Source organism: Streptococcus sp. Marseille-Q3604 (assembly GCF_916619785.1).
Classification (GTDB): Bacteria; Bacillota; Bacilli; order Lactobacillales; family Streptococcaceae; genus Streptococcus.
In genome coordinates this window covers 115,344-1,023,784 of record NZ_CAKAKM010000001.1, presented here as the reverse complement: position 1 = coordinate 1,023,784, position 908,441 = coordinate 115,344, and the positions used below count along the sequence as shown (strand labels likewise).

The window sequence follows — 908,441 nt, the reverse complement described above, 5'->3', positions numbered from 1 at the left end:
ATATAAAAGGACAGATATCTGATACAAAAAAAGTGTTAAAGAACATCAACACTTTATTTGAAGCTGCTATAAACTTAGAAGAAGTATTTGATATTGAAAATGAGGAATTAATAGAATATTTGAAAGATAAGATTATTAAGTTATCGGGGTTAAACTCAGGGACAATGAATAATCTAAATGGAAATATCAACTATAAAGGTCAAGATGGAGCTAGAGCGAAGTTAGATGAATTCATAAATAATCTCTACAAATCAATTAAAAAATCTGTAGAAAAAATGAATGAAGAAATGATAAAAGAAAAAAAAGCGTTATCTATTGAATTAGATTCTTATGATGAATCTAATTATAATGAAAGCATCAAAAAGAGACTTGAGAGATTGAATAAAATATTGTCTCATGAGGGAGTAGTTGGTTCTGAATATACTAGTGAGAAACTTGAGAACTTTAATAAAGTTATTTCAGAGAGAATGGAGAAAGATATTCCACCCGGTTATAAAGATAAGAATAAAACTAATAACGGAAACGGGTTGCGTACTTTTGGGAAATTATCTTTTCAAAAATCTTATGGAGATGCTATTTTATGGTTGGACTTAATAGAATATATCAAAAATAGTGAATATGAGAACGTTGTTATCGTTTCCGATGATACAAAAACAGACTGGAGTGAGAAAAAGGGGGAGAGTGAGTTAAAGAAAGAATTGAAGATTGAATTTCTACAGACAACTGGAAAAAAAATAATTAGAAAACAGAGTTTAGAATTTATACAGGAAATATTAGAACTTTCTGAAGATGAAACAAAGGGTATTAGAGATGAAATTAATGAATTTGTGACGATAAACAGTGAAATAGAATTTCAGAATACTATAATTGTTAGAGCTAAGAAGAAAGGATTTAATGAAGTCTTTTTAGGAGAGGACAAATGGTACTCAGTCTATATTAAAGATGAGCGTATTCCATTTCTAAAATATATTGCAGTTTATCAGACTACCCCAATTTCTAAAATCACCCATTATGCAGAGATTGATAAAATTGTAGAGTCTCCAGAAAATCCTTCTAAGAAAATGATTCTTTTTAAAGGAAAAGCTATTAAGTTAACTAGACCGATACCTTTAGGTTTTGATTGGAATGCGATGCAGTCAAATCGCTATACTTACTTTGAGTATCTGTTTAATTCTTATGATATTGATCATTTATTGGCTAAAGATTTCAATTATTATCAGAAATGTTTGGATGATTCAGTTGATGAAGAAAACCTAGATAGCGACGATAATAATAAAGAAAATGATGAATAATTATCATCGTAAAATGATTTGTTAACTTTAAAAGTTTATGCAACATAAAGAAAAAACACAACTCAGGAGAGCTGTGTTTTTTCGTAAGAAGATACTGTGTTATTGCCTATTTTTTGTCTTATTGAAGTAAATTTTAGTGTTTATTAATACCTTTTTTGAAAGTTAAATCCCTTAAAATCAGTATTTATGATGATAACAAGCCTAAAAAAATCATGAAACAAATCTTGCATGTTCATCATAATATTTTCTAGATTCCTTTCATACCAAGGGTTTAGCCCCTGTTTCTTAAATTTTACTGCCCACTTCTGCCCAGAAATGAGTAATATAAAAATCTTAACTATTATACCATGTTTAGCTTGATTAACAAAGTGAGGAGAAGTATTGGAGGAATTTGTTAAGACTTGATTTTTTCTTGTTCATAAAAAATGTTAAATCAGTTACAAAGCCACTAATCCTTAAATTATGAGACTTGTTAAAAATAGTGTACAATGGTTTATTGTTAATCCGGTCAAAAATTCGATTGGAGATAGAAAAAGAAAGAGAAGAAAAGAATGCGAAAAAGAAATATTTTGGGGCTCTTTGTAGGACTAATTATAGGGCTGTATACAGTCTTAGGAATGAGCCTATTTATCTTTATTAATTTAAAATTTAACTCTGTTTATTATGCTCAGCATATCCCTCATAAGGAGGGGACAGAGCCGGACGTCATTATGTTGATGGAGAATATGGGTTGGGCCTATACACCGGAAATAGAAGGTATTAGCTATGATGAGGACGGGACGTATGCTATAACTAGAGAAAAAGGAACTAAAACGTCTGTATTAGATCTTACAGGTGATACTCTATTTTTTCATTCCGAATCAAATGATAGGTATCTTCTTAATCGTAATTTTTCTGTCCAACATGCTTTTGACAAACGTTATCACAATATTAAATATAATCAACGAAAAGTCCTAAAAGAAATTAGAGAGACCGTTCAACCTGTGATTGATGCTCAACCAAAACCATTAATCAATCTTCAGTGGTTGTTTAATTTAATTTATCAAAGTAGGTTTAATTAGAGAATAAGATAGCATAGAAGCATTTTGTAAGATTGATTATGCTTGTGAGCATATATAGTTACGCTAGTTAAAAGTATAAAAGAAAACGCTTTGCAGTTTGCAAAGTGTTTTTTACGGTTAGAGGATAGGTGCTAGTTCTTCCGAAATAAAAAAGTAGTAGAATTGAAAATTCTAAGGATGTGGGACTAGGATGTTTTACTTAAATCTCACTTTTGATAGTCAGTCCCTATTAATCTGGAGAAATTTTCATTTGAAGAAGATGAGTGAAAAATGTTTGTATATAGTATAATGATTTTAGAAGAGTTAGAGTTATGGAATTGGGGACCTTGAAAAATAAATTAATGCAGAGGGAGGCAACAGTGACATGAAGTCGAAAAGATATACAATTATTGGAATAGTTGCCATTGTGAGTTTAATTTTCTTTGTAGTAGTGACTTTTTGTGGAAAAGGGCATCAGTGGAGTAATAATGTCGTACAAGGATTTAAAACGCTTGGTCTTAAAGGTAATGTAAAAGTAATTGGGACATATAAAGAAATTGAAGCATTTCACGGTACTGTTGTTGAAGTGAATTATACTGAGAGATTTTCTGATGGATATTTTTTAGATGAGAATCTGAGAGCAGATATACGAGAATATAATGGGGAGCATATTTCAGATTTTTATCCTCCGTTATCTACAAAGATCGAAGCATTGCTCAATGACAAAGAAAAAGACTTGTTTGATACTGTTAAATTCAACGAGTTTAGTTTCTTGTTAGATGTTTATAAAATGAGACCAGGTTTTCAACGAGAAGAAGATGAAATCAAAAAAGATGTTGCCAATAAAATTAATAAACTATTTGACAGACAAGTGACGTTTGATTATAGTTATAAATTTGAGCCAGTATCTAGAGAAAAAATCTACGCTACTATTCTTTCACAGGCAGTCAGGAATCGTGATAATGGAGACTTTGAAGCGGCTGGCTTTTATAATATTAGACCTAAAAATTTAATGAAGAGTAAAGCAGTGAGTCTTCATTTGGATTGTATTTTTGCTTCTCTTGATCCTAACGCTAGCAAGTCATTTTCGAGAGAGCATATTGATTATTTTAAAACAAAACTCTTATCTTTGCCCAAAGGCTCATTTTCTGATGGAATATATGAAATACGTGGTAATTATTATAGTGAAGAAGGGGAAAGTAATCATGTAACTTGTATATTTGTTGTTGAAGGTGGAGTAGGTCACTTTGAAGAAGATAAAATTAATTAAAAACAAGAAATACTCCTGAATAAAATTAGGTAAATTTACGTTCGGGATGTTCTTTGAGAAATGTACGCATCTCTCTTAAATGTTTCATAAACAGATCCTCTAACCAATAAAGAACCGAGATTTATTTGGTATGAAAAAATATCTATACTAGTATTGTCACTTAAAAGATATTTACTATCGTGACAGTAATCAAGGGGTTAATATAATAAATAAAACAATAGAGATGGGGGATTGACTTTGATAAAAAAACTACTAAGGATATCCTTAATATCTGTATTACTAATACTTTTGTTAATATCTATATTTAAATCAATCGATAACAGGAATAAGACTTATGATAGTGAATTCATAACTTCATTGGCAAAAGGATTGGATGAACGTTGGAAAGTTACTGACCTAAAGAATTATGATGAAAGAGAAGTTGAAGACTATAAATCTTATATAGATTATGAACTAATTGAAATTGAACAGTATAAAAATAGGAAATTTAAAAATCCTAAGTTAAAGAGATTAGCTAACACATATATTAACGTCCAAAAGAATGAAAGAAAATCTATAGAAAATCAAAATTTTGTGGATAGTACTTTTGTAAGTGAATGGAATCAATACCAAAATAAACGTTTTGAATTGCTTCTAGATATTAACTCAATAGTCGGAATTCCTGTTCAAGATAAAAATAGCCTAGATAGTATATTGAAATCTGGTAAAGCTGTGAAAGAATTTAATAGAGTTTACGGAATATTAGTAGATACTTTTGCTAAAAAAAACTTTGTAGCTGAAATGGTTTCAGGTGTATCGGAAAAAGAGAAGCGCTACATAGGGAATTTTGAAAATACTACAGGTCATGAAATCACGTACATAGATGTTGCAATTAATTTTTATGATGAAAATGATAAAGTTTATTCTGGTTTTCGCTTTAACACAAGATATGGATGGGAAAATGGAACTAAAGAAAGCTTTGAATTCTCGATTCCAGATTCAGATACGAGGTTCAAATTTTTAAGGTTAAGTTGGGTGAAAAAAGTTTTAGCTTTGAGTAGATTTTCTATTTTATGGAAGGGTAGACAATATTGTTTCAACTAAGTTCTAAAAATAGAAAGTTATGCAAAAAGAGGTATAAAAATACCTCTTTTTGTTCACTCTTCAATTATGCTGTCACTGTCCATTTACTGTCCTATATAGTGTAAAATATATAGAAGTTGTTAAGTTTACTAGTAGTTAAATCCCTTAAAATCAGTATTTATGATGATAACAAGCCTAAAAAATTCTTGGAACAAGTTTTGCATGTGGACAATTGTCCACTTTTTTTATAAAACGAACTCAACCAAAAAGGTTTAGTTATCTGTAAGTCATATTTAAAGGAGGTATTGATCTTTGGATAAGTTATATGCATGAATAAGTAAGTCTACAAAACATATGTTATACCAGTATATGAAGAACAATGATATTTCGTTACTAAACTATAATTTCAATTACTTTTTTCAACATTGTATTCAGAAAAACCAAATCCAAGTGATAAGCCACCACTTTTCTAATCATAAGATAGAAGGTTTGACAGTAGTTGATAAGTTAGGAACCAGTTTCTCTTATGAGATAGATAATCCAAAAGTAAAGCAGAATTTTACACTTTGTCACGAATTGGGTCACTTTATACTTAAACATGATGGAAATTATTTTGCAGAATCAATTGATAATAAAGAGAACTTGTTAGAGCGAGAGGCGAATATCTTTTCTGCTGTGGTCTTGATACCAGATATTGTCCTTTTATCAAAAATCTACTATAATCGTGATACTTTTCATCAAGTGCAAAATATTGCTTTTGTGGATATGAGATCTTTCTATGCTAGTGTTGAGTGTGTGGAACGTGGATTGTATCTTTTAAGGACCTCGCTTTGTGTGATGAGTAGAGCAGATAATTCAAACGGACTTATCTTAGCTTCCTCTCCAATGTTCAAGAAAGTCTTTTGAGCACCACAAGAGGCGAAGTCACAAACTCCGCCTCCTTCTACATATTTTTTGTTGTAATAGCATATTTTATTTGAAATATCAAGACTTATGCTTGATAAAGCTAGAAAACTTACCCTTTTCCAGCAAGAATATCTGATACTTTATACAATCCTGGGGAATATGTCCGACCAAATAGTTTTTTCGTCAAGGCATTAAACGTATAATGGTCATCTAAAATCAAGACTTCGTCATACGTTTTTAAGAGTGCAATAAAGTCATCGTCTGTTAAATTGGAATCATCTCTAGTATCGATATTTTTATTGCTGAGGTAATAACTTGTTGCGCTGTCGCTGTATGATGCCATTAAATCTAAAAATTTTTGGTCAACCGACACAAAATTTTCTCTGGCATCAACATTGACATCCCACAGATAATAACGACTAGCATATTGGGCAAAATAATTATCTACATTCTCCTTATCTGCTGTTACAACCAAAATTCTATCCGTTGACGAATTACTCTGACTTCCAGTAAACTGACGAATTTCTTTTGCGACCTCGTTTGTTTCCTGATTGTTATTGTAAACAATGCTATTATTTTCTGACAAGAACATTCCAATGGCATAAACTGTCAAAACAAGGCTCGCGTATTGGTACAAGCGTTTATTAAATAAGCTCTTGTAAGACCTAGCATTACGTTTACTAATGATTTTTTCATACAGACCCTTGTCCATTACCCATGCTAAAGCCATGGTCAAACAACCAAAAGCAAAGATAACGATGCTCGAAGCATAGCGCTCAAATCCTGCTAATTCTAACGCTTCATCAGTCGGCATTGCTGTCAGATACATGAGTAAAATGCCAATATAGTAAGTCACAATCGAAATATCAACAAATCCCCAAGTCAACAAGACAAATTTCTTATATTTCAAACGAATGCCAATCACAATAAAGGCAATCATCATAATCAGATTGATTATCAAAATTCCATTGCTTGCCAAACTGTCAAACGTAAACACCGATTTGACAAAAAGAGTGATAATTTTTTGTGGGACGCCTGACAGATTTCCAGTCAATACCTGACCAAGTTCTGACATGGACACCGCATGCTTGGCACTTGAGGCATTTGGGAAATTATCCGTCACATGCTTTTGCCAAATAACAAAAGGAAGACAGCTGACTAGCAAGGTCATTATGAGCAGCACTAGTGCTTTTAAACGTGCTCTTTTACGAACAAGTAAACGCACAATACAAACCACATAAACTACTAAAACGAGAGCGACAAAGAAAAGTCCATCTACTTTGACGATACTTAATAATCCAAGAATTACCGCCGTATTTAGCGACAAAAACCAGAAACGATTACGATAGACAAAACAACCTGCTATGGCTGCCAAGGCCAAGGCCGGAAGCAGAAAATCAACCAGCAAATTATTTAATCGAATAGCAACGTTGAACGTATTAAAAACAGCAAACGAAGCAAAAATCATGCTAACCATTAAGACACGTCGATCATCACGAAGTGCCGCAAACATGGCATAAAGACTGGAAGCAATCAAGAAGAATTGCCCGACCAACATACTACCTTCTGAAAAGCCTACGATGGTCGTGAAAAAATAAATGAAAAGTGAACTTCCAACAGGATAGGTATAATAACTAATAATCGTATCCTGTTGTGTTGGCAAAGCATTATTGATATGGAAAAATTTTACAATCGTTGCCCAATGCGTAAAATTATCATAATGTAAAAGCGGTGAATGCCAGAGCGTTATTCCAAACAAAAGCAAATAAGCCATCATTCCAAGCGAAATATAATCAAGTCTCCTAAAGCGATATTTCTTTTTCCATACCGCCCAAAGATAGTAAAGACTCAAAAGACAGCCCAAAACAGAAATGGCATACACGGTCTGCAACATAAAGCCTAACAAACTACCAAGGTACAATACCAATGTAATGACTGAAAATGTAAACACCCATGTCAGACGGCGATTCATCTTCACAGTATTACGGAAAAAGGCATTGTACCCCATGGTAATCACAAAGAACAACAGTAATCTAGCAATACTAATCATACTCTCCCTCTCCATTCATTTGCTAAGGCTTTAAAAGCAGGTAAGCTATCCAAATCCGCTAAATTGGTAACTCGATAAAGCGACTCGTCTCTATCAGTATCATAGGACACAAAAGTCAACTGAATTGGCAAATCTTTGTAGGTAAATGCGACATTCGGTTCTTTTTTAGGATTTGTCAATTTTCCAGAAAATGTCATGTAATAATAATCTGTCTTTCTAAGCTGGCATTTTTTTCCAGCAACCTGAACCTCTTCATTGACACGAACTTTCGGAAAAGCTACTTGGTCATAGGCTGAAACAGGACGTTCATTATTTTGGAAACGTTGACTAAAGTTCTCAAATAAATCATCCCATGTTGTCATCCAAGGGTCTTTTTTCTTCGGAAGATTGTGATTAATGCGGTCATAAATGTACTGATAAAATTCGCGCTTATCAGCTTCAGGAACTTCTGAAAATTGAACGCCGTAGCGCCAACCATTATCAATCGCAAAAACACGAACAACATGACCTTTTACCCTCGCATGGTAATCACGTGATTGCAAATTAAGCGTCAGTTCTTTTTCTTTCGGCAAATACAATGGTAAATCCGTATAGAATGAAATCCCCGTTTCTGAAATATCATAGACTCTCACTTGGTAAGAATCATCATCAACCTCAATAACCATAGCTTCATCAACAGTAAAACGCTCACTTGAGCGATAAATCGGACGACCAAGCGCACAGAAAATCGCAAAGGTCAAATTGATGATATGATAAATCAACCAAAAACTGATAATACTTCCATAAAAAAGCTCTGAACCAAATTTTCCATAGTTAAAAGTCACCAAACCATAAACGGCTAATCCCCATAAAACAAGATAAGGAAGCGCATAAAGGTACAACGTCCACGACGTATAATTTCCCTTACGTGTCACCTTAAATTTTTTATTGCTAATGCCAAAGGACTCCAACATCATGGGAATAAACAAATACGGAGCAAAAATCGTTTCCACAATTTCTCCCCAAACCTGTGTTTGGTATTGTTTTGAGACTTCTCGCATTGACAAGCGTGTCAAGGCGAAACTTGGCAACCAGAATAGGAACAGTAGCCAGATATTTGACACCACCACACGCACATGGAAAACCGTATATAAAATCGGTGCCAAGATATACAATAACCGTCTAAAGAAAGACCACCAATAAAGATAGCCATTAATATAAACAATTCTTTGCCCCATTGTCAATTTGGGATTAAAGAAGATATTCATATTGTAGCTACTGCGAATAACGCCACGTCCCCAGCGCACGCGCTGTTTGATGACACTCTTCAAATCTGTCGGCGTTAACCCGCTAGCCATTGGACTTTTCGTCGAATAATTTACATAACCAGCCGCATTTATCCGAACACCTAGCTCGAAATCCTCCGTAATGGTATCTGTCGGAAAACCACCAACATCTTCAATCGCCTTGCGGAAAATAAGCGTATTAGACCCCGTATAAAGCGCTGCACCGTGCGAATTATTGAAAACATTAATTTCTTTGGAAAAGAAATCTTGTTCGTTTGGTAAGGTTGATTCTGAAAATAAGTTAAATTGGAAAATATCAGCATTGTAAAAACTTTGTGGCGTTTGAATCAAACCAATTTTTGACTTATCATAATCGTCACCATTTTCATAAGCCTCAACTTGTTCAACAAAATAAGGCACAGTTTCCAACAGGAATTCACGATAAGGAATCATATCCGCATCAAATGTCGCCACCAAAGGTGATGACGTCTGACGTAAAGCATTATTGTAGTTTCCTGATTTGGCATCTTTATTATCCGCCAAACCAAAATAACCAACACCAAGCTCATCAGCCAATTTGGCAACTTCTAGACGATTGGTATCATCACAGACGTAGATATGCACCTTAGACTTATCAGGATATTCCATAAAAGTGCAGGCATTAATCGTCTTATAAAGCAACTCTGGATCCTCATTATGCGTTGCAATCAAAACATCCACATCTGGGTAACGCTCCTTAGCAATCTCAGGCTTTTCAAGCTTAAAGTCCTTTTGCTTATTCCAAATGAGAATGTAGCCTGTAATGGCTGAAACTACCTCACTTCCCCACAATAAAATCCCAAAGATCAGCGCAAACCATGAATCATGCCACGGAATAGTCGCCACCAAACGCCAAGTTAAATAAAAGGCAGTCGTTACAAATGCAACGAAATAGAGTATCCTCTTACTAGTCTTCATTCTCACCTCCACTAAAAATCAAATGTTTTTGCACAAAATAACTGACAATGAAAAGTGTACCGTCAACTAAAATCTTCACCAATGAAATTGGCAGCGTCGTCAAGGCATTTCCTAGAACTGTTACCAATAAACTTGACAAAACAATCTGTACTACCACCAAAGTGAAGTATTTTATCGCACTATTTGATTGACCTCGTTTAAAGACCACCTTACGATTCAAGGTGAAATTAACAACAGATGATATCACACGCGCTAAAATCGAAGCTAACGTCACCGCACTAAAACTCAATCCATTAAACAAAGAAATTAAAATCGTAAAAGCAACAATATCAACCAAGAAGGAAAACAATGATGAAAAAATGTACTTGAAGAAAACCTTGTAAATTCTAATCGAGTCACGAATCACATCAAAATGCGACGACTGATTTTCATCCAAATAAATCGTTGCAATGCCAACTTCACAAATCAGAATATTGTCCTCTTTTGCCTCAAGTAACATATTCATCTCAAACTCATACCGTTCACCCTCCACGGTTAAGAGTTTTGGCAACCATGACATAGGAATCACACGAAGTCCCGTTTGCGTATCAGAAACGTTCACACCTGTCATAGCCCCCAAGACGTCTCTTGTCAATAAATTTCCAAATTTACTACGTAAAGGAACAGATTTTTCAAATGTTCTAACACCCAGCACCAAACTATCAGGATGTTGCAAAAATTCAGCCAAACATTTCATCATGTCTTCGTAGGTGTGTTGACCATCAGAATCAATCGTCACAATTCCTTTGGCATTAGGAAAATTGTCCAAAGTATATGAAATAGCCGTTTTTAAAGCACGACCTTTTCCTTTATTATCAGCATGTCTTTGCAAATGACAAGCATAGTTACTCTGCGCTATTGCAAATAACGGTGCAAAATCAGCTCCACTACCGTCATCGACTAGAATAATGTCAAACATTTGATTTTCCTTATCCCGAATATTTTTCAAAAGTTCCAACAAACGGTCATCAGGTTCATAGGCAGGAATGACAATAACAACATCTTGAAACATCATCGACGTTCTCCTTTTTGACTTTTATTTTCGTACATTTTCTTATCAGCTATTGCAAATAACGGTGCAAAATCAGCTCCACTACCGTCATCGACTAGAATAATATCAAACATCTGATTTTCCTTATCCCGAATATTTTTCAAAAGTTCCAACAAACGGTCATAAGGTTCATAGGCAGGAATGACAATATCAACATCTTGAAACATCATCGACGTTCTCCTTTCTGACTTTTATTTTCGTACATTTTCTTATCAGCTATTGCAAAAAAATCAACGAAGTTTTTATGTGATTGATAAGAGTCCGTATAAGCACCTAAAGATGCTGTAATCCCCATATCTTTGAGAGTCATTTCTGCTTGAACAAGTTTTATTAAAAATTCAGCTTGATTTTCAGAAACTCCAGGGAGTAAAACCGCAAATTCATCTCCACCTAACCTTGCTATTACAGCACTTTCAGGCATTATCTTCGTTAAAATATCACCAAATTCAATTAGAATCTTATCTCCCGTAGCATGTCCAAAGGTATCATTTGCTTCCTTGAATTTATTCAAATCAGATATAATAACCGTAATTTGTTCTTCTTTACGTGTCAGACATTCCTCAAAAGCAAGCTCAATATATCGTCGATTATGAACCCGTGTTAAAACATCTTCGTATGCCATCCTCTGTATTTCAAGTTCATGAAATTTCTGCTCTGTAACATCAAGAACAAAACAAGAAACACCAATCACTTTTTGGCGATTGTTATAAATGGGAGAATACATATTTTGCCAGTAAAGCGTTTTGTCGCCTGTCTTAATAGTATCCATAAATATAAATGTTTCACCCTTTTTCGCACGATCAACATTTGCTTTTAAACGCGCAGCATCTTCACTATTAAGATAATTCATTGGAAAGTCACCAATTTTGGGAGTGAAATAAAAGATTTCTTCCATGAGCCGAATATCATTCTTATTAACCGCAATAAAACGATAATCTAAGTCTACAGCATAGACGTTAATAAGTTTCGAACTCTGTAAGATAAAGTGGGATAGCATATGCTGTCTTCGATTAAGGTAAGATGCTAGGGTCCAAAGAACTAGTATTCCTATAAAGATTGCTAAAACGATGGGATTATCATGGTCAATCAAAACATCATCATACACTAAGCGCATTAATAACATTAACGCAGCAAAAATACTTAAGTACATTAACAATCTTTGATGCTTGATTAAAAAATCACTTACTTTTCCTAATACCATTACAGCCTCACCATTCTAAGTAGTTTTAATACCTTCAGCATCCAAACTGTCTGTAACAAAACGTCCTGTAAAACCACCGATGAAGCCCGTAGCAGTATTGTCAATTCCTAAACGTTGTAGAATACGGCTGACATTAATACCCTTACCGCCAGCGAATTTATCATCACTCTCTATACGGTTAACTTCACCAATCTCTACCTTGTCGATACGAACAATGAAGTCGATTGATGGGTTTAGCGTCACAGTATAAATCATACTTCAATAACCCTCGTTTTCTCTTTTAATTCTTTCAGGAGTTCTTCTTCCGAAGTATTTGTGATTATGGTTACTTTCTCAACCTCGGCTACCTTAGCATAGGTAACCTGACCAAGTTTAGAGGCATCAGCTAGAACATAGGCTTTTTGCGCATTAGCTATCACTGCTCGTTTAATGACCGCCTCTTCCATATCTGGCGTTGTGAAATAATTGGCATCAACTCCATTAGCACCAATGAAAAGGAAAATGAGTTATCCTTTCTCCAAAAGCATTAAAGGGAATGCCCTCGCTATTGGTCTTGTTTTGCAAATGATGTAAAGTAGATAAAGAAAAAGGTCTCAATAAAAAGACTATCATTACGTATAAAATTCAAGAAGTAAGACAAGAAAACTAAGTCATATCATCCAAGGATATCAATTGTTTTGAGATTTTCTAGTCTTCTCCCCCGAATTTAAAAATACACTATTTAATAAATAAAAAAACTGCAGGAGAAAAAACGCTTTGCTAATAAAAGTGTTTTTGAATCCAGCAGTATTGCTAATTTACATATATTTCATAAAAACTTCTCCCCATTTTAAAGAGCGTCCCCTTTACTTACGCTCTATCCCCATCTTACAAATCAAAATATCGGTATGATAACCCTATCCCAATACCATATCATATAGTACCAAGCACCAACACGTAATCGTATAAAACTCTCCCCGAAAGAGTTGAAAGATTACAATCAAGTTGGCTTCAAGTTACTACTACCAATATTCCCTATTCATATAGACGCCATAATTATAACATGTTATTTTTATTTTTCAACCTTTTTCAATTTTTTATTATTTTAATGTATGTGACAACCATTATAATGAAGTCGTTTGAATTAAACACTCCTACTTAACAAATACTAATCAAATGATATTTATCTATATTTTAATAAATAATAGTTAAACACCCTTTGGCTTTTAAATGGATTTGCATAAAAAAATCAGAATTCCTATTAAAATTCTGATTCAGAATGAAGACAAACATCGTTTTTGATGCTTGTCTTTTTTTATATTCACACTTAATTCTCTCATAATCCAATAATATTGAGGTATTTGGATAAAATAACAGGTCTTTCCTACCATCATTTTTACCAATTTTTTGATATTTAGACATGCCAAAGTAAGCCCAACCTTATCTTCCATTTTGGACTTTCCTTTTTCTCTGGTATAACGCAAGTTATGATATTCTTTAGCTGTTCCGAATAAACGTTCTATCGTTTCTTTCCGATGTTGGTACCGTTCCTTCATCCCACTTTGATGACGGATATCTTCACAGATGTCTAAGGCATCTTTCCAAATATGACGCACAACAACTTTTTGGTGCTGGCGACTTTCAGTACAAATCGCTAACTAGGAGTACCTCATCAAATACCTTTTCTTTTATTATACTTCTTCGAAGCAAGACAAAGTCCCCAGAAGTATAACTTCTGAGGACTTTGTCTTCAATCTGAAAGAGGTATTTTTATACCTCTTTTTGTTCACTCTTCAATTATGCTGTCACTGTCCATTTACTGTCCTATAAAGTGTAAAATATATAGAAGTTGTTAAGTTTACTAGTAGTTAAATCCTTTAAAATCAGTATTTATGATGATAACAAGCCTAAAAAATTCTTGGAACAAGTTTTGCATGTTCATCATAATAGTTTCTAGATTCCTTTCATATCAAGGGCTTAGCCCTTGTTTCTTACTTTTTGATGCCTTAATTAGCCTTATAGAATAGGCAGTCAAAACCTCAACTATTATACTATGTTTAGCTTGATTGACAAAGTGGGGAGAAGTATTGGAGGAATTTGTTAAGACTTGATTTTTTCTTATTCATAAAAAATGTTAGAGCAATCACAAAGTAACTAATCCTTAAATTGTAAGACTTGTTAAAAATAGTGTACAATGGTTTATTGTTAATCTGGTCAAAAATTCGATTGGAGATAGAAAAAGAAAGAGAAGATGACAATGCGAAAAAGCAATATTTTAGGGATTTTTGTAGGACTATTTATAGGGCTGGTTACAGTCTTAGGAATGAGCCTATTTACTTTTTTTAATTTAAAATACCACTCTGTTTATTATGCTCAGCACATCCCTCATAAGGAGGGGACAGAGCCGGATATCGTTATGCTAATGGAGAATAATGGCTGGATTTATACACCGGAAATAGATGGTATTAGCTATGATGAGGACGGGTCGTACGCTATAACTAGAGAAAAAGGAACAGAATCGTCTGTATTAGATCTTTCAGGTGATACTCTATTCTTTTTCTCGGACTCAGGTGAAAGTTATATTTTTAATCGTAATTTTTCTATCCAAGATGCTTTTGACAAACGTTATCACAAGATAAAATATAATCAACGAAAAGTCCTAAAAGAAATTAGAGAGACCGTTCAACCTGTGATTGATGCTCAACCAAAACCATTAATCAACCTTCAATGGTTGTTTAATTTAATTTATCAAAGTAGGTTTAATTAGAGAATATAATTCTGCAGAATATTTTTGTTGGTTTTATTGGCCTGGATGACATAGTGGAAAAAGCGTGAGGGTTAATAGGTTTATTTCCTTGGTATTCATGACGGCTAACCTTTGAAAACACCTCATTTTTATGCTACTATGAAAGTTATGAAAAAACAGTTACAAGGCTTGACGCAGGTGGAGGTCAAGCGGCGGATAGATGCCGGTAAAACAAATCATTTTAAAGCAAAAACTGGCTCCAGCAATTGGGAGATTTTTAGGCGTAATGTCTTCAACTCCTTTAATGTGCTCAATTTTGCAATCTTTATGGCCTTGATTGCTGTTCAGGCTTGGTCTAATCTTTTTTTCTTCGGAATCATTGTGCTTAATGCCTTTACGGGGATGATGACGGAGTTGCGTGCCCGTCGCATGATTGATAAGCTCAATCTCATGAATAAGGATCAGATTCGTGTGGTGCGTGATGGACAGCTTGTTTCTATTGATCCTAAGGACATTGTCTTGGATGATGTCATGCTCTTGTCTGCGGGTGAACAGGTTCCTAGTGATGCCGTGGTTGTTGATGGGATAGCCGAGCTTAACGAGGCCATGCTGACTGGTGAGAGTGATCACATTCTAAAGAAAGATGGGAAGGAGTTGCTCTCTGGTTCTTATCTTGTGAGTGGTCAGGTCTATGCTAAGGTCATTAACGTAGCCGAGGACAATTACGCCAACAAGCTCATGCTAGAGGCTAAGACTCATAAGCCAATCGTGTCCCGTATTCTTTATAATATGGACAAGATTGCTAAGTTTACGGGAAAGATTGTCATACCGTTTGGGCTTGCGCTCTTTTTTGAGGCTTACTTGATTAAACAGCTCTCCCTTCAAGAGTCGGTAGTTACCAGTTCGACAGCCCTTCTGGGAATGTTGCCTAAGGGAATTGCCCTTTTGACTATTACATCTCTTTTGACGGCTGTCATTAAACTTGGGATGAAACATATCCTGGTGCAGGAGATGTACTCTGTTGAAACCTTGGCCCGTGTAGACGTACTTTGTTTAGATAAGACAGGGACGATTACACAAGGAAAGATGACAGTTAAAGGTCTGGAACTACTGTCAGAGCGTTTTACGAAAGAGGAGTTGGAGCGTTTGCTTGCGGCTTATATGCAACATAGCAAGGATAAAAATGCAACAGCTCAGGCTATTCGAAATGCTTATGAGGGTCTGGAACATCATTATCAGGTAGGTGACGTTATTCCATTTTCAAGCGATCGTAAATGGGGTGCTGTGAGCGTTAATGAACTTGGAACTCTCTTTTTGGGAGCACCTGAGATGCTTCTTAAGGAAAATCCCAAAGCAGTCGATCAGGCTCAGGCACGAGGGTCTCGTGTTTTGATTTTGGCTTGGAGTCAGTCAGGTGTTGATACAGAGACCATGATTTTGCCGAATGACGTCGAGGCCTTGACCTTACTTGAAATTGCCGATCCTATTCGTGAGGATGCTGCAGAAACTCTGGAATACCTGCGTTCAGAAGATGTGACGCTTAAGATTATTTCTGGTGACAATCCAGTGACGGTTTCTCATATTGCTCATCAAGCTGGTTTTGCCGACTATCAAAGCTATATTGACTGTTCTAAGGTCAGCGATGAGGAGTTGGAGGCTTTGGCTGAGGATACTGCGATTTTTGGTCGTGTATCTCCGCACCAGAAAAAGTTATTAATCCAAACCCTTAATGCCAATGGGCATACGACAGCTATGACTGGTGATGGTGTCAATGATATCTTGGCACTGCGTGAAGCGGATTGTTCGATTGTTATGGCAGAGGGAGATCCTGCAACACGTCAGATTGCCAACTTGGTGCTTATGGATTCTGAGTTTAAGGACATTCCTGAAATTCTATTTGAGGGACGCCGTGTGGTTAATAATATTGCCCACATTGCACCGATTTTCCTCATTAAAACTGTTTATTCCTTCCTTTTGGGGCTTATCTGTATTGCCAGTATTGTTTTTGGTAAGGCAGAGTACCTCTTGGTCTTCCCTTTTATTCAAGTTCAGATGACTTTGGCAGGTCAATTTATTGAAGGTTTTCCACCATTTATTCTAACCTTCGAACGTAATATTCGTCCTGTTGAGAAACATTTCCTCAGACGTTCGCTCCAGTTGTCTATTCCTAATGCCTTGATGCTGGTTATCAGTGTTCTTATTTTCCATCTGTCTCAGGTCTATCTTGGCATGAGCAATACGGACATGCTGACGCTGTCTTACTATATGATGGGATCAACGGGTGTCCTTGCCGTTATTCGTGCTTGTATTCCGTTGAATAAGGGGCGCGTGGCCTTGATTATCTACTCAGTCTTTGGCTTCTTGATTAGCTCTTACTATCTTCGAGATGTGATTGAGATTTCGACACTTAATAGCTATACCTTGCCAATCTATCTGGTCGCAATGGCTATCTGTACACCACTTTTCTTCTGGATTAGCTATAAACAAGGTGCTTTCCAAAAAGCATAAAGCAAAACTCGAGCTTGGTAACAGGCTTGAGTTTTTTGATAGCTGAACAGTAGGAAAAGCCTTGATGTGTATGAGGTGTGGTACAATAGAAGCATGAAAATAGTAGGTCACTTGACGCCAAAAGTCATTAAAACTTTTGATTTGGACTACAAGCCTGGTGAAGAAATCACGCTGTCTGCACAACGTAAGAAGCATATGGAAAAACATCGCCAGGAATTCAGTGATTTTGATGCTACCTATGAACGGATTCCAGAGATTATTGCTCATCCGGACTATATCGGTCGCCATCCTAATGGTCAGTCCTTGGAGTACATCAAACGTATTGATGGTAATGTTTTGGTAGCGGTCAGATTATGTGATAAACTTAATGTCCGTACCATGTTTGTGATTAAAGATTCTAAGCTGAAAAACTATCTAAATGCTGGTAGAGCTAAGAAAATGTGATATAATATAGTTAAGAAGTAACAACGAGGGCGGAAGAGGCAGCCGCCGCACCTTCGGGTCTGAAAGAGATGCAGGACTGTCACCCTGCCGTTGTTTATCAAACCAAGAAGTCCCTTTGGGGGCTTTTTTGTATAGTAAAGATATTAATTCTTACAAAAATACCAAAAGTGTATTGATAAAAACAAAAAAACTGTATATAATAGCCTTAAAAGTAAGCGTTTACTTAATGTAACAGTTGACTTCTGAAGGTTTAGAAATGTTATGCATAGTTTATGTCATTTTATTTCCTTCATCGCAATTACTTTAAGGAGAATACTTATGAGAAAAAATATGAAATCGTTAATGGTTTTGGCTCTTGCTGTGACTTCTTTTGGGACTTTGTCTGGAGTTGCTGCAGCTACGCAGTATCCAGGTGGTGGTGTTTGGACTTACGGGGCTTCTAACGGTGGTGCTTTTTCGAATTACTATCATGGTTCGAAATATCATAGTTCAACTGTAGTTAGTCGTTGGACCTCTAAATCTAGTAAGGCCTATGCTTATGCCGGTCAGACTTCGTATGCTTTTATTAAAACGTCTTTTGGCGAGCAGGCTGCCTTTTACTATAACTATAATTAATTAAGTAACGGTGACTAGGTTGAATGTAATATGTCAACCTAGTTTTTGTTTCCTTGTAATGGTTCCATTTTCGACCGTAAACTTTATTTCAATACAAAGATATATAATTGTTCCGTTTAGGAGGTTTGTATGAAACGTGTTTTTATATTCATCTCGACTATCCTGTTTTCTTGCTACTTAGTCACAATGATTGTTCAACAAAATCAGCAAATATCTTTTTCGAGTTATAATGCTGTAGATGTGACTGGTCAGGCTTTGACTGATCATAAGGTATCTAATCGTAAGGAAGTAACAGATGCTTTAACTAATTTAGCTAATGAGCATAATAGCTTAATTGCTAGACGGATTGTTCAACCAAATGAAAAGGGTGAAATAGATTTTCGTTATCAGTTTTACGGACACGTTTCTCCACCTTCTAATTTAAAAAGGGCTTCTCAGGAGAGTGCTGAAGGCAGTGATATAGTTAGTAACTATCTAATTGTCTCAGGTGATTTAAAGGGAGCAGAACTTATCTCGACATTCAGTCAGCTTGGCTATAATGCGGTTGATTTTTCTTCTTATTCAATATTGTCTTTGCTTTTAACAATATTATTGAATGAGGTTTCACTTATTAGTTTCGCATTATTTCTGTTGACCTTTGCTTCACTAGTATTGATTTACCGAATAAAGGATTTAAGGGATGCTGGAATCAATCTTGTTTCAGGGCAAAGCATGATGAAAGTAATGTTATCATCATTTATCGTTGATGCTAGGCAGTTATTGATTGCATATTGTTTATCTATTCTTATTGGGGGAGTAGGTTTGTGGCATTTTCGGATTTTGCAATCTTTGCCTATATTACTTTATTTTACAGGAGTAACTTTATATTTTTTTGCGCTATGTTTTATTTCTCTTGGGTTAAGTTTAATATATCTACTAGGGTTAAAAGCAACTTCTTTAGTTGAAGTTATGAGAGGGCGCCTCCCCTTAAGAAGACTTCTAGGAGTGATGTTCTTTGGACAATTCGTTGCAATTGTAGTTGTTGGTATTACTGTAGGTACGTTGTTGAATAGTTATCAAGATTTTGTGCAATTAAATAGTGCTAAAGAAGAGTGGTCTATAAATAGAAATTACTACCAGCTATCTTATAGTTATAGCTCTGCCTTTACACAAGGTAAGGAAGAAGAAAAACAGAATAAGTCTTGGTATGACTTCGCAAATCGTACTCTAAAGGATGATAAAGGGCTATTTGTAAAAACAAATTTACGTCAGTTCTTAGTATCAAATATAGCTAATGGGGTTAAAATAACAGACTATGTGCCTAATGGGAATACCATTTATGTTTCACCTAATTACTTGGAAAAGCAAAATGTTGGTGTCTCCGATGAATTTTTAGCACAAATGAAAAAACTTAAGCGTGGCGAATTTGGATTAATAATTCCAGAGAAGTTGAAGAGTAGTAGGAAAGAGTTAGAGAGTATATATTCAGAATATATGTCAGGTTTCTCAAGTCGTAGTCTAAATCCTCATAGTCATCACTTATTTAAGGTATCGGTCTCTACCGAATTCGTAAAAGATAAGAAAAAGCGTTTTTTGTACAATACAGATAGTGACATACCTATGCAATTCCTTAATGATCCTATTATTGTTGTGACTACTCCTGAAGCAATGGGAGATACACCAAGTAGTCAGTTATTTTGGGGAACAGAAGTAGGTTCAGGACTACACATGACGGGCTATAAGGATAGCATTGATTTACTTAAACAAGGTGGTGTTTATCAGTGGGTTTCTTATTTGACTAATAATCGTAATAGCTACTATAAGATTCTTTCAGAGAGTCGTAGTCGCCTTGCTTTTCTATTAATTGGTGTTTTATTAGGTTTATTGACCTCTATACTTTTATTTGACAGTATGAACCTTCTTTACTTTGAGCAATTTAGAAAAGAAATCTTTATCAAGCGATTATCTGGTATGAGGTTTGAAGAAGTGCATTTTAACTATCTTTTTTCACAAATCTGTGTTTTAGGTGTTGCACTTGTGTTTTTGATTTTCTTGACTCATCATTTGATTATGAGTTTACTTATAGTTTCCTTGTTTATTATCAACATGTTTACCATTTTATACAAACAGACGCTTACTGAGAGTAGAACTTCAGCCAGTGTTTTGAAAGGAAAGTAATATGATTGCAATTAAGAAACTAAGCAAATATTTTGGTAAGCGAGTTATTTTTGATGATTTAAATTTATCTTTTGATAAAGGAAAGATATATGCGCTTATCGGAGAAAGTGGCTCTGGGAAAACGACTCTTTTAAATATTCTGGCAAAACTAGAGACTTATGATAGTGGTTCTGTCACTTATGATGATACAGACTTGAAAGAGATTAAATCTCAAGTCTATTATCGTGATTATTTGGGTTATTTGTTTCAAAACTTTGGGCTTATTGAAAATGATAGTATAAGTTACAACCTGGATTTGGGGTTGGTAGGAAAGAAACTCAGAAAGAATGATATTCAAGAATGCAAAGAAAAAGTGATGAAAGATGTTCATCTGGAACATTTAAATCTTAATCAAAAAATTTACGAACTATCTGGCGGAGAAGCACAGCGTGTTGCTCTGGCTAAACTTTTTTTGAAAAATCCTCCTATCATACTAGCTGATGAGCCAACAGCTTCTTTAGATCCTGATAATGCTCAAGAAATTATGGACTTAATTCGATCACTAAAAAATCCAAATCGTATCATTATTATTGCTACCCATAATCCAAGTATTTGGGAACAAGCAGATCAAGTAATTCGATTAAATAAGATTCGATATAATAACTCTAACGACGATATTAGTTAGTTTTAATATCACTTTTGTTCGAGAACCTAGTTTAAGAGGTATTTTGACTTATTCTCATAAGATATCTGGAGGAAATGCAAATACCATATAATGTAAGAAATAAGGTCAGTTAGGTCGTTGAAATTGTCAAAATTAACAGAAAATTCTTGACATCTTTTTAAAAAGGAGTACAATAGTTAGTAAATCAGAAAGTAACTGGTCTTAGATTTTCAGGGAGCCTGCGGTGATTGTGAGTAGGTAATCGAGATGAGCGAACATTGGGCTGATTGGATGATAATGAGAAGGTAACACATATTCTTCTCGGTTGGCACCCCTTACCGTGCAACTCCTTGTTAGAGGAGATAGAGATGATGGTCGTTTTTTTGGAGACCATTAACTGAGGTGGTACCGTGTTAAACTAGATTTAATGCCCTCACAGAGTTTTTCTCTGTGAGGTTTTTTGTTTACTTTTATCTTTAAAGGTCTATTTACCTTAAAGAAGTATTATTTCATTATTCAATGAAAGGTTGGGTATTATGGATGCATTAAACGATATTCGAAGTGATATTGATAATATTGATAGTCAGTTAATTCGACTCCTGGCCCAACGTCAAATACTTGTGGAAAAGGCAGGGCGGCTGAAGCCAAAAGGAGATAATTCCGCAGTCCGGGCGAATGATCGTGTTGCTCAAGTCATAGCTAACCGTCGCAAGGAGGCACTAGAGCTTGGCTTATCGCCAGATGTGGCTGAATGTGTTTGGCGAAGCATGATTAAAGCCTTTATTGCTTTGGAAGAGAAAGTGAATAAAGAACAATAATGGTGCCAATACATCCTATAAAGGAGCCTTGCATCAGTCTTATTACTCTCGATAAACCAGTTTGAAAGGAAATACTATGAGAAAAATTTTACCAGCCGATACCTTAACACCAATCTTGGCTTATATGCGTGTTCAGGGGGAACACAAGGTTATCCTTGAATCTATTCCTCGTGAGAAGGAAAATGCACGTTTTTCTATTGTTGCCTATAATCCGGTCTTTGAAGTAACCTTCAAGGATGGTGTTCTTTATGAAAATGGTAAGGCGATTGATCAGGATCCTTTCGAATACTTGGACCAAGTAACAGTCAAGGGCATAAAGTCTGACCTACCTTTCGCAGGTGGTGCTATCGGGTTTGCAGGTTATGACATGATTGGTCTCTATGAAAATATCGGTGAGATTCCTGAAGATACGATTGGAACACCTGATATGCATTTCTTCATCTACGAGTCTTATTTGATTTTTGACCACAAGAAGGAAAAGGTTTATGTGGTTGAGGATAATATCTACTCAGGTCGTGATAACGATGCGGTGCGTCAAGCTTTGGGGAAGGTGGTAACTAGCCTACAGACTCAGGCGCCAAATGAGTTTACACCTCAGGCCTTGCAAGCCTTGCAATTTTCAAATCATATCGAAAAAGAGGTCTTCATGGACATGGTGGCTAAGGCTAAGAAACTCATTCGTGAGGGAGATATGTTCCAATGTGTGCTTAGTCAACGCTTTTCAGCGGACTTTGAGGGAGATCCTTTGGATTACTACCGTAACTTGCGCGTGACCAACCCATCAAACTACCTTTATTTCTATGATTTTGGAGATTATCAGGTGATTGGTGCCAGCCCAGAGAGCTTGGTTTCAGTGAAAAATGGAGAGGTGGTCACCAATCCGATTGCTGGGACTCGTCCTCGTGGTGCCAATGAGGCTGAAGATGCTGCCTTGGCAGATGAACTCTCACATGACATCAAAGAAACTGCGGAACACCGTATGTTGGTTGACTTGGGACGTAATGATATTGGTAAGATTGCCAAAAATGGTACGGTCAAGGTGACCAAGTATATGGAGGTTGAGTATTTCCGCTATGTGATGCACCTTACCAGTGTGGTTAAAGGGCAACTCTTGCCTGAATTGACAGCACTAGATGCTCTAAAATCAACCCTACCAGCTGGAACCGTGTCAGGAGCGCCTAAGATTCGTGCTATGCGTCGTATCTATGAGCTTGAACAGGAAAAACGTGGTATTTATGCGGGAGCTATTGGTTATCTGTCTGCGACAGGAGATATGGACTTTGCCATTGCTATCCGTACTATGATTCTCAAAAATCAAAAAGCCTATGTTCAGGCAGGTGCAGGTGTTGTCTATGACAGTGTTCCTGAAAATGAATTTTACGAAACGATTAACAAGGCGAAAGCTATGACAAGAATAGGAGATGCCCAATGATTTTATTAGTTGATAACTATGATTCTTTTACCTATAATTTGGCACAATACCTAGGGACATTTACAGAGGTAAAGGTCTTGCGTAACGATGATGAGACTCTCTATGAAGAGGCAGAAAAAGCTGACGGGCTAGTCTTTTCACCGGGTCCAGGTTGGCCAGCTGATGCGGGTAAAATGGAAGCCTTGATTAAGGATTTCGCTGGTAAAAAACCGATGATGGGAATTTGCTTGGGGCACCAGGCTATTGCGGAAACTTTTGGTGGTAAACTTGGCTTGGCTAAGAATGTCATGCATGGCAAACAAAGCAATATTACTTTTGAAACGCCATCGCCAATTTTCAAGGATATTGACAATGATGTCCCAATCATGCGTTACCATTCCATCGTTGTTGACCAAATGCCAGAGGGCTTTGATGTGACAGCTATCACAACTGATGATCAAGAAATCATGGCCATTCAACATAAGGAGCTACCAATTTATGGTTTGCAATATCACCCAGAAAGCATCGGAAGTCCAGATGGGCTCAAGATGGTTGAAAATTTCGTGAAAATTATTGCAGACTAGTTAGACAGTCTTTTGGCTAAATTGGTCTACGCTCAAAACATCTCCTCGTGCATCAGAAAACTTTGAACCGTTTTTAAAAGGAAAACAGATATGAAAGAAATATTCCTACAAATCTCAAACCGACAAGACTTGTCTCAAGACCAAGTCCAAGCAGTCTTTGACCGCATTCTCAAAAATGAAGTCTCAGAAAGCCAAATCGCTGCCTTCCTTATGGGGCTAAAAACTAAGGGAGAAACAGCAGATGAAATCACAGGTATCGTGCGTGCCCTCAAATCACATGCGACGGTCTTGCCTGAGACCTTCACAGATGCTATGTGTAACTGTGGAACTGGTGGGGACCAGTCTTATAGCTTTAACATTTCAACAACGGTTTGCTTTGTCTTAGCAGCAGGTGGTATTCGTATGGCCAAGGCTGGTAACCGTTCGATTTCCTCTAAATCTGGTTCGGCAGATGTCCTTGAAGCCCTTGGAATCAACGTTTCGGCGTCACCAGAAACCCTATCTAAAGCACTTGATGAGGTTGGTTTGGCCTTTATCTTTGCCCAAACCATGCACCCAGCCATGCGTTTTATCGGTCCAGCTCGCCAAGCTCTTGGGATTCCAACGATTATGAACTTGGTCGGACCACTGGCTAATCCGCTTGACCTTGAGACACAACTTATGGGCCTCTACCGTGTGGAATTGCAAGAGATTGTTGCTAATGCTATCCAACAGTTGGGACGTAAACGTGCGGTTATTATCACAGGTCCTGACAATATGGACGAAGCTGCTCTCTATGGCACTAACACCTACACCCTTTTGGAAGATGGTCACATCAGCCAACACACTTTCACTTATGAAGATTTGGGTATGGAAAAGGTTGAGTTGTCTGATATCACAGGTGGTGATGCTAAGGAAAATGCAGAGATTCTCCTTAGTGTCTTGAAAAATGAAGCCAGTCCTTATCTTGAAACAACAGTGCTTAATGCAGGTCTTGGCTTCTTTGCCAATGGTAAGGTTGAGACCATTAAAGAAGGCGTTGAGCTTGCTCGCCAATTGATTGCGGACGGATCAGCCCTAGAGAAACTTCACCAACTCCAAGAGGTACAAGTATGAGTAAAGCCTTTCTCCCAACAATCTTAGAACAAAAAGAAAAAGAAGTGGCCCAGTTGGTCATGGAAGACTTGCAACCCTTGCGCCAGACCTATCGTCTTTATGAGTTTCTCAAGTCAAATCAAAACAAGCTGCAAATTATTTCTGAAGTGAAAAAAGCTAGTCCAAGTATGGGTGATATTAACCTGGATGTGGATATTGTGGCTCAGGCCAAGACCTATGAGGAAAATGGGGCAGCCATGATTTCTGTTTTGACGGACGAGGTTTTCTTCAAGGGTGATATTTCCTATTTGAAAGAAATTTCGTCAGAGGTGGCTATTCCAACCTTGGCTAAGGACTTCATTATTGATGAGAAACAGATTGTGCGTAGCCGTAATGCGGGAGCGACAGTCATTCTCTTGATTGTAGCGGCCTTGCCAGAAGCTCGTCTCAAGGAGCTCTATGATTTTGCGACTAGCCTTGGCTTGGAAGTCTTGGTTGAAACGCATAATCTGCCAGAATTGGAAGTGGCTCATCGTATTGGTGCTGAGATTATCGGTGTTAACAACCGTAATTTGGTGACTTTTGAGACAGATATCAATACCAGTCTTGAGTTATCAACGCATTTCAAGGACAAGCCTGTTTATATTTCTGAGTCAGCTATTTTCACAGGTCAGGATGCTGCCCTTGTTGCCCCATATTTTAATGGGATTCTGGTAGGAACTGCCCTTATGACGGCTGACAATGTGGCTGAAAAGGTCAAGGAGTTGCAAATTGACAAAGGTTAAAATTTGTGGACTGTCGACACCAGAAGCGGTGGCAACTGCAGTTGAAGCAGGTGCTGACTACATTGGTTTTGTGTTTGCCAAGAGTAAGCGTCAAGTGAGTCTTGAACAAGCTCACGAGCTAGCTAAAGGAGTGACAGGGCAGACAAAAATCGTCGGTGTCTTTGTTTCACCAAGTCTTGAAGAACTGGAAGAAGCGATTAGTCAGGTTCCCTTAGATATCGTTCAGATTCATGGAACTTTTGATGAAGCTCTGATTCCAAAGATATCAGTACCAGTTATTAGAGCTATTCAGATTTCGGATAGTGAGTCTCAAGTCAAGAGCCAGGCGGATTATCTTCTTTTTGATGCTCCTATTGCTGGTAGTGGTCAGACCTTTGACTGGCAACTCTTGGCGGACAAACAGATTGAACAGGACTATTTCATCGCTGGTGGCTTGACTGTGGACAATGTGGCAGAGGCCAAGGAAACCTTCCATCCCTATGCCTTGGATGTGTCCTCAGGTGTCGAGACAGATGGTCACAAAGATTTAGATAAGATTAAAGCATTTATAGAAAGAGTGAAAGCATGACATATCAACAACCTGATGCAAAAGGATTTTATGGAAAATTCGGTGGTCAGTTCGTTCCTGAAACGCTGATGACAGCCGTTATTGAATTGGACAAGGCTTATCGTGAAGCCAAGGAAGATCCAAGTTTCCAAGCGGAATTGGATGATCTCCTCAAAAACTATGTGGGCCGTGAGACGCCTCTTTACCACGCCAAACGTTTGACTGATCATATTGGTGGAGCGCAAATTTATCTTAAACGTGAGGACCTTAACCACACAGGTGCCCACAAGATTAACAATGCCCTTGGTCAAGTTTTGCTTGCCAAACGTATGGGCAAGAAGAAAATCATCGCCGAAACTGGTGCAGGTCAACACGGTGTTGCAACAGCGACAGCCGCAGCCCTTTTCGACATGGACTGTACAATCTATATGGGTGAGGAAGATGTTAAACGTCAGGCGCTTAACGTTTTCCGTATGGAGTTGCTTGGTGCCAAGGTATTTAGTGTTACAGATGGTTCGCGCGTGCTTAAGGATGCTGTAAATGCTGCCCTTCGTGCTTGGGTTGCAGGTATCGAGGATACTCACTACATCATGGGATCTGCCCTTGGTCCTGCACCATTCCCAGAAATTGTTCGTGACTTCCAATCTGTCATTGGTCGTGAAGCCAAACGTCAATACGCAGAGATTTCTGGCGGTAAATTGCCTGATGCAGTAATGGCTTGTATCGGTGGTGGTTCAAATGCTATCGGTATGTTCTACCCATTTGTTAATGATAAATCGGTAGCCATGTATGGTGCTGAGGCTTCTGGTTTGGGTCTTGATACTGAAAAACATGCCGCAACCTTTGCCAAAGGTCGTCCAGGTATTCTTCATGGAGCGCTTATGGATGTCCTCCAAGATGCTCATGGTCAAATCATGGAAGCCTTCTCTATCTCAGCTGGTCTGGACTACCCAGGGGTTGGTCCTGAGCACTGTTATTTCAACGAAATCGGCCGTGCGACTTACGATTCTATCACAGATGAAGAAGCGCTAGAAGGTTTCAAACTTCTGTCACGTTTGGAAGGAATTATCCCAGCTCTTGAGTCTAGCCATGCCATTGCCCTTGCGCAAAAAGTGGCAGCTAAGATGTCGCCAGACCAAAGTCTCATCGTCTGCCTCTCAGGTCGTGGGGACAAGGACGTTATGCAGGTAAAAGAACGTTTCGAAGCTGAAGCAGAAGGGAAATAAACCATGACAAAAACACTAACAAAACACCTACAAGCTATCAAAGACAGTAAACACGGCATTTTCGTGCCTTATATCATGGCGGGTGACCACGCTAAAGGCCTAGACGGACTCTTTGAGACCATCGCTCTCTTGGAAAATAGTGGTGTCTCAGCTATTGAGGTGGGTATTCCATGGTCAGACCCAGTGGCTGATGGTCCCGTTATTGAACTAGCAGGACAACGTAGTTTGGCTAAAGATGTGACTTTGACAGCTATTATCAAGAAGCTTCAAGAACAAAAAACACAGGTGCCTTTGGTTATCATGACCTACATCAACCCAGTTTATCAATATGGTATTGAAGCCTTTGTTAAGGACCTGGCAGATACATCTGTCAAGGGGCTCATTATTCCTGATTTGCCAGATGAACACGCTGACTTTATCACCCCTTATTTGAAAGACAGTGATATTGCTCTCGTGCCTTTGGTGAGCTTGACTACAGGTATTGACCGTCAGAAACAGTTGATTGATGGTGCAGAAGGCTTTATCTACGCCGTTGCCATCAATGGTGTTACAGGTAAGACTGGTAATTACCGTGATGACCTTGACAAACACTTGGCTAACTTGACTGCCCATGCAGACATTCCAGTCCTCACAGGTTTTGGTGTGTCAACTGAAGACGATATCAAACGCTTTAACGCTGTATCAGACGGTGTTATCGTAGGATCAAAAATCGTCCGTGACCTCCACGACGGTAAGGAAAAAGAAGTCGCTGAATTTGTTACATTCGGTTCACATTTTGAAAAATAGAAGATGCTACTCTCCAGAAATGGGGAGTATTTTTTATCAAAATCATTCTTTGGGACATTTGATTTTCTTAGTTATCAAGTTTATAATATGGGTGGATTGTAGCGAATTAAATTTATCTCTTGTTTTTATTTTCATCCCACTTATAGAAAGGAGGTAGACAAATGAAAGTATCATTGAGGGTAATACTAGGGGTCTGTTTCTTAATAGGAGCATTACTATTTTTCTATCGTGGAGAGAATCACTATGCACTGATTTTCCTTCTGGTTGGTGCCTTGTATCTTTATAAGGGCTTAAGCTGAGGGTTAAATCTCGTATCGAATGAATAAGCCTGTTTAGTGACATCTATGTCACTATTTTTTTCTTTTCGGAAAATATAGAATGATTTTATAACTAAAAAGAAAGGAAGAGAAGGCATCACAGAACATGATTAATCATATTTTTTCATTCTTTCTATCACACAAGAAAGCTCTAGCAATACTCTTTATGATTATTTGTTTGGCTTTTATTTACCCTGGCATGTTTAAATTTTTGTATGTTGAAGGCAGGGATTTTGGACGTAGCCTCGTCAACTCAATCTTATCTTAGTGAAGTTTAGCGCCTCTTAGGAGGTGTTTGTTTTTAAAAAATAAATCTACAAATGTAGACAAAAAACTCTTGACAGACTTTCGCGATAGTGTTAAAATAAATCTACAAACGTAAACGAATAACAACATTCAGAAAGGAGCTATCATGCTGACAATTTCATCTGCGGAATGGGAAGTCATGCGAGTGCTCTGGGCCAAGGGGCAGGCGACTTCTTCAGAGATTATAGCGATTCTATCTAAGAAGCTAGACTGGTCGGCTTCGACAGTAAAGACCTTGATTGGACGTTTGGCGGACAAGGGTTATCTAACCAGTCAGCGTCAAGGACGAGGGTTTATCTATCAAGCTAGCTTGGGGGAAGATGAGGCGAATTTTCAGGCTTTAGAAGCTGTTTTTGACAAGATTTGTTTGACCAAACATAGCGATTTGTTGGGGCAACTCATGGAAAAGACGCCGATGACCCAAGCCGATGTGGATAAGTTACAGGCCTTGCTTTCAGCAAAAGAACCTGTGGATCAGGTGGTTTGTGACTGTGTGCCTGGCCAATGTGCTTGTGGGCATCATATGGAGGTGATATAGGAAATGGCAAAAGAAACCTTTGTGGTTAATGGGATGACCTGTGCATCCTGTGTAGCCAACGTAGAAAATGCTGTTAATAAGTTGGATGGTGTGGACAAGGCTGTGGTTAATCTGACCACGGAAAAAATGTCTGTGGATTATGCTGGGGATAAAGTTAGTCCAGAAGCTATTGAAAAGGCCGTGGCTGATGCCGGTTATGAAGCCGAAGTCTACAATCCAGATACAGCTAAAAGTCAGGAAGAACGTGAAGAAGACAAGATTCACAAGGTGCGTGAGCGCCTCATTTGGTCATCGGTCTTCACCATTCCTCTCTTTTATCTAGCTATGGGGCCAATGGTCGGTCTACCTGTGCCAAACTTCTTGTCTCCTCACCATGCAGCCTTGACTTATGCCTTGGTGCTGCTAGTCTTGACAGTTCCAGTCATGTGGTTGGGCCGTTCCTTCTATAGTAATGGTTTTCGTACTTTGGCCAAGGGTCATCCTAACATGGATGCCTTGGTAGCCTTAGCAACATCGGCAGCTTTTCTTTATAGTCTCTATGGTACTTACCATATTTCATTGGGGCATGCCCATCACGCCCACCAACTTTATTTTGAGTCAGTGGCTGTTATCTTGACCTTGATTACTCTAGGTAAGTACTTTGAAACCCTGTCTAAAGGTCGGACTTCAGAAGCTATCAAGAAACTCATGCACTTGTCAGCCAAGGAAGCAACTGTCCTTCGTGATGGTAAGGAAGTCAAGCTTCCTGTGGATAAGGTTGTTCTTGGTGATCATATTGTGGTCAAACCTGGGGAAAAGATAGCCGTGGATGGTCAGGTGATTTCTGGTAGCTCTGCGATTGATGAGAGCATGCTAACAGGTGAGTCCCTTCCTATTGAAAAAACTGCGGGTAAGCCAGTTTTTGCAGGTTCTATTAATGGTCAAGGTAGCTTGATTTATGAGGCTGAAAAGATTGGTAAGGACACCTTGCTTTCCCAAATCATCAAATTGGTTGAGGATGCCCAACAAACCAAGGCACCTATTGCTAAAATTGCCGATCAGGTATCAGCGGTCTTTGTTCCTGTTGTCATGGCTATCGCACTTGTTTCAGGTCTCTTTTGGTACTTTGTCATGGGACAAACCTTTACCTTCGCTATGACAGTAGCAGTTAGTGTCTTGGTTATTGCTTGTCCATGTGCTTTGGGTCTTGCGACACCGACAGCCATCATGGTTGGTACAGGCCTTGGTGCCGAACACGGTATTCTCTATAAGCGTGGGGATGTGCTTGAACTAGCTCACAAGGCTGATGTCCTCGTTTTTGACAAGACAGGAACTATTACTCAGGGTAAACCTCAGTTGGTTTCTAGCTATACTTATGGTAATAGCGGAGCAGCCTTGCAACTTTTGGCATCCTTGGAAGCCAAGTCTGAACATCCATTGGGTCAAGCCATTCTTGTGGCAGCAGAAAATGCTAACTTGGACTTGTTAGAGATGGACAATTTCTCAAGTTTGACTGGACGAGGACTTACTGCCAGCTATGCAGACAAGACTTATTTAGCTGGAAATCAAACCCTTATGACAGGGGAAAAAGTCGACTTGACTTCAGCACAAGTTGATTTCCAACACTTGACGGCTGATGGTCAAACCCCTATTTTCCTAGCTGAAGATGGTAAGTTAATCGGACTCTTTGGTGTAGCCGATCAGGTTAAAGAAGACAGTGCAGATATGGTGGCAGCTCTTCATCAAATGGGCAAGGAAGTCATCATGTTGACTGGGGATAATGACCAAACAGCTCAAGCTATCGCTCAAAAGGTTGGCATCAAACGTGTTATTAGTCAAGTGCTTCCGCAAGAGAAATCTAGGGTGATTAGCGACCTTCAGGCAGAAGGAAAATCAGTCATCATGGTTGGTGATGGTATCAATGATGCCCCAGCCCTTGCGACTGCCGATATCGGTATTGCCATGGGATCAGGGACAGATATTGCTATGGAAAGTGCCGATATGGTCCTTATGAAACCTAACCTCATGGATGTCGTTAAGGCTCTGAAAATTAGTCAGGCGACTATCACAACGATTAAAGAGAACCTCTTTTGGGCCTTTATCTACAATATCTTGTCTATCCCAGTAGCTATGGGTGTCCTCCACCTCTTTGGAGGTCCCCTTCTTGACCCAATGATAGCAGGACTTGCCATGAGCTTTAGCTCTGTTTCGGTCGTCCTTAATGCTCTGCGCCTCAAACGTCGCAAAGTCTAAGTGTCGATTGCTAATGTCCTCCATCACTTAAGGTGTGTATCAAAAAACAATTAAAGAAAAGGAAGAAAGAAAAATGACAAAAACATATAACATCACAGGAATGAAATGCCAAGGCTGTGTCAACACCGTTACTGAAAAACTCTCTGCTGTCAAAGGCGTAGACAAGGTTCAAGTTGACCTTGAAAACAAACAAGTCACTATCGAAGGGAAACCATGGAAGTGGTCACTCAAACGTGCCCTCAAAGGTACTAAGTTTGAGCTTGGTGACGAAATTTAAGACAGGAATGAAACAGCTATTAGGCTGTTTTTTTTGCCTATAATCTTTTTGAAAATCCCTTCCTTTTGTGATATGATTAAGGTAATTATGTTCTCAAAACTGAGACTAGAAAATCAAGAAAAGAAAACGGTATACCTATGTCTAAACAAACCCTTATCCTTCTCTACGGTGGACGTTCAGCAGAACGTGAAGTGTCTGTGCTCTCAGCTGAGAGTGTTATGCGTGCGGTGGATTACAGCGCATTTGAGGTTAAAACCTACTTTATCACTCAGTCTGGTGATTTTATCAAAACACAAGAATTTACAGAAAAACCAGGTGATGACGAGAAGCTCATGACTAATGACACAATTGTGGCTAGTCAGGCTATCAAACCAAGCGATATTTATGAGGAAGGCGCTGTGGTATTCCCTGTGCTCCATGGACCTATGGGTGAGGATGGATCTATCCAAGGTTTCCTCGAAACCCTCAAGTTGCCATACGTGGGTACTAATGTCTTGTCATCAAGTGTGGCTATGGACAAGATTATGACCAAGCATATTCTTGAAGTTGCAGGTGTCCCTCAGGTTGCCTACACAGTCTACATCGAGGGTGAAGATTTGGAAGCAGCAGTAGCAGAGACGCTTGAAAAATTGACCTTCCCAGTTTTCGTAAAACCTGCTAACATGGGGTCATCTGTTGGGATTTCGAAAGCTGAAAACGAAGCAGAGCTTCGTGCAGCGATTGATCTGGCTCTCAAATATGATAGCCGTATCTTGATTGAGCAAGGTGTGGTTGCCCGAGAAATCGAGGTTGGTATCCTTGGAAATACAACTGTCAAAACGACAGATCCAGGTGAAGTGGTCAAAGACGTGGCTTTCTATGATTACCAAGCTAAATACATTGACAATAAGATTACCATGGACATCCCAGCTCACGTGCCTGCAGAAGTTATGACGCAAATGCGTGCCTATGCGGCCAAGGCCTTCCGTGCTCTTGGTGGTTGTGGTCTTGCCCGCTGTGATTTCTTCCTGACAGAGGATGGAGCCATCTACCTTAACGAGCTCAACACCATGCCAGGTTTCACTCAATGGTCAATGTACCCACTACTTTGGGAAAATATGGGACTTTCTTACTCAGACCTTATCAAGGAATTGGTAGCCTTGGGACAAGAAATGTTTGAAAAACGTGAAAGTCATTTGATTTAAGCACTATGATTTAGATGACAGACATCTTAGTCTTGGAGAAATCTCTGAGACTGAGGTGTTTTTTTCTTTACAGAAATCTAGATTTTATTTATATCTTTTCTTTATCACGCTGATAAAAAATACATATTATCCAAATAATCTAACAGGTGGTAGAATAAATCTAACGTTTCAAATGAAATAGAGCAATTCATTCGTGTTTTGTGAAGCTGTGCTTTTCAAATGCGAGAGAAGGGTCAAAGGGCTAGAAGTAGATGGCAGTGAATGCTCACGGAATTTTACACGCCTTTTGTATCTTGTAGAATTGAACACAGGCTAAATTCCTAGAGTAAAAGACAAACTTCCTAGTGTGCTAGCACACGACGTCAGTTTCCTATTTGCCTTACGGAATTTTACACGCCCTTTGTATCTTAAATGAGGAGGTAAGTTTTGGACTGGTCCATTGTTCAACAGTATTTGCCCTTTTATCAGAAGGCATTCTTTTTAACCTTACATATTGCCGTTCTGGGGATTCTTGGTTCCTTCCTTTTGGGCTTGGTGGTGAGTGTTATTCGTCATTATCGAGTGCCGGTTTTGAGTCAGCTTTCGACGGCTTATATTGAGCTATCTCGTAATACGCCGCTCTTGATTCAGCTCTTCTTTCTCTACTTTGGCTTGCCTCGTATAGGTTTGGTTCTATCCTCAGAGGCTTGTGCTGTGGTAGGTTTGATTTTCTTGGGTGGTTCCTATATGGCGGAGTCCTTCCGAAGTGGTCTAGAGGCTGTTAGTCAGACCCAACATGAAGTGGGCTTGTCTATTGGTTTGACGCCGTTCCAAGTCTTTCGCTATGTGGTTCTTCCTCAGGCAGTAGCTGTGGCGTTGCCGTCATTTAGTGCTAACGTTATTTTCCTTATCAAGGAAACGTCAGTATTCTCAGCGGTAGCCTTGGCGGATTTGATGTATGTGGCTAAGGATTTGATTGGTCTTTACTACGAAACCGATGTGGCTCTAGGCATGTTGGTGGTGGCTTATCTCTTGATGTTGCTGCCGATTTCTCTAGTCTTTAGTTGGATTGAAAGGAGGTTACGCTATGCAGGATTCGGGCTTTCAGGTTCTTCTTCAGGGGAATAATTTCCTACGTATCTTACAAGGTTTAGGCGTAACTATTGGAATTTCCATCGTTTCGGTGCTTCTGTCCCTTTTACTAGGAACCCTTTTTGGAATTGTCATGACTTCGAAATCTAAGATTGTACGTTTTTTGTCACGTATTTATCTGGAATTTATTCGTATCATGCCCCAGTTAGTCTTGCTCTTCATTGTTTATTTTGGTTTGGCCAGAAATTTTAACATCAATATCTCAGGCGAGTTATCGGCTATTATCGTCTTTACCCTTTGGGGAACTGCTGAGATGGGTGATTTGGTGCGTGGGTCAATCACGTCGCTACCTAGACACCAGTTTGAGAGCGGAAGGGCCCTTGGTCTAACCAATGGCCAACTCTATACCTATGTGATTATTCCGCAAGTCTTGCGTCGCTTGTTGCCTCAGGCTATTAACCTGGTGACACGTATGATTAAAACTACGTCCTTGGTGGTTTTGATTGGCGTAGTTGAGGTGACCAAGGTTGGTCAGCAGATTATCGACAGTAACCGCCTGACTATTCCAACAGCTTCTTTCTGGATTTATGGCACGATTTTGATTCTTTATTTTGCCATTTGTTACCCAGTATCTAAGCTGTCTACTTATCTTGAAAATCGTTGGAGGAATTAAGATGACAGAAAGCATTTTACAAATCAAGGATTTGAAAAAGTCCTTTGGGGACAATCAGATTCTCAAAGGCATCTCCTTGGATGTTAAACAAGGTGAAGTTCTTGTTATCCTGGGTTCCTCAGGTTGTGGGAAATCGACCTTGCTACGTTGTATCAATGGCTTGGAGACTATTCAAGGAGGGGATATTCTCCTGGATGGCAAGTCTATCACTGGAAGTAAGAAGGATTTCCACTTGATTCGTCAGAAAATCGGCATGGTCTTTCAAAGTTATGACCTCTTCCCGCATTTGGACATCCTGCAAAATCTGATTTTGGGGCCGGTCAAAGCTCAAGGGCGTAACAAGGAAGAGGTTATTGCGGAGGCTGAGAAACTTTTGGACCGTGTGGGACTTTTGGACAAGAAGCATAGCTTTGCGCGACAACTGTCAGGTGGTCAAAAGCAACGTGTAGCCATTGTCCGTTCACTGCTCATGCATCCTGAAGTTATTCTCTTCGACGAAGTGACGGCGTCGCTTGACCCTGAGATGGTTCGTGAGGTCCTGGAACTAATCAATGACCTCGCTCAAGAAGGGCGTACCATGTTGATTGTAACCCATGAGCTTCAGTTTGCGCGTGCCATCGCTGACCGTATTATCTTTATGGATAAGGGTGTCATCGCTGAGGAAGGGACTGCTGAAGAATTCTTCAATCATCCAAAGACCCAGCGAGCTCAAGAGTTCCTCAATGTCTTTGACTTCAGCCAGTTTGGTGCCTATTTGTAACCCATTGTTTTTAGTAAAAATTATAATATTTTAGGAGATATTTATGAAATTAACAAAGAAAATTTTTGCCCTTTTAGCCCTCGTCTTTGCCTTGGTGGCAGTGACTGCTTGCTCAAGTAACAGTAGCTCTGGTAAATCAACAGCCAAAGCACGTACTATTGAAGAAATTAAGAAGAGTGGTGAACTCCGTATCGCCGTTTTTGCGGACAAGAAACCTTTCGGTTATGTAGATAACAAGGGTGCTTACCAAGGTTACGATATTGAACTTGGTAACCGTTTGGCTAAAGACTTGGGTGTAAAACCTAAATACGTCTCAGTAGATGCGGCCAACCGTGCCGAATTCTTGATTTCGAACAAGGTAGATATTACGCTTGCCAACTTCACAGTAACTGATGAACGTAAGAAACAAGTGGACTTCGCTCTTCCTTATATGAAAGTCTCAATCGGTGTGGTGTCACCTAAAGACAAGGTCATTAAGGACGTTAAAGAGCTTGAAGGTAAGACTTTGATTGTTACTAAGGGGACAACTGCTGAAACTTACTTTGAAAAGAACTACCCAAATATCAAATTGCAAAAATATGACCAATATAGCGATGCTTACCAAGCCCTCCTTGATGGTCGTGGCGATGCCTTCTCAACAGATAATACAGAAGTTCTTGCTTGGGCTCTAGAAAATAAAGGTTACGAAGTTGGAATCACATCGCTTGGTAACCCAGATACTATTGCCCCAGCCGTTCAAAAAGGTAACAAAGAGCTCCTTGACTTTATCAATAAAGACATTAAGAAACTTGGCGAAGAGAATTTCTTCCACAAAGATTATGAAAAAACACTTCACCCAACTTACGGTGATGCAGCTAAAGCTGATGACCTCGTGGTTGAAGGTGGCGAAGTGAAATAAGACTAATTCCTCTCTAAGGGGAATTAGTCTTGCTTAACAAGAATAAAACAACCACTCCGTGGCTATCTAGTCTAGCTAGAAGCAGGAGTGTTTTTTTTGTTTTAGGGTGATTTTTTTCTCACCTTTTTGCTTTTTATGTTTCTCCACCCAATGACAATAGTTGACAAGAAAGCGGCTCCCACCATTCCCCAAAAAAGAAAAGAGTCAAAATAATCAAAAAAAGTTTTGCGTTCACCATAGACCGAGGTAGAGCCATCTTTCCAAGTAATGGTTTTGTCCCTATCATCAATCCTTTTGTAGGACTCATCATTATAAGTCAAATAATGATCCTTCCGTACATACATATTCAAATAGTTATAGCCGTTCTTTGTGGGAAGGTCTGAGACCAGACTTTCCTTGGCGTAAACTTCAATGTAGATGGTTCCATCTTTAAGACCTTTAATTTTCTGAGTTCGAGCATTTTTGATAAGGAGTTTTCCATCTTGTACAATCTCCCAATCGTACTTACGACTTCTTCCTCCTTCGTTATAGGAAATAGCAAGCTTGTGGTTTTCAGACTGCCATAGCCCGTAGATACTATTTTCACTGATACCATCATAAAAGAATCTAATATAGATGTTGACTATAGGTACCATGATTAGAAAACAAATACTCAAAATCTTGACTAAACGGTCTTTGAATTTACCCCAACGTGCTCGCCATCCAGTTTTATACTTTTGTGTTCTTCGATATTCATTTTGTGAATGGTCACTTATATTAATTTTCTGCCGGTCAGCGTATTTTCTCTTTAGTAGATGCCTCATTTAGCCTATTTTTCCTTTTTAGATTTCTTTTTATTCTCCAATCGACAAAAATGGCATACAAAATCATAGAACCAATAAATCCAAATATGATATAAGGTTCCAGACGATCAAACAAGGTTATTCGTTGACCATAAAGGGATTTTGAACCATCTTTCCAGGTAATGCTCTTGTCTTCATCATCAATCCGTTTGTAGGATTCGCCATCATAGGTCAGGTAATTGTCTTTACGGACATACATATTTAAATAGTTGTAGCCGTTCTTTGTGGGAAGGTCTGAAAACAGACTTTCCTTGGCATAAACTTCAATGTAGAGGGTCCCATCCTCTAAGCGTTTAATATCATCAATGCGTGCATCTTTAATGAGGACATGTCCATCTTGAACAATATCCCAATCACGCTTACTTCCCTTTGAACCATCTTCATATGATATGGCAAGCTGATGATTTTCAGATTGCCACAGACCGTAGATACCATCTTTAGAAACCCCATCGTCAAAGAAAATCATATAGACGATGAAAATCGGTATCATGAGTAGGAAACATATCCCAACAATGTTGGCTAAACGGTCTTTGAATTTACCCCAACGTGCTCGCCATCCCGTTTTGCGTTTTTGTTCTTTTCGATATGCTTTTTGTGAATGATACTTTCGATTGAGTTTCTTTCGGTCAGCGTATTTTCTTTTTGTTTGGTGTTTCATTGAGTTTTTCTCTCCTCTTTTGCCGAGCCTCTATAATGATAAGAACTGAGCAAATCCCCATAAGTATCAAATAGAGGGCTTCAAAAACCTCATCTATCGTGGTTTTCCGTTCACCATAAGGGCTGGTGGACCCATCTTTCCAAGTGATGGACTTGTTTCCAGAATTGATACGCTTGTAGGACTCACCATCATAGGTAAGATAATTGTTTTTGCGAAGATAGAAATCCATATAGCTGAAGCCGTCCTTGGTGGGTAGGTCTGTCAGGTAGCCTTCCACAGTGTAGAGCTCCATGTGAAGAGTTCCGTCATTAAGCCGTTTGACCGGGCGAGTTCTAGCAGCATGGATAATATACTTCCCATCCTGTATGACTTGCCAGTCGATATTTCCTCGTTTCCGAATATGCTTATAGGAAATCGCTAACTTATGATGATCAGACTGCCAGAGACCATATATGTTATCTTCATTGACTGTATAATGATCATAATAATAAAAGCCACCATACAGCAGTGCCAGTAGCACTAAAATAATCAATTCAGCTGTTGGTTCTAGTAGGATGATCTTTCTCCAATTAAAGCGCCACCCTTTAAGTTCTTCGATACTTTGGCAGTCGCCATTTATATTTTCCTCTTCTTTAGAGAGGTTGATTAATTTTTTCTTTGCCATGCCTAATCCTTTCATCAACCATTGTAACAAATTCATCTCCCAAGCAAAAGCTGGCCTGATTTGTGATATAATTGGGAGTGATTGTAGGCAAGAAAATCTTATTTCTTGCCAGACTTGTAAAAATATAACAGAGGATTTTAAGATGAAACTGACACTACATGAAATTGCCAAGGTTGTTGGCGCTAAAAATGATGTCACAGCCTATGAAGATGTTACCATTAACCAGATTGAGTTTGATAGCCGTAAGATTACAGAGGGTGACCTCTTTTTACCACTAAAAGGTGCGCGTGATGGGCACGATTTTATCCAAACAGCCTTTGACAATGGTGCTCTAGCGACATTCACAGAAAAAGAATTACCGGCCGATCAAGCCCACATCCTAGTTGATGACGCTCTTGAAGCCTTCCAAAAACTAGCTGCCTACTATCTTGAAAAGACTGAGGTTGATGTTATTGCTGTGACTGGTTCTAATGGTAAGACAACAACCAAGGACATGATTCATGATATCTTGGCAACAACCTATCGTACTTACAAAACTCAAGGAAATTACAACAACGAGATTGGTCTTCCTTATACAGCCCTCCACATGCCTGATGATACTGAGAAAATCGTCCTTGAGATGGGACAAGACCACATGGGAGACATTCACCTCTTGTCAACCCTAGCTAAGCCAAAAACAGCCGTTGTTACCTTAATCGGAGAGGCTCATTTGGAATTCTTCGGTAGCCGTGACAAGATTGCCCAAGGTAAAATGCAAATGCAAGACGGTATGCCTGATGGTAGCCTCTTGCTTGTACCAAGTGATCCAATCGTTGATCCTTTCTTGCCAAGCAATCTTGAGGTGGTACGCTTTGGAGATGGTGCAGAGCTTACAGTCTCTGACTTGACAGAATTCAAGGACCATCTCACCTTTTCAACAAACTTCCTAGGCGGACAAGTTACCTTGCCAGTCACTGGAAAATACAATGCCACAAATGCCATGGTTGCTGCCTATGTGGCTAAACACTTGGGTGTCACTGAGGAAAATATCCTCTCAGCTCTTGCTAACTTGCAGCTTACAAAAAACCGTACCGAATGGAAAAAAGCAGCCAACGGTGCTGATATTCTTTCAGACGTTTACAATGCCAATCCAACAGCCATGAAGCTCATTTTGGAGACCTTCTCAGCTATTCCTAAGAATGAAGGAGGCAAGAAAATCGCTGTCCTAGCTGATATGAAAGAACTCGGTGAACAGTCTGTGCAACTTCACACACAGATGATTCTAAGCCTGACACCAGATGCTATTGATACGGTAATTTTCTATGGTGAAGACATTGCAGAATTGTCACAACTTGCTAGTCAAATGTTCCCACTTGGTCATGTCTATTATTTCAAGAAAACAGCTGACGAAGACCAATTTGACGCTATGGTTAAGCAAATCAAAGAAAGCCTAGGCGAGCACGATCAAATCTTGCTTAAGGGCTCTAACTCTATGAACCTAGCCAAGGTCGTGGAAGAACTCCAAGCTAAGAATTAAGTTCTCTAACCTGCTCTCCAAGCAGGTTTTTGCTTTATCCTGAAATTTGATATAATAGCAGGAATAGTAATTTCAGCAGGAGAAGAGAATGAAGGATTTTTTGACAACCACCCAAACTCATCCACCCCAGATACCTTTGCCCTATTATTTGCTTATGCTTTTGGTGATGGTAGTCTTGAGTTACTTGAGTTGGCGTTGGTATAAGAATAATATATGGCGTTGGACCTTTCTTACCATCCAAGCCATTCAACTCTTTGCCCTCTATACCTGGTACCTCTGGCAGGGCTTTCCTCTTTATATTAGTCTCCCCCTTTACCATTGCCGCATGGCCATGTTTGCTGTTCTCCTCTTGAAAAATAGTAGGATAAAGAGCTATTTTGCTATTATGGGAGTTGTCGGGACCTACTGTGCATTGATTTATCCAGTATTTGATCCCTATGAGTTTCCTCATATCACAGGCTTTTCTTTCCTAATTGGCCACTATGCCCTACTGGTCAATAGCCTGAATGTCATTTTTAATAGTTATAAAACTCATCCGATCAGTAAGCGGCTGATTGTCGTGGCTACCTTATTACTGAATCTAGCTTTGGTAATAGTTAATCAGACTATCGGTGGAAACTATGGCATGCTTAAACACACGCCATTTATTATGGGAACTCCCTTATTTGTCAAATATCTTGCCGTTTCAGGAGCTCTGATTATTCTCATGATAATCATGAAAAAAGGTCTGGAGCATTTTGAAGACAAATATTAAATAAATGAAGAAACACGCTATCAGAAAGTTGATAGCGTGTTTTTTCATTTTATTTGTTTTATTCTAACACAAAACGCTTTCAGAATTGCTTTCACACTGTAATTTGGATATAATAAAAGAGCTGTGCCTGCGAGAATTATCGCAAGCCTCGACAACAAATGTAGCTTTCAAAAGACAGAAATTTTCTGAAAGAAGTGCTACAACGATCTTGCTTTTCGTTCTGGTAAAAAACCTATTGCTATTAGTAGCTCTGGGACATGGAGTTTCTGAGATTTACAAAGAAGCTGCTGACATCCATACCACTAAGGAAAAGTAACAAAAAGATTATTTTCAAAGAAGAAAGAAAACTATGAGTATCCAAGACGAAATCAAAAAACGCCGTACTTTTGCCATCATCTCTCACCCCGATGCTGGTAAAACAACAATCACTGAACAATTGCTTTACTTTGGGGGTGAAATCCGTGAAGCTGGTACTGTAAAAGGTAAGAAAACTGGAAACTTTGCTAAATCAGACTGGATGGATATTGAGAAACAACGTGGTATCTCAGTAACCTCATCTGTGATGCAGTTTGACTATGCCGGCAAACGTGTCAATATCCTAGATACCCCAGGGCACGAGGACTTCTCAGAAGATACCTACCGTACCCTTATGGCGGTTGACGCTGCCGTCATGGTCGTTGACTCAGCCAAAGGTATTGAGGCCCAAACCAAAAAACTTTTCGAAGTTGTCAAACACCGTGGGATTCCTGTCTTCACCTTCATGAATAAATTGGACCGTGATGGACGTGAGCCACTTGACCTCTTGGAAGAGTTGGAAGAAGTGCTTGGTATTGCTAGCTACCCAATGAACTGGCCTATCGGTATGGGTAAAGCCTTCGAAGGACTTTATGACCTCTATAATGAACGCTTGGAGCTCTATAAAGGTGACGAGCGCTTTGCCAAGATTGAAGATGGTGATACTCTTTTTGCCAACAACCCATTCTATGAGCAAGCTAAAGAAGATATTGAACTCTTGACAGAAGCGGGTAATGAATTCTCTGAGGAAGCGATTTTAGCTGGTGAATTGACGCCGGTCTTCTTCGGTTCTGCCCTTACAAACTTTGGGGTTCAAACCTTCCTCGATACCTTCCTCAAATTTGCGCCAGAACCACATGGCCACAAGACAGTTGATGGCGATGAGATTGATCCTCTTAACAAGGATTTCTCTGGTTTTGTTTTCAAAATCCAAGCCAACATGGACCCACGTCACCGTGACCGTATTGCCTTTGTTCGTATCGTGTCTGGTGAATTCGAGCGTGGTATGAGTGTTAACCTAACCCGTACTGGTAAAGGAGCTAAGCTCTCTAACGTCACTCAGTTTATGGCTGAGTCTCGTGAAAATGTCGAAAATGCCGTGGCTGGAGATATTATCGGGGTTTACGATACAGGAACTTATCAGGTTGGTGATACCCTTACTGTAGGTAAAAACAAATTTGAATTTGAGCCACTACCAACCTTTACGCCAGAGTTGTTCATGAAAGTTTCTGCTAAAAACGTCATGAAACAGAAGTCCTTCCACAAAGGAATTGAACAATTGGTGCAAGAAGGAGCCATCCAGCTCTACACCAACTACCAAACAGGTGAATACATGCTTGGTGCCGTTGGTCAACTTCAGTTTGAAGTTTTCAAACACCGTATGGAAAATGAATACAATGCCGAAGTTGTTATGACACCAATGGGTAAAAAGACTGTGCGTTGGATCCAACCTGAGGACCTTGATGAACGCATGTCATCAAGCCGAAATATCTTGGCTAAAGACCGCTTTGACCAACCAGTCTTCCTCTTTGAAAATGACTTTGCCCTTCGTTGGTTTGCGGATAAATATCCAGATGTGACATTGGAAGAGAAGATGTAATGTACTAAGATTGCTTGGCTATTTCATAGCCTAAGCAATCTACGCCATGTCCTTTAGGACCGTGGCTAAGTCCCTTACTAACTCGAAAACGGAAAAATATCGTTTCCGTTTTCTCATGTCGTAATACTATACTATGTATAGTTTATGTAAATCGTTCATCTTTTGCCGCTAGCCACTATCTTGTGGCTAGCTAGCCGTCTCACTAACTACGTCAGACGAATAATATCGATTCGTCTGACTTCGTGTCGTAACATCTTAGTACTGATACTTACGCTAGGTCCTATTAGAGCGTGGCTAAGTCCTTTACTAACTCGAAAACGGAAAAGTATCGTTTCCGTTTTCTCATGTCATAATATCTTATATAAACAAGAAAAACCATAGGACTGCCACTTAAGACTGTCCTATGGTTTCTTTTATTATGTGACTTTAAGTCCGTTTCGCTCCGAAGGTGCGAAACAAATAAACCACCCGCTATGCGGGTGCGCATCGAAGGTTATACCGTCATAACAAAAACACTCCAAACGAGTTACAATATAGGTGTTCAAGCCAATTGTAAAACGAAAGGAGTTAAGACTATGGCGCAAAAAGCTCACAGTTTATCACATACAAAATGGATGTGTAAGTACCACATTGTATTTACACCTAAGTATAGACGAAAAATAATCTATAATCAATATAGGAGTAGTCTTGGAGAGATTTTTCATAGACTATGCCAATATAAAGGCGTTGAAATAATAGAAGGCCACTTAATGCCAGATCATGTTCACATGCTAGTAAGTATACCACCACGAATGAGTGTAGCTAGTTTTATGGGATATTTAAAAGGTAAAAGTGCCTTAATGATGTTTGATAAACACGCCAATTTAAAATATAAATTTGGGAACAGACATTTTTGGGCAGAAGGATATTATGTAAGTACGGTAGGACTTAATGAAGCCACAATTAAGAAATATATCCAGGAACAAGAGAAGCATGATATCGCTTTGGACAAATTAAGCGTTAAAGAATATGAAAATCCCTTTAGGGATAACGGTAAGTAATGCGAATGCCTCTTTGAGAGGCTTGTGACGAGTCAAAAGCAATAAGGCTTGAACAAAGTGAAAGCCAGCGTCTTTAGGCGCTGGCTGGTAGTATGGGCTTATAGCCCTTGATCAAACCACCCGTTAGACGGGTGGTTATGATTTTTCCGTATTGAGTAATCTGCCTAGGAATCGTTGCAGGGCGAAGAAAACAATGAGGCTGGCCAATGTTTCTCCTAGGAAAGATGAGCTATTGACAATGAGTGAATAGAGATAAGGGCTTTGTCCCTTAGGGGCATAACTTCCCCAAAAGATGACACCGGCTATAAAGTGAATGAGGTAACGAGCAAAGCTACCAAGCAGAATCCCCCAAGTGATAAGCATCAGAGACTTGACTTTATTGTCTTGTTTAATGGCTTTATCAAGGGCTGGTTTGACCACACCACTGATACCAATCAGACTAAAGGCGACAAAGTATTCCAGAAAACCTTGTGTCAAGGTCAGCCAACCACCGGCGGCTTGCCCTGTAACAACTTGAAGTAGCCCCCAGATAAGACCGCCCATAGCACCAGCTTTTAAGCCCCAGCGAAAACTGAGGAGAAAGATGGGCACCATCTTAAAGGAAAGGGAAATCCAAGGACCTATGGACATGGGTTGAGTAACCAAGTCGAGAATGTAAGCAATGGTTGCAAAAAGGGCAACCTCAATCATTGGTCGAATACTTGTTTTCGACATAAAAAACCTCCTATACCAATCGTCTTGATTGGCTATTTTTGCCACATCAAAACGTTGTCATAGAAGTTCTTCTATTTCAATCTATTTTGAGACACATCCCTACGCAGGTTCTAACCTGATCAGGTGGTAAGAGTTTAGGCAAGTCTTGAAAAAAATTCAAGCTAGCCATTCTCAGCAATTGCTCCTCTTGTGACTCCTTAATTGTACTACCAGAAACCCATTTCTGCAAGTGTCTGAAATCCTAAAATTGTGGTATAGTTAAAGCAAGGATTATCTTTACAATAAAAAAGGAGAAATAACTATGGGACTTTTTTCAGGACTGCTTGGCAATGCATCTAAAAAAGATAATGATAAGGTTGAGCGTCAATTGGAGGGTATCTTAATTCCAGGTGAACAAGTGGAGTTAGCCTATGTCCTTGTTCGTGACCTGATTGTCTTTACAGAGAAACGCTTGATTTTAGTCGATAAACAAGGTGTTACAGGGAAGAAGACTTCTTACAAGTCTATCCCTTATCACTCAATCTCTCGTTTCACTGTAGAGAGCTCGGGCCACTTTGACCTAGATGCTGAACTTAAGATTTGGATTTCATCAGCACTTGAGCCTGCAGAGGTCCTTCAATTTAAGAGTGATAATAATGTCTTTGAAATCCAACAAGCTTTGGCAGCAGCAGTGCTAGAGTAATGAGGAAGAAAAATGTTTATTGAAAAAGAACTGGGTTATAAGCGTCACTGGATTAATATTGACTCAGATATTATTTCTGAGCAATCCTACCTTTATACCAAGTATGATATTGACCAAGAAACCATAGAGTATGCCTTGGATAAAAATGAACGAGCCCACATGGATTACAACCGTGAGACTGGCACAATCACCTTTATCTATAATGTTCTGGCGCTTGAAAAGGACAAGGAACACTATGAAACCATTCCTCTGACCTTTATTGTACAAGATACGCGTTTGGTGACCATTAGTAACGAGGATAATGCTTATGTAATCAGCAAAATGGAAGACTATGTGGATAACCATGAGGATTTATCCATTTATAAATTGCTCTTTGCAGGACTTGAGATGATTTCAAATGCCTACTATCCCGTCATTGAACGTTTGGATCAGCAAAAGGATGAGGTTAGTCGACGCCTAAGACAGACAACGACAAGTAAGAATCTTTACGACCTTTCAGATTTGGAAACAGGCATGGTCTATTTGGTGGCTGCAGCCACACAAAACCGTCTTCTATTGGAACACATCAAGGGGCACGCCATTTATCGTCGTCTCAATGAGGTCGAAAAAGAACAGTTTGATGATGCCATGATTGAAGCTAGACAGTTAGTAGCCATGACGGACCTCATTTCTAAGGTCTTACAGCAATTATCAGGTTCTTATAACAATATCCTAAACAACAACCTGAACAACAACTTGAGCAATCTGACCATTATTGAGGTACTCTTGGGAGTGCTTGCCGTTATTACCGGTTTCTTTGGGATGAATGTTCCTCTACCGTTTATGACTGTCAGTCTAGCCTGGATTTTCATCATTATCGGTAGTGCGATTCTTTGTTTGGTCTTGGCCCGCTACTTGCGTTGGTTGGTCCATAAATAATAATTAGTGGCTGAAACCGTCTTCTCAAATTGGAGGCGGTTTTAAAACGTTATTCACTGTCTTTTTATTCTTAAATATGATAGACTAGATGAGTTGTTAAAATAAACGACTATTAAATACAGGTAGTTAACATACTACACAACCAAGTCTCATAAGGTGGCTTCGCACCGCCTTCAAATAGAAAGAAGAATACTTTGAAATTTACAGATTTAAACCTATCAGAAGACATCCAATCAGCTGTTGTAGCTGCCGGTTTTGAAAAGCCATCACCTATCCAAGAGTTGACGATTCCACTGGCTCTTGAAGGTAAGGATGTTATCGGTCAGGCCCAAACTGGTACTGGTAAAACAGCTGCCTTTGGTTTGCCGACCCTAGATAAAATTCGTACAGAAGAAAATACAATCCAAGCCCTTGTGATTGCCCCAACACGTGAGTTGGCAGTGCAATCTCAAGAAGAGCTTTTCCGTTTTGGCCGTGATAAGGGCGTTAAGGTTCGCTCAGTCTACGGTGGCTCTAGTATTGAGAAACAAATTAAGGCCCTCCGTTCAGGTGCCCACATTGTTGTAGGGACACCAGGTCGTCTCCTTGACCTTATCAAACGTAAAGCTCTGAAACTCAATAATATCGAGACTTTAATTTTGGATGAAGCTGATGAAATGCTTAACATGGGCTTCCTTGAAGATATTGAAGCTATCATTAGCCGAGTACCAGAAGAACGTCAAACCCTTCTTTTCTCAGCAACTATGCCTGATGCTATCAAACGTATTGGCGTTCAGTTCATGAAAGATCCTGAGCATGTGAAAATCAAGGCTAAAGAATTGACCAATGTTAACGTTGACCAATACTTTATCCGAGTGAAGGAACAAGAGAAGTTCGATACCATGACTCGTCTTATGGATGTTGACCAACCTGAATTGTCAATCGTCTTTGGACGTACCAAACGTCGTGTGGACGAGTTGACACGTGGTTTGAAACTTCGTGGTTTCCGTGCAGAAGGTATCCACGGTGACCTTGACCAAAACAAACGTCTTCGTGTTATCCGTGACTTCAAGAACGACCAAATCGATATTTTAGTTGCGACAGACGTTGCGGCGCGTGGTCTTGACATTTCCGGTGTTACTCATGTCTACAACTATGATATTCCACAAGATCCAGAAAGCTACGTTCACCGTATTGGACGTACAGGACGTGCAGGCCAATCAGGTCAATCGATTACTTTCGTTGCTCCAAACGAAATGGGTTACTTGGGAATCATCGAAAACTTGACTAAGAAACGCATGAAAGGTCTTAAGCCACCAACAGCTCAAGAAGCTTTCCAGGCTAAGAAGAAAGTTGCCCTTAAGAAAATCGAACGTGACTTTGCGGATGAAGCTATCCGTTCTAACTTTGACAAGTTCAAGGGCGATGCGGTTAAATTGGCTCAAGAATTCACACCTGAAGAATTGGCGCTTTACATCTTGAGCTTGACCGTTCAAGATCCAGAGACAATGCCAGAAGTGGAAATTGCGCGTGAAAAACCATTGCCATTCAAACCATCAGGTGGTGGCTTTGGTGGTAAAGGCGGTAAAGGTGGCCGTGGCAACCGCGGTCGCGATAACAACCGTCGTGGTGGATACCGTGGTGACCGTAACCGCGATGACCGAGACGGCGGCGGACGTCGTGACTTCAAACGCAAGTCTAAGAAGAATAGCCGTGACTTCGAAAACCATGGCAACAAACGCCCACACCGTACCTCAAGCGAAAAGAAAAACGGCTTTGTTATCCGTAACAAGGGTGATAAATAAACAATGAAAATGCTCTATGAAAATAGAGTGTTTTTTGTTATACTTGCATGTAATGAAATTCTGAGAGAATATTCATTTTAAATTAGGAAAAATTATAAATATGAGGTATAGGATGTATTTTCGGATGATTGAAAAATTTTTTAGGTGGATTAGGTATCCACAATATATAATGTTTTTACTTGAGGGATGTTTCTTACTTTTATCTTTTTCTATAGATAATAATTTATTTTATACTAAAGTTAGTACACTTAGATACTTTTTTCTTACATTTTTTATTAGCGCATTTAAATTATCTCAACTAGCATTATTTATTACAATCTTTGGTTTTAGAATTGGTGTGGATTATGGCGGGTTAAAACATCAATTTAATTCAGATAAATTAGTAAATATAGCTAACAAAGTATTAATCATCACTCTTTTGATAACATATTTCGAAGTGCTTGCTTTCATATTAGAGAATATGATTAACAATAAGAGCCTAACATTGAATTATTCAATATTAGGAAATATTTTTGATAAGAGTCAATTTCTCTCAATGTTGCCTATGATTTTCATATTCTTCTTTGCTTTGGAGATGCCTTTATTTATGTTTAAAGTCTCACCATTTGTATTATATACTTTTATAGCTCTTCCATTGTTATTATTATCCTCAATAGGAGTTCAGAAGGGAATTATCACATGGGCATTTCTTGCCTTTCTACTTATTACTATTGGTATCAATTTTTATGATAAGGTTTTAGTGAATTATAAGGGAATTGAAATTGACGATTATAGAATTTTAGAAAAAAAGATTAAATATTTATTTACTGTTGCATGCATCTATTTTGGCCTTTTATCATCTGAATTGATAATAGGATTTAAATGTTATAATTTATTCGTTAGAAGTACTCCTATCCCTGAAATAGTAAATATTCTGATGAATGGTTCAATCAAAATAATAATTCTCTTATATTTATACGCTATTATTATAGAATACGAAGATAAGATTTATTATTGGATAATAGCTAGGATTTATTCTCGAGAATTAAAACCAATTTATGGTAATTATAAAAGAGTTGTTAGAGAGAGAAAAGGATTCAAAATTCTGAGTGGAGATTATTTCTTAGTCGAAGAGCGAGAGACATCTCTAATGACTGTGATATTGGATGATAATGTTAAGGAAGAAGTAGAATTAGATAATGTTCTAAAGCATTCATTTGATGTAATACAAATTGAAAATGACTATTATGTTACAAAAGAGAATAAACTATTAGAAGAAATTTCAACTTTGTCGTTAAGTGGAGGTTATCAGAAATTAGGAAGACCCTTTAGGAGTGTATTTCCATTATTGGTAGTTTTAGGATTATTGTTCAGTGTATCACTTTATTTTGAGAAATATCATTCTAGTATTGATGGATATTATGTTAGAGTGATAATCAGAAAGAATTTGAGTTACAAATATAGTATTAACGAGAACGAAAAAATAAAAGTAGAGGATGATTCCTTTTATTATCGAGGTGAAGTTAAAAATATTAATAGGGAAACACTTGCAATTAATAGAGGTAAATATTTTGGAAAATATTATCGTGGAATTTTGGAAATAGATAATTTTGAAAAATTAAGTAAAGATGACGAAAACTACTCCCAATATTATGTTAGGAGAGGTTCATCTATTTATAATGCAATTAAAGATAATAGTAAACATGCAAAAAATATAAATTAATAAAACACACGGTTATTTTTCCGTGTGTTCTTTGATATAGGCTAGTTTTTTCTCTCGGCTTTTTTTCTTAAAGAGTGCTTCTGCGCTCATGGCTTCAGGCTTGCTAGCGAAGGCTTCTGAGTAGAGGAGTTTAACTGGTAGGCGAGCTCTGGTATACTTAGCACCCCTGCCTGAGTTATGGGTTTTGAGGCGGCGTTCGACGTCTGTGGTGTAGCCTGTATAGAGGGTGCCATCAGCACACTCAACCACATACATGTAGGCCTTGCTATCCTTTTCTGTCATCGTTTAGGACTCACCTTTAGCCTTTTTTCCAAAGTAAATCTCAAAGATTTCGTCGGTATAGTCACCATTTTCCTTGTGCACAAAGAGAGGTGGAAGGATTTTCAAGCCATCTGTCGAGCCGTCTTTAATGGCTTCAATTAGGAGCATGTTAGCCTCACGTCCCATCTTAGGGTAGATAAACTGGATGCGTTTAGGTGCTAGATTGTACTGGCGCATGGTGTCAATGATATCCAAAAAGCGGTCAGGGCGATGTACCATAGCAATGCGTCCATTAGATTTGAGGGCATGACGAGCGACTTGGAAAATTTCTTCTAAATTGGTCGTAATTTCGTGGCGTGCCAAGAGGTAGTGCTCTGACAGATTTTTCTTAGACGTTTCTGTCGCCTTAAAGTAGGGAGGGTTACAGAGGATAAGGTCCACCTGAGATCGTGGGGCATGGTCAAGCAAATTTTTTAGGTCGTCATTGACAACAGTCACTTGATTCTCTAGTTGATTAAGAGTTACGGAACGCTTGGCCATATCAGCCAGGCGTTCTTGCAACTCAACCAAGGTAATCGGTGCCTCAGTGCGTGTGCTGGCAAAGAGGCCAACGGCACCATTTCCCGAACAGAGGTCGACAATTAATCCCTTCTTTGGAATTTTTGGAAACCGAGAGAGGAGGACGCTATCAATAGAGTAGCTGAAGACCTCCTTATTTTGAATGATTTTCACATCTGTGGAGAAGAGCTGGTCAATGCGTTCTCCGTCTTTTAAAATTGGATTTGTCATAGTTTTTATTGTAACAAAAAACAGCTCCCAAAGGAACTGTTGCGAGTGATTACTCTAGGACACCGAAGGTATATCCTTGATTTTTGAAATATTCGATAATTTGTGGAAGGGTCTGAACAGTCAGCTCCTTACCAGCAGTGTCGTGCATAAGCACAACCTTAACATGACTCTCAGGGAAATATTTTTGTGAACCGTCCAAGTAGGCCATCATGGTTTCAGATGTCGTTGGGCGAACAGAGGCGGGTTCTGCATCACCACAAAGCATGTTCCAGTCAATCCACTCGATACCTTCCTTGGCGAGGGCTTGGTCAGTACTTTCTAGACCTTGCCATGACATATGACCACCAGGATAACGGAAAATTCTTGTCTTGAAGTCCTTACCTAAGATAGCTTGGAAATTAGCCATGGTTTGGTTAACCTCAGAAACAATCTGACTTTGATTAGGAACACGTCCTGGATAAAGGAGATTAAAGTTGTGGCTGAGGCTATGGTTGGCAATAGCATGTCCTTCTGTAATTTGTCGTTTGAGGATGTCCGCATTTTCTTGTGTAATGGTGTAACCAATGTGGAAGAATGTGGCGTGAACACCGTATTCTTTCAAAATACTCATGACTTGTGGGGTCAGTGTTGGATCAATCCCATCGTCAAACGTTAAAAAGACGACCTTGTCGTCGATATCCTGAGACTTGCCTCGAATAGTGTTATTCACAGCAGTAACATCGTAAGCATAGTCAGAAGCTGCAATGCTGTGGTTACTACCTTTCTTGAGTTGTGTTTCATCATCTTCTTTAGCTTTTTCTGAAGATGAGCTTGTGCTATTAGCGACTTGTTCAGTCTTTTCAGCCTTGGCTACTTGTTCAGATTTCGTGTTATGGCGTTGGAATAGGACAAAGCCTAGGATAGCCAGAACAGCCAAGTTTGCAATAATGAGGCAAAGATTAAGTGCCTTTCGATTTTTCCCTATAATCTCAATACTTTTTTTCATAGTTACATTATAGCTCAAACTATTAGAAAGTGCCACACCATTTTCAATAGTTTACAAAGAAATTCGATGAAAAAAGCGCTCCTTTTTTTGGTATAATAGTAAAAAACTTGTAGAAAAAGAGGTGAAAACGTGTTTTACGCTTATTTACGTGGGCTTGTTGTCTTCCTTCTATGGATTATCAATGGGAATGCCCATTACCACAATCGCGATAAATTATTGAACAAGGACGAAAACTATATCTTGGTTGCTCCGCACCGAACTTGGTGGGACCCTGTTTATATGGCTTTTTCAGCTCGTCCTAAGCAGTTTATTTTCATGGCTAAGAAAGAACTCTTCAAGAGTCGTATCTTTGGTTGGTGGATCCGTATGTGCGGAGCCTTCCCAATTGACCGTGAAAATCCTGGTCAAGAAGCTATCAAGTACCCTGTTAACATGCTTAAGAAGAGTAAGCGTAGTTTGATTATGTTCCCAAGTGGTAGCCGCCATTCATCTGATGTTAAGGGTGGGGTTGCAGTTATCGCTAAGATGGCTAAGGTTAAGATTATGCCGGTTGTCTATCAAGGACCTCGTGAACTCAAGGGGCTCTTGACAGGTGAACGTGTGGATATGAACTATGGTAATCCCATTGATATTTCAGATTTGAAGCGTTTGAATGACGAAAATATCCAAGAGGTTGCTCGTCGTATCCAATCTGAATTTGATCGCCTTGATGAGGAAGCTTTGAGCTATCAAACAGGCAAGAAACCCAATCCTTTGACTTATATTTACCGAGTACCTCTCGGTATTGTGGCTATCATTGCGGTACTTTTGACCATGGTTTTCTCATATGTAGCTAGCTTTGTTTGGAATCCTGAAAAACATCGTGCCAAAGAAACTCAGAAATAAGCTAAAAACTCTATCAGACATAGATCTGATGGAGTTTTTTACTTTTTGATATTTTTTAAAATTTTTTACGAATAAGAAAGAAAATATATCAATTAAGGAGAATAGCGTGAAGGAAAAGATTCTAGCCTATGTCAAAGATAATCGTCTGTTTGTGAGTGTCATCGCTGTACTGATGGTGATTTTTTGCTTCTTTCTATGGATGACTTGTGGTGCCGGAAACAGCATGGAGGCGGAGACGTCTTATACAGATGTGACAACATTGTCAACCTCCTCATCCAAAGAAGGGTCAAAATCACTTACTGAAGTGTCTTCTCAGTCAAAGACGGAAGAAAGTGAAAAGGATAAGTCAAAAGTAACAGTAGATGTTAAAGGAGCCGTAGTCAAGCCAGGGGTTTATACGCTAAAAGCGGGCACTAGAGTGACTGACGCCATCAAAGCCGCTGGGGGAATGACCGAGGATGCGGATGCTAAGAGTGTTAATTTAGCCGCAAGCTTGTCAGACGAAGAGGTTATCTATGTGGCAACTAAGGATGAAAACCTTTCTGTCCTTGGTCAATCAGGAACTAGTCAGGATTCTGACAAAGGAGGGCAAACTAATGCTAAGGATGGGAAAATTAACTTAAATACAGCGACTGCAGAGGAATTGCAAACCATTTCTGGAATTGGAGCTAAGCGAGCAGAGGATATTATCGCCTATCGCGAAAGTCATGGTGGCTTTCAGTCCGTAGATGACCTGAAAAATGTTTCAGGAATTGGTGATAAAACATTAGATAAAATCAGAGAGTCCCTCTATGTGGCTTAAAAAAGCGCCAATCAATCTTTTTTCCTTGTCTCTTTTAATAGCTGCCCTTTATTTTACGATTTTTGTCACTAATGTTTACGCTATTGGTGCTTTTGTCTTTCTTATGATCTGTTTTTTGAAGCATCATTGGAAGAATAAGGCAGCCCTAAAGTTGGTGGGACTTGTAGGTAGTTTCTTTTTGGTCTACTTTTTATTCTTGCATCATAGAGCTAGCATACAAGATAAACAAGCCCCTGTTGAAATCAATCAGGTGACTCTGGTTGCTGATACGCTATCGGTTAATGGTGAGCAATTATCAGCTATCGGTAAGGCAAAGGGACAAACCTATCAGGTCTTTTACCGACTCAAATCTGAGAAGGAGCAGCATTTTTTTAAGACTACTAGTCAAACGCTAGTATTAAAAGGGGAAATAAACTTATCTCAAGCAACTGCTCAGCGTAATTTTCAAGGGTTTAATTATCAGTCTTATCTAGCCAGTCAAGGTATTTATCGAATCGCTCAGATTGAGCGCTTGGACCAAGTAGTACCTCAAAAATCTCTATCTCCCCTAGCTTTTTTCCATCAAATGAGGAGGAGGGCTTTGGTTCATATCCAGACGCACTTTCCTAGTCCTATGAGACACTATATGACAGGCCTGCTCTTTGGGTATTTGGATAAGGAGTTCGATGAGCAGAGCCAGCTTTACACAAGTTTAGGTATTATTCATCTATTCGCACTTTCGGGGATGCAAGTGGGCTTTTTTCTGGGATGGTTTCGCTACGGTCTCCTACGCTTAGGTCTTCCTAAAGATTATCTATTTATCGTCTTGCTGCCTTTTTCCTTATGTTATGGCTTAATGACAGGATGGACAGCTTCAGTCCTACGTTCCTTGGTTCAAAGTTTGCTGGCTGAGTTTGGTATTAAAAAACTGGACAATATGGGAATAACCTTGCTTCTATTGTTTCTCTTGTTACCTCATTTTCTCTTAACAGTGGGAGGTGTATTAAGTTGTTCCTATGCCTTCTTGTTGTGTTTGTTTGATTTTGAGGACTTGTCATCTTTAAAGAAATCAATCTATACGAGCTTGGTATTGAGTCTTGGGATTTTACCCTTTTTAACCTACTATTATGGGACTTTTCAACCAGTTAGTTTGATTCTGACTGCAATCTTTTCAATTGTATTTGATAGCTTTCTCTTGCCTGTATTGACAGTATTCTTTGCCCTCTCAGGACTGGTAATCTTTTCTCAAATCAACCCACTTTTTGAATGGATGGAGTCCTTTTTGACTTGGATACAATCCTGGATAGGTCAACCTTTGATTTTAGGGAAACCTAGTTTGTTTCAGTTTGGCTTGATGATAGCTGTATTGATTTTGCTCTTTGATTTTTGGAAAAAGCCTCAGTTTAGGATTTGCCTTTTGATGATTTTTGGGCTTTTGATGGTCTGGGTCAAACATCCTTTAACCAATGAGGTGACTGTGGTTGACGTTGGTCAGGGAGATAGTATTTTTCTGAGGAGTATGAAAGGCGATACCATCCTAATTGATGTGGGTGGCAAGGTGACGTTTGGAACTAAGGAAAAATGGCAAGAGTCTAGCCAGACGAGCAATGCGGAGAAAACCTTGATTCCCTATCTACAGGCTAGAGGAGTGTCTCAAATTGATTATCTGGTCCTGACGCATACGGACACAGACCATATTGGTGATTTGGAAGAAGTGGCCAAGTGTTTTAAGATTAAGGAAATCTGTGTCAGTCAGGGGGCTTTGACTAAGTCTAGCTTTGTTAAAAGACTTCGGACTATAAAATGCCCAGTTCACACTCTAAAGGCTGGCGACAAATTACCTATGATGGGAAGTAATCTACAGGTTCTTTATCCCAATAAAATTGGTGATGGTGGTAACAATGATTCGATAGTTCTTTACGGAAAGCTATTAGGAAGCAGTTTTCTGTTTACCGGTGATTTGGAAAAAGAAGGAGAGGAGGAACTGATGGCTAGCTATCCAACTTTAAGGGCAAGCGTCCTCAAAGCTGGACACCACGGTTCAAAAGGTTCTTCGTCTGAAGCTTTTTTGGACCAGCTGCACCCCTCCCTTGCACTTGTTTCAGCTGGTGAGAACAATCGTTATAAACATCCAAATGATGAAACAATAGAACGTTTTAAGCAACGCCACATTAAAATTTTACGAACAGATAAAGACGGAGCCATCCGTTTTAAGGGCTGGTTTAAATGGTCAAGTGAAACTGTCCGATAATTGTTAGAGTTCTTAATTTGTCATGCACCTCAATCTATGGTAGAATGTAAAAGCTAATATTCCAGTATAAGAAAGATTGAACAGTATGCGTAAAATTATCATCAATGGTGGTAAGAAACTTCAGGGAGAAGTTACAGTATCAGGTGCTAAAAATTCAGTTGTTGCATTGATTCCAGCCATCATTTTATCTGATGGAGTGGTTACCCTTGACGGGGTACCAGCAATCAGCGACGTCGATAACCTAATTGAAATTATAGAAGTAATGGGTGGTTCTGTTAAGCGTGATGGCGAAACACTCGAAATTGATCCACGAGGCGTTAAGGATATGCCAATGCCATTTGGTAAGATTAACAGTCTTCGTGCTTCTTACTATTTCTACGGTAGCTTGCTTGGACGTTACGGTCAAGCAACAGTAGGTTTGCCTGGTGGCTGTGATTTGGGACCACGTCCTATTGACCTTCACCTTAAGGCTTTTGAAGCGATGGGTGCTAGCATTTCCTATGAAGACGAATCTATGCGTATTGCGACTGATGCTGGTCAACGCATTAAGGGTGCTCATATCTACATGGATACGGTCAGTGTTGGAGCGACGATTAATACCATGTTGGCAGCGGCTAAGGCTGACGGTCGTACGGTCATTGAAAATGCAGCGCGTGAACCTGAGATTATTGATGTGGCAACACTTTTGAATAATATGGGTGCGCGAGTACGTGGTGCTGGTACAGAAGTGATCACGATTGACGGTGTAGAAAGCTTACATGGCACTCGTCACCAGGTTATTCCAGACCGTATTGAAGCGGGTTCCTATATTGCTATGGCCGCGGCTATCGGTAAGGGAATTAAGGTTAAAAATGTTCTTTATGAACACCTTGAAAGTTTTATTGCTAAACTTGAAGCAATGGGTGTTCGTATGACAGTTGAAGAAGATGCCATCTTTGTTGAAGAGCAAGGTGATTTAAAACCTATTGACATTAAGACATCGCCTTATCCAGGTTTTGCGACGGATTTACAACAACCGATGACACCATTGTTGTTGAAAGCAAGTGGTCGAGGAAAAATTATTGATACGATTTATGAGAAGCGTGTGAACCACGTTCCTGAATTGGCTCGTATGGGTGCTGATATTCAGGTACTCGGTGGACAAATTGTTTACAATGGTCCAACGCAACTCTCAGGTGCGCCAGTAAAAGCCAGTGATTTGCGTGCAGGTGCTGCGCTTGTTACGGCAGGTCTTATGGCAGAAGGTCAAACTGAAATTACCAATATTGAGTTTATTCTTCGTGGGTATTCAAATATCATTGAGAAACTTTCTGACCTTGGTGCAGATATTCGTTTGATTGAAGATTAAGTCTAAGGTTCAACCCCTAGTGGTTGAGCCTTTTTCCATTTCTAAAACTGTGTTATAATACTATCATGGATATTTGGACTAGTCTGGGTGCTTTTGCCTTCTTTGAGTCGGAGCGCCTTTCTTTTAGACCACTCATCTTTTTGGATCGTTTTGATTTACACGAAATTGTATCAAATCCTAAGAATCTACAATTTTTCTTTCCTGCCACTCAAACACAGCATGAAACGGATTGCCTTTTGGTTCATTACTTCATGAAGGAGCCTCTAGGTGTATGGGCTATTGTAGATAAAGAGTTAGAAAAGATGATTGGCGTCGTTCGTTTTGAAAAGATAGATGTCCAGAAACGGACTGCAGAGCTTGGCTATTTTTTGAATGCCTCATACTGGGGTAGAGGCTTAATGACAGAGGCAGTTACTTGTCTGTCAAATTTGGCTTTGACAGCTATGGGAATGGATCGTATTATTCTTATTGCCCACTTGGAAAATAAGGCATCGACTCGTGTAGCAGAGAAGTCTGGCTTTAAACTTGTGTCCCATTTTAAGGGAGCAGACCGATACACCCGTACCATGCGTGATTATCTCCGCTTTGAGAAGGAGGAGAACTGTGAGTAAACATCAAGAAATTCTAGATTATCTAGAGGCCTTACCTATCGGTAAGCGTGTTAGTGTGCGTAGTATTTCGAATCACTTACAGGTTTCTGATGGAACTGCCTATCGAGCAATCAAAGAAGCTGAAAATCGAGGGTTGGTTGAGACACGTCCTCGGAGTGGGACAGTTCGAATTGAAAAGAAAGTCCAGGTTCGCCTTGATAAGCTGACCTTTGCGGAGATTGCGGAGATTACAGAGTCTGAGGTTATCTCTGGTCACGAAGGTCTGGAACGTGTCTTCAGTAAGTTCTATATCGGAGCCATGACTATTGAGAATATCACCCGTTATCTAACCAAAGGAGATCTTCTTATTGTTGGGGACCGTGAGGATATTCAATTGCTTGCCCTAGAACACAATAATGCTATTCTAGTGACGGGTGGCTTTCGGGTTTCCGATAGGGTTAAAGAGCTTTCACGTTTGAAGCAATTTCCAGTCATGGTAACAACTTACGATACTTTTACCGTGGCAACCATGATTAACCAGGCACTTTCGAATGTCCGTATCAAAACAGACATCAAGACTGTAGCCCAAGTCTATACCAGACGAGAAAACTACAACTACATGACTCCAGAAATGACAGTCAGGGATTTTCAGAATTTGGTGAAACGGACGAACTTGGTGCGTTTTCCTATTCTGTCTGAGTCTGAAAAAGTGATTGGGATTGTGACCATGCGAGATGTGTCTAATCAGCAACCGACGACCATGCTCAAGGCAATAATGACCAAGCCGACGGTGACACGACTTGAGACTAGTCTGGCAACTGTGGCCCAAAAGATGATTTTTGAGGACTTTGATATCATTCCTGTTGTGGATGAAGAAAAACACTATCTAGGTGTTATCACCCGTCGTCAGGTTTTGGAAGAACTTCAGGACAATAATCGTGGCAACTTGCACACCTTTAGCGATCAAATGATAGCTAACCTAAACCAGGACAAGCATGCTTTCAGCTTTGAGGTCGAGCCCACTATGATTGACAATTCTGGAAACCTCACTCAAGGTGTTCTTGCAGAGATGGTTAAAGAGGTTGTCTATCGTATCATGGAAAAGCAGGAACAAAATGGTCTTGTGATTGAAGAAATGATGTTTTACTTTCTTCAGGCAGCTCAGATCGATGACAAGGTGACGATTACACCAAGTATTATTGCTGAAACCAGACGTAGAGCCCATCTGGACCTTATGGTTACTCACGGAAATCATACCGTCTGCAAATCAGTCGTTGTGGTTAAGAAAACTTAGTAACAAAAATAAAAGATATAAAGAAAACGGAGAAAACAATGATTACTTTAAAATCAGCACGTGAAATTGAAGCAATGGATAGGGCAGGGGATTTTCTTGCTAGCATTCACATTGGTCTACGTGACCTCTTGAAACCAGGAGTAGACATGTGGGAAGTGGAAGAGTATGTGCGTCGTCGTTGTAAAGAAGAGAATGTTCTTCCCCTTCAGATTGGGGTTGAGGGAAGCATTATGGATTACCCTTATGCGACATGCTGTGGCCTTAATGACGAAGTGGCACATGCCTTTCCACGTCACTATATTTTGAAAGATGGTGACCTCTTGAAGGTTGATATGGTCTTGTCAGAACCTATCGATAAGTCGGTCCTTGATGTGTCAAAATTGGATTTTGACAATGTTGCTCAGGTTAAAAAATACACGGAATCATATTCTGGCGGTTTGGCTGACTCATGTTGGGCTTATGCGATTGGAACGCCATCTGACGAAGTTAAAAAACTTATGGAAGTAACACGTGAGGCTATGTACCTTGGCATTGAACAAGCGGTAGTCGGTAACCGTATCGGTGATATCGGTGCAGCTATCCAAGAATACGCTGAAAGTCGTGGTTACGGTGTTGTTCGTGATTTGGTTGGACACGGAGTTGGGCCAACAATGCACGAAGAACCAATGGTGCCAAACTATGGGGTGGCTGGACGAGGTCTCCGTCTCAAAGAAGGAATGGTTTTGACTATCGAGCCAATGATTAACACTGGTACATGGGAAATCGATACTGACCTTGAAACGGGTTGGGCTCACAAAACTCTTGACGGTGGACTTTCTTGTCAATATGAGCACCAATTTGTTATTACTAAGGATGGTCCAGTAATTTTGACTTCTCAAGGCGAAGAAAGAACTTACTAATATGAAACGACAAGGCTTAATGGCCCGTCTATTGGATAAACTCCAATGGCGCCCTTTGCAGGTTTATCTTATGCATTATCGTAGTGCAGAGATAGATATTTCAACTATCGCAGTGGCTTACTACCTCATTTTGACGGTTTTTCCGCTTATTGTCATTGCGGCAAATGTCTTTCCCTATCTGAATATTGATACGACTGATCTCTTGAAGTTTATGAATGAGCACCTTCCTAAGCAGTTTTATGCACCTGCAGCCAACGTTGTTCAGGATATCTTCTCGACACCTTCTGGACAGTTGTTGGGAGTTGCCTCTTTGACGGGATTCTGGACAATGATTAAGTCCTTGTCTTCGCTTCAAAAGGCGATTAACAAGGTATATGGTGCTTCAGAACACCGTGATGTCTTTATTAGTCACATTGTTGGTGGTTTCATGAGTCTGGTCATCTTGTTCCTGCTCACCTTTGCACTAATGTTGTCTACGATTATTCAGTCGGTCCTTAGAGTTATTACACAGACCTATCCTATTGGTTCCAAGATGACTCAGCTTATTTTAAATAGTATCCAGCCTCTGAGTATTGCAGTTGTCTTTCTGGGAATGATGGTGCTTTATTTTGTGCTTCCGAATGTGAAGATTCGAAAAATCCGCTTTGTTATGCCAGGGACTATCTTTACGACTTTGGTGATTGGCTATTTAAGCAACTTGTTTGGAACTTATGTGATTCGTACCTTGAGTCGATTAGTTGATATCAAGTTATTTGGATCCATTATGATTTTCGTCTTCATGCTTTGGTTCATCTTCTTGGCCAGGATTTTGATTTTGGGGGCCGTCTTTAATGCGACCTACCAAGAGCTTAGACAAGGTGAACTGAAAAGTAGAAGAGGAGATGTGATTACTATTATTCAGAGCTTTTCTGGAGATGGTAGTGACAGCAAAAAACACAAAAAAGATGAGGATGATTCCTAGATGATAAAGAGAGCTTGGTGAGATCCAGGCTCTTTTGACGGGAATATTATCCTTTGTAGATAATAAAAAGATAATGATTATGGAGGAAAAATGAAAAAACAAACTGTTCGTGATTTAACACATATTGCTATTGTGGCAGCTCTTTATGTAGTCTTGACTGTTGTGCCACCTTTTAACTTAATTTCGTATGGTCCCTACCAGTTCCGAATTGCAGAAATGTTCAATCTGTTAGGATTTTATAATCGCAAGTATATCATTGCCGTGACTTTGGGCTGTGTGATTGCTAATTTCTTTAGCTTTAACATGATTGATGTGGTTGTCGGAAGTCTCTCGACACTGGTCTTTGTCGGTTCAGGTGTTTATTTCTTCGACCGATTTAAGAACCAAGATATTTTAGGTGGACTTTTTGACAAGGCTCATGTTTACTTTGCCTTTTACTTCTCATTCTTCATGGTGACAATTGCGGCTGAGTTGACCTTGGTTACTCAGGCACCATTTTGGGCAACTTGGTTCACTGTTGCTATGGGAGAATTGGCTTCTCTCTTAGTTGGTGCAATTCTTATTAAGAAATTGGCCAAAGTTATTGATTTTGTTTCCTAAATTAACGTCTGTAAAGGCGTTTTTTTCTGCTTTTATGTTAAAATGTTCCTATGGAAAAACGAATGAAAGAGCTGGTTGTTAAACTTAACCAGTATGCAAAAGAGTATTATACGGAAGATAATCCATCAGTGTCAGATGCCGAGTATGATAAGCTTTATCGTGAGCTTGTAGCTTTGGAGGCTGAACATCCAGAACTTGTCCAAGCAGATAGTCCAACACATCGTGTGGGAGGGCTGGTACTTGATGGTTTTGAAAAATATCAACATGAGTATCCGCTTTATAGTTTGCAGGATGCTTTTTCACGAGAAGAGCTAGATGCCTTTGATAAGAGGGTTAAGGACGAATTTCCTAATGCTGATTATATGGCTGAACTCAAAATCGATGGGCTTTCTATCTCGTTGACCTATGTGGATGGTATTCTTCAGGTAGGTGCGACACGTGGTGATGGTTCTGTAGGTGAGAATATCACTGAAAATGTCAAGCGGATCTCAGATATTCCTCTGAAGTTGGACCAACCTCTTAATATTACGGTGCGTGGGGAGTGTTACCTGCCACGGGCTGAGTTTGAACGCATCAACATCCAACGCCAGGAAAATGGTGAGGCCGAATTTGCCAATCCACGTAATGCTGCAGCAGGAACTCTTCGTCAATTAGATACCAAAGTGGTTGCAGAGCGTCGTTTGGCGACTTTCCTTTATCAGGAAGCTAGTCCAACGGAGCGTCTAACACAAAATGATGTCTTAAATGAAGTGGCAGAACTCGGTTTCTCTGTTAATCCACGACGCATTGTCACATCATCGATGGCTGAGATTTGGGACTTTATTCAAGCTGTTGGAGAAGATCGTGATCACTTGGCCTATGACATTGATGGTGTTGTCATCAAAGTCAATAGTTTGGCTATGCAAGAAGAACTCGGTTTTACAGTTAAGGCGCCACGTTGGGCCATTGCTTATAAATTCCCGGCTGAGGAAAAGGAAGCAGAGCTTCTCTCAGTTGACTGGCAGGTAGGTCGTACGGGTGTAGTAACGCCGACTGCTAATTTGACTCCAGTGCAATTAGCGGGGACAACGGTTAGTCGAGCCACCCTTCATAATGTAGATTACATTGCCGAAAAAGACATTCGTATCGGTGATACCGTAATTGTCTACAAAGCTGGTGATATTATCCCTGCTGTACTTCGTGTAGTAGAGAGTAAGCGTACGACACAGGAGCCGATGGAAGTACCGACTCAATGTCCATCTTGTGGCAGTGGTCTTTTACATTTTGAAGATGAAGTTGCCCTACGTTGTATCAATCCTTCTTGCCCTGCTCAGATCAAGGAAGGCCTGATTCATTTTGCCTCTCGAGATGCCATGAACATCGCAGGTATGGGACCTTCAGTGGTTGAAAAGCTCTTTAAAGCTGAATTGGTTAAAGATGTGGCTGATATCTATGGCTTGAACAGTCAGGATTTCCTTCAATTGGAAGGTTTCAAGGAAAAGTCGGCTGAAAAACTTTACGCAGCCATTCAAGCATCAAAAGAAAATTCTGCAGAGAAATTGCTCTATGGCTTGGGTATTCGTCATGTTGGCGCCAAAGTTAGTAAGCAGTTGCTAGAAGCTTTTGGCAGTATACAAGAGTTAGCCAGTGCAGATGTCGAGGCTATTGCTACTGTAGATGGTTTAGGAGAGGTTATTGCCAAGTCCATCCAGCGCTATTTTGCTAAGGAGGAGGCCCAAGTTCTTATGAAAGAACTGGAATCCTATGGCGTTAATTTGTCCTATCTTGGACAAAAGGTGGCAGATGATGCTATCTTATCTGGTAAGACAGTTGTTTTGACAGGAAAATTGGAGCACCTTAAACGTAGTGAAGCAAAGGCAAAACTAGAAGCTCTGGGTGCTAAGGTGACAGGTTCTGTCTCTAAGAAAACAGATTTAGTAGTTGCTGGTAGTGATGCCGGAAGTAAGTTGGAAAAAGCACAAAGCCTAGGAATTGAAGTAAAAGATGAGGCTTGGTTGCTGGATTTATAGGAGTTCAATATGAAACAAAAACGTGCCCGCTTAATTTATAATCCAACATCTGGACAAGAAATTATGAAAAAAAATGTTGCCGAGGTCTTGGATATTCTGGAAGGTGCTGGCTTTGAAGCGTCAGCCTTTCAAACAACACCAGATGAGAACTCAGCAAAAAATGAGGCCACTCGTGCGGCCAAAGCAGGCTTTGACTTAGTTATTGCTGCTGGTGGCGATGGTACAATCAATGAGGTTGTTTCTGGGGTTGCCCCGCTTAAAAAACGCCCACAAATGGCGGTTATTCCAACGGGAACGACAAATGACTTTGCACGCGCCTTGAAGATTCCAAGAGGAAATCCTGTTGAAGCAGCCAAGGTTATCGCTAAAAATCAGACCCTTCAGATGGATATTGGCCGTGCCTATGATGACAAATACTTCATCAATATTGCGGCTGCTGGTTCCTTTACGGAACTAACCTATAGTGTACCTAGTCGCTTAAAGACAGTACTTGGTTATTTGGCCTACCTTGTTAAGGGGGCAGAGTTGCTACCACAAGTTAAGAAGGTTCCTGTTCGTATTACGCATGATGAGGGTGTCTTTGAAGGTGGTCTTTCCATGATTTTCGTTGCCTTGACCAATTCAGTTGGTGGCTTTGAAACGATTGCCCCAGATGCTAAACTGGATGATGGTAAATTTACTCTAATCATGGTTAAGACAGCTAACCTCTTTGAATTGGTTGACCTCATTCGTCAAATTCTCCAAGGTGGTAAACACATCTATGACAAGAGAATTTCCTATATCAAAACGAGCTCGCTGTATATTGAGCCTCTAAGTGATGATCGTATGATGATTAACCTTGATGGCGAATACGGTGGTGATGCACCAATTCATCTCCAAAATCTGAAGAATCATATTGAATTTTATGCAAATATTGATGAGATTTCTGATGATGCCATCACTCTTCCAGATACAGACGAATTAGCTCTTGAAGCCATTGCACAAAAATTCAGTACAGAAGCTGAAAAGATTGAGAATGACTAATGTTAAACCTTTAAGCAACCTAAGATAGGTTGCTTTTTTAGTATATTTGTAGAAAATGACGCTTTCATTTGTTACAATAGAAAAAACTGGGAAATTGTTATATAGAATATTTAGAGGAGTAGAGGTTTAATAAAGAGAGTAAACATTATTTAAGTGATGATCATCTAAAGAATGGTGATCAGGCTTTTGAGTCGGCTTTTAGTAATAAAGGGCCAGAGTTTGAATCTGCTTTTCAGGAGGAAAAAGCTGAGAAGCGGCATTTCTTTTTGACTCTTGTTCTACCACTGATACTCTTAAGTGTGAGCTGGGAATCGGTCTTCTTATCTTGGAAGTATAAGCCGATAATTGTGTATCTGGCTGTAATTGTGGCATGTTTTGTCCTTGCTATCATTCTCTTTAGAATGGGACAGAAGCTAGGTAGATTTCTCTTCACCGCAATCGTGGTTGGCTTGATTGGACTATCCTTCTTTGCCACTTTAGGTGGTTCTGTCTATCGAGAAGCTAAGAAGAAATATAGGATAATTCAGCAGGTGTCTCAGTCAGATCTTGATGAGGATAAACCTTATAGCGATGATCCCAAAGACTACGCAGATGAGTCTGCGATTTATAACTGGACGGAAGAAGATTTTGAAAATCTGAAACCCAAGGCTGATACCTTACGTTCGATTATTAAAAGTCATGGTAAGGGCAATTATGTCGAGATGGAGTCTAGTGGTCTCAAGGTGAGATATGACCGTGGAGATGGCAATGAGTATAGTGATCTCTCTTTTGTGAATGACGAAAAGGGACGCTTTGTCTATGATGGTGGAATAGCGACTTTATCCCCTTGATGGCGTCACTGAGGTTGATAATTATAGCAGTAATTGGACGGAAGAGCAGATAAATAGCTTACGTACTAAAGACCAAGACTATCTAGGTCCAGTAACATCCTTGTCTGAGGTAGTGAGGGAACATTCTCAGGCAAAAAGGGCCTGGAGAAGTATCAATGTCCATTCATCAGGAATCATACATAAGTCAGTTGATCTTGATTACACTGATCAGTATAGTCTTATTGAGAAAGCACAATTGTTAAGACTATCTTTTGAGTATAACGAAAAGAAAAAGGACTATTATTTGAGCTATAATTCTGTGGCTCGTCGCTACTAGGGATGACTATCTATGATAATGAATAACTAAACAGCAATTTTTTAGTAATAAGAGGTTTGATTATAAAGGGGGATTTTATAATGACAGCATCAAAAACCAAACGTCTCTTGTATTTTATGTCCGAATTGGAAAAGGGAAATGACATTTCAAAAACGGACTACCTAGCTCGCTTTGGCATAAGTGAGCGTACACTTAAAGAGGACGTGAGTGAACTCAAGGAAAATTTGACTGAGTTACGTCCAAATATGAAGGTTAAGTATTCCAGAAAATACGGTTCCTATCATGCCCAGTATGAACAGGGCTATGGTAACCTTAAATACAATCAGGCAGTTATCCTATCTAAGATTCTTTTAGAGAGTCGTGCCCTTCGAAAGGATGAAGTAGCAGAAATTATCAACATCTTTGTTGAGAGGGCTGTAGACGACAAGGAGCGCAGACGTATCAAGCGATTGACTGAGCTAGAACTAGATAGTTATCAAGAACTTAAGATTTATCAGGATCAAGATAAGTCACTCTTACCAGCTATTTCAGCCATTTTCGATGCCATTGTGGACCAACGTCCTTTGTCTTTTAGTTACCGTAAGCCAGGAGAAAAAGTGGAGGAATATAAGGTTTTTCCAATTTCAGTCATTTTTGATAACCATTATTTCTACTGTATTTCTTACAAACTGGATGATAACTTTACTTGTGATTATCAGTTCTCTGAAATCCGTTATTTCCGTGTTGATCGTTTCCAAACCATTCACAAATCTGAAAATGATTTGGCTTTCACGTTAAGTCCAGAACAAGAAGCCCGTCTTATTACAGATGAGCAAGTGCGCTACCAAGCTTTCTCAATGCTTTCTGGGAACGAGTGGGCTCGAATTATCTTTGAGTATAAAGGACTTTACCGTGATGTCTTGGAATCCGATATCCCAAAACTAAAATTGCTAGAGGAAAGCACTAGTGATGGTGTTGATCAGGTCCGTTATGAGATTGAAACCTTTAGTTTATTAGGCTTTCAAAAGTATATTCAACGCTTTGATGGAGATTTTGTTTTCCTTAAGATTGAAGCAATGGATAATTAATAAAAAAGGCATTCGATTATCCGAATGTCTTTTCAAATCTGACAAAAATAGTATAATTGTGTTAAAATAGGAATACGGAAGCGTTATCATTTTCATAAGGAGGGAAAATATGAAAGAAAAGAAAAAAGAAATGCAAAAACAAGTCTTAACTCTTCTAGGAATCTTGATTTTTGCCTTTGTCAATGTGTTTATCTTTGATAATAAGATGGGCGCTGGTTTTTCTGCCTTCTCAACTATCACCCTGATGAGTATTGGACTCTTGTCTAAGCGCACCAGTCTGCGAGTTTTGGCCATTATTTCCTATCTCATCAATGTGGTAGCAGCCGTTTTTGGCTTCAACTACGTTGGTTTTCTAACAGCAGTTCAGGCCATTGAACTTATCTTCGTTATCTGGTATCTTTACCCACGTGACACGTTTTTGAGACGAGATACAACTGATAAATACACTTACCGCTATCGTTGGATTCATTTGCTCTTGACGATTTTAATCTCAATTGGAGGTTATATCGTTTTTACAGTTGTTTCTAGTATTTGGAATGGTTCCTTCCTAGAATACGGTGGGAACACAGCTCTCATCTTTGCCATGCAATATTTACTCTTTTTGAGTATTACCAAGTCAAGGGAAGATGAACCGACCAAGGTTGCCCATTTGTTCCAAAAGGAACGCCGTACTAAGGAAATGAAAGCAGCAATAGAGGCTGAACGCCAAGCCAAAGAAAGAGCACTTGCACAAGCTTTCGAGGTACCTTTAAAGGCACCTAGTCAAACGGCTGCAAAATTTGGTAACAACATGATCAAATTTGCATCTGTCTGGCTATTGGTAATGGACATGTCCATCTTGGCTTACTTCTTCCGTCCAAATGATGTTGGTTTCGGGTTTGGCGCCTTCTTTGTACTCTTGACTATTGTCTTGTCCTTGATTTTCAAATCTGAGGAAGACAAGGAGGACGTTTTCTCTATCATCTATCATAAGGTTCGTCCTATCCAACCTATTTTCTTCATTTTACTTTTGATTGCCCATGCGCATAAGTTTAGCTATGGTGCTGCTTACGCTCTATTGTTCTCAGCTGCCTATTTCTTCTGGGCTATCAATAAGATTAATATGAAGACTCTCTTGACCTTTACAGTCATCATTTATTTCTTCCCAGTCTTTGGTTACCTTTCTAACCCTTACCGTCTAGGTGCTGAAAACCTTAAGATGGTAGGTGAACTGGTGACAGATCGTGATAAGTCTAATACCTTCTATCTTGGTCATTATTGGTCACTTTTAGGCTTGCAAAGCGATGGTGAGTATGAAGGAATCCCTGCTTCTTGGCAGGCTGCTAAGTTCGCTGATATTCAGACATTCTCTGATGACAGTGATATCACTTCAGGTGTCTTCCAAGTGAATAGTCACAATGACTATGATTATGATTTGCATTTAACAAATAACAAGGGCACCATTGCAGTCACAACTGGTTCTGGAAAAGATAAGAAAGAATACCAGTTCACTGACTTTGCCAGAACCTATTATCGATATGAAAAATTGAAAAAATCGGATAACCAAAAGCGTTATAAAGATTTTTACAAGGTAGGTACTGTTTCGACTGAGTTGGGAACTTATAATCTTTATCTCGAAATGAATCAAGATTGGGTTGATGAGTATCAGAAAGATCCTACTAATGTTGACTACCGTTTGCTTATCTCTGGTGATAAACTGACACCAAGAGAAGCTTACAAGAAAGCATATCATTACTAAAAAAATATCTCTGCACATTGCAGAGATATTTTTGTTTTTGTTAGTCTTTATATCCACGTTTAGCTAGCTCTCGTACCAGGACTGCTCCCAAAATCGCAGGCACTAATTGTCCTAGGAGGAGATTAATAACGAGAGCAAAATAAGGAAGTTTGAGTAAGGCGCTAAGCCAGATTGGAACCACTAAGGCAGGAATGAGTAGGATTGGAAGAATGATAAACCAGCTAGATAACTTAGCTTTACGGATGAGGTAGATGCTACCAGTTGTTAAAAAGCTAGCACAGAAACCACCAACCACGTCAATCAATCCCAATCCGCCAAAAGAGTTACCAATAGCATTGGCTATGCTGATAGGGAATACCAAAAATGGAAAGATATAAGTTAATCCATATAAAGCAGTGGCCAGACGCATCTGAACCGCACCAAAGGAAACGGCTTGTGAAGCAAAGAGAATAGCGATATAAAGGGCCATCATTATAGCTGACAGAACGAGCTTTTGAGTGGTGTTAAGTTTTGTTTTCATATTTCTCCTTAATTATTGGGCATAGTAAAAGAGTAGCAGGTCTACTCTTTTTGTGATTTATGTCTAGAGATACTTTATAAATCAATCTCTAAGACAATAGGTGTGTGGTCTTGGCGATCCCCAGAGTCAATCATGTCTGACTTTGTGACCTTACCGGCAATACGATTTGAAGTCAACCAGTAGTCGATTCTCCAGCCTGTATTGTTGATTTTAGATGTTTTGCTACGTTGAGCCCACCAAGTGTAGGCTCCTGTAACGTCGCCATTGAGGTGACGGTAGGTATCTGTGAATCCTTTGGCAAGGAGGTTAGTGAAGCCAGCACGTTCTTCATCTGTAAAACCAGGTGAACGACGATTACTTGAAGGGTTAGCCAAGTCGATTTCCTTGTGGGCAACATTATAGTCACCAGTCGCAAGAACGGGTTTCTGAGCGTCCAATTCAGCTAGGTAATCCGCATATTTTTCATCCCATATTTGACGTTCAAGCAGACGTTTGAGGCCATCACCAGCATTTGGGGTGTAGACCTGTGTCACAAAGAAATTGTCAAATTCGAGAGTTATGATACGCCCTTCACAGTCCATGGTTGAAGGTGCTCCGATTTCAGGATAGGTAATGACTGGATTCAGTTCTTTTTTATACAAGAACATGGTTCCAGCATAACCTTTACGGGCAGGTTCAACAGATGAACGCCAAGTATTGTCATAGTCAGGGAAATAGTCTTCCAAGATTTGCAGATGTTTTTTAGTCGGACCTTTGGCAGACAGTTTTGTTTCTTGAATAGCAATGATATCTGCATTTTCGGCGACTAAAGTGTCGATAACAGCACGTGATAATTGAGCGCGTGCAGAATCACTAGTAAGAGCGGCGTTTAGGGAATCAATATTCCAAGAAATTAATTTCATGTGTACAGTTTCCTTTTTTGAATCTTTCCTTTCTATTGTAGCAGAAAATAAGGTGTCAGGCGAGTTATGGGCTTGATAAGGGAAGCTAGGAGGAGTATACTTATCTTAGATTGAGAGGTACATATTAATGAAAAAGCAATCGTACATTTATTACTTGTTTTGGGGTCTCTTGTTGATACAAGTCTTTCTTACAATCATGATTTGGTGGTCACAGGGGCTAGTGCTTCCTCTTGTTATTTTTCCGGGGATGAGTGTCTTCTTTTTATTTTACTTTAGGTCTCTCTTAGGCTACAACCTTAAGCAATCTCCCTCAGAACCCTTATTTGTCCTCCGTAGGTGTGGCCTTGGAACTAGTTTAAATCCCAAAAATCCCCTAGGCTATAAGATTAGTCTCCTAGTGGTCATGGGTGCTTTAGTTCTCCTTTTCTGCCTAACCCTATTAGTCTTTCTTGGAAAATAGAGTCTTAGGTTTTTTTATTTGTAATTATCACTAACTAGTTATAGTGTATTTTCATAACAAATAAAAGAATTACTGGAGGAAAGATTTATGTCGATTGAACTTGGCATTTCAACTTTTGGAGAAACAACCCTCCTAGAATCGACTGGAAAATCTATCTCTCATGACCAACGTATTCGAGAGCTCGTTGAAGAAATTGAATTGGCGGATCAAGTTGGACTAGATATTTATGCGATTGGAGAGCATCACCGTGAAGATTTTGCAGTGTCGGCACCGGAAATTGTTCTTGCAGCAGGTGCTGTGAATACCAAGAAGATTCGTTTATCTAGTGCAGTAACCATTTTGTCATCTATTGACCCGGTTCGCGTCTATCAGCAGTATGCAACCATTGATGCTCTGTCAAGTGGTCGTGCAGAAATCATGGCGGGTAGAGGCTCCTTTGTTGAGAGTTTCCCACTTTTTGGCTATGATCTTTCAGACTATGATGAACTTTTCAATGAAAAACTAGACATGCTTCTGGAAGTGAAAAAGCAAACGAGTTTAACTTGGCAAGGTAAGCATACTCAATCTGTTGACAATCGCCCTGTGTATCCGCGAGCAGTCCAAGATGATTTTCCGGTATGGGTAGCGACAGGTGGTCACATTGAGTCGACCATTCAAATTGCAGAAAAAGGACTGCCAATTGCCTATGCTACAATTGGAGGAAATCCAAAGGCCTTTGCAAAATTAGTTGAGGTTTATAAGGAAATCGGTGCTCGAAATGGTTATTCGGATGAACAACTTAAGGTGGCTGCTCATTCTTGGGGGTGGATTGAAGAAAATAATTTCCAAGCGATAGAGAATTATTTTTATCCAACAAAACAAACAGTGGATAACATTGCTAAGGATCGCCCACACTGGTCTGAAATGACTAAAGAGCAGTACTATGCTAGTGTTGGACCAAACGGAGCCATGTTCGTTGGGGACCCTGCTCACGTTGCTCAAAAAATCATTCGTATTATTGAGGATTTACAGCTAAATCGCTTCATGCTTCATCTCCCAATTGGTTCTATGCCACATGAAGACGTTCTAAAGGCTATTAAACTTTATGGTGAAGAAGTGGCGCCGATTGTTCGTCGTTATTTTGAAAATAAAGGATAATAGGTTGAAGGTAAACCTCAAGTTCTCTCTACTATTGTCATCATCACTGTTCTATGATAGGATGGAAGATAATTGATAAAGAGAAGAGGAAAATTATGCGAAAGCTGTCAGAAGCAGAATGGATAAGTCGTTTTGAGCAAGTTCAAGGGCGGAAGCCGAAACCAGATGAACTACAATTAGCTTATCAGTCTGGCCTTATTGGAATCTCGAAAAATTATAATTATATCTATATTCTTCTGGGGGCTCTAGTTGCGATCGTCGTTGGTATTGGCTTGACTCTAGTCTCTAGTTCAATGAAGAACGTCAAACAGACTAGGTCGTCTGCCACAGTGGCTAGCTCGATATTCTCATCGACAGATAAGGCTAGTGCCAAGCCAAGTACGTCATCGACCGAAAATACGAAGACAAGTGAATCTAGCAGTGCAAGTATTGATACACCTGATGCTAACCATGCTAAGGAAGCCTATACTGAAAATCCACGTTGGACCAATGACAAAGCTAGTCGACTTGCTAGTTTGATGGTTTCTTGGGGCAATCAGATGAATCAGCCAGGATACAAAGAAATTACCAATGAAGCCTCTTCCTTGCCTATCCGTTGGATGTCGGACCATAACCAGACTGTGGATGCTACTTATGCTGCAAATGGTAATAGCAATTCGGAGTATACCATTGTTTCGGTATACGAGAGATGGGAAAATGTATCTGTTCACCGTTATTTCTTTACGATTAAAAAAGATGGGACTCCCTTTGTGCTTTATTCACCAACTACCAATGGAGGTGTCTATTATGTCAAAGAAACAGAAAATGCAGACCTTAAATCAGGGTATGCAGATATTGTAAACAATTAAAAACTAGGATTCCAGTTGGAATCCTAGTTTTTAATTTGAAGATAAGTCAAGCTGTGCTCAACTCTTTTACAGCCATTCGCTCTTATTTAACCTTCTTAGCTAACATGGTTGCAAATTGAAGGGCGATGGGATTGCCATATTCATCCAAACGGTGAAGGTGACCAAGATTTTCGTTATACTTGACTAATTCCCAGTCACTATAGTAGTTTTTCAACTCACCTTCTTCAAAAGTAAATGAGAAAGGCATGGTACAAGGGTGCTCCTCAGTGTCCATGGCACAAACAATTAGGTTGTAACCACCGACAACAGTACGCTCTTGCATATTCTTGATAATAGACGGAATTTGATCGGGATCAAGGAACATAAAGACGACTGTTGAGAGGATGAAATCAAAGGTCTCAGACTCAGGAAGAGCAGCAGCATTGATATCGTAGTAGCCAGCTCTAACATTGTAATTTTCCTCATCTGCAATCATTTGGATGCGTTGTGTAGCTTCGTTATTAACATCAACGGCTGTAACATCATGCCCAAGAGATGCCAAATAAAGAGCGTTACGACCGTGACCACAGCCTAGGTCAAGGGTGCGACCAGGTTTGATATGGCCAGATTGGACTGCTTCAAGAACCTCAGAGTGGGCTTTAGTATCATACTTTTTAGCCATGTAGTCCTCAGGTTTACAGTAAAAAGAAAGATAGCATTCCAAATCATCTGATGCAGCAGCGATGCGATGCCAAGCTTGTGGTTCAACAAAAGGAATCTCTGTCTCGGGGGTAAAGAGGTGCTCTGCAGTAACCTCCCCCTCTTCATCTAATTCGTAGAAGTGAAGAGATCCTGATAGAATGGTCAATTTAGCCCAAGTTCCCACCTTAGTATTGTGTTTTTGCGTTACCATTTCTGGCAGTGTTGTAGCTGTCCAGTTTGGTAAACGTTTGTAGCAAAGAAGTTGCTGATCTATAGTCATTTTATGAGTTCCTTTCAAACGGTATGACTCTATTATAGCAAAAGTATGGAAAAAGAAAAAAGGCCTAGCCGGGTGAGCTAGACGATTTTCTTGTGAGAGATCTGATAATCTAGGAATGGGGAAAAGTGTTTGGGGAAGATAGGTATAAATGTTAAGAAGGGTTCCTAGACTATTTAGAAAACGTTTATGAGAACAATAAGTTTTAAATAATAGAATACTTATCTATAACTCATTAGGTCTCTCTTTACATTATCTATTGTACCAAAAAAATTCAGAGAAAACTTACATATTTTTTAAATTTGTAAGAAAAAATCATGAACAGTCATTTTCTGGTCCTGAATGGTAATTTTGTGAAAATTTTTCTGAGTGTTTACAAATCTACTGGGATAATATCGATGACTATGTCCTTTAACTACACTAAAAAACGCCTAGCTGCTGTTGCTAGACGTTCTTTATTAGGAGAGATCTGGAAATCTAGGAATGGGGGAAAAGTGTTTGGGGAAGATAGGTATAAATGTTAAGAAGGGTTCCTAGACTATTTTTATTCTGCTTATGAGAATAATGAGCAAAAACTAACAAAGTTGAGTTTTCTAACTCATCCGGTCTCTCTTTACATTTTCTATTTTACCAAAAAAAATGAAGAAAACTTTACATAATTCTAAAATATGTAAGAAAAAATCGTGAACAGTCATTTTCTGGTCTTGAATGGTCATCTCACTTGTATAAAAAAAGCAGGACCTGATAGGTCTGCTTATATTTGTAGTGATGGTGTAAGAACTTAAATCTTGCTATAGAGTTTCTTAACATTGTTAATATCAACAGGTTGGATACTTGTCTTACCACCTTTAGGTTCCATTACAGAGGCAACGGCACTGTTGTGTTCAAGTCCAATTGAGTGTCCTAATTCGTGTTGCGCAGTGTTAAGGAGTTTCCCACCGTTCTTTTGGTAATAATTGTTTTGAACATGGAAGGTGTTCAAGTAAACAGTAGCATTACTATATTGCTTAGTTGGGAGGTAGTAAGTAGAGTAGGTAACTCCAAGAGGAGCTGCCACATTACCTTCATAACGTTCATCAGCAATGATGTTGGCTTTTTGTTTATCGTTAGTGAGCAAGAAATTAAAGGCACCAGTGTTATTCCAAGAAGTGATAGCCTGTTTGTAGGCATTCACGATTTCAGGATTTTTAGCATTGATGAAAACTGTCGCTTCCTTGCTTGACCAGTGAGGAGTATCGTAATTCTCTTTTACGAGTTCGTTATTCTTTTGCCATACTTGAGCAATTCGGTCCACTGGTTTAGCAGGTTGGATAGGAGTGGCTTTAGGAGCTGTCGGTTTAGTGACAGTCGTTGTTGGCTTCTTAGGTTGTGTCGTTGTAGAAGTCGCTGGTTTGTTTACAACAGTCGTTGGTTTCTTAGGTTGAGTTGTAGATGTTGTAGGTTTGTTAGCAACTGTGGCTGGTTTTTTAGGTTGACTAACAGCAGGAGTTGATTGTTTAGATTTTGGTGTAGCTGTTGTCGTTGGTTTTGTAGAAGGTGTTAATGGTTTTGGAATATAAGTAGATAGAATCTTATGAACATTACCATTATTAATTTCTGTTGAAACCCATGTGGCACCATCTTTTGACCAGGTTTGTGCTTGAGCGACAGTTTCGGTCTTTGGTTCAGACTGGTTTTCTACAGCCTTATGATTGCTATCTGTATTTGTCGGAATTCTAGTCTCATAGGTTTTGATTCCAGTCTGGCTGTCGACAGTACTGCTAGCTGTTTGACTATTTTGTTTCAATTCCTCAAAAGTTGGAGTGTTTGTGGGAGTTTGTTCATAGTCATTTTCATGTGTATGAAAATCATCCACAGAGGTATGTGATATAGTAGTCACAGTAGTAGGTGTTTCAGTAGAAACACCTGTTTGAGCGATGGTATTTGTAGTTGTACCTGTTTCAAGTTCGGAAAATGTTTGAGCCTGGTTAGGATCTGAAACATAGGTTTGATCCGCAGAGGCATACTGAGGACTTCCTACAAGAAAAGCACTAATTATACCGACAGTTGCAAGGGTCAACAAGGTCTTTGTCTTAGTCCCTTGCGTTTTAAAAGAATGTAACATAACTTTCTCCTTTTTAATTTAAAACAAAAACAGCTCTCATGATAACACCTAAAAATGAATATAAAGTGACAATGGGATAACAATTGTTTTATAAATGAAATTAGGTGAGATAAAAAGACTTTATGCTGTGAAAAAAGGAATATTATCCGATTAATTATGATAAAATATTAGATAGGTATATTAAAGTATATTAGAAAGAAAGAGGGAAATAAGATGCTTTCTATTATCGTCCTTGAAGATGATGCCTTGCAGCGTCATCGTGTTGGTCGTTTATTGGACGAAGCAGTTGAGGAGTCGAAGGCCGTTGTTGATGGGATTACTTTTTATGAACAGGGTCAGGAATTGTTAGATGCTGATAGAGGTTCGGGTAAATCCATGGTTTATCTTTTGGATATTGACCTTAAAAATCAAACTAAGCAGGGACTAGATATTGGGCTTGAAATCCGTAAGGAAGACTTGAAAGCACAAATTGCTTTTGTTACAGCTTACTCGGAGTTTATGCCCTTGACCTTCCGTTATAAGATTCAAGCTCTAGACTTTGTCGATAAATCCATGGAAGATGTGGATCTTAAGAGAGCTTTAGTAGAACTTTTAGATTTTGCTTATTCACAGGTTGAGCAAGAAACCAAGGCACAGAGTCTAACTGTTAAAACGGATAAAAATGATGTTAATATTCCTTATGATGACATTTTATACATTGAGACAGCCCCTGTGCCACATAAGTTAATCGCTCATACCAAGTCAAACCTAGTGGAATTCTATGGGAAAATTGCAGAAGTAGCAAAATTGGATGATATTTTCTTCCAAACACACCGCTCTTTTGTTGTCAATGTGAATAATGTGACAAGTGTGGATCGTACAGCTAATATGGTTTTCTTTGAGGAAAACGAGTCATGCCTCCTATCGCGGACACGTAAAAAGGAACTTTTGGAACGTTTGAAAAATCGTTAGGTCTTAGATTCCCCCTTCTTCTCTAATCATTATTGAAAGTTTTCTGAAATTCGAGATAATGATTTAATTTTATCTCATCTATTATCAGGAATTGTGATAGAATAGTGTTATGGCTTTTTGCTGTATATTTAGAGATGACTAGAAGGAGGTGGCTAACCATTAAATGATGCTCAATTTGCAAATTGCATTAGAATATCTTTTGCATTTCATTGTCATACAGTGGATCTACGAAAAGACCAGCTTGGTCAAGGTACCACGTATGATCCTTCCTATTGCGTTCCTGGTTGAATGTATAGGGGGAATACTGGGGATGTCATATAATGTCGGTTTGTCCTTTATGACACCCTTCTATCTTCTTTTCTATGCTTATTTCTACGGCAAGGAAAGAACCACTAATATGTTGGCATTTTATGCCTTCTATCCTCTTGTTCTTTATCTTTTGATTTTTAATGGTTATGCCTACTTTTTGATGCCGGGATTTGGTATCACATCGGATTTCCTTAACAAAAGCTATCTTTATTTCATTTTCTTTGATCTTTTAATTATTCCAACATTTGTCGCTCTTTCCAAACTCCTTAATATTGATTTTAAATACTTGAGGGTCTTGGAGCGAGATCGCAAATTTGGTCGGATTATGTTTTTCACTAACTTTGTTTTGATTGCTTATGTGATTATGAACTATTCCGTAGTTGTGGCTTCGCGTTTCTTTAATTTGTATTATGCTGGCCATATTATAACCTTGATTGGCTATATAGCGATTCTTTATGCTGTTTACAGTGTCAATAGATACGCAGATGAGTACTTTGAAAATGAGCGAAGAAAAGAAAATCGTCGTCACTTGGATGACCTAGAGAAGTATTCTGAACAAGTCGAAAGTCTTTACGAAACGTTACGCAGTTTCCGTCACGACTATACTAATGTTATGATTTCGCTTAATGAAGCCATTCAGATGAAAGACATCGACCAAATCAAGATGATTTATGATAGTGTCTTGAAAGATTCGGCATCAGATTTGAAGCAGCAAAAGTTTGATTTGGCAAAATTAACTCGTGTGACCAACATGCCGCTTAAGAGTCTGTTATCATCTAAAGTAGCCGAAGCTTTTGATAAAGGTATTCAATGTCATGTTGAGGTTGAAGAGGGCGTCTTCTTCACAGATATGCGTCCACTCGACTTGATTACAATCATATCTATTCTGTGTGATAATGCTATAGAAGCTACTGTATTAGCAGATGAACCAAAATTATCTATCGCTATCTTTAAGATGGAAAATCAATCTGTTATTGTTGTTGAGAATTCAACTAAGGAAGCTTCTATTGATGTGGCTCCTTTGAAACAAAGAGGATTTTCAACAAAAGGAACAGGTCGAGGATTGGGCTTGGCAAATATCGAAGAGATTCTCTTTAGATATGATAATGTCACGCTTGAAACGGAATCAGCACAACACCGTTTTGTCCAATTATTGTCTATTACACCAAAAGATGATTAATGGGGGATTAATAAGAATTTTTAGAATTCTTGTTAATCCCTATTTTTATGTTAAAAAGTATGGTAAAATAGGGAAGTTAATCATGTGTTTTTTAATTCAGGGGGATTTATTATGTTGAAAGACGAATGGTTAGAGTACTTTGAGGCTGTGAATGGCCGAAAACCAAGACCAATCGACTTTAAAGAAGCCTTGGAACGAGGAGAGTTTGTTCTCTCTGAAGGTGCAGAGGCTCACCAAGTAGCTGATCAAGGAGAATCATCAGCTGACCAACAGTTTGAAGAAGGAACCGCAACTGCCAGAGCACTAGCCCAGTCTCAGAAAGAGCGTGACAACGCGCAAGAGGCTATGGCAAATGCGGCCCAAGAAAAGAGGAAGGCCCTATCTCAAGAGACTGTTGGTCAAGTAAGAACCATTCAGTCGGGCCGTCAGGCTGAGGATATTCAAAAGGAAGAGGAACAACGCAAACGCGTCGCAGAGGCTAAGGAGCGCTTGGCAAGTTATGCGCCAACCCGTCCAGATGGAAATCATTCTGTTAATACCTCGAGTGAGCCTAATCAATCTATTCCAGTTTTCAGTAACCAAGCACAGCATCTTGGATTGTCTGAGGATTTTACAAAACTTGATCATAAGGAAGAAAAAGCAGCTAAGAAGCTTGCTCGTCAAGCTGCTCGTGATAAGAAAAAGGCTGAAAAATTAGCTGCTAAAGCTAAATCTAAGGAAGAACAGACAGTTGCCAAACTAGAAAAGAGATTGGAAAGTCAGGTTCGTCTTCTAGAAACGATTCAAAACGCTAATCAAAAATCGCAAAAGGCCAAAAATTGGGGTAAAGGAGCCTTGATTTCTAGTCTTGTTGCTGTTGTTTTGATGTTGCTTGTCGGTGGTGTATACGGTTTTTGGCGTAATGCTTCGGGGAATATTGAGGGAACTTGGGAATTAAAATCGTCTAAGGTCTTGGACGAAAATTCTGGTAAGTTAACCAATGCTCTGAAAGAACATGAAGACAAAGATGAAATTTACGTCTCTTTCCTTAAAGTTGATCATTCTAATAATTTACAAACGCATTCTTACTTCTATAAAGAAGGTGAGGAGGATCAGCCTACTTTTACAGCTTCAGATTATTTGAAGGAATATCAAGTTGTTGATCAGTGGAATAAATCTATTACCTATACTAAAGAAGTTTCAGAATTTAAGCGTGAGTTGACTAAAGTTGTCTCGCAACTTTATCCAAATGCAGATAAGAATCTAGTAGATTACTATATTTCGGATAATGTAGATAACTACCGACTCTACCGTAAAGGGAAACGCACCAAGTCTTATACTGTTAATAAAGATACCTTGGTTGTTTCTACCTACAACGAGGATGGCAAGTTGACCAGTCGTGATACTTATGAGAAAGTATCAAAAGCAGCGGCTAAGGGTTTAGAAGCTGAATATGCTGAAGCAAAGGTAGCTTATGAAAAAAATCATAAGACTACAACTAAGGAATAGTTGAAAAGGAAGTTAGAGTTTGACTCTAACTTTTTTTGTAGAAATTTTAAGTCTGTCAAGTTTTTTTCTTGACACATAAAAATGATATGGTATACTAGTTAAGGTCGAGGGGCGATAAGTGCCCCCACCATAATAAAAAACTAAAGAAAAGAGATATTAAAAATGGCAGTAAAAATCCGTTTGACTCGTATGGGTTCTAAGAAAAAACCTTTCTACCGTATTAACGTTGCAGATTCACGTGCTCCACGTGATGGACGTTTCATCGAAACAGTTGGTACTTACAACCCACTCGTTGAAGAAAACCAAGTAACACTTAAAGAAGAACGTGTTCTTGAGTGGTTGTCTAAAGGTGCACAACCTTCAGATACAGTTCGTAACATCCTTTCAAAAGAAGGCGTTATGAAGAAATTCCACGAATCAAAATTCTCAAAATAATTTTTTAGCCTATGGATACCATTGAAAATCTTATTATCGCTATCGTTAAACCTTTAATTGCTTCACCAGATCAGTTGACCATCAAAATTATTGACGGTCCTGAGTTTTTGGAGTACCATCTTGATCTTGCCCCAGCCGATATTGGGCGTGTTATCGGGAAAAAAGGACGTACTATTACGGCGATAAGAGCGATTGTCTATTCGGTACCTACTCAAGGTAAAAAAGTTCGTCTTGTTATTGACGAAAAAGAGAAAGCTTAAGAGGTGACCCTAGGGTTGCCTTTTTTGCATATTTTGGTTATAGACTAGAAGTCTTTGGTATAATAAGAATGTCAACTCATTAAGCTCAAGGAAAAACTAGGAATCTAGTTTAAAGGTCAGTTTAATGACTAAGTTGAAGCATTAGCCAAAAAAGGAGTAATTATGACTTATCAGGAAGCATTGGATTGGATTCATGGACAATTAAAATTTGGCATCAAGCCTGGCTTGGAGCGTATGGCTTGGATGCTTAAAGAATTGGGAAATCCACAAGATAATCTCAAGGCTGTGCATATCGTGGGAACAAACGGCAAAGGGTCTACAGTCAATGCCCTACAAACAATTTTTACCCAGGCAGGCTATGAAGTTGGAACCTTTACCTCGCCCTATATTATTGACTTCAAGGAACGAATCTCTCTTAATGGTCAGATGATTTCAGAAGAGGACTTACTTGACTTGGTTAGTCGTGTGAAGCCTGTGGTTGAACGTCTACCAAAAGAGACAGAGCATGAAAATGCGACAGAGTTTGAAATTATCACAGTTCTGATGTTCCTCTATTTTGGTCAGGTCCATCCTGTTGATATCGCATTCATTGAAGCTGGAATGGGCGGCCTTCATGATTCGACTAATCTATTTAAGCCTTTGGCAGTTCTTTGCCCTTCGATTGGTTTGGACCATCAGGCTATTTTGGGAAATACCCATGCTGAAATTGCAGCAGAAAAAGTTGGTGTTTTGAAGAATGGGGCTCCTTTTATTTATGCGACTGACCGTACTGATGTTAGAGATGTTTTCGAGAAAAAGGCGCGTGAAGAAGGGGCCAAGACCTATGAATTGGGGAGAGATTTCACAGCTGAAGGGTCTAGTCATTCCTTTGATTTTACCTATGGGGAGCAAAGGTTAGATGATATAGCCTTGGCCATGGCTGGTCAACATCAAGTAGCAAATGCTAGTTTAGCTATTATGGCTTCTTTATTGCTTCAAAAAGATTATCCTAAAGTAACGCCTGAACTCATAAAGGATGCCCTGGTTCATGCCAATTGGCGAGGTCGAACAGAATTTTTAAGACCTAATCTCATGATTGATGGTGCTCATAATAATGAGAGTGTTAAAGTTTTGATTGACTTGTTGCAATCAGAATATGCAGATAAGGAGATTGAACTTCTCTTTGCAGCGATTGATACCAAGCCTATTGATGGCATGCTTGCCCAACTAAAATCGGTTGGTGACTTGACTGTAACGAGTTTTGACTATCCAAACAGTGTTAAATTAGATCAATACCCAGTAGCTTATAAGCAGGTACCAGACTTCAAAACATGGATTAAAGAACATGTGACGACTGACCATAAGAAGCTTTATGTGATTACGGGATCTCTATACTTCATTTCTCAGGTCAGAAAATGGGTTTTAGAGCAGGCAAGTGATGGTTAAGACTTGAAAGATGACATTTAGGGGCGTATAATAGCCCTCGTATGTTTTAAAAGTAAGGAGATCACAATGTTTCAACGTCTGAAAAACATTTTAATCGGTGAACCTTTAACTCATGATGATAGTGGTGATGGACACCTATTGTCCAAGATTCAGGCCTTGGCCATGTTGTCGAGTGATGCACTTTCATCTATCGCCTATGGTCCAGAGCAGGTCGTCTTGGTTCTGACAGCTGTATCTAGTGCGGCTATTTGGTGGTCAATCCCTATTGGGCTTTTGGTTCTCGTCCTTTTGGCCAGTCTTACCATTTCTTATAGACAGGTTATCAAAGCCTATCCTCAAGGTGGTGGCGCCTATATGGTAACGACGGAAAATCTGTCTCCTAAGTTTGGCTTGATAGCTGGGGGTAGTCTTTTGGTCGATTACATGTTGACGGTTGCTGTTTCAGTGGCCTCAGGTGCAGATGCCATTACTTCAGCCCTTCCTTTCCTGCATCCTTTCAATCTTGAAATATCAATGATTTTGGTGCTTGTTTTGATGGTTATGAACCTTAGGGGAATGCGTGAATCGGCAAAATCTTTGATGATACCAGTTTATCTCTTCATTGTTTCGACGCTCTTCTTGTTGGGATTTGGTTTCTTTCAAATTTTAACGGGTCATATGCCATACGCAGCCACAGCACATTTAGGACAACCAATTACAGGTGTGTCATTGATTCTTATTTTAAGGGCCTTTACTTCAGGTTCTGCCTCATTGACAGGGGTAGAAGCTATCTCTAACGCGGTGCCTTTCTTTAAGAAACCTAAGGCCAAAAATGCAGCTTCAACCCTCTTTATTATGTCTAGCATTTTGGGGGCTATGTTTGCGGGAATTACTTTCCTCAACTGGTGGACAGGTATTACACCTCATGCAGGAGTAACGATCTTGTCACAAATGGCTAGGGAAATCCTTGGTCAGTCATGGATTGGTAGTATTCTATTTTACGTTTTCCAATTCTCTACTGCCATGATTCTTGCAGTAGCAGCTAACACCGGTTTTTCAGCCTTTCCGATGTTGTCCTTTAATATGGCGAAAAATAAATACATGCCTCATATGTACCTTGAAAAAGGTGCACGTATGGGCTATTCAAATGGTATCTTGACGCTTGCTATCGGTGCCATCACCCTTTTGTTTATTTTCCGAGGAAATACGGAACGGTTGATTCCGCTTTACACCATCGGTGTATTTATTCCATTTGCTCTTTCTCAAACGGGGATGGTTGTCCATTGGATTCGTGAATATGGTAAGGGATTCTGGAAACACTCTTTAGCAAATATCTTAGGTGCCCTCATTTGTTATGCTATCGTTCTCATTCTCTTCCTTTTCCGTTTAGGAGATATCTGGCCATTCTTCCCGATTATTGCAATCTTGATGTGGATGTTCCTTAAGATTAAAAAACACTATAATGGTGTTGCTCAACAGTTGCGTATTGATGGAGCGGTAGAAGAACACCATTATCAAGGAAATATTGTTCTTATCCTCGTTGGGAATGTTACCAAGGCTAATATCGGAGCTATTTCCTATGCACGTTCTATTGGTGACAAGGTTATCGCCATGCATGTATCTACTAAGGATACTGAGAACAAGGACAAGGAAACTGAACAAGAGTTTAAAAAATATTTCCCTGAAATTGAGATGGTTCATATCCAATCACCGTACAGCTCAATCACTCAGTCGACCATTCAGTATGTGGACGAGGTCGCCACTCAAGCTGAGAAGGATAATGCGACTTTGACAGTCATGATTCCTCAGTTTGTGCCTAAAAAATCATGGCAAACCATGCTTCACAACCAAATGAGTTTACGATTGAAATATTATCTCAAATGGCGTGAGAATATTGTGGTTTCATCTTATTCTTACCACTTGAAAGACTAAAAAATATAAGCGAAGATAACCTCTATATGAAAGGTGGTCTTCGCTTTTTTTGAGATTTAGGTAGCTAGGAAATCTTATTTTTTGCAAGAAAAATCCAGCAAAATAAGGTATAATAGATAGTATTATAACGTTGCAGGAGGAAATTATGGCAAATCAAGAAAAAGTAGAACAAGCAGTCTATCAACTATTGGAAGCTCTCGGTGAAAATCCTGAGCGTGAGGGACTTTTGGACACACCAAAACGTGTGGCTAAGATGTATGCTGAAATGTTTTCAGGTCTAAATGAAGATCCTAAGGATCAATTTACAGCTGTCTTTTCAGAAGTCCATGACGAAGTTGTCCTTGTCAAGGATATTCCTTTTTACTCTATGTGTGAGCACCATTTGGTTCCATTTTATGGTAAGGCCCATGTGGCTTATTTGCCAAGTGGAGACAAGGTGACAGGACTTTCCAAATTAGCGCGTGCGGTTGAAGTAGCTGCTCGTCGTCCACAGTTGCAAGAACGTCTTACAGATCAAGTTGCTACAGCACTTGAAGAAGCTCTGAATCCTCGAGGAGTTTTTGTCATGGTTGAAGCAGAGCACATGTGCATGACCATGCGAGGCATTAAGAAACCAGGAAGTAAGACAATCACAACTGTCGCTAAGGGCCTTTATAAAGAAGACCGTGAAGAACGCAAGGAAATTCTTTCATTGATGCGTGATTTTTAGGAGTTAAGATGTTTATTGGCAAACATGAGATTGCAGGTAAGGCCTGTATTATGGGAATCTTGAATGTCACCCCTGATTCTTTCTCAGATGGTGGCGATTTTGACACTGTAGAGGATGCGTTGGCTCAGGTTGAGCGTATGATTGCCCAGGGAGCTGCCATTATCGATGTAGGTGGCGAATCTACAGGACCAGGAGCAGAATTTGTGACCGAGGAAGAAGAGATTGCTCGTATCGTGCCAGTTATTCAGGCTATCAAGGCAAAATATGATGTGCTCATCAGTATTGATACCTATAAGACAGCTACTGCCAGAGCTGCTCTTGAAGCAGGGGCAGATATTCTAAATGACGTCTGGGCTGGACTCTATGATGGTCAGATGCTAGCTTTAGCAGCTGAAAAGAATGTGCCGATTATTCTCATGCATAATCAAAAAGAAGAAGTATACAATGATGTCACAGAAGATGTCTGTACATTCCTCAGTCAACGAGCCCAGGCCGCCTTGGAAGCAGGTGTGGCCAAGGACAATATCTGGATTGATCCAGGCTTTGGCTTTGCGAAAAATGTCCAACACAATATTGACTTGCTAAAAGGCTTGGACAAGGTCGTTGCCTTGGGCTATCCTGTTCTTTTTGGGATTTCTCGTAAGCGTGTTGTGAACTACCTACTAGGTGGAAATACCCAAGCTAAGGACCGCGATCAGGGAACGGCTGCTCTATCTGGCTATGCTGTTAGCAAGGGCTGTCAGATTGTTCGTGTGCATAATGTTGATGCCAATCGTGATATCGTTAAGACTATTTCAGGAATTTTATGATACTAAAAAAAGCTCAGTACAAATTGAGCTTTTTTTCTTAGTCTTGAATTGTCCAAACGCTGACAGATTTTTCAGAAACCGGGAAGTCTCCCCATCCGTCTTCGTCAATGGTTACAGTATCAGAGCAGTTTCCAAGAATGTCATAGAAGGTTTGGCCGGCCCAATCACTACCAATTTCCATAGACTTGCTGTTAGCAGCATCATTAGAGATTGTTACAGCTAATGGAGCGCCATCTTCGTTGCCAGAGCGTGTCCATCCAATACAGTTTGGATCATCAAAGTAGTCTGTTTGCTCTCCGTAAGCTAGGTCTTTACGAGCGTAGAGCAAGGTATCTAGAATCTCTTGGAAATTTTCTTGGGCAAATTCACCTTCAATGCCATAGTAGTCACCATAAAATAGGCAAGGAAGACCGTCTTCACGGAGAAGAATGAGAGCATAAGCAGCTGGTTTAAACCATTCTTCAACAGTAGATTCTAGAGCTTGTCCGCGTTGAGTGTCGTGGTTGTCTACGAAGGTCACGGCATGTTCAGGATGATTTTTGACCAAGGAATGATCGAAAATTGTCGTCAAATCATAATCGGCACCATCTAAGCTAGCCTTGTGTAGATTGTTGTGAAGGGGGACATCAACGAGGTCAAAACGTTTTTCAATCTTTTCAAGATAGGTATTGTTATCCTCTTCGTTACCATTCCAAAATTCACCAAAGACATAGAAATCCTGCCCTTGTTTTTCTTTGACATCACGGATAAAGTTACGCATGAAGAATGAATCGATGTGCTTGATTGCATCCATGCGGAATCCTTGAACACCTGTTGTTTCAACGAACCAATCTGCCCATTCGTAAATATTTTCGATAACCTCAGGGTGTTTATAGTCTAGGTTTGCATACATAAGGTAGTCAAAGTTACCATTTTCGTTGTCAACCAAGTCGTTGTCTGCCCAACCTTTGTTGTCACCTTGGATAAGATAGATGCCACTTTTATTACGTTTGGCATCGAAGTCAGTTCCGTTAAAGTGGTACCAGTGCCATTCAAAATCGTTGTAGGCTTTATTGCGTCCGTCAAAGGTGAAGTGTGTCCAGCCTTCGATTTCAAATGGTTCGCTGATTTCTTGGGTACGGTCCTCTGGGTCAACTTCGACCACTTCGAAGGTCTCGAGTTTATCGGCTGCTGCCTTGTGGTTAAGCACAACGTCGGCCATAGGTACAATACCAACTTCTTTGAGTTGGTTGATAGCATTGAGGTACTCTTCTTTGAGGCCGTATTTAGTGCGGACTGTTCCTTTTTGGTCGAATTCTCCAAGGTCAAAGAGATCATAGACTCCGTAACCAACATCATCTTTGTTGGTGGCCTTAAAAGCAGGTGGCATCCAAACGTGGCTGATTCCTAGGTCTGCTAAATGTTGGGCATCTTCAGACAAATTGTTCCAGTGTTGACCGTCACTTGGAAGATACCATTCAAAGTACTGCATTGCGGTTTGGTTTGTCATAGTTTTTTCCTTATTAGTTGAGATAGTCTTGCTTGTAATCAGGAGTCTTTTTAACTCCTGTGCCTATATTTTACCAAATCAGAAGAATTATGCAACCGATTGCATACGCGTAAACACAATAACTTCAGATCTGTCTAAAATATCATACTAATTAGAGACCAACTTTTCAACTGTTTTGTGCTAGAATAAAGAGGAGTATAGTCGTCTTAAGGAGAAACTATGGATAAAATTATTTTAAATGGTTGCCGTTTTTATGGTTATCACGGGGCTTTTGCTGAGGAGCAGACCCTAGGGCAAATTTTTGTGGTTGATTTGGAATTGACTGTTGATCTAACTAAGGCTTCACAGAGTGACAATCTAGATGATACGGTTCACTATGGTTTGGTTTTCGAAGCCGTGCAAAAACAAGTGGAAGATAAAAAGTACATTTTGATTGAGCGTTTGGCGGGTGCGATTTGTGAGGATCTATTTGCCCAATTTACGCCAATTCAATCTATTAAAGTTCGAATTACCAAGGAAAATCCACCAATTAATGGGCATTATAAGAGTGTTGGTATTGAATTGGAGCGTAGCCGATGACAAGAGTTTATTTGAGTTTGGGATCTAATATGGGTGATCGTCAGGACTATCTCCAAAAAGCTGTGGAGGCCTTGAATGACTTACCTGAGACAGAGGTTAAAGCAGTATCTTCCTATTATGAAACGGCTGCTTGGGGACTGACAAATCAGGCTGATTTTTTGAACCTTGCCTTGGCCTTAGAGACTCAGTTGCCAGCTGAAACCTTACTAAGGTCATGTCAGCAAATTGAAAAAGACCTTGATCGCGTTCGTCATGAGCATTGGGGGCCTCGGACAGTAGATATTGATATTCTTCTATATGGGCAGGAAATCTGGGAGACTGAGCACCTTAAAGTGCCCCATCCTTATATGAGTCAGAGAGCTTTTGTTTTGGTTCCCTTGATAGAAATAGCAGATGATTTGGTTGACCCTAAAACTGGCCAAGCCTACAAAAAATATTTGAGTCAATTAAACACTAGTGATGTCCGTAAATTGGAAGTTATGGACTAGCTTTGCGTGAAATTCCTTGTCGTCAAGATGGGGATTTTTTGCTATAATTAATCTTGGCTTTTTGCTGTATTTTTCTTTTTATTTTTAGGAAAAATACTAACTCATTTTTAGGTAGTGATAGTAATATGGGGAAGTCTATCACGATACCTACAAAGAAATAAATGTATAGAAAAAGTATGGAAAATAACATGTTAGATGAACTTAAAGAAGATTTAGTGGGGATTGATATTCGTTTCGACGAACCCTTAAAACGTTATACATATACCAAGGTTGGTGGTCCAGCAGATTATTTGGCCTTTCCACGTAACCGCTATGAACTCTCTCGTATTGTCAAATTTGCTAATAAGCATGACATTCCTTGGATGGTGCTCGGTAATGCCAGTAATTTGATTGTCCGTGACGGTGGTATCAGAGGTTTTGTGATTATGTTTGACAGACTTAATGGTATTGCAGTTAATGGTTATCAAATTGAAGCTGAAGCGGGAGCTAATTTGATTGCGACAACTAAGGTGGCTCGATTCCAAAGTTTGACTGGTTTTGAATTTGCAGCGGGGATTCCAGGTAGTGTTGGTGGTGCCGTCTTTATGAATGCGGGTGCCTATGGTGGTGAGATTGCCCATATCTTGGTTTCTGCTCAGGTTCTTACAAGAGACGGAGATATTCGTACGATTGATGCAAGAGATATGCGTTTTGGTTATCGTCGTTCGGTGCTCCAAGAAACAGGTGAAGTGGTTATTTCAGCTAAATTTAACCTCAAACCAGGAGACTACGAGCAAATCAAGAATGAGATGAATCGTCTTAATCATTTGCGAGAGCTTAAACAACCTCTTGAATACCCTTCGTGTGGTTCGGTCTTTAAACGCCCACCAGGTCACTTTGCAGGTCAGCTGATTATGGAAGCCAACCTCAAGGGACATCGTATCGGGGGTGTTGAGGTGTCAACTAAGCACGCTGGTTTCATGGTTAATGTCGATCAAGGAACAGCAAAAGACTATGAAGACCTTATTTCAGATGTTATCGTTAAGGTTAAGGAAAATTCAGGTGTTACACTAGAGCCTGAAGTACGTATCATTGGCGACGAATTAAACTAATAAAACCCTATCCCTATATTTGCTATCCATGGAGGATTTATGACAATTGACTAAACCGATTATTGCCTTTCGAAATGTCTCAAAAGTGTTTGAAGACAGTGGCACACAAGTTTTAAAAGACATCAACTTTGAACTAGAAGAAGGTAAGTTCTATACCCTTCTTGGGGCTTCTGGTTCTGGTAAATCAACAATTTTGAACATCATTGCAGGTCTCTTAGATGCGACCAGTGGTGACGTCCTTTTGGATGGAAAGCGTATCAATGATATTCCTATCAATAAAAGGGATGTCCACACCGTTTTCCAATCTTATGCCCTCTTTCCACATATGAATGTCTTTGACAATGTGGCTTTTGCCCTTAAATTGAAAAAGGTGCCTAAAAAGGAAATCGAAGAGCGTGTAGAAGAAGCCTTAAAGATGGTTCAACTCAATGGTTATCAAAAACGCTCAATTCAAAAATTATCAGGTGGTCAACGTCAACGTGTGGCCATTGCCCGAGCAATTATTAACCAGCCACGTGTTGTCCTTTTGGATGAACCCTTGTCAGCACTGGATTTGAAACTACGTACTGAAATGCAATACGAGTTGCGCGAATTGCAGCAACGTCTAGGGATTACTTTTGTCTTTGTTACCCACGACCAAGAAGAAGCCTTGGCCATGTCGGATTGGATTTTTGTTATGAACGATGGTGAAATTGTTCAATCAGGAACTCCGGTTGATATCTATGACGAACCTATCAATCACTTCGTTGCAACCTTTATTGGAGAATCTAACATCCTACCAGGTGTTATGATTGAGGACTATTTGGTTGAGTTCAATGGGAAACGTTTTGAATCTGTCGATGGAGGAATGCGTCCTAACGAACCTGTCGAAGTGGTTATTCGTCCTGAAGATTTGCAGATTACACTTCCTGAGGAAGGCAAATTGCAAGTCCGCGTGGAAACTCAGCTCTTCCGTGGGGTCCACTATGAAATCATTGCCTATGACAATCTTGGTAATGAATGGATGATTCACTCAACCCGTAAGGCGATTGAGGGTGAGATTATCGGTCTTGATTTTACGCCTGAGGATATTCATATCATGCGTCTTAATGAGACAGAAGAAGAGTTCGATGCACGTATTGAAGAATATGTGGAAGTGGAAGAACATGAAGATGGCTTGATTAATGCCATTGAGGAGGAGCGCTATGAAGAAAACAGCTAGCCTCTTCTCGGTACCTTACCTCCTTTGGCTCCTACTCTTCGTGGTTGCTCCAGTGCTCATGCTACTCTATCAGTCTTTCTTTGATATCAGTGGCAACTTTACTTTGGATAATTATGGCACCTTCTTTTCCAGTTGGACTTACTTAAGGATGAGTTTTAACTCGGTTCTTTATGCAGCCATCATTACTCTGGTAACTCTTCTCATTTCTTATCCGACGGCATATCTCTTAACCAGACTGAAGCATAAGCAACTTTGGTTGATGTTGGTCATTTTGCCCACTTGGGTCAATCTCCTTCTGAAAGCCTATGCTTTTATGGGGATTTTTGGCCAACAAGGTGGTATCAATGCCTTTCTTGGTTTCTTTGGAATTGCACCCATGCAAATTCTCTTTACGGATTTCTCCTTCATTTTCGTGGCTAGCTACATTGAAATTCCCTTTATGATTCTACCGATTTTCAATGCACTGGATGATTTGGATGAAAATATTGTGAATGCGAGTAAAGATTTGGGAGCCAATGATTGGCAGACCTTTACCAAGGTTATTTTTCCCTTATCGCTTAATGGGGTACGCTCTGGTGTCCAGTCGGTCTTCATTCCTAGTCTCAGCCTCTTTATGCTGACACGCTTGATTGGTGGTAACCGAGTTATCACCCTAGGGACAGCTATCGAACAGCACTTCCTCACGACACAAAACTGGGGAATGGGGGCAACCATTGGTGTTGTTCTTATTGTTGCTATGATTGCGACAATGTGGTTAACAAAGGAGAGACGTCAATGAAAAAATTTGCAAATCTCTATTTAGCTCTTGTCTTTGTTATCCTTTACCTGCCAATCTTTTATTTAATTGCCTATTCTTTCAATAGTGGTGGCGATATGAATAGTTTCACAGGTTTTACTCTGGATAACTACCAAAGCATGTTTTCAGATAGCCGTCTTATGTTAATTCTGGCTCAAACCTTCTTTTTAGCTTTCCTTAGTGCTCTTCTGGCAACGATTATTGGTACCTTTGGGTCTATCTTTATCTATGAGAGTAAACAGAAGCAACAGACTGGGATTTTATCCCTAAATAACGTACTCATGGTTGCACCGGACGTTATGATTGGTGCAAGTTTCTTGATTCTCTTCACCTTGATTGGTTTCCAATTAGGCTTTGTATCTGTCTTATTGAGTCACATTGCTTTTTCAATCCCAATTGTGGTTCTCATGGTGTTGCCACGTCTCAAGGAAATGAATCGAGATATGGTGAATGCCGCTTATGACCTAGGTGCAACTCAATGGCAGATGTTACGTGAGGTTATGTTGCCATACTTGACACCTGGTATTATTGCTGGTTATTTCATGGCCTTTACCTATTCATTGGATGACTTTGCCGTAACCTTCTTTGTAACGGGGAATGGTTTTTCAACACTTGCTGTGGAAATTTACTCACGTGCACGTAAGGGGATTTCTCTGGAAATCAATGCCTTGTCAACTGTTGTTTTCCTATTCTCTATTCTTTTAGTTATAGGTTATTATGCGATTACCAAGGAGAAGGAGGAGCAGGATGCGTAGACTCTATCAATTTCTGGCAGGTATCTTAGCCATTATCTTCTTCCTTTTGGGCATCTCTGCCTACATGCAGAGTCGTACAGGAAATGTGTCGGACAAATTAGTTATCTATAACTGGGGTGATTATATTGACCCAGACCTCTTGACCAAGTTTACAAAAGAAACGGGTATCAAGGTCCAGTACGAAACCTTTGATTCCAATGAAGCCATGTATACCAAGATTAAGCAGGGCGGAACAACCTACGATATCGCTGTGCCGTCAGACTATACTATTGATAAAATGGTTAAGGAAGACCTTTTGGTGAAGTTGGATAAATCTAAAATCAAAGGTTTTGACCAGATTGGCTCAAGCTTTAAAGGACTTAGTTTTGACCCTCACAATGACTATTCCATCCCTTATTTCTGGGGAACTGTCGGCATTGTTTATAATACAAAATTGGTGAAAAAAGCACCACAGCACTGGGATGATCTTTGGTCACCAGATTACAAAAATCAGATTATGCTTGTGGATGGCGCGCGTGAAGTCCTTGGTTTCTCACTCAATAGCCTGGGATATAGCTTGAATACGAAGAACATGACTGAATTACGTTTGGCTGAAACTAAACTTAATAGTCTAACACCAAATATCAAGGCTATTGTTGGTGACGAGATGAAGGGCTACATGGTTCAAGGTGATGCGGCCATTGGAGTAACCTTCTCAGGGGAAGCTAGTGAGATGCTTGATAAAAATGAGGACCTACGTTATGTTGTCCCATCTGAAGGCTCAAATCTTTGGTTTGATAATCTGGTGATTCCTAAGACTGTAAAGCATGAAAAAGAGGCTTACGCCTTTATCAACTTCATGCTTAAACCAGAAAATGCAGCCCAAAATGCTGAATATATCGGTTACGCCACACCTAACCAAGCAGCTAAAGCCTTGCTTCCAAAGAGTATCACTGATGATAAAGCCTTTTATCCCTCAGAATCAACCATTAAAAACCTTGAAGTCTATAACAACTTAGGTCAAAAATGGCTCGGAATCTATAACGATATTTACCTTCAAGTTAAGATGTATCGTAAATAAGTCTTTTGAGATTTGAGTTTTAGATGCCATCTAGAATAATTCTTCAAACGATTTTATTTTCGAAAATACTAAGAGGCTGAAACGCAATCGTTTCAGCCTTTTTCTTATATCGAAAAGTCTCTCCTGTTGCGTACAACTCTCTCTCGATTAACAGGAGTTTCCAAGTTTTCAGGAGTGCTGACATATAAGCGATAAAGAAAGTATCTCTTTTACACTATTTCGAACGAGCTATGCTATTTTTCTTGAAAAATTGTATCACTGTGCTATAATAAAGCAAAGAAATTTTTAATGTTTATTTTGGAGGACTTAACATGCAAGCAGCACTTCTCTTTTTACTGTTTTCCTTCCTGATTATTTTGGGAATTCTCATCAGTATGCTTTACGTTGTACGTCAACAGTCAGTGGCTATCGTTGAACGTTTTGGGCGTTATCAAAAAATTGCAACGAGTGGGATTCATATGCGTTTACCATTTGGTATCGATAAAATTGCCGCTCGTATTCAACTACGTTTGCTTCAAAGTGAGATTGTGGTTGAGACTAAGACAAAGGACAATGTCTTTGTCATGATGAATGTGGCTACTCAATATCGTGTTAATGAGCAAAATGTTACAGATGCTTACTATAAACTCATGCGTCCAGAAGCTCAAATTAAATCATACATTGAGGATGCTCTCCGTTCATCAGTTCCTAAATTGACGCTTGATGAACTCTTTGAGAAGAAAGATGAAATTGCCCTTGAGGTTCAACACCAAGTGGCTGAAGAAATGACAACTTATGGGTATATCATTGTTAAGACCTTGATTACCAAAGTTGAACCAGATGCTGAAGTTAAACAGTCTATGAACGAAATCAATGCTGCTCAACGTAAGCGTGTCGCAGCTCAAGAATTGGCAGAAGCTGATAAAATCAAGATTGTCACAGCAGCCGAAGCCGAAGCTGAAAAAGATCGTCTTCACGGGGTTGGTATTGCCCAACAACGTAAGGCAATCGTTGATGGATTGGCTGAATCTATCGCAGAACTTAAAGAGGCCAATGTGGGTATGTCTGAAGAGCAGATTATGTCTATTCTCTTGACTAACCAATATCTAGATACCCTTAATACTTTTGCGGCTAAAGGCAATCAAACCTTATTCCTACCAAATAATCCAAACGGTGTGGATGATATTCGTACCCAAATCTTGTCAGCCTTAAAGACAGATAATAAAAATTAAGCACAAAAAGAAGCCAGATCTATACGATCTGACTTTTTTTGTTTTATTTTTCTAGGAATTGCGTCAAACGAATAACTTCAATCTTATAGCCATCTGGATCAGTGATAAAGTAGTACATTTTTGGTTTACCAGGAAGACCTGAGAGGTCTGTGACAGTATAGCCAGCTTCTTTGTGAGCTTGGTGTGTAGCTTCTAGGTCATCAACACCAACGGCGATATGACCATATCCATCCCCAAGATCATAAGCTTCATGGTCGTAGTTGTAGGTTAATTCCAACTCGTAATCAGGATCATCTTCGAGTTGCAAGTAGACAAGGGTGAACTTATATTCTGGAAAATCATTGCGACGAGCTTCCTTGAAACCAAGAGCTTCTTTATAAAATTTAAGTGAGGCTTCTAGGTCCTTGACACGGACACAAGTGTGTAGAAATTTAGTCATGTGAGATACTCCTTTTATCTAATTCTGTAAGTTTATGATAGCATTTTGGAACCGTTTTTTCTAGTTTTTGTTCTTTTGTGTTATAATGACGAAAAACAATCTGTGGAGGATGCTTATGACGATTTTAGCGATTGATTTTGGGGGAACACTGGTGAAGTCCGCACTTGTTTCGGAGGATTTTGCCATTGAAAAGAGTCTGCCGACGCAGTCATCTCCACAAACCTTGGAACAAGCTATTGACGTGATTGATCAGATAGTTACTTCAGTTGAAGTAGACCTATCAGGTATAGCGATTAGTGTTCCAGGGACGGTTGATACTGAGGAAGGTGTCATTTATCATGGTGGCTTATTGAGGTTCTTTCACGGCTTTCGTATTAAAGAGGTCCTCGAAGCCAAGTACCATCTGCCTGTAATGGCCCTTAATGATGGTAAAGCAGCAGCCTTGGCAGAGCTAGCTACAGGTCATTTACAAGGAGTGACCAATGGTGCAGCCCTTGTTTTGGGTTCAGGTCTAGGTGGTGGATTTATTATTAATGGTAAACTTTTTCAAGGAAGCCACTTTCAAGCGGGGGAGTTAACCTTTCTTTTACCAGTTCAAATGGAAAAAGTTGATCCTTCATTGATGCGAGGCATGACTTTGTCGGCTGTCGGTTTAATCACCAAGGTAAATGAAGTGCTAGGTAACTCTTAAAGGATGGTTTAGCGGCGTTTAAGGCCATAAATGCAGGAGATGAGACAGTCTATCCGCTTTTTGAAAGCTATTGCCGTAATCTAGCCATTACCATTTTGAATCTTCAAACCATCTTTGATATGGAAACCTTTGTTATTGGAGGTGGCATTTCAGCCCAGCCAATTCTTATCGAGGAGGTCAACCGCCAGTTTGATAAGGTTCACCATGAGATTGACTTTATCGGTAAAATTATTAAACGTCCCGAGATTGTTGCTTGTCATCATCATAATGGAGCTAATCTAATTGGTGCAGCCTATTTTCTTAAGGAGAAATAAACGGATACTAAAATCAATTACTGATAAAAATATACATAAAATACCTAACTTTTTTGAGGCGAGCGGTTAATCCCGTTCGTTTTTTACTGATAACACTTTACAATATTCAGAAAATTCGCTATAATAGGACCATTAAAATTTTGGAGGTGTCTTTATGACAATTTATAATTTCTCAGCAGGACCTGCTACATTACCAAAACCAGTGCTTGAAAAAGCCCAAGCTGAATTGCTTAACTATCAAGATTCCGGTATGTCCGTGCTAGAAATGTCCCACCGTTCTCCAGAATTTGACAAAATCGTTAAAGATGCGGAAGCGACACTTCGTGAGCTTATGGCCATTCCAGATAACTATAAGGTTATTTTCTTGCAAGGTGGCGCTTCAACACAATTTACAATGGTCCCACTTAACCTCGCTCAAGGTAAGAAAGCTTACTACCTTGTAGGTGGTTCATGGGGTAAAAAAGCTTATACAGAAGCTGTTAAACTTTCAAAAACCATTCCTTTTGAACCAATCCTTTTGGCTTCTTCAGAAGAAACTGTTTACGATCATATCCCAAGTTTTGACCCAGCAACAATTGATCCAGAAGCTGCTTATGTTCACTTGACAACGAACAATACCATTGAAGGAACATCTATCTACGATTTGCCTGATACTAATGGTGTGCCAATTGTAGCTGATATGTCTTCAAATATTTTGGCTGCTCGTTACAATGTTGAGGACTTTGCCCTTATCTATGCTGGTGCTCAGAAAAATATTGGACCTGCTGGTGTTACAGTGGTTATCGTTCGTGAAGACTTCCTTAACGACCAACCACAATTGTCTGCCATGTTGGATTACCGTATTCAAGCTGAAGCAGGATCACTTTACAATACACCACCATGTTTCAACATCTATATTTCAAAACTCGTCTTTGACTGGGTTAAAAATGAAATCGGTGGCGTGGACAAGATGGCTGAAATTCAACGTGAGAAATCAGGTCTTCTTTACGACTACATTGAGTCATCTGATTTCTACACAAATCCTGTCAAAGATGCCAAGGATCGTTCTGTCTGCAACATCCCATTTGTAACACCAAGTAAAGAGTTGGATGCTAAGTTTGTAGCAGAAGCAGATGCTCTTGGTTTCAAGAATATCAAAGGACACCGTTCAGTAGGTGGTATGCGTGCTAGTGTTTATAACGCTTTCCCACGTCAGGGTGTACTTGACTTGATTGACTTTATGAAGAGATTTGAAGCCGAAAATAAATAATTAGGTAAAGAGATGGAAATTAGACAAGCCTTCCCAAATGAAATTGGGGCTATCATGACTGTGATTGAGAGTGCTAGAACTGCTTTAGCAGAAGCGGGGAGTACCCAATGGCAAGGAGCTGATGGTTACCCTACTGAAGAAACTATCTTTGACGATGTCCTTAATGGGCAGGCCTATGTAGGAATTGTTGATGGTCAAATCGTTTCTTATGCTGCGGTGATTGTTGATGGAGACCCTGCTTACGACAAAATCTATGATGGGGACTGGAAACACCACAATAAACGCTACATTACCTTTCATAGAATCGCCGTTTTAAGTGAATTTACGGGTCAGGGCATTGCTCAAACCTTCATTCAAGGTCTTATTGAGGGAACTGATGCTCATGATTTCCGTTGCGATACGCATGAAAAGAATACTGTCATGCAACATATTTTGGAGAAGCTTGGCTATGTCTATTGTGGCAAGGTTCCTATTGATGGTGAACGTCTTGCTTATCAGAAAATCAAAACTAAGCGGGAGAAAGCCTTTTATCAAGAACTTGATGAAGCAGCTCACCACGGGATACATTGATTTAAGAGGAATAAAATTATGGTATTTAGTGTAAAAACGTATAACAATATTAACCAGATTGGTTTGAAGGAACTTGGAAATCATTTCCAAATTGATGGAGATTTAGCGGAAAATCCGGATGCCTATATCATTCGTAGTCAAAATCTCCATAATACTGTCTTCCCTGACAACTTGAAAGCTATTGCGCGTGCTGGTGCAGGTACTAACAATATCCCAGTTGACGAAGCAACTGAAAAAGGGATTGTTGTCTTCAATACTCCAGGTGCCAATGCTAACGCTGTTAAAGAAGCTGTTTTGGCCTCTATCTTACTCTCAGCACGTGACTATATTGCGGCCAATGCTTGGGTTAACACACTTAGTGGTGATGATGTTCCTAAACAAATTGAAGCAGGTAAGAAACAGTTTGCAGGTAGCGAGATTGCTGGTAAGACATTGGGTGTTATCGGGCTCGGTGCTATTGGTGCACGTATTGCCAATGATGCTTACCGTTTGGGAATGAAGGTCTATGGTTACGACCCATATGTTTCTATTGAAGCTGCTTGGAATATCTCTCACCATGTAAAACGTGTTTCTGATCTTAAAGAGATTTTTGAAAACTGTGACTATATCACTGTTCACGTTCCATTGACACCAGATACAAAAGGTACTTTCAATGCGGATGCCTTTAACCTCATGCAAAAAGGGACAACTATCATTAACTTTGCCCGTGCAGAGTTGGTAGATAACGATGCCCTCTTTGATGCTTTGGAAACAGGTGTGGTTAAACGCTATATCACCGACTTTGGTACAGAAGACCTCCTTAACAAACCTAAGGTGACTGTCTTCCCACACGTTGGTGGATCAACAGGTGAAGCAGAACTTAACTGTGCGATTATGGCTGGTCAAACCATTCGTCGTTTCATGGAAACAGGTGAAATTGTTAACTCTGTTAACTTCCCACGTGTGCAACAGGCCTTGAGTGCCCCATACCGTATCACCTTGATTAATAAAAACGTGCCTAATATTGTGGCTCGTATCTCTACTGCGGTTTCTGATTTTAATATCAATATCGATAATATCATCAACCGTTCTAAGGGCGACTATGCCTATACACTTCTTGATCTTGATGAAACAGACAAGTCTAAGATTGATGAATTGGTTGCTAAGTTTGAAGCTAGTGACAATATCGTTCGTGTGCGTTTGATTAAAGGTAAATAATAAGAGTTAATTGACAGGAACAAGAGATTCCTGTCTTTTTTGTTATAATAAAGACATGCTTTATCGTCAGTATTATTTATCCCCTATTGGACGCTTGTGCTTGGTGGCGAGTGACCAAGCGCTTTATGGTGTTTGGTTGGAGGGGCAAAAACATTTTCAAGCAGGAATTAAGGAACAGGAGCTAGTAGACACCTCAAATCCTATCTTGGAAATGACCAAGAATTGGCTAGAGGCTTATTTTAAAGGTGATCATCCAAGTTCATATAACCTCCCTCTAGCTGATAGAGGGACAGCCTTTCAGCTAAAGGTTTGGTCAGCTTTACGGGACATTCCTGTGGGGCAGAGCATAACTTATAGTCAGATTGGTAAAGTGATTTCATGTCAATCAGCTCAGGCTGTAGGAACTGCTGTTGGTAAGAATCCCTGGTTGATTATCGTCCCTTGTCATCGGGTTCTTCCTAGTAGTGGTCATATAGGAAAATATGCTGCAGGAGAAGAAGCCAAGCGTTTCTTACTTCATTTAGAAGGCATTAGGTTTGACAATCCTTAGACAGATGTCTTATGCTAGAAAAAAGGAGAAAAACATGTACACTTTTTATGAATATCCCAAATGTAGCACTTGTCGTAAGGCAAAGGCAGAACTCAATCAATTAGGTTTAGATGTTGAATCTATTAATATTAAGGAAAATCCACCTTCGGCTCAATTTTTAAAAGAGCTTTTGGCAGGGTCAGATTTAGAACTTAAGAAATTTTTTAATACGAGTGGTCAATCCTACCGCTCTCTAGGTCTAAAGGATAAGTTGCCAACCCTATCTCTTGATGAAGCTGTTGAACTCTTGGCTTCAGATGGTATGTTGATTAAACGTCCTATCTTGATTAAAGATGGTAAGGTTTTACAGGTTGGTTACCGTACCCCTTACCAAGACTTAAATTTATAAAAAATAAGCAAAAAATCTTGCCACAGTAAATAAAAGTATGGTAAGATTAAAACAGTTGCCGCTATAGTTAAATGGTATAATAGAGCAATGGTAATGCTCCGTTCCGAGTTCAATTCTCGGTGGTGGCATCTGTGATAAAGTCCAGCCTTAGGGTTGGATTTTTTTATGTTCAAAGAGGCTGATTTATACCTCTCAATTTTTCAAAAGAATTTACTGAAAACTCTTGAAATTCAAAAAAAAAGGAGTAGACTAATAGGTGATTAAACCTAGGAGGCAAGTCGTGAAATACTACGTTCAATTCATGTTGATTTGTTTGTTTGCCGTTATTGGTGAAGCTATTTCAACATTCTTCAAATTACCTATTCCTGGAAGCATTATTGGCTTATTCTTGCTTCTGATTGCTCTTCAGCTTAAGTGGATTCGTCTACGTCATATACATGCTGTGGCAGAATTTTTAATTGCCAATATGACTATTCTATTTTTGCCAGCAGGTGTCGGTATTATGGAACGTTGGAATGCTATTTCAGCGAATATTGTCCCTATTATTTTGATTATTATGGGAGCTTTGGTTCTTAATATTGTAGTGATTGCAGTAGTCGTCGGTTTCATCAAAAAACATTTTGAAGGTGATTACGAGGAGGTTAAACGTGGCTAATTTTTTTAACACACCCTTGTTTGGGCTAACACTTTCTGTACTAGCTTACACAATAGGGCTATTGATTTATCGCCGTTTTCCTAATCCTTTGACGACGCCTCTTCTTGTATCGACTGCCCTGATTATCGTCATTTTGCACTATACAGGAATTTCCTACAAGGATTACTATGTCGGTGGCTCTTATCTTAACAGTTTGATTATTCCTTCAACAGTCGCGCTAGCAGTTCCTTTTTATAAAAATCTACACCTCATGCGCCATCACTATAAGAGTATTCTAATTGGATCAACGGTTGCTTGTGTTCTAAATACGACATACACGGCCTTGATTGCTAAGCTTTTTGGAATGGATTATTTTTTGGCTATTTCGCTCTTTCCTAAGTCTGTAACGACTGCCATGGCTGTGGGAATTTCGGAAAAAATGCAGGGGATTACGACGGTAACCTTGGTTGTAGTTGTTATTACGGGTATCTTAACCTCTGTCTTAGGTCCTGTCTTTCTAAAAATGATTGGGATTAAAGACCCAGTCGCTATCGGACTTTCACTAGGAGGAACCGGACACGCTGTAGGTACAGGAACTGCCTTCAGATATGGTCAGGTTGCCGGTGCCATGGGTGGTCTCTCAATTGCTGTGACAGGGATTCTATATGTCTTTATTAGTCCTATTGTGGCGAGTTTGATTCTGAAATAAAAAATTAAGGTTTGGATAGGTTTTCCAAGCCTTTTTAGCTGTGAAAAGCAAGCAAAATCTGACCTTTTATGTTATAATTAAGGTTATGAATTATGGAGATTATATCTGGGATTTGGGTGGTACCTTGTTGGATAATTACCAGGTATCAACCCAAGCCTTTCTAGCAACTTTAGAACAATTTGAGCGTACAGCAGAACCTCAAGCAGTCTATGATGCCCTTAAGGTATCAACGAGCACTGCCATTGCTATGTTTGCGCCTGATATAGCTGATTTTCGAACCCTATATAAGCAGGAGGAAGCCAAGCATTTACAGGAACCTGTTCTTTTTGAAGGTGCTAGGGCTGTCCTAGCTAAGATTGTGACCGAAGGTGGGCGTAATTTTTTGGTTAGCCACCGTAATCACTTGGTGCTAGACATCCTTGATAAAGCAGAAATTGCCTCTTATTTTACAGAGGTTGTAACTTCTGAAAATGGTTTTGCTAGAAAGCCGAGTCCAGATAGTTTCCTTTATTTAATTAAAAAATACGATATTAAACACGGCTTGGTCATTGGTGACCGCCAGATAGATATAGAGGCAGGAAAAGTAGCGGGTCTGGATACCTTGCTTGTTGACGGCCATAAATCATTATTGGAGATTGTGACATAAATGACTGATGAATTAAAAAATCTTGAAGAAAAAGCGCAAGAATATGATGCCAGCCAGATTCAAGTCCTAGAGGGACTTGAAGCGGTACGTATGCGCCCAGGTATGTATATTGGCTCAACCTCAAAAGAGGGGTTGCATCATTTGGTATGGGAGATTGTCGATAACTCAATCGATGAGGCCTTGGCTGGTTTCGCCACTCATATTCAAGTCTTTATCGAGCCGGACAATTCTATTACGGTTGTCGATGATGGTCGTGGTATTCCAGTCGATATCCAAGAAAAAACTGGCCGTCCTGCGGTAGAAACTGTCTTTACAGTACTTCACGCTGGTGGTAAATTCGGCGGAGGCGGTTATAAGGTCTCTGGTGGTTTGCATGGGGTTGGTTCTTCGGTCGTTAATGCCCTCTCAACACAACTTGATGTTAAGGTTTATAAAAATGGCCATATCCACTTCCAAGAGTATAAACGTGGGGTAGTGGTAGCAGATTTGGCAGTAATTGGTGAAACAGAGAAACATGGTACGACTGTTCACTTTACGCCAGACCCAGAGATTTTCCAAGAGACAACCGAGTTTGATTTTGGAAAATTGGCTAAACGTATCCAAGAATTAGCCTTTTTGAACAAGGGGCTCCGTATCTCTATCACAGATAAGCGTGAAGGTCTCAAACAAGAGAAACATTATCACTACGAAGGTGGTATCACATCCTATGTGAAATACATCAATGAAAACAAGGATGTTATCTTTGATGAACCTATCTACACTGATGGTGAGATGGATGGTATTTCGGTTGAAGTTGCTATGCAATACACGACTGGCTATCATGAAACGGTAATGAGTTTTGCCAACAACATTCACACCCATGAGGGTGGTACTCACGAACAAGGTTTCCGAACAGCCTTAACGCGTGTCATTAATGACTATGCACGTCAGAATAAGATTCTCAAAGAAAAAGATGATAATTTGACAGGGGATGATGTTCGTGAAGGTTTGACTGCTATCATCTCTGTTAAACATCCAAACCCACAGTTTGAAGGTCAAACCAAGACCAAGCTTGGAAACTCTGAAGTGGTTAAGATTACCAATCGTCTTTTCAGTGAAGCTTTGAGTCGCTTCCTCTTGGAAAATCCTGCTATCGCTAAGAAGATTGTTGAAAAAGGGATTTTGGCTTCTAAGGCCCGTATCGCCGCTAAGCGTGCCCGTGAGGTGACACGTAAGAAGTCAGGTCTTGAAATTTCTAACCTTCCAGGGAAGTTGGCAGACTGTTCATCGAATAATGCTGAAATGAATGAACTTTTCATTGTCGAAGGGGACTCAGCCGGTGGATCTGCTAAATCAGGTCGTAATCGTGAATTCCAAGCTATTCTGCCAATTCGAGGTAAGATTTTGAACGTTGAAAAGGCTAGCATGGATAAGATTCTAGCCAATGAAGAAATTCGTTCTCTCTTCACAGCTATGGGAACAGGTTTTGGAGCTGAATTTGATGTCAGCAAGGCTCGTTACCACAAGTTGGTAATCATGACCGATGCCGATGTCGATGGGGCCCACATCCGTACTTTGCTTCTGACTTTGATTTACCGCTTTATGCGTCCAGTCTTGGAAGCAGGCTATGTCTACATTGCTCAACCACCAATTTATGGGGTTAAGGTTGGTTCTGAGATTAAAGAATACATCCAACCTGGTGCCGATCAAGAAGACAAATTGCGTGCTGCTTTTGAAAAGTATAGTGTGGGACGTTCAAAACCTACAGTACAACGTTATAAAGGTTTGGGTGAAATGGATGACCACCAACTTTGGGAAACTACCATGGACCCTGAAAATCGTTTGATGGCACGTGTTTCTGTGGATGATGCTGCAGAGGCCGATAAGATTTTCGATATGCTGATGGGAGACAAGGTTGAACCTCGCCGCGAATTTATCGAAGAAAATGCCGTTTACAGTACTCTAGATATCTAATATTCTTTTAGAAAAGGGTGCAATGCTAGGATAACTATGATATAATCGTAATGTTATTCTACATTTATGAACATAATAGACGATTAAGGAGAAACTATGTCTAGCGGAATTGTTTTACTGATTGTAGTGGTAGTTATGCTCGTAATTATCGCTTACTTAGTCGGTATTCTTATTAGAAAACGAAATGATTCGCGGATTGCACAGCTTGAAGAACGCAAGCAAAAATTGTTTGACTTGCCAATTAACGAAGAAATTGAAGAAGTTAAAAAGCTTCACTTGATTGGACAAAGTCAAACAACATTCCGTGAATGGCATCAGAAATGGATTGATATCTCGACAAATTCATTCGCAGATATTGAAAATCATATTTTCGAAGCTGAAAATATGAACGATACCTTCCATTTCTTCAAGGCTAGTGGTGAAATCAATAACATTGAGAGTCAGTTAGATCTTGTGGAAGAAGACATCAAGTCTATCCGCGAAGCGCTCTCAACCTTGAAAGAACAAGAAGAAAAGAACAGTGCTCGCGTTAAGCATGCATTAGACTTGTACGAAGAGTTGCAAAACTCAATCGAGGAAAACTCTGATAATTTCGGTTCTACCATGACCGAAATCAATAAGCAGCTTAAAAACATTGAAGCTGAGTTTGCAGAATTCGTGACTCTTAACTCATCAGGTGACCCTGTTGAAGCATCTACTATCTTGGATCGTGCAGAAGAGCACACTATTGCATTGGGTCAAATTTCAGAGAAAATTCCTGCTATTGTAGCTAAGTTGGAAGATGATTTCCCAGATCAGTTGGATGATTTGGAATCTGGCTATCGCAAGTTGATTGAGCAAAATTATCACTTCCCTGAGAAAAATATCGAACGTCGCTTCCAAGAAATTCGTGAAGCTATCCGTTCAAACTCAAGTGAGTTGGTTTCTCTTGATTTAGACCGTGCGGAAGAAGAAAACGCTGAGATTCAAGAAAAAATTGACAACTTGTATAGCATTTTTGAACGTGAAATTGCCTCATATAAGGTTGTTATGCGTCAAAAGAAAATATTGCCAGGTTATCTCAAGCATGCTAAAGAAAACAACAAGAAACTTCAAGAAGAGCTTGAGCGTCTCATGTTGACTTACATCTTCGATGAAACTTATGCGGCAGATGTTCGTAGCTTTGCATCTGATATCTCAGGTGTGGAGACGGCTGTTCTTCCAACCCTTGAAAATTTTGAAACTCAGGTAAAACCATTCTCAGAACTTGAGAAAATCTTTGAAAAGAGTCTTAATACCTTGTCAGCTGTTGAAAACGGTCAGGTTGAGGTCTTTGAAAATCTTCAGGCTATTGAGAAAAACGAAGCTAAAGCACGTGAAGAGCTTGATGTTTATGTTAATAAATTGCATGTTATCAAGCGTTACATGGAAAAACGTAACCTGCCAGGTATTCCTCAATCCTTCTTGAGTGTATTCTTCTCAACTAGTGCTCAAATTGAGGCCCTTATGGACGAACTCAGCCGTGGCCGTATTAATATTGATGCGGTAATGCGTTTGACAGAAACATCTAAAAACGCCATTGATCATTTGGAAGAGACTGCTTACTTGGTTGTTCAAAATGCAACCTTGACTGAGCAACTCTTGCAATACTCGAACCGATACCGTTCGTTCGAACCTGCTGTTCAAAGTAGCTTTGAGCATGCACTTAAATTGTTTGAGGTTGATCATGATTATGATGCATCTTTGGAAGAAATTTCTTATGCCTTGGAAACAGTTGAACCAGGTGTGACAGATCGTTTTGTATCATCTTACGAGAAGACACGCGAACAGATTCGTATGTAAGAGAAAGATTCTGGACTACGGTCCAGAATTTTTTGTAAGGTCCGTTTTTCATTTCATATTTGAATTAAATCTAGTGAAGGCTTATATAGACATCGAAGAATCGAGGTAATTATGTCAGAAGTTAAAGGTTTATTAGTTATGGACGTAGATTCTACGCTAGTCCAAGAAGAAGTTATTGATTTATTGGGAGAAGAAGCAGGCGTTGGTCAAAAGGTTGCTGAAATCACAGAGCGTGCCATGCGTGGAGAATTGGATTTTAGACAGGCCTTGAATGAGCGTGTGGCGACCCTCAAGGGATTACCAGAGAGTATATTTGACAAGGTCTACGCCCGTATTCATTTCAACAAGGGAGCCAAGGAACTTGTAGATGAACTCCACACCCGTGGCTTTAAGGTAGGCTTGGTTTCTGGAGGTTTCCATGAGACTGTGGATAGACTAGCAGTTGAAGCAGGAATCGATTATGTTAAGGCTAATCACCTAGAGGTGGTTGACGGTGTCTTAACTGGTAAGGTCTATGGTGACATTGTCACCAAAGATGTCAAGGTAGCCAAACTCAAAGATTGGGCAGCAGAAAATGATCTCGAACTCTCGCAAACCATTGCTATGGGTGACGGTGCTAATGATTTGCCTATGATTAAGACAGCTGGCATCGGCATCGCCTTTTGTGCTAAACCAATTGTCCGTGAACAAGCGCCTTACCAAATCACAGAACCAGATTTGTATAAGGTGATTGAGATTTTGGATGAGGTTAAGAAATAGAACAGATAAAAAGAGTCCTTTGGATAATTCCAAGGGACTTTTTGGGTTTCAAAAAAGCACCGAATCGGTGCCACTTTCTCAAGTTGAATACGGACTAAGCCTTATTTTAACTTTGCTGTATTGTTTCGAATGGTTTCAATACCTTTATTATAACGATTTTTGGTTGACTTCTCTTCAAACGCATCTTATCATAGAGGAGTATAGTATTGAAATGGGGGAAGAGACATGTTATACGAATATCCAGCGATTTTTCACACGATTGAGGAAGGTTATCAAATTAGTTTTCCTGATTTTGGTCGTAGCATTAGGGCAGATTCTTTACCTCTTGCCATGACAAAAGCGTCTGTGTTCTTATCACATATTATTAAGGGGTATGGAGATAAGGCTTTACCTGAGCCGACTGCGGTAAGTAGCATTCCTAATGAGGAAGAACTCGTCGTGTTAATCCAAACAGAGCTTGATTAAGACTAAAAACTCTCGGAAGATTAATTCCCGAGAGTTTTAGGTTTTATTGGCCACATAGACGCCCAAGACGACTAAAATTCCTGCGAAAATTTGTAAATACGAGAAGGGTTCTCCTAAGACGACGACAGCCGCTAGAATTGAGATAATTGTTGAAATCCCAATAAAGGATGCTGTTCTGTTAACCCCGATATTTGCGATGGCAAAATTTGATAGAAGATAGCCCAGAACACTGCATCCCAAGCCTTGATAAAGGATGGTGATAGTGAATTTTGGATTGATTACAGGGAGTAGCAAGAGCTCTTTCAAATCGCCTGCTAAAAAGCCTTGGCTGAGTGCAAAGAGTCCGAATGTCAGGCAACCACTGGCAAGCATAAAATAAGTAATCTCAAGGCTACTGAATTGACTAGCCCTTTCAACATCAACGCAATACAGGGCGTAGGAGACAACTGCTAGACCTAGAATCAAGTAGCCCACCAGGGAGAAGTCGGTAGAACCGCCAGCAGCAAAGACAGCCATGATGATACCGACGAGGGTGGTGATGACACCGACCACCTGCCAACGGCTGGGCCATTCTTTTAAAATAAGGCTAGACATGATAAGGGCAACGACTGGGATGCAGGCGAGAAAGGCTCCACTTTCAGAAGCCGTCGTCATACGAATGCCAATCGTTTCACAGATAAAATAGATAATCGGATTGAGGATGGCAATACGTGTCAGAGGTTTAAGATTTCTACCGTTAATTGTTATCCGACGTCGACTGATGAGAAAATAGAGGTTAATAAAAAGGAAGGCTGTGACAAAACGCCAAGAGATTAAAGCCAGGTCACTGACCTGTGCTGTAATAGATTTGGTAAAGATAAAACTGAGCCCAAAGAGAATCTCACAAGTCGCTGCAGCCAAACATCCCAAGATGATTTTATTTTTCATTGTCTCACCTCCTGAATTTGGATTTCCACGCCTATTATAACACTTTCAGGAAGCGTTTACATCAATCTAAATCTAAAAAAATAGACTAGCAGAATAGCTAGCCTTTTTTATCTTATTTAGTTACCAATTGAGACAGTTCCGTCTGATCCGACTTTGACGTTTGTACCGTCTTGGCTATTAACATCGACTGAACCATCTTGACCAACTGTTGCGCTGTTACCTTCGCTATCGTTAGCTTCTACAGTGTTATTGCCGTTTGTTTTTGCTGAGTTAGCGTTTCCGTCGCTGACTTCAGATGATCCATCTTTGTTGACTTTTACTGAAGCACTTGAATCAGTTGAAGAAGATTCTTTGGTCACCTTGCTTGATGATGGTGCTGAAGATGATGAGTCAGTTTTGTCTTTAGAGTTGCCACATGCTGCTAAGGTCAACAAGGCAAGAACTGAGACAGAGGCTAAAGTTAATTTAGAAAATGTTTTCATAATAGTCTCCCTTTTTTCTTAGTAAATTCATTTTAAATGAAAAAACAAAATTTTAAAAGCGCCTTCAGTCGTTTTTACTCAACTGTAACCCCTTGGTAATATCAGTGTTGTACAAGACTAATCTATTGGAAAATAAGAGCTGATAACCCTTACGCTTTCTGTTTTTTGATAGATATTTCAAATCGTTCAGCTCGGTCCTTAGCACTCTCTTTGTTATAATAATAAAAAATAGATTGAGGTGACATGATGTATCAAACAACAATTAAAGGTGACAAACGATTCCATTCACTTTCAGAGGGGTATGGAGCACCTGTGGAACTTTTTGGCTATACGGAAGATGGGGAAACACCTATGAGCCTGGTGAATATTGCTTTGGCTTCTTGTGTGACCATGTGTCTACAGAGTTATTTTGCCAAGTATCAGGGAATTGAGGAGCTTGCTATTCAGGTTGATTCCAACTATGAAGAAGGGCATTTCACACTTGCGATTCATTTACCTAAGGATCTGATTTTGGAAAATGAACAAGAACTCTTGGCTTTTGTGGATAATTATTGTCGAGTGAAGAAGCTTTTTCGTGAAGATATTAAGGTTGATATTAGCTTAGCTAAATAAGCTTGTTATCCTTTATGAACTTCGTGTTATACTAGTAGATAAAGACGTGTCATTTCACTAGGTGTGGAATGAGCAACGATAGGAGGGCTTGCTATGGAAGACAAACTACATGAGATCCGTGTATTTGAGAATTTTCAAGAAGAACTATTTGAAACGGGACATATTATCGTGACAACTAAGGTAGTCGAGAAGTCCCTGAATTATTTTGGTAATGCTCATGGGGGATATCTGTTTACGCTTTGTGACCAGGTCGCAGGGCTCGTGGCCATTTCATCAGGTGACTATGCGGTGACGCTTCAGTCTAATATCAATTATCTCAAGGCAGGGCATTTGTCTGACCAACTCAAGATTGAAGGATTGTGTGTGCATAATGGTAAGACGACTAAGGTGGTGGAAGTTGTCATTACTAATCAGGAAGAGAAAATTCTTACAAGGGCTACATTTACTATGTATGTGACGGGCTCGGTCGAGGAATAGAAAAGGAGCGTTTATGTCAGATTTTCAAACCATGGATGACTTTGCGGTCTTTGTTAATGACTACCTGACACCAGACCAATTGAACGTTCAAGCATATTCCTATGCGTCTGACCAGCAGGAGCTCTCTCTTCTGGTGACCATTGACGATTATGAGATGATGTGTCGTTGGCATGCTGTCTGGACTTTTTCAGGTTTACATCAGGCCTTCTTTCAGTCTGTAATGGACACTGACAACACTTTTTCAATTGATAGTGATAGCTTGGCTATGAGGGCTCGTTTAAGGGATCAAGAGCTCTTGTTTAAGGCAAAGGGGCTTGAGATGGTGGTTGTCGATTTGCCTGAAACTCTTTTTCGTTTAGCTGATGTGTCTTTTAACGAAGGAGGCAAGCACTTTACCTACCTTTGTGAAGATCAAAGTGTTGCAGCAGAAGATTGGGTCTTGGTTCCTATAGGCTCTGGTAATGCCGAAAAAGAAGCATTTGTAGAAAAGATTTCCTATGTCCTAGCGAACGAGGTTCCAGTTGAGCTGACAAAACTGAAAAAGGTGATTCAAAAGTTGGATTTAGTAACCGTTCGTTATGATGTTAGGGTTGTTCGGAAGGGATTTTTGAGTTTTTCAGGGATGGCTTTTGAAGGCGAGGAATTAGGTAAGCCAACAGACTTCCTTTGGGTACCTTTTTTAGCAGAACAAGATGATTTGGCTGTTCCTACCTATGGCATTCGGATCAATGATGGCAGTCGTAAGACTTATGTAACAGCCTTGGCTGGTGAGGATGATAGTATGGAAATGATTGCTCTAGCACCAGCTACTTATGCGGTATTTAAACTTAGAGGGCCTGCAACGGCAGCTGTTTGGGAGAGTTTTCACTATGCTAAGAACCATTTTGAAATGATTGACCAGCCCACTGTAGAGGTTTATCTCCCAGGAAATCGTCAGGCTGAAGATTATGAAATGGAAGTTTGGATTCCAATAAAGGAGGAAGTTTAGATGCGTCTGGATAAGTTTTTGGTAGACTGTGGTGTCGGGAGTCGTAGTCAGGTCAAGATCTTTCTAAAAAAGAAGCAAGTGACTGTAAATGGTCAAGTGGAGACGTCACCTAAGGCTAAGATTGATGAGAAGCAAGATCAGATTGCTTTTCAAGGTCAAGCATTAATACATGAGACCTTTGTTTACTATCTTTTAAATAAGCCTCAGGGTGTCATTTCAGCAACAGAGGATGCCCGTCACAAGACAGTGCTCGATTTACTCGATGACACAGCAAGACATAAGCAAGTTTTTCCAGTTGGTCGCTTGGATATTGACACTCATGGTCTTCTTCTATTAACCAATAATGGCGACTTAGCTCACGCCATGCTATCTCCAAAGAAACATGTGGACAAGATTTATCAAACCAAGGTGAATGGTATCATGGATCAGGAGGATATTCTAGCTTTTGAAAAAGGGATTGAACTCAAAGACCACACTTGCCAACCAGCTAAACTAGAGATTGTATCCGTAGATAGGGATGCTGGGACTAGCTTGGTTCAGATTACCATTGCTGAGGGGAAATTCCATCAGGTTAAGCGTATGGTAGCTGCTTGTGGTAAGGAAGTGATAGAGTTACAACGTATGAGTATGGGGCCTTTAAGTCTGCCAGATGATTTAGAACTTGGTGCTTGGCGACGTTTAACCGAGGAGGAGTTGGAAGCTTTAGCTGTTTTTGGAATTCCTTTGGCTTAAGCTAGTTAAGAGTTGCGAAATGGGCAGATTTTTGTTACTATTATTGTGAAATAATAGAAGAAAAAACGAGGTAAATTCAAGTGGCATTTGGAGATAACGGACCACGTAAGAAATCATTTTTTGAACGTCTAACAGTATTGGTCGTTTTGATTATGCTATTAGTAACAGTTGGGGCATTGATTTTCCAAGCAGTCGCAGCTGTTCTTTAAGACGCTATCAAGCGTTTTTTTGTGTCTGTCGGAAATTCTTTTATATGAGAATGTCTTGATATAGGACACACGAGTCAGAAAGAGAGATATAGAGATGAGTATGTTTTTAGATACAGCCAAGATTAGTGTCAAAGCTGGTCGTGGTGGTGACGGGATGGTCGCTTTCCGTCGTGAGAAATATGTACCCAATGGCGGTCCTTGGGGTGGTGACGGTGGTAAGGGTGGCTCGGTCATTTTCAAGGTTGACGAAGGCTTGCGTACCCTTATGGATTTCCGTTATAACCGTAAATTCAAGGCTAAGAATGGCGAAAAAGGGATGACCAAGGGAATGCACGGTCGAGGTGCTGAAGACCTCATCGTTAGCATCCCGCCAGGTACGACAGTTCGTGATGCTGAGACCGGCAAAGTTATTACTGATTTAGTTGAAGATGGTCAAGAGTTTGTCATTGCTCACGGTGGACGTGGTGGTCGAGGAAATATCCGTTTTGCAACACCTCGTAACCCTGCTCCTGAAATCGCTGAAAATGGTGAACCAGGTGAAGAACGCGAACTTCAATTGGAATTGAAGATTTTGGCTGATGTTGGTTTGGTTGGTTTCCCATCTGTTGGTAAATCAACGATTCTCAGTGTAGTAACGGCAGCAAAACCAAAGATTGGTGCCTATCATTTTACGACAATTGTTCCTAACTTGGGAATGGTACGTACTAAGTCAGGTGAGAGCTTTGCTATGGCTGACCTTCCAGGATTGATTGAGGGTGCTAGTCAGGGTGTTGGTTTGGGAACGCAGTTCCTTCGCCACATTGAGCGTACACGTGTTATCCTCCATGTGATTGATATGTCAGCGAGTGAAGGACGTGATCCTTACGAGGATTATCTTCAGATCAATAAAGAGTTGGAAACTTACAACTTACGCTTGATGGAACGCCCACAAATTATTGTGGCTAATAAGATGGACATGCCTGAGGCTGAGGAAAACTTGAAAGAGTTTAAGGAAAAATTGGCTGCTAACTACGATGAATTGCCACAAATTTTCCCAATTTCAAGTTTGGCTCACCAAGGTTTGGAAAATCTCTTAGAAGCTACTGCAAAATTGCTTGATGAGACAGACGAATTCTTGCTTTATAGCGAAGATGATATGGAACAAGAAGAAGTTTACTACGGCTTTAACGAGGATGAACGTCCATTTGAAATTAGCCGTGACGACGATGCCTCATGGGTACTTTCTGGTGAGAAACTTGAAAAACTCTTTGTTATGACCAACATGGAACGTGACGAATCAATCATGAAATTTGCACGTCAATTGCGTGGTATGGGAGTTGATGAAGCGCTTCGTGAACGTGGTGCTAAGGATGGCGATATCGTTCGTATTGGTAACTTCGAATTTGAGTTTGTGGATTGACGTTGAAAGACTCTCTAAGTGCCAAGCACTTGATAGTCTACGACAGCCGCTATGGCGGACTGCCTATCAACCTCACTAACTGCGCAAAGTCGGTATAATCGACCGACTTTCCTTCGTGTCGTGACCATGAAAGACTCTCTAAGTGCCAAGCACTTGATAGTCTACGGCAGCCGCTATGGCGGACTGTCTATCAACCTCACTAACCGCGTAAAGTCGGTATAATCGACCGACTTTCCTTCGTGTCGTGACTATGAAAGACCCTCTAAGTGCCAAGCACTTGCTAGTCTACGGCAGCCGCTATGGCGGATTGCCTAACAACCTCACTAACTGCGTAAAGTCGGTATAATCGACCGACTTTCCTTCGTGTCGTGACCATGAAAGACTCTCTAAGTGCCAAGCACTTGCTAGTCTACGGTAGTCGCTATGGGGGTCTGCCTATCAACCTCACTAACTACGTAAAATCGGTATAATCGACCGACTTTCCTTCGTGTCGTGACCATGAAAGACTCTCTAAGTGCCAAGCACTTGATAGTCTAGGCCAATTGCTATGGCGGTCTGCCAAGCAACCTTACTAACTACGTGAAGTTGGCGAATTTAAAAATATTGAAATAAGAGGTTTACAATGGGAGATAAACCGATATCCTTCAGGGATAAAGATGGAAATTTTGTTTCTGCGGCCGATGTTTGGAATCCAAAGAAACTTGAAGAACTCTTTACGCGCTTAAATCCTAACCGAAAACTCCGTCTTGAGCGTGAACGCTTGGCAAGGGAAGAAGCAGCAAAACACCCTGAACTAAATGATGAAACAGAGCAAGTCTAGCACTTGCTCTGTTTTTCTTATCCAAAATGGCAATCAAAAACAGCTACTCTAGCAAGAGTAACTGTTTTGATAATTAGTTAGGCGTTTAGAACCTTGTCCAAGAATTCTTTCAAACGTGGGTGTTGTGGGTTATCAAAGATTTGATCTGGAGTACCATCTTCGAGGAACTCACCGTCCGCAGTAAAGATTACTCGGTTGGCAACTTGACGAGCAAATCCCATTTCGTGAGTAACGATAATCATGGTCATACCTTGCTCTGCCAATTCTTTCATAACGTTAAGAACGTCTCCGACCATTTCAGGGTCAAGGGCAGAAGTAGGTTCGTCAAAGAGCATGATATCAGGATTCATTGCCAAACCACGTGCAATCGCCACACGTTGTTTTTGTCCACCTGATAGGCTATCTGGCATTGCATCTGCCTTGTCAGCAAGTCCCACACGATCAAGAAGATCCATAGCTAATTTATCAGCTTCTTCCTTATTCATACGTCCGAGTTCAACAGGTGCAAATGTCACGTTTTCAAGGACTGTCATGTGTGGGAAGAGGTTGAAATGTTGGAAGACCATCCCGATATTTTCGCGGGCTTTGTCAAGGTCTGTCTTAGGATCTGATAATTCATAGCCATCAACGACTACCTTACCAGATGTCACTGTTTCAAGTAGGTTAAGCGTACGAAGGAAGGTTGATTTACCTGAACCTGAAGGACCGATGATACATACAACGTCACCTTCGTAGAATTTGGCGTCAATGCCTTTGAGGACTTCATTGTCGCCGTATGATTTGTGCAAGTCCTGCACATCGATTTTCAATTCAGCCATTATTTAAGTCTCTTTTCTAGTCGTTTAGCCAATTTCGTCAAGCATGTGATGATGACCAAGTAAAGGATGGCCAAGATCGCATACATACGGAATGATTGGTAGTTACGAGCAATGATGATTTTACCAGTTTGGAAGAGTTCAACCAAACCGATAGCTGATACGATAGTCGTATCTTTCAATGAGATAACAAATTGGTTGATGAAGTTTGGCAACATCAAGCGAACCGCTTGTGGCAAGATAACCTTACGCATTGTTGTATTGTAAGGGACACCCAAGCTTCGGCTAGCTTCCATCTGACCAATAGGAACAGCTTCGATACCACCACGTACAATTTCGGCAATATAAGCACCACCGTTAAGTGAGAGGGCAATTGTCGCTGCCACAAAATCATTGATTGGTGATTGGTGACCAGTGATATTTTCAATCAAGTTAGGAATACCCCAGTAGATGAAGGCTGCAACAATCATCAATGGGATACCACGAACCACGTCAACAAAGACTTGCGAAATCACGCGGAGTGTCTTATTTGGTGCAACTGCCATCATACCGAAGATAACACCGATAATCATGGCAATAGCAAATGAAAGAAGGGTCAATCCAAGGGTAATTCCAAGACCTTGGAGGAGTTGTTTGTAGTTGTTTTTAATCAAGCCTACGATGGTTGTTTCATCGGTAGCTTTTTTTGAGCTTCCTTCTTTTGATTTGTTGCTATCGAGGTATTTATTGATAATCTTATCGTAAGTACCATCTTTCACGATAGCAGCCAAACCATTGTTGAACATTTCAATCAACTCAGGATTAGCACCTTTTTTAACAGCAAAGCCGACTTCACCAGTAGCAATACCTTCAATTGGTGTTGTAAAGTTACGCCCTTGTTGGATAGCGTATAGAAGAACGGCTTCATCATCCATAAGAGCATCGATTGAACCAGAGTTCAAGCTGTCGTACATAGTAGAAGCTTCATCGTAAGCACGAACAGTAAAGCCATATTCACCAGCGTGGTCTTCCAACCATGAGTAAGATGACGTACCATTTTTAGCTCCTACAGTCTTACCTTTGAGATCCTTGTAAGATTTAACCTTACTTCCTTTAGCTACAGCCAAACGAATGTTTGATGTGTAGTAAGGATCAGAGAAGTCAAAGATTTGTTTACGAGCATCAGTGATGGTCATACCAGCCAATACGGCATCAGCTTGGCTAGATTGTACAGCATTAAGTGATGCATCGAAACCAGGGTTTGTCAATTTGACATTGAAACCTTGGTTTTTAGCAATGGCATTGATGATATCGACATCGATACCTACATATTTACCTGAACCATTTTGGTATTCGAATGGAGCAAAAGATGAGTCCATTGAGATAGTGTAGGTTTCCTTAGCAGGAGTGGCTTTTGCGTTGGCATCACCAGTCAATTTAAGATCTGCTGAGGGTTTTGATGAAGAAGATTTTGATGAATCACCCAACCATTTGTTCATGATTTTGTCGTAGGTGCCGTCATTCTTCATTTCCTTAAGAGCTTCGTTGAAATCTTTGATAAGATTTTCGTGTTTTCCACCTTTTTTAACAGCGAAAGCGAAGCTACCGATAGATTCAGGCTTAATGTTGATAGCGTAGTCTTTTCCTTGACCAATAGCGTATTTAACAACTGGTGTGTCGTCCATAGCTGCATCGACAGAACCAGAATCCAAGCTGTTGTTCATCAAGTCGCTAGTGTCAAAAGTTTTAACTGTAAAACCATATTTGCTAGCGTTTTTATCAAGCCAAGTTTGAGCAGCGGTACCGTTTTTAACACCGACTGTTTTACCCTTCAATTGTTTGTAGTCGCTGACTTTGTCGCTACTACGTGTGTAGATAACAATTGAAGTGTCGTAATAAGTGTCTGAGAAAGTGAAGACCTTCTTACGTGCGTCGGTAACAGTAGTACCGGCCATTAGGGCGTCTGCTTGGCCTGATTGAACAGCGTTAACAGCTGCATCGAAACCAGGGAAGGTTTGGTTAACATCCCAATTTTTACGTTTGGCAACTTCGTTGATGATATCAACGTCGATACCTTTGTAGGTCTGATCAGAATCTTTGAATTCAAATGGGGCATAGGCTGTGTCTGAAACGACTGAAATTGTTTCAGCAGATACCTTAGCTCCGAAAACAAAGAAAACTGACATGGCACTCAAGAAGAGTGTCAGAAGTTTTTTCTTCATTATAAAAAGTCTCCTTTATAAAATACCTTCCTATTCTATCAAAAAAAGGTCTTGTTATCAAACTTCTTGGAGTTTGATGTTAGGAAATGTAACAAGGTTCGTTAGCTATGAGAGCTATCTGAGAAGAAGTTGACAAGCTTGTGTCAATTAGTTACACTGTAATCGAATACATGTAAGATTTGTTACAGGAGCTAAAAAATGAAGAAACGTATGCTTGAGAAATATACTAGCCGATATGATAAAGTTCCAAGTTGGCTGATGATTATGCTGTCCTGTTTTATTGCCTTTGGTTATGTCCTTGTAGGTGGATTTCTATCAGGGATTGTTGTGGGAATTCCAATGGCTATTGTTCTTTCTTTCTTAGTATTAAATGGTAACATTCAGTTCCAGGATATAAATACGATTTCCTATAAGATGTTTTCAAACATGTATTTTCAGTTGGGAACATTTGCCTTTACTGCCTTAGCTATCTTTTTCTGGGTTAAAGTTGTTGAAAAACGTCCCATTCGTACACTTGGATTTTTCAAGGGGCATATTTGGTTTAACTTGCTTAAGGGCTGGGGATTGGGAACCCTGCTCTTGTTAGTGAGTTTCCTTGGGACTTATATACTTGGAGGGTTAGAATTTGTAAAAGTAGACTTTTCTCAGAAAACCCTCCTATATATACTATCCCTAATACCTTTCTGGTTTATCCAAGGTGGAACCGAGGAACTGGTGACACGTGGTTGGTTACTTCAGACGGTGACTAATAAATTGAACCTTTCCTGGGGAATTGCTATTTCAAGTTCTTTCTTTTCAATATTACACCTAGGAAATCAAGGTGTTACCGCCTTGTCTCTAATTAGTATTGTTCTAGTAGGAGTTCTTTTGGCTCTTTACATGCTCAAGACAGATAATATCTGGGGTGTCGCTGCCCTTCACGGTGCTTGGAACTTTGCGCAAGGGAATCTAGTTGGCGTGGCAGTTAGTGGACAGAATGCAGGCGGCAGCTTATTGCACTTTCAGGCCAGGTCAGGCGTGCCTGATTGGTTGTCAGGAGGAGCTTTTGGTCTAGAAGGAAATCTCGTTACCTGTCTCGTTCTCCTAGTAGGGATTATCATCCTTCGTCTACAATTGAAAAAAGAAAACTTTTAAGGCTGAGTTCAAAGACTCGGTCTTTTTACTTCTGTGTTAAAATAGAAGAAACACTTGGAGGAGACAATATGATAGTTAAGCTTGATAGGGTCATGTTGAAATTGAAAATAGTCGTTGGCCTTATATTTTCTGTCTTGTCTTTATGGATTCTTTGTCCTGAGCTCATTATAGGTTCTCTTCGTGATAATCCAGTCAAGCAGTTCCTTGCTGTCATTGTTTTATTTTGGCTTTTATTATCCATTGTTCACCTTATAGACGGTATCGTAAATCTCAAAGGTCATGGAAAGCTCTTGGAACTGGATGACAATTCCTTGACCTACTATGGCCAAGCATTTGGACGGAAAACTTTTGACATTCCTTTATCCGAGATTGAATTTGTCAAGAAAGCTTGGACAACACGGATGGAGGATATTGGACGCTCTTCGACAGTGAGATATTCTTTGAAACGCATCGAGCATGTCTTCGACTATGATGCCGAGGTTGATGATAAAAAGAGATATCAGGTGTTGCTTATCTTCTTCAAAAATGGTGAGACAGCTGTTACCTATGACAAAAAACTTGGTCATCAATCACGGAAGAAACGTGCCTATGTCGCTAAGATGCGAATGATTCAAATTCCGCTTACAAGTGGGGAAATCTTCTCCGACCAAGAGATGAATGATTACATAAATGAAAGGAAAAAGAATGATAGATAGAAAAGAAGACAACCAATTCCATTTGGTTTCTAAATATGAACCTTCTGGGGATCAACCTCAGGCCATCGAAGCCTTGGTGGACAATATTGAAGGTGGTGAGAAGGCTCAAATTCTAAAGGGGGCGACAGGGACAGGTAAGACTTATACCATGAGTCAGGTCATCCAGCGCGTCAATAAACCAACCTTGGTTATTGCCCACAATAAAACTTTGGCAGGTCAGCTTTATGGAGAGTTCAAGGAGTTCTTCCCAGACAATGCTGTAGAATACTTCGTTTCCTACTATGATTTCTATCAGCCAGAGGCCTATGTACCGTCATCAGATACCTATATCGAAAAAGATAGTTCTGTAAATGATGAAATTGATAAGCTCCGTCACTCAGCGACATCTGCCCTCCTTGAGCGTAATGATGTTATCGTTGTGGCTTCCGTTTCTTGTATTTACGGTTTGGGTTCGCCAAAAGAATATGCCGATTCAGCGGTTAGTCTTCGTCCAGGGCAAGAGATTTCTCGAGACAAGTTGCTCAATGACCTAGTTGATATCCAGTTTGAGCGAAATGACATTGATTTCCAACGTGGGAAATTCCGTGTGCGTGGCGATGTGGTCGAAATTTTTCCTGCCAGCCGTGATGAGCACGCCTTTCGTGTCGAATTTTTCGGTGATGAGATTGACCGCATCTGTGAGATTGAGAGTTTGACAGGACGCAATCTCGGTGAAGTCGAGCACCTTGTTCTTTTCCCGGCGACTCACTTTATGACTAATGAAGAGCATATGGAAGAGGCCATCAAGAATATTATGGAAGAGATGGAAGCTCAAGTTAAACAATTTGAAGCTGATGGTAAGCTCATCGAGGCTCAACGCATCCGCCAAAGGACAGAGTACGATGTTGAAATGCTTCGTGAGATGGGCTACACAAATGGTGTTGAAAACTACTCACGACACATGGATGGGCGAAAAGAGGGCGAGCCACCGTTCACCTTGCTTGATTTCTTCCCAGAAGATTTCCTCATCATGATTGATGAAAGCCACATGACAATGGGTCAGATTAAGGGAATGTATAACGGGGACCAAGCTCGTAAGAAGATGTTGGTTGATTACGGTTTCCGTTTGCCATCGGCGCTTGATAACCGTCCCCTTCGACGTGAAGAATTCGAGAGTCATGTGCATCAGATTGTATATGTTTCTGCTACCCCAGGCGACTACGAGATGGAACAGACCGAGACTGTGGTTGAGCAAATCATCCGTCCGACAGGGCTTCTTGATCCAGAAGTCGAAGTTCGTCCAACCATGGGACAAATGGATGACCTCCTCGGTGAAATCAATGCTCGTACTGAAAAAGGCGAGCGTGTCTTTGTAACCACTTTGACTAAGAAGATGGCTGAAGACTTGGCTGACTATCTCAAGGAAATGGGTGTCAAGGTCAAATACATGCACTCTGACATTAAGACTCTAGAGCGTACTGAGATTATCCGTGACCTACGTTTGGGTGTCTTTGATGTTCTTATCGGTATTAACCTTCTCCGTGAGGGGATTGACGTTCCTGAAGTTAGTCTGGTTGCTATTTTGGATGCTGATAAGGAAGGCTTCCTTCGTAATGAACGTGGACTTATCCAAACAATCGGACGTGCTGCCCGAAATAGTGAGGGGCACGTTATCATGTATGCGGATAAGATTACAGAGTCTATGCAGAAGGCCATGGATGAAACAGCTCGTCGTCGTGAAATCCAGATGGCCTATAATAAGGAGCATGGCATTGTTCCACAAACGATTAAGAAAGAAATTCGTGACCTTATTTCTATTACCAAGGCTAATGAAGCAGAAGTGGCAGAAGATACTGTGGACTACAGTGCCATGAACAAGAAAGAACGCCAAGAAGCCATCAAGAAACTTCAAAAGCAAATGCACGAAGCGGCAGAACTGCTTGACTTCGAGTTGGCGGCTCAAATCCGTGATATGGTGTTAGAACTGAAGAGTATGGATTAGAAATACTGAGCCTTAGGTTAAGACTTTAACAAGATGGGCTTTAGGAAAGGAGGCAACATTGAATTCAAGTTGGTTTAAGACAATCTGTCTTTTTATACCAGGTTTAGTTATTTCTTTTCTGATTTATGTTTATTTCCCCACCTTATATCGAAGTGGTATACTGTTTCCGTTTGAGTGTAACTTTCTTCTCTGGCCCATTCTGTTTCTTGTCCATAAGCATCAGAGAAAAATTGCGGCTTTGATTTGTTTAAATTTGAACCTCTATGTGTTTCTAATTCATGCTATAGAAGGTATAAAAATTGAAAGAGAGGGAGAGTGGGAGAATTATACGCAAATTATTTTTGAGCCCCTGTGGACGATAAAAAGAGAACTTGTTTGGTTACCAATGTCTGGTTATATATTGTTTATGGTTTTCTATGCTGCTATTTATCTGTATTTGCGACATCGAGAGTCGATTAAAAACTAATTGTTAAGATTTTAATTGATTACTTACTAGAAAGGAACTATATGTCACGTTCACAAGCAACTATTCTGACCAATATGTGTCTCATCGAAGATGGTCAAGAAAATATTGTCATGCAAATTCGCGATCCCAAGCGTTATTCTTGGTCGGGTGCTGCCCTACCTGGTGGTCATATTGAAGCACACGAGGGGCTAGTGGAGTCAGTTATTCGTGAGGTCAAGGAAGAAACTGGATTGACCATTAAAAATCCTAAATTGGTTGGTATGAAGCATTGGTACACGACAGATGACGAGCGTTATCTTGTTTTCCTCTATAGAACTTCAGACTTTGAAGGTGACATTCACTCGACAGAAGAGGGAGAAGTCCGTTGGGTTGCTCGAGAGGATGTACCTAACATGGATCTAGCCTATGATATGCTCAACCTCCTGCGAGTGTTTGAAGAGGATCAACTTTCCGAACTTTTCTATCGTGAGCGTCTTGAAAATGACTTTATCCGAGAATTTTGGTAAAAAATGAACTATTTATTCAAATGAATGAATAGTTTTTTTGTCTTTAAAAACAGATAGAAAGCTTAAAATTAACGATTTTTAGATTTTTCAACGATAATAAAATTAATAAAAATAAAAATTATAATCAATAAAAGTCCATTTTTTCGTTGACAAATGTATAATAATACATTATTATACTTACATAAGTTAATAAATATAGAAAAGAGATTGATTATGAAAACATGGAAAAAACTTTTGTTGGGATTTGCAGGGATTTTCGCTTTGACAGCTTTAGCAGCTTGTTCTTCGTCGAAGGACACTTTGGAAAAGGTACAAGATAAAGGGACATTGACAGTTGCTCTTAATCCTCACTTTGCTCCTTTTGAATTTAAGACAATTCAAAATGGTAAGGATACGATTGTTGGGGCAGATGTCGAAATTGCTAAGGCAATTGCAGATGAGCTTGGCGTAAAAGTCAAATTCTCTGAAATGTCTTTTGATAATGTCTTAGCAAATGTTCAATCTGGTAAAGCAGACATCGCCATTTCCGGAATCTCTGCCACTAAGGAACGTCAGAAAATCTTTGATTTCTCAGATACCTACTATGAGTCTGAAACGGTTCTTGTTGTCAAAAAAGATGCGACAGGAACTTACAAAGAAACAGGTGATTTTGCTAAAAAATCTGTAGCTGTTCAAAAAGGTTCTATTCAAGAAAATATCGCCAAAGCCAACTTGTCAGATGCTAATGTGGTATCCTTGGCGCAACCTGGCGAAGCCATCAATGAATTGAAGTCTGGTCAAGTTGAAGGAGTAGTTCTTGAAAAGGCCATTGCAAAAGGTTATGTAGACCAAAACAGCGACCTAGCTGTGTCAGACATCACGCTCAAGTCTGATTCAAAAGATGCCTATGCCGTAGCAATGCCTAAAGGAAGCGATAAGCTAAAAGAAAAGGTTAATAAGGTTATCGCTAAACTCAAAAAAGAAGGTAAGATTGACAGCTATGTTCAAGATGCCTACACTCTTTCACTTAAGAGTTCTAGCAAATAAGGAGTTATTATATGAAGAAATTTTGGTTTATCCTTACAGCTCTAGTCGCTACCTGCTTTCTAGTTGCTTGTAGCGGAAGTCAGGGAGTAAATCCCAAAACGATTAAGGAAAAGAAGAAGATTGTCGTGGCAACAGAATCTGAATTTGCACCATTTGAGTTCAAATCGTTAGTTAACGGCAAAGATACGCTAGTTGGAGCAGACATCGAGTTGGCCAAAGCTATCGGTGAAAAACTCGGCGTAAAGGTTGAATTTTCCGTGATGTCTTTTGATAATGTTCTTGCTAACGTGCAAAGTGGTAAAGCGGATATTGCCATTGCAGGGATTTCGGTGACAGATGAACGTAAGAAGGTTTATGATTTTTCAGACAGCTACTATACGTCAGAAAATGTAGTGATTGTCAAAAAAGACAAGGTAAATGACTATACAAGCACTGATAGTCTCGCAAAACAAACTGTCGGTACGCAAAAAGGGTCTGTTCAAGAAACCGTTGCTAAGAAACAAATTTCTAAGGCAAGTGTAGTATCACTGGCTTCAAATGGCGAAATGATTAATGAACTCAAGTCAGGACAGCTTCAAGCAGTTGTACTTGAGAAGGCCATTGCAGAAGGTTATATCGCTCAAAATGATGATTTAACCCTTGCCAACTTTAACCTCAAGTCAGATGGTTCAGATGCTTATGCAGTCGCAACGCGTAAGGGGTCAGATGACTTGCTTAAAGAAATCAATGCCGTCATCAAAGATACTAAAGACTCTGGAAAATTTGACCAATGGTTAAAAGAAGCATCAACCTACAAACAAAGTAAGTAAATTTAAAACTCCCGAGCACCTGAAACGAGTAAAATTCAGGTGCTTTCATCAACAGTGAAAAGTCTCGTTTGGTGTTGGCTTTGCTCACTCAAGGGGAGTCGTCAAAAATTCTTAAATCTAAATGGGGGAATACCCCATTTTTTATTGAAATCTCTACTAAAAACAGTTATTATCAAAGTAGGTAAGTCTGTCAAAATAGACAAATGACATCGTATAGAGTGCTTAAGAAAAGCAAGGAGAAACTATGAAGCTACCACGTTTTGGTGTTGAAGAATGGCTGAATGTCCATGAAAAGTCTGCCATATATGATATCGCAGGAGTTTCAATTAAGGCCCTCACAATGGAAGAATTATTTGACTTATCAGGCCTTGATAAAGAAGCCTTTTTTGCTCAACTACTAAAGATAAAGATGGATTACGGCTGGATTGAAGGGTCACCAGAGTTCAAAACTCAAGTGGCTAGCTTATACAAGGACATGCCGGTTGATAATATCCTCCAAACTAATGGGGCTACAGGAGCGACTATGCTAGCCCTTTATGCGCTTATTGAGCCTGAGGACCATGTCATCTCCATGTACCCGACCTATCAGCAGCTCTATGACATTCCTAAGTCACTAGGATCAGATGTGGACCTCTGGGAGATTGAGGAGGACAATAACTGGTTGCCTGATTTGGACCAACTTCGCCGTCTGATTCGCCCAAATACCAAGATGATCTGCATTAACAATGCCAACAATCCTACTGGTGCCCTTATGAATACTGCTTACCTTGAGGAGCTTGTGACTATCGCTAAAGAAGTAGATGCATATATCTTCTCAGATGAGGTCTATCGTAGTTTTGACCAACCTGCACCTTCTATTGTGGATTTGTATGAAAAGGGCATTGCCGTCAACAGTCTTTCAAAGACCTATTCCATTCCTGGTATTCGTGTGGGTTGGGTAGCTTCTAACACTGAGGTGGCGGATATTCTACGTGACTACCGCGACTACACGATGATTTGTGCTGGAGTCTTTGATGATATGGTGGCTACCCTTGTCTTGGAAAATAAAGAGGCCATCTTGAAACGCAACCGTCAGATTGTAGAGGAAAATCTAGCCCTTATGGATGTCTGGATTGCTAAAGAACCTAAGGCGTCTTGGGTTAGGCCTGCTAGTGTTTCCACCTCTTTCGTCAAATTAGATGTAAATCGTCCTATCGAAGATTTTGCCTTAGAGCTTCTTCAGGACTACGGTGTGCTTGTGGTTCCGGGTAACCGTTTTGACAAGGAGTCTCATGTCCGCATCGGTTATTGCTGTGACAAGGAAGTTCTTCAAAAGGGCTTAGAAAAATTGTCGCAATTTCTTAATAAATGTTGACAATACCACTAATTTTAAGTAAAATAAACGAGCAAAAATTATATTTATACAGGAGTTTCTTATGAAAATGAAAAAACTTTTCCTTGGGGCTATGGCTCTCCTTGCTACTGTGACTTTAGTAGCTTGTGGGTCAAAAAAAGACGCTTACGAATCTATTAAAGAAAATAAAAAACTTGTCGTAGCTGTCAGCCCAGACTATGCACCATTTGAGTTCAAAACATTGGTAGACGGTAAAGACCAAGTTGTCGGGTCAGACATCAAGTTGGCACAAGCTATTGCTGATGAACTTGGAGTTAAACTCGAAGTGACAACTATGAGCTTTGACAATGTCCTCTCTAGCCTTCAAGCTGGTAAGGCTGATCTTGCTATCTCAGGTATCTCAGTAACAGCCGAACGTAAGAAAACCTTTGATTTCTCAGATCCTTACTACGAAACACAAAATGCTATCATCGTTCGTAAAGATCAAGAATCTACCTATTCAAGCCTTGATGCTTTCAAAGGTAAAAAAGTAGCTGTTCAAAAAGGTACTATCGAAGAAGGACTTACTAAGAAACAATTGAAGGATTCAACAGTCGTATCACTTACAGCAATGGGTGAAGCCATTAACGAGGTGAAATCTGGCCAAGTTGATGCTGTTGATCTTGAAAAACCAGTAGCAGAAGGTTACGTGGCACAAAATCCAGATTTGGCTTTGGCAAGTGTTGCCCTCAAAGTTGACGATGGTGATGCTAAAGCAGTTGCAATGGCTAAAGGCAATGACAAATTGAAAGAAGCAGTAAACAAGGTTATCAAGAAAATGAAAGTCAACGGTGCTTACGATGAGTACATCAAGGATGCTTCTAAATACACAGCAGTTGAATAAATCAGTAGCTAGAGGAGGTGACTCCTCTAGTTTTTTTGAATAGGGAAGACCTTAGATAGTGTTTAGTAGACTTAGAAGTTAATTGTGATGTCAAAAAATCTCAAACTTAAAATATATTTCTTGACAGAAAAAGACGAGTCTTGTATACTTGAATAGAACGTGTAAAATGTTACATTATCTTGAGGAGGTGAATTCAATGTCAAAAACAGTAGTACGTAAAAACGAATCACTTGACGACGCTCTTCGTCGTTTCAAACGTTCTGTGACTAAAGCTGGTACTCTTCAAGAGGCTCGTAAACGTGAACATTACGAAAAACCTTCTGTAAAACGTAAACGTAAATCAGAGGCAGCTCGCAAACGTAAAAAATTCTAATTAAGAATGAAATTAACAGAAAAAGCTTGAGTCTTCTCAAGTTTTTTTCTTTTCATCGAATAAACAAGTCAGTTAGTAGTCCTGAGATACAAAAAAATAAGACGACTGAGATTTCAGACGTCTTGAGTTTCATATGTCTTTAGTTGAACAAATAAAAATTATTTGTTTGCAAGAAGATCGCGGATTTCAGCAAGCAATTCTTCTTGTGATGGACCTGCTGCTTCAGCAGCATCCTCAGCTTCTTTTTTGCTAAGAGCTGTTGCTTTGCTAGCAGCTTTAACAACGAAGAAGAGAGTAGTACCAACGATGATGAAGTTGATAACTGCGCTCAAGAAGCTACCGTATGCGATACCGTTCCATGACAATTTAGAAAGGTTCTCAACGTTAGCGGCCTTAACAACTGGATTAAGGATAAGTGGTGTGATGATATCACCAACAAGTGAAGTGATAATAGCGTTGAAAGCAGCCCCCATAACAACGGCTACAGCGAGGTCAAGGACGTTACCCTTGAACAAAAAGTCTTTAAGTTCTTTAATCATTTTGACAATGAATCCTTTCTTTTATTTACTTTTAATATTTTATCTGATTTTGTAAATCTTGACAAGAGATTTACTCATGAAAAATCAATTTTATTTTACTTTCATTTTTCATCATGTTATAATTAGGGGTAATGCAATTATGGTAAGATAGGGGGCGATTAGATGGTAATTGATAAAGCTTTAATAGAAGATATTAAGAGTAGTACCAATATCGTCGACGTGATTGGTGAAGTTGTCAGTCTTAATCGCGCAGGTCGTAATTACCTTGGCTTATGCCCCTTCCATAAGGAAAAAACTCCCTCATTCAACGTTATTGAGGATAGGCAGTTTTACCATTGCTTTGGTTGTGGCAAGTCTGGCGATGTCTTCAAATTTTTAGAAGAATATCGTCAGATTTCTTTCCAAGAAAGTGTCAAGGTTCTGGCAGACCGCTTAGGTATTGCAGTTACGATAGATGCACCAAGACAGGCTCAGCAGCAGAATTCTCCTAATCAAGCTTTCTATGATCTTCATGAGGATGCGCTGAAGTTTTATCACGCAGTCTTGATGACGACTAAGATAGGAGAAGCAGCGCGTGCCTACCTCTATGAACGTGGCATGACTGACGATTTACTTAAGACCTTCCAGATTGGTCTAGCCCCTGACGAACCAGATTACCTCTATCAGTCTGTATCAAAAAAATATGACGAAGAGGTACTGACAGAATCAGGTCTTTTTAATCTTTCTGAAAGTAATCGTCTTTTCGATACCTTTAAAAATCGAATCATGTTTCCGCTTAAGAATGAGTTTGGAAAGACCATCGGTTTTTCAGGGCGTGTTTGGACTAAGGACGATATTGAAAAAGGACAAGCCAAGTACAAAAATACAAGGGCTACCCACATTTTCAATAAGTCTTATGAACTTTATCACCTCGATCAGGCTAAACCGGTGATTCAGAAGACTCATGAAGTCTATCTGATGGAGGGATTCATGGATGTCATTGCTGCCTATAGGGCTGGGCATGTTAATGCTGTGGCTTCTATGGGGACGGCGTTGACCCCTGAACATGTTAATCGTCTTCGTAAGTTAACCAAGAAAATTGTTCTGACCTATGATGGTGATAAGGCTGGGCAAAATGCGATCGCCAAGTCTCTTGAGCTTTTATCGGATTTTCAAGTCGATATTGTTAAAATTCCAGACAATATGGACCCTGATGAATATCTACAGAAAACATCCGAAGAGGCTTTGGGGAAACTCTTGGTCGAGTCCCGCATTTCAGATGTGGAATTTTGGATTGGACAGCTCAAGCCTGCTAATGTAGACAATCTTCAAGCAGAGATTGCCTATGTTGAGCAGATTGCTAAGATTATTGCCAAGTCACCTTCTGTGACGGCACAAAATTCCTACATTTCTAAGGTGGCTGACCTTTTGCCTGACTTTGATTTTTTCCAAGTCGAGCAAGCGGTCAATAATGAACGGTTGACCATGAGGAATCAGCAGACGGCTCAATTATCGGCTGCTAGTAATAGTGCTTATGAGTCTTCAGCGTCAGGATTCAGAGGGACGGTCAAACTACCTTCGACACCTAAGATTACAGGTCTTCGTCGAGCGGAAAATCAACTCTTTCATCGCATGTTAAATCATCCGATGATTTTGAATGACTATCGCATGAGAGAAGAGTTTTTCTTCCAAACACCTGAGTTAGAGGAGCTTTATCATATTCTGAAGCAAGATGGTCAGATTGATACCGTAGCTTTGTCTCTACTTTCTCAAGAGGTGCAAACAGCCTATTATCAGGTTTTAGAGGAGATTTTACCACCTGAAACCAGTCTTGAAGAAGTTCAGGCTATCGAAGAGCGTAGAAATCATTTTTTGAGGGAACAGGACTTTCGTAAGCAAAGTAAACAAATAAGAGAATCAAGTAACCACGGTGATGTGGATGCAGCGGTGGAAGCCCTGCAGATGCTCATCGCCCAAAAACGAGATATGGAGTAACACATGGCAAAGAAAAAACAAAATACAGCATTTAACGTTCAAGTCGCTGATTTCATTCGTAACCACAAAAAAGCTGGTACAGCAATTGATGATGAAGTCACAGAAAAACTAGTTATCCCATTTGTTCTTGATGCTGATGGGATTGATGACCTTTTGGAACGTTTGACAGACGGTGGTATCTCTATCACTGATAAGGACGGAAATCCTTCATCTAAATATGTTGTTGAAGCCCCAAAACCAGAAGAGTTGACAGATGAGGAACTTCTTGGTTCAAACTCAGCTAAGGTCAATGACCCTGTTCGTATGTACCTCAAAGAGATCGGAGTAGTTCCTCTCTTGAGTAACGAAGAGGAAAAAGAATTGGCTATCGCTGTTGAAAATGGTGACTTGGAAGCTAAACAACGTTTGGCAGAAGCCAACCTTCGTTTGGTAGTCTCAATCGCTAAACGTTATGTGGGACGTGGTATGCAGTTCTTGGACTTGATTCAAGAAGGTAACATGGGGCTTATGAAAGCCGTTGATAAATTTGACTACTCTAAAGGTTTCAAATTCTCAACTTATGCGACATGGTGGATCCGTCAAGCAATTACTCGTGCCATCGCAGACCAGGCACGTACTATCCGTATCCCAGTTCACATGGTTGAAACTATCAATAAATTGGTCCGTGAACAACGTAACCTCTTGCAAGAGTTGGGACAAGACCCAACGCCTGAGCAAATCGCTGAACGTATGGATATGACTCCAGATAAGGTTCGTGAAATCCTTAAGATTGCTCAAGAGCCAGTCTCTCTTGAAACACCTATCGGTGAAGAAGATGATAGCCATTTGGGTGACTTTATCGAGGATGAAGTTATCGAAAATCCAGTAGATTACACAACTCGTGTGGTTCTTCGTGAACAATTGGATGAAGTGCTTGATACCCTTACAGACCGTGAAGAGAATGTTCTTCGTCTCCGTTTCGGTCTTGATGATGGGAAGATGCGTACTTTGGAAGATGTTGGTAAAGTCTTCAACGTTACTCGTGAACGTATTCGTCAGATTGAAGCTAAAGCCCTTCGTAAATTGCGCCACCCAAGTCGTAGTAAACAACTTAAAGACTTTATTGAAGACTAAGATAGTAAAATGGAAGGGGCCTGATTATTAGGTCCTGATTTTGGAGGAAAAGCTATGTCTGAAGTAAAATACACTGAAGCAGAAATTGAAAAAATCAAAGACCGTATCTTGGAAGCCTTAGAAATGGTCATTGACCCGGAGTTGGGGATTGATATTGTCAACCTAGGCCTTATTTACGATATCCGTTTTCAACAAGACGGTTATACTGAAATCGATATGACCTTGACGACTATGGGCTGTCCTTTGGCAGATCTTTTGACAGACCAAATTTATGACGCTATGAAGGAAGTGCCAGAAGTCACTAAGACTGAGGTCAAGTTGGTCTGGACACCAGCATGGACTATCGAAAAGATGAGCCGTTATGCCCGTATCGCCCTAGGTATTCGTTAGGAGAAGGCTTATGAAAACACTGGCTATCGTTGTTCCTTGTTATAACGAGGAAGAGACCATCCATCCTTTTTTAGAGGCTTGTCAGGCAGTTGAACGACAAATGGCCAATCAGTTGACTTTCAACTATTATTTTGTCAATGACGGTTCAAAAGATCGCACCTTAGAGGTTTTGAGACAGGTTTCAAAACAATTTGAGAATGTCCACTATCTCTCTTTCTCTCGTAATTTTGGGAAGGAAGCAGGCTTACTTGCTGGACTTGAGGCAGCCCAAGGTGACTATGTCACAGTTATGGACGCCGATCTTCAAGATCCACCTGAACTGCTCATCGAGATGTATGCCAAAATCCAAGAAGGTTACGACGTTGTCGGGACACGACGTGAAGACCGCAAAGGTGAACCACCTATTCGTTCACTTTTTGCTAAGGCCTTCTATTGGTTGATTAATAAGGTTTCTGATACTGAAATGGTGGATGGGGCACGTGATTTCCGCTTGATGACTCGTCAGGTTGTTGATGCCATTCTCGAACTAAAAGAAGTGAATCGTTTTTCAAAAGGCCTCTTTTCTTGGGTTGGCTTTGATGTGGCCTACGTCTCTTATGAAAATCGTGAACGTGTGGCGGGAGAGACTTCATGGTCTTTCTGGAGCCTATTGAGTTACTCACTTGATGGCTTTATCAACTTCTCAGAAGTACCGTTGAAGCTTGCAACATGGGCAGGAACCTTTTCATTCTTAATCTCTTTGGTTGGAATTGTCTTTGTCGTTATCCGAAAACTAACTATAGGTGGGAGTGTTGCAGGCTGGGCTAGCCTCGTCTCAATCATCCTCTTTATCGGAGGAATCCAACTCTTAGCCTTGGGTATCATCGGGAACTACATTTCAAAGATTTTCCTAGAAACCAAGAAACGACCAGTTTATATTGTTAAGGAGAAGGGCTAAAGAATGATTGAAGAGTTTTTAGGAGTATTTAATAATTTAAAAGGCTATGTTAAGAGGAATAAATTTGTTTTATCTCTTATCTTAGGTGTTTATCTTTTAGTTAATATTAACATCAGTTTAGCTGAGTACCCCTATATTGACGATATTGGTCGTCAAGTTCTGGGTTATACGGGCTTCTCTGAACATTACTCCAGATATTTGAGTGAATTTTCAGCACGTCTTATTCAAGGTGGTACTCATTTAACGGATCCTGGCCTGACAACAAATATTATCTCAGCCTTTATACTAACGTTTGCAAGTACGATATTATTGTTTGTATTGTTTCCATCGAAAAAGGTTACTCCAGTTTTAGCCTTAGCCTCAACTGTAATTGGAATAAATCCTTGGTTTTTAGAGCCTTTGAGCTTTAGGTTTGACAACCCATTTATGTCACTAAGTATTTTAGTGTCAATTCTTCCTTTTATCTTTTGGGAGTCTAGAAAACTATTTAGTATATGTTCGGTTGTATGTATTTATCTTATGTGTAACTCATACCAAGCATCGTCGGGAATTTATATTCTCATGACGCTAACACTTCTCTTTTTAGAAGTAGTCTACAGTGGTAAATTGAACATAAAGAGTTTAGTATGTTCGATTTTATCCTATGTTGGGGGTATGGTTTTATATAAAATACAAATTACTATTAAGCCACCGATTTTTGCTGACCAAGGAAGTATCCCAAGTTTATTACATCTTCCTAGTATTATGCTAGCAAATGCTAAAGGGTATCTGAAAAATATTTATCTTCAAAGCACAAAAGTCTGGATTCTTTTATTTCTAGTAATACTTATCTTGTTAGTATTTAATATAATTAGTAGTAGCAAGCAAAAGAAAATTGTATCTTTAGCTTTTACGTTTGCTTGGCTTGCTTTAGGAAGTATTTTGAGTTATGGAAGCTATTTAATACTTTCAGAACAATTTTATTTGTTGAGACCTAGATATGAGTACGGACTAGGAGTCTTTTCTTCGATTGTGTTAGTTGTTTCTTTGGGAATAACCAATCGAAATAAGATTATTAATGTTTTAAAATCAGTATTTTCAAGTTTACTCGTCTTTTATTTCCTTGCTTTTTCATTTATTTATGTAAGCAATTTAAAGCAACAGAATAATACATTTGAAGTTCAGAGTGCTATGCTAGGAAATAGTTTGAATAAGTATTTGAATGATAAAAACAATGTGGTCAATATTAATCGTTTTGTTGCTAATTCGCCTATTTATGAAAATGCGATCTCGGTCTATCCAATGATTAGTAGTTTAATTATGCCTAATACTAATGTTTCTTGGGATATGACGATGAGATTTAATGCAATCACAAAATTAAACGTTGATTTTAAACCATTTGATGCAACAACAGTAAATTCAGAGTATAAACAATTAGAAACAACAAAAATGTATGATGTTTATACCAAAGATAATGAACTCTTTGTAGTGATGAAATGATAAATTATATTTTATGAAAGCAGATTTTTTCTGCTTTTTTTGTTAAAATGAAACTGACATTATTGGAAATTACAAGGAGAAAAATATGATTCTAGTAACAGGTGCAAATGGCCAACTCGGAACTGAACTTCGTCACCTACTTGATGAACGTAACGAAGAATATGTAGCAGTAGATGTGGCAGAAATGGACATCACTGATGCTGCCAAAGTAGATGAAGTTTTTGCGGAAGTAAAACCAACCTTGGTTTATCACTGTGCTGCTTACACAGCTGTTGATGCTGCTGAAGATGAAGGTAAAGAGCTAGACTATGCTATCAACGTGACAGGTACTGAAAATGTCGCTAAGGCTGCTGAAAAACATGGTGCAACGCTAGTTTATATTTCAACAGACTACGTTTTCGATGGTGAAAAACCAGTCGGTCAAGAGTGGGAAGTTGATGACAAACCAGATCCACAGACAGAGTATGGTCGTACAAAACGCATGGGTGAAGAGTTAGTCGAAAAACATGTGACTAACTACTACATTATCCGTACTGCGTGGGTATTCGGTAACTATGGTAAGAACTTTGTCTTCACTATGCAAAACCTTGCTAAGACTCACAAGACACTTACAGTTGTTAATGACCAACATGGCCGCCCAACTTGGACACGTACTTTGGCAGAATTTATGACTTATTTGGCTGAAAACCGTAAGGAATATGGTTATTATCACTTGTCAAATGATGCAGCAGAAGATACAACTTGGTATGACTTTGCGGTCGAAATTCTCAAAGATACTGATGTTGAAGTGAAACCTGTTGATTCAAGCCAATTCCCAGCTAAGGCTAAACGTCCACTTAACTCAACAATGAGTTTGGCTAAGGCTAAGGCTACAGGATTTGTCATTCCAACATGGCAAGATGCTTTGAAAGAGTTTTACAAACAAGAAGTGAAATAGGAACACGAGAAAAAGTGCTACTGTTTAGTCTTTTAGTGGATATTTTAATAGTTTTATATAGCCTCAGATGCTGGGGTGAGAATATCTGTACCAGAAGGAAAACGTGAGATAGAGGTTTCGTACCACTTTACAATTTGGGAAAAGATTTTTTTCTCCCTTTCATTAGTATATGATATCTTTGAAGCATTTTATGGTTATATAGTTCTTAAAAAGAATAATATATTAGTACTTTCTACTAATAAAAGTGTAAGAATTCAATTTTTTCGAAAAGGTCGTTATGACCTTTTTTGTGTTTTAGTGAATCGTTATGTGGGATTTTCACTTTTTAAAAAATCTATAGTATAATAAAGGGAAAAATCGTTTTGTAGGAGAAATAATGAGTTCACAAAAATATACTTTGACAAAGAATATGGATCAACAACCACTCATTTCAGAAAAAATATCTAACCAAAGTTCTATGAAAGAGAATTATATTTGGAATATGTTGGGAACTATCTCATCTTCTTTAATTTCAGTTATTCTCCTACTTTTAGCGTCCAGACTTCTTGATTCTAGAAATTCAGATATTTTTAGTATTGCGTACGCACTTGGACAGCAGTTCTTTGTGTTAGGATATTTTCAAATACGTAATATGCAATCTACAGATGTTAAAGAAAGGTATTCATTTGTTTCCTACCATAATACACGTATAGTAACAATTATTATGATGTTAGTAACCTCTCTTGGATATGTTTTTGTACAGGGATATGATTTATATAAAGCAATAATTATATTACTTTTAGTATTTTATCGAGCAATTGATGCCTATTCGGATGTTTTTCAGGGGTATTTTCAACAACGAAATAGATCTGATTTAGCTGGAAAGGTTCAGTTTTTTCGAAGTTGGGTCTGTATATTAGTCTTTGGGTTAAGTTTGCTCCTAACAAAATCTTTATTGCTTTCAAGTGGCATTATATGTTTGATAAATCTATTTCTCACAGCTATACTAGATTATAGAGTTTCTATAAATAACTTTAAAGTAGATTTTCTTCCATCAATAATAAAAGATAGAAAAAATATTACCTCTATTTTGAAAGAAGCTTTTCCTTTATTTCTAAATGGTTTTTTGATTACCTATGTCTATAATGAAGCCAAGATTGATATTGACTTGCTTTTAACCCAGGGATTTTTTTCCAATGGTATTCAGCGAGACTTTAATGTGTTGTTTATGCCCGTCTTTGTTCTATCCCTTTTATTTTTCGTTTTAAGACCTTTGACGACACAATTGTCTATTTATTGGTATGAACAGAAATATGAGTTATTTTATAAGCAAGTTCGTCTCTTGTTTGCAGCCATGACAGTTTTAGGTGTAATTATTATCGGTCTAGGTTATCTAATAGGTACAGAGATTCTAGGTTTAGTCTATGGAACATCATTGGTAGAATATAAAGTACCTTTTGCAATTCTTCTGGCGGGAGGTATTCTTAATGTGTTGGCACTTGTTATTGATATAGTTATGACAATTTTTAGAAAGCAATCATTTCTAGTGATTTCATATATAGCTACTTTTATTGTAGCTAAATTGGCTACATTGTCATTTGTAAGGTCAGAAGGTATTCTTGGTGCATCGTTATCATTCTTAATTTCAATGATTATCTTTTTTAGCACTAGCATAATAATTTATATTTGGGTAAATAATAACGATAAAAGAAAGAGAAGCTAATGAATATTTTATTTACGTTAAATAACGCTTTTGTTCCTCAAGTTGCAACATGTATGTGTTCAATTTTTGAGAATAATAAATCTATGGATGAAATTAATATCTATTTACTAAATACCGACATCTCTGAGGCTAATAAAGCTAAATTGCAAGAATTTACTAAACTTTATGGCCGTTCAGTTCATTTTATTACTCTACCTAATCTGAGGAGCTTGATAGATTTTGATTTTGATACAAATGGTTGGTCACCAATTGTGTTAGCACGACTCTTAGTTGATAAGCTTTTACCAGAAGATCTTGATAGAATTTTGTATTTAGATGGTGATACTTTGGTATTGGGGAGTCTTGAATCTCTATGGGAATTAGACATGGGTAATCGTTCAATCGGAATGGGTCCTGAATCTACTGTTGATGCAGGGCGAAGAGAATTTCTAGGTTTGGGGAAACAGATGTATTGTAACGCTGGAGTTCTACTTATTGATTTAGAGAAGTGGAGAAATCGTAAACTTGGAGAGAAAGTTCTAGCATATTATAAAAAACATGATGGTAATCTTTTTGCTAACGACCAAGATGCAATTAATGGATCTTTAAAAGATGATATTTATGTTATTTCTCCAAAATATAATTTCTTCAATATATACTTTTTTTACCCTTACAGAGTATTAAAAAAACTATCTTTACCAGCGGAGTTCATAAGTAGACAAGAGTTGCGAGAAGCTATTGAAAATCCAATCATTGTCCATTATCTAGGAGAGGAACGCCCTTGGAGAAAGGGAAATACTCATAAACTAAGAAAGTACTATCTTTATTATCTTGAAAAGACACCTTGGTCTAAAACGCCTATGGAAACTGGTTGGGAATTATACTTTATTTGTTTTAAGACATTTAATATAATTATGAAACCTTTTCCAATGTTGAGATATAAGATTATTAACTCGCTGATACCAGCATTTATGAAATACCGAAAAAAACAACTCCAAAAAAATAAAAGATAGACGTATTAAACACAGAAAGAATAAGAATACATGAGAGTTTTAATGATAATTCCTGCTTACAATGAGGAGGAAAGTATTTTCGATACGGTAACGAGTATCTTGAATTACCGCAAGAAAGTTGATTTTGATTTGGACTATGTTGTTATTAATGACGGATCAACAGATAAGACAAAACAAATTCTGGAAGAGAATCATTTTAATGCTGTTAATCTCGTAATGAATCTTGGAATTGGCGGTGCGGTTCAAACAGGATATAAATATGCACTAGAGCATGACTATGATGTAGCAGTTCAATTTGATGGCGATGGCCAGCATGATATTGAATCCTTGTCAGATTTGCTAGAACCAATTCGAAAAAATGAAGCAGATCTAGTTATTGGTTCTCGTTTTGTTGGTGATGTTAAGTCTGAATTTCAAACAACTTTTATGAGGCGCTTCGGAATTAGTGTTATTTCCAATCTTATCAAATGGACAACTGGACAAAGAGTTTTAGATACAACTTCAGGTTACCGTTTGGCTGATAAAAATGTTATTAAACAGTTCGCTAAGCGTTATCCAATCAAATATCCAGAACCAGAGACTATTGTTCACATTTTGAAACGTAAATATCGAGTTGTTGAACGACCAGCAAATATGTTTGAACGTACTGGTGGTGTTTCTTCTATTACGCCAATTAAATCCATTCGATATATGCTTGAAGTGTGTTCATCGATTGTTATTGCAGCATTTATGAAGGAGAGTGAATAATGTCAGTTTTATCTATGGTGATGTTGGTAGCTTCAATCTTTTTCCTTTATTTAGTCATCAGAAATATCAATAAGAATAATATCTTATTTGAACAGGCTTTCATGTGGATTGTCATCAGTCTGGTAATGATTATTATTTCCATTTTTGATGTTATTCCGGTTTATTTTGCAGGATTACTTGGGTTTGAACTGACTTCAAATTTTTTGTTGTCGCTTGCTATCTTTTTCTTGTTGGTTATTGCTTTTTTACAAACATTGACTGTGTCTAAGCAAAAGGAGCAGATTAAGCACTTGGTTCAAGAATTATCTATTCTAAAAAGTCATGTAGAAGAGAAAGAGGAAAAGAATGAAAGATAATCATACTTGGGTAATTTGTGCTTATGGAGAAAGTGATTATCTTGAAGCCTGTATTCAATCTTTGAAAAATCAAACTCTTCAATCTCAAATTATCTGTTATAGTTCAACGCCACTGGATTCGATTAAGGAACTGTGTCAGCGTTATGCTATCCCATTTTATACTAAACAAGGTGGGGGGATTGGCAAGGATTGGAATAATGCTATCTCTTTTGTAGAAACAAAATATGCTACTATCGCCCATCAGGATGACTATTATGAGCCAAGATATGTAGAAAAAGTATTGGCCAAGATGGAAAAAACTAGTGATGTTCTAATCGGATATTCTGATTATTTTGAAGAAAAAAATGATCTAAAGATTCCTGCCAATACCAATCTTAAGATTAAAACCTTAATGCTAAAAACAATGAATCTTTTTCCTAGTAGTCATTTTTGGCGCAATCGTGTAATGGCTTTTGGAAATCCAATTTGTTGTCCAGCTGTCACCTATAACCTTGAAAAATTGAAGAATTTTTATTTTGATGAAGGAATGAAGGTTAGCCTTGATTGGTATGCTTGGTACAAGATTAGTGAATATAAGGGACGTTTTGTCTATGTATCAGATAAGCTAATGTGTCACCGAATTCATGAGGAATCTGAGACATCTAAGACTATTGCTGATAATACTCGTAGTAAAGAAGATTTGTATATGTACCAACTCTTTTGGCCAAAATGGATAGCAAATATCCTTATGAAACAATATGTTAAGAGTCAGAAGACGAATGGGTAAATATAGTTGTCATTATGAGAGTGAGAAAATGAAAAGTAAAAGCAGATTTTATTATTACATCATAGTTATTTCTATACTATATGGTTTTCAGTATTATATTAATAACAAAATTACACCTGTGGGAGATCAGACAGCATTCTTAAATTATGCAAAGGAATTTCACTATAATTACCTTGAATTTGGAATTAATCGTTCTTACTTGGAGTAGCCGGTTACTGATTGAATCCGCAACATTATTCTTTTCAGTACATGATAAGTTATTTATATTAGCGTCTATTATTGCAAGTTTCTTTTTGCTTTTACCTAGTAAGAAACTTAGCCCTAATTTACCTTGGATACCTGGACTCTTCATTTTTATTTTTTTACCAGCAAGTGAATTTTTAAGTGCAGGTTCTATTCCTACATATATTAATTATGTATTTCCAGCATCATTTCTTTTATTCGCTTTGTATTATCGTTATTCAGGTAAGTGGTGGGGCCAATGTCTAGCGTTCTTATCTTTTGTTTTTGCTGTTATGAATGAACAGTTAGCAGTCTATGCTTTTTTATGGATTGTTTTCGAATTAATAAGAGATTGGAAAGTTATTACATTTAGGTATAGAAATATATTGTATGGGTTGGTTTCATTGACAGGAATTCTTTCTGCAAAATTCTCTCCTGGAAACACATTGAGGTTTGAAAAAAATGTGGAATCTTGGTTTCCAAATTTTGTCCACTTGAACCCACTCCAAAAAATAGGGTTAGGAATTTTAGAAACTGGAGATGGTATATTTTCAGTATCTTTCGAGTTTATTTTTGTATTTTTGATAGTTTTAGTAGCTTTATCGTTTTATAAAAAGAATTTTATTTCGCTTATTCTGTCATCTTTTACCTTATTTGCTATTTTAAGTCAGAAGTTTGAGTGGAGAAATATTTTATTTACACTTTCTAGTGTTAGTAAAGTTGCTAGAGAGAGTGGCACCTTTGATTACAATGTTGTCTATTTTGGAGCGGTGATTTATAATATCGTTTTATTTATGATGCTGATGTATTCTCTATGGACTCTTTCTAAAGTTTCAGATAGGTTATGGATTATATACTTATTCGGGATAGGTTTAATTGGGCGTTTGCTGATTTCATTTTCACCTACACTTTATGCTTCAAGCACCAGAACGTATTTACCTATAATGCTTAGTCTATTTATTATTACTTGTTATTTTTTGAATGATATTTATATTCATTTTAAACGGTCAAAAGTTATCAAGTAAAAGCAGAGTTGGTTCTGCTTTTTTTCTTTGTCTCTAGTAGGGCGATTTTTTGTCCAAACTATAGTATAATTAAGGTGGTATGCACTTTCAAAGATTAACTAACCTAGGAATCTTTGAGACCTAGTAATATTAGTAATTATTAGGTACTAATTACTATTTTCTTACATAAAATGGATGGAAAAATGACTAACTTAATATCAGTAGTTGTAACATGTTACAATCATGAAAATTATATTGAACAATGTTTGCGAAGTATTTTTAACCAAACTTATCGAAACATTGAATTAATTGTTCTCGATGATGGTTCGACAGATTCTTCCTCAGAAATTATTCAGGAGGTTTTGAAAGAATCGCCTTTTGTGACGACATTTGAGTCTCATGAAAATATTGGGGTTGTAAGAACACGGAATAAAGGAATTAATCTTTTAAATGGGGACTATTTTATATTTGTAGATAGTGATGATTTTTTGGATGATAGATATGTAGAGGAATTATATGATTGTGCGATTAATCATCAAGCGGACATAGTGTATTGTGATCTATTCAATTTTGAAAAAAATGAAGTCTATCTAAAAGCCCAAGAGTTTGAATTGCACAGCTTATTGGTATCGAATTATATTTCAAATTGTTCTTTAGTAAAAAAAGCGATATTAAAGGATACCTATTATGATGAAAAACTATCAGGGAAAAAACTCGAAGACTATGATTTTTTCTTGAACCTTATTATCAATAATGGTGCGAAGGCAGTATATCAGCCAAGCACCAAGCTTAATTATCGTGTTTTTGAAAAAGATTCGATTTCAAAAAGAGACTCTGTTCGCTACCATTATGAAATCTATCTCGAAGTTCTTGAGAAGTATCTTGATAAGTTGCCGCATGAAATCTATCAAGCGGTTTGTGAAAACTTGATGATTTTGGAGAGCCGTATAGACGATTTGCTGAAACATCATGATGATGTGAGAGATTATGTTAATCGCTTGAAAAATGAGTGTGATCAACTTGAACGAAGAAAGTATGCACAATCTAAGAGACTGAAGGCGGCCCATAAAGAAATGGAGCTTATCCGAAGTTCGCTATCATATCGTTTAGGGAACGCCCTTATCACTCCTATAAAGACAGCTGGAGTAATTGCGAAGAATCCAAAAGCTATTAAAAATTATTTGAGAGCTTTAAAAGTCAAAGTTGTCCAGCTACGTCGTCGAATGACACCACTTAAGGTTCGCCAGTTACGACGTCTCAGAAATAGTCAACGTTCTGCTTTGTCACATAATGGTAAGAAAGCGTTGGTTTATGTTATTTTTGAGTCTGAGGCTCGTCTTCAAGAATACAAATTACGTTTCTTGCAAGCCTTGGCTCCATTGGTAGATGATGTTATTGTAGTTGTCAATGGACAGCTTCACGATGATGATATTAATACCCTTGAGACTTACGGTAGGGTTTTGACTCGTGATAACAAGGGATATGATACTGCGGCCTTTAGAGAAGGAATCTTTGCCTTTGGTAAAGACAAACTTAAGGATTATGACCAGCTCCTCTTGGTGAATGATACTAATATTGGTCCGATGAGGGATTTGTCTCAAGTGTTCCAGGAAATGGCTGATAAGCAACTAGATTTCTGGGGAATTTCCTTTGGAGAAGAGCAAGAAGATGTTACTAAAGAGAATCCTTATGGCTACATTCCTAAGCATCTTCAATCTTATTTCCTAGTTATTGAAAAGCTTATGCTAAACGATGATGACTTTTATGAGTACTGGACACACTTGACGGATACAGACTCTCGTGATAAGGCTATTGGTCGACATGAGACACGTTTTACCAAGCATTTTGCCGATTTGGGTTATCGTTTCGATGCGGTCGTGCAAGAATACGAAGATTCTGCCATGTATATCCACCCGCTTAAGATGCTCAAAGCAGGTAGTCCTTTGGTAAAATATACGGCTCTGAAAAATTATGATGAAGACCAGTTCTTGTGGCAAGGTCTGGATCGTGATTCAGAAGTCCCTGACTTGTTAGAGTTTGTTGCAGAAAAAACGGATTATCCTGTGGTAATCTTGGAAGATATTGTGAATAAATTTAAGGCTGTTCCACGTGATCAATATATTCTATTGATTGATGGGGTTGAAAATATTATTCCGCAATGTACCCGTTACCGTGTCTTGAACAAGGCAGAACAATTACGCAAGCATGGCTTTGCAGTCAAAGTTGTTAACCTATCTGATTTCCAATTATCGATGGCTCAAAATGCTAGTCACATCATTATTTACCGCTCACCAATCTCACCGGAACTTTTGCGTCTATGTCATTTGGCTAAGGAATATGGGAAACCTGTTTTCTTTGATATTGATGATTTGGTTTTTGATACGGTTTATACAGACCAATTGAGTTATACGCAAGGACTTAATTCGGTTGAAAAAGGAAACTATGATGCTGGTGTTCGAAATTATGGCTATATGCTAGAAAACTGTGATGGCGCCATTACTTCGACTAACCAGTTGCAAGAGGAGTTATTTAAGTATCAAAGTAAGGTTTTACTTAATCGCAACTTGGCTTCTGATGACTTAATCGCTATTAGTAGTCAATATATCAAAGATTACTCTCAAACATCTGATATTGTTAAGATTGGCTATTTCTCTGGTTCAATTAGTCATAATGAGAATTTTGAATTGATTAAACCAGCTATTAAGCAACTGCTTACAAAATATAGCAATGTCCAATTACATATTGTCGGGATTCTGGATATCCCACAAGATATGAAGCCCTTTGAAAATCAAATTGTAACTCACGATTATGTGGACTGGGATAAATTGCCTGCCTTGATTAGTGAGGTTGATATTAACCTAGCACCTCTTGTGGATTCTATCTTTAACCGTGCGAAGTCAGAGATTAAGTGGATTGAAGCTGCCTTGGTGAAGGTACCAACAGTAGCAAGTAAGATAGGAGCTTTCTCAGATGCGGTTGTTGATGGTGAAACAGGATTGTTAGCTACTGATGACCAGTGGTTCGACAAGCTTGAAGCCTTGGTTTTATCTCCAGAATTAAGACAGAAAATTGCAGATGCTGCTTATCGGGCTGTTCTTGAAAACTGTACGTTAAGCAAGAAAGATGATATGGTGACTTATTTTGAACAGAATTAAACAGATAAAAGTTGAAAATTTATTTTTCATCTTAGCAACGATTTTTATTTTCTCATTTATGTTTGTATTTCCAATTAATCGTGTGCCGGACGAAACAAACCACGCGCGAATGACTTGGGAAACTTTCCATAAACCAACCGATACATCTTTTAAGTGGATGGATGAGATTCCAAGTAATGATAAGGTTAAGTTAGCGGAATATAAACAGATTTTTGCTCAAAAGATTGATATGAGTAAAGAACCTTTTCAATTTGGTGTGAGTTTAAAAACAATCTCCTTTATTCCACAGTTGATAGGGATGACGATTGGAAGTTGGATTAGTCCTACAGTCGGGATGATTATCTATATGGGGCGCATCTTTAATGCACTGGCTTATATACTAGGAATTTACTTTTTAATACGTTATTTCAAGTATGGGGAAACAGCCTTAATGTTTATTTCGCTGCTACCTATTATGGTTCAGCAAGCTTCGTCACTTTCTTATGATGTGATGAACTATTTAGAAGTGATGTTGGCTCTCGGTTTTATCACAAATCTTGCCTATTCTAAACGTTTTACCAATCGTAATATTATCCAGGTGATAGGTCTTGCGATTTTACTATTAGCAACTAAGCCAAATAACGTTTTATTGTTGGGATTGATTCCGTTTGTACCGCTTGAGTTTGAAGGTTTCCTTGCCTTTCTAAATCGTCCAGTGCAAGCCATTAAGACCTTTATTTCAAAATATAAAGCAGTCTTCTATCTTCTCTTTGTTGTAGGCCTTGTAGTGGTTCTTCAATTCTTAATGAAGAATCAAGGTGGTCTTCGTCATTATGGAGAAGTTTTGCGTAATACACTCTTTAATCCTGAGTTGAATGACAATTTGAATGGTATCTTGTCACTTGGGATGTTCGGTTATCTTGGTAACCTTACTTTACAAATGCCACTGTGGTTAATTTTTATTGATATCATCGTTCTTACCATTTTATTCCTATCAAGTAAGAAGGATTTCTTTACAAAAGACTTTGCTAATGCATCTTGGATTCTCTTCCTACTAGAGGTTTTAGCCGCTGTTACAGTAATGTATATGCAGTGGACACCAGTTGTTCTTGGTCAGGGAGCTAATATATCAGTTGGTGCTCAAGGACGTTATTTCACGCCATTTATCATTCTTTTGTTGCCGCTAGTCGCTAACATAGCTAAGATTGATTTATCTCGACAGAAAAGATTGAAGATAGCAACTCTGACTTTAATTGCTAATTTCTTAGTGGCTATGTATCTGATTCTTTTCCATTACTGGGGGGTATTTGCATAATTTATGACTAAAACAATTTTATTTATTTCTCCAACAGGAACTCTAGATAATGGTGCTGAAATCTCGATAGTCAATCTTATGAAATTTCTTGTAAAAAAAGGATATCGTGTATTAAACGTTTTTCCTGATTACAAGGTTCCATCTCAAGAGGAATATCAAGTAGAACTTCAGAAAGCAGGGATTGAAACCTATGGTCTTTCAGCTGTTAAATGGTGGTGGGAAGAAGCACCGGGTGGTTCGCCAGGCAATCATTTTTTGCGAGTGAAGTCGTATAATAAGAATGTCAAAGACATTCGAAATATTATTGTAGATAACAAGGTGGACCTTGTTATCAGTAATACAGTCAATGTTTTTCAAGGAGCACTTGCTGCAGCTTTTGAGCATGTCAAACATTTTTGGTTGATTCATGAATTTCCTGAGGGAGAGTTCGGTTACTATAAAGAAAAACTAGACTTTATAGACACGTTTTCTGATGAGATTTTTGCTGTAACAGGAGCGTTGACAGAGGATTTACAAACGTATTTTCCAAATAGGAAGATTTATTCCTTTGCACCTTATACTCAAATTGAACCTAAAGAAGGTCTGGGAACTGAATCCAACGACCACCATCGTATCGTTTCAGTTGGTCGCTTGACTCAGAGAAAGAATCAACTTGAGTTGATTAAAGCTTTTCAAATGCTTAATCTAGCAGGCACTGAACTTGTATTTTTAGGTGCATGGGATGAGGATTATAAACAAATCTGTGATGATTATATTGTAGAGCATAATTTGAAAAATGTTTCATTTATGGGATATTTAGATGATCCTTGGTCAGAGATTACTGATAAGGATTTAGCTGTTTTTCCGTCTAGTATGGAAACGTTTGGTCTCGTTTATGTTGAATCTGTTTTAAATGGTATTCCAACAATTTTATCAGATAATGCGGGACATAAATCTGCTTTCGAATATATGAACGAGCAAGGTTATATCTATCCTTTGGGTGATTTGGATGCCTTGACTAGCATGATTTCAGAGGTCCTTGGTGGATTTGACCAAGAGAAACTTGAAGCAGTAAAAGCTGTTCCTAGTTTGAAAGAGAGATACTCTATGGAGAGTGTTTATGCTAATATTACTGAAAAACTTGAGGATGATGAATTGCGTTATAAGAAAGTAAATCAGAAAGATGTAGATTTTCTCAACAGCCGAAAAGCACTAACGAAGAGTGTGAAATCTGCTGTAAAAAAATTATTTCAGCTTAAAAAGATGAATTAAGGTAAAATCTCGTTATCTATGATTAAGAATGAAAAGGCCATTTTCGAAGGGCCTTTTTGCTTTACTCTTTCTGTCCAATCATGCAAAATACCTTCCAAAATGGTATAATAAAAGCTACTATGTATAATTCTGTGTATTTGAGAGATGTGACGAATGGAGGTAAACTTTGAAGGATATTTTTATCATAGGTAGTAGAGGTTTGCCTGCTCAATATGGTGGTTTCGAGACATTTGTTGAAAAATTGATTTCTCATAAGGTATCACCTGCTATACGTTATCACGTGGCTTGCTTATCTGACGAAAGTACTGGCAACCATTTTGACTATAAAGGTACGGATTGTTTTACGGTCAATCCTCCAAAGCTAGGTCCTGCGCGTGTCATAGCTTACGATATGATGGCTATCAATTATAGCTTGAAACTTATTAAAAAAGAGGGAATTCAAGCCCCAATTTTCTATATTTTAGGAAATACCATTGGTGCCTTCATTGTTCATTTTGCTAAGAAAATTCAGTCCATTGGTGGCATTTTGTTAGTCAATCCTGATGGTTTGGAATGGAAACGGGCTAAGTGGTCTAAGCCTGTTCAAAGCTATCTCAAATACTCTGAAAAAGAGATGACAAAGTATGCGAACTTGATTATTTCTGATAACCGAGGTATTGAGACCTATATTCAAAATACCTATCCGTGGTCTAGAACGACTTTCATCGCTTATGGAACTGACTTATCTAAGACGACTTTGGCTGCTGAGGATGCCCCTGTTCGAGATTGGTATCAGAAATGGCAAACTCAAGAAAAAGACTACTATTTGATACTGGGTCGATTTGTTCCTGAAAACAACTACGAAACTGCGATTCGAGAATTTATGAAGTCCTCTACAGAGCGTGATCTTGTTATCATCTGTAATCATGAAGGAAATGCTTACTTTGATGAACTACGACAGATAACAGGATTTGATAAAGATAAACGTGTGAAGTTTGTGGGGACTGTCTATGATCAGGACTTGCTTAAGTATATCCGTAACCAAGCCTTTGCTTATATTCATGGACATGAAGTAGGTGGAACGAATCCAGGCTTATTAGAGGCCTTGGCTCAAACAGACCTCAACCTTATCTATAATGTAGACTTTAACCATCAGGTTGCTCAGGAGACCGCCTTGTATTGGAATAAAGAGGATGGGAATTTGTCTCAGCTTATCGATTCTGTAGATGGTCAAGTGTCATTTGAGGACTTGGGAAATGCTGCTAAAGCAAATATGAAAGAAAATTACACCTGGGAAAAAATCGTGGGTGAATACGAGGAGCTATTTTTATCATGAAAGTAACTATTCTCATGTCTACTTATAATGGCGAGAACTTTTTAGCAGAGCAAATAGAGAGTATTCAGCAACAGACTTATACTGATTGGACCTTGTTAATTCGTGATGATGGTTCTAAAGATAAAACGAGAGACCTTATCAAACGTTTCGCTTCAGAAGATGATCGCATTGTTTTCATCAATCCTGATCAAACTGAAAATTTAGGTGTTATAAAGAGTTTCTTTACGCTTTTGAAGTATCAAGAATCTGACTACTACCTTTTCTCAGATCAGGATGATACTTGGTTACCTGAGAAACTATCTCTTCAACTTGAGAAAGCAAGTCACTACCCATCTGATAAACCACTTTTGGTATATACGGATTTAAAGGTTGTGAATCAAGATTTAGAGGTACTTCATGAGAGTATGATTCGTACTCAGTCTGATCATGCCAATACGGAATTGGTTCAAGAAATGACAGAAAACACTGTTACAGGTGGTGTGTCTTTAATCAATCATGCCCTGGCTGAATTATGGACTGGTGAGGAAACGAACGAGCTTTTGATGCATGACTGGTATTTAGGTTTGCTTGCGTCAGCATTTGGCAATCTCGTTTATATTGATCAGCCGACAGAGCTTTACCGTCAGCATGCGGATAATGTCTTGGGAGCTAGAACACTTCGAAAACGTATGCAGAATTGGATTCGCCCTCAGACCTTGTTCAACAAATATTGGAAGTTGATTAAGGCTAGTCAGAATCAGGCGGAAAATCTTCTTTCTTTGCCATTGAATGCTGAAAATAGAGAGTTGGTTGAAAACTTTGTGACCATTATGGACCAAGGATTCAGAGAGCGTTATCGTCGTTTGAAAACATATGGCTATCGTAAAAACAGGGCTTTTCATACCTTCGTATTTACGAGTTTGATTTTGACAAAATTCATGTATAAGGAGGACTAAATGAATTTCTTTAGTCAAAAAAATAGGATTTTACTTAAGGAACTGATTAAAACGGATTTTAAATTGCGTTATCAAGGTTCTTTCATTGGTTATCTTTGGTCTATTTTGAAACCTTTGATGATGTTTACAATCATGTACCTTGTCTTTGTTCGTTTCTTGAGATTTGATGACGGGACACCACACTATGCAGTAGGATTGCTTTTGGCCATGATTTTTTGGGGCTTCTTTACGGAGGCTACCAATATGGGGATGCTTTCCATTGTTTCACGCGGGGATCTCTTACGTAAATTAAACTTTCCGAAGCAAACAATCGTAATCTCATCTGTACTAGGGGCTGCAATTAATTTCTTGATTAACCTAGTGGTTGTCTTTGTATTTGCCTTAATTAACCATGTTCCAATCGGTTTCAATACTTTGGTTATCATTCCTCTCTTTATTGAGGTGTTATTGATGGCAATGGGAGTTGCTTTTATTCTATCAGCACTCTTTGTTAAATACCGTGATATTGGTCCTATCTGGGAAGTTGTACTCCAAGCTGGTATGTATGCAAGCCCAATTATCTATTCCATCACTTACCTTCTTCAAAGAAATCAGACGTTTGTTGCAAAGGTTATGATGTTGAATCCGATCGCTCAGATTTTACAGGATATGCGTCATTTTATTATTGATCCAGTTAACCCTAGAGGATGGGATATTATTAATAATAAACTAATTGCTTTTGTTCCTTATGCGATTCCTGTAGTGATTTTTATCATTGGTTTCCTTGTCTTTAATCGAAATGCTAAACGATTTGCGGAGATTCTATAATGTCAAATAATATTGCTGTAAAAGTAGATCATGTAAGTAAGTATTTTAAATTACCAACTGAGGCGAGTCAGAGTTTGAGAACAACTTTAGTCAATCGCTTTAAAGGGATTAAAGGGTATACTGAACAACATGTCTTGAAAGATATTTCTTTTGAAGTTGAAAAAGGTGATTTTTATGGAATTGTTGGACGTAATGGTTCTGGGAAATCAACACTTCTAAAAATTATTTCTGAGATTTATGTTCCTGAAAAAGGTAAGGTTACCATTGATGGTAAGTTGGTATCTTTCATTGAGCTTGGGGTTGGGTTTAATCCAGAACTAACTGGTCGTGAGAATGTCTATATGAATGGTGCAATGCTTGGTTTTTCAACTGAAGAAGTAGATGCCATGTATGATGACATTGTAGACTTTGCTGAACTTCATGATTTCATGAATCAAAAGTTGAAGAACTACTCAAGTGGTATGCAGGTTCGTCTGGCTTTCTCAGTTGCTATCAAGGCTCAAGGAGATATCCTTATCCTGGATGAAGTCTTAGCTGTAGGTGACGAAGCTTTCCAGCGTAAGTGTAATGATTATTTCATGGAACGTAAGCAATCTGGAAAAACAACTATCTTAGTTACCCATGATATGTCAGCAGTTAAAAAATACTGTAATAAAGCAGTTCTGATTGAACATGGTTTGGTCAAAGTGGTTGGTAATCCAGATGAAGTTGCTAACCAATATAGTTTTGATAATGCTGCTGGTCAAAAGGTTTCAAACGACGACGTTGTTGTTGAAAATCCTAAAATCACTGATTTACAAGTGAAACTCTTGAATGATAATATTATCAGTCCTGACCAAGATATTTCATTTGAAATTTCATATGATGTCAATGAGGATATTGAGACCTATATTGCCTTTTCCTTAACGGATATTGACCGTGGTATCTGGATTTATAATGACAATTCCATGGACAATAAAACAAGTGGTTCTGGAAGAAAAACACTCACATATAAATGTAGTCTTGCCCATCTTAATAACATTAAGCTTAAGCTTCAGGTTTCTGTCCGAGATAACGATGATCAGATGATTGCTTTTGCTGATTCAGAAAACTCACCAGTTATTCTCTTGAATCGAACTGATATTGAGGATGATGATAAGTCTGCTAAAGATTCTGCAACCGGTATGGTTCAGAGAAATGGAAAATGGGAGATTCAAGAATAAATGAAACGTCTCTTATTGTATGTTCATTATAATAAGTACGACGAATTAAGTGGTCATGTGCTCTACCAATTGGAGCAACTTCGACCACTTTTTTCTAAACTTATTGTGATTTCAAATAGTCAACTAACGGAATCGGCAATATTAACTCTCAAAGAGCTTGGCATAGATGAAGTTATTCAGAGAGAGAATCTAGGCTTTGATTTTGCGGCCTGGAGAGATGGTTTGACTCATGTTGGATTCGAACGGTTAGCAGATTTTGATTCGGTTACACTCATGAATGACACTTGCTTTGGTCCTCTTTGGGATATGTCTGACCTAGTTGAAGACTTTGAACAACGACAGAGTGTTGACTTTTGGGGGATGACGAACTTTAGAAAGACCAAATATTTCGAAGAGCATTTGCAAAGTTATTTTATATCTTTCAAAAATCATGTTGTCGCTTCGGAAGTCTTTCAGAAATTTTGGACTTCTATAAAGACTTTTACTGATGTTCAAGATGTTATTGACAATTACGAAACTAGGGTTACCAGTGTTCTTACTGAGGCGGGTTATCGTTATGATGCTGTCTTTAATACCATTGATGCAGAGGCAGAAGATTTAATTCATCCTGACTTTTCTTACTATAGACCAATAAGTACCCTTGAGCATAAGGTACCGTTCATTAAACTAAAAGCTTTTACCGACAATGAAAAAAAGGGAAAATTACTTTTAGACTATCTTGCTAACCTATCAACATATCCAGTAGCACTAATTAAGTCACATCTAAATCGTTACCATTCCCCTGACAGTTTAGTCATTTTAGATGAGAAAATTATTGGCCCTTCTTTTAAAACCTTAAGCAAGCATGAGTATCGTATGGCTATCCATGTGCATATTAGCGACCTTGAGAGACTGAAAGTATTTTTTGATAGTAAGTTATCTGCTTTCTATTATTTCACTTTATCAAGTCGTTTAGATAAAAATGAAGTTGAGAATACTTTATTAAATAGTTTTGATAAAGATAGATTTCAGATAGTCTCACAACGGTTTGATAATCATTATCATGCCTTGGTTTCCTTGGCTTCTAAGCTTTGTGATTATGACTTTGTTGGGCATTTTCACACAGAAGCCTTTGGAAATGAGGGTAAACTTGTCGATGAAGCTACAAGACTTGCTTTAGTGGATATGCTAGCAGATGAAGAGAAAGTGGCATCAATCTTTGCAAGTTTTCCAGAGGTTGGACTTGTTTTTGCTGATTTGTCAAAAGAACTTTATTGGACCGATGCAATTGGTACCTTAAATCAAGAACAAACTGTTAAACTAACTAACGAATGTCAAAAAGTTATCAATCATTCGCTTCATATTTTTCAAAGTTCTATGTGGTTATCAAAAGATCTTCTAGAAAAAATTATTCTTAAGGATGAGCAAGCTTTCTATGACTTTGATGAGGATACCCTTTCTTATCTTTTCTATCGAAAAGCCTGGGACGTAGGAATTGATTATCGTATTATTGCTTCAGAAAAAATATCTTTTGCAGAACGTTATAAGGTCCATCTTATTGAAATGTCACAGGTGGCAGAACCACTGACGTTAAAGGATAAAGTTTCAGCATATCGAAAAGCCTTGTTAAAGAAATTAGGTTTAAAAAAATCTGCAGCTGTTTAACTTCCCCCTCCCACTTACGAATAGGTAAGTAGGAGGTTTTTTCTTATGTATAGTATTGTATCTGAGGAGGCGGGGCTTTTGCCTCGTGAGCGACTCTTGCAGAAGGGAGCAGAGGTTTTATCGGACCAGGAGTTGTTGGCGATAGTGCTGCGGACAGGGACCAAATCTGAGTCGGTCTTATCTATGGCCAATCGTATTTTGAAAGGGATGACGAGTTTGGCGGATTTGTCTCGTTTGTCCTTGAATGAGCTTCAGGAGATTCCTGGTATTGGGCGTGTGAAGTCTATTGAGCTCAAGGCTATGGTGGAGTTGGCTAAGCGGATTGAGAAGGCTGAGTTGGCTCGTTCCGAGCAGATTATGTCCAGTCAGCAGGTGGCCCGTCGTATGATGTTGGATATTGGGGACAAGCCTCAGGAGCATCTAGTGGCCATCTATTTGGATACACAGAATCGTATTATTCAGCAAAAGACAGTCTTTATTGGTGGTGTTCGCCGTTCGATTGCCGAGCCACGTGAGATTTTGCATTATGCTTGCCATCTGATGGCAACGTCCTTGATTGTGGTTCACAATCATCCGTCAGGTGAGGCCTATCCGAGTCGAAATGATATTGATTTTACGCAAAAGATTAAGCGGTCCTGTGATGATTTGGGGATTTGTCTGCTTGATCATCTGATTGTTGGTAAATCGACCTATTATTCTTTTCGTGAGGAGAGGGAGGATTTTGAGCTTTAGATTGGACCTATGTGATAAAGACAAGAGAAAAGCAACTGAGTGCAGTCTCAGTTGCTTTTAAAGTTCGTTAACGACATATTCAAAGAGTTTGAGGTCTTCTTCACGTTTGTCTAAGAGAAGTTCTGGGTGCCACTGTACACCAAGGAAACGAAGGTCTGGTGTATTAGACTCAACGGCTTCGACGGTGTTGTCCTCAGGGTCACGCGCAATGACACGAAGGTCAGAGGCCAAGTGTTTGATACTTTGATGGTGGAAGGAGTTGATAGAGGTTTCACGTCCGTAGATTTCTGCCAACTTACTGTTCTCATCAACAATCATCTCATGGTAGAGGTAATCAGACGGCTTGTCCTGCCAGTGATGCTCAATATCTTGATGGAGGCTACCACCTAATGCGACGTTCATGAGTTGGGTTCCACGACAGATTGAAAAGATAGGTTTCTTTTGCTTAGTGGCTTCCTCAATAAGTGCCATTTCAAAGACATCACGTTCGAGGAAGAAGTCATCTTCACTGGCATGGTTCTCTTCGTTGTAGAATTTAGGGTCAACGTTTTGCCCACCGATAAGGATGAGCTTGTCAATCATGGAGATATAGGTCTTGGCTTCCGATGGATCGGAAACTGGTAGTAGGATTGCTAGGCCACCGGCTCTTTGAACTCCTTCTACAAAGCCAGATGGGGCATAGGACCAGTTGATGTCTTCATGGGCTGGATTAGGCCTTACATTGGCTGTGATTCCGATAATTGGTTTAGTCATTGTTTCTCCTTGATTTTTCTTCTTCTTTCATGAAATAGAGTAGGGTTTGTAATTCGCTAGTCAGGTCTACGTATTGGACCACCACGTGGCGTGGAAGATTAAGATTGACCGGAGAGAAGCAGAGAATGCCTTCAATTCCAGCATCAACCAAAAGATCAGCCACCTCCTGGGCCTTAACTGATGGCACTGTCAGGATGGCTGTTTTGATATCTTCTTGAGCAATCTTGTCCTTAATTTGGGAAATCCCATAGATAGGAATATTGTCCTCAGTTTGAGTTCCAACCAGTTCGTTATCGTCTGTATCAAAAGCCATGACTAGCTGCATGCGATTACGCTCTTGAAAACGGTAGTGGAGGAGGGCACGTCCGACATTCCCTACACCTACGAGGAGTACCTTGGTAGTCGCATTGTCATTAAGGAGTTCAGCGAAAAATGTCATCAGCTTGTTCACGTCATAACCAAAGCCACGACGACCTAGCTCACCAAAGTAGGAGAAGTCACGACGAACAGTGGCAGGGTCAATCCCAATAGCTTCAGCAATTTGTTTAGAGCTTGCTTTGTCGATATTTTCACGATGGAATCGCTTGAAAATACGATAGTAGAGAGAGAGACGTTTGGCAGTGGCGTTTGGGATGTTTTTCTCAAATGTCATTGATCGCTTTCCTTTCTTCAATTAGTATGATTCTCTTATATTTTAAGAAAAGTTTGTGAAGATTGCAACAAAATAGTGTAGATGAGGCGATATAAAAAACCTATCACAAGGATAGGTTTTTTATATGTAGTAAGAAAAAATTTAGACTTCTTCTTGTTCGAAAACGTTACGGTCCACCAAACTCTGCATCAAGAAATAGAATTTCTCTTGCAAGATGTGATGATCTTCATTTTTAAAGATATTAACATTACGAAGGCCAGATTTGTCTGTAATTGACAATTTGAAACCAGTCAAGTCTTTGTTAATAGTGATTTTAAGTGGGAAACCTTCGCCTGAGTTAGGCACTTTTTCGAGAAGGCGGTGCAACTCGTAGTTTCCGATTTTATTTTGCACAAAAGTCGTATCACGTAGGGTGAATTTTTTGACATTAGGACTGATGGTGTAACGGTACTTACAGTCAGTCAAATGAATGCTTTTTTCAAATGCCATGTTAGTCTCCTATGATTTGATTAAGTTTTTCTGCTAGAGCTTGGAGTTCTTCAGCGGTATTTTCCTCTGATAAACTAATGCGAATAGCTGTTTTTAACTTGTCAGAATCCTTGCCATAGAGGGCTTGGATGACGTGGCTAGGGTCAACAGTTCCAGCAGTACAAGCAGAACCTGTTGAGACGGCAAAGCCAGCTAGGTCTAACAAGGTTAAGAGAGGGCCATTTTCCTTACCAGGAAAACTGATGTTGATGACGTGAGGTAGGCTAGATTCTCCACCATTAATTTCATAAGGAATGGTAAGGGTATCTAGAAAGACCTGACGAATCTTTTCAACATGCTGGTAATTGTCTTGGTAGTGGTCGCTAGCATGTTTGTAAGCAGCGGTCATACCTGCAATCCCGACCAAGTTTTCAGTACTAGCACGGCGTTTTTCTTCTTGCTCACCACCGTGGAGTAGGTTGTCAAAATGCAAATCGTTATGATAGAGCAAGCCGACACCTTTAGGTCCGTGGAATTTATGGGCACTAATAGAGAGAAAATCTGCTCCAAGTTCCTCTGGGTGAATAGGAAGTTTTCCTGCTACCTGAACGGCATCGACGTGGAAGGCAGCTTGGTGATTGGCAAGCAAGTCACCAATTTCCTTAATAGGAAGTAATTGGCCAGTCTCATTATTGGCATACATAACAGAAACCAGAATGGTATCGTCACGTAAGGCATCAGCGATTTGTTGGGCAGTAATGACTTGATTTTCTGGTTGAATATAGGTTACTTCAAAACCAAAACGCTCTTCCAAGTAGGCCATGGTGTGAAGGACAGAGTGGTGTTCAATAGCAGTTGTAATCAGGTGCTTACCTTTAGCTTGATTGGCTAGGGCGTAACCTTTGATAGCTGTATTGTTTCCTTCAGTCCCACCAGAAGTGAAAATAAGCTTACGAGCAGGGACTTCAAAGCGTTTGGCCAATTCTTCACGGGCTTCACGAAGTTCCTTAGAAGCCTGTCGACCGTAAGCATGGAGGCTGGATGGATTCCCAAAGGTTTCAGTCATGACATGTGTCATAGCTGAAATAGCAGCAGTATTTAAAGGAGTTGTTGCCGCATTGTCCAAATAAACCATAGCTTAGTCCTCGTTTGCAGTGTAAGCAAAGAGTGGGCTAAGTGGTTGACGTTCGAAAATACGAGTAGTAGCGTTAGCGATTAGCTTACTTGCTGAAATGTATTTAACGTTTGTAGGAACTTTTTCTTTAGTTGCAACTGAATCTGTCACCAAGATTTCTTTAATTGGAGCAGCGTTGAGGACTTCAGCAGCACCTCCTGCAAAGAGACCGTGACTAGCTACTGCATAGATGTCTTTAACGCCACCACGTTCAAGGATTTTAGCAGCTTCAGCAAACGTTTTACCAGTGTTAAGGATATCATCAACCAAGATTGCTGTTTTTCCTTCAACCTCACCGATGATGTAGCCTTCTTCACGTTCTGAATCATCTTGAGCGTAGTCAATGATAGCGATTGGTGCATCAAGGTAGTCCGCCAAGCTACGAGCACGTTTAACACCTGAGTTTTTAGGGCTAACAACGACAACATCACTTCCTGTGAATCCTTTTTTGTTGTAGTATTCAGCAAACAAAGGCATTGTGAAGAGGTTATCTACTGGGATATCGAAGAATCCTTGAACTTGGACAGCGTGAAGGTCAAGCGTCAAGAGACGATTGACACCAGCTTTAACTAGCATATTGGCAATCAATTTAGCAGTGATTGGTTCACGTGACGCAGCGATACGGTCTTGACGTGCATAACCAAAGTAAGGCATAACAACGTTGACAGAGTTAGCACTGGCACGTTTGCAGGCATCAATCATGATGAGCAATTCCCAAAGGTGGTCGTTAACAGGGTTGCTAGTAGATTGGATGATATAGATATCGTCCCCACGAACAGACTCTTCAATGTTGATCATGATTTCACCGTCAGAAAATTGACGTGAAGATACTTTACCAAGTGGCAATCCAGTAGCCTCAGCAATTTTTTCAGCAATTTCTGGGTTTGAGCTGAGCGAGAACAATTTCAATTGTGGGTTTGCTTTTTGATGTACCATGACGATGGTGACTCCTTTAAAAAAATAAGATGCTAAGCCCAGTTAGGGCTATTGTAATAAAACTACAGATAGTTCTATTTTAGCAAAAAGAAGCAGAAATTTCAGCCTTCAAAGTGTGGTATTAGTGAAAAATACCGAACCTTTGTTAGATAAAACGCCTTTGTATGCGTTTTTAGAGAAATCTATTACCCTCTGGAGTTCTAAATACTTGTGGTATTTGAAGCTGCATGTGTTTAAAATAAAAAAACAAGGAGCCAACTCCTTGTCAAAATTTTAGTCTTTGTCTCGTTTGAGGGTAGCTACAAAGCGTGCAACCTTACTCTTGGCATACTTAAAGTCAATATTATTTTCTTTAAGAAAGGCATCAAAGTCGTCTTTACCTTTCTCAGCATCCGAAACTTCTAGTTCAAGCTCGTAATCTTTCTTATCAGCATAGACATTGACATCAAGAGCCATGAGGCCGATGTTGGTCTGGTACTCGCGACGAGTTGTGGTCAAATGTCCGAGGATGGTTAGGTCCTCTAGTTTAACCCCACGTTCTAAAAGAATGGATTTGATTTGACAATCAGGAAAGTCCAGCGACTTAGTCAAAGCCTTAGCATCCGCACAATCCATGGTAACGTTGTACTCCATGTTCCCGACTTTTTCAGGGATTTTCAAGGTCAGCTCACCATGAGTGGGAAGTGTCCTAATGCGCAAAGACAACTTTTTATTTCTCATGTCACTCTGAGGAGTGTCGATGTAGTAGTTTGTTTGCGTAACAGGTGTCACATGGGAGAAAAGCATCGCTAAACGATTGTACTCGTCTTTGGTGAGTAGAGTCTTGTACTCTATCTCTAAATGGTTCATGTGTGTCCTCCCTTGTGCTTTCAAATGTGGTATAATATAACAGATTGTATTTATTTTATAAAAAACTAAAGCTTTTGACAAGGAGGAGTCCTATCTTGACCATGGATTGGGAAGAATTTCTAGACCCCTATATTCAGGCCGTAGGTGAGCTCAAAATCAAGCTCCGAGGCATTCGTAAACAATTTCGTAAGCAAAATCGTCACTCGCCTATTGAGTTTGTGACCGGACGTGTGAAGTCAGTGGCTTCCATTGAGGAGAAAATCGCCCTTCGTGGCCTTTCGATTGAAAATTTAGCTCAAGATATGCAGGATATCGCTGGTCTCCGAGTCATGGTCCAATTTGTCGATGATGTGGATGAGGTTTTGGCTTTGCTTCGTCATCGTAGTGATATGACTATTGTTTCAGAGCGAGACTATATCAGAAACCGTAAAAATTCGGGTTATCGCTCTTATCATGTTATTATCTCTTATCCCGTTGATACCATAGATGGTCGTAAGGAGATTCTTGCAGAGATTCAGATTAGGACTTTGGCCATGAACTTTTGGGCCACCATTGAACATTCCCTTAATTACAAGTATCAGGGGAATTTTCCTGAGGAGATTAAACTTCGCTTGGAAACTACGGCCCGCATGGCTTATGAGCTTGACGAAGAAATGCGGAAGATACGTGATGATATTAGAGAAGCCCAGTTGCTCTTTGATCCAATTAATAGAACTTTGAAGGATAGTGTAGGAAATAGTGATGACACAGATGAAGACCTCTTCGGATGAGATGAAGGTAGCTATTATTGCCAATGGCAAACCCCAAAGTAGGCGTGTTGCCTCGAAACTTTTTAATGCCTTTCGAGATGATCCTGATTTTTATTTGACCAAGAAAACTCCAGATGTGGTCATCTCAATTGGTGGTGATGGCATGTTGCTATCGGCCTTTCATATGTATGAAAAAGAGCTTGCGCGTGTGCGTTTTGTAGGGATTCACACGGGTCATTTAGGCTTTTATACGGATTATTTGGACAGTGAAGTGGATCAATTAATCGAGACGCTTCGAAAAGATAGTGGTGCAAAGATTTCTTACCCTCTTTTGAATGTCAAATTGACCCTGGCTGATGGTCGTTCTTTTACGTCGATTGCCCTCAATGAAGCAGCCATCAAGCGTAATGAGAAAACCATGGCAGCAGATGTTTGCCTTAATGATGTCTTGTTTGAGAGCTTCCGTGGAGATGGGTTGTCAGTGTCGACGCCTACAGGATCAACGGCCTACAATAAATCACTGGGTGGTGCGGTCCTTCATCCTACCATTGAAGCCTTGCAACTGACAGAGATTGCCAGTCTTAATAATCGTGTGTACCGGACCTTAGGAAGTCCCCTTATTGTGCCCAAGCATGAGAAGATTACTGTTTATCCTACCCGAATGGGAAGCTACACTCTATCCGTTGATAATAAAACCTATACCAACCGTAATGTGAAAAAGGTAGAATTTTCAATCGACCAACGTAAGATTTCCTTTGTGGCTAGTGCCAGTCACACAAGTTTCTGGGAACGCGTACGTGATTCCTTTATTGGAGACATGGAAGAATGAGATATGAATTTACCGTAGGACGTTCATGTCGAGTTAAGACCTTTTTGAAGGAGCATGATATTTCAAAAGGACTTCTGGCCAAGATTAAGTTTGAAGGTGGTCATATTTGGGTCAATGGCGAGGAGCAGTTTGCGACTTATCCTGTCCATGAAGGAGATGTGGTTGCCATTGAAATCCCTGACGAGGCACCGCATGAAACCTTGAAGCCAATTCCTTTTGACTTGGATATCGTCTATGAGGATGATAACTTCTTGGTGATTAACAAACCCTATGGCTATGCTAGTATTCCAAGTGTTAACCACGATAATACCATGGCTAATTTTGTCAAACATCATTTTGTCAGCAATAATTATCCCAACCAGCGTGTGCATATTGTGACACGTTTGGATAAGGACACCTCTGGTCTCATGCTGTTTGCTAAGCATGGTTACGCCCATGCTCGTATGGATAAACAGTTACAACAGAAGTCTATCAAGAAACATTACTATGCCTTGGTTGAAGGTGACACCAAACTTGAGAAGCAGGGTGAAATCATTGCACCGATTGCGCGTGATGAGGATTCCATTATCACACGTCGAGTCCATAAGTCGGGGAAATATGCCCACACTAGTTATCGTTTGGTAGGTGATTATGGTAGGGTTAAACTGGTTGATATCAATTTGCATACTGGGCGTACTCACCAGATTCGCGTCCACTTTGCCCACTTAGGCCTTCCCCTTTTGGGAGATGATCTTTATGGTGGTTCTCTAGACTATGGTATTGAGCGCCAGGCCTTGCATTGTCACCGTCTTTCATTTGTTGATCCTTTTACCAAAAAAGAGATGGTCCATGCATCTTCCTTGACAGATGATTTTGAAACCGTTATCATGAACTTACAAACTAAAAAAGATTGATTGAGGAATTTTTTTATGCGTAGTCTATTTGGTGAACTTCGTGAACATATTTTAGGGAAGGGTATTAAGATTGTTTTCCCTGAGGGTAACGACGACCGTGTGGTTCGTGCAGCAGCCCGTTTGAAATTTGAAGGATTGGTTGATCCTATTATTTTGGGAGACCCAGCAGAGGTTCACAAAATCTTGAACGATCTTGGTTTTGCAGACTTTAACTATACAATTATTAATCCTGAAACCTATGAAGATTTCGAGGAAATGAAGGAAAAATTTGTTGAAATCCGTAAAGGAAAAGCAACAATCGAAGATGCGGAAAAGTTGCTTCGTGATGTCAATTATTTTGGTGTTATGTTAGTTAAACTTGGTCTGGCTGATGGAATGGTTTCAGGTGCTATTCACTCAACAGCGGATACGGTACGTCCTGCCCTTCAAATTATCAAAACAAAACCTGGTATTTCTCGTACATCAGGTGTCTTCCTTATGAACCGTGAAAATACCGATCATCGCTTGATGTTTGCTGACTGTGCTATCAATATTGAACCAAATGCTCAAGAATTGGCAGAAATTGCAATTAATACTGCCGAAACAGCTAAAGTTTTTGGTATTGACCCTAAAGTGGCCATGCTTAGCTTCTCAACAAAAGGTTCTGCTAAATCGCCAAAAGTTGACAGGGTTGTTCAAGCAACAAATATTGCTAAAGAAATGCGTCCTGACTTGGCTATTGATGGGGAGTTGCAGTTCGATGCAGCATTTGTTCCAGCAACAGCGGCTATTAAGGCTCCAGATAGTGACGTAGCAGGACATGCTAATGTCTTTGTTTTCCCTGGCTTGCAAGCAGGTAACATTGGATATAAGATTGCCCAACGTTTGGGAATGTTCGAAGCTATCGGACCAATCTTACAAGGTCTTAATAAACCAGTAAACGATCTTTCTCGTGGTGCTAGTGCTGAAGACATTTATAATTTAGCGATTATCACAGCTGCTCAAGCTCTTAATAACTAATTTTGTCTCAAAAAAGAGGTCTGACCAAGGTGTTAGGCCTTTTTGTTTTATGCATGGCTGGTGATTAAAAATAAATCGATTAAAGTAGCTAGAAATCCAGGAAATACAATGGACTGTTGAGTTTTTCGTGTTTCATTATGTACTTTGCTTGTGCAAAATATTCTGAAAGTGACTGCTTTTCTTGATTATTTATGCTATAATGAAAGAGTAAAATTTTATTTTTTGGAGAAATCTTATGAAAAAAAGCAAATGGTTAGCCCTTGCGGGTGTCGCCCTTCTAAGTGTTGGTGTGTTAGCGGCTTGTTCTTCTAAGTCAAGTACTAGTGGAACGACTTATAGTTATATTTATAACTCAGATCCAGAATCCTTGGATTATATTACATCAAATACTGGACCAACTAAGACTGCTGTAACTAATGGTGTAGATGGTCTTATGGAAGCTGATAAATATGGGAACCTTGTTCCTTCAGTAGCTGAAGATTGGTCTGTGTCTCAAGATGGTTTGACTTATACTTATAAAATCCGTAAGGGTGTTAAATGGTATACTTCAGATGGTGAAGAGTATGCTGATGTGACTGCTAAGGACTTTGTGACTGGTCTTAAGCATGCGGCTGATGCCAAAGCTGGAGCCCTCTATTTGGTACAAGATTCTATTGCTGGATTGTCTGACTACCTTTCTGGTGCCAATAAAGATTTCTCAAATGTTGGCGTTAAAGCAATCGACGATTACACTCTGCAATACACACTTAAAAAACCGGAACCATACTGGAACTCTAAGACAACCTATGGTTTGCTCTTCCCAGTTAACGAAGACTTTCTTAAGAACAAAGGGAAAGATTTTGGTAAGTCAACGGACCCAACCTCTATCCTCTATAACGGTCCTTTCCTTCTTAAATCTTTGACAGCTAAATCATCTATCGAGTTGACTAAGAATGAGAATTATTGGGATAAGAAAAACGTGCATTTTGACTCTATCAAATTGTCATATTATGATGGATCGGATCAAGAATCACAAGAACGTAGTTTCTCTGACGGCGGTCTCAGCATTGCACGTGTCTTCCCTATGAGTTCAAACTATGCATCGGTAGGAAAGAAATATAAAGATAATATTTATTACACAGCACCAGGTGCATCTACATCGGCTATTGGTGTAAACATTGACCGCCAAAGCTATAAATTCTCAGCTAAGAAGACAGATGCTGAAAAGACATCAACTAAGAAGGCTCTTCTAAACAAAGACTTCCGTCAATCAATCAACTTCGCTATTGATCGTACTGCCTATCAATCACAAGTAAACGGTAAAGATGGCGCAGCTCTTGCTCTACGTAACCTTTTTGTTCCTTCTGATTTTGTCAGTGCAGGCGATAAGACCTTTGGTGATCTTGTGACAGCAAAAATGAGCTCTTATGGTGATGAGTGGTCTGGTGTTAACTTTGCAGATGGTCAAGACGGTCTCTACAATGCTGAAAAAGCTAAGGCTGAGTTTGCCAAAGCCAAAGAGGCTCTTCAAGGAGAAGGTGTTCAATTCCCAGTTCACTTAGACCTTCCAGTTGATCAAAGTTCTAAACTTAATGTTGCTCAAGCTCAATCTTTGAAACAAACCATTGAAAAATCATTGGGTAGCGAAAATGTTGTTATAGATATTAACCAATTGTCATCTGATGATATGCAAAATGCGACTCTTAATGCGGCAAATGCTGCAGCAGAAGACTGGGATATTTCTAACGGTGTGGTTTGGGGTCCAGACTATCAAGATCCATCAACTTATCTTGATATCTTCAAAACAACATCAAGTGAAAATACCAAGACTTTCATGGGTTATGATGATCCAAACAATGCAGCAGCAGCCCAAGTAGGTCTTAAAGATTATGATGCCTTGCTTGATTCAGCAGCCTCAGAAACAACAGACCTCAACGCTCGTTACGACCGTTATGCTCAAGCCCAAGCATGGTTGGAAGATAGCTCTCTTGTCATTCCATTGACTGTTGGTAACGGTGCAGCACCAGTTATCTCACGTTTGACACCATTTACGGGTGCTAGCATGCAGGTGGGTGATAAGAACTCATCAGACTACTTCAAATATGTGAAACCACAAGAAAAAGTAGTTACTAAGAAAGAATATGAACAAAGTCGTGAAAAATGGCTTAAAGAAAAGAAAGCATCTAACGAAAAAGCTCAAAAAGATCTTGAGAAACACGTTAAATAATATTCTTGAGGAGAAGGCAGTTAGCCTTTTTCTTTTGTCAAAAAAGGTGCGATTCCTAGTGTTCATAAGGGGTATAATTGTGAGAAAGTCAGTATAAGACAAAATATTCTGAAAATTGTACTCATCTTATTTTTTATGGTATAATGTAGGCATATAAAAAAAGATTTTTTGGAGAATGCTTATGAAAAAAAGTAAATGGTTGGCCCTTGCGGGTGTTTCCCTCCTAAGTGTTGGAGTTTTAGTGGCTTGTTCGTCAAAATCAAACACTTCAAGCAATACTTTTAACTATGTTTATAATGCTGATCCTGAGACATTGGACTACCTTATTTCCAATAAGGGTTCAACAATTGATGCTGTGACAAATGGTGTCGATGGTCTTTTGGAAAACGATAAATATGGTAACTTGGTACCTGCTATTGCCAAGGACTGGACTGTTTCAGCTGATGGTTTAACTTATACATACAAACTTCGTAAGGGAGTTAAATGGTATACTTCAGACGGTGAAGAGTATGCAGAAGTAACAGCTAAAGACTTCGTAACAGGTCTTAAGCATGCTGCTGATAAAAAGACAGAGTCAATTTACTTGGCAAAAGATTCTGTAGTAGGTCTTGCTGATTATTTCAATGGTACTGATAAAGACTTCTCTAAAGTTGGCGTTAAAGCACTTGATGATTACACTCTTCAGTACACACTTAAACAACCAGAACCTTACTGGAATTCTAAGATGACTTATTCTCTCTTCTGGCCTGTTAATGAAGAGTTCCTTAAGTCAAAAGGGGATAGCTTTGGTAAATCAACAGATCCATCATCTATCCTTTATAATGGTCCATACATCCTTAAGTCATTGACAGCTAAATCATCTATTGAGTTGGCTAAAAATGAAAACTACTGGGATAAGAAAAATGTCCACTATGATGGGGTGAAATTGTCATTTTTCGATGGCTCTGATCAAGAGGCTCAAGTCCGTAATTTCACTGATGGCGCCTATAGCCAAGCACGTATTTATCCAACAGGGTCGAACTTTGCCTCAGTAAAAAAACAATATAAAGATAATATTTTCTATACACAACCATCTGCTGATATTGTTGGTGTTGGTGTTAATATTGATCGTCAGTCTTACAACCATACATCTAAGAAGACTGATGCTGAGAAAGATTCAACTAAGAAAGCTCTTCTTAACAAGGACTTCCGCCAATCTATTAACTTCTCAATTAATCGTGAGTCATACTCAGCTCAAATTAATGGAGAAGAAGGGGGAGTTCTAGCTGTTCGTAACCTTCTTGTGAAACCTGATTTTGTTTATGCTGGTGACAAGTCATTTGGTGATTTGGTAACTGAAAAGATGGCTTCTTACGGTGACGAGTGGTCAGGTGTTAACCTTAAAGACAGTCAAGATGGTCTCTTCAACGCTGATAAGGCTAAGACTGAATTTAACAAGGCTAAGGAAGCCCTCCAAGCACAAGGTGTTCAATTCCCAATTCACTTAGATATGCCAGTTGACCAAACAGCAAAGACAAAGGTGGCTCGTGCACAGTCTTTGAAACAATCTGTTGAAGAGACACTCGGTAAAGAAAATGTTGTGGTTGACCTCAACCAAATGTCTCAAGATGACCTGTTGAACGCAACTCTTTCTGCTCCTAATGCAGCAGCAGAAGACTGGGATATTACTGACTCAGTTGCTTGGGCACCTGACTATGAAGACCCATCAACATACCTTGATATCTTCAAGACAACAGCTAGTGAGAACACAAAAACTTACATGGGATTTGACGATCCTAACAATGCAGCAGCAGCTCAAGTTGGTCTTAAAGACTTTGATGCTTTGGTTGATAATGCAGCTAAAGAAACAAGCGATCTCAACGTACGTTATGAACGTTATGCAGAGGCACAAGCTTGGTTGGAAGATAGCTCACTCTTCATGCCACTTATGGTTAACAAGGGTGCTGCTCCAATGGTAGCTCGTTTGACACCATTCTCAGGTGCTTACTCTCAAGTAGGACCTAAGGGTTCTGACAGATACTTCAAGTACCTTGAGCCTCAAAAAGATGTTGTCACTAAGAAAAACTATGATAAAGCCCGTGAAAGCTGGCTTAAAGAAAAGTCTAAGTCCAACGAAAAAGCTCAAAAAGACCTTGAGAAACACGTTAAATAAAAGGACGATGGAACTTTCTCATTAGATTGGGAAAGTTCTTTTGGAATTAAAGGAAGAGACATGAAAAAATACATTTTATTGAGAACCCTCCGTTCTCTATTGTCAATATTTGTCGTGACGGCCTTGACCTACACGATTATCTATACCATGGTGCCGAGGCGTCTGATTTTCAGACAGGACCCTAACTACAACAAGATTGCTAAGACAGCTGATTCTAAGGCTAACTATGAAAATACAATCTATGAACGTATGGGTTACATTGATTACTATGACACCAAGGAGTTGCAGGAGAAAGCTAGCTCCCTTGATAAGTCAGTAACCACTAAGCCAACAAAAGAAAATAAAGCTATTTACCAAAAATATGTGGATAGTTTAGGACATGGCTGGCGTTTGCATCAATTCAAGCAAAGTAAACAATTCTATGCAACACGTGATGTTCCAGTGCTTGAACGTGTGTTTGGCTTCTATACGCACCTCTTTGAATTTGACAATACTGGATGGGTTAAAGATAAAACAAATCCAAACTTGAAGCGTTACATCCGTATTGAAAATGATCCAGCTATCGGTTGGTCAGTTGTCGGTTCAGGAACTAAGCATAAATATTTGCTTTACTTTAACGGTCAGTTCCCATTTGTTCACCAAAACTTTGTGAAGATGAACCTTGGTACCTCTTACCCAACTTATGCTGAGCAAGGTGTTCTTGATGTTATTACGCAAGGACAAGGGCAAACACAAAGCTCTGAGGTCAACTTCCCTACTGGTAAGAAAGTATCTTCAGTAGATATCTACTCTCGTACTTATAAATCACCAAGTCAGGCTGATGCTAGGGATCGTTCTTACTATGGTGACGACCCTTACACAGCTACTAAGAGTCGCTACCAGTACCCATCAATGGTGACAAGTTCTGCCATTGCTGGTTTGATTGGTTTGGTCTTGTCTTATGCTTTGGCAATTCCATTGGGATCATACATGGCACGCTTTAAAAATACACTCTTTGATAGTATTTCAACTGGTGTCTTGACTTTCTTGCTCTCACTACCAACCATCGCCTTGGTTTATATCATTCGTTTGATTGGTTCTGAGATTGGTCTTCCAGATTCCTTCCCTATCTTGGGTGCGGGTGACTGGCGTTCATACGTCTTGCCATCTGTTATTCTCGGTCTTTTGTCTACACCAGGTCTTGCCATTTGGATTCGTCGTTACATGATTGACTTGCAGTCACAAGACTTCGTTCGTTTTGCACGTGCCAAAGGGTTGTCAGAACAAGAAATTTCGAATAAACACATTTTCAAAAATGCTATGGTTTCCTTGGTTTCAGGGATCCCAGCATCTATCGTTAGTGTTATCACAGGGGCAACCTTGACAGAAACAATCTTTGCCTACCCTGGTATGGGTAAAATGTTGATTGACTCTGTCCGTGCTTCAAATAACGCTATGGTTGTGGGTCTTGTATTTATTTTCACAGCCCTCACCATCTTCTCATTGCTTGTGGGTGATATCCTTATGACTATGATTGACCCACGTATCAAATTGACATCTAAAGGAGGTAAATAATGGCTTCAATTGATAAAAGTAAGTTCCAATTTGTAAAGCGCGATGATTTTGCCTCTGAAACAATTGATGCACCAGCCTATTCTTACTGGAAATCGGTGATGCGTCAGTTCTTCAAGAAGAAATCAACAGTAGTAATGTTGGGTATCTTGATTGCCATCGTTTTGATGAGTTTCATCTATCCAATGTTCTCTAAATTTGACTTCAATGATGTCTCAAAAGTAAATGATTTCAGTTTGCGTTATGTACATCCAAACGCTCAATACTGGTTCGGTACGGACAGTAATGGTAAGTCCCTCTTCGATAGTGTTTGGTTTGGAGCTCGTAATTCTATCCTTATTGCTGTTATCGCTACCTTCCTTAACGTTGTTATTGGTGTGCTTGTAGGTGCTGTTTGGGGGATTTCTAAGACCTTCGATATGATTATGATGGAAATCTACAACATCATCTCAAATATTCCTGCCCTCCTTGTAGTTATCGTCTTGACTTACTCATTGGGTGCTGGTTTCTGGAATATGATCTTTGCCATGACTGTTACAGGGTGGATTGGTATTGCCTATACTATCCGTATTCAAATCATGCGTTACCGTGATTTGGAGTATAACTTGGCTTCTCGTACATTGGGAACACCAACCCCTAAGATTGTGGTTAAAAACATCATGCCACAACTAGTGTCAGTTATCGTAACTATGGCTAGTCAGCTCTTGCCAGGATTTATCTCTTACGAAGCCTTCCTTTCATACTTTGGTTTAGGGCTTCCTGTTACGACGCCTAGTCTTGGTCGTTTGATTTCAGACTATGCACAGAACGTTACAGTCAATGCTTATCTCTTCTGGATTCCATTGACTACCTTGATCCTCGTTTCCCTTGCTCTCTTTATTGTCGGTCAAAACTTGGCGGATGCCAGCGACCCACGTACGCATAGATAGGAGTCCAATATGACAGAAAATAAAAATGTAATATTATCGGCTCGCGATATCGTCGTGGAATTTGACGTTCGTGACCGTGTTTTGACAGCCATTCGAGGAGTTTCCCTTGATTTGGTTGAAGGTGAAGTTTTAGCCTTGGTTGGTGAGTCTGGTTCAGGTAAATCAGTTTTGACTAAGACTTTCACAGGGATGCTTGAAGAAAATGGTCGTGTCGCTAGTGGTTCAATTGATTATCGCGGTCAAGATTTGACTAAGCTTAAGAGTCACCAAGATTGGGCATCTATTCGTGGGGCTAAGATTGCAACTATCTTCCAAGATCCTATGACCAGTCTTGACCCAATTAAGACTATCGGTAGCCAAATTGTTGAAGTCATTGTCAAACACCAAGGAAAATCAGCCAAAGAAGCTAAAAAAATGGCCATTGATTACATGGACAAGGTTGGTATTCCTGATGCTGAAAAACGTTTCAATGAGTATCCTTTCCAATACTCTGGTGGGATGCGTCAACGTATCGTTATTGCCATTGCCTTGGCTTGTCATCCGGATGTCCTTATCTGTGACGAACCAACAACTGCCCTTGATGTGACCATTCAAGCTCAAATCATCGACCTCTTGAAATCACTCAAAGAGGAGTACGGTTTCTCAGTGATTTTCATTACCCATGACCTTGGTGTGGTAGCAAGTATCGCTGATAAGGTTGCTGTTATGTATGCTGGTGAAATCATTGAATACGCAACTGTTGAGGAAATTTTCTATGAGCCTTGTCATCCATACACGTGGAGCTTGCTTTCAAGCTTGCCACAGTTGGCTGATGATAAGGGTGAGCTTTTCTCAATTCCAGGGACACCACCATCACTTTATACACCAGTTGTTGGGGATGCCTTTGCCTTGCGTTCAGACTATGCTATGCAGATTGACTTCGAGGAAAAAGCACCACAATTCCAAGTTTCAGATACTCACTGGGCTAAGACCTGGCTCTTACATGAGGATGCACCAAAAGTTGAAAAACCTGCGGTTATCCAAAATCTACATGAAAAAATCCGTGCTAATATGGGGTTTGCACATTTAGGAGATGAGGAGGAAGGCAATGCCTGAGAAGTTAGTTGAAGTAAAAGATGTGGAGATTTCCTTCGGTGAAGGAAGCAAGAAATTCGTTGCTGTCCACAATGCTAATTTTTTCATCAACAAGGGTGAAACCTTTTCCCTCGTTGGTGAGTCTGGTAGTGGTAAAACCACTATCGGGCGTGCCATTATTGGTCTAAATGATACAAGTAATGGTGAGATTATTTTTGACGGTAAGAAAATCAATGGACACTTGTCTCACTCTGAGAAAAACGACCTTATCCGTCGTATCCAGATGATTTTCCAAGACCCTGCGGCTAGTTTGAATGAACGTGCAACAGTCGATTATATCTTGTCTGAGGGCTTGCATAACTTCCATCTCTATAAGGATGAGGAAGATCGTAAAGCTAAAATCAAGAAAATCATCAAAGAAGTGGGACTTCTTGAGGAGCACTTGACACGTTACCCTCACGAATTTTCTGGGGGACAACGTCAACGTATTGGGATTGCACGTTCCTTGGTCATGCAACCGGACTTGGTCATCGCTGACGAACCAATCTCAGCCCTTGACGTGTCAGTCCGTGCCCAAGTTTTGAACTTGCTTAAGAAATTCCAAAAAGAGTTGGGATTGACTTACCTCTTTATCGCTCACGACTTGTCAGTGGTCCGTTTCATTTCTGACCGTATCGCTGTTATCTACAAGGGCACAATCGTGGAAGTTGCTGATACAGAAGAACTCTACAACAATCCTATCCACCCTTACACCAAGTCACTCTTGTCCGCTGTTCCTATTCCAGACCCAATCTTGGAACGTAAGAAAGTCTTGAAGGTTTATGATCCAAACCAACACGACTATTCTGTTGATAAACCAGAAATGGTTGAAGTACGTCCAGGACACTTTGTTTGGGGTAACAAGGCCGAAATCGAGACTTATCGTAAAGAACAAAGTAAATAAGTCTTTTCAATGCAAAAAAAAATCGTGTTCCAGAAGGAACACGGTTTTTCTTTAGTCTAAATTTAAGCGTTTGGTCATGATATAGTAGGTACCAAAGTAACTTGCTGCGATGAGAATGAGAGACTGAACTAGACTAATGATATATGACGAGTTATTAATTGCAGTATATGTTGCATCTCCGGTCAAGGCTGCACCGAGTCCAAAGAAGAAACCAATAAAGAATAGGATAGCCTGAATGGCGAAAAAGGCGACAAATCCCATAAGAACTTTGTTAGTGTTGAAGAGATTTCCGATACTAATACAGAGGTAATAGAAAAGGATACCAGCAATCATTGACAAGATTGTAGAAGGGATGAAGAGGTAGAAAGCGCCTATCTCTTTTAGGATCTGGCCAAAGTAGCTGGTAGCTAGTAGGATATCTTTCATATCAAGGCAGAAAGCAGCTATAATTCCAATCGAAAGGAGTATAACGAGTGATGAAATGATATCTAAAATAAAGGCTACCAAGAGTTTAGACAAGATTAATTGGTGAGCAGAAACTGGGAGCGTATTGGTTAGATAACCTTCTCTCCCAAAGACAGTCTTTGCAAAGCGTCTGACAATGAGGACTATTGTCGCTATATAAATGGTTCCCCATACGATAATGGTAGCAAAAACCATCAGTGTGAAGAAAGCAAAGAAGAGTAGACTAGGTTCTTGGTGGCTCTGTTCAGTTACAAAAATAGATTTTCGAAGCATTAAACCCAAGGGGATAGAAAGTAGGATGGCAATACCATAGATGCCAAGATACCATTTACGGACCGATTGTAATTCATATTTAACTAATTTCCAAAACATGCTCATACCTCCTAGTTGTGGAACATCTCTCTAAAGAGTTTGTCGATAGATTTGCCATGGGCTTGACGGATATTATCAGCATCACCCTGAAGTTCAATCTGACCGTATTTTAAGAAGACAACTTCATCTAGGACGGATTCAATATCTGCAATCAAATGGGTTGAAATGATAACAGAAGCATCTTCAGAGTATTGGTTGATGATGGTTTTAAGGATGTAGTCACGTGACGCGGGATCGACCCCACCGATAGGTTCATCGAGGAGATAGAGTTTAGCTTCACGACTCATAACCAAAATCAACTGAACTTTTTCTTTGTTACCTTTTGAAAGGTCTTTAAGGCGCAAATCAGGCTGGAGCTTTAGATCTTGCAAGAGTTGCAAGGCAAGAGGATAGCGGAAGTCAGCATAGAAATCTTGGAAGAAATCCAAGTAGTACTGTATTGTCTTACTTTCATCTAAATAGGTTGTGTCAGGCAAATAAGCCACTTGCGCCTTAGTGATAGGTGACGGCTGAAATCCATTAATGGTCACTAAACCTGAAGTCGGTTGAAGGAGGCCGTTCAAAATTTTGATTAGTGTTGTTTTACCACTACCGTTTGGTCCTAAGAGACCAATGATTTTACCAGAAGGGATGGACATGGTCACATCTCTAAGGGCTGGAATACCATTATAGGTCTTGGTGAGATTTGTTAGAGTTACAATATCAGTCATCGGTCTACAAGTCCTTTCCTGTTTGTTCGATGTAGTCAGTGATGATAGATTTGATTTCAGGTGAGCTAAAACCAATGGCTGTCATCTCAGTGACAAAGTTTTTCATGAGACTTTGGGCAATCTCGTGTCGTTTTTGATCAATTAGTTTTTCATCTTCGGTAACAAAGCGACCAGAGGTACGGGCAGAGTAGACCAACCCCTCTTTTTCAAGTTCTTGTAAGGCTCTTTGTACAGTGTTGGGATTGACCCCAGCTTCCTGAGCAAATTCTCTAACGGGTAGGAGTTGTTGTCCCATACTCAATTCCTTGGAAGCTATCTTCAGTTTGACGCGATAGGCAATTTGGAGATAAATTGGCGATTTTTCATCAAATGTCCAAGCCATAAGAGACTCCTTTCTAAAAGTATAATAGTATTATTTTTGTACTACCATAATGATACAACTAAAATACTGAATTTGCAAGTAAAATGCCATATTTTCTCTAATTTCTTTGGCTTTTCCCAAACTTATATTCCTATTTTTGGTACAATAGGGGCAAGTATATTCGACCTGAAGGGAGATTATTTTGAAAATTTTAGCAACAGATATGGATGGTACCTTTCTAGACCATCTTGGTGCCTATGATAAGGCACGTTTGGATAACCTTTTGGATGCTTGTGAAGCTAAAGATTACGTTTTTACAGTAGCTTCTGGCCGAGCTCTCTTGGCCTTGGAGGAGCTTTTTGATGGTTTTGTGGACCGCATTGCTATTATTGCGGAGAATGGGGCCTTGGTTCAGTACAAGGGCGAAGTCCTGTTTGAGTCCAAGCTAGAACCTAAAGATTATTTAGAAATTGCAGACACGACTTTAGCCTTGCCAACTTGTGAAGGGGTTCTCTTGTCTGGACGTCGAGGTGCCTATGCACCAAACGATGCAGATCCAGCCTATCTTAAGGCCATGGAACGTTACTATGAAAATGTCATGGTAACAGACCTTGAAGCGGTCACAGATGATATTTTCAAGGTAACTGCTAAGTTCCAAGGGGATACCATTATGGAACGTGGTGACTACCTCAACACGATTTTTGAGGATATGACAGCTGTGACAACTGGCTTTGATTCTATGGATATTATCCTTAAAGGTGTGGACAAGGGCTTTGGTCTTTACCATCTTTGTCAAGAGTTGGGGCGTCAAGCTTCAGATGTTGTAGCCTTTGGTGATAATCTCAATGATATGGAGATGTTGACCTTTGCTGGGCATGCGGTTGCTACGGAAAATGCCCGCGATGAGATTAAGGCAGTAGCTGACGAAGTGATTGGTCACCATAAAGACGGTGCAGTCTTTGACTTCATGGAAGGATTGGTAGGTTCGGATGTCTGAGATTAAATTGTTGGCCTTGGACCTAGATGGGACCCTCTTTACTAAGGATAAGCAAGTAACAGCTGAAAATAGAGCTGCTCTGAAAGCGGCAGAAGCTAAGGGGGTTCATGTGGTCATTACGACTGGTCGTCCTCTGCCAGCTATTACTCATATCTTGGAAGATTTGGGCTTGTTGGATGATAAGCACTATAGTGTGACCTTCAATGGTGGCTTGGTTCAGTGTAATAATGGGGATATCCTCATAAAGAAAGAGATGAGTCGAGAAGATTTAAAGCAGATTTATGCTGTCTTTGAGCCTCTAGGCCTCCCGATGGATGTTATCAGTGATGGCATTGTCTATGGTGTGCCAAGTAAAGGCAATCATTCTCTCTATCGTCAGGCTAATCCTACCTTGACCTTCGTTGATGTGGAGAGTATTGATGACATTCCTGAAAATATCGTCTATAATAAGGTAGTTACAGTCTGTGAGGAAGCATTTTTGGATGCCCAAATTCAAAAACTACCTGACCAGTTATATCAAGCGTTTGAGGTCTTTAAGTCTCGTGAAATTATCCTAGAGGTCATGCCTAAAGGTGTTCATAAGGCTGTAGGTTTGAGACTCTTGACTGATTACCTTGCTCTGGATAAAGGTCAGGTCATGGCTATGGGAGACGAGGAAAACGACTTGACAATGCTAGAATGGGCTGGTCTTGGTGTGGCTATGGCAAATGCTGTTCCCAAGGTCAAGGCTGTTGCCAAGGCAGTAACGACAAAAACTAATGAGGAATCTGGAGTGGCTGAGGCCATCCACAAATATATTCTAGAGAAATAAGGAGAACCAAATGGGTCTATTTGATCGATTATTTGGACAAGAGGAAAACCAGTCACAGGAAACTGTAGCAAATCAGGAAATTTCAGAAACTGAGTCTCTTGATAATCAAGACTTGTCAACAAGTGAAGGGATAAGTGAGAGTCAAACAGAACAGCTCAGTGAGTCAGAGACTCAAGTAGAAGAGATTTCATCCACAGAATCTCTTGAATCAAGTGATTCTACTGTGACAGAAGAAAGTGAAGCAGTGTCTGAAGAAGACCTTTCTGTTGATAATCAGGCTTCAAGCGAAGCAGAAGGTGTTTCAGAGTCAGAAGAAAGTCAAGTTGCTGTGGATAACCACTTTGCGGATGTCATGGCTGATTACTATGCTAAGAAGGCTCAAGTAGCTGCTGCTGCAGAAAAAGGTGAAACTGTCACTTTTGAAGCCGTTCAAACCCGTAAAGTTGAGGAAAAACCTGAAGAAGTTCAGGCTTCAAAAACTGAAACAGAACAAGAAAAATATAACCGTACCCTCAAGAAGACGCGTACTGGTTTTGCTGCTCGCTTGAATGAATTCTTTGCGAATTTCCGTCGTGTTGATGAGGAGTTCTTCGAAGAATTGGAAGAAATGCTGATTCTTTCCGATGTTGGGGTTAATGTTGCAACGCAATTAACGGAAGATTTGCGCTATGAAGCTCGCCTTGAAAATGTCAAAAAGACTGAGGATTTGCAACGCTTGATTATCGAAAAACTTGTGGATATCTACGAGAAGGATGATGTCTACAAGGAGCAGATTAATTTCCAAGATGGTTTGACAGTCATGCTTTTCGTTGGTGTCAACGGTGTTGGTAAGACAACGTCTATCGGTAAGTTGGCGCATAAATACAAACAAGAAGGCAAAAAAGTTATGTTGGTAGCTGCTGATACCTTCCGTGCGGGAGCTGTCGCTCAGTTGGTTGAGTGGGGGCGTCGTGTTGATGTGCCAGTAGTGACTGGTGCTGAGAAGGCTGACCCAGCTTCAGTGGTCTTTGACGGTATGGAAAAGGCCCTTGCTGAGGGAGTTGACGTCCTTATGATTGATACTGCGGGTCGTTTGCAAAATAAAGACAATCTTATGGCAGAGCTTGAAAAGATTGGTCGTATTATCAAACGTGTGGTTCCAGAAGCACCTCATGAAACCCTCTTGGCCTTGGATGCCTCAACAGGTCAAAATGCCCTTAGTCAGGCTAAGGAATTTTCAAAAATTACACCTCTTACAGGTCTTGTCTTGACTAAGTTGGATGGTAGTGCCAAGGGTGGGGTGGTTTTAGCCATTCGCCAAGAGTTGGATATTCCAGTTAAGTTAATTGGTTTTGGTGAGAAAATTGATGATATTGGTGAGTTCCATTCAGAAGAATTCATGCAAGGTCTCTTGACTGGTTTGGTTTAAAAGAGTATTTAAAAAAGAGTGAGTACTGAGAAAAGGAATTCACTCTTTTTAATGGTGTCCTCACCTTGAAAAAAGTCGCTTTTATTGGTAAAATAGTAAGGAAAAACGCATGCTCTGAAAAGTGAGCTGTAACTTAATCACTGAACAACCCCTAAGCCCAAAAAAGAGATGATTGTTTTCTCTTTTTTAAGGTGAGTCATAAGAAGATTTTTAATCTTAGTTTAAGGAGAAGACATGTCTGAACGTGGACTTTTGATTGTTTTTTCAGGGCCTTCTGGTGTCGGAAAAGGAACTGTTCGTCAGGAGATTTTTTCAACACCTGACCATAAATTTGAATACTCAGTATCAATGACCACACGTGCTCAACGTCCTGGTGAAGTTGATGGAAAGGATTATTTTTTCCGTTCGCGTGAGGAGTTTGAAGAGCTTATTCGTAAGGGTCAAATGTTGGAATATGCTGAGTATGTGGGTAACTACTACGGAACACCTTTGACTTATGTTAATGAAACCTTGGATAAAGGTATTGATGTTTTCCTTGAAATCGAGGTTCAAGGTGCCCTTCAGGTTAAGAAAAAGGTCCCAGATGCTGTCTTCATCTTTTTGACACCACCGGATTTGAACGAGCTTCAAGAACGTTTGATTGGTCGTGGGACAGATTCTGAGGAAGTTATTGCTCAACGTATCGAGCGTGCGCGTGAAGAAATTGCTCTCATGAGCGAATACGATTATGCCATTGTTAATGACGAAGTGCCTTTGGCTGCTGAGCGTGTCAAACGTGTTATTGAAGCAGAACACTTCCGAGTTGACCGTGTGATTGGTCGCTATCGTAATATGATTTCAGAAAAGAAATTATCAGATAAATAAATTAGAAATAGGTATAGAATTATGATGTTGAAACCCTCTATTGACAAACTTTTGGATAAAGTGCCTTCAAAATATTCATTGGTTATTTTGCAAGCCAAACGTGCCCATGAATTAGCCGCTGGTGCTGAACCAACTCAAGAGTTTACGTCAGTAAAACCAACCCTTCAAGCCCTTGAAGAGATTGAATCTGGTAATGTGACTATCCACCCAGATCCAGAATCTAAACGTGAATTGGCACGTTTGAAAGTGATTCAAGCACGTCTTGCTGCTGAGGAAGAAGAACGTAAAATCAAAGAACAAATCGCTAAAGAAAAAGAAGAAGGTGATAAAATCTAAAATCAAAGTCTTGCTTTGGTTTATGAGGAGAGGGGAGCTGAGGCATAGTGTCTCAGCTTCCTTCTTTATGACGATAATAGGCAGCTCATATTTTCTTGAGCTTGGAAGATACTGGTCTTAAGGAAGTGACAGGAGGAGATTTATGGTTTTAGTAGCACATATTATTGTCGACGTTCCTCTGATGCAGACGGACAGACATTATAGTTACCTGGTACCGGAAGCCATGCAAGAACAAATCGCCATCGGTATGCGGGTTCATGTGCCTTTTGGTAAAGGAAATCGTTTACTTCAAGGTTTTATTATTGGCTTGGAAGAGCAGGAAAATTTAAGAGATTTTCCTGAACTAAAACCCATCGCTGAGCTTTTAGATTATGAGCCAGTGCTTAATCAGGATCAGCTGGATTTGGCTGATCAGATGCGACATACGGTCTTTTCTTATAAGATTTCCATCTTGAAGTCAATGCTACCTGGTCTCCTTAATTCACAGTACGATAAGGTTATCATGGCAACTGATAAACTGGGTGAAGAGGAAAAAGAGACTCTCCTTCAAGGGCAGAATCATATTCTTTTCTCGCAGTTGTCAGAGGTACAACGTCAAGCCATTCCTCGTCTGGTCCAGTCTGGGCGTGTAACGGTTGATTACCTTGCTAAAGATAAGCAGAATATCAAGACTGAGAAGCACTATGGTGTTCAAAAGGGTATTCTCGAGACTTTGGCTATTTCGCAAAGGGCTAAGAAACGATTGGAGTTGCGAGACTTTTTGCTAGAAAAGAGTGAGTCTGGCAAGTTGACGGATCTCCACAAGCTTTTTTCACGAGATGTGGTTAAGTTTTTCATTGAAGCGGATGCCTTGGTCATCACCGAAGTTGAGGTCAATCGTGCCGATAGCTACTTTGAAAAAGTAGAAAAGACAGAGTTTCTTGAGCTTAATGCCCAACAGGCGCATGCGGTTGAAGAAATGACGCGTCAGATTGGACAAGGTGGCAAACCTTTCTTATTGGAAGGGGTAACGGGATCAGGTAAGACAGAGGTTTACCTGCATCTTATCGAGAGGACCCTGGCTATGGAAAAAACCGCCATTGTCTTGGTGCCAGAGATTTCCCTAACACCCCAAATGACCAATCGCTTCATTTCACGTTTTGGTGACTTGGTGGCGATTATGCATTCAGGCTTGTCAGACGGTGAGAAATTTGACGAGTGGCGTAAGGTTAAATCTGGTCAGGCCAAGGTTGTGGTAGGAGCGCGTTCGGCTATCTTTGCTCCTTTGGATAATATCGGAGCTATCATTATCGATGAGGAACATGAGGCGACCTATAAGCAGGAATCCAATCCTCGCTATCATGCAAGAGATGTTGCCTTGCTTAGGGCTAAGAGTCATGGAGCTGTGCTTGTCCTTGGGTCAGCAACACCCTCTATTGAGACACGGGCGAGAGCTCAGAAAGGGGTTTACCATTTTCTTGAGTTGACACAAAGGGCTAATCCTAATGCTAAAATTCCGCAGGTGGAAGTGGTGGACTTCAAGGATTTTGTGGGCCGTCAAGAGGCGAGTGATTTTACACCACCTCTTTTGGAAAAAATCAGGGAACGTTTGGCACGTAAGGAACAAGTCGTATTGATGTTGAATCGTCGTGGGTATTCCTCTTTTGTCATGTGTCGTGACTGTGGCTATGTGGATGATTGTCCGAATTGTGATATTTCACTGACCTTGCACATGGATACCAAGACCATGAATTGCCACTATTGTGATTTTCAAAAAGCAATACCACATGTCTGTCCTAACTGTCAGAGTCGTCAAATTCGCTATTATGGGACTGGGACACAGAAGGCTTATGACCAGTTAACGGAACTTTTGCCAGAAGCCAGAGTGATTCGTATGGATGTTGATACGACACGTAAGAAAGGTGCTCACGAGAAGCTCTTAGAGACTTTTGGAAGTGGCAAGGCTGACATTTTGCTTGGGACTCAGATGATTGCCAAGGGCTTGGATTTTCCCAATGTCACCTTGGTAGGGGTCTTGAATGCAGATACATCGCTTAATTTACCAGATTTTCGTTCGGCTGAGCGTACCTTCCAGCTTTTGACTCAGGTGGCTGGTCGTGCTGGTCGTGCTGACAAGGAAGGGGAAGTTATTATTCAAACCTATAATCCTAGTCATTATGCCATTCGGTTTGCGCAACAACAGGATTATGAAGCTTTCTATGCCTATGAGATGGGGATTCGACGTCAGTTGGCCTATCCGCCATATTTTTATACGGTAGGAATCACGCTTTCTCACAAGGATGAAGAGTTTGTCGTCCGCAAGAGCTATGAGGTTATGGCTTATTTAAGAGAGCACTTGTCAGACAAGGTGACCTTCCTAGGGCCAACGCCTAAGCCTATTGCCCGAACACATAACCTTTATCATTATCAGATTATTATCAAATACCGTTTTGAGGATAACTTGGAAGAAACGCTTAATAGGGTCCTTGACATGACTCAGGAACCTGAAAACAAGGACCTGCGTTTGATTATCGATCACGAACCTCAGAATTTTACCTAATCTAGAAAAGGAAGAATATGACAAAATTAGTATTTATGGGAACGCCTGCCTTTTCAGCGACTGTGCTGGAAGGACTTTTGACAGATGAGCGTTACGATATTGTTGCTGTGGTGACGCAACCAGACCGTGCTGTCGGCCGTAAAAAAGAAATTCGCATGACACCGGTCAAGGAAGTAGCCTTGGCGCATGACTTGCCAATTTATCAACCGGAAAAATTGTCAGGGTCAGAAGAAATGGCGCAATTGATGGCGCTTGGTGCTGATGGGATTGTTACTGCAGCTTATGGACAATTTTTACCAAGTAAGTTGCTTAATAGCATGGATTTTGCGGTGAATGTCCACGCTTCTCTCTTGCCAAAATACCGTGGCGGGGCACCTATTCATTATGCCATTATCAATGGGGATGCAGAAGCAGGTGTGACAATTATGGAAATGGTCAAGGAGATGGACGCTGGTGACATGGTTAGCCAAAAGGCCTTGCCAATTCTTGACGAGGATAATGTTGGTACCATGTTTGAAAAATTGGCCGTCTTGGGTCGTGACCTTTTGCTCGAGACCTTGCCTGCCTACATTGCTGGAGAAATCAAACCTGTTCCTCAAGATGCCAGTCAGGTAACGTTTTCGCCAAATATTAGTCCAGAAGAGGAGCGACTTGATTGGAACAAGCCGGCTCGTGACATCTTCAATCAAATCCGTGGCATGTATCCATGGCCTGTGGCACATACCTTGCTTGACGGCAAACGTTTCAAGATTTATGAAGCGAACTTGGTAGAAGGCCAGGGACAGGCTGGTCATATCATTGAAAAGACCAAAAAGAGTTTGGTAGTTGCGACTGGTCAAGGAGCCATTTCACTTAAGACAGTTCAGCCTGCAGGAAAGCCCCGTATGGCTATTGCTGATTTCCTTAATGGGGTCGGACGCAATCTTGAAGTAGGTGATGCATTTGGCCAATGATTGGAAAAAAACAGCCCGTGGACAGGCACTTGAAGTCTTAGAAGAAGTCTTCCAGGAAGGAGCTTACTCAAATATTGCTCTCAATACCCATCTGAGCAAGTCGCATCTGACAGATAAGGACAAGGCCTTGGTGACGGAAATTGTCTATGGGACCGTGGCTCGTAAGATTACGTTGGAGTGGGTCCTAGCCCATGTCATCGAGGACCGTGACAAGCTTGAACCTTGGGTCTATGACTTATTACTTTTGAGCCTCTATCAGTTGGCCTATTTAGATAAGATTCCAGCCCATGCGGTGGTTAATGATGCCGTTTCTATTGCCAAAAATCGTGGCAATAAAAAGGGGGCTGAGAAGCTGGTCAATGCGGTTCTTCGTAAACTATCTAGCCAGCCTTTGCCAGATCCAAGCACAATCAAACGTGTCAATAAACGTTATTCTGTTCAGTATTCTCTACCTGTATGGTTGGTTAAAAAACTTATCGACCAGTATGGAGAGGATCGTGCCCTTGCTATTTTCCAAAGCCTTTTTGTGAGAAACAAGGCTAGTGTGCGTGTGACGGATGCGTCACATTTGGAAGAGATTGCGGAGGCCACTGGGGCTGAGTGTTCAGTATTATCCCCAGTCGGGCTTGTTAAGTCTTCAGGTTACTTTGCTGGGACAGATTATTTTAGAGAGGGCTTGTTGACCATTCAGGATGAGACCAGTCAATTGGTTGCGCCAACTTTATGTATTCAAGGTGAAGAAGAAATCTTGGATGCCTGTGCGGCACCTGGTGGTAAGACGGTTCATATGGCCTCTTATTTGACGAGTGGACATGTGACGGCGCTCGACCTCTATGATCATAAGCTTGCCCTTATCGAAGAAAATGCCCAACGTCTTGGCTTAGCTGATAAGGTTAAGACTCAGAAACTGGATGCTAGTCAGGTACATCAAGTCTTTCCAGCTGATAGTTTTGACAAGATTTTAGTGGATGCACCTTGTTCAGGAATTGGACTCATTCGTCGGAAACCCGATATCAAATATAACAAGGATCTCCAAGACTTTGAGTCCCTTAAGGCTGTGCAGTTGGATATCCTATCCAGCGTTTGTCAAACCCTACGAAAAGGTGGTATAATAACATATAGTACTTGCACCATCATAGCAGAAGAAAATCAAGAGGTGATTCAAGCCTTTCTTGAGAGCCATCCTGATTTTGAGCAAGTTGCCTTAGACCATCCATGTAAAGACATCGTGGTCAATGGCTGTTTGGCAATTACCCCCGAACAGTATCTAACTGATGGTTTTTTCATCGCACAGTTGCGTAAAAAAGCTTAGGGTTACAGAGGAGGAAATGCTGACGCAAGTCAGAAAGAAAACTATGGAAATATCATTATTAACGGACATTGGCCAAAGACGGTCAAATAACCAAGATTTTGTTAATAAATTTGTCAACCAAGCTGGTGTTACCCTTGTCGTTGTTGCAGACGGGATGGGTGGACACCGTGCTGGAAATATTGCCAGTGAGATGTCAGTGACTGATCTTGGTCGCGACTGGATTAACACTGATTTTCGTGAGTTGAGTCAGATTCGTGATTGGATGATTGCTGCCATTGATGCAGAAAATCGTAAAATTTATGAACTTGGCCAAAACGAAGAATATAAGGGAATGGGAACAACTATCGAGGTTCTTGCCTTTGTTGATAATGCTGTGATTTTTGCCCATGTTGGGGATTCACGTATTGCCCTTATCCGTAATGGTGAGTATAAGCAATTGACGAATGACCATTCTTTGGTCAATGCTCTTATCAAGGCTGGTCAGTTGACCGAAGAAGAAGCAGCAGTTCACCCACAACGTAATATCATTACGCAATCTATTGGGCAAGCTGCTCCGATTGAGGCTGACCTTGGTGTTCAACAATTGGAACCAGGGGACTATATTTTGGCCAATTCAGATGGTTTGACCAACATGGTTTCAGTCGAACAGATTGTTCATATTGTCAACAGCCCTGGTTTCGTCGAAGAAAAAACGAGTCGTTTGGTAGCTGCAGCCAATGAGGCAGGTGGACTTGATAATATTACCGTTGCTCTCATTAAGGTAGAAAGTGAGGAAGGATAATGATCCAAGTTGGCAAATTGTTTGCTGGACGTTATCGAATCCTTAAATCTATCGGACGTGGTGGTATGGCGGATGTTTATCTGGCTAATGACCTGATTCTGGATAATGAAAAAGTGGCTATTAAGGTACTTCGTACCAATTACCAAACTGATCAGGTGGCTGTGGCCCGTTTCCAACGTGAAGCGCGTGCCATGGCAGAACTCAGTCATCCTAATATCGTTGCTATCCGAGATATTGGCGAAGAAGACGGCCAGCAGTTCTTGGTGATGGAGTATGTGGACGGTTCGGACTTGAAGAAATACATTCAAGACCATGCGCCACTTTCTAACCAAGATGTTGTGCGTATCATGGGGGAGGTCCTTTCCGCCATGACTCTTGCCCATCAAAAGGGCATTATCCACCGTGACCTTAAGCCGCAAAACGTTCTTTTAACTAAGGACGGTACAGCCAAGGTCACAGACTTCGGAATTGCGGTTGCCTTTGCAGAGACTAGTCTAACTCAAACGAACTCTATGTTGGGTTCTGTCCACTACCTGTCACCAGAGCAGGCTCGTGGATCTAAAGCGACTATCCAAAGTGACATCTATGCTATGGGGATTATGCTTTTTGAAATGTTGACAGGTCATATTCCTTATGATGGCGATAGTGCAGTAACCATTGCACTCCAACATTTCCAAAAACCACTACCATCGATTTTGGCAGAGAACCGTAACGTTCCCCAAGCTTTGGAAAATGTGGTTATTCGAGCAACAGCCAAAAAACTAGAAAATCGTTACAATAGTACTTTGGAAATGAGCCGTGACTTGGTAACGAGTTTGCATCCTAGTCATCGACGTGATGCCAAGGTAGTCTTTGATGATATGACGGATACCAAGACCTTGCCGAAGGTTGATCCAGTTCCATCAGCAAGTCTTGAGAAAAAAGCCGTTGCTGCTGAACCATCAGAGCCTACACCTGCTCCAAGTAAACAACCAAGGAAAAAAACGACACCAGCTAAGAAGAAAAAGAAGAACTTCTTCTCAACCTTACTCAAGGTTTTCCTAGGACTTGTCTTTATTGGTATTATCATCTTTGCTTATTTAGTCTTTACCAATCCTGATAATGTCCAAGTACCTAATGTGGTCGGTCAGGAGTTGTCCACAGCTCAGACTAAAATTGAGGGTGCTGGATTTAAGGTAGGAGAAGTCAAAGAAGTGGAAGATGACTCTGTCGATACGGGTAAGGTCATCAAGACCGATCCTACAGCTGGAACCACACGAAAAGAAGGATCAAGCATTGATGTCTATGTCTCTTCTGGTAGTAAAGGTTTCGCTTTGAAAGACTACAAGGGTAAAAACTATAAGGATGCCATTGAGGACTTAACTTCGAATTATGGTGTTTCTGAGGACCAAATTGATATTCAGCATGTCGAAGACGACAGTGCTGAAGAGGGAGAAATCCTATCTCAAAGTCCAGGGAAAAACAAGTCTTTCAATCCTAAGGATAGTAAGGCTAAGATTAAGTTCCGTGTGGCAACTCCTAAGACAGTTACCATGCCTGATGTGACTGGTTTAACAGTTTCAACAGCGGTTCAAACCTTGAATCGTAAGAATATCTCAAGTAGTAGCATCGAGTACCGCGACTATAATACTGGTGCCAAATTAGATAAGGATAAGGTTCCTAGCAGTACGGAGGTCCTTTATCAAGATCCACAAGCTGGTACAAGTGTTGATGGTACAGTGATTCTCTATGTTTCGGTTGTAACAGCAAGTTCAAACCTTCAGTCAAGCTCAAGCAGTACGACACATTCGTCATCGACGAGCTCAAGTACTGATAGTACAACTTCAAGCACTGAAACCTCAACAGAGGCTACTCACACAGAACTACAATAGATTAAAAAACTTAGACATAATGAAGAGAGGTTATTTAATCTCTCTTTTTTGCTACCTAGAGATCTTGTCGATAGCCTAAAAAAGCCTGCTTGCCAGAGGTCAGAGATTCTTTTATAATGAAGACATCACATATAGGAGAGACGCTATGAGAAACCGTAGAAAACTGAGAAGGTATATCATTACCTACGATATTGTCATAACAGTCCTGGCCCTGATTTCCATTGGCTTGGTTATCTTTGATTTAGTTGGCTTAATTTCAATTGGAAGGCGACCTTTTAGAGTGATAGATCAGTCTATAACGCTCATATTTGCCATTGATTATGCGATTCGTTTCTCCTTAGCACCTCGTAAGCGAATCTTTGTTAAAACACATGTGTTGGACTTGTTGGCTATTATTCCCTATAATGAAGTCTTTACCTTCCTCCGTTTTTCAAGAGTGGGACGCTTTGCTAGGTTGGCCAAACTCTCACGTTTAATTGGTTTGAGTAGCAAGCTCAAGCATATTTCCAATCGTATCAATCGCAGAAATGGCTTTTATTTTCTACTTTCGGTTAATAGTATTATCATTCTTATCAGTAGTGCTGTTATTGCCCGAGTAGAACACCATAATTTTATAGATGCTATTTGGTGGTCTGTAGCAACGGTGACTACGGTTGGTTATGGAGATATCGTCCCTAAAACGCTTGTAGGTAAGGCAGTCGCTGTAATTCTCATGTTTAGTGGGATTGCCACTCTAGGGTTGTTAACTAGCTCTCTTAATAATATTTTTGTGCGGTCAGGTCGTCAGACTGAACGAAAATTAGCTGAGCTTAAGAAAGAATTAGCAGAGCAGCGTGTCATACTGGAGGAAATCAGAAGTACAGTACTAATGATAAAAAGCAAAATGGACGATACTGACGATTATGATTTTTGAATGAAAGACTGTGTTTCCTGTAATGGAGGCACTTTTTTGCTTTCTTCTGCCCCTTTTCTATCTTGGTTACTCAGTGCTCAAACTGGGTCTTTTTGTCAATTGCCTTAAAATTTGATAGAATGAAGCCTGTATACTTTTATTTGAGAGGTCCTTATGACCAAATTTAATTTTTTCTTAGTGGTGGAAGCCCTGCTTTTGACTCTGGGCCTGATTACCATTTTTAATAATGATATTACCAGTTTTATTTTCATACTGGTTTTAACCTTGTTGGCAGTTCGCTTTTTTAATAAGGAATCCAAAAGTGATTTTGTCTTGACCATCTGTTTGATATCACTTTTTCTGGTTTCCATGTGGAATATCTATGTGGTGCTTGCGATTTTAGTGGGTGTGGCCTATGTCATGATTAACCATTTTTCACAGGTCAAGAAAAAGAATCGCTACGCTCTTATTCAATTCAAGGAAGACGACTTGGATCCTCAGGCTGTGCGAAATCAGTGGATTGGAACTCGGATGGAACCTGTCAGTGATCGCTATGACTTTGATGATATCAATATCATTCGTTTCTTTGGAACAGATGTGATTGATTTGACCCAGGTTATCGTCTCGGGGCGAGATAATGTTGTGATTTTGCAGAAACTTTATGGTCCGACGACTATCTTGGTACCAATTGATGTTTCCGTCAAGCTCAATATATCAGCGATTTATAGCTCTGTCACCTTCTTCAATGAAGATGAGTACGACCTCCGTTACGAAAGATTGACCTTGCAGGGGGCGGAGTATGAACATGCTCATCGAACAGTGAAATTGATTCTCAATGTGGGAGCTGGACCAGTGGAGGTACGTCGCAAATGAAGAAACAGTACCTATTTTTGATTCTGATTTATTCAGTTGTCGTTCTGGTTGGCGTTACCCTAGTGGTTATGGATAGCTTTAACCTTAACTTTTCATTGGTTTTTGGTAATCTGTCTCAGGTCTTCCATTTCCTTTTTAACATGTTTTTTGTAGTTCTGAGTTTGCTCATTTTGCTTTATATTCTTTGGGCCATTGCCAATGATAACAGTATGCGATCAGTCAATCAGGATTTGCGCCGCATTATCAATAATCAACCAGTCAAACGTCAGGGAGATATTGAGTTAGACAAGAATATGATGCGTTTATCTCATAAGATGCGTAAATTGACTAAGGACTTGCAGAAAACTGAGAATGCCCAGGCTCTTCAAAGCCGTGATATTATTAAGAAGGAGCGAGGACGTATTGCTCGTGACCTTCACGATACCGTTAGTCAGGAACTTTTTGCGGCTAGTATGATTCTTTCTGGTGTCTCTCAGATGGCGGACCAGCTAAGTAAAGAAGATTTGCATAATCAAATTCAGGCGGTTGAGGCCATGCTGACGGATGCTCAAAATGATATGCGTGTCTTGCTTTTGCATCTTCGTCCGACAGAGCTTGAGAACAAGACCTTGCAAGAAGGCTTGCAGATGATTCTTAAGGAATTAACCGATAAATCCAATATCCATGTCGTCTACAAGGATATGGTTAAGAAAGTGCCTAAGCGTATTGAAAATAATCTCTTTAGGATTGCCCAAGAGTTTATCTCTAATACTCTTAAACACGCCAAGGCTAGCCAGATAGAGGTTTATCTCTATCAAAATAGTCAGGAAATTCAATTGAAAATGTTGGATAATGGTGTTGGTTATGATTTAAATGCGTCGACTGACGAGATGAGTTATGGACTGAAAAATATCCAGGAGCGTGTCGATGAAATGGCGGGAACTGTGCAGTTCCTATCTGCTACAGGTAAAGGAACATCTATTGATGTTCGTGTGCCGATATTAAGAGGAGAAGACAATGTCGAATAAGATAAATGTGATTTTGGTCGATGACCATGAGATGGTCCGTTTGGGCCTTAAGAGTTTCCTGAATCTCCAAGGAGATGTCGAAGTGGTTGGAGAAGCGAGCAATGGCCGAGAAGGTGTTGACCTTGCCCTGGAACTTCGTCCAGATGTCGTCGTAATGGACCTTGTCATGCCTGAATTAGATGGTGTTCAAGCGACTTTGGAATTGCTCAAAGAATGGCCAGAAGCCAAGATTTTGGTTTTGACTAGCTATTTGGACAATGAAAAAATTTATCCAGTCATTGAAGCTGGTGCTAAAGGTTATATGCTTAAAACTAGCAGTGCGGCAGAGATTCTCAATAGTATCCGTAAGGTTTACCGTGGTGAAGAAGCTATCGAAACTGAGGTGGACAATAAGATTAAATACCACGATAGCCACCCGGACCTACACGACGACTTGACGGCACGTGAACGTGATATCCTGGCGCTTTTGGCTAAGGGTTATGACAATCAGACCATTGCTAACGAGCTATTCATTTCATTGAAAACCGTTAAAACTCACGTGTCTAATATCCTAGGAAAACTCAATGTTGATGACCGTACTCAGGCTGTCGTTTATGCCTTTAGACATCATTTGGTTTCACAGGATGATGAATAAAGTTATCAACTAACCTTGTTATTTAGAGGCTAGGGAGAGTTATCATAATTCTTACCCCTTACTCGGATTTTGCAAGTCAAATCTTTTGACTTTATTTCTAGTAAAACATATAATGAAATCATCCTAAAACTTTTCTTTTTTCATATGAGGTTGAAGCGACCTCATATCATCTATCTAAGTTCGCTTAGATGATGAAATCTCCTAACTCCTAGCAATCGGTATTTCCGGTTGCTTTTTTTTGAAAAAAGTTAAAAAAAGTGTTGACAGCCAACTAGTTTTTCTGTAGAATAATAAGAGTCTTTTGGGGTATAGCCAAGCGGTAAGGCAAGGGACTTTGACTCCCTCATGCGTTGGTTCGAATCCAGCTACCCCAGTTCTACTTGAGGGTAGAGACACAGATTATGGTCCGTTGGTCAAGGGGTTAAGACACCGCCTTTTCACGGCGGTAACACGGGTTCGAATCCCGTACGGACTATAAGTGCCAGCTAGAGAAAGCTGGTTTTTTTGTGTCCTTTTTGATAAAATAGAGGGGTTGACTGGCCTAGGCCAGACATTTTATACCACTTTAAAATCATAAATGACAAGACCTCGACCCGAAGAAATAACTTTGTTTAGTGATGGTTATCAGATGATGCCAAGCAGTTGGTCGAGTCGTGGTTTTATTTGAATAAGTAAACAGATAATAAGGAAATGCAATGACATACTATAACGTTGGAAAGATTGTAAATACACAGGGCTTACAGGGGGAACTTCGTGTTTTGTCTGTAACAGATTTTGCGGATGAACGTTTTAAGAAGAAGAGTGTCCTAGCCCTTTTTGATGACAAAGATAATTACATTATGGATGTTGAGATTGCGAGTCATCGTAAACATAAAAACTTTGATATCGTTAAATTTAAGGGACTTTACCATATCAATGATGTAGAGAAGTATAAGGGTTGTAGCCTCAAGATTGCTGAGGAAAATCTAACAGATCTTGATGACGGTGAATTTTACTACCATGAGATCATTGGCCTTGATGTTTATGAAGGTGATACTTTGATTGGTCAGGTCAAAGAGATTCTCCAACCGGGCGCTAATGATGTTTGGGTAGTAAAACGTAAAGGCAAAAAAGATTTGCTCTTGCCATACATCCCGCCTGTAGTTCTCGATGTTGATGTTGCAGCTGGACGTGTTGAGGTTGAGCTCATGGAAGGATTAGACGATGAAGATTGATATCTTGACCCTATTTCCAGATATGTTTGCTCCCTTAGAGCATTCCATTGTTGGTAAGGCAAAGGATAAGGGCCTTCTAGAAATCAACTATCACAATTTTCGTGAAAATGCGGAGAAGGCTCGTCACGTAGATGATGAACCTTACGGTGGCGGTCAAGGTATGTTGCTACGTGCCCAGCCAATTTTTGATACCTTTGACAAGTTAGACGTCACAAAACCTCGCGTTATTCTCTTAGATCCTGCGGGTCGTACCTTTGATCAGGCCTATGCAGAAGAATTGGCGCAAGAAGAGGAATTGGTCTTTATCTGTGGTCACTATGAGGGCTATGATGAGCGCATCAAAACCTTAGTGACAGATGAGATTTCCTTGGGAGATTTTGTCTTAACTGGGGGAGAGTTGGCTGCAATGACTATTGTAGATGCGACTGTCCGCTTGATTCCTGAAGTTTTAGGTAAGGAAGCTAGTCATAAGGATGATAGTTTCTCATCAGGGCTTTTGGAATTTCCACAGTACACGCGCCCAGCTGAGTTTCGTGGCATGAAGGTGCCAGATGTTCTCTTGTCAGGGCACCACGTCAATATTCGACGTTGGCGTATGGAACAGAGTTTGCGTAAGACTTGGGAGCGTCGACCAGACCTCTTGGAAAACTATGACTTTACGGATGAAGAACGTCAGATTTTAGAAGAGATAAAAGCAGAAGGAAAATAAAATGTCAGAAGAAAAGATTTACGATATTACCATTATCGGTGGTGGGCCAGTAGGACTTTGGGCTGCCTTTTACGCCGGTCTACGTGGTATGACTGTTAATATTATTGAGAGTCTGTCAGAGCTTGGTGGACAACCTGCCGTTCTCTATCCAGAGAAGAAAATCTACGATATTCCAGCCTTTCCGCAAACGACAGGTGCGGAATTGACAGAAAATCTCTTGACTCAACTTAAGCGTTTTGAAGATCGTATCAGCATTCATTTGAAAGAAGAAGTGCAAACCTTTGAAAAGAAAGAAGGCATCTTCACAATTGCTACTAGTAAGGGCCAACACTTGTCTAAGGCTATCGTCATTGCTTGTGGGAATGGTGCCTTCGCTCCCCGTCCTTTGGGTGTGGACAATGAAGAAGATTATGCGGACAATAACTTGTTCTATAATGTGCATAGCCTTGACCAATTTGCCGGCAAGAAGGTTGTGATTGCTGGTGGTGGAGATTCAGCTGTTGACTGGGCTAATCACTTGGATGGGATTGCTGAGAGCGTGACTTTGATTCACCGTCGTGATGCCTTTCGTGCCCATGAGCATAGTGTAGAGCTTCTTCATCAATCGTCAGTTAATGTGATGACGCCTTATGTGCCACTTGAAATTAAGGGTGAAAATGGTCTTGCCCAAAGTTTGACCGTTCAAAAAGTTAAGTCAGATGAGGTTGTGGAATTGCCACTTGATGCCCTTATTGTTAGCTTTGGTTTCTCAACCAACAATAAAAACCTTCGTAACTGGAATGTTGATTACAAACGCTCTAGCGTTACTGTTAATGCGCAGTTTGAAACCTCACAAGAAGGTGTTTATGCTATCGGTGATGCGGCAGAATATGAGGGTAAGATTGATTTGATTGCTGTGGGAATGGGTGAAGCTCCTATCGCTATCAACCAAGCTATCCAATATATTGATCCAGACGGTAAGAATCGTCCGGTTCACTCAACATCATTAATTGAAGAATAATGTCAAAAGAAGGAAAGTCTCAAAAAAAAGACTTTGTCTTCAATCTAAGGAGAGACCTATCTCTCTTTTTTCATGTCTAAAAACGTGGTATAATACACCTATGGCTACAACGAAAAAAACGAAAAAAGGGACTGCTTCTAAGAACAGTAAGAAGCGGCTTACAAAAGCAGAATTAGACAGACAGAAGGCGATTAAGCGAATGCTATGGACCTTCTTTTTTGCCTTTGTTTTAATTTTCCCAGTCTTTCGATTGGGTTTCTTTGGGGTTACCCTCTATAATCTCTTTCGAGTATTTGTGGGGAGTATGGCTTATCCTTTAATTTTTGCTATCTATGTTTATCTCTTTGGCTTTAAATGGTTACGTAAACATAGTAACTACGTAACAGGATTTTGGATGATCTTCGCGGGTCTCTTGTTGGAGTTTCACGCCTATCTCTTTAGTCTAGAACGCATGAGTGGTCTGGATATTTTCCCTGGTACCAAGGACTTGCTTTTTGGGGAACTGGTCAGTGTGCAAGTAGCTCGTTTTGCGGGTGGTGGTATGTTAGGGGCTCTCCTATACCAACCGTTTTCCTTCCTCTTTTCAAATATCGGTAGCTTCATGATTGGCGTATTGATCATTCTCTTGGGTGCCTTCATTCTTAGCCCTTGGGATGTCTTGGATATCATGGAGTATACTAAGGAAGCTTGGCAGAAAGGGGCTGAGAAGCGTTTGGAACGGACTGCTCAACGTCAGGAAAAGAAGGCAGAACGTCAGGCTCAGAAAGAACGTGAGGCGGAAGAACGTGCCGAAGCCGAGCGTCTGGCTGATTTAACTGTTGACGAGGAGACGGGAGAAATCTTAGATGATGCCGCAGAGGAGTTACCACAAGAAACTGAGATTTTTGCACCTGAACCTGAAATCAATGATTATGCCTCTGAGGACTACTATGATAATCTCCCTCCAGAGGATTATGAGGATTTTCAAGAAGATTATGCACCTTATCCAGAGGATGTGCCAACCGAGGAGTTTCCGCCATCTATGGTTGTTGAGGGAGATGATGCACCTGTCGAGGTTGATTTCACACCGAAGGAGCTCTTACAGTATAAATTACCTCAGATAGATCTCTTTGCACCTGATAAGCCTAAGAGTCAATCTAAAGAGAAAAACATCGTTCGTAAGAATATTAGAATCTTAGAAGATACTTTCAAGAGTTTCAATATTGACGTCAAGGTTGAGCGAGCCGAAATTGGACCATCAGTGACCAAGTACGAGGTCAAGCCTGCTGTTGGGGTTCGTGTTAATCGCATTTCAAATCTAGCTGATGACTTGGCTCTGGCTCTAGCTGCGAAAGATGTCCGTATTGAGGCCCCTATTCCTGGAAAGTCTTTAGTTGGGATCGAAGTGCCTAACTCTGAGATTGCGACGGTTTCTTTCCGTGAACTTTGGGAACAGTCCAAGACGGATCCTAATAAGCTCTTGGAAGTTCCTCTCGGTAAGGCAGTTGATGGCTCGGCTCGTAGCTTTGATTTGGGACGGATGCCTCACTTGCTGGTGGCTGGGTCAACAGGTTCTGGTAAATCGGTTGCGGTTAACGGAATCATCTCTAGTATTCTTATGAAGGCTCGTCCTGACCAGGTTAAGTTCCTCATGGTTGATCCTAAGATGGTTGAGCTCTCTGTTTATAATGATATTCCTCATCTCCTTATCCCTGTGGTGACCAACCCACGTAAGGCCGCCAAGGCTCTTCAAAAAGTGGTAGATGAGATGGAAAACCGTTACGAACTCTTTAGTAAGTTTGGCGTACGTAACATTGCTGGCTACAATGCCAAGGTTGAAGATTGGAATGCCCAATCCCAAGAAAAACAGATTCCCCTACCTTTAATTGTGGTTATCGTTGATGAGCTGGCTGACTTGATGATGGTAGCCAGTAAGGAAGTGGAAGATGCTATCATTCGTTTGGGACAAAAAGCGCGTGCTGCGGGAATTCACATGATTCTCGCCACTCAACGTCCGTCGGTTGATGTTATCTCTGGTTTGATTAAGGCCAATGTGCCTTCTCGTGTGGCCTTTGCGGTGTCTTCGGGAACAGATAGTCGTACCATTTTAGATGAAAATGGGGCAGAAAAGCTACTCGGACGTGGTGATATGCTTTTCAAACCGATTGATGAGAACCACCCTGTTCGTCTACAAGGTTCCTTCATTTCTGATGATGACGTGGAACGTATTGTGACCTTTATAAAGGATCAGGCTTCTGCTGACTACGATGAGAGCTTTGACCCTGGTGAAGTTTCTGAGAATGATTTTGGTGGAGGTTCGTCTGCCAATGGTGGTAGCTCAGAAGGAGACCCTCTCTTTGAAGAAGCTAAGGCTTTGGTCCTTGAAACACAAAAAGCCAGTGCTTCCATGATTCAGCGACGTCTGTCAGTTGGTTTCAACCGTGCCACTCGTTTAATGGAAGAATTGGAAGAAGCCGGTGTTATCGGACCGGCTGAAGGCACCAAACCCCGTAAGGTTTTGATGACTCAAGAATAATGAACTGAAAAGAGTCATAAGACTGGTTTTGAAAGGAATTAGAACAGACAAAAGAAATGAGAAAAATGAGTATTTTGCCATTTGTTTTCTCATTCTTTTTTTATGTTCAAAATAGACCAAAAAATTGCAAAATATTCCATAAGAACGCTTACAAAACGAACTTTTTCTGCTATAATAGGAGAAAAAGTGAGTAATAAAAACTAAGGAGTTAAAAAATGGACAATTTATTAACCGTTCATTTTCATAGTATGCATGGCGACTATTCCCGATATAGTATGTGGAAGTGGCTAGATGGTTATTGGGGCGAAGAGGCCCATTTTTCACGTGAGGATGATTTTGGCCTTGTTGGTCAGGTTACTTCTCCCTCCAATCGTTTTATTGATTCTGTCAATCTTTTGGTCAAAACGGAAGACTGGTCGAGGCAAACACATGATTATCGTGTCCGACGCTTCCTAGGGGATGCTCCCAATGCTATTTGGATAGTTGAAGGTGATCCAACGGTTTATTATTCTAAACAGGCAGCCTTGACTAGCCATAGTTTTGAAGGTCGCGACCAGCATGCCTTTGATATGGCTCTTCGTAGACAGGAATTTGATCAAAAGTGGGGTTTTCAAGGTTGGTTAGGGCATAAGTATGAAAAAGGGGCTACAGAGTTTCGCCTTTGGTCACCACTAGCTCGTCGTGTGCAGCTCTTACTTTTTAAAAAGGGCAGTAAAAATCCTAAGGTCATTAAGATGAGCCGAGGAACCAGTGTCAATAAGGATCGTCATGAGATGAATACTCACGGTGTTTGGAGTACCACTGTCAAAAAGGATTTGGATGGGGTAGCCTACCAGTTTCGTGTTTATCATGAGGAAAGCTTCTATCAGGATACGAGAGACCCTTATAGCATCGCCCTTAGCTTAGATAATAAAAAAAGTTTAGTGGTCGATCCTAAGCGACTTGTACCAAGAGGGTATGAAAAGGTTACGAAGCAAAAAGCGAGCTGGCGTAATGAAAATGCTTGCTCATCCGTTATCTGTGAAATGCACCTCCGTGATTTCTCAATCTCAGAGACGTCTGGTGTTAAGAAGTCCTATAGAGGGACATACCTGGGTGCCTGTCAGAAAGGGACTAAAAATGCCCAAGGAGATGTGACTGGTTTTGATTACCTCAAACGCATGGGTTACAATTATGTCCAGTTGCAACCGGTCTTTGATCACCATAAAACCTACGATAAAGATGGGAAGCTTCTCTATAACTGGGGGTATGATCCTGAGAATTATAATGTCCCAGATCGTCAATTTGCTGCTGATCAAAAGAATCCCGTGGCACCAATTTTAGAGCTTAAGAAGATGATTCAGGCCTACCATGAGGCAGGCATTGGGGTCATCATGGATGTGGTTTATAACCATACTTACTCTTCTTACAGCTCTCCCTTCCAACTGTCTGTGCCGGCCTATTACTACCGTATGCATGATAATGGGTCTTTTCAAGACGGGTCAGGATGTGGAAATGAAACAGCCAGTGAAAAGGAAATGTACCGTAAGTATATGATTGATTCTTTGACCTATTGGGCAGAAGAATTTGGAGTGGATGGTTTCCGTTTTGACCTTATGGGTTTGCATGATGTTGCTACTATGAATGCCATTCGTTCGGCCATGGATGATATTGATCCTAGGATTCTTCTATATGGTGAAGGATGGGATATGGGAATTGGTCTTCCTGTGGATCAAAAGGGCAAGAAGGATAATGCAGCTCTGATGCCTAGAATCGGATTTTTCAATGACAATGCGCGTGATGCCGTTAAAGGGGCAGAAGTCTATGGACACATCAGTAACGGTTATGTGTCTGGAGCCCCATTGGAAGACCAGATTGCCAAGAGTTTGCTTGGTAGCCGTGGTTTTGTAAACTACCTCATGCCAGGTCAGGTCCTCAACTATATCGAGGCGCACGACAACTATAATTTGAATGACCTTATGCATCATTTGCATCCACATGATTCGCCAGAAGATATTGAAAAACGTATCTACTTGGCAAATGCTCTTAATCTAAGTATGCAAGGGATGTGTTTCATGCAGTTGGGACAAGAATTCCAGCGTAGTAAGATGGTTGCAACAGGTGAAGACGGAAACTACACGGAAGCGGATGTTAAGCGTGCTATGAATAGCTACAATGCTCCTGATGCCGTTAATCAGGTGGATTGGAATCAAGTGACCCTTAAGAAAGACTTGGCTGCTAAAGTTGCCAAATTAATTGAGCGTAAGCAAACCGTACCAGAATTGTCATATCGTTCATATGCAGATATTTACGATAATCTCTATGTCGCAAAAGCGGAGTACGATTCAGGTATTGTTGAATTGCACATTTCTGGAAAATTACGTAAGACTTTTGTGTTCAATAATATGAAAAAAGATTTGGAGATTTACTGACAAGGCAGTCAAAAAATGCTATAATATAGGAAACGCTTACACAAGCAGTTTTATTCGCTTGTGAGCCCTATCAATCTGAAGGGTTTTCTAGTGTATTTACATATATTTCAATGTTTTAATTTCTTGATAGTTAGATCTATCAAGGCTAGTTTTAGAAAGGAGTGATGGTATGAATCTCGATGAAGCCATGTACACGTTTGGGACAGGTGAGAACTTCCACCTTCAGAATTATCTGGGTGTGCATGAATTGGAGGGAGAAGAAGGATTTGTCTTCCGTGTGTGGGCCCCTCATGCTGAGCAGATTCAGGTAATTGGAGATTTCACAGGTTGGTTTGATGAACCTCTGGATATGACCAAAAACCATATCGGTGTTTGGGAGGTAAGTTCAGCCCTCCCTCAAGAAGGACAACTCTATAAGTTCTTGGTGAAACGTAAGGGAGGTCAAGTAGTCGAAAAGATGGATCCTTTCGCTACTTATTTGGAACCACGTCCAGGAACAGGAGCTGTGATTCGTAAGAAGAAAACTAAGAAGTGGAAGGATGGCCTTTGGATGGGTCGTCGTAAACGCTTTGGTTTCCAAAAACGTCCGGTTAATATCTATGAAGCTCATGCATCATCTTGGAAACTAAAAGAGGATGGTCAACCTTATACTTTCAAAGAATTGAAAGAAGAGTTGATTCCATATTTGGTTGAGATGAACTATACCCACGTGGAATTCATGCCACTCATGGCTCACCCTCTTGGGATGAGTTGGGGTTACCAGCTCATGGGTTACTTTGCTTTTGAACATACCTATGGTACACCAGAAGATTTTCAAGATTTTGTTGAAGCATGTCACCAGAATAATATCGGTGTCTTGGTAGACTGGGTCCCAGGTCACTATACACAGAATGACGATGCTTTAGCTTACTTTGATGGTACACCAACTTTCGAATATCAGGATCACGATCGAGCTCATAACTATCGTTGGGGAGCGTTGAACTTTGACTTAGGAAAAAATCAAGTACAGTCTTTCCTTATTTCAAGTGCTCTTTACTGGATTGAAAATTATCATATCGATGGTATCCGAGTGGATGCAGTTTCAAACATGCTCTATTTGGACTATGATGAGGGTCCATGGATGCCAAACAAGGACGGTGGTAACCGTAACTTGGAAGGCTATGGCTTCCTTCAAAAACTCAATCGTGAGATTAAAAAACGCTATCCAGATGTCATGATGGTTGCGGAAGAATCAACTGCAGCAACACCAATTACACAACCGATTGAAGAGGGTGGTCTAGGTTTCGACTTCAAATGGAATATGGGTTGGATGAACGATATCCTCAAATTCTACGAAGAAGATCCAGTTTACCGTCAGTATGATTTCAATCTGATGACTTTCAGTTTCATGTATTGCTTCAATGAAAACTATGTTCTACCTTTCTCACATGATGAAGTGGTACATGGTAAGAAGAGTATGATGCATAAGATGTGGGGGGATCGCTACAATCAGTTTGCTGGCCTACGTAACCTCTATACTTATCAACTCTGTCACCCAGGTAAGAAATTGCTCTTCATGGGATCTGAATTTGGTCAGTTCTTAGAGTGGAAATTTGATTACCAACTTGAATGGAATAATCTTGAAGATGAGATGAACCAGAAGATGCAGGCTTTCACTAGCCATATGAATGGTTTCTACAAGGACCATAAATCTCTCTGGCAGATTGATGATTCTTACGATGGTATTGAAATCATTGACGCGGATAACCGTGCTGAAAGTGTGCTTTCCTTCATTCGTAAGGATGACAAAGGCGATAAGGGTGACTTTCTCGTCTGTGTCTTCAACCTAGCTCCAGTGGAACGTCAAGACTTCACTATTGGATTGCCAGTCGCTGGTATTTATCAAGAAGTGCTTAACACTGAGATGGAAGAATTCGGTGGTGTCTGGAAAGAAGGAAATCCTGAGACCCGTACCCAAAAAGCGAAGTGGAAGGATTATGAAAATACCCTTAGCTTCACATTGCCAGCTCTTGGAGCAAGTATCTGGCGTGTTAAACGTCGCTTGAAATAAAGGGTAGACTTAAACGTGTACACGATTTGTTTTTCAGTGGTGATAGCAGGGAAGTCACGGTTGAAAGAAGCTGTTTGATGCCCAAACTATTGCCACACTGAGGAACTTACTTTAATTGTCATAATCAGTTTCGACTGATTGTCTCACATCCTTTTGAGGATGGAACTAAAAATCATGAGGGGGACTATTCATGAAAAATGAAATGTTGGCTTTGATCCTTGCTGGTGGGCAAGGAACTCGTCTTGGAAAATTGACCCAAAGTATTGCCAAACCAGCTGTTCAATTTGGTGGACGCTATCGTATTATTGATTTTGGTTTGTCAAATTGTGCCAATTCAGGAATTAACAATGTAGGTGTCATTACACAGTATCAGCCACTTGCTTTGAACAATCATATCGGTAATGGTTCAAGTTGGGGCTTGGATGGTGTTAACTCTGGTGTATCAATTCTTCAACCTTACTCAGCTAGTGAAGGTAATCGTTGGTTTGAAGGTACTAGCCACGCTATTTATCAAAACATTGACTATATCGATAGCATCAATCCTGAATATGTTTTGATTTTGTCTGGTGACCATATTTACAAGATGGACTATGATGATATGCTCCAATCTCACAAAGATAACAACGCAAGTCTTACTGTCGCCGTTCTTGATGTGCCACTTAAAGAAGCTAGCCGTTTCGGTATCATGAACACTGATGCTAATAACCGTATTGTTGAGTTCGAAGAAAAACCTGAAAACCCTAAATCTACGAAAGCATCAATGGGTATTTACATCTTTGATTGGAAACGTCTTCGCAATATGTTAGTATCAGCTGAAAAGAGTTCAGTTGATATGTCAGACTTTGGTAAGAACGTTATCCCAGCTTATCTTGAAACAGGTGAAAGCGTCTTTGCTTATGAATTTGAAGGCTATTGGAAAGACGTAGGTACTATCGAATCCCTTTGGGAAGCAAATATGGAGTACATTTCTCCTGAAAATGCCTTGGATAGTCGTAACCGTCAATGGAAAATTTACTCACGTAACGTGATTGCTCCACCAAACTTCTTTGGTGAGAATGCTCATGTTGAAGATTCACTCGTTGTTGATGGATGTTTGGTTGATGGAACTGTTAAACATTCTGTGCTTTCAACAAGTGCACAAATTCGTGAAGGGGCAGTCGTTGAAGATTCAGTGATTATGAGTGGTGCAATTATTGGTAAAGGTGCAAAAATTAAACGAGCTATTATCGGTGAAGGTGCACACATTTCCGATGGTGTGGAAATTGACGGTACAGAAGAAGTGCAAGTCGTAGGATACAATGAAGTAGTGGGGGTACCAAAAGATGAAGATTGATAAATATTCTGCAATTCTAGGAAATACCGTAGGATTCCATGACATGGGTGGTTTGACTGAGCACCGTCCTATTGCCAGCCTACCATTTGGCGGAAAATATCGCCTCATCGACTTCCCGTTGTCTAACTTGGCTAATGCTGGTATCCGTAGCGTCTTCGGAATCTTCCAAAACGAAAACATCAGTTCTGTCTTCGACCATATTCGTTCAGGTCGTGAGTGGGGCTTGTCTACTCTTCTCAGTCACTACTACCTTGGTATTTACAATACTCCTGTTGAAAGCTCAACTGTTGATGAGGAATACTATCGTCAAATTTTGACTTACCTTAAACGTTCAGGCTCAGATCAGACTGTAGCTCTTAACAGTGATGTTTTGGTCAACATTGATCTTAACCAAGTTTTCCACCTTCACAATACAACAAAACCAAAAGTTACTGTGGTCTACAAAAAACTTCCTAAAGAACTCATTTCAGATGTAAACAGCGTTTTAGAAATTGATGACTCTGACAAAGTGCTTGGTCATGAGCTCTTCCAGGGTGGCGATAAAGAAGTTTACAATATGTCTACAGACATCTTTGTTGTGGATACACCATTCTTGATTGAAAAATTGGAAGAAGAAGCAGCTAAAGAAGAACCTCGTAAGCTTCGTTATGTACTTCGTGATTTGGCAGTTGCTGAAAATGCTTTTGCTTACGAGTACACTGGTTACCTTTCAAATATCCACTCAGTAAAAGCGTACTTTGATGCTAACTTGGATATGCTGGAATCACAAAAATTCTATAAACTTTTTGCACCAAACCAAAAAGTTTATACAAAAGTTAAAAATGAAGAGCCAACATACTATGCAGACTCTTCTGAAGTTAAGCTTTCACAATTTGCATCTGGTTCGATTGTTCGAGGTAAAGTTGAGAACTCAATGATTTCACGTAATGTTGACTTTTCTGAAGGTTCTAGTGTTAGCCATTCAATTATCTTCCCACGTGTTAAAGTTGCTAAAGGCGCAACAGTTGAATATGCTATTGTGGATAAAGGTGTTGAAATCGCTGAAGGTGTTACGGTTCGCGGTACAGAAAACAACCCAGTTGTCATCAAAAAAGGTAGCGTTGTAACAGAGGATATTGTACGATGAAAATTTTATTTGTAGCAGCAGAGGGTGCACCTTTCGCTAAAACTGGCGGTTTGGGTGACGTTATCGGTGCTCTTCCTAAATCTCTAGTCAAAAATGGTCACGAAGTTGCCGTAATTCTCCCATATTATGATGTGGTTTCGGCTAAATTTGGCGATCAGGTTGAAGACATTGGCTTCTTCTATACAAATGTTGGTTGGCGTCGTCAATATGTCGGCATCAAGAAAATTGTCCGTGATGGTGTGACCTTCTTCTTCATTGATAATGAGCAGTATTTCAACCGCGGTACGGTATACGGTGAGTGGGATGATGGTGAGCGTTTTGGCTTCTTCCAAATGGCTGCCCTTGAGTTGATGGAAAAAGTGGACTTTATTCCAGATATTCTCCATGTTCATGACTACCACACAGCCATGATTCCATTCCTTCTTAAGGAAAAATACCATTGGATTCAAGCTTACCAAGGTATTAGAACAGTCTTCACTATCCATAATATTGAGTTCCAAGGTCAATTTGACAGTGGTATGCTTTGGGAAATCTTCGGTGTTGGTTACGAGCGTTATGCAGACGGTACGCTCCGTTGGAATGACTGCCTCAACTGGATGAAAGCAGCCGTTCTTTATGCAGATCGTGTAACAACAGTTTCTCCATCTTATGCTGGTGAAATTCAAACACCTGAATTTGGTAAAGGTCTTGATCAAATCATGCGCATGGAATCTGGTAAGTTGTCTGGTATTGTTAATGGTATCGATACGGACCTCCTTGATCCAGAAACAGATACTCACATTCCTTACCACTTCTCAGTGGATGATTTGTCAGGTAAGGCCAAAGACAAGGCAGCTCTTCAAGAACGTGTTGGTCTCCCAGTTCGCGAAGACGTTCCATTGATTGGTATTGTGTCACGTTTGACTGACCAAAAAGGTTTCGATTTGGTTGTCAACGAACTTCACAACATCTTGCAACATGATGTTCAGATTGTTCTTTTGGGTACTGGTTACAGCGACTATGAGAACTCTTTCTCTTGGTTCGGTCACGCTTACCCAGAAAAAATGTCTGCCAACATTACCTTCAACCTAGAGTTGGCTCAACAAATTTATGCTGGTTGTGACATTTTCCTTATGCCTTCAGCCTTTGAACCATGTGGCCTCTCTCAAATGATGTCTATGCGCTATGGTACCTTGCCAGTGGTTAGCGAGGTTGGTGGTCTTCGTGATACTGTTGAACCATACAACCCTGTGACAGGCTCAGGTACAGGATTCTCATTTGGTAACTTCTCAGGTTACTGGATGGTTCAAACCCTTGAAAAAGCTCTCGATGTTTACGAAAACAATGCTGATGCTTGGAAACAACTCCAGCACAATGCTATGACACGTGACTTCTCATGGGATACAGCAAGTTTGGCATATGTTGATTTGTACAAACAATTAGTATAATTGCAAAGATAACTTTTCTCGCAAGGGAAAAGTTATCTTCGTGTAAAGCGTTTGAAAACGCTTCTATATAATCTTGACAAAAGTCAGGATAGCATCTCTCAATCTTGCTGATAAAGCAATGAAAGAGAAGATATCTAAAAATCTGAATAGAAGACTAACTCTAATCATGTTATAATAAACCTGACTGTTTTGACAGTTTTGTAAATAAAGATTTTGAAATATCTGTTTCGAATCTTGTCTGGCAAGGTTTGGAAGTTTGAGTAAAATTTCCAATTCCCTCTTATCTGAATAGATACCTGTAAGAAGTGTATTGAAGATAAGGAAGTAGTAAGAAAGGATTTCTATGCAACTCGAAAATTTAACAAAAGAACAATTCATCCGTGACTTTAAGGATACTCTCCATCAAGAGCAGTTGATTAAAGTTGCTAAGGCCACACCAACGGAGATTTTTACTGCCTTGGCTGGTTTGATCCGTAAATATTACACAAATACATGGATTGAACGTAACCATGCACTTTCAGATAATCAAGAAAAGATTGCTTACTACTTCTCGATTGAATTTCTTCCAGGTCGTATGTTGGAAACTAACCTTCTCAACCTTGGTATTCTTGACCTTGTTAAAGAGGGATTCGCAGAACTTGATATTGACTTCCGTGAAGTTGTAGAAGCTGAGCATGATATGGCACTTGGTAATGGTGGTCTTGGTCGTTTGGCTGCTGCCTTCATGGATTCGCTTGCGACTACTGGTTATCCAGGTTTTGGTAATGGTCTTCGTTACCGTTACGGACTTTTCAAACAACGTATTGTGGATGGTTACCAAGTGGAATTACCAGATGGTTGGTTTGGTTCTACAGGTAATGTTTGGGAAACACGTAAAGACCACGATATTGTCTATGTGAAACTCTTTGGTGATGTGGTTCTTGAAAGCAATGAAGATGGTCGCTTTGTCCCAACTTATAAGAATGCTCAAGTCCTTCGTGCCGTACCTTATGATGTGCCGCAAATTGGTTATAAGAATGGTGTGATTAACAACCTTCGTCTTTGGGATGTAGAAATTCCTGAAGAATACGAATTGGATTATCCTACGCTTGATGCACGTCGTCGTGTGAAAGATATTACTGCTATTCTTTATCCAGATGATTCAACGATTAAAGGTAAAGAATTGCGTTTGGTTCAAGAGTACTTCATGACAAGTGCCGGTCTCCAAACAATCATTAAATCTTACCTCAAGATGGGCTTGCCATTGAAAGATATCCACGAAAAAGTATCTGTTCACATCAATGATACCCACCCTGCGGTTGCACCAGCTGAATTCATGCGTCTTCTCCTTGATGAATATGGTCTTTCATGGGAAGATGCTTGGAATGCGACTGTTAAAACTATGAGCTACACTAACCACACTATTCTTCAAGAAGCCCTTGAAAAATGGGATCAACAGCTCTTCAAACGTGTCCTTCCACGTGTTTACCAAATCATCTTGGAAATCGACAACCGTTACATCGCTGAAATGGCTGGACGTGGCGTTGCTGCAGATGTTATCGAACGTACTCGTATCGTGAAGGATAACCAAGTGCATATGGCTAACTTGGCGATTATTGGTGGTCATTCAGTCAACGGGGTTGCCAAACTCCACACAGAACTTCTCAAAGAAGATACCCTTCACGACTTCTATACTATTTATCCTGAAAAATTCAATAACAAGACAAATGGTATCGTTCAACGTCGTTGGACACAAATTGCAGCTCCTGAACTTTCAGCAGCAATTGATGACGTGATTGGTGACGGTTGGCGTAACGACATCCATGAGCTTGAAAATCTTACAACCTACTTGGATGACAAGGAAGTATTGAACCAGTTCTATCAAGTTAAGAAAACTGCTAAACAACGTTTGGCAGACTACATCAAGGAAACAACAGGCGTAGAAGTGTCTACAGATGCTATCTTTGATGTTCAAGTGAAACGTCTTCACGCGTACAAACGTCAATTGCTTAACCTCCTTCACATTATCAAACTTTATTGGGATCTTAAAGATAACCCAGATAAAGACATGGTACCACGTGTATTCATCTTTGGTGCCAAAGCTGCGCCTGGTTATCACTTCGCTAAATCTGTTATCAAACTCATCAACGAAGTTGCCAATCTTGTTAACAATGATGAAAGCCTTCAAGGAAAACTTAAAGTTGTCTTCCTAGAAAACTACCGTGTAAGCCTTGCAGAACTCATCATTCCAGCAGCAGATGTCTCTGAACAAATCTCATTGGCTTCTAAAGAAGCATCTGGTACTTCAAACATGAAATTCATGATGACTGGTGCTATCACCTTGGCAACACTTGACGGTGCCAACATTGAAATCAAGGATGAAGTAGGCGATGAGAATGTTGTCATCTTCGGTATGGACAAGGACGAAGTTTATGAACATTATGCACGTCACGATTACTACTCTCGTGCAGTTTATGAGAATAACCCAGTCGTTCGTCGTGTCGTTGATACCTTTGTTAACGGTACGATTCCAAATGCTCAAGCTGAAGGTACTGAAATCTATGAAGCCCTCATCACCCACAACGATGAGTACTTCCTCTTGGAAGACTTCGCCGCTTATGTAGAAGCTCAAGAGAAAATCGATGCGCTTTATCGTGATCATGACAAGTGGGCACGCATGAGCTTGGCAAATATTGCTAAATCTCATAAGTTCACTTCAGATGATACGATTACAGAGTATGCTAAAGAAATTTGGAAATTGAAAAAATAGGCGATAGCTTATGAATCACAAAAAGACAAAGGCTAGAAATGGTCGTTGTCTTTTTATTTTTTTAGAAGAGGGGTGTCATAGACAGCCCAAAAGCATTTATAAATGGCAAGAGAAGTTTATCTGCAGATCTATCTTAGCCCTTGAAACTTGCACTTGCTTATCAAGGTGTTATAATAACCCATAGGTATAAGCATCAAAAAGGGGGAAAATACATGGCTTTACGCAGCCAATTAATTACTAAGGAGTTTCCAGAATTAGATAGGGTAGAGCGCTTAAATAACGAGGCCTTCCCAGAAGAAGAACGTATTCCATTAAGTGAGTTTTTACAATTGGATGGTCGTGATGATTATCATTTCTTTGCCTTTTATGACGAGGATGATTTTGTTGGATTTGCCTCAGTTCTCTACAATGCCAAAGTTTTTTATGTGAGTTTCTTTGCCATCGTTCCTCAAATGAGGAGTCATGGCTACGGAAGTGAGATTATTGATAAACTGGTGGACTTTTATGGACCATCTCGGTCTATGGTCTTGGAAGTAGAGCGCTTGGATGAACCAAATGACAATCCTGAGCAACGTGAGGCACGTTGGGATTTCTATAAGCGTAATGGGTTCAAGACTTCCAATGCTTTCTTGGAATACGAAGGTTTGAGTTTTGAGATTCTCTATCGTGGAGATCACTTTGACGAAGAAGCCTACAGAGAGATATTCCGCAAACTTCAGGAAAATGCTTATTTTGACTTCAGTATTAAACATCGTCGCTTGAGTGATTTATAAACAATCAAACCAAACAGGTCTTAATCGACCTGTTTTTCATTTGTTTTCAGCTTTTGCCAATCGTTTTCAGAATATTTTGTCCTCCTATGCTATAATGGAAGTACTATGAAGAAAGTAATTTTACAGTATCTAGCAAGTGCTCTGACTGTAATCCTTATACTTGGTCTTGTGGTCTTCAACAGACAGCGAAATCACTCTCTGGTAAAGAAGGTCAAAGACCCTGAGATTTCCTATATCTATAAGGATTCTTTGGAAAATCTAGATAGACTGGCCCTTTGCCAGGCTGGGATTATCCAATCCTATCAACTCGATTCTTTGTCTGTTAGGAAGGAAGATGGAAAGATTCACCTCGTTCTCCATATCAATCATTCCTATGATATGCAGGTAAATCTTGTCCTAAAGTCTGATATCTACGGTGATTTGTCTGTGGTTCAAGCGACGCCATCAAAGGCTTTGAAGCTAGCCTTGGAGGACGAGTCTTATCAGAAACGGTTGACCTTAATTTCGCAAAAGGCAGATGCTATTATATCTCGTGATCACTGGGATCAAGGCATTAAACCGGCCTATGTGGCTCAGGTCAGAAGTAAGATGAAGAAGACTTCTTTGAACCAGTTGGAAAAGGTTCTGCAAGAAATTGACCAAGAAAGCAAGGAAGTGGGCTCGGATACCTATACAGCCTTTTTCCAAGCTTCTCAACTGCCTAATCACGACAAGCTCAATTTGGTTATGGAGCACATGCAGGTTTATGTGGATAAGTACCAGTTTCTCCAGTTAGGGAAGTCAGGTTATAAATTTTCCAAAAAGCTAGAGCCAACCAGCGCTTTTTACAGTTACTTCCGCGAGGCTATTATGGAGACTTATCAGACGGATTTAGGACTGGGCGAGGATGAGTTGGGTATCAAGCTCCACCTTTTTAGGTCTTGGATTGATAAGCAGTCCATGGACTATATTAGGACCAACTACAAGGGCAAGACGGATTTAGACAAGCTTCTGGCTTACAGCAAGGACAAGAAGATTAAGTTGGATTATACTACAGGTGCTTCCTATCATAATCGAAGCTTGGGAGACTTTACCTATCCAGAGAACATGAAAATTCAGCTACCTCAGACCAGTGTCATGGGACCTTACGGTGTCAGCAATTCCCGCTTTATTGAATTTATTGTCAATATGGATACAGGGAAATTTGTTTCTGAGTGGAATGTCTACAAGAAAAGGAAAGACGGTAGTATCGACTCTAATCCTAAGCATTACAAGATTGAAGATGGTGCTGACATTGCTGATACGGACTCTGCTAACTACGGCCTATCTAAGGGATTAAATGCTGACTTACCAGCCTATCTCAATAATAGCCATACCTATCTCGATGTTCGTCACCCTGCGGATAATGCGATTAGACGCAAGATGGTTAGAAAGTGGAAAAATGCCAAGAATGTCTTAAATGGTGGGCGCTATGCTGATATTGTTAAAAAAGGAGGCTTGAAAGACCTTGAAACATGGAGACAAGTTAAAGCTGAAGACCGGCTCCAGGTCTATAATGCTTACCTTGATTATATTCGCTCTCATCTTGTGCTTAATGGGTTTGACAGCTTTTACCAAGAAACCTACAAGCCCCAAGGTGGAGACAAAAAAGACTGAAACCCTTGATAGTGTTCTTGTCGCTAAGAATTTCTATCGTGTAAGGGATGCTTATGCCATCAAGCTCTACGGACAGGATGAGGGGATGTCCTTTGATGTGGCTGGCCAAAGGCTTTTTGGATCAAACATTGCTATTAAGGATGGCCTATTATATGGCGCTAGTCTTGGGGACTTAACCATTGAGGCTTATTTTCAAGGGGAGGTGTCCTACCTTTTAGAGGCTACCCAGAAGCTCCCAGTGGACAAAAATCGCATAAAAGCTAATCACTATAGTCAGGACATTGTTCTGAATAAGGTCTGGTCTAGTCTGGAAGGCCAAGAGACCTCCAACAGTATCATCACTCAGTTTCAGGATAAGACCCTACTCAAGCTGCGGATCAGCTACAACAAGGATTTCCTTCCGACTAAGATTCAAGGTTTTTACAATAGCCAAACCTATAATGGCTGGCGGGACCTCTTTTACATAGATTATCCATATAGTAATCAGGAAGCCTTCAATCAGGCTCAAGATGCCTATATACAACACATCCAGTACATGGAAACGCATCCTGAGGAAGAAGCAGGAGAGTTTGGTTAATAAAGCAAAATCACCTTTATCTCGAGATAAAGGTGATTTGTTTGTTCCTAAGAATTAGGTTTTAGGTTTGACTTGTGGTAACTTCTGGAAAAAGCTTGTCTAGGATTTTTGGAGTGATAGCTTGTCCAGGACCTTCAGCACAATAGGTGTGCATATACATAGAGGGATTGAAGTTGAGCTCGATACAAGTGCAATGAGGTTTTTCCTTGCTAGCAGGCTGAGTTTTATCTGGAATGATGAGGTCAACCCCGCAAGCCCAGGCCCCCATGCTAGTCGCCATAGCTGCAGCTAATTCTTGATAGGATGAATCCATGGTCTCAGTGACATCAATAGAGTCACCACCCGTAGAGATGTTGGAGTTACGGCGGAGATTGACCTTTTTCCCTTCTGGGAGAATATCATCAGGTGCATAACCTTGCTGAGTCAACATCAATTGTTCGATGTCTCCTAGCTCAATGATTTCCAGCGGTGAGCGGTGGTCACGGCCTCGCAATGGGTTGGCATTTTTCTGAGCGACTAATTCACGAATGGTGTGTTTGCCATCACCGACAACATTAGCAGCGACACGAAGGAGAACAGCCTCACAACGCCCGTCCAGAATGAAGAAACGGTATTCGGTTCCTGGGATAAATTCTTCAACAAGAACAGCTGTATCTTCTGCAAAGGCAATCTCGAGGGCTTTCTTATAGTTATCAAGGCTGGCAGGCTCTTGGAAAATGGAAATGCCCAGACCGAAGTTGGTTGATTTTGGTTTAACCACAATTTGCTTGCCCTTGATAAGAGGATAGTAGGCTAGACCTTGTTCTAGACTGGTAAATTCGTCGCCGGCAGGGACAGGGAAGCCAGCATCAGCCAGGATTTTTTTGGTCACGGTTTTATTAGCCATGGCAAGAGGAACTACATAGTTGTCTTTTGAGGTCATGTTACCATTTTTGACGTACTCAACATGATCTTTATGCCAGAGTTTAAGGAATTGATCCTGCTCATCTAGGATTTCAAAATGAAGCCCTTTTTGAATGGCATCAAAGAGCAGCATCTGGGTAGAAAGTTCCATCTCCTCATAACCCTTAAGGGCATAGTGGGCAGTCCAGTCGTAATCATGATAGGCAAGCGCCTTGTCAAGGGCAAAGTCAGCAAGGGACTTGTCTTTGATATGAGGAAGAAGTTGAGCAGCTAGTGTCTGACTAGGATCTGCAAAGGCATCTTTAACTTGTTTGACCAAACCTTGATGATAGTCACCAAGCCCAAAATGTTGCACCAGTTGGTCTAGAGCTGTCGTAATGTTCTGAGTTTCAGCTTCAGAAGGTAGAGGTTCTAAAGGATGAGAGAGGGCAATTTCTTCATTCAGCGCGTGACCTTGAGCTAGAGCCTGATCAACATTTTCAGGGGCATCCAGCCAGAGGAAGGTTAGAAGGAGTAGGTGTACGGTATCCATGGTATTTTGGCTAATACCGATACGCTCAAAGGGGTTGAGGTCGAAGTTACGGAATTCCATGTAGGTGATTCCCTTGTCAAGGAAGGAGCGATTAACCTTTTGTCCACGGAAACGAACAGCCGAGTAAAATTCTTTCTCCGCAATCAAATCACCTTGTTCGATATAGTTTTCGATGGCAGAGACATAGTCCTCTAGGCTTGAAAAGGATACTTGGATTTCTTCCTTATTGACATAACCATGGTCGCTGTTTCGGAAGGAACGCACGGGTTCTGGCACTTCTTGGTCGAAGAAGCCTTGCTCAGCAACAGGTGCAGCACCAAAGAGATAGGTAATCACCCAACGATAGCGCAAATAGTTCTGAGCCAGCTTAAGATAGAGGGCGTTTTTGAAAGCAATTATATCAATCTGGTCACTTTCTTGGAATAGGGCCTCAACCAAATCTTTCCCTAGTTCCATATTATAGTGGATACCTGAGATAGCTTGTAGTTTAGTTCCGTATTTTTCGGCCAGGTAGTTACGATAATGGCGTTCAAATTCATTTTCCAGTTGGGCAACTTGGATTTCTTGGGCGTTGATACGAGGAGGCATGGACAAGGGCCAGAGAAGTTCATCTTTACTGATGGAACGTCCAGCTACATCGGTAATGGCTCCAAGAAGTCGGCGAGCCTCAGTGGTAGATTTAGCAACTGGTGTGATGAGTTCCATCTGAAACTCACAAAAATCTGTTTGAATATAAGGGTGGAAACTTCGAGCTCCTAGGCGGGAAGGGTGAGGCGTATGTGCTAATTTTCCCTGTCTATCGACACGAAGACTTTCGCGTTCAATTCCAAAGTTAGCTTGAAGGATAGGGCTAGTAGGCTCCAGCTTTTGAAGCAGTTGATTTATAGTCATAGAGTCACCTTTTCATCTAATGTTAGTGATAGTCTATTATAAATAGGAGAAGAAAACAACTTTCCGCTACGGTTAAGGGCAATTTCCGAATGTTTTAGATAAGAATCCTTAAAACCAGTTGCTTTTTAGCTCTATTATATGCAAAAATTGTAAAATATTCACTGATTTTTATGTAAAATGTTATTTCTCTTGCAATTTAAATCAAATTAGCCTATACTAATGACGTATATATAAGAATGAAAGAATCCCTAGGGTCTGCCCTCAGGGGCTTTTGTGTGCTCTCAAAAGGGTGTAACCGTTCTTTTATAGATAAAGGATGAGCGTTAAGAGTAGCTTTCCGACAGTATGCTCTGCCCAAAAGCGATGCTTTCGCCGTGATGGATTACAGGACTAGCTTATATCTATCAATGCCTGAAACACGCTCTGCTCAGGGCAGGCGATATTTTTCGCCGTGGTAGGGGTCATCCTGAACCTATTTGCACTTGTTCGAAGTTGCTCACGATTCGACAGCTCGCTCTGCCCAAAAGCGATGCTTTCGCCGTGATGATATTCCTATAACTGCAGAAGCAGTTATAGGAAGCGGAGTTATCGAGACTTTGGCTCGATAACTAGTCATGGAACGACTGAGTCGGTCGCTGACGTCCGCCATCACTCAAGAAAGCATCAAAAAAGAAAAACAAATTAAACGGAGGTAATTATGTTTCAAACCCTTATCCCCCAGATAAAGGAATACAAGAAACCCTCAATCCTAGCGTCCGTCTTTATGACACTAGAAGTCATGTTTGAGATTTCCATTCCCTTTGTCATGGCTAATCTTTTGGACAAAGGTGTCCAGCAATCCAACATGTCTAACATTTGGCTCTACGGTGGCCTCATGCTGGTCTGCGCCTTTCTATCACTATTCTGCGGCATGCAGTCGGCTCGCTATGCAGCTTTTGCCTCTGCTGGATTTGCCAAGAATCTACGTCAGGCCATTTTCAAAAAGGTTCAAACTTTCTCTTTTGAAAATATCGATAAGTTCTCAGCTGGTGGTTTGGTGACACGTATGATGACAGATGTTACCAACGTGCAGAACTCTTATCAGATGATTATCCGTGTCTGTGTGCGTGCACCACTTAACCTGATTTTTGCTATTGCAGCAAGTTTCTTGATTAATGCTGAAATGGCTTGGATTTTTGTTGGTGTAACGATCTTCCTTGGTGTGGTTTTGGCCATTATTACCAAAATCGTATATCCTCTTTTTACTCAAGTATTTGAGGCTTATGACAACCTTAACAACAGTATCAAGGAAAATATCACCAACATGCGTGTGGTGAAATCCTATGTTAAAGAGCAGGAAGAGACTGACAAATTTAAGAAGGCCTCACGTCGTATTTACAAGATGTTCATGCGTGCCATTCGTGTAGTTATCATGTCTAACCCAGCTATGATGTTGTCTATGTATGCGTCCTTCCTTATGATTTCCTGGTTTGGTGCCCATCTCATCGTTGGTGGTAGCTTAACTACAGGGGAATTGACTTCGATGTTCAGTTACACCATGACCATCCTCATGTCACTCATGATGTTCATGATGATTTTTGTCATGTTGTCTATCTCTACAGCATCTGTTGAACGTATTGATGAAGTTCTTAGCACTGAAGCCACCATTGTTTCACCTGAAAATGGTTTAACAGAAGTTGCAGATGGTTCTATCAGCTTTGATCATGTGGATTTCTCATACGCGGATGAAAATGGTGACAAGACCCATGTCCTCAAAGATATCACTTTGGATATTAAGTCTGGTGAAGTTATTGGTATCCTTGGTGGAACGGGTTCAGGTAAATCAAGCTTGGTTCAGCTGATTCCTCGCCTTTATGATGTGGAAGAAGGTCAGGTTAGGGTTGCCGGGCATGATGTTAAGGACTATGATTTGGATAGCTTACGTAAGCAAGTTGCCATGGTCCTTCAAACCAATGTCCTTTTCTCAGGAACCATTAAAGAAAATATGCGTTGGGGAAATAAACAGGCAACAGATGAGGAAATCATTGAAGCTTGTAAGATTGCCCAAGCTGATGAATTTATCCAAGAGTTTAAGGATGGCTATGATACCAAGATTGAACGTGGTGGAGCCAATGTCTCAGGGGGACAACGTCAACGTCTTTGTATCGCACGTGCCCTTCTCATGAATCCGAAAATCTTGATTTTGGATGATTCGACATCGGCAGTCGATACCAAGACAGATAGTTTGATTCGTCAAGGCTTCGCTTCAAGTCTTAAGGACACGACCAAAATCATCATCGGTCAACGTATTTCATCTATCCAAGATGCCGACCGTATCATCGTCATGAATGATGGTCGTATCGATGCTATTGGTACTCATGACGACTTGGTGGCTAATAATGCTATCTATCGTGAGGTTTACAAGATGCAAACACAAGGGAAAGGAGTAGCAGATGCAGAATAAGAAAAAAGCTAATTGGGGCTCTCTAGCACGTCTTCTACGCTTTTTGTGGCAAGACTACAAACTTTCACTTAGTATTGCCTTTGTCCTCATTGTTGTTGCTTCTTTGGCAACGGTTAATTTGACGGCTTCGATTCAGTCCTTGGTGGACGTTTACGTTCAACCCATGCTCAAATCTGGTAGTCATGATTTTGGGCCACTGTTACGTTTCTTGACGTCAGTTGGGGTCTTTTGTCTTATCGGTGTGGTTGCCAACTATGTGGCCTCCCTCCTCATGGCGACGATTTCACAAGATTCCCTGCGTTCCCTTCGTAATCAGCTTTTTGCTCGTATGCAAAAGCTTCCGATTCGCTACTTTGATGCTCACCAACACGGTGACATCATGTCTATTTACACCAACGATATCGATGCCCTTCGTCAGGCTGTTGAGCAGTCTATTCCGCAGTTGTTACAAACGGCCATTACCCTTATCGGGGTGACTGTAACCATGCTTACGGTTAGCCCTCTCCTCTTTATCGTGGTCCTAGTCATGGTAGGCATCATGTTTATGGTCATCAAAAATGTATCAGCCAAATCAGGTCGTTACTTCGGTGAACAACAAAAGAACCTAGGGATTGAGAATGGTTTTATCGAAGAAATGATGTCAGGTCAAAAGGTAGTCAAGGCCTTCGTCCACGAAGAAGAAAGTATGGCTGACTTTGACAAGATTAATGAACAACTCTTTGAATCGTCATATTTAGCCAATCGCTATGCCAATGTTCTCATGCCAATTCTTGGGAACTTAGGAAATGTTTCCTTTGTTTTGACTGCCTTGGTTGGTGGCCTCTTTGCCCTTAATGGTGTCGGTGGCTTGACTATTGGTGGTCTCATGGCCTTCCTACAATTGAACCGTTCCTTCAACGGCCCAATTACTCAGGTTTCTCAACAACTTAACTTTGTCCTTATGGCCCTTGCTGGTGCTGACCGTATCTTTGACCTTTTGGATGAAGCAGAAGAAGTTGACCAAGGTAAGGTCACTTTGGTCAACTACGAATTGGTAGACGGTCAGATGGTTGTGACAGACAAGAAAACCAACCACTGGGCTTGGAAGCACCCACGTCCAAATGGTGACTACGAGTTGGCCGAGTTGGTCGGAAATGTGGTCTTCCAAGACGTTGATTTCTCTTACGATGGTAAGAAACAAATTCTTCATGGCGTTAACCTCTATGCAGACAAGGGGCAAAAGGTAGCCTTTGTCGGTGCGACAGGTGCTGGTAAGACGACTATTACCAACTTGATTAACCGTTTCTACGACATCCAATCTGGCGTGATTACCTATGATGGAATTGATGTCAAATTGATTGAAAAAGATTCTCTTCGCCGATCACTTGGTATCGTGCTTCAGGATACCCATCTCTTCACAGGGACTATTGCTGAAAATATTGCCTACGGCCGTGCGGATGCGACGCGCGAGGAAATTCTTGAAGCTGCTCGTATTGCTAACGTGGATTCCTTTGTTCAACATCTGGACAATGGTTACGACACTGTTCTTACAGACGATGGTGCAGGCTTGTCTAATGGTCAACGACAGCTGATTGCCATTGCGCGTGCTGCCCTTGCCAATGCACCGGTCCTCATCCTTGATGAAGCGACATCCTCTATTGACTCTCGTACCGAAAAAATGGTGCAAGAGGGGATGGACCGACTCATGGAAGGACGCACGGTCTTTGTTATCGCCCACCGTCTTTCAACCATCGTTAACTCTGACGTTATCATGGTTATGGACCACGGACGTATCATTGAACGTGGTGACCATGACAGCCTTATGGAGCAAGGTGGCACTTACTACCGACTCTATACTGGTGGTCTTGAAATTGATTAACATTAAAAGAACTCAGGCTTTGCCTGAGTTTTTTTGCATATGAAGAAGATGTTTCTTTTGAGACTTTTCTTGTAAAAACGATAGATTTGATATCTTAAATCTCAACTTCTTTTAAACCGTGTGAGTCCAGGCGATAAATCTTTTGGCAGACTTGTCTGAGGTAGTTGACATCATGTGAGACTGTCAGAATGGCACCTGGATAGTTCTCGAAGAGCTGTCGGACTTGGGGTTGTGAGGTGGGTGAAAAATTTCTGGTTGGTTCATCTAAGATAAGGAGCTGAGGGCTTTCTAAGACCAGGTGTAGCAGGAGTAGTTTTCCTTTCTGTCCTCCAGATAAATCAGAAATGGCATGGCTCATTTCATCATGACTAAAGTTGAGGTTGGCGAGATGGGAACTTATGATTTCTCTCTCAGTTTTGTCGCCTGTCTTACTTAAAAACGCTATCGGTGACAAATCATTTTGCAAGATAGTATCGTAATGTTGAGGCATGTAGCCAATAGTCAGGTCTGTCTTCTTGCTAAGTTCTTGGTAGAGAAAGTGTAAGAGAGTAGATTTACCACAGCCGTTATCTCCAACAATACCAATTTTTTCTTGCCCTTTCAAAGAAAGTTTGAGATGGTCAATGGTTAGGTGAGGAGCGATGTTTATCTGCTTTTCATCCAGATTTAAGAGATATTTTCCCTGAGGTAGAGGAGTGATATGAGAGAAGAATAGTTCAATACTGTCTTCTTTATCAGGCATTTGTGTCATATCTTGGGCAAGACGGTCGTAGCGTTTCTCTTGCGAGAGGACTGCTTTCATCTTTTTGGCAACCAATCGTCCTTGCGTGCTATCATGCGTATTACGTAGGGTAGTTTGGACATTTTGTTTGATACGGCGATGCTTGGCCATGGCTTTGTCATAGGCTTTTTTCTCGGTTTTCGCTTGCTGCATTTGTTGCTGGAAGGCATCAGTGCGTTGCTGGCTATAGTTATCATAGTCGAGGTGCTCCACACTAGTCCTTGCCTGACGGCGACGTTTAAGGAGTTCCAGATGGATAATGGTATCTGCTGTCTGGCTTAGTAGGTCTTCGTCATGTGAGATATAGATTATGGTTTGATCAGAATGTTTGATAAAATTTTTTAGCCAAGTCATAGTAGTCAAGTCCATATCGTTTGAGGGCTCATCAAGAAAAATGATGTCGTGGGGACGGGCTAATTCTCGGATGAGTTGAATTTTGAGTTTCTCGCCACCTGACAGAGAGGAGACAAGCTGACTGCTAGCAAAACGCTCACTATCAAAATGAAGTTCATCAGCCAGACGATAGAGGGTAGCATAGTCTAGGTCATAAGTATCCGCAAAGAAGTAGTCGTTAAGGGTTAGGGATTGTAAGTCATCCGAAATCTGTTGGGGAATATAGACCTGTGGGCTATCTGGTTTATTAATAGTTCCCTCGTAAGAAAGATGGTCGAAATGTGCTTTAGGATTGACAAGAAGGGCAAGGAGACTAGATTTTCCATTGCCTTCCTCCCCAATGATGGCGACTTTTTCACCAGTAGCTATCGTTAGATTTAAGTCATGAACGAGTTCACGCAAATCTTTGGTATGGGTAATAGTTAGATGTTGAATCTGTATCATAGGACCTCCTAGGTCTGAGTGCTTGTTGATAGTGTTTCATGGAAAATATGGTTCTTACTTCAAACAATATCAAAGGTCAAAAAACAGTCCTACCTTATAAGATAGAACCGTCTTGAATCTAGCTAAAAAGCCCTCTAGGAGATAGTGATGGTGTGGATGCAAAAAAACGCAGATACCACCAATAAATTTTCTACAGAAAAAGAGCGCAAAAAAGACATGAAAACAATCTATCGAATAAAGCAGGTTTATTGTGAATAGACTTAGTTGTTCATGTCTCCATTTACCTCCGAATGTTACTTGCCTTGATTGTACGCTGTCCGAGAGATTTTGTCAAATGAAAATAAAATATCCAACCTTATTAGACTACCAATCTACCTTATCAATAGTCTCCACCTATGCTATACTAAAAATGGAGATTGTTATGGAAAATAAGTTTGTAAAGAAACCAACACCTAAGGGGGATAAGTCCACAAGAATTGTTTTTATAGGTCTCTTAGTGGCATTGCTTTTTATAATCGCAGGGACGGCTATCTTCTTTGCTGTGAATAGTAGCAGTAAGGCTACCAAAGGTTCAGCTGCATCCAGTAAGTCGAGGACGACTGTCTATTCCGGCAGCAATGCAGAAGACCCCTTGTTCAAAATCACCCTGAAAACCTTCGGAGATAATAAAGAATTTTTACTCGTGACACCAAATCCTGGTCATGATAGAAACATGTTTAACATTGTGGGGGTAGCTGGTCAATACTTAGTCACTCAGGAGTACAAGGGGGGTGAATCTGGTAAGAAAAATGCCAAGGGTGAGACACTTTATAAGTATGACTACTTTAATATCTATATGTATGACACGGAAAAACCAAATCAAAAACCTAAACAAATTGACCTCTTGAAATTGGCTAAAAAAGCTGGGGATGAAGATTATTTAAATCAGGCAAGTCTAAGGCTTTTCATGCTTAATGAACAAGCTTACTTACAAATGCCTTTTGGTGCGTCATCAGCTGATTTTGCTTCTAATAAAAAATACCTCAATCTCAAAACACAAAAGATTGAGGAAATGAATATTCCAGCTAACTCGAATACTTTGGACTCGGAATTGGATTACGCCAATGTTGATATGCGTAAGACTTTAGAGTCTTTTGGTCTTGAAATGTGGCCAGGTGCAACTAATGGTAAGGATCTAGATCATCCAAGAGAAACACCAATTGCGAGTCTGCCTGCTCTTTATTACATTTCTGAAAAAGACAGAAGCCTCAATATGGATAGTACCAACTTTGCCAAAGAGCATAAGGATGCTTATGAAGCGATTAAGACCAAACATGCTAGGATCTACACCATTCCAAGCAAGATTAACATTGAAACCTGGTTCAATACCTTACTCCATTGGATGGCATCTGAAGGCCAGGATGCCTACGAGTTACCGGTTAGGGCATTTAGACCGACTCAGGAAGAAGGGAAAGTCAAGTCCTACCAAGAATTGCAGACTTGGAATGACAACCATATCAGAAAAAAATAGAGGAACTTACCTCTGAAACCCATAAGATTATGAACCCAAGTTTATGATACTTGGGTTTTTTAGTTTTTTGAAATGCTAATGGGAGACTTTAGTCGTGAAAGAGGATTATTAAATTGTATATCAATGGTTTATCGAGGGTGTTACAGAATCGGATGGTTTGTAATAAGAAGGTGAAAATTAGAATCAAAGTGAGAATATCGGCCAATAAAATGAGTTAAACTCTCTCATAACTCTGACATCTTACTTGAATAATATGAGAAAGTTAGGAATGAAAAGAAAATAAAATAGAAATTTGAAAACGGTATAAAGCAAATAAAATCAAGGTTTTTACACTTGTAAGAATAAAAAAGGAGCGAAAGTTGTTAATTGAATTGTCAGACAACTTGATTTTTTTTAAAAAATATCGATTAATCACTTGACCATGAATTGTCAGAATGTTAGAATGTAATAGAATCATGAGTTCAAGTATAGGATTCTTGTATACTCGTGACCTATAACTAACTATTTCATACAGAGGGAGACTTGAAATGAAAGACATTTTTAACAGACGTCAACGATTTTCATTGCGTAAATATTCGTTTGGTGTCGCTTCAGTCTTGCTAGGAACGGCACTCTTTGCTGCTCATTCTGCACAGGCTGATGAAGTAACAGCGCCTGACGCTTCTTCATCAAACCCTGGTTCATCAGTTGAGGGCGAGAGTTCTTCAGACCTGGTTGAGACGTCAACAGCATCAACAGCTCAAGCAGATCCTACTGCAGCTGTATCTTCAACTGAGGCAACTGCGTCAACATTTAACTTGACGCCAGAAGCTTCAACAACAGATAAGGTTGCCGCAGAGACAACTGACAAACAAGCTACAGAAACTGCAAAACCTGAAGCAGCTAAACCAGCTTCAGAGACTGCAAAACCAACTGAAAAAGCTACGTCAGAAGCAGCTAAACCAGCAACTGCAGCTTCAACTGCAGCAGCTAGCGGTAAAGTTGAAACAACAGCTTCAGCGACAACCGCTGCAGCAACTCCAGCTGCAACAGCGGCTAATCGTACTGCAGCAACAGCCGCTCCAGTAACTGAAGAAACAGCAGCAGCCGAAACTGCGGCAGCAACTACAAGTCTTAACACACGTGGTTCTGCACGTTTTTATTCTGTAGGATCAGCAGCAGTTCGTAGTGCAACGCTTGACCGTGCAGCAACTGATTTGACGAATGCTGGCGCTTTGGCAACAAGAAGTAGCCGTCGTAATCGTCGTGCCGCTACAGACCACAATAACGAGCCGGTTGCTGTAGCAACTTTCTTAAAAGACGGTGAAGTTGCTACACCTGAGATGACGGATCCAAATGGTGCAAGTGTTCGTTCACAAACAGTACCATCAGGATATGCTGCTAAAGAAGGCGATGTCTACACTTATAGTATTGTAGACCTTACTCGTTTCAATGAACGCTACAATACAAACTACTATACTCGAGCATACAAGAGATTTGATGCTTCAACAGATACAACTGTTGAATTGGTCGATAAAACGACTGGTAATGTCGTAGAAACTAGAACGATTACAGCGTCAAGCGGTATTCAAAAATTCACAACTACAAAAGCTGCATCTAAAGGTGAATTGACTTGGCAAGTTGATTACGATCCAGGTACAGGAGCTGGTCCTGGTAAAACTGACCAACCATTTATTCAATACGGATATGAAGTTGGGGCAAGTGTTCAAGCTTTAGTAGCTCCAGGACATAACCTTACTACTGAAGAACAAAAATTTTATGATGCAGTTTATGCTGCTCGTACATCAACAGATATTATCAACGTTGTAGAACCAGCATATAACGGTCGTACGATTACAGATACTAATGCCAAGATTCCAGTATCAGTTAATAAAACAACTTACTATAAAGTAGTTGATAAAAATAATCCAACATTTAATGCGAATAAAACTGATGTAACTGTTCAAGATTATAAAGCAAATGGTAATGAAGTAGACTTAGCTTCATACACTCTTAAAGCTATGGAAGGTCAAAACTTCACAGCATCTGGAGAGCGCCAATTTGATGGATACAAACTTTATCAAGCAGCTGATGCAAACGATCAATCAGGTTATGTAAGCCGTCCTTACACTGTTGGTACGAAATTCATGGACGCTGAGCGTGCAGGAATTAAACGTATTAAAGAAATCGTGGGTGAAGATGGAACTGTAGTTGTTCGTGTTTATCTTCTAGATCCAAAACAACAAAGCAAACGTTCTGATGGTACATTGAGCACTGATGGCTACATGTTGCTAGCAGAAACGAAACCAATTAAACCAGGTGATTACAACAAACAAGAATTAGCTGTTAAGAAATCACCTCTTAATACAATTGCTTTCACTGATAGTAAAGGTGTAACCTATGCAAATGGTAAAGAAGTTCCATTTGACTTCCAAAAAGCTGCTGGATACACACCGTATAAGACTGTCTTTGTTCCATTCTTGGGAGATAATATTGGACACCTTTCTCCGAACGAACAATTGATTCGTGGAGTAAATGGTATCGGTACCAACGTTGACTTGCTTAACTCTTTGACACCGTATAAACAACCTGTTTACTACTACGTGAAGCAAGAACCTGTAACAGTTACTCCAGAAGTTGAAAAACAACTTGAAGGACGTGTATTAAAAGATGGCGAGTTCACATTCAAGTTAACAGAAGAGAAAAGCAGTTCTGATAAACACGAAGAAACTGTTACTAACAAGGACGGCAAAGCGACATTTAGCAAGCTTACCTTTACTAAAGTTGGCACATATAAATACAAAATCACTGAACAAAAGGGTTCTGATACAAACGTTGACTACGATGCAATGACAGTTACGATGACTGTTAATGTAACGGAGAACGCTCAAGGTGATTTACAAGCTTCAGTTAAATACAGTGCTGAAGGTGGATTCAAATCAAGTGCTGATGATAAGATCTTTAACAACTACGTTGTAGCTCCTGTTAAAACTAAATTCGACTTCACCAAAGCTCTTGCAGGTCGTACTCTTAAAGATGGTGAATTCAGTTTCCAATTGAAAGATGCCAACGGAACTGTTCTTCAAACTAAGACTAACAATGCTAGTGGTGTGATTGCCTTTGACGATTTGACATTCACAAATGCACAAGTTGGTACTCACAAGTACACTGTTGAAGAAGTTCGTGGTTCTGAAGCTGGTATGCAATATGACCCAATGAAAGCTGAAGTAACAATCACTGTTACTAAGGAAGGTCACGTTCTTAAAGCAACAAACACTCTTCCATCAGATACAGAGTTCAACAATACATTCACACCTGCTGCAACACAAGCACAATTCCGCTTCACAAAACGTTTGGAAGGTAAGACTCTTGAAGCAAATGCCTTCACCTTCGAATTGCTTGAAAACGGCAATGTGATCCAAACTAAGAAGAATGCGGCTGATGGTTCAATCCAATTTGATTCAATCTCATATGCAACTGAAGGTACGCACACTTACACTGTACGTGAAGTAGCTGGAACAGATACAAACATCGATTACGATGATATGAATGCAGTAGTAACTGTTAACGTTACTAAAGATGCTGCATCTGGTATCTTGACTGCTAAGGTTACAATGCCAGAAGACACTGAGTTCAACAACTTTGCTGTTGCACCAGTTAAGACTCGTTTTGACTTCACTAAAGCTCTTGCAGGTCGTGCACTTAAAGATGGTGAATTTAGCTTCGTATTGAAAGATGCCAACGGAACTGTTCTTCAAACTAAGACTAACAATGCTAATGGTGTTATCGCCTTTGACGATTTGACATTCACAAACGCACAAGTTGGTACTCACAAGTACACTGTTGAAGAAGTTCAAGGTTCTGAAGCTGGTATGCAATATGACACAATGAAAGCTGAAGTAACAATTACTGTTACTAAAGATGGTCATGTTCTTAAAGCTGTGAATACACTTCCAGCCGACAAAGAATTCAACAATACATTCACTTCATCTCCAACACAAGCACAATTCCGCTTCACAAAACGTTTGGAAGGTAAGACTCTTGAAGCAAATGCCTTCACCTTCGAATTGCTTGAAAACGGCAATGTGATCCAAACTAAGAAGAATGCGGCTGATGGTTCAATCCAATTTGATTCAATCTCATATGCAACTGAAGGTACGCACATTTACACTGTACGTGAAGTAGCTGGAACAGATACCAACATTGATTATGATTCAATGAACGCAGTTGTGACTGTCAATGTCACAAAAGACGCTCAAACAGGTCTTCTGAACGCGGCAGTTACAATGCCTGAAGACACTGAGTTCAACAACTATGTGGTTGCTCCAGTTGTGACTAAGTTCGACTTTACTAAGAAATTGGCTGGTCGTGAACTTAAAGCAGGTGAATTCAGCTTCGTATTGAAAGATTCTACAGGTGCAGTAGTTGAAACAGTTAAGAATGATGCTGCTGGTAATGTTTCATTCTCTAACTTGTCATTCGACAACACTAAAGTAGGTACTCACACTTATACAGTAGAAGAAGTTATCCCAGCCAACAAAGAGTTTGGTATGACTTACGATAAGATGAAAGCTACTGTTACAGTTGAAGTTGCTAAGAACGGTCATTCATTGACTACGGTTACAAACGTATCTTCAACTGGTGGGGTTGATGCCAACGGTAATGCAACTGACGGTACTGCAGATAAAGAATTCAACAACAAAGTCACTCCTCCAGAAACTCCTGAATTCCAACCAGAAAAATTTGTCGTTTCTAAAGAGAAATATGACATTACTGGTGACAAGTTGATGGATGACGACGATGATGTACCTGGTAACGAGTACACAGCAACAAATGAGAATCCATATGTTGATGGTGTTAAAAACAACGAACCAGAAAACTTGAATACTAAGACTGTTGAACGCGGTTCTAAATTGGTATACCAAGTATGGCTTGATACTACTAAATTCACAGAAGCTAACAACATCCAATACGTTGGTGTATCTGATACATACGATGCAGAAAAATTGGACGTTAACGCTGCTGACATCAAAGCATACGATTCAGTAACTGGTGCAGACGTGACTGCTAAATTCGTCATCAAAGTTGAAAATGGCACAATCACTGCAACTTCTAAAGATGAATTTATCAAAGATAAAGTAAACAATCCTGTTATCGATACTACTAAATTCGCCTTTGGACGTTACTATAAATTTGATATCCCAGCAACTGTTAAAGAATCTGTTAAAGCTGGTGCTGATATTGAAAATAAAGCCAACCAAACAGTTCACGTTTACAACCCAGTAAGCAAGACAGTTGAAAAACCTGAAAAACCAACACAAAAACGTGTTAACAGCGTTCCAGTTCCAGTGGAAATGAACTTCACTAAACGTTTGGAAGGTCGTGAACTTCAAGCTAACGAATTCGAATTCGTATTGAAGAAAGACGGCGTTGAAGTTGAACGCGTGAAGAACGACGCTGCTGGTAAGATTGTCTTCAAGACTCTTAAATTTGGTCGCGATGATCTTGGTAAGACTTACAACTACACAGTAGAAGAAACTCCTGGTACAGATACAACTGTCAAATACGACACAATGGTTGCCACTGTTAAAGTTGTTGTTTCACACGACGGTACAGCTAAAGCAATCGTTGCCAACGTAACAGATGCTGCTGATAAAGAATTCAACAACCGTGTAACACCTCCAGAAGAACCTAAGTTCCAACCAGAGAAATACGTTGTTTCTAAAGCGAAATTCGATATCACTGGTACTAAACTCGTTGATGATGATTCTGAATTGACAGATAAATATGGTGAAACAAACACCAATCCATATGTCGATACAACTGCCAACAACGAATTGGAAAACTTGAATACCAAGACAGTTGAACGTGGTCAAAAACTTTACTACCAAGTATGGTTGGATACAACTAAATTTGATGAAAGCAACAAAGACAATATCCAAACAGTAGGAATCACAGATAACTACGACAAGGATAAATTGACTGTTAATGCTTCAGAAATCAAGGTTTATGATTCTGTAACTGGTGCAGATGTTACTAACAAGTTCGATATCGCTGATAACAATGGTGTTCTTACAGCTAACCTTAAAGCTGGCTTCACTAAGTCACTTGGCGACGCTGAAAATACACAAATCATCGATACGACTAAGTTTGAATTTGGACGCTACTATAAATTTGATATTCCAGCAACAGTGAAAGACGATGTTGTAGCTGGTGCAGATATCGAAAACAAAGCAGCCCAAGTTGTTAACTACTACAACCCAGTAAGCAAGACAGTTGAAAAACCAAACAAACCAACTGAAAAACGTGTAAATAGTGTTCCAATCTCAGTAGAATTCAACTTCACTAAGAAATTGGAAGGTCGTGACCTTAAAGCTGGCGAATTCACATTCGAGTTGAAAGATAGCGACAATGTTGTGATTGCAACTGCAACCAACGATGCAGCTGGTAAGATTAAATTCTCTCCAGTAGATTACACAAATAAAGCTGGTAAAACTGTTACAGCCCTTAAATACCAGAAGGGTCAAGAAGGTACTTACAAGTACACTGTAACAGAGGTTAAGGGTACAGATGCAACTGTCACTTACGATGAAATGGCTGCTGTTGTAACTGTTACTGTTTCTCATGATGGTACAGCGAAAGCCTTGATCACAAACGTGACAGACCCTGCGGACAAAGAATTTAACAACCGTGTAACACCTCCAGAAGAACCTAAGTTCCAACCAGAGAAATACGTTGTTTCTGAAGAGAAATTCGATATCACTGGTGACAAGCTCGTTGATGATGATAAAGAGTTGGCAGACAAGTACGCAGACACCAATGCGAACCCATATGCGGACGATGCATCAAACAACGAAAAACAAAACTTGAATACGAAGACTGTTAACCGTGGCGACAAGTTGGTTTACCAAGTATGGTTGGATACAACTAAATTTGACGCAAACAACAAAGATAACATCCAAACAGTTGGTATCTCAGATGACTTCGACGAAACTAAGTTGGAACTTGACGCTACTAAGATTAAAGCGTATGACTCTGTAACAGGAGACGATGTAACTTCTAAATTTGATATCACTGTTAACAATGGTGTGATCACAGCTAACCTTAAAGATGGCTTCACTAAGTCACTAGGCGATGCTGAAAACACTCAAATCATTGATACAACTAAGTTCGCCTTTGGACGTTACTACAAGTTCGACATCCCAACAACAGTTAAAGCTGATGTTAAAGGCGGAGTAGATATTGAAAATACAGCGGCTCAAGTAGTTAACTACTACAACCCAACAACTAAGAAGGTTGAAAAACCAAACAAACCAACTGAAAAACGTGTTAACAACGTACCAGTTGAAGTGGAATTCAACTTCACTAAACGTTTGGAAGGCCGTGAGCTTAAAGCTAACGAATTCAGCTTCGTCCTTAAAGATTCAGAAGGTAAGACTCTTGAAACTGTAAGCAACGATGCATCAGGTAACGTTAAGTTCTCTAAACTTGAGTTCAAGAAAGGCCAAGAAGGCGTACACAACTACACAGTAGAAGAAGTTAAAGGAAGCGACGCAACCGTTACATACGACACAATGAAAGCGAATGTAACAGTTACAGTTAAACACGATGGAACAGCTAAAGTTCTTATCGCGACTGTAGGCGACATTGCGGATAAAGAATTTAACAACCGTGTAACACCTCCAGAAGAACCTAAGTTCCAACCAGAGAAATACGTTGTTTCTGAAGAGAAATTCGATATCACTGGTGACAAACTCGTTGATGATGATAAAGAGTTGGCAGACAAGTACGCAGACACAAATGCGAACCCATACGCTGACGATGCATCAAACAACGAAAAACAAAACTTAAATACTAAGACTGTTAACCGTGGCGACAAGTTGGTTTACCAAGTATGGTTGGATACAACTAAATTTGACGCAAACAACAAAGATAACATCCAAACAGTTGGTATCTCAGATGACTTCGACGAAACTAAGTTGGAACTTGACGCTACTAAGATTAAAGCGTATGACTCTGTAACAGGAGACGATGTAACTTCTAAATTTGATATCACTGTTAACAATGGTGTGATCACAGCTAACCTTAAAGATGGCTTCACTAAGTCACTTGGCGATGCAGAAAACACTCAAGTTATCGACACAACTAAATTCGCCTTCGGACGTTACTACAAGTTCGACATCCCAACAACAGTTAAAGCTGATGTTAAAGGCGGAGTAGATATTGAAAATACAGCAGCTCAAGTAGTTAACTACTACAACCCAACAACTAAGAAAGTTGAAAAACCAAACAAACCAACTGAAAAACGTGTTAACAACGTACCAGTTGAAGTGGAATTCAACTTCACTAAACGTTTGGAAGGCCGTGAGCTTAAAGCTAACGAATTCAGCTTCGTCCTTAAAGATTCAGACGGTAAGACTCTTGAAACTGTAAGCAACGATGCATCAGGTAATGTTAAGTTCTCTAAACTTGAGTTCAAGAAAGGCCAAGAAGGCGTACACAACTACACAGTAGAAGAAGTTAAAGGCTCAGACGCAACCGTTACATACGATACAATGAAAGCGAATGTAACAGTTACAGTTAAACACGATGGAACAGCTAAAGTTCTTATCGCGACTGTAGGCGACATTGCGGACAAAGAATTTAACAACCGTGTAACTCCTCCAGAAGAACCTAAGTTCCAACCAGAGAAATATGTTGTTTCTGAAGAGAAATTCGATATCACAGGTGACAAGCTCGTTGATGATGATAAAGAGTTGGCAGACAAGTACGCAGATACAAATGCGAACCCATATGCGGACGATGCGTCTAACAACGAAGCTCAAAACTTGAATACTAAGACTGTTAAACGTGGCGATAAGTTGGTTTACCAAGTATGGTTGGATACAACTAAATTCGACGCAGCTAACAAGGACAACATCCAATCAGTAGGAATCTCAGATGACTACGATGAAACTAAGTTGGATCTTGACGCTACTAAGATCAAAGCTTACGATTCAGTAACAGGTGATGATGTTACAGCTAAATTCGATATCACTGTTAACAACGGTGTGATTACTGCAACTCTTAAAGATGGCTTCACTAAGTCACTTGGCGATGCAGAAAACACTCAAGTGATCGACACAACTAAATTCGCCTTTGGACGTTACTACAAGTTCGACATCCCAACAACAGTTAAAGCTGATGTACCTGGTGGTGTAGATATTGAAAATACAGCAGCTCAAGTAGTTAACTACTACAACCCAACAACTAAGAAAGTTGAAAAACCAAACAAACCAACTGAAAAACGTGTTAACAACGTACCAGTTGAAGTGGAATTCAACTTCACTAAACGTTTGGAAGGCCGTGAGCTTAAAGCTAACGAATTCAGCTTCGTCCTTAAAGATTCAGACGGTAAGACTCTTGAAACTGTAAGCAACGATGCATCAGGTAATGTTAAGTTCTCTAAACTTGAGTTCAAGAAAGGCCAAGAAGGCGTACACAACTACACAGTAGAAGAAGTTAAAGGCTCAGACGCAACCGTTACATACGATACAATGAAAGCGAATGTAACAGTTACAGTTAAACACGATGGAACAGCTAAAGTTCTTATCGCGACTGTAGGCGACATTGCGGACAAAGAATTTAACAACCGTGTAACTCCTCCAGAAGAACCTAAGTTCCAACCAGAGAAATATGTTGTTTCTGAAGAGAAATTCGATATCACAGGTGACAAGCTCGTTGATGATGATAAAGAGTTGGCAGACAAGTACGCAGATACAAATGCGAACCCATATGCGGACGATGCGTCTAACAACGAAGCTCAAAACTTGAATACTAAGACTGTTAAACGTGGCGATAAGTTGGTTTACCAAGTATGGTTGGATACAACTAAATTCGACGCAGCTAACAAGGACAACATCCAATCAGTAGGAATCTCAGATGACTACGATGAAACTAAGTTGGATCTTGACGCTACTAAGATCAAAGCTTACGATTCAGTAACAGGTGATGATGTTACAGCTAAATTCGATATCACTGTTAACAACGGTGTGATTACTGCAACTCTTAAAGATGGCTTCACTAAGTCACTAGGCGATGCTGAAAACACTCAAATGATCGATACAACTAAGTTCGCCTTTGGACGTTACTACAAGTTCGACATCCCAACAACAGTTAAAGCTGATGTACCTGGTGGTGTAGATATTGAAAATACTGCGGCTCAAGTAGTTAACTACTACAACCCAACAACTAAGAAAGTTGAAAAACCAAACAAACCAACTGAAAAACGTGTTAACAACGTACCAGTTGAAGTGGAATTCAACTTCACTAAACGTTTGGAAGGCCGTGAGCTTAAAGCTAACGAATTCAGCTTCGTCCTTAAAGATTCAGAAGGTAAGACTCTTGAAACTGTAAGCAACGATGCATCAGGTAACGTTAAGTTCTCTAAACTTGAGTTCAAGAAGGGTCAAGAAGGCGTACACAACTACACAGTAGAAGAAGTTAAAGGCTCAGACGCAACCGTTACATATGACACAATGAAAGCGAATGTAACAGTCACAGTTAAACACGATGGTACTGCTAAAGTTCTTATCGCGACTGTAGGCGACATTGCGGATAAAGAATTTAACAACCGTGTAACTCCTCCAGACGAACCTAAGTTCCAACCAGAGAAATACGTTCTTAGCGATGGTAACGGTAAGTTCGATATCACTGGTACTAAACTTCTTGATGACGATAAAGAGTTGGCAGACAAGTACGCAGAAACAAATGCGAACCCATATGCGGATAAAGCTGATAACAACGAAGCAGAAAACATCAATACTAAAGCTGTTAAACGTGGCGACACTATTAACTACCAAGTATGGCTTGATACAAATAAATTTGATGCAAATAACAAGGATAACATCCAAACTGTTGGAATCACCGATGATTATGATGAAGCTAAATTGGAAGTTAAGCAATCAGATATCAAGGCTTACGATGGTAAGACTGGTGCTGATGTTACTGACAAGTTCGACATCTCTATCGCTAACGGCGTGATTACTGCTAACCTTAAAGCTGGCTTCACTAAGTCACTTGGCGATGCAGAAAACACTCAAATTATCGATACTACTAAGTTCGAATTTGGACGTTACTACAAGTTTGTCATCCCAGCTAAGGTTACTGACGGTGCTTACGATGGTGCTGAAATTGAAAATACAGCAGCTCAAGTTGTAAACTATTACAACCCAACTACTAAGACTGTTGAAAAACCAAACAAACCAACTGAAAAACGTGTTAACAACGTTCCAACTGCTATCGAGTTGATCTTTGGTAAGACACTTAACGGACGTAAGTTGCAAGATAAAGAATTTACTTTTGAATTGAAAGATGAAAAAGGTAATGTTCTTGAAACAGTTAAGAATGATGCCGAAGGTAAAGTTAAATTCTCTACTATCAACTATGCTAAAGCAGATCTTGGTAAGACATTCAACTACACAGTAGAAGAAGTTAAAGGAACTGATACAACTGTTACTTACGATAACATGAAAGTCAATGTTACTGTTCAAGTTATCCAACCTTCAGTAGGAGATCAATTGTCAACAGTTATCTCTTACGCTACAGTAGGTGGAGATGCTTATGGTGGTGACGATCGTGTCTTCGATAACGAGGTTACTCCTAACTTCAAACCAGAGAAATATGTTGTTTCAGAACCAAGCTTCGACATCATTGGTAACAAACTTGCTGATGACGACGATTCAGCTGATAAAGTTGAAATCCAAAACTTGAATGGTAAGACCCTCAAACGTGGTCAAAAGATCTACTATCAAGTATGGCTTGATACTCGTGACTTCACTGCAGAAAGCAACCTTCAAACAGTTGGTATCACAGATAACTACGAAGAAGCTAAGCTCGATATCGACGCTTCTGAAATCAAGGTTTACGATGGTATCACTGGTAAGGATGTTACAGACAAGTTCGATATTAAAGTTGAAAATGGTGTTCTCTACGGTACATCTAAAGCAAGCTTGACTAAAGCTATTAGTGCAACAGATGCTACTCCAGTCATCGATACAACTAAATTCGAGTTTGGTCGTTACTATAAATTTGATATCCCAGCTGTTGTTAAAGACATTGATGCAAACGACGGTGTAGATATTGAAAATACAGCTAACCAAACAATTCACCAATACAACCCATTCAATAAGAAAGTTACAACTCCTGAAAAACCAACTCAAACACGTGAAAACAATGTTCCAGTTCCACTCGAGTTCAACTTCACTAAACGACTTGAAGGACGTGAGTTGACTGCAGGTGAGTTCAGCTTCGTATTGAAAGACAAAGACAACAAGGTTCTTCAAACAGTAACCAACGATAAAGATGGTCACATCAAGTTTGAAAAACTCTTGTTCAGCAAAGCAGATCTTGGTAAGACATTCACTTACACAGTTGAAGAAGTAGCTGGTAAAGATACTTCAATCACTTACGATGCTATGAAAGCGACTGTAACAGTGGAAGTTACTAAGGAAGGCAAAGTTCTCACAACTGTCGTTAACCACGCTTCAACAGGCGGATTCGCTTCAGGCGCTAACGATAAAGAGTTCAACAACAAGGTGGTTCCACCAGAAACACCTAAGTTCCAACCAGAGAAATATGTTGTGAACAAAGAGAAATTTGACATCAAGGGTAACTCACTCGTTGATGATGATAAAGAATTGGCAGACAAGTACGCAGATACAAATGCGAACCCATATGCTGATGATGCATCAAACAACGAAGCTGAAAACTTGAATACTAAGTCTGTTAAACGTGGTGATAAACTTGTTTACCAAGTATGGCTCGATACAACTCAATTCGATGCTAACAACAAGGATTACATCCAAACAGTTGGTATTTCTGATGACTACGATGAAACTAAATTGGATCTTGATGCTTCAGCTATTAAAGCTTACGATTCAGTAACAGGCGAAGATGTAACAGCTAAATTCGACATCAAAGTTGAAAATGGTATGATTACTGCTAACCTTAAAGATGGCTTCACTAAGTCACTTGGAGACGATGCAAATACTCAAATCATCGACACAACTAAGTTTGCCTTTGGCCGTTACTATAAATTCGATATCCCAACCACTGTTAAAGACTCTGTTCCTGGTGGTGTAGATATTGAAAATACAGCTGGACAAGTAGTTCACTTCTACAACCCACAAACGAAGAAGACAGAAATCCCTACTAAACCAACTGAAAAACGTGTAAACAGCGTTCCAATCTCAGTTGAATTCAACTTCACTAAGAAACTTGAAGGCCGTGAGCTTAAAGCAAACGAATTCAGCTTCCAATTGAAGGATGAAGCAGGAAATGTCATCGAAACTGTTAAGAACGATGCTTCAGGTAACGTTAAGTTCAAAGCTATTGAGTACAAGAAAGGCCAAGAAGGTACTTACAAGTACACAGTAGAAGAAGTTAAAGGTACTGATGGCACAGTTCAATACGACGGTATGAAAGCTGTTGTTACAGTTGAAGTTAAACATGATGGAACAGCTAAAGCACTTATCACTAACGTGACAGATGCAGCTGATAAAGAGTTCAACAACAAAGTAACTCCTCCAGATACTCCAGACTTCAACCCAGAGAAATACATCCTTAACGAATCTAAATTCGATCTTACAGGAGTTAAACTTCTCGACGATGATAGCGAATTGAAAGATAAGGTTGCAGATACTAACGCAAATCCTTACGCTGATAAGACTGATAACAACGAAGCTCAAAATATCAATACTAAGACACTCAAGAAAGGTGATAAAGTATACTACCAAGTATGGTTGGATACAACTAAATTCACTGAAGCTCACAATATCCAATCTGTAGGTGTTACAGATAAATATGACAGCGAAAACTTGACTGTTAACGTTAAAGATATTAAAGCATACGACTCTGTAACTGGAGAAGATGTGACAGCTAAGTTCGATATCACTCTCGTTGACGGTGTAATCACTGCAACATCTAAAGCTGACCTTACTAAGTCACTTGGTGATGCAGAAAATACACAAGTTATCGACACAACTAAGTTCGCCTTCGGACGTTACTACAAGTTTGAAATCCCAGCAGAAATTAAACAATCTGCTAAGGGCGGTGTTGACATCGAAAATACAGCCTCACAAATCGTTCACCAATACGATCCACAAAGTAAGACTGTTAAGAAACCTGAAAAACCAACAGAAAAACGTGTCGTAAACATCCCAGTTGAAGTTGAATTTAACTTCACTAAGAAACTTGAAGGCCGTGAACTTAAGGCGGATGAATTCAGCTTCGTTCTTAAAGATAAAGATGGAAACATCCTTCAAACAGTTAAGAACGACGCTGCAGGTAACGTTAAATTTGCTGCTCTTGAATTCAAGAAAGGTCAAGAAGGTACTCACAACTACACTGTAGAAGAAGTTAAGGGTACTGACGGAACTGTTTCTTACGATTCAATGAAAGCTCTTGTCACTGTTGAAGTCTCACATGATGGTAAAGCGAAAGCTCTTATCACTAAAGTGAACGACCCAGCAGACAAAGAATTTAACAACACTGTTCGTCCACCAGAAAAACCTAAGTTCCAACCAGAGAAATACGTTGTTTCTAAAGAAAAATTCGATATCACTGGTATGAAACTTGTTGACGATGATGCTGAGTTGAAAGATAAAGTAGGCGATACTAACAAAGATCCTTACGCTGACAGCACAGCTAATAACGAAGCTGAAAATATCAATACTAAGACACTTAAGAAAGGTGATAAGTTTGTCTACCAAGTATGGCTCGACACAACTAACTTCACTGACGCTCACAATATCCAATCTGTAGGTGTTACAGATAAATATGACAGCGAAAACTTGAACATCAATGTTGCTGATATTAAAGCATACGACTCTGTAACAGGAGAAGATGTGACAGCTAAGTTCGATATCCAAATCGTTGACGGTGTGATTACTGCAACATCTAAAGCTGACCTTACTAAGTCACTTGGCGATGCAGAAAACACACAAGTGATCGATACTGCCAAATTGGCATTCGGACGCTACTACAAGTTCGATATTCCTGCAACTATCAAAGGCACTGCTAAAGATGGTGTAGACATCGAAAATACTGCGTCACAAATCGTTCACCAATACGACCCAACTAAGAAATCTGTTGAAAAACCAGAAAAACCAACAGAAAAACGTGTAGTCAATATCCCAACTAAGGTTGAGTTTGAATTCACTAAGAAACTTGAAGGTCGTGAACTTAAAGCTGGTGAGTTTAGCTTCGTACTTAAAGACAGCAAGGGTAATGTGATCGAAACTGTAAGCAATGATGCTAACGGTAAGATCAAGTTCTCAGCTCTTGAGTACAAACGTGGTGAAGAAGGTACTCACGTCTACACAGTAGAAGAAGTACAAGGTAACGATGCAACTGTTACCTACGATAAGATGGTTGCTACAGTCGTTGTTTCAGTAACTAAAGACGGTAAAGTCTTGACAGTAACTTCTCAATTGCCAGAAGATACTGAGTTCAACAATATTGTGACACCACCGACTCCTCCAACACCACCGACTCCACCAACACCACCAACTCCTCCAACACCACCAACACCACCGACTCCTCCAACTCCAGTGGTTCCACCAGTGACACCACCAACTACACCAGAAGCTCCTAAAGGACCAGCACTCCCTGAAACAGGTGATGATGCGTCTATGGCAGCTATGGCTCTCGGAGGAATCCTTGCGGCAGCTGGACTTGGTTTGGCAGGAAAACGCAAAAAAGAAGACTAAGATAGTTCATAGGTTAAATCCCTCAACATAGTTAGTTAGACTATTTCAGTTTTCGAAAAAGAGACTCATCCCATAAGGGGTGAGTCTCTTTTGTGTCTATTACAAGACAGTTTTTGTTTATATTAAAAAATTAGATAAAAATTCAAAAGCTGAAGAGGTTTATTCAAAAAATATTAGTAACTTAGATTATAGAGGAAATTCCCATAAATAGTGATATGCATGAAAATGCTTATATGAAAAGGTTTGATTATTTTCATGAGGACCTAGTTACTAATCATAATTCGTTTTTTATATTGATTAAAAATTAGAGAAAATGCTTGCTTAAAGATTAAAAAAAGGATATGATAGACTTCGGAAGAAGGTTAATAAATGTATAGAGTGCGTGTTTTTTCAATAACGTCTTCGTTTTTTTGACGTGCCTTGGGGTACAAGGATTAATATATAGGAAGATTTTGAATGAAACAAGCAAATCATGTTTTTGAAAAAGTGACAAAATACGCCATTCGTAAATTGTCAGTAGGTGTAGGGCCAGTTGCTATCGGGACATTCTTGTTAGCAGGTGGTCTTTTCGTGTCTAAACCAGTTTCGGCAGACCAGGTTACTTCGGATGCATCGGTACACATGGCCTATGTCACAGAAAATGAATTAACAGCTGAAGAGCAGAAGCAAGTGGTACATGCTATTCCTAAGGAATATCAAAATGAGGACACTTTTTATCTGGTTTATAAACGTAAGGGAGACAGTCAAGCTACTCTTCCTCAGACAGGAAGTTCTGACTGGGCAGCGACAGGTTTGGGATTGGCAACAGCGACTATGGCTGTGTTGCTATTTTCAAAAAAACATCGTAAAAAAATTATTGGCTTAGTCTTGATTGGGGCCGCAGGGCAAAGTCTCCTTGTGCCGATAGAGGTTCTTGCCTTGCAAAACAAGGAGTTGCAGGCCTATAATCAAACTCTTGCGGTTTCAAATAAAGAAGATTTGGCTAAGGGTGTTATTGCCATTGATGGTTATGAGTATGTGGGTTATCTGCGTTACTCTGCTAAGCCGGAGCTTGAACAACCTTTGGAGAATACTTTGCAAGGGCTTGAGTCTTCAATAAAAGAAGATAATACAGTTAGTCAGGGGACAGCTGATAGGGATAGTAAGGGCATCAGTTGGAAAAAAGGAACACAGGAGCCAGGTCATGAAGGCGAGGCGGCTGTTCAACCCGCTAATCCAGAGTACACAGGACCAATTAGCGCTAAAGGTACGCAAGAATCAGGTCATGAAGGTGAAGCAGCTGTTCAACCTGCAAATCCAGAGTATACCGGCCCAATCAGTGCTAAAGGTACGCAAGAATCAGGTCACGAAGGTGAGGCTCTAGTTCAACCCGCCAATCCAGAGTACACCGGTGTTATCAGTGCCAATGGTACCCAGGAAGTTGGACACGAGGGTGAAGCATGGGTCCAACCAGCTACTCCAGAGTACACCGGTCCAATCAGTGCCAATGGTACCCAAGAAGTTGGACACGAAGGCGAAGCAGCTGTTCAACCTGTCGCTCCAGAGTACACAGGTTCAATCAGTAGCGATACTACAAGTGCTAATGGAACGCAGGAAGTTGGTCACGAGGGTGAAGCATGGGTCCAACCTGCTAATCCAGAGTACACTGGACCGATCAGTGCTAACGGTACCCAAGAAGTTGGCCATGAAGGCGAAGCAGCTGTTCAACCAGCTAACCCAGAGTACACGGGACCAATTAGCGCTAAAGGTACGCAAGAATCAGGTCATGAAGGCGAGGCTCTAGTTCAACCCGCCAATCCAGAGTATACCGGCCCAATCAGTGCTAACGGCACACAAGAAGTTGGCCATGAAGGCGAAGCAGCTGTTCAACCAGCTAATCCAGACTATACTGGTAAACTGGAAGCCAAGGGTACACAAGAATCCGGTCATGAAGGCGAAGCAGCTGTTCAACCAGCTAATCCAGACTATACTGGCAAACTGGAAGCCAAGGGTACACAAGAATCCGGTCACGAAGGTGAGGCGGCTGTCCAACCCGAGAATCCTGTCCACACTCCAGTTGTTGGAAGTGTCACAGAGACTGAAACGCAAGCCATCGATTATCCTATCGAAGTTATCACTGATGATAGCAAGTATGTGGATGAAGAGGTTGTCGAGCAAGAAGGTCAAAAAGGTAGCCAAGAAATCCAGAAAATTTACCAAACCATTGATGGTGTCAAGGTTGGTGAGCCAACTATTGTGTCAGGTAAGGTTATTGAGGTGCCACAACCTAGAAAACTTCGTCGTGGCAGTAAACCTCTAGATGGAACAACGACGGAAGAGTCTATCGTAGAGCTTCCATTTAAAGAGATTGTCCAAGAAGATGATAGTCTTGAAAAGGGCACTATAAAAGTTGTTCAAGAAGGTCAAAAAGGTCAAAACAAAATCACCAAAGTCTATAAGACCTATAAAGGGAATAAGACGTCTGAGGCACCAACTGTCACTGAAACCGTGCTAGTTCCTGTTCAAGATCGTATCGTTCACAAAGGGACCAAGGTGTCTGAAAAACCAGTGCTTACGCTGACACAGATTGACAAGGATGATTTGGGTCGTAGTGCTAAACTTAGCTACAACTTGACGAATCCAGGTTCAGCAGCTATCACGACTATTAAAGCAGTCCTCAAGCAAAACGGACAGATTGTTCAAACGCTTGATATTCCTAGCACGACCTTGACTGCTGACCTAACAAACTTAGACTATTACAAGCCATATACCCTCACAACAACCATGACCTATGATCGTGGCAATGGTGAGGAGAATCAGGTTTTGGCAGACCAAACTCTCCAACTGGATCTCAAGAAGGTTGAGCTTAAAGATTTTGCACGTACAGATTTGATTAAGTATGACAATCAAACAGAAGTGGATGAGACTCGTCTGGCAGCTGTACCTCAGGATCTCACGAATTACTACTTGAAGATGACTTCTGCGGATCAGAAGACCACTTACTTGGCTGTAAAAGCCATCGAAGAAACGACGGTTGATGGCAAGGCGGTTTATAAGGTAACTGCAGCAGCGGACAATTTGGTTCAACGTGATGCCCAAAACCATTTTGCTCAAACCTATAGCTATTACATTGAGAAACCTCAGGCTAGCCAAGCCAATGTTTACTACGATTTTGCTGAGTTGGTCAATGCCATTCAGGCTAATCCTTCAGGTGAATTTAGGCTCGGACAAAGTATGAGTGCTCGTCACGTCGTTCCAAACGGTAAATCATACATTACGACCGAATTTACTGGTAAGTTGCTAAGTGATGGTGACAAACGCTATGCCATCTATGATTTAGAGCATCCATTGTTTAATGTCATCAATGGCGGAACAATCAAGAATATCAACTTTGAAAATGTAGATATCAATCGCCCTGATCAAAATCAAATCGCGACGGTTGGATTTAACCTTAAAAACAAAGGTCTGATTGAAGATGTTAAGGTGGCTGGTTCAGTGACTGGTAACAATGACGTTGCAGGTATTGTCAATAAGATTGATGAAGATGGCAAGATTGAAAATGTTGCCTTTATCGGTAAGATCAACTCTGTTGGTAATAACTCAACAGTTGGTGGGATTGCTGGTTCAAACTACATGGGATTCGTCAACAGAGCCTATGTCGATGCGACCATTACAGCTCAAAATGCCAACGCAAGTATGCTGGTGCCATTTGTCACTTACATGCTCAACAGTTGGAAATCAGGAACGAAGGCTAAGGTAACCAATTCAGTAGCTAAAGGTGTTCTTGATGTTAAAAACACAAGAAATGTCGGTGGTATTGTCGCTAAGACATGGCCTTACGGCGCTGTTCAAAATAATGTGACCTATGCTAAGGTTATCAAGGGCCAAGAAATCTTTGCTTCTAACGATGTCAATGATGAAGACGGTGGCCCATACATCAAAGATCTCTTTGGTGTTGTCGGCTATAGCTCGGCCGAAGATGGTACTGGTAAAGATACTAAGAGTCCGAATAAGCTCAAACATTTGACCAAGGAAGAAGCTGACAAGCGTGTTGAAGGTTACAACATCACAGCTGATACATTTGTTAGCGAGCCTTACGCGTTGAATACTCTTAACAATGTTTCTAGTCAAGCTGATTTTGCCAATATTCAAGACTATAAGCCAGAATACAAGCAGGCTTACAAGAATATTGAGAAATTCCAGCCATTCTATAACAAGGATTATATTGTCTATCAAGCAAACAAACTGGCCAAGGACCACAACTTGAATACCAAAGAGGTGCTCTCAGTGACACCAATGAAAGACAGTAACTTTGTCACAGACTTAAGTGATGCTAACAAGATTATTGTTCACTATGCTGATGGAAGCAAGGACTACTTCAAGCTTTCAGAGAGTGCAGAAGGTTTGAGCAATGTTAAAGAGTACACTGTTGCTGATTTGGGTATCGCGTACACTCCAAATGTCGTTCAAAAAGACCACTCAAGTCTTATCAATGGTATTGTTGATATCCTGAAACCGATTGAGTTGCAGTCTGATCCGATTTACCAAAAACTTGGTCGTACCGGTCCAAACAAGGTCAATGCTATCAAGAACCTCTTCTTAGAAGAAAGTTTTGACGCTGTTAAGGCTAATTTAACTAACCTGGTGACTAAGCTGGTTCAAAATGAAGACCACCAGCTTAACCAATCACCAGCTGCCCAACAAATGATTCTTGATAAGGTTGAGAAAAATAAAGCGGCCCTCTTGTTAGGTTTGACTTACTTGAATCGCTACTATGGTGTGAAGTTTGATGATGTTAACATCAAGGAAATCATGCTCTTCAAACCAGATTTTTATGGTAAAAATGTGGATGTCCTTGACCGTTTGATTGAGATTGGCTCTAAGGAAAATAATATCAGTGGTTCAAGAACCTACGATGCTTTTGGTGAAGTTCTCGCCAAAAGTACCCTTTCTAGTGATCTGACCGACTTCCTTAATTACAACCGAAAACTCTTTACCACTATCGACAATATGAATGATTGGTTCATCGATGCTGCTAAGGATAAGGTCTACGTTGTTGAGAAGGCATCTCAAAATGAAGGTGTCGGTGAGCACAAGTATCGTGTTTATGATAACCTTAGTCGTGGTCTCCACCGCAAGATGATTTTGCCATTGTTGAACCTTGATAAGACAGAGATGTTCTTGATTTCTACCTATGACACCATGTCTTATGGTACGGCTAACAAGTACAATACAACCTTAGAGAAGTTGAAACCTGAGATTGATCTAGCCGCTCAACGTCAAATCAACTATCTTGATTTCTGGCAAAGATTGGCTACGGATAATGTCAAAAACAAATTGTTCAAAGACATTGTCAATCCAGTCTGGGAAGGTTTCTATGTCTGGGGCCATGGTTGGCCAGGTTGGCCAGAGCGCTATGGCCAATTCAAGAACAGTACAGAAGTCTATGCGCCAATCCGTGAAATCTATGGACCAGTCGGTGAGTACTATGGTGATAACGGAGCCATGGCCGGTGCCTATGCTGCCATCTACGACAATCCATACGATAATCGTGCCAAGGTTACCTTCGTCATGTCTAACATGATTAGCGAGTACGGTGCTTCGGCCTTCACTCATGAAACAACTCATATCAATGACCGTATTGCCTACTTTGGAGGCTTTGGTCGTCGTGAAGGAACAGACGTTGAAGCTTATGCCCAAGGGATGTTGCAATCACCAGCTACTCAGGGCCATCAAGGTGAATACGGGGCCTTGGGACTTAACATGGCCTTTGAAAGAGAAAACGACGGTAATCAGTGGTACAACACGAATCCAAACAAGTTGAAGTCACGTGAAGCCATCGACCGTTATATGAAGGGCTACAATGACACCCTCATGCTTCTTGACTCCCTTGAAGGGGAAGCGGTCCTCAGCCAAGGAAATCAAGAGCTCAATAACGCATGGTTCAAGAAGGTAGATAAACAGCTACGAGGTAATAGTAAAAACCAATACGACAAGGTTCGTGCTCTAAGTGATAGTGAAAAAGCTATTAACTTGACCTCTATTGATGACCTTGTAGATAATAACTTCATGACCAATCGTGGACCTGGAAATGGAGTTTATAAACCTGAGGACTTCTCTTCTGCCTATGTCAATGTACCTATGATGTCTGCCATTTATGGTGGTAATACCAGTGAGGGCTCTCCAGGTGCTATGTCCTTCAAGCATAATACTTTCAGACTCTGGGGTTACTACGGCTATGAAAAAGGCTTCCTAGGTTATGCGACCAACAAGTATAAACAAGAAGCCAAAGCAGCTGGCAAGAACACCCTTGGTGATGACTTTATCATTAACAAGATTTCTGATGGCCAGTTCAACACCCTGGAAGACTTCAAGAAGACCTACTTCAAAGAAGTGAAAGAAAAAGCGTCTCATGGTTTGACGACAGTTACTATTGATGGTACATCAGTAAGCTCTTACGATGATTTGTTGGCCATGTTTAAAGCGGCAGTAGCCAAAGATGCTGCAAGTCTTAAAACAGATAATAACGGTAATAAATCTGTATCAACAAGCCATACGACAAAACTCAAAGAAGCTGTCTATAAGAAACTCCTACAAGAGACAGATAGTTTCACAAGTTCTATTTTCAAATAATAGATGAAAGAATCCCTTTTGGTATATGCCAAAGGGATTTTTGAGTTTGTTCGAAAAAGGAGTAGTAAGGAGTCTCTATGTCAGTATTGGCAAGGGGTTAAGAGAACTGTGAGTTGAGTCGTTAAAAAATTTTTCTTTTGAAGGGAGAGTATTTTGTATTTTAATAAATATCACCAAAACTAAAAACTAAGGTTAGGGTGATGAACGTTTTTAATGAAAAATGGTTTGATATAAAAATATTTTGAAAATTATAGAACTAACAAAACAGAGGATTGTGGTAAATAAAAGCACGAACGTTTTGAAGTTTCAAAGGACTTAGATAAAAGTTTTAAATTAATATTTTCTAATAAAAGTTAAACTTTTACACAATTATTAGTATATATTTGACAATTTAATAATTATAGTATAAAATGGAAACTGTATATAAAGTAATTTGGATATTGAGGAAATTTATTATTATGAGAGATATGTTTAATAAACGCCAACGTTTTTCATTAAGAAAATACAGCTTTGGTGTAGCCTCTGTACTTTTGGGAGTTTCAATCTTCTCAAATGCACAGGGTGCCCAAGCTGATGAAACGGTAGCACCAACTACCGCAGGTATGGAAACAACTGCTGAGCCAGATGTCGTCGTGGAGCAATCAACGCCAACAACATCAGTAGCTCCAGCAACAACAGAAAACGCACCAAGTTCAGTCTCTACTGTGGCCTTGGCTAGTGAACAACCACAATCAGCAGCTCAAGACAGCCAAGCAGCTTCAACAACTAGTCAAACAGCAGCTAGTTCAGAAGTAGCTTCTCAGGCTGCATCACAAGCGAGCTCTGAGTCTGCAACAGCGACTGCTTCATCTGTAGCTACAAGTGCCCAAGCTCTTAGCTCAACAGCTGTAGCAGAAACTCCTGTTGCTGGTCAAGTATCAGCACAAACAAGTGCGGCTGCTTCAGTTGCGACTGCAGCAGAAACTGCAAGTGCAGAGTCTACAACTAACGCTGTAAATAGCGTCCTTAAAGTAGCGACTAGCGAGTTGGCCGTGACAAGCAGTGAATTGAATGCTGCTGAAGCAAGTCTTAACTCTGAAAATCTCATCAACGCTATGGGACTTGCGGTATCAAACCGTAGCCTTCGTACAGCAGATGCGGTTGCTGTTTTGACAAATGCTGGAGCAGGCTCAACAAACCCTGACTTGACAAACCTTGGCTACAAACTTGCCTTTTTGCCAGAGCGTCAACAATACTTTGTTAATATTGATTACATCAACCACCTCAAAGTTGGTCGTGATAACCGTGGAGTAATGAGACCTTATGACTATATTACAAACGGTAATTACATGGTTGTTGTTAACTATGCCAACCTTGGTATTATTGACTACGTTGATGAAGCAGGAAATAAGATTCCTGGATCTTCAACCTACCGTATCAATAACTCAACTGAAACAATCACAGCAAACGGTAAGACTTACAATAAAATTTATGATGCTGGTGTAACAGAACTTCCACCAGTACCAGCAGGATACCGCATCAAATATGCCTCTGCTGACAAATCTAAAGCTAATGCTTATGTAGATGTTTTGAAGTCAGAACGTCAATACGACTATAATAACGGTATTGCAACAATCCGCTCAGAACGTGCTTGGGACCGTAACCAAAGCCGTGTCGTTGACCTTGTGCAATTTGCTAACGGTTCACAAGGATTGGATGCTTCAATTGATGCCAATGGTGGTGGTCAATACCTAGCTCCAGGTTACCGTTACCACATTATCGTTGAAAAAGACACTAAAGATGTCACAAAAGCAACAAGTCAAACAGTAACTTACACTGGTGCTGATACGAAGACACCAGCTGCTAACACTCAAAATGACTTTAGCTTTAACGGTAAAGAAGATCCTACAACTAATACAACAACTTGGACTGAAACGACTCACACTTATGGAACAGTCAAAACTCCAGTTGTTACTGGTTACTATGCCGATAAAGCCGTAGCAGGTGGCAAGACAGTAACTCCAGATGCACCAAATGCGACAGACACAGTGACATACAAAGCCTTTGGTAAATTTATCGCTGTGGATGAAAATGGAAATCCAATTCCAGGTGTATCAACAACTGCCTACACTAACGATCTTAATGATGCGACTAAGATGATTGCCATCGACAAGACGCTTCCAAGTATTCCTGGTTACACTGTTAAGGTTATCCCTGCATCACCATCAAATCCAGGTGAAGACACTCGTGTCGTTTACGTAGCTATCGTTAACGATGTGACTAAGGCGACGAAACAAACAGTTACATTCCAAGGTGCTGGCGATAAAACTCCAGCTGCAGATGTGAAATCTGACTATACCTTTGTAGGTAAGGATAACCAAGCGACTGGTAAGGTGACTTGGAATGAAACTAGCCACACTTACGGTACAGTTAAGGTTCCTGTTGTTAATGGTTACTTTGCAGATAAAGCGGTAGCAGGTGGTAAGACAGTAACTCCAGATGCTCCAGAAGCAACTGACACCGTAACTTATAAGGCCTTTGGTAAATTTGTCATTGTTGATGAAAATGGTAACCCAATTGCAGGTGTGTCAGATACTGCCTACATCAATGATCCTAACGATCCAACTAAGATGATTGCAGTTGACAAGAACTTGCCAACTATCCCAGGTTACACTGCTAAGGTAGTACCTGCAACACCAGGTGATTTGTCTAGCGATACTAAGGTTGTTTACGTTAAGAACGATCAAAAAGCAAGTGTTGTTTACCGTGATGAAACAAGTGGTTCAACCCTTGAAACTGTTGCTTTGGCTGGTAAGTCTGGTGAAGCGGTTAACTATTCAACAGCTGAACGTATCAAACACTATCAAGACCTTGGCTATGTCCTTGTAACAGATGGTTACCCAGCTGGTGCAAGCTTTGACTTGGATAGCACAGTTGACCAAGCTTGGACAGTAAGCTTCAAACGTGTAGCACTTGACTTTAATCCAGACAATGCTCACGAACCAGGAACACCAATCTATCCTAACCAACCAAACGGTCCAAAATGGCCAGCTAAGGATGCTTACCTTAAAGATGTGACATACACTGTTCACTATGCAAGCAAAGATAGCAATGCTAAATTGCCAGCAGACAGTGTTCAGAAAGCACAATGGAAACGTTCATTGACGCTTGACTCTGTAACAGGTGATATTCTTACTGCAGGTGAATGGAAGGCAGATAAGACTAAGTTTGATCTCGTGATTACACCAATGGTTAACGGTTACTTCGCCGATAAAGGCCGTGTGGCTTCTCAAGATGTCACTATGGACAGCAAGGTTGAAACTGTTACTTACACTAAATTTGGTAAGATTATTGCCGTTGACGAAAAAGGGAATCCAATCCCAGGTGTTGAAGCAGTTACTTACACAAATGATCCTAACGATCCAACTAAGGCTGCCATGACCCTTGTTCCTGAAGTGAAAGGTTACAAGGCTGATAAGACTGGTGTGACACCAAGCAACCCTGGTGAAGATACAAAGGTTGTTTACAAGGTGGTTAATGCAGAACCTGCTAAACCAGCAGTTAACAAAGAAGTTGGTACTATTGTCGTTATCTACCGTGACGAGTATGGTAACCAAATCAAGATGCCACTTGTGATCACTAACTCTGTTGGTTCAGAAGTTAATGTTCATGGTGACCGTTACATCTACCGTAACGGTGTGAAATATGAATTGATCCGTCAAGAAGGTAAATCTACAGACAAGATGACAGAAGGTCAAACAGTCGTAACTTACATCTACCGTAAAGTCGAAGATGGCTCAACACCATCAAACGGTAACGGTGGTCAATCTGGAAGCTCAACTTCTAAAGCTGTCAAAGCAACTTCAAACGGATCTAAGGGTTCTAAAGGTTCTGGATCTGGTTCAGCTGCTGATGGAGCATCAGATGGTAAAGGTTCAGATAAGAAGAAATCTGGAAACAAAGATGGTAAGAAGGCAGATGGCTCTGATAAAGCTAAAGAAGGTGATGAACAATTGCCAGTAACAGGCGAGTCAGATAACAACCTTGCAGCAATGGGTGTTGTTGTTATGGGACTTATGTCAGGACTTGCGGCTATGAATCGTCGTAAAAACCAAGACTAAGATTTCCACACCTTATCTCTCATAAATTCCAAAAATAAAATCTCTCTCGAGTGAATTGCTCGGAGAGATTTTTTGGTCTGCGGATAAAATTTATGGAATCTCCCAAGGTTTGTGAATCTTTTAAGCAGTATTTAGCTTGATAAGGTACAATAGAGTAAGACAAAACGAATGAGGAGACTGTCATGAAGTTTTTACATACGTCAGATTGGCATGTGGGGCGAACCCTCAATGGCTGGTCTTTGTTGGAGGAGCAGGAGTGGGCCTTTCAACAGATTGTGGATTTGGCTATTAGCGAAAAAGTGGATGGGGTTATCATTGCGGGAGACCTCTATGACCGTGCGGTGCCGCCTGTGGATGCGATTAAGCTATTTAATAAGACCTTGGCCCGCTTGGTGTTGGAGGAGCAGATTCCTGTCTATGCTATCAGTGGCAACCACGATGGTGCTGAACGTTTGCATTTTGGACGAGACTTTTTTCAACATCAGGGTCTTCATTTAAGTACACGTTTGAAGGAAGCTTTTGAGCCTATTGAGTTGGAGGCTTGCCAGATTTTCCTCCTTCCCTTTATCGACCCTATTGATGCCCGTATTTACTATAAAGACGATGAGAATAAGGAAATTCAGGGGATTGGTGATGCCTTGGCCTATATTCTTGAGGATATGGAAAAAGCTTTTGATCCCGACAAGGCCCATATTTTGGTGACGCATTTTGCGGTTTCTAAGAAGGATGATAGCGATGGTCAAAGTCTACGGGAATTGATGTTGTCTGAAACCAGCAATACGGTAGGTGGTCTTACCAATGTGACCAGTGACCTTTTCAAGGCTTTCGATTATGTGGCCTTGGGGCATATCCATACGCGCTTTGCCAGTCCGACTCAGCGCGTGCAATATTCAGGCAGTCCGGTCGCCTTTAACGTCAAAGAAGCCAAGCGTAAGGAAGAAAAAGGCGTTTATATTCTTGAATTGGATGCAACTGGAGACTTGTCCCAGACCTTCCATCCTCTAGAAGTCAAACGACCGATTTTGGCCTTGCAGGCGTCTTTTGAAACCTTGATGTCACCTGAATTTTATAAGGAGGAGCCTTGTCAAAAGGCTTGGTTTGCCTTTGATATTCAATTGTCCAGTCGTAAGGAATTAGAGGGCATCAATGTGCGTGCCCGTCTGGAAGAGATTTATGGGACAGACATTGTAGAAATCACTTTTAGTCGTTTGGGTGATGTCAGGGAAGAAAGCTTGACTGTAGATCAGCACTTAAAAGATTTGGAAATGCAGTCGCCTCAGGAAATTGTCTCTGATTTTTACCAGACAGTGACTGGGGGCGATGTCTTGTCTGAGAGACAAACTGCCCTTGTGGAAAGTATTTTTGAGGAGATTGGAAGGAGTGGACAATGAGACCAGTTCAGTTAGAATTGACCAATTTTGGACCTTATCGTAAGGAAGTCATCAATTTCACCCAGTTTGACCACGCTCCCCTCTTTTTGATTGGTGGGGACACGGGGGCTGGTAAGAGTACCCTCTTTGATGCTATGACGGTTGCCTTGTTTGCCACAACCAGTGGCGACCGCAATGTTGAGGAGATGCGGTCAACCTTTGCTGGTCCAGAGGATGATTTGACCAAGGTAACCTTTTATTTCCAACAAGGCAAGCATCTTTATCGCATTGAGCGAGTGCTCCAGCAGGAGAGAGCCAAGCGAGGTGGGGGTACGACCATGCAAAAAGCGACGGCTTCTCTAGTCATTGTGGATAAAATTGGTGGTCAGGAGATTGAAAAGCTTGGGGATAAGATCAAGGAAGTGAGTGACCAGATTGAGCAGATTTTGGGGCTCAATGCTGAGCAGTTCAAACAGATTATTCTCCTTCCGCAAAATGATTTCAGCCGTTTCTTGAAAGAAGATTCCAAGACCAAGACTCAAATTTTAAAGAAAATCTTTGGAACGGGTATTTTTGACCGTTTTCAAAAGAGCTTGGAAGAGCGCCTTCGTCAGAGCAATAAGGATATGGATAAGCGCCAAGCTCAGCTAGATGGCCATTTTGCCAGTCAGGTGTGGTCTGAGGAGGAATTAGCAGTCTTGGGGCAAACACCGGCCTCTGAAAAATTGGCACGTCTTGAAGAACTTCTGTCTCAGCGTCAAGAAAGTCTTACGGAGCAAAAAAGCATCTTGAAGGATGCCCATGAGGATTTGGTTAAACTGCAGAAGAGCTTGCAAACTGCCCAAGATTTGGCAAAGATTTTCCAAGAATTGAAGCAAGCCAAGGAGCGTTACCGTCTGGAAATTGAGGAAGGTGCTCAGGAACAGGCAGAGGCAAAAGCGCATCTGGAGGAATTGCAGTTCGCTCAAGGTCTACAAGAAACTATTAGTAGCCTCAAACAATATCAGAAACAGTTGTTGCAATTAGAGCAGGATCTTGAAATCGCTCAGGAAGAATTGAGTGAAAAGCAGCAGGCTTTTGAGGGAGTTAAGGCTCAAAAAGAGGCACTCGCAGCTCAATCTAAGGACTCTCTTCAAAAAGAAGAGGAGCTTGAAACTTGGAAAGAGGATATTATCTATGCTCAGAGTCTTGTCCGAGAGCAGGAGAAAATCAAACGTTCACGTACTAACTACAAGCAGTTGGAAGAAACCTATCAACAGGCGTCGAAAAAGATTGAGACGCTTAACAAGTCCTTGTCAGATTTGGAGGCCAATCGCCTAAGTTTAGATAGCCTGCATGAGGCTGAAAAACTCCTTCAGTCTGTGGGGTACAGTGTGGATAATCAACTGGCTCAGGACCTGAAAGAAATAGAGGACTTGAAGCAGGAGTTGGCCAAGACGGAAAAACGTCAACAAGGGTTATCTTTGGATATTGACCAAGCTCAAGAAAGTCTCAAGGAATTGAAAGACCAGTTAGCAACCACTTTAGCTTCACGTCGTCAACTCATGATTGCCCAGTTGCAGGCAGAATTAGAGGATGGACAGCCATGTATGGTTTGTGGTTCCATTGACCATCCTAAGGTCTATGGGACAAAGGCGAATGAAGCAGCCTTGAAGGATCTCATGAATCAGGTGGAGGAACTTCAAGCTCAAAAAGAAAGGCAAGTGGCTACCTTGTCAAATCGTCAGGCTACCTTGAGCGAGGTTGAATCTAAACGTCAAGATTTGCTTGACCAAGTAGCTAAAGTCAAGTTAACTCTTGAAAAACACTATCTAGAACTCCAAGAGCAAGTTAAGGGACAATTTGATTTTGATTTTGCTGAGGACTATGAAGCAGACTGTGGACAAACCTTACTCCGAAAGGTTGAACAGTATTATCAAGAGATACAAAAACGCTTTGATAAGGAAGAGGTAGATCGTCTCCATTATCAAGATGAGTTAGCCAAGGCTCAGGAAAAATCGATAGATTTGGCTAAAGCCTATCAAGAAGCTAAGGCGGCGCTTGACCAAGCCAAGGAACGTCTTAAGGAGTTACAAGAAGCTCATCAAGAGCTTGAATCTGTTGAGGTTTATCAAGAACGTATTTCCCTAGCAAAGCAGGAGTTGGACCTCTACAATAAGCAAGTCAAGGAAAATAGTGAAGCCTACAACCAACTTCATGCCGACATTCAAGGAATCAGAGGTCAACTTGAGAGCTTAACCAAGTCTAAAGAAAATGCTAGCCAAGAAACTAAACGTTTATCGGCTGAACTAGACCAAAGTCTTATGGCTGAAGGCGCCCTCACCAATGACCTAGAGCAAATCCAGCTTTGGCTGCTTGAGGTGAACAAGCAAGCTATTCCTAAGCTTCAGGCTCAATTGACAAGCTACCAAACTCTTAAACAAGAGTTGAAGGCGCAGATTGTCAAGGGTCAAGAGCTTATCAAAAACCAAGAAAAGCCGGACCTTGGCAATCTAACACAAGCAGTAGAGGCTAGTCAGGAGAGCTATGATAAGCAACTGGCTCAGGTTTCTGTCATGGAGCAGGGGCTTAAGGATGCGACGGCTACCTACCAAGCGGCCAAAACCCTTCAAGACAGTAATCAAGAGGCCTTTAAAGCTCACCAAGAACTCAGCGATCTGGTTAAGGTGGTTAAGGGAGAAAATACAGCACTAACTGGACGACTCAATCTTGAAGTCTATGTTATCCGTCAGTATTTCCAACAAATCTTGGACTATGCCAATGCTAACTACATCGGTCTCTTAACAGATAACCGCTATTCCTTTGTTCTGAGTGAAGAAGGGCGTAGGGCGCGTGATCACTTTGGTTTGGACATCAACGTCTATGACCAGCTGACAGGTAGCGAGCGTTCCGTCAAATCCTTGTCTGGAGGAGAAACCTTTATCGCTGCACTGGCTATTGCCCTATCCCTCTCAGAGGTGGTGCAAAATACTAGCAAAGGTGCTGTTGTTGAAGCTCTCTTCATTGACGAAGGGTTTGGCTCACTGGATAAGGAAGCCCTGACCAAAGCCATCGCTGTTCTGGAACAAATCGGTGAAAACCGCATGGTCGGTGTCATCAGTCACGTGGACGACATGAAAGAAGGCATCGCCCAACAATTAGCTATCATCAAGTCGCATGATGGCAGTAGCCGTATTAAGATTGTGGATAAAGGGTAAGAGAAGTCAAGGGGTTAAGAACTCTCGTCAAAACGTTTTAATTATTCTAAGAGATAGTTTCTCATCGGAGCTATCTCTTTTTCTATCCGCTTATTTCCATCTTCCTAACTATCAGTTTTTTTTGAAAATAAAAGGAAATTTATTTGAAAAAAATCCCTCATAAAAAAGTTAATCTATTAGAAAATTAAGTGATACTATGTTATAATTTAATATGGTTAAGTCTCGATAAAATCAAGGAAAAAGTGTATAGAATGTGTTTACGATCTTTATATCTTGTGACCGTAAAATACTTGTCAGATTCTTAGACTGTTCCTTGCTATCTTATGAAAGTTTGAGACAGGAAAATAAAAAAATGTATTAGCTAGAAAAAATAAGAAATAAAAAATGACAGAAAAAATTTCCGTAATTATTCCCGTTTACAATGTAGAAAATCAACTCCAGACATGTTTAGACAGTGTTTTGGGTCAGACCTATCAAAATCTTGAAATTATTCTCATCAATTATGGCTCAATAGATAATAGTGATGCCATTTGCCGTAGTTATGCTGCTAGGGATTCTCGTATCCTCTATTTTAAAAAAGATAATGGAGGGCTTTCAGATGCTCGCCATATTGGTATTCGTCAGGCTAAGGGAGCTTACGTCACCTACGTGGATGCTGAGGATTGGGTAGAGTCTACTTATCTGGAGGAACTTTATAAGACTCTGCAGGCCCACAAGGCGGATATCGCAGTGGCCAATTACAGTGTCTATAAGGAATCGGAAGATCTCTTTTATTTTTATATCAAAGATGAAGATTATTATGAGCAGGTTTATTCACCGGCTCAGATTATTGATGGTCTCTTTGAAGAAACCAATAACATTAACATCGCTCTGATTTCTGCGACAGGCAAACTCTACAAACGTTCTTTGTTTAATGACTTGCTTTTTCCAAAAGAGCATGCAGGGGAGGATGGCTTTTTCAACCTTAAAGCCTATCTCATGAGTGAGCGTACGGTTTATCTCAACAAGGGACTTTATGTATATCGTGAGAGTCCAGAGATGCCATCAGCGACTTGGATGCAAGACTGGATGATGACCTTGGTTTATGCCATGGAAGAACGCTTGGCTATTGTTGCTAGTCATGGTTTCCCTCTGGAAAAATACATGGTCACCTACCGTCAGATGCTAGAGGCTTGCTTGAAAAATGTGGAGGAGCAAGGTCTCACGGATTCTGATGCCTACCGCTCCATTCAGGAGAAATTCCAGGTCTTGAGTTTAGCTCCTCAACGTTATGAGACTAAAAAGCGTGCTATTGTTCTTGCAGCTAACTATACTTATGTTGACCAAGTGCTTACGACCATCAAATCCATCGTTTTCCATCATCGCAACATTCGTTTTTACTTGATTAACGATGATTTCTCTCAAGAGTGGTTTAGAGGACTAAACCGTCATCTGGCTGCCTTTGGTAGTGAAGTGATTAACTGTCGTGTGGATAGTAGTCATATCAAGCAATACAAGACTAATAGCAACTATGCAAGCTATCTTCGCTATTTTGTGGCGGACTTTGTGTCTGAGGAACAGGCCCTTTATTTGGATAGTGACATGGTGGTTACAGGTTCTCTAGAGGACCTCTTTACCCTTGATTTGCAAGGTCGACCTTTGGCTGCCGTGCGTGATTATGCTATTCAGGTTCAGGATCGCCAAGCGATGTTTGATGCAGGATTCATGGTGATTGATACGGCTTATTGGAAGCAGTACAACATGAGACGTCACTTTATTGACATGACTAGCGAATGGCATGATAAGGTCCCATTTGCGGAGCAGTCCATTCTAAACATGGTCTTCCGTAACAACTGGTTGCCCTTGTCTTTTGACAACAACTATGCGGTTACCAAGTCTAGTTTAGCTGGTTTCCATCTGCCAAATGGTCAAGACTATCCTAAGGTTGTGCATTATGCCTCACACCGTAAGCCTTGGTTACCATTGGCTTGCCAAGCTTATCGCGAGGTCTGGTGGTTCTATGCTCAAATGGATTGGTCAGAGGTTGCTGAAAATGCCACTTTATTGCCACTTTCAGAGAACATGATTTATCCTAAGGGTCGTCCGTTTACTTGTTTGGTTTACACCAACATTTCAGAAATTCCACATTTGACGGACCTTATCTCGGCTCTTCCTAAGGTACAGTTTAAAATTGCCTCTCGACAGCATGTGGCAGATAAACTGGCCCAATTGATTACCTATCCAAATGTGACGGTTTACTCAGCCATTGCGGGCTTAAATGGGCTAGATTTGGAATTGTTGCGTACCAGTGACTTGCTTCTAGATATCAATCCAGGAAGAAAAGTAGTGGAAATTCTTGATGCCTTTAGGTTTGAAAACAAACCGATTTTAGGGTTCGAGGACCTTAAGTCAACCAAGCATAACCAACAAACCTACTCAAGAGATCGTTGGAAAGAGATGGCTGAGACCATTCGCCAAATGCGTAAGAAGAGCCTGTAATCCTTTGCTTGGATAAGTAGGCTGAACTGGCGTCTCTGTCTCGTTTCAATCGAAATAACATCATCCTGTCTATGGGCAGGAAATAGGAGTAATAGTGAAAAAAATTAGTCAATCGATAATCACCAAACGTGTCTTATGGACCCTCTTTTTCCTCTTTATTTATTGTTTGGGAAATCAATTGGTTCTACCGTTTGTGGATTTGAAAAATGCAAATATCTTTGGGGGAGCCATAGGTTCCTTGGCTTTCTCTAGTGCCATGATGGGGGGAAACCTCAGGTCCATGTCTCTATTTTCAGTGGGCTTGTCGCCCTGGATGTCGGCCATGATTCTCTGGCAGATGTTTTCTTTCTCTAAGAAAATGGGCTTGAAAAATCTCCCCATTGAGATTCAGGACCGTAGACGCATGTATTTGGCCCTGGGGATTGCCATTGTTCAATCTTTGGCAGTATCCTTGAATTTACCTATCGTTTCAGGGGTTAATGCTAGTCTCGCTATTTTCATGAATACCATTTTATTGATTGCAGGGACCTTTTTCTTGGTTTGGCTATCAGATCTCAACTCCCTCTTTGGGATTGGGGGCTCCATTGTCATCTTGATGGCAAGTATGATGGCCAATCTGCCTTATCAAATCATGGATAGTATTGAAAAATTAGGTATTGGTTGGAATGTCTTGCTTCCTCTGCTTCTGTTCAGTTTGATTTTCCTCTATGTTTCAGGGGTTGTGCAGAGGGCTAGATACCGTATCTCAATCAATAAAATCAATATTCATAACCGCTTCAAACAGTATTCTTACTTGGATATTATGTTGAATCCAGCCGGAGGGATGCCTTTCATGTATGCCATGTCCCTAGTCAGCATTCCACAGTACGTCTTTATGCTGATTCAATTTATCCATCCTGAAAACAAGTGGACCAGTGGTGCCATCAAGGCCTTGACGGTCGGTCAACCTCTTTGGTTGGTTGTTTATCTGGTTATGCTCTTCGTTCTAGGATTAGCCTTTGCCTTTGTTAATGTCTCTGGTGAGCAAATCTCTGAGCGTATGCGCAAGTCAGGTGAGTACATCTACGGCGTTTATCCAGGCCAAGAAACCAGTGCTTATATCAACCATTTGGTGCTTAGACTTGGTTTCATCGGTGCCCTTTACATGCTCTTTATGGCAGGTGCTCCGATGCTGATTATCTTGGTCAATCCAGATTACCTGCAATTGAGTATGATTCCTGGGACGTTCTTGATTTTTAGCGGTATGATTTACAACGTTAACGAGGAAATGAAAGCCTTGAAGCTTAACACTTCCTACACCCCACTTTTTGAAAATGTATAATATCTCACCCCTCGTGGGGTTGAGAGGCAGGCTGGTGATGCGTGATCGGTCTGCCCCTCAATCTCAAGTATTGTGATGAAAAGACAATGAAGGAGAACTCATGTATTATTTTATTCCAGCTTGGTATGGACAGACGGACGAATTTTGGAAGACGGCCATTGATCCTTGGTACCGTATCCGTCAAAAAATTGAATTTGATGACAGCTTGCACCAAGTTCGTATTTTTCAGGATGAGGATTTAGCGCCTCAGCTTTTGCTTTTGGCCTATCAACCGCATTTGCGTTATTTCCTGCATCGTCATGATGTCTTGGAAGTTGGCTATACGGCTATTTTTGACTTGATTCAGGGTATCACTAATGAAGATATGAAAAACCTTCAGGTGACAGACCTGGAATGGCCAGAAGGGTCTACCTTTGTTCACACACCGTTTGCTATCGTGGTGCAATGCCAACACAAGCGTTATGCCGAGATTGAGTTCGGTTCAGAAGGTTTTATTGGCATGATTCGCTACTATAAGGATGAGCAAATCATTCGTGAAGACATCTATGATGACCGCGGCTTTATTTCAAGTAGTCTTTATTATGAAGACGGACAACCAAGCTATCGAAACTACCTCAATGCCAAGGGAGTTTGGCAGCTTTGTCATTTCTTTGATGGTCGTGGGATTGTAGCCAACCCTCGAACAGAAGGTCGTTTTAATAAGAGTTACTACGGTGACCTTTCAGAAGTTATCTGGGAATTTTTGACTAAATTCTTGGAGGAAAAGGTAGAAGCAGAGGACCGTTTTGTTATCGCCTCAGATTTGCGTCATAACAAACACCTCTTCAACCACTTGCCAGCAGACAACACAAAGATTTTGACTTGGTTCGCAGAACGTAATCAGGACGATAGTATTGACAGCTATGCAGGCTTTTTGCCACAAGTAGACTTGTTGATTGCTGACCGTTACGATTACTTGGAGCAACTTCAAGTTGCCTATCCAGAAGAGGCTAAGAAACTCAAACACATGGCTTCCTTCGATACCCGTTTGGCTTTGGGAACCAGTCAACGTGTCAAAGAATCTAAGATCTTTTATCAGGTTGACTTTGACCAATTGGATTTAGAGGCGATTTATCAGGTCTTGGCTTTTGTGGCTAAGTATCCAAAGACACAGGTTGAGTTTGGGGCTTTTAATGCCAATCCAGAGCAACTTGGTAGCCTGCAAAATCAAGTGGAAAGAATGATTGAAGAACGATTGAGTCCAGAAGTCTTTGAAGAGGTTGTCGAAAGTAGTGGTGCAGAAAATAAATTGGAAGAAAATAATGAAATCGTCAGCCGATTTTCTTTCCAAGACCTGCGTGACGAGACTGCCCTTATCAAGGCCCTTCAGTTTACACGACTCATTGTCGACTTGAGCAAGGAGCCTAATCGTTATACACAAATTGCAGGGATTAGTGCTGGTATTCCACAGATTAACCGTGTGGCGTCTGAGTATGTGACCCACCAAGAAAATGGTTATATCTTGAAGCACTTGTCCGATTTTGAAAAAGGGGCTTACTACTATTTGGGACAGTTGAACAACTGGAACCGTTCCCTTATATACTCAATTGAGAAAATTAAGGAAAACACAGGAGACCGTTTGGTCCAAAAATGGGAAAATTGGTTGAAGGAGGAGCAGAATGACCAAGGATAATCGCCTGAAAATACTACAAGTTGGACCATCCAACTGGTCAGAAATTCAGGAAATTCCTGAAAATATGAAATGGTATTATTGCAATCTTGGTCAGCTTGAGACCTTGCAAGAAACCATCGAAGAAGACGAAATCAAGACTTTCACAGCTGTCATTGTGGACAGTCTTGCTGGTCTTGAGGAATTGATGGCTATTAGAGAGCATTTGATTCCTCACACTATTTTCTTTGATCAAACGATTGAAGTGACCGATGAGATTCTAGCTCAGTTCATCAAGGAAATGTGCGCTGTCCCAACTGATTTTTCAAATCAAGGACAGTTGCTCTTTACCCTTTCAAAAGCGCTCTTTTCAGGGCAGTACGGGGATAAGATGTTTCCTTTCACGACCCAGGTTAACCCCAATTTTACTGGCCAAGTGACCTACCATGGTCATGAAAATGTCATTTTAAAAGGTGATTATGGTCAAGATTTTAGTCCAGTCTTGGACTGGACCTATAATGTCAGAGCCAGCAAGGAAAATCCTATCGAGCTTTGGTTGGAATTTGAAAAAGAGGAGACTTGCGAGTGTCGTTTGATTCTCAATCTTTTGCCAGAAGGTTCGGTCGCAGGTATTTTTAAGACCTATATCGTTTCAGAAGAAGAAATGCGCAAGGGGGCCATTGTTCTTGATGAGGACATGACCTTCCTCTTGGCTGCTAGTCTTGAAATGAAGGGCAAAGGTCAGATTACAATTGGTGGTCTTCACCAACGTTTGACCCGTTTCCAATTCGGTAAATTTGTACTTGGTGGTGGTATTCTCCACGACAGCAAACGTCAGGAAATCAACTATTTCTTTTATCCTGGGGATTTCAAGCCACCTTTGTCTGTTTACTTCTCAGGTTTCCGTCCTGCCGAAGGTTTCGAAGGTTTCGGAATGATGAAAGGGATGGGAACCCCATTCTTGCTCTTTTCAGACCCTCGTCTCCAAGGGGGAGCCTTCTACATGGGAACTGAAGAGCTTGAAAATAGTATCAAGGACACCATCCAACATTACTTGGACTATCTAGGTTTTGACAATAGTCAACTCATTCTCTCTGGAATGTCCATGGGAACCTTCCCATCTATGTACTATGGTGCGGACTTTGAACCTCATGCCATCATCATGTCTAAACCCCTAGCCAATGTTGGAACTATCGGTAATCGTGCTAGACTTTTGGCACCAGAGGTTTTCCCGACAGGAATTGATGTCTTGCATTTGCAGACAGGACGCTTGGATAATGAGGGTGTTGAGGCCCTTAATCAGAAGTTCTGGAATAAGTTTGAAAAAGCAGATTTTTCAAACACGACCTTTGGTCTTTCTTACATGAAAGACGAGGATATGGATCCAACGGCCTATGAGGATATTACCAAGTCCCTCTATTATTCAGGGGCTAAGATTCTCAGTAAGGGAACGTCAGGTCGACACAACGATGATTCATATACGGCGACAACTTGGTTTGTCAATTTTTACCGTATGATTTTAGAAAATGATTTTGGAAGGAAGGAGTAAGAATGTTCAGAAACAAGAAATCAGAAATCTTGTGGGGCTTAAACCACAAAGCCTACATGTATGGCTCAAAAATTGTTAAACGCCAAGATGGTTCTGTGCAATTTTACAATCCTTTGGTGCCATCAGGAACGGAAATCCAGTCTTGGGTGGCTATCCAAAACTATCAAGCTGCTCGTACCCAGCCTGCCCTCCCACTTTTGAAAAAGGGGCATAGCTACGACTTGACGGCCAATCTCGAAGCCGTCCCAACTGGCTCAGTCTTTTTGAAAATCAGCTTTTTGGACCGTTATGGCAATGAAATTAAGCAACTGATTGAAAAAAGTACCCACATGACCTTTGTTTATCCTCATGATGCCTATACCTATCGTATTTCTCTCTTGAGTGCTGGGGTCAAAGAGCTGGATTTCTACAGCTTAAAACTGGAAGAAACAGGAGAAGAACATGTTTAAACAACTGAATCCTATTCTCCCTGTTAAGGAGATACTCAAGGAAATCAACGGCCTAGCCGATGAAATGGCTGGTCTGAGCAACCTTGAGTTGAAAAATAAAACGCAGGAATTTAAGGAGCGTTTAGCCCAAGGAGAAAGCTTGGACGACCTCCTGCCAGAAGCTTTTGCGGTTGTTCGTGAAGCAGATAAGCGCGTGCTAGGCATGTTTCCTTATGATGTTCAGGTCATGGGGGGCATTGTCATGCACCAGGGCCATATCGCTGAGATGAATACCGGTGAGGGTAAGACTTTGACGGCAACCATGCCAGTCTACCTTAATGCCTTGTCAGGTGAAGGGGCTATCCTCGTTACGACCAATGAATACTTGGCTATCCGTGACGCCGAAGAAATGGGTCAGGTCTATGAGTTCCTAGGTTTGACGATTGGTGTGCCTTGTGTGGAAGGCAGTAATGAGATGGAACCAGCTGAAAAGCGTGACATCTATCAATCAGATATCGTTTACACGACTAATTCCAGTCTAGGTTTTGACTATTTGATTGATAACCTTGCTTCTAACCAAGACGGGAAATACATGCGTCCTTTTAACTATGCTATCGTTGATGAGGTAGACTCTGTCCTTCTTGATAGTGCGCAGACACCCTTGATTATCTCTGGTGCGCCCCGTGTTCAGTCCAACTACTATGGAATGATGGATACACTCATGACCACCTTGGTCGAGGGTGAAGACTACATCTTCAAAGAGGAAAAAGGTGAAGTTTGGTTGACCACTAAAGGTGCCAAGGCTGCTGAAAACTACCTCGGTATCGGCAACCTCTACGATGAGGAAAATAGTACCTTTGCCCGTCATTTGCTCTTCTCACTTCGTGCCCACTTGCTCTATAAAAAGGACAAGGACTACATCATTCGCGATGGTAAGAAAGGGCCTGAAGTGGTCCTTCTTGATAAATCGACAGGGCGTCTCTTGGAATTGACCAAGCTCCAAGGTGGACTCCACCAAGCCATCGAAGCCAAGGAATTAGTGGCCTTGTCACAAGAAACCAGAGCCATGGCTTCTATCACCTACCAAAGTCTCTTTAAAAAATTCAAGAAAATTTCAGGGATGACTGGTACTGGTAAGGTTGCGGAAAAAGAATTTCTCGATACCTATGGTATGAAGGTCATTCAAATTCCAACCAACCGTAAGAAACAACGTATCGACTATCCAGATAAGATTTATGCGACTCTGCCAGAGAAGGTCTTTGCTTCTTTAGAGTATGTTAAGCATTATCATGAAAAAGACAATCCTATCTTGATTTTCGTTGGTTCAGTGGAAATGTCAGAGCTTTATTCTTCTTTACTTTTGCGTGAGGGGATTGCTCATAACCTCTTAAATGCCAACAATGCACCTCGAGAGGCTGAGATGATTGCTGAGTCAGGACAAATGGGTGCCGTGACAGTTGCGACTTCAATGGCTGGACGTGGAACAGATATCAAGCTCGGCAAGGGCGTAGCTGAACTGGGTGGATTGGTCGTAATCGGTACGGAACGTATGGAAAGTCAACGTATTGACTTGCAAATTCGTGGCCGTTCTGGACGTCAGGGAGACCCTGGTATGTCTAAATTCTTCGTCTCACTTGAAGACGATGTGATTAAGAAATACGGTCCATCATGGGTTCACCGTACCTACAAAGAATACGCCATTAATGATCACATTGAGCCTAAGGAACTGACCGGTCGCAAGTATCGTAAATTGGTTGAAAAAGCCCAAGAAGCTAGTGAGAGTTCTGGTCGTACCTCACGTCGTCAAACGCTTGAATTTGCAGAAAGTATGAACATCCAACGTGAGATGATTTACGCACAACGTGACCGTCTCATCTACCACAATCAAGGTTTGGACACTGTTATCGACGAGGTTCTTGACGATTTCATCGACCAAGCTATGGCTGAGGAAGATTTCTCAAAAGCGGAAAATCTTTACCATTTCATCTTGCGTAATATCAGCTTCCGCATCAATGAAATTCCTAAGGATTTAGACCTCAACAATCGTGAGCAAGTCTTGGAACTCATCTACCAGTTTGCCTATCGTGAACTTGATGCTAAGAAGCAGGAGTTGAAAACCAAGGAACTTAACGAGTATTTCCAACGCCTATCCATGCTTAAGGCTGTGGATGACAACTGGGTAGAGCAGGTAGACTATCTACAACAACTCCAAATGGCTATCGGTAGCCAGCAACTCAGTCAAAAGAACCCTATTGTCGAATATTACCAAGAGGCCTACAAGGGCTTTGAAGCCATGAAACGTCAAATCAGAAAGGATATGGTTCGTAATCTTCTCCTTAGTCAGGTGCAAGTCACTAAAAAAGGAGATATCATCAGCCATTTCCCATAAAATAAGGAAATTATGACAGTATATAACATTAATTTAGGCATAGGTTGGGCCAGCAGTGGTGTCGAATATGCTCAGGCCTATCGTGCTAAGATTTTCAGGGAAATGGGGCAAGAAGTAAAATTTGTCTTTATGGACCTCATCCTTGGGGATAATATTGAGCATATGACTAGCAAGATTGGTTTTTCAGACGATGAAATCATCTGGCTCCATAACTATTTTACAGATATCAAGATTGCGCCATCGACCATTAGCCTAGCAGAAATCGAGACCATCTTACCTGCCAATCCTGAGCGCAAGGAAGTTGCTGGTCGCCTCATTCGTTACCATTATCCACAGGATGATATGGTAGTGGCATGTAACCTTCGTGCGATGGACGAAGATGCAGTGGAAACAGTCAGCTATTTTGTCAACGATAAGCTCTTGCGCAAGGACTTTTACTCCTACACCCGTTACTGCAGTGAGTATTTTGCGCCTAAGGACAATCAAGCCAAGGTTTACCAACGTCGTTTTTATAACGAAGATGGGTCTACAGCCTATGACATGATTGTCGGAGACAATAATCAGGATATCTATCGTTTTCCTGATCAGGTTCTTTATGGTAAGCAAGAATTCCTTCGCTATTTCTTCAAACGTCTAGCCCTAACCAAGGATGATGTGGTCATCTTGGACCGTGAAACAGGTATTGGCCAGTTGGTCTTTGAAGAAGCGCAAGCTGCTCGCCTAGGTGTAGTGGTTCACGCTGAGCATTTTAGTGTCAATCAAACTGATGGCAACTATATTCTCTGGAATAACTATTACGAGTACCAGTTTACCAATGCGGACAAGGTTGATTTCTTTATCGTGGCAACTGATCGTCAGAAGGAAATTCTTCAAGAGCAGTTCCATCGCTACACCAACCACGATCCAAAGATTTACACTATTCCAGTTGGAAGTCTGCCTGAATTGGTTGGACAGGACAAACCACGTAAGCCATTCTCAATGATTACGGCCTCACGATTGGCTCAGGAAAAACACATTGACTGGTTGGTTCGTGCGGTTATCGAGGTTCATAAGACTCTGCCAGATATCACTTTTGATATCTACGGTAGTGGTAGTATGGATGCCAAGTTGCGTGAGATTATTGTCGAAGCACAAGCTGGCGACTATATCCGACTCATGGGGCACGCTGACTTGACTGACATTTATAGCCAGTACGAGGTCTACCTAACAGCTTCAACCAGTGAAGGTTTTGGCCTTACCCTCATGGAGGCGGTTGGTTCAGGTCTTCCGATGATTGGATTTGATGTGCCTTATGGGAATCAAACCTTTATCGAAGACGGGGTCAACGGTTATCTCCTCCCTGTCGCTGAAAATCATGTTGTGGATGTCATCACCAAGTCCTATAAGGATGCTATTGTCCGTCTCTATGAAAAAGGCACTATCGAAGCTATGCGTCAAAAATCTTATGACCTTGCCAAAGGATTCTTGACCAGTCAAGTCAAGGCAGCTTGGAAACAGTTACTTGAGGAGGTACGCTCATGATATTCTTATGTGATTACTACAATCAAGCCAGTAAGGACTTGGCCTACTCTCTTCAGGTAGCAGGCTATGATGCCACAACAGTTGTCATCAATCCAGATGGTTTTCTCCCTCAAGGCTCTCTCTCTCCTTTCACCTACTATGTAGAAGCAGAAGAGGAGACTGGCAAACCACGCTTTTTCAACCAAGTTCCTGTGCCAGCCTTTTGGGAAATTTCAGGGAACAATCAGATGGCGCGTGTGTCTAATCTTACCGAAGAACGTGCCCGCATCACCTACCCAGAAGGTAGTAAGGCTCGTATCGTTAAAAGTGTCGAATGGTTAGACAAGTCAGGAAAGATTCGCCAAGTGGACCACTATAACAAATACGGATTCTGCTTTGCCAAAACCACTCATGATGAGAACGGTCAGGCACTCTTTACCAGCTACCAAACTAAAGAAGGCGACGAACGTATATTGGAAAATCATCTCACCAGTGATATTCTCTTGACTCTACCAGGACAAGCCCTTCGTCGTTTCGCCAACCGTACCGAATTTGTTAAAGCCTTCCTAGCTCAGGTCTTTGGTGATATCGATCACATTATCTTTAATAGCTTGGCAACACCTTTCGTCGTCTCATGGACTATGCAAAATAAGGGTGCCACTGATGTTCTTGTCTGGCAAGAGCCACTGGGTGATATCCTACCAGGCAATATGAATGGTATCTTAGAGGATAATTCAGCCAGAGCCAATGCCATCATCATTCCTGATAAGGTGACTTATGAAAAAGCCTTGACGCTGGTGCCTGAGGATAAAAAACATAAGGTCTTGTCACTTGGCTATGCCTATGACTTCAAGGAAAATCATGGCAAAGCTCGTAATGCCTTTATTGCAACCAATTCAGACCAAATTGAGCGTTTAGAAGCCTTGGTTGAGTCACTCCCTGATGTGACCTTCCAGATTGCGGCAGTCACTGAGATGTCCCCAAGATTGCTCTCGATGATGCGTTATTCAAACGTTGTGCTCCATCCAAACGCTAGTCACAAGCAGTTGGACAAGCTCTATCAAGAGTCTGACCTCTACTTGGATATCAATCATCATAATGAATTGTACAAGGCGACGCGAACTGCCTTTGAACATCAATTATTGATTCTGGCCTTTTCAGAAACAGCTCATGGACCTGTCTATACAGCACCAGAGCATATCTATGCCAGTCAGAACTATCCAGCTATGGTTGCCAAGATTAAGAAGGTCCTAAGCGACAATCAAGCCATGCAAGAGGCCATGCAAGCTCAAGAAGCTCAAGCCAATACTCTGACTGCTTCTGAGTTGGCCGACCGCTTACAATCACTTTTAGGAGGAAATCATGTCTAAAAAAGATTTATTCTACGGTGACGTTGAAGGCCGTATGGAAGAACTCAAGCAAAAGCCTATCACAAAAGAAAAAGAAACCAGAGGAGAGAAAATCAACAAGAGCTTTTCAATCATGCTCGGACTTGTTATTATCATCGGTTTGATTTTCACCCTTATTGGTTTGTTGAGGTAGTCTTATGATGTTAGTATTTATGGTTCTAGCAGTGATTCTTTCGGTTGCCCTTATCGTCTTAGTGACCATCCAACCGCGTCAAACGCAGATTTTCTCAACGGATGCCACTAGTAATATCGGTAAACCAAGTTATTGGGCTAGCCAACCGATTCGAAAAATGTTGACCTTGGCTATCAGCATAGCCCTCTTTATCCTCTTACTTATTTTTATGATTGTTTCTTATAAGTAGAGGACTTCCTATCATATAATAGAAAGAAGTATGTCATGCGCGTACATTTTACAAATTTATTTGGCCAGTCCTCACGCAGTGTGGCCTTGATTGCCCAAAATGATACCATGAAGATTGCCAGAGAGCTCGGTGCTAATGAACTAGGAATTTATTTCTATGATAGTAGTCAAGAGCCAGATGGAGAGCTTAATTCCCGCTTTGATGGGATTGTAGCAGGACTAAGTGTTGGAGACATTGTTTTCTTCCAGTCTCCATCATGGAATGGTAGTGAGTGGGACAGCCGATTGCTCCGTAAATTCAAAGCCGTTAATGCTAAGACCGTTATGTTTATCCATGACGTCCCGCCTCTCATGTTTGATAGTAACTACTATCTCATGTCTTCTTATATTGATATGTACAATCTCTGTGATGTCGTCGTTGTTCCATCTGAAAAGATGCGTGATCGACTAATTGAGGAAGGGCTAACAGTTGAGAAGGTTATCATCCAAAAACTTTGGGACTTACCTCATAGTCTGGACTTGCACCAGCCTGCTTTCCAAAAGAAAATGATTTTTGCCGGAAACCCAACACGTTTCCCACATATCTTAGACTGGAAACAAACGACCCCTCTCCACGTCTACGCAGATAAACAAGAGGATAAGGATTATTCCAAAGTCCACCTCGAAGGCTGGCGAAATAAACATGAGCTTTTGCTAGAACTATCTAAGGGAGGATTTGGTCTGGTCTGGGGAAATTCGGAAAAACCAGAGGACGAGCTTGACTACTATAAGATGAACATCTCTTATAAACTCTCTACTTACTTAGCCGCAGGTCTCCCAGTTGTTGTACCTGACTACCTCTCAAATGCAGACTATATCAAAGAACATGGTCTAGGCTTCGTCGTTTCAAGTCTGGAAGAAGCAGACCGTTGCGTTCAAGAATGTACCGAGGAGCAGTATGCACAGATGGTGGCTAATGCTCGCCACACAGCCTATCTCATTAGTAACGGTTACTTCACAAAGAAACTTTTTATCGATGCTATCATGGCATTAAGCTAATAGAAAAAGGATTATCGAAAGGTAATCCTTTTTTGTGACAAATCTGAGCATATATCTTGACTATTTATAAATTAATCAAATCATTTTCACTTTAGACTTAAGGATTTAAGGAAGACCTGTCTCTAATTAGGATTAATGTTAAAAAATAGTCAACAATAGCCTAACAGATGTAAAGAATTCGCCTAAAATAATTGATTGTAATTGTGTGACAATTTATCAAAAATGGAATTGTTGGATAATTTTAAACCGAACGATAGTCAGCTTAAAAATGAGAATAATAGAAACAAATAGCATAAAATAGGGGTGTTCAACCGTTTGCACATAAAAATAAGAGTAATTGTTTATAGTAATCAGAAAATTCAGAATTGCGAAAACCTTACATTTTTTTGAAGAAAATGAGATAAAAAAGAACAATTTTTAGTCAACTTGTGTTATATTATAAAATGTAATTTCCAGATTAGGAAATAACTCATATTTTTTAGGAGGTAAATATGTTTTTTAGACGTAACGAAGGTGAATTCCGCGAAACAGATCGCGTGACTCGCTTCAAACTTATCAAATCGGGTAAAAACTGGCTTCGTGCTGCAACATCTAACTTTGGACTTTTCAAAGTTGTTAAAGGTGGTGCAGATGCTCCGTCAGTATCAGTTCAAAATGTAGAAGAAAAATCTTCTCTTCTTTCAGGTACAACTCTTCTTAAAGGGATTGCAGCAGCAGGTGCTGTGGCAGGTGGCGCAGTAGCAACTTACACTGCTCAAGCCGAAGAAACAACTGCACCAGCTTTGGAAAGCCAAGCAACTACAAACCATGACGTATTGGCAAACTCTGAGGCGGCTGTATTGAGCGCTGCTCCAGTATCTGAAACAGTAGCTTCAGAAGCTCCAGCAGTAGCATCAACAAGCCAAGAGTCTACAAGCTCTTCAGTTGACGCTCAAGCAAGCACAGATGCTTCAGTTTCAGTATCACAATCTGTATCAGCAGAATTGTCACAAGCTATCTCAGAATCTGTATCACTTAGCAAAGTGAACTCAACATCTGAAAGCCAATCACACACTGAAAGCAACAGTGGTTCAAACTCAGAATCATCTTCAGCTTCAGAATCAGCAACTTCAACAGCTGCAACTGCATCAGAAACAGCTACTCAAGAAGATGAAAAAACTATCTTGGATCAAAACGTTTCAGAAGCAGAATTGCTTGTAGGTATTGCTAAAGATTACCAAGCTAAGTTGACTGATACAGCTGCTAAAGCTGAAATCCAAACTGCTATCACAACAGTTCAAGAAGAAGTTGCTAAATCAACAACATTGCTTGCTGCATCAGCAACAAACGCTGCTTACGCAGAACAACGTGAGCGCCTTGGTAACGCTGTTGACAACATGATGACTAAGATCACTGACAACGGCTTCACAGGTAACTCAGTAGTTAACGGTGTTGCAGCAGTTACTGCACAGTTGTCACCAATCTCAACAAGTACTAATGGAACGACAATTCCAGTTATTACAGATGCGAACGGTGCAACAATCGAAGATACAGCCTTTAACAAGTCTGGCTATGCTTTGGATCCAAACGCTGATCGTTTCACTTTCGGTGTATGGCAATTCCTTAAGACAAACCACACTACTGGGGCTAAAACAAACTTTGATTACTATGCTACTCTTTCAGTAGACCGTTCTGCAATCACTGGTAGCCTTTCAGCTAACCCAGATGTTTACTTGCGTATTGTTAAGAAGTCTGATGGTTCAGAAGTTTACACACGTACAATCAAAGCGGGTGAAAGCAATATCTCACTTCCAAGCTACATCACCAACAACAACTCTGATGTAACCAACACTTTGACTTATACAGGTGCTAACGGCACTGATCCAGGAAACGTTACCTTCTCATTGGTAAATGCGAACCTTGAGTATGAAACACTTCAAATTCGTGATACAAACTACCCAGGTAATGAAAACGAAGACAAACAAAACGTTCAAACTTCTGTTCCTTATGCAACAGTTGATCAAACAACTCACTATAAGCTTATCCAAGGTAACTCTACTCCAGGTCAACTATACAAGCCTACTGGAAATGAAACAGATCTTGCAAGCTACACACAAACAGGTCTTGCAGGACAACAATTTACAGCTTCAAACAACCGTGATATCCCTGGTTACAAGCATGTAGCTGCTACAACAGATTCTACTCAAAAAACATCTGGTATCCTTGGTAAGGGTGTTGTCGGTCAAAAACTGGTCGAACTTCAAGGTGGAGCCAACCACTACTATGTGAAACGTATTTCTGAAATCGTGGATACAAATGGTTCGACTGTAACGAAATTCTATGCCCTTGATCCATCTCAAGTGAACAATTTTGCTACATCTGATATTGGTACTGAAGATGTATCTAAGTACACACTCATCTACACAAGTAAAGTTAATAAGGCTGGTGAAGAGTGGAAGGCTGACGAGACAAAAGTTACAAAAGTAAACAGTAAAAATGGTGATTACTATCTTGAAGTCAACGAAACTGCTGGAAGCAAATCACTCATTATTACTGGTTGGTCATCTCCTACTGAGACAGATACTTATAAACAAATGGACGGAACTCTACATACTTATCCACGTCCATTCAAAGGTGCTCCAAGCACATCATTGACACCTGCCGGAGCTGGTAATAACAGTTACAACGTCATTGCTGGTAAAGTTCCAGAAATCCAAGCAGAAGGATCTGTTGCGAATGACCCAACAGCACCAAATGGTAAAGTATACTCTAATTTGAAGGGTTATTCATCATTCTCTAACAACTTCTCAATTCCTACTGCGATTAAACCATCAACTGATGTGAACTATTACTTTGAGAAAATGGGTGATTCTGAGTCTGCATCTCAATCACAATCATTCTCAAACTCTGCTTCAAACTCGCAATCCGAGTCAGAAGTAGTGTCTAAATCACAATCTTCATCAGAATCAGAAGTTGCGTCTAAGTCACAATCTGTATCAGAATCAGAAGTAGTGTCTAAGTCACAATCTGTATCACAATCAGAGGCCGTTTCTAAGTCACAATCTGTGTCACAATCAGAATCAGAAGTAGCGTCTAAATCACAATCTGTATCACAATCAGAGGCCGTTTCTAAGTCACAATCTGTGTCACAATCAGAATCAGAAGTAGTGTCTAAATCGCAATCTGTATCACAATCAGAGGCTGTTTCTAAGTCACAATCTGTGTCACAATCTGAATCAGAAGTAGTATCTAAGTCAGAATCTCAATCAGAATCTGATACAACATCAGCGTCAGCGTCTGCATCAGAATCAGCATCTGCATCATTGAGTCAATCAGAAATTGAATCAGCAAGTGTATCTGAGTCACAATCAGCATCTGCTTCTACATCAGCTCAAGAGTCAGCTTCAGCGTCTGCATCAGAGTCAGTATCAACATCTGCTCAAGAATCTGCTTCAGCGTCTGCGTCTGAGTCAGCATCAACATCTGCGTCAGGATCAGCATCTGCATCAGAGTCAGCTTCAGCTTCAGCGTCTGAGTCAGCATCAACATCTGCGTCAGAATCAGCGTCTGCATCAGAGTCAGCTTCAGCTTCAGCGTCTGAGTCAGCATCTGCATCAGAATCAGTAAGTGCATCAGAGTCAGCATCTGCATCAGAGTCAGCAAGCACATCAGCTTCAGTATCTGCATCAGAATCAGCAAGCGCATCTGAATCAGCATCTGCATCAGAATCAGTAAGTGCATCAGAGTCAGCATCTGCATCAGAATCAGCAAGCACATCAGCTTCAGTATCTGCATCAGAATCAGCAAGTGCATCAGAGTCAGCTTCAGCATCTGCGTCAGAATCAGCAAGCACATCAGCTTCAGTATCTGCATCAGAATCAGCAAGCGCATCTGAGTCAGCATCTGCGTCAGAATCAGCAAGCACATCAGCTTCAGCATCTGCATCAGAATCAGCAAGTGCATCTGAGTCAGTTTCAACTTCAGAATCTATCTCAGTTTCACTTTCACTCTCTGAGTCAACTTCAATTGTTACAAATAACTCAGAATCTGAATCAACATCTTCTTCTGAGTCAGCGTCTGCATCAGAATCAGCAAGCGCATCTGAGTCAGCATCTGCATCAGAATCAGCAAGTGCATCAGCTTCAGTATCTGCATCAGAATCAGCAAGCGCATCAGAGTCAGCAAGTGCATCAGAATCAGCAAGTGCATCAGAATCAGCAAGTGCATCAGCTTCAGTATCTGCATCAGAATCAGCAAGCTCTTCAGAATCAACTTCTGTATCTGAATCAGTATCAGCTTCTGAATCTTACTCAGCATCTGCTAGCCTTTCAGAATCTACATCAACTTCAACTTCAGTTTCAGAATCACTTTCAAGCTCTGAATCAACTTCAGCTTCAATTTCTGAATCAATGTCAGAAAGTGAAACTCCTAAAGTTGGTGAAGTAATCATCACTTACATCCGTGAGAATGATGGTAAAGAAATCCAAAAACCACGTCAAGATACACCAAACTCACCATATGACACTCCATATAACACAACTGAGGAAGGTGAAAAACCTAACACAATCAAGACTCCAGATGGTAAGACATACAAGATCGTACCAAAAGGTGACTACCCAGTAGGTAAAGTTGACGGTGACGGACACCTTGAATCATCTGATCCAATTAAAGGTAAAGTTGATAAACCTAAATCAACAATCACTTACGTTTATAAAGAAGTGAAAGGTAATGTCTACGTACACTATGTTGATGTCAATGGTAATAAGATTAAAGACGATGTCACTGATGAAAAAGATCAACCAGTTGATAAAGACTATGACACAGTTATTGACAACCGTCCAAAAGAAATCGAATTCCAAGGTAAGACATACGAATTGGTACCAGCTGGTAACTACCCAGTAGGTAAAGTTGACGAACAAGGTCACTGGAATGGTGATGATGCTACAACAGGTAAAGTTGTTGAAGGCGACAAGAACGTAACTTACGTCTACAAACTTAAAGAAGATCCAACGAAACCTAAAGAAGGTGACGTAATCATCACTTACGTAGACGAAAAAGGTAAAGAAATCAAGAAACCTCGTCAAGACACACCAAACTCACCATATGATACTCCATATAACACAACTGAGGAAGGTGAAAAACCTAAGACAATCAAGACTCCAGACGGTAAGACATACAAGATCGTACCGAAAGGTGACTATCCAGTAGGTAAAGTTGATGGCGATGGACACCTTGAATCATCTGACCCAACTAAAGGTAAAGTTGAAAAACCACGTTCAATCATCACTTACGTCTACAAAGAAGTGAAGGGTAATGTTTACGTTCACTATGTTGATGTCAATGGTAACAAGATTAAAGACGATGTCACTGATGAAAAAGATCAACCAGTTGATAAAGACTATGACACAGTTATTGACAACCGTCCAAAAGAAATCGAATTCCAAGGTAAGACATACGAATTGGTACCAGCTGGTAACTACCCAGTAGGTAAAGTTGACGAACAAGGTCACTGGAATGGTGATGATGCTACAACAGGTAAAGTTGTTGAAGGCGACAAGAACGTAACTTACGTCTACAAACTTAAAGAAGATCCAACGAAACCTAAAGAAGGTGACGTAATCATCACTTACGTAGACGAAAAAGGTAAAGAAATCAAGAAACCTCGTCAAGACACACCAAACTCACCATATGATACTCCATATAACACAACTGAGGAAGGTGAAAAACCTAAGACAATCAAGACTCCAGACGGTAAGACATACAAGATCGTACCGAAAGGTGACTATCCAGTAGGTAAAGTTGATGGCGATGGACACCTTGAATCATCTGACCCAACTAAAGGTAAAGTTGAAAAACCACGTTCAATCATCACTTACGTCTACAAAGAAGTGAAAGGTGACGTTCACGTTCACTATAAAGACACTGAAGGTAACACAATCAAGACTTCAGTTGTTGATGAAAAAGATCAACCAGTCGATAAAGACTACGATACAGTAGTAGACAATCGTCCTAAGACTATCACAACAACTGATGGTAAAGTTTACGAATTGGTACCAGCAGGTAACTACACTGTAGGTAAAGTTGATGGACAAGGTCACCTTGAGTCATCAGACGCTACAACAGGTAAAGTTATCGAAGGACGTAAAGATGTTACTTACATCTACAAACTTAAAGAACAACCAGCACAACCTAAGGGTAATGTTTACGTTCACTATGTAGATGAAAATGGTAACACTATCAAACAATCTGTAACAGATGAATTTGGTCAACCTGTAGGTAAAGATTACGATACAGTAATCGATAACCGTCCTAAGACAATTGTTACTGCTGATGGTAAAGTTTACGAATTGGTACCACAAGGTAACTACCCAGTAGGTTCTGTAGATGGTGATGGTCACTTGACAACAACTGACCCAGTAACTGGTAAAGTTATCGAAGGTGATAAGAACGTAACTTACGTTTACAAACTTGTCGATACAACTCCAGAAAAACCAGTAACACCAACTCCAGGTAAACCTGAACAACCAACTCCAGGTAAACCAGTTGATCCAGCTCCTAAAGCTCCAGCTAAAGCTACTCCAGTTAAACCTGCACAAGAAATGGCACAATTGCCAAACACTGGTGAAGAGTCTAACGTAGCAGCTACAGCAGCTCTTGGATTGCTTGCAACTGCATCTGGATTGGCTCTTGCGGCAAAACGCAAAAAAACTGAGGAATAATATTCCTTCGACTTACCCCTAAAACTTATGAGTGACTAGTCCTAATAAAAACTAACTACTCTTAAGTAAGAATAAGCCGATTAGCTTCGTTCTAAAAAAGACACATTCCGATAAGGGATGTGTCTTTTTGTCGTGTTTGAAAATGAGAGAGGGTGTCTTAAATGTTAGTCTAAGTCTCATTTAGGCTTAGTATTAGAGAGTAAAGGCTTAGTTTAGTAAGCTAAAATCTTAGATGTGGAAGAAGTAGACTTTGAATTTTAAGACAACTTTAAGTTTTGTTTTGCAAAATGTAAGGTGGGTAAAAATGCTATGAAATGAGCATTTTTAGTATTTATACAGCATAAAGCGTTTGCAATCTTTTTTGAGGGAAATAATAGTTTATATTAGAGCTTACAAGAATTTTATGATAAAATTTATCGGTGAGTTTTAATTCATAAAACAAGAATGGAGTAGATATGTTTTTTAGAAGGAACGAAGGGAATATCGCGAAACTGATCGCGTGACTCGTTTTAAATTGATTAAATCAGGTAAGCAATGGCTTCGTGCTGCGACATCTAACTTTGGACTTTTCAAGGTTGTTAAGGGGGGTGCGGATGCACCGTCAGTTTCAGCACAGAGTGTCGAGGAGAAAACACCAGTTCTCTCAGGACAAGCTCTACTTAAAGGGATTGCGGCGGCAGGTGCAGTGGCTGGAGGAGCAGTAGCTACTTACACTGCTCAAGCGGAAGAAACGACGACTCCGGCTTTGGAAAGTCAAGTAACTGCTAATCAAGATGTGGCAGTAAACTCTGAGTCAGTGGTATTGAGTGCAGCACCAGCTTCTGAAACTTCAGCAGTAGCATCAACAAGCCAAGAGTCTACAAGCTCATCAGTAGATGCTCAAGCAAGCACAGAAGCATCAGTTTCAGTATCACAATCTGTGTCTCAATCAATTTCTGCTGAATTGTCACAAGCTATCTCTGAATCTGCATCACTCAGCAAGGAGTACTCAACTTCTGATAGCCAGTCACAAACTGAAAGCACAAGTGGTTCAAATTCTGAATCAGCTTCTGATTCAGCAACTTCAACAAGCTCAGTTGCTTCAGAAACTGCAAGCCAAGATGATGAAAAATCTGTTTTGGACCAAAACGTTTCAGAAGCAGAATTACTTGTTAATATTGCTAAAAACTACCAAGCAAAATTGACAGACACAGCTGCTAAGGCTGAAATTCAAACGGCTATTACAACCGTTCAAGAAGAAGTCACTAAGTCAACGACATTGATCGCGGCATCAGCAACAAACGCAGCTTACGCAGAACAGCGTGAGCGTCTTGGTAATGCCGTCGATAACATGATGACCAAGCTGACAAATGCTGGTTTCAATGGGAACTCTACAGTGAATGGCACACCAGCTATCACTTCAAACCTTAACCTAGCGACTGGTGAAACTAAGGTGTATACAGGAACTGGAACAGACTCAAACTATAATGTTCCAATTTACTATACATTGAAAGTGACAAATGACGGGACAAATCTGAATTTTGTCTACACTGTTTCCTATGTTAATCCTGCAACATCAACCCTTGGGAATATTTCGAAGATGAGTCCTGGATATTCTATCTATAATACAGCATCATCAGATAAAACGATGTTTACATTAGGTAAAGGACTTAGTGCTCCGACAAGTGTAACAACTTATATTACAGATGTAAATGGTAATCAAGTTGCAAATCCTAGCGCGAATACTACACCAGTGGTGTCTCTAGGTAATAATGCTTACAATTGGGGAAATGGGTTCCAAATGAATGGTACTCAGGCCAAGAAAAGTTATGGTTTAACATCGACTTGGACTGCTAAAATCACTGGTGATGACACATCCTTCACATTCTCACCTTATGCAGGTAAGACTGATAATATTAGCGTTAATTTCTTTAATGGTAGTCAGGTTATCGAGTCAGAGTCTGAAGCTGATACAACGAGTGCATCTTTAAGTACATCTCAAAGCATCGTAGAAAGTGCTTCAACAGTAGAGTCTCAATCTGTATCAACAAGTAAGGTAGAATCTGCATCAGTTTCAGCATCTGAGTCAGAGGTTGTCTCATCTTCTCTTTCTCAATCAGAGGAAGCATCAGCATCCCTTTCAGAGAGTATTTCAGAAAGTCTTCTTGAAAGTGCCTCAACAAGTGCTTCAGTGAGCGCATCACAGTTGGAGTCAAATTCAGTCTCTGCTTCAGAGAGTGCATCAACGTCAACATCTCAGTCTGAGTCAAACTCAATTTCAGCATCTGAAAGTGCATCAACATCAACATCACAGTTGGAGTCAAATTCAGTCTCAGCTTCAGAAAGTGCGTCAACATCAACATCACAGTCTGAATCGAACTCAACATCAGCATCTGAAAGTGCCTCAACATCGATCTCTCAATCAATCTCAAATTACGAGTCAGCTTCAGAGAGTGAGTCAGTATCTGAATCGCAGTCAGTCTCAAACTCAGAGTCAGCCTCAGAGAGTGAATCAACATCAGCTTCACAATCCGAATCAAACTCAGTTTCTACTTTAGTGAGTGAATCAACGTCAGCGTCACAATCAGAATCAAATTCAGTTTCAACCTCAGAGAGTGAGTCAACGTCAGCGTCACAATCCGAATCAAACTCAGTTTCTACTTCAGAAAGTGAATCAACGTCAGCATCGCAATCCGAGTCAAACTCAGTTTCAACTTCAGAGAGTGAATCAACGTCGACATCACAATCCGAGTCAAATTCAGTTTCTACCTCAGAGAGTGAGTCAACGTCAGCTTCACAATCCGAATCGAATTCAGTTTCAGCTTCAGAAAGTGAATCAACATCAGCATCACAATCCGAGTCAAACTCAGTTTCAACTTCAGAAAGTGAATCGACGTCAGCTTCACAATCCGAATCAAACTCAGTTTCAGCTTCAGAAAGTGCATCAGTTTCAGAATCACAATCAGTGTCTAATTCCGAGTCAGCATCAGAGAGTGCATCAGTTTCAGAATCACAGTCTGTCTCAAATTCAGAATCAGCGTCAGTAAGTGAATCTATTTCAGAATCACAGTCTGTCTCAAACTCAGAATCAGCATCAGTAAGTGCATCAGTAAGCGAATCACAATCAGTGTCTAATTCTGAATCAGCATCAGAAAGTGCTTCTGTATCAGAATCGCAATCTGTATCTAATTCAGAGTCAGCATCAGAAAGTGCGTCAGTTTCAGAATCACAGTCTGCTTCAAACTTCGAGTCAGCATCAGAGAGTGCGTCAGTTTCTGAATCACAGTCTGTATCAAATTCAGAATCAGCGTCAGTAAGTGAATCAATTTCAGAATCACAATCAGTATCTAACTCAGAGTCAGCCTCAGAAAGTGCATCAGTTTCTGAATCACAGTCTGTTTCAAACTCAGAATCAGCCTCAGAAAGTGCATCAGTTTCTGAATCACAGTCTGTTTCAAACTCAGAGTCAGCGTCAGTAAGTGCGTCAGTTTCAGAATCACAATCAGTGTCTAATTCCGAGTCAGCATCAGTAAGTGAATCAGTTTCAGAATCACAATCAGTGTCTAACTCAGAATCAACATCAGAGAGTGCGTCAGTTTCAGAATCACAATCAGTGTCTAATTCAGAATCAGCGTCAGTAAGTGAATCAATTTCAGAATCACAGTCTGTCTCAAACTCAGAATCAGCGTCAGAAAGTGCGTCAGTTTCTGAATCACAATCAGTGTCTAATTCAGAATCAGCCTCAGTAAGTGAATCAATTTCAGAATCACAGTCTGTCTCAAACTCAGAATCAGCGTCAGAAAGTGCGTCAGTTTCAGAATCACAGTCTGTTTCAAACTCAGAATCAGCGTCAGAGAGTGCATCAGTAAGCGAATCACAATCAGTGTCTAACTCAGAATCAGCGTCAGAAAGTGCTTCTGTCTCAGAATCACAATCCGCTTCAACGTCAGAGTCAGCATCAGTAAGTGCTTCAATTTCAGCTAGTGAGTCTGCATCATTAAGTGAATCGCAAAGTGCAAGTACATCAGTGTCTGCTTCAGAGTCAGCATCATTGAGTACGTCAAGCTCATTGAGTGCTTCTGTATTTGAAAGCCAGTCTCAAGCCTTCAGTGCTTCAATTTCTACAATCATTTCAACTGTTGAGTCTATTTCGAACTCGGCTTCAAGCTTCATTTCAGCTAGTGAATCAATTTCAACATCTAACTCAGCATCATTGAGTGAGTCGGCGTCATTGAGTGCATCTGTTTCAGGTTCACAATCAGTATCTAATTCTGAAAGTACATCAGTAAGTGCTTCAGTTTCAGAATCACAATCAGTTTCAAATTCTGAGTCTGCATCAACAAGTGCCTCTATCTCAGAATCACAGTCTGTTTCCAACTCACTTTCAGAGTCAGCCTCAGCGAGTGTCTCTGCATCAGAATCAGCGAGCACATCAGTTTCTGTATCAGAGTCAGCGTCAGTGAGCACATCAGTTTCTGTATCAGAGTCAGCGTCAGCAAGCACATCAGTTTCTGTATCAGAGTCAGAATCATCAAGCGTATCTGCATCAGTCTCTGCGTCAGCCTCAGCAAGCACATCTGCATCTGAGTCAGCTTCAGCATCTGCATCAGAATCAGCAAGTGCATCTGAGTCAGCATCTGCATCAGAATCAGCAAGCACATCAGCTTCAGTCTCTGCATCAGAATCAGCAAGCACATCCGCTTCAGTATCTGCATCAGAATCAGTAAGCACATCCGTTTCAGTATCTGAGTCAGCTTCAGCATCAGCATCAGAATCAGCAAGCACATCAGCTTCAGTCTCTGCCTCTGAATCAGCTTCAGTGTCTGCCTCTGAATCAGCGAGCGCATCCGCTTCAGTCTCTGTCTCAGAATCAGTAAGCGCATCTGAATCTTCATCAGCCTCTGCGTCAGCGTCAGCGAGCGCATCCGCTTCAGTATCAGAGTCGGCGTCAGCAAGCACATCAGTTTCTGTCTCTGCGTCAGTCTCAGTAAGCACATCTGCATCAGCCTCTGCGTCAGTCTCAACAAGCGCATCCGCTTCAGTCTCTGCATCAGAATCAGCAAGCACATCCGTTTCAGTATCTGAGTCAGTCTCAGCGAGCGCATCAGACTCAGCAAGTGCATCCGCTTCAGAGTCAGTAAGCACATCTGCATCAGTCTCTGCGTCAGACTCAGCAAGTGCATCCGCTTCAGAGTCAGTAAGCACATCTGCATCAGTCTCTGCGTCAGACTCAGCGAGTGCATCAGTTTCAGTATCTGAGTCATCAAGCGCATCCGCTTCAGTCTCTGTCTCAGAATCAGTAAGCGCATCTGAATCTGCATCAGCCTCTGCGTCAGCGTCAGCGAGCGCATCCGCTTCAGTGTCTGCCTCAGAATCAGCGAGCGCATCTGAGTCAGCATCTGCATCAGAATCAGCGTCAGCAAGCACATCAGTTTCTGTATCTGCATCAGAATCAGTAAGCGCATCTGAATCTGCTTCAGCGTCAGCGAGCGCATCCGCTTCTGTATCAGAGTCAGCGTCAGCAAGTACATCCGCTTCAGTCTCAGAGTCGGCGTCAGCAAGCACATCAGTTTCTGTCTCTGCGTCAGTCTCAGTAAGCACATCTGCATCAGAGTCAGCGTCAGCAAGTACATCCGCTTCAGTCTCTGTATCAGAATCAGTAAGCGTATCTGAATCAGCTTCAGTGTCTGCCTCAGCGAGTGCCTCTGAATCAGCAAGTACATCAGTTTCTGTATCAGAGTCAGCTTCTACATCAGCATTCTTGAGTGCCTCTGAAAGCACAAGTGCTTCAACATCATTGAGTACTTCAGCAAGTCTTTCAACCTCTGCCTCAACAAGCGCTTCAGTGTCTGCCTCATTGAGTGCCTCAGAATCAACTTCTGAAGTGAAAGATCCTAAGCACAAACGTGGTAGCCAAGCGCTTCCTAAGACTGGTGAGGAAAACTCATCATTGTCAATGGCATTTGGTGCTTTGGCAACTGCAACAGGTCTCGCCTTTCTTGCTAAACGTAAGAAAGATGAAGAAGAAAGTGAAGACTTCTAAGTCTTAGTAAGTTTAATCATTATCTTTTAGCAAGATAATCAAATATCCCCTATCGATTAGAGTGATTTCCTAATTGGTAGGGGATTTTTTTAGTCTGATATTCTAAAAATACAAATAGTTTTAATAAGTCTTAGGGTTACCATTATTATCGTATTTTTAGAGATATGAAAGAAAGGATTAATCGCTAGAAAGCAATCTCGAAATGAGATTTTTTGCTTAATTTTATGATAAAATTTAAAGGAGTGTTTTAATCAAAAATAAATGGAGTATATATGTTTTTTAGAAGGAATGAAGGTCAATATCGTGAAACCGATCGTGTGACACGCTTTAAATTGGTTAAGTCAGGGAAGCACTGGCTTCGTGCGGCGACGTCGAATTTTGGTCTTTTCAAGGTGCTTAGAGGGGGTGTGGATACACCGTCTGTTGCTGCCCATCAGGTAGAGGTGGATGCACCTGCTTTTTCAGGTCAGACAGTGCTTAAGGGAGTGCTTGCAACGGGGGCCTTGTTAGGTGGTTCTGTTGTGACTCAAGTAGCTCATGCGGATGAAATGACTGATCAGTCGATTTTGGAAAGTGAAGCAGGAGCTAAGATTGATCTCTTGGCTGCATCTGATTCCGTTGTTCTTGGAAATATGGAGTCTGTGTCCAGTGTTCAAGAGAGTCAAGTAAATAGTCAAGTGTCATCTGAAACTGCGTCAAGTCAGACTTCGGAGGCTTCTTTGAGTGAGTCTTTATCACGCAGCCAATCGGTGTCTGCTTCTGAATTAGCTTCAAAATCGACATCCTTGTCATTGAGTGCCTCGCTTTCTGCTTCCTTGTCAGCTTCATTAGCTTCTAAGTCGGAATCAGTAAGTCAGATGGATTCCTCTTCACATAGTCTGTCAGAGAGCGCAGCTGAAAAATCATCAGAGCATAGTACAAGTACATCTGTTCAGTCAGTTAGCAAGAGTGATAGTAGTAGCGACACTAAAGTAGGGATGTCCCTCGTCAGCTCAGAGTCAACCTTGTTAAACGCTTCCTTGACATCTGAAGTGCAAACGAATCTCAAATTATCTGATACGGCGACTGGGCTGCTAGCTGCCTCGGTTGTGGCTGATGCTGAGCGTTTAGGACAAGAAAAGCGTCTCAAAGATTTAGCCTTAGACATTTATACCTATAAAGCTCAAGCTGTTGATTTGCCAAATACGGATATTGCTATTCTCAAGGGAGATAAAGCTTTGGATGCCATTCGTGTCAGTCTGGCTGATCGTGATAGTGATGTGTCTCCTACGATAACTCAGGCTCGTCAGGCTAGAAATAGTCTTGCCAATGCGGTGCTTCGTGCGACATCTGGTCAGCGTGATCCTCGTAATGGTTCTCGCATTGATGCTAATAGCAACCTCCGTACACCCCAGTATAATTTAGGTCTGGCTAACAATGCCTTGATTTCTGTTTATAACTCTGACTACATCAATCAGGCTTATAATGTTGTTGAAACCATTCCTACACGAAATAGTATTAAAAGTATTGGCTACGCTTCTGGTAGTGATCGTGTGAATGGCATCAACGTGCCTCAGACCTCTGCATTGAAAAATAGTGCAGTCGCCTTTAATATTGTGGGGACTGTTGGGCAGACAGAGGTCGTAACGCCTGGGAAAATTTATAATGTTTCTTTTGTAGTGACTAATACGGCTAGGCAGTCAGTGACACGTACGCTTCGTATTCAGGTTTTGCCACAAAATGATGGCATTCGTAATCCGATTACGGCGGTGACAACGGGGACTTATGTTAATGACACAAGTAATCTCGCTCAAGCCGAAAAAGATAAGGTTTGGGAGGCCTTTAAGACTGCTAACCCAAATATTGCCACTTCAAAGGACTTTAAATCTTATTCGGTTTCAGCATCTGGTGTGGTGACCATTACTTATAAAGATAACACCACAAATGATGTGACGGCTCCAGTGAAGCGACTTGCAGCACCAACGGTTGAAACGAGATTATTGGACAAGGCTTACACGCAGACACCTGTAACGGTGACAGGAGCTGAGCCAGGTTCTACAGTCGTTCTATATAATAATGACGACGAAGTGGGAACAGCAGTGGCAGATGCTTCGGGTCAAGCGATTGTGACGCCGACAGTTAAGTTACAAACAGGTGGTGTAACAGCCAAAGCTCGCATCATGTATGATAATTATGCGGTATACTCAGATGCCAGCAATTCCGTGGCTGTAACGGACGGAACGCGTCCTGAAGTGACGGCCAAGTTGACTGTCGATGGTGTGGAACCTAAGTCTACGCCTCTCGAAGGTGGTGGGAAAAACTATACCATCTATGCAGGCGATGATGCTGTTTTGACTTTCACGGCTACAGATGACAGTGGCAAGCTTAAAGAAATGAAAGTCGTTGCAAGAGCCGACTTGAATGACAATGCCTTGAACGGAAATTTCTTTGGTAGTAGCCAGTATGGAACAGGTAATATTGCACCGATTACGGGAGATATCACAGCAACGAGTGACAATCCTGCAACTATCACAGCGACCATTCATTTGAAAGATGATCTTTACCATTCCTTCCGAAACACATGGCAACGTAATGTTGCTGCTATCGACAATGCATCAAATATGAACCGTCCAAATGGCTTGGGTGAGATTCGTATTGCTCAGGGGCGATTAGCAGATCGTACGCCGGGTGTGGCACCGACAAGCACTATTCAGGTGACCAGCCTGACTGCCTTAACAGATGCAGATAAAAGCAAGATTATTGCGGCAGTGTCGGTCTTGAATCCAGAGGTTGCCAACCGTATTAAGTCTTATACGGTTAATAGCGATGGAACGGTAACGATTACTTATAAAGACAGTACGACGAATGTTGTGACGGTGAAATTGTCGGATAGTGATCACAGCCAGTCAGTGTCGCAAAGTGCCAGTCAGTCTAAGCAGGAATCGATTTCTCAAAGTCGAAGTGAGTCCGCTAAGCAGTCTGCGTCGACCAGCCTTTCATTGAGCAAGGTTGCTTCAAAAAGTGTTTCAAGTTCCTTGAGTTTATCAGCTCAACAGAGTGTTTCAAGATCACAAAGCCAATCTGCTTCAACGAGTGCGTCTTTGAGTGTCGTGAAATCGGCGAGCGTTTCAAGTTCTTTGAGTGAATCCTTGAAGACCAGCGTCTCACAAAGTGAGTCAGCTTCAACGAGTGCATCTTTGAGTGCCGTGAAATCGGCGAGCATTTCAAGTTCCTTGAGTGAGTCTTTGAAGACTAGCGTTTCGCAAAGTCAATCAGCCTCAACAAGTACATCTTTGAGTGCCGTGAAATCGGAGAGTGTTTCAAGTTCCTTGAGTGAGTCCTTGAAGACTAGCGTTTCGCAAAGTCAATCAGCCTCAACAAGTGCTTTTTTGAGTGCCGTGAAATCGGCGAGCGTTTCAAGTTCTTTGAGTGAATCCTTGAAGACCAGCGTCTCACAAAGTGAGTCAGCTTCAACGAGTGCATCTTTGAGTGCCGTGAAATCGGCGAGCATTTCAAGTTCCTTGAGTGAGTCTTTGAAGACTAGCGTTTCGCAAAGTCAATCAGCCTCAACAAGTACATCTTTGAGTGCCGTGAAATCGGAGAGCGTTTCAAGTTCTTTGAGTGAATCCTTGAAGACCAGCGTTTCGCAAAGTCAATCAGCCTCAACAAGTACATCTTTGAGTGCCGTGAAATCGGAGAGCGTTTCAAGTTCCTTGAGTGAGTCCTTGAAGACCAGCGTTTCGCAAAGTCAATCCGCTTCAACGAGTGCTTCTTTGAGTGCTGTTAAGTCAGAGAGTATCTCAAGCTCCTTGAGTGAGTCTTTGAAGACTAGTGTCTCACAAAGTGAGTCAGCCTCAGAGAGTGCGTCTGTTTCAGAATCACAATCTGTATCAAATTCTGAATCCGCTTCAGAGAGTGCTTCAGTATCTGAGTCACAATCCGTTTCAAACTCAGAGTCCGCTTCAGAAAGTGCATCAGTAAGCGAATCACAATCATTGTCTAATTCCGAGTCTGCATCTGCAAGTGAGTCGATTTCAGAATCACAATCATTGTCTACTTCAGAATCCGCGTCTGTAAGCGAATCAATCTCTGAGTCGCAATCAGTGTCAAACTCAACTTCAGCCTCAGTAAGTGCTTCAATTTCAGAGTCACAGTCTGTTTCAACTTCCGAGTCATCGTCAGTAAGTGAATCAGTTTCAGCTTCACAGTCTGAATCGAACTCAGTTTCATCGTCAGTAAGTGAATCAATTTCAGAATCACAGTCTGTTTCAACTTCCGAGTCAGCTTCAACAAGTGAGTCAGTATCTGAATCGCAGTCAGTCTCAAACTCAGAGTCAGCCTCAGAGAGTGAATCAACATCAGCTTCACAATCAGAATCAAACTCAGTTTCTACTTTAGTGAGTGAATCAATTTCAGAATCACAATCGGTTTCAAACTCAGAGTCATCGTCAGAAAGTGCTTCAGTAAGCGAATCACAATCAGTTTCTAATTCTGGGTCAGCATCATTGAGTGCGTCAGTGTCTGAATCACAATCAGTGTCTAATTCAGAATCATCGTCAGTAAGTGAATCAATTTCAGCCTCACAATCTGCCTCAAATTCCGAGTCAGCCTCAGCAAGTGCATCAGTGTCTGAATCACAATCTGTCTCAAACTCAGAGTCCGCTTCAGAGAGTGCTTCAGTTTCAGAGTCACAGTCTGTCTCAAACTCAGAATCATCTTCAGAAAGTGCTTCAATCTCTGAATCACAATCTGTTTCTAATTCCGAGTCGGCCTCAGAGAGCGAGTCGACATCAGCGTCACAATCAGAGTCAAACTCAGAGTCAGCTTCAGAAAGTGCATCAACTTCGACATCACAATCAGTATCCAATTCTGAGTCAGCTTCAGAAAGTGCATCAACTTCGACATCACAATCAGTATCCAATTCTGAGTCATCCTCAGTAAGTGCTTCAATTTCAGAGTCACAGTCTGTTTCAAATTCTGGGTCAGCATCATTGAGTGCGTCAGTGTCTGAATCACAATCAGAGTCTAATTCAGAATCATCGTCAGTAAGTGAATCAATTTCAGTCTCACAGTCTGTTTCCAACTCAGAGTCAGCATCAGAGAGCGAATCGATATCAGCGTCACAATCAGAGTCTAATTCAGAATCATCGTCAGTAAGTGAATCAATTTCAGTCTCACAGTCTGTTTCCAACTCAGAATCAGCCTCAGTAAGTGAATCAATTTCAGAATCACAATCTGTCTCAACTTCCGAGTCAGCCTCAGAGAGCGAGTCGACATCAGCGTCACAATCAGAGTCTAACTCAGTTTCAGCGTCATTAAGTGAATCTATCTCAGAATCACAGTCTGTCTCAAACTCAGAATCAGTCTCAATAAGTGAATCAATTTCAGAGTCACAATCTGTATCAAATTCCGAATCCACTTCGGAAAGTGCGTCAGTTTCTGAATCACAGTCTGTCTCAACTTCCGAATCCGCTTCAGAGAGTGCATCAGTGTTTGAGTCGCAATCAGTATCAAACTCAGAGTCAGTATCAGAGAGTGAATCAGTAAGCGAATCGCAATCAATTTCAAACTCAGCATCAGCGTCAGTAAGTGCGTCAATTTCAGAATCACAGTCTGCTTCAACTTCAGAGTCAGCGTCTGTAAGTGCTTCAATCTCAGAATCACAATCTGTCTCAACTTCCGAATCCGCATCAGCAAGTGCGTCAATTTCAGAGTCGCAGTCTGTCTCTAATTCAGAATCCGCATCAGCAAGTGCATCAGTAAGCGAATCACAATCAGTGTCTAATTCCGAGTCAGCGTCATTAAGTGAATCTATCTCAGAATCACAATCAGTGTCTAATTCTGAATCAGCATCAGAGAGTGCGTCAGTTTCTGAATCACAGTCTGTTTCAAACTCAGCTTCAGCATCAGAGAGCGAGTCGACATCGACATCACAATCCGAATCGAATTCAGTCTCAGCGTCAATCAGTGCGTCTGTTTCGGAATCGCAATCTGCCTCAACTTCAGAATCAGCGTCAGTAAGTGAATCTATCTCAGAATCACAATCTGCCTCAAATTCAGAATCAGCTTCAACAAGTGCTTCAGTTTCAGAATCACAATCCGTTTCAAACTCAGAGTCAGCTTCAGAAAGTGCATCAGTAAGCGAATCGCAATCATTGTCTAATTCCGAGTCTGCATCTGCAAGTGAGTCGATTTCAGAATCACAATCATTGTCTACTTCCGAATCCGCGTCTGTAAGCGAATCAATCTCTGAGTCACAATCAGAGTCGAATTCAACTTCAGCCTCAGTAAGTGCTTCAATTTCAGAGTCACAATCTGTTTCAACTTCCGAGTCAGCTTCAGCAAGTGAGTCAGTTTCGGAATCACAGTTTGTTTCAACTTCCGAGTCATCGTCAGTAAGTGAATCCATTTCAGAATCACAGTCTGTTTCAACTTCAGAATCCGCTTCAGAGAGTGAATCCATTTCAGAATCACAATCAGCCTCAACTTCCGAGTCAGAGTCAGAAAGTGCGTCAGTTTCAGAATCACAGTCTGCTTCAAACTCAGAGTCAGTGTCTGTAAGTGAATCCATTTCAGAATCACAATCTGTTTCAACTTCAGAATCAGCATCAGTAAGTGCATCAGTAAGCGAATCACAATCAGTCTCAAACTCAGAATCAGCCTCAGAAAGTGCTTCAATTTCAGCTAGTGAGTCAGCATCATTGAGTGAATCTCGAAGTACAAGTGCGTCAGTTTCAGCTTCTGAATCAGAATCATTGAGTACATCAAGCTCTTTGAGTGCTTCTGTATTTGAAAGTCAGTCTCAAGCCTTCAGTTCTTCAATTTCTGCAATCATTTCAACTGTTGAGTCTATTTCGAACTCCGCTTCAAGCTTTATTTCAGCTAGTGAATCGATTTCAACATCTAACTCAGCATCATTGAGTGAGTCGGCGTCATTGAGTGCATCTGTTTCAGGCTCACAATCAGTTTCTAATTCTGGGTCAGTGTCAGAGAGTGCATCAGTGTCTGAATTACAGTCAGTCTCAAACTCAGAGTCAACATCAGTAAGTGCTTCAATCTCAGAATCACAATTAGTCTCTAATTCCGAGTCTGTATCAGAATCACAGTCTGTTTCAAACTCAGTCTCTGTCTCAGAATCCGTTTCAAACTCAGAATCAACTTCTGTAAGTGAATCAGTCTCAGAATCACAGTCTGTGTCAACCTCAGTAAGTGCTTCGATTTCTACAAGTGAGTCTGTATCGTTGAGCGAATCGCAAAGTGCAAGTGCATCTGCATCAGAATCCGCTTCATCAAGCGTTTCAGTATCCGAGTCAGCATCTACATCAGTATTCTTGAGTGCCTCTGAAAGCACAAGCACTTCAGCAAGTATCTCAACTTCATTGAGTACATCAGCAAGTCTTTCAGCCTCAACAAGTGCATCAGAGTCAGCTTCAGCAAGTACATCCGCTTTAGTCTCAGCGTCAGAATCATCAAGCGTTTCAGCATTATTGAGTGAATCACAAAGTGCAAGTGAGTCTGTGTCAGAATCAGCAAGTACATCCGCTTCAGAATCCGAGTCGGCTTCTACATCAGCAAGTCTTTCAGCATCATCAAGTGTATCTGAGTCGTTGTCTGCATCAGCTTCAACTTCAGTAAGTGTGTCTGCCTCAGAATCTGCTTCAGCAAGTGAGTCAGTATCCTTGAGCGAATCACAAAGTGTAAGTGCATCAGAGTCTGTATCAGCAAGCACATCTGCTTCAGTCTCAGCGTTAGAATCAGCGAGCGTATCCGCTTCAGTATCTACGTCAGCCTCAGTAGGTGCGTCAGAATCAGCCAGCACGTCTGAGTCAGCATCAACAAGTACCTCTATCTCAGAATCACAGTCTGTTTCAAACTCAGTCTCTGCATCAGAATCAGCGAGCACATCAGTTTCTGTATCTGAGTCAGCGTCAGCGAGCGCATCCGCTTCAGAAAGTTCTTCGATTTCAGCTAGTGAGTCTGTATCGTTGAGTGAGTCGCAAAGTGAAAGTGCATCAGCCTCAAAATCAACATCATCGAGCGTTTCATCATCATTGAGTGACTCACAATCAGTCTCAGTAAGTGCTTCGATTTCTACAAGTGAGTCTGTATCCTTGAGCGAATCACAAAGTGTAAGTGCATCAGAGTCTGTATCAGCAAGTACATCTGCTTCAGTCTCAGCGTCAGCATCAACAAGCGTATCCGCTTCAGTATCTACGTCAGTCTCAGTAAGTGCTTCGATTTCAGCTAGTGAGTCAGTATCGTTGAGCGAATCACAAAGTGTAAGTACATCAGAGTCTGTATCAGCCAGCACGTCAGAGTCAGCATCAACAAGTGAGTCTTTATCGTTGAGCGAATTACAAAGTGCAAGTGTATCTGTCTCAGAATCAGCCAGCACGTCTGAGTCAGTCTCAACAAGTGCCACAGTCTCAGAATCCGCTTCATCAAGCGTTTCAGTATCAGAGTCAGCTTCTACATCAGCATTCTTGAGTGCCTCTGAAAGCACAAGTGCTTCAACAAGTATTTCAACATCATTGAGTACTTCAGCAAGTCTTTCAACCTCTGCCTCAACAAGTGCCTCAGAATCAACTTCTGAAGTGAAAGATCCTAAGCACAAACGTGGTAGCCAAGCGCTTCCTAAGACTGGTGAGGAAAACTCATCATTGTCAATGGCATTTGGTGCTTTGGCAACTGCAACAGGTCTCGCCTTTCTTGCTAAACGTAAGAAAGATGAAGAATAGGTCGAAGATTATTCGTATTTCAGAATTGTAATAGTCTTTGCAATGTTCAGATAAGCGCAAAAAAACACCTTCATGTTAGCTAACCATTCTAGCTAGAAGGTGTTTTTTGATTTGGAGATGTTGTGATAGTTTCAAAATGGAACAAACCTTTTGAAATACTAACGACTACATAAAAATAGGAGACCACTTAAACATGGACTCCTATTTGTTGGTTTTCTCATTATCTTGTTTATACATCACTGTTCCCACAGTTACGAGAATAGTTAACAGAATCGGTATAAATCGAAAAACTCCCCAGTCAGGGTCATAAGCCAAAAGGACAGAAGCTATATAAAAAATGATGCTTGTGTATAAGAAGTTTTTATTACCTTTTTTACGACCAATACCTGTTAAAATAGTTGCAATGATAAAACTAATCAAACTAGGTGCTAGGAAAATTATTATAAGCATTCCCCAAGGATTTGACAGACCTAAGAGCAAGAATAAGACAAGATAGACTATGGCTAAATAAAAGGCGACTGCAAGGAAAATAGAAGCAGCCCTGTTGTCTGGAGCATTCTTCTTAATGAGCTCTTGATTATTGAACTCTTGACCAGTCTTACCCTTATCTTGGCTTGTGTTGAAGTTTGTATGTTGTACTGACATCTTTCTCACCTACCCCTCTATTTGTGTCTAAATAGGTTAATTCTTTCACCTTTATTATACTCCTTTTTTCCTTAGTTTCAGCAAGATTGATAGGCTTTTGAGACATTTTTATGTGATGGCTTGTTGCTCGTGTTCTGCTTTCTTACTGGCACTATAGGTCCCAATTTAAAGCCCTTACACCTCAGTAAGTAATGAATGGCTTAGATAGTTAGAATTTAGTTTTTATATGAGAAGCTAGACTAAAAAAGACACCATCTTAACAGACCTAATGGTTTGGTAAGGATGGTATTTTTTGTCGCTTTGAGAGAAGTGCCTTAAGGATTTTGTGAATTTTCATTAGATTTCCTTGTAATCCCATTAAAAGAAACACCTTATCAATAATCATTCTAAATAGCTAGAGATTATCAATTATCTTTCTCTCAACAACACAAAAATGAGTATTTTTATATTCCAAAACACTCATTTAAAACTAATGTCATTAAGGTAATAAAAGGACTTTTCTAAAAATTATGAAAATTTATCGAATCTTATTGAAAAAAAGCTTTCAATGATTTAGAATGAAGCTATAAATGGGAAAAAGGAGTCTTTTTATTATGGACAAAAAAGTACATTATAAAATGCACAAAGTTAAGAAACAATGGGTAACCATCGCAGTGACAGGTTTGTCTCTCGGTGCGGTCTCAGCGGTTTCTTTAGGGACTAACGACGGTGTCGTTCAGGCCGATGAACACACAGATGCTACTGTAGCCATCCCCGATATTACTGTTGATACGGGTACTGTATCTAACGATACAACGGCTGCTCAGGATCCAACTACAGCAGTTGCAACGACAAACAATGCCGCAACTGACCAAGTAGCTCCAACAGCAACTTTCGATTTGACAACTGATACAACAACTACAGTTGCAGCGAATGCTGTTGATACGGCAGCGACAGTCGTCTCTGATCGTGCGGCAACTACAACAGATACAACAGCAGCCAACGATACAGCTGTTGACACAACAAATAACAATACTACAACTGATACAACAACAGTTACAGACCGTGCAGCGACACGTGAACGTCGTGCGACTGGTCCCCGCCGTGGTCCTACAGGAGGCCGTCGTGCCACACCAGTTGCTGGTAATAATAACAATGCTAACAATACGGTCACAGTAGTAAATAACGACCTTCCAGCAACTAACAATGTTGTAACTGATGGTCCAAGCCACATCAAAACAATTGATGGAAAACAATACTATGTTGAAGATGACGGTACTATTCGTAAGAACTATGTCCTTGAACGTAACGGCGGAAGCCAATACTTCAACGCTGAGACCGGTGAATTGTCTAACCAAAAAGATTACCGTTTCGACAAGAACGGCGGAACAGGTTCATCAGCTGACAGCACAAACACAAACGTTACTGTAAATGGTGATAAAAATGCCTTTTATGGTACAACTAATAAAGATATCGAACTTGTTGACGGTTACTTCACTGCCAACACATGGTACCGTCCAAAAGAAATCTTGAAAGACGGTAAAGAGTGGACTGCCTCAAGTGAAAATGACAAACGTCCATTGCTTACGGTTTGGTGGCCAAGCAAGGCTGTCCAAGCAAGCTACCTTAACTACATGAAGGAGCAAGGTCTTGGTACGAATCAAACCTACACATCATACAGTTCACAAACTCAAATGGACCAAGCAGCGCTTGAAGTTCAAAAGCGTATTGAGGAACGTATTGCGCGTGAAGGCAACACTGACTGGTTGCGTACAACTATCAAAAATTTCGTGAAGACCCAACCAGGTTGGAATTCAACTTCTGAAAATCTTGATAACAGCGATCACTTGCAAGGTGGTGCCCTTCTCTATAACAACGATAGTCGTACAAGTCATGCTAACTCTGACTATCGTCTCTTGAACCGCACACCAACTAGCCAAACAGGTAAACGCAATCCTAAGTATACTAAGGATACAAGCAACGGTGGTTTCGAGTTCTTGTTGGCTAATGATATCGATAACTCAAACCCTGCGGTTCAAGCTGAGCAGTTGAACTGGCTCCACTACATCATGAACATCGGTACTATCACTGGTGGTTCTGAAGATGAAAACTTCGATGGTGTTCGTGTCGATGCCGTGGATAATGTCAATGCCGACCTTCTCCAAATTGCTTCAGATTACTTCAAAGCTAAATATGGTGCTGATCAAAGTCAAGATCAAGCCATTAAACACATGTCTATCTTGGAAGCATGGTCTCACAATGACCCATACTACAATGAAGACACTAAAGGTGCTCAATTGCCAATGGATGACCCTATGCACTTGGCATTGGTATATTCACTCTTGCGTCCAATCGGTAACCGTTCAGGAGTTGAACCACTCATTTCAAATAGTATGAATGACCGTTCTGAAAGTGGTAAAAACTCTAAACGTATGGCTAACTACGCCTTTGTGCGTGCTCACGACTCTGAGGTACAATCAATCATTGGTCAAATCATCAAAAATGAAATCAACCCTCAATCAACAGGGAATACCTTCACTCTTGATGAAATGAAGAAAGCCTTTGAAATCTACAACAGAGACATGCGTAGTGCTAACAAGCAGTACACACAATATAATATCCCATCAGCATATGCCTTGATGCTTACGCATAAGGACACTGTGCCACGTGTTTACTATGGAGACATGTACACAGATGATGGTCAATATATGGCTCAAAAATCACCATATTACGATGCTATTGAAACCCTCTTGAAAGGCCGTATCCGCTATGCAGCTGGTGGTCAAGATATGAAGGTTAACTACATCGGTTATGGTAATACTAATGGTTGGGATGCTGCAGGTGTCTTGACTTCTGTACGTTATGGTACAGGGGCTAACAGTGCTTCTGATGCTGGTACAGCAGAAACACGTAACCAAGGTATGGCAGTTATCGTTTCAAACCAACCTGCCCTTCGTTTGACAAGTAACTTGACTATTAACATGGGTGTGGCTCACCGTAACCAAGCTTATCGCCCATTGCTTTTGACAACAAAGGATGGTGTGGCTACTTACTTGAATGACAGCGATGCTAACGGTATTGTCAAATACACTGATGGTAACGGTAATTTGACATTTAATGCAAGCGAAATCCGTGGTATTCGTAACCCTCAAGTTGATGGTTACCTTGCGGTTTGGGTACCAGTAGGTGCTTCTGAAACTCAAGACGTGCGTGTGGCACCAAGTAAAGAAAAGAACAGCAGTGGTTTGGTTTACGAATCAAATGCTGCCCTTGATTCACAAGTTATCTACGAAGGTTTCTCTAACTTCCAAGACTTCGTCCAAGACTCATCACAATACACTAACAAGAAGATTGCTGAAAATGCAAACCTCTTCAAATCATGGGGGATCACATCATTCGAATTTGCCCCACAATACGTTTCAAGTGATGACGGTAGCTTCCTTGACTCAGTCATCCAAAATGGTTATGCTTTTACAGACCGTTATGATATTGGTATGAGTAAGGACAACAAGTACGGTTCATTGGCTGACTTGAAAGCAGCTCTTAAATCGCTCCACGCTGTAGGTATCTCAGCGATTGCTGACTGGGTTCCAGACCAAATCTACAACCTTCCGGGTGATGAAGTGGTCACTGCAACTCGTGTTAATAACTATGGTGAAACTAAAGACGGCGCAATCATCAATCATAGCCTCTATGCTGCTAAGACACGTACTTTTGGTAACGACTACCAAGGTAAATATGGTGGTGCCTTCCTTGATGAATTGAAACGTCTTTACCCACAAATCTTTGACCGTGTTCAAATCTCTACTGGTAAACGTATGACTACTGACGAGAAAATTACACAGTGGTCTGCGAAGTACATGAATGGTACTAACATTCTTGACCGTGGTTCAGAGTACGTGCTTAAGAATGGTCTAAGTGGTTACTATGGTACAAATGGTGGTAAAGTTAGCCTTCCAAAAGTAGTCGGAAGCAACCAATCAACTAACAACGACAACCAAAACGGTGATGGTAGTGGTAAGTTCGAGAAGAGCTGGGGCAGTGTTTACTATCGTTATAACGATGGCAAACGTGCTAAGAATGCCTTCATCAAAGATAACGACGGAAATGTTTACTACTTTGATAACTCAGGTCGCATGGCAATCGGTGAAAAGACTATCGATGGTAAACAATACTTCTTCCTCGCTAATGGTGTGCAGTTGCGTGATGGTTACCGTCAAAACCGCAGAGGTCAAGTCTTCTACTATGACCAAAACGGTGTCTTGAATGCAAACGGCAAACAAGATCCAAAACCAGATAACAATAATAATGCATCAGGACGTAACCAATTCGTTCAAATTGGTAATAACGTTTGGGCTTACTATGATGGTAACGGTAAACGTGTAACAGGTCACCAAAACATTAATGGCCAAGAACTCTTCTTCGACAACAATGGTGTCCAAGTTAAAGGTCGTACCGTTAATGAGAACGGCACTATCCGTTACTATGATGCTAACTCAGGCGAAATGGCTCGCAACCGTTTTGCTGAAATTGAACCGGGTGTTTGGGCTTATTTCAATAATGATGGAGCAGCCGTAAAAGGTTCACAAAACATCAATGGTCAAAACCTCTACTTTGATCAAAATGGCCGTCAGGTCAAGGGTGCTTTGGCAAACGTAAATGGTAACCTTCGTTACTATGATGTAAACTCAGGTGAGCTCTACCGCAATCAATTCCACGAAATTGATGGTAGCTGGTATTACTTCGATGGTAATGGTAATGCTGTCAAAGGCATGGTTAATATCAATGGTCAAAATCTCCTCTTTGATAAAAATGGTAAACAAATCAAAGGTCATTTGGTTCGCGTAAACGGTGTTGTTCGTTACTTTGATCCAAATTCAGGTGAAATGGCAGTTAACCGTTGGGTTGAAGTAAGTCCAGAATGGTGGGTTTACTTTGACGGTGAAGGCCGAGGTCAAATCTAATCGTTTCCAAACTGTATGAACCGAGACAACAGTCTCGGTTTTTATGGCGTAACTGGGTTTCCGTAAAGACTTAGATGTGGACTGTGAATAGTCAATTTAACCCGTTTCTTGAGTTAGTTGTGAAAATACCTCTGACTATTTGGTGCCAAGGATGATATCAAAATAGCCTAATCCAAATAACTATTATTAATACATAATTTAATACGAGAAAACTTTGAATTTAGGGATTTTCATTAAATGGTTCCAATCTATTGACGAAGCGTCAAAGTCAATCTATACTAGGAGTAATGCCAGTTATTTATTGGCATTCCATAGTCGAGGACTAGGCACGGACCTTGTCTGTGTCATTCTCTTAGGTTGTTCCCTTACAACTAAGGTAAGGCTCTAGACTTTCAAAGATGAGAAGTAGTTGTGATCGTTTTAAGTGTATTTCTTGTAAGAGTGTCTCTAGGGAGAGAAAATATCATTAAAGACTCATCATTTAAGTTATAGGTGTAATCTCATTTTGATATCACTTTCGTAAACTACTTGATAGATATCGCACATTAAAACACTATTTTTTCACTTAGGGGTTAAAATGATTAAAGTTCTTACACCTTACTTGTAAAAATTCGATTCTCGTATTATAGTATATATAAGAGATATCAAAAATTTTAATCTTTAATAAGAACTTGTTAGCTTCTCTGAGGGAAAATGAAATCTTAATAGAAAAGATTTCCATGAGAACTTAGCAAGTAAAGGATTTTATTTCTCATAAAAAGAAGAAAGGGGGAGTATTTTTGAGAGCCTATAGGGAAGATGCGACTGAAGCAGCAGCAAGAACTGCCGAAGAGCATATTGCACATAAATCAGCGCACTCTGATTTAGTTGATACTATAGATCTTTCTAAATTATTGACTAACCCAAAAAGTCGCTCTGACCATGGTGCCCCCTCTCCATTAGATTTTGCCAGAGCTGACGAAGTTCTCTTTGATAATCATGCTCAATCGGAAACCGTGAGGATTCCATCCAAGCAGGAGATTATCTTTCAAGGAGCGGATTCGCAAACTCCAGATCCTGAAGTCATGGAAAACCATGTCTTCACAGGGACTAGGGATAGGAAGACTGGTTTAATCGAATGGGACAAGGACAGTTATACCTATCCTAAGATATCGGTACCAGTTGTCCAGGGCTATTTCGCTGACCAAAAGGAAGCGGGTTTTAACGTTGTCACGCCCTATGTGCCAACGGTAACGGAACATGTGACCTATAGGAAATTGGGACGCATTATCCCTGTGACAGAAGATGGGGAATATATTCCAGGTGCTTTGACTAAGCAGTATAACAATAACAAAAAAGATCCACGAAAGGCGGGTGAGACAGCAACACCAGCTGTTCAAGATTATATGACAGATATTAAAAGTGTAGTACCGAACAAACCAGGAGCGGACACTCCGGTTGTGTATCGTAAAATTTTCAAGAAAGCCAGCATCACTTATATTGATGAAACTACCGGTGCTTACTTGGTTAGTGACCAGTTGACCGGTGAATTGGGTGAAGCGATTGAATACGGGACAGCAACACGTATCAAGACTTTCAAGGACATGGGATATGACTTGATTCAGGACGAATTCCCTAAAGATGCCATTTTTGATGATAAAGATATTGATGATCAAGAGTGGTTCGTCCTCTTGCAACACGATGTTGCCAAGGTGGGACCTGAAAATGAGCAAGTCCCAGATACTCCAATCAATCCTAATAATCCAGATGGACCTAAATGGCCATCTAAGTATGCTTACGAAAAAGAAGTAAGCTTCACAGTCTTTTACAGAAGTACAGATGGCAATGCGGATTTGCCAAATGCTGATGTGCAAAAGGCTTATTGGGTGCGTACTCTTACCTTCGACAAGGTTACAGGTGAGCTTGTTGATGAGACAGAGTGGTCTCCAAACAAAACCAAGTATTATGATATCTATGCACCAGTTGTTTTAGGTTATTTTGCGGATAGAGTAGAGGTTAAGGGTAGAGATGTTACTGAGGATAATATAGAAGAAACCGTTACCTACGTTCCGCTTGGTAAAATCATTCCTATTGATGCGAATGGACGCTTGATTCCAAACGTGCCTACGCCAACCTTCAACAACGATGCTAATAACCCAACCAAGGTTAGTGAGACTCTTGTTCCTCACATTCCGGGTTACCGTCCAATGCAACAAAGTGTCATGCCTGAGAGCTTGACAGACGATATTCTTGTTGAGTACGCTCCAATCCTTGAAGATGTAACGCAACCAACCTTGCAAACTGTCTTCTTCAAAGGTGCTGGCGAAGCAACACCGTCTGTTAATATTCAGTCTGACTTCAGCTTCACTGGTAAGTACAACCAAGCAGAAGATACTTACACTTGGGATCAAGACAGCTATACTTTCGCTAAGGTCAATGTTCCAGTTATCGAAGGTTACTTTGCGGACAAGGCAGTTGCTGGTATGCAGGTTGTTACACCTGATAAACCAGAAGCAACAGATAGTGTTGCCTATAAAGAGCTTGGTAAGATTATCCCTGTTGATACCTTTGGTAATCCAATCGCGGATGCAGAGCCAGTTCATTATGCTAATGATCCTCAAGATGCTACGCAAGTTATTGAGACACCAGCACCACAAGTTGCTGGCTACCAAGCTGAAAGTGAATTGGTATTGCCAATTGACCTCAGCATGGACCAAACCTTGGTTTACGAGCCAATCTTGGATGATATCACGCAAGATACGAAACAAACGGTTACCTTCCAAGGTGCAGGCTACAAAGATCCAGTTATCAACATTCAAGATAGCTTCAGCTTCCACGGTAAATTTAACCAAGTGGAACAAACAAGCACTTGGGATCAAGACAGCTTCACTTATGATGTCGTAGAAGTTCCAGTTGTAGATGGCTTCTATGCGGATAAACGTCAAGCTGGTGGTCTTGAAGTTCGCCCAGACCTTCCAGAAGTGGAAGATACAGTAACTTATACAGAGCTTGGTAAGATTATTCCAGTAGATGAGTATGGTACACCTATTGAAAATGCACCTACTCCAAGCTACAACAACGATCCTGAAGATCCAACCATGGCTATGGAAACAGTCGTTCCAGATGTTCTTGGTTACATTTCTGAAAAGGCCTTTATTACTCCAGAACACCCAGGTCAAGATACCAACGTGGTTTATGCTAAGGATGAGCAAAAAGCTATTATCCTTTACATGAATGAGCTTGATAAGTCCGAATTGACTCGTGATGTCGTCGTCGGAAGCTCAGGTGAGAAGATTGACTACTCTACTGATGAACAAATTGCAAACTTGCTCAAACAAGGTTATGAACTTGTCAACGATGGTTATGCGGCAGCCTTTGACCACACTTACAATGGTGATTCTGACTTTGATCAAGTCTTCGAAGTTGTTCTTCGTGAACGTTTGGTTCTTATTGACCCAGATATGCCAGCACCAGTTGCAGGTGAAGTCGTAGATCCAAACGATGTTAATAGTCCAGTTTGGCCAAATAGCGTAGAGATGCTTGAAAACCGTGCCGATGTGACACGTACAATCCAGTATGTCTTCGAAGAAGGCGGCTTGGCTAGCGACGACTACGTTGAAGTTCTTGATTTCAAACGTTTGACTAACGTTAACCTTGTTACAGGTGCTATCAATTATGAAGCATGGTCAAGTACTCAAGCTGGCTTCTCAGCTGTTCCTTCTCCAGAGGTTGTTGGATTTACACCAGACCGTATGGAAGTAGCTGAAATGACAGATGTTTCTGTAGAAACACCTGAAATCATGGAAGTAGTAACTTACCTTAAGGATGCTCAGAAAGCTACAGTTACTTATGTTGATGGCACAACTCGTAAGAAACTTGAAGTGGTTGACTTGCTTGGTAAATCAGGCGAAGTTATCGATTACTCAACAATCGAGCGTATCAAGTACTATAGTGACCGTGGTTATACCCTCCTTGCAGATGGCTTCACAAACGGTGTTATCTTTGATGGTGATTCACATGTTGACCAAAACTTCATGGTTACCCTTCGTCATGGTACCGTTCAAGTAGGTCCAGATAACATCCAAGAAGCCGGTACACCAATCAACCCAGCAAATCCTGATGGAGCTAAATGGCCAGAACGTGAAAGCTATATTAAAGATGTAACCTTCACAGTTCTCTACACATCTAGCGATGGACAAGCAGAACTTCCTGCTAATAACATCCAAACCGCTCAATGGACACGTAGTTTGACCATTGATAAGGTTACAGGTGAAGAGCTTGGTTCAAGCTACTGGACTTCAAATAAAGGTCAGTTTGAAACAGTTATCACACCAGAAGTAGAAGGCTATAGCGCTGATAAGGACAAGGTTGAAGGTAAGACAGTAGGTCAACGTAACCTTGAAGAAACCGTTGTTTATATCCCGCTTACAGGCGATATCAATGGTAAACCTAAAGAAAACAAGGCAGACGATATCGTTGTTGAAGAGGTTCAAGATCTAGAAGTTCTCGACCAAGTCGAAGAGCAAGTGGAATCTCATGAGGGACCAGTCACTTATGGACCAGGCGATGACTTTGAAGCACCTGTTTCAAGTCAAGCTGAGGGTAAAGGCTCTAAACACAAGATGCCAATTAATCTCTCAAATGAGGAAGAAGCAAGCAAAGGTAAGATTGAAGAAACCATCAATATCGCAGGCTTCACCGTATCGGTAACAGGTCTAGGACTTGGCCGCAACGGACGTAAGAAGAAAAATAAGAAAGATCACAAAGATCAAAAAGACAAATAATATAAAGACCTGAATGACTCAGGCATGCCCAGACAGAAAGAAAATCTCAAGTTGCATTGTGCACTTGGGATTTTTTTGTGGATTGTTTCTTATCTAAAATAAGATGTTTAAAGACTATCTCAGAACATTTTTTTATTAAAAATATGTAAAACTATTAACTCTGATTTTTTTCCGAAAAGATATTGATAAACTACAATTATAGTGAAAGGTACCTTCACTATAACAAGATATTCTCCAGATTGGGTTTCAGATTTTAAAACTTCCCCTTATAATGCATATGCATGGGTGGAGTTTGATAATAAGCCTATTGGTGAAAGCATTAATTTATGAAATTTCAAAAGGTTCTATTCGTCAAAGGAAAACAAAATGATTAATATTACTAATTTAAATAAAACATACGATGACAAAGTTGTATTATCAAATATAACTTTTCAAGCTAATAAAGGTGAAATTACTGGTTTGATCGGACCTAATGGTTCTGGGAAATCAACCCTAATAAAAATACTATTAGGGTTGGAGTCAGCTGATAGTGGAAAGGCAACTATTTTAGGAACAACATATAGTGAGTTAGGAGCTGAGCCAATCTCAATAGTAGGAACTTTTTTAGATAGTTATCAACCTTATCCAAGTAGAACTGGTTATGAGCAATTAAGATGGATTGCACTTTCTTGTGGACTAAGTAAGCAACGTTGTACTGAATGTTTAGAAATTGTTGGATTAAAAGATGTTGGTAAGAAGAAAATCAAAGATTATTCTTTAGGAATGAAGCAAAGATTAGGCTTGGCAACAGCAATACTTGCAGACCCAGATATTTTGATTTTAGACGAACCTATTAATGGGTTGGACCCAGAGGGAATCCGTTGGTTAAGAGAGTTTCTCAAAGACTTTGTGAAACAAGGAAAAACAGTACTATTAACTAGCCATTATATGAGCGAACTTGAATTAACCGTAGATAGAGTTGTAGGTATTTCAAATGGTCATGTTGTTCTAAATGACAAACGTGAGCAAGTATTGAAGCAATATGATAGTTTTGAAAACGCCTATTTTAGCTCTGTACATGAGAGGAGTAGTATAAAATGTTAAGTCAAGTTATAAAGGGGTATTTATATAAATATAGCCATCTAACTTTATTTAAAATGGGATTTTTTATCTTAGTTGTAGTTAGTTTGTTTTTTACCTATCAAAATATTCAAGTCATTAATGCACTACACACTGGTGCTGCCAACTCAGTAAATATTGATCAAAATGTAATTGAGACTCCTTATAGAACGGTGAGAGATGCTATTTTATCATCTCCTTATCAAGCAACCGTGTTATTTTTGCCTATATTGTCAGCATTAATTCTAGCAACTGATTATCAATTTGGTGAGGATGAGTTTTCATCACTAATTTGTGCTAACTGGAAAATAAGGTTGTTTTCACAGATATTTAGTATAATTGTTATTTCAATAATGACGACCTTTACGTTGTTTTTATTAAATGCATTACTTCTAAAATTCATGTTAGTTAGTAAGTTACAAAGTATTCTGTCTATAGGTTTAATGCTTGATGTTATCACTAGACTAGGAGCTTTTACAATTACACTTAATTTACTCTCTCTATTACTTGTAAAAATAACAAAAAGATCAATTCCTTCTTTGATTGTGATAGTTTTATTGTTAGTTTTTTCTTTATCAGGCATACTTAAGGCAATTTCTCCTATTTTAGATAATTTATTACCTTTAATTGGAGCTAAGTCTTTTGCTTTTGGTAGGGTCGAAGCCGGTCAGACAACTCAATTATATGGAGCGATTCTTCTATTATTTGAAACTTTCCTTACTACGATTTGTTTATTTTATTTAGAAAAAATAAAATGGGGGAAGAAGAATGAAAAGCCAATTGCATAGCTTATTATATAAAAAATATAGTTTATTACCTATACAGGTTTATTTATTATTTCAGTTAGTATTTGTTATTATAATAAGTTTATTAAGATATCTAAAATTCGAAGTTAATGAAGATTCTATCACTTTTAACAGTTCTGTTTTATTAACTATAATATCTTTCTCTTTTTTAGGGAATGGAGTTTTAAATGCAAGTGTAGAATTGAGGACACAAAGTTATAAGCAAGTTTACCTGAACAACGGAAGTAGGGTGAAGGCAGCATTATACATATTATTAATAGATCTACTAGAATGTTTAACACAGTCAGTATTAGCAGGTTTAATAGTAATGATGTTTAGTCAGGGTATTCATAGTGAAGTAAATTTTTATTATTACTTGTTTGGTTCAGTTGTATACTTTTTAGCGGGTTACTCTTTTTCCTTTTTATGCGGTAATTCAATGATTGCACTTGCAATTTTGCTATTATTTCCTATACTCGTGTTGCCTTTTATAGATAGGGTTTTACCAATAGCTTCAAGTGTAATAATATATGATTTAGTTTTTCAGCTAATACATACAAACTATTCTATAATGCGTTTTATTGTATTTATAATTTGGCTTTTTGGATTATTCTTTACGAGTTATTGCCTTATTAGAAAGGAATTTTTAAAGTAACCCAAATAAAGATTGTTTTTTTAGATGAGACAACATCGAATTTAGATAGATTGACTGAAAAATAGATACAAGACTTTGGAGCACATATTCTGTTACTTAAAAATGAGCATTATTGAGATTTGGTAGAAACTCAATTTATTGAATTATCAATTATATGCTAATTTTGAAATGTATTTTCGATTTTTAATTATGTTACAATATATTCAAAACGTACGAGGGAAAAAATGGTAAAGTCAAAAATTCTAGTTATTGACGATGATTTAAAAATTTTAAGATTGATTAAGAATATTCTGGAGAAAAACTCCTATGTAGTTGAAACTAGAAATTCTGTCGAAGATATTAACCTATGTGACTTCATAGGATTTGATTTGATTTTACTGGATATAATGATGCCAGTGAGTGGTATTGATATTTGTAGTAGTATCAGAAGTCAGATTCAAACACCCATAATTTTTATAACTGCTAAAAACCTTGAAGAAGATATTGTTGAAGCTATTGGAATAGGTGCAGATGATTTTATTACCAAACCATTCGGTATGAAGGAGTTGGTTGCAAGAGTCAAAATGCATATTAGAAGAGATAAAAGGCTACTTTCTGTCGGAGATACTGAGACTAGTGGTTTACTTCAATTTGATAGGGTAGGAAAGGAATTAATAGTAGACGGTAATAGTATTTCTCTTTCGAGAAGGGAATTCGATTTATTATATTTGTTGTTTACCTATCAAACTAAAATCTTTAGTGTAGAGGAGCTTTATGAATATTTGTACCCTCAAAGTTCAGAAGTTCAGTACCGAAGTATTACAGAGTATATCTATCAGATTCGACAAAAATTGAAACCTTATGGTATTGATCCAATTAAAACTCTTTGGGGTGGGGGATATAAATGGCAAAATCAATAACATTAAAGCAGTTGATAAGAGCAACTTATTTGAAAATTATTTTTCAATTTTTGTTATGTATTTGTTTTTTTTACATTATTCCTACCCTATTTACAGCGGTTGAAGGAATTAATGCTAACAATGTGAATAGCTTTACTATGTTTTTTAGTGTTAGCTCGTGGATTTATCTTTGTGTCATTTTAGTTGTTATAATTGTAAGAAATGTACAAAAACTTCTATATGAAATTCAGAGAGAGATGAAGACAGTATATGAACAAAGCTTATATTCAGACAATAACAAATACTCTAAGCCACTAAGGTTATTTGAATTTATTGAGACAAAAGAACATATTATGAAGATGCAGGATAAAATTCAAAAGATGCTTGAAAAAGAGAAGAAACAAAAGCAAGAGCTAATGTTCAGAGTGTCTTCCGCAGCACATGATTTAAAGACACCTCTAACAATAATTTCAGGTAATGCTGAGTATCTTCAGACATTTGATTTGTCTCCTGAGTTAACTCAATGCTTATTAGATATCGAATCTTCAAGTCAACAGCTAGATAATTATTTTAATCAATTTATTCAATATTCAAAAACATTTTATAAAGATAATATCAATAAAGAGCATATTACTTCGGAGCAGCTTGCGTCATGTTTGATTAGAGAATTAACTCCTCTGACAACTGGGACCTGTGTCTTAAAAGTATTGAATGAAACCCCATCTGATACTACTATTCATATTGACTTAGTATTATTCTTAAGAGCACTTACTAATCTTGTGAATAATGCAATGTCCTATAGTCAATCAATGATGCCAAGGATAGTTATAAAATTATCATCTGAGCAAAATAAGATTGTTTTATCGGTTTGGAATGATGGCTCAAGGTTCTCGGCTAATATGATTGATAATGTAGGATCGCTCTTTTACCAAGATAATCAATCAGGAAACGACTCTCAAAATCACCATTTTGGAATAGGGTTATCTTTTGTAAAAAGAGTCGTAGAACTTCATGATTGGGAACTGAAACTTTCTAATGAAAATAATGGAGCTATGGTTACAATCTATATTGAGTAATATTTTTTAAGTTGAGATATTTATCTAGTTTATATCTGTTCTCTTGTGGTAACATCACTTCTATACTACAATATAGGAGTACAATCACAAAAGGAGACTGCCATGCCGACAGAATATGAAAAAATGATTGCGGGTGAGTTTTATAAGCCTAGCGACCCTGAGTTACGTGCCCTAGCAGCAAAATCGAGAGAAAACCAAATGGCCTTTAATGGGGAACCTGACCGTCTCAAGAGAGCTGAAGTTGTCAAATCTTGGTTTGGTTCGACTGGTGAAAATGTTGCCATGAATCCTCAGTTCGTTACGGATTACGGTGTTAATATCCATATCGGTGAAAATTTTTATTCTAACTGGAACTTGACTATGCTAGACGTCTGTCCTATCAGGATTGGTGACAATGCCATGATTGGCCCTAATTGTCAGTTTTTGACGCCCTTACATCCGCTTGATCCAACCGAGCGTAATTCAGGACTTGAATATGGGGCTCCAATTACTATCGGTGATAATTTCTGGGCTGGTGGAGGCGTGACCATCCTTCCTGGCGTTACCCTAGGGGATAATGTAGTAGCTGGGGCAGGAGCCGTCGTGACCAAGTCCTTTGGAGACAACGTGGTTCTAGGCGGGAATCCAGCGCGTGTTATTAAGGAAATTCCTGTAAAGAAAGACTAAATGAAGCAACTCAAGGATTTAAGTCCTTGAGTTTTTTGAAATCTATTGAAAGTTGAGTGGAAATCTCTTGAAAAGTTATTGACATTACCTCCTAAAACTCTTATACTAAATAACGTTAGTTAGCTAACAATGTAGTTAAGGAGTCATGTTTTGGACCATTTTGGACGCTTGTTGAAGCAAGCCAATAACAATATGATGCGCCACTTTGATCAGTTTGCTAGGCAGTATGATTTGACTGGAAATCAGATGGCCATTATCGATTTTATAACCCATCATGCTAATCATGAGGTATTTCAACGTGACATTGAGCATGAATTTGAGATTCAGCGTTCGACAACGACAGTTCTCTTACAGCGGATGGAGAAAAAAGGCCTTATCGAACGACATACCTCATCGAAAGACGCTAGGCAAAAAGCGGTTGTTTTAACGGATAAGGCGGTAAAAATCGCGTCTGCCTGTCAATCCTATCTTCGTAAAGAAGAGGAAGAGTTTGCCCAGCAATTTTCAGCTAAAGAGAGAGAAATCTTTCTCAAAATCTTACAACACTATCGTAATCTTTAAGTTTATCAAGGAGGAATAAATACTCATGTCAGAAGAAAAAATCTCCACCAAGATCCTGTGTGCCATCTTTGCGACAGGAATCCTTTCTTTTTGTGGAGTAGCTGGTGAAACAGCTATGAACATCACCTTTCCTGTATTGATGAAGGCATTTTCGGTTAATACGTCAACAGTACAGTGGGTTACAACCATTTACCTATTAGTCGTTGCTTGCGTGGTGCCCTTATCTGCCTATCTCAAGCGCTCGTTTAAGATGAAAACCATCTTTCTGGTCGCAAACCTTTTGTCTATTTTAGGTGTTTTCATTGACTTTATAGCGCCTAGTTTTAGCTTTGTTGTTTTGGGACGATTGGTTCAAGGGATGGGTGTTGGTTTTGCTCTACCTCTCATGTTTAACATCATTTTGGAGCAGGTGCCAAGTCGTAAGATTGGTCTCATGATGGGAGTTGGGACACTGATTACAGCAGTTGCACCGGCGATTGGACCAACTGTTGGTGGACTTTTGACAGCGCATTTTGGTTGGCGTTCTATCTTCCTCATTCAGTTTCCTATTCTCTTGGCTTCACTGATTGCAGGGCTTCGATCGATTGAGCAAAAGAGTGAGGTTAGACGTGAATTTTTAGATATCCTCAGTCTACTGGCTACCATCCTTCTTTTCTTGGGCCTGATTTTAGGTCTTCATGGGGTTGCTGAACATGCCTTCTTCAGCTTCTCAGTCTTAGGTTGGCTTTTGATTGGGATCTTAGGTCTTGTCATTTTGATTTGGCGTTCTACAACATTAGAAAATCCCATCATCAACCTCTCTATTTTGAAAAATCGTAAACTGACAGGTCATATCATCGCTTTCTTTTCTTTTCAATTGGGTTCCCTTGCGATGAGTTTCCTCTTGCCAAACTATGTGCAGTTGGTTAACCACTCTAATACCACTCTTGCAGCCTTGATGCTTCTCCCAGGAGCTATCATTGGTGCAGGATTTGCTCCGTTTTCGGGTATCATTTTAGATAAGATGGGAGCTCGTAAACCAATTCTGATTGGAGCAAGCCTTATTGTTCTTGCTCAGTTGCTATTTAGCTTGTTTGGCCTCTCCCTTTCAAATACTTTGATTCTCGCCTTTTACATGATTTTCATGACGGGACTTGGGGTTGCCTTTGGTAATGTCATGACCAATGGACAGAAACAACTGTCGCTTGATCAACGAGCCGATGCTAATGCCATCTTTAACACGCTTCAGCAATTTGCAGGAGCAGTGGGAACAACACTAGCATCTCTAATTGTTGCTATGAGTCAAGCTAACCACAAGATTGACTTTGCACGAGCAACGGCTCAAGGTAGTCGAAATGGCTTTGTGGTCCTATTTGTTTTGGCTATTTTCCAACTCCTTGTCTTAGTTAGTGTTGTTAAAAAGAATGATTAATAACAAGTTTGAAGCAAAGGAAACATGCTTTCCCTTGCTTTTTCTTTCCTTAAATGAAATACTAATCTTACTGCAAATTTTAGTATTATGTTAAGGTTTATGACTTATAATAAACCTTAAAGAATAAACCAGTCTTCGATCAAGAGGATAGAAGAAAGGAAAGACCAATGTCTTTACTCAAGAAAATTCGTCCCGAACAACCACTAAAGAATCTGAGGTGGTTTGATATCGGTATTGTTACGCTCATTATGTTTGGACAGTTTATTGTCCGTTCGACTGAAATATATTTGGCAAGTTTGGCTCCGACCGTAGCGACAACAGTTACTGAGACGTCAACAAATACAGCCAGTGAGGGAGCAGGCTATTCAAGTAATTTCACCTTGCAGATTGTTCTCCTAACCTTAGCGATTATATATCTCTGGATACGTCATTTTGACTTTAAACAATTACCTATACGCCTAAAGTGGTCTGTTCTCTTTTGGGTACCCTTTATTTTCGCTATCTCAGGCCTATTTGCCGATATGGTTAGCACCTTGTCAGGACAGTATAATTATTTTAGTCCTCAAGTTTTAGCCTATATTAATCCTATGGCTGTTATTGATAAGTTTATGGCTTTGTCACCTATGGCCATTGCTTACGGACTGCTTAACGGTTTCTACGAGGAATTTTTCTTCTTAGGGCTCTTGACCTCAGTAAAGGACAAGTATAAATGGTGGGTCTTGGTCTTTTCAACCATTGTCCGTGTGTCCTTCCATACCTATCAGGGGATGCTATGGGCTCTGGTTATCGGTGTGGTCTTTGGTCTACTTTATTATTTCCTTTATAAATACAAGGTCAAAAACTTGCTTCCATTCTTCCTCATGCATGCCTTGGCGGATATGTTTGGCTCGAGTCTCATTTATCTCTTGGTAAACTGGAATTATTAGTAAAACAACTCCCTTCGTTTAAGTACGAGGGGAGTTTCCTTTTATTGTTAGATGTATCTTAATTAGCTTAGTATTATCGCTTTTAATTTAATAGTTCTTGGAAGAAGTTTTCTACCTCAGGATGAAGATTAGTTTCCTTAAGTGTAAGTAGTGAAACATAAAGCGACATGCGTTCCTCTTTAACCATTGGGATAGAAATTAAATCTTTGTCTTCCTTTGTTATAGCGATTTCAGAAAGAAGACTGATACCAATTTTTTTACGAAGGAGTTGCTTAAGCAAATTAATATCATCTGTTTGAAAGAATGGTGTTGCGGCATGATGATAGTGATTATTCAAATGTTGAAAAGCTTTTAGATGAACAAAATGTTCGTCTAAAATAATAAAATTTTCATTTAGAACATCAGAGAAAGCGATAGCTTCCTTATCTGCCAATGAGTGGCCTGAAGGTAGAATATAATAAAGATCACTTGTCATAAGAGTTTTAACTGAAAATCGTTTATCGATAATCGGTTCTAAGCTTCCAATAAAACTGGCATCTAGTTCTCCCTTAGACAAGAGGTTTAGAAGTTCAATAGAACCTTCTTGTATAGGGTGAATATTTCGAAGTGCTGAGGCATTTTCAATAAAAGCAGGCTCTTTACGAACAAGATAGTCAATAATAAGAGGCGGAAACCCAATTGTATCATAGGGAGAAATGCTTCGAAGTATTTCTTTTTGGGCACCTTGTATTTCTGGAAGAGCTTTCTTTACATGTCGTAACAATATATCACCTTGTGGAGTTAGCTTAAATGTCCTATGTGAAGGATCATGCACAAGTAATTGGCAATGAAACTCCTTTTCTAAACGTTTAATGGCATAAGAAATAGATGGTTGACTCACCCCGTTTTTTCGAGCTACTTCAGTGAAAGATTGCAGGTTGCTTAGGTCATAAAAATAGTATAAGTCTTTAAGATTCATAAAATCACACTTTCAAAAAATTGTTAAAAAGAGTTACATAGACAAGGCTAGGTGAGACGATAAGTAAATATTATCCGTAGTGGTGTGTTTGACTATAACTTTTTTATTGAGTTAGAATATGATGATGAGTCAGGAGATGATTATAGGTTATCAAGAATATCTTCAAAAATAGCTAGGATTTTCTCCCTTTTATCAACAGGAACTTGTTTCAGCTTCATGTTAACTCTTTTCAATGAGAGATTATCGGTTTGGTCAGTGGTGGGCTCGAGGCTATTGAAATTGAAAAAGTCCTCTGGTGTCAAGTTTAAGGCGACAATCACTTTTTCTAGACTGTGAATGGTCAGATTCACATTTTGGTTTTCTAATTGATTGATATACTTGAGTCCGAGTCCTGCCTGTTCCGAAAGTTCCTCCTGGCTCATTTTGTTTTGTTTACGAAAATATTTCACTTTTTGTGAAATATATTTTTGTAGATAATTATTAGTTGTCATATAAACAGAATACAAGTTTTAAATGACAAAAATAACTTTTTAAACAATACAAAGTATACTATAAAATCCATATTATTGTTTATTAGTTCAATATGCTAGTCTCTATTAGTACCATCATAATTGTTGCTACTATACAGCCTGTAAAACAAATGTGTTATACGGTTAGGCACAGATAAAGTGGTTGTCCATTTGTATCTGGAGGAAAGATGATAACTGGTTGTATAGTTGATTCTGTCATAATTCTTTTTGCCCATTATAACATAAAAGAAATGAGTGGACACTATAAAGTACATTGTTCTTTAAAACAACTATTTAAGTAGTATAATATAAGTAAAAAGGAGGTTGCACTATGACTGCACATGATATTTTAAACAACCCTTTCCTAAATAAAGGTACTGCCTTTACCTTAGAGGAGCGAAAGGAACTAGGCCTTATTGGTTTACTGCCACCGTATGTTCAAACGATTGAAGAGCAAGCGGCACAAACTTATGCACAAATGCAAACAAAAGCCAATGATTTGGGAAAACGTCTTTTCCTAATGGAAATTTTTAATACCAACCGGACTCTTTTCTATTACCTCTTTTCTCAACATTTGGAGGAATTCAATCCAATTGTATACGATCCAACCATTGCAGATACCATTGAAGGCTATAGTGACCTCTTTGTAGATCCACAATATGCGGGATATCTTGATATCAATCATCCTGAAAATATTGAAGCCACTTTGAAAAATGCTGCTGGGGATCGCGAGATTCGACTCATCGTTGTAACAGATGCAGAAGGAATCCTTGGAATCGGTGACTGGGGAACAAATGGTGTCGATATTTCTGTCGGGAAATTGATGGTCTACACGGGTGCTGCTGGAATCGATCCTTCTATGGTCCTTCCTTTAGTTATTGATGCAGGGACTAACCGTGAAGAACTTCGTAACAATCCTAATTACTTAGGAAATCGTCACGAACGGGTTCGCGGAGATCGTTACTACGACTTCATTGACCAATTTGTTCAAACAGCAGAACGTCTTTTTCCTAAACTCTACCTTCACTGGGAAGACTTCGGCCGCTTGAATGCAGCCAATATTCTTGAAAAATACCGGAAACAAATTCCAACTTTTAATGATGATATTCAAGGTACAGGAATCGTTACCTTAGGTGGTATCTTTGGTTCACTGGATATTAGTGGTGAAAAATTAACAGATCAAGTTTATCTCTGCTATGGTGGTGGTACTGCGGGTGCAGGAATTGCCTCTCGTGTTCTTCGTGAAATGGTAAGTGAAGGTCTTTCTGAAGAAGAAGCCTATAAACGTTTCTTTATGGTTGATAAACAAGGTCTTCTCTTTGATGACATGGATGACCTAACTCCTGAACAAAAACCGTTTGCTAAGAAACGTGCTGACTTTAGTAACGCAGACAAATTGACTGACCTGCTTGAAGTAGTGAAGACTGTGAAGCCAACCATTCTTGTAGGAACTTCAACTCAACCTAATACCTTCACCAAAGAAATAGTAGAAGCTATGTGTGAAAACACAGAACGTCCGATGATCTTCCCTTTGTCAAATCCAACCAAACTAGCAGAAGCTAGTGCCAAAGATTTGATTGAATGGTCAGATGGCAAAGCTTTTGTCGCAACAGGAATTCCTGCTGATACAGTTTTTTATAAAGGTGTCGACTATGTGATTGGTCAAGCCAATAATGCCTTGATTTACCCAGGTCTTGGTCTAGGTATGCTGGCTTCTGAAGCAAGTCTTTTGACTGATGAAATGATTGGAGCAGCAGCTCATTCATTGAGTGGTATTGTCAATCCAGGCCAACCAGGAGCTCCTGTCTTGCCACCATTCAAGTATGTAGCAGATGTTTCTATTAAAGTAGCAGAAGCAGTCGCTAAAAAAGCACAAGAGCAAGGTCTTGCGCGTGCTAAGGAAACAGATATGGCCAAAGCAGTTCGTGATTTGAAATGGTATCCAGAGTATAAATAATTCACTGCTGCTGTCTATCCTTCGCTAGCGACAGATTTGTATGGGCTGTGGACTTAAGTAATTTAGAAAGGATACCTATGTCACTCTTTTTAACCTCGATTACGAGTATTATTCCGATTATCGCTATCATTGTTTTGGGGTATATTCTTCAGGTGAAGGGATGGTTTGGAGATGCCTTTGGATCTAACCTATCCCGTTTGATCATGAATGTAGCCTTGCCAGCGTCAATCTTTGTGTCGGTGATGAAATACCTGACACTAGATAAGCTAATCAGTCTTTCTGGAGGTCTCCTTTATACATTTGTGGCCTTTATCTTGGGATATAGCGTAGCTTATATTGCAGTTGTGCTTTTCAAGGTTCGTCCAGGACGGCGAGGAACCATGATTAATACCTTTGTGAATGCCAACACTATTTTTATTGGTTTACCTTTAAACGTTGCTCTTTTTGGGGATCAGGCTCTTCCTTATTTCTTAATTTACTATATCACCAACACGATTTCCACCTGGACATTGGGCGTGTATTTGATGACGAGCGACAGTAAATCGGGTCAAAGCAAGAATACAAGTAAATTTGACTGGAAGAAATTGCTACCAGCTCCGCTTGTAGGTTTTCTTGTGGCTCTGCTATGTTTGATTCTTCGAATCTCTATTCCAGATTTCGCAACGAATACCTTAACCTATGTTGGAAATATTGTTACTCCCCTATCTCTGATTTATATTGGTATCGTTCTTGCAAAGGCAGGCTTGAAAACTATTACTTTTGATAAAGATACAATTATCACTTTAGTTGGACGCTTTATCCTAGCTCCTCTAATCATGCTTCTTGTATTGAAGTTCTTTGCACCAAATATGGCGACAGTAGAATTTAAGACCTTTATGATTCAGTCCGCGACACCAGCTCTAGCTGTTCTTCCGATCCTTGCTAATCAGGGCAAAGGAGATGTAGAATTCTCTACGAATGTGGTGACTCTAAGTACGGTTCTATTTATCGTTGTTATTCCAATATTACAAACTTTGTTAGGATAAGAAGGAAGAGGATTGTGAGAACAATTTTGAATGGCGTGAAAAAATGGCAGAGACTTATCAAACTTGTGCTATTTTTATCTATTGCTAGTCTGGTTATTGTAGAGATAATCAGACTTTTTAAGACCATTTCGTTTGATAAGATTGGAGCAATCTTTGGAGAACTCTCTCCAATAAAAGTCATTATTTTAGCTTTGCTTGGTTTTATGGCTGTTGCACCTATGGTATTCTATGATAAAATCCTAAATAAAGAGCTTAATCAGAAACAAAAATTATCTTACTTACTAGAGACAAGTTGGACTATTAATAGCTTGAATAATATGATTGGCTTCGCCGGTTTGGTGGATGTTGGTTTACGATATTCTTTCTATGGAGATGAGGAACGACCTGAAAAAAGTATGCAGGGAATTTCTCGTGTCATACCTTATTTTATGAGTGGTTTCTCACTGTTTGCACTGTTAAGTTTAGTTTTTATAATTATATTTCCTATTTCAATAGGGGTTAAAAAGTATTGGCCAGCTCTTTTAGGAGCTAGTCTATATCTTCCAATTGTTTTATTGGTTTCAAACAGAAAAAAATGGGCCTATTTTAGTCAACTGAGTGGAAGGACAATTAAATCTTTAGTATTTGCTTCTGGCCTTGATTGGGCTAGCGTATTAAGTTTTTTTCTTTTGGTTGGGTATGCTTTAGGCTATAATTTACCAATTTATGATACAATCCCCCTCAAGGGATTTAGTTCTGTATAAAACGGAGCTAAATCCTTTTTATATAGTAAAATCAATACCATTAGGGATTGATTTGATTTTTATTAAAAATATGAGATAATAGACTCGGACTAAGTTTAAACAGCAATTTTAGAGGGAGACAATTATGTCAAAACGACTATTATCGGATGAGCCGAATACCCCCAAATCCCTTAAGGAACTTTTCTGGGAAAATGCGGAAAAAGCTCGTATGGGGGAATTTTGGAAAGACAAGAAGAGTTACAAAGAGCTTTCAGAAGCTACGGGGATTCCGTCAGGAAGCCTTCGGATGCTTTTCATGAACAAGCCTAAGGGAAATATTCCAAAGATTGTAACTATTACTAACGGTCTGGCCAAGGTGACTGGGAAAAACATTACACTTGGGAAGCTCTTAGCTCGAGATAATCAGCATGAGGGTTTTGAGTTTCCAAGAGATCCTGATCAGGTCACCCAGAACTTGTGGCACAACATTCGCAAGAAGCTGGAAATCACGGAAGATATGACTGAGGGGGAAGTCAGAGAACGCATGACAGCCTTTGTAGTCTCATCTGGTATGGCTCAAACCAACTATAACCTGATCAATCAAACAGGAACGGTATCGCTTGATACTTTGGAAAAATTCTCCAAAAGACTTAGAGTCGAGCCTTATGAATTGTTGGCAACTATAAGACGAAGGGAGATTGTTGATAGGAATGACTTCCCTGTTCCTAAGGAAAATGTTAGCGACTCCCAAATTGATATTGGCAAACTTAATACTTTCATTAAATCACAACCTTACTCGCCCAATGGTCAAGAGGTGGCCTCTGCAGACTTAAGCCCACAGAATATCTATCATTATTATGCCAAGGGAAATGTCGGAGATATGCCCATAAAAACAGCCTATAAGTTTAAAAGACTAGTGGATATTTATGAAGCAGAATATGGTATTCTTGAACCTTCAAGCAGAGTTTTAGATGTCAAGGAATTGGAAAAATTCCTTTATAGTGGCATGATTACCGGCTATGCCATTTCTAAGACAGGGTTGATGAATGCAACCAATGGAAATCTCTATATCAAGGGCAAACGTTCTATCGAATCTATGCAACTGGATCGGGCCTTCGGTCTCTATAAACACCTAAAAAGACTGAAAAAGGACTAATAAATTCTTTACCTAACAAAAAGCCCAAATCAATAGTTTGATTTGGACTTTTTGTTTGTCGTTTATCTGTATGACGAATGAGAATAATTTTAGTCGATTTCCTGACTTATCTTACAATTGATTTGTACGTCCATTTTCATCAAAGTGATAAGTCACACCATTGATGGTACGTGTTTGGTTGGTGACGAGCTCACCAGAGTTTTCATCATAGTAACGAGTTCCCTTGTAGTCTGTAACGAAATTACCCTTCACTTGTTTACCTTCATAATTAAAGTAAAGGTGTTGACCATTGATGACTTGATCAAAGAGAAGGGCCTTACCATCGTTACCAAAGTAGTACCAGTTGCCCTTCCAATTAACGAATTGATTAGTTACAGCAGCACCTGTTTCAGCATCGAAGTAGTAGGCTGGATTGTCATAGGGTGAACGGTTATAGTGTAAGAATTCATAAGGTCTCACCAGCTTTCCTTTAACTTGTTCGCCCATTCGGTATTTTGTTGCGACGGGATTACTGAAATAATAGAGATTGCCGTCTATCTTGGCTAGTCCTAATGCTTTATTTCCTTCGTCATCTAGGTAGTACCAGTCACGTCCAGATTTAACAAAACCTCTTTGTCGTACAGCAGCTCCAGTCTCACTATCATAGTATGGTTCGTAACCGTAAGGTCCGAATTCTCCTCTTAAAACTTCCCCATATCCTGTAATAAAATAATCCTTACCGTCAATTTTTTTATAACCAGAATTTATTTTATTATCATCGTCAAGATAGTATAATTTACCACCAGCCTTTATAAATTGCTTACGAGGGGCTGCGTGACGAGCACCAGAGTCTTTGTCGTAGTAGTAACCTTCTGCGATTGCATCTTTAGCTTGTACTCCATATGAGTCAAAGTAAACGTGTACCCCATCAATGGTTTGTGGGCCTGTTAGGATGTTCCCTTGTGCATCTGCATAGTACCATTTACCATTATTATTGAAGTATTGATTTTTTACAAGAGCGCCAGAGTTATTATCATAGAACTTACTAGGTCTTTCATATGTATTGTGTTTTTTTTCAGAAATCAATTGCCCTCTAGAATCAACAAAGCCTCCCTTGGTCTGCATACCGCTATAAGGATCAAAGTTGACTTGAACCCCGTCGATGGTTTGTTCGCCTTTGAGAATTTTACCTTCAGCATTGACATAGTACCAATTATCGTTAACTTGGACATAACGACTTGTTCCCAAATCTACTTTAGCTCCAGAATCTTTGTCATAATAGTAACCATTATCGCTAAATTCTCCTTTTGCTTGTTTACCACTATAAGAATCAAAGTATACAGAAACATTGTTAATGGTTTGAGAACCTTTAAGTCGTTTACCGTCATTACCTACGTAGTACCAGTCTTTGTCGACTTGGACATAACTATTGGTTACGAGAGCACCAGTGCTTCCATCATAATATTTATCGTTAGTAGCGAAATTTCCTTTGACTTGGGCTCCAGTTTTCTCATCAAAGAAGTATTCAGTGTTATCAATGACTGTTGCTCCTTTAATGGCTTTGCTATCAGCTCCAATAAAGTAGGTCTTGTCCTTAACTGTTACGAAACGATTAGTAACTAAATTTCCAGAGTCTTTATCGTGAAATTGATTTTTATAGTCAAAATCTCCTTTAACCTGTTCACCGCTATATTCAAAATAAACGTGAGTGCCATCAATAGTTTGCTCACCTGTCAAGATCTTTCCCTCGTTACCGACGTAGTACCAATTGTCTCTGACTTGAACATAATGATTGGCACCAAGATCAACACGATTACCGTCCTGATCGTAGAAGTAACCATCATCACCAAAATTGTCGAAAACTTGGCATCCCTCGTATTTATCAAAGTAGACTTGTTTACCATCAATTGTTTGAGGACCAGTTAACCGAATTCCTTGGTCGTTAACATAATAACGTTCATTTCTATGTCTGTAGGGGTTGTAGGCGATGATATATTGGTTAGTAGCTAGAGCACCAGAATCTTTGTCATAATAGCGTTCATTTTTGTCAGTACTATCTTTTACAAAATAGCCCTTAACTTGAACACCTCCTTGGTCGAAGTAAACCTTAACGCCATCGATGGTTTGTGGTCCCTTTAAAATAGCACCATCATTTCCAGCATAGTACCATTCTCCGTTTAATTCGAAATAGCGATTTGTCCCGAAATCCACTTGTTTTCCGTTTTCATCGTAATAACGGCCATCGGAAGCAAATCTACCTTTAACTTGTTCTCCATACTGATTAAAATAATTCCATACCCCATTAATTTCCTTGGGTCCGATTACTTTATTGCCATTTTCATCTAGGTAATATCTGCTACTGTAACTATCAATGAATTTATTAGTAACAAGAGCACCAGAGTCTTTGTCATAATAGTGACCGTCCCAGGCAAATTCCCCTTTAACCTGAACACCGCCTGGATTGAAGTAGACCTTAACGCCATCAATAGTTTGTGGTCCAGTCAGATCTTTACCACTAGCATCTTTGTAATGCCAGTAGCCATACTTATCACTGTAGTATTGACCACCGGTAACATTGGTTTCACTATTGGTATCTGCGGTTGCTGTTACAGTCTCACTGGCAGCTCGGTCTGTAGTTACAGCATCACGTGTTTGGCCTGTGGCTGATTCCGCAGGTGCTTGACTTTCGCTTGCAGTTGTTGAAGCTGTTTCACTGGCAGTTTCAGAACTTGCTGTAGAAGTTGAGGCTTGTTCTGAGACATTTGTGGTGTTTTCTGTGCTAGCCACATTTTCAGTAGTAGCAGGAGCTTCGACAACCTTTGTTTCTACGAGGTCTGCTGTGGTTTCCACATTGGCAGTGGTAGTAGCGTTCACATCAAGGTTTGATGAGTTATCAGCTTTAGCTTCCTCAGCGAAGGCAGGCTTTGCGATGAGGGCAAAACCTGCAAGAGCAGTTGCACATGAGAATGCAATCAGACGTTTTTTGGACTTTTGTCCAGTAAAATTAGAATGTACTTTCATAATTTTTCCTCCATTTCCTAAGTCCTATTATAGCGCTATTTTAGAGACTTTCAAGAAAATATAAGAAATTTAGACAAAAATAAGAAAACGATTACATTGTAAAGTGACTAACAAGGTAAATGTCACAATTTTAGCAGTCATAAGAGTTTAAAAAAAATCCAGAACCTGAGCCCTGGATTAGGAGATTATGAAAAAGAAAAGTTTTAGGATGATTATAGTATATAGAGGAGATCCTAAAGTTTTCTTAAAGTAAGGGCTACCTTAAACTTTAGTCGCATTACCATTTTCATCAAAATGATAAGTTACACCTTTGATAGTACGTGTTTGGTTGGTGACTAGTTCACCAGAGTTTTCATCGTAGTAGTGACCATCTGGTGCAAAAGCGCCTTTGACTTGTCTACCATGATTTGTATCGAAGTAAAGCTTTTGCCCATTAATTTGAACGGCACCGGTAGCTGCTGTTCCATCACCGTAGAAATAGTGCCAAGCTCCTTCCGTAAAGACAAAGCGATTTTTGGCAGCCTTACCAAATTGATCGAAGTAGTAGATTTTACCATCGATGTAATTAATACTGTCTTGCCACATGTCACCTAGTTGGGTGTATTTATAGGCACCTCCTTGACGGAAGTAATATAAGTCACCATTAATTTCATGAAGTCCAAGGACTTTGTTACCCTTGTCATTTAGATAATAGGTCAAGCCTTTAATATCTTTAACAAACCCAGCTTTGGTTACTTTGCGACCATTATCTTTATCGTAATAGTACTCAGGCATATATACGCCATCTCGACCAAAATCACCTTTGGCTTGTACCCCTCGAAAGTTGAAGAAGACATCTTGTCCATCGATATTTTGAGAACCCTTAACTGGTTTACCATCTTTACCTACATAGAACCAATTGCCCATGTATTCAACATAACGATTGGTTAAGAGATCGCCTGAATCAACGTCATAGAATCCGTACAAATCACCGAATGAATCACCATAAGCACCTTTAACTTGTTGGCCGTTCTCACGGAAAAAGACTTTTTGACCGTTGATGGTATGCGCACCAGTGAGTGGACGTCCATTTTCTCCGAGATAATACCAATTTCCCTTGTATTCCAGATAACGGTTAGTTTGAAGTTGACCAGAATGATCGTCAAAATAACGATGCAGGTTACTGTCCCCATTGAGGTCTGGACCTTTAATTTGTTTTCCATCTTCACGGAAAGATACTTTTACACCATCAATGGTTTGGTCGCCAGTAAGGTTTTTACCACTGGCATCTTTATAATACCAGTTACCAAGGCTATCACTATAATATTGACCACCGGTGACATTGGTTTCACTATTGGTATCTGCGGTTGGTGTTGCAGTCTCACCGGCAGCTCGGTCTGTAGTTACGGCTTCACGTGTTTGGCCTGTAGCTGATTCTGCAGGAGTCTGGCTTTCACTTGCAGTTGTTGAAGCTGTTTCACTGGCAGTTTCAGAGCTTGCAGCAGCAGTTGTGGCTTGATCTGAGACATTTGTAGTGCTTTCAGTGCTTGCTACATTTTCAGTAGTAGCAGGAGCTTCAACAACCTTAGTTTCGACGAGGTCTGCTGTAGTTTCCACATTGGTTGTGGTAGCTGCAGTCACATCAAGGTTTGATGCGTTGTCGGCTTTAGCTTCCTCAGCGAAGGCAGGTCTTGCGATAAAGGCAAAACTTGCAAGAGCAGTTGCACATGAGAATGCAAGTAGACGTTTTGTGGACTTTTGTCCAGTAAAATTAGAATGTACTTTCATACTTTTTCCTCCATTTCCTAAGTCCTATTATAGCGCTATTTTAGAGACTTTCAAGGAAATATAAGAAATTTAGACAAAAATAAGAAAACGATTACATTGTAAAGTGACTAACAAGGCAAATATCACAATTTTAGCAGTCTCAAGAGTTAAAAATACAAAAAAATCCAGGACCTATGCCCTGGATTTAGGAGATTATGAAAAAGAAAAGTTTTAGGATGGTTATAGTATATAAAGCAAAGCCTAAAGTTTTCTTAAAGTAGAAGAAATATCTTGTTTTCCATTTTAATTCACTTTTTCAGTTGCTACACCATTTTCATCGATGATATAAGTTTTGCCATCTTTTTCAAGTGTTGCATTGGTTGTGATTGGAGAGCCATACAAGCTTTTCCCTAATGAGGTTGATTTTTCAAAGTGATAGAGTTTACCGTCAATTTCCTTCCAAATTGCTTGGTAAAACTCGATTACCCTAGGATCAAGATAGCAGAGGTAACCTTTATCAGTACGGTAGAATCCTGTTCGAACGATTCCATTTTCGTCTGAAGCGTAACCGTACTGAGTTCCATTACGCAATAATTCTGCGTAAGAACCGAAAAGATAGGTTTTACCGTCTATAGTTGCTGTTCTATTATAGTAGTGTTGCTTTTCGCTTGGATCTAGGTAATAGGTTTTACCGTCAATTTCTTTCCACCCGGATAATAGTTTTCCTTCTGAATCTGCAAGATATAAGATATTAGATAATTTAGCAGAACCATTGATAAGGACTTGACCATCTTGATTGAAGTAATAATAGGCATCATCAATCAAATAGCTTCCATTTTTCAGTTGAAAACCATTTTTGTCGAAGTAAACACGATGTCCATCAAGTGTGTACCAACCAAAAATCTGTGCACCATCTTCGCCAAAATAGAAGGGATCGGTGTTTGAGAAAGTGAGAGAATGGAAAGCATTACGGAGAAGTTCTCCGCTGTCTTTATCGAAATAGTAGTATTTCCCATCTATAAGGATACGCTTACCTTTGATTTGTTTCCCAGTGCCGTCAAAGTAGAGTTGGATACCATCAATGGTCTGCCATCCGGTAGCCACTTGTCCTTTATCCTTAAGGTAGGTCCAGTCACCATCTTTATCTTGAACAAATGTATTTCGAAGTGACGATGTCACACGGCCTTGTTCATCAATAGTATAGGTTACGCCACCAAAATCAATGGTACGGTTAGTCCACAAAGCTCCGCTATCCTTATCGAAGTAGTAAGTATCCCCATCGATGTCAACCAAAGTCCCCTTTGCTTGCTTACCATTTTTATCAAAGTAGAGTTGAACACCATCAATGGTTTGACGACCAGTTAGGAGTTTGCCAGCAGCATCGTAGTAGTACCAATTCCAAAAGTCGTCACGAACAAATTGTTTTTTGGCCGTAAACTCAGTAGCAACTCCCTCATTATCAATCGTATAGGTCTTGTCATCGACTTTTAGAGTAGTATTAGAGAGGATAATAGTAACGAGACCAAGGTTTGGGAAAGGAGTAAGTTCCTTCCCAAACCGATAGAGGTGTCCATCAATTTCTTTCCAAGTTGGATGTTCAACACTATACACCTCAGGTTGGAAGTAGTGAAGTTGGCCGTCTGCACCACGCTTAATCCCTTCTAAAACAACGCCGTTTTCATCTGTTCCAAAGATACCTTTAGGGATACCTCCACCGGAAAATGTCTTTTGCATCCATAAGAACAGTACATTTTTTTGGAGCTCACTTGAAATATAGAGATATTTTTTTCCATCCCGATCAATTATACCAGTAATGATATAGCCATCCTTACCAAAGAGATACTCTTTTCCATCAATGATTTGATTACCCGTTAGGACTTCGCCGTTAGCATTGGTACGGTAGGTAGAAGTATTTGCGAAGTACATTGAAGGAGTCTCAACGATACCATAGTTATCTTTGACTAACTGACCTGAATAATCAAAAAGATATAATTTTCCATTAATTGTGACAGTATCATTTTTAGCCTTAAGTCCATCAGGTTTAAAATAATAACGTTTATTGTCAATTGTATGCCATCCGATAAATGCAGAGCCATCTTCACCTAAGTATTCAGAATAGCCTGTATATTGAGGGTACATTCTATAGCCATTGAAAACTGAAGTGTGAAACCACTGATTCGTTAATAGAGAACCATTATTCTCATCAAATCGATAGTATTTTCCACCAATCTCTCGTTCTTCTCCTTTGACTTGTTTGCCGTCTTTATCAAAATAAAGGATGACACCATCAACATTTTGCCAACCAGTCAATTTTTCACCATTAGCAGTGTAGTAATACCAGTCTTGTTGGTTATCAGATTGGAAATGACCACCAGTCACGACCTGGGTTGGTAGTTGTGTTTTTTCGGTTAGGATGCCATCAGCATCTGCTAGATAAGTTTTACCGTCTACTTCAATGCTTGTATCAGTTACCTTACGACCGTTATCTTTATCGTAGTAGTAATCTTTGCCATCAATGGTTACCTTTTCACCTTTTGCTTGGATACCATTGTCATGGAAGTAGAGGTTGAAGCTGTCGATGGTTTGTGGGCCAGTTAGTTTGTGACCGTCACTGTCTAGATAATACCAGTTACCTTGATCATCTGAGGTGAACCTGCCACCTTGGGAAGGTGTTTCCTGTGAAGTAGTTGCGTTGTCGCTTGTCCCAGATGAGATTTCAACACTCCTATCGGTAGTAGTCGTTTCTGTAGGCTGACTAGCCGCATTAGTAGATACAGTGTCAGTAGAGACTGCTTCACTAGAAGTATTCTCGACAACAGTACTCGTTGGAGCTACTTCGGTTCTTGTAATGAGGATAGCACTTGTCTCAAGATTGCTGTCAGAGACGACATTTTCAGGACTGTTAACAGCAGTCGTTTCTGGTTTGACTTCATCAGCTCCGACCTGTCCTAGTCCAATTAGTGAAGCCCCGATAGCCAAACTTGAGGTAGCGATTGTGATCCAATGTTTCTTAACTTTATGAAGTTTGAAACGAACTTTGTTTTCCATAATTTTCCCCCTTATATGGTGACTTGGTAAATTCATGCTGTGACATATAAAACATCATGAACACCAAAAATTAATTTACGATTATATTTTAATCTTATTTTCTAATAACTTCAATAGAAAACGGATACAAAAATGCCATACTCTTATAAAAAGATGCTTATAGTTGTGATAGTTATAGCCTATAAAAGAGTTTTCCTAATTTATTTATTTTTTCGTCTATAGATATGATTGAAAGGGCAATTGTCCCCATACAGTTTGGGAAATAGAGTCTTTTTTTCAAAAATCATCCTGTGTAAAATAGAGGGCATAAAAACATGAGAGGTGATTGCAATGACAAATCGTTACGACTTAAATAAAAATTTGGCACAGATGCTTAAGGGGGGCGTCATCATGGACGTTCAAAATCCTGAGCAAGCACGTATCGCTGAGGCGGCAGGAGCCGCTGCGGTTATGGCCTTGGAACGCATTCCGGCCGATATCCGTGCAGTGGGTGGTGTGTCACGTATGAGTGATCCTAAGATGATTAAGGAAATTCAGGACGCTGTTAGTATTCCAGTGATGGCTAAGGTGCGTATTGGTCATTTCGTGGAAGCACAGATTTTGCAGGCGATTGAGATTGATTATATCGACGAGAGTGAGGTTTTGACACCGGCCGATGACCTTATTCATGTGGACAAAACCAAATTTGATGTGCCTTTCGTCTGTGGAGCTAAGGACCTTGGTGAGGCTCTTCGCCGTATTTCAGAAGGGGCATCTATGATTCGTACCAAGGGTGAACCTGGTACTGGTGATATTGTTCAGGCTGTTCACCACTTGCGACTCATGAATCAAGAAATTCGCCGCATTCAAAATCTTAGAGAAGATGAACTCTATATTACTGCTAAAGACCTACAGGTGCCAATTGATTTGGTCCGCTATGTCCATGAACATGGCAAGTTGCCGGTTGTCAATTTTGCGGCAGGTGGTGTAGCGACGCCAGCAGATGCTGCCCTTATGATGCAGTTGGGTGCTGAAGGTGTCTTTGTTGGTTCAGGGATTTTCAAGTCAGGTGATCCGAAAAAACGTGCGGAAGCTATCGTCAAAGCAGTGACTAACTATAATCGTCCAGATATTTTGGCGCAAGTGTCAGAAGATTTAGGGGAAGCCATGGTTGGTATTAACAAGGATGAAATTGAAATCTTAATGGCAGAGCGAGGAAAATAGATGACAAAAATCGGAATACTGGCTTTGCAAGGTGCTTTTGCAGAACATGAGCAGGTCTTGAAAGTACTTGGGGTTGAAACGGTTCAAATCAGAAATCGACAGGATTGGGAAGCTCACGCTGATTTAGACGGGCTCATTCTACCAGGGGGAGAGTCGACAGTCATGGGGAAACTCTTGCATGATTTAGACTTGTTTGACTTGATAAAGGCGAAAATTGATGCAGGACTACCTGTATTTGGGACTTGTGCAGGTCTGATTTTGTTGGCCAAAACCATAGTGGGGGACCAAACAAAACATTTGGCAAGTATGGACATCAATGTAGCCAGAAATGCCTATGGACGCCAATTGGGCAGTTTTGTCACAGATGCTGAATTAAAAGGAATAGGCGAGATTCCAATGGTCTTTATTCGTGGGCCAATTATTGAAGCTGTTGGACCAGAAGTGGAGATTCTAGCACAAGTCAATGGGGCTATCGTGGCAGCTAGAGAAAAGCAGATGATAGTGACATCTTTTCATCCAGAATTAACGGGTGACGAAAGGGTACATGCTTATTTCCTAGATATGATTAATCAGGCAAAAGAAGAAAAGCTTTGATTCAAATTTCATAAATTCATTTACTTCTCGTTCACGCAAAAAAATCCAGGACCCGAGCCCTGGATTTAGGAGATTATGAAAAAGAAAAGTTTTAGGATGGTTATAGTATATAAAGCAAAGCCTAAAGTTTTCTTAAAGTGGGTGAAAATAATTATCTGTGGAGATAAAAAAGGAAGTTGACAGTTGGTCGACTTCCTTTTTAACGATTACTAAATCAAAGTAATTATGCGATATCAATAGTTGTTATTTGAATTATATTCTTATACTTCACCAGGTCCCATCAAATGTCCATTACCATCAGCATCGAACTTGAAGGCACCAGTGTTTGTTCTAACAATGGTATTTTCAGCGCATGCTCCATTCTTAGCGTCGTAATAGTGGACAGTGCCGTCATCGTCAAATTTGAATTCACCTCTAAGTTGTCTACCATTTTGGTCGAAGTAAACATGGATGCCGTTTAAGGTTTGAGGTCCTGTCAGTTTATCCCCTTTAGCATCAACATAGTAGTAGAAATCTTCACGATCTAAATCTTTACTTTCTCTTGGGTACTGTCCATCCTGACCTACGATATCATTTCCAGGAATGGTAATAGTGAAGTGGAAGATGCGGTCACCATCGAGATTTCGGTAATTCCAATTGTAGACGTGGACAAAGCTATTAGTGACGAGAGCACCAGAGTCCTTATCATAGTAGTGTCCGTCAGGTGCAAAACGTCCTTTAACTTGTGCCCCATTAGGGAAGAAGTACATGTTTGTACCACCAAGATTTTGAGGACCTTTAAGTGGCCGTCCGTCGGCATCAAGGTAGTACCAATCAGTAGTATAAATGTTTTGACCGTTGATATCATCACGACCAATATAAGTTAAGAGTTCTTTAAAGGCCTTGGTTACAAGAGCACCAGAATCTTTGTCATAGTATCGGCCATCCTCTGCAAAACCACCTTTGATTTGAATACCGTCTTGGCTAAAGTAAACAGGAACATTATCCACATAGTTCAGCCCGACAAGATTTTTGCCATTTGCATCCTTGTAATACCAGTTACCATTATCATCACTATAATAATGTCCACCAGAAATATGAGGTGCATTTTCAAGTGTTACAGAAGGTGTGACTGACTTTTCATTTTCATCGATTGGGGCAGGTTGTTCACTGTTTTTTGTAGGTGTTTTTGTTTCTTCGACAGGAATAGGTTCATTGACTTTTTCTACCGAAGTTTTTGTAGTAGAGGCTTCTGAAGTTGCCGTTTTAATAGATATAGCTTTATTGGCCTCATTATCTTGATTGCTAATTTCTTGTTCAGAAGTGATTTCTACTGGTGATTCGCTTGCCAATTCAGATGATGCGACTTCACTGCTAGGAGCTTCACTAAGAACCGTACTTGTACTAGTAGGTAGCTCAGTATTAGTTGAGATAGGATTTGTAGTAGGTGCTTTGATCTCAACATTAGTTACTACAGTTTCTTGTTCGGGTGCAATAATTTCAGTTGATTGACCTGTAGCTTCGGGTATTTTTACTTCATCCGCAAATGTAGGGCGTGCGACTAAAGTAAAAGTAGCTAGAGCAGTTGCACAGGAAAGTGCTACGACCTGTTTCTTTGACATTTGCCAATGATAATTCATTTCAGTATTCATAATAGACTCCCTTCAAAAATGAACACCGATGTTTAGGTGTGTAACATAAAGGAGCTAGGCCGTCAGAAGAATGTTAAAAGTGAGAAAATCTGTTAAAACGACTGAGCCCCATATCTAAATCTCCCATGTTAAAGCCATAAGAAGATTTTATAGGCGAGCACGTCAAATGTGTGGCAAGTAGAATATGCTTATGCTGTGTAATTTATATCTAGAAACAAGTGATTTTACTTATTTATCCTAATACTTTTATTTCTCTCCTTTCGTTTAATTATTGAATCCAACCTATGGCATGTGTCTTCAAATACAAAAAACTAGAGCTCTTAGTTTGAAGCATTCTCTCTAAAGCTCTAGTTTTATATTATAGACTGATGTGTGTATGAAAAGAGCCTTAGATTATCATGCCAAAGTGCCTAAGGACCAGTTTTCATGCATAAAAAATTATTTTGACGTTAGAAGTCTAAAGCCAAGTTCCTAATCCTAATCCCCTGTAGTACACTTTCAACGTTTTTAGTAAAACGCTTACATGTTCACCTATCTTTATTATAATACTTTTTTTATGACAAACAAGTTTTTTTACAAGATAATCGTAATTGTTTTAGAATTGTTCATAATTGGGTTCTATTTGTATGACATTTATTGATGATATGAAAAAGGAAGTTGACAGTTGGTCGACTTCCTTTTGTGTTGGGTAATTGTTCATAGTCACTTGTAAATGACTATCGAAGGATATGGCCAACCCCGTCATTATCGAAGTAATAAGTAACGTGATTGATTGTCAAGGTTACATTATCAGCACGATTACCAGAGCCAGGAAGATAATAGTAAGTCTTACCACCTAAAATGATGAGTTTATCTTTAGCTTGTATACCCTTATATTGTCCGTAATCATCATCGTAGAAGTAGACATGCTTTCCATCGATAACTCTTCTACCAGTCAGAATATTTCCCTTACTATTTGCATAATACCAGTTATTCTTATGTTCAAAGTATTTTCCAGTTACAAGGGCACCAGTCTCTTTGTCATAATAACGATTACCACGGATAGGATAATCAAACTCACCTTTCACTTTTTCACCGTAGCTAAAGTAGTACTGAATTCCGTCCAAATATTTAGTACCGTCAAACTTCTTTCCTTCTTCATCAACATAAAACTCTTTGCCACCATCCTCAACCAATCTATCTGTTACTAAAGCACCGTTATCTTTATCGTAATAGTGGTTATCAGGAGCAAAATGCCCTTTGTATTGAACACCATTGGTACCGAAATAAACGTTGACGTTATCAATGGTATGAGCACCAAGGAGGAGGTAACCCTTGTCATTGACATAGTACCAGTTTCCTTCGGAATCATTAATATAGCGGTTTCGTTGAGTTGAATGACTCTTAATGCTGATGACACCAGATTGGTCTGCCACATAGGTCTTACCATCGAAATCAAAAGTTGTATCTTTGACTTTTCGGCCGTTATCTTTATCAAAATAGTAAACCTTGCCCTTGATATCAACGAACTCTCCCTTAGCTTGTCTACGAGTTCCTAAATGGAAATACATATCGTAGCCATCAATAGTTGCAGAGCCAACGACAGGAAATCCATGTTCATCATAGTAACGCCAGTACCCATCTTTACCTTGGACAAAATAAGCGCTCTTAGGTCGAAGGTCCTTAAAATCATCAGAGATGTATTTTCCGACACCATCATTGTCAAATTCATAGATATTTGGAAATTCTCTCATAATATAGTGTGTAGGAATATTCAATCGTATATTTCTAGCAATGGTACCATCACTGTAGAAGTAATAGTTATTGAAAAATCTGTGCACGACCATGTTTCCATCATCTTGGAAAAAGTACTTATTACCATTGATGGTTTGCCATCCTGTGACTGGTAGGCCATCGGCACCAAAATAATACCGTTCGAGTTCAGGATGTTCATTATTGAAAAAATTTGAATATACAGCTTCGTCAAATCTTACTTCTTTAGCATAGTTTTCCTCAGGAATAAATCGTCCAGCTTTGAAGGTGACGAGGCGGTTCGTCACAAGGGCGCCGTTATCTGGGTCGTAAAAATAGGATTTACCATTGACCTTACGGCGTTCACCCTTGACCTGTCTACCATTTGAATCAAAGTAATAGGTCAAACCATCAATAGTTTGTGGTCCAGTCATAAGTTTTCCATCTTTATCCATATAGTACCAGTGACCACCATTATCTTGTAGAAAAGCGGGATGGTTATTTGCCACTGTAACGATACCATTAGGATCAATATTGAGTTTGAAATCACCGTTGTTGAGATGTGTGTCTTTAACTAATTGTCCTGCATTTTCTTTGCCAGCATCTCCAAACAGATAGAGCTTGTCACCAACCACGTTCAAGCCGTAGCTAAGTTGGCCGTTTCTATCAGGATTAAAGTAATAGGTTTGTCCTTTGATATCTTGTAAGCCAGAAACTCGCACGCCATCGCTACCTAGATAGTAAGTTTGACCATTTTCTTCAACAAATTCATCATGGAGCATACGTGCACTATCTGTAAAGTAATAGAGTTTTCCATCAATGGTTTCGAAACCAGGATGTTCTCGCTCTTTTTTGAAATAATAGCGTTCTCCATTAATATCTTGCCATCCCATAAGCTTATTACCGTTGTTATCGTAGTAATAAGTTACGTAATAAGGATGTCTTGTGGTAATAAGACTACCTAAATAGTTTTCTGTTTCAATGCGTTCTTCTTTTTCGGTAACAAATCCATTCCTTTTTTCAGTAAAGGCAGAACGGTCAGTTCCTCTTGTGGTATTTTCGATTGGGATATCACCGACAGGTGACGCATTCTCAGCTGTAACACTCTCACTAGTCGTTGCAATTACCTCAGAATGTGCAGTTTCAGAATGCGCTACTTCCGAACTAGCTGTACTTGTCACTTCAGAGCTTGGTTTTTCAGAGACTGTTTCTGTTGAAGGAACTTCTAAGGTAGCTACTGGTGCTTCTGATACTGTAGCAGTCTCGCTAGAAGGGGTAGCAGGTGTATTTTCTGTAGGTTTAGCTGTGGCTTCACTAGTCGCTGGAGCCTCAACGTCAATAGCGCCTTCTTTGATGATGGTTTCAACAGTCGCTTCATTAACAGGGGTAGACTGTTCTTCAGCTGAAGCATAGTTAAGGCCAGCAAAACTCAATCCCAAAGCCAGTCCTGTCACTGCAATAGTTACCCAATGTTTTTTAACTTTGTGAAGTTTAAAATGTACTTTCTTTTCCATGATAATTCTCCTTTCATTGAAAGACAAATTGGAATTATATGTGTGAAATAAATATTATTCGTAAATATATTTAATAACCCTTCCATCACCGTTTTCATCGAAATGAACAAGCTCAGCTTTCACCTTGTAACGAATTGAGTGGTTAAAAGTAATGTCAACATTTTTAGCACGTTTTCCAGTTTTTGGGTAATAATAATGGTAGTAGTAGTCATTTCCCGCCCAAATTGTTCGCAATTCGTCGTAGCCTAGTCTACCATCATCGTGGAAATAGTAGTAATCATCTCCAATCTTTTGTTCTCCCTTGTAACATTTACCATCACTACCAACATAGTAACGATTACCGTCAACGTCAACGAATTTGTCACGTCCTAAGTCAACAAGTTCACCAGTATTCTTGTCATAGTAATAACCATCATCAGCAACAATACCTTTAGCTTGTTTACCATCTTTATCAAAGTAAACCTTCACATTATCGATAGTTTTGTGTCCAGTTACCTTTTGACTATTTTCATCGACGTAGTACCAACTATTAGAATATTTTTTACCAAAATATCTAGTAATTGCACCAGTTGAGGTGTCTGCTAGACTAGGGTATCTATCGAATTGAAATACTTGAACATAATTATGGTCGATAGGCTCATTACCTAGGTCGGTGATAAAATGCCAAGGTTTTATTTGAACATAACGTTTTGTGACTAAAGCTCCGGTGTCCTTATCGTGATATCTACCATCTGGTGCGAAATCCCCTTTTAACTGTGGTCCATCAGGGTAGAAGTAGTAGTCCTCACCGTTAATAGTCTGATAACCTGACACCTTGTAGCCACTATTATCTAGGTAGTAGCGGAATGTAGTTGAGATACCATTAGCACGCCATTCACGAGCGATTCTTACAGTACGTTCTCTGAAAGTATTTCTTGCTAAGTTACCTGTATGTTTATCGTAATATTTACCGTTTTTTGCGAAACCTCCTTTTACTTGCTCTCCATTTTCATCGAAGAATACTGTTTCACCATTAATAGTATGCTCCCCTTTTAAAGCGATTCCTTCGGAACCAAAATAGTAAAATGGTTTTGTATCATCGCTAAATCCATTGTGGTTAGAAGGAACGTATAAGTTCCTAGCTAGATGACCATTATCATTCATATAATGGATATTGTGGTAGTCATCATAGAACAGTCCATTTTTTTTGATATCATCTTTCTTTTCAGTAATGACACCTTCTTGATCTGAAATATAAAGTTTATCGTTCACTTCAAAAAGTGTTCCAATGACACGCTCACCATTATTTTTATCGTAGTAGTATTTGTTTCCTCCTTGTTTAATAAACTCTCCTTTAGATTGCTTTCCGTTTTGGTCAACATAATACCATTTACCATTTATCATAACTGATCGGTTGACACCTAAATTAACACGAGCACCGGTATCTTTATCATAATAGTAACCATCGTCTGCGAACTGGTCTTTGATTTGTTCACCATAGGCATTGAAATAAGTAGCAACACCATTTATTGTTTGGGGACCGTGAAGGAATTTTCCGTCATATCCTGCATAATAGGTGACTTTTCTAATTTTAGGGTTAAGATAGTCATTCTCTAGGTGATAGATAGTAACGTATTGATTTTTAACCATCATTCCTTGGTAGTCATAATAATAGCTGTTTTCAAATTCGTCGGTAACAATTTGGTTGCGATAGTTTAAAGCATATGGTACTTCAGAGAGTTTACCTTCATTATCAGCTTTATAGGTCTTACCATCGATTTGAATAAGAGAGTTGATAACCATTTGTCCATTATGCAAATCATAGTAATGTTTTGGTAGACCTGAATTTGAGTAGCTAGCCTCACCTTTTAGTTGACGACCATCACTGTCAAAACAAACATGATAACTATCAACAATTTGGTTTCCAATGAGTTTTTGACCATTTTCATCGACATAGTACCAGTTCCCATTGTCTTCTACATAAGCATTGGTAACAAGTTCACCACTATCCTTGTCATAGAAGTGTCCATTCGGAGCGAAGTGTCCTTTAACTTGGACTCCACTGTCCTTAAAGTAAACTTTGACGTTATCAATGTTTTGTTCGCCAATGAGTTTATTGCCATCGGAGTTGTAGTAATACCAGTTGCCTTTATCATCGCTGACATATTGGTTATGGAATCTAGAATCACCTTGGATAGTGATGTTCCCTTCTTTATCTGCGATATAATGGATACCGTTTAACTCAAAAGATGTATCCTTGACTTTACGACCATTGTCTTTGTCAAAGTAGTAAATTTTATTATCAATATTAATGAATTCGCCTTTAGCTTGATGTCCTTCTGGACGAGATGATTCATGGAAGTAGAGTTCAAAGCCATCAATAGTTTTAGGTCCAGTGATAGGAAATCCGTCTTTGTTGAAGTAATACCAACGACCTTCGTAGTCCATCATAAATTGATTTTTTGGATAGTCTCTATTATTTTCTGAAGGAAGAGTATAGTAAGTTGGGAACGGATAAGTCACAATGTTTAGTTGTTTATTGAGATAATGTGCCACCCCATCGTTGTCTGAATAAAATACATATGGCATAGACTTCCATAGACCCTTTTCGATGATAGGATATTGTTTATTTTTGACTAAGGCCCCTTTGTCGTCAAAGTAGTAGCGTTTGTGATCTAATTCCATTAGTCTATGAACAGCAACTTGACCATTGTCATAGATGTAATAGTCGTTACCTAAAATTGTCTGACGACCTTTCTCAAGTGTGTTACCATTTTTATCAAAATAGCAACGTTCTAATCCAGGCATTACATAATAGTTTGGTTCGATATAAGCAGGTTCATTGAAGTAAACAACTTTACTATAGTTTTCTTCTGGAATATAGTGGTTGTCTTTGAATGTAATAAAACGGTCTGTTACTAGCTTGCCATCGTTTTCATCGTAAAAGTGCAGTTTGTCGTCAACTTTCCTAAGCTGCCCTTTTACCATAGTGCCGTCATCGTTAAAGTAATAATGGAAACCGTTGATGTCTCTTGGTCCAGTAACCAGCTGCCCTTTTGCATCTACATAATAGGTAACACCATTTGCATCTGAAACGAAACTTTCTCTTTTATCTGTCTTTTTTGTGATACCTTCCGCTTCAACAGTGATGGTGAAATCACCATCTTTTTGTGAGGTATCTAAAGTTGTTTTATCAGGAGAAGTGCTTATGATGAGGTTTTCGTTGTTTGTAGGTGTATTTGTTGCACTTACCTCAGAATGAATAATTTCAGAATTAGCTGCTTCCGAACTAGCTGCGCTTGTCACTTCAGAGCTTGGTTTTTCAGAAACTGTTTCTGTTGAGGCTACTTCAGAGCTGGCCACTGGTGCTTCTGACACTGTGGTTGCTTCGCTCGAAGCGGTAGTAGGTGTGTTTTCTGCAAGTTTAGTTGTGGCTTCACTAGTTGCAGGAGCTTCAACGTCAACAGCACCTTCTTTGATGATGGCTTCAACAGTTGCTTCATTAACAGGGGTAGGCTGTTCTTCAGCTGAAGCGTAGCTAAGGCCTGCAAAGCTCAATCCCAAAGCAAGTCCTGTCACTGCAATAGTTACCCAATGTTTTTTAACTTTGTGAAGTTTAAAATGTACTTTCTTTTCCATGATAATTCTCCTTTCATTTTAAATCTGTCATTATTGAGAAGGAGTCTCTATAACTTCATTAACTAATGAGTGTTCCGTTTCCGTCCGCATCAAAATGATAGGTTTCCCCTTTTATAGTAATGTCAATATTTGACAAACGGGCACCTGAGTTGGCATCGTAGTAGTGGATTTTACCATCAACGGTGACTAGTTCACCTTTGGCTTGTTTACCGTTACTGTGGAAGTAGACTGGGACATTGTCAATGGTTTGTTCACCGGTCAAGGCGTACCAGTTTGGACCAAAGTAATACCAACTACCTTCCCATTCATGGTACTGATTTTTAAGAGCAGCGCCTGTTGCTTCATCCAGATAGTAGATGTGGCTGCTGTTAGGGATAGTATCACTGTAATACGCATAGATGAGCTCACCTCTACTTTGCATTCCGTAGTAGTATTTACGAGTAGGAAGTCCAAAGTAGTAGAGTTCGCCATCGATAACTTGAACGGAGACTAATTTGTTTCCCTTACCGTCTAAATAATACCAGTGATTATCTTTGGTTTTAACGAAACCAGCTTTTGTAACCTTTTTACCATCAAATCCGATATAGTCTCCACTATCTGCGTAGTATGTGAATTCTCCGAAGCCTTGATGACCATCTCCAACGATAAGATTCACTTCTTCACCATGAACAATATGTGTTCCTGAGTAAACTTTTCTACCATCTTGACCAACATAATAGCGTTTGCCATCGACTTCGACGATTTGGTCTCGGACAGCAGCACCTGTGTCTTTGTCATAAAAATGATCAGCATTGGCAAAAATACCTTTGGCTTGGACACCGTCTTTATCAAAATAGACTTCTACACCATCTATAGTTTGAGCACCAATTAATTTATCGCCCTTATCATTGACATAGTACCACTTGCCATCTTTTTCGACATAACGGTTGGTAACGAGGGCTCCACTATCTTTATCATAATAATGGCCGTTTGGCGCAAAGTCACCTTTAACTTGAGAATAGTCATCACGGAAGTAGACATTGACATAATCTATCACTTGTTCGCCCTTTAAAGGATAACTAGATTTATCAACATAGTACCATTTACCTCCAGCAGTAACATAACTATTTTTGGCTGTAACTGGAGTCAATTTACCATTTTCATCTGCAATTGATGTTGGGTATCTATCATCTACAGCAATAAAAGTGAAAGCATTGGTGAGGATAGCACCTCTTACGCCGTTAATGTATTTAGAAAACTGAGCATAGTACCAGTTTCCATCAACTTGGAACAGTGGGTTTGGGCTGCCAGGGACATCATCTCTTAGTGAACCAGATTCATCAAAATAGTAGAGTTGTCCATTAATTCGCTTGAATCCATGGACAACATGTCCATTTTCATCAGCATAAACAGAAGGTGTCCAGAGGTATCCTCTCAGGTACATGTATCTGATTTTACCCCAGCCATTATAGACTTTTTGTCCCTGTTCATTGTAATAACTTTCAGTACCATCAGGATTCTTGAATTTAGAATAATAGACCATGTCTGGTTGGAAGTAGTACTCTTTACCGTCGATGGTTTTAGGGCCAGTGTAAATATTACCGTCATTGTCATAGTAGTAATAAATGTCGTCGCTGGTTCCGTTAATGTAGCGAGTACTATGGTAGAGGGCAATCTTATTATTCCAAAGTTCGCCATTTTCAGGATGGAAATAATATCCTTTTCCATCAACAACCACTCTTTGCCCTTTTGTTTGAAGCCCCTTGTCATTAAAGTGGTAAGTTTTGTCTCCAATTTCTTGAAGGCCAGTCACTTTTTCACCTGTCTTATCTACATAATACCAGTGGTTATCGCCAGTAGTAACAAAAGATTCAGTTGTTAGATGTCCAAGTTCACCATCATAATAATGTCCATCTTGGGCAAAGTTTCCTTTGACCTGTTTACCATCCTTGTCAAAATAGACATGCTGTCCATCAATTAGGTTTGGACCTGTCAGATCCCTGTCATCTTTTTTGTAATGCCAATTGCCTTGTTCATCACTATACCATTGACCACCCGTGATATTCTTTTCAGCAGAGGGAACTTGAGAATTAGGGGTATCAGTATCACTAGTTGTTGGTGACGAATTCTCAGCTGTAACACTTTCACTAGTCGTTGCACTTACCTCAGAATGTGTAGTTTCAGAATTAGATGCTTCCGAACTAGCTGTACTTGTGACTTCAGAGCTTGGTTTTTCAGAAATAGTTTCTGTTGAAGCCCCTTCAGAGGTGACCACTGGTGTTTCTGACACTGTGGCAGCTTCGCTTGAAGCGGTAGCTGCTGTATTTTCTGTAGGTTTAGCTGTGGCTTCATTACTTGCTGGAGCATCGACGTTAATAGCACCTTCTTTGATGATGGTTTCAACAGTTGCTTCATTAACGGGGGTAGGTTGTTCTTCAGCTGAAGCATAGCTGAGTCCTGCAAAACTCAAACCCAAAGCAAGTCCTGTCACTGCAATAGTTACCCAATGTTTTTTAACTTTGTGAAGTTTAAAATGTACTTTCTTTTCCATGATAATTCTCCTTTCATTTTAAACTGTCATTTTAAGAAGGAGTATTTATAACTTCATTAACTAATTGGTGTTCCGTTTCCATCCGCATCAAAGTGATAGGTTTGCCCTTTAATAGTAATGTCAATATTTGACAAACGGGCACCTGAGTTGGCATCGTAGTAGTGGATTTTACCATCAACGGTGACTAGTTCACCTTTGGCTTGTTTACCGTTACTGTGGAAGTAGACTGGGACATTGTCAATGGTTTGTTCACCGGTAACTTTATCACCATTGACATCAACGTAGTAGAAATAGTCCTCACAATCGAAGTCTTTGCTTGAAAGTGGGTAGTGACTAATGTCTACTGGTATTGTGTTATCATTGAGACCAAAAATAAAATTATGTGGGTACTTGATAAAAAAGTTATCGACAGGATTACCGTATTTATCTTGAAATTTCCAGTTATAGATATGGACGTAACGGTTTGTTACAAGTGCACCAGTATCCTTATCATAGTAGTGTCCATCAGGAGCAAAACGTCCCTTAACCTGTGCTCCATTAGGGAAGAAGTACATTTTGACATAATCAAGTGTTTGAGGTCCTTTTAGTGGTCGGCCTTCCCTATCAAGGTAATACCAGTCCTTTGCATATAAAATTTCGCCATTTATGGTACTACCAACGGAAGTCAATACTTCTTTAAAAGTATTGGTCACTAGTTCACCAGAATCTTTGTCATAGAATTTACCGTTTTGAGCAACCCTTCCTTTGGTCTGAAAACCCCAAGGATTATCAAAGTATAGTTTTTGACCATTAATTTCAACTTCTCCTGTTGCAGCTGTACCATCTTTTGTAAAATAATACCAAGTTCCAGTTCCATTACGTTCGAAAAAGCGATTTTTCAAGATTTTACCACTATGATCAACATAATAGACCTTATTATTTTCATAGATAAAACGATCTCGTAACATTTCTCCAATGTCATAGTGTTTATACGTATTTTCTGGACGGAAGTAATAGAAATCGCCATTAATTTCCTGAAGCCCAAGAACTATTTGTCCTTTATCATCAAGGTAGTAGGTTGAATCATTTTCATTAACAAAGCCTGCATGGGTTACTTTGCAACCATTGTCTTTATCATAGTAGTACTTAGGCATGTAATAATATTTGGAGATAAACTTCGGATCTCTTACAAATCCTCCTTTAATCTGTTTACCATCATGGGGATCGAACATAACATCTTGTCCATCAATAATGTAGGCCCCTTTTAGTGGGCTACCGTATTTATTAACATAGTACCAATTACCATTAACTTCAACGTAACGATTGGTTACGAGATTTCCTGTATTGATATCGTAGTAACCTTTAAGGTCATTATATATATCTAAATAGGCCCCTTTGACTTGTTGTCCATTATCCCGGAAGAATACTCTTTGTCCCTTAATGATTTGGAAACCGATAAGGTTTTCTCCGCTTGCATTCTTATAATACCAGTTACCCTGTTCATCGCTATAGTAGCCGTTAGGGTTTGGAGCATCTTTACCAATTCCATTTTCATCAAAGTTATAAGTCATCCCATTGATCGTTAGGCTTGTATTTACAACACGAGCTCCAGAATCAGGATCATAGTAACGGAGGACCCCATTATCAAGAACAAGTTCTCCTTTAGCTTGACGGCCGTTTGAGTAGAGATAGACGATTTGTCCATTAATAAGGGTTTCCCCATCTTTAGGACGAATAGCATTTCCATCATCACCGTAGTAGTACCATTTATCATGTTCTTTAATTGTTTGTTTTTTGACTAACTGACCGGTTTCTGAGTCAAAATAGTAACGACGGGTAATGTTTGTGGGCGTTCCATATTTATTAGAAGTTGGAAGAGTCTTTCCATCTTCTAGCTCTATGCTGATTCCTTTTTGCATGACACCAGAGTTGATTTCGAAATAATAAAGATTACCATCAATCATACGAGTTCCTGTATATTTAGAACCGTCATTATTGATAAAAAAGGTTCTTCCTTCTTTATCTTGAACGAGACCTTCTTTTCTAACTCTAGCTCCGGTGTTAGGGTCATAATAGTGCATCTTATCAAGATTACCAGAATACTTTTCACTAAAGTCTCCTTTGACTTGAGTTCCGTCATAATCAAAATAAACTTCTTGCCTATCAATGGTTTGTTCCCCCTTGAGAGGAATACCATCCTTGTCAACATAGTACCAGTTTCCCTTATATTCTAGATAACGTTTGGTTTGTAGTTGACCAGTATTATCATCAAAATAACGGTATAGTTTGTAATTTACGATTTGTGGTCCTTTAATTTGTTTTCCGTCCTCCCAGAAGGAGACTCTTACGTTATCAATCGTTTGGTCTCCAGTAAGTTTTTTCCCATTAGCATCTTCATAGTACCAATTCCCCTGTTTATCACTGTAGTAGTGACCGCCAGTGATATTATTTTCAGCAGAGGGAACTTGAGAATTAGGGGTATCAGTATCACTAGTTGTTGGTGACGAATTCTCAGTTGTAACACTCTCACTAGTCGTTGCACTTACCTCAGAATGTGTAGTTTCAGAATTAGCTGCTTCCGAACTAGCTGTGCTTGTGACTTCAGAGCTTGGTTTTTCAGAGACTGTTTCTGTTGAAGCCCCTTCAGAGGTGACCACTGGTGTTTCTGACACAGTGGCAACCTCGCTCGAAGCGGTAGCAGCTGTGTTTTCTACAGGTTTAGTTGTGGCTTCATTACTTGCTGGAGCCTCAACGTCAATAGCGCCTTCTTTGATGATGGCTTCAACAGTTGCTTCATTAACAGGTGTAGGTTGTTCTTCAGCTGAAGCGTAGCTGAGTCCTGCAAAACTCAATCCCAAAGCAAGTCCTGTCACTGCAATAGTTACCCAATGTTTTTTAACTTTGTGAAGTTTAAAATGTACTTTCTTTTCCATGGTAATTCTCCTTTCATTTTAAACTTTTTACATACTGCAAAATAAGGGCTGTCATGAGAGTTTATGAAAAGTGAGCATTGGGGAGGAGTCCCTAACGATGTAAGTTAATCTTTTTGTGACAATCCTTATTTCTCCAAGCCTCCTCAATTTCTATATTACGAGACTGTTCGAGGCAAACATGAGTCCTGACGAAATGATTCTAGAAAAACGAGAGCCGTTCGGAATTTTCCTCCTTTCTAAGCATGGAAGATCTCGTTTATTTTGGGCTTCTAAGACACAAAAAACTAGAGCTTACTAGTATGAGGCGTCCCCTCTAGAGCTCTAGTTTGAAATGATGCTGTATTCTTTTTATGAGCCCTAGTTTGATGGTTCAAAGTGACTCAGGAATGGTTATCCTACTATAATCCTTATTTAGGCATTAGGTAACTAATGTCAATCTTTTAGATAATCCCCCAAGTGTCCTTTAAAGCAAAATTAAAACGCTTACATATTCACCTAGCTTCATTATAATCCTTTTTTAAGAATAAACAACAGAAACTAACGGAATTATCAAAAATGTTAAAGAACTGACATAAAAGATTCTATATTTAGTTTCGTTAGTCAAATAAGAATTCACCTGTGTAAATCATTTATATTTTTAATTTTTGTTCCTCATAGACAGACCACGATCTTAGTCAGATGAAAAAATAGAGTCTTTCTATCTAAAATTTTCTTTTCAGAATTGTCTTTTTAGGGGCTACTTCTCTCATAGTTTTGCTATCTCTTAAGGTTAATTGAAGCTTTCTTTAATCTTCAAAAGCCTTTGAAGATAAGCACTTGAAGGAGTTTGAGAAGCAAAAAAACTCTATTTAGGACCTTACATATGGTGTAAGGTCTCATTTTTACAAATCAAAGTTAATAATAGGAAGCGTCCGGCAGAGATTCATGAAAATAAGATGACTTTTTCCTATTTGTAATTTGTCTGAATATATCATAGAGTAGAGAAAACAATAGAAAAAAAGGATGATTGTTATAGATGGAAAATAAGGTACGTTTTAAACTACATAAGGTTAAGAAAAACTGGGTAACTATCGGGGTGACTACCCTCTCAATGGTTGCCTTGGCGGGTGGAAGCCTCCTAGCTCAAGGAAAAGTAGAAGCCGATGAGACGAGCGCACCTAATGGTGACGGCTTGCAGCAACTGAGTGAGGATGGTACTGCCAGTCTAGTGACGACAACAACTGTTACTGAGCAAGCTAGTGCTCAAGCAAGTGTGGCAGCAGTAGCAACAGCCAGCGTAAGTCACGAAACAAGCTCTCAGGCGACGACAAGTGCGGTCGCTCAAGAGGCAACTGCTCAAGCACAAAGCAGTCAAGTTATCGATCAAGAAGTGGCAGTTTCTTCGCAAACTCAAGCTAGTGCCCAAGAGACACTGACTACGGAACAGGCCTCACAAGGTCAGGCTACGACTCAAGTAGCTGGGCAAACAAGTGCTCAGTCTACTCCAAGTGTGACAGAACAAGCAAGACCTAGAGTCTTGACCAATGCTGCACCAGCAATCGCCACACGCGCTGCTGATAGCACTATTTGTATCAATGCCAACCGTAACACCAACATCACGATTACGGCCAGCGGTACGACACCAAATGTCACCATTATCACAGGGCCAAACACTCCTAAGCCAAACGTGACGGTGACAAGTCCAAATGGCACAAGACCAAATGTGACTATTGTAACGCAGCCAAATCAACCAAACAAACCTGTTCAACCAAGTCAACCGTCTCAACCTAACAAGCCAGTCCAACCAAGTCAGTCAAGTCTTGACTATAAACCAGTAGCTTCCAACTTGAAGACGATTGATGGCAAGCAGTATTATGTTGAAAATGGCGTTGTGAAAAAGAACACAGCGATTGAACTTGATGGTCGTCTTTATTATTTCGATGAGACTGGGGCGATGGTAGATCAAAGTAAACCTTTGTATCGTGCCGATGCCATTCCAAATAACTCTATCTATGCGGTTTATAACCAGGCCTATGATACGTCAAGCAAGAGTTTTGAACACTTGGACAATTTTTTGACGGCTGATAGCTGGTACCGTCCAAAACAGATTTTGAAGGATGGGAAAAATTGGACAGCTTCAACTGAGAAAGATTATCGTCCCCTTTTGATGACTTGGTGGCCAGACAAGGTGACACAGGTCAACTACCTCAACTATATGAGCCAACAAGGGTTTGGTAATAAGACCTATACGACAGATATGATGAGCTATGACTTGGCAGCTGCTGCCGAAACGGTTCAACGAGGAATCGAGGAACGTATTGGTCGTGAGGGCAATACCACTTGGCTTCGCCAGTTGATGTCAGACTTCATCAAAACACAGCCTGGCTGGAACTCTGAGAGTGAGGACAATCTCTTAGTTGGTAAAGACCACTTGCAAGGAGGCGCTCTGACCTTCCTAAATAATAGTGCGACAAGTCATGCCAATTCAGATTTCCGCCTCATGAACCGCACACCGACTAACCAAACGGGGACACGCAAATATCATATTGACCGTTCAAATGGTGGTTACGAGTTGCTCTTGGCTAACGATATCGACAACTCTAACCCAGCTGTTCAGGCAGAGCAACTAAACTGGCTCCACTACATCATGAACATTGGTTCTATCCTTGGCAATGATCCAAGTGCCAACTTTGACGGTGTTCGTATCGATGCGGTAGACAATGTGGATGCGGACCTCTTGCAGATTGCTTCTGACTACTTCAAGGAAAAATACCGTGTCGCAGACAATGAAGCCAACGCTATTGCCCACTTGTCAATCCTTGAAGCTTGGTCTTACAACGATCATCAATACAACAAGGATACCAAGGGTGCTCAGTTGTCCATTGACAATCCACTACGTGAAACGCTTTTGACAACTTTCTTGCGTAAGAGCAATTACCGTGGTAGCTTGGAGCGTGTCATTACTAACTCTCTTAACAACCGTTCAAGCGAGCAGAAACACACGCCACGTGATGCCAATTATATTTTCGTGCGTGCCCATGATAGTGAAGTGCAAGCTGTTTTGGCCAATATCATCAGCAAGCAGATTAATCCAAAAACAGATGGTTTCACCTTCACTATGGATGAGCTCAAACAGGCCTTCGAAATCTATAATGCGGACATGCGCAAGGCTGATAAAAAGTACACCCAGTACAATATCCCAGCTGCCTATGCCACAATGTTGACCAACAAGGATAGTATCACTCGTGTTTACTACGGGGACCTCTTTACCGACGATGGCCAATATATGGCTCAAAAATCACCGTACTATAATGCCATCGATGCCCTGCTTCGTGCTCGCATTAAATATGTAGCAGGTGGTCAAGATATGAGGGTCACTAAGCTTAATGGCTATGAAATCATGTCATCTGTGCGTTATGGTAAAGGAGCAGAAGAAGCCAACCAGCTTGGTACTGCTGAAACACGCAACCAAGGAATGCTCGTCCTTACAGCTAACCGTCCAGATATGAAGTTGGGAGCAAATGACCGTCTAGTGGTCAATATGGGAGCTGCCCACAAAAATCAGGCCTACCGTCCATTGCTTCTCAGTAAATCGACAGGACTTGCGACCTACCTCAAGGATTCTGATGTGCCAGCAGGATTGGTTCGCTATACGGACAATCAAGGGAACTTGACTTTCACGGCAGACGATATTGCTGGTCATTCAACCGTTGAAGTTTCAGGTTATTTGGCAGTTTGGGTGCCAGTAGGTGCTTCAGAAAGCCAAGATGCCCGCACCAAGGCTTCGGCGACCAAGAAGGGTGAGCAGGTCTTTGAATCATCAGCAGCTCTTGACTCACAAGTCATTTACGAAGGCTTCTCAAACTTCCAAGATTTCGTTAAGACACCAAGTCAGTACACCAACCGTGTCATTGCTCAAAATACCAAACGATTCAAAGAGTGGGGAATCACTTCCTTTGAATTTGCGCCACAATATGTGTCTAGCCAAGACGGCACTTTCTTGGATTCTATCATTGAAAATGGCTACGCCTTCGAGGACCGCTACGATATTGCCATGAGCAAGAACAACAAATACGGTTCGCTCAAAGACCTTATGGATGCCCTTCGTGCCCTTCACACTGAAGGTATCTCAGCCATTGCTGACTGGGTTCCAGATCAAATTTATAATCTCCCTGGAAAAGAAGTGGTAACAGCTTCTCGTACTAATAGCTACGGCACACCACGTCCAAATGCTGAAATCTACAATAGTCTCTACGCAGCTAAAACACGTACCTTTGGCAATGACTTCCAAGGCAAGTACGGTGGTGCCTTCCTCGATGAGTTGAAGTCGAAATACCCAGCTATCTTTGAGCGCGTGCAGATTTCAAACGGCCGTAAATTGACTACCAATGAGAAAATCACGCAATGGTCAGCCAAGTATTTCAATGGAAGCAATATCCAAGGCACAGGAGCTCGCTATGTCTTACAAGATAACGCTACTAACCAATACTTCAGCCTTAAGGCAGGTCAAACCTTCCTTCCTAAACAAATGACTGAAATCACAGCAACTGGTTTCCGTAGGGTGGGAGATAAGGTCCAATACCTCTCAATTGGTGGCTACCTTGCTAAGAATACCTTCATTCAAATCGGTGCCAACCATTGGTATTACTTTGATAAGAACGGCAACATGGTCAAAGGTGAGCAGGTCATTGATGGTAAGAAATATTTCTTCCTAGACAATGGTCTCCAGCTACGTCATGTCCTTCGCCAAGGCAGTGATGGTCACGTCTATTACTACGATCCTAAAGGGGTTCAGGCCTTTAATGGATTCTATGACTTTGCGGGTCCTCGCCAAGACGTTCGCTATTTCGATGGCAACGGTCAAATGTATCGTGGCCTCCACGACATGTATGGCACAACCTTCTATTTTGATGAGAAGACTGGTATTCAAGCCAAAGACAAGTTCATCCGTTTTGCGGACGGACGCACGCGTTACTTCATCCCAGATACAGGAAATCTCGCAGTCAACCGATTTGCGCAAAATCCTGAGAACAAGGCTTGGTATTACCTCGATAGTAACGGTTATGCCATGACAGGACTCCAAACCATTAACGGTAAGCAGTATTACTTTGACAATGAAGGCCGTCAGGTTAAGGGACACTTTGTCACAATCAATAACCAACGTTACTTCCTTGATGGCGATAGCGGTGAAATTGCTCGCTCACGCTTTGTGACGGAAAACAACAAGTGGTACTATGTCGATGGCAATGGTAAACTGGTTAAAGGTGCTCAGGTCATCAATGGTAATCACTACTATTTCAACAATGATTATAGCCAAGTCAAGGGTGCCTGGGCCAACGGCCGTTACTATGATGGTGACTCAGGTCAGGCCGTAAGCAACCGCTTTGTCCAAGTTGGTGCCAACAAATGGGCTTATCTCAACCAAAATGGTCAAAAGGTAGTTGGTCTTCAACATATCAATGGTAAACTCTACTACTTTGAAGGTAACGGTGTCCAAGCTAAAGGGAAACTTCTGACATACAGAGGCAAGAAATACTACTTTGATGCCAATAGTGGTGAAGCCGTAACCAATCGCTTTATCCAAGTTTCTCGTGGTGTTTGGTATTACTTTAACGCCTCAGGTCAAGCCGTAACGGGTGAGCAAGTCATCAACGGTCAACACCTCTACTTTGACGCTTCTGGCCGTCAGGTCAAAGGCCGTTACGTCTGGGTTAAAGGCCAACGTCGTTACTATGACGCCAATACTGGAGCTTGGGTCAGAAAACGCTAAAGGGCAGAAGAAAATGTGATTTTGGGACTATCCTAGATGCTTTTAGATTAAAATTCAGTAGGTACCTTCCCAGTCTCACCGCTTTTAAGCACTTGAAACATTTTGTTTCAAGTGCTTTTCTTGTCTTACGAAAACCACTAGCTGTGCTAGTGGTTCCGAAAAGCTTTTAGCGATGTATCAAAAAAAGTCCCCCTAAAGTGTTATATTAGATAAGGTTTCCCGACCACTAACTAATATACTAAAGGAGGACCCCTGATGAGACAGGATAATAATAGTTTAGCACATACTACATGGAATTGTAAGTATCATATTGTTTTCGCCCCAAAATATAGACGTCAGATAATCTATGGGAAATACAAAGCAAGTATTGGTCAAATCTTACGATTATTATGTGAAAGAAAAGGTGTTGAAATTCATGAAGCAGAAGCTTGCCCAGATCATATTCACATGTTAGTGAGTATACCACCGAAACTAAGTATTTCTTCATTTATGGGATATTTAAAGGGCAAAAGTAGCTTAATGATATTTGATCGACACGCAAATTTAAAGTATAAATATGGGAATCGCAAATTTTGGTGTCGAGGCTTTTATGTTGATACGGTTGGGCGAAATCAGAAGCGAATTGAAGAATATATTCGTAATCAATTACAAGAAGACGTGGTAGCAGATCAGCTTAGTCTGTTTGAGGAGTATGATCCGTTTACAGGTGAGAAGAATAAAAGAAAGTAATCTTAAAGAGACCCGCTAGACGGGTCAGCTAGCAAAGGTGGTGCTGAAGGGAAACCATTCGGTAGGCCTTTAGGCCTCGGCCGGTAGCAGAGGCTTTCAGCCGAAGAGCAAGCCACCCGTTCTCACGGGTGGTTTTGACTTTATTACTATCTCTTGATATGCCAAGCAGATTGTAAGCAAAAAATGAGTTTGATTAAGAGAATCGTCAATAGACTGCTTACTTTAGCTTTAAATTATGCTCAGTCATTCTAATGAAGAAGGTGGTGAAAGTGCTAAAAGTCGGAGTTTCTGTGTGAATTTAAGAAAATCTGAACGTTTTTTGGAAACGGTTTCTAACATATAAAAGCTATAGCTATATATCTTAGGCTTGTTTTTTCAAATGGATTATGGGTAGAAGGTTAGTCTTATGAGACTAGAGTTATGCATCTGTAATTGTATTCGTTTCCAAAATCCCTTAACATAGAATAGAGAAATAAAGTTATATTGAAAGGTGTATGTTATGGAAAAGAAAGTTGGATTTAAGTTGCACAAGGTCAAGAAAAACTGGGTGACTATTGGAGTTAGTACGCTGTCGATGGTTGCACTTGCGGGTGGAGCCCTTTTGGCAGACCAATCGGCACAAGCAGATGAAGTGTCACTTCCTAATGGTGATGGTTTTGAACAAACAGATTCAGGCATTGAATCAAGTGCATCATTGATTAATGAAAGCTATTCACCAACCTTGACAGAAGATGCTGGCCGTTTGTCAGCGGTGTCATCTAACTATGGAAGTCAAACAAGCTCAGGCTACGAGTCTTCATCATCTGCCTCAACAGGAGGCTCATCACAGACTGTGGTAGGTGGTGGATCTAGTCAAGTCAGTTCGTCACAATCTTCTCAAGTCGTAGGAACACAAAACTCTAATTCATCACAAACGGGTTCTGCTTACCAATCAAGTAGCAGCTCGGCATCAGTAAGTGCTAGTGCGTCAAGTTCTTCAAGCTCATCAAGCTCAGCTTGGTATTCTTATTCGTCGTCATCATCATGGTCATCATCATCGTCAGCTAGCGGTTTTGCGACAATTACGACGAGTTCGTCTGACTCAAACGGCATTCATTGGAATGGTGGTCGAAACACGACAATCACCATCACAGCCTCAGGAACTACGCCGAATGTTACTATCGTTTCGAATTCTAATAAACTGTTTCCAAACATATCAGTAGGGCATTCGAATGGTTCAAATGCTAATGTCACTATCATTTCACAAGGTAACCAGCAAAATAACTCAGGTTACCAAATCATCACAGATGAGACTAAACCAAGTGTTGATTCGAACAATAACAAGTCTTCATTTGTCCGTGTAGGCGAAAATCAATGGTATTATTACGATCAATATGGTCAAAAGGTCAAAGGCGAAAAGGTTATTGATGGTAAGGCTTATTACTTCCTTGAAAATGGCCTTCAAGCTCGTGACTCACTTGTTAAAGGTAGCGATGGTTACACCTATTACTATGATAAAAATGGCGTGAAGGCTATCAACGGCTTCTACGATTTTGCAGGTTACCGTAAGGATGTACGCTATTTCGATTGTTATGGTCACATGGCTACTGGTCTCCTTGAAATGGGTAGCACAACCTTCTACTTTGATACACAAACAGGTATCCAAGCTAAAGACAAGTTTATTCGCTTCTCAGATGGCCGTATCCGTTACTTCATCCCTGATACTGGTAATATGGCTGTAAATACCTTTGTTCAAAATAAAGAAAACCAAGCTTGGTACTACCTTGATGAACATGGTTACGCTGTGACAGGAAAACGTATCATCAATGGTAAAGAATACTGCTTTGACTCAGAAGGCCGTCAAATCAAAGGTCAGATGATGCAACAAGGCAACAAGCAATACTACATTTCTGCCCAAACAGGTGAAATGGCTGTGTCACGCTTTATCTTTGAAAACAACAACTGGTATTATGCGGATGCTTTTGGTTGCCTCGTTCAAGGTGCCAAAGTGATTGATGGTAAACTCTATTACTTCAACAAAGACCATAGCCAGCTAAAAGGTGGCTGGGCTGAAGGACGTTACTATGATGCCGTCACTGGTCAAGCAGTCATCAACCAATTCATTCAAATGGCGGCTAACCAATGGGCGTACCTTAACCAAGATGGTCACAAAGTGACAGGTCTTCAAAATATTAACAATAAAGTTTACTACTTTGGTAGCAATGGTGCTCAAGTCAAAGGTAAATTGCTCACTGTCCAAGGTAAGAAATGTTACTTTGATGCCCACACTGGTGAGCAAGTGGTAAACCGCTTTGTCGAAGCTGGACGTGGCTGCTGGTATTACTTCAACGCAGCAGGCCAAGCAGTGACTGGAAAACAGGTTATCAATGGCAAACAGCTTTACTTTGACGGTTCAGGTCGTCAAGTTAAAGGACGTTATGTTTATGTTGGTGGTAAACGCCTCTTCTGCGATGCCAAAACTGGTGAATTGAGACAGCGTCGTTAATTAATATGTACTTTAAAATCTAGAGCGAATTTTTCCTTTTCCTATCTAAATTATTATTATTTTCCTATCATAACTCTAGATGATTAAATAAACGAAAAAGCCAGCATTAGCTGGTTTTTGAGTTGTTTTGGCTCTTTGTCAACTGTAGTGGGTGACGAAAAGCTAACATCTAGAGAGGACCAGATAGGTCTTCTCTTTTTGTATATTCAGAGTGATGAAAACACGCTTTCTAAAGTTGATAAAATTTTTAAAACCGAAGCCCAGACGTTTAATATCTTTGATAAGCTTATTGGTCCCTTCCAATTTTGCATTTGAGTAATGTGTTTCTAGTGCATTTTTGATGTATTGTTTATGTTTACGAAAAGTCCTAAAGACTGTTTTGAAGTAATGATTGACCTTGCTTATATTCTCCTCTATGAGTTCAAAAAACTCATCCCCCCTCTTCTCCTGAAAGTGAAAAAGCAAAAGCTGATAGAGATTATAATAATTGGTGAGTTCTTCTGAGAAATTCAGTGTCTTCTCAACGACTTCATGTGGGCATAATGTTTGATGGAAGGTCTTTGAGTAAAAAGGGTTGAGAGATAACTTACGGCTGTCCTTTTGGAAGAGTCTCCAGTGATTTTTTAAAGCTCGATAAGGTAGTGACTTCTTATCAAACTGGTTCATAATCGCAATTCTTGTCTTTAAAAAGGCTCGACCAAGGTGCTGGATGATGTGGAAACGATCAATAATGATTTCGGCATTTGGAAAAAGTCTTCGAGCTAGTGGCATATAGGCTCCTGACATATCCATCGTGATAAACCGTACCTTTTGTCGTACTTTCAATGGATACTTCAAAAAGTAGTTTCGAATAGTGGTTTGACGGCGATTATCAAGGATGGTTATGAGTTTGTTGGTCTCATAGTTTTGAGCCACAAAAGCGAGTTCACCTTTCTTGAACCCAAACTCATCCCAGGACATAACAGCTGGGAGTTTGTCATAATGTTCCTTGAAAGTAAACTGGTCAAGTTTACGATAAACGGTGGACGTTGATACACGAAGTCTTCTGGCAATATCCGTTAGTGATACCTTCTCAGTTAGAAGTTGTGCAACCTTTTGTCGGACAAGGTTGGAGATTTGGTGGTTTTTCTCAACGATTGAGGTTTCAGCCACTGTTACTCTCTTACACACTTTACACTGGAAGCGACGTTTCTTCAGACGTAGTAGTGTTGAAGTTCCCGCTTGCTCGAGAAGAGGGATTTTAGAAGGCTTTTGAAAGTCGTACTTGATCATCTTTCCATGGCAATGAGGACATGATGGTGCAGGGTAATCAAGTTTTGCATGAATCTCGATATGAGTATTAGTTTCCAAAACAAGAGAAATAATGATGTTAGGGTCTTTAATTCCGATTAATTCTGTGGTATTCTTAATAAGTCTCATGAGTTCTTCCTAATGATGGTTTGGTCGCTTTTCATTATAGTTCTTATGGGACTTTTTGTGTACATTGAAAAAGCTCCATAATCCTCTACAGTGGTTTTACCCACTACAGAAATTATAGAGCCGTTGTTTTAGAGAAACTGTCAGTGTACGCTCAGATGCTTTTTCACACTTAAATCCTAATAATTTTGTCCCTCTCATATTCACAAGAAGGAGCTATAGCCGTGTTATAATGGGTATTATATTTGCATGTAGAAAATAGAGTTAGAGGTAGTTATGGGGAAGTTTATTCTTAGGCGAAAAGATTTGAGAAAGTTGGTTGCAATCAGTACGATTTTATTAACTGTGCCTTGCTTCCTGACTTATTATATTAATTCTCATCAAACAAAAGCAAATCACTCAGAGGGGCATTCTTCAAGAGTTGAGTACGATATAACTGAAGATTCGTTAAAAGATAGTAAACCTGTAGTTTTTGGAGATAGAAATCAATTTGTCCTTGCCCCTTCAAAGGCACATGTTACTCAAAATTATATCGCTGATCTCAGATTTGTATCCTATAAGGGAAAAGATGTTACGGTTCAAAAGACTGATGGCTCTGAATATATTTTAGTCACCCTTGACCTCAATGATAACTTTAAGCGTAAGGAATATGACCTTTATAAGGCAACAGAGGCTTATAAAAAAGATGCTAAAATCTGGAAAGTTTTTGATTATTTAACCTATGAAGGGAAGGACTTAGCCATTATTGCCTTGGTTAAGGATGATGTTCATTACACAATTGATGAGTATGTTGGAGTTGATTTATCAAATGGGAAAGTTGAAGCTTTACCAGAAGAATTGAAAACTTTCTATAATCAATCTGATAGCAAGCTTAGTGCATATAATGATGGGTATTATTCTAATGTTATTAGATCTGCTTCTTTAAACAATATCGCAGAATCTTATAATTTGTTTGTTTCAGATAGTATAACTCATCTTGAGTCTGATGGGGAAAAAGGAAATGATGATAATGCAAAATCATTAAATCTTTTTACGGATTATCCTGATTTCTGGAATAAAATATATGGAGATGTGTCTTACAGTATCTATCCTCGTCCGGAGTCTGTCAGTGCGGAGGAGTGGCTTAATGCAACACTTCATTGGTTAGCTCCAGCAGGTGGTGAAGATTTAACAGTTTATGCAGTTAAAGATGGGAAAAAGACAGATTATCCCATTAAAAGTTACGCTGACTTAGAGGCATGGAAAGCATCGCAACCTACTGAGTAATCGTTGGTGAAAATATCTAATCATAGAAATTTTGATAAGACAATTTGACTTGATGGACACGGGCGTTTTTGAGATACTCCAAAAGGAAGAGTTTATTAGGTATCAGATTGAAGAAGCAGTAAAGGAGAAAAATCATGCTTATCTTAGCTTTGAGTATTACTGTCATATTATTTATCTTCATTTCGAATTATTACTTTTATAAAACAGATTTCAGGAAACGACAATACCCATTACTCTATGCCATTATTGAAACCATAGCTGATTTGTTCACTAGGTAATATCTCTAACCAAGCCTTTATTTCATCTTAGAAATGAAGGTTTTTTTATTTAAAAATAAATTAATATTGTAGGATGATTCTATCGTCTAAAAAAGTCTAAATCCTAACGATTTTAGTTGGTTTTATGTTATCCTTAGTGCATTTGTTCACAAGGGGCATTTATTAGGCAGATTATTAAAGGACGTTTTCTGAGAAAACGAAGGTAGATACATTAAGCTGACATTATAGTTGTGTAATTGTATTCCCTTGTCAAATAGCTTATGATAGAAGTAATATAAGGGAAAAAGGTAAATATTATGGAACAAAAAGTACGCTTTAAAATGCATAAAGTGAAGAAGAATTGGGTGACTATTGGGGTGACAGCACTCTCAATGGTTACTGTTGCTGGTGGAACTTTGTTGGCGGATCAACAGGTTCAGGCCGATGAGCAAAATCCTGCGAATCAGTCGGGTGATAGCAGTCAGAATCTGCTTCAAGAAACGCCAGCTACAACTAATGATGCAGCAACTACAGTAGCACCAACTATCTCAGCAGATGCTAATACTGCGAGCGTGGCTATTCCTGTCGCAGATGCGACTAGCACGACAACCGATGTTACAGATAGGGCAGCGGCACCTGCTGCAAACACAGCGACAGTTGATACTAACTCAGGTCAAGCAGCACCAAGTACAAATGTGCAAGCAGCTGCAGTTGATACGAGTGCTACAACGACAGATACAAATAATGCGACTGCAACAGCTACTACAGACCGTGCAGCAACAACTGATACGGCAAATACAGAAGCTCGTACACGTAGTCGTCGTGCCTTGGCAGAAACTCGTGAAGCCAATACCAATACAGCGACTGGTATCCAATGGATTAACGGCAAACAATACTATGTCAATAGTGACGGTAGTGTGCGTAAGAACTTCGTCTTTGAGCAAGATGGTAAGTCATATTACTTTGATGCCGAAACAGGGGCTCTTACGACCAAGTCACAGGATGAATTTTCAACTAAACCTATCAAGGCGACCGTAGATTTTTCATCTGGAAATCAGCTCTACAAAAACGATAACAAATCTTTGGACCAACTCGACACCTTCATCACTGCGGATGCTTGGTACCGTCCAAAGAGTATTCTCAAGGATGGTAAGACTTGGACAGCTTCAACTGAAGCGGACAAACGTCCACTCTTGATGGTTTGGTGGCCTGACAAATCGACTCAGGTTAACTACCTAAACTACATGCAAAATCAAGGTCTTGGTGCGGGATCATTTTCAACCAACTCTAGCCAGGAAAGTCTAAATCTAGCTGCTAAAGCGGTTCAGACTAAGATTGAAGAGCGTATTGCGCGTGAAGGCAATACCAAGTGGTTGAGTACAAGTATTAATCAATTTATCAAGACTCAGCCAGGTTGGAATAGTAGCACTGAAAATAGTTCATACGACCACTTGCAAGGTGGACAGTTGCTCTTTAACAACAGTAAGGGTGATACTGGTAACCGTACTAGCTACGCCAACTCTGATTATCGTCTACTTAACCGCACACCTACTAACCAGACGGGTACACGTAAGTACTTCAAGGACAATTCTATCGGTGGTCTTGAGTTCTTGCTTGCCAACGATATTGATAACTCAAACCCAGCTGTTCAGGCGGAGCAACTTAACTGGCTCCACTTTATGATGAATATCGGAAGCATCATGGCCAATGACCCAACAGCCAACTTTGACGGTTTGCGTGTCGATGCCTTGGACAATGTGGATGCTGACCTTCTCCAAATCGCTTCAGATTACTTCAAAGCAGCCTATGGTGTTGACAAGTCCGAAGCTAATGCGATCAAACACTTGTCATACTTGGAAGCGTGGTCTGCCAACGACCCATACTACAACAAGGATACTAAAGGGGCACAACTGCCGATTGATAATGCCCTTCGTAATGCTCTTACCAACCTTTTGATGCGTGATAAAAATACACGTATGCAGCTTGGGGACATGACTGCTTTTATGAATAGTAGTTTGAATCCACGAGGTGCTAACGATAAGAACGGTGAACGTATGGCCAACTATATTTTCACCCGTGCCCACGATACGGAAGCGCAAACCATTATCCAACGTATCATCCGTGATCGTATCAACCCAAATCTGTTTGGTTACAATTTCACCCGTGATGAAATCAAGAAGGCCTTCGAGATTTACAATGCGGATATCAATACAGCTCACAAGACTTATGCGTCTTACAACTTGCCATCTGTCTATGCCCTCATGTTGACCAACAAGGACTCTGTAACACGTGTTTATTATGGAGACCTCTACCGTGAGGATGGTCACTACATGGCCAAGAAGACGCCTTACTTTGATGCCATCGATACCCTTTTGCGTGCCCGTATCAAGTATGTAGCTGGTGGTCAAGACATGGAAGTGAAGAAAGTCGGAAATGACGGCCTCTTGACATCAGTTCGTTATGGTAAAGGTGCCAATAACAGAACTGATTGGGGAACTGCTGAAACCCGTACGCAAGGGATGGGTGTCATCATGACCAACAACTATGATTTCCGATTGGGTAGCAATGAAACCGTAACGATGAACATGGGTAGAGCTCACCGTAATCAGCTTTATCGCCCATTACTTTTGACAACAAAAGATGGTATAGCAACCTACCTCAACGATTCTGATGTGCATAAAAACCTTCTTAAACGTACGGACTGGAATGGGAACTTGACCTTCAATGCCAACGATATTTTTGGTGTGGAAAATGTGCAAGTATCAGGTTACCTCGGTGTCTGGGTACCAGTCGGGGCTAAGGCTAACCAAGACGCACGTACACAGCCAAGTAACCGTGCCAATAGAGATGGTCAAGTTTACAAGTCTTCAGCAGCCCTTGATTCGCAAGTCATGTATGAAGCCTTCTCAAACTTCCAAGCTTTTGCGGACGATCAGCCAGAACTCTATATGAACCGTGTCTTGGCTAAGAACACTAATTTGCTCAAAGCTTGGGGTGTTACGTCTGTTGGACTTCCACCACAGTACGTTTCAAGTAAGGATGGTACCTTCCTTGATTCAACAATTGACAATGGTTATGCCTTTGATGACCGTTATGACATGGCCTTGAGTCAAAATAACAAGTATGGCTCACTTGAGGACCTCCTTAATGTCCTTCGTGCTCTCCACAAAGATGGTATTCAAGCCATTGCTGACTGGGTGCCAGACCAAATTTATAACCTTCCAGGAAAAGAAGTAGTTAATGCCACACGTGTTAACGGCTACGGTTATCACCAACAAGGTTATCAAATTGTGGACCAAGCCTATGTGGCAAATACCCGCACAGATGGCACAGACTATCAAGGCAAGTACGGTGGTGCCTTCCTTGATGAGCTGAAAGCTAAGTACCCATCTATTTTCAACCGTGTGCAAATCTCAAATGGTAAGCAATTGCCTACGAATGAAAAGATTACCAAATGGTCTGCTAAGTACTTCAACGGAACTAACATCCTTGGACGAGGCATCAACTTTGTCCTTCGTGATGACAAGACCAACCAGTACTTTAATACTTCAGCCAACGGCCAACTCTTGCCAACACCACTTCGTGACACAGGTGCCATCACAAGCACTCAAGTCTTCCAACGTCGTGGACAAGATGTTTACTTCCTTCGTGATAACCAAGTCATCAAGAATGAATTTGTTCAAGACGGTAACGGTAACTGGTATTACTTCGGTGGTGACGGTAAGATGACCAAGGGTGCTCAAACTATCAACAGCAAAGATTACTATTTCTTTGATAATGGTATCCAATTGCGTAACGCCCTTCGTCGTGCCAACAACGGTTATACTTACTATTACGGTCTAGACGGTGCTATGGTTAAGAATGCCTTCGTTGATTTTGATGATAAACGTAAGCAAGTCCGTGCCTTTACAACACAAGGAACCATGGTAGTGGGTAACCTTCATTGGAGTGGTCACCATTTCTACTTTGACCGTGAAACTGGTCTTCAGGCTAAGGATCGCATTGTCCGTACCGATGATGGCAAATTGCATTACTATGCTGCCCAAACAGGTGATATGGAACGAAATGTCTTTGCGACTGATAGCAGCACAGGCAAGCGTTATTACTTCGATGCTGATGGTAACACTGTGACAGGTTCACGTGTCATTGACGGTAAGACTTATTACTTTAACCAAGATGGTAGTGTCGGTACGGCCTACAGCAATCGTGCAGATTCTATTATCTTTGAAAATGGTAAGGCTCGCTACATCACCCCAGCAGGCGAAATCGGACGTAGCATCTTTGTCTATAACCCAGCAACTAAGGCCTGGAACTACTTTGATAAAGAAGGTAACCGTGTGACAGGTCGTCAATACATTGATGGTCACCTCTATTACTTCAAGGAAGATGGTAGCCAAGCTAAGGGTGAAATTATTGAAGAAAATGGCATCAAGTATTACTATGAGCCAGAATCAGGTATTCTTGCTAGCGGACGCTACCTCCAAGTAGGTGATGACCAGTGGATGTACTTCAAACAAGACGGTTCACTGGCAATCGGCCAAGTTCGTGCTGATCATGGATACCTTAAGTACTTTGATAAAAATGGTATCCAAGTCAAGGGTAAAACCATTGTTGAAGATGGTAAGACTTATTACTATGATGCCCACAGCGGAGCTCTTGTCACAAGCAGCTTTGCTGAGATTGCACCAAACCAATGGTCTTACTTCAATACTGATGGCCAAGCCCTTAAAGGCAAGTGGACTATCAATGGCAAGGAATACTACTTTGACCAAAATGGGATCCAATACAAGGGCAAAGCCGTTAAGGTCGGCAGTCGTTACAAGTACTATGACGAAAACGACGGTCAACCTGTAACCAACCGCTTTGCTCAAATTGAGCCAAACGTCTGGTCTTACTTCGGAGCAGATGGCTATGCCGTGACAGGGGAACAAGTCATCAATGGCCAACACCTTTACTTTGACCAATCAGGTCGCCAAGTTAAAGGTGCCTACGTCACAGTCAATGGCCAACGTCGTTACTACGATGCCAACACTGGTGAATATGTCCCAGGAAGATAAGCAGTAGTAGCCCATATAACTGACTAGAGAACACACAGCCGAGAATGAGGGAAAATTCTCAAGAAGAAAGATCGTGAAAACGGTCTTTTTTTGTATCTCTATTTCGATTTTCTTCGAAATATCCTTGACAGTGGTTTAGGAAAAGCGTAGAATCTATTTCGAAAAGTATAGAAATAGGTATTCTGACTTAAGTCGTACTGATGCTCCGTATCAAGGAAAGGATAAATCAAATGGAAACATTCCTTTTTATGACAATTCTTGCCATGTTAGTTATCGCCATCATAAGTTTTATCGTTCTGAAGAAAAAATGGCAATTTTCAATCAAGCTCTTTTTAGTAGGTCTGATTGGTTTTGCCTTACCTGTCATGATGATTGAAGGACCTATCAATGCTGTGGCTCTTTCTGGTCTTGCTCACTCTTCTAAATGGTTGACCATTATTTATGGAGGACTTATGGCTGGCCTTGTCGAAGAAACAACACGCTATGTGGTGTTTAAGGTCCTTGCAAAGAAAAGAAGGTTGATGACGTCTGATATTGTAGCCTACGGTTTTGGACATGGTCTTAGTGAATTTATCTTGCTTGGAGTGATGGGGTTACTCACTTACATCATTGTTTTACAGGCCATCCATTCAGGTCAGGGCAGTCAGTTACCTTCACTTCTTGTGAGTCAGGTCAACCAATTAACTGGCTTTGTTGTGATCATGTCTCTCTTTGAAAGACTAGTTGCTTTGGTATTACAAGTCTTGCTTACAGCTTGGGATTTTCTAGCAGTCACTAAGCATAAGCTTTCATTCTATTTTGGGGCGATATTACTTCATGCTACCATCGATTTTTTGGCAGGTGCTTATCAACAAGGGATAGTCAGAAATATCTTATTAATCGAAGTCATGTTAGCTATTTATATGCTAGGTGTCGGACTTGTGACACGCCAAATTTGGAAAAAGGAGGAAACTCATGGGCTTATCTGAAACCTTAAAAGCCATCTCTGCCCCTGTGAGGAGAGAAATTTTAGACTATCTAAAGTCTGGGCCCAAGTCTGCAGGTGAAATCAGCCAGCAGTTTGACTTAGCTCCCGCAACAGTTTCTCATCATTTGTCTACCTTGAAAAAAGCGGGACTTATTGAAGAAGAAAAGCAGAAGAATTTTATCTACTATAGTTTGAACTTGACCGTTTTTGAAGAAATTTTAACTTGGATTCAATCACTTGGAGGAAAAGAAGATGAAAAATAATATGCAAAGAGTCATTGGTAATATAGTGATACTTACACCGGTTATTGTCGGACTAGTCTTTTACAAACAACTACCAAATCAGATTGCAATCCACTTTAATGTCGAAGAGCAAGCCAATGGCTTTATGAACCGCAATCTAGCAATAGTAGCCCTACCTTTTCTTGCGTCAATCATATATAATCTCTGTTTTTCATTCTTTAAACAAATAACCATTCCATTCTTAAAAGAGTTTATGTTATGGCTTATCCCAATTTTTTCGGTCGTCATTCAAGGTCTCATATTGACTATTGCCTTAGGAGGTCATGTTCAAGTTCGATTGACTGTGATTTGGTTAGTAGCACTCATTTTTCTAGTAATAGGAAATTATCTTCCTAAAAGTCTTGGACTAGCTACAAAAAATCATAGTGAGAGCAGTAAGTCAGTAGCGAGAAAGTTAGGTTATCTAATGGTTGCGATGAGTCTTGTCCTACTAATCAGCCTATGCTTTAACCCCTATACTACAATTATGGTTTTAGGCATTTTTATAGTTCTTATCTTGAGTATCTTGTTACCCAATTTTCGCAGTTTAAGAAAGTAATCGTCTGATTACTTTTTTGTCCGTTTGTGTCATATATTGGACAGTATATGGCAGAAAGATATTTTTGCTCTTGAATTTGATATGCTAGATGTGTATAATGATGTCACAGCGAACTATTGAAGGAGGTCGGTGCTCATGACAATACAAAAATTAACCAATTTAATTCACTTGCTCGACCTTATCTTGCTACAGATTATTGGAGGTAATTTAGTTGACAAAAAGCAATAACACGCAAATTACGGATATCTTAAACACTATCTATAATCTTATTGTAAATCCAGAAACAACTGAAAATGAGAGAGAATTGCTCGTAACGTTTAAAAATGAAATAGAAGTTGGAAAGAAGGATAATGATGAACTTCTTGCAGAATTATGCAGAGCTATTCAAGTTCTAGCAGTCCGCAATCTTTCTAAAGGGATTTCACTGAGTTCAGGAGTGAGTGACTTGAGTAAGACTCTCACAGAATTCCAAGAAAAATCAGAGCGTAACATTAATCTAGCAATAGGATTAACATCACTCGGCAGTTTGTCTTTTAAATGATTTATCTGCTTGTGATGATTAGTAAAATGACCAAAAAGATCAACTAAATTCAACCTGCTAAGTTGGATTTAGTTGATTTTTTATTGTTCTTATCTTGAGTGTCATGATATTTAATTTTAGCAGTGTAAGAAAATACAGAGAAGTAATCGGCTGATTACTTCTTTTTGTCTCCCAAAAACATCTTGCTAAAATCGGTGTTCTAATGATATAATACAAGTATATTAATCTAATTTTCTAAGGAGTATCTATGAAAAAGCGTAAGAAAATTATTCTTGGTTCCATAACGGGAGTCTTGGCCTTGGCTCTTGCAGGAGGTGGTTTTTGGGCCTATAAAACCTTTGTCCCACAAGAGACACCGATTGACAAGAATGCTACGGTAGCCTCAAATTTTTATCAGGCTGTCAACAAGGAATGGCTCCTAAAAGCAAAAATTCCTGTTGATTCTCCAAGCATTGATAGTTTTTATACATTAGATGAAGATGTCAAAGGGAAGCTAAAGAAGGATATCAAAAATTTAGGGGAAGGAAAGGAATCTTCAGACATTACGGGGATGTCTGAGTTTATCACTTTCTACAAGGCTGCTAGTGATTACAAGCAGCGTGAGAAAGATGGACTAGAACCTCTCAAACCTTATCTAAAAGAAATTGAGGATATCAAGGATCTAAATGATTTGGCCAATAAATCTGCTAGCTTAACTGATAAAGGGATTCCTATTCCATTTGGTTATGACGTAGGAACTAACGCAGAGAATACCAGTCAGAAACAAATCCAATTGAGCCCTCCAAGCATCTTATTGCCAGATGTGTCTATTTATAAAGATGAGTCGAGCAAGAAACAATATTTAACTCCAATCGAAACAGCCACGAAAAAAGCCTTGGAAATGCTTGGATATAGTGAAAAAAATAGTAAACGCATTGTCAAAGAAGCACTGGAGTTCGACGAAATCATTGCTAAGTATAGTCTCAGTAACGAAGAGATGTCTGAGAGTAAGAATTTGGTTCATCCTAAAACGGCAGAAGAGATTAATGCCTACTCAGGTTCCTTCAAATTATATGATGTCATCAAAGGCATTATGGGACGTGATTTAGAAACCATCAATGTCCCTAATACCAAGTATTTTGAGAATTATAGTAAGGTCGTTAATCAGGACAATTTTTCTAAAATAAAATCATGGATGTTGGTGCAAGAAGCTATGGCAGCGTCAAATTCTCTAACAGAAGATTACCGCTTAAATTTTCAATCGATTAGCATAGCTATTATGGGCACACAGAAGCCAATTTCTAAGGAAGATACGGTTTACGAGATGAGTGTCAATCTGTTTAGTGATGTCATGAGTGTCTATTATGGACGTAAATACTTTGGTGAGGAAGCCAAGACTGATGTGACAGGCATGTTTGATAAAATCAAAAATGTCTATCGTGGCCGTCTCCAACAGAATGATTGGTTGACGGAAGAAACACGTAACAAGGCCATCGAAAAGTTGGATAAAATGAAGGTTTTTGTAGGTTATCAGGAAGATGTGGATCCTGGAACCAAAGAATTACATCTTGACCCTAACAAGTCCTTCTTTGAGTTGTCAGAAGACATTGCCCAGTTCGGAAAACGTTATACCATTGACCATTTTGATGAGCCTATTGATAAGAATAAATGGTCTGGTTCTGCTTTTGATATCAATGCCTATTACAACCCAGAAAGCAATAGCATCAACTTCCCAGCTGGCATTTTGCAAGCGCCGTTTTATGACAAAAACCAAAGTACTGAAAAGAACTATGGTGGTATCGGTGTCGTGATTGGACATGAAATTACCCATGCCTTTGACTCCAATGGTGCCGACTATGATGAGAACGGTGACATGCATAACTGGTGGACAAAAGCAGATACTAAAGCTTTCGACAAGAGAATCAAAGCCTTTGAAGACCAGTGGAATGGTTTGGAAATTTACGGGACTAAGGTAAATGGAAAACTCACAGTCACTGAGAATGTCGCAGATGCTGGTGGTCTTTCATCCACACTCCAAGTGCTCAAAACAGAAATGACAAAACCTAATCTCAAGGATTACTTTGAGAACTACGCAGATATCTGGAAACAAAAGGCCAGCCTACAGTACAATAAATATACCATGGTACAAGACGTCCACGCACCAAATGAGTTGCGTGTTAACCAACAACTTAAAAACCTTCCTGAGTTTTATGAGGCCTACCCTCAAATCAAGGAAGGCGATGCTATGTACTTGGCACCAAGCAAACGTATTAGTTTGTGGTAAAGAGGCTTACCACTTTGTAAATCAACAAGAAGAGAATTTGGAATGGAAACATCCCAGGTTCTCTTTTTATGTTGTCGCTTTTGGGAATCATTTTCTAGTGTTATAATGTTGCTATTAAGGAAAGGATTCAAGAATGAAGCATAAAAGGAATCTGATAGAAGATAATAAAAGAGGTGAGAATCAGAGCTTTCTCTACTTCCTACACGAGGAGAAAAAATTTGACGTAAAGGCGCTTGATGATTTGTGTCACTACATCATAGAACTGGATACAATCAGTCTCGAGGAGCTGAGAGATATCCATTATATTGAAAATCAAATACTACGCCATCTCGTGTATCATTTTGATGATAATGATCTAAGTAAGATTTCAAATCTCCCTTTTGAGTATTGGGAGTATATAGAGCCCTTTGAACGCTTGGTGGCATGTTTGTATGAGGGTGATGATGAGGAAGAATAGTTGATGTTGTACTGGTTTCAACCTAGTAGACCATCAGTAAAGGAGTATAGATGAAACATCGTATTGCAATTTTGTCAGATATTCATGGGAATACAACAGCTCTTGAGACAGTTATTAAGGATGCACAAGAGTTGGGTGCAACAGAATATTGGTTAATGGGAGATATTTTGTTACCTGGCCCAGGTAGAAATGAACTCTTTGAACTTCTGTCTTCAATTCCCATAACAGCCACTGTTAGAGGAAATTGGGATGATTGCGTTTTGGAAGCTTTGGATGGGGAGTATGGTCTGGAGAATCCTCAAGAAGTTCAGCTCTTGCGACTTACCCAGTAGTTGATGGAAGAGATGGATCCTAAATATGTTGATTGGATACGTTCTCTGCCTCTGGTTGTGAAAAAGGAAGTCAATGGGATTCGTTTTTCTCTGACGCATCACTTACCGGAGAAAAACTACGGAGGTGAGTTACGTCCAGCTAATGATACCAGTCATTTTGATCAGTTGTTAGATGATCAAACAGATATGGCAATTTACGGTCATGTGCATAAGCAATTGCTTCGTTATGGTAGTAAGGGACAACAAATCCTTAATCCTGGTACGATTGGTATGCCTTATTTTGACTGGTCACCCCTGCAAAATCATAGAGCTCAGTATGCCATAGTCGATGTCGAAGAAGATGGTGTTACTAATCTCCAATTTCGAAAGATTGCCTATAATTATGAGGCAGAGTTGCAGTTAGCCAAAGACAAACAGTTGTCCTATATCGAGCTTTATCAAGAGTTACGAAGAAATGACACTTATCCAGGTCATAACAAAGACTTGCTCGAGCGTTTAAATCAACATTATGGCTATGCTAAAGATGTTAAGAAATATTTTGACTTGAAGTAGATTGATGATAGAGATTTTGCCGGTAGCCTTACTAGGTTTTAGAAAACAAAAAGAAAACACCAGAAAAAATGATTTCTGGTGTTTTTGGATACATTTTGGCAAAAATGAGGTATTTTTCAAATTCTTACAGTTGTTAGTTTGATATTAATCCTTTTTCTCTGTAGCTACGCCATTTTCGTCAATAATATAGGTTTTTCCATCTTTTTCAAGCGTAGTGTTAGTGGTAATTGGAGAACCTTTTGACTCTGGACTAACTGATATCGGCTTTTCAAAATGATAGAGTTTACCATCAAACTCTTTCCATTCGCCACTAAAAGGAGTAGTCATATAAATTTCAGGGTTGAAATAATAAAGTCTATTATCTTCTAACCGAATGACACCTGTTTTTACAACTCCATTCTCATCAGAGATACAGAAACCATTCCAAGAGGTCGAGGTGTCTGTAGCTGTATTCCTTAGAAGTCGTCCTTTAGGGCCCAAAAGATAGGTCTTTTCATTGATATTTTGTAGATATGTTCGGTTTTCAGCTCCCCATGGTGGACTAATATAGTAGGTTTCATTATTATGAGTAACCCATCCGAACTGTAGATGACCGTCCTTATCAGCATAATAGTATTTGTAGTCGCCGTCAAAATCATCAGAAAGCATACTACCGTCTTTTTTGAAGAAATAATCGAAATCACCTATCTTGTGTCTATCATTTCGAACTTGGTAGCCATCTTCTTTAAAATAAACACGTTTACCGTCAATAGTTGCCCAACCAAATATCTGGCTTCCATCCTCGCCAAAATAAGTATATTTTTTAGAAAAGTAATCGCCTGTTTCATGGAATTTATTTACGAACATAGCACCAGTATCGTTATCGAAGAAATAGTACTTTCCATCAAGCAGAAGTCGTTTTCCTTTGGCTTGTTTTCCAGTTGAATCAAAGTAGTATTTTTGATGATTAATAATTTGAAGTCCAGTGGCTAACTGTCCATTTTCTTTAATATAAGCCCAATCACCATCTTTATCTTGAATAAATTGTCCAGGTTTGTTCATAGTTACATAACCATTTTGGTCAATGACATAACGAATACCATTAAGTTCAAGTGTTCGGTTAGTCCACATAGCTCCGCTGTCTCTATCGAAATAATGTGTTTGACCGTCAATTTCAACAAGTCGTCCCTTAGCTTGTTTGCCCTCTTTATCAAAGTATAGAGTGACATTATCTATTGAATGGAGTCCGGTGACAGCTTTCCCCTCGTTATCAAAGTAGTACCAATTCCATGCATCATCGTGTTCGAAACGATTTGTTAGTTTAGTTTCGGTCGCTACTCCTTTATCATCAATGAGGTAGGCTTTTTTATTGTAAACTAAGGTCTTGGAAACTGTAAGAGGGGAAGTTTCGGAAAGCGAACTTGTTCTATTGAAAGCATAGAATTTATTGTCACTTTGAATTACAGTTTCTTCAATTTTAGTTAAATCTGTATTTTCTGGAAGTAGATGTCCGATGTAAAAATCATTGTTTTCATCAAGATAGTATAGATTACCAAAATCATCACCAATAATACGTTTAATCTTATCGGTCTTTGTTCGTACTCCGTGGTTAATAATGTCTACTTCTTCCCTGACGGTATTAGTATAACTTCTTCCACCATGCTTGTAAGTTCTGTTTATGCTAGGCTCTAAGTGGTATAGCTTACCATCAATCGTTTTCCAAGTAGGTGTTGTAACTGCAAACATTTTTGGAATATCACTTTTATTTTCAAAATAATAGAGTTTACCATTATTTGCAGTGCTAACACCAGTAAGTAAAACCCCATCTTTATCTGTACCTACGATGCCAGAGTAGTATGCATCATAATCCAGATTCTGACGTACGAGTAAAGGTCCGAGATAGTTTTTCAGAAGTTTGCCTTCAAAATAGTAATAGTCCTTGCCTCCTTTTGTGACTATACCAGTGATTGCTGAACCAGAATTTGAAAAATAGTAGTCATCACCATTAATGTGATGCTCTCCGGTTAATACTTGGCCAAATTTGTTGGAGCGATAGCTAGTATTTGAAGTTCCAACAAAGACACGTAATGAATGAATATAAAAGGCATCTTTTACCAATTTTCCATGATTATCAAAGAGGTAGTCTTGTCCTTTGAAGGTAGTAAGAGCATTTTCAACTCGACCAGTATGATCAAAATAATAAAGTTGATCGCCAACTCGATGCCATCCATAGTAACGTCGACCATCAGAACCATAATAGATGTTATACGTTTTTGCAAATGGTTCCCATCTTCTGATTTCAATAGACCAAGTATGCCAATAGTTGGTTTTTACAGCACCTGAATAGTGACTAAAATAGTAATGGAAGCCGTCTATGATTCTTTCGCCATCTTTCGCTTGACGACCTTCTTCATCAAAGTAAAGAGTTACTCCATCTACATTTTGCCATCCTCTTAGTTTCTCTCCTGTTGCGGTGTAATAATACCAGTTCCCTGAGGAATCCTCTTGGAAATGGCCACCAGAAACAAGTGGAAGTCGTGGAAGTTTCTGCTCAGTTTCAATCAAAAGTCCATTAGCTTCTGCGTGGTAAGTTTTTCCATTAATAGTGATGTCGGTATTTATAACCTTATGACCACTATCCTTATCAAAGTAATAGGGTTCGATACCTATTGTAACGATTTCACCCTTGGCCTGAACACCGTCTGGGTAGAAATACATGTCGAAGCCATCTATAGTCTGTTCGCCTGTTAGAAGTTTCCCTTCTTTATCACTATAGTACCAGTTGCCGTCGTCATCCGACCAAAAACGGTCACGAACCAATTGGCCAGTATTTTTTTGAAAATAATAGGAATTTCCATCTAGGATGACAAAGGCATCTTTAGCTTGAACACCATTAGGGTAAAAGTAGAGTGTAATATTGTCAATAACTTGTTTACCGATAAGTGCTTTCCCATCTTGGCCTAAGTAGTACCAATTTCCATTCTTATCAGATGCAAAAGCATTGCGAGTAAGTTGTCCGCTATCTTTCTCAAAGTGATATGTTGCTCCATTAACGTGACGGGTGTCTCCTTTGACTTGCTTACCATCGGCATCGAAGTAGACATTCACATTATCAATATTTTGCATACCAGTAAGTGCTTTCCCATCCTTAATATAGTACCAGTTGCCCTGATCATCGCTAGTGTAATGACCGCCGGATATTACGGGACTTTCTTCTACTTCATGGGCTGCATTTGTTTCAGAATGTGATGTTTCAGAGCTTACGACTTCACTGCTAGTAACAGTAGAGACTTCCGAACGAAGAGCTTGTTGAGAGTTAATTTCAGAAGTACCTATGTCTGAAGTAGCTGCATCAGTGACACTTTGTTTAGATTCAGTAGAAGTAGTTTCAGTGATGATTTCACTTGAATTTGTTGTGACTAAAGATTTGTTTTCCTCTGGTTTAGTAGTGACTTCATTAGTTGACGGGCTTATGACATCGGTTGCATTTTCTTCTATGCTGTTTTCAACCGTTGGTTCTGAGGTGGAGTGAGTCTGTTCAGCTGCGGACACATAGCCCAAGCTTGCAAAACTAAGTCCTAGAGCTAGACCAGTTACTGCAATGGTTACCCATTGCTTTTTTACTTTGTGAAGTTTAAAGTATACTTTCTTTTCCATGATAATGCTCCTTTCATAAAACTAAATAATAGTAGCAAGGATATGGTTAACTCATGAGTAAAATTAAGTTAGTATTATGGTTCTATTACTTACATATCAAGTTTATCATCACATTTTAATAAAATCAAAGAATTGTGTAAGCGTTTTTATTTTTGTATAAACTCTTTCCAACTCTACTCTAAACAAAACTGATAGTATATGAATGATGAACTTTCATTAAAGAGTGTTAATGATGTATTTGCTTTAAGTTAGCAGCGGATAGATCCTTGAGTAGGGTATTTTTGATATTCATAATATGCTATTCACTGATTTTAGAACGCCACCAAAAAAAGCCACTGGCATACAATACCAATGGCTTTTAACAATTTATTTCTTCTTCCCTACTACAAAATAACGGCTAGGGATTTGTTGTGTCAAACTGACGGCGATGGCGATGGTAAATGAAGCCAGGAAACAAGCCCGTAGGAAGCTTAGGCCTAGGTGAGAATTTCCAATCAAGAGGAAGTAGACCGCACGGTAGAAGCTCATCCCTGGAATGAGTGGGAACATGCTTGAGGCTAGGAAGACTGTAGCTGGGCATCTACGGTAGTGGGCCAAGAAGCGTGAGGTGAAAGTGACCAGAAGGGCAGGAAAGAGGATGGCAAGGACCTCGTGATGGGTATTGTTCCAAATCAAGAGGTAGAGGAGCCATGAGCCTGCACCTAGGGTTCCGAGGTCTAAGAAGTATTTCTTGGGCACTCGGTAAAGCACGGAGAAGGCTGCTGTCCCCAGTCCTGCCATGAAGGTTTGAATCAAGACCTCCTGCCATGAGGTAGATGGTGTTGAGAACATGCCTGATAATTGTTCCGCAAAGGGAAGAAGTGAAATCATGGCAAGAACACCGACAGAGATAGACAGACAAGTGGAGACCCCAGACAGCATCAGGGCCAGACCACTATAGTAGTTGTTCTGGGTGAATTCTCGTATGGCATTAACAAAGTAGGCCCCAGGAATCAAAATCATCAAGGTTCCCAGAATAATCACACTACGATGTTGGCCGATTCCTAGATAGTAGAGAACATTGGCTGATAAAGCAGCAATGGCACTAGAGAGGATAATCTGCAAGAAACTGGTATGAATAAAACGAGAAAAGAGCTGCATACCAATCCCCACAAAAAGTCCCGATATAGCCGCAGCAGTTCCATCAATCCAGCTACTTCCAAGGGCTAGCGAGAAGCTCCCTGCACCAATGACACAGGCTATAATATCCTCTAAAGGACGATAGAAAGTCTTCTGCTCAATGGTTTTCAGCTTTTGGAAAATGCTAGAAACAGGCTGATTTGGCTGTTCTGCCAGTTCACGAGACAGGCGGTTTACTTCCTCTAGTTTACCTAGATGGATAGACGGGACTGAGGTAGCTAGGACACGAGACTCTTTAAGACCTGAGCGGTTGAGTCCAGAAATCATGACTCCTCGATTGACCACATAAGTGGAGAAGTCTCTGATACCAAGAGACTTGGCCATGTGTCCCATGGTGTCCTCGATACGGTAAATCTCAGCACCGCTCTCCATCAGGACACGGCCTGCCTGAAGGACGGCATCCATTTCATTTTTGGTTTCTATTTCTGTCTCTCTTGGAAAATCGATGGTCATTTGAACCTCCTTATCGCTTAATTCGTCATTCCATTATAAGGCTTGAATGGTGGTTTTTCAATAGCTTTGACGACTAAAATAGAACTTTCTATGAGATTTTTCTTCTACTTAATGATAGGGGGCAGGAAAATGGGGGGCTTGCCTTTTGCCTTGCTATTGGTAGAGGCAAATGCTACAATTAAATTATAAAATGTATGCGTTTACATGTTTTTACGCTACCTTTCCTAAAAAGCCTTGCAGTCCTTTATTTATAGAGGTCTTAGCAATTAAAGAAGGGAACAAATGTAAGTGCAAATAGATGATACCTTTGAAAAGGAGGCAATTCCATGAAAAAAATTATCAATAAACCTGAAAATGTTGTGACAGAGATGCTAGATGGTTTGGTTTATGTTCACAGTGATTTGGTGCATCGTGTTGACGGCTTTGACATCATTGTAAGAAATGAGCAGGCTGCTGGTCAAGTTGGTCTCATTTCTGGTGGTGGAAGTGGTCATGAGCCAGCCCATGCTGGCTTTGTAGGTGATGGTATGCTTTCAGCAGCCATCGCAGGTGCAGTGTTCACATCACCAACACCTGATCAAATTTTGGAAGCCATCAAGGAAGCAGATCAAGGGGCTGGTGTCTTCATGATTGTTAAAAATTATTCTGGGGACATCATGAATTTTGAGATGGCTCAAGAATTGGCTGAGATGGAAGGTATCGAAGTTGCCAGTGTTGTTGTGGACGACGATATTGCTGTGGAAAATAGCCTCTATACTCAAGGTCGTCGTGGGGTTGCAGGTACTATTTTCGTGCATAAGATTCTAGGTCATGCGGCTCGCGAAGGTAAGTCTCTGGCTGAAATCAAAGACTTGGCTGACAAGATTGTTCCTAATATCCACACCATTGGTTTGGCCCTTAGTGGTGCGACGGTTCCTGAGGTTGGTAAACCTGGTTTTGTCCTAGCAGAGGATGAAATAGAGTACGGTATTGGTATCCATGGTGAACCAGGCTATCGCAAGGAGTCTATGCAACCTTCTCGACAGTTAGCTGAAGAATTGACAGGGAAGCTCCTTGAAGCCTTTGAGGCTAAGTTAGGTGAACGCTATGCCCTTCTCATCAATGGTATGGGTGCGACACCTCTCATGGAGCAGTATGTCTTTGCTAATGATGTAGCAAGCATTCTTGGAGATGCCGGACTAGATGTGGCATATAAAAAATTAGGTAATTACATGACATCTATTGATATGGCAGGCCTCTCATTGACTCTGATGAAGATTGAAGATGAGACTTGGCTTGAGGCTTTGGAGAGTCCAGTTAAGACTATTGCTTGGTAGTCTGACGTGAGAACTAGAAATTAGGTATATTATGGATAAAACAGTTGCAGTAAAATGGATGCAAGGCTTTGACCAAAAAGTTGAAGCAGAAAAAGACCACTTGTCTGAATTAGACGGTCCTATTGGAGATGGTGATCATGGTGCTAACTTGGCGCGTGGTATGGCAGCAGCCGTTGAAGCTATTAAGAGCACGGAACCACAAAGTGCAGCAGAAGTGTTTAAGGCAGTCTCAATGGCCTTGATTAGCAAGGTTGGTGGTGCCTCAGGTCCGCTTTATGGGTCTGCCTTTATGGGCATGATGAAGGCTGAACAAGCTGGACAGGATTTGGCAGGAGTACTTGAGGCAGGTCTCGAGATGATTAAAAAACGAGGCCATGCACAAGCTGGTGAAAAGACCATGGTGGATGTTTGGCATCCGGTTGTTGAAGCTGTCAAACAAGGTCAACTAACCAATGATGTCATTGACCAAGCTGTTCTTTCAACCAAGGAAGTTGCGGCTACAAAGGGGCGTGCCTCTTATGTCGGTGAGCGTTCAATTGGTCACATTGACCCAGGTTCCTATTCGTCTGGCTTACTCTTCAAAGCCCTACTAGAAGCGGAGGAATAGGACATGCCAGAACTTGGAATTGTGATTGTATCCCACTCTGCTGATATCGCTAAAGGTTTGGTGAGTCTGATTCGTGAAGTTGCGCCAGATATTCCTCTGACGGCTACAGGTGGTCTTGAAGATGGTGGCTTGGGTTCTAGTTTTGACCATGTTCAAGTAGCAGTGGATAGTCAGCCTGCTAACCGTCTCTTGGCCTTTTATGATCTGGGCAGTGCTCGCATGAATTTGGAGATGGTTGAAGAATTTTCAGACAAGGAAATCCTTATTCAGCAGGTACCTCTCATTGAGGGGGCCTATGCGGCATCAGCCTTGCTTCAGGCAGGAGCGAGTGAAGTTGAAATCTTATCACAGATAAATGAATTAACCATTCAAAAATAGAATAAAGGAAAACTATGACAAATCAAATTAAGTATAAATGGGCTACTCTTGGGACGGGTGTTATTGCCAATGAGTTGGCACAGGCTTTAGAGGCTCTAGGTGGTAAACTCTATTCCGTTGCAAATCGTACCTATGATAAGGGAGTGGCCTTTGCTGAGACATATGGTATTGAAAAGGTTTATAAAGAGATTGATGAAGTGTTTAAAGATCCTGAAGTGGATATTATCTACATTTCAACGCCTCACAATACGCATATCAATTTTCTTCGCAAGGCACTCGCAGCAGGTAAACACGTCCTCTGTGAAAAATCTATCACCTTAAATAGTGAGGAATTGGCAGAAGCTATCCAGCTCGCCGAAGAAAATCATGTCAAACTGGCAGAAGCCATGACTATTTTCCATATGCCTATCTATCGAAAACTATCTGAAATCGTGGAAAGTGGTAAGCTAGGGCCTCTCAAGTTCATCCAGATGAACTTCGGTTCTTACAAAGAATATGACATGACCAACCGCTTTTTCAATCGTAATCTAGCTGGTGGTGCCCTACTTGATATCGGTGTCTATGCCCTATCTTTCGTGCGTTGGTTTATGACCTCACAACCGACAGAGATGGTTTCACAGGTCAAATTAGCTCCAACTGGTGTTGATGAACAAGCGGGTATTCTCCTTGCCAATGCAGAAGGGGAAATGGCGACTGTAACCCTGAGTCTTCATGCTAAACAACCTAAACGTGGTACTATCGCCTATGACAAGGGCTATATCGAACTTTATGAATACCCACGTGGGCAAAAGGCGGTCATCACCTATACGGAAGATGGCTCACAAGAAGTCATCGAAGCAGGAGAAACCGCTAAAGCCCTTCAGTATGAAGTTCTCGATATGGAAGCAGCCGTTGCAGGCGAGGATGATCATACCTACCTCAATTACAGCCGAGATGTCATGGACCTCATGACACAACTCCGCAAAGACTGGGGTTTGACCTACCCAGAAGAAGAGTAGGAGTTATAGAAACAAACGATAAAAGGCTCAGCAAGGCTGAGTCTTTTTAATCTTATCTTATTTAAAACTGAAGCCCTCATAAACGAGTTCAGCCCTTGGATTGTTTGCTGTAAAGGTTTTAGCAAATGCTTCCATCATTTTTACTGGACCACACATAAAGACAGTTGTGTCATCAGTGAGAGGATAGTCAGTGAAGTCCAGATAACCATCCACTTGACTATTAATAGTGTGAAGTTTGAAATTTCTATTTTTTGTAGCATATGCAGTCAACATCTCCAGATAGACAGCGTTCTGCTCACCTGTATAGGCGTAGTAGAAGTCGACATCCCTATCAAGGACAGGATTTTCACGGATATAGGAAATGAAAGGGGTGATGCCGATACCACCTGCAATCCAAACTTGCTTGTCACGACCTTGATCTAGCAACATGTGACCATAGGCACGGTCGATAGCTACAGGGCTTCCGACTCTAAGCTTCTTGTAGATTTGTTTGGTATGATCACCTGAGGCCTTAACGGTAAAGTAGATAATATTACCATGTCCACCTGAGATAGAGAAAGGGTGGGGTGCCTTTTCAAAACCAGCTTGAAGGGTCTTAATAAAGGCAAATTGACCAAACTGATAATCCATTGGATGTGTTAACCTAATGGCTATTTCGGTTGTGTCATGGTTTATACGTTCTAAGCCCACAATCTTCCCACGATTCTTAAAGCCGAAAATTTGGTAGAGGAAGATGATATAAAATCCTGAGCTTAAACCAAGAATAGCGAAGACCCCCACTACCAAGGATAAGAGACTTGGCTTAGTCAATACTTGTCCTAAAATTAAGTAGACGTGGGAGAGACCAAAAATATATGCCAAGTAAACCAAACGATGAAGCCAACGCCAAGTTTCATATTTGAGACGTTTACCAAGAAAGGCCAGAACCACAATAGTCAAGAAAGTATAAATGCCAAGGTTTCCTAGCTGACCAGCTAGACGAGACCCCCATAGACTCCCCATACCGATGTTGTGGAAGACAAGGAGAATAACGGATAAGATGGCAAGAAACTTGTGGACAGCGTACATGCTCTCAATCCCGTTAAAGAGTTTTTCCAATAGTCGTGATCGTGTTGCCAACATAAAAGTTCATGATAGGGTGGTTAAAGCTAGACCAGGAGCGACGAAGTTTGTCATGCCTGTTGCTAGCCAAGCATAGACCGTCAGACCCAGACTTGCAATTAGTAGAAGAATTCCTTTATATGATTTCATGTAACCTTCTTTCCATACCGAAATATTACTAATTAGTTGTAAACGATATTGTTACATTATGCCTTATAAAAAACTGTTCGTCAAAAATAGCCTATAAAAATTTTATTTTTAGTAATAAAAAGCTAAGATTATTATAGTAATCAAGGCACCTAAGAACTTTTGAAAACATAAAACATTTTCAAGAAATCTTGATTTAACAGTCATTTCCCTTGTGTAAGCGTTTCAAAAGGTGTATACTATAAATGAAAAGATAGGAAAAGGAGATGACTAGTGGCTAGTATTACAATAGAAGCGAGCAAGGTAGCTAGAAAGAGTCCTATTCGCGTAGACAGTAGTCTTGTGGGGACAGTTTCTGGAGTGGAAGACGTGAGCGTTTCCCTACCATCGTCAAAAGCTCGTTTGAGTGTCGGAAAATTGGGTTACAAGTCTAACACCATTACGGTGGAGGACGGGCAAACTGTCCGTGTTACTAGCAATTTTCTAAATCGCTTTATAGCGATAGCGCCATTGTTACTCTATCTTGTTGGAGGCCGTTACCTCCCACTTGTTGCAGTCCTATCTACTATAATTTTGCTTTTTAGCTTACCTTTTCTCAAGTTAGAAATCGTAGGCTGATTAGAATCGGGAGTGGCTTAGCCCTCTGTTTGATACCTTTAACTCACTTTTTCATAATAATGCTAGGCCACTCCCTTTTCATTGGGAACGGGTCGAGACGAAAGAGTGGGTTATCAAAAAGGGAACTCGATAGAGTTTCCCTTTTTTCTTTCTCAAATTAGATTCAATTCTAAAAGACCCCAGTTAGTAAAACTGAGGTCTTTGATGTTTCTAGTGATTTATTATTTACGATACAATTTGTCGTATTGATAGTAAGGGTCGAAGGTCACATTGATACCAAGCTTACGGAGAACATTTTTATCTTCATCAGTAAGGATGATAGTTGAGTGGGCTTCAGAACCCTTGAGGTTACCAAGTTCCTCCATGGCACGCGCTGCATCCGCATTGTTAGCAGCTGTGATGGCCAAGGCAATGAGGATTTCGTTTGAGTGGAGGCGAGGGTTACGGCTACCTAAATGGTCAATTTTCAGACCTTGGATAGGTTTAACCACCTCAGGCTCGATAAGTTTAGTATCCTTATCAATACCTGCAGAAGTCTTGATAGCGTTGATTAAAGCAGCCGCAGTTGGACCAAAGAGTTCTGAATTTTTACCAGTGACGATTTGACCATTTGGCAATTCGAGGGCAAGAGCAGAACCACCTGTTTCTTCAGCCTTAGCGCGTGCTGCAACGACCACTTGGCGATCTTCAGGAGTAATACCAAGATCATTCATGAGCAACTCAATTTTCTTGACAGCAGTCTCAGGAACACGTTCATTTTTGAAATCAAGTACAGTTTGATAGTAGCGACGGATGATTTCTTGTTTAGAAGCTTCTTTGGCAGCCTCATCATCCGTAATGGCAAAACCAACCATGTTAACACCCATATCCGTAGGTGAAGCATAAGGAGACTCACCAAGGATACGCTCAAGCATACGTTTGAGGACTGGGAAAATCTCGATGTCACGGTTGTAGTTTACCGTAGTCTTGCCATAAGTTTCCAAGTGGAATGGGTCAATCATATTGACATCATCAAGGTCTGCAGTGGCAGCTTCATAGGCCAAGTTAACTGGGTGATGAAGCGGCAAATTCCAAACTGGGAAGGTTTCAAATTTAGCATAACCTGACTTGATACCATTGATTTGGTCGTGGTACATGTTAGACATACATGTCGCCAATTTACCAGAACCAGGACCAGGAGCAGTAACGACGATAAGGTTACGGCTAGTCTTGATATAATCGTTTTTCCCCATACCCTCAGGTGAAATGATATGGTTCATATCCGTTGGGTAGCCCTTGATAGGGTAGTGGATGTAAGACGTGATGCCATTTTTTTCCAATTGGTTACGGAAAGCATCGGCTGCAGGTTGACCAGAATACTGTGTAATAACAACAGAACCCACATAGATATTGAGCTCGTTGAATTTATCAATCAGACGAAGCACCTCTTGGTCGTAGGAAATGCCAAGGTCACCACGAGCCTTAGAATGCTCGATATTGCTGGCATTAATAGCAATAACCACTTCGACCTGATCTTTGAGCTCTTGAAGGAGCTTGATTTTATTGTCAGGTTCATAACCAGGAAGGACGCGGGCAGCGTGGAAATCTTCCAACATCTTACCACCAAACTCCAAGTAGAGCTTGCCGTCAAACTGGTTAATGCGATCCAAAATATGGTCGCGTTGCAGATTCAAATACTGTTCAGAACTAAAAGCTTGTTTCTTCATAAATAAAAATACCTCTGAGAAAAATTATATCAAATGCCGAGGGTAAATGCTATTGACGAGAGACGATTTATGGGAGAAAAAGAGGTGAAGTCAATCATGAAACGTATTTTTTTACGATAGTCCTTTAGAGTTATTATTTAATTGGAGTTCTCATCTCAACAGTTAGATTTTTAGATAACAATCACTTTAGAATATTGAATTTCATAAAGGTTTCACATTTGTCGTCTATAATTTGGATAAGAAAAATGAAGAGTCCTCATTTATCTTTGGTGTAGCTGAGGGCCAATGTCTTAAATGGAGGTGGAAGATGGTTCTCTTACAACAGGCAGTTGCTTATATTTTCCGCAAAAAAACGCGGAATTTTATCCTTTTTCTTATTTTATTTTTGATATTATCTTGCTTGTATTTTTGTTTTTCTCTTATGCAAGTTGGTGGAGGAATGGAGGCACAAATCAGGAAGTCAAGTGGGGCAAGTTTTGATCTGGTAAGTAAAGAAAGAGGGAGTGCCTTTTCCTGGAAAGAGGGGGCAAAGATTAGTCATCTATCTGATGTGATTTCAACGATACCTCAATATGTAAGTCCGGTGCGACTTATCGATAAGAAGGTAGTTACAGGAAAACAAACGGTGGAACGTGATGATCTTGATAATGAGGCTAATCAAGCCTTGGGAGCCACTTTTACTAAGGAAACAGGACAAAGTGTTGATTTTAGGAGTGGTGCTTTTCAACTCATTAAGGGGAAGCACATATCTGCTAAAAGGCAAATTATGATTCATGAATCGCTTGCTAGGAAAAATAAGCTAAGCGTCGGAGATAAGCTGACCTTGTCCAATTTCCAGATGACTGAAAGTGGAGCTAGGGAAATGACCTTTGATATAGTTGGTATTTTTTCTGGCAAGAAGGAGGAGACATTTACTGGAATGTCCTCAGATTTAAGTGAAAATCAAATCTTCCTCCATTATGACGATAATAGCCAACTGCTTAATTTGACTGATAAGTTAGTGACAAAATTATCCTTTGGTATTAAGAATCCAGATAGAATCAATCAAGTCATTAAACAAGTGGAACAATTGAATATCGATTGGAATCGTCTACGTTTAGACGAGGACCGTAAGGCTTTTGACTCCTTGAAGGAATCGTCTAAAGCGCTACAAGGAATCGTCAGAACGATGATGATTAGTTTAATTGTTACAGGAGCAGGGATCCTCTCATTTTTAATGGCACTATGGACGCGTGAGCGAAATCATGAGATAGGTATTCTTTTAGCAATTGGGAAGAGTAAGGGACGCATTTTTGCCCAATTTCTTATGGAGATATTGTTGGTGTCCCTTATGTCTTTGCTACCTGCCCTTGCTATTGGACGGCTACTAAGTCGACTGTTTTTGCAAGAATTTATAGGACAGCAAGGACAGCAGCAGGCTCTTCAGTTATTAGATCAAATACCTCAGGGACTACCTTTAGGCCAATCTTATCTAAGTCTTCTAGTCTTGGTAATATTATCGCTCGGTGTGACAACAGGTCTCATTTGGCGTAAAACTCCAAAAGAAATCTTATCTAATATGAGTTAAGGAGAAAGGAACACTATGTTAGAACTCAAAGATGTTACGTATAGTTATCAAAATAAAAGTGAAGCTATCCTCTCGAAAGTGAATTATCGTTTCGAGAAAGGTAAATTTTATAGTATTATTGGGCAATCTGGAGCGGGAAAATCGACCTTACTTTCCCTTTTGGCAGGTCTTGATTATCCCAAGAAGGGGCAGGTCTTGTTTAATGGAGAAAATATCAAGAAAAAAGGCTCTAGTTATCATCGTAGACACCATGTTGCGCTTGTTTTTCAAAATTACAATCTCATTGATTATCTTACACCTTTAGAAAATGTACGACTTGTTAATAAAAATGCCGATAGGAAGATACTTTCTGAATTGGGATTAGATGAAAAACAAATTAATCGAAATGTCCTGCAACTTTCAGGTGGGCAACAACAACGTGTAGCGATTGCGCGGGCTTTGGTTTCAGAGGCTCCAATTATCTTAGCAGATGAACCGACAGGAAATCTAGACGAGGAAACTGCCAAGGATATTATTGCTATCCTTAAAAGAATGGCCTTAGATCGCCAAAAATGTGTCATAGTTGTTACGCACAGTAAGGAAGTTGCTCAGGCATCTGATGTGGTTTTAGAGTTGAAGAAGACACAACTCATAGAAAAGAAAAAATAAAGAAAGGACTCTTATGTTTCGAAACGCTTTTGCATATATTACACGAAAATGGTCAAAGTCACTATTACTGTTAATTATTATTCTTTTGATGAGTACTCTTAGTTTGTTAGGACTTGCTATGCGAAGTGCAACCCAAGAAGCTGCATCCAAGAGTCTAGGGTCAATTACCAATAGTTTTTCAATGCAGATTAATCGTAACACGAATCCTGGAACTCCTCGTGGGGCTGGAAATCTTAAGGGAGAAGATATTAAAAAGATTAGTGAGACTAAAGGGATTGTTTCGACTATAAAACGGATAAATGGTATTGGTGATTTACTAGATTATGAGATTATCGAAACAGAGCAAACGCTACAAAATCAGTCTCCAGAACGTGCTAAAAATTTTAAGTCTACCTTGATGTTGACAGGAGTCAATGACTCATCAAAAGAAGACAAATTTGTTTCAGGTGCTTATAAACTAGTTGAAGGAGAACATCTAACCGATAAGGATCATAATCAAATCTTGATGCACGAAGATTTAGCTAAAAAGAATGGTCTTAATGTAGGAGATAAAGTAAAGCTTAAATCTAATCTCTATGACGCTGATAACGAAAAAAGGGCTGATGAAACAGTAGAAGTGACTATCAAAGGTTTATTTTCTGGTCAAAATAAAGCAGCCGTTACCTATGCTCAGGAGTTGTATGAAAACACCCTCATCACTGATCTAGATACAGTAGCAAAACTCTATGGTAATACTGTAGAAACTGCCACTTATGAGGATGCCACTTTCTTTGCTAAAGGCGATCAAAATCTTGATTCCTTGATAGCAAAGATTAAAAAGTTGAATATTAACTGGTCCCTCTACGATCTTGTTAAGAGCTCGTCAAATTACCCTGCTTTACAGAAATCTATTCTTGGGATGTATCGTGTGGCAAACCGTATGTTTATTGGAAGTCTCATTTTGACAAGTTTATTGCTAACCCTTCTGTTAATTTTATGGTTAAATGCTCGTCGTAGAGAAGTTGGTATCTTTTTGGCCTTGGGACTTAAAAAGACACAGGTTGCGGGTCAATTTTTAATAGAATTGCTGATGATTGCCTTACCAGCCTTTCTTTTGTCATATGGTTTAGCTAGTTTCTTTGCCGAAAAAGTTGGTAATACAGTCCTTTCCAATGTAACAGAAGGTATCAATAAGCAAATGGCCAAAGAATCACTAGCTGCAAATCTTGGTGGAGGGGCTGAGGCAGAAAGCTTCAGTAAGACTCTAACTCAGATTCACATGACAGTCCAACCTAAGCAACTTTTGGTAGTCATTCTAGTCGGTGGATTTATTTTAAGCTTGGTATCCTTGATTTCTTCTCGCTGGCTTCTTCACAAGAAACCCAAGGACCTCTTAGTTGATGTTGAATGATAAGTTTGCTGCACCTATAAAAAACGGTATAATGGAAGAAAGAGACCATATATAGATTAAAAGGATAATGTATGAAGATACTAATCGTAGAAGATGAAGTCCTGATTCGCGAAGGGATGAGCGACTATCTCATGGAATGTGGCTATGAGGTCTTTGAAGCAGGCGATGGGCAGGAGGCCCTGGACCTCTTTCACAGAGAGGCGCCAGATCTGGTCTTGCTGGATATCCAGCTCCCTATCCTCAATGGCTTGGAAGTACTCAAGACCATCCGGAAGACCAGCTCAGTCCCTGTCCTCATGCTAACGGCCTTCCATGACGAGGACTATAAGTTGACAGCCTTTGGAGAGTTGGCAGATGGCTATCTGGAAAAACCCTTCTCCTTGTCCCTCTTGAAGGTCCGTATCGAAGCTATTTTTAAAAAGCTTCAGCCTTCACGGGTCTTCACCTATGGAGAGGCACAGGTGGATTTTGAGAGCTACACAGCCAGCCTAGCTGGGCAGGCCATCTCCATGAATGCCAAGGAGTTGGAAATCTTGGAATACCTGCTCCAGCATGAAGGCAAGGCCCGGACTCGCTCTCAGATCCTCGATGCCGTCTGGAAGGAGACGGAGGAGATTCCTTTTGATCGGGTGATCGATGTCTATATCAAGGAACTACGAAAAAAACTAGAGCTGGACTGTATCGTTACGGTACGCAATGTCGGCTATAAATTGGAGAGACCATGACCAAACGGAGTATCTTTGCAAAAATCTTTCTGATTACCTTTGCCCTTTTTAGTAGCTTAGTCATTCTTCTACATGCTTCGGTTTACTTTATTTTTCCATCGACCTATATCGAGTCCCAGCGCCAGACGATTTTGAAGAAATCGCAAGCTCTGGCTAAGAGTTTCCAGGGCCAGGAAGAAGGGACCATTGAGTCGGTCATCGACCTTTATTCCAAGACCAATGATATCAAGGTGTCTATCAAAGGAAAGCAAAAACAAAATGCCCTAGAGGTCAAGGATGACCTGCTCGTGAACCCTGACAGCCAGAATAATTCCTTGGTCATTGAAGAGCGAAAGATTCAGACCAAGGAAGGGAAGGACTTGACCTTGCAATTCTTAGCGACCGTCGATTCCCAAAAGGAAGCGCGGGACATCAGTCTGGGCTTTCTTCCCTATAGTCTCCTTGCTTCCTTTGTTCTGTCATTGCTTGCCTCCTATCTCTATGCCCGCATGATTTCTGCTCCGATCCTTGAGATCAAGCAGATGACCAAGCGGATGAAACGGCTGGATCGGACAGCCAGTCTTCCTATTCACTCGCAGGATGAGATTGGCGTTCTCAAGCAACAGATCAACGACCTCTATCACCATCTTTTAGAGGTGATCGACAATCTAGAGCAGCAGAAACAGGAAAATCTGAAGTTGGAGCAGATGAAGGTCGAGTTCCTACGGGGGGCTTCGCATGAGCTCAAGACCCCTCTGGCCAGCTTGAAGATTATCCTAGAAAATATGCGAGATAAAATTGGTCGCTACAAGGATCGGGACCGCTACCTATTAGTTTCTCTTGACATCGTCGATGAGATGAACCAGATTGTCCTAGAGATCCTGTCTTTATCTTCTGTTCAAGAATTAGGTGGTGATAAGGAGTGGATTCAGTTAGATGATGTGGTAAATCGCATACTCACTCAAAATCAAGTGTTGGTTGAGAATCGCTCCCTATCAATTGACAATTATCTTCCGGCAACTAGTATTTTCATGAATTTACCTATTTTGAAATTGGTTCTCTCAAATATCATCAGTAATGCAGTCAAGCATTCTGATAAGGGTGGAGTGATTCGAATAGGTTTAGAAAATGAAGGAACTGATTTTGTCATTGAAAATACGATTGTATCTAAAGAAAATACTCCAACTAAAGTTCAGTCTAAGAAAGAAGGAGGATTAGGCCTTTTTGTGGTTAAATACCTTCTAGAGCATGAGGAACTTAGCTATAGATTTGAAGAAAGTTCCATGGGGAGACGCTTTGTTATGGTCTTGCCCAAAAAGTAAAAAGTGACGGTTGAGGTATTAACCGTCGTTTTTGTCTCACGAAACCCACTAGCTGTGCTAGTGGTTCCGAAAAGCTTTTAGCGATGTATCAAAAAAGTCCCCCTAAAGTGTAATATTAGATAAGGTTTCCCGACCACTAACTAGTATACAAAAGGAGGACCCCTGATGAGACAGGATAATAATAGTTTAGCACATACTACCACGCTAATTTAAAGTATAAATTTGGGAATTTCAAATTTTGGTGTTGAGGGTTTTATGTTGATACGGTTGGGCTAAATCAAAAGTGAATTGAAGAATATATTCGTAATCAATTACAAGAAGACGTGATAGCAGATTAGCTCAGTCTTTTCGAGGAATATTGTCCGTTTACAGGTGAAAAGAATAAAAGAAAGTAGTCTTAAAGAGACCCGCTAGTCGGGTCAGCTAGCAAAGGTGGTGCTGAAGGGAAACCATTCGGTAGGCCTTTAGGCCTCGGCCGGTAGCAGAGGCTTTCAGCCGAAGAGCAAACCACCCGTTCTCACGGGTGGTTTTGATTTGTATTGTTAAGCTAAGCAAAGGCTAACCTTTCATTTTAAGTCTATTATTTCTCAACATTACTAAAATTTAAGGAGTCTGGAGTATAGGTCATTGAAATGTTTTTAACAAAAAGAAAACGTTTGCATAACTCTGATAAAAATGTAAAATAGAACTATCAGACTCACGATGATAATAAATACGAGGAGTAGAATCATGCAAAAATATTGGTGGCATAAAGCTACGATTTATCAAATTTACCCTAAATCATTCATGGATTCCAATGGTGATGGTATCGGTGATCTCAAGGGGATCACAAGTAAACTAGAATATCTTCAAAAACTCGGAATCACGGCCCTATGGCTTTCACCTGTCTATGACAGTCCAATGGATGACAATGGCTATGATATCGCTAACTATGAGGCTATTGCAGATATTTTTGGAGACATGAGTGACATGGATGAGCTTTTGGCGGAAGCCAAGAAGCGTGATATCCGAATTATTATGGACTTGGTGGTTAACCATACCTCTGATGAGCATGCATGGTTCATCGAAGCGCGTGAAAATCCAGAAAGTCTTGAACGAGATTTCTACATCTGGCGAGACAAACCTAATGAGTTAGTGTCTATCTTTAGTGGCTCCGCTTGGGAATATGATGAGACCTCAGGGCAATATTATCTGCATTTCTTTAGTAAGAAACAGCCAGACCTCAACTGGGAAAATCCACAGTTGCGCCAGAAAGTTTATGACATGATGAATTTCTGGATTGATAAGGGAATCGGTGGTTTCCGCATGGATGTGATTGATATGATTGGTAAGATCCCAGATCAACTGATTGATACAAACGGTCCAAAACTTCACGATTATATCAAGGAGATGAACCAGGCAAGCTTTGGAAAGCACGACCTTCTAACCGTTGGTGAAACCTGGGGAGCAACACCTGAAATTGCTAAACAGTATTCAAATCCAGATAATCAAGAACTTTCCATGGTTTTCCAGTTTGAACATATTGGACTTCAGCATAAGCCAGATAGCCCTAAATGGGAGTATGAGAAGGAGTTGGATGTTTCAGCACTTAAGGCTATTTTTAATAAATGGCAAACCGAGTTAGAGTTGGGACAAGGGTGGAACTCACTTTTTTGGAATAACCATGATCTGCCTCGTATTCTCTCAATGTGGGGAGATACTGGTGTCTATCGTGAGAAGTCAGCCAAGGCCTTGGCTATCCTCCTTCATCTGATGAGAGGAACACCTTACATTTATCAAGGTGAAGAAATCGGCATGACCAATTATCCTTTTAGAACTTTGGAAGAATTGAATGACATTGAATCTCTCAACTATGCCAAAGAAGCTCTCGAAAAAGGGGCATCGATAGAAGTTATCATGGACCAAATCCGCCAGGTGGGTCGTGACAATGCTCGAACACCAATGCAATGGGATACGTCTAAAAATGCTGGATTTAGCAGATCGGATAAGACTTGGTTACCTGTTAATCCAAACTATAAGGACATAAATGTTGAATCAGCCCTGGCCAATCCAGATTCGATTTTCTATACCTATCAGAAACTGGTTGAGCTTCGTAAAACACAGGATTGGCTAATTGATGCTGACTTTGAACTTTTAGAGACTGCTGACAAAGTCTTTGCTTATATTCGGAAAACCAAAGATAGCAGTTATCTGGTTGTAGTCAACCTATCAGACCAAGAACAAGACTTCTGTTATGATTTCGAAAGAGCAGAAGTTGTCATTGCAAATACCGAATTAGAGCCAATTAAAGACCAAGGCAAACTCCAAGCCTGGGATGCTATTTGTGTGAAAGTGAAATAAAAAGAAAAGTGGTTGTCAACTAACTGTTGGCGACCACTTTTTATCTATTAAATAGTTGTTATTTCGTACTTTCTCTCAGAGTCAGTTTAGTGCCCAACATAGTAAGTGTCGGGATTTCTCTTGGAGCCAAGACTTGTTTATTGAGGACATCCATGGCAGTTCGTCCCATTTCTTCGGTGTAGACAGTGACACTAGAAAGTGGCGGATAAACTTGTTTGGCTAGACTGGTGTCATTAAAGGAGATAATCTGGATATCTTCTGGGACATTAATGCCATTTTCCTGAAGGGCTCTAAGAGCACCGATAGCCAGACTATCACTAGCAGCAAAGTAGGCATCTGGTAGGGGTGTACCACTTGCTATTTTAGAGGCTAAAAGGTCATAGCCAGATTGAACTGTAAAATTACCTGAAAGAATCAAAAGAGGGTCATAGATGCTCTTTTCAATACAGTAGTTACGATAAGAACGTAAACGAGGCTCCGGAACGATTTCAGTTGAATCCGTTGTTTTTTCTTGCCCTGTTAAAAGACCGATGCTCTTACACCCTTGCTCAGTGAGATAACTTAGTGCCGTTTGAACAGCATTTTCAAAGTCAGTTGTCACACAAGGATGTCCCTGAAGTAGGGTATCACTATCTACAAAGACCAGTAATCTACCCAATGATTCCAATTCAGTAATCTGTTCACGACTAAACTTTCCGATACAAAGTATACCTATGACTTCTTCAGCGAGACTAAAAGGAATGTCATTGAAATAACGAAGCATCTCGTAGTCTAGCTCATGGGCTCTTGTTTCAATTCCAAGCCGAATGTTGTAGTAGTAGAGATCGTCTAACTCATCTTCCTCACTTACCCATTGGATAATTGCCACTTGATGTTTTTCTTTTTTCAAGTTTCCGATTTTCTTATGTTTGGTATATCCGATTTCATCTGCCGCAGTTAAAATACGGTGCCTGGTTTCTTCAGTAACGGAGAGGTTTTCATCTTGGTTGAGAACACGTGAAACAGTTGCGATTGATACATCAGCCAATTTTGCGATATCTTTTAATGTAGCCATATTGTTCTCCTTTCATCCAAAGTATATCATAATTTCTAAAATTTTACCTATTTTTTACTAAAAAAACAGTAAAAATATTGATTTTCCTTGTGAAAGGGGTTACACTGTTAGTGTAAAAAAGAATAAGTGAGGTACATCCTATGAAGACATCACAGTTAAGAGAAAAGTTTAAAGAAGTTTTTGGTGTAGAAGCAGAACATACTTTCTTTTCTCCAGGTCGTATTAATTTGATTGGTGAACACACTGACTACAACGGTGGACATGTGTTCCCAGCAGCTATTACCTTAGGTACTTACGGAGCGGCCCGTAAACGTGATGACAAAGTTTTGCGTTTCTTCTCAGGTAACTTTGAAGATAAGGGAATCATCGAAGTTCCACTTGAAAATCTTCGTTTTGAAAAAGAACACAACTGGACAAACTATCCAAAAGGTGTTCTTCATTTCTTGCAAGAAGCTGGTCATACGATTGATTCAGGTATGGATATTTACATCTATGGTAACATTCCAAATGGATCAGGCTTGTCATCATCATCATCTTTGGAATTATTGATTGGTGTTATTGCTGAAAAACTTTATGACCTTAAATTGGAACGCCTTGACTTGGTTAAAATCGGTAAGCAAACTGAAAATGACTTTATCGGCGTTAACTCTGGTATCATGGACCAATTCGCTATTGGTATGGGAGCTGATCAACGTGCGATTTACTTGGATACAAATACTTTAGAGTATGACTTGGTACCACTTGACCTAAAAGACAATGTTGTTGTTATCATGAACACTAACAAACGTCGTGAATTGGCTGATTCTAAATACAATGAACGTCGTGCTGAATGTGAAACAGCAGTATCTGAACTCCAAGAAAAACTTGATATCCAAACACTTGGTGAATTGGACCTCTGGACATTCGATGCATACAGCTACTTGATTAAAGACGAAAACCGTATCAAACGTGCCCGTCACGCAGTTCTTGAAAATCAACGTACACTTCAAGCCCGTAAAGCTCTTGAATCAGGAGATTTGGAAGGCTTTGGTCGTCTTATGAATGCTTCTCACGTGTCATTGGAACATGATTACGAAGTTACAGGTCTTGAACTTGATACTTTGGCACACACAGCATGGGAACAAGAAGGTGTTCTTGGAGCTCGTATGACAGGAGCGGGCTTTGGTGGATGTGCCATCGCACTTGTAAACAAAGATAAAGTTGAAGATTTCAAAAAAGCAGTTGGTCAACGTTATGAAGAAGTCGTTGGTTATGCACCAAGCTTCTATATTGCTGAAGTAGCTGGCGGTTCACGAGTACTTGATTAATGAGAAAGAAGTAGAGATTATGGCTGAAAATTTAGTAAACACTTTTGTAACTCTGGTTATTGAAAATAGTGATTATGAGGAATTGGACCGTATCTATTTGACAAACAAAGTTTTTGCTTTGGTTGGAGAAGGAGTTGCTGATGTTGAAACAGATAGCTCTGAGTTGATTGACCTTAAAGACCAGTTGCTTCAAGCAGGTGTTAAAGCTGGTTCTGTAGGTGAACTTAATGAAGAACAAGATATCATCGGTGCTCAACTCATGGACTTGATTACACCAAGCCCTAGCCTTGTCAATCGTAACTTCTGGGATACTTATAAATCTGACCCAGAGCAAGCAATTGCTGACTTTTATGCACAAAGTAAACGAAATGATTATGTGAAAGTCAAAGCCATTGCACAAAATATTGCTTATAAAGCACCTACTAAATACGGTGACTTGGAAATTACGATTAACCTTTCGAAACCGGAAAAAGATCCAAAAGCCATCGCTGCTGCTAAAAATGCGGTAGCTTCTGATTATCCAAAATGCCAACTTTGTATGGAAAATGAAGGTTATCTTGGTCGCATCAATCACCCAGCACGTAGTAATCATCGTGTTATTCGTTTCCAAATGGAAGGAAATGACTGGGGCTTCCAATATTCACCATATGCTTACTTTAATGAACATTCTATCTTCTTTTATAGTAAGCACGAACCAATGCACATCAGTCCATTGACGTTTGGTCGTCTCCTATCAATTGTTGAAGCATTTCCTGGTTACTTCGCAGGTTCAAATGCCGATCTTCCAATTGTAGGTGGTTCGATTCTTACACATGAACACTATCAAGGTGGTCGCCATACCTTCCCAATGGAAGTAGCAGGCATTAAAGAAAAAGTTAGTTTTGATGGTTACTCTGATGTTGAGGCTGGTATCGTTAATTGGCCTATGTCAGTTCTTCGTTTAAGAAGTGAAGATAAGGAAAGACTTATTGCTCTTGCAACCAAAATTTTAAATTGTTGGCGTGGTTATTCAGACGAAAAAGCTGGTGTCTTGGCTGAGTCTGATGGACAACCTCACCACACCATTACCCCAATTGCTCGTAGAAAAGACGGCAAATTTGAATTGGATTTGGTTCTTCGTGACAATCAAACTTCTGAAGAACATCCAGACGGTATCTACCACCCACATAAAGATGTTCAACATATTAAGAAAGAAAACATTGGTTTGATTGAAGTTATGGGATTGGCCATTCTTCCTCCTCGTTTGAAAACAGAACTTAAAGATGTTGAAGATTATCTATTAGGTCAAGGTAACCAAGTTGCTCCAATTCACCAAGAATGGGCAGATGAACTCAAAGCTCAAAATCCGAATGTTACGGCTGAGGAAGTGACAGAAGTTGTTCGACAATCTGTTGCAGATATCTTTGCTCGTGTACTAGAAGATGCAGGTGTTTATAAGACTAATAGTGAAGGCTTAGATCAGTTTAAAGCATTTGTAGATTTTGTAAATTTAGCTGATTAATTGTTTTTTCTGAAGAAAGGAGATAAGAAATGGCAATTTTAGTATTAGGTGGAGCTGGTTATATCGGTTCTCACATGGTTGATCGCTTAGTTGAAAAAGGTCAAGAAAAAGTAGTAGTAGTAGATAGTTTGGTAACCGGTCACCGTGCTGCCGTACATCCAGATGCTATTTTCTACCAAGGCGATCTCTCTGATCAAGATTTTATGAGAAAGGTCTTCAAAGAAAATCCTGATGTTGATGCCGTTATTCACTTTGCGGCCTATTCATTGGTTGGTGAATCAATGGAAAAACCACTCAAATATTTTGATAACAATACAGCTGGAATGGTTAAATTGCTTGAAGTTATGAACGAATGCGGTGTTAAATACATTGTCTTCTCATCAACAGCAGCAACTTACGGAATTCCAGAAGAAATTCCAATTCTTGAAACAACACCACAAAAACCTATCAACCCATACGGTGAAAGTAAGTTGATGATGGAAACTATCATGAAGTGGTCTGATAAAGCTTATGGTATTAAATATGTGCCACTTCGTTACTTCAACGTTGCTGGTGCAAAACCTGATGGATCTATCGGTGAAGACCATGGTCCAGAAACTCACCTTCTCCCAATTATCCTTCAAGTAGCTCAAGGTGTTCGTGAAAAAATCATGATTTTTGGTGATGACTACAACACTCCTGATGGTACAAATGTTCGTGACTATGTTCACCCATTTGACTTGGCTGATGCTCACCTCCTTGCTGTTGAATATCTTCGTAAAGGTAATGAATCTACAGCCTTTAACTTAGGTTCATCAACGGGATTCTCAAACCTTCAAATTCTTGAAGCCGCTCGTAAGGTAACTGGTAAAGAAATCCCAGCTGAGAAAGCTGATCGTCGTCCTGGTGATCCTGATACATTGATTGCTTCATCTGAAAAAGCACGTACAGTTCTTGGATGGAAACCACAATTTGATAACATCGAAAAAATCATCGCAAGTGCTTGGGCATGGCATTCTAGCCATCCAAAAGGGTACGATGATCGAGGATAATTAAAATAATAAAAAAAGGGTCAAAGAGTATATATAATTATTGTACTCTTTGTTTTTTGAGGAAATAGTATGAAAATAAACTGCGAAATTATTGGAAAAGTTGATTCAGGCGATGTCAGTAAAATTTCAATGGAAAATAATAATGGTGTTGTCATTTCCACACTCACAACAGGTGCTACACTTCAGGAGTTTTTGGTTCCAACAGAAACTGGTGCTCTTAAAAATATAGTACTTGGTTTCAGTGATTACGAGGATTACTATAAGAATAATTTATGTGCCTGCCAGTCCATTGGTAGGGTTGCTGGAAGAATTGGGAAAGCTTCGTATACTCATAATATGGTTCTTTATAGCCTTCCTAAGAATGAGGGAGAAAACTGTTTACATGGCGGTCCAAAAGGAATGCAGGTTCAAAATTGGAACTATGTCACAAACCTGAATGATGAATATGTTGAGACAAAATTTATTAGAAGACTTTATTCAAGTGTAGATGGCTTTCCTGGTGATGTTACAGTCTCTATTAGTTATAGACTTAACAATAATAACCGCTTAACAATACTCTTTGAAGCCTTCGATGTTACAGAGTCAACAGTCTTTAATCCGACAAACCATGTTTACTTTAATCTTAGCGACAAACAGGATTTATCAAGTCATGAGTTACAAATCTATTCAGACTATCGTTTAGAGTTGGATTCTGAGTTAATTCCAACAGGACAAAAAATTAATGTAGATGGAACGAATTATGATTTCAGAAAGACAACTGACTTGCTACCTCGAATTGAAGCAAATAACGGTTTTGATGATGCCTTTGTAGTTGGAGGGGAAACTTGTGATCATGTGAAAAAAGTAGCTATTTTGCATGACAAAGAAAGCGGAGATGGTATTGAAATCTTCTCTAACAGAAATGGTTTAGTTATTTATACTATGGATATTATAGAGGATAATATTTACTTTGCGAGAGATCGAGGAACAATTGCAAAAGGACGAGAAGCTATAGCTATGGAAGCTCAAACACTCCCAGATGCCGTTAATCATACAGATTTTGGAGATATCATCTTGGAGGAGGGTCATAGTGTAAGCTATGAAATCGGTTTCCAATATTTTAATTCATCAAAATAATCATGTTTTAGTAAAAATTTAGTAAAAAATCACTAAAACTATTGACGATTTAAACTAATACTTATATAATGTAAGCGTATTCAAAAAACAACTAACAGGAGGTTTTCGTAATGGGAAAATCTAAAGGTCAAATGAAGTCTCGTCTATCCTATTCAGCTGGTGCTTTTGGTAACGACGTCTTCTATGCAACGTTGTCAACATACTTTATCATGTTTGTGACAACTCACTTGTTTAACACAGGTGATCCAAAGCAAAATAGTCACTACGTACTATTAATTACTAACATCATCGCTATTTTGCGTATCTTGGAAGTATTTATCGATCCATTGATTGGTAACATGATTGATAACACTCATACTAAGTATGGTAAATTCAAACCATGGGTAGTTGGTGGTGGTATCATCAGTTCTATCGCCTTGTTGCTTCTCTTCACCGATTTAGGTGGTTTGAATAAAACAAATCCTTTCTTGTACCTTGTACTTTTCGGAATTATCTACCTTGTAATGGATGTCTTCTACTCAATTAAAGATATCGGTTTCTGGTCAATGATTCCTGCCTTGTCTCTTGACAGTCATGAACGTGAAAAAATGGCAACTTTTGCCCGTATTGGTTCTACTATTGGTGCCAATATTGTAGGTGTTGCCATCATGCCAATCGTTTTGTTCTTCTCTATGACGAACAGTAGTGGCTCTGGAGATAAATCTGGATGGTTCTGGTTTGCATTTATCGTTGCTCTCATTGGTGTGATTACATCAATTGCTGTTGGTATTGGTACACGTGAAGTTGAGTCAAAACTTCGTGATAACAAAGAAAAAACTAGCCTTAAACAAGTCTTTAAAGTTCTTGGTAAAAACGACCAATTGATGTGGTTGTCTCTCGGATATTGGTTCTATGGTCTTGGTATTAATACACTTAATGCTCTTCAACTTTTTTACTTCACATTTATCCTTGGTGATCCAGGGAAATATTCAATCCTTTACGGATTGAATACAGTTGTTGGTTTGGTTTCAGTTTCACTCTTCCCTAGCCTAGCTGGTAAATTCAACCGTAAACGTTTGTTCTATGGATGTATTGCAGTAATGCTCGGTGGTATCGGAATCTTTAGTATTGCAGGAACATCACTTCCAATGATCTTGACTGCTGCTGAACTCTTCTTTATTCCACAACCTCTTGTGTTCCTTGTTATCCTCATGATTATCTCTGACTCAGTAGAATATGGTCAATGGAAATTGGGACACCGTGATGAATCACTTACTTTGTCAGTTCGTCCACTTGTTGATAAACTTGGTGGTGCGATGTCAAACTGGCTTGTTTCTACAATTGCCGTAGCTGCTGGTATGACAACAGGTGCCTCAGCATCAACAATTACAACACATCAACAGTCTATCTTTAAGCTTAGCATGTTTGGTTTCCCAGCAGCAGCAATGCTTATCGGAGCCTTCATTATTGCTCGTAAAATCACTTTGACTGAAGCACGTCACGCTGAAATTGTTGAAGAATTGGAACATCGCTTTAGCGTAGCAACTTCTGAAAATGAAGTTAAAGCTAACGTCGTATCTCTTGTAAACCCTACAACTGGCCATTTGGTTGACCTCTCAAGTGTTAATGATGAACACTTTGCTTCAGGTAGCATGGGTAAAGGTTTCGCCATTAAACCTACTGATGGAGCTGTCTTTGCACCAATTAGTGGTACCATTCGTCAAGTTCTTCCTACTCGCCATGCAGTTGGTATTGAAAGTGAAGATGGTGTCATTGTTCTTATCCACGTTGGTATCGGAACAGTTAAACTTAAAGGTGAAGGATTCATTAGTTACGTAGAACAAGGTGATCGTGTTGAAGTTGGACAAAAACTTCTTGAGTTCTGGTCACCAATTATTGAGAAAAATGGTCTTGATGACACAGTACTTGTCACTGTAACCAATTCAGAAAAATTCAGTGCTTTCCATCTTGAACAAGAAGTTGGAGAAAAGGTAGAAGCTTTGTCTGAAGTTATTACCTTCAAAAAAGGAGAATAATCTATGAACACGACTGAAAAAATTCAAACTTACTTAAACGATCCAAAGATTGTTAGCGTCAATACTGTTGACGCTCACTCAGATCATAAGTATTTTGAATCTCTTGCAGAATTTTCTGAAGGGGAGATGAAGTTAAGACAATCTCTTAATGGAAAATGGAAAATTCACTATGCTCAGAATACAAATCAAGTTTTAAAAGACTTTTATAAAACAGAATTTGATGAAACTGATTTGAATTTCATCAATGTACCAGGTCATTTAGAGCTTCAAGGTTTTGGTTCTCCACAATATGTGAATACCCAATATCCTTGGGATGGTAAAGAATTCCTTCGTCCACCTCAAGTTCCTCAAGAATCAAATGCTGTTGCATCATATGTTAAACATTTTACCTTGAATGATGCATTAAAAGATAAAAAAGTATTTATCTCATTCCAAGGGGTTGCCACTTCCATCTTTGTATGGGTCAATGGTAACTTCGTAGGATACAGTGAAGATTCATTTACACCTAGTGAATTTGAAATTAGTGATTACCTTGTTGAAGGTGATAACAAGTTGGCGGTAGCTGTTTATCGTTACTCTACAGCAAGCTGGTTGGAAGACCAAGACTTCTGGAGACTTTACGGTATTTTCAGAGATGTTTACTTGTATGCTATTCCAAAAGTTCACGTTCAAGATCTCTTTGTTAAGGGAGATTATGATTACCAAACAAAAGCAGGTCAATTGGATATTGATTTGAAGACTGTTGGTGATTACGAAGATAAGAAGATTAAATATGTTCTTTCAGATCATGAAGGCATCGTTAAAGAAGGTGATGCATCTGTTAATGCTGACGGTGAACTATCTGTAAGTCTTGAAGATTTGCAAATCAAACCTTGGAGTGCTGAAAGTCCTAAACTTTACAATTTGACCCTTCATGTTTTGGATGATGGCCAAGTTGTTGAAGTCGTTCCAGTTAAGGTTGGATTTAGACACTTTGAAATTAAAGATAAACTTATGCTTTTGAATGGTAAGAGAATTGTCTTTAAAGGGGTTAACAGACACGAATTTAACGCTAGAACAGGACGTTGTATCACTGAAGAAGATATGCTTTGGGATATCAAAGTGATGAAACAACATAACATCAATGCTGTTCGTACTTCTCACTATCCGAACCAAACACGTTGGTATGAATTGTGTGATGAATATGGACTTTATGTTATCGATGAAGCCAACCTTGAAACACACGGTACATGGCAAAAACTTGGTCTAAGCGAACCTTCATGGAATATCCCAGCTAGTGAACCAGAATGGTTGCCTGCTTGTTTGGATCGTGCCAATAACATGTTCCAACGTGATAAGAACCATGCTAGTGTTATCATTTGGTCTTGTGGTAATGAATCATATGCTGGTAAAGATATTGCTGACATGGCTGATTACTTCCGTAGTGTTGACAATACTCGTCCAGTTCACTATGAAGGTGTTACATGGTGTCGTGAATTTGATTACATTACAGACATCGAAAGTCGTATGTATGCGAAACCAGCTGATATTGAAGAATACCTCACTAACAATCCTCAAAAACCTTATATTTCATGTGAATACATGCACACAATGGGTAACTCTGGTGGTGGATTGAAACTCTACACTGATTTAGAGAAATATCCAGAATACCAAGGTGGATTTATTTGGGACTTCATTGACCAAGCTATTTACAAACCACTTCCAAATGGTAGCGAATTCCTATCATATGGTGGTGACTGGCATGATAGACCTTCTGACTACGAATTTTGTGGAAATGGTATTGTCTTCGCAGATCGTACCCTAACTCCAAAACTTCAAACAGTTAAACATCTTTACTCTAATATTAAGATTGCTGTTGATGAAAAATCAGTAACTATCAAGAATGATAATGTCTTTGAAGATCTTTCTGCTTATACTTTCCTAGCTAGAGTTTACGAAGATGGTAGAAAAGTTAGCGAAAGTGAATATCACTTTGATGTTAAACCAGGTGAAGAAGCAACATTCCCAGTAGAATTCGCTGTTGGAGCTTCAAATGCTGAACGAATTTATGAAGTTGCTTGTGTTCAGAATGAAGCAACTGAATGGGCTCCAAAAGGACATGAAATTATTCGTGGTCAATATGTTGCTGAAAAGATTAGCACTGAAACACCAGTTAAAGCACCTTTGAATGTTGTTGAAGGCGACTTCAACATCGGAATTCAAGGACAAAACTTCTCTATCTTGCTTTCACGTGCACAAAATACGCTAGTATCTGCTAAGTATAACGGTGTTGAATTCATTGAGAAAGGTCCTAAACTTAACTTTACTCGTGCTTACACTGACAACGATCGTGGTGCTGGATATCCATTCGAAATGGCAGGCTGGAAAGTTGCTGGAAACTATAGTAAGGTTACAGATACTCAAATTCAAATTGAAGATGACTCTGTTAAAGTGACTTATGTTCATGAATTGCCTGGCTTGTCTGATGTCGAAGTTAAGGTGACTTATCAAGTTGATTACAAGGGTCGAATCTTTGTTACTGCAAACTATGATGGTAAAGCAGGTTTGCCAAACTTCCCTGAATTTGGTCTAGAATTTGCTATCGGTTCACAATTTACAAACCTAAGCTATTATGGATACGGTGCAGAAGAAAGCTACCTTGATAAACTTCCTGGTGCCTATCTTGGTCGATATGAAACATCTGTTGAAAAGACATTTGCTCCATATCTAATGCCACAAGAATCTGGTAATCACTATGGTACTCGTGAATTTACAGTATCTGATGATAACCATAATGGTCTTAAATTCACCGCACTTAATAAGGCATTCGAATTCAGTGCTTTGCGTAACAGTACTGAACAAATTGAAAATGCTCGTCATCAATATGAATTGCAACAATCTGATGCTACATGGATTAAAGTTCTTGCTGCTCAAATGGGTGTCGGTGGTGACGACTCATGGGGTGCTCCAGTTCATGACGAATTCTTGGTTAGCTCAGCAGATAGCTATCAATTGAGCTTCGTGATTGAACCACTCAACTAAAGTATTATTGGACTTTGCCTCCAACGATATATTTGATAAAGGAAACTCGAAAGGGTTTCCTTTTGTCATGGTTTGAAGTAAGAAAAAAGGAAACAGACCTCTGTTTCCTTTTAAAATATAACTCAGTTTTCAATTCCTTTAAAAATGGGAGTGGTCAAGTAAAATTATGAAAAAGTGAGTTAAAGTTATTGATATAGAGAAGGGACTAAACCACTCCCAAGGCGTTAATGATTTTTTGTAGCTTTAAATGAAACTTGAAGATTATGCCTTGACGTTAATCGTCCAATGGCACTCTATCTAATATAAGTATACAACTTTGAGTTTAGATGTCCCAAAATAAGACTCTATGGATTCTTATCTGTATTGTGATTGGCGACTATTTTTGTCAATAAAAATTTAAGAGGTTGTTGATTTCACTTAGAATATAGTAATGTTCTATGAAAACGTATACAATAGTAGATAGAGAAATAAACATAGATTGGAGAAGATTGATGACATCATCTTTTGAAGACTTCACAAAAAAAGCAGAAGCATTCTTAGAAGAACATATTACAGAGTATCTCAGTGTGGACATGGCTCTTGAAGATTTTGCAAGACAATACAACCAAGGGCTTTTTGATGAGATCACTTCCCCTGATTCAAAGCAGGAGAGAGCTTGGAAACTCATTGAAGAGGCTTATCATTATCACGAGGAAGATCCTTCGAGAAGTCAGGAATTTTTGACAGAAGCTTTAAAACTAGATCCTGAAAATCTTGATGCTAAGCAGATGCTCTTAACTTTTCAAAGTCCACTTGAACATCTAAAAGGCCTAATTGCTTTAGAAAAAGAGCAAAGGTCCAAGTGGGATCAAGGTCCAAAAATGGGCTGGGCTAATCTTGACGAGCGTCCTTATTTGTCTTTGAAGTATAATCTTGCTAAATTTTATTTAAGCAACAGTATGAAGCGGTTTGCTATTAAGGAATTTGAAGAGATTCTAGAGATAGATGTTCAGGATCACATGGGAGTCCGTTACGAATTGATGGCTACCTATTGTAATCTGGAGGACTATGATAAGGCTAAAAACTTTTTCGAATGTGAGCAAATGGAATATCACGAAGAAGATTTGATGATAGTACCAATGATGACGGTCTCTCTAATGACGGGACATATTGAGGATGCGGATTTCTATTTTGATTTTCTCTATGCAAAAAATCCAGAGTTCGAAAATTATTTAAAAATGATTGAACAAGGTGATGACGAGCGTCTAGTTGCCGAAACGCTTAAAGTCAACCCTATCTTATTTGAAGCCAATAGTATGAAAAGTCTTTTGATGGTTTTTAATCAAGTCGTTGATCTGTCCCAGTCAGAATATTATTTTACTTGGTTAATCGAAAAATATCGTGTAAAACGTCCACAAAGACATGTTGCGAAAAAGAAAAATCCAGAATTGCACAAACTAATTAGAGAATTGGAAAAAAGTATAGAACAAAGCAAAGCCCTCCAAGGTCTTTCAATAAGTGTGGAGCGTATACTTCGTCAACATGGCTTAATAGATTTTAAAGATTTTAAAAAGAAAACGGAAGAGGAAGTAGCAGCGATTAGAGGAGTTGGAAAGGTGAGCATGAAAATCCTTAAAGAAAATGGTGTTGTCTATAAAAAGAAGCGGAAAAAGAAGTAAGGAACTATTCATCAAACAAGCCGTAGCAAATCTTTGCAATTTTATCTTATATTCTTTAAGATAATTCTGTTACAACTTGAAAAGGAGAACAGGATGGAAACATATACACTTTCAAATGGCGTTACGATTCCTAAAATCGGTTTTGGGACTTGGCAGATTCCAGAAGGGGAAGAAGCTTATAACAGCGTTAGTTTCGCACTAAAGGCGGGTTACACACATATTGATACAGCGCAAATCTACGGTAACGAGGTTTCTGTAGGTAAGGCGATTGCTGATAGCGATGTGGCGCGTGAGGATATTTTCCTAACAACAAAACTTTGGAATGACAAGCACGATTACGAATTGGCTAAAGCCTCTATCGACGAGTCACTTGAAAGATTAGGTGTGGATTATTTGGATCTTTTGCTCATCCACTGGCCAAATCCTAAAGCTCTTCGTGAGAATGATGCTTGGAAGGCTGGCAACGCAGGCGCTTGGAAGGCAATGGAAGAAGCCTACAAAGATGGTAAGGTTCGTGCTATTGGGGTGTCTAACTTTATGCAACATCACCTCGAAGCTCTCCTTGAAACGGCTGAAATTGTGCCACATGTCAACCAAATTCTCTTGGCTCCAGGTTGTGCCCAAGAAGACTTGGTTGCCTATTGTCAAGAACGTGACATTCTTCTTGAAGCCTACAGTCCACTAGGTACTGGTAGCATTTTTGGAAATGAAGAGGTTGAAGTAGTGGCTGAACGTAACGGAAAATCTGTTGCTCAAGTTGCCCTACGTTGGAGCCTTCAAAAAGGTTTCTTGCCACTACCTAAGTCAGTGACACCAAAAAATATCGAAGCCAACTTGGATATCTTTGACTTTGATTTGTCGGAGGAAGATATGGCAGTCTTGGATAAGATTCAAGGCATCAAGACTCAGGATAATCCTGACACCGTTAATTTTTAATAGAATAGAAGCAACTCGTGAGGGTTGTTTTTTTATTGTTTTACGAATAAGAGTATGAACCTATTATCAAAATTGACAAGAAGGAGGAGAGGTAATACAATGGTGTTACAAAAGAGAACGAGGTTAAGGATATGACAACAATTACATTGAAGGTTTCAGAAGCAGATAAGAAGTTCATGCAGGCAATTGCGAAATTTGAAGGCGTATCTTTGTCAGAATTAATTCGTACCAAGACTTTAGACGCCATTGAGGATGAATACGATGCTAGAGTAGCCGATTTGGCATTAGAAGAATATGAAGACTATCTTGAAAACGGTGGGGAGGTGCTAAATTGGGATGACCTATAAGATGGTACCAACCCCTAAATTTGCCAAAAGTTTTAAAAAGTTGGATCCTTTTGGCAGAAAACAAATTAAGGCTTATCTCAATCGTGTCACAGATAATCCAAGAGCTAAGGGTAAGGCCTTGGTTGCCAATCGAACTGGACAATGGCGCTATCGTATTGGTGCCTATCGTGTTATTGTCAATATTCAGGATAATGAACTCATCATACTTGCCCTCGAAGTCGGTCATAGACGTGATATCTATTAGCATCAAGACTCAGGATGACCCTGACACAGTTAATTTTTAATAGGATAGAAGCAACTCGTGAGGGTTGTTTTTTTATACTGTATATGCTCGAATTTGCTATAATAAGGCTATCCTATCAATCACTATTAGAAGGGAAGTTATGCTATGGAATCTCGGAACCTTCTTCCTCAAAATACACGTCTGATGGCAAATTTGCTAAGTTTCTCAGGAGGGGCTTTGGATGTCTTTTGTCATATGTACTACCATAGTTTGGTTGCTACACAGACTGGGAATATCCTTTGGTTGGTCGCTGACTGGCGAAACAGTAGTATGTACAATAACTTGTTGCGTTGCTTTTCGATTTTATTCTTTTCTTTAGGTTTTCTTTTTGGCATGTGGTTTAAAGACAAACGTAAGAATGCCTATTGGCGAGTTTATGGTCTGCTTCCACTTTGTGTGATGACAGCCATCCTGCCTTTCCTACCTTCAAATGCCTTGATTGAGCTCCCAATTATCGCTTTTTCTGCAGGTATCATGATGAAGACTTTTACTGGCAGTCAGATTGAGAATCATCCTTTCGTAATTTTTATGACCTCAGGAAATTATCGAAGGATGTTAACGGCCCTCTATTATGCCATTCAGGGAAGCGGTGATCAGAAAGAATATCGTCGTCAGGCTGTCAATTATAGCTTTGTCGTAGGGAGCTTTGTCGTCGGTGCTATTGTCGCAGCCGTTCTGATGCATTATATCCACATTTGGTCAATCTGGATAATCACACTCAGTCTCATTACTATCATGGTTTACTATTCCTCTGAAGTGAAACGCTTAGGACTCAAGGAGACTAATCTTTAGTCGTCTGTAGCAAATATTTTTGATAACAATTGTCTTGTGTTATAATTTTGATTATATTATTTTCATTTAATCATAAAAAGGAGACATAAGATGCCTGTAGTAAGCAATGATTTTTCAGATATTGTATATAACCGTCGTTCCATTCGTAACTTTGATCCATCTGTTAAGATTCCGCGAGAAGAACTGTTGGAAATCTTGGATAAAACTGTTACAGCACCATCATCAGTCAACATGCAACCTTGGCGTTTTGTGGTCGTTGAAAGCGCGGAAGGTAAAGAAAAATTGAAACCTTTTGTTAGCTACAATGGTGTGCAAAATGAAACATCATCAGCCATGGTCCTTATTTTTGCCGATTTGAAGAGCCAAGAAAGAGCTGAAGATATCTACGGTAAGGCTGTTGCTCAAGGAAAAATGCCTGAAGAGGTCAAAGAAAAACAACTGTCAAGTATTGTACCAATGTATGAAAACGCTCCTCGAGAAATGATGAATGAAATTGTCCATATCGATGCCAGCCTTGCTGCTATGCAGTTGATGTTAGTTGCACGTTCTTACGGCTATGATACCAACGCCATCGGTGGCTATAAAAAAGACGGCCTTGCCAAAGCATTTGGCCTTGATGAAGACCGTCATGTACCAGTTTTGCTCATTGCTCTTGGGAAAGCCAATGAAGAAGGCTTTGAGTCTGTTCGTTTGGACGCCTCTGATGTGACAACTTTTGCTTAATGATAATAAAAAAGGCCATGAGTCTCGGAATTGGAGACTTATGGTTTTTTCTTGTATTAAGAGATAGCTAAGTGTTTTTAGTAAGATTGGGAATTTGCTTTAACCCACGATTAAGGTAAGGCCCCTCTCTTTGTGCTATAATGAAAGAAAAAATTGAATGTAAAGTTTATTTTTGCCTTTTACTAGGAGTCTTTTATGATAAACTATTTGGTTCAGAGGTTTCTCTGGTTTCGTGAGCGAGGCTTTGTCCAAATTACGCAGAAAACCTTGGTTTCGCTCTTTCCGTTTTTCCTATTTTCAGGAATTATTCGGGTGATTTCGTTATCCGTCTTTTCAGAGCTTGGTTATATTAACCAGTTGTTTTCAGTTTCTGATTGGCTGCCAGCTTTTAAGATAACTGGTCAGGTGCTCAACAATCTTTCCAGTTTTCTTGGTGGTTTAGCAGGTCCCTTGTCAACCTACTTTGCAGGAAAATACACGGCTGGTCACTACGGTAGAAGTACTGGAACGGCTGGTGTGACATCCCTTTTGGTCAGTTTGACAATAGGATCGCAAGAGTTGTTAATGTCTCCAATAAATGATGGCGATTTGACACGTATCAATTTACCAGCTTCGATTAATATTATGCTGGCTATCTTCGTGGGTTATCTGGTTGGCCAGATTTTTCGCTTTTCAAGAGCTAGTGATGATCAGATTGTGGATAAGGACTATATTTATCAACCTAAGACAGTTCGTCCCATCTTTTTATCCCTAATTCTGGCTGTTGGTCTTAATATCCTTTTGTTTATTGGAGAGCAACGGAATGTTTTTCAGACTATAAGCCAGTTTGTATCGAGAGTCACCGTAACTCATAATCATCTATTCTCAACCTTTATGATGGGACTTTTGAGTACTTTTTCTGCTTGGGTTGGAAATAGTCAGGCTTTTGCTCACAATGCTATTACTGAGGATAGTTTTGCCTTGGAGAATCTGACCTATGCCGTCTCCCACCATACGACGACTGGGCTTCCCCACCTTTATACGCTAACAAACCTTTATCATAGTTACGGCTTGGTGGCTGGTATTGGATCAGGTCTGGCTCTCTTGGTGGCTCTACTTTTGAAATCAACCAGCTTTAAGGATAAGAAGGTTAGTCTTCTTAGTGTTTTTCCTAGTCTCTTTAATAATGGGGCCCCCTTGATGGTAGGGATACCAGTCTTACTAAATCTGGTTTATCTGATTCCTTTTCTTCTAGCACCTATGGTCAATATGGGAATAGCAGCGGTGGCTTTGGCTATTCGCCTCATGCCTGCGGCGGTTTACCCTGTACCAGATGGTACGCCGAGCCTTCTTTACGCCTTTATTGGAACTGGTGGTAGCCTGCGGGCACTTGCTGTTAGCCTGCTCTGTTTTGCGGTTGATGTTGCTATCTTTATTCCATTTGTGCGTCTGTCTAATAAAGTACAACACGGTCTAAAAGAGGAAGGAGAGAGCATTGAAACTAAATAAAAAAACGAAGTTGGTCTTTATCCTTGTCGCTGTCTTTCTCATTGGTTTGGCAGTTCCGTCTTATAGTTGGACCAGGAAAAATGTCAAGGAAATAGAGACTTTCTATAATTCAAAATTGTCTCCCATTATCATGATTCCAGGGAGCTCCGCTACGGGAAATAGATTCGACGGCCTAGTACGTAAACTCAATCAAGACCGTCGTGGTGTCAAGCATAGCCTTCTCAAAGTCAAGGTTTGGAACAATGGTCGTATCACATTTGAGGGCAAAATCAAGGCTAAGGACAACGAACCAGTCATTGTTATCGGTTTTGAAAATAACAAAGACGGTTATAGTAATATCAAGAAACAGGCTAAGATGATGAATCAGGCCTTTGAAGCCTTGCAGAATAAATACAATTTCAATAATTTTAAAGGTCTGGCTCATTCCAATGGTGGTCTGATTTATACAGCCTTTATTGAAAATTATCTGAGTGACTATGATGTTAGGATTAACTCACTCATGACTATCGGGACGCCCTATAATTTCACTGAAACCAATATCAAAAATAAATCAGTCATGCTTGCGGATTTCATAGCTGGTAAGAAGAATATTCCGTCCACCCTACATGTCTATTCGGTAGCAGGGACTATCACTTATGATTCGGACGAGTTGGTGCCTGATGCCAGTGTGTCCGCTGGAAAATATATCTATCAGAACCAAGCAAAGAGCTATACTGAAATTACGGTTACAGGTGAAGATGCTCAGCACTCGGACTTGCCAACCAATGATGAAGTTGTGGATCTGGTCAAACAGCATATTGAGGGGCAGGGTGTCCGTAAGAAACAAAAGACTAAGCTAGAACCTCAGTAACTGAGAATAATATCATTTATCAGTTCTAGTTGTTTATCATCAAACACAATCAGATAGAGTCTGTCATGGCTCTATCTTTTTTAGTGATAAGATTGACTCTTCAAGTTGTTGTAACTCCTTGTTTTACAACTTTCTTTTTGTTATAATCAAGTAAAATAGCAAAGAAGAATGAGAGGTCCCAAATATGCAAATTCCAAGTCGCTTTACCATTGCCGTTCATATTTTGACTCTTATAGCACAAAATAAGGGAAATGAAACTAAGTTAACCAGTGACTTTATGGCTAGTAGTGTGGGAGTTAACCCTGTTATTATCCGCAAAACCTTGTCGCAACTAAGGAAAGCAGACTTAATTTCAGTTCAAAGGGGAACAGGTGGAGCTAGCTTGCTCAAGGACCCAGAAGAAATCAACCTTCTTCAGGTTTATCGTGCTGTGGATAGCATCGGCCCAAGTGGTCAACTCTTTAGTTTCCATGACAATCCTAACCCAGCCTGTCCAGTAGGACGAAATATTCATGGAATCTTGGACCAAAGCCTAGAAGACGTTCAAATGGCAATGGAAAAAGAGCTTGAAAAGAAAACACTGGCTGGTATTTTAAAGGATGCCAAGGCAAACTGGAAAGAAGCCGGAGCTTGATTTTTAGTCAGCAAATAGAGGAAATCGAAAGTTATTCGGTTTCTTTTTTATTACTGAGTTGTAATAATTGACATTACAATCGAACTAAGTATAATATTGTCATATAAAAGATTACAACATAGGAGAAAAATCATATGACATACGATTACAATAGTAAGATTTATTTAGCAGAGGCAGTGCTAAATGTTAAGGATTTGGCTGGTCAGACAGCCTTTTATACACAGATTATAGGTCTTGAAGTCCTCTCCCAAACGGAAAAAGAGGTTATCTTGGGATCTGGAAACAAGCCTTTGGTCCACTTGATTCAAACTAATCGTGAAGAAGCGGTCAAGTCCAGTTACGGTCTTTACCATATGGCGATTTTGTTGCCGTCTCGCGAGGATCTGGCTGATGTTTTCAAACATATTGCTGAGCTGGACTATCCTTTTGTTGGTGCAGCTGACCATGGTTATAGTGAAGCTCTTTATTTGGAAGACCTTGAGGGCAATGGTATTGAGCTCTATCGAGATAAGCCAGTCGCTGAGTGGGATATTCGTGAGGACGGTCGCATTGTTGGGGTAACAGAAGAACTCTCAGCCCAAGAAATTTACGAGATGGGACGCAAGGTTGAACCTTTTGTCATTGCTGAGGAAACCCGAATGGGACATATTCATTTATCAGTCAAGGATAGTCAGTTAGCTTCAGCTTTCTATCAGGAGGTTTTGGGGCTGGCAGATAAGTTTACCATTCCAAGTGCTAGTTGGATTGCTTCAGGTGATTACCATCATCACTTGGCGGTCAACGAATGGGGTGGAAAAAACTTAGCCAAACGTGAAGAAGATATGCCTGGTCTTGCTTATTACATCGTTGAAGTAGAAGACAAGGGAGATTTGATTGCTATTGCAGAGCGTGCTAATAATCGTGGAGCCGAGGTCAAATGGTTATCTTCTAATGCCTTAACATTCGAGGATAATGATGGTATTTTGACACGGGTAAGAAAAAATATCAATAATTAGTGATTTTTTTGAGTTGTAACTATTGACATTACATTTGAAATCTATATAATAGTATTTGTAATCAAAGATGTTACAAAAAAACATTTAGCAATTTTAACAATTATCACAAAGAAAGAGGAAATAACGATGACAAACTTTACAGATTTACAAACAAAACGCCGTTCTATCTATGCATTGGGAAAAGATGTGGAACTTTCAAATCAAGAATTGATTGATACTATCCAAGGAGCTGTTCTTAACACACCAACAGCTTTCAACTCACAAACATCACGTGTGGTGATTTTGTTGGATAAAGAATCAGATGCCTTCTGGAATGAGATTGCTTATTCAGAGCTTGAAAAAGTAACACCGGCAGAAGCCTTCGAGGGAACAAAAGAACGTTTGAAAGGTTTTGCCCAAGCTAAGGGAACAATCCTCTTCTATGAAGATCAAGATGTGGTGAAAGGCCTTCAAGAGCAATTCCCACTTTATGCAGAGAACTTCCCAATTTGGTCAGAACAAGGTCATGGAATCGCTCTTTATGCGACATGGTTGGCTTTGGCTGAGAAAAATATCGGCATGAACGTGCAACACTATAACCCACTTGTTGATGCCCAATTGGCTGAAAAATATGATATCCCAGCGAACTGGAAGCTCCGTTCCCAAGCACCATTTGGTCAAATCGTAGCACCAGCTGGAGATAAGGACATCCAAACAGAAGGCCGTTTCAAAGTTTTTGGCGACAAATAATCACCTTAACTTAGTCAGTTGGTTATGTATTGACTGAACAAAATCATAATGATAAGACAAATGACTAGCAGGATTGAAGAATCTTGCTTTTTTTCTATTTCAAAACTAGTAATGCCCAAGAAAATGTATAGCTTGAATTTTGAAACTATCCTTAGGTGATAGCAAATGTCAGCGATCTTCTCCGAAGTTTCATGAGTAAAGTTTGAGCCCTCGATTTTTAATTTTTAGGCTCAGGTTAAGACAGTTCTCCAAACTTCTGAGTATTTGAAATTATTTGGTTATGGGTGCTTTCTTAACGGTATCTTGCACATCAATTTCTCCAAGTCGTTTATCGAAGGAGAGATAGTCTAAAAGGTTTGAAAAGATGAGCTACTTATATCTTATTTTCAATAATTTTGACAATATTCTTTTTATTTTTGACAAAGATGCTTGTCAAAAATAAAAAGAAGCGTTACAATAGTTTTAGACGAAGAAAGGAGAGAAATTACGATGGAATTTATTTGGCTATCTTTTATTCCACTTCTGTTTCTGATTTATACGAGCTCAGAGAAGAAGATAAAAAGATTGAACAAACGTATCAAAGGGTTGGAAAAACAATTGAAAGGAAATCAAGAAATGTCTAGACTTTTAGAAGAATTGAAAGGGCAAACGGTCAGTATTAGACTAAATGGTTTTGGAAGTAATTGGGAAATTGTTGATTGTGATGAAGATTGGGTTAAATTAAGCCGTGAGGGCATTAAACAACATAGGGTGACAAAATTAGTTCGTATTGAAGATGTTGAATTAATTCAGCAATTGAGGTAGTCATCATGAGATTAAAAAATCGTCTGAAAGAGTTGAGAGCGCGTGATGGGCTCAACCAATCTGAGCTAGCCAAGCTAGCAGGGGTCTCACGCCAGTCCATCAGTCTCTTGGAGCGAGGGGAATATACCCCCTCAGTTATCATTGCTATTACCATCGCTCAAGTTTTCAAAGAGCCTGTGGAAAATGTTTTTAGTCTTGTAGAGGAAGAGGAATGATTATGAAAAAGCAACCACAAAAAAGATCCCCACGTTACCGTTTTTGGAGAAAAGTAGGTTTGATGACTGCTGCTGGCTTGATTGGAGGAGGTCTTGGAGTTTTGACAGGGATGTTCGGATCAGAAAAGCCAATTGAAATTCAATCTTTCTTTAGTAAAGAAGTACTCTATTTGGGATCTGTAGTTTTATTCCTGATTGTGTTTATGATTACGATGGGCTTACTGATGTGGGGAAGAAAAGTCCATCAAAAGATGCTTCAAATAGAAGATGAAGATGAGGCATATCACTATGACGTTCAAAAGAAAAAACTTTATGGTTTAGCAACCATTGTTAAAGGAATCTTGATCTTACCATACTTTTTAGTCGTCATATTTTATAGTCAATTGATGTCTATGGATAGACCTGGAACAGGAAACTTGTCTTTTATCTTTGGAACTTTTACCATGCTCTATCTTCTTCTTGTCTTGTTTGTTCTATTTATCCTAGTGGATTTCTTCTATCGTAAGACCTTTCATCTGATTTATGGAAAACCAATTCCTCGCAATGCCAATGCCAAGGAAGTGCGTGAATTTATGATGAGTATGATGGATGAAGCAGAAAAGCAGATTAGCTACGAAGAAAATTTCGAAGTGGTGGTCAAGTTAAGCAATTATATCTTACCTATCATGCTAATTGGAATTTTAATCATTGGGATTGCCTTCCAGACGGATATCCTCTTGGCTTTGAGTGTTGTATCCATCATCTATATTTATATACTTATTTCACAATACAAGATTACCAAACGTTATTATAAAGAGTAGAAGAGTCATCAATGTTAAAAATTTGGAAAAAGCTTTTGGAAGTGATAGAGAGCTCTTCTTATTGAAAATCTTATCTTTCATTTCCTTATATAGAATCAATGGGTGTGTTATCAGTCTTTAATCTTAGGTATTATGGGAGATTATCAAACTTTCCCTTAGCAATCGTTTATTATCTAAGCCCTCAGTTGATGCTGAGGGCCTTTTAATTCTCAATTGATTTTTGAAACCCTTTTCACTACAATAGAGATACAGAAAAGGAGGCAGAGATGAAGTATATTGATTTTGCTGAAAATGAGCGTTTGTCAACGATTATCCTTGGGATGATGCGTATTAGCGAATTGAGTGAAGACGAGGTCGAGGCCTTGGTGGAGGCAGCCTTGTCGATTGGAATTAACACATTTGATCTGGCGGATATTTATGGAAATGGACAATGTGAGCAGCTCCTTGGTAAGGTCCTCAAACGTCGCCCAGATCTTCGTGATCAGATGTGGATTCAGTCTAAGTGTGGGATTCGCAAAGATGGCTTTACCTATTTTGATTTTTCTAAGGACTATATTTTGGACTCCGTTGATGGCATCCTCGAGCGTTTGCAGATTGAACGCTTAGATAGTCTTCTCCTTCACCGACCGGATGCCCTCATGGAGCCTGAAGAAGTGGCAGAAGCCTTTAATCACTTGGAGCAAGCTGGCAAGGTCCGTCATTTTGGGGTATCCAATCAAAATCCTATGATGATGGAATTGCTCAAAACGACAGTCAAACAACCTCTCAAAGTCAACCAGTTGCAGTTGAGTGCAGCCTTTACGCCGAGCTTTGATGCTGGTTTTCACGTCAATATGGAAGGGCCAAAAGCAGCCGTGCGAGATGGCAGTGTCTTTGAGTATTGTCGCTTAAACGATACGGTGATTCAAGCCTGGTCTGTCCTCCAGCATGGCTATTTCAAGGGGAATTTTGTTGGCAATGAAGAGTTTGCAGCCCTCAATCATGTCCTTAATGACTTGGCGAAAAAATACCAAGTCACTCCGACAGCCATCGCCCTTGCTTGGGTCCTTCGCTATCCAGGTAAGATGCAGGCGGTCATCGGAACAACCAAGCCACAGCATGTCCTTGAAGCAGGGAAAGCAGCAGAAGTTACCCTAACTCGCAAGGAATGGTACCAAATCTACCTAGCTGCAGGAAATGATTTGCCTTAGAATCTTGTTATCAAACCAGATTACACTCTTATCGGTAGTCTGGTTTTTTGTTTTGTGGTCTTCAGTTTTTTCTTGACAAGCCTTTCCTTTTTATGATATCTTTTAGGCAACATGTGTTGCGCAACGAACGTTGCGTGAAAGGAGTCTTATGCCACCCAAGGTTAAATTTAGTAAAGAGGCTATCATTGGGACAGCTTTACAATTGGTACGCGAACAGGGCATGGCTAGTTTGACGGCTAGAGCATTAGCGGAGAAACTGGGAGCTACACCAAGAGTCATTTTTGGGCAATTTGCTAATATGGCTGAGTTACAAGCAGAGGTTATTGGTGCTGCGGAGATGGTCGTGGTGGAGTATATTCGCAAGGCCTTAGAAGATGAGAAACCTTTCCGATCTGTCGGGGTTGCTTATATCCTTTTCGCCTCAAAAGAACCCCAACTCTTTCAGTTGCTTTTCCAAAATCCTAGCAAAGATCCGATTCGTCGCTTTCAAGATTTTCTTCCCATGAAGGATCATAGTTACCAATTGGTTCTGGATTCGATTGTCGCAGACTATCCTTTGACTCTAGAGGAGGCTAGTCGCTTGTACCAGCATCTATTTATCTACTCGCACGGGATGGCCTCTATGGTTGCTTCTGGTATTTATCAGTTCGGCATGGAAGAAGTGATTGGATTACTGACAGAGGTTTGTCAATCTCTCATCAAAGAAATGGTAGGAAAGAAATGATTCAACTAGAAAATGTGCACAAAAGTTACGGCCAAACCAAGGTTTTAAAAGGGATTGATTTGCAGATTCAAGACCAGGATGATGTGGTTATCCTCGGCCCTTCTGGATCGGGGAAATCAACTCTCTTAAATGTGCTGTCAGGCTTAGAAAAGGTAGACGAGGGGCATATCCTTATTCAAGGACAAGATTTATCACAACTCACGGATGCTCAATTGACAGCCTTTAGACGGGAGAAGATTGCCTTTATTTTCCAGCAATATTATCTATTGCCTAATCTAACGGTTAGACAAAATGTAAAGATGGGAGCTGACCTGGCAAACAATCATGATTTTTTGCAGATCATCGAGGATTTGGGGCTTGGCGATAAGCTGGACAAATATCCGAGTGAATTGTCGGGTGGGGAACAGCAGAGAGTCTCCATTGCCCGAGCCTTGGCCAAAAAGCCAGAGATTCTTTTCTTAGATGAGCCGACGGGAGCCCTGGATGAAGAAACAGGGCGAAAAATTCTCGACTATATTTGGAAATTAAAGGAGAAGCTTGGCTTTACCCTCATCATGGTGACGCACAACCAAAATATAGCGGATATGGCTAGAACCATCATTCGTGTCAATAGTGGCAAGATTACCGAAGTTGTGACCAATGATCAGCCTCAGACTGCCTTTGAGATTGGATGGTAAGTCATGTTTTCAGTAAAAGATATTCGAAAATTAGTTGTCGTTAGTATCATTGGGGCTTGTGCGGTCTTTGTGGCCAATCTCTTCTTGAATTTTTACCTGGATATCGAGCAGTTGGAGATTTCTAAAACCAATCCCATGATGCAGACCTACTATGATGCCCAGGTCTCGCTTTCCTGGATGGTGGCCATGGTCAGTGGGGTTGTCTTGTCCTTGACGTCGGTCCTTCTCATGTGTTTTTATATCAAACAATTTGTTGATGACCACAGGGAACAATTAGGAATTTTAAAGGCTTTGGGCTACAGCAATGGCCAGTTGGCGAAACGATTTTGGGCCTTTGGACTCAGTTTTGGAGCTGGAGCGCTTCTTGGCTATTTCACTTCATTTCTCATGATGGGACATTTTTACGACTTCCGTAATGAGAAGGGGATTTTGCCAGAAATTACCATTCATTTTCATTGGCAGCTCTTGCTTGCTTTGGTAATCCTGCCAACGAGCTTCTTTATGGTTCTTGCGATTGGCTATGCTAGAAGACAACTACAAACGCCGGCTCTTCGCTTATTGAAAAAGTCCCCAAGTCCGATCAAGGTCCAAAGGAGAAAGAAGGCTTCCAAGAAAGACAAATCTTTCTTAAAAGAGCTGTCTTCGTCACTGATTTGGGGGAGAAAATCTATCTTGTTCTTTGTGGTCTTTGGATCCATGTGTTTCGCGGCTATGGTTCAATTGTCCTTTGGCCTCAGGGATTACACAGATGACATCATCCAAACCATGATGATTATGATTGGCTTGATCCTTTCTTTCTCGATTCTCTTTTTGTCATTGGGGATTGTCGTCTCAGAAAGTCGTGAAACCTTGGCCTTGATGAAGGCTTTTGGCTACACCAATCGTGAATGCCAAAGTCATATTCTCGCTCCCTATCGTTTTTGGGCTTATCTAGGATTTGTTCTTGGGACGGTTTACCAATATGGCATCATGGAAATTTTGATCGGTGTGATCAAAGATACGGTTCCTGAAAAGATTGAGCATCACTTTGATGGGAATGTGTGCTTCTGGACCTTGCTTGGTTTTGCTGTGGTTTACGAAAGCCTCTTTTATCTATCCAACAGAAAACTCCAAAAACAAACCATTAAAGAAGTGCTTCTAGCAGAATAATTTATGACAGTAATCCTTAATATCAGTGCTTTTTGATGAGAAAAAATAGTAGATTCATTGACTTTAGACCTCTTCACGAGGTCTTTTTCTACTATGAAAACGCTACATAAGAGACTAAATGCACTATCACAATCTTGTGATAGTTTACATCTTCTTAACATTGTCCCGAAATTCTTGCATTCTCTATTGTTAAAGCGTATGATAGACACTGTTTTAATTTTAGTGCTTTAAAACATGTCTTGAAATATTTCTAGATGTACAAGGCAAAAAGAATTTTATGAAAGAGGAGTCTCGAATGTCAGATAAACAAATGAAAACCCTTGGTTGGGTGGCAACCTTCATGTCAGTTATGATGTATGTATCATACGTACCACAAATCATGGACAATTTGTCTGGTCATAAAGGAAACTTTATCCAACCATTGGTAGCTGCAGTCAACTGTAGCCTTTGGGTTTACTATGGTCTCTTTAAAAAAGAACGTGACCTTCCCCTTGCTGCGGCCAATGCACCAGGTATTATCTTTGGTTTAATTACAGCATTGACAGCTTTGTTCTAAAATAAAGCAAAATTTCTTTCTATACTATTTTTCTTAACGCAGAAAACGAGAGCAAAACTAGCGACAGTCAAAGATTGTCGTTCTAGTTTCACTCTCGTTTTTTGTTTTTAGTTACTAAGAAGAGCCTTGATAGCATCTTCCATTTTTAGTGGATCAGTTTTGGAAGAAAAGCGTTCGACGACTTGACCTTCACGGTTAATCAAAAATTTAGCAAAGTTCCATTCAATTCTAGCCCCAAGCGGTCCAGATTTTTCTTGTTTTAGCCAATCAAAAAGTGGTTCTGCTTCCTTACCATTGACCTTGATTTTGGCAAACCGAGGGAAGGTTGTATGGTAATTGAGGGTGCAGAAGGTATTGATTTCTTCAGCACTACCAGGTGCCTGCCCCATAAACTGATTACAAGGAAAATCAAGAATATCGAATCCTTGTTCTTTGTATTTATCATAGAGTTCCTGCAAGCCCTGATACTGTGGCGTCAAACCACAACCTGTTGCTGTATTGACGATTAAGACGACCTTGCCCTTATAATCATTTAGGGATACGGGCTGGTCAGCTTGATCTGAAACTGTAAAATCGTATAAGGTTGTCATAGGAAACCTCCTTTGGTTTAGTTGAGACTATTATATCAAAGTTAGTCAGAGAAGGGTTATTCGGGAAGAATAGAGACTAAATTAAGTTGGTGATAGTAATTCTTTATCTTTGATTTAGGTTTACTTATTACTAATTGTGATGATACTAAATGGAGATATATTGCTCTAGAGTATATAACACAAGGTTTAAAGGGGATTTGAATGTTACACTCATAAATTAAATTTATAACCCAGGATAAAATTTCTTTATTTTTCGGATGTGATAATCTCTGATAAGATAATGTCATTCAGTTTTGAAGCAGCTAGTGATAATAGGAGTTGAAAGTATTTTAGGTATGTTCATTAGCTGTTGATATTAGGATAAGAGAAAAGGAGATTCTTATGTCAGAAAAAAGAGAGTTAGTTTTGAAAGCATTTCGTGGAGAAAGTGTTGATCGTGTCCCGGTGGGATTTTGGCATCATTTTACTACTGAAGCAGAGTGGTTACATGGTTTTGAAAATCCAGAAATTATTGATAAAAATAAGGCTGGTCATAAAAAATTTATAGAAGAAGTCAAACCTGATTTTGTTAAATTGATGAGTGATGGTTTCTTTGCATATCCACAGCCTGCTTTTAAAGACTTTAAGTCAATCAGTGATTTGCAAACAATTGAACCTTTAGGTGCAAATCATCCTTGGATTTCTGCTCAAGTTGAACTTGTAAAAAGTTTGATTGCTGATTTTCCCGAAGATATTGTTGCAATTTACAATATCTTCGCTCCGGTTACTTATTTTAAATGGTTAGTTGGAAAGGTTTCGGGTGGTGATGATGCCATAGCAGATTACATTGAGGAAAACCGTGAAGCTTTGAAGCATGTTTTAGATGTTATTGGAGAAGACATTGCAAGTCTTAGTCAGAGAGTGATTAAAGAAGCTGGTGCTGATGGTATTTACCTAAGTGTTCAAAGTATTCAAGATAATCGTGTTAGCGCTGAGATTTATAAGGAAATCATTGCTCCAAGTGAATTAAAGGTTTTAGATGCAGCCAATGAGGCCAAGGGTCACAATATCCTACATATTTGTGGTTACGAAGGGGCCCGCAATAACATCGAACTCTTTAAAGATTATCCTGCTCAGGTAGTTAATTGGGCGGTTGGTCCTGAGGGAATTAGTTTGGCAAAAGGCCGTAACATTTTTGGAGGTCGTACAGTTCTTGGTGGGTTTGAAAATGGAAAAGATGGTCTTCTATATACTGGAACTAAAAAAGCTATTCAAGAAAAGGTTAGGGAGATTATTACTGATACTGGAACTCATGGGTTAATCATTGGTGCTGATTGCACGATTCCAAGTGATATTAACCATGAGCGTATTGAATGGGTACGTGAAGCAGCAATTTTGTAAGAAAAAGGAGAGATTAATATGAGTAAAAAGACATGGATTATTGGTGGAGCTGTTGTTGTAGCACTTATTGGGGCTACAGTTATTGGACGTAGCTTAACAGGAGATAAAAAAGCAAAATCAGACTCTGGAAAGGTAACAACATTAAAGGTTGCTCATACTCAAAACTATGTTCCTTATGATTTCGTTGATAAGGATGGTAATTCTGATGGCTATGAGGTAGCTGTATTAAAGGAAATTGATAAAAAGCTTCCACAGTACAAATTTGAATATACTGGAACAAGTGATGATGACCTTTTGATTGGTTTAGAGTCAGGTAAATATGACATTGGTACTAAGGGCGCGTGGTACACAGATGAACGTGCTAAAAAGTTTATTATTCCGAAAGATCCAATTGGAGCAAGTATTATTGGATTTACCATTCGTAAGGATGATAAAGATAAATATAAAAATATCTCTGATTTTGCAAAACAAAATGGTCGATTGGTGCCAATTTCACCACAAAATGCTCAGTGGAATGTTATCAAAGACTACAACGATGAGCATAAAAATCAACCAATCGAGTTGACATCTGCGGAATCTTTCCAAGTTTCAGATGCCTATGCATGGGTTTTGGAAAATCGTTATGATGCTTACTTTGATATTAAATTATCTTTTGAAAAGGCTGTAACTGATAAAGATGGTGCGTATCATCAATATGCGGATAAATTGACTTGGTTCCCTTATAAAGGAATTCCAACATATCCACTTTTGCATCGTGATAGTAAGAATGAAGAGTTTTCAAAAGAATATACTAAGGCAATTAAGGAACTAAAAGAAGACGGTACACTTGAAAAGTTATCTAAAAAATACTTTGGTGAGGATGTCTTCTCATACGTAGACAAATAAGTAAATTGTAACGTCGTAAAAGTAGGATGTTTTGATAAGCTTCTGAAGTGAGTTTAGTTAGGAGAAATTATGGTCAATTATGACATTTCAAAAGTTTTTGGAGCATTACCTGAAATCATAAAGGGCTTACCGATGACATTATTGGTTATCTTATTAACGACTTTACTTGGGTCGTTATTAGGAGGATTAATTGCTTGGGCAAGCCTTTCTAAGGATAAAGCTTTAGAGAATTTAGCTAAGGGATATGTTTTTATCTTACGCTGTACCCCACCTATTGTGCTATTATTCTTGGTATTTTACGGAGTTCCAGAATTTCTTAATTGGTGGTTAGGATTAGATATAAATGATTGGTCTAAATTGATATTTGTTCTTGTGACTATGGTTCTCCTATTTTCAGCAATGATATCAGAAGTGTTTAAAGCGGCTTATCAAGCAATTCCTAAAGGACAATTAGAAGCCGGGCTTAGTATTGGGCTTACTTCTGAACAAACCTTTGTAAGAATTATTGCCCCTCAAGCATTTAAGGTTGCTTTACCAAATATTACAACAGCTATACTTAACCTTATGCGTGATGCAGCTTTGGCTTATACGATTGGTTTTATTGATGTCATGGGCAAAGGGAACCTTTTGATTAGTCGCCATTTAGGAAATTATTCTTTGGAGATTTATACAGCTGTTGCCTTTGTTTATTGGGGAATAGCATTAATTCTATCGTTGATTTCTAGGATAGCAGAGCAACAATTGAGTGTAAAAGAGAGGTAAAAAATGAATATTACTTTTATTATAGATACCTTTATCAAGGCTTTATATGGTGTTCCGGTAACACTGGGAATCATGGTTGTGGCTATTCTATTGAGTTTTCTACCTGCTTTATTTCTCGCTTTGGGTCAAATTTATAAGGTACGAGGTGTTAAGACTTTTTCAATTGTGTATCTTGCGTTTATTCGTGCAACACCTCCAATTCTTTTAATTTTATTCTTTTATAGTTTGTTCCCTAGTTTGTTAAATCAGTTTTTTAAAGGTATTGGGAGTCACATAGATGTCTTCAAAGTTAATCCGCTTTACTATGCTTTTATTATCTATAGCTTGATGACGACAGGAAGCTTGTCGGAAATCATTCGATCAGCATTACTAACTGTTGATAAAGGTCAACTAGAAGCTGCTCAAGCCATAGGTTTAACAACAAGACAAGCCTATCTGAGAATCGTTTTTCCACAGGCACTTAAGGCTGCGCTTCCAAATTTGTGTAACTTAGTTATCAATATTGTAAAAGGAACGTCACTTGTCTTTGTTATGACGATAAAAGATATTACCGCAATTGCACGAGTCGAAGCAGCATATGGATATCAATATTTTGAATCTTATTTTGTCATCTTCATTTTATATTTAATCATTTGTGGTATCATTCAAGTTCTCTTTAACTTTGGAGAAAGAAAATTGCAATTTACATAGAGGGAGTCACTATGCTAGAAGCTAAACATATATCAAAAACATTTGGAGATCGTCAGGTTCTTGTTGATGTCAATCTACAAGTGAAACAGGGAGATGTGGTTGTCATCTTGGGACCATCAGGTTCAGGAAAAACAACTTTCTTACGTTGCCTTAATCATTTGGAGAAAGCTGATGGAGGTCAATTAAGAATTTCAGGTAAGGACTACTCTTTGGATAAGTTATCAAAGAAAGATATTTTAGATATCCGAAAGAAAACAGCTTTTGTATTTCAACATTACAATTTATTTGCAAACAAGACTGCCATTGAGAATATCTTGGAAGGTTTAGTGATTGCTAGGAAAGTTCCCAAAAGTGAAGCGCAAGAGATTGCTGAAGAAGCACTTAAAAAAGTTGGTCTTCTGGATTTTAAAGATTACTACCCATCACAACTTTCAGGAGGACAACAACAACGTATTGGTTTAGCTAGAGCAATAGCAGTCAAACCAGAAGTTATCTTGTTAGATGAACCAACATCGGCCCTTGATCCAGAACTAGTTGGGGATGTTCTGGACGTCATGAAACAACTTGCTCATGAAGGAACAACAATGGTAGTTGTGACTCATGAGATGGGGTTTGCACGAGATGTAGCTAATCATGTCGTTTTCATGGATGGTGGTCATGTCATCGAAGAGGGGAGTCCAAAAGACATTTTTTACAGACCAAAAGAAAAACGTACACAACAATTTTTGGCACGTATTCTTTCTGATGCTAGTTATGATTTGGAATATATGATTTAAAAAATCTGCTGTTTTAATTAGGAATGAAAAAAACAAAGACGAGTTTAGATGGTCTTTGTTTTTTATTGCTTATAAGTAGTCTACTGCAAGAATAGGAGTGTTCTTTTTAGCCGATACACGTGTTTTTACGCCATTATTCCCTTTAGGGAGACGTAATTTTGTAGTTCCTTGGTTTGAAGAATTTGTTTGGTGTTTGTAGTTGACAGGAATACGCGTTTTCACACCGTTATTGCCTTTAGGAAGACGAAGTTTTTTAGCACTTGTTGATGTAGCTGGTGTTACAGGTTTTTCAGCTGTTCCTTCAGTAACTTCCTTGTAAATATAAGTGATTGTCACAGTATTTGAAATACGAATTTTGTGTGACTTAATTTCTTGATCATCAGTTGATTGTAGCTTATATGTTTTACCATTTGCTTGGATCGTTTCAGGCGCAGTCGGGAAATAGGCATAGTAAGCTAAATCAATATCGCGTCTAACCATGTTGACTTTGATTGGAGCAATTTCCTGTCCCTTCTCATCGACAAAACGGGCCTGTTGCGCGACAGTTGGAGCAAGGTCAACATCATCATAGAAGTAGGTGACATCAATAATAGGACTTGAAGCAATTCCTTTTTTAGGTGCGCCGTAATTACTCTTATTGTTAAGTACTATATCGTCGTATTTAGCAAAATACCATGTTTTTCCATTTTCATCGGTAACCGTTGCTGGCGCAAAAGCAGCAGTGTCGTATTCAGTGAAAGCAGGAGTTTTAATCGTTGCGTAAAGCACATCCTTTTGAGAGCTAAATTGTGAGTAACTTGCTTCGGTTGTTCGACGGATGTGATGGATACGAACTTCTGACACACGCTCATCAACTGTTGGTGTGTTTACAACTGGACTTGGTTCTTCAAGATTTACAGGGCTTGTATTTTCAATTGTTGGTGCAGGTGCAGTTACTTCCTCACTAAGGATAGCAGTGCTCGCTGAGCTAACCTCAGTTGCAGGATTAGTAGTAGTTGTTGTGCTTACTGATTCGTTAGCTAGATTAACATCAACGGCTGAAGCAGGGATGTTTTCAACAACTAGGTTTTCAAAAGAAGTGTTATCAAGAGCCTCTGTAGCGGGAAGACTTACTGGCAATTCTTGTTCATCTGCAAGTGCAGAAGATGATAGACCAAGTGCTAAAATTGCAGCACTAAGACCAATAGTAGCATGTAATTTCTTATTCATGTTCATTAATTCCTCCTTGATATATGATGATTATAACAGAGGTGATTATAAAAGTCAAAAAATTAAAAATATGTAAATTGAAAAAATTTGTTTGATACTTAAAATGATTTAAAACATGATAGTAATAGTACATTACGAGTGTTAATGTAAAATTTCATTCAAAAATTAGGGCTTTTTATGATTTTCTAGAGGATTCATAAAAGTGATTTATGTTTAATAAAAAACTTATATTTCAAAAACTTTAATCAATAATATATGAACATTTATTGTCATATCCCTGATAATTGTAGCAGTTCTCTATTCTCTAGTTACTCTGGTCTTGACGAACCTTATCCACTATACCATGTTGAATATTGATCATGAAACTGGCTTTGGAAGTGAGAAACGCTACCTTAATTTCAGATATCCTTTGTTATACCCAATCGCTAAGAAGAAAATAGAGAAGTACAAGTCTAAGCGGTATGCATAAAAAACAGCCGTACATTTATTTTGTACGACTGACTTTAAAAAACAGACACTATCATTCTCACAGGTGGTTTTGACTCTCTTAGATGTAGTATTCCTAAATTAGACGTTATTGAGGTAAAGAAATACAACTAATGCTAGTGGACGTAGTGGCCAACACCATTTTCATCAAAGTGATAGCTAACCGTAAATTGTCTCATTATAGCTAAAAATTTAAACATAACAGTTTGATTTTTAACCATGGCTCCATCATCGCCATAGAAGTAGCTTTGACCGCCAAAATCAACCATTTTATTCAGGATGGCACGCCCATCTTGTTGGAAATTGTAATCTTTACCATTAATAGTTTGACGCCCAGTTATTGCTTTGCCATCTTTGTCAAAGTAGTATCTAGCGACTCTAGAAGCCCCTCCGTCGCCACTACCGCTTCCAGGAGCTGCGGGCATTCCAAAATGGATAACTTTTTCATAATCTTCTTCTGGAACATATTCTCCGAGTAATAATGTGACGAAACGATTTGTCATCATTTCTCCTGTGAGTTTATCGTAATAATGGATGTGTCCATCAATCTTACGTAATTGACCTTTTACTTGTTTGCCATCTTTATCAAAATAAAGAGAGATACCATCAACCACTTGAGGACCTGTTAAAAATGTCCCATCATTAGTGACATAATAACTATTTCCTAGAGCATCTTTAACAAATGTTTGACGCTTCTCAGTGCTACGAGTTACGATTCCTTCTTGGTCAATAGTTACTAAGATGTCGCCATCTTGATAAGTTTGATTGCGAATAAGTTGACCAGCAGAATCTTGATTATCTTTCTCAGTGAAATGATAGAATTTATTATCAATTTCTTTCCAACCGTAAGTGACTTTTCCACCTGCTTCAGGATCTAGATAATAACGATTATTGTCTTTGTTAAGCCATCCTACTTGAACCTTTCCTTCACCGTTTACATAGTAGGTACCAGTAATTGTTTTATCATCTTGATTATCAGAGTATGTGTTTACAAACTGATTGTAAATTAAATGATAGTTTTGGAGGAAGTAGTCGCCATCTTTTTCATGGATAATGCCATCGAGTGCCCAACCCTTCTCGTTGAAGTAGTAGGTTTGTCCATCTATCGTGTGGAATCCTTTTATAGCCTTTCCATCTGGGCCAAAATAGTAAGTGATATTGACGTACTCATCTATGTCAATATCAGTACCATAAACATTTACGGTTTTCTTCACTCTGGTAGGAATGACAGAAAGCTGATTTGTACGCATTGCTCCATTATCCTTTTCGAAGAAATAAGTGTCTGTACCTATAGTTGTTATTTTTCCTTTCGCTTGGATTCCGTTATCATCAAAATAAACATTTACACCATCTATATTATGAAGTCCAATAAGTTTGTGTCCAAAACCATCGTAATAGGACCAATCATTTCCATTTTCAGAAATGTATTGGTTACGATATGGAGGGAGTTCTTTAACAATACCGTTTTCATCAGCTTCATAAGACTTACCATCAAGCTCGAAGATGGCATTCTTAACCTCTCTACCATTATCCTTATCGAAATAATGTGTTCCTGTATGGTTCCCCCAAATTGATATTAGTTGACCTTTAGCTTGTTTTCCATCAGAATGAAAATAAAGAGAGTAGCCATCGATGATTTGACTGAAGGTAACCATATGTCCATCTTTATCAAAGTAATACCAAAAACCTTCATTATCAGAAATAAAACGATTTTTTACTGCAGCGCCAGATTCATCAAAATAGAATGTACCTCCATGGACATAAATCTTTTTGTCCTTAACCTTTCTTCCGTTGTATGGATCAAAATAGTAAGTCTGTTCTCCGATATTAACTAGCGAACCTTTAATTTGATATCCTCTATCATCAAAATAGAGATCAAAGTTATCAATAGTTTGCGCTCCTTTTACAGCCTTACCATCAGCTCCGAGATAGTACCATCCATAGCCACCATCAGTAACAAATTGGTTCGTTAACTTTCTACCAGAATCTTTGTCAAAGTAGTATGTTTCATTATCCACAGTTACAAAGTTACCCTTTGCTTGGATACCATCCTGGTCAAAGTAAAGAGGAACACCATCCACTGTTTGAAAGCCAGTTAACTTTTGATTATCTTTAATATAGTACCAATTACCATATTCATCAGTTATGAAGTTGCCTCCTGTAATTGAGTTATCTTCTTGTGTTTCAATACTTGAAGCTTCAGAAACATTAGTAGCTCCTTCCAAAGATGCTTCACTTGAAGATGGTACGGTACTATCTTCAGGAAGCGATACTTTCGAGTTGTTGTCGACTGTATAAGTATCGGTTGTCGTAGAATGATTTGTTGATGTTTCAAGAGACGATTCGGACTGGCTAGTAGTCTTTTCATCAATGAAAGTATTCGATGTGTTGATAGCTGATTCTTCAAAAACTATGGAATTTTCTATTGTTTGATTAGTAAGAGGTAATTCCGATTGCTCAGCATAAGCGATATTTCCGGTAGAAGCGATGATTCCAAGTGTTAAGCTTGAAATAGCAATGGTAATCCAATGTTTCTTCACTTTGTGAAGCTTGAAATGAGTTTTGTGTTCCATAATTCTATCCTCCGTTTCTCACTTTTCACCTTAATTTTAACATTTGATTTATATATATTCAAATATTTCTATAATAATTTTTTAATTATTCGGAAGCTGTTATATTGTGAAAAAAATAGTAAAAGTATTGCAAATTTTATCAATTAATTCTTGAAAAACTCAAGTATAAATTACAATTTTTCAGTTTTTATGGAAGAAAGTTCGAAAAATTTAATTTTAAAAGAACCCACAAAAAAACCAAGACATTCGTCTCGGTTTCATCTAAACTTACTTCACGACATGTCCGTCTTTGTCGAAGGTATAGAGTTTACCATCGATGAGGACAGAGCGGTTAGAGTATCTTTCACCTGTTTTAGGGTCCAAATAGTAGGTGTAGTTATCAACTGTGACAAAGCGTCCTTTGACTTGTTTGCCTTCAGCGTCGAAGTAGAGGACCTTGCCATCAACTTCTTGGAAGCCGGTCACTTTTTCACCTTTGTCATTGTAATAGTAGTTGTCACCTTTATCGTAGACAATGCGATTGCGATAAGCAGGCTCACCCTTGCGGTCAGCAACTACACCATTGTCATCAGCATTATAGGATCTGTCTCCGATGACAAAACGTCCTGTTTCGAGGTTTCCACTAGCTCGGAAGTAGTAGTCTTTGCCATCGATGGTTTGCCAACCAGTAAGAGCAGCTCCATCGTTACCATAGTAGCGTGTTGGGGAGTATGGGAAGCGTGGAGAACCTTCGTAGTTGTATGATTTTGAAAAGGCGTTGCGTGTCATGATACCAGTCAATTGGTCAAATTGGTAAGTCTTACCGTTGATTGTAACCTCTGTGCCTTTGGCTTGACGGCCATCTTCATAGAAATAGTAAGTGACGCCATCAAATGTCTTCAAGCCAGTGACTTTTTGACCATTTTCATAGAGATAACTTGTACCGCTACGATCCGTCTGCAATTGGTCAAAGTGGATGGCTTTTTCTTTTGCCGCATCAATACCCTTGGCATCAAAATTAAAGGTTACGCCACGATAAGTAAGGGCCTTGTTAGTTGTTGCAATGGCAACGTTTGTGGTCACTTTTTGGCCATTTGGTGCTGTGAAGGTCATAGGTGTTGAGTCGAAATGGTAGAGGTGTCCATTAAGAATATCCCATTCGTCAAAAGTTGACCATTGTGATTGGCGGACGTTACTATATTTAGATCCAAGAATCTTACCATCATATTGATAAGGACCTTCTTTGATATTACCGTCGGCATCTGTAACATAGACACCTTCAAGTTCATACGAATTCTCACCAGTACGCTTGAACTCAGGATAGAGACCGTTTGTCAAGAGTTTTCCATCTGGGCTAAAGAGTTGAGAGTTGATAACTCCTGTGTAGAGGTTTCCTTTAGGTGTGTCGTCATCAGAATAGTCGCTACCATAATAACGGTTGCCATCAACTTCAAACCAGCCTGTCTTGAAGGCACCATCATTGCCAGCGTAGTAGATGTTTTCAGAGAAGTTACCGTAACGCCCAGTAGATTTATCATGGTAGAAGGCATTACGAAGGACAGCACCAGTGTCTTTGTTGGCAAAGTAGTAGTTATCACCTAGGTTGAAAATACTTCCTCGGACTTGTTGGCCCTTATCGTTGAAGCAGTAGAGGTCCTTGTTAATGGTTTGGAAACCAGTGACCTTTTTACCATTAGCATCGTAGTAGTACCATTCTTGATCAGTACCTTTAACAAATTGATTTCGATTTGTGGTTTGGTCAGCTTTAGTAGTCGCCACACCATTGCTATCAAAATTATAGACCGTACCGTTTAAGGTAAGTGAACGATTGACCCACTTGTCACCTGTATTTGGATCGAAGTAGTAGGTTTTGCCGCCGATAGTAACCAGTTGTCCCTTGGCTTGGACACCATATTCGTGGAAATAAAGGTTCTGTCCGTTAATGGTTTGGAAACCAGACACGGCTTTACCATCAGCTCCGAAGTAGTACCAAGAGTTGTCTTTATTGATAAATTGGTTAGTTACTGGATTTCCATTATCTTTATCGAAATAGTAGATATCGTTACCGTAGTAAAGGAAGTCCCCTTTGACTTGTTGACCATTGTCATTGAAGTAGTGAAGGCTACCGTCTACTGTTTGAAAGCCATGAAGCGCTTTACCATCTTTACCAAAGTAATACCAATTCCCTTTATCGTCAGAAACATAACGGTTGGTTACCATAATACCAGTCTTAGGGTCAAAGTAATACTGTTGTCCGTTCAGGTTTTGAACACTTGTCTTGTAGTGAGCTTGGCTACGGTCTAGAAATTCGGTTTGGAAACCAAATGGGGCTGAGAAGCCTTTAGTTGCCTTGAAGTCATTGATGTAATACCAGTTTCCAGCATTATCCGAAACAAAGACAAAATTAGGTTGATTACCAGTAGCATCAAAGTAGTAAAGATTTCCATTTTCAGTGATGAAGTCATCTTTGACCATCTTGCCATCTTTGTCGAAGTAGTAAAAGCCAAAGTATTTATGGTTGACGTTGTTAAGAGCTTGTAGACCTGTTACGCGACGTCCATTGTCTTTATCGAAATAGTAGCTATCACCATTAATAGTGACGATTTCGTTTTTAGCTTGTCGACCATCTTCGTGGAAGTAGAGGTTAAAGCCATCGATATTCTGAGCACCAGTGACGGGTTTCCCATCTTTGCCGAGGTAATACCAGTTGTGGTTGTTGTCTTCAATAAACTGGTTGCGTTTGTTCGTTTCAGGTAGAACTACTGTCAAACGACCTTGGGCATCAGCATTGTAGGCTTGACCATCGATGTTGATAGAGGTATTGGTTACCTTACGTCCATTGGCTTTGTCATAGTAGAAAGATTGTCCATTTTCTGTGATAATCTCACCCTTGGCTTGCTTGCCATCCTCGTGGAAATAAAGGTCGAAATGGTCAACGTTTTGGGCACCAGTCAAATTTTTCCCATCTTTGAGATAGTACCAGTTGCCCTCAGCATCGCTCTTGAATTGACCGCCAGAAACGACAGTAGTTTCAACAGATTCTGGTGCTTGACTGTTTACTTCAGTGACTGTGCTAGCTGTTTCTGAAGTTGAAGTAGCAGTTCTCGTTTCGCCACTAGACAAATTGTAAGTGCTGCTTGCTTGGTCTTCTTTAAGGACTGGTTGTTTATCAGTTGTGACAGTAGCAGTTGTATCAGTTGCACTATTGGTTGCGACTTGATCAGCTTTTGTCGTATCTACAGTTGTTTCTGTGACGACAAAATCAGGATTTTGGCTGACGCTCTCAGGTGTGCTTGCTGAGGTGACTTGATTCGCAGCTTGTTCGTCGGCAGAGACACCAACTCCAATCAATGAGGCACCAAGTGCCAAACCAGATACGGCAATGGTAACCCATTGTTTTTTCACTTTATGAAGTTTAAAATGAACTTTATTTTCCATAAAAGTTCCCCTTTTCCTTTTTAATGACCCCATTCTAACATCTTTCATTAGAAGAATCAAACGCATTCATAAGATTTTCATATTTTTTCTAAAAATTGAAAATTCTTTCGAGATAAGGATTTTAGTTACAAAAATGAATGCTAAAGAACCACTTTAGCAAGTTTCTTTTGATAGAGATGTATGTAAAATTAAAAAGCAACCACTGGGAGTCCCCATTTTTTGGCATAGCATTCAACAATAAAAGTATAAAAATACAGAAAGAGGCCCTTTTAGGCCAAGAAATATGGTATAATAGTTCGGTATTTCGCAAAAAATGGAGTATAAAAATGAGTATTTTTCGTAAAAAGGATGTTGGTCTTGCTCAGACTGAGATGAAACGACATCTGACCCTTAGGGATGTAGTCCTTCTGGGAATCGGTGCCATGGTTGGGACAGGAATCTTTACAATTACTGGTACCGCGGCATCGACTCTAGCTGGTCCTGCCCTGATTATTTCGGTCTTGATTTCAGCCGTGTGTGTTGGGATGTCAGCTATTTTCTTTGCTGAGTTTGCCTCACGTTACCCATCGGCTGGTGGTGTTTATGGTTATCTCTATGCTGTCTGGGGGGAGTATCCTGCCTGGATGGGTGGCTGGTTGACCATGATTGTCTTTATGAATGCTGTATCCAGTGTGGCCTCTGGTTGGGGTGCCTACCTCAAGGGGCTACTGGCTAGCTTTGGTCTTAAGTTGCCTCAAGCCATCAGTGGACCTTTCAATCCCAGTCAAGGCACTTACATTGACCTCTTGCCAGTCTTGGTCTTGGTCTTGGTGACGGCTCTTCTTCTCATGAATTCTAAACAGGCTTTACGTTTGAACTCACTTTTGGTAGTGCTCAAGTTTTCAGCCTTAGCAGTCTTTATCTTAGTGGGTCTCTTCCATTTGAATCCTAGCAACTGGGCAGATTTTGCACCATTTGGCTTTGGGCAAATTTATGGAGGAAAGACAGGAATTATGGCGGGTGCTTCCCTCATGTTCTTTGGTTTCCTTGGTTTCGAGTCTATCTCTATGACAGTAGACGAGATTAAAGAGCCGCAAAAGAACGTTCCTCGAGGTATCGTTCTTGCCTTGATTATCGTGGCTTCACTTTATGCCGTGGTTTCGCTGGTCTTGACAGGAGTTGTTCACTATACCAAGTTGAATGTTGATGATGCTGTGGCTTATGCCCTTCGCTATATCGGTATTTCTTGGGCGGCCAACTATGTCTCTGTGGTTGCTATTATGACCTTGATTACGGTATGTATCTCAATGGCCTATGCCCTTAGTCGTATGGTTTATAGCCTGGCGCGTGATGGTTTCCTTCCTCAAACCTTACAAAAGGTTTCAGAGACTAATAAGGTTCCACATCATGCGACACTTTTGACAGGTGCTTTGTCAGCTATCTCAGCAGGTGTCTTCTCTTTGGCCAATATGGCATCCTTGGTTAACATTGCGACCTTGGCTTACTTGGTCCTCTTGGCTATTGCTCTCATTATTCTTCGTAAGGACAAGGGCTTGCCACAGAAGGACGAGTTCAAGGTTCCGTTTGTTCCGGTCTTGCCTATTATTTCAATTATCGTCTGTCTCTCCTTTATGAGTCAGTACAGTTGGCAGACATGGTTAGCCTTTGGTTTGGCAGTGCTAATCGGTTCAGTGATCTATGCCTTTTACGGTTACAAACATTCTAAGTATTAAGATGAAAATGATAGTGCCATCTGGCCTATCATTTTTTGATATAATGGAAGGAAAGTAAAAGCAGGAGTAGATTGATGAAATCAGACCAGATGTGGCAAGCCTATAAGATTTTAAATCAGTCAATCGGAGATAAGATTGATGCCTGGGCCTTTGGCGTGGAAGCAGATTATTTGGCAGAACTCGTATTGATGGGGCAAAAGACAGCAACCAGTTCAGCTTTTGACTTGTATGCAGTGGGGGATGAACCATTGCCCAAGGAAAATGAACTGAGCGTCATTCTTGATAGTAAGGAGAATGCTATTTGTATTATTGAAACGACGAAAGTTGAGGTCATCCCATTTAAAGAGGTTTCTGAAGACCATGCCTACAAGGAAGGTGAAGGAGACCGTGGGCTAACCTATTGGCAAGAGCTTCATGAGGATCTCTTTAGCAAATGGTTGCATGAGGTTGGATTACATTTTAGTCAGGACAGTCTAGTTGTGTTGGAAGAATTTAGAGTGGTTTATCCTATAGATTGAAAGTTCCCAATATCTTGGGGACTTTTTACTTTAAGGAAAAATTAACCTTTCTTTAAGTCTTGTCTTAGGTTTCTTGTGTTTAATAGAGGCATCTCAAAAGTAAGAAAGAGGTCTAACATATGACATACAAAGATACGAAACAAACACAAGAACGTTACGCCATTAAAAAATCATCAAAATGGAAAACTGCAGGTTCAGTCCTAGTAGCGAGCTTAATTTTTGGTAGCTCGGTCGTCTTAAATGAAAATAAGGCTTCAGCCGATGAGGCAAACACCGAATCAACATTCTCAACGGTTACGACGGGTGAAACCACTGCCGATTTGATTGAAGAAAGTGTTCAGACGGAAGATTCGTCAAATACTAGTGAAACAAGTACAGACACTGATACAAGTACTACAACTACGACATCCGACACGGCTTCGTCAGCAACAAGTACAACATCCGACACAACAGATACATCGACAAGTAGTGAAACATCTAATCAGTCAAGCACATCTTCAACTTCAGAAGCCAGTTCTTCTGAAACTGCTGCAACAACCACTAATGAAACTTCAGAAACGGCAACAACTACTACAGATGAAAACAGTGGCACTAATACAAGCACAAGCACCACTGAAGCCACTGCATCTGAAACAGCTTCAGTGTTAACCAACAGCGCCTCAGATTCAGCTACTGAAACGACGACAACTGAGTCTGAAGATAGTGATTCAGAAAGCTCAACGACAACGATTACTTTCAATGGAACAACCGTGGTAACAAGTGATAGCGGTACTGTCACAGTTGATGGAACGACAATTACCATCAATCAAGCAGGATCATACACTTTGACCGGAAATGGTTCAAGCTATACCATTATTGTGTCAGGTAGCGTGACAGATCCAGTTACAATCTACTTGGATGGTGTGACCTTAACGGATTCGTCTATTACTTCCAATTCTTCAGCAGAATTGACTGTTAATGTCCTTTCAGACAGTTCTATTTCTTCGACGTCTGATAATGCGATTGAAGCCGCTGGTGCCTTAACAATCACGAGTGGTACTGGAAGCACCCTTACCCTTTCAAGTACTGAAAAGCACGCCATCAAGGCTGATAGTGTGACTGTTGATTCAGTAACGCTTGATTTGACGTCAGAGGCTAAAGATGGTATCAATGCGACGACAGCTGTAACTATTAAAAATGCCACAGTCAACATCACAGCAACTGATGACGGTATTCAGGTCGAAGACGAAACAGATGTGAACAGTGGTGATTTGACGATTACCGACTCAACGGTAACCATTAATGCAACTGATAAAGGTATCACGGTTACAGATGAATTGACTGTCGAAGGCAATTCTAAAGTAACAGTTGTAGCAGGTGACGAAGGCCTTGAAGGGCGTTATATCAATTTGACAGGTGGAACCGTTGATATCACTGCTGGTGATGATGGTATTAACGCCACTGAGTGGACGACCAAGGACAGCGCTGATACTTCAAGCTTAACCAATTCGACTTCTGACTTGGAAAATGAAGTGGGCATCAATATTGACGGTGCAACGGTAACTATCTTGGCAGATGGTGATGGTATCGACAGTAACGGTAATGTGATTGTTAAAAGTGGTTCCCTCTATGTCGCTCAGACGAGTGCAGATAATGCCGCTATCGACTACGATGGAACAGGTATTATCTCGGGCGGTACTGTATGGGCTATTGGTAACCAAGGAATGGCTCAAGCCTTTACAACAGGTTCAAGCCAATCTTACATTATGGCTAACATCTCAGGAAGTGCAGGGGATACCATCACAGTCACTGATAGCTCTGGAAATGTTGTAGCGACCACAACAGCAACAACTTCATTTGGAAATGTGGTCTTTAGTACTGAGAGCCTAACTCCGGGTGAAACTTATACCATCACGACCTCAAGTGGTTCAAGTGCCACTGCAACAGCTACTGAAGAAGGCACAAACAATGGTCCTGGTGCTGGTGGCATGGGCGGCTTCCCAGGTGGTGGTTTTGGTAATAGTTCAATGTCTGATAACTTCGGAGGCTACGGCGGACCAACTAGCTATGGTGGCAGCTCTACAAATACGGGTACCGTCAATACCCCATGGGGCCAATCTGCTTCGACAAGTTCTGAGAATACAACTAGCACAAGTAGTACAAGTTCAACAAGCCAGACGGCTAATACTGGACGTCCTACCCCACCAAACTTTGCTAGTCAAACAAGTAGCTCAAACTCTATAAATATGAGCTCTACGACAAGCAGCAGTGCTAATCAACCAGCTACCAATGCTCCAGCAATGACAGCGACAAATACAGCTTTATCAAATCAAAATACGCCAACATCAAATCCTTCAAGCTCTGAAGGAGCGTCGCTTAAATCAAATACCTCTCTTGCTAACCAGCCTACAAAAGAGCAACCGACACAAACAATGACTAATGCGACAAGCAGTGCCCAACAACAAAATCAAGAGACTGCTGAGAAGTTGAATAAGATTCCTACTCAAAATCAAACTTCTGAAGCATCAAAAGGTCAGTCAAGCTTGAGTCAAAAGGAAAATGTTAGCTCAGTTGTACAAACTAATTTTGCCCAGAAACAACATACAAGCTCTAAGGCTAATCAGTCTGCTAAAAGTTCACAAAGTAGCCAAGCAAACCAATCAACGTTACCAGATACTGGTGATGTGAGTAGCTTGGGATTAGGTGCATTAGGGGCTGTACTTATGACAGCATCATTTGCACTTAAAGGAAGCAAGCATTCTCGTTAGTAATTTTAGTTTAGAAAACAAATAAAAAAAGAAGTTCTCTTGCCAAATGGCTTGAAAACTTCTTTTTTGTCTTATTTTTTAAAGTTATTTTTAAGGCCTTCAACAGCACCTTCAATGCCTTCTTTAACATCTTCGAGACCGTCTTTTGCTTTTGCTACAACTTTTTCAACCGCACCTTCGATTTCAGTCTTTTTGTCGCCAGTCAGTTTACCTGCACCCTCTTTAAGAGCGCCTTTAGCTTGATTTAATTTATCTTCGATTCCCATAGTAGAACCTCCTTTTTATGATGATACCATTATAGACAATATTAAACGGTAATGCAAGTGGTTTGTTTAATAAGTAACGACATTAATGTTTCCTTTATCGTACTCAGCAATAAAGATATCCGAAACGTTTTCATATCCCATTTTTTGAAGCTCTTCATTTAACCAATCCTCCGTTTTACCAATAGTATCAAGAATTTCTGTTTGAATGACCCCATCAGTAACGATTGGGTATTTCGGATTTTCATCACCCGCACGAACCACAATCAATTGGCCGTTCTGTTCAATAACTGCACGTTTAACCTCTTTGAGTTGAAAAATTCCTTGAGAACGTAATTTTAAAGCGACATCAGAAGCTGAAAGTCCTATAGAGCGACAAGCTTCAGGATCTAGTTGACCCTGTTTGATGATGACGGTTGGTTTACCGTCAATCAAATGTTTGATAAAGTGAATATTGGTGATGAGCCATTTAAGAAGTAAAATCAAAATCGTCCAAATAATCAAAATCACGATATATTGGAGGATTGAAACGGTACTACTATAAATTGTACCACCGAGGATTGCACCAAGAACAAAGTTCTGTACTTGGTCAGTAGCTGAGCTAGGTGCTAGGTTTCCTTTACCTGTTAAATTGATAACAAAGACGAGTGAAATAAGCCCCAAAGCTAGTTTAATTGCAACAGTAAGATAAAAAGATGTCATTTTTTAACCTCCACGAGTTCAACATCAGACTTGTAAAGTTTTATTTGTTCTAGCAAGTAGCTGTCAGGTTCTGAACCTGAGATGGCACGATAGTACTTGTTTCCAACTTTGAGGATAGCGCCATCTGTAGTAGTAGAAGTATTGACATAAACCTTGCTCTTATCAACGTCAAGATTTTTAGACACAACCTCGATAAAGTGAAGAGATGCTCTAAATTGGTCGTTGTTAGATTGATTGCTTTGGAAATTACTGATAGCAATTAGAACCACGGCAACTAAGGTTAAAATAGAAATAATAGAGAGTTCACGAAACTTAGTATCATGGCGTTCTTTGAAGGCTTTAAAAGCAAATACACCGGTCACTAAAATAAGTCCTGCAGTAATGGCAACCATAACCCAGTTTTGTTGGCTAATCTGACTTAGCACATAGTCATAGGAATAGAATTTCATTGAGAGATTTCCTTTCATAATATCACTAACATTATAGGTTAAAGATTGACTTAATTCAAATAGATAGATTAAGGAAAACGTCTCACTAAGAAATTTTTTAGACCTTACATTTGGTTAGTGATTTGGGAAGTTAATCTGTTCATTCTTTTCTTTATAAGTTTGTTGAATTTTTCACAAATTATGCTTATAATTGAGGTAATCAACAATCAGAACTTGCCTAAATTTTTCGAGAATCAGAAGTCTGGTAACTTAAAGAGATTGGTTATTTTATGTAAGACTTCACTGTTAATCTCTAAGAGAGTCAACACCTTTTCTTGAATTCCAAAAAATGTTAAGGCCTCTCGTTCCTAGAAAAAGGAGTAATTATGTCTGAACCATTATTTTTACAATCTGTCATGCAAGAGAAAATTTGGGGTGGTACGCATTTACGTGATGTCTTTGGCTACGACATTCCAAGCGACCATGTAGGAGAGTACTGGGCTATCTCAGCTCACCCAAATGGTGTATCGACGATTAAGAATGGCCGTTATGCTGGTCAAACTTTAGATGTGCTTTATGCAGAGCATAGTGAATTGTTTGGTAATCGTCAAGAACCTGTCTTCCCACTTTTGACTAAGATTTTGGATGCCAATGATTGGCTTTCAGTTCAGGTCCATCCAGATGATGCTTATGGACTCGAACATGAAGGTGAGCTTGGTAAAACAGAGTGTTGGTATATCATTGCTGCAGAACCAGGTGCTGAAATCATTTACGGTCATAACGCCAAATCAAAAGAAGAATTGCGCCAGCAAATTGAAAGTAAGGATTGGGAAAATCTCTTGACCAAGGTTCCAGTTAAAGCAGGAGATTTCTTCTATGTACCAAGTGGTACCATGCATGCTATTGGTGCAGGTATCATGGTTCTTGAAACGCAACAATCTAGTGATACGACCTACCGTGTTTATGATTTTGACCGTAAAGATGATCAAGGTAACCTGCGTGAACTCCATCTTGAAAAATCTATCGACGTGCTTACCATCGGTGAGCCAGCCAACAGTCGACCAGTCACAACAAAAGTAGATGACCTCAAATCAACGCTCTTAGTAGCAAGTGATTTCTTTGCTGTTTACAAATGGGAAATTTCAGGCAAGGCTGATTTTGAAAAGACTGCTGATTACAGTTTGTTTAGTGTGCTTGATGGTCAAGGAAGTCTTAAAGTAGACGGGCAAGATTACGACATTGCAAAAGGTAGCCATTTTATTCTACCAAGCGATGTTCAAGCTTGGGAAATCAAGGGTAATCTTGAACTGATTGTTAGTCACCCATAATTTAAGTAGTTAAACTAGACGAGATAAGAATCTTGTCTAGTTTTTTCATCCAATCAGACAGAATATTTGAAATTTTAAAAACCTTTGTGAATAAGTTTCAATTGCTTGAACTTTCAAATTAACCATGTCATACTAGTTAAGTTGACTAAAAATATTAATAAACAAGCCCTTTTCTTTTGGGAGGTTATGTCTTGTTTGTTTTAGATTGGAGTTACCTATGTTAAAAAAAGGAGGCCTTACAGCTCTTTTGCTGTTTGGTATGTTCTTTGGAGCGGGAAACCTAACCTTCCCTCCTCAGCTAGGCTTTGAATCTGGAGGTCATTTCTGGCCAGCCATTGCCGGTTTTGTCCTATCTGGTGTCGGAATTGCAATTCTAACACTTATTATTGGGACTCTAAATCCGAAGGGATATATACACGAGATTTCTCAAAAAATCTCACCTAAGTTTGCCTTGTTATACTTGGCAGTGCTTTACTTGTCTATTGGACCATTCTTTGCCATTCCAAGGACAGCAGCGACAGCTTTTTCAATTGGTATTGCACCAATGGTCGGTAATAGTCATACAAGTCTATGGTTACTTGCCTTCACAGCCGTTTATTTTGCCTTGGCTTTATGGATTGCAATGAATCCTTCTAAGATTTTAGATAGTATTGGTCGAATTTTGACACCTATTTTTGCTCTACTAATAGTTATTTTGATTGTAGTTGGTGCCTTTAAATATGGGGGTCATAGCACACAGACAGCAACAGAAGATTATAAAGCCTCAGCCTTTGGTAATGGTTTCTTGGAAGGGTACAATACTTTAGATGCCTTGGCTTCGGTAGCCTTTAGTGTAGTGGCAGTAGTTACCCTCAATCAATTAGGCTTTAAATCTAAAAAAGAGTACATCTCAACCATTTGGGTTGTAGGTATTCTGGTTGGATTGATGTTCTCAGGTTTATACTTAGGTCTAGCATTCTTGGGTAACCATTTCCCACTTGATACATCAACTTTGGGAGAAGGTGCTAACCTTGGAGCAGCTGTTCTATCGAATGCAACTCAGGCTATCTTTGGTCCGATTTCACAGATTTTCCTAGCAGTTATGGTAACAGTGACGTGCTTTACGACAACGGCAGGATTGATTGTGGCGACTGGTGAGTTCTTTAATAAGGCCTTCCCACAAGTCTCATACAAAACCTATGCTATTGTCTTTACTCTTATTGGATTTGCGATTGCCAATTTGGGACTTAATAATATCATTGCTTTTTCAGTACCAGTACTTTTGGTTCTCTACCCAATTACAATCACAATTGTTATGATTGTGATTGCTAATAAGTTTGTGGCCTTGTCTAAAACTGGTATGCAAGTGACAGTAGCTATAGTGACGCTTATCGCTTTGCTTAGTGTAATTGCCAGCCAGTTCAAACTTGCAGGACTTAATGCCATCATTAACTTCCTTCCATTATCAGGAGCATCACTGCCATGGTTGATTCCAGCTATCTTGTTCATCCTCCTGTCTCTCGTCTTACCAGATAAGATTAAGAGCGAAAGCTTTGAAATGGAATAAAAATAAAATCCTATCACATTTGTGATGGGATTTTTTCTCCCTCAAGTCACTATAAGTGCGAAATCTTCTCAAAAGCGTTACACTTAAGGCGTGGAGATGAAAGTATCTATTGAAGGGAGTGTTAAAAATGTCAAATCTAAATAATCATATGATTTATCTTGCTGGTGGCTGTTTCTGGGGTGTTGAGGAGTATTTTTCACGTGTGCCTGGTGTGCTTGATGCGGTTTCGGGTTATGCCAATGGCCGTAGCGAGACGACTCGCTATGAGCTTATCGGTCAGACGGGTCACGCTGAAACGGTTCAGGTGACCTATGATGCTAGCAAGGTGTCCTTGCGTGAGATTTTGCTACATTACTTCCGTATCATCAATCCTCTGAGTAAAAACAAACAGGGCAATGATGTGGGAACTCAGTACCGTACGGGTGTCTACTACACGGATGCAAATGATTTATCGATTATCGAGCAAGTTTTCCAAGAAATGACTGAGCAATACGGTCAGTCTTTGGCGGTTGAATTGTTGCCCCTCCAACACTTTATTCCTGCTGAGGATTATCATCAAGATTATCTCAAGAAAAATCCTAATGGCTACTGTCATATCAATGTCAATCAGGCAGCTAGTCCTGTCATTGATGCTAGTGCTTATCACAAGCCAAATCAGCAGGAGCTTAAGGAAAGTTTGAGTCCAGAAGCCTACGCTGTGACTCAGGAGAATGGAACAGAACGGGCCTTTACGAGTCCGCTTTGGAATCAGTTTGAGCCTGGGATTTATGTTGATGTGGCGACTGGTGAGCCACTCTTTTCGTCCAAGGACAAGTTTGATTCGGCCTGTGGTTGGCCAAGTTTCTCTAGACCCATTAGTCCAGAGGTAGCCAACTACAAGGAAGACCATTCGCACAATATGGACCGCATTGAGGTTCGTAGTCGTGTGGGTGATTCTCATCTAGGTCATGTCTTCCCAGATGGGCCAAGAGATAAGGGTGGCTTACGCTACTGTATCAATGGGGTAGCAACGCGATTTGTTCCTAAAGCTGACATGGCAAAAGAGGGCTATGCTTACTTGCTTGATCAAGTGGACTGATTAGGTATTCTGAAGGAATAAATTACTTACTAAAAAGAGGTTGGTTCTAACCTCTTTTTTTCATCACAGAAGAAGCTGTAAATAAGATGAAAGCCTTTTAAAGCTAACATAGAATGTGACCTAACCATTCAGGATAAAAAAGTGACCTTTCATTACATTTTTTAACAATTTGGGCAAAATTGTTTTATGTTTCAAATAAAAAAATAGTACACTATAATAGTGAGAAATCTGACAAGTGTCAATGTGTCCTTCTCCTTAGCTTTTGCTGGTTTTGGCGTCTGTAAACATTATTGTACTTTGTGTAATAATGAGTCTTCCCAACCTCCCAATATGATTTTATATGTCTTAACTTACCTAAACATAGCTAGCAAAAGAGTATAAATTTCCATAAAGAAATATGACAGCACTTGTTAGATTTTGTGATAACATTCAGATAGTTCTAAGGACTATTATATTGTGCTAAACCTTTTTGACGGAGCTTATTATGGAATTGCTGAATAAACTACTCATATTAATAGCCATTTGTGTCTTGTGGTTCTTGTCTTTTCTTTTACTTCCTAAAACAGCGGAGAAAGTAGTTTATCTTTATCATTTCCTAGCTCTGTGTGGTTTAGTCATGATTTATTTTGCCCTAGTTGACCCAGCTGGTCTCTGTGATACTTTTTTCAATATTAAACATCTATGTTTTCATTAATGAATCTAGTTTGGCGATAGGTCAGGAAAATCTGAATAAAATTAATCACTCATAAAAAAAGCTTTGTGTACATTGACAACAGTTTATCTGTTTTCAATATGCAGGAGGCTTTTTCTTTATTATCAGGATGTGAGCAGAGAAAAAAGCAGTCTGACGAGACTGCTTCAAGTATATCAAAGTTGATTTTCGTAACGTTTGACGATTCTATTTAGGCGCCATTGATAACAAATACCACTGACGATAAGACTGGCAATCAGGCCAATCCAGTAACTATATGGGCCCAGTTCAGTGACTTTTTCAAGAAGGTAACCAACAGGGAAAGTCATGCCCCAGTAAGCCAAAACACCGAGATAGAAAGGGACCTTGGTGTCCTTATAGCCACGCAGAATTCCTTGAAGGGGAGCCGCAAAGACATCCGCCACTTGAAAGAAGAGGCTATAGGTCATGAAAATAGCCGTCATTCTCAAAAACTCAGGTTCATGTCCATAGAGTTCAGCCAAATCGTAGCGCAAGAAATAGAGGAAAATCAAGGTAAAACCAGCAAAACCTAAAGCAGTCAGACGACCTAGCTTGCTATAGCTCTTGACCGCATCCATGCGTTTAGCTCCAAATTCGTAAGAAATAATGATAGCCATAGCACTGGAAACACTGAGAGGAAAGGCATACATGAGGTTTGAGAAATTCATGGCTGCCTGATGACTAGCAATCACAAGGGATGGATACTTGGCCATAACTAGACCAACACCTGAGAAGATGGCGACCTCTGCAAAAACCGTTCCACCAATAGGGAGACCCAGTTTAAGTGCCTCAAGTAGAGAATTTTTATCAAGGGGTTGAACCTTTTCAATGTGGTAGGGTTTAACCTTCTTATGCTTTCTGATAACTGCGATGGAAATAAGGAGAAGGGCCCAGTAAGCCAATGAAGTTCCCAGACCTGCTCCGGCTCCCCCCAACTCTGGTAGACCAGCAATGCCATAGATAAGGAGAAAATTGAAGAAACCATTGAGAGGTAGAAGCAAAAGCATGAGGTACATGGACAGGCGCGTGAGGCCAAGCGCATCAAGGAAGGAACGAATCACGCTAAAGAGTAGAAGGGGAATAATCCCAAGACTCAAAAATCGTAGATAACCAAGGGCGACTTCTCTGACCAAAGGCTCCAGACCTAGATGATTCAAAACCAAGGGTGCCCCCAGAAAAACGAGGGCAAAGAGGATTAGTGATAGACCCAAAGCCATATAAAGAAATTGATAGAAATCAGGTGCCATTCGGTCCTTGCGACCTGCCCCTAGATGGTGTCCGATAATCGGAACCAAGGCAGAGACGATACCTGTTAAGAAGGTGAAAAAAGGACTCCATAAACTCGTTGCCATGGCTACCCCCGCCAAGTGTAGGGCATCGTATTGCCCAGTCATGGTAGTGTCCACAAAAGCTGCTGAAAAGTTGGCAAACTGATAGATCAGTATGGGCACAAAAATCTTGAAGAAAACAAGAAATCGCTCACGGAGAGAATGTGTTTCGTGCATTCTGTTTTCCTTTCTAAATTTTTCAAATTATATAATCATTGTACAACTGTTATCCAATAAAGTCTATAATCGACGGAAAGTTTGGGTCCACTCTCTCAAATTTTCGTCATCTCCCATAAAAGCCAAGCAGTGGAGAACTTCTTTATGTAATGAATTTCCAATGTTCTTATCGATAAATTTATAAAGGTAAGCGGCTTCTAGTTCTTTAAGGTAGAGTTTTTGTAACATGAAATAGTCTGGTAATTGAATAGTTTTTAGTTCGTTTATATAGTAGTCACTATCTTCTTGATTTCCGTAAAGAATGATTTGGAAAATACAACGACTGATAACATCTAAAGCGATTCGATCTAAATTATTTCTAGGATTTTTATTGAGTATTGATAGGAGTTCCTTAATGTAGATTTTTAGCGCATCTTCTGTGAAGATATCCTTTACCATATCCAGTAAATCAATATCGAGAAGTGTCCAAATATCAATTGAAAAGAAATAGTTTTGAAGTTCTGTAGCAATATCTTGGTTAACTGACTGGTTTTGAAGTTTTGAAACCTGACAGTCAATACAAAGACTAATCAGATAATCACTATAATTGGTTTCTCCTAAAATGCGAAACTTTTCTGCAACTTGCTCCAGTGCTTCAAAATTTAGGTTATTTGAAGCTTGATTGTATTGATTAGCAAGTTTTATGTAGGTTTCGTCCACAAGATATTCTTGTCCGAAAAATTCATTATATTCGACTTTTAGGTGTTTTAAAAGTTTGAAAAGAGTATCATTTGAGAGTGATGTTTTGTTATTTTCAAAGTCTGAAAGGCTCGCTACAGATCCAGCTACTTGAGCGAGTCTCTGGATAGTGAATTTTCTCTGTTTCCGAATCTGTTTAAATTTTTGACCTAGTTCCATATAATATTTCCTTATCGGATTTCCGAAATTTCAATAGTTGATACTATTAATAAACTAAAATAATAGTATCAAATGGAAGGAGGTAAAAGCAATGATTATTGAAAAAACTAAATCGGTTGCTGTGTCACTGCTTAGATTTATTAAGCTACTTCCTAAGAAGGAAATGGTACTTTATATCATTTTTGCGCTTCTTTATTCGTGTCAAGGCATTGTAATACCTATAATTATCCAGATGGCAGGTCATATAGATAGTAGTGATAGTCGGGATTTAATAGTTTTTACATTTTCGAGTATCTCTCTTTGGGTGGTTGTGTACGCTTTTATGTATATAGAGAATATTCTGCTTCGTTCTATTATTAGAGCGTTTAATGTAAGCCTATCAGAAAATATTTTAAAGAATCATGCTGCCTTTCCTAAAAACATATCCGATTCTGAGCTTTGCTCACTCTTGACACAAGATCTTGGAATTGTAGACCAGGAGTTCCTCCAATCTTTTCTTATCTCGCCAGTGTGGGGCGCCTCTGTCCTAGTATCTGTAATTTATCTGCTCAAACAAAATATTATTGTAGGTAGTCTTTTTACTGTAGGTGCCTTTCTGATGATTTTGCCTCAGTTTATATTTAAGAGAAAGTTAAAAGAGTCAGGAGAATTACTAAGTAGCTCAAAAGAGAAAAATTTAAGAGCTATTACAGACTTTGGTAAAGGGATTGAAACTATTATTTGCAACCAAGCAGAAAAAGAGAATGTAAAGCAAACTCTCATAACCCTTAGTGAGATGGAGACGACACAATTTAAGTATTATACACTTCATAATTTAGTTATGTTTTGGACAGGACCTCTGAAAGCTGTCGGCTTGATTGGACCATTTGTGATTGGTCTTGTCATGAAACAAAATTCAATTACTACACTTATTGCTATGATGTCTGCTTCAACATATCTTATTAACCCCTTACAACAGATTCTGGAGGCTATTGCAAGTATTCAATCAAGTCAAGTGATAAAAGATAAATTATTGACATTTGGAAGTGAGTCAGAAATTCCTTCAAAAGGGCTTCACATACATACTTTAGAAGAAATTCAGTTAAAAAACGTCACTAAATCTTATGATAATCAAGAGATTTTTCGAGATGTTACGGTTACCTTTTCATTGTCTCAGCATAATCTTATAGTTGGTGATAGTGGTATTGGAAAAACAACACTTTTTAGGTTAATATCAGGGCAAGATAAGGCATATAGTGGGAAAATCATTTTTAAAAGCATTGATGGAAGGGAGCTGACTCCAAATTTAGATAATATTGCAATTATTCATCAAAATCCCTATGTCTTTCATACAAGTGTGCGACATAATCTAACTCTTTATCAAGATTATTCTGACTCATTGCTCATTTCAACACTAAAAAAAGTTGGACTATGGGAGGCTTGTTGTCACCAATTAGACTATGAATTAACTGGAGATAACTTTTCAGGTGGTCAAATCATAAAACTTGAGATTGCACGTGCTATTTTGAGGGGCAAGCAGGTTTTACTTGCGGATGAGATGATGGCTTCTTTAGATGCAGCAAGTTCAAAAGAAATAAGTAATGTCCTGAAACAGTTGCCTAATAGCATTATTGAAATTGCCCATCATTACAATCTGGAAGATTATGATGCTGTCTATAGAATTGAAAATAAGTCAATCGTAAGAATTAAATAGCAAGAGCTACTTTCAGTAAAAGTTAGACAGATTAGTTGCTTAGTTTTTTCTTTTGCTTTACAACTTGAAGATTTTAATTTCAAAGAAAACACCTAAGTCAAGTGACTCAGGTGTTCTTGTGTTATTTTTCTTTTTTGTTATGGTTCAAAATGGCATTGAGGACGATGGCAAGCAAGCTTGCAACGACGATACCGTTTGAGAAGAACATTTGGAAAGCATTTGGTAGGCTGTTGAAGAGGTTGCTACCGTTAAGACCAACCCCTGCAGCGATTGATACCGCAGCAATCAAGAAGTTGTGTTCGTTGTTGGCGAAATCAACACGTGCCAAGATTTGCATTCCTTGGATAGAAACAAAACCGAACATGACAAGCATAGCGCCACCAAGGACTGGGCTTGGGATGATTTGCGCTAAGGCACCAAACTTAGGAAGGAGTCCGAGAAGAACAAGGAAGCCAGCTGCATAGTAGATTGGCAAGCGCGTCTTAATACCTGACAACTTCACAAGACCAACGTTTTGTGAAAAACCAGTGTATGGGAAGGTGTTGAAGAGTCCACCAAGGAGAACAGCCAAACCTTCAGCGCGGTAACCGTTACGAAGGCGAGTGCTATCGAGTGGTTCTTTGGTAATATCAGAGAGGGCCAAGTAAACTCCAGTTGATTCAACCATAGACACTGTAGCGATAATACACATCATGATGATTGATGACAACTCAAACTTAGGTACCCCGAAGTAGAATGGCGTTGGCACGTGGACAATAGGTGCCGCAGCTACTGGTGAGAAGTCAACCAAGCCCATGCTTGCTGCGATAGCAGTACCGACAATCAACCCAATCAAGATTGAGATGGATTTGATAAATCCTTTAGTGAAAATATTAACTACAAGGATGATAAGAACAGTAATAGCTGCAAGGAAGAGACTCTCTCCAGTTGGCTTATCAGCATTATTCCCCATATTTCTGATAGCCACAGGGATTAGGGTCAAACCAATAGTTGTGATGACTGATCCTGTAACGATAGAAGGGAAGAGATTGGCCACTTTTGAAAAGACGCCAGAAACGAGGATAACATAAATCCCTGAAACGATAAGGGCACCAAACATAGCACCGCTACCGTGTTTCTCACCAATCATAATAAGTGGTGCTACTGATTGGAAGGCAACCCCGAGAACCACTGGAAGACCGATACCGAAGTATTTATTAAGTTGAAGTTGGAGGAAGGTTGCTACACCACACATGAAAATGTCAGTTGAAATCAAGTAGGTTAATTCATGAGCTGAATACCCCAAGGCTCCAGCAATCATGATTGGCACCAGGATTGATCCCGAGTACATGGCAAGTAGGTGTTGGAGTCCTAGGACCGCCGCCTGCGAGTGTTTCTCTTTATTTTGCATTAGATGTCTGCCTCCTTAAATACGACCTGACCATTTTCAAAACGATCCAAACGAGCAAGTGAAACGACTGGATAGCCAGCTTCTTCCAGGAGGGCACGACCATCTTGGAAAGATTTCTCAATAACGATACCAACCGCTTCGACGTGTGCACCAGCTTCTTCGATAATTTGAATCAAGCCTTTGGCAGCTTGGCCGTTAGCTAGGAAGTCGTCAACGATGAGGACCTTATCTTTAGGAGTGAGGAATTTGCTTGCGATAGAGACAGTACTAGTCACCTGCTTAGTGAAGGAGTAGACCTCAGCAGTGAGGATCCCTTCATTCATGGTGATATTTTTAGCCTTCTTAGCAAAAATCATAGGGACATCCAAAGCTTCAGCAGCATAGAGGGCCGGAGCAATACCAGATGCCTCAATAGTCACTACCTTAGTGATGCCTGCATCTTTGAACTTGTCAGCAAAGACCTTTCCTATCTCACGCATGAGATCAAAGTCCACTTGGTGAGTAAGGAAAGAGTCAACTTTGAGGATGTTCTCCCCAAGGACATTCCCATCTTTGAGAATGCGGTCTTCCAGTAATTTCATATTACCTCCTATAAAAAATAAAACTAAAGTGTATTTTGATTTTCTCAGATTCCATTGAGACTCTGACAAAGATCAAACCATCGAATAATAGAAAAAGGCCTGCAAAGCAAGCCTTTAAAATCATAAAAAGACGGTAAAATCTTTTGATAACTTTATGACTTACTTATTGTTAGGTGTTACGGCACCTTGTAGAAACGTCACGCCGATTCGTGACATAAATAAGTAATGTTTTCATTATTCGATGAAGCTGTTGTTGGTTGATGATAAACCAACATCAACTCTATTATAATACTATATTTTCTTTGAAGACTCAAAGGATTTTCCCTATGAAAACGCACTATTTTAAAAGTTGGAAAATTTAATCTAACATTATTGTAAGATTTGTTGAGAATGGTCGTTTCTTGGGGTATTTATTGTTATTATGTACCCCTTTTTCATAGGTTTATTTATATAAGTGTTTTATTTCTATTGAATAATTCTATGAAAAGTTTTAAAATAGTAAAAAATTTAATCTTTTGTTGACTTCAATAAATAGAATATAAGAAGATAGTCTGCTGAATACCTCCGTAAAGGTAGTTTAACTTAATAATTTGCAATAAAAACTCAAATGCATTCGTTTATAAAGCGACAGTTATAGAGGAATATCATAATTTATAAAAATATATTAATAGGAAATCTGTATGAAGAAAATACTAGTAGGAGCAATATTCGTAACCTTATTCATAACCTTGGTATATTATACTTGGACATACTTCGTAGTGGGCTTTGTTGGGTATATCATTTTCTACTTAATAAAAAAGAGAAACAAAAACAAACAGTTCTATCCTACTTCACTATTACCATCTAAAAAGAATAGAGAAGTAGAATCAAGTTATACAGTTTCTGTCGATGATGATTCTCCTATATTTGACAGTCGTTATCAAAATATCATGTTACGTAGACCTCAATGGTCTGATTTTATTGAAGGAGATTATTACGATGCTTTTGATGATTCTTACCATACTCCAGAAGGTTATAAATTAAGAGAGCTTCTATTACTTGTATGGTGGGGTAAAACTCAAAAGGGTAGAATTTTAGATGTTCGAATTCCTAGATATTACTATGATAGATATCATTTAAACCCTAACGAAGTGACTAAAAGATTCTTTGCTGATGGTTTACTGGAATATAATGAGGAAACTAATTTAGTAAAACCAACACCGCTTGGTAAGGAAGTACAACAGAAGTATTCTAAACTCTGGGAAATACATTCTCTGAAAGAGTATTATGCGAATTTAGATAAAGAATTTGCTAACTGGGATCTTAATAATTTTTTACTTTCTAGACATAAGCAAAAACTTGAATTCTACAAAGCATCGGTGAAATTTAACGATGAAGTAGCCAGTTTCTTAAGAAAAAACTACCCTAAAGAAGAACACGATATCTTATATTATCAAGATTCTAAATACGCTGATGAAGCTAATATTGCCCGACTCACCGAGTTAATTGCTACATTTGAATAATTAAAAAACTTCTTGCAAAGGCACTTAGATAGACTATGTGCTTTTTTAGTTGTTCCCGTCTAGTTCCTTTATTATATCCGATACTTTTTCTAGGCTCAATGTTTCGTGTGGCTCAACTTGTTCACCATCTAAAATGTAGTCATGGATTTTACCGTTCTTTCAGACTATCTGGGCAGTATCAGCTTTAATAAAACCATTGTCCATAGACTCTTTGAATTCGTCATTAAGTTAGCATTTTTTACCTCTTTATATATTCTATTTGTAAAAAGTTGGAAAATTCAATCTAACATTATTGTAAGATTTGCTGAGAAAGGTCGTTTCTTGGGGTATTTATTGTTATAATAGTGGGAAATGAAAGAGGTTGAGTTATGCATAAGATTTTATTAGTGGAGGACGACGAGGTTATCCGTCAACAAGTCAAAAAAATGCTAGAACAGTGGGGTTACGAAGTTGTTCTTGTTGAAGATTTCATGGAAGTATTATCTATTTTTGTAAAAGTAGAGCCCCACTTGGTTCTTATGGACATTGGTTTACCTCTATTTAATGGTTATCATTGGTGTCAGGAAATTCGTAAGGTCTCCAAGGTGCCTATTATGTTCTTGTCTTCCAGAGATCAGGCCATGGATATCGTTATGGCAATCAATATGGGTGGGGACGATTTTGTGACTAAACCCTTTGACCAAAATGTTCTCTTGGCAAAAATTCAAGGGCTTTTGCGCCGATCTTATGAGTTTGGAAAGGATCAGAGTCTTTTGGAATATATGGGTGTGATTCTGAACCTTAAGGCCATGGATCTGGTTTATCAGGGAGAAGTTGTTTCTTTGACCAAGAACGAGTTTCAGATTTTACAAGTTCTCTTCGACCATGCTGGAAATATCGTTAGTCGGGAAGACCTCATGAAGGAGCTTTGGAACAGTGACTTCTTTATTGATGATAATACCCTGTCTGTCAATGTGGCACGTTTACGTAAGAAGCTAGAGGCAGTTGGTTTGAAGAACTTTATTGAAACCAAGAAAGGTGTCGGTTACGGGTTGCGTCATGATGGATAAGCGTCAATTTATCAAATATCAGATTAGGTCTCGTCTACCTTTCTATCTTTTGTTTATTTTTAATGGAATCATCTTGGTTTTGTTTGCCTTTTTATTTGAAGAGGCAGCAGACATTCTTCATTATGCCTTGACCATACTGACATTTGTGGCTGTCATCATAGTTATTTGGGACTTGGTTAGCTCTTATCAGTCTTATAACTTAGCCTATCTCTATGAGAAAATGACCCCATCAAGTCCTTTAGAGTTTTATCTAGCTCAGGCCTTGGAAAATGCTAAGGAGAGTCAAATGGTTCAGACTGAGGAGGAGCGCAAGCGCTATACAGATTTGATGGACTACTATACCCTTTGGGTGCATCAAATCAAGACGCCAATAGCAGCCAGTCAATTATTGTTAGGGGATGTTACAGATAGTAAAACGAGGGCTCTCTTGGAGCAAGAGGTCTTCAAGATTGATGCCTACACCAATCTGGTCTTGCAGTATTTACGTTTGGAAAACTTTCATGATGATTTGCAGTTGAGGCAGGTTGCATTAGCCCCCTTAGTTAAAGAAGTTGTTAAAAAGCATAGCATTTTCTTTATTCAAAAAGGATTAACTATTAATCTACATGACTTGGATGTTGAGGTCGTTACAGATGAAAAATGGCTCTTGGTTATCATAGAGCAGGTCTTGTCAAATAGTTTGAAGTACACAAAAAGTGGTGGCATTGACATTTACTTCAAAGATAATAGGCTTTATCTTAAAGATACAGGGATTGGTATCAAGGATAGTGATATTTTACGTGTCTTTGAGCGTGGTTTTTCAGGTTACAATGGCCGCTTAACTCAGCAGTCGTCTGGACTGGGTCTCTATCTTTCAAAGAAAATAGCTGATCAGCTTGGACATGATATTAGTATTAGCTCCCAAGTAGGTCAAGGAACCACAGTTTCCATTCATTTTCAAAAGCAGAAGTTGGCTATTGATTAATAACTTACAAAAGTGTAAGAAATAAGGCTAGAAATGAAAGCAAGGGTTATGGTTGAGACCTTGCTTTTTCTATAAAATGGTATCAGAAGTTAAGTAAGAGGTTCCTAGAATCTCTTCTAAATCTATTAAATAAAGGAGCTTATTATGACATTACTAGATGTTCAACATGTTAAAAAAATCTATAAAACACGTTTCAAAGGAAATCAGGTTGAAGCCCTTAAAGATATCCATTTTACGGTTGATAAAGGTGACTATGTTGCAATCATGGGTGAGTCCGGGTCAGGAAAATCAACCTTGCTTAATATCCTTGCCATGCTTGATAAACCAACAGCAGGGCGTGTCTATCTGAATGGTATGGACACAGCAACCATCAAAAACAAGGATGCTTCTAGCTTCCGTCGTGAAAGATTAGGGTTTGTTTTCCAAGATTTCAATCTTTTAGATACCCTATCAATTAAAGATAATATCCTGCTACCTTTGGTTCTTTCTCGTCGTCCACTTAAGCAAATGATGACACAAGTAGATGCAATCAGTCGTCAACTGGGAATTCATTCCTTACTGGAGAAGTATCCTTATGAAATTTCAGGTGGCCAAAAGCAAAGGGTTGCAGTTGCGCGTGCAATCATCACTCAACCAGAAATCCTCTTAGCAGATGAGCCAACAGGTGCTCTGGATTCCAAATCTTCAGCGGCACTCTTAGATGTCTTTGATGCCATCAATACCAGCGGTCAGACCATTCTCATGGTAACTCACTCGACGGCTGCCGCCAGTCGTGCGAAGCGTGTTTTGTTTATCAAGGATGGAATTCTTTATAATCAAATCTTCAAAGGAGATAAGTCTGAACATCAAATGTTCCAGGAAATTTCCGATACACTAACTGCAATGGCAAGTGAGGTGAACTAATATGTTTCGTCTAACCAATAGACTGGCTTTGTCCAATCTCATAAAAAATCGTAAGCTTTATTATCCTTTTGCTTTGGCAACTATTCTGGCTATTGCCATTACCTATATCTTTACATCTTTAACGCTTAATCCTCATCTGGATGACTTGACTGGGGCAGATGCTATCAAGATGGTTTTGGGGATGGGACTTGGAATTGTCGCCCTATCCTCTGGAATTATTGTTCTTTATGCCAATAGCTTTGTTATGAAAAATCGTTCAAGGGAGCTTGGTCTCTATAGTGTGCTAGGCTTAGAGAAGCGTCATCTCTTTAGTATGATTCTAAAAGAAACAGTGATTATGAGTTTTGTGACTTTGCTTCTAGGTATAGGTGTGGGGGCACTTTTCGATAAACTCATTTATGCTTTTCTTCAAAGGCTTATCGGTGAAAGTACTGGTTTGGTTTCGACCTTTCAAGTAATGACAATTCCTATTGTTCTTGTCATCTTTGTTTGTATTTTTAGTTTGTTGGTTTTGGTAAATGGTTTCCGATTGCTACGTCTTAATCCTTTACAATTAACTAAAGATGGCCTTAAGGGTGAAAAAAAGGGACGTTTTCTAGTTATTCAAACCCTTTTGGGACTTGGTGCTATGGGGTATGGTTACTATCTTGCTCTCTCTGTTCAGAATCCAGTAACGGCTATTATGAGTTTTTTCCTAGCTGTTCTACTGGTCATTCTAGGGACTTACCTTCTCTTTAATGCCGGGACAACAGTTGTTCTGCAACTCTTGAAAAAGAAGAAGAGCTACTATTACAAGCCCAATAATATGATTTCCATTTCCAACCTTGTCTTTCGGATGAAAAAAAATGCGGTTGGGCTGGCGACCATTGCCATTCTCTCAAGTATGGTTTTGGTGACACTTGTAGGTGCTGCAAGTATTTATGCTGGAAAAAAAGACTATCTGGCGAGTTCTGCTCCGCATGATTACTCAGTTACAGGGACGAATGTAGATTTAACAAGTACACGGAGAGCTATAGATGATTTCTTAGTACAGACGGGAAATCAGGTAAATAGAAAAGTGGAAGCAAGTTACCTCTACTTTGGTATCAAAGAACAAGAAAAAAACAAGCTAACCATCTTTTCTGAGAATGAAAGAAAAGTTCTACCAAAGTCAATTTTTCTTGTCTTCTCACAATCTACTTATAAACAATTAACAGGTAAAGACCTCAATCTGACTTCGAATCAAGTTGGCTTATTTACTAAAAATAAAACATTAAAAGATCAAAAGAGTTTGTCTGTCAACAGTCAAACCTACCAGATCCATGATAGCCTTAATGACTTTCTTAAAGGTAAAGTACCCAACCTCTTCACAATCATAGTTTCTGATTATAGCTACCTTGTTGTTCCTGATATGGATGATTTTCAAGAAAGTATCAAAGGAACAGCAACCACCCAAGCTACCTATGTTGGTGTTAATGTCAAAGACCCTTCACATGATGCCAAGAAAAATTCAGATTTGTTAGACAAAATCACGGATAAAGAAACACAACAGTTAGCTGGACAAACTACTGGCCTCCCTAAGTCTTACTTCACTGCAAATAGCCGATATGATGCAGAAGGCATGGTAAATGGCTTTGTTGGTGGAACCTTCTTTATCGGCATCTTCCTATCCATCATCTTCATGCTTGGCACAGTTCTCGTGATTTACTATAAACAGATTTCCGAGGGTTATGAGGATCGTGAGCGCTTTGTTATTCTTCAAAAGATTGGCTTGGACGACCTCCAAGTCAAGCAAACCATTGGAAAGCAAGTCCTTACTGTCTTCTTCCTCCCCTTGATTTTTGCCTTTATTCACTTGGCCTTTGCCTATCATATGATCAGTTTGATTGTGCGTATCATTGGAGTTCTTAATCCAAGTCTTATGTTAGTGGTTACTATCATTGTTTGTGGCGTATTCTTCCTAGCCTATATCTTGGTTTTCGTCCTAACGTCGCGTTCTTATCGTAGAATCGTATCAATGTAACTGACATAGAGTCTAGTTCAAGCTAGGCTCTATTTCTTTTATGCTATAATAGATGACAGAATTATAAATTATCGGAGAAAACACATGTCACAGACTATTGATGTCAAACGTTATGAGGAATTGGCACGTCAAAAGCAGGGGGAGCACCGAAAGTTTCTAGCACAACTCAAGAAGAAGGCTCCTAAAAATTTAGATAAGATTGTTCAGCAGGTACACAATGAAGTCTTTCAAGAAATTGATTGTACCCAGTGCGCTAATTGTTGTAAGACGCTTGGTCCCGACTTCACAGAGCAGGACATTACTCGCATTGCCAAGCATTTTCGAATGAAATTACCTGCCTTCGAGGAGATGTACCTGCAGGTAGATGAGGATGGCGACAAGGTCTTCAAGTCTATGCCTTGTCCCTTCTTAGGGCCTGATAATCTCTGTGATATTTATGATGTCCGTCCTAAGGCTTGTGCAGCCTTTCCTCACACGGATCGTAAGAAAATCTATCAGATCAATCATCTGACTATCAAAAATACGCTTTTCTGTCCAGCAGCCTACCTTTTTGTGGAAAAACTCAAGGATAGGATTTAGAAAGGAACTGTTATGAAACGATTTAATGCAGGTGTTTTCACCCTACTTATCATTGCTGCCTATTTTATCGCAACAGCTTTTATTCCAGATTTGTATTTGGCTTTTAATTATAAGTTGATTTTAGCCTTGCTTTTTGTGCTTTTGAGCTGGCAATCTAAGGGGAAATTTCTCTTTTTCTTGGGGATGGCTTTTCTATCGACCTATATCCATGACCTCTTTAGATTGGACTATTCAGAATGGACACTCTTTGTAGGAATTCTTATCTTGGGGATTGCAGTGGACCGTTTGAGCAAGCCAAGTTATAAGAAAAAGTTCTCTTACAAGGTGTCTAAAGAACATGAGCGAGAAATTTTTGCTAAGACTCTTTTTTCAGAGTCTGTGCAAGTGGTGACTTCTCAAAACCTCGAAACTGTCTATGCCAATGCTGATTTTGGGCGTTTGACCTTGGATTTGCGTCAGGCTCAGTTTATGACAGACCGACCTCAGATTGTGGTTCAGGCAAATTTTTCTCAGGTTATCATTCGAGTGCCCAAGGATTGGCAAGTGGATACCCACGGACTTCATACCAGCCTAGCAGGAGTGAAAGGCTACGATAGTCTAGGAGAGCGAGAGTTATCAAGCACTACAGTTTCTCTAACAGGATCTGTATCCTTTGGACAAGTAACTGTCAAACATTGAAAATGATGAAAGAGCGAAAGCTCTTTTTTTTCTTGCAAATCCTCCTCGTATAACATTGAATGCGTTTACAAATAGTGCTATACTGGTAGTGGAAATAATTAGAAAATTGCAATCATTTACTAGAAAGGAGTTTTCTTATGGAACGATTTAATCTTCGGTCCTTCTTGTTGCTTTTACTAGCAGCTTGTTTTATCGCTAGTGCCTTTATTCCAGATTTTTGGATCATGGTCAACTATAATCTGGTCTTCTTCGTGGCCTTCTTTTGTTTTGGTATCTTGAATAGACGACCTCTCCTTATTTTTCTTGGTTTGGCCTTCTTATCACCCTATGTTCATGACTTGTTAGACCTCGATTTTGCACAGTGGAATCTCTTTAGCGGTATCTTTCTGATAGGTTTGGCCTTAGAGTTTCTCTATGGCAATAGGCAAAAGAAGGGGCTCACTAAAGACTATAAGGTCAATAAGAACGACCAAGAAGGACCACATATTTCTGTTAAGACATATATGGCTGAGGATAGGTATCGTATCTATTCTCAAGAAGTCGAAACGATTGATATGAATCTAGCTTTTGGTGAGCTTTGGTTGGATTTGAGTCAGGCCAAGTTTGCGTCAAATCAGGTAGCTGTTCATCTTGATGCAAAGTTTGGTGAAGTTCATATCCGACTTCCTCACGACTGTGTCATGGATGCCACTGGAATTTCACATCCTCTGTCATCTGTGAAGGTGGATCGTTTTGAATCTGATTTCGAGCAAGTTGAAACAAGACTTCATCTAAGCGGAAGTCTCTTCTGTACCGAGTTGGAAGTGGAGTATTAAGGGAAGTCCAATGATGTCAGCGATATTGTCAAACATGGCTTCTATATAAAAGAAAGGAAAGCACTGATGGGTGAGACAGTTATTCAGGTTTCTTCTCTTGGAAAACGTATCAAGGGAAAGACCATTTTAGAGGAGATTAGTTTTGAGATAAACAAGGGCGATTGTGTGGCCTTGATTGGACCTAATGGGGCAGGTAAGACTGTCTTGATGTCCTGTATTCTTGGCGATAAAAAACCGAGCAGTGGTCAGGTCCTCATTGATGGTAAGGCAGGTAAGGCCAAAAATAAAATCGCAGTTCTCCTTCAGGAAAATACCATTCCAAATAGTTTGAAAGTGGAAGAGCTAATTGCCTTCTTCCAATCTATCTCTGATAATCCTTTGACCAATCAAGAGGTGCAAGACCTCTTACAATTCAAGGAAGACCAGTACCAGCAGTTTGCGGACAAACTCTCTGGTGGACAAAGACGTCTTCTAGCTTTTGTCCTTTGTTTGATTGATAAACCTAAAATCCTCTTTTTGGATGAGCCGACAGCGGGTATGGATACCTCCACTCGTCAGCGTTTCTGGGAGATTGTCAATAACTTGAAAAAAGCTGGGACAACTATCCTCTATTCCTCTCACTATATCGAAGAAGTGGAACACACGGCTGACCGTATCTTAGTCCTCCATCGAGGGAAACTCATCAGAGATACCACGCCATACGCTATGCGACACGAAGAGAAGGAGAAGCAGGTCACTCTTCCAAGTAGCTTTGTTAGCATTGTTCACGGACTATCAGACATCTATGAAATTACTGAAAAGAGGGATGTCATCAGCTTCATGACCAAAGATATCGAAAAGGTATGGCAAAGACTCGAAAAATCGGGCTGTGGAATTTCTGATATTGAAATTCAAAATAAAACACTCTTGGATAGCCTATTTGATTCAACAAGGGAGGACAAGGCATGAAAGCATTACTAAAAATTGAGTGGATTAAAACGTGGCGAAGTTGGCCAGTCTTTATCATGGGAATTGGCATGCCTGTTGGCTTTTTCCTCCTATTCTCAAGTATTGTCTCAACACCTAATCCCGAGGCTCAAAAAGATTTTTTGCTGTCTTATATGTTGACCATGACTGGCTTTTCTATGTCAAGCTTTGGTTTATTCACCTTCCCTTATATGTTGCAAGAGGATCAAACGGAGCACTGGTTGACCTATATCGAGCATTCTAAAATCAGTATCTCAGCATATTATCTTTCTAAAATCTTTCGTGTTTTGCTGAATTTTATGGTTGCTATCATTGTGACCTTTTGTGTGGGAGCTTTTGTTCGAGATGTTGAGTTGCCTTTGTCAGGTTGGCTAGGTTCAGGTGCTCTCTTACTCTTGTCAAGTCTGGTTTTTCTAGCTTTTGGTTTGCTTATCGCTCAGATTAAATCCCAACAGATTATGTCTGTGGTTGCAAATATCACCTACCTTGGCCTAGCTATCGTGGGTGGGTCATGGATGCCTATTTCCATGTTCCCTAAGTGGGTTCAGAGCATCTCTGAGTGGACACCTGTCTATCATGTCAATGAGTTGGTCGTTAATTTTGCAAAGGACGGGACATTTTCATGGAAATCACTCCTGTTTATTGTAGCTTATACTACAGTAGCAACAGGGCTTGCACTCTTTATCAAGTCTCAAAGGGAAAGTGATCGAGGTTAAAGGAGAAATAATGGATATCTGGCAGAAAATGTATGAAAAGGCTCAAGCCTTGTATCAGCCACAGGAAGTCTCAGACTTTGTCTATGCTAGACACGTTGTGGCTGCCGTTGAGGCTGGAGATGGGCAAATTTTCACGGGCTTTTGTATGGAAGGAACGTGTGGTGTTTTCCATCTATGTGCCGAAAGAGCTGCCCTTTTCAATATGTATCAAGAAACCGGTCAAACTAAGGTTAAGCGAATTATCGCCTTTCGTGACCAGCCACCTCATGGTGGACCGTCTGGCATGCCTTGTGGGGCCTGTCGAGAATTTCTAATGGAACTCCATCCTGACAATCGTAACTTGGAGTTTATGGTTGACTACGAAACACGTCAAACCATTACTTTGGGCAAATTATTGCCACTATGGTGGGGCGAAGAACGGGCTCAACAGTTTGAAGAGAAGTCGCAAGACAAGGCTTAACGTTTATAGAAATCACAAAATCCTCGCATCTTAAGTGTGAGGGTTTATTTTTTGAAATTAATTTCAGAAAATTCGAAATTTACCTTGAAATTCAAAATGAAAGTGCTATACTATTCTGTGAAAATAGAAAGAAGGTTTCATTATGGAGTCACTTGTATCTTTTAGTAAATGGCTCAGCAAATGGTTTACTGTAGCTGTTATCCTCTGGGCGGCCTTTAACTATGCCCTTCCCGCAACTAGTAGTTGGGTTATTCCCAATACGGCTTATCTACTTGGCTTGATTCTCTTTGGTATGGGGCTTACTTTGACCACTGAAGATTTTAAACGTATTGCTAAGCGTCCAATTCCAGTTGTCCTCGGGACTGTTGCCCACTATGTCATCATGCCTGGTTTGGCTTGGTTACTTTGTATGATTTTCCATCTTAAGGGTGCGACAGCAGCAGGGGTTATCCTTGTTGGGTCTTGTCCAAGTGGGACTTCATCTAGTGTCATGGCCTTCCTTTCAGGTGGGGATGTTGCCTTGGATGTCTCTATTGAAACCCTCTCAACTCTCTTGGCACCACTCATGATTCCAACCCTCTTGTCATTCTTGGCTGGTCAGTACGTGAGCGTCCCTGCCCAAAGCCTCTTCCTTAGTACCTTGCGTATCGTGGTTGTTCCTATCATTTTGGGTGTGCTTGTTCACTCAATCTTTGGTAAGAAAATCGATGCTATCATCAAGATTATGCCTTTGATTTCACAAGCTGCTATCCTCTTGATCGTTGGAGCAGTTGTTTCTGCCAACCATGCCAATATTTTCACAGCAGCGACAGCCCTTGTCATTCCAGTCGTTATGCTCCACAATCTTTGTGGTTATGCCCTTGGTTTTGGATTTTCAAAAATCCTTGGTTTGGAAGAGCCACAACAAAAAGCCATTACTTTCGAAGTGGGGATGCAAGACTCAAGTCTTGGAGCAACTCTTGCTATGAAATATTTCGTGCCACAAGCTGCTATCCCATCAACTATCTTCAGTATTTGGCACAATATCTCAGGTTCCATCCTCTCATCATGGTGGAAGAACCATTCAAAAAATAATTAATAAGATAATGAAAAGCTGACCTTGGGTCGGCTTTTTTTATGTCACATGACAAATGTCATATCATGTCATGACATCTGGTGCTAAAAAGAGAATGACCAAAAAGATATACTTTAGTCATAACTTAGAAATAATAAAAAACGAAAGAGGTTATCTCATGAAAATCAAAACATCTTACCTTATCTACGCTGTAATCGGAACTGTCTTTGCTGGACTTAGCATGTTTACTGACATCTTTGAAAAAGGGAACTTTGAAGCTATCTTCTCAAATTTGGGTATGATTATTGGCTTGTCTATCTCAGCCTACATTCTAATCACTATGGCTAAAAGTTTTATCGACCTTGTCATTAAAGAATTGAAAAACTAGGAGGCCCAGTATGAAATTATTGAAAATACTAAGCATCATGCTCCTAGCGGTAATTTGGACCATCCTCTTTGCCTATGTCCTACTTCATGGCAGCAGTGATATTCTCTACAGTGTTATGGGCGTCTCAGTTGCAGCCTGTTATGTTTTTCTAGCCTTCTACCAAAAGAAAGGAAGTCACAAACATGAGTGAAGCGGTCCTTCAAGTCACAAATCTTGTCAAAAAGATCAATGGTAAAACGATTTTAGATCATATTAGTTTTGAGGTGGGACAAGGTGACTGCCTTGCCTTGATTGGGCCCAACGGTGCCGGTAAGACGACCTTAATGTCCTGCATACTTGGTGATAAGAAAGCCAGTAGCGGTCAAGTCTTTATCAAGGGCAAAAAGGGGAAAGCACAAGATCAAATTGCAGTTCTCCTCCAAGAAAATACCATTCCCTCAAAATTAAAAGTTAAGGAACTGATTGTTTTTTTCCAAGATATTTCTGAAAATGGATTATCTAAGGAAGAGATTCAAGCACTCTTACAATTCAAAGACGACCAGTATCAGCAGTTTGCGGACAAACTTTCAGGGGGACAAAAACGTCTTCTTGCCTTTGTCCTCTGTCTCATTGGCAAGCCTGACATTCTCTTTTTAGATGAGCCGACAGCAGGGATGGATACGACGACACGCCAACGCTTTTGGGAAATCATCAATGACCTGAAAAAGTCAGGTGTAACCATCCTCTATTCGTCCCACTATATCGAAGAAGTGGAACACACAGCAGACCGCATTTTGGTTCTTCATCAGGGAAAACTCATCAGGGATACTACACCACATGCTATGCGTAGCGAGGAAAAGGAAAAGCAAGTCACCTTATCAAGTCTCTTTGCGCCAAGTCTTGACAAACTGGCAGCAATTTATGATGTGACTGAAAAACGTGATGTTGTCACCTTTATGACTAAAGATATTGAAAGTGTATGGAGTAGTTTACAAGCTCAAGGCTGTCGTATTTCTGACATTGAAATTCAAAACAAGACACTTTTAGATAGCCTATTTGATAGCACAAGGGAGGACAAGTCATGAAAGCACTACTTAAAATCGAATGGATAAAAACATGGCGCAGTTGGCCAGTCTTCATCATGTCCATCGGAATGCCTGTCGGATTCTTCCTCTTGTATTCAGGTATGGAAATGAGTCCTGACCCTGAATCACAAAAAGCCTTTATCTTGTCTTATATGTTGACCATGACTGGATTTTCTATGTCTAGCTTTGGTTTCTTTACCTTCCCCTACATGCTTAGAGAGGATCAAACCGATCACTGGTTAACCTACATCGAACATTCAAAAATCAGTATTCAATCCTATTACCTCTCTAAAATCTTCCGAGTTCTTATGAACTTTATGGTTGCTATCCTAGTGACTTTCTGTGTGGGTGCTTTTGTGCGTGATGTTGAGATGCCATTATCACATTGGCTCGGTTCAGGGGCTCTTTTACTCTTGTCAAGCCTAGTCTTCCTATCCTTTGGCTTGCTCCTTGCCCAAATTAAATCTCAACAAATCATGGCTATCGTCGGAAATATCGTCTTTCTAGGTCTTGCAATTATTGGTGGCTCTTGGATGCCAGTAACCATGTTTCCAAAATGGGTTCAGCACATTTCTGAGTGGACACCCATCTATCATATCAATCAGTTAGTAGTCAATTTTGCGAAAAAAGGGGAATTTTCATGGAAATCACTCATTTTTATCTTGGTCTATGCTACAATAGCTACAGGCTTAGCCCTTTTTATCAAATCGTACAGAGAAAGTGACCATGTTTAGAACATACCAGAAAAATGATTTTGCTTATTTTGTTAGTCTGATTTTCCTAGTCTTCCCGATCTTAGGAGTTTTTGGTGGGTATTTTCCAGTTTGGACCCTAGTTTTGACGGGCCTGTTTACCATCGCTTATCTCCTTATAGTGTATTTGAAAAAAGCTTATAGCAAGTGGATTCCATTTCTGTGGTTTTACACTCTAGCTTACATTATCTTTATGACCCTGACCTTCCAGGGGGGGATGATGTGGTTTATTTTTTTCAACGTCAATCTTCTCGTTTGGCGCTTTGAGGATAGCATATCATCTTATCGATTCTTATCCTTTCTAGCGACACTCTTGATTTTGACGTTATCATCCTTCCTATTGACAGACGATTTGGGTACCCACCTCATGTCTATGGCTATTCTCCTCTTTTCGTTGGGAATGTACTATTTTCAAAACCGTATACGTCAGGAGAGAAAGATGGAAGAAGCCAACCGTACCATCAATATCCTATCAGCTGAAAATGAACGTAATCGTATTGGTCGTGACTTGCACGATACCTTGGGACACACCTTTGCCATGATGAGTCTCAAAACCGAGTTGGCTCTGAAACAGATGGACAAGGAGCAGTATGACGCTGCTAGAAAAAATCTGGAAGAATTGAACCAGATTAGCCGTGACTCCATGTACGAGGTGCGTGAGATTGTCAATAAGCTCAAGTACCGAACGGTGGCAGAGGAGTTACTGGAACTCGAGCGACTCTTTGACCTATCTGATATCGTCCTGACCGTGGATAGTAGCCTTGACTTAGACAGCCTGTCACCCGTTAGCCAGTCGACCTTGTCCATGGTGCTTCGTGAACTGGCCAATAATGTCATCAAACATAGCCAGGCTGATAGCTGTCAGATTCGTCTTAGCCGTAATCGTGGTATCATTCTTGAGTTCGAGGATGATGGTTGTGGCTTCAAGGAAGTCACTGGGCAAGAGCTACACAGTATCAGGGAGCGTCTTAGTTTGGTAGATGGAGACTTGGAAATCCTGTCTCAATCGCATCCAACCATTATTCGTGTGCATTTGAAAGAGGGAGGAAAAGCATGAAATTATTAGTCGCCGAAGACCAGTCAATGTTGAGGGATGCCCTCTGCCAACTCCTCATGTTGGAGGACGATGTCGAAGAAGTCCTTGCGGCCAGTGATGGCCAAGAAGCCATTACTCTCTTAGAAAAAGAAGAAGTCGATGTGGCTATTTTAGACATTGAAATGCCAGTTAAAACAGGTCTTGATGTTCTTGAGTGGATCCGTGCCAATCAAAGTGAAACGAAGGTCGTTATAGTGACCACCTTCAAACGAAAAGGCTATTTCAAACGAGCCCTAGCAGCCCAGGTGGATGCTTATGTACTGAAAGAGCGTTCCATCAGTGACCTCATGGCGACCATCCATACCGTCCTAGCAGGTCAAAAGGAGTACTCGCCAGAGCTGGTTGAAGGTGTTGCCTTTGACAATAATCCACTCAGCCAACGTGAACAAGAAGTCTTGGCCATGGTTGCCCAAGGGTCAACCAACCAAGAAATCGCCGAAAGCCTCTTCCTCTCAAATGGAACCGTCCGAAATTACATGACAGCCATCCTGACTAAACTCGATGCAGGCAACCGAACAGAAGCCGTCCGCATTGCCAAAGAAAAAGATTGGTTGGGATGAGGAGAAGTTTATAAAAGAAATTTTATTAATTAAAGGTCACCATATGGTGGCTTTTTTGTGGCTTATAATCTATCTAAACATTCACAAGCAAGAATGAGAGAAGTTGAAATGAGCCTCTACAGGAATATGTAGAGGCTTTGATGAATTATTGAATTGTGTCATTTTGTTTAGTGAATTAGACGGGTGGTTTTGATTTTTTCAAGTATCAAAACTATTTTCTCTTTTGCTAAATAACACTTGGTTTCCTTTTTTAACTGCTTTATAATAGAGTAATACTGATACCTTCTGCTGTGATAAAGAAGGCAGATTTTAGGAGATGAGAAATTGGCTTTTTGTGTTTAGAGGACACGGTTTGTTGATTTTTTACTTTAGGAGATAGATATGGCGATGATTGAAGTGGAACATCTTCAGAAAAATTTTGTGAAGACTGTTAAGGAACCGGGCTTGAAGGGGGCTTTGCGTTCCTTTATTCATCCTGAAAAGCAGACCTTTGAAGCGGTCAAAGATTTGACCTTCGAGGTGCCCAAGGGGCAGATTCTTGGTTTTATCGGAGCAAATGGTGCTGGGAAGTCGACCACAATTAAAATGCTAACAGGAATATTGAAACCGACATCTGGTTTTTGTCGGATTAATGGCAAGATTCCACAGGATAATCGTCAAGATTATGTCAAGGATATTGGGGTTGTTTTTGGACAACGAACCCAGCTATGGTGGGATTTGGCCCTGCAAGAGACTTACTCGGTTTTGAAGGAGATTTACGATGTGCCAGACTCGCTCTTCCACAAGCGCATGGATTTTTTGAATGAAGTTTTAGATTTGAAGGAATTTATCAAGGATCCTGTACGGACTCTTTCGCTTGGTCAACGGATGCGGGCGGATATTGCGGCTTCCTTGCTTCACAATCCCAAGGTTCTTTTTTTAGATGAGCCAACTATTGGTTTGGATGTGTCAGTCAAGGATAACATTCGTCGGGCTATCACTCAAATCAATCAGGAGGAAGAGACCACTATTCTATTGACCACTCACGACCTGAGTGATATTGAGCAACTCTGTGATAGGATATTTATGATTGATAAGGGACAAGAGATTTTTGATGGAACGGTGAGCCAGCTCAAGGAAACCTTTGGCAAGATGAAGACTCTCTCCTTCGATCTGATACCAGGTCAAAGTCATTTAGTCTCTCATTATGAAGGCTTGCCTGATATGACCATTGATAGGCAAGGAAATAGCCTGACTATTGAATTCGATAGTTCTCGCTACCAGTCAGCTGATATTATCAAGCAAACTCTGTCTGATTTTGAAGTCCGTGATTTGAAGATGGTGGATACGGATATTGAGGATATTATCCGTCGCTTCTACCGAAAGGAGCTCTAAGGTGGTCAAATTGTGGAGACGGTATAAACCCTTTATCAATGCAGGGATTCAGGAGTTGATTACCTATCGTGTCAACTTTATTCTCTATCGGATTGGAGATGTCATGGGGGCTTTTGTGGCCTTTTATCTCTGGAAGGCTGTCTTTGACTCCTCCCAGGAGCCTTTGATTCAGGGCTTTAGCATGGCGGATATCACCCTTTATATCATCATGAGTTTTGTGACCAATCTCTTGACCAGGTCTGATAGCTCCTTTATGATTGGGGAGGAGGTCAAGGATGGCTCCATTATCATGCGCTTGTTGCGACCAGTGCATTTTGCGGCTTCTTACCTCTTTACGGAGCTTGGTTCCAAGTGGTTGATTTTTATCTCTGTTGGACTGCCATTTTTAAGTGTCATTGTTTTGATGAAAATCTTATCTGGGCAAGGCATTGTAGAAGTGCTGGGGTTGATGGTTCTATATCTCTTTAGCTTAACGCTCGCCTATCTGATTAACTTTTTCTTTAATATCTGTTTTGGTTTTTCAGCCTTTGTGTTTAAAAATCTTTGGGGTTCCAATCTACTCAAGACTTCCATAGTGGCTTTTATGTCTGGAAGTTTGATTCCCTTGGCTTTCTTTCCAAAGGTGGTTTCAGCTATTCTCTCCTTCTTGCCTTTTTCATCCTTGATTTACACTCCGGTTATGATCATTGTTGGGAAATACGATGCCAGTCAGATTCTTCAAGCGCTTTTGCTCCAGTTCTTCTGGCTTATAGTGATGGTGGGCTTGTCTCAGTTGATTTGGAAACGAGTCCAGACATTCATCACCATTCAAGGAGGTTAGTATGAAAAAATATCAACGCATGCATCTGATTTTTATCAGACAATACATCAAGCAAATCATGGAATACAAGGTGGATTTTGTGGTTGGTGTCTTGGGAGTCTTTCTGACACAAGGTCTGAACCTCTTATTTCTCAATGTCATCTTTCAACATATCCCATCCCTAGAAGGATGGACTTTTCAAGAGATTGCCTTTATCTATGGATTTTCCTTGATTCCAAAGGGATTAGATCATCTCTTTTTTGACAATCTCTGGGCTTTAGGTCAACGGCTAGTCCGAAAAGGGGAATTTGATAAGTATTTGACTCGTCCTATCAACCCTCTCTTTCACATCCTGGTTGAGACCTTTCAGATTGATGCCTTGGGTGAACTCTTAGTCGGTGGCATTCTATTAGGAACAACAGTGACTAGCATCGCTTGGACTCTTTCAAAATTCCTGATTTTTCTAGTCTGTATTCCTTTTGCGACCTTGATTTATACTTCTTTAAAAATCGCGACAGCCAGCATCGCTTTTTGGACCAAGCAGTCAGGTGCCATGATTTACATTTTCTATATGTTTAATGACTTTGCCAAGTACCCGATTTCCATTTACAATTCGCTCCTTCGTTGGTTGATTAGTTTTATCGTGCCTTTCGCCTTTACAGCTTATTATCCAGCTAGCTATTTCTTGCAGGGCAAGAATGGGCTCTTTAACATCGGTGGTTTGATTCTGATTTCCCTTGTCTTCTTTTTCATTTCCCTCAAACTCTGGGATAGGGGCTTGGATGCCTATGAAAGTGCTGGCTCGTAAGGGGGAAGTAAGACCAAAATCAAGAAAGGAACTTATGATGTTTACAATTGAAGAAGTCAAGGATGAAGATCAAAAAATGGCAGTTGTTGATGAGGTTTTAAAGGATTTGCCAGAATGGTTTGGAATACCAGAAAGCACGCAAGCCTACATCGAAGGAGCCAAAGATTTGCAAGTTTGGGCAGCCTATCAGGAGAGTGATTTGACTGGATTTGTAAGCTTGTCCTATTCTAGTGAAGAGTGTGCAGAGATTGATTGTCTCGGCGTAAAAAAAGCTTATCAAGGTAGAGGAATTGGCAGTCAATTGCTTGCGACTTTAGAAAGTGAAGCAGGCAAACAAGTAGACTACCTACAGGTAAAAACAGTGGCAGAAGGTTCAAATAAAGATTATGACCGAACAAATGTCTTTTATCGAAGTGTTGGTTTTAAAAAATTAGAGATTTTTCCTCAACTATGGGATCCCCAAAATCCTTGCCAGATTTTGATAAAGAAAATCGTTTAAAACTTCCTGACAAAAAATTGAGAGTGCCATACTATAAAAGTGTTAGCCAATTTAGCTCAGTTGGTAGAGCAAGGCACTCGTAAAGTCTAGGTCAGGAGATTTTGATGCTGTCATAAAGAATGCTAGAGAAGCAATCAGTCAGACGTAATTAAAGCAGAAATATAAGAACTTTTTGAGAGTTATCTCATCCTTTCAATCGTGCTGATAGATCCTGATTTGTCCAGAGAATAGCTAGAGGCTCAGTTAAACACAGACTCTACACTAGCTGAGAAAACTAAAAAGGTCTGTCTCGCTCTTTATGATTTAACCAATCGAATAGAGATTAATTGGAAGTACCTAAAAAAACACAAGGAATTATTGATAAGATAAAAATGAAAAAATCAATCTTTAAAGCCAGTTTTGAAGAGAGTCTAAATTTACTAGACGATGCTTCTCTTCAGTATATAAAGAAAGACTATTACGAAAAACTTGGAAAAGGCTTAAATAATGGAAAGCCAAGTATTGGTTTTAGAATAAAAAGTATTCTCTACAGCGTCTTTTTTGTATTCGGATGTAATTTTCTCTGTGCCTTATTTGCCTCTTCTTTGGATGTTGCAGATCCCAAAGATTTAACCTTGCCTGTTCACAAGCCGTCACTCTTGACCCCTGAATTATTTCTGATTTGCTGTTTTATATGGCTATTACTTGTACTTATTGGAAAATTTGTTCGAAAACCGTTTATTCGTCCATACAGATATCGCTTTCATATGGAGACCTTTTTATTTTGGTTTTGCCTTGAGTTCAATCTCTTGGCAATAACTGTAGCCCTACCGACCCTAACCTCAGTTGGAATCTGGTTTATTTATATTCTTCTGTTTATTATTGCCCTAATATTCCTTCGTATGGAGAAAAGAAGTTTAAGCACTTGTTTTTTCGGTGAAGAGGCGAGAGAAACTCTTGTTGATAGAATAGCAAGCCTAATCGCCACCTATGGTTCAGGAGTGCTAGGGCTTGCTGTAATCATCAAAATAATCTTATCGCATTCGGGTATAGCAGTTTCACAAAGCCTGACTTTGTTAGGTATGTTCTTGACATGGATAATCATAGATATTGGATTCTTGGCAATGGTTATCTTCATGGAGTTCCCTTTCTTTTTAGAAGGTTACTACAAAATAAAATACCCCGAAGAATACCGTGACTGGGAAGGCAAGTCAGTAGAAGACTGGTATGGGAAGAAGTATCTGAAGAAGCATATTATCAGCTGAAAGTAAAAAATTAAAATAATAAAAGAAGCATCTGAGTTTGACTTCAGATGCTTCTTTGGTAGTTATTACATTTAGAATGAATCATATTAAAGATGTTGCTGATATATTTTCTATTATATGTTTAAATCTTTTTCAATTTCCATTTTAAGATTTTTGATGAAGACTTGGTCACCGAAGGCTTCGGCTAGTATGGTAGCCATTTTGTAAAGTTCAGTTGCTTTATCTCTATTGTTCTCATAGAAGAGATAATATTTCGCTTCAAAAATGAGTACGGCGGGTTTGTAAGCATGTTGTAGTGTCTTATCAATAATAGTATGCATTTTATCGACAATAGTTTTCATATTTCTATAATCTTGATGCATCACATAGATTCCACCTATAGTTGACAATGCTCCAAGTAGCTCAACATTAACTAGCTCTTCCCCTTGTAATTCTTGATTAATTAATTTACATCGAAAACTTTCAACAATTTCTTTATCATAGTCACCAACTTGACATTGAAAGGTATAGTATTTTATTAGCAGAAGGTCATTCAAGGTGTACTCTTCTTTTTTTAATACCTGGTTCAAATAGTCTTCATATACAATCTCTACAAGATCTTCTTTCTTCTCTTCAGATATAAAATTCAGGGTTCTTTCAATGATATCAATGGTTAAAAGTTCTTCTTCTGGTAGAATACCAATATAGTTGTCGTAGAGTTCCTCAATATCTTTTAGCTTCTTCTTGATACGTTCGGGGTCGCCATAGACAGGAGACTTCATGAGTTTATATTTAGCCTTGTAATAGTCTTCAGGAATGTCTAGTTTTGTTTCACCTAGCAAATGGTTTAGGGAAACTCCCAATTTATCACTGATGTATTGCAGTTTGACAATAGTTGGTAATGAGCGACCGAGCTCGATTCTCATCAGTTGTTTGACGGTTAATTCTTCTTCGGTGTCACAAACCTGCTCACGTGTTAAACCTATTCGTTCACGTTCTTCACGAATTCTTTTTCCAATCTCGATTTTAATATCATCAGACATCTGTATTCCCCTTGAGTTTTAATTATATAATAATATACCTTAAAATCATGTGAATGAAAAGACTCTAGGAAGCTATCTGAGTTTCTAGTTAGAGCAAAAGAAGGGAAATAAACAAAACAACCATCTAACACTCAGTTTAGATGGTTATGGTTTTGAATTAAGATATTTTTCGTAATCTCTTAGATTGTAGAATGATCAGTGTAGTAAATAGGAGTAACCAGACTAGCAGGGATAGTGAGCTTGCTACTTGGTCCTGCCACTTAAAGGTTTCAAGGTGCCCTATAGATTTCGTGAACAATCCCATATAACTGTACTTTGTGACATTATCAAAATCTTTACTGATTTCTGAAAGCATTGGAATAAACATACTAATCATTATTACTGGAAGACTAATCACTTGGGCAGATACTTGAGTTTTGCTGATTAATCCAATGAAAAGATTGATAAGCATCATTACTAAAGATGTAGCAAATGAGACGATAAGATAAGGACCATAATGAGTTTCAATATTCAGTTCTAGTATTTTTGGAATAGCAGTTGTCATAACTAAGCTAATAAGCACTGGGTAAAATAAAACTGAAAGGATATAGTTCGTACTGTTAACACCACTTAAAAACAAAGTTCTTAAAATATTTTTTTCCTTTTCTTCAGAAACAATCGTGCTGATTGGAGTTCCAACTGATACACTCAAAGATATGGCTAAACAGGTAACTAATAGATTGGCTTTCACTGAATTGTTTAGGCTACCTTGTATCTCATAAATATATTTGTAGAGAAAGGCAAGTCCTAAAGGAAGGAGGATTTGTAGGATAATGCTTTTATTAGATTTGATTACTCGTTTTCTAAGCCATAGTAAAGATTTTAATTGGTTAAACATTAAGTTTTCCTCCTGTCAGTTGAATGAAGATGTCTTCTAGAGTCGGTTCACATGAGTGGATGGTTTGAATATCCTGAATAGCAGTAATATGATTTAATTCAGAGAAGGGAATCACTTTCTCTTGACCTGAACAATAGGTCACTTTTACCATCTTATTGGTATTGTATTTCTGAATAAGCTCAGCAGGTTTTCCTTCTTCAACAATCTTCCCTTTATTTAGAAGTACAATTTTATCGCATAAAATGGTAGCTTCGTGCATGTCATGTGTCGTCAGAAAAATGGTTGTTCCATGTTCTTTAAGCTCTTTGATGAGAGCGTGAATGGTTTGAGATGTTGATGGATCTAAACCAGAAGTCGGTTCATCAAGAAAGAGAACTCTTGGCTTGTTAATCATAGCCCTAACTAAAAGCATCCGTTGTTTCATCCCTGTAGAGAGTTTTTCTGCTAAGGTTTTTCGATGGTCATAAAGTCCGACACGTTTCATCAAATCGTCAATATAATCTAGTGAAACATTGTAGAGTTTGGCGAAGAATAGAAGATTGTCATGAAGTGTTAATTTTTCATAAAAGCCACTATTTTCAGTAATTAATCCAATCTTTGACAAATCTTTTTCTTTTAACTGAAGGGATGATTTGCCTAAAATATAAGTTTCTCCCTGACTAGGAGTGAGTTGACCTGTTAAGATATTAATTGTTGTCGTTTTACCAGAACCTGAAGGCCCTAGGAAACCTAAAATTTCACCTTCTTCAACTGTGAAGTTTAGATTTTCTATTGCTTTATATTTTTGAAATTGTTTGCTTAACTGTTTTGCTACGATAAGGTTTGTCATATCTTGATTTCTCCTATTTGATTATATGAATGAGTATAAACAAAAAAATAACGAATCAAAAGGACATTTATGTCACTTAGATTTGTTATTTCGTATTTAAATCTTTTTTCATTTCCATTTTAAGATTTTTGATGAAGACTTGGTCGCCGAAGGCTTCGGCTAGTAGGGTAGCTGTATGATAGAGCTCGGTTGCTTTTTCTATGTTATTCTCATAATATAAATAGTATTTTGCTTCAAGCATTGTGATACCTGGCTGATATGAGTGTTGCATAATGGAATGTATGATTTCATACATCTTATCGACGAGAGACTTCATATGTTCGTATTCATGGTGCATAACATATATCCCAGCTATAGCTGATAATGCTCCCAATAGTTCCACATTGGTTAATTCATCTCCTTGCAATCTTTGTTTTATCAATTTTTTTCGAAAATTCTCGATTATAGATTCATCATATGAAGATGATTGGCACTGTACAGAATAATATTTTATCAATAAAAGATCATTCAATGTGTACTGTTCTTTTTTCAATACTTGATTTAAATAATCTTCAAATACTATTTCAACAAGGTCTTCTCCCTCCCCTTCAGCTATGAAATTTAATGTTCTTTCAATGATATCAATAGCAAAAAGCTCGTCCTCTGGTAGAATCTCAATATAGTTGTCGTAGAGTTCCTCAATATCTTTTAGCTTCTTCTTGATACGTTCGGGGTCGCCATAGACAGGAGACTTCATGAGTTTATATTTAGCCTGATAATAGTCTTCAGGAATGTCTAAATTAGTTTCTCCCAACAAATAATTCAGGGAAACATTTAGTTTATCACTGATATATTGAAGTTTTACAATAGTTGGCAATGAACGTCCGAGCTCAATCCTCATCAGCTGTTTGACAGTTAATTCATCTTCAGCATAACAAACTTGCTCACGTGTTAACCCTTGTCGTTCACGTTCTTCACGAATTCTTTTTCCAATTTCTACTTTAATATCCTGAGACATACATTACCCTTATGATTTAGATTTTTAATACTACTATAACGTAAAATCTAAATAAAGTCCAAAAGCCATAATAGAAGTAGTGTATAATAAAACCTACAGGAGTTTACAATTATGAAACAATCTCAATTTGCGAGCTCAATAGCCTACAAATTTTCCTCTCAAATATTATTTAGAATATTAAAAAATGTTATAATGGGAGATGATAAAGGAGGAGAGGGCGATGAAGATCTTAGCAACAAATCCTATTTCGTTTAAAAAAAGAATGATTGAATTTCTATTCGATTATCTTTTTATTATAGCTTATTTAGGTCTTCTGTTTTTAGGTTCTATGCTTATATACATTATTTTTTTTAATGGCGTCCCAGAGTTTACAGAAATTCAGTCGCAGTGGCTTGTATTTTTCACCTCTGTTTTGCCAATCACGCTCCTTTTCACATTCTTGGATTATGCAAAAAATGGGAGCTTGGGGAAGGGAAAAGCAGGGCTTGAACTGGTCTACCAGAAAAAAACAGTGCAGGCTAGCTTGATCAGAAACGTCATCAAATTTTTACCTTGGCAACTCGGTCATATGGGCACGATTCATGGCTTCTATAGTGATTTTGATGTGTTATCCATTATCCTCTCGTTTTCAGCGACTCTAATCGCAGTTTTGTTACTGGCAATGACGTTTTTTAGGAAAGATAGGAGACATCTAGGAGACCTGCTAGCACATACACAAGTACAGCTAAAAGGTGATTAAAATACAGGTTGTTTACTTGGTCCATAAGTAAAAATTGAAACGAAACCAAGGAAGTCATTTTGATGACCTCCTTTTTTTATTGCTGCAAATAATATACAATAGAATAATTACAGGAGTTTACAAATATGAAACAATCTCAATTTGCGAGGGCGCTTTGGTATGGTATTCTGGGTGCCCTCTTTTTTGCTTTTACTTTTATCTTTAATCGTAGTATGAATCTTTCGGGTGGGTCCTGGATGTGGAGTGCTAGTCTACGCTATTTGTTTAGCTTGCCCATGCTGACTGTTTTGGTCTGGCGTAAGGGTGAGCTGGCAGGTGTTCTGTCTGCCATTAAGAAAGCACCCCTGACTTGGTTGATTTGGAGTACGGTTGGTTTTGGGCTTTTCTATGGGCCACTGTCTCTAGCCTCCATTTATGGTGAGTCCTGGTTTGTGGCAGCCACTTGGCAGATTACCATTCTGGCTGGTCTGCTCTTGACCCCACTCTTTGGGCAGAGGGTACCTGGTAAGCAACTGCTTATGACATTGGTTATCCTTTTAGGGATCATTCTCATCCAGATTCCTTACTTCGGTAGTGGTCTTGGTAGCGGTGTGGTCCGTGCTAGTCTCTTGATTTTACTGGCCGCTTTTGCCTATCCTTTGGGCAATCGTAAGATGATGGTCCACTGTAAGCAGGATCAGCTTTCAACGACGCAGCGCGTGTTTGGAATGACCTTGATGAGTACACCTTTTTGGTTGCTTTTGTCAGCTTTTGCTGGTGCAGATGCTGGTCTTCCATCAGGCGGACAGATTTTACAGTCTTTAATTGTGGCTGTCTTTTCTGGGGTTGTCGCAACCTTGCTTTTCTTCGAGGCCACTAATCTAGTTAAGCATAACCATAAGCAACTGGCAGTAGTTGAGGCTACTCAGGCTGGTGAAGTTCTCTTTACCCTCTTGGGTGGTTGCCTCTTCCTCGGAGATAGTCTACCTAGCCTTTTGGGATTCTTTGGGATTGCTATTGTAACCATTGGTATTATTGGAAATAGCCTGCTAACAGGCTCAGATTAAACATAAGTAAGGGACTTTCGAATGGCAAATTCGGAAGTTTTTCATTTATATGAAAAATATTACAGAAAAAGATGGTATTTTCAGATTATAGTGATATAATGATATTAAAAGTAAGCGTTTACCGTTTTAATGTAAACCCTAAAGATATTTCCGGAAACTTTGATAGGATTATTAATAAAGGCAAATGTATTGACTTTGAATTTTCATGAAAACTGAGATAACATTTAATGTTGCTCTAAAGAAGGAGAAGAGTCATGAATGATACTGTTTGTAAAAATTGGTTTATGCGTAAAAGTGGGAAGACATGGGTCTATGGCTGTGCCTTGGTAAGTTTTGCAGGCTTGGCCCTGGCTGGTCCTGTCTATGCGGACCAAGTGGAACAGGCAACTGTGAGCCCAATACCTCAGGAGGTGGTAGCTCAGACTGATCATCAAGTTGCTCCACAAGTTGAGGTTGCTCCCAGCACGACCAAAGAAGTCCCCCAAGTGATAGAGCCTAGCCCGTCTCTTGTTTCCGAATCTGCTATAACAGCTCAAGAGAATCTCACTCAGCCTAGTCCTAATCAGCCAAAAGAAGTCCAAACACAGGCTAGTGAGGCTGAAAAAGTGCCTAATCAAACGAAAGAAGCTGATTTGAATCAGAACAGTCAAGAAACGCCAGTTGAAACCAATAGTACAAGTCCTGTTCATGTGACAGAAGATAAAACGGATTTGCCTAATAATGAAGCAGTTACCAATCTTGAGGGAATGACCGCAGATCAAAATGGTCACTGGGAAATGCAGGCTGATGGCATTCATTCAGATGCCAAAGACAAGGGAGACTCTTTCCTTTATTCTCAATCTGAGGGCAAAAATTTTGTTTATTCTACGGATGTGACCTTCAAGGAAGCTGGTGGTGCAGCTGCCCTCATTTTCCGTGGTAACAATGATAGCAGTAACAAAAATATGTATGGGGTCAATGTGGACTCTGGTAACCATAAGGTTAAGTTTTGGCGTTGGGTCAATAATCAGGATATTCAACTCGTAGATGAAAAAGATGTGACACCAACTGCTGATGAAACCTACAATCTTAAAGTGGTTGCGGCTAATCAGTGGCTATCTTATTATGTCAATGATGTACTTGTGGCTAGTACAGGTGACTCTGTTCTTCAAAAAAGTGACAAGGGTCAACCACAGGTTATTTCAGAGGGCTATTTTGGTCTTCTTAATTGGAATGCCAATGTCATTTTCAGAAACACCCGTTATGTCAATCTTGACGGTGCCAGTCTTCCTTTGATTGACAATCTCGTGGTAACCTCAAAGACAGGCTCTGTTGAAAAACAAGCCCAATTCTTCTCCCAAGAACCACTTCATATCCAATATGTAGGGCATAATGCTGAGACGGTAGGCTTTGACATTACTAAGCACAATCCTAATGCTGTCATCAAGGTTGAAGATGCCAAAGGAAATGTCTACACAGATATTTCTCAATTGCCAGTGGCTGTAGGTTCCAATTACTTTACTATTGAAAGTAGTGTGACCGATTCGCTTGGTCGTCCAGTGACCTTGACCTACCGTGTCAATATCCACCGAAGACAGAGCGATGATGTCTATTACAACGAGCTTTACCGTGATCAGTATCATTATTCTGTTAAGGATGGCTGGGCTAATGACCCTAATGGCTTGGTCTTCTACAAAGGACGTTACCATCTTTTCTATCAATTTTACGATGATACCAAATGGGGTCCAATGCACTGGGCTCATGCGACCAGCCGAGACTTGCTTCATTGGGATGAAGAGCCAATTGCTTTTTATCCAGATGCAACAGGTCACATGTTCTCAGGCTCTGTCGTGGTTGATAGTACCAATAGCTCAGGTCTCTTCAAATCTCCGGAAGGCGGTCTGGTAGCTATTATCACTTCAAATGGTAATGGGCAACGGATTGAAATTGCCTATAGTGAGGACGAGGGTAGAACTTGGCAAAAATATGATAAGGTGGTTGCCGACTGGTCTCAGGACCCACTTCAAAACCAAGATTTCCGTGATCCTAAGGTCTTTCGCTGGGATAACCAATGGTTTATGGTCCTTGCTGGTGGTCCACTCCGCATTTATTCCTCACCAGATTTGAAGAACTGGCAGGTTGAAACAACCTATAAGGATTTGCATACGGAATGTCCTGACCTCTATCCAATTGTGGCCAATGATGGGGCACTCAAGTGGGTCCTCTCACGTGGTGGTCGTTCTTACAAGGTTGGAGACTTTAAACAAGTGGATGGTAAGTGGGCCTTTGTAGCTGATGAAGTTTACCAAGAACATGATGAAATCATGAATTTTGGTAAGGATTCCTATGCTGCCATGACTTACTATGTTCATGATTTTGGGACAGCTGACCATCCAAACATCCCGCAATTGACTGAAATCAACTGGATGAACACTTGGGAAGATTATTGCAATCTAGTTGCAGATACTGTTGGTCAAAAATTTAATGGTACCTTTAACCTTAACCTTGACCTTGGTTTGGTTAAATCAGGCGACCGTTACCTCTTAACACAAACACCTGTTAAGGCCTATGAAAGCCTTCGTGATACAGATAATGCCCAGTATTTTGAAAATGTCAGAGTAGCTTCTGACAATGAACTGCTTAAAGATTTCTCAGGTGATACTTATGAAGTGGTTTCTCACTTTGTACCAGGTAAGGACACGACTGCAGTTGGATTTAACCTTCGCGTCGGTGATGGTCAAGCTACAAAGGTCGTTTACGATTTAACCAAGGAAACTTTGTCTATTGACCGTAGCCAATCTGGGACAATTCTTTCTGATGCCTTTGCTAAGGTTAATAGCCAACAAGTGACTCGCAATGAAGATGGTTCTATTGATTTGCATCTTTATGTGGACCGTGCGAGTGTGGAAGTCTTTGCTAAGGGCAATACGGTAGCTGGTGCCAATCAGATTTTCCCAAGCCCAAGAGCCGTTGGAGCGAGCGTCTTGGTTGAAGGTGGTCCAGCCAAAGCAAATATTGCTATCTACCCAATTAAGAGTACTTGGACTGACAAGAAGGAAGTCACTAAGGCTGTTGCCATGAACACCACAGTTGCAGGTCACTTGGCTCTTGAAGTTGGTCAAAGTAAGGACTTGCAGGTTTATCTCGCACCAGCTTCTGAAGAGCAAGATGTGACATGGACAGTAAGTGATCCAAGTTTGGTGTCATACACCGAACATGACAATAAACTTTCTCTCAAAGCTCTTCACAAAGGTCATCTCACTGTCACAGCAACTTCAGTTGAAAACCCTTCATTGACCAAGACCTTTAATATTGACATTACGCTCAACAATTTTGCGACCAACCTTAAAGGCTTGAAAGCTGTCACTGGTGATTGGTATATTGATGACGATACCCTTTACGATAGCAATGTTAGTGCCAATGACTTCTTCATGGCCTATGAAAGTAATGGCTTCAAGCAATTTGATTATGATATCGATGTCAAATACCAACATGGTTTGGTCAACCTCTTTGTAGCTGCGGAACGTGAAGAACCTGGTCGTGCCTATTCTGTCCAATTTGCTGACAATGATACTGTTCGTCTCTTCCGTTTTGGTGGTGAAACCATCGCTGAAGCTCATTTGGATAAGGCTATCAATGACGGTCAGTACCACCATGTCAAGGTTGTGAAAGGCAAGGACACCATGACAGTCTATGTCGATGGCAAGGAAGTGCTCCATCATCAATTTGATGCTGTGGATAATTACTTCAATCAAGCCCATGTAGGTGTTGGTCTTTGGGATGGAGCAGTAGAATTCAAAAACTTCTTCGTAACTGAAAAAATGACAAACACAAGCAGTGACACTACTGACGAACCAATCAAACCTGATCCTCAGCCAGAACCAAGTCCAGAGCCAAATCCGGAAAATAAACCAGTTGAGCCTGAGCATCAACCAGAGGTTGCTCCAGAGACTGAGCCAACTGGACAAAATAATGGTCACGATAGTACAAACACAGTGCCAGATCCATCTCAGGATAATACGGGTAAGCAAGAAGAAAGTAAGGCTCCAGTGGAAACACCTAAGACTGTCGCTCCACTTGTTGAGAATCTCCTCAAAAAATTCAACGCATTTAGTCTCTCAACCTTCCTTGCAAGTATTGCCAAAGAAACATGGCACTTTTTAACAAAATGGCTATTCAGCTAAAATCAAAACGTTGAAAAGGCTGTATAAGAAGAAAAAACTTAGAAGTATGAGTGCTTCTAAGTTTTTTTGTGATTATTCTAAAAAATCAACCAAAGATTTCTTTTGCGAGTGCTTTTCCTTTCGGAGTTGCTGCTAAGCCACCTTCAGCAGTTTCACGGAAGGCAGTTGGCATGGCTGAACCGACCTGATACATAGCGTCAACAACCTGGTCGACTGGAATGGCAGATGTGATACCTGCCAAGGCCATATCGGCAGCTACTAGGGCAAAGCTTGCTCCCATAGCATTACGTTTGACACAAGGAATTTCGACTAATCCAGCTACAGGGTCGCAAATGAGCCCCAACATATTCTTAAGCACAAAGCAAATGGCCTGGCTAGCTTGGAAGGGTGTTCCACCAGCAGCCATTGTAATAGCTGCAGCAGCCATAGCAGAGGCAGAGCCAACTTCGGCCTGACATCCTCCCTCTGCTCCAGAAATTGAGGCGTTATTTGCGATGACTAGACCAAATGCACCGGCAGTGAAAAGAAAATCCAGTTGTTGTGATTGGCTCAAGCCCAGTTTTTCGATAGCTGTTGTGAGAACAGCAGGTAGACAACCTGCTGATCCAGCAGTTGGTGTGGCACAAACCAAGCCCATCTTGGCGTTAGATTCATTGACGGCCATGGCATTTCTAGCAGCACCCAGAACAGCAGAATCAGCCAAAGTCTTTCCTCTTTTGATGTAGGCATCCAGTTTGGCAGCGTCACCACCGGTTAAGCCTGTCGGTGACTTTTCTGGTGATAAGCCAGCCTGGACAGATTGCTTCATCACTTCAAGGTTTTGTGTCATGAGCTCTAAGATTTCAGAACGGTCACGTCCAGATAGTTCGATTTCTGTGGCAATCATGAGTTCAGCAATATTGCCTTGGAAATCACGGTCAGCTTGTTGAACCAATTCTTCAATAGTGTAAAACATGCAATCCCCCTCTTAGCTGAAAAAGTTGACATTATGTAGATGAGGAATTCTAGCGATTTCATTGACGGCCTCATCACACTGGTGCGAGTCAATTTCTATAATCATAATAGCCTTCTCACCAGCATTTTCTCGAGTGACGGTCATCTGAGCGATATTGATACCATAACGAGATAAAATATCAGTCACAAGAGCAATCATTCCTGGAACATCTTGGTGAACAATGATAAGTGTAGGTGTATTCATTTTGAGGTTGACCGCAAAACCATTGAGCTCAGTCACTTGGATATTCCCCCCACCGATGGAAACACCAGTGGCAGAGATAGTTTTTGTAGCATTTTTTAGTGTAATACGAGTGGTGTTGGGATGCGGTGCATTACTATCTTTGTTGATTTTCCAATAGACCTTGATGCCTTTTTCGTATGCAATGTCCAGTGCGTGCGGAATGTCAGGGTCGTCAGTCTCCATGCCTAAAATACCAGCTACTAGAGCTACATCAGTCCCGTGACCTCGATAGGTCTTGGCAAAGGAATTAAAAAGTTGAAATTCCACCTCAGTCGGTGTTTCACTAAAAATGGCAGAGACAATTTTTCCGATACGAACAGCTCCTGCAGTATGGCTTGAGGAAGGTCCTACCATGACAGGGCCGATGATGTCAAAAACGGATTGAAATTTTAAATTTTTCATAGAACGCCTCGTCTGATTAATCTTGTATTTTCAGTATACCATGAATTAGTGATATTAGGGTTTTAAGTAAAATTGTATTTTTTGAAAAATATCCTATTTTAAGGTTTCTTTAAGCTTTAATGGATATAATGTTGGTCTATTAAGTAAGCAATACTTATTTTTCATAAATCAGAGAGGACGACCTGCGGGTCGTCTTTTTTTATTATGTGACTTTAAGTCCGTTTCGCTCCGAAGGTGCGAAACAAATAAACCACCCGCTATGCGGGTGCGCATCGAAGGTTATACCATCATAACAAAAAAACTCCAAACGAGTTACAATATAGGTGTTCAAGCCAATTGTAAAACGGAAGGAGTTAAGACTATGGCGCAAAAAGCTCACAGTTTATCACATACAAAATGAATGTGTAAGTACCACATTGTATTTACACCTAAGTATAGACGAAAAATAATCTATAATCAATATAGGAGTAGTCTGGGAGAGATTTTTCATAGACTATGCCAATATAAAGGTGTTGAAATAATAGAAGGCCACTTAATGCCAGATTATGTTCATATGCTAGTAAGTATTCCACCACGAATGAGTGTAGCTAGTTTTATGGGATATTTAAAAGGTAAAAGTGCATTGATGATGTTTGATAAACACGCCAATTTAAAATATAAATTTGGGAACAAACATTTTTGGGCAGAAGGTTATTATGTAAGTACGGTAGGACTTAATGAAGCCACAATTAAGAAATATATCCAGGAACAAGAGAAGCATGATATCGCATTGGACAAATTAAGCGTTAAAGAATATGAAAATCCCTTTAGGGATAACGGTAAGTAATGCGAATGCCTCTTTGAGAGGCTTGTGACGAGTCAAAAGCAATAAATAAGGCTTGAACAAAGTGAAAGCCAGCGTCTTTAGGCGATGGCTGGTATTATGGGCTTATAGCCCTTGATCAAACCACCCGTTAGACGGGTGGTTATGATTTATTCATATATAGCTAGATTGTGGTAAAATAGAGCCTAAAGATTCAAGTATCAGAAAGGATACGCCATGACCTATACCCATTTACTTTTCGATCTTGACCATACCCTCCTAGATTTTGACCGTGCTGAAGATTTGGCTTTAAACTACTTGCTTGAAGAGGCTGGGGTGGCTTCACGAGATCTTAAAGTTTACAAGGATCACTATATCCCCATGAACCGTTCCATGTGGGAGGATTTTAATCATGGTTTAATCACTAAGCCTGAGTTGCTTCGCACGCGCTTTTCACGTCTTTTTGAGCATTTTGGACAGGAGGTTGATGGCAGTCACTTAGCTGGCCGTTACCAGCATTTCTTGAGCCAACAGGGGCAGGAGTTGCCTCAGGCCCATGCTTTCTTATCGAATGTTAAAGACCGCGGCCACAATATTTATGCAGCAACTAATGGTGTTAGCTACATCCAACGTGGTCGTCTGCAAGCCTCAAGCATCTTGCCATTCTTCGACGATATTTTCATTTCAGATGAAGTGGGTGCCCACAAACCGTCTACTGACTTTTTTGAAAAAATTTCGGATCAGGTAAATGACTTTCATCCCGATTCGGCCCTCATGATTGGTGATAGTCTAACTGCTGATATCCAAGGTGGTAATAATGCAGGAATTGACAGCATTTGGTTTAATCCAAAAGGTTTGGTTAATGAGACTCCAGCTGTTCCAACCTATCAAGTCAAAAACTACCAAGAAATTTTGACGATTTTGAGCAAATAGACCTCTTTTCAAATTGTATTTACCTATGACTATTAAGAGCTTTTTAGCTCTTTTTTTGCTACAATGAAAACATGAATGATCTGATTAAACATAAGTTGGAACTGCTCCCAAGCAACCCGGGGTGCTATCTCCACAAGGACAAATTCGGCAATATTATTTATGTCGGTAAGGCTAAAAATCTAAAAAATCGTGTGCGTAGCTATTTTCGTGGAAGTCATGATACTAAGACGGAGCTTTTGGTATCTGAGATTGCAGACTTTGAATTTATCGTAACCGAGTCCAATATTGAGGCCCTGCTTTTGGAAATTAATCTTATCCAAGAGAATATGCCTAAATTCAACATCCGCCTCAAGGATGACAAGTCTTATCCATTTATCAAGATTACTAAGGAGCTCTATCCAAGGCTCTTGATTACCCGCCAGGTTAAGAAGGATGGCGGTCTCTATTTTGGTCCTTACCCAGACTCTGGTGCGGCCAATGAAATCAAGAAGCTTTTGGACCGTATTTTCCCCTTTAAGAAATGTAAAAATCCGGCCAATAAGGTCTGTTTCTATTACCATATTGGCCAATGTAATGCCCACACCATCTGTCACACCACTGAGGACTATTGGCAAGGTTTGGTTGAAGATGTCAAGAATTTCCTAAACGGTCATGATGATAAAATCGTTAATCAGCTTAAGGCCAAGATGAAGGATATGTCTGACCAGATGGAGTTTGAGCGTGCTGCGGAGTATCGCGATTTGATTGAGGCGGTTTCGACGCTTAGGACCAAGCAAAGGGTTATCCGTCAAGACATGCAGGACCGTGATATCTTCGGTTACTACGTGGATAAGGGGTGGATGTGTGTTCAGGTTTTCTTTGTTCGCCAAGGGAAACTCATTCAGCGTGATGTCAATATGTTCCCTTATTATAATGATGCTGAGGAAGATTTCCTAACCTATATGGGTCAGTTTTATCTGGATAGTCGTCATCTCAAGCCTAAGGAGATTTTCATTCCAGGAGACATTGATCAAGAGTCTGTTGAGGCTCTAGTTGGAGATGAGGTCAAGGTCTTTAAACCTCAACGTGGAGAGAAGAAGCAGTTGGTTAATCTGGCGACGAAAAATGCCCGCGTCAGTTTGACCCAAAAATTTGATCTCCTCGAAAAAGACTTGGCTAAGACCCAAGGAGCTATTGAAAATCTAGGCAAACTCATGGGGATTCCGACACCGGTCCGTATCGAGTCTTTCGATAACTCTAATATCATGGGAACTAGCCCTGTCTCTGCCATGGTTGTCTTTGAAAATGGTAAACCTAATAAAAAAGAGTACCGCAAATACAAGATTAAGACTGTTGAAGGCCCTGACGATTATGCCAGTATGCGTGAGGTCATTCGTCGTCGCTATAGTCGTGTCAAACGTGATGGTCTAACGCCACCAGACCTCATTATCATGGATGGTGGTCAAGGTCAGGTCAATGTAGCCAAGGATGTGCTTCGCAAGGAACTCAATCTATCTATCCCAGTTGCAGGTCTTCAGAAAAATGACAAGCACCAAACCAATGAATTGCTTTTTGGAGATCCTTTGCGAGTCATTGATTTGCCACGTCAATCCGAGGAATTTTTCCTCCTTCACCGTATTCAGGATGAAGTACACCGCTTTGCCATCACCTTCCATCGTCAAGTCCGTAGTAAGAATAGTTTCAGTTCTAAACTTGATGGCGTGGAGGGGTTAGGACCTAAGCGCAAACAAAAACTTCTCAAACACTTCAAGTCTATGACAGCTATCCAAAAAGCCAGTGCCGAAGACATTCAAGCTCTTGGAATCCCTGAAAAAGTAGCAGAGGCTCTGTTAGATAAATTAAATGATAACAATTAAGTTAGACTTTTCAAGTAACTCAGAAAAACTTGGTAGGGTGATTGATAATTCAATGATTTCCTAGGAATTCTATTTCTTGAGAGTGGGACAGAAATCGGTAATTCGTTAGAATTCGATTTCGTCGTCCCACCTCCGCACAGTTGAGTAGGGCTGTAAAAGCTGATGAAATCAGCGTAGTAGAGCCCACTCAACCACTGCGTCTTTCTCGACAATCCAAAGACAAATTGAGAGGCTAGGACTTTTGTCCCAGCCTCATAATTTTGAGAAACATTCGTAAAATCCATTTGTTTCGGTAATCCATTTCGTCCTATATGTTAGTTCCTTTCAGATAAATGTGGTGTTTATCTGAGACTAGCCTAGATGGCTTTTTCTGTCTAGCTTAATTTTACAAATTTTGTTATAATAAGATTAATTAAAAAGGGAAAGGAGTCATGCTATCAAAAACGAAGCTAAAATTGAACGTCTTTATGATAAGAGTCGTCGTGGCTTTCTTCGTGGAATCTTTAGTCGTGCTACGATTATCTTCTTAATCATCTTACTGCAGCTTGTTGTTGTGGCCATGTCTTACCTCTGGTTGCATCAATATAGGATACACCTGCAAGTTACAGAAGTAGTCCTTCGTATTCTGGCCATTATTTATCTCTTTCAAAGTGATATGGAGTCGACGGCTGTAAATACATGGCTCCTGATAGTCTTGCCTTTCCCTATTATCGGAACCTTGCTCTTGGCTTATACGAAACTTGATATAGGTTACACAGGGATGAAGCGTGCTATTCAGAGCAATATTGACCGCAGTTCTGGTATTCTGAAACAAGATAATCAGGCCCTCGAAGAGCTTAAACAGCGTCACACCAGCAACTATAACTTGGTCCAATATCTTGAAAATGTGAACGGTTCCTTTCCAGTTTATCGTGACACGAAGACGACCTATTTCCCAAGTGGTGAAGCCAAGTTTGAGGAAATGAAGAAACAGCTCCTTAAAGCAGAGAAGTACATTTTCTTGGAATATTTCATCATTGGTGAAGGTGAAATGTGGGGTGAAATCCTAGCAATCTTGAAACAAAAGGTTCAAGAAGGGGTGGAAGTTCGAGTCCTGTATGACGGTATGAATGAATTTTCAACTTTGAGTTTTGACTATAAGAAACGATTGGAAAAAATTGGCATTCAATCTCGAGTTTTTGCATCGGTAACCCCTTTCCTGTCAACCTATTACAATTACCGTGACCATAGGAAAATCTTGCTGATTGATGGTAAGGTTGCTTTCACAGGCGGGGTTAATTTAGCTGACGAGTATATCAACAAGATTGAGCGTTTCGGTCATTGGAAAGATACTGCCTTGATGCTGGAGGGCCCAGCGGTTGATACTTTTTTAGTTCTCTTTCTTCAGATGTGGACCTATTCTAACGAAACTTTAGATGTTACGCCGTATATGGTTGAACATAAGGTCTTTGATACCCCTGGCTTTGTTGTTCCTTATGGGGATATTCCATTGGACAAGGATAAAGTTGGTGAGAATGTCTATATTGACATCCTTAACCATGCGCGTGATTTTGTTCATATCATGACACCTTATCTTATTTTGGATGGTGAACTACTCCATGCTCTCAAGTTTGCGGCTGAGCGTGGGGTAGACGTTAGTATCATCATGCCTGGTATTCCTGATAAAAAATCAGCTTACTACCTAGCTAAGACCTACTACCCAACACTGCTAGCCTCTGGCGTTAAAATCTATGAGTACACACCTGGATTTATTCATGCCAAGATCTTTGTAAGTGATAATAGTCGGGCTGTTGTAGGAACGATTAATTTAGATTACCGAAGTCTATATCATCATTTTGAGTGTGCGACCTATCTCTATAGGACTTCTTCGGTTCTTGCTATTGAGGAAGATTTCCAAGCGACAAAAGACCAGTGTCACCGAGTCAGCACGACTGACGTTGAAAAACTTCCATTCCATCAAAAGGCCTTAGGCTTATTGACCAAACTAGTGGCGCCATTGATGTAATGTCAATTTTTGTAAGAAGAGGGTTGAGCCCTCTTTTTTTATAGTATAAAATAAAGATAATGAAGTCGAAGGAGAAAATGATGTTAACCATTCGTCCAGCCAACTTGGCTGATGCACAAGCTATTCAGGTCATCTATGCACCCTATGTTGAGAAGACGGCCATTACCTTTGAATATGAAGTTCCCAGTGTTCAAGAATTTGAGAATCGTATCAATAAAACCCTTGAAACTTACCCTTATCTGGTCGCTGAAGAGGATGGACAAGTTCTCGGATATGCCTATGCTTCAACCTACTATGCCCGGACAGCTTATAATTGGACAACTGAATTGTCCATCTATTTGCATGAAGATGCCCGTGGTCGAGGTCTGGGAAGTCAGCTCTATGATGCTCTTGAAGAGGAACTTGAACAACGGGGCTTTTTGCGATTCTTAGCCTGTATTGCTGTTCCGAACGAGGCTAGCATTGCTATGCATGAAAAACGTGGTTATGTCCAAGTTGCTCATTTTCCAAAAGTGGGCTACAAGTTTGAGCAATGGCATGATATTGTCTGGATGCAAAAGACCTTAGATGGTCCTGTCAGGAAAATACAGTAGAAACCACGCCAATTCTAAATTGCAATAGCTAATTATTCCTGCCTTTTTCATAGGCTAAAACGATACTAATAAAATTACTGAAGGAGACCGGAAAGTTGTAATGGTCTCCCCTACACGAAAGGAGCCTATATGACTCAAGAACAAAGTGCTAGACTGTTACCCCAAAAGCCCTCCAGATGGGGCAAAATTCTACTTAACCGAAAGGTTCCCATCCTCCTGTTCTTCTTACTGGAATTGGCCTTTCTTGTCTTTTCATATCTCAGCCTACAAGAGCATTTCCCATCCATTATCTTATGGGAACACTTGTTGAGTGTCTTTACCTTCTTTTACTTGCTCAATCGTTCCATGGATTCTCGTTCCAAACTGTCCTGGATGATTATCATTGCCCTCTTTCCAATTTTTGGGACGGCTCTGCTTTACTTTTCACTGGCTGATTTGGGTGTCAGACGCTTGAAGAAACGGCTTGAGGATGCTACAGTGCAGGCATCCGACCATTTAAGCACCAATCCAGAAGTTGCTGATTATTTATCCCAAAGTGATCGCCAATTACAGAAATTAGCTTATTTTTTGGAGCATAGTCCAGCACAGTTTCCTATCTACAGAAACACAGAGGTTACCTATTTTCCACTTGGAGATGACATGCTTCCAGCCTTGTTGGAGGATTTGAAAAAGGCGGAGAGTTATATCTTCATGGAATATTTCATCATTGACGAAGGAATCATGTGGGGCGAGATTTTAACAATTTTAGAGGAGAAGGCCAAGGCAGGTCTGGACGTTCGTGTCATGTTTGATGGGATGAATGAGATGACTACCTTGTCCTACGATTATATTGAGCGACTACACAAGGTTGGCATTAAAGCCCAGGCCTTCTCACCAGTCAAACCCGTTCTATCAACCTATTACAATTACCGAGACCATCGAAAGATTACAGTGATTGATGGTCAAGTTGCTTATACTGGTGGCGTTAATATCGCTGACGAGTATGTTAATAAACGAGAACGCTTTGGTCATTGGAAGGACACAGCCCTTCGTTTAGATGGTTCAGCAGTTCAAACGCTAAAAGCTCTCTTTTTGACCATGTGGACAGTGACTGGAATAGAGGATAAAACGGATGTGGAGTACTATCTACAAGAAAAACCTCAACAAAGAAAGAGTCAAGGCTTTGTACTCCCTTATGGCAATTCACCGCTGACCTACCACAAGGTTGCCGAAAATGTTTATTTACATCTTCTAAATACATCAACTAATTATGTCTATATCATGACGCCTTATCTGATTTTGGATGACGAATTGGTTCGGGCCATGACCTTTGCGGCCAGACGAGGTGTGGATGTTCGTATCATTATGCCAGGAATTCCAGATAAACAGTATGCCTTTGATATTGCGACGACCTATTTTAAAGCCCTCTTGGATGCTGGCGTCCGTATTTTCCGCTATACCCCAGGCTTTGTCCATGCTAAAGTTTATGTTTCTGATGGTCAACAAGCTGTGGTAGGTACCATTAATACAGACTACCGAAGTCTCTATCAAAATTTTGAAGACGGGGTTTATCTCTATAAAAATTTGGAAGTGATTAAGATTGAACAAGATTTTGAGAAAACTCAGGCTCTTTCAGAGGAAGTGACATTGGAAAGTTTATCAAAAATGCCTTTAGCTCATCGTCTATGTGGCTATCTCTTTTCTTTGATTGGACCTTTGATGTAAAAAAGGAGGAATCATATGGATACAAAAATTCTTTTGAAATTGTTAGAAGACCAAGCTAATCCAACGAAAGTCCCAGCAATGGAAGCTTATATGAAAAATAAATTCAGCTTTCTTGGCGTTCAAAAACCAATTCTCAAAAAGATTGAAAGAGAGTTTTTTAAGCCTTTCATAAAACATCCAATTGATTGGACTTTTGTGGAAGAGTGTTGGCAGCAACCTTACCGTGAGTTTCAATATATTGCTATGGATTATCTGGATAAAAAGAAGAAGGAGCTTAGACCTGAAGATTTTCCAAAGCTAAAGGAATTGGCTCAAACCAAATCATGGTGGGACAGTATAGATCAGTTGGACCGTATCATCGGGGAGATTACTTTTCACTACCCAGAAACCAAGAATATCATGCGTCAATGGAGTCTGGATGAGGATTTTTGGTTGAGACGTATTGCCATCGACCACCAGCTTATGCGTAAAGAATTGACTGATACAAACCTCTTAGCTGAGGTTATCTGTAACAACTTTGGACAGACTGAGTTTTTCATTAACAAGGCTATCGGTTGGAGTTTGCGCAATTACTCAAAGGTAAATCCTGATTGGGTTCGGGCTTTTATTGATCAACATGCTAGTCAAATGTCATCTCTTAGCATTCGTGAGGGAAGTAAGTATTTATAGAAATCAAGAGCTTGACTCTGTCGTTCAATATGCTAGAATAGAAACATGCGATGAGTCGATTGGCTCTTTAGAGCCTTTTGCGCTGAGGAGGTCTACATTAGATTGTAACGCAGGAGCGGACCTTGAGTAGTTGTGTGAACCTGCTACTCTCATCGAAAGATGCCTCCTATCCCTTACCATTTGGTAGGGGATTTTTTCTTTATTCTTGGCGTTTTAACCCTTTTCAACTGGGCTTAAACGTAGTATAATAGATTCACTAAACTAAATTGATAGAAAATTCCGAAAGAGGTTTTACTATGGGATACACAGTTGCTGTTGTCGGTGCTACAGGTGCCGTCGGTGCTCAAATGATCAAAATGTTGGAAGAATCAACACTTCCAATCGATAACATTCGCTACCTTGCGTCTGCACGTTCTGCAGGGAAAGTCTTGCAATTTAAAGGTCAAGATGTGACTATCGAAGAAACGACTGAAGACGCATTTGAAGGTGTAGATATTGCACTTTTCTCAGCTGGTGGATCTACCTCTGCTAAATATGCACCATACGCTGTTAAAGCAGGTGCAGTAGTCGTTGATAATACATCATACTTCCGTCAAAACCCAGATGTACCATTGGTTGTACCTGAGGTCAATGCACATGCGCTTGATGCTCACAACGGTATTATCGCTTGCCCTAACTGTTCAACGATTCAAATGATGGTTGCCCTTGAGCCAGTTCGTCAAAAATGGGGCTTGGACCGTATCATCGTGTCAACTTACCAAGCCGTATCAGGTGCTGGTATGGGAGCAATCCTTGAAACACAACGTGAGTTGAAAGAAGTTTTGAATGACGGCGTTAACCCACGTGATGTTAAAGCTGAAATCTTGCCATGTGGTGGCGATAAGAAACACTTCCCAATCGCCTTCAATGCTTTGGCTCAAATCGACGTCTTCACTGAAAATGACTACACTTACGAAGAAATGAAGATGACAAACGAAACTAAGAAAATCATGGAAGACGATAGCATTGCCGTATCAGCAACATGTGTACGTATTCCAGTCTTGTCAGCTCACTCAGAGTCAGTTTACATTGAAACAAAAGAAGTGGCACCAATTGACGAAGTGAAAGCTGCTATTGCAGAATTCCCAGGTGCAGTCCTTGAAGACGACGTTGCTAACCAAGTCTACCCACAAGCCGTTAATGCTGTAGGTTCACGTGATACATTTGTCGGACGTATCCGTAAAGACTTGGATGCTGAAAAAGGTATCCACATGTGGGTTGTTTCAGATAACCTCCTTAAAGGTGCCGCTTGGAACTCAGTACAAATCGCAGAAACACTTCACGAACGTGGTTTGGTTCGCCCAACTTCAGAATTGAAATTTGAATTGAAATAGGGAGCGAAACAGAAATCAGTAACTCGAAGAGTTTGATTTCTCCTTCGCTTTTATAATTTAAGGCTTAGGCTATAAAAGTCCACAGGACTTTTATACCACCCCCGCACAGTTGATTAGGAAGTACGAATGCTGCAGACATGAGTAGTTCCAATCAACCACTGCGTTATGATTCCTATAAAGCAGAGAGACTTCTCTCTGTTTTTTTGTGTTTTGACTATCATATTGAAATAGTCAGTCCTCACGTTTTCAGAAAATTGTTAACTTATCTGTCTGTCTGGTCAAAATTATGGTAAAATGGAAAGGATTAGAAAACGGTTGAAGGAGAATATTATGTCAATTGATCAATTAAGAGATGTCAAACTGATCACAGCCCTTATTACACCTTTCCACGAAGATGGCTCAATCAATTATGATGCGCTTCCAGAATTGATTGAGCATCTTTTGGCTCACCATACAGAAGCTCTTCTTTTGGCGGGGACAACAGCTGAAAGTCCAACACTTACTCACGATGAGGAGTTGGAACTCTTTGCGGCTGTTCAGAAAATCGTTAATGGACGTGTGCCATTAATTGCTGGGGTCGGTACCAACGATACACGAGACTCTATCGAGTTTGCCAAAGAAGTTGCCAAATTTGGTGGTTTTGCAGCTGGTCTTGCTATCGTGCCTTACTACAACAAGCCATCACAAGAAGGTATGTACCAACACTTCAAAGCCATTGCGGATGCTTCTGATTTGCCAATTATCATCTACAACATCCCTGGTCGTGTGGTTGTTGAAATGGCTCCTGATACCATGCTTCGTTTGGCTGAACATCCAAATATTATCGGGGTTAAAGAATGTACCAGCCTTGCTAATATGGCCTACCTTATCGAACATAAACCAGAAGATTTCTTGGTTTATACCGGTGAAGATGGGGATGCCTTCCACGCTATGAACCTTGGAGCTAACGGTGTTATCTCAGTAGCCTCTCATACAAATGGTGATGAGATGCACGCCATGCTTGAAGCTATTGAAAATAGTGACCTCAAGACAGCAGCAGCTATCCAACGTAAATTTATTCCTAAAGTTAACGCTCTCTTCTCAGTACCAAGTCCTGCACCTGTCAAGGCTGTTCTTAACCATCTTGGTTTCGAAGTTGGACCACTTCGTTTGCCATTGGTTGCATGTACTTCAGAAGAAGCTAAACGTATCATCAAGGTCGTCCTTGAAGAAGATGTCGAAGCAACACGTGAGACAGTTACAGGTGTCGTTCGTCCAGATTATTAAGAAAATGAAGTTGAGCAGATTCAGATTGCTCAGCTTTTTTAGTTGAATAGGTTAAATCTCACAAAATCAGCAGATTAGGTTCTAAAAGCAGTTTTCTATCATGAAAATCAGCTTTTTTTGATATAATTATAATTAGTGTGCTTAAAAAGAAAGGAAGTTTCATGAATCAACTCGAACAAAAACTTGAGCAGGATTTTGGTATTGTTTTTAGCCAAAAAGACCTCTTAGAAACAGCATTTACCCATACCTCATATGCCAATGAGCACCGCCTCCTAAACATTTCACATAATGAACGTTTGGAATTTTTAGGAGACGCGGCTCTGCAATTAGTCATTTCCGTTTATCTTTACAATCGCTACCCTAACAAGCCAGAGGGGGAAATGTCTAAGATGCGTAGTACTATCGTTCGTGAAGAAAGTTTGGCAGGTTTTACAAAGGCTTGCGGATTCGAGCAGTATATTCGTCTTGGTAAAGGAGAAGAAAAATCCGGTGGACGTGAACGTGCCACTATCCTAGGTGACCTCTGGGAGGCCTTCCTCGGTGCCCTTTATCTGGATCAAGGCTTGCCTGCTGTTGAGAAATTCTTGAATCAGGTCATGATTCCTCAGGTTGAAAAGGGGAACTTTGACCGCGTCACGGACTATAAGACAGCCTTGCAAGAGCGTCTTCAGGTCAATGGTACGGTTGATATTACTTATACTGTTATCGACGAGTCTGGACCAGCTCATGCCAAAGAATTTACTATGCAGGTAGCTGTTGATGGTAAGGAGCTCAGCACAGGTCTTGGAAAATCTAAGAAATTAGCTGAACAGGCAGCGGCTAAGGCTGCCCTTGAACAACTAGGAAATTAAGCATGTATTTGAAATCAATTGAAATGCAGGGCTTTAAATCCTTTGCGGACAAGACGCAAGTCGTCTTTGACAAGGGAGTAACAGCCGTTGTAGGTCCAAATGGATCGGGAAAATCAAATATTACAGAGAGTCTACGCTGGGCATTGGGTGAATCATCTGCCAAGAGTTTGCGTGGAGGCAAGATGCCTGACGTTATTTTTGCAGGAACAGAGGTTCGTAAGGCTCTCAACTATGCGGAAGTGGCAGTCACTCTTGATAACAGTGATGGTTTTATCGCGGGTGCTGGCGAAACCATTCGTGTGGAGCGTCACATTTATCGAAACGGTGACAATGATTACTTGATTGATGGTCGCAAAGTTCGTCTGCGTGATATTCATGACCTCTTCATGGATACCGGTCTGGGGCGTGATTCTTTTTCTATTATTTCCCAAGGTCGTGTTGAGGCTATTTTTAATGCCAAACCTGAAGAACGCCGCGCTATTTTCGAAGAAGCCGCAGGGGTTCTTAAATATAAGACACGTAAGAAAGAAACGGAAAGTAAGCTTAATCAAACCCAAGATAACCTTGATCGTTTGGAAGATATCATTTACGAGCTGGACGGTCAGGTTAAACCGCTTGAAAAGCAAGCAGCGACTGCTAAACGTTACTTGGAATTAGATGAGGAACGTAGACAGACTCAGCTTAATCTTTTGGTCCACGATATTGAAATTGGTAAGTCTGACTTGAGCCAGACCCAAGAGGATTTGTCAGAGGTCAAGGAAAAATTAACCAGCTATTATGAGGAACGCCATCGCCTAGAGACTGAGAACCAAGAACTCAAACAAAAACGACATCAAATTTCAGAACAAATTTCTTCTGACCAACAAACCTTGGTGGATGTCACACGACTTATTAGTGACTTTGAGCGTCAAATTGATCTTTATACCATGGAGAGTCAGCAGCGTTCAGAGAAAAAAGAAGAAACTGAAGCTCGTCTCAGTGAGTTAGAGCATTTGAAAGAAGAAGCTCAGGCATCACTTGATAAGGTTAATCAAGGCCAAGTTGAATTGAATGCTGAGTTGGATAGCCTTGCCCAAGAGCTAATCGCTATTCAAAAAGAACTGGAGCAATTTTCTGATGACCCAGATACGCTTATTGAACGTTTACGTGAGGACTATGTTGGTCTGATGCAGGAGGAAGCCAAGGTTTCCAACAGTTTGACTCAGGTCACTCACGACATGGACAGTCAGACACAAGCGCTTGAGGCACAAGCTGAAGAATTTAAACAAGCTCAAGCTGATTTGCTCTCCGCTCAGGAAGTGGCCAGCGAAGCCCAAAAAGCTTATCAAGCAGCCCAAGAGAGTCTTCAAAACCTCCTAGCTAGCTACAAAGAAAAGGCTCAGACTTATCAAGCTCTTGATAAGGACTACCAAGAGGCTCAAAAGCAGATGTTTGACCTCATGGATTATCTTAAAAGTAAAGATGCTCGTCGTCAAAGTCTAGAATCTATTCAGAAAAATCATTCTAATTTCTATGCAGGGGTGAAGGCTGTCCTTCAAAATGCCCAATTCATTCAGGGAATTATTGGTGCAGTCAGTGAACACTTAACCTTTGACACGCGTTATCAGACGGCTCTTGAGATTGCTATGGGAGCTAGCGGGCAAAACATTATTGTTGAGGACGAAGCGGCTGCTAAGCGTTCGATTGACTACTTGAAACGAAATCGTCAGGGACGTGCGACCTTCTTGCCTTTGACCACTATTAAGCCACGTCAACTTAATGAACAATTTGCTCAAAGTCTTGCCAATGCACCAGGTTTTATAGGTATGGCTTCCGATTTGGTTACTTATGAGGACCGCTTATCTAATATTTTCCAAAACCTCCTTGGGGTTACGGCAATCTTTGATACCATTGACAATGCCAATAAGGCGGCTCGAGCGGTTCGTTTCCAAGTGCGTATGGTTACTCTTGATGGCTCTGAGATTCGTCCAGGTGGTGCCTTTGCTGGTGGTACCAACAAACAAAATAATAGTCTCTTTATCAAGCCTGAACTAGATGCATTGACTGCTGAAATTAACCAGATTAAGGCTCAATTAAGTGATAGTGAAGCCAAAGTTGAAGCCCTTAAGGTTAAACGTAAGGCTCTACAGAAAGCGCTAGAAGATCTTAAGGTAGATGGTGAGAATGCTCGTCTGCAAGAGCAAAAACTAGGCTTAGAACATCAACAAGCCTTGTCAGATGTAGAGAAAAATCAAGCCTTAGTAGATAGTTTCAAACAGGATTCTCAGGGATCTGAAGGTGCAAATCTGCAAGATAAGGCTGAGCAACTTAAAGCTGAGTTAGCACAAATTGCATCCAAGCGTGAGGCCATTAACGACCGTATTGAGGCAATTAAGGAAGATAAAGATGCTCTTGGTCAACAAAAACAGGTGCTCCTAGACAAGCAATCTGAACTTCAGTTGAAGGAACGTGACTTGCAGGCAGAATTGCGTTTTGCGAAGACAGAGAGCAATCGTCTTCAAGCTGACTTATCTGAGTTAATGCAAGAATCGGATAGTCTTAAGGCACTCCTTAACAACCAGGTTGATGAAGACCAAACTGACCGCCTTCCCCATCTGCAAGCACAGCATAAAGAGGCTGTTCAACGTAAAGACGATTTGGAACAAGCTCTTGTCCGTGCCAAGATTCAGGTGCAAGATTACGAAGGTCAGTTGGAGGATTTGGAGGAGCGTTTGGCAAAAGCTGGCAATCGTAACGAGGATTTGATTCGTCAACAGACTCGTTTGGAAGAGCGTGAAAGTCAGATTAGTCAATCACTTCGTAAGTTTGCGACTCAGTTGGCTGAAGATTATCAGATGACGCTCGAAGCAGCCAAAGGTCAGGCTAGCCCTCTTGACAATGTCGAACAAACCCGCCAGAATCTGCAAGGTCTTGAGCGTTCGATTAAAGCTTTGGGGCCAGTCAATGTGGATGCTATTGCCCAATTTGAAGAGGTTAAGCAACGTCTAGATTTCTTGAACGGCCAAAAGGATGATTTGCTCGAAGCCAAGAGTCTCCTTCTAAATACCATTAATGACATGGATGATGAAGTGAAATCACGCTTTAAAGCAACCTTTGAGGCTATCCGAGAAAGCTTTAAACAAACCTTTACGCAGATGTTCGGTGGAGGTTCAGCTGACTTGATTTTGACCTCAGACAATCTCCTAGAGGCTGGAGTAGAAATTTCAGTTCAGCCACCAGGTAAGAAAATTCAATCGCTTAACCTTATGTCTGGTGGTGAAAAGGCTTTGTCAGCTCTGGCCCTCCTCTTTGCCATCATTCGTGTAAAGACTATTCCATTTGTTATCCTAGACGAAGTAGAAGCGGCTTTGGATGAAGCCAATGTTAAACGCTTCGGTGACTACCTCAATCGTTTTGACAAGTCTAGTCAGTTTATCGTAGTTACCCACCGTAAAGGAACCATGTCCGCGGCAGACTCTATTTATGGGGTAACTATGCAGGAATCAGGTGTCTCGAAAATCGTTTCGGTCAAACTAAAAGACCTTGATTTAGACTAAAAATAGATTATATTTTCATGAAAGATAGTTGATAGCTTTATCACTATCTTTTTTCATAGTCTCAAAAAATTTGCAAGGACTTTCAGAAAATCATTAAGTTTGCGCTTTCAAAATTACGCAATCGATTGCGTAAAATGGCATAAAAAAGGCTATGATTAGGATTTTAGGGTTTATGAGAGAGAGGGCGACTTGTCATTTCCCACTGACATGTTACAATATTTAAGGAAATGTCATATGGGGATATGGTGTTTTTTAAGTTAGTTATAGTGTATGTGTTAAGATACGATTTTCTGGACACATTTAGGCTTCGCGTATACAAGTCTAAGAAGTCTTCTTTCGAGCGAAAAATCCAGGCTGGGAAACCTGGATTTTTCTTTGTCTTTTTAGTTTATTGGTCACCTTTCTCAGCTTGAGATTTGGCTTGTTTGATACCAGCATTGACCAAGCCCTGCATGATAGCCCCAAAAAGGATAGCTTCAAAAATGCCTGATAGCATATTATGGATTGAGAATAATTCTGTCAAATAGTCTTTATTGTCAACTAAGAAGTGAACTAGGGGCATGCCTAAGAACATGCTAATCCCAAAGCATAAACCTGACTTAAGCCCCACGTGCTTAAGTTGTTTTTTCTCTTTCTCAGTCAGTTCTTCCTCGTCAAAAGCATTAACAGCACTTATCTTTAACTTATAAGTAAGGATGCTGCTAACTAACAGAATGATAATCAAGAGGAGGATAGGATAAATACGAGCTACAAGTTCGGGATACTTAAAGCCTATAAGAAAGGCAATACCATTAACACAAAGTAAGGTAAAGAAAAGAACTACGAAAGCTATGTTACCCATTCGATCAACCTGTTGGCGCTTTTGTTCATCTAAAGGACCTGTGATACCATAAAAACGTTTAATTAGTTTGTCAGTGAAAGTTTCTTTAATCATGATTTACCTCTTTCTATCTTATATCTCTATTCGGATTTTCATCCCAAAAGAGACTGTTAAGATCCGTATCTAGAGCTTTAGCTAGATTAAGACAGAGCTCTAGTGTTGGGTTATATTTGTTATTTTCGATCATGTTAATAGTCTGTCGGGAAACGCCAATAGACTTTGCAAGTTCTAATTGCGAAAGCCCCATATTCTTTCTAAATTCCCTGACATGATTCATAATGGGCCTCCTTCTGAAAGACAAGCTAGTGTGTTGCTGTCAGTCGCAATTTATTAATTATGTCAACTTTATCTGACATAATTGTAGCAAATTTATATAGGTGTGTCAATTATCTTAGACATATTTTCTATTTTGGCATTAACTAAAGGATTCTTTGTCAGCTCTTGAAAGCTTTTTATTTTTTTGGTAAAATTGATAGTAATTGAATAGAGGTCGTAGAGACTAGTAACCTTATGGAAATTGACAGGGATTGGGGGTCATGGACTGGAAGCCTCCTCAAGGGAAGTTCGGCGAATTCACTCATGAAAACGACTGACGAATCAAGGTCTGGGTAACCAGATAAAAAACGGATGGTACCGCGTGTCAACGCTCCGGGTTGGAGTTTTGGCATGTGGTTTTTTGTTTGCGATTCGAAATTGTTACATCAGAAAGGAATCTCATGGATTTACAAACACAATTGCAAGAGTTGAAAACCTCAACACAGGCTAAATTGGCTGAAATGCGTGGTGAACACTCTAAAGAATTACAAGAATTGCGTGTTGCAGTTTTGGGTAAAAAGGGCTCTTTGACAGATCTTTTGAAGGGGCTTAAAGACCTTCCTAATGAAGAACGCCCTAAAGTTGGTAAAATGGTCAACGAAGTTCGTGACGTTTTGACTGAAGCTTTTGATGAAGCCGCTAAAATTGTTGAAGCCGCTAAAATTCAAGCCCAACTTGACTCTGAAAGTCTTGACGTAACCCTTCCAGGACGCCAAGTCAAACTTGGTAACCGTCATATTCTTAGCCAAACAGCTGAAGAAATCGAAGACATTTTCTTGGGGATGGGCTTCCAAATCGTTGATGGTTTTGAAGTTGAGACTGACTACTATAACTTTGAACGTATGAACTTGCCTAAGGACCACCCAGCGCGTGACATGCAAGATACCTTCTACATTACGGAAGAAATTTTGCTTCGTACACATACAAGTCCTGTCCAAGCTCGTACACTTGATAAACACGATTTTTCTAAAGGTCCACTTAAGATGATCTCACCAGGACGTGTTTTCCGTCGTGATACAGATGATGCGACTCACAGTCACCAGTTCCACCAAATCGAAGGTTTGGTCGTTGGTAAAAACATCTCAATGGGTGATCTTAAGGGAACGCTTGAAATGATTATCCAAAAAATGTTTGGTGCAGAACGTCAAATCCGTTTGCGTCCATCTTACTTCCCATTTACTGAGCCTTCAGTTGAAGTTGACGTGTCATGCTTTAAGTGTGGTGGTAAAGGATGTAACGTATGTAAGAAGACAGGTTGGATCGAGATCCTCGGTGCTGGTATGGTTCACCCACAAGTGCTTGAGATGTCTGGTGTTGATTCTGAAGAATATTCAGGTTTCGCCTTTGGTCTTGGTCAAGAACGTATTGCCATGCTTCGTTATGGTATCAACGACATTCGTGGTTTCTACCAAGGTGATGTTCGTTTCTCAGAACAGTTTAAATAAGGTTTAGGAGGTTGTCATGACAGTAGCTATTCGTAAGGTTCTTCCGGAAGAAGTAGCAGAATTAAAAGTTATCTCCGAAGAAACCTTTAGAGAGACTTTTGCTCATGATAATACCGAAGCCCAGTTGCAAGGTTACTTTGACACTGCACTTTCTGAGGAAGTCCTCTTAGATGAAATCACTCATGAAGAATCGCGTTACTTTTTCATTCTCGTTGATGGTGAAAAGGCAGGTTTTCTAAAGACCAATGTTGGTTCTGCCCAAACAGAGCAGCACCTGGACAATGCCTTTCAAATTCAGCGTATTTATATCAGTCAGGCCTTCCAAGGCATGGGCTTGGGTAAGCAATTATTTGAGTTTGCTTTACAAGAAGCTCGTGAACTTGCTTGTGATTGGGCCTGGTTGGGTGTTTGGGAAAGGAATTTTAAAGCACAGATATTTTACGATAAATATGGCTTCGAAAAATTCGCAGAACACGATTTTCCGGTCGGTGATGGTAAAGTGGACCGCGATTGGTTGCTAAAATTGAAACTATAAACCTATTATTAAGTTGATAGAGAGGAGTTTAAAAGGCGATTAAACGTGTTAGTTCGTCTTCCTCTTATATCAGATATACATATTCCTAAATTACAGAAAGGATTTGAACCCGCTTAAGTAGAGGTTTGAACTCTTCTCTCATTTATCAGTTGAACTGATAATTTTACAGAAAGGATTTGAATACGACCTCAAAGTTCGAGATTAGTTGTTTTTGAATCTAAATGTTTTCTTCCTAATTATACAGAAAGGATTTGAACCCGCCCTAAGCTCTGGGCAAAAAAGATAAAGGCTCCTAGGTGCTGATGCACCAACGTTGCCTTTCCTATTTTTGCTGAGAGCTATTAACGGGCTTGGTATCATTATTATGCTAGTTAGTTATAAATGGTTAAAAGAGTTGGTTGATGTGGATGTTACCACTGCTGAACTCGCTGAAAAAATGTCGACGACAGGTATTGAAGTGGAAGGTGTTGAGACACCTGCCGAAGGCTTGTCAAAATTGGTTGTTGGTCATGTCTTGTCATGTGAAGATGTGCCTGAAACACACTTGCACTTGTGTCAAGTAGATACAGGAGATGCTGAAGGTCCACGTCAAATTGTTTGTGGTGCTCCAAATGTCACTGCTGGCATCAAGGTAATTGTTGCCATTCCTGGTGCCCGTATTGCAGACAATTACAAAATCAAAAAAGGTAAGATTCGCGGCATGGAATCTCTCGGGATGATCTGTTCTTTGGCAGAGCTTGGACTTCCAGATAGCATTATTCCTAAGGAATTTGCGGATGGTATCCAAATTTTGCCAGAAGATGCCGTTCCTGGCGATAGCATTTTCCCATATCTTGACCTTGATGATGAAATCATCGAATTGTCAATCACACCTAACCGTGCGGATGCTCTTTCTATGCGTGGTGTGGCACATGAAGTTGCTGCAATCTATGGAAAATCTGTTCACTTCCCAGAAAAAACGGTTACTGAAGACAGCAAACCAGCTTCTGATAAGATTTCAGTAGCCATCGAAAGTGATAAAGTGGCTACTTATGCTAGTCGTGTGGTTGAGAATGTTACTGTTCAACCAAGTCCACAATGGTTGCAAAACCTTCTTATGAATGCTGGTATCCGTCCAATCAACAATGTGGTAGATGTGACAAACTATGTTCTTCTTTACTTTGGACAACCAATGCACGCCTTTGATTTGGACAAATTTGAAGATTCACGAATCGTTGCCCGTGATGCCCGTGAGGGTGAAAAATTGGTGACTCTCGATGGTGAAGAACGTGAATTGACTACTGAAGATATTGTTATTACAGTTGCTGACAAACCAGTTGCCCTAGCAGGTGTTATGGGTGGCGCTTCAACTGAAATTGACAACAATTCTAAAAATGTTGTTCTCGAAGCTGCTGTATTTGATGGTAAATCAATTCGTAAGACAAGTAGTCGTCTCAACCTTCGTTCAGAATCATCATCACGTTTTGAAAAAGGTATCAATAACGATACTGTCCTTGAAGCGCTTGATTTTGCTGCAGCAATGTTGCAAGAATTGGCAAATGGAACGGTACTTGCAGGCCGTGTTCAAGCGGGATCAGTTGATACAGAGCCAGTTCAAGTTTCTACAAGTCTTGACTATGTGAATGTTCGCCTTGGTACAGAATTGACTTTTGCAGATATTGAAGATGTCTTTGCGAAACTTGGTTTTGGATTGACAGGTGATGCTGATAAATTCACAGTATCTGTACCACGTCGTCGTTGGGATATCAGTATCCAAGCAGACTTGGTTGAGGAAATTGCACGTATCTACGGCTACGAGAAATTGCCTACAACACTTCCAGAAGCAGCAGGAACGGCCGGTGAATTGACTGAAACACAAGCACTTCGCCGTAAGGTTCGTAGCATTGCTGAAGGTGCTGGATTGACTGAAATCATCTCATATGCTTTGACAACACCTGAAAAAGCCGTTGAATTTGCTGCGACACCAAGTAATTTGACTGAGTTGATGTGGCCAATGACTGTTGACCGTTCAGCTCTCCGTCAGAATATGGTTTCTGGCATGCTTGATACTGTTGCTTACAATGTTAACCGTAAGAATAGTAACGTTGCTATTTACGAAATCGGTAAGGTCTTTGAACAAAAGGGTAATCCAAAAGAGGAATTGCCAAATGAAATCAATACCTTTGCCTTCGCTATTTCTGGTCTTGTAGCTGAAAAAGATTTCCAAACCAAAGCAACGCCAGTTGATTTCTTCTATGCCAAAGGTATTGTTGAAGCACTCTTTGATAAACTTGAAGTTTCAGTTGACTATGTACCAACAAAAGACCTAGCAAGCATGCACCCAGGTCGTACAGCTGCTATTGTGCTTGATGGTCAAACTATTGGATTCCTTGGTCAAGTACACCCTCAAACCGCTAAGAACTACGGTATTCCAGAAACTTATGTGGCTGAAATTAACCTTAGTGCTGTAGAAGCTGCCTTGCAACCAGATCAACCATTTGTTGAAATCACAAAATTCCCTGCAGTATCACGTGATATTGCCCTTCTTCTCAAGGCAGAAATAACTCATCAAGAAGTTCTGGATGCTATCTACTCTGCAGGAGTCAAACGCTTGGTTGCCGTTAAACTCTTCGACGTTTACGCAGGTGAAAAACTTGGTTCAGGTATGAAATCAATGGCTTATAGCCTTACCTTCCAAAATCCAAATGACAACCTCACAGATGAAGAAGTTGCCAAATACATGGAAAAAATTACTAAAGCTCTCACTGAAAAGGTCGAAGCAGAAGTACGTTAATCATTAGAAAATCCATCTGAGAAGATGGATTTTTAAGTGATTAGACGATATTACATAAAGGAGATAATTTGTTTTTAGAGTTCTTTGACGGGGTATGGGGACATTACACTTTTGAATCTGATAAAGTCAATGTACTTATTGATGGCTTACCCAGTTTTGCTTATCCCTTGGGGCAATTAACATTTTTAGTGTTAGTCTATAGGTTACTCGTTCATCAGTATGTTAAGAAGTTTTTAATCATGTCACCTCAAGATATCTGGGCTTGGCAGAAGGAAAAGTTTTGTCAAAGTAAATTATCTTTCATTGTCATCCCAATAGTTTATCTGTTTATTTTCGGAATGACCTATGTTTTGGTTGAGGATGTTTTAGCTACCGTCACTATTTACAAGGATTATGGAGGACCTATAGCTAAAACCATTGATGGTAAAGTTGAACAAATAGATATTAGTCATGTTGGGTCAAAAACGAGTAGTGCTAGAATTAATGCTCACTTTGAAAGCTCTGACGGGCAGACTTATGACATTCACCTGATAAACGGCGATAAAAGAATCGCTAATTATATGCGGCACCATGAGTCAGATTCCTATACTGCAACGCTTTCCTTTGATAAACATGGCAAACCAGTTTACATTTCTAAATTCTGGGAATAAGCAGTCCGGATAGCTCTTTCAGGGATTTGCACTTGACAAATATGTAAATTCTCTGCATAATAAAAGAAAAAGCCATGAAAAGAGGGTAGCCATGCAAATTATTAAACGTAATGGTCAAGTTGCTGAATTTGATCCTGATAAAATTTACCAAGCCATTTTAAAAGCAGCACAGACTGTGTATGTTCTCGATGATACTTGGCGCCAAAACCTTGCTCAAGTTACGAAAAAAGTAGTGCTTGATCTTCAAGATGCTCAGGTAGAACGCCCAACCATCAACATGATTCAGTCATTGGTTGAAAATCGTCTCATGGAAGCAGGCTTTATCAATATTGCTGAGCATTATATTTCATACCGTTTGCAACGAGATTTGGAGCGTAACGGTTATGGTGACAAAGTAATTGTACACCTACGCTTTGAGCAGACTAAATAAACAAAAGCCATCGCTTGATGGCTTTTGTTGTGTCTAATTGTCACTTTGTCTTTTTAAAAATTTTTATAAAGGATTCCAGTTCCTGTCCATGACCTATCTGCAGATAAGTTTCAGAAGTTGGTCTAATAAAGGATGATTCTAAAAAACGAATCTGCTTGTGGGCTTTGAATTTTTCAAGTGAAAACTCCTTAGGAACTTGCCAGGTCACATGTCTAGGGGAAATCTGATAAGGAATGCTAACCTTAGATTTGTCAATGATTGCTTGACTTTTAGCCATGTTTTGTTGAAAGAGGTCGCCAAGTTTCTTAATGTTTTTTTGGAACATGCCATTTTCGAGATAAACGGAAAGTGCTTTTTGCATGATGAGATTGGTATCATAGTCAATAAGTCCCTTGTGGCTCAAAAAGGTAGACTTAAGATTAGGAGGTAAAACAAGGCTACCTAGGCGCAAACCTGGAAAAAGGGTCATGGAGAAGGATTTGATATAGATGGTCTGATTTTGAGTATCATAGTAGTGAATAGGGAGATTTTTACTATCACTAAAGTCTCCCATATAGTCATCCTCGACGATATAAACATTATACTGATTGGCAAGTTGGGCTAGCTTTTCTTTTTCGCTAGCATTATAGCTTAATCCGAGAGGATTGGAATAACGGCTGATAGTATAGAAGAACTTAATCTGTCCAGATTTAAAATACTCTTCCAAGCGGTCAAAATCCAAACCATCAAAACCACGGTTAATCGTCTCGTAAGCTAGATTTTGACGGTTGACAAGCTGGTTCATGCGATGATAGGTAGGTTGTTCTAAAAGAATTTTGTGGCCACCATTACCAAAATCCATCTGTGAAAGGATGTAGAGGGCCTGTTGACTTCCTGAGGTTATGACAATCTGATCTGAATTGACATAAATATCGTCAGCAATTAATCGACTCTTTAAGGCTTCAAGCAAATCTTTGAGTCCAGCTTGTTCATGATAATAGTTGAAGAGGTAGTCCTGATGACCTGCCAAACTTTCATCCAAACAAAGTTTAAAATCCTCGTAGGCTAATTGATTGTAATCGTTAAGGTTAAGAAGGACCTTATTATCGACTTCATTGCGTCCTTCGAGAACATAATAGCCACTTTTGGGTACGGCGTAAATATAGTTTTGATATTTGAGTTCCAAGAGTGCTCTTTGAGCTGTATCCTTACTACAGGCATAAGTCTGGCTAAGTTGACGAATAGAGGGGAGCTTACTCCCTTTTTTTAAAGTACCATTTTGGATATCTTTGATAATGGTCTCGACAATATCTTGATAAATACTCATAACTGACCCCTTACAGATTTTTCCTTATTTTACCTTACTTCCCTTCTCAGAGCAATAGGCCCAGAGAAATTTGACAAGATTATTAGATTTTGACATAATAAGAAGGTTGTAAGGTAAAACTAAATTCCCCTTCCAAACAAGTTTAAGGAGATTATAAGAATGACTTTTAAGAAAATCTTAGGACTTCTCGCTCTTGCATGCTTGACCATTATCGGTTTGTCAGCTTGTACACCCGAGAAAGAGCCTACTTGGACCTACGATAAAAACAAAATGCTATTTACAGGACAAGATGCTAGTGTACAAGTTCTTTCTGCAACTAAAATCGAATCACCGGAAGGTCAAAAAGCTGTACGTGTTCACTATAAACTTAGCAACTCAAGTAAAGAAACTATGAATGCCTACACTCTTTTGATGAAGGTGGTCCTTGATGTGAAACAAGAGAAGGAAGAATTGAAGGTTGCTACTTTGGTCTTTTCTAAAGATGATGACCGAGATAAGATTGCAAATAAGACCAAGATTGCTCCTAAGGAAGTTAAAGAAATCGTTGTCGATTATGCCGTTGCAGATTTTGATCATGATCTTAGCATTGATTTCTCTGATTACGGTACTGAGGCTAACGCGACTGCTAAGCTTTCACTACAAAATCTTGAAAAGGCACCTGTCAAATACTTTGATAAAAAAGCTCAATAAGTCCTATCACCACATGAATGTGTGGTGTTTTTTTATTGTCTTAAATCTGTACCCAGACAGTAACGAAAATACTATCTTGTTTAATCGTCAGAATTTTCATAAACTTATACTATATTTATTGACTAAGGAGTTTTAGGTATGTCAGCAAAACGTTTAACCATTTCTGCATTTTTCATGGCACTTGTCATTATTTTGAGCTCGAGTCTCCTATCTATTCCTGTGCCAGGAGGTCATTTCTATTTTAACGGGATTATTATTTTCCTAGTTGGTTTAATTTTCCCACCTACAGAAGCAGTTATTATTGCCGGAGTAGGTTCCTTTATTGGAGATTTTCTTTTCTACCCCCTTCCTATGTGGGTAACTCTAGTAACACATAGCCTTCAAGTTCTCGCTATTGCACTCATTGTTGGAGGACGCTTAGGAAAATTGAGTAAGTCTAGGGCAGCTTTAGGTCTCTTGATTGGGGCTATTATTGACTTAGTCGGTTATGGCTTAGGAAGAGCCTTTATCTACGGTACGCCTGCCTATGCTATTATGAAGATTCCTTTTGACATTGTAGCTGCTATTCTTGGTTTAGGAGTGGCCTACTACATTTATTTCCACACAGGTTTTGTTAAACAGTTTAAAAAGACCTGGGAAGGAAAATAGATGACCAAAGTAATTGTTGCCAATGACCTGGTTGGTCTAGGTAAGGTTGCTTTGACTAGTAGCCTCCCTATCATGTCAGCCTGTCAAACTGAAGTCCTTCCCTTGCCAACGGTTCTTTTATCTTCGCATACAGGGGACTTTAATAATATTTATGTACGGGACCTTACAGATGACCTAAAAGGGTTTTGTAAGCAGTGGGAGCACTTGGATTTTAAAGTAGATGGCCTTGTGAGTGGTTATTTTAAGTCAGAAGAAGAACTAAAACTTGTAGGTCAATTAGCTCGCGATAAAGAGATACCTCTATTTGTTGATCCTATTATGGCTGACAATGGCCGTCTCTATCAAGGTTTTGATAGAAACTATGTAGAAGCCATGAAAGATTTCTGTCAACAAGCAGATGTCATCATTCCCAATCTGACAGAAGCTGCCTTGTTGACGGATACTCCATATCTTGAAGCAGGTTCCTATGATAAAGTCACTGTTGAAAAGCTTTTGAGAGATTTGACCAAGCTTGGCCCTCGGAAAGTTATTGTGACAGGTATCTCTTTTGAGACAGAAAAAATGGGTTTGGCTTATTTTGATAAAGAGACTAATGAAACGGCTTATCTTATGAGGAAAAGTTATCAATCTCATTTTTATGGTAGTGGAGATTTACTAACGGCAATCTTATCAGCTGGTTACTTTTATAACCTAGATTTACTAAAGGTTTGTGATTTGGCCTTGGATGTCATGGATAGAGTTCTTTCATCAACACTGTCCGATGGTCGTCCTTTAAAATACGGCCTATGCTATGAGCCTCATATTGGTTTATTATTTAGTGGTTTTAATGCCCTATTGGAGGAGAAAAATGAAAAGTGATAAAACACGTGAATTAGTTATCCTAAGTTTGTATGCTGCTTTGATTATTGTGAGCGTACAGTTTATTCGTATTCCTTTTGGACCTCAATTTGTCCATTTGGGAAATGCCCTAGTTGTGATTGCTGTTTTGATTTTTGGAGCCAGAAAAGGTGCGCTAGTCGCAACAGTAGGGTTGGGGCTATTTGATATTATCAATGGTTATGCTGCCGAGGTCTGGATTACTATTTTAGAATCCTTGATTGTCTGTCTGGTGCTCTATTTTGTTTTTGAAAAGCTACTAAAATCAAATGACAAAATGGTAAATATCATAATCATTGGAGTTATAGCTGCAGTAACCAAAATTATTTTGAATTTTATTAAGTATACGATTATTAATAGTATCGTTGCGGGTTTACCAGTAAATGCTGCCATGGTATTGGCACTTACTAAAATAGGGGGAACCTTTGGAACATCAGTAGTGACTATTATTGCAGTTCCTCTCCTATATCCTGTCTTTAAACGTATTTTACAGAGAAACTAAAGAGTTAGCAGGTTAGTCCTGCTTTTTCTTTTTAATTTTCCAAAAGCATAGGTCCAAATTTTCACTAAAAAATGGTAAAATAGTAGAGTTAATGTCAAGAAAGGAAAGGGCTGAAGACTGTTTTAGCCCAGATATGCTATGTCTATTTTAGAAGTCAAAAATCTTAGTCACGGATTTGGTGACCGTGCTATTTTTGAAAATGTCTCATTCCGTTTGCTCAAAGGTGAGCATATCGGTCTTGTCGGTGCTAACGGTGAAGGGAAATCAACCTTCATGTCTATCGTTACTGGAAAATTGCAGCCAGATGAAGGTAAGGTAGAGTGGTCAAAGTACGTTACAGCGGGTTACTTGGATCAGCATGCTGTTCTTGAAAAGGGGATGACCATTCGTGATGTCCTTCGTACGGCTTTTGATGAGCTCTTTAAAACTGAAGAACGCATCAACGAGATTTACATGTCTATGGCTGACGAAGGAGCCGACGTTGATGCTCTGATGGAAGAAGTAGGTGAGCTTCAGGATCGTTTGGAAACGCGTGATTTCTATACACTAGATGCTAAGATTGATGAGGTTGCCCGAGCACTAGGTGTCATGGATTTTGGTATGGATTCAGATGTAACGGACCTTTCAGGTGGTCAACGTACCAAGATTCTCTTGGCTAAGTTATTGCTTGAAAAACCAGATATCTTGCTTCTTGATGAGCCTACCAACTATTTGGATGCTGAGCATATTGCCTGGCTTAAACGCTATCTTCAAGAATATGAAAATGCCTTTGTCCTCATTTCGCACGATATTCCGTTCCTAAACGATGTGATTAACATTGTCTACCATGTTGAAAATCAAGATCTGGTTCGCTATGCAGGTGATTATGACAATTTCCAATCTGTCTATGCAATGAAGAAAGCTCAATTGGAAGCAGCCTATGAACGTCAGCAAAAGGAAATTGCAGACCTTCAAGATTTTGTTAACCGTAACAAGGCGCGTGTTGCTACTCGAAATATGGCCATGTCGCGTCAGAAGAAATTGGATAAGATGGAAATTATCGAGTTGCAGGCAGAGAAGCCAAAACCAGAATTCCATTTCAAGGAAAGCCGTACACCTGGACGCTTTATTTTCCAAACCAAAGATCTTGTTATTGGTTACGACCGTCCGTTGACCAAGGCTCCATTGAATCTTACATTCGAACGTAATCAAAAGGTAGCTATTGTCGGTGCCAATGGTATCGGTAAGACCACTTTGCTTAAGAGCCTGCTTGGTATTATTCAACCACTCGAAGGAGAAGTTGAAACAGGTGATTTTATTGACCTAGGTTATTTTGAACAAGAAGCAGAAGGCTCACGTCAGACACCTCTTGAAGCAGTTTGGGACGCTTTCCCAGCTCTAAATCAAGCTGAGGTTCGTGCAGCTCTAGCCAAATGCGGATTAACCTCTAAGCATATTGAAAGTCAAATTCAGGTGCTTTCAGGTGGAGAACAGGCTAAGGTTCGTTTCTGTCTCCTTATGAATCGTGAAAATAATGTCCTTGTTTTGGACGAACCGACCAACCACTTGGATGTTGACGCCAAGGATGAATTGAAGCGTGCCCTTCAGGCCTTTAAAGGTAGTGTCCTCATGGTATGTCACGAACCGGAATTTTATGAAGGTTGGACAGATGTTTGGGATTTTAATGAGTTAGTATAGTGATAAAAGAGTGTTGGCATTCTCTAAAGAGAGAGTTGCTCACTCTTTTTTTATGTTAAAGAGCCGAGTAGACTTACTAAGATTTGATAAGACGGAGATGGTGTAGAGGAAGGTCGTCAGCATCATAAAGTGTTTTTCTACAGATTTTGTCGTGACCTATTTGGGTTTTGAGCATACAAATTTAATTTGTTCAAAAAGTAACAAAGTCTGAGCATAAAAGGTGTAACCGTTTTCCGATTATGGTAGAATAAATTAGTAAACTATTATCAAAAGAAAGTTGGACAAACTTATGTCAAAAATCGTAGTTGTTGGTGCTAACCACGCTGGTACTTTTAGTATTAATACTATTCTCGATAATTACGGAGACCAAAATGAAGTAGTTGTTTTCGACCAAAACTCTAACATTTCATTCTTGGGTTGTGGTATGGCCCTTTGGATCGGTAATCAAATCTCAGGTTCTGATGGTCTTTTCTATGCCAACAAAGAAGGACTTGAAAGCAAGGGCGCTAAAGTTTATATGAACTCACCAGTTGAGTCTATTGACTTTGATGGTAAAACTGTTACAGCCCTCGTAGATGGTAAAGAGCATGTTGAATCATATGACAAATTGATTTTGGCAACAGGTTCTCAACCAATCTTGCCTCCAATCGAAGGTGCCGAAATTAAAGAAGGTAGCCGTACTTTCGAAGCTACACTTGAAAACCTTCAATTCGTTAAACTTTTCCAAAACGCTCAAGAAGTTATTGATAAATTGAACGACAAATCTCAAGATATCAAACGTGTAGCGGTTGTAGGTGCTGGTTACATTGGTGTTGAATTGGCTGAAGCTTTCCAACGTCATGGAAAAGAAGTTATCCTTATCGACGTTGTTGATACATGTTTGGCAGGTTATTACGACCATGACTTGACTGACCTTATGGCTAAAAATATGGAAAGCCACGGTATTAAATTGGCATTTGGTGAAACTGTTAAAGCAGTAGAAGGTGAAACTAAGGTAGAACGCATCGTTACAGATAAAAATGCTTACGATGTTGATATGGTTGTTCTTGCTGTTGGTTTCCGTCCTAATACAGCTCTCGGTGCTGGTAAGTTGGAAACATTCCGTAATGGCGCTTACCTTGTTAATAAAAAACAAGAAACATCAATCAAAGATGTTTATGCAGTTGGTGACTGTGCTACCGTTTATGATAATGCCCTCGATGATGTGAACTACATTGCCTTGGCTTCGAACGCTGTTCGTTCAGGTATTGTCGGTGGTCATAATGCCGGTGGTGGCGATGTTGAATCAAACGGTGTTCAAGGATCAAATGGTATCTCAATCTATGGTTTGAACATGGTATCAACTGGTTTGACAGAAGAAAAAGCAAAACGCTTTGGTTTCAATCCAGCAGTAGTATCTTCAACAGATCTTCAAAAAGCTGCCTTTATGGAAGATGAAAATGCAGACGTTACAATCAAGATTGTCTATGACAAAGATACACGCAAAGTTCTTGGTGCTCAAATGGTATCACGCATGGACATCTCTATGGGAATCCACATGTTCTCATTGGCTATCCAAGAAGGTGTAACTATTGACCGTCTTCAATTGCTTGATTTGTTCTTCTTACCACACTTTAACCAACCGCTTAGCTATATTGCTAAAGCAGCCATCTCAGCTAAATAATCTTAAACAGCTAATTCAGTCGAATTAGCTGTTTTTTTTAATACGAAAAAAGCCTCCTACTGGAGACTTTTATCTAACTAATGTTAGATTAGTTTTTTGAAGCTTCTTGGAATTCAGGGTTTTTCCATGCTTCATCAATGATAGCTTGCAATTCGTCAGCAGAAGCTTTCATTTTTTGTTGTTCAGCATCGTTCAATGGGATGTTAACTGGACGTACGATACCGTGTGCACCTACGATTGCAGGTTGACCGATAAAGACGTTGCTTACACCATATTGACCTTCTTGGAATACAGACAATGGAAGTACTGCATTTTCATCGTCAAGAATAGCTTTAGTGATACGAGCAAGGGCAACGGCGATACCATAGTAAGTAGCACCTTTTTTGTTGATGATTGTGTAAGCGGCATCACGAACACCTTCGAACAATTCAACCAATTCAGATTCTTGAACGTTTTGAGTGTCTTTAAGGAATTCTTCAAGGTTTACACCGGCGATGTTAGCGTGTGACCAAACGGCAAATTCTGAGTCACCGTGTTCACCCATGATGTAGGCGTGAACTGAACGAGCATCAACGCCAAGTTTTTCAGCAAGTGCTTGACGGAAACGAGCTGAGTCAAGTGAAGTACCTGAACCGATAACGCGTTCTTTAGGGAATCCTGAGAATTTCCATGTTGAGTAAGTCAATACGTCAACTGGGTTAGCTGCTACAAGGAAGATTCCTTTGAAGCCTGATTCAACAACTTGAGTAACGATAGATTTGTTGATAGCAAGGTTTTTACCAACAAGATCAAGACGAGTTTCACCTGGTTTTTGTGGAGCACCAGCAGTGATAACTACAAGGTCAGCATCCGCACAGTCTTCGTATTTAGCTGCGTAGATTTTTTTAGGTGAAGTGAAAGCAAGCGCGTGGCTAAGGTCAAGCGCATCACCAACAGCTTTTTCGAACAATTGTGGAATTTCGATGATACCAAGTTCTTGAGCGATACCTTGGTTTACAAGTGCGAAAGCGTAAGATGAACCTACGGCACCGTCACCAACGAGGATGACTTTTTTGTGTTGTTTAGTTGCAGTCATGGGTCTAAACATCTCCTTATTTTTTAATTGGGTTACCCCGTACACTGCTTATTCTACCACTTTAAGTGATGGATGTCACGAAATAATAAGGAAATAATAGATGAAAGCGTTTACACAACTGAAAAGTAAAGCGTTTTATGGTATAATATTATAGAAATTTTCTATACTCTTTTATTAGAGTTTGGAATGATTTGAATGAAAGAAAAGAGGCATTTTTAGAGTGCAAGATAATAATTTAATTGACGTTAATTTGACGTCTGAGATGAAGACGAGCTTTATCGATTATGCCATGAGTGTTATCGTGTCTCGTGCTCTCCCAGATGTTCGTGACGGTTTAAAACCTGTACAACGTCGTATTCTATATGGAATGAATGAGCTTGGGGTGACACCTGATAAGCCACATAAAAAATCTGCCCGTATTACCGGGGATGTCATGGGTAAATATCACCCACACGGAGACTCATCTATCTATGAAGCCATGGTTCGTATGGCGCAATGGTGGAGCTACCGTTACATGTTGGTTGACGGTCACGGGAACTTTGGTTCTATGGATGGTGATGGGGCTGCCGCTCAGCGTTATACTGAGGCGCGTATGTCTAAAATCGCCTTGGAAATGCTTCGTGATCTCAATAAGAATACCGTTGATTTTCAAGATAACTATGATGGATCAGAACGTGAGCCAATCGTTCTTCCGTCACGCATTCCAAACCTTCTTGTCAATGGTGCGACAGGGATTGCCGTTGGTATGGCGACTAACATCCCACCACACAATTTGGCTGAAACGATTGATGCTGTCAAATTGATGATGGACAATCCTGAAGTCACAACACGTGAACTGATGGAAGTTCTTCCTGGTCCAGACTTTCCAACTGGTGGCTTGGTCATGGGGAAATCTGGTATTCACCGTGCATATGAAACTGGTAAGGGTTCTATTGTTCTTCGTTCGCGTACTGAAATTGAAACAACTAAATCAGGTCGTGAGCGTATTGTTGTCACTGAGTTTCCTTACATGGTCAATAAGACCAAGGTCCATGAACATATCGTTCGTTTAGCTCAAGAAAAACGTATTGAGGGGATTACAGCAGTCCGTGACGAGTCTTCTCGTGAAGGCGTACGCTTTGTCATCGAAGTGCGTCGTGATGCTTCTGCCAATGTTATCTTGAACAATTTGTTCAAATTAACGCAACTTCAGACTAACTTCAGCTTCAACATGTTGGCCATTGAAAAGGGTGTTCCTAAAATCCTTTCTTTACGTCAAATCTTGGCTGACTATATTGCTCACCAACAAGAAGTTGTGGTTCGTCGTACACAGTTTGACAAGGATAAGGCTGAGGCACGTGCCCACATTTTAGAAGGTTTGTTGATTGCCCTTGATCATTTGGATGAAGTAATTACGATTATCCGTAACAGTCAAACTGATGCTGAGGCTCAAGCTGACTTGATGGCTCGCTTCGAACTCACGGAACGTCAAAGTCAAGCTATTCTTGATATGCGTTTGCGTCGTTTGACAGGTTTGGAACGTGATAAGATTCAAAATGAGTACAATGATCTCTTGGCTCTTATTGCTGATTTAGCTGATATTTTGGCAAAACCAGAACGTGTCATTGCTATCATCAAGGAAGAATTGGACGAAAGCAAGCGTAAATTTGCAGATGCTCGCCGCACAGAGCTTATGGTCGGAGAAGTTATTTCTCTTGAAGATGAGGACCTCATCGAGGAAGAAGATGTTGTTATCACTCTCTCAAATAAAGGGTATATTAAACGTTTAGCCCAAGACGAGTTCCGTTCACAAAAACGTGGTGGTCGCGGTGTCCAAGGTACTGGTGTGAACGATGATGACTTTGTTCGTGATATCGTTTCAACAAGTACTCATGATCACCTTTACTTTATGACCAACAAAGGGCGTGTATACCGTCTTAAGGGTTATGAAATTCCTGAGTATGGCCGTACAGCTAAGGGGTTACCAATTGTCAATCTCTTGAAGTTGGATGAAGGTGAGACAATTCAAACAGTGATTAATGCTAAGAGTGATGAAGCATCAGATAACAATCACCTTGTCTTTGTAACTCGTCAAGGTTTAGTGAAACGAACTAAAGAAGCAGAATTCAAAAATATCCGCCAAAATGGTTTGATTGCCTTGAAACTTAGAGAAGGTGATGAACTCATCAATGTCTTCTTGACTACTGGTAATGAAGAAATTATTATTGGTACTAAATTTGGTTATAGTGTGCGATTCAAAGAGGATACTATTCGCAGTATGAGTCGTATGGCTGCTGGTGTTAAAGGGGTAACCCTTCGTGATGGTGACCAAGTCGTTGGTGCAGCAGCTATTACTGAAGACCAAGAAGTCTTGATTATCACCGAAAAAGGTTACGGAAAGCGTACCTCAGCTACTGAATACCCAACTAAGGGTCGTGGTGGTAAAGGTATTAAGACAGCTAATATCACTGATAAAAATGGTAACCTAGCAGGTATTGTAACAGTTTCTGGTGATGAGGATATTATGGTCATAACTGATACGGGTGTTATTATCCGTACCGCAGTTGCTAACATCTCTCAAACTGGTCGCGCTACTCAAGGGGTTAAGGTCATGCGTTTAGATGCTACTGCTCGTATTGTCACTTTCGCTTTGGTTGAACCTGAAGAAGTTGATCAAGTTATTGAAGACCAAGAAAGTGGTGACAACTAATGAGCAAAGGTAACAAAAATAAGACGCCAAAAAAGCGTCGTAAGTGGCTTGAGGTTCTTCGTTGGAGCTTGATTGTTGTTCTCTTGGTTGTTGGTTTAGCTTTAATTTTCAATAAATCAATTCGAAACACTGTAATCGCTTGGAATACTAACAAATATCAAGTAAGTAATGTTTCTAAAAAGACCATAGAGAAAAACAAGGAAGCTGAGGCGAGTTTTGACTTTGATACGGTTAAATCTATTAGTACAGAGTCGGTCTTGCAAGCCCAGATGGATGCCCAAGATCTTCCAGTCATTGGTGGTATTGCCATTCCTGAGGTCGGTATCAATCTCCCTATTTTCAAAGGTCTTGGAAATACAGAGTTGACTTACGGTGCTGGAACTATGAAGGAAAACCAAGTCATGGGTGGAGAAAATAACTACTCTTTGGCTAGTCACCATATTTTCGGTATTGCTGGGGCTTCTGATATGCTCTTCTCTCCATTAGATAGGGCTAAAGAAGGTATGAAGATTTACCTTACGGATAAAAATAAGATCTACACCTATGTTATCAGTGAGGTGAAAATTGTCCAACCAACTGAAGTAGCAGTGGTTGATGACACTCCTGGTAAGTCTGAAGTGACTTTGGTAACTTGTACAGATGCTGAAGCAACTCAGCGTACAATTGTTAAAGGGAACTTGGATTCGCAGGTAGACTTTGATAAGGCAAGTTCAGATATTATTGAAGCCTTCAACAAATCATACAATCAATTTCAAAGTTAAGAAAGGGCCGTAAGGCCTTTTTCTATGGAGGAAAAAATGTTTTTGAAAACAATACACCATGTCGCTATCATTGTTTCTGATTATGATTTATCTCGAGATTTTTATGTGATAAATTGCAAGAATAAGTGCAACATTTACTTGAACTCATCCTCTAGAGCTTCACTAGCAGTTCTGTAAGCTAAACAATTTCGTGGTCGGCAATTGATATCATATAAAGCCTTTAAAGCCTTGTTCAAAGCCTCATCAGAGATAGGGCTAAATCTGTTTTCTTTGGGAAATATTCTCTTAGTAAGCCATTTGCGTTTTCATTGCTTCCTCTCTGCCAGGATGAATAGGCGTCCGCAAAGAAAAAGGAAATTCCTAAATTCTCGACCAGAGGATAGCGGGCAAACTCTTTTCCCTTGTCTGAAGTGAAGGTTTAAAGAGCCTCTTTTGGAAATAACTTACAAAGTTGTTCGATGGCTGAAAACATGGATTTGGCTGTTCTGTCTGGTATCTTGAAAGCTAAGTAAAAGCGCGTTTTTTGCTCTAGAAAGGTCGCTAAACAGCCCTTGCTTTTGCCTCTGGAAGACACCACAGTATCGAGCTCCCAGTGATCAAAGGTCTCACGATTCCTGACCTCTTTAGGACGTTTGGCAATCGACGTACCAATCCTAAATGTTCCACGTGTTTCTTTGGGTTGTCGAGTTTTTCCTTTACGATGAAGGACGCTTAAATCCAGATCAATCAAACCAGCATAGAGCCAGTTATAGATAGTTTTAAAAGCTACCATTGGCTTTTGTTCAAGCTGATAGTAGCCGCAAATCTGTTTAGGCGACCAGGAGGATTTTAAACCGTCCTCAATTTCCTTTTTCAACTTTGGTCTCAATCGAGACTTCCGACCTTTTTGCTTAGTCCTGTGGTCGTACTGTTCCTGTGCTAAGGCTGCGGAAGAACCATTTTGGAATCGTCTTAACTCTCTTGAAATAGTAGACTTATGGACGCCAAGTTTATTTACAATTTGGCAAGGTTTCAAACCTGATTCTAAGTAGGTTTCTATCTTTATTCGGTCGGTTATGGTAAGATGGGAGTAGCTCATAGTTTTTCCTCGGGTTCTGTTTGTGTGGTTACTTACTGTTTACACCAATGAAACGCTATGAGTTTTTTGTATGAGTTTATGTTTAAAAAGCATCATACATATACTAGTATATACTAGAAGAAGAATGTGGTTTTTGATATGATAAAATATGTAGAAACTAATTATGAAACGAAAAGGCAGATTAGTTTTAACTAGCAATAATTATTATTTCAAGTTCAAGGTGAGGGCATAGTATGGATGAACAGAAATACAATTTGGAACAAAGTATAGCAGAGTTAGGTAAGCTCCTTGACTTATCGGCCAAGGAAACAGATAAGACTGCCTGTGAAGCTCTAGCTAAAAAAGCAAAAATAATATATGAGCAATTTCCAGAATCTGAAGAGATAGCGTTACGATATGCTAGGATTTTAGTCAGTTTGTCGTTTAAACAAGATAATGTCGAGGAGTTACTGAATACTGCTAATTCTGTCAAACAAATTGTTGACCGCTTCAATCAATCTGAAACCATTGCTTTACAATATGCTATGGCTTTAGTCAATCTTTCAAACTTACAAAATGACATCATAAAGCGTAAAGAAATTATATCTGAACTAGAAGCTTTAAGCTTAAAGTTCCAAAATTCTGAAAATATAGCTTTGCAGTATGCTAGGATTTTGGTCAATTTATCAACCAAACAGACTAAGTTGAAGGAACGAGAGACTACTGTTGAGAAATTACAACAATTGTATCTACACTTTCAAGACTCCCGTGATATAGCAGAAGCTTTGGCTAAGATTCTGTTCAATTTATCAACCAAGCAGACTGAATTGAAGGAACGGGAGGCTACTGTTGAGAAATTAGAGAAATTGCAACAAGAATTCCAGGATTCGCATGAAATAGCAGAAGCATTTGCCAGGATTTTGGTCAATCTATCAACCAAGCAGACTGAATTGAAGGAACGGGAGGCTACTGTTGAGAAATTAGAGAAATTGCAACAAGAATTCCAGGATTCACATGATATAGCTTTGCAGTATGCTAGAATTTTGTTCAATTTATCAATCAAGCAGACTGTGTTGAAGGAAATAGAGACTACTGCTAAAAAATTAGAGAAATTGCAACAAGAATTCCAGGATTCACATGATATTGCTTTGCGGTATGCTAGAATTTTGGTCAATCTATCAACCAAGCAGACTGTGTTGAAGGAAGTAGAGACTACTGCTAAAAAATTAGAGAAATTGCAACAAGAATTCCAGGATTCACATGATATTGCTTTGCAGTATGCTAGAATTTTGTTCAATTTATCAATCAAGCAGACTGTGTTGAAGGAAATAGAGACTACTGCTAAAAAATTAGAGAAATTGCAACAAGAATTCCAGGATTCACATGATATAGCTTTGCCATATGCCATGATTTTGGTTAATTTATCAGCAGAGCAGACTGTGTTGAAGGAAGTAGAGACTACTGCTAAAAAATTAGAGAAATTGCAGAAAAAATTCCAGGATTCGCATGATATAGCTTTGCAGTATGCTAGAATTTTGTTCAATTTATCAATCAAGCAGACTGTGTTGAAGGAAGTTGAGACTACTGCTAAAAAATTAGAGAAATTGCAACAAGAATTCCAGGATTCACATGATATTGCTTTGCAGTATGCTAAAATTTTGTTCAATCTATCAATCAAGCAGACTGTGTTGAAGGAAGTAGAGACTACTGCTAAAAAATTAGAGAAATTGCAGAAAAAATTCCAGGATTCACATGATATAGCTTTGCAGTATGCCATGATTTTGTTCAATTTATCAATCAAGCAGACTGTGTTGAAGGAAGTAGAAACTACTGTTGAGAAATTACAGAAATTGCAACAACAATTCCAGGATTCGCATGATATAGCTTTGCAGTATGCTAGAATTTTGTTCAATTTATCAATCAAGCAGACTGTGTTGAAGGAAGTAGAGACTACTGCTAAAAAATTAGAGAAATTGCAGAAAAAATTCCAGGATTCGCATGATATAGCAGAAGCATTTGCCAGGATTTTGGTCAATCTATCAATCAAGCAGACTGTGTTGAAGGAAATAGAGACTACTGCTAAAAAATTAGAGAAATTGCAGAAAAAATTCCAGGATTCGCATGATATAGCTTTGCGGTATGCCATGATTTTGGTTAATTTATCAGCAGAGCAGACTATGTTGAAGGAAATAGAGACTACTGCTAAAAAATTAGAGAAATTGCAGAAAAAATTCCAGGATTCGCATGATATAGCTTTGCAGTATGCCATGATTTTGGTTAATTTATCAGCAGAGCAGACTGTGTTGAAGGAAATAGAGACTGCTACTAAGAAATTACAGGAATTGTATGAACATAAACGCTTCCAAGAATCTGGAGAAATTGCTTTTATATATGGTATACTCTTAGCAATCTTATTTAATCATCAAACGAAGTTGAGTGAACGTAAGCAAACCACAAAAATAATTAAAGAACACTATGAAAAATTTTCAAAATTTATGATACAAAAATTTGATGATTTATTTTTTAGTAATGAAAATATTTGTGACAGTGAAGAGTACATGCTATTCAACTTTATCCTAAGGGAAGGTCTTTTAAAGAATACTAAATATGCTATTTTACAAACCTGGGCAGAGCGCTATAAAGAAGACTCGTGTGAACTAAAGAACTTGCTATCTATTTATCAACTTGTTCAAAAAATCAAGTATCAACTTGGCCTAAAAGACGAAAATAAAAATCAGGTGCTTAAATTCGGCCATTACACCAAGGGAAGCACTCTCCAAATTATGTTAGATCAAGAGATGTTAGATCAAGAGATGTTAGATCAAGAGATGTTAGATCAAGAGATGTTAGATCAAGAGGAGAACGAAAAGAAGAAAACTACTTTTTCGGTATCTGGGAAAACTCGATTGTACAATGCTAATTATATGAATGATCCTGAAGAAGGAATCGTCATAGAAAAGATATTAGGTTTAGATAGACGAGATATCTTGGAACCAAGTTCTTGGTTCTTAATGAGTTTTACAAACAAAACAGATGACTTGACTATGTGGTCCCAATACGGCGATAATGCACAGGGTGTTTGTCTGGTACTTAAGGAAGATGATTTCTCAAGATTCACTTCTTTCAATGATGTTTCATGGCGTAAAGAAGCTATTCCCTTAGAGACTATGAATCAAATGGATTCCACCATATCATACCTAGGTAGTGATTTAAAAACCTCAGTAGACGAATCGAAGAAAAAGGAGTCAACTTTTTCTGCCAATGTCGAAGAGGCACAGCCCCAACCTGAAAAAAAAGATAAGGTAGCTAAAGGGAATAGTGATTATCTCTATAGAATAGCCTATGTTAAAAATACAGGTAAAAACTTTGAACTAGAAGAAACAGAACTCTTTGATGACAATGAAATTACAAAATTAAAAGAATCTGTGAATAATTTAAAGCAAAAATTGTATGAGAGAGTGAATGATAATGATGACTTTTATAAAGAAGCTATCTCCAACTGTATCGAAGAAATTCGCTACTTATTTAAATCTGTCGATTACAAATATGAAAACGAACTTCGTATCTTACGCTATGCTAATCTAGACCCAAGTAATGATAAAATCAAAATTGATAAAACCTCTGGGATAGGCAAACTTTATGTAGAACGGGAAAAACCAATTCAAATTGAGAAGGTCATTTTTGGTCCTAAGTTTCCAAACCCTGAATATGTAACGCCTTTACTGAAACTATTGGATAATGATATCAAATATAAAAAATCTACGATAAAATTCAGATAGATACACTCCTATTCTCTATTCTAAATAACACTCATAAAATCTAAGAGAAGTTACCTAAAAGCCAAATGATATGAAAGCCAGACTGAATCTGGTTTTTATTTGATAAATTAGGTTTTGAAATTATACGTGAAAATCATCGTCCCGAGCGTCATGATTATAAGTTAGACTTACGTTGAGGTGATATAGAACTAGAAATCTTTGGAAATAGGACTAGTGATTTAGATTATGTGGAGCCACCTCAACGTCCATCTTATCCTGAGGCGTGTGGACTACGTCATTTAGCTTTTAAAGTTGCCAATATTGAAGAGGTTGTCGAGGATTTGGAACAAAAAGGTATTTCATGCCAACCGATTCGCAAGGACAGTTTTACTTGGGAAAAGATGACTTTCTTTGCTGATCCAGACGGGCTCCCCTTGGAATTGCATGAGTAGTTTTTTTGACCTCATTTTTTTAAGTCATGGTATAATGAATTCACGGCTGAGTCCAAACTCGGTCGTCCTTCAGGAGATTATGGATACTATTCTATTTTCGAAAGGAAACACACATGAAAATGAAAAAACTTCTTGTTGCTGGGATGGTTTTCCTAGCTTCGGTAACAACCTTTGCTTCAGCTGCTCAAGCAGCCACATCGTCAGACGTTCAAAAGGTTATTGATGAATCTTATGTTCAACCTGACTATGTCATGGGGTATTCTTTGTCAGAAGATCAACGCAACCAGACCTTGAATTTGTTGGGTTATGATAGCAATAAAGATACCAATGTTAAGACGCTAACGACATCAGCATATGCAAAAATCATGAATGTTGCAGACGATTCTAGTTTACAATTATATTCTTCGGTTAAGATTGCTAAGCTGGGTGCTAAGGAAACCTTGAGTGTAGAGATTGTGACACCGCAAAATATCACGAAAATCACTCCAGATATGTACCGTAATGCTGCCACGACACTTGGTATTGAACATGCTAAGATTACGGTAGCAGCACCAATTGCAGTTACAGGAGAAAGTGCCCTGGCTGGTATTTACTATTCCCTTGAGCAAAATGGGGCTAAAGTTTCAGATGAAAGCAAAGAGCTTGCGCAAGAGGAACTCAAAACCCTTTCTCAAATTAATGAGGAAAATTCAGGCAAGAGTGACTATGATGCGGACAAGCTTAATGTAGCTATGACTGATATTAAGTCAGCAGTTGCTGATAAAGGGGATAAGTTGACTGAAGACCAAGCTAAAACGATTGTTCAGCAAACAATTAATAATTACAACTTGAATCTTTCTGATACGCAAATTAACCTTCTGGTGAATTTTGCTATGAATTTATCTAAGTCTTCAATCATTGATAGTGCTAGCTTTAAGTCAACCTTGAGTTCACTTAAAGATTCTATCGTTTCGAAAGCTGGTAATACTTTCTCTGGAATCAACCTAAACTTTAATGCCAACAAAGCGGTTGAGAACAGCAAAAATATTTTTGCACAAATCTGGCAAGCTATCGTAGATTTCTTTACAGGACTTTCTAAATAGTAAAAGAGCTATCCATTTGGATGGCTTTTTTCTATTTTTCAGAAAATATGTGAAATTCTATTGAAATTATTCCAACAATTGTGTAAAAGGTAAACATCAATTCAGATTATTCTGAAAATTTATTTTAGGAGATTCTCTTATGTCAGAAACAAGTATATCTAGTCAGTCTACCTGGCGTAGTAAAATAAAAGCAATGGGACCTGGTATCCTAATGGCTTCAGCGGCCGTAGGTGGTTCCCACATCGTTTCATCAACTCAAGCGGGTGGTTCTTATGGATGGGCCTTGCTAGGCTTGGTTATTCTAGCTAACCTCTTTAAATACCCATTCTTCCGTTTTGGTGCTGAGTATACCGCAGATACGGGTAAAACCCTTGTTGAAGGTTATGCTGAGAAAGGTAAGTTCTATCTTTGGGTATTCTTCATTTTGAATGTCTTTTCAGCCTTGGTTAATACTGCAGGTGTTTCTATTCTTTGTTCAGCTATCATTGCTAGTGCCTTTCCAATGCTTGGTTTGAGTATTACAACATGGTCAATCATTTTGGTTGCAATCATTTGGGGTATGTTACTCTTTGGTGGTTACAAACTTCTTGATGGCATGGCTAAATGGATCATGTCAGCCTTGACTATTGCAACAGTAGCAGCAGTTATTATTGCGGCAATCAAACACCCAGAGTACAGTGCTGACTTCGTTGAAAAAACACCATGGCAGTTAGCAGCCCTTCCATTTATCGTTTCACTTCTTGGATGGATGCCAGCTCCAATTGAAATTTCAGCCATTAACTCACTTTGGTCAGCTGAGAAAAAGAAAACGGTTGATTTTAACACTGATGATGCCCTCTTTGACTTTAACGTTGGTTACATCGGAACAGCTATTCTTGCAGTATTCTTTGTAGCACTCGGTGCTCTTATCCAGTATCCAACTGGTAAACCAGTAGAAGCAGCATCAGCTAAGTATATTGCTCAGTTTGTTGGTATGTACGCATCAGTGCTTGGTGAGTGGTCACGCTATTTGATTACCTTTATCGCTTTCTTGTGTATCTTTGGTACTGTAATTACTGTTATCGATGGTTACTCACGTGTTAACGAAATTTCTCTTCGTCTTTTGTTTAACCAAAAAGAAAAAAATCAAACACCTTTGAATATTTGGATGACCTTGACATCTATTCTCGGTCTCATCATTATTTTCTTCTTCCAAGGTCAAGTAGCAACCATGCTTCGTTTCGCCATGATTGGTTCATTCCTTACAACACCTTTCTTTGCGCTTTTGAATTACGTACTTGTTACAAAAGAGAAGAAAGACCTTCCAACTTGGTTGAAAGGACTTGCTATTGCAGGTTTGATCTTCTTGTTCGGATTTGCCCTCTTCTTTATCTGGGCTTTGGCTATTGGTAAAGCAGGCTAATAGGATTAAACGGTTTCCATATGGAAGCTGTTTTTTTATTTTATAAAGATGGGAGTAGGAGAGTTTATACTCAAGAGCATACAAAAAAGCCATTCCAATCGGAATGGCTTAACAACAAGATGTTGCTTATTTGAGACCGTATTTTTTGTTGAAACGATCCACGCGTCCGTCTGCTTGTGTGAATTTTTGACGGCCAGTGTAGAATGGGTGTGAATCTGATGAAATTTCTACACGGATAAGTGGGTAAGTTTCACCTTCGAATTCAACTGTTTCGTTTGAGTGTTTAGTTGAACCGCTAAGGAATTGGTAACCAGTAGTTGTGTCCATGAATACTACTTGACGGTAATCTGGATGGATATCTTTTTTCATGTTAAAATATTTCCTTTCTGCCATGGTACTTTCCGCACCATAGTTTTTTTTAACTATTTTAGTTTATCAAAAGGTAGTCTACTTGACAAGTCTTTTTTACTATTTTTTAGGAAATTCGCATTTTGTAAATGCCACCTGTCTGAAAGCAGTGATTGTCTTTATCAACGATGATTGCTTCAAGCTCAGCTTGTGAACTAACTTCTTGGAATATGTGTTCGAGACTAGAGCCAAATAAGCGGGTTGTCCAAATTTCACCATCCACTGAGAGGGATGAAATAATGGTAAGACTGGCTAGGTCACTGGAGACTGGATAACCAGTCTGGCTATCAAAAATATGATGGTAGGTTTTGCCATCTATCTCAAAAGTACGTTCATAGATTCCCGATGTGACAACAGACTGGTCTCTTATAGCAAGCACCATCAGATTTGTGTTTCTAGTCTGTTTAGGATTTTGAATACCAATTCGCCATTTGTGGTCTGGATTATGGAGGGCTGGTCCAAAGGTTAGGACATTGCCTCCGAGATTGATTAGGGCGCTGGTTACTTTTTCAGCTTTAAGAAAATCTGCAATACGATCTGCAATATATCCTTTTGCTAGAGCACCAAGATCAATTTTCATCCCTTTTTCTTTTAGAAAAACGCTTTGATTTTCCTCGGATAGAAGAATGGCATTGGGATTGATGATGTCCAGGAGTGGACGAATTTCTTCAGGAAGAGGCAGCTTAGCATCAGAAAAACCAATGCGCCAAGTCTGAATGAGAGGTCCAATAGCAATATTAAGGTGACTACCAGGTTGGCAGCTATGCCATTTTCCAAGAGAAATAAGTTCAAAAAGCTCTGGGTGAACTGTCACCGGATGTAAGCCTGCTGCCTTGTTAATTTTCATGAGCTCGGAACTGTCATCATTGGCTGAGAAGCGCTTGTTGTAGGTATGTAGAAGTGCTTCAACTTGGTCTAGCAGGGGTTCTGGTTCTTCATGATAGATAGAGACGTCAATCACAGTTCCCATGAGACGTACACGACGATTAGTGAGTTGCATGGGCAACAGTATCCTTGATTTCTTGGTAGATTTGGTCGTTTTCTTCTAAGCTGTAGGAATTGGCCCCACTAGCAAGTGGGTGGCCGCCACCATCATGGCGTTTGGCAATCTCGTTGATGACAATACTCTTACTGCGTAGACGGACACGGTAATGCCCTTCGGGCTGCTCTACGAAAATAGCCCAAGATTCGACGCAATCAATACGGCCTGGAGTTCCAACAATGGCAGAACTTTCAGCATCAGTGACATTGAATTCATCCAAAATCTTTCGTGTCAAGACAACTCGAGCTGCACCATTTTCATCGACTTCTAGATTATCGAAAACATAACCTTGTAGTTTAGCAATTTTGAAAGGAAAACTGTCCATACGACGAGCCATTGCTGCAAAATCAAAGTCGTATTCACGAAGTTTAGCCGCGATTTGAAGTGTTTTAGGAGTAGTAGATGGAAAGAGGAAGCGACCTGTATCGCCAACAATACCATTGTAGAGAACACGTGCAGCAGCATCTGACAAGGAAAGGCCAAGGCTGAGGGCCCAGTCTGTCACAATTTCGCTGGCACTTGAAGCAGTCGTATCAACAAGTAGAAGGTCACCGTAGGCATCATCGTTAGGATGATGATCAATTTTGATAAGGAAGTCACCTTTATCATAACGATCGTCATCGATACGAGGGGTATTGGCTGTATCGGTAACAATAACAAGTGCCCCTTCATAGTCTTGGTCAGCTACCTCGTCCATCTCAGCAATCCAAGATAAGGTAGGCTCATTGACACCAGTCACAAGGACTTTTTTATCTGGAAAGTTTGTTTTTAAAAGTTCCTTCAGTCCTACCTGACTACCAATGGCATCTGGGTCAGGTCTTTGGTGGCGGTGGATAATAATAGTGTCGTAGGCTTTGATTTTTTCTAAAATAGCTTGAAATACAGTCATGAATGTCTCCTTGTGATTTTGCTTCTATTATATCATGAAACAATAGAAAAACGGTTGGCCTAGGCAAACCGTTATAAAAATTAGATATCTTTATAGTCGACTTCAAGTCCACGTTTAACCGCTGGACGGTTGGCAATTTTTTCAGTCCAAGCTTGAAGATGCTTGTATTCTTTAACATCAAGGAAAATACCAGCCTTATCCCAAATCTTATCTTGAGCAAGACGACCATACCAAGACCAGATGGCGATATCAGCGATAGTGTACTCATCACCAGCAATGAAAGGTTTGGTTGCTAATTCTTTATCAAGCAAGTCAAGTTGGCGTTTGGCTTCCATAGCAAAACGGTTGATGGCATATTCGATTTTTTCAGGTGCATAGTGGAAGAAGTGCCCAAAACCACCACCTAGAAAAGGAGCAGCACCTGTTTGCCAAAAGAGCCAGTTGAGAACTTCTGTACGTTTTGCGTGATCAGTTGGAATGAGTTTGCCAAATTTTTCAGCCAAGTAAAGGAGGATGTTAGCTGATTCGAAGACACGAATCGGTTGGTCCTCAGAGTAATCCATCATTGCTGGAATCTTTGAGTTTGGATTGATTGAAACAAAGTCTGAGCCGAATTGGTCACCATCACCAATCTTAATACGATAAGCGTCATAACCTGCTTGAGTCACACCAAGTTCTTTCAGTTCTTCAAGCATGATAGTTGCTTTAATACCATTTGGTGTTGGAAGAGTGTAGAGTTGGAAAGGTTGGTCACCTTTAGGTAAAGTTTGTTCAAAACGTGCACCAGCTGTAGGTTTGTTGAGGCCACCCCAGGCACCTCCCATAGAGGTTGGATTTTCCCAAACTTCTGGTAAAATATAGTCAGACATAGAGTTTCTCCTTGTATTCTTGATAGTTACATCCTAACAAAATGCTAATGGCATTTCAAGAATCTACTACGTCCTATTAGGCGCGACACCTTGACTTTTTCTATAAGAATGATAAGATAGTAAAAATTAATTTTTATCTGATAAAAATATATTGTTTAGAGAGGAAGAAAAGAATGACTGCTATTGATTTTCATAAGTTGGCTAAAACAGAACTACACTGCCATTTGGATGGTTCACTATCGTTGAAAACCATTCGTCACCTAGCTGACTTGGCACAGATTGAGTTACCTGAGGACGATGAGGAGCTCAAACACCATGTGACAGCACCTGCTACCTGTGAGAGTCTCCTAGATTATCTTGAGGCTTTTGATTATATTCGTCCTTTGCTTCAAACAAAGGAAGCTTTGACCATTGCGGCTTATGATGTCGCAAAACAGGCTGCTCTTGAAAATGTCATCTATATTGAAGTGCGTTTTGCTCCAGAGTTGTCAATGGATAAGGGATTGACTGTCGCTGAAACCATCGATGCTGTTTGTCAAGGCTTACGTCAAGCTCAAGAAGAATTTGGTATTGTAGCCAAGGCCCTAGTTTGTGGCATGCGCCAATCAGATCAAGAATTAACGGCCCGTATTCTTGATGAAGCAAATGAAGTTGAAAATAGTGACTTTGTTGGTTTTGATTTTGCCGGAGATGAGCATCATTATGGACCTAAAGCGATTAAACCTCTAATTGAACAAGTTCAAAGTTACAACCGTCCGATGACTTTTCATGCTGGTGAGTGTGGTTGCCCTGCCTTTTTGGCTGAGTCGATTGCCATGGGAATTAAGCGTAATGGCCATGCAACGATTTTGGCTCAAGAGCCCGAGCTTTTGGAAGAGTTTGTCAAAAATGGTGTCACAGGAGAATTATGTTTAACAAGTAATCTCCAGACCAAGGCAGCTGTTACAGTTACTGATTTTCCTTATCTAAAAATGAAAGCGGCAGGGGCTAATATTACTATTAATACGGACAATCGGACTGTTTCTGATACAAACCTGACCAAAGAGTACGAACTCTATCACAAGCATTTTGATAGCTCAGTTCAAGACTTCTATGCTCATAATAAGACAGCAATCGAAGCTTCATTTGCTAGTGATGAGGAGAAAGAAGAACTCCTTGAAAAATTGGCTAAAGCCTATTCATAAGAAGTAAATAGACTGGTAAAACTTTATAAAGGTGATAAAATTGAGCCATTTGGAACATCAGTCAAACCTATCATAAAAATAGGGGAGAGAGGCGAACTTTTTTCAAAAATTGTTCAGTCTCCCTCCCTTTTACGCTTGGAATTATGATAAAATAAGTACAATACATATTTTAGAGGAGACTGGTTTGGCACAACTTTATTTTCGCTACGGCACCATGAATTCTGGGAAATCCATTGAGATTCTTAAGGTTGCCTATAATTACGAAGAACAAGGAAAACCAGTAGTATTGTTGACCAGTCGTTTGGATAATCGAGATGGGGTCGGCTATATCTCGAGTCGTATTGGCATGAAGCGGAAGGCCTATCCTATTGGTGATGATACGGATATTTTTGGTTACATTGCTCATATGAATCCACGACCTTACTGTGTTTTAGTTGATGAGGCACAGTTTTTGAGCCGTGCGAATGTCTATGATTTGGCACGAATTGTTGATGAGTTAGATATCCCAGTGATGGCTTTTGGTCTCAAAAATGATTTTCAGAACAATCTATTTGAAGGGTCTAAGTATCTCTTGCTTTTGTCTGATAAGATTGATGAAATCAAGACCATTTGTCATTATTGCTCGAGAAAGGCAACCATGGTTCTTCGTATGGAGGATGGGAAGCCAGTTTATGAGGGAGCACAAGTTCAAATTGGAGGACACGAGAGTTATATCTCCGTTTGTCGAAAGCACTGGTTTAATCCCCCTCAAGAAAACATAATCCCTTTGAATAAGGCCTAAAAACGACTATTAGTTATATAAGGAGTAAAAATAACAAATGAACATTTATGATCAGTTACAAGCGGTTGAAGACCGTTATGAGGAATTGGGTGAATTGCTTAGTGACCCTGAAGTCGTTTCAGACACTAAACGTTTCATGGAGTTGTCACGTGAAGAGGCAAATACTCGTGAAACTGTTACAGCTTACCGTGAGTACAAGCAAGTCATTCAAAGTATCTCAGATGCTGAAGAGATGATTAAGGAAGCAAGCGGTGATCCTGATTTGGAAGAAATGGCTAAGGAAGAGCTTAAAGAATCTAAAGCCGCTAAAGAAGAGTATGAAGAACGTTTGAAAATTCTTCTCTTGCCAAAAGACCCTAATGATGACAAAAATATCATCCTCGAAATCCGTGGGGCTGCAGGTGGTGATGAAGCTGCCTTGTTTGCAGGTGACCTTTTAGCTATGTACCAAAAATACGCAGAGACACAAGGTTGGCGCTTTGAGGTCATGGAAGCCTCTTATAATGGTGTCGGTGGTATCAAAGAAGTGGTTGCCATGGTTTCAGGACAATCAGTCTACTCTAAACTCAAATATGAATCTGGAGCACACCGTGTGCAACGTGTGCCTGTGACTGAGAGCCAAGGTCGTGTTCATACCTCAACAGCAACTGTTTTGGTTATGCCAGAAGTTGAAGAAGTAGAGTACGAAATTGATCCTAAGGACCTTCGTGTCGATATCTATCACGCATCTGGTGCTGGTGGTCAGAACGTCAATAAAGTTGCGACTGCGGTTCGTATGGTTCACATTCCTACTGGAATCAAAGTAGAGATGCAAGAAGAACGTACACAACAGAAGAACCGTGATAAAGCCATGAAGATTATTCGTGCGCGTGTTGCGGACCACTTTGCACAGATTGCTCAAGATGAACAAGATGCTGAGCGTAAATCTACTGTTGGTACAGGGGATCGTTCAGAGCGTATCCGTACTTACAACTTCCCACAAAACCGTGTAACGGATCACCGTATTGGTTTGACCCTTCAAAAGCTTGATACAATTCTAGCTGGTAAATTAGATGAAGTTGTGGATGCCTTGGTTCTTTATGATCAAACGCAAAAATTGGAAGAGCTTAACAAATGATTTTAGCGGATATCCTGGCTGACTATGAGAACCAGCTTGATGCTGTTGGCGAAGAGCCAGAGGCTCTTTCCTTCGTTTATCGTGGTTTGAAGCAATGGGATTTGACTCATTTTGTTCTTCAATTGCGTCAAGAAGTTTCAGAGGAAGATGCAGAGTTGTTAGCTTATGTATTCAGCCAACTAAAGAATCACAAGCCTGCTCAGTATATTTTGGGTTATGAATATTTTCATGGCTTGCGTTTTCAGGTTGATGAGCGTGTCTTGATTCCACGTCCTGAAACTGAGGAACTAGTGGATTTGATTTTAGCGGAAAACCCTAGCTCAGAGCTCAAGATTCTTGATATCGGAACTGGGAGTGGTGCTATTTCGGTATCCCTGAAAAAAAGTTGCCCCTTTTGGCAAGTAACTGCTAGTGACTTGTCAGCTGACGCCTTAGTACTTGCTAAAGAGAATGCTAAACTAAATCAGGTAGACATTAGCTTTGTGCAATCGGATGTTTTCGAAAATCTTTCTGGTAGTTTTGATATCATTGTGTCAAATCCTCCCTATATTTCTGAAAATGATAAGGATGAAGTTGGGGTCAATGTCTTGGCTAGCGAGCCCAAGATGGCCTTGTTTGCTGATGAAGAAGGGCTTGCCATTTATAGACAAATTATTGAGGAGGCGAATAAGTATTTGACTCCTAGTGGAAAGCTCTACTTTGAAATTGGCTATAAGCAGGGCCAGGATTTGAAGGGACTCTTGTCTCTACATTTTCCAGATAAGCGAGTGCGTGTCCTTAAGGACCAATTTGGACAAGATAGAATGGTCGTGATGGATGATGAAAAGTAAGAAAGTGTTAAGAGAAATCTTGGCTGACGGTGGCGCAGTCGTTCTTCCTACAGAGACTGTCTATGGTTTATTTGCTAAGGCTATGGATGAGAGTGCTGTGAACCATGTTTATGAGCTAAAAAATCGTCCTAGAGATAAAGCTATGAATTTGAATGTTGCTTCTTATGAAGATATCCTGTCTTATTCAAAAGAGCAGCCTAAGTATTTAAAACAATTGTATGATGCTTTTTTGCCTGGACCTTTGACTATCATTTTAAAGGCTAATGATAAAGTCCCCAGATGGATTAATTCAGGTTTGGCGACAGTTGGCTTCCGTTTGCCAGATCATCCTGTCACTAGAGAACTGATTCAAGCAGAAGGGCCCTTAATTGGCCCCTCAGCCAATAAGTCTGGAAAGGCTAGTGGTCGTTATTTTGACCAAATAAGAGCGCAATTTGATTTTCAGGTGACAGGCTATCAAGATGACGCTGCCTTGTTAGGTGTAGATTCGACGATTTTGGATTTATCTGTTTCACCGGCTAAAATTCTCAGACAAGGGAAGATTACAAAAGAAGACCTATTGGCGGCTCTACCCGAGTTGACCATAGAATAAATGACTAACAGAGACCTATGGAAGTGTGAGATAATTTCCGACTGTATGTGGGTGAGTTGATTGAACCCCATTAGACCTTAAAGGAGACCTCTATGATTTTTGATAAAGAAGATTACAAAGCATTTGACCCTGAACTATGGAACGCCATCGATGCTGAGGCAGAACGTCAGCAAAATAATATTGAGTTGATTGCCTCTGAGAACGTGGTATCTAAAGCTGTAATGGCTGCTCAAGGGACACTCTTGACTAATAAGTACGCAGAAGGCTATCCAGGTAAACGTTACTATGGTGGTACAGACGTGATTGATGTGGTCGAGTCTCTTGCTATTGAGCGTGCTAAAGAACTTTTTGGAGCAAAATTTGCCAATGTGCAACCTCACTCAGGTAGTCAAGCCAATGCAGCAGTTTACATGTCTTTGATTCAACCAGGTGATACGGTTATGGGAATGGATTTGTCAGCGGGTGGTCACTTGACACATGGTGCACCAGTTAGCTTCTCTGGTAAGACCTATAACTTTGTGGCTTACAACGTTGATAAAGAAACTGAACTCCTTGATTACGATGCTATTCTCGCTCAAGCTAAAGAAGTACAACCAAAACTCATCGTTGCTGGGGCTTCAGCTTACTCACGTATCATTGATTTTGCTAAATTCCGTGAAATTGCTGATGCTGTAGGTGCTTACCTCATGGTAGATATGGCTCACATTGCTGGTCTTGTAGCCTCTGGTCATCATCCAAGTCCAGTTCCTCATGCACATGTGACCACTACAACAACTCACAAGACACTTCGTGGTCCTCGCGGTGGTTTGATTTTGACTGATGATGAAGATATCGCTAAGAAATTGAATTCTGCGGTCTTCCCTGGTTTGCAAGGTGGTCCATTGGAACACGTTATTGCTGCTAAAGCTGTTGCTCTTAAAGAAGCACTTGATCCTGCCTTTAAGGAATATGGGGAAAATGTTATCAAGAATGCTGCTGCCATGGCTGACGTTTTCAATCAACATCCAGATTTCCGTGTTATCTCAGGTGGAACTAACAATCACCTCTTCTTGGTTGATGTGACTAAAGTTGTTGAAAATGGTAAAGTTGCACAAAACGTTCTTGAAGAAGTTAATATTACTTTGAATAAGAATGGTATTCCTTACGAGCAATTGTCTCCATTCAAGACATCAGGTATCCGTGTTGGTAGTCCAGCCATTACAAGTCGTGGTATGGGTGAAGCTGAGAGCCGTAAAATTGCTGAATTAATGGTTGAAGCTTTGGAAAATCACGATAAACCTGAAGTTTTGGAACGCATTCGTGGAGAAGTTAAAGCTCTTACAGATGCCTTCCCACTCTATTAAAAGACTATGTTAGATTTATATATTAAACGCATTATCATTCACCAGTTTTCGCCAAATGATACGGAGCTGGTTTTAGCTGAAGGACCTCTTGAAATAACGCCTCGCTTAGATGAGTATTTTAGAAAGAAACTCTCTAAGGTTTTCTCAGATGAGGCTAAACGAGGGTATTTCGATGCGGAAAATGTTTTTATCAGTCATCTTGGAGATGATTTGATGGAAAGTTCAGTCAAAATTTCCCAACTTTGGAAGGAAGAATTTGTCATTTCTGAAGATCAAAAGACCAATGATTTGGTCTTTATTCAGTTTGATAAAGAAGGGCAAGAATATTTTGCTTTCTTGCGTATTGCTCTCAAGGACAGTTTGATTCATTTTTTGGGAGATAGCCAGCATCCTATTCAATTGTCACAAAATAATTTGCCATCTGCGGCCCAGACACCTGATGAAGCTTTGGTAATCAATCGTAGTAGTAAGCAGTATTATTTGATTGAAAAGCGAATCAAGCATAATGGAAGCTTTGCCAATTATTTCTCTGAAAATCTCTTGCAGGTCCAGCCTGAACAATCTGTCAAGAAATCGATTAAGATGGTTGAAGATACTGCTCAGAAGATTGCCGAGAATTTTAATCAGGATGACTTTAACTTCCAAGGAAAAATGAAATCAGCTATTTTTAATAACCTGGAAGAAGACCAAGAGTTATCACCTGAAAAATTGGCAGATCAGCTCTTTGATAATAATTTGACGGCTCGTTTGACTTTTGTTGATGAACTCAAAGAGGTCATACCTGAACCTATCTCAGTATCAGATATTGACCATTCACGTCAAATTAAGAAATTGGAGAATCAAAAATTATCGTTATCGAACGGAATTGAGTTAATCGTGCCTAATAATGTTTATCAGGATGCCGATAGTGTTGAATTTATTCAAAATCCTGATGGCACCTACTCTATTCTCATCAAAAATATCGAGGATATCATCAATAAATAATATGTTTAAATGGATAAGACGTCTGGCGGTTTTTGTCGTAGTCCTCATCATAGGTATCCAATGTTATCGAATCCATGCCAATATTCAACATGTTTTAACCTATGAATCCATGGTTAAGGAGGTATTGGCTGAGGACGACATTGATAATACAACCAATGTCGATTTGGTGTTGGCTATGATCTACACAGAAACCAAGGGGAAGACAGATGACGTGATGCAGTCCAGTGAAAGTTCTACAGGAGTGACTAACTCCATCACAGATCGAAAAGAAAGTATTCGTCAAGGGGTGACGGTTCTGTCAGAAAATCTGGAAGAAGCTGCCCACCATAAGGTGGATCCTTGGACAGCAGTACAAGCTTATAATTTTGGTAAGGCCTATATCGATTATGTGGCTGATAATGGTGGAGTTAACACCGTCGAATTAGCAAAAGCTTATTCAAAAAATGTCGTTGCTCCAAGTCTAGGAAACACTAGTGGGGAAACCTATACTTATTATCAACCTGTTGCCATGTATTATGGTGGGGGTAAGCTTTATACAAATGGCGGAAATATTTATTACGCCAAAGAAGTGCAGTTTAACCTCTTTTTGATGCGTATGTTCTCTCGTCTCTAAGAGTAAGGACGTTAAACTTAGGAAAGACAAATGAAAGCATTATTAGTGTATTTTAGAGGATACATCAAAGACAGTATCCTGGGACCCGTTTTTAAATTAATCGAAGCCAGTTTCGAACTCTTGGTCCCTCTAGTGATTGCTGGAATTGTCGACACAACTATTCCAAATAAAGACCAAAATCATCTGTTTATGATGATTTTTCTCTTGTTCGGACTTGCCGTTATTGGGGTTGTTGTTGCTATTTCAGCACAGTATTTTTCATCCAGAGCAGCAGTTGGCTATGCCCGAGTGTTGACTAATGACCTCTATGCGAAAATCATGCGTTTATCAAAGGAAAAGCGGGATGAGATTGGAACTTCAAGTTTGGTAACACGCCTGACTGGTGATACCTTTCAAATCCAAACGGGGATAAATCAATTTTTGAGGCTCTTTTTGAGGGCACCAATTATTGTGACAGGAGCCATTATTATGGCATTCCGAATCAGTCCACGCTTGACCCTCTGGTTTCTTGGTATGGTCTTGGTATTGACCCTTATTATTGTACTAGCTAGTCGCATCGTCAATCCTTTATATGCCAAGATTCGAGTGATTAATGAGTCAATTGTTACTAATACGCGCCAACAACTTGAAGGTATGAGGGTTATTCGTGCCTTTGGTCAGAGTGAGCGTGAATTAGATAACTTCACGACTGTAAATAAAGACCTGAAGAAGTGGCAACTCAAAACAGGCGTGATAGCAAGTCTCATTGGTCCTTTGACTTTCCTAGTTGTTAATATGACTTTGATTGCTGTCCTTTGGCAAGGAAATCTGCAAATTCAAGGGGGACTCCTGTCTCAAGGGATGCTGATTGCTCTGGTCAATTATCTCTTACAAATTTTGACGGAGCTTCTTAAATTGGCTATGATGTTGACCAATCTTAACCAGAGCTTTATTTCGGCGAAAAGGGTACAAGCTATTTTTGAACTCCAAGATGAGGATATTGAGGCACCTTTAACACTAAGAAAACCAGATCAGTCGGAAACAGGACTTGCTATTGACCACATGACCTTTACCTATCCGACAGCTAGTCAACCGTCACTAAAAGAGATTGATTTAAAGGTTGCTAGAGGTGAGTCACTGGGTATTATTGGTGGTACTGGTTCGGGTAAATCGACCTTGGTAAACTTAATCATGAACTTATATCAACCTCAGATTGGTTCTTTAGCTATTTTCAAAAATCAACAATCACCAAAAAATCTTAAAGAGTGGCGTTCTTGGGTTGCCTATGTCCCACAAAAAGCTGAGCTATTTAGGGGAACCATTCGTTCAAACTTGTCACTAGGACTTGATCACGAACCAAGTGATAAGGAATTGTGGCATGCTCTTGACATGGCTCAGGCTGCTGACTTTGTAAAAGACAAAGACCTTGGTTTAGATGAGCCAGTTGAGTCGTTTGGCCGTAATTTTTCAGGTGGTCAACGTCAGCGCTTGACCATTGCGCGTGCGTTGATGAGACCAGCGCCGTTCTTGATTTTGGATGACTCAACCTCAGCCCTAGATTACCTGACTGAAAGTCGCCTACTAGCGGCTATTAGAGATAATCTTAAATCAACTAGTTTGATTATTATTTCGCAAAGAACAAATAGTCTAAAAGCTGTTGATCAAATTTTGGTGCTTGATAAGGGACATCAAGTTGGCTTGGGTAATCATGAAGAATTGCTTGCCACAAATAAACTCTATCAAGACATTCATTATTCTCAACATCAAAAGGAGGTCGCTGATGAAGGCTAGAAATAATAAATCAACACTTAAACGTTTAAGTAGAGATATCTTAAGTCAGCGTTATCTCTTTGCCTTAGCAACTGTTGGGACCATTATTCAAGTTGCCTTAACGGTTTACTTACCTATCTTAATTGGTGATGCAGTGGACGCTGTTCTTAAGATGAACGCCGTTCTATTGATGTCACGTTTAATTTGGCAGATGCTTGTAGTTATCTTAGCTAATAGTGCAATCCAGTGGCTTAACCCTTTGATTTATAATCGATTGATTTATTCATATAGCGAAAGTTTACGTGAACGAGTCATGATGAAAATTCATGCTATGCCTCTTAGTTACCTTGATCGTCAAGGAACTGGAGACATGGTTAGCCGTGTGACTACAGATAGCGATCAGTTAAACAACGGACTTCTCATGGTCTTTAACCAATTTTTCGTTGGGCTTTTAACTATCTTTGTCATAATCATTACCATGGCTCGTTTAGACTGGTTCATGATGCTCTTAGTTTTAGTGATGACGCCTCTCTCAATGCTTGTGGCACGTTTTATCGCAAAGAAGAGCTACCAACTCTATCGCAATCAAACTAAATGGCGAGGCATGCAGACTCAGTTGATTGAGGAAAGTTTAACTCAAGAAGCTTTGGTTCAGAGTTTAAATGCTCAAGACCAGATGGTTAGGAGTTTTAAAGACGTCAATGGTAAGTATGCTGATTATTCACAGGGAGCTATCTTTTATTCGTCAGCGGTTAACCCAGCTACACGTTTTGTCAATAGTTTGATCTATGCACTCATTGCTGGTGTTGGTGCCTATCGAATCATGTCGGGTGGTGCTTTTACAGTGGGACAATTGACTACCTTCCTAAATTATGTCACTCAGTATACCAAACCTTTTAATGATATCTCATCTGTTCTATCTGAACTTCAAAGTGCTTTGGCCTGTGCTGATCGCCTTTATATGATATTGGATGAAGAGGAAATAACAGAAACAGGTAAGGTGGTCTTGGAAGAAGCAGATGTGCAGGGACGTTTTCAATTTGATCATGTCCAGTTTGGCTATTTGCCTAATAAACCTCTTATCAAGGATTTGAGTATTGATATCCCTGCCGCAAGTACTGTTGCCATTGTTGGTCCAACAGGAGCGGGAAAATCTACCTTGATTAACCTGCTCATGCGTTTCTATGATTTGGACAAGGGGAACATTCTACTGGACGGTAGACCTATTACAGATTATACCCGTGAGAGTCTTCGGAAACAGATTGGGATGGTTTTGCAGGAAACTTGGCTTGAGGTCGGCACTATTCATGATAATATTGCCTATGGTAATCCAGAAGCCAGTCGTGAAGAAGTCATAGCAGCAGCCAAGGCTGCCAATGCTGATTTCTTTATTCAGCAGTTGCCTCAAGGCTATGACACCTACTTGAATGATGCGGGGCAATCCCTTTCTCAGGGGCAACGTCAGCTTTTGACCATTGCTCGCATATTTGTCAATGTGCCTAAAATCTTAATCTTGGATGAAGCCACTTCTAGTATCGATACCCGTACAGAGCTCCTCATTCAAGAGGCCTTCGCTAAATTAATGAAAGGTCGAACAAGTTTCATCATTGCCCATCGATTGTCTACCATCGAGAATGCGGACATTATTTTGGTCATGAATAATGGGGATATCGTTGAACACGGAACCCATGAACAACTGATGCAAGCTAGGGGAATGTACTATCGTATGCAGACGGCCCAAAAAACACAAAATAGTTAAATCCGACAGAGCTTTTAAGCTCTGTTTTTTATGATTTTAGCCAATCATTTATCACGGAAGCTTATTAATGAAAAAGAAATGAAATTTAGTTATTTTTTCTTTTTTATTGGAAAAAATACTGATAAGATGGTAAACTAAAGAGGATATTATATAAAAAAAGGTATCGAAAATTAGAATGTTAAAACATAAAAACGTCCTGGTATTTTTAGGACAAACCTTGCTTTATTTCGCCATTTTTATGGCCCTAATTTATCTCTACAATTACCTAGGACAAGGTCAAGGTAATTTTATCTATAACGAATTTTAGGAAGAATAATGACGAATACAAAAATTAAAGATATGATTGAAACGATTGAGCAGTTTGCTCAATCACAACCTGACTTTCCTGTTTACAATATTTTAGGGGAAGTTCACACTTACGGTGACTTAAAAGCTGACTCGGATAGCCTAGCTGCCAAGATTGATAGTCTTGATATTCCAGAAAAATCACCTGTTGTGGTTTATGGCGGTCAAGAGTATGAAATGTTGGCAACTTTTGTCGCTTTGACTAAATCTGGTCACGCTTATATTCCAATTGATAGTCACTCAGCTCTTGAGCGCGTGACGGCAATTGTTGAAGTAGCAGAGCCTAGTCTGATTATTGCTATCAATGACTTCCCACTTGAGGATGTTCAAGCACCAATCTTAACATTGGATCAAGTGACAACAGCTTTTGAAAGCAAGACTAGCTACGAAGTGACTCGTCCTGTTAAGGGGGATGATACTTATTACATCATCTTCACATCAGGAACTACAGGTAAGCCTAAAGGGGTACAAATTTCACACGATAATCTCCTTAGTTTCACCAACTGGATGATTACGGATAAGGAGTTTGCAACTCCAAAACGTCCTCAAATGCTGGCTCAACCGCCTTATTCATTTGACCTATCGGTAATGTACTGGGCACCAACATTGGCACTTGGAGGAACACTCTATGCTCTTCCTTCAGCTATTACACAGGACTTCAAGAAGCTCTTTGAAACGATCTTCTCACTTCCAATTGCCATTTGGACATCAACACCATCTTTTGCAGATATGGCAATGTTGTCTGAAGACTTCAATTCAGAGAAGATGCCAGAAATTACGCATTTCTATTTTGACGGAGAAGAGTTGACTGTCAAGACTGCTCAAAAGCTTCGCCAACGTTTCCCAGAAGCACGTATTATCAATGCTTACGGACCAACTGAAGCAACTGTAGCCTTATCAGCAGTAGCAGTAACTGATGAGATGCTGGCTAACCTTAAGCGTTTGCCGATTGGTTATACCAAGGAAGATTCACCGACTTATATTATCGATGAGGATGGCAATATCCTTCCAAATGGTCGACAGGGTGAAATCATCGTCTCAGGACCAGCAGTTTCAAAAGGATATATGAACAATCCTGAAAAGACTGCGGAAGCCTTCTTCGAGTTTAATGGCCTTCCTGCTTACCATACTGGTGATGTAGGAACGATGACTGATGAAGGTCTCCTTCTTTACGGTGGTCGTATGGACTTCCAGATTAAATTTAATGGTTTCCGTATTGAGCTAGAGGATGTTTCACAAAACCTTAATAAGTCTAAGTATATTGATTCAGCAGTAGCTGTGCCACGTTACAATAAAGACCATAAGGTTCAGAATCTCTTGGCTTATGTGATTCTTAAGGATGGTGTTCGTGAGCAGTTTGAACGTGAAATTGATATCACCAAGGCGATTAAGGCTGACTTAGAAGATATCATGATGTCTTACATGATGCCTACTAAGTTCCTCTATCGTGAGAGCTTGCCTTTAACACCAAATGGGAAAATTGATATCAAGGGTCTTATCAGTGAGGTTAACAACCGATGATTGACTTCTTGAAACAGCTCCCCCATTTAGAAGCCTACGGTAATCCCTTCTATTTTATCTATCTTGGATTAGCTCTATTGCCAATCTTTGTGGGTCTCTTCTTTAAAAAGCGTTTTGCGATTTATGAGTGTTTGGTAAGTCTAGCCTTTATTGTTCTCGCTCTGACAGGAACACATGCTAGCCAATTACTAGCCTTACTCTTCTATATTGTTTGGCAAATCATCTGGGTTTATTCCTACAAACATTACCGCAGTAAAAAGGACAATAAATGGGTTTTCTATTTACACTCATTTCTTGTAGTCCTTCCCTTGATTTTTGTTAAGGTAGAGCCTGCGATAAATGGTACTCAGTCAGTCTTAAACTTTCTTGGTATTTCTTACTTGACCTTCCGATCAGTTGGTATGATTATCGAGATGCGGGATGGTGTCCTTAAAGAGTTTACACTTGGAGAATTTCTCCGATTCATGCTCTTTATGCCAACCTTTACGAGTGGTCCTATTGATCGCTTCAAACGCTTTAACGAAGATTACCAAGCGATTCCTGAGCGAGATGAGCTGATGAATATGTTGGAGCAAGCTGTAAAATATATCATGCTTGGTTTCCTCTATAAGTTTGTTTTGGCTCAGATTTTCGGAAGTATGCTCTTGCCTTCACTGAAAGCGCAAGCTTTGGCTCAGGGTGGTATCTTTAATTTACCAACACTTGGTGTCATGTATGTTTTCGGTTTTGATCTCTTCTTTGACTTTGCGGGTTACTCGATGTTTGCCTTGGCAGCATCAAACCTTATGGGGATTAAGAGCCCAATCAACTTTGACAAACCTTTCATCTCACGAGACTTGAAAGAATTTTGGAATCGTTGGCATATGAGCTTGTCTTTCTGGTTCCGTGACTTTGTCTTTATGCGTTTGGTTATGGTTTTGATGCGAAACAAGGTTTTCAAAAACCGTAACACGACATCAAATGTGGCCTATGTCATTAATATGATGGTTATGGGATTCTGGCATGGAGTTACTTGGTACTATATTGCTTATGGTATTTTCCATGGTATTGGTCTAGGAATCAATGATGCCTGGTTACGTAAGAAGAAGACCATTAATAAAGAGCGTAAGAAAGCTGGTCTTGAGCCACTTCCTGAAAATAAATGGACGAAGGCTTTGGGAATCTTTATTACATTTAACACTGTTATGTTGTCATTCTTGATTTTCTCTGGATTCTTGAATGACCTCTGGTTCACTAAAAAATAAGTAAAGGAATTATAAAAATGGATGTAAAATCAGAAGTTATTGAAATTATTGATGAACTCTTCATGGAAGATGTTTCAGACATGATGGACGAAGACCTTTTCGATGCTGGTGTTCTCGATTCAATGGGGACAGTTGAGCTTATCGTTGAATTGGAATCACGTTTCGATATTCGTGTGCCAGTTTCAGAATTTGGTCGTGATGACTGGAACACAGCTAATAAGATTGTTGAAGGGGTAACGGAGCTTCGCAATGCTTAAGCGTTTATGGCAAATTTTTGGCCCTATAATTTGTGCCTTAGTCTTGGTAGTAGTAGTTATTTTTTCCTACCCTCAAGGCAGAAAACATAGTTATGAGGTTGAAAAACGTAACGCAGTAACCTTGACAACTGAGAACTTTAAGAGCCGTATTAATAAGACGACAGCTCTTTCTGATAAGAATCATCGATTTGTCCCTTTCTTTGGGTCTAGTGAGTGGTTGCGTTTTGATGCCCTTCATCCAGCTGTTTTAGCTGAAAAATACGACCGTAACTATCGCCCATATTTTATTGGACAACGTGGGGCTGCCTCTCTAAACCAATATTTGGGAATGCAACAAATGCTTCCCGAATTGAAAAATGGGACAGCAGTCTATGTCTTGTCACCACAGTGGTTTACTAAAAAAGGTTACAATTCTGCGGCTTTCCAGCAGTTCTACAATAACGACCAACTTAGTAGTTTCTTAAGTCAAAATCAGACGGATGCAAATTCTCAGTATGCAGCTCAGCGCATCTTAGAGATGAAACCTGAGATTACTATGAAATCTCAACTTTCTAAAGTGGCTAATGGGCAAGATTTAAATTCTCTTGATAAGACTTATATTCAAATTATGGCAGAGCTTAATAAGCGAGAAGATGCCTTGTTCAGTCCTTTTGCAGCATCAAATAATGCAAATTACGACAAGAAGGTTCTTCCTTATCTTAAAGAGTTGCCAGATAAGCTCTCTTACGAGGCACTTGACCAGGTTGCCGTAAGAGATGCAGAAGCTCATACCAAGTCAAACGACTTTGGTATCGATGACCGTTTCTATAAGAAACGTTTGGCTAAAAAGATTGGTAAACTTAAAGGTTTCCAAAAGAATCTTTCGTATGAAGTTTCACAAGAATACGGTGACCTGCAGTTGGTGCTAAATCAATTTGCTAAGTCAAATACTAATGTTATCTTTGTCATCCCACCTGTTAATAGCAAGTGGATGGCTTATACGGGACTAAGTCAAGAAATGTATGATGCTACGGTTTCTAAAATCCGTTATCAATTGGAAAGTCAAGGCTTCACTAATATTGCTGACTTCTCAAAAGACGGAGATCAACCTTACTTCATGCAAGATACCATTCATATGGGATGGAAAGGTTGGGTAGCCTTTGACAAGGCTGTTGATCCATTTGTAAGTAATCCAACACCCGCACCTAACTATAACTTGAACGACCGCTTTTATAGTAAGGATTGGGCAGGTTATACAGGGTCTCCTAGTCAGTTTAAGTAGCATTACTTAATAAATCAAAAAGGCTTGTTAAAGCCTTTTTATGTTGCTTCTGTAAAAAAAGTCACTAGTTAAATACTAGTGACTTTATGTCATTGGAGAAAGAGTATTTGAATTATACTCACTAATGATCAATTAGATTTTCTTACTCCATAAATTGTTGCTAGCTTAATGATTTTTTTGGCCCACTTGATATGGGTTTTGACTTCATTCATCTTATTTCCCATATGACCTTTTGCAACACCAATAAGAGTTTCATCCATACCAAGTATTTTTAGAGCATCCTCATAATCTTCTTCGTTAATAACTAGACTTTCAAGAACAGCCTGAAGTTGTGAGGGATGTATGCATGTTTTTCCAATAAATCCATTCAGTTTATCCAACTCAATTTCATTTTTTAAGCCTGTTAACCATGCAGGAGTTTCCTTAAGATTTGACTCGTTGGATCCAAAATATTCCCATACAGGTGCTGAACAGATATAATCTTTACCAAAAATATTAATTATATCACCTAAACAGTCCTCAATAACTTGAACCATATGAATCGTTTGACTAATGGTACGTCTAATACCGAAAAGATTTGAAAAATCTGTTGCACCAACCCTTATATTAAGAATGTGATCTTGAAAAGGCTCAAGTGACCTATAAAGTGCTTCTAATTCTTCAATTCTACCTTTTTTATTCATTATGGATTCCGTTTCAAAAATAGGCATGAAATAAAGATTCTCTTGGCTTAGGTGTTGAACTTCATGAAATGCAGTAAGGTAATCTTGAGCACAACTTGTATCAAATTTAGGGAGATTAAAGCCAGTTACTAAATTTAGTAACGGTTTACCTAGCTTTGTACCAAAATCTTTGAGCTGTTGTGAAGATCTTATACGAATAAAAATTAATGGTAATTCTTGTAAAGTGATTTCACCAGATGCAATCATAGTTTTTAATTGTTGCAAACAAGATAAAATATTTAACTCAGCCTGTTGCACAGTATTATCACCAATGGCATCTTCTAGATCAATACAGATTGAGGCTTCTGTTGTTTTAAGTATGGAATATAGAAGTTTTTCGTGTGTAGCAGGAATATATAAAAGTGGCCCAACAGCATACTGTAGTAATTCTTTTTGAGTGTTTTTTGAAAAATCTTGAGGGGACTTTTTATATTCAAGGTTGTTCAATTTGTACTTCATTGTAACTCCTCTTACACAGAATAATCTAGAACAAGCTGAAGAATTTTTTCTGCGCCAGCTAAACCTTCTGGGACGATGGTATATTTTTCTTTATCATCTAACAGATGATAAATTTCACTTTGATTAGGAATACATCTTACATTGCCAAGAGGTAAAAAGGTTTGATCCATTTTACCATCACCTGCAGTTATCACAAAGTCCTCTTCTAATTTTTCTTTTAGAAAGAGTAGAGCATTCCCTTTTGATATCTTTTTAGGGATAATATAGAGTTTGAGTCCTTGGATGGTATGTGTCCACTCAGTTCCCTCTAGTTCTCTAGTCATAGCTTCATCGATGTAATTGATGATAGTTTTATCGTCAGAAATCTTTGTAAAAAAGAAGATATCATCAATAAGAACAGGTTCTTTTGTTAAGTGTGTCTTATACTGATTTAAAAGTTTAAGTATGTTTGTATATTGATCCTCTAAACGGCGACATATTGAGTCAACGTGTTTCTCCCATTCTGGTAGAGGCTCTCCGTTATGGAGAATAATACCTCCATTTGCGACAACAGCATAAGGAAGATTTTGAACTGGCTGTACACGCTTAAATTGCGCGTAAGAACGTGTTGTAATTGGGATGAGTTGAATACTTGGATTATTTTTTATTTTATTAATCAGTTCTATACTTAAATGCGACATATATGAAATTTCTTTATCATCTAGTATTTCAATGCATTTAACTTGACTAACATTATCGACGAATTTTGATGAATGAATAATTGTGCGATCTAAGTCGGTTGCAAAAATCATAAGACACCTTCCTATTTTTAAAAAGAGGATTAGGAATAAAACCTAATCCTCTGTATTATTTTATAAGTTACTTAGTCTTTAGTCAACTAGTTACTTATTCTTTGTAAGAGCCTTGCGGATAAAATCTGCAGGGATAATCAAAACTGCGATAAGAAGAGCAACGATATAGTGTTCAACATCCATTGGAACGGTACTAAAAACTTTACCACCGAATTGAATAATCAAGGTTTGAACGACAGCAATAGAAATCATTACAATTGAGAATTTCTTGTTTTCGCCGATATGTTCAAAAATATTGAATCCATTACTACGTGTGTTAAGTGAGTTGAAGATGACAGCATAGATAAACACTGTAAATGTGAATGTTGTTACCATTTCAAAGTTGCCAGTTCCATTTGTGATAAAGTCTTGGATACCACCAACATTTTTAAGAATGGCTAAACATACAAGAGTAATGAAGACGCTGGCTACACCAATAGCAGATTTCATATATCCAGTAAGGATGTTTGCCTTCTTAGGAACTGGTTTTTCATTCATATAACGGTCTAGCGTAGGCTCTTCACCAAATGCAAGGGCAGCAAGTGTATCCATGATAAGGTTAATCCAGAGAATTTGGATAATTGTAAATGGCTCTTTGAGACCCAAAAGTGGTGAGAGAAGTGACATGGCAATAGTCGTCACGTTTACGGTTAACTGGAAGATAATGAATTTACTTACTGACTTACTCATAGTACGTCCATAGAGGACGGCTTTTTCAATCGAAGTCAATGAGTTATTCAAGATAACGATATCTGAAGCTTCACGTGCGACTTCAGTACCATCACCCATTGAGAATCCGACATCAGCTGATTTAAGGGCAGGTGAGTCATTGACCCCATCACCTGTCATACCAGCGACCATATCAAGGTCTTGAGCTGCCTCAATAAGACGTTTTTTATCCATTGGAAGGGCACGACTTACCACTTTTAAGTGAGGCAATTGTTGTTTAAGTTCTTGATCTGAGAGGGCAGAGAGTTCATCGTGAGTAAGGACAAGGTCATTTTCTCCAGTGACGATACCGGCTTCTTTAGCGATAGCAACAGCGGTTTCTTTACGGTCACCAGTTACCATAACTACTTGAACACCCGCACGGTTCATTGTTTCAACAGTTTGTTTAATTGAAGAACGAACGTTATCACGGATACATACGATACCAATCAAGACTTTATCATTACCATCTGTATTTAGGATAGCAAGCAAACGCATTGAACGGTTAGCTTGTTCCAATGACAATTCTTGGAAACGAGCTTTAATATCATCTGTAAAGTTTTGTTTATTACCATCTTTATCAAGATAGTAGTAGCAGTCATTTAGGATGAATTCTGGAGCACCTTTGATGTAAGTTTTTCCGTCCTTAGTTGTTACACTTGCGAATTTTGTTGCTGAGTTGAATTGTTGCTTCTCAGTAATTTTATTCGTATCGAAATCAAGTTGAGAACGACCAATAAGGAAATCAAGAAGTGCACGGTCAGTGGCGTTACTACCAACAGCACTGCCATCAGCTACCATGGCATCGTTGTTAAGACCGATACCATTAATCATTTCAGCTTTAAGGCTATCTGACATTGTGTCAAAATCAGGTGCATCAGTTTCACCAGTAGCCGCATAAAGTGTTCCATCAGCAAGGAAAAAGTCAACTACAGATAGTTTACCTTCTGTGATGGTACCAGTTTTATCACTGAAGAGGATATTCATGTATCCGGCTGTTTCAATGGTATCAGGATGGCGAACCAAGATATTTTGTGCTAAAAGTCGACCTGAGTTCATTGAAGAAACGAGTGCCAACATCATTGGTAGACCTTCTGGAACAGCCATGATGATGATTGTAACTGCAAAGAGAATCGTTTCAATGATAAGAAGGAAGATTGAGCCACCATTGAGGTTATTAGCCTTATTAAGGGCAATAAAGCCTAATACAAGGTTGATTACTGAGTATGCAGCACCTGCACTATAACCGAGGACACCGATATTAGCAGCAAGCTTGTTAAGTTTCTCTTTAGATGGTGAATCTTTACTATCTTCTTGAAGAGAAGTATTGATGCTTCCAAGAACGGTGTTATCACCAATTTGTGTAGCTTCCATAACAGCTTCACCCGAAGTAACAACTGTACCACGGAAGACTTTGAGCTCTGTAAAGAGATCCGAAGAGTCTGGCTCTTTTTGATCACCAAGAGGAAGTTTTTTAGCATCTTCACTTTCACCATTAAGGACAGCTTGGTTGACTTTTAACTCACCTTCCAAGATGATACCATCAACTGGAATCTTGTCCCCTGATTGAAGGAGAATCTGATCACCTTTTACAATATCATCAACGAGAACCTCTTTAAGTTTACCATCACGATAAACTTTAGCATTAGTTTTCGAAGCCTCTTCTTGAAGAGTGTTGAATTTTTGCTCATTTCGGTATTGTGAGACTGCTGAGAATCCTGTAGACATCAAAATGGCGAAAATTAGTGAGATAGCCTCGTACCAATTAGCTTCACCAATAGAAGGGAAAATCATTCCAACAAAGTTGAAGATGATTTTTAATCCTAAGGCAGCCAAGAGGATAAGAATCCATTGATCTTGGAAGGCTTCGATAAAGATTGAGAGGAGCGAGTTAGCCTCTTTACTAGAAAGCCTATTATCGCCATGGGCGTTTTTACTTGCTTGAACTTCAGCAGAAGTCAAGCCTTTAAATTTTTTCATTTAAGGTTTGTATCCTTTCTAGAAATATTCTTTAGAGAATTAATACTTTCTGGGGTGATTTTAGTAAAAATAAGTATCTTGATAACTAAAGAATTCTATTATTAACTGAAGAGAGCTGCGATTCCATTAAGGTCAGCTTGTTTTCCTTGACCAATAGCGTGAAATGCCCAGCTAGCACCATTACGTACTAATTCGGCAAATACAACAGCTGTATCAGTAGAGTAGTCATCTTTTAATTGGAATTTACATAGTTCAGAACCAGTATCCTTATTCACAAGTCGTACGTATGAGTTATTTACCATACCAAATGTTTGACGACGTGCGAGTGCTTGGTCAATGGTTACAGCACAGACAATCTTATTAACTGTTGGTGAGACAGCTTGAAGATTTAGAGTGATGGTTTCGTCATCACCTTCGCCTGCACCGGTACGATTATCCCCGTTTAATTGAATACCATTTGCTACTGGATTATTGTAGAAGACAACGTCAGAAGCAGAAGTAATCTTACCTGCTTCATTTAATAAGAAAACAGAGATGTCTAAATCGAAGTCGACACCACTTACAGCAATATCCCAACCAGCACATAAATCAACATTATTGAGGCTAGGTGCAGCTTTGGCAAGGTCTAGGACCGTATTTTTTTCGAGATTTAGTGAGATTCCAGATTGTGTAGGTGTGACTTCAGTTGGTGTTGAAACTTCTCCACCCAAACTTGTAAAATTAATAGCCATTTTTCTTCTTCCTTTACATTAAATTATTGATATGCTTTTGCGAGTTCACCAATAGATGCTTTGAAATAATCACCTACGGCTTTAAATGTCCAACCGTTATCAGTACGGTTCAACTCAGCAAATTTAACTGCAGTTGCATTACCACCGTCTTCTGTAAGGTTGAAACGAACCAATTCACGTTCTGGACGTTGTGATTCATCAACTAAACGAACATATGCATTACGTACTTGACCAAAGTTTTGTTTACGTTCTTTACCAGAGTAAATGACAACCGCAACAACAATTTGTTTGACATCTGATGAGACTTGATTAAAGTTTACGAACATATTTTCGTCGTCACCATCACCTGCTCCAGTAAGGTTATCGTGATCCAAGTGGATACCTTGAGAGGATTTATCACCATAATAGACAACATTTGTAGCTTTTTGAGTTAGACGACCTGATTCATCTATGAGAAAAGCTACAAGGTCAAGGTCAAAATCTGAACCAAATAATTTTGTTTGTACATCCCAACCAGCAGAAACTCGAATATTCTCTAAAGTAGACTGTGTCTTAGAAAGATTCAAGAAATCGTTCTTTTGGAGATTAAGGATACCTGGCTTATTAAGGTCAAGGCTTACTTCACGTCCTTGACTTTGTGAAGATTGAGAAAGAGTCTCAAAAGTCGGTGCTGGCGCTTCAGGCCCATTGTTTGTTGGTGTGTTTGAATTGTTTCCAAGTAGTTTATCAAAAAGTCCCATAATAGTTTCCTTTCCTAAGTGTATTACATATAGCGAGACAAAAGTCCATTGAGGTCAGCAATTGTTCCCTCACCAATAGCTTCAAATTGCCAACCGTTTGGTCCACGGTTTAAGGAACAGGCTGTAACAGCAGTATCTGCAGAATAGTTATCGGTTAACTGATAACGGCAAATTTCAGCATCATTATTATCTGCATCAAGCAAGCGAACAAAAGCATTTTTGATCATACCAAAAGTTTGCTTTTTGCTAACGGCTTCAAAAATTGTCATGAAGAAGATAATACGAGTGATTCGTGGTTCGATGGCATCTAAATTAATTTGGATACGTTCATCATCACCGTCACCTTCACCAGTACGGTTATCTCCTTCGAGTCGAATTCCAGGAGCAGACATATTGTTAAAGAAGATGACGTCTTGCGGAACTTGTGTCACACGTCCACTATCTTCAATAAGAAAAGCTGCCAAATCAAGGTCTGCAGTGGGTCCAGCAACGGCCATATCCCAACCACCACCTAGAACACAGTTCTTGAGTGCTGGTGCTTGTTTAGTAAGGTCAAGCACATTACCTTTTGATAAATTAAGTGATGGTTGCGAACCATTATTAAGTCTTGTGAAATCCATAATAATTTCCCTCCATATAATTAATGCGCGCTAATAAACCCTTTTTCAGCCATATCCGCCTTCATATTTTCCAACTCAACGGAATCAGTCTTGCGTTTTTCAGCAATTTGTTGACTAATTTGTTTGGTTTCATCGATACCTTTTTTGATTGTTTCATAGGTTGAGCGTAGGGTTTCAATCTGCACCGCACTACCACCAGCCATTCGAGCAATATTTACAGACTGAGTTGCTGTATTTTGAGCGTTACGTAGTAGAAGCTCATTCGTTTTTTCATCTAATTGACTGATTGATTTCGCTTGGATTTCTTGTCGTTTTAGTTGAATAGCCTGTACTAAACATTGTTTGAAAATTGGCAAGGTGATAATAAATGATGAATTAATCTTACGCATAAGATTAAAGTTGGCCATCTGCATCGTCTGTATCATGGGACAAGTTTGCATTGCAACATTTTCAGCAATCTGCAAGTCATAAGTACGCTGGTTTAGCATATCCTTAATCATTTGTAGTTTCTGTTGTTGAGTCTGCTTTTCTTGTTCAGTAAGATCGGTTCGTTGCATCATTTGTGCTTGATAAGCTTCGATTTCTTCTTGAGCGAGCTCTCCAGCTACGATATACTTCTCGAGTTCTTCATAATATGCAACATTAGTACGATATTGTTTTTCAAGATCTTCTTGTGTTTGATGAATTTGAGATTCATATTGTTTTAAAATCACATAAATCTTGTCAACTTCTTTTCCCATATCTTCATATTTGGCAAACAATTTATCAATGGAATTTTTAATCTTGCCAAATAACTTTTGAAGCATAGATGCGTTTTCTGGATTTTCGAGCTCTTTGATGTCGAACTTATCCATAATCTTTGTAAGTTGTGTCAGCATACGAGAGGCTTCTTCAGTATTAACGCATTGCATCGAAGACAGTAGCATATCTGAAGTTTGAGAGATTCCCTCGCTAGGTTTTTGACCAAATGCAAGGATGGAATTAACATTTGTGATATCTATTTCATTGGTTAGATTTTGAACCTCTGGAAGAGCTCGCAGACGTTGCTTATAAGCAACATTGTCTGTTAAGACTTCTGGTTGTGTCATCTGCATCTCATTTGTAGGTGATCCGGTCGTAGTAGCACCGAATTCTCCGGTATTAATAGCCATTTATAGTCTCCTTAACTAAAAAATTTACTAAAAAAGTTCTGCTTCCTCTGTTTGTATTTTAAATCTGATAGTCGTCGCTCATAGTTTATTTTATCTAAACGGATGGAATTAAAGTAATCACTTTGAATATAACTATTTAAGTTAGATAAACCAGCTGGTGAAAAGATGACAATATCAAATCCAATTTTATTAAGGTAAGCAATTAAATAAGCCTGACGTTTTGAAATTTGTTCTTCCTCTTCTAGAAAAATAACTAGTTTGGGAATATCGTTGGTAAAATCGAAACTGTCAATAGTTCTGATGATTTTTTTATCTAACATTAATATCATCATAGCAAAGTCCAAAATCTCTTCTTTGGAAGAAATCGGTTTTTTGAAGAAACGATGGTCATCAATAGTCTCATTGATTTTTGAAAGGATGAATTTTTCAGTTTCATCATTATATGATGAATAACGATAGAAAGGCAATTTCATGATTTCTTCTATATCAAATTTACCATTGCTTAGTTGACAAAATGTCAATTGAAACTTATCGGATTCTTCAACACCTGGACTAATGAGATTGAAGTTAGCTGTTGAGGATAGAAATAGACTATTTGGATGCTCTATACAGGTTTTAATGAGGTTTACATATTCGTCTGAATTCTTATATTCACCTTCAATGTCAAAGAAGAAAGTAGGAACATAGACGGTTTTCCCTTGTGTTTTAAAGCCTTGTCTGAGTTTTGCTGGGACTTTCCAGTTTTGTTCAAGATCGATTAAGGTACCATTGAAAAAAATTGGAGAAGTCGTACCATTACGAAATTGCCAAGGACGATAGATACCTGAATTTGAGAATAGCTCTTTTTCAATTTGTTCTTCCAATTCTAAAGTAATTGAGCGATTTTCTTCAATGATATGACCTTCAGAGGCTCGTTGAAGAAAACTTTGAATGGGTAATATTTGTGAATTCTTATGCTTTCTACAGAGCTTATCTGAGTCGATTTCTTTCCAGTACTCGCACTCTCGCAATGGATTAATATAAACAACATCAAACCCCATTATAAAGAGGAGCATTAGAAAATAAATATCATGACGCGAAATATCACCATAGTAGAAGCAATGGTTTGCATGAAAATCTAATTCAGAATAATCTAAGTTCTGTATATATAAGTGAGCATAAAGTAATAGTTTACAGATAAAGTTGTTTTTAACACTATCGTTTAAAAATTTTTCTTGTCTTATGGCAAGATTGACGACATATTCAAAAGCATTTAAAAAAACGTGATTCAAATCAGAGTTCTCAAAAAGAGTGATATCTTGCTTTGAGAGTTGTGTCACATCCATATTGGCAAGTTCATTTTTTATAGCATTGATGAAGTCGAAATCTACATCTAGGAGAATCTCACCATCAAAAAAGATAGTATGGTGAGGATCAGCCTGAATTTTTGAATAAATCGTTGCAAGGACATCGTTATATTTCCCTTGATTTTCCACACCGATGTAGGAAGTGAAGACGGGGTTAAATTGTGGACGAATGCCCTTTCTTTCCGATTTTCTTCTCCAAAGTTCAAATGGAATCTGTTGGAGGCTTAGACTCATTTAGTCACCCCCTTCCGGCACAATGAGTCTTTTCCCAAATAAGCTATATCTTTATATAGAACTTATTCAAGATACTACTATTCTATGTATTCATTAAAGCGGTGTCAAGATAAAACACGAACTATAATGATTTTCATAATTGTTGATGGATTATAGATCTGCTAGCTCTTTAATGATGCCACAAACATTGTACTTTTCAAGTGGATAATATTCAACAGGAACTTGTTTTTCTTCTGCGAGTTGTAAAATATGTTGGAGATATTTGGGATTAGCATCTTTGCGAATGAGAATCCGATCAGGTACGCGTCTAAGTAGAACACGAGTTGTTTCACCAACACCAGGCTTGATTTTATTGATATCTTTAATTTTAAAGTCTTTCGCGATACGTTTTACTTCATCTATACCCTTAAAGTCTTCATTTAACTCTTCTGAGGAAGGAGAGAAATAGTTGGGGTCGCAATCATTAAAGTGCTTTTCAACGGTTTCTAAAAACGCGTTTGATTGATCAATAGCTAAGTTTTCTTCATAAAAAATAGCACCATGAAATTCGTCCTCAGTCATAGTTGGTAATTTAACTGTTCGACTAACAAGACCGCTAACTGTTGCATTAAGACATGCACTTGGGATAAGGAAATCTTGTCTAGTTCCATAAAGCTTTGTTACCGATGCTGGATCACTCAATACGGCAAGTTCACTATCAAGTTTTTGAAAATTCTTTTGAGCTCGAAGTTTTTGACAGGCTTCATCTAAAACAGTATTAATGGCTCCTTTACCGACCCAACCGTCTATAAATTGAATATTTTCAGCAGCATGACGGTCAACGATATAATGCATAGCTGCTGAGTCAATCCCCTTCCCACGTATAATTGAGATACTGTAGTGCGGTGGCGTTACCCCGTATCTAGCTTTGAGATAACGTTGAACGAGAATGCCGATAGGTGTTCCTGCTCTGGCAAGTGAAACTAGAACAAGTTCAGGTCCTTTTGAACTCCATAATTTTTCAGCAAGAGCGACTGTGGCAGATGCTGTTTCAAAAGAGAGTTGGTCTAAGCTATTAAAGTAAAGGTCCATGTAAGTTTTTGTAGGTGCGTATTCTAAAGGAAGCATTTCAGAATAATGGATACCTTGCTGGTTTAATTTCTCACGTTCTGCAGTATCTAAGATGGGGACTTTTCCTTTAACATCTTGTAGTAAGAAAGTTACACTTTCTGCTGGGTAACTGGTGCGAACAAAACGCATGCGTTTCCTCCTATTTATATTTGTTTTATTGTTGGATAAAAATAATTTCTTGTCTTGAGTATGGCTGTAATTGTTCCTTGATGGAATCTTCAAAAGCCTTTGTCATTTCTTCGTAGACGACGATGTAGCGGTCAACTTCCTCAGTTACATTGTAAAGGTATGTTGATCGTTGGCTATCATATGCGCTAGGGAGATGAATAGCATTTTTGATGAGGTAATTATCCTCAGTTGAGATAGCTATAGGACTTCGTGTCGTTGAACGAACCTTCGCACCAATTTCTTGTGCAAGGAGAATTGGAAGCCACATATTTTCTTCAGTTCCGATTACTCTTACTTCATACGAGTCTCGATCTAGTGGGGAGTCATCTAACTTAGAAATGAGAGTCTCAAGAGACTTGCTGTAATTTCTGAATTCAGTTTGAGTTAATCCAAGACGTGGATTATTTTTAGAAGATAAGGTAACCTTTTCATTTTGATCCAAGTTGTTCTCGGGAAGACTCTGATAATCGATAGAAATGGTTGGAACATCATCCTTAAGGTGTCCCTTAATCAAGTAGATAGTGTCGATATTTTCTTCTTTATAAGTAGAAGCATGAGCCATATTTTGCCAGTTAAGGATGGAAGCCACTGCATACTTAGTTCTTTTATTCAATTTTTTAAATTCAGTAATGAAGTTAAGAATAGTATTTCCTGTCGTAATTTCATCTTCAATAAACAAAATAGTGTCATACTCAGGAATGACCTCACGGTAATACAATTTCTGATTTGTTGCGTGAGAATGTTCTTCTTCAAATGAAAGTGTTTGGATAGTTGTATCCAAATCTTCTCGAGTTGTTTGTAGGTAGAAAACGGCGTTTAGGTCATCATTTTCCAAACAAAAATGCATGATGGCTTGACCGATGGCAGTAGCAGTCTCGGCAAAGGCGATGATGAGTATGCGTTCTTGTGAACTTAAATGATCTTTAATTTGTTCGTAAAGTTCTTTAAAAAGCTGAATTGTTGTATTGGCTTGACTAGGATAATGTTTAGCTTGATATTTATTAACAAAGAGATAGTCTCTTTTAGGATTCTTGTATCGTTTACAGATATGAATCAGATCATCTGGATTAAAGTTTGATTTATTTTCGATTATATTTACAAAATCATTTAGTTTTAATTGATAGGTCATATCAATACCTTTCTATGTAATGGTTCATTAGTTTACATATAGAATAGTAAAAATTGTACAGTTTTTTTGATTTATTTCTCCACCTTCAATTCATACAACCCTCTCACCGCATTACATCCGTAGATGGCCTGAGCCTGTTTCAGGTCTTTTACAGTCAGGACTTTTTCTTTCAGCTTATTTTCAGCTATAAGACTTTGTCTGTAGATGCCATTTAAGAGGCCGAGGTGAACTGGTGGTGTGTAGAGTTGGTCTTCGATTTTAAGAACGATGTTACCGATAGAGGTTTCTAGGAGTTGTCCCTCGTGATTATAATAGATTTGTTCGTGAGGTTCGATACTAAGGTGAGGACGGTAACTTGTTTTAAAGAAGGTATAGGGGCTATCCAACGGATGTCTTTGCTCAACTAACCGTGCTTGGCAAAAGTCATCAGATAAGTTTGTTAATTGGCTATGTTCAAACTTCAGTTCACCATCTTTTTTAAGGGACAATTTAAGACGGTAGTCTGTGTCAAGATCTAGTGATTGGCACAGAGCTGTGGCTTGATTGTGAGCTTTTTCTGCATTGAAAGGATAGTCAAAGTATCGGCTACTCTCTTGTAAACGTTTTATATGCTCCTCCAGAAAGATAAGTTTTCCTTGATGAATACGACCGGTAGAAATGAGATCAAATTTTGGGTTCTGACGGTATAGAACAGCAGCTTTTTGCTTGGTTTCTTCGTATTCGGATTCCCAGTTACTGTCCCAGGTAATCCCCCCTCCGACACCATAGATAGCCTTGGTTTCTTCCATTTGTAGTGTCCGAATGGCTACGTTGAAAATACTAGGTCCCTGTGGCACCAAGATTCCAATAGCTCCACAATAAACACCTCGAGGCTGTTTTTCAACCTTCTTAATAATCTCCATGGTTGCTATTTTTGGGGCACCTGTAATCGATCCGCATGGAAAAAGGGCTTGGAAGACATCGCATAAACTTCTATTTGTCAGGAGTTGCGTTTCAATTGTCGAAGTCATTTGCCAAACTGTAGAGTATTGTTCAACTTGGCAAAGGCTCTTGACATCTTCACTTCCTATTTTAGAAATACGATTCATGTCATTTCTAAGAAGATCGACAATCATCATATTTTCAGAGCGATTTTTCTGGTCCTGAGCTAGCCATCTTGCTTGTGCAAGGTCAGTTTCAGTTGTTAAACCTCGATTGGTAGTACCTTTCATAGGACGAGTAGTCAACTTATCGCCATCTTTTTTAAAGAAGAGTTCTGGACTTATAGAAATGATAGAAACATCATCGTGCTGAATAAAGGCATTGTAATGGGCATTTTGCTCAACAACCAATCGGTTATAGATGGCAAAGGGATCAGCTGTCAGGTTCTGTTGAAGTTGAACAGTATAATTGACCTGATAAGTATCACCTTGTCGAATATGGTGGTGTATATGCTCAATAGCAGCCTTGTATTCCTCAGCAGAAGTTAGCTCTTGCCAAGATTTTGGTAAGGTAATAGGGTCATAAGTAAGTGGAATAGGCTCTGTTTGAACAGTTTCATGAACAGTGAAGTAGAGGAGATACTCAGACATTAATGGACCATCAATAACCTGAAATTTTGTCTCGAAGGCAGGGGCTGCTTCATAGGAAACATAACCTACTGCATAATAACCTTCATTTTGATAGGCTTCGAGTTCATCTAAAAGGGGTTTGACTTCCTTAATGTCCTTTGTTTTTAGTTCTTTAATGGCGTCTGTAAAGATTTGTCTGACACCAAGTTCTTTAAAATCAATAACAGTTTTCTTATGCATACATAGAGTATAACATAAGAAGTTTCCCTCTGGTTCTTTTTCATGTTTTAATTATCTTTCTCAAAATTTTAACCAAAAATGAACTTTTCAGATAGTTTTACATATGTTATAATGATAGGGACTAAAAGAAGATTTTAGAGGGAAATATGACTGAAAAAAATAACTTTGAGAAAGGCAACAGCAACCTTTCAAACAATAAAATGAAAAAAGGCACTTCTAAGAATTCATGGAAGCACCAGATGTACGAGCTAGAAATAGCTATTGCTAAAGAGTCAAGTAACAAAAAAAGAAATGAACTCATTAAACTTCATAATGGCTATATGAGTGAGTATGATAGCTTAAAGAAACAAATCATATGGTTAGCCGTTTTGGGAATTTGTTTCTTATTAGTATTGGCAATTTTTGGTTATTTTATTTGGAATAGTTACAATAGTGAGAATATGTCTTATCATCATCTTGGCTTCAAGAGAGGGTACTGAGCACTTATAGAGCTTAGTGTTCTGATCCTAGTAAATAATAGAGTCTCTAGACAAAAGTCTAGGGATTTTTTGATATAAAAAGGGATTTAGTAAGTTAATATATAGTTATTAGCTATAACGATATCTAAGCAAAAGGAGATAACAGAAGTCGGTAACCCTTTATTTTATAGGGTATAGTCTAAAACTATATATAGAGAAAACTAATAGCAATTATACAGCTACCCATTTCTTTGGTAAGATAAGTTCAACAACAAAGAGGAGGACACAAGATGTCAACTACTATCATTGGTTTCCCACGTTTGGGTGAATTCCGCGAATTAAAATTTACAACAGAAAAATACTTTAGAAATGAAATTACTGCAGATGAACTTTTAGCAGCAGCCAAAGACTTGCGTGCAAAACACTGGAATATTGTTAAAGAGAAGGGAATCACTGAAATTCCTTCAAATGATTTTTCACATTACGATAACTTCCTTGATGCAGCTTTCCTTTTCAACGTCGTACCTGAATCTGTTCAAAACTTGGATTTGACAGATCTTGAACGTTACTTTGCTTTGGCGCGTGGTTACCAAGGTGAAAAAGGGGATGTTCGTGCCCTTCCTATGAAAAAATGGTTTAATACTAACTACCACTACATCGTTCCTAAATTTGAAAAAACAACAGAAGTTAAACTTGCTGGTCACAAGATTTTTGATGAGTACCAAGAAGCAAAAGAATTGGGTCTTAATACACGTCCAGTTGTGGTTGGACCATTCACTTTCCTTCAATTGTCTGACTTTGAAGATGGTGTAAAAGCTGAAGACTTCGTAGATAGCTTTGTTTCTGCATACCAAGATGTTTTTGCAAAATTGGCAGAGCTTGGTGCTACTCGTATTCAACTCGATGAGCCAGCTCTTGTTAAAGATTTGACATCTGAAGAAAAAGCTCTCTTCTTGAACCTCTACAACAAGCTCTTGGCTGATAAGAAAGGCCTTGAAGTTTTGATTCAAACTTACTTTGGTGATGTTCGTGATGTCTACAATGACCTTGTGAACTTGCCAGTTGATGGTATTGGTCTTGACTTTGTTGAAGGTAAGAAAACACTTGAATTGGTTAAAGGTGGTTTCCCAGCTGATAAGATTCTATATGCCGGTATCGTCAATGGTAAAAACATCTGGCGTAATAACTACGAGAAAAGCCTTGCAATTCTTGAACAAGTTCCAGCTGAAAATGTTGTTTTGACAACCTCTTGCTCACTTCTCCACGTACCATTTACAACTGCTAATGAAGATTTTGAACCAGCTATTTTGGACCACTTCGCCTTTGCGGTTGAAAAATTGGGTGAATTGCGTGACTTGGATGCCATCCGCAATGGTCAAGGTGCAGAAGCCCTTGCTGCTAACAAAGAACTCTTTGCGACTGAGCGTGTTGGTGAAAATGCTGAGCTTCGTGCTCGTATTGCAGGTTTGACTGAAGCTGATTACACTCGTTTGCCAGCGTTTGCAGAACGTGAAGAGATTCAAAAGGATGCTTTCAAACTTCCATTGCTTCCAACAACAACTATCGGTTCATTCCCTCAAACTAAGGAAGTTCGTGCTAAACGTTTGGCTTTCCGTAAGAATGAATTGTCACAAGAAGAATACGATGCTTTCCTTGCTGAAATCACTGATGAATGGATTAAATGGCAAGAAGAAGTTGGATTTGACGTACTTGTACACGGTGAATTCGAACGTAACGACATGGTTGAATACTTCGGTCAAAACTTGTCAGGTTACCTCTTCTCTAAAAACGGTTGGGTGCAATCATATGGTATGCGTGGGGTTAAACCACCAATCATTTGGGGTGATGTGACTCGTCTTAACCCAATCACTGTGAAATGGTCTAGCTACGCACAAAGCCGTACTGACAAACCTGTTAAAGGTATGTTGACTGGACCTGTTACTATCCTTAACTGGTCATTCCCACGTGAGGACATCTCTATCAAGGATTCAACTCTTCAAATTGCTCTTGCAATCAAAGATGAAGTACTTGACCTTGAAGCTGCAGGCGTGAAAATTATCCAAATTGACGAAGCTGCTCTTCGCGAAAAATTGCCGCTCCGTCGTAGTGACTGGTATGAAGACTACCTCGACTGGGCAATTCCAGCCTTCCGTTTGGTACACTCAACTGTAGCACCAGACACACAAATCCACACTCACATGTGTTACTCAGAATTTACAGATATCATCCCAGCTATCGATAACTTAGATGCTGACGTTATCTCATTTGAAGCTAGCCGTTCAAATCTTGAAATCTTGGATGAACTTAAAGCTCAAAACTTCCAAACAGAAGTTGGACCTGGGGTTTACGATATCCACTCACCACGTGTCCCACAAGACGGTGAAATTGACCACACTATCGAAGCAATCTTGGCAAAAGTACCAAGCGGTAAAGTATGGATCAACCCTGACTGTGGTTTGAAGACTCGCGGAATCAAAGAAACTAAAGAAAGCTTGATTAAGCTTGTAGAAGCTGCAAAAGCAGCTCGCGAAAACTTGTAAGCGGAAGTTATCATATGTTGAAGACCTTCTTCCTTAAGTGTAGAAGGTTTTCAATAGCGAATAATGTTCTAAAGATTTTTGCAAGCAGGCTATGATTAACAATTGTTTAACTGTACTCATGAAGTCAGTAGGCACTTAAAACAGCTTTCGTCTTAACAAAAATCTAAAAAGAAGAAGGTATAAAATATGACAAGCCAAACACCATCACTCTCTTTTGAAGTCTTTCCACCTAACCCAGCAGTAGGTAACGAAAAAATCCTACGTGCCCTTGAGGATATGCAAGGATTGGCTCCACACTTTATCAGTGTTACAGCTAGTAATAACAAATATAATATCAAAGAGACGACGGTTCCTTTGGCGGATCATATTCAAAATGACCTAGCTATCCCAACGATTGCCCACCTTCCAGCTATCTATTTGAGTAAAGAAAAGGTTGCTGATACCTTACGTGACTTGGATGCCGTTGGAGTACACCGTATCTTAGCCCTACGTGGCGATATCATTCCTGGTGTGGAACCTCTTAAAGACTTTAAATATGCCACTGATTTGATTGAATTTATCAAGGAAGAAGCTCCTCAATTTGATATCATCGGTGCCTGCTATCCTGAAGGGCATCCAGATTCGCCAAATCAAATCTCTGATATCCAAAACCTTAAGAAAAAGGTTGATGCAGGTTGTTCTGGTCTTTTAACCCAACTCTTCTTTGACAATGAACGTTTCTATGATTTTCAAGATAAATGTACCTTGGCTGGAATTGATGTACCAATTCATGCAGGAATTATGCCTATCTTGAATCGTAACCAAGCTCTACGTTTGCTTAAGACTTGTGAGAATATTCATTTGCCACGTAAGTTCCGTGCCATTTTGGATAAGTATGAGCATGATCCTGAGTCACTTAGAGCGGCAGGTCTTGCTTATGCGATTGACCAGATTGTCGACCTTGTTACTCAAGATGTTGCAGGCGTTCACCTCTACACCATGAATAATGCAGAAACTGCTCGTCATATTCACGAAGCGACTCATTCCTTATTTAAGCATCATTCACAAGTTAGTGCTCTATAATTGAATCATAAAATTACCACCTATAGTTTAATCTATAGGTGGTTTATTGGTTCTAGTAGCAAAAAAGATAGCTTGCTTCCGTAATCCAAGTTTTGTCGGTATAAAAAAGACTTAGAGCTTAGCTCTAAGTCTTAAATATTATTCGCCTACGAAAGCATTGATTTCTGCTTCGATATTCGCAATTTTTTCTTTAGCATCTGCTTCAGATTCACCAACTGTAGCGATGTAGAATTTGATTTTTGGTTCTGTACCTGAAGGACGAACGGCAAACCATGAATCATCAGCCAAGATGTATTTAAGCACGTTACTTGGAGGAGTTGTCAATTTTTCAACGCCGTCAGCAGTAGTAGCTGTTTGTTCCAAGAAGTCTTCTGTCTTAGCAATGTCTGTGTTGTTGAATTGTTTAGGAGCATTGCCACGGAATTTATCCATGATTTTCTTGATTTCAGCAGCTCCGTCAACACCTGAAAGGGTAACAGAGATAGTTTTTTCTGCGAAGTAGCCGTATTGTTTGTAGATTTCTTCGATACCATCTGCCAAAGTCATACCACGTGAGCGGTAGTAAGCTGCGATTTCAGCAACGATAAGAACGGCTTGGATAGCATCTTTGTCACGTACGAATGGTTTGATGAGGTAACCGAAGCTTTCTTCGAAACCAAGCATGTAAGTGTGGTTGTGTTGTGTTTCAAATTCATGAATTTTTTCACCGATAAATTTGAAACCAGTCAAGACGTTAAACATAGTTGCGCCGTAGCTTTCTGCAATCTTAGTTACCAACTCAGTTGATACGATTGATTTACAGAGGGCAGCATTTGCAGGAAGTGTACCGGCTGTTTTGTGAGCTTCAAGAATGTATTTAGCAATGATAGCTCCGATTTGGTTACCAGAAAGGTTGAGGTAAGAACCATCTGGTTGGCGGATTTCAACACCAAGGCGGTCAGCATCTGGGTCAGTTGCAACCAATACATCAGCGTCTACTTTGCGACCAAGTTCTTCAGCAAGAGCAAAGGCAGCTTGGTTTTCAGGGTTTGGAGATTTAACAGTTGAGAAGTCAGCATCTGGAACAGCTTGAGCTTCAACAACTTGAACAGCTTCAAATCCAGCTTGCGCAAGAGCACGACGTGCCAACATTTCACCAGTACCATGAAGTGGAGTGTAGACAATCTTCATGTCACGACCGTATTCATTGATTAAGTCTTGGTTGATGTTAACGCCTTTAACTTCTTTCAAGTATTCAGCGTCGACGTTTTCACCGATAACTTCAATCAAGCCGCTAGCTTTGCTTTCTTCAAGGTCAGCCAATTGCACAGTGAAAGGATTTTCGATAGCGCGGATGTAATCTGTCAAAGCATCAGCATCTGCAGGTGGCATTTGTCCACCGTCTTCACCATAAACCTTGTATCCATTAAACGGAGCAGGGTTGTGGCTAGCTGTTACCATGATACCAGCAAATGTGTGGAGATGACGAACAGCAAATGACAATTCAGGTGTTGGACGTAGGCTTTCAAATACATAAGATTTGATACCATGAGCAGCCAAAACTTGAGCAGATTCAAAAGCAAACTCAGGAGAGAAGTGACGGCTATCGTAAGCAATAGCAACACCACGTTTTTTAGCTTCTTCCCCTTTTGAGTCAATCAATTGGGCCAAACCTTCAGTTGCTTGGCGAACAACGTAAATGTTAATGCGGTTAGTACCAGCACCAATCAATCCACGCATACCAGCTGTACCGAATTCAAGGTTGGTATAGAAGGCATCTTCTTTCGTTTTTTCATCCATTGCGACCAACTCATCACGAAGGTAAGCAGGCAATTCAGCGAAGTCGAGCCATTTTTGATAATTTTCAGTGTAAGACATAGCAATCTCCTTTATATTTTTAAACGCTTACATTATACCATAATTAAAGAAAAAAAACATGGTAATTACCATGTTTTTTCTTTATTTTTTCAATCGCAGTAACACTGGTGTGATACTTAGAGTTAACAGACCGGCGATAATCATTTCAGCAATCGAATTTGTTGTGAAAATGGTTGCCATCAGTGTTTTGCCACCTGCTGTGTAGAAGTTAGGGATTAGGAAATAGATGCCGAGAAGTACGAAAAATGTATTTGTGAAAGCACCTAAAACCCCAGATAGCATCAGACCTAGACGGTTTTGAAGTAATTTGTAGACAAAGTAAGGGAAAATACCGATCAGGATACGAGGAACGATGGCAATGACTGCAGATGCCCAAGTTCCCCCTTCAACAAAAGGACTAAAGAGATAGCTACTAACCGTATAGATAACAGTGTTTCGAATAATACTCATAATTCCCATGAAGCCACCCAAATAAGCTCCAATTTTAGGACCGTAGACGATGCTAGCGATAATAACTGGGATATGGGTTAGGGTTGGTTTGATTGGAAGTACAAAAGCAGCAAAGATGGTTTGACTGAGTACTTCGATTACAACCATTGTAGCTATCAAGAGGGATAACTGAGCCGTTTGGTTTGCTTTATTTTTCTTATTCATCATAAACTCCTTTTTATTCTATGCAAGGCTATTTTGTTAAAGCATTGTCAATGGATTCAATAATGTCATCAATATCAGCTAAGGCACCACGTCCTGTATCTCCACAAGCCAGTAAACCTGATTTTGGAAGAATTTCTTGGTAGCCAAGGTCATGCAAAGTATTTAGATTCTTCTTAGTCAGTGGATTTTCATACATTTTCGTATTCATTGCAGGGGCAATTAGTTTTGGGGTGGTGCTAGGTAAAGCTAAAGCAGTAGCAGTAAGCATATTATCGGCTAGACCATATGCTAATTTGGCAATGGTATTTGCTGAAGCTGGAGCTACAACAAAGAGGTCAGCTTCTTTACCTAAGTCAATATGATTAATACGTTCAGCCAATTTTTCTTCCATGACATCAGTGTGAACAGGATTCTTCGAAAGGACTTGAAGTGTCAGAGGGGTGATAAAGTCTTGAGCAGCTTCAGTCATAATGACGTGAACGTCATAACCTTTTTTCTTTAACCTACTTGTTAGATCAGCTGCTTTATAGGCAGATATTGATCCTGAAACAGCAAGGATGATACGTTTAGTCATGGCATATCCTTTCAAATAAGGCTCGAGCAATCGCAGATTTAGTCGTAACTTTCTCCTCGTTTTTTTCATCAACGAGATAGGCAATATGTTGATCTTGAGTGATATCACTCAAGTCGTTGGCAACAATAATATCAGCTTTATTGCGTTTTAGACTTGCACGAGCAACCTCAAAAAGCTCTTCTTTTCTTACATTAACCAAAAGTTTGAAGCCAATCAATTGAATATCAGGATTCCATTGTTTGACGAGGCTAATGACCTTCGGTGTTTTTTTAAGAAAAAGAACCTGATAATCAGAAGCCGATGATATCTTGCTTTCAGTGTTAGATTTATGCAAGAATTGAGCGAGATCTTCGGTGTCCTCCAGTTCAGCAAAATCCGTCATATAAATAGGAGTATAATCAGAGACTGCCATACTATGTATAAGAACATCGTGCTCTTTGACGAGTGGCTCCATCTTTTTGAGAAGACTTTCTACGTTCGTAATTTCTGTAATCTTTAGATTTTCTTTCGGTTCTGGTTTAACCGCTGTCTTGGTCGTTACTAAGGTTACTTGGTGACTCTTAGCCAAGAAAAGTTCAGCGATTTCCTTTCCTAGATAACCTGTTGAATGGTTTGTGATTCCACGTACAGCATCAATCTTTTCAGTGGTACCACCCGATGTAATCAAAATTTTCATAGTAGTATTGTACTAAAAATTGGGTCTTTAGTAAATAAAAAGTAAGTATTTTTGAGGTGTACCCCTATAAATTAAAGTTATAACGATTTATAACAAAACAAAAACCGAACATTGAAAAGTAATTAACCAAAAATAATGCGTTTTTTATCAAACTCTGATATAATAGACTTTAGAAAAATATAGAGGAGTGTCTCATGAAAACAGATATCGAAATTGCTCAAAGTGTAGAATTAAAACCAATCACAGAAGTAGTTGAAAAAGTTGGAATCGGCTTTGACGATTTGGAACTCTACGGAAAATATAAGGCAAAATTGTCATTTGATAAAATCAATGCAGTCAAAGACAATAAGCCAGGAAAATTGATTTTGGTAACAGCCATCAACCCAACACCAGCAGGTGAAGGTAAATCAACCATGTCAATCGGCCTTGCAGACGCTCTTAACAAAATTGGTAAGAAAACAATGATTGCCCTTCGTGAACCATCACTTGGTCCGGTTATGGGAATCAAAGGTGGTGCTGCAGGTGGTGGCTACGCTCAAGTGCTCCCGATGGAAGATATCAACCTCCACTTCACAGGGGATATGCACGCTATTACTACAGCAAATAATGCTTTGTCAGCCCTTCTTGACAACCATATTCATCAAGGAAATGCTCTCGGCATTGACCAACGTCGTATCATTTGGAAACGTGTGGTTGACCTTAATGACCGTGCGCTTCGTCATGTAAACGTTGGTCTTGGCGGACCACTTAATGGTATTCCACGTGAAGATGGTTTTGATATTACTGTTGCGTCTGAAATCATGGCGATTCTTTGCTTAGCTACTGATATTAAAGACCTTAAAGAACGTTTGGCTAACATTGTAGTTGCTTACCGTTATGACCGTACACCTGTTTATGTGCGTGATCTTGAAATCGAAGGTGCGCTTACACTTATTCTTAAAGATGCCATCAAACCTAACTTGGTACAAACAATTTATGGGACACCAGCTTTGGTACACGGTGGACCATTTGCCAACATTGCTCATGGATGTAACTCAGTTCTAGCTACATCTACAGCGCTACGTTTGGCAGATTATACAATTACGGAAGCAGGTTTCGGTGCTGACCTTGGTGCTGAAAAATTCCTTGATATCAAGACTCCAAACCTCCCAACAACTCCTGATGCTGTTGTTATTGTTGCGACACTTCGTGCCCTTAAAATGCACGGTGGGGTAGCCAAAACGGACCTCTCTGAAGAAAATGTTCAAGCTGTTCGTGATGGCTTCGCTAACTTGAAACGTCATGTGGAAAATGTTCGTAAATTCGGTCTTCCTGCAGTCGTTGCTATTAACGAGTTTGTTGCTGATACAGAAGCTGAAATTGCAGCCCTTAAAGAACTTTGTGCAGAAATCGATGTTCCTGTTGAATTGGCTAGCGTTTGGGCTAATGGTGCTGATGGTGGTATTGACCTTGCCAACGCGGTAGTTGATGCTGTTGAAAATGGGAATGCTGACTATAAACGTCTTTATTCTGATGATGATAGCTTGGAAGAAAAAATCACTAAGATTGTTACTGAAATATATGGTGGTAAATCAGTTGTCTTCGAGAAAAAAGCTAAGAACCAACTTAAACAATTTGCCGAATTTGGTTGGGATAAATTGCCAGTATGTATGGCTAAAACACAATATAGTTTCTCAGATAACCAATTCTTGCTTGGAGCACCAGAAGGTTTTGATATCACTATTCGTGAGTTTGTTCCTAAAACAGGTGCTGGATTTATCGTGGCTCTTACAGGTGATGTTATGACCATGCCAGGTCTTCCAAAAGCTCCAGCAGCCCTTAAAATGGACGTTTCTGAAGACGGAACAGCTGTTGGTTTGTTCTAAGAAGAAATATCGATATAAAACAGTACCTATTGGTGCTGTTTTTTCGTTTCAGTTATGAAAAACTTAAGGAAAGTATAGTAGACTGAATCTAAATAAAAGAAGATCAAAGCACTAGATGATTATGTGTATTTTAGATATAATGATAAAACTTAGTCAAAGTGTTCTTTGTATCTTTGACACCTAACAAGGGGGATAACTATGATTAAAATACTACTAGTAGAAGATGATTTGAGTTTGTCCAACTCAGTTTTTGATTTTTTAGATGACTTTGCTGATGTTATGCAGGTCTTTGATGGTGATGAAGGCCTCTACGAAGCTGAAAGTGGCGTCTATGATTTGATTCTTTTAGACTTAATGTTACCTGAAAAAGATGGTTTCACTGTTCTTAGAGAATTACGTGATAAAGGTGTAACAACTCCTGTACTTATCATGACTGCCAAGGAAAGTCTAGACGATAAGGGACATGGTTTTGAACTTGGTGCGGATGACTATCTAACCAAACCTTTCTACTTAGAAGAGTTGAAGATGCGTATTCAAGCACTTTTGAAACGCTCTGGTAAATTTGACCAAAACACACTTTCTTTCGGTGATGTTCGTGTCAATCTTGCTACAAATTCAACCTTTGTGGGTGATAAAGAAGTAGAACTTCTTGGTAAAGAGTTTGATTTATTAGTTTATTTCTTACAAAATCAGAATGTGATCTTGCCTAAGTCACAAATTTTTGACCGTCTTTGGGGATTTGATAGTGATACCACGGTATCAGTTGTTGAAGTATACGTTTCTAAAATTCGTAAGAAACTTAAAGGAACAGACTTTGCTGCCAACCTCCAAACCTTGAGAAGTGTGGGGTACATTTTGAAGAATGCTGACTAAATTTTTCAATTATCTCTTTAGGAGAATCAAGTCAGACGGGTTTAAGTCGTTCATTCATTTCTTTGCTACTTTTTCTGGTATTTTCCTTATCATGACTTTCATGATTTTGCAGATTCTGAGTTACGGTGTTTATTCCAATGTGGACTCTAGTCTGAAAATGGCAGCAACTAAGACCAATTCTTATTTAGAAATGGAAATGCTAAAACGGGAACTTTTTCTGACTTCTGAGGTAGATCAAAATAATACGACAACCATCTACCAAGCCTATGATACTAAAGGGTCGACAGATGAAACACCTGACTCGAGTGGCTCTAAAAAAGAATCTAAGAAGAAATCAAAGATGGAAGATGCCCCTCACGATTTATCTGTTGCGGCGAATACCAGTATCTTAGTGCTTGATAAGAATGGAAAAGTCCTCAATGTCGTTGACAAATTTTCTAGCTTATCCAATTTACCAATAGATAAAAATAACATTGATGTTATCAGCAAGGGAAGCGCTCAGAATTATTTCGATCAAACCGAAAAGTATCGCCTGATTACTGAAAAAGTAGATAATAGTCTCTATCCTGATGCTAAGTACCTTGTTATTGCGATTAATACAACTCAATTGGAAGAAGCCACTGAACGTTATGTCAAGCTCATTGTTATCATGATGAGTTTCTTCTGGCTCCTATCTGTTGCGGCTAGTATGTATTTGGCTAAGTGGTCAAGACGTCCTATCCAGGAAAGTCTGGAGAAGCAGAAGGCATTTGTTGAAAATGCCAGTCACGAGTTACGGACACCGCTTGCTGTGATTCAAAACCGATTAGAAGTTCTTTTCCGAAAGCCTGAGAGCACCATTTTAGATAATTCAGAGAATATTGCTTCAAGTCTTGATGAAGTACGTAATATGCGTCTGTTGACGACAAATCTCTTGAACTTGGCTCGTCGTGACGATGGTATTAAGCCGGAAATCGAAACCTTAGAACCTGCTTTCTTTGATACAGTATTTACCAATTATGCTATGATTGCTGAAGAAAATGAGAAAGGTTTCACGGGTCAAAACCAAGTTAGTCGTCCAATCCATACTGATAAAACGCTATTGAAGCAGCTAATGACCATATTATTTGATAATGCTATTAAATATACGGAAGATGATGGACATGTTACCTTTACTGTTCGCACTAATGACCGACATCTTTATATTTCGGTAGCTGATAATGGCCCTGGTATATCAGATAGTGATAAGAAAAAAATCTTTGATCGCTTTTATCGCGTAGATAAGGCTAGAACCAGACAAAAAGGTGGGTTTGGACTGGGCTTATCACTAGCGCAACAAATTGTTTTAGCTCTTAGAGGAACAATTGTTGTTAAAGATAATCAACCAAAAGGAACGATTTTTGAAGTTAAGATCACTGGAGTTTAATTAATAAAGAAAACCTGCTAGCTTATGGTCTAGCAGGTTTTTATGTTATAAGGTAATAAAAAAACTCCTAAATGGAGCTTTCAATTAGTTAGCCAATTTAGCTGCAAGACGTGATTTATCGCGGCTTGCTTTGTTTTTATGAATCAAACCTTTAGAAGCGGCTTTATCGATGCTAGCAGATGCAGCACGGTAAGCTTCTTCAGTTGGGTTAGCGTTAAATGCTTTGATAGCAGTACGCAAAGCTGATTTTTGAGCTGAGTTTTGTTCGTTTTGTTTAACGTTAAGTTCAGCGCGTTTGATAGCTGATTTAATATTTGCCAATGTTTTCACCTCCAAAATTTATCTAACTATGTCATTATACGTTATTTTAGACCCCTTGGCAAGCTTTTTCTATTTTTTTAAGTGGATGAAGTCGATTTTATGATTGTCTCCCTTATGAAGAATCAGTTCGGCTCGGCTTCGTGTAGGTTCGATATAATTTTCCAGGTTAACCAAATTGATATCACGCCAAGTTTTTTGTGCTAAAGATAAAGCTTCGTCTTTACTAAATTTAGTAAAACGATGGTAATAGTTATTTTCATCTTTCTTGGCGAGCTCAAGAAGGGTTTGAAAACGTTCGAGATACCATGATTCGATATTATTAACTTCAGCATCAATGTAAAGAGAAAAATCGAAATAGTCACTCATGTAGAGTCGTTGGTTAATAGGATTCTGGAAAACATTAATCCCTTCGACAATCAAAAAATTGGGCTGTCTGATTTCTTGTGTAAGACCTGGTACAATATCATAAATTTCATGGGAGTAAACAGGAATATTGACATCACCACCATTTTTTATAGTATCTAAAAAATTGAGAAGAAGCGGCATATCGTAGGATTCAGGGAAACCCTTACGGTTAAGGATGTCTTTTTCTTTCAAGACTTGGTTAGGATAGAGAAAGCCATCGGTTGTTACAAGTTCAACCTTAGATTGGGGGAAGGTTCGTTGTAACAAGAGTTGAAGCAAACGACTGGTAGTGGATTTGCCAACAGCAACTGAACCAGATACCCCAATAATAAATGGACGATTAGTCTGTGATTTTTGTAAAAAGATACTCTTAGAAAAGGTTAAATCATTGGCCGTTTTCTGATAGATACGAATGAGATTGATAAGGGGAAGATAAATATCACTAACTTCTTGCACATCGATCTTATCATTAAGGCTACGAATGGAATCAAGTTCTTCCGCAGTCAATGGGGCATTACCTTCTTTATGAAGGCGTTGCCACTCCTTACGTGATATCGTTTCGAAATTGATAAATTCATTTAACATAGCTAACATTATAGCAGAAAAAAAGCCGGAATGTAAGCCTTATCATATCACTAGCCTTACTTTGGTATTTATGATACGATAAAGGGAAAAGACTATCTAGAAGGAAAAAAATAATGTCAAAAATGTATTATGCTGAGACGCCAGATGCGGCTCACGATATTCATGATTTAAAGGTAAATTTGTTAGGAGAAAGTTTTCAGTTTTATACGGATGCTGGGGTTTTCTCTAAAAAAATGATTGATTTTGGAAGTCAAGTGCTTTTGAGTGCATTAGATTTGGAAGCTGGAAACACACTATTAGATGTGGGCTGTGGCTACGGTCCTCTTGGGATTAGTTTGGCCAAGGTACAAGGAGTCAAAGTCACAATGATTGACATCAATAGTAGGGCAATTGATTTAGCGAAACAAAATGCTGAACGAAACAAGGTTGAAGCTACTATTTTCCAATCGAATATCTATGAAAATGTTACTGGAAGTTTTGACTATATTATTTCTAATCCACCTATCCGTGCTGGGAAGAAGGTGGTTCATCAAGTTATTGAGGAGGCATATGATTATCTCAATCAGGGTGGTAACCTAACTATTGTTATTCAGAAAAAACAAGGAGCTCCGTCAGCTAAAGCTAAGATGGAGGATGTGTTTGGTAATGCTGAAGTCGTTAAAAAGGATAAAGGATACTATATCCTTAGAAGTGAGAAAATATGAGAACCGTTGATTTAATTGAAAAGAAAAGAGATGGTGGCGAGTTAAGCACAGAGGAAATTTCATATCTCATTAATGGCTATGTGTCTGGGAAAATTCCAGACTATCAGATAGCTGCACTGGCGATGGCAATTTATTATCAAGGTATGTCTATTCGTGAAATCCATGATTTGACCACTGATATGGTTGCTTCGGGTGAACAATATGATTTGTCAGAAATTCCAGATGTTAAGGTAGATAAACATTCGACCGGTGGTGTTGGTGATAAGGTAACCATCATCCTTATGCCACTTGTAGCTAGCTTTGGTGTTCCAGTAGCTAAGATGAGTGGCCGTGGTCTTGGACATACAGGTGGAACGATTGACAAATTAGAGTCTATCAAAGGCTATCAGGTTGAGCGTAGTAAGGAAGAGTTCATTCAGCAAGTTAAAGACATTGGAATTTCCCTCATTGGTCAGTCTGAGCATTTAGTTAAGGCTGATAAACTTCTTTATGCCTTGCGTGATGTCACTGCAACAGTAGATTCCATTCCTCTAATCGCAAGCTCTGTTATGTCCAAAAAAATTGCAGCAGGTGCTGATAAGATTTTACTGGATGTTACTGTTGGTCAAGGTGCTTTCATGAAAAACATGTCTGATGCTGAAAAATTATCAGAGACCATGGTTGCATTAGGACATGAGGTTAATCGTGAAACAATTGCAGTTATTACAGATATGAGCCAGCCACTAGGTAAAGCTATTGGTAACCGCTTGGAAATCACTGAGGCTATTCAAATTATGCAAGGTAAGGGACGTGAAGACATCACTGACTTTATCTGTGAGTTAGCTGAGATTCTATTAGATTTAGCTCAAGTTGAAGCTAGTCAGGAAGAGATTCGTCAGCACTTAGTGGGTGGAAAAGCCCTTGCTAAGTTTGAAGAACTCATTCAAGCTCAGGGTGGTGATTTGACTGATCTTTATCGTCATAGCAGTGCTCCTGTCGTTACAGATATTTATGCCCATAAAACGGGTTACATTAAAGAGTTGCCTGCTATGGCGTTTGGGAAATTTGCCATGCAATTGGGAGCAGGTCGATCTACTAAGTCAGATAGTCTTAATTATGAAACGGGAATTGTATTTGAAAAAAAAGTTGGCGATGCAGTAGCTCAAGGAGACCTTGTTGCCAAGGTCTATAGTCAAGAAATTTTATCTGAAAAAATGCTGACTGAATTTGAAAAAAATGTTATTATTGATAGTGAATGTAAAGAAACGACAGAAATATTAAAGATAATTCGCTAAGCCTTAATTTTATACTAATCAAGGAGTTTTGTTTATGTCTGTTAATAGCTATATTGACCATACCTTACTAAAAGCTGATGCTAATAAAGAACAGATTCTTTCCCTAATTGATGAGGCTAAGAAGTATGAGTTTGCCAGTGTCTGTGTTAATCCAACTTGGGTTAAAACGGCAGCTGAATTGCTTAAAGATAGTTCTGTTAAAGTTTGTACAGTTATTGGTTTCCCTTTGGGAGCATCGACCTCTGCAGTTAAGGTTTTTGAAGCCAAGGATGCTATTGCCAATGGTGCAGATGAAGTTGATATGGTAATCAATATCGGTGCTCTTAAATCTAGAAATCTAAAATTAGTCGAAGACGACATTAAAGCTGTTGTTGAAGCTAGTGGAAGAAAACTTGTAAAGGTTATTATTGAAACTTGTCTTCTGACCGATGAAGAAAAGGTCGAAGCTTGCCAATTAGCAAAACTGGCAGGTGCAGATTTTGTTAAGACCTCTACGGGTTTTTCTACTGGTGGCGCAACAATTGAAGATATTGAACTTATGCGAGAGGCTGTTGGTCCTACTATGGGAGTCAAGGCATCTGGTGGAGCACGCACACTTGAGGCGGCTCAAGCCTTTATCAAAGCTGGTGCAACCCGTATTGGTACTTCGTCAGGAGTTGCCATTATGAAAGGTCAAGAAAGCCATGATAGCTACTAAAAAAGAGCAAGTAATAAAAGCAGCACAAGAAGCAGCTGAAAATGCCTATGTTCCCTATTCTCGTTTTAGAGTTGGAGCAGCATTGCTTACAAAGGATGGGCAAATTTTTCAAGGCTGTAACATTGAGAATGCCTCATTCGGATTGACCAATTGTGCAGAAAGGACAGCCATTTTTAAGGCGGTATCCGAAGGGTATAGAGATTTTGAATGTCTTGCAGTCTACGGAGATACCAAAGATCCCATCTCACCATGTGGTGCTTGTCGCCAAGTAATGGTTGAATTTTTAAAATCTGATTCTAAAGTGATTCTTATCGCTGAAGATAACTCGACAGTCGAGATGACAGTCGGAGAGTTGTTACCATACTCTTTTACGGACTTACAATAGTCTAGTTGTTTTATTCTTTATTAAGCAAGTTTTCTTGCAAGTTATAGGAGGAGTGTTCAAGATGAAATTGAACAAGAAAATTATCGGACTTGGCCTTGTTGCTGTAGCAGCACTTGGTCTTGCAGCATGTGCACGTGGCGGACGCGGTGGATCATCAGCTGATTCAAAAGTTAAAGCTGCTATCGTTACGGATACTGGTGGGGTTGATGATAAATCATTTAACCAATCAGCATGGGAAGGTCTTCAAGCTTGGGGTAAAGCTAACAAACTTGAAAAAGATTCTGGCTACAATTACTTCCAATCTGGTTCAGAGTCTGACTTTGCAACAAACTTGTCTTCAGCACAAAGTCAAGGCTACAACCTCATCTTTGGTGTTGGTTTTGCTCTTCATGATGCAGTAGCAGATGCAGCTAAAGAACACGAAGATGTGAACTATGTAATTATTGACGATGTTATTAAAGACCAAAAGAACGTTGAAAGCGTTTTGTTTGCCGATAATGAAGGTGCTTACCTTGCAGGTATCGCAGCAGCTATGCAATCAAAAACAAATAAAGTTGGTTTCATCGGTGGTCAAACATCAGACACAATTACACGTTTTGAAGCTGGTTTCACAGCTGGTGCTAAGTCAGTAAAACCTGACATCGATGTACAAGTTCAATATGCTGAATCATTCTCTGATGCAGCTAAAGGGACAACAATCGCTTCAACAATGTATGCTTCAGGCGTTGACGTAATCTACCAAGCTGCTGGTGGTACTGGTACTGGTGTCTTCACAGCTGCTAAAGAAGTTAACGAAAAACTTGATGCTGAAAGCGATAAGAAAGTATGGGTAATCGGTGTTGACCGTGACCAAACAGCAGAAGGTGATTATACATCTTCAGACAAGAAAAAATCTAACTTTGTTTTGACTTCAACAATCAAACAAGTTGGTACAGTTGTTAAAGATATTGCTAACGGACAAGTCAAAGGCGATAAATTCGAAGGTGGTAAAACTAAGACTTACGGTATCAAAGACGGTGGTGTTGACATTGTAACATCTAATCTTCCTTCAGATATCAAAGATGCAGTAGAAAAAGCTAAAGAACAAATCAAAAATGGTGAATTGAAACCAACTGATGGTCTTAGCAAATAATAGTTAAGTATAAGTCTTTATAGAACTTAGACTGAGACAAATTTTTGTCTCAGCAAAGGGAAGCAGTTAATGATCCCCTTTGCTGAAATAAAAATTATTCTTGGAAGGAGATTGTATGACGAAGCCAAATGTCATTGAGATGCACGATATTACCAAAAAATTTGGTGAATTCGTGGCAAATGACCATATCAATCTTGATGTGAGACAAGGAGAGATCCATGCCCTCCTCGGTGAAAATGGTGCAGGTAAGTCAACTTTAATGAATATGCTTTCAGGTCTTTTGCAACCTACGAGCGGTACCATTAAGGTTAAAGGACAAGAGGTGACGATTGATTCACCATCTAAAGCAACGAAACTGGGGATTGGGATGGTTCACCAACACTTTATGTTGGTTGAAGCTTTTACAGTTGCTGAAAATATCATCCTGGGTAGTGAGGTAACTAAAGCTGGTGGTGTCCTTGATATGAAAAAGGCTATCAAGGAAATTACTGAACTCTCTGAAAGATACGGTCTTGCGGTAGATCCAACTGCCAAAGTTGCAGATATCTCTGTTGGTGCTCAACAGCGTGTTGAAATCCTTAAGACTCTGTATCGTGGGGCTGATATTTTGATCTTCGATGAGCCGACTGCGGTATTGACTCCGTCTGAGATTACTGAACTTCTAAACATTATGAAGACCTTGGTTAAGGAAGGCAAGTCGATTATTCTGATTACCCATAAGTTGGATGAAATTCGAGCAGTTTCTGACCGTGTCACTGTCATTAGACGTGGTAAATCAATTGATACGGTAACGATTGAAGGGTCAACAAATGCTGACTTGGCCGAAATGATGGTTGGCCATCAGGTTTCCTTCAAGACAGAGAAAATTCCTTCAAATCCAAAAGAAGTTGTTCTTTCTATTAAAGATTTGGTGGTTAACGAGAACCGTGGAATACCTGCTGTAAAAAATCTGTCATTAGATGTTCGTGCTGGTGAGATCATCGGTATTGCCGGTATCGATGGCAATGGTCAGACAGAACTTGTCCAAGCGATTACAGGGCTTCGTAAAGTTAAGTCAGGTGATATTACTATCAAGGGTGAATCGATTATTCATAAGACAACTCGTCAGATTACTGAAATGAGTGTTGGTCATATTCCTGAAGATCGTCACCGTGATGGTATGGTCCTTGAAATGACAGTTGCTGAAAATATCGCTCTTCAAACCTACTACAAAGAGCCAAATTCTAAGAATGGTATCTTGAACTATAATGTCATCAATGCTAAAGCGCGTGAATTGATGAAAGAATTTGATGTTCGTGGTGCAGGAGAGTTAATTGCTGGCGGTGAATTGTCAGGTGGTAACCAACAAAAAGCTGTTATCGCTCGTGAGATTGACCGTGACCCAGAACTTCTTATTGTAAGTCAACCAACTCGAGGTCTTGACGTTGGTGCCATTGAGTACATCCGTAAACGTATTATCGCAGAACGTGATAATGGTAAGGCTGTGATTGTTGTCAGCTTTGAATTGGATGAAATTCTTGATATGTCAGACAGAATTGCGGTTATCTATGATGGTGCAATTCAGGGAATTCTAGATCCTGCTGAAACGAATAAGCAAGATCTTGGTATTCTTATGGCTGGTGGACAATTGAATAAGGAGGAAGCAAATGTCTAAAAAAGTACAAAATTGGGCAGTTCCTTTAATTGCTGTCCTCTTGGGAATGTTGATTGGAGCCGTTTTGATGCTGATTTTCGGTTACGATCCATTCTGGGCTTACTATGATCTTTTCACAACGGCCTTCGGCTCATTGAAAAATATTGGTGAAATTCTTCGTGCCATGAGTCCGCTGATTCTGATTGCACTAGGATTCTCTGTTGCATCTAAGGCAGGTTTCTTTAACGTTGGTTTGCCAGGACAAGCCTTGGCAGGATGGGTTTCTGCCGTATGGTTTGCTTTGTCATTCCCTGACTTACCAAAGGTGATTTCAGTTATCTGTACAGTCATTATCGGTCTGGTTGCAGGTGGTATCGCTGGGGCTATTCCAGGTATTCTCCGTGCTTACTTGGGAACTAGTGAGGTCATTGTTACCATCATGATGAACTACATCATTTTGTATGTAGCAAACAATATTATTCGCTTTGGATTTACAGCTGATATGTTGCGTTCTTCAGAAGCTTCTAACAAGGTTGTAGCATCAGCTAGTTATCAAACGGAGTACTTATCTCAAATAACTGGTGGTTCGCGTTTCAATATTGGTTTCTTCCTGGCTCTTGCGGCTGCCTTCTTAGTTTGGTTCTTACTTAAGAAAACAACAACTGGTTTTGAAATTACATCTGTAGGTCTTAATCCTCATGCTTCAGAGTATGCAGGGATGTCATCTAAACGTGTTATTATCATGTCAATGATTATCTCAGGTGCTCTATGTGGTCTTGGAGGAACAGTAGAAGGACTTGGTACATTCCAAAATGTCTTCGTTCAAAACGCTTCATTGGCTATCGGTTGGAACGGTATGGCGGTTGCGCTTTTAGCGTCTAACTCACCTATCGGTATCCCATTTGCCGCCCTTCTTTATGGTGTTTTGTCTATTGGTAAGAGTGGTATGATTGGTGTTCCACCTGAAATTATCGATGTTGTTTCAGCCTTGATCATCTTCTTTGTTGGTGCTAATTACATCATTAGATATTGGGTTCGCCCTCGTCATAAATCAGTGAAAGCTAAAGGAGGACAAAACTAATATGGACTTTATTACAATTATAGCCTTAATCGTTGCCTCTATGTTGAAATATTCAGCACCATTGATTTTTACAAGTATCGGTGGAACTTTCTCTGAACGAGGCGGTATCGTAAATGTCGGCCTTGAAGGAATTATGGTAATTGGTGCTTTCGCAGGTGTTCTCTTTAACTTGACTTTTGCAGAAAGTTTTGGAGATGCGACACCTTGGATTGCTGCGATTGTAGCAGGTCTGGTTGGTGTTCTCTACTCATTGCTCCATGCTGTTGCGACAATTAACTTCCGAGCTGACCATGTTGTCTCTGGTACAGTGTTGAACCTTATCGCACCATCTTTGGCAGTGTTCTTGACACGTGTTATCTATGGTGCTGGTCAAACACCTGCTATCAGTCATAACTTTAAGACTGTATCCTTCCCAATCTTGGATCAAGTCCCTTTCTTGGGTAAAGTTTTCTTCACTAATGTTTCTTTGGTAGCATATGTTGCTATCTTGGTTTCAGTAGCATCATGGTGGCTCATCTTTAAGACACGCTTTGGTTTGCGACTTCGCTCAGTTGGTGAACACCCACAGGCAGCAGATACACTTGGAATTAACGTCTATCGTATGCGTTACTATGGCGTCATGATTTCGGGCTTCCTTGGTGGTGTTGGTGGTGCGGTTTATGCACAATCAATCTCAAACAACTTTGCCGTTACAACAATTGCAGGTCCTGGTTTCATCGCCTTGGCTGCTATGATTTTCGGTCGTTGGAGTCCAATTGGAGCTATGCTCTCAAGTTTGTTCTTTGGATTGTCACAATCATTGGCAATCATTGGAAAACAGCTTCCACTCATTTCACATGTACCAAATGTGTATTTGCAAATTGCACCATATATCTTGACAATTATTGTCTTGGCTGCTTTCTTCGGTAAAGCCGTTGCACCTAAAGCAGATGGTGTTAACTATATCAAATCTAAATAGGCACTCTACAGTGTCTCAGATAAGAAGGTCTATCGGCCTTCTTTTTTATTCGAATAAAAAAGCTTGTCAATACTCACTAAAGTAGGTATGACAAGCTTTTGTTTTTATGAAAAATATGGGTTAAAGACCTTCTCGTGACCAATAGTGGTATCCCATCCATGTCCTGGGAAAACTTTGTAGTGGTTAGGAAGTGTAAAAAGTTGCTCTTGAATACTAGTGAGTAATTGTTCGTGGTTCCCTGTTGGAAGATCCCAGCGTCCAATTGTTTCTTTAAAGAGGGCATCACCAGAAAATACAGTTTCTTCTCTATCAAAGATAAAAGAAACACCTCCAATAGAGTGTCCTGGAGTTGGAACAACTTTAAACTGAAAGTTCTTGATGTTATAATCTTCAGTAAAATCGAAGTAGTGTTCTGCAGGATTGACAATAACGTCTTCCATATCGTCGTGACGTGGGAGTCCAGATAAATTATCAATAGGACTCATCAACCAGTCTTTTTCAGCTTCAGTAACATAAACAGGAGGATTATAAGCCTGACGGACTGCCTCAACACTCATAATGTGGTCGTAGTGTGTATGTGTCAAAAGGATAGCAGCAACTGGTTTGTCGATTGCTTTAAGTTCAGCTAAGATAGCAGAAGTATCACTTCCTGGATCAATGACTAGACAGGCTGTATCGTTTTCTAAAATATAGGTGTTTTCCTGAGCAACAGGATTTAAAATTCGTCTTATTTTCATAGTTCTAGTGTAGCACGAATTTCAGGCTTTTTCCAATATCAGAATGATGGCTTTGTCTTTTTTTGGTGCTTTGTATATGCTATAATAAGGTCACTATGAGTGAAAAAAACACGAATAAATATGCCATTGTTGATTTGGAAGCAACCTCCGCTTCGTCAACGGCTAGTATTATACAGGTGGGAATTGTTATCATGCAAAATGGTCAGGTGGTTGACGAATTTGCGAGTGATGTTAACCCACACCAAGAACTCGATGAGCACATTGTTCATTTAACAGGAATTACCGATCAGCAGTTGGCCCAAGCACCAGATTTTTCAGAAATTGCTAGAACAATTTTTGAACTGATTGAGGACTGTATTTTTGTTGCCCATAATGTTAAATTTGATGCCAATTTGCTTGCAGAGGCACTTTTTATGGAAGGTTTCGAATTAAGGACGCCTCGTGTTGATACGGTCGAATTGGCTCAGGTCTTTTATCCAACGTTCGAACAATATAAGTTATCTCATTTATCCAAGGTTCTTAATCTTGACTTAGCTCAAGCCCATACCGCTATTGAAGATGCGAGAGCGACCGGACAGCTTTTGTTTCATTTGATGGATAAGATTGCCAGCTTACCTAGACAGACCATTGAGATGCTTTTGACTTTTTCAGATAATCTTCTTTTTGAGACTGAGTTGGTTATTCGTGATGCTATAAGAGGTCAAAATTTAGGTCTTTCAAAGGAATATGTCATGCTTGAAGAATCTGGAATTGTTCTTCGTAGACCTGTGGCTTATAAGGCGGAACGAAAACTGTCTCAAGATTTTGCTACCAATATTGCTCTCTTGGATTTAGAGTCAAGACCTAAACAAAGAGAGTTTGCTGAGGTAGTAAGGAAGGAGCTTGATAATTCTGCTATTTCCATGATTCAGGCTCAGACTGGAATTGGGAAAACCTATGGTTATTTGCTTCCCTTGTTAGCACAATCTGATGTCGATAAAGTAGTAGTAGCTGTTCCAACCAAGCTTCTTCAAAATCAGATTATGAATCAGGAAGCTAAAGCATTATCGGATGTCTTTAATATTAACTTTCATAGTCTCAAAGGACCTCAGAATTATATCAAGTTAGATGCCTTTTACCAGACCTTACTTCGTCAGGACAGTAACCGTTTGATTAATCGTTACAAAATGCAACTCTTAGTTTGGTTGACTGAAACGAAGACAGGGGATCTCGATGAAATCAGACAAAAACAGCGCTATATGGCCTATTTTGATGAGATTAAGCACGATGGTAAGTTAAAGGTGGATAGTCTTTTTGCTGAATATGATTTTTGGCAACAGTCCTACCAAAAAGCCCAAGAAGCTAGGGTAGTTGTGACCAATCATGCTTATCTTTTGATGCGTATGGAAGATGATCATGATTTTGTTCGAGGAAAAACTCTTGTGATTGATGAGGGACAAAAGATGGTTCTGGCTTTGGAACAATTTTCACGTCATCAAGTCAATCTTACAGTGCTTTTGCAACATATCCATCGTATTCTTGATAGTGGTAATCAAACCTTACTTCAACAACGCTTGCTCGAAAATTTGCAGTTTGAAGTTAGCCATCTAATCCAAGAACACCAACAATTTCCTCAGAAGCAGTATAATCGCCAGCAATTAGATCGTTTGCTACAAACCATTTCTGAACTGGAAGGTGAAAGTGATTTGATGGAGATGTTGTCTCCACTGAAGACACCCCTTTACAGCCATTTTTGGCTTGAAACAGACTATTATCAGGAACATCGTGTGACTTATTTAAAGGCGTCACGTCAAGAACTCTTAGAACTTTCAGCTTATCTACCAAGTGCTCAAAAAGTGATAATTGTTTCAGCAACTATTGATGTAGGACCTGATGTTGATGTGGCTGATTTGTTGGGCTTAAAACAGGTACGTAAGGTTAACCTTCCAATGGACACTTTACCCAATCAAGCTATTTGGATTGATCAAAGCATGCCTATGATTGGAGTTTCTTCTGAGGAGGAGTATGAAGTTGCTCTTGCAAAGCGTCTCCAGAAGCTATCTGAAATGGAATATCCAATTTTAGTACTATTCACGTCTCGAAAGAGTATGATGGCTGTTTCGGATTTATTGGATCATAGGGAAGTGCGTCACCTAACTCAAGAGAAAAATGGGACAGCTTTTAATGTCAAAAAACGTTTTGATAGAGGTGAGACCAATCTCCTTCTTGGTATGGGGTCATTCTGGGAAGGCGTTGACTTTGCTCAACAAGATAGGGTAATTGAGGTTATTGCACGTCTGCCGTTTGACAATCCTAAGGATCCTTTCTATCAAAAGATTGAATCTTGGTTTTCTAAGCAAGGAAAGAGTACCTTTGAGAGTTACAGTCTTCCAATGACGGTTTTACGTTTCAAACAAGCTATCGGACGTGCCCAAAGACGCCCAGAACAGCGTTCAGCTATTCTTCTTATGGATAATCGCCCACTCGTTAAGAGCTATGGAAAACTATTTCTAAAAGAAGTTACACGAGAAGTGGTGCTTAAGTATGCTAAGTTTGAGCAAGTCAAAGAGGATATTCAGGATTTCTTAGAAAAAGAAAGTTAACTTTTTAAAACAAACCTTTTCTAAGATTACTCAGGCTTTATGAATTTTACTGAGTTATAAAAAAGATAGACTTAATTGCTCAATACTAGCTATATTGCTATGTAAAGATTTATCATTTTCTGATATAATAAATTCAGAAACTTTTTTAGGAGGCATTATGCGTAAACAACGTTCACCCTGGACAAAAAAGCAACAGCTCATTTTTGGAATAATTGTAATCGTTGTGACCTTAATTGCCTCTGTGACTGCTATTCTTATTGTAGCGACTAAACCTTACGTAGACGCTGAAAAGAAGGTTATTGCCATAGCAGAGAGCAAAGCAGATATTAAGACTGTTACAGAATTTGATATCTACCATGGTGAGGCTACCTATTATGGACTTCTTGGAAAGTCTAGTCAAGGTGAGAAGCTGGCTGTTATCATGAGTCCTGATTCAGGTGTGGTTGATATCTACAAGCAAGCTGATGGTATTAGTAAGTCAGTAGCTAAGAAAGCTGCTAAGGCCTATGGTGCTAAGGAGATATCCTATGTCCACCTAGGAAAATATGGCAAAACTCCTATTTGGGAAGTGAAGTCAGGAACCCAGTATTATCTGGTTGATTTTATCTCAGGTCAGGTTATTAAAGTGGAAGGACTATAATGAAATGACAAAATTATCAAATCGTGTATTACAAATGGAAGAAAGTGTTACTTTAGCTGCCAGTGCGCGTGCTAAAGCTCTTAAAGCTCAAGGACGTGATATTTTGAGTTTGACACTTGGTGAACCAGATTTTGTAACACCTAAGAACATTCAAGATGCGGCCATTGCTTCTATTGAAAATGGTAAAGCAAGTTTTTATACCGTGGCTTCTGGACTTCCGGAACTCAAGGATGCAATCAGCACTTATATGGAAAATTTCTATGGATATGCTGTGAAACCAAATGAGGTTGTTGTCGGTACTGGTGCTAAGTTTATCCTATATGCTTTCTTTGCTACGGTCATTAATCCTGGTGATGAAGTCATTATTCCAACACCTTGCTGGGTTTCTTACGTAGACCAAGTTAAAATGGTTGAGGGTGTTCCGGTTACTTTCCAAACGACTGAAGCTAATCACTTTAAAGCAACGGTTGAACAGCTTGAAGCTGCTCGAACTGAAAAAACTAAGGTTGTCTTGCTTAATTCTCCATCAAATCCAACAGGAATGATTTACAGCAAGGAAGAATTGCAAGCAATCGGTGACTGGGCGGTTGAGCACGATATTTTGATTTTAGCAGATGATATCTATGGCCGTTTGGTCTATAATGGCAACACTTTCACACCCATTTCTAGTCTTTCAGATGCAATTCGTAAGCAAACAATTGTGATTAATGGTGTTTCCAAGACCTATGCTATGACAGGTTGGCGCGTGGGATTTGCTGTAGGAGATCCAGAAATTATTTCAGGAATGGCGAAGATTATTAGCCAAACAACATCAAATCTTACAGCAGTTTCTCAATACGCTGCTATTGAAGCCTTAACTGGTGATCAGTCTTCTATCGAAGAAATGCGTCAGGCCTTTGAAGAACGTTTGAATACAATTTATCCACTCCTAGCTGAAGTACCTGGTTTTGAAGTCATCAAACCTCAAGGTGCCTTTTACCTCTTCCCTAATGTTAAAAAAGCGATGGAAATCAAGGGTTATACAGATGTCAATGATTTTACAAATGCTATTCTTGAAGAGGCTGAAGTGGCTTTGGTAACAGGTGCAGGATTCGGCGCACCTGAAAATATTCGCCTTAGCTATGCAACAGACTTGGATACTTTGAAAGAAGCAGTCCGCCGAATCAAAGCCTTTATGGAAAAATAGAATTAATATAGATTAAAAGAAAAGAGAAGTAATTACATGTCTAAACAATTAGTTTCAATTATTGATGTGCCTAAACATGTGGGTGAAGAAATCACTATCGGTGCATGGGTAGCTAACAAATCAGGTAAAGGGAAATTGGCCTTTCTTCAATTGCGTGACGGAACTGCCTTCTTCCAAGCTGTAGCTTTCAAACCTAACTTCATCGAAAAATATGGTGAAGAAGAAGGTACTGAAAAATTTGATACTGTTAAACGCCTTAGCCAAGAAACATCAGTTTATGTGACTGGTGTGGTCAAAGAAGATGAACGTTCAAAATTTGGTTACGAGTTGGATGTGACAGCAGTAGAAGTTATCGGTGAGTCACATGATTACCCAATCACACCAAAAGAACACGGAACTGACTTCTTGATGGATAATCGTCACCTTTGGTTGCGTTCACGTAAACAAATGGCTGTCCAACAAATTCGTAATGCGATTATTTACGCAACATACGAATTCTTTGATAAAAATGGTTTCATCAAATTTGATAGTCCAATTTTGTCAGGAAATGCCGCTGAGGATTCAACAGAATTGTTTGAAACGGATTACTTTGGTACTCCTGCTTACCTAAGCCAATCTGGTCAGCTTTACCTTGAAGCTGGTGCTATGGCTCTTGGTCGTGTCTTTGACTTTGGTCCTGTTTTCCGTGCTGAAAAATCAAAAACACGCCGTCACTTGACTGAGTTCTGGATGATGGATGCTGAGTATTCATTCTTGTCACATGATGAGTCACTTGATTTGCAAGAAGCTTATGTTAAAGCACTTATTCAAGGTGTGATTGATCGTGCGCCACAAGCTCTTGAAATCCTTGAACGTGATGTGGATCTTCTTAAGAAATACATTGCTGAGCCATTCAAGCGTGTGTCTTATGATGAAGCTATCGACCTTCTTCAAGCACATGAAAATGATGAAGATACAGATTACGAGCACCTCGAACATGGGGATGACTTCGGTTCACCGCACGAAACTTGGATTTCAAACTATTTTGGTGTTCCAACATTCGTTGTTAATTATCCAGCAAGCTTCAAGGCCTTCTACATGAAACCAGTTCCTGGCAATCCTGAGCGCGTTCTTTGTGCAGACCTTTTGGCTCCAGAAGGTTATGGTGAAATCATCGGTGGTTCAATGCGTGAAGATGACTATGATGCCCTTGTAGCTAAAATGGATGAACTCGGAATGGACCGTTCAGAATACGAATTCTACCTTGACCTTCGTAAATATGGTTCGGTACCACACGGTGGTTTTGGTATCGGTATTGAACGTATGGTTACTTTCGTAGCTGGCACAAAACACATTCGTGAAGCTATTCCATTCCCACGTATGTTGCACCGTATCAAACCATAAGTAAAATTCTCTAGGAGTGCAAAAGTATGAAAAGATGGTTTCTTGGTCTTTTGGCCTTACTTTGTATGGTTTCGATGGTAGCTTGTAGCAAGTCTGCCCCCTCACTAGAGGGTGAGTGGCAGGCACAAGATGCCTTAAAGAAGGATTATACTATTGTCTTCAAGAAAGATAAGGTCAAGATTGGTGAGCAGGATTATAACTATACAGTGGATGGTCCCAAGTCTAAAGATGACTTTACCTATTATTCGCTAAAAGTAAAAGATCAGGGGAAAGAGACGTCTTATACGGTATTTTTCCCAACTAAATCCAAAGAGGTTGCTCTTTTTCTACAACCAAATGATGAGAAAGAACCTATTAAGGGTCAAATGCTCTTTGCACTTAATAAAAAAGAAAAACCAGACTACTATAGCTATGTCAAAAAGTATCTGAAATAGTAGGAGAAGGATTAGCCTAGTGCTGATTCTTTTCTTTTTGGAATTATATGTTTCAATTTTCAGAATATTTTGTTATAATAGCAACATATTAGTCAAAGGAGAACTATCATGGCAAAAACTATTCATACTGATAAAGCACCAGCAGCGATCGGTCCTTATGTTCAAGGTAAAATCGTTGGCAATCTTTTGTTCGCTTCTGGTCAAGTACCATTGTCACCAGAAACAGGTGAAATCATTGGCGAAACAATTCAAGAACAAACAGAACAAGTTCTTAAAAATGTTGGGGCTATTTTGGCAGAAGCTGGTACAGACTTTGACCACGTTGTCAAAACAACTTGCTTCCTAAGTGACATTAACGATTTCGTTCCATTTAACGAAGTGTATGCAACTGCCTTTACATCTGATTTTCCAGCACGTTCTGCAGTAGAAGTGGCACGCTTGCCAAAAGATGTTAAAATTGAAATCGAAGTTATTGCTGAGATTGATTAAGGAAGGGAGCTTTGGCTCTTTTCTTTTTTTCTCAACTATGATAAACTATTAAAGATAAATCATTTTCGATGTTTGGGAGACACCATCGCTAAAAAAAACCATTACTGGCGTTTTTTTTTTGGCTCCCTCAAGGGGCCTTTTTATGTGTCTCAAACATCACGAATAAAGAGGAATATTATGAAACGTCAATCAGCTTTGGTCGTCTTTAGTGGCGGTCAAGATTCTACTACTTGCCTATTTTGGGCTCTAAAACATTATGAAACAGTTGAATTAGTTACTTTTGCTTACGGGCAACGTCATAGCTTGGAAATTGAAGTAGCTAAAGAGATTGCACGAGAACAAGGGCTTAAACACCATGTTTTAGATATGTCCTTGCTTGGTCAAATTACTGAAAATGCTTTAACATCTGATATTGAGATTGAGGCAGAAGAAGGTGAAGTTCCTAATACTTTTGTGGACGGGCGTAATCATCTTTTCCTTTCTTTTGCAGCTGTTCTGGCTAAGCAACGTGGTATCACTGACATTGTTACGGGAGTTTGTGAGACAGACTTTTCCGGTTATCCAGACTGTCGTGATGTTTTTGTCAAATCGCTTAATGTTACACTTAATCTTGCCATGGCCTATGATTTCGTTATCCAAACTCCTCTCATGTGGTTAGATAAGGCTGAGACTTGGGCTTTGGCTGATCAACTTGGAGCTTTCGACTACGTTCGTGAAAAAACGCTGACTTGTTATAACGGTATTATTGGGACTGGTTGTGGGGAATGTCCTGCCTGCCATTTGCGTCAAAAAGGACTTGAAAAATATCTAGCAGAAAGAGGAGAAGCTTAATGTTCTTTGCACCGAAAGAAATCAAAAAAGAAACAGGTGAGTCTTTGGTTTACAATTCTCACCGTACAATGGTTTCTAAAGAGTTTACTTTTGATGCTGCCCACCATCTTTTTCATTATGAAGGCAAATGCAAATCGCTTCATGGTCATACCTACCATCTTCAAATAGCAGTGAGTGGTTACTTGGATGAGCGTGGCATGACCTATGATTTTGGTGACCTTAAGAGCATTTACAAGGATCATTTGGAACCTCATCTGGATCACCGTTATCTCAATGAGACTCTGCCTTATATGAACACAACTGCGGAAAATATGGTTTTCTGGATTTTCCAGATGACGAGTCAACATCTGCCAGAGGAGAGAGGACTTCGTTTGGAATATGTACGCCTTTATGAAACACCAACAGCCTTTGCAGAGTTTAGACGGGAGTGGTTGGATGACTAGAGAACGTGTACTCAAACTACCAGTGCTTGAAATTTTTGGACCAACCTTTCAAGGGGAAGGGCGAGCAATTGGTCAAAAAACCATGTTTGTAAGGACAGCAGGATGTGATTACCACTGTGATTGGTGTGATTCTGCCTTCACTTGGGATGGTTCAGAAAAGCCAACTCGTATGACAGCTGACGAAGTCATTAAAGCTTTGGATGCGCTAGGAACTTACGACTATGTTACTCTATCTGGAGGAAACCCAGCTCTGCTAGCGGCTAATATGGCTGAACTCGTTTCAAAACTCAAGGCAAGAGGCGTAACCCTGGCCGTTGAAACACAGGGTTCTCGCTGGCAGGAGTGGCTAAAGGAAATTGACCAAGTAACCTTAAGTCCTAAACCGCCATCATCCAAGATGGAAGTCAATATGGAAACCCTTGACTTTATTGTTTCTCAGCTTGATCCTGATAAAGTTACCTTCAAGGTTCCTGTTTTCGATGATACAGATTTAGCCTTTGCTAAAATGATTCAGGAACGTTATCAGCCAGATGTCATGTTTCTTTCAGCTGGTAATCCTGAACCTAAAGCAGAGGGTAATATTGTCCAACATCAATTAAATCGCCTAAAAGAACTATGGGAGACTGTAGCTGCTGATAATTCGTGGGGCAATGTGCGTGTCCTCCCTCAGCTTCATACCCTACTCTATGATAATGAGCGTGGTGTCTAATCTTCACAGTCTATAAGATTAGAATTGATAGTATTTTGACTTTTTTGATGATTAAGATTAGAAATTAAGATTAAAAATCGACTATGTAAAGGTCTAGAAAAATTAATAACGAAGGAAGAAAAATGTCACAACAAGAAGAAATGAAAAACCTCACTCTCCTTGGTAATAAGGAGACACCTTATATTTTTGAATACTCTCCACAAGTCTTGGAGTCTTTTGATAATCGTCACACTGATAATGATTACTTTATCAAATTCAACTGTCCAGAATTTACGTCACTTTGTCCTATTACTGGCCAACCTGATTTTGCAAGTATCTATATTTCTTATATTCCAGACCAGCTCTGCGTTGAGTCTAAATCTCTAAAGCTTTACCTCTTTAGTTACCGTAATCACGGAGATTTCCATGAAAACTGTATTAATACCATTGGTAAAGATTTGGTGGAGCTTTTGAACCCCCGTTACTTAGAAGTTTGGGGTAAATTTACACCTCGTGGTGGTATTTCTATTGACCCTTATTATAATTATGGCCGTCCAGAAACTAAGTATGAAAAGATGGCAGAGCAACGTCTTTTTAATCACGATCTTTACCCAGAAAATATTGATAATCGTTAATATCATGCTAAAGTCCTTATGTTAAGGGCTTTTTTATTTTGTTAAACACCTGTCTTTAGGGTGTAAAAGAAAGCTGATCAATTATTTTTTACAAGTAAAAGTAAGGTCATTGTTAGTTTTTTATTGGTCTGTTCTTAGAAAGTTCCATTATTAAAATAATTTGACAATAGAAGTATTATCTCCTACAATTAAAGTAAAACAGAAGCGTAAGCGCTTGCTTATAAAAGGTATATTTGTTTTTAAAAAAGGGGATGAAGACAATGAGAAAAAGTTTACGTCTATTTTCGTGCGCTGTTTTAGGGGCAGCAATATTAGCACCAACGGTAGTTGGTAATGATCATGCACAGGCCGATAGTTATTATGGCCGAGGTTACTATAATAACTATTCTTATAATCCATGGTATAACAACTATTATCCAAACTATGGTTATAACTACGGATACAATGGGTATTATCCAGGCTATAATTACAATTATGGCTATAACTACGGTTACAATAATTACTATCCAAACTATAACTATGGCTATAATTATAACTATAATTATGGTTATAACAACTATAATCCTGGTTACAACAACTACAACGAATCAGGTACTTACCGCTATAGCAATGGTTACTTGTACTACATCTTGAGTGATGGTAGCTACTATGTTAACTATAACGGTCGTTGGGTTCGTGGTGGTGACTATAATAACAACAATAGTGGTTCTAACAATACACCAACGACAGGATATGAGGTTTTGAGAAATGACCCTCACTATCGTTACGAAAATGGTACTCACTATTATTTGAAAGATAATGGCGATTACTACTATTATTCAAATGGTAAGTGGGTGCTTGTTAAGGCTTCAAGCACAGATTCTGAAGCTCCAACAACTTCAACTGTAGATTCAACTTCATCAGCAAGTTCAGAAGTAGCTTCAACTGTAGATTCAATGTCATTAGCAAGTTCAGAAATAGCTTCAACCGTGGATTCAACTTCATCAGCAAGTTCAGAAGTAGCCTCAACTGTGGATTCAACTTCATCAGCAAGTTCAGAGGTAGCCTCAACTGTAGATTCAACTTCATCAGCAAGTTCAGAAGTAGCCTCAACTGTGGATTCAACTTCATCTGCAAGTTCAGAAGCACCATCAACTGTAGATTCAACGTCATCAGCAAGTTCAGAGGCAGCGTCAACTGTAGATTCAACTTCGTCTGCAAGTTCAGAAATAGCCTCAACTGTAGATTCAACTTCGTCTGCAAGTTCAGAAGTAGCTTCAACTGTAGATTCAACTTCGTCTGCAAGCTCAGAAGTAGCTTCAACTGGTAACTCAAGTTCGACTGTAACTTCTGAATCTTCTTCAGCAGCAACTTCAGAGACAGGTTCAACATCAGAAACAAGTTCAGAAGCTCCTGAACTTGAAAAACCACCATATGCGCCTGAAACAAACATTGACTATGATAAGTTGCCAAAACCAACATTGCCACCAACAGATTATCGCATGCAGTCAGACCCACGATTTGTAGATGACAACGGTACGTATTACTACCGTGTCGCTATGACTGATGAGGAAAATGCGCGTGGTATCGATGGTTACTACAAATGGGTTGATGGTAAGTGGAAACTCTACAATGGTACTGCCAATGATGACCCTGAGCTTGATCCAGATTTCCATAAACCAGCAGGAAACGACGAATACATGTACGATGACAACGCATCAAGTGTTAAGTTGTATTCTGAAAATGTAGTTGGTACTGGTAAAGCGGGAGAAGCTCTTCCATTCCAAAATGTTGATGAATTCAAAGACTATGTCATTAATAATCTTGCTCCAAAATTCATAGACAATGCTGGCTGGGATTGTAATGTAACTTGGGAAATTGAAGATGTTGATAACTTCAATGCTTCTAAAGGCAGTGCTTGGGCACGTGATTATGTGATTACAGCCAATCTCAAGAGCGGTGTTGACGATAAAAAATATAGTGATGTTGAATTTGGTTATGTAAAATTTGTTTATCATGTAGAACCAACTGAAAACTCTGATTATGTTGAAGTTGATTCAGCTAAGGCTGCCTTTAATGAAATCAATGCTCAACGTACAGCTGCCGGTTTACCAGCGCTTACATGGTCTGATGATCTTTACAATAGCACAACTCTTCCACACGCCAAAGATATTTCACATACTTACAACAGTGACGGTATTGTTTACCGTCGTGAATCTGATGGTTCAGTTGTTGCAAATAAATGGTTGAGCAGTGGTATTCGTGAACTTCTCATGAGTCCAGATGCTACTCAAGCTGCAGTCGCTTGTGTTGTCGCAGGTGATGGTACTTACTACTGGACTTTGAATTACCAATAAGAAGATGTTAAATTAATTGTCCCAATAATGAGGAGTCTGAGGTTAGTCTTGGACTCTTTTCCTTTATCTATTGAACGTTTAAGCTTTCAATATGGTATAATAGAGCCTAGAAAGAAGGCGAAAATATGCAGGTTAAGAGAGTTCAGGATTATATCTCTAAAGAGTGGTTCGATGAAACCGATGGCTCCTATTTCGAACGACTAAATAGTCGTTTGCAGGTGCTTTTGAAAAAAGATTACCCTGATTTACAAGGACATGATTTCATTAGTAATATTAGCCTTTTGGATTATAGGTTAGTTTTTCTCGACGAGATTATCGCAAATGCTAATGAGAAAAATGAGCACGTGCGTGAAACAGTTCATGATGTGACCAAGAGTTTGCTCTACGAGGACCAGGATGTCCAGGAACAATTGGATAGTCGAATTACTTTTGGACAGAAAGTGGCGGATGAAGTGGCCAGATTTGGTGGATCTTGGACTTTTATCTTGTCATTCATTGCTTTCATGGCTATTTGGATGGGGCTAAATGTCATCCAACCCTTTGGGATTGCCTTTGATAAGTATCCTTTTATTCTGTTGAATCTGGCCTTGTCCACTCTAGCTGCCGTTCAGGCACCATTGATTATGATGAGTCAGAATCGGGCATCGGATTACGATCGATTGCAAGCACGAAATGACTATAACGTCAATAAACAATCAAAGGAAGAAATCCGACTTTTACATGAAAAAATTGATCACTTGGTGCAACAAGACCAATCAGATTTGCTTACTATTCAAAAATTGCAGACAGAAATGATTATGGGGGTTAGCCAACAAGTTGAAAAAATGTCAGACGATATTCATGTCTTGAAAGAAGAAAGACTAGAAAGGGAGTCTCATGGGAACGAAAAAAATTAATTTAGTTGTTGTAACAGGGATGAGCGGGGCAGGTAAGACTGTAGCGATTCAATCCTTTGAGGATATTGGATACTTCACTATTGATAATATGCCACCTTCTTTGGTACCAAAGGTTATCGAATTGGTAAAACATAGTGAAGAGACAGATAAGATTGCTCTTGTCGTTGATATGCGAAGTCGCTTGTTCTTCGATGAAATCAACGATATTTTGGATAAATTGGAAAGCAATGAGGAACTTAATTTCAAGATTCTTTTCTTGGACGCTACGGATGGTGAATTGGTTTCTCGTTACAAAGAGACACGTCGTAGTCACCCACTGGCGGCAGATGGCCGTGTTTTGGATGGCATCAAGTTAGAGCGTGAGCTTTTGTCACCGCTTAAGAGTTTGAGTCAAAACGTAGTTGATACGACAGAATTGACTCCGCGTCAACTTCGTAAGGCTATTTCTGAACAGTTTTCATCTGAGCAAGACCAATCTTCTTTCCGTATTGAAGTTTTGAGTTTTGGTTTTAAATATGGACTGCCATTGGATGCAGATCTGGTTTTTGATGTCCGTTTTTTGCCAAACCCTTATTATGATCCTGCCCTTCGTAACCTCACAGGTTTGGATAAAGAGGTTTTTGATTACGTCATGAAGCATACGGAATCAGAAGACTTTTACAATCATTTGACACAGCTTATTAAACCAATCTTACCTGGCTACAAAAAAGAAGGTAAGTCAGTTCTTACTATTGCTGTTGGGTGTACAGGTGGTCAACACCGTAGTGTAGCTTTTGCACATCGTCTAGCCCAAGATCTAAAAAATGATTGGACAGTCAATGAAACACATCGTGATAAGGATCGACGTAAGGAGACGGTGAATCGTTCATGAAAAAACCAAGAATTACAGTAATAGGTGGGGGAACTGGTATTCCAGTCATTCTTCGTAGTTTACGTCATAAGGATGTTGATATCACTGCTGTGGTAACTGTAGCTGATGATGGCGGTTCTTCAGGAGATTTGCGTGATATCATGCAACTGACACCTCCAGGGGATTTGCGTAATGTTTTGGTAGCTATGAGTGATATGCCTAAACTTTATGAAAGAGTTTTCCAATATCGTTTTGATAAAACCGATGGTGCTTTGGCCGGTCATCCACTCGGAAATCTAATCATCGCTGGAATTTCAGAAATGCAGGGATCTACCTATAATGCCATGCAGCTTCTGACGAAGTTTTTCCACGTCACAGCTAAGATTTATCCTGCCAGTGAGACTGCTTTGACGCTTCATGCCGTTTTTCAAGATGGTCATGAAGTAGCAGGTGAGAGTAGTATTGCTCAGTACGATGGCATGATTGAGCGCGTTTATGTGACCAATACCTATAATGATGAAGAGCCTAAGGCCAGTCGTAAGGTTGTTGATGCTATTATGAATAGTGATATGATTGTTTTAGGTCCTGGGTCTCTCTATACATCGATTTTGCCCAACCTGGTGATACCAGAGATTCGTCAGGCTCTTATTGAGACCAAGGCTGATGTCACATACATTTGTAATATTATGACGCAGTACGGAGAAACTGAGCAATTCTCAGATGCCGACCATGTGGCTGTTCTTAATCGTCATCTCGGCTCCGATGTGATTGACAATGTCTTAGTTAATATCAAGAAAGTGCCTAAGGAATACATGGCAAGTAATAAATTTGATGAATACCTTGTTCAGGTTGAGCATGATTTTGAGGGCTTACGTCGTGAAGCAAAAACAGTTGTGTCTTCTAATTTTTTGCGACTTGAAAATGGTGGTGCCTTCCACCATGGTGACTTGGTAGTGGATGAGCTCATGCATCTAGTGAGGAATAAGTCATGAGTTTTACAATTAAGGTTAAAGAAGAGATAATTGCAGCTTCAAGCAAAGACAAGGCTGAATTGTCGGCATTGATTAAGATGTCTGGTTCTGTTGGATTGACCAACCAAGGATTGACTCTTTCCATCTCAACAGAAAATGCAAAGATTGCGAGACATATCTACCAATTAATGGAAAGTCGTTATCAGAGTAATCCTGAATTGAGACATCACAACAAGACTAATCTCAAGAAAAATCGTGTTTACACGGTTTTTGTAGCTGACCATGTCAATGATATTTTGTCCGATTTACAATTGGCGGATTCTTTCTTTGGCTTTGAAACAGGCATTGAAACATCAGTAATGGAAGATGACGAAGCTGGAAGATCCTATTTACGAGGTGCTTTTTTGGCGACTGGAACAGTTCGTGATCCTGAAAAAGGCCGTTATCAATTAGAGATTTTTTCCGTTTACCAAGACCACGCAGAGGACTTGGCTTCTCTCATGAAAAAATTTATGCTCGATGCCAAGGTTTTGAGTCATAAAAATGGTTTTGTGACCTATCTTCAAAAAGCTGAGGATATTATGGATTTCCTCCTTGTTATTGGTGCAATGAACTCTAAGGATACCTTCGAAGAGGTCAAAATTATGCGAGAGACCAGAAATGATCTGAATCGTGCCAATAATGCGGAAACAGCTAATATTGCTAGAACGATTAGTGCTAGTATGAAAACAATTAATAATATTATCAAGATTATGGATACGGTTGGCTTGGAGATTTTACCTGTGGAGCTGCGCCAAATTGCCCAACTCCGTATTGCCAATCCAGATTACTCTATCCAGCAAATAGCAGATAGTATAGAACCTCCTCTGACCAAGAGTGGTGTCAATCATCGTCTCAGAAAAATCAATAAAATTGCGGACGATTTGTAAGTAGAAAGGAAATTTTTATGGCTTGTACAACGATTTTAGTAGGTAAGAAAGCCTCATATGACGGCTCTACCATGATTGCACGTACTGAGGATTCTCAATCTGGCGTTTTTACGCCCAAAGAATTTCTCGTCGTGACCCCTGAAGACCAACCGCGTCATTATCAGTCTGTGCTTAGCAAGTTTTCAATTGATTTGCCAGATAATCCTCTACGTTATACTTCTGTTCCAGATGCACTTGGTAAAGACGGTATCTGGGGTGAAGCTGGTATTAACTCAGCTAATGTTGCCATGAGTGCAACAGAAACAATCACCACCAATGCGCGTGTACTCGGTGCAGACCCTCTTGTTAAAGATGGTTTTGGAGAAGAGGATATGTTAACATTGGTCTTGCCATATATCAAGACGGCGCGTGAAGGTGTCCTTCGTTTGGGGCAACTTCTTGAAACTTACGGAACTTACGAATCTAATGGTATTGCTTTCTCAGATACTGAAGAAATTTGGTGGCTAGAGACCATTGGTGGTCACCATTGGATTGCAAGACGTGTTCCAGACGATGCCTATGTCACTAACCCAAACCAACTTGGCATCGATCATTATGAGTTTGAAAATCCAGACGACTATTTAGCCTCACCAGACATTCGAGATTTTATTAATAAACATCACTTGGATTTGACTTATTCTAATGAACACTTTAATCCACGTTATGCTTTTGGTAGCCAACGAGATAAGGATCGTCATTATAATACACCACGTGCCTGGGCAATGCAGAAATTCTTGAATCCAGAAAAAGATTATGATCCAAAATCATTCTTTATTCCATGGTGTCAAAAACCATACCGCAAAATTACAGTTGAAGATGTTAAATATGTCTTGAGTCTTCATTACCAAGATACACCTTACGATCCTTATGGACCTCAAGGAGATGCGGTGAGTCAACGCCAATTCCGTCCAATCGGTATCAACCGTACTAGTCAAACAGCTCTCTTGCAAATGCGTCCTAACAAACCATCAGAAACGACAGGAATTCAGTGGTTAGCCTATGGATCAATGCCATTTGGTACAATGGTGCCATTCTGGACTCAAGTCGGAACAACACCTGCTTATTTCCGTCAAACAACTGATAAAGTGGATACAGGTAATTTCTACTGGAGTAATCGCTTGATTGCCGCTATCTGTGATCCTCATTTCCAACAGCATGAAGCTGATTTGGATGCTTATGTAGAAACAACTATGGCTCTTGGCCATGCTATGATTAATCATGTAGATACTGCTTTAGCAAATGGTGAGAGTATTGATTTTGAAGCTGAAAATCAAAAGATTAGTGATAAGATTCAGTCAGAAACAGATAAACTATTGGCAAAAGTCTTAGATGATGCAAGTAATTTGATGACCAATCGTTTTTCTATGAGTGATTAAAGTCATTAAAAAAGCCTTTCCATAAAATTGGAAAGGTTTTTTAGTATTGTAAACATTACTTGTTTTCTTTATCCAGTTTCGATAGGAGCTGATAAAGCGTAATAAAGAAGAAAAGATTGAGTGAAATGAGAAGGCCTGATGCCCATGGCAAATCGCTTTCTAAATTTCGAAGAGGTGAATTCCAAGCAAAGTGTGCAGCAAAAGCACCACAAGCATAAAGTATACCAATAAGACTGTATTTAGAATTAATGAGTTTTTGACGGGAACGCCATATAAGGACTAGCCCCATAGCAAGGAAGGATGTGTAAAGCCAGTGAGACGATACAGCACCAATAGTTCGACCAAGAATACCTGAAATCGTATAAGAAAAACCGTCAGGCAAATCTGAAAGAATATAGGAGAAGTCTTCACTAATCTGGAAGCCCAGACCCGCCGTAATAGCGACAAGCAAGAGCCCCTTGTAACTTTTCGTTGGCACCATATAGATAGCAAAGAGAAAAGCTGCTAGTTTTAGGGGTTCTTCAACTAGGGGAGCCATAAGGGCATCCTCAAAGCGGTAGAAGAAACTCTTTGAAGAAAGATGAGCAGTTACCCAATCGTGAGAAATGGTATTGGCATAACCAGCTATCCATCCTGTGATAAAGACTCCACCAATTAGAGCAAATATGAGAACAAGTGGTTTCACCTGCCATCTCTTGCCTAAGTACAGAATCAGAAATATTCCTGGTACGATATAACATAAGGCAATCAGTGTTGATAGTCCAATAATACCGTATGCCGAACCAGACAAAGCGCCTGAAGTGTATGATTGCGTATCATAAGTCAGGCCAATGGCTGAAAGCAATAAAAAAAGATATAGGATTAATTTTCGAAACATGTATAACCTACTTTCCAAATGATATTTCCAGTATATCAAATAATTCTTTCTCGTCGAAATATTTCAATTTTTTTATTTTAGGACTTGCAAAATAAATGAAGTGTGATATACTTAACCAGTAAACTATTAACTGGTTAAGTATTTTGGAAGGAATATCATGAAAAAGAAACGCATTTTTGGCCTAGCAGGATTAGCAGCAGTTGTTTTAGCTGCTGGTGCAGGTATTTATTATACGACTAGTCACCACGGTTCAAAAGGAAATGGTGATTTGAAAGTTGTGACGAGCTTTTACCCTGTTTATGAATTTACCAAGCAGGTTGTAGGAGATGAGGGAGAGGTGTCTTATCTCATTCCTGCTGGAAGTGAAGCCCACGATTTCCAACCATCTACTAAGAATGTCGCTGACATTGAAAAAGCAGACACTTTTGTCTACCTAAATGAAAATATGGAAACCTGGGTTCCAAAAGTTGAAAAGTCTATCAACACAAAAAATACAAAAGTCATTAAGGCAAGTCAAGGCATGGTTCTTTTACCTGGAACAGAGGAAGAAGATCATGATCATGGTGGAGAAGAACATCACCACGAATACGATCCCCATGTTTGGCTCTCACCTAAACGTTCTCAAAAATTAGTTGAAACTATTAGGGACGGTTTGATTGCTCAACACCCAGATAAAAAAGCAGTCTTTACAACTAATGCTGAGAAATACCTTAAAAAATTAAAGACTTTGGATAAGGAGTATACTGAAGCCTTAAGTCAAGCGAAACAGAAAAGTTTTGTTACCCAGCACTCAGCTTTTGCCTACCTTGCTTTAGATTACGGTTTGACACAAGTACCAATTTCAGGTGTTTCAGCTGAATCTGATCCATCTGCAAAACGTATCGCTAGCCTTTCTAAGTATGTCAAAGAATATGACATTAACTATATCTACTTTGAGGAAAATGCTTCAAGTAGCGTTGCCAAAACCTTAGCTAACGAAGTAGGAGTTAAGACAGCAGTTTTAAATCCAATTGAATCACTAACTAAGGAACAGTTGAAAAAAGGTGAAGATTATGTCAGTGTTATGACTGAGAATCTTAAAAACCTTCGTTTAACAACAGATGTTGAAGGTAAAGCTATCCAACCTGAAACAGGAAGTGATGATAAGAAAACAGTCCAAAATGGTTACTTTGATGACAAAGATGTCAAAGATAGAAAACTTTCTGATTGGTCTGGTGAGTGGCAATCGGTCTATCCTTACCTCCAAGATGGTACTTTAGATCAAGTATTTGAATACAAATCTCTATTGAATAAGGATAAAACCGCACAAGAGTACAAAGAGTACTACACTAAGGGCTATCAAACAGATGTTTCTAAAATTGCTATTGATGGTAAAAAGATGACCATGACTTTCACAAAAAATGATGGAAGTAGCGTGACACACACTTATCGTTATGATGGTTATAAGATTTTGACTTATGCTTCTGGTAAAAAAGGTGTCCGTTATCTCTTCACAGCAACTGACAGTCAAGCTGCTGACAATCCTTACCAATATGTCCAATTTTCAGATCATCAAATAGATCCAACAACTTCAGCACATTTCCATATTTTCTTCGGAAATAGTAGCCAAGATGAGATTCTAAAAGAGATGGACAATTGGCCAACTTACTATCCTGAAAAACTTAGTGGCTTGGAAATTGCACAAGAAATGGTTAGTCATTAATACTAGAATTGCACTCATTCGTGAGTGTTTTTCTTTTTTTAAAAAATCTTTCATTTCTTAAACTCTTAGAAAATCGCTAGTGTCATTATTTTTAAATAGAAATTTAAAGCATGGTATTTTTTCTAAAAAAATCCTGTAAAAAATTAAATAATTACTACATTTTTTCATTCTTTAGTGGTACAATAATAGTACGATTTTCAGATGATCAGGAGAGACCCATGAACCAGTATTTAGTAGCGATACATTATATTCAACTGCTTCAAGCAGAACTCGATATTCTAAATCATGATGCACGTTTGCTTTTTGATTTAAAGATTGAACCCAATCTTGCTAAACGAGAGCTTGCTGACTTGAAAGTATCCCTATCTAAATTATCTGACAAAAACCTTTATATCGAAGGTACAATCTGGTATCAACCAAGTTTGTTTGCAATCATTGATCAAAATTTAGGGGTTATTGATGACTGGCTCAAGGAATTAGATGACTTCTTTGAATTTACCTATAGTACAACAGTTTTCACTGTTTTGAAAGAAAATGAAAATCGAAGTTACGACTTATTACTTGGTCTCTATAGCCGTCTTGAATACATTATCTCAGAAATAAAAAATAGCCGTTAGATGACTAACGGCTTTTAGTATATAGAAAAATATAGGTTCTGTTTTAAATATCAAATAATTTGACAAAATACCCAAATGTGTGTAAAATAAAATTTGAAAATACTCTAATAAAAATAATGTTAAGTTAAAGGAAGATAACAATTAAGTGAGTAAACAGGGGTTGAAATTGGGGGCTTTTGTTAAATATTATTTGGTGAGCCTTGCGTCACTGAGCTTTTTATGTCTTATTTTGTATGGGCTATATTCTTTAAACGGGCTCATTCCTTTTTCTCTAGACAGAACTTCAAGTCATGAAGTAAAGCATTATTCAGGGCAGACCACCTCTTCGGTAAAAAAAGATGATGATTATAAGGTTCAGGATATTAGTGGTGAAACCAAGAGCTACAATGTTGATTTGAAAGTAACAAACGATGGGGACAAGGTTATTCAAACCTATGTCTTTGAGTATAAAAAATGATTCTATAATAAAAACTCACAAACTTAGCAAGATTGTGAGTTTTTTAGATGTCTTTTACCAAAGTCCTAATAGCTTTTGCATGAGAAGAGAAGCAAGACTGATTAATAACCAACAAACTCCTCCCACTAGAAGTGCTGAGCCTCCTTTAGTGATTAGTTGTTTGAGATTTGTTTGGAAACCAATAGCTGCCATGGCCATAATAATCATAAATTTCGAAAGGTCTTTTAAAGGTGAAAAGACGGCAGGTGTTACACCGAGTGACATTGAAACAGTTGTAATCAGTGAGGCCAAAAGGAACCAAAGGATAAAGTTAGGCACTGCTTTGGCTAGCGAGAATGCTTCCTTTGTATTGTCCTTTCGCGACTGCCATACAGAAAGCCCAAGAGTTATAGGGATGATAGCAAGCGTTCGAGTCAACTTAACAATTGTTGCCTGCTCTAGAATGGATGTTCCATGTAAGCTATCCCAAGAGCTTGCTGTAGCAGTTACAGAAGAAGTATCATTGACAGCTGTTCCAGCAAATATGGCAAAGCCTTGATTGCTAAGTCCCAACCAGGATCCCAAGTGAGGGAAGAGTAGAGCTGCTAAGATGTTGAAAAAGAAAATTACAGAGATTGCTGTTGCAATAGATTCATCTTTAGCCTTGATTACAGGAGCAGTTGCAGCGATAGCAGAGCCCCCACAAATAGAAGAACCAACACCTACTAAAGTAGCAATTTCACTATCTAACTTGAACATGCGATGAACGGCATAAGCAGTAAGCAGTGCCGTAGTAATAGTTACTAGAATAATGGGAAGTGATGTTACGCCAACCTTAAAGACTTGGGAAAGATTTAGTCCAAATCCAAGAAGAATAACAGCGTATTGTAATACTTTTTTAGATGTGAATTGCATTCCTGCTTTAAGTTTCTGTGAATCTCTTAGAATTATTCCTAGCAGAAGTCCTATAAATAAACCAAGGACAGGTCCACCAATAATAGGGAACAAGTTTCCAAGGAACCATGCTAGGAGAGATATAAGTATTGCAATACTTAATCCGGGTAAGAATTCTTTTATTTTCATTCATCTATCTCCTTAAAATTTGACTATATTATAGCTTATTATAAATATGATGTAAAGATGACATTTGCTTTATTTATCAAGGAAAATAGGTCTGAAAGTTGCGACTTGTCAGTTTTTCTGATAAAATAGTATTAAAATATTATAATCGAAAATCTTATGAAGGAAGGGTTGTATGTATCGTCATTTAAAGAAGTATATGATTTTTATCGTGGGAGCTTTTATGTGTTCACTTTTTTTGGTTCTAGCTTTTACAACAGATAGAAAAAATGATAACAGTGTTAATGCTAAAGCAGAAGCTGCCTACAATCAAACTACGACGGCTTTTATTGATAGTATCGGAGAGACTGCTAGACAGATTGGTCAAGATTACAATATCTATGCTTCTGTTCTAATTGCTCAAGCCATTCTGGAATCAAATTCAGGTCAGTCAGGTCTGAGTCAAGCTCCTTATTACAACTTCTTTGGGATTAAGGGCTCTTATAATGGAAACTCCGTTACTATGCGTACTTGGGAAGATGACGGTACAGGAAAGACTTATGAGATTGATGAACCCTTCCGTTCTTATGGAAGTCTGAGTGATTCCCTAGCAGATTATGCTGCTTTGATGACGTCATCTACTTATGCAGGTACTTGGAAATCAAATACAAGTAGTTATGCAGATGCCACTCAGGCACTGACAGGGACTTATGCTACAGATAGTCTTTACGCTTCTAAATTAAATAGCATTATTGCATACTATGGTTTGACTGCCTATGATCAAGCTCCAGTTACCCAAGCAACTGGTTCAACAAGTGGCCTTGTTTGGAACAGCTATAGAGGCTCATACACAGATGCTGAGACCTTATCTATAGATGAAGCTTGGGCAAGCTATAAAAATTATAAATAATGATGAGAGTCGAAAGGCTCTTTTTTGTGCTTTGAATTGGATAGTTTTGGCTATAAAAAGTCCCCAACATTATGTGCTGGGGTCTAACATCTATTAGTTGTCAAAAGTGACTTCTTTAACGAGGTTATCAAGGAATTTTTCTCCCATTTTAGAGAGGGTTGCCTTTTCATGCTTCAAGTAAACAATATCAATTTCATCATCAATATCAAGTGGGATAGAGACAATATTATCACCATTCAAATTACTATTTAAAATACCTGTAGCAATGGTGTAACCATCCAAACCGATTAATAGGTTGAAGAGTGTCGCTCGGTCTGAAACTACGATAGACTTTTTATGGGGAATCTGAGAGAGAATCTCTTCAGAATAGTAGAAGGAATTATGAATCCCCTGATCATAGCTAAGGTATGGAAATTCTTCTAAATCTTCCAAAGAGACAACTTCATGCTTAGCCAATGGGTTTGACTTGCTGACAAAGATATGGGGTCTAGCTTTGAAGAGACTGGTATATGTGAGGCGGTTGTCATCAAACATCTTAGTCAAGACATCTCGATTATAGCTGTTAAGGAAGAGAACGCCGATCTCTGAACGGAAGTTCTTAACGTCCTCAATGATTTCATAAGTACGTGTTTCGCGTAAGAAGAGCTCGTAACGTGTCATATCAGCTCTCTTGAGAAGTGAGACGAAGGCATTGACAACAAAAGCGTAGTGTTGAGAGGAAACACTAAACAATTCACGTGTTTCTGTGTGACTCTTGTAGCGTTCTTCCAAGAGATTCGTTTGTTCCACTACCTGACGTGCATAAGAGAGAAATTCAACTCCATCCTTGGTTAAAGTGATTCCCTTGGGGTTACGGATAAAGATATCAATTCCCATTTCTCTTTCCAAGTCACGAACAGCATTTGAAAGACTTGGTTGCGTAATGAAAAGTTGTTTTGCAGCTTCATTCATTGAGCCGGTTTCGACGATTTTGATAATATAATGTAATTGTTGAATTCGCATAGCCTTATTATAGCATATTTTAAGGATTATTCCTTAGGATAAGGAGCGACTAAAAGGTCTTTTTAGGACTATACCAATTTTTATGCTTGACAATGTCAAATATATCGAATATACTGTCCTCGTTAAGCTTTTTAAAGAGCTTATTGACTATACCAATTTTAAATGAAGGAGACATGACCTCTTTGATCAGAGGTTATTATTAAAAATATGTGTGGAATTGTTGGTGTTGTAGGTAACACAAATGCAACTGATATCTTGATTCAAGGACTTGAAAAGCTAGAATACCGTGGTTATGATTCAGCTGGTATCTTTGTAGCTGGCGATGCATCTAGTCAATTGGTTAAGGCTGTTGGCCGTATTGCGGAACTTGCTGCTAAAACTGAAGGAGTAGAAGGTACTGCAGGTATCGGACATACTCGTTGGGCAACTCACGGTAAACCAACAGAGGATAATGCTCACCCACACCGCTCAGAAACAGAACGTTTTGTTTTGGTTCACAATGGTGTTATTGAAAACTATCTTGAAATTAAGGAAGAATACCTTTCTGGTCACCATTTCAAAGGCCAAACTGATACTGAAATTGCAGTTCACTTGATTGGAAAATTTGTTGAAGAAGATGGTTTGTCAACTCTTGAAGCATTCAAGAAAGCTCTTCATATTATCCGTGGATCATATGCCTTCGCTCTTATGGATTCTGAAGATGCCTCAACAATTTACGTGGCAAAAAACAAATCACCACTTTTGATTGGTCTTGGTGATGGCTATAACATGGTCTGCTCAGATGCCATGGCTATGATTCGCGAAACTAATCAGTACATGGAAATTCACGATCAAGAGTTAGTTATCGTGAAAGCTGATAGTGTCGAAGTCCAAGATTATGATGGTACTGTTAAAGAACGTGATAGCTATACAGCTGAACTTGACCTTTCTGATATTGGTAAAGGCACATACCCTTACTACATGCTCAAAGAAATCGATGAGCAACCAACAGTGATGCGTAAGCTTATCCAAGCCTACACAGATGACAAGGGACAAGTGACTGTAGATGCTGATATTATCAAGGCTGTTCAAGAGGCTGATCGTATCTATATCCTTGCGGCAGGAACATCATATCATGCTGGTTTTGCTTCTAAGAAGATGCTCGAAGAGTTGACAGATACACCAGTTGAGCTTGGTATTTCTTCTGAGTGGGGTTATGGTATGCCACTCCTTAGCAAGAAACCTCTCTTTGTCTTTATTAGCCAATCAGGTGAAACAGCAGATAGCCGTCAGGTTCTTGTTAAAGCTAACGAGTTGGGTATTCCAAGTTTGACAGTGACAAACGTTCCAGGATCTACCCTTTCTCGTGAAGCTGACCATACAATGCTTCTTCATGCTGGCCCAGAAATTGCCGTAGCTTCTACTAAAGCTTACACTGCTCAGATTGCGGCTCTTGCCTTCTTGGCTAAAGCAGTCGGTGAGGCTAATGGTAATGAAAAAGCTAAAGCTTTCGACTTGGTACATGAATTGTCACTTGTAGCACAATCTATCGAATCAACACTCTCTGAAAAAGAAGTCATTGACGAGAAAGTGGCAGCTCTTCTTGCAGAAACACGTAACGCTTTCTATATTGGTCGTGGTCAAGATTACTATGTTGCTATGGAAGCCAGTCTTAAATTGAAAGAAATCTCATATATCCAATGTGAAGGTTTTGCAGCAGGTGAGTTGAAACACGGAACGATTGCTTTGATCGAAGATGGTACACCTGTTATTGCGCTCTTGTCTGACGCTGTTCTTGCTAGCCACACTCGTGGTAATATTCAAGAGGTAGCAGCACGTGGTGCTAAAGTGTTGACTATTGCTGAGGAAAATGTTGCTAAAGAAGGTGATGACATCGTTCTTAATAATGTTCACCCTTACTTGTCACCAATTTCAATGGTTGTACCGACACAATTGATTGCTTACTTTGCAACACTTCATCGTGGACTTGACGTCGATAAACCACGTAACTTGGCTAAATCAGTTACTGTTGAATAAAAATACTAACATCTCTTACAGTGTAAGGGATGTTGTTTGTTTTTATCCTTGCTTAATTGGAGAATCTAAAGTAGAATAGTACCTATATCACAATCTTAGGAGAGAATTATGTCATTACCAAATTGTCCAAAATGTAACTCAGAGTATGTTTATGAAGATGGAATCTTGCTTGTATGTCCTGAATGTGCCTATGAGTGGGATCCAAACGAAGTTGCAGAAGAAGAAGGACTTGTGGTTCTTGATAGCAATGGAACACGTCTTGCTGACGGTGATACTGTTACAGTTATTAAAGATTTGAAAGTGAAAGGTGCGCCAAAAGATATTAAACAAGGCACACGTGTTAAAAATATTCGTTTGGTTGAAGGTGACCATAACATTGATTGTAAGATTGAAGGTTTTGGTGCTATGAAACTTAAATCTGAATTTGTTAAGAAAATCTAAAATAAGCTTTAGGAATGCTAGACTTAAGTATTGTTTGTTTCTCAGGACAGACTATTTAAGTCTCCCAGGAGTGTGATTATGAACTCATTTTGAAAATTGGGTCTAGTCGCACTCCTTTTTACTATTTTCAAAATCTTATATCATTTTTTCAAAAAAATTGGTATAATATTCAATAATACTAAATAATTATAGGAGTTTATATGTCATACGTTTTGGAAGTATTACCAGCCCTTTTGAACGGTGCGGTAGTCACACTTCAAGTATTTTTCATTGTTATCGTACTGTCGATTCCATTAGGGATTGTACTTGCTTTCTTAATGCAGATTAAATTCAAACCTTTAAATTGGTTATTAACCCTTTACGTTTGGATTATGCGTGGAACGCCTCTCCTTTTACAATTGATCTTCGTTTATTATGTTCTTCCGAGTGTAGGAATTGTCTTTGATCGCCTACCAGCTGCTATTCTTGCTTTTACACTTAATTATGCAGCTTATTTCGCAGAGATTTTCCGTGGAGGAATCTTGGCTATTCCGAAAGGACAATACGAAGCAGCAAAAATGCTTAAACTTAGTCCTTTCCAAACCATCCGCTACATTATCCTTCCTCAGGTGGTCAAGATTGTCTTGCCAAGTATCTTTAACGAGATTATTAACTTGGTTAAGGATTCATCATTGGTTTATGTGCTTGGGGTTGGAGACCTTCTTTTGGAAAGTCGTACCGCTGCGAACCGTGATGCGACCTTAGCACCGATGTTTGTGGCCGGAGCTATCTATCTTATCCTTGTGGGTGTTGTGACTGTGGCTTCGAAAAACATCGAAAAGAAATTCAACTATTATAAATAGGAGACCTTATGTTAGAATTAAAAAATATTTCCAAGCAATTTGGTCAACACAAAATTTTTGATAAGTATAATCTGACAGTAGAAGAAGGAAAAATCTTGGCTATTGTCGGACCATCTGGTGGTGGTAAAACGACTCTCTTGCGTATGCTAGCAGGTCTTGAAACCATTGATTCAGGACAAATTATTTATGAAAATGAAGAGATTCCTTTGGATCAGATGGAAAGTCGTAATTTGCTCGGTTTTGTCTTCCAAGATTTCCAACTGTTTCCACATTTAACAGTCTTAGACAATCTAACGCTTTCTCCAATTAAGACGATGGGAATGTCTAAGGAGGATGCTCAGAAAAAAGCTCAAGCTCTGCTTGACCGTTTAGGCCTTGGAGCTCACGGAAATGCTTATCCTTACTCTCTTTCTGGGGGACAAAAACAACGTGTTGCATTTGCGCGTGCTATGATGATTGATCCGAAAATTGTCGGCTATGATGAACCAACATCAGCTCTTGACCCTGAGTTGCGTCAAGAAGTGGAGAAATTGATTTTGCAGAATCGTGAGACTGGGATTACGCAAATCGTTATCACTCACGATATGCAGTTTGCACAACACATCGCCGATGAGATTGTCACTATCAATCCAAAATAGTGAGGATTTTCCATGAAAAAAATAGTAAAAACGATTTTGCTAGGCTGTCTTGTCATTTTGCCTTTGTTTGCGCTATCAGCTTGCAGCTCGCGCTCACATTTTGCAACTCAGAAAGATCAGTGGCAAACCTATACCAAAGAAAAGAAAATCAAAATTGGTTTTGATGCAACCTTTGTTCCTATGGGATATGAGGAAAAGGATGGTAGCTATGTTGGTTTTGATATTGATCTTGCAACTGCAGTCTTTAAATTGTATGGTATCGATGTCGAATGGCAGGCTATTGACTGGGATATGAAAGAAACAGAACTGAAGAATGGGACAATTGACCTCATTTGGAATGGTTACTCGGTCACGGATGAGCGTAAGCAGTCTGCGGACTTCACGGAACCTTATATGGTCAATGAACAAGTACTGGTAACCAAAAAGTCTTCGGGAATTGATTCTGTTGCTGGAATGTCAGGTAAGACCTTAGGTGCCCAAGCAGGGTCTTCCGGTTATGATGCTTTCAATGCTTCTCCGAAGATTTTGAAGGATATCGTTGCCAACCAAAAAGCAGTCCAATATTCGACCTTTACTCAAGCCTTGATTGACCTTGATAGTGGACGTATTGACGGTCTATTGATTGACCGTGTGTATGCTAATTACTACTTAGAAAAATCAGGGGTTCTGGATCAGTATAATGTTATGCCTGCTGGTTATGAAGGTGAAAGCTTTGCTGTAGGTGCTCGTAAAGCAGATAAGACACTGATCAAAAAAATCAATCAAGGATTTAGAACCCTTTATAAAAAAGGAGAATTCCAAAAGATATCTAACAAGTGGTTTGGCGAAGATGTTGCCACAGACCAAGTTAAAGGGAAAAAATAGAAGGATAACAACATTCTAGAAGGGATGTTGTTATTTTTTTATGGAAAATACTTGAAATATAAGAAGTTATAATTTATACTAGTGTTAGTTTATAAACTAACGAAAGGACAAGCATGGGATATTTTGATTATTCAAGAGAACCGCAAAGTGATATTGCTTTTGTAGATATGAAATCTTTCTATGCAAGTGTGGAGTGTGTTGAACGTGGACTGCACCCTCTTAAGACCTCTCTATGTGTGATGAGTAGGGCTGAAAATGCTAATGGTTTGATACTAGCCTCTTCTCCCATATTTAAGCAGGTCTTTGGCAAGTCAAATGTTAGTCGTTCTTATGACTTACCTTTTGACATTCATTCTCGTAAGTTTCATTATTATAATGCCAAAAAGCAAGGACTTCCAACGGATAGAGATTTTGTAGATTATATCGAATCTTGGGCCAAAGTTACCTTTATCGTTCCTCCTAGAATGGACCTCTATATAAAAAAGAATATCCAGATTCAACACATTTTCCAGAATTATGCCAGTGTTGAAGACATTCTTCCTTATTCCATTGATGAGGGGTTCATTGATCTCACGTCGTCACTGAATTACTTTATTCCCGATAAGACTGTTGCTAGAAAAGATAAGTTAGATATGATTTCAGGGCGTATTCAAAGAGACATTTGGAGGGAGACAGGTATTTACTCAACAGTTGGTATGTCTAACAGCAATCCCTTATTGGCTAAGTTAGCTCTTGATAATGAGGCTAAACATACAGCTACTATGCGAGCTAACTGGTCCTATGAAGATGTTGAAACTAAGGTTTGGAATATTCCCCATATGACCGATTTCTGGGGGATTGGAAAGCGGATGGAGAAGCGTCTAAACAAGTTAGGGATTTTCTCCATTCGAGAACTTGCTAATAGCAATCCTGATACCCTTAAAAAGGAGTTGGGTATTGTAGGCTTAGATCTCTTTTTTCATGCCAACGGTATCGATGAAAGTAATGTTCATAAACCTTATAAACCAAAGTCACATGGCTTAGGGAATTCCCAAATCTTGCCACGAGACTATGAGCGTCAAGCTGATATTGAATTGATTCTAAGAGAGATGGCAGAACAGGTAGCTATTAGGTTAAGACGAGCCCATAAGAAAGCTTGTCAAGTTTCCATCAGCATTGGATTTTCAAAGTTAGAGGGCAAGCGTTCGTTACAAGCACAGATGAAGATTGAACCTGCCAATAATACAAGAGTACTAATAAGTCATGTCATTGAACTCTTTAGGAAGAAATATCAAGGAGGGGCTGTTCGAAGTGTCAGTGTCTCTTATGCAAACTTTGTAGATGAAAGGCTTCAAATTCTTTCTTTATTTGATAACCCAGATGACATTGATAAAGAAGAAAGACTTCAGGCAGCTATAGATAGTATTCGACAGGAATTTGGCTTTACGACCATTCAAAAAGCAACTGCTTTACAGGAGGCATCTAGGAGTCTTGCTCGAAGTAAGCTTATTGGTGGACACTCTGCTGGAGGATTAGATGGCTTAAAATGATAGACCGTAGTTACCTTCCCTTTCAATCAGCTAGGGAACATCAAGATAGGGGAATGATGAAGTGGATGGGCTTTTTCTTATCAGAACACACAAGCTCCCTACATGAAGATAAGACTAAAGAAAATCTTAGGAGTCATTTGGATGATTTAGAGAAGTTTACTTTATTAAACCAGCTTTATTCAGGTCAATTATTGGGAAGTTTCCAGATAAAGGATCAAGGTAGGCGCTGTAGATGTAGTGGCTATGTGGTTGACTTGGATTTTAATCAAGTTACTATAAAATCTTGCAAGCGATATAAATGTATTCGAACAAAGGATATATTAGAAATTAGTTTGGGGGTTGAAAACATAGATGAGGAAGAGAAAAATTTATGATGATAAACTTCAAATTGATTATTTTTCTGATAGCTATTTAAAATTTGAAGAAGACTTTTATCGTTATTCTGCCATGGATATTCCCTTAACCTTTTTGACGGATGATATTATGAGGGAGATGGCTATCAGTCAAAAGAATTATTTTCTATTAAATAAAGAGAATGCCAGAGATGGACGCAATCATTATTTCCATTTTGAAGTCAGTCTAGTTGATTCCAAGACACTTGTGAGACAGTATAGGTATCTTGGAAATGATTGAAACAAAGCAATATCAGCAGCAGAAATAGTAGCAATTCCACTTGTATAGAGAGTTTTCAAGAAAGTTTTCGCAAGCTAAGAAAAGCTTTATGTAAGCGTTGACATAGTCTCTGTAAGTGCTATAATGAAGGTGTTAACAGTTATCATATGGAGGTAATTAAGATGAGAGCAGTTGTTGTTAATCAAGCAAGTACAGGTGTTGAAGTTGTTGATCATGAAAAACCAGCAGTAGTTGGTCATGGTCAAGCTTTGGTTAAAGTTGAGTACTGTGGCGTTTGCCATACTGACCTTCATGTAGCTCATGGAGACTTTGGCCAAGTACCAGGTCGTATCTTAGGACACGAAGGAATTGGTATTGTTGAAGAAGTTGGCGAAGGGGTTGAAACACTTAAAAAAGGTGATCGCGTATCAATCGCTTGGTTCTTCGAAGGATGTGGTCATTGTGAATATTGTACAACTGGTCGTGAAACACTCTGTCGCTCTGTAAAAAATGCTGGTTATAGTGTTGACGGTGGTATGAGTGACTACGCTTTGGTTACTGCTGACTACGCTGTGAAAGTTCCAGAAGGACTTAATCCAGCTCAAGCTTCATCTATTACTTGTGCGGGAGTTACAACATATAAAGCTATTAAAGAAGCTAAAGTTGAACCTGGTCAATGGGTAGCTATTTATGGTGCTGGAGGACTAGGTAACTTGGCTATTCAATATGCTAAGAAGGTTTTCAATGCACGAGTAGTGGCTGTTGATATCAACCAAGATAAACTTGATTTGGCTAAAGAATCTGGCGCTGATTTAGTGGTGAACGGTAAAGAAGTTGAAGATGTAGCAGGTTATATCCAAGAAAAAACTGGTGGTACACACAGTGCTGTTGTAACAGCGGTTTCTAAGGTTGCTTTCAACCAGGCTATCGATAGTGTACGTGCTGGTGGAACAGTCGTTGCGGTTGGTCTCCCATCAGAATATATGGATCTCTCAATTGTCAAAACAGTTCTAGATGGTATCCGTGTTGTTGGATCTCTTGTAGGTACACGTAAAGACTTGGAAGAAGCCTTTGACTTCGGTGCACAAGGCTTGGTAGTACCGGTTGTTGAAACTGTTCCTGTTGATACAGCGGTAGAAGTCTTTGATCAAATGGAAAAAGGTGAAATTCAAGGACGTAAAGTATTGGATTTCACTAAGTAAGCAAACATCTTTATATGCTATCCTGACTATGTGAAGAGTCGAGTGGTGTAAACTTGAACTGATACTAGAAAGTTAGACAAATAATTTAAGTGAAGGATTTAGTTCTCTACTATATAGGACTAGGTCCTTTTAGTTTTACCTTAATTCATTTGTTGTTGTAATGTGTTCTGTCCTCAAAAAGATAGACAAAATTTTATTTATTTGAAAAGTAGTAAAAAAGTTATATAATGATTTCGTAAATAAAGAGTTAAAGAATATTATCATTTATAACAAGGAGTATGAAGTGGATTCTACCAACTTGGACTCGAAACTATTCATAGAATTTAAATCACGTGGGAAACGATGCCAACTTTTATATATATCCGATAGCCATAGTGAAGGGTTATATGAGATTGTTTCTATTGAACGAGAACGTCTTGCTATGTGGCTTCCTTGGGTGGAAGAAATGAAAAGTATTGAAAATGAAAGAGCGTTTATAAAGTATGCACGTGAAAAAATGGAGCGTAATGAGTTATTTATGTTAACAATTTGCGTCAATCAGACACCAGTAGGGATGATAGATATACATAATATTGATTTACAAAAACATCAAGCTGAAATTGGATATTGGATATCAGAAAAATATGAAAATCAAGGTTTTGTAAAGCAGGGATTAAAACAATTAATAAAAATCATTCCATCCAAATTTAAAATTGATAAGCTTTTGATTTATATAGATGTTGAGAATGTTAAAAGTAAGTTTATACCAATCAGTTTAGGTTTTAAAAAGGAAAGCGAAATTTCCCAATTCGAGTTCTATAATGGATCCTACCATGATTTTGAAATTTATGGGCTAAATGTGAATGAAGGAAATATAGCAAATGATTAAAGTGAATTTTTTTACAAATAAATAACTATCAGAGAGTTTTGATTTTACCCCATTATCTAGGTATGATGTAAGAGTTAGTATTGAACATCAGAAAAGCAAAAATTTTTCTGACCCCATAACATTGCTTATTGATTTATTTTTGTAATTAAGATATAAAAAATCCCCACCAGAAAGAAATTCTGGTGGGGTATTTGGTGGGGAACCAAATATAATTAATTAGATTTTAGCGTTTTAAAACAATTCAAAATGCTGTTAAATCAATCAAGTCACTTTAAATTAGGTTTATATTTTACTCCCACTCTACGGTTGCAGGTGGTTTACTTGTAATATCGTAGACGATACGGTTAACGTGGTCAACTTCGTTAACGATTCGAACAGAAATCTTTTGAAGAACTTCCCATGGAAGTTTCGCAAAGTCAGCTGTCATACCGTCGATTGAAGTGATAGCACGGATAGCGATAGTGTAGTCGTAAGTACGGCCATCACCCATAACACCGACAGAGCGAACGCCTGTGTTAACAGTGAAGTATTGCCATACATCACGCTCAAGACAAGCTTTGGCAATTTCTTCGCGAAGGATAGCATCAGACTCACGAACAGTTTCAAGTTTCTCTTCAGTGATCTCACCCATAACACGGATGGCAAGTCCTGGTCCTGGGAAAGGTTGACGCCAAACAACTTCGTCAGGCATTCCCATTTCAGTACCAAGGGCACGTACTTCATCTTTAAAGAGGGTATTAAGTGGTTCAATCAATTCAAACTGCATGTCTTCTGGAAGACCACCAACATTGTGGTGAGATTTGATTGTTTGAGCTGTCTCGGTACCTGATTCAATAATATCAGTGTAGAGTGTTCCTTGAGCTAGGAAGTCTACACCTTTAAGTTTGCTTGCTTCGTCATCAAAGACGTAAACAAACTCGTTACCGATGATTTTACGTTTTTTCTCAGGATCATCAACACCAGCCAAGAGATCTAGGAAGCGTTTAGAAGCGTCAACACGGATAATGTTAAGGCCAAATTTACCTCCGAGCATCTCCATAACTTGGTCACCCTCACCTTTACGGAGAAGACCGTGGTCAACGAAGATACATGTCAATTGATCTCCAATAGCTTTTTGCAAAAGGACACCAACAACAGATGAATCAACCCCACCTGAGAGTCCAAGAAGGACTTTACGGTCACCGACTGTTTCACGGATTTGTGCAATTTGCATATCTACGAAGTTAGCCATTGACCAGTCACCTTTGGCACCACAGATACCGAAAGCGAAGTTTTTCAAGATATCGTTACCATATACAGAGTGACGAACTTCTGGGTGGAATTGGATACCGTAGAAGTTTTTCTCAGTATTTTCCATTGCGGCGAATGGGCAATCTACTGAGTCACCAACAAGATGGAAACCTTCTGGAATTTCTGTAACAGCATCACCGTGGCTCATAAGAACGACTTGTTCTTCAGGAGTCCCTGCAAAGAGTTCTGATTGGGCACGAAGGCGAAGTGTTGATTGGCCATACTCACGGTTACCGGCTTCACCAGCAGGAACAACTTTACCACCGAGTTTGTGGGTCAACAGTTGCATTCCGTAACAGATACCAAGAATTGGAATACCAAGTTCAAAAATTTCTTCGTCAATACCAAATGCATCTTCGGCATAAACAGAGTTAGGACCACCTGAAAGTACGATACCGATAGGATCGATGGCACGGACTTCATCAGCGGTAATTTTATGGCTCTTCAATTCAGAGAAAACGCCAAATTCACGAATACGACGTGCAATCAGCTGATTGTATTGGCTACCATAGTCTAGAACAATGATTTTCTGCACATCATTCAAAGTGGAAATGTCAGTCATTATTACCCTTTCTTTTTACGTCACACATGGACTCTTATGCAATCATTGTATCACAATTTTAAGGACTTAGCACCTAGATTTATACGATGAACTGTAAGTCTTGTCGTCACCTTTACAATTCTATTAGTTTTTTTGTAAAATAGGGGTAAAGAAGGGGGTATTAGATGCTACCAGCATATATTCGCATACATGATAAGATTAAGGCAGATGTTGATGATGGCACTTGGAAAATCGGGCAACGTCTCCCTAGCGAGCGGGATCTTTGCGACACTTTTGATGTGAGTCGTATGACTGTGCGTCAGGCCATAACACTTTTAGTAGACGAGGGTATTTTAGAGCGTAAACCAGGTAGTGGTACTTTTGTGGCCAGCAGTCGAGTTAAGGAAAAGATGCGTGGAACCACGAGTTTCACAGAGATTGTTAAATCCCAAGGCAAGAAACCGTCTAGTGAGCTTATTTCATATAAACGTGTGCATCCCAATGAATTTGAAATCAAAAATTTAGGTGTCTTACCACAGTCCTATGTGATTCGTATGGAACGTGTTCGCTTTGCGGATGATCTTCCAGTTGCCTATGAGATTGCCAGTATCCCTGAGAAGATTATCCGAGGTTTCAAGGAGTCAGAAATTACGGAACATTTCTTCAAGACACTGACCGATAACGGCTATGAAATAGGGAAAAGTCAGCAGACCATATCAGCTAGTTTGGCCAATAGTAGTTTAGCCAAGCACCTTAAGGTTAAGACTGGCGATGCTCTCTTGAGTCTGACACAAATTTCCTTCCTCCAAGACGGTCAGGCTTTCGAATATGTACGAAGTTACTATGTTGGTGACCGTTTTGAATTTTATTTGGAGAATAACTAGAAGTCACTGCTTTTTTCTGCACAAGAATCGTGCTAACACCATGATTTTATGGTAAAATGGAGCTTATGGAAATTGAAAAAACCAATCGCATGAATGCCCTTTTTGAGTTCTATGCTGCACTGTTGACAGATAAGCAAATGAACTATATTGAGCTCTATTATGCGGATGATTACAGTTTGGCAGAAATTGCTGAGGAATTTGGTGTGAGTCGTCAGGCAGTATATGATAACATCAAGCGTACTGAGAAGATTTTAGAAGCTTACGAGATGAAATTACATATGTATTCAGATTACATCGTTCGTAGCCAAATTTTTGATGATATCATGGAAAAATATCCAGACGATAGCTATCTTCAGGAACAAATTGCTGTGCTCAGCAGCATTGATAATAGAGATTAGATTCAAGCAGAAAGTAAGAGAGGAAATGATATATGGCTTTTGAAAGCTTAACGGAACGCTTGCAAGGCGTTTTCAAAAATTTAAGACGTAAAGGAAAACTTTCAGAGAAAGAAGTTCAAGAAGTCACTAAAGAGATTCGTTTGGCACTTCTTGAAGCAGACGTAGCGCTACCAGTCGTTAAGACATTTATTAAACGTGTTCGTGAACGTGCTGTAGGTCACGAAATCATTGATACTCTTGATGCTTCACAACAAATTATCAAGATTGTTAATGAAGAATTGACAGAGATTCTTGGGTCTGAAACATCTGAAATTGAGAAATCTCCAAAGATTCCAACAATCATTATGATGGTTGGTCTCCAAGGTGCTGGTAAGACAACCTTTGCTGGTAAATTGGCTAATAAGTTGATTAAGGAACAAGAGGCCCGTCCAATGATGATTGCGGCGGACATCTATCGTCCAGCAGCCATTGATCAGTTGAAGACTTTGGGGCAACAAATCAATGTTCCTGTTTTTGATATGGGAACAGAGACACCAGCAGTTGAGATTGTCAAAAATGGTTTGGAACAAGCGCGTGCCAACAAGAATGACTATGTCTTGATTGATACGGCTGGTCGTTTGCAGATTGACGAGACTCTCATGCAAGAGTTGCATGATATTAAGGATTTTGCTTATCCAAACGAAATTCTCTTGGTTGTGGATAGCATGATTGGTCAAGAAGCTGCTAACGTTGCCAAGGAGTTCAACGAACAGCTAGATATCACTGGTGTTGTTCTTACAAAAATTGATGGGGACACACGTGGTGGTGCGGCTCTCTCTATTCGTGAGATTACCGGCAAGCCAATCAAATTTACGGGTACTGGTGAGAAAATTACGGATATCGAGACTTTCCACCCAGACCGTATGTCAAGCCGTATTTTGGGTATGGGTGACCTTCTTACCCTTATCGAAAAAGCTTCTCAAGAGTACGATGAGAAAAAATCTCTTGAGTTGGCTGAAAAGATGCGTGAAAACACCTTTGACTTCAATGACTTCATTGACCAATTAGACCAAGTGCAAAATATGGGTCCTATGGAGGATTTGCTTAAGATGTTGCCAGGTATGGCTAACAATCCAGCCTTGGCTAATGTTAAAGTAGATGAGAAACAAATTGCGCGCAAACGTGCCATCGTATCATCTATGACACCTGAAGAACGTGAAAATCCAGATCTTTTGACACCAAGTCGTCGTCGCCGTATTGCCAATGGTTCAGGGAATACCTTCATCGAAGTAAACAAGTTTATTAAAGACTTCAACCAAGCCAAACAAATGATGCAAGGTGTTATGTCTGGTGATATGGAGCAAATGATGCGTCAAATGGGTCTTAACCCAAATAATCTGCCAAAAAACATGCCAAATATGCCTGATATGGGTAATATGGATATGTCTGCTCTCGAAGGCATGATGGGTGGCGCTGGTATGCCAGATCTTGGAAATATGGATCTTAGCCAAATGCTTGGTGGTGGCCTTAAAGGTAAGGTTGGTTCATTTGCCATGAAACATGCGATGAAGCGTCAAGCTAATAAGATGAAAAAAGCTAAGAAAAAACGTAAATAAGAAACATAGAACGCTAGGGCACTTTGCTCTAGTGTTTTTTTCTGAAAAACATTGACTTATATAACTATACACTGTAATATACTAATGTATATACAATAAAAAGGAGTAGATTATGAAACCGAAAAAGAGAATTCAAGAAATGACCTTTGCAGCTTTATTAACTGCAATTGCTATCCTTATCCCAAGTATCATGCCAATTAAACTAATCATCCCACCGGCTTCGTATACTTTGGGGAGTCATGTTCCAATATTTCTAGCTATGTTTATATCTCCCTGGGTAACTGCTTTTGTTATCTTAGCTTCTAGTTTGGGATACTTTATGGCTGGCTATCCGATTGTGGTTGTTTTTAGGGCCTTTTCACATATTATATTTGGCTTTTTAGGCGCACTCTATTTGAAAAAAATTCCACAAACGATAGAAAACCATAAATCATCATTACTTTTCAACTTTGTTTTAGGTCTTATCCATGCCATAGGTGAAGTTCTTGCTTGCGTGATTTTTTATTCTGTAACAGGAGAGGATTTCCAAAAACTGTTCTATGTTCTCTTTGTTTTAGTTGGTTTTGGCACTATTGTCCATAGTATGATAGACTATGTTATAGCATTAACGATTTTCAAAAGTATTCGAAAAATACGCTAATTGAAAGAGGGATGGTTGGTCTATGGCTTCAAATCGAAAACAAGAATTATTGGCACTCTTAAAGGGAGCTAAAGAGTCAATGAATGGACAGAGTTTGGCGGAGCATTTTGGTGTGACACGTCAAATCATTGTTCAAGATATTGCCCTCTTGCGTGCAGATGGTGCCCAGATTATTTCAACTAATAGGGGATATATCTATAAAAGTAGCGATGACAATTCTTATGTACATCGACTATTTAAGGTGAATCATAAAGTGTCCGATATGGAGGATGAGCTTTTGGCTATTGTTGATAATGGAGGCCGTATTCAAAATATCATGATAGATCATCCAGTTTATGGAGAAATTCAGACTTTGTTGAAATTGACTTGTCGTCGAGATGTTAGTCATTTTTTAGACCAGGCCTCGTCAAATGACTTTCGCCCCTTATCTGATTTGACAAACGGTGTTCATTATCATCTTGTCGAAGCAGATAGTGAGCAAGATATAGATTATATTGAAGAGGCACTTAACCATCTAGGATTTTTAGTTAAAGAATGAGATAAAAGAGAAATGTAAAAGTAGTTAGTTTCACTTGAAAACAACTACTTTTTTTGATAAACTTATGTTAGTTTATTAACTTACGGAGGTAGCTATGTTTTCAGGACAACGACTTAAGGAAATTCGAGAAGCACAAGGAATGAGCCAAGCATCAGTAGCTAAGCATCTAGGAATTTCACGCTCCTCTTATTTTAATTGGGAAAATGGTAAGACGAAACCTAATCAAAAGAACCTTTCGGTTTTGGCCGAACTTTTTGGTGTAGCTGAGACCTATTTTCTTTCTGAGCATGAGATTGTAGAAGTCTACTTGGAATTAAATGAGGAAAATCGCCAAGAAGCTTTGCGACTCACTAAGGCTCTCCTAGAAGAGCAAGAAGCAGAAAAGCAAAAAGCACCTGTTGTTCCGCTTTACTCTTACAAAGTTTTCGAGCGTTTATCAGCCGGAACTGGTTACACTTACTTTGGTGATGGCAATTACGATGAAGTTTTCTATGATGAAGAATTAGATCATGATTTTGCGTCATGGGTATTTGGAGACTCTATGGAACCTACGTACCTAAATGGAGAAGTAGTGCTGATCAAACAAACGGGCTTTGATTATGATGGAGCTGTTTATGCTGTAGACTGGGATGGTCAAACCTATATCAAAAAGGTCTATCGTGAGGAAGAGGGTCTTCGTTTAGTTTCTCTCAATAAACGTTATGGTGATAAGTTTGCACCCTATGACGAAGAGCCTCGAATCATTGGTAAGATTGTTGGTAACTTTATGCCTGTTGAGGGGTAGGCAACCTTTATCAATTGGGCATCTCAAATTAAATCTGTTATAATAATAAGTAAAGCAAAGCCAATGATTTGGCTTTTTTTAAAGATTTTAAATGATATTTTGCTAAGAATACAAAAGGAGAAACATATATGGCTACTATTCAATGGTTTCCAGGCCACATGTCTAAGGCCCGTCGACAGGTTCAGGAGAACCTTAAACATGTTGATTTTGTTACAATTTTAGTGGATGCACGTTTGCCACTTTCGAGTCAGAACCCTATGTTGACCAAAATTGTTGGCGATAAACCAAAGCTTCTAATTCTCAATAAGGCTGACCTCGCTGACAGTAATCGTACGAAAGAATGGCGTACCTATTTTAAGAGTCAAGGGATTAAAACCTTGGCCATCAATTCCAAGGAACAATCTACAGTTAAATTGGTAACAGATGCTGCTAAGAGTCTTATGGCTGACAAGATTCAACGGCTACGTGAACGCGGTATTCAGAAAGAGACCTTACGAACCATGATTATTGGGATTCCAAATGCAGGGAAATCTACCTTGATGAACCGCTTAGCTGGTAAAAAGATTGCTGTTGTAGGAAATAAACCCGGCGTTACAAAAGGTCAACAGTGGTTGAAGTCTAATAAAGACTTGGAGATTCTTGATACTCCAGGTATTTTGTGGCCTAAGTTTGAAGATGAATTGGTTGGATTGAAACTCGCTTTGACTGGTGCCATCAAGGACCAGCTATTGCCAATGGATGAAGTGACGATATTTGGACTCAACTATTTTAAAACTTACTATCCTGAACGTTTAGAGGAACGCTTCAAAGGGATTGAACTTGAAGAAGAGGCACCAGAAATCATTATGGAAATGACTCGAAAACTTGGCTTCCGTGAAGATTATGACCGTTTTTATAATCTATTTGTCAAAGAAGTTCGTGATGGAAAACTAGGCCGTTACACACTTGATATTGTTGGGGTCGATACTGATGGCGACAATTAAAGAAGTCAAGGAGCAATTGGCAGCATTGACAGATCTTGATGACTACCGATGGGCAAGTTTTGAGGAAGATAGTCGATCTGGTGTACAGACTGCCATAAAGCAACGTCGCAAAGCTATCCTAGCTGAGATTGCTGAGGAAGAGCGCTTAGAAAAGATGCTCAGTTACGAAAAGTCGCTTTATGCTCATGGAGTTGAACTCATTGCAGGTGTTGATGAAGTTGGACGTGGTCCTTTAGCTGGCCCAGTTGTAGCTGCAGCGGTTATCTTACCAAAGCTTTGCAAAATAAAGGGTCTCAATGACAGTAAAAAGATTCCAAAATCTAAACATGAAGCTATCTATAAGGAGGTAATGAAGGAAGCGGTAGCTGTTGGGATTGGTATAAAGGACAATCATGTGATTGATGACATTAATATTTATGAAGCAACCAAGCTTGCTATGGCTGAAGCTATTGAAAAACTGAGTCCCAAACCAGAACATTTGTTAATTGATGCCATGAGCTTGGACCTACCAATAGGACAAACATCAATCATAAAAGGGGATGCTAATTCTTTATCTATCGCAGCAGCTTCGATCGTAGCAAAGGTAACTCGGGATAATATGATGACTGATTATGATCAGGAGTTCCCTGGCTACGCCTTTGACAAAAATGCAGGCTATGGTACCAAGGATCATCTGTCTGGCCTAGATAACTTTGGTGTTACTCCAATTCATAGAAGAAGTTTCGAACCAATAAAGTCAATCATTAAAAAGTAGGTGAAGTGGCGTGATTTTAGCTATTGATATTGGAGGGACCTTTATCAAGTTTGGGTTAGTTGATGATGATTTTAGAATTAGCAACCAATCTAAAGTGCCGACACCATCGTCCCTAGATAATTTCTGGATAACTTTAGAGAGTATGATTTCATCATTTAAGAATGGTATTTCTGGTATTGCCATTGCATGCCCGGGCGAAATTAATAGTAAACGAGGTTTTGTTTTCAAGGGTGGTCTTATTCCTTATTTGATAGCCATTCCTCTGGGGACACGCTTGTCAAAAACATTTCAACTGCCTGTAAAGGTTATCAATGATGCTGATGCGGCAGCTTTGGCTGAAGCAAGATATGGTAGCTTACAGGATTTGGATTGTGGTGCTGCCTTGGTTTTAGGTACCGGTGTTGGCTTAGGCATTGTCTCACAGGGGGATTTGTTAACTCCTCTGTCGGTTACCCAATATTTGCGTTCTCCAAGTCCCCAAAGAATGAGTCAAACCTCTCTACCTTTCCAGTGGGAATTGTTTATGCATGGCTTAGTAAGCCTTGTCGATAATAAGGGTTCTGCAGTTGGCTTTGTTCATGAAGCCAGTCAATTACTTGGGTTAAATCAAGACGATGGTCCAGCCGTATTCTCAGCTATAGAGGGAAATCAATCGGAAGAGCTAAATCTTTTATTTAAAGACTATTGTCATGAAATTGCTGTTCTTGTGCTAAATTTGCAGAGCTTCTTTAGGCTGGAGAAAGTTGTTATCGGTGGTGGTATCAGTAGGCAAGGTACTTTAATAGAAGGAATAAGTGATGCCTATGAGGAGTTATTTAAGGATAAGCCTGAATTAGGTTTTGAGCCCATAACTATTCAAGCCTGTCATTTCCATAACGATAGTAACCTACTAGGCGCGGCGTCTTATTTTGCTTCTGAAAATGATTTGTAATCACGGAAAGTTCCATAATGGAGCTTTTTTCTTTTCTGTTACGAATAATGAAAAGGAGGTATCTATATGAATAATTTTGAACTTTTTAAACTAAAAGCCGCTGGGTTGACGAATTTAAATATCTTAAATATTTTGGACTATCAAAAAACTCAAGATAGAAAATTAAGTTTACGTGATATGGCAGTGGTATCCAAGTCTAAAAATGCTGTTCTTTTTATGGAAAAGTATAAGAGTTTAGATATTAAGCAACTCAAAGAACAATTCGACCATTTTCCTACGTTATCGATTTTTGATAAAGAATATCCCATTGAGCTGAAGCATACCTATAATCCTCCTGTTCTTCTTTATTATCAAGGGAATCTTGACTTGCTGAGTAAACCAAAGCTAGCTGTTGTTGGGGCAAGAAAGTGTTCTGAAACAGGCAAACAGTCCGTTCGAAAAATTGTTAGTGAACTTGGGAATCACTTTACTATTGTGAGTGGATTGGCGCGTGGGATTGATACTTGTGCGCATATGGAGGCCTTGAAAAATAAGGGGAACACCATTGCAGTTATCGGGACCGGACTTGATGTTTATTATCCTAAAGAAAATAAAGCTTTGCAGGACTATATGGCAAAAAATCATTTAGTTCTTACAGAATATGGACCGGGTGAACAGCCTCTCAAGTACCACTTTCCTGAACGCAATCGGATTATTTCTGGATTGTGTCAAGGAGTTATGGTCGTAGAAGCTAAGCTTCGCTCGGGAAGTCTGATTACTTGTGAGCGTGCCATGGAAGAAGGAAGAGATGTCTTTGCTATTCCAGGAAATATTTTAGATGGAAAGTCAGACGGATGCCATCATTTGATTCAAGAGGGCGCAAAGTGCATTACGACAGGGTTTGACATCCTTTCAGAGTTTTCTTGAAAATCAAAGTTCTCCTATAGAGATAAAGTTTTTTATTGACAGTTAAAGAAAAGGAAGGTATCATGTTAGTTGCTCGGTCCAAGATGTTTCATTTTTTAATGTCTTGTGACTAGATTTTAGACAGATGAGTGGCGCAGCCAGTTTATAACAATATAAGGAAATAGTCTATGGCGACAGCAACGACAACAAAAACGAAAACTAAAACAACAAAGAAAACGACAGCCAAAAAGGCGACTAAAAAGAGAGCGACACCAAAGAAAAATTTGGTCATCGTGGAGTCTCCTGCTAAAGCGAAAACGATTGAGAAGTATCTTGGCCGTAACTATAAAGTTGTAGCCTCTGTTGGGCATATTCGTGATTTGAAAAAATCAAGTATGTCTATTGATTTTGAAAACAACTACGAACCTCAGTACATCAATATTCGAGGTAAGGGACCTCTTATCAATGAATTGAAGAAAGAAGCTAAAAAAGCCAAGCAAGTCTTTCTCGCAAGTGACCCGGACCGTGAAGGGGAAGCCATTTCATGGCATTTGTCACATATTCTTGGATTAGAGCCAGATGATAAGAATCGTGTCGTTTTTAACGAAATTACTAAAGACGCAGTGAAAAATGCCTTTGTAGAGCCACGCGCCATTGACATGGACTTGGTAGATGCCCAGCAAGCTCGTCGTGTCTTGGACCGTATTGTGGGTTACTCTATTTCACCTCTTCTATGGAAGAAGGTTAAGAAAGGTCTTTCGGCCGGTCGTGTACAATCGGTAGCTCTTAAGCTCATTATTGACCGTGAGAATGAAATCAAGGCTTTTAAACCAGAAGAATATTGGACAATTGATGGTGCCTTTAAGAAGGGGGCTAAGAAATTTCAGGCTAGTTTCTATGGCTTGGATGGTAAAAAGCTTAAGCTCAACAATAATGACGATGTTCAAGCTGTTCTCTCTCGTATCACAAGTGACGACTTCAACGTAGATAAGGTAGAGAAAAAAGAACGCCGTCGTAATGCACCATTGCCATATACAACGTCATCACTACAACAGGATGCTGCTAATAAAATCAACTTCCGTACACGTAAGACCATGATGGTTGCTCAACAATTGTACGAAGGGATTAATCTTGGTTCAGGCGCTCAAGGTTTGATTACCTATATGCGTACGGACTCAACACGTATCAGTCCAGTGGCTCAAAATCAAGCGGCTGAATTTATTACAGAACGCTTTGGTTCTAAGTATTCTAAGCATGGTAGTAAGGTGAAAAATAGCTCAGCGGCGCAAGATGCCCACGAGGCTATTCGTCCGTCAAATGTTTTCCAAACACCAGAGAGCATTGCCAAGTATTTGGATAAGGATCAGCTCAAGCTCTATACCCTTATTTGGAATCGTTTTGTGGCCAGTCAAATGACAGCTGCTGTATTTGATACGATGAAGGTGACCTTGTCTCAAAACGGAGTCATTTTCACAGCAAATGGTAGCCAAATCAAGTTTGATGGTTATATGGCCGTTTACAACGACTCTGATAAAAATAAAATGCTTCCTGATATGGCTGAAGGTGATACGGTTAAGAAGGTTGTGACAACGCCTGAACAACACTTTACGCAACCACCTGCACGCTATTCTGAAGCGACACTGATTAAGACGCTGGAAGAAAATGGTGTTGGTCGTCCGTCAACTTATGCACCGACACTTGATGTTATTCAACGTCGTTACTATGTTAAATTAGTAGCTAAACGTTTTGAACCAACAGAACTTGGTGAAATCGTTAATAGCTTAATCGTCGAATTCTTCCCAGACATCGTGGATGTTAAATTCACTGCCGAGATGGAAGGAAAACTCGATAAAGTTGAAATCGGTAAAGAGCAGTGGCAAAAGGTTATTGATGAGTTCTTCAAACCTTTCCAAAAAGAATTGGAAAAAGCTGAAGAAGGTATTGAAAAAATCCAAATCAAGGATGAGCCAGCTGGTTTTGATTGTGACCTCTGTGGTCACCCAATGGTAATCAAACTTGGTCGATATGGTAAGTTTTATGCATGTAGTAACTTCCCAGATTGTCACAATACTAAAGCCATAACCAAAGAAATTGGCGTTACTTGTCCAACCTGTGGTAAAGGTCAGGTCATCGAACGTAAGACAAAACGAAATCGTGTCTTCTATGGTTGTGATCGCTATCCTGACTGTGAATTTACATCGTGGGATATCCCTGTTGGACGTAACTGTCCTAAATCAGGCGATTATCTTGTCGAGAAGAAAGTCCGTGGTGGCGGCAAGCAAGTTATCTGTAGTAACGAAGAGTGTGACTACAAAGAATCTATTGTTAAATAAAAAGAAAACTATCTCAAGTTAAGTCTTGAGATAGTTTTTTGCATTTTATCAAAAAAACTGATACTTTCCTTAAATTTGTTTTTTATACTAAGGATGAAAAGAAAGGAGAGTTATTATGAAACGTTTAAGTCTATCAGGTTTCCAACTCAAATATATAGCTCTAATTACTATGGTATTCGACCATATTCAATATTTTTTTGAATATACAGGAAAAATACCCATTTGGTTTACTATGATTGGGAGATTAGCGGCCCCCATATTTCTATTTGCTGTGATTGAAGGTTTCGTCCATACACACAATCGAAAAAAATACTTCCTAAGGATTTATGCTTTAGCTATTTTAATGGGATTGATTCAGTTTGGATTTTATAATTTTTTACATCCTCTTGTAAGGCCAGATGGTTTCTTTCCACAAAATATGATGTTGTCATCATTCGTTATCTTGCTCGTAGCTCTTCAAGGTATCGCTTGGATTCAAGAAAAGAAATACCTTAAAGGGATACTAACTTTACTTTTTCCAATATTACTCCCATTGCTAATGGTGCCTTTTTATCTGCTAAGTGTGAACAAACCTATGTTAGGTTTTCTACTAAATTTACTCAATTTCACAGTGTTGCCAGTTCATACATTTATCAGCGATGGAGGAACGTGGTTACTTTTGACTGGTATCGCTATGTATCTTTGTCACAAGAATCTTAAGAAAGAAGTACTTGCTTTTGTGACTGTTAGTCTTGTTTGGGTACTAATTACGATTGTTTTAAGTAAGCTATCTATTCATGATCTAATGTTTAAATACATTGAATGGATGGAAATATTTGCAGCTCCTTTAATGCTTTGTTATAACGGTCAAAGAGGTAAAGGGTCAAAATATTTGTTCTATGTCTTTTACCCAACACATATTTATCTACTCTACGCCTTGTCAGTTCTCTTCTATAGATGATATGATAAGGGTAACTTTGTACGAAAGGAAAGGTTATGGCTCAGATACTTGTTGTTGATGATCAGGAAGATATTGTTCAATTGGTTGTTAAGGCTTTAGAGCTCCAAAATCATAAGGTGACGGGCCTTACAAGTGTTTTGGATTTAGATAAGAACTCGTTGCCACGGTTTGACTTGATTTTACTGGATATCATGATGCCTGATGTTGATGGTCTCCAGTTTTGTCATGAGATTCGTGATCAGGTGGATTGTCCTATACTCTTTATTACAGCCAAAACGCAAGAGGCTGATATTGTTCAAGGCTTGACTTATGGTGCTGATGATTATATTTGCAAGCCATTTGGGGTTAAAGAACTTCAAGCGCGTGTGGCTGCACACTTGAGACGTGAACATCGTGAGCGCCACCATAAGCTATTAATTGGAAATATTCAGTTTGATTTGTCTGCTCAGGAGCTTTATGTTGAGAATCAGTTGTTAGATTTGACTAAGTCAGAATATGGTATTTGTCAGTTTCTGGCTGAAAATAAGGGCCAAGTCTTTTCCAAAGAACAAATCTACACGCATTTGTACGGCTATGAGGATAAAGGGAGTCCGACAGCAGTGGCCGAACATATCAAAAATATCCGTGCAAAGCTCAAAGATGTTGGGCAAAATCCTATTGAAACAGTCTGGGGGATTGGTTACAAGTGGCACTAATTAAAAAAAGAGAACACTCTCTAAGAACAATCTTGATATCTTATGTCGTCAGTCTTACAGTTCTATCAGCAATCAGTAGCCTACTTATTTTGTCTTTGTTCAGCTTGTCTTATCGTTTTGGCGTTGTGTTTCCAGCAAATCAGGTAGAAAGTGATTTGTCTGCCGTCAGGAATGAAATTGAAACTTCTAAGGCCTTTAATCCTGATGTTTTACCTGATGGTACTAGTTATGTCTTTTTGACTAGAGATTTTAAGCTTAAGAAGTCTAACATGCCAGTTAACTTGCAAGAAGAATCCTTACTAAATTACCAATTCAAGAATGCTCACGGTGGAATATACGGCTATTTTCAGTCTTTTGAACGGTCAGACGGCATTGTTATTGTCAATTATCAACTATCACCTCGGTATCGTAATGAGTGGATGAACCAGCATTTTCCCAATGCTGATCTATTGATGATTGGCTCAATGATGGTGTCTATCCTACTCATATTTATTACTTTAACTTTTTACTATGCTAGTAAATTGAGTCGGGAGTTAAGACCAATATTGAAGGCAACAAAGAAAATAGCAGAGCAAGACTTGGATTTTCAAACGTCCAAATCTAAAATTACTGAGTTTAACCAGGTTTTAAGTGGTTTGGATCATATGCGAGTAGCACTTCGTGAGTCTTTGATGGAAAATTGGAAGGCAGAGCAAGATAAGCAAAATCAGATTTCTGCCCTAACACATGACTTAAAGACACCACTGACAGTTGCTCGTGGGAATGCAGACCTCTTAGCCATGACTCCCTTGGATGCGGAACAGATGGACTTATTAGAACATTTTCAAAAGGGGATTACACAGGTTGATTCTTATGTTAAAGAGTTGTCCGAACTCAACAAAACGAGTTTGACGAAAACCTTGACGCTTGAAGACATTTCGGTTAGGGAATTTATTGAAGACATTTACGATCAAACCTTGTCACTAGCTCAAACGAAACAAATCAATGTAGTCTTTGACAAGAAGGATATTAGGAAAGAAATCATAGGCCATTGGGACAGGTCCTTGTTGAATCGAGCTTTTATGAATATTGTTTCAAATGCCGTAGAGCATACACCCAGTGGCAGTCAGTTGCTCCTGACCGCTAGGGTAGAAGAAGATGAATTCAAGTTTATCTGCCTTGATTCTGGTCCTGGATTTTCCCTTGAATCTCTTGAAAAGGCTACTCAGCTCTTTTATCAAGAGGATAAAAGTAGACAGAGCCGCAATCATAGTGGCCTTGGTCTGACTATTGCCAATGATATTATTCGCTTACACCATGGTGGTCTTGCTCTTTCGAATGACAATAACACGCATGGTGCTAGAGTGACGATCATTTTACCCCTTTAAATACAGATGACTCCTAGTCGCCAGATGAGGAGTTTTTTGCTATACTACTAAGAGTAAAAATGAAGAAAGATTTGTGGGGGCAGGATTTCATCTTGTTCTCGAAGAGGTATTAGTGTCATGTCTCAATCAAAAGCAGATTATATTAACGTGATTGGAGCTGGTTTGGCCGGCTCTGAAGCAGCTTATCAGATTGCTAAACGTGGTATTCCGGTAAAACTATATGAAATGCGTGGGGTCAAAGCAACACCTCAGCATAAGACAACAAACTTTGCAGAATTGGTTTGCTCTAACTCTTTCCGTGGCGATAGCTTGACAAATGCTGTAGGGCTTCTTAAAGAAGAAATGCGTCGCTTGGACTCTATCATTATGCGTAATGGAGAAGCTCACCGTGTGCCAGCTGGTGGTGCCATGGCGGTTGACCGTGAAGGTTATGCAGAAGCAGTGACAGCTGAAATTGAGAACAATCCATTAATTGAAGTTATCCGTGAAGAAATCACAGAAATTCCTGATGATGCCATTACAGTTATTGCTTCAGGTCCTTTGACTTCTGATGCTTTAGCTGAAAAAATTCACAAGCTTAACGGTGGAGATGGGTTCTATTTCTATGATGCTGCTGCACCGATTGTTGATAAAGCGACTATCGACATGAACAAAGTCTACCTTAAGTCACGCTATGACAAGGGTGAAGCAGCTTACCTAAACTGTCCAATGACCAAGGAAGAGTTCATGGCCTTCCACGAGGCCTTGACAACAGCTGAAGAAGCTCCTTTGAATTCTTTTGAAAAAGAAAAGTATTTCGAGGGCTGTATGCCTATCGAGGTTATGGCTAAACGTGGTATCAAGACAATGCTCTATGGTCCTATGAAACCAGTTGGTTTGGAGTATCCTGAGGATTATAAGGGTCCACGTGATGGTGACTTCAAGACCCCTTATGCGGTTGTTCAGCTTCGTCAGGACAATGCGGCTGGTAGCCTCTACAATATCGTTGGTTTCCAAACCCACCTCAAATGGGGAGAGCAAAAGCGTGTCTTCCAAATGATTCCAGGTCTTGAAAATGCTGAATTTGTGCGATACGGGGTGATGCACCGCAACTCTTACATGGATTCGCCAAACTTGCTTAAACAGACCTTCCAATCAAAATCAAACCCTAATTTGTTCTTTGCGGGACAAATGACTGGTGTTGAAGGTTATGTTGAATCAGCTGCCTCAGGTTTGGTTGCCGGCATCAATGCTGCCCGTCTCTTTATGGGTGAAGATGAGGTTATCTTCCCTCACACAACAGCTATCGGGAGTCTGCCATATTATGTGACACATGCTGAAAGTAAACATTTCCAACCAATGAATGTTAACTTTGGTATTATCAAAGAGTTGGAAGGGCCACGTATTCGTGACAAGAAAGAGCGCTATGAAAAAATTGCTGAGCGAGCTCTTAAAGATTTACAACCTTTTATTCAAGCTTAGACAACATTAAAATCCCTTACCGAATACGGCAAGGGATTTTCAGATTTAAAAGTATTCAATTAGCCAAAGAATTTCTTAGCGATTTCTTGACCTTGTTTGATTTTAGCCCATTGTTGAGGTGTTGCCAACTCATTCCCTGAGTCACATGAGGCGAAACCACATTGGTGAGAGAGGAAAAGACGTTCTTTTGGAAGGATTTGACTCGCTTTTTCAAGCAAATCGAGGACACGTTCTTCGTCATCAAGCTCAGTAGTTTTAGAAGACAAAAGTCCTAGTACAACTTCAGCTTTGCTGTCTTTGAGGGCTTCGAGAGCTTTGATATCACCAGCGGTGTCGCTATCCCACTCAAGGAAGAAACGGTCATAGTGTTGCTCTGCCAAGAACTTCTTAGCGATGGCTTCGTAAGTTCCTTCGGCAGCAGAACGGCTTTCATAGTTACCACGACAGTTGTGCGTCCAAACCGTTAAACCAATTTCGTGAGCATAGTCTACAACCTCGTTATTGATAGCTACAAACTCATCAGCCAATTCTGCTAAATCAGAATTACCTTCCGCAAAGAAACTTGCAGGGTTTGATGGGTCAAAAAGTTCCCAGAGACAGTCATCAAATTGAACAATTTTTCCACCGATAGCCTTGTATTCTTCTAAGAATTCTTTATAGGCATTAATGATACCTTTTTTGAGGTCTTCATTTGTTTCGTAGACTTGTCCAGGACCAGCCAAACGGTCAAAGATAGCAAGTTCAGTGTAGGCATGAGCAGGTCCCCAGATAGTTTGTTTGGTATCTTCATCACCTGCTTCAGCTTTAACCAATTTGTAAATATCTAGGTAATGGTGGTTCTTACCTGAGAGTGGTTCAGTAATACGAATACCAATATCTTTACGAGTCTCATATTGGCCACCATCATGGTCTTTAAAAGTGTAGCCATGTTCAGCAATGTAGCGTTCAATTCCTTTAAATCCCCAGACAAAGTCTAAATGCCACATAGAACGTCCAAACTCACCATCAGTAAGGATGTCAATACCGTTAGCTTTTTGGTTAGCCACAATTTGCTTAATATCTGCTGTTTCAGTTTCTTGATAACCAGGAAGGGCATCATAGAAAGGATACTGGATGTCGTCACGATGCTCGATTTCGTCCTTATGTTTGCGGAGATCCGCTGGACGAAGAAGAGAACCGACTAATTGGAATTTAGATTTTGTCATAAAATTAACCTCAAAATATCATTTTATTCCATGATACTTTTTATTTGCATTAATAAAAAATAGTTAATTTCTTTCTGAGGGCATAGTTTAAGACTATATAAGATTTTACCCTGCAATATGATACTTCCTATGGTAAAATGGAAAAAAACGATGAAGGTTGAGAACATGCAAAAAACATTTTTTATTATTAAACCAGATGCTGTTAAACGCCATCTAATTGGTCAAGTGCTTGATCGAATTGAGCGACGTGGCTTCGTTATTGAGCGTATGGAGATGCTGATGCTTGACGAAGAACGTCTTAAAGAACATTATGCCCAATTGGTTGATAAACCATTTTTCCCTAGTATTTCTGAATTCATGATGAGTGGCCCAGCAGTTATTGGTATTATGTCTGGCCCAGGTGTTATCAAGTCATGGCGTGATATGATGGGAGCAACCAATCCTGGGGATGCTACTCCAGGAACGATTCGTGGAGACTTTGCAACTGCACCAGATGGGGACATGATTCCAAATATTGTTCATGGTTCTGATTCAGAAGAATCTGTGGCTCGAGAAATTCAGATTTGGTTTGGTGAGTAAGATGGATTTAGTAAAGATTCAATCTGATTTAGCTAAGGGTGGACTGTTAATTGATGTCAGAAGTCCAGAAGAGTATGCAGAAGGTCATGTAAAGGGTGCTCGCTTAATACCTCACACCCAGTTTTTCTCTGCTGACATTCCAGCTGAAAAAGACGCTTCAATTTACCTCTATTGTAAAATGGGGCCTCGTGCAGAATTCGCTGCATCAGTTCTTAAAGAGCGAGGATATACTAAGGTGACTAATCTAGGTGGCTTGGACGATATGGAAGCACTAGGTTTTGAAATTGTTTGATAGATATTGTTTATCAGTTAATAAAAAATCTGTAATTTACACTGCTTCATTCTAATGATAAAATAATTTCCAATTTTAAGATTTTGGAGGTTTTAGAATGAAAAAAATAGTTTATAGTATCACAATGGCTTTAGCCATCGTTTTATTAGTTGCTTGTCAATCTAATAGTAAGCATAATGTTAACACAAAAAAGGTTGTGGTAGCGACTGCTGGTAATATAAGACCATTTTCTTATCAAGACAATGGAAAATTAACAGGTTATGATATTGAGGTCATTAGAGCGGCAAATAAGTATATTAAAGGATATGACATTTCGTTTAAAATAACTGCCTGGGATTCCATTTTTGTTGGTATGGATAGTGGAAAGTTTCAAATTGCAGCAAATAATCTCTCTTATACTAAAGAGAGAGCAAGTAAATATCTGTATTCTATTCCGATTGCGACCAATCCTTTAGTCTTAGTTGTTCCAAAGAATTCTAGTATTTCTAAACTAGACGATATTGCGGGAAAGACAACGCAAGACGATACAGGGACTTCTACAGCGAAATTAGTTGATGAATGGAATAGTAAGCATAAAGCGACTCCTTCAACTATTGAGTATTCAGGTGAAGATGTCTCTAAACGTTTACTTGATCTATCCAACGGTGAGTTTGACTACTTAATTTTTGATAAAGTTTCAGTAGAAACAATTATTAAACAGAATAGATATGATTTTAAAGTTATTGAACTAGACACTGGATCAAATCCTAATAATTATATCTTATTTTCGAACGAAAACAATGAATTACAAAGACAGTTTAACCAAGCCGTTAAAAAGCTCTATTCAGATGGAACTTTGAAAAAACTAAGTGAAAAATATCTTGGAGGAGATTATATTCCAGAAAAGAAGGAAATGAAGTAGGCTTATCTTAATCCATCAACTATTTTATTGTTGCGTTTAGGGATTATCTCGAGTATCTAATAGAGACTTTTCTTACTCGGGAAATTTGAGACCCATATCTGAATCTTGAGTAGGGACTATCAAAAAGACTTTGTCATCATTCAAAGACTACCTTAAGGTGGTCTTATTTGTTTTCAGAAAAGTTTGATAATTACTTGACAACGTTTTCATAAAGGGGTAGAATTTTAATTGAGTTAAGACAAAGCCTATGAAAATGACTTTGCCAGAACTTGACTAACTTAGCGTATTCCAATTGAGATAAGGCTCGGTATTAAGCCAGTGACTCTAATTGGTAGAGGAGGATTTCGTATGTCAAAAGTTGCTATTGTTACAGGTGCAGGTCAAGGTATTGGTTTTGCGATTGCAAAACGTTTGGTTGAAGATGGTTTTAAAGTTGGAGTATTGGACTACAACGCTGAAACTGCAGAAAAAGCTGTTGCTGAATTGTCAGTAGACAAGGCATTTGCGGTTGTAGCTGATGTATCTAAACAAGCTGAAGTAGCAGCTGCTTTCCAAAAAGTTGTTGATCACTTTGGTGATTTGAATGTTGTTGTTAATAATGCCGGTGTGGCACCAACAACACCACTTGATACTATTACTGAAGAACAGTTCCAACGTACATTTAACATCAATGTCGGTGGTGTTATCTGGGGTGCTCAAGCTGCACAAGCACAATTTAAAGCACTTGGTCATGGTGGTAAAATCATCAATGCAACATCTCAAGCTGGTGTCGTAGGTAACCCTAACTTGACTGTATATGGTGGTACTAAATTCGCAGTGCGTGGTATCACTCAAACTTTGGCGCGTGACTTGGCTGATTCAGGTATCACTGTCAATGCGTATGCACCAGGTATCGTTAAGACTCCAATGATGTTTGACATTGCTCATGAAGTTGGTAAGAACGCTGGTAAAGATGATGAATGGGGTATGCAAACTTTTGCTAAAGATATTACTCTCAAACGTTTGTCAGAACCTGAAGATGTGGCAGCAGCAGTTAGCTTCTTAGCTGGACCTGACTCAAACTACATCACAGGTCAAACCATCATCGTGGATGGTGGGATGCAATTCCATTAAAATAAAAGGAGAGCGAAAGGCTCTCTTTTTTTGCTTGATAAAACATAATATTTCTGATAATATAATCGTAAATAATTATGATTTAAAAGGAGCCTTTCTATGTCAGACATTTTACACTATATTATAGAGCACCCATTTTTTAGTCTCATTCTATTGGGAATTGTTGTACTAGCCTTCGGTTTAGCTCCATTTTCAAGTAGTTCTACAGAAAACAAGCGCTCGGCAATTATTAATAAGCACTACAACGATAATTTTAAGAAGTAAGAAGGATTAAATGCGGTCAGAAAGCAGATATTAGAGATAGGCAAAAGCCTGTCTTTTTTGTATAATAGAAGGTAACGATTAGTTTTTTTATAATCACAAGTAAGAACTAGGAAAGATAAAAATGCCAAATATTGAAGAATTAAAACAACGACAGGAGAAGATTCGTAACTTCTCTATTATTGCCCATATTGACCATGGTAAATCAACCCTTGCTGACCGTATTTTGGAAAAGACTGAGACAGTATCAAGTCGTGAGATGCAGGCGCAACTCCTTGATAGTATGGACCTCGAGCGTGAACGTGGTATCACTATCAAACTAAATGCCATTGAGCTTAACTATACAGCTAAAGATGGCGAAACATATATTTTCCACCTTATCGATACACCAGGACACGTGGACTTTACTTATGAAGTGTCACGTTCTCTTGCTGCCTGTGAGGGTGCAATCTTGGTGGTGGATGCTGCTCAAGGGATTGAAGCGCAAACACTTGCCAATGTTTACTTGGCCCTAGATAATGACTTGGAAATCTTACCAGTTATCAATAAAATCGACCTTCCAGCTGCAGATCCTGAACGTGTGCGTACAGAGGTTGAAGATGTTATCGGACTAGATGCTTCTGAAGCCGTGCTTGCATCAGCTAAAGCTGGTATCGGTATCGAGGAGATTCTCGAACAAATCGTTGAGAAAGTTCCTGCACCTCAAGGTGAAGTCGAAGCGCCTCTCCAAGCCCTTATCTTTGACTCTGTTTATGATGCCTACCGTGGGGTTATCCTCCAAGTGCGTGTGGTTAACGGAATGGTTAAACCAGGAGATAAGATTCAAATGATGTCTAATGGCAAGACCTTTGATGTTACTGAGGTTGGTATCTTCACGCCTAAAGCTGTTGGCCGTGACTACCTTGCGACGGGTGATGTTGGTTATATCGCGGCCTCAATCAAGACTGTTGCGGATACCCGTGTCGGTGATACAGTAACACTTGCGGATAATCTAGCAGCAGAGCCACTCCATGGCTATAAGCAAATGAATCCAATGGTCTTCGCCGGTCTTTATCCAATTGAGTCTAATAAATACAATGACTTGCGTGAGGCCCTTGAAAAGCTCCAATTGAACGATGCCAGTCTTCAGTTTGAGCCTGAAACGTCTCAAGCCCTTGGTTTTGGTTTCCGTTGTGGTTTCTTGGGTCTTCTTCACATGGATGTTATCCAAGAGCGTTTGGAACGTGAGTTTAATATCGATCTCATTATGACAGCACCATCGGTAGTTTACCATGTTAATACGACTGACGGTGAGATGCTTGAAGTGTCTAACCCTTCTGAGTTCCCAGATCCTACACGTATTGATGCTATTGAAGAACCTTATGTTAAAGCTCAAATCATGGTTCCTCAAGAGTATGTTGGTGCGGTTATGGAGTTGGCACAACGTAAACGTGGTGATTTTGAAACCATGGAATATATCGATGATAATCGTGTGAACGTTATCTATCAGATTCCACTTGCTGAAATCGTCTTTGATTTCTTTGATAAATTGAAATCATCAACACGTGGTTATGCAAGCTTTGACTATGAATTGTCAGAATACCGTCGCTCACAATTGGTGAAAATGGATATTCTCCTTAATGGTGACAAGGTCGATGCCCTTAGCTTCATCGTGCATAAGGAATTTGCCTACGAGCGTGGAAAACTTATCGTTGATAAACTTAAGAAAATCATTCCACGTCAACAATTCGAAGTGCCTATCCAAGCGGCTATCGGTCAAAAAATTGTTGCCCGTACAGACATCAAAGCCCTTCGTAAAAACGTCTTGGCAAAATGTTACGGTGGTGACGTTTCACGTAAACGTAAACTCCTCGAAAAACAAAAAGCCGGTAAGAAACGTATGAAAGCTATCGGTTCGGTTGAAGTACCACAAGAAGCCTTCTTATCAGTACTTTCAATGGACGAAGATGAGAAATAAGAGTAATAGTCAGAATGTGATGTTCTGGCTATTTTTGTAAAAAAGTTATGATAAAGAAGATTTTAAGATTTCCCTTCTCGAAGCGTGGAAGGATTTATACTGCGACTATACTAATGCTTTTCTTTTTAGGGAATATATATATAAAGCACAAATTTCATGAAAAAGCTGTAGAAGAGTTACAGATGGCTCTAAAAGCTGATAAAGTAACTTCCAATGAGATTTTTGGTAGACGTCAACAATATGTTGCAATTAGTCATGAAGAACCCACTTACTATAATTCTGAAGATAATGTAGCTACTGAGATGATTGGTAGAAATCATTTTGTTCGCTATTACGACACCATGAGTAGTCTCCATCAAGCTCATTTGGTAGTTTATGATATCAACAAAAATTTTGAAAAGAAAATTATTAATTTGACCACATATTTGAAGAAAATAAAAGGTTTTAAAGATATTGAGGAGTTGGCTGTGTCTTTAAAATCGATTGATGGTTATGATTATGTTTTCTTGGAGAATTCTCAAAACGATAAGCAATTTGCTTACAATTTAGATACGAATCAATTTTTAACTAGAGACCTACCAGATTATTCTTACAGTAAGGATGAAATGCTTTATTTTGGTGATAAGAGTTCTGCTCGTAATCAGGTGAATGATAGCAACATGTGGGGATATTTAAAGAGAGAAGGAAACTTGGATGAGCTTTTAAGAATGTCTCCAGCTCAAACAAACAACCATTTATCAGCTCATCTAAATGTGATCCTAGAGATTGATAATGTAGATACTTCAAAACAAGAAAATCAAATTAATCTATTTAATGAAAATTCTGAAGTTAAGCCTATTTACGAAGAGGCTGTTAATCAGACAACAACAAACAGTAATACCTTAAAGAAATTTAAACTATTGACCCGTCAAGGTAAGGAGGGAGATTTTCCGGTCGGTCCAACTGAGCCAGTGAAAAGCAGCCTACCTAATAAACCAAGCGAGCCAAAGAAAATTCCAGAATTTAATGTTTTTCCTGATTCTATTTTTCCTATTAAACCTTTAAGTTTTAGTGAGATTCTTAACCAAAAGGCAGAACAAGACTATCAGAAAGACTATCGAGCTTACGAAAAAGCACGTCAAAAAGCCCAAAAAGATTATGATAGGAAATATGATGCCTATAAAAAGAAATTGGCTCAATATGAGTCCTATAGAGATAGAGAGTACGACAAACAATCACAAATCTATTTTTCCCCTGAAGAGCAGACCAATGATATTTTACATTGGTTGGGAACAAATGGAGAGCAAGCAATTGTAATTTCTGTAGAGGACGGTGCTGGTATTAGGAAGGAAATTCATTCGTTTGCTGATTTAAAGGATTGGGTGGATAAACATGATTACGATTCCAGTATTAAGTCAGACTTTAGAGACTACAAAGGGGTTGACTAAGTATTCTTGAATGCCAATGAGGCTTCTACAAACCCTACACAAGCATTTTTCTCAGCTTTAGGCTATAATAGACAAAAAGGAATCTTGGGAGGGCCACTATGGATATCATGAGTTTTATTCCCAGTCAGCGACAGGCTATTCTGGAGCGTTTTCAGCAAGTGGAGGCCTTGGGATTAGGCGCAGTTCGTATTGAATTGAAGGTTGCTAATCCTGTTGGCATCATCTATGAGTGCTTTATTTTAGCAGGGGAGAATTATTTTTCTGATCAAGCAGTGATTTCCTTCCGCATTCTCTATGAAAAAGACCTGGAACGCATTTCTTTGGATGTCGTAGATATCCCTGGTCGCTCAAGCTTGTCTAATTATCTCCAGTTAATAGAGATTTTTGAAGGCTTGCAAAATTATCTTAATCGAGAGTTTGCTAAGGTAAAAAATACATGAACATCTGATGGTTATCAGGTGTTTCTTTTTGTGATGGAAGTTCAAAATTTCACAATCTTTTTTTCACAAGATTGTCTGAAAACTGTGCTATAATGGTAACAGAATTGTGAAGTGATAAAAGTTTGTGAAAAAATGAGCAGACTTTGACACTTTGTGACTTATACTTGAAAGGAAAATTGGCTCTATCATTTTAGGGCCAGAAGGACTGTGTTCATGTCAGAAGAAAAGCAATTGTATGGTGCGGATTTAGTGGTTGATAGTTTGATTAACCATGATGTTGATTATGTCTTTGGGATTCCAGGTGCAAAAATCGATAGGGTTTTTGATACTTTGGAAGATAAGGGACCTGAATTGATTGTTGCCCGTCATGAGCAAAATGCTGCTTTTATGGCTCAAGGTGTTGGACGTATCACAGGGAAACCCGGTGTAGTATTGGTAACATCTGGTCCAGGTGTCTCCAATTTGGCTACTGGTTTGGTAACAGCGACAGATGAAGGAGATCCTGTTCTTGCTATTGGTGGTCAGGTTAAGCGTGCAGATCTTTTGAAACGTGCCCATCAATCAATGAATAACGTTGCTATGCTTGAACCGATTACAAAGTATGCTGCTGAAGTACATGATGCTAACACCCTTTCTGAAACGGTAGCAAATGCCTATCGCCATGCTAAGTCAGGGAAACCGGGTGCAAGCTTTATTTCAATTCCTCAAGACGTGACCGATGCTCCGGTCAGTGTTAAGGCTATCAAGCCTATGACAGATCCAAAACTTGGTTCAGCATCTGTTTCTGATATTAATTATCTCGCACAGGCTATTAAAAATGCCGTATTACCAGTCTTACTTTTAGGGAACGGTGCTTCATCAGAAGCTGTAACTTACTCTATTCGCCAGATTTTGAAACATGTTAAATTACCAGTTGTTGAAACTTTCCAAGGTGCTGGTATCGTGTCACGTGACCTTGAAGAGGATACTTTCTTTGGTCGTGTAGGTCTTTTCCGTAACCAACCGGGGGACATGTTGCTTAAGAAGTCGGACTTGATTATTGCTATTGGTTATGACCCAATTGAGTATGAAGCACGTAACTGGAATGCTGAAATTTCAGCACGTATTATCGTAATTGATGTTGAACCTGCTGAGGTGGATACTTACTTCCAGCCAGAACGTGAATTGATTGGCAATGTAGAAGCAACCTTAGACTTGCTTTTGCCTGCTATTCAAGGCTACAAATTACCTGAAGGATCAGTTGAATATCTAAAAGGGTTAAAAAATACAGTCGTCGAAGATGTTAAATTTGAGCGTCAGCCTGAAGAAGGTACCGTACATCCACTCGATTTAATTGAAGTTTTACAAGAACAAACGGATGATGATATGACAGTTACCGTTGACGTTGGTAGTCACTATATCTGGATGGCTCGTTATTTCAAATCTTATGAACCACGTCATTTGCTTTTCTCAAATGGGATGCAAACTTTGGGGGTTGCTCTTCCGTGGGCCATCTCTGCAGCTTTGGTTCGTCCTAAGACAAAAGTCATTTCTGTTTCTGGTGACGGTGGTTTCCTCTTCTCAGCACAAGAATTGGAGACAGCAGTTCGATTGAAATTGCCAATTGTTCATATTATCTGGAACGATGGCCATTACAATATGGTTGAATTCCAGGAAGAAATGAAGTATGGTCGCTCTTCAGGGGTTGACTTTGGTCCTGTAGATTTTGTAAAATATGCTGAGAGCTTTGGAGCTAAAGGTTATCGTGCAACAAGTAAAGAGGAGTTTTGTAGCTTGCTCCAAGAAGCCTTGGCTCAAGCTGTAGATGGACCAGTCCTTATTGATGTTCCAATCGACTATAAAGATAATATTAAACTCGGCGAAACTATTTTGCCAGATGAATTTTACTAAAAAGAGGGTGTAGACATGTCTGAAGCCATAAAATTATTTCAATATAATACTTTGGGAGCCTTGATGGCTGGGCTTTATGGAGGTACTTTAACAGTTGGTGAATTGTTGGAGCATGGAGACTTGGGTCTTGGAACATTAGATTCTATTGATGGGGAGTTGATTGTTCTTGATGGTAAAGCCTATCAAGCTAAAGGCTCTGAAGGTAAAGTCGAAGTGGTAGAAGTTTCTCCAGATGAAAAAGTTCCCTATGCGGCAGTCGTACCTCACCAAGCTGAAGTTATCTTCCGTCAACGTTATGAAATGACTGATAAAGAACTTGAGGATCGTATTGAATCTTACTATGATGGGGTTAATCTCTTCCGTTCTATCAAAATTAAGGGTCATTTTAAACACATGCACGTGCGCATGATTCCTAAATCAAATGCGGATATTAAGTTTGCTGATGTTGCCACTCGCCAACCTGAGTACGAGGTAGATGATATTTCAGGTACCATCGTTGGTATTTGGACGCCAGAAATGTTTCACGGTGTGAGTGTTGCTGGTTATCACCTTCATTTTATTTCAGACGACTTGACATTCGGTGGTCACGTTATGGACTTTGTTATTGAAAATGGTATTATCGAAGTTGGACCAGTTGACCAACTCGATCAACGTTTCCCAGTTCAAGATCGTCAGTATCTCTTTGCTAAATTCAATGTCGATGAGATGCGTGAAGATATTACCAAGGCTGAATAAAATATTTCAAAGATATCAATCGATTATAGTTAGAACTTTCCTAGATTATTAGGGAAGTTTTTTGTTTGCCATTTTAGTAAGGAATGGTCAAATATACGAAGTTATAGAAGAATATAAATTTCTATATCAAAATAGTTGACAGATGTAATTGATAGAGTTACAATAAAAACAGGAAGTTCGATATAGAAGAAAAAGGAGACAAAAATGGATAAGATGATAGGAGGCTACCAAGCTCTACAGATTCGTTTGTTGAATGGGCGAATCTTTCAAAAACTCTTGAGCAAGGAACCAGATGCTCAATACCGTAGTGAACAGGGGAAAATTTTAACAGTCTTATGGCAAAAAGAGCAAGTAAGGGTAACTGCAACTGATATTGCTTTAGCGACGGGTCTAGCCAATAATACATTGACCAGTATGGTTAAGAAATTGGAAGAACAAGGTTTGGTCACGATTCAACCTTGCACGCAGGATAAAAGGAAAAAATATATCTCTTTGACAGACTTCGGTTGGGCACAAAAAGAAATTGGAGATCGCGTTAGTCAGGAACTGGGAGAGATATTCTACCAAGGCTTTTCGGATAACGAAATCCAAGAATTTGAGGAGTATCAAGAGCGTATAATCTCAAATCTAAAAGCTAAAGAGAATGACATCTAAGGAAAGGAAGTAACAGTTATGATTGGTATTACGGGGGTAACAGGGAAATTAGGTTCTTATGTGGCTAATCTTGTCGATAAGAAGGGAATCGCTTCAGTCCATCTAGCAAGAAGTCCAGAGCGTGCAAAACTCTACGCGTCTGCGGAAATTCGTAAAATAGTGTATGCCAATACTCCAGAGGTGGTTGAGGCCTTGAAGGGAATCGATATCTTGTTGATGGTTTCTGCTCGGGAAAATCTAGAGCGTGTCAAGGAACACAAGGGCTTTTTAGATGCTGCAAAGCTAGCAGGAGTAGAGCATATCGTCTATACCTCCTTTTATGGGGCAGATGAGAAGGCAACTTTCACCTTGTCTCGAGATCATGCCCAGACGGAAGCCTATATCAAGAAGTTAGGGTTCACCTACACTTTTTTGAGAGATAATTTATACTTGGACTTCTTGATTGATATGGCGCTTGAAAATGGAGAGATTCGTGGTCCGGCAGGCAGTGGTCTTGTGTCAGCTGTTGCCCGTAAGGACACATCTAGGGTTGCAGCAGAAATTCTTTTAAATCCTAAGGGGTGGGAAAATCAAACCTTGAATCTGACAGGGCCAGAGGATCTTTCCATGGAAGAAATCGTAGCGCTTCTCTCAAAAGAGACCGGTGAAGCCATCGCGTATGTGGATGAAACAGTAGAAGAAGCATATGAGTCACGGAAAAAATGGCCAGCACAAACTTGGGAGTACGATGCCTGGGTCAGCACCTATACAGCGATTAAAGTTGGGGAACAAGCTGGGGTTTCAACAGATATCGAAAAAGTTCTAGGACATCCGGCAAGTAGCCTATTGGATACTCTTAGAGACAGAAAACTTATTGAGGAAGAATATGATTGAATATAAAAATGTAGTCCTGCGCTACACGGATACAGACATTTTAAAAGATGTCAATCTCCGTATTGAAGATGGAGAATTTATGGTCTTGGTAGGCCCTTCAGGATCTGGAAAAACCACCATGCTCAAGATGATCAATTGTCTTTTGGAGCCGACAGATGGCAATATTTATATGGATGGAAAACGCATCAAGGACTATGATGAACGAGAGTTACGTCTTTCTACTGGTTATGTTTTGCAGGCCATTGCCCTATTTCCTAATTTGACAGTTGCGGAAAATATCGCTCTCATTCCTGAGATGAAGGGCTGGACTAAAAGCCAAATAGCCTCTAAAACAGAAGAACTCTTGGACAAGGTTGGTCTGCCTGCTGCAGAGTATGCAAATCGCAAGCCAAGCGAGTTATCGGGTGGGGAGCAACAACGGATTGGGATTGTGCGTGCCATCATTGGGGAACCAAAGATTCTATTAATGGACGAGCCCTTTTCAGCCTTGGATGCTATTTCTCGCAAACAGCTACAGGCTCTTACCAGAGACTTGCACAAGGAGTTCGGCATGACCACTATCTTTGTTACACACGATACCGATGAAGCCTTGAAATTAGGCGATCGGATTGCGGTGCTACAAGAAGGAGAAATTGTGCAGGTGGCGGATTCTGAGACCATTCTAGCCCAACCGGCCAACGACTTTGTGGCAGATTTGTTTGGAGGTGCTCACCATGTCTAAACTAGTTACAACCTTTCTAGAACGCTTTGGAGACTGGCTCACTGCACTGGGACAACATTTGCAACTGTCGTTACTGACCTTGCTCCTTGCGATTTTTCTGGCGGTCCCTCTGGCTATTTATTTAAGTACACGCAAGAGAGCCAGCAACTGGGTTTTACAGGTAGCTGGGATCTTCCAGACCATTCCTTCCATGGCCCTTTTGGGGCTCTTCATTCCCTTCATGGGGATTGGGACACTTCCGGCCTTGACAGCTCTCGTCATCTATGCCATTTTCCCCATCCTTCAAAATACCATCACTGGTTTGCAAGGGATTGACCCAAGTCTAGAAGAAGCAGGGGTGGCCTTTGGAATGACCAAGTGGGAGCGACTCAAGAAGTTTGAGATTCCCTTGGCCATGCCCGTCATCATGTCTGGGATTCGGACAGCAGCTGTGATGATTATCGGGACGGCTACCCTAGCTGCCTTGATTGGAGCAGGGGGACTCGGTTCCTTTATCCTTCTAGGGATTGACCGCAATAATGCCAGTCTGATTTTGATTGGTGCCCTGTCTTCTGCCTTCTTAGCCATCGCCTTTAACCTTCTTCTCAAATGGATGGAAAAGGCCAAATTGCGGACCATCTTTGCGGCTTTTGCGGTAATGCTTATTGGATTAGGAGTATCTTATACGCCAAGTCTTCTTCCCAAACCGGAAAAAGAAAATCTGGTCATCGCTGGGAAGTTGGGTCCTGAACCGGAAATTCTAGCCAATATGTACAAGATTTTGATCGAAGAAAACACGGACATGACAGTGACTGTTAAACCAAATTTTGGTAAGACTACCTTCCTCTATGAAGCACTGAAAAAAGGGGATATTGCTATCTATCCAGAGTTTACAGGGACCGTGACCGAAAGTCTCCTCAAGCCGGCGCCGCAAGTCGACCATGATCCAGAAGCAGTCTACAAAGCAGCTCGAGATGGAATCAAGAAACAAGACAACCTAGCCTTGCTCAAACCCATGGCTTATCAGAATACCTATGCTGTCGCGGTGCCTAAGAAAATTGCCCAAGAGTATGGACTCAAGACCATTTCCGATTTGAAAAAGGTGGAAGGACAACTCAAGGCGGGATTTACGCTAGAGTTTAATGATCGAGAGGATGGGAACAAGGGCTTGCAGAAAGTCTATGGTCTTAATCTACAAGTCTCCACCATGGAGCCAGCCCTTCGCTACCAGGCAATCCAGTCTGGTGAAATCCAGATCACAGATGCCTACTCAACGGATGCCGAGCTTGCTCGCTATGACCTCGTGGTCCTCCAAGATGACAAGCAACTCTTCCCGCCATATCAAGGGGCTCCCCTCATGAAAGAAGCTCTTCTTAAGAAACATCCAGAATTGGAAGGCATTCTAAACAAGTTAGCTGGTAAAATCACAGCAGAGCAAATGAGCCAGATGAACTACCAAGTGGGAGTAGCAGGTAAACCGGCTGCCCAAGTCGCACATGATTTCTTGGTAAAAGAAGGTGTTATTAAGAAATAATGAAAAATTTGCACAAAAAGTAACTTTTTCAATTAACTTTTTTAGTTACTATTTGTCTGTTGTCTACCCTATTTTCAGATATAATAAAGATAACAAATTAAGGAGCCCTTCATGTCAATTAGTCAATATACGATTTCACAATTTATCGTTGATGCTTTTACAGATACCGTTTTTAAAGGGAACCCAGCTGCTGTTTGTCTTCTGGATGAATGGTTGTCGGATAATACCTTACAGAATATTGCCAAAGAAAATAATCTCTCTGAGACAGCTTTTACGGTTAAAAAGAACGGCTATTACGATTTACGTTGGTTTACTCCCGGTGGAGAAATCGATTTGTGTGGTCATGCGACTTTAGCAACTGCCTTCGTTCTCTTTCAATTTATAGAAGTGGATGTTGATAGTCTAACCTTTACAACTCAGAGTGGGGAGCTTTTGGTAACCAAAAGAGGAGAGCTATATGAGCTGAATTTCCCAGTTTACTCGATGCACCAAGTTCCAGTAACAAGTGAGATGGAAGAAGCAATCGGTATTCGTCCGCTTGAAGCGTGGCTGGGAAGAGACCTAGTGTGTATCCTCCCTCATGAAAATGATGTCATTGCTGCGACTCCAGATTTCGATAAAGTTAAAGCATTAGATGGCTTACTCCTAAATATCACAGCTAAAGGTAAAAACTATGATACCGTTACACGTAGTTTTGCACCAAAATTATCAATCATGGAAGATCCAGTTTGTGGTTCTGGGCATTGTCATGTCATTCCCTTATGGGCTAAAAAGTTAGGACAAGAAGAATTTAGAGCTTATCAAGCCTCTAAGAGAAGTGGTCATCTTATTTGCCGACTAGAAGGCGATAGGCTTTATCTTGCGGGAAAAGCTGCCCTCTATAGCCGTGGCGAGATTAATGTGACAGACTAGATGTTGTCTAGTATAAGAAATAACGATTAAAGTCATTATAGAAACAAAAGATGTCTAGCTGAGCTAGGCATTTTAAATTTTCCAAATTTTTTTGAAGAATTTTCAGAAAAGACTTGACAATTTTGAAAATAAGCGTATGATATAGAGTATGAACTTAGAAATAGTAATTTTACTATATTAATCTATGTCGACTACGGTTGGTATTGTGAAAAGACTAAATAGTTCTATTAACTATTCTATAGAGCGTTGCGTCCGAAAGTCATTCCTGACACGGCTCTTTAAAAACAAAAGGAGAAGATTATGAAAACAGAACCGATTCATCGTACCAGTATGTGGAAATTTAAGTTAAGTGCTTCCACCATGACTTTGATTCCCGCTGCCGTGGGGATTAACTATGTTGCCAAAGCCTTGGCGGAGGGGTTAAAGTTGCCCGTTTGGCTGGGGTCTTTGGGAACCTTTCTTGCCAGCATGTTGGCTGGGCCGGTTGCCGGTGCCATCAGTGGTTTCATCAACAACGTGATCTATGGGCTGACCTTATCGCCAATTTCAACCGTGTATGCGATTACCAGCATCGGAATTGGGATTGCTGTCGGAGTTTTGCACGCCAATGGGTGGTTCTCGTCAGCGCGACGAGTATTTGTTTCTGCTATTATTATTGCCATCGTTTCAGCTGTCATTTCAACGCCACTCAACGTCATCTTTTGGGGTGGTCAGACCGGTATCGCTTGGGGTGACTCATTGTTTGCGGTAATGGTCGCCAATCATGCACCAGTGTGGCTGGCCTCATTTACTGATGAGTTTGTCTTGGATATTTTGGATAAAGTCTGCGTGGCCTACCTGGCATTCTTCATCTATCGTCAGCTGCCGAAGCGGATGGTGCACTTCTTTAGCGGTGATAAATGATGACTGATCAAACATTGATTTCTGGAGCGCCACGGGTCAAGCTCAAGTGGTACCAGGTGATCGATCCGATTACTAAGCTCTTGTTCATCTTGGACATGACGTTGTTGAGCTTTGCCAGTATGAATTTATTGCTTCAGGCCGGATTAATTCTTGTCGCAACATTGCTATTGTTATTTTCCAAATTGAGTTCTACCATCTTTAAAGCGCTGGGATTCAGCCTGTTTCTGATTTGCACCATGCTGATCATCCAAGGGTTATTTTACAGTCGGAATCAAACTGTGCTGTTTTCTGTGCTTGGGGTGTCGCTCTACAAAGAAGGCCTGATTTACGCCACCACTCTGGGTTGTCGAGTATTGGTGATTATTTTGACCAGTGGCTTTTTTATGGTGACCACGAGTATTTCAGAAAACGCGGCCTATTTGGAACTGTCCGGATTGTCTTATAAAACCGTCTACGTTCTGATGTCGGTGTGTTATATTTTGCCGGAAATGATGCGCAATATGCGGAAAATCCAGCAGGCACAAAAAGTTCGCGGAACCAATCCGCAAAAAACGTTGATTCAGAAATTAAAGTCAGTCCTGCCGGTTCTAATTCCATTGGTGATTAAGACCTTGGATCAATCGATGGCGCGGTCGATTTCTCTCCAACTGAGAGGTTTTGATAATCCCAACCGGACTGTCAGAACCTCCCAGCGCGTGTATCGCCTGTCGCGGACGCTGCACATTGGTCTGACTGGATTGGCAATTTTATTGATTGGGTGGAAGATATGGACGAAAATAAACGGATTGTAATTGAAAATTTGACCACCCGTTATCCGGGTACTGAGCAACCGCAACTGCGTCAGATTAACGCGGAGGTTCATACCGGCCAGGTGGTTGGGATTATCGGGAATAGCCACTCCGGCAAATCGACTTTGTGCCGTGTGCTGGCAGGGGTCATTCCCAAAATTGTGTCTGCTGAGATTGAGGGCGACTGGCACATGTTTGGCCAGCGAGTGTCCGACAATTGGCCCGTTTATAATGCCATGAATGGAGTTGTACTGCAAAATCCAGCTGGCCAACTAAGCGGGTTGGCAGACACGGTTGCCGATGAAATCGCCTTTGACTTGATTAACCAGGGAATGGCTGAAGGACTGATTCAAAAACGGGTTGAAGAAGTTGCCACGCAAATGGGGCTGATTGAACAGCTGAATTTGCGTCCCGAGAGCCTTTCCGGTGGTCAGATCCAGCGGTTGGCAATTGCCACGGCGATTGTGGCTAACCCGGCTGTTTTGATTATGGATGATCCGACCAGTCAGATGGATCCCCTTGGCCGCCGGCAATTTTTCCAATGGCTGGCCCAAGTCAAAGAGACGACTGTCTTCATTGTCACCAGTGAAATTGACGATTTGTGCGAAGTCGCCGACGTTGTGTGGGTGCTGCACGAGGGTCAAATGGTAGCCCAGGGCAGGCCGGGTGAGGTGTTTAATCATTTGGCAGCTGACTGGCAGATTCCAGCCCCGACAATCCAGCAACTTGCTCAAAAAATGGATTGGCACTTGGCTGATGGCCGGTATCCGGTGAATGGCGCTGATCTGAAGGAGGCTTGTTATGTCCACAATTGAACTGAACCACCTGACGTTCACTTATCCGGAACGGTCCTTTAGCTTGGATGTTGAAGACAAACACTTCACCGATCCGATGGTGGCGATTGTCGGCCAAAATGGTGCCGGTAAATCAACGCTCTTCAAATTGTTGACGGGCTTGCTGACACCACAAACCGGTGTGATTAAGATCGATGGAGAAAATTTTAATGATCTTAAACCAGTCGAAAAGTTACTGAAGGTTGGGATTACTTTTCAGAATCCTGACGATCAGCTTTTCAACCCGACCGTTCAACGAGAGGTGGAGTGGAGTGTCGCGCAGGTCATGGATGACCACGACACGATTACGAGGCGGGCTTTAGCGGCTCTAAAAAGAGTTGGCTTGGATGATAAAGCAGCTGAAAGTCCATATGACCTGTCATTGTCGGAACGCAAGCTGTTGAGCGTTGCCACAGTTTTGGCAGTGGATCCGGCGATTTATTTATTTGATGAGCCGATGATGTCGCTTGATTGGGAAAGCCGGCGCAAGTTGACCGCAATTTTCCATCAGTTGGCTGATTCGGGCCACCAAGTTGTGACCATCACCCATGACATGGATTGGGTCGCCGCCGAGTTTGAGTCGGTGTATGTTATGGAACACGGGAAGTTTGGCTTCGCCGGCAGTCCACGGGAATTGTTCAGCGATCACGAACTTGTCCAGCGAGTGGGATTACTACCACCGCGGATTATGGACATAGCGGAGTCGCTGGGTGATTCACAGACATATTTATCGGTTAATGATTATTGCCAGAAAAATCGAGATGTATAGAAAAAGTCACCTCTGCGGGTTTTCCAGGTTGAAGGATTAACTTCAGCTTCTGGCAAGAACTCACGTTTCTTTTCTATCATTTGTCAAGTCTATCAAGGCTTTAAGTAAAAAAAGAGATAAGACAGTATCTATTCTGAGGTTACTGTCTTATTTTTAACACTTTTTGATCTATCAAGCCCAGTTCAAAAAAGAACAACAAGAATTTGTTGCACGTAAGTTGGATACCGTGGGATGGACCAAGTACCTATCAATTAGTGTACTTTGGTGGTTAGCTTTTGGTCTAATTTACCAGTCAATTGGAGCTAATCGTCCTTATCGTGATTCTATTACCGATGCGACAAACGGTGTCGGTCAGCTCTTGATGACAGCTGTATATCGTGAGCAGTGGATTTTCTGGGCAGCCACTAATGTTTTCTCTATCTACCTCTGGTGGGGAGAAAGTCTTCAAATTCAAGGGAAATACTTCATTTATCTTATCAACAGTCTAGTTGGTTGGTACCAATGGAGCAAGGCGGCAAAGAAAGCTTAATACATATGTTTATCAATTAATAAGAGGATCCAGTAGGGTCCTTTTTGTGTGTTTTTACAGTGAAGCAAAAGTCTTGCTTTTCTTTTTATTTGTGTTATACTTGTTCTTGTATCGGATACAAGTCATCTAAAGGAGTTTATATGGATACGAAATTTTCAGTAGCCTTGCACATCCTAACCATGATTAGCGAGAGTAAGGAAAACCTAAGTTCACAAGCTCTGGCTGAGAGCGTTGGGACCAATGCGAGTTACATTCGAAAGGTAATCGCCTTATTGAAAAATGCTGGACTAATCCAGTCTCATCAAGGGAAAACGGGCTACCAACTTAGTAAATCGCCAAAGGACATCACCTTACTTAATATTTATTTTGCCACACAAGAAGTCAGCCACATCAGCTTATTTCCTGTTCACCAAAATAGCAATCCGGATTGCCCAGTAGGGAAACATATCCAGGCTGCCGTTTCTCCACTATTTGCTAGCGCTGAAGCTCAACTTGAGAAGGAACTAGCCCAGCAAACCTTAGAAGATGTCATTAACAATCTTTATAAAGTAGCCAAACAAAAACGAAACTGATTTGCATGCAGATCAGTTTTAAAAAGACTATACATGTATCTACATCAGATACAACTAAAATTAGAAAAGAGAAGACAATGAAAGCCGCACAACATACATCATACAACAAAAAGAATATCACACTGAACATCACAGAAGTCGCTAAACCAAGTATTACAGACAAAGAAGTTTTGGTCAAAGTTACCGCTGCTGGTGTTAATCCTCTGGATAATATGATTTCCCGAGGAGAAGTCAAGATGATCGTCCCTTACAAACTCCCACAAACTGCGGGAAATGAAGTGGTCGGTATCATTGAAGAGACCGGTAGACAAGTCGAAAATCTCAAAGTTGGAGACCGAGTTTTTGGACGTTTACCACTTGATCATATTGGCGCCTTTGCGGAATACGTAGCTGTCGATAGCCAAGCCTTAGCCAAGGTTCCGGACTATCTGTCTGACGAGGAAGCGGCTGCTGTACCTTTGACTGCATTGACCATTATGCAAGCCCTAGAACTCATGGGAGCTCAAGCTGGCAAGACCATCTTTATCTCTGGTGGTACAGGCGGTGTCGGTGGAATGGCCATTCCGATTGCTAAGGCTAAAGGTTTGACAGTCATCACCAATGGGGCTGGAGATAGCGCTGAGCGTGTATTGAAGCTAGGAGCAGATCGTTTTATCGATTACAAAACAGAGGATTATACAAAAACGGTTAGCCAGGTTGATTATGTCCTCGATACTCTTGGTGGCGCTGAGACTGAAAAACAAATGTCTATCATGAAAAAAGGTGGTCAGCTTGTGTCCCTCCGTGCTATGCCAAATGGTGACTTTGCCAAACGGATGAACCTGCCAAAATGGAAACAGATCCTACTTGGCTTAGCCGGTCGCAAATTTGATAAGATGGCTGACAAATACGGCGTTCACTACCATTTTATCTTTGTAGAAAGCAATGGCGCTCAATTACAAGAGGTAGCTGACCTCTTTTGCAAATTAGAAATCAAGCCATCTATCGATACAGTCTATCCATTTGAAGAAGTGAATAGTGCCTTAGACAAGGTCGCTAATGGTCGCTCACGTGGAAAAACAGTCCTCAGCTTTAAGAAATAAAAAGGAAAAGATAATGTCATATCTTACAACTAAAACTCAATACATCACTGTCCAAGGAAACAAAATCGCCTATCGCGAACTCAGCAAAGGCAAATCAAAACTACCTCTTCTGATGCTGGTCCATCTGGCAGCAACCCTCGACAACTGGGATCCAAAACTCTTGGACTTGATTGTTGAAAAACACCATGTGATTGTGGTCGACCTTCCTGGTGTCGGAGCCAGTCAAGGCAAAGTGGCCCCAACCATTCCTGGAATGGCTGAGCAGACAATTGCCTTTATAGAAGCTCTTGGTTACGATAAAATCAATCTCCTAGGTCTTTCTATGGGGGGCATGATTGCCCAAGAAATCATCCGAATCAAGCCTGATTTGGTCAACCGTCTCATCTTGGCAGGAACAGGACCTCGAGGAGGAAAAGAGGTCGATAAGGTTACAGGGAAAACATTTAACTATATGTTTAAAGCTGGACTCGAGCGCATCGATCCTAAACGCTATATCTTCTATAACCATGATGAACAAGGAAAAATCGAAGCCTTGAAAGTTCTCGGACGAATGGGAATGCGAACCAAGGAATTTGCGGATAAAGACATGAGTGTGCCTGGTTTCTTGACTCAACTCAAAGCCATTAAACGTTGGGGAAAAGATTCTCAAGACGACCTAAGATTTATCACTCAACCAACCTTAATCGTCAACGGAGACAAGGATATGCAGGTTCCAACAGAAAATTCTTATGATATGCATGAGAAAATAAAAGATAGTAAGCTCATCATCTATCCAAATGCTGGTCACGGTTCGATCTTCCAATATGCGGAAGAGTTTTCAAAAGAACTCATTACTTTCTTGGAGGACTAATATGGTCAAAACCATTCTAATAACAGGCGCTACGGATGGCATTGGAAAGCACTTGGCAAAGAAACTGGCTAGTGAAGGGCATCATGTCATCCTTCATGGTCGCAATCCTCAAAAAATGGAATTGGCTACTCAAGAAGTTCGGGCGATTTCCCTGAGAGGCAGAGTTTCGAGCTACTTGGCAGATTTCTCAAAATTAGAGGATGTTTATCGATTTGTAGAGGAAATTAAGCGAGACTTTCAAAGGATCGATGTCTTGTTTAACAATGCAGGACTGTATGCAGGAAAAGAACGAAAAGCAAGTGCTGAAAATGTCGAGTTGACTTTTATGTTATCCGTTCTCGTTCCCTATCTGTTAACAACTGAGCTAAGCCTCTTGTTAGAAAAATCGGCCGATGGCCGTGTCATTAATACTTCTTCCTATATGCATCATTTTGCAAAGGTCAAGGATTTGGACTTTGGATTTGAGAACAACTATCATCCAGGATTGGCCTATAATAATTCCAAACTCTATACCATCTGGATGACACGCTATCTAGCAAGGGATTTCTTTTTAAAAGGTTCAAATATCACTATTAATGCCTACCATCCAGGTCTTATCTCGCCTAACTTAGGGAATCATTCTAGTGATGAAAAGACGAAAAAGTCTCTCTTCGGACGCTTGATGAAGTCTCTCTCAAAAGATTTAGATCAGGGAATCGAAACAGGCTACTATCTCGCCTTATCAGAAGAAGTCAGGGGCTTGACAGGCTACTATTTTGATGAAAAGAAAGTCAAGTGGGTATCTGAAAAAGGCTACACATTTGAAAAAGCACGGAAATTAATGGATTATTGCCAAGAAAAGGTCAAAATGTTTCAAGAAAAGCAGGATGTTTAATTCCTTATTGATTTCGTAACTACCAAAAAAACTCAAGTTTTCATTGATAAAACTTGAGTTTTTCTTAGATGAGAGCTAACAAAATGGTAAGAATCAGAGCGATTCCCAATCGAATGATATGGTGGGCTGGATTGAAGTTTTCTTTGTGATTGCCATTCCAATAGGCTCCGTAGCAAATCAACCCACAACCAATCAGCCAAAGAGATAGTGCGACAATCGGCAAAAAGAAGTAGAGGGTGAGAGACAGGGTCGCAAGGCTACTTCCGATGACGAGAAATTGATTTCCTGATTGTTAAATGAAGTGATATACTTAGAGGATATGGCTCACATCTATACGACTCTTACTATTTTAACTTTTGACCAAAACATGCTATACTGGAACACAGAAATAAGGCCACTTTGAAATAAAGTGTAGTGAGAGTTGAAAGGATTGGAAGATGAAAAAACAACCGCAAATTATGGAAAAAGAACGCTTGGGAGCTTTTATTGATGCTGTGTTAGCCATCGTGATGACCATTTTGGTACTGGAATTGGAAAAACCGAAGACATTTAATGTACAAGGATTATGGGAGCTTCGAACAAACTTTTTCGCCTATGGCATTTCTTTCTTTTGGTTAGGAGCCATGTGGGTCAATATCCACGCTTCATCTCATCTCATTAAGAAAGTCAGTCAAAAAACGGTTTGGGCTACCATTGTCATGCTCTTTTTCTCCTCTCTCTTTCCTTATACAACTCAGCTCATAGCGACTCACTTTACGAACGGGACTATGCAGGCCTTTTACGGAGTCATCGTACTGCTGATCACTTTTTCAGTCTTATGGTATTATCGTACACTTGAGGAGGTAAATGATGGCACAGAAATGTTTGGATTGATTGCAGATCGCCAAAAATGGTTGGCCTGGGACATTGGCATTAAGATTCTTGGATTAATCTTGTCCCTAACGATTTTTCCCGCAGGAGTTGGTATCTCAGTCTTGGTGACTCTCATTTTTATTGTCATTCCTAAGCAGTTTAATCCGTAAATCATCAAAACGAGCCCGTTTGGACTCGTTTTTTTATATGAGAGCTAACAAAATGGTAAGAATCAGAGCGATTCCCAATCGAATGACATGGTGGGCTAGATGGAAATTTTCTTTTTGCTTGCCATTCCAATAGGCTCCGTAGCAAATCACCCCACAACCAATCAGCCAAAGAGATAGTGCGACAATCGGGAAAAAGAAGTAGAGGAAGAGAGACAAAGTCGCAAGGCTACTTCCGATGAGGAGAAATTGATTTCCTAGAGTGTGATTTCCTTTTTTAACTTCAGAAAGGGAGGCCAACAAATGAAGCAGGACAAAAGAAAGCGCTAAGAAGACTGTGATGATGCTAAAGATGGGATAAAGTGACATAGATGTTTTCTTTCCAAGATATGATTGTCTAAGTGCTATTTTTTATGACTGATTTGATTAAGAATCATAAATGATACTACAAGATTTAAAACGATAACCAGTAAAGTCAAAAAAGAGTAACCATAGAGTTTGACTGAAATTTCAATTTTTAGAAATGCGATGGAGAACAAGCTCGTTAAACTGCCCGTTAACAAGCCAGGAACATATTTTCGAAGGACAATTGTCTGAATCAGATGTCCGAAAATATGGTAGATATAAGCAATTACAATGGTTGCGTAAATAGTATAGTTGCTAAACTGGTAGCTAAGAAAAAGTGATAGAAGCAGGATCAGAAACTGCTCCAAGACAATGACATTGAAAGTAAAAGGAGTGTAATAAGAAAGGAATCGAATATCTGGAAACTGTGCTGATAGTTTTTTGACAAAGGAGGGCATCCATATGATTTCCTCAAGTTCGTGAAGCATGAATAAGGCTGGAAAGAGAAAATAAAATTGAGTGAGGGTCATTAAAAAAACTTCTTTCTAGTTTGAACCAACTTTCAGTATCTCCAAATAAAACTGGACAGCTTCCTGCTCGCTATAGGACTTGCCTTTTTTCAACCACCAGCTGAGGGTTTCAATGAAATGGCTGACGACCAGATGCTTGAGATAGGAGTGAGGGATGGTTGGGTGCGATTGAATCAGCTCCTCGGCAACCATTGGATAGACATCATGTTCTAGCTCTTTTCGCAGTTGCCGGATAAAATAATCATTTTTGGAGAGTAAGAGACTGGTTACATGGTCTTGATTTTTCTTAAAATGTTGAAAGATATGTGCTAGGTAGTCTTGTGGAGAGAGGTGTTGAGCACGCTCAAACAAATGGTGAAAGAGTTTTTGGCAGAGCTCATCCAGTAGTAACTCTTTGCTCTCATAATGGCTGTAAAAGGTCGAACGTCCTACATCAGCCAAGTCAATAATCTCCTGAACGGTGATGGTCTCATAATCTTTTTGGTTAAGTAAGCGCAAGAAAGCTTGATAGATGGCTTTTCTAGTCTTGGTAATGCGACGATCTTGTGCAGTCATATGGACACTATGAACAAACTGTTCAGTAACGTACACAGCGAACGGTTTGCCCCTATCCTTTCTGTTGATAGTATTGGATAATAGATAATGAACATGATGTTCATGAATCTATTATAACAAAGGAAGAAATATAATGAAGACAAAATATGCGGTTTGGTTGGCTTTTTTATTAAATCTAAGCTTTGCCATTGTTGAATTTATTGCGGGGGGAATCTTTGGTTCCAGTGCAGTTCTCGCTGATTCGGTCCATGACTTTGGAGATGCAATCGCCATTGGCATCTCAGCTTTTCTAGAGAGCATTTCCAATCGGAAAGAAGACAGCCATTACACCTTGGGCTACAAGCGTTTTAGCCTTTTAGGTGCCATGGTGACCGCTGTGATTCTGATGACAGGGTCTGGTATGGTGATTTTAGAAAATGTAAGCAAGCTTTTCCACCCTCAGCCCGTCAATGACGAAGGGCTTCTTTGGTTGGGAATTATTGCTATCAGTGTCAATGTGCTGGCGAGTCTGGTCATTCGCAAGGGGCAAACCAAGAATGAATCCATTCTCAGCCTGCATTTTTTGGAAGATACCTTAGGTTGGTTGGCTGTCATCTTGATGGCCATTGTCCTCCGATTTACTGACTGGTATATCCTAGATCCCCTCTTGTCTCTAGCTATTTCCTTCTTTATTCTTTCCAAAGCCATTCCACGATTTTGGAGCACGCTCAAGATTTTCCTAGATGCTGTGCCAGAAGGGGTTGATATCAAGCAAGTTAAGAATGACTTAGAACAGTTGGATAATGTTGCTAGTATCAATCAGCTTAATCTTTGGACCATGGATGGACTAGAGAAAAATGCTATTGTTCATGTTTGTCTGGAGCATGTCAAACATATGGAGGTCTGTAAAGAGTCTATCCGAGACTTGCTCAAAGAGAGTGGCTTTCAAAATGTCACCATCGAAGTTGATGAAGACTTGGCAACTCACCGCGCCCACAAGCGAAATATCGAAGAGCTAGAAGTAGAAAATGAGCAGGGACACCATCATTAAGGTTTGTTTTTAAACTCTTAAAGTCTACCTTTAAGAGTTATTTTGATACCAAGTTCCCTAAAGTAAACCTTTTCATGCTAAAATAGAACAAACGTGAAACAAGGAGTAATTATGAGTAAGAGAGCTGTGTTGATGATGACCTTTGGGTCACCAGAAGAGATTACCTATGAAGGAGTAGCAGAGTTTTTCACGAATATTCGGCGTGGTGTTCGTCCTGAACCACATGAAATTCAGATTTTATATGACAATTACGTACGAATTGGCGGAACTCCACTTCAAAGGATAACTAGAGAAGAAGTAGATTTGGTTGCTTCTGCTCTTGGAGAACGAGCGTCGGTCTACTTTGCTAATAAATTTTCCCGCCCTTTTATCACTGATGTAATCAAAGAGATGGAGAATGATGGAATTGAAGAATGTTTGTGCTTGATTTTAGAGCCTCATTATTCTTACTATTCTGTCATGGGATATGAGAAATTTTTAGAAAGTGAGCAGATTAGGTTCCAAATTATCAAGGATTGGTACCAAGAACCTTCACTTCTTCACTACTGGGCTGATGAGATTCGAAATATTTTAGATCAAATTGGAGATGACAGCTATAAGGTGATTTTTTCAGCTCACAGTGTACCAGTTTTAGCCCTTGATTTTGGCGATCCTTATATCGATCAGATTTATGACAATACTCGCTTGATTGTGGAAATTTTAGGTCTTGAAGAAGACCAGTATACCAATACATGGCAGAGTGAAAGTGATATTGGTATTCCTTGGATTAAACCTGATGTCTTAGAATACCTTCATGATGAGAAGGAACACCCTGACCACTATATTTTTGTCCCGATAGCTTTTATTAGTGAGCATATTGAGGTTCTTTTTGATAATGATGTGGAGTGTAAGGAGCTTTGTCATGAGCTTGGTGTGGCCTATCACCGTCCTCCTATGCCAAATAGCGATTCTCGTTTGATTAAAGCACTTCTTTCAACCATTCAGTCTCATATAGACGGTGACTATCGTTACTATCATCCTCAACTAGAGACTTTTGATGAGTTGGAAGCTCCTTCAAACACAGGACAGATTTTAGAAGAGGAAGAAGATATTCAGATGCCTGATTTCGTCAAAAAATTGATTGCTAAAAAAGGTCGAGAGAATGTCAAGATGCCATATCTAGTTAAGAAAATGCTTGAAAAGAAGTATGGAAAAAAATATGATTAAGTAACTAAATATGACCGTAATAGGGAGTGTTTTGAGCGATTTCTTGTAAAAAAGTGTATACTATCAGAAACGAAAGAATAGAGGTTTTTAAATGAAATCAGTAGTTTACACAAAGGCAGGTCAGGTCGGCATTGAGGAAATCAAACGTCCAAGCATTCAAGAGGCAGATGATGCCATTATCAAGGTAGTACGTACTTGCGTTTGCGGATCGGACCTTTGGAGTTACCGTAATCCGGAAATGGAAGAAGGACATAGAAATAGCGGTCATGAGGCTATCGGAATTGTCGAAGAAGTTGGCGAGGAAGTTACTACAGTAAAACCAGGTGACTTTGTCATTGCCCCTTTCACACATGGTTGTGGACAGTGTGATGCCTGTCGTGCTGGTTTTGATGGCTCTTGTGACAACCACCCAGGTAATAACTGGTCTAGGGGCGTGCAGGCTGAGTATATCCGTTTCCACTTTGCTAACTGGGCCCTTGTCAAAATTCCTGGGCAACCTTCAGATTATAGTGAAGGCATGCTCAAGTCACTTTTGACACTGGCTGATGTCATGCCGACGGGTTACCATGCGGCGCGTGTGGCTAATGTGCAAAAAGGTGACAAGGTGGTCGTTATCGGAGATGGGGCTGTTGGTCAATGTGCTGTCATCGCAGCTAAGATGCGTGGTGCTTCACAAATTGTCCTTATGAGTCGTCACGAAGATCGTCAAAAAATGGCTTTGGAGTCAGGTGCAACTGCAGTTGTTGCTGAACGTGGCGAAAAAGGCATTGCCAAAGTCCGTGAAATCCTCGGGGGAGGAGCAGATGCAGCTCTCGAATGTGTCGGTACAGAAGCAGCGGTGGACCAAGCTCTTGGAGTCCTTCATAATGGTGGTCGCATGGGATTTGTTGGTGTTCCACACTATGAAAATCGTGCCATTGGATCAACCTTTGGACAAAATACAACGATTGGTGGCGGACCAGCCTCTGTCACAACCTATGATAAACAAGTTTTGTTAAAAGCTGTTCTTGATGGCGACATCAATCCAGGCCGAGTCTTTACGACAAGTTATAAATTGGAAGATATTAATCAGGCCTATAAAGATATGGATGAACGCAAGTCTATTAAATCTATGATTGTGATAGAGTAACGAATTAAGTCAATCACTTTTGATTGCGGAAAAGAATTTTCTAATTGGAAATCTATTTCGAATGCACATGACATTGATATTTTCTTTGCGGATCCAGGATGTCCTGGGCAACGAGGTCTCAATGAACATTCTAATGGCTTATTAAGACGAAATGGACTACCTAAACAAATGGCTTTTACGAATATTTCTCAAAATTATTTATCAGCTACAGCTGATAAAAGAAATAGAATTCCTAGGAAGTCTTTGAATTATCAAACACCATACCAAGTTTTTCTGAGTTAAAGGAGTGAAAAAGCCCAATCAGACAAATCTTCAAAGGAAGATTTGTTTTATTTAAAACTTTTGGTTGACAAATGTAAATCTTAGGAGTAGAATAACATCGTAAGGTTTACAAATGTAGATTTAGAAAGGAGAGGTCATGCAAATTTCCAATGCGGAATGGCGCATCATGAAGATTATCTGGATGGAAGGCAAGCAGACCAGCACGGATTTGATCGCCGTCTTGTCCGAGCGCTTTGACTGGTCGAAGTCAACCATCAAGACTCTCTTGACCCGCTTGGTGGAAAAGGGGTGCTTGACTAGAGAAAAATCAGGCAAAGCCTTTGTTTACTCCGCTCTGTTGACGCAGGATCAGAGTTTAGACTTGGTGGTTGAGGAGGTGAAAGACAAGGTTTGCTCCAAAAGGATTGTCCAGGTGCTTGAAAACTTGATTCAGGCGAGTGACTTTACGCTTGCAGATCTTAATCAGCTGCAGCAGGTCCTGGAAGAAAAGAAAGCAGAGGCTGTCGAAACAGTCCCTTGCAATTGTATGTAATAGAAAGAAGGAAATTCCATGTTTGGATTGTTAATTAGTATTGTTTGTTTACTTGTGGTTGCTTTTATTGCTTGGTGGTTCTTTGCAGAGCATGAAAAGGTAAGCGGCCACGCTCGTCAGAAATCAGGTTATCAAGAAATTGAAGTCGAAGTTATGGGGGGCTATTCGCCTGAAACCATTGTCCTGAAAAAGAATGTTCCAGCCCGGATCATCTTTAATCGCAAGGATCCATCTTCATGTCTGGCTCAAGTGATCTTTCCAGATTTTGGCGTTCATGAAGATTTGCCTTTAGGTGAAAAACATGTCATTGAAATTACGCCAGAAAAAGCGGGCGAATATGGGTATTCATGTGGAATGAACATGATGCATGGTCACATGATTGTGGAATAAAGGAGTAGGTATGGTAGAAAAACAAAAAGCAGTTGTGGAAAACGGAGTGCAAAAGATCCGTATTACAGCAGAAAAAGGCTATAGTCCAAAGGAATTTCAACTTCAAAAAGGGATCCCTGCTGAAATCACCTTCCATCGGGTCAATCCTTCTGGCTGTTACAAGGAAATTTTGTTTGAAGATCAGGGGATTTTAGAGCCTTTGGAAGTCGGTGTGGATAAGGTGATATCCTTTACCCCGACAGAAACAGGGGACTTTGAGTTTTCATGTGGAATGAAGATGCAAAAGGGTTCCTACACGGTTGTGGAAAAACGCCGTCGTGTCTTAAGTTTACGGGGTCGCTTTTGGATTACTAGTATCTTTACCCTTCCTTTATTGATCTTGATGATCGGGATGTGGGCAGGATTTGTATCCCATCCAGTCAGTCGCTGGGGAACTTTTCTAGCGACAACGCCGATCATGTTGGTAGCAGGAGTACCTTTTATCAAGAGTGCCTGGGCCTCATTTAAGAAGCACCATTCCAATATGGATACCTTGGTAGCTCTTGGAACCCTGGTAGCCTATGTCTATAGTGTATTTGCCCTTTTTACTGGTCAGCCAGTATACTTTGAGGCTGCGGGTTTTATCATCTTCTTTATCCTCTTAGGGCAAATCTTTGAAGAACGGATGCGTAACAATGCCTCCGAGGCTGTGGAAAAATTGTTGGATTTGCAGGCAAAAACGGCTCAAGTTCTCCGTGATGGGAACTATGTCGAGGTGGCGGCAGAAGATATCCAAATTGGTGACTTGATTCGGGTCCGTCCTGGGGAAAAGATCGCGGTTGATGGGACGATTGTAGAAGGAAGTACGACCATTGATGAGTCGATGGTGACAGGTGAAAGCTTGCCTGTGGAAAAATCAGTTGGCGATGCAGTTATCGGCTCCACTATCAACAGCAATGGGACCATTCTCTTTAAGGCTGAAAAAGTCGGTAGTGAGACCCTCTTATCTCAAATTGTGGACTTTGTCAAAATGGCCCAATCCAGTCGTGCTCCTATTCAAGATTTGACGGATAAGATTTCAGGTATCTTTGTTCCAGTGGTGACGATTTTGGCCATTGCGACTTTCTGGGTTTGGTCCGTGCTTCTGGGCGCGTCGCTTCAAGAGGCCATGCTCTATGCAGTCTCTGTCCTCATTATTGCCTGTCCTTGTGCCCTTGGTTTAGCAACCCCAACAGCCCTGATGGTCGGAACCGGCCGTAGTGCCAAGATGGGGGTTCTGATTAAAAATGGAACAGTTCTTCAAGAAGTGCAAAAGATTCAAACCGTTGTGTTTGATAAGACAGGGACTATTACCATTGGCCAACCACTTGTAACCGATGTTGTAGGAGATGAAGCGCGTGTCTTGACACTGGCTGCTAGTCTTGAAACTTTTTCAGAACATCCACTAGCCCAAGCGGTGTTATCCCAAGCAGAAGAAAAAGGTTTGGTGTTATCGCCTGTGAAAAACTTCCAAGCGATTGAAGGAAAAGGGGTCCAAGGTCAGATCGACCAGCAGTTGGTGACCTTGGGAAATGGCAAACTTCATGACGGGACAGCGATGGATCCGGAGCTTGAAAAACGGATGGTAGACTTGCAAGAGCAGGCCAAGACAGTGATCAGTTTGTCTGTGGATGGGCAAGTGATTGGCTTGATTGCCATTCAAGATGCTCCGAAGGCCAGCTCAAAAGAAGCAATCAAAAAGCTCAAAGAACGGGGCTTGAAAACGGTCATGTTAACGGGGGATAATGAACGGGTGGCCCAAGCTATTGCTAAGCAAGTGGGAATTGACACCGTCATTGCTGATGTCCTTCCTCAAGAAAAAGCTAGCGCCATCCAAAAACTGCAAGAAGCTAGCAAGGTCGCCTTTGTTGGAGATGGGATCAATGATGCTCCAGCTCTCTCGATCGCGGATGTGGGGATCGCTATGGGATCTGGAACGGATATTGCAATCGAGTCCGGTGGCATCGTGCTCACGCAAAATGATTTGCTTGGAGTTGTGCGCGCCTTTGACATGAGTCAAAAGACCTTCCGCAGGATCTTACTCAATCTCTTCTGGGCCTCTATCTACAATATCCTTGGGATTCCAATTGCTGCTGGAGTCTTTGTAGGACTGGGATTGACCCTCAATCCAGAACTAGCAGGTCTTGCTATGGCCCTTAGTTCTTTGTCTGTTTTGATTAGCTCGCTGCTTCTCAATGTTGCGAAAATTGATTAGACTCAATAAAAAAATGGTACAGAATTCATTTAATATTCTGTACCATTTTTTTGTCTTCTCTTACAGCCATCAGAGTATCGTGAATAGGTTCTTAACATCAGAAGTTTTCGTGAGACAATAAAAGATGATTGAAATAATCTTTCTTGAATAGAACACAAAAAGGACATGTTTCTGACTAAAACAGATTCATGTCCTTTTTAGGTATTATGATTAAATCATCTATTTTTCTTGATTATAAGCTAATAGATTTTATGAAATCATATAATCAGTTTGCATTTTTTGATATAATAATTCTTAAAACTTTGGAGGCAACAGATGATATACAAACATGAAATTCCTATTTTAGAGTTTGACGACAATCCTCAGGCAGTGATTATGCCGACCCATGAGGATTTAGATTTGGACTTGCCGGCTAGGTGTGTTTACGGCTTTTTAGAGGAAGAAGTAGAACGCTATGCGATATCAGTTGGCGCTGAAAAAGTTGGCGAATTTGTCTCTGCCACCAAAACCTATCCTGTCTATGTGATGACTTACAACGGGAAGAAGATTTGCTTGGCTCAAGCCCCCGTTGGCTCAGCTGCAGCTGCACAATTTATGGATTGGCTAATTGGTTATGGTGTAAAGCAAATCATATCAACTGGAACTTGTGGCGTCTTGGTGGACATGCCAGAGAATATTTTTTTGATTCCTACTAGAGCGTTGAGGGATGAAGGAGCGAGTTACCACTATGTAGCTCCATCCCGCTATATAGACATGAATAAACAAGCTTTGGAAGCTATTGAGAAAACTTTAAAACAAAAGAAACTCCCCTATGAAGAGGTTATGACCTGGTCGACAGATGGTTTTTATAGAGAAACACCAGATAAGGTTTCCTATCGCATTGAAGAGGGCTGTAGTGTTGTAGAGATGGAATGTTCTGCACTTGCAGCAGTTGCTCAACTTCGAGGAGCTATTTGGGGATTACTACTCTTTACGGCAGATTCCCTTGCAGATATTGACAATTACGATCAAAGAGATTGGGGCTCAGAGGCTTTTGATAAGGCTTTGGCGCTCTGCCTAGATATCATTGTTCAGATGTAATCTAGATTCAATAGAAAAAAAGCATGATTGTCTAGTCATGCTCTTTTCATGTATCAATTATTATTTCAAAATATCCCAAAGTTCTTGGGGAGTCTCAGTTACAAAATCTGGATTTTCTGCTAATAGAGTTTCGTTAGTCCCGAATCCCCAGGTCACCGCTATTGTTTTGATGCCAACTGTTTTTCCACCAATCAAATCAAACTTGGTATCACCAACAATGACGGACTGGTCTTTAGGGGCTTGATTTTCAGTAATGGCACGCTGCAAGACATCAGCCTTATGAAAAGCAGCAGGGGTAGATCCATAAATACCTTCAAAATATTCAGTAATCCCAAGGTGTTGGCACATTTCTAGGGCAATAGGTTCATTTTTTGAAGTTGTGATAAAGATTTTCTTGTTAGGGTCTTTACTAAGTTGTTCAAGAACTTCCTTAATGCCATCATAGAGGTGAGCTTCCAATTGTCCTTTGGTCTCATAATAGTCACGATAAATCTTGACAGCTTTGGCAGCACCTTCTTCACTAACCTCTTCTTTAAAGGTTACCTCGAGAGGTGGTCCCATAAAGGTACGAATTTTCTGATCACTAGGAACAGGGAAGCCTAGTCTTTCAAAAGTTTGAACAAAACCATTGTGAATACCCTCAGAACTATCAACGAGGGTACCATCTAGGTCGAAAAAAATATGTGTGAGTGTCATAGAATTCTCCAATAAATTCTCTTTGGTTTATTATATCATGATAAAAACGGTTAAAGTGGTTAGGGCTATTTATCATTCTAAAGTTGACATGACTTTTTTATGTGTAACTGTTCGTTCTTGCTTATTTCCAAGTGCCTTGATGCGGGCTTCTAGGAGAATAGGACGTCCTTGAATACTTCGCGTATAAATAAGATCATATTTTCCTAGGCTTTTTTGTATATGTCGGAGGAAAGACTCTGCATCTGCCTTTCGCTTTTCAAACATACTTGGAACGGCAAAAAATTCAGTTTGGTCCTTCACTTTGTGACAAGCCTTTAAGATATAGCGTTGATTTTCGATAGGAGCGAAAAATTCAGTCATAGTCTGAGCAAAGATTTCTTTTTCCCTCATGCTAGCACCCTTGAGATAGATGGCGTTATAAATCGCTTGTTTACTGTCTTTTACCACTCTAGGAGCAGATTCTTTAGTCTCAATCTGACCTGAATCCAGCAGGGCTTGGTGGATAGCTTTACCAAAAATTTCCAAACGTTTATAGGGGCTCTTATAGATAAAATATCTTCCCCAGAAGACAGCTAGTAGAAGAAGAGCGAGTAGAAGTATTGGTAGACTATGAACAAACGGCTTTCCAACAATAAAGTATCTTGTCACATCAATGATAAAATAAGTGGCAGCAAAGGCTTGAGAAATAAGTAAGACCTTCATCCAATCATTAAGGTATACCAACGGTAGAAATTGTTTGTCGACCTCAACTTGGTTGACCACTTCCATATCTTCGTATAGTGGCAAGGCTTGTTGCCAACGGTCTTTTAGCTCCTGACGTTTTTGAGATAGTGTAATGGCATTTTGATTAAGTTTTTCTAGACCCTTTCGGCTAAAAGTTATTTGATTGAGGTCAAGGCGGTCAATACCAGATTCGATAGTAGGCTCTTGATAATGGAGGCCCAGAAACTGTGTCATACGCCGATCTAACAAATCTAAGTCAGGACTAAGTGCATACAACTGCAGCTCTAATGTCTCATTGAATTTTTCTTCCTCATCTTGAAAATCAAACCATCTCCTAGGTGATAAATTTATAGAAACCAAATGCCAGATATTACTCGTTTTATTAGGATTGTCTGGCCAGACACGGATGGCACGTCCTCGCATCTGATTACTTAGCATGAAGCTTCCAACAAAACTAGCTAAAATAAGGGAGTTAACACAAGGGGCATCCCAACCTTCGCCCAATAAAGACTTGGTCCCAATAATCACCTGAATATGCCCTTCTTGGAAAAGTTGGGTAAGGGCAGTCACTAAATCATGGTGAGAACCAGAAACACTCACCTTAAGATAGTCTTTTTGGCTCAACTGTCCAATAACATCATAGGATAAACGAGAATTAGGAATGAGTCGCTCTAGATGTTCTTTAGCTGAAGTTGGAATAATCACTAAACTTCCTGTCAATACAGCCACAGGCACCGTCCAAGACTGTTCAATTATTTCTCTACGAATAGATTCAAAGTAAGAGAGCACACCTAGTTGTGTAAATTGTGCACTGTTATCGCCTAGATGAATTTGAAAATCCTTACGTATAAAGTCTGTCAAAACAAGTTGACGGAGATTATTTCCTAGAGACTGGTATTCTGCCTTAAAAATATCTCTAACAGCATTGAGTTTCCCCAATGATTGATTAAGCAGGACATCTTGCTTCTTATTCCGGATAAGTTTAACTTGATTTCTCTCAATAAGACCATTTGCTTTCAAATCACTCTTTAGCTGATTAAAGGCTTCCTCGGTAAATCCATACCAATTTGGGACCTGAAAAATCACGCCATTAAGCAAGGTTTCAAACCACTCAAGCGTAAAAGTTGGCAAGTTTTTTGCAGCGAGAAGTTCTTGAAAACGTTGAGGAAAAGGCAATTCTTTAGACCGTAAAAAAATCAGGGTAGCGGAAAGGTATTTAGGATTAGCCAATAGGTCATCATCGCTAATTTGGCCACTTAGTGCTGGACTAGACTGAATAGCGTTCGAAAAGTTTATATCTCTAGACAATTTAGTTAGAAAGTTAAGTTTCTGCTTATCAAACTGGTCCAATTGTGCACGTTCTTCCTTAGTTGGAAAGGCGAAGTAGACATAGTCCTGGTGAGGACAGAGCGTCCCTTCCTTAACCAGTTCAGGCACTGTAATTTCTTCATCAATCTCACCACACATGCTTATATAACGTTCCCAAAGTGCAGGTTCTCCCTCGTATGGGGGTGTTGCTGTCAAAGAGATCATCTTTATATTTGGAAAAGCTTTATGAAAACTCTCTAAACTCTTCCACCATTCATTTCTTAAATGATGGCATTCATCCAGACAAAGAGTCCCTAAATCTTGGTCCCCAAAAGTTTTTCGAATATCGAAACCTTGAAAATCGAAATGCTCTTGTTGAGACTCATCATCTGTATCCTCAATAAGACTATCGCCAACGACTTGGTTCATAGCACTGTGCAGTGCCTGATAGGTCGCAACCGTAATCATTTTAGGCCTTTTTAAATCCTGTGAAATGAGTTGTTCTACTAGATTGTCATCACTTAAAAAAGCTTGTTTAATCCGATCTCCCCATTGTTGACGGATGGTAACTGTCGGAACTAAAATTAAAGTTGGATTACCAAAACGCTTTATAAATTCAATTCCTAAGGTTGTTTTACCAGAACCAGGAGCAGCCACCAAGTGAATCTTTCCATCATCCATAAAGCTATCGACTTTATCGAGGACACGCCGTTGGTACTGTCGCCATTGTCCCTTAAATGAAAGCTGATTTAACATAATTTCCCTCCAATGTTACTTATCATTATAACATAGATTAATTTTCCAAAATATTGCTCTACCTATGGAACATTCAAAACAATCTATTATTAAAATCAGTAATATTACAGAATCAACTATTCTTTGCTTAAACTAACAAGTAGTGATTGACATTAAAGAAGTTTTAAGATAACTTTAAAGTAACGATTTAATCCGATCTTATCGAGGAGTTGCCATGAAAAAAATAAATCTTCTTTATTTATTAGCCATTCTGGCCATCATATCTGGTCTTTTACTATATTACTTGCCAGACATGACGTCTGGACATAATGCAGAGTCAAATAATACAAGCCAAACTTTTAAGGAGAAGACGATTGTTCATGATTTTGGTACGACAAAGTTGAAAAAAGTTCCTAAACGTATTGTTATCCTCGACAACCTCTATGGTGAAATCTTGAATCCTTTAGATATCACTCCTGTAGGTGCAACAACTGGTCAAGCTGATAGTCAAGAATTTTCAACCCTCTTTAAGAAACAATACAAGGATGCCAAGGTGGTTTCAGTTGGTTGGCAGGGGAGTCCAGATTTGGATAAGATTGCTGAGTTAAAACCTGATTTAATCCTTATGACAGGCGAGCAGGAAGACCTCTACGAGGAGCTGTCTGAGATTGCACCGACTGTTGGTTACCAAATTAATACAGATGAAAATTGGGACTATCACGAAACCTCATTAAAGGTGGCAGAAATCTTCGACAAACGTGATGAGATGAAGAAGGACCTGGATAGAGTGGATGCTAGGGAGGCTGTTTTCGCAGAGAATGTCAAAGCTAAGTTTGGCAATCAAAAACTCATGTATCTGCGCGTGACAGACAATGATATCCGTTATTACGCTTACGGGCATTTTGGTTATCTGTATGATACTTATCATTTCAATCGTGCTGAAACCTTCAACCCAGATGATATGTTCCAAGTTATCGATCCAGATAAACTAAAAGACATTAATCCGGACCTCCTGATTGTTCAAGCAGATTCTCAAGAGCTCCTAGAAAACAAACTTAAAAATAACCCTGTCTGGAGTAGCTTAAAGGCAGTTCAAAATAACAAGGTAATTTATGCTGATTACTCAACCTACATGCTGGGCTTTGGGATTGTCTCCCAAGAGGCCATAATGAAACAGATCTCTGATGAATGGGGATTAAATTAAACTAAAAACGACCGTGATGGTCGTTTTTTCTATGTTTAAAAGTAGTCTAACTGATAAACAAGTGTCGAATATGTTTCCTCAAGGCAATATAAAGTTGAATGGTCATGGGAATCCAAATCAAGGGCTCGCATAGGATAACGCCAAGGTAGCCCATAGAAGGAATAACCAAAAGAACAAAGAGAATTTTTCCAAAAAGCTCAATGAAACTAGAGGTTAAAGGTGTCAGTTTTTTACCTAGGCCTTGGAGACTATTTCTGAAAATGAAAAGCATTCCTAAAATAGGATAGAAGAGAGAACTGATACGGAGGTAGCGACTGGCATTGTCAATAATCACAGCATTATCAGAACCAGAGATAAAACCAGCCAAAAAGGGACTTGCTATATAGAGAAGGACACAAGCAATGACAGACCAAGTGATAGAAACAAGACAAGATTGTTTTAAACCAGCCACTATGCGTTTAAACTGTTTGGCCCCGAAGTTTTGTGAGGTGAAGGTGGTCACCCCAGTAGCAAGTGAGGTCAAAGGGAGAACTGCGAAGGACATAATGCGTCTTGCCGCAACTTGGGCACTGATGATAAGAGGTCCAAAGCCGTTAATGGCATACTGTAAGGTCACAGTCCCAATCGAAACAATAGAATTCATAAGTCCCATGGCCATCCCTTGTCCAAAAAGGTCCAAATAAAGGCTTGAATCAAGAACAAAGTCTGACTTGCTTGGTAGAAGGAAGGTCACTTTTTTCTTAATATAGTACAGACAAAGGATAGCTGAAAGTCCCTGTGAGATAATTGTCGCTAAGCCTGCTGATTGAACACCAAAATGGAGTTGTGTAATAAAGAAAAGGTCTAAAACGATATTGACTAGTGCTGAAAAAATCAGAAAATAGAGGGCGCTAAGACTATCCCCAACCGCTCTGAGGAGTCCTGCACACAGATTATAACCCAAAGTTACTCCAACACAGGAAACAATCATAGAAATATACTGGTAAGATTGCCCGATAATAGAAGTAGGCGTTCCTAAAAATCTAAGCAAAGGATAGAGGCCGAAATGTCCTAGAATCATAACCAAGGCACTTAAGCCTAGACCGATGACAACAGTGGCCGCCACAGACTGACGAAGTTTCCTGTAGTCTTGAGCACCATAATAACGTGCGATAACAACACCCATACCATTTCCAACGCCAAGAGCAAAGCCGATAACCAAATCAAAAATAGCAGAAGAAGCTCCTACAGCAGCCAAGGCATCTGGACCTAGAAAACGCCCCACAATCATGACATCGGCAGTATTGTAGAGTTGCTGGAAAATATTGGATATCAGAATTGGTAGAGCAAAGATTAAAAGAGACCTCAGAATTGGGCCTCGTAAAAGATCAACTGACGCATTTTTCATAGACTTATTATAGCAAGATTGTAATTGTGAAACAATGTTAAAAAGCCATCCTAGGATGACTTTTGCATATTTTTTAGATAGCGGCCGAGTATTTGTGTCATATGATTGTAACCCGCCGCAATCATTGGAATTTGTAAGTAAATATAAGGTAGGGTGTACTGGCTCTTAGTCTCTGATATGAGATGAAAGAGGATGCCACCGAAGAGATAGAGGAAGGCATAGAGGCCCAGTGTCGCTCCATCTCCCATTCGTTTATAAGTGAAAGCATAGTAGAACACACCACCGAGATATAGGACTAGGAGATAGCCTTGCATATAGGTCACAAAAAAGAGATGTAGAGTCCCATCGTGATAGATGGAAGTCGCAAACCTATTCCACAAAGGCTGAAACTTGTCTTTACTTGGACCGTTCCAGATGGACTGGAAGCTTCCTTCTGTCCAGGAACTGATAAACTTGATTCTGAAAAACCAACTAGCCTCATCAGGATGTGCTAGGAGGTATTGAACACGCTTATCAAAAAGATGATTGGCACTTTTTTCAATCTTTTCGATATTGCCCTTTTTCTTAGCGTAAATGTCACGGACATAACCGGTATACCATCCTGGCATTCGTTTAGAATCGGGTTTGTCCTGTAAGCCCATCGCCAACCAAGCAATCTGAGGTGTTCCAGAAATTTTTTGATGAGTGGTAATCTCATAGTAACTGGTTGTCGCTTTATGCAAGCTCATCGGAAAGGCAAAGAAAGCCAAAACCAAAAGTAAATAGCGGTAACGTTTCTCTCTGAGAGTCATTAGTATCAAAATACCAGATAATGCAATAATGAGAATAATATTATTGCTTCTTACCCAGTAAGCCAATGATAGCATGACCACCGAAAGAATCGCATTCCTAGCCTTACCACGCCTTAAGTAACGTAGAAAGAAGAGAATGGCAAAACTAGAAAAGAACAACCCATACATGAGCCCGTAAGCAAACATAATGTTAAAGACTAGAGGCAAGAAACCGAAGCTCATGATGACAGCCAAACGACTGACTAACGGTTTCGTAAACAGTTCATCCGTGATTTTCCATGTCGCATAGTTCATACCAACGACCATGCCAAGATTCAATACATAGAAAACCGAGATGACCGGCAAAGGAATCAGATAGAGAACCAGGCGTTCAAAACTAAGCAATCCCAACTGATGAGGATAGCGGTAGAAGTAGGCTCCCGGTTTAATCAGGGAGAAGTTGCCAGCATTAAACTGGACCGCCCCTTTAAAGACAGTACCTGCATCGTCTCGTCCAGCAAAACTCGTCAGAAAAATCAAAAGTAGGCCAAAAATCATAAAGCAAACGGAAAAAAAGATGAAAATCTGCTTTGTTGTCAGTTCCTTTAAGATTTTGCGCCAGAGAAGTGTCAAAAGCAGAATGACACCACCTGAAACATAAACATACCAAGGAACGCTACTAATCTCTGCCCACTCAAAGTATCCAGTCATCATGGTCGTGCGAATGAGTAAAGCAGTCACAAATAATATGCCGAAGACTAAGAGCCCCACAGAGCGCCCTAACCATTCTAAAACAGAACTCGTATATGACATAAGAGCCTTCATACTGAAAGTCTCCTTTAATATTGGTAATTACCCTTATAGTTTAGCACAGTCGTCGGAAAAATGTAATGAAAACTAGAAGAAAATATCATTCATTTCTGAAACTTACCTACTTAGTTTACGACATAGAAAAACTCTCTTGTATCAGCAACAAGAGAGTTTGATTTTATAAAGTAGTTTACTTCATCCGCATACTATCAATTTTTTCTTCAGTTGGTGTGACACGTAAGGTCTTTTGTCCAGTATAAGTTACAAATCCAGGCTTACCGGCCGTTGGTTTATTAAGCTTCTTCACATCAATCATATCCACTTGAACCAAGTTTGATAGACGAGCCTTAGAATAGTAGGCTGCCAATTCAGCCGCATCGGTCTTGACCTCATCAGTTGGGTTAAGATTGTCCTTGATAACTACGTGACTACCCGGGATATCCTTGGCGTGGAACCAGAGCTCACCTTTTTTAGCCATCTTGAAGGTCAACTCCTCATTTTGCAGGTTGTTACGACCAACCATGATAATGGTCTTGCCATCAGAGGCTAGATACTGTTCAGGTTTCTTACGTTTGTGGCGTTTGTCAGTTGAACGACGCTTCATAAACCCAGCCTGAACAAGCTCCTCACGAATATCTTCGATTTCATCCATATTGGCTTGAGAAAGACTGAATTCAACACTTTCTAAATAATCAATGGTCTGTTTGGTTTCCTCAATCAAACCAGTCAAGTGCTTAACAGCCTCCTTGAGCTTCTGGTATTTCTTGAAGTAACGTTGCGCATTTTGGTTAGGCGTTAGAGCCACATTTAGAGGAATGGTAATCTTATCACCAGTGTAGTAGTTGTCTAGCTCGACACTATCCTTGTCATTTGGCACCATGCTGAGGTAGGTGGTCAACAGTTCCCCTTTTTGACGGAACTCCTCAGCATTTTCAGTCGCCGCAAGCTCTTTTTCCTGTTTAACAAGTTTCTTCTTGTTTTTTTCCAGCTCATTTTGCACACGATGGATCAAATCACTAGCCTGTTGAGCCACACGGTCACGCGCTGCCTTGTCCAAGTAGTAGTAGTCCAAAAGGGCAGACAAGGTTTCAAACTCAGGTTGGTCCTGACTATCAGAGAATCTTACAGCTGAAAATGCTTTTGCCGTTAAGTTTGGCTCTACTTCACGATTGAAAAAGGCACGGAAATTCTTGAGCTTATCAGTCTCAAGTAAAGCTGATAATTCATTGGCCGTGTCACGCCCCAAACCTTGGAAAAGTTTTTGAAGGTTTCTAGCTGACAAATCCTCGGTTTGTAGGATTTCAAAGAGCTTTTCGTCTGCAATGTCAAATGGATTCTTGGCGTCTGTCTTAGGCGGTGCGATGTAGGTTGAGCCTGGCAGAATAGTACGGTAACTATTTTGGGAGAAACCGACATGCTTGATAGACTCGATGATTTTGCTCTCGTTTTTGTCAATCAGGATAATATTGGAGTGTTTCCCCATAATTTCCATGACCAGAGTAACCTTGACGCTGTCACCGATTTCGTTTTTGTTTGATACGGAAATCTCCAGAACACGGTCATTTTCTAGCTGCTGGATATCCTCGATAACCGCTCCCTGAAGGTATTTCCTCATAATCATGGTATAGGTATTTGGATTCTGTGGATTTGGCAAGTCAGCCTTGGTCGTCTGAATACGCCCAAAGACAGGGTGAGCCGAAAGCAGAAGCTTGTAATTCTGACGATTGTTACGAATGGTTAGGACCAACTCACGCTCAAAAGGCTGATTAACTTTCTGGATACGCCCGTAAAGCACCTGCTCACGTAGCTCAGCCGTCATATGATGAAGAAAAAAGCCGTCAAAAGACATGGTGTACTTCCTTTCTTGTTATTGATAATAATTGTTTTATTTTTAAAATAAAATTTTCTGTGAGACTTTCCTTAGGTGTTGGCGGACGTCAGCGAACTTTTACAAAGTTCCATGACTAATTTTTGAGCCTAACGTCTCAAAAATTCCGAGCGCCTGAAACTAAAAGGTTTCAGGCGCTTTTAACACGGCGGAAAGTCTCGGTTAATTGGTCGCTCTGCTCGCAAAAAAATTATTTCAAAAAATTTTCAGAGCTTACTAGTTTAGTTAGATATTTTTAAATAATTTGCATACGTTATGAACGTAAAGATTGCCTAACCATTATAGCATAAAGGGAGTAGAAATGCTTGGTGAGGGGAGTAGGAACTAAAGATATTATTATAATGTGAATTATTCATCATAAAATAGTCTGTCTAAAATTGTTAAAAAGTTATGGCTTTTATTATCATGAATACCTTTGAATTTACATCTAACTTATGGTATCATTTAATATGCTGAAAATTAAAGGAGCATTAAATGAACGATATAAAAAAGATATGCAATGCGACTAATTTAAAATACCTAGCTGTTGCACTTATGTTTTTGGACCAAATCTATCAGATGTTCGGGAGTATGTGGGCACCTATATGGTTGACTATGTTGGGACGTTTGGTTTTTCCAATTTTCCTCTTTCTTGCTGCTGATAGTTTTCACTATACACACGATCGTATGGCGTTTCTTAGGCGGTTGCTTTACATGAGTTGGTTTATGATTATTGGCAACGCCATCATTGGTAGTATTTTTCATAATGGTAGTATCGGTTTAACCAATAATGCCTTCTCAACTTTCTTTATTACTGGGATTTTTATATGTTCTTGGGATTTGTTGGCTAAGGGGCTTCGCGATAAATCGAACAAGGAGTTAATTCAAGGGATTGGTGTCTTTCTCTTGCCGATTCTTTCATCTATTCCAGTAGTAGTCCTGGCAGGTATATTTGAAACACCACATGCAAACCCACTCCTTGTGCAGATTGTTGCCTTTATCTTGTCACTAGTTCCAAGTATTATCATGGTTGAGGGTGGCTTTGTCATGGTTATTCTTGGTTTGCTATTCTATATCTTCCGAACCAATCGCATCGCTCAAATCATTGTCTTAGCTGTTATTTCAGTGATTGCCCATCTCTTTGATCCGACAGGTGTGCAGTGGATGATGGTTTTTGCTGCGATTCCTATGTATTTCTACAATGGTGAGCGTGGTAGTGGCAATAAGAATTTCTTCTATATTTTCTACCCAGCCCATATTTATCTCTTGTGGATCCTAGCAAGTTTGTTTAGATAAAATGACAAAGACAGTCCTTGTGCTGTCTTTTTTTCCTTATTTAAGCGTATTGTTATGGTTTGTTTCCTGCTTCTAAAACTGCTATAATTTAAGGCGTAATAGAATCATGCGATAAGTATATTGGAGGTATATCATGACAAAAGTAGCAGTATTATTTGCGGACGGATTTGAAGAAATCGAAGCCTTGAGCCCAGTGGATGTCTTCCGACGAGCAGGATTTAACTGTAGCATGCTTGGACTTGAAAGTGCGTCAGTAACTGGCTCACATGGAATCCAAGTCGCTATGGATGGCGTATTTGATGGGAATTTTGCGGATTATGACTTGGTGGTCCTTCCTGGAGGTATGCCTGGATCAACTAATCTACGCGACAACGAAACATTGATTGCCTCTCTTCAAGAGGCTGCTAAAGTAGGAAAATATATTGCTGCTATTTGTGCTGCACCAATTGTTCTCGAACGTGCTGGTCTTCTTGAAGGGCGTAAATTCACATGTTTCCCTGGCGTAGAGGAACAAATTGCATCTGGCGAGCATCAAACTGACTTGGTAGTTGTTGATGGTAATATTGTCACTAGCCGTGGTGCTGGAACAGCATTAGCCTTTGCTTATGCCTTGGTCGATCTGTTGGGTGGCGATGGTCAGCAGTTGGCTCATACTATGGTTTACGACAGATTGTTTAAATAATGTTTTTTAGGGCTCTTGTTCAAGAACTCTAGCACCTCTTGTTAGGAATGTTGACAATTTATTTTCCCCTATGAGATGATAGAGAACGTATCAAACAGAGGGCCTAGTTATAGGCTGGAGAGACCTTAGCTTAATTTTATAAGCTTTGGTTTTTTCTTTTCTCCTTTGACATCCGTCTTGAAAACGGTTATAATAATCACAAAATAACCTTTAAATGAGTCCAGAGAGGCTTGAAAGGTCGGACAGGTGAAAAAAACAGGGTTCTCCTGTAATTTTTTGTGCGACCTTGCCATGTGGCGAGGTTTTTTTGATGACAGTTTGCAGTTTAGAAAGGGTTGTCATGATTTTAGTTGAAGATTTAACTATTGTGAGTCAGCGTGAGATTGCACCTCGTATTTTCGAGATGGTGCTTAAGGGAGAGATGGTTGCAGATATGCAGGTTGGTCAGTTCGTCCACCTCAAGGTGCCGGACCCAAGTAAGCTCCTTCGTCGTCCGATTTCCATCTCGGAGATTGACTACGACAAGAAAGAGGCAACCATTGTTTACCGTGTGGAACGTGAGGGAACAGCCATTCTGTCTAAGATGGTAGCTGGTCAAACCATTGATACTATGGGCCCTCAGGGAAATGGTTTTGATATTTCCGTTGTTGAGGTTGGGCAGAGAGCACTCCTCGTTGGTGGTGGTATCGGTGTCCCACCTTTGGTTGAGACGGCTAAACAGTTGAAGGATAAAGGTGTGGAAGTCGTGTCTGTGATTGGTTTTGCCAATAAGGATGCCGTCATCTTGGAGGACAAGCTCAAGGCTTGTGGTGATGTTTATGTGACCACTGATGACGGTTCATACGGTATCAAGGGTTACGTTTCGACGGTTATTGATGGTTTCGACTGGACTCCAGATGCCGTTTACAGTTGCGGTGCGCCAGGCATGCTTAAATATGTCGATAGCAAGTTTGAAAATCATCCTCATGCCTATGTTTCTATGGAAGCTCGCATGGCTTGTGGTATGGGTGCTTGCTATGCCTGTGTGGTTCACGTTAAAGGAGAGTCAGATGCCAAAAATCTTCGTGTTTGCGAGGAAGGGCCAGTCTTCCCTACCGGAAAAGTCATCGTCTAGGAGGTTACCATGTCAGAGACTAAATCAGAAAATCGTTTAGCTATTAGCCTTCCAGGGCTCGACTTGAAAAATCCTATTATCCCAGCCTCAGGTTGCTTTGGCTTCGGTCAAGAGTACGCCAAATATTATGATTTGGACAAACTAGGTTCTATCATGATTAAGGCAACGACTGCCAACCCTCGTTTTGGGAACCCAACGCCCCGTGTGGCAGAAACACCATCAGGCATGCTCAATGCCATTGGACTGCAAAATCCTGGTGTTGATGCTGTCTTGTCAGAAAAACTCCCTTGGTTGCAGGAGCATTATCCTGAGCTTCCAATCATTGCCAATGTGGCTGGATTTTCAAACGAAGAATATGCGGAAGTCTCTCACAAGATTTCCAAAGCCAGTAACGTCAAAGCTATCGAGCTTAACATCTCCTGTCCAAACGTGGACCATGGCAATAACGGCCTTCTTATCGGACAAGTCCCAGAGCTTGCCTACGCAGCAGTAAAAGCCAGTGTCTCTCACTCTGATGTGCCAGTCTATGTCAAACTGACACCGAGTGTGGCTGACATCACGAGTGTCGCTAAAGCAGTCGAAGATGCCGGTGCGACTGGTTTTACCATGATTAACACCTTGGTCGGTACACGCTATGACTTGGCTACTCGCAAACCAATTATTGCCAACGGTCAAGGTGGCATGTCAGGGCCAGCTGTTTTCCCAGTAGCCCTTAAACTTATCCGCCAAGTTGCTCTAGCGTCAAACCTTCCGATCATAGGTATGGGAGGCGTCGACAGTGCCGAAGCGGCTATCGAAATGTTCATCGCTGGTGCCTCAGCCATCGGTGTCGGAACAGCCAACTTCGCAGATCCCTATGCCTGCCCTAAAATTATTGACCGTCTCCCTGAGGTCATGGACAAGTACGGCATCACAACACTCGAAGACTTACGCAAAGAAGTTCGAACAGACTTGTTGGGGAAATAGAATAAATTGATCTAAAAGAAAAAGATGGAAACTAAAACTTCCATCTTTTTTGATTATTTTCTTCTTCGAGCTCTGATTCCCTCAATTACAGTAGCAATTGCCTCTAATTCCCCGTCTGTTAAATGTTCACCATCTAGAACTAAGTTAAGTTGAGAGAGTTGTGAAATCTCAATTCCATTTGAATTCTCTTTCTTTATTTCTTCTTCCAGTCCAAATTTTGTAAGTGAATAATATATTTTCTCGTATGACTTGGGTAACTCATCAAAAGATTCCTCAATAAGTCTTTTAAGTTCATCTCTGTATTTCTCAAGCCAATACTGCGTAACCTCTGCGTCTATATCTAATGTTTCAATAAGATCTATTTTTTTATTAAGACGATTTGGTGTTGATTTTAATACATCAATGTTTAGTTCATGTTTCAAGTAGCTATTTTGGTAATCAGCAAAATCACTCCAACTATAACCTATGAAATATACATGCAAATCATAAGGTTCGATGTTCTTTAGATATAAACCTTTAGAATCTACACAAATTTTTCGACCACAACTGTAATATATAGTATCTTTGCCTTTATGTTCAATGGTAAGTTTACTTTTCCATTCCTCAAAACACTCAGTTGTTGTATAGCGATCCCGTAAAGTCTCGTCAAAACCACTAGCTTTAGCAAGAACTAAAAGATAACTCTCTAGGAATTTTTCTGAGGGAAGTCGTTTCCCAGTTTCAACTAGTGAGATAAGTGTTGATGATGTTTTTGTTTCCTGCTTGATATCTTGAGCAGTCAAAGATAGATTTTCACGTTTCTCTTTTAACCATTTTCCAATCATACAGCAACCTCTCTCGTAGTAATATCGATAATGTGTCCATCCGAAATAATGTCTTCACTTATAAACATTTCTATATTTTCTGGTCTCACGAAACTAGAAAATAAGACCTGTTGACCTTTATTTTGTAACCATTTTGTTAGTTTAATAAGTTCTTTTTTAGCCAATTCAGTTTTGAGGGAGTCGACACCCTCAAAAACAAGAAAATCAATTCCTTCAAAAATTTCAGAAACGTTCTGAGAAATTCCATCATCTTTATTTGATGTAATAATATCTTCAAATTCGGAGGCATTGAAGTATTCAACATTTAGTTTTGGGTGTAATTCAATTATTTTCTCGTAAACTGAATTTAGCACTATTTTTGTTGTTTCTAGTTCGTTACAATATAGAATAAGAGGAATAGATTCTTCATCCAAATTAGTGATAACTTTTTCTATAGTTTTATCTAGTAACTTAGTAGATTCATTGTTGAAGTTTTCTTCAAAACTATCTGAATGTTGATTACTGTAATATTGTAGCGTGCCATATAGATTCTGAGCATCAAATCCTTCCCCTAGAAAAGTAACCTTATTTTGTTCACCTGTTGGGTAAGATTTAATTAATTGCTTTAGTAAAACCCCTAGATCTATACCGTTTTTTAGAATTGCATCATAAATTTCTGAGTCGTTTTGATTTAATATATTTCCTTGATTTTCTATAAAATCAAGGAAACTAATGACAATTTTTTCTTCTTCAGGAGAAAAAATTTCAATAGGAGCCTTAAGTGTTGTTTGTAACTGAACTACAAAAGTATCAATTACCTCATTCTTAAGTTTAATTTTCTTTTTAGTCTCATAGCGTTCTTTAATTATATCCCATATGTTATTCCTCTTATCTTCTGAAATACTAATAAAGAAACGATCCAAGTAATAAATTATAAAATCTCCCGAATCAAGTTTTTCGATATGAATATTATCTTTCCATTCCAAATAGTCAGTTTCATCGTCTGTCATATTATCACTTACTGAAAGATCTGCTAGCTTATCTAGTATATCATAAAGCATGGTAGCCGATGGCAAGTGCTTTTCGACTTGATAATTTTCTATCTGTTTCATTACCTTCTGATATTCATCAGAGTTACTGTTAACTCGAATTTTTTCAGCATGCATTTTCAATAGTTGTTCAAGCATGTTAACACCTCTTTCTTATTTTACAAGAGTATTTTACAATGTAAAAATATAAAAGCAATAAATTTTACATTAAATTTTTACAATGTAAAACTGGATGTAATCTATAACATTAATCAATAGAAGTAGAGGTCTAAGATTAGGTATTTAGAACAAAATCCCCCCTTTGACATTCCCATATAAAAGCGCTATAATGGAACAAATTGAACTGAACCTTTAATCGAGTCCAGAGAGGCGAGAAAGGTGTACTGAGATGCTACGGCATCACTAAAGGGTAGGGTCTGCCCTATTTTCGTGCAACCTTCGCTGACTGGCGGAGGTTTTTTGTGTGAAAGGATATAAGAAATGAGAGAAAATCGTCCTGTTATTGCCCTTGATTTCCCGACTTTTGAGGATGTGAAGGCTTTCCTTGCTAAGTTTCCTGCTGATGAAAAGCTCTATGTGAAGATTGGTATGGAACTTTACTATGCAGCTGGTCCAGAGATTGTTCGCTATGTTAAAGATCTTGGCCATAGTGTTTTCCTTGACCTTAAGCTTCACGATATTCCAAATACTGTCAAATCTGCAATGCGTGTCTTGTCTAACCTTGGTGTTGATATGACAAATGTGCATGCGGCTGGTGGTGTGGAAATGATGAAGGCTGCGCGTGAAGGCTTGGGTGATGGTCCAATCTTGATTGCTGTAACTCAGTTGACCTCTACCTCTGAAGAGCAGATGCATGATTTCCAAAATATCCAAACTACACTTCAAGAATCAGTGGTTCATTATGCTAAGAAGACTGCTGAAGCAGGCCTTGACGGTGTTGTTTGCTCAGCACACGAAGTCGCAAAAATCAAAGACGCAACAAATGAAGACTTCGTTTGTTTGACACCTGGTATTCGCCCAGCAGGAGCAGCGGTTGGTGACCAAAAACGTGTCATGACACCTGCCGATGCGCGTCAAATTGGTTCAGATTACATTGTTGTTGGTCGTCCAATTACACAAGCTGATGATCCAGTAGCAGCTTATCACGACATCAAGGCTCAATGGATCGGTCAATAAATTTTCAAAAAGACCTTATTTCATAGGAAAATAGACCGAATTAGGTTATAATAAAGAGTAGAAAACGCTTTACGGAGGATAATAATTATGACATTAGCATCACAAATCGCATCTGACTTGCTTGATATCAAGGCTGTTTACCTTAAACCTGAAGAACCATTTACATGGGCATCAGGAATCAAATCACCAATCTACACAGACAACCGTATTACTTTGTCTTATCCAGAAACTCGTACACTTATCGAAAATGGTTTTGTGGAAAAAATTAAGGAAGAATTTCCTGAAGTAGAAGTGATTGCTGGTACTGCAACTGCGGGTATTCCTCACGGTGCTATCATCGCTGACAAGATGAACCTTCCATTTGCCTATATCCGTAGCAAACCAAAAGATCACGGTGCTGGTAACCAAATCGAAGGTCGTGTGGTTAAAGGCGAAAAAATGGTTGTTGTTGAAGACTTGATTTCAACTGGTGGATCAGTACTTGATGCTGTAGCAGCTGCAGAGCGTGAAGGGGCTGATGTTATCGGTGTTGTGGCTATCTTCACTTACGAATTGCCAAAAGCTGAGAAAAACTTCGCTGATGCTGGCGTGAAATTGGTCACTCTTTCAAACTACACTGAGTTGATCAAAGTGGCTAAAGTGCAAGGCTACATCACAGCAGACGGACTTCAACTCTTGAAAAAATTTAAAGAAAACCAAGAAACTTGGCAAGACTAAATATCATGATTGAAGGCGGAACGTTTCAGGCGTTTCGTTTTTTTTAGTATAATTTAGGAAATAATAGAAGCAGGGAGAATATAAGATGTCAGTAAATGAGTGGTCAGATGCAACGGCAATGGCTGAGGCCGTGCGAAATAAGACGGTCAGTCCCCGAGAACTAGTAAAGGATACTATAAGTGAAGCGGAAAGGACGAATACTAAAATCAATGCTATCGTCAGTCAACGTTACGAGAAAGCTTTAGAAGAAGCAGAAACTAGAGACTTTTCAGATAAACCTTTTGCTGGTGTCCCAATTTTCCTAAAGGATTTAGGTCAGGAGCAAGCTGGTGAGCCGTCAACAGCGGGTTCTCGCCTATTTACAAGTTATCGGGCTAAGGAAACGGATAATTATGTTAAGAAACTTGAGGAATTGGGCTTTATTATTTTAGGACGTTCTAGCACTCCTGAGTTTGGCTTCAAAAATATCAGTGATGCTCAGATTCATGGTCCTGTCAATCTACCTGATGATGTGAGGCGTAATGCTGGTGGCTCAAGTGGCGGTGCGGCTGCTATTGTGAGCTCTGGCATTTCTCCTTTGGCCCCAGCTAGTGACGGTGGGGGCTCTATTCGAATTCCAGCTTCCTTTAACGGCCTAATCGGTCTCAAGCCTACCAGAGGACGAATTCCTGTCGGTCCTGGTTCGTTTCGTGGATGGCAGGGAGCCTCTGTCCAGTTTGCTTTGACTAAGTCTGTTCGAGATACAAAATGCTTGCTTTATCATATGCAGACGTGTCAGATGGAAAGTCCCTTTATCTTGCCCAAACTTGACAAAGATTCTTTAGATAAACCAGTTCAACCTCTGAAGATTGCTTTTTCTACTGTCTCTCCTATTGGTGGTAAGGTATCAGAATCTGCTATTGCGGCGACAAAAAAGGCTGCTAGAGCATTAGAAAGTCTAGGACATCATGTCCATGAAATCACCTATCAGCCCTTGAATGGGATTGAAGCTATGCAGTCTTACTACATCATGAATAGTGTTGAGACGGCTGCCATGTTTGATGGTATAGAGGCTGGTTTGGGACGTCAGATGACGCTTGAAGATATGGAGTTGATGACTTGGGCTATTTTCCAATCTGGGCAAAAGATTCCTGCCAAAGTTTACTCTAAAGTCCTAACTCAGTGGGACCAGTATAGCCATCAGATGGCGAATTTTCATGAGTCTTACGATATTCTTCTGACTCCTACAGTTGCGGATGTGGCACCTAAGCATGGGCAGTTTGCCCTCTCTGAAAGCCTACAGAACCAACTCAAGCATATGTCTGAGTTTGATTGGCCAAAACAACAAGAACTTATTTGGGATATGTTTGCGGATAGTTTAGATTGGACGCCTTTCACCCAACAAGCTAACCTGACGGGACAACCATCGATTTCTTTACCTGTCTATCGTGATGGGCAAGGGCTGTCCCTTGGTGTTCAACTGACAGCCGCCAAGGGAAGAGAAGACCTCCTCTTACACTTGGCCCAACAAATGGAAGAAGGTTCGGTTTTTAGCTAGCTATACTCATTCTCGGTTCAATTTTTTGTAAAACCCTTTCAAATAGTGTAGTCTAAAATTATAAGTTTTTAACTTAACATTATTATTTGTTCTAAGGAGACACACATAGATGAAAAAGAGATTTTTCGCCGTTTTCAGCCTAATCTTGACTGCGGTCTTTTTGGTTGCCTGCTCGTCACAAAGTACAGGTGAGAAGAACTGGGAAAAGATTGAGAAACGTGGTAGCATCAAGGTTGCGACTGCTGGAACACTTTACCCACAAACCTACCACGATGATAAGAATAATTTGACTGGTTATGACGTTGAGATTCTCAAAGAAGTTGGAAAACGTCTTAAGTTGAAAATTGAATTCACTGAGATGGGTGTAGATGGCATGCTTACTGCTGTAAATAGCGGGCAAGTCGATATCGCTAACTACTCACTCGAAGACGACAATAAGAATGTTAAAAAATTCTTACGTTCTGAACCATACAAGTATTCCTTCACTTCAATGGTCGTTCGTGAATCGGATAATTCTGGAATCTCTTCATGGAAGGATCTTAAAGGCAAAAAGGCAGCCGGTGCTGCAAGTACAAAGTACATGAAGATTGCCAAAAAAATGGGTGCTGAACTAGTCGTATATGATAATGTTACCAATGACGTTTACATGCAAGACTTGGTAAATGGGCGTACAGACGTTATCGTCAACGATTACTATTTGCAAAAGATGGCAGTAGCCGCTATCAAAGACAAGTACCCAGTTAAGATCAACGACGGTATCTACAGTAACCCTTACTCAACAAGCTTTACCTTCTCATTGAAGAATAAAACCCTTCAAGAAAAGGTCAACAAAGCCATCAAAGACATGAAGAAAGATGGTACCCTTACCAAGATTTCAGAGAAATTCTTTGCTGGTCAAGACGTTACAAAGAAAACAAAAGTTGACTATACTGAGATTGATATCTCTGATGTTGAATAATATAAGCGATCCAATTGGATCGCTTATTTGCTAAAGAAATGTTTAGAAAGATAGACTTATGATTATTGATTTTTCACTGATTCTAAAGAGCATTCCCTATGTCCTGTCTGGTCTGCCTTATACGTTAGGAATCTCGCTTTTAAGCTTTATGGTTGGGAATGTTTTTGCTATCATCCTTGCCTTTATGCGAATGTCTCAAAAGCCTTGGTTAAAGTATCCAGCCCGTATTTATATTTCCATCATGCGTGGGGTTCCTATGTTGGTCGTGCTCTTCATTCTTTACTTTGGTTTGCCTTATGTTGGTGTTCAGCTACCTGCCCTTCTTTGTGCCTTTATTGGCTTCTCCTGTGTTAGTGCCGCTTATATGGCAGAGATTTTCCGTTCATCCATAGTGGCCGTAGATAAGGGACAGTGGGAAGCAGCTCGCTCTCTTGGTCTTCCTCAGAAGTCTATTATCCGTCGGATTATCTTACCTCAGGCTATGCGTATAGCAGTAGCCCCTCTTGGTAATGTTATTATTGATATGTTTAAGAGTTCCTCATTGGCGGCTATGATTACAGTGCCTGACATTTTCCAAAATGCTAAGATTATCGGTGGGCGTGAGTATGACTACATGTCTATGTATATCCTAATCGCCCTTATTTACTGGACTTTGAGCTTTACTTTAGAACTGCTTGAAGGCTATCTTGAAAAACGTTTAGATAGCTATTAATTTTTGAAAAAATTGTTTGAATATCTAATAAAATATTGAAATTTATTTAATTCTAATCTTATAAATGTGGTATAATAAAAGCGATTTAAAAATCAGAAAGGTCTTTTGGAATGAAGAAGAAAACAGTCGTTGCAACGACACTATCAACCCTACTTGTCTCAACTGCCATCTTGGCTAATGCTGTCCAAGCTGACGAGGTAGAAACTCATGCAGCTGTAACAGCACCAAGCACTGAAGTTGTGGCTACAGAGGCAACTACCAATGCGACATCTACTGTAGCAACAACTGCAGCAAACGAGTCTGCAGCTCCAATAGCTAGTTCAACATCAGTTGTTACTGCTTCTACAGCTGAAACAAGTGAGACACCAGTTGCCACAGCCAGTGAAACAGCAACTGCAACTGCAGTCGCAACTCCTACAACAGAAGTCGTGACAAATGCTAGCACAAGTGCCAGCAATGACACTGTAACTGTTCTTCACACCAACGACGTTCATGGTCGTATGGTTGAAGATGATCGTAACGGAGTTATTGGTGATGCCCTTTTGTCTGGTATCGTCAATGATTCTCGTTCAAAAGGAACAACCCTTGTCTTTGACTCTGGGGACTCATTCCAAGGTCTTCCAATCTCAAACAGCTCTAAGGGTGAGGACATGGCAAGCGTCATGAATGCTGTTGGTTTTGATGCCATGACAGTGGGGAACCATGAGTTCGACTTTGGTCTTGACCAATTGCGTCGTTTGAGCAAACAAATCAATTTCCCAATCATCACATCTAACGTTTATGTGGACGGCGTACGTCTTTTCCAACCATCTACAATCATTGACAAAACACCTGGTGTTGATGGAGATGAAGTAGTTGTTATTGGTGTTACTACACCTGAGACAGCTACTAAGACACACCCACGTAATATCACTGGTGTCTCTTTCACCGATCCTATTACTGAGGTTAAAGCTGTTGTTGACCAAGTGGAGTCAAATGCTCGTGCTGAAGGTAAGGAATACAAGACTTATATTGTCCTTAGTCACTTGGGTATAGATACAACAACTCCAGTTGAATGGCGTGGATCAACATTGGCAGAAGCTCTTTCAAACTATGCACCTTTGAAAGGAAAACGTGTTCTTGTCCTTGATGGTCACTCACACACTCTTCACACAGCGACATACGGCGATAATGTCACTTACAACCAAACTGGTAGCTACCTTAACAATATCGGCCGCGTCGTTTATAATTCTGACCGTATCTTGTCACATGGCGTGATTTCACACGACGAAGCTAAGAAGAATTATCAAGTTAACCCAACAGTTAAAGCTATGATTGATAATATCCAAGCTAAGTACAAGGCAGATTCTTCGAAAGTCGTTATCGAAAATAGTCCAGTTAAACTTAGTGGTGACCGTATGGATGTTCGTGTTCGCGAAACTAACCTTGGTAATGTTGTCGCTGATTCTCTCTTAGATTACGGACAATCAGCCTTCACACACAAGTCTAACCTTGCCGTAACAAACGGTGGTGGTCTTCGTGAAACAATTGCCAAAGACAAACCAATCACTAAAGGTGATATCATTGCCGTTCTTCCATTTGGTAACTCAGTTGCTCAAATTCAAGTGACAGGTCAAAATATCCATGATATGTTTGTCAAATCTCTTGGTTCTATTCTCCAAGTTGACGAAAGTGGTAAAACTGTTCTAGATGAAAATGGTCAACCTCTTCTTGAACCATCTGGCGGTTTCCTTCAAGTATCAGGAGCTCGTGTTTATTATGACACAACACTTCCAGCAGAAAAACGTATTTTATCAATTGACATTTTTGATCCAGAAACTGGTACCTATAAACCACTCAACACTAATGAAAATTACTACCTTGTAACGAATGACTTCTTAGCTGCTGGTGGTGATGGCTACACAATGCTTGGTGGTCCTCGTGAAGAAGGTCCTTCAATGGATACCGTCTTTGCGGATTACTTGACACATGCAGACCTATCTAAGTATGCAGTTATCAATCCAAACTCACGTACCATTTCTATTTCAAGTGCTGATTTTGCTGCCTTGAACAAAAAAGAAAATGCAGAAGACCCTACACTTAATCCATTGAGTCCTGTTACGCCATCTAGCGTTGCTGAAGACCTTAAAACAACTATACCAGTTGTATCTAAAGTAGTAACGACACCTAATGGTAAAGTATTCTTCGTTTCAACAAGAAACGAAGCACTTAAAGAAACAGAAGAAGTGGCAGAAGCTTCTGCTCAAACTGAAGTTCTTCCTACAACAGGTGACAAGGCCTCACACGCTGGACTCCTCGGACTTGGTATGTTGCTAACTCTCTTTGGACTTAGTGGAAAACACAAAGGTAAAGAGAAATACTAAGAAGTTTGCAGATAAAAAAAGAGTTAACCATTTGGCTAACTCTTTTTTGTTTTCTTGTTGTTGCTATGTGTTTTTCGATACTGACTTGGTGTTTGGTCGTAATAGTGTTTAAATTGACGGTTGAAATTTGATAAATTGTTAAAACCAACATCAGTAGCAATTTCCAAAACTGGTTTAACACTATTACGGAGCTCTTCGCAAGCAGCATTAAGTCTTGCTTGAATGATAAATTCGGTACAAGAGGTACCAGTTTGTTGCTTAAAAATCGTCATAAAGTGAGTCTTACTATACCCCATAAGCAATGACAACTTATCAATAGTAAGATTTTCGGCATAATGCTGGTTAATGTAATCAATAATTTCCCGAATTTTTTCATTCTTACGATAATGATCATCAGAAGTCTTTCGCTCTACCAAGCGATAGAAGTAGAAGAGATAGATTAATTCCTCTAGTTTTGACTTGAGAAGAAGTTCATAGTGACGATCTTTCTGACGAATCATCTTAAAAATCTCAAAAAGAAGAGCTTTAATTTCTGTATAACCCTCGTCTGACGGTCTTAGACATTGTTTAAACTTAAAATTGGAATTCTGTAAGGGCTGAAGATAACGGAGACTAAGCAGATCCACCATAGACTGTCCCAACATATCCAAATGAAAATGAAGAGTATCAGTATGATGAGTCTGATTATCTATGGGATGAATCGAATGAAGCTCATTAGGACATATCAAAAAAATATCTCCAGCCTGACTGTCAAAATAGTCATAATCAATATGATAGCGAGCTGTCCCCTCATAAACGTACTGTATTTCAAGCTCAGGATGCCAATGAAATAGAATATCAGGGCGTCCATTTTCGACCATAGTTTCCTCCAGTCGAAAAGGAAGCAGGTTATCATCAAAATCTATCAAATGTTTAAAATCAGTATCAGTAGCTGCTTGACTCATGATTAACCTTTCAAAATCATAGGATAATACCATGATAGCATTTTCTTTCTTAAAAAGCATGAGTCAATCGTCTTTATAGTATTGGTTGTTTTTTATTTACATAATTTTATTTCTGGAGTTATGTATGTAAAATAAAAAGATGACTAAGCATCCTTTTTACATAAATTTAGTTATGTTTATTTTCCTAGACAGAACTGACTAAAGAGTTGTGTAATGAGTTCATCTGGGGCGGCGTCACCAGTAATTTCTCCTAAAACTTCCCAGGTACGTGTCATATCAACCTGTAAGAGGTCAACAGGCATACCTAATTCAAGACCTTGATTGACTGCTTCAAGACTTTCTAGAGCTTTTTCAATGAGTGAAATGTGACGGGCATTTGAGAGATAAGTAGCATCTTTCTCCACTAGGCCAGCATTATCAAAGAAGAGCTGATTGATGCGATCTTCGATTTTGTCAATATTTTCATTCTTGAGGACCGAAATTGGAATGATATCTTCGGGAAGCTCTTCCATTTGGATTGCTTGTGGTAGGTCTGTCTTATTTAGAAGAATGATGCGATTGCTATTTTTACTGATTTCTAGTAATGTACGGTCTTGCTCTGTTAACGGCTCAGAGCTATTAAGCACAAGGAGAACCAGGTCAGCCTCTTCGAGAGCTTTCTTAGAACGCTCAACACCAATCTTTTCAACCACATCATCTGTGTCTCGAATACCGGCGGTATCGATTAACTTAAGTGGAACACCCTTTATATTAACGTATTCTTCAATGACATCACGGGTGGTACCTTCAATGTCTGTTACGATAGCTTTCTCCTCGCGTAGGAGATTGTTAAGAAGACTAGATTTTCCGACATTTGGACGACCAATGATTGCCGTTGAAAGGCCTTCTCGTAGGATTTTTCCTCGTTTAGCAGTGGCAAGAAGATTTTCTAAAAGTGCTTGGAACTCTTGCGTTTTTTCACGGACAAGAGCTGTGGTGACTTCTTCAACATCATCATATTCTGGGTAATCAATATTAACTTCGACTTGAGCCAAGGTGTTAAGGATTTCTTGGCGAGTGTTGTTAATGAGATCCTTGAGCGAACCATCAAGTTGAGAGACGGCAACGGCCATAGCCTTATCAGTCTTAGCACGAATCAAATCCATTACAGCTTCAGCCTGAGTCAAGTCCACACGACCATTCAAAAAGGCACGTTTGGTAAATTCTCCAGGTTCAGCCATACGAGCTCCAGAACGAATAAGAAGTTGGAGGATTTCATTAGTCACAGCAACCCCACCGTGAGTGTTGATCTCCACGACATCCTCACGCGTAAAGGTCTTTGGCGCACGCATAACACTTACCATGACTTCATCAATGGTTTTCTCATTTTCGACAATATGGCCGTAATTGATAGTATGTGAAGTAACTGATTCTAGATTTCTTCCTTTGAAAACTTTATTAGCAATGGCGATAGCATCGGTTCCAGATAAGCGAACGATACCGATAGCACCTTCACCTAAGGGCGTTGAAATGGCAGTAATCGTATCAAATTCTTTGGTAATTGACATAGTTATTCCTTTGGATTTTTTCTGTATAAGTTTTAAAATGATTTAATTTCATTGTAACGCAAAAGAGCAGTAGTCGCAAGGATTGGTGCTGATAAAGCCAAGAAAAAAGAGCCTGAGCTCTTTTCTTTATTTGTGGCGTTCAAAGTATGATTTGGTTTCTTTAAAGATGATTGGTGAAAGGACTAGGAGGGCAATCAAGTTAGGCAATGCCATCAAGCCGTTTACGATATCCGCAATTTTCCAAACAACATCAAGTGTGAGGTAACCACCAAGAGCAACCATAACCACAAAAATGAAGCGGTAGAGTGGAAGGAATTTAGTTGATTTAAAAATGAATTCGAAACAACGTTCACCATAGTAAGACCAACCCAAGATTGTTGTAAAGGCAAAGAGAACCAAAGAAAGTGTTAAGGCAATCTCACCAAATGTACCAAAAACAGAAGAGAAGGCGGCTTGTGTCATTGGGGCACCTTCTAGGCTACCTGACCATTGACCAGTTACAAGGATAGCAAGACCTGTAAGTGTACAGATGATAATCGTATCAATGAAAGTACCTGTCATCGAAATCAAACCTTGTTCAACAGGTTCTTCGGTCTTAGCGGCAGCGGCAGCGATAGGAGCTGATCCAAGACCTGACTCATTTGAGAAGACACCACGCGCAATACCAAGTCGCATAGCGACCATGACTGTAGCACCAGCAAAACCACCTACGGCTGCTTTACCAGTAAAGGCAGATTGGAAGACCATTTCAAGAACTGGTAAAAGTTGATTAAAGTTTGTAAAGATAACCACAAGAGCTGCTAGGATATAAAGTCCAGCCATAAATGGTACGACCTTTTCAGAAACTTTAGAGATAGATTGGATACCACCAAAAATGATGGCAGCAGTTATAAGAGCAAGTAAGATACTTACGATTTTTGGTGACCAGTCAAAGCTGTTTTGAAGTGAGGCGGTGATTGAGTTAACTTGAGAGAAAGTACCAATCCCCAACCATGCAACAAGCACACCTGCAAAGGCAAAGAAGTAGGCCAAAGGTTTAGCAAATATTTGCCATTTTCCAGAGAAACCGTGTGTGATGTAATACATTGGACCACCAGATACATTACCTTGGTCGTCAAGTGTACGGAATTTAATAGCCAAAAGACCTTCGGAATATTTGGTTGCCATACCAAAGAAAGCGGCAATCCACATCCAGAAAAGGGCACCAGGTCCACCAGTTTTGATGGCTGTAGCTACCCCAACAATGTTACCTGTACCAACAGTTGCAGCAAGAGCTGTCGCAAGGGCTGCAAAACTAGAAATATCACCTTCCCCTTTATCTTCAGCAAAGATAAGTTTAAAAGCTTTAGGAAGACGAAGAACTTGCAAAAGTCCAAGACGAAGCGTAAGGTAAATCCCAGTTCCTACAAGAAGGACCAAAAGTGGGGGACCCCAGACAAAATCATCAATAGTGGTAAAAAAGTCTAACATGAATGTAACAATCTCCTTTAACCGAGACGTCAAAAAAGAGGTTTGGCTTAACCAGACCTCTGAGAATACAAAGCTATTACTACAAGTAAAAAACTTGCGATGCTTTCTGTCCTTTTACCTGAGAGTTTCGGTTGTTACCCCTTGCCCCTTCGGTGTCTTGTTTGCAGCTAAGGCTGCTTCAAGATCTCTCCAGAAGTCCGTCAATCACCAGTCTTCCTGATGACATCACTCGGTTCTTATTTTATTGTGGTTCTATCTTATCGAAAAAACCGAACAGTGTCAACACTAATTTTCATCAAAACTATAAAAAACCGAATATTATACTTAAGAATGCCTTTCACCAAAACCTAGAAAAGCTTGGAATAACAATCATTTTAAGCAAACAACCTCCCAATAAAAACAAACGATTATTTGCTAAAGTTATTTCACACTCATTATGAATAGAGTCTGCATTTTCATCCAAAAAATGATAAAATAGTAGAGCTTATTTTTGAGAATGGAGAATATGATGAACCCATTATTAACTGGTATGAATGACAAACAGGCTGAAGCCGTCCAAACGACTGAAGGTCCTTTGTTGATTATGGCAGGTGCAGGATCAGGTAAGACACGTGTACTTACCCACCGCATTGCCTACCTTATCGACGAAAAAATGATCAATCCTTGGAATATTTTGGCCATTACCTTTACCAATAAGGCAGCTCGTGAGATGCGTGAGCGTGCTATGGCTTTAAACCCAGCAACTTCAGAAACATTGATTGCGACCTTCCATAGTATGTGCGTGCGAATCCTTCGTCGTGAAGCGGACCATATTGGCTACAATCGAAACTTTACTATCGTGGATCCTGGTGAACAACGTACTTTGATGAAACGTATTCTCAAGAATCTTAACCTTGATCCTAAGAAGTGGAATGAACGTGCCATCTTAGGGACGATTTCCAACGCAAAAAATGACCTCTTGGATGAAGTGGCTTATGAGCACCAAGCTGGTGATATGTATACTCAAATCGTTGCTAAATGTTACAAAGCCTATCAGGAAGAGCTCCGTCGTAGTGAAGCCATGGATTTCGACGATTTGATTATGATGACTTTGCGTCTCTTTGACAAAAATCCCGATGTGCTCGCTTATTATCAGCAGCGGTATCAGTATATTCACGTGGATGAATATCAAGATACCAACCATGCTCAGTATCAGTTGGTAAAACTCTTAGCATCTCGCTTCAAGAATATCTGTGTCGTGGGTGATGCTGACCAATCAATCTACGGTTGGCGTGGGGCTGACATGCAGAACATCCTTGATTTTGAGAAGGACTATCCTGAAGCTAAGGTTGTCCTCTTGGAGGAAAACTACCGTTCAACCAAGAAAATTCTCCAAGCAGCCAACGAAGTTATCAAGAACAACCGTAACCGCCGTCCTAAGAAACTTTGGACTCAAAATGATGACGGTGAACAAATTGTTTATTACCGTGCTAATGACGAGCGTGATGAAGCCGTTTTTGTTGCTTCAACTATTGATAACATTATTCGTGAAGAAGGTAAGAACTTCAAAGATTTCGCTGTACTTTACCGTACCAATGCTCAGTCTCGTACCATTGAAGAAGCTTTACTCAAGTCTAATATTCCTTATACCATGGTTGGAGGAACCAAGTTCTATAGCCGTAAAGAAATTCGTGATGTCATTTCTTACTTGAACTTGATTGCCAACCCTGCGGATAATATTAGCTTTGAACGTGTCGTTAATGAACCTAAACGTGGAGTTGGACCTGGGACACTAGAAAAGATTCGTACCTTTGCCTATGAGCAAAACATGAGTCTCCTAGATGCTTCAGCTAATATTATGTTATCACCGATTAAGGGGAAAGCAGCTCAGGGCGTTTACGATTTTGCTAACATGATTCTGAACCTACGCGACCAGCTAGATGGACTAAGCATCACTGAAGCTGTAGAGGCTGTTTTGGATAAGTCTGGTTATCTGGATGCTCTTTCGATGCAACAAACACTTGAAAGTCAAGCGCGCATTGAAAATATCGAAGAATTCATGTCTGTTACTAAGAATTTTGACGAAACCAACACCGATGGTACGGAAGACGAGACAGGTATTGACCGTTTAGGCCGTTTCTTAAACGATTTAGCTTTAATTGCTGATACGGACGATGGTGATATGGAAGCAGCAGAGGTAACCTTGATGACTCTCCATGCTGCCAAAGGGCTTGAATTCCCAGTTGTCTTCCTAATTGGTATGGAAGAGGGAGTTTTCCCTTTGTCACGTGCCTCAGAAGAGCCAGATGAACTCGAAGAAGAGCGTCGTTTGGCTTACGTAGGTATCACTCGGGCAGAAGAGATTCTTTTCCTTACCAACGCTAATACACGTACGCTTTTTGGTAAGACTAGCTATAATCGTCCTAGCCGTTTCTTACGTGAAATTTCAGATGATTTATTACAATATCAAGGTCTAGCACGTCCAGCCAATTCATCATTTGGTGTTCGTTTTACAAAGGAAGAGCCTATACAATTTGGTCAAGGCATGAGTTTACAACAAGCGCTTCAGACCAGAAAAGCAAATGTACAACCGCAAAGACATACTGGCGCTCAGCCATTTTCAAAAGCTACTGGGGGACTACCTTTTGGTAAGACTTCAGACTCTGGCAACTCAGCTACAGATTGGGAAATCGGAGATATCGCTCACCACAAGAAATGGGGAGATGGTACCGTCCTAGAAGTAACTGGAAGTGGCAAGACACAGGAACTTAAGATAAAATTCCCAGAAGTTGGGCTAAAAAAAGTCTTGGCAAGCGTAGCACCGATTGTGAAGAAATAGAAAGGGACCGAAAGGTCCTTTTTATAAGCCCTCCCTATCACATTGATAAAAAATTTCTATTAGACAGCTAGCTTTTCTGGGTGTAGAATGAAGACAACTTTTGTTTTGGAGGACACCCATATGTCACGAGAATTTTCATTTGAAACCTTACAATTACACGCTGGACAAACACCTGACAAGGAAACAAAATCACGTGCTGTTCCAATTTACCAAACCACTTCATATGTTTTTGACGACGCTCAAGAAGGTGAAGATCTCTTTGCCCTTAGAAAGCCTGGTAATATTTACACACGTATTACCAATCCAACAGTAGCAGTACTTGAAGAACGTATTGCAGCCCTCGAAGGTGGTGTTGGTGCCTTGGCTACGGCATCAGGTATGGCTGCAATCACCTATGCTATCATTGGTTTGGCACATGCTGGCGATCACGTTGTTGCTGCGACAACCCTCTATGGTGGGACATTCAATCTCTTAAAAGAAACTCTTCCACGCTATGGTATCACAACAACTTTTGTAGATGTTGACAATCCTGAAGAAATTGAAGCTGCTATCAAAGATAATACCAAGCTTGTCTTGATTGAGTCTTTAGGAAATCCGCTTATCAATATTCCTGATTTTGAAAAAATTGCTGAGATTGCTCACAGTCATAAGATTCCATTGGTTGCTGACAATACTTTTGGAACTCCATATCTCATCAATGTTATCTCCCATGGTGTAGATATCGTGGTTCATTCTGCAACTAAGTTTATCGGTGGACATGGAACAACTATTGGAGGTCTTATCGTCGATTCTGGTAAATTTGACTGGGAAGCTTCAGGCAAATTCCCACAGTTGGTTGACGAGGATCCATCTTACCACAATATCAGCTATACGCGTGATGTTGGGCCAGCAGCATTTGTAACTGCCCTTCGTACACAACTTTTGCGTGACACAGGGGCTGCCTTGGCACCTTTCAATGCTTTCTTGCTCTTGCAAGGACTTGAAACACTTTCACTTCGTGTCGAACGCCACGTCGAAAATACTAAAAAAATCGTAGACTTTTTGGAAAATCATCCAAAAGTTGAAAAAGTGAACTATCCTGGATTACCATCAAGTCCTTACTATGATTTGGCACAAAAATACTTCCCTAAAGGACCAGGTTCTATTTTCACTTTCCATGTTAAAGGTGGACAAGACGAAGCACGTACCGTTATTGATAATCTTGAAATCTTCTCAGATTTAGCTAACGTTGCTGATGCAAAATCTTTGGTGGTTCACCCTGCAACAACAACTCACCAACAATTGGCAGAAGCAGATTTGCTAGCTTGTGGTGTCACTCCAAATCAAATTCGTATCTCAGTTGGTTTAGAAAATGCAGATGATTTGATTGAAGATTTAAAACTAGCCCTTGATAAAATCTAAGTATTTTGATACTAAATATTCAAACCAGCTATAGAGCTGGTTTTTTGTTATACTATCCCTATGAAATTTGTTTTTGATTTGGATGGAACCCTGTGTTTCGATGGTATGACCATGTCAAAAGAACTACAAGAGGTTCTTTTAACAGCACCTAAATACGGTCATGAGATTATTTTTGCAACAGCACGCTCTTAGAGAGACTGTCTTAGTATTTTAGAAGGAGAATTGAGAAAGCTGACAGTAGTTGGCTTAAACGGTGGTGAAGTCTTTCAAGATGAACACTTAGTATCACAATACACAATTCCTTCTCCTGCTCTAAGAACGATTGTTAGCTACTGTGATACTTATAATCTCCCTTATTTTATTGATGATACCTTTAATTATGCTATTCAAAATCCTGAGCAAATCCCTTTTCTTTCAAATGTTGATCCATTAAACAAAGCAAGGATTTTGCCTGTTCATGAACTTAATGAGCCTATCAAAGTTGTTATTCCACTTGTAGAGCATGAAGATATACGTGAAGACCTTATCTTTAATCTAAACAAACTGGAATGTTTAGACCTAACTTACCATGATATCGAAAGGTGTCTATAGATTAATCCTAAAGGTGTGACTAAGGCTAGTACTGTTTTAAACCACTTTGGTAAAGACTTTGTAGCTTTTGGAAATGATCAAAATGATATTTCTCTTTTCAAAAATGCTATATATGGAGTGCAAATTGGTGATTATCCCTACCTAAAAAACTTTGCGGATGAGGTTATTCCTGCAATTAATGCAGTTATTGCTGAAAAAATTAAACTTCTGTTTGAAAAGTTCTAAACAAATGTTTAGGCTTATTGCTATATTTACAGTACAATAGTAAAAAAAGTATTGGAGGACGACTAACATGCCAACATTTATTGGAAAACCAGTTACAGTAGCAGAAGACAAACAACTTCAAGTTGGAGATACCTTGCGTGACTTTAACTTGACCACAACAGATTTGACGAAAAAATCACTTTCAGAATTCGATGGAAAGAAAAAAGTTATCTCTATCGTTCCATCAATCGATACTGGTATCTGTTCAACTCAAACACGTACCTTTAATAAGGAATTGTCAGAATTAGACGATACAGTAGTTATTACTATTTCAGTGGACCTACCATTTGCACAAGCTCGTTGGTGTGGTGCTGAAGGACTTGAAAATGCCATCATGCTGTCAGACTACTATGATAATAGTTTCGGTAAAGATTATGGTGTCCTCATTGAAGAATGGCACTTGTTAGCGCGTGCAGTTTTAGTGGCAGATGCTGACAATAAGATTACTTATGTCGAATATTTGGACAATATCAATACTGATCCAAACTATGAAGCAGCAGTAGCAGCGGTTAAAAGCTTATAAAATGAGGCTCAGGTCTCTTTTTTATTTTGCCTTTCTTACAGTTTTTACTTGCAAAAGTATTAGCTTCTTGCTATTATTGTATAGCAATACTCAATATGGATAGTGAAATATAAAAAGGAGATTCAATGTCTGAAAAAGAAAGACCTCAACTGATTATCGATTACGAAGCTAATACAGACAAACTTGTTCGTTTAGGCGATGTTGTCGATCAATTTAAAGGAAAAGCTGTTCCTGCTAAGGCAGAACCTGGCGAATTTGCTGTCATTAATCTATCGGATATGACACCCAACGGCATTGCCTACGATGACCTAAAGACGTTTTCTGAAGAACGCCGGAAATTATTACGTTTTCTTTTAGAAGACGGTGATGTCCTTATTGCTTCTAAGGGAACGGTTCAGAAAGTGGCTGTTTTCGAAGATCAAGGCAAGCGTGAAGTAGTCGCTTCATCAAATATCACAGTGCTTCGTCCCAAAGAGAAACTCCGTGGTTTCTACATCAAGTTTTTCCTTGAGACAGAGATTGGTCGTGCCTATTTAGACTATGCTGATAAGGGAAAGGCTGTCCTAAATTTATCGACGGCTGACCTCTTGGATATCAAAATTCCTGAGATACCAATTGTGAAGCAAGATTATCAAATTGCTGCCTACTTGCGTGGGCGTGCTGATTACCACCGTAAGATGGTGAGGGCAGAGCAGGAGTGGGAAAATATCCAGCATAATGTCACAGAAGCTCTATTTGGAAATTAATCAAAAGCCAGCAAACTAAGATTTGTTGGTTTTTTTTCATTATTCTCGTGTATAATGGAAGTAGTAAATATGTTATTAGGAGGTCATTATGACTACCAACACTATAGATTTATCACAACCTGTTGCAACAATCATTAAAGAGCATCCAGAGGTTAAGGAATTACTGATTGATCTCGGTTTCAAGCCCTTGTCTAACCCAGCTATGCTAAATACTGTCGGTAAGGTAACAAGTCTAAAGGCTGGCTCTAAGTTAGCAAATATTCCCTTAGAAAAAATTAAGCAAACCTTGCTGTTCAATGGTTATGACGTAATTGGTGACTGATATGGAAGATAATCGTATTCAAATACTCAAAGAAATTCTACTAGATTTGCACCATGGAGCCAGTCCTGAGAGTGTTCAAGAGCGCTTCAATCAACACTTCAAGGGAGTATCAGCCCTCGAAATCTCTATGATGGAGCATGAATTGATGTCATCAGAAGATGGGGTTACCTTTGAAGACGTAATGAGCCTCTGTAATGTCCACGCTAACCTCTTTAAAGGTGCTATTGCAGATGTGGAAGTGGCAGACGCTGATCAAGAGGGCCACCCTGTTTATGTGTTTAAACAAGAGAATTTAGCCCTACGTTCAGCTATTCTCCGTATCCGACGTATCATAGAAAATATTAGTAAGCCTGAAAATGAAGATTTTAAATCTGACCTGTTCAATGGACTGAAGCATCAGATGACTCTACTTGGTCAATTCCATAATCATTATACGCGTAAAGAAAAGCTTTTCTTTCCAATAATGGAGCGTTACGGCCATGACTCCCCTCCAAAAGTGATGTGGGGAGTAGACGATGACATCCGAAAACTTTTTAGAGCGGCAGAAGCTAAACTAAAAGAACTTCCAGAGGCTGATTTAGAAGAATTTTCAAAGTCTTTCGAAGCATTCTCAGAAGAGTTTGAAGCCATGATTTTCAAAGAAGAGGCTATCTTACTTATGATTCTGCTTGAAACCTTCACGCAAGACGATTGGCTTTCGATTGCCGAAGAAAGCGATGCCTATGGCTATGCAATAATAAAACCTACAGCTGTCTGGAAACCTAAGCGTGAGCGTTTTGAGGAGGTAAATGCTGATACATCGCAAGAACAATCTGAACTAAGTAGTGACGAACATCTGGACAATACCCGAATTATTGACACTCCCGAAGGGCAGTTCACCATCAGCTTCACTCCAAAACCAAAAACTGAAACTGTCGTAGATAGAGAAACGACTCAGCCTTTTGGCAATGGTTATCTTTCTGTGGAGCAGGCCAATCTCATTCTCAACCATCTTCCTTTGGAAATCACTTTCGTCAATAAAGACGATATTTTCCAGTACTATAATGATAATGTTCCCGCCAATGAAATGGTTTTTAAACGAACACCGAGCCAAATTGGACGAAACGTTGAACTTTGTCATCCGCCAAAAGTGCTTGATAAGGTCAAGAAAATCTTTGAATTACTGAAGAGTGGGGAGCGTGACCAAGTTCCAATGTGGTTCAAATCTGAACGTTTAGGGAAATTCGTTTATGTTACCTATGCAGCTGTTAGAGATGACAAGGGAGACTTTCAGGGTGTCCTAGAATATGTGCAGGATATTCAGCCTTTCTTTGAATTGGAAAGCGACCTTAATAGAGATATCGATTAATAAGCTAGCAGACCTGCGATTGCTTATGACTATAATACTTAAGAGGTTTGAGACTTTGCTCTCTGCCTCTTTATGTTTCTACCTAGCTCTTTAGGATTGCTTTTGATATAATTAAAAGTATGATTTCAGGAATTATTAATCTAAAAAAAGAGGCTGGAATGACCAGTCATGATGCTGTATTTAAACTACGCAAAATATTACAAGAGAAAAAAATCGGACATGGAGGTACCCTTGATCCAGATGTTACTGGTGTTTTACCTATAGCGATTGGAAAAGCGACTCGTGTTATTGAGTACATGACTGAAGCAGGAAAGGTCTACGAGGGAGAAATTACCATTGGATTTTCAACAACTACCGAGGATGCTAGTGGAGATGTCGTTCAAACAACTCCGGTTACAGAGTTAGATGAAGAAACCGTCGATATGGTAATGGCTAGTTTTGTAGGAGAAATCACACAAATTCCTCCTATGTATTCAGCGGTTAAGGTCAACGGAAAGAAACTTTATGAGTACGCACGCGCTGGAGAAGAAGTAGAGCGTCCACAACGTCAAGTGACAATTTCCGAATTTGTCCGTACCTCTCCTATTGAATTGGAAAACAATACCGCAAAATTCACCTTCCGTGTTGCTTGTAGCAAGGGGACTTATGTCCGTACTTTATCTGTCGATTTGGGTGCTAAGCTCGGCTACGCAAGTCATATGTCTGCTCTTCGTCGAACAGCCTCAGCTGGTCTAACCTTAGATAAGGCACTAACGCTTTCACAAATCTCAGAAATGGTAGAAGCAGGGGATACTTCCTTCCTCCTTCCCATCGAATTTGGTGTTCAGGATTTGCCAGCAGTACAAGTCACAGCAGATGATGCAAAAGAAATCTCATTTGGTCGTTTTATTGCTATTGATAGCCAAGAACCCTTAGTTGCGGCCTTTTTAGGAGACAAGGTTCTAGCCATTATGGAAAAGCGAAATCAAGTTTATAAACCTAGAAAAGTATTAAGTCAATGAAAATAACTTCTATTAACGATTATAAAGATATTCAGCAGGAAAAGGAAACTGTTCTTGTCTTAGGCTATTTCGATGCGCTTCATCGTGGTCATAAGGTCCTTTTTGATAAGGCACGCCAGATTGCTGATGACAAACAGCTTGAAGTAGCTGTCCTTACCTTTAACGAGAGTCCTCAACTGACTTTTCAACGATTTACGGATGATCTCCTCCTTCATATCACAGCACCCAAGAGACGTTGTGATCTTTTTGAAGCCTATGGAACAGATCAGCTTTATTTAACAGATTTCAATAGTGATTTTGCTCGAACAAGTTCAGACGATTTCATTGCTCGTTATATTAAACGTCTAAAAGCCCAAGAGGTTGTTGTGGGCTTTGATTACAAATTTGGACATCATCGAACAGATGCGGACTACCTAGCCCGTAATTTTTCTGGTAATGTTCATGTCATTGAGGAGCAACAAAGCGATGGTGAAAAGATTTCGTCAACACGTGTGCGTCAATTAATACGAGAAGGCAAGGTTAAAGAAGCCAATAAACTCCTTGGCCATGAATTCTCTACACGTGGCATCGTGGTGCATGGTGATGCCCGTGGACGTACCATTGGTTTTCCAACAGCAAATTTAGCACCTATTGATAGGACTTTTCTACCAGCTGATGGTGTCTATGTTGCTGATGTTGTAATTGATGGCAAACATTATCGTTCCATGACTAGCCTAGGAAAAAACGTTACCTTTGGGGGAACAGAACTCCGTCTTGAAGCCAATATCTTTGATTTTGAAGGCGATATTTATGGAAAGACAATTGAAGTTTTTTGGCTGGATTATATCCGTGATATGATTAAGTTCAATAATATCGATGAACTATGTGCTCAACTGGAGGCTGATAAAAAAATCGCGGAAAAATTTTAAGAAAGCGTAGCCAAAACTAATCAAATAATGTATAATGATTAGGAATGTTAAAGTGAAAGGGGTGTTTGCGTGGTAACTTTATTTTTATCACCTAGCTGCACCAGCTGTAGGAAAGCACGAGCCTGGTTGACCAATCATGAAGTTGCTTTTGACGAACACAATATTATCACGAGCCCATTAACTCACGATGAGTTAATGAAGATTTTGTCTTACACGGAAAATGGTACTGAAGATATCATTTCAACTCGTTCAAAAGTCTTTCAGAAGCTGAATATCGATGTGGATGATTTGACCATCAAGGAACTCATTCAATTGATTTCTGAATACCCAAATCTTCTTCGTCGACCTATCATTATGGACACCAAACGCATGCAAATTGGTTTCAACGAAGATGAAATTCGTGCCTTTTTGCCTCGTGATTATAGAAAGCAAGAATTGCGTCAAGCGACCATTCGAGCTGAAATTGAGGGTAACAATGACTAAAGGAAATTATTCCTACCCACTCGATCCATCATGGAGCACTGAGGAAATTACCACAGTGCTTCATTTTTTGAGTCAGGTAGAAAAAGCATACGAGAGCAAGGTTGACCGTGACCAACTCTTGCAAGCCTATAAGGTATTTAAAACTGTTGTCCCAGGCAAAGCGCCTGAAAAGCAACTAGACAAGGCCTTTGAAGAAGCTAGCGGTTTTTCAACCTATCAAGCTGTCAAAGCTGCTAAAGCAAAAGATAAAGGATTTGTATCACTTGGAAAATAAACTGATTTTCGCCAAAGAAATCATCAAAGAAGCTGGTGCTTTTATCAAAGAAAGTTTAAGTAAAACAATCACGGTCGAAGAAAAGACGGCTTTTGATGATTTAGTCACTAATATTGACAAACAAACACAAGATTTACTCGTGGCACGTATTAAATCTGCCTTCCCTTCAGACAATATTTTCGCTGAAGAAAATGGCTTGGTGCATAATATCAAAGATGGAAATGTCTGGGTCTTGGATCCTATTGATGGAACGGTCAATTTTATTGTCCAACAAGATAATTTTTGTGTGATGATTGCCTACTATGAAGAGGGACAAGGAAAATTTGGTCTCATTTATAACGTCATGGCTGATCAACTTTTCTATGGTGGTGGCCAGTTTGATGTGTATTGTAATGACAAATTGCTTCCAGCCTATAAAAGTCGACCATTAGACCGTTGCCTAGTCGCTAGCAATGGAGCCATGTATGCTAAAAATTTTCATGGCTTAAAAGACCTTATTGATAAGACCTTGGGCGTTCGTGTCTACGGTGGTGCTGGTTTAAGCATGTCAAAAGTCCTATCTGGTCAAATTTTAGCTTACTTTTCAGTTATTTACCCATGGGACTATGCCGCAGCAAGTATTATGGGAAAAAAATTGGGTTATCACCTTGAGACCATTTCTGGAGAACCACTGGATTATTCTAGTCGTCAAGCTGTGATGCTTGTCCCTAAAGACAGACTTGAAGAGATCAAGCATATTATGGGCTCAGAAAATTAATTTGAAACATAAAACCATACTGGACAAATCAGAACAGCAAGTTCTCTTGGTTAGTCCAGTTTTTTGATAGAAAGGAAACTATGCAATTTCCATCAGACTTTATAGAAAAATATAATAAGCTCCTTGGAGATGAAGCGAAGGACTTCTTTGCATCTTTTGACCAAGAAGCCGTATCCGCCTACCGTACCAACCCTTTGAAAAAGCAACAGAAGGACTTTCCTGATGCTATCCCTGAAACACCTTGGGGCCATTACGGTAAAATTTCCGGAAAATCTGCCGACCATGCAACTGGTTTGGTTTATTCTCAGGAACCAGCTGCTCAAATGGTAGCCCAAGTGGCAGCTCCGGCCAAGGAAAGTCGTGTCTTAGACCTGGCAGCTGCTCCAGGCGGAAAGTCTACTCATCTTCTAAGCTACTTAGACAATACAGGACTGCTCGTCAGCAATGAAATCAATCCAAAGCGTAGCAAAATTCTGGTTGAAAACATTGAACGTTTTGGGGCGAGAAATGTTGTTGTGACTAACACGTCAGCTGATAAACTAGCCAAAGTTTTCAAAAATTACTTTGATACGATTGTCTTTGATGGACCATGTTCTGGAGAAGGAATGTTTCGTAAGGATCCTGATGCAATCCAATATTGGCATAAGGAGTATCCTAATGAACTGGCACAATTACAGAAGGACATCTTATCAGACGGTTTGAAAATGCTCGCTCCTGGTGGACAATTGATCTACTCAACCTGCACCTGGTCTCCTGAGGAAAATGAAGGTGTTGTTGCTTGGATTTTAGAAAATAATCCTGATCTTGAATTGGTGGCAATCCCTAAATTGAATGGCATGAGTGATGGAATTGATTTTCCAGAAACAGCTCGAATGTATCCACACCATTTCAAAGGTGAAGGTCAGTTTGTGGCAAAATTCCAGGATAAGCGCGTGCCTGAGCAAACACGTATCAAAGAGGGAAAATCTAACCTAAACAAGGAGCAGAAGCAACTTTGGGAAGATTTTGCAAAAAAACACCTTAAAACTAGACTGGATGGTTTGCTGCAAGTTTTTGGGGACAATCTCTACCTGCTTCCAAAAGGGCTCCCAGACCTTTCTAAAGTTAAAATCGCTCGTAACGGTTTGCATCTTGGTGTCTTCAAGAAAAAACGTTTCGAACCAAGTTTTGCTCTTGGAATTGCTTTAACATCTGATGAAGTTGTTTCAAGTATAGAGCTAAGTCAAGACCAGTTTGCCCAATACGTTTCTGGTAATGTGGTTACTGTAGATCAAACTCATCCTAACGGTTGGTATCAGCTTTTAGTGGACGGCAATGGTTTTGGGTTTGCTAAAGTTGTTGGAAATACGGTTAAAAACTACTATCCTAAAGGATTAAGATTTCACATTTAAGAACCTGTAACCAAACTTTAATATGACTTAGTTATCCTATACTTGTTATAATTAGATAGGTGTCTTTTAACAGCATATCTATGAGACACTTTCTTACTTATGTTACAAAATGTCGGAGGACAAAAATGAAAAAAACAAAAGTCCTTGCAGTGATTCTGTCACTGGCAATGGCCATGCTGGTTTTAACTGGCTGTGCCTCTTGGATTGACCGTGGCCAGTCCATTACAGCAGTTGGCTCTACGGCCCTTCAACCCTTAGTGGAGGCGGCAGCAGATGGGTTCGCTGAAAAGAACCCTGACAATATCGTTAACGTTCAGGGGGGCGGTTCTGGTACTGGACTTTCTCAAGTACAATCCGGTGCCGTTCAAATTGGTAATAGTGACCTTTTTGCCGAGGAAAAATCGGGAATTGATGCTAGTAAGCTTGTTGACTTTCAAGTTGCTGTTGCCGGGATTGCAGTTATTACAAACAAAGAAGTCTCTGTAGATAACTTGACAACAGAACAACTGCGTAAGATTTTCACTGGTGAAATCACAAACTGGAAACAGCTTGGTGGTAAAGACCTAGAGATTACTATTATTAACCGTGCAGCTAGCTCAGGATCACGCGCAACTTTCGATGCAGTGATTATGGATGGTAAATCACCAATCCGTACCCAAGAGCAAGATTCTAACGGTATGGTTAAGTCAATCGTTGCTCAGACACCAGGTGCTATTTCATACCTATCATTTGCTTACCTTGATGATTCTGTTAAAACATTGAAGTTAAATGGATTTGAACCCAAAGCTGAAAATGTTGCAACTAACGATTGGCCGATTTGGTCCTACGAACATATGTATACCAAGGGAAAACCGGATAGCTATACCAAACAATTCTTAGATTACATGATGAGTGACGAAGTCCAAGAAAACGTCGTCGCAAAAATGGGTTACATTTCCATCCATAGCATGAAAGTTACCAAGGATGCTGATGGTAAAGTCTCAAAGAAGAGTGAGGAATAAGCATGAAAAATGAAGAATTGGTGAAACAATTAACATCACCCTCTAAAAATTCACGCCTCGAGAAGTTTGGTAAAACAATCACTTTCCTTTGCCTGGCCTTGATTGTTTTCATCGTGGCGATGATTTTACTTTTCGTTGCTCAAAAAGGGCTGGCGACTTTCTTTGTCAATAAAGTTAGCTTGGTCGAGTTTCTCTTTAGTGGTGATTGGTCACCATCTGAAGGCAAGTTCGGAGCTCTTCCAATGATTTTGGGATCATTCGTAGTTACCTTGCTCTCAGCCTTGGTAGCAACGCCATTTGCCATAGGAGCAGCCATCTTTATGACTGAAATTTCTCCGAAAGGGGCTAAATTCCTACAACCAGCTATTGAACTTTTGGTTGGGATTCCATCTGTTGTTTATGGATTTATTGGTCTCCAAGTCGTGGTTCCATTTGTTCGCTTAATTTTTGGTGGAACAGGTTTTGGTATTCTTTCAGGTACCTTTGTCTTGTTCGTCATGATTCTACCAACCGTAACCTTTATGACAACAGATACGCTTCGTGCAGTGCCTCGTCACTATCGTGAAGCCAGTCTGGCCATGGGAGCTACACGCTGGCAAACGATTTGGCGTGTGACACTTAATGCGGCTAAACCAGGTATTTTCACGGCCGTTATCTTTGGTATGGCCCGTGCCTTTGGTGAGGCTCTTGCCATCCAAATGGTTGTCGGAAATTCCGCAGTGATTCCAACTTCTTTAACAACACCAGCAGCAACATTGACATCTGTCTTGACTATGGGAATCGGAAATACAGTCATGGGTACTGTTTCAAACAATGTCCTTTGGTCTCTCGCCTTGGTTCTCTTATTAATGAGTCTTGGTTTCAATATGTTGGTGAAATTCATTACCCGTGAGAGAAAGAGAAATTATGAACGCTAAAAAAATTGATAAAATTGCCATCAGCACACTCTATGTGATTGCTGGCATTATTGTAACAATCCTGGCAGCCTTGATTCTCTATATCTTGGTTCGCGGGATACCACATATCAGCTGGTCATTCTTGACTAGTCGATCATCATCTTACAAAGCTGGTGGAGGAATTGGGGTTCAACTCTACAATTCATTCTTCCTTTTGGTTATTACCCTGATTATTTCTGTGCCTCTTTCTATGGGAGCTGGAATTTTCTTATCAGAATATGCAAAAAAAGGACGTCTTACCAACTTTGTTCGTACCTGTATTGAAATCCTTTCTTCACTGCCTTCAGTAGTGGTCGGACTCTTTGGTTATTTGATTTTTGTTGTCCAATTCCAGTATGGATTTTCAATCCTATCTGGTGCCTTGGCTTTAACGGTCTTTAACCTACCACAAATGACTCGTACGGTTGAAGATAGTTTGCGAACAGTCCACCATACCCAACGTGAAGCTGGGCTAGCTCTAGGCTTGTCTCGATGGGAAACGATCTTACACGTTGTTGTTCCAGAGGCCTTACCTGGTATTGTTACTGGTATCGTTCTTGCTTCTGGTCGTATTTTCGGGGAAGCAGCAGCGCTTATCTATACAGCAGGTCAATCGGCACCAGCACTTAACTGGAGCGACTGGAATCCGCTTAGTATCTCTAGTCCAATCTCGATTTTCCGCCAAGCAGAAACACTTGCTGTTCACATCTGGAAGGTCAACTCAGAAGGTACGACACCTGACGCCACTGCAGTATCAGCTGGTTCAGCAGCAGTACTCTTGATTTTCATTTTGATTTTCAACTTTGGTGCACGTCGTTTGGGAGCATACCTCCATAAGAAATTAACATCCGCTTAAAGGAGTTATCATGACAAAATACAATTGGGACGAGCGTCATATTATCACCTTCCCAGAGAAGGAGCTCGCTCTTGAAACAAAGGACTTGCATGTCTATTATGGTCAAAAAGAAGCCATCAAAGGCATCGACATGCAATTCGAGAAAAATAAAATTACGGCTCTTATTGGGCCTTCAGGATGCGGGAAGTCAACCTTTCTTCGTAGCCTAAACCGTATGAATGATACGATTGATATTGCTAAGGTTACTGGACAAATCCTTTATCAAGGCGTCGATGTCAATGCAAGTAATATCAATGTTTATGAAATGCGTAAACATATTGGAATGGTTTTCCAACGTCCAAATCCATTTGCCAAGTCTATCTACAGAAACATTACCTTTGCTCACGAACGTAAAGGCGTAAGAGATAAGCAAACTTTGGACGAGATTGTTGAGACATCGCTTAAGCAAGCAGGTCTTTGGGATCAGGTTAAAGATGATCTTCATAAATCTGCCTTTACCCTCTCAGGTGGTCAGCAGCAACGTCTTTGTATTGCTAGAGCTATTGCCGTGAAACCGCAGATTCTTCTCATGGATGAACCTGCAGCTTCTTTGGATCCTGTAGCTACTATGCAACTAGAAGAGACCATGTTCGAACTTAAGGAAGATTACTCTATTATCATCGTGACGCACAATATGCAGCAGGCAGCGCGTGCCAGTGATTATACAGCATTCTTCTACCTTGGTGATCTTATCGAATATGATGAGACCAAGAAAATCTTCCAAGATGCTGCCCTACAGTCAACTAATGACTATGTATCAGGACGCTTTGGATAGAAAGGAGCACTTATGACTGAACCTATCATTTCAATCAATGATTTATCGGTGTATTTCAATAAGAAAAAAGCCCTCAATAACGTGACAATGGATTTCTATCCAAATGAAATCACGGCCCTTATCGGACCTTCAGGATCGGGAAAATCAACCTTGCTCCGTTCTATCAACCGAATGGGAGATTTAAATCCCGAGTGGACACTTACTGGTGCTGTTTCCTACAATGGTCACAATGTCTACAGTCCTCGAACAGACACCGTTGAGCTCCGTAAAGAAATCGGAATGGTCTTCCAACAACCCAATCCTTTTCCTATGTCTATCTATGAAAACGTGGTTTATGGGCTTCGTATCAATGGTATCAAAGATAAGGCTGTCCTTGACAAAGCAGTAGAAGAGTCACTAAAAGGTGCTTCAATCTGGGAAGAAGTCAAAGACCGTCTCCATGACTCAGCACTTGGACTTTCAGGAGGGCAACAACAACGTGTCTGTATTGCACGGGTTCTTGCCACGTCTCCAAAGGTTATCCTTCTTGACGAACCAACGTCTGCCCTCGACCCTATCTCCGCTGGTAAGATTGAGGAAACCCTATATAACCTTAAGGACCAATATACCTTGTTGCTCGTCACACGTTCTATGCAACAGGCAAGCCGTATCTCACAACGAACAGCCTTTTTCCTCGATGGAGAACTCATTGAGTATTCATCAACGAAAGACATGTTCCTAAATCCACAACATAAAGAAACAGAAGATTATATTACCGGTAAATTCGGTTAAGAAAGGACAGATTACTAAAACAATTATGATGTTACGAACACCCTTCGAAGAAGAATTAGAAAAACTCCACAACCAATTTTACGCTATGGGTACAGAGGTTGCAGCTCAGCTTAAGAAAGCTGTACGTGCCTTTATCAGCCATGATCGTGATTTGGCTAAGGAAGTCATTGAAAATGACGAAATCGTCAATAACTACGAAACCAAACTTGAGAAAAAATCGCTTGAAATTATCGCTCTTCAGCAACCTGTATCAAGTGATTTGCGAACAGTTATCACAGCGCTCAAAGCATCTAGTGACGTTGAACGCATGGGTGACCATGCCGTTGCTATTGCTCAAGCAACTATCCGCATTAAAGGTGAGGAACGCCTAACTGAAATTGAAGCTGAAATCAAGAAAATGGGGAAAGCAGTTCGCCACATGGTCGAAGATGCTCTAGATGTTTACTTGAACAGTGACGAAAAACGCGCTTATGAAATCGCAGCTTCAGATGAAATCATTGATAACTATTTCCGTGATATTCAAGCCATGACAGTAGAAGGTGTTCGCAAGAATCCTGATGCTGCCTTCGCTGCCAAAGAATATTTCCAAGTACTTATGTATTTGGAACGTATTGGTGACTATGCCCGCAATCTCTGTGAGTGGGTTGTCTACCTCAAGTCTGGGAAAATCATAGAACTGTAGGCAAAGCTTCCAATCTATGTTATAATGGATCTGTATTGAATAATTCAGACCCTTTTCTTTTGCAAAAGAGTCTGATATCGAAACATATGTCAGTCTGTTTCGATACGAAAAGTTAGATTAGGAGTATATACGTATGACAGCATCTGTTGCTCGTTTTATCGAAAGTTTCATCCCTGAAAACTACAATCTTTTCTTGGACATTAATCGTTCTGAAAAGACCTTTACAGGGAATGTTGCCATCACAGGTGAAGCCCTTGATAACCATATCTCCCTTCACCAAAAAGACCTTACCATTAGTTCCGTTCTCTTGGATAATGAATCATTGAACTTCCAAATGGATGATGCTAACGAAGCCTTCCATATTGAACTTCCAGAGACCGGTGTTTTGACGCTTGTCATTGAATTCTCTGGTCGTATTACAGATAATATGACAGGGATTTACCCATCATATTACACCTACAATGGTGAGAAGAAAGAGATTATTTCAACGCAGTTTGAATCTCATTTTGCGCGTGAAGCCTTCCCATCTGTTGATGAACCAGAAGCCAAAGCTACTTTTGATTTCTCATTGAAATTTGATGCTGAAGAAGGCGATATCGCTTTGTCAAACATGCCTGAAATCAATAGCCATTTGCGTGAAGAAACTGGGGTTTGGACATTTGAGACAACCCCTCGTATGTCAACATACCTCCTTGCCTTTGGTTTTGGAGCTCTTCAAGGTAAGACAGCGAAAACGCAAAACGGAACTGAAGTTGGTGTCTTCGCTACAGTTGCACAAGCTGAAAACAGCGTTGACTTTGCCCTTGATATTGCCGTTCGTGTCATTGATTTCTACGAAGACTACTTCCAAGTCAAGTATCCTATCCCATTATCATACCATCTCGCACTTCCTGACTTCTCAGCAGGTGCCATGGAAAACTGGGGACTTGTTACCTATCGTGAAGTTTACCTTCTTGTAGATGAAAATAGCTCAGCTGCAAGTCGTCAACAAGTAGCCCTTGTGGTTGCCCACGAATTGGCTCACCAATGGTTCGGTAACCTTGTTACAATGAAATGGTGGGATGATCTCTGGCTTAACGAAAGCTTTGCCAATATGATGGAGTATGTTTCAGTAGATGCCATTGAGCCTAGCTGGAATATCTTCGAAGATTTCCAAACAACTGGTGTGCCTCATGCCCTCCAACGTGATGCTACAGACGGTGTTCAGTCTGTTCACATGGAAGTCAATCACCCAGATGAGATTAATACCCTCTTTGATAGTGCTATCGTTTATGCTAAAGGTAGCCGTCTCATGCATATGCTTCGCCGTTGGTTAGGTGACGAAGCCTTTGCTAAAGGACTTAAAGCTTACTTCGAAAAACATCAGTACAACAACACTATTGGACGAGATCTCTGGAATGCCCTCTCTGATGCTTCTGGTAAAGATGTCTCTAGTTTCATGGATACTTGGTTGGAGCAGCCAGGTTACCCTGTTGTTAGTGCAGAAGTAGTTGACGACACTCTTATTCTTAGTCAAAAACAATTCTTCATTGGTGAACATGAAGATAAAGGTCGTCTTTGGGAGATTCCATTGAACACAAACTGGAAGGGGCTCCCAGACACACTCTCAGAAGAGCGTATTGAGATTCCAAATTATAACCAGCTTGTTGCTGAAAATAACGGAGCTCTTCGCCTTAATACAGCAAATACAGCACATTACATCACAGATTATCAAGGTGAACTCTTGGACCACCTCTTAGAGGAATTTGCTAACCTTGATACTGTAAGTAAACTTCAGATTTTGCAAGAACGCCGTCTTCTTGCTGAAAGTGGCCGTATCTCGTATGCAAGCCTAGTCGCTCTTCTTGATCTTGTCGAAAAAGAAGAAAGCTTCTTAATTGCTCAGGCTAAGTCTCAAATCCTCGCTGGTTTGAAACGCTTTATCGATGAGGATACAGAAGCAGAAGTGCATTACAAGGCTTTAGTACGTCGTCAATTCCAAAACGACTTTGAGCGTCTTGGTTTCGATGCCAAAGATGGAGAATCAGATGAAGATGAAATGGTTCGTCAAACAGCTCTTAGCTACTTGATTCAAGCAGACTATCAACCAGCAGTCCTTGCGGCCGCAAGTGTTTTCCAAGCTCATAAAGAGAACATTGAAAGCATCCCTGCAAGTGTCCGTGGTCTCGTTCTCATTAACCAAATGAAACAAGAAAACAGTCTAACTCTTGTTGAAGACTATGTCAATGCATATGTAACAACAAATGATAGTAATTTCCGTCGTCAATTGACTCAAGCAGTTTCATACCTTAAAAACCAAGAAGGTCTCGACTACGTGCTAGGTCAGCTTAAAGACAAACATGTCGTTAAACCTCAAGACTTGTACCTATGGTATATGAATTTCCTCAGCAAATCATTTGCACAAGAAACCGTTTGGAACTGGGCGAAAGATAACTGGGATTGGATTAAGGCAGCCCTAGGTGGTGATATGAGCTTTGATAGCTTTGTTAATATCCCAGCAGGAATCTTTAAAACGCAAGAACGTCTTGATCAATATATTGCTTTCTTCGAGCCACAAACAAGTGATAAAGCCTTAGAACGTAATATCTTGATGGGAATTAAGACAATTGCCGCACGAGTAAACTTGATTGAAAAAGAAAAAGCAGCCGTTGAATCTGCCCTTAAAGATTATTAATAAGTAAAACAAGCTTTCCATGGAGGAGAGTTTGTTTTTTGTGTGTAATATTTTACATAAATTTAGTTATGTTTATGTATGATCATAAAATACTTTTAGCATAATTAAATTTATGTAAACTAAAAAATAACCACTCCAAATAGGAATGGTTAGACTAGGGTAATTATAAATTATCTAGAGCATTTTTTTGCTCATCATTGACGATATGAGTATAAAGATCAGTGACCTGAGTGGAAGCATGGCCAAGTTGGTGGCTAACTAAAACTTGAGACTTGGTAGCATCATAAAGACGTGTTGCCAGAGTATGTCGTAGTTTATGGGGAGTCACACGTATCTTGAAATCCTGAGAATATTTGGCAACCATTTTTTCGATACTTGAAGCATCAATACGGTTTGGAACACCTCGATATTCCGTTAAAAATAGGGCAAGGTCATGCTTTTCGGCCTTATAGCGTTTATTACGTATAGTAAGATAATTTTCAAGATAAGGTTTTGCAAAACTTGCTACATTAACTGAGTCTCGTTTGCCACCTTTTCGAGTAACATCAATGACCATCATTTTCAGATTGATATCTTTAAGGTCTAGATTAACAGCTTCAGAGAGTCGAACCCCTGAAGCCAGTAGCAAGGCTATTATCGCTAAATCACGTTCTTTATTCTTATAAAACGAAGATTTTGCGCGATTTGAGAGCTTAACTTCGTATTCATTTTCGACATAATCAAGAAATTCCATGGTTTCATCGCCTAGAAAGAGTTTCTGCTTGATATTCTCAGCACGTGCAGCTAGAGTTTCTTTCTTTTTCTTAGTAGAAACTTTTTTCATGACGTTACGATAGAAATATGGCTCACCGTCAGGACCCTCGACCTCCTCAGTTAAATACTTATAGAGACTAGATAGAGCTGAAAGCGTACGGTTAATGGTTGTTTGAGAAACCCCCTGTTTCTTGGAATAGGTATTTAAGGACGGACGTTCACGTAGATAGAGCACAAATGACTCCATGTCTTTTTTAGTTAGATTTTCCAAGGTTTTGATGTCAATTGAGGCAATATCATCAGCATCTGAAATACCTGAGTCAATCAACCAATCAAAAAAGCGTTTATATTCCTTAAGGTATTCGTATAAAGTTGTAAAAGAATACGGTACCGATAGTTTAGATTGATAATACTCCAGAACAAACCAGGGCATTAGAGATTTGTATTCCTCAATTTTTTCGAGTAAGAGTTCACGTTTCATTTGTTTTTTCTCCAAAGTTACTTAATAGAAGTATATCATACCCTTATCTTTCTTTCAAGAAAATTACAGTTTTTCGGAAAGATGCTATAAGATGTTTTTCACTTAAAGACTTTATAGGTTTAATGTCCAAATATATAAATACCACACTAAATCAATCCTAAACCAACTTTTGAAAAAATCTTTATGGTTCTTTGACTTTTAAAAATCTTTATAACGTATTATTTACTTTTAGAATTTTCCCAAGAAAAAACAACCTGGAGTTTTCCAGATTGTTCAAATAATGATTAAGCTACGATAGCTTTTGCAACGTCCTCGGTTGTCATACGTGAGAAATAATGTGTTGTGTCAATGGTTTTAAGTTTAGCCAAGACATCTTCGTACTCGTAAGGTACACCGACCAGCAAGTTTTCAATATCAGATACATCTCCAATACCAAAGAAATCTCCGTAAATCTTAACAGATTTAATGATAGAATTTTCAACATTGGCATAGGTTGAGATCTTACCAGCTGGGTAACGAACATTACGTTCTACTGTGTATTCTGGTGATTGACCGTATGTCCAGTCCCAGGTATTGAATTGTTTCTCATAAGACTCTTGGATTTTAGCTAATTCATCCTCAGAAAGGACGTATTCAGTCATGTCAGGGTAAAATTCCTTCATTTTTTCCAAGATTTTATCTGAGAATTCATTTACTGTAATCTTTTCTGGCAATTCGTCTACGATGTTTGTCACACGAGCTCGTACAGATTTAACACCTTTTGATTCAATTTTGTCTTTGCTGACTTTGAGGGCTTGGCCAAGAACGGACATATCAACGTCAAAGAGCAAGCAACCATGGTGCATCATACGACCTTTATAGTAAGCTTGAGCATTTCCACAGAACTTTTTACCGTCGATTTCAAGGTCATTTCGGCCAGTAAATTCAGCTTTAACTCCCAAATCAGCAAGTGTCGCGATTACAGGTTGAGAGAAAGTCTTAAAGTCAAAAGCACCTTCATCTGCCTTATTAGAGATAATAGTATAGTTGAGGTTATTCAAATCGTGATAAACAGCGCCACCACCAGACAAACGACGAACAACCTTGATACCATGAGCATCTGTATATTCTTTGTTAATCTCTTGAATGGTATTTTGGTGTTTACCGACAATGATAGCTGGACGGTTAATCCAAAGAATGAACAATTCATCTTCATTCACCAATTCACGAAAGGCATAGGCTTCCAAGGCAATATTATAGGCAGGATCATTTGATGTGTTTACGATATATTTCATGAGGTCTCCTCTTGTAATGTGATACTTATATTATAAAGGAAAACGGTGACAAAGTACACGAAGACGCCTTAGCTATAAGGATTTTCATGATATAATAGTATAAAATATGTGGGGAGTTTTGACATGATACAAAATCCTAGTAAATTGAGTCTCTTTTTCTCAAGGCTAACTAATAAAATAAATAAAAAGTTCAAAATAGCCTTAGCTCTGCTTCTTTTTGTAACCCTTGGAATTTTTCTCTATAATGCCTACCAAAGAGCTTATAAGCCTTACCTCTATGATAAGGAGAATTACTATTACAAGGCTTATCATTACAGTGTCAAGAAGATAATACCTCAAAGAAAAGTTGTCAAAGATATTGAGATTGAGGTTCTACACTTCGGAAAAGACGATTTTCCAAATGATTTGTCTGCCTATAAGGTCGGCCATTATATTGATAAAGGAATTGATCCCCGAAGACTTTTCTTACATATTACTTTTACAGATAATACCAATATGACTTTACCATTTGGACAAGTGACCTCTACTGAAAACCATTATGAAGAATATCAAAACTATTTCGATCATAAAGTATTTGAAGTCGGTCCAGGCTTTGATAAAGAATGGTTTTCTAATGCTGAGAACTACAGACAAATAATTCAGCGTTTCCCTGGATTACATGATAAAACAATAGATTCCGACTTCGAATTATATCTAAGAGATTTTCTTTTTTTGATAGTCCCTGGGGATACCCTATATCAAACTGGAGCTGTCAAAGAAGGCGTCAGTAAATACCACTTTCAGTTGAAAAATCCTAAATCAGGAAAAATGCAAAGTTATTTTATCTATGGAAATGAAGGCAAAATTCCATTATGGGATTGGCAAACTCCCTTTGTTACTTTTGATAAAGATTTTGCTAACAAAGAAAGAATCCAGGAATTTTTCGATGACTACGAAATTAGAGAGTATGGGAATTACTGGGATGGAATGTACAATATAACGTTTCCTCACTTAAATAGCTTTAGGGGTGACAGGTACAACTTTTATAAAATGGCTTTTTACTCAGATGAATTTACAAATTTTCCACTAAGCCTTGATTTAACAGGTAAGAGCGAGAACTTTAAAATTACCATAACAGATTCATACCTACAAGAAGAATCCAGAACTGCAAAAGATCAAATCCATTATCTAAAATACTCAACATCTAAAACTTATGATGCATCAAATAAAGAAGCATATATTAATGATATATTGAATCATTATCATAACTGACAGAATTAAATTTATGTAAACACAGCTAACTATCTAAATTAGCTGTGTTTTTTTCATGCAAAAAAAAACAAGACCATTTCTGATCTTGTTTCCTTCTATGCAACTAGATTTTTATTTTGTGTGCCAGATGTCTTTGTCATACTGTTCGATTGTACGGTCAGATGAGAAGAATCCTGCTTCAGCGATGTTGTAAACAACTTTTTTGTTCCATGCATCTTGATCTTCGTAAGCTGCGTATACTTCTTCTTTCTTGTCGATGTATTCAGCCAAGTCAATCAATGTCATGAACCAGTCTTTAGAGATAAGTTCTTTGTGGAGACGTTCCAAGCGTTCTTTATCACCAAGTTTAACAAGATCTTCGCTTACGATAAAGTCAACAGCTGCTTTGATGTTAGCATCTTTTTTGTAGTAATCACGTGATACATAACCTTCTTTTTCGTAAAGGTCGATGATTGTATCAGAGTCTTTACCGAACGTGAAGATGTTTTCTGGTCCTACCAATTCAGCAATCTCAACGTTGGCACCGTCCATTGTACCAAGTGTAAGGGCACCGTTAAGCATGAATTTCATGTTACCTGTACCTGAAGCTTCTTTAGAAGCCAATGAGATTTGTTCTGAGATATCTGTTGCTGGGATAAGGTGTTCAGCAACTGTTACGTTGTAGTTTTCAACCAAGTGAACGTTGAGGTATTTGCTTACTTCTGGATCATTGTTGATGAGTTCAGAAAGTGACAAGATCAAGTGGATGATGTCTTGTGCAATAACGTAGGCAGGAGCTGCTTTACCACCAAAGATGATAGTGATTTTACGTTTTGGAAGGTTTCCTTTTTTGATTTCCAAGTATTTGTGGATGACATACAAAGCGTTCATTTGTTGACGTTTGTATTCGTGGAAACGTTTGATTTGAGTATCAATAATTGAGTTTTCATCAAGATCGATACCTTTGTTGGCTTTAAGATAACGTTTAAGAGACAATTTGTTATCATATTTGATTTCGGCCAAACGTTTGTGAACTGCTGGATCATCTGCAAAGGCAGCCAATTTTTCCAATTGTGTTGCGTCAGTAAGGTAACCATCACCAATCAATTCTTTGATGTAATCAGCAAGTTCTTGGTTTGAGAATTCCAACCAACGACGGAATGTAATACCGTTTGTTTTGTTGTTGAAGCGTTCTGGGTAAAGGTCGTAGAATGGTTTCAACTCAGAAGATTTAAGGATTTCTGTGTGAAGTGCTGCTACACCGTTAACGCTTGTAGAGAAGTGGATATCCATGTGTGCCATGTGAACACGGTTGTCTTTGTCAATGATTTGAACACGTGGATCTTCGAATTTTTCACGAATGATAGCATCCAATTTCTTGATGATAACAACAAGGTGCGGAACAACTTCTTCAAGGTAGTCAAGAGGCCATTTTTCAAGGGCTTCAGCCAAGATAGTATGGTTTGTGTAACCAACCATTTTGCTTACGATTGCTACTGCTTCATCAAATTCAAATCCATGTTTTTCTGTCAAAAGACGAATCAATTCTGGAATTACCATTGATGGGTGAGTATCGTTGATTTGTACGTAAGCGTAATCTGGAAGGTCGTGAAGATTAGATCCACGTTCGATAGCTTCGTCGATCAAAAGTTGAGCAGCGTTTGATACCATGAAGTATTGTTGGTAGATACGCAAGAGCTCACCTTTACGAGTTGAGTCATCTGGGTAAAGGAAAAGTGTCAAGTTCTTTTGGATTTCGTCTTGATCAAAAGTGATTCCTTTATCAATCAAACCGTAGTCCACACCATTGATATCAAAGAGGTTAAGGTAGTTCTTAGTTTCTTTCTTATAACCCAAGATATCCAAACGGTCCAAACGAGATTTCAAAGTAAAGTTTTTGAATGGAACATCGTAAGAGATATCAGTTGGTACCAACCATGATTGATCTTCAATCCAGTAGTTAGGTTCTGCATCTTGTTTGTTGTCTTTGAAGACTTGTTTGAAAAGACCACAGTGGTAGTTAAGACCAACACCTTCACCGTTGATACCAAGTGTTGACATAGAATCGATGAAACATGAAGCCAAACGTCCCAAACCACCGTTACCAAGAGATGGTTCTGGTTCAACGTCTTCAATTTCGCTGATTGATTTACCAGCAGCATCCAATTCAGCTTTAACATCTTTGTAGATGCCCAAGTTGATCAAGTTGTTAGACAAAAGTTTACCAATCAAGAACTCAGCTGAGATGTAGTAAACTTTACGTTTGCTATCGTTTTTAGGTTTTGGAGCAGCTGCTTCTTTTACGAATTCCAACAAAAGATAGTAGATTTCTTCGTTTGAAAGGTCCTTAAGATTTTTGTTTTTTGCTTCAACATATTGTGTAAATGTAGCCATTTTAGTTATTACCTCGATTATATCTTTCTGTAATGTCTGTCAAAAATTCTTTCTTGTCGACAGTGATTTCACCTGGGAGCATACGCCATTTCCAGTTTTGACCAACTGTGTTAGGGAAGTTTGTACGGCTATTTTCAGGTTTATCAAGGATATCCTGCATAGTCGCAATAGCTGTGTTGCTTACAGTAGCAAAGAGGGTGCGAAGAAGAGCACGTGTAATTGGTTCACCTTGACGACGGTTGATGTATGCATCAGTATAATCACGTTGCTCTTGCGTCAAGTTGTCGTACCAACCGTTGATTACTTCGTTATCATGTGTACCTGTGTAGGCAACTGAATGTTGTGTGTATACGTGTGGAATGTCAATGCTGTTTCCAGTAGTATCGTAGAATCCAAATTGAACAATCTTCATTCCAGGGTAACCACAGTCTGCAAGAAGTTTACGTGTCTTATCATCAATGTTACCAAGGTCTTCGGCAATGATTTTAAGATCACCCAATTCTTCTTTAACCACTTTGAAAAGGTCATAACCAGGTCCAGGAACCCATTCACCATTTTCAGCAGTTTCATCACCTCCAGGAATTTCCCAGAAGTCAGAGAACCCTTTGAAGTGGTCAATACGCAAGTAATCATAAAGTTTAAATGATTCTTGAATACGGAATACCCACCAAGCATAATTTTCTGCTTTGTGTTTATCCCAAGCATAGATTGGGTTACCCCAAAGTTGACCAGTTGCTGAGAAGTTATCTGGTGGAACTCCTGCAATGTAACGCGGTTTACATTCAGCGTCTAGTTTGAAGAGATGCGGTTGAGTCCAAACTTCAACACTATCAGCTGAAATGTAGATTGGCATGTCACCGATGATTTGAATACCATTTTTGTTAGCATAAGCTTTTAGTTCTGCCCATTGGCTAAAGAAGAGGTATTGTACCACTTGGTGATATGTGATAACATCAGCAAGTTCTTTGCGAAGTTTCTCAAGAGTTGCTTCATCGCGTTTAACTGCTTTTTTATCATCCCAATCTTGAAGTGCTTTGTTATCGAAGTGTTCTTTGATAGCCATGAAATCAGCATAATCTGCTAACCAGTTAGCATTTTTAGTTTTAAAAGCTTCGAATCTTTTAGTTTCTTTCTTATCTGCTAAAATTGCTTTAACTGCTTTTTCAAGAATTGGACGACGTGCTTCGTAAACTTTAGCATAGTCAATAAACTCAGGATCTGACCCAAAGTCAGCGTCTTTAACATCAGCTTTAGTTAAAAATTTGTCACGAATTAGGAAATCCAAATCGATAAAGTGTGTATTTCCTGCTACCGCTGAGAATGATTGGTAAGGTGAATCCCCATAACTTGTTGTAGTAAGTGGCAAAATCTGCCAGTAAGTTTGTTTTGTTTCTTTTAAGAAATCAACAAAGTCATAGGCTGCTTGACCGAAAGATCCGATCCCGTAGTCACCTGGAAGTGATGTGATGTGCATCAAAACACCGCTTGCTCGTTTGTTCATAACGTTTACCTCAAATTATTTTTTACACTTATTATTATAATGCAAACGTTTGCATTAGTCAAGATTTTTTAACAAAAAAATAAAAAAATTTATAGCTCTTTAAAATAAAATTCGTAAAACAAGCGCTTACATTACGGGAGTATTTTCTTAAATCCTTATTTCTATTGAATTCGAAAAAATAGGTTTCTTTTTTAAACGAAAAAAGTAGCCGGCTGTTTTTCTAACCAACTACTTGGATGCTCCTTAACCTATTAGGGATAAGTTCAGACGCTTTCTCTTTCTATAAGTTTAAATGGAATAATGACTTTTTGCGACTTAATCTTAGTCGCTTTAAGAATCCCAAGAAGGTTTTGAACACTTTCTTTAGCTAGTTCCTGAATATTAATGTCAAATGTGGTCAAGAAAGGATGCATGATTTCAGCAAAAGTCGAATTATTGAAAGAAATAATAGCATACTCTTCAGGAACTCTAAATCCTTGGTTGTTTAACCATTGAATGAGACGAAGGGCAATAAGGTCATCCTTAACAATCAAAGCTGTCGGAGAAAATCTTTCCAATTCCTTTTTAAAAGTCTCGATTGTTCGAGCTGAAAATACAAGTTCAGGTAAGACATCCAAATTTAGATTGTCTGCCGCTTCCTGATACCCTTGATAACGTTCCTGTCCTACTTGCCCAAATAAATCGTCTGTGACAAAACCAATCTTTCGGTGACCTTTTGCCTGTAAGTAGTTCACAGCTTCATGACCTAATTCCTTATTATCATTATCAATATAGGTTACTTTATTTTCATTATCCACTGCTGCTCCAACCACTACAAAGGGTACTTTTTGTTTTAATAAGTAATCTTTAACCGGATCTTTCTTTTCTGAATAGAGAATTATAAAGCCATCTGCCCGTTTTTGGCGATGCATGAGCTCAACTTGCTTGACTAATTCCTCTAGAGTAGCACCCGTAGCAATACTAACGACCTGAGAATGACAACTAGCCTCTTCATTGATTGCTGTTAAAATCTCCATATAGAAGGGCTGGCTGATATTTTCACGGTCTGTTAAGGGAGGAAGAACAACACCTAAACTATGAGTTAAGCCTGTTGCCAACATTTGTGCTGCTGAGTTTGGTACATAACCTAATTCTTCCATAGCTGCTCTTACTTTAATTTTTGTTTCTTCTGAAATAGCCGAGTTATCCTTTAATGTCCTACTTACCGTTGATGGGCTGACTCCAGCCTTCTTAGCAACATCTTTAATTGTAGCCATTATGTACCTCTCATTCTCATAAAATTTTCTTTATAGTCGTAAAATATAAGAACAATTATAAACTAGATAGGTGTTTTATGCAATCGTTTGCAAAAAAATAATTTTTTTTACAAAATACTTGACAGATTGTGGAAACGGTTGCATAATGGTTATCGTAAACTAAATTTCTGGAGGAAATAGAAATGAAAAAATGGCAAAAGGTATTACTTGGTAGTGCTGGATTACTTGTGGCTGGATCGCTCTTGGTAGCTTGTGGGTCAAACTCAAGCAAGAGCTCAAGTTCAGATAGCAAGACTTTGAAACTTTGGGTACCAACTGGCGCTAAGAAATCTTACTCAGATACAGTAGCACAGTTTGAAAAGAAATCTGGTTACAAAGTTGATATGGTTGAAATGGAAGATCCAAATGCTCAAGAAAACTTGACTAAGGATGCTTCTACTGCTGCAGATGTCTTCTCACTTCCACATGACCAACTCGGTAAATTGGTAGACGCTGGAGCTATCCAAGAAATCCCTGAGCAATACTCAAAAGAAATTGCTGATCAAGATACTGATCAAGCTACTGTAGGTGCTCAATACAAAGGTAAAACTTACGCCTTCCCATACGGTATCGAAACACAAGTTACATACTACAATAAATCTAAACTTAACGAAGAAGATGTTAAATCATATGAAACAATCACTTCTAAAGCTAAATTTGGTAGCAACTTGAAAGAAGTTAATGCTTATGTAACTGGTCCTCTCTTCCTTTCAGTTGGTGACACACTCTTTGGCCCTAACGGTGAAGATGTTAAAGGGACTAACTGGGGCAATGAAGCTGGTGTGAACGTTCTTAAATTCATCGCAGCTCAAAAAGACAACAAAGGATTTGTTAATGTTGATTCAGCTAACATGATGGCTAAATTCGAAGATGGTTCTGTTGATGCTTTCCAATCAGGACCATGGGACTACGCTGCAGCTGCTAAAGCTGTCGGTAAAGACAATCTTGGTATTGCTGTTTACCCAACAGTTAATATCGGTGGTCAAGACGTTCAACAAAAAGCCTTCATGGGTGTAAAACTTTACGCAGTTAACCAAACACCATCTAAAGGTAACGCTGAACGTATTGCTGCTTCTTACCAATTGGCACAAGCTTTGACAAGCAAAGACAGTCAAAATAACCAATTCACTAATGAAGACCGTCACATCATCCCAGCCAACAAAGAAGTTCAAGCTTCTGAAGCTGTTCAAAAGGATGCACTTGCACAAGCTGTAATTACTATGGGTTCATCTGAGCAGTACACAACTGTTATGCCTAAACTTAGTCAAATGTCAGTCTTCTGGACTGAAAGTGCTGCTCTTATGAGTGACGCTTATAACGGTAAAATCAAGGAAGACCAATTCCTTACTAAATTACAACAATTTGATAAAGATTTGGCAGCGGCTAAATAAGAATCCTAACAATGACAAGGTAAAGAGGTGGGTCAAGTTCCTATCCTCTTTATCTTTTATTTGTAGACAAAATAGAAACCATCACTAATCACACATTTATCTGAGGAGATATCTATGTCACAAACAATCTACGACACAACTCCTATGCGCCAAGTCTTCAAAGAAGGTACATGGGATGTCAAATTATCCTTTCTGGTAATGGGATTAGCAAACTTGGTTAACAAACAGTTTACCAAGGGATTGCTTTTCCTCCTTTCTGAGATTGCCTTCTTAGTAGCATTCGTTATCCAAATTGTCCCAGCTCTTCAAGGAATGATTACTTTGGGAACTCAAGAACAAGGTGAGGCCGTTAAAGAAGTTAATGGCGTTAAACTTACAGTTCAGGTTGCTGGAGATAATTCAATGCTTATGTTGATTTTTGGACTTGCGTCATTAATCTTCTGTGCAGTCTTCGCTTATATTTACTGGTGTAACCTTAAAAGCGCTCGTCATCTCATGGCTCTCAAACAGTCTGGACGTAAAGTTCCTAACTTTATCGAAGACTTCAAGACCTTGGCTGATGGCCGTTTCCACATGGGTCTTATGACTGTCCCACTGATTGGAGTTTTGCTCTTCACAATCTTGCCTTTGATCTACATGATCTGTTTGGCCTTTACTAACTTTGACCACAATCACCCAGCACCTAAATCACTCTTTGACTGGGTTGGTTTCTCAAGTTTTGGTGAAGTCTTACAAGGTCGTATGGCTGGTACTTTCTTCCCACTTTTGACATGGACCTTGATTTGGGCCGTTGCTGCAACAGCAACTACTTTCTTCTTCGGTATTGTCCTTGCTCTACTGCTTAACACTAAGGGCCTTAAATTCAAAAAAGTATGGCGTACACTCTTTGTTATCACTATCGCCGTTCCTCAGTTTGTATCACTTCTTTTGATGCGTAACTTCCTTAATGACCATGGGCCTTTGAATGGTTTGCTTCAAACCTTGCATCTCACTAATGGACCTATTCCGTTCTTGACTGATCCTCTCTGGGCGAAGTTCTCTATTATCTTTGTTAATATGTGGATTGGTATTCCATTCACAATGTTGGTCGCAACTGGTATCATCATGAACTTGCCAACTGAGCAGATTGAAGCAGCTGAAATTGATGGAGCAAGCAAGTTCCAAATCTTCAAGAGCATCACTTTCCCACAAATTCTCTTGATTATGGCGCCATCATTGATTCAACAATTCATCGGTAATATCAATAACTTCAACGTTATCTACTTCCTTACTGGTGGTGGACCTAAAAATTCTGAATACTATCAAGCGGGTTCAACTGACCTCTTGGTAACTTGGCTCTACAAACTGACTGTTAGCGCTAAAGACTATAACTTGGCATCTGTTATCGGTATCTTGATTTTCGCCATCTCTGCAACATTCAGTCTCTTGGCCTACACAAGATCATCTTCATTCAAGGAAGGGGCTGCTAAATAATGAAACGTAAGAAAAATCTTTACCTAACTGGTACTTATATTCTATTGACAGTTCTAGCTGTTATCTGGTTGATTCCTATTATCTGGATCTTCCTTACAAGTTTCCGTGGTGAAGGAGCCAATGCGGTGCCTTACTTCTTCCCTAAGACTTACACATTTAATAACTACATCAAACTATTTACCAGCGATGCTTATCCATTTGGAAAATGGTTCATCAATACCTTCATCGTTGCCACATGTACATGTATCCTCTCAACTTTGATTACCGTTGGGATGGCCTACTCACTTAGCCGTATTAAATTCAAACACAGAAATGGCTTCTTGAAATTGGCACTTGTACTTAACATGTTCCCTGGTTTCATGTCTATGATTGCGGTCTACTATATTTTGAAGGCCCTTAATTTGACACAAACCTTGACATCTTTGGTTTTGGTTTATTCTGCTGGGGCAGCACTTGGTTTCTACATTGCGAAAGGTTTCTTTGATACCATTCCCTACTCATTGGATGAATCAGCAATGATTGATGGGGCAACTCGTCTTCAAATCTTTACCAAGATTACCTTGCCACTTTCTAAACCAATCATCGTCTACACTGCCCTCATGGCCTTCATGGGACCTTGGGTAGACTTCATCTTTGCATCTGTTATCCTTGGTGACGTTAAAGATAAATATACCGTTGCCCTTGGACTCTACCAAATGCTTAACCAAGACGCTATCAATGAATGGTTCCTTCCATTTACCTCAGGTGCTATTATCATCGCCATCCCAATCACCCTTCTCTTTATCTTCATGCAGAAATACTATGTTGAAGGTGTAACCGGCGGATCAGTTAAATAATAAAGGATAAATGATATGACAACTCTTAAACTGGATAAAATTTACAAAAAATACCCAAATGCAACTCACTACTCTGTTGAAGATTTCAGTATCGACATCAAAGACAAGGAATTCATCGTTTTCGTAGGTCCTTCAGGATGTGGTAAATCAACAACTCTCCGTATGGTTGCTGGTCTTGAAGAAATCACTGAAGGTAAACTCTATATTGATGGTGAAGTGGTTAATGACAAATCACCAAAAGACCGTGACATTGCCATGGTATTCCAAAACTACGCACTTTACCCACACATGACTGTCTATGAAAATATGGCCTTTGGTCTTAAACTTCGTAAATATAAAAAAGACGATATCGACAAACGTGTGCGTGAAGCTGCTGCTAGCCTTGGGTTGACTGAGTTCTTAGATCGTAAGCCGGCAGATCTTTCTGGTGGTCAACGTCAGCGTGTAGCTATGGGACGTGCCATCGTTCGTGATGCTAAAGTCTTCCTCATGGATGAACCTCTCTCAAACTTGGATGCTAAACTTCGTGTCACTATGCGTGCTGAAATTGCTAAAATTACTCGTAATATTGGCGCAACAACTATCTATGTTACTCACGACCAAACAGAAGCCATGACTCTTGCTGACCGTATCGTTATCATGAGTTCTACTAAAAACCCTGATGGTTCTGGTACTATCGGTCGTATCGAACAAATTGGTACACCTCAGGAACTTTACAATGAACCAGCCAACAAATTTGTTGCTGGATTTATCGGAAGTCCTGCTATGAACTTCTTCAATGTTAAGGTTGATGGCAACCGTATCACTAACTCTGAAGGCTTGGATATTGCAATTTCTGAAGGTCAAGCTAAAATCTTGAAAGAAACAGGTTATCAAGGCAAAGAAGTTATCTTTGGTATCCGTCCTGAAGATGTTTCAAGCCGTCCAATCGTTCAAGAAGTCTATCCAGATGCCAATGTAGATGCTGAAGTCGTCGTTTCAGAGCTCCTTGGTGCAGAAACAATGCTTTACCTAAAACTTGGAGAAACTGAATTTGCTGCCCGTGTTGATGCGCGTGACTTCCACAATCCAGGTGAAAAAGTAAATCTTACTTTCAGTGTTGCAAAAGGTCATTTCTTCGACGCTGAGACAGAAAAACGTATCAGTTTGTAAAATAAAAAAATCAGCTCAAGAAGGCTGATTTTTTTGTATGGCATGATCAAACTACCTTTTAACTTTTACTTCCTGACACTCACTAAACAACTCTCTCAATCTATGATATAATATCCCTTGGCACCTCGACACCGCCTACGAAGGGAGGTGAGTTTGCCTATGATGGATTTACTATTCAAAACTATCATCGGACCTATTGTGGTCGGTGTTATCCTTCGTCTGATCGACAAGTGGTTAAACAAGGATAGATAGTGCTAAAAAAGACCCCGAGCTTATGTGGAAGTTAGCTTGGGGTCTTTTCTTGCCTATGATATAGACTTACTATTCAATACAAGTGTATTATGTCACAAAAGCTTAGAATTGTCAAGAAAATAGAGTATCTAGAAACTAGTCTTTCTTCCCAGTCTCTTGATCCTTTTTATCTTCATCAGTCTTATTTACAGCTGCTTTAAATTCGGCTAGCATTTTACCGATGGATTGCCCGAGTTCTGGCAAGCGTTTAGGACCAAATATGAGGAGGGCTCCTAGAACAATAATGATAAGTCCTGGGGCTCCGATATCACGTAGAATTCCCATGAGATTTCCTTTCTATTTATCTTTATATTTTCTTTGTTTACGTTTATAAATGAGCTTACTTAGAGTTACGCTAACTTCATAAAGCAAGATTAAGGGTGCCGTCATGGCCAGGTCACTGATAAAGTCAGCTGGTGTTAGAATGACCGCCAAAACCAAGAGAATAAAGTAAGCATAGCGTCTATAGTGTGTCAGAAAAACTGGTGTTATTATGCCGATAGATGTCAAAAAACTCACAACTACGGGAAGTTCAAAGAGAACAGCCAAAGGCACTGTCGTATGCAGTAAAAAACTAAGGTAGTTCTGTGCTGTAATTTGTGTATCAAAGAGCCCTTCGCCTAGTTTTAAAAGCACTTCTAAGATAGCTGGACTCACAAAATAATAACCAAAAGCCAAGCCCAATACAAAACAGACAAAAGTTGCTGGGATATAAGCAAAGATAGCACGCGCTTCATTGTCCCTTAAACCTGGTTTCACAAACTGCCAAATCTGGTAAGTGGTAAAAGGCAGCGTCACCGTAAAAGCCATAAGACTTGCTAGGTTAATGTAAATCCAAAGAATATCGTTAGGCCCTAGAACTAATAAAGGCTTGTCAAATCCTCTGGTTAGATAAGCATAGAGTTGCCCAGCAAACAACAGAGTAATACAAAAAACTAGGAAAAAGCATAACACTACTGCAATGAAACGTCTCCGAAATTCCACCAGATGCTCAACAATAGTCATCTCATCTTTATTTCTTGCCATGCTGTTTCACCGTCACAAAGGCAATAATAGCAATAAAGATAAGTTGTGGAATCAAGACTTCCCAGCTTGGATAGATACCAGCCCAATCAATGGTTGGGAAACCACTAATCAAATGATTAGACATCATATTAGTTAACTGAAGGGCATGAAGACTGACACCGAGCATCTTGAAGGCCAAGGCATAAATCAACCAAGTCAAAATAAAGAAAATGCGGTGCGGTTTAATATAGTGACTCGCTTTAGTCATAGCCACAGCAATGATAACAAGAACTGCAATGGCTGAAGCAATACCAATCAAGAAATTAGCTGTCGTGATACGTGGGACAATACCGACATAGAAAAGAATAGTCTCGGCACCTTCACGGAAGACAGCCAAGAAACTGAGTGCAAACATGGACACAAAGCTTCCAGTAGCCGTCACCGTCTTCATCTGGCGATCCATAAAGTCATTCCACTGTTTGACTGAAGACTTGCTATGGAGCCAAATTCCAATCAGAATCATCATCGCAACTGCAAAGATACCAACGCCACCTTCAATAATTTCACGGTTAGCCCCCGAGGTCACAGCTGGAAAGACAACTTGTAAGATAACAGCTATAACTGCGCTAGCAAGAACACCAGCAATGGCTCCGCCATAAACCCATTTGAGTCCCTTACGCATCTTGGCTGCCTTAAGAGTTGTCACAAGTGCCATAACAATGAGGAGGGCTTCAACCCCTTCACGTAAGAGAATCAACATGGCATCAAAGGCATTATAAGAAGCACTTGTATCAATAGCAGATAAGTCTGTGATCAAGGCTTGCAGTTTGTCCTGATAAGCTTTTTCTTTTCCCTTAACCATGATAACAGGTGTTTCACTTTCCACACGCGTATAAAGGCTTGGATTAGTTGTGCTTACATCGCCTTCAATGGTTGGCCAGATAGTGATGAACTTCTTCATAGTTGCCGCAGCCGTTTTTTCATCACCTGCTTGGAATTGACCTAGAGCCTTTTCCAAGAGCTTAATACCATCTTTTAGGGTTAAACTTGAGCTTGTGCTATCAAGAGGGACACCCTTGATAAAGTCATCAATCCCACTCTTGAGATCATCATAAGATGACTGGATGCTGGTGAAATCAGTAGGCTCCGTCTCAATGCTACTTCGCAAAAGTGAAATGGCCGTCTCAATCTTGCCGTAGTAGGCAGTACTGTGGTCACGGACAACAGCTTCATTTCTCGTCCAAGCATTATTTAATTCACTGTAAGTTTTGCGTGTTGCAGCCAGGTCTTTGGCCGTAATGGCATCCTGTAAGTTTTTGAAATAAGGCTCTAGGCGTGTTTCAAGTTTTTCCTTTTCGGCATCTAAATCAACAGGATTTTGCTCTTTCTCAAATTTAAGAAGGGCTGACGAAATAGAGGTTAGGTCCTCTTCTGTCACGTCACCCTTAATATCAAGAGCCTTGCTAACTTTTTTACCCCCCTTGGAATCGTGATTTTCTTTTGTTTCGAAATCAGTCTTAATCTCAGCAACCAATTCCTTAGCTTTAGCTTGATCTTTATTTTGAACAGCTGTTGTCGCATCTGTAATTTTGATATAGAGGTCACTGTATGATTCAGCAGCTACTGGATAGGTCCAGAATAAGGCTAAAAGCCCAAGTAAAACGATGAGTTTATTCAAAGAGTGCTTGACCAAGGTAGCCTCCTTTCTCCACCCCAGCAAAGCAAGCAAAGAGCCCGCTTCCGATATGGGTGATGTACTCGTTCATCTTGTCTACAGCACCAAGATTGGTCTGAATTTTAACAAAACGGTCTGGATCCTTCTGGTAGGCAATGAAAATCAAACCTGAATCAAACTGGCCAGTTCTCTCATCAATGCCATCTGAATAAGAATATGAACGACGTAAGATAGGAAGGTCTACTTCTTTTGCCAAACGCACATGCGAATCGACTGGTAATTTTGACAAATCTACTTCGTCAAACTCATCTTTCTTACCAAAGGGAGCGCCTGATTCCTTGTAACGACCAAAGGTGTTTTCCTGCTCCTGCAAGTTGGTACGATCCCAAGTCTCCAAATGCATCTGTACCAGACGAAGAGCCATATAAGAACCACCCTTCATCCAATCTTGACTATCAGTCCAGACAACCTTGTCGAATTCCTTTTCTGTCGTAACATTGGCAGTACCGTCCTTGAAACCAAAAAGATTTCGAGGCGTTTCCTTGCGGTCTCCGATAGCTGCAAACCCTGATTTGCTCCACTTCATGGTGATTTTATTACGACCTTTACGAATCAGATTGCGGATAGCGTGGAAAGCTACTTGTTCATCGTCCGCACAGGCTTGAATCACGATATCCCCGCCCGTATACTTGTCCTGCAACTGCTCCTTTGGAAATGGAGGCAAATCACGGAAGAGCTTAGGACGTTTGGATTCTAAACCAAGTTTTTTAAGAAAATCAGCCGAAACTCCAAAAGTCAAACTCAGGCGATAGGGATTGAGTCCCACCGTTTCGCCTGTATCCGTAGGAGGCAAGAGGGCATTAGAACCGTCTTTTTTGACTAACTCTCCTTCAACCAATTTACTACTATAATCGGTCCAGTCTTTAAAAAGCTGGATGACTTCTTTTTTATCGGTTGTATGAAGATCTAGCACCACCAAGTAGCAAGCCTTCTGCATAGGAGTCGTAATCCCAGCCTGGTGCTTGCCAAAGAAGCTAATATCTTCATCACCATCATAAGCCTTTTTACTTGAACTATCCTGATTAGCGAAAAAAGCAGATGCACCAGAAAGACCAAGCGCAAGCCCAGCCCCTCCAATACCTGCTTTTTTAAGAAATTCACGACGGTCCATTTTTTGATCTAAAAATTTTTCGTCAGTCATTTTTCTTATTTCCCATCTAGGATAACACCCATTTGTGATAATGGTTCACCAAGTTTAGTTACAGCTTCGGCCAATTCCTTAGTATCTGCCTCACTCAAATCTGTATAAGACTTATAGTTTTTCTCATCAGTCATGTGTTTGTCCAAAAGACCATTCACATTCTTGAATTCAGTTTCCAGAGTCTTCACAAGTTTAGCATCTTTCTTTTGGATCAACGGCTTGAAAAGTTCAAAGATTTTTTCTGCCCCTTCAATATTGGCACGGAAGTCGTAAAGATCAGTATGTGAGAAGACCTCTTCTTCACCTGTAATCTTTTGAGTTGCTACTTCGTTCAGAAGGTCAACAGCACCTGTCAACATGATATCTGGAGTAACTTTAACAGTTGCAATTTTAGCTTTGAGTTCCTTAATATCGTTAACCAATTGATCTACATAGGCATCTGTACCCTCTGTCGTGTTGTCTTGCCACATGATACGTTCGATACGGTGGAACCCTGACCAACCGTCTTCTGATTTATTTTCGTCCATGTAATCAACCAAACGGTAGTCGATTTTCACGTCAGACTCACCAAAGCTTTCTGCAATCGGCTCTGAACGCTCGTAAGCCATACGAATCAATGGGTATTGTTTCTTAGCTTCTTCAAGATTTCCTGACTTGAGGGTTTCACTGAATCCTTCAGTATCTTTCAAAAGCTGATCAATTTCGCCTTCTACGAAAGTCTTATAATCACTTGTCGCCTGCTTCAATTGCTTTTGCTCACTGGCTGTGAGTTTTGAGCTCGTTGAGCTTGAATTACTTGAATTACCAGATTTGGCACAAGCCGTCAATAAAAGTCCTGATGCCAAAAGAACAACACCAAGTTTGCTAAGTTTTTTCATGAATGTCTCCTATTTTCAAGATAGTGTTCGACATTTGTCGTTATATATGTGAATCGTCGTTTTATCATTAATAAAGAACGAACGATGATAAGTCAATAATGATCTCTCGTATGTAAGAGAACATATCTAAACTAACAGAAGAAACCAGCACTGTCAACGGTTTTAGGCTATTTAAGAACTATTCTAAAGAGCAGATAAGAATGATTCTAAATAAAAGAAAACAACAGGAAATAACCTGTTGTCACTTATTTATTTCATCCGTCGTTTTCTAAGGAATCCTAGGCTAAGGATGCTTAGAAGACCTGCTAAAAAGAGTCCACGATTTGTCTTTTCACCAGTGGATGGCAGTTGTTTATCAGTCTGACGACTAGCTTCAGTCTTAGCCTGACCATTGTCACGATTAACAAGTTCAGCATCTCCGACAAGGTCCTCTTTACCTGAAGCCTTGACATTTGCTTTAGTTGCTTCAGTATCTTTACCACCAAATGACCCGGTCTTTTCAGAAGGCTGATCTACTGCCTCAGTTGGCGTCTGAGCATTAGTCAAACGAATAATAGTCGCTGTTAGTGGGTCCAAGGTCAAGATGTGATTGTTGATTGTCACACCTGATAACTCACTAATTCCAGATAAATTGACTTGACTGCCATCTGCCAAAACCATATAAGATAGGCCATTTGTAATCTTGCTCAAATCAAACTGACGAGCCTTGCTATCAGCATTGACATAGACAAGGTAACGATCTCCATTCGAAGCAACAGTTTGGTATCCCAATACCAAATCTTCTTGAGCGACATTGTCCTGACCAAGAACTGTCAATAGCGTTAGACGTGCATCTACATCTGCTTTTGATTTGAAATTGAAGGCATCTGTCGACTTACGTAAGGCGATCAAACCTTTGGTAAAGGCGCGAGTTTTCGTATTTTCTGGGAATGCCTGACTATCAGTTGCTTTAGTCCAATCAAAATGATTGACGGCATCACTAGAATCATAAGAATCATGGATAAAGTAAGGATAGTCAAATGGATTGCCCTTTTCATCCACTAAGAGATGTGACTTATTCGGCACCTTGTCCTCAGACACAGGATAACGGTAGGCAGGATCACGGAACTGTTTGGTGCGGCCGTATTCCTGACCAGAGTGAATAAATGGTGTTCCCTGAGCAGTCAATACCATGAGGTTTCCTAGACGCAAGCGACGATGAATTTCAGCATTATTCTCAGGCTTGCTTGGATCCTTCTTGATTGATTGGGCAATAATATCAAAAAGGGTCAAATTATCGTGAGCAGCAATATATTGAATCACATCACCTGGAGAATCAGCTTCGAAGTTAGTTGGTTGTGCCTTGATATTGTCAAAGACCTTATTAATATCACGTTTGCCACCTGTGATAAAGGCAGGTGTCCCCTCGTTTGGATAACCTGATTTGAGGGTGTTTCGAATATCGTCTGAAAATACAGCTACGGTATCTGTGTCTTTCATCCAAGACTGATCGGCAGGCTGAACAGGGCTATTTTCATCGCCAGTATAAGTCACCCAGCCCTCACCAAGCATAATGAGGTTTGGATTAAGGGCACGTGCAGCATGATAAGCTTGCTCGATACTTTCAGCATCATGGTCACCCATCATATCAAAACGGAAACCATCCACCTTGTATTCCTTAGTAAGATAAGCAATCGAATCAACCAAGACACGACGACTCATATAGTGAGTCGTGCCTAGACGCCCCCCTCCAAAACTCGAACGAGGAGTGCCATCAGCATCCATAAAGTGATAATAATTTGGCTCAAGGTCTTCAAAAATAGCTGTCTTAGCTGTATGATTATAGACCACATCCAAGATAACGCCCATACCGTGGGCATGAATAGCAGCAACTAAATTCTTGAATTCTTCGATACGTTTAGCTGGTTCATTTGGGTTTTCAGAATACATACCCGTCAAAGAGAAATAGTTTTGTGGATCATAGCCCCAGTTGTAGTTACTATCACTTGATGCATAGGCATCCAAACGCTTCCCATTTTGCATTTCATTAACAAAATAGTAGCTTAATACTGGTAAAAGCTGAATATGGGTAACACCGAGATCCTTAAGATAATCCAAACGCTCAGCAAAGGCTGCGAAAGTCCCAAACTGATGTTTCAATTCAGTTGAGATAGCCTTATCAGAGGTGAAATCTCGGACATGAGCCTCATAAATGATGGCATCTTCTCGAGATTTAAAGTTTGGAATCTTAGCGTAGTCAAGATCTTTTGGTCCATAATTAGCAGGATCTACAAAGGCAGCCTTGGCAATCTTGTGTTCAGGTCCCTTGCTGGCATCGTCACTATTCCAAGCAGCCAAAGACTTAGCATAAGGATCCAAAACGATTACAGACTGATCACCACGTTTAATGCGGTACTGATAGAAATAACCTGTTAAGTTTTCCAAACCAAGATCAGTCGCAAGCAAGTCAGCTTGCCAAGTCCCTCGAGGTCCTTTGCTTAGGGCATGTTCAGCAAGAACCATGTCTTGATTATTCTTATCATAGACAATGATATCTACTTGATCTGCACTTGGTGACCAAAGTGTCACATGTGCCTTAGTACCATTCTCTTGAAGACGGGCACCCAATTCACCATCGTAACTGTAGAGCGCATCCTTCAATTGCCAACTCTCAGACGTTTTAAAACTATCATTGCCCAAAGTGACCTTGTAAGGCAGATTTTCCGCAGCAAAATCACCTGTTAATGTAGCTTTTTTGCGTTTAGCATCCAAGTCAAGCTGTTTAAGAGTTGCACTGTTACCATCCTTGTCTGTCACCTTTAGGTCTTTGAGAATGTCCTCAGATGAAACATCTTCTAAATTGGTGAAGCTAAGTTCGATTTGGCTTGGACTAAGCTGCTGAGCTCCAGTCAAACGTACATCCTTAACAAAATAAGGGTTGGTGTAGACTGTCGTATCAGTATCTCGTACGAAAAGCTGACGAGTTTTTTTCAAGTCACTAAATTTATAATCATTTGGTTGAATTTTCACATCATCTCCTGTTTTGCTCTCATCTAAGAGTAAAAATCCGATAGATTTAGCAACCTCTGTTAGCGGAATGTCTAAATAGGCACCATACTTACCATTTGGTTGGAAATTGACACCATCAGGCCAATTACTTGGGGCATCCTTTACATCTCCCCAATACCATACAGACTTATTACTATAGTCGCCATCCGTACGGAAATAATTGATACGAACGTGGTCTTGAGGGATGGGCTGATAGCTGTAAACTTGAAAATCCTTGTCAATCCAGGCCTCATTCATTTGAGGACTTAGAATTTCAACAGTTTTATCTCCTGAAAGGTTCGTTCCAGCAGCATTATTAATAAGGAAGCTAAGTTTTTTAGGTGTTGAAGACAGCTTCACATCCAGGTAAACACCATAATCATCCTGTTTCGCTTCTGCAAATGAGGTTGCTCCTGTTGGCCAAGCACCTTTCTGAGATGATGGCGTCTCCACATCGTCCCAAGTCCAAAGCCCAAGTGATGCCTTATCCTGACTTGGCAACTCTTGGAAATGCAAGCGAATAGACCCGTCAGCAATAGGTTCCTCAGATGCATTCGTAAGAGGTTGACTATTGTTAGTACTTACAGTTTTTGGCGTGTTTTCGCTAGTTTCAGTTAGCTTGGTAGTCTCAGTAGGACTAGTATTTTCTGCTGGAAGAGAAACTGGCTCATTTTCCTTGGACACTGTGCCATTCTCAGCTGTTAGAGGAGCTGTTGGCGTTTCAGTTACTAGACCACTGGTGGTAAGACTAGAATCAGCTGATTCAACCTGTGTACTTGAGGCAGGTGTTGACACTACTTCTTCTGCCTTGACTCCATGAGTAGCAGCAAAGCTCAAAAAAACAGCTCCAATGGTTACAGAAGCCAACCCTAACTTGTACTTGCGAAGACTATAACGAAGGACTTTTTCGTCATTAGTTTGAGTATTCCTTTTCATACTAACTCCTTTTGGTTAACGTTTTCATGTTTTTTAATATACCATTTAGATTAGATTTATGCAAGCGTTTTCGCTCTTTGAAAATAAAAAGAGAACCATTAGATTCTCTCAATTTCTTAATTATAAACAGAATAATAACGCTTAATTCCTGCTACAATCGCATTGGCCAAAGTTTCTTGGTAAGCAGACGTCGTTAAGCGAGCTGCTTCTTGAGGATTTGACAAGAAACCTAGTTCTAGAAGGACTGCCGGCGCTGTTGTTTCTCGCAAGACCGCAAAGGTGCGACGCTTAACGCCCTGATTCTGAGCTCCAGTTGCGTTAATAAGGCTAGACTGAATAGCATTTGCCAAGGTATCGCTCATACTCAAACGAGTCGGATTAGCATGGTAGGTCGCATTAATGCGTGATGGGTATTCTGCATAAGGTTGGTAATAATAAGTTTCGATTCCCTGTGATGCTGAACTTCCTGAAGCATTGATGTGGATACTTACGAAGATATCTGATTCAGAGGCAATAGCTGCACGAGAGCGATCCGTCAAATCAACATAGGTATCGCTGGTACGTGTGGTCACAACTTGATAACCTTCTGATTCTAGTTTAGCTTTCACACGGCTTTGGATGGCCAAAGTCAAGCTCTTTTCAGAAATACCAAAGTACGAAGCTCCTGGATCATAGCCACCATGGCCAGCATCTAGATAGACAACCTTATTTAAAACATCGTAGTTTCCTCTTGATGCCGAACCGATTTTCTTAGGGGCTACCACATCAGCTGAAGTTGCCCCAAAACCAATATTCTTACCTGAAGAATCAACAATATAGCCATGAACGATGTATTTACCTGAATTCCACTTGTGCTGACTAGCTGAAATAGTCACCTTGTAGGAACCATCCTCCTGCTTTGTGGCATTATGCCAAACAAGATCATCCTGACCATTTTGCTCAGACCAAACAGGTATTACCACACCTGAAATACCGCTTGGATTCGTCAGATTGGTGATAAGAACATCAAAAGTTCCACGATTTTTATCATTATTGGTAATAGTCAATGTTCCTTGAGTTTTAGTGATATCAAGTGTCACTTGTTTGCCACCTAGGCCAATGAATTTACCATCATTGTCAACCAAATAGACATGTGAATTATAAAGACCACTATCTCCCTTATGATTGCTTGAACGAACGGTTACCTTATAGTCTCCATTTGCTTGCTTAGCTGCCTTGTACCAGATGATATCATCTTGACCGTTCTTTTCTGACCAGGTTGGAACCAAGACTTCTTTGAAGCCACGCGGCGCAACCAAATTTGAAATGACAAAATCATAGCTACCCGTAGCATTGTTGAGACCAGTGATAGCAAGGTCGGCTTTAGGTTCTGACAAAGTAACTTTTGTTTGTGTTCCTCCCACACCGATTTGTGAGCCATCGTTTTGGATATAGTAAAGATAAACATTATAAAGACCAGTTACGTTTTTGTGGTTGGCAACTTGGACAGTAGCCTTGTAATTGCCATCTGTTTGACGTGTGGCTTCATACCAACGAATATCATCTTGACCATCAGTCTCAGACCATATAGGTACCTGAACCGTACGCACACCTTTCGGGCTATAGACATCGCTGATGACCACATCAAAAGTTCCAGCACCATTGTTATTTAAGATAGAAATACTACCACTTGGCTTAGTTTCATTGACCTCAACCACAGTCTCAGTCAAATACTGGCGGTTACCAGTATTATCTATGAGATAAGCATCCGCTCTGTATTTTCCAGTTGAATGTTTGTGGTCTAAAGCCTTAATCGTCACACGGTAGCTGCCATCTGCTTGCTTACTTGCCTTATGCCAAACCAAATCGTCCTGTCCATTAACAAGACTCCATGACGGTACCAAGATTTCTTTAAGACCATTAGGTGCAACTATATTGCGAACCACCGCGTCAAAAGTTCCTGTCGTAGCATTGTTATTTTCAATCGTTAGGCTGGCACTTGGACGCGATTGGCTAACTTCCACCACTTTTTCAGTCAAGTAAAAACGCTTGTTAAAATTATCTACAATATAAGCATCGGCACGGTATTTACCGGTTGAATTTTTGTGGTCACTTGCCTTAATGGTAGCACGGTAAGAACCATCCGCTTGTTTCGTAGCCTTATGCCAAATCAAATCATCTTGACCACCAACTAGACTCCATGACGGTACTAAGATTTCTTTCACACCTGTAGGAGCTATGATGTTTTTCACCACAGCATCAAAAGTGCCTGTAGCTGCATTATTATTTTCAATAGTTAGGGTTGCGCTTGGACGAGAGTAAGTTACAGAGACTACTTTCTCAGAAATATAATGTCTCTTATTTGTTCGGTCAACAACATAGGCATCTGCACGGTAATTGCCGGCTTCCCCCTTATGATCAACCGCCTTAATCGTTACACGATAAGAGCCGTCCATTTGCTTAGCTGCCTTATGCCAAATCAAGTCATCTTGACCATTAGCTAGACTCCAAGATGGGATAAGAACCTCTTTAACACCCAATGGTGCAACAATATCTCGAACCACTGCATCAAAGGTACCAGTTACCTTGTTGTGGTTCTCAATTGAGAAGCTAGCCTTCGGTTTTAAAACATCAGTATCATTAGATGAACCTGAAGCATGAGTCAATTTAGCAGGTCCAGCTACAACCTCGCTTGAAACCTCAGAAGAAGTCGATACCCTAGCATTTTCAGAACTCTCTACCGTGTTCGGCTGAACTACAGATTCAGATGCAACTCCTCTTGATTCAGATGCTACAACCGTTGTTGAGCTCGCTTGACTGACTTGTGGAGCACTTGAGTTTGTTACTTCACTTGTGGCTGTAGATGTTTCCGCAACAGTTAAACTTGGTCTTGCTGCTGGTGACTCTTGCGCAAGAACTGCTCCATCACCAAAAATATCTGCTGCAGTCGCAGGTTGATATTGGTTCCCTTCAGTAACTGTAGGCATTTGAGTGGCTACCTCATCCGCACTGGCTACCTGAGTGGTCACCGCCATGAGGACAGCTGCACTAGCATAGTAGATAAAATCTTTTGTTCGCATTTAACTTTCCTTTGACACTTTTTAATACGTCACCCATTTTACCATAGAAAATATCTTACGAATAGAGCAAAAGTGATAATTCTCTAAAAAAACTACAAAAATGATAAAATTTTAAGTAATTTCTATGCTAATAGTACTAACACAATCCAAAATAATAACGTAAAAACCTATAAATATAAGATTTCAACCCTGTATATAATATTCTGAAAATAGGTAAGTAACAACATAACTATCAAAAATCAACACTAAAAAAGCCCTTAGAAGTTTCCTTCTAAAGACCTTTGATTGATAGATTAAGCAAAGACAGAGAAGAATGGTGCACCAAGCTTAGTATCCATTGCATCTCTACTCTGAACACCATGAATGTAATCCAATGAATACCATCCATTGTTATTGGCGTTAAATGGATCACGAACATATGTTTTACCATTATCATAGCCATGAAGTACGATTTCATGCGTGTAAGGATAATTGATAAATTGACTTGCTCCTACTGCCGCCAAAACGTGTTGCCCTGACATCAAAGCTGAGGCAATGTTAGCAATACTTGAAAGTACGTTGCTCTTCAGACCCCAATTTTTACTTGCTAATACAATACCATCTGCATCAGTACCAGCGACTGATGTTTTGTTAAATGAATTTGTATTGTAGTACAAATAATCCGCAACTGTCGTTGGTGCAATGACAGTTCCCAAGATATCTGTAAAAGTCATGGCAAGTGATGTTGGAACACAGCCAGATTGATCCATATTGCTGACACCATACCACTTAGAAGCCCAACGAGGGTCACGTTGAGAATAATAAGTCGTCTGAGGCTCAACACGACGATTACGTGGAGCAAGAGCTGTCTCACCAAGGTTGAATCCATCTACAGTATTGTCTACATAGTCTACATAAACATGAGTCGTATAGTTACCTATGAGATTCTTATGATTAACAGTCGATACATTGATTTCAGTATGTGTTCCAGTAGGTGCTGTATTGTACCAAGAAAGGTTTCCTTGGTTACTTTCTGACCATACAGCTACACGAATATTCTTAATCTGACGTCCTTGTGGCGCTTGATCAACTACAACTGTAAAACTACCTGCTTCTGAATTAACATTAGTGATATAGGTTTGCGTTTTAGTCTTAGCATTACGGAATTCAACTGTTGTCGTTGTCCCTCCTACACCAACTTGTGACCCATCATTTAAAATGTAGTACAAATGAATATTGTACAAACCTGTTGAATTTTTGTGGTTAGTAGCTTGAACATTTACCGTATAAGTGCCATTAGCTTGACGTGTGGCTTCATACCAACGAATGTCATCTTGACCATCTTTTTCAGACCAAATAGGTACTTGAACAGTACGAACACCTTTAGAACCATAGACATCACTGATAATGACATCAAAAGTACCAGTATCATTATTGTTATTAACAACTGAAATAGTACCGACTGGCTTATTATGTTTTACGTCTACAATGGTTTCAGTGACATAATGACGTTGGTTGGCATTATCTACGATGTAAACGTCAGCACGGTAATTTCCTAGTGAATTTTTATGCTCACTAGCCTTAATAGTGACACGGTAGCTACCATCAGATTGGCGACTAGCCTTGTGCCAAACGAGATCATCCTGTCCATTAACGAGACTCCATGAAGGAACTAAAACTTCCTTAACCCCATTTGGTGCTACGATATTGCGGATAACAGCGTCAAAAGTACCTAAATCAGCATTATTATTTTCAATAAAGAGGCTTGCACTAGGACGAGTTTGAGAAACTTCTACCACTTTTTCAGTAAGGTAGAAACGTTTGTTAGAGTCATCTACAAGGTAGGCATCGGCACGGTACTTACCAGTTGAATTCTTATGATCCGTTGCTTTGATAGTCACTCGGTAAGAACCATCGGCTTGACGAGTTGCCTTATGCCAGATAAGGTCGTCTTGACCACCAGCTAAACTCCATGAAGGAACAAGAACTTCTTTCAAACCTGTAGGAGCAACAATGTTACGAACAACTGCATCAAAAGTACCTGCTGCGGTATTGTTGTTTTCAATCGTAAGGACACCACTTGGTCGAGCATAATCAACAGCCACTACTTTTTCAGCAATATAATGGCGATTGTTAGAGGTATCCACGATATAAGCATCGGCACGGTAATTTCCTTTAGTGCCCTTATGCTCACTTGCCTTAATGGTTACACGGTAGCTGCCATCAGTTTGCTTAGTCGCCTTATGCCAAATAAGGTCGTCTTGGCCATTTTCAAGACTCCATGATGGCACCAAAACTTCTTTAACACCTAGTGGTGCTGAGATATTGGTGATAACGGCGTCAAAAGTTCCAGCCTTAGCATTATTGTTTTCAATAGCAAAACTTGCTTTAGGTTTCAACTGCTCAGGTGTCTTACCAATGAAGACTTGCGTAGTTGTTCCACCAACACCCGTCAATTGACCATCTTTTTGAACATAATAAAGGTGGATATTATAAAGCCCTGTCGAGTTTTTATGAGCTGAAGCCTTAACGTTTACTGTATAAGTTCCATTATTTTGACGGTTAGCCGTATACCAGATAATGTCATCTTGACCATTAATTTCTGACCAAATTGGGACAGAGACTGTTTCAACACCATTTGGTGCTTTGACATTAGAGATGACAACATCAAAGCTACCAACAGTTGGATTATTGTTGACAATAGAAATGGTTCCACTCAAATTGCCTTGAGTTGCATCAACCTCAGCACTAGCATTAGCTGTGAAACGTCCTGTATAATCCACGCTGTGGTCGAAGACATGTTTACCTGGCAGGATATTAGCAGTTGCTGTAAACTGCCAAGCACCAGTTTTAGCATTGTAACGCATGTTTTTAGCGCTTGTAGCTGTAAGAGTTGATGATGGGTACTGTGCGACCCAGAAATTTTCGATACCAAATTGAGAGGTTGAGACAGGTCCACGGTAGCCTAGATTATTCTCATCCAACCAGCTGGCACTTGTGTAGAACATCAAGTTGTTGTATCCATGCTTACGCATTTCGTTAACCCAAGCTTGAGTGTTACGGTTGATATTTGGAAGCATCTTAGAGTCTTCGAAATCGTTAACCATAACAGTGCTCTTTGGAAGGTTAAGATTTTGTGCAGCTTGAATGTAGAAACGAGCCTCGGCACGTGCTTCTTCCTCTGTTGTGTATCGAGAAAAATGATAGGTAGATACTTGAAGACCGGCAATTTGAGCATTGCGAACTTGTGATGGTGCTTTAGGGTTGTTGTACCAAGTATCCTCAGTCAACTTAACAACGACACCACCAACACCTTGGCGTGCAAGAGCACGATAGTCATCTACACTGATTTCACCATTATGGCTGCTGACATCGATAAAAGTCTTCGGTTGCACCTTAAGAGTTGGCGAAGGAACATCCGTAGAATTCGTTAATTTAGCAGGTGTGGCAACAGCGCTGTTAGGGGCTTCAGAAGCTGTTGAATGTGCAGAAGCGGTCACACTCTCAGAGCTAGCGTTTGAAGTCACTGCTGATGTAGACGTAACAATCGTTGTTGAGTTAGCTACAGATGTTGATGCAGTTGCCGTTGCAGCCTCGGAACTCTGTGAAGCAGGAGACGTAGATACCACTGGAGCACTAGCTTTTGCCACTTCACTCGAAGCTGCGGGTGCTGAAACCGTTGAACTAGGAGTTACAGGTAAGGCTGCTTCACCACCAAAAATCTCAGCCGCTGTCGCAGGTTGATACTGATTCCCTTCAGTAATAGAAGGCGTTTGTGTTGCCACTTCGTCTGCTTGAGCAACCTGAGTAGTTACAGCCAAGAGAACAGCCGCACTAGCATAGTAGATAAAATCTTTTGTTCGCATTTAACTTTCCTTTTGCATTTGTAATACTTGAACCATTTTACCACAGAAAAACTCTCGTGGAAAGGGCGTTATTAAAAATTTTCTAAATAAAATAGAAATATTATAAAATTATAAACGCTACTAAAATAGCGACTTATCTTATTTGAAAACCCTTTAACTAACTATTCGTACTTAACACAAAAAATGCAAAGAAATTTACGAGATTTATCTAAAGATGAAAATTTGCGACAAAAGAAAAATCCTCGAACATCTGTCCGAGAATTTTATCCGTATTATTTACGCTTTGGTGGGTTATGGATTGCTTCTCCAAGTACGTCAGCAAAGGCTTCGTACATGTTTTCAGAGAAGGTTGGGTGACCGTGGATAGATTGCAAGAGCTCATCTACAGTCAATTCATTTTCCATAATTGTTGACGCTTCGTTAATCAATTCAGCTGCAGCCGGTCCAATGATATGAACACCAAGGATTTCATGGTACTTCGCATCTGCAACGACTTTAACAAAACCTTGAGCTTCGTTTGAAGCAATAGCACGTCCATTACCAGCAAAGCTTGATTTACCAATGAGGACATCACCATATTTAGCGCGTGCATCTTCTTCAGTAAGACCACACATTGCGACTTCTGGGTGTGTGTATACAGCAGCTGGTGTGTAGTCAAGGTGAGCCTTACGAACGTTACCATGCATAGCATTTTCAGCTGCAACTTCACCCATACGGTAAGCAGCGTGAGCAAGCATCTTAGTTCCGTTTACATCACCCGGTGCATAGATACCAGGGATTGATGTTTCTTGATAAGCATTCACTTTGATACGACCACGGTCTAATTCAAGGTTAAGATTTTCAAGACCATCCAACTGAGGAACACGACCGATTGAAAGAAGGGCGCGATCAGCTACAATCTCTTCACCATTATTAAGTTTAAGGGTCAATTGGTTGTTGGCTTCAACAATTTCAGAAACACCAACAGAAGTCATGATCTTCATACCCTTCTTAGCAAGGATTTTTTGAAGTTCAAGTGACACTTCTTTATCCATAGCAGGAATAATGCGGTCAGCCATCTCAACAACAGTTACTTCTACACCGTATGAAGCATAAACAAGACCAAGTTCGATACCAACGACACCACCACCCATAACAGCAAGTGATTTAGGCAATTCACGCAAGTCAAGGATATCATCTGATGTCATCACAAGTTGTGACTCAATTCCAGGGATATTGATACGTGAAACTTTTGATCCAGTCGCAAGGATAATATTACGTCCCTTGATTGTTTCTGAACCAATAGTAACTGTCTTATCTGGGTTAACTTGACCAAGACCATTGAAAATAGTAACCTTGTTAGCCTTCAAAAGACCTTGAACACCACCAGTAAGAGTCTTAACAACAGAGTTCTTAAAGTCAACAGTCTTATCCATATCGATAGTGTAGTTTGTTGACGCTAAGTTGATACCACGACCTGCAGCAATCTTAAGCCCATCAAGGATTTCTGCATTTTTAAGGTAGGTCTTAGTTGGAATACATCCTTTATTCAAACATGTTCCACCAAATTCAGATTTTTCAATGATAGCAACCTTACCACCAAGTTGTGCCCCACGAATGGCAGAATAGTAACCAGCAGGACCACCACCGACAACAATAATATCGTACTCATTATCAGCAAGTGGTGCTTTTTCTGCAGTAGCTGCTGGAGCAGCTGTGGCAGGAGCTTTAGGAACTTCAAGACCAGCAGATTCTAATTGAGCAGTTGCTTCTGCAACAGGTGCACTGGCTGCATTATCAGCCACAACTTCACCCTCTGCTCCAATATAACCAATAACCTCAGTAACTGGTACAGTTTCACCAGCCTGACGGGTAATCTTCAAAAGAACACCAGAATCTTCTGCTTCAAGTTCCATGTTCGTTTTATCTGACATGATTTCAAGAAGGATATCTCCCTCATTAACCACATCACCCTCTTGTTTCTTCCACTCGATGATTTCGCCTTCCTGCATGTCCACACCAAGCTTAGGCATAATAATCTCAAAAGCCATATTTTATGATACTAAGAACGCTAAAATGCGACAGAATTTTAGGAGTTTTACGTTAGTGTGCTTGCACACAAGTAAAACTATCTAAATTCCGAAGCATTTCGTTCGAGTTCAAATCAACTCAAACGCTTTAACGCCCTCTCCTTTCTATTTAAAACTTCAGTTTTCAGATATTTTTTTACTTAAATCAACAATTCCATTGGATTTTCAATCAAATGTTTTAAATCAACCATGAATTTGGCACCATTCATACCATCTACAATACGGTGGTCAATAGTCAAGCATAGACCCATGATTGGACGTACGACAACTTCACCATCAACAACAACCGGTGTCTGAATAGTTGCTGAAACACCAAGGATAGCTGAGTTTGGTTGGTTGATGATTGGATTGAATGACTTGGTTCCGAACATTCCCAAGTTAGTGATAGAGAAAGTAGAACCTGACATTTCTGCCGCCTTCAATTTACCAGCCTGAGCTTTCTTGATGACATCCTTAGAGGCCACCACAAAGTCAGACAAACTCATCTTATCTGCACCATGAACGACCGGTACAATCAAGCCATCATCGAGACCAACGGCAATACCGAGATTAACAAATTTGTGTAATTCGATATTTTGCGCATCATCAATCAAGGATGCATTGAGGTAACGGTGTTCCTCTTTCATAAGGGTACGCACAACTGCCAAACCAATCAAATCAGTGAAGGTCACCTTCATGCCAGTCTTATTCATGATTGGATCAAGGACTTGCTTACGAAGAGCCATAAGGTTAGTCATGTCCACATCGTAGTTAAGGGTAAAGGTTGGCGCAGTTAAGTAAGAGTGCGTCATTCCCTTAGAGATAGCCTTACGCATAGCAGACATTGGGATAACTTCCACACCTTCTGGCAAGACTTTTTCTGGCTTAGCTTCAACCACAGGTGCAGCTGCAGCTTCCTTAACTTGGGCTGGGGCACTGATTGCAAGGACATCTTCCTTGGTAATTTTACCACCAAAGCCTGTTCCAGATACGCTAGCTAAATCAATACCAAGGTCCGCTGCAATCTTACGTGCCAACGGAGTTGCCTTAGGTTGAGCACCCTTAAAGTTCTCAACGTCATCAGCATGAACACGACCTTTTGCTCCAGTTCCTGGAACTTGAGCGAGGTCAATCCCCAACTCACGCGCTACTTTACGTGCTTTAGGTGTTGCACGTACTTTGCCACCTTCGTGTACGACAGGGGCTTGGGCTTGTGCTGCCACTACAGGTGCTTCCACAGTAGCAACTTCTTCAACTTGCGGAGCAGCTTCTGCAGCCGGTGCGCTCGCAGCATTATCAGCCACAACTTCACCTTCTGCTCCAATATAACCGATAACTTCAGTAACTGGTACTGTTTCACCAGCTTGACGGGTAATCTTCAAAAGAACACCAGAATCTTCTGCTTCAAGTTCCATGTTCGTTTTATCTGACATGATTTCAAGAAGGATATCTCCCTCATTAACCACATCACCCTCTTGTTTCTTCCACTCGATGATTTCGCCTTCCTGCATGTCCACACCAAGCTTTGGCATAATAATCTCAAAAGCCATATTTTATGATACTAAGAACGCTAAAATGCGACAGAATTTTAGGAGTTTTACGTTAGTGTGCTTGCACACAAATAAAACTATCTAAATTCCGAAGCATTTCGTTTGAGTTCAAATCAACTCAAACGCTTTAACGCCCCCTCCTTTCTACTTTAAATTATATTTTCCGATACTCTCACAGTTAAAACAAGAAACACATTTTACTAGCGAGACATATCACTTAACCGTCGCTAGAAAGTTAGTTTCCTTTATTGGCCATCTTGATAATAGCAGCCTTAATCTTTTCAACATCTGGAAGAACCGCTTGTTCCAAGACACGCGCATAAGGTACAGGGACATCTTCACTTGCCAAACGTACAATTGGGTGGTCAAGGTAATCAAATGCTTCACTTTCAGTAACCATAGCAGCAATCTCACCAATGAATCCACCAGTCTTATATGCATCATTGACCAACATCAGTTTACCAGTCTTCTTAACTGACTCGAAAATCAATTCCTTATCAAGTGGGATAAGCGTCCGTGGGTCAACGACCTCAACGTTAATACCTTGTTCAGCCACTTCTTCAGCAGCCTTAAGAACACGTTCCAACATACGACCATATGTGACAATAGTAAGGTCAGTCCCTTCACGCTTGATTTCCCCTTTTCCAAGTGGAATGTAGAAATCAGGATCTTGAGTCACTTCCTCTTTCTTACCGTAAAGTGCTTTTGGTTCCATGAAGATAACAATGTTATTGTCCTGAATAGCAGATTTCAAAAGACCTTTAGCGTCGTTAGCATTACCTGGAGCAACCACTTTAATCCCTGGAATGTGAGTCAACCATGACTCAAGAGATTGTGAGTGCTGTGCCGCAGAACCAATCCCTGAACCAGAAGCTACACGGAAAGTTACAGGAGTCTTCAAACCACCACCAAACATGTAGTTGTTTTTTGCACCATTATTAACGATAGCATCAAGGGCAATCGTGATGAAGTCCATGAAAGTCAAGTCAACGATTGGACGAAGACCTGTGATGGCAGATCCAACAGCTGCACCAGCGATAGCTGCCTCTGAAATTGGTGTATCTTTAACACGTTTTTCACCAAACTCTGCCAACATCCCAACTGATGTACCGAAGTCACCACCATAGATACCAACATCTTCACCCATAAGGAAGATGTATTCGTCTTTACGCATCTCCTCGCTCATAGCAAGGTTTACTGCCTCACGCAAGGCCATCAATTTTGTTTCACTCATACTTGTATTCCTCAACCTTTCTCTTTAGTCTACCCATACATCTTCAAAGGCAACTGAAAGTTCTGGATCTGGGCTATTTTGGGCGAACTCATAAGCTGCATCAACCTCTGCCTTGACTTGGCTTTGGATAGCATCTAACTCTTCAGCGCTTGCGATATTTTCAGAAACGAGATAGTCACGGTATTTAATAATTGGGTCGTTATTGTTCTTCCACTCGTCAACTTCTTCCTTAGTACGGTAAACACCTGCATCAGCAGTTGAGTGACCAAACCAACGGTAAGATTCTACCTCAACGATAGCGGGACCGTTACCACCACGGACATGCTCAACAGCCTTGCCCATTGTTTCGTATACAGCCAAAACATCGTTACCATCTTCACAGTAGAAACCAGGAATACCATAAGCTTCCGCACGTGTATAAAGGTGAGGTGTGTTTGTAGCTTTATGAATATCCATTGAGATACCATAACGGTTATTGATGATAAAGAAGATAACCGGCAATTTCCAAGTAGCTGCCATATTGACTGACTCATGGAATGAGCCTTCATTAGTTGCACCATCTCCTGAAAAGGCCACAACAATGTTTCCTGTTTCTTTGTATTGCTGAGTGAGAGCTGCACCTACGGCAAGAGCATAACCACCACCAACAATACCGTTAGTTCCGTAGTTACCTTTTTCAAAGTCAGCCAAGTGCATAGAACCACCACGGCCCTTAGAAACACCTGTCGCCTTTCCTGCAAGCTCCGCCATCATTTTATTCAAATCCATGTCTTGGGCAATAGATTGTCCGTGACCACGGTGATTTGAAAAGAAGATATCGTCATAGCTCAAGTGTTGAACAGCCCCAACGTTGGCTGCTTCCTCACCAACTGAAAAGTGAGTCATTCCTTGAACAAAACCACGACGAACCAATTTATTAATACGTGAATCAAATTCACGGATACGTTCCATTTTAGTGAACATCTCAAGATGTGTCTCTTTAGAAAGTTTTACCATATCGATCTCCTCTATCGAAATTTTACTATACATCTAGGATAGGTTAAAAAAACTTAATGGGCAAGAAATATGCTTGAAAAATGAAAAGCCTTACATCTTTATCACTTATAGGCAATTCGTATGCTCTTTTTGTTTGCGATATGGTATAATAGCATGATTGTATAGATTTTACCCGAATAGGAGAATATTTGATATTGAGTGATGTCATAATTCACGGGCTTACGGCATGTATAGCTTTTATTTTACAAATTGTTATCTTCAAGGTAACTACGAAAAGGCCTTTAAGATACTGGATTCTTATTTTAGCAGGTTTAGCCATTTTTGCCTCTAGTTATTTTGGTATTTCCTTTCCAAAATCTGGTTTTATTGCAGTTGTACTCTTTCTAGCTGCCAAATCCTACAAAAATCTAAGACATACCATTTTGGAGACTCTCTTCATACCTTTCACCTTTGCCTTAATGGTAAGATTGGTCATTTTCCTGATTATTCCAATTTTTTTCCCTGCAGTCTTGGATTACTATTTTGCTGGTCCCTTTATTCTCTTTCTTGCTTTTTTACTTTGGTTTGCACAAAGTGCTCTTCTTCAGGTGGACTACTCTCGAATGATGCAAATTGATAAAGCAAGACCATGGTACATGTCAACGTCTGTCGCTCTTTGTAGCTTAGCCTTTATTTACTTTGCTTCTGAACTCGTTTCAACAGACATTCACTTTACCATTGCCTTTCTTATCATTACGGCTCTGATTCTATCTAAGCAGGTTAATCTCTATAGAAAAGACCTCAATGCTCAAACACAAGCAGCCCAAGAGGAACATTCTCACCTTCTTCAAAAATCAAGTCAGAACATCAATACCTGGTACCAGAAAAAGACTAGACAAGAGCTCTTCATCAAAGACGAAGCTGAAAATCTCTACGATATCATTCGTTTTCAACAAAATGAGGAAGCTCAGGAGTTAATTGACTACTTGCTGACACCGAATCCGCTAGATAAGAAGATTGATCATTTTTATCGAGACAAACTAGGAAATATTAAACTGCCAGATTTACAGGTACTCTTTGAAGCTAAATTCCTAAAGGCAAAAGAACTGGATGTTTGGGTTAGTATGGAGGTCCCAGAATCTATTACCGTCTATCCTATTTATCCTTTAGACTGGGTATATGTCCTATCAACTATCTTGGATCATGTCATTGACCAAGCACAAGATAGTGAACAGAAATACCTTAGCTATGCTTATTTTAAGGATGAGGATAGTCAACACTTTGTCGTTGAAAGTTCAAGCACTAAAGAAGATTCAGCCATTACATCTGATTTCTCTGATCCTGAACTAAAACGCGTCAATACTATTCTATCTACTTATCCAAACGTTAACATTGTTTCAAATACACGTACTGGGATTTATCGCTTACAAATTGAAATTGACATGACTAAAGGAGGTTACAATGATTACTAATATTATCAATCCTCTCTTACAGGCCGTTAGTTTCATTTCTATTTGGTACCTCTACCAGACTATGTCTAAGGTAAAGCCACTACGAGGACACCTTTTACTTCTATTTTTATCCTATGTAGTTGCAGCGTCCTACTTTAGTCTCGTAAAAATCGTTGTGGACCCACTTTTCTTCCTTGTTGCTGATTTGGCCCTTGTCAAAGAGCGTTCTTTCTATCATCGATTGCTTTACGCTTTTTATCCAACTATCCTTTTTGATATGGCAACACGACTACTTTCAATTGTCATTATCCCTCACGTCTTACATATCAAAGGTGATATTACCCTCAACACTAACTTACATATCTTGACCTACATCTTAGCACCATTAATCATTTACCTAATGCTTAAAATCTTCGCTGTAGACCTAAATCAGATGAGTAGTCTTGACGAAGCTTGGGCTAGACGTAACTGGTTGCGAAGCACTGCCTTCCTAGCTGTCTATTATGTCTTCTTTACTGTTATCCATGGTCTTAACAGTATTCTTCCAACAGCAAATGACCCTAAAAATTTATTTGAAATAGTTTTCAAGGTCAGTCCTAATAGTTCTGTTATCTTAGTTCTCTATATTGCCCTACTACTATGGGATTTTTACAATTGGAACCAGGCTGTCCACCAACAATCTATCGATAGACTGAACAAAGAACGTCATAAATTGTTGGGTACTATGACTAACTATAGCAAAGCCTTTATCCAGATTATCATGCAAAAGCAAACGTCCTTCGACTTATTCAAGAAAAATCTCAAGGAGGTTTCTCTTGCCTTGGAAAATGAAGATACTGCCAAAGCTACTAGTCTACTTGAGATTTATAAAACAGACAATACTAGCATTGGTAATCCAGAGACTCAAGAAAACTTGGATAGGCTTAGCAATCCAATAATAGCTAGTTTTCTTTCAAATCGTATTTTGGAAATGAGAGCGTCACATGTCGATATTTCCATTAATATTAGTCCTCAGTTTGGTGAGATTCCTTTATCTGACCTCGATTTATATCAACTGCTCCAAGCTTCGGATAGAGCGATATTTAAACTACTTCGTCCTGATGTCAAGGTCAATAGTAGTTACCTTCAACTAGATCACTCACAACTCCTTGTTGTTGAATTACCAGTTTTGGCTGATAAGGTTAGCAAAGATAAAGAACTGAATGATATAGTAAAGAGTTTGCCAAATGTTGACTATCGCATCGGTTTACATGCAGGTTATCTGACTCAAATTATTGAAATCTTTGAACCTGGTTATTAAGATCATATTTAAAAAGAGCCACTGGCTCTTTTTTTGTTACTTTATATCTCTTCTCACTAAAAATTCCTAACAGTTTAGAATGAAAGGAATTATTCGCCAAACAAAAAGACACCCAAGATCATATAGACTGAGTGTCTCTATTGATAGTAAACTCCAACTAGCGTAGCTTAGAAGGCGCCACCACCGCCTCCTCCGCCACCACCAGAGAAGCCACCGCCTCCAAAGCCGCCACTACCACTATTTGAATTGATAGAAAAGCTACTTACGCTATCTGAGGCAGAAACATAAGATTCTAGATAATTGACATTATTCAGCATAATAAATGGTGTCGCAGAATAAGTAAACTCATCTAGAGATGGATTACTGAGGTGAATGTTGTATCGTTTTAGCACATCACTAACTTTTTTCGCCTGTCCATAGAGTGTCGCATAAACCAAGATACGATTCCATAGGATGACAGATTCTAATTCTGACTCTTTAAAGCTAGGAATACTCTGAATCATATTCTTAAAGCTATGCCACTGGTAATAGGTTGAAATTTGAGTTGCATCAAGACATCTCTGACGACGTCTTTTCACCAAGAACCAGAATAAAACGGTAAGTCCTGCTATAGGTAGGAGACCAAGAATATAGTAAAAACCTAGTCCTGATCCAAAGGCAGCAAATAAGAACAAAGTTGAAAGTATACAAAGCATCATTGAAAGTGCCAAAGCTGCTACTCCCAATATGTTAAATGTCTTTTCTTTCGCACTAAAATCTCTATAAATTTTAGGAAGTCCTAGCGCAAACTCCTCTTTTTCAACGCCTTTGGCTACTTGATAGCCGTCATTAGAGAATTGATATTTGACACGTTTTCCCTGAGAACGAATAGTTTCTCGCTCATAGCTTGTTCTAGCACTCTTGAATTGTTTTTCTAGAGCATCTTTATCAAGATAATAGCGCGAGAACATTTCACTATCTCTAATTTCCATGCGACCATCAAACAACATATCTAAGAATGCCCCTTCAAACGAAGAGAGACCTTCCTTTTCAATACGTGTCAGAATATTACTATCACCTTCTCGCCTAAAAGTGAGATAACCTCTATCAATCAAATCGAGGATGGTAGCTTGCACCATATATTTGAACTTCAAAGGACCCGTTTCTTCTTTTAGCCCTGTTTTATCGAACGACTGATTATAAACATTCTTAGCTAAGACCAAAGGTGCTAAATCTTGAGGGGCTTCATAAAGACGTGCATCTCGAGGGAAAGAAGGCGTTCTAGTGCTATAAAGAACAATAAGGTAACAGAAAATACCAATAAGAACAAAGCTTAAAATTACAAGTGGCAAAATGACATAAAAAATGCGTCGGTAGTTTTCTTTAGACTTTTTGATATCTCTTTCTTTTTTAAAAAACTCTGCCTCATTTGTCTTATGTAATAAATAAGCCTGATTATTTTCCCGTAAAGTACTGGTCATCGGCCAGTAGGCATGTAATTCCAATTTACCTGATGATGGTAAATTGTCTACATGAACCTGATAACCTGTAGCGGTACGTTTAACCTGTGGGTCTTTTCCAAAATAGCCAGTGTGGGCGTAAAGCTCTCCTTGACTTGCATCTAGACCATCAACTGTGAAATCAACCTGCCCAAATCCTTTATCCCAATCAGAGATTGGAAACCAATTTAAAACTGCAATATCTGAATATAGATTCAACAACTGTTGGATTTGCCAAGTAACTTTGAGGACAACCCTATCACCATCTGAACCTGAATTATAAACTTTGAGTTTAACACCATCATAAGAGTCTGTTTTTTCAACTGTAATATCTGTTTTTTCTTTCCCATTTACGGTTGCTGAAACCTTGGGATCATCCATAATAGAATAACCACCAATTTTCCCCAAGGTTACATACTGACCTTTATAGTCACTATCAAAATCATAAGTCACTTCCTGAGTAAACGTCGCATTACCATCATCATGTATAGAAAGGTGACCAACATAGGAAGGTAGACTATACTCTACCTCATCCTCGTCAGCTTGAACGCGTTGCAAAGAAAGTGGCAGAAAACAGGCTAACAAAACAGTTAAAGCAAGGTATTTAACAAGACCTTTCAGTATCTTTTTCATCATTTTGCTCCTTTAAGGACTAAAAAAGCAGGTGCAACACCAAGTGTCTCGATGTGCCCTGCTCTGATCTGCTATTTAGGCTTGATAAACAATCTCACCGTCACAGATAGTGTATTTAACACTGCCCGTAAGTTCTTCGCCTACAAATGGTGAATTGGCTGCTTTAGACTTAAAGTCTGCTGTGACCTGACGTTTTTCCTTGTCTGCAAAAATCACAAGGTCAGCTGGTCCATTTTCAGCCAAATAACCAGCATCGAAGCCATAAAGATCAGATGGGTTGCTAGTCATTACTTTCAAGAGTTCCGTCAAGCTTAAGTGTCCTGCTTCAACCAAGTAGGTCAATCCAAGAGATAGAGATGTTTCAAGACCAGTCATTCCTGATGGTGCTTTAGTCACATCATCGACATTCTTTTCATCGGCATGGTGTGGCGCGTGGTCTGTGGCAATAACAGTTATCACTCCAGATTTCAATCCCTCAATAACGGCTTGACGGTCAGATTCCAAACGAAGTGGTGGATTCATCTTGGCATTAGCACCTTTTGAAAGCAAGAGGTCTTCAGTTTTTGAGAAGTGCTGTGGTGCTACTTCCGCTGTGACTTGTGCTCCAAGTTTTTGAGCAAATTCAACCACTTTGACAGATTCAGCTTTTGACAAGTGTTGAATATGAACATGGGCTTGGGTATCATAAGCAATCATGACATCACGCGCAATCATACTGTACTCAGCTACACCTGTTGCCCCACAAATATGGAATTCTTTTTTAGCAATATTTTCATTGAAACCGAGAATACCATTTAGATCAGGATCCTCCTCGTGAAGGCTGATAAAGGTATTATTCTCCTTAGCTAGCTCCATGGCTTTTTTGACAATACCAGCATTGGTCAATGGAATACCATCATCTGAGAATCCGACAGCACCGGCTTCAAGCAAACCCTTGAAATCAGTGAGATTTTCACCATCAAAATTCTTAGTAATAGTCGCAACAGACTTAACATGGATATTTTCCTTAGCTGCCGAAGTCAAGACCTCCTCCAAGGTTTCCTTATCTGAAATCGTTGGATTAGTGTTAGCCATCATTACAACTGTTGTAAAACCACCTGCAGCCGCTGCCAAGGCACCAGTATGAATGTCTTCCTTATGAGTTTGACCTGGCTCACGGAAGTGAACATGGATATCCACCAAGCCAGGAGCAACCACAAGACCAGTCGCATCGATGACTTGAGCATCTCCAGCTTCGATATTTTCAGCAATCTTAACAACTTTTTTACCATCAACAAGAACATCAGCTTGCGTATCCAAACCAGACTTAGGGTCTACAACACGACCATTTTTAATCAGTAACATAATCTTCCAACTTTCTATTTTACTTCAACCAATCAATTGGGGATTGGCCCTGAGATACAAGGTAGGCATTGGCTTTTGAAAATGGCTTGCTGCCAAAAAAACCACGATAGGCCGACAAGGGACTCGGATGGGCACTCTCAATAATGGCATGTTTAGAATTAGTCACTAGCGCCTTCTTCTTACGAGCATAGCCACCCCAAAGTATAAAGACAACAGGAGTATCCTTTTGATTGAGAACCTTAATCACAGCATCTGTAAAAGGTTCCCAAACCTGACCAGCATGCCCATTTGCTTGACCTGCTGGAACTGTTAGACAGGCATTAAGCAAAAGCACCCCCTGCTCGGCCCATGACGTTAAATCATGAAAGGATCTAGGACCTAAATCTTCCTCTAATTCCTTGAGAATATTTTTCAAAGACGGGGGAGCTGGAAGGCTATCAGGTACCGAGAAGGAAAGTCCCTGTGCTTGATGAGGCCCATGATAAGGGTCCTGACCAAGGATTACCACCCGCACTTCTTCAAACGGAGTCTCCAACAAGGCATTAAAAACCTTGTCACGCGGCGGATAAACTGTCCCCTGGCTATAAACCTGGTCCATAAACTGATTTATCTTTGAAAAATAATGGTCAGGCAGCTCCTCTTTCAGAAGCTTGTGCCATGTCGAATGTTCCATAAAAACCTCTTTTTAGACTGTTTTACACCCTAAATTATACCATAATTTGTAGGGAATATTCGGAAAATACTGAAAAAACACCATGATTACGAAGCATTTCTTATCAAGTTTTAAAAATACATTACTCCATAAGTTTAAAGGGCTTACAACCTTTAACTCGTTATAGTTTTATGCTATAATTTAAACTTGTATTTTAACAGAAAAGGTAACCCTATGACTACGTATGAAAATTTAAGAGCAGCCAGACGAGGTCCCATTGTCAGCATCGCTGCCTACCTTCTTCTTACCATTGCAAAACTTCTAGCTGGACACTTTTTAAATTCTAGCTCTTTGATTGCCGATGGTTTCAATAACTTGTCAGATATTTTAGGGAACGTGGCCCTACTCATTGGATTGCACCTAGCTAGTCAACCTGCTGATGCAGATCATAGGTTTGGTCATTGGAAGATTGAAGACTTATCAAGCCTAGTCACTTCCTTTATCATGTTCGTGGTGGGCTTCCAAGTCTTAATTCAAACAGTCCGAAAGATTTTTCTAAGAGAGGAAACTGTAGTCGATCCCCTTGGTGCAACCGTCGGAGTTCTTTCTGCTATCGTCATGTGTGGCGTTTACTTATACAATAAAGGACTTGCTAAAAAGCTGAAATCTAGCGCTTTGATTGCGGCCGCTAAGGATAATCTCTCCGATGCCGTAACTTCTATTGGAACGTCAATCGCCATTGTTGCAGCATCCTTCAACCTCACGATTATTGACTATATTACAGCCATTATCATTACCTCCTTCATTCTAAAGACAGCCTATGATATCTTCATGGAAGCAACCTTTAGTTTGTCAGACGGTTTCGATGAGAGAAACCTAAAAGCCTATGAGAAAGCGATTCTTGAGATTCCAAAAGTCACTAAGGTTAAGAAGCAGCGTGGCCGTTCCTATGGTAGCAACGTCTATCTTGATATGGTGGTTGAAATGAATCCTGACCTCTCTGTTTACGAGAGTCATGCCATTACTGAACAAATTGAAGAGGTTCTCAGCAAGCGTTTCTTTGTCTATGACACTGATGTCCATGTAGAACCAGCTGCCATTCCCGAAGATGAAATTTATGGCAATGTCCTTCACAAACTCTCTCGCAATGAAAAGATTATTCTGTCAAAAATTCCTGACTATGAAAATCTCTTAGCACCAGACTTCTACTTAATCGATGAAAATGGTCACCACTACAATCGTGAAGAAGTCATTGCCAATCACCAACCACTTCTCAATAATTTTGACAGCTTCAAGATGACATCTGTTAGTCAAAAAACGAAATTAATTAGTTATGAGTTGGGAGGAAATTTCCACACTAGTATCTGGCGTCGAAATGAAACCTGGTTCATGATTTACCACCAAGTCACAAGGATAAAAGATGAAAAGTAACGAGCAAGCAAGCTCGTTTTTTTCTGCTTTCAAATAGATTTTGTGTAACATTCAATCGATTCTAAAAATTACATTAAAATACTAAATGTTAGGAAAACTCTAACTTTTATATGTTATAATGGAGATGTTTGTCACTACCGAATTTAGGGTTTTGACAGGCAATTGATATTAATAGATAAAAATAGGTTCTGGCAGCTACAGAACCCCATAGATATTAAAGGAGACACATTGTGAAAAAGAAAATTGTTGCCGTCCTTTTAGCAGCTTGTCTAGCCCTAGCACCGAGTTTGTCTAGTGCAGACGAATTGATGGATATCACACGCGCTGCTGGTTATACTGAAGCCACTGAGGCCTATCGCCCAAAATCAACCCTCTTAATCGATGGAAATACCGGAGATGTCCTCTGGGAAGAAAATGCTGATGAGGTACGTGACCCAGCTTCTATGTCTAAGGCCATGACACTTTATTTGGTCTTTGAAGCTATGTCTAAAGGAGAGATTTCTGAAGATACTGTTATCACAGCTACTCCAACCGACCAAGCTATTGCCGATATTTACGAAATTTCAAACAACAAGATTGTTGCGGGTGTTGATTATACCGTTTCAGAACTCATCACTATGACTGCGGTGCCTTCCTCTAACGTTACAACCGTGATGCTAGCCAACTACTTGACCAATAATGATCCTGATAAATGGCTAGACATGATGAATGAGAAATCTAAAGAGCTAGGGATGACCAATACCAAATGGTTCAACGCTTCTGGTGCCGTTGCTGTTGCCTTCAAAGGTTACTACAGTCCTCAACGTTATGATAACAACCAAACCAACCAAACAACTGCGCGTGATTTGGCTATCATGACCTATAACTTCATCAAGAAATACCCTGACATTCTCAAGTACACTAGCAAACCTGTTGTCACAGTTAAAAAGGGAACACCTTACGAGGAAACCTTTGAAACCTACAACTACTCTATTCCAGGTGCCAAATACGGAATTGATGGGGTTGATGGGTTGAAGACAGGATCTAGCCCAGAAGGTGCTTTCAACTATATTGATACCATCAAGCGTGGTGATCAACGTATGATTGCTGTCATCATGGGTTCTGGTGATTGGTCTGACCAAACAGGTGAAGAGATTCGTCATACCTTTGGTAATGCTCTCGTTGAGAAGATGTACAAAGACTTCTCTTACAAGAAAGTTCTTAGCAAGGGTGAACAAGAAATCGACGGTAAAAAATACAATGTCGAAAAAGACGTCTATGCCACCGTTAAAAAAGGTAAAGACCCTAAAATCTCTGTTAAAGATGATCACATTGTCATTGATAATGGTCTGAAGACAGTGTCACCTAATATCAAAGCTACTTCTGTTAAGGTAACTAAAGTTAAGGGGTGGTTCGATTTTGGAAGTGACCAAAAAGATAAAAAGGCTACTAAAACAACAGATAAGAGCCAACTCCCAGTTTATTTCTGGTTGCTAAGCCTTATCCCAGTTGGTCTCCTCTACTTGATTTACCTTAATGAAAAAGGACGTCGTCAAAAAGTTAAAGAACGTCGTCAAGCAAGACAAATCAATAAATAAAAGAAAGCGTGTCCATGACACGTTTTTTTTTATCCCCTATTAAAGGAGATCACCCCAAGAATACTGATAAAATCACCAAAAACTATGCTATAATGGTACGATGTGACATTTTATTAGGAGACATATAACAAAAATAGATTAAAGGATGCCTTTTAAAAGAGCGTCTAAACGTTGTTACTAAGGAGATTATTTGTGAAAAAGAAATTATTTGGACTCTTCCTGGTAGCTAGTATGGCTTTAGCTCCCAGTCTGACGTCTGCTGACCAACTCGTAGATATTGCACAAAAAGCGGGCTACAAGGAAGCCACCGAGACATACAGACCTAAGTCATCACTTTTGATTGATGCCAATACTGGTGATATCCTTTGGCAAGATAATATCGATGAAGTCCGCGACCCTGCTTCCATGAGTAAGGCCATGTCCCTCTACTTGGTTTTTGATGCACTATCAAAAGGGGAAATCAAAGAAGACACCGTGATTACAGCCAAGCCTACTGATGAGGCTATTGCTAATATCTACGAAATTTCAAATAACAAGATTGTTTCTGGAGTTAAGTACACGGTTTCGGAACTGATCACTATGACAGCTGTGCCATCTTCGAATGTTGCTACAGTCATGCTTGCCAACTATCTCAGTGACAACGATCCTGACAAATGGATTGATCGCATGAACGAAAAGTCTAAAGAGCTCGGGATGACCAATACCAAATGGTACAATGCCTCTGGAGCTGGTGCAGCATCCTACAAAGGGTACTACACACCTAAACGTTATGACAATAACCATTCTAACCAGACGACAGCCCGTGATTTGTCTATCATGGCCTATAACCTTATCAAACATCATCCTGAAATCCTTAAATACACTAGCCAACAGAAAGTAACTGTCAAAAAAGGAACACCATACGAGGAAACCTTTGAAAATTACAACTATTCCTTGCCTGGTGCTGATTACGGCCTCAAAGGTGTTGATGGCTTAAAAACAGGCTCAAGTCCACGAGGAGATTACAACTACATCTCTACATGTAAACGTGGCAATCAACGTGTCATTTCGGTCATCCTCGGTGTTGGAAATTGGGAAGATGAAAGTAGTGAAAAAATTCGCCATGCTTTCGGTAACTCCCTCATTGAGAAGATGTTTAAAGACTATTCCTACAAGAAGGTCCTAAGCAAGGGGAAACAAAAGATTGGTGGTAAAAAATACGATGTCCAAAAGGATGTTTATGCTACAGTCAAAAAAGGACAAGAACCTAAAATCAGTGTCAAAGATGATTATGTCCTTGTAGATAATGGCTTAAAAACAGTCTCACCTAAGATTAAAACAAGTACTGTCAAGGCAACTGAAACTGGCTTCTTCCTCTTTTCAGGTGGTCAGAAGGACAAACAAACAAGTAATAAGCATAACTTTATGAAACACTTTGCCCTGTTCTGCTTCCTCCTATTACCACTTTACGTAATCTACTTGATTTTTATCAATGAGAAAAAGCGTCGTCAAAAAGTCAAAGAACGCCGTCAAGCTCGACAAATGAATAACTAAAAGAACGTGCTCAACCGAGCACGTTTTTAGTTGTCTCCAAGAAATGTTTTGAGATTAGACATATCATTACGCATTTGATCCAATCCTTCTTGATAAATGGCTTCAAACTTTTCAGGATCCTTCTCCAAACGACTAACTTCAAGTGCGTGTTCTGGACGGATAGCATAAAGATTTCCAGTTTTTTCCAAAGCCTCTATCTTTTCAATACTCTTATTGTAGTGGATGTGGCGATTCGAAGCCACTTGGACAAATTCAGGATACTTGCGGTAAAAGAGCTTGTAGATTCGCTTACTCGTTTTAGATGGCTGTTTACGGTAGCCTTTAGGACGTGTCAAAACTACAATGAGTTTGTCAAAACCCAAATTTTCCATAAAATCAATAGGGAGACTATCAGACAGACCACCATCCATGTAGCGTTTACTCTTGTACTCGACAATTTCAGAAACCAGAGGTAGGGCGGAACTTGCACGAAGGGCTTCCATTTGCTCAAAGACATGGTCAATCTTGATATAGTCTGGTTTTCCGGTCTCAATATCTGTAGTGACCACATAGAAGGGAACACCTGAATCAGCAAAGGCCTCCTGATCAAAAACGTCCAACTCCATGGGAACCTTATAATAGGAGAATTCCTTATTAACGAAGTTACCTGTTGTCAGCCATGACCAGAAACTCATATAACGACGGTCTCCCATAAAACGCTTGTTGTAGCGAAGGGCTCTTTGGGGCTGGTTAGAAAGGTAATTAACACCAAAAAGTGCTCCAGCCGATACCGAAACAACGCCATCCACCTTAATACCAGCTTCTAAAAAGGCATCTAATACACCAGCCGTATATAAGCCACGCATCCCCCCGCCTTCGAGGACTAAGCCAACTTTCATTCTAAAATCTCCTTTATGATTGGTTCCGCAAGGACTTGATAACCTTGTGGACTCAAGTGCAAACCATCCGTTGTATAGTTGTCATTTAACTGTCCCATGTCATCAGTAAGGTAATCAAAAAGATCGACATAGGTCACACCGGGGAGGACAGCTAATTGTTGATTTAGCTCACGTACAGTCGTATTATTTCGAATCTTAACCTTAGAAGCATACTGTGATTCTTCACTAACTGGAAAGACACTCAGCAAATAGACCTCAGTAAAGAGGGATTCCTGACGAACTGTCATGATAATATCGGAAATACGAGTGACAATATCTCGAATAGGGTAACCTCTTCCGATGTCGTTAATGCCAATCAAGAGCACCAATTTACTTGGTTCCAAATCTAAGACCTGCTCTTTAAGGTGTTCTAAAAGCCAAACCGAGTCTGTTCCTGCAATCCCACGGTTAACAAGGGGAAACTCTCGACCCAAATATTTTTTCAATGCAAAAAACTCCGTGATGGAGTCCCCTGCAAAAACGATTTGGCCTTTGTCTAACTTTTGATTTTCATTCACAAATTTGGCTAAACGCTCTTCTTGATAAGCCACAAGGTCAGGCCTAGTTGTTTCAATCATACTTTATCCTTTTTTCTTAAATATTATACGCACTACTGTGATTAAAGCTAGAAAAGTTCCAAGTCCAAGAAATAGCCAGGCAAGATTTTCAAAACCTGATTTATTAGCCAAAAGGGCACCGGAAAGTAGAAATCCCAATGACAATAAGGCTAAAACCAGATTATTTAATACTTTCTCAAAAACTTTAATTCGACCCGAAAAGTTAATAAAATCATGGTTCACCACAATTCGTCCGTTTAAAATTTGCTCCAAGAGCTGATGCAGACGACGTGGAATGTTCTTCCCATTGCGAATCAGATAAAAGAGTTCAATCAAGATACTCTCTTTATTCAGGGCCTGCTTAAGCATATCAGGTCCCATATTTTCTAGGAAGTAATCCTTGGCCAGGGTCATAAGATCCATATTTGGCGCTAACTCTCGGAAAATCCCCTCAATTTGAAGCGAAGCCTTCTCCAAAATGGTAATTTGAGAAGAGGCTTTAAGATGATTTTTCTGGAAAATAGCCATCAAATCCTGCAGCAAATCTGTTATAGAGAGACTTCCCAAGTCAATACCAGAATAACGACCTAACATTTGCTCTACATCTTGACTTAGAACTGCACGATTAAGACCATTATCAAATTGTGTAACGGACAAGATGGCCTTGGTCATACCATCAACATCTTGTGCGGTAAAACTGTACAGGATGTCATTTAAGGACGCACGCATCCCTACTTCCAACTCCCCCATAATTCCAAAATCAATGAAATAAATCTTGCCATCACGTACCAACAGATTTCCAGGATGGGGGTCACCATGAAAATAGCCATCTTTGAAGACTTGCTTGATAAATGACAGCATAAGCTTCTTGCCCACATCTTCTAAGTCATAGCCAGCCTCAATCAGTTGGCTGTAGTGATTAAGCGGAATCCCATTGATGTACTCTTCGACTATGAGATGAGGTGTCGTGAATTCATCATAAACCTCTGGAACGCCCAGACAAGCCACTTGCTTATTGTAAGTCCTAAAACGTTTCATGGCCTCTGCTTCATTCCTAAAATCAAGCTCCTTAATTAAGGTTTCACGCAGATTTTCCAAAACCTCCTGAACATCGACCATGGGGATAAAATGCTTTGGTATATGCCGTGCAAGCTTAATGAGAAGCTGAATATCTTCCTTAACGACCTCATCAATACCGGGTCTCTGGATTTTTACAATCACTTCCTGACCAAACAATAATCTAGCTCTATGGGTCTGAGCGACAGAACCAGAAGCTAAGGGCTCTTCCGAAAAATCAAGGAAACTGTCAGAAAGCTCATTAGGTAATTCTTGCCTAATGGCAGTCATGACTTCCTCTTTATTCAAGGGAGGAACTGAGCTCTGGAGCTTTGATAATTCTTTGATATAGTTTTCTGGCAAAAGGTCAGAGCGCGTGGATAGGATTTGACCAATTTTAACAAAACTAGGTCCTAATTGCTCAAAGGCTTGGCGTAGCTTGACAGGTGTTGTCTGTTGGTCTTGAGGAAGATGCTTTTCACGATAAGAAAGGAGACCAACTGACGAGAAAACCTTCAACACATGTCTCAATCGTTTACTAGCCATTTTAGACTCCTTACATTTTATTTATTTTGACTGAGCAAAGCGTCAAGTTTTTCTTCAAGACGTTTCACATCATCCTTAGTCGCATACTCAACTGAAGATTTCTTAGCATCAAGTTTCGCTAAAAATTCTTGAGCTTCTTCCTTACTTTGACGTTTGAGCTCTTGTTCCAGTTCCTTACCTTCTTCAACAGTCAAACGCCCCTTTTCAACCAACTCTTTGACAAAGCTATCGGCCTTATCAACTGTCATAGCAGTCAACCCGATTCCAGCTAAGAGAACTTTTTTCAAATCATTCATGATCGTTACCTCCATCTAAGTAGGAAAAGCAAAGAGATAGACTCGCTACTTCTTCGGAAAATATAAGAACGCTTTCACACTTTTATTCTACCACTTTTTCAGAAAATATGTGGAATAACATAAACAAAGTTATTATGTATGAAAATACTCTCTTTTTACTCATGTCAACAGAAATCCAGATATATCAAAGTTGTACTTAAATACTAAAAAAGAATCTCGAATATTTTTGAGATTCTTAGTCATATTCTATTTGTAAAGGGCTTCACCATTACTTTCGATAACAGACTTATACCAAACAAATGATTTTTTCTTATAACGAGCCAAGCTACCACTACCATCATCATTGCGATCAACGTAGATGAAGCCATAACGTTTACTGAGTTCAGCCGTTGAAGCTGATACCAAATCAATTGGCCCCCATGTCGTATAGCCCCAAAGTTCTACACCATCTTGAAGGGCTTCGCCAACTTGAATCAAGTGTTTTTGAAGGTAATCAATACGATAATCATCTTCAACTGTTGGACCATCTGGGCCATCAACAAGAACATCCTTGGCACCTAAACCATTTTCGACGATAAACAATGGCAACTGATATCGATCATAGAAGTCATTCAAAACTAGTCGAAGACCGATTGGATCAATAGCCCAACCCCATTCAGATTTTTCAAGGTAGGGATTTTCGACACCACCTAAGATGTTGCCTTTTCCAACCTTATAGTCTTGCGGATTGTGTGCTGTTGCCACAGACATATAATATGAGAATGAAATAAAATCAACGGTATTCTTCAAGATTTCTTCATCTCCTGGAGCAAATTGTATTTCAATACCATTCTCTTTGAAATAGCGTTTAATATAGTTTGGATATTTCCCACGCGCATGGATATCTGAGAAAAGATAGTTTTGATTATCAAACTCGTGAACAGCCAACTGATCTAAAGGATTAGCTGTCATTCCATAAGCTGGCATGGCAAGAACCATACAACCAATCTTAAAGTCAGGGTTGATTTCATGACCAATCTTGGTTGCTGAAGCCGAAGCGACTAACTCATGGTGAACTGCTTGGTAAAGATCCTGTTTAGAGAGCTCTTCCATCGGAGTTGCAATCCCACCTGACATGAACGGTGCGTTTATAACAGAGTTCACTTCATTAAAGGTCAACCAATATTTGACCTTATCCTTATAACGTGTGAAGACTGTACGAACATAATTCTCATAAAAACCAATTAATTTACGATTAGTCCATCCATTGTACTCACGCGCCAAATTGAGTGGTGTTTCATAGTGGGACAAGGTTACAAGTGGTTCGATGCCATACTTAGCCAATTCATCAAAGACTTTATCATAGAAGGCTAGGCCAGCTTCATTTGGCTCAGCATCATCACCATTTGGGAAAATACGAGTCCATGCAATTGACATACGAAAGACCTTAAAGCCCATCTCTGCAAAAAGTGCTATGTCTTCTTTATAACGATGATAGAAATCTATACCTTCTAGTTTTAGATTATCTGGTGTGGGTTGGTCAGTAATCAAAGGATTCAAGGCCCCAGGTTCAAAGGGAACACCGCCTTTTGGCGTTACATCCTGTACGGACAAGCCTTTGCCATCTAGGTTGTAAGCACCCTCAAACTGGTTGGCAGCTGTTGCACCACCCCAGAGAAAATCTTTTGGAAATGTATATGTCATCTTTTATCTCCTTGCATTGTTCAATTTACTCATAGTATAACACTTAGAAAACGATTACACTTATACTATATTATTGAAATCTGATACTATAACACGAAAAAAAAACAGACCGAAGTCTGTTTGAATTAGTCATTACTTTCAAGAGCATTTGCTGCTTTGGCTTCTTCTCGCCTAACAACATTATCTTTAACAATCTGATATAAGGTTGCGGCTACTGGCACAGAAACCAACATGCCCAAGATACCACCCAAGGCAGAACCTATGGTGATTGCGAAGATAACCCAAATACCAGGAAGTCCGGTAGATCCACCGACCACATAAGGATAGATGAGATTCCCTTCAAACTGCTGCAAAATAACCACGTAGGCAACAAACAAAAGCGCCAAGGTCACAGAGTGCGTCATAATCAAGATGGTACCAATCGTCACACCAATATAAGCCCCCACAACTGGAATCATTGCTGAAAAACCAATCAGGATAGAGATAGTCGCTGCGTAAGGGAAATTAAAGATAATCATCCCAATATAACACAAGGTCCCCAAAATACAAGCCTCAAGCGACTGATAGACGAAGAAATTACGGAATCGATTATTGAGAATAGCAACTACATAGTGGAAAGTCTTACCATAACGTCCTAAATAGACGTCTACCAAACGATTGACCTGATTCCCAAGTTTCTCTTTTCCAGCTAAGACATAACAAGAAAAGACAATACTGATAAAAAGATTAATCAAGGTTGATGGCAGACTCGTTAAAGAAGTCAAGAAACTGGTCAAACCATTCATGATTTGTTGAAGCAACTGAGCACTGTAGCTATTGATTAGCTCTCTAACCTGTGTCACACCACCAAAATCTTGAATAATTTTTTGCAAGGATTTGTTTTTAAGCAACCAATTAATCAAGTTATTAATAGCTGAGCGGTCTTGACTAATTAAGGTGTTGATACTGTCAATCAAATCAGGAAGGACAGTGAATACTACCCAAGTAAAGACCAAGCCAATGGTTCCCAATGCCGAGAGCAGAGCAATAGGTCGCTTGATTTTAGCGATAAAACCAAATGGAATAAACTTGACCAGCAGCTTCTCATAAAAAGACATCAGGATATTTACCACAAAGGCAATCCCTGCTCCAACCAGGAAGGGCTGACTGGCAACGTAAATGGTGTTACAAATTGAAACAACTGTTTCCCAGTAAGTATAGATCAAGAAACAGCTGAAAAAAAGGACAGCCAACCAAATGAACTGATTTTTTGAAAATTTCATAGACACTCCATAATTTAAAATACCCTTCCATTATACACTAAGAAAGGGGTTCTTACTATCTTTGATCATGAAAGCCACTAAAATTCCACCAACTCTTGATCCGTTAAAGGATCAATCAGTTTGACAAAGTGAAAGTTCGATCCATCGTAATCAAAGTCTAAGATGGCGCAATTGCCTGGACAAGACTGAAAGGCACGCTCCGGCTCCACAGCATGAAGAAAAGTCATCAAGGCTCCTGCGTGACTGACAGCCAAAATAGATTGGTTAGGATGTTTATCCACTATCTCTCTTGCACCGTTTACCACTCGTTCTACAAACTGATCTTGACTTTCCCCACCAAACTGAGCATAATAATCACCGAAATGCCCCTGAATTTGAATTTTAGGATGAAGATACTCCGGTTGCCCCTCAAAGATACCGAAGTGCATCTCTTTAAGTCCCTTAACACGTTTATAATCAGTACGCCCAGTAGCCAACTCAAGCGTATCAGAAGCTCTTTCAGTAGTCGTGCAATAATACTGATCAAAAGTCAAACCATGTTTTTCAAAATAGGCACGCACCTGACGAGCTTGGTCCTGACCTTTTTCAGTCAAAGGGGAATCACACCAACCTTGAATTCGATTGAGTGTGTTAAAAAGTGTTTGTCCATGTCGCATTAAATAGAATCGTGTCATTCTTCACCTCCATAGATATACTCTTCTTCTACTGGATTATAAACTGAGACCAGTCCAAATTGACCTTGGTCATAAGTAAAGTGTAAAATACAACAATTTTTAAGACCACGAATATCTGGAACAGGATCTAAAACACGTCTACAGAATTGCAAAATAGATGGACCATGACTAACCAGCAAGGACTTAGAACCATCGGCCACACTCTCCATGATGGCCCTAATCGTCAACTCCATACGATCACGGACCTGGCTCGTACTCTCACCACCAAATTGAGCAAAGTAATCACCAAAGCCTTGTCCATCAGGTAAGGTTTTAGGAGTAAGATACTCTGGCTGCCCTTCAAAAGCACCAAAATCCTGTCCTTTAAGACCTTTAAGTCTTTCATAGTCTGTTCGTCCAGTCACAATTTCTAGAGTATCGCTAGCTCTCTCAGAGGTTGACGTAAAGACATGATCAAAAATTGGCTCTTGCTTGGCTAGATACTGACCAGCCTTTTTAGCCTGTTCAATCCCGACTTCCGTCAAAGGGGCATCGCAGACCCCCTGAAGCCTATGCTGAACATTAAATCGTGTTTCCCCATGCCTCATTAAATAAAATTCTTTCATAATGTTACCTCTAAACCAGAAATCGGATCAATCACCTGAAGAAGCTCTAATTGTCCTTGGTTATAATCATAAACACAAATATTACAATTCCCAAAACGTACTCCTTCAGGAAAGGCTAAGTCCATGGTAATGATTAATCCCCATAAAGCCGCCCCATGACTGACAAATAGGAGATTCTCAGCACCATCTTTAGTGTGTTCTTCTGCTTTCTCTAATACAGTCTTTAAAACCCTCTGTCCAACCTTGCGAATATCTTCGCCACCGTATGGGACCAAGAGATCTTCAAAGGATCGTGAACCTGGTCGATGTTTGGGGAGGAGGTGCTCTGGTTGAGCTTCAAAAGACCCAAAGTTCATTTCTTTAATTCCCTTTAGCTGGGTTACAGTGTACTCAGGTGCCACAATCTTGGCCGTATCAGTCGCTCTCTCTTGCGTAGAGGAGTAGACAGCATCAAAAGAAATACCTTTCTTCGTAAAGTACTGCTTGGCTTGCTCTGCCTGCAAAATCCCATTTTCAGTCAAGGGCGAGTCACACCAGCCCTGAACTCGCTTTTGTGTATTAAATAGTGTCTCACCATGTCTCATCAAATATAACTTCATTACTCCACCATACTTTCTTTAAATCAATCCTAAATAATCTTCTAAGACAGTCAATACTCCTTGGTCTTTATGATGGGGAGCAATCTGATCAGCCACTTGTAAAATAGCTGGACTGGCATTTTCCATAGCATAAGAGCGACCAGCCATTTGCAAGAGCTCAAGATCATTGTCTCCATCACCGAAGGCCATGACATTGGACTCAGACAAGCCCCAGTGTTTAAGAAGTTGCTTGAGCCCCCAAGCCTTGTGCATGCCTTTTTGAATGAAGTCAATAGCACCAAAACCACTGGGAACAGCAACTAGATTGCCATCAAAATCACGATTAAAAGCCTGTGACACACGATTAGCCTCTTCAGGACTCAGCAACATGGTAATCTTGATGAAATCATCATCTAAATCCTCCAACCCATTCAAACGCTGAATGGCTGCTTCAAGGGCTTTTTGCTCTTCTTCTGTTATCATCTCAGCAAAATTGACCCTAGACCCTTTTAACATATAGGAGCCTTGAGCACCATTAAATATAGTTGGCCTATCCAACAAATCATAATTAAAATAGCTTAGCAAGTTTTCAACATCATTTGATGCCATAAACTCCTGACACAGAAGCTTGCCATAGCTAACCACCTGACCACCATTTTCGGCTACAAAATGCAGGCGGTCAAAAGTCTCCGCAAACATCGGTTTAAGGCGACTCATACTATTGCCTGATGCAACAACAAAGTGCATATCACGCGCAGCCATGGCATCCAAAATCTGACTAAAACGCTCCTTATCATAGCTCCCTTTATCGTCTAAAAATGTTCCATCCATATCTGATGCAATCACCTTAATGGTCATAAAGCACCTCCTTGACTAACTTATCCCTATTATAACCCTTTTGGAAAACGCTTACCAGTACCATACTAGGAAAAACTGATACTATTCTTGGATATTTAATGGTCTTAGGATTGTTTTGTAAGCCTAGATTGTTTATAATTATAGTATGAAATTGAAGAATATTTTAAGAATACTATTTTCTCTTCTAATGATAGGTGCCATAGTTGGTGGACTGCTCTACCTCACCATCTATTTCAACAATCGAGATATTAAGAAGCTTTCCATGCCATCAAATAAGGATGGATTGAACTTTACCATAAAGAATAAAGAGCTCTTAGATCAGTCTGTCTTACTTGAAAAAGGCAATATTAAAAATGTAGACATGCAGATTCTCTCCTTCAAGAAGGACGGAAAGTATGTCCTACAAAAAGGAAGAACCGAAGATAATAATCCTGAACTCACAGAGCAAAGTATTAAGTACGAAGCTAAGCGACGAGAAGCTCTTGCTCTTATTAACTCTGGTTTTTGGTCTTACGAAGGGCTAGATCGTCCTTTCGCTCAAAAGGAAATCGAATTGGGCAAAACAGGCCTTCTATATGGAGATGATCAAAATAATATCACTGCCGGAACCTATCCAAATATCGACACAGCTAAAATGTTTACCCACATGGGAAGCAACGGTTGGGATACAGGTGCCTTTGGTATTCTCATTAAGGATAAAAAAGTAGATAAAACCTGGGAAAAAGGTGATCCTGACCAACCAAATGCTCGTTCCATTTACGTAGAGACCCATGATGGTATTATCCGAATTATCCAAACCTATGGCCACAACTCCCTCAATAAGGGCTTGAATCACGAAGATGTCTATAAGCTTTTAAAAAATATAGGCTACTCGAATATTCGTCTTGCCTTCCTACTAGATGGTGGTGGAACGACTCGTATGTACACGCGATCTGATAATGGTAAGGAAAAGGTTGCTGGTGCCTTTGTCGACAATAGAACCTATATTGAGTACCTCTACCTCACCAAGCGTGATACTAATGCTGCTGATCCAAATATATGGCGTGATCCAGAGCTCGTAAAAGCAGGTAAATCCAAGTCAATCACTTATGACGACTATATTGAAGCAATCTATTCAAATGGAAAAGTTCCAGGAACCCAATACCAGTTTGAAGTCTCCAAGTCAAAACCACCCGTGAGAACGGGTGGCTTGCTCTTCGGCTGAAAGCCTCTGCTACCGGCCGAGGCCTAAAGGCCTACCGAATGGTTTCCCTTCAGCACCACCTTTGCTAGCTGACCCGTCTAGCGGGTCTCTTTAAGATTACTTTCTTTTATTCTTCTCACCTGTAAACGGATCATACTCCTCAAACAGACTAAGCTGATCTGCTACCACGTCTTCTTGTAATTGATTACGAATATATTCTTCAATTCGCTTCTGATTTCGCCCAACCGTATCAACATAAAAGCCTCGACACCAAAATTTGCGATTCCCATATTTATACTTTAAATTTGCGTGTCGATCAAATATCATTAAGCTACTTTTGCCCTTTAAATATCCCATAAATGAAGAAATACTTAGTTTCGGTGGTATACTCACTAACATGTGAATATGATCTGGGCAAGCTTCTGCTTCATGAATTTCAACACCTTTTCTTTCACATAATAATCGTAAGATTTGACCAATACTTGCTTTGTATTTCCCATAGATTATCTGACGTCTATATTTTGGGGCGAAAACAATATGATACTTACAATTCCATGTAGTATGTGCTAAACTATTATTATCCTGTCTCATCAGGGGTCCTCCTTTAGTATATTAGTTAGTGGTCGGGAAACCTTATCTAATATAACACTTTAGGGGGACTTTTTTTGATACATCGCTAAAAGCTTTTCGGAACCACTAGCACAGCTAGTGGTTTTCGTAAGACAACAATAATGCAAAAAATCCTCACTAAAATGAGGATTTTTTATCTTATTTCAAATTATTTAATGCAGTAAGTAGGTAGTGACCATCACGAATACCTTTACCAACACGCTTAGTATTTTCAAGCAAATCTTGGTAATCAGTATCTGAAAGATTGTCAATGGTAGCCTTCAAATCATGAAGCGACTCTACTGCAATCCCACAGCCATTTTCAAGTACAAAGTGAGACAAGGCTGACTGTTTCCAAACAACAAGTGGGAATCCTGATGCCAAGTAAAGTGACGCCTTATGAGAGTTGTTATAGCGAAGGTACTCACCAAAAACACCACTACATGTTTCAGCACTATCACCATCCCAGACAAGCCCAAAACCACCCTCGAGGGCTGCAGGAAGCTCATCAGGTAGAAATGAGCCAAAGTAAGCCTCATTCTCAAGAGCTCTGCTCTCGTCAAAGCCAACACCATAAAGATTATAAGCAGGTTCCGCAGGAAGTGAGTAAAGATAACCAGCTTTTTCTTGTGCCAGATTACCAGCTACAATAATTGGCTGATTCTTACTTAGACCAGTCTTCTCTTGGAAATTTGGAATCAAATAGTCGAAAATGCCAAGACTAACAATCTTATCTTCCGCAATCCCTTTATCCACCAAAACAGATTTCATAATTGAATTGTGGGCGATGATACCATCAGCTGCACCAAGAAGACCTGATTCTTGAATTTGAACCCGAATCTTATGTTTCAAAGGTACTGTATCCAAATTGGCATAACGTAAAACTTCCAAATCGTGGATAATAAAATGAACTTTTACGCCTTTTTTCTGTGCTTTCTTTACATGATGTGTTGTGAAAAAACTATGATGAAGCATTGGGAACTGGATAAGTAACTCATCACCTTGCTTTAGTTGATTCAAGGCCTGTCCAAAAGCCTTCGATTTATGAAGTTGTGCTTTAAGTGTACTCATCTCGTACCAATTATCAACTGAAAGAACCAAGGCTTGATAACCTTCTCTCTTTACAATTTCTTCAACATCATTACGTGCCTTATTACCGGCATTTTTAACATTGTTATCGTGTAAAAATTCTTCTTTTAAATAGTATTTCATCTCTTATTTCTCATTTTTCAAAAGCTGATTTTTCAGGATAGCGTTCTTGTAAGATTTCCTTAAAACGAATGATATTCTCCTCTTTAAAGTCAACTTCATCATTCACACAAAGCAATTTTTTATGTTTATCTTTAAAGATACTCTCTAACCTATCTATTTGATGTAAATTTATCGTTTCACCAAAATTCTTTGATATAGGATAAAACTGATTACTTTCAATATGCCAATACTGACAGATATATTGATTAACGTCTACTTCGTAGTTTCTAATTTTATTTCGTGACGTTCTATCTAAGGTTTCTCCCTCAATTTGCCATAAATTCGCCAAGGTGCTTTTTTTCATTGGTGTAGCTAAATGGTTGTTCACATAGCCAGTTGGCCCCCATGGCAAAAGTAGCAAGTTTTTCAAAACTAAATGCCCATAGCGGTAGTTAAAAAATTTCCAAGGTGAGGACTTTAGGGCCTTCTTATTAGGAAAATGACGATAAATTAACTCAACATTTTTGTAATATGTATTTGTATAAGCTGACCAAGGAACCAAAGCATCATATACAGCAAAAAGCTTAGGTTGACCATTTTTATAAAAATCCGAAGGTTGACTATCCCTAATCAAGTACACATCATCATTGAAATACAAATAATTTTCCGACAATCCTTTAATACGATGAAGATTAAGCTCAATAGCAGCAGAATTATAGGTAGGTAGATACTCTTCAGGCATAAATTCCTTATGAGTAATCCATCTGAGTTTTGGATGCTCCAAGTTCAACCAGTCAGGTTTTTGTCCGTTGGTAACTAAGTAAACATTATTTACCCAAGGGGCATGCTTTTCAATCATTCGGAACCAGTAATTAAAAATTCCAAATTCACGGTATCTTAAATCTCCATCAACTAATTCATTAGAAACTGAGATTTGGCCTGTTACTTCTTGTTTCTCACGGATAAACTCCGGGTCACTGCCATCTACCCAGAGGACAACGATATCAATTTTTTCTTCTGTCATTTACTAAATTCTTTCTCTACGACTTCCAAGGCACGCTCAATGACCACGTGCATGTCGTAGTATTTATAGTCTGCCAAACGTCCACAGAAGATAACCTTGTCATTTTTCTCAGCTTCTTCTTGGTACTTAGCAAACATGGCATTGTTCTTTTCATCATTGATTGGGTAGTATGGTTCATCTCCACGTTTCCAATCAGCTGGGTATTCACGTGTGATAACTGTCTTAGGTTGTGTACCATACTCGAAATGCTTATGCTCAATAATACGAGTATAAGGAATCTCACGCTCTGTGTAGTTGACCACGGCATTTCCTTGATGATTTTCTTCATCCAAGACTTCGTGTTCAAAACGAAGACTGCGATACTCCAACTCACCATGTTTGTAGTCAAAGTACTGGTCAATCATTCCTGTAAAGACAACTTTTTCAGCTGAGGCTTCAAGCTCTTCACGATTGGCAAAGAAGTCAACTCCAAGCTCTACTTCTACATCTCCAAGCATATTTTCAATGATGACATTGTAACCACCGATCGGAATTCCTTGGTAACGGTCATTAAAGTAGTTGTTATCAAAAGTCAGACGAACAGGGAGACGTTTGATGATAAATGGTGGAAGGTCTGTGGCAGAACGTCCCCATTGTTTTTCAGTGTATCCCTTAATCAACTTTTCGTAGATATCTGGACCAATCAACTTGATAGCTTGTTCTTCCAAGTTTTTAGGCTCAACATCTTTCATATCAGCCGTTTGCTCAGCTATCTTGTCCTTAACTTCTTGCGGAGTCTTAGTGCCCCACATAGCATAAAATGTATTCATGTTAAATGGAAGGTTGTAAAGACTACCCTTGTAGTTAGCAATTGGTGAGTTGATATAGTTATTAAACTCAGCAAATTGGTTGACATAATCCCAAACTTTTTTATTTGAGGTATGGAAAATGTGAGCACCATACTTGTGAACGTTGATACCTTCAACATCTTCACAGTAAATATTGCCACCGATGTGATCACGCTTGTCAATCACTTTTACTTTTTTGCCACGTTTTGTAGCTTCATGTGCGAAGATTGCTCCAGACAAACCAGCACCAACGATAAGATAATCGTACATTATAAACTCCTTTTTATAATTTAACTATTCGATTGATATAAGGGATTTTCATTAATATCATACTTATTAGAAAACTAATCACTAATGTGAAAACAGGGAAAAATAAGTGTGCACCTTCTATGTTAAACCCTATCAACTTTTGCCATATTTGCATAACATAGGTATGTATAATAAATACCCCCATCGTTTGGACTGATAACAAGTAGATCATTCTATGTTTAGAAGCATCAATGGTTAGCGTCAATAAGGTAAGAAATAGTCCTAAACTAATTACTTTTACCAAAAGATTGTCATAAAAATATTCAGCAAAAAGATTATGATAAGTAGTTTTTGCTATGAAAAATAATATTATCGGTGAAATCAATAACAAAAGTATGCTAACTATTTTCATCCATACCTTAAAGATTGATTTTAAATTATCTATATTGAATTGTGCTACAAAACCACCTAAAATGTAGTAAAAGAACCAAGTCCATAATCTAAACGTCTGTATAACATAAATTTGCACTGGCATTTGAAACAAAAAATTTATCAATTCAAAAATCAAACCAATAATTGTTAATACAGATAGAAAGTATAAATAACTTCTTTTTGAATGTAAATACTTCTTCAATATCGGCAAGCATAAATAAATAAGTATTAGTGAGCCAAAAAACCAAAATTGGAAGAAATAACCCTTTTGTATCAAAGAAGCCAAAATTTTTTTAATTGGATTAATTGTGAAGTCTCTTTTAAGAAACCAAATGATAACGGTCCATGAAGACACTGTTATTAGAACCCATTTTATTTTATGTAGTATATAGGGATATGTTATCTTGCTCTTACCCAATAATAAATAACCATTTACCATAAAAAACAAGGGAATTGAATAAGTACCTAGATAATATAAATAAGATGAGTAATTCCATCGCCCTGTTTCCTTAAACCCTGGCATCGTAGTATGAAGCAAAACAACTCCTATACAAGCAATTACTTTTATCAAGTCTAAGTTTATATTCCGTGTTTTCTTCATTTCTAATTTTTTCCTATTATTTGTTTTAATTCTTTAACATCTACCACTTTCAAAACTAGAATAGCAAGAAGGTAAATGAGGCCACCAAGCACTGCATACACAAGAACATTTAAAGTAGGTGGAAAATGCAAGAATGGTTTTGCACTTAGCAACAAGCCATACATCATAGCAGATGCGCATACAATTTTTGCCATAGACTCAAGAATCGGTACTTCTTTGAGGTAAGGAAGGCTGAAGTACAATTGAATGAACCATACCAAAGCCTCTGTTAAAACTGATACAATTGAGGCACCAACAAAGCCAAATGGAGGAATTAACAAGAGATTAAGTCCAACACTGACAACAGCCGGAATAGTCGTAGAGAGCATAAACTCACGATGTTTATTGTGTGGAATCAAAATCTGGATTCCCATAATATTTGTCCAACCAATAAAGAACATCCTAAAGACCATGATGGCAATGGCAATATTAGCTGCTTGGAAGTCCTTTCCTAGGAAAAAACTAACAAAGTCTTTATTGACAACCAAGAGACCAGCAATAATTGGGAAAATGACGAGATTATAAATCAAGAAAGAGAATTCATGCATCTTGTTAACAGCCTTATAGTCTCCACTAGACAAAAGACCAGATACCCTTGGAAGCATTACACTTCCCAATGAAGTCACCAACGTCAACAAAATATTAATTATTTTCAAAGCCTGATCATAAATCCCTACATCATTTGTCGATGACAAGGCACCCAACATCGTACGATCCAAAGTCACGTATAGTGAAATGGCAACCTGAGGGAGAAACAGCAAAATAACAGGTTTAAGATGTTTCTTAGCATAGGATAAATCAAATTGTGGTTCTCCAATGTAAGGTCTTGCTGGTAACCACATACTCAATTGCCCAAGCAATTCGAAGAAGGTCAATAGGAAAACATAGAGATATAAATCACCAGGTGTTTTCACAAATAGGAAGATGGAAACAACTCCTAAAACCTTCACCGTTGTATTCCTTGCGGTAATACGACGAAAATCCTCCAAACCCTGGAATAACCAAGAAATGTCCATCCCTTTCGATATCAAGCTTAATCCTAAGATATAAGCCACCATATTTTGCATACCAGGAAAGAACAAACATAATGATGTATACAAGACAAGAGACAAAATAGTCGCAATCAATTGGAGGGTATAAATACCCCAGAAATTTTTGCGAATATCCTTCCGATGCCCTGAAATCTCTTTAGTACCATAATTGGCAACACCTAAAGTCGCCAAAAGAATAAAGTAGGTCACAATAGAGTTAAAGTAACCATAAGTACCTAAATCCTTTGAACTAAAAATCCTAGTAACATAAGGTGTCGTAATGATTGGTAAAACTATGACCAGTAATTGATAGGAAAGATTGTAGGCGTAATTTTTTAAAACTTTCATATGTATATGACTCTGTTTAGACTTTCTAAATGATATACCTCTGTTTCACTTACAAAAAATCTTTATCAGTCTTCATCACAAAGAGTCGACTAATCAATAAGATAAGAGGTGAATAACGAAGAACAAGCATTTGCGGATCAAACATGCCATGAATAATCATAACACCTAAGCAAGCAAGGACAATATCTTTTCGATTAGTCACAAAATAATTCATGACACGTGTTAAAGCAAATAACATAAATGCACTAACAGCCAATCCATCAATTACGAGTAACTGCACAAACGAGCTATCAATAAAGTTATAGTTGCTTGAAAAATTACCGAAGATGTCCATGGTTGTAAATGAAATTGGTCGACCTAATAAGGAAACTCCGAAGTTTCGGAATCCTTGAACACTCAGTCTTAGACGATTATGTGTAAATTGGTCAACAAGATGGAATAAATCACCAGTTGAATAGAAACAGAAATAAAGAGTAATGAGCAATGCAATAATAAAACCATATTTAGAAATATTTGCCGTAATAACATTACTGTCTATAAAATCAAATTTAAAGACCTTAAGACTAAATAACGCATAAGTCAAAATCAAGAGACTAAGATAAAGTGGACTTGAGGTTGAAGTCTGTTGATACATATAAAATGTAGCAAACAGTAGAGCTAACAACTCTAGATAAGAAACTTTCTTTCCTCTGAACATTAAGTAACTACATAGGGCAAAGAACATACGTTGAGAGGCAAAGGACACATAGTTGAATCCTAAACTATAACGATAACCACTATCTGCACTCATTAACATATTTGAGATAATGCCCATCTTACTAGCTAGAATTGTTACAAACAGCACTAAAAATGTGGCGAAGGAGAAAGTCCCTAATAACTTCTTGAACTCTATATCCCTAGCTGAAAAAACTAACAGCAAAACATTGATATCAGGAAGACCATCTCGATTTTTTGACACAATTAACATGGTCAAGGTAAATAATAGGAAAATTATTAATTCCTTCAAGTGGTATCTGAAATAATTAATGGTATTAGGAAGATTAATGAGTTCCTTTATCGTAATCATACCTATTGTAAAATAGAGCAAGATACGATAGAGTGACAAAAAACCATCCACCCTTACAAAATAAGTTGTAGTTACCAGAGATACAAATAATACCCAAATAAAAAGAGTAAATAAATAGATTTTCTCTGAGATAAAGCGACTGCTATTCACAAGTACTTTCCATACCTTTCAATTATTCTTATAAATGTTGTAATACCATCTGTATTTTTTTAAGATAAATCAGAACAACATACATTCGACATTTCAACAACAGTTTTATGAGTGGATTCAATGCAGAAGAATCATTCTTTATAAAATCCTCTATCTCTTGTCTTTCACATGTATCTTTAACAAGCTTAACTTTTCTATTTACAGATAAATTCTGTTTCGTTATATTGTAGATGTTACTCATCAGTATTCTTGATTTTACAGTATTAACGAAGTTTGAACTATCCAAATTCCAGTCAGAAAGTAGACTATCAACCATCTTCAATTCTTGAAGCTGATATTGAAGACGTTTAGGGTTATAGCCCGACATGGCGGAACCTTTTCTACCAATGACATAAACGTAGTAGGAATCTTGAGAAAGATAAATCTTGTTGACTTTACGATAAACATCAAGATTAAAGCGAACATCTTCACCTAACTCATACTGCTCAAAAGAAAGGTTATTTTCAAGAAGAAATTCTCTGCGATATATCTTATTCCAAATTGTGTAAAGCATATCCGATAAGAATAAGTCATTAAATATCTTGATAAAACCATCCTTGTCGTAACTCCCTTTAAACGGAAGTGACTTTTCAGTACGCTGCTTCTCAGTTAAATCTTCCTCAAAAGAATTGTAATAACTAAAAACAGCCAAATCCAAATCTGAGACTAGCTTATCTGCAAAATCAGCAAAGAGATTACCAACAAGATAATCGTCACTATCAACGAAGTAGATAAACTCTCCCCTGGCTTTGGACAAGCCAAAATTACGTGCCGCACCAACACCATGGTTTTCAATATGATAGACCGAAATATTTGAGTACTCACTAGCATAAGTATCGCAAATACTACCACTACTATCAGTAGATCCATTGTCTATCACTATAATTTCCAAGTCATCATAATTTTGAGAAATAATACTTTTCAAACAACGATCAATGTATTTCTCAACATTATAAACTGGAATAATAACAGAGTATTTCAAATTTGACTCCTAAAATAATTTCAAAAAACATTTTGTATACTGAAGGCTAGTTTTAACAATTTTAGTCTAAACAGTACATATTTTAACTTATTTGGTTGGTCTTTCATTTGAGAAAGAGAAACACTATTCTTAAGCAATTCTTGTTTCACTTCGTTAGTAATTTCTATATATTTTTTATCTAATTTAGATTTATACAAACTTGCTAGTATATGAACCAAGCCGTTTACATAATAAAGTTGCGAAATTTGTAATTCTTCTTTATTTAATTGTGAACGGACAGATTCAGAATAGAAAACTTCTTTGTAGAATCCAAACATATCACTAAATTTCTTCTCGTTCCATGACTGAGTAATAGAATCGGGGTTATCGATTAGATAGTGATAATACTTTTGATTGGTCGCATAGACCTTTTTAGCTGATAGAAAGAGTTTGTAATTGGTACCAAGATCCTCATAGTATTTACCAATAGGAAACTGAATGTCATTATCAGTAAATAAAGACTTTCTATAAATTTTGTCATTAGCAAAACCAGTAATATAACTATGCTTAAGCATCTGTACAAAAGCATCTTTACCCTCAAAAACTTGAGTCACTAATGAATCTGAAACTATAGCATCTTCTTCACCTTTCACAAACTCACGATTAAAAGAGATAATATCAAACTTCTGGGATTCCACCACTTCTGCTAACACCATAAAGGTGTCTGGTTCAATCCAATCATCTGAATCAGGGAAATAGACATATTCTCCCTCAGCATGAGAAATACCAGTGTTACGAGCTGCAGATAGTCCACCATTCTTCTTATGAATCACTGAGATAAAGTCATACGCTTTAGCATAGTCATCACAAATTTGAGGAGAATTATCAGTACTTCCATCATCTACAAGTAAGATGTCATAGTGCTTCCACTCTTGAATAAGGATACTCTCAATACAACGTTTTAAATATTTTTCGACATTATAAACTGGAATGACGACAGTTAAAAGTGGTTTCATAGATTATTTACCTAATTTTTTATGTTAAGTCTTCCCCACCCTTATTCAACCAAGTAACGGCATTAAAATAACGGTGGTAAGTTTTCAAATCGATACCAACATGCCCTTGCTTTTCAGCTGATTTAAAGTGGACCAATGAAGGTAAATCACTATAATTCTTTGAAGAGAAGATGACCTTACTCTTGTACGGAAGCTCTTCAAACTCTTTCATCAACTCATACGTGCAGGCATCATTATCATTGAACTTAAAATACAAATTATCCCAATGCATTCTCTTCAAACGGCGTTCCCATTTTTGAGTAGCTTCTTCTTCATCTGCATAATGCAAAAAATGAAGTTCAATATCATCAAGAAGTGCAAGTGGATAAGCATTATCAAAGTCTTTGATATATTTTGATTCCTTAACGAATTTCAAAGGGATGTTTCCACTCAAATAGTGTTTTAAATTCTTAAGCATCTTGATGTAATCAGGCGAAAAGACAAACATCCCTACAAATGGTGTTTGATAAGGCAAGCCCAACTCCTGATAGACTTTTCCAGCCCAACAATTATCACAAATGATCGTAAAATTTTTATTCTTAAGTCTTCGTCTAGGAATAAAATTAATAATTGGATAGACGATTGGTTTTAATTTATTTTTTAGTGTTTCGCTGTTCATATTAGTACTTCTTAGTACTTCTTAGTACTTCTTAGTACTTCTTAGTACTTCTTAGTACTTCTTTTTATTTCTTATATAGTTCTGAGAAATTACGAATATAACTTTGTAATGAGAAGAGTTCTTTTTGGCGTTTGACAGAGGCCTTGCCAAATTGCTCTCTCTTCTCGGTGTTATCAGCCAATTCTTGAATAACTTTAGACAATTCTGCAGGCTGATTTGGTGTGGCAAGAAGGCCGTTTTCGCCTTCTTTAACCATTTCACAGACACCACCATGACGGTAGCCGACTACAGGTTTGCCACAAGCCATTGATTCGAGAACTACGGTTGGTAGGGGATCTGGATTGGTACTTGGCAAGACAAAGATATCAAACATATTATAGAGCTCTGTTGTCTTACTATAATAATCGATACGCTTGATTTGTCCAGCTACTGGTGAATCTGATATTGCCTTTTCCAACTCATCAACACGCCACTCTTCACCTTCAAAAGCACTCCCTGCTAAAAAGGCTACTGCTTTGGGATTAGACTCTAAGATTGGAGTCACAGCTTCTAGGAAGTCTCCTTGACCTTTCCAAGCATTCACTCGACCAACCATTCCGATAACCAAGGCATCCTGTGCGATACCAAACTGGTCACGAACTGCGCTGGCATCCATTTCATGATAGACGGCATTGTCAACACCATTATAGATGACCTGAACTTGGTCATTTTTTACAAAGCGAGACTGCTTCACGTGGTTGGCCACAGCATTTGAAACTGTCACAATCGTATCAGCATAACGCCCCATCAAAAAGTTGATGAAATCAGAGATTGCTTTTGGTTTGACGATAATCTCGTGAACATGCCAAATCAAAGGAAGTTTCAACTTACGTTTGAGATAAATTCCCTCAAGTACCGCAGTCGTATTATTGTGAATAAGAGTAATGCCATTATCCTTAGCATATTTAACAATTTGCTTTGAATAACGATTATAAGAGCCAAAATACTCAAGAATTCCCTTAGGATTAAAATACTTCCGGCGCAAGATTGGATAATCAATAACTTTCACCTTAGCACCAACCTTTTCCAATGCACCCACTAAGACGCCATCGTTGGGCAAGATGACATGAGCCTCAAAGGCTTCTTTATCCAATCCTTTAATAAGCTCCAACAAAACCTTATCAGCACCATACATTTCGGCACCAGCGTGAAGATATAAAATTTTCTGCATTTCTATCCTTTAAATACTTTCTCGTAGTCTGTAACAATTTTTTCCCAAGTAAAGGCTTCTTCGATACGTTTACTTGATTTTTGATTGAGGTCTGCGATAGCTTGTTCATCCAATTGTTCAGCTTGATTAATCACACTTGCCAATTGGTCTTTTTTCCAATAGAGAGCACCATCTTCACCGACTTCACGGTTAAAGCCAACATCCAACAAGAGATTTAGCTTAGTTGACTCAAGTGCCTCAAGAAGTGATGGATTGGTTCCACCTACCTCATGACCATGGAAATAAGCAAAGGCATTCTCACGAATGTACTTGAGCAATTCTTGGTCATAAACAGTTCCGACAAACTTCACACGAGAATCCTTGTCAAAACCAGTTTCCTGGCGCAACTTGTCGTAAAATTTGTTTTCTTCAACATTGGTAATGAGAACAAAATCCTTATCGGAGCTAGACGCCATAAAACCACGAATCATAGCCTCATAGTTATTTTCAGGCACAAAACGTCCTACAACAAGATAATAATTGTTTTCAATAACACCCTTTTCGAAGTACCATGTGCGTACCTTATCATCAACCTTAGTCAATCGAGATTTAGTTGTATCAGTTCCATAGGCAATATAGGTTGTTTGAGGACGATACTTCGCATAATCATTTTGAATATAAGATTCAATGTTTTTACTATCACAAATCAAGAGATCTGCATGTTTAACCATGAGTTGCTCTGAAATTTTCCAATACTTACGAACCGGAAGACTCCACTTTGCACGAAGCCATTCATGACCATCCGGGTTAACCATAAGGGTACCACCGATAGCCTTGATTTTCTTTTTAATACCTGAGATAAATGGACCAATTCGGCAGGCCAAAACATAGAAGATTGGTGCTTGATCATTATTTTCCTTAGCAATCTCAATGGCCTTATTAAGAGCTGCGATGTCATAAGCGATGGCACGTGCAGGCCCGATATTTGGGACGTCAATATTGTAGCATTTAGCACCGTTATGTTCGAAAGTATCTGCTGTAATTCCTGATTTAGCAGAATTTTCACGCATACAAGCTACATAATATTGGATATCTTTGTCTTGTTGGAACTCTGTTAACTTCTCAACAAAGGTCTCAAATCCACCATATTTTGCTGGAATTCCCTTAGAACCAACAATATAAACTGTTTTTGTCATTTAATCACCATTAAAAGAAATGGAGAAAGCCATCACTTTGCTCCATCCTTCATTACTACTACTTTAATTGTTTTCAATAAGATTTTGATATCGCGCCAGATTGTCCATCCGTCCATATAAGCAACGTCTAGTTTTACAACTTCATCAAAATCAGTAATTTCACTTCGACCACTTACTTGCCAAAGACCAGTAATACCTGGTTTAAAGCTGAGGCGACGTTTTTGTTCCGGTGTATAAGATTCGTACTCATCCAAGGTTGGTGGACGTGTTCCTACCAAGCTCATATCACCTTTTAGAACATTCCAAAATTGTGGAAGTTCATCAAGACTCGTTTTACGAATGAAATGTCCAATTTTGGTAATACGTGGATCATTGTCCATCTTAAACATACCACCAGACATTTGATTCTGTGCCATCAAATTCTTCTTGATTTCTTCCGCATCAACACGCATAGAACGGAATTTATAAAACTTGAAGATACGTCCATTTTCTCCCACACGATCTTGAGCAAAAATAGCTGGTCCTCCATCTTTACGAATAAGAGGATAAAGGAAGATTCCAACAATACCACAGAGCACCAAACCAACTAGAGCTCCACAGATATCGAGGAAGCGTTTCGCCAAGATATCTCCATAGCTATAAAAATGCGTAGAAAACGTAACAACTTTGAAAGGACCCAATTGTTGGATACGTTTTTCACCCTGACTCATAAATTCAAGGGCATTCAAATTAATGGATACTGGGATTCCCATAAGTTCAAATGGAGACGCATAATCCCAAATCTTGTACTGCTCACTTGGCAGATTAATCAAAACTTGGTCTACTACTGAGTGTGTCGCATATTCAATCAAATTTTCAGGTTTAACACTCTTGATAAATGGATCAGAGAAATAAGGATTATCCAAGACACAAACTGCTGTAATCCTACCATCCATATTGTCCTTCATACGAGATAAAACATTATCAAGACGTGCCTGATCAGAAATCAAAAGAATATTCTTGTTACTTTTACGACGTGTATAGATAGAAGAGCGGAAATACTTAAGAACAGTATTTGTAACGTATAAGAGAACACCTGAAATCAGAGTAACATAAAGAAGTCCGCGACGTGAGATAGAAAAACTTCCATCTGCAAAAAACGAGAGGAAAGTTGCAATTAGAGCAAATATGAAACAATATTTGACAGTTGCAATGAGTTCATCCAAGTAGCCTCTATACTTAAGATTTTCATAATAACTACTGATATAGTAAGACACTACATGTACGACACCTAAAAGGACAATGCTTCCTTGGGTAATCTCTGTATATGGTATTTTACTAGCTACCATGGCTGCAAAAACAACCACAACCAACTGTATAATACCAATTTCAATGCGACGAATTTCTTGTTTTTCTTTCACTCTAAACCCCTTTTTAATCTGTTAAGGTATAAGGAGCCGCATCATCCCCATTAATGCTATCCTTTTCTACGACGATGTGCTCTTGAATGACCTTCTTTTTGGTCTGATTTTTTCCCGTACTCACCATATGATCCGTAAGAACCATATGATCCATATTTATCAACTGTCATGTCAACTTTATTAAGGACGACACCTAAGAACTGTGAACCACTTTGTTCCAATTGTTCAACGGCCTTAGTAACGAAACGACGTTTAATTTTTCCAGCTGCTGTAACCAAAAGACTGGCATCAGCCTGATGGGCAATAATAACAGCATCAATGACCAAACCAATTGGTGGCGTATCAATGATGACATAATCATAACGACTACGAGCAACTTCCATCAAATGTCTAAAATTGTCATTTTGCAAAAGACTTGTTGGATTAGGTGGTACAGGACCAGATGCAATGACATCCAAACCTGAAATATCAGTTTGACAAATCGTTTCATTTAGATCAGCATTTCCAGAAAGGAAATTTGAAAGGCCTTTATAAGGCTCATTTGATTTAAATGTACCTGACAAAACAGAGTTACGGGTATCCGCATCAATGAGAAGTGTTCGGAGCCCAACACTAGCAAATGAAATCGCCAAGTTAACAGATGTCGTTGATTTTCCTTCACCAGCTTCAACAGAGCTAACCGCAATCACTTTCATCTGAGCACCAGAAAATTGAATATTTGTGCGAATGGCATTGTAATACTCTTCTGTTTGTTTGGCAAAGTTTTCTTTAGATTTTACTAACTTTAATAGAGGCATTTCTTCTCCTTAAATTTTATCTGTATCAGGGACAATTCCAAGAAGTGTCATTCCAAGGGCATCTTCCACATCTTCTGGACGGCGAATACGATCATCTAGGATTTCACGTACCAACACACCAACCACTGCAAGGAATCCTCCAAGCACTGCTCCAAGAAGCACATTACGTTTGATATTTGGAGAAGATGGTGACTCTGGCAATTTAGCTTCTTCAAGCGTTGTGACATCTTCAACTTTTGTCACGTTCTTGATTTTTTCTGAAGCAACTTCACGAACCTTATTGGCAAGTGTTTGCGCATCTTGACCAGTTTTAGCATTAACAGAAATTGAAATAAGACGAGTATCAGTAGGAATATTAACTGAAATCATTTTAGCAAGTTCTGCTTCTGTCATATTCAATTTTTCATCTTTGATAACCTCTGACAAGACATCGTTTGATGTAATAATTTCTTTGTAGTCTTTTGTCAAAAATGTACCGGCCTGCAAATCTTGAGCAGAAAGGTTTTTGCCATCATTAGCTTGATTAACCACATAAATACGTGTAGACGATGTATATGTTGGCTGAATGAGGAAGTAAGTTCCCAAGAAGGCAAAGACAGCGACATAAAAGGCTGTAAATAAAATAAATACTTTTTTAGTCCAAAGTTTTTGCAATAGTGCAAGTACATCGATTTCAACACGCTTCGTGTTTTCCTGAGTCATAGTTTCTCCTATATATATTGATTTTCAAGTAGTGTTTGTGGATTTTCGATAAAAAGGTTACGAGCACGTCTCGTTCCGTAAGTCTTTTCGATAATAGCGTAAGCATCTTTCATAAATGGTGGTCTTGGACCAAGATTATGCATGTCACTAGCAACCATATGAACCAAATTTTTCTCCAAGAAATAACGAACACGTTTTTTTCTTACTTTATCTTTATCTCCAAAGAGCTTTGGTTTTAGAACATGAGAACTATTAACTTGAGTATAGCACCCCATGTTGATGATTTCTCGAACACGGTCAGCATTTTCTTCGAGGGCATCATAGCGCTCAATATGAGCAACAATAGGCGTTACCCCCGCTCGCAAAACATTACTAAGCCCACTATGAATTTCTTTCCAAGATGTGCGAGCACTAAACTCAATCAAAGCAAATTGAGTGTTGTGCATACGCGGAATAAGATTCTTTTCAAGTTTCTCCACAATGTCTGAGGTGTAATAAAGTTCACCACCATAACAAATAGTTAAGTCTGGATAAAGTGCTTCTGCTTCTGCTTTCACCTTAGAAAAGTTGGCAAAAATTTTATCCTCTGGAGTCTCAAACATCCCCTTACGACGGTGAGATGTTGAAACAATCTTACGTACCCCTTGGGCGTAGCTTTCACCAATAAGGTCTAAACTTTCTTCTAAAGTTTTAGGACCATCATCAACATCAAAAACAATATGTGAGTGAACGTCAATCACTTATTTTTCCTCCATCAGATTTTTGATAGCTTGAGAGGCACTTGCCACACTCGAATCATCTAGTTTCATCATGTAAAGACTAGAATTTGGCATAGCATAAGAGGTCAATTGACCAGTAGAACCAGTACCAGTTACTGCTTGAGACGTTACTGTAAATTTAGAGCCTGAATCAAGTTGTGTATTAGCCAAATCATTAATGGTATCCAAAGACATATTTGTCTGAACAGAGTCTTGGAGATTATTAACGATTGAAGTAAAGTTTGATACAGATTTTAGAGAAGCCAACTTGTTTACAATCGCAGAAATAACTTTCTCCTGATTTTTACCACGGTCATTATCTCCGCCATCTAAACTATAGCGTTCACGAACAAATCCAAGTGCTTGCTCTGAATTCATTTGGATATCACCAACTGGGAAATCAAACTTCCCATGAAGACTTGTGAAAGCTTGATCATTATGGACTGTCACACCACCAAGTTGGTCAATCAACTTAAGGAAAGATGTGAAATTAATTCGTGCATAGTAATCAATCTTAATACCATAAAGATTTTCCAGAGTTTGTTCAGATGTTTCAACGCCATAAATACCTGCGTGGGTTAATTTATCATACTGGTCTGCCCCACCACCAGGAATCTTAACGTATGCATCACGTGGAGTAGTCGTCAAGAGAATCTTATGTGTATTCATGTTTACTGTCATAATGATATTGACATCTGAACGTGACACTGTTGAAATCGAACCGTAGGTATCAATACCACTAATATAAATATTGAAGACTTTTGAATCTACTTGTTTTGCAGAGTTGCTATTCTTCTTTTTAATTTTATAAGTATAAATTGTTTTTAGATTTGAAGCATAATTACTATCGACAGACTCTAATAGGCTAGCATAAGAGCCACTCAAGACCATAGCTTTAGATTTGCCAGACTTAAGATTATCATAAGCTTCTTGATATGAGGCAACATCTTCAACTTTAACATCAACTTTTTTATCTTTTTTGAGAGCTGACATCAAGGTCTCGATATTGTTCTTATCAACCTTAGTAGGTGCCTGTACGCTAGTAAGCTGGCTCACATCTTTGATGTCACTTTCCTTAGGAACCACGATGCTCATTTCCACTTCAGAAAATGCTGCCGTCTGATTCATACGGTTAGTGATGTCAATCATTTGTTTAAAACCAAAAATACCAACCAGAGAAACTAGCGAGAAGATAACCAGTACAACCGTTGTCACTAGTGGTGATTTCTTAGTCTTCTGAAGGAAGATGCTAATAGCAAGAACTACCAACAAACCAATGGTGATAATGATGTTCAAAAACCTAAAGGATAGGAAATTATAATTGAACATGGTGAATAATAAGACCAATGCTAAAATAGCATACAGAATGGTCAACCCAATGTTGACCATCCCCCACGATCTATTACTCGTACGTTTTTGCTTACGATTCGTACGCGAACTCATATAAATTGCTCCTATAAATTAAAATTAGACATTTCCCATTATTATTATAACATTACTATAACTTCATTTCAATTGTCATTCTTTTTAAAAAAGAAGAAACCGTTTTTCATTATGATATCAAGCATTTAATTTCTATCATTTTTCATTGTTTTGTAAGTTGTTTTTCACATTTTTAGCGGTTGTTTTTTAAATTGTCGGATATTTACTTATTCCTTAAAAGCATCTTTCTTCCAAATATTTTTATTTTTTTCTAGTAGTTTGAAAAATTTTAACCTATTGTCACTTCGAACAGATATTAGCTACAACATACAACACAAAAGGACGACCAAATGGCGTCCTTTTACAAACTAGTCTGCAATTAGTGTTTCAAGACCAACTTTCATCATGTCAGTGAAAGTATTTTGACGTTCCTCAGCTGTTGTATCCTCATCTGGATTAACCAAACTATCAGAAATAGTCATGATGGCAAGAGCATCTACTTGGTGTTGGGCTGCAAGGTAGTAAAGTGCTGCTGCTTCCATTTCTACAGCTTTCACACCCCATTTACCAAGCTCGATGTTCTTTTCACCATAGTTCGAATAGAAGACGTCAGAAGACAAGACATTACCAACATGTGTAGTCATACCAAGCTCTTTAGCAATGTGGTAAGCCTTATCTAAGAGATTGAAACTTGCAATTTGTGGGAAATCGTATTGTGGCCAATCGTTACGAATAATGTTAGAGTTTGTCGCTGCCGCTTGCGCTAGAACTAACTCACGAACGTGAACATCCTCATTCAATGAACCAGCAGTTCCCACACGGATCAATTTTTTAACCCCGTAGTCAACAATAAGCTCACGAGCATAGATAGAGATAGATGGCATCCCCATTCCAGTTCCCATTACTGAGACACGTTCACCTTTGTATGTTCCTGTGTAACCAAACATATTACGAACTTCATTGAAACATACAGCGTCTTCGAGGAAATTCTCGGCAATGAATTTCGCACGTAAAGGATCTCCAGGTAGGAGAATTTTATCAGCAATTTCACCTTGCTTAGCAGCAATATGGATAGACATAATATAAGATACCAAGGGCGTTAAAGAGGCAAAGTAAAAATAGGAAATCTGACAAAGATGCTTCGCATCTAGGAGGATTTATCTTTTTTACACAGCATCTAGCCCGGGTTCAGTTTCAAACCCGAACTACCCTTCCTTTCATTTTTTATATACAGGAGACAGGCGACAGAGAACAAAGTAATAATAGGAAACTGACGACGCATTATAAATGCTAGACAGTTTATCTTTTTTACTTCGTTCTCCGCTCGTATTCAATTTAGTGAATACAGTTAACCCGTCCTTTCTATTTTTTGATGGTAAAAGAGCAACCTGAACACACTATCTACCATTCTTAATTTTTATTTTTAAATAATTTTTCTACTATTATATAGTTGTTAATAATTACTTTTTTTAAAGTGGATTAAGCTTGAGTCAATGAATCAAGAAAATCATATAACTTCTTGTTCATTTCTGAATAATCGTTGGTACGTAATTGTTCAGGTGTTTGAACAAAAGGTAACTCATTATTTTGCTTACGCAAGTGTTCTTCGCCATCCGCAGCTATGAGCAAATCAATGGCTTGGGAATCAAACTCTAGGTGTGCTTGGAAGGCATAGTGTTTAGGACTAAAGCGAATAATTTGACGTGGACAACCTTGACTAGTAGCAAGAACAACTGCATTATCAGTCAATCCAGGCATATCACCATGCCAGTGGCCAGTATTGAGAGTTGTGCCAAAACCTTTGACATGCTCATCAGCTAAACCATCATCCGTAAGTGTTATTGGAAACACACCAATTTCTCGTTCTGGACTATGCTCATACTTACCACCATAGGCTACAGACAGAAGCTGAGCTCCCAAACATACACCAACAATATAGATATCAGCAGCAATTGCTTTTTGCATAAATGCAATCTCAGCGTTTGGGTCATAATAAGGAAAGGTCTGACGATCCTCATCAGGTGACTGAGGACCACCCATCACAATTAGAAAATCAATACCTTCAACGGTTTCAGGAAGGATCTCTTCCTCATATACCTTGGTTGATGTGATATTATGCCCACGGTCTTGAGCCCATTTTAAATAGGCTCCTGGAACTTCAAACGTTTCGTGTAAGATAAAATGAATATTCATTGTTTTTTCTTCCATTTATTATTAATTATCCTTGATAGTAGACTCGCTAAGATTAGAGGAACTGCTACCAGCCCTCCTTGACCAGTAAAACCTAGAACTAAGGCTATTCCCGTCAGAGGAGCATCCAAAGTTGTTACTAAAAATATGGTTGCACCAAGTAACATTCCTAGATTAGGATTTAGGGATAAACCAAAAGTCTCAAGACACCTTGTTAATAAGAAACCAAATCCGACACCTAAAGTAAACGAAGGCGTCAGTGTCCCTCCATAAGTACCTGACCATAGCAACAAGCACACAATAAGCCCTTTGATTACTAGCAAAATCGGAAGGTATTCCGAAGTTCCTCCAGAGAACATCCATTGTGCTAGAACCTGACCATTTCCCATGATTATAGGATAGAAAGCTACAATACCACCTAATATTATAAAAGAGACGGGCATGGTCCAGAGAATATGTTTATCTGTTATACGACTTTTACTCGCCTTTTTAGCTAAAACTTTAAATATAAGAGCAAGCGGAGTTACAAACAGCGCCAAAACAAGAATCTGTATCAAACTAGTAGGATGTAAGCTTACTTTATCAACTAAATATATAGCTTTCCCACCAACAATTGGACGAGCACAATAAGCTGACAAATAGGTTGTCACAAGAATGATACCAATGTTTTTCAGTTTCCAAGCAACTCCCAAAGTTTCCAAAACAAACAGTGTACTGGCAAAGGGAACTTGGTAAACCGCAGCTAAGCCTGCTCCTGCACCACATGCAATCATGAGTTGTCTTTCAGGAATTTCTAAACCCAGTTTTCTTGATAAACTGCCAGCACATAAGGCACCTAATTCTCGTGGAGCTGCTTCCTTGCCTACCGAAGCACCTGCTCCAACGATTGCTACCTGCACCAAAGCATGTAGACTTTGGCCAAGAAAATTTGGACTCTTCTTGCCAACGAGTTGCTTAGCTTTATTAATTGAAAGAATAGACACTCGTCGCTGAAGGAAATACCAAAAGATACTAGCTAAGACACCAGCTACCACTATAACTACGAAGCGTCGATAAGCACTTATAGAGTTAAATTGTAACAAGAGATCTGACGTATCGTTACCAAAAGCAAGAAATTTTATAAAATCTAAAAGATAGTGGCAAAGAATACCAATCAGACCAGAAGCTATTCCGGTTGTCAAAACAGCCAAACTTAACCTAATCGACTTGGGGAGCCAAGTCAAACTCTTTCTCTCTTTACTACCCATATATTAGAGTATGGCTAAAATTGCTTTAACCAACTTTTCCTACTGTCTTTAGAGTAGGGTCAATCCCTTCTTTGTTTTTATTTCATAGTAAGGCAATCTCGTGCTGAATTAGAAAAACTAAAACTAGCTTTCATTCTTTGACCTTTTTAACTATATTCTAGTCTTAATGATTTTGTTCTATGTTATAAGTAGTTTATCTCTGAATGACCTAAAGTTGTTCTTAACAAAGCAAGTGGCAAACTGTAAATTGTTTTATTATATTGCGACACCATTTCATTGTAGTATAATTTTTGATTAGCAACAAGTACTTCTGACTCTTTAATCTCAGCAATCAAATCCTTTATACTTTGATCAGCTGTAATATTTGTATCTCTTTCGATTTTCTCTATAATTTTATTCTTCGTTTCCTCTAGTTTAGTAGAGTATTCATGTTTAGAAAAATTGCCAGACTCACCGTAAGACTTCCGCTTAGATTCTGAATGATTAGCTTTGTTTTCATCGTTAGTCAAATTGTTGACAGACTTTTTTTCCTCTAACAATTCTGAAACATTTTTTCTAACAGACATTTTTAACTCATGGTCTACAATCTTATCAGTCAGTTCTCGCAGTTGTACAATCAATTTTTCCACATACTGTTCTTTAATTTCAATTGCACTGTATGATGATTTAATTGACTCTTTTAAGTTAACAACTTTATGGTATTGAAATAGGAACACTATTATGATATAGCTTAAAACTGCAAATACGATAGATGCTCCTTGAAATGGTTCATAGTCTATCTCACTACCACTTGTATCTATAGCAGAAAATATAACCAACCAAACCATGGTCAGGAAAGCAATTATAAAAACTCCACGAATGATACGAAATAATGGATTATTCATTAAGTTTGACATCAATTATTCCTTTTTAAAGTTCAGCTAGAATAGCTTTCAGTAAGCCTTTGAAATCCCCTTTAACACGTTCTGTCACTTCCACAACTTCTTCGTGATTGAGTTCTTCTTGGAAACCAGCCGCAAAGTTGGTAATACATGAAATACCAAGAACTTTCAAACCAGAATGTGCTGCAACAATGACTTCAGGGACAGTTGACATCCCAACAGCATCTGCACCAAGAGTCTTATAAGCACGAATTTCAGCTGGAGTTTCGTAAGTTGGACCAGTCACACCGATATAGACACCATCATCTAATTTAATGCCCAATTTGTCAGCAACTCGATGTGCAGTCTCACGGTATTCTGGAGTATACGATTTAGACATATCAGGGAAACGAGGACCAAAATCATCCAAGTTTTCACCAATCAATGGGTTTTGACCAGTCATGTTGATGTGGTCAGTGATGGCCATCAAAGTGCCTGGACCAAAGCCGATACCACCTGCTGCATTGGTTACAACAACTCCTTCGCATCCAAGAGCTTTCATAACACGTACAGGGAAAGTAACTACTTCAAGCGGATTTCCTTCATAAAAATGGAAACGTCCTTGAAGAGCTAAAACCTTACGTCCAGACAAAGTTCCATAAACAAGTTTTCCAGCATGACCGACAACCGTTGACTGTCCCCAGTTTGGAATATCCGCATAGTCAATGACAACTGCGTCTTCAACTTCTTCAGCCAACCCGCCAAGTCCAGAACCCAAAATTAAACCAAACTCAGGTTTTTCAATTCCTTTGCTTTCCAAAAATGCTTGAGTAACTCTAATTTTTTCAAGTAGCGACATGTTAATTCTCCCTTAATTTTATTTCATTCTTAAAAAGTGACCAATTTTTGAAAATGTTCTTGCATTTCGAATGGTTATATAAGGATAAAAAGGTGCTTTCAATAGCTTCTTATGATAAGCCGTTTGGTTATAGCTTGATTTATCAAATTTACCCCAGTAGATCCCAAGTTGACCAAGATGAATAATTTCATCTCCCAACTCTAAAGACTCAATAACATTCCTCATTTCGTTCTTATCAAGTCTTTCAGTATATAAGAGCACATCTTTTCTATAGAAATCATCTTCCCACCACTTAGGTAAAGATGCCACTTCATTTTGGTAATCTTCTAGAGTAAAAAGAGAAAACACCTTAATAAATGGATAAGTCTTATTAAGAAATCTCTCTAAAACTAAGAGGAGTTCCACTTTCATCAAGGATGAATCGAAGAAAAAATTTCCACTATTTATATAGGAAGAAACATTTGACATCCCAAGTTCTTTTAACTCATGACAAAATTCTTCCATGACTACCTTGTGACGACCACCAACGTTTATCCCACGAACCAAAAATGCATAGCGCTTCATTTTAGACAAGTTTATCCAAGAAGCTTTCACCAATCATGGCTTTATCTACACCAAAGTTTTCAGCGACAGTTGCTGAGATGTCAGAGAAATGACCTACTGGAATAAGTCCATTTCCTTTGAATGATGGGCTATAAGCCAAGAAAGGAATATATTCACGAGTATGGTCTGTACCTGCATAAGTTGGATCATTTCCGTGGTCTGCTGTAATCATCAAGAGATCATCTTCACGCATGGCAGCAATGATTTCAGGCAAACGTTGGTCAAATTCGTGCAAACAATCACGATATCCATGTGGATCACGACGGTGTCCATAAAGGGCATCGAAGTCTACCAAGTTTGTGAATGAGAAGCCATGTTTGAAATCTTCAGAAGTCATAGCTTTAATCAAATTATCAATACCATGGCTATTTGATTTGTTGTGGCCCATATCGTGGTTAATACCAGCTCCGTTGAAAATATCATTGATTTTACCAACGGCATAAGTATCAATACCAGCTTCATTCAATTTATCCAAAACAGTGGGTGCAAATGGTGAAACAGCCAAATCTCGACGATTAGATGTACGAGTGAAGTTTCCAGGCTCACCAACGTAAGGACGAGCAATGATACGCCCTAGAAGAGCTGGACGCTCAAGGGTAATTGAACGCGCATATTCACAAATACGATACAACTCATCCAATGGAATAATATCTTCGTGTGCAGCAATTTGAAGAACTGGGTCAGCTGAAGTATAAATAATCAATTCACCAGTTTCCATTTGACGAGGTCCAAAGTCTTCAATAACAGCTGTACCTGAGTATGGTTTATTAGCTTCACGAATGACTTTACGACCTGAGAATTCCTCAATTTTAGTGAGAATTTCTTCTGGGAATCCGTTCCAGAAGGTATCAAAAGGTTCAGTAATATTGAGACCCATGATTTCCCAGTGACCAGTCATCGTATCCTTACCAAGAGAAACTTCCTGCAATTTTGTTGCATAACCAGTTGGGTTACTTTCTGCTGGTACTGTTTTCAAAGGTGTTTCACGAGGAATATTTCCTAGACCAAGCTTAGCCATATTTGGCACATTCAATCCTACTGATTTAGAGATATGACCAAGGGTATCTGAAGCACCATCTGGCACACCTGCATTGACAAAGTCATTGGCATCTGGAGCAGCACCAATTCCTACTGAATCAAGAACGACTAAATGCATTCGGTTAAATTTGGACATAACAACACCACAAAGAGATAAAATCTTTTCGAAATTACCTCTTGCCTTTCTATATTATTTAATAGTTTGACAAAATTAATTAGCTTTCCTCATTAAAAGTGAGGGAAAATCAAAATTGGACTAGGCCTTGACTTCAACGACCTTAACACCGTCTTTTCCTGCAACGATGACTTTGTTAACCATACCATTGAACAATCCATGATCGACAACACCTGTCATAGCTTTTAGTTCTTCACCAAGAGCTACTGGATTTTCAATCTTACCTAAATCAAGATCGATGATATAGTTCTTCATATCCGTAACAAAGCGATTACCTTCCTCCGAAAGTCGGAATGATGGCTTATAGCCCTTCGACTCAAAGACACGATAGAGACGATCAGCACCATATTGAACCACTTCAACTGGTAATTTGAAAGCACCTAATTGATTAACCATTTTTGACTCATCAACTACCCAGATATATTCTTTCGTAGGTGTAGCGACGATTTTTTCCATCAGAAGGGCACCACCGCCACCTTTAATCCCATTGAGTTGAGGGTCTACTTCGTCGGCGCCATCAACAGTAACATCAATACTGTCAATATCATCCACTGCCTTTAAAGGAATACCTAAACCTTCAGCTTGTTTAGTGGTTTGACTGGATGTCGTTACTCCAACAACACTAAGGCCTTCTTCCTTAATACGACGGCCAATTTCCTCCACGAAGAAATAAGCTGTTGACCCTGTACCGAGTCCAACAACCATTCCATCTTCAACGTATTTGGCAGCGGTTACGCCAGCGATTTTCTTAAGTTCTTCCATGCTCGTCTCCTTGCATCTTTCTATAATAGTCGTTCAAAATAATTATAACATGTTTCAACAGTAAATAGAAATGATACGAGGGAGTAAAACCTAGCAAAAATAAAAACTAGATTCTAAATAGAATCTAGTTTTGATGGGGAACTAATTTAATAGCACCACTTAATCTTCTTTACGACGTTTGAAGAATCCTACAAAGGCTGCAAAAATCATTGAAAGAAGTCCAATAAATCCAGCATTGCTAGTGTGCTCACCAGTTTGTGGCAACTCAGCTTGAGGCACTACAGGAACTTCAGTATCTGGAGTTGGTGTAGTTGGCGGTGTCACTGGAGTTGGAGGAGTAACAGGTGTTGGTGGTGTTTGTGGAGTCGGTGGTGTTGGTGGTACCACGTGAGACTCTCTCTCAACGACATAGTTCTTGTGCCATACAACACTTGGTTTTTCAGGAGTTTTAGGTTCTACTGGTTTAGCAGGAACTTCAACTACTTTCGGTGTTGGTGGCGTTGGTGCCGTTGGACCTGTTGGTGGTGTTGGTTCAACCGGTTTTTCTGGAACTTCAACCACTTTTGGTGTTGGTGGCGTTGGTGCCGTTGGACCTGTTGGTGGTGTTGGTTCTTGTGGTTTACCAGGTACTTCAACTACCTTTGGAGTTGGTGGCGTTGGTGCCACTGGCTCTTTTGGTGGTGTTGGTGGTGTTGGTTCTTGTGGATTGATACCAACTGTTTTAATAACTGGTTTAACCGGTGCTGTTGGTGGTGTTGGTGCCTTAGGTTCTTCAGGTTTTTCACCTGGATTCTTAGGCAAACCAAGATTAGAGTTGATTGCGAACCAATATACTGTTGGTGCACCATCAGCATTTGCACCTTCAGCAGTAAATACCAAGTGACCATTTGTCATCTTGATACCTGCACCTCCATAATAGAGGTAAGGTGAATCAGCGTTATCCCAACCTGTCAATTCAGACGTTGTCTCACCATTAAAGACTGCACCATGGTCAATGTATTGGTTATCATTGACTGATGTTACTTCTTTAGTAGCAGCATCATAAGTAACTGATGATTTTGGAATAGCGATGAATTGGTTATCACCAATATTTACATATTCTTGGTGACGTGTTGATTGGTATTTTTTCTTAGGTGTGAATGTAATCAAACCAGTTTCAGCAGAAACGCTGTACGAACCAATAACATCATCTTTATCACCAAATGTATAATCTTGGTTACCAAGAGCGTGTCCATTACCACTACCAGAAGCATTAAGAGTTGTTACATCAGATGGAATTTCACGTGAGACAACCCATTCTGAACCATTCCAGTCAGTGATAGGAACAACTACCTTAAGTGGGTTCTCATCAGAAATGTTAACAGTAGCGCCACCGAAATCAGCGTATCCAGATTTAGTAACAACTTCACCGTTTTGGATTGCCAAAGTAGAGCCATCTGCGTAAGGATTATATGTACCGCGGACAGTATTACCATTAACGTCTTTCGCTTCTACTGTAAGTGGACGTGGACGCTCAGATGTTTCAACATAAGCTGCACCATTCCAGTGGTTTAGTGAGTTAAGTGCTACGATAGCATTACGCTCACTAAGGTTGAACATTTTACCATCTTTATCGTAAAACTCAACATCTACTGCTACTTTAACTGGTTTATCTTGATCAGTTGATGCACCAACTGTCATAGTTACTGTTGGATCCTTACTGATTTTCGCGATACCTTTTCCGTCATTTGATGGAAGGCTAACAATCTCATAGCGGTAAACAACACGTTTGATTGCTGATGCTTCATTCTCAACAATCATGCTTGATTGGTTCAAACCATCATATGTAACAACAAATTTGTCACCTTCTTTAACTTGAACCCACTCGTCTTCAGTATTTGTCCAAGGGCTATTTGAAACAATGTCAGATGCTTGTAACTTGTTAGAGTCATATTGGAAAACATTACTTGTGTTAAGACGCTCTTGTGCTTCTTTTGTCAAGTAGTTACTTACACCTTCAACTTTGTGTGTTGCATCGTTTTCACGTTGGAAGGTCAATTCTTGAACAACTTCAGCATCTTTAAGGTTACGATATACAGGATCATTCATGTATTTATCGTAAGCTGTTTTAGCTTCTTGGTATTGTTTAAGCGCTGTTTGGTAGACAGCTAATTTGTTTTGATACTCAAGGTATTCTTGGTCATATTTAGCTTTTTGCTCATTGTAGACAACCAAGGCTGCTTCGTATTTAGCTTTAGCATCTGCATTGTATTTTTCAATAGCTTGTTTTGTTTCAAGATCTGCTTCATAAGCTGTTTTCTTAGCGTTATAAAGTTCAAGATTCTTGTCATATGCTGCTTTTTCTACATCATATTTAGCTTTTGCTTCATTATATGCTGCTAGCTCAGTTTGATATTTAGCTTCAGCTTCAGCGTTACGTTTTTCAATAACAACTTTTTCAGCTACTTTATTATCATAATTAGCTTTTTCAGCATTGTATTTGGCCTTATCACTATTGTACTGTGCAAGAGCTGCTTCATAATCAGCTTTTGCTTGGTTATAAGTTGCCAATTCTGCTTGGTATTTAGCTGCAGACAAGGCATTTTCTTTATCAGCTGCTTCTTTTTCTGCTACCTTAGCATCATAAGTAACTTTCTTAGTCTTGTACTCTGAAAGGGCTGAGTCATAAGCTTGCTTAGCAATTTGGTATTGCTCTGAAGCTTTATCATAAGCTGTTTTTTCAGTATCATATTTAGCCTGAGCCTCAGCATTTGTTTTATCAGCAAGTGCTTTCTCAGCTAATTTGGCATCGTAGTTTGCTTTTGCTTTATCATAGTCAGCTTTATCTGACTTGTATTGTTCTTTAGCCGCTTTATAATCTGAAACGACTGTATTGATTTTCTCTGCTTGTGCTTTATTATCTGCAGCAGCTGCTTCAACAGTTTCTTTGGTTTGAGCAGGTTCTTCCTTAACCTCAACCCCTTCGTTAGTTGCAGCTGTTTTTGCAGCTTCTAAGCTTGTATTTGTTACTTCACTCGTTGTAACAGTTGTGTTGCCTTCTTCAGTAACGTTAACAACCTTCTTCTCAGTTGAATCTGCTACGGCAGAAGTGCTTTCTTCAACAGCATCTGTTGCTTCAACTGCTGGTGTTACTGAATCTGTAGATGTTGCCACTTCATCAGCGCTTGCATTTGAAGCTCCTACTGCAAGAACTGCAGTCCCCAAAAGAACAGAAGCTGCACCAAGGCTAGACTTTCTGAGTGAATAACGTTGTAATTCCTTTTTCCCCATTTAAATTACGTCCTTCTATATTTAGTTATGTTCATATTCTAACAAAAGAAAGAACCTTGTCAATTTGAGATATCTCATAAAAACATCCATTCCTTTAAATTCTATTAGATTCTTAAATTCAAATACTTTTTAATATCAAAGTATTTAGATAGATAAAACCCTATAATAAATAGTGTTTTCGTTGTAAATAGAAGGTTTAATTTTATAATATCCAGGATGATTCACTTTAATGTTTTTTTATTGAAAAGATTATGAAAAACAATCAACTATAAGCTTTCATTTTATTTTTCATTGTGATATTTAGCTTTTGGATAGCTCTTTCACATAAATCATGTCCTCTCGTTTCCCCTATTAGTTTTAACATTCAAACTTATTTTAAAAGGCAAACATCTATCAATAAGTAACTAAAAAAGACTAGACTGTCTTGCATAACAAAACAACCTAATCTTTTATTTTATCTTATTAATGTTTACGTTTGCGAGCTGACCATAGACCTGTAAGTGCCATTGTAAGCAAGCCTACACCAGTTACAGATGCTAATTTTTGGTTAGAATCTCCTGTTTCTGGCAATTGTCCACTATTAGTTCTTTCTGTTTCTTGCTTAGCAACTACAGAAGAAGTTGGTGTAACGTTTGGTCCTGTAAGTGTTCCAGGAGTTTTTGGTTTTTGAGGTGTTGGTGGCGTCGTTGATACTGGACGTGTTACGCGCTCAACAAGATAATTTTTATGCCATTTTACCTTAGGAGCTACAAGTTCTTTAGGTGAAACAGGTTTATTAGGAACATTAACTGTGACCATAGTTGGTGGTGTTGGAGCTGTTGGAGCTGTTGGTGGCGTTGGTTTTGTTGGCTCACCAGGTACCTCTACAACTACTGGTGTAGGTGGAGTCGGAGCCTTAGGTTCTACTGGAGCCGTAATCTTACGTGGCTCCACTGGCACTTCAACTAAAGCTGGAGTTGGTGGCGTTGGAGCTTTTGGTTCTGTTGGAGCCTTTGGTTCCTCTGCATCAACTGTAACCACAGTGTAGTTAGGTTCTGTCGGTGGTGTTGGCGCTTTAGGTTCTTCTGGTTTGCTTGGTTCCGCTGGAACTTCAACAACTGTCGGAGTTGGTGGCGTTGGAGCTTTTGGTTCTGTTGGAGCCTTTGGTTCCTCTGCATCAACTGTAACCACAGTGTAGTTAGGTTCTGTCGGTGCCGTAGGAGCTGTTGGCGGAGTTGGTTCTGTTGGTACCGCTGGAAGAACTTCCAATGTAATCGTTGGTGGTGTTGGAGCCTTTGGTTCTTCAGGAGCTGTTGGCTCTTTTGGCGCTTCACCTGGATTTTTTGGAATACCAACATTTGAGTTAATCGCAAACCAATATACTGTTGGTTGACCAGCAGCATTAGCTCCATTGGCCGTAAATACCAAGTGACCATCAGCCATCTTCAAGCCTGCTCCACCATAATAGAGGTATGGAGAAGATGGATTATCCCAACCTTCAAGAGTCGTTGAAGATTCACCATTAAAGATAGACCCATGTTCAATGTATTGGTTATCTTTAAATGATGTCACCTCTTTTGTAGCAGAATCATAAGAAACACTTGAATTTGGAATTGGAATGTATTTATTGTTTCCAACATTTACAGATTCTTGGTGCTCTACATTTTCAAATTTCTTCTTAGGAGTAAAGATGATACGTCCTGAAGTTGGATCAATCGTATAAGAACCGATAACATCATCTTTACCGTCTAATGTGAACTCATCTGTTCCGATAGAGTGACCATTCCCAGCACCTGAAGCATTGACTGAAGTCGCGTCAACAACGGTTTCTTCACTAACTGTAAATTCACTACCATTCCACGTTGCTTTTTGTGCCACAATCTTGATTGGATTTTCAGCAGAGATAGTGACATCAGCAGTACCAAAGTCAACAGTTCCATTTTTAACAACAACTGCATTGTTTTCAATGCTCATTGATGAACCATCTGCATACGGATTCCAAGTTCCTCGAACAGTGTTACCATCTTTATCTTTGGCTTCTACTGTAAGGGCACGAGGTTTATCCCCACTATCTACATAAGAAGCACCTGTCCAGTGGTTAAGAGAGTTCAAAGCAACAATCGCATTGTGCTGTGTCAAATCAAACTTATTGCCATTACCATCATAGAATTCAACATCTACAGCAACTTTAACTGGTTTATTTTGGTCTGTTGAAGCACCGACTGTTAGTGTTACAGTTGGGTCTGAGCTAACGGCTGCAATTCCTTTACCGTCATTTGATGGAAGACTCAAAATTTCATAGCGATAAATCACGCGCTTGATCGGATGCATATCCGTATTTTCACGCATGCTTGACTGATTCAAGTTATCATAAGTAACAACAAATTTGTCGCCTTCCTTAACTTGAATATACTCAGTTTCATTATTGGCCCAAGGACTAGTTGCTACAATATCTGAGGCTTCCAATTTATTGGAATCATACTGATGGACATTGCTAGTATTCAAACGAGCTTGAGCATCACGAGTGAGATAAGCGCTGATGCCATTGATGGTATGAATGGCTCCACCTTCACGTTGGAAGGTCAAATCTTGAACAGTTTCTACATCTTTTAGATCTTGGAAACCATTATCATTCATGTACTTATCATAGGCTGCTTTAGCATCTTTGTACTGTGCCAAAGCTGTTTGATATTCAGCAAGTTTTGTTTGGTAGGTAGCAAAATCTTTGCCGTATTGCTCTAGGTCTACATTGTATTTTGCAAGCTCAACCTCATACTTAGCTTTTGCAGCATCTTCTTCTGCTTTAATAGCAACAAGTTGATCATAGGCTGCTTTATCTTTATCGTATTGCGCTTTCTTAGCTTGGTATTCTTGTAAATCTTTATCATATTGTGCTTTAGCTGCATTATAAACAGCCATTTCTGCATCATACTTAGCTTTAGCTTCCGCATTTGCCTTATCAGCAGCTGCTTTTTCGGCTACTTTGACATCGTAGGCTGCTTTAGCAGTCTTGTAGGCAGCTAAATCAGTTTGATATTTTTCGTAAGCCGCATTGTAAGCAGCAAGATCATTCTCATATTGCTCTTGAGCAGCCTTATCAGTAATTTCTGCTTGTGTTTTCTCAGCTACTTTAGCATCATAGGCTGCTTTTTTCGTATTGTATTCAGCTAGAGCGGCATCATACGAAGCCTTATTTGTCTTATATTCAGACAAAGCTGCTTCGTAAGTGACCATTTCTGCGTCATACTTGGCTTTAGCTTGTGCATTGGCTGCATCAGCTGCTGCTTTTTCGGCTACTTTAGCATCGTAGGCGGCTTTGGCAGTCTTGTAGGCAGCTAAATCGGTTTGATATTTTTCGTAAGCGACATTATAAGTAGCTAGATCTTTCTCATACTGCTCTTGAGCTGCCTTGTTTTCGATTTCTGTACGAACTTTTTCAGCTACTTTAGCATCATAAGCTTCCTTCTCAGCATCATATTTTGCCTTGTCTTTGGTATACTGAGCCATAGCAGCTTCATAGTTCTTCTTAGCAGTTTCATAAATAGCCAACTGTACTTTGTAATCGGCTTCTGACTTAGCATTAGCTACATCGGCAGCTGCTTTTTCGGCTACTTTAGAATCATAAGTTAATTTTTGAGTATTATACTCTTCCAATGCTGCATCATAGGCTTTTTTATCAGCTTGGTATTTAGCTAACCCTTTTTCATAAGCAGCTTGATCAGTATCATACTGTGCTTTAGAAGCAGCGTTTGCTTTATCAGCTGCTGCTTTTTCGGCCACTTTAGCATCGTACTCAGCCTTAGCTTTATCATACTCAGCTACATCTTTTTTGTGGCTTTCTTTTGCCTTCTGATAATCCGAAACAACCGTGTTAATCTCTTTTGATTGAGCTTGATTGTCAGCAATAGCACCCTCTAGGGATGTATGTGTTTGAGGTGCAGTTTCTTCGACTTCTACCCCTTCTTTTACCGCAGAAGTTTTAGCATCCTCAAGACTATCAGTTGTAACAACACTTGTTGTTACAGTGGTATTTCCTTCTTCTTTGACAGAAACAACTTGTTTCTCTGAATGATCAACAGTCGTTGCCGGATCGGCAGCAGTATCTGTTAGTACAGAAGCACTAAGTGGTGTATCAGTAGCAGCTGAAGTTGAAACCTCATCTGCATGTACACCAGTTGCCCCCATCGCAAGAATGGTTGTACCCAAAAGAACAGAAGCAGCTCCAAAACTATACTTCCTGATTGAAAAACGTTGTGAATCTTTTCTTCCCATATCACAAATTTCCTTCTAAATTTTCTTAACACCTAAAGTCTATCACTTTTAAACTTTCTGTCAATAGAATTGTCTTAATATTTCCAAAAAATTACACTCATTTTCAATTTGTAAGTATTATTTAATTGATTCTTTAGTTTAAAAGGATAGCTACCTTAATTTTATATGTTACTTCTTCTGAAAATTAGAATTAAATTGCATAATATAAGCTTTATATTAAAGTTTTGTTAATTATTTTTGCGACTCTTTTTGTTAAAGTATCAAAAAGAGCCCCAAGGGGCTCAAATCTTTATATCATTTGGACATGTTCTAAATGTTGCTTCATTAATTTGATAACAATACCTAATGACAATCCAAGTTCATATATCAGAAATCATTGACTTAAGATTTTTTTGACCAAGGCCTTCAAATCTGGAACTACTTCTTCCATAAACCATGGATTTTTGGCTTGCCAAATATTATTTCGTGGAGAGGGATGAACGAGAGGGAAAAACTCAGGAAGGTAATCTTTGTAATGCTTAACTGTATCCGTTAATTTTGCCGATGATTTTTGATGCAAATAGTAACGCTGTGAATAGTTACCTACTAAAATCGTCAATTGAATATCAGGAGCTAAAGCAAGAACTTTCTCATGCCACTTGTCTGCAAATCCTTTGCGAGGAGGTAAATCACCTGATTTACCATGACCTGGGAAATAAAAATCCATTGGTACAATAGCAAACATGCCAGATTCATAAAATTCTTCGCGTGAAACGCCCATCCAATCCCTGAGATTATCACCGCTAGGATCATTCCAATAAAGGCCGGACTCTTGGGCACGAATACCAGGAGCTTGTCCTACAATATTAATTCGTGCCGTTTTTGGAATGGTAAACAAGGGTTTTATACCTTGTTCCGTAAAAGCTTTATTTTGTTCATCGGACATAATTGCTTGTGTTAATTCTTCAAGTGTTTCCATATTTTCCTCCTCAAAAAAGAGACAAAACTGTCTCTCTTTTTTATTTGATTAACTCATAGATAGCTTCTGCATAAATGGCAGCAGCACGGTACAAGTCTTCAACCTCAGTAAACTCATTTGCTTGGTGCATCGTGTTAACATAACCAGGGAACATAGCTCCATAGGCAACACCACGTTTGAGAAGACGTCCAAATGTGCCGCCACCAATAATTTGTTCATGACCTTTAAGCCCTGTTTGTTTCTCATAGACTGAAAGAAGAGTCTCTACCATAGGATCATCAACTGGTACATAGTGTGGCACATGACCGTGTTCTGAGAGACTAACCGCCTTAGGACCTTTGAGTTTTTCAAGATCAGCTTTAATCGCGTCCGTATCAACCCCTTGAGGATAGCGGAAATTCAGAGCAATCGTATTATCTTCAGATTCCTTAGCGAAGTTAAATACACCAGCATTCATGGTCAATTCACCCATCTTAGGGTCTGTATAGGCAAGGCCTGTCTTTTCAGCGAAGAAATCCTTATGAAGTGTTTCAGCAATTAAATCCAAATACGTTTTAGCATTACCTTGGAAATCAAATTGGCTAAGGAAGAGGGCTAAGTAGGTTGCTCCATTAATACCATTTTGAGGCATCATACCATGAGCTGATTTCCCATGAATAGTCACATGGAAAGCCCCCGCTTCTTCGGTCACTTGACCAGTTACTTCTTGTTCCGCAACAAAGTCTTTTAATTTAGCCTCGAGTTCTTTCAAAGTGATAGGTCCAGTGAAATCTGCACTTGCAGATTCAGGAACCATATTTTCACGCAAACCACCATTAAAAGACACTAGACTAAATTCTCCATCATTTTGACCTTCAAAATGGAGGTAAGCTGTAATATTACCCTTTTCACCATTGATAATTGGAAATTCTGCATCAGGTGAAAAACCAAAATCAGGATCTTTCAACCCATTATGAGCGAAGTAATAATCCATATCGCCCCAACCAGATTCTTCATCAGTACCAACAATGAAACGCACACGCTTAGATACTGGAAGCTCGAGTTCTTTAATAATTTTCAAGGCATAGTAACAAGCCATTGTTGGGCCTTTATCATCTGATGACCCGCGAGCATAAAGTTTGCCATCTTTGATTACAGGTTCATAAGGATCTGTATCCCAACCACTCCCAGCTGGAACCACATCCAAGTGTGCAAAGATACCCAATACTTCGTCACCTTGACCAAATTCAAAGTCACCAGCATAATTATCAATATTACGAGTTTTATAACCATCACGTTCAGCTAAAGCAAGAAAATGTTCCAAAGCTTTTACTGGTCCAGGACCAAATGGGTGCTTATCATCAACCTTACTGTCATCACGTTCTGAGTTAATACGCAAAAGACCAAAAAGGTCCTCCATCAAGGTATCTTTGCGCTTATCAACTTCGGCACGAAAATCAATTGTCATAATTTACTCCTTACTGTCTTTAGTTAGCACTATTTTACCATTTTTAGTAAGAGTTTTCATCCCTTATAAACAAAGCCAATAAAAAATGCAATCCCTTACCGAATGTCAAAAGACTTCATACCATCTTCAATAGAATGTGAAAAATTCCTAAATCAGGAACAGTCGAATCTAAAGTAATAGCATTTATATCAGCTAAGAGGTTAAGTTCTTGACTATCTAGCTCTTTATACTTTAGGTCCTCCTATTAGGAATCAGCACATTGTAGCATTTCGATAATATCATTTCAAGAATTTCCATAAACTTTAGAATATTCTCTTCATTAATGCTATAATAGGACTATCAAAACTAAGGAGATGCATTATGCCATTTGTAAAGATTGATCTCTTTGAAGGTCGTACTGAAGAACAAAAAATCGAACTTGCTCGCGAAGTTACTGAGGTTGTATCACGTGTTGCCAAAGCACCTAAAGAAGCCATTCATGTTTTCATTAATGATATGCCAGAGGGAACTTACTACCCACATGGTGAAATGAAGAAGAAAAACTAATCATCATTAAGCAGTCACGTCCGTGGCTGCTTTTGATATAAAAAAACTGGAAAAAAACTCCAGTTTTTTATATTATCGTTGGTAATTCATCATCGTCGTCAAAATTCTCAACGACTTCTTCACCAGGCAATGGTTTTTGTAGTTTTCCCAAGATAAAACGTGAGATTGGACCAACCACTAGAAAATTAAGTGGTAAAGCCATGATAACATTTGTCAACCAAGCACGACCATAGGATAATAGCGTCACCGACTGACTGTTGTAAACTAATCCATAGAATGACATAAACGTTACCATGAGTAGCGCCATGGTCCCAGAAATCACTAAAATCTTTGCCCATCGTTTATCATGGGCTTTTACTTTATGCAAAATTGCAAATGCTATTGTTTTGGCTAGTGGCCCCACCAAAAGCATATCAAGTAAGAAAGCAACCACAAATCCAGGAAGATAACCTTGGAAAAAGTGACCCCAAGCAAAGGGAACTACTCCAGTCCAATCAAGGATGAGAAGATTCCAGAGACTCATCCCACAGACCATCATTCCACACATCAAAAATGTAAAAAGCAAAGCTTCTTTAAAATTACGAGGCATTAAAATTCTCCATTTCTAAAAGTTCTATTTTAGCATATCAAAAATATTTTCTCCTCGTAAGTTAAATTTCTCTCATGAAAACGTATTATTTTAGGATAGTTTCCATTTCTGTATATCTCGGTTTCATACCTAAACGTTCGTAAAAACGTAGAGCACCTGCATTATCATTCCATACGTGAAGTGTCAGATTATAACAACCTAGCTCCTTAGCATAGTCCAAGGCAAATTGGTAAAGCTTTTCTCCTAATTTTTGACCTCGAGCTTCCTTATCAACACATAAATCATCAATAAAAAGAGTCTTAACAGCCTTTTGTGGACCATCATTTTCAGTTTCTTCTTTAATCATTAAGAAAAGATGGCCCAAGATACGCCCTTCGTCATCCTCGTACACAAACACAGGTTTTTTTGAGTCATTAATTACTGCTTCTAACTCTGCATCTGTAAATTTACTGCCTTCTGACTTAAAAACATCAGGACGTGCGTGATGATGAACTAGAAGAATCTGCCCCAATAACTCCTGTAATCTTTGAATATCTTCTGCTCTTGCTAAACGAATCATAATTACCTCCATAAAAAAAGATGGGTAAAACCCATCTTAATTCTTATTTACCAAGTTTTGCTTTAGCTGCATCTGCAAGAGCTGTGAAAGCTGCTGCATCGTTAACTGCCAAATCAGCAAGCATTTTACGGTTAACTTCGATTTCAGCCAATTTCAAACCGTGCATCAATTGTGAGTATGACAAACCGTTCAAACGAGCTGCCGCATTGATACGTGTGATCCAAAGTTTACGGAAATCACGTTTCTTTTGACGACGGTCACGGTATGCATAGTAGTAAGAGTTCATTACTTGTTCTTTTGCAGTACGGAACAAGATGTGTTTTGCACCATAGTAACCTTTAGCAAGTTTCAATACACGTTTACGACGTTTGCGTGATACAACGCCACCTTTAACACGAGCCATTTATATATTCCTCCGAATTAATTCTAGTTTAGTTAATTTGTAATGCTTGTAGCGGATTAACGCATTTGTGAAAGCATTGATTTGATACGTTTAAAGTCACCTGAATGTACCATTGACGCTTTACGAAGGTGACGACGTTGTTTTTTAGTTTTACCGTGGAAACGGTGAGATGTGAAGGCACGGAAGCGTTTCAATCCACCTGAACCTGTACGTTTGAAACGTTTAGCTGATGCGCGGTGTGTTTTTTGTTTTGGCATTTTAAAATTCTCCTCTTAAAATAGTGTTAGTTTGACAATTATTTTTTGTCAGGAATTGGTGCAAGTTGCATGAACATTTGACGTCCATCCATCTTCGCTCTTTGCTCAATAATCGCAATATCTTGCGTTTTTTCAGCAAATTCCGCCAAGACCTTAGCTCCGATTTCTTTGTGAGTAATCATACGACCTTTGAATCGGATAGAAACTTTAACCTTGTTTCCTTTTTCAAGGAACTTACGGCCGTTACGAAGTTTAGTTTCAAAGTCACCTTTATCAATAACTGGACTCAAACGAACTTCCTTAACGGTAACAACGCTTTGTTTCTTACGTTGTTCTTTTTGTTTCTTTTGATACTCAAATTTGAACTTACCATAGTCCATAATCTTCGCAACAGGTGGCGTAGCTTGTGGTTGGATGAGAACCAAGTCAACATTTGCATCATCTGCAATAGCTTGCGCTTCTGACAATGGTTTAATTCCCAATTGTTCACCATCAAGACCAACAAGACGAACTTCGCGAACGCGAATTTCATCGTTAATGAATAGATCTTTCTTAGCTATGATCTTCACCTCTTTATTTTTTTAGAGAAAAACAAAGCGGACTTGATATACAAGCCCGCACACATAATATCCCTATTGGGATTTGACATGTTGGGCCAGACAACCTAAGTCGCAAGGCGAGAAGTTCTCACTTCTGCTTTTCTCATTGTTAATAGTATAACAAGTGAGTCATCCTTTGTCAATAATTTTTTTTGCTTTTTCTTGAATAAATTCCACAACACCATCAATAGATACACCTGTAGTGTCAAAAGTGATGGCATCTTCCGCTGGTTTAAGAGGTGAAACCTTACGATGACTATCTTTATAGTCACGTTCAGCAATTTCTTTCTTCAAAGTCTCAAGGTCAACAGGAATACCTTTTTCGATATTTTCCTTATAACGGCGTTCCGCACGTTCATCAACTGAAGCAATCAAGAAAATCTTAAGTTCTGCATCAGGCAAAACCACAGTCCCAATATCACGTCCATCCATAATAATAGCCCCATCTTGAGCAATACGTTGTTGTTGCGCAACCAGTTCTTGGCGCACTTCAGGAATGGCTGCTACCCAAGAAACATTATTGGTGACTTGGTTATCACGAATGGGGTGTGTAATATCAACATCACCAACATAAACTTGCTGACTACCATCTGCTGCTTTTCCGAATGAAATCGGATGTTGAGATAGTTGCTCCAAAATTTCTGGTACATTTTCCTCAGTCAAACCATTCTGCAAGGCCAAATAAGTTGCAGATCGGTACATAGCACCTGTGTCAAGATAAGTATAGCCAAGATTTTTTGCAATAATCTTGGCTACTGTACTTTTTCCACTTGACGCAGGACCATCAATAGCAATTCTAATATCTTTCATGATGTTCCTTTGCTTTTAAAATTATTGAACGTTAACGACATCACCTGGGTTAGCATACCAGTAACCACTTGTCATGTGATCAGGGTTAAGACGTTCCAACTCATCTACAGAGATACCTGCACGTGCGGCAATTGAACCAGCACCTTCACCAGATTGAACAACAATTGATGAACCATCTGCTGCTGCCGTAGCACTTGATGATGCTGTCTCAGCTGACTCAGTTGCATCTTCTTTTTCTACATGTTTAGAAGAGCTTGATGCTTTAGTTGAAGATGATTTCTCTTTTGAAGATTTTTCTGCAGTAGATTTCTCACTTTCCTCATCTTTGTTTGAGTCTTTCTTGCTAGATGAAGATTTAACAACTTTGCTAGTTGAAGATGAGTAGAATCCAGATGATTCCTTAGATTCCGCAGTTTTGTTTCCACCGACATTTGAAGTATAGAAAACAAAGAACAAAATACATACAACAATAACAAAGAATAATCCAAGCAAGACAGTCAAGAATGATGAATTAATGAATCCGCCACCTTTTTCGCGTTTTTCATCTGAAGGAGTGACATCCTCTTCTTCTTCATAATCCTCAAACTCATCTTCATCATCTAGAAAATCAGCGTCAACTACTTCTTCCAACTCTTCGTCAGAAACCTTATCTTCCCATGGTTTTTTACTCATGATATTCTCCTTGTAAAAACAATAAATCTATTTTAAAATAATACTATGAAAGTATCATTAATTCCAGAAAAATGTATCGCTTGTGGTTTGTGCCAAACCTATTCTCCCGTCTTTGATTATGATGACGAAGGTATTGTTAGGTTCAGAGACAGCGACCAACTCAATCAAATTATTGAAAATAGCCCTGAGACTTTGACTGCCGTCAAGTCTTGTCCCACTAAAGCCCTTATTTGCGAAGTTTAAGCTTCAGGGCTTTTTTTGATTCCTCATAAAAGGCAAAGTAATCAAAGTTTGTCATATGATCCAATAACTCTACCTCACCTTTAAAATCAGGGTGAAGGGCTAATGCATCTAAGAAATATTTCTTAGGCCACTTTCTCATATAAAACCGACGTTTTTTACCATTTTTAAAAATAAGGCACAAGCCAGTTTTAATAACTTCAACTTTTTCAATATCACTAATTTTCACTTTGCGTGGTTTAAAAATATTGAAAGAAACAATACGCAGAATCCCATGATCTTCAATAATAAAGTATCGATGGAAACCTAAACCAAACAAGGCAACGAAAATAGTGAAGAGCATCAAAATATGTGAGGGCACCGAGTACAACTCGAATAGAAGGGCCGCCGCAATAAAGATTGGCGTGATGGCTAAAGACCAGTAGATAATCAGCCAAGATAATTCGGGTTGCCAATGGTAACGATACTTGCCGAAAATTTTAATCATCTCAGCACCTCCATTACTTCTAATTTTACCATAAAATCAGTATTTAGCAAGCTCAATTAAGGTTTACTGACAATTCCAAGAATAACATCTACGGCTTTTTCCATTGTCTGCAAGGAAACGAACTCATATCGACCGTGCATATTTTCGCCACCAGCAAAAAGGTTTGGCGTTGGAATACCCATAAATGAAATCTTTGAACCATCTGTTCCGCCACGAATAGGTTCAATAACTGGCGTAATATCCAATTCCTCCATAACGCCCTTAGCTAACTCAACAGGTGTCATATCTTTTTCAATCACCTGACGCATATTATAGTATTGATCTTTAAGTACCAAATCAACTCGTGTCTGACCATAAGCTTTATTCATTTCGTCGGCAATTTTTTGGAAGACTGCTTTACGATTTTCAAAAGACTCTGTTTCAAAATCACGGATGATATAAGAAGATTTTGCTTCTTCAACAGTACCTGTCATGGTTTGAAGATGGTTGAAACCTTGATAGCCATCTGTCAACTCAGGGCGTTCTTCTGCTGGTAACTGATTATGAAAATCAATTGCCAACTGCAGGGCATTAACCATTTGGTCTTTTGCTGTTCCAGGGTGAACATTGCGTCCATGGAAGGTAAGTTCTGCTCCTGCTGCAGAGAAAGTTTCATACTGTAATTCACCCAAAGGTCCACCGTCAACTGTGTAGGCAAAATCGACATCAAAATCTTCGACATCAAATTTATCTGCACCAATCCCAATTTCTTCATCAGGACCAAAACCTACACGAATCTCACAATGTTTGATTTCAGGATGTGCCTTCAAATAAGCCAAGGCTGTCATAATCTCAGCAATACCTGACTTATCATCAGCCCCAAGAAGGGTGGTCCCATCTGTCGTAATAAGTGTCTGACCGACATAATTCTTAAGATTTGGAAAATCAGCAGGGTCTAGGTTATAACCTGAATTTCCAAGGGGAATGATACCTCCATCATAAGAGTCAATGACTTGTGGTGACACTCCTTCTGCATTAAAATCAGCAGTATCCATATGAGAGATGAAACCAATCTTACGTGTTAACTTGTCATCGTTGGCCGGAAGGGTTGCCACTAGGTAACCATTACTTTCCAAATAATGAATGTTACTTAAACCCAGTTCTTCTAATTCTGGTTTTAAAACCTTCAAGGCAAAATCCACCTGGCTTTGTGTTGTTGGCGTTCTTGTTGCATTTTCATCACTACGTGTATTGATTTTGACGTAACGTAAAAAACGCTCTAAGAGTAAATCGTAAGCCATAAGCACTCCTTTTGTTGTATTTAGTATTTACCTCAATTATAGCATAAAAACCCATCATAATGATGGGTTAACGTATAACTTAAACTTTAGATTCTTTTTCATAGTAAGACTTAATCCCTGCCACGATGGCATTAGCTAAAGTCTCCTGATAAGCAGAGGTATTCAAACGGGCTGCTTCTTGAGGATTTGACAAGAAACCTAGTTCAAGAAGGACTGCTGGCGCTGTTGTCTCACGCAAGACCGCAAAGGTTTGACGTTTTACGCCCTGATTCTGTGCTCCTGTCGCATTAATCAGGCTAGACTGGATGGCATTGGCCAAGGTATCACTCATGCTCAATCGAGTTGAATTGGCATGGTAGGTCGCATTAATACGTGATGGGTATTCTGCATAAGGTTGGTAATAATAAGTCTCAATACCCTGTGCTGCAGAACTTCCTGAAGCATTGATGTGAATGCTTACGAAGATATCTGATTCAGAAGCATTGGCTGCACGAGAGCGATCCGTCAAGTCGACATAGGTATCGCTGGTACGTGTGGTTACAACTTGATAACCTTCTGCTTCTAATTTAGCTTTCACACGACTTTGGATAGCCAAGGTCAAGCTCTTTTCAGAGATACCAAAGTAAGAAGCACCTGGATCATAGCCACCATGACCAGCATCGAGATAGACAATCTTATTTAAAACATCGTAGTTTCCTCTTGATGCCGAACCGATTTTCTTAGTTGCCACCACATCAGCTGAAGTTGCCCCAAAGCCGATATTCTTACCTGAAGCATCAACAATATAGCCATGAACGATGTACTTGCCTGAATTCCACTTGTGCTGACTAGCTGAAATAGTTACTTTATAAGAACCATCATCCTGTTTTGTGGCATTATGCCAAACAAGATCATCCTGACCATTTTGTTCAGACCAGACGGGGATTACCACACCTGAAATACCACTTGGATTCGTCAGATTGGTGATAAGAACATCAAAAGTGCCACGATTTTTATCATTATTGGCAATTGTTAAGGTACCGTGAGTCTTAGTGATATCAAGTGTCACTTGTTTGCCACCTAGGCCAATGTATTTACCATCATTGTCAACCAAATAGACATGGGAATTATACAGACCACTATCACCCTTATGGTTGCTTGAATGAACGGTCACATTAAAGTCTCCATTAGCTTGCTTAGCTGCCTTGTACCAGATGATATCATCTTGACCGTTCTTTTCAGACCAGGTTGGAACTAGAACTTCTTTGAAACCTCGTGGCGCAATCAAGTTTGAAATAACAAGATCATAGCTACCCGTAGTATTGTTGAGACCAGTGATGGTAAGGTCGGCTTTGGGATTTTGGCTTTCTACTCCTCCATTTTCTAAGACAGTATTGGTCGTATTACTTACTGCATCCCATTCATAAAGTTTATAGGCTTCAATTAAACGGATAAGTTTTCCGGGATAACTTGGATCTGTCGCATATCCTGCATTCTTCAGTTCCTGAGCCGCAATGCGATAATCTGTTTCATTCACAACTTTTCGGTAATTGTTTTTTCGCCACTCGGTACTCGTGAAAAATTTTGCATGGTCTACTACGCTATCATTCCATGAGGTATATTTCCGAAAAGCTGCATTGACGGTGATATAGTCACCATTAACATATTCCTGTGTAGGTACAGTTACTATTTCTCCATTCCAGTCCTCTGAATCCTTAATGCCAAAAAGATTATTGTTGGGAGCCTTAGCAAGTTCAGAGCTTCCCCAACCACTTTCTAGGATAGCTTGTGCTGCCGTAATAGAGGGAAGAACTCCTTCCTTGGCTCCATCCATAGCTCCTTGCTTAATGGCACTAAGAAATTGACTTTGATTCTGATCAATTTCGCTAAGATCATCTGCCTCTTGATAAGAGCTTGTGGTCACAGAACTATTGGTTAAGACAGCTATTTTTGAAGAATCTGCCAGACTTGTTTGCTCCTCCTCTAATACCTTTTCACTTTGTAGATTCATTTGACTCGTTGAATTATCGTGTACTCCTACTTCAGAATAACTCGCCTCGTGATTCTCTGTACTTTCTTTCAAAGTTGAAGATGTGTCAGTTGGTGATAACATTTCATCTGCTTTAGCCGAGTGACCAGACATGCCTAAAAATAAGATTGCTAGCATAACACCGCACAGTCCATAAGCTTTGCTTTTCTTAAATCCAAAATGAAATCCTAATTGCATCTTAATTTCCTTTTCTACTTACAATTTCTGCTGATTCATTTTAAGACGATGAAACTATCAGCATCATAACGTCATAATATGAACCATCACCAATTTATTCGCAAAAAAAGCTAGAAACTTATCAAAAGTTCCTAGCTTTTTTAGTAGTATTGAAATATTAATCGACATCAACGAAACCAAAACGTGATAGAGGATACAATCTGAAAGAGATAACACCTTTAATTTGATCTTTGTCAATGAGACCAAACTTACGACTATCATCTGTATTACGACGATTATCGTTCAGTACAAGGTACTGCCCCTTTTCAATCTTAGTTTGTTTATTATCTGTCAATGTTGCAATGGAAAAATCATCAGTGAAGAAATTCCCAGGTGAAACTGTCGCTAAATAAGCTGATTTACCCTTACTAATATAGGCTTCGTCAACTGACTTATCATTAACATAAAGGAAATCATCCATAGCTGTCACGCTCTTACCCTCATCAGCAATAACACGCCCAATGTATTCTTTACCATTAACTGTATAAAGAATAAAATCTTTTTTCTGAGGCTCAACATTTTTATTGAAAGTAACATAGTCACCAGCATGAATATAGTCATTAGCCTGACCTTCAGTCACACGGTGTGTTGAGAAGACAAAAGCTCTCAACAACAAAATCACTACAATGGCAAGAACTGCTATGATAATATTTCGAATTAAATCTCTCTTAACCATACTCACTCCTTATGGGTTCTAATAAAATCATAACATAAATAGAGAAATAAAAAAAGAGGGAGTGAGCAAGCTCAATGTATCTCTCCCTCTCTTAAAACCAATGATTAAAACGTTTCACAGCTTAATAGTCCTCAAAAAATGTTTGCATATTGACATCATCTGGAACTAAGGCAAGGTATTTTTCAGCCGTTGCACGCGCCTGATCCCTGTAACCAAATTCACGCAAAATATATGCATAATCATGGAGGAATTCAGGATTTTCAGATAAATCTTTAGCCAAATCTTGATAGATTTGAAAAGCTTCTTCTTCATCATCAAGTGCTTGGTAGGCCTTGGCAATGTTCCAACGAGCCAAAACAGAATCAACTTCATAATCGGCTAAAGCCACTAGATCCTCGTAACGTTCTTCTTCCAAATAGAGCGTACTTAAACGTAAGATAATCTCATCTTGGTCCTCAGCCAATGGCAAGGCTTGCTTCAAATAAGATTCAGCAGATTGAGTGTCATGCAACTCGTAGGATAACTGTGACGCTAGCAAGAGTAATTGAACATCAAAGGCATTTTTAGAAATCCCTTGTTGTGCCATTCGTAAAGCCTCTTCAGTTTTATGTTCTGCATGTAACGACAAGGCGTAAATATACTCATAACCTTCGAAGTCAGCAGACATGGTTTCTATCTGCTTAAAGTAAAAATTAGCTTTTTGATACTCTTCTTGATCATAGAGCAAAGTGGCTAACTCAAAAGCAACGGTATCATCGTACTCAATCTCAATAGCTTTTTCCAAAAATTCACGAGCAGCTTCAAACTTTCCAAGACTGGCATAAGCCTTACCAATGCGTTCATAAGTTGAAACGCCAGTCATCGCAAGAAGGTCACGATTATCTAATTTAGCATAGTAGTGAATTGCTTGTTCAAAATTTCCAAGTTCAAACTCCATCTCAGCCAAACCAAAAATAATCAATGAGTCATCTGATAATTGACTTGCCTCCAACAACTTATCACGTGCCACATCAGTTAAGCCCTCCATTTGGTAGAGGTCAGCCTTTACAATTAAAGCAGACAAATAGTCGTCAGAGTCTTCAGGTATGACATCCAAATAGAGAAAAGCCTCTTCAATATCACCATCTTCGGCAGCAATTTGTGCTAGATTGACATTAACCTCTGGAAAATCAAAGCGAACTTTTTCATAAATTTCCTGTGCCTGTGGTAAGAAACCAATAGATTCTAAGTATTGGCCCAACTCAACAAGAACCTCTGCAGGGTCCTCTCGTAAAGCTTTTTTAAAATATTTGTCTGCGTGGTCTAAATCTTGGTTTCCAATAGAGGCAACCATTTTTTCACTATTTAACATCGTCTTTTTGTCCTTCATTTTCTAAATCATCTTGATAAAGATTACTTACAGAACGGTACCAATCAAAAATCTCTCTAACAACAACCTTGACAGAGGCATAAATTGGAATCCCCAATAAGACGCCCCAAACACCGTAAAGAGAACCTGCTGTCAAGAGAATGAACATAATGGTAATCGGGTGAATACTTAGTTTATTCCCCAAAACGAGTGGAGAAACAAAACGTCCCTCAATAGTTTGCTCAATGAAGAAAATGATGAGGACCTTGATCAACATAGCGGGTCCTTGCACCAGTCCCATGATTATAACTGGTACCATAGCAAGAAAGCTTCCCAGGTAAGGAACCATATTTAGAAAACCTGCCATAATACCAAAAGTCATACCATATCGAAGACCTACAATCTTAAACATAATACAGAACATAATGGCAACAACAATAGCGACTGTAACCTGGCCTTGAACATACCCTTCGAGCTGACTATTAATATCTGAAAGCATACGAACAGTTGTTTCACGAAAGCGAGTTGGTAAGGCTGAGACAAAGCTATGTTTCATCTTTTGGCTATCTCTTAAAAGGTAGAAGAGAATGAAAGGTGCCAAAATGATAGCTACTGTCACCCTTGCTACTGTGCTCGCAAAAGATCCAACCCATGTCAAAGCCGATGAAGAAAAGTTCTCAGCATAATTGACCATTCTCGCTGAGAAATCACTAAGCATGGACTCTAAATCACCATGGAAGTTAGAAAGAATAGGGAGATTAATCCAACGTTCTGTTTCACTATTGGCACGTGCAATATATGATGGTGCATTTCGTATCAAGATCAAAATTTGATTTTGTAAGCTTGGAATAGCTGTTGAAATCCCCCAAACCAAGAGCAAGCCAAGAATTGCGTAAATGACCAAGATTGACATGGTTCGGTTTAGTCCAGTTCTTTCTACAAGTAGTACCAAAGGTTTTATTAAATAATAAAGGAGCATGGAAATAACCAATGGCAACATAATAATGGTCATAAACTGGATGACGGGTGAAAAAATGGGACTAATCTTGGTAAAAATCAAAACCGTCAAACCAATCAAAAGTAAGATGAAAAAAGCTACGACAGCCTGATTATTCAATATCCACTTAAAAAACCATGTTTCTGAAAAATTTTCTGTTTTTTTACGCTTCATAGTTCCTCCCTATTTATCATAAAATGTTACAGTTTTATCTACCAAGTTCTGGTTACGATCGTAGCTAAATTTTGCAGAGAAGAATGGTCGATCTTCAAGTATCCACTTAAAAATCTCATAGTCACCTTCCCAAGTTGGTTTAGATAAGACCTCATCATATGGTACCCATTCAAGCGTTCCTTCACGAGACTCCTCATCTGAGATGAGTTCTCCTTCAAAACCAGTTACCTTAAAGACATAGGTGTACCAATCATGACCAGGGGTAAATTCTGGAAAGGTAATCATACCTTTAAAATCCATCTCAGTCACTGTAAAATGTGTTTCCTCGAGAATTTCACGACGAGCACATTCATCTGGTGTCTCCCCAGCTTCTAGTTTTCCCCCGACAGAAATCCACTTTCCTTCATGAACATCATTAGGCTTTTTATTACGATGTAGGAGCAAAAGCTCCTTTCCATTGTCAATATAACAAATGGTAGCTAACTTTGTCATAATGCATCTCTTTTCCAATGTTTTTTAAATATTATACCAAATATGGGATTGGATTTGGGCTTTGAGCAGACGATTTTGAGATATAGTTGAAAATCTGCTTTTCTGAATCTCCGGACAAACAAAAAGAGAACCAAAATAGTTCTCCTTTAATCTCTTAGTATTTCAAATAACGGCGCATTGCCATACGTGACCCAATCGAACCGATAATAATACCGACTGCGAAAAGGGTTCCGATAACCGCATAGACAAACCACTCTGGATCATACAACGAAATACCACCTTTGACAAAATCTGGATTCAAAGATGAGTAAACCATGTGATACAAAAGATAAATGAGCCCAGAAGGAATGATGGCACCAAGTGCTCCAATCCAAGCACCTTCCATCAAGTAGGGACGACGAATATATGAATTCTTAGCACCTACCAAACGCATGATTTGAATTTCAGTCGCACGTGACATAATGGTAATACGGATGGTATTTGAAATCAATAGGACAGCCACAATAGTTAAGAGTGCTGTGGCAATGATTCCCCAAAATTGAACACGTTTCATAGTGGACATCAGAATTTCAGTATCTGAGCCACCAAAGTTAGCATTATCAACACCCTGAATGGCTTTTGCTTCCTTGGCAACTCGACTGACATCATCTGGTGATTTCGTTTGGACGATGTAAACATCTGAAAGAGGGTTGGCATCTCCAGTAGCTGTCTCGAAACTTGAACCCATTGTTTCAATCAGTTGTTTCTTTTGTTCTTCTTTACTAGAGAAAGTAACCTTATCTACACCTTTGATTTTGGTCAAAGAATCATAAATCTTATGGTAGTCTTTATTAGCAACAATCTGTCCAGAAAGTTCCTTGACTGTTTTCGAGGCATCTGATGAATCTGGATCCAAGTAGACATTGACCTGAATATTCTTTTCAATATCTGAAGCCAATTTCTGTGTATTTAAGATAACAGATCCAAAGACACCTAAAAGTGAAAGAACAATCATTACCGAAAATACTGCAGTAAGTGTCGACAACAAATTACGTTTGAGATTCTTAATCGATTCTCCTAAATGGCGGAAAAAGCGTCTAATCATGGTAACCGTACTCTCCTTCCTCTTCATCACGAACAATACGTCCTTCTTCAATCGCTACGACACGATGACGAAGGTTATTAACGATAGTTGAGTTATGGGTTGCCATTATAATGGTAGTCCCTTGCAAGTTAATACGTTCAAGGACTTGCATAATTTCCCATGAAATCTCTGGGTCCAAGTTCCCTGTTGGTTCATCCGCAATCAAAACTTTTGGATTATTGACGATAGCACGCGCAATAGCGACACGTTGTTGCTCACCACCAGACAATTGATTTGGGAATGAACGCATCTTGTGTTTAAGACCAACTAACTCGAGAACCTCTGTCACCCGTTTCTTGATATGACGAGGTTTCTCACCAATAACTTCCATGGCATAGGCAACGTTTTCAAAAGCTGTTTTCTTTGGAAGGAGTTTATAATCCTGGAAAACAACTCCAATAGAACGTCTCAAGAGTGGAACATCTTTCTTACGAAGTCGAGTTAAATCAAACTCTCCAACCTTCATAGAACCACTCGTTAATTTTTCTTCTTGGTAGAACAAGCGAATTAAGCTTGATTTACCAGCACCAGAAGGGCCGACTAAGTAAACAAACTCCCCAGAGTTAACAGACAAATCAATGTGTCTAAGGGCTGTTGTTGACTTATCATACTTCTTAGTAACATCTTTTAATTCAATAAGAGCCATAATATCAGTATTCAACTACTAAAATAGCTGAAGCCTTCCTTTCATTGAGATAGAGTATCTAAATACTTAAAAATAGTATATTGTTACTATTCTTCCATACGCCACTTGAGGTAGGCATCGATGAAGCCTTCAATATCCCCATCCATTACCTTATCAACCTGGGCAACTTCATAACCTGTACGGTGATCTTTAACCATGGTATATGGCGTGAAAACGTATGAGCGAATTTGACTTCCCCAAGTGATTTCTTTCTTATCACCTTTCAAAGCATTCACTTCTTCTGCTTTCTTTTCTTGCTCCATTTGATAGAGCTTAGCTTGAAGCATCTTCATCGCACGGTCACGGTTCCCGTATTGTGTACGATCAACCGTTGAAGCTACAACAATACCTGTTGGAATGTGGGTCAAACGCACACCTGTAGAAACCTTGTTGACGTTCTGACCACCAGCACCACCTGAACGAAATGTATCCATCTTGATATCATCATCACGAATCTCAACTTCAATGGTATCATCCAATTCAGGCATGACTTCAACGGACGTGAATGAAGTATGACGACGTTTGGCAGAGTCAAATGGTGAAATACGAACCAAACGGTGGACACCCATTTCTGACTTGAGGAAACCATAAGCATTAGGTCCTTCAAAAGCAAGGGTTACAGATTTGATTCCAGCCTCATCACCCGCCTGATAATCCAAAGTTTCGACCTTGAAACCTTTGGCATTTCCATAACGTTGGTACATACGGAGCAACATATCAGCCCAGTCTTGAGCTTCTGTCCCACCAGAGCCTGGGTGAATTTCCAGAATGGCATTGTTATGGTCATATGGTTCAGACAAGAGCAGTGTCATCTCGTAACTTGTCATAATCCTATCAAGCTTTTCGAGTGTTTCTTCAAGCTCTTCTTGAACACTATCATCTTCTTCCAACATTTCTAAATAAAGCTCTGTCTCGTCAGAGAGTTCTTGCATATTGTTGAAAGTTTCGTATTTCATTTTTAGCTCATTTAACTCTTGTGAGGTCTTTTGAGCTGCAATATTATCATTCCAAAAATCTGGCTCAGTCATTCGGTTTTCGAGGAGCGCAATGTCCTCTTCCAAACGATCTAAGTCAAAGAGACCTCCCGAAGCTCACGAGCTTCTCTTGATTTTCAGAGATTTTTTGGCGAATTTCTGCCACTTCCATGGATAGGTTTCCTCCATTTTATAGTATTATGCTTAATTCTAGCATAAATCACTTAAATTTGCCATTTTGCACACACAAGCTCCCACTCCGCTTGGGATTCTTCATCCTTAGGTGACAGTTCCCTCATGTAATCTAACATAGCCTCATCGGGTTTCTTAACAATCTCACCGAGAGCCCAAATGGCAGTCGCCGTATGGATGGGATTATTATTCTTATCAATTATCTCCATCAGTTTGACAATAGCATTGCGATCATGTAGGTTAGCCAAGGCAATAATAGCATTACGTTGAAGAATATTCTTCCCGCGCCATGAACCGGCAATCATCCCAAATTTCTCCTTGAAGGATTTGTTGGTCAGCTCAAGAAAAGGAAGTAATTCGGGCATGGCAAGCTCAGGATCAATGTCCGAAGCCAGTGGATTATCGATACCTCTGTTATATGGACAGGAAATCTGACAAATGTCACAACCATAGATAACAGTCTTTATCTTCTTTCGAAACTCCATATCCATCATGCCTTTATCCTGTGTTTGAAAGGATAGGCAACGACGAGCATTCATAGTCCCATCGCCAATGAGACAAGATGTCGGACAGGCATCCAAACAACGACGGCAATCCCCACAACCATAATCAACTTCTTGGTCTGGTTCAATCTCTAGATTAGTGATAAGCTCACCAAGATACATGTAGGACCCGTATTCTTTCGAAATAACTAGTCCATTCTTTCCGATAAAGCCAATACCAGCTCGCTTGGCCACTGCTGTATCGACCAAGGCTCCAGTATCCACCATACCTTTATATTCGAAGTTTTCCGTCAGTTTTTCAATGCCTTCTGCAAGGCGTTTTAGTTTGTCCTGCAAAACATAGTGATAATCTAGACCCCATGAATTTGGAGTGATTTTGCCACGCTTATATTCTGTTTTTTGAGGTTGTTGTGGCAGCTTATGCGGATAGGCAACTGCAATGGAAATGATGGTTTTAGCTGATTCCAAGGTCAACTTAGGATAAATACGCTCTTCAATATTTTTATGTTCAAAGCCTGTTGTTCGCCCTTCTTCGACACCAAGTCGAAGGGATTTTTCCAGATAGGCGAAATCATCGGCGGTAGTAAAACCAATTTTTGAAATGCCAATCTCCTTGGCCATCTTTTGAATTTCTAATTTGATATCCATATTATTATCATAATGAAATTGTAGTCTAAGGGCAAGTATTTTCCACCATCTTCATTTACAGACAAGCCTTAACCTTTTTGTTACAATGTTTCTATGACGAGACTTGCAGTAATGAGTGATTTACATATTGATATTAATCACTTTGAAACATATGAAATTGATACTCTTATAAAGTGCCTAAAAAATCAAGAGGTTAGCCATCTCCATATCGCTGGTGATATTTCTAACCATTATTTTATCGACACAAAACCTTTTCTACGAAAACTGTCTAAGGAGGTCAAGGTCACCTATAATTTAGGCAATCATGATATGCTTGATTTAGAAGATAACCTTATTGATAATCTTGATTTTCAGGTGATAAATTTAAGTAGTAAGACATTATTGGCTTTTCACGGGTGGTATGATTATTCCTATTCAGATGAGACGTTAGATAAGATTCTTAAACGTAAGAAACAACTTTGGTTCGACCGACGACTTAAACGATTGGGGACTGATCCGGATATCTGTCAAACTAGTCTTAAAAGGCTAGATAATGCCTTAAGTGAGTTAGACACTAGTAACCTTATAGTTGCCATGCATTTTGTTCCTCACAGCCGCTTTACCATGACGCATCAACGTTTTGCACCTTTTAATGCCTACTTAGGCTCGGAAAAATTCCACCATATTTTCGCCAAGCATGGCGTTAAAGATGTTGTTTTTGGTCATGCCCACCGCAGTTATGGGACGGTAACTATTGATGGTGTAACCTATCACTCGCGTCCTCTTGGATACCGACGAGAATGGGATTTAACCATTGACTTTGTTTCCAATCACCCCAAACTCAATCCTACTGGAACATGGAACCTCTCCAAACGTTACAACCTGGTCAAGAAACGGTCGGAGTTTTTAGAATATGAAAAAAAGGAACTGGCAAATGAGTTCCTTTCATCCATGACACTATTTGATTTGTAGAACGACTCTTTAGGAGTCGTTTTTTAGTCGGTGAAAAATCCCTGCTTTTGAAGGTCCTTCAAGGTATTCGCACGATTGGCAACGGATTGATCCATTGTCTTTGCAATCTGTGTTGTAAATTCATCAACTCTGTTATTGAGATCACGAAGGTCATAATACTCATGAACTTCAGCGTCGTAATCTTTTAGCTCATCTAAGGGATGTTCTAAGTCTCGATAATAATTTTCCATATGGATGACGTGACGGGGTAAACGAGGTTTAAGCTGCGGTTCTTGATCTGGCCAACCAACTGCTAATCCTACTGCTGGATAGACATACTTTGGAAGTTTGAGAAGCTCTGAAAGTTTAGCGTTATCATTCAAGATACTGCCAAGGTAAACTGTTCCCATACCTAAACTCTCAGCAGCTACTACCATATTTTGAGCAGCTATCATAGCATCCGAGAAGGCCGAGATAAAGCGTTCGGGACTACCTTGGACCAAGGCTTCAGCACCTTTAGCCTCTGCAATCAGTGTGTTACGTCTTTGGTCCACAACAAATACAAAAAGATGCCCAGCATTTGGAATATAGGGTTGGTTAGCAATCTCTGCAATTTCTTCCTTCAATGTTTCATCAGTAATACTGATAATCGAATAGGACTGTCTAAAATTACTCGTTGCTGTATGTCTGGCAACATCAACCAAAAGGTTAACTTCTTCTCGTGTCAAAGCTAGAGGTTTAAATTGACGGATGCTACGGTGATTGAGTTGTGTCTTAATAGTCTCGTTCATGGCCTTCTCCTTAACTTGTGATCATTTCTCTTCAATTATAAACAAGACTCCTCCTGAATTCAAGATATGATAAGAAAAAGCCAGAGACCATTATCTCTGACTTTATGTCTTAAATAGCGTCCTTATCCTTACCAAGGGCACGTTGAATAGCTTTGACTAATTCAACCAATACCACAATCAAGAAGGAACCTACAATAACTGCAAGCCATTGTGTCATACTAAGGTGTGACACATGGAAGAGGTTATTAAATCCAGGAACTACGATAGTTGCCATCAAAAGAACGAAGGCTACTGGAATTGCCCAGTTGAAAGTCTTGTTTCTAAAGAGGCCAACTTTAAAGACTGATTGATACACAGATTTAACGTTAAAGGCATGGAGCAACTGAATTAATCCAAGTGTTGCAAAAGCCATTGTAAGGGCATCCGCATGAATTTCTGCTTGTGTATGATGCTCTGGGAAGACAAGGCCCCAACCATATACTGCAAGAACGAGGATGGTTTGGAAAACACCTTGATACATGATAGCACCGAAGACACCTCCATCAAAGAAGTTCGATTGACGTCCACGAGGTTTATGAGTCATAATACCTGGTTCTGCTGGCTCAACACCAAGAGCGATGGCTGGAAGGGTATCTGTTACCAAATTAATCCAGAGAAGATGTACTGGTTGAAGCACATCCCAACCAAACAGTGTGGCAAAGAAGATAATAAAGACTTCGGCCATGTTGGCTGACAAGAGGTACTGGATTGATTTTTGAATATTTGAGAAGACCTTACGCCCTTCTTCTACAGCAACAATAATTGTCGCAAAGTTATCATCGGCAAGGACCATATCAGAAGCTCCCTTAGAAACCTCTGTACCTGTGATTCCCATACCGATACCAATATCAGCTGTTTTAAGTGATGGTGCATCATTAACCCCGTCACCTGTCATAGCAACAACCTTGCCATCATTTTGCCAAGCCTTGACGATACGAACCTTGTGTTCAGGAGAAACACGCGCATAGACAGAGTACTGTTTGAAGACTTTCTGGAATTCTTCATCAGAAAGCTCATTAAGCTCAGCACCAGTAAAGACATGATCTTCCGTATCATTTGGATCGATGATACCGAGACGCTTGGCAATGGCTTCTGCCGTATCTTGGTGGTCACCTGTAATCATAATTGGACGGATTCCCGCTTCTTTAGCGACACGGACAGCCTCTGCTGCTTCTGGACGTTCTGGGTCAATCATACCTACCAAGCCTGAGAAAATCAAATCAGACTCAACAACCTCAGATTCCAAGGTAGGAATATCATTCGTTGTCTTATAAGCCATCATCAAGACACGAAGAGCTTGTTTTGCCAAGTCCTTATTAGTCGCAAGGATAGCTTGTTTATCTTCATCCGTGATAGGACGAACCTCACCATTGATTTCAATACGAGTCACACGTTTGAGCAATTGGTCAGGCGCACCCTTGACGGCTACAAAGTATGTACCATCCGCTTCCTTATGGATAGTAGACATGAGTTTACGGTCAGAGTCAAATGGCAACTCTGCCACACGAGGCTCTGATTTCAAGACGTCACGAACATCAAAGTTGTGGTCCAAACCAAATTGAACAAGGGCTGTTTCCGTTGGATCCCCAATTAGCTTACCATCTGGGTCCACCTTGGTATCATTGGCAAAGTTCATAATACGAAGGGTTGTATTGTCAGCACTAAGTTCTGTAGCAGCGCTTTGCAATTGACCGTTTGTATAGACTTTTTCAACAGTCATTTGGTTCATGGTTAAGGTACCAGTCTTATCTGATGCGATAATCTCAGTTGAACCAAGAGTCTCAACAGCTGGCAATTTACGAACAATCGAATTACGTTTGGCAAGAGTCGTTGTTCCAAGTGACAAGAGAATCGTTACAATAGCAGGCAAACCTTCAGGAATCGCGGCAACGGCTAGAGCAACGGCAACCATCAAGCCTTCGAGGGGCTGTTCACCACGAATGAAGACACTAACCAAGAATGTCACTAAGGCAATAGCAATAATAAGATAAGTCAAAGTCTTAGACAGTTGCTCCAAGCTTTGCTTCAACGGCGTTTGTGATTCGTCCGCATTAGCTAGCATATCAGCAATTTTACCGACCTCAGTATACATACCAGTATTAGTTACAACCCCTGTACCACGACCGTAAGTAACGTTAGAGTTTTGGTAACCCATATTCACACGGTCACCAATTCCGGCTTCTGCTTCAACCGTCTCGGTAACATCCTTTTCAACCGGAACGGATTCACCGGTAAGGGCTGCTTCTTCAATCTTAAGTGAGGCAGCTTCGAGCAAACGCATATCAGCTGGAACAACATCACCAGCTTCAAGCAAGACGATATCTCCAGGAACCAACTCGCGTGAATCAATTTCAACCACATTGCCATCACGACGCACACGAGCCAGAGGGCTTGACATGTTTTTAAGAGCTTCAATAGCCGCTTCTGCTTGTCCTTCTTGATAAACACCAAAAGCTGCATTCAAAACAACAACGGCTAAAATAATGCAGGCATCGGTCAGACCATGCATACCTTCTGTAATAACAGAAAGGGCGGCTGCGACAAGCAAGATGATAATCATCAAATCTTTAAACTGATCGATGAATTTTGACAAGAGGCTGCGTTTTTCACCTTCATCCAACTCGTTATAGCCATAGGCATCCAATCGTTCCTTGGCTTGTGCAGTAGACAAACCATCAATGGAAGTGTCCAAGCTTTTTAGGACTTCTTCCTCTCCTTGTGTATAAAACAAGGCTTTACTTTGTTCTTTCGACAAAATAATCTCCTCCTTCTCTATAGGGAAAAATGGCTAACAAGACTCTTTTTATATAAAAAATTATACAAAAAGAGACTTGTTTAATTAAAAACAAGTCTCGCTGTTTAAGAATATGCCGGAAATGTAAAATTTCGTAATGACGACATAATCGCAACTGTTAATCAAATCTCATGATTACAGTCGCCTGCTACTCCCTTATTTGTACTTTACATTTTATCATAAATTATTCTTTATTCAAGCGAAATGATTCTATTTTTTTCAAAAATTAAAACCAAGAAACCTCTAATTCATAATCAGCAAAAACGTCTTCTGTTTCTGGATGTTTCAATTGATAATGAATATCAACTGTCTGTCCATTTAGGTCATGGGCGAATAGACTAGTATCTGTCAGAAAATGCTGGGTACCAAGTGGTGTCGGTATGTGGACCAAGGCAGGGACCTTAGCCGAAAAACGCATAATTGATTTAGGATTAGAAAAGCGTGTCATCACCAGCTCTTCCTGATTCAACTTAATAACCACTTTTTCTTTCTCGGAATTATGGTGAACAAGATAAGTAAAGTCTCCTTTTTCCATAACCTCACAAGCGTGGATTTCTTCGATAATCTCCGTTTGATCTCCTACTTTTATTTTGTTTTTAATTTTAATTTCCATTAAGTATTCCTTCTATTCTAAAACTATTTTTCTACTTAAGATAATAGCAACTCTATACTAAAAGAGAGTATCAGTATTGCGTCTACCATTTCTATTTCAAGTAAACCACCTGGGTCTGTTTAACAAAGCCGATATTTTCATACAAACGTTTGGCTCCAATATTGCTATCTTCTACTGCAATTTGAAAGGGCTTGTCGTTATGCGCAATGAGTTGATTGACGACTGATTTTGCCAGATAGCTGCCATAGCCCTGTCCACGATAAGCTTCAGCAATCGCAAGTCCATAGAGGTAGTTGCTATTCCCAGATAAATCGACCGTACACACTCCAATGACCTGAGCTTCTTTGAGGAGGATGTAAAGTAGGCCATCGGAATCCTTCAAGGCCTCTGTAATGTATCTGCGACTCACATCGAGCGTTTCCTCTGGATCAGAAAAGGCCTGGTGATGGAGTTGGGCAATTTCATCTAGGTAAGAAGGTTCAGCTAAGAGCACCTTGACATCTGAACGAGAATCCAGAGCATATGGTGTTTTATCTCGTCCTAGCCAGGTTTCGGTCTCTTCATCCTCAACCACCCCCCAATGACTTGCCAGATCAGGATGACAATCTAGAAAAACACGCTCTGTCTGAAAGGTCACTGAGCGAATAGGGTAAGCTGACGTTTCCTTCTGAAATTTGTCAAACAAACTCCTCGCAATGCCTTTGTGGCGATAATCTGGGGCAACTAAAATCGCCACTTCCACATCATGGTCATCCGCATAAACCGTTAATAAACCAAGCAACTCTCCCTCTTGATAATGGAGGAAAAAGGCCGGCATATTGGGATCAAAATTAAGCATATTGGAGAGATAAGGTTCTCGAAAGGTTTGGTCATAGGCTTGACAGCTAGCAATCAATGCTTTTGCTGCCTTTCGTTCTTTTTCTGTCAATTGGTTGGTTGCTCGAATCACTCTTGTCTCTCCTTTATTAGTCTGACCTTATTTTACCAATTAAAAAGCATTTGGGCAATTTTTACCTAAACGACTTCTTTAAAGAGGCAATAATACTTTTCTCAGGAAGAACTATGACAAAGCGCCTAAATTTTAGTAAAATAGAAGGGAAACTAACTAAACGAAACAGGTAATTATTATGTCTATTAAACTTATTGCAGTTGATATTGATGGAACGCTTTTAAATAGCCAACGTCAAGTTACACCGGAAGTCTTTCAAGCCATTCAAGATGCCAAGGCTGCTGGTGTAAAGGTTGTTATCGCGACTGGTCGTCCTATTCCTGGGGTGCTTCCTCTTCTTGAAGAACTTAACCTCAACCAAGACGGAGATTATGTTATCACCTTCAATGGTGGGCTTGTCCAAGAAACTTCTACTGGTAATGAATTAATTCGTGAGACACTCTCATACGAAGACTACCTTGACATTGAGGTTTTGGCTAACAAGCTTGGTGTTCATTCTCACGCTATTACTAAAGATGGTATCTACACAAGTAATCGCAACATTGGCCGCTACACGGTTCATGAGTCTACACTTGTTCATATGCCGATTTACTATCGTACACCTGAAGAGGTGGCTGACAAGGAATTCGTTAAGGCCATGTATATCGATGAACCTGAAATTCTTGATGCAGCTATTGCCAAACTTCCACAGGAATTTTATGACCGCTTTACTATTGTAAAATCAACACCATTTTACCTAGAAATTCTCAAGAAAACAGCCAACAAAGGAATTGCTGTAACCCATCTTGCTGAGAAACTCGGTCTTTCTAAAGAAGAAACAATGGCTATCGGTGATGAAGAAAATGACCGTGCTATGCTTGAAGTCGTTGGCTCTCCTGTTGTTATGGAAAATGGTAATCCAGAAATGAAGAAAATTGCGAAACACATCACAAAATCAAATGATGAATCTGGTGTCGCTTATGCTATTAGAAAGTGGGTTCTAGAATAATATGTATACCTATAAAACTGGACTCAGTACTTCTGAGCATGACCGCTTTGTTATAGATAGTCCTCAAACGAATTTATTACAGAGTAGTTCATGGGCTAAAATCAAGGATAGTTGGGGAAATGACCGCCTAGGTTTCTATCAAGATGGTAATCTCGTTGCTGTCGCTAGTGTCCTTATTCAGCCACTTCCTCTTGGCTTTTCTATGATTTATATCCCTCGTGGACCTATTATGGACTATCAAGATAAAGAGTTGCTCGCCTTTGTTATGGCTTCGCTTAAAAAATATGCCAAAACAAAGCGTGCCCTCTTTGTGAAATTTGACCCTAGCCTCTTTGTTACTAAAAACTTGATTTCACAAGAAGCTGAAATCCGTAAAGAGACTATGGCAATTGCCAAAGACATCCAAGCTCTTGGTATTGAATGGACAGGCCTCACTGAAGATATGGCTGAAAATATCCAACCTCGTTTCCAGGCTAATATCCATAAGGAAGATTTCACTGAGGAACAACTCTCTAAGAGTACCAAGCAGGCTGTTCGTACTGCTCGAAACAAGGGGATTTCAGTCCAATTTGGTGGCACTGAGCTTCTTGAACAATTCGCATCTTTGATGAAGAAGACAGAGGCCCGTAAGAACATCCACCTTCGTGGCATTGATTATTATGAAAAGTTGTTGACTACCTACCCAGAATCTTCTTACATTACACTCTCAACTCTTGATTTACCAGCCCGTCTCAAAGACCTCAACAAACAACTCGAAAAGAACATTGCTGATGCAGCCAAGTTCACTGAAAAAACTAAACCAGGAAAAATCGAGAATAATAAGCAAGAGCACAAAAGACTTAAAGAAGAGATTGACTTTCTTCAAGAAAAAGTTGATGCTGGGAATAAGACGGTCCCACTCTCTGGTACACTCGTTCTTGAATTTGGAAAGACGTCTGAGAATATCTATGCAGGAATGGATGAAGACTACCGTCGTTATCAACCAGCTATCCTGACATGGTATGAAACAGCTAATCACGCTTTCGAGCGTGGTGCTGAGTGGCAAAACATGGGAGGAATAGAAAATTCACTAGATGGTGGCTTGTATAATTTCAAGTCCAAATTTAACCCACGTATTGAACAATTCATTGGAGAATTCAACCTTCCAGTTAGCCCTCTTTACGGACCAGCCAATTTTGCCTATAAACTCCGTAAGAAATTACGTAGCAAACATTAATAATATATAAAATGAGACTCCATCTTGGAAGTCTCATTTTTTGATGATAGCTTAGTCTTTATCAGGAATAACCTTAAAGAGATAATAAGTGATGAAGACCGTCAGGCAAAAGAGTCCGATTTTCACCCAAAGGATAGGTGCAAAAAAGATTGAAATCCCCATCAAAACATAGATTTGGATGATAATCTTTTTCTTTCGTTCTTTGGCAATTGATTTGGTTTCTCGAAAATCGGCTACATAACTTTGATACAACTTAGTCTGATATAACCATTTCTCAAAACGTTTGGAACTTCTAGCAAAGCAAGCAATGGCTAAAAGTAGAAAAGGTGTTGTGGGTAAGATAGGAAGAGGAATCCCAAGAATTCCCAAACCGAGCGAGACAAACCCTAACGAGAGATAAATTACTTTCATAAATACATTCCTTTTAAAAAGCTGCACTAAACGCATTAGTGCAGCTCTTCTGCTATTTTTAAATGTCTGTCAGCGGAATCGCTGTGTCTGGTGAGGTATCATAAACTTTAAAGTCAGTTCCAACACCAAAGTCAGCACGTGCCAACTGATTTTCCATCGTCATGTGAGCCAACTCCTTGATATTATTTTCTTTGGAAAGGTGACCCAAGTAGATTTTTTTAGTTTTATTACCGATGGTACGAATCATAGCATCCGCTCCATCTTCATTACACAAGTGACCTTGATCAGAGAGGATACGTTGCTTGGTTGACCAAGGATATGAACCTGCTCTAAGGATTTCAACATCATGATTGGACTCAATCAGATAGCCATCGGCATTTTCAATAATACCTGCCATACGATCAGAAACATAACCCGTATCCGTCAACATGACGAAACTCTTTCCATCTTTCATAAAGCGATAGAACTGTGGATCAATAGCATCGTGACTAACTCCAAAAGACTCAATATCAATGTCTCCAAAGGTCAGAAGCTTATCACGAGAAAAAACATGTTTCTGGCTATTATCAATCTTGCCAAGCATATTTTTACTATCCATAATCTGCCAGGTTTTCTCGTTGGCGTAGATATCCATGCCATATTTACGAGCTAAAACGCCTACACCATGGATGTGATCCTTGTGTTCATGCGTAACTAAGATAGCATCCAAATCGCTCGGATCACGATCAATCTCAGCTAGCAAACTTGTGATTTTCTTACCAGACAAACCAGCATCTACAAGAATCTTCTTCTCTGGAGTTTCCAAATAAAAGGAATTACCAGTTGACCCTGAAGCCAAAATACTATATTTAAACCCTAAATCTGAGGTCATTTCTACTACATCTCCCATTCATCAACCATCATGGCATCCTTGTCATATGGAAGCACAATTGTAAAAGTTGAACCCTTACCATACTCACTCTTAGCCCAAATAAAGCCCTTATGTTGTTTAATAATTTCTTTTGCAATAGACAAGCCTAGACCAGTTCCACCTTGGGCACGACTTCTGGCCTTATCAACACGGTAAAAACGGTCAAAAATTAACGGCAAATCTTTCTTAGGAATACCCAAACCTTGGTCAGAAATAGAAACAATCAACTGTGAATCAGTTGTCTTCATAGACACTGTAATCTTACCACCATCAGGCGAATACTTGATAGCATTATTAAGAATATTATCCACGACCTGGGTCATCTTATCTGTATCAATCTCCACCCAAATCGAGTTTACCGGATAATCTCGAATAATTTCGTAAGTTTTACCTGTATTAGTTTCTTGACTCTTAATCTGATCGAAACGATTCAATATATAGGTCATGAAGGCCGTGAAATTAGTCATTTCAACGTCAAGCTGGGTACTCTTATTGTCAATACGAGACAGTGCCAAGAGGTCAGAAATCATTCGCATCATACGATTGGTCTCATCCAAAGAAACTTTGATAAAGTTAGGGGCAATCTCTTCGTCAAGAGCACCATCATCAAGTGCCTCCAGATAAGATTTTACAGAAGTCAAAGGTGTACGCAACTCATGACTAACGTTTGATACAAAGAGTCGACGTTCCCGCTCTTCTTTTTCCTGCTCAGTGGCATCGTGAAGGACGGCAACCAGACCTGAGATAAAACCAGATTCTTTACGAATAAGAGCAAAGTTAACGCGTAGGGTCACAAACTCATCGTTGGCATCTCGACGAGACAAATGAATCTCAGGAGTCTTAGATAACAATTCATTATAGGTATAGGGATTTTCGCCATCTAATAAATCTAAAATGGACATCTGTGTCGCTGTTTCAAAATCTAGATTCAACAAACGCTGAGCTGTGCTATTAATCATGGTAATTTGACCACGTCGATTAGTCGCAATGACTCCATCACTCATATAAGAGAGGACTGATGATAAGCGGTTTTTTTCCTGGGCTAGATTTTCATGCGTCAAACGAAAAACGTCCGATAAATCATTCAAGCTGTCAGCTAGCTCTAAAAGCTCTGGATCACCCTTTAAGCGTAACTCCTCATTATAGTTACCTGCCATTAGGGACTTGACTCTCTTGGTCAACTTTCGAATATTTTTGACTCGTCGATAATCACGATAAGCAAGAAAAATAAAGTAGAAAGCCACAAAAAGGAGCGTAAAGAGTAAGGCTAGTTCAAAGCTTGTGATGTTTAAGCCAATACTAGTCATAATTCTTCATATAATAACCAACACCACGACGCGTCAAAATATATTCAGGACGACTAGGTGTGTCTTCAATTTTTTCACGGAGACGACGAATGGTTACGTCAACCGTACGAACATCACCAAAATAGTCATAACCCCAAACAGTTTCAAGCAAATGTTCACGAGTCATCACTTGTCCCATATGAGTTGCCAAATGGAAAAGCAACTCAAATTCACGGTGTGTGAGTTCGACTTCATTTCCACGTTTTTTAGCAACAAATGCATCTGGAACAATAATCAACTCCCCAATTGAAATCTCCTGCTTGCCTGAGTTAGAGCTTTCTTCTGCTGCTGTTTCAATAGTCTCTGTACGACGCAAGTGAGCTTTGATACGTGCCAACAATTCACGATTAGAAAATGGTTTCGTCACATAGTCATCTGCCCCAATTTCTAGCCCGATAACCTTATCAAACTCGCTATCCTTAGCTGAAAGCATGATAATTGGTGTATGACTTGTCTTTCGAATTTCCTTAGCAACTTCTAAACCATCTAGTTCAGGCAGCATCAAGTCCAGGATGACCAAGTCTGGTTTTTCAGCTTCAAACTGCTCCAATGCTTCACGACCATCAAAGGCCGTAACCACTTCATAACCTTCTTTAGTCAGATTAAACTTGATGATATCCGAAATTGGTCTTTCATCATCAACAACAAGAATTTTTTTCATATAAACACCTCATCGGTTTTCTTAAGTCATTCAATTTTGTAAAGTAAAAAACTTTACATATCAAACATATTATACCAAAAAATAGGTTAAGGACCAAGTTTCTACTATAGATATTAAGCTAATATACAAGCTTTCCTTGTTTTTTGAGATACCTTTGCTATGTGTAATCGGTTAAAAAACGAACCTTATGATTGAATTTTCAAACATTTTTGACATTTTCCTACATATATAGTAAAATACACTCTTGTTATTACATATATTAATGTAAAATTTTTGGAGGCTCTTATGGCACTTATCGAATTTAAAAATGTTAATAAATACTACGGAGATTATCATGCACTTCGTGATATCAATCTAGAAATTGAAAAAGGACAAGTTGTGGTTCTCTTGGGACCTTCTGGGTCTGGGAAATCTACCCTTATCCGTACAATCAACGCCTTGGAATCAATTGATAACGGTACACTTATCGTTAACGGGCATAATGTGACAGAAGCTTCTGCCAAAGACTTGGTTGAGCTTCGTAAGGAAGCAGGGATGGTATTCCAGCACTTTAACCTCTACCCTCACAAAACTGTTCTTGAAAATGTCACTTTGGCACCTATCAAGGTTCTCGGAATCAGTAAGGCAGAGGCTGAAAAGACTGCTGAAAAATTCCTTCGTTACGTTAACATGTGGGACAAGAAAGATTCTTACCCTGGTATGCTTTCTGGTGGGCAAAAACAGCGTATCGCTATTGCCCGTGGTCTTGCCATGAATCCTGAGCTCTTGCTCTTTGATGAGCCAACGTCAGCCCTTGACCCAGAGACTATCGGTGACGTACTGGCGGTTATGCAGAACCTTGCCAAAGGTGGCATGAACATGGTAGTTGTTACCCATGAAATGGGCTTTGCTCGCAGTGTGGCAGACCGTATCATTTTCATGGCTGAAGGTCAGGTTCTCGTGGATACTACGGATGTGGATGGTTTCTTTGACAATCCAACTGAACCTCGTGCTGTTCAATTCCTTTCTAAGATTATCGACCACAACTCTGATCGTGTCCAAGTGGATGCCTAAGGAGGGCTTATGTTAATCAAAAAACTTAGTCGCATTTTAGCTATCTCTGCTTTAGCATTTGTAGCAGTTCTCCTCTGGAACACTAAAAGTAGTCAAGCTGATGAAAGCAGTAAACTACTCAATAATGCTGCAATTCAAAAAATTGTCAAAAAAGGGACTCTAAACGTTGGTGTCAAACAGGATGTCCCAAACTTTGGTTACTACTCAGCCAAAACCAATACCTATCAAGGTATGGAAATTGACCTCGCTAAGAAGATTGCCAAAGAACTTAAGGTTAAGGTGAATTTTACAGCGGTTACCCCTCAAACTCGTGAGGCCCTTATGGATAATGGGACTATTGACATGCTTATCGCTACTTATACCATTACAGATGAGCGTAAAGCTTCATATGCCATGTCAAATCCTTACTACTATGACCAAATCGGTTTCCTCGTTCAAACCAAATCTGGCTATAAGAAACTTTCTGATCTTAACGGTAAAACTATTGGAGTGTCTCAAGGGTCATCTGCCAAAGCCGCTGTTGAAGAGTACGCTTCAGCTAATAACCTTAAGTTCAATTATGTCCAACTCGGATCTTATCCTGAGTTAGCCGTATCACTCTATGCATACCGTATTGACGCCTTTGCTGGTGATAAATCAATCCTATCAGGTTACGAAAGTGATAAAACCAAAATTCTTGATGAAGGTTTCAAAACACAAGAATACGGTATTGCTTCAAGCAAGTCTAACCAAGAGTTGATTGATTATACCAATGATTTGTTGGCTAAGTGGCAAAAAGATGGTAGCCTTCAAAAGCTCTACAATAAGTATCACTTGAAACCAGCTAAGGCTGAAGATAAATAGAAAGGAGTCCTGAATTTATGTATCTTTTAACTGAAACGGCTAGTCCTTTCGCTCTTGAACGTTGGGCTGCTTTCTTCGCTAACTTTGGACAATTTGCCAAAGGTTTCTTCTATACCCTTGGCATTTCGATTGGTGCCTTGATTGTTGCCCTTCTTCTTGGGCTCATCTTTGGGGCTATGAGCTCTACTCACAACAAGGTTCTTCGTGGCATCTCACGTGTTTATGTCGAAATCTTCCAGAATACACCCTTGCTTGTCCAATTCGTGGTCGTCTTCTATGGAATTTCAATCTTGACTGATGGCCATGTCATGATTCCAATTTCATTGACAGCCATCCTTTGTGTGGGGGTCTACACAGGAGCCTATATCTCTGAGATTATTCGTACAGGTATTGAGGCGGTTCCTAAAGGTCAAACCGAAGCGGCCTTGTCTCAAGGATTCACCTACGCTGATACCATGCGTATCATCATCTTGCCTCAAGCAGTCCGTACTATCTTGCCACCGTTGACCAACCAAGTGGTTAACTTGATTAAGAATACTTCTACAGTTGCCATTATTTCTGGGGCTGATATCATGTTCACTGCTAAGGCTTGGGCTTATGATACCACTAACTATGTGCCGGCCTTCGCTGGGGCTGCCTTCCTCTACTTTATCATGTGTTTCCCTCTAGCTACTTGGGCACGTCGTAAAGAAGAAGAGAATAAGAAAGCTTACTAAGGAGGTCCACTATGTCAGAAGTTTTATCAGCTACTAACCTTAAATTCTTGGCACAAGGGATGTGGACGACCCTTTACTTGTCTTTCTTCATCATTGTGCTGTCTACCTTGTTCGGAACTATTCTGGCGGTTATGCGTAACGGAAAGAATCCTATTCTTCGTTGGATGGCTTCTATCTACGTTGAGTTCGTTCGTAACGTTCCTAACTTGCTTTGGATTTTCATTATCTTCTTGGTCTTCCAGCTTAAGTCTACAGCGGCAGGAATTACCTCTTTCACGGTCTTCACTTCAGCGGCCTTGGCGGAAATCATTCGTGGGGGACTGAACTCTATCGACCATGGCCAAACGGAAGCCGGCTTGTCTCAAGGGTTTAACAACAGACAAATCTTTATTTACATCATCTTCCCACAAGCTATTCGTAAGATGTTACCATCTATCATTTCTCAATTCGTAACAGTCATCAAGGATACTTCCTTCCTTTACTCTGTTATCGCCTTACAGGAATTATTTGGTAAAAGTCAGATTTTGATGGGTGGTTACTACGAACCAAGCCAAATCTTTACCTTATACGGTATCGTGGCTTTAGCCTATTTCGTGGTCAACTTTGCCATTTCTAGCTACTCTCGCTACCTCTCTAAACAATGGGAGCAAGCTAGTGAATAAAACAAAAAACTCACCTGAGGGTGGGTTTTTGTTTGCTCATATTTATATCAAAAAAATGATTAATTATTTAGTAAAAACCGAACGTTTTGAAAGAATATTCGGAATTTTTTGACTTTCGTCTTTACTTATGCTAAAATTTAATACATGTTAGAAAAGCTAACAAGTAAATCCATTATAGGAGGCTCTTATGGCACTTATTGAATTTAAAAATGTTAATAAATACTACGGAGATTATCATGCACTTCGTGATATCAATCTAGAAATTGAAAAAGGACAAGTTGTGGTTCTCTTGGGACCTTCTGGGTCTGGGAAATCTACCCTTATCCGTACAATCAACGCCTTGGAATCAATTGATAACGGTACACTTATCGTTAACGGGCATAATGTGACAGAAGCTTCTGCCAAAGACTTGGTTGAGCTTCGTAAGGAAGCAGGGATGGTATTTCAACACTTCAACCTCTACCCTCACAAAACCGTTCTTGAAAATGTAACCTTGGCACCTATCAAGGTTCTTGGAATCAGTAAGGCAGAGGCTGAAAAGACTGCTGAAAAATTCCTTCGTTACGTTAATATGTGGGACAAGAAAGATTCATACCCTGGTATGCTTTCTGGTGGACAAAAACAACGTATCGCTATTGCCCGTGGTCTTGCCATGAATCCTGAGCTCTTGCTCTTTGATGAGCCAACGTCAGCCCTTGACCCAGAGACTATCGGTGACGTACTGGCGGTTATGCAAAACCCTGCCAAAGGTGGCATGAACATGGTAGTTGTTACCCATGAAATGGGCTTTGCCCGCAGTGTGGCAGACCGTATCATTTTCATGGCTGAAGGTCAGGTTCTCGTGGATACTACGGATGTGGATGGTTTCTTTGACAATCCAACTGAACCTCGTGCTGTTCAATTCCTTTCTAAGATTATCGACCACAACTCTGATCGTGTCCAAGTGGATGCCTAAGGAGGTTGCCTATGATTTTCAAAAAAATCTTACGTTACCTAACTGTCGCATGCTTAGCAATAGTCACTATTTTTCTTATCACGAGTCACAAGACTAAGGCGGAAGACACTAGCAAGCTCCTAGATAGTAAAGCAGTCCAAAAGATTGTTAAGCGAGGGACACTCAATGTCGGTGTGAAGCAAGACGTTCCTAACTTTGGTTACTATTCTGCTAAGACTAATTCCTACGAAGGGATGGAAGTTGATCTTGCTAAAAAGATCGCCAAAGAACTTAAGGTTAAGGTCAATTACATTCCAGTAACAACGCAAACCCGTGAACCACTTATGGATAACGGAACTATCGACTTACTTATCGCTACCTATACCATCAATGATGAACGTAAGGCTTCTTATGCCATCTCAAATCCTTACTACTATGACCAAATTGGTTTCTTGGTTCTTAAGGACTCAGGTATTAACAAAATTTCAGACTTGAATGGTAAGACTATCGGTGTTTCTCAAGGTGCGTCAACTAAGGCTGCTTTGCAAGAGTATGCTTCAGCTAATAACCTTAAATTCAACTATGTCCAACTCGGATCTTTCCCAGAATTGGCTGTTTCTCTTTACGCTCACCGCGTCGATGCTTTCTCAGTTGATAAATCTATCCTCTCCGGATATGAAAGTAAAAAGACTAAAACCTTAAAAGAAGGTTTCAAAACACAAGAATACGGTATTGCTTCAAGCAAGTCTAACCAAGAGTTGATTGATTATACCAACGATTTGTTGGCTAAGTGGCAAAAAGATGGTAGCCTTCAAAAGCTCTACAATAAGTATCACTTGAAACCAGCTAAAGCTGAAGATAAATAGAAAGGAGTCCTGAATTTATGTATCTTTTAACTGAAACGGCTAGTCCTTTCGCTCTTGAACGTTGGGCTGCTTTCTTCGCTAACTTTGGACAATTTGCCAAAGGTTTCTTCTATACCCTTGGCATTTCGATTGGTGCCTTGATTGTTGCCCTTCTTCTTGGGCTCATCTTTGGGGCTATGAGCTCTACTCACAACAAGGTTCTTCGCGGTATTTCACGTGTTTATGTCGAAATCTTCCAGAACACACCCTTGCTTGTCCAATTCGTGGTCGTCTTCTATGGAATTTCAATCTTGACTGATGGCCATGTCATGATCCCAATTTCATTGACAGCCATCCTTTGTGTGGGGGTCTACACAGGAGCCTATATCTCTGAAATTATTCGTACAGGTATTGAGGCGGTTCCTAAAGGTCAAACCGAAGCGGCTTTGTCTCAAGGATTCACCTACGCTGATACCATGCGTATCATTATCTTGCCTCAAGCAGTCCGTACTATCTTGCCACCGTTAACCAACCAAGTGGTTAACTTGATTAAGAATACTTCTACAGTTGCCATTATTTCTGGGGCTGATATCATGTTCACTGCTAAGGCTTGGGCTTATGATACCACTAACTATGTGCCGGCCTTCGCTGGGGCTGCCTTCCTCTACTTTATCATGTGTTTCCCTCTAGCTACTTGGGCACGTCGTAAAGAAGAAGAGAATAAGAAAGCTTACTAAGGAGGTTCACTATGTCAGAAGTTTTATCAGCTACTAACCTTAAATTCTTGGCACAAGGGATGTGGACGACCCTTTACTTGTCTTTCTTCATCATTGTGCTGTCTACCTTGTTCGGAACTATTCTGGCGGTTATGCGTAACGGAAAGAATCCTATTCTTCGTTGGATGGCTTCTATCTACGTTGAGTTCGTTCGTAACGTTCCTAACTTGCTTTGGATTTTCATTATCTTCTTGGTCTTCCAGCTTAAGTCTACAGCGGCAGGAATTACCTCTTTCACGGTCTTCACTTCAGCTGCCTTGGCGGAAATCATTCGTGGGGGACTGAACTCTATCGACCATGGCCAAACGGAAGCCGGCTTGTCTCAAGGGTTTAACAACAGACAAATCTTTATTTACATCATCTTCCCACAAGTTATTCGTAAGATGTTACCATCTATCATTTCTCAATTCGTAACAGTCATCAAGGATACTTCTTTCCTTTACTCTGTTATCGCCTTACAGGAATTATTTGGTAAGAGTCAGATTTTGATGGGTGGTTACTACGAACCAAGCCAAATCTTTACCTTATACGGTATTGTGGCTTTAGCTTATTTCGTGGTTAACTTTGCCATCTCTAGCTACTCTCGCTACCTCTCTAAACAATGGGAGCAAGCTAGTGAATAAAACAAAAAACTCACCTGAGGGTGGGTTTTTGTTTTCTGGATACTAAAAACGACTCCAATCCGAGTCGTTTGTTGCTTTAATTCACCGTTACTTTTCCTGAATAATAATCTAGGGTAATCCCTTCTTGTACATTTGGAACAAAGACATTGAACTCAAGTGAGCTATCAGCTGACTTGGCTTCAAGGTGTGATCCTGATGGAATGAGGTTATCTCCTTCATAAATGAGGGTAACACGGTAACGGACACGTTTATTTTTATCCTGAGCTTTTCGTACCAGACTTTCATAATAGTTTTGTCCTGTAGAACTTTCGCTATTAGCTTGGTTAGCCCAAGCAGTTTGAACGGCAATATTTTCTGGATTTGAAGTCGAGGCATCAAATCCTTTGAGACCACCTACAAGTGCATAGCCCAACAAATGACCTCTATCTACGGCATGGCTATACTCTCCTGAAAGATTGTGAACTTGATGCCATCCCGCAGGTGTCCAAGAGGTTGAGCCATTCCCTGTTTCTTGACGATTTTTGTACTGTCTGGTTGCTTTACTTAATAAGGCATTCGCAACTGTAGGAACCGTTTGTCCTTGAACCGTTTTGACTTGGTTATTGGCATAGGGTTGGCTAGAAACCTTAGCATTTAGATTAGTCTTATTACCATTAACAATATAAGCCCCTGCCCCATTCCATTCAATGGAGTTTCCTAGTTGACTCTTGACGGAGCTAGTCATCACTGACTCAGCAAGCTGCTCTTGTGGCGTAGCCTTTCCATTTGTTGAACCGTTTGATTTAACGGAGTTATTGGATTTTCCCGAGACTAGACTAGCTACCTGCTTGATTGGATTATTAGGCGATAGCTTATTGCTCGTCCCAATGTAACCTAAAACTGCAATCAAGACCGCTATTAGTAACGAGACTAGCTGACGTTTCTGTTTATTTGTTAAAGATGTCTTTCTTTTTGCCATTGTTCTCTTTCTTTTATATGAATGTCATGACTAAAGGAGCGGGATTACTTCCCACTCCCTTTTATTTTCCTGTAAATTTAGCAACAATTGCCTGCCAGGTTTCTGGTTTTAAGATGCTTATAGGATCCTTGCCCTCTCCTAAAACAGCATAGCCAATCATCAATCCGATTGCTAGAAAAGCAAGGCCAATCACACACACACTCAAAACAAGTAATAATTGACGAAAAACATAGCCTTTACCAGTTTCCATACTAAGCCTCACTTACACGTGAAATATTTGCTCCTAGTTTAGCTAGTTTCTCATGGAATTGATAGTAACCACGATCCAAGTGTGTCAACTTACCAACAGTAGTTGTTCCTTCAGCCACCATCCCTGTAAGAATTAGTGCTGCCGAAGCTCGAAGGTCAGTAGACATAACTTGAGCACCTTGAAGTGGCAAACCACCGTGAATCATAGCCGTATCACGAAGGATTTCTGAATGAAGTCCCATACGACGCATTTCTTCTAAGTGTTGGAAGCGATTCTCAAAGACTGTTTCAATCATGGTTGATTCCCCGTTTACCACTGCCATAAGTGCTGTAAATTGAGCTTGCATGTCAGTTGGGAAACCTGGGTGAGGTAGAGTTTTAACGGTTACTGGTTTCAATTGTGAAACATCAGATTTAACACGAATACCGCCGTCTTCTTCCTTAACATAGACACCCATTTCCAATAATTTTGAAATCAAAGGACGGTTATGTTCCCAAATAGCATCTTTGATAAGGACATCACCAGAAGTCATGGCTGCTGCTACCATAAAGGTACCTGCTTCAATACGGTCCTGAACAACTGCATGTTTAGTACCATGGAGAGCTTTAACACCTTTAATCACGAGTGATTCAGTTCCAGCACCTTTGACATCTGCTCCCATCTCGTTAAGAAGAAGGGCCAAGTCAACGATTTCTGGTTCACGCGCAGCATTTTCAATGGTTGTAACTCCATCAGCCAAAGTGGCTGCCATCATAAGGTTTTGAGTGGCACCGACAGATGGAAAGTCCATATAAATAGTTGCACCTTTTAGTTTTTCTGCTGTCGCAGTGATGTCACCACCAACTTGGGTAATTTTAGCACCCATTGCTTCTAAACCTTTGAGGTGGAGGTCAATCGGACGGCTACCAATCGTACAACCACCAGGCATTGAAACCTTCGCGTGGCCATTGCGGGCAAGAATTGGTCCAAGTACTACGATAGACGCACGCATCTTGCTCACATACTCATATGGCGCCTGATCGAGAATTTCTCCACTAGCATCAACGACAACGGTATTGTTTTCCTCGTCAAAGTCTACAGCAATATCTAAACCACGAACAACATTATTCATCGTGTAAACATCTGACAAGATTGGAACATTAGTTAAGGTTGTTTGACCTTCCGAGGCCAAGATAGTCGCTGCCAACAAGGGTAGGACAGCGTTTTTAGCACCTTCAATGACAACCTCACCACTTAATCGAGTGTTGCCACCCTGTACAATAATTTTATCCATAAGGATTCCTTTCAAGGGTCAATTTCATCTTTTTATATTATATCAAAAGTCTTTTAAATTCACTAATTTAAGATATTGAGCTAGCCATATTCTGTCCAAAAGCTAAAACCGACAGAATAAAGGAACTGATAAGATAGCCTAAGGCAATACTGATAAAGAGCAAAAAGAGTTTCAATTTACCAGTATTTTCAATCGGATTTTTGATGATTTTTGCCCAATCAAAGAGGCTAATCAGCATGTGGTAGCTCAATCCTATAAATACAAGGTGACTCGCCAAAGTGACGAATTGATTAATAATAGTCATAACTTCATTATACCATAGAAAGCTAAGCTAAAACATAAAAAGAGGGTGAGACAGTTCTAAATCTGTAATCATTTAGTGACTGCTTCCACTCCTCTTCTCTTTATTTTTGAAGCTACTAGATTAGGGATACTTTAAAATAATCTAGTGCTTATCTTACACTCTCTAGGGACTGATAATTTGAGTTATGCAACTTAGTCTTCATAACCGTTAGGGTTAGTCGTTTGCCAACGCCAAGAATCTCTAACCATTTCCTTCAAGGTCTTCTTAGCTTCCCAGCCAAGAACTTCTTTGGCCTTTTCAGGAGAGGCATAGCAAGTAGCAATATCACCAGCACGACGTCCTTGAATACGGTATGGAATAGCAACCTTGTTTTCAGCTTCGAAAGTCTTAACGAGATCCAATACGCTATAACCATGTCCAGTACCCAAGTTGAAAATCTCAGCACCTTTATGACTCAAATTATATTTGACAGCAGCCAAGTGACCTGAGGCCAAGTCAAGGACGTGAATGTAGTCACGCACACCTGTACCATCTGGAGTTGGATAGTCATCCCCAAAGACGTTAAGCTCAGGAAGTTTACCAATAGCTACCTGTGTAATATATGGCATAAGGTTGTTTGGAATACCGTTTGGCAATTCCCCAATCAAACCACTTTCATGAGCACCGATAGGATTGAAATAACGAAGATTTGTGACTGACCATGACGGATCTGAAGCCGCTACGTCTGTAAGAATTTGTTCCATCATCAACTTAGTATAACCATATGGGTTGATAGCTGATGTTGGCATATCTTCCGTCATTGGAGAAGGATTATTGGTACCGTAAACTGTTGCACTTGAACTGAAGACGATGTTTTTAACATCATATTCTTTCATTTTTTCAAGAAGAGTAATGGTACCACTGATATTGTTTTTATAATATTTCAAAGGTTTTTGAACAGATTCCCCCACTGCCTTGAAGGCCGCAAAGTGAATAACTAACTCAATATCTTCACTTGTAAAAACCTTATCCAAAAAATCAGTATCTAAAATGGAACCTTGATAAAATGGAAATTTTTTACCAGTAATCTTTTCCAAACGTTCAAGAACTGCTGGCGAACTATTTGAAAAGTCGTCAACTAAGACTACATCGAAACCTGCATTAAGGAGTTCAACGGTTGTGTGGCTACCGATATAGCCAGCTCCTCCTGTAATTAAAATAGACATTTATTTTTCCTTTCTTACTTGTCAGTGCCTTTTTGATCCTTTTGAATCGTTGCTAATTTAGGCATGACTTCTCCTTCAAAACCTTTCATGGCAAAATGAACCGAAGGCTCTTGTGTCATTGGAGATAGAATTCCTAGCTTCACCTGATAATTCTGATCTTTGGAATAGGCGAAACTTGCCATAAGTTCAGTTGTTTGATCTGGAAGCAATTCTGACAAACGACAATCAAGTTGTTGGGCTTGAAGAACCTTGCCATTAGCATTACACAAGTATAATACCACAGGCCAATCCCCATATAAAGGGGCAACCCCAGAATTTTCCAAATTAAGGGTAATTTCAACCTTGCTCTCTCCTTTGGAAATTCTCAAACCTGATACCCAGAGGCGGTAGCCCATGTTTTTCAAGAGTTCCTTATAAGCAGCTTGCCCATCACCAATATCTTCAGCAACCTTTGGACCCAAGAAGGTCAAATGAGCTGCTTTGGCTTCATCTGTAAGCTCGTCTAAGTTATTACCAAGTAAGGTAGACATAGATTGCGAACTTGTCAATTCACCTCCGATTGGTGCTTTCTCCCAGGCCTTAGGCATAGCTTTCAAGGCAGCTTGCTCTTGGGTTTGATCGTATGCGCCACCATTTTGGATCCAATTTAACCAGGTTTTAGTTGCTGATTTGTCTCCAAAGACATCATTGTAGATTCCAAAATCACCTTCCAAACCTGTATCAAAAGGTCTTCTCATAAGAATCTTTGCTTTAGGAAAGGCTGGTTGAAACGGAGCAATGTAGTCCTTACGAACTTCTTTTCGTGGCAATTGGCGAATGCCCGCATCTGAGTGAACATGCCACTCACCCCAGTGGCCTAGGCCACCAAGCTCGATGTAGGCGATAAAATCATCATTGCCCCAACGCTGTCCCATAGCAGTAACAGCATCTTTATAGTATTTTCTAAGCAGTTTATTTTGGTAATTTGGTGAAAATCCCTTACCGTAGGATGTGCTATAAGCATCTCCAAGGTCAGAAATTTCATTTCCCAACCAGTCAGGGATATCCTTATGACTTGATTTGCCAGGGTAATCTAGCAAGAAACGTAAGACGACCTGCTTGCCTTCTTTCTTCCATCGTTTAAACTGGTTACTTTCTTCAATTGTTTCCCAGTTATAGTGGCCCTTTTTAGGTTCCAATTCTTTCCATGTAATATCAACATAGACAAGGTGAACGTCTTCAGAAACTGTTTTTTCTTCAGCTGAAGGGACATAACCCATGAGCGGATTCCCAAAACTCTTGTCTGAAAGCGTATATTCAAACTTGGTACCTGTGTTTCTGGTATTCAAATACACAAAAATGGCATAAAGACCACTTGTAATAATGATTAGACAGATGACGAGCCAAAGTTTCTTCTTTCGACTACTCCAACTTTTCTTCTCACGTCTTCTAGCCATGGTATTCGCCGTTGTATTGGATCAGTGTAAGGTCTTTGACACCTTCGATAGATTTAATGTTTTCAACGAAGGTAAGGTCGTTATTTTTCACAAAGACTTCAATAGCCATCTCAACACTGTCTTTTCGCATAGTTTCAGACTTGATAAAGTGCTTGATGCGACCAAGTTCTTGAATAACTTTGTCACCTGTATGCTCACCATCAAAGTGAACCACAGCGATATACACCTTACCAGTCTCTTGCAAGCGGCTAAAGACAATAAGCATCAGTAGGATAACGATAGACGTTACAACGGCTAGGACATACATACCTGCCCCTACCGTAATCCCTGAGGTAATTGCCCAGAAAAGATAGAGCAAGTCCATAGGATCCTTAACTGCAGTACGGTAACGGACGATAGAGAGGGCACCGACCATACCAAGTGAGATAACGATGTTTGAACTGATTGCCAGTGTTACCATTGATGTGAGCAAGGTCATACCGACCAAAGTCATGGCAAAACTGCGTGAATAAATAACGCCTGTAAAGAAATGCTGGTAAACCTTATAGATAAAGGCTCCAATCAACAAGGCAAGTAGCAAGACGATAACAATACGAAACGGTGACTGCGTCGCATAGTTATCAGACTGCAAAATAGATTTTTTTATAAAGTCTTGAACACTCATAAATTCCCCTTTTTATACTAAGTTCTTCCAAGCTTAGCACTTTTCCGATTTATATATTCCCATCTTCCCAGTATTCAAAACCATTTAGATACTGAGATTTTTCATAAGCCAATACGTACTTAGAGACAGCCATCATGTCTGCTTTCCCTGGCAAGACACTTTGGACAATCTTTGGCAGATACTCTGTATATTTAACTTCGAAAACCATCTTTTCCGGATCAATGACTGGAATTGTTGGTAAGTCCGGATCAAAAATATCAAAACTTCCAACCGCTACTCTGACATTTTGGTCAAAGGTTAAGCGAACTGTTCCAAAGTCATAAACCCACGGCTCTCGTTCATAATCAACGATGGTCCGTGGACGCATCATGTTACTAACACATTCATAGTAAAATTCCTGACAGAGAGGATAGGGACTTTTCAAGAGAAAGTCATAATCCCCATCAATGATTTTATAAAATTCTTCGACAGTTAATGGTGCATCCTCTTTCAGAATGTAGGTATCAACCTTTTTCTTACGCTCTAGTTTGATACTATTGGTCCCGAAATTGTAGATACGAATCCGATATTTTTTACGAACCAGAATACCTGCATCTTTTTCAGCATAGGCACTATTCCAATAGTCATCAAAGTAAAGACTTCGAATGGTATAACCACCATTTGTCGCATGCTTATCCAACTGAATCAAATGTTTGAAACGTTCAGTCAACAGGGATTTTTCTGGTTCACCAATGACGTATTTCAACTCATGGCGAAAGGGCTTCTCTTTAGTCTTCATAACCATCTACCCCAATTTTTCCATCTTCGAGGACAAAGAAGCTCATAATACCAAATTGTTTAGAGTTATCACTATTGACATAGTAATCAAAGGCACGTTGTGATTGTCCAGCCTCATTAGTTGCAGTCACACGTACGAAGTATTGTCCCTTAGGCAAGGTATCTGTTTCGGCACTTAGAGTTTTAAGACCAGATTTTTCAAAGACCTTGTCTTTAAATTCATAGTCTTTAGCTAATTCTACAGTGTAAGTCAACTTGCTGTTATTGAAATCGTAAGAGGCACCCCAACTTAATTTCAATTTGTTATTGGCCACTTCCGGCTTATTGATAAAGAATGGTTGTGGTTTTTCAAGACTTGTTTTATAAATCTTGTAGTTGTTCTCCAACTCATTTGGCAAATCTGCCAAAATCTTGTCGTAATTGTCAGGAGTTGTCTTAGCATGCATTTGGTCAGGCATCTTAGCTAGGTAAGGTCTAATGACTGCTGCGTATTCATTACTCATAGAAGTAATCTTGTCACCAGTAATTGTCTTACGTAGCTCATCCATCTTCTCATCTAGACCCTTGCGGAACTCTTTTGATTTGAGCAAACGTTGGAAAAGTTGGTTACCCCAATAGTTGCTGACACCGACTTCCCAGCTATTGGCTTGGTCGCTGTCCTTACTTACCAAACGACGTTCATTCTTCATCAAGATACTATCGTTATCCCAAGGAATGATGTACCATTTGGTTGAGTTTTGTGGGCTATAGAGATACATGTTACGACTCTGTGTATCATCATTACCAAGCAACATCTGGAAGGCCATCCAATATTGGATATTCTCAGGATCTACATACTTGTCCATGATGGTTTCGATCTTCACCGATGGATCGTTGAGCTTGGTTAGAAAATCAATAAGTTTGGTGTGATCATGGCTACCTTTGATTTCCAAAAGTTTCTCGAATTTATCCTTATCGAATTTAGGATCATCTTCTTTAACAATCGTATCTTCATAACGGAAGAATTCGAAGAAGTTTGGTTTATAAAGGTTGGCATTTTCATCCAGACCATGATCTTTCAGATAGTTTTTGTTAATCTGTTCGACTTGCGTGTAGAGACCATAATCTTCAAATTTACCTGAAGGATTGTCAGAGGTTTCATCTTTAACGTAGAGGTGAACAAAACTCGTTCTAGCACCCATGAGTTGTGGAATCTCTTCCATTAGATCATAGGACAACTTATTTCTAAAGCGAAGGGCTTCAGTCTGGTGTTTGTTAAGGTTGATCGTACGTTGACCGTTCCACTCACCCTTGTTCTTTTTAATCTTGATTTTGTAGTTCTTTTGGGCGTTCTTACTTGAACTTTCCCCACGAATCTGAACACTGGCATTTGGCACGTCTTGGTCATAACCTAACTCACCAGAGACAGGACCGTCCTCGTTACCAACTTGAAGGAGCCCTGCTACTTGATATCGTTTAACATGCATTTTCTGATAATCTTCAACGGAATATTGATTGACCTCAGACCATGAGTGATTTTGATTTTCTGTAGCATCTCCTCGACGTACTGTCAGGTACATGGTCGTTACCTTTGTATGATCCTTATCATAGAGACTCTTTTTGTCTCTTAAGTGTACATTAGAGATATCAGTGGCCGCTTGTTTATCTACTTTTTTAGTTGTCACACCGTTTTTTGTCTGTTCCTTGGTTCCACATGCTGTAAAACCAAATACCGTACAGAGCAACAAAACCGCTGCTAAACTCTTTTTCCTATTCATTTCCCCCACCTCTTTTGTATGTTTTCTAAACGCTCAGTCCATTTTTCAAAATAGCCCACGTCTTTCTTAGATACCATGGCTTGGCTTCCTAAGAAATGATACTGAAGATCACTTGTGTATTTATCGATTTCCTGACCACTTTCAAGGAAAAGAAGTAAAGAAGAAATCAAGAAGGCGTAACCGAGAAAGGCTGAGTCCAAGAACTGAGAACCAAAACTCAAAACTACTGTCAAAATAGCAAAGTGTTTGGCAAGTTTCTTGGCCCCCTTATAATCTGCAAAATACATCAATAGCAAGATATTTACATTACCAACAGCATAGAGACCATAAGCCAGACATAGCGTTAAAAAGTACCCATGCATTTGATTGTTAAAACCAATTGGTAAATAAGTCAAGGCCACGCTTCCGAAGAACATAATGAAAATTGTCGCTAGCAATTGTTTCCAAAAAACATATTTGAGTTCGTTACTCATGACATCCAGCATTTGAGTTTCAGCTTCCTGGATATCCGAAAGACTTCCCTCTTCATTGTAGAGGTTAAAATAACGTCGGAAATGCGGATAGAAGGAAACCTCGACAGACATAACGAAATTAAGTGTTGATACTAAAGTCGTTAAGTAGGCTAACATGGCTGGTACATCGTAGACTGGAGCTGTACGGAAGAAGCCGTCAAAACTCTTACTAATTGGCCCAAACCAGTTAATAATAATATGAGCAAAGAGGGCCACCAACATGTAAAGCCCTGTCTTGGCAAGATCAGAAAATTGATCAAACCATTTCAAAAACTCAAAGGACATTTTAAGATTAGATGGGAAATAGTCATGGATAAGACGAACCATCCAAAACATCATTCCACCGTATCCCAAACAAACACTTAGGAAGATACCATACTTTTGATGTAGGAAAATACTAAGTAACCCAGAGACAACCGTCACACCAATCGCTAAAAAGAAACCTTTGATAATTTCTTTATAGGATTTAATTGCTGTCAAGTAGGTAATGACATTCCAAACGAGACAGAGCTCACCAAAGAGCAAAACTCCCATAGCCACTTCTGCTAAGCTTCGACTAGCAAAGGCTAGATAGATCGCATAAAGTGGTGTTCCAATCATAAGCATCAAAGCACTCGACGCATAAAATGAAGGGATAATAGTCTCAAATTTTTTCTCGTAGAGCATGTCCGCAACAAAGCGAGTTACCACCAGAGAGAAGAGACTGGTAATCACGAGTGAAAAGATGATAGCGTAGGTTAAGTTCGAAAGAATATAATCACGCTCATGTTCACTGATTCCCGCTACCATTGTCAAAACAACGACACCAGCTGTAAGTAAAATCCCCAAAAGCATAGGACCGGTATAAACAATTCCAGCATAAGCGTAGGCCTTTTGTTTTGAAAAAAGGCTATCCTCGTTGTAAATTTTACGTAATTCAAATCCAATACCGGCCATTAAACAGCCACCTCCTCATATAAGCGTCGGTACTGACCGATCATTTGCGGATATTGATATATCGCTTCAACACGCTTACGCGCAATTTCACCCATTTCAAGACGTCTAGCATCATTAATCGCCATCTTCTTCATAGCTTCTGCAAGAGGTCCTGTACAAGTAGGTGGCGCACAAAATCCTGCAATCCCTAGATTGTCATCCTCACGACCTTCTAGCAATTCTCGACAACATCCGACATCTGTCGTCACACAAGGACGACTAGCCGCCATTGATTCCAAAACAGAAAGTGGCAAACCTTCAGAAAGGCTGGTCAAAAGCGTAAAATCAATTTTCTTCATATATTCTCGAATATTAACACGACCAGTGAATAGGAGACGATCTCCCAAATCCATCTTATCGGCCAAGCTAAAACACTCATCCGCATATTCTTGGTCATCTATACCACCCATGATATGCAAACGAACGTTTGGCACTTGCTGAGCCAGTTCGTAGAAAGAATACAACATGGTTTTGATGTCCTTAATTGGAGCCAAACGTACCACGGCTCCAATATCAATCCAACCATCTGGTTCTTTCAAAGAAATTTGAGAAAACGCATCGTAGTCAATCCCGTTTGAGATAACCTGACATTTCTCTGGATCACACCCCATCTCAATCTGAATTTCCTTGGCCTTAGTAAAGAGGCTGGTAATTTTTTGAGCATTTTGATAAATCGCATCAGACAACATATAGAAGAACCTTACCCACTGTTGGCGCATTGTAGGTAAAACCCACTTGGCACGAAGCAATTCTTCCTCACGTTCACGCGTATAAATCCCGTGTTCAGTTAAGAAGAGAGGTTTGTCATAAGTCAAACTTCCCAAAGTTGCAAGAATACCACCATAACCTGTAGAGATTGAGTGGTAAACATCTGCTTCAGGAGGTGGACAAGATAAAATATTTAAAAGTGGAAACAGCATAGAACGGATCGTGTGAAAAACATCTGAAAAAGATAGCTGCGTGTAGCGCTCACTACAGAGATCCTTCAAGACCTGAAAAAAGGCCTCACTACTCAAGAGATCGTTAGGAACGACCTTACCATCCTGTAAAATTTTAAACAAGACTTTCCAATCAGGTTGTTGACAAAAAACCATATCTTTAAGGGCTTGTTTTTCCTCATCTGTAAACTGATGTGGCTCTATGTCTTCTTCTTTATCTGGCACAACATAGTCCAAAAAGACTTCGTGTACTTCTACGACATTTTCAGGAAGTTCATAAACAAACTTTCCCTTTTGCTCATGTGTTGCCCCCACAACCCAGAGAACAAATTCATGCTCTTTCATTTCTGTAATATATTGATGCATCCAAGTAGAGACACCACCGTGAACATACGGATAGGACCCTTCAAGAATTAAACATATCTTCATCGGCATTTTCCCCTATTTTGCCTTATTTTAATGTGATGGTGACTGACTTATTCGTAGCCTCCAATAGGTAAAGATCACCCGTTAAATGCGTAGCCTTACCATTTTTTACCTTCTTAACCTCGTTTTGATTTAAACGAACCATAAGGTAAGCATGATCATGAAAATTCTCAAGATCAATTTTTAGGGCGTCTTTGGTATATTTTTGAGAAACTTTCAAAATACCGTAACGCTGAACAGCACCTGCTAATTCTGAACCTGTTAGATTCCTTAGTGAAGGTGACATATTGTGGACCCAACTAACTTCCTTGTCCAAGGCCTTGTACATCTTTGCCCAACCCAATTCTGCACCACGATCGACATCAAGAACGTCATCAGGGTGAAGGAAATGGTTATTGACATAGTGCATATTCATTTCAGAAAAGACCGTCATCTGTGAGAAATCGTCCCAAACCGCACCAGAAACTGTACGTGGCTCTTCAATCATTCCATCAGGCGACACTTCAAACTCTTGCGAATAAGTGAAATCTCCTGGGAAATAGTTACTTGAGATAGCCTTGATTTCTGGGAAATCATTAACGATTACCTCTCGCCCTTCTTTTGAAAGGATATTTGATGGTGGAACGTAGACTGATTTTTGCGCTTTAGGAAAGAGTTGGTTGACAAAACGAATCAACTCAGACAGACCAGCCTTCATAGCAGCCTTATCCTTCCAAGTCTTGTAGCTGGCATACTTTTCACCATAATTAACAGATGAAGGACTCAAAGGTTGGTGATTATAACCATGATAACCAAGCTCACCACCGTTAGCCAAAAGCGAATTTCCAAAATACTTGAAACGATCTAAATCGTTTTGTTGAACAATTTTACCATCTGTCTGGGCCTCATAGTTTTCAATGACCACACCTGTATGAACGATACCATACTTTTCGTGCAGTTTAAGAAGGTCTGGCCACCAAACATTAGTATAAAATTCAGATACAGACATGTCATAGTCACGTTTAACGAAACGACCATCTCCGGCTGGAACAGGTGATGGGAAATCATCTATATAATAGGTAGAACCATTGATTACTGGATAAACTGTCGCTTCAGTCAAAAGACTATAGGAAGCGGCATAAATACCACGGACATTACGCTCATAGATTCCAAGATTGTCAACGACAAACTTACCTTTGCCGTATGATTTTTCCCAAATCAACGGTGTATGAGAATCATCTGTTGTTTTAGCATGTACCTTAACATCACTTTCAAGTGAGACTTTTCTAGCTGACTCAAAAGGTTCTTCAATTTTATAATTGCGTCCCCCACCAATCATGAAGTCAGGATCCACGTAGATTTCCTTGACCTCATCCATCTCAAAATTGGAATAACTTACGCCGAGATTATGATCAATGGCATCCAGATTACTTTCTTTCCCCATGGTTACTGCAAAAAGTGTTTGACCACCTTTTTCAGTCCAATCCATGAGTGGCTGAACTTGGTCCTCCATTCGAGAAAGGTCAGTGACAAGAAGGACTACTTTTTTATAATCTGAAAGTGAATAGGACTCGTGTTTAGCCACATCGACTAACTTAGCTCCCATACGCATATCTTTTAGAATTTGCTCAAACTGTTTCCAAGCCCTTTGACTCGTATCGTTTTCACTATCATAAAGAACCAGCGTATCTTTATCTAAATCTTTGACCACTGAGGCCGTAGATGGTACTTTTCCGGTAAGATAGGCTTCCTTACCTTGAGTTGGATACCATTCCCCCTTCTTTTGAACAAAGAGTCCGATGGCCAAACACAAAATAAGTCCGACACCTAGCAAGGTTTCTTTGCGGATAACATTCTTTTTACCTAATTTCATGCCATCACCTCTTTTCCTTGCCAGAAGTTCAAGAGATCTTGCTTGTCCTTAGAAAGAACAACCTGTTTGCCTTGCATCTCACGAATCATGTTCTTAAATTCATCAAACTGACCAGTTTGATAGTAATATTCCAAATACAAATAATACACATCATCCGCATTTGATTTAATTGAAAGCTGTGTCAAATGCTTTTGAGCCAAATCATACAAACCAAGAGCTAGTTCATTATGGATAACTCTCACTAAGTCTTTAGCAGTCGTTCCGTGACTAAGTTTTTGCAAGAGACGTTCCTCGTACTCCTTACGAAGCAAACCTTCCATTTGTTTACTTAGAAGTTCTTTAGAGAGGTAATCTTCCATAAAATCACAATACTCGGTTAAGAGGTCAAAGTCTGCTTCACCCTTTTCAAAACGTTTCTCAAAAGCACTCAACTTCTCATCGTATTGACTTGAAATCTCAGAAATAAAGGTTGTCGCATAGTGAACAATTTCACTGTCCTCATTTAAGCGAGCCAAATAGAGCAAATCCATAAAATGAGATGGATCATTATTAGCCAATCCCATCAATTGCTGACGAGCTTCCTTAGCCTTATTCAAATAGAGAGATTCTTCAAGAGGAACGATGTCTTCTTCAACCAATTTCTTAGGACGTTGAAAATCATCGATATTTCCAAAATCAATAGTCAAATCTTTAATTTTGCCACCAACTGCTGCTTCTTGACCACGACGGTGTCTACCAGGATTTGGCTTAGAAATCATATGAATCAGACCAGCACCAAAGAAAGGTAAAGCAATTGGGAAAATCAAGTAAAAAATGGTTAAATCTGATCTGCCACTAACAATGGCTTTATAGACAAGTGCTATAGATAGGAAGTAACAAACCGTTAAAATACTAGTAATTAGGACTGGAATCATTGTGCAACCCTCCCTTGATGACTAGCTTGTTCAAGAAGTTCTGCCTTTTCAATGAAAGAACGACTCATTTTTGAAAGAACCTCAAGCTCGTTTAACACTTTAGTAGACATAGCTTCAAAAGGAACAGCCTCTACCCAAATGATAAAGGTACCCTCTCCCTTGGTCTTAACTTCCATGGCATAAGCTGGACGATTCTCAAGCAATGATTTATTAGCCCAGACACGTCCATGACCGAAGGCATCTCCAACTTCTTTAAAATCTGTCAAAGATACTTGCTTCTTATCGTTATCTCCCAAAAGAAGTTCATATTGGAAAGGACCACCACCATAAAGTGAAACAGGAGCATTCAAAATCTCTGAAACCAAATCAATCGTCTGTCTGAGAACCTTCTCAACACTAGCATGATCTAAAGTCACAAAGTAAGAATAGGCTTTTCCAAGACCATCTTGACTTGCTAACAAGGCATTTTTCAGGTCTTTATTTTCATTAAGTAATGTATGGTAGGATTGATTAAGGATAAGATAGTCTTCCTTAACTGTTTCCAACTGTTTGTCTAGTTGTAGCTTGTCATCTTTTTTCTTCATTTCCACAAAACCACAAACAACAGCGATAAAGATATAGGCAATAAAAGCAACCCAACGATCCGTATTATATAGAAGTAATTGCCAGCTAGTTCCAGACAAAATTTGACTAATTGTCAAACCAATAATTGCAAGGACTGCTGAGAACAAGCCATAACCCATACCCAAAACTGTACTAATCAAGACAACAAAGAGCAAACGTAGGTCAATCAATTGAAACTGTAACTGACCTTGAGTCATATATCGAAAGGCTTCAAAGACTAAGAAGGTCGCGACAACAGCAGCAAGTTTCTTATTTCTCTTTTGCTTAACGATATTATCTACGAAGTTGCGGAACTTAGAAACACGCAAAGACCCTTTTCGCTGTTTTTGATAATCTTCGTAAATATCTGGCAAGTCACGCACCAAGGCATAACGCATAAACCAAGCGAATCGATCACGCAAATCATGGTACTTTTCAGGATCGTTATCATATTTCCTAATTCTTCTTTCCTCTAAGAAATGAACCTGCTTATTAGGGAAATATTTATCCAAAGCTTGCAAGAGCTCACCAAAAGTCAGTTGGAAGGGATCCGGAATAATAATACTTTCATAGGTGTCATTCCACCGCTCACATAATTTGTGAAGCAAATCTCCCAAGTCAGATAGACTGATAAAAGTCGTCTGACTTTGTGATGACTCCTTCAACTCCACCTGCTCATGATCGTCTAAACGTACAAACAGTTTATATAGATAATCTTCTTTATTAATGACTGAATAAAGAAAGGGACTATGTAGAACTTTAAGGTTGATCCCAAATTCTCGAGTCCAGGATAATAAGGTATCCTTAGTTGTTGTCTGTAAGCTTCTTTTCCCATCCTCAAGGACAGGACCTGTGATATAAAGTAAACGTTTGTTTTTTCTATCTTTAAGACACTCTAACAATCTGATGAGATTTTCAATCTCCCCTGAACTTTCATGTCCATAATTGAGATATTCCGAAAAATAGATGATTTGATCATAATCATGAAAATCAAAAACATCTTCTAATTGATTGTTCTCATAATGTTTGGTATATACGGTGATTTTATTCTTACGAGAGTTCTTTACACCTGTATGACCAAAAATAAAAACTGCTTGATTAGGAAACGTTTTCAAAATGAAATCGTTTGTTAATCCAGCAGTATTACCAAGTATCAAAATATTCATAAACTTCTCCCCACTTTTAAGAGTGTCCCCTTAACTACACTCTCTACCCATTCTAATCATTAGTCTCAAGTATTTCCCAATAATCTCAAGACCACAATGTAATGCCTTTCTTAAGAAAGCTCTTTGAAAGTTATGGCCTCCTCCCCAATGAGTGAGCACGTAACTCTCATCTGAATCTCTTTCGAAGATTCTTAAAGATTTTAAAAATATAAGAAAGAACAAGATTATTCTAAATAAACATTAACGTAAATTAATATTATTAAAGAATAGATTAAATTGACTAACTAAATATCTTGTTATGTTGATTAGCTTCCCCAAGAAATCACAAACTAACCAGATCACTTTAGATTGTCTAACACCTGTTAAACCTTATTTAAAGGTATTTCTTCTTACTCTATCAATCTAAAATGACTCTAGTTTCATATTTACATCGTCACTCTTATTATAGCAATTTTTTCTTATTTTTCAACTCCTTTCAAAGTTTTTCACCTAAAGAATTTATTTTTAGCTAGTCGTTTTTACCCTTTAATTACTCAATCCTTTGGGTTTACATGTGTCTGAAGTCAGAAAATTCATATTATTCATTTTCAAAATAAAAAACAGAATTCAAAAAAATTAAATTCTGTTGTTTTGATATTATTAAATTGAAAGTTATATTAAATATTTTTAATCTCCTACAGCTGCTTTGAGGGCATCTACCTTGTCCAATTTTTCCCATGGAAGATCGATGTCAGTACGTCCCATGTGACCATAGGCCGCTGTTTGACGGTAGATAGGACGTTTAAGATCAAGCATTTGAATGATACCTGCAGGACGCAAGTCAAAGAGATCACGGACAGCAGCTTCAAGTTTGCTTTCAGCAACTGTCGCCGTTCCGAAGGTATCAACACGGACAGACACAGGATTAGCAACACCAATAGCATAAGCCAATTGTACTTCTGCTTTCTTAGCAAGACCAGCAGCTACGATGTTTTTGGCAATATAGCGAGCGGCATATGAAGCTGAACGGTCAACCTTAGTGGCATCCTTACCTGAGAAGGCACCACCACCGTGTCTTGAGTAACCACCATAAGTATCAACAATAATCTTACGGCCAGTCAAACCAGAGTCCCCTTGAGGTCCTCCAATAACAAAACGACCTGTTGGATTGATAAAGAATTTTGTCTCGTCATCCAAGTATTCGACTGGAATAACTGCTTTAATGACTTTTTCAATGACGTCTTGACGAATTTGATCGTTAGTTGCTTCAGGATCGTGTTGCGTTGAGATAACGACTGTATCAACACGTACTGGTTGGTCATTCTCATCATACTCAACAGTAACCTGAGATTTAGCATCCGGACGAAGGTATGAAATCTCACCAGATTTACGCAAATCTGCCAATTTTTTAACCAATTTATGTGAAAGGCTAACTGGAAGTGGCATAAACTCTGGAGTTTCATCAATAGCAAAACCGAACATCAAACCTTGGTCACCAGCTCCGATAAGATCAAGTGGATCTTGGTCACCAGTTCCACGAACTTCAAGTGATTCATTGACACCTTGAGCAATATCTGGAGATTGTTCGATCAATGATGGGTGAACCCCAACAGATTCTGCTGCAAAGCCGTATTCTGCATTGTTATAACCAATTTCAGCGATAGTATCACGAACCACACGGTTAATGTCCACATAAGCTGTTGTAGAAACTTCACCGAAAACGTGGACAGAACCAGTGTAGACAGCTGTTTCTGCTGCAACGTGTGCATCTGGATCCTCTGCTAAAATCGCATCAAGAATGGCATCTGAAATTTGGTCTGCAATTTTATCTGGATGCCCCTCAGATACAGATTCAGACGTGAAAAGTTTACGTTCTGACATATAAAATGTCCCCCTTTTAATATGAAAAATAGTATTAGATAAAACAGATTTGACCGTCTCCTAATAGGTAAAACGCTATACTCCTAATAGAGCTAGACGCCGTTAAAAAGTTACAAAGAACCAACAGCCAACCCTAGGATGACTGTTGCCTTATCGGGACTTAATAACTACCTTCCATTATATCATGTTTTTTCAGTCTAGTCATATAGTTATTTATTATCAAGCCTTATCAATAATTTATAGTGAGCATTTTACCATCTTTTGTATTATACTTAGGATATGAAAACTTATGAACACGTTTATGACATCTTATCGAAGAGTCCTGACTTTGTGACGGGAGAGAGTTTGGCAAAAAGCCTTGGTGTCTCACGGACAGCCATTTGGAAGGCAATCCAAACACTACAAGAACAAGGAATTGACATTACAAGTGTACGGAAGAAAGGCTACTATTTAGAAAAGGGAGATATTCTTCTTCCTCAAGATATTTCTAAGCAACTCAACATTCCAGTCTACTTTAATCCAGATTCTAACTCTACCCAACTAGATGCTAAACATGGCATGGAAAAGAATAATCCGACGCCTGCACTTTATCTGGCATCAAGTCAAAAGGCAGCCAAAGGACGATTTGAACGTCACTTCTTTGCCAGTCCACAAGGTGGTATCTACATGAGTATCCACTTAAAGCCCAACTGTCATTTTGAGGAGTTACAACCTTATACGATGATGGTGGCAGCTGCTATTGTCAAAGCTATCCAGCGTCTAACTGGCATCAATACAGAAATCAAATGGGTTAATGACATCTACCTCAACAACAAAAAAATGGCTGGTATCCTTACCGAAGCCATTAGTTCTATCGAATCTGGTCGCATCACAGATGTCATTATCGGGGTTGGGCTTAACTTCTCAATCACTGATTTCCCTGAAGAGTTAGCTAATAAAGCTACTAGTCTTTTTACTTCTGAAAAACCAAGCATTACTCGAAACCAGCTCATTTCAGAAATTTGGAAACTCTTTTTAACCATTCCTACTAGCGATTTAGTCAAAGTTTATAAAGAAAAGTCCCTTGTTTTAGACAAACAAGTGACCTTTGAACAAGCTGGAAGGACTTATACTGGTATTGCCAAGGAAATTGGCGATAAGGGCCAACTTCTCGTTCTTACTGATGATGGTCAGGAAAAACGGTTGACCGCTGGCGAAGTGAGCCTTACTTCTTGGTAGACTTATCGGCTGCACGCGCAATGCGTGAAACAACATAGGTTGTCCAAAGACGACGAAACAGTAAATACCCAAAAAAGGCTGTAAAAAAGTAATAGCCGTGCTGTAAACTGTAATTAAAACAAACCGTTTCAAAAATAGTTTCAAGCGTAATAAACAAAATTTGTTGAATCATAAGATTATTATATCAATAGATAGAGCCTAGGACAAGCAGTCTAGGCTCTTTTCATTTTTACAAGGATGGACCTTCCAATTATTAGCTTGAGAAATCTATCAAATTACACTGGACATCCTCGCTTTTCTTTTTCTGGACTCGGACCTAAAAAGGTCCAATGGGCCTCCTCGCTTTTCTATTTCTGGGCTCGGACCTAAAAAGGTCCAATGGACATCCTCGCTTTTGGGTTTCTTGGCTCGGACCTAAAAAGGTCCAATGGAACTTCCTCGCTTTTTCATTTCTGGGCTCGGACCTAAAAAGGTCCACTGGACCTTTTTAGTCCTCTATTTCTACAACATCAGAGAGAAACTCGAGTTCTTGCGGGATATACTCTTCGCGATCTTCTTTTTCCAATTCTTCTTTGGATTTGAGACTGCGTGCAAATTCTGTACGGAGTTTTTCAAATTCTGCTTTTGGAACAGCCATAATATTAGGTGAGAAACCGGCAGCTGAACTCATGATATTACCAAACATATCATTGAGATCACTGCGTTTCATGACCTGTTCAGCATTAAAGGCAGCATTAAATGCCAGGATAGCATTTTCCTGATTAGCTAATACAGGCTCAGAGCCATTCAAAAGTGCCCTATTTTGTGGGCTGATAGAATCCAAAATTTCAGGCCAAGTTGCCTTTAGGGCATCCAGACACTGGCGTGATTTCTGAGGATTTTCCATAGTTTCACGCATAATCGTGAGAATCTTTTCACGATCCACCTTGTACTGATAAGCAGGTTTGGCTTTTCGAGTTGGTGCTACTTCTCCTTGTACTTTGCCCTCTTTAAGAGCTTTACGTAGACCTTCTACCTCGCGACGAAGACTATCTAACTCTTCTTGCAAATTCCCTGGAATTTCTTGTGAAACCTGAGTATGAGTTTCTGACAATTTTATAGTCAGCATTTCCGCATAGATTTTAGGATGTGTTCCAGTTTTAATTTCTGGCAAGGCACTTGTAACCAAGTCAATCAATTGGAAAAGTCGGTCTTGCTCCAGAGAAAGATTCTCTTCAAAAAGGGGACTATGGTGACTGTTCTCTCCGCCCGCTTTGACAATCAAAAGATCACGGAAATACTCCAAGAGATCCGTCGCAAAACGGCTCATAGACTTACCATTATCAAAAAGAGTTTCAAGATTTGATAAAGCTTGCGTAGTCTCTTGATTGCGAACGTTAGCGACAAAACTGTCTAAGGCTGTCAAACCAATAGAACCAGTGATTTCTTCAGCTACAGCTTGGCTGACATGATTGTCAGGAGACAGACTCAGTGCTTGGTCTAAGATTGACAAAGCATCACGCATACCACCTTCCGCACGACGAGCAATAATGGTCAAAGCCTCATCATCAAAGGTCAATCCTTCTTTTTCCAGAATTGAAGCCAAATGCTCTTTAATAGCTCCCTGCTTGATCGATTTAAACTCAAAACGTTGGACACGAGAAAGGATGGTTGCAGGAATCTTATGTAATTCAGTGGTCGCCAGAATAAAAACAACATTTTCAGTTGGTTCTTCCAAAGTCTTCAAAAGAGCATTGAAGGCACCTGTCGAAAGCATGTGCACTTCGTCGATAATATAGACCTTATAAGTTGCACGACTTGGGGCATAGGTCGATTTATCACGGATTTCACGAATCTCATCCACACCGTTGTTGGAAGCCGCATCAATCTCGATAACATCTTCGAGACTTCCGTTAGTAATATCACGACAAATATCGCAGTGATTACAAGGCTCACCATCAACTTGATTAGGACAGTTCATAGCCTTGGCAAAGATTTTTGCCGCACTGGTTTTACCGGTACCACGTGGTCCAGAAAAAAGATAGGCATGGCTGATTTTCCCCGACTCTACCGCCTGTCTGAGCGTGGTTGAAATCACTTTTTGACCAACCATTTCGCCAAAGGTTTGACTACGGTATTTACGATATAAGGCTTGATACATTAGTTTACCTCAAACATTCCAAATGTAAGCTCGGTTTTCTCAAGTAAAATTTTGACAAATGCTTCAAGATAATCTTGGTCTACTTGGTTATAGTCTCCTACTTGGTGAGAATCCAAATCGAGAACACCAACTAATTTGCCATCTTTGACCATTGGTACAACAATTTCACTTCGAGCAGCGGAATCACAAGCGATGTAATTAGCGTGTTTGGTGACATCTTCGACAATTAGGGTTCTATTTTCTGCTGCAGACTGACCACAAACACCCTTACCTAAGGCAATTCGAACACAAGAAACATTACCTTGGAAAGGGCCAAGGATTAACTCATTCTTGACATTATCCATCAGGTAGAAGCCTGTGAACACAGAATTTGGCAGGGTTGTATTCAAGAGAGCTGAGGCATTAGAAAAGTTGGCCAGAGCATTGTTTTCATTGGCAAAAAGCACTTTAGCCTGTGCTAGCATTAATTCATAGGCTGATTTTTTTTCTTCGTTAGTCATAACTACCATTATAGCAAAGATTGGTTCTTAAAACTAAGATTGACCTACCTTTTCTCCTTCCCTTTCATTTAAAAATAATTCAAGATCTTGAACGACATTTTCAGGATATTCTGGACTAGAAATCTGATAAAACTTAACAGTCATTCGATTTCTGAACCAAGTTAATTGACGTTTAGCAAATCGACGCGTATTTTGCTTGAGTTTTTCCAAGGCTTCGTCCAAGCTCTGGTTCCCAGAAAAATAAGGAAACAACTCCTTGTAGCCTATACCACGAGCTGACTGGGCATTAGGATAATTATCGTACAACCATTTGGCTTCTTCCAAGAGCCCAAGTTCAACCATCTTGTCTACTCGTGTATTAATTCGATTATAGATTAAGGAGCGTTCATCATCTAATCCGATAAGAAAGGGATCATAAGTCGTCTCAGTATTTTCAAGATTCTTCGAAAAACGATGAAGCTCAAGTGCTCTGATAGCACGACGACGGTTAATCTCTTTAATCTCAATACCTAAGCGATCAATTTTTTCAAAAAGTTCCTGATCAGATAATTGCTCTAATTCTGTGCGATAGGCTAAGACCTGCTCCTGATCTACCTGCCCCCCTAGGTGATACCCTTCTAGGAGACTTTGTAAATAGAGACCTGTTCCTCCTACTACAATAGGCAGCTTACCACGACTAACGATATCTGTAATGGCAGCCTCTGCCTCTGTCACAAAATCATAAGCTGAATAGGACTCATCAACATTGCGAACATCAATCAGATGATGTACTGCTGCTGCCTGCTCTTCAGGAGTGGCCTTGGCGGTTCCTATATTCAATTGTCGGTAAACCTGCTGGCTATCTCCTGAAATAATTTCGCCATTAAAACGCTTGGCCAATTCAATTCCAAGCGCTGTTTTTCCCACAGCAGTAGGACCAGCTACTACAATAAGTTTGGTTTTCATAATGTTTTCACTTGCTATTCTAGATATTTTTTTAGATAATATAAGCATATTATAACATATACGGAGGATAGTCTCATGGCTAAAAAACATTCATTCGCTAAAGGTGTCGCTACTGGCGTTATCGGAACTGCTGCTACTGTAGCAGGTGCTGTCTTCGCAGTTAAGAAAACCATTATCGAACCAGAAGAAAAGAAATTGGCTTTCATCGAAGAAAACCGTAAAAAAGCAGCTCGCCGTCGTGTAAGCCGCTAATAATGAGAACCAGGGAAACCTGGTTTTTTACTGTTATTTTTAACTCTTCATCTATGACTAGGAACGGAGCCAAATTTGAAAAGAAAAAAATATAATATTATCACCTTCTCTTTGCTAGCTTTCTTCTTTCTCTTTGGTTTTTTATCAAAACATTTAAAAGAACCTGTAAAGTCAGCAGCAAAATCACATTACATTTCTCATACCCTCTCATCTAAAAGTAGCTCATCTAACAATAAATCTACTAATAAATCTTCAACAGCCACTTCGACAGAAGATAATAAGAAGGATGCTAAAGATGAAAATAAAGATCAAGCATCTCCTTCTGTTCAAGAATCTAATCAGAAACAATCTAACCAAAAAACTCATCAAGATGGAGCTCAAGAAAAGCCAAAATCTGCTGAAGGTGGTCGAGGTTGGGGCGGACCAGAAGACGGCTCTTATGCCATTAGTGGAGGCGGTGGTGGAGGTCACGATGCAGCCTTCGCCGCAGGTGCTGGCGGAGGAAGCAATCGCTCAAGCTCAACTGATCAGAGCAATGAATGGATTAACGACGTTGATAACAATCCTTACGAGTACCCACAAGCTTCATCAAGCACAGATACAACTGCCAATTCCAATGAATGAGATAACAGAATACTAAACATCACCAGTATTCTATTTTGAACCCTAGTTAGGACTAATCCTGACTAGGGTTTTTGCTTATCAAAAAAACACCTATAATTCAATAGGCGTCAATTACATTTGGCTTAAATTCGGGGCAAACTAGCTTAAAACCGCATGGTTAAAGGCTTAAAAATGTCCCCTGCCGGAATCGAACCAGCAACGACTCCTTAGGAGGGAGTTGTTATATCCATTTAACTAAGAGGACTTATGAAAAAATCTGCCACGAGGACAGATTTTTTATGTGAAATCTGTAAATTATTTACGGATTTCTTTGATACGTGCAGCTTTACCTTGCAAAGCACGCAAGTAGTAAAGTTTAGCACGGCGGACTTTACCGTAGCGTACAACTTCAATCTTTTCAACACGTGGAGTGTGGATTGGGAAAGTACGTTCTACACCGATACCGCTTGAAATTTTACGAACTGTGTACATTTCTGAGATCCCTTGACCTTTGCGTGAAATAACTACACCTTCAAAGATCTGGATACGTTCGCGAGTTCCTTCGACAACTTTCGCGTGAACGCGAACTGTGTCACCAGGACGGAATGATGGGATGTCAGTACGAAGTTGACCTTCTGTCAAACTTTGGATCAATGGATTCATTTTTATATTCTCCTATCTTACTAATCTTAAGAGCAACCTCTGTGTCTCAGCGGATTAGCCGTTATTTTTGTGTGTCCATTACACACCCTTAGTATCTTATCAAAAAATTATCAGGATGTCTAGTATCTTATTGCATTTCTAGCATTTTTTGTTGTCCATAAATGCTCGTCTTATGATTAATGAGATAAGCAAAAGCTATGACAATCGCGTAAGGGACTGTATTAGAGGGACCAAAGACTTCAACGCCAATGAAAATAGGTGCTAAAAGGGTATTGGTACTGCTACCAAAGACAGACAGATAGCCAAGACCTGCTACAAGTGGAATTGGAAGTCCTAGAACTGGTGCTAGAACAGCACCAAGACTTGCTCCGATTGCAAACAAAGGGGTTACTTCTCCTCCTTGGAAACCAAGAGATAAGGTAAAGACCGTCAAGAGCAATTTCAAGAGCCAATCCAATGGATAAATGGTCCCACCATCAACACTTAAAGAAATCAAATTCGTTCCAAGACCTGTATAGCGTCCCTTCCACAAAATCAAAAGAAGACAGGTTAAGACGACACTTCCTAAGAGAACACGATAATAAGGATTTGGGAGCAGACTTGCTACTTTCTTTTTAGCTATTGACAAGAGAAAAGCAAAGAGATTTCCTGCTAGACCAAAGGCCAGACCTAAAAGAGCTAACTTAATAAACGTCCCAAGGTCAATAGTTAAACTTTCAGATACAAAGTGGCTAAATTTTTCAAGACCTAAGAGATGGCTTGTCGTACTCGCCACAAAAGATGCAATAAGAGTCGGTACCAATATTGGCAGACTTAACTGTCCTAGGGTCAAGACCTCAAGCGCAAAGAAGGTCGCAGCAATTGGTGTTTGGAAGAGTCCTCCAAAACCAGCTGCCATACCCATGGTCAAGAAAATACGTGAAGCATTCGGGAACTTAAAATAGCGACTAAAAGCATGAGAAACTGTGGCCCCCAGTTGTACAGCAACTCCCTCACGACCTGCAGAACCCCCGAAAAGGTGGGTCAGCCATGTGGTTACAGTCACAAGTGGAATTAACCTTAGGGGGATTTGATCCTCCTCATTATGTCCAACCTTGAAAATCAAGCCCATTCCCTGTGCTGCCTTACCCGCAAACTTTTGGTAAAGGTAAACTATCAAAAGTCCAGCCAAAGGAAGTGCTGGTACCAGATAAAAGAGATGGTGGTCACGAAATTCCGAGAGTCCTATCAGCACGCGCCCAAAAATAGCATCAATCAGCCCAACAAGCACACCTAACAAGATTGCATAAAGACTTAACATTACTAAATGTAAGTAAGAAAGACCTTGACTATCACTTAATTGTTTTACTTTCATCCTAGTTACCTACTTTTCTTCTAGCTTACTTGCTTGATAAGTACGTGAATGCTTCATAATATCCGCAAAACTAGCGACGATAGCTTCTTTATATTCAGGATTAACGACACTAGCGCCTACTTTGTCTAGCAAGGTTTGCTCTCGTTCGGGATCATAAATCGCCTTTCCAGTGCGTTGTTTATAAGCACTTACTCGAGTTACCAATTTCATACGTTCTTCCAACAAAGCCACAATCTCATTATCAACGGTATCAATCTGTTGGCGAATCTCATTTAAGTTCATACTGACCTCCTTTTTTTCTCTCCATTATAACAAAAATGACCTGAGGACAAAAGAGCCTCAAGCCATTGAATTGCTTATAAAAAGAGTTTTCTTACCTGACTGATATTACTTTCATTAACAACTAGATACAGGGTTGCTCCTGCTTTTAGACGTGTGTCTCCATGAACAACTTCAGACTGGTCTTGAAAAATCTGAGTGGAAATCAAAACTCCATCAGGTAAGGTTAAATCCTTAACCAATCGACCAGCTAGACTCTCTGTAACCGGCAAGTCAATCATCGTCGGTATATTATCAACTTGCTTTGGTTCGTGAGCAATCAGATTGTGAAGCATGGCTTCATAGACAGGTTCTCCTCCCATGAAATCCATGACTAGATAGGCAATCAGGGTCACGACACCAATTGTCATCAATTGGTGAAGGTCACCCACCATCTCAGTCACTAAAATCATAGCAGTTAGCGGTGCCTTAGATACCGCACCGAAATAACCAGCCATACCAAGAATGATAAAAATAGGGAATTGACTGACTTGTAAGAATCCTAGATTTTCAAAAGCTGCCGCAAAAACGCTACCTGAAAGAGCACCTAGAGTCAAAATCGGCAAGAAAATCCCACCAGGAAAACCTGAACCAAAGGACAACATACTCCAAACAAAGCGAATAGCCAAATAGAGGATAGCCACAGCTAGAGCAGGATGTAAACCATTTAGAGCAAGAATCAATTCATTCCCACCACCTAAAAGATGTGGAAAATAGAGACCAATAGGAATGATAAACAGAACTGCCAAGAGGCCATGAAAATGAGATGGCAAGTGGAAGATTTTCCCTAACCCTTGGTAGACCTTACCAATACGTAAGACAACCCACTCATAACCGTATCCAAGCACACCTAGAAAAATCCCCAAGACAATAAGAATCCAATAATCCTTCAAAGGAAATACGGGTAATTTTTCTGTCATAGCAAGGACTGGTACCTGGCCAAAGATGCGTAAGGAAACAGCATTGGCCACTAAAGATGCCGTTAAAGCTGTCACCCAAACATGACGAGAGAAATGATGATAGACTTCTTCGACGACAAACAAAAGACCAGCAATTGGGGCATTGAAGGCAGCCGATAACCCTGCTGCTGCTCCTGCAGCAATCAAGACACGCTTCTCACGTGCAGAGAGCTTAAGTCCCTTGGCTAATCCCTTAGCAGTCATGGCACCTAGTTGAATACTAGGTCCCTCACGTCCCAACATCAGTCCCATTGAAATCCCAAGGACTCCACCTAGGAATTTACGCCATAAAACTGACCACCAAGACGGATGTAAGAGCCCCATCAGTTCCCCTTCAACATGGGGAATCCCTGAGCCCTTGATGTCTTTTTCCTGCTTAATAAGGTAACCAATAAAAAGGGCAATCAAGAGATTAACAAGTACAATTCCCAGAATCAGGAGGGGATTATGAAGGGCGTCTTCGTAAATAGCTACAGAAAATGCGGCCCCTTTGGCAATTAACCAACGAAAAAGACTGACCACTGCTCCTGCTGTCACCCCCACTAAGAGCCCTCGCCAAACAGACCAAAGGAGATGTTGAGATTGCGTCCTAAAATCTCTTTCTATTTCATTCATAAAAACTCCATTTTTAACTACAATAAAAGCAGACTTTACTCTGCTTTTTTCTTATGCTAATGCTTCTGAAACTTTTTCAGCGAAAGCTTCAAGATTTTCGATATCTTCATCTTCAGCAGAAAGGTCAACCTTGACGCTATCAGCACCTTTAGTCGCCCCTGTGAATGTGAATTGATTTTCAAACTCATCCACTGAATGACAGAAATAATCGTAGAAGGTATCTCCTGAACCTACAACACCAAAGATTTTACCTGACAAGTCGAGGTCAGCCAAATCTTCGTAAAAGTCAACGATTTCATCTGGCAACTCACCATCACCATAAGTGTAAGTCGCTACGATACAGATGTCCGCATCTTCAAAATCAGCGGCATCAACCGTTGTACACTCGTCTACATCTACAGTGTGACCCAATTCTTCCAATTTTTTGGCAACGATATCTGCGATTTCTTCCGTGTTACCGGTCATACTGGCATAAACGATTTTTGCTAAAGCCATAATGTCCTCCAAAATAATAAATTAGCTATATTATATCATATTTTTTCAGAAAATAAATGACCTAACAACTCAAAAAAACTGCCCATCAGGACAGTTTTAGATTCTTTTTACAAGTGACTTGGCGTCTAAACATATAGAACTTTCTGTAGATGAAATGAGATAGTCCCTTTAATAATTTCAGAGCGAGCTATAGTCAAGACTTTTCGCTGTGAGAAAAGTGCCTAAAGTTAAATAACTTTAGGCACTCGGAAGTTTTGAGACACTAGGCTCAAAACTTAGCTATGGAATTCCGAAGGAAGTCGCTAGCGTCCGTACTCGCCTAAGAAAAGTCTAAAAAGAAGAATTCATTTCAATTTAAAACTGCCCATCAGGACAGTTTTAGATTTTGTAAGAGTTCAAAGTGTCGATAGACTAGCCATAAGCCAAGACCAACTATCAGAATGAGAATCACTGCTCTCATGAGACCTCTCAGAAAAGTCAAGAACCAAGTAAGAAGCATAGAGGCGATTAGCCAACTCCAACCAGAGGCCCCGTATAGGGTTTGAATACTCTGTATGGAATGACTGGTCAGCGTTTTTACCCAATTGGGAATATAAAACCAAATGCCATCACCTGATAGGCCCAAACGATTGGCAATCATGGTTCCTGTTGTTTGCAACCAAGTAAAGACCCCAGCATTGAAAAGAAAAAGGAAGGTTTGCATGGGGTAACGTCTAGCAAGGCGTTTCAAATAGCGCATGACACCCCTCCCTAATTTGCATAGAGAGCATGGACCGTATCAATATCCACCTGTTGAATCCCGTAATAAGATCCTGCTGATTGCATAACGGATGTCTTAGAGTCATCATGGTCTAAGCCAATGGCATGTCCCAATTCGTGTTCAGCCGTATTCACAATACGCTTGTGAGTATAACCAAAATCACTATTCAAGAGGAAATAACGGTTCAACTTCACATCTACATGAGTGATGCGATTGGTCAAAACATTGGTTTGAGTGTCTGCTAAACCTGCTGCCTGTGAATTCGCATCAGAATAGTCTGTCGCAACAATGTCAGCTGTTGAGGCATCATCAGTTAAAGTAAAGATGAAAGCACCCGTGTTATTCCAGCTAGTAATAGCTTCCTTATAAGCTGCTACCAAGGTTTCATCTGTAGATTGTATATAGATGCTAGCTGTATTTTGCGCCCATCTAGCTCCATTAGACTCTGGAATGGTATCAGTCGTTGATAGGTTAGAGACAACTTTCTCAACGTCACTAGTACTGGTACCACTAAAACCTAGCTCTACTTGATGAAAGGCTTGGTTAATGTTTGTGGCTAAGGTACTTGAAGAGTTATTGGCATAGTAGACGAGTCCATAAGCAATAAGGGCTAGGACTAGGGCAAGTTTAAATATAGCCCAAATAAGATTCCAAATAAATTGTAAAAGAAGTTTGGGAATATAGAAGATTACTCTGAATAATTTTTTCATTATTGAGCCTCCTTTTCGAAACTTCCCCTAGTATATCAAGCTCTAATAGTTCTGACAAGCAAAAAATATCACTTTAAGATTTTATCATCTCTTTGATAAGATGTTACAAAATTGACCTATTAAGACAAGCGTTCTTCTTTAACGTAATCAATAGGTAACCATTCTAAGTAGGCTTCTAGTTGTTTTTCCCAATAATACCACTCATGTCTTCCATGGTCTGTACGGTAGTCAATGTCTAAACCAAGGGCCTTCAAATCAGCAACTGCCTTATCTTGAGAATCAAAAAGGAAATCCTCAAGGCCACACCAGGCAAAGAATTTGGTTTTCTTGTCATGTTGTTTGGCTAGGTTAACCAATTTGTGCTGCTCAATGTCTTTTCCTTCCAAATCGCCAAAGACACCTTGCCAGTATTCCTTAGACTCACTCGTTTCATCTGTAATCATCTCTACTGATAATCCAAGGGCACCAGAGAAGGAACCCGCACAAGCAAAGTTATTTGTCGTTAAGGCTAGTTTGAAAGAACCATAGCCACCCATAGAAAGTCCAGCGATAAAGGTCTTTTCACGCTTCTTAGTCATACTAGGGAAGAAACGTTGCATGACTTGAGGAAGCTCCTTAGCAATGGCATCGTAATACTTAACCCCGTAATTGGTATTTGTATACCAGCCATTTTCAGAGTTAGGCATAATAACAATGAGATTAGTCTTACGAAGGAGACGCTGAATATTGGTACGGAAGGCCCAAGAATTATGATTGCCCCCCATGCCATGAAGGAGATAGAGAACTGGGATGTCCGTATCACTTTCCGTTTCAGCAATCTGATCACGATCTGGATAGATGACATCCACTTGGCGGTATTGTCCTAGAACATCTGATGAGTATTCAATTTGAAAAAAAGCCATTTGTATTTTCCTTTCTTAATGTTAGAAAAGCTGGGACACCCCAGCTTTTGATTTTAGAACAAAGTCTTCTTGAGACTTTTCTCAATGTCTATGGTGCAAGCGACACGCTCACACTCTTATGTGTTAGTCAGTTATTAGCGCACTTCCATAACTACTGGAAGGATAGCAGGACGGCGTTTGGTTTGGTCAAAGAGGAACTTAGCTACATCGTCTCGAACGGCACCTTTAAGTTCACCCCAGTCGAAGCTGTCTCCTGCCAAGTAATTTTCAACGGTAGCATTGACAATGTCAGCAGCCTCACGGAGAATGTCACGGCTCTTCTTCACATAAACAAACCCACGTGTATTCACACGCGCTTTAGAGACAATCTTACGTTCCTTCTTGTTCACAGTAATAGCTACGATAAAGATACCATCTTCAGACAAGACCTTGCGGTCACGAAGGACGATATTACCCACATCACCAATGGCATTACCGTCGATCATCACATCACCAGCTGGAACAGCTCCTTCATGAAGGAAACCTTGATCTTCAGACAAGTGCATGATATCACCGCGTTTAACGATATAAATATTTTCTGGAAGAATACCAACATCCAAGGCTAACTCTGCATGGGCTTGAAGGTCACGGTACTCACCTTGGACAGGGAAGAGATACTGTGGACGAAGGAGATTAATCATCAATTGAAGTTCACGAGCATTGGCATGTCCAGATACACGAAGGCTCTGCGTAATCATCTTAACAGTTCCACCAGCCTTATAGATAGCGTTGTTGACACGTGCCACTACAGCTTCTTTAGCAATGCTTGGAGTTGTTACGATATAAACCAGATCTCCATCCTTAATTTGAACGTAACGGTGACGACCAACAGCCATCTTTTGGAGACCATCGATTGGTTCACCCATACGACCATTTTCAAGGATAATCAACTCGTGGTCTTCAAATTTGTTCATGTCTTTTGGTTTGACAATAAGTTTTTCATGCTCCACAGTCAATTTTTTGAGACGGATGGCTGTGCGGACAATATTTTCAACGTCAAAACCAGTAAGAACAACGCGACGTCCGTGATCAGCAGCTGAATCGAAGACTTGTTGAATACGTACCAAGTTTGAGGCAACTGCAGCAACAATAACACGTCCTTCTGCGTCGGCAATGACTTGGTCAATTTCTTGACCAACTTCTGCTTCCGAAGCTGTTTGTTCAGTACTTGTCGCATTTGCTGAATCTGACAAGAGGGCTAAAACACCTTCACGGCCGATTTCAGCCAAACGACCTAAATCAGTTTTGTAGTAAGGACGGGCAGCCTGGTCAAATTTGAAGTCACCAGTATAAACAATGTTGCCTTGGTCAGTTCCAAGAACAATCCCCATTGATTCTGGAATAGAGTGCGTTGTTTTGAAGAATGAAACTTCAGCATTCTCAAATTCAATTTCAGTTTCTGCGTCAATAACATGGAAATTATTGAATTTCTTAACGCCAGCATTCTTCACAAAAAGCTTAGCCAACTCAATTGTGAGTGATGATCCAAAAACTGGTGCTTTGACTTCTTGCAAGATATAAGGTAGGGCACCAATGGCATCGGCATGTCCATGCGTCAAGAAAATCCCTTCGATACGATCTCTATTTTCAATCAAGTAATCTAAGTTAGGAATGACAAAGTCAACACCTAGTTGTTCATTTTCAGGATACTTTAGACCAGCATCCAAGATAAAGATAGAGTCGTTAATCTCAACAATATAGAGGTTCTTAGCATTTTCACGTACTCCACCTAGGGCAATAATTTTAATATCGCTCATGCTTGTTTTTCTCCTTTTTAGTTTGACTCTCTTCTAGAGCCTATTTTTACAGACGGTCCAAGAAGCTGAACGTTCGTGCGAACAGCCTCCTTGTCGATTTACAGGCCACAACAAAAAGTTGCATACTCTTTAAGTATACAACTTTTTAGCTTATTTTACAATTTAGAGTCAGACGAGAGTTACTCAAACATAGCGTAATAGTCTGTGATATCTAATTGACCTTTTTCTTCCTTGGTAAGGTCTTTAATGATTTGACCATCCTTCATAACGATAAGACGATTTCCGTATTTAAGGGCATCTTCCATATGGTGAGTAATCATCAAGGCTGTCAAGTGGTCGCCCGTCACAAACTCATCGGTCAACTCCATGAGAGCCACACTTGTCTTAGGATCCAAGGCTGCGGTATGTTCGTCTAAGAGCAAGAGCTCAGGACGTTTAAGTGTCGCCATCAAAAGACTGAGTGCTTGACGCTGACCCCCTGAGAGGAGACCTGCTGGTGTATCTAAGTGTTTTTCTAAACCATTACTGATACGTTCAATCAGACCTTGAAATTCCTCTGTGTAGAGATGAATTTGGCGTGATTTAAGACCTCGTTTTTCGCCACGGTATTTGGCAATCAAAAGATTTTCTGCAACCGTCATACGAGGTGCTGTTCCCATTTTAGGATCTTGGAAGACCCGTGAGAGGTACTTGGCACGTTTCTCAGCAGGCAGAGCCGTAACATCCTCACCCATGATAAAAACATGACCACTGGTCAACATGAGGGTCCCTGCAATGACATTGAAGAGGGTTGATTTTCCAGCACCATTTCCACCAAGAATGGTAATAAAATCACCTTCTCTAATGGTAAGATTGACATGGTCCAGGATGGTTTTTTCGGTATCAAAACCATTATTAACCTTAACAGTCGCATCTTTAAGTTCTACAATAGCTGTCATCGTGATAAGGTCACCCCCTTAAAGAATTTTCGGCGTAGGACAGGCGAGATCAAGCAAATGGCCAGAACAATCGCACTAAAGAGTTTGAGGTAGTTCGTGTTAAAGCCAAGAGCGATAACTGCTGTCAAAAGGAACTGATAGAGGATTGAACCAATACAGATGGCAATCAAACGTTCCAACAGAGTCAAGTTAGTCGCATAGAGGACCTCACCAATGATGATGCTGGCAAGACCAATGACGATAACACCAATACCTTTAGAAACATCGGCATAACCGTCCTGTTGGCTAATCAAGGCTCCTGAGAGGGCAATGATACCGTTTGAGATAACAAGACCCATCACTTCCATATTGTCTGTGTTGATACCAAAAGATTTGGCCATGTCTCTATTATCACCTGTGGCAATATATGCTTGTCCTAGGCGCGTGTTAAGAAAGGCAATCAAGGCAGTGATAACAATGGTTACAGCAATGAGACCAACAATCAAGAGGTTGTAGTCCTTGCTGAAAGGAAGTAAATCTTGAATAGTCTTAATATCAAGAAGTCCTAGGTTGGCCCTTCCCATAATCATAAGCATGACTGAGTTAAGAGAAGTCATGACCAAAATCCCTGCCAAAATAGTAGGAATTTCTCCCTTAGTATAGAGGAGACCAGTCACAAGTCCAGCACCACAGCCGGCCAAAACAGCAACCAAGGTTGCTAAAATTGGGTTCCAACCAAAGTTCATAAGAGTTACTGCTACTGCCCCACCAAGAGGAAAGGAACCTTCTGTTGTCAAATCAGGAAAATCCAAAATACGGAAAGTCATGTAAATCCCAAGACCTAGGATTCCGTATAGAAGCCCCTGATAAATAGATGAAATAATCATAAGTCCTCCTTATTTATCAGCTTTAACAGCGATGTCTGACTGTTTAAGCACATCGTCAGGGATGGTGATGTTGAGGTCTTGAGCAACTTTAAGGTTGAGCGTTGGAGTACCATCATCAATAACATCAACTGGGACATCCTTAACTTTCTTACCTTTAAGAACCTTAACAGCACTACGAGCTGTGGCTTTTCCAAGTTCATATTGGCTTTGAGCAACTGAGGCCAAACCGCCCTCTTTCACCATAGTATCGACAGTCGTATAAACTGGAATCTTAGCTTGGTTGGCTGATGAGATTACTGTTGAAAAGGCTGAGGCAATAGTATTATCTTGAGGCGTCCAGATAGCATCTACCTTACCAGTCATGACTGACATAGTTGTATTGATTTCATTGGTTGATGGTACGGCATACTCGACCACATTTAGACCATCTTTTTCAGCAAATTTCTTAAAGCTTTCAACCTGTGATTTGGAATTATCCTCGCTTGAAGCGTAGAGAATACCAATTGTCTTAGCATTTGGTGTCAATGATTTGACCAATTCCACTGTCTGCTTAATCGGCACTTGGTTAGAGGTACCAGTGACATTGCCTTCTGGATGCTTGAGGTCCTTAACCAATTTGGCCCCAACAGGGTCTGAGATAGCTCCCATAATGACTGGAATGTTCTTGGTAGCTGCCGCTAGTCCTTGTGCTGCTGGCGTTGCAATACCGATAACGACATCATTCTTGTCATTGACCAATTGTTTAGACATGGTTTGAATTTTAGACTGGTCTCCTTCGGCATTTAGGAGGGTGATTTTAACCTTGTCTCCCTTATAACCAGCTTCCTTAAGACCATCCTCAATTCCCTTCTCGATTTGATCCAGGGCATCGTGAGTCACGAACTGGAGGATTCCTACTTTGACGACCTTATTAGCATCTTGGTGCTCTTTTTTGAAAAGATCTGTACCAATAGAACCGAGCGTCAAGATAGCTAAGAAAACCAAAGTCCAAATTAAACGCTTGTTTTTCATATGTGTCTCCTTCTATAAATTCTTCCTTTCTATTGTAAGTCATTTTCAGTCAATTAGCAATATTCTTAATTTATAAAAATTACCTTTCTCAAAGAAAAAGAATCAGAACACGATGTCTGATTCTTTTTCCTATTATTACTGATATTGTGTCAAGTCTAGCTTCATAATATAAAAGTAAAGGTCGCCATATTGTCCTTTGTAGCCAATATCATGTCCGTTTATCGTCACCTTAGTGACTGGCGTTGAATCCGGTAAGGCAATCCAACAAGCTTGCTGTGCTCTGACAAATTCATTGTAATCTTCAAAAGAAGTATGTTTTTCTTGCTTTGCAGTATTTAAATAAGTTACTTCAATCATCGAGGGACCTCCTTTTAATCCTTTAATTAAATTCTAGATTACGCTTCCTAGAGAGTAAAGTCAATCATGACGTCTTAAAAAAACTAGCAGGCTAGTCCATACAAATAGACCCCATGGCAAATGCCATGAGGTCTATTTTAATTGGAATCTGGATTCTTAAGGTCCTATCCGACCGTTAAATCATCTTAACGTTTGCGTCGTTTTGCGCCATAGAGTCCAAATCCAGCTAGAAGACTTGCCAAACCAAAGATTGCAAGGTTTGAATCCTCACTACCAGTTTCTGGAAGTTGAGCTGTCTTATCACTTGGATTGATAAAGTGAGCTTCTTCTTTTGTTTCTGGAAGTACTGGAGCCTTAGGCTCTTCTGTTTGTGGAGCTGGCTGTGGCTCTGGTGTCGGAGTTGTATCCGGCACTGGTGTTGGAGTCACAATTTGTTTGTAGATGTGTTGAGTATTACCATTTTCATCTACAACTGTCTTCACAAATTCATAACCTGGGATATCTTTCTTAGGTTGTTGGCCATTTTCGCTTGGATAACCAGGGATAGGAGTACCATTTTCATCAACGTATGACGTCGTCACTTGCTCGTAGACATGTTCGATATCACCATTAGGTAATTTCTTAGTTTCTACGAAGCGGTAACCTGGAATTTCAGCTTTTGGCTGTTCACCATCAACTGTAGGATATCCTGGGATTTCCTTACCTTTTTTATCAACAAACTTAGTGATTGGAAGGACAGTTGGTGTGTAGGTAGCTGAAGCCTTAGTTCCGTTAACATCTTCACGAACCACTGTGACTGCTGGGGCAGTACCTGTAAATTCAGTTTCTGGTGTGAATGTTACAGTGCCATCTGCAGCTACTGTGTAAGTTCCGACACCTGCAATAGTCTTAGTTGTTGAGCCATCCTCAAAGGTAGCTGGTACTTGGTTATTCATTGGTACACGGCTATCGCCTTCAGTGAAGCTTGGCTTACCTGTTTGCGTTTGACCTTTATTACCAATTGAAGTAACGGATTCTGCAGTTGGTGTTACTGGTGTTACGGTTGGCGTGTAAGTTGCTGTAATGGCTGTACCGTTCTTATCAACACGTTTCACGGTCACACCTGTACCTGTTCCTGTGAATGCTTTTTCTGGGACGAAGGTTACAGTTCCGTCTGGAGCAACTGTGTAAGTTCCTTCACCTGGAATAACTTTAGTTGTTGAGCCGTCTTCAAAGGTAGCAGGTACATCATCATCCATTGGGACACTTGGGTTACCAGGCGTGAAGCTTGGTTTACCTGTTTGTGTTTGACCTTGGATATCTGTAGATGTTGCTGGTTCCGCTGTTGGAGTAACTGGAGTTACTGTTGGCGTGTAGGTTGCAGAGGCTTTGGTTCCGTTCTTATCCTCACGAACCACTGTTACAGCTGGTGCAGTTCCTACGAATGATTTTTCTGGAACAAAGGTTACGGTTCCGTCTGCTGCTACTGTGTATGTACCAACACCATCAACAGTCTTAGTCGTTGAACCATCATCAAATGTTGCTGGAACATCGTCATTCATTGGTACACGGCTGTCACCTTCGGTGAAGGTTGGCTTACCGGTTTGAGTTGCACCTTGAATATCTGTTGATGTTGCTGGTTCCGCTGTTGGAGTAACAGGAGTTACTGTTGGGGTGTAAGTTGCAGAAGCTTTGGTTCCGTTCTTATCTTCACGAACCACTGTTACAGCTGGTGCAGTTCCTACGAATGATTTTTCTGGAACAAAGGTTACGGTTCCGTCTGCTACTACTGTGTATGTACCAACACCATCAACAGTCTTAGTCGTTGAACCATCTTCAAATGTTGCTGGAACATCATCGTTCATTGGTACACGGCTATCACCTTCGGTGAAGGTTGGTTTACCGGTTTGAGTTGCACCTTGGATATCTGTTGATTCAGTTGGTGTCGCTGTTGGAGTTACTGGTGTCACAGTTGGTGTGTACTTCGCTGTGATTTCAGTTCCGTTCTTATCCACACGTTTCACGGTTACGCCTGTAGCAGTTCCAGTAAATGATTTTTCTGGTACGAAAGTTACTGTACCATCTGGAGAAACGGTGTAAGTTCCTTCACCATCTACTGTCTTAGTGGTTGAACCATCTTCGAAGGTAGCTGGAGTATCTTCATCGATTGGAACATTAGGATCCCCTTCTGTGAAGATTGGTTTACCAGATTGTGTTTGGCCTTGGATATCTGTTGATGTAGCATCTTCAGAAGTTGGAACGACTGGAGTAATTTTAGGTGTGTAAGTTGTTTCTACAGTTGTTCCATTAGTATCCGCAGCTTGAACTTTCACTGGAACAACATCACCTGAATAAGATTTGTCTGTTGGTGTGAAGGTTACAACACCTGTCTCTTTATCAACGGTGAAGGTACCAATAATATTGCCTGCTGGTGATTTCGCAAACACTGCCGCTGCTGGTTGGCCATTTTCATCAAGAAGTGTAATGGTATCCTTATCGATTGGTGCAACTGGGTCACCTTCGGTGAAGGTCACAGTTCCAGTTTGAACCACACCTTGAGGTGCTTCTGATTCAGCTGGAGTTGCTGTTGGAGTTACTGGAGTCACAGTTGGTGTGTAAGTCGCAGAAGCTTTGGTTCCGTTCTTGTCTTCACGAACAACTGTTACTGCTGGTGCAGTTCCAACAAATGATTTCTCTGGAACAAAAGTTACAGTTCCGTCTGCTGCTACTGTGTAAGTACCAACTCCATCAACTGTCTTGGTAGTTGAACCATCTTCAAATGTTGCTGGAACATCGTCATTCATTGGTACACGACTGTCACCTTCAGTAAATTCAGGCTTACCTGTTTGGGTTTGACCTTGTTTACCTGTTGATGTTGTATCTTCCGCAGTAGGAGTTACTGGTGTTACTGTTGGCGTGTACTTAGCTGTAGCTGGTGTACCATTCTTATCTACACGTTTAACGGTTACACCTGTACCTTCTCCTGTGAATGATTTTTCTGGAACAAATGTTACGGTTCCGTCTGGAGCAACTGTGTAAATACCTTCTCCTGGAATAACTTTAGTTGTTGAGCCATCTTCAAAGGTTGCTGGTACATCATCATCCATTGGGATTGCAGGGTTACCAGGTGTGAAGCTTGGTGTACCTGTTTGAGTTTGACCTTGGATGTCTGTAGATGTTGCAGGATCAGCAGTTGGGACAACTGGAGTGATCTTCGGTGTGTAAGTTGTTTCTACAGCTGTACCATTTGTATCTTTACCTTGAACCTTGACTGGAACAACATCACCTGAGTAAGATTTATCCGTTGGGGTGAAGGTCACAACACCTGTTTCTTTATCAACGGTGAAGGTACCGATCACGTCACCTGCTGGTGATTTCGCTTCTACTGATGCTGCTGGTTGACCATTTTCATCAAGAAGAGTAATGGTATCCTTATCAATTGATGCAACTGGGTCACCTTCAGTGAAGGTTACTGTTCCAGTTTGAACCACGCCTTGAGGACCAGTTGATTCTGCTGGTGTAGCAGTTGGTGTCACCGGTGTTACTGTTGGTGTGTAAGTCGCTGAAGCCTTAGTTCCGTTCATATCTTCACGAACAACTGTTACTGCTGGTGCAGTTCCAACAAATGATTTCTCTGGAACAAAAGTTACAGTTCCGTCTGCTGCTACTGTGTAAGTACCAACTCCATCAACTGTCTTGGTAGTTGAACCATCTTCAAATGTTGCTGGAACATCGTCATTCATCGGTACACGACTGTCACCTTCAGTAAATTCAGGCTTACCTGTTTGGGTTTGACCTTGTTTACCTGTTGTTTCAACTGGTGTCGCTGTCGGTGTTACAGGAGTTACTGTTGGTGTGTACTTCGCTGTGATTTCAGTACCGTTCTTATCCACGCGTTTCACTGTTACGCCTGTAGCAGTTCCAGTAAATGATTTTTCTGGCACGAAGGTTACTGTTCCATCTGGTGCAACTGTGTAAGTTCCTTCTCCTGGAATGGTCTTCGTAGTTGAACCATCTTCAAAGGTTGCTGGAACATCATCATCCATTGGGATTGCAGGGTTACCAGGTGTGAAGCTTGGTGTACCTGTTTGTGTTTTACCTTGGATATCTGTAGATGTTGCAGGTTCAGCAGTTGGGACAACTGGAGTGATCTTCGGTGTGTAAGTTGTTTCAGCAACTGTTCCGTTTGTATCTTTACCTTGAACCTTAACTGGAACCACATCACCTGAGTAAGATTTATCAGTTGGTGTGAAGGTTACAACACCTGTTTCTTTATCAACTGTGAAAGTACCAATTTCTTTACCTTCTGGTGATTTAGCAACTACAGATTCTGCTGGCTGACCATTTTCATCAAGAAGAGTAATGGTATCCTTATCGATTGGTGCAACTGGGTCACCTTCGGTGAAGGTCACAGTTCCAGTTTGAACCACACCTTGAGGTGCTTCTGATTCAGCTGGAGTTGCTGTTGGGGTTACTGGAGTCACAGTTGGTGTGTACTTAGCAGTAACTGGAGTACCGTTCTTATCGACACGTTTAACCGTTACGCCTGTACCTTCTCCAGTGAATGATTTTTCTGGAACAAATGTTACGGTTCCGTCTGGAGCAACTGTGTAAGTTCCTTCACCAGGAACGGTCTTCGTAGTTGAGCCATCTTCAAATGTTGCAGGTGTATCATCATCCATTGGAACATTTGGATTACCTGGTGTGAAGGTTGGTGTACCTGTTTGCGTTTGACCTTGTTTGTCAGTAGATGTTGTATCTTCTGCAGTTGGTGTAACTGGTGTTACGGTTGGTGTATAAGTTGCAGAAGCTTTGGTTCCGTTCTTATCTTCACGAACCACTGTTACAGCTGGTGCAGTACCGACGAATGATTTTTCTGGTACGAAGGTTACTGTTCCATCTGCTGCTACTGTGTAAGTACCAACACCGTCTACAGTCTTAGTCGTAGAGCCATCGTCAAATGTTGCTGGAACATCATCGTTCATTGGCACACGGCTATCGCCTTCTGTAAATACTGGCTTACCTGTTTGTGTAGCACCTTGGATATCTGTAGTTTCAACTGGTGTTGCAGTTGGAGTTACTGGAGTTACTGTTGGTGTATACTTCGCTGTAATTTCAGTACCGTTCTTATCCACGCGTTTCACTGTTACGCCTGTAGCAGTTCCAGTGAATGATTTTTCAGGAACGAAGGTTACTGTTCCATCTGGAGCAACTGTGTAAGTTCCTTCACCATCGACAGTCTTCGTAGTTGAGCCATCTTCGAAGGTAGCTGGAGTATCTTCATCGATTGGAACATTTGGATTTCCTTCGGTGAAGGTTGGTTTACCTGTTTGAGTGGCACCTTGGATATCTGTCGTTGTTGCATCTTCAGAAGTTGGAACGACTGGAGTAATCTTAGGTGTGTAAGTTGTTTCTACTGTTGTACCATTTGTATCAGCTGCTTGAACCTTAACTGGGACAACATCACCTGAATAAGATTTATCCGTTGGTGTGAAAGTAACCACACCTGTTTCTTTATCAACGGTGAAGGTACCAATTACATCACCTGCTGGTGATTTCGCTTCTACTGATGCTGCTGGCTGACCATTTTCATCAAGAAGGGTAATTGAATCCTTGTTAATTGGTGCGACTTCATCACCTTCAGTAAAGGTAACTGTTCCAGTTTGAACAAGACCTTGAGGGCCAGTTGATTCTGCTGGTGTAGCAGTTGGAGTTACTGGAGTCACAGTTGGTGTGTAAGTTGCAGAAGCTTTGGTTCCGTTCTTATCTTCACGAACAACCGTTACGGCCGGCGCTTTACCTGTGAATGATTTCTCAGGAACAAAGGTTACTGTTCCGTCAGCTGCTACTGTGTATGTACCAACTCCATCAACAGTCTTGGTAGTTGAACCATCTTCAAATGTTGCTGGAACATCGTCATTCATTGGTACACGACTATCACCTTCAGTAAATTCAGGCTTACCTGTTTGCGTTTGACCTTGTTTACCTGTTGTTTCAATTGGTGTCGCTGTCGGTGTTACAGGAGTTACTGTTGGTGTGTACTTAGCTGTGATTTCAGTTCCGTTCTTATCCACACGTTTCACTGTTACACCTGAAGCAGTTCCAGTAAATGATTTTTCTGGGACGAAAGTTACTGTACCATCTGGAGAAACGGTGTAAGTTCCTTCACCATCTACTGTCTTCGTAGTTGATCCATCTTCAAAGGTCGCTGGTGTATCTTCATCAATTGGAACATTTGGATCACCTTCAGTAAAGGTTGGTTTACCTGTTTGAGTGGCACCTTGGATATCTGTCGATGTTGCAGGTTCAGCAGTTGGGACAACTGGAGTGATCTTCGGTGTGTAAGTTGTTTCTACTGTTGTACCATTTGTATCAGCTGCTTGAACCTTAACTGGAACCACATCACCTGAGTAAGATTTTTCAGTTGGTGTGAAGGTTACAACACCTGTTTCTTTATCAACTGTGAAAGTACCAATTTCTTTACCTTCTGGTGATTTAGCAACTACAGATTCTGCTGGCTGAGCATTTTCATCAAGGAGAGTAATGGTATCCTTATCAATTGGTGCAACTGGGTCACCTTCAGTAAAGGTAACTGTTCCAGTTTGAACCAAACCTTGAGGTCCCGTAGATTCAGCTGGTGTTGCTGTTGGAGTTACTGGAGTCACAGTTGGTGTGTAAGTCGCAGAAGCTTTGGTTCCGTTCTTGTCTTCACGAACCACTGTCACTGCTGGTGCTGTTCCAGTAAATGATTTCTCTGGAACAAAAGTTACAGTTCCGTCTGCTGCTACTGTGTAGGTACCAACGCCATCAACTGTCTTGGTAGTTGAACCATCGTCGAAAGTAGCTGGAATGTCATCGTTCATTGGCACACGGCTGTCGCCTTTAGTAAATTCAGGCTTACCTGTTTGAGTTTGACCTTGTTTACCTGTTGATGTTGTATCTTCTGCTGTTGGTGTAACTGGTGTTACTGTTGGGGTGTAAGTCGCAGAGGCTTTGGTTCCGTTCTTGTCTTCACGAACAACCGTTACAGCCGGTGCAGTTCCGACAAATGATTTCTCAGGAACAAATGTCACCGTACCGTCGGCTGCTACTGTGTAAGTACCAACGCCGTCAACTGTCTTAGTCGTTGAACCATCGTCAAATGTCGCTGGAACATCTTCATTGATAGCTACTGTTTTCTCAACACCATCAACGGTTACTGTTCCACCCTTGAATTCAGGTTTACCAGTTTGAGTAGCACCTTGGATATCTTTTGTTTCAGCTGGAGTTGCTGTTGGGGTTACTGGAACGATTTCAGGCGTGTAAGTTGTGTCCACCTTGATACCGTTTGAGCTTTCAGCTTGAACCTTGGCCGGTGTTACTACACCTGTGTATGATTTATCAGTCGGTGTGAAAGTGACTTGACCAGTAGCTGAATCGATAGAGTAAGTACCGATTTCAGTTGTACCATCAGCAGCATAAGCTGGTGTGCTTGAAACTTCGTTACCTTCTTTATCCAAAAGCGTGTAGCTATTATCTTTGATCGTAATAGCTTTATCTTCACCATTCACTTGAACAGTTGTTCCTGCGAAGGTTGGTGTGCCTGTTTGAGTCGCACCTTGGATATCTTTTGAAGTTGCAGGGTTTGCAGTTGGAACTGCTGGCACAACAGTTGGTGTGTAGGTCGCATCTGAAGTAATGGTTGCAGTCTTACCATTAGCATTTGTAATCGTAGCAGTTGCCTGAACAGTTACTCCTTTTGCAGTACCAACAAAGTCTTTTTCTGGCGTAAATGTTACTGCTCCAGTCGTTGGGTCGATAGTATAGCTACCTTCACCTGCTACTGTCACTGTTGTTTCGTCAGTTGGTTGACCAGTTGCTGGATCCACCAATTTCTTGCTAGTGATTTCAGCAGTCTTGTCGTTACTCAAATCAAAGGTTGGTGTTTGGGTTTGAGGAACGTTTTGAATATCCGCAGAAACCTTGTCTGTAGGAGTCACTGTAATTGGTGTTACTGATGGTGTGTAAGTCGCTGAAGCTTTTGTTCCGTTCTTGTCTTCACGAACGACTGTAACCGCTGGTGCTGTTCCTGTAAAACTTGGTTCTGGAACAAATGTAACAGTACCGTCGGCTGCTACTGTGTAGGTACCAACGCCATCAACTGACTTGGTAGTTGAGCCATCATCAAATGTTGCTGGAACGTCATCGTTCATTGGCACACGGCTATCGCCTTCAGTAAATACAGGTTTACCAGTTTGTGTCGCACCTTGGATATCTGTTGTTTCAACTGGTGTTGCAGTTGGAGTTACTGGAGTCACAGTTGGTGTATAAGTTGCAGAGGCTTTGGTTCCGTTCTTGTCTTCACGAACAACCGTAACAGCCGGTGCAGTTCCGACAAATGATTTCTCAGGAACAAATGTCACCGTACCGTCGGCTGCTACTGTGTAAGTACCAACGCCGTCAACTGTCTTAGTCGTTGAACCATCGTCAAATGTCGCTGGAACATCTTCATTGATTTCAACAGTCTTCTCAACGCCATCAACCGTTACAGTTCCACCCTTGAATTCAGGTTTACCAGTTTGTGTCGCACCTTGAATATCAGTTGTTTCAGCTGGTGTTGCTGTTGGGGTTACTGGAACGATTTCTGGTGTGTAAGTTGTATCCACCTTGATACCGTTTGAGCTTTCAGCTTGAACCTTGGCCGGTGTTACTACACCTGTGTATGATTTATCAGTCGGTGTGAAAGTGACTTGACCAGTAGCTGAATCAATTGAGTAAGTACCAATTTCAGTTGTACCATCAGCGGCATAAGCTGGTGTACTTGTCACTTCATTACCATCATTATCCAAAAGCGTGTAGCTATTATCTTTGATCGTAATAGCTTTATCTTCACCATTCACTTGAACAGTTGTTCCTGCAAAAGTTGGTGTCCCTGTTTGCGTTGCACCTTGGATATCTTTAGATGTAGCTGGTTGAGCTGTTGGAACAGCAGCTACAACTGTTGGTGTGTAGGTTGCATCTGAAGTAATGGTTGCAGTCTTACCATTAGCATTTGTAATCGTAGCAGTTGCCTGAACAGTTACTCCTTTTGCAGTACCAACAAAGTCTTTTTCTGGCGTAAATGTTACTGCTCCAGTCGTTGGGTCGATAGTATAGCTACCTTCTCCTGCTACTGTTACTGTTGTTTCATCAGTAGGCTGACCAGTTGCTGGATCTACCAATTTCTTGCTTGTGATTTCAGCAGTCTTATCATTACTCAAATCAAAGGTTGGTGTTTGGGTTTGAGGAACGTTTTGAACATCCGCAGAAACCTTGTCTGTAGGAGTCACTGTGATTGGTGTGACAGTTGGAGTGTACTTAGCTGTTGCAGTCTTGATGTAGTCCTGTTGGATCTTACCATCTTTGTTTCGACCAACTGGCGCTGACAATGTAACATCCACACCTTTGGCTGTACCAGTAAAGCTTGGATCTGGAATGAAGGTTACTTCACCCGTTGAAGGATTAATGGTGTAAGTTCCTTCCCCTTCAACTGTTACAGATGGCGCATCAGTAGTGAGACCTGTGGCAGGATCCACCAACTTAGCAGGATATTCTGCACTTGGAGTGATTGCAATCTTGTCACCATTTGAGTTAGTCTCAGTTGTGTTAAAGGTCGGAGTTTCTTTTTGAGTCGCCCCTTGAACATCAGTCGAAGTTTTGTCAACTCCTTCGATTTCAATTGGAGTGACTGTTGGAACGTATTGACCATCCATGGTATTCAACTGACCATTAATGTTTGGTTCTTGATCTGGGAATTTTGTTGACCAACCAGTATCATAACCGTTGTTATCTGAACGACGGATAGAAATACCATCAGCTGTTCCAAGGAAGTTATCTTCAGGAATAAATTCAACGTCTACATCTTTACCGTTGGCAGTAATCTTATACTTACCTTGTCCTGGAACGACATAGTAACCGTCCGCATCAAGAGTTGCACGGTTGCCATCTTTATCAACGATGTATGGTTCTACCGTTTCGTCAATAACGGCACTAGAATTAAGCTCATACTTGTGTTCTCCACGTGCTGTAAAGGTTACAGTTGCAGTTTGCTTCGCCCCTTGAAGACCACTTGTTTCCTTGAATTCCCCTTTTGGTGGGTGCGTAATTTGAGTTCTGAAGTCTTCCACTTCCCCTGAGAAGGCCATACCAGTTGGGCTCTCAATCTCGGTAGCCTTCTTGGCAATACGAACACGAGCACCTAGTTCTTTAACGCTAGGGTCGATATAAGTCTTGCTATTTGCAAAGGTCAACTCAACGGTGCCGTCATTTGTGATTCTTGCAAGATTAGAGCGTTCATCTTCATCAAAGGTACCATTTTGGTTAAAGTCTATCCAACCGTAGATATAAGCTTCTGAAGCTCCATCTGTATGGGCTTCTATTGACAGCTTGTAGTTACCTGGGCGTGTACGATCCATCTTGATCATCTCATTGGTTGAACCTTTAAGCTCATCTGGAAGCAATTGGTCAATTCCTTCATCGGCCGTAGTTGCCTTATCATCACCGAACCAGTCAAGAACAGTATTCTCATCCATATCTGGGCTCACATTACCAATATATGGTTGATTTACTTTAGCACCAGTTATACCATCTACAGTTGCAATGGTATGCATAGCTTTTCCGTATGACTCAGGAGCGTCCCCTTCATCAATTGGGAAGAATCCTAGCATTGCTGACTGTTTACCACCTGAAGCGACATAAAGTCCAACTTCAGAGGCACCACGCGTCATAACGATTGGAACAGTATAATTACCTTCAGAAATGTTTGGTCCAAAGATACCGGTTCCTAGACCACCTGTAACTTGGTCAGGATTTCCAAAATACTTCCAAGCTACTGGTTTCTTTTCTGGTCCAACTTGAGTAGATCTACGAAGTTGGTTTAAGTTGGTATTATTAAATTTAGGATTAGGTCCAAAAAGATTTTCAGTATCTTGTGGTGAATATGTTACAGAAGTACTTGGTCTGGTAAACTTTTTCCATTCTCCAATATGCTGCCAACCTTCTCCATTGGTAGTAAACATAACTAATTCACCTGGGTTAGCAGACTCCCCATCAGCCATAACAATAGCTGGCTTAACTGTCTTACCACGGAAGGTTGCAGAGATTTCAAACTGAACTCCAATATTTCCACCATTCAAAGCTGAACTTATGGTAGTCTTCTTGGTTTTCGTATCAATATTCTCAAATCTGATTTCAGTCCAATTATTTTGGGCATCAGCGACGATTTTGGCCTCTTCACCATTGTTAAAAGCTTGCTTAGCAGCATTTGAAGTGACTCCACTTACATAACCATTTTTTGCATTTGGATCATAGGTTGCTTTTTCAGCTTCTGTAGCCCCTTGATTTTCCATCCGTTTCTTATAGATTTCAGTCGCTTGGAAAGGTTTCAAAGATTTGACTTTTACAGTAACTACATAACCAGGCATGATTTCCTTGGTATAGGTAGACCCAACTTGAAGAGCCAATTTTTCTTCTAAGTTCTCAGTTGGTTTAACTTCACTTTTAGGAACTAATACTGTAGTAGTTCCTGTCCAGTTAGCTACATCTCCAAAGTCCAACCATGAGATTTGGCTAGCCATTGATTTGGCATCAACATTTGTAGTAAAGCCTGGTTTTTCAACTTTTGGAGTTGAGGTTGCGTCTTCTACATCATCACCAATCAAGTTTGGATCATTGGCATCACCAAGGGCACGACGTGTACGACGGCGACCAGAAGTTTCTGCTGTTACAACAGGTTGCACTACAGCAGACGCTTCGGCACCACTTGAAAGAGCATTCGTTGTAGAAGCTTCTGCTTGAACGTCCACACCTTGTGCTTCAGATGCTGTTTCTGAAGCAGGTGTCTCAGATGATGCTGATGTAACAGAGGCTGTCGTTGAAACTCCCCTAGTATTGCCTACACTTGTAGAGCCAGCAACACTAGTGGTAGATGCTGCAGTAGTTGCTGACGTTGACGAAGCTGCTTGAGATGTTGTCTCACTAGAAGCTTGTGTTGTAGACGTTTCAGAAGTAGCTGCGCTAGCATTTGAAACGGTTTGAGACTGACTATTAGTCTCAGTACTAGATAAAATATTTGCGACTTCCGTCGAAGCTTGAGCAGCAACAGCATTCTGAGAAGATGTCTCATCACTCACTGTAGAAGTAGTGCTAGCTACATCTCCTGCTTGGACTTGGTTAGCTGTTTCATCGGCAGATACTTGACTAGCAGTACCAACCATAACCAGAGTTCCAAGAAGAACGGAGCAAACCCCTACATTCAGCTTACGAATCGAAAATCGACTTATTCGATCATTAAATAAATCTTTACCCACTTTGGTAATCCTCCACACTTATACTATTAAGTATCTCACCCCTCAATGAGATTAAAAGTATTTAAAAATACTAATCGTTAAATATTTTAACAAAATTCCTAATATTTGTGAAAAGAAATGCTCTTATTTTCAAATTTTTTATAAGGTTCACTTAAAAATAATCATGTAAACAATAGAATGATTATAGATATCACTATTTTTATAAACGTTTCAATTAATATTTTATATTTATTTACTTTTAGAATTGTCAGTAAAAAGAAACTTATGATTTCATTTTTTTCAAAAATCGATTTTCAGAATTAATAATTCATTAGAACTTTTAAATTAGTAAGTCATTATTGAAATAAAAATGGTTGGTTATCAACTCAGTCCTTCTAAAAAATATAGCTTATAACCATCTTAACTATAGTTTAGAAGCCTATTTAACGACATTTTTTATCCTGTTGTTTTCAAGAAAAGCAAAATTTCTTTGAAAAGATAATTTCCCTCTTCGCTAAATACCTTCTAAGTCATATGACACTTAGAACTAAATCTGTTGAAAATACAAACCAAATCAGCCATCTTGCTTTAAACCATTCGGAATAAGTATGATATTCTTCACTTTTTCACTTGTTATTATTATCCAATTGATTTACCTACCTACGCAAAAAGCTCTATAATCTCTTCAATAGTTTAACCTACTAAATCGATTATAGAGCCAAAAAAAGAAGATCCTAAAGACCTTCTTTCAATTTAAGTTCTACTTAAATTATTTTACTGTGCGGATACGCATAGTGTTTGTACCACCTGTACCTACTGGAACACCAGCAACGATAACAATGTTATCACCAGATTCTACAAGACCTGATTCCAATGCAACTTTTTCAGCAACATCAAACATATCATCAGTTGAGCTTGGTTTTTCAGTAACTACTGGAATAACACCCCAGTTAAGCATCAATGATTTTTGAGTAATTTCATCGAATGTTACAGCCAAGATATCAGCTTCTGGACGGTATTTAGAAATCAAACGAGCAGTGTTACCTGATTCAGTAAGAGCAACAACAAGTTTGATATCCATTGAGTTAGTAGCATCTTTAACTGCAGACGCAACTACTTCAGTCTTAGTTGAACGGTCAAATGTTGATGAATCAAGACGACCATACTCTTTAAGAAGAGTTTGAGCGTTTTTATCAATTGTAGCCATTGTACGAACTGATTCAACTGGGTATTTACCATTTGCAGATTCACCAGAAAGCATTGTAGCATCTGTACCATCGATAACTGCGTTGAATACGTCAGATACTTCAGAACGAGTTGCACGTGGTTTTTCTGTCATTGTTTCAAGCATGTTAGTAGCTGTAACAACAACTTTACCAGCAGCGTTTACTTTTGTGATGATCATTTTTTGGTAAACTGGAACCATTTCGAATGGTACTTCGATACCCATGTCACCACGAGCAATCATAATACCGTCAGCAGCTTCGATGATTTCATCAATGTTATCGATACCTTGTTGGTTTTCGATTTTAGCCAACAATTGAACGTGACCATTACCAGTTTCTTTACAGATAGCACGAACTTCTTGTACATCTTTTGCAGTACGTACGAATGAGATAGCGATAAAGTTAAGACCTTGTTCAAGACCAAAACGGATATCAGCGTTATCACGTTCAGCAAGTGCTGGGAAAGGAATTTTAGTGTAAGGGATGTTTACACCTTTTTGTTTAGCGATGATACCATCATTTTCAACATCAACGATGAATTCACGTTTTTCAGCATCTTTGTCTACAACACGAAGACCAAGTTTACCATCATCGACAAGAACTTGTTTACCAACTTCTACATCGTCAAAAACGTCAAGTGCACCTGCAACGTTCAAAGCGATAACGTCGCGAGTTGATTTGATACCTTGTTTAGTAGCAACACGAATTTGTTCACCAGTTTTGTATGCATACTCTTTAGCATCACCTTCGAACAATTCAGTACGGATTTCAGGTCCTTTTGTATCAAGAAGGAAACCTACTTTTTGACCAGCAAGGTCTTCTGCCATACGAACGACATCCATACGTTCACCTTGTTCAGCGTGGTCACCATGTGAGAAGTTGAAACGGAAAACGTTGGCACCTTCCTTGATCAATTGAGCAATGTTTTTAGCAGATGCTTCACGGTCAAGTTTTTCACCCCAGTAACCATCTTCACCAAATTTTTTGCCGCCACGGATTTCAACCGCAGGACCAAGTGTTGCAACGATTTTTACACGTTTATTCATGATAAATAAAACTCCCTTATATTTTTTGTCGCATTAGCGACGGATTAACAATAATTTAAGTAACTGAGATTAGCTCAAGTTAGACAATGAACGGTTAAGGTCTGCAAAGTCAAGACGTGCTTTGTGAGGATTGTTGACGATAATTTTACCGTCTTCAGTAAGACTGAACAAAGCTCCTTCTTCTGCTGTACCAAGGATTGGGCTTTCAACAAGCTCTTCATTGTGGATACCAACAGCTACACCACCAATACCTTGTTTAAGGAGGTCAACCGCATGTGCACCCATCCACGAAGCAAGAACACGGTCACGCGCAGTTGGGGAACCACCACGAACCACGTGTCCAATGTTTGTTGCACGAAGATCTGAAGTATCTCCAGCTTCTTTCATTTTAGCTGCAAATTCTTCAGCACCCATGACACCTTCAGCAACTACGATTACATGGTGAGTTTTAGCACCTGATTCGTAACCTTCTTTAACTTTACGTACAACTTCATTAATATCATACTCTTCTTCAGGTACGATAATTTGGTCTGCACCAGAAGCAATACCAGCCCAAAGAGCGATATCACCAGCGTTACGTCCCATAACTTCAACGACAAAAGTACGTCCGTGACTGAAAGCAGTGTCTTGAATCTTATCGATAGCTTCTGTTGCTGTTGCAACAGCAGTATCAAAACCAATTGTGTAGTCTGTACCAACGATATCGTTATCGATAGTTCCTGGAAGACCAACAGCTGGGAAACCATGTTCAGTCAAACGCATAGCACCATGGTAAGAACCATCTCCACCAATAACTACTACACCTTCGATTCCATGTTTTTTAAGTTGCTCAATACCTTTAAGTTGACCCTCAAGTTGGGCAAACTCAGGATAGCGAGCAGACTGAAGGAAAGTTCCACCACGGCTGAGGATGTTGTCTACGCCTTTGGCATCAAGTTGGAAGATATCTCCTTCAACCATACCAGCGTATCCACGGTTAATGCCGAAGACCTCAATTCCTTCAGAAATTGCTTTGAGAACAACTGCACGAGCGGCAGCGTTCATACCAGGGGCATCTCCACCACTAGTTAAAACAGCAATACGTTTCATTATTCCTGATACTCCTTTTATATATTTAACATTTTCATTATAACACAAAGAATTCTAAATGGCTTTAAATTTGAAAATATTTATTGTTTTTTTACCGTAAAACCGTTTTCAGCACATAAGGTGCTAATTCCCGATTAAGTTCCTCGTTCTTAGTTACTCTGTATCTTTGACTAACGATAGTTTCCTTACTTCCTTGATAACGGATAATGACAGGAATGTGTCCAGGATACTTAGCTAATATTTGAGAAACTTCTATGTCTTTATCATGATTCTCAAGTAAAATCCAGAAACGCTCCGTGCTAGCTTCCTCCATGTTTGACAAGATTAACTGAATGCGTCCATCACGCTCCTGGGTCCGTCCATCAAGATAAAAGAGACCACCTTCACTTAATTTATCCTTATGATAGAAATAAGTTTCTGGAAATAGGGTAACATCAAGTTTATTGATCCCATCAGTGACGTTCAGAAAGGCCATCTGATCACCTTTTTTAGTTCTGATAATTCGAACGGATTCTATCTGAACTAAAACCGTTGCCTTAGTATTAACAGCCAAATCAGAAATGGCTTGATAGGGACGAGAGGCCATTTTTTGAGCCAAGTGTAAAGGATGGGGGCTAAGCCCAACTCCTAGTAACTCCTGTTCTAAATTATAACGATCCGTCTGACTATAGTCTTCATAATCAACCCAAGAGTAAGATGACTCTGCAAACAAACTTCCTAACTCATTGACAAAAGTAAAGAGGTTGCTTAAATTACCAATGATTTTCTGACGATTTGGTTCAAAAATATCAAACAAACCAATCTGGATAAGAGGTGTCAGACTATCGGCTTTCTGATATTTGCTAGGAATACGTGTCAAAAAGTCTTCTATAGAAATGTATTTACCATTTTGTTTGCGATCCTCAATAATCCAAAGGGCAAAATCTCTTGGCAAGCCTTTGATAGTCTTAAGACCTAATACAATCTTTCCATCTGAAATTTTGTCCAGATAGGGAATTCTATTAATATCAAGGCTGGCTATAGAAAATCCATTTTCAATTGCATCCTTAATGTAATCACTAGACGAATAGTTTAACATGACGTCATAGAAAATCTGAGGGTAATGCGTTTTGAAATAGGCTAATTGAAAGGCTAGTGCTGAATAAGCATAGGCATGACTTCTATTAAAGCCATAACCTGCAAACTTAGCCATCATACTAAAGAGTCGTTCAGCAATCTGTGGGTCACGTCCCAACCGACGACTTCCTTCCATGAACTCTTCGGACATCTTGGACATTTCATTGGCATCTTTTTTCGACATTGCTCGACGAAGCAAATCGGCTTTTCCGAGTGTAAAGCCTGCAAATACTTGGGCAATCTGCATAACCTGCTCCTGATAAAGCATGATGCCATACGTAGGCTCAAGGATTGGTGCAACTACTGGATCAATCAAATCTACTTTTTCCTTACCATACTTACGAGCGATGAAATTATCTGTATAATCGCTAGCTCCAGGTCGGTTAAGAGAGGTTGTCGCTACCACTTCTTCGAACTTAGCGGGTTTAATCCGTTTAAGAAGGTTAATAGCACCCGCCTGCTCAAACTGAAATATTCCCTTAGTTTTACCCTTGGCAAAAAGAGCTAGGGTCTGTGGATCTTCCAAATCAATTGATTTGATATCTATAGCGACTCCCTGCTCTTCTTCAAGTTTCTCCTTCATTTTTTGAACAAAGGTCAAATTACGGAGACCCAAGAAATCCATCTTAAGCAAGCCATTGGCTTCGACTGCGGAGGCATCATACTGAGTAATCATCATATCCTCACCAGCTTTTAGAGGAATATGGTTGGTCAGGTCATCGTCACTCATCACAATACCAGCAGCATGGATTGAGGTCTGTCTTGGCTGACCTTCAATAGCCTTAGCAATCTCAAAAGCCCTCTGAAATTCTTGTCTTTGATTAATCAACTGTCTAAATGACATATTCTTCTCATAGACAGAGGTCAAGGTGTCACGAAAAGAAATCTTTTTACTAAGTTGTGATAGTTCAAATTCCTTGGCTCCGAAACGTTTAAAAACATCTCGGATAGCCTGTTTGGCCCCAAAAGTTGAAAAAGTAACAATCTGAGCAGAGTGCTTACTACCATAACGGTCCCTAACATAATGAAGAAACTCGCTTCGATAGATATCAGGCAAGTCGATATCTATATCAGGCATGCTATAACGTTCTTCATTTAGAAAACGCTCAAAAAGCAAGTCATTTTTAACGGGATCAATTCCAGTAATATCAAGGACATAAGCCACCAAGCTTCCTGCAGCAGACCCACGTCCCATTCCCATATAATAACCACGGCTACGCCCAAAGCGTAATAAGTCCCAGACAATCAAGAAATAATCATCAAAGCCCATCTGATGAATGATAGACAATTCTTTGTCTAAACGTTCCTGATAAACTGCTGCGCTTAACTTTTTAGTTTCTAATCCAGATTGGGCTAATTGACGTAATTGATCAACTGCTGGCATATCACGATTAAAACGGGGAAGCTTCAAATCCGTATCAAATTGATAAGTAATGTCTGAAACAAGTTGCTCCAAATTGTTCAAAGCCTCTGGAATATCACTATATGCACTTTCCATTTCTTGAGGCGAGAAAAGAAGCTGATTCATAGGACAAATAGAGGCCTCTGACAAGGAAACGTTTTGTGAGATGGCGTGTAACATCTGAATTGTCGAGCGATCTACATTCTCAAAATAACGCACTGTATGTAAAGGAATTACAGGATAATCAAACTCTTTGCCAGCATCTTCTGGCCTTACCCCAATAAAAACCTCTGAACCAAGAGTCATCCCTGGCTCCCAGTCTTCACTCGGAAGGATGAGGGCAATAGCATTCAGATAGTCCGAAAAAGCTGTAAACTCGCGTTGCCCTGAGGAGAGCTCTGTTGCCAACTTCATCAAATTTTTATAGCCCTGATTATTTTTTGCTAATAGACGAAAAGGAATTTTTCTTCCCTCGTAAAATAGATTAGCTTCCATACCAATCAAAGGACGTAAACCGTTGCTACTGGCATACTGAGCAAAATGATAAGCAGCATAGAGATTGTCACGATCCATCAAACCAAGGGCTTGATAGCCAAGCTCTTTGGCACGCTTAATATAGGTAGTCAAATCTACAACACTATCCATGAAACTATAGACGGATTTTGTATCCAATTGTGCAAACATGAAGGCCTCCTTTCTATCTTTCTATTATAGCATACGCTCCTTGTAAAAACGCTTCTACCATGTTAACTGTTTCAAACAAAAAGAATGAGATAGAACAACACCTTAAACATTGTCCTTATCCCATTCTTTTAAATCCTCATTATTATTTTACAAACACATCATTGTTTCTTATTGCCAATATGATGGGCGTTGTTTTTCATAGGCAGCAATCAAATCTTCATATTGAAGAGTGATTCCAATATCGTCAAGCCCTTCAACCAATTTACGTTTCCACTCATGATCGATATCAAATGGAAACTCTCCTGCTGAAGATTTAATCACTTGGTTTGGAAGGTCAATCGTAATTTCCTCACCTGCAGGAAGAGCAGCCAATTTTTGACGTACTTCCAAGGGTTGAACGATTGGCAACATACCATTCTTCAATTCATTGTTATAGTGAATATCTGAAAATGATCCAGCAATAACACAACGGAAACCGTAATCTTCCAATGCCCATGCAGCGTGTTCACGAGATGACCCCGAACCAAAGTTATCACCAGTAACCAAAATGGTCGCATCGCGATACTCAGGTTTATTGAAGACGAAATCAGGATTTTCATCGTAATCATCATTAAGGTAACGCCATTCAAACATCAAATTCTTACCGAAACCTTTTTTATCAACAGCTTTCAAGAATTGTTTGGGAATGAGTTGGTCCGTATCGATGTTATCATTCATCAAAGGTACTGATTTCCCTGTATAGACGGTAAATTTTTCCATTATCTTCTCCCTTATGCTTGAACTTCTGGCATATCGCGGACATCTACAAATTTACCAGCGATTGCTGCAGCTGCTGCCATTGCTGGACTACAAAGGTGAGTACGAGCACCATATCCTTGACGTCCCTCGAAGTTACGGTTACTTGTAGATGCACAGTGCACACCTTCTGGAACATGGTCTGGGTTCATACCAAGACACATTGAACAACCTGGATCGCGCCATTCAAATCCCGCATCCATGAAAATTTTATCCAAACCAAGACGTTCAGCTTCTTTCTTAACTGGACGCGAACCTGGAACAACAATAGCTGTCAATGTCGGTGAGATATGTTTTCCTTTAACGAATTTAGCAGCTAACTCAAGGTCGCTAAGACGTGCGTTAGTACAAGAACCAATGAAGACATAGCCAAGATCAATATCTTTAGCATATTCACCAGGCTTAACGTCCATATACTCGTAGGCACGTTCATCATTAAAGTCCTTGATTTCTGGGAATGGTTGATCAAACTCAACACCCATTTCAGGGTTAGTTCCCCATGTAACCATAGGTGCCAATTCTGAAACATCAATAGTAATCACTTTATCATATTCAGCATCTGGATCTGAAACCAAAGTTTTCCAGTCGGCTACTGCTTCTTCGAATTTCTCACCCTTAGGTGCGCATGGACGCCCCTCAACATAATCATAAGTTTTTTGGTCTGGATTCATAAGACCCATCTTAGCACCAAATTCAATAGACATGTTACAGATGGTCATGCGTTCATCCATTGAAAGAGCATCGATAGCTTCACCACAATATTCAACTGCGTATCCTACACCAGCATCAACGCCATAGCGTGCAATGAGTGCAAGAATAAAGTCTTTTGAATAAACACCTGGCTGTGGTTTACCAACAAATTCAACCTTCATTTTCTTCGGTTTCACTTGCCACAAACATTGTGTCGCAAAGACATGTTCTACCTCAGATGTACCAATACCAAAGGCAATAGCACCAAAGGCACCATGAGTAGCCGTATGACTATCTCCACAAACGACAAATTTTCCTGGTTGACTACGACCTGTTTCAGGACCAACCATGTGGACAATCCCCTGACGAGCAGTACCGTGGGTAGCCGCATCAATACCAAATTCCTCAACGTTTTTCGCCAAAGTATCAATTTGGTTTTTAGAAATAAGGTCACGAATGTTAAAAATATCAACCGTAGGAACGTTGTGGTCTGTCGTACCAAAAGTTAAATCTGGGCGACGAACTTTACGTCCAGCATCACGAAGTCCTTGAAAGGCCTGTGGACTTGTAACCTCGTGAATATAATGCTGATCCACATACATCAATTGTGGTTCGCCCTCATTTCCAGTAACGACGTGGCGTTCCCAAAGTTTATCAAAAATTGATTTTCCGCTCATAAAATACTCCAATTATAATCTAAGGATTAGCTAATCCGAAAGTCTTGTTAGAATAAGGTATAAAAGAAAGACATCTATAATAATTCCTATAAGCCAGCAAAGCTTAAAGTACCATTTGTTAATTTTATGTCTAAAAAGTCTCCCACCTAGAAAGGCACCAATACCACCAAAGATCAGTGTCTGTAATAATAATGCCTTCTCAGAAATCCGTCTCTTATGTTGAATAGCCTTATGTTTATCAAGTCCATAAACGGATAAGACGACTAGATTCCACACCAACAAAACACTTAGTAACACTAATTTCAGTGTCATGAGTTTAGAGATTGCCAATAATAGCTGCTGTCATTTCAGCAGTCGAAGCCTGACCACCCAAATCACGTGTCAAGATGCCTTGATTCAAGGTCTTATCAACAGCATTTTCAATCAATTCTGCCCCTTTAGTTTCATTGAAACTTTCACGTAACATCATAGCTACTGACAAAATCATTGAAATTGGATTGGCAATACCTTGACCAGCGATATCTGGTGCTGAACCATGAATAGGTTCATAAAGACTTGGACCATTTTCAGAGTGACTGGCAGATGGCATAACACCTAAAGTTCCTGGAAGGACACTTGATTCATCAGACAAGATATCACCAAAAAGGTTTTCTGTAACAACCACATCAAAACGAGCTGGGTTGGTAATCATAATCATTGCAGCACTATCAACGAGCTGATGTTCAAGAGTTACATCTGGAAACTCCAAAGAAACTTCATCAGCAACCTTACGCCACAATTTAGAAGTTGCCAAAACATTTTGTTTATCAATGCTAGTGACCTTTTTGCCACGACCTTGAGCAATCTTGAAGGCACGACGCATGATACGACGAATCTCATCTGCTGAATAATCATTGATATCGCGAGCCTTATCTTCTTCCAAAATGTGCTCACCAAAGTAAATACCACCTGTGAGCTCACGAACAACGACGAAGTCTACGCCCTCAATACGCTCAGGTTTAAGAGGTGACAAGTGTTTCAAAGCATCAAAGATGCGGACAGGACGGATATTAGCAAAGAGATTCAACTCCTTACGAATGGCCAAAAGTCCTTGTTCAGGACGAACTGGCGCATTGTCATATTTAGGTCCACCAATTGCAGCCAAGAGGATAGCATCTGCTGATTTAGCAGCATCCAAAGTTGACTTAGGAAGTGGATGACCCTCAGCATCAATGCCAGCACCACCAAATGGTTTAGCATCGATGTCGTAATCAAATCCAATTTTTGAAGCTACTTTTTCAAGAACTTCAAGACCTGCTGCCATAATCTCAGGTCCAATTCCATCACCTGAAAGTGTTACAATTTTCTTTGTCATGTTTAACTCCTCTTCGGCTTATGGAAGGTCACGATAAGAAACCTTACGTGCCATCTCACCAGCATTTTCTTTTTGAACCAATGTATTAGCATTGATATAGGCAATTGCTGATGCTTTCAAGACGTCAAAGTCCAAACCAGATGCATTGAAAATAGTATCTGTATCTACATTTTCTACAGTTACAAGTACACGCGCTTGCGCATCAATACCATCAGTTACTGCGTCAATATTATAAGAAGTCAAGCGAACTGTTTGGTTGAAGAATTTGTCAATAGCATTGAAGATAGCTTCAACTGACCCTTGGCCATTTGCCAAAAATTCAACAGATTCACCATCTTCATTAGCCAAGCTTACTGTAGCAGTGATTGTTTCATCAGCATTAGTAGTCAAACGAAGATCTTGGAAGTGGAAACCTTCTGGATTATCTACACTTGTACCAGCAACAAGTGCACGAATATCTGCATCAGTAATATCATGTTTTTTCCCAGCCAAGACTTTAAATTTGGCAAAGAGTGGTTTGATATCTTCTTCCACAAAGTCAAGCTCAAGTTCTTTCAATTTTTCAACAAAGGCATGACGTCCTGACAATTTACCAAGAGGAAGACTGTTACTCTTCACACCTACCAATTCTGGTGTGAAAATTTCATAAGTTTGTGGGTTCTTAAGAACGCCATCTTGGTGGATACCTGATTCATGAGAGAAGGCATTTCCACCAACAACAGCTTTATTTTTAGGAACAGGAATTCCAGAGAAGCGAGAAACAAGCTCTGAAGTATTCATTGTTTCATTAAGAACAATATCACTTGTTGCTTGGAAAAAGTCTTCACGAATTTTCAAAGCAACAGCTACTTCTTCAAGAGCAACATTACCCGCACGTTCACCGATACCATTAACAGTTCCCTGTACACGTCCAGCACCGTGTTTAATTGCTGTCAAAGTATTTGCAGTTGCCATACCGAGATCATCGTGACAGTGAACACCAAAAACAATTTTATGGTCTGATTTAATATTTTCAGTCAAATGATCAAAAATACGTGCAAACTCTTCTGGAGTCGTAAATCCTACTGTATCTGGAATATTAATATATGATGCACCAGCATCAACTGCTGTTTGAACAACTTCAGTCAAGAAATCAAGCTCAGTACGAGTAGCATCCTCTGGTGAAAACTCAACAACTTCAAATTTTGAACGTGCATATGATACATGCTCTTTTACAGCTTCAAGAATTTCTTCTTTTGATTTCTTCAATTTAAACTCACGGTGAATCGGACTTGTTGCGATAAAGACATGAATTTGTGGATACTTGGCATCTTTCAAAGCCTCATAACAAGCATCAATATCAGATTTTACTGAACGAGCCAAACCAGTAACAGAAGTTGTTGTCATAGCTTCCGCAATTTGTTTTACTGCCTCAAATGAATCTGGGCTAGCTGCAGGAAAACCTGCTTCGATTACAGAAATCCCCCATTTTTCAAGTTGCTTAGCAATGGCAACTTTTTCTTTGATTGAAAAGTTAACACCTGGTGTTTGTTCCCCATCACGAAGACTTGTATCAAAAAATTCAACTTTACGCATAGACAATCCTCTTTCTAAAAGTAAAAACGATAGTAGTAAAAAAACATCTCACTCGGAAACCCAAGCGAGATGTTTTTACCTCCCGCTTGGTAAGCCAAACAGGACTAATGCTTCTGCACTAGCCCTCATTACGCAATAGCAAAACAGTTGTAGTTGCGAATGTCATTTGACTCATTTCCTTTCGATGTATCTTGGTTAATATGATACATCTTTCCAACTTGAAAGTCAAGGAAAAATTACTGAATTGACTGACTTTTCTGACCACTATTTACATTTATTTTCAAGAAAAGAAAAAAGCTGACCAAAGTCAACTTTTTATTTGTTAATGATAACTACTTATCTCAGCTTATTTTCCAAGGTAGTATTCAGCAACTACGTTCAATTTTTCGTCAAATTCGAATACCAATGGTGGGAAGTTTGGAATTTCAACATCCATGATTTCGTCATCAGACAAGCCTTTGAAGTGTTTTACAAAGGCACGGATTGAGTTACCGTGTGCTCCTACGAATACGTTTTTACCATCTTTAAGTGCTGGAGCGATTTTATCTTCCCAGAATGGAAGGGCACGTTCCAAAGTAACTTTCAAGTTTTCAGCATCTGGAATTACTGAGTCATCAAGTGAAGCGTAACGACGATCAGTGTGTGCTGAGTGCTCATCATCACGATCCATAAATCAAATTTCATTTCAGATTATAGATTAATTTACTGTCTAACCCCAGAAAGCATCTTCTACTGCTTGATCTGATGAAAAGAGCCAAACTTCCTTGATCTTTCCATCATCCATGCGAAAAAGATCAATCCCATTCATGTTGAGTTCCTCGCCGTCTGGGCGAGTTCCGACAAAGGTCACATTGGCTGCTACAAGGTCAATATTTTCAGACACCCAGTTAGTCAATACTTTGAAGGTACCGTTTGTTTTTTCTGAAAATTGAGCCAAGTGTGCTCCAAGTGCTTCTTTTCCAACAACTGTACCGGAATTACTATGCTGACCTGGCTGGTGCCAGATAATATCATCTGCCATAGTCTCAAAAACAGCTGGAAAATCACCTGTTATAAGACCATTGTTATATGCATTAAAAATTTCTAGATTTACTGACATGAGTTACTCCTCGTTTCTTTTATTTATGATATAATATTATCACTTACTAACAAAAAGACAAGTAGGCACTTTATTGTTATCTAGTATCAAATACGATACTATTATTGTCAAATAAGAGAATAATTTTAAAAAATTTGGAGGAATTATGGTAACCAAAGTCAGTGAATACGGAATTTGTCCTTTTGCCACGACGCAGCGTGTACTAACAGGCAAATGGGCTCTAGTCATCATCTATCAACTCAGTACGGGGACTAAGCGTTTTAATGAACTACAACGTCTAATTCCTGGCATTACCCAAACCATTCTAACACGACACCTCAGACAGCTCGAGAAGGATAAAATCGTGGAGCGTAAAGTCTATGCTGAAGTTCCCCCACGGGTCGAATACAGTCTAACTGAAATGGGTAGAAAATTTCAAGGTGTCCTAGATGCCATTGAAAGTTGGGGACTGGAGTATATCGAAACTCTAGACTAATTATCTCCTGGGTTCATCTCACCTTACAAAGTGAGACGAACCAAGAGTCACTTCTCAAAAAAAGGCGGAATAAATCCCGCCTTTTATCTTTTATAATTATTTTCCAAGGTAGTATTCAGAAACAACGTTCAATTTTTCGTCAAATTCGAATACCAATGGTGGGAAGTTTGGAATTTCAACATCCATGATTTCGTCATCTGACAATTGTTTGATGTGTTTTACAAGGGCACGGATTGAGTTACCGTGTGCTCCTACGAATACGTTTTTACCATCTTTAAGAGCTGGAGCGATTTTATCTTCCCAGAATGGAAGGGCACGTTCCAAAGTAACTTTCAAGTTTTCAGCATCTGGAATTACTGAGTCATCAAGTGAAGCGTAACGACGGTCAGTGTGTGCTGAGTGCTCATCATCACGATCCATTGCTGGAGGCAATACATCGTATGAACGACGCCAGATGTGAACTTGCTCATCACCAAATTGCTCAGCAGCTTCTGCTTTGTTTTTACCAGTCAAACCACCGTAGTGACGTTCGTTCAAGCGCCATGATTTTTCAACTGGAACCCAAAGTTGGTCAGATGCTTCAAGAGCCAAGTTAGTTGTTTTGATCGCACGTTTCAATACTGAAGTGTATGCTTGGTCAAATTCGATACCAGCTTCTTTAATCAATTTACCAGCGTCGATAGCTTGTTGAGTACCTTTTTCAGAAAGATCTACGTCAGCCCAACCTGTGAAAAGGTTAGCTTTGTTCCATTCAGACTCACCGTGGCGAGCGAAAACCAATTTTACCATTAGTTATGTCTCCTTTTTATTTTGGGTTAAACCCATTTACTGTATCTATTCTACCCAAAAAACCTTGAAAAAGCTAGCAAAATCCAAAAAATTCTGTAAAATTCTATTGCTTCTTGTCTTGGCAAAAAGAGACGATATCAGAATTTCGTTTTAGAGGCTTTAGCCCGTCCAATATTTCCTTGTTTTAGGCCCCTTTTCATGCTAAAATGAGATGAAATAGTAACATTTTACTTTGTGATTTTTAAGGAGGATCTTATGGTTTCTACTGCTACAAAAGTTGGTCAGTTTACGTTTGATAACTGTCTTATGAATGCCGCTGGTGTTCATTGTATGACTAAGGAAGAATTGGCAGAGGTTGAGGCTTCAGCTGCAGGTTCATTTGTCACAAAAACAGGAACACTTGAGGCCCGTCCCGGTAATCCTGAACCACGTTATGTGAATGTTCCTCTTGGGTCAATCAACTCAATGGGATTGCCAAATAACGGTTTCGAATACTACCTTGACTATGTCATTGAATTACAAAAGCAACCCAATACAAAAAATCATTTTCTTTCTCTCGTTGGTCTTTCACCTGAGGAAACACACACCATTCTTAAAAAAGTTCAAGAAAGTGACTATGAAGGGCTGGTTGAACTCAACCTTTCATGTCCTAACGTTCCGGGTAAACCTCAAATCGCTTACGATTTTGAAACAACAACCGAGATCCTAACTGAAGTTTTTTCTTACTTTACGAAACCTCTTGGTGTGAAATTACCACCATACTTTGATATTGTGCACTTTGATCAAGCTGCTGCCGTTTTCAACCAATTTCCACTTGTCTTTGTTAACTGTGTGAACTCAATTGGTAATGGCCTTTACATTGAAGATGAGTCTGTTGTCATCAAACCTAAGAATGGTTTTGGTGGTATAGGTGGTGACTACATCAAACCTACTGCCTTGGCAAACGTTCATGCTTTCTACCAACGTTTGAAACCTGAAATCCAAATTATTGGTACTGGTGGTGTAAAATCTGGTCGTGATGCTTTTGAACACATCCTTTGTGGCGCAAGTATGGTACAAGTTGGTACTGCCCTTCAAAAAGAAGGTGTCGCTATTTTTGACCGTATTACTAAAGAACTTAAAGAAATCATGGAAGAAAAAGGTTACGAAACTCTTGAAGACTTCCGAGGAAAACTTCACTACATCGACTAGTCTATAAAAAAAGTTTGGAAGATTTTCCAAACTTTTTTTGTTATTTGATGAGGATTCTCTTATTAGACAAGACCATCATCATCGCGTTCATCCCAGTCTTCAAAAGGGTCCTTGCCCTCTTTTTCAGCTTGAAGACGTTTCTGACGCGCTTCTTCAATTTGTTCTTCACTTGGCTTCATCAGTTTGCTAATAGCAACAATACCTGATAGTTTAATAACAGTAAAAACCAAAAGAAAAATCAATACCACTGTTATGGTTTTCATAGATTTCCTTAACTTATTTCGTATAAATCAAAACCCCTAAAATCTTAGGGGTTTTTACATTATTTAACTGCGTCTTTAAGAGCTTTACCAGCTTTAAATGCAGGAACTTTAGAAGCTGCGATTGAGATAGCTTCACCAGTTTGTGGGTTACGACCTTGACGAGCAGCGCGTTCGCGTACTTCAAAGTTACCGAAACCGATCAATTGTACTTTTTCACCTGCAGCAAGGAATTCTTCGATAGAAGCGAAAACTGCATCTACAGCTGCTGCTGAATCTTTTTTAGTAAGCTCAGTTGCTTCTGCAACTTTAGCGATCAAATCTTGTTTGTTAGCCATTGTAACAATCCTCCAATTTATTTCTAAGCGAATAGTATTTTTAGCGCTTGAACAAGTATTATCTTATCCTAAAAGGCCTATGAGGTCAAGTAATAAACGCTAATTTAATCGCTTTTTTGCAAAAAGTAAAGGCTTTTTAATTTATTGTCTTATAGATGTCAAATTCGATACGGTCATTAACCAAATCTAGGCTTTGAGCACGTGCTGTTATCCCCTTCTCATTCTTCATAGACTGAATATTTAGGGTAACCTTTCCCTTCTTACTATCGATTGCGATGTAATCAGGAAGGTTAGTCGAACGTTTAATCATCTTAAGGACATCCGAAACAGGCAGTTTCAAGGTTCCAGCTGAAAGCTCAGAAACATGCAGTACAATTGCTCCTGATTCACTAACAACCGGCGTAAAATAGACATATAGAGGAACAGCATGACCTAAAACCTTATAGCTACTTTCAAAAACAATTTTAGAATTGGTAACCTTGACCTTGAAACGCATCTTATCAGTCGAATAATTCTGGGCAAATCCTGTAAGAGCAGCGTCAAGCTCATCCTTAGTCATACTATATTTTCCAATTTTAGTTGCTCCCTTGGGTAGGGATACAGAACTTGTCGTCTCCACTGGAGTCATGATTCTATACGTCACAACACTTACTAAAGCTAGATTTAAGGCCAAGAGTCCTAAAAATAGCCACTTCCATATCTTACTCACCTGACCACTCCTTCTTTGTTTGGTTAATACGTTTCAAAATGGCATCTGACATAATTTGATAACCTGTATTATTTGGATGAAAATGATCATCCTCAAAAAGAGCATCGTTCAGGCTATCTTGAGAAGATTTACTAGACTGATAGGTATCATCAGAACTTGTAACACCGCCCTTACCATCAATTCCCTTATAAAGCAAATCATTTACAGGAACAAAATACACATTATCGTACTCTTTGCACACCTCTTCAGTAGACTGGTTCCAATTATCTACAATAGTTTGCATTTCTGTCATCTCTGGAAAATTAAGATAAAAAGGATTGTAAATACCAACAATATAAATTGGTAATGTTTTATTTTCCTTGCGAGCTAGCTCAATAATCTGTCTTAATCTCTTTTGATAGGCCTGAGCAGGCTTAGTGAAGGTAGCTACATTAAGATTCGTGATATTGTCCTTAATGACATGGATCACATCATTACCACCAACTGTCAGAGTCATCACTTTAGCCTTTTTGAGATCTCTTTGAATATCCTTCTTTTCTTGCATTCTTTTGAGAATTTGATTACTCGTATTCCCCGCAATACCGTAGTTACGAGAAGTTACTTGCCAGTCAAAATCTGACTCTAATGCCTGTGATAGCACAGGAACGAATCCTCCTTGATTACTACTATCACCTACCCCTTGAGTAAGGGAATCACCAATAGCAACATAGGTCACATTTTCATTTTTAATAGATTTAATCTTTTCTGCAATTTTTGATGACTGACGCGTACTAGGAACGATAAAAATGAAGAGGCCGACAAATAAGAGAAAAAGCAAGAAGAAGCCTACGAGGCTTCTAACTAATTCTGATTCTTTCCACTTATTCATAACGAACCATTACGGCAAAGGCGCCTTCACCAGTGTGCGTTTGAATGATGGAACCAGTCTCAAGGATTGAAATTGGAGCACCCAAAACCTCAAGTTTTTCAGCCAGTTCATGTGCTAAATCAGGTGTTCCTGCATAAGAAATACCAATCTCTGCCACTTTGCGGTCCTTATCCTTGATACCATTAATATAAGAATCTAACCATTTCGTGAAAGTCTTAGCTCCTCGCCCCTTAGCAATCGTATTCAACTGATAGTCTTTCAACTCCATGATGACACGGATATTGAGTAATGAAGACAGAAGACCTGTTACACGTCCAATACGACCACCTTTAACCAGATTCTCAAGGGTAGAAACACCAATATGAAGTTCTGATTTATTTTTCACTTCTTCAACATGGGCTACAATCTCATCAAGACTAGCTCCTGCTTCGGCTAATTTAGCTGCCTCAACAACTTGAAACTTGAGGCATTGATCCGTAAAGCCTGAATCGATGACAGTTACATCTGCTCCTGAAAGACTAGCTCCTTGACGTGAGGCTTCACATGTCCCAGAGAGTGTGTGCATAATGTGGATTGACACAATTTGTTCTGCACCTTCTTTGACAAGATTTTCATATGTCTCAGCAAACAAACCTACAGGTGGTTGGCTTGTCTTTGGTAACTCTTTACTATGCTTCATCATTTCCAAGAAACGGCCTTCTTCTCGAAGGTCACTATCTGAATAGATGACACCGTCCACCATTACCGACAATGGGACAACAGTGATATTATATTTTTTAACCAATTCTGGTTCAATCGTGATTGACGAATCGGTTACAATTCTGATTTTACTCATAATTTTCTCGCTTAACACAAATTTTTATTCTATTATAGCATGACTGGAAAGTTTTTCCCAAGTCTTTTCCTAAAGAGAGTCATCCACCTTTAACAAAGCTCTTGCTTGGCTCAAGGCAGCCTCCGTCACGTTATCACCTGCTAACATCTTAGCGATTTCTTGCACCCTTTCCTCAGGTGTCAAAAGACGAACACGAGAGACAGTTGTCTCGTTATCGCTTTCCTTAGAAATAAAGAACTGATAATCAGCAATAGCAATAACTTGCGGAAGGTGACTGATGGCCAAGACCTGACCATGACTCCCAATCTTATGAATCTTCTGAGCAATGGCTTGGGCAACACGTCCTGAAACGCCAGTGTCAACCTCATCAAAGACGATACTTGTTTTATCTTCTTTGCGGGCAAAGGCTGACTTAATCGCTAACATGAGTCGAGATAATTCACCACCTGAAGCTACCTTAACAAGCGGTTTAAAGCCTTCACCTGGATTGGTTGAGATGTAAAACTCAACCTGCTCATTACCATCACGATTAAATTTCCCCTTAGTAAAGGTAACTTTAAAATCAGCCGTATCCATATAGAGGTCGCATAACTCGCTCTTAATCTCAGCTTCAAGAGCCGTAGCGATTTGATGGCGTGCTGTTTGTAGGGTCTCCGCAGACGCAAGCAAGTACTTTTCAAGTTGCTTAAGCTCTTGTTCCATGGCATCTGACGAGCTGGAATTGCCGGTCAGAAGATTGTACTCTTTACTTGAATTTTCCAGATAATCTAGGACGTCATCAACAGTTCCACCATATTTACGAGTAATGGCATTAATGGTATCTAAGCGGTGTTCAATCTCTTGCAAACGTCCAGCATCAAAGTCCAGATTATCCAAAAAATCACCTAGTTGCTTAGTGACATCTTCCAAAACATAATAGGCTTCTGATAGATTTCCAGAGAGTTCTTTGTAATCAGAGTCATACTCTTCAAGAGACTGGAGGTCATTCATGGCAGAACGAACATTTGAAAGGCTTGAAAAATCTTCATTATCCAGCATGACATAGGCATTTGTTAAGGTATCAGCAATCTGCTTATGATTAAGAAGCTTGTCTCGCTCCTGCATCAAAGCCAAATCTTCTCCTGATTTTAGAGAGACTGCTTCAATTTCTGCAATCTGAAATGCTAACATTTCAATTCGAGCCTTATGCTCCTGCTCATTTTTCTGCTTTTCTAGAACAGCTTTTCTTAACTCACGATAGCGGTCAAAATACTTCTGGTACTCTTTCTTAGTCTGGAAAAATTCCTTGTCACCAAAGGCATCAAGCATGATAATATGCAGAGCAGGTTTCATAAGCTCTTCCTGGTCATGTTGTCCATGGATATCTACCAAGAAGTGCCCAACAGCCTTAAGCGTCGTTAAATTGACCATCTGCCCATTGATACGACTAACACTTCTACCATTTTGGAAGATTTCACGACGGATAATCAATTCATCCTCAACAGGAATTCCATTATCTTCCAAGATACTAACCAAGGCAGGATTTTGTTCGATTGAAAAGAAGCCCTGAATTTCAGCCTTAGATGCTGAATGACGGACGACCTCACTAGAAGCCCTAGCACCCAACATAAGATTCATAGCATCTATAATAATGGACTTACCAGCACCTGTTTCACCAGTAAGGACGGTCATACCATTCTCAAAGTTTAGAGAAATCTCTTCAATAATTGCGAAATTCTTTATCGTAATTTCGAGAAGCATAGGCCCTCCTATTCTTCAACCCACTTAATGATTTGCCCCTGTAGCTCAATAGCTGCTAACTCTGACTGAGCCACTAAAAAGAGGGTATCATCATCAGCAATAACACTAAAAATCAAATGCTTGTACTCATCTAAAAGAATCTTCTTGATGAGGCGGCTTGTCCCAGGTTGAACAACGATATTCATAAAGGCATGTTGACGATCAACGCGCAACAAGCGACGAGTCGCAACAGAGGTTCCACCTACTCGTCTAGGAGCAGTTGAGAGCCCATAGATGTAAGAACCGTCTTCAGTTGGTACTTTGGTAATACCAATTTCATTGATATCACGCGATACAGTCGCTTGAGTAGCCTTTAATCCCTCATTTTGGAGTAATTTTACCAATTCTCCTTGAGTCGTAATTTTATTTTCTTGGACAATCTTTCGGATTAACTCCAAACGATCATTCTTCTTCATTCTTTTTAAACTCCTTGTGTGCTTGTGCTACAACTTCCTTAATAGAGGTTTGAGCATCATTTTGAGGAGAATTTGTCTTCTCCAAGTGTGCGAGAAACTCAATGTTACCATGACCACCTTGAATAGGTGAAAAGTCCAGCCCCTTAACTGAAAAGCCATAGTCAACCGCAAAAGCAGTCACTGTTTCTAACACTTTTTCATGGACACTGCTCTCACGGACAATCCCGTTTTTCCCAATTTGTTCACGGCCCGCCTCAAATTGTGGTTTCACAAGAGCAACAACTTGCCCCCCATCAACCAATATCTTAGCCAAAGCCGGTAGAATCAGATTAAGAGAGATGAAGCTGACATCGATTGATGCAAAAGACGGTAGTCCTTCTGTAAAGTCGACAGGTTCAGCATAACGAAAATTATATTGCTCCATAGAACGAACACGCTCATCTTGACGTAATTTCCAAACCAACTGATTGGTGCCGACATCAACAGCATAAACCAGTTTGGCCCCATTTTGAAGCATAACATCAGTAAACCCACCTGTTGAGGCTCCGATATCAATGGTCGTCATACCTTCAACTGACAGATTAAAAACTTCCAATGCTTTTTCAAGTTTGAGTCCTCCACGACTCACATACTTAAGTTTTTCACCTTTAAGCTTCAACTCTGTACCGTCGTCAATTTTTTCACCAGGTTTATCGTAACGCTCACCATTGATAACATTAACAACTAAACCTGCCATTACGCCACGTTTTGCTTGTTCTCGTGTTTCAAAAAGGCCTTGTTTATAAGCCAAGACGTCTACTCTTTCCTTAGGCATGGAGTCGTAACCTTTCTATGATTTCTATAATACTGTCTTTCTTGAAACCTTGAGTCTCAGCTAGATTTTGGAAAATAGCCTCAGCTTTACTAAGTGATTCCTCGAGGATAGCATGTGATTTTTCCAGACCAAGAAGAGCCGGATAGGTTGATTTCCCAGCTACTACATCTTTTCCAGGTGTCTTTCCAAGTTCTTCGAAATCAGCAGTCACATCCAAAATATCATCACGTACTTGAAAGGCAAGACCAATCAGTCGACCAGCTTCTTTCAGATTTTCCAAAACCTCTAGATTTTTTTGAGCAACAATACCAGCCGCCACAAAAGGAAAGGTTAAAAGCTTACCTGTCTTATGCTCATGAATTTTAGACAGTTGCGATAAATCAAGTTCCTGACCTTCACCCTTCATATCCAACATCTGGCCACCAACCATACCGAAGGTGCCTGAGGAATGAGACAATGCTTGAATCAATTGAACTCGAATTTCTGCTGATAGCTCTGTTTGGGCCAGGAGATCAAAGGGATCCAAAAAGAGAGAATCACCAGCCAATATCGCCGTTGCTTCATCAAATTTCTTATGGTTGGTTAAACGTCCTCGACGGTAATCATCATCATCCATAGCCGGCAGATCATCGTGAATCAGACTTCCAGTATGAATCATTTCAAGACTCGCTGCAACATCGAAATGACTAGGAGTTAGCTCTAAACCAAATCCTTCAAGCAAATCTAAGAAAATCAGTGGACGAATACGCTTACCGCCACTATCAACTGAATAAAGAATAGCAGTGATTAAATCACTTGATACAGGAAGATTCTTTTTTTGGTAGTAATCACGGATTGCCGCATCAATTTTATTTAGCTTGCTCATTAGGCATCCATTTCCGTTTCTGTACCATCTGCTTGCATGACCTTAACTAGTGTTTTTTCAGCATCTTCCAAGGTCTTCTGCAAATCCTTAGACAAGGCCATACCTTTTTGGAACTCAGCAATAGCATCCTCAAGAGCAACATCACCTGTTTCGAGCTTAGTGACAATAGCTTCTAAGTCCTGTAAGTTTTCCTCAAATGTTTTTTTAGTTGACATTTTTTACCTCTACTTCTAGTTCTCCATCTGTCATTTGGACGGTTAATTGATCACCTTCGGTAATATTCTTGGTACTGGTTAAAGGTTTATCATCTTTTTTGACAATGGCATAGCCCCTTGCAACAATACGGCTAGTATCTAGAGACAATAAAGCATCCTGTGCCTTTTCTAATCTCACACGGTTACCATTAATGGTGTTCTTTGTTGTGGTCACCAATAAACGTTGCAAAGACTCTCGACGGTCTTGATAGTTCTGAACACTGCTCAGAAGATTTAAGCCTTGTAACCGTTGTTTCAAAAGTTCCGCTTTTTTTTGCTTTCGCTCGAAATCTTGACTCACTAAGGTTTCAAGCCTTGTTGTTAGTCGATCCAACTTTTGTAAATAACCATCATATAGGCGCTCAGGTTGCCTAAAGACAACAGATTGTGACAGTTTAGCTAAACGTTCTTGATTGTACTGTATACGTCTCAAACAGGCTTGATAAGCTCTATTTTGTCTTTCACGAATCCAAACCAAGGTATCGGCCTTTGATACTGGAGTAGCAAGTTCTGCCGCTGCTGTAGGTGTAGCAGCCCTACGATCTGCAACAAAGTCAGCCAAGGTCGTATCTGTTTCGTGACCAACACTTGAAATCACAGGTAGACTACTTTCAAAAATGGACTGAACAACAATTTCCTCGTTAAAAGCCCAGAGGTCTTCAATAGAACCTCCACCACGACCAACGATAAGTAAATCTAGGTCATCCCTTTGATTGGCTTTTTGGATATTTTCAGCAATTTCCTGTGCAGCTCCTTCACCCTGAACCTTGGTAGGGAAAAGTAAGATTTCTACCCCAGGAAAACGACGACTAACGGTCGTAATAATATCTCGAATAACCGCACCACTAGGACTTGTGACAACCCCGATTTTTTTGACAAAATTAGGCAGCGCTTGCTTATGACGATCATCAAAGTAGCCTTCTGCAGTCAATTTTTTACGAAGCTGTTCAAACTGGATAGCCAAAGCTCCAATACCATCCGGCTCAGCCTTCTCGATAATAATGGAATAAGAGCCACTAGGCTCATAAATCTGGACACGACCTACGACATTGATCTTCATACCTTCTTCGAGTTCAAAACCAAGTTTTTTGAAAACACCAGCCCAAATCGTCGCCTGAATAACAGCTCCTTCATCCTTAAGAGAAAAATATTGGTGACTCGGGCGGCGACGAAAATTGGAAACCTGTCCCGTCAAATATACCCTCTCTAAATAAGGATCACGGTCAAATTTCATTTTCAAATATTTGGTTAAGGATGTGACCGATAAATAGTCTGACACGACAACTCTCCTTTATTTAACCTATCCTCGAAAACCTGAAGACATTAAAAAAGTTCTGTAGAACCATCATCCCCAAATCTTCTCAGTCAGCTTTTTAATTGTATACACGATTACCTTAAATTATACCAAAAAAGACTGTCAAAAGACAGTCTCAACCACCATAGTCAGGTGTTTTATATCGTTTCATTAATCGGTTGTATAAGTTTTTGAGACGACGTCCCAAGAATCGCTTGAACCGTCAATACCACCATAGGCTTCGAGTTGTCCCTTCTTATCTACACGGAAAAGAAGAACATCATTACCATAGGCATCATAAAGTTGAGCATAAACTAGGTTATCATCATCATCCGTCCATGAATAAACATTCCAACCTAGATTTTTATAATTTTCTCCAGTTGAACCTTGTTCTTTAGCATAGGTAGAAACAACCCAGTCTTCTAACTGTTGATCAGACAAAGATGAGGTATCAACTTGAGAGGATTGATTATCAGATGATGCTGCAGCTGCTTCCTTACTTTTTGCCAACTGACCGTTTTTCCATGGATTTGTTTCACTCTCTTTTTGGTTATTACTATACCACATCAAGGTAACAACAGGAATAACCACTGCAAGTACTGCAACAACTCCAATTACCCATCTAATGTTTTTAGGATCTTTGAGTTTGTCAAAACTCGAAACTTTTCTTCCCTTTGTAGTTTCATTTTTACGACGTCTAAATTCGCTCACAGCTTTTTCCTCTTTTTCTTGAAAGTAGTCCCTTTTTTTCTTTTCCTCTTGTTCCAAGAGCTTTTGCACTTCCCTACGACCCTGTGGATCACTCGTTTGAGCCAATGAAATCTGCAACTGAAAAATACGATTATCCAAAGCTTGCTCATATTCTTTGGCTGCTTCTCTATCACCATTATCAGCTAAGGCTCTCAGATACTCTTCATTACTGAATTCAGCCATTCACTAAAACGCTCCTGCTTCTAAATCGTTTCTTCTATTTTCTTAAAGCCTGAGACTTTTGTCAAGTTACTAGTTTGTAACAAATTCTTACAGTTGTAAAAAGCTGAAGAAAATCACATTCTTCAGCTTATTTCTTAGTTGTTTCTTTATAATACTTACAATAACTTTGAAGAGGACAGGTCTGGCATTTAGGATTCTTAGCTAGGCAATGATAGCGTCCAAAGAAAATCATACGGTGATGGCTGATAATCCAATCCTTCTTTGGGATTTTCTTCATCAATTCTGCTTCGATTTCCTCTACACTAGCATCCTCTGGGGCGATATTTAGCCTTTTAGAAACACGTGAGACGTGCGTATCTACTGCAATCGAAGGAATGCCATAAACCTCAGCTAAAACCACATTAGCCGTTTTTCGTCCCACACCAGGTAGACTTTCCAATTCCTTATGCGTTTTCGGAACCTGTCCATCAAAATTCATTAAAACAGCTCTAGCAGTCTTGATGATGTTCTTTGCTTTATTCTTGTAAAGACCAATCGTTCGCAAACACATCTCAACATCATCGAGGTTGGCAGAAGCCAAATCCTCAATTTCTGGATAACGCGCCCACAAGCCTGGTGTAATCTTATTAACAGCCTTATCTGTTGTCTGGGCTGATAAAATAACAGCAACTAATAGCTGGAAAGGCGTTTCCCACTCCAACTCTCCATGAGCATTGGGAAACATCTCTCCCATGAGAGCTAGAGCCTCATTAACACGTTTTCTTCCTAACATTATTGGCCACCCCATAATTGACGGGCGGCATCCATTCCTGTTTTGAAGTCATCGGAAACCTGATGATGGTGCTTCTTACCTTGATGCTCCAAACGACGCTCTTCAACTTGAATTTTCGTCGTAATACCACTCAATTTCCAGTTACGCAAAACTCCTTTGATGTAATTCCAATTTGTCTTGCGGTTAAATACTGCTTCTTTCAAAGCCTCACGGATAAGTTCGGGATCAGTATGTTCTTCTTGGATTTCCTTGTTTAAATCTTCGACAACCATAGGATTCAAGATTCCCAAAGCTTGTTCCAATTCATCGGTTAATTGCTTGATGAGCTGGGTATTTGTTGGCTGACCAACGACAGGCCCTGCCGTTGTCTTTTCATTGCTCACTAACTTGTCCAACACCGCCAAGGCAGGTGAGGCATCTACAACCATCTCAATTTCATTGTTAATCTTAATAGTCGTGAAATCAAGAAGTCCAGCTTCAGTCAATGTCGTAATACTTTTATTAACTTCAGTTGGCGTCTTCCCAGTTGCTTGCGCGATCTGACTAGAAGCCACTTCTCCAATCTGAGTTGTCGTTTGTAGATAGAGAAACTGCCAAACCAGAAAGTCATCCGCAGATGGGAAAATATCCTTAAAGTGGAAAAATAAAGCATTAGGAAGGACCAGATTACCTGATCGATACTGTTCAAAAAAACTCATATTTACCTTTCAGAGTAGCTAGACACCCCAAAAAGTCAAATGCTCTCACATAAGTCCTTTGAGACTGTCTACTACAAATAACCGTAGAATGAAAAATCGTCTTCCAACTCTTCTAAACGATAAGGTGTTTCTTGATATACCGCATAGTTAATCCAATTGCTAAAGAAAGCAGATGCGGCAAGATTCCAACGAAGTTTAGGCTCCTGACTTGGATCATCCTCTGGGAAATAGTTTGCCGGTACATCTGGATTAATGCCTGCATCCAAATCTCTTCGGTATTCTCTTGCCAGAGTATCACGGTCATATTCAAAATGACCAAAACTATATACTTCACGAAGATTCTTACTTGCTAGAATGGATAAGCCAACTTCTGGTCCTGACACAACAATATCTAAATCCGTCTTGTTTTTAATATCCTCGAGCCTAACCTCTGTATAGCGTGAGTGCGGTGACATATAGCTATCATCAAAGCCATTCATAAGGAAGTTTTCAGGCATGTCAACAGTTTGTTTATAGATTCCAGATAATTTCTCTGACAATGGAACCTTGTCGACTCCATGCTTATAATAGAGACCTGCTTGAGCTCCCCAACACAGATGAAGGGTTGAATAAACATGCTTTTTAGACCAATCAAAAACTTGTGTTAATTCTTGCCAATAATCCACTTCCTCAAATGGCATTTGCTCAACAGGTGCACCTGTTACAATGAGACCATCATAATACTTATGCTTAATTTCATCAAAAGTCTTGTAGAAAGTTTCCATATGTTCGGCATGTGTATTTTTTGACTTATGACTAGCCATATAAAGAAACTCGACGTTAATTTGAAGTGGCGTATTAGCTAAAAGACGTAGTAACTGAGTTTCTGTAACTTCTTTAGTTGGCATAAGATTTAGGATTAAGACCTCCATTGGTCGAATATCCTGGCTACTAGCTCTGTTCTCATCCATGATGAAGACATTTTCCGAACGCAATACATCAAGAGCTGGTAACTTATTATCAAGTTTTATAGGCATAACAATATCTCCATCCTTATTTATTCTATCTTCATATTATAAACCGGGGAGGTATTGTTATCAAATATATATTTTCTCTAGTTAGCTATAGCTTTAAACTATATTTAGAGAACACTTATATTTTAAAGAGTTAAAAAGGCCCTAAGGCCTTTTGTTAATTCATAGATAGATTATCCTGGGAAGTTCATCAATACTTTAGTATCGTAACCTTCAATAGCTTTGCGTCCATTAAGACCATCAAGCTCAATCAAGAAGGCACAGCCAGCAACGACACCACCTAGGCGCTCAATCATTTCAATTGTAGCTTTGACGGTACCACCAGTCGCCAAGAGATCATCAACGATAAGTACACGTTGACCTGGTTTGATTGCATCAGCATGCATACAAAGTGTATCAACACCATACTCTTTTTCGTAATCTGCTGAAATCACTTCACGTGGCAATTTACCAGGTTTACGAACTGGAGCAAAGCCAATACCAAGTTCAAAAGCAACTGGACAACCAACGATGAAACCACGCGCTTCAGGACCAACAATCATGTCAATCTTCTTATCAGTCGCATACTGAACGATTTCACGGATAGCATAGCTATAAGCATTTCCATCAGCCATCAAAGGACTAATATCACGGAAAGTAACCCCTTCTTTAGGGTAGTTTTCAATAGATGCAATATAATCTTCTAATTTCATTTGTTCTTCCTATAGGCTTTTCGCCAAAAAAATATTTACACATCATTATAGCATGAATCTTCAGATTTAGAAAATGCTAACCCTCATTTCAAGACGAATCCTTTGGATTAAGTACTCCCCTACTTATAAAGCCAGTCATAAATTTCCTGTGGTGTCCCTAAAGCCATAAGTTCTTGGAACTTGACGAGATGTTTAAGATCTTGGAAAATCTTGCTGTCCTCAATCTCACGTTTTTCAGCTTCTTTATTGACTGTCATAACACCATTATCAATAGTCACAAAATCCAATTCATCAAAAATCTGAATCATCTTAATCAGAAGTATCTTATCGATTTTAAGGTAATGACTGAGCTCATCCAGTTTATAGCGGACATCGAATTCTGGGAATTGGTAAATGGTTTTATAGAGCCTTGCAAATTGCTCTCTAGTTCCATAACCTGTCAGATAATAGGCTTCCTTAATACTATTTTTAAAATAGATAGCCTGGAAATCTTTACCTTCAAACCACTCTTTTACTTCTGTCGCTGAATCAGGTAAGGTGTTGAGGACAACCGCAGGTTCAGTGTCTGATGCTTCTTCTACCGTTGGTAGGCCTTCAGGCAGTGCCATATTTTTTGAGCGAAAATCAAATAATTGAACACCATCCACATGCGCATCTTCTAGCATGAGCTGGAGCGTTGTCTGACCATTCCATACATTAACGGACAGGGTCACTGCTAATTCCAACCCCTGAGCTTGTTGAAATTCTTGAAGCAAATCACCCTTATTAAAGGCGACAACATCAAAGCTATCGTTGCCTTGCTTAACCTTAAACTTAAGATGGGCTCCGTTTTGTCCCATAGTCCTAGCTTGAGTAACGGTAATATCATGTAGCCAAAAGACTGGCTTTTTATTATCCATACCAAAAGGTGCTAGTTTTTCTAGGCTCTTAATGGTATCCAAGCTAAGCTCACTGAGTTGAAGCTCCTCGTCCAAATTTAACGTATTTTTGGCACTCGTATCAATGTTATTATCGTAGACATAATGACACAAAATCTCTGATAGTCGTCCAAGATTTTCTTCTGGAAGGGTCATCCCCGCCGCTCCAGCATGTCCTCCAAAAGCAGTAAAGATGTCTCGGTGGTCATCAAGCGCATGGAAGATATTGATAGATTCCAAACTACGAGCGGAACCCTTAGCCAAGCCATCTTCAATATTCAAAACCACTACTGTCTGACTGATTTGTTCCATGATACGCCCCGCCACAATACCTAGGACGCCAGGATGCCAACCTTCCTTGGCCAAAACCTGAACAGGTTTATCCAAATCCACCATAGTCATGGCTTCATCAAAGATTTTTTGGACAACTTCCTTACGTTCTTCATTTTTAGCATTGATTTCCAGAGCAATGGCTTGGGCTTCTTCATCGTCAAATCCGGTCAGTAGTTCAATGGCTGGATTTGGATCATCTAAGCGTCCCAAGGCATTGAGTTGAGGAGCCAATTTGAAACCGACCGTTTCTTCAGAAATCGTTGTTGGGTCTACATCTGAAATGCGGAGCAATTCTTGAAGTCCAATACGCTCAGTAGTCTTGAGAATTTCCAGGCCGACCTTGACCATAATACGATTTTCATCCGTTAGGCTAACCATATCGGCAATGGTACCAATGGCTACCAAGTCCAACATCTCAGTAGGAATAGTTTCAAGGAGGGCAGTTGCCAATTTGAAAGCTACACCACAACCTGCCAAATACTTAAAAGGATAATCGGCATCTGGATGCTCTGGATGGACAATGGCATAGGCATCTGGAAGCTGGTCCGGCATACTGTGATGGTCTGTAACGATAACGTCCACACCTTGCTCTTGCGCATAAGCGATAGCCTCATTCCCCGCTACCCCATTATCCACTGTAACAATGAGTGAAATGCCTTCCTGCTCAATAAAGTACTTGTAGACACTTTCATTTGGCCCATAACCATCTGTGAAACGGTTAGGCAAATAAACTAGAGCCTCAGCTCCCATCATTTCAAGAGCTTCCTTGACAATCGATGCTGACGTCATCCCATCCGCATCATAGTCTCCATAGACTAAGATTTGCTCATAATTTTCAATAGCCTGACGAATTCTAGCCACCGCCTTATCCATATCATGAAGAAGATAAGGATCATGAAGGTGTGATAAATCAGCCTTTAGAAAGGCTTCAAGAGCCTCTTCTGTCGTAATGCCTCGTTCATAGGCAATCTTGGCTGCAGTTTCTGCCAGCCCATGTTCTTTGGCAAGTTTAAAAAAGCCAGCATCTGGCTCTTTTGTGTTTATTTTCCAATCATACGTTGATGTAATCATGTTTTTATCTTTTCTCCCTGTCATCTAGTCTATCTATTATAACATGAAAAAATTTATCATAGTGGATAGAAAGCTAAGTTTCCTAAAAAGAGAATGTCAAACATCGTAAGTTGCTTAGACTTGTGGTACATTTCCAATCAAGACCTGCTTTTCTAGACAAAATAATAGTCGGGATATTGTTCCCTTTTTGACTTGTGTTTTCTCAGATATTCCCTTCTCCTCTTTACGTTAACTAACTCTATGCTACTATCATTTTCAAGTAATACTAGGAAAAACAAGAAAAGAGAGTGGGACAGAAATCGGTAATTCGTTAGAATTCGATTTCGTCGTCCCACCTCCGCACAGTTGAGTAGGGCTGTAAAAGCTGATGAAATCAGCGTTGTAGAGCCCACTCAACCACTGCGTCTTGCTCGACAATCCAAAAACAATTAAGAGGCTAGGACTTTTGTCCCACTCTCTCTCCGTCAATTATTATAAATCATCCCTGTACAAGCTTGCTCTGAAAGTTCGACAAATCCCAAGGATTGGTAAAAGGCTAAATTTTTCTCGCTACGATCAGTGGCAAGGAGCCGTTGATAGACATTGGGGAAAGTCGCTAAAGCCTCTTCTAAGAGTTTCGTGCCAATGCCTTGGCGCTGGTAATCTGGTCGCACCAAGAGGTCCTGTACAAAAATGACAGAATGACCATCTCCTACTAAGCGAATGTAGGCTACTAACTCTTCCTTATCATAGACTGCCAACTGCCAGAGACTGGCTTTGACAGCTTCTTCTAGCATGGTTGGATTGTTAGTATAATTGGTCCAGCCGACTGAACTGTATAGTGCGAGTAAGTCTGTCATCGCTGGAATCTCTTTTTTATAATGTAACATCTTAACTCCTTTTTAACCTATAATGCTGGAAGAAGGCGATATCCCGATAAGGGGACTCTTGGCAGACCGCCAGCTCCATCTTAAGCATAGACTCTTGCCATCCCTCTTGGCCTTTGAAGCGATTGTCCTGCAAGGCATAAAAGACACGGATTCCTTGGTAGTCTTTAATTTCAAGAGCTAAATTTTCTACTACTGCATCAAGATCATAGGCCTGAGCCAAACCCATGGAGTGGGTTTCCAGATCTTGGCCTGCTAGTAAATTGAGGGCCTTCTGAGTATCATTTTCAAAGACGACGGTCTGTAGGACTCGGCCGACTTCATTGTGCTTGACGATAGAGAGCAGGCCTCCTGGTTTCAAGAGGCGGATGAATGCCTTGAGAACAGCCTTGCGATTCTCTACATACTCTAAGACATTGTGGCAGAGAATGACATCAAAGCTAGCATCCTCAAAGCTTTCTAACTGATCCAGACTCCCGACTAGTTGCTGATAGGGGTGATTCTGGGGCCGCAAGGCCACCATTTCTTCATTGGGTTCTACAGCTAGAACTTGATTTTCTTGAGCCAAGTGGTTGGCCACAGGGCCAAAGCCACTGCCAAAATCAAGAACTCGCTTCCCCTTGATGTCCTGTAATTGGTCAAAAAGAATATCATAATAGATTTGACCCCAGGGTTGCTTGAGATTCTCTAAATACGCTTGGATATTTGCGGCCATCTAGTATCCTCCTATTTGTAGTTAAACACATTGGTAGCTAGTTTGTCCGAGATTCGTGGAAATAGCGTATAGCCTTTGTGGGCAACTGCTAAGAGTCGTGGTAGATTGACTTCACGTTTGTTTTTACCCAGAATACGGACAATCTTTTTAGCCACGTATTTAGGACTGAGGACAAATTTCTTAACACTCTCAAGATAAGCTCCAGAGGGATCAGCTTGATTGAAGAAAGATGTCTCAATTGGACCTGGATTGACCGTAGTCACATAGACTCCCTTATTAGCCAACTCTAAACGCAGGGCATCTGAAAAGCCAATTACCGCAAACTTTGTCGCTGCATAAACACTTGAATTGGCTGTCGCAATTTTTCCCGCCATACTAGCAATATTAACGATATGGCCATTGCCCTGTTCCACCATTTTCTCAGCGATCAGACGTGAGATGCTCATGGTCGCAAAGGTATTGATGTCAAACATATCACGTACTTCTTGGCTAGTGTAGTTATCATAAGACTTGAATTCACCGAAACCAGCATTATTGATAAAGACGTCAATACGTCCAAATCGTTGATAGAGATAATCTACCATTTTTTTAATAGCATTGTCGTCTCTAAGGTCAATGGCAAGACAGGTTTTATTTTCCACATGACGATAACATTTCTCAAGTTTGTCCTTATCTCGTCCTAAGAGGATAATCCCATCACTAGGTGAGAGCTGCTTGACAATTTCTTGAGCAAGGCCTCCTGAGGCACCAGTAATAGCGATAATACGTTGTTTAGCCATTAAATCTCTACCTCTTCTAGGTCACGAACGATGTGGGTATTTTCGAAAATTGTTTTAGCATCTGCTGCCATCTTACCGATATCACGCCCCAAGAAACGTGCTGATACGTGATTCAGAAGAAGGCGTTTAGCTGACGCATCTTTAGCTACCTGTGCTGCTTGCATATTGGTTGAATGCCCATGGCTCTTGGCAATTTTTTCATCGCCCTTACCATAAGTAGACTCGTGAACTAAGACATCTGCCCCCAATCCAAGACGAACACTGGCATTCGTCTTACGGGTGTCACCTAAGATAGTGATAACTTTACCTTTCTTAGGCGCGGAAATGAAGTCCTTGGCAATGATTTTCGTTCCATCTTCAAGAACCACATCTTGACCATTCTTAATTTGACCAAAAAGTGGTCCAAATGGCACACCTGCTGCTTTAAGAGCCTCAGCATCCAAGGTTCCTTCGAGATCTTTTTGAACCACTCGGTAACCAATACAAAAAATGGTGTGATCCAACTTATCTGCATACACAGCGAACTTGTCATTTTCCATAACCAAGCCTAGCTTGTGTTCATCAATTTCCTTAAAATGCACATGATAAGGTAAACGTGTCCCCGAGGTACGAAGGCTAGTCATGACGTATTGCTTAATACCAACTGGACCATAAACTTCAAGGTCAGTTTGTTCTTCACTAGATTGGAAAGAACGACTAGCCAAGAAACCAGGTAGACCAAAAATATGGTCCCCGTGCATATGTGTGATAAAGATTTTTTTAACTTTACGAGGTTTGATTGTTGTTTCTAAAATCTGACGTTGGGTTCCTTCCCCACAGTCAAACATCCAGACTTCGTTGATTTCATCGAGTAGCTTCAAAACCAGACTCGATACATTACGAGCCTTGGATGGCTGTCCGGCGCCCGTCCCTAAAAATTGTAATTCCATGACTTTCTATACTTTCTATCTATCGTTTTTCTTATTTCTGGACAACATAAGCCAGGCATTCACGCTGAGCAAAGTCATAATAAACAGTTTGCCCTTTATATTGAGACAAAAGTTCCACTAATTCATCTTGATTAAAGCTCGCCAACTTAATGACATTTCCCTTCAGTTTAGTTACACGACTTAGTAACTGAGTCTCTGGTGTCAACTCTTCCAACACTTCTTCATCAAAGTAAACCTTGGCCATTTTAATTTGAGTTCCTTCAAGATAAACCTTATACTGTGGGAAAACTTGAGCAAGCTCAAACAAAATACTAGCCGTTGAAACCTCTGAATGCTCTGCAAAGACTAGGGCCACTTCATCGGCATTTTCATAGCAAAAACCGTAAGATTTTCCTGAAAGATTGAGACGAATAAAAGGCTTATGCTCATCAAAAGATGGTGCAGGGTTAAAGAGGTTCAACTCTTTTGAAAGGTCCAAGTAGTAATCCGTCGCTGCGTCTGGAGATTGTTTCTGGTAAATCTCTGCAAAATAAGCATTAATCACGCTTGGTGGTGGTGTAATGAAGGCCAATTTTTGACTGTCCGAAAGGTCTGATAAGGTATTTTCCAGATAGACCTTATCTAAACTTGTAAAACCACCATATTTTAAAGCTAAATCCATATAATCAGTCATAAAATTCTTCCAATTTCCATTTATTTTTCGGTGAAATATAACCTGTGATTTCTTCCACTTCTGTCTCAAAAGTGTAGCTATCTAGCAAGGCCAATTGACTCAACTGATAAAGTTTATATGCTTGATCCTGATGTACCTTAATACTAAAGGGTTCAAAAATCTGTTGAATTTCATCAATCAAGAGTCTTCTGAGGGCCTCACGACTTCCCTTGTCACGTGCTGAAAGACGAACATTAGGAAAGACTGTTGCTACTAGATTATCAGCTACATCCATCTTATTGTAGATTGCTAAGCGAGGAATATCAGTCATGTCTAAGTCTTTGAGAATGTCTAAGACCACCTTTTCATGCTCTTCGTGATTAGGATCACTCGCATCAATGACATGCAAAAGGAGGTCCACATTACGACTTTCTTCAAGCGTTGACTTAAAAGCAGCAACCAATTCTGTTGGCAAGTCCTGGATAAAACCAACCGTATCTGTCAAGGTCACTTGAAACTGATCTTTTAAGTAAATTTTCTTAGTCGTTGCATCCAAGGTCGCGAAAAGTTCATTGGCCTCATACTGCTTATCATCCGTCATAAGGTTCATGATTGTTGACTTTCCAGCATTGGTGTAACCTATCAAGCCAATTTTAAAGGTACTTGAATCAACACGCTTTTCGCGAATGGTTTCTCGGTTCTTCTCAACAATCTTTAACTGGCGTTCAATATCAGCAATCTGGTTACGAATCGAACGACGATTGAGCTCCAACTGACTTTCACCAGGTCCACGGCTACCAATGCCCCCTGCTTGACGGCTGAGCATAATCCCTTGACCAGCCAAACGAGGTAACATGTACTTAAGCTGAGCTAGGTGAACCTGAAGTTTACCTTCATGGCTTCTAGCCCTCATGGCGAAGATATCCAGAATTAATTGCATGCGATCAATAACTTTTACGCCAAATGCAGCTTCAAGATTGGTATTTTGACGAGGCGTTAAACGGTTATTGACGATGACAGTGCTAATCTCATCCGCATCCACCATGGCCTTGATTTCTTCTAATTTTCCTGAACCCACGAAAGACTTACTATCATAGCGTTCACGTTTTTGGGTATAGCTAGCTACAACCTCTGCCCCTGCAGTTTTGGCAAGACTGGCAAGTTCCTCCATTGACATGTCAAAATGCTCTGTCTCTTGCAATTCAACACCTACTAAAATAGCACGTTCTTGCTGTTTGGCTGTCTCTATCATAGCAAACCCCTTTTCGAAATAGTCGACTTCTATTATACCATAGGCAGGGGCAAAGAAAAGGTCACAGACCTTAATTTTTTTCAAAGAAAAACAAGTTGGATTAACCAACTTGCTTCTTCTTAATGTTTACGTGTCGGTTTCTTTTTTGAACCCTTACGACGCTTGCCTTGATGAATGCTTGGCGTATTTTGAGAAATGGTTTGACGCATTTTCTCAGTGGCCTTATCAACCTTATCTTTAGCCTTGCCCAATTCTTGAGAGGCCTTAGTAACACTCTTCGAAGACTTGTTCTTCTTAGACTTACTCTTAGAAACAGGTTTCACTTGACTAGTTCCAGACGTACGCATACGACGAGACATAGCTAATAGAATTTTATTTTCTTCGTTGAGGTTGGTTTGATAAGCCATTGAAAGCACCAAACCAACACCAATCAAGTTAGAGATGAGCGATGATCCCCCCTGAGAAATGAAAGGCAAAGGAATACCTGTCAAAGGAAGAATTCCCACTGCTGCCCCAATATTTTCAAAAATATGGAAGACAATCATCATGATAAAACCTGTCGAAATAAAGGTATAGAAACGATTGTTAGACTTGAATGTCACCCGCAACATGCGATAAATAAGGAAGAGATAGGTTAGAAGAACCAATCCACCACCTACCAAACCAAAGTCTTCCGCAATAACTGTGAAAATCATGTCACTCTCACGAACCGGTACGTTCAACTCCAGATGATTAAAGCCTTTACCATAGATTCCTCCAGTACCAATCGAAATCATCCCCTGTGTCTGTTGAAAGGCGATACCATCTGCATAAGTGAAGGGATCCAACCAAGCTGAGATACGGTTAATCTGGTAGGTTTGCACCCCCATCTTGAGCATAGCTTCCTTACCCCAATCTGTGGTAAATACCATTACAAACAAGCCTAATCCCACTGCAAAAGCTAGAACTACCGGCAAGATAATACGCCAGGATATTCCCGAAACAACTATTATACCTGCTAAAATAGCGAGGAAGACTAAGGCTGTCCCCATATCACCTTGAAGAACCAGTAAACCTAGGACAGGAAGCGTGACCGCTACATATTGGAAAAGTAGCAACCAGTCATCCTGGAGGTTGGTCACTTCCTTCCCTTGCTTTGCCCAAACACCTATTCTCGATAGAAAAAGGATGTAGGATATCTTCATAAATTCTGATGGTTGAAAAAGGGTGACTGATCCAATGCTGACCCAGTTTTTTGCTCCCGTCGAAGCTACCAAAGCAGGGGAATAGAAAACGAGAGGTAGAACCATAAGCCCCAGGCCAAAAATATAGAGCCAGGGGGTTGCCTTCCAAAGAAACTCTGTATTAAATAACATGACAACAAAAGCAAGTACTGAACCTAGAAAAATCCATAGTACTTGCTGAGACATGACTTGCACAAGATTCTTTGGGTAATCAAAATTTGTCGCGATAAATACCGAGACCAGACCAACCAGTAGTAAGATAAGGACTGGCAGAAGAATCGAGTAATCTATCCGACTTTCAATAGTATTTTTTGACTTAGCCATGTGTACTCCAAAATAAAGATTTAGCAAGAGTTATTATACCACTTTTTGGCCAGACAAATGACCTGAATGTATAAAAGTTTGACAATTTTTTACGAAAAAAGCAACCACAAAAGTGATTGACTTCTTTCATTCATTAATCTTAATTTGACACGTAGCCTTTACCTTGGGCGTTAAAGTATACCCATTGCCCTGAAGGAATTTTAACCCAACGATTAATAGCCTTTTCCCCTGTATGAACATCATAGTAAGAGATTGAACCATCAGGATTTGTAGCTGTGGCACCCTTCACTTGTTTACCAGTTTGGTCAAAGTAAAGGTTTTGGCCGTTGATAGTCTGTTCGCCAACAACAACTTCACCCTTGGCATCAGCATAATACCAGTTGTTATCTCCAGTAGTGAAGAAGGTTGAGACTAACTTATTACCAGTAGCTCCATGGTAATATGAGCGACTGCCATTCGCATTTGTTGCAAAGGCACCTTTGACCTGTTTACCATCAGTACCAAAGAAGAGTTTTTGACCGTTGATTACTTGAGCTCCAGTAACGACATTACCCTTATCATCAGCATAATACCATTTATCATGACCGGTAGTGAAGAAGGTAGAAACCATCTTATCACCAGTATCCCAGTGGTAGAATGAACGACTACCGTCAGTGTTCGTTACGAAGCCACCCTTAACTTGACGACCATTAACATCAAAATAGAGATGTTGGCCATTGATAACTTGTGCACCTGTCACATTACGACCATGTGAGTCTGCGTAGAACCAGTTGTTGTCCCCAGTAGTATAGAAGCCTGGTGTATGTGCCTTAGTCACAACACCCTTAGCATCGATATTAAAGGTTTGACCATCAACTACTAGTGATGTATCAACAAGTTTCACACCTGTGATTGTATCGTAGTATGAAGTCGTACCATCAGGATTGTTCACGAACTCACCTTTAACTTGCTTACCTGACTCATCAAAGTAGAGCTCGTCACCATTGATGGTTTGGGCACCACGAAGAACATCACCTTCATTGTTTGCATAGTATGTGGCATCACCAACTTGGAAGAAGCGGTTCTTAACTTGAACACCTTTTTCATTGAAGTAAAGGTTTTGTTTGCCTACCTTAGTAAATCCAGTGGCAACATAGCCCTTATCATTAGCGTAGTACCAGTTACCATCTTGTTCAAAGAAGCCTGAGTACTTACGTTCACCTGAATCGCCACAGAAGAACATCAAATGTCCATCTTTTGTAGGAATGAAGATACCTTTAGCTTGGTAACCATTGTCATAGAAGTATTTTTCCTTACCTTCTACTTCAGTCAAACCTGTGGCCATGATTCCACCTTTGAACAAGTATTGGTAGAATTTTTCTTCTTTACCATTGTCATCTTTAACGGTAACTTCTTTCCAACCAGTTTGAGTCGTTAATTTACCTGATTTACCATAAACCAATGATTGACCTTTAACATTCTTAATGATACCATCTGCAAACATCATACCATTTGGCAAGAAGAAATAGTTTGAACCATCGATAGCTTGTTCACCAGTTACGAGGTAACCCTTATCGTTAAAGTAGTACTGTTTGCCATTATATGTTACAAATTGGCTCTTAGCTTGAGTACCTGATGTTGTGTAATAAGTGACACCTGTACCATCATAAGCAAATCCAGTCTTAGCTTTTGTATCACCAGTCAAGGCAGCTGGAAGGAAGGTACCTTTATCATTAACGGTGAAGTACAATTTACCATCGCTGAGAACATATTCAGAACCACGTTTTTGGATGTTTGTACCGTTAAAGTACTTAGCTTCCCACTGTTTAATCTTAACGGATGGATCAATTGTCTTACCTGACGCTTCCATAACTTCTTTGAAGATTTCTGGATAAAGTTTTTGAAGTTTTTCCAGGAAGGCACCACCATACTGTGCTTGGAAATCCTTACCTGATGACTTAGTATTTGTCACATAGAGTTTATTAACCAAGCTAGTATCATCAAGCACCTTACCATGCGTATCTGTACGAGTAGCTGTCACCACTTCTTTACCTGGAAGGGTATACAATTGGTCTGGAACCCAGTCAGCAATGATTTGAATACCTTGTTTGTGAAGCGCCTTGAGGGCATCACGAAGGTCCTCTTTTGAGCCGTATTTATTGTTTTTGCTCATGGCAAAGTCATAACGGTCTGTGAAGGCATAACCATTCTCAATGATAGAATCAAGGAAGGTTCCATCCTTAGATGAGACATATTGAGGTGCAATTTCAAATGATGTAATGCCCCATGACTTGAAGAGGTCTGCATTAGCTGCAATCAATTTATTAGTGTATTGACTATCTTCTTTAACAAAGTCTTGGAAGTTTGAGAAGCCTTCGTAAATCACTTGTGCTTCAAGTGCTGCAGAAGAGCTATAAACCTTGTCCCCTTCTTTATAAGCTTTTGTTGATGGTTTAGCAAGAACGTTTTGATCGTCAGTCGCACCTACTGGTACCCATACTGAAAGGTAACCACTCATATCAACAGTCTTAAAGCCTTTGATTTCATCAGCTGTGAAGACAAGATTTCCTTGTGCATCTGTATATTTAACAACCTTAGTATCTGAATCATTCAACGATGACACGATACCTTTATCCGTACCAAGCAAGAGTGGACGGTAGGCTTGGTTCTTGTGGGCAGCACCCATGTTTACGGTAATCGTTTCACCATCTGCTAATTTCAAATCTGGGTTATTAGCAATAAGAGTCAACATACCAGAATTACGACCGTATTTTCCACCTTCTGTATCAGTCTTAGACATCAAATCTTGACCATAACGGACAGAAACCAAAACTTCTTTATTGTCTTTAGCAGATGACACTCCATCTCCAGCAAGATTGTGGATATAAGATGTTTGTCCACCAGCTACATATTTAGGACGCGCTTTAAGAAGGGTTGTGATTTGATCAAAGTATGGTGATTTCTTAGCCATGTACTGACCATTATCTGTATACAAGTCTCCATAATAAACACGTGTTGCTGCACCCATTGTTTGAAGCATCAAAGCATAGGCAGCAGGAATATTTGAATGTGTATATTCCTTATCCACTTTCAACATATCAGCATTATAAATGTCAAAAGCTTGTTTCAATTGATCTAATGTGAAAGTAAATCCATCTGTTGTAGGATCAATTTTTTTGCTGATAATGTCTGCGATAACCGTTTGAACTTCTGAGTCGTGTGCACGAACAAAGAGATAGGTTGCGAAACCAAGTTGATCATATGATGTAACTTCCGCACGGTTTGAAAGACCGAAATAACCACCGTTAATAAGGTCCTTCATTGATGCATTACGAGCACCTGTACCTTTATTAGTTACTGGACGAGTCAATCCATGAACAATAGACAAACGGAGACCATTATCCATAGAAAGGGCAGCTGTATTATGTTCGTCCACATAATATGGGTCGTTTTGAGACCAAGCTTCAAGAATTGAGATATTAGCAAGGGCACGTGCTTCAGACTCATTGACCTTGTAAGCAGCCTTCATGTATGAAGACACTAATTGAAGCATATCGATGCTGACATTGTCCACAGCATCAACACGGATACCATCAAAGTGAGCATCTTTGTCCTTGTCACCAAAGACGATTTGTCCCCAGTTCATGAAGTAATACAATTGGTTAAGCATTTCAGCTTGCACAATTGGGTTTGAGTTGTCGATATCGCTTGATAGCAAGAACTCATAACCAGCATCACTACCACTCTTGATCTTATCGTTTGCCAAACGACTTGTTGCCGTTTGGTCAAGTTTACGGTAGTCTGAGTTAGCCCACTTCGTTAAATCACTATTAACAAAGAGGAGAGCCCCTTTTTGGAAGTGTTCTTTACCTGGAGATTCAGAGTTAATGTCCCATTTATCTTGGTCTTTAACAAAGGCCTCGATTGACTGACGCAACCAGTCTGTTGACTTATTAGCAGCAATCTTAACCTCAATCTTACGTTGAATGATTTGAGCAGCGGCATTCAAGCTAGCTTGAGAATTTTCAATCGTAAAGACATCTTTTGTTTCTTCACCATTGCTAAGAGCCTTAGTCATGTAGTTCAAGTAAGCTACTTGAGTATCCTTATCAGGCCACCAAGACATCAAAAGTGGGCGAAAATCTTTTTCAGTTGACGCTTTCCAAGTTGTTCCTGCTTCAAGGATTTCTTTTGGACGGTACCAACTATCAGCTGTCAAATAACCATCAACAAGTTCAAAGCTTGCTTTTGTTGAATCGTAAGCAGCATTGTTTTTAGTAAAATCAGTGACAAGATTTGTTGTTTCTTGTGTGAATGAATAAGTTGATGTGCTTGAAAGGACACCATTCTCATCAAAATAAAGGACCTGACCATTTACAGTAATGGCAAAGTTTTTCTTATGTGATCCATCTTCTAAAAGATAGTAATATTTACCATCTTTTTCTTTTTTAATATTATCGAGTGAGACTGCAGCTTTAATTTCAGCTTCAGAAAGCTCTTTAGACTTCTCAGTCGTTGGAGCGGCTACTCCAGCATTTGCAGCTACTTCAGATGTTGTAGCTGTTTCTGGTTTAGCGGCTACTTCTGGCTTAGCAGTCGTTTCAGGTTTGGCTTCAACCTCTACTGCTGCAGCTCTATCACTAGTTGCTCCTGAATTTGGTTGAACTGTCGTTTCAGCTGGTTTATCAGCAGTAACTGCTGCTCGGTCTGTTGTTGTGGCATTTGAAGTATTTGCCACCTCTGTTGTTGTGCCTACCTCTTTTTCAACCACAGGATTTGTATTTTCCCCGACTGTAGTTGTTGAAGGTGATCCATTAGTATTATTTATTTCTTCTGCCGAAACAAGTGAAGACGTGGTAACACTAGCACCAACAATGGTAGCCAAGGCTACTGAAGCAACCGCTAAAGTAACCCATTGCTTCTTCACTTTGTGCAGTTTATAGCGTACTTTATTTTCCATATTCAATTTTTCCCCAATATATTTTTTGTCTAAAAATCTACACCTTAAAGACTCATTCATTATATCATTTTTTAGCGCCAAAAAAACTTGATAAATCTTATTTTAACGAGTTTTTTACTATCTTAATGAAAGATTAAATAATTGTCATGTAATCGAATTGGATACTGTCAATAATTTTGTGTAAACACTCAAGTAGAGTTGAAGAATGTTAATCAAATAAGCTTTCAAGTGTGTCAGCACATTGGCCAAACCCTTTGTGGATACGTTGACTTTGCTTGAAATTATAATTTTCAAACAAAGTAACTAAATAACGTTCCAGAGCCTCCTCGTTAGGAGAGTGGGACAGAAATCGGTAATTCGTTAGAAGTCGATTTCGTCGTCACACCTCCGCACAGTTGAGTAGGGCTGTAAAAACTGATGAAATCAGCGTAGTAGAGCCCACTCAACCACTGCGTCTTGCTCGACAATCCAAAGACAATTAAGAGGCTAGGACTATTGTCCCAGCCTCGTTTGACGTTTGATTTCTTTGTTAAGAGACTCAATGAGGTTTGTCGAATAAATGCTGTGCCAAATCTGGTAGGGAAACTGATAAAAAGTTAAAAGATTATCCGTATTCTCCAGACTTTCCATGACTTTCCTATACTTTGGTTTCCATTCAGCGATAAAGTCCTCCAAAGCTAGGACTGCTATTTCTAAATTTTCAGTACGATAAATCGTTTTAAATTGCTTCAAAATAACCGCTCTATCTGCTCGTTTCACTTTACTAGCTAGATTTCGACTAATATGAATTAAGCAACGTTGTTGTTTAGCTAATGGGTAAGCCTGACTGATCATCTGCTCAAGCCCCTTGAAGCAATCGGTCGCTACATGAGAAACCTGTTGAATGCCTTGTTTTTGAAGCTTATCTAACAGGGTGGACCATGAATCATTGTTTTCATTTGGGGCGATTTCATATCCAAGAACAACCTTCTGTCCTTCTGGTGTAATGCCAAGTGCGATATGAATACATTCTTTATTAACGGCTCCACGTCTTAATGGAAGATAGGTTCCATCAAGAAATAAAACAGAGTAATTGGCTTCTAAGCTTCTCTCATGAAAAGCAGAGACATTCTCCTGAGTTGTTTTTGAGATATTAGAAATTGTGGCAGGACTATAGTGATGACCATCCATTCGCTCGATGATGTCGCTAATTTCTCGAGTCGTTACGCCGGTTTGATAGAGTTTGATAACCATCTCTTCCAAGTGGTCATCTCGACGTCCATAAGAGGGGATCAAAGCTGGACTAAAGTTTCCATTACGACTATTACCAGAATTATAGCCTACTTTATCGTAAGGCTCATACCCTAAAAGGGCTGACAATTCTGCTTGAAGCGGATCATTCATCGCCGTTTCAAGAGAAGTACGGAAAAATTCATCAATATCTTGCTTTTGGGCTAAGAAGTTAAGTAGTTCTGTGCTAAACTGAGTCATAGGAATAAATCTCTTTCTAGTAATGTTTCGCAACTCTACTATAACGGATTTATTCCTTTTTGTGTTTACACAACATATTGTATACTATCCTCTGCAAAATATAGATATAAACATTTTATTCTATTTTGTACAGAAAATAACAACAAATGACCATATTCCTTGCCTATTTTCAATCATTTTGATACTCTACAATTGGAGGTATATATGACTAAACAAAAAATAAATCAAATTGTCGGTTCCATTGGGGCCTTTATCGGGATTATTGTATTTATCGCCTACATCCCACAAATTTTTGCCAATTTACAAGGCAACAAAGCTCAACCATTCCAGCCTTTATCCGCAGCAGTATCTTGTTTAATTTGGGTTCTTTATGGATGGACAAAAGAACCCAAGAAAGATTGGATACTAATTATTCCAAACTCAGCTGGTGTGATTTTGGGTGGACTCACTTTTTTGACTTCACTTTAACAAATTTAATAGTATGTATAAAAAGCTGAGATGAGTTTCTCAGCTTTTTCTCTATTCTCAGATAATTAAACGCTGCACTCACTAACTTCCGCTTTTCCATTCACAATCATTCTCATGGTCATCAACTAGACCTGCCGCCTGTAGAAAACATACTAAGATTAGTAGTGAAGAAATCTCCGACGGGAGTGAGTACTCACTACTTTTTCTTTGTGTTAAAGTAGAGGTGTCTTGTGAAGTCGTGGCTTCTTTTGGCGCTAGACGCCGTAAAAAAACTGGCAAGACACCTGTTTTAGATGGAATTTTATCAAAGTATGTTGGACGCTAGACGTCGAGTATTGAAAATGAAATCACTAAAATAAGGAATCATTCAAGACAAAGAGGTAAACATAATGCGGACAGTTTTTGGAATTGATGTGAGTAAAGCAAGCTCAGAAGTCGCTATTCTTGTGAATGGTGAAAGGGTTCATGGCTATACTATGTCTAATGACATTATCGGATTTTCTCGTCTACTGAAGGACTAAAGACCGTGAGAAACCCCGAAATTATTTTCGAAGCTAATGGTGTCTACTCTTGTCGACTTCAGGCTTTTCTAGAAGAAAACAGCTATGACTATACACGTCTTAATCCTTTGGAAGCTAAAAAGCAACTTGACAGCTTACGAGTCCGGAAAACCGATAAAATTGACGCAGGGAAACTAGCTTCGTCACAATTCGTTTTAAACCGTAAGCCAATTTATGTTCAAGAAAAAGTCTATCAAAACTTGCATGATCTTAGCCGGTTCTACCAAAATCTGACAGAGGATATCGTAAGGACGAAGAATAGGCTGCACAAAGTTCTTCAAGTCGCCTTCCCAGAAATCGAGATTCTACTATCTACTCCTGCAGGTGAGCAATATTAGAATCTCGTGTCCATCTTCCCAACAAAGCATTAGGTGCTGGAATTATCGGAAGTTGAGTTGAAAGAGACTATTCGCCAGTCAACCTCTAAACGCATTTCAGAGAACAGAGTAGGTAACTTGGCTGAGAAGCTAGTTGGACTGGTAAAGCAATCTTATTCTGCCATTTCAAAAACCTCTCCTATAATAGAAGAGGTTAAGTATAATGCACAGAAACTTATAAGGTTGACAAGCCGTCGAGAACAAGTTTTAGAACAGTTGATAGAGTTAGCTAAACCTCTACCTGAATATGTGATTCTTCTCTCTATTCCTGGCATCGCAGAGACAACGGGTACAAGCGTTATTGGCGAATTAGGAGACATTCGTCGCTTTACGTCTGCTAATCAAATCAACGCTTTTATCGGTATTGATCTCAAACACTATGAGTCGGGAGATTTCCTAGGTCAAGAGCATATTACTAAGCGTGGGAATCCTTGTGCAAGAAAAATTCTGTACAAATCTATTCGCAATATCGCTTCAGCTAGCCATACCAATCCTTGTCATATCGCAGATTTCTATGAGAAACGAAACAGACAATCGACAATAGCTTCAACTAAGCCACATACGATTTCCTCTATACATCGTCTCATTCGAACAATGTATTACCTCATTACGCATAACAAACTTTACGATTACTCTTTGACCCAAAATCGATAAGGCTGTCTATGCCGTATTATGGTAACACCTTGTTTCAAAAAATACCAGATGAGGTGTTTTTTTAGCATGCCCATTTATGGATCAAAAAGTGTTAAAAATAAGACAGTAACCTCAGAATAGCCACTATCTTATCTCTTTTTTTACTTAAAGCCTTGATAGACTTGGCAAATGGTAGAAAAGAGAACCGAAGTTCTCCTTTTCAATCTATTAGTTTAACACTCTAGGTGGGTAAGCAATACCAGTCTTATCAAAGTAAACGTAGATTCCTGGTTGGATTTCTATCCATGTGCTGATGGCTTTCTTACCACTATCACCATAGTAATAGCTAATACGACCATTGCCAGCAGTTACCGTTTGTCCTTTTACTTGTTTACCATCTTTAGCGAAGTAATAGGTATCAGCACCGATTTTAACTTCACCAGTTACTGTCTTACCATTAGAACCAACATAATACCAATTGTTATCACCTGTTGTGAAGAATTCATTAGTCAAACGTTCACCTGTTGCAGCATCGTACTTGCTATAGGTACCATCTGCATTCTTAACAACGCCACCTTTAACTTGACTTCCATCTTCTTTAAAGTAGAGGTGTTGTCCATTGATAACTTGAGCACCTGTAACAGTCTTACCGTCAGCGCCTGCATAGTACCATACATTTCCATCAGTTGTGAAGAATTCGTTAGTAACTAATTCTCCAGAACCTTCTTTGTACTTACTATAAGTACCATCTGCATTCTTAACAACGCCACCTTTAACTTGACTTCCATCTTCATTAAAGTAAAGTTTTTGACCATTGATAACTTGAGCACCTGTAGCGGCAACACCATTTTCATCAAAGTGATACCATTTACCTTCAATGTTTCTCCAAGTGTTCTTGATAGCATTACCAGTGTGTGCGTCAAAGTAATAAGTTTTACCTTTAAAGGTTACTAATTTATCTTTAGCTTGGAAACCGTCTTCTCCAAAGTATTGTGTGAAGCCATCAATAACCGTAACACCTTTGGCCATGACACCTTCATTAGTGAAGTAACGGAATTTCACAACCTTAGACTCTTTACCGTCTTTAGTTTCAGTAACATCAAATTTAGTGTAACCGCCCTTATACATTTGACCCTTAGTGTTGTAAAGGTAGGTATTACCATTAGCATCAACATAGTAGGCATTACTCAACATGATACCGTTTGGCAAGAAACGATAAACGTCTTTACCATTTGGTGAGTATTCACCGTTTGTAATCATGTGACCACGAGCATCGAAGTAATAGGTGTTACCATTGAAGGTTACAAAGGCAGATTTAGCTTGAGTACCACTTGTACCGAAGTAAGTGATTCCCTTACCATCACTTGAGAATCCAGTAACAACCTTTTCTTTACCTGTCAATTGAAGAGGAATGAAGTTACCATCTTTAGTGACTGTGAAGTATTTACCAGTTGCTTCATCGCTAAGTACGTAGCCAACACCACGTTCAAGAACGTTTGTTCCGTTGAAGTATTCGGCCTTCCATTGTTTCAATTTAACAGAATCATCAATTGGTTTACCAGTTGAGATCATGTTTACCTTGAACATTTCAGGGTATTTAGCTTTAAGTTCAGCCAAGAATTCACCACCGTATTTAGCTTGGTAATCTTTGCCTGATGACTTAGAGTTAGCCACATAAAGTGAATGGTCGATGATAGCGTCCGCAATCGTACGTCCTGCACCATCAGTACGAGTTGCAGTTACGACTTCTTTACCTGGCAATTGGTAAATTTGGTCTGGAACCCAGTCAGCGATCGCTTGGATACCAGCCTTGTGAAGTGCTTTAAGCGCATCTCGTAAATCTTCTTTAGAACCGTATTTATTGTTCTTACTCATGGCAAGATCGTAACGGTCTGCAAAGGCATAACCATTTTGGATAACTGAATCAAGGAAGGTACCATCGTCAGCAGAAACAAATTGAGGTGCCATTTCAAATGATGTTACGCCCCATGATTTGAACAAATCAACATTTTCAGCAATCTTACGGTTAGTATAAACTGAAGGATCTGAACCATCTGGAATAGTTTGGAAGTTAGAGAATCCTTCGTAGATCAATTGTGAATCATAAGCTTCAGTCGCTTTAAGAGTCAACTCTCCTTCTTTTTTAGCTTCTGTTGAAGGCGCTACTCGAATATCTTGATCATCTGAAGCTCCAACTGGAACCCAAACTGCTACGAAACCAGACATATCAAATGTTTCATAACCCTTAATGTCATTCGCACCGAAAGTCAAGACACCGTTGCTATCTGTTTCTTTCACGTAACCTGCTGCGATTGCATCTGCATCAGATGT

Annotated in this window: 735 protein-coding genes, 4 tRNA genes, 22 pseudogenes, 3 riboswitches and 1 other annotated feature (1 of these 765 only partly in view); of the genes and pseudogenes, 485 read left to right on the top strand and 276 right to left on the bottom strand. The window is 39.8% G+C overall.

The genetic code is table 11. The features are described from left to right. The 5 genes and pseudogenes from LG375_RS04320 to LG375_RS04300 all read left to right on the top strand — a co-directional run. Positions 1–1,292: PIN-like domain-containing protein (locus LG375_RS04320; RefSeq protein WP_225745362.1), on the top strand; the 1,292-nt coding region annotated here is incomplete at its 5' end. 551 nt (positions 1,293–1,843) lie between these two features. Further along, a complete protein-coding gene (locus tag LG375_RS04315; RefSeq protein ID WP_225745361.1) occupies positions 1,844–2,353 on the top strand; it encodes a hypothetical protein in 510 nt (169 codons plus the stop codon). A gap of 364 nt (positions 2,354–2,717) precedes the next feature. Next, positions 2,718–3,602, top strand: coding sequence for a hypothetical protein (locus tag LG375_RS04310; RefSeq protein WP_225745360.1), 885 nt, complete (start codon positions 2,718–2,720; stop codon positions 3,600–3,602). A gap of 357 nt (positions 3,603–3,959) precedes the next feature. Next, positions 3,960–4,685 carry an FxLYD domain-containing protein gene (locus tag LG375_RS04305; RefSeq protein WP_225745359.1) on the top strand — a complete coding sequence of 242 codons (726 nt, stop codon included), beginning with the start codon at positions 3,960–3,962 and terminating at the stop codon, positions 4,683–4,685. A 333-nt stretch (positions 4,686–5,018) separates the two neighbouring features. Continuing rightward, positions 5,019–5,444: pseudogene (locus tag LG375_RS04300) on the top strand (ImmA/IrrE family metallo-endopeptidase); the annotation flags it as partial. Between the two features lie 235 nt (positions 5,445–5,679). Here LG375_RS04300 and LG375_RS04295 read toward each other — a convergent pair. From LG375_RS04295 to LG375_RS04260, 8 genes and pseudogenes are all read right to left on the bottom strand, one after another. After that, the gene (locus tag LG375_RS04295; protein ID WP_070475404.1) at positions 5,680–7,620 is read right to left on the bottom strand and encodes a hypothetical protein; all 1,941 of its coding nucleotides are present in this window, start codon (positions 7,618–7,620) and stop codon (positions 5,680–5,682) included. Further along, positions 7,617–9,842, bottom strand: a complete 2,226-nt coding sequence (locus tag LG375_RS04290) for a glycosyltransferase family 2 protein (RefSeq protein WP_037599185.1) — start codon at positions 9,840–9,842, stop codon at positions 7,617–7,619. The genes LG375_RS04295 and LG375_RS04290 overlap by 4 nt, the downstream gene beginning before the upstream one ends. After that, positions 9,832–10,896 carry a bifunctional glycosyltransferase family 2/GtrA family protein gene (locus tag LG375_RS04285; protein ID WP_107372301.1) on the bottom strand — a complete coding sequence of 355 codons (1,065 nt, stop codon included), beginning with the start codon at positions 10,894–10,896 and terminating at the stop codon, positions 9,832–9,834. Before LG375_RS04285 ends, LG375_RS04290 begins: the two co-directional genes overlap by 11 nt. Then, a complete protein-coding gene (locus LG375_RS04280) occupies positions 10,893–11,102 on the bottom strand; it encodes a glycosyltransferase family 2 protein (protein ID WP_064524257.1) in 210 nt (69 codons plus the stop codon). The genes LG375_RS04285 and LG375_RS04280 overlap by 4 nt, the downstream gene beginning before the upstream one ends. Then, positions 11,099–12,133, bottom strand: coding sequence for a GGDEF domain-containing protein (locus LG375_RS04275; protein ID WP_037599187.1), 1,035 nt, complete (start codon positions 12,131–12,133; stop codon positions 11,099–11,101). The genes LG375_RS04280 and LG375_RS04275 overlap by 4 nt, the downstream gene beginning before the upstream one ends. A gap of 21 nt (positions 12,134–12,154) precedes the next feature. Next, positions 12,155–12,388: pseudogene (locus LG375_RS04270) on the bottom strand (PfkB family carbohydrate kinase); the annotation flags it as partial. Beyond that, a pseudogene (locus LG375_RS04265) lies at positions 12,385–12,627 on the bottom strand (DeoR family transcriptional regulator); the annotation flags it as partial. The pseudogenes LG375_RS04270 and LG375_RS04265, both read right to left, overlap by 4 nt. Positions 12,628–13,373: 746 nt before the next feature. Further along, a pseudogene (locus LG375_RS04260) lies at positions 13,374–13,770 on the bottom strand (transposase); the annotation flags it as partial. A gap of 599 nt (positions 13,771–14,369) precedes the next feature. On the opposite strand from LG375_RS04260, the gene LG375_RS04255 reads away from it, so the two are divergent. The 22 genes from LG375_RS04255 (at position 14,370) to LG375_RS04150 (ending at position 36,712) form a co-directional block, all read left to right on the top strand. Continuing rightward, positions 14,370–14,879, top strand: coding sequence for a hypothetical protein (locus LG375_RS04255; protein ID WP_037599221.1), 510 nt, complete (start codon positions 14,370–14,372; stop codon positions 14,877–14,879). Between the two features lie 138 nt (positions 14,880–15,017). Then, entirely contained in the window at positions 15,018–17,366 is a 2,349-nt protein-coding gene (locus LG375_RS04250) for a cation-translocating P-type ATPase (RefSeq protein ID WP_225745357.1), read from the top strand. Positions 17,367–17,459: 93 nt separating this feature from the next. Continuing rightward, the gene (locus LG375_RS04245) at positions 17,460–17,810 is read left to right on the top strand and encodes a PBECR2 nuclease fold domain-containing protein (RefSeq protein WP_070655470.1); all 351 of its coding nucleotides are present in this window, start codon (positions 17,460–17,462) and stop codon (positions 17,808–17,810) included. Between the two features lie 318 nt (positions 17,811–18,128). Further along, a complete protein-coding gene (locus LG375_RS04240; protein ID WP_004183233.1) occupies positions 18,129–18,425 on the top strand; it encodes a lactococcin 972 family bacteriocin in 297 nt (98 codons plus the stop codon). Between the two features lie 129 nt (positions 18,426–18,554). Next, positions 18,555–20,582, top strand: coding sequence for a DUF1430 domain-containing protein (locus tag LG375_RS04235; RefSeq protein ID WP_225745356.1), 2,028 nt, complete (start codon positions 18,555–18,557; stop codon positions 20,580–20,582). A gap of 1 nt (position 20,583) precedes the next feature. Continuing rightward, positions 20,584–21,246, top strand: coding sequence for an ABC transporter ATP-binding protein (locus tag LG375_RS04230; protein WP_145516682.1), 663 nt, complete (start codon positions 20,584–20,586; stop codon positions 21,244–21,246). A gap of 515 nt (positions 21,247–21,761) precedes the next feature. Beyond that, positions 21,762–22,043 (top strand): chorismate mutase, encoded by a 282-nt coding sequence (locus tag LG375_RS04225; RefSeq protein ID WP_225745355.1) that lies wholly within the window; start codon positions 21,762–21,764, stop codon positions 22,041–22,043. A 76-nt stretch (positions 22,044–22,119) separates the two neighbouring features. Continuing rightward, entirely contained in the window at positions 22,120–23,475 is a 1,356-nt protein-coding gene (gene trpE, locus LG375_RS04220) for an anthranilate synthase component I (protein WP_198463671.1), read from the top strand. After that, a complete protein-coding gene (locus LG375_RS04215) occupies positions 23,472–24,038 on the top strand; it encodes an aminodeoxychorismate/anthranilate synthase component II (RefSeq protein ID WP_064524249.1) in 567 nt (188 codons plus the stop codon). The genes trpE and LG375_RS04215 overlap by 4 nt, the downstream gene beginning before the upstream one ends. 90 nt (positions 24,039–24,128) lie before the next feature. Next, positions 24,129–25,133, top strand: coding sequence for an anthranilate phosphoribosyltransferase (gene trpD / locus LG375_RS04210; RefSeq protein WP_064524247.1), 1,005 nt, complete (start codon positions 24,129–24,131; stop codon positions 25,131–25,133). Then, positions 25,130–25,897: an indole-3-glycerol phosphate synthase TrpC gene (gene trpC, locus LG375_RS04205; RefSeq protein ID WP_002891600.1), complete on the top strand. Its 768-nt coding sequence runs from the start codon at positions 25,130–25,132 to the stop codon at positions 25,895–25,897. Before trpD ends, trpC begins: the two co-directional genes overlap by 4 nt. Beyond that, positions 25,884–26,465, top strand: coding sequence for a phosphoribosylanthranilate isomerase (locus LG375_RS04200; protein WP_107372297.1), 582 nt, complete (start codon positions 25,884–25,886; stop codon positions 26,463–26,465). Before trpC ends, LG375_RS04200 begins: the two co-directional genes overlap by 14 nt. Continuing rightward, positions 26,462–27,670 (top strand): tryptophan synthase subunit beta, encoded by a 1,209-nt coding sequence (gene trpB, locus LG375_RS04195; RefSeq protein ID WP_002891598.1) that lies wholly within the window; start codon positions 26,462–26,464, stop codon positions 27,668–27,670. The genes LG375_RS04200 and trpB overlap by 4 nt, the downstream gene beginning before the upstream one ends. Positions 27,671–27,673: 3 nt before the next feature. Next, complete coding sequence (gene trpA / locus LG375_RS04190; protein WP_002891596.1) at positions 27,674–28,456, top strand: tryptophan synthase subunit alpha; 783 nt, start codon at positions 27,674–27,676, stop codon at positions 28,454–28,456. Between the two features lie 729 nt (positions 28,457–29,185). Next, positions 29,186–29,617, top strand: coding sequence for a CopY/TcrY family copper transport repressor (locus tag LG375_RS04185; protein ID WP_064524238.1), 432 nt, complete (start codon positions 29,186–29,188; stop codon positions 29,615–29,617). A gap of 3 nt (positions 29,618–29,620) precedes the next feature. Further along, entirely contained in the window at positions 29,621–31,849 is a 2,229-nt protein-coding gene (locus LG375_RS04180; RefSeq protein ID WP_107372296.1) for a heavy metal translocating P-type ATPase, read from the top strand. A 73-nt stretch (positions 31,850–31,922) separates the two neighbouring features. Then, positions 31,923–32,126 (top strand): copper chaperone CopZ, encoded by a 204-nt coding sequence (gene copZ, locus LG375_RS04175; protein WP_002891592.1) that lies wholly within the window; start codon positions 31,923–31,925, stop codon positions 32,124–32,126. A gap of 137 nt (positions 32,127–32,263) precedes the next feature. After that, positions 32,264–33,310 carry a D-alanine--D-alanine ligase gene (locus tag LG375_RS04170; RefSeq protein ID WP_073950354.1) on the top strand — a complete coding sequence of 349 codons (1,047 nt, stop codon included), beginning with the start codon at positions 32,264–32,266 and terminating at the stop codon, positions 33,308–33,310. A 426-nt stretch (positions 33,311–33,736) separates the two neighbouring features. Then, positions 33,737–34,417, top strand: coding sequence for an amino acid ABC transporter permease (locus LG375_RS04165; RefSeq protein WP_002891586.1), 681 nt, complete (start codon positions 33,737–33,739; stop codon positions 34,415–34,417). After that, positions 34,377–35,054, top strand: coding sequence for an amino acid ABC transporter permease (locus LG375_RS04160; protein WP_002891585.1), 678 nt, complete (start codon positions 34,377–34,379; stop codon positions 35,052–35,054). Before LG375_RS04165 ends, LG375_RS04160 begins: the two co-directional genes overlap by 41 nt. 1 nt (position 35,055) lies before the next feature. Next, positions 35,056–35,814, top strand: coding sequence for an amino acid ABC transporter ATP-binding protein (locus LG375_RS04155; RefSeq protein ID WP_225745354.1), 759 nt, complete (start codon positions 35,056–35,058; stop codon positions 35,812–35,814). Between the two features lie 43 nt (positions 35,815–35,857). Then, on the top strand, positions 35,858–36,712 hold the full coding sequence (locus LG375_RS04150) for a cysteine ABC transporter substrate-binding protein (protein ID WP_002891583.1): 855 nt from the start codon (positions 35,858–35,860) through the stop codon (positions 36,710–36,712). A gap of 101 nt (positions 36,713–36,813) precedes the next feature. Here LG375_RS04150 and LG375_RS04145 read toward each other — a convergent pair whose 3' ends face one another. From LG375_RS04145 to LG375_RS04135, 3 genes are read right to left on the bottom strand one after another with little or no spacing between them, the layout of a single operon-like run. After that, positions 36,814–37,515, bottom strand: coding sequence for a hypothetical protein (locus LG375_RS04145; RefSeq protein WP_225745353.1), 702 nt, complete (start codon positions 37,513–37,515; stop codon positions 36,814–36,816). Continuing rightward, positions 37,484–38,212, bottom strand: coding sequence for a hypothetical protein (locus tag LG375_RS04140; protein WP_225745352.1), 729 nt, complete (start codon positions 38,210–38,212; stop codon positions 37,484–37,486). The genes LG375_RS04145 and LG375_RS04140 overlap by 32 nt, the downstream gene beginning before the upstream one ends. Then, positions 38,181–38,876 (bottom strand): hypothetical protein, encoded by a 696-nt coding sequence (locus LG375_RS04135; protein WP_225745372.1) that lies wholly within the window; start codon positions 38,874–38,876, stop codon positions 38,181–38,183. Before LG375_RS04135 ends, LG375_RS04140 begins: the two co-directional genes overlap by 32 nt. Positions 38,877–39,018: 142 nt before the next feature. On the opposite strand from LG375_RS04135, the gene LG375_RS04130 reads away from it, so the two are divergent. From LG375_RS04130 to tnpA (LG375_RS04115), 4 genes are all read left to right on the top strand, one after another. Next, a complete protein-coding gene (locus tag LG375_RS04130; RefSeq protein WP_225745351.1) occupies positions 39,019–40,392 on the top strand; it encodes a UDP-N-acetylmuramoyl-tripeptide--D-alanyl-D-alanine ligase in 1,374 nt (457 codons plus the stop codon). 88 nt (positions 40,393–40,480) lie between these two features. Continuing rightward, positions 40,481–41,146 carry a YwaF family protein gene (locus LG375_RS04125; RefSeq protein WP_225745350.1) on the top strand — a complete coding sequence of 222 codons (666 nt, stop codon included), beginning with the start codon at positions 40,481–40,483 and terminating at the stop codon, positions 41,144–41,146. Between the two features lie 349 nt (positions 41,147–41,495). Further along, entirely contained in the window at positions 41,496–43,040 is a 1,545-nt protein-coding gene (locus LG375_RS04120; protein ID WP_002884210.1) for a peptide chain release factor 3, read from the top strand. A gap of 575 nt (positions 43,041–43,615) precedes the next feature. Continuing rightward, a complete protein-coding gene (gene tnpA / locus LG375_RS04115; RefSeq protein WP_002883780.1) occupies positions 43,616–44,080 on the top strand; it encodes an IS200/IS605 family transposase in 465 nt (154 codons plus the stop codon). A 135-nt stretch (positions 44,081–44,215) separates the two neighbouring features. On the opposite strand, the gene thiT is transcribed toward tnpA (LG375_RS04115), so the two are convergent. Beyond that, positions 44,216–44,794, bottom strand: a complete 579-nt coding sequence (gene thiT / locus LG375_RS04110; RefSeq protein ID WP_049528600.1) for an energy-coupled thiamine transporter ThiT — start codon at positions 44,792–44,794, stop codon at positions 44,216–44,218. Between the two features lie 79 nt (positions 44,795–44,873). Continuing rightward, a riboswitch (TPP riboswitch) is annotated at positions 44,874–44,992 on the bottom strand. Positions 44,993–45,095: 103 nt separating this feature from the next. On the opposite strand from thiT, the gene LG375_RS04105 reads away from it, so the two are divergent. From LG375_RS04105 to LG375_RS04090, 4 genes are all read left to right on the top strand, one after another. Next, on the top strand, positions 45,096–45,476 hold the full coding sequence (locus LG375_RS04105) for a PH domain-containing protein (RefSeq protein ID WP_021152428.1): 381 nt from the start codon (positions 45,096–45,098) through the stop codon (positions 45,474–45,476). 12 nt (positions 45,477–45,488) lie between these two features. Next, positions 45,489–46,394 (top strand): magnesium transporter CorA family protein, encoded by a 906-nt coding sequence (locus LG375_RS04100; protein WP_225745349.1) that lies wholly within the window; start codon positions 45,489–45,491, stop codon positions 46,392–46,394. Between the two features lie 194 nt (positions 46,395–46,588). Beyond that, positions 46,589–48,178, top strand: a complete 1,590-nt coding sequence (locus LG375_RS04095; RefSeq protein WP_037602793.1) for a DEAD/DEAH box helicase — start codon at positions 46,589–46,591, stop codon at positions 48,176–48,178. 124 nt (positions 48,179–48,302) lie between these two features. After that, entirely contained in the window at positions 48,303–49,880 is a 1,578-nt protein-coding gene (locus tag LG375_RS04090) for a hypothetical protein (RefSeq protein ID WP_142224706.1), read from the top strand. A gap of 12 nt (positions 49,881–49,892) precedes the next feature. Here the strand turns inward: LG375_RS04090 and LG375_RS04085 are convergent, their stop codons facing one another. The 3 genes from LG375_RS04085 to LG375_RS04075 are packed head-to-tail and all read right to left on the bottom strand — an operon-like array spanning position 49,893 to position 51,915. Then, entirely contained in the window at positions 49,893–50,162 is a 270-nt protein-coding gene (locus LG375_RS04085) for a GIY-YIG nuclease family protein (protein WP_037602798.1), read from the bottom strand. Positions 50,163–50,165: 3 nt separating this feature from the next. Continuing rightward, a complete protein-coding gene (locus tag LG375_RS04080) occupies positions 50,166–50,930 on the bottom strand; it encodes a tRNA1(Val) (adenine(37)-N6)-methyltransferase (RefSeq protein ID WP_037602802.1) in 765 nt (254 codons plus the stop codon). A 49-nt stretch (positions 50,931–50,979) separates the two neighbouring features. Next, complete coding sequence (locus LG375_RS04075; RefSeq protein ID WP_064525616.1) at positions 50,980–51,915, bottom strand: polysaccharide deacetylase family protein; 936 nt, start codon at positions 51,913–51,915, stop codon at positions 50,980–50,982. 129 nt (positions 51,916–52,044) lie between these two features. Here LG375_RS04075 and LG375_RS04070 point away from each other — a divergent pair, with 129 nt between their 5' ends. From LG375_RS04070 to LG375_RS04005, 14 genes are all read left to right on the top strand, one after another. After that, complete coding sequence (locus LG375_RS04070) at positions 52,045–52,800, top strand: lysophospholipid acyltransferase family protein (RefSeq protein ID WP_002891566.1); 756 nt, start codon at positions 52,045–52,047, stop codon at positions 52,798–52,800. Between the two features lie 106 nt (positions 52,801–52,906). Next, entirely contained in the window at positions 52,907–53,602 is a 696-nt protein-coding gene (locus tag LG375_RS04065; RefSeq protein ID WP_073689618.1) for a helix-hairpin-helix domain-containing protein, read from the top strand. Beyond that, the gene (locus tag LG375_RS04060; protein WP_225745348.1) at positions 53,592–55,832 is read left to right on the top strand and encodes a DNA internalization-related competence protein ComEC/Rec2; all 2,241 of its coding nucleotides are present in this window, start codon (positions 53,592–53,594) and stop codon (positions 55,830–55,832) included. Before LG375_RS04065 ends, LG375_RS04060 begins: the two co-directional genes overlap by 11 nt. An 85-nt stretch (positions 55,833–55,917) precedes the next feature. Further along, a complete protein-coding gene (locus tag LG375_RS04055) occupies positions 55,918–57,180 on the top strand; it encodes a UDP-N-acetylglucosamine 1-carboxyvinyltransferase (RefSeq protein ID WP_060972602.1) in 1,263 nt (420 codons plus the stop codon). Between the two features lie 65 nt (positions 57,181–57,245). Then, the gene (locus LG375_RS04050; RefSeq protein WP_060972603.1) at positions 57,246–57,791 is read left to right on the top strand and encodes a GNAT family N-acetyltransferase; all 546 of its coding nucleotides are present in this window, start codon (positions 57,246–57,248) and stop codon (positions 57,789–57,791) included. After that, complete coding sequence (gene spxR / locus LG375_RS04045) at positions 57,784–59,064, top strand: CBS-HotDog domain-containing transcription factor SpxR (protein ID WP_201041711.1); 1,281 nt, start codon at positions 57,784–57,786, stop codon at positions 59,062–59,064. Before LG375_RS04050 ends, spxR begins: the two co-directional genes overlap by 8 nt. A gap of 38 nt (positions 59,065–59,102) precedes the next feature. Next, positions 59,103–59,963 (top strand): methionyl aminopeptidase, encoded by an 861-nt coding sequence (locus LG375_RS04040; RefSeq protein WP_004183173.1) that lies wholly within the window; start codon positions 59,103–59,105, stop codon positions 59,961–59,963. Between the two features lies 1 nt (position 59,964). After that, on the top strand, positions 59,965–60,924 hold the full coding sequence (locus LG375_RS04035; RefSeq protein ID WP_225745347.1) for a YihY/virulence factor BrkB family protein: 960 nt from the start codon (positions 59,965–59,967) through the stop codon (positions 60,922–60,924). Between the two features lie 90 nt (positions 60,925–61,014). Then, entirely contained in the window at positions 61,015–61,524 is a 510-nt protein-coding gene (locus tag LG375_RS04030) for a QueT transporter family protein (RefSeq protein WP_004183169.1), read from the top strand. A 50-nt stretch (positions 61,525–61,574) separates the two neighbouring features. Next, a complete protein-coding gene (gene ligA / locus LG375_RS04025) occupies positions 61,575–63,533 on the top strand; it encodes an NAD-dependent DNA ligase LigA (protein ID WP_225745346.1) in 1,959 nt (652 codons plus the stop codon). Between the two features lie 9 nt (positions 63,534–63,542). Then, complete coding sequence (locus LG375_RS04020; protein ID WP_037602836.1) at positions 63,543–64,556, top strand: diacylglycerol kinase; 1,014 nt, start codon at positions 63,543–63,545, stop codon at positions 64,554–64,556. 299 nt (positions 64,557–64,855) lie between these two features. Then, a complete protein-coding gene (locus LG375_RS04015) occupies positions 64,856–65,386 on the top strand; it encodes an energy-coupling factor transporter transmembrane protein EcfT (protein WP_225745345.1) in 531 nt (176 codons plus the stop codon). A gap of 396 nt (positions 65,387–65,782) precedes the next feature. Next, positions 65,783–66,769 (top strand): helix-turn-helix transcriptional regulator, encoded by a 987-nt coding sequence (locus tag LG375_RS04010; protein ID WP_225745344.1) that lies wholly within the window; start codon positions 65,783–65,785, stop codon positions 66,767–66,769. A 109-nt stretch (positions 66,770–66,878) separates the two neighbouring features. Next, positions 66,879–68,507, top strand: coding sequence for a hypothetical protein (locus LG375_RS04005; protein ID WP_107372281.1), 1,629 nt, complete (start codon positions 66,879–66,881; stop codon positions 68,505–68,507). A 40-nt stretch (positions 68,508–68,547) separates the two neighbouring features. Here the strand turns inward: LG375_RS04005 and LG375_RS04000 are convergent, their stop codons facing one another. Further along, positions 68,548–69,027 (bottom strand): QueT transporter family protein, encoded by a 480-nt coding sequence (locus tag LG375_RS04000; RefSeq protein ID WP_107372280.1) that lies wholly within the window; start codon positions 69,025–69,027, stop codon positions 68,548–68,550. A 74-nt stretch (positions 69,028–69,101) separates the two neighbouring features. After that, complete coding sequence (locus LG375_RS03995) at positions 69,102–69,929, bottom strand: exodeoxyribonuclease III (RefSeq protein WP_225745343.1); 828 nt, start codon at positions 69,927–69,929, stop codon at positions 69,102–69,104. A gap of 547 nt (positions 69,930–70,476) precedes the next feature. Between LG375_RS03995 and LG375_RS03990 the strand changes: the two genes are divergently transcribed. Beyond that, entirely contained in the window at positions 70,477–71,526 is a 1,050-nt protein-coding gene (locus LG375_RS03990) for an LLM class flavin-dependent oxidoreductase (RefSeq protein WP_175061937.1), read from the top strand. 95 nt (positions 71,527–71,621) lie between these two features. Next, entirely contained in the window at positions 71,622–72,374 is a 753-nt protein-coding gene (locus LG375_RS03985; protein WP_070655528.1) for a DUF4767 domain-containing protein, read from the top strand. 82 nt (positions 72,375–72,456) lie between these two features. Here the strand turns inward: LG375_RS03985 and tehB are convergent, their stop codons facing one another. Both tehB and LG375_RS03975 read right to left on the bottom strand, forming a co-directional pair. After that, positions 72,457–73,335 carry an SAM-dependent methyltransferase TehB gene (tehB, locus tag LG375_RS03980; protein ID WP_070656418.1) on the bottom strand — a complete coding sequence of 293 codons (879 nt, stop codon included), beginning with the start codon at positions 73,333–73,335 and terminating at the stop codon, positions 72,457–72,459. Between the two features lie 778 nt (positions 73,336–74,113). Beyond that, positions 74,114–75,436, bottom strand: a complete 1,323-nt coding sequence (locus LG375_RS03975; protein WP_060972227.1) for a matrixin family metalloprotease — start codon at positions 75,434–75,436, stop codon at positions 74,114–74,116. 213 nt (positions 75,437–75,649) lie between these two features. Between LG375_RS03975 and LG375_RS03970 the strand changes: the two genes are divergently transcribed. The 9 genes from LG375_RS03970 (at position 75,650) to folP (ending at position 84,913) form a co-directional block, all read left to right on the top strand. Further along, positions 75,650–76,387 carry a LytR/AlgR family response regulator transcription factor gene (locus LG375_RS03970; RefSeq protein WP_021143758.1) on the top strand — a complete coding sequence of 246 codons (738 nt, stop codon included), beginning with the start codon at positions 75,650–75,652 and terminating at the stop codon, positions 76,385–76,387. 310 nt (positions 76,388–76,697) lie between these two features. Beyond that, complete coding sequence (locus tag LG375_RS03965) at positions 76,698–77,876, top strand: sensor histidine kinase (RefSeq protein WP_104021436.1); 1,179 nt, start codon at positions 76,698–76,700, stop codon at positions 77,874–77,876. Positions 77,877–77,987: 111 nt separating this feature from the next. Then, on the top strand, positions 77,988–79,364 hold the full coding sequence (locus LG375_RS03960; RefSeq protein WP_225745342.1) for a hypothetical protein: 1,377 nt from the start codon (positions 77,988–77,990) through the stop codon (positions 79,362–79,364). Between the two features lie 162 nt (positions 79,365–79,526). After that, a complete protein-coding gene (gene rpsP / locus LG375_RS03955; protein ID WP_002884675.1) occupies positions 79,527–79,799 on the top strand; it encodes a 30S ribosomal protein S16 in 273 nt (90 codons plus the stop codon). 11 nt (positions 79,800–79,810) lie between these two features. Then, the gene (locus LG375_RS03950) at positions 79,811–80,059 is read left to right on the top strand and encodes a KH domain-containing protein (RefSeq protein ID WP_002884680.1); all 249 of its coding nucleotides are present in this window, start codon (positions 79,811–79,813) and stop codon (positions 80,057–80,059) included. Between the two features lie 162 nt (positions 80,060–80,221). After that, complete coding sequence (locus tag LG375_RS03945) at positions 80,222–81,484, top strand: bifunctional folylpolyglutamate synthase/dihydrofolate synthase (protein WP_104021273.1); 1,263 nt, start codon at positions 80,222–80,224, stop codon at positions 81,482–81,484. Positions 81,485–81,550: 66 nt separating this feature from the next. After that, positions 81,551–83,395: an APC family permease gene (locus LG375_RS03940; protein WP_104021272.1), complete on the top strand. Its 1,845-nt coding sequence runs from the start codon at positions 81,551–81,553 to the stop codon at positions 83,393–83,395. Between the two features lie 145 nt (positions 83,396–83,540). Next, on the top strand, positions 83,541–84,104 hold the full coding sequence (gene folE / locus LG375_RS03935) for a GTP cyclohydrolase I FolE (RefSeq protein WP_002884345.1): 564 nt from the start codon (positions 83,541–83,543) through the stop codon (positions 84,102–84,104). 8 nt (positions 84,105–84,112) lie between these two features. Continuing rightward, complete coding sequence (gene folP / locus LG375_RS03930; RefSeq protein ID WP_070437742.1) at positions 84,113–84,913, top strand: dihydropteroate synthase; 801 nt, start codon at positions 84,113–84,115, stop codon at positions 84,911–84,913. Positions 84,914–84,950: 37 nt separating this feature from the next. On the opposite strand, the gene LG375_RS03925 is transcribed toward folP, so the two are convergent. Next, positions 84,951–86,402: an alpha-amylase gene (locus tag LG375_RS03925; RefSeq protein ID WP_225745341.1), complete on the bottom strand. Its 1,452-nt coding sequence runs from the start codon at positions 86,400–86,402 to the stop codon at positions 84,951–84,953. A 219-nt stretch (positions 86,403–86,621) separates the two neighbouring features. Here LG375_RS03925 and folB point away from each other — a divergent pair, with 219 nt between their 5' ends. From folB to LG375_RS03885, 8 genes are all read left to right on the top strand, one after another. Then, entirely contained in the window at positions 86,622–86,981 is a 360-nt protein-coding gene (gene folB / locus LG375_RS03920; RefSeq protein ID WP_107372270.1) for a dihydroneopterin aldolase, read from the top strand. Continuing rightward, positions 86,978–87,469, top strand: coding sequence for a 2-amino-4-hydroxy-6-hydroxymethyldihydropteridine diphosphokinase (folK, locus tag LG375_RS03915; protein WP_037601612.1), 492 nt, complete (start codon positions 86,978–86,980; stop codon positions 87,467–87,469). The genes folB and folK overlap by 4 nt, the downstream gene beginning before the upstream one ends. A gap of 188 nt (positions 87,470–87,657) precedes the next feature. Further along, complete coding sequence (gene murB, locus LG375_RS03910; RefSeq protein ID WP_318779995.1) at positions 87,658–88,560, top strand: UDP-N-acetylmuramate dehydrogenase; 903 nt, start codon at positions 87,658–87,660, stop codon at positions 88,558–88,560. Positions 88,561–88,606: 46 nt separating this feature from the next. Then, positions 88,607–89,761, top strand: a complete 1,155-nt coding sequence (locus LG375_RS03905; RefSeq protein WP_064524180.1) for an ABC transporter ATP-binding protein — start codon at positions 88,607–88,609, stop codon at positions 89,759–89,761. Next, positions 89,745–90,539: an ABC transporter permease gene (locus tag LG375_RS03900; protein ID WP_002884253.1), complete on the top strand. Its 795-nt coding sequence runs from the start codon at positions 89,745–89,747 to the stop codon at positions 90,537–90,539. The genes LG375_RS03905 and LG375_RS03900 overlap by 17 nt, the downstream gene beginning before the upstream one ends. Then, positions 90,536–91,312 carry an ABC transporter permease gene (locus LG375_RS03895; protein ID WP_002884421.1) on the top strand — a complete coding sequence of 259 codons (777 nt, stop codon included), beginning with the start codon at positions 90,536–90,538 and terminating at the stop codon, positions 91,310–91,312. Before LG375_RS03900 ends, LG375_RS03895 begins: the two co-directional genes overlap by 4 nt. Continuing rightward, positions 91,305–92,372 carry an ABC transporter substrate-binding protein gene (locus tag LG375_RS03890; protein WP_225745339.1) on the top strand — a complete coding sequence of 356 codons (1,068 nt, stop codon included), beginning with the start codon at positions 91,305–91,307 and terminating at the stop codon, positions 92,370–92,372. The genes LG375_RS03895 and LG375_RS03890 overlap by 8 nt, the downstream gene beginning before the upstream one ends. A 311-nt stretch (positions 92,373–92,683) precedes the next feature. Next, positions 92,684–93,583: an SPFH domain-containing protein gene (locus LG375_RS03885; protein WP_004183097.1), complete on the top strand. Its 900-nt coding sequence runs from the start codon at positions 92,684–92,686 to the stop codon at positions 93,581–93,583. A gap of 43 nt (positions 93,584–93,626) precedes the next feature. Here LG375_RS03885 and LG375_RS03880 read toward each other — a convergent pair whose 3' ends face one another. Further along, positions 93,627–94,022 (bottom strand): VOC family protein, encoded by a 396-nt coding sequence (locus LG375_RS03880; RefSeq protein ID WP_002884456.1) that lies wholly within the window; start codon positions 94,020–94,022, stop codon positions 93,627–93,629. A gap of 115 nt (positions 94,023–94,137) precedes the next feature. On the opposite strand from LG375_RS03880, the pseudogene LG375_RS03875 reads away from it, so the two are divergent. The 14 genes and pseudogenes from LG375_RS03875 to LG375_RS03810 all read left to right on the top strand — a co-directional run bounded on the left by LG375_RS03875 (position 94,138) and on the right by LG375_RS03810 (position 105,968). Then, positions 94,138–95,027 (top strand): annotated as a pseudogene (locus LG375_RS03875) (ROK family protein). Positions 95,028–95,181: 154 nt separating this feature from the next. Beyond that, entirely contained in the window at positions 95,182–96,276 is a 1,095-nt protein-coding gene (gene serC, locus LG375_RS03870; protein ID WP_225745338.1) for a 3-phosphoserine/phosphohydroxythreonine transaminase, read from the top strand. A 12-nt stretch (positions 96,277–96,288) separates the two neighbouring features. Then, on the top strand, positions 96,289–96,846 hold the full coding sequence (locus LG375_RS03865; protein ID WP_002884484.1) for a GNAT family N-acetyltransferase: 558 nt from the start codon (positions 96,289–96,291) through the stop codon (positions 96,844–96,846). An 18-nt stretch (positions 96,847–96,864) separates the two neighbouring features. Next, positions 96,865–98,043, top strand: a complete 1,179-nt coding sequence (locus LG375_RS03860) for a 3-phosphoglycerate dehydrogenase family protein (protein ID WP_110981110.1) — start codon at positions 96,865–96,867, stop codon at positions 98,041–98,043. A gap of 55 nt (positions 98,044–98,098) precedes the next feature. After that, positions 98,099–98,593, top strand: a complete 495-nt coding sequence (locus LG375_RS03855; protein ID WP_225745337.1) for a methylated-DNA--[protein]-cysteine S-methyltransferase — start codon at positions 98,099–98,101, stop codon at positions 98,591–98,593. Between the two features lie 34 nt (positions 98,594–98,627). Next, positions 98,628–98,981 (top strand): arsenate reductase family protein, encoded by a 354-nt coding sequence (locus LG375_RS03850; protein WP_183140036.1) that lies wholly within the window; start codon positions 98,628–98,630, stop codon positions 98,979–98,981. Positions 98,982–99,038: 57 nt separating this feature from the next. Further along, positions 99,039–99,109: transfer RNA gene (locus tag LG375_RS03845), tRNA-Thr, on the top strand. Between the two features lie 152 nt (positions 99,110–99,261). After that, positions 99,262–99,636, top strand: coding sequence for a CidA/LrgA family protein (locus LG375_RS03840; RefSeq protein ID WP_002884266.1), 375 nt, complete (start codon positions 99,262–99,264; stop codon positions 99,634–99,636). After that, on the top strand, positions 99,629–100,324 hold the full coding sequence (locus LG375_RS03835; RefSeq protein WP_060972243.1) for an LrgB family protein: 696 nt from the start codon (positions 99,629–99,631) through the stop codon (positions 100,322–100,324). Before LG375_RS03840 ends, LG375_RS03835 begins: the two co-directional genes overlap by 8 nt. 85 nt (positions 100,325–100,409) lie before the next feature. Next, entirely contained in the window at positions 100,410–100,970 is a 561-nt protein-coding gene (locus LG375_RS03830) for an HAD-IA family hydrolase (RefSeq protein ID WP_048673773.1), read from the top strand. Continuing rightward, entirely contained in the window at positions 100,971–102,923 is a 1,953-nt protein-coding gene (gyrB, locus tag LG375_RS03825) for a DNA topoisomerase (ATP-hydrolyzing) subunit B (protein WP_002891505.1), read from the top strand. A 96-nt stretch (positions 102,924–103,019) separates the two neighbouring features. After that, positions 103,020–104,744, top strand: coding sequence for a septation ring formation regulator EzrA (gene ezrA, locus LG375_RS03820; protein WP_064524174.1), 1,725 nt, complete (start codon positions 103,020–103,022; stop codon positions 104,742–104,744). A 111-nt stretch (positions 104,745–104,855) separates the two neighbouring features. Then, positions 104,856–105,503: a phosphoserine phosphatase SerB gene (gene serB / locus LG375_RS03815; RefSeq protein ID WP_225745336.1), complete on the top strand. Its 648-nt coding sequence runs from the start codon at positions 104,856–104,858 to the stop codon at positions 105,501–105,503. A gap of 225 nt (positions 105,504–105,728) precedes the next feature. Then, positions 105,729–105,968, top strand: coding sequence for a hypothetical protein (locus tag LG375_RS03810; protein WP_002884756.1), 240 nt, complete (start codon positions 105,729–105,731; stop codon positions 105,966–105,968). A 36-nt stretch (positions 105,969–106,004) separates the two neighbouring features. Here LG375_RS03810 and LG375_RS03805 read toward each other — a convergent pair whose 3' ends face one another. Both LG375_RS03805 and LG375_RS03800 read right to left on the bottom strand, forming a co-directional pair. Continuing rightward, positions 106,005–106,895 carry a DMT family transporter gene (locus LG375_RS03805; protein WP_225745335.1) on the bottom strand — a complete coding sequence of 297 codons (891 nt, stop codon included), beginning with the start codon at positions 106,893–106,895 and terminating at the stop codon, positions 106,005–106,007. Positions 106,896–107,011: 116 nt separating this feature from the next. Then, complete coding sequence (locus tag LG375_RS03800) at positions 107,012–107,377, bottom strand: hypothetical protein (protein ID WP_037601648.1); 366 nt, start codon at positions 107,375–107,377, stop codon at positions 107,012–107,014. 246 nt (positions 107,378–107,623) lie between these two features. Here LG375_RS03800 and LG375_RS03795 point away from each other — a divergent pair, with 246 nt between their 5' ends. The 7 genes from LG375_RS03795 to LG375_RS03765 all read left to right on the top strand — a co-directional run bounded on the left by LG375_RS03795 (position 107,624) and on the right by LG375_RS03765 (position 112,614). Next, entirely contained in the window at positions 107,624–107,989 is a 366-nt protein-coding gene (locus tag LG375_RS03795; protein ID WP_037598323.1) for an OsmC family protein, read from the top strand. A gap of 93 nt (positions 107,990–108,082) precedes the next feature. Beyond that, positions 108,083–108,466, top strand: coding sequence for a PaaI family thioesterase (locus LG375_RS03790; protein WP_225745334.1), 384 nt, complete (start codon positions 108,083–108,085; stop codon positions 108,464–108,466). Positions 108,467–108,479: 13 nt separating this feature from the next. Continuing rightward, a complete protein-coding gene (locus LG375_RS03785) occupies positions 108,480–109,454 on the top strand; it encodes a GyrI-like domain-containing protein (protein WP_225745333.1) in 975 nt (324 codons plus the stop codon). Further along, entirely contained in the window at positions 109,455–110,186 is a 732-nt protein-coding gene (locus LG375_RS03780; RefSeq protein ID WP_073685681.1) for a pseudouridine synthase, read from the top strand. A gap of 80 nt (positions 110,187–110,266) precedes the next feature. Continuing rightward, entirely contained in the window at positions 110,267–110,395 is a 129-nt protein-coding gene (locus tag LG375_RS03775) for a DUF4044 domain-containing protein (RefSeq protein ID WP_002884629.1), read from the top strand. Between the two features lie 94 nt (positions 110,396–110,489). After that, positions 110,490–111,794, top strand: coding sequence for a GTPase ObgE (gene obgE, locus LG375_RS03770; RefSeq protein WP_073685680.1), 1,305 nt, complete (start codon positions 110,490–110,492; stop codon positions 111,792–111,794). A 622-nt stretch (positions 111,795–112,416) separates the two neighbouring features. Continuing rightward, the gene (locus LG375_RS03765; protein WP_021143779.1) at positions 112,417–112,614 is read left to right on the top strand and encodes a hypothetical protein; all 198 of its coding nucleotides are present in this window, start codon (positions 112,417–112,419) and stop codon (positions 112,612–112,614) included. A gap of 77 nt (positions 112,615–112,691) precedes the next feature. On the opposite strand, the gene LG375_RS03760 is transcribed toward LG375_RS03765, so the two are convergent. Continuing rightward, complete coding sequence (locus LG375_RS03760; protein ID WP_002884797.1) at positions 112,692–113,432, bottom strand: amino acid ABC transporter ATP-binding protein; 741 nt, start codon at positions 113,430–113,432, stop codon at positions 112,692–112,694. After that, positions 113,432–115,630 (bottom strand): ABC transporter substrate-binding protein/permease, encoded by a 2,199-nt coding sequence (locus LG375_RS03755; protein ID WP_225745332.1) that lies wholly within the window; start codon positions 115,628–115,630, stop codon positions 113,432–113,434. The genes LG375_RS03760 and LG375_RS03755 overlap by 1 nt, the downstream gene beginning before the upstream one ends. Positions 115,631–115,828: 198 nt before the next feature. On the opposite strand from LG375_RS03755, the gene LG375_RS03750 reads away from it, so the two are divergent. From LG375_RS03750 to rpsU, 9 genes are all read left to right on the top strand, one after another. After that, the gene (locus LG375_RS03750; RefSeq protein ID WP_155124370.1) at positions 115,829–116,764 is read left to right on the top strand and encodes a CPBP family intramembrane glutamic endopeptidase; all 936 of its coding nucleotides are present in this window, start codon (positions 115,829–115,831) and stop codon (positions 116,762–116,764) included. A 68-nt stretch (positions 116,765–116,832) separates the two neighbouring features. Next, positions 116,833–117,459 (top strand): hypothetical protein, encoded by a 627-nt coding sequence (locus LG375_RS03745; protein WP_225745331.1) that lies wholly within the window; start codon positions 116,833–116,835, stop codon positions 117,457–117,459. Beyond that, complete coding sequence (gene uvrB, locus LG375_RS03740; protein WP_225745330.1) at positions 117,449–119,440, top strand: excinuclease ABC subunit UvrB; 1,992 nt, start codon at positions 117,449–117,451, stop codon at positions 119,438–119,440. Before LG375_RS03745 ends, uvrB begins: the two co-directional genes overlap by 11 nt. A 507-nt stretch (positions 119,441–119,947) precedes the next feature. Next, the gene (locus LG375_RS03735; protein WP_225745329.1) at positions 119,948–120,412 is read left to right on the top strand and encodes an 8-oxo-dGTP diphosphatase; all 465 of its coding nucleotides are present in this window, start codon (positions 119,948–119,950) and stop codon (positions 120,410–120,412) included. 213 nt (positions 120,413–120,625) lie between these two features. Further along, a complete protein-coding gene (locus LG375_RS03730; RefSeq protein ID WP_225745328.1) occupies positions 120,626–121,438 on the top strand; it encodes a transporter substrate-binding domain-containing protein in 813 nt (270 codons plus the stop codon). 11 nt (positions 121,439–121,449) lie between these two features. Beyond that, the gene (locus LG375_RS03725) at positions 121,450–122,247 is read left to right on the top strand and encodes a transporter substrate-binding domain-containing protein (RefSeq protein WP_225745327.1); all 798 of its coding nucleotides are present in this window, start codon (positions 121,450–121,452) and stop codon (positions 122,245–122,247) included. Positions 122,248–122,491: 244 nt separating this feature from the next. Beyond that, a complete protein-coding gene (locus tag LG375_RS03720) occupies positions 122,492–123,601 on the top strand; it encodes an aminotransferase (protein ID WP_225745326.1) in 1,110 nt (369 codons plus the stop codon). 67 nt (positions 123,602–123,668) lie between these two features. Continuing rightward, positions 123,669–124,463, top strand: coding sequence for a transporter substrate-binding domain-containing protein (locus tag LG375_RS03715; RefSeq protein WP_225745371.1), 795 nt, complete (start codon positions 123,669–123,671; stop codon positions 124,461–124,463). Between the two features lie 196 nt (positions 124,464–124,659). Then, the gene (gene rpsU, locus LG375_RS03710; RefSeq protein ID WP_002884573.1) at positions 124,660–124,836 is read left to right on the top strand and encodes a 30S ribosomal protein S21; all 177 of its coding nucleotides are present in this window, start codon (positions 124,660–124,662) and stop codon (positions 124,834–124,836) included. A gap of 158 nt (positions 124,837–124,994) precedes the next feature. Here rpsU and mscL read toward each other — a convergent pair whose 3' ends face one another. After that, positions 124,995–125,375 carry a large conductance mechanosensitive channel protein MscL gene (mscL, locus tag LG375_RS03705; protein ID WP_002884705.1) on the bottom strand — a complete coding sequence of 127 codons (381 nt, stop codon included), beginning with the start codon at positions 125,373–125,375 and terminating at the stop codon, positions 124,995–124,997. 162 nt (positions 125,376–125,537) lie between these two features. Here mscL and dnaG point away from each other — a divergent pair, with 162 nt between their 5' ends. From dnaG to radC, 21 genes are all read left to right on the top strand, one after another. Next, positions 125,538–127,349, top strand: a complete 1,812-nt coding sequence (dnaG, locus tag LG375_RS03700; protein ID WP_225745325.1) for a DNA primase — start codon at positions 125,538–125,540, stop codon at positions 127,347–127,349. Between the two features lie 3 nt (positions 127,350–127,352). Beyond that, positions 127,353–128,462 carry an RNA polymerase sigma factor RpoD gene (rpoD, locus tag LG375_RS03695; RefSeq protein WP_002884252.1) on the top strand — a complete coding sequence of 370 codons (1,110 nt, stop codon included), beginning with the start codon at positions 127,353–127,355 and terminating at the stop codon, positions 128,460–128,462. Between the two features lie 54 nt (positions 128,463–128,516). Further along, entirely contained in the window at positions 128,517–128,852 is a 336-nt protein-coding gene (locus tag LG375_RS03690) for a metal-sulfur cluster assembly factor (protein WP_002884757.1), read from the top strand. Positions 128,853–128,862: 10 nt separating this feature from the next. Beyond that, on the top strand, positions 128,863–129,789 hold the full coding sequence (locus tag LG375_RS03685; RefSeq protein WP_225745324.1) for a glycosyltransferase family 2 protein: 927 nt from the start codon (positions 128,863–128,865) through the stop codon (positions 129,787–129,789). 3 nt (positions 129,790–129,792) lie between these two features. Then, positions 129,793–131,268, top strand: coding sequence for a glucosyltransferase domain-containing protein (locus tag LG375_RS03680; protein ID WP_118189169.1), 1,476 nt, complete (start codon positions 129,793–129,795; stop codon positions 131,266–131,268). Between the two features lie 85 nt (positions 131,269–131,353). After that, the gene (gene rfbD / locus LG375_RS03675) at positions 131,354–132,205 is read left to right on the top strand and encodes a dTDP-4-dehydrorhamnose reductase (protein WP_002884247.1); all 852 of its coding nucleotides are present in this window, start codon (positions 131,354–131,356) and stop codon (positions 132,203–132,205) included. A 376-nt stretch (positions 132,206–132,581) separates the two neighbouring features. Then, the gene (locus LG375_RS03670; protein WP_225745323.1) at positions 132,582–133,907 is read left to right on the top strand and encodes a lipopolysaccharide biosynthesis protein; all 1,326 of its coding nucleotides are present in this window, start codon (positions 132,582–132,584) and stop codon (positions 133,905–133,907) included. Next, complete coding sequence (locus LG375_RS03665; protein ID WP_225745322.1) at positions 133,907–134,899, top strand: glycosyltransferase family 8 protein; 993 nt, start codon at positions 133,907–133,909, stop codon at positions 134,897–134,899. The genes LG375_RS03670 and LG375_RS03665 overlap by 1 nt, the downstream gene beginning before the upstream one ends. 30 nt (positions 134,900–134,929) lie before the next feature. Further along, on the top strand, positions 134,930–135,646 hold the full coding sequence (locus tag LG375_RS03660) for a glycosyltransferase family 2 protein (protein WP_225745321.1): 717 nt from the start codon (positions 134,930–134,932) through the stop codon (positions 135,644–135,646). Continuing rightward, positions 135,646–136,002, top strand: a complete 357-nt coding sequence (locus LG375_RS03655) for a DUF2304 domain-containing protein (protein ID WP_225745320.1) — start codon at positions 135,646–135,648, stop codon at positions 136,000–136,002. Before LG375_RS03660 ends, LG375_RS03655 begins: the two co-directional genes overlap by 1 nt. Beyond that, positions 135,992–136,768: a glycosyltransferase family 2 protein gene (locus tag LG375_RS03650; protein WP_225745319.1), complete on the top strand. Its 777-nt coding sequence runs from the start codon at positions 135,992–135,994 to the stop codon at positions 136,766–136,768. The genes LG375_RS03655 and LG375_RS03650 overlap by 11 nt, the downstream gene beginning before the upstream one ends. Before the next feature lie 146 nt (positions 136,769–136,914). Then, positions 136,915–138,015, top strand: a complete 1,101-nt coding sequence (locus LG375_RS03645) for a beta-carotene 15,15'-monooxygenase (RefSeq protein ID WP_225745318.1) — start codon at positions 136,915–136,917, stop codon at positions 138,013–138,015. 182 nt (positions 138,016–138,197) lie between these two features. Beyond that, positions 138,198–141,149 (top strand): rhamnan synthesis F family protein, encoded by a 2,952-nt coding sequence (locus LG375_RS03640; protein ID WP_225745317.1) that lies wholly within the window; start codon positions 138,198–138,200, stop codon positions 141,147–141,149. After that, positions 141,136–142,443: a DUF2142 domain-containing protein gene (locus LG375_RS03635; protein WP_073687893.1), complete on the top strand. Its 1,308-nt coding sequence runs from the start codon at positions 141,136–141,138 to the stop codon at positions 142,441–142,443. The genes LG375_RS03640 and LG375_RS03635 overlap by 14 nt, the downstream gene beginning before the upstream one ends. 3 nt (positions 142,444–142,446) lie before the next feature. Further along, positions 142,447–143,694 (top strand): glycosyltransferase family 4 protein, encoded by a 1,248-nt coding sequence (locus LG375_RS03630; RefSeq protein ID WP_225745316.1) that lies wholly within the window; start codon positions 142,447–142,449, stop codon positions 143,692–143,694. 166 nt (positions 143,695–143,860) lie between these two features. Next, entirely contained in the window at positions 143,861–145,009 is a 1,149-nt protein-coding gene (gene cps2T / locus LG375_RS03625; protein ID WP_151404463.1) for a beta 1-4 rhamnosyltransferase Cps2T, read from the top strand. After that, a complete protein-coding gene (locus tag LG375_RS03620) occupies positions 145,006–145,944 on the top strand; it encodes a glycosyltransferase family 2 protein (RefSeq protein ID WP_151404464.1) in 939 nt (312 codons plus the stop codon). Before cps2T (LG375_RS03625) ends, LG375_RS03620 begins: the two co-directional genes overlap by 4 nt. Beyond that, positions 145,945–146,751, top strand: coding sequence for an ABC transporter permease (locus LG375_RS03615; RefSeq protein WP_002886828.1), 807 nt, complete (start codon positions 145,945–145,947; stop codon positions 146,749–146,751). It begins immediately after the preceding gene. Then, positions 146,751–147,953, top strand: a complete 1,203-nt coding sequence (locus tag LG375_RS03610; protein ID WP_225745315.1) for a polysaccharide ABC transporter ATP-binding protein — start codon at positions 146,751–146,753, stop codon at positions 147,951–147,953. The genes LG375_RS03615 and LG375_RS03610 overlap by 1 nt, the downstream gene beginning before the upstream one ends. Beyond that, the gene (locus LG375_RS03605) at positions 147,954–149,597 is read left to right on the top strand and encodes a rhamnan synthesis F family protein (protein ID WP_225745314.1); all 1,644 of its coding nucleotides are present in this window, start codon (positions 147,954–147,956) and stop codon (positions 149,595–149,597) included. 45 nt (positions 149,598–149,642) lie between these two features. After that, complete coding sequence (radC, locus tag LG375_RS03600) at positions 149,643–150,329, top strand: RadC family protein (protein ID WP_002884547.1); 687 nt, start codon at positions 149,643–149,645, stop codon at positions 150,327–150,329. Positions 150,330–150,386: 57 nt separating this feature from the next. Here the strand turns inward: radC and LG375_RS03595 are convergent, their stop codons facing one another. The 6 genes from LG375_RS03595 to LG375_RS03570 all read right to left on the bottom strand — a co-directional run bounded on the left by LG375_RS03595 (position 150,387) and on the right by LG375_RS03570 (position 155,161). After that, positions 150,387–151,082: a gamma-glutamyl-gamma-aminobutyrate hydrolase family protein gene (locus LG375_RS03595; RefSeq protein ID WP_225745313.1), complete on the bottom strand. Its 696-nt coding sequence runs from the start codon at positions 151,080–151,082 to the stop codon at positions 150,387–150,389. Continuing rightward, positions 151,075–151,734, bottom strand: a complete 660-nt coding sequence (locus LG375_RS03590) for a redox-sensing transcriptional repressor Rex (RefSeq protein WP_064521034.1) — start codon at positions 151,732–151,734, stop codon at positions 151,075–151,077. The genes LG375_RS03595 and LG375_RS03590 overlap by 8 nt, the downstream gene beginning before the upstream one ends. Positions 151,735–151,875: 141 nt before the next feature. Continuing rightward, entirely contained in the window at positions 151,876–152,223 is a 348-nt protein-coding gene (locus LG375_RS03585) for a DUF1831 domain-containing protein (protein ID WP_002884733.1), read from the bottom strand. 1 nt (position 152,224) lies between these two features. Further along, positions 152,225–153,337, bottom strand: coding sequence for a cysteine desulfurase family protein (locus LG375_RS03580; protein WP_225745312.1), 1,113 nt, complete (start codon positions 153,335–153,337; stop codon positions 152,225–152,227). Between the two features lie 3 nt (positions 153,338–153,340). Then, the gene (locus tag LG375_RS03575; RefSeq protein WP_002886837.1) at positions 153,341–154,312 is read right to left on the bottom strand and encodes a ribose-phosphate diphosphokinase; all 972 of its coding nucleotides are present in this window, start codon (positions 154,310–154,312) and stop codon (positions 153,341–153,343) included. 273 nt (positions 154,313–154,585) lie between these two features. Next, positions 154,586–155,161 carry a CYTH domain-containing protein gene (locus LG375_RS03570; protein WP_002886838.1) on the bottom strand — a complete coding sequence of 192 codons (576 nt, stop codon included), beginning with the start codon at positions 155,159–155,161 and terminating at the stop codon, positions 154,586–154,588. A 95-nt stretch (positions 155,162–155,256) separates the two neighbouring features. On the opposite strand from LG375_RS03570, the gene LG375_RS03565 reads away from it, so the two are divergent. The 10 genes from LG375_RS03565 to LG375_RS03520 all read left to right on the top strand — a co-directional run bounded on the left by LG375_RS03565 (position 155,257) and on the right by LG375_RS03520 (position 167,486). After that, positions 155,257–155,931: a GTP pyrophosphokinase family protein gene (locus tag LG375_RS03565; RefSeq protein ID WP_014634828.1), complete on the top strand. Its 675-nt coding sequence runs from the start codon at positions 155,257–155,259 to the stop codon at positions 155,929–155,931. Then, on the top strand, positions 155,903–156,739 hold the full coding sequence (locus LG375_RS03560; RefSeq protein ID WP_225745311.1) for an NAD kinase: 837 nt from the start codon (positions 155,903–155,905) through the stop codon (positions 156,737–156,739). Before LG375_RS03565 ends, LG375_RS03560 begins: the two co-directional genes overlap by 29 nt. Beyond that, the gene (locus LG375_RS03555; protein WP_002891441.1) at positions 156,736–157,632 is read left to right on the top strand and encodes an RluA family pseudouridine synthase; all 897 of its coding nucleotides are present in this window, start codon (positions 156,736–156,738) and stop codon (positions 157,630–157,632) included. Before LG375_RS03560 ends, LG375_RS03555 begins: the two co-directional genes overlap by 4 nt. Before the next feature lie 15 nt (positions 157,633–157,647). After that, positions 157,648–158,631 (top strand): phosphate acetyltransferase, encoded by a 984-nt coding sequence (pta, locus tag LG375_RS03550; protein WP_037598296.1) that lies wholly within the window; start codon positions 157,648–157,650, stop codon positions 158,629–158,631. Positions 158,632–158,866: 235 nt separating this feature from the next. Further along, a complete protein-coding gene (locus LG375_RS03545) occupies positions 158,867–160,837 on the top strand; it encodes a peptide ABC transporter substrate-binding protein (protein ID WP_183135800.1) in 1,971 nt (656 codons plus the stop codon). Positions 160,838–161,018: 181 nt separating this feature from the next. Next, entirely contained in the window at positions 161,019–162,989 is a 1,971-nt protein-coding gene (locus LG375_RS03540; RefSeq protein ID WP_225745310.1) for a peptide ABC transporter substrate-binding protein, read from the top strand. Between the two features lie 60 nt (positions 162,990–163,049). Further along, complete coding sequence (locus tag LG375_RS03535; RefSeq protein ID WP_225745309.1) at positions 163,050–164,543, top strand: ABC transporter permease; 1,494 nt, start codon at positions 163,050–163,052, stop codon at positions 164,541–164,543. Then, on the top strand, positions 164,543–165,469 hold the full coding sequence (gene oppC / locus LG375_RS03530; protein WP_225745308.1) for an oligopeptide ABC transporter permease OppC: 927 nt from the start codon (positions 164,543–164,545) through the stop codon (positions 165,467–165,469). The genes LG375_RS03535 and oppC overlap by 1 nt, the downstream gene beginning before the upstream one ends. 9 nt (positions 165,470–165,478) lie before the next feature. Next, complete coding sequence (locus LG375_RS03525; protein WP_002891435.1) at positions 165,479–166,564, top strand: ABC transporter ATP-binding protein; 1,086 nt, start codon at positions 165,479–165,481, stop codon at positions 166,562–166,564. Further along, the gene (locus tag LG375_RS03520) at positions 166,557–167,486 is read left to right on the top strand and encodes an ATP-binding cassette domain-containing protein (RefSeq protein ID WP_225745307.1); all 930 of its coding nucleotides are present in this window, start codon (positions 166,557–166,559) and stop codon (positions 167,484–167,486) included. The genes LG375_RS03525 and LG375_RS03520 overlap by 8 nt, the downstream gene beginning before the upstream one ends. Positions 167,487–167,537: 51 nt before the next feature. Here LG375_RS03520 and LG375_RS03515 read toward each other — a convergent pair whose 3' ends face one another. The 3 genes from LG375_RS03515 to LG375_RS03505 are packed head-to-tail and all read right to left on the bottom strand — an operon-like array spanning position 167,538 to position 169,415. After that, positions 167,538–168,323, bottom strand: coding sequence for a hypothetical protein (locus LG375_RS03515; protein WP_021143813.1), 786 nt, complete (start codon positions 168,321–168,323; stop codon positions 167,538–167,540). Positions 168,324–168,334: 11 nt separating this feature from the next. Further along, the gene (locus tag LG375_RS03510; RefSeq protein WP_002884466.1) at positions 168,335–169,033 is read right to left on the bottom strand and encodes an ABC transporter ATP-binding protein; all 699 of its coding nucleotides are present in this window, start codon (positions 169,031–169,033) and stop codon (positions 168,335–168,337) included. A 4-nt stretch (positions 169,034–169,037) separates the two neighbouring features. Then, positions 169,038–169,415, bottom strand: coding sequence for a GntR family transcriptional regulator (locus LG375_RS03505; protein ID WP_225745306.1), 378 nt, complete (start codon positions 169,413–169,415; stop codon positions 169,038–169,040). A 181-nt stretch (positions 169,416–169,596) separates the two neighbouring features. Between LG375_RS03505 and LG375_RS03500 the strand changes: the two genes are divergently transcribed. From LG375_RS03500 to LG375_RS03360, 29 genes are all read left to right on the top strand, one after another. Further along, the gene (locus tag LG375_RS03500) at positions 169,597–170,391 is read left to right on the top strand and encodes an HAD-IIB family hydrolase (protein WP_156246939.1); all 795 of its coding nucleotides are present in this window, start codon (positions 169,597–169,599) and stop codon (positions 170,389–170,391) included. Further along, entirely contained in the window at positions 170,384–171,202 is an 819-nt protein-coding gene (locus LG375_RS03495; RefSeq protein WP_225745305.1) for a Cof-type HAD-IIB family hydrolase, read from the top strand. The genes LG375_RS03500 and LG375_RS03495 overlap by 8 nt, the downstream gene beginning before the upstream one ends. 10 nt (positions 171,203–171,212) lie before the next feature. After that, on the top strand, positions 171,213–172,610 hold the full coding sequence (gene ftsY, locus LG375_RS03490) for a signal recognition particle-docking protein FtsY (protein WP_155164371.1): 1,398 nt from the start codon (positions 171,213–171,215) through the stop codon (positions 172,608–172,610). A gap of 234 nt (positions 172,611–172,844) precedes the next feature. Continuing rightward, the gene (gmk, locus tag LG375_RS03485) at positions 172,845–173,474 is read left to right on the top strand and encodes a guanylate kinase (protein ID WP_064524112.1); all 630 of its coding nucleotides are present in this window, start codon (positions 172,845–172,847) and stop codon (positions 173,472–173,474) included. Between the two features lie 21 nt (positions 173,475–173,495). Further along, a complete protein-coding gene (gene rpoZ, locus LG375_RS03480; protein WP_002886855.1) occupies positions 173,496–173,810 on the top strand; it encodes a DNA-directed RNA polymerase subunit omega in 315 nt (104 codons plus the stop codon). A gap of 142 nt (positions 173,811–173,952) precedes the next feature. After that, entirely contained in the window at positions 173,953–176,349 is a 2,397-nt protein-coding gene (locus tag LG375_RS03475) for a primosomal protein N' (protein ID WP_225745304.1), read from the top strand. Positions 176,350–176,366: 17 nt separating this feature from the next. Beyond that, a complete protein-coding gene (gene fmt, locus LG375_RS03470) occupies positions 176,367–177,302 on the top strand; it encodes a methionyl-tRNA formyltransferase (RefSeq protein ID WP_225745303.1) in 936 nt (311 codons plus the stop codon). Further along, positions 177,292–178,614 carry a 16S rRNA (cytosine(967)-C(5))-methyltransferase RsmB gene (gene rsmB, locus LG375_RS03465; protein ID WP_225745302.1) on the top strand — a complete coding sequence of 441 codons (1,323 nt, stop codon included), beginning with the start codon at positions 177,292–177,294 and terminating at the stop codon, positions 178,612–178,614. Before fmt ends, rsmB begins: the two co-directional genes overlap by 11 nt. A gap of 43 nt (positions 178,615–178,657) precedes the next feature. Then, entirely contained in the window at positions 178,658–179,395 is a 738-nt protein-coding gene (locus LG375_RS03460) for a Stp1/IreP family PP2C-type Ser/Thr phosphatase (protein ID WP_225745301.1), read from the top strand. Further along, entirely contained in the window at positions 179,395–181,266 is a 1,872-nt protein-coding gene (pknB, locus tag LG375_RS03455; protein WP_225745300.1) for a Stk1 family PASTA domain-containing Ser/Thr kinase, read from the top strand. The genes LG375_RS03460 and pknB overlap by 1 nt, the downstream gene beginning before the upstream one ends. A gap of 145 nt (positions 181,267–181,411) precedes the next feature. Further along, positions 181,412–182,179, top strand: coding sequence for a potassium channel family protein (locus LG375_RS03450; RefSeq protein WP_225745299.1), 768 nt, complete (start codon positions 181,412–181,414; stop codon positions 182,177–182,179). Between the two features lie 153 nt (positions 182,180–182,332). Then, entirely contained in the window at positions 182,333–183,031 is a 699-nt protein-coding gene (gene liaF, locus LG375_RS03445; RefSeq protein ID WP_037603001.1) for a cell wall-active antibiotics response protein LiaF, read from the top strand. After that, positions 183,028–184,038: a sensor histidine kinase gene (locus LG375_RS03440; RefSeq protein ID WP_002891418.1), complete on the top strand. Its 1,011-nt coding sequence runs from the start codon at positions 183,028–183,030 to the stop codon at positions 184,036–184,038. Before liaF ends, LG375_RS03440 begins: the two co-directional genes overlap by 4 nt. Continuing rightward, positions 184,028–184,672 (top strand): response regulator transcription factor, encoded by a 645-nt coding sequence (locus tag LG375_RS03435; RefSeq protein ID WP_002891417.1) that lies wholly within the window; start codon positions 184,028–184,030, stop codon positions 184,670–184,672. The genes LG375_RS03440 and LG375_RS03435 overlap by 11 nt, the downstream gene beginning before the upstream one ends. 302 nt (positions 184,673–184,974) lie before the next feature. Further along, a tRNA-Gln gene (locus tag LG375_RS03430) sits at positions 184,975–185,046 on the top strand. A 29-nt stretch (positions 185,047–185,075) separates the two neighbouring features. Continuing rightward, positions 185,076–185,147: transfer RNA gene (locus tag LG375_RS03425), tRNA-Glu, on the top strand. Positions 185,148–185,367: 220 nt separating this feature from the next. After that, positions 185,368–185,886 (top strand): ribosome maturation factor RimM, encoded by a 519-nt coding sequence (rimM, locus tag LG375_RS03420; RefSeq protein ID WP_060971504.1) that lies wholly within the window; start codon positions 185,368–185,370, stop codon positions 185,884–185,886. Then, positions 185,876–186,595 (top strand): tRNA (guanosine(37)-N1)-methyltransferase TrmD, encoded by a 720-nt coding sequence (trmD, locus tag LG375_RS03415; protein ID WP_060972852.1) that lies wholly within the window; start codon positions 185,876–185,878, stop codon positions 186,593–186,595. Before rimM ends, trmD begins: the two co-directional genes overlap by 11 nt. A gap of 1 nt (position 186,596) precedes the next feature. Beyond that, entirely contained in the window at positions 186,597–187,595 is a 999-nt protein-coding gene (locus tag LG375_RS03410; protein WP_155223397.1) for an NAD(P)/FAD-dependent oxidoreductase, read from the top strand. Positions 187,596–187,695: 100 nt separating this feature from the next. After that, a complete protein-coding gene (locus LG375_RS03405; RefSeq protein ID WP_225745298.1) occupies positions 187,696–190,110 on the top strand; it encodes a DNA translocase FtsK in 2,415 nt (804 codons plus the stop codon). Between the two features lie 215 nt (positions 190,111–190,325). Next, positions 190,326–192,521, top strand: coding sequence for a type I pullulanase (pulA, locus tag LG375_RS03400; protein WP_225745297.1), 2,196 nt, complete (start codon positions 190,326–190,328; stop codon positions 192,519–192,521). Between the two features lie 169 nt (positions 192,522–192,690). Further along, a complete protein-coding gene (gene glgB / locus LG375_RS03395) occupies positions 192,691–194,571 on the top strand; it encodes a 1,4-alpha-glucan branching protein GlgB (protein ID WP_107373246.1) in 1,881 nt (626 codons plus the stop codon). Positions 194,572–194,761: 190 nt separating this feature from the next. Then, positions 194,762–195,904: a glucose-1-phosphate adenylyltransferase gene (locus tag LG375_RS03390; protein ID WP_225745296.1), complete on the top strand. Its 1,143-nt coding sequence runs from the start codon at positions 194,762–194,764 to the stop codon at positions 195,902–195,904. Continuing rightward, on the top strand, positions 195,894–197,030 hold the full coding sequence (gene glgD, locus LG375_RS03385) for a glucose-1-phosphate adenylyltransferase subunit GlgD (RefSeq protein WP_064524095.1): 1,137 nt from the start codon (positions 195,894–195,896) through the stop codon (positions 197,028–197,030). Before LG375_RS03390 ends, glgD begins: the two co-directional genes overlap by 11 nt. Then, positions 197,027–198,457, top strand: a complete 1,431-nt coding sequence (gene glgA, locus LG375_RS03380; RefSeq protein ID WP_064524093.1) for a glycogen synthase GlgA — start codon at positions 197,027–197,029, stop codon at positions 198,455–198,457. The genes glgD and glgA overlap by 4 nt, the downstream gene beginning before the upstream one ends. A 343-nt stretch (positions 198,458–198,800) precedes the next feature. Next, positions 198,801–201,206: a glycogen/starch/alpha-glucan phosphorylase gene (locus LG375_RS03375; protein ID WP_225745295.1), complete on the top strand. Its 2,406-nt coding sequence runs from the start codon at positions 198,801–198,803 to the stop codon at positions 201,204–201,206. A gap of 212 nt (positions 201,207–201,418) precedes the next feature. Beyond that, entirely contained in the window at positions 201,419–201,979 is a 561-nt protein-coding gene (locus LG375_RS03370) for a GNAT family N-acetyltransferase (protein ID WP_022496317.1), read from the top strand. 105 nt (positions 201,980–202,084) lie between these two features. Then, positions 202,085–203,614, top strand: coding sequence for a DUF1310 family protein (locus LG375_RS03365; RefSeq protein ID WP_225745294.1), 1,530 nt, complete (start codon positions 202,085–202,087; stop codon positions 203,612–203,614). After that, positions 203,595–204,191 (top strand): hypothetical protein, encoded by a 597-nt coding sequence (locus LG375_RS03360; RefSeq protein ID WP_225745293.1) that lies wholly within the window; start codon positions 203,595–203,597, stop codon positions 204,189–204,191. Before LG375_RS03365 ends, LG375_RS03360 begins: the two co-directional genes overlap by 20 nt. A gap of 61 nt (positions 204,192–204,252) precedes the next feature. Here LG375_RS03360 and gshAB read toward each other — a convergent pair whose 3' ends face one another. After that, positions 204,253–206,517, bottom strand: coding sequence for a bifunctional glutamate--cysteine ligase GshA/glutathione synthetase GshB (gene gshAB, locus LG375_RS03355; RefSeq protein ID WP_225745292.1), 2,265 nt, complete (start codon positions 206,515–206,517; stop codon positions 204,253–204,255). 697 nt (positions 206,518–207,214) lie between these two features. Between gshAB and LG375_RS03350 the strand changes: the two genes are divergently transcribed. After that, positions 207,215–208,960: an ABC transporter ATP-binding protein gene (locus tag LG375_RS03350; protein WP_225745291.1), complete on the top strand. Its 1,746-nt coding sequence runs from the start codon at positions 207,215–207,217 to the stop codon at positions 208,958–208,960. After that, the gene (locus LG375_RS03345; protein WP_225745290.1) at positions 208,950–210,818 is read left to right on the top strand and encodes an ABC transporter ATP-binding protein; all 1,869 of its coding nucleotides are present in this window, start codon (positions 208,950–208,952) and stop codon (positions 210,816–210,818) included. The genes LG375_RS03350 and LG375_RS03345 overlap by 11 nt, the downstream gene beginning before the upstream one ends. Positions 210,819–210,912: 94 nt before the next feature. On the opposite strand, the gene LG375_RS03340 is transcribed toward LG375_RS03345, so the two are convergent. Then, positions 210,913–212,436 (bottom strand): ATP-binding cassette domain-containing protein, encoded by a 1,524-nt coding sequence (locus tag LG375_RS03340; RefSeq protein ID WP_225745289.1) that lies wholly within the window; start codon positions 212,434–212,436, stop codon positions 210,913–210,915. A gap of 421 nt (positions 212,437–212,857) precedes the next feature. On the opposite strand from LG375_RS03340, the gene LG375_RS03335 reads away from it, so the two are divergent. From LG375_RS03335 to LG375_RS03230, 20 genes are all read left to right on the top strand, one after another. Further along, positions 212,858–213,946 (top strand): hypothetical protein, encoded by a 1,089-nt coding sequence (locus LG375_RS03335; protein WP_225745288.1) that lies wholly within the window; start codon positions 212,858–212,860, stop codon positions 213,944–213,946. Between the two features lie 527 nt (positions 213,947–214,473). After that, a complete protein-coding gene (locus tag LG375_RS03330) occupies positions 214,474–229,674 on the top strand; it encodes an SspB-related isopeptide-forming adhesin (protein WP_225745287.1) in 15,201 nt (5,066 codons plus the stop codon). A gap of 456 nt (positions 229,675–230,130) precedes the next feature. Then, on the top strand, positions 230,131–236,286 hold the full coding sequence (locus tag LG375_RS03325; RefSeq protein ID WP_225745286.1) for a ZmpA/ZmpB/ZmpC family metallo-endopeptidase: 6,156 nt from the start codon (positions 230,131–230,133) through the stop codon (positions 236,284–236,286). 458 nt (positions 236,287–236,744) lie between these two features. Beyond that, a complete protein-coding gene (locus LG375_RS03320) occupies positions 236,745–240,386 on the top strand; it encodes a mucin-binding protein (RefSeq protein WP_225745285.1) in 3,642 nt (1,213 codons plus the stop codon). Positions 240,387–240,568: 182 nt separating this feature from the next. After that, positions 240,569–241,777: an exonuclease SbcCD subunit D gene (locus LG375_RS03315; protein WP_225745284.1), complete on the top strand. Its 1,209-nt coding sequence runs from the start codon at positions 240,569–240,571 to the stop codon at positions 241,775–241,777. Further along, positions 241,774–244,953, top strand: coding sequence for an AAA family ATPase (locus tag LG375_RS03310; protein ID WP_225745283.1), 3,180 nt, complete (start codon positions 241,774–241,776; stop codon positions 244,951–244,953). Before LG375_RS03315 ends, LG375_RS03310 begins: the two co-directional genes overlap by 4 nt. A gap of 384 nt (positions 244,954–245,337) precedes the next feature. Further along, positions 245,338–247,431 (top strand): glycosyltransferase, encoded by a 2,094-nt coding sequence (locus LG375_RS03305; protein ID WP_225745282.1) that lies wholly within the window; start codon positions 245,338–245,340, stop codon positions 247,429–247,431. Positions 247,432–247,525: 94 nt separating this feature from the next. Next, entirely contained in the window at positions 247,526–248,752 is a 1,227-nt protein-coding gene (gene secY2 / locus LG375_RS03300) for an accessory Sec system protein translocase subunit SecY2 (protein ID WP_225745281.1), read from the top strand. Between the two features lie 100 nt (positions 248,753–248,852). Further along, the gene (gene asp1 / locus LG375_RS03295) at positions 248,853–250,424 is read left to right on the top strand and encodes an accessory Sec system protein Asp1 (RefSeq protein ID WP_225745280.1); all 1,572 of its coding nucleotides are present in this window, start codon (positions 248,853–248,855) and stop codon (positions 250,422–250,424) included. Then, the gene (gene asp2, locus LG375_RS03290) at positions 250,411–251,949 is read left to right on the top strand and encodes an accessory Sec system protein Asp2 (RefSeq protein WP_211180669.1); all 1,539 of its coding nucleotides are present in this window, start codon (positions 250,411–250,413) and stop codon (positions 251,947–251,949) included. The genes asp1 and asp2 overlap by 14 nt, the downstream gene beginning before the upstream one ends. A 2-nt stretch (positions 251,950–251,951) precedes the next feature. Continuing rightward, the gene (gene asp3, locus LG375_RS03285) at positions 251,952–252,398 is read left to right on the top strand and encodes an accessory Sec system protein Asp3 (protein ID WP_211180668.1); all 447 of its coding nucleotides are present in this window, start codon (positions 251,952–251,954) and stop codon (positions 252,396–252,398) included. Beyond that, the gene (secA2, locus tag LG375_RS03280) at positions 252,391–254,766 is read left to right on the top strand and encodes an accessory Sec system translocase SecA2 (RefSeq protein ID WP_225745279.1); all 2,376 of its coding nucleotides are present in this window, start codon (positions 252,391–252,393) and stop codon (positions 254,764–254,766) included. The genes asp3 and secA2 overlap by 8 nt, the downstream gene beginning before the upstream one ends. Positions 254,767–254,778: 12 nt before the next feature. Next, entirely contained in the window at positions 254,779–256,287 is a 1,509-nt protein-coding gene (gtfA, locus tag LG375_RS03275; protein WP_211180667.1) for an accessory Sec system glycosyltransferase GtfA, read from the top strand. Continuing rightward, positions 256,284–257,636 carry an accessory Sec system glycosylation chaperone GtfB gene (gtfB, locus tag LG375_RS03270; protein WP_211180666.1) on the top strand — a complete coding sequence of 451 codons (1,353 nt, stop codon included), beginning with the start codon at positions 256,284–256,286 and terminating at the stop codon, positions 257,634–257,636. Before gtfA ends, gtfB begins: the two co-directional genes overlap by 4 nt. Further along, positions 257,629–257,808 (top strand): accessory Sec system protein Asp4, encoded by a 180-nt coding sequence (asp4, locus tag LG375_RS03265; protein ID WP_002883547.1) that lies wholly within the window; start codon positions 257,629–257,631, stop codon positions 257,806–257,808. The genes gtfB and asp4 overlap by 8 nt, the downstream gene beginning before the upstream one ends. A 4-nt stretch (positions 257,809–257,812) precedes the next feature. Beyond that, complete coding sequence (gene asp5 / locus LG375_RS03260) at positions 257,813–258,037, top strand: accessory Sec system protein Asp5 (protein ID WP_002883546.1); 225 nt, start codon at positions 257,813–257,815, stop codon at positions 258,035–258,037. Positions 258,038–258,072: 35 nt separating this feature from the next. Further along, on the top strand, positions 258,073–259,074 hold the full coding sequence (locus LG375_RS03255; protein ID WP_195918218.1) for a sugar transferase: 1,002 nt from the start codon (positions 258,073–258,075) through the stop codon (positions 259,072–259,074). A 491-nt stretch (positions 259,075–259,565) separates the two neighbouring features. Then, the gene (locus LG375_RS10525; protein ID WP_263974075.1) at positions 259,566–265,772 is read left to right on the top strand and encodes an accessory Sec-dependent serine-rich glycoprotein adhesin; all 6,207 of its coding nucleotides are present in this window, start codon (positions 259,566–259,568) and stop codon (positions 265,770–265,772) included. A 499-nt stretch (positions 265,773–266,271) separates the two neighbouring features. After that, positions 266,272–271,794: an accessory Sec-dependent serine-rich glycoprotein adhesin gene (locus LG375_RS03235; RefSeq protein ID WP_225745278.1), complete on the top strand. Its 5,523-nt coding sequence runs from the start codon at positions 266,272–266,274 to the stop codon at positions 271,792–271,794. A gap of 272 nt (positions 271,795–272,066) precedes the next feature. Continuing rightward, positions 272,067–280,511, top strand: a complete 8,445-nt coding sequence (locus LG375_RS03230; protein ID WP_225745277.1) for an accessory Sec-dependent serine-rich glycoprotein adhesin — start codon at positions 272,067–272,069, stop codon at positions 280,509–280,511. 201 nt (positions 280,512–280,712) lie between these two features. Here the strand turns inward: LG375_RS03230 and LG375_RS03225 are convergent, their stop codons facing one another. Continuing rightward, positions 280,713–281,156, bottom strand: a complete 444-nt coding sequence (locus tag LG375_RS03225) for a hypothetical protein (protein WP_225745276.1) — start codon at positions 281,154–281,156, stop codon at positions 280,713–280,715. A 593-nt stretch (positions 281,157–281,749) separates the two neighbouring features. Between LG375_RS03225 and LG375_RS03220 the strand changes: the two genes are divergently transcribed. From LG375_RS03220 to LG375_RS03170, 11 genes are all read left to right on the top strand, one after another. Further along, positions 281,750–286,099 carry a glycoside hydrolase family 70 protein gene (locus tag LG375_RS03220; protein ID WP_225745275.1) on the top strand — a complete coding sequence of 1,450 codons (4,350 nt, stop codon included), beginning with the start codon at positions 281,750–281,752 and terminating at the stop codon, positions 286,097–286,099. Positions 286,100–286,878: 779 nt separating this feature from the next. Then, positions 286,879–290,862: a mucin-binding protein gene (locus tag LG375_RS03215; RefSeq protein WP_225745274.1), complete on the top strand. Its 3,984-nt coding sequence runs from the start codon at positions 286,879–286,881 to the stop codon at positions 290,860–290,862. 366 nt (positions 290,863–291,228) lie between these two features. Next, on the top strand, positions 291,229–291,945 hold the full coding sequence (locus LG375_RS03210; protein ID WP_037600663.1) for an ABC transporter ATP-binding protein: 717 nt from the start codon (positions 291,229–291,231) through the stop codon (positions 291,943–291,945). Then, positions 291,939–292,748: a hypothetical protein gene (locus tag LG375_RS03205; RefSeq protein WP_037600665.1), complete on the top strand. Its 810-nt coding sequence runs from the start codon at positions 291,939–291,941 to the stop codon at positions 292,746–292,748. Before LG375_RS03210 ends, LG375_RS03205 begins: the two co-directional genes overlap by 7 nt. After that, entirely contained in the window at positions 292,729–293,400 is a 672-nt protein-coding gene (locus LG375_RS03200) for a hypothetical protein (protein WP_002891342.1), read from the top strand. The genes LG375_RS03205 and LG375_RS03200 overlap by 20 nt, the downstream gene beginning before the upstream one ends. 224 nt (positions 293,401–293,624) lie before the next feature. Next, positions 293,625–294,299, top strand: coding sequence for a response regulator transcription factor (locus LG375_RS03195; RefSeq protein WP_145517557.1), 675 nt, complete (start codon positions 293,625–293,627; stop codon positions 294,297–294,299). Next, positions 294,284–295,354, top strand: coding sequence for a sensor histidine kinase (locus tag LG375_RS03190; RefSeq protein ID WP_225745273.1), 1,071 nt, complete (start codon positions 294,284–294,286; stop codon positions 295,352–295,354). The genes LG375_RS03195 and LG375_RS03190 overlap by 16 nt, the downstream gene beginning before the upstream one ends. Before the next feature lie 102 nt (positions 295,355–295,456). Continuing rightward, a complete protein-coding gene (locus LG375_RS03185; protein ID WP_049546091.1) occupies positions 295,457–296,020 on the top strand; it encodes a sugar O-acetyltransferase in 564 nt (187 codons plus the stop codon). Positions 296,021–296,170: 150 nt separating this feature from the next. Continuing rightward, a complete protein-coding gene (locus LG375_RS03180; protein WP_225745272.1) occupies positions 296,171–296,581 on the top strand; it encodes a MarR family winged helix-turn-helix transcriptional regulator in 411 nt (136 codons plus the stop codon). A 25-nt stretch (positions 296,582–296,606) separates the two neighbouring features. Beyond that, entirely contained in the window at positions 296,607–297,992 is a 1,386-nt protein-coding gene (locus LG375_RS03175; RefSeq protein ID WP_225745271.1) for an MFS transporter, read from the top strand. Positions 297,993–298,159: 167 nt separating this feature from the next. Further along, entirely contained in the window at positions 298,160–298,918 is a 759-nt protein-coding gene (locus LG375_RS03170) for a CPBP family intramembrane glutamic endopeptidase (RefSeq protein ID WP_225745270.1), read from the top strand. Positions 298,919–299,000: 82 nt separating this feature from the next. Here the strand turns inward: LG375_RS03170 and LG375_RS03165 are convergent, their stop codons facing one another. Beyond that, entirely contained in the window at positions 299,001–299,876 is an 876-nt protein-coding gene (locus LG375_RS03165; protein WP_064524591.1) for a LysR family transcriptional regulator, read from the bottom strand. Between the two features lie 140 nt (positions 299,877–300,016). Then, positions 300,017–300,367: a helix-turn-helix domain-containing protein gene (locus tag LG375_RS03160; RefSeq protein WP_037598004.1), complete on the bottom strand. Its 351-nt coding sequence runs from the start codon at positions 300,365–300,367 to the stop codon at positions 300,017–300,019. Positions 300,368–300,716: 349 nt separating this feature from the next. Here LG375_RS03160 and LG375_RS03155 point away from each other — a divergent pair, with 349 nt between their 5' ends. From LG375_RS03155 to LG375_RS03140, 4 genes are all read left to right on the top strand, one after another. Beyond that, positions 300,717–302,342 (top strand): malolactic enzyme, encoded by a 1,626-nt coding sequence (locus tag LG375_RS03155; protein ID WP_064524593.1) that lies wholly within the window; start codon positions 300,717–300,719, stop codon positions 302,340–302,342. Between the two features lie 77 nt (positions 302,343–302,419). Continuing rightward, entirely contained in the window at positions 302,420–303,367 is a 948-nt protein-coding gene (locus LG375_RS03150) for an AEC family transporter (RefSeq protein ID WP_225745269.1), read from the top strand. A gap of 14 nt (positions 303,368–303,381) precedes the next feature. Continuing rightward, complete coding sequence (locus tag LG375_RS03145; RefSeq protein WP_225745268.1) at positions 303,382–304,110, top strand: hypothetical protein; 729 nt, start codon at positions 303,382–303,384, stop codon at positions 304,108–304,110. Positions 304,111–304,234: 124 nt separating this feature from the next. Further along, the gene (locus tag LG375_RS03140; protein ID WP_225745267.1) at positions 304,235–305,245 is read left to right on the top strand and encodes a hypothetical protein; all 1,011 of its coding nucleotides are present in this window, start codon (positions 304,235–304,237) and stop codon (positions 305,243–305,245) included. Positions 305,246–305,356: 111 nt separating this feature from the next. Here LG375_RS03140 and LG375_RS03135 read toward each other — a convergent pair whose 3' ends face one another. The 3 genes from LG375_RS03135 to LG375_RS03125 all read right to left on the bottom strand — a co-directional run bounded on the left by LG375_RS03135 (position 305,357) and on the right by LG375_RS03125 (position 313,039). Then, positions 305,357–308,245, bottom strand: a complete 2,889-nt coding sequence (locus LG375_RS03135) for a glucosyl transferase (protein ID WP_225745266.1) — start codon at positions 308,243–308,245, stop codon at positions 305,357–305,359. 261 nt (positions 308,246–308,506) lie between these two features. Further along, positions 308,507–310,012: an N-acetylmuramoyl-L-alanine amidase family protein gene (locus tag LG375_RS03130; protein WP_225745265.1), complete on the bottom strand. Its 1,506-nt coding sequence runs from the start codon at positions 310,010–310,012 to the stop codon at positions 308,507–308,509. A 282-nt stretch (positions 310,013–310,294) separates the two neighbouring features. After that, the gene (locus LG375_RS03125) at positions 310,295–313,039 is read right to left on the bottom strand and encodes a KxYKxGKxW signal peptide domain-containing protein (protein WP_225745264.1); all 2,745 of its coding nucleotides are present in this window, start codon (positions 313,037–313,039) and stop codon (positions 310,295–310,297) included. A 330-nt stretch (positions 313,040–313,369) separates the two neighbouring features. On the opposite strand from LG375_RS03125, the gene pdxS reads away from it, so the two are divergent. Together pdxS and pdxT are read left to right on the top strand one after the other, a co-directional pair. After that, positions 313,370–314,242, top strand: coding sequence for a pyridoxal 5'-phosphate synthase lyase subunit PdxS (gene pdxS / locus LG375_RS03120; protein WP_064525332.1), 873 nt, complete (start codon positions 313,370–313,372; stop codon positions 314,240–314,242). Continuing rightward, entirely contained in the window at positions 314,243–314,836 is a 594-nt protein-coding gene (gene pdxT / locus LG375_RS03115) for a pyridoxal 5'-phosphate synthase glutaminase subunit PdxT (protein WP_225745263.1), read from the top strand. A gap of 260 nt (positions 314,837–315,096) precedes the next feature. Here the strand turns inward: pdxT and LG375_RS03110 are convergent, their stop codons facing one another. The 5 genes from LG375_RS03110 to LG375_RS03090 all read right to left on the bottom strand — a co-directional run bounded on the left by LG375_RS03110 (position 315,097) and on the right by LG375_RS03090 (position 328,772). Continuing rightward, the gene (locus tag LG375_RS03110) at positions 315,097–316,467 is read right to left on the bottom strand and encodes a hypothetical protein (RefSeq protein WP_225745262.1); all 1,371 of its coding nucleotides are present in this window, start codon (positions 316,465–316,467) and stop codon (positions 315,097–315,099) included. A gap of 716 nt (positions 316,468–317,183) precedes the next feature. Then, positions 317,184–319,712 carry a KxYKxGKxW signal peptide domain-containing protein gene (locus tag LG375_RS03105; RefSeq protein ID WP_225745261.1) on the bottom strand — a complete coding sequence of 843 codons (2,529 nt, stop codon included), beginning with the start codon at positions 319,710–319,712 and terminating at the stop codon, positions 317,184–317,186. Positions 319,713–319,766: 54 nt separating this feature from the next. Beyond that, the gene (locus tag LG375_RS03100) at positions 319,767–323,330 is read right to left on the bottom strand and encodes a KxYKxGKxW signal peptide domain-containing protein (RefSeq protein WP_225745260.1); all 3,564 of its coding nucleotides are present in this window, start codon (positions 323,328–323,330) and stop codon (positions 319,767–319,769) included. Between the two features lie 58 nt (positions 323,331–323,388). Further along, positions 323,389–325,860, bottom strand: coding sequence for a KxYKxGKxW signal peptide domain-containing protein (locus LG375_RS03095; protein ID WP_225745259.1), 2,472 nt, complete (start codon positions 325,858–325,860; stop codon positions 323,389–323,391). 56 nt (positions 325,861–325,916) lie between these two features. Next, entirely contained in the window at positions 325,917–328,772 is a 2,856-nt protein-coding gene (locus LG375_RS03090) for a KxYKxGKxW signal peptide domain-containing protein (RefSeq protein WP_175061377.1), read from the bottom strand. 1,015 nt (positions 328,773–329,787) lie between these two features. On the opposite strand from LG375_RS03090, the gene LG375_RS03085 reads away from it, so the two are divergent. The 3 genes from LG375_RS03085 to LG375_RS03075 all read left to right on the top strand — a co-directional run bounded on the left by LG375_RS03085 (position 329,788) and on the right by LG375_RS03075 (position 337,735). Continuing rightward, entirely contained in the window at positions 329,788–334,521 is a 4,734-nt protein-coding gene (locus LG375_RS03085) for a glycoside hydrolase family 70 protein (RefSeq protein ID WP_225745258.1), read from the top strand. A 255-nt stretch (positions 334,522–334,776) separates the two neighbouring features. Beyond that, the gene (tnpA, locus tag LG375_RS03080) at positions 334,777–335,250 is read left to right on the top strand and encodes an IS200/IS605 family transposase (RefSeq protein ID WP_013990678.1); all 474 of its coding nucleotides are present in this window, start codon (positions 334,777–334,779) and stop codon (positions 335,248–335,250) included. Between the two features lie 499 nt (positions 335,251–335,749). Then, entirely contained in the window at positions 335,750–337,735 is a 1,986-nt protein-coding gene (locus LG375_RS03075) for a KxYKxGKxW signal peptide domain-containing protein (RefSeq protein ID WP_225745257.1), read from the top strand. Between the two features lie 169 nt (positions 337,736–337,904). On the opposite strand, the pseudogene LG375_RS03070 reads toward LG375_RS03075, so the two are convergent. Further along, positions 337,905–339,154, bottom strand: a pseudogene (locus tag LG375_RS03070) (ISL3 family transposase). A 273-nt stretch (positions 339,155–339,427) separates the two neighbouring features. On the opposite strand from LG375_RS03070, the gene LG375_RS03065 reads away from it, so the two are divergent. The 9 genes and pseudogenes from LG375_RS03065 (at position 339,428) to LG375_RS03025 (ending at position 351,683) form a co-directional block, all read left to right on the top strand. Continuing rightward, entirely contained in the window at positions 339,428–340,417 is a 990-nt protein-coding gene (locus LG375_RS03065) for a hypothetical protein (protein ID WP_225745256.1), read from the top strand. Positions 340,418–340,991: 574 nt separating this feature from the next. Beyond that, positions 340,992–345,731 carry a glycoside hydrolase family 70 protein gene (locus LG375_RS03060; protein WP_225745255.1) on the top strand — a complete coding sequence of 1,580 codons (4,740 nt, stop codon included), beginning with the start codon at positions 340,992–340,994 and terminating at the stop codon, positions 345,729–345,731. Positions 345,732–345,961: 230 nt separating this feature from the next. Then, positions 345,962–346,699, top strand: coding sequence for a YhfC family glutamic-type intramembrane protease (locus LG375_RS03055; protein WP_225745254.1), 738 nt, complete (start codon positions 345,962–345,964; stop codon positions 346,697–346,699). Next, positions 346,686–346,961, top strand: a complete 276-nt coding sequence (locus tag LG375_RS03050) for an autorepressor SdpR family transcription factor (protein ID WP_045768468.1) — start codon at positions 346,686–346,688, stop codon at positions 346,959–346,961. The genes LG375_RS03055 and LG375_RS03050 overlap by 14 nt, the downstream gene beginning before the upstream one ends. Beyond that, positions 346,951–347,538, top strand: coding sequence for a DUF1648 domain-containing protein (locus LG375_RS03045; RefSeq protein ID WP_225745253.1), 588 nt, complete (start codon positions 346,951–346,953; stop codon positions 347,536–347,538). Before LG375_RS03050 ends, LG375_RS03045 begins: the two co-directional genes overlap by 11 nt. 211 nt (positions 347,539–347,749) lie before the next feature. Next, positions 347,750–348,079 carry a bacteriocin immunity protein gene (locus LG375_RS03040; RefSeq protein ID WP_149561414.1) on the top strand — a complete coding sequence of 110 codons (330 nt, stop codon included), beginning with the start codon at positions 347,750–347,752 and terminating at the stop codon, positions 348,077–348,079. 247 nt (positions 348,080–348,326) lie between these two features. Further along, a complete protein-coding gene (locus LG375_RS03035; protein ID WP_225745252.1) occupies positions 348,327–350,342 on the top strand; it encodes a M13 family metallopeptidase in 2,016 nt (671 codons plus the stop codon). Between the two features lie 133 nt (positions 350,343–350,475). Continuing rightward, positions 350,476–350,799, top strand: a complete 324-nt coding sequence (locus tag LG375_RS03030; protein WP_225745251.1) for a hypothetical protein — start codon at positions 350,476–350,478, stop codon at positions 350,797–350,799. Between the two features lie 50 nt (positions 350,800–350,849). Then, positions 350,850–351,683: pseudogene (locus LG375_RS03025) on the top strand (metallophosphoesterase family protein). Positions 351,684–351,827: 144 nt separating this feature from the next. Here the strand turns inward: LG375_RS03025 and LG375_RS03020 are convergent. Continuing rightward, complete coding sequence (locus tag LG375_RS03020) at positions 351,828–355,319, bottom strand: KxYKxGKxW signal peptide domain-containing protein (protein ID WP_225745250.1); 3,492 nt, start codon at positions 355,317–355,319, stop codon at positions 351,828–351,830. A gap of 366 nt (positions 355,320–355,685) precedes the next feature. Continuing rightward, positions 355,686–356,951: a threonine/serine ThrE exporter family protein gene (locus LG375_RS03015; RefSeq protein WP_225745249.1), complete on the bottom strand. Its 1,266-nt coding sequence runs from the start codon at positions 356,949–356,951 to the stop codon at positions 355,686–355,688. A gap of 326 nt (positions 356,952–357,277) precedes the next feature. Between LG375_RS03015 and dhaK the strand changes: the two genes are divergently transcribed. From dhaK to LG375_RS02995, 4 genes are read left to right on the top strand one after another with little or no spacing between them, the layout of a single operon-like run. Next, entirely contained in the window at positions 357,278–358,267 is a 990-nt protein-coding gene (gene dhaK, locus LG375_RS03010; protein WP_225745248.1) for a dihydroxyacetone kinase subunit DhaK, read from the top strand. Positions 358,268–358,298: 31 nt separating this feature from the next. Beyond that, a complete protein-coding gene (gene dhaL, locus LG375_RS03005) occupies positions 358,299–358,874 on the top strand; it encodes a dihydroxyacetone kinase subunit DhaL (RefSeq protein WP_155213201.1) in 576 nt (191 codons plus the stop codon). A gap of 3 nt (positions 358,875–358,877) precedes the next feature. Further along, positions 358,878–359,252, top strand: coding sequence for a dihydroxyacetone kinase phosphoryl donor subunit DhaM (dhaM, locus tag LG375_RS03000; RefSeq protein WP_013990335.1), 375 nt, complete (start codon positions 358,878–358,880; stop codon positions 359,250–359,252). A gap of 14 nt (positions 359,253–359,266) precedes the next feature. Continuing rightward, complete coding sequence (locus tag LG375_RS02995) at positions 359,267–360,250, top strand: Gfo/Idh/MocA family protein (RefSeq protein ID WP_225745247.1); 984 nt, start codon at positions 359,267–359,269, stop codon at positions 360,248–360,250. Between the two features lie 57 nt (positions 360,251–360,307). Here the strand turns inward: LG375_RS02995 and LG375_RS02990 are convergent. Beyond that, positions 360,308–361,501 (bottom strand): annotated as a pseudogene (locus tag LG375_RS02990) (ferric reductase-like transmembrane domain-containing protein). Positions 361,502–361,771: 270 nt separating this feature from the next. Here LG375_RS02990 and LG375_RS02985 point away from each other — a divergent pair. Then, complete coding sequence (locus LG375_RS02985; protein ID WP_002885337.1) at positions 361,772–362,116, top strand: hypothetical protein; 345 nt, start codon at positions 361,772–361,774, stop codon at positions 362,114–362,116. A 221-nt stretch (positions 362,117–362,337) separates the two neighbouring features. Here LG375_RS02985 and LG375_RS02980 read toward each other — a convergent pair whose 3' ends face one another. Next, a complete protein-coding gene (locus tag LG375_RS02980) occupies positions 362,338–363,822 on the bottom strand; it encodes a DUF1846 domain-containing protein (RefSeq protein WP_060971999.1) in 1,485 nt (494 codons plus the stop codon). A 307-nt stretch (positions 363,823–364,129) separates the two neighbouring features. Between LG375_RS02980 and LG375_RS02975 the strand changes: the two genes are divergently transcribed. The 7 genes and pseudogenes from LG375_RS02975 to dexB all read left to right on the top strand — a co-directional run bounded on the left by LG375_RS02975 (position 364,130) and on the right by dexB (position 371,793). Then, a complete protein-coding gene (locus LG375_RS02975; protein WP_080610669.1) occupies positions 364,130–365,389 on the top strand; it encodes an ABC transporter permease in 1,260 nt (419 codons plus the stop codon). Between the two features lie 15 nt (positions 365,390–365,404). After that, positions 365,405–366,037: an ABC transporter ATP-binding protein gene (locus LG375_RS02970; protein ID WP_198463762.1), complete on the top strand. Its 633-nt coding sequence runs from the start codon at positions 365,405–365,407 to the stop codon at positions 366,035–366,037. Between the two features lie 13 nt (positions 366,038–366,050). Next, positions 366,051–367,427 (top strand): ABC transporter permease, encoded by a 1,377-nt coding sequence (locus LG375_RS02965; RefSeq protein WP_225745246.1) that lies wholly within the window; start codon positions 366,051–366,053, stop codon positions 367,425–367,427. A 71-nt stretch (positions 367,428–367,498) separates the two neighbouring features. Then, positions 367,499–368,152, top strand: coding sequence for a response regulator transcription factor (locus tag LG375_RS02960; protein ID WP_037602238.1), 654 nt, complete (start codon positions 367,499–367,501; stop codon positions 368,150–368,152). After that, complete coding sequence (locus LG375_RS02955; protein WP_037602236.1) at positions 368,149–369,453, top strand: sensor histidine kinase; 1,305 nt, start codon at positions 368,149–368,151, stop codon at positions 369,451–369,453. The genes LG375_RS02960 and LG375_RS02955 overlap by 4 nt, the downstream gene beginning before the upstream one ends. A 200-nt stretch (positions 369,454–369,653) precedes the next feature. Next, positions 369,654–369,791 (top strand): annotated as a pseudogene (locus LG375_RS02950) (IS200/IS605 family transposase); the annotation flags it as partial. Between the two features lie 391 nt (positions 369,792–370,182). Beyond that, positions 370,183–371,793, top strand: a complete 1,611-nt coding sequence (gene dexB, locus LG375_RS02945) for a glucan 1,6-alpha-glucosidase DexB (RefSeq protein WP_225745245.1) — start codon at positions 370,183–370,185, stop codon at positions 371,791–371,793. A 58-nt stretch (positions 371,794–371,851) separates the two neighbouring features. On the opposite strand, the gene LG375_RS02940 is transcribed toward dexB, so the two are convergent. Further along, complete coding sequence (locus tag LG375_RS02940) at positions 371,852–372,847, bottom strand: LacI family DNA-binding transcriptional regulator (protein ID WP_013990346.1); 996 nt, start codon at positions 372,845–372,847, stop codon at positions 371,852–371,854. A 140-nt stretch (positions 372,848–372,987) separates the two neighbouring features. Between LG375_RS02940 and LG375_RS02935 the strand changes: the two genes are divergently transcribed. The 25 genes from LG375_RS02935 (at position 372,988) to LG375_RS02815 (ending at position 398,388) form a co-directional block, all read left to right on the top strand. Next, positions 372,988–374,154 (top strand): galactokinase, encoded by a 1,167-nt coding sequence (locus LG375_RS02935; protein WP_060934054.1) that lies wholly within the window; start codon positions 372,988–372,990, stop codon positions 374,152–374,154. Between the two features lie 19 nt (positions 374,155–374,173). Next, positions 374,174–375,655, top strand: coding sequence for a UDP-glucose--hexose-1-phosphate uridylyltransferase (galT, locus tag LG375_RS02930; RefSeq protein WP_064525316.1), 1,482 nt, complete (start codon positions 374,174–374,176; stop codon positions 375,653–375,655). A 29-nt stretch (positions 375,656–375,684) separates the two neighbouring features. Next, the gene (gene galE, locus LG375_RS02925; protein WP_049554065.1) at positions 375,685–376,686 is read left to right on the top strand and encodes a UDP-glucose 4-epimerase GalE; all 1,002 of its coding nucleotides are present in this window, start codon (positions 375,685–375,687) and stop codon (positions 376,684–376,686) included. Between the two features lie 69 nt (positions 376,687–376,755). Further along, positions 376,756–377,802, top strand: coding sequence for a galactose-1-epimerase (locus LG375_RS02920; RefSeq protein WP_225745244.1), 1,047 nt, complete (start codon positions 376,756–376,758; stop codon positions 377,800–377,802). A gap of 110 nt (positions 377,803–377,912) precedes the next feature. Continuing rightward, positions 377,913–379,817: a PTS sugar transporter subunit IIA gene (locus LG375_RS02915; RefSeq protein ID WP_014632923.1), complete on the top strand. Its 1,905-nt coding sequence runs from the start codon at positions 377,913–377,915 to the stop codon at positions 379,815–379,817. A 3-nt stretch (positions 379,818–379,820) separates the two neighbouring features. Then, a complete protein-coding gene (locus LG375_RS02910) occupies positions 379,821–382,838 on the top strand; it encodes a glycoside hydrolase family 2 TIM barrel-domain containing protein (protein ID WP_070849479.1) in 3,018 nt (1,005 codons plus the stop codon). 437 nt (positions 382,839–383,275) lie between these two features. Then, positions 383,276–384,496, top strand: a complete 1,221-nt coding sequence (locus LG375_RS02905) for a hypothetical protein (RefSeq protein ID WP_225745243.1) — start codon at positions 383,276–383,278, stop codon at positions 384,494–384,496. A 93-nt stretch (positions 384,497–384,589) separates the two neighbouring features. Then, on the top strand, positions 384,590–385,432 hold the full coding sequence (locus tag LG375_RS02900) for an aldo/keto reductase (protein ID WP_048675304.1): 843 nt from the start codon (positions 384,590–384,592) through the stop codon (positions 385,430–385,432). Between the two features lie 131 nt (positions 385,433–385,563). Then, complete coding sequence (relB, locus tag LG375_RS02895) at positions 385,564–385,779, top strand: type II toxin-antitoxin system RelB family antitoxin (protein WP_048675307.1); 216 nt, start codon at positions 385,564–385,566, stop codon at positions 385,777–385,779. After that, positions 385,769–386,023, top strand: coding sequence for a type II toxin-antitoxin system RelE family toxin (locus LG375_RS02890; protein ID WP_048675310.1), 255 nt, complete (start codon positions 385,769–385,771; stop codon positions 386,021–386,023). Before relB ends, LG375_RS02890 begins: the two co-directional genes overlap by 11 nt. Before the next feature lie 144 nt (positions 386,024–386,167). Further along, positions 386,168–386,854, top strand: a complete 687-nt coding sequence (locus LG375_RS02885) for a YoaK family protein (protein ID WP_118189271.1) — start codon at positions 386,168–386,170, stop codon at positions 386,852–386,854. A 90-nt stretch (positions 386,855–386,944) separates the two neighbouring features. Beyond that, a complete protein-coding gene (locus tag LG375_RS02880; protein ID WP_118189270.1) occupies positions 386,945–387,577 on the top strand; it encodes a nitroreductase family protein in 633 nt (210 codons plus the stop codon). Positions 387,578–387,772: 195 nt separating this feature from the next. After that, complete coding sequence (locus tag LG375_RS02875; protein ID WP_175057200.1) at positions 387,773–389,065, top strand: PTS transporter subunit EIIC; 1,293 nt, start codon at positions 387,773–387,775, stop codon at positions 389,063–389,065. Then, positions 389,052–389,915, top strand: a complete 864-nt coding sequence (locus LG375_RS02870; RefSeq protein WP_175057199.1) for an alpha/beta hydrolase — start codon at positions 389,052–389,054, stop codon at positions 389,913–389,915. The genes LG375_RS02875 and LG375_RS02870 overlap by 14 nt, the downstream gene beginning before the upstream one ends. A gap of 184 nt (positions 389,916–390,099) precedes the next feature. Further along, positions 390,100–390,549 (top strand): Rrf2 family transcriptional regulator, encoded by a 450-nt coding sequence (locus LG375_RS02865; RefSeq protein ID WP_048675322.1) that lies wholly within the window; start codon positions 390,100–390,102, stop codon positions 390,547–390,549. Positions 390,550–390,683: 134 nt separating this feature from the next. Then, positions 390,684–391,544 carry a VOC family protein gene (locus tag LG375_RS02860; protein WP_048675325.1) on the top strand — a complete coding sequence of 287 codons (861 nt, stop codon included), beginning with the start codon at positions 390,684–390,686 and terminating at the stop codon, positions 391,542–391,544. 126 nt (positions 391,545–391,670) lie between these two features. Then, positions 391,671–392,273, top strand: a complete 603-nt coding sequence (locus LG375_RS02855) for a nitroreductase family protein (RefSeq protein WP_048675328.1) — start codon at positions 391,671–391,673, stop codon at positions 392,271–392,273. A 489-nt stretch (positions 392,274–392,762) separates the two neighbouring features. Beyond that, a complete protein-coding gene (locus tag LG375_RS02850) occupies positions 392,763–393,077 on the top strand; it encodes a hypothetical protein (protein ID WP_002885280.1) in 315 nt (104 codons plus the stop codon). Positions 393,078–393,082: 5 nt separating this feature from the next. Then, on the top strand, positions 393,083–393,292 hold the full coding sequence (locus LG375_RS02845) for a helix-turn-helix transcriptional regulator (RefSeq protein WP_002885361.1): 210 nt from the start codon (positions 393,083–393,085) through the stop codon (positions 393,290–393,292). Then, positions 393,289–394,092, top strand: coding sequence for a DUF3169 family protein (locus LG375_RS02840; RefSeq protein WP_002885273.1), 804 nt, complete (start codon positions 393,289–393,291; stop codon positions 394,090–394,092). The genes LG375_RS02845 and LG375_RS02840 overlap by 4 nt, the downstream gene beginning before the upstream one ends. Positions 394,093–394,358: 266 nt before the next feature. Further along, positions 394,359–395,282, top strand: a complete 924-nt coding sequence (locus LG375_RS02835; protein WP_225745242.1) for an aldo/keto reductase — start codon at positions 394,359–394,361, stop codon at positions 395,280–395,282. Between the two features lie 148 nt (positions 395,283–395,430). After that, positions 395,431–396,006, top strand: a complete 576-nt coding sequence (locus LG375_RS02830) for a TetR/AcrR family transcriptional regulator (RefSeq protein ID WP_225745241.1) — start codon at positions 395,431–395,433, stop codon at positions 396,004–396,006. Next, positions 396,003–396,683, top strand: coding sequence for an ABC transporter ATP-binding protein (locus LG375_RS02825; protein WP_225745240.1), 681 nt, complete (start codon positions 396,003–396,005; stop codon positions 396,681–396,683). The genes LG375_RS02830 and LG375_RS02825 overlap by 4 nt, the downstream gene beginning before the upstream one ends. Before the next feature lie 3 nt (positions 396,684–396,686). Then, complete coding sequence (locus LG375_RS02820; RefSeq protein WP_175061870.1) at positions 396,687–397,832, top strand: FtsX-like permease family protein; 1,146 nt, start codon at positions 396,687–396,689, stop codon at positions 397,830–397,832. 295 nt (positions 397,833–398,127) lie between these two features. Beyond that, positions 398,128–398,388 (top strand): SemiSWEET family transporter, encoded by a 261-nt coding sequence (locus LG375_RS02815; RefSeq protein WP_002885327.1) that lies wholly within the window; start codon positions 398,128–398,130, stop codon positions 398,386–398,388. Between the two features lie 107 nt (positions 398,389–398,495). On the opposite strand, the gene LG375_RS02810 is transcribed toward LG375_RS02815, so the two are convergent. After that, the gene (locus LG375_RS02810) at positions 398,496–398,978 is read right to left on the bottom strand and encodes a glutathione peroxidase (protein WP_049546145.1); all 483 of its coding nucleotides are present in this window, start codon (positions 398,976–398,978) and stop codon (positions 398,496–398,498) included. A gap of 381 nt (positions 398,979–399,359) precedes the next feature. Here LG375_RS02810 and LG375_RS02805 point away from each other — a divergent pair, with 381 nt between their 5' ends. From LG375_RS02805 to LG375_RS02785, 5 genes are all read left to right on the top strand, one after another. Further along, positions 399,360–400,358 carry a uroporphyrinogen decarboxylase family protein gene (locus LG375_RS02805; RefSeq protein ID WP_049546144.1) on the top strand — a complete coding sequence of 333 codons (999 nt, stop codon included), beginning with the start codon at positions 399,360–399,362 and terminating at the stop codon, positions 400,356–400,358. Between the two features lie 18 nt (positions 400,359–400,376). Then, positions 400,377–401,243, top strand: coding sequence for a transporter substrate-binding domain-containing protein (locus LG375_RS02800; protein ID WP_070438128.1), 867 nt, complete (start codon positions 400,377–400,379; stop codon positions 401,241–401,243). Between the two features lie 69 nt (positions 401,244–401,312). After that, positions 401,313–402,005: an amino acid ABC transporter permease gene (locus LG375_RS02795; RefSeq protein WP_070438131.1), complete on the top strand. Its 693-nt coding sequence runs from the start codon at positions 401,313–401,315 to the stop codon at positions 402,003–402,005. Between the two features lie 3 nt (positions 402,006–402,008). Next, positions 402,009–402,695 (top strand): amino acid ABC transporter permease, encoded by a 687-nt coding sequence (locus tag LG375_RS02790; RefSeq protein ID WP_004182287.1) that lies wholly within the window; start codon positions 402,009–402,011, stop codon positions 402,693–402,695. An 11-nt stretch (positions 402,696–402,706) separates the two neighbouring features. After that, positions 402,707–403,471 carry an amino acid ABC transporter ATP-binding protein gene (locus tag LG375_RS02785; protein WP_013990376.1) on the top strand — a complete coding sequence of 255 codons (765 nt, stop codon included), beginning with the start codon at positions 402,707–402,709 and terminating at the stop codon, positions 403,469–403,471. Positions 403,472–403,540: 69 nt separating this feature from the next. On the opposite strand, the gene LG375_RS02780 is transcribed toward LG375_RS02785, so the two are convergent. The 3 genes from LG375_RS02780 to LG375_RS02770 all read right to left on the bottom strand — a co-directional run bounded on the left by LG375_RS02780 (position 403,541) and on the right by LG375_RS02770 (position 411,156). Next, the gene (locus tag LG375_RS02780; protein ID WP_004182289.1) at positions 403,541–404,686 is read right to left on the bottom strand and encodes a hypothetical protein; all 1,146 of its coding nucleotides are present in this window, start codon (positions 404,684–404,686) and stop codon (positions 403,541–403,543) included. 596 nt (positions 404,687–405,282) lie between these two features. Beyond that, positions 405,283–407,739: a KxYKxGKxW signal peptide domain-containing protein gene (locus LG375_RS02775; protein ID WP_004182290.1), complete on the bottom strand. Its 2,457-nt coding sequence runs from the start codon at positions 407,737–407,739 to the stop codon at positions 405,283–405,285. A gap of 267 nt (positions 407,740–408,006) precedes the next feature. Then, positions 408,007–411,156: a KxYKxGKxW signal peptide domain-containing protein gene (locus LG375_RS02770; RefSeq protein ID WP_225745239.1), complete on the bottom strand. Its 3,150-nt coding sequence runs from the start codon at positions 411,154–411,156 to the stop codon at positions 408,007–408,009. A gap of 326 nt (positions 411,157–411,482) precedes the next feature. On the opposite strand from LG375_RS02770, the gene LG375_RS02765 reads away from it, so the two are divergent. The 3 genes from LG375_RS02765 (at position 411,483) to LG375_RS02755 (ending at position 416,133) form a co-directional block, all read left to right on the top strand. After that, entirely contained in the window at positions 411,483–412,868 is a 1,386-nt protein-coding gene (locus tag LG375_RS02765) for an amino acid permease (RefSeq protein WP_225745238.1), read from the top strand. 74 nt (positions 412,869–412,942) lie between these two features. After that, positions 412,943–413,386, top strand: coding sequence for an ASCH domain-containing protein (locus LG375_RS02760; RefSeq protein ID WP_073688042.1), 444 nt, complete (start codon positions 412,943–412,945; stop codon positions 413,384–413,386). Positions 413,387–413,505: 119 nt separating this feature from the next. Next, positions 413,506–416,133: a carbohydrate-binding domain-containing protein gene (locus tag LG375_RS02755; protein WP_225745237.1), complete on the top strand. Its 2,628-nt coding sequence runs from the start codon at positions 413,506–413,508 to the stop codon at positions 416,131–416,133. A gap of 71 nt (positions 416,134–416,204) precedes the next feature. Here the strand turns inward: LG375_RS02755 and LG375_RS02750 are convergent, their stop codons facing one another. The 3 genes from LG375_RS02750 to LG375_RS02740 all read right to left on the bottom strand — a co-directional run bounded on the left by LG375_RS02750 (position 416,205) and on the right by LG375_RS02740 (position 417,547). Further along, positions 416,205–416,399, bottom strand: coding sequence for a CsbD family protein (locus LG375_RS02750; RefSeq protein ID WP_002891254.1), 195 nt, complete (start codon positions 416,397–416,399; stop codon positions 416,205–416,207). Positions 416,400–416,465: 66 nt separating this feature from the next. Further along, positions 416,466–417,098 carry a DUF421 domain-containing protein gene (locus tag LG375_RS02745; RefSeq protein WP_021143946.1) on the bottom strand — a complete coding sequence of 211 codons (633 nt, stop codon included), beginning with the start codon at positions 417,096–417,098 and terminating at the stop codon, positions 416,466–416,468. Then, positions 417,095–417,547 (bottom strand): DUF3290 family protein, encoded by a 453-nt coding sequence (locus tag LG375_RS02740; RefSeq protein ID WP_002885310.1) that lies wholly within the window; start codon positions 417,545–417,547, stop codon positions 417,095–417,097. Before LG375_RS02740 ends, LG375_RS02745 begins: the two co-directional genes overlap by 4 nt. 365 nt (positions 417,548–417,912) lie before the next feature. Here LG375_RS02740 and manA point away from each other — a divergent pair, with 365 nt between their 5' ends. The 3 genes from manA to msrB all read left to right on the top strand — a co-directional run bounded on the left by manA (position 417,913) and on the right by msrB (position 421,478). After that, the gene (gene manA / locus LG375_RS02735; protein ID WP_225745236.1) at positions 417,913–418,854 is read left to right on the top strand and encodes a mannose-6-phosphate isomerase, class I; all 942 of its coding nucleotides are present in this window, start codon (positions 417,913–417,915) and stop codon (positions 418,852–418,854) included. 217 nt (positions 418,855–419,071) lie between these two features. Then, a complete protein-coding gene (gene brnQ, locus LG375_RS02730) occupies positions 419,072–420,400 on the top strand; it encodes a branched-chain amino acid transport system II carrier protein (protein WP_225745235.1) in 1,329 nt (442 codons plus the stop codon). A 127-nt stretch (positions 420,401–420,527) separates the two neighbouring features. Further along, complete coding sequence (gene msrB, locus LG375_RS02725) at positions 420,528–421,478, top strand: peptide-methionine (R)-S-oxide reductase MsrB (RefSeq protein WP_225745234.1); 951 nt, start codon at positions 420,528–420,530, stop codon at positions 421,476–421,478. 867 nt (positions 421,479–422,345) lie between these two features. Here the strand turns inward: msrB and LG375_RS02720 are convergent. After that, positions 422,346–423,695, bottom strand: a complete 1,350-nt coding sequence (locus LG375_RS02720) for an MATE family efflux transporter (RefSeq protein WP_225745233.1) — start codon at positions 423,693–423,695, stop codon at positions 422,346–422,348. A gap of 63 nt (positions 423,696–423,758) precedes the next feature. Continuing rightward, positions 423,759–424,592 carry a helix-turn-helix domain-containing protein gene (locus LG375_RS02715; RefSeq protein ID WP_084914392.1) on the bottom strand — a complete coding sequence of 278 codons (834 nt, stop codon included), beginning with the start codon at positions 424,590–424,592 and terminating at the stop codon, positions 423,759–423,761. 91 nt (positions 424,593–424,683) lie between these two features. Here LG375_RS02715 and LG375_RS02710 point away from each other — a divergent pair, with 91 nt between their 5' ends. Further along, positions 424,684–426,285 carry an ABC transporter ATP-binding protein gene (locus LG375_RS02710; RefSeq protein WP_084871283.1) on the top strand — a complete coding sequence of 534 codons (1,602 nt, stop codon included), beginning with the start codon at positions 424,684–424,686 and terminating at the stop codon, positions 426,283–426,285. Positions 426,286–426,406: 121 nt separating this feature from the next. Here the strand turns inward: LG375_RS02710 and LG375_RS02705 are convergent, their stop codons facing one another. Together LG375_RS02705 and LG375_RS02700 are read right to left on the bottom strand one after the other, a co-directional pair. Next, on the bottom strand, positions 426,407–427,675 hold the full coding sequence (locus LG375_RS02705) for a nucleobase:cation symporter-2 family protein (protein ID WP_225745232.1): 1,269 nt from the start codon (positions 427,673–427,675) through the stop codon (positions 426,407–426,409). Beyond that, on the bottom strand, positions 427,675–428,256 hold the full coding sequence (locus LG375_RS02700) for a xanthine phosphoribosyltransferase (RefSeq protein WP_225745231.1): 582 nt from the start codon (positions 428,254–428,256) through the stop codon (positions 427,675–427,677). Before LG375_RS02700 ends, LG375_RS02705 begins: the two co-directional genes overlap by 1 nt. Before the next feature lie 146 nt (positions 428,257–428,402). Next, a riboswitch (purine riboswitch) is annotated at positions 428,403–428,498 on the bottom strand. 438 nt (positions 428,499–428,936) lie between these two features. Between LG375_RS02700 and LG375_RS02695 the strand changes: the two genes are divergently transcribed. The 23 genes from LG375_RS02695 (at position 428,937) to LG375_RS02585 (ending at position 448,528) form a co-directional block, all read left to right on the top strand. Next, complete coding sequence (locus LG375_RS02695) at positions 428,937–429,758, top strand: hypothetical protein (RefSeq protein WP_225745230.1); 822 nt, start codon at positions 428,937–428,939, stop codon at positions 429,756–429,758. A gap of 368 nt (positions 429,759–430,126) precedes the next feature. Beyond that, positions 430,127–430,807, top strand: coding sequence for a response regulator transcription factor (locus tag LG375_RS02690; protein ID WP_225745229.1), 681 nt, complete (start codon positions 430,127–430,129; stop codon positions 430,805–430,807). Further along, a complete protein-coding gene (locus tag LG375_RS02685; RefSeq protein ID WP_410534219.1) occupies positions 430,797–431,771 on the top strand; it encodes a sensor histidine kinase in 975 nt (324 codons plus the stop codon). The genes LG375_RS02690 and LG375_RS02685 overlap by 11 nt, the downstream gene beginning before the upstream one ends. A 144-nt stretch (positions 431,772–431,915) precedes the next feature. After that, the gene (locus LG375_RS02680; RefSeq protein WP_061652341.1) at positions 431,916–432,674 is read left to right on the top strand and encodes an ABC transporter ATP-binding protein; all 759 of its coding nucleotides are present in this window, start codon (positions 431,916–431,918) and stop codon (positions 432,672–432,674) included. Between the two features lies 1 nt (position 432,675). Next, positions 432,676–434,676, top strand: a complete 2,001-nt coding sequence (locus tag LG375_RS02675; RefSeq protein WP_225745228.1) for an ABC transporter permease — start codon at positions 432,676–432,678, stop codon at positions 434,674–434,676. An 84-nt stretch (positions 434,677–434,760) separates the two neighbouring features. Further along, positions 434,761–435,255: a YkgJ family cysteine cluster protein gene (locus LG375_RS02670; RefSeq protein WP_002885314.1), complete on the top strand. Its 495-nt coding sequence runs from the start codon at positions 434,761–434,763 to the stop codon at positions 435,253–435,255. 12 nt (positions 435,256–435,267) lie between these two features. Further along, positions 435,268–435,933 (top strand): hypothetical protein, encoded by a 666-nt coding sequence (locus LG375_RS02665; RefSeq protein ID WP_225745227.1) that lies wholly within the window; start codon positions 435,268–435,270, stop codon positions 435,931–435,933. A gap of 137 nt (positions 435,934–436,070) precedes the next feature. Beyond that, complete coding sequence (locus tag LG375_RS02660; RefSeq protein ID WP_225745226.1) at positions 436,071–436,748, top strand: hypothetical protein; 678 nt, start codon at positions 436,071–436,073, stop codon at positions 436,746–436,748. 66 nt (positions 436,749–436,814) lie between these two features. Then, positions 436,815–437,696 carry an ABC transporter ATP-binding protein gene (locus LG375_RS02655; protein ID WP_225745225.1) on the top strand — a complete coding sequence of 294 codons (882 nt, stop codon included), beginning with the start codon at positions 436,815–436,817 and terminating at the stop codon, positions 437,694–437,696. After that, the gene (locus LG375_RS02650; RefSeq protein WP_225745224.1) at positions 437,693–438,430 is read left to right on the top strand and encodes an ABC transporter permease; all 738 of its coding nucleotides are present in this window, start codon (positions 437,693–437,695) and stop codon (positions 438,428–438,430) included. The genes LG375_RS02655 and LG375_RS02650 overlap by 4 nt, the downstream gene beginning before the upstream one ends. Before the next feature lie 10 nt (positions 438,431–438,440). Then, positions 438,441–438,890 carry a cytidine deaminase family protein gene (locus LG375_RS02645; protein ID WP_195401929.1) on the top strand — a complete coding sequence of 150 codons (450 nt, stop codon included), beginning with the start codon at positions 438,441–438,443 and terminating at the stop codon, positions 438,888–438,890. Positions 438,891–439,032: 142 nt separating this feature from the next. After that, positions 439,033–439,968, top strand: coding sequence for a bile acid:sodium symporter family protein (locus LG375_RS02640; protein ID WP_013990402.1), 936 nt, complete (start codon positions 439,033–439,035; stop codon positions 439,966–439,968). Between the two features lie 154 nt (positions 439,969–440,122). Beyond that, positions 440,123–440,332 carry a hypothetical protein gene (locus LG375_RS02635; RefSeq protein WP_014632978.1) on the top strand — a complete coding sequence of 70 codons (210 nt, stop codon included), beginning with the start codon at positions 440,123–440,125 and terminating at the stop codon, positions 440,330–440,332. Positions 440,333–440,342: 10 nt separating this feature from the next. Continuing rightward, a complete protein-coding gene (locus tag LG375_RS02630) occupies positions 440,343–440,522 on the top strand; it encodes a hypothetical protein (protein WP_225745223.1) in 180 nt (59 codons plus the stop codon). Beyond that, positions 440,515–441,396 (top strand): ABC transporter ATP-binding protein, encoded by an 882-nt coding sequence (locus LG375_RS02625; protein WP_225745222.1) that lies wholly within the window; start codon positions 440,515–440,517, stop codon positions 441,394–441,396. The genes LG375_RS02630 and LG375_RS02625 overlap by 8 nt, the downstream gene beginning before the upstream one ends. Continuing rightward, on the top strand, positions 441,393–442,130 hold the full coding sequence (locus LG375_RS02620; protein ID WP_225745221.1) for an ABC transporter permease: 738 nt from the start codon (positions 441,393–441,395) through the stop codon (positions 442,128–442,130). The genes LG375_RS02625 and LG375_RS02620 overlap by 4 nt, the downstream gene beginning before the upstream one ends. Continuing rightward, positions 442,123–443,205 carry a sensor histidine kinase gene (locus tag LG375_RS02615; RefSeq protein ID WP_225745220.1) on the top strand — a complete coding sequence of 361 codons (1,083 nt, stop codon included), beginning with the start codon at positions 442,123–442,125 and terminating at the stop codon, positions 443,203–443,205. The genes LG375_RS02620 and LG375_RS02615 overlap by 8 nt, the downstream gene beginning before the upstream one ends. Continuing rightward, complete coding sequence (locus LG375_RS02610; protein ID WP_156685354.1) at positions 443,202–443,804, top strand: response regulator transcription factor; 603 nt, start codon at positions 443,202–443,204, stop codon at positions 443,802–443,804. Before LG375_RS02615 ends, LG375_RS02610 begins: the two co-directional genes overlap by 4 nt. A 381-nt stretch (positions 443,805–444,185) precedes the next feature. Continuing rightward, positions 444,186–445,178, top strand: coding sequence for an ATP-binding cassette domain-containing protein (locus LG375_RS02605; protein WP_064525145.1), 993 nt, complete (start codon positions 444,186–444,188; stop codon positions 445,176–445,178). A gap of 1 nt (position 445,179) precedes the next feature. Beyond that, a complete protein-coding gene (locus tag LG375_RS02600; RefSeq protein WP_070838944.1) occupies positions 445,180–445,998 on the top strand; it encodes an ABC transporter permease in 819 nt (272 codons plus the stop codon). Position 445,999: 1 nt separating this feature from the next. Next, positions 446,000–446,785, top strand: a complete 786-nt coding sequence (locus tag LG375_RS02595) for an ABC transporter permease (RefSeq protein ID WP_070838943.1) — start codon at positions 446,000–446,002, stop codon at positions 446,783–446,785. A gap of 37 nt (positions 446,786–446,822) precedes the next feature. Further along, positions 446,823–447,284 (top strand): GNAT family N-acetyltransferase, encoded by a 462-nt coding sequence (locus LG375_RS02590; RefSeq protein WP_070838942.1) that lies wholly within the window; start codon positions 446,823–446,825, stop codon positions 447,282–447,284. A gap of 371 nt (positions 447,285–447,655) precedes the next feature. Further along, entirely contained in the window at positions 447,656–448,528 is an 873-nt protein-coding gene (locus LG375_RS02585; protein ID WP_070839018.1) for a hypothetical protein, read from the top strand. Positions 448,529–448,641: 113 nt separating this feature from the next. On the opposite strand, the gene LG375_RS02580 is transcribed toward LG375_RS02585, so the two are convergent. From LG375_RS02580 to LG375_RS02565, 4 genes are all read right to left on the bottom strand, one after another. Next, positions 448,642–449,550, bottom strand: a complete 909-nt coding sequence (locus LG375_RS02580) for a helix-turn-helix domain-containing protein (RefSeq protein WP_070838941.1) — start codon at positions 449,548–449,550, stop codon at positions 448,642–448,644. A 157-nt stretch (positions 449,551–449,707) separates the two neighbouring features. Further along, positions 449,708–450,427 carry an ABC transporter permease gene (locus LG375_RS02575; RefSeq protein WP_014634657.1) on the bottom strand — a complete coding sequence of 240 codons (720 nt, stop codon included), beginning with the start codon at positions 450,425–450,427 and terminating at the stop codon, positions 449,708–449,710. Next, complete coding sequence (locus LG375_RS02570; protein ID WP_070838940.1) at positions 450,420–451,256, bottom strand: ABC transporter ATP-binding protein; 837 nt, start codon at positions 451,254–451,256, stop codon at positions 450,420–450,422. The genes LG375_RS02575 and LG375_RS02570 overlap by 8 nt, the downstream gene beginning before the upstream one ends. Positions 451,257–451,341: 85 nt before the next feature. Next, complete coding sequence (locus tag LG375_RS02565) at positions 451,342–452,253, bottom strand: helix-turn-helix domain-containing protein (RefSeq protein ID WP_225745219.1); 912 nt, start codon at positions 452,251–452,253, stop codon at positions 451,342–451,344. Between the two features lie 111 nt (positions 452,254–452,364). On the opposite strand from LG375_RS02565, the gene LG375_RS02560 reads away from it, so the two are divergent. The 4 genes from LG375_RS02560 to LG375_RS02545 all read left to right on the top strand — a co-directional run bounded on the left by LG375_RS02560 (position 452,365) and on the right by LG375_RS02545 (position 458,201). After that, positions 452,365–452,508, top strand: coding sequence for a hypothetical protein (locus LG375_RS02560; RefSeq protein ID WP_176745608.1), 144 nt, complete (start codon positions 452,365–452,367; stop codon positions 452,506–452,508). After that, positions 452,474–452,992 (top strand): RDD family protein, encoded by a 519-nt coding sequence (locus LG375_RS02555; RefSeq protein ID WP_141760007.1) that lies wholly within the window; start codon positions 452,474–452,476, stop codon positions 452,990–452,992. The genes LG375_RS02560 and LG375_RS02555 overlap by 35 nt, the downstream gene beginning before the upstream one ends. A gap of 125 nt (positions 452,993–453,117) precedes the next feature. Beyond that, positions 453,118–454,038 (top strand): multidrug resistance efflux transporter family protein, encoded by a 921-nt coding sequence (locus LG375_RS02550; protein WP_225745218.1) that lies wholly within the window; start codon positions 453,118–453,120, stop codon positions 454,036–454,038. Positions 454,039–454,292: 254 nt separating this feature from the next. Further along, positions 454,293–458,201 (top strand): GH32 C-terminal domain-containing protein, encoded by a 3,909-nt coding sequence (locus tag LG375_RS02545; RefSeq protein WP_225745217.1) that lies wholly within the window; start codon positions 454,293–454,295, stop codon positions 458,199–458,201. An 85-nt stretch (positions 458,202–458,286) separates the two neighbouring features. Here LG375_RS02545 and sdaAA read toward each other — a convergent pair whose 3' ends face one another. Both sdaAA and sdaAB read right to left on the bottom strand, forming a co-directional pair. Further along, entirely contained in the window at positions 458,287–459,156 is an 870-nt protein-coding gene (gene sdaAA, locus LG375_RS02540; RefSeq protein WP_225745216.1) for an L-serine ammonia-lyase, iron-sulfur-dependent, subunit alpha, read from the bottom strand. Between the two features lie 12 nt (positions 459,157–459,168). Next, positions 459,169–459,840, bottom strand: a complete 672-nt coding sequence (gene sdaAB / locus LG375_RS02535) for an L-serine ammonia-lyase, iron-sulfur-dependent subunit beta (protein WP_070838935.1) — start codon at positions 459,838–459,840, stop codon at positions 459,169–459,171. A gap of 400 nt (positions 459,841–460,240) precedes the next feature. Between sdaAB and tnpA (LG375_RS02530) the strand changes: the two genes are divergently transcribed. The 11 genes from tnpA (LG375_RS02530) (at position 460,241) to smc (ending at position 475,428) form a co-directional block, all read left to right on the top strand. Next, a complete protein-coding gene (gene tnpA, locus LG375_RS02530) occupies positions 460,241–460,666 on the top strand; it encodes an IS200/IS605 family transposase (protein ID WP_070838934.1) in 426 nt (141 codons plus the stop codon). Between the two features lie 213 nt (positions 460,667–460,879). After that, positions 460,880–461,575 (top strand): YjjG family noncanonical pyrimidine nucleotidase, encoded by a 696-nt coding sequence (locus LG375_RS02525; protein WP_070838933.1) that lies wholly within the window; start codon positions 460,880–460,882, stop codon positions 461,573–461,575. A gap of 71 nt (positions 461,576–461,646) precedes the next feature. Next, positions 461,647–463,431 carry an excinuclease ABC subunit UvrC gene (gene uvrC, locus LG375_RS02520; protein WP_070838932.1) on the top strand — a complete coding sequence of 595 codons (1,785 nt, stop codon included), beginning with the start codon at positions 461,647–461,649 and terminating at the stop codon, positions 463,429–463,431. Positions 463,432–463,885: 454 nt separating this feature from the next. Then, on the top strand, positions 463,886–465,436 hold the full coding sequence (gene cls, locus LG375_RS02515) for a cardiolipin synthase (protein ID WP_318779994.1): 1,551 nt from the start codon (positions 463,886–463,888) through the stop codon (positions 465,434–465,436). 80 nt (positions 465,437–465,516) lie between these two features. Then, on the top strand, positions 465,517–466,029 hold the full coding sequence (locus tag LG375_RS02510; RefSeq protein ID WP_225745368.1) for a GNAT family N-acetyltransferase: 513 nt from the start codon (positions 465,517–465,519) through the stop codon (positions 466,027–466,029). A gap of 129 nt (positions 466,030–466,158) precedes the next feature. Next, on the top strand, positions 466,159–467,733 hold the full coding sequence (gene cls, locus LG375_RS02505; RefSeq protein WP_070839558.1) for a cardiolipin synthase: 1,575 nt from the start codon (positions 466,159–466,161) through the stop codon (positions 467,731–467,733). A 15-nt stretch (positions 467,734–467,748) separates the two neighbouring features. Continuing rightward, a complete protein-coding gene (locus LG375_RS02500; RefSeq protein WP_002885253.1) occupies positions 467,749–468,402 on the top strand; it encodes a DNA alkylation repair protein in 654 nt (217 codons plus the stop codon). A gap of 296 nt (positions 468,403–468,698) precedes the next feature. Then, positions 468,699–469,775, top strand: coding sequence for an aspartate-semialdehyde dehydrogenase (locus LG375_RS02495; protein ID WP_060973253.1), 1,077 nt, complete (start codon positions 468,699–468,701; stop codon positions 469,773–469,775). 330 nt (positions 469,776–470,105) lie between these two features. Beyond that, on the top strand, positions 470,106–471,041 hold the full coding sequence (dapA, locus tag LG375_RS02490) for a 4-hydroxy-tetrahydrodipicolinate synthase (RefSeq protein WP_013990425.1): 936 nt from the start codon (positions 470,106–470,108) through the stop codon (positions 471,039–471,041). A gap of 161 nt (positions 471,042–471,202) precedes the next feature. Next, positions 471,203–471,892 (top strand): ribonuclease III, encoded by a 690-nt coding sequence (rnc, locus tag LG375_RS02485; RefSeq protein WP_004182345.1) that lies wholly within the window; start codon positions 471,203–471,205, stop codon positions 471,890–471,892. A gap of 2 nt (positions 471,893–471,894) precedes the next feature. Continuing rightward, complete coding sequence (smc, locus tag LG375_RS02480) at positions 471,895–475,428, top strand: chromosome segregation protein SMC (protein WP_064525100.1); 3,534 nt, start codon at positions 471,895–471,897, stop codon at positions 475,426–475,428. Positions 475,429–475,816: 388 nt separating this feature from the next. Here the strand turns inward: smc and LG375_RS02475 are convergent, their stop codons facing one another. After that, entirely contained in the window at positions 475,817–476,362 is a 546-nt protein-coding gene (locus LG375_RS02475; protein WP_064525097.1) for a DUF3278 domain-containing protein, read from the bottom strand. Positions 476,363–476,375: 13 nt separating this feature from the next. Further along, on the bottom strand, positions 476,376–476,585 hold the full coding sequence (locus tag LG375_RS02470; protein ID WP_064525094.1) for a helix-turn-helix transcriptional regulator: 210 nt from the start codon (positions 476,583–476,585) through the stop codon (positions 476,376–476,378). 439 nt (positions 476,586–477,024) lie between these two features. On the opposite strand from LG375_RS02470, the gene pheS reads away from it, so the two are divergent. From pheS to LG375_RS02445, 5 genes are all read left to right on the top strand, one after another. Then, complete coding sequence (gene pheS / locus LG375_RS02465) at positions 477,025–478,068, top strand: phenylalanine--tRNA ligase subunit alpha (RefSeq protein WP_014633009.1); 1,044 nt, start codon at positions 477,025–477,027, stop codon at positions 478,066–478,068. Between the two features lie 16 nt (positions 478,069–478,084). Continuing rightward, positions 478,085–478,603 (top strand): GNAT family N-acetyltransferase, encoded by a 519-nt coding sequence (locus LG375_RS02460; protein ID WP_064525091.1) that lies wholly within the window; start codon positions 478,085–478,087, stop codon positions 478,601–478,603. Positions 478,604–478,967: 364 nt separating this feature from the next. Next, complete coding sequence (gene pheT, locus LG375_RS02455; RefSeq protein ID WP_201710843.1) at positions 478,968–481,376, top strand: phenylalanine--tRNA ligase subunit beta; 2,409 nt, start codon at positions 478,968–478,970, stop codon at positions 481,374–481,376. 68 nt (positions 481,377–481,444) lie between these two features. Beyond that, positions 481,445–482,026 carry a hypothetical protein gene (locus LG375_RS02450; RefSeq protein WP_070577319.1) on the top strand — a complete coding sequence of 194 codons (582 nt, stop codon included), beginning with the start codon at positions 481,445–481,447 and terminating at the stop codon, positions 482,024–482,026. 91 nt (positions 482,027–482,117) lie between these two features. Next, positions 482,118–482,456 carry an ATP cone domain-containing protein gene (locus LG375_RS02445; RefSeq protein ID WP_002891184.1) on the top strand — a complete coding sequence of 113 codons (339 nt, stop codon included), beginning with the start codon at positions 482,118–482,120 and terminating at the stop codon, positions 482,454–482,456. A 40-nt stretch (positions 482,457–482,496) separates the two neighbouring features. On the opposite strand, the gene LG375_RS02440 is transcribed toward LG375_RS02445, so the two are convergent. Beyond that, positions 482,497–483,762, bottom strand: a complete 1,266-nt coding sequence (locus LG375_RS02440; RefSeq protein ID WP_225745214.1) for a PLP-dependent aminotransferase family protein — start codon at positions 483,760–483,762, stop codon at positions 482,497–482,499. Positions 483,763–483,921: 159 nt separating this feature from the next. Here LG375_RS02440 and LG375_RS02435 point away from each other — a divergent pair, with 159 nt between their 5' ends. From LG375_RS02435 to nox, 6 genes are all read left to right on the top strand, one after another. Further along, positions 483,922–484,452 carry a DUF5067 domain-containing protein gene (locus LG375_RS02435; protein ID WP_002891182.1) on the top strand — a complete coding sequence of 177 codons (531 nt, stop codon included), beginning with the start codon at positions 483,922–483,924 and terminating at the stop codon, positions 484,450–484,452. Positions 484,453–484,590: 138 nt separating this feature from the next. Then, positions 484,591–485,100 (top strand): ECF transporter S component, encoded by a 510-nt coding sequence (locus LG375_RS02430; protein WP_002891181.1) that lies wholly within the window; start codon positions 484,591–484,593, stop codon positions 485,098–485,100. Then, entirely contained in the window at positions 485,101–485,958 is an 858-nt protein-coding gene (locus LG375_RS02425) for a pyridoxamine kinase (protein ID WP_048675479.1), read from the top strand. Next, positions 485,948–486,478 (top strand): ECF transporter S component, encoded by a 531-nt coding sequence (locus LG375_RS02420; RefSeq protein WP_073689809.1) that lies wholly within the window; start codon positions 485,948–485,950, stop codon positions 486,476–486,478. The genes LG375_RS02425 and LG375_RS02420 overlap by 11 nt, the downstream gene beginning before the upstream one ends. A gap of 138 nt (positions 486,479–486,616) precedes the next feature. After that, entirely contained in the window at positions 486,617–488,155 is a 1,539-nt protein-coding gene (locus LG375_RS02415; RefSeq protein WP_225745213.1) for an ABC-F family ATP-binding cassette domain-containing protein, read from the top strand. Positions 488,156–488,444: 289 nt separating this feature from the next. Beyond that, positions 488,445–489,818 (top strand): H2O-forming NADH oxidase, encoded by a 1,374-nt coding sequence (gene nox / locus LG375_RS02410; protein WP_048675487.1) that lies wholly within the window; start codon positions 488,445–488,447, stop codon positions 489,816–489,818. Between the two features lie 88 nt (positions 489,819–489,906). Here nox and LG375_RS02405 read toward each other — a convergent pair whose 3' ends face one another. Further along, positions 489,907–490,893 carry an L-lactate dehydrogenase gene (locus LG375_RS02405; protein WP_073689811.1) on the bottom strand — a complete coding sequence of 329 codons (987 nt, stop codon included), beginning with the start codon at positions 490,891–490,893 and terminating at the stop codon, positions 489,907–489,909. A gap of 220 nt (positions 490,894–491,113) precedes the next feature. Between LG375_RS02405 and gyrA the strand changes: the two genes are divergently transcribed. The 3 genes and pseudogenes from gyrA to LG375_RS02390 form a co-directional block, all read left to right on the top strand. Next, the gene (gene gyrA / locus LG375_RS02400; RefSeq protein WP_225745212.1) at positions 491,114–493,582 is read left to right on the top strand and encodes a DNA gyrase subunit A; all 2,469 of its coding nucleotides are present in this window, start codon (positions 491,114–491,116) and stop codon (positions 493,580–493,582) included. Then, complete coding sequence (locus tag LG375_RS02395; protein WP_225745211.1) at positions 493,582–494,343, top strand: class A sortase; 762 nt, start codon at positions 493,582–493,584, stop codon at positions 494,341–494,343. The genes gyrA and LG375_RS02395 overlap by 1 nt, the downstream gene beginning before the upstream one ends. Before the next feature lie 36 nt (positions 494,344–494,379). Then, positions 494,380–494,451, top strand: a pseudogene (locus LG375_RS02390) (VOC family protein); the annotation flags it as partial. Between the two features lie 26 nt (positions 494,452–494,477). Here the strand turns inward: LG375_RS02390 and LG375_RS02385 are convergent. Further along, positions 494,478–495,421 (bottom strand): annotated as a pseudogene (locus LG375_RS02385) (IS30 family transposase). 233 nt (positions 495,422–495,654) lie between these two features. Between LG375_RS02385 and LG375_RS02380 the strand changes: the two are divergent. The 4 genes and pseudogenes from LG375_RS02380 to LG375_RS02365 all read left to right on the top strand — a co-directional run bounded on the left by LG375_RS02380 (position 495,655) and on the right by LG375_RS02365 (position 502,094). Next, positions 495,655–499,179, top strand: coding sequence for a DUF2971 domain-containing protein (locus LG375_RS02380; RefSeq protein WP_225745210.1), 3,525 nt, complete (start codon positions 495,655–495,657; stop codon positions 499,177–499,179). A gap of 86 nt (positions 499,180–499,265) precedes the next feature. Beyond that, positions 499,266–499,610, top strand: a pseudogene (locus LG375_RS02375) (VOC family protein). A 113-nt stretch (positions 499,611–499,723) separates the two neighbouring features. Continuing rightward, positions 499,724–500,692 (top strand): DUF1002 domain-containing protein, encoded by a 969-nt coding sequence (locus tag LG375_RS02370; protein ID WP_225745209.1) that lies wholly within the window; start codon positions 499,724–499,726, stop codon positions 500,690–500,692. Between the two features lie 139 nt (positions 500,693–500,831). Then, entirely contained in the window at positions 500,832–502,094 is a 1,263-nt protein-coding gene (locus tag LG375_RS02365) for an NRAMP family divalent metal transporter (RefSeq protein ID WP_225745208.1), read from the top strand. A 126-nt stretch (positions 502,095–502,220) separates the two neighbouring features. Here the strand turns inward: LG375_RS02365 and LG375_RS02360 are convergent, their stop codons facing one another. The 4 genes from LG375_RS02360 to yghU all read right to left on the bottom strand — a co-directional run bounded on the left by LG375_RS02360 (position 502,221) and on the right by yghU (position 505,302). Continuing rightward, complete coding sequence (locus tag LG375_RS02360) at positions 502,221–502,463, bottom strand: type B 50S ribosomal protein L31 (RefSeq protein WP_003093591.1); 243 nt, start codon at positions 502,461–502,463, stop codon at positions 502,221–502,223. A 106-nt stretch (positions 502,464–502,569) separates the two neighbouring features. Then, positions 502,570–503,502: an FAD:protein FMN transferase gene (locus tag LG375_RS02355; RefSeq protein WP_225745207.1), complete on the bottom strand. Its 933-nt coding sequence runs from the start codon at positions 503,500–503,502 to the stop codon at positions 502,570–502,572. Further along, a complete protein-coding gene (locus LG375_RS02350) occupies positions 503,489–504,433 on the bottom strand; it encodes a DHH family phosphoesterase (protein ID WP_225745206.1) in 945 nt (314 codons plus the stop codon). The genes LG375_RS02355 and LG375_RS02350 overlap by 14 nt, the downstream gene beginning before the upstream one ends. Before the next feature lie 80 nt (positions 504,434–504,513). Beyond that, complete coding sequence (gene yghU / locus LG375_RS02345) at positions 504,514–505,302, bottom strand: glutathione-dependent disulfide-bond oxidoreductase (RefSeq protein WP_225745205.1); 789 nt, start codon at positions 505,300–505,302, stop codon at positions 504,514–504,516. A gap of 173 nt (positions 505,303–505,475) precedes the next feature. On the opposite strand from yghU, the gene add reads away from it, so the two are divergent. The 15 genes from add to dltD all read left to right on the top strand — a co-directional run bounded on the left by add (position 505,476) and on the right by dltD (position 520,882). Further along, positions 505,476–506,486: an adenosine deaminase gene (gene add / locus LG375_RS02340; protein WP_225745204.1), complete on the top strand. Its 1,011-nt coding sequence runs from the start codon at positions 505,476–505,478 to the stop codon at positions 506,484–506,486. 184 nt (positions 506,487–506,670) lie between these two features. Then, positions 506,671–507,267, top strand: coding sequence for a thymidine kinase (locus tag LG375_RS02335; protein ID WP_225745203.1), 597 nt, complete (start codon positions 506,671–506,673; stop codon positions 507,265–507,267). 37 nt (positions 507,268–507,304) lie between these two features. Continuing rightward, positions 507,305–508,384, top strand: coding sequence for a peptide chain release factor 1 (prfA, locus tag LG375_RS02330; RefSeq protein WP_002891161.1), 1,080 nt, complete (start codon positions 507,305–507,307; stop codon positions 508,382–508,384). Next, positions 508,381–509,214 carry a peptide chain release factor N(5)-glutamine methyltransferase gene (prmC, locus tag LG375_RS02325; RefSeq protein ID WP_225745202.1) on the top strand — a complete coding sequence of 278 codons (834 nt, stop codon included), beginning with the start codon at positions 508,381–508,383 and terminating at the stop codon, positions 509,212–509,214. Before prfA ends, prmC begins: the two co-directional genes overlap by 4 nt. After that, positions 509,201–509,806: an L-threonylcarbamoyladenylate synthase gene (locus LG375_RS02320; RefSeq protein ID WP_211180732.1), complete on the top strand. Its 606-nt coding sequence runs from the start codon at positions 509,201–509,203 to the stop codon at positions 509,804–509,806. The genes prmC and LG375_RS02320 overlap by 14 nt, the downstream gene beginning before the upstream one ends. Positions 509,807–509,898: 92 nt before the next feature. Next, a complete protein-coding gene (gene glyA, locus LG375_RS02315; protein ID WP_002891158.1) occupies positions 509,899–511,149 on the top strand; it encodes a serine hydroxymethyltransferase in 1,251 nt (416 codons plus the stop codon). A 6-nt stretch (positions 511,150–511,155) separates the two neighbouring features. Beyond that, the gene (locus LG375_RS02310; RefSeq protein WP_225745201.1) at positions 511,156–512,133 is read left to right on the top strand and encodes a nucleoid-associated protein; all 978 of its coding nucleotides are present in this window, start codon (positions 511,156–511,158) and stop codon (positions 512,131–512,133) included. A gap of 1 nt (position 512,134) precedes the next feature. Then, positions 512,135–512,746 carry a lysozyme family protein gene (locus tag LG375_RS02305; protein WP_037600791.1) on the top strand — a complete coding sequence of 204 codons (612 nt, stop codon included), beginning with the start codon at positions 512,135–512,137 and terminating at the stop codon, positions 512,744–512,746. Positions 512,747–512,776: 30 nt separating this feature from the next. Continuing rightward, on the top strand, positions 512,777–514,516 hold the full coding sequence (locus tag LG375_RS02300; RefSeq protein ID WP_225745200.1) for an ABC transporter ATP-binding protein: 1,740 nt from the start codon (positions 512,777–512,779) through the stop codon (positions 514,514–514,516). Then, entirely contained in the window at positions 514,506–516,254 is a 1,749-nt protein-coding gene (locus tag LG375_RS02295) for an ABC transporter ATP-binding protein (protein ID WP_225745199.1), read from the top strand. The genes LG375_RS02300 and LG375_RS02295 overlap by 11 nt, the downstream gene beginning before the upstream one ends. A 175-nt stretch (positions 516,255–516,429) precedes the next feature. Continuing rightward, the gene (locus LG375_RS02290) at positions 516,430–516,561 is read left to right on the top strand and encodes a teichoic acid D-Ala incorporation-associated protein DltX (RefSeq protein WP_002885174.1); all 132 of its coding nucleotides are present in this window, start codon (positions 516,430–516,432) and stop codon (positions 516,559–516,561) included. A gap of 8 nt (positions 516,562–516,569) precedes the next feature. Beyond that, positions 516,570–518,120, top strand: a complete 1,551-nt coding sequence (dltA, locus tag LG375_RS02285; protein WP_225745198.1) for a D-alanine--poly(phosphoribitol) ligase subunit DltA — start codon at positions 516,570–516,572, stop codon at positions 518,118–518,120. Then, entirely contained in the window at positions 518,117–519,364 is a 1,248-nt protein-coding gene (gene dltB, locus LG375_RS02280; RefSeq protein WP_045768621.1) for a D-alanyl-lipoteichoic acid biosynthesis protein DltB, read from the top strand. The genes dltA and dltB overlap by 4 nt, the downstream gene beginning before the upstream one ends. A gap of 17 nt (positions 519,365–519,381) precedes the next feature. Continuing rightward, a complete protein-coding gene (gene dltC / locus LG375_RS02275) occupies positions 519,382–519,621 on the top strand; it encodes a D-alanine--poly(phosphoribitol) ligase subunit DltC (RefSeq protein ID WP_002891149.1) in 240 nt (79 codons plus the stop codon). Next, positions 519,614–520,882, top strand: a complete 1,269-nt coding sequence (dltD, locus tag LG375_RS02270) for a D-alanyl-lipoteichoic acid biosynthesis protein DltD (RefSeq protein WP_107373162.1) — start codon at positions 519,614–519,616, stop codon at positions 520,880–520,882. The genes dltC and dltD overlap by 8 nt, the downstream gene beginning before the upstream one ends. Before the next feature lie 128 nt (positions 520,883–521,010). Here dltD and LG375_RS02265 read toward each other — a convergent pair whose 3' ends face one another. The 11 genes from LG375_RS02265 to pabB form a co-directional block, all read right to left on the bottom strand. Beyond that, positions 521,011–522,063: an HpcH/HpaI aldolase/citrate lyase family protein gene (locus LG375_RS02265; RefSeq protein WP_225745197.1), complete on the bottom strand. Its 1,053-nt coding sequence runs from the start codon at positions 522,061–522,063 to the stop codon at positions 521,011–521,013. Positions 522,064–522,074: 11 nt separating this feature from the next. Then, positions 522,075–522,854, bottom strand: coding sequence for an HAD family hydrolase (locus LG375_RS02260; RefSeq protein ID WP_225745196.1), 780 nt, complete (start codon positions 522,852–522,854; stop codon positions 522,075–522,077). 90 nt (positions 522,855–522,944) lie between these two features. Then, positions 522,945–525,581 carry a calcium-translocating P-type ATPase, PMCA-type gene (locus LG375_RS02255; RefSeq protein WP_225745195.1) on the bottom strand — a complete coding sequence of 879 codons (2,637 nt, stop codon included), beginning with the start codon at positions 525,579–525,581 and terminating at the stop codon, positions 522,945–522,947. 101 nt (positions 525,582–525,682) lie between these two features. After that, positions 525,683–526,312: a TerD family protein gene (locus LG375_RS02250; RefSeq protein WP_048790426.1), complete on the bottom strand. Its 630-nt coding sequence runs from the start codon at positions 526,310–526,312 to the stop codon at positions 525,683–525,685. Between the two features lie 23 nt (positions 526,313–526,335). Continuing rightward, positions 526,336–527,052 carry a TerD family protein gene (locus LG375_RS02245; protein WP_073690089.1) on the bottom strand — a complete coding sequence of 239 codons (717 nt, stop codon included), beginning with the start codon at positions 527,050–527,052 and terminating at the stop codon, positions 526,336–526,338. Between the two features lie 23 nt (positions 527,053–527,075). Next, positions 527,076–527,672, bottom strand: coding sequence for a TerD family protein (locus LG375_RS02240; RefSeq protein WP_070656036.1), 597 nt, complete (start codon positions 527,670–527,672; stop codon positions 527,076–527,078). Positions 527,673–527,692: 20 nt separating this feature from the next. Continuing rightward, positions 527,693–528,823 (bottom strand): toxic anion resistance protein, encoded by a 1,131-nt coding sequence (locus tag LG375_RS02235; protein WP_225745194.1) that lies wholly within the window; start codon positions 528,821–528,823, stop codon positions 527,693–527,695. Between the two features lie 11 nt (positions 528,824–528,834). Continuing rightward, positions 528,835–530,403, bottom strand: coding sequence for a YceG family protein (locus tag LG375_RS02230; protein ID WP_225745193.1), 1,569 nt, complete (start codon positions 530,401–530,403; stop codon positions 528,835–528,837). Between the two features lie 150 nt (positions 530,404–530,553). Further along, positions 530,554–531,642 carry a cysteine protease StiP family protein gene (locus LG375_RS02225; protein WP_073690008.1) on the bottom strand — a complete coding sequence of 363 codons (1,089 nt, stop codon included), beginning with the start codon at positions 531,640–531,642 and terminating at the stop codon, positions 530,554–530,556. 25 nt (positions 531,643–531,667) lie between these two features. Continuing rightward, complete coding sequence (locus tag LG375_RS02220; RefSeq protein WP_107373154.1) at positions 531,668–532,810, bottom strand: phosphoribosyltransferase domain-containing protein; 1,143 nt, start codon at positions 532,808–532,810, stop codon at positions 531,668–531,670. A gap of 71 nt (positions 532,811–532,881) precedes the next feature. After that, complete coding sequence (pabB, locus tag LG375_RS02215; protein ID WP_225745192.1) at positions 532,882–534,600, bottom strand: aminodeoxychorismate synthase component I; 1,719 nt, start codon at positions 534,598–534,600, stop codon at positions 532,882–532,884. Between the two features lie 146 nt (positions 534,601–534,746). On the opposite strand from pabB, the pseudogene LG375_RS02210 reads away from it, so the two are divergent. The 3 genes and pseudogenes from LG375_RS02210 to metF all read left to right on the top strand — a co-directional run bounded on the left by LG375_RS02210 (position 534,747) and on the right by metF (position 538,660). Next, positions 534,747–535,096, top strand: a pseudogene (locus tag LG375_RS02210) (hypothetical protein). A gap of 252 nt (positions 535,097–535,348) precedes the next feature. After that, positions 535,349–537,598 (top strand): 5-methyltetrahydropteroyltriglutamate--homocysteine S-methyltransferase, encoded by a 2,250-nt coding sequence (gene metE / locus LG375_RS02205; RefSeq protein WP_037600819.1) that lies wholly within the window; start codon positions 535,349–535,351, stop codon positions 537,596–537,598. Positions 537,599–537,784: 186 nt separating this feature from the next. Continuing rightward, complete coding sequence (gene metF, locus LG375_RS02200) at positions 537,785–538,660, top strand: methylenetetrahydrofolate reductase [NAD(P)H] (RefSeq protein ID WP_021144026.1); 876 nt, start codon at positions 537,785–537,787, stop codon at positions 538,658–538,660. Positions 538,661–538,798: 138 nt separating this feature from the next. Here metF and LG375_RS02195 read toward each other — a convergent pair whose 3' ends face one another. The 4 genes from LG375_RS02195 to LG375_RS02180 all read right to left on the bottom strand — a co-directional run bounded on the left by LG375_RS02195 (position 538,799) and on the right by LG375_RS02180 (position 542,421). Beyond that, a complete protein-coding gene (locus tag LG375_RS02195) occupies positions 538,799–540,517 on the bottom strand; it encodes a phospho-sugar mutase (RefSeq protein WP_037600760.1) in 1,719 nt (572 codons plus the stop codon). An 81-nt stretch (positions 540,518–540,598) separates the two neighbouring features. After that, positions 540,599–541,171, bottom strand: a complete 573-nt coding sequence (locus LG375_RS02190) for an ECF transporter S component (RefSeq protein WP_022496698.1) — start codon at positions 541,169–541,171, stop codon at positions 540,599–540,601. A gap of 28 nt (positions 541,172–541,199) precedes the next feature. Continuing rightward, complete coding sequence (coaC, locus tag LG375_RS02185; RefSeq protein ID WP_013990462.1) at positions 541,200–541,745, bottom strand: phosphopantothenoylcysteine decarboxylase; 546 nt, start codon at positions 541,743–541,745, stop codon at positions 541,200–541,202. Then, positions 541,738–542,421, bottom strand: coding sequence for a phosphopantothenate--cysteine ligase (locus LG375_RS02180; protein ID WP_013990463.1), 684 nt, complete (start codon positions 542,419–542,421; stop codon positions 541,738–541,740). Before LG375_RS02180 ends, coaC begins: the two co-directional genes overlap by 8 nt. Before the next feature lie 194 nt (positions 542,422–542,615). Here LG375_RS02180 and LG375_RS02175 point away from each other — a divergent pair, with 194 nt between their 5' ends. The 3 genes from LG375_RS02175 (at position 542,616) to LG375_RS02165 (ending at position 546,564) form a co-directional block, all read left to right on the top strand. Then, positions 542,616–544,286 (top strand): formate--tetrahydrofolate ligase, encoded by a 1,671-nt coding sequence (locus LG375_RS02175; RefSeq protein WP_013990464.1) that lies wholly within the window; start codon positions 542,616–542,618, stop codon positions 544,284–544,286. 198 nt (positions 544,287–544,484) lie between these two features. Then, the gene (locus tag LG375_RS02170) at positions 544,485–545,159 is read left to right on the top strand and encodes a response regulator transcription factor (RefSeq protein ID WP_049546057.1); all 675 of its coding nucleotides are present in this window, start codon (positions 544,485–544,487) and stop codon (positions 545,157–545,159) included. Then, positions 545,149–546,564: a sensor histidine kinase gene (locus tag LG375_RS02165; RefSeq protein WP_225745190.1), complete on the top strand. Its 1,416-nt coding sequence runs from the start codon at positions 545,149–545,151 to the stop codon at positions 546,562–546,564. The genes LG375_RS02170 and LG375_RS02165 overlap by 11 nt, the downstream gene beginning before the upstream one ends. Before the next feature lie 84 nt (positions 546,565–546,648). Here LG375_RS02165 and rpsT read toward each other — a convergent pair whose 3' ends face one another. Beyond that, positions 546,649–546,885, bottom strand: a complete 237-nt coding sequence (gene rpsT, locus LG375_RS02160) for a 30S ribosomal protein S20 (protein WP_037597891.1) — start codon at positions 546,883–546,885, stop codon at positions 546,649–546,651. Between the two features lie 69 nt (positions 546,886–546,954). Next, positions 546,955–547,875: a type I pantothenate kinase gene (coaA, locus tag LG375_RS02155; RefSeq protein ID WP_037597889.1), complete on the bottom strand. Its 921-nt coding sequence runs from the start codon at positions 547,873–547,875 to the stop codon at positions 546,955–546,957. Between the two features lie 113 nt (positions 547,876–547,988). Between coaA and LG375_RS02150 the strand changes: the two genes are divergently transcribed. The 8 genes from LG375_RS02150 (at position 547,989) to LG375_RS02115 (ending at position 555,739) form a co-directional block, all read left to right on the top strand. Then, on the top strand, positions 547,989–548,579 hold the full coding sequence (locus LG375_RS02150) for a class I SAM-dependent methyltransferase (RefSeq protein WP_048790412.1): 591 nt from the start codon (positions 547,989–547,991) through the stop codon (positions 548,577–548,579). After that, positions 548,576–549,853, top strand: coding sequence for a pyrimidine-nucleoside phosphorylase (locus LG375_RS02145; RefSeq protein ID WP_225745189.1), 1,278 nt, complete (start codon positions 548,576–548,578; stop codon positions 549,851–549,853). The genes LG375_RS02150 and LG375_RS02145 overlap by 4 nt, the downstream gene beginning before the upstream one ends. Before the next feature lie 34 nt (positions 549,854–549,887). Next, entirely contained in the window at positions 549,888–550,550 is a 663-nt protein-coding gene (gene deoC, locus LG375_RS02140; RefSeq protein WP_225745188.1) for a deoxyribose-phosphate aldolase, read from the top strand. Further along, entirely contained in the window at positions 550,537–550,935 is a 399-nt protein-coding gene (locus tag LG375_RS02135; RefSeq protein WP_002891126.1) for a cytidine deaminase, read from the top strand. Before deoC ends, LG375_RS02135 begins: the two co-directional genes overlap by 14 nt. Positions 550,936–551,002: 67 nt before the next feature. Then, positions 551,003–552,067 carry a BMP family lipoprotein gene (locus LG375_RS02130; protein WP_171963586.1) on the top strand — a complete coding sequence of 355 codons (1,065 nt, stop codon included), beginning with the start codon at positions 551,003–551,005 and terminating at the stop codon, positions 552,065–552,067. 115 nt (positions 552,068–552,182) lie between these two features. Further along, positions 552,183–553,721, top strand: a complete 1,539-nt coding sequence (locus tag LG375_RS02125; protein ID WP_225745187.1) for an ABC transporter ATP-binding protein — start codon at positions 552,183–552,185, stop codon at positions 553,719–553,721. Continuing rightward, positions 553,714–554,781: an ABC transporter permease gene (locus LG375_RS02120; protein ID WP_004184109.1), complete on the top strand. Its 1,068-nt coding sequence runs from the start codon at positions 553,714–553,716 to the stop codon at positions 554,779–554,781. Before LG375_RS02125 ends, LG375_RS02120 begins: the two co-directional genes overlap by 8 nt. A 1-nt stretch (position 554,782) precedes the next feature. Further along, a complete protein-coding gene (locus tag LG375_RS02115) occupies positions 554,783–555,739 on the top strand; it encodes an ABC transporter permease (RefSeq protein ID WP_037600746.1) in 957 nt (318 codons plus the stop codon). A 104-nt stretch (positions 555,740–555,843) separates the two neighbouring features. On the opposite strand, the gene LG375_RS02110 is transcribed toward LG375_RS02115, so the two are convergent. Further along, complete coding sequence (locus tag LG375_RS02110) at positions 555,844–556,476, bottom strand: MBL fold metallo-hydrolase (RefSeq protein WP_037600743.1); 633 nt, start codon at positions 556,474–556,476, stop codon at positions 555,844–555,846. 95 nt (positions 556,477–556,571) lie between these two features. Between LG375_RS02110 and LG375_RS02105 the strand changes: the two genes are divergently transcribed. From LG375_RS02105 to LG375_RS02030, 16 genes are all read left to right on the top strand, one after another. Then, complete coding sequence (locus LG375_RS02105) at positions 556,572–559,058, top strand: bifunctional DnaQ family exonuclease/ATP-dependent helicase (RefSeq protein ID WP_225745186.1); 2,487 nt, start codon at positions 556,572–556,574, stop codon at positions 559,056–559,058. Between the two features lie 157 nt (positions 559,059–559,215). Further along, positions 559,216–559,698 carry a DUF5590 domain-containing protein gene (locus LG375_RS02100; RefSeq protein WP_225745185.1) on the top strand — a complete coding sequence of 161 codons (483 nt, stop codon included), beginning with the start codon at positions 559,216–559,218 and terminating at the stop codon, positions 559,696–559,698. A gap of 4 nt (positions 559,699–559,702) precedes the next feature. Continuing rightward, positions 559,703–560,884, top strand: coding sequence for a pyridoxal phosphate-dependent aminotransferase (locus LG375_RS02095; RefSeq protein WP_037600734.1), 1,182 nt, complete (start codon positions 559,703–559,705; stop codon positions 560,882–560,884). A 36-nt stretch (positions 560,885–560,920) separates the two neighbouring features. Beyond that, positions 560,921–562,267 carry an asparagine--tRNA ligase gene (gene asnS / locus LG375_RS02090; protein WP_002891115.1) on the top strand — a complete coding sequence of 449 codons (1,347 nt, stop codon included), beginning with the start codon at positions 560,921–560,923 and terminating at the stop codon, positions 562,265–562,267. Between the two features lie 26 nt (positions 562,268–562,293). Then, positions 562,294–562,701 (top strand): hypothetical protein, encoded by a 408-nt coding sequence (locus LG375_RS02085; protein ID WP_073950992.1) that lies wholly within the window; start codon positions 562,294–562,296, stop codon positions 562,699–562,701. 108 nt (positions 562,702–562,809) lie between these two features. Continuing rightward, entirely contained in the window at positions 562,810–563,190 is a 381-nt protein-coding gene (locus tag LG375_RS02080; protein WP_002891112.1) for a RidA family protein, read from the top strand. A gap of 177 nt (positions 563,191–563,367) precedes the next feature. Further along, positions 563,368–564,021 (top strand): 7-cyano-7-deazaguanine synthase QueC, encoded by a 654-nt coding sequence (gene queC, locus LG375_RS02075; protein WP_037597875.1) that lies wholly within the window; start codon positions 563,368–563,370, stop codon positions 564,019–564,021. Then, positions 564,021–564,464, top strand: coding sequence for a 6-carboxytetrahydropterin synthase QueD (gene queD / locus LG375_RS02070; protein ID WP_022496684.1), 444 nt, complete (start codon positions 564,021–564,023; stop codon positions 564,462–564,464). The genes queC and queD overlap by 1 nt, the downstream gene beginning before the upstream one ends. After that, entirely contained in the window at positions 564,457–565,173 is a 717-nt protein-coding gene (gene queE / locus LG375_RS02065) for a 7-carboxy-7-deazaguanine synthase QueE (RefSeq protein ID WP_022496683.1), read from the top strand. The genes queD and queE overlap by 8 nt, the downstream gene beginning before the upstream one ends. Before the next feature lie 122 nt (positions 565,174–565,295). Further along, positions 565,296–565,787 (top strand): preQ(1) synthase, encoded by a 492-nt coding sequence (queF, locus tag LG375_RS02060; RefSeq protein ID WP_003097375.1) that lies wholly within the window; start codon positions 565,296–565,298, stop codon positions 565,785–565,787. Between the two features lie 260 nt (positions 565,788–566,047). Then, positions 566,048–568,123 (top strand): serine protease, encoded by a 2,076-nt coding sequence (locus LG375_RS02055; protein ID WP_225745184.1) that lies wholly within the window; start codon positions 566,048–566,050, stop codon positions 568,121–568,123. Positions 568,124–568,248: 125 nt separating this feature from the next. Then, a complete protein-coding gene (locus tag LG375_RS02050) occupies positions 568,249–569,019 on the top strand; it encodes a DUF1003 domain-containing protein (protein WP_225745183.1) in 771 nt (256 codons plus the stop codon). Then, positions 569,000–569,890 carry an RNase adapter RapZ gene (gene rapZ / locus LG375_RS02045; protein WP_037603141.1) on the top strand — a complete coding sequence of 297 codons (891 nt, stop codon included), beginning with the start codon at positions 569,000–569,002 and terminating at the stop codon, positions 569,888–569,890. The genes LG375_RS02050 and rapZ overlap by 20 nt, the downstream gene beginning before the upstream one ends. Continuing rightward, the gene (locus LG375_RS02040) at positions 569,887–570,861 is read left to right on the top strand and encodes a YvcK family protein (RefSeq protein ID WP_225745182.1); all 975 of its coding nucleotides are present in this window, start codon (positions 569,887–569,889) and stop codon (positions 570,859–570,861) included. The genes rapZ and LG375_RS02040 overlap by 4 nt, the downstream gene beginning before the upstream one ends. Continuing rightward, on the top strand, positions 570,858–571,769 hold the full coding sequence (gene whiA, locus LG375_RS02035) for a DNA-binding protein WhiA (protein ID WP_004182012.1): 912 nt from the start codon (positions 570,858–570,860) through the stop codon (positions 571,767–571,769). The genes LG375_RS02040 and whiA overlap by 4 nt, the downstream gene beginning before the upstream one ends. Positions 571,770–571,786: 17 nt before the next feature. Then, positions 571,787–573,184, top strand: a complete 1,398-nt coding sequence (locus tag LG375_RS02030) for a C69 family dipeptidase (RefSeq protein ID WP_060971237.1) — start codon at positions 571,787–571,789, stop codon at positions 573,182–573,184. A gap of 55 nt (positions 573,185–573,239) precedes the next feature. Here LG375_RS02030 and LG375_RS02025 read toward each other — a convergent pair whose 3' ends face one another. Then, the gene (locus tag LG375_RS02025) at positions 573,240–574,061 is read right to left on the bottom strand and encodes a PrsW family glutamic-type intramembrane protease (RefSeq protein ID WP_156246774.1); all 822 of its coding nucleotides are present in this window, start codon (positions 574,059–574,061) and stop codon (positions 573,240–573,242) included. Between the two features lie 157 nt (positions 574,062–574,218). On the opposite strand from LG375_RS02025, the gene LG375_RS02020 reads away from it, so the two are divergent. The 3 genes from LG375_RS02020 (at position 574,219) to LG375_RS02010 (ending at position 576,837) form a co-directional block, all read left to right on the top strand. Further along, complete coding sequence (locus tag LG375_RS02020) at positions 574,219–575,763, top strand: zinc ABC transporter substrate-binding protein AdcA (protein WP_225745181.1); 1,545 nt, start codon at positions 574,219–574,221, stop codon at positions 575,761–575,763. Between the two features lie 218 nt (positions 575,764–575,981). Next, the gene (locus LG375_RS02015) at positions 575,982–576,380 is read left to right on the top strand and encodes a hypothetical protein (protein ID WP_037597868.1); all 399 of its coding nucleotides are present in this window, start codon (positions 575,982–575,984) and stop codon (positions 576,378–576,380) included. Positions 576,381–576,525: 145 nt separating this feature from the next. Then, complete coding sequence (locus LG375_RS02010) at positions 576,526–576,837, top strand: hypothetical protein (protein ID WP_002891096.1); 312 nt, start codon at positions 576,526–576,528, stop codon at positions 576,835–576,837. A 54-nt stretch (positions 576,838–576,891) separates the two neighbouring features. On the opposite strand, the gene LG375_RS02005 is transcribed toward LG375_RS02010, so the two are convergent. After that, complete coding sequence (locus tag LG375_RS02005; RefSeq protein WP_002891095.1) at positions 576,892–577,899, bottom strand: YeiH family protein; 1,008 nt, start codon at positions 577,897–577,899, stop codon at positions 576,892–576,894. A gap of 172 nt (positions 577,900–578,071) precedes the next feature. On the opposite strand from LG375_RS02005, the gene LG375_RS02000 reads away from it, so the two are divergent. Continuing rightward, complete coding sequence (locus LG375_RS02000; protein WP_225745180.1) at positions 578,072–578,785, top strand: glycoside hydrolase family 73 protein; 714 nt, start codon at positions 578,072–578,074, stop codon at positions 578,783–578,785. A 93-nt stretch (positions 578,786–578,878) separates the two neighbouring features. Here LG375_RS02000 and LG375_RS01995 read toward each other — a convergent pair whose 3' ends face one another. Next, positions 578,879–579,787: a LysR family transcriptional regulator gene (locus tag LG375_RS01995; protein ID WP_014634578.1), complete on the bottom strand. Its 909-nt coding sequence runs from the start codon at positions 579,785–579,787 to the stop codon at positions 578,879–578,881. 207 nt (positions 579,788–579,994) lie between these two features. Here LG375_RS01995 and glmS point away from each other — a divergent pair, with 207 nt between their 5' ends. From glmS to LG375_RS01945, 10 genes are all read left to right on the top strand, one after another. After that, positions 579,995–581,803: a glutamine--fructose-6-phosphate transaminase (isomerizing) gene (glmS, locus tag LG375_RS01990; protein WP_049545386.1), complete on the top strand. Its 1,809-nt coding sequence runs from the start codon at positions 579,995–579,997 to the stop codon at positions 581,801–581,803. Between the two features lie 108 nt (positions 581,804–581,911). Continuing rightward, positions 581,912–582,244, top strand: a complete 333-nt coding sequence (locus LG375_RS01985) for a zinc ribbon domain-containing protein YjdM (RefSeq protein WP_048790513.1) — start codon at positions 581,912–581,914, stop codon at positions 582,242–582,244. Positions 582,245–582,444: 200 nt separating this feature from the next. After that, positions 582,445–583,086 carry an amino acid ABC transporter permease gene (locus LG375_RS01980; protein WP_014634576.1) on the top strand — a complete coding sequence of 214 codons (642 nt, stop codon included), beginning with the start codon at positions 582,445–582,447 and terminating at the stop codon, positions 583,084–583,086. A gap of 8 nt (positions 583,087–583,094) precedes the next feature. Beyond that, positions 583,095–583,724, top strand: a complete 630-nt coding sequence (locus LG375_RS01975; RefSeq protein WP_014634575.1) for an amino acid ABC transporter ATP-binding protein — start codon at positions 583,095–583,097, stop codon at positions 583,722–583,724. Between the two features lie 12 nt (positions 583,725–583,736). Then, the gene (locus LG375_RS01970; RefSeq protein WP_060971242.1) at positions 583,737–584,588 is read left to right on the top strand and encodes an amino acid ABC transporter substrate-binding protein; all 852 of its coding nucleotides are present in this window, start codon (positions 583,737–583,739) and stop codon (positions 584,586–584,588) included. Positions 584,589–584,701: 113 nt separating this feature from the next. Further along, on the top strand, positions 584,702–586,117 hold the full coding sequence (locus tag LG375_RS01965; RefSeq protein WP_225745179.1) for a Y-family DNA polymerase: 1,416 nt from the start codon (positions 584,702–584,704) through the stop codon (positions 586,115–586,117). Then, a complete protein-coding gene (locus tag LG375_RS01960) occupies positions 586,114–586,491 on the top strand; it encodes a hypothetical protein (protein WP_002891083.1) in 378 nt (125 codons plus the stop codon). The genes LG375_RS01965 and LG375_RS01960 overlap by 4 nt, the downstream gene beginning before the upstream one ends. Beyond that, entirely contained in the window at positions 586,469–586,750 is a 282-nt protein-coding gene (locus LG375_RS01955) for a DUF5960 family protein (RefSeq protein WP_002891080.1), read from the top strand. Before LG375_RS01960 ends, LG375_RS01955 begins: the two co-directional genes overlap by 23 nt. Before the next feature lie 161 nt (positions 586,751–586,911). After that, complete coding sequence (gene adhP / locus LG375_RS01950) at positions 586,912–587,931, top strand: alcohol dehydrogenase AdhP (protein WP_014634571.1); 1,020 nt, start codon at positions 586,912–586,914, stop codon at positions 587,929–587,931. 283 nt (positions 587,932–588,214) lie between these two features. Beyond that, a complete protein-coding gene (locus LG375_RS01945; RefSeq protein ID WP_002891076.1) occupies positions 588,215–588,799 on the top strand; it encodes a GNAT family N-acetyltransferase in 585 nt (194 codons plus the stop codon). A 289-nt stretch (positions 588,800–589,088) separates the two neighbouring features. Here the strand turns inward: LG375_RS01945 and guaA are convergent, their stop codons facing one another. Then, positions 589,089–590,651 (bottom strand): glutamine-hydrolyzing GMP synthase, encoded by a 1,563-nt coding sequence (gene guaA / locus LG375_RS01940; RefSeq protein WP_002891075.1) that lies wholly within the window; start codon positions 590,649–590,651, stop codon positions 589,089–589,091. Positions 590,652–590,815: 164 nt separating this feature from the next. Here guaA and LG375_RS01935 point away from each other — a divergent pair, with 164 nt between their 5' ends. From LG375_RS01935 to trmFO, 15 genes are all read left to right on the top strand, one after another. Then, positions 590,816–591,514: a GntR family transcriptional regulator gene (locus tag LG375_RS01935; RefSeq protein ID WP_002883912.1), complete on the top strand. Its 699-nt coding sequence runs from the start codon at positions 590,816–590,818 to the stop codon at positions 591,512–591,514. A gap of 65 nt (positions 591,515–591,579) precedes the next feature. Next, positions 591,580–591,912 carry a putative DNA-binding protein gene (locus tag LG375_RS01930; protein WP_002883908.1) on the top strand — a complete coding sequence of 111 codons (333 nt, stop codon included), beginning with the start codon at positions 591,580–591,582 and terminating at the stop codon, positions 591,910–591,912. A gap of 32 nt (positions 591,913–591,944) precedes the next feature. Continuing rightward, complete coding sequence (ffh, locus tag LG375_RS01925) at positions 591,945–593,507, top strand: signal recognition particle protein (RefSeq protein ID WP_084868990.1); 1,563 nt, start codon at positions 591,945–591,947, stop codon at positions 593,505–593,507. A 112-nt stretch (positions 593,508–593,619) separates the two neighbouring features. Further along, on the top strand, positions 593,620–594,147 hold the full coding sequence (locus LG375_RS01920; RefSeq protein ID WP_225745178.1) for an ECF transporter S component: 528 nt from the start codon (positions 593,620–593,622) through the stop codon (positions 594,145–594,147). Between the two features lie 22 nt (positions 594,148–594,169). Then, on the top strand, positions 594,170–594,685 hold the full coding sequence (locus LG375_RS01915) for a transcription repressor NadR (RefSeq protein ID WP_013990508.1): 516 nt from the start codon (positions 594,170–594,172) through the stop codon (positions 594,683–594,685). A gap of 94 nt (positions 594,686–594,779) precedes the next feature. Next, positions 594,780–595,469 (top strand): XRE family transcriptional regulator, encoded by a 690-nt coding sequence (locus LG375_RS01910; protein ID WP_225745177.1) that lies wholly within the window; start codon positions 594,780–594,782, stop codon positions 595,467–595,469. A gap of 128 nt (positions 595,470–595,597) precedes the next feature. Next, the gene (ylqF, locus tag LG375_RS01905; protein WP_002891069.1) at positions 595,598–596,452 is read left to right on the top strand and encodes a ribosome biogenesis GTPase YlqF; all 855 of its coding nucleotides are present in this window, start codon (positions 595,598–595,600) and stop codon (positions 596,450–596,452) included. After that, positions 596,439–597,206, top strand: coding sequence for a ribonuclease HII (locus LG375_RS01900; RefSeq protein WP_225745176.1), 768 nt, complete (start codon positions 596,439–596,441; stop codon positions 597,204–597,206). Before ylqF ends, LG375_RS01900 begins: the two co-directional genes overlap by 14 nt. Before the next feature lie 10 nt (positions 597,207–597,216). Next, positions 597,217–598,137, top strand: coding sequence for an ROK family protein (locus LG375_RS01895; RefSeq protein ID WP_225745175.1), 921 nt, complete (start codon positions 597,217–597,219; stop codon positions 598,135–598,137). Between the two features lie 66 nt (positions 598,138–598,203). Then, the gene (gene dprA, locus LG375_RS01890) at positions 598,204–599,043 is read left to right on the top strand and encodes a DNA-processing protein DprA (protein WP_070847319.1); all 840 of its coding nucleotides are present in this window, start codon (positions 598,204–598,206) and stop codon (positions 599,041–599,043) included. A 167-nt stretch (positions 599,044–599,210) separates the two neighbouring features. Continuing rightward, entirely contained in the window at positions 599,211–601,355 is a 2,145-nt protein-coding gene (gene topA, locus LG375_RS01885; protein ID WP_073949738.1) for a type I DNA topoisomerase, read from the top strand. A 115-nt stretch (positions 601,356–601,470) separates the two neighbouring features. Further along, positions 601,471–602,295, top strand: a complete 825-nt coding sequence (locus LG375_RS01880; protein ID WP_110981437.1) for a TraX family protein — start codon at positions 601,471–601,473, stop codon at positions 602,293–602,295. A 35-nt stretch (positions 602,296–602,330) separates the two neighbouring features. Then, the gene (locus LG375_RS01875; protein ID WP_014634562.1) at positions 602,331–602,990 is read left to right on the top strand and encodes a response regulator transcription factor; all 660 of its coding nucleotides are present in this window, start codon (positions 602,331–602,333) and stop codon (positions 602,988–602,990) included. Beyond that, on the top strand, positions 602,981–604,357 hold the full coding sequence (locus LG375_RS01870) for a sensor histidine kinase (protein ID WP_225745174.1): 1,377 nt from the start codon (positions 602,981–602,983) through the stop codon (positions 604,355–604,357). Before LG375_RS01875 ends, LG375_RS01870 begins: the two co-directional genes overlap by 10 nt. 117 nt (positions 604,358–604,474) lie before the next feature. Beyond that, positions 604,475–605,818, top strand: coding sequence for a methylenetetrahydrofolate--tRNA-(uracil(54)-C(5))-methyltransferase (FADH(2)-oxidizing) TrmFO (trmFO, locus tag LG375_RS01865; RefSeq protein WP_155213083.1), 1,344 nt, complete (start codon positions 604,475–604,477; stop codon positions 605,816–605,818). 59 nt (positions 605,819–605,877) lie between these two features. Here trmFO and LG375_RS01860 read toward each other — a convergent pair whose 3' ends face one another. Further along, positions 605,878–607,023, bottom strand: coding sequence for a cobalamin-independent methionine synthase II family protein (locus tag LG375_RS01860; RefSeq protein ID WP_225745173.1), 1,146 nt, complete (start codon positions 607,021–607,023; stop codon positions 605,878–605,880). A gap of 165 nt (positions 607,024–607,188) precedes the next feature. Between LG375_RS01860 and ndk the strand changes: the two genes are divergently transcribed. From ndk to LG375_RS01745, 23 genes and pseudogenes are all read left to right on the top strand, one after another. Beyond that, positions 607,189–607,602 carry a nucleoside-diphosphate kinase gene (gene ndk / locus LG375_RS01855; protein WP_225745172.1) on the top strand — a complete coding sequence of 138 codons (414 nt, stop codon included), beginning with the start codon at positions 607,189–607,191 and terminating at the stop codon, positions 607,600–607,602. A gap of 1 nt (position 607,603) precedes the next feature. Next, positions 607,604–607,894: a rhodanese-like domain-containing protein gene (locus LG375_RS01850; RefSeq protein ID WP_211180759.1), complete on the top strand. Its 291-nt coding sequence runs from the start codon at positions 607,604–607,606 to the stop codon at positions 607,892–607,894. 97 nt (positions 607,895–607,991) lie between these two features. Continuing rightward, entirely contained in the window at positions 607,992–608,795 is an 804-nt protein-coding gene (locus LG375_RS01845) for a transporter substrate-binding domain-containing protein (protein ID WP_211180760.1), read from the top strand. Positions 608,796–609,143: 348 nt separating this feature from the next. Continuing rightward, positions 609,144–609,908 (top strand): (S)-acetoin forming diacetyl reductase, encoded by a 765-nt coding sequence (locus tag LG375_RS01840; protein WP_156246754.1) that lies wholly within the window; start codon positions 609,144–609,146, stop codon positions 609,906–609,908. A 385-nt stretch (positions 609,909–610,293) separates the two neighbouring features. Then, positions 610,294–612,126 (top strand): translation elongation factor 4, encoded by a 1,833-nt coding sequence (gene lepA, locus LG375_RS01835; protein ID WP_225745171.1) that lies wholly within the window; start codon positions 610,294–610,296, stop codon positions 612,124–612,126. A gap of 113 nt (positions 612,127–612,239) precedes the next feature. Then, the gene (locus LG375_RS01830) at positions 612,240–613,553 is read left to right on the top strand and encodes a hypothetical protein (protein WP_225745170.1); all 1,314 of its coding nucleotides are present in this window, start codon (positions 612,240–612,242) and stop codon (positions 613,551–613,553) included. A gap of 98 nt (positions 613,554–613,651) precedes the next feature. Then, on the top strand, positions 613,652–613,993 hold the full coding sequence (locus tag LG375_RS01825) for a hypothetical protein (RefSeq protein WP_225745169.1): 342 nt from the start codon (positions 613,652–613,654) through the stop codon (positions 613,991–613,993). 213 nt (positions 613,994–614,206) lie between these two features. Continuing rightward, positions 614,207–615,883, top strand: coding sequence for an acetolactate synthase AlsS (gene alsS, locus LG375_RS01820; protein ID WP_225745168.1), 1,677 nt, complete (start codon positions 614,207–614,209; stop codon positions 615,881–615,883). Positions 615,884–615,898: 15 nt separating this feature from the next. Beyond that, complete coding sequence (gene budA / locus LG375_RS01815; RefSeq protein WP_002891043.1) at positions 615,899–616,618, top strand: acetolactate decarboxylase; 720 nt, start codon at positions 615,899–615,901, stop codon at positions 616,616–616,618. 204 nt (positions 616,619–616,822) lie between these two features. After that, positions 616,823–617,272 carry a MarR family winged helix-turn-helix transcriptional regulator gene (locus LG375_RS01810; protein WP_107373110.1) on the top strand — a complete coding sequence of 150 codons (450 nt, stop codon included), beginning with the start codon at positions 616,823–616,825 and terminating at the stop codon, positions 617,270–617,272. Positions 617,273–617,290: 18 nt separating this feature from the next. Then, positions 617,291–618,145, top strand: coding sequence for an SDR family oxidoreductase (locus LG375_RS01805; protein WP_107373109.1), 855 nt, complete (start codon positions 617,291–617,293; stop codon positions 618,143–618,145). Then, positions 618,138–618,866, top strand: coding sequence for an ABC transporter ATP-binding protein (locus LG375_RS01800; RefSeq protein WP_225745167.1), 729 nt, complete (start codon positions 618,138–618,140; stop codon positions 618,864–618,866). The genes LG375_RS01805 and LG375_RS01800 overlap by 8 nt, the downstream gene beginning before the upstream one ends. Continuing rightward, positions 618,859–620,379, top strand: coding sequence for an ABC transporter permease/substrate-binding protein (locus LG375_RS01795; RefSeq protein ID WP_225745166.1), 1,521 nt, complete (start codon positions 618,859–618,861; stop codon positions 620,377–620,379). The genes LG375_RS01800 and LG375_RS01795 overlap by 8 nt, the downstream gene beginning before the upstream one ends. Before the next feature lie 111 nt (positions 620,380–620,490). Beyond that, positions 620,491–621,291, top strand: a complete 801-nt coding sequence (locus LG375_RS01790) for a PhzF family phenazine biosynthesis protein (RefSeq protein WP_225745165.1) — start codon at positions 620,491–620,493, stop codon at positions 621,289–621,291. Positions 621,292–621,591: 300 nt separating this feature from the next. After that, positions 621,592–622,194, top strand: a complete 603-nt coding sequence (locus tag LG375_RS01785; RefSeq protein WP_064524371.1) for a hypothetical protein — start codon at positions 621,592–621,594, stop codon at positions 622,192–622,194. Further along, complete coding sequence (locus LG375_RS01780) at positions 622,194–622,985, top strand: energy-coupling factor transporter transmembrane component T (RefSeq protein ID WP_225745164.1); 792 nt, start codon at positions 622,194–622,196, stop codon at positions 622,983–622,985. Before LG375_RS01785 ends, LG375_RS01780 begins: the two co-directional genes overlap by 1 nt. After that, complete coding sequence (locus LG375_RS01775) at positions 622,961–623,797, top strand: ABC transporter ATP-binding protein (RefSeq protein ID WP_073685517.1); 837 nt, start codon at positions 622,961–622,963, stop codon at positions 623,795–623,797. Before LG375_RS01780 ends, LG375_RS01775 begins: the two co-directional genes overlap by 25 nt. Continuing rightward, positions 623,784–624,584: an energy-coupling factor ABC transporter ATP-binding protein gene (locus tag LG375_RS01770; protein ID WP_073685519.1), complete on the top strand. Its 801-nt coding sequence runs from the start codon at positions 623,784–623,786 to the stop codon at positions 624,582–624,584. The genes LG375_RS01775 and LG375_RS01770 overlap by 14 nt, the downstream gene beginning before the upstream one ends. 166 nt (positions 624,585–624,750) lie before the next feature. Then, a pseudogene (gene pnuC, locus LG375_RS01765) lies at positions 624,751–625,113 on the top strand (nicotinamide riboside transporter PnuC); the annotation flags it as partial. 140 nt (positions 625,114–625,253) lie between these two features. Further along, positions 625,254–625,685, top strand: coding sequence for an Rrf2 family transcriptional regulator (locus LG375_RS01760; RefSeq protein WP_225745163.1), 432 nt, complete (start codon positions 625,254–625,256; stop codon positions 625,683–625,685). Between the two features lie 77 nt (positions 625,686–625,762). Next, on the top strand, positions 625,763–626,767 hold the full coding sequence (locus LG375_RS01755) for an NADP-dependent oxidoreductase (RefSeq protein ID WP_225745162.1): 1,005 nt from the start codon (positions 625,763–625,765) through the stop codon (positions 626,765–626,767). A gap of 13 nt (positions 626,768–626,780) precedes the next feature. Next, on the top strand, positions 626,781–627,617 hold the full coding sequence (locus LG375_RS01750; protein WP_225745161.1) for an alpha/beta fold hydrolase: 837 nt from the start codon (positions 626,781–626,783) through the stop codon (positions 627,615–627,617). A 1-nt stretch (position 627,618) separates the two neighbouring features. Continuing rightward, entirely contained in the window at positions 627,619–628,491 is an 873-nt protein-coding gene (locus LG375_RS01745; protein ID WP_225745160.1) for an SDR family NAD(P)-dependent oxidoreductase, read from the top strand. Positions 628,492–628,555: 64 nt separating this feature from the next. On the opposite strand, the pseudogene LG375_RS10560 reads toward LG375_RS01745, so the two are convergent. Then, positions 628,556–628,777, bottom strand: a pseudogene (locus LG375_RS10560) (glucuronide permease); the annotation flags it as partial. Positions 628,778–628,928: 151 nt separating this feature from the next. On the opposite strand from LG375_RS10560, the gene LG375_RS01740 reads away from it, so the two are divergent. Next, positions 628,929–629,513: a TMEM175 family protein gene (locus tag LG375_RS01740; protein WP_413252018.1), complete on the top strand. Its 585-nt coding sequence runs from the start codon at positions 628,929–628,931 to the stop codon at positions 629,511–629,513. 33 nt (positions 629,514–629,546) lie between these two features. Here LG375_RS01740 and LG375_RS01735 read toward each other — a convergent pair whose 3' ends face one another. Genes LG375_RS01735 through LG375_RS01725 form a run of 3 tightly spaced genes read right to left on the bottom strand, consistent with a single transcriptional unit; the run spans position 629,547 to position 630,940 of the window. Then, positions 629,547–629,879: a glucuronide permease gene (locus LG375_RS01735; protein WP_225745159.1), complete on the bottom strand. Its 333-nt coding sequence runs from the start codon at positions 629,877–629,879 to the stop codon at positions 629,547–629,549. Between the two features lie 35 nt (positions 629,880–629,914). Then, positions 629,915–630,385, bottom strand: a complete 471-nt coding sequence (locus LG375_RS01730; protein WP_002891025.1) for an HXXEE domain-containing protein — start codon at positions 630,383–630,385, stop codon at positions 629,915–629,917. Positions 630,386–630,400: 15 nt separating this feature from the next. Next, the gene (locus LG375_RS01725) at positions 630,401–630,940 is read right to left on the bottom strand and encodes a TetR/AcrR family transcriptional regulator (RefSeq protein ID WP_224111184.1); all 540 of its coding nucleotides are present in this window, start codon (positions 630,938–630,940) and stop codon (positions 630,401–630,403) included. Positions 630,941–631,073: 133 nt separating this feature from the next. On the opposite strand from LG375_RS01725, the gene LG375_RS01720 reads away from it, so the two are divergent. From LG375_RS01720 to LG375_RS01685, 8 genes and pseudogenes are all read left to right on the top strand, one after another. Further along, on the top strand, positions 631,074–631,970 hold the full coding sequence (locus tag LG375_RS01720) for a cation diffusion facilitator family transporter (protein ID WP_225745158.1): 897 nt from the start codon (positions 631,074–631,076) through the stop codon (positions 631,968–631,970). A 111-nt stretch (positions 631,971–632,081) separates the two neighbouring features. Continuing rightward, a complete protein-coding gene (gene hemH / locus LG375_RS01715) occupies positions 632,082–633,176 on the top strand; it encodes a ferrochelatase (protein ID WP_225745157.1) in 1,095 nt (364 codons plus the stop codon). Between the two features lie 91 nt (positions 633,177–633,267). Further along, entirely contained in the window at positions 633,268–634,305 is a 1,038-nt protein-coding gene (locus LG375_RS01710) for an alcohol dehydrogenase catalytic domain-containing protein (RefSeq protein WP_225745156.1), read from the top strand. A 6-nt stretch (positions 634,306–634,311) separates the two neighbouring features. Beyond that, positions 634,312–634,587 (top strand): annotated as a pseudogene (locus LG375_RS01705) (IS30 family transposase); the annotation flags it as partial. 136 nt (positions 634,588–634,723) lie between these two features. Continuing rightward, positions 634,724–635,119, top strand: a complete 396-nt coding sequence (locus LG375_RS01700) for a CopY/TcrY family copper transport repressor (protein WP_004182480.1) — start codon at positions 634,724–634,726, stop codon at positions 635,117–635,119. Between the two features lie 18 nt (positions 635,120–635,137). Further along, positions 635,138–635,509 (top strand): cupredoxin domain-containing protein, encoded by a 372-nt coding sequence (locus LG375_RS01695; protein WP_002901455.1) that lies wholly within the window; start codon positions 635,138–635,140, stop codon positions 635,507–635,509. Between the two features lie 10 nt (positions 635,510–635,519). Further along, entirely contained in the window at positions 635,520–637,742 is a 2,223-nt protein-coding gene (locus LG375_RS01690) for a heavy metal translocating P-type ATPase (RefSeq protein WP_198463870.1), read from the top strand. A 315-nt stretch (positions 637,743–638,057) separates the two neighbouring features. Continuing rightward, positions 638,058–638,822, top strand: coding sequence for a nucleoside phosphorylase (locus LG375_RS01685; protein WP_225745155.1), 765 nt, complete (start codon positions 638,058–638,060; stop codon positions 638,820–638,822). A 60-nt stretch (positions 638,823–638,882) separates the two neighbouring features. On the opposite strand, the gene LG375_RS01680 is transcribed toward LG375_RS01685, so the two are convergent. Both LG375_RS01680 and LG375_RS01675 read right to left on the bottom strand, forming a co-directional pair. After that, positions 638,883–639,518: an HAD hydrolase-like protein gene (locus LG375_RS01680; protein WP_225745154.1), complete on the bottom strand. Its 636-nt coding sequence runs from the start codon at positions 639,516–639,518 to the stop codon at positions 638,883–638,885. Between the two features lie 72 nt (positions 639,519–639,590). Continuing rightward, a complete protein-coding gene (locus LG375_RS01675; protein WP_225745153.1) occupies positions 639,591–642,305 on the bottom strand; it encodes a DEAD/DEAH box helicase family protein in 2,715 nt (904 codons plus the stop codon). Between the two features lie 214 nt (positions 642,306–642,519). Between LG375_RS01675 and LG375_RS01670 the strand changes: the two genes are divergently transcribed. Continuing rightward, positions 642,520–643,488 carry an iron-siderophore ABC transporter substrate-binding protein gene (locus LG375_RS01670; RefSeq protein WP_225745152.1) on the top strand — a complete coding sequence of 323 codons (969 nt, stop codon included), beginning with the start codon at positions 642,520–642,522 and terminating at the stop codon, positions 643,486–643,488. 46 nt (positions 643,489–643,534) lie between these two features. On the opposite strand, the gene LG375_RS01665 is transcribed toward LG375_RS01670, so the two are convergent. The 3 genes from LG375_RS01665 to LG375_RS01655 form a co-directional block, all read right to left on the bottom strand. Then, the gene (locus LG375_RS01665; RefSeq protein ID WP_225745151.1) at positions 643,535–644,875 is read right to left on the bottom strand and encodes an MATE family efflux transporter; all 1,341 of its coding nucleotides are present in this window, start codon (positions 644,873–644,875) and stop codon (positions 643,535–643,537) included. 50 nt (positions 644,876–644,925) lie between these two features. Next, positions 644,926–646,470 carry a glycosyltransferase family 39 protein gene (locus tag LG375_RS01660; protein ID WP_225745150.1) on the bottom strand — a complete coding sequence of 515 codons (1,545 nt, stop codon included), beginning with the start codon at positions 646,468–646,470 and terminating at the stop codon, positions 644,926–644,928. 175 nt (positions 646,471–646,645) lie between these two features. Further along, a complete protein-coding gene (locus tag LG375_RS01655) occupies positions 646,646–648,304 on the bottom strand; it encodes an NFACT family protein (RefSeq protein WP_225745149.1) in 1,659 nt (552 codons plus the stop codon). Positions 648,305–648,817: 513 nt separating this feature from the next. Here LG375_RS01655 and LG375_RS01650 point away from each other — a divergent pair. From LG375_RS01650 to LG375_RS01635, 4 genes are all read left to right on the top strand, one after another. Beyond that, on the top strand, positions 648,818–649,618 hold the full coding sequence (locus tag LG375_RS01650) for a TraX family protein (protein WP_225745148.1): 801 nt from the start codon (positions 648,818–648,820) through the stop codon (positions 649,616–649,618). Positions 649,619–649,751: 133 nt separating this feature from the next. Beyond that, positions 649,752–650,300, top strand: a complete 549-nt coding sequence (locus tag LG375_RS01645) for a DJ-1 family glyoxalase III (RefSeq protein ID WP_225745147.1) — start codon at positions 649,752–649,754, stop codon at positions 650,298–650,300. A 340-nt stretch (positions 650,301–650,640) separates the two neighbouring features. Continuing rightward, complete coding sequence (locus LG375_RS01640; RefSeq protein WP_247924855.1) at positions 650,641–651,414, top strand: dihydroorotate dehydrogenase electron transfer subunit; 774 nt, start codon at positions 650,641–650,643, stop codon at positions 651,412–651,414. 9 nt (positions 651,415–651,423) lie between these two features. After that, entirely contained in the window at positions 651,424–652,380 is a 957-nt protein-coding gene (locus tag LG375_RS01635) for a dihydroorotate dehydrogenase (protein WP_225745145.1), read from the top strand. Between the two features lie 53 nt (positions 652,381–652,433). On the opposite strand, the gene LG375_RS01630 is transcribed toward LG375_RS01635, so the two are convergent. Together LG375_RS01630 and LG375_RS01625 are read right to left on the bottom strand one after the other, a co-directional pair. After that, positions 652,434–653,204, bottom strand: coding sequence for a helix-turn-helix domain-containing protein (locus LG375_RS01630; protein WP_037599872.1), 771 nt, complete (start codon positions 653,202–653,204; stop codon positions 652,434–652,436). Then, positions 653,201–654,370, bottom strand: coding sequence for a DnaA ATPase domain-containing protein (locus LG375_RS01625; RefSeq protein ID WP_225745144.1), 1,170 nt, complete (start codon positions 654,368–654,370; stop codon positions 653,201–653,203). Before LG375_RS01625 ends, LG375_RS01630 begins: the two co-directional genes overlap by 4 nt. Before the next feature lie 342 nt (positions 654,371–654,712). Between LG375_RS01625 and pyrF the strand changes: the two genes are divergently transcribed. The 6 genes from pyrF (at position 654,713) to nt5e (ending at position 661,695) form a co-directional block, all read left to right on the top strand. Next, complete coding sequence (pyrF, locus tag LG375_RS01620) at positions 654,713–655,408, top strand: orotidine-5'-phosphate decarboxylase (protein WP_060973294.1); 696 nt, start codon at positions 654,713–654,715, stop codon at positions 655,406–655,408. 87 nt (positions 655,409–655,495) lie between these two features. Beyond that, a complete protein-coding gene (pyrE, locus tag LG375_RS01615) occupies positions 655,496–656,125 on the top strand; it encodes an orotate phosphoribosyltransferase (protein WP_004182503.1) in 630 nt (209 codons plus the stop codon). An 85-nt stretch (positions 656,126–656,210) separates the two neighbouring features. Further along, on the top strand, positions 656,211–657,662 hold the full coding sequence (locus LG375_RS01610) for an amidase (protein WP_225745143.1): 1,452 nt from the start codon (positions 656,211–656,213) through the stop codon (positions 657,660–657,662). Between the two features lie 109 nt (positions 657,663–657,771). Then, complete coding sequence (locus tag LG375_RS01605; protein ID WP_037603256.1) at positions 657,772–658,620, top strand: transporter substrate-binding domain-containing protein; 849 nt, start codon at positions 657,772–657,774, stop codon at positions 658,618–658,620. A gap of 58 nt (positions 658,621–658,678) precedes the next feature. Continuing rightward, positions 658,679–659,332 carry an amino acid ABC transporter permease gene (locus LG375_RS01600; protein WP_225745142.1) on the top strand — a complete coding sequence of 218 codons (654 nt, stop codon included), beginning with the start codon at positions 658,679–658,681 and terminating at the stop codon, positions 659,330–659,332. 110 nt (positions 659,333–659,442) lie between these two features. Continuing rightward, a complete protein-coding gene (nt5e, locus tag LG375_RS01595) occupies positions 659,443–661,695 on the top strand; it encodes a cell surface ecto-5'-nucleotidase Nt5e (protein WP_225745141.1) in 2,253 nt (750 codons plus the stop codon). A 35-nt stretch (positions 661,696–661,730) separates the two neighbouring features. Here nt5e and LG375_RS01590 read toward each other — a convergent pair whose 3' ends face one another. The 3 genes from LG375_RS01590 to LG375_RS01580 all read right to left on the bottom strand — a co-directional run bounded on the left by LG375_RS01590 (position 661,731) and on the right by LG375_RS01580 (position 665,656). Then, a complete protein-coding gene (locus LG375_RS01590; RefSeq protein ID WP_410534348.1) occupies positions 661,731–662,639 on the bottom strand; it encodes an AraC family transcriptional regulator in 909 nt (302 codons plus the stop codon). 176 nt (positions 662,640–662,815) lie between these two features. Then, complete coding sequence (mnmE, locus tag LG375_RS01585) at positions 662,816–664,186, bottom strand: tRNA uridine-5-carboxymethylaminomethyl(34) synthesis GTPase MnmE (protein ID WP_225745140.1); 1,371 nt, start codon at positions 664,184–664,186, stop codon at positions 662,816–662,818. A gap of 126 nt (positions 664,187–664,312) precedes the next feature. Then, on the bottom strand, positions 664,313–665,656 hold the full coding sequence (locus LG375_RS01580; RefSeq protein ID WP_195917949.1) for an alanine/glycine:cation symporter family protein: 1,344 nt from the start codon (positions 665,654–665,656) through the stop codon (positions 664,313–664,315). Between the two features lie 96 nt (positions 665,657–665,752). Further along, positions 665,753–665,859, bottom strand: a riboswitch (glycine riboswitch). 305 nt (positions 665,860–666,164) lie between these two features. Between LG375_RS01580 and pcrA the strand changes: the two genes are divergently transcribed. The 22 genes from pcrA (at position 666,165) to LG375_RS01470 (ending at position 686,216) form a co-directional block, all read left to right on the top strand. Continuing rightward, a complete protein-coding gene (gene pcrA, locus LG375_RS01575) occupies positions 666,165–668,474 on the top strand; it encodes a DNA helicase PcrA (protein WP_175060617.1) in 2,310 nt (769 codons plus the stop codon). 120 nt (positions 668,475–668,594) lie between these two features. Beyond that, entirely contained in the window at positions 668,595–669,875 is a 1,281-nt protein-coding gene (locus LG375_RS01570) for an O-acetylhomoserine aminocarboxypropyltransferase/cysteine synthase family protein (RefSeq protein WP_175060618.1), read from the top strand. A gap of 60 nt (positions 669,876–669,935) precedes the next feature. After that, positions 669,936–670,067, top strand: coding sequence for an HAD hydrolase family protein (locus tag LG375_RS01565; protein WP_225745139.1), 132 nt, complete (start codon positions 669,936–669,938; stop codon positions 670,065–670,067). A gap of 30 nt (positions 670,068–670,097) precedes the next feature. Then, positions 670,098–670,466, top strand: coding sequence for a hypothetical protein (locus LG375_RS01560; protein ID WP_225745138.1), 369 nt, complete (start codon positions 670,098–670,100; stop codon positions 670,464–670,466). Beyond that, complete coding sequence (locus LG375_RS01555; protein WP_318779993.1) at positions 670,467–670,691, top strand: HAD hydrolase family protein; 225 nt, start codon at positions 670,467–670,469, stop codon at positions 670,689–670,691. Positions 670,692–670,758: 67 nt separating this feature from the next. Further along, positions 670,759–671,253, top strand: coding sequence for a thiol peroxidase (gene tpx / locus LG375_RS01550; protein ID WP_064524427.1), 495 nt, complete (start codon positions 670,759–670,761; stop codon positions 671,251–671,253). 125 nt (positions 671,254–671,378) lie between these two features. After that, positions 671,379–671,999 carry a restriction endonuclease subunit S gene (locus LG375_RS01545; RefSeq protein WP_064524430.1) on the top strand — a complete coding sequence of 207 codons (621 nt, stop codon included), beginning with the start codon at positions 671,379–671,381 and terminating at the stop codon, positions 671,997–671,999. A gap of 88 nt (positions 672,000–672,087) precedes the next feature. Continuing rightward, complete coding sequence (locus tag LG375_RS01540) at positions 672,088–672,321, top strand: DUF1858 domain-containing protein (protein ID WP_002890969.1); 234 nt, start codon at positions 672,088–672,090, stop codon at positions 672,319–672,321. 1 nt (position 672,322) lies between these two features. Further along, on the top strand, positions 672,323–673,669 hold the full coding sequence (locus tag LG375_RS01535; RefSeq protein WP_084914520.1) for a DUF438 domain-containing protein: 1,347 nt from the start codon (positions 672,323–672,325) through the stop codon (positions 673,667–673,669). 119 nt (positions 673,670–673,788) lie between these two features. Continuing rightward, entirely contained in the window at positions 673,789–674,670 is an 882-nt protein-coding gene (truB, locus tag LG375_RS01530) for a tRNA pseudouridine(55) synthase TruB (RefSeq protein WP_070438553.1), read from the top strand. After that, entirely contained in the window at positions 674,667–675,578 is a 912-nt protein-coding gene (locus tag LG375_RS01525; protein WP_225745136.1) for a bifunctional riboflavin kinase/FAD synthetase, read from the top strand. Before truB ends, LG375_RS01525 begins: the two co-directional genes overlap by 4 nt. Before the next feature lie 69 nt (positions 675,579–675,647). Further along, entirely contained in the window at positions 675,648–676,061 is a 414-nt protein-coding gene (locus LG375_RS01520) for a Spx/MgsR family RNA polymerase-binding regulatory protein (RefSeq protein WP_002890965.1), read from the top strand. Continuing rightward, a complete protein-coding gene (locus LG375_RS01515) occupies positions 676,054–676,335 on the top strand; it encodes a UPF0223 family protein (protein ID WP_064520841.1) in 282 nt (93 codons plus the stop codon). The genes LG375_RS01520 and LG375_RS01515 overlap by 8 nt, the downstream gene beginning before the upstream one ends. Beyond that, the gene (locus tag LG375_RS01510) at positions 676,325–677,092 is read left to right on the top strand and encodes an inositol monophosphatase family protein (RefSeq protein ID WP_225745135.1); all 768 of its coding nucleotides are present in this window, start codon (positions 676,325–676,327) and stop codon (positions 677,090–677,092) included. Before LG375_RS01515 ends, LG375_RS01510 begins: the two co-directional genes overlap by 11 nt. 80 nt (positions 677,093–677,172) lie before the next feature. Next, positions 677,173–678,483 carry an RsmF rRNA methyltransferase first C-terminal domain-containing protein gene (locus LG375_RS01505; RefSeq protein WP_225745134.1) on the top strand — a complete coding sequence of 437 codons (1,311 nt, stop codon included), beginning with the start codon at positions 677,173–677,175 and terminating at the stop codon, positions 678,481–678,483. A 125-nt stretch (positions 678,484–678,608) separates the two neighbouring features. Further along, the gene (locus LG375_RS01500; protein WP_139724285.1) at positions 678,609–679,484 is read left to right on the top strand and encodes a phosphate ABC transporter substrate-binding protein PstS family protein; all 876 of its coding nucleotides are present in this window, start codon (positions 678,609–678,611) and stop codon (positions 679,482–679,484) included. Between the two features lie 2 nt (positions 679,485–679,486). Beyond that, entirely contained in the window at positions 679,487–680,401 is a 915-nt protein-coding gene (gene pstC / locus LG375_RS01495; protein ID WP_002890959.1) for a phosphate ABC transporter permease subunit PstC, read from the top strand. Beyond that, positions 680,391–681,275 carry a phosphate ABC transporter permease PstA gene (pstA, locus tag LG375_RS01490; protein ID WP_002885007.1) on the top strand — a complete coding sequence of 295 codons (885 nt, stop codon included), beginning with the start codon at positions 680,391–680,393 and terminating at the stop codon, positions 681,273–681,275. The genes pstC and pstA overlap by 11 nt, the downstream gene beginning before the upstream one ends. 10 nt (positions 681,276–681,285) lie before the next feature. Beyond that, positions 681,286–682,089, top strand: coding sequence for a phosphate ABC transporter ATP-binding protein PstB (gene pstB, locus LG375_RS01485; RefSeq protein WP_003092580.1), 804 nt, complete (start codon positions 681,286–681,288; stop codon positions 682,087–682,089). A gap of 12 nt (positions 682,090–682,101) precedes the next feature. After that, positions 682,102–682,860, top strand: a complete 759-nt coding sequence (gene pstB, locus LG375_RS01480; RefSeq protein ID WP_002884992.1) for a phosphate ABC transporter ATP-binding protein PstB — start codon at positions 682,102–682,104, stop codon at positions 682,858–682,860. A 28-nt stretch (positions 682,861–682,888) separates the two neighbouring features. After that, positions 682,889–683,542, top strand: a complete 654-nt coding sequence (gene phoU, locus LG375_RS01475; RefSeq protein ID WP_021146873.1) for a phosphate signaling complex protein PhoU — start codon at positions 682,889–682,891, stop codon at positions 683,540–683,542. Between the two features lie 133 nt (positions 683,543–683,675). Further along, the gene (locus LG375_RS01470) at positions 683,676–686,216 is read left to right on the top strand and encodes a M1 family metallopeptidase (protein WP_225745133.1); all 2,541 of its coding nucleotides are present in this window, start codon (positions 683,676–683,678) and stop codon (positions 686,214–686,216) included. Positions 686,217–686,379: 163 nt separating this feature from the next. On the opposite strand, the gene xerS is transcribed toward LG375_RS01470, so the two are convergent. Together xerS and LG375_RS01460 are read right to left on the bottom strand one after the other, a co-directional pair. Then, positions 686,380–687,450, bottom strand: a complete 1,071-nt coding sequence (gene xerS, locus LG375_RS01465) for a tyrosine recombinase XerS (protein ID WP_225745132.1) — start codon at positions 687,448–687,450, stop codon at positions 686,380–686,382. A gap of 284 nt (positions 687,451–687,734) precedes the next feature. Beyond that, positions 687,735–688,724: a lipoate--protein ligase gene (locus tag LG375_RS01460; RefSeq protein WP_014634486.1), complete on the bottom strand. Its 990-nt coding sequence runs from the start codon at positions 688,722–688,724 to the stop codon at positions 687,735–687,737. A gap of 123 nt (positions 688,725–688,847) precedes the next feature. On the opposite strand from LG375_RS01460, the gene LG375_RS01455 reads away from it, so the two are divergent. Beyond that, positions 688,848–689,975: a hypothetical protein gene (locus LG375_RS01455; protein ID WP_225745131.1), complete on the top strand. Its 1,128-nt coding sequence runs from the start codon at positions 688,848–688,850 to the stop codon at positions 689,973–689,975. Positions 689,976–690,086: 111 nt separating this feature from the next. Here LG375_RS01455 and glgP read toward each other — a convergent pair whose 3' ends face one another. The 3 genes from glgP to LG375_RS01440 all read right to left on the bottom strand — a co-directional run bounded on the left by glgP (position 690,087) and on the right by LG375_RS01440 (position 695,105). After that, on the bottom strand, positions 690,087–692,348 hold the full coding sequence (gene glgP, locus LG375_RS01450) for a glycogen/starch/alpha-glucan family phosphorylase (RefSeq protein ID WP_225745130.1): 2,262 nt from the start codon (positions 692,346–692,348) through the stop codon (positions 690,087–690,089). 1 nt (position 692,349) lies between these two features. After that, positions 692,350–693,849 (bottom strand): 4-alpha-glucanotransferase, encoded by a 1,500-nt coding sequence (malQ, locus tag LG375_RS01445; protein ID WP_002890948.1) that lies wholly within the window; start codon positions 693,847–693,849, stop codon positions 692,350–692,352. Positions 693,850–694,112: 263 nt separating this feature from the next. Continuing rightward, the gene (locus LG375_RS01440; protein WP_155197847.1) at positions 694,113–695,105 is read right to left on the bottom strand and encodes a LacI family DNA-binding transcriptional regulator; all 993 of its coding nucleotides are present in this window, start codon (positions 695,103–695,105) and stop codon (positions 694,113–694,115) included. A gap of 182 nt (positions 695,106–695,287) precedes the next feature. Between LG375_RS01440 and LG375_RS01435 the strand changes: the two genes are divergently transcribed. The 5 genes from LG375_RS01435 to LG375_RS01415 all read left to right on the top strand — a co-directional run bounded on the left by LG375_RS01435 (position 695,288) and on the right by LG375_RS01415 (position 700,248). Continuing rightward, a complete protein-coding gene (locus LG375_RS01435; RefSeq protein ID WP_038676010.1) occupies positions 695,288–696,535 on the top strand; it encodes an extracellular solute-binding protein in 1,248 nt (415 codons plus the stop codon). 114 nt (positions 696,536–696,649) lie between these two features. Further along, positions 696,650–698,008, top strand: a complete 1,359-nt coding sequence (locus tag LG375_RS01430; protein WP_225745129.1) for a carbohydrate ABC transporter permease — start codon at positions 696,650–696,652, stop codon at positions 698,006–698,008. Continuing rightward, positions 698,008–698,844 (top strand): sugar ABC transporter permease, encoded by an 837-nt coding sequence (locus LG375_RS01425; RefSeq protein ID WP_021144180.1) that lies wholly within the window; start codon positions 698,008–698,010, stop codon positions 698,842–698,844. Before LG375_RS01430 ends, LG375_RS01425 begins: the two co-directional genes overlap by 1 nt. A gap of 15 nt (positions 698,845–698,859) precedes the next feature. After that, positions 698,860–699,996: an ABC transporter ATP-binding protein gene (locus tag LG375_RS01420; protein WP_002890942.1), complete on the top strand. Its 1,137-nt coding sequence runs from the start codon at positions 698,860–698,862 to the stop codon at positions 699,994–699,996. Positions 699,997–700,155: 159 nt separating this feature from the next. After that, positions 700,156–700,248, top strand: coding sequence for a type I toxin-antitoxin system Fst family toxin (locus LG375_RS01415; protein WP_004182539.1), 93 nt, complete (start codon positions 700,156–700,158; stop codon positions 700,246–700,248). 135 nt (positions 700,249–700,383) lie between these two features. On the opposite strand, the gene LG375_RS01410 is transcribed toward LG375_RS01415, so the two are convergent. The 12 genes from LG375_RS01410 to LG375_RS01355 form a co-directional block, all read right to left on the bottom strand. Continuing rightward, positions 700,384–700,572 (bottom strand): twin-arginine translocase TatA/TatE family subunit, encoded by a 189-nt coding sequence (locus LG375_RS01410; protein WP_002890941.1) that lies wholly within the window; start codon positions 700,570–700,572, stop codon positions 700,384–700,386. Between the two features lie 12 nt (positions 700,573–700,584). Next, complete coding sequence (tatC, locus tag LG375_RS01405; RefSeq protein WP_060973271.1) at positions 700,585–701,313, bottom strand: twin-arginine translocase subunit TatC; 729 nt, start codon at positions 701,311–701,313, stop codon at positions 700,585–700,587. Further along, a complete protein-coding gene (locus LG375_RS01400) occupies positions 701,300–702,985 on the bottom strand; it encodes an FTR1 family iron permease (RefSeq protein WP_070475939.1) in 1,686 nt (561 codons plus the stop codon). The genes tatC and LG375_RS01400 overlap by 14 nt, the downstream gene beginning before the upstream one ends. Continuing rightward, positions 702,963–704,168, bottom strand: coding sequence for an iron uptake transporter deferrochelatase/peroxidase subunit (efeB, locus tag LG375_RS01395; protein WP_070438526.1), 1,206 nt, complete (start codon positions 704,166–704,168; stop codon positions 702,963–702,965). Before efeB ends, LG375_RS01400 begins: the two co-directional genes overlap by 23 nt. Positions 704,169–704,173: 5 nt before the next feature. Continuing rightward, positions 704,174–705,046, bottom strand: a complete 873-nt coding sequence (efeO, locus tag LG375_RS01390) for an iron uptake system protein EfeO (RefSeq protein WP_002890936.1) — start codon at positions 705,044–705,046, stop codon at positions 704,174–704,176. 249 nt (positions 705,047–705,295) lie between these two features. Beyond that, positions 705,296–709,009, bottom strand: coding sequence for a pullulanase (locus LG375_RS01385; protein ID WP_225745128.1), 3,714 nt, complete (start codon positions 709,007–709,009; stop codon positions 705,296–705,298). 116 nt (positions 709,010–709,125) lie between these two features. Beyond that, complete coding sequence (locus LG375_RS01380) at positions 709,126–712,068, bottom strand: GBS Bsp-like repeat-containing protein (RefSeq protein WP_225745127.1); 2,943 nt, start codon at positions 712,066–712,068, stop codon at positions 709,126–709,128. Positions 712,069–712,361: 293 nt separating this feature from the next. Then, positions 712,362–715,913, bottom strand: coding sequence for a GBS Bsp-like repeat-containing protein (locus LG375_RS01375; protein WP_225745126.1), 3,552 nt, complete (start codon positions 715,911–715,913; stop codon positions 712,362–712,364). A 272-nt stretch (positions 715,914–716,185) separates the two neighbouring features. Next, a complete protein-coding gene (gene lpdA, locus LG375_RS01370; protein WP_049546003.1) occupies positions 716,186–717,943 on the bottom strand; it encodes a dihydrolipoyl dehydrogenase in 1,758 nt (585 codons plus the stop codon). A gap of 179 nt (positions 717,944–718,122) precedes the next feature. Continuing rightward, positions 718,123–719,511 (bottom strand): dihydrolipoamide acetyltransferase, encoded by a 1,389-nt coding sequence (locus tag LG375_RS01365; RefSeq protein ID WP_139724303.1) that lies wholly within the window; start codon positions 719,509–719,511, stop codon positions 718,123–718,125. 235 nt (positions 719,512–719,746) lie between these two features. Next, positions 719,747–720,745, bottom strand: coding sequence for an alpha-ketoacid dehydrogenase subunit beta (locus tag LG375_RS01360; RefSeq protein WP_225745125.1), 999 nt, complete (start codon positions 720,743–720,745; stop codon positions 719,747–719,749). Between the two features lie 24 nt (positions 720,746–720,769). Then, positions 720,770–721,741, bottom strand: coding sequence for a thiamine pyrophosphate-dependent dehydrogenase E1 component subunit alpha (locus tag LG375_RS01355; protein ID WP_021144192.1), 972 nt, complete (start codon positions 721,739–721,741; stop codon positions 720,770–720,772). Positions 721,742–721,935: 194 nt separating this feature from the next. Here LG375_RS01355 and LG375_RS01350 point away from each other — a divergent pair, with 194 nt between their 5' ends. Together LG375_RS01350 and LG375_RS01345 are read left to right on the top strand one after the other, a co-directional pair. Next, positions 721,936–723,192, top strand: coding sequence for a hypothetical protein (locus LG375_RS01350; RefSeq protein WP_225745124.1), 1,257 nt, complete (start codon positions 721,936–721,938; stop codon positions 723,190–723,192). Beyond that, entirely contained in the window at positions 723,182–724,471 is a 1,290-nt protein-coding gene (locus LG375_RS01345) for a hypothetical protein (RefSeq protein WP_070840063.1), read from the top strand. The genes LG375_RS01350 and LG375_RS01345 overlap by 11 nt, the downstream gene beginning before the upstream one ends. A gap of 167 nt (positions 724,472–724,638) precedes the next feature. Here LG375_RS01345 and LG375_RS01340 read toward each other — a convergent pair whose 3' ends face one another. The 3 genes from LG375_RS01340 to LG375_RS01330 all read right to left on the bottom strand — a co-directional run bounded on the left by LG375_RS01340 (position 724,639) and on the right by LG375_RS01330 (position 728,599). Further along, positions 724,639–726,582 (bottom strand): DUF2207 domain-containing protein, encoded by a 1,944-nt coding sequence (locus tag LG375_RS01340; protein ID WP_225745123.1) that lies wholly within the window; start codon positions 726,580–726,582, stop codon positions 724,639–724,641. Positions 726,583–726,657: 75 nt separating this feature from the next. Further along, positions 726,658–727,926 carry a dihydroorotase gene (locus tag LG375_RS01335; protein WP_110981294.1) on the bottom strand — a complete coding sequence of 423 codons (1,269 nt, stop codon included), beginning with the start codon at positions 727,924–727,926 and terminating at the stop codon, positions 726,658–726,660. Between the two features lie 19 nt (positions 727,927–727,945). Continuing rightward, positions 727,946–728,599 (bottom strand): uracil-DNA glycosylase, encoded by a 654-nt coding sequence (locus LG375_RS01330; RefSeq protein ID WP_049545851.1) that lies wholly within the window; start codon positions 728,597–728,599, stop codon positions 727,946–727,948. A 213-nt stretch (positions 728,600–728,812) separates the two neighbouring features. Here LG375_RS01330 and LG375_RS01325 point away from each other — a divergent pair, with 213 nt between their 5' ends. The 3 genes from LG375_RS01325 (at position 728,813) to LG375_RS01315 (ending at position 733,119) form a co-directional block, all read left to right on the top strand. Then, entirely contained in the window at positions 728,813–730,009 is a 1,197-nt protein-coding gene (locus tag LG375_RS01325; RefSeq protein ID WP_225745122.1) for a cation diffusion facilitator family transporter, read from the top strand. Between the two features lie 230 nt (positions 730,010–730,239). Next, the gene (locus LG375_RS01320) at positions 730,240–731,586 is read left to right on the top strand and encodes a D-alanyl-D-alanine carboxypeptidase (protein ID WP_110981296.1); all 1,347 of its coding nucleotides are present in this window, start codon (positions 730,240–730,242) and stop codon (positions 731,584–731,586) included. Positions 731,587–731,778: 192 nt separating this feature from the next. Then, entirely contained in the window at positions 731,779–733,119 is a 1,341-nt protein-coding gene (locus LG375_RS01315; protein ID WP_110981297.1) for a D-alanyl-D-alanine carboxypeptidase family protein, read from the top strand. A gap of 26 nt (positions 733,120–733,145) precedes the next feature. Here the strand turns inward: LG375_RS01315 and LG375_RS01310 are convergent, their stop codons facing one another. The 10 genes from LG375_RS01310 to LG375_RS01265 form a co-directional block, all read right to left on the bottom strand. Further along, a complete protein-coding gene (locus tag LG375_RS01310) occupies positions 733,146–733,997 on the bottom strand; it encodes a patatin family protein (RefSeq protein WP_201061512.1) in 852 nt (283 codons plus the stop codon). Next, a complete protein-coding gene (locus LG375_RS01305) occupies positions 733,994–734,614 on the bottom strand; it encodes an SGNH/GDSL hydrolase family protein (protein ID WP_225745121.1) in 621 nt (206 codons plus the stop codon). The genes LG375_RS01310 and LG375_RS01305 overlap by 4 nt, the downstream gene beginning before the upstream one ends. A 3-nt stretch (positions 734,615–734,617) precedes the next feature. Further along, a complete protein-coding gene (locus tag LG375_RS01300; RefSeq protein WP_156685374.1) occupies positions 734,618–736,195 on the bottom strand; it encodes an ABC1 kinase family protein in 1,578 nt (525 codons plus the stop codon). 17 nt (positions 736,196–736,212) lie between these two features. After that, a complete protein-coding gene (locus LG375_RS01295) occupies positions 736,213–736,491 on the bottom strand; it encodes a phasin family protein (protein WP_013990645.1) in 279 nt (92 codons plus the stop codon). Between the two features lie 246 nt (positions 736,492–736,737). Further along, positions 736,738–738,174 carry a glycoside hydrolase family 1 protein gene (locus LG375_RS01290; RefSeq protein WP_225745120.1) on the bottom strand — a complete coding sequence of 479 codons (1,437 nt, stop codon included), beginning with the start codon at positions 738,172–738,174 and terminating at the stop codon, positions 736,738–736,740. A gap of 125 nt (positions 738,175–738,299) precedes the next feature. Next, complete coding sequence (locus tag LG375_RS01285; RefSeq protein ID WP_037597769.1) at positions 738,300–739,436, bottom strand: AI-2E family transporter; 1,137 nt, start codon at positions 739,434–739,436, stop codon at positions 738,300–738,302. A 77-nt stretch (positions 739,437–739,513) separates the two neighbouring features. Next, positions 739,514–740,110 carry a histidine phosphatase family protein gene (locus LG375_RS01280; protein WP_225745119.1) on the bottom strand — a complete coding sequence of 199 codons (597 nt, stop codon included), beginning with the start codon at positions 740,108–740,110 and terminating at the stop codon, positions 739,514–739,516. After that, positions 740,107–740,715 carry a histidine phosphatase family protein gene (locus tag LG375_RS01275; RefSeq protein WP_225745118.1) on the bottom strand — a complete coding sequence of 203 codons (609 nt, stop codon included), beginning with the start codon at positions 740,713–740,715 and terminating at the stop codon, positions 740,107–740,109. Before LG375_RS01275 ends, LG375_RS01280 begins: the two co-directional genes overlap by 4 nt. Next, entirely contained in the window at positions 740,712–741,314 is a 603-nt protein-coding gene (locus LG375_RS01270; RefSeq protein WP_110981301.1) for a histidine phosphatase family protein, read from the bottom strand. The genes LG375_RS01275 and LG375_RS01270 overlap by 4 nt, the downstream gene beginning before the upstream one ends. An 18-nt stretch (positions 741,315–741,332) precedes the next feature. Then, a complete protein-coding gene (locus tag LG375_RS01265; RefSeq protein ID WP_225745117.1) occupies positions 741,333–742,151 on the bottom strand; it encodes a Cof-type HAD-IIB family hydrolase in 819 nt (272 codons plus the stop codon). Between the two features lie 187 nt (positions 742,152–742,338). Between LG375_RS01265 and LG375_RS01260 the strand changes: the two genes are divergently transcribed. Then, entirely contained in the window at positions 742,339–743,355 is a 1,017-nt protein-coding gene (locus LG375_RS01260) for a phosphodiester glycosidase family protein (protein WP_225745116.1), read from the top strand. Positions 743,356–743,451: 96 nt separating this feature from the next. Here LG375_RS01260 and tnpA (LG375_RS01255) read toward each other — a convergent pair whose 3' ends face one another. From tnpA (LG375_RS01255) to pepV, 29 genes are all read right to left on the bottom strand, one after another. Then, entirely contained in the window at positions 743,452–743,925 is a 474-nt protein-coding gene (tnpA, locus tag LG375_RS01255) for an IS200/IS605 family transposase (RefSeq protein WP_013990678.1), read from the bottom strand. A gap of 177 nt (positions 743,926–744,102) precedes the next feature. Then, the gene (locus LG375_RS01250) at positions 744,103–745,155 is read right to left on the bottom strand and encodes a galactofuranosyltransferase (RefSeq protein ID WP_225745115.1); all 1,053 of its coding nucleotides are present in this window, start codon (positions 745,153–745,155) and stop codon (positions 744,103–744,105) included. A 10-nt stretch (positions 745,156–745,165) separates the two neighbouring features. Continuing rightward, on the bottom strand, positions 745,166–746,158 hold the full coding sequence (locus LG375_RS01245) for a stealth family protein (protein WP_060972914.1): 993 nt from the start codon (positions 746,156–746,158) through the stop codon (positions 745,166–745,168). Beyond that, positions 746,155–747,255, bottom strand: coding sequence for a UDP-galactopyranose mutase (glf, locus tag LG375_RS01240; RefSeq protein ID WP_060972915.1), 1,101 nt, complete (start codon positions 747,253–747,255; stop codon positions 746,155–746,157). Before glf ends, LG375_RS01245 begins: the two co-directional genes overlap by 4 nt. A gap of 13 nt (positions 747,256–747,268) precedes the next feature. Further along, complete coding sequence (locus tag LG375_RS01235) at positions 747,269–748,267, bottom strand: acyltransferase (protein WP_060972916.1); 999 nt, start codon at positions 748,265–748,267, stop codon at positions 747,269–747,271. 2 nt (positions 748,268–748,269) lie between these two features. Continuing rightward, positions 748,270–749,685: a flippase gene (locus tag LG375_RS01230; protein ID WP_156685378.1), complete on the bottom strand. Its 1,416-nt coding sequence runs from the start codon at positions 749,683–749,685 to the stop codon at positions 748,270–748,272. 49 nt (positions 749,686–749,734) lie between these two features. Then, positions 749,735–750,901, bottom strand: coding sequence for a polymerase (locus LG375_RS01225; RefSeq protein ID WP_156685379.1), 1,167 nt, complete (start codon positions 750,899–750,901; stop codon positions 749,735–749,737). Between the two features lie 28 nt (positions 750,902–750,929). Then, positions 750,930–751,922: a glycosyltransferase family 2 protein gene (locus LG375_RS01220; RefSeq protein WP_107373031.1), complete on the bottom strand. Its 993-nt coding sequence runs from the start codon at positions 751,920–751,922 to the stop codon at positions 750,930–750,932. 20 nt (positions 751,923–751,942) lie between these two features. After that, the gene (locus tag LG375_RS01215) at positions 751,943–752,917 is read right to left on the bottom strand and encodes a glycosyltransferase (RefSeq protein ID WP_225745114.1); all 975 of its coding nucleotides are present in this window, start codon (positions 752,915–752,917) and stop codon (positions 751,943–751,945) included. Between the two features lie 19 nt (positions 752,918–752,936). After that, complete coding sequence (locus tag LG375_RS01210; RefSeq protein ID WP_155198504.1) at positions 752,937–753,575, bottom strand: DUF1919 domain-containing protein; 639 nt, start codon at positions 753,573–753,575, stop codon at positions 752,937–752,939. A 64-nt stretch (positions 753,576–753,639) separates the two neighbouring features. Further along, complete coding sequence (locus tag LG375_RS01205) at positions 753,640–754,785, bottom strand: glycosyltransferase family 4 protein (RefSeq protein ID WP_225745113.1); 1,146 nt, start codon at positions 754,783–754,785, stop codon at positions 753,640–753,642. A 2-nt stretch (positions 754,786–754,787) separates the two neighbouring features. After that, positions 754,788–755,960 (bottom strand): beta 1-4 rhamnosyltransferase Cps2T, encoded by a 1,173-nt coding sequence (gene cps2T / locus LG375_RS01200; protein WP_225745112.1) that lies wholly within the window; start codon positions 755,958–755,960, stop codon positions 754,788–754,790. 32 nt (positions 755,961–755,992) lie between these two features. Beyond that, on the bottom strand, positions 755,993–757,360 hold the full coding sequence (locus tag LG375_RS01195; protein WP_215672029.1) for a sugar transferase: 1,368 nt from the start codon (positions 757,358–757,360) through the stop codon (positions 755,993–755,995). 56 nt (positions 757,361–757,416) lie between these two features. Then, entirely contained in the window at positions 757,417–758,157 is a 741-nt protein-coding gene (locus LG375_RS01190; protein ID WP_002890888.1) for a tyrosine-protein kinase, read from the bottom strand. 9 nt (positions 758,158–758,166) lie between these two features. Then, positions 758,167–758,859, bottom strand: a complete 693-nt coding sequence (locus tag LG375_RS01185) for a capsular polysaccharide biosynthesis protein (RefSeq protein WP_048790943.1) — start codon at positions 758,857–758,859, stop codon at positions 758,167–758,169. Positions 758,860–758,867: 8 nt separating this feature from the next. After that, complete coding sequence (gene cps4B / locus LG375_RS01180; protein ID WP_225745111.1) at positions 758,868–759,599, bottom strand: capsular polysaccharide biosynthesis protein Cps4B; 732 nt, start codon at positions 759,597–759,599, stop codon at positions 758,868–758,870. Next, complete coding sequence (locus LG375_RS01175) at positions 759,600–761,060, bottom strand: LCP family protein (protein ID WP_225745110.1); 1,461 nt, start codon at positions 761,058–761,060, stop codon at positions 759,600–759,602. It lies immediately after the preceding gene. A gap of 347 nt (positions 761,061–761,407) precedes the next feature. Then, complete coding sequence (gene deoD / locus LG375_RS01170) at positions 761,408–762,118, bottom strand: purine-nucleoside phosphorylase (protein WP_014634439.1); 711 nt, start codon at positions 762,116–762,118, stop codon at positions 761,408–761,410. 400 nt (positions 762,119–762,518) lie between these two features. Further along, entirely contained in the window at positions 762,519–763,232 is a 714-nt protein-coding gene (locus tag LG375_RS01165; protein WP_225745365.1) for a type 1 glutamine amidotransferase, read from the bottom strand. Further along, entirely contained in the window at positions 763,229–764,476 is a 1,248-nt protein-coding gene (locus LG375_RS01160; protein WP_225745109.1) for a chloride channel protein, read from the bottom strand. Before LG375_RS01160 ends, LG375_RS01165 begins: the two co-directional genes overlap by 4 nt. 182 nt (positions 764,477–764,658) lie before the next feature. Next, positions 764,659–765,372: a LemA family protein gene (locus tag LG375_RS01155; protein WP_049545878.1), complete on the bottom strand. Its 714-nt coding sequence runs from the start codon at positions 765,370–765,372 to the stop codon at positions 764,659–764,661. A gap of 13 nt (positions 765,373–765,385) precedes the next feature. Then, positions 765,386–766,195, bottom strand: coding sequence for a purine-nucleoside phosphorylase (locus tag LG375_RS01150; protein ID WP_060972927.1), 810 nt, complete (start codon positions 766,193–766,195; stop codon positions 765,386–765,388). 18 nt (positions 766,196–766,213) lie between these two features. Beyond that, entirely contained in the window at positions 766,214–766,759 is a 546-nt protein-coding gene (locus tag LG375_RS01145; RefSeq protein WP_060972928.1) for a DUF1697 domain-containing protein, read from the bottom strand. Between the two features lies 1 nt (position 766,760). Then, positions 766,761–767,972, bottom strand: coding sequence for a phosphopentomutase (locus tag LG375_RS01140; protein WP_002890878.1), 1,212 nt, complete (start codon positions 767,970–767,972; stop codon positions 766,761–766,763). A gap of 120 nt (positions 767,973–768,092) precedes the next feature. After that, positions 768,093–768,773, bottom strand: coding sequence for a ribose-5-phosphate isomerase RpiA (gene rpiA / locus LG375_RS01135; RefSeq protein WP_225745108.1), 681 nt, complete (start codon positions 768,771–768,773; stop codon positions 768,093–768,095). A gap of 159 nt (positions 768,774–768,932) precedes the next feature. Next, positions 768,933–772,043 carry a GbpC/Spa domain-containing protein gene (locus tag LG375_RS01130; protein WP_225745107.1) on the bottom strand — a complete coding sequence of 1,037 codons (3,111 nt, stop codon included), beginning with the start codon at positions 772,041–772,043 and terminating at the stop codon, positions 768,933–768,935. A 462-nt stretch (positions 772,044–772,505) separates the two neighbouring features. Beyond that, positions 772,506–776,294 (bottom strand): GbpC/Spa domain-containing protein, encoded by a 3,789-nt coding sequence (locus LG375_RS01125; RefSeq protein ID WP_225745106.1) that lies wholly within the window; start codon positions 776,292–776,294, stop codon positions 772,506–772,508. A gap of 373 nt (positions 776,295–776,667) precedes the next feature. Continuing rightward, on the bottom strand, positions 776,668–777,252 hold the full coding sequence (locus LG375_RS01120) for a uracil-DNA glycosylase family protein (protein WP_225745105.1): 585 nt from the start codon (positions 777,250–777,252) through the stop codon (positions 776,668–776,670). Between the two features lie 40 nt (positions 777,253–777,292). Then, the gene (gene pepV / locus LG375_RS01115; protein WP_225745104.1) at positions 777,293–778,699 is read right to left on the bottom strand and encodes a dipeptidase PepV; all 1,407 of its coding nucleotides are present in this window, start codon (positions 778,697–778,699) and stop codon (positions 777,293–777,295) included. Between the two features lie 360 nt (positions 778,700–779,059). Here pepV and LG375_RS01110 point away from each other — a divergent pair, with 360 nt between their 5' ends. Next, the gene (locus LG375_RS01110; protein WP_002885057.1) at positions 779,060–779,245 is read left to right on the top strand and encodes a 4-oxalocrotonate tautomerase; all 186 of its coding nucleotides are present in this window, start codon (positions 779,060–779,062) and stop codon (positions 779,243–779,245) included. A gap of 67 nt (positions 779,246–779,312) precedes the next feature. Here LG375_RS01110 and LG375_RS01105 read toward each other — a convergent pair whose 3' ends face one another. From LG375_RS01105 to LG375_RS01075, 7 genes are all read right to left on the bottom strand, one after another. Continuing rightward, positions 779,313–779,834, bottom strand: a complete 522-nt coding sequence (locus LG375_RS01105; RefSeq protein ID WP_225745103.1) for a DUF2798 domain-containing protein — start codon at positions 779,832–779,834, stop codon at positions 779,313–779,315. Positions 779,835–779,919: 85 nt separating this feature from the next. Beyond that, positions 779,920–780,393: a GNAT family N-acetyltransferase gene (locus LG375_RS01100; protein WP_225745102.1), complete on the bottom strand. Its 474-nt coding sequence runs from the start codon at positions 780,391–780,393 to the stop codon at positions 779,920–779,922. A gap of 43 nt (positions 780,394–780,436) precedes the next feature. Continuing rightward, positions 780,437–780,796 carry a 50S ribosomal protein L20 gene (gene rplT / locus LG375_RS01095; RefSeq protein ID WP_002885090.1) on the bottom strand — a complete coding sequence of 120 codons (360 nt, stop codon included), beginning with the start codon at positions 780,794–780,796 and terminating at the stop codon, positions 780,437–780,439. Between the two features lie 56 nt (positions 780,797–780,852). After that, entirely contained in the window at positions 780,853–781,053 is a 201-nt protein-coding gene (gene rpmI / locus LG375_RS01090) for a 50S ribosomal protein L35 (protein ID WP_002885093.1), read from the bottom strand. Positions 781,054–781,091: 38 nt separating this feature from the next. Continuing rightward, positions 781,092–781,622, bottom strand: a complete 531-nt coding sequence (infC, locus tag LG375_RS01085) for a translation initiation factor IF-3 (protein ID WP_002885108.1) — start codon at positions 781,620–781,622, stop codon at positions 781,092–781,094. Positions 781,623–781,635: 13 nt separating this feature from the next. Continuing rightward, positions 781,636–781,758, bottom strand: a sequence feature (ribosomal protein L20 leader region). A 23-nt stretch (positions 781,759–781,781) separates the two neighbouring features. Then, complete coding sequence (cmk, locus tag LG375_RS01080; RefSeq protein ID WP_225745101.1) at positions 781,782–782,462, bottom strand: (d)CMP kinase; 681 nt, start codon at positions 782,460–782,462, stop codon at positions 781,782–781,784. 21 nt (positions 782,463–782,483) lie between these two features. Next, positions 782,484–783,134, bottom strand: coding sequence for an SAG1386/EF1546 family surface-associated protein (locus LG375_RS01075; protein WP_049545090.1), 651 nt, complete (start codon positions 783,132–783,134; stop codon positions 782,484–782,486). A 45-nt stretch (positions 783,135–783,179) separates the two neighbouring features. On the opposite strand from LG375_RS01075, the gene LG375_RS01070 reads away from it, so the two are divergent. Beyond that, positions 783,180–783,377: a ferredoxin gene (locus LG375_RS01070; protein ID WP_002884882.1), complete on the top strand. Its 198-nt coding sequence runs from the start codon at positions 783,180–783,182 to the stop codon at positions 783,375–783,377. Here the strand turns inward: LG375_RS01070 and LG375_RS01065 are convergent. From LG375_RS01065 to queG, 11 genes are all read right to left on the bottom strand, one after another. Further along, the gene (locus LG375_RS01065) at positions 783,361–783,861 is read right to left on the bottom strand and encodes an EbsA family protein (protein ID WP_037620316.1); all 501 of its coding nucleotides are present in this window, start codon (positions 783,859–783,861) and stop codon (positions 783,361–783,363) included. The genes LG375_RS01070 and LG375_RS01065 overlap by 17 nt on opposite strands. Before the next feature lie 56 nt (positions 783,862–783,917). Further along, a complete protein-coding gene (gene pepT, locus LG375_RS01060) occupies positions 783,918–785,141 on the bottom strand; it encodes a peptidase T (protein WP_225745100.1) in 1,224 nt (407 codons plus the stop codon). A 79-nt stretch (positions 785,142–785,220) separates the two neighbouring features. Continuing rightward, positions 785,221–787,347, bottom strand: coding sequence for an N-acetylmuramoyl-L-alanine amidase (locus LG375_RS01055; protein ID WP_225745099.1), 2,127 nt, complete (start codon positions 787,345–787,347; stop codon positions 785,221–785,223). Positions 787,348–787,504: 157 nt separating this feature from the next. Next, positions 787,505–788,062: a signal peptidase I gene (lepB, locus tag LG375_RS01050; protein ID WP_037597744.1), complete on the bottom strand. Its 558-nt coding sequence runs from the start codon at positions 788,060–788,062 to the stop codon at positions 787,505–787,507. 121 nt (positions 788,063–788,183) lie between these two features. Further along, entirely contained in the window at positions 788,184–789,413 is a 1,230-nt protein-coding gene (locus LG375_RS01045; RefSeq protein WP_225745098.1) for a tetratricopeptide repeat protein, read from the bottom strand. Beyond that, complete coding sequence (locus tag LG375_RS01040) at positions 789,403–790,581, bottom strand: AI-2E family transporter (protein WP_225745097.1); 1,179 nt, start codon at positions 790,579–790,581, stop codon at positions 789,403–789,405. Before LG375_RS01040 ends, LG375_RS01045 begins: the two co-directional genes overlap by 11 nt. Positions 790,582–790,590: 9 nt before the next feature. Next, positions 790,591–791,073 carry an NUDIX hydrolase gene (locus LG375_RS01035; RefSeq protein ID WP_037597740.1) on the bottom strand — a complete coding sequence of 161 codons (483 nt, stop codon included), beginning with the start codon at positions 791,071–791,073 and terminating at the stop codon, positions 790,591–790,593. Positions 791,074–791,227: 154 nt separating this feature from the next. Beyond that, positions 791,228–792,157 carry a permease-like cell division protein FtsX gene (gene ftsX / locus LG375_RS01030; protein WP_183137172.1) on the bottom strand — a complete coding sequence of 310 codons (930 nt, stop codon included), beginning with the start codon at positions 792,155–792,157 and terminating at the stop codon, positions 791,228–791,230. Beyond that, positions 792,150–792,842 carry a cell division ATP-binding protein FtsE gene (ftsE, locus tag LG375_RS01025; protein WP_013990672.1) on the bottom strand — a complete coding sequence of 231 codons (693 nt, stop codon included), beginning with the start codon at positions 792,840–792,842 and terminating at the stop codon, positions 792,150–792,152. Before ftsE ends, ftsX begins: the two co-directional genes overlap by 8 nt. 86 nt (positions 792,843–792,928) lie before the next feature. Then, positions 792,929–794,027, bottom strand: a protein-coding gene (gene prfB, locus LG375_RS01020) for a peptide chain release factor 2 (RefSeq protein ID WP_201041498.1) whose coding sequence is annotated in 2 segments (ribosomal slippage) — positions 792,929–793,954 and positions 793,956–794,027 — 1,098 coding nt in all. Because the reading frame shifts where the segments join, the coding sequence is not laid out codon by codon here. Positions 794,028–794,079: 52 nt separating this feature from the next. Then, positions 794,080–795,198, bottom strand: coding sequence for a tRNA epoxyqueuosine(34) reductase QueG (gene queG, locus LG375_RS01015; protein ID WP_049554308.1), 1,119 nt, complete (start codon positions 795,196–795,198; stop codon positions 794,080–794,082). A 93-nt stretch (positions 795,199–795,291) separates the two neighbouring features. On the opposite strand from queG, the gene LG375_RS01010 reads away from it, so the two are divergent. Then, complete coding sequence (locus tag LG375_RS01010; protein WP_064524803.1) at positions 795,292–796,149, top strand: metallophosphoesterase; 858 nt, start codon at positions 795,292–795,294, stop codon at positions 796,147–796,149. Positions 796,150–796,172: 23 nt separating this feature from the next. Here LG375_RS01010 and LG375_RS01005 read toward each other — a convergent pair whose 3' ends face one another. The 4 genes from LG375_RS01005 to LG375_RS00990 form a co-directional block, all read right to left on the bottom strand. Further along, positions 796,173–796,919 (bottom strand): NADPH-dependent oxidoreductase, encoded by a 747-nt coding sequence (locus LG375_RS01005; protein WP_064524805.1) that lies wholly within the window; start codon positions 796,917–796,919, stop codon positions 796,173–796,175. Between the two features lie 109 nt (positions 796,920–797,028). Then, the gene (locus tag LG375_RS01000; RefSeq protein ID WP_073687781.1) at positions 797,029–799,713 is read right to left on the bottom strand and encodes a cation-translocating P-type ATPase; all 2,685 of its coding nucleotides are present in this window, start codon (positions 799,711–799,713) and stop codon (positions 797,029–797,031) included. 265 nt (positions 799,714–799,978) lie between these two features. Further along, positions 799,979–800,365 (bottom strand): DUF1934 domain-containing protein, encoded by a 387-nt coding sequence (locus LG375_RS00995; protein WP_201041499.1) that lies wholly within the window; start codon positions 800,363–800,365, stop codon positions 799,979–799,981. Between the two features lie 91 nt (positions 800,366–800,456). Further along, entirely contained in the window at positions 800,457–801,314 is an 858-nt protein-coding gene (locus LG375_RS00990) for a GNAT family N-acetyltransferase (RefSeq protein WP_225745096.1), read from the bottom strand. Between the two features lie 178 nt (positions 801,315–801,492). Here LG375_RS00990 and yidA point away from each other — a divergent pair, with 178 nt between their 5' ends. Next, positions 801,493–802,302 carry a sugar-phosphatase gene (gene yidA / locus LG375_RS00985; protein WP_002890845.1) on the top strand — a complete coding sequence of 270 codons (810 nt, stop codon included), beginning with the start codon at positions 801,493–801,495 and terminating at the stop codon, positions 802,300–802,302. A 1-nt stretch (position 802,303) separates the two neighbouring features. Continuing rightward, entirely contained in the window at positions 802,304–803,518 is a 1,215-nt protein-coding gene (locus LG375_RS00980; RefSeq protein WP_021144256.1) for an aminoacyltransferase, read from the top strand. Between the two features lie 51 nt (positions 803,519–803,569). On the opposite strand, the gene LG375_RS00975 is transcribed toward LG375_RS00980, so the two are convergent. Genes LG375_RS00975 through yycF form a run of 4 tightly spaced genes read right to left on the bottom strand, consistent with a single transcriptional unit; the run spans position 803,570 to position 806,846 of the window. Then, on the bottom strand, positions 803,570–803,929 hold the full coding sequence (locus LG375_RS00975; RefSeq protein WP_225745095.1) for a YbaN family protein: 360 nt from the start codon (positions 803,927–803,929) through the stop codon (positions 803,570–803,572). 58 nt (positions 803,930–803,987) lie between these two features. Further along, the gene (locus LG375_RS00970) at positions 803,988–804,800 is read right to left on the bottom strand and encodes an MBL fold metallo-hydrolase (protein ID WP_225745094.1); all 813 of its coding nucleotides are present in this window, start codon (positions 804,798–804,800) and stop codon (positions 803,988–803,990) included. Between the two features lie 5 nt (positions 804,801–804,805). Then, positions 804,806–806,146: a cell wall metabolism sensor histidine kinase VicK gene (vicK, locus tag LG375_RS00965; protein ID WP_080611394.1), complete on the bottom strand. Its 1,341-nt coding sequence runs from the start codon at positions 806,144–806,146 to the stop codon at positions 804,806–804,808. Continuing rightward, a complete protein-coding gene (gene yycF, locus LG375_RS00960; protein WP_002884978.1) occupies positions 806,139–806,846 on the bottom strand; it encodes a response regulator YycF in 708 nt (235 codons plus the stop codon). Before yycF ends, vicK begins: the two co-directional genes overlap by 8 nt. A gap of 285 nt (positions 806,847–807,131) precedes the next feature. On the opposite strand from yycF, the gene LG375_RS00955 reads away from it, so the two are divergent. The 8 genes from LG375_RS00955 (at position 807,132) to LG375_RS00920 (ending at position 813,298) form a co-directional block, all read left to right on the top strand. Next, the gene (locus LG375_RS00955; protein ID WP_002885036.1) at positions 807,132–807,899 is read left to right on the top strand and encodes an amino acid ABC transporter ATP-binding protein; all 768 of its coding nucleotides are present in this window, start codon (positions 807,132–807,134) and stop codon (positions 807,897–807,899) included. Positions 807,900–807,908: 9 nt separating this feature from the next. Further along, entirely contained in the window at positions 807,909–808,742 is an 834-nt protein-coding gene (locus LG375_RS00950) for a transporter substrate-binding domain-containing protein (protein ID WP_073686419.1), read from the top strand. Between the two features lie 17 nt (positions 808,743–808,759). Then, positions 808,760–809,458 (top strand): amino acid ABC transporter permease, encoded by a 699-nt coding sequence (locus LG375_RS00945; RefSeq protein WP_002886251.1) that lies wholly within the window; start codon positions 808,760–808,762, stop codon positions 809,456–809,458. A gap of 11 nt (positions 809,459–809,469) precedes the next feature. Next, positions 809,470–810,120 (top strand): amino acid ABC transporter permease, encoded by a 651-nt coding sequence (locus tag LG375_RS00940; RefSeq protein ID WP_037601175.1) that lies wholly within the window; start codon positions 809,470–809,472, stop codon positions 810,118–810,120. A gap of 187 nt (positions 810,121–810,307) precedes the next feature. Next, positions 810,308–811,075, top strand: a complete 768-nt coding sequence (locus LG375_RS00935; RefSeq protein WP_225745093.1) for an amino acid ABC transporter ATP-binding protein — start codon at positions 810,308–810,310, stop codon at positions 811,073–811,075. Positions 811,076–811,086: 11 nt separating this feature from the next. Next, positions 811,087–811,920 carry a transporter substrate-binding domain-containing protein gene (locus LG375_RS00930; RefSeq protein ID WP_073685759.1) on the top strand — a complete coding sequence of 278 codons (834 nt, stop codon included), beginning with the start codon at positions 811,087–811,089 and terminating at the stop codon, positions 811,918–811,920. 17 nt (positions 811,921–811,937) lie between these two features. Beyond that, positions 811,938–812,636, top strand: coding sequence for an amino acid ABC transporter permease (locus tag LG375_RS00925; protein WP_002886251.1), 699 nt, complete (start codon positions 811,938–811,940; stop codon positions 812,634–812,636). Between the two features lie 11 nt (positions 812,637–812,647). Then, positions 812,648–813,298, top strand: coding sequence for an amino acid ABC transporter permease (locus LG375_RS00920; protein WP_225745092.1), 651 nt, complete (start codon positions 812,648–812,650; stop codon positions 813,296–813,298). Between the two features lie 76 nt (positions 813,299–813,374). Here LG375_RS00920 and LG375_RS00915 read toward each other — a convergent pair whose 3' ends face one another. From LG375_RS00915 to metK, 15 genes are all read right to left on the bottom strand, one after another. Further along, the gene (locus LG375_RS00915; RefSeq protein WP_201041512.1) at positions 813,375–814,256 is read right to left on the bottom strand and encodes a DNA/RNA non-specific endonuclease; all 882 of its coding nucleotides are present in this window, start codon (positions 814,254–814,256) and stop codon (positions 813,375–813,377) included. Between the two features lie 61 nt (positions 814,257–814,317). Beyond that, a complete protein-coding gene (locus LG375_RS00910; protein ID WP_003097027.1) occupies positions 814,318–814,506 on the bottom strand; it encodes a DNA-directed RNA polymerase subunit beta in 189 nt (62 codons plus the stop codon). 1 nt (position 814,507) lies between these two features. Next, the gene (murA, locus tag LG375_RS00905; protein ID WP_064525319.1) at positions 814,508–815,779 is read right to left on the bottom strand and encodes a UDP-N-acetylglucosamine 1-carboxyvinyltransferase; all 1,272 of its coding nucleotides are present in this window, start codon (positions 815,777–815,779) and stop codon (positions 814,508–814,510) included. 67 nt (positions 815,780–815,846) lie between these two features. Beyond that, complete coding sequence (locus LG375_RS00900; RefSeq protein WP_002890830.1) at positions 815,847–816,083, bottom strand: DUF1146 family protein; 237 nt, start codon at positions 816,081–816,083, stop codon at positions 815,847–815,849. 191 nt (positions 816,084–816,274) lie between these two features. Next, positions 816,275–817,288: a UDP-glucose 4-epimerase GalE gene (gene galE, locus LG375_RS00895; protein WP_225745091.1), complete on the bottom strand. Its 1,014-nt coding sequence runs from the start codon at positions 817,286–817,288 to the stop codon at positions 816,275–816,277. A 14-nt stretch (positions 817,289–817,302) separates the two neighbouring features. Further along, positions 817,303–818,724 (bottom strand): DUF4832 domain-containing protein, encoded by a 1,422-nt coding sequence (locus tag LG375_RS00890; RefSeq protein WP_225745090.1) that lies wholly within the window; start codon positions 818,722–818,724, stop codon positions 817,303–817,305. Beyond that, positions 818,717–819,388 (bottom strand): DUF4956 domain-containing protein, encoded by a 672-nt coding sequence (locus LG375_RS00885; RefSeq protein ID WP_002890827.1) that lies wholly within the window; start codon positions 819,386–819,388, stop codon positions 818,717–818,719. The genes LG375_RS00890 and LG375_RS00885 overlap by 8 nt, the downstream gene beginning before the upstream one ends. 49 nt (positions 819,389–819,437) lie before the next feature. Then, the gene (locus tag LG375_RS00880) at positions 819,438–820,166 is read right to left on the bottom strand and encodes a polyphosphate polymerase domain-containing protein (RefSeq protein ID WP_225745089.1); all 729 of its coding nucleotides are present in this window, start codon (positions 820,164–820,166) and stop codon (positions 819,438–819,440) included. Beyond that, on the bottom strand, positions 820,156–821,922 hold the full coding sequence (locus LG375_RS00875) for a CotH kinase family protein (RefSeq protein ID WP_037601164.1): 1,767 nt from the start codon (positions 821,920–821,922) through the stop codon (positions 820,156–820,158). The genes LG375_RS00880 and LG375_RS00875 overlap by 11 nt, the downstream gene beginning before the upstream one ends. Further along, positions 821,919–823,370 (bottom strand): exopolysaccharide Pel transporter PelG, encoded by a 1,452-nt coding sequence (gene pelG / locus LG375_RS00870; RefSeq protein ID WP_225745088.1) that lies wholly within the window; start codon positions 823,368–823,370, stop codon positions 821,919–821,921. Before pelG ends, LG375_RS00875 begins: the two co-directional genes overlap by 4 nt. Then, a complete protein-coding gene (pelF, locus tag LG375_RS00865; protein WP_225745087.1) occupies positions 823,370–824,776 on the bottom strand; it encodes a GT4 family glycosyltransferase PelF in 1,407 nt (468 codons plus the stop codon). Before pelF ends, pelG begins: the two co-directional genes overlap by 1 nt. A 22-nt stretch (positions 824,777–824,798) precedes the next feature. Then, complete coding sequence (locus LG375_RS00860; protein ID WP_225745086.1) at positions 824,799–826,625, bottom strand: DUF2194 domain-containing protein; 1,827 nt, start codon at positions 826,623–826,625, stop codon at positions 824,799–824,801. Next, the gene (locus LG375_RS00855; RefSeq protein WP_201036248.1) at positions 826,622–827,539 is read right to left on the bottom strand and encodes a hypothetical protein; all 918 of its coding nucleotides are present in this window, start codon (positions 827,537–827,539) and stop codon (positions 826,622–826,624) included. The genes LG375_RS00860 and LG375_RS00855 overlap by 4 nt, the downstream gene beginning before the upstream one ends. After that, on the bottom strand, positions 827,536–829,308 hold the full coding sequence (locus LG375_RS00850; protein ID WP_225745085.1) for a DUF4118 domain-containing protein: 1,773 nt from the start codon (positions 829,306–829,308) through the stop codon (positions 827,536–827,538). Before LG375_RS00850 ends, LG375_RS00855 begins: the two co-directional genes overlap by 4 nt. 666 nt (positions 829,309–829,974) lie before the next feature. Continuing rightward, complete coding sequence (gene metK, locus LG375_RS00845) at positions 829,975–831,168, bottom strand: methionine adenosyltransferase (RefSeq protein ID WP_225745084.1); 1,194 nt, start codon at positions 831,166–831,168, stop codon at positions 829,975–829,977. Between the two features lie 279 nt (positions 831,169–831,447). On the opposite strand from metK, the gene birA reads away from it, so the two are divergent. Beyond that, positions 831,448–832,386, top strand: a complete 939-nt coding sequence (gene birA / locus LG375_RS00840) for a bifunctional biotin--[acetyl-CoA-carboxylase] ligase/biotin operon repressor BirA (RefSeq protein ID WP_225745083.1) — start codon at positions 831,448–831,450, stop codon at positions 832,384–832,386. On the opposite strand, the gene LG375_RS00835 is transcribed toward birA, so the two are convergent. The 4 genes from LG375_RS00835 to miaA form a co-directional block, all read right to left on the bottom strand. After that, positions 832,373–832,558: a DUF3272 family protein gene (locus LG375_RS00835; protein ID WP_002883500.1), complete on the bottom strand. Its 186-nt coding sequence runs from the start codon at positions 832,556–832,558 to the stop codon at positions 832,373–832,375. The two genes, birA and LG375_RS00835, sit on opposite strands and share 14 nt — an antisense overlap. Before the next feature lie 315 nt (positions 832,559–832,873). Next, the gene (gene dnaX, locus LG375_RS00830; protein WP_049545619.1) at positions 832,874–834,526 is read right to left on the bottom strand and encodes a DNA polymerase III subunit gamma/tau; all 1,653 of its coding nucleotides are present in this window, start codon (positions 834,524–834,526) and stop codon (positions 832,874–832,876) included. Continuing rightward, a complete protein-coding gene (locus LG375_RS00825) occupies positions 834,526–835,026 on the bottom strand; it encodes a GAF domain-containing protein (RefSeq protein WP_282185667.1) in 501 nt (166 codons plus the stop codon). Before LG375_RS00825 ends, dnaX begins: the two co-directional genes overlap by 1 nt. A 33-nt stretch (positions 835,027–835,059) precedes the next feature. Next, positions 835,060–835,971, bottom strand: a complete 912-nt coding sequence (gene miaA, locus LG375_RS00820) for a tRNA (adenosine(37)-N6)-dimethylallyltransferase MiaA (RefSeq protein ID WP_225745082.1) — start codon at positions 835,969–835,971, stop codon at positions 835,060–835,062. Positions 835,972–836,046: 75 nt separating this feature from the next. Between miaA and LG375_RS00815 the strand changes: the two genes are divergently transcribed. Continuing rightward, the gene (locus LG375_RS00815) at positions 836,047–836,223 is read left to right on the top strand and encodes a DUF3042 family protein (protein ID WP_002883513.1); all 177 of its coding nucleotides are present in this window, start codon (positions 836,047–836,049) and stop codon (positions 836,221–836,223) included. 75 nt (positions 836,224–836,298) lie between these two features. Beyond that, on the top strand, positions 836,299–836,847 hold the full coding sequence (locus LG375_RS00810; protein ID WP_225745081.1) for a hypothetical protein: 549 nt from the start codon (positions 836,299–836,301) through the stop codon (positions 836,845–836,847). 172 nt (positions 836,848–837,019) lie between these two features. Here LG375_RS00810 and LG375_RS00805 read toward each other — a convergent pair. The 25 genes and pseudogenes from LG375_RS00805 to LG375_RS00685 form a co-directional block, all read right to left on the bottom strand. Continuing rightward, positions 837,020–837,091 (bottom strand) — tRNA-Arg (locus LG375_RS00805). Between the two features lie 50 nt (positions 837,092–837,141). Continuing rightward, on the bottom strand, positions 837,142–837,489 hold the full coding sequence (rplS, locus tag LG375_RS00800) for a 50S ribosomal protein L19 (protein ID WP_002883489.1): 348 nt from the start codon (positions 837,487–837,489) through the stop codon (positions 837,142–837,144). A gap of 127 nt (positions 837,490–837,616) precedes the next feature. Next, positions 837,617–838,843 carry a voltage-gated chloride channel family protein gene (locus LG375_RS00795; RefSeq protein WP_225745080.1) on the bottom strand — a complete coding sequence of 409 codons (1,227 nt, stop codon included), beginning with the start codon at positions 838,841–838,843 and terminating at the stop codon, positions 837,617–837,619. A gap of 9 nt (positions 838,844–838,852) precedes the next feature. Continuing rightward, positions 838,853–839,125 carry a chorismate mutase gene (locus tag LG375_RS00790; RefSeq protein WP_048674623.1) on the bottom strand — a complete coding sequence of 91 codons (273 nt, stop codon included), beginning with the start codon at positions 839,123–839,125 and terminating at the stop codon, positions 838,853–838,855. A 74-nt stretch (positions 839,126–839,199) separates the two neighbouring features. Then, complete coding sequence (locus LG375_RS00785; protein WP_195969047.1) at positions 839,200–840,735, bottom strand: ClC family H(+)/Cl(-) exchange transporter; 1,536 nt, start codon at positions 840,733–840,735, stop codon at positions 839,200–839,202. A 51-nt stretch (positions 840,736–840,786) separates the two neighbouring features. Then, on the bottom strand, positions 840,787–841,230 hold the full coding sequence (locus LG375_RS00780; protein ID WP_002883520.1) for a flavodoxin: 444 nt from the start codon (positions 841,228–841,230) through the stop codon (positions 840,787–840,789). Between the two features lie 367 nt (positions 841,231–841,597). After that, entirely contained in the window at positions 841,598–841,969 is a 372-nt protein-coding gene (locus LG375_RS00775) for a hypothetical protein (protein ID WP_225745079.1), read from the bottom strand. A gap of 11 nt (positions 841,970–841,980) precedes the next feature. Then, positions 841,981–842,700, bottom strand: a complete 720-nt coding sequence (locus LG375_RS00770; RefSeq protein WP_048790574.1) for a matrixin family metalloprotease — start codon at positions 842,698–842,700, stop codon at positions 841,981–841,983. 119 nt (positions 842,701–842,819) lie between these two features. Then, positions 842,820–843,602, bottom strand: coding sequence for an alpha/beta hydrolase (locus LG375_RS00765; protein WP_037611699.1), 783 nt, complete (start codon positions 843,600–843,602; stop codon positions 842,820–842,822). A 134-nt stretch (positions 843,603–843,736) separates the two neighbouring features. Continuing rightward, on the bottom strand, positions 843,737–845,398 hold the full coding sequence (locus LG375_RS00760) for a ribonuclease J (RefSeq protein WP_225745078.1): 1,662 nt from the start codon (positions 845,396–845,398) through the stop codon (positions 843,737–843,739). Positions 845,399–845,577: 179 nt separating this feature from the next. Then, positions 845,578–846,336, bottom strand: coding sequence for an ABC transporter ATP-binding protein (locus LG375_RS00755; RefSeq protein WP_225745077.1), 759 nt, complete (start codon positions 846,334–846,336; stop codon positions 845,578–845,580). After that, the gene (locus tag LG375_RS00750) at positions 846,333–847,202 is read right to left on the bottom strand and encodes an ABC transporter permease (RefSeq protein ID WP_002883493.1); all 870 of its coding nucleotides are present in this window, start codon (positions 847,200–847,202) and stop codon (positions 846,333–846,335) included. The genes LG375_RS00755 and LG375_RS00750 overlap by 4 nt, the downstream gene beginning before the upstream one ends. A gap of 9 nt (positions 847,203–847,211) precedes the next feature. Beyond that, on the bottom strand, positions 847,212–848,213 hold the full coding sequence (gene trpX, locus LG375_RS00745) for a tryptophan ABC transporter substrate-binding protein (RefSeq protein WP_002890797.1): 1,002 nt from the start codon (positions 848,211–848,213) through the stop codon (positions 847,212–847,214). A gap of 135 nt (positions 848,214–848,348) precedes the next feature. Beyond that, positions 848,349–848,570: a DUF4649 family protein gene (locus LG375_RS00740; protein ID WP_037600156.1), complete on the bottom strand. Its 222-nt coding sequence runs from the start codon at positions 848,568–848,570 to the stop codon at positions 848,349–848,351. A 185-nt stretch (positions 848,571–848,755) separates the two neighbouring features. Beyond that, the gene (locus LG375_RS00735) at positions 848,756–860,875 is read right to left on the bottom strand and encodes a GEVED domain-containing protein (RefSeq protein ID WP_225745076.1); all 12,120 of its coding nucleotides are present in this window, start codon (positions 860,873–860,875) and stop codon (positions 848,756–848,758) included. 748 nt (positions 860,876–861,623) lie between these two features. Beyond that, on the bottom strand, positions 861,624–863,126 hold the full coding sequence (pyk, locus tag LG375_RS00730; RefSeq protein ID WP_225745075.1) for a pyruvate kinase: 1,503 nt from the start codon (positions 863,124–863,126) through the stop codon (positions 861,624–861,626). 69 nt (positions 863,127–863,195) lie between these two features. Further along, positions 863,196–864,215: a 6-phosphofructokinase gene (gene pfkA / locus LG375_RS00725; protein WP_013990713.1), complete on the bottom strand. Its 1,020-nt coding sequence runs from the start codon at positions 864,213–864,215 to the stop codon at positions 863,196–863,198. A 91-nt stretch (positions 864,216–864,306) separates the two neighbouring features. Beyond that, positions 864,307–867,417 (bottom strand): DNA polymerase III subunit alpha, encoded by a 3,111-nt coding sequence (locus tag LG375_RS00720; protein WP_225745074.1) that lies wholly within the window; start codon positions 867,415–867,417, stop codon positions 864,307–864,309. 168 nt (positions 867,418–867,585) lie between these two features. Beyond that, positions 867,586–868,176 (bottom strand): 3-isopropylmalate dehydratase small subunit, encoded by a 591-nt coding sequence (gene leuD / locus LG375_RS00715; RefSeq protein WP_002890790.1) that lies wholly within the window; start codon positions 868,174–868,176, stop codon positions 867,586–867,588. A gap of 11 nt (positions 868,177–868,187) precedes the next feature. Continuing rightward, on the bottom strand, positions 868,188–869,579 hold the full coding sequence (leuC, locus tag LG375_RS00710) for a 3-isopropylmalate dehydratase large subunit (protein ID WP_037597711.1): 1,392 nt from the start codon (positions 869,577–869,579) through the stop codon (positions 868,188–868,190). Positions 869,580–869,609: 30 nt separating this feature from the next. Further along, positions 869,610–869,891 carry a DUF1294 domain-containing protein gene (locus LG375_RS00705; protein ID WP_073950880.1) on the bottom strand — a complete coding sequence of 94 codons (282 nt, stop codon included), beginning with the start codon at positions 869,889–869,891 and terminating at the stop codon, positions 869,610–869,612. Between the two features lie 4 nt (positions 869,892–869,895). Then, a complete protein-coding gene (gene leuB / locus LG375_RS00700) occupies positions 869,896–870,933 on the bottom strand; it encodes a 3-isopropylmalate dehydrogenase (RefSeq protein ID WP_073950874.1) in 1,038 nt (345 codons plus the stop codon). Between the two features lie 18 nt (positions 870,934–870,951). Next, positions 870,952–872,508: a 2-isopropylmalate synthase gene (locus LG375_RS00695; RefSeq protein WP_225745073.1), complete on the bottom strand. Its 1,557-nt coding sequence runs from the start codon at positions 872,506–872,508 to the stop codon at positions 870,952–870,954. 346 nt (positions 872,509–872,854) lie between these two features. Then, a pseudogene (locus tag LG375_RS00690) lies at positions 872,855–873,178 on the bottom strand (2,3-bisphosphoglycerate-dependent phosphoglycerate mutase); the annotation flags it as partial. A gap of 39 nt (positions 873,179–873,217) precedes the next feature. Beyond that, positions 873,218–873,607, bottom strand: a complete 390-nt coding sequence (locus tag LG375_RS00685) for a nuclear transport factor 2 family protein (RefSeq protein ID WP_002890784.1) — start codon at positions 873,605–873,607, stop codon at positions 873,218–873,220. A gap of 145 nt (positions 873,608–873,752) precedes the next feature. Between LG375_RS00685 and LG375_RS00680 the strand changes: the two genes are divergently transcribed. Continuing rightward, a complete protein-coding gene (locus LG375_RS00680) occupies positions 873,753–874,082 on the top strand; it encodes a winged helix-turn-helix transcriptional regulator (protein ID WP_002890783.1) in 330 nt (109 codons plus the stop codon). A gap of 96 nt (positions 874,083–874,178) precedes the next feature. Here the strand turns inward: LG375_RS00680 and LG375_RS00675 are convergent, their stop codons facing one another. Further along, the gene (locus LG375_RS00675) at positions 874,179–874,871 is read right to left on the bottom strand and encodes a phosphoglycerate mutase (protein WP_000240128.1); all 693 of its coding nucleotides are present in this window, start codon (positions 874,869–874,871) and stop codon (positions 874,179–874,181) included. 255 nt (positions 874,872–875,126) lie between these two features. Here LG375_RS00675 and LG375_RS00670 point away from each other — a divergent pair, with 255 nt between their 5' ends. Continuing rightward, positions 875,127–876,062, top strand: a complete 936-nt coding sequence (locus tag LG375_RS00670; protein WP_060971492.1) for a dihydroorotate oxidase — start codon at positions 875,127–875,129, stop codon at positions 876,060–876,062. A 62-nt stretch (positions 876,063–876,124) separates the two neighbouring features. On the opposite strand, the gene LG375_RS00665 is transcribed toward LG375_RS00670, so the two are convergent. From LG375_RS00665 to LG375_RS00535, 27 genes and pseudogenes are all read right to left on the bottom strand, one after another. Next, positions 876,125–876,325 (bottom strand): hypothetical protein, encoded by a 201-nt coding sequence (locus tag LG375_RS00665; protein ID WP_002890779.1) that lies wholly within the window; start codon positions 876,323–876,325, stop codon positions 876,125–876,127. A gap of 59 nt (positions 876,326–876,384) precedes the next feature. Beyond that, positions 876,385–876,660, bottom strand: a complete 276-nt coding sequence (locus LG375_RS00660; RefSeq protein WP_002884048.1) for an HU family DNA-binding protein — start codon at positions 876,658–876,660, stop codon at positions 876,385–876,387. Between the two features lie 136 nt (positions 876,661–876,796). Beyond that, the gene (locus LG375_RS00655; RefSeq protein ID WP_073950074.1) at positions 876,797–877,369 is read right to left on the bottom strand and encodes a YpmS family protein; all 573 of its coding nucleotides are present in this window, start codon (positions 877,367–877,369) and stop codon (positions 876,797–876,799) included. Then, positions 877,362–878,237 carry an SGNH/GDSL hydrolase family protein gene (locus tag LG375_RS00650; RefSeq protein ID WP_073950072.1) on the bottom strand — a complete coding sequence of 292 codons (876 nt, stop codon included), beginning with the start codon at positions 878,235–878,237 and terminating at the stop codon, positions 877,362–877,364. Before LG375_RS00650 ends, LG375_RS00655 begins: the two co-directional genes overlap by 8 nt. Then, the gene (locus LG375_RS00645; RefSeq protein WP_073950070.1) at positions 878,230–879,072 is read right to left on the bottom strand and encodes a DegV family protein; all 843 of its coding nucleotides are present in this window, start codon (positions 879,070–879,072) and stop codon (positions 878,230–878,232) included. The genes LG375_RS00650 and LG375_RS00645 overlap by 8 nt, the downstream gene beginning before the upstream one ends. 69 nt (positions 879,073–879,141) lie before the next feature. Beyond that, complete coding sequence (gene recN, locus LG375_RS00640) at positions 879,142–880,812, bottom strand: DNA repair protein RecN (protein WP_225745072.1); 1,671 nt, start codon at positions 880,810–880,812, stop codon at positions 879,142–879,144. 8 nt (positions 880,813–880,820) lie between these two features. Then, complete coding sequence (locus LG375_RS00635; protein ID WP_002890762.1) at positions 880,821–881,267, bottom strand: arginine repressor; 447 nt, start codon at positions 881,265–881,267, stop codon at positions 880,821–880,823. Beyond that, the gene (locus LG375_RS00630; protein WP_002884054.1) at positions 881,254–882,081 is read right to left on the bottom strand and encodes a TlyA family RNA methyltransferase; all 828 of its coding nucleotides are present in this window, start codon (positions 882,079–882,081) and stop codon (positions 881,254–881,256) included. The genes LG375_RS00635 and LG375_RS00630 overlap by 14 nt, the downstream gene beginning before the upstream one ends. Next, entirely contained in the window at positions 882,074–882,946 is an 873-nt protein-coding gene (locus LG375_RS00625) for a polyprenyl synthetase family protein (protein ID WP_037598866.1), read from the bottom strand. Before LG375_RS00625 ends, LG375_RS00630 begins: the two co-directional genes overlap by 8 nt. Next, entirely contained in the window at positions 882,946–883,161 is a 216-nt protein-coding gene (locus tag LG375_RS00620) for an exodeoxyribonuclease VII small subunit (RefSeq protein WP_002884058.1), read from the bottom strand. Before LG375_RS00620 ends, LG375_RS00625 begins: the two co-directional genes overlap by 1 nt. Then, complete coding sequence (gene xseA, locus LG375_RS00615; protein ID WP_225745071.1) at positions 883,151–884,479, bottom strand: exodeoxyribonuclease VII large subunit; 1,329 nt, start codon at positions 884,477–884,479, stop codon at positions 883,151–883,153. The genes LG375_RS00620 and xseA overlap by 11 nt, the downstream gene beginning before the upstream one ends. Positions 884,480–884,665: 186 nt before the next feature. Next, positions 884,666–885,427: a hypothetical protein gene (locus tag LG375_RS00610; protein WP_002890759.1), complete on the bottom strand. Its 762-nt coding sequence runs from the start codon at positions 885,425–885,427 to the stop codon at positions 884,666–884,668. Positions 885,428–885,554: 127 nt separating this feature from the next. Next, on the bottom strand, positions 885,555–886,199 hold the full coding sequence (gene nth, locus LG375_RS00605) for an endonuclease III (protein ID WP_021144303.1): 645 nt from the start codon (positions 886,197–886,199) through the stop codon (positions 885,555–885,557). Continuing rightward, positions 886,199–886,897, bottom strand: a complete 699-nt coding sequence (locus LG375_RS00600) for a DnaD domain-containing protein (RefSeq protein WP_002890756.1) — start codon at positions 886,895–886,897, stop codon at positions 886,199–886,201. Before LG375_RS00600 ends, nth begins: the two co-directional genes overlap by 1 nt. A gap of 71 nt (positions 886,898–886,968) precedes the next feature. Further along, a complete protein-coding gene (gene metA, locus LG375_RS00595) occupies positions 886,969–887,913 on the bottom strand; it encodes a homoserine O-acetyltransferase MetA (RefSeq protein WP_225745070.1) in 945 nt (314 codons plus the stop codon). A 170-nt stretch (positions 887,914–888,083) separates the two neighbouring features. Further along, positions 888,084–888,602 carry an adenine phosphoribosyltransferase gene (locus LG375_RS00590; protein WP_002890753.1) on the bottom strand — a complete coding sequence of 173 codons (519 nt, stop codon included), beginning with the start codon at positions 888,600–888,602 and terminating at the stop codon, positions 888,084–888,086. Positions 888,603–888,721: 119 nt separating this feature from the next. After that, on the bottom strand, positions 888,722–890,923 hold the full coding sequence (recJ, locus tag LG375_RS00585; RefSeq protein WP_225745364.1) for a single-stranded-DNA-specific exonuclease RecJ: 2,202 nt from the start codon (positions 890,921–890,923) through the stop codon (positions 888,722–888,724). Between the two features lie 464 nt (positions 890,924–891,387). Beyond that, the gene (locus LG375_RS00580) at positions 891,388–891,792 is read right to left on the bottom strand and encodes a GNAT family N-acetyltransferase (protein ID WP_225745069.1); all 405 of its coding nucleotides are present in this window, start codon (positions 891,790–891,792) and stop codon (positions 891,388–891,390) included. Between the two features lies 1 nt (position 891,793). Then, the gene (locus tag LG375_RS00575) at positions 891,794–892,504 is read right to left on the bottom strand and encodes a class I SAM-dependent methyltransferase (protein WP_225745068.1); all 711 of its coding nucleotides are present in this window, start codon (positions 892,502–892,504) and stop codon (positions 891,794–891,796) included. 11 nt (positions 892,505–892,515) lie between these two features. Further along, entirely contained in the window at positions 892,516–893,283 is a 768-nt protein-coding gene (locus LG375_RS00570) for an SDR family NAD(P)-dependent oxidoreductase (protein ID WP_225745067.1), read from the bottom strand. After that, positions 893,283–894,212 carry a ribonuclease Z gene (gene rnz / locus LG375_RS00565; RefSeq protein WP_002884122.1) on the bottom strand — a complete coding sequence of 310 codons (930 nt, stop codon included), beginning with the start codon at positions 894,210–894,212 and terminating at the stop codon, positions 893,283–893,285. Before rnz ends, LG375_RS00570 begins: the two co-directional genes overlap by 1 nt. Before the next feature lie 31 nt (positions 894,213–894,243). After that, on the bottom strand, positions 894,244–894,885 hold the full coding sequence (locus tag LG375_RS00560) for a cystathionine beta-lyase (protein ID WP_225745066.1): 642 nt from the start codon (positions 894,883–894,885) through the stop codon (positions 894,244–894,246). Then, a complete protein-coding gene (gene hflX / locus LG375_RS00555; RefSeq protein ID WP_037601066.1) occupies positions 894,878–896,116 on the bottom strand; it encodes a GTPase HflX in 1,239 nt (412 codons plus the stop codon). Before hflX ends, LG375_RS00560 begins: the two co-directional genes overlap by 8 nt. Positions 896,117–896,493: 377 nt before the next feature. Beyond that, positions 896,494–897,663: pseudogene (locus tag LG375_RS00550) on the bottom strand (FtsW/RodA/SpoVE family cell cycle protein); the annotation flags it as partial. 139 nt (positions 897,664–897,802) lie between these two features. Continuing rightward, complete coding sequence (locus LG375_RS00545; RefSeq protein WP_225745065.1) at positions 897,803–902,602, bottom strand: glycoside hydrolase family 70 protein; 4,800 nt, start codon at positions 902,600–902,602, stop codon at positions 897,803–897,805. 208 nt (positions 902,603–902,810) lie between these two features. After that, positions 902,811–902,949 (bottom strand): annotated as a pseudogene (locus LG375_RS00540) (IS256 family transposase); the annotation flags it as partial. Between the two features lie 156 nt (positions 902,950–903,105). Continuing rightward, positions 903,106–904,021 (bottom strand): annotated as a pseudogene (locus LG375_RS00535) (IS256 family transposase); the annotation flags it as partial. 255 nt (positions 904,022–904,276) lie between these two features. Between LG375_RS00535 and LG375_RS00530 the strand changes: the two are divergent. Further along, complete coding sequence (locus LG375_RS00530) at positions 904,277–904,540, top strand: SemiSWEET family transporter (RefSeq protein ID WP_037599404.1); 264 nt, start codon at positions 904,277–904,279, stop codon at positions 904,538–904,540. Between the two features lie 81 nt (positions 904,541–904,621). Here the strand turns inward: LG375_RS00530 and LG375_RS10555 are convergent. Continuing rightward, positions 904,622–904,687, bottom strand: a pseudogene (locus LG375_RS10555) (DNA-3-methyladenine glycosylase I); the annotation flags it as partial. Between the two features lie 242 nt (positions 904,688–904,929). On the opposite strand from LG375_RS10555, the pseudogene LG375_RS00525 reads away from it, so the two are divergent. Then, positions 904,930–906,131: pseudogene (locus LG375_RS00525) on the top strand (IS110 family transposase). 207 nt (positions 906,132–906,338) lie between these two features. On the opposite strand, the gene LG375_RS00520 reads toward LG375_RS00525, so the two are convergent. Further along, positions 906,339–908,441, bottom strand: the 3' portion of a protein-coding gene (locus LG375_RS00520; RefSeq protein ID WP_225745064.1) for a glycoside hydrolase family 70 protein. Its footprint extends 2,451 nt past the window's final position; 2,103 of the gene's 4,554 nt are visible here — the last part of the coding sequence; its start codon lies beyond the right edge, outside the window — the gene reads right to left on this strand; it ends in the stop codon at positions 906,339–906,341.

Bases quoted from the DNA above. Each gene is read 5' to 3' on its own strand.
- LG375_RS04315 (WP_225745361.1), top strand. From the start codon at position 1,844: ATGCGAAAAAGAAATATTTTGGGGCTCTTTGTAGGACTAATTATAGGG.
- LG375_RS04310 (WP_225745360.1), top strand. From the start codon at position 2,718: ATGAAGTCGAAAAGATATACAATTATTGGAATAGTTGCCATTGTGAGT.
- LG375_RS04295 (WP_070475404.1), bottom strand. From the start codon at position 7,620: ATGATTAGTATTGCTAGATTACTGTTGTTCTTTGTGATTACCATGGGG.
- LG375_RS04290 (WP_037599185.1), bottom strand. From the start codon at position 9,842: ATGAAGACTAGTAAGAGGATACTCTATTTCGTTGCATTTGTAACGACT.
- LG375_RS04285 (WP_107372301.1), bottom strand. From the start codon at position 10,896: ATGATGTTTCAAGATGTTGTTATTGTCATTCCTGCCTATGAACCTGAT.
- LG375_RS04280 (WP_064524257.1), bottom strand. From the start codon at position 11,102: ATGATGTTTCAAGATGTTGATATTGTCATTCCTGCCTATGAACCTTAT.
- LG375_RS04275 (WP_037599187.1), bottom strand. From the start codon at position 12,133: ATGGTATTAGGAAAAGTAAGTGATTTTTTAATCAAGCATCAAAGATTG.
- LG375_RS04255 (WP_037599221.1), top strand. From the start codon at position 14,370: ATGCGAAAAAGCAATATTTTAGGGATTTTTGTAGGACTATTTATAGGG.
- LG375_RS04250 (WP_225745357.1), top strand. From the start codon at position 15,018: ATGAAAGTTATGAAAAAACAGTTACAAGGCTTGACGCAGGTGGAGGTC.
- LG375_RS04245 (WP_070655470.1), top strand. From the start codon at position 17,460: ATGAAAATAGTAGGTCACTTGACGCCAAAAGTCATTAAAACTTTTGAT.
- LG375_RS04240 (WP_004183233.1), top strand. From the start codon at position 18,129: ATGAGAAAAAATATGAAATCGTTAATGGTTTTGGCTCTTGCTGTGACT.
- LG375_RS04235 (WP_225745356.1), top strand. From the start codon at position 18,555: ATGAAACGTGTTTTTATATTCATCTCGACTATCCTGTTTTCTTGCTAC.
- LG375_RS04230 (WP_145516682.1), top strand. From the start codon at position 20,584: ATGATTGCAATTAAGAAACTAAGCAAATATTTTGGTAAGCGAGTTATT.
- LG375_RS04225 (WP_225745355.1), top strand. From the start codon at position 21,762: ATGGATGCATTAAACGATATTCGAAGTGATATTGATAATATTGATAGT.
- trpE (WP_198463671.1), top strand. From the start codon at position 22,120: ATGAGAAAAATTTTACCAGCCGATACCTTAACACCAATCTTGGCTTAT.
- LG375_RS04215 (WP_064524249.1), top strand. From the start codon at position 23,472: ATGATTTTATTAGTTGATAACTATGATTCTTTTACCTATAATTTGGCA.
- trpD (WP_064524247.1), top strand. From the start codon at position 24,129: ATGAAAGAAATATTCCTACAAATCTCAAACCGACAAGACTTGTCTCAA.
- trpC (WP_002891600.1), top strand. From the start codon at position 25,130: ATGAGTAAAGCCTTTCTCCCAACAATCTTAGAACAAAAAGAAAAAGAA.
- trpB (WP_002891598.1), top strand. From the start codon at position 26,462: ATGACATATCAACAACCTGATGCAAAAGGATTTTATGGAAAATTCGGT.
- trpA (WP_002891596.1), top strand. From the start codon at position 27,674: ATGACAAAAACACTAACAAAACACCTACAAGCTATCAAAGACAGTAAA.
- LG375_RS04185 (WP_064524238.1), top strand. From the start codon at position 29,186: ATGCTGACAATTTCATCTGCGGAATGGGAAGTCATGCGAGTGCTCTGG.
- LG375_RS04180 (WP_107372296.1), top strand. From the start codon at position 29,621: ATGGCAAAAGAAACCTTTGTGGTTAATGGGATGACCTGTGCATCCTGT.
- copZ (WP_002891592.1), top strand. From the start codon at position 31,923: ATGACAAAAACATATAACATCACAGGAATGAAATGCCAAGGCTGTGTC.
- LG375_RS04170 (WP_073950354.1), top strand. From the start codon at position 32,264: ATGTCTAAACAAACCCTTATCCTTCTCTACGGTGGACGTTCAGCAGAA.
- LG375_RS04160 (WP_002891585.1), top strand. From the start codon at position 34,377: ATGCAGGATTCGGGCTTTCAGGTTCTTCTTCAGGGGAATAATTTCCTA.
- LG375_RS04155 (WP_225745354.1), top strand. From the start codon at position 35,056: ATGACAGAAAGCATTTTACAAATCAAGGATTTGAAAAAGTCCTTTGGG.
- LG375_RS04150 (WP_002891583.1), top strand. From the start codon at position 35,858: ATGAAATTAACAAAGAAAATTTTTGCCCTTTTAGCCCTCGTCTTTGCC.
- LG375_RS04145 (WP_225745353.1), bottom strand. From the start codon at position 37,515: ATGAGGCATCTACTAAAGAGAAAATACGCTGACCGGCAGAAAATTAAT.
- LG375_RS04140 (WP_225745352.1), bottom strand. From the start codon at position 38,212: ATGAAACACCAAACAAAAAGAAAATACGCTGACCGAAAGAAACTCAAT.
- LG375_RS04135 (WP_225745372.1), bottom strand. From the start codon at position 38,876: ATGGCAAAGAAAAAATTAATCAACCTCTCTAAAGAAGAGGAAAATATA.
- LG375_RS04130 (WP_225745351.1), top strand. From the start codon at position 39,019: ATGAAACTGACACTACATGAAATTGCCAAGGTTGTTGGCGCTAAAAAT.
- LG375_RS04125 (WP_225745350.1), top strand. From the start codon at position 40,481: ATGAAGGATTTTTTGACAACCACCCAAACTCATCCACCCCAGATACCT.
- LG375_RS04120 (WP_002884210.1), top strand. From the start codon at position 41,496: ATGAGTATCCAAGACGAAATCAAAAAACGCCGTACTTTTGCCATCATC.
- tnpA (WP_002883780.1), top strand. From the start codon at position 43,616: ATGGCGCAAAAAGCTCACAGTTTATCACATACAAAATGGATGTGTAAG.
- thiT (WP_049528600.1), bottom strand. From the start codon at position 44,794: ATGTCGAAAACAAGTATTCGACCAATGATTGAGGTTGCCCTTTTTGCA.
- LG375_RS04105 (WP_021152428.1), top strand. From the start codon at position 45,096: ATGGGACTTTTTTCAGGACTGCTTGGCAATGCATCTAAAAAAGATAAT.
- LG375_RS04100 (WP_225745349.1), top strand. From the start codon at position 45,489: ATGTTTATTGAAAAAGAACTGGGTTATAAGCGTCACTGGATTAATATT.
- LG375_RS04090 (WP_142224706.1), top strand. From the start codon at position 48,303: ATGATTGAAAAATTTTTTAGGTGGATTAGGTATCCACAATATATAATG.
- LG375_RS04085 (WP_037602798.1), bottom strand. From the start codon at position 50,162: ATGACAGAAAAGGATAGCAAGGCCTACATGTATGTGGTTGAGTGTGCT.
- LG375_RS04080 (WP_037602802.1), bottom strand. From the start codon at position 50,930: ATGACAAATCCAATTTTAAAAGACGGAGAACGCATTGACCAGCTCTTC.
- LG375_RS04075 (WP_064525616.1), bottom strand. From the start codon at position 51,915: ATGAAAAAAAGTATTGAGATTATAGGGAAAAATCGAAAGGCACTTAAT.
- LG375_RS04060 (WP_225745348.1), top strand. From the start codon at position 53,592: ATGTGGCTTAAAAAAGCGCCAATCAATCTTTTTTCCTTGTCTCTTTTA.
- LG375_RS04055 (WP_060972602.1), top strand. From the start codon at position 55,918: ATGCGTAAAATTATCATCAATGGTGGTAAGAAACTTCAGGGAGAAGTT.
- LG375_RS04050 (WP_060972603.1), top strand. From the start codon at position 57,246: ATGGATATTTGGACTAGTCTGGGTGCTTTTGCCTTCTTTGAGTCGGAG.
- LG375_RS04040 (WP_004183173.1), top strand. From the start codon at position 59,103: ATGATTACTTTAAAATCAGCACGTGAAATTGAAGCAATGGATAGGGCA.
- LG375_RS04035 (WP_225745347.1), top strand. From the start codon at position 59,965: ATGAAACGACAAGGCTTAATGGCCCGTCTATTGGATAAACTCCAATGG.
- LG375_RS04030 (WP_004183169.1), top strand. From the start codon at position 61,015: ATGAAAAAACAAACTGTTCGTGATTTAACACATATTGCTATTGTGGCA.
- ligA (WP_225745346.1), top strand. From the start codon at position 61,575: ATGGAAAAACGAATGAAAGAGCTGGTTGTTAAACTTAACCAGTATGCA.
- LG375_RS04020 (WP_037602836.1), top strand. From the start codon at position 63,543: ATGAAACAAAAACGTGCCCGCTTAATTTATAATCCAACATCTGGACAA.
- LG375_RS04010 (WP_225745344.1), top strand. From the start codon at position 65,783: ATGACAGCATCAAAAACCAAACGTCTCTTGTATTTTATGTCCGAATTG.
- LG375_RS04005 (WP_107372281.1), top strand. From the start codon at position 66,879: ATGAAAGAAAAGAAAAAAGAAATGCAAAAACAAGTCTTAACTCTTCTA.
- LG375_RS04000 (WP_107372280.1), bottom strand. From the start codon at position 69,027: ATGAAAACAAAACTTAACACCACTCAAAAGCTCGTTCTGTCAGCTATA.
- LG375_RS03995 (WP_225745343.1), bottom strand. From the start codon at position 69,929: ATGAAATTAATTTCTTGGAATATTGATTCCCTAAACGCCGCTCTTACT.
- LG375_RS03990 (WP_175061937.1), top strand. From the start codon at position 70,477: ATGTCGATTGAACTTGGCATTTCAACTTTTGGAGAAACAACCCTCCTA.
- LG375_RS03985 (WP_070655528.1), top strand. From the start codon at position 71,622: ATGCGAAAGCTGTCAGAAGCAGAATGGATAAGTCGTTTTGAGCAAGTT.
- tehB (WP_070656418.1), bottom strand. From the start codon at position 73,335: ATGACTATAGATCAGCAACTTCTTTGCTACAAACGTTTACCAAACTGG.
- LG375_RS03975 (WP_060972227.1), bottom strand. From the start codon at position 75,436: ATGTTACATTCTTTTAAAACGCAAGGGACTAAGACAAAGACCTTGTTG.
- LG375_RS03970 (WP_021143758.1), top strand. From the start codon at position 75,650: ATGCTTTCTATTATCGTCCTTGAAGATGATGCCTTGCAGCGTCATCGT.
- LG375_RS03965 (WP_104021436.1), top strand. From the start codon at position 76,698: ATGTCATATAATGTCGGTTTGTCCTTTATGACACCCTTCTATCTTCTT.
- LG375_RS03960 (WP_225745342.1), top strand. From the start codon at position 77,988: ATGTTGAAAGACGAATGGTTAGAGTACTTTGAGGCTGTGAATGGCCGA.
- rpsP (WP_002884675.1), top strand. From the start codon at position 79,527: ATGGCAGTAAAAATCCGTTTGACTCGTATGGGTTCTAAGAAAAAACCT.
- LG375_RS03950 (WP_002884680.1), top strand. From the start codon at position 79,811: ATGGATACCATTGAAAATCTTATTATCGCTATCGTTAAACCTTTAATT.
- LG375_RS03945 (WP_104021273.1), top strand. From the start codon at position 80,222: ATGACTTATCAGGAAGCATTGGATTGGATTCATGGACAATTAAAATTT.
- LG375_RS03940 (WP_104021272.1), top strand. From the start codon at position 81,551: ATGTTTCAACGTCTGAAAAACATTTTAATCGGTGAACCTTTAACTCAT.
- folE (WP_002884345.1), top strand. From the start codon at position 83,541: ATGGCAAATCAAGAAAAAGTAGAACAAGCAGTCTATCAACTATTGGAA.
- folP (WP_070437742.1), top strand. From the start codon at position 84,113: ATGTTTATTGGCAAACATGAGATTGCAGGTAAGGCCTGTATTATGGGA.
- LG375_RS03925 (WP_225745341.1), bottom strand. From the start codon at position 86,402: ATGACAAACCAAACCGCAATGCAGTACTTTGAATGGTATCTTCCAAGT.
- folB (WP_107372270.1), top strand. From the start codon at position 86,622: ATGGATAAAATTATTTTAAATGGTTGCCGTTTTTATGGTTATCACGGG.
- folK (WP_037601612.1), top strand. From the start codon at position 86,978: ATGACAAGAGTTTATTTGAGTTTGGGATCTAATATGGGTGATCGTCAG.
- murB (WP_318779995.1), top strand. From the start codon at position 87,658: ATGTTAGATGAACTTAAAGAAGATTTAGTGGGGATTGATATTCGTTTC.
- LG375_RS03900 (WP_002884253.1), top strand. From the start codon at position 89,745: ATGAAGAAAACAGCTAGCCTCTTCTCGGTACCTTACCTCCTTTGGCTC.
- LG375_RS03895 (WP_002884421.1), top strand. From the start codon at position 90,536: ATGAAAAAATTTGCAAATCTCTATTTAGCTCTTGTCTTTGTTATCCTT.
- LG375_RS03890 (WP_225745339.1), top strand. From the start codon at position 91,305: ATGCGTAGACTCTATCAATTTCTGGCAGGTATCTTAGCCATTATCTTC.
- LG375_RS03885 (WP_004183097.1), top strand. From the start codon at position 92,684: ATGCAAGCAGCACTTCTCTTTTTACTGTTTTCCTTCCTGATTATTTTG.
- LG375_RS03880 (WP_002884456.1), bottom strand. From the start codon at position 94,022: ATGACTAAATTTCTACACACTTGTGTCCGTGTCAAGGACCTAGAAGCC.
- serC (WP_225745338.1), top strand. From the start codon at position 95,182: ATGACAATTTATAATTTCTCAGCAGGACCTGCTACATTACCAAAACCA.
- LG375_RS03865 (WP_002884484.1), top strand. From the start codon at position 96,289: ATGGAAATTAGACAAGCCTTCCCAAATGAAATTGGGGCTATCATGACT.
- LG375_RS03860 (WP_110981110.1), top strand. From the start codon at position 96,865: ATGGTATTTAGTGTAAAAACGTATAACAATATTAACCAGATTGGTTTG.
- LG375_RS03855 (WP_225745337.1), top strand. From the start codon at position 98,099: ATGCTTTATCGTCAGTATTATTTATCCCCTATTGGACGCTTGTGCTTG.
- LG375_RS03850 (WP_183140036.1), top strand. From the start codon at position 98,628: ATGTACACTTTTTATGAATATCCCAAATGTAGCACTTGTCGTAAGGCA.
- LG375_RS03830 (WP_048673773.1), top strand. From the start codon at position 100,410: ATGAATTATGGAGATTATATCTGGGATTTGGGTGGTACCTTGTTGGAT.
- gyrB (WP_002891505.1), top strand. From the start codon at position 100,971: ATGACTGATGAATTAAAAAATCTTGAAGAAAAAGCGCAAGAATATGAT.
- ezrA (WP_064524174.1), top strand. From the start codon at position 103,020: ATGTCTAGCGGAATTGTTTTACTGATTGTAGTGGTAGTTATGCTCGTA.
- serB (WP_225745336.1), top strand. From the start codon at position 104,856: ATGTCAGAAGTTAAAGGTTTATTAGTTATGGACGTAGATTCTACGCTA.
- LG375_RS03810 (WP_002884756.1), top strand. From the start codon at position 105,729: ATGTTATACGAATATCCAGCGATTTTTCACACGATTGAGGAAGGTTAT.
- LG375_RS03805 (WP_225745335.1), bottom strand. From the start codon at position 106,895: ATGAAAAATAAAATCATCTTGGGATGTTTGGCTGCAGCGACTTGTGAG.
- LG375_RS03800 (WP_037601648.1), bottom strand. From the start codon at position 107,377: ATGAAAACATTTTCTAAATTAACTTTAGCCTCTGTCTCAGTTCTTGCC.
- LG375_RS03795 (WP_037598323.1), top strand. From the start codon at position 107,624: ATGTATCAAACAACAATTAAAGGTGACAAACGATTCCATTCACTTTCA.
- LG375_RS03790 (WP_225745334.1), top strand. From the start codon at position 108,083: ATGGAAGACAAACTACATGAGATCCGTGTATTTGAGAATTTTCAAGAA.
- LG375_RS03785 (WP_225745333.1), top strand. From the start codon at position 108,480: ATGTCAGATTTTCAAACCATGGATGACTTTGCGGTCTTTGTTAATGAC.
- LG375_RS03780 (WP_073685681.1), top strand. From the start codon at position 109,455: ATGCGTCTGGATAAGTTTTTGGTAGACTGTGGTGTCGGGAGTCGTAGT.
- obgE (WP_073685680.1), top strand. From the start codon at position 110,490: ATGAGTATGTTTTTAGATACAGCCAAGATTAGTGTCAAAGCTGGTCGT.
- LG375_RS03765 (WP_021143779.1), top strand. From the start codon at position 112,417: ATGGGAGATAAACCGATATCCTTCAGGGATAAAGATGGAAATTTTGTT.
- LG375_RS03760 (WP_002884797.1), bottom strand. From the start codon at position 113,432: ATGGCTGAATTGAAAATCGATGTGCAGGACTTGCACAAATCATACGGC.
- LG375_RS03755 (WP_225745332.1), bottom strand. From the start codon at position 115,630: ATGAAGAAAAAACTTCTGACACTCTTCTTGAGTGCCATGTCAGTTTTC.
- LG375_RS03750 (WP_155124370.1), top strand. From the start codon at position 115,829: ATGAAGAAACGTATGCTTGAGAAATATACTAGCCGATATGATAAAGTT.
- LG375_RS03745 (WP_225745331.1), top strand. From the start codon at position 116,833: ATGATAGTTAAGCTTGATAGGGTCATGTTGAAATTGAAAATAGTCGTT.
- uvrB (WP_225745330.1), top strand. From the start codon at position 117,449: ATGATAGATAGAAAAGAAGACAACCAATTCCATTTGGTTTCTAAATAT.
- LG375_RS03735 (WP_225745329.1), top strand. From the start codon at position 119,948: ATGTCACGTTCACAAGCAACTATTCTGACCAATATGTGTCTCATCGAA.
- LG375_RS03730 (WP_225745328.1), top strand. From the start codon at position 120,626: ATGAAAACATGGAAAAAACTTTTGTTGGGATTTGCAGGGATTTTCGCT.
- LG375_RS03725 (WP_225745327.1), top strand. From the start codon at position 121,450: ATGAAGAAATTTTGGTTTATCCTTACAGCTCTAGTCGCTACCTGCTTT.
- LG375_RS03720 (WP_225745326.1), top strand. From the start codon at position 122,492: ATGAAGCTACCACGTTTTGGTGTTGAAGAATGGCTGAATGTCCATGAA.
- LG375_RS03715 (WP_225745371.1), top strand. From the start codon at position 123,669: ATGAAAAAACTTTTCCTTGGGGCTATGGCTCTCCTTGCTACTGTGACT.
- rpsU (WP_002884573.1), top strand. From the start codon at position 124,660: ATGTCAAAAACAGTAGTACGTAAAAACGAATCACTTGACGACGCTCTT.
- mscL (WP_002884705.1), bottom strand. From the start codon at position 125,375: ATGATTAAAGAACTTAAAGACTTTTTGTTCAAGGGTAACGTCCTTGAC.
- dnaG (WP_225745325.1), top strand. From the start codon at position 125,538: ATGGTAATTGATAAAGCTTTAATAGAAGATATTAAGAGTAGTACCAAT.
- rpoD (WP_002884252.1), top strand. From the start codon at position 127,353: ATGGCAAAGAAAAAACAAAATACAGCATTTAACGTTCAAGTCGCTGAT.
- LG375_RS03690 (WP_002884757.1), top strand. From the start codon at position 128,517: ATGTCTGAAGTAAAATACACTGAAGCAGAAATTGAAAAAATCAAAGAC.
- LG375_RS03685 (WP_225745324.1), top strand. From the start codon at position 128,863: ATGAAAACACTGGCTATCGTTGTTCCTTGTTATAACGAGGAAGAGACC.
- LG375_RS03680 (WP_118189169.1), top strand. From the start codon at position 129,793: ATGATTGAAGAGTTTTTAGGAGTATTTAATAATTTAAAAGGCTATGTT.
- rfbD (WP_002884247.1), top strand. From the start codon at position 131,354: ATGATTCTAGTAACAGGTGCAAATGGCCAACTCGGAACTGAACTTCGT.
- LG375_RS03670 (WP_225745323.1), top strand. From the start codon at position 132,582: ATGAGTTCACAAAAATATACTTTGACAAAGAATATGGATCAACAACCA.
- LG375_RS03665 (WP_225745322.1), top strand. From the start codon at position 133,907: ATGAATATTTTATTTACGTTAAATAACGCTTTTGTTCCTCAAGTTGCA.
- LG375_RS03660 (WP_225745321.1), top strand. From the start codon at position 134,930: ATGAGAGTTTTAATGATAATTCCTGCTTACAATGAGGAGGAAAGTATT.
- LG375_RS03655 (WP_225745320.1), top strand. From the start codon at position 135,646: ATGTCAGTTTTATCTATGGTGATGTTGGTAGCTTCAATCTTTTTCCTT.
- LG375_RS03650 (WP_225745319.1), top strand. From the start codon at position 135,992: ATGAAAGATAATCATACTTGGGTAATTTGTGCTTATGGAGAAAGTGAT.
- LG375_RS03645 (WP_225745318.1), top strand. From the start codon at position 136,915: ATGCAAAGGAATTTCACTATAATTACCTTGAATTTGGAATTAATCGTT.
- LG375_RS03640 (WP_225745317.1), top strand. From the start codon at position 138,198: ATGACTAACTTAATATCAGTAGTTGTAACATGTTACAATCATGAAAAT.
- LG375_RS03630 (WP_225745316.1), top strand. From the start codon at position 142,447: ATGACTAAAACAATTTTATTTATTTCTCCAACAGGAACTCTAGATAAT.
- LG375_RS03620 (WP_151404464.1), top strand. From the start codon at position 145,006: ATGAAAGTAACTATTCTCATGTCTACTTATAATGGCGAGAACTTTTTA.
- LG375_RS03615 (WP_002886828.1), top strand. From the start codon at position 145,945: ATGAATTTCTTTAGTCAAAAAAATAGGATTTTACTTAAGGAACTGATT.
- LG375_RS03610 (WP_225745315.1), top strand. From the start codon at position 146,751: ATGTCAAATAATATTGCTGTAAAAGTAGATCATGTAAGTAAGTATTTT.
- LG375_RS03605 (WP_225745314.1), top strand. From the start codon at position 147,954: ATGAAACGTCTCTTATTGTATGTTCATTATAATAAGTACGACGAATTA.
- radC (WP_002884547.1), top strand. From the start codon at position 149,643: ATGTATAGTATTGTATCTGAGGAGGCGGGGCTTTTGCCTCGTGAGCGA.
- LG375_RS03595 (WP_225745313.1), bottom strand. From the start codon at position 151,082: ATGACTAAACCAATTATCGGAATCACAGCCAATGTAAGGCCTAATCCA.
- LG375_RS03590 (WP_064521034.1), bottom strand. From the start codon at position 151,734: ATGACATTTGAGAAAAACATCCCAAACGCCACTGCCAAACGTCTCTCT.
- LG375_RS03585 (WP_002884733.1), bottom strand. From the start codon at position 152,223: ATGGCATTTGAAAAAAGCATTCATTTGACTGACTGTAAGTACCGTTAC.
- LG375_RS03580 (WP_225745312.1), bottom strand. From the start codon at position 153,337: ATGGTTTATTTGGACAATGCGGCAACAACTCCTTTAAATACTGCTGCT.
- LG375_RS03575 (WP_002886837.1), bottom strand. From the start codon at position 154,312: ATGGTACATCAAAAAGCAAACCCACAATTGAAATTGTTCTCGCTCAGC.
- LG375_RS03570 (WP_002886838.1), bottom strand. From the start codon at position 155,161: ATGAACCATTTAGAGATAGAGTACAAGACTCTACTCACCAAAGACGAG.
- LG375_RS03560 (WP_225745311.1), top strand. From the start codon at position 155,903: ATGACACAGATGAAGACCTCTTCGGATGAGATGAAGGTAGCTATTATT.
- LG375_RS03555 (WP_002891441.1), top strand. From the start codon at position 156,736: ATGAGATATGAATTTACCGTAGGACGTTCATGTCGAGTTAAGACCTTT.
- pta (WP_037598296.1), top strand. From the start codon at position 157,648: ATGCGTAGTCTATTTGGTGAACTTCGTGAACATATTTTAGGGAAGGGT.
- LG375_RS03545 (WP_183135800.1), top strand. From the start codon at position 158,867: ATGAAAAAAAGCAAATGGTTAGCCCTTGCGGGTGTCGCCCTTCTAAGT.
- LG375_RS03540 (WP_225745310.1), top strand. From the start codon at position 161,019: ATGAAAAAAAGTAAATGGTTGGCCCTTGCGGGTGTTTCCCTCCTAAGT.
- LG375_RS03535 (WP_225745309.1), top strand. From the start codon at position 163,050: ATGAAAAAATACATTTTATTGAGAACCCTCCGTTCTCTATTGTCAATA.
- oppC (WP_225745308.1), top strand. From the start codon at position 164,543: ATGGCTTCAATTGATAAAAGTAAGTTCCAATTTGTAAAGCGCGATGAT.
- LG375_RS03525 (WP_002891435.1), top strand. From the start codon at position 165,479: ATGACAGAAAATAAAAATGTAATATTATCGGCTCGCGATATCGTCGTG.
- LG375_RS03520 (WP_225745307.1), top strand. From the start codon at position 166,557: ATGCCTGAGAAGTTAGTTGAAGTAAAAGATGTGGAGATTTCCTTCGGT.
- LG375_RS03515 (WP_021143813.1), bottom strand. From the start codon at position 168,323: ATGTTTTGGAAATTAGTTAAATATGAATTACAATCGGTCCGTAAATGG.
- LG375_RS03510 (WP_002884466.1), bottom strand. From the start codon at position 169,033: ATGACTGATATTGTAACTCTAACAAATCTCACCAAGACCTATAATGGT.
- LG375_RS03505 (WP_225745306.1), bottom strand. From the start codon at position 169,415: ATGGCTTGGACATTTGATGAAAAATCGCCAATTTATCTCCAAATTGCC.
- LG375_RS03495 (WP_225745305.1), top strand. From the start codon at position 170,384: ATGTCTGAGATTAAATTGTTGGCCTTGGACCTAGATGGGACCCTCTTT.
- ftsY (WP_155164371.1), top strand. From the start codon at position 171,213: ATGGGTCTATTTGATCGATTATTTGGACAAGAGGAAAACCAGTCACAG.
- gmk (WP_064524112.1), top strand. From the start codon at position 172,845: ATGTCTGAACGTGGACTTTTGATTGTTTTTTCAGGGCCTTCTGGTGTC.
- rpoZ (WP_002886855.1), top strand. From the start codon at position 173,496: ATGATGTTGAAACCCTCTATTGACAAACTTTTGGATAAAGTGCCTTCA.
- LG375_RS03475 (WP_225745304.1), top strand. From the start codon at position 173,953: ATGGTTTTAGTAGCACATATTATTGTCGACGTTCCTCTGATGCAGACG.
- fmt (WP_225745303.1), top strand. From the start codon at position 176,367: ATGACAAAATTAGTATTTATGGGAACGCCTGCCTTTTCAGCGACTGTG.
- LG375_RS03460 (WP_225745301.1), top strand. From the start codon at position 178,658: ATGGAAATATCATTATTAACGGACATTGGCCAAAGACGGTCAAATAAC.
- pknB (WP_225745300.1), top strand. From the start codon at position 179,395: ATGATCCAAGTTGGCAAATTGTTTGCTGGACGTTATCGAATCCTTAAA.
- LG375_RS03450 (WP_225745299.1), top strand. From the start codon at position 181,412: ATGAGAAACCGTAGAAAACTGAGAAGGTATATCATTACCTACGATATT.
- liaF (WP_037603001.1), top strand. From the start codon at position 182,333: ATGACCAAATTTAATTTTTTCTTAGTGGTGGAAGCCCTGCTTTTGACT.
- LG375_RS03440 (WP_002891418.1), top strand. From the start codon at position 183,028: ATGAAGAAACAGTACCTATTTTTGATTCTGATTTATTCAGTTGTCGTT.
- LG375_RS03435 (WP_002891417.1), top strand. From the start codon at position 184,028: ATGTCGAATAAGATAAATGTGATTTTGGTCGATGACCATGAGATGGTC.
- rimM (WP_060971504.1), top strand. From the start codon at position 185,368: ATGACATACTATAACGTTGGAAAGATTGTAAATACACAGGGCTTACAG.
- trmD (WP_060972852.1), top strand. From the start codon at position 185,876: ATGAAGATTGATATCTTGACCCTATTTCCAGATATGTTTGCTCCCTTA.
- LG375_RS03410 (WP_155223397.1), top strand. From the start codon at position 186,597: ATGTCAGAAGAAAAGATTTACGATATTACCATTATCGGTGGTGGGCCA.
- LG375_RS03405 (WP_225745298.1), top strand. From the start codon at position 187,696: ATGGCTACAACGAAAAAAACGAAAAAAGGGACTGCTTCTAAGAACAGT.
- pulA (WP_225745297.1), top strand. From the start codon at position 190,326: ATGGACAATTTATTAACCGTTCATTTTCATAGTATGCATGGCGACTAT.
- glgB (WP_107373246.1), top strand. From the start codon at position 192,691: ATGAATCTCGATGAAGCCATGTACACGTTTGGGACAGGTGAGAACTTC.
- LG375_RS03390 (WP_225745296.1), top strand. From the start codon at position 194,762: ATGAAAAATGAAATGTTGGCTTTGATCCTTGCTGGTGGGCAAGGAACT.
- glgD (WP_064524095.1), top strand. From the start codon at position 195,894: ATGAAGATTGATAAATATTCTGCAATTCTAGGAAATACCGTAGGATTC.
- glgA (WP_064524093.1), top strand. From the start codon at position 197,027: ATGAAAATTTTATTTGTAGCAGCAGAGGGTGCACCTTTCGCTAAAACT.
- LG375_RS03375 (WP_225745295.1), top strand. From the start codon at position 198,801: ATGCAACTCGAAAATTTAACAAAAGAACAATTCATCCGTGACTTTAAG.
- LG375_RS03370 (WP_022496317.1), top strand. From the start codon at position 201,419: ATGGCTTTACGCAGCCAATTAATTACTAAGGAGTTTCCAGAATTAGAT.
- LG375_RS03365 (WP_225745294.1), top strand. From the start codon at position 202,085: ATGAAGAAAGTAATTTTACAGTATCTAGCAAGTGCTCTGACTGTAATC.
- gshAB (WP_225745292.1), bottom strand. From the start codon at position 206,517: ATGACTATAAATCAACTGCTTCAAAAGCTGGAGCCTACTAGCCCTATC.
- LG375_RS03350 (WP_225745291.1), top strand. From the start codon at position 207,215: ATGTTTCAAACCCTTATCCCCCAGATAAAGGAATACAAGAAACCCTCA.
- LG375_RS03345 (WP_225745290.1), top strand. From the start codon at position 208,950: ATGCAGAATAAGAAAAAAGCTAATTGGGGCTCTCTAGCACGTCTTCTA.
- LG375_RS03340 (WP_225745289.1), bottom strand. From the start codon at position 212,436: ATGATACAGATTCAACATCTAACTATTACCCATACCAAAGATTTGCGT.
- LG375_RS03335 (WP_225745288.1), top strand. From the start codon at position 212,858: ATGGAAAATAAGTTTGTAAAGAAACCAACACCTAAGGGGGATAAGTCC.
- LG375_RS03330 (WP_225745287.1), top strand. From the start codon at position 214,474: ATGAAAGACATTTTTAACAGACGTCAACGATTTTCATTGCGTAAATAT.
- LG375_RS03325 (WP_225745286.1), top strand. From the start codon at position 230,131: ATGAAACAAGCAAATCATGTTTTTGAAAAAGTGACAAAATACGCCATT.
- LG375_RS03320 (WP_225745285.1), top strand. From the start codon at position 236,745: ATGAGAGATATGTTTAATAAACGCCAACGTTTTTCATTAAGAAAATAC.
- LG375_RS03315 (WP_225745284.1), top strand. From the start codon at position 240,569: ATGAAGTTTTTACATACGTCAGATTGGCATGTGGGGCGAACCCTCAAT.
- LG375_RS03310 (WP_225745283.1), top strand. From the start codon at position 241,774: ATGAGACCAGTTCAGTTAGAATTGACCAATTTTGGACCTTATCGTAAG.
- LG375_RS03305 (WP_225745282.1), top strand. From the start codon at position 245,338: ATGACAGAAAAAATTTCCGTAATTATTCCCGTTTACAATGTAGAAAAT.
- asp1 (WP_225745280.1), top strand. From the start codon at position 248,853: ATGTATTATTTTATTCCAGCTTGGTATGGACAGACGGACGAATTTTGG.
- asp2 (WP_211180669.1), top strand. From the start codon at position 250,411: ATGACCAAGGATAATCGCCTGAAAATACTACAAGTTGGACCATCCAAC.
- asp3 (WP_211180668.1), top strand. From the start codon at position 251,952: ATGTTCAGAAACAAGAAATCAGAAATCTTGTGGGGCTTAAACCACAAA.
- secA2 (WP_225745279.1), top strand. From the start codon at position 252,391: ATGTTTAAACAACTGAATCCTATTCTCCCTGTTAAGGAGATACTCAAG.
- gtfA (WP_211180667.1), top strand. From the start codon at position 254,779: ATGACAGTATATAACATTAATTTAGGCATAGGTTGGGCCAGCAGTGGT.
- gtfB (WP_211180666.1), top strand. From the start codon at position 256,284: ATGATATTCTTATGTGATTACTACAATCAAGCCAGTAAGGACTTGGCC.
- asp4 (WP_002883547.1), top strand. From the start codon at position 257,629: ATGTCTAAAAAAGATTTATTCTACGGTGACGTTGAAGGCCGTATGGAA.
- asp5 (WP_002883546.1), top strand. From the start codon at position 257,813: ATGATGTTAGTATTTATGGTTCTAGCAGTGATTCTTTCGGTTGCCCTT.
- LG375_RS03255 (WP_195918218.1), top strand. From the start codon at position 258,073: ATGCGCGTACATTTTACAAATTTATTTGGCCAGTCCTCACGCAGTGTG.
- LG375_RS10525 (WP_263974075.1), top strand. From the start codon at position 259,566: ATGTTTTTTAGACGTAACGAAGGTGAATTCCGCGAAACAGATCGCGTG.
- LG375_RS03230 (WP_225745277.1), top strand. From the start codon at position 272,067: ATGTTTTTTAGAAGGAATGAAGGTCAATATCGTGAAACCGATCGTGTG.
- LG375_RS03225 (WP_225745276.1), bottom strand. From the start codon at position 281,156: ATGTCAGTACAACATACAAACTTCAACACAAGCCAAGATAAGGGTAAG.
- LG375_RS03220 (WP_225745275.1), top strand. From the start codon at position 281,750: ATGGACAAAAAAGTACATTATAAAATGCACAAAGTTAAGAAACAATGG.
- LG375_RS03210 (WP_037600663.1), top strand. From the start codon at position 291,229: ATGATTAATATTACTAATTTAAATAAAACATACGATGACAAAGTTGTA.
- LG375_RS03205 (WP_037600665.1), top strand. From the start codon at position 291,939: ATGTTAAGTCAAGTTATAAAGGGGTATTTATATAAATATAGCCATCTA.
- LG375_RS03200 (WP_002891342.1), top strand. From the start codon at position 292,729: ATGAAAAGCCAATTGCATAGCTTATTATATAAAAAATATAGTTTATTA.
- LG375_RS03195 (WP_145517557.1), top strand. From the start codon at position 293,625: ATGGTAAAGTCAAAAATTCTAGTTATTGACGATGATTTAAAAATTTTA.
- LG375_RS03190 (WP_225745273.1), top strand. From the start codon at position 294,284: ATGGCAAAATCAATAACATTAAAGCAGTTGATAAGAGCAACTTATTTG.
- LG375_RS03185 (WP_049546091.1), top strand. From the start codon at position 295,457: ATGCCGACAGAATATGAAAAAATGATTGCGGGTGAGTTTTATAAGCCT.
- LG375_RS03175 (WP_225745271.1), top strand. From the start codon at position 296,607: ATGTCAGAAGAAAAAATCTCCACCAAGATCCTGTGTGCCATCTTTGCG.
- LG375_RS03170 (WP_225745270.1), top strand. From the start codon at position 298,160: ATGTCTTTACTCAAGAAAATTCGTCCCGAACAACCACTAAAGAATCTG.
- LG375_RS03165 (WP_064524591.1), bottom strand. From the start codon at position 299,876: ATGAATCTTAAAGACTTATACTATTTTTATGACCTAAGCAACCTGCAA.
- LG375_RS03160 (WP_037598004.1), bottom strand. From the start codon at position 300,367: ATGACAACTAATAATTATCTACAAAAATATATTTCACAAAAAGTGAAA.
- LG375_RS03155 (WP_064524593.1), top strand. From the start codon at position 300,717: ATGACTGCACATGATATTTTAAACAACCCTTTCCTAAATAAAGGTACT.
- LG375_RS03150 (WP_225745269.1), top strand. From the start codon at position 302,420: ATGTCACTCTTTTTAACCTCGATTACGAGTATTATTCCGATTATCGCT.
- LG375_RS03140 (WP_225745267.1), top strand. From the start codon at position 304,235: ATGTCAAAACGACTATTATCGGATGAGCCGAATACCCCCAAATCCCTT.
- LG375_RS03135 (WP_225745266.1), bottom strand. From the start codon at position 308,245: ATGAAAGTACATTCTAATTTTACTGGACAAAAGTCCAAAAAACGTCTG.
- LG375_RS03130 (WP_225745265.1), bottom strand. From the start codon at position 310,012: ATGAAAGTACATTCTAATTTTACTGGACAAAAGTCCACAAAACGTCTA.
- LG375_RS03125 (WP_225745264.1), bottom strand. From the start codon at position 313,039: ATGGAAAACAAAGTTCGTTTCAAACTTCATAAAGTTAAGAAACATTGG.
- pdxS (WP_064525332.1), top strand. From the start codon at position 313,370: ATGACAAATCGTTACGACTTAAATAAAAATTTGGCACAGATGCTTAAG.
- pdxT (WP_225745263.1), top strand. From the start codon at position 314,243: ATGACAAAAATCGGAATACTGGCTTTGCAAGGTGCTTTTGCAGAACAT.
- LG375_RS03110 (WP_225745262.1), bottom strand. From the start codon at position 316,467: ATGAATACTGAAATGAATTATCATTGGCAAATGTCAAAGAAACAGGTC.
- LG375_RS03105 (WP_225745261.1), bottom strand. From the start codon at position 319,712: ATGGAAAAGAAAGTACATTTTAAACTTCACAAAGTTAAAAAACATTGG.
- LG375_RS03100 (WP_225745260.1), bottom strand. From the start codon at position 323,330: ATGGAAAAGAAAGTACATTTTAAACTTCACAAAGTTAAAAAACATTGG.
- LG375_RS03095 (WP_225745259.1), bottom strand. From the start codon at position 325,860: ATGGAAAAGAAAGTACATTTTAAACTTCACAAAGTTAAAAAACATTGG.
- LG375_RS03090 (WP_175061377.1), bottom strand. From the start codon at position 328,772: ATGGAAAAGAAAGTACATTTTAAACTTCACAAAGTTAAAAAACATTGG.
- LG375_RS03085 (WP_225745258.1), top strand. From the start codon at position 329,788: ATGGAAAATAAGGTACGTTTTAAACTACATAAGGTTAAGAAAAACTGG.
- tnpA (WP_013990678.1), top strand. From the start codon at position 334,777: ATGAGACAGGATAATAATAGTTTAGCACATACTACATGGAATTGTAAG.
- LG375_RS03075 (WP_225745257.1), top strand. From the start codon at position 335,750: ATGGAAAAGAAAGTTGGATTTAAGTTGCACAAGGTCAAGAAAAACTGG.
- LG375_RS03065 (WP_225745256.1), top strand. From the start codon at position 339,428: ATGGGGAAGTTTATTCTTAGGCGAAAAGATTTGAGAAAGTTGGTTGCA.
- LG375_RS03060 (WP_225745255.1), top strand. From the start codon at position 340,992: ATGGAACAAAAAGTACGCTTTAAAATGCATAAAGTGAAGAAGAATTGG.
- LG375_RS03055 (WP_225745254.1), top strand. From the start codon at position 345,962: ATGGAAACATTCCTTTTTATGACAATTCTTGCCATGTTAGTTATCGCC.
- LG375_RS03050 (WP_045768468.1), top strand. From the start codon at position 346,686: ATGGGCTTATCTGAAACCTTAAAAGCCATCTCTGCCCCTGTGAGGAGA.
- LG375_RS03045 (WP_225745253.1), top strand. From the start codon at position 346,951: ATGAAAAATAATATGCAAAGAGTCATTGGTAATATAGTGATACTTACA.
- LG375_RS03035 (WP_225745252.1), top strand. From the start codon at position 348,327: ATGAAAAAGCGTAAGAAAATTATTCTTGGTTCCATAACGGGAGTCTTG.
- LG375_RS03030 (WP_225745251.1), top strand. From the start codon at position 350,476: ATGAAGCATAAAAGGAATCTGATAGAAGATAATAAAAGAGGTGAGAAT.
- LG375_RS03020 (WP_225745250.1), bottom strand. From the start codon at position 355,319: ATGGAAAAGAAAGTATACTTTAAACTTCACAAAGTAAAAAAGCAATGG.
- LG375_RS03015 (WP_225745249.1), bottom strand. From the start codon at position 356,951: ATGACCATCGATTTTCCAAGAGAGACAGAAATAGAAACCAAAAATGAA.
- dhaK (WP_225745248.1), top strand. From the start codon at position 357,278: ATGAAAAAAATTATCAATAAACCTGAAAATGTTGTGACAGAGATGCTA.
- dhaL (WP_155213201.1), top strand. From the start codon at position 358,299: ATGGATAAAACAGTTGCAGTAAAATGGATGCAAGGCTTTGACCAAAAA.
- dhaM (WP_013990335.1), top strand. From the start codon at position 358,878: ATGCCAGAACTTGGAATTGTGATTGTATCCCACTCTGCTGATATCGCT.
- LG375_RS02995 (WP_225745247.1), top strand. From the start codon at position 359,267: ATGACAAATCAAATTAAGTATAAATGGGCTACTCTTGGGACGGGTGTT.
- LG375_RS02980 (WP_060971999.1), bottom strand. From the start codon at position 363,822: ATGAAGAAACAAGCTTTTAGTTCTGAACAGTATTTGAATCTGCAACGC.
- LG375_RS02975 (WP_080610669.1), top strand. From the start codon at position 364,130: ATGGTTCTCTTACAACAGGCAGTTGCTTATATTTTCCGCAAAAAAACG.
- LG375_RS02970 (WP_198463762.1), top strand. From the start codon at position 365,405: ATGTTAGAACTCAAAGATGTTACGTATAGTTATCAAAATAAAAGTGAA.
- LG375_RS02965 (WP_225745246.1), top strand. From the start codon at position 366,051: ATGTTTCGAAACGCTTTTGCATATATTACACGAAAATGGTCAAAGTCA.
- LG375_RS02960 (WP_037602238.1), top strand. From the start codon at position 367,499: ATGAAGATACTAATCGTAGAAGATGAAGTCCTGATTCGCGAAGGGATG.
- LG375_RS02955 (WP_037602236.1), top strand. From the start codon at position 368,149: ATGACCAAACGGAGTATCTTTGCAAAAATCTTTCTGATTACCTTTGCC.
- dexB (WP_225745245.1), top strand. From the start codon at position 370,183: ATGCAAAAATATTGGTGGCATAAAGCTACGATTTATCAAATTTACCCT.
- LG375_RS02940 (WP_013990346.1), bottom strand. From the start codon at position 372,847: ATGGCTACATTAAAAGATATCGCAAAATTGGCTGATGTATCAATCGCA.
- LG375_RS02935 (WP_060934054.1), top strand. From the start codon at position 372,988: ATGAAGACATCACAGTTAAGAGAAAAGTTTAAAGAAGTTTTTGGTGTA.
- galT (WP_064525316.1), top strand. From the start codon at position 374,174: ATGGCTGAAAATTTAGTAAACACTTTTGTAACTCTGGTTATTGAAAAT.
- galE (WP_049554065.1), top strand. From the start codon at position 375,685: ATGGCAATTTTAGTATTAGGTGGAGCTGGTTATATCGGTTCTCACATG.
- LG375_RS02920 (WP_225745244.1), top strand. From the start codon at position 376,756: ATGAAAATAAACTGCGAAATTATTGGAAAAGTTGATTCAGGCGATGTC.
- LG375_RS02915 (WP_014632923.1), top strand. From the start codon at position 377,913: ATGGGAAAATCTAAAGGTCAAATGAAGTCTCGTCTATCCTATTCAGCT.
- LG375_RS02910 (WP_070849479.1), top strand. From the start codon at position 379,821: ATGAACACGACTGAAAAAATTCAAACTTACTTAAACGATCCAAAGATT.
- LG375_RS02905 (WP_225745243.1), top strand. From the start codon at position 383,276: ATGAAAACGTATACAATAGTAGATAGAGAAATAAACATAGATTGGAGA.
- LG375_RS02900 (WP_048675304.1), top strand. From the start codon at position 384,590: ATGGAAACATATACACTTTCAAATGGCGTTACGATTCCTAAAATCGGT.
- relB (WP_048675307.1), top strand. From the start codon at position 385,564: ATGACAACAATTACATTGAAGGTTTCAGAAGCAGATAAGAAGTTCATG.
- LG375_RS02890 (WP_048675310.1), top strand. From the start codon at position 385,769: ATGACCTATAAGATGGTACCAACCCCTAAATTTGCCAAAAGTTTTAAA.
- LG375_RS02885 (WP_118189271.1), top strand. From the start codon at position 386,168: ATGGAATCTCGGAACCTTCTTCCTCAAAATACACGTCTGATGGCAAAT.
- LG375_RS02880 (WP_118189270.1), top strand. From the start codon at position 386,945: ATGCCTGTAGTAAGCAATGATTTTTCAGATATTGTATATAACCGTCGT.
- LG375_RS02875 (WP_175057200.1), top strand. From the start codon at position 387,773: ATGATAAACTATTTGGTTCAGAGGTTTCTCTGGTTTCGTGAGCGAGGC.
- LG375_RS02865 (WP_048675322.1), top strand. From the start codon at position 390,100: ATGCAAATTCCAAGTCGCTTTACCATTGCCGTTCATATTTTGACTCTT.
- LG375_RS02860 (WP_048675325.1), top strand. From the start codon at position 390,684: ATGACATACGATTACAATAGTAAGATTTATTTAGCAGAGGCAGTGCTA.
- LG375_RS02855 (WP_048675328.1), top strand. From the start codon at position 391,671: ATGACAAACTTTACAGATTTACAAACAAAACGCCGTTCTATCTATGCA.
- LG375_RS02850 (WP_002885280.1), top strand. From the start codon at position 392,763: ATGGAATTTATTTGGCTATCTTTTATTCCACTTCTGTTTCTGATTTAT.
- LG375_RS02845 (WP_002885361.1), top strand. From the start codon at position 393,083: ATGAGATTAAAAAATCGTCTGAAAGAGTTGAGAGCGCGTGATGGGCTC.
- LG375_RS02840 (WP_002885273.1), top strand. From the start codon at position 393,289: ATGATTATGAAAAAGCAACCACAAAAAAGATCCCCACGTTACCGTTTT.
- LG375_RS02835 (WP_225745242.1), top strand. From the start codon at position 394,359: ATGAAGTATATTGATTTTGCTGAAAATGAGCGTTTGTCAACGATTATC.
- LG375_RS02830 (WP_225745241.1), top strand. From the start codon at position 395,431: ATGCCACCCAAGGTTAAATTTAGTAAAGAGGCTATCATTGGGACAGCT.
- LG375_RS02825 (WP_225745240.1), top strand. From the start codon at position 396,003: ATGATTCAACTAGAAAATGTGCACAAAAGTTACGGCCAAACCAAGGTT.
- LG375_RS02820 (WP_175061870.1), top strand. From the start codon at position 396,687: ATGTTTTCAGTAAAAGATATTCGAAAATTAGTTGTCGTTAGTATCATT.
- LG375_RS02815 (WP_002885327.1), top strand. From the start codon at position 398,128: ATGTCAGATAAACAAATGAAAACCCTTGGTTGGGTGGCAACCTTCATG.
- LG375_RS02810 (WP_049546145.1), bottom strand. From the start codon at position 398,978: ATGACAACCTTATACGATTTTACAGTTTCAGATCAAGCTGACCAGCCC.
- LG375_RS02805 (WP_049546144.1), top strand. From the start codon at position 399,360: ATGTCAGAAAAAAGAGAGTTAGTTTTGAAAGCATTTCGTGGAGAAAGT.
- LG375_RS02800 (WP_070438128.1), top strand. From the start codon at position 400,377: ATGAGTAAAAAGACATGGATTATTGGTGGAGCTGTTGTTGTAGCACTT.
- LG375_RS02795 (WP_070438131.1), top strand. From the start codon at position 401,313: ATGGTCAATTATGACATTTCAAAAGTTTTTGGAGCATTACCTGAAATC.
- LG375_RS02790 (WP_004182287.1), top strand. From the start codon at position 402,009: ATGAATATTACTTTTATTATAGATACCTTTATCAAGGCTTTATATGGT.
- LG375_RS02785 (WP_013990376.1), top strand. From the start codon at position 402,707: ATGCTAGAAGCTAAACATATATCAAAAACATTTGGAGATCGTCAGGTT.
- LG375_RS02780 (WP_004182289.1), bottom strand. From the start codon at position 404,686: ATGAACATGAATAAGAAATTACATGCTACTATTGGTCTTAGTGCTGCA.
- LG375_RS02775 (WP_004182290.1), bottom strand. From the start codon at position 407,739: ATGGAACACAAAACTCATTTCAAGCTTCACAAAGTGAAGAAACATTGG.
- LG375_RS02770 (WP_225745239.1), bottom strand. From the start codon at position 411,156: ATGGAAAATAAAGTTCATTTTAAACTTCATAAAGTGAAAAAACAATGG.
- LG375_RS02765 (WP_225745238.1), top strand. From the start codon at position 411,483: ATGAGTATTTTTCGTAAAAAGGATGTTGGTCTTGCTCAGACTGAGATG.
- LG375_RS02760 (WP_073688042.1), top strand. From the start codon at position 412,943: ATGAAATCAGACCAGATGTGGCAAGCCTATAAGATTTTAAATCAGTCA.
- LG375_RS02755 (WP_225745237.1), top strand. From the start codon at position 413,506: ATGACATACAAAGATACGAAACAAACACAAGAACGTTACGCCATTAAA.
- LG375_RS02750 (WP_002891254.1), bottom strand. From the start codon at position 416,399: ATGGGAATCGAAGATAAATTAAATCAAGCTAAAGGCGCTCTTAAAGAG.
- LG375_RS02745 (WP_021143946.1), bottom strand. From the start codon at position 417,098: ATGACATCTTTTTATCTTACTGTTGCAATTAAACTAGCTTTGGGGCTT.
- LG375_RS02740 (WP_002885310.1), bottom strand. From the start codon at position 417,547: ATGAAATTCTATTCCTATGACTATGTGCTAAGTCAGATTAGCCAACAA.
- manA (WP_225745236.1), top strand. From the start codon at position 417,913: ATGTCTGAACCATTATTTTTACAATCTGTCATGCAAGAGAAAATTTGG.
- brnQ (WP_225745235.1), top strand. From the start codon at position 419,072: ATGTTAAAAAAAGGAGGCCTTACAGCTCTTTTGCTGTTTGGTATGTTC.
- msrB (WP_225745234.1), top strand. From the start codon at position 420,528: ATGTCAAATCTAAATAATCATATGATTTATCTTGCTGGTGGCTGTTTC.
- LG375_RS02720 (WP_225745233.1), bottom strand. From the start codon at position 423,695: ATGCACGAAACACATTCTCTCCGTGAGCGATTTCTTGTTTTCTTCAAG.
- LG375_RS02715 (WP_084914392.1), bottom strand. From the start codon at position 424,592: ATGGAACTAGGTCAAAAATTTAAACAGATTCGGAAACAGAGAAAATTC.
- LG375_RS02710 (WP_084871283.1), top strand. From the start codon at position 424,684: ATGATTATTGAAAAAACTAAATCGGTTGCTGTGTCACTGCTTAGATTT.
- LG375_RS02705 (WP_225745232.1), bottom strand. From the start codon at position 427,675: ATGCAAAATAAAGAGAAACACTCGCAGGCGGCGGTCCTAGGACTCCAA.
- LG375_RS02700 (WP_225745231.1), bottom strand. From the start codon at position 428,256: ATGAAATTACTGGAAGACCGCATTCTCAAAGATGGGAATGTCCTTGGG.
- LG375_RS02695 (WP_225745230.1), top strand. From the start codon at position 428,937: ATGAAGAAAATACTAGTAGGAGCAATATTCGTAACCTTATTCATAACC.
- LG375_RS02690 (WP_225745229.1), top strand. From the start codon at position 430,127: ATGCATAAGATTTTATTAGTGGAGGACGACGAGGTTATCCGTCAACAA.
- LG375_RS02685 (WP_410534219.1), top strand. From the start codon at position 430,797: ATGATGGATAAGCGTCAATTTATCAAATATCAGATTAGGTCTCGTCTA.
- LG375_RS02680 (WP_061652341.1), top strand. From the start codon at position 431,916: ATGACATTACTAGATGTTCAACATGTTAAAAAAATCTATAAAACACGT.
- LG375_RS02675 (WP_225745228.1), top strand. From the start codon at position 432,676: ATGTTTCGTCTAACCAATAGACTGGCTTTGTCCAATCTCATAAAAAAT.
- LG375_RS02670 (WP_002885314.1), top strand. From the start codon at position 434,761: ATGTCACAGACTATTGATGTCAAACGTTATGAGGAATTGGCACGTCAA.
- LG375_RS02665 (WP_225745227.1), top strand. From the start codon at position 435,268: ATGAAACGATTTAATGCAGGTGTTTTCACCCTACTTATCATTGCTGCC.
- LG375_RS02660 (WP_225745226.1), top strand. From the start codon at position 436,071: ATGGAACGATTTAATCTTCGGTCCTTCTTGTTGCTTTTACTAGCAGCT.
- LG375_RS02655 (WP_225745225.1), top strand. From the start codon at position 436,815: ATGGGTGAGACAGTTATTCAGGTTTCTTCTCTTGGAAAACGTATCAAG.
- LG375_RS02650 (WP_225745224.1), top strand. From the start codon at position 437,693: ATGAAAGCATTACTAAAAATTGAGTGGATTAAAACGTGGCGAAGTTGG.
- LG375_RS02645 (WP_195401929.1), top strand. From the start codon at position 438,441: ATGGATATCTGGCAGAAAATGTATGAAAAGGCTCAAGCCTTGTATCAG.
- LG375_RS02640 (WP_013990402.1), top strand. From the start codon at position 439,033: ATGGAGTCACTTGTATCTTTTAGTAAATGGCTCAGCAAATGGTTTACT.
- LG375_RS02635 (WP_014632978.1), top strand. From the start codon at position 440,123: ATGAAAATCAAAACATCTTACCTTATCTACGCTGTAATCGGAACTGTC.
- LG375_RS02630 (WP_225745223.1), top strand. From the start codon at position 440,343: ATGAAATTATTGAAAATACTAAGCATCATGCTCCTAGCGGTAATTTGG.
- LG375_RS02625 (WP_225745222.1), top strand. From the start codon at position 440,515: ATGAGTGAAGCGGTCCTTCAAGTCACAAATCTTGTCAAAAAGATCAAT.
- LG375_RS02620 (WP_225745221.1), top strand. From the start codon at position 441,393: ATGAAAGCACTACTTAAAATCGAATGGATAAAAACATGGCGCAGTTGG.
- LG375_RS02615 (WP_225745220.1), top strand. From the start codon at position 442,123: ATGTTTAGAACATACCAGAAAAATGATTTTGCTTATTTTGTTAGTCTG.
- LG375_RS02610 (WP_156685354.1), top strand. From the start codon at position 443,202: ATGAAATTATTAGTCGCCGAAGACCAGTCAATGTTGAGGGATGCCCTC.
- LG375_RS02605 (WP_064525145.1), top strand. From the start codon at position 444,186: ATGGCGATGATTGAAGTGGAACATCTTCAGAAAAATTTTGTGAAGACT.
- LG375_RS02595 (WP_070838943.1), top strand. From the start codon at position 446,000: ATGAAAAAATATCAACGCATGCATCTGATTTTTATCAGACAATACATC.
- LG375_RS02590 (WP_070838942.1), top strand. From the start codon at position 446,823: ATGTTTACAATTGAAGAAGTCAAGGATGAAGATCAAAAAATGGCAGTT.
- LG375_RS02585 (WP_070839018.1), top strand. From the start codon at position 447,656: ATGAAAAAATCAATCTTTAAAGCCAGTTTTGAAGAGAGTCTAAATTTA.
- LG375_RS02580 (WP_070838941.1), bottom strand. From the start codon at position 449,550: ATGTCTGATGATATTAAAATCGAGATTGGAAAAAGAATTCGTGAAGAA.
- LG375_RS02575 (WP_014634657.1), bottom strand. From the start codon at position 450,427: ATGTTTAACCAATTAAAATCTTTACTATGGCTTAGAAAACGAGTAATC.
- LG375_RS02570 (WP_070838940.1), bottom strand. From the start codon at position 451,256: ATGACAAACCTTATCGTAGCAAAACAGTTAAGCAAACAATTTCAAAAA.
- LG375_RS02565 (WP_225745219.1), bottom strand. From the start codon at position 452,253: ATGTCTCAGGATATTAAAGTAGAAATTGGAAAAAGAATTCGTGAAGAA.
- LG375_RS02560 (WP_176745608.1), top strand. From the start codon at position 452,365: ATGAAACAATCTCAATTTGCGAGCTCAATAGCCTACAAATTTTCCTCT.
- LG375_RS02555 (WP_141760007.1), top strand. From the start codon at position 452,474: ATGAAGATCTTAGCAACAAATCCTATTTCGTTTAAAAAAAGAATGATT.
- LG375_RS02550 (WP_225745218.1), top strand. From the start codon at position 453,118: ATGAAACAATCTCAATTTGCGAGGGCGCTTTGGTATGGTATTCTGGGT.
- LG375_RS02545 (WP_225745217.1), top strand. From the start codon at position 454,293: ATGAATGATACTGTTTGTAAAAATTGGTTTATGCGTAAAAGTGGGAAG.
- sdaAA (WP_225745216.1), bottom strand. From the start codon at position 459,156: ATGTTTTACACTATTGAAGAATTGGTTCAACAAGCTGACCGTGATTTC.
- sdaAB (WP_070838935.1), bottom strand. From the start codon at position 459,840: ATGAAAAATTTAAAATTTCAATCCGTTTTTGACATCATCGGCCCTGTC.
- tnpA (WP_070838934.1), top strand. From the start codon at position 460,241: ATGTGTAAGTACCACATTGTATTTACACCTAAGTATAGACGAAAAATA.
- LG375_RS02525 (WP_070838933.1), top strand. From the start codon at position 460,880: ATGACCTATACCCATTTACTTTTCGATCTTGACCATACCCTCCTAGAT.
- uvrC (WP_070838932.1), top strand. From the start codon at position 461,647: ATGAATGATCTGATTAAACATAAGTTGGAACTGCTCCCAAGCAACCCG.
- LG375_RS02510 (WP_225745368.1), top strand. From the start codon at position 465,517: ATGTTAACCATTCGTCCAGCCAACTTGGCTGATGCACAAGCTATTCAG.
- cls (WP_070839558.1), top strand. From the start codon at position 466,159: ATGACTCAAGAACAAAGTGCTAGACTGTTACCCCAAAAGCCCTCCAGA.
- LG375_RS02500 (WP_002885253.1), top strand. From the start codon at position 467,749: ATGGATACAAAAATTCTTTTGAAATTGTTAGAAGACCAAGCTAATCCA.
- LG375_RS02495 (WP_060973253.1), top strand. From the start codon at position 468,699: ATGGGATACACAGTTGCTGTTGTCGGTGCTACAGGTGCCGTCGGTGCT.
- dapA (WP_013990425.1), top strand. From the start codon at position 470,106: ATGTCAATTGATCAATTAAGAGATGTCAAACTGATCACAGCCCTTATT.
- rnc (WP_004182345.1), top strand. From the start codon at position 471,203: ATGAATCAACTCGAACAAAAACTTGAGCAGGATTTTGGTATTGTTTTT.
- smc (WP_064525100.1), top strand. From the start codon at position 471,895: ATGTATTTGAAATCAATTGAAATGCAGGGCTTTAAATCCTTTGCGGAC.
- LG375_RS02475 (WP_064525097.1), bottom strand. From the start codon at position 476,362: ATGATTAAAGAAACTTTCACTGACAAACTAATTAAACGTTTTTATGGT.
- LG375_RS02470 (WP_064525094.1), bottom strand. From the start codon at position 476,585: ATGAATCATGTCAGGGAATTTAGAAAGAATATGGGGCTTTCGCAATTA.
- pheS (WP_014633009.1), top strand. From the start codon at position 477,025: ATGGATTTACAAACACAATTGCAAGAGTTGAAAACCTCAACACAGGCT.
- LG375_RS02460 (WP_064525091.1), top strand. From the start codon at position 478,085: ATGACAGTAGCTATTCGTAAGGTTCTTCCGGAAGAAGTAGCAGAATTA.
- pheT (WP_201710843.1), top strand. From the start codon at position 478,968: ATGCTAGTTAGTTATAAATGGTTAAAAGAGTTGGTTGATGTGGATGTT.
- LG375_RS02445 (WP_002891184.1), top strand. From the start codon at position 482,118: ATGCAAATTATTAAACGTAATGGTCAAGTTGCTGAATTTGATCCTGAT.
- LG375_RS02440 (WP_225745214.1), bottom strand. From the start codon at position 483,762: ATGAGTATTTATCAAGATATTGTCGAGACCATTATCAAAGATATCCAA.
- LG375_RS02435 (WP_002891182.1), top strand. From the start codon at position 483,922: ATGACTTTTAAGAAAATCTTAGGACTTCTCGCTCTTGCATGCTTGACC.
- LG375_RS02430 (WP_002891181.1), top strand. From the start codon at position 484,591: ATGTCAGCAAAACGTTTAACCATTTCTGCATTTTTCATGGCACTTGTC.
- LG375_RS02425 (WP_048675479.1), top strand. From the start codon at position 485,101: ATGACCAAAGTAATTGTTGCCAATGACCTGGTTGGTCTAGGTAAGGTT.
- LG375_RS02420 (WP_073689809.1), top strand. From the start codon at position 485,948: ATGAAAAGTGATAAAACACGTGAATTAGTTATCCTAAGTTTGTATGCT.
- LG375_RS02415 (WP_225745213.1), top strand. From the start codon at position 486,617: ATGTCTATTTTAGAAGTCAAAAATCTTAGTCACGGATTTGGTGACCGT.
- nox (WP_048675487.1), top strand. From the start codon at position 488,445: ATGTCAAAAATCGTAGTTGTTGGTGCTAACCACGCTGGTACTTTTAGT.
- LG375_RS02405 (WP_073689811.1), bottom strand. From the start codon at position 490,893: ATGACTGCAACTAAACAACACAAAAAAGTCATCCTCGTTGGTGACGGT.
- LG375_RS02395 (WP_225745211.1), top strand. From the start codon at position 493,582: ATGAGCAAAGGTAACAAAAATAAGACGCCAAAAAAGCGTCGTAAGTGG.
- LG375_RS02380 (WP_225745210.1), top strand. From the start codon at position 495,655: ATGGATGAACAGAAATACAATTTGGAACAAAGTATAGCAGAGTTAGGT.
- LG375_RS02370 (WP_225745209.1), top strand. From the start codon at position 499,724: ATGAAAATGAAAAAACTTCTTGTTGCTGGGATGGTTTTCCTAGCTTCG.
- LG375_RS02365 (WP_225745208.1), top strand. From the start codon at position 500,832: ATGTCAGAAACAAGTATATCTAGTCAGTCTACCTGGCGTAGTAAAATA.
- LG375_RS02360 (WP_003093591.1), bottom strand. From the start codon at position 502,463: ATGAAAAAAGATATCCATCCAGATTACCGTCAAGTAGTATTCATGGAC.
- LG375_RS02355 (WP_225745207.1), bottom strand. From the start codon at position 503,502: ATGCAACTCACTAATCGTCGTGTACGTCTCATGGGAACTGTGATTGAC.
- LG375_RS02350 (WP_225745206.1), bottom strand. From the start codon at position 504,433: ATGACTGTATTTCAAGCTATTTTAGAAAAAATCAAAGCCTACGACACT.
- yghU (WP_225745205.1), bottom strand. From the start codon at position 505,302: ATGTCTGACTATATTTTACCAGAAGTTTGGGAAAATCCAACCTCTATG.
- add (WP_225745204.1), top strand. From the start codon at position 505,476: ATGACTGCTATTGATTTTCATAAGTTGGCTAAAACAGAACTACACTGC.
- prfA (WP_002891161.1), top strand. From the start codon at position 507,305: ATGAACATTTATGATCAGTTACAAGCGGTTGAAGACCGTTATGAGGAA.
- prmC (WP_225745202.1), top strand. From the start codon at position 508,381: ATGATTTTAGCGGATATCCTGGCTGACTATGAGAACCAGCTTGATGCT.
- LG375_RS02320 (WP_211180732.1), top strand. From the start codon at position 509,201: ATGATGAAAAGTAAGAAAGTGTTAAGAGAAATCTTGGCTGACGGTGGC.
- glyA (WP_002891158.1), top strand. From the start codon at position 509,899: ATGATTTTTGATAAAGAAGATTACAAAGCATTTGACCCTGAACTATGG.
- LG375_RS02310 (WP_225745201.1), top strand. From the start codon at position 511,156: ATGTTAGATTTATATATTAAACGCATTATCATTCACCAGTTTTCGCCA.
- LG375_RS02305 (WP_037600791.1), top strand. From the start codon at position 512,135: ATGTTTAAATGGATAAGACGTCTGGCGGTTTTTGTCGTAGTCCTCATC.
- LG375_RS02300 (WP_225745200.1), top strand. From the start codon at position 512,777: ATGAAAGCATTATTAGTGTATTTTAGAGGATACATCAAAGACAGTATC.
- LG375_RS02295 (WP_225745199.1), top strand. From the start codon at position 514,506: ATGAAGGCTAGAAATAATAAATCAACACTTAAACGTTTAAGTAGAGAT.
- LG375_RS02290 (WP_002885174.1), top strand. From the start codon at position 516,430: ATGTTAAAACATAAAAACGTCCTGGTATTTTTAGGACAAACCTTGCTT.
- dltA (WP_225745198.1), top strand. From the start codon at position 516,570: ATGACGAATACAAAAATTAAAGATATGATTGAAACGATTGAGCAGTTT.
- dltB (WP_045768621.1), top strand. From the start codon at position 518,117: ATGATTGACTTCTTGAAACAGCTCCCCCATTTAGAAGCCTACGGTAAT.
- dltC (WP_002891149.1), top strand. From the start codon at position 519,382: ATGGATGTAAAATCAGAAGTTATTGAAATTATTGATGAACTCTTCATG.
- dltD (WP_107373162.1), top strand. From the start codon at position 519,614: ATGCTTAAGCGTTTATGGCAAATTTTTGGCCCTATAATTTGTGCCTTA.
- LG375_RS02265 (WP_225745197.1), bottom strand. From the start codon at position 522,063: ATGAAGTACAAATTGAACAACCTTGAATATAAAAAGTCCCCTCAAGAT.
- LG375_RS02260 (WP_225745196.1), bottom strand. From the start codon at position 522,854: ATGATTTTTGCAACCGACTTAGATCGCACAATTATTCATTCATCAAAA.
- LG375_RS02255 (WP_225745195.1), bottom strand. From the start codon at position 525,581: ATGAAAAAATTTAAAGGCTTGACTTCTGCTGAAGTTCAAGCAAGTAAA.
- LG375_RS02250 (WP_048790426.1), bottom strand. From the start codon at position 526,312: ATGGCTATTAATTTTACAAGTTTGGGTGGAGAAGTTTCAACACCAACT.
- LG375_RS02245 (WP_073690089.1), bottom strand. From the start codon at position 527,052: ATGGGACTTTTTGATAAACTACTTGGAAACAATTCAAACACACCAACA.
- LG375_RS02240 (WP_070656036.1), bottom strand. From the start codon at position 527,672: ATGGATTTCACAAGACTTAATAATGGTTCGCAACCATCACTTAATTTA.
- LG375_RS02235 (WP_225745194.1), bottom strand. From the start codon at position 528,823: ATGGCTATTAATACCGGAGAATTCGGTGCTACTACGACCGGATCACCT.
- LG375_RS02230 (WP_225745193.1), bottom strand. From the start codon at position 530,403: ATGAGTCTAAGCCTCCAACAGATTCCATTTGAACTTTGGAGAAGAAAA.
- LG375_RS02225 (WP_073690008.1), bottom strand. From the start codon at position 531,642: ATGCGTTTTGTTCGCACCAGTTACCCAGCAGAAAGTGTAACTTTCTTA.
- LG375_RS02220 (WP_107373154.1), bottom strand. From the start codon at position 532,810: ATGACCTATCAATTAAAACTAAATGATTTTGTAAATATAATCGAAAAT.
- pabB (WP_225745192.1), bottom strand. From the start codon at position 534,600: ATGCATAAGAAAACTGTTATTGATTTTAAAGAACTTGGTGTCAGACAA.
- metE (WP_037600819.1), top strand. From the start codon at position 535,349: ATGTCAACTACTATCATTGGTTTCCCACGTTTGGGTGAATTCCGCGAA.
- metF (WP_021144026.1), top strand. From the start codon at position 537,785: ATGACAAGCCAAACACCATCACTCTCTTTTGAAGTCTTTCCACCTAAC.
- LG375_RS02195 (WP_037600760.1), bottom strand. From the start codon at position 540,517: ATGTCTTACACTGAAAATTATCAAAAATGGCTCGACTTCGCTGAATTG.
- LG375_RS02190 (WP_022496698.1), bottom strand. From the start codon at position 541,171: ATGAATAAGAAAAATAAAGCAAACCAAACGGCTCAGTTATCCCTCTTG.
- coaC (WP_013990462.1), bottom strand. From the start codon at position 541,745: ATGACTAAACGTATCATCCTTGCTGTTTCAGGATCAATATCTGCCTAT.
- LG375_RS02180 (WP_013990463.1), bottom strand. From the start codon at position 542,421: ATGAAAATTTTGATTACATCGGGTGGTACCACTGAAAAGATTGATGCT.
- LG375_RS02175 (WP_013990464.1), top strand. From the start codon at position 542,616: ATGAAAACAGATATCGAAATTGCTCAAAGTGTAGAATTAAAACCAATC.
- LG375_RS02170 (WP_049546057.1), top strand. From the start codon at position 544,485: ATGATTAAAATACTACTAGTAGAAGATGATTTGAGTTTGTCCAACTCA.
- LG375_RS02165 (WP_225745190.1), top strand. From the start codon at position 545,149: ATGCTGACTAAATTTTTCAATTATCTCTTTAGGAGAATCAAGTCAGAC.
- coaA (WP_037597889.1), bottom strand. From the start codon at position 547,875: ATGTTAAATGAATTTATCAATTTCGAAACGATATCACGTAAGGAGTGG.
- LG375_RS02150 (WP_048790412.1), top strand. From the start codon at position 547,989: ATGTCAAAAATGTATTATGCTGAGACGCCAGATGCGGCTCACGATATT.
- LG375_RS02145 (WP_225745189.1), top strand. From the start codon at position 548,576: ATGAGAACCGTTGATTTAATTGAAAAGAAAAGAGATGGTGGCGAGTTA.
- deoC (WP_225745188.1), top strand. From the start codon at position 549,888: ATGTCTGTTAATAGCTATATTGACCATACCTTACTAAAAGCTGATGCT.
- LG375_RS02135 (WP_002891126.1), top strand. From the start codon at position 550,537: ATGATAGCTACTAAAAAAGAGCAAGTAATAAAAGCAGCACAAGAAGCA.
- LG375_RS02125 (WP_225745187.1), top strand. From the start codon at position 552,183: ATGACGAAGCCAAATGTCATTGAGATGCACGATATTACCAAAAAATTT.
- LG375_RS02120 (WP_004184109.1), top strand. From the start codon at position 553,714: ATGTCTAAAAAAGTACAAAATTGGGCAGTTCCTTTAATTGCTGTCCTC.
- LG375_RS02115 (WP_037600746.1), top strand. From the start codon at position 554,783: ATGGACTTTATTACAATTATAGCCTTAATCGTTGCCTCTATGTTGAAA.
- LG375_RS02110 (WP_037600743.1), bottom strand. From the start codon at position 556,476: ATGAAAATAAGACGAATTTTAAATCCTGTTGCTCAGGAAAACACCTAT.
- LG375_RS02105 (WP_225745186.1), top strand. From the start codon at position 556,572: ATGAGTGAAAAAAACACGAATAAATATGCCATTGTTGATTTGGAAGCA.
- LG375_RS02100 (WP_225745185.1), top strand. From the start codon at position 559,216: ATGCGTAAACAACGTTCACCCTGGACAAAAAAGCAACAGCTCATTTTT.
- LG375_RS02095 (WP_037600734.1), top strand. From the start codon at position 559,703: ATGACAAAATTATCAAATCGTGTATTACAAATGGAAGAAAGTGTTACT.
- asnS (WP_002891115.1), top strand. From the start codon at position 560,921: ATGTCTAAACAATTAGTTTCAATTATTGATGTGCCTAAACATGTGGGT.
- LG375_RS02085 (WP_073950992.1), top strand. From the start codon at position 562,294: ATGAAAAGATGGTTTCTTGGTCTTTTGGCCTTACTTTGTATGGTTTCG.
- LG375_RS02080 (WP_002891112.1), top strand. From the start codon at position 562,810: ATGGCAAAAACTATTCATACTGATAAAGCACCAGCAGCGATCGGTCCT.
- queC (WP_037597875.1), top strand. From the start codon at position 563,368: ATGAAACGTCAATCAGCTTTGGTCGTCTTTAGTGGCGGTCAAGATTCT.
- queD (WP_022496684.1), top strand. From the start codon at position 564,021: ATGTTCTTTGCACCGAAAGAAATCAAAAAAGAAACAGGTGAGTCTTTG.
- queE (WP_022496683.1), top strand. From the start codon at position 564,457: ATGACTAGAGAACGTGTACTCAAACTACCAGTGCTTGAAATTTTTGGA.
- queF (WP_003097375.1), top strand. From the start codon at position 565,296: ATGTCACAACAAGAAGAAATGAAAAACCTCACTCTCCTTGGTAATAAG.
- LG375_RS02055 (WP_225745184.1), top strand. From the start codon at position 566,048: ATGAGAAAAAGTTTACGTCTATTTTCGTGCGCTGTTTTAGGGGCAGCA.
- LG375_RS02050 (WP_225745183.1), top strand. From the start codon at position 568,249: ATGCAGGTTAAGAGAGTTCAGGATTATATCTCTAAAGAGTGGTTCGAT.
- rapZ (WP_037603141.1), top strand. From the start codon at position 569,000: ATGGGAACGAAAAAAATTAATTTAGTTGTTGTAACAGGGATGAGCGGG.
- LG375_RS02040 (WP_225745182.1), top strand. From the start codon at position 569,887: ATGAAAAAACCAAGAATTACAGTAATAGGTGGGGGAACTGGTATTCCA.
- whiA (WP_004182012.1), top strand. From the start codon at position 570,858: ATGAGTTTTACAATTAAGGTTAAAGAAGAGATAATTGCAGCTTCAAGC.
- LG375_RS02030 (WP_060971237.1), top strand. From the start codon at position 571,787: ATGGCTTGTACAACGATTTTAGTAGGTAAGAAAGCCTCATATGACGGC.
- LG375_RS02025 (WP_156246774.1), bottom strand. From the start codon at position 574,061: ATGTTTCGAAAATTAATCCTATATCTTTTTTTATTGCTTTCAGCCATT.
- LG375_RS02020 (WP_225745181.1), top strand. From the start codon at position 574,219: ATGAAAAAGAAACGCATTTTTGGCCTAGCAGGATTAGCAGCAGTTGTT.
- LG375_RS02015 (WP_037597868.1), top strand. From the start codon at position 575,982: ATGAACCAGTATTTAGTAGCGATACATTATATTCAACTGCTTCAAGCA.
- LG375_RS02005 (WP_002891095.1), bottom strand. From the start codon at position 577,899: ATGAAAATAAAAGAATTCTTACCCGGATTAAGTATTGCAATACTTATA.
- LG375_RS02000 (WP_225745180.1), top strand. From the start codon at position 578,072: ATGTATCGTCATTTAAAGAAGTATATGATTTTTATCGTGGGAGCTTTT.
- LG375_RS01995 (WP_014634578.1), bottom strand. From the start codon at position 579,787: ATGCGAATTCAACAATTACATTATATTATCAAAATCGTCGAAACCGGC.
- glmS (WP_049545386.1), top strand. From the start codon at position 579,995: ATGTGTGGAATTGTTGGTGTTGTAGGTAACACAAATGCAACTGATATC.
- LG375_RS01985 (WP_048790513.1), top strand. From the start codon at position 581,912: ATGTCATTACCAAATTGTCCAAAATGTAACTCAGAGTATGTTTATGAA.
- LG375_RS01980 (WP_014634576.1), top strand. From the start codon at position 582,445: ATGTCATACGTTTTGGAAGTATTACCAGCCCTTTTGAACGGTGCGGTA.
- LG375_RS01975 (WP_014634575.1), top strand. From the start codon at position 583,095: ATGTTAGAATTAAAAAATATTTCCAAGCAATTTGGTCAACACAAAATT.
- LG375_RS01970 (WP_060971242.1), top strand. From the start codon at position 583,737: ATGAAAAAAATAGTAAAAACGATTTTGCTAGGCTGTCTTGTCATTTTG.
- LG375_RS01965 (WP_225745179.1), top strand. From the start codon at position 584,702: ATGGGATATTTTGATTATTCAAGAGAACCGCAAAGTGATATTGCTTTT.
- LG375_RS01960 (WP_002891083.1), top strand. From the start codon at position 586,114: ATGATAGACCGTAGTTACCTTCCCTTTCAATCAGCTAGGGAACATCAA.
- LG375_RS01955 (WP_002891080.1), top strand. From the start codon at position 586,469: ATGAGGAAGAGAAAAATTTATGATGATAAACTTCAAATTGATTATTTT.
- adhP (WP_014634571.1), top strand. From the start codon at position 586,912: ATGAGAGCAGTTGTTGTTAATCAAGCAAGTACAGGTGTTGAAGTTGTT.
- guaA (WP_002891075.1), bottom strand. From the start codon at position 590,651: ATGACTGACATTTCCACTTTGAATGATGTGCAGAAAATCATTGTTCTA.
- LG375_RS01935 (WP_002883912.1), top strand. From the start codon at position 590,816: ATGCTACCAGCATATATTCGCATACATGATAAGATTAAGGCAGATGTT.
- LG375_RS01930 (WP_002883908.1), top strand. From the start codon at position 591,580: ATGGAAATTGAAAAAACCAATCGCATGAATGCCCTTTTTGAGTTCTAT.
- ffh (WP_084868990.1), top strand. From the start codon at position 591,945: ATGGCTTTTGAAAGCTTAACGGAACGCTTGCAAGGCGTTTTCAAAAAT.
- LG375_RS01920 (WP_225745178.1), top strand. From the start codon at position 593,620: ATGAAACCGAAAAAGAGAATTCAAGAAATGACCTTTGCAGCTTTATTA.
- LG375_RS01915 (WP_013990508.1), top strand. From the start codon at position 594,170: ATGGCTTCAAATCGAAAACAAGAATTATTGGCACTCTTAAAGGGAGCT.
- LG375_RS01910 (WP_225745177.1), top strand. From the start codon at position 594,780: ATGTTTTCAGGACAACGACTTAAGGAAATTCGAGAAGCACAAGGAATG.
- ylqF (WP_002891069.1), top strand. From the start codon at position 595,598: ATGGCTACTATTCAATGGTTTCCAGGCCACATGTCTAAGGCCCGTCGA.
- LG375_RS01900 (WP_225745176.1), top strand. From the start codon at position 596,439: ATGGCGACAATTAAAGAAGTCAAGGAGCAATTGGCAGCATTGACAGAT.
- dprA (WP_070847319.1), top strand. From the start codon at position 598,204: ATGAATAATTTTGAACTTTTTAAACTAAAAGCCGCTGGGTTGACGAAT.
- topA (WP_073949738.1), top strand. From the start codon at position 599,211: ATGGCGACAGCAACGACAACAAAAACGAAAACTAAAACAACAAAGAAA.
- LG375_RS01880 (WP_110981437.1), top strand. From the start codon at position 601,471: ATGAAACGTTTAAGTCTATCAGGTTTCCAACTCAAATATATAGCTCTA.
- LG375_RS01875 (WP_014634562.1), top strand. From the start codon at position 602,331: ATGGCTCAGATACTTGTTGTTGATGATCAGGAAGATATTGTTCAATTG.
- trmFO (WP_155213083.1), top strand. From the start codon at position 604,475: ATGTCTCAATCAAAAGCAGATTATATTAACGTGATTGGAGCTGGTTTG.
- LG375_RS01860 (WP_225745173.1), bottom strand. From the start codon at position 607,023: ATGACAAAATCTAAATTCCAATTAGTCGGTTCTCTTCTTCGTCCAGCG.
- ndk (WP_225745172.1), top strand. From the start codon at position 607,189: ATGCAAAAAACATTTTTTATTATTAAACCAGATGCTGTTAAACGCCAT.
- LG375_RS01850 (WP_211180759.1), top strand. From the start codon at position 607,604: ATGGATTTAGTAAAGATTCAATCTGATTTAGCTAAGGGTGGACTGTTA.
- LG375_RS01845 (WP_211180760.1), top strand. From the start codon at position 607,992: ATGAAAAAAATAGTTTATAGTATCACAATGGCTTTAGCCATCGTTTTA.
- LG375_RS01840 (WP_156246754.1), top strand. From the start codon at position 609,144: ATGTCAAAAGTTGCTATTGTTACAGGTGCAGGTCAAGGTATTGGTTTT.
- lepA (WP_225745171.1), top strand. From the start codon at position 610,294: ATGCCAAATATTGAAGAATTAAAACAACGACAGGAGAAGATTCGTAAC.
- LG375_RS01830 (WP_225745170.1), top strand. From the start codon at position 612,240: ATGCTTTTCTTTTTAGGGAATATATATATAAAGCACAAATTTCATGAA.
- LG375_RS01825 (WP_225745169.1), top strand. From the start codon at position 613,652: ATGGATATCATGAGTTTTATTCCCAGTCAGCGACAGGCTATTCTGGAG.
- alsS (WP_225745168.1), top strand. From the start codon at position 614,207: ATGTCAGAAGAAAAGCAATTGTATGGTGCGGATTTAGTGGTTGATAGT.
- budA (WP_002891043.1), top strand. From the start codon at position 615,899: ATGTCTGAAGCCATAAAATTATTTCAATATAATACTTTGGGAGCCTTG.
- LG375_RS01810 (WP_107373110.1), top strand. From the start codon at position 616,823: ATGGATAAGATGATAGGAGGCTACCAAGCTCTACAGATTCGTTTGTTG.
- LG375_RS01805 (WP_107373109.1), top strand. From the start codon at position 617,291: ATGATTGGTATTACGGGGGTAACAGGGAAATTAGGTTCTTATGTGGCT.
- LG375_RS01800 (WP_225745167.1), top strand. From the start codon at position 618,138: ATGATTGAATATAAAAATGTAGTCCTGCGCTACACGGATACAGACATT.
- LG375_RS01795 (WP_225745166.1), top strand. From the start codon at position 618,859: ATGTCTAAACTAGTTACAACCTTTCTAGAACGCTTTGGAGACTGGCTC.
- LG375_RS01790 (WP_225745165.1), top strand. From the start codon at position 620,491: ATGTCAATTAGTCAATATACGATTTCACAATTTATCGTTGATGCTTTT.
- LG375_RS01785 (WP_064524371.1), top strand. From the start codon at position 621,592: ATGAAAACAGAACCGATTCATCGTACCAGTATGTGGAAATTTAAGTTA.
- LG375_RS01780 (WP_225745164.1), top strand. From the start codon at position 622,194: ATGACTGATCAAACATTGATTTCTGGAGCGCCACGGGTCAAGCTCAAG.
- LG375_RS01775 (WP_073685517.1), top strand. From the start codon at position 622,961: ATGGACGAAAATAAACGGATTGTAATTGAAAATTTGACCACCCGTTAT.
- LG375_RS01770 (WP_073685519.1), top strand. From the start codon at position 623,784: ATGTCCACAATTGAACTGAACCACCTGACGTTCACTTATCCGGAACGG.
- LG375_RS01760 (WP_225745163.1), top strand. From the start codon at position 625,254: ATGGATACGAAATTTTCAGTAGCCTTGCACATCCTAACCATGATTAGC.
- LG375_RS01755 (WP_225745162.1), top strand. From the start codon at position 625,763: ATGAAAGCCGCACAACATACATCATACAACAAAAAGAATATCACACTG.
- LG375_RS01750 (WP_225745161.1), top strand. From the start codon at position 626,781: ATGTCATATCTTACAACTAAAACTCAATACATCACTGTCCAAGGAAAC.
- LG375_RS01745 (WP_225745160.1), top strand. From the start codon at position 627,619: ATGGTCAAAACCATTCTAATAACAGGCGCTACGGATGGCATTGGAAAG.
- LG375_RS01740 (WP_413252018.1), top strand. From the start codon at position 628,929: ATGAAAAAACAACCGCAAATTATGGAAAAAGAACGCTTGGGAGCTTTT.
- LG375_RS01735 (WP_225745159.1), bottom strand. From the start codon at position 629,879: ATGTCACTTTATCCCATCTTTAGCATCATCACAGTCTTCTTAGCGCTT.
- LG375_RS01730 (WP_002891025.1), bottom strand. From the start codon at position 630,385: ATGACCCTCACTCAATTTTATTTTCTCTTTCCAGCCTTATTCATGCTT.
- LG375_RS01725 (WP_224111184.1), bottom strand. From the start codon at position 630,940: ATGACTGCACAAGATCGTCGCATTACCAAGACTAGAAAAGCCATCTAT.
- LG375_RS01720 (WP_225745158.1), top strand. From the start codon at position 631,074: ATGAAGACAAAATATGCGGTTTGGTTGGCTTTTTTATTAAATCTAAGC.
- hemH (WP_225745157.1), top strand. From the start codon at position 632,082: ATGAGTAAGAGAGCTGTGTTGATGATGACCTTTGGGTCACCAGAAGAG.
- LG375_RS01710 (WP_225745156.1), top strand. From the start codon at position 633,268: ATGAAATCAGTAGTTTACACAAAGGCAGGTCAGGTCGGCATTGAGGAA.
- LG375_RS01700 (WP_004182480.1), top strand. From the start codon at position 634,724: ATGCAAATTTCCAATGCGGAATGGCGCATCATGAAGATTATCTGGATG.
- LG375_RS01695 (WP_002901455.1), top strand. From the start codon at position 635,138: ATGTTTGGATTGTTAATTAGTATTGTTTGTTTACTTGTGGTTGCTTTT.
- LG375_RS01690 (WP_198463870.1), top strand. From the start codon at position 635,520: ATGGTAGAAAAACAAAAAGCAGTTGTGGAAAACGGAGTGCAAAAGATC.
- LG375_RS01685 (WP_225745155.1), top strand. From the start codon at position 638,058: ATGATATACAAACATGAAATTCCTATTTTAGAGTTTGACGACAATCCT.
- LG375_RS01680 (WP_225745154.1), bottom strand. From the start codon at position 639,518: ATGACACTCACACATATTTTTTTCGACCTAGATGGTACCCTCGTTGAT.
- LG375_RS01675 (WP_225745153.1), bottom strand. From the start codon at position 642,305: ATGTTAAATCAGCTTTCATTTAAGGGACAATGGCGACAGTACCAACGG.
- LG375_RS01670 (WP_225745152.1), top strand. From the start codon at position 642,520: ATGAAAAAAATAAATCTTCTTTATTTATTAGCCATTCTGGCCATCATA.
- LG375_RS01665 (WP_225745151.1), bottom strand. From the start codon at position 644,875: ATGAAAAATGCGTCAGTTGATCTTTTACGAGGCCCAATTCTGAGGTCT.
- LG375_RS01660 (WP_225745150.1), bottom strand. From the start codon at position 646,470: ATGAAGGCTCTTATGTCATATACGAGTTCTGTTTTAGAATGGTTAGGG.
- LG375_RS01655 (WP_225745149.1), bottom strand. From the start codon at position 648,304: ATGTCTTTTGACGGCTTTTTTCTTCATCATATGACGGCTGAGCTACGT.
- LG375_RS01650 (WP_225745148.1), top strand. From the start codon at position 648,818: ATGAACGATATAAAAAAGATATGCAATGCGACTAATTTAAAATACCTA.
- LG375_RS01645 (WP_225745147.1), top strand. From the start codon at position 649,752: ATGACAAAAGTAGCAGTATTATTTGCGGACGGATTTGAAGAAATCGAA.
- LG375_RS01640 (WP_247924855.1), top strand. From the start codon at position 650,641: ATGATTTTAGTTGAAGATTTAACTATTGTGAGTCAGCGTGAGATTGCA.
- LG375_RS01635 (WP_225745145.1), top strand. From the start codon at position 651,424: ATGTCAGAGACTAAATCAGAAAATCGTTTAGCTATTAGCCTTCCAGGG.
- LG375_RS01630 (WP_037599872.1), bottom strand. From the start codon at position 653,204: ATGATTGGAAAATGGTTAAAAGAGAAACGTGAAAATCTATCTTTGACT.
- LG375_RS01625 (WP_225745144.1), bottom strand. From the start codon at position 654,370: ATGCTTGAACAACTATTGAAAATGCATGCTGAAAAAATTCGAGTTAAC.
- pyrF (WP_060973294.1), top strand. From the start codon at position 654,713: ATGAGAGAAAATCGTCCTGTTATTGCCCTTGATTTCCCGACTTTTGAG.
- pyrE (WP_004182503.1), top strand. From the start codon at position 655,496: ATGACATTAGCATCACAAATCGCATCTGACTTGCTTGATATCAAGGCT.
- LG375_RS01610 (WP_225745143.1), top strand. From the start codon at position 656,211: ATGTCAGTAAATGAGTGGTCAGATGCAACGGCAATGGCTGAGGCCGTG.
- LG375_RS01605 (WP_037603256.1), top strand. From the start codon at position 657,772: ATGAAAAAGAGATTTTTCGCCGTTTTCAGCCTAATCTTGACTGCGGTC.
- LG375_RS01600 (WP_225745142.1), top strand. From the start codon at position 658,679: ATGATTATTGATTTTTCACTGATTCTAAAGAGCATTCCCTATGTCCTG.
- nt5e (WP_225745141.1), top strand. From the start codon at position 659,443: ATGAAGAAGAAAACAGTCGTTGCAACGACACTATCAACCCTACTTGTC.
- LG375_RS01590 (WP_410534348.1), bottom strand. From the start codon at position 662,639: ATGAGTCAAGCAGCTACTGATACTGATTTTAAACATTTGATAGATTTT.
- mnmE (WP_225745140.1), bottom strand. From the start codon at position 664,186: ATGTCAATTACCAAAGAATTTGATACGATTACTGCCATTTCAACGCCC.
- LG375_RS01580 (WP_195917949.1), bottom strand. From the start codon at position 665,656: ATGTTAGACTTTTTTACCACTATTGATGATTTTGTCTGGGGTCCCCCA.
- pcrA (WP_175060617.1), top strand. From the start codon at position 666,165: ATGAACCCATTATTAACTGGTATGAATGACAAACAGGCTGAAGCCGTC.
- LG375_RS01570 (WP_175060618.1), top strand. From the start codon at position 668,595: ATGTCACGAGAATTTTCATTTGAAACCTTACAATTACACGCTGGACAA.
- LG375_RS01565 (WP_225745139.1), top strand. From the start codon at position 669,936: ATGAAATTTGTTTTTGATTTGGATGGAACCCTGTGTTTCGATGGTATG.
- tpx (WP_064524427.1), top strand. From the start codon at position 670,759: ATGCCAACATTTATTGGAAAACCAGTTACAGTAGCAGAAGACAAACAA.
- LG375_RS01545 (WP_064524430.1), top strand. From the start codon at position 671,379: ATGTCTGAAAAAGAAAGACCTCAACTGATTATCGATTACGAAGCTAAT.
- LG375_RS01540 (WP_002890969.1), top strand. From the start codon at position 672,088: ATGACTACCAACACTATAGATTTATCACAACCTGTTGCAACAATCATT.
- LG375_RS01535 (WP_084914520.1), top strand. From the start codon at position 672,323: ATGGAAGATAATCGTATTCAAATACTCAAAGAAATTCTACTAGATTTG.
- truB (WP_070438553.1), top strand. From the start codon at position 673,789: ATGATTTCAGGAATTATTAATCTAAAAAAAGAGGCTGGAATGACCAGT.
- LG375_RS01525 (WP_225745136.1), top strand. From the start codon at position 674,667: ATGAAAATAACTTCTATTAACGATTATAAAGATATTCAGCAGGAAAAG.
- LG375_RS01515 (WP_064520841.1), top strand. From the start codon at position 676,054: ATGACTAAAGGAAATTATTCCTACCCACTCGATCCATCATGGAGCACT.
- LG375_RS01505 (WP_225745134.1), top strand. From the start codon at position 677,173: ATGCAATTTCCATCAGACTTTATAGAAAAATATAATAAGCTCCTTGGA.
- LG375_RS01500 (WP_139724285.1), top strand. From the start codon at position 678,609: ATGAAAAAAACAAAAGTCCTTGCAGTGATTCTGTCACTGGCAATGGCC.
- pstC (WP_002890959.1), top strand. From the start codon at position 679,487: ATGAAAAATGAAGAATTGGTGAAACAATTAACATCACCCTCTAAAAAT.
- pstA (WP_002885007.1), top strand. From the start codon at position 680,391: ATGAACGCTAAAAAAATTGATAAAATTGCCATCAGCACACTCTATGTG.
- pstB (WP_003092580.1), top strand. From the start codon at position 681,286: ATGACAAAATACAATTGGGACGAGCGTCATATTATCACCTTCCCAGAG.
- pstB (WP_002884992.1), top strand. From the start codon at position 682,102: ATGACTGAACCTATCATTTCAATCAATGATTTATCGGTGTATTTCAAT.
- phoU (WP_021146873.1), top strand. From the start codon at position 682,889: ATGTTACGAACACCCTTCGAAGAAGAATTAGAAAAACTCCACAACCAA.
- LG375_RS01470 (WP_225745133.1), top strand. From the start codon at position 683,676: ATGACAGCATCTGTTGCTCGTTTTATCGAAAGTTTCATCCCTGAAAAC.
- xerS (WP_225745132.1), bottom strand. From the start codon at position 687,450: ATGAAACGTGAACTCTTACTCGAAAAAATTGAGGAATACAAATCTCTA.
- LG375_RS01460 (WP_014634486.1), bottom strand. From the start codon at position 688,724: ATGAAATATATCGTAAACACATCAAATGATCCTGCCTATAATATTGCC.
- LG375_RS01455 (WP_225745131.1), top strand. From the start codon at position 688,848: ATGATACAAAATCCTAGTAAATTGAGTCTCTTTTTCTCAAGGCTAACT.
- glgP (WP_225745130.1), bottom strand. From the start codon at position 692,348: ATGGCTACATTTACACAATATGTTGAAGCAAAAAACAAAAATCTTAAG.
- malQ (WP_002890948.1), bottom strand. From the start codon at position 693,849: ATGAACAAACGAGCAAGCGGTGTTTTGATGCACATCACATCACTTCCA.
- LG375_RS01440 (WP_155197847.1), bottom strand. From the start codon at position 695,105: ATGGCTACAATTAAAGATGTTGCTAAGAAGGCTGGAGTCAGCCCATCA.
- LG375_RS01435 (WP_038676010.1), top strand. From the start codon at position 695,288: ATGAAAAAATGGCAAAAGGTATTACTTGGTAGTGCTGGATTACTTGTG.
- LG375_RS01430 (WP_225745129.1), top strand. From the start codon at position 696,650: ATGTCACAAACAATCTACGACACAACTCCTATGCGCCAAGTCTTCAAA.
- LG375_RS01425 (WP_021144180.1), top strand. From the start codon at position 698,008: ATGAAACGTAAGAAAAATCTTTACCTAACTGGTACTTATATTCTATTG.
- LG375_RS01420 (WP_002890942.1), top strand. From the start codon at position 698,860: ATGACAACTCTTAAACTGGATAAAATTTACAAAAAATACCCAAATGCA.
- LG375_RS01415 (WP_004182539.1), top strand. From the start codon at position 700,156: ATGATGGATTTACTATTCAAAACTATCATCGGACCTATTGTGGTCGGT.
- LG375_RS01410 (WP_002890941.1), bottom strand. From the start codon at position 700,572: ATGGGAATTCTACGTGATATCGGAGCCCCAGGACTTATCATTATTGTT.
- tatC (WP_060973271.1), bottom strand. From the start codon at position 701,313: ATGGCAAGAAATAAAGATGAGATGACTATTGTTGAGCATCTGGTGGAA.
- efeB (WP_070438526.1), bottom strand. From the start codon at position 704,168: ATGACTGACGAAAAATTTTTAGATCAAAAAATGGACCGTCGTGAATTT.
- efeO (WP_002890936.1), bottom strand. From the start codon at position 705,046: ATGAAAAAACTTAGCAAACTTGGTGTTGTTCTTTTGGCATCAGGACTT.
- LG375_RS01385 (WP_225745128.1), bottom strand. From the start codon at position 709,009: ATGAAAAGGAATACTCAAACTAATGACGAAAAAGTCCTTCGTTATAGT.
- LG375_RS01380 (WP_225745127.1), bottom strand. From the start codon at position 712,068: ATGCGAACAAAAGATTTTATCTACTATGCTAGTGCAGCTGTCCTCATG.
- LG375_RS01375 (WP_225745126.1), bottom strand. From the start codon at position 715,913: ATGCGAACAAAAGATTTTATCTACTATGCTAGTGCGGCTGTTCTCTTG.
- lpdA (WP_049546003.1), bottom strand. From the start codon at position 717,943: ATGGCTTTTGAGATTATTATGCCTAAGCTTGGTGTGGACATGCAGGAA.
- LG375_RS01365 (WP_139724303.1), bottom strand. From the start codon at position 719,511: ATGGCTTTTGAGATTATTATGCCAAAGCTTGGTGTGGACATGCAGGAA.
- LG375_RS01360 (WP_225745125.1), bottom strand. From the start codon at position 720,745: ATGAGTGAAACAAAATTGATGGCCTTGCGTGAGGCAGTAAACCTTGCT.
- LG375_RS01355 (WP_021144192.1), bottom strand. From the start codon at position 721,741: ATGGTAAAACTTTCTAAAGAGACACATCTTGAGATGTTCACTAAAATG.
- LG375_RS01345 (WP_070840063.1), top strand. From the start codon at position 723,182: ATGATTACTAATATTATCAATCCTCTCTTACAGGCCGTTAGTTTCATT.
- LG375_RS01340 (WP_225745123.1), bottom strand. From the start codon at position 726,582: ATGAAAAAGATACTGAAAGGTCTTGTTAAATACCTTGCTTTAACTGTT.
- LG375_RS01335 (WP_110981294.1), bottom strand. From the start codon at position 727,926: ATGTTACTGATTAAAAATGGTCGTGTTGTAGACCCTAAGTCTGGTTTG.
- LG375_RS01330 (WP_049545851.1), bottom strand. From the start codon at position 728,599: ATGGAACATTCGACATGGCACAAGCTTCTGAAAGAGGAGCTGCCTGAC.
- LG375_RS01325 (WP_225745122.1), top strand. From the start codon at position 728,813: ATGACTACGTATGAAAATTTAAGAGCAGCCAGACGAGGTCCCATTGTC.
- LG375_RS01310 (WP_201061512.1), bottom strand. From the start codon at position 733,997: ATGAAAGTTGGCTTAGTCCTCGAAGGCGGGGGGATGCGTGGCTTATAT.
- LG375_RS01305 (WP_225745121.1), bottom strand. From the start codon at position 734,614: ATGATTGAAACAACTAGGCCTGACCTTGTGGCTTATCAAGAAGAGCGT.
- LG375_RS01300 (WP_156685374.1), bottom strand. From the start codon at position 736,195: ATGGCTAGTAAACGATTGAGACATGTGTTGAAGGTTTTCTCGTCAGTT.
- LG375_RS01295 (WP_013990645.1), bottom strand. From the start codon at position 736,491: ATGAATGATTTGAAAAAAGTTCTCTTAGCTGGAATCGGGTTGACTGCT.
- LG375_RS01290 (WP_225745120.1), bottom strand. From the start codon at position 738,174: ATGACATATACATTTCCAAAAGATTTTCTCTGGGGTGGTGCAACAGCT.
- LG375_RS01285 (WP_037597769.1), bottom strand. From the start codon at position 739,436: ATGAAATTTTCAAAAAATCAGTTCATTTGGTTGGCTGTCCTTTTTTTC.
- LG375_RS01280 (WP_225745119.1), bottom strand. From the start codon at position 740,110: ATGACACGATTCTATTTAATGCGACATGGACAAACACTTTTTAACACA.
- LG375_RS01275 (WP_225745118.1), bottom strand. From the start codon at position 740,715: ATGAAAGAATTTTATTTAATGAGGCATGGGGAAACACGATTTAATGTT.
- LG375_RS01270 (WP_110981301.1), bottom strand. From the start codon at position 741,314: ATGAAGTTATATTTGATGAGACATGGTGAGACACTATTTAATACACAA.
- LG375_RS01265 (WP_225745117.1), bottom strand. From the start codon at position 742,151: ATGACCATTAAGGTGATTGCATCAGATATGGATGGAACATTTTTAGAC.
- LG375_RS01260 (WP_225745116.1), top strand. From the start codon at position 742,339: ATGATAGGTGCCATAGTTGGTGGACTGCTCTACCTCACCATCTATTTC.
- tnpA (WP_013990678.1), bottom strand. From the start codon at position 743,925: ATGAGACAGGATAATAATAGTTTAGCACATACTACATGGAATTGTAAG.
- LG375_RS01250 (WP_225745115.1), bottom strand. From the start codon at position 745,155: ATGAAATACTATTTAAAAGAAGAATTTTTACACGATAACAATGTTAAA.
- LG375_RS01245 (WP_060972914.1), bottom strand. From the start codon at position 746,158: ATGACAGAAGAAAAAATTGATATCGTTGTCCTCTGGGTAGATGGCAGT.
- glf (WP_060972915.1), bottom strand. From the start codon at position 747,255: ATGTACGATTATCTTATCGTTGGTGCTGGTTTGTCTGGAGCAATCTTC.
- LG375_RS01235 (WP_060972916.1), bottom strand. From the start codon at position 748,267: ATGAAGAAAACACGGAATATAAACTTAGACTTGATAAAAGTAATTGCT.
- LG375_RS01230 (WP_156685378.1), bottom strand. From the start codon at position 749,685: ATGAAAGTTTTAAAAAATTACGCCTACAATCTTTCCTATCAATTACTG.
- LG375_RS01215 (WP_225745114.1), bottom strand. From the start codon at position 752,917: ATGAAACCACTTTTAACTGTCGTCATTCCAGTTTATAATGTCGAAAAA.
- LG375_RS01210 (WP_155198504.1), bottom strand. From the start codon at position 753,575: ATGAACAGCGAAACACTAAAAAATAAATTAAAACCAATCGTCTATCCA.
- LG375_RS01205 (WP_225745113.1), bottom strand. From the start codon at position 754,785: ATGCAGAAAATTTTATATCTTCACGCTGGTGCCGAAATGTATGGTGCT.
- cps2T (WP_225745112.1), bottom strand. From the start codon at position 755,960: ATGACAAAAACAGTTTATATTGTTGGTTCTAAGGGAATTCCAGCAAAA.
- LG375_RS01190 (WP_002890888.1), bottom strand. From the start codon at position 758,157: ATGCCTCTATTAAAGTTAGTAAAATCTAAAGAAAACTTTGCCAAACAA.
- LG375_RS01185 (WP_048790943.1), bottom strand. From the start codon at position 758,859: ATGACTCAGGAAAACACGAAGCGTGTTGAAATCGATGTACTTGCACTA.
- LG375_RS01175 (WP_225745110.1), bottom strand. From the start codon at position 761,060: ATGAGTTCGCGTACGAATCGTAAGCAAAAACGTACGAGTAATAGATCG.
- deoD (WP_014634439.1), bottom strand. From the start codon at position 762,118: ATGTCTATCCATATTGCTGCTAAGCAAGGTGAAATTGCTGATAAAATT.
- LG375_RS01165 (WP_225745365.1), bottom strand. From the start codon at position 763,232: ATGAATATTCATTTTATCTTACACGAAACGTTTGAAGTTCCAGGAGCC.
- LG375_RS01160 (WP_225745109.1), bottom strand. From the start codon at position 764,476: ATGGGTAGTAAAGAGAGAAAGAGTTTGACTTGGCTCCCCAAGTCGATT.
- LG375_RS01155 (WP_049545878.1), bottom strand. From the start codon at position 765,372: ATGTCAAACTTAATGAATAATCCATTATTTCGTATCATTCGTGGAGTT.
- LG375_RS01150 (WP_060972927.1), bottom strand. From the start codon at position 766,195: ATGTCGCTACTTGAAAAAATTAGAGTTACTCAAGCATTTTTGGAAAGC.
- LG375_RS01145 (WP_060972928.1), bottom strand. From the start codon at position 766,759: ATGAAGCGCTATGCATTTTTGGTTCGTGGGATAAACGTTGGTGGTCGT.
- LG375_RS01140 (WP_002890878.1), bottom strand. From the start codon at position 767,972: ATGTCCAAATTTAACCGAATGCATTTAGTCGTTCTTGATTCAGTAGGA.
- rpiA (WP_225745108.1), bottom strand. From the start codon at position 768,773: ATGGAAGAACTTAAGAAAATCGCTGGCGTAACCGCTGCCAAATACGTT.
- LG375_RS01130 (WP_225745107.1), bottom strand. From the start codon at position 772,043: ATGGGGAAAAAGGAATTACAACGTTATTCACTCAGAAAGTCTAGCCTT.
- LG375_RS01125 (WP_225745106.1), bottom strand. From the start codon at position 776,294: ATGGGAAGAAAAGATTCACAACGTTTTTCAATCAGGAAGTATAGTTTT.
- LG375_RS01120 (WP_225745105.1), bottom strand. From the start codon at position 777,252: ATGGAAACACTTGAAGAATTAACACAAGCAATTATGTCCGATGAACAA.
- pepV (WP_225745104.1), bottom strand. From the start codon at position 778,699: ATGACAATTGATTTTCGTGCCGAAGTTGATAAGCGCAAAGATACCTTG.
- LG375_RS01110 (WP_002885057.1), top strand. From the start codon at position 779,060: ATGCCATTTGTAAAGATTGATCTCTTTGAAGGTCGTACTGAAGAACAA.
- LG375_RS01105 (WP_225745103.1), bottom strand. From the start codon at position 779,834: ATGCCTCGTAATTTTAAAGAAGCTTTGCTTTTTACATTTTTGATGTGT.
- LG375_RS01100 (WP_225745102.1), bottom strand. From the start codon at position 780,393: ATGATTCGTTTAGCAAGAGCAGAAGATATTCAAAGATTACAGGAGTTA.
- rplT (WP_002885090.1), bottom strand. From the start codon at position 780,796: ATGGCTCGTGTTAAAGGTGGCGTTGTATCACGCAAACGTCGTAAACGT.
- rpmI (WP_002885093.1), bottom strand. From the start codon at position 781,053: ATGCCAAAACAAAAAACACACCGCGCATCAGCTAAACGTTTCAAACGT.
- cmk (WP_225745101.1), bottom strand. From the start codon at position 782,462: ATGAAAGATATTAGAATTGCTATTGATGGTCCTGCGTCAAGTGGAAAA.
- LG375_RS01075 (WP_049545090.1), bottom strand. From the start codon at position 783,134: ATGAGTAAAAAACCATGGGAAGATAAGGTTTCTGACGAAGAGTTGGAA.
- LG375_RS01070 (WP_002884882.1), top strand. From the start codon at position 783,180: ATGAAAGTATCATTAATTCCAGAAAAATGTATCGCTTGTGGTTTGTGC.
- LG375_RS01065 (WP_037620316.1), bottom strand. From the start codon at position 783,861: ATGATTAAAATTTTCGGCAAGTATCGTTACCATTGGCAACCCGAATTA.
- pepT (WP_225745100.1), bottom strand. From the start codon at position 785,141: ATGGCTTACGATTTACTCTTAGAGCGTTTTTTACGTTACGTCAAAATC.
- LG375_RS01055 (WP_225745099.1), bottom strand. From the start codon at position 787,347: ATGCAATTAGGATTTCATTTTGGATTTAAGAAAAGCAAAGCTTATGGA.
- lepB (WP_037597744.1), bottom strand. From the start codon at position 788,062: ATGGTTAAGAGAGATTTAATTCGAAATATTATCATAGCAGTTCTTGCC.
- LG375_RS01045 (WP_225745098.1), bottom strand. From the start codon at position 789,413: ATGTTAAATAGTGAAAAAATGGTTGCCTCTATTGGAAACCAAGATTTA.
- LG375_RS01040 (WP_225745097.1), bottom strand. From the start codon at position 790,581: ATGAAGCGTAAAAAAACAGAAAATTTTTCAGAAACATGGTTTTTTAAG.
- LG375_RS01035 (WP_037597740.1), bottom strand. From the start codon at position 791,073: ATGACAAAGTTAGCTACCATTTGTTATATTGACAATGGAAAGGAGCTT.
- ftsX (WP_183137172.1), bottom strand. From the start codon at position 792,157: ATGATTAGACGCTTTTTCCGCCATTTAGGAGAATCGATTAAGAATCTC.
- ftsE (WP_013990672.1), bottom strand. From the start codon at position 792,842: ATGGCTCTTATTGAATTAAAAGATGTTACTAAGAAGTATGATAAGTCA.
- queG (WP_049554308.1), bottom strand. From the start codon at position 795,198: ATGGATATCAAATTAGAAATTCAAAAGATGGCCAAGGAGATTGGCATT.
- LG375_RS01010 (WP_064524803.1), top strand. From the start codon at position 795,292: ATGACGAGACTTGCAGTAATGAGTGATTTACATATTGATATTAATCAC.
- LG375_RS01005 (WP_064524805.1), bottom strand. From the start codon at position 796,919: ATGAACGAGACTATTAAGACACAACTCAATCACCGTAGCATCCGTCAA.
- LG375_RS00995 (WP_201041499.1), bottom strand. From the start codon at position 800,365: ATGGAAATTAAAATTAAAAACAAAATAAAAGTAGGAGATCAAACGGAG.
- yidA (WP_002890845.1), top strand. From the start codon at position 801,493: ATGTCTATTAAACTTATTGCAGTTGATATTGATGGAACGCTTTTAAAT.
- LG375_RS00980 (WP_021144256.1), top strand. From the start codon at position 802,304: ATGTATACCTATAAAACTGGACTCAGTACTTCTGAGCATGACCGCTTT.
- LG375_RS00975 (WP_225745095.1), bottom strand. From the start codon at position 803,929: ATGAAAGTAATTTATCTCTCGTTAGGGTTTGTCTCGCTCGGTTTGGGA.
- LG375_RS00970 (WP_225745094.1), bottom strand. From the start codon at position 804,800: ATGACCTCAGATTTAGGGTTTAAATATAGTATTTTGGCTTCAGGGTCA.
- vicK (WP_080611394.1), bottom strand. From the start codon at position 806,146: ATGACTAGTATTGGCTTAAACATCACAAGCTTTGAACTAGCCTTACTC.
- yycF (WP_002884978.1), bottom strand. From the start codon at position 806,846: ATGAAAAAAATTCTTGTTGTTGATGATGAAAGACCAATTTCGGATATC.
- LG375_RS00955 (WP_002885036.1), top strand. From the start codon at position 807,132: ATGGCACTTATCGAATTTAAAAATGTTAATAAATACTACGGAGATTAT.
- LG375_RS00950 (WP_073686419.1), top strand. From the start codon at position 807,909: ATGTTAATCAAAAAACTTAGTCGCATTTTAGCTATCTCTGCTTTAGCA.
- LG375_RS00945 (WP_002886251.1), top strand. From the start codon at position 808,760: ATGTATCTTTTAACTGAAACGGCTAGTCCTTTCGCTCTTGAACGTTGG.
- LG375_RS00940 (WP_037601175.1), top strand. From the start codon at position 809,470: ATGTCAGAAGTTTTATCAGCTACTAACCTTAAATTCTTGGCACAAGGG.
- LG375_RS00935 (WP_225745093.1), top strand. From the start codon at position 810,308: ATGGCACTTATTGAATTTAAAAATGTTAATAAATACTACGGAGATTAT.
- LG375_RS00930 (WP_073685759.1), top strand. From the start codon at position 811,087: ATGATTTTCAAAAAAATCTTACGTTACCTAACTGTCGCATGCTTAGCA.
- LG375_RS00925 (WP_002886251.1), top strand. From the start codon at position 811,938: ATGTATCTTTTAACTGAAACGGCTAGTCCTTTCGCTCTTGAACGTTGG.
- LG375_RS00920 (WP_225745092.1), top strand. From the start codon at position 812,648: ATGTCAGAAGTTTTATCAGCTACTAACCTTAAATTCTTGGCACAAGGG.
- LG375_RS00915 (WP_201041512.1), bottom strand. From the start codon at position 814,256: ATGGCAAAAAGAAAGACATCTTTAACAAATAAACAGAAACGTCAGCTA.
- LG375_RS00910 (WP_003097027.1), bottom strand. From the start codon at position 814,506: ATGGAAACTGGTAAAGGCTATGTTTTTCGTCAATTATTACTTGTTTTG.
- murA (WP_064525319.1), bottom strand. From the start codon at position 815,779: ATGGATAAAATTATTGTACAGGGTGGCAACACTCGATTAAGTGGTGAG.
- LG375_RS00900 (WP_002890830.1), bottom strand. From the start codon at position 816,083: ATGACTATTATTAATCAATTCGTCACTTTGGCGAGTCACCTTGTATTT.
- galE (WP_225745091.1), bottom strand. From the start codon at position 817,288: ATGTCTATTTTAATTACAGGAGGAGCTGGCTATATCGGTAGCCACACA.
- LG375_RS00890 (WP_225745090.1), bottom strand. From the start codon at position 818,724: ATGGCTAGAAGACGTGAGAAGAAAAGTTGGAGTAGTCGAAAGAAGAAA.
- LG375_RS00885 (WP_002890827.1), bottom strand. From the start codon at position 819,388: ATGAGTGTTCAAGACTTTATAAAAAAATCTATTTTGCAGTCTGATAAC.
- LG375_RS00880 (WP_225745089.1), bottom strand. From the start codon at position 820,166: ATGAAGACTAAAGAGAAGCCCTTTCGCCATGAGTTGAAATACGTCATT.
- LG375_RS00875 (WP_037601164.1), bottom strand. From the start codon at position 821,922: ATGAATAGGAAAAAGAGTTTAGCAGCGGTTTTGTTGCTCTGTACGGTA.
- pelG (WP_225745088.1), bottom strand. From the start codon at position 823,370: ATGGCCGGTATTGGATTTGAATTACGTAAAATTTACAACGAGGATAGC.
- pelF (WP_225745087.1), bottom strand. From the start codon at position 824,776: ATGAAGATATGTTTAATTCTTGAAGGGTCCTATCCGTATGTTCACGGT.
- LG375_RS00860 (WP_225745086.1), bottom strand. From the start codon at position 826,625: ATGAAATTAGGTAAAAAGAATGTTATCCGCAAAGAAACCTTGCTAGGT.
- LG375_RS00855 (WP_201036248.1), bottom strand. From the start codon at position 827,539: ATGATTCCAGTCCTAATTACTAGTATTTTAACGGTTTGTTACTTCCTA.
- LG375_RS00850 (WP_225745085.1), bottom strand. From the start codon at position 829,308: ATGAATATTTTGATACTTGGTAATACTGCTGGATTAACAAACGATTTC.
- metK (WP_225745084.1), bottom strand. From the start codon at position 831,168: ATGTCAGAACGTAAACTTTTCACGTCTGAATCTGTATCTGAGGGGCAT.
- birA (WP_225745083.1), top strand. From the start codon at position 831,448: ATGAAAACTTATGAACACGTTTATGACATCTTATCGAAGAGTCCTGAC.
- LG375_RS00835 (WP_002883500.1), bottom strand. From the start codon at position 832,558: ATGATTCAACAAATTTTGTTTATTACGCTTGAAACTATTTTTGAAACG.
- dnaX (WP_049545619.1), bottom strand. From the start codon at position 834,526: ATGTATCAAGCCTTATATCGTAAATACCGTAGTCAAACCTTTGGCGAA.
- LG375_RS00825 (WP_282185667.1), bottom strand. From the start codon at position 835,026: ATGACTAACGAAGAAAAAAAATCAGCCTATGAATTAATGCTAGCACAG.
- miaA (WP_225745082.1), bottom strand. From the start codon at position 835,971: ATGAAAACCAAACTTATTGTAGTAGCTGGTCCTACTGCTGTGGGAAAA.
- LG375_RS00815 (WP_002883513.1), top strand. From the start codon at position 836,047: ATGGCTAAAAAACATTCATTCGCTAAAGGTGTCGCTACTGGCGTTATC.
- rplS (WP_002883489.1), bottom strand. From the start codon at position 837,489: ATGAATCCATTGATCCAAAGTTTGACAGAAGGTCAACTTCGTACTGAC.
- LG375_RS00795 (WP_225745080.1), bottom strand. From the start codon at position 838,843: ATGAAAGTAAAACAATTAAGTGATAGTCAAGGTCTTTCTTACTTACAT.
- LG375_RS00790 (WP_048674623.1), bottom strand. From the start codon at position 839,125: ATGAACTTAAATGAGATTCGCCAACAGATTGATACCGTTGATAATGAG.
- LG375_RS00785 (WP_195969047.1), bottom strand. From the start codon at position 840,735: ATGAATGAAATAGAAAGAGATTTTAGGACGCAATCTCAACATCTCCTT.
- LG375_RS00780 (WP_002883520.1), bottom strand. From the start codon at position 841,230: ATGGCTTTAGCAAAAATCGTTTATGCCAGTATGACCGGTAACACGGAA.
- LG375_RS00775 (WP_225745079.1), bottom strand. From the start codon at position 841,969: ATGCGCTATTTGAAACGCCTTGCTAGACGTTACCCCATGCAAACCTTC.
- LG375_RS00770 (WP_048790574.1), bottom strand. From the start codon at position 842,700: ATGAAAAAATTATTCAGAGTAATCTTCTATATTCCCAAACTTCTTTTA.
- LG375_RS00765 (WP_037611699.1), bottom strand. From the start codon at position 843,602: ATGGCTTTTTTTCAAATTGAATACTCATCAGATGTTCTAGGACAATAC.
- LG375_RS00760 (WP_225745078.1), bottom strand. From the start codon at position 845,398: ATGAGCGATATTAAAATTATTGCCCTAGGTGGAGTACGTGAAAATGCT.
- LG375_RS00755 (WP_225745077.1), bottom strand. From the start codon at position 846,336: ATGACAGCTATTGTAGAACTTAAAGATGCGACTGTTAAGGTTAATAAT.
- LG375_RS00750 (WP_002883493.1), bottom strand. From the start codon at position 847,202: ATGATTATTTCATCTATTTATCAGGGGCTTCTATACGGAATCCTAGGT.
- trpX (WP_002890797.1), bottom strand. From the start codon at position 848,213: ATGAAAAACAAGCGTTTAATTTGGACTTTGGTTTTCTTAGCTATCTTG.
- LG375_RS00740 (WP_037600156.1), bottom strand. From the start codon at position 848,570: ATGATTGAAGTAACTTATTTAAATACTGCAAAGCAAGAAAAACATACT.
- pyk (WP_225745075.1), bottom strand. From the start codon at position 863,126: ATGAATAAACGTGTAAAAATCGTTGCAACACTTGGTCCTGCGGTTGAA.
- pfkA (WP_013990713.1), bottom strand. From the start codon at position 864,215: ATGAAACGTATTGCTGTTTTAACTAGTGGTGGAGATGCCCCTGGTATG.
- LG375_RS00720 (WP_225745074.1), bottom strand. From the start codon at position 867,417: ATGTTTGCACAATTGGATACAAAATCCGTCTATAGTTTCATGGATAGT.
- leuD (WP_002890790.1), bottom strand. From the start codon at position 868,176: ATGGAAAAATTTACCGTCTATACAGGGAAATCAGTACCTTTGATGAAT.
- leuC (WP_037597711.1), bottom strand. From the start codon at position 869,579: ATGAGCGGAAAATCAATTTTTGATAAACTTTGGGAACGCCACGTCGTT.
- LG375_RS00705 (WP_073950880.1), bottom strand. From the start codon at position 869,891: ATGACACTGAAATTAGTGTTACTAAGTGTTTTGTTGGTGTGGAATCTA.
- leuB (WP_073950874.1), bottom strand. From the start codon at position 870,933: ATGACAAAGAAAATTGTAACACTTTCAGGTGATGGAATTGGACCTGAG.
- LG375_RS00695 (WP_225745073.1), bottom strand. From the start codon at position 872,508: ATGCGTAAAGTTGAATTTTTTGATACAAGTCTTCGTGATGGGGAACAA.
- LG375_RS00685 (WP_002890784.1), bottom strand. From the start codon at position 873,607: ATGTCAGTAAATCTAGAAATTTTTAATGCATATAACAATGGTCTTATA.
- LG375_RS00680 (WP_002890783.1), top strand. From the start codon at position 873,753: ATGGTAACCAAAGTCAGTGAATACGGAATTTGTCCTTTTGCCACGACG.
- LG375_RS00675 (WP_000240128.1), bottom strand. From the start codon at position 874,871: ATGGTAAAATTGGTTTTCGCTCGCCACGGTGAGTCTGAATGGAACAAA.
- LG375_RS00670 (WP_060971492.1), top strand. From the start codon at position 875,127: ATGGTTTCTACTGCTACAAAAGTTGGTCAGTTTACGTTTGATAACTGT.
- LG375_RS00665 (WP_002890779.1), bottom strand. From the start codon at position 876,325: ATGAAAACCATAACAGTGGTATTGATTTTTCTTTTGGTTTTTACTGTT.
- LG375_RS00660 (WP_002884048.1), bottom strand. From the start codon at position 876,660: ATGGCTAACAAACAAGATTTGATCGCTAAAGTTGCAGAAGCAACTGAG.
- LG375_RS00650 (WP_073950072.1), bottom strand. From the start codon at position 878,237: ATGAATAAGTGGAAAGAATCAGAATTAGTTAGAAGCCTCGTAGGCTTC.
- LG375_RS00645 (WP_073950070.1), bottom strand. From the start codon at position 879,072: ATGAGTAAAATCAGAATTGTAACCGATTCGTCAATCACGATTGAACCA.
- recN (WP_225745072.1), bottom strand. From the start codon at position 880,812: ATGCTTCTCGAAATTACGATAAAGAATTTCGCAATTATTGAAGAGATT.
- LG375_RS00635 (WP_002890762.1), bottom strand. From the start codon at position 881,267: ATGAAGAAGAATGATCGTTTGGAGTTAATCCGAAAGATTGTCCAAGAA.
- LG375_RS00630 (WP_002884054.1), bottom strand. From the start codon at position 882,081: ATGCCTAAGGAAAGAGTAGACGTCTTGGCTTATAAACAAGGCCTTTTT.
- LG375_RS00625 (WP_037598866.1), bottom strand. From the start codon at position 882,946: ATGAGCAAGCTAAATAAAATTGATGCGGCAATCCGTGATTACTACCAA.
- LG375_RS00620 (WP_002884058.1), bottom strand. From the start codon at position 883,161: ATGTCAACTAAAAAAACATTTGAGGAAAACTTACAGGACTTAGAAGCT.
- LG375_RS00610 (WP_002890759.1), bottom strand. From the start codon at position 885,427: ATGGCTGAATTCAGTAATGAAGAGTATCTGAGAGCCTTAGCTGATAAT.
- nth (WP_021144303.1), bottom strand. From the start codon at position 886,199: ATGTTAGGAAGAAAACGTGTTAATGAGGCTCTAGCTCTCATGGGAGAG.
- LG375_RS00600 (WP_002890756.1), bottom strand. From the start codon at position 886,897: ATGAGTTTTTTTGAACAGTATCGATCAGGTAATCTGGTCCTTCCTAAT.
- metA (WP_225745070.1), bottom strand. From the start codon at position 887,913: ATGCCTATAAAACTTGATAATAAGTTACCAGCTCTTGATGTATTGCGT.
- LG375_RS00590 (WP_002890753.1), bottom strand. From the start codon at position 888,602: ATGAAATTAGAAGATTATATTGCATCTATTGAAAACTACCCTAAAGAA.
- recJ (WP_225745364.1), bottom strand. From the start codon at position 890,923: ATGATTACATCAACGTATGATTGGAAAATAAACACAAAAGAGCCAGAT.
- LG375_RS00580 (WP_225745069.1), bottom strand. From the start codon at position 891,792: ATGTTACATTATAAAAAAGAGATTCCAGCGATGACAGACTTACTCGCA.
- LG375_RS00575 (WP_225745068.1), bottom strand. From the start codon at position 892,504: ATGGCCGCAAATATCCAAGCGTATTTAGAGAATCTCAAGCAACCCTGG.
- LG375_RS00570 (WP_225745067.1), bottom strand. From the start codon at position 893,283: ATGGCTAAACAACGTATTATCGCTATTACTGGTGCCTCAGGAGGCCTT.
- rnz (WP_002884122.1), bottom strand. From the start codon at position 894,212: ATGGAATTACAATTTTTAGGGACGGGCGCCGGACAGCCATCCAAGGCT.
- LG375_RS00560 (WP_225745066.1), bottom strand. From the start codon at position 894,885: ATGACTGATTATATGGATTTAGCTTTAAAATATGGTGGTTTTACAAGT.
- hflX (WP_037601066.1), bottom strand. From the start codon at position 896,116: ATGATAGAGACAGCCAAACAGCAAGAACGTGCTATTTTAGTAGGTGTT.
- LG375_RS00545 (WP_225745065.1), bottom strand. From the start codon at position 902,602: ATGGAAAATAAAGTACGCTATAAACTGCACAAAGTGAAGAAGCAATGG.
- LG375_RS00530 (WP_037599404.1), top strand. From the start codon at position 904,277: ATGACTAAACAAAAAATAAATCAAATTGTCGGTTCCATTGGGGCCTTT.